The following is a 918,376-nucleotide window of genomic DNA, read 5'->3' as shown; positions in this document are numbered from 1 at the left end:
TGCAGGCGCTCTTGCGCCCCACCCTGCAGCGCCGGATCGTCGACCTTGCCCAACTCACCCGGCGCAAAGATGACCGATGCCGCCCGGGGATTCTCGACCAGCAAGCCCTTGCGCATCGACCAGATGAAGACAAACAGCCCCATGATCGAGAGCAGAAAAGCCCCCAGCAAACTCAGTATCGCGCTGTCCATGGGTGGGTTTCCTTTCCGCTGGCGTGCGCCGGTTTTTGTTGATGTACTTCAAACCTCCATAACGACGCATGTGCTAAGAGGCTGTGCGCCGGATTCTAAGATTCATTAGAAATGGATATTCAATACCGCCATCAAACCCCTGCCCGCACCAGTGTTACCCACCGGGCAACGACTTGAGGCACCATTCAAAATTTATGTAAAAAGCAGGTATTACGCAATACCATCAAGCGCTGACAGCTATTATTAATATAGCAATCGAGAAGTATTGCGCTATTCGGGCAACTGCGCCCGCAGTTGCGCATCGCAGCCCACGCCTGCGGCAATCGACCGCCGGGCCAGCGCGGCCAGGGCACGCACTGCCCAGGGATGGGTCAGCCCGGTCACGCCGCCGGGGTCTGACAGCATGCCGCACAGGTAGCGCTGCTGCGCATCGCTCCAGCGCAGGGCCACGCAGGCCCCGCGCCTGCGCCGCGAGACCAGCATGCCCAGCGGGCACGGCTCGGTCAGGCAGCACAGGCCGCAGCCGTTGCACGGCGCGCCTTCGGGCGGTTTGGGTGGGGCGCCGGGGTGCAGCCAGACCACGGTGTGTTCAGCGGAAAGGGGCGGGGGCATGGGTGTCAGCGGTCAGCAAGAGCCACACGCCATTGTGACGGTGCGCAGGCCGCGCACCACAAAAACAGCCCCGCTGCCGGGGCAGCGGGGCCCAGTCCGGCCAGGGAAAAGGCCAGAACGGAGGAGATGATCCCGACAACGGGAGAGAGCGCAGGACCGCGATCAGCAGCCCAGAGGGCGGTTCGGCCGCATGGGCACGATGCCGGTCACGCGCAGCGTGGCAGCCGAGCCATCGGTGGCGGTCAGCGTCTTGCCGCTGAAGCGCACCTGGTCGCTCTCGCGCAGCACAGACGAGTCGGTGGCTTCGGTGCTGGCGTACTCCTTGCCATCAAAGGTCAGAAAGGCCTGGTAGATGCCGTCGACTGCACCGGAGCGATAACGGATGTCACCAAACGCCGTGGCCGGAGAGCCCACCTTGTTGGCCCCGTCAAAACGGAAGGTGCACAACTCGGGCACCGAGCCAATCGGGTTGACCTGGTCCACGGCGGTGAGGTTCAACGCACCATTGCCATAAATACCGTTGAGGCCGGAGAGCGTGGCGTTGGTCACGGTCAGCACGCCGGGTTCGTTGCTGGGGGTAGGGTCGTCGTCATTGCCACCGCCGCAGGCGACGAGCAGAACGGAGGCTGCGGCGAGGGCCGCACAGGTCTTGAGCATGGATTTCATGGTGATAGGTGTCCGTAGAGTGTTGGAAGGGCCGGAGGCCCCGGCGCCGAAGCGCTGAACCCCTGTCCACCATGCTAAGAACACCCCCGGGCGCCGCGTGTGCGGCATCGCCCGCTCTGCGCGTAGGACTGGGGGCCGACAGCGGCGTGCCTTGTGTCAAGCGGCCCAGCTCTCACCCAGCACCGCGGCCTGCTGCAACACCAACTCCACGGCCGCGTCCTGCAAATCTGGCGGGTATTTGTATTTGCGCAAGATACGCTTGACCATCAGGCGCAGGCTGGCACGCACGCTCTCGCGCTGGCTCCAGTCGACGGTGATGTTCTTGCGCAGGTTGTCGGTCAGTTCATGGGCGATCTTTTTCAGGGTTTCGTCGGTCAGCTCTTTCACGGCCGACTCGTTGTTGGCCAGGGCGTCGTAAAAGCGCACCTCGTCTTCAGACAGGCCCAGCGCCTCGCCCCGGCCCGCCGCCTGGCGAAACTTTTTGGCCATGTCCACCAGCTCTTCCATCACCTGCGCCGTTTCGATGCTGCGGTTCTGGTAACGCGCGATCACACTGGTCAGCAAGTCTGAGAACTTGCGCTGCTGCACCACGTTGGTGGCAAATTTGGCCTTGATTTCACCTTCTAGCAGGCGCTCCAGCAGCTCCACGGCCAGGTTGCGCTCGGGCAGGTTTTTCACCTGGGCCAGAAATTCATCGTCGAGCAGGCCGATGTTGGGCTTATCCAGCCCCACGGCGTCAAAAATATCCACCACGCGCTCGCTCACCACCGCCTGGCTGATGATCTGGCGGATGGCTGCGTCGCGCTGCGCATCGGTCCGTTTCTGCGCCGTCACATCGCGCTTGGTCAAAATCACTTTCACCGCCTGGAAGAATGCCACCTCTTCGCGCAGCGCCTTGGCTTCGTCCAGCGTGCAGCACAGGCTGAATGCCTGGCCCATGGCCACCGCCGCGTCGGCAAAGCGGCGCTTTCCGTCTTGCTGGCTGTCTTTGTTGGCTGACCGAATCCCCAGCACATGGTTGGCCGCCCCGGCCAGGGCCTTGTGTCCGCCCGTCAAAAAACCTGACCAGTCGTAGCCGTGCAGCAGGCTGCGCAGCACGTCCATTTTTTCGAACAACAAGGAGAGCGCCTCGTGTGCGTCCACCGTGGGTTTGCCTCGGCCCTGGCTCGCGGTGTATTCCTTCATCGCGGCTTTGAGCTCGTTGCCGATGCCGATGTAGTCCACCACCAGGCCGCCCTGCTTGTCCTTGAACACACGGTTCACGCGGGCAATGGCCTGCATCAGGTTGTGGCCCTTCATGGGCTTGTCCACGTACATGGTGTGCACGCAGGGCGCGTCAAACCCCGTGAGCCACATGTCGCGCACGATGACCATGCGCAGCGGGTCAGCCGGGTCCTTGAAGCGCTTTTCCAACCGCTTTTTGACCTGGGCGCTGTAGATGTGCGCTCGCAATAAAGCCTTGTCGCTGGCGCTGCCGGTCATCACCACCTTGATGGCGCCCTGCTCCGGGTCTGCGCTGTGCCAGTCGGGGCGCAGGCGCACGATTTCATCGTACAGGTGCACGCAGATGTCGCGGCTCATCGCTACCACCATGGCTTTGCCGTCCTGGGCTTTGCTCCGCTCTTCAAAATGCGCCACCAGGTCGGCCGCCACGCTGGCAATGCGCGGCGTGGCGCCCACCACTTTTTCCAATGCGGCCCAGCGGCTTTTGAGCTGGGCCTGAGTGCTTTCCTCTTCGTCCTCGGCCAGCTCGTCCACTTCTGCGTCGAGCAGGGCCAGGTCGTCGTCTTTGAGTCGCAGCTTGGCGAGACGGCTTTCGTAATAGATGGCCACCGTGGCGCCGTCTTCCTTGGCCTGCTGCATGTCGTAGACATGGATGTAGTCGCCAAACACGGCGCGCGTGTCGCGGTCCTGGCTGCTGACCGGCGTGCCGGTGAACGCGACGAAGGTGGCGTTGGGCAGCGCATCGCGCAGGTGCTGGGCGTAACCGGCTTGGTAGTGCGTGGTGTATTCGGGCGAAGCAAACTCGGCATGCACGGCGCTGCTGCCAGCATCGCTGGTCACTATGCTTTTAGTAGCTGCTTGCGCTTGTGCATCAAGCGCTAGAGGCACATTTGGCTTGAAATTTTGCTTGCGCGTCTTGAGCTTGGCCTCAAACCCGTACTGCGTGCGGTGCGCTTCATCGGCAATCACCACGATGTTGTGGCGCTCGGAGAGCACCGGGAACACATCCTCGTCCTCGCCCGGCATGAACTTCTGGATGGTCGCGAACACAATGCCGCCCGACGGCCGATTGGCCAGCAGCTGGCGCAAGGCCGGGCGCGTGCTGGCCTGCACCGGCTGCTCGCGCAGCAGGTCGGCGCCCAAGCTGAACACGCCAAACAGCTGGCCGTCGAGGTCGTTGCGGTCGGTGATGACAACGATGGTGGGGTTCTCCATCGCCGGCTCCTGCATCACGCGGGCGGCAAAGCAGGTCATGGTGATGCTTTTGCCGCTGCCCTGCGTGTGCCACACCACGCCGCCTTTGCCGCGCTGGCTGGTAGCAAGCCCCTCGCGCGACGCAGCCACCACATGCCCAATAGCGGCGCGCACCGCATGGAACTGGTGGTAGCCGGCAATCTTCTTTATGAGCTGGCCGTCGTCCTCGAACAGTACAAAAAAGCGCAGGTAGTCCAATAAGTATTGCGGCGCCAGCACGCCGCGCACCAGCGTTTCCAGCTCGTTGAACTGGCCCAGCGGGTCGAGCTGCACGCCGTCAATCGTGCGCCACTGCATGAAGCGCTCAGCGTTGGCCGAGAGCGAGCCCAGGCGCGCCTCGCTGCCATCGGCAATCACCAGCACCTCGTTGAACTGAAACAGGTCGGGGATTTGCTCTTTGTAGGTCTGAATCTGGTCGTAAGCCTTCCAGATGCTGGCCTCCTGGTCGGCCGGGTTTTTCAACTCCAGCAGCACCAGCGGCAGGCCGTTGACGAACAACACAATGTCGGGCCGGCGCGTGTGGTGCGGGCCTTTGAGGGTGAACTGGTTCACCGCCCAGAACTCGTTGCGCGATGCATCCGCCCAATCAACCAGCCGCGCAAAGTCGCCCCGCGTTTCACCGCCCTGCTGGTACTGCACCGGCACGCCGCCCACCAGCAGCCTGTGAAACGCCCGGTTGGCCGCCAGCTGCGCAGGCAAGCCCAGGTTTTGCACCTGCTGCACCGCGTCTTCACGCGCGGCGGCAGGCATGCCGGGGTTGAGCCGCGCCATGGCTTCGCGCAGGCGGCCCAGCAGCAGCACCTCGCGGTAATTCGCCCGCTGTGGGTTCGGGCCATCGGGGGCGATGTCGAAGCCGCTGCGCACCGCGTAGCCCAGGTCTTGTAACCAGGCCAGGGTTTCTTGTTCGAGTTGGTCTTCGGTCATGGCGCCCCTCCCTCGTGTCGACGCCATCGACATGAGGCCCTTGATATGTTTATTTTTACGCAAAAAATCGACACATTTTCTGTACGTGTCGATTTCATGGTCATTTCACCAACTCGGCAAACAGCGCGTCGTTGATGTAATACATCTCCCGCCCTTGCTTGCTGGCGCGCAGCACGCCCAGCCCAGCCAAGGTTTGCAGGTAGCTCGAAGCGGTTTGGCGTTTGGCGATGTTGGCGTTCACCAAAAATTGAATTTTGGTGTACGGGTGCTGAAAAATCGCCTCCACCAAGTCTTTGCTGTAGATGCCCGGCGCTTGCTGCTGCACTTGCTCACGCACCTGCTCCATCAGTACCCGAATGCGCGTCACTTGGTCAAAAGTTTCCTGCGCCGTGCTTTCCACGGCACGCAGCATGTACAGAACCCAGCTTTCCCAATCCTGCTGCTCCGTCACCCCGCGCAAACCTTGGTAATAGCCTGACTTGTTGGCCAGTATGTAGCGCGACAAGAACAGCACCGGGATATCCAGCAAGCCCTGCTCCACCAGATACAGCAAATTCACAATGCGCCCGGTGCGGCCGTTGCCGTCTTCAAACGGGTGAATCGCCTCAAACTGGTAGTGCAGCACCGCCATTTTGACCAGCGGGTCCAAATCATCCTGTGCATGAATGAACTGCTCCAGGTTGGCCAGCTTTTCCCGTATGACGGCCTCGCCCACCGGCGGCGTGTACACCACTTCTTTCGCGGCATTTCTGAGGGCAACGCCCGGCACTTTGCGCACTCCAAAGTCCACTTGTTTGATGGTGCGAACAATGTCGATGAACAAATTGGTCGCCAGCGGCCGGTGTTTCAACTGGCTAAAGCCAAAGTTCAGCGCCTGGCGGTAGCGCAGCACTTCCTTGGTGTGCGGGTCGGTCTTGCCATCGGCATCCGCATCGGCGTCGGCCCGGTACAGCTCATCGTTGGTGGTCACGATGTTCTCAATCTCGGACGACAGCCGCGCCTCTTGCAGCACGATGCTGTTGATCAGCACACCCTGATTGGGAATCTGCGCCGCCAGCCCGCGCAAATTGGCCAGCGCCCGGTTGGCGGCGATGGCTTGTTTGAGCACGGCTTTGCTCTCCAACTCCACCGTCGGCGGCAGCAGGGGCAAGTCGTTGTAGGGCTGGCTGCGGTCAAAAGGCATACAAGGGTGCCTGGCGGCGGTGGAACATGCTTAAAAAATCGCGATTTCTATGCATGTTAGTCGCCATGTGCTTAGAAAACCCAATTTTTTAAACCTATGGACTGGGATGGGCGTTGGCGTCTGCAGTCGGAAAATACAAGGGAAATTGGCATCTAGCGCTTATGCAGCAAGCGCTACAAGCTATCAAATCAGTAGCAAATCGGTATTAAAGCACTCTTGAATAGAACGCAGCGGTTTGCAAGAAGGCTTGCATACCGCGTGTTGCGGGCGCTGCCAACGCCGCAGAGCCGACAACCGCCTGCTCAGACTTCAGCGGCGAGCGCCTGCGCTTCGGGGAGCCGCAACTGGCCGGAGATCAGGCGGGGGAGCAAGGTGTCGCGGAGGGTGGCGAGGGTTTGGGCTTGCTGCTCGTTCGCCTTGACGCGTTGATGGAGCATGCTCGCCACGCCCTCGAATGCTTCCACGCAGGCGCGATTCGGCACCAGATATGCCAGGCCATGAATGTGATTTCGATTGAGTGTTGGGACCGCAGAGCCCGCATTGAACGATTTGAAATCGAGCAGACGAAGCAACTCATAGGCAAAGCAGGGGGTCGCAGCGCGAAACTCCTTGATCCAAAGCGTTGTATTCAGGGGCCAATAGGGGCCGAACTCCAGAAACACGCGACCCAGAACGCCGGATCGTCCTGTGACGACCCCAGGCCCTTGCACCATGGTTTCGTGGTGCATTCCGCTGGGTCCGCTCGCTGCAATGATCGGGACTTCACCTGGAATGCGATCCTGCGAAGGCAAGTCAAAACCCCGCTGAAGGACCAACAGATCGTCCAGTCGGCCAACCCGCCACCCCTCCGGCACCCACCCCAACTCCGACTCCTCCAGCGCATCGGGAAACAGCGCGGCGGTGGCCTCATCCATGCCTTCGGGGGCGCGGCCTTCCATCTTGGCGCGCACGGGGTCGAAATCGACAAACCACGACTTGAACAGCGCCTGGGCAATGGCTTCGAGCGTGGCGTTAGTTTCACGCAGGAGGGTGATGCGGTCGTCGAGGGCATCGAAAACCCCGGCGATATGAATTTGCTCGTTAAGGCTTGGCAATGTGATTGCCATTTGTCGAAGGTGTGATGGACCGAAGTGCTTGATGACGCTGCCCGTTGCCATTCGCTCAGCCTGCTCCACAAAAACGCCAGACGACAGAAAAGCACGTAGATATTGATGATTGAGTTGCGAGCTTGCGCTACGAAACCGAATGATCCCGGTGTAAGCGATCGAGCCGACAGCTTCCGGCCCTACAACGCTAACTCGACCAAGCGATGCACTTGTGCTGATCAGGAGGTCCCCTTCCCTCAATGCGAAATGCTTCCACTTTGCGGCCACCTTATCGGCATCCAGAAAATTGCAGCCTGCGATTTGTACTGTCGGGGTTTCAATATTCCTTAGGCGAAGCAGCGGCACGCCAGAGTCGTGAAAGTCTTTCGCGAGAATGCCGGGGCCTTCCTGGAAGTCGGTCACTTTATCCAACGGCTGAACATCCCAATAACCGGGAACCTTCAAGCGCAGTTCAGTGCAGGCAGGCCACTCAGAACTCATACCCCAGCCCCCCCAACTTCTGCCGAATCACCGCATCCAGCTCCGCGCCCTTGGCCATCTGCTCGCCCAGCTTTTCGGTCAGCTTCTGCATCTTGTCGGCAAAGGCTTCGTCGTCGTCTTCCACTTCTTCAGCGCCCACGTAGCGGCCGGGGGTGAGCACATGGCCGTGCTGGGCGATCTCGCAGAGTGCCACGCTGCGGCAGAAGCCGGGGATGTCTTGGTAGGTGGCCGCGGAGCCCTCACCCCCGCCCTCGCCGCTTGGCAGCGGGAGTGATTCGCCGCGCCATGCGGCGACGGTGGCGGCGATGCGGCCTATCACCTCATCCGTCAACTCGCCCTGCACGCGGCTGATCATGGTGGCGAGCTTGCGGGCGTCGATGAACAGCACTTGGCCTTGGCGCTGTTTTTGCTTGGCCAAGAACCACAGGCAGGCGGGGATTTGGGTGTTGAAGAACAGCTGGCCGGGCAAGGCAATCATCACCTCGACCACGTCGGCCTCGACCATGGCGGCGCGGATTTGGCCCTCGCTGTTCTGGCTGCTGCTCATGCTGCCGTTGGCCAGCACGATGCCGGCGCGCCCGCTGGGTTTGAGGTGGTGCAGCATGTGCTGCAGCCAGGCGTAGTTGGCGTTGCCCTGGGGTGGGTCGCCATACACCCAGCGCGGGTCGCCCTCCAGGCTGCCGTGCCACCAGTCGCTGACGTTGAAGGGAGGGTTGGCCAGGATGAAGTCGGCGCGGAGATCCGGGTGCTGGTTGCGCACAAAGGTGTCGGCCGGTTCGCGCCCCAGGTTGAAGTCGATGCCGCGAATGGCCAGGTTCATGGCGGCCAGGCGCCAGGTGGTGGGGTTGCTTTCTTGCCCGTAGATGGACACGTCGTTGATCTTGCCGCCATGCGCTTCGATGAACTTCTCGCTCTGCACAAACATGCCGCCCGAGCCGCAGCAAGGGTCGTACACCTTGCCGCTGTGCGGGTTGAGCACGGCGACCAGCGTTTTGACGATGCTGGCGGGCGTGTAGAACTGCCCGCCGCGCTTGCCTTCGGCGCTGGCGAACATGCCCAGAAAGTATTCGTACACCTGGCCCAGGGTGTCGCGCGCTACGTCGGGTGTGGCGCCAAAACCGATGGTGGACACCAAGTCGACCAGCTCGCCCAGCTTGCCGTCGGGCAACTGGGCGCGGGCAAAGCGCTTGTCCAAAATGCCTTTGAGCTTGGGGTTGTCGCCTTCGATGAGGGCCAGCGCGTCGTCGATGTGTTTGCCAATGCCCGGCTGCTTGGCCTGGGCGCGCAGCTGCTCCCAGCGGGCGCCTTCGGGCACCCAGAACACGTTGCCCGAGGTGTAGTAGTCGCGGTCGTCCAGCTCGGCGGCCAGGTCTTCAGGGGCGGCTTCGCCGTAGTAAAACTCGTCGTGCGGGTCAGCGAGGCGCGCAGCCACTTCGGCGCGGCGGGCGGCAAAGGTGTCGCTGATGTATTTGACGAAGATGAGGCCGAGCACCAGGTGCTTGTATTCGGCCGCGTCCATGTTGGCGCGCAGCTTGTCGGCGGTGGCCCAGAGGGTTTTTTTGATGTCGTCGAGCATGGGGAAATTGCTTGCAATCAGGATGTGCGCCGGTCGCGGCGCGGCTCAGCGGTGTTCACGGTCAAAGCGTTCTTCGGCCTCGCTCAGGTGGCGCAGCAGCACATGGGACACCAGGTTGACGCCGATGCCGCCGAACATGACGGGGAAGATGTAGAGCGCGATGGACAGCTCCGAGAGGAAAACCGCATCATCGGCCAGCGACGGCGTGATGCGGGCCAGCTTGGCCAGACCTTGGAGCAGGTACACATCCAACCCGGCAATGAGCACCAGCACCAGGCCGAACAGCACGACCGTGGTGCGCGAGATGGCGCGGCGCACCAGCAGCGCCGCGTAGATGGCAGCCGGCAGCACCACCGAGAGCGCCACCAGCAGCCAGAAGCGCACTTCGACAAAAACGCTGGGGGCGGGTACCGGTGTCACGGCGCAGCCACCACCCGTGCGCGTGCGTTGGGCGCCTCGCCAAACATCTCCGGCGCGTACAGGGCCTCGACGCGGCTGGGGGGCAGCGCGAAGTCGCCCACGTTGTTCAGGCGCACGGTGTATTCCATTTTGACGGTGCCCTTGGGCAGGTATTCGTAGTAGCTGCGGAAGGCCTCGAAGCTGCGCTCTTCAAACGCGGGCCAGCCCAGCCCACTGCGCTTTTCGCCCTGGGTGGCGATCTCGGAGTCGCGCCCCAGGCCGCTGCCCAGAATGGTGGCGCCGCCCGGAATGGGGTCGGTGATGGCCACCCAGGTCATGTCGGCCTGGCCTGTGACTTCCAGCGTGATGCGCAGCACGTCGCCGCGCGTGTACTGGCCTGCGGGCAAGGCCTTGTTGGCCTGCTCGATGGGTGTGACGGTTTTCTGGATGCTGTAGCCCGCGCTGAACGGCGCCTTGAGCTGCACCGCAGCCACCGACTGCAGCGTGAGCCAGGGCTTGCCCGGCCCCTGGTGCGTGACGGACAGGCCTTCCTTGCCGCCCGCAGTGCCCCAGGGCAGGAACATATTGTTGCCCCGCAGCATGCCGGGCGCCGCAGGGGCCCCAAACGCGCTGGCCTGGTGGGCTGCACCTTCCGCATCGGTGGGCTTGATGCGCTCGACCTTGCTCCAGTCCACGCTGGCCGTGTGGCTGCCCATGGCCGCCTTGGTGGTGCCGGAGACGGGCGTGGCCTCGAACTTGGCCGAGAACTTCTCCAGCGCCAGGCCGCCCCACAGGTTGGCGGTGGTGGTGTGCCAGGCGCCGCCCTGCTGGCGGGCGATGAAGCCATTGGCCAGGCGGCCCATGTCGTCCTTCCAGTCGGGGTTGTCCATCACGGCGAGCAGGAGGCGCGCAAGGTTCACGTCGCCGTTCTGCATCAGCCACCACCAGTAGTCGTCGCGCTCGGTGCTCAGCAGCAGCTTGGTGCCCTGGTAGCTCAGGCGGGCGCGCAGGATTTGCGTGGCCTCTTGCAGGCGTTTGTCGCGCTCGGGGATGTCCTGCACGCGCCGCAGGATGTTCATCCAGTCGATCACGCTGTGCGTGGGCCACTGGTTGGGCGCGATGGTGATGCTGGTCAGCATGCGGCCCTGGGCTTTGCCGTAGCGCGAGAGCGCTTCGATGGCGGCGAGCTTGCGCATGTCCAGGTCTTTGCGCGGACTCCAGAAATTGCGCTCGATGCGCCCTTCCACAAAGGCGATGAGGCCCCGCTCCATGGGCGCGCGCACCTCGCCCGGCAGGGCAAAGGCGGGGTTGATGCTGGCGGCCTCGTGCGCGGCGGCCAGCAGGTAGGCGGTCAGGGTGTCGCTCCCCCGGTGGGTGTCGCCCTCGCGCGGCGGGAAGTAGTTGGCCAGGCCATCGCCGTCCAGATAGGTGGGCAGTTGCGCCACGACGGTCTGCCAGAGCTTGCCGTCGCGCAAGCCCACGGCCTTGCTGGTTTTTTGCTCCAGGCAGGCAAACGGGTAGTTGGCCCACCAGTCGCGCACGCCGGGCAGGCCCTCGGCCAGTTTGGGCTGCAGCGCCAGGCGCAGGCCGCCCCGCCCGGGCAGCGCATCGGCGGGGGGTGCGGCGTCCAGGGTGTAGCTGCCGTCCACCTGCACCAGCGTGGCCTGTTGCACCGTGAGCGGTACGGCCGGTATCAGGCGCTGGCTGGCCTTGAGCGCATCGCGCGCGCCGCCTAGCTGGTCTTTCGCTTCGATCTCCCACAGCAGAGCCTGCACGCGGGTCTGCGCCAGCTGGGCCGGGGCTTTTACGCTCCAGGCCACTTCACGCGCCTCACCGGCGGGGATGTCCACGGTCTCAGTCTTCAAGCTCAGCAGCGTCGCGCGGGGCGTCACCTCCACCTTCATGGCGGCCTTGGTGGTGTTGCGCAGGGTGAACTGGGCGCGGAACTGGTCGTCCTCGCGCACCAGGGGCGGCAGGCCGCTGATGATCTGCAGGTCTTGCGTGGCGCTGATCTGGGTGCTGCCCGTGCCGAACAGGCCGGTGGCGGCATCGGCCACGGCCACGATTTTGAAGGTAGTGAGCGCGTCGTTCAGCGGCACCGTCACCTGCGCCTGGCCGTTAGCGTCGAGCTGCACCTGCGGGTTCCACAGCAGCAGGGTGTCGAGCAGTTCGCGGGTGGGGCTGCGCCCCCCGCCGCCGCCTGCTGCCACGGCTTTGCGGCCGTAGTGGCGCCGCCCGATGATTTCCATCTGCGCGGTCGAGGTGGCAACGCCCCAGCTGCGCCGCTGCAGCATGGCGTCCAGCACATTCCAGCTGGTGTTGGGCATGAGTTCGAGCAACGCCTGGTCTACGGCGGCCAACGCCACCTCGGCGTGGGCGGCGGGCTTGCCATTGGGCAAGGTGGCCGTGATGGTGACCTGCGCCTTGCCGCGCACGGGGTAGCTGGCTTTGTCGGCCACTACTTTCACGTTGATCTGGTGCGCCTTGCTGCCCACCTTGATCTCGGCCATGCCCAGACGAAAAGCCGGTTTGCTCAGATCGACCAGCGCCGTGGGCGCAACGTATTCCTTGCCCTCGTACCAAAAGGCGGTCCACCACTCGCGCGGCGCCTTGAAACCCCAGGTGAAGAAGCTGTACCAGGGCACCTCGCGCAGGCGCCCGCGCAGCGCCAGCACGCTCACATACACGTTGGGGCCCCAGCCCTCTTGCACCTGCAGGCTGACCGTGGGGTCCTTGCCGTTGAGCTGCACCACCTGGGTATCGATGATGCCTTCGCGCTCCACCGTGACCAGCGCCGTGGCAAAGCGGAAGGGCATGCGCACCTGGAACCTGGCGGTGTCGCCCGGCTGGTAGCTCTTCTTCTCGGGCAGCAGGTCCATGCGGTCGTGGTTTTCGCCGCCAAACCACAGCTCGCCCTGGCGCGTGACCCACACGGACGAGGCCGCATCAAAGGTGTTGCCGTCCTTGTCGCGTGCGGTGGCAACCAGTTCCACCTCGCCGGGCTCGTCGAGCTTGGTCTCGCACAGCAGCAGGCCGCGTGCGTCGCTCTTGCCGGTGCACACCGTGCCCAGGTCTTTGGTTTCGGTCTTGTTGTCGTAGCTGTAAAAGCCCCCCACCATGCGCTTGCGGCTGCTGGTGGTGATGCGGGCAATGGCCTGTACCTGCAGCGGCACGTCGGCGGCGGGCTTGCCGTCGGGCGTGAGCGCCAGTGCCTGGAAACGGATCTTCTGGCTGGCCGAGACCCAGCCTTCGGTCTTGATACCAGCCAGCACCCCGGCTGGCCACAGGCTGCTGGTGCTGCGCAGGGTCTGCACTTCGCCGTTGGGGTCGGCATAGGTGGCTTCGATCAGCAGGTCTTGCGCCGTGCTGGCGCGGGGCACGTTCTCCAACGCGATGCGGCCTGTGCCGTTGCGGTCCAGGGTGAGCGGCAGCTTATCGGCAATCACGCGCGGCGCCTGGCGGGCGGTTTCTTCCTCTTCTCCCTCTGTGCTGCCTTGCTGGCGACCCCGGGGCGGGTTGAAGCTGAAGGCGTCGTAGTCGTCAAAGTGCAGGTATTTGCTGCGCACCAGGGCCGACACGCGCACGGGCAACTGCGCGGCAGCACCACCGGCCACGTAGTTGACCTGCACACTCGCGGGCACGGTGCGCACATTGACCAGCGGTGCCTTGTCGGCCGGGCCCACGCGGCCCTCGAACACGGGCAGGCGGAATTCTTCGACCCGGAACTGGCCCGACGTAAAACTGCGCCCATCGCTGCGGCTGCTGTGCAATGCAACTTCGTACACGCCCAGCTTCGCTGCGGGGGGCACCGCAAATTCGCTTTGCGCACTGCGCCCGCCGGTGGCTGTCTTGCGCCAGGCCAGGGGCTGGGTGAATTGCTGGCCGCTGCCCACATGGGTGATGACCAGGGAGTCAGGCTCCTGCGCAGGCAGGCCAAAGCCGCCCCGTGTCTCGGTGCGCAGCAGGTGCTTCATGGACACCGTTTCGCCAGCGCGCAGCAGTGTGCGGTCGAAGATCGTGTGCGCCCGCTCGTCGGGGCTCGCGTCGTTGCTGGTGGGCACGTTGAAGCGCCAAGGCTCAATGCCACGCTGCCAGTCGCTCCAGGTGAAGGCCATGTCCGGCACACCGTCACTCCCCTGGTGGCGTGCACTGATGAAGTAGGCATCGCCCCCGTCGCCCTGCCCACGGCACAGCGGCGGGTCGGACGACAGGCCCTCGAAACGCGCCACGCCTTGTGCATCCGTGGTGCCCGAAGCCAGTTCGCGGCCATTGCAGTCGGACACGCGCACGCGGGCGCCCTCCACGCTCTGCCCTTTATCGAGCGTGGTCACCCAGGCCATGGCGTTCTCGCGGCCCAGCTTGAAATGCACTCCCAGGTTGGTGACCAGCGCCGAGGTGCGCACAACCATGGCGCGCGCTGCGCCGTGCCGCGCATCGAGCAGCGATGCGCCCAGCAGCGGCGACGCAACCTCCACCACATGGAAACCCGGCGCCAGCGGAATGCCCACCACCTCCAACGGGCGGGGGTCGGTACTGACCGGCTTGGGCAGGTCCAACGCACGCACACCCGGCTGGCCCGAGAGCAGCGAGAGCATGCGCGACTGCACGTAGTGTTTGTCGCCGTCCAGCACCTGGGGCAACGTCCCCTTGACGTCACGCCGCGCCTGCTTGCGCTCCACCATGTAGTTGTTGTACTGCTGCACCTTGCGGAACCAGGCAATGATGTCGGCGTCGTTCTCGGGGCGCAGCGTGCTGACCTGGCCCGCAGGCGCCGCTTCACCCCCGGGTTGCAGGCCTTGCACGCGCAAGGCGGCCTCGACCTTGCGCAGCGTGACCGGCAGCAGCGCCGGGGTCTGCGGCCCCTCGGCCAGGCGCTCGACAATGCCGAACGGCGCAGCGGCAAACTTGGCCAGCGGCGGCATGCCGCCCGTGGCCACCCTCAAAGGAAAGCTGTCGGCGTTGGACAGGGCACGGCCCGCGGCATCCTTCAAACCCTTGGGCAATTCCAGCTGGAATTCGGTGCTCTCGGCCAGGGGCGCGGCAAACTGCACGCTGCTGACCAGGCCCTCTGCGGCTGTGCCCTCATCCTCGCCGCCCGTCTGGGGTTTGATCGACTCCAGGGGCGACTTCAGGCGAATCGCCGCCGCCAGCTTGCGCGGCACGGGTGCGTTGAAAGACAGCGTCATCGGCCGGATCGGCAGGCAAGCCGCCTGGGCGTTTTCACGCTCGCAGGTAAATTCAGCCAAAAACGGTGCACGCACCTCGAAGGTAAAGCGTTTTTCCACGTTACCGGCCACCCCGCTGGGCGTGACGACACCTTTGCCCCACACCAGTTGCACCCGCGACGAAGGCGTGAGCCGCCGGTTGCACGCCAGCGTGACGATGGACAGCGGATCGCGCGCGGCTTGCTTGTCCAGGCCCTGGGCCTGGAGCAGCGCGGCACGGTCCTTGCCATCGATCAGGCGCACAGGCACACGCTCGCCCACGCCATCGGCGGCGCACCACACATTCGCCTGCACGCTGGCCAGCTGCGCGGGGCCATTGAGCTGCAGTACAAAGAACTGCTCTTCGTCGATGTGCTCGTAGGTGCCGGGCCGTACGTTCTGCACATAGGGCCCTCCACTATTGAATTGATAGCTGGCAGCGCTCTTCAGTGGGGCGCCAGAGGCCGATTTGAAGTCAATTTTTGGCAGCATGGTGCAGCGCACACCGGGCGGCATGTCGCGGGCCAGGTCAAACACCCATTCGCGCTCGCTCGTCCAGCGCCCGGTGCCTTTGCTGGCTTCGGCGTCGGTGCAGTTGACGGCAAAGGGCGCTGGAGCCTTGGGGTCACCAAAGGTGGTGGCTGCGCTGTCAAACTTGACCACAACCTGGCGCACGCGGGCCACTTCACCCTGGGGCGATACGCTGGTCACTTGCAGGGCCTGGGCGCTGGCGGCGACCAACGCAAAACCCAATACGGCGGCAATTTCTCTGGTATTCACCCTGGACTCCTCGGCAGAACGGGTAAGCGTAGCGGAAAAATACGGCGTTTCAGGCACGGCGCACAGGGATGACGCACTTCCCGGGACGGCTCCCGGCAGGGTTTGCCGCGAGGCACATCCACACCATCCTGCCCGCACAATACGGCATGCCCACGCGATTCGATCTCTCCTTCAGCCAAGAACTCTGTGACGTCCTGCATGCAGAGTTGGGCCTGGTCTGTAGCTTCATGGGCGAAGCCGGGCAGATCGTGGCATCGAGCGAGCGTGAACGCATTGGCCAAGCGCATGAGATAGCGCAGCGCATCATGCAGGGTGCGCTGGAGGAATACAGCATCACCCCGCAAGAAGCCGCCCGCTCGACCACCATGCGCGAGGGCATCAACATGGGGATCGACCTGGGTGGTCAGCGCGTCGCCTGCTTTGCCATCGCCGGTCCGCTGGACATGGTGCGCCCCCTGGCCCGGTTCGTACGCTTTTGCGTGGTCTCACTGCTACAAGTGCGTCCAGAAGTGGACACACCTTCTGCACCCGCCCTTGCTGCCCTCGCACATCCTGCTGGAGACAATCCCTCTAACGCACGCCTGACCGATCTGCTGGGCCATGCCAGCCAGGCCGTGGCATTCAGCCTGCGCCGCCTGCACGACGCAGTCCACCACATCGACCAGGGCATCACCTTGTTCGACAGCAGCCTGCGGTTGGTCGTATGGAACCGCCGATTTGTGGATCTGATCGGCGCGCCCGCCGCCTCGGTCCAACCCGGCCAGCCGCTGGAAGACTTGTTGCAGCGCTATGCAAAGAGCGCCGGCCTTGCTGCGGCAGAACTGCAGGCCCTGGTGGCCCGCAGAGTGGCCCGCGTGCGCGCGGGTCAGCCCAGCGCGTTCGAGCATGTCAGCCCCCAAGGAACCGTCCTGGCCATCGTAGACCGGCCTCTGCCCGACGGCAGCCTGGTCTCTACTTACACCGACATCACGGAAAAGCACCGGGCCGACGCAGCCCTGCGCGCAGCCTACGAAAACGCCGAACGGCAGGTTGAGCTGCGCACCCGTACGCTGGCGGATTTTGCCAACCTCTCGTCGGACTGGTTTTGGGAACAAGACACCGCGTTTCGTTTCACCCGGTTTTTCGGGCACTCGATAGAAAAGCTGCACCGAGAGCCCGGCTACTTTCTGGGCAAACGGCGCTGGGACATGCCTATTCGCGGCATCACCGGCGAACAGCTTGCCGAACACATTGCCTGCCACGAGCGACATGGGCTTTTCCGCCATTTCGAGTACGAAATCGACGCACCAGATGGCTGCACACAGTATTTTTCCGTCAGCGGTGCCCCCCGGTTTGACGACCAAGGCCACTTCGTGGGCTACCACGGCATCGGCAGCAACATCACCGGGTTGCGGCACGCCGAACTGGCCATCCGCGAGCGTGAACGCCAGCTCGCACAAATTGTGGACGGCAACCCGCTGGCCACCTTCGTCATCGATGCCCACCGGCACATCACCCACTGGAACCGCGCCTGCGCAGCACTGACCGGGATGGAGGCTGCCGCGATGCTGGGGCACCACGAACCCTGGCGCGCCTGGTACGAGAGCCCCCGGCCCACCTTGGCCTGTCTGCTGGTCAACCAAGCCACGGACGAAATGCTGGCCACCTACTACCCCGATTTCCGCCACTCCACGCTGATCGCCGGCGCACTGGAGGCCGAGGTGCATCTCCCTGGCCGGGGCAACGACGAGCGCTGGCTCTCCATGATGGCGGCTCCGCTGCGCAATGCCCAAGGCACGCTGACGGGCGCGATCGAAACCGTGCAGGATGTCACCGCGCGGCGGCGAGACCAGCAACTGCTGGAAGACCGCAGCGCAGCGCTACAACAGGCCAATCTGGTGATGGAAGAGCGCGTGCACATGCGCACCGAGGAGCTGTCCCGGCAGCTGGGCTTCATGCACCAACTGATCGAGGCGATTCCCAGCCCCGTGTTCTACAAGGACGCCCAGGCCCGCTACCTGGGTTGCAACAGCGCGTTCGAGGCCTTCATCGGAAGCCCCGCGGCCCACCTGATTGGCAAGACTCCCCACGACATTGCCCCCAAGGAGCTGGCAGACCGATACCTGGCCGCAGACCGATCCATTCTGGACCACCCCGGAAAACAGATTTACGAAAGCGACGTCCGCCACGCCGACGGACAACGGCACCGCGTCATCTTCCACAAGGCCACGTTCACCCACCTTGACGGCAGCGTGGGTGGGCTGGTTGGCGTCATGCTCGACATCACCGATCGCACACGCATGGAAGACGATTTGCGCCAGGCCGCCACGGTGTTTGACAACATCGCCGAGGGCGTGACCATTGCCGAGCGCGACGGCACCATCATTGCCGTCAACCGTGCGTTCAGCGCCATCACCGGCTACGACCGCACAGAAGTGATTGGCCAAAACCCCCGCATATTCCAGTCGGGGCGGCACGATCGCAAGTTCTACGCCGACATGTGGGCGGCCATCACCAGCCACGGCCGATGGCAGGGCGAGGTCTGGAACCGGCGCAAGACGGGCGAGATCTATCCGCAATGGCTCTCCATCACGGCGGTGCATGCTCCTCAGGGCCCAACAACCCACTATGTCGCCACGTTCTCCGACATCACGCACCAGAAACAGAACGAAGAGCGCATCCAGTTGCTGGCCTTCTCCGACCCACTGACCGGCCTGCCCAACCGGCGGCTGTTGCTCGACCGCCTGGAACACGCGCTCATCGTCAGCACACGCAACCAGCGCCGGGGCGCGCTGTTCTTCATCGATCTGGATGACTTCAAGGGCTTGAACGACACGCGCGGCCACCACATGGGCGACCTGCTGCTGCAGCAGGTCGCCCAGCGCCTGGTGGCCTGCGTGAGCGAAGGCGACACGGTGGCCCGGCTCGGAGGCGACGAATTCGTGGTCATGCTCGAAGGTCTGAGCCCGGGCACCCTGGAGGCTGTCAAGCAGGCCGAGGCGGTTGGCAACACCATCCTGCACGCCCTCAACGAACCCTATGTGCTGCAGGACAACGTGCACCACAACACCCCCAGCATTGGCGTGGTGCTGTTTGGGGAGCCTCAAGGCTCGGTGGAAGAACTGCTCAAGCAGGCCGACCTGGCGATGTACCGCGCCAAGGCCTCAGGGCGCAACGCCATGTGTTTTTTCGACCCGCAAATGCAGTCCGTGCTGGCCGAACGGGTGGCGCTTGAAAAGGAACTACGCATCGCACTGCAACAGCAGCATTTCGTTCTGCACTACCAACCCCAGGTGAACGAGGCTGGCGCCATGGTCGGGGTGGAGGCGCTGGTGCGTTGGCAGCACCCCGAGCGCGGCATGGTCTCGCCGCTCGACTTCATTGCGCTGGCAGAGGACACCGGCCTGATCCTGCCGCTGGGCCACTGGGTGCTGGAAACCGCATGCACGCAACTGGCCGCATGGGCAAAGCGCGCAGACCGCCTGCACCTGACGATGGCCGTCAATGTAAGCGTGCGGCAATTCCACCATGCCGATTTCGTGGAGCAGGTGCTCAGGGTGCTGCAGGCAACCGGCGCCAACCCGCAGCGGCTCAAACTTGAACTGACAGAAAGCCTGCTCATCACCCAGGTTGACGAAGTGGTGGCCAAAATGAGCGCCCTCAAAGCCCGGGGCGTGTGTTTCTCGCTCGATGATTTCGGCACGGGGTATTCATCGTTGGCCTACCTCAAGCGCCTGCCGCTGGATCAGCTGAAAATCGATAAAAGCTTTGTCTCACATGTGCTGACGGACACCAACGATGCGGCCATCGCCCGCATGATCGTGGCCTTGTCTGAAAGCCTGGGCCTGGAAGTGATTGCCGAAGGGGTGGAGCACGCCGACCAGCGGGATTTTCTGGCGCAGCACGGCTGCCACGCTTACCAGGGCTACTTCTTCAGCCGCCCTCTGCCGCTGAACGCCCTGGAGGCCTACGCCGATGCCCATAGGCTGGCAAGTGCCCCCGCTTGAAGCATCCAGCGCAAGGCGTCAAACCAGCCTTGCGCGGTGACGCTCGATCTGCGCCTGCACCTGGATGGGTGCCGTGCCCCCCAGCGTGCTGCGGGCGTTGAGCGAGCCGCGCAGGCTCAGGCACTCATACACATCTTTTTCAATCTGCGGGTGAAAACCTTGCAGAACGGCCAGTGGCAGTTCGGACAGGTCGCAAGCGTGTGACTGGGCCGCCTTGACGGCATGTGCCACGGTTTCGTGCGCGTCGCGGAACGGCAGGCCCTTTTTCACCAGGTAGTCGGCCAGGTCTGTGGCGGTGGCGTAGCCCTTCTTGGCAGCGTCTTCCATGGCCTGGGCGTTGACGGTAATGCCACCCTCCTTCTGGCCCGTGGCGGGGTTGAGCTGGCCACCCACCATCTCAGCAAAGATGCGCAGCGTGTCCTTCAGGGTGTCGACGGTGTCGAACAGCGGCTCCTTGTCTTCCTGGTTGTCCTTGTTGTAGGCCAGGGGCTGGCCCTTCATCAGGGTGATCAGGCCCATCAGGTGGCCGACCACGCGGCCGGTCTTGCCGCGCGCGAGTTCCGGCACGTCGGGGTTTTTCTTCTGCGGCATGATCGATGAGCCGGTGGTGAAGCGGTCGGCGATCTTGATGAAGCCGAAGTTCTGGCTCATCCAGATGATGAGTTCTTCGCTCAGGCGACTCACGTGCACCATGCACAGGCTGGCAGCGGCCGTGAACTCGATGGCAAAGTCGCGGTCGCTCACGGCGTCCAGGCTGTTTTGGCACACCACGGGGAACCCGTTCACATCCACCATGCCCAGCGTTTTCGCCACGCGCTCGCGGTCCAGCGGATAGGTGGTGCCGGCCAGCGCGGCGCTGCCCAGGGGCAGCACGTTGGTGCGGCGGCGCACATCCTGCATGCGATCAAAGTCGCGCGCAAACATTTCCACGTAGGCCAGCAGGTGGTGGGCAAAGCTGACGGGCTGGGCCACCTGCAGGTGGGTAAAACCGGGCAGGATCACCTCCACGTTGCGGCTGGCCACGTCCACCAACGCCTTCTGCAGGTCGGTGAGCAGACCAGCAATCAGATCGATCTCGCCGCGCAGCCACAGGCGCACATCGGTAGCGACCTGGTCGTTGCGGCTGCGGCCGGTGTGCAGGCGCTTGCCCGCATCGCCCACCAGTTGTGTGAGGCGCGCCTCGATGTTCAGGTGCACATCTTCCAGGTCCAGCTTCCACTCGAACTGGCCGGACTCGATTTCCTGCGTGATTTGCGCCATGCCGCGCTCGATGTCGGCCCGGTCCGAAGCGCTAATGATGCCCTGGGCAGCGAGCATTTCGGCATGCGCCAGGCTGCCCGCAATGTCGGCCTGCCACAGACGCTTGTCAAAGAAAACGCTGGAGGTATAGCGCTTGACAAGGTCGCTCATGGGTTCGGAAAACAGCGCCGACCACGCCTGCGCCTTGGTATCGAGCTGATTGTGTGACGGGGCGGAGGCTTGGGCTTTGGGCATGGCAGGGCAATAATCCAATGAAACAGACACCCGGAACACCCGGATGCCGCAATGCAAGAGACGCAAATTTTATCGACCCTTCCGGGCGATCCCCCTACAACAGCTTTCACGGCACGCTCCAGCGTGCCTGCGGGGCGTGCGCTGGTGTTCGATGCCTGCCATGCGGGCGTGGTGCTGCGCGCGGTGATGTTCGTGGAAGTGGTGCTGGCCGTGGGCGTACTGTATGGCGCGGAAAACCTGCCCGACTGGGTGGCTCGGCTGGCCCTGCTGACCGGCGTGGCCCTGCCCGCCACGCTGGCCTGGCTGGTCGCCGCCTGCAGCCTCAAGCAGGTGCTGCAACGCTTGCCCACCACCGGCCAGTATCTTGCGGGTGTGCTCCTGGGGGCGCTGGCGGGTGCCGGGGCCTGCGGCATGCTCTTTTTGGTGGGCGCTGCATTGCAGCCCCCGTGGGTAGCCAGCGCCGCCTCGGGCGCACTGCTGGCCGCGCTGCTGGTCGCCGCCCTGGTACTGCGCGCGCGCGGTCGCACGCCCGCCGCCACCACGGCCCGCCTGACCGAACTGCAGTCCCGCATTCGCCCACACTTTCTGTTCAACACACTCAACAGCGCCATTGCCCTGGTGCGCGAGGAACCCGCCAAGGCCGAGTCGCTGCTCGAAGACCTGAGCGACCTGTTCCGCCACGCACTGGTCGAGCAGGGCGAGGCCGTGACCCTGGCCGAAGAGATCCAATTGGCGCGCCGCTACCTGGCCATCGAACAGGTGCGCTTTGGCGACCGGCTGCGCGTGCAGTGGCAGCTCGACCACCGCACCGACGCGGCACTGCTGCCCCCGTTGCTGCTCCAGCCCCTGGTAGAAAACGCCGTCAAGCATGGCGTGGAGCCCAGCGCCCGGGGCGGCAAACTGCGCGTGCTGACCGAATTGCGGGGCAGCCGCGTGGTCGTGCGCATTACCAACACCTTGCCCGAAGGCCAGCCCAACCACAGTAATACATCGCGCGGTCATGGCATTGCCCTGGCCAACGTGCGTGCCCGCCTGGCCCTGCTGCACGACGTACAGGGCGAATTCAGCGCAGGCATCGAGGAAGGCCTGTACCAGGTGCGCATCACCCTGCCCGCGCCCCTGTTCACACCCGAAAAACCACCCGCCGCCACGCCCCGCCAACGGGCACGCACGCCATGAACATCCTCATCGTTGACGACGAAACCCTGGCCCGCAACCGCCTGCGCACTTTGCTGGGCGATTGCGCCGACACCGAACGCCACAACCTGGCAGAAGCCGCGACGGCCGCCGAGGCTCTGGCCCTGCTGGCCCCCAGCGGCGGACGGGCGTTTGATGTGCTTTTGCTGGACATCCACATGCCTGGCCAGGACGGCCTGTGCCTGGCGCAGGCCATTCAGACGCTGAGCTACCCGCCCGCCGTAGTGTTCGTGACAGCCCATGCCGACCATGCCGTCAGCGCCTTCGAACTGGACGCCGTCGACTACCTCACCAAGCCTGTGCGGCTGGAGCGCCTGCAACAGGCCCTGGCCAGGGTGCAGCGTGCTCTGGGCCCCGCCACTGGCACCACGGGGAATGCGCCAGCGGCCACCTTGCCAGCAGGCGAGGCCCTGGTCATCCAGGACCGAGGCCGCACCGAGCGTGTGCCACTGGCTGAAGTGCTTTTCCTCAAGGCTGAGCAGAAGTACGTGACCGTGCGCACCACAGCACGCAGCTACATCCTGGATGGCTCGCTGAACGAACTCGAAGCCCGCTATCCTGGACAATTCCTGCGCATCCACCGCAATGCCCTGGTCGCCCGCCGGGCCGTGCGTGCCCTGGAAAAGCACTATGACCCCGAGGAAGGCGATGGCTGGGCCGTGCGCCTGCATGGCCTGGCGCAGTTGCTGACGGTGTCGCGGCGACAAGTAATTGCGGTGCGCGAAGAAATCGCACACCGCTGATCTGCTCCCCGGCCCATCAGGCGGGCGGGCCGACCAGACGAGGCGCCCAATCTTCCACGGCACCGCTGTCGAGTCGGCGCTGCAGCAGGCGCTGCCAGGAAGCAGGCAAGGGCAAAGCCAGCGCAGCCTGTAGCTGCGCACCATCCAGCACCGGGCGGTACAGCAGATCGAGCAGACGCTCCAGAGTCCACAAGGGGAAAGGCCGCGCCTCCAGCACCAGCGCGGCCCCTGCCCAAAAATCCCCCTCCTCCAGCACGCGGTAGTACCAACCCGTGCGGTGTGTCTGCTGCACGCGCCGCGCCATGTCTGGCAGGCCAAACCGTTCGTTGAGTTTCCAGCAAGGCTGGCGGGCCTGGGTGACCTCCAGCAGCACATCCCCCACGCGCCACTGGTCACCCAGACACACCGTGGCCTCGGTCACGCCCTGGCTGTGCAGGTTCTCGCCAAAAGCGCCCGGGGCATCCAGCATGGCGTGGGCACCCAGTTCGGTACGCCAAGCGGCATAGTGCTCCTGGGGATAGTGGTGTACGGCCTTTTCCACACCGCCATGCAATCGAAGGTCGCCCTGCGCGTCACCCTGCAGACCCAGCGCAGTGGCACGCACGCGGCCTTGCACGGGCGTCTTGTGAATACCGCTGAGGCTGCCCCTGGCAAAAGGCACGGCAGCACCGGCACACACCACCAACAAAGCGGCCGCCGGTGTGACAGCATCGCTCATGGTCAACGCCCCAGGCTGCGTTTGAGTTCCTTGAGCAACAACGTCACCTGGTTGGAAGCGTGCCGATAGCCTCCCTTGAAGACCTGATGGGCTTTCTCATGTTCGCCTGCCTGGCTCAACGCCACCACGCTGGCCGCCTGGCCGTGGAAATACGCATGCCGCTGCACCAGCATCTCAAAAGCCGGGTAGTGGCCCAGACGGTCGCGCCCCTCGCCCTGCAGCCACTGACCCAGGGGGCAGTGCTCGTACTGGCGAACCTGCTCGGGATCGAGATTTTCTTCGGATTGCCCCGCCAGTAACTTTTCCAGGCGCAGCTTCCATTCTTCATGGCTGGCGATGGCTGCATCGATATCGAATTCGGTCATCAAGGTGGCTGCGTATTCCGGGTCGAGAATCAGCTCGCTGGCATTGTCCTCATAAGCCCAGGTGGTTTCGGGACTGGACGAATCCTGCTCCCGTATCTTGAACATGCGACTGAAGAAACCCATAACTTCCCTCGTTGTGATTCGAACGACCCGCTGTGGGCATAAATCGCTTTATGGCGATATATATGGATACATTCTGTGCCAGCTGGCGCGATTTGAACAGGCACTCGCGCTGACGCATATTTTTTTTGCGGAACTCAACCTCCCAAGCACTGCCATGGCAGCCGGGGCAATCTGGGCAACAATCGCCCCCATGACAACCTCCCATCGCCCCGCACTGTCCATGCTGGACTTGGTGGCCGTCCGTGAAGGCGGCACCGTAGCCCAAGCGCTGGCCATTGCCCTGCGCACCGCTCAGCACGCTGAATCCTTGGGGTTTCAGCGCTATTGGCTGGCCGAGCACCACAACATGGCAGGTATCGCCAGTTCGGCCACGGCAGTACTGGTGGGCCACATCGCGGGAGGAACGCAGCGCATGCGCATCGGCTCCGGCGGCGTGATGCTGCCCAACCACGCACCGCTGGTAGTGGCCGAAGCTTTTGGTACGCTGGCCGAGTTGTACCCCGGCCGCATTGACCTGGGCCTGGGTCGCGCACCCGGCACCGACCCGCTGACCATGCGTGCCCTGCGCCGCGATCGACCAGAAACGGCAGAGGATTTTCCGCACGATGTAGCCGAGCTGCAGCGCCTGCTGGCACCCGCGCAGCCCGGCCAGCGCCTGGTGGCTACGCCTGGCGCGGGCACCCAGGTGCCCATCTGGCTGCTCGGCTCCAGCCTGTTCTCGGCCCAGCTGGCGGCAGAACGCGGGCTACCCTATGCTTTTGCCTCGCACTTTGCACCGCGTCTGCTGCTGCAGGCCATCGAGCTGTACCGCCGCCTGTTCAAGCCTTCAGCAGCACTGGCCAAACCCTATGTGGTGATCGGTGTACCCCTGGTCGCAGCCCCAACAGACGACGAAGCCGCCTACCTGGCCAGCAGCACCGGACAGCGCGTGCTCGGTATCCTCAAGGGTGAGCGGCTACTGCTGCCACCACCCATCAAAAACTATTCCGCCCAACTGCAACCGCAGGAACGTGCCGCGATCGACGACTTCCTGGCCGCCGCCGTGGTCGGTGGCCCGGACACTGTGCGCGCGGGCCTGGAGAAGCTTGCCCAAGCCACCAGCGCGGATGAACTGATGCTGGTGTGCGATGTGTTCGACCCAGCGCTGCGCCTGCGCTCGCTCGACATCGCGGCGCAGGCACACAGCGACATGCGGGTCACAGGCTCTTCGATGTCTGCCTGAGAAGGGCGCAACGAATCCCTGCGTTTACCGCGCCAGGTAGCCGCCATCCACGGGATAGTAGGCTCCGGTGACGAACGAGGCCTTTTCGGAGGCCAGCCAGGTCACCAGTTCGGCGACTTCTTCCGGGCGGCCCAGGCGTCCAATCGGGTGTGCGGCCACCAGCATGGCGTTGATGCCCGCATCCTGCTCCAGCGCACTGATCATGGGGGTGTGAATAAACCCCGGACCCACAGAGTTGAGGCGCACGCCTTGCGCGCTGTACTCCAGCGCCGCGGCTTTTGTCAGCCCCAATACGCCATGCTTTGCCGCCGAATACGCGGGTGACGTGGCAAACCCCACCGATCCCAGGATGGACGCCATGTTGATGATGGAACCGCCGCCGTGCTTGAGCATGGCGGCAATCTGGTACTTCATGCCATAGAACACGCCCGAGAGGTTGATGTTGATGACCTGGGCCCAGCCGTCCAGCGGATAGTCGGCCGTGGGGGCCTGCGGACCACCGATGCCGGCGTTGTTGCACGCCACATCCAGCCGACCGTATTGGGCCACGGTGCGGTTCACCAGGGCTTCGCAGTCTCCAGGCTTGCCCACATCGGCCGCAACAAAAAGAGCATCCCCACCTGCTGCACGCACCAGAGCGGCCGTTTCTTCGCCTGCCTGCGCATCGATGTCAGACACGACAACCTTGGCGCCTTCGCGTGCCCACATCAAAGCAACCGCGCGCCCGATACCCGACGATGCGCCGGTAACGATTCCCACCTTGTTCTTCAGCATGAAGGCTCCTTATCCAAAACGCCTGCAACCCATTGCCACAGGTTATGTTCCATTCTGCGACTTCTGCACGCCAGGACCTTGACATTGGTCATGTCCTTGGCGCAGCCACCATGCGTCCGCAGGAGCCGCGGACAGCAGCTACCATCGCAGACTCGCATATCTTTTGTTTGCGTACGCTTGTTGTGTAATCCACAGTCCGTCCGACCCCATTCTCACCACCTTGCCCGCATCGCATGCCCGCTTTTTCCTTCGAAGCCCTTGACGACCAGGGCCTGACCCGCAAGGGCGTGGTCGAGGCCGATACGGCCAAGGCCGCCCGCGGCCAGCTGCGCGCGCAGGCACTGGTGCCGCTGGTCGTGGAGCTGGTGGGCGACCAGGCCAGCAACGGGGTGGGCGCCGCAGGCCGCAGCCTGTTCACCCGTCCGGTCTTTGGCGCCACGGCCCTGGCCATTTGGACGCGCCAGCTCGCCGGGCTGGTCTCCTCGGGTCTGCCGCTGGAGCGTGCACTGACGGCCCTGTCCGAAGAGTCTGACAACGAGCGCCAGCGCCACCTGGTGGCCGTGCTGCGGGCCGAGGTCAACGCCGGCTCCACCTTTGCCCGGTCTTTGCAGCAGCACCCACGCGAGTTTTCCGACATCTACTGCGCCGTGATTGGCGCCGGTGAACACAGCGGAAAACTCGGCCTGGTGCTCGAACGCCTGGCCGATGATCTGGAAGAGCGCCAGGAACTCAAGGCCCGGCTGGTGGGCGCCGCGCTGTACCCGGCCATCGTCACGCTGGTGGCCATCGCCATCGTGCTGTTTCTGGTCAGTTACGTCGTGCCCCAGGTGGCCAGCGTCTTTGCGGGCAGCAAACGCGCATTACCCTTTCTCACCGTGGCCATGCTGGCCATCAGCAGCTTTGTACGCACCTACGGCGTGTGGATGTTGATTGCTCTTGTTTTAATAGCTATTGGCGCCCGCTGGTCCTTGTCTATTGAGGCTTTTCGTGAAAAATTCGATGCGGCCTGGCTCAATGTCCCGGTGGTGGGGCGACTGGCGCGGGGCTACAACGCGGCCCGCTTCGCCAGCACGCTCGCCATGCTGGCAGGGGCGGGCGTGCCCATCCTCAAAGCCTTGCAAGCTGCCGCTGAAACCCTGCACAACCGCGCCTTGCGCGCCGACGCCCTGGATGCCTTGGTGCTGGTGCGCGAGGGCGCGCCCCTGGCCTCGGCCCTGGCCCAGAAGCGCAAATTCCCCAGTCTGCTGCCCATGTTTGCGCGCCTGGGCGAACAGACAGGCCAGTTGCCCGTGATGCTGCAGCGAGCGGCTACTCAGCTTTCAGCCGAAGTGCAGCGGCGCTCCATGCAGCTGGCTACCATCCTCGAGCCCCTGCTCATCGTCACCATGGGCGTGGTCGTGATGCTGATCGTGCTGGCCGTGCTGCTGCCCATCATCCAGCTCAACCAGTTCATGAAATAAGGCACGCCCCCCTGTGTCGCTTCGCTCCTTCCCCCCTCTCTCGCCCCGCTGCGCGATGCGGGAGGGGGGACGCCACCAGCGCGGCGGGGCGGCCCTTGCGCGGTGGCCGCTGGCCTGGGCCGCGCCATTTCGTGCGCTGCACATAGCGCGAGCACACAGTGAAGCCCCTTACGGAGATCCGCAATGGCCGTAACAATGGACGACAAGCTAGTGGTGGCGATTTCATCGCGCGCCCTGTTCGACTTCGAGGAGGAAAACCGCCTGTTCGACCAGGGCAACGCGCAGGCCTACATGCAACTGCAACTTGAACGCCTCGATGTACCGGCGCCGCCGGGCGTGGCGTTCTCGCTGGTCAAGAAGCTACTGGCCTTCAACGAGCCCGGCCAGCAACGCGTGGAGGTGGTGGTGCTCTCGCGCAATGACCCGGCCAGCGGCATGCGCGTATTCCGCTCGGCCCGTGCGCACGGTCTGGCCAGCGTGCAGCGCGGCGTGTTCACGCAAGGAGCGGCACCTTTTCGCTACCTGCGCCCCCTGGGCGCGCACTTGTTCCTCTCGGCCAATGCCACCGACGTGAGCGAGGCCCTGGCCATGGGTTACCCAGCGGCACGGGTGGCCACCCAGTCGGTACAGGCCAGTGTGGCGCATCCGCACGAGGTGCGCATTGCCTTTGACGGAGATGCCGTACTGTTCTCTGACGAGGCCGAGCAGGTGTTCCAGTCTGCCGGGCTCGATGCTTTCCAGGCACACGAGCAAGAAAAGGCCCTGCTGCCATTGCCCCCCGGTCCGTTCAAGCCCTTTCTGTCGGCCCTGCACCGCCTCCAGCACAGTGGCGCGCCCAGCATGCGCATCCGCACCGCACTGGTCACGGCGCGTGGTGCGCCAGCGCACGAGCGCGCCATCCAGACATTGATGAGCTGGAAAATCACCGTGGACGAAGCCATGTTTCTCGGCGGCATGCCCAAAGGGGAGTTCCTGCGCGAGTTCGAGCCCGATTTTTTCTTTGACGACCAGACGGGCCACGTCACTTCAGCTGCGCTGCACGTGCCCGCCGGTCATGTGAGCAGTGGCATTGCCAACCGGCCGGTCAACACAAACAGGTGAGGAGGGGAACTTCCTGCGCCGACGGATGCCCTACTGCGGTGAATCACTTCGACGCTCCTCTCAATCAACGCAATGGCAGTGCCCGCGTGCTTGCGGCGCGCACTCTCCTGAGCAGTGCCATCGCACTGCTCATCGCGTTGCCCGCACAAGCCGACAACCCAGCACCCGAACCTGCGCAAGCAGGTTTGAGCAAAGGTGAAATCAAGGCCCATCGGGAATTCAAACTGCTCGACTTCAATGGCGATGGCCAACTGAGCCGCAGTGAAGTGCGCCTGTTCCCCCGCCTGGCCGCGGCCTTTGACAGCGCGGATACGAACCACGACGGGCAGATTTCTTACGAAGAAGTGCGTGCTTTTGCGGCCACCTACCGGGCCGAACGGGCCCGCCTGCGTGCTGCGCAGGCCAATACGATGCCGCCAAGCGAGGAGAAATGACCGGTGGCTGGGGAATTTACCCACCGAGCAAGCGGCAAAAATTTATACAAAAGTGGCTTGAACGCTTTATGGACAAGCGTTTGAAGCTACAAAAAAAAGAGCGCCAAACCGGCAAACCCATTACCCCCCGGTACGCTTGACCTTGGGATCGGAATACGTGAGCGGCTCGTCGTTGCGGGCCTGCTGGGCCATGCGCTCTTGCAGCGTCGTTTTGTTGACATCCTGCGCTAACTCGATGGCACTGCCGCTGGCACGCCACATCGATTGCAGGAATTCCAGCAACTGCTTGTAAATCGGCTCCTTGGGCGGCTCAGGCGGTTCTTCGACCGTGTCCTTTTTCTTGACCTCCGTCCAGTCGCGGTTCGACGTGTCCGGGGCGGACGGTTTGTCCGGCGTTTTCACGACGGCCCCCTCACCCAGTCGGTCCATGGACTCGACGGGGTTGGCGGCGTTAATCGGGCGCACTGGTACAGCTCCAGATGCCCCGGTGGAGTACAAATCAGCGCCCTGGGGGCGCCAGATCGGTGATCGGTCTACAGGTGGCAGTTGCATGACAGTGGCCTCGGTAAATGGAAAAACCGGGGAGGCTTTATCCCCTTCTCGTACCTCTATTACGGCAAAAAGAAGGGGGAGTTAAGCCTTTTTTCAACGATCAATGCAAAAAAAGGGAATTTACCGGGTTTGTACTTACAAAAACCGCTCCAGCAGGCGGCGCGACGCCCGGTCCAGGGCTGTGCTGTCGGCAATCGCATACTGCACACCCGAGGCGCTGGCAATCAGCAACGCGGTGCGGCCGCGCAGCCGACGAATATCCTCTTCGGCCTTCAACACCAGAGCGCTTGTGCCGCGGTCAGTCTCCACTTCCCAAGTGCTGGGCGTGGAAAAACTCGAAACACTGAGGATTTTTTGGATAGTGGGCACAAACTCCCGTGCGGCCAGCTCCTCCCGAACCAGCGCGAGTGCAGGTGCCGGCAGGTCGTCCAGGCGGTCCAGCCACAGCAGTTCGTGTCCATCTGAGCCGACCAGGGACAAGCCCTCATCGGGCGCCGCCAGCGGGAAGGCTCGCACGGGCAGCACACCGGCATGCACCGTGCCATTAGGCAGGGTCAGCACCAGGCGCCCATGGGCGTCGCGGTGCATTTGCGGAAGAAGTGACGGGGTGGCGTTCTGCATCAGGGGCCTCGCAGGCATATCAAGAATTGCCGGCCGGATGGGCCGGGTGCAGCAAGCTGCTGTCAAGGATGAGCACGCCCGCGGCCTGGGCATCTTCCTCTGCGCGGCGTGCCTGCGCCTCATACAGCCGCCAGTAGGCGCCCTGCTTTTCCATCAGTGCGTCGTGCGCACCGACCTCGACCACTTCGCCCCGGTCCATGACCACCAACCGGTCGGCCTTGCGCAGGGTGGAAAGACGGTGGGCAATGGCAATGGTGGTGCGGCCTTGCACCAGGTTGTCCAGCGCCTTCTGGATTTCCTTTTCAGTTTCGGTATCCACGGCAGAGGTCGCCTCATCCAGGATCAGGATGCGCGGATCAATCAGCAACGCGCGGGCAATGCTGATGCGCTGGCGCTCGCCTCCCGACAGGCCCTGGCCGCGCTCGCCCACCAGCGAGTCATAGCCGTGCGGCAGGCGCAGGATGAATTCGTGCGCATGGGCGGCACGCGCGGCCGCAATGATCTCGGCGCGCGTGGCTTCGGGTTTGCCGTAGGCAATGTTCTCGGCAATCGTGCCGAAAAACAGGAAGGGCTCCTGCAGCACCAAGCCGATGTGGCGCCGGTAGTCAAGCACGGAGAAACGCCGGATGTCGATGCCATCGAGCTGGATGGAGCCCTCGCTCACGTCGTAAAAGCGGCAGATCAGATTGACCAGGGTGCTTTTACCCGAGCCGCTGTGGCCCACCAGGCCGATCATCTCGCCGGGGCGGATATCGAGATCCAGGTTCTTGATAACGGCCCGGCTGCCATAGCGGAAACCCACGCCGCGCATGGCGATGGCCCCTTGCACCTTGCCCACCTGCACCGGCTGGGCCGGGTCGGGCACGTTGCTCACGTGGTCCAGGATATCGAAGATGCGCTTGGCGCCGGCAGCAGCCTTTTGCGTGACAGAGACGATGCGGCTCATGGAGTCGAGCCGCCCATAGAAGCGCCCGATATAAGCGATGAAGGCGGTCAACACACCCACAGTGATCTGGCTTTTGGACACCAGCCAGATGCCGAAGCCCCAAACGACGAGCAGACCGATCTCGGTCAGCAAGGACACCGTGGGCGTGAACAGCGACCAGGTCTTGTTGAGCTTGTCGTTGACTTGCAGGTTGTGCTGGTTGGCATCGTGAAAGCGCTGGGCCTCGCGCTTTTCCTGGGCGAAGGCCTTGACGACGCGGATACCAGGAATGGTGTCCGCGAGCACGTTGGTCACCTCACTCCATACACGGTCAATTTTCTCAAACCCGGTACGCAGACGGTCGCGCACCGTGTGGATCATCCAGCCGATGAAAGGCAATGGCACCAAGGTGACCAGCGCCAACCAGGGGTTGATGGAAAACAGGATGGCTGCCGTCATGCAGATCATCAGCACATCGGTGACGAAATCGAGCGCGTGCAGCGACAGGAAAACGTTGATGCGGTCGGTCTCCGAGCCAATGCGTGCCATCAGGTCGCCCGTGCGTTTTCCACCGAAATAATCGAGTGAGAGTCTGAGTAAATGCTCATACGTGGTGGTGCGCAGGTCGGCGCCAATGCGCTCGGACACCAGCGCCAGGATATAGGTACGCGCCCAACCCAGCCCCCACGCCAGCAACGCCGATGCCAGCAGGCCGCTCAGATACATCAGCACCAGAGCAGGATCGATCTGCTTGCCGTTCTGGAACGGGATCAGGATGTCATCCATGATCGGGATGGTCAGGTACGGCGGCACCAGCGTGGCGGCCGTGGAGGCCAGCGTCAGCCCGAAACCGGCAGCGAGTTGCATTCGGTAGGGATGCGCAAAGCGCCACAGGCGCAGCAGCACCCAGGTCGACGGCTGAGGCGTCTGCGCGCGCGCGCAGGCCGGACATTCTTCGGTATCGGGCGGCAGCAAAGCCTGGCACACGGCGCAGCGGGCTTCGTCAAGCTCCTCGGCCAGAGCGCCGCCCTGGACGGCCAGGCGCTCGGTCAACTGCTCGAAGCGCTGCGCGAGCTGCAAAGCCTGCGCCTGAGCGCCCAGGGTGAAACGCCAGAACGCCAGGCGCTGTTGCGCATCGTGCAGCTCGATCGTGCCAACGCCTCCATGGTCCAGCAGGCGCAGCGACTGGCCCGGCGTCAGTGCCCACTCGCGCCAGGTAACAGCCCCGGGGTCGCAGGCCAGCAGGCGGCGCTGCGTCACGACCAGCATGCCCGTGCCAAAGTGCAGATGGGCGTCCAGGTCAACCGCCAGGGCTGCCCGCACGTTTTCGTCGGAAGCGAGCATGGCCCGCAAACCGGCCCCGAAAGGGCTATTCAAGACACCGAAGGCGTCCTCAAGATGGTGATGTTGCATTTTGGTTGGTATTTCCTCCGCCCCCGTCGGCGTAGCGTGCCGAACGTTGCGCTTACGCGGATTCTCCCTGATGGGGGCCAGCCGGGTGCACAGCGCACACATGGCCTGGAATGGAGATAACGTCTGCCCCCCCGCATTCGATGACAGTGCCCACCAGACTGGCGCACAATCCTCTCGTCTCTCTTTCCCTTATTCTGCAACGTCCGCACCCGGCAGGCCCTTCTTCCGCAGCACTCCATGGCGAAATTCAACGACATCCAACTCCTGCGCATCAACTACCTGCGCGGCCCCAATATCTGGACTTACCGTCCGGCGCTTGAAGTCTGGCTGGACCTCGGGGCTCTCGAAAACCATCCTTCGCACCAGATTCCAGGGTTCAATGAACGGCTGACAGCCTGGCTGCCTGCACTGATCGAGCACCACTGCGGTGTGGGCGAACGGGGCGGCTTCATGCAACGCCTGCAGGAAGGCACCTGGTGCGGTCATGTACTGGAACACATCGTCATCGAACTGCTCAATCTGTCGGGCATGCCCACGGGCTTCGGACAGACGCGCAGCACCTCGGTACACGGCGTATATCGCATGGTTTTTCGGGCACGCGACGAGCAGGTGGCGCGCATGGCGCTGGAGCAGGGCCACCGCCTGATCATGGCGGCCATCAACGACGAACCATTCGATGTGCCAGCCGCCGTGGCCAAGGTCCGCACCGAGGTCGATGACTGCTACCTGGGCCCCAGCACCGCCTGCATCGTGACCGCCGCCACCGACCGCGGAATCCCGCACATCCGCCTGAATGACGGCAACCTGGTGCAGTTGGGTTACGGCGCCAGCCAACGCCGCATCTGGACGGCCGAGAGCGAATTCACCAGCGCCATTGCCGAGGGCATCGCCTCGGACAAGGACCTGACCAAGTCCCTGCTGAAATCCTGCGGCGTACCCATTCCCGAAGGCCAAGTGGTACACAGCCCCGAAGAAGCCTGGGAAGCAGCGCAGGACATCGGCCTGCCCGTGGTCGTCAAGCCTTCGGATGGCAACCACGGCCGGGGCGTGACACTGGACCTGCGCAAAAAAGAAGACATCGAGGCCGCCTTCCATGTGGCTTACCCCGAAGGCAGCGACGTGATGGTCGAGCGCTTCATCCTTGGCGATGAGCACCGTCTGCTGGTGGTCAATGGCAAGGTAGTAGCCGCCGCACGGGGCGAAGTGGTGGGCATCACCGGCAATGGCCGCTCCACCGTGGCTGAGCTGATCGACAGCCAGCTCAACTCTGATCCGCGCCGGGGTTACGAAGAAGAGTACCCCTTAGAGATCATCGATGCCAACACCAACGTGGCCGTGCAGCTGGAACTCAAACGCCAGGACCTCGATGCCCAGGCCGTGCCGGCAGCGGGACGCCAGGTGGTGGTGCAGCGCAACGGCAACGTGGCGGTGGACTGTACCGACGAAGTGCACCCTGAAGTGGCCTACATCGCAGGCCTTGCAGCCCGCGTCGTAGGCCTGGACATCGCCGGCATCGACATGGTCGCGCAAAACATCGCGCGCCCCTTGCACAGCCAAGGCGGCGCCATTGTCGAAGTGAACGCAGGCCCCGGACTGCTGATGCACCTCAAGCCCGCCGTGGGCGCGCCCCGCCCTGTGGGCCAGGCCATCGTGGAACACCTCTTCCCTGCAGAAGAGCAGGCTGGCGAGGCAGGCCGCATCCCCGTCGTGGGCGTGGCCGGCACCCGTGACAGCGCAACGATTGCACGCCTGGTAGCCTGGCTGCTGCACCTGAGCGGCAGACACACGGGCGTCGCCTGCCGCGATGGCCTTTTCCTGGACCGCCGCCGCGTGGAGGCCGCCGACAGCGCCCACTGGGAAGCCGCACACCGCCTGCTGATGAACAAGACCGTGCAGGCCGTGGTGATCGAAAACGATGCCCGCACCATCTTGCGTGACGGCCTGGCCTACGACCGTTGCCAAGTGGGCGTGGTGACCGACATGGACGGCATGGAAGCGCTGGCCGAGTTCGACGTGCACGCGCAAGAGCAGATGACCCGGGTGCTGCGCACCCAGGTCGATGTGGTGCTCGCAGGCGGCGCGGCTGTGCTGCATGCCGCCATTGCCCAAGTGGCCGAACTGGCACCCCTGTGCGACGGTAGCGTGGTGTTGTACGCCCAGGATCCCGACCTTGCCACCGTTGCGCAGCACCGCGCCGAGAACAACGGCCGCGCCGTGGTGCTCAAGAACGGCCGCGTGGTGCTCGCCACGGGCAATGCAGAACACGTGCTGGGCGCCCTGGGCGATCTGACCTTTGGCCGCAATGCGGTGGTGCCCGATACCGACGCCCTGTTGGCCGCCGTAGCCACAGCCTGGGCGCTGGACATTGCCCCCGACCTGATCGGCGCGGGCATCAAGACCTTCGAGCCTGAGCTGAACGCCCAGGAAATCCTCCGCACCTGAACACCGCCCCGGCCCTTTCCTCCGGCAGATTTCTGAAAGAACAACCCCATGGATGTCACCCGCATCAGGGCCCTGCGCGGCCCCAACCTCTGGAGCCGCAACCTGGCCATCGAGGCCGTGGTTACCTGTGCCGAATCCGAACGCGCCATGGCGCAGATCGAAGGCTTTGAAACCCGCCTGCGTGCACTCTTCCCGGCCATCGGTGCACTGCACCCCGAAGGGGGCGACACCGACCTGTCCCTGGCCCATGTGTTGCAGACCGCAGCGCTGGCTCTGCAGGCGCAGGCGGGCTGCCCCGTCACCTTTGCCCGGACCACGGCCACCGTCGATCCTGGCGTCTACCAGGTGGTGGTGGAATACAGCGAAGAATGCGTGGGCCGCCAGGCCTTTGCCGACGCGCAGCAGCTGATTGAAGCCGCCCTGAACCATGGCCATTTCGACGCCGAAGCGGCCATTGCCCATTTGCGCGAGCTGGACGAAGACGAGCGCCTGGGCCCCAGCACCGGAGCCATCGTCGAGGCAGCGGTGGCGCGCGGCATTCCGTACCGGCGCCTGACCCAGGGCAGCCTGGTGCAATTTGGCTGGGGCTCCCGGCAGCGCCGCATCCAGGCCGCCGAGATCGACTCGACCAGCGCTGTAGCCGAATCGATTGGCCAGGACAAAGACCTCACCAAACGCCTGCTGCACGCCGCTGGCGTGCCCGTGCCATTGGGCCAGCCGGTGGAATCGGTCGACGAGGCCTGGGCCGTGGCCCAGAAAGTGGGCTTGCCCGTGGTGGTCAAACCCCAGGACGGCAACCAGGGCAAGGGCGTCACGGTCAATATTTCCGACTTCGCACAGCTGGAAGAGGCTTATCGCAACGCCGTGGAATATGGCACGGTCATGGTCGAACGCTTCCTGCCCGGCCAGGACTACCGCCTGCTGGTGGTGGGCGACCAACTGGTCGCAGCCGCGCGCCGCGAGCCACCGCAGGTGCTGGGCGACGGCGAGCGCACCGTGCACGAGCTGGTAGACATCGTCAACCAGGACCCGCGCCGCGGCGAGGGCCATGCCACCTCGCTCACCAAGATCCGGCTCGACGACATTGCGCTGGCCCGCCTCACGCAGCAAGGCCTGACGCCCGATTCCGTGCCCGAAAAAGGCCAGCGCGTAGTGCTGCGCAACAACGCCAACCTGTCCACCGGTGGCACCGCCACCGACGTGACCGACGACGTACACCCCGAGGTGGCCGCGCGCGCCGTGGCTGCGGCCCAGATGGTGGGCCTGCACATCTGCGGCGTGGACATGGTGGCCGAGACCGTGCTGCGCCCGCTCGAAGAGCAGGGCGGCGGTTTTGTCGAAGTGAACGCCGCGCCCGGACTGCGCATGCACCTTGCACCGTCCTATGGCAAGCCCCGCGCCATTGGCCAGGCCATCGTGGACCGCCTTTATGCCCCTGGCCAGGACGGGCGTATTTCCGTAGTGGCCGTCACCGGCACCAACGGCAAAACCACAACCGCCCGCCTGATTGCCCACCTGTTCGCAGCCCAGGGCCTGCGCGTGGGCATGACCAATACCGACGGCGTCTATGTGAACGGCCGCCAGATCGACAGCGGCGACTGCTCGGGCCCCAAGAGCGCTCGCAACGTGCTGCTGCACCCCGACGTGGACGCCGCCGTGTTCGAGACGGCCCGCGGCGGCATCCTGCGCGAGGGGCTGGGTTTTGACCGCTGCCAGGTGGCCGTGGTGACCAACATCGGCGCCGGCGACCACCTGGGGCTGAACTACATCACCACAGTGGAAGACCTGGCGGTGCTCAAGCGCGTGATCGTGCAGAACGTCGACCCGGCGGGCTACGCGGTGCTCAATGCCACCGACCCCATCGTGGCGGCCATGGTGAGTGCGTGCCCCGGCAAGACCATCTTTTTCGCCAGCGACCGCCACCACCCCGTGATGGCCACGCACCGCGCCCAGGGCCACCGCACGGTGTATGTCGATGGCGACTCCATCGTCGCTTCTGAGGGCTCGTGGCGCGAGATCATCCACCTGCGCGACGTTCCCATCACGCGCAACGGCAAGATTGGCTTCCAGGTCGAGAACGTCATGGCCTCCGTCGCAGCCGCCTGGGGCGTCGGGCTGCCCTGGCAGACCATTCGCCGCGGCCTCTCGGGTTTTGTCAACGACAGCGACAACGCGCCTGGCCGCTTCAACATCATGGACTACCGCGGCGCCACGGTGATTGCCGACTATGGCCACAACCCCGACGCCATGCGCGCCCTGGTGGCCGCCGTCAACGCCCTGCCCGCCCAGCGGCGCAGCGTGGTCATCAGCGGTGCGGGCGACCGGCGCGACGAGGATATCCGCGAGCAAACGGTCATTCTGGGCGCGGCGTTTGACGATGTGATCCTGTACCAGGACGCCGCCCAGCGCGGCCGGGCCGACGGCGAAGTCATGGCCCTGCTGCGACAGGGCCTGGCCGGGGCCGCCCGCACCAGCCACGTGGAGGAGATCCGCGGCGAGTTCATCGCCATCGACACCGCCCTCGCGCGCCTGCAGCCCGGAGACCTGTGCCTGGTGCTGGTCGACCAGGTGGAAGAAGCGCTGGCCCATCTGGCCCAGCGCTGCGCCGAGGCCTGAGCGCCCTACGGTACGTAAAAAGAGCCCTGCACCACGCAAAAAGGCCCCGCCGCTCGATGCGCCGGGGCCTTTTTATTTAGTTAATTGCTATGATTAGTATAGCTTACAGCGCTTGCTCCATAAGCGCTACAGCCCTATTTTGCTTGAAATTTATTTCATCGAAATAGTGGTATTCAGCCCCTCGGAAGCGCTGCCATCCTCAAACCAGCGCGCCGTCACCGTCTTGGTCTGTGTCCAGAACTGCACGGCCTGCTTGCCGTTGGGGCCCAAATCGCCCATTTTGGAAGCACGCGACCCGGTGAAGCTGAAATAGGCCACCGGCACCGGGATCGGCACGTTGATGCCGACCTGGCCGACGTTGATGTCGTGCTGGTACTTGCGCGCCGCCCAGCCACTGGAAGTAAAGATGGAGGTGCCATTGCCGTTCGGGTTGGCATTGATCAGGGCAATGGCCTCTTCCAGCGTCTCGACGCACACCACATTCAGCACCGGACCAAAAATCTCCTGCTGGTAAATGTCCATTTCGACTTTGACGTCGGAAAAAATCGTCGGTCCCACGAAGTTGCCGCTCTCATAGCCTGGCACCGTGCACTGGCGGCCATCGAGCAGCAGGCGCGCACCCTGCTCCACGCCCGAGTCAATCAAACGCAGCACGCGCTGGCGCGCATGGGGGTTGACCAGCGGCCCCAGATCCGCCTGGCGGTCGCTTCCCGGGCCGACCTTGAGCGCTCCGGCGCGCTCGGTCACCTCGGGCAACCAATCGCGCGCAGCGCCCACCAGCACGGCCACCGAATTGGCCATGCAACGCTGGCCGGCAGCGCCAAAGGCCGAACCCAGCAGGTTGTTGATGGCCTGCTCCTTGTGCGCGTCCGGCATGACGACGCAGTGGTTTTTCGCGCCCATCATCGACTGCACACGCTTGCCGGCATCTGAAGCGCGGCGGTAGATGTGCTGGCCGACATGGGTCGAACCGATGAACGACAGCGCGGCAATGTCCGGATGGTCGCAAATCATGTCCGCCACCTGCGCGCCGCCATGCACCACGTTGAGCACGCCGGGCGGAATGCCCGCTTCGTGCGCCAGCTCCACCAGGCGCATGGTCGAGCTGGGGTCTTGCTCGGACGGTTTGAGCACAAAAGTATTGCCGCAGGCAATGGCCATCGGGAACATGAAGCACGGCAGCATGACCGGAAAGTTGAACGCCGTGATGCCAGCGCCCACGCCAATCGGCTGGAGCAGGTTGTACACATCCACACCCGTAGCGGCGTTTTCTGCGATCTCGCCCAGTTGCAAGGTGGTGATGGAGCAGGCGTGCTCAATCACTTCCAGGCCGCGTGCCACCTCGCCCTCGGCGTCGGGCAAGGTCTTGCCATGCTCCAGGGTGATGAGCTGCGCCAGCTCGGGCAAGTGCTCGCGCACCAGGTGCTGCAGCTTGAGCATGATGCGCATGCGCGCGCCCAGCGACGTGGAACGCCAGGTCTGGAACGCCTCGCGGGCACTGGCTACGGCCAGGTTGACCTCTTCAGGTGTGGCAAAGGGCACGCGCGCCACCACTTCTTGGGTAGCCGGGTTGGTGACATTACGCCACTCAGTGCTTTTCGACGGGTAGGCTTTGCCGCCGATGAAGTGGTGGATGGTGGCGGGGGTGGAGGCAGGGGTGTTCATGGCAATCTATCGTGAAAAACAGGCAGGGAGGCGCCACCCTTGCGCACGCATGCCGCACGCCAGGGAGTCGTGGTGGCACCACCAACACGGCGCCAGGGGAAGGCCGGGCCTTACTTCTTGACCAGCGGGCAGGTCGAATCGGCCAGGGGTTTAAAAGCGATTTGCGCAGGCACGGTGCTGACCGTGTTGTAGTAGTCCCACGCGCCCTTGGACTCGGAAGGCTTCTTCACCTGGAAGAGGTACATGTCATGCACCACGCGGCCATCAGGGCGAATACTGGCGTTGCGCATGATGGGGTCCTGGATCGGCAAGTCGCGCATCTTCTGCGCCACGGCCTTCCAGTCATCGGTCTTGGCCGCCGCCACCGACTTCAGGTAATGCAGCACGCTCGAATACACGCCCGCCTGCACCATGGTGGGTTTATAGCCTTTGTGCAGTTTTTCAAAGCGTGCGGCGAAGGCGCGGGTTTTGTCGTCCATATCCCAGTAAAAGCCCTCGGAGAACAGCAGGCCCTGCGCCTGGTTCAGACCCAGAGAGTGCACGTCCGTCAGGAACATCAGCAGCGCAGCAACCCGCTGGTCCTTGCCGTCCACGCCAAACTCCCGTGCCGCCTTGATGGCATTGACCGTGTCCTGCGCGCCGTTGGCCAGGCCAATGACCTGGGCCTTGGAGTTTTGCGCCTGCAGCATGAAGGACGAAAAATCGCTCGCATTAAGCGGATGGCGCACGCTGCCCAATACCGTACCGCCCTGGGCCTTGACCACGTCCGAGGCGTCTTTTTCCAGCGAGTGGCCAAAAGCGTAGTCGACGGTGAGGAAGTACCACGATTTGAAGCCCGCCTGCGTGAGCGCCGCTGCCGCACCCGAAGCCGACGAATAGGTATCAAACATCCAGTGGAAACCGTTGGTTGCGCAATCCTCATTGGTCAGCCGCGTGGTGGCGGGGCCGCTGTAGAGCGCAATGCCGCCTTTTTCCTTGATCAGCTTCTGAATTGCCAGGGCGCCTGCCGAATTGGTCAGGTCGGCCAGGGCATCGACCTTGTCGCGGTCCATCCACTCGCGCGCCCGGGTAGCGGCGATGTCGGCCTTGTTCTGGTGGTCGGCACTCACCACCTCGATCTTCATGTCCTTGCATTCAGCCTTGAGGCAGTCCTCGACCGCCATGCGCGCTGCCACTACCGAGCCTGCACCGCCCATGCCCGAATAAGGTCCGGCCATGTCGGTCAAAACACCAATCTTGACCACGCCATCCGAGATTTGCGCCTGTGCACCGGCGCAAAGGGCCAACACCCCCACCGCAACCGAATTTCTGATGAATGTCTGCATATTTGTCTCCTTGTTTTGTACGGCCTGAACCTGCAGTCTGTGGACTACGGATTCACTCTATCATTGTGTTTATGCATTCGGATATAGCACTTATGAATTCATAGAATGCAAATTTGCACCACCACAGCGACCCCATGACCGGACTCCATCCATGACACAAGCGGGCATCAACTGGGACAACCTGCGTCTCTTTCTGGCGGTGGTGCGCGCCCAATCGGCCCAGGAAGCCGCGCGGCGCCTGGACGTAGACCACTCCACCGTGACGCGCCGCCTGCACCGCCTGGAAAAAGAACTGGGCACCCAACTGTTCGAGCGCACTCCGGCCGGGCACGTCATGACCGCTGCCGGCCATCGGCTGCTGGAACATGTGGAACGCATCGAGAGCACGGTCGCCCTGCTGGACGAAGACATCGGCGACGACAGCCAGATGCTGACAGGCCATGTGCGCCTGGGTGCGACGGAAGGTTTTGGCAGTTTTTTTCTGGCGCCCCATCTGAGCCATTTTTGTGACCGCCACCCCGCCATCACGGTCGAGTTGCTGGTGGTGCCCCGGTTCATCAACCTGTCGCAGCGCGAGGCCGATCTGGCCATCAACATCGAGCGCCCGCGCAGCAGCACCCAGGTCACCAGCAAACTGTCGCAGTATCGGCTGCAGCTTTACGCCTGCAGGCGCTACCTGGCCCGTCATCCAGGCATCCATTGCGTCGCCGATCTGGCCGAGCATCGCCTGTTTGGCTATGTCGACGAACTCTCGTTCAGCCCCGAGTTGCGCTACCTCGAAACCATCGCACCGCACGCCCACACCCCGCTGCGCAGCACCAGCATCGTGGCCCAATACAACGCCGTGCGCGAAGGCCAGGGCCTGGCGGTGCTGCCATGCTTTCTGGCCGCACAATGCCCCGACCTGGTGCCCGTTCTGCCGGCAGACATCGACATCATTCGCACCTTCTGGATCGCAGCGCCCAGCGAGCGGCGCGAACTGGCCCGCGTGCGCGCACTGTGGGACTATTTGCGCGAGGCCACCCAGCGCAACCAGGCTTTTCTCATGGGAGAAACCCACACCATGCAGCGCATGGACTGAGACAATGAGGGCACCGCACCAGAGACCCCTCCTCCATCCCTGCAACGCCGCCACACGCCCATGAAAACATCCCTCTCACGCTTTCGCCCTTCCATTCGCCGCCCTGCACGGCACCTTTGGCTGGGGCTTGCCATGGCCTGCTGCAGCGTCGCCGCGCTGGCTTCGTCCGGCGAGAAAATCGGCACGGTGGACACCGCCTTCCAGTGGCTCGGCCGCGACCACGACATCATCGTGGAAGCCTATGACGACCCCGGCGTACAGGGCGTGACCTGCTATGTCTCGCGGGCACGCATCGGCGGCATCAAAGGCACGCTGGGCCTGGCCGAAGACCGCGCTGAAGCCTCCATTGCCTGCCGTCAGGTGGGCCCGCTCAGTTTTCCGGGGCCACTCAAAAAGCAGGAAGAAGTGTTCAGCGAACGCATGTCCATCCTGTTCAAGCGCCTGCGCATCGTGCGCATGGTGGATCCGGCACGCAATGTGCTGGTCTATCTGACGTATTCGGAAAAGCTCATCGACGGCTCGCCCCAGAACAGCGTGACGGCGGTGCCGGTGGACCGGGCCTTGGCCATCCCGCTGAAATAATAGTAAAAATGGCTATAACGCTTACATATAAAGCGTTAGAAGCTATGTTTTAAATAGCAATCCGTCATTCTGCCGCAACAATCTGCCGCAGCGCCTGCTCGAACACTTCGACCGGCTGGCCACCCTGAAGGAGGTGGCGGTCGTTGATGACGATGGCGGGCACCGAGTGAATGCCTTGCTGCTGATAGAACTGCTCCCGCTCACGGACTTCATCAGAAAAGCGGCCGGACGCCAGCAGTGAGCGCGCTTCGTCCTCGTTCAGTCCCACCCCACCCGCAACACGCACCAGCAGGTCGTGGTTGCTCGGGTCTTGCCCATCGGTGAAATAGGCCTTGAACAAGGCCTGCTTGAGCGCAAGCTGACACCCCTGCAGCTCTGCCCAGTGCAGCAGGCGGTGTGCATCAAAGGTGTTGTAGATGCGGCCACGGGCGCCGGGGGTAAAGGTAAAACCCAGTTCCGCGCCGCGCGCAGCAATGGCCGCGCGGGTAGCTTCTCGCTGCTCGGCCGAGGCGCCGTATTTTTCCTGCAGATGCTCGCCAATGTCCTGCCCTTGCGGCCCCATCTGCGGGTTGAGTTCAAACGGCTGGAAATGCAGGTCCAGCGTTACTTCGTCCTTCAGCCGATCTGCCGCCTGCTGCAAGGCCCGCAGGCCAATGACGCACCAGGGGCACGATACATCGGACACAAAGTCAATCTTCAAGGTCTTGGTCATGGCAGCCCACGGCAATGGTTTTGGGCCTGCCATGGTAGGGCGAACGCAATGCCCTTGCCCTCCAAACGCCTTGTACCGATACCAGGATGCCAGCTGCCACGCGCCCCTCGATTTCAAGATTTTGATTGTGTCGAATACTGGAACAGTTAGTTTGTGACTTGATAGTTTTTCTTTGGCCTAGATGGGATTAAAGTTCACCCATCGATGAGACGCAGCCCACCAGAGCCCCTCACCGACCCGGATCAGCACCGCCTCAAGGTTGCGGACCCGGCTCCCTGAAATAACTTTGACCCAAGGACTTCACCATGACCGCATCCCGCATCCTCTCCATCGCCGCTGTTACTGCTTTTGCCTCGTTCGGCGCCCAAGCGAATAACCTCTACGGCACCCAGTTCGAAGCCGGCTTCCAATCGACCCGCGCCCGCTCTGCGGTGCAGGCCGAGGCCGTGCAGGCGGTGTCGCAGTTCAAGAACTTCGAAGTGGCCGATCGCCAGGGCGATACCCCATCGGCCGTGACCCGCGCCGCCATCCGCGCTGAAGCCGTGACCGCCGCCCGCGCTGGCCAGATCGCCACCGGCAACCGCAGCTGATTGATTCCCTCTCCTGCAAAGCCCTTGCAGGAGCACTCACAACCAAACCTGTTTCTCCCAAGGACACCATCATGAACACCGCTCGCATTCTCTCTATCGCCGCCGTAGCCGCTTTCGCCTCGATCGGCGCACAAGCTGTTGAACTCAATGGCAACCTGTACGGCACCAATTTCGAAGCCAACTTCCAGTCCACCCGCAGCAGCGCCGATGTGCGTGCCGAAGGTGTCAAGGCTTTGCCCAGCTTCAAGAACTTCGCCGTGGCCACCCCGGCAGCCTCTTCGGCGCTGGACCGCGCTACGGTGCGCGCCGAAGCCGTGACGGCCGCCCGCGCGGGCCAGATCGCCATCGGCAATCGCAGCTGATCACGCTGCGCCCGGCAGCACCCCGCCCGCAGGACGCAAGCCCTGCGGGCTTTTTTGTGGGCGCGCACTCTGGCATGCCCCGCGGCTGCATGCCAGAATCGGCCATGCCCACGCACCAGGATCCTGCCGACGCCTTGCGGCTGTCCGCCGAACCGGCCGACAGCGCCATGACGACCTTGTACCGGGCGGCACTCGGCCCGATCGGGACGGAACGCTATCTGCCCCGTTTCGCCCATTTCGATCGCCTGGGCCGCACGCACCCTGGCTGGAATACCGGCGCCAGCTTGTGTACCTTGAGCTGGATGGCGCTGCGCCACTTATGGGGCCCCGCCCTGATGTACGTGGCGGCCGCCGAAGGCTTGGCCCTGCTGGTCTTTGGCGTGGGCCGCGCCCAGCTGCAATGGCCCGATGCCGTGCACTGGGGGTTGATGGCGGTCTTTGGTCTGCTGGCTTTTGTCCTGCCCGGCCTCTATGGTGACGCCATCCTGCACACCGAAATCCGCAAGCGCATTGCCCGCGCCCTGGCGGCCACCCGCACCATTCCCGAGGCCTGTGCCCAGCTGGAACGCCAGGCGGGGAGCTTCAAGCGCCTGTCCGGCCTGGCTGCGCTCAACCTGTTGTTACTGGCCGCCGCCCTGGCCGCTTACTGGGTTTTGCCCCCGGGCGACACGCCAGACACATTGGCGTCCAACGAAGCGATGACTCCGCTCGTCGTGACGACTCCCGCTTCGCAGGCAGCGCCGGTGGCCTTGCCCGCTTCAGCCCCACTGGTGGCCGACGACAACAATGCACCGGAGCCCACACCCCCGGCACCCAGCAGCAGCGAAGCTCCTGCTCCTGCTCCCGTCGCCGTGGCGCCCACGCCTACACCCGCCAGCGCCGCTGAGGCTATCCAACCACCACCTGCGACTCCCGCCACCTCCCCGTCGGCAGCCCCACTCCTGCCCAAATCGGGGGCAGTTAGCAGCACAAAGCAGCGCCCGCCCGCCCGCAAGAACAACCCTGCGGCCGCCGTGGCGCCACAGGCATCCACACCTGCCAGCGCGCCCTTTCCCGTCGTTGGCAGCACGCCGGGTTACTACATCAACGTAGGGCTTTTTGCCGAGGAAGCCAATGCCCGCAAAACCCAGGCACGTCTGCTCAACGAGGGCTTGCCGGCGTTTCGTCAGCTTCTGGAAACCGCCAAAGGCCCGCGCATCCGGGTGCGCGTTGGCCCTTACGCCTCCGCCAAGGAAGCCGGTGCGGCGGCCACCCGCATACGGGGCCTGCAACTCGAAGCCGTCGTGTTCAAGCAGTAAGAGGCGTTTCTTGGCGGGCTTGAAATGCCCCTGCTCCGTATTCCTACGGTATAGGCAGAAACGGCGTTGCTGTTTATGGTCGGGGACATGGCAAACGCACAGGCCGTTTGCCGAACACTGAAAGCCCCATGAACCTTATCCACCTGCTGCTGCGGCATGCCCGCCTGTCACCCGACCGCCCCGCCCTCTTCCTTGGCAACGCGCCATGGGCGACCTACGGCGCGTGGGCAGCGCGCAGCGCCGCACTGGCGCAGCATCTGCGCGCTGCCGGTTTACAGCCGGGGGACCGTGTGCTGCTCTTCATGCGCAACCATCCCCGCTACCTGGAGGTGCTGTGCGCTGCCTGGTGGGCCGGCCTGGTGGTGGTGCCCGTCAACGCCAAACTGCACCCCCGAGAGGTGGAATGGATCGTCGAGGACGCCCAGGCCCGCTGGGGATTCACCACCAGTGATGTCGCTCCTGGCGTACTCGCAGGATTGGAACAACAGATCGATATCGAGTCCGAAAGGGCCAACGCCCTGCTGGCGCCCCTGCAAGACCTGGAAGCCGCGCCCACCACCGAACGCGCACCCGACGACGTGGCCTGGCTGTTCTACACCAGCGGCACCACAGGCCGCCCCAAGGGCGTGATGCTGACGCACCGCAACCTCATGACCATGGGTTTGACCTATTTCGTGGATGTGGACCCCGTAGCCGCCCAGGACACCATCGTCTATGCCGCGCCCATGTCGCATGGCGCCGGGCTGTACGCCATTCCCCACCTGATGGCCGGGGCGCGCCATGTGGTGCCCGCGTCGGGCGGCGTGGACCCTGCGGAGCTGTTTGCACTGGGCTGGCAAATGGGGGCTCTGTCCACCTTCGCCGCACCCACCATTGTCAAGCGCCTGGTAGACCATGCCGAAGAAGCCGGTATCCCCGTGGTCAATTGCGCGCGCGCCTTCAAAACCATTGTGTATGGCGGCGCACCCATGTATGTGGCCGATATCGAGCGTGCCCTGCAGGTCATGGGGCCGCGCTTTGTGCAGATCTATGGCCAGGGCGAAACACCCATGGTGGCCACGGCCCTTGCGCGCGCGCAGCTGGCCGACACAGGACACCCGCGCTATCAGGAGCGCATTGCCTCGGTCGGCGTGGCCCAGACGCCTGTCCGGGTGCGGGTAGCCAACGCGCAGGGCGAGGCACTGCCTGTGGGCGAAGTGGGTGAAGTCCTGGTACAGGGCGACAGTGTGATGGCCGGCTACTGGCGCAACCCCGAAGCGACGGCCGCTGCCTTGCGCGGCGGATGGCTATGGACGGGCGATGTGGGCAGCCTGGACAAAGACGGCTTCCTCACCTTGAAGGACCGCAGCAAGGACCTGATCATCAGTGGCGGCTCCAACATCTATCCGCGCGAAGTGGAGGAAGTGCTGCTGACCGCCCCCGGCGTGGCCGAGGTGGCTGTGGTGGGCGCCCCCGACGCGGAGTGGGGCGAAATTGTGGTGGCTTTCGTCGTGGCGCAGGACGGGGCAAAAGTGGTGCACGCCGAACTCGATCAGCACTGCCTGGAACGGATGGCCCGCTTCAAGCGACCCAAGCGCTACATCACGGTGAGCGCCCTGCCCCGCAACAACTATGGGAAGGTGCTCAAAACAGTCCTGCGCGAACAAATTTGAGAACCCGGGCGGCCAACTTCACTCAGCGCGCAGCCGCTGCAGCAACCCCGCGGTAGATGCATCCAGCCCTTCCACATTCCCGGTGGCCAGGCGCTGCTCCAGATCCCGGGCCAGCACCTTGCCCAGCTCCACGCCCCACTGGTCAAAACTGTTGATACCCCAGAGACTGCCGCTCACGAACACACGATGCTCCTGCAATGCGATCAACGCGCCCAACGATGCCGGTGTGAGCGCCTCCAGCAGCAAGAAACTGCTGGGCCGGTTGCCGGGAAAATGCCGATGCCCGCACTCGCTGGCACGCCCCTCCATCAAGGCTTGGGGCTGCGCCAGGGCATTGGCGAGCAGCATGCTGTGGTGCCCCGCCAATGAATGCGCGCAGCGGCGCACGGCCACAATCTCCAGCGGCAGGACATCACTGCCCTGGTGCAGCATCTGGAAAAACGCATGCTGGCCATTGCTGCCTGGTTCGCCCCAGAGCACGGGCGATGTCGCCATGGGCAGCAGGCGCCCTTGCCGATCCACCTGCTTGCCATTGCTTTCCATCTCCAGTTGCTGCAGATAGGCGGGCAGCCGCCGCAAGTAGGCATGGTAGGGCGCGATGCAACGGCTGTCGAAGCCGTGGAAGTTGCGGTACCAGACGTCGAGCAAACCCAGGCGCACGGGCAGGTTGCGGGCCAATGGCGCGGTGCGAAAGTGCTCGTCCATGGCATGTGCACCTGCCAACAGCTCGCGAAAACCCTCGGCCCCCACGGCAATCGCCACAGGTAAACCGATGGCAGACCACAGCGAGTAGCGCCCGCCCACCCAATCCCAGAACCCGAATGTGGTGGTGATGCCCAGCTCGCGCGCGGCATCCACATTGGTAGTGAGTGCGGCAAAGTGCCGCGCCACATCGCGCCCGCCCTGCGCATGGAACCAGGCCAGCGCCGACCGGGCGTTGGTCATGGTTTCCACGGTGGTGAATGTTTTGGAGGCTACCAGGAACAGCGTGCGACTGGGCTGCAAGGACTGGAGCGCGGCATGCAGTTCATGCCCATCGATGTTGGAGACAAAGTGCAAGCGCTTGCCTTGCGCACGATAAGCCTCCAGCGCCTGCACCGCCATGTGCGGGCCCAGATCCGAGCCGCCGATGCCGATATTCACCACATCGGTGATGCCCTCGTCGGCGCGCACCGCCTCGGCATAGGCCAGCATGGCATCGAGCGTGGCGTGCACCTGCACCAGATCGCCTGCCACTTCCGGCCGATCACCCGGCAAGGCCAGCCCCCGGGGGCGGCGCAATAAAGTGTGCAGCACCGCCCGCTGCTCCGTGCTGTTGATCGGATCGCCACGCAGCATGGCATCGCGGCGCGCCTCCAGCCCACAGTGCGCGGCCATGTCTAGCAGCAAAGACTCGGTCTGCCGATCCCAGAGGTTTTTTGACAAGTCCGCAAAAACATGGGGCGCCGTCTGGCTGAAATGCGCAAAGCGCTGGGCATCCGCGGCAAAGGCCTGGCGCATGTCCAGCATGCGGCCCTCGTTTTCATACAAGGCGCGCAGGCGAAGCCATTGTGGGGATTCGTCGCAACGGATAGGCTGGTTCATGGGGTGCAAAGTCTAAACCCAGACGGCGCCATCCGATTTCGCAATCGCGCGACCCAACATCCTTTTACAACGCGCCCCAAGGGTGGCAAAAGAACGATCAGCGCTTGCGCACCACCACACTGCCGACCGAATAGCCGGCGCCAAAGGAGCAAATCACCCCCAGGTCGCCCGCAGCCAAGTCGGCCCGGTGGCGGTGGAAGGCGATGATGGAACCCGCTGAGGCGGTGTTGGCGAACTCGTCCAGGATCAGCGGCGCGACATCGGCGTCGGGCTGCGTTCCCAGCATCTTGCGCACGATCAGGTCATTCATGCTCTGGTTGGCCTGGTGCAGCCAGAAGCGGCGCACTGCCGCTGGCGATTGCTGCAGTGCGGCCAGGTGCGACTCGATATGCGCCGCCGCCATGGGTACGACTTCCTTGAACACCTTGCGGCCTTCCTGGCGGAAGGTTTTGTCGCGGGCGTTGGGGTCGCTGTCTTCGCTGCGGTTCAAAAACCCGAAATTGTTGCGGATATTGTTGGAGAACTGGGTGACAAGGCGCGTGCCCAGCACTTCCCACTGGTCAGCCGATGGGGCGTCGTCAGCCCGCTCGACGATGACGGCGGTGCAGACGTCGCCAAAAATGAAATGGCAGTCGCGGTCGCGCCAGGCATGGTGGCCCGAGGTGATTTCAGGGCTCACTACCAGCACGCAGCGCGCGCTGCCGGTGCGCACGGCATTGACCGCCTGCTCGATGGCAAAGGTGGCCGAAGAACAGGCCACGTTCATGTCGAACCCATAGCCGCCAGCCCCCAGGGCCTGCTGGATCTCCACAGCCATGGCCGGGTAGGCGCGCTGCATGTTGGATGCGGCGCACAGCACAGCATCGATCTGATCCCCCGTACGGCCCGCCGCCGCCAGCGCCTTTTGCGCGGCATCCACGCCGATCTCGGCCATCAGCGAGAGCTGGTCATCAGGGCGCTCAGACAAACGCGGGCACATGCGTGCCGGGTCCATCAAACCGCTTTTCTCGATCACGTAGCGCTGCTGGATGCCCGAGGCCTTTTCGATGAACTCGACGCTCGAATACGGCAGGGCCGGGCGCGCCCCCGCAGCGATTTCGCCGGCATGGAGCGTGTTTTGCTCGTCCACGTAGCGGTTGAAAACATCCACCAGTTCGGCATTGCTGATGGTGTACGGGGGCTGGTAAAGACCTGTGCCGCTAATAACAACTGAATGCATAGAAATCAAATCCTGCGCCCTGAACTGCCAAGGCGGTTTCGGAGTGTAACGAGGAGGCCGTCAGGCGGCCCGGATCAAATGCTCCAGCTTGACCGCATCAGCCGCGAAGGCACGGATGCCTTCCGCGAGTTTCTCGGTCGCCATGGCGTCCTCGTTGAGGGCGTACCGAAAGCCTGCTTCATCGTATTGCACGGCTGGCAAATCCATGGTGCGCGCGGCCTGGGCGTCCAGCGCACGCTGCAGGGGCGCCTCGGTGGCGGCCAGCTGCGCCAGCAGATCGGGGGCAATGGTGAGCAGGTCGCACCCGGCCAGCGCGGTGATCTGGCCCACATTGCGAAAGCTCGCGCCCATCACCTCGGTGGCGATGCCGAAATGCTTGTAGTGGTTGAAAATCTTGTGCACCGACTGCACGCCGGGATCGTTGGCACCGGCCCTGTCGGCTTCCACCCACTGCGCACCGGCCTGTTTCTTGTACCAGTCGTAAATGCGCCCGACAAACGGCGAGATCAGCTGCACCCGCGCCTGCCCGCAGGCCACGGCCTGGGCAAACGAGAACAACAATGTGAGGTTGGTGTGGATGCCTTTGCTCTCGAGCTTGCGCGCCGCCTCTATGCCCTCCCAGGTGGCGGCGATCTTGATGAGTACGCGGTCGATATGGATGCCTTCGGCCTGGTACAACTCGATGATGCGCTCGGCCCGCGTGATGGTGGCGCTGGTGTCAAAGCTCAGGCGGGCATCCACCTCGGTGGACACGCGGCCCGGAATGGTGGCCAGGATTTCGCAGCCAAAGCGCACCAGCAGGCGGTCAATCACCTCATCCATCGTGCGGTCCTTCCAGCGGGCCACAGTATCCTTGAGCAGCGGTGCGTATTCTGGCTTTTGCACCGCCTTGAGGATCAGGGACGGGTTGGTGGTGGCGTCCTGGGGCTGGAACTGGGCCAGCTGCTTGAAGTCGCCGGTATCGGCCACCACGGTCGTGAACTGTTTGAGTGCGTCGAGCTGGTTCATGCAAATCCTCATGGGTCAGTCTGGCGGGCCCACAGACGGCGCGCCCAACCCCGAGTGTATGCGTCCGCCAGGGGCTGAAACTGCGTTACATTCTGCCCCACCGCACCCAACCCCGCCGCACACACCATGCTCGATCGCATCACGGCCTCCCTGCCCTCCCTCGCCCCGGCAGAGCAGCGCGTGGGGCGCCTGGTGCTGCAGGATGCGCGCGCCTTTGCCCGCCTGCCCGTGCGCGAACTGGCTGAGCGCGCCCATGTGAGCAAACCGACGGTGGTGCGCTTTTGCCGCAGCATGGGCTACGACGGTCTGGCCGACTTCAAGCTCAAACTCGCGGGCAGCGTGAGCGAGGGCGTGCCCTTCATCCACCGCAGCGTAGACGCCGATGACAAGACCAGCGATGTGCTGGTGAAGGTGGTGGACAACGCCGTAGCCGCCTTCCTGCAGTACCGCAATGCCGCCAGCACGGTGGCCATTGAACGGGCCGCCGACGCAATTACCGCCACCTGGAAGATGGGGCGGCGCATCGAGTTCTATGGGGCGGGCAATTCGGGCATCGTGGCGCAGGATGCGCAGCATAAATTCTTCCGCCTGGGGGTCACGTCCATTGCCACCAGCGACGGCCACATGCAGGTGATGAGCGCCACGCTGCTGGGGCCGGGCGACTGCCTGGTGATCATCTCCAACTCGGGCCGCACGCGCGACCTGATGGACGCTGCCGACATTGCGCGCAAGAACGGGGCCACAACAATAGCCATCACGGCCAGCGGCTCGCCCCTGGCCAGCACCTGCCCCATCCACCTGGCCGCCGACCACCCCGAGGGCTACGACCGCTACAGCCCCATGGTCTCGCGCCTGCTACACCTGCTCATCATCGACGTGCTGGCGACCTGCGTGGCGCTGCGCATTGGCAGCCCGCTGCAGCCCATCCTGCAGCAGATGAAGGACAACCTGCGCGCCAAGCGCTACACTTGATTTGCTACAAAAAATAGAGCTATCAACGCTTATTGAATAACGATTTCAGAGAAAAAACACTCTGAAAAATCTATTCAACAAGCGCTAGCAGCTCACTTTTTTGACATCAACGCCCGTAGGTCGATGTGAACGTGGCCTTGCCCAGGCTGTTGGCATTGACCATGAAGCCGGCCAGCGCTGCCGAGGCATCGTCGGGAATCTCCAGCCGGTCCACGCCCAGGGCATGCACGGTGAAGACGTAGCGGTGGGGCTTGTCGCCCGGGGGCGGGCACATGCCGCCCCAGGCAAAGGCGCCGTAGTCGTTGCGCACCTGGCGCGCCCCTGCGGGCAGCCCGGCGCCGCCCTTGGCACCGGCGTTGGGCGCAAGCGCCACCGTGTCCGCCGGAAGGTCCACCACAAACCAGTGCCACCAGCCCGACCCGCTGGGCGCGTCGGGGTCATACACCGTCAGCGCAAAGCTCTTGGTGCCTTCGGGCGCGCCGCTCCAGTGCAGGGCGGGCGACTCGTTGCGGCCCGAGCAACCAAATCCATCAAACTCAAAGTGCTGCGGTACCGTGCCTCCGCTGGCAATGTCGGGGCTGGTCAGGGTGAATGCAGTCATGGGCCGTCTCCTGGGTTGTAAAAATCAACAAAAAAACACCTCTAGCGCTTTACTGGTAAGCGCTAGCAGCTATTTTTTTCATAGTCATTCATTCAAATCCTGCCTTCTTCCACCGCATGGCAGGCAATGCGGATGCCGCCCAGGTTCAAGAGCTGCGGGCGTTCGCTGCGGCAGCGGTCGTTGGCATGGGGGCAGCGCGGGTTGAAGGCGCAGCCCGGCGGCGGGCTGAGCGGATTGGGCACCTCGCCCTGCACAGGGGTGCGCGCCTTGCCCGTGTCGTGCATCTTGGGGATGGCGTCGAGCAGCATGCGCGTGTAGGGGTGGCGCGGGGTGTCGAACAAGGTGTGCTTGTCGGCCAGCTCCACCAGGCGGCCCAGGTACATCACGCCCACCTGGTCGCTCACGTGGCGCACCACGGCCAGGTTGTGGCTGATGAACAGGTAGGTGAGCTGTCGCTCGCGCTGCAGGTCCTTCATGATGTTGAGCACCTGCGCCTGCACCGACACGTCGAGCGCGCTGGTCGGCTCGTCGCACACCAGAAACTCGGGCTCGGTGGCCAGGGCGCGCGCGATGGAAATGCGCTGGCGCTGCCCACCCGAAAACTGGTGTGGGTACTTCACCATGTCGAGCGGCGACAGGCCCACGGACTGGAGCAACTCGCCCACGCGTGCTTTCAGCTCGGCCTTGTCGGTGATCAGGCCATGCTCCTTGAGCGGCTCGCCCACGATGTCTTCCACCAGCCAGCGCGGGTTTAGGCTGGCGTACGGGTCCTGGAAGATCATCTGGATGCGCCGGCGCATGGCCTTGGCATTGGCGCCCTTGAAGGCGGCATGCGCGTCCTGGCCATCAAAAGTGAGGCCGCCGCGCGTGGGCTCGTACAAGCCCACGAGCAGGCGCGCCACCGTGCTTTTGCCGCAGCCCGACTCGCCCACCAGGGCCAGGGTTTTGCCTTTTTCGATCTCGAAGTCCACACCATCGACCGCGTGCAGCAGCGTGCGCGGCTTGCGCTCGATCACGCGGTTGAGCCAGGGTGCCGATACGTCGAAGGTCATGGCCAGATCGTGCGCCTGCACGAGGGCCTTGCCGCGCACAGGTGCTGCGGCGCTCATACGGCCACCTCGGTCGGTGCGTGGGCATGCAGCCAGCAGGCCGAGCGGGTACTACCGGCCTCCATCAGATCAGGGCGCTCACGCAGGCAGCGGTCAAACGCGCTGGCGCAACGCGGGTGGTAGGCGCACCCGGCAGGAATGGCATTGAGGCGCGGCATGGCTCCGTCGATCTGGTTCAGGCGCTCGCGGTCTTGCTCCATATCGGGAATGGAAGCCATGAGACCGCTGGTGTAGGGGTGCGAGGGCTGGTTGATGACGTCATGCACCGGTCCGATCTCGGCGATGCGCCCGGCATACAGCACGGCCACGCGGTCGCAGGTTTCGGCAATCACGCCCATGTCGTGCGTGATCAGCATCACCGCGGCGCCCCGCGATTTGCAGATGTTCTTGAGCAGTTGAATGATCTGCGCCTGGATGGAGACATCCAGCGCCGTCGTCGGCTCGTCGGCCACGATCAGCTTGGGCTCGGCCGCCAGCGCCAGGGCAATCACCACGCGCTGGCGCATGCCACCCGAGAACTGGTGCGGAAAATGGTCTACCCGCTGCTCGGCGGCCGGAATACCCGTGTCCTGCAGCAACTGGATGGCCCGCTGGCGCGCCTCGGCCGGGCTGACCGGCAGGTGCGCCAGAATGGTTTCGGTCAGCTGGCGACCCACGGTATAGAGCGGGTTCAGCGAGGTCAGCGGGTCCTGAAAAATGGCGCCAATCTGCCGCCCCCGGATGTGGCGCATCTCCTCATGCCCCAGATGATCGATGCGCTGGCCCTCCAGCAAAATCTGGCCCGAGGCCACGCGGCCCGGAGGCTCGAGCAGGCCGATGATGGCCGCACCCGTGAGCGATTTGCCCGCGCCGGACTCACCCACCACGCCCAGGATTTCGCCGGGTGCGATGGAGAAGGAAATATCGTCCAGGGCACGCAGGGTACCGCGACGGCCCGGAAACTCGACCACGAGGTTTTTGACTTCCAAGAGAGACATATCAGTGATTCACAGTTCTGTGCGCTGCACACAGTCAATTGAATAGGCATGACCCAGGCCAGCGACCGCCGCGCAAGGGCCGCCCCGCCGCGCTGGCGGTGTCCCCCTTCCCGGCGAAGCCGAGAGAAGGGGGATGCGGCGCAAGCCGCTCAGAGGGTTGTTCTCCATTTCTTCAGCGCAACCGGGGGTTGAGCGCATCGCGCAGCCAGTCGCCCAGCAGGTTCACCGACAGGGCAATCAGCACCAGCATGGCGCTGGGGAAGACGGTGATCCACCACTCGCCCGAGAACAGGTAGTCGTTGCCAATGCGGATCAGCGTGCCCAGCGAGGGCGATGTGGGCGGCGCGCCCACCCCCAGAAAGGACAGCGTGGCCTCGGTGATGATGGCCGTAGCGACCTGGATGGTGGCCAACACCATCACCGGGCCCATCACATTGGGCAGCACATGCTTGCGCATGATGCGCAGGGATGAAACCCCGGTCACACGCGCGGCCTGCACGTATTCCTTGTTGCGCTCCACCAGCGTGGAGCCGCGCACGGTGCGTGCGTACTGCACCCAACCGGTGAGCGAAATGGACAGGATGAGCACGCCAAAGGCCAGCGATTCGTGCGCATGCGGGAACAGCGCCCGGCCTACACCGGCAATCAGCAGGGCGACCAGGATGGCGGGGAAGGACAGCATCACATCGCACAAGCGCATGAGCACGGCGTCGATCCAGCCGCCGCGAAACCCTGCCAGCAACCCGAGCGCCACACCCACCACCACAGACAGAACCACCGAAGCGATGCCCACGATCAGCGAGATGCGTGCGCCGTAGATCAGCGCCGAGAGAATGTCGCGCCCCTGGTCATCCGTGCCCAGGAGGTACTTGGATGTGCCCTCGGCACTCCAGGCTGGCGGCAGCCGGGCATCGCTCAGTTCCAACGTGGCCAGGTCAAAGGGGTTGTGTGGGGCCACCCAGCCGGCAAAGACCGAGCAGAACAGGCAGACCAGCGCGATCGCTGCAGCCAGCATGGCCACGGGCGATGTGCGGAAGCTGTAGCCCACATCGCTGTCCAACCAGCGTGCAAGAGTTGTTTTCATTGTGTGAATACCAGGAGTCATACGGCAACGCACAGCGCTTGTGGCGACCATGCGTTGCAACTGCGGGTCAATCGCTACGATCGCGTGCGAACTACTTGCTGATGCTCATCCACTTGAAGGGCATGAAATTGTCGGCCAGTTGCACCAGCTTGACTTTCTTGCTGACACCCCAGGCCAGCGCCTGCTGGTGCAGCGGCAGGTGGCCGATGTCGGCCGAATGCAGATCAAAGGCTTCCTTGATCATGGCATTGCGCTTGGTCACATCGGTCTCGGACTGGATCTTCTTCGTCAGCTCGTCCACCTTGGGGTTGCAGTACGCGCCCAGGTTGAACTGCCCGGCACCCTTGTCATCCACGCAGGCCATCAGCGCATTAAGGGCGTTGTGCGCGTCGTAGGTCGTCGGCGTCCAGCCCAGCATGTAAAAGCTGGTGTCGCGGCGCAGCACCTTGGGGAAATAGGTGCCCTTGGTTTCGGCCTGCAGATTGATCTTGACGTTGATGCGTGACAGGTTCGCGGCCACAGTCTGGCAAATGCGGTCGTCATTCACGTAGCGGTCGTTCGGGCAATTCATCGACACTTCAAAGCCATTGGGGTAGCCCGCCTCGGCCATGAGTTTTTTGGCGGCTTCCACGTCATAAGGCAGACGTTTGGCGTCGGGCTGGAAGCCATTGATACCTGGGCCCACCATCAGCGCCGACGGGTTGGAAGCACCGCGCATCACCGTCTTCTTGATACCTTCGATGTCGATGGCCTGGTAGAAGGCCTGGCGCACGCGCTTGTCCTTGAACGGGTTCTTGCCCTTGACGCTGGAGTACAGCAGCTCGTCACGCTTTTGGTCCATGCCTAGGAAAATGGTGCGCAGCTCGGGGCCGGTGATGGCCCGCGTGCCGGGGTTGTTGTTGACACGTTCAATGTCCTGCACCGGGATGGGTTCCATGACATCAATTTCGCCCGACAGCAAGGCCGCCACGCGCGTGGGAGCGCTGCCGATGGGGGTAAAGACCACTTCAGCCACGTTGCCCTCAATGGGGCCCCAATAAGCGCCATTGCGAACGAACACGGTGCGCACGTTGGGCTGGCGTTCGCGCAGGCGGAACGGACCGGTGCCATTGGCGCGGAAAGACGCCGCGTTTTCGATGCCCTTGCGGCGATCGACCGGGCCGGTGGCGTTATTGGCCTCGCACCACTTCTTGCTCATCATGAATACCTGCGAGATCACGTCGGGCAGAATGGGAAACGGGGTCTTGGTTTCGATCTCGACCGTGTGGTCGTTGATCTTGCGCACTTCCTTGAAGTCGTTGGTGTAGCTCTTCATGTCAGAGCCCTCCATCTGCGTGCGTGCAAAGCTGAACAGCACGTCATCCGCAGTGAACGGCGTGCCATCATGGAATTGCACACCCTTGCGCAATTCGAAGCGCCACACCGTGGGCGAAGTCTGCTTCCAGGCAGTGGCAAGCGCTGGCGCCAGGCTCAGATCCTTGTTGCGGCCGACCAGCGGCTCATAGACATTGCTCGTCGTGCTCAGTTGCAGCGATTCATTGAGCGAGTGCGGGTCCATGGAGAGGGCATCGCCCTGATTGGCAATCCGGATGGTTTGCGCGTGGCCCACCAAGCTGGCCGCCGACAGGGCAGCGAACAGGGCTGTGGCAACCAGTTGTCTCGTCTTTTTCATGTAGTTCTCCTGGGTAAAAAAAAGGAAATTCACCATCATTGCGCCGCAGGCAAGGGCATGGCGCGCTCGATCAGGCTGGCGTGCAGGGCAGCACCCAGCGACAGAATATCGTCGTTGAAGTCATAGCGGCTGTTGTGCAATACGGCGCCACTCGCGCCCATACCCTGGCCGATGCGCAAGTAGGCACCGGGCTTGGTCTGCAGCATGAACGAAAAGTCTTCGGCGCCCATGCTGGGCTCCAGGTCACGCACCACGTTCTCCGCGCCCAGCAGGGCTTCGGCCACGTCGCCCGCGAAACGCGCCTCGGCTTCGGTGTTGATCGTGGCAGGGTAAATGCGCTGGTAGTCCAGCGCCACCGTGGCACCAAAGGCCATCCCCACCGCGCTGCACAGTTCGTGCAGGCGGCGCTCGACCAAGGCCTGCACCTCGTGGTCGAAGGTGCGCACGGTACCCACCAGCGTGGCCGAACCCGGCAGCACGCTGAAGGCCCCCAGATCGCCCGCCTGCACGGCGCACAGGCTGACGACCGCACTGTCGATGGCGCGCACATTGCGCGACACAATGCTCTGCACCGCCGTAATCAGGTGCGCCGCCACCAGCACCACATCCACCGTTTGATAGGGATGCGCGCCATGTCCGCCCCGCCCTGTGATCTGGATGGTGATGCGGTCGGCCGCCGCCATCATGGCGCCGTCGCTCAGGCCCACCGTGCCCGGTTTCATCGCGGGCCAGTTGTGCATGGCGTAGATGGACTGCACGGGAAAGCGGTCGAACAGGCCGTCTTCCATCATCACGCGCGCACCAGCCATGCCTTCTTCGCCCGGCTGGAAAACCAGCACCGCTGTGCCATCGAAGTCACGGGTCGCCGCCAGGTAGCGCGCAGCGCCCACCAGCATGGCGGTATGGCCGTCATGCCCGCAACCATGCATCAACCCTTGCTTGCACGATTTCCAGGAAAAATCGTTGTGCTCGGTCATGGGTAGCGCGTCCATGTCGGCACGCAGGCCCACCATGGCGCCACTGGCAGTACTGCGCCCACGTACCACGGCGACGATGCCGGTGCGGCCAATACCGTCATGGATTTCATCCACGCCGCAAACCTTGAGTGCCTCTTTCACCCGGGAGCCGGTGTACACCTCTTCGAAACCCAGTTCCGGGTGGGTGTGCAGATCGCGGCGCAGGGCGGTCAGTTCGGGGTGGTATTGGGCGATATGGGCAAAGGCTCGCCCACCAGCCTTCAAACGCGGACCCAGCATGTCAGTGCCCCCCCGCCTTGCCCACGCGCAGGCGTGGGTCCACAGCGAAATAAAGTAGATCGACCACGAGATTGATGACCACAAAAATCAGGGCGATCAGGCACAGATAGGCTGCCATCACAGGAATATCGGCAAAGGTTACCGCCTGGATGAACAACAGCCCCATGCCCGGCCACTGGAAAACGGTTTCGGTAATGATGGCAAAAGCAATCAACCCGCCGAGCTGCAGGCCGGTGATGGTCATCACCGGCACCAGGGTATTCTTGAGTGCATGGCCAAAGTGGATGGTGCGGTCCGACAGGCCGCGCGCCCGCGCGAACTTGATGTAGTCGGTGCGCAGCACCTCCAGCATTTCAGCACGTACCAGCCGCATGATGAGCGTGAGCTGAAAAATCGCCAACGTGATCGCCGGCAGCGTGATGTGGTGCCAGCCCTTGGCGGTCAGCAGGCCCGAACTCCACCAGCCCATGTGCACGACCTCGCCCCGACCAAAGCTGGGAAACCAGCCCAGCGTGACGGAAAACACCAGAATCAGCAGGATACCGATCACGAACGTCGGTAGCGACACGCCCAGCAGCGACAAGGTCATCAATGCCTGGCTGGTGAAACTACCGCGCTTGAGAGCGGCGTAGACCCCCATGGGAATACCCATGGCCAGCGCCAGAAAGGCAGCCACCAAAGATAGCTCCAGCGTCGCCGGAAAGCGCTCGGCAATCAGCCGCGACACCTTTGCGCCCTGGCGCAGGCTCAGGCCAAATTCACCCTGTGCGGCGTTGACCAAAAAATGGCCGAACTGCACGAAAAAGGACTTGTCCAGCCCCAAGGCTGCGCGCAACTCCCGTATCTGATCCGGCGTTGCATCCTGGCCCAGCAAAAATACGACAGGGTCACCCACATACTGGAACAGCATGAAGGAGATAAATGCCACGGTAACCATGACGATCACGGCCTGGATCAGGCGGCGCAGTATGAAGGCAAGCATCTATAGGAATCGAGTGTGTGTTCGACAGCGCCACCTGACCACTTATGGCGGCCGGTGACGAGTAATAAAAATCATCATGCCACAGGGTGTGCGCAAAATTGTGCGCACACCCTGCATGGCTTAGTTCACCTTCACCAGCCGCATGTCCACGCGGTTGTCGGCGCGGTGCACCAGCTCGATGTTCTTCTTCATGGCCCAGGGAATGACCTGGTCATGCAGCGGAAGGTGTGAAACGGTGTCGTTGGACAATTGCAGCGCCTCGGTCAGCATGCGGGCACGCACGGGCGCATCAGTCTCGGCCTTGATGCGATCGACCAGGTAGTCCATGCGCTGGTTGCTGTAACGGCCCACGTTGTAGTTGCCGTCGCCGCCCTGACCCACGGTACGCACCAGCGATTGCAGGCTGTACAACGAGTCGAAAGTCGGCACACCCCAACCCAGCATGTAGATGCTGGCTTCGTAGCGCTGGATCATGGGGAAGTAGGTGGCCACCGGCAGGGTGCGCAGCTTGGCCTTCACACCAATACGCGACCACATGGCGGTGACTGCCTGGCAGATGGCCTCGTCGTTGATGTAGCGGTTGTTCGGGCAGGCAAAGTCCACCTCGAAGCCATCGGCATACCCCGCTTCGGCCAGCAGTTTCTTGGCGGCCTCCACGTCGTAAGGGAAGCGCTTGCCCACGGCTTCGGTATAGCCCGCCACCTGGGGCGCCACAATCGCGCCCGTGGGCTTGCCCAGGCCGCGCATGATGTTGCGCGAAATGGTGTTGGCATCAATCGCCTGGTACAAGGCTTTGCGTACGCGCACGTCCTTCAGCGGATTCTTGCCTTTGATGTTCGAGCCTGGCAATTCATCGCGGAACTGGTCCATGCCCAGGAAGATGGTGCGGTTCTCCACACCGTCGACCACCTTCAAATCCGGGCTGGCACGCAAACGGCCCAAATCCTGGGGCGTAGGGTCGAGCACCATGTCCACTTCACCCGACAGCAAAGCAGCAACGCGCGTGGCCGCCGACTTGATGGGGGTGTAGACGATTTCGGTCACATTGCCGTCCATCTTGCCCCACCAGTTCGGGTTGCGCTTGAAGACCATGCGCTGGTCCGGCTGCCAGGATTCCAATGTGTAGGGGCCTGTACCCATGGCATTGCGGTGCGCAAAGTTTTCGTCGGCTGCCTTCATGTCCTTAGGTTCGACCGATTTGTTCTTCTCGGCCCAGGCCTTGCTCATCATGCGCAACTCGGTCATCTGGCGCAGCAGCACGGGGTTGGGCGACTTGAGCAGCACATCAATGGTCTGCCCATCCACCTTGACCACCTTGTCGATCCCCTGCACATACGGCGTGAAGTTGGACGTCTTCGCCATGGCGCGCTGAATGGAGTACACGGCGTCATCGGCGGTGAAAGCTGATCCGTCATGGAACTTCACCCCCTGGCGCAGGTTGAAGCGGATCTGCGTGGAACTGATCTCTTTCCAGGAAGTTGCCAGTACAGGCTCTACATCGAAGGTCTTGCTGTTGTAGTACACCAGGCTTTCATACACGTTGGCATGCAGGCCGTTTTGCAGCGCGTTGTTCTGCGAGTGAATATCCCAGGTAGAAATTTCACCCTGACTGGCCCACTTGAAAGGCTTGGCTTGTGCGGCAGGTGCCGCCACCAAAACTGCAGCAACCGCCAACGACAACAGATTGAATTTGAGATTCATACAACCCTCTTGATCAAAAAGAGGGGACTATGCCGGAAGCCACACTGAACTGGTCATGGGTTATCCCTAAATCAGGGTAGATGCACAGGGTCTTGATCGCGCAAACCGAACACGCAACTCATTCTGTTTCCAAATCATTCGTGTCTAGGCGCGAAGCCGCAGACAGTGCTGTAGCACGGCAAGGCGAAGCAACAACGACACGGATGATTTAGAAATGGAATCACTTCCTGGATGGGCTGCTGTGGCGCACTATGCAGTGATCTCATTTGATTGGTATACAAAAACACGCCATGGCAGCACATGTGTATTGATTCTTATCGGAGATCACCTCGCAAAATCACGAAAAAAAACCGCCAACCCGAAGGTTGGCGGTTTGATCTGCCAATGGAAGCTGGCTTACGCCAGCACACCATTAGAAGTTGTGGCGAATGCCCAGACCCAGGTGGTTCTTGGCGCCGGTAGCGTAGCCACCAGGCAGCGCGCCATTGTTGTCGCCGTCCTTGTAGTAGGCAGCGTAAGCAAAGGTGCGCTTGGACATGGCGTACTTGCCTTCCAGGACGAAGTCGGTGTTCTTCATGCCGGTGCCGTTTTCACGAGCGATGTCCAGCGTCAGAGCAAATGCGCCAACTGGAACAGTTGCGCCGATGGTGAAGCCCTTGGAAGGACCACCGTTGTTCTGGATCGAACCAGCAACCTTGGCCATGCCGAAGTCATACGAAGCACCCAGAGCCATGTTGCCCTTCATGGTGTTGGTCTTGTTGTACGACAGAGCAGCAGCCAGAGGGCCGTTTGCGTAGATCACGTTCAGGTCGTACTTGGCATTGCCACCGTTGTCGGGCTTCATGATGTAGCCGATGGTGGAGCTGAAACCGCCCATGTTGGGGGTGCTGTACTGGAACAGGCTGTTGGTACGAGGACCTTGGCCCGTGAAACCGAACTGGTTACCAGCAGCGGAGTAGTTGGCCGTGCCAGTCAGTTCCCAGGTAGCCACGCCGAAGAAGCTGGGGTTCAGCGTACGGCCCATTTGGAAGCGACCGAAACCACCCGACAGTGCAACCCAGGTAGCACGGCTCCAAGCGCCAGCAGCGCCATTGGCCAAAGCGCCGTCTTCTTGGTTAATGCCTTGTTCGAAGTTGAACGAAGCCTTCAGACCGCCACCCAGGTCTTCCACGCCGCGTACGCCCAAACGGCTGGTACCGTTGTTCATCAAGCCAGCGCTAGTCATTTGAGCGGAAATACCATTGGACTTGACCAGACCCACGTCAGCCACGCCATACATTGTCACGGAAGATTGAGCCATGGCGACGCCAGAAGCAGCCAGCACGGCCAGGGCAATCAGGGATTTTTTCATTGCGAGTTACTCCAAGGTTAAACATAGGGCGCCGGTACGGGGGGTCTTGGGTGTTGTTGCACCTGCACAGTCCCGCCGGTTCCCCGGGCCAACCTCCTGGTGGGGAAGTTGTTGCTATTGCACCAGACGTCGGCCTGTTTCGCAAAGGAATTCACCCACAACCGGCCTCAAAGGCGGAAATCGTTGTCGTACTGCAACACTCCGGGCATGGATGCAGAATAAGCTCATCCGATAGTGGGCTCTTGGGCCGCACCACTGCCTATTTTGTGACGAAATGAAAATTCTGTGGCGCGATTGTTTGTTCGAAAATTTAACTCTCTAGACCCTTGGCTGGGCGCAGCCGATACGGCCTTGCGCACCCTGTTTGCCAAGCCGTGCGCCAGCGAGGCTTCTCCGGCCGATGCGGAGACAGAGGTGGCGCTGCGGCCTGCGGATCGGCGCTTGTCGGGCGCTTTGATGCGGGTCAACCATGTGGGCGAGGTCTGCGCACAGGCCCTTTACACGGCACAAGCCGCCATGACACGCGACGGCCCTCTGCGGGAGCACCTGCTGGAAGCTGCCCGCGAGGAAACAGACCACCTGGCCTGGACACGCGCACGTCTCGACGCCCTGGGCGCCCGTCCGAGCCTGCTCAACCCGCTGTGGTACGCAGGCGCCTTTGCGCTCGGCACGGTAGCCGCAGGCTGGAGCGATCGCGTCAGCCTGGGTTTCGTGGTGGAAACCGAGAACCAGGTGTCCGCCCATCTGGGCAGCCATCTGCAGCGCCTGCCGGACGACGACCGGCCCTCCCGGGCCGTGGTGGCCCGCATGAAGGCCGACGAGGAGCGCCACGCAGCGCAAGCGCGGGCCTCAGGCGCGATGGAACTGCCCCGGCCGGTGCGCGCGCTCATGCGCGCTGCGGCGCGGGTCATGACAACGACCGCCCACCACCTCTGACGCCCGGCCCAGCACCGCCTGCGATGCCTGACGAAGTCGGAGGAGGAGAAGGCTCAGGCCTCGACCACCTCAAAGCCCGTGGTGATCTCGGCGGTCTTGCCCAGCATGATGCTGGCAGAACAGTATTTTTCGTGGCTCATGGCGATGGCACGCTCCACGGCCACTGGGGTCAGCCCCTTGCCGGTCACGGTGAAGTGCATGTGGATGCGGGTAAAGACCTTGGGCTCGGTCTCTGCACGCTCGGAAGTGAGCTTGACGCTACAGCCACGCACATCGTGCCGTCCGCGTTTGAGGATCAGCACCACGTCATAGGCCGTACAGCCCCCCGTGCCGGCCAGCACCGCCTCCATGGGGCGCGGGGCCAGGTTTTGACCGCCGTTGGCGGGATGGACTGCGTCAGGCGCTCCATCCATGGCCAGGACATGGCCGCTACCGGTTTCGGCGATGAACCCCATGCCGGACCGCGTTCCTGCAGCGCCTGTCCAGCTCACTGTGCATTCCATGCTTTTTCTCCTTGAGGTGCGTGGTTTTTTTCGGACAGACTGTAACGTACAAATACCTACCCGTGCTGCGCCGCAACAAACCTTGCGCTACACTGAGCCCAAGCGAACCTCCTGCTGACATGGGCAGGTTGGCGGCAAACCCCTCAGAGGCTCCGCCACGCACCGATTGTCTCCTCCACCTCCCCCGGTGGATTACGCCCCAGGCCTTACGGCCCGGGGCTTTTTTTTGCCTGACGTGCCCGGCTGCCCGCACGAAAACACACACCCTATGATATGAACCCGCCACACTTTCTGCGGCGGCGCAGCATTTGCACCCCATGACCCAGCACCTCACCCCTGCCGATTACCTCACAAAGATTTTGACCGCGCGCGTTTACGACGTCGCCATCGAGTCCGACCTGGAACCCGCCCACAACCTGAGCCGCCGCCTGCACAATAAGGTACTGCTCAAGCGCGAGGACCAGCAGCCCGTGTTCAGCTTCAAGCTGCGCGGCGCCTACAACAAGATGGCGCACCTCACGCCTGAGCAGTTACAGCGCGGCGTGATCTGCGCCTCGGCCGGCAACCATGCCCAGGGCGTGGCCATGAGCGCACGCAAGCTGGGCGCACGCGCCGTGGTAGTCATGCCCACGACCACGCCAGCGCTCAAGGTGGACGCAGTGCGCGCCCTGGGGGGCGAGGTAGTGCTGCACGGCGACAGCTACTCCGACGCCTATAGCCATGCCGTGCGTCTGCAGCAAGAGCAGGGGCTGAGCTTCGTGCACCCGTTTGACGACCCCGACGTGATCGCTGGCCAGGGCACCATCGCGATGGAAATCCTGCGCCAACTGCAAAAACTGGGCAGCACCCGGCTGGATGCCGTGTTCGTCGCCATTGGCGGTGGCGGCCTGATTTCCGGTGTGGCCAATTACATCAAGGCCGTGCGCCCGGAGATCAAGGTCATCGGCGTGCAGATGAATGATTCAGACGCCATGATCCAGTCCATCCAGGCAGGTGAGCGCGTCACGCTGGCCGATGTGGGCCTGTTCTCTGATGGCACCGCCGTCAAGCTGGTGGGCGAGGAAACCTTCCGCATCGCCAGCGGCCTGGTCGATAGCTACATCACCGTGGATACCGATGCCGTGTGCGCGGCGATCAAGGATGTGTTCGTGGACACCCGCAGCATCGTCGAGCCCGCAGGCGCATTGGCTGTGGCGGCCATCAAACAGTACGTTGCCACGCACAAGACCCGGGGCGAGACCTACGCCGCCATCCTGTGCGGCGCCAATATGAACTTCGATCGCCTGCGCTTCGTGGCCGAACGGGCCGAGGTGGGCGAAGAGCGCGAAGCGCTGCTGGCCGTCACCATTCCTGAGGAACGCGGGAGCTTCCGGCGTTTTTGCGAGGTGATTGGCGACTTGCCCGGCGGCCCGCGCAACGTGACCGAGTTCAATTACCGCATCAGCGACGCCGCAAGCGCCCATGTTTTCGTGGGCCTCACCACCCATGGCAAAGGCGAGTCCGAGAAGCTGGCGCGCAACTTCAGCCGCCACGGTTTCGAGGCGCTGGACCTGACGCACGACGAACTGGCCAAAGAGCACCTGCGCCACTTGGTCGGCGGGCACTCGGCCCTGGCGCGCGACGAGCGCCTGCTGCGCTTTGTCTTCCCCGAGCGGCCCGGAGCATTGCTCAAATTTTTGAGCCTGATGGAGCCCACCTGGAACATCAGCCTGTTCCACTACCGCAACCAGGGTGCCGACTATGGCCGCATTTTGGTGGGCCTGCAAGTGCCGCCTGGCGACGCTACGGCCTTTGACGCCTTCCTCGCCACGCTGGGCTATCCGTACGTCGAGGAAACCCTGAACCCAGCCTACCGGTTGTTTCTGCAAACATCCCGAAGTGCGGTACAAAAATAGCAGTCAAAACGCATTTTAGCCTTATTCTACAAGCGCTATTAGCTATTATTTTTATAGTATTCATGCAAACCCTGCGCCACTATTTGCTGGCCGTGCAGTTCTTCACGCGCATCCCCGTCACGGGGCGGCTGGCGCAGTGGGTGGGCTACAGCCCGGCCATGCTGCGTGCCAGCAGCGCGCATTTTCCGGGCGTGGGCTGGCTGGTGGCTGCAGTGGCCACGGGCGTCTTTGCTGCGTTGCAAATGGCGCTGGCGCCCAACCCCATGGCCCCGCTGGTCGCGGCAGTGTTCTGCACCATCACCACAGTGCTGGTCACAGGGGGTTTTCATGAAGATGGCCTGGCCGACGTGGCCGATGGCCTGGGCGGCAGCCAGGACCGCGAGCGTGCGCTGGACATCATGAAGGACTCGCGCATTGGCGCCTTTGGTGCCATGGCGCTGGTCCTGGCACTGCTGGCCAAACTGAGCCTGCTGGCCTTGCTGGGCACGCACAGTTTGGCAGCTGCCCTGGCAGCGCTGGTGGGTGGGCATGTGCTGTCGCGCTTTTGGCCGCTGCTGCTGGTGCGCCGCCTGGAGCATGTGGGCGATACGGCCCGCTCCAAAAGCAAGCCGCTGGCGGACCAGATTTCGGGGTCTGCGCTCGGCATCGCATTTTTATGGTGTTTTTTGCCTCTAGCGCTTACGTGGAAAGCGCAGTCAGCTCTATTTTTAATAGCATCCATGGCCTGCAGTGCCCTGGCCGCAGGCGGGATGGCGCGCTGGTTCGCACGGCGCTTGCAGGGCTTTACGGGCGATTGCCTGGGGGCAACGCAGCAGGTCAGTGAAATCGGCTTTTACCTGGGTGCCGCCCTGGCACTGGGGCGCGGCTTCGGCGCATGAAACCCCAACGGCTGTGGATTGCTCGGCACGCGCCCGTACTATTGACTCCGGGCACCTGCTACGGCAGGCTGGACACCCCGGTCGACCCCGCCACCAGCGCTGCCAGCGCCCAACGCCTGGCCAAGATGCTGCCCATGGGCATACAGGCACGCCATTCGCCCCTGCAGCGCTGTACGTTGCTGGCCCACCAACTGCAGGCGCTGCGGCCCGATATGGCGTTTGCACCAGACGCCCGTTTGGTCGAAATGGATTTTGGTTCCTGGGAGGGCCAGGCCTGGAATGCCATCGCACGCGCCGACATCGACGCTTGGACGGCCCGTTTTGTCGACCACCCACCTGGTGGGGGTGAAAACCTGGCACAGATGCTGGATCGCGTACACGCAGCACTGCAACAAGCACGCCGACAGCCCGGCGATACCCTGTGGATCAGCCACGCCGGTGTGGCGCGCTGCGTGCAATGGTTGCTGGGTGCGCAGGGGCAACAAGGCCAGCGCCCCACATCAGCGCAGTGGCCCGTGCAGGCCCCCGCGCCAGGGCAGTGGGCCTGTTACCGCCTGAACGGCGCAAACACGGCTATTTGAGTCGCAACGAGGCACCCACACCGACAGACTGCGTGATCGGCGCAGCCTGCCAGGCGGATGCAGAATGCGGGCCTGCGGCCGACGCACCGGCTTCCTGCCCAGCTTCGCTGAGCTTGAACTGGCTGACCGCGCTGGTCAACCCACGCGCTTGCTCGCGCAGCGACTCGGAAGCGGCGGTGGACTGCTCCACCAGAGCCGCGTTCTGCTGCGTCATCTGGTCCAGCTGGCGCACCGCCTGGCTGATTTGGGTAATGTTGTCGCGCTGTTCGGCGGTCGATGCAGTGATTTCGCCGATGATGTCCGTAACGCGGCGCACACTGCCCACAATTTCGGTCATGGTCTCACCAGCCTGACCCACCAGGCGCGCACCGTCTTCCACGCGCTCGACCGAGGCACCGATCAAGGCCTTGATTTCCTTGGCGGCCTCGGCACTGCGGCCCGCCAGGCTGCGCACCTCGCTGGCCACCACGGCAAAGCCGCGGCCCTGCTCGCCCGCACGGGCGGCCTCCACAGCGGCATTGAGCGCCAGAATGTTGGTCTGGAACGCGATGCCATCGATCACACCGGTGATGTCGGCGATCTTGCGCGAGCTGGTGGTGATTTGCTCCATGGTGCTCACTACCTGGGCCACAACCGCGCCGCCCCGCCCTGCCACTTCGGCCGCTGAATTGGCAAAATCATTGGCATGGCGCGAGGATTCAGCGCTTTGCTGCACGGTGCTGGTCAATAGCTCCATGGACGACGAGGTTTCTTCCAGGTTGGCCGCCGTCTGCTCGGTGCGGTGGCTCAGGTCGTGGTTACCGCTGGCAATTTCGCCGCTGGCGGTGGAGATGTTGCCTGCGGCATCCTGCACCTGGCGCACCAGCCCGCGCAAGGCCTCTTGCATCTGGCCCATGGCCAGGACCAACTGGCCCACCTCGTCTTGCTGCTGGACCTGTACGTCGCGCGAGAGATCGCCACCGGCAATGCGTTCGGCCAGCCTGCGCGCCAGTTCGAGCGACTGGGTGATGGAACGCACACTGAAGAAGGTGATGGGGATGAGCACCGCCAGCCCCAGCAGCAGGGCAACACCGATCAACACTGACATGGAGGCCGTGCGCGTATCCACCCCTTGCCGCGCCTCGTCCATGCGGATGCGTGCACCGGCTGCCAAATCACTCATCAGCTTGTCGGCGTTCTCCGTGTGGCTTTTCAAACGGTTGGCGTAGGCCCCGCCACCCGCTCCATCCAGCATGGCGCCTTCGATCTGTTCGAAGATGGGGCTGATGCCTGTCTCGTACTGTTTGACCTCGTCCAGCACCTTGTCGATCACACCGACAAACTCCGCATCGGCCGCCTGCACCTGCCGCACGGCATCCAGGCTTTTGCGCAACGAGGTCAGCGTGGCAGCCCAACGCTCGCGCATCGACGCCACTTCAACGCTGTTGTTGAAATTGATGATGATGTCTTTTTCGATGCGACGCAGATCACCCAAGGTGGTGCGCAGGTCGGACATGTCGGTGAGCGTCTGCACGCGGTGCGCGAACAAATCCTGCACGGTGTCGCGGGTGCGGTCCAGCGCCACATAGCCCATGCCTCCGAGCACAACCAGCAGAACCAGGGAAAAAATCGTGCTGAAGTACAGACGTGCACGGATCGACAAACGGCCCAGAGCGTTCATGGCTCCCCTTCCAGAAAATGGTATTCACGGGCACCCGCCTTGTGGCCATGCCCCGCCCGCAGCCTTGTGGGCTGCATTTGTAATGAATATAAGCGAGGCTGTAACAGGTCACGCACAGGGTATTCACCGCCTGCGACAGCGGCACATCGGCAAGCCACCGCCGCGGGTGGCGACTGCGTCACGCCACCGGGTGCAGCGGGACGTACAGGCGTCCCCCAGTTTTCTGGAACTCTTCGGCCTTGGCCGCCATCCCCTGCGTGAGTGCCTCGCCCTCCGCAACGCCTTTCTGCGCAGCGAATTCACGCACTTCCTGCGTGATCTTCATCGAGCAAAATTTGGGGCCGCACATCGAGCAGAAATGCGCCACCTTGGCCGAGTCCTTGGGCAGCGTCTCGTCGTGGTATTCCTGCGCCGTCTCCGGGTCCAGGCCCAGGTTGAACTGGTCCTGCCAACGAAAGTCGAAGCGCGCCTGGCTCAGGGCATCGTCGCGTGAGCGCGCGCCCGGGTGGCCCTTGGCCACATCGGCGGCGTGGGCCGCGATCTTGTAGGCGATGATGCCCTGCTTGACGTCGTCGCGGTCGGGCAGGCCCAGGTGTTCCTTGGGCGTCACGTAGCACAGCATGGCCGTGCCCATCCAGCCGATCATGGCCGCGCCGATGGCCGAGGCAATGTGGTCGTAGCCGGGGGCGATGTCGATGGTCAGCGGGCCCAGGGTGTAGAACGGCGCCTCGTGGCAGGTCTTGAGCTGCTCGGTCATGTTGGCCTGGATCATGTGCATGGGCACGTGGCCGGGGCCTTCGATCATGGTCTGCACATCGTGCTTCCAGGCGATCTGGGTCAGCTCGCCCAGCGTGTGCAGCTCGGCGAACTGGGCCTCGTCGTTGGCGTCGGACGCGCAGCCGGGCCGCAGACCGTCGCCCAGGCTGAAGGCCACGTCGTACTGCTTCATGATGTCGCAGATGTCCTCGAAATGCTCATACAGGAAGCTCTCGCGGTGGTGCGCCATGCACCACTTGGCCATGATGGAGCCGCCGCGCGAGACGATGCCCGTGCGCCGCTGCGCCGTGAGGTGGATGTAGGCCAGGCGCACGCCAGCGTGGATGGTGAAGTAGTCCACCCCCTGCTCGGCCTGCTCGATCAGGGTGTCGCGGAAGATTTCCCAGGTCAGGTCTTCGGCGATGCCGCCGACCTTTTCGAGCGCTTGGTAGATCGGCACGGTGCCGATGGGCACGGGCGAGTTGCGCACGATCCAGTCGCGCGTGGTGTGGATGTTCTTGCCGGTCGAGAGATCCATCACGTTGTCGGCGCCCCAGCGAATCGCCCACACGAGCTTCTCCACTTCTTCTTCAATGCTGGAGGTGACGGCCGAGTTGCCGATGTTGGCGTTGATTTTGACCAGGAAGTTGCGGCCAATGGCCATCGGCTCAACTTCGGGGTGGTTGATGTTGGCCGGAATGATGGCGCGGCCGCGCGCCACTTCGTCGCGCACGAATTCGGGCGTGATGATTTTCGGGATCATCGCGCCCATGGGGTTGCCCGCCAGGCGCTGCTCGCGCGCTAAGTCTTGCTGGTATTGCGCCATCCACTCGCGTTTACCGTTTTCGCGGAGGGCGACGTACTCCATCTCGGGCGTGATGATGCCGCGCCGCGCATAGTGCATCTGCGTGACGTTGACACCCCTTTTGGCGCGCAGGGGCTGGCGTTGCAATGCCGCAGCTTCTGCGCGCAGCGTGGCCAGGCGCACTGCGTCTTCGCTTTTGCTGCCATCGTCCAGTGCCACGGATGGGCGACCCTGGTAGCCCTCTGTGTCGCCACGCGCCTCGATCCAGCGGCCACGCACACTGGCGAGGCCCTTGCGCACGTCGATCTGCGCCTGCGGATCGGTGTAAGGGCCCGAGGTGTCGTACACGCTGACCTGCTCACCATTGGTGAGCGCAATATCGCGCACCGGCACACGCAGGTCGGGGTGCAGGGCGCCTGCAATGTAGGCCTTGCGCGATGCAGGAAAGGGGTCGCGGGCGCGTGCCAGCAAGCTGGCGAAGGATTCACGGGCAAGGGGGTCGGGGGCGTTCATGGCAGGTCTCCTAAGGTCCGGGGATGGATGCTCCGGACTGGACCTGCGCTCCCATAGACACGGATGGCGTCTGTGGACGGCGTACGCGCCCGATGGGACATGCACGCAGACAAGGAGGTCGGCTCTTCTTCCGCCGGTATGAACCGGATCAAGTTCGTCGGGTTCGCCGGGGAGCCTGTTTCCAGACCCCCGGCATCTCAGCGCATCAGCACACCCCGGAGCAGGGGCGAGTATAGGCCGAGAAACAGTTCACAGCGTCAGAAGCCGCGCTCCAGGATGAGCACGGCAAAGAAAACTCCTGCGGCAATCATGGTCCACTTGAGCACAACAAAACCCAGCTGCTTGTACCGCGCCCGGCCGGTACCGGCATAAAACGCAAAGCACAGCGCCGCCACGAGCAGCAACAGCATGACGATCCAGCGAAACAGCAGCATACGCGGGAGGCTTGTGGTTTGGCGCTACCAAGCGCGCACCGGCTGCGCAAAACCGGCAGGGGCCAGGCGTTCGTTCTCGAAGGTGACGATTTCCCAGACCTCGGGATGGGCTTCGAGTTCGCGCAGCAGCAGGTTGTTGAGCGCATGGCCGGAGCGGAAGGCGCTGTAAGCCGCCAGCAGCGGCTTGCCGACCAGGTACAGGTCGCCCATGGCATCCAATATCTTGTGCTTGGCGAACTCGTCGTCGTAACGCAGGCCGTCGGCATTGAGCACTTTGTAGTCGTCCATGACGATGGCGTTGTCCATGCCGCCACCCAATGCCAGCCCGTTGGCACGCATCATTTCCACGTCCTTGGTGAAGCCGAAGGTGCGCGCGCGGGCAATGTCGCGGCTGTATTGGCCCTGGCCCAGGTCAAATTCGACGGATTGCCCCGTGGAATCGACGGCCGGATGGGCAAAGTCAATTTCAAACCGCAGCTTGTAGCCGTGGTAGGGGTCGAGTCGCGCCCACTTGGCGTGCACACCCTCGCCCTGGCGAATTTCTATAGGCTCTTTGACCCGAATGAAGCGCCTAGAGGCGTTTTGCAGAACGATACCCGCACTTTGCAGCAGGAAAACAAAAGAAGCCGAAGACCCGTCCAGGATGGGCACTTCCTCTGCGGTGATGTCTACATACAGGTTGTCCACCCCCAGCCCGGCACACGCTGACATGAGGTGCTCGACCGTATGCACGCAGGCGCTGCCCGACGAAATGGTGGACGCCATGCGCGTGTCCGTCACGGCCTGGGTGGATACCGGAATGTCCACCGGCTCGGGTAAATCGACACGACGGAACACGATGCCGGTGTCAGGCTGCGCAGGGCGCAGTGTCAGCTCGACCCGCTGGCCGCTGTGCAGGCCGACGCCCACCGCACGGGTGAGTGTTTTGAGGGTTCGTTGCGCAAGCATCCGTTGATTTTAGTGTGGACTGCGCGTTGTTGCTGCACTGCGCCATCGCGTTTTTCTATCACGGCGATGGCACAAACGTGCAGCGCCCACCTCAATCAGCCTGCTTGCGCAGGAAGGCAGGGATTTCCAGGTCGTCCATGCCGCCCGAGGACAAGGCATCCACCCGCGCTGCAGCCTGCGTGCGGTTGGTACGCCAGACACTGGGCACGGCATAGTCTGCCTGGCCACCCACAGCCCCCGGCGCAGCGCCCACGGAGCCGGACAGCATGCCCGTGCCAGGCATCGGGTAGGACATGTTGTCCGTTCCCGTGCGCAGGCCGCCCTGCACCACCGAGATGGGCTGGCGGCGCGCATTCTGGCGCGAAAGACCGGTGGCCACCACAGTCACACGGATCTCCTCGCCCAGGGTTTCGTCGTAGGCGGCGCCGAAGATCACATGTGCGTCGGTCGATGCATAGGCATTGATGGTGTTCATGGCCTGGCGCGACTCAGACAGCTTGAGGCTGCCCTTGCTCGCCGTAACCAGCACCAGCACGCCCTTGGCGCCCGACAGGTCGATGCCTTCGAGCAGCGGGCAGGCAATGGCCTGCTCGGCGGCGATGCGTGCGCGATCCGGGCCGCTGGCCGTGGCCGTGCCCATCATGGCCTTGCCGGGCTCGCCCATCACGGTGCGTACGTCTTCAAAGTCGACGTTCACCTGACCGTACTCGTTGATGATTTCGGCGATACCCCCCACGGCGTTCTTCAGCACATCGTTGGCGTGGGCAAAGGCCTCGTCCTGGGTGATGTCGTCGCCCAACACTTCCAGGAGTTTTTCGTTCAGCACGACGATGAGTGAATCGACGTTGGCTTCCAGCTCGGCCAGGCCGTCATCGGCATTCTTCATGCGGCGGCCGCCTTCCCATTCGAAGGGCTTGGTGACCACGCCCACGGTGAGAATACCCATTTCCTTGGCGATGCGCGCAATGACAGGTGCGGCGCCCGTGCCCGTGCCGCCGCCCATACCGGCGGTGATGAACAACATGTGCGAGCCCTGAATGGCGGCGCGAATGTCCTCTACAGCGGCCTCGGCGGCTTCACGCGCCTTCTCGGGCTTGCTGCCAGCACCCAGGCCGCTCTGGCCCAGCTGAATGACGCGGTGCGCCGTGCTGCGGGTCAGGGCCTGCGCATCGGTGTTGGCGCTCACGAACTCCACGCCCTGCACGCTGCGCGCGATCATGTGCTCAACGGCGTTGCTTCCGCCGCCGCCCACACCAATCACCTTGATTTGCGTGCCCTGGTTGAATTCTTCGACTTCGATCATTTCGATGGTCATGTTGGAGCTCCTTGGATTGACTGATTTGCAATGAATGGCGATGAATGAATAGGGTGGATGGCGCATGGCCATCGGTGCACGCGGGGCGGCCCGGTACTGCACCAGCGCAAGCGCGGCGGTGGGTGGGGCCAGACTTGCCAGATGAAGTGGTCCATGGTCAGAAATTCCCCACGATGAAGTCTTTGAAGCGGCCAAACGCCGACTGCACCGAACCCGTCTTGTGCGCCACCTTGAAGCCGCGCATGCGCGCCAGGCGCGCCTCTTCCAGCAGCCCCATGACGGTGGCCGCACGGGGCTGAGCAACCATGTCGGACAGGGCGCTTGAATACTTGGGCACACCCCGGCGCACGGGCTTGAGGAAGATGTCTTCGCCCAGCTCCACCATGCCCGGCATGACCACGCTGCCACCGGTGAGCACGATGCCCGACGACAGCACCTCTTCATAGCCCGAGTCGCGGATGACCTGTTGCACCAGCGAGAAAATCTCTTCCACGCGCGGCTCGATGACCCCGGCCAGGGCCTGCTTGCTGATCATGCGCGGGCCCCGGTCACCCAGGCCGGGCACTTCGACCTGGGCCTCGGGGTCGGCCAGCAACTGCTTGGCGTAGCCGCTTTCGACCTTGATGTCCTCGGCATCCTTGGTGGGCGTGCGCAGCGCCATGGCGATGTCGCTGGTGATGAGGTCTCCAGCGATCGGAATCACCGCGGTGTGGCGAATCGCGCCGCCGGTAAAGATGGCGACATCGGTCGTGCCCGCGCCAATATCGACCACCACCACACCCAACTCGCGCTCATCGTCGGTCAGCACGGCCTGGCTCGACGCCAGCGGGTTGAGCAGCAGTTGCTCCACTTCCAGGCCACAGCGGCGCACGCACTTGATGATGTTCTCGGCCGCACTTTGCGCACCGGTGACGATATGGATTTTTGCCTCCAACCGGATGCCGCTCATGCCGATGGGCTCTTTCACGTCCTGCCCGTCGATCACGAATTCCTGCGGCTCTACCAGCAGCAGCCGCTGGTCGCTGCTGATGTTGATGGCCTTGGCTGTCTCGACCACACGCGCCACATCGGCGGCGGTCACTTCCTTGTCTTTCACCGCCACCATGCCGCTGGAGTTGAGCCCGCGGATGTGGCTGCCGGTGATGCCGGTGTAGACACGCTGGATCTTGCAGTCGGCCATCAGCTCGGCTTCCTTCAAAGCCTGCTGAATGCTTTGCACCGTGGCGTCGATATTCACCACCACGCCGCGCTTGAGGCCGTTGCTCGGCGCCACGCCCAGGCCGGCGAGCTTGAGCTCGCCTCCGGGCAGCACCTCGGCCACGACCGCCATGATCTTGGCCGTGCCGATGTCCAGCCCCACCACCACGTCTTTGTATTCTCTTGCCATATGCGTTTTCGCCTCTTGTTCTGCCGTACTGCCTACTTGCGCACTGGCGCACTGGATCCCACCGTCACCGTCGTCACCCCGCGCAGGCGCAGCGCATAGCCGCCGCTGTGCCGCAAGTCGGCCGATTCCAGCGCGTCCGCGCGCCGGCCGTAGTGCTGCGCCACCTGCGTCAGCGTGCGCACAAAGCGCTGCGTGCGCTGCAACACCTCTTCGGTCGTCCCTCCACCCAGTTCCACTGCGGCACCGCTGTCGAGTTCCAGATGCCAGCCACCCCGGCTGCTCAGGTCCAGCGCCTGCACCACCATGCCCAGCGGCTCGAAAATTGTCTGCAGTTGCCTCTGCATGGACATAACCTGGCCCGACTGGCCGTTCGGACCACTCAGGCGGGGCAGCCCTTCGTATTCGGCTTCGTCAGCGTTGGCGTCGAACACCTCACCCTGGCGGTTCACCATGGTGGTGCCCGACTCGGGGCCCCAGTGGGCAGCCGCCTGGTGCTCTTCCAACACCACCTCAATGGTTCCTGGGAACTCACGGCGCACCTGCGCGGTGCGCACCCAGGGAGCTTGCTCGAAGGCTTCGCGCGCGGTGCGCAAGTTGAGGGTGAAAAAATTGCCGACCAGGCGCGGGGCCACATTGGCCCGCAGCGTGACAGCGTTGTTATGCACAAGATCGCCTTGCACCACGATGCGGCCAATGGAGAGCGCCGGATGGCGCAGCACCCACCAGGCACCGGCGGCCAGCACCAGCACGACACAGCCCAGGAACAGGACCGATGCGGTCAGGTTCATGAGCTTGACGTCCAGTGGCGCTGGCATGGCGGTATTCATCCGGCGATGCCTCCCACGGCGCCGGCCGGCGTGTCCAGCGTGGCGCTGGCCAGCAGGCGCAGACACAGGTCTTCGTAACTGATACCGGCCGCGCGGGCCGACATGGGCACCAGCGAATGGCCTGTCATACCCGGCGAGGTGTTGATCTCCAACAGAAAAGGCTTGCGGTCGCTGGCGCGCACCATGATGTCGGCCCGTGCCCAGCCCCGGCAACCCAGGGTGCGAAAAGCCTCTACCACCAGGCGCTGGATGGCTTCGTCCTCGGCCTGCGGCAGGCCACTGGGGCAGTGGTACTGGGTGTCGTCGGTGAAGTATTTGTTCTGGTAGTCGTAGTTGCCTTGGGGCGCGACGATGCGGATCACCGGCAATGCGACGGCGCCGGCACCCTCGCCCAGAATGGGACAGGTGGTTTCGTCCCCTTCAATGAACTGCTCGCACAACACCTCGGGGTCGTAACGTGCCGCCAGTTCGTAGGCCTGCGCGCACTGGCCGGGGTCGGTGACCTTGGTCAAACCAATGGTGGAACCCTCGCGCGCCGGTTTGACGATCATCGGTGCACCCAGCGCTGCCAGAGCGGCCTCAGTTTCAGCGCTGCTGGCCACCTGGCGCCAATCAGGGGTAGGCAAGCCTTCGGCACGCCAGATGCGCTTGGTCATCGTCTTGTCCATGGCGATGGCGGACGCCATGACGCCCGGACCGGTGTAAGGAATGCCCAGCAGTTCCAGCGCACCCTGCACCGTGCCATCTTCGCCATGGCGGCCATGCAGCGCGATGAAGCAGCGTGCATAACCAGCGCGCTTGAGCTCACCCAGATCGGTGTGGGCGGTATCAAACGCGTGGGCATCGACACCACGCGCGCGCAATGCCTGCAGCACCCCGGCACCCGACATGAGCGAGACCTCGCGCTCGGCGGACGAACCACCCATGAGCACAGCCGTCTTGCCCAGGCCCTGCACGTCTATGTTGGAGTCAAATTGGCTCATAGCGCTTGTTCACCGTGCCCTTCCAGCTCTTTTTTTCGTAGCATTTCAACCACTTTGGCGGGCACGGCGCCGATGGTTCCCGCACCCATGCACAGAACCACATCGCCCCCCTGCGCCAGGTCGGCAATGGCCTGCGGCAGCGCCGCGATGTCGTCCACAAACACCGGCTCCACCCGCCCGGCGACACGCAGCGCACGTGCCAGAGAGCGCCCGTCGGCCGCCACCACGGGCGCCTCGCCTGCGGCATAGACCTCGGTGAGCAGCACAGCGTCGGCGCCACCGATGACCTTGACGAAGTCCTCGAAGCAGTCGCGCGTGCGCGTGTAGCGGTGCGGCTGGAAGGCCAGCACCAGGCGGCGCCCGGCAAAGGCCCCGCGCGCGGCGGCCAGTGTGGCGGCCATTTCCACGGGGTGGTGGCCGTAGTCGTCAACCACCGTGAACTGGCCGCCGCCAGCGGCAGGCAGGTCGCCATAACTCTGGAAGCGCCGCCCCACTCCCTTGAACTGTGCCAGCGCACTCAGCACGGCAGCGTCTGGAATATTCAACTCCACCGCCACGGCGATGGCCGACAGGGCATTGAGCACGTTGTGCTCGCCTGCCAGGTTGAGCACCACGTCCATGTCCGGCAGCGTGACGCCGTTGCGCCGCTGCACCGTGAAGTGCATCTGCGCTCCCTCAGCGCGCACGTTGATGGCGCGCACCTGCGCGTCCTCAGAGAAACCGTAACTGGTGATAGGGCACGACACCTCGGGCACGATCTCGCGCACGGCCGGGTTGTCGATGCACAGAATGGCCGTGCCGTAGAACGGCATGCGGTGCAGAAAATCGACAAATGCTTTCTTGAGACGGCCAAAGTCGTGGCCATAGGTCTCCATGTGGTCGGCGTCGATGTTGGTGACGACCGCCATCACCGGCAGCAGATTGAGGAAAGAGGCGTCCGATTCGTCGGCCTCGACCACGATGTGGTCGCCACTGCCCAGCTTGGCATTGGCCCCGGCGCTGTTCAGGCGCCCACCGATCACGAAGGTCGGGTCCAGCCCCGCCTCGGCCAGCACGCTGGTGACCAGGCTGGTGGTGGTGGTTTTGCCGTGCGTGCCGGCAATGGCGATGCCCTGCTTGAGCCGCATGAGCTCGGCCAGCATGAGGGCGCGCGGCACCACGGGAATCTTCTTCTCGCGGGCAGCCAGCACTTCGGGGTTGTCCGCCTTCACGGCGGTAGATGTCACCACCGCATCGGCCCCCTCAATATGGGCCGCCGAATGGCCCAGGTGCGTGGCTATGCCCAGCGCCTGCAGACGCCGCAAGGTAGGGCTGTCCGACAAGTCGGAACCCGAAATGCGGTAGCCCAGGTTGAACAGCACCTCGGCGATGCCGCTCATGCCGGAGCCGCCTACGCCGACAAAGTGGATGTGGTGAATGGCATGTTTCATGCAGCCAACTCCTCGCACGCGGTGACCACCTCGCGGGTGGCATGGATTTTTTGCATGTTTTTGGCCTTTAGCGCTTTATCCACAAGCGCTGTTCGCTCTGTATTTTGTAGCATTTGAGCCAACATCTGTGGTGAGAGATCGCGCTGCTGCACCAGCCAGCCGCCCCCGGCCTGCACCAGGAACTGGGCGTTGGTGGTCTGGTGGTCATCCACAGCTGCCGGAAACGGCACAAACACGGCGGCCGCGCCCACGGCGGCAATTTCGGTAACCGTGCTGGCGCCCGCACGGCAAACAATGATGTCGGCCTGGGCAAAGGCGCTGGCCGTGTCGTCGATGAACGGCGTCAGCTCGGCCTGCACCCCGGCTGCTTCGTAGTTGGCGCGCAGCTGCTCGATCTGCGCCGCGCCGCTTTGGTGCGTCACCACCGGGCGCTGGTCTTGTGGAATCAACGCCAGCGCCTGCGGCACGATCTCGTTGAGGGCACGCGCCCCCAGGCTGCCGCCCACCACCAGCAGCCGCAGCGGCCCGGTGCGACCCGCAAAACGCTCCGCCGGGTCACCCTGGCGCGTGAACGCGGTGCGCAGCGGGTTGCCCACCCATTGGGCCTTTTTCAGCACCTGCGGGAACGCGGTGAACACCCGGTCGGCCACAGTGGCCAACACCTTGTTGGCCATACCGGCCACGGAATTTTGTTCGTGCAATACCAAAGGCTTGCCCGCCAGCACGGCCATCATGCCGCCGGGAAAACTGATGTAGCCGCCCAAGCCCACCACCACGTCGGGCCGCACGCGGCGCACCACCTGCCAGGCCTGCCAGAAGGCGCGCAGCAGGCGCAGTGGCAACAGGGCCAAAGTGGCCAAGCCCTTGCCACGCACACCGGAAAAATCAATGGTTTCCAGCGCAAAACCCTGGGTGGGCACAATGCGCGCCTCCATGCTGCCCGGCGCGCCCAGCCAGTGCACGCGCCAGCCGCGCGCGCGCAACTCCTCGGCCACGGCCAGGCCTGGGAAGATGTGGCCGCCGGTGCCACCAGCCATGATGAGCGCGGTCTTGGGCGTGGTACTGCTCATGCGCGTTCTCCCCGCTTGCGCGTGGTGGGCAGCTTGCCGCTGCCCCGCATCGGCACATGCGTGCCGACAGCGCTGGCGCGCTGGCGTAATTTGTTTTGCAGAAACAAATGACTCATGCTCGCTCTCCCCGCTTACGCGTGGTGGGCAGCTTGCCGCTGCCCCGCATCGGCACATGCGTGCCGACAGCGCTGGCGCGCTGGCGTAATTTGTTTTGCAGAAACAAATGACTCATGCTCGCTCTCCCCGCTTGCGCGTGGTGGTCAGCTTGCCGCTGCCCCGCATGAGTAATTTGTTTTCGTAGTCCACGCGCAGCACCACGGCGATGGCGACCAGGTTCATCAGAATGGCCGAGCCGCCGTAGCTCATCAGCGGCAGGGTCAGCCCCTTGGTGGGCAGCGCGCCCAGGTTTACGCCCATGTTGATGAAGGCCTGAAAGCCCATCCAGATGGCCACCCCCTGCGCGACCAGACCGGCAAACACGCGATCCAGGGCAATGGCCTGGCGGCCGATGTGCATGATGCGGCGCGTCATCCACAGGAACAGCACGATGAGCATGAGCACGCCCACCAGGCCAAACTCTTCACCAATCACGGCGAGCAGGAAGTCGGTGTGCGCCTCGGGAAGCCAGTGGAGTTTTTCGACGCTGCCGCCCAGGCCCACACCAAATATTTCGCCCCGCCCGATGGCAATGAGGGAATGCGAGAGCTGGTAACCCTTGCCCAGGGCGTGCTGCTCGCTGAACGGGTCGAGGTAAGCAAACACCCGTTCGCGCCGCCACGGTGAGCTGGCAATCATCAGGCTGAACGCCCCCACGAGGATGGCCGCGATCAGGAAGAACATGCGGGCATTGACGCCTCCCAAAAACAGAATGCCCATGGCGATCACGGCGATCACCATGAAAGCACCCATGTCCGGCTCGGCCAGCAACAGCACCCCGACAATCGCCACAGCCGCCCCCATGGGCAGCACGGCGCGGAAGAACCTCTCTTTGACCTCCATCTTGCGCACCATGTAGTCGGCGGCGTAGATGAGCACGGCAAACTTGGCCAGCTCAGACGGCTGAAAGCCAAACGGCCCCAGCGACAACCAGCGTCGCGCACCATTGACAACAGTGCCCACATGCGGCACCAGCACCAGCACCAGCAGCGCCAGAGAGAACATGAACAGCGCACGCGCCGACCGCTCCCAGGTCGCCATGGACACTTGGAAGGCCAGCAGCGCCGCCACAAAAGCGACGATCAGGGAGAACACATGGCGCATCAAGAAATGCGTGGGGGCGATCTTGCCAAAGCGCGGGTTGTCCGGCAGTGCGATGGAGGCTGAATACACCATCACCAGCCCCCAGGCCAGCAGGGCCACCACCACCCACAGCAAGGCTTCGTCAAAACCCAGCACGCTGGCCGGTGTGGATGTGGTCTGGCGGTATTCCGTGCCGCCGGCGCGCACAGGTAAAACTTCGGCGGCCTTGCCCGGCAGACCGCCAAACCAGCCCGCCATGCGCTGCATCACCCCCCCGGAAGTGCGTGCGGTGCTGCTCATGCTGCGCCCTCCAGGTCCTGGCCTGCATCCAGCGCCAGTTGCTGCACCGCTTGCACAAACACCTGCGCGCGGTGCCCGTAGTTGTCAAACATGTCAAAACTGGCGCAGGCGGGCGACATCAACACGGCGTCTCCGGCATGGGCGCGCTCAGCAGCCCATTGCACGGCCGCAGGCAACGCATCGGCGTCGTGCAGAACAACACCCGTCTCCTGCAGCGCAGCGCGGATCAATGGCGCATCGCGCCCGATCAGCACCACGGCCCGCGCATAGCGCGCCACCGGGTCGGCCAGGGGTGAAAAGTCCTGTCCCTTGCCATCACCGCCCAAAATAACCACGATGCGCCGCTCGGCGCCCAGCCCCGTAAGGGCCGCCACCGTGGCACCCACGTTCGTGCCCTTGCTGTCGTCGAAATACTCCACTCCGTTCAGGCGCCCCACAGGCTCCACGCGGTGGGGCTCGCCCCGGTATTCGCGCAAGCCATACAGCATGGCGCCCAGCGGGCAAGCTGCCGCCTGTGCCAGCGCCAGCGCGGCCAATGCGTTCACGGCGTTATGCCGCCCACGGATGCGCAGGGCATCGGCCGGCATCAGGCGCTGGATGTGCAGCTCTTCCTCCAGCCCTGCGCCTGCGCCCAGCGGCAGCGCGGCAGCGCGGCGTGGCCGCTTGAGGGTTTCGTCGGCTTCCTGCGCACGCACCAGCCAGGCCATGCCGCTGACGACTTCGATACCGAAATCACCCGGGCGGCGCGGCATGTCGCCGCCAAAAGTGACGTGCGCGCGCTGCTGGAGTTTCTGGAATTTCGCACGCACCGGAGCCAATGCTTCGCTGGCGCGCACCGGCACTTCGCCTTTCGGACGGCTCGGCGGCGGCAGCATGCCCATGACGGCCGGATCTTCGCGGTTGAGCACCATGAGGCCGGTCTCGCCAAAAATACGTGCCTTGGCCGCTGCATAGGCCGCCATGTCGCCATGCCAGTCCAGGTGGTCTTGTGTGATGTTCAGCACCGCCGCCGCCGTGGGCTTGAAACCGGCGACGCCGTCGAGTTGGAAGCTCGACAGCTCCAGCACCCACACATCGGGGAGCTGCCCTGCGTCGATGCGCGCAGCCAGGGTGTCGAGCAGCGTGGGGCCAATATTGCCGGCCACAGCCACTGTCTTGCCGGCGTGTTCCACCAACCGCCCAGTGAGTACTGTCACGGTGGTCTTGCCGTTGGTGCCCGTGATGGCCAGCACGGCCGGTGCATAGCCATGCGCGCCACGCAGCGCACGCAAGGCCATCGAATACAAGCCCAATTCGCCTTCAGTGCTTATTCCACAGGCGTTAGCAGCTACAAATACAGAAGCAACTTCGGCAGGACTGAGACCGGGCGACCGGTACACCGCCGCCAGTCCCTGGCCCTCGACCAAGTGTGCGCCGAAGGCCCCCGAGACAAAGCGCACCTGGGGCAGCTCATGCTGCAGCACCGCTCGTTGCGGCGGGGCTGCGCGTGTATCGGCCACGGTCACTTGGGCACCGCAGCGCACACACCAGCGCGCCATGGCCAGACCCGAAGCACCCAACCCCAGGATGAGGATGTGTTGACCCTGCAGCGGCCCCGTGCCTTCCAGCGGCCAGCCCACAGGAACAGGGGTGGGCACGAAAGCATCTTCGGGTGGCTGCGCCTGCGTCGTCTCGGCGGCCTGCACATCAATCTTTGATTCGTTGGACACAACGTCGGCAAAAATCTGAGCAACAAAGGCAGCGGCGTCCCGGGCTGCGTTCAGGGTCTGCGGGAGTTCAGGGGTGCAGGCCGCCACGGGCGCGGCGGCCGAATTCACCATGCCGTCATCGGCGGCCAATGGCGCCTCATCCTGCGATGCCTGCAACACGCCTTCAGCCAGCGGGCCCACCGCTTGAACCGACACGTCGGGCGCGGGCGCGGCGAGACCCGGCAGCGCTGTGGGCGTTACCGGGTCGGCAGGCAAGGCGTGGAGGTCGTCGTTCGGATTCATCGCAGCTTGAGGGTGGACAGGCCGATCAGGCACAGCAGCATGGTGATGATCCAGAAGCGCACAACCACCTGCGTTTCCTTCCAGCCGCTCTTTTCGAAATGGTGGTGCAGCGGCGCCATCTTGAGCAGGCGCCGGCCCTCGCCGTAGCGCCGCTTGGTGTACTTGAACCAGGTGACCTGCAGCATGACCGACAGGGCCTCGACGACGAAGATGCCGCCCATGATGGCCAGCACGATTTCCTGGCGCACGATCACGGCGATGGTGCCCAAAGCCGCGCCCAGCGCCAGCGCACCCACATCGCCCATGAACACCTGGGCCGGATGCGTGTTGAACCACAAAAAGGCCAGCCCCGCGCCCGCCATGGCGGCGCAGAAGATGAGCAATTCGCCCGCACCCGGAATATGCGGAAAAATCAGGTACTTGGAATACAGCGAACTGCCGGCCACATAGGCAAAAACACCCAGGGCAGAGCCCACCATCACCACCGGCATGATCGCCAGACCATCGAGCCCATCGGTCAGGTTGACGGCGTTGCTCGACCCGACGATGACCAGATAGGTCAGGATCACGAAGCCCAGAACGCCCAGCGGGTAGCTGACTTCCTTGAAAAACGGCAGCAGCAAGCCTGCCTGCGGCGGCAGATCGACCGAAAAACCCGAGCTCACCCAACTCACAAACAGCTCAAACGCCTTGGGGTTGGTGCCCTCGGAAATACTGAACACCAGCGCCAGCGCAGCGAGCAGACCGATGATGGACTGCCACATATATTTCTCGCGCGAGCGCATGCCATTGGGATCCTTGTAGACCACTTTGCGCCAGTCGTCCGCCCAGCCGATGGCGCCAAAGCCCAGCGTAACGATGAGCACAATCCAGACGAAGCGGTTCGACAGGTCGGCCCACAGCAGGGTGGATGTGGCAATGGCCAAAAGGATCAGCACGCCACCCATGGTGGGCGTACCGCTTTTGACATGGTGCGTCTCCATGCCGTTGGTGCGGATGGGCTGACCAATCTTGAGTTCCGTCAGTCGCCGGATGACGCGCGGCCCGGCAAATAGGCCAATGAGCAACGCCGTCATCGCGCCCAGCACCGCGCGCAGCGTGAGGTACTGGAACACCCGCAGAAAGCCGAGATCCGGCGACAGGTTTTGCAACCACTGGGCCAACCACATCAGCATGGCGCACCTCCGTCCGTACTGCGGCGCTCGTTGCTGGTTGCCATCGTGTTCTCCTGCGCAGCGGCGGCCACGGCCTCCACCACCTGTTCCATCTTCATGAAGCGCGATCCCTTCACCAGCACACTGCCCACACTGGGCAAGGCAGCGCACACCGCTGCCTGCAGCGCTGCCATGTTGTCGAAATGCCGGGCGTACCCAAAGGCTGCCACTGCGTGGGCCGACTGCGCACCCAGGGCGTACAGATATTCGATGCCGCAGGCCTGCGCATGCGCCCCGGCCTCGGCGTGGAACTGCGGCCCCTGGTCACCCACCTCGCCCATGTCACCCAACACCAGCAGGCGGGGCGCGGACAGCGCGGCCAACACAAGAATGGCGGCGCGCACGGAGTCCGGGTTGGCGTTGTAGCTGTCGTCCACCACGGTGATGGCCCGGCCAGCGCAGGACACGCTGAAAGCCCGCGACCGCCCCTTGACCGGCACGAACGCCGACAGTCCGCGCGCAATATCGGGCAGCGGAACGCCCGCCGCCAAGGCGCAGGCCGTGGCGGCCAGCGCGTTGTCCACGTTGTGGCGACCCGCGATGTGCAATGTGCAGTGCAGTGCGCCCTGGGGCGTGGCGATCTCCACGCGCCAGGCGCCGTCCGTCCATTCGGCGCGGTTACAGCGCACGTCGGCACCCGCACCGCCAAAAGTCAGGCAGCGCCGACCACCCGCCAGGGCTTGCCACAGCGGTGTGTAGGCATCCCCTGCCGGAAACACGGCCACGCCCGATGCGGGCAGTGCGGCCAGTACCGCGCCGTTTTCTTCGGCCACGGCCTGCACCGTGTGCATGAACTCCAGATGCTCGCGCTGCGCGTTGTTTACCAGCGCCACGGTCGGCTGGGCGATGCGCGCCAGCTCCGCAATTTCGCCGGGGTGATTCATGCCCAGCTCCACCACGCCCACCCGGTGCTGTGCCGTCAGGCGCAGCAAGGTCTGCGGGACGCCGATGGCGTTGTTCAGGTTGCCCTGGGTCGAGAAGGCCGCCTCCTGCGCGTGCGCCTGCAGGATGGCCGCCAGCATTTGCGTGACCGTCGTCTTGCCGTTGCTGCCCGTCACGGCGATCAGCGGCAGCGTGAACTGCGCACGCCAGCCCGCAGCCAGTGCGCCCAGGGCGTGCAGGCTGTCAGGCACCTCGATACCGGCCAGCCCAGCCTCCTGAAGACCTCGCTCGGCCAGGGCGGCTACCGCGCCGGCGACACGCGCCTGCGCTAGAAATTGGTGGGCGTCGAAACGCTCGCCGCGCAGGGCGACAAACAGGTCGCCCGCCCGCAGCGTGCGCGTGTCGGTGTGCACGCGCACCAAAGGCGTCTCGCCATCACCCACCAGACGCGCCCGTGGCTCGCGCGCATGGATCCAGGCAAAGGCCTGCTGCAGGGTCATCATTGCCATACGCTGGCTCCCCGGCGTACCAGCGCAGCACGCGCATGCGCCATGTCGGAGAACGGCTGGCGCACGCCCGCCGTCTCCTGGTAGTCCTCGTGGCCCTTGCCAGCGATCAGCACCACGTCCCGGGCATCGGCCTCGGCCAGCACCTGGGCAATGGCGGCGGCACGGTCGGGTTCGACCCGTACCGTCTCTCCAGCGATGGTTCCCAGCAAGATCTGGTGAATGATGGAAACGGGTTCTTCGCCGCGCGGGTTGTCGCTGGTGACCACCACCCTATCGGCATGGTGCTGCGCCGCCGCGCCCATCAGTGGGCGCTTGCTGGCATCGCGGTCGCCGCCACAGCCAAAAACGCACCAAAGCTGGCCGCCACGCTCTGCCGCCAGAGGGCGCAGTGCTTGCAGCGCCTTGTCCAATGCGTCCGGTGTATGCGCGTAGTCCACTGCCACCAACGGCTGGCCCTGTGCCACCAGGCGCTCCATGCGGCCAGGTACCGGCAGCAACTGAGCGCATGCGGCGACCGCCTGCACCAGCGGTACGCCCAGGGCACGCTGCGCAGCAATCACGCCCAACAGGTTGGAGACGTTGAAGTCGCCGAGCATTCCCGTCTGCAATGAATGCTTCTCTGCACCTTCCACCACGTCCAGGCGCAGGCCGCCGTCGCCCCACGCCACGGCCTGCGCCTGCAGGCGCGCGTCCTGGCGCATGGAAACACTCCACACATCCAGCCCGCGCCCGGCCAGGGCACTGTGCAACTCGGCACCGTGCGGGTCGTCGATGTTTACCACCGCGGCCTGCAACCCAGGCCAATCGAACAGCGCCCTTTTGGCTTGCCAGTAGGCGTCCATGTCGAGGTGGTAGTCGAGGTGGTCCTGCGTAAAGTTGGTAAACACGGCCACGCGGATAGGCGTGCCAGCCAGGCGGTGTTCGGCCAGGCCGATGGACGAGGCCTCGATGGCGCAGGCGCGCACGCCCGCATCGACAAACTGGCGAAAGGCCTGCTGCAAACGCACCGGGTCGGGCGTGGTCATCCCGGTGGATTCGAGATGCCCCGGCATTCCAATGCCCAAAGTACCCACCAGGGCGCATGGAGAAAGCGCATCGTGCTGCAACTTTGAGAGTGCATGGGCCAACCACCACGCGGTGCTGGTTTTGCCGTTGGTGCCGGTAACCGCCACCACAGCGAGTGCATCGCCCGGTGCGCCAAACCATTCGGCAGCGATCAGGCCGGTTGCCTGCTTGAGGCGTGGCAGCGCGGCAACAACCAGACTGTCGAAGGCAAAGGCTTCCACGCCCTCGTGCTCGACCAGGCAGGCCGCTGCGCCGCGCACCAGGGCATCCGGTACATGCGAACGGCCATCAGTCGCCGCACCGGGCCAGGCGATGAAGCCATCACCGGGCATCACCTGGCGGCTGTCGGTCTGCAGCGTGCCCGTGACATGCGCACGCAGCCACTGCACGGCTTGCGAAGGGGTCTGGATCATCTGCATCACACCGACTCCTCCACCGTGTCGGCGACGATCTGCGGCTTGACGGCCATGTCCGGCTGCGCGCCCATCATGCGCAGCGTTTGCTGCACCACCTCGCTGAACACGGGTGCGGCCACGGCGCCGCCGTAGTACACGCCGTTGCTCGGCTCGTCGACCATCACGGCGACGATGATGCGCGGCTTGTCAATGGGCGCCATGCCGGTGAACCAGGCGCGGTACTTACCGCTGGAATAGCTCTTGCCCACCTGTTTGCGCGCCGTGCCCGACTTGCCGCCGACCGAGTAGCCCACCGTCTGGGCCTTCTGGCCCGTGCCGCCGGGGCCGGCGGCCATCTGCAGCATCTTGCGCACCTCGTCGGCAGTTTTGGGGGAGAACACCGGCACGCCGACCGCAGGCTCAGAGCTCTTGAGCATGGTGGCGGGAATGATCTGGCCGTTGTGCGCAAACACGGTGTACGAGCGCGCCATCTGGAACAGGCTGGCCGACAGGCCGTAGCCATAGGACATGGTGGCCTGCTCGATCGGGCGCCAGCTCTTGTAGGGGCGCAGCCGACCACTGACCGCACCGGGAAAGCCCACATGGGGCTTCTGCCCGAATCCGGCGGCCGAGAAGGTCTCCCACATCTCGCGCGCCGGCATCTGCATGGCCAGTTTGGTGGTGCCCACGTTGCTTGACTTCTGGATCACGCCTTCGACCGTGAGCACGCCGTAGTTGTGCGTATCCGAGATCGTTGAGCCGGTGATGGTCAGGCGCCCAGGTGTGGTGTCCACCAGCGTGCCAGGCTTGACACGGCCGCTATCGAGCGCCAGCCCGATCGTGAAGGGCTTCATGGTCGAGCCAGGCTCGAAGGTATCGGTGATGGCGCGGTTGCGCAACTGCTCGCCCGTGAGGTTCTGCCGCTTGTCGGGCGAATAGCTGGGATAGTTGGCCAGCGCCAGCACTTCGCCCGTGACGGCGTCGAGCACCACCACGCTACCGGCCTTGGCCTTGTGTGCGATGACCTGGTCGCGCAGCTTCTGGTAGGCAAAAAACTGCACTTTGCTGTCGATGGACAGCTGCATGTCGCGCCCGTCCATCGGCGGCACTACCTCGCCCACCCCCTCGACCACCCGACCCATGCGGTCTTTGATGACGCGGCGCGACCCGGCACGCCCGGCCAGCAGATCGTTGAACGCCAGCTCCATGCCCTCCTGACCCTTGTCTTCCACATTGGTGAACCCCACCACATGGGCTGCGGACTCACCTTCAGGGTACTGGCGCTTGTATTCTTTGCGTTGGTAAATGCCGGGAATCGCCAGCGCAGCAATTTGCTGCCCTACATCCCAGTCCAGCTGGCGCCGAATCCAGACGAAGGTCTTGTCCTCGTCGGCCAGTTTGCGCTGCAGTTCGGCCAGCGGCATACCCATCAGGCGCGCTAGCTCCTTGAGCTTGGCCCGCACTTCGGGCTTGTCTTGGTCCACATCCTCGGGGATGGCCCAGATGCTGGCTGCGGGCACGCTGGACGCCAGGATCAGACCATTGCGATCGAGAATACGGCCCCGGTTGGCCGGTAACTCCAGGGTGCGCGCAAAGCGCACCTCGCCCTGGCGCTGAAAGAAGTCATTGCCCACCACCTGCACATAGGCGGCACGGGCACCCAGGCCGACAAAACCCAGCGCAATCATCGCCACGATGAATTTGCTGCGCCATACCGGCGTCTTGCTGGCCAGCAGGGGGCTGGAGGTGTAGAGCACACTGCGGCTCATGGACGCACCTTCGATGCGACCACGCCAGGCAGCGGGTCCGGCACGTACTGGGTGATGGCTGGCGTGGCAGTGCGCATCTGCAGCTTGGCTCGCGCCAGGGTTTCCACGCGCAGTGGCGTGGCCTGGGCCCGCTTTTCCACCTCGAGTCGATGTTGCTCGGTTTCCAGGCGGCGCGCTTCGGCGACCGCACGGTCCAGCGCGGTGTAAAGCAGGCGCGACTCGTACTGCGTGTGCACCAGGTACAGGGCACTGCCCATGACCAAGGCAAAAAGCAGAAGATTCAGGCGTGCCATGGCTCAGACCTCGGTACGCTCAGCCACGCGCATGACCGCACTGCGCGCGCGCGGATTGGCCGCAACCTCCGCTGCGCCCGGTTTGATGCGATCGAGCGCCCTGAGCCGCATGGGCTGGGGCACGGCAAACGGAGCACGGCGGTCGAACACCTCTTTGGAATGCAAGGCGATGAACTGCTTGACGATGCGGTCTTCCAGCGAATGAAAGCTGATGACCACCAAGCGCCCGCCTGGCTGCAGCACCTGCAGGCTGGCTTCTAGCGCCTGTTGCAACTCTTCAAGTTCGGCGTTGATGAAAATCCGAAGAGCCTGAAATGTGCGCGTTGCAGGGTTCTGGCCCTGCTCGCGGGTTTTGACCGTGCCAGCCACGAGATCGGCCAGTTCTGCAGTGGTTGCGAGAGGCCCCCTTTCCTGCCGCCGAGCAACAATCGCCTTTGCAATGGGGCCAGCAAACCGTTCTTCACCATATTCACGTATCACCTCCGCAATCTGCCCTACTTCGGCGTCCGCCAACCACTCGGCCACGCTTTGACCACGCGTGGTGTCCATGCGCATGTCCAGCGGACCGTCGAAACGAAAACTGAAACCCCGCTCCGGGGTGTCGATCTGCGGTGAACTCACGCCCAGATCCATGAGCACACCCGCGGCACTGGCGGGCGGTAAATCCGCCAGGTGGCGAAATCCCTCGTGCCGAATGGAAAAGCGCGCATCCGGGATGCGCGCTGCTTCTTGAATGGCTTCGGGGTCCTTGTCGAACGCCAGCAGACACCCCTGCGGCGAGAGCCGTGAGAGGATCCGCCGCGAATGCCCTCCCCTGCCAAAGGTGGCGTCGATCCAGGTACCGGCCGGTGCATCGCCTGCGCCGCCCAGCAATGCGTCGACCGCTTCTTCGAGCAGCACCGTGGTGTGTAAGGACTGGCCGGTCACCGTACGCCCTCAGAACGAAAAGTCACTGAAAACATCGGGCATCGCGTCCTGCATGGCCTTGGCTTCCTGGGCCTCGTAGGCGCCCTTGTCCCACAGCTCCAGGTGGTTGCCCATGCCCAGCAGAATGGCTTCCTTGGTGATGCTGGCGGCCTGGCGCAGCTCAGGAGAGACCAGCACCCGGCCCGTGGCATCCATGTCCACATCCATCGCGTAGCCCATGAAGATGCGCTTCCAGCCTTGTGCCGACATGGGCAGCTGCGCAATGCGTTCGCGGAATTTTTCCCACTCGGGGCGCGGGAACACCATCAGGCAGCCGTGCGGGTGCCGGGTGATGGTGAGCATGCCGGAGGCGGTCGCGCTCAGGACGTCACGATGCCGGGTCGGCACAGAAAGCCGACCCTTCGCATCCAGACTGAGCGAAGAAGCCCCTTGAAACACGGTCCCAACCCCTTGCTGTTCGATAAACCCGGCACAAACCCCCAACGCGGGGGCGGACGGCACTTTTCACCACTAAATTGCACTTTTTTGCACTGTAGCAGGAAAAGCCTGTTCAACAAGGGGGCTTGCAACATCTTCTTGCAATGAAATCAAGGACTTAGGCGCGAGTCTGCAAGTCTGCGAACAGTAAAAACCGTTATGCAGAAAGCAGTTAGACACGCCAATGAAAGTAACACCTGAGGCAATTGCCGATCTTGCCCGATCCAACGACCCAGGCCCGGGGCAACAAAATCCCGGGTCGTTTGCGTCAGAGGATGTAGCGCGACAGGTCTTCGTCCTGGCTCAGGGCCTGCAGCCGCGCATCGACATAGGCGGCGTCCACGGTGACCGTCTGGCCCGAGCGGTGTGCGGCGTCGAAGCTGACTTCGTCGAGCAGGCGCTCCATCACGGTGGACAAGCGCCGTGCACCAATGTTTTCGGTGCGCTCGTTCACCTCGAAGGCAATACTGGCCAGCCGCGTGATGCCTTCGGCCGTGAAGTCGAGCGTGACGCCCTCGGTGGCTAGCAAGGCTTTGTACTGCAGTACCAGCGAGGCGTCGGTCTGCATGAGGATGGCCTCGAAGTCCTGCACCGACAGGGAATCGAGCTCCACGCGGATCGGAAACCGCCCCTGGAGTTCGGGAATCAGGTCGCTGGGCTTGGACAGGTGGAATGCACCCGAGGCGATGAACAGAATGTGGTCCGTCTTGACCATGCCGTACTTGGTGGACACGGTAGTGCCTTCCACCAGGGGCAGCAGGTCGCGCTGGACACCCTGGCGGGAAACATCAGCGGAACTGGTCTCCTGGCGGGCAGTGACCTTGTCGATTTCGTCAATGAAAACCATGCCGTTCTGCTCGGCGCTGCGCACGGCCCGCAGCTTGATCTCTTCCTCATTGACCAATTTGCCAGCCTCCTCCTCGATGAGCAGGCGGCGCGCCTCGGCAATCGTGAGCTTGCGTACCTGGCGCTTGCCCTGGCCCATCTGACTGAAGACGCCGCGCAACTGCTCGGCCATCTCCTCCATGCCTGAGGGCCCCATGATTTCAAGCTGCGGCCGGGATTCGGCCAGGTCAATCTCGATGTCCTTGTCGTCGAGCTGCCCTTCGCGCAGTTTCTTGCGAAAAACCTGGCGCGCCGTGCTATCGGCGGGGGGCTCGCTGCCTGGGGTGCGCGCCGTGGGAACCAGCACATCAAGAATGCGCTCTTCTGCTGCGTCCTCGGCACGTGTGCGAACCTGGCGCACCTGGACCTCGCGCTCTTGCTTGACGGCCACTTCCATCAGGTCACGGATGATGGCGTCCACATCCTTGCCCACGTAGCCCACCTCGGTGAATTTGGTGGCCTCGACCTTGATGAAGGGCGCATCGGCCAGGCGCGCCAGACGGCGGGCGATCTCGGTCTTGCCGACCCCCGTGGGACCGATCATGAGAATATTTTTGGGCGTGATCTCGTGGCGCAGGGGCTCCTGCACCTGTTGGCGGCGCCAGCGGTTGCGCAGTGCGATGGCCACCGCACGCTTGGCGGACGCCTGGCCCACGATGTGCCGGTCGAGTTCGGAGACGATTTCCTGGGGGGTCATGGAGGACATGGGCAATTCTTCAAGAGAAATAGCCTTCGAACGCTTATGTAGAAAGCGCCTGCAGCTATCAAAAATATATCAAAATACACCGTTACAGCGTCTCGATGGTGTGGTGCATGTTGGTGTAGATGCACAACTCCCCCGCAATCCCCAGCGACTTGCGCACGATTTCCTCGGCCGACAGATCGGTGTTCTGCAGCAGCGCCTTGGCAGCCGAGTGCGCGTAAGCACCGCCCGATCCAATCGCCACAATGCCCTGCTCGGGCTCCAGCACGTCGCCATTGCCGGTGATGATGAGCGACGCCTCCAGGTCGGCCACGGCCAGCATGGCTTCGAGGCGGCGCAGCACGCGGTCGGTGCGCCAGTCCTTGGTCAGCTCGATGGCAGCACGCACCAGATGGCCCTGGTGTTTGTCCAGCTTGGCCTCGAAGCGCTCGAACAGTGTGAATGCATCGGCCGTAGCGCCGGCAAAACCCGCGAGCACCTTGCCGTGGTGGAGTTTGCGCACCTTGCGCGCTGTGCCCTTGACGACGATGTTGCCCAGGGTAACCTGGCCATCGCCGCCAATGGCAACCTGCACGCCGTCGGGTGTCTGGCGGCGCACGCTGATGATGGTGGTGCCGTGAAACACCGGGGAGGAGCTGGATGAAGTCATAGCGCCAGCAGGTGCGGGCGATGGGCGCAATTACAAGCCCCACAGCCCGCCATCGTCCACGCCTTCAATCCTTGCGAGGAACGACCCAGGCGTGCTCGCTGACGCCCACCACGTTGAAGAACACAGCCACCAAACGGTGCAGGTTGATGAACTGCACCACCCGCCCCTGGCCCTGCTGCTGCGCAGCCCAGTTGAGCACCGAGCCGGCCGCCGAAAAATCGATGCGGATCAGGCGGTCGCAGGGAATAAAAATGGGCTCTCCTGCGGGCACCAGTTCCTCCAGCCCCTCCAGCAAAGGACCTGCATCGCCTTCGATATGGCCCGACAAACCCGCCAGCGGCGGCCGCGAGTCGCCAAATCCGGTCAGAGGCGCAGGCGTGGTGGAGTCCTTCCAGTGAGGCCGTGCAACCAGTCCCTGCACAGGAGCCGGCGGGGGCGCGGGTTCGGCGTTCAGCGCAGCATCGCTGTAACCACAACGCGGCGGCACCCAGGAAGGGGGGGAGACTTCATAGGTCACGCAGTAGTCGAGCGCCACCATCTCAAACTCATCGGGCCGCCCCATAAAGCGCAGCGCCTCCATGCGCAGGCGCCACCATTCGGGATTGGTGTTGCGGTCACCCGACTGGGTATTCGCTTCCATCAGTGCCTGCAGCACATCAGCGCCCACAAAAACGATTTGTGCATCCTGCCCCGCCCAGCGGGCGAACTCGTTGGCCAATGCCGTCAAGGCGGCATCGTCGATGCTGGCGATGCGCGACCAGGTCAGTGTCCAGGGCGAAGCCGCCCGAGCGAGCGAAGCCTGCAGCGCGGCGACCGATTGGAGCGTGAGCGCCGGTGGAGCGTTCCAGTGGAAGTCACGGCGTGCGGGCGCGGGCGTGTCCTGCACCACGGTTTCCAGGCCGAGCTGCTCAGGCATGGAGAACCACAGGGGCGCAGAGCGCGAAAAACGGGCAGCAAAATCAATCGCTAGGGTATCAAAGCGCTCCTGCTGACCAGTGGCGCGGTACAGGTCGAACAGCGTCATCCAGATCTCAAACTGATGCTCTGCAGCGTCCTGCGCGTGCCGTTCCAGCACTTCGAGCAGGCCTGCCTCTGCGCCGGCATGGTCGCCATTGGCAAAACGGATGGCTGCTTCTTCCAAGTCGGGTTCGTGCACGAATTCCTCCATTTCGGGTGCCGATGCGGACACGGGCGCGGCGGGTGGGCCGGGTGGGCCGGGCGGGCGGGCGGGCGGCGGGCTGGGGGCTCCGGTCAACACCTGCGAGGAGACATTGCCAAACCCCGCGATGGTCATACTGTCGTTGGCAAACAGCGGCTCTGCACCGGCCTGGGGCGCCAGAGCCGCTGGCAGAGACAAGGGAGCTGTGGGTGCAAAAGCCTGGGCCGCCTGCTGCGCACTGCCTGCATCCTGCGCAGGAGGCGTAGAGGTATCGCCATTCTGCTTGCTTTTCCACCACTGCATCGACATCTGTGCTTCGATTTCGTCGATCTTCTTGATCGTCACCGCGCGTTCGCCAGGTGAAGTGAGGCTGCTCTGGAAAAATGAAGGACGGGCGGCAGGGTCTTCGACCCGCTGGCCCGTCAGGGTGTCGCGTTGGCGCAGCTTGCGCAGCTGATCGAACTCCCGGCGGCGCACGAAGTCGTTGCGACGCTTGCGCTCGATCATCTCCTTGAGCATCTGCTTGCTGTACTGGCTCTCCTTGTCTTCCTGGATAGAGTCCAGATCCGTCCAGCTGACGGTCGGGTTGCGCACAAACCGCACCACCTTGGACAGGAGGCCGCCGCCGGAGGGGGTGTCTTCCTTGCTCATGGTGGTGGTCTGGTTCTCAATGGCGCACGGTTTTCTCGCGCAAGCTCAATCGCCAAACATCTTCTGTTTAAGCTCGCGGCGCTGCTGCGCTTCGAGCGACAAGGTGGCCGTGGGTCGCGCCAGAAGGCGGCCCACGCCAATGGGCTCACCCGTCTCGTCGCAGTAACCGTAGTCACCGGCGTCGATACGGCCAATCGACTGCTCGATCTTCTTGAGCAGCTTGCGCTCGCGGTCGCGTGTGCGCAATTCCAGCGCGTGCTCCTCTTCGATGGTGGCGCGGTCGGCCGGGTCGGGCACGACCACGGTGTCCTCGCGCAGGTGCTCGGTGGTCTCTCCGGCGTTGGCGTGTATGTCTTGCTTGAGCAGCACCAGCTTATGGCGGAAAAACGCCATCTGCTTGTCGTTCATGTACTCGTCGTCGGGCATGGCCAACACTTCCGCGTCGGTCAGTTCCTCAACAGACTTGGTTTTCCAGTTGTTCGCCAGCTTGACATCCTTCTTGATGGAGGCCAGAGACGGGGACACTTGCATGGTCGTGGGCATGGTATTCGTGTAGCTCGCTTTGGCAGCCGTTGATGCAACAGACTGCGCCATGGATGGTACGGTCAATTGGGCCAGACGCGAAGAAGGTCGAGTACTGCGTGCGGGCACCTGTCCGGCGGCCACGGGCGCCACGGGTTCAATCACCTTGGCCGGCGCCTTGGCGGCTACCGGCTTAGCGGCGGCCGCAGAGGTTTTGGCGGGTGCCTTGGTTTTGCTGGTTTCAGCTTTCAATTCAGGTCTCCTCGCGGTTCGGGCAACCCGCAACAGCACAGATGGAGCGCTGGCGGGAGGGTGAATAGTATGCCCTTGTGTTCACCGGGGCGCGATTGTATCGACACCGGCTGACTGTGGGCACTGCGTTGCTCATTACCCACATACCCCGGTGCGATCAACGCAGTGCGTATTCTTGACTTCAGGCAAGACAGCGGTCCAGGCCCTGTTCCAGGATATCGCGCGGCAGGTCGATGCCGATGAACACCATGCGGCTCTGGCGCGCCTCGTCTTGCGCCCACTGCGGCCCCAGGTCGCTGCCCATGAGTTGGTGCACGCCCTGAAAAATGACCTTCCGCTCGGTACCCACCATGTTCAGCACCCCCTTGTAACGCAGCATGCGCGGGCCATAGATATTGACGATGGCGCCCAGAAAATCCTCCAGCTTGGCAGGGTCGAAGGGGCGGTCCGAGCGGTAGACAAAGCTCTTGACGTCATCGTCGTGGTGATGGTGGTGGCCATGGCCGTGCTGGTGCGACGGGTGGTTGCAGTGTTCACCATGCGCATGGTCGTGGTGTTCATGCCCGTGGCCATGGTGGCTGTGGGCCTCTTCTTCCTGGAGGAATTCGGGGTCGATGTCGAGCTTGGTGTTGAGGTTGAAGCCCCGCAGGTCCAGCACCTCGGCAATGGGCACCTCGCCAAAATGCACGGCCTTGATGGGCGCACGCGGGTTCATGTGTTTGAGCCGGTGGATCAGCGCATCGGTTTCTTCCTGGCTGACCAACTCGGTCTTGGACAGGAAGATCTGGTCCGCAAACCCCACCTGGCGACGCGCCTCCTGGCGGTCGTTGAGCTGCTGGGCAGCGTGCTTGGCATCGACCAGCGTGATGATGGAGTCGATCAGGTAGGTCTCGGCGATCTCTTCGTCCATGAAGAACGTCTGCGCCACAGGGCCAGGATCGGCCAGGCCGGTGGTTTCGATCACGATGCGGTCGAAATCCAGGAGCCCCTTGCGCTTTTTGGCGGCCAGCAGTTGCAGCGTCTCGCGCAAGTCTTCGCGAATGGTGCAGCAGATGCAGCCGTTGCTCATCTGCACGATCTGCTCCTTGGAGTCGGTCACGAGAATGTCGGTGTCGATGTTTTCTTCACCGAACTCGTTCTCGATCACAGCAATTTTCTGCCCGTGGGCTTCGCTCAGCAGGCGCTTGAGCAGCGTGGTTTTGCCCGAGCCCAGAAAGCCGGTCAGGATGGTGGCAGGAATGAGAGACATGGAAGGCCTTGAAATGAAAGACGACCGCCGCACCCGCCCGAGCGCAGTACGGTGATGGCAAAAAGATAGGGAGACTGTAGCGGAGCTGTCAAGCCCCTGGCGCTGCGAGGCCTGCAGCTCTCAAGGCATTTGCGCTCCAAAGCTCATGGACAAAGCGGAAAACGCTATCACTTCAATAGCTATTTGCGCCGCGCGCGGGGGTGGGCCTGGTCGTACACCTTGGCCAGGTGCTGGTAATCCAGCCGCGTATACACCTGCGTTGTGGTGATGCTGGCGTGCCCCAGCAGTTCCTGCACGGCGCGCAGGTCACCGCTCGATTGCAGCAGGTGGCTGGCAAACGAGTGGCGCAGCATGTGCGGGTGCACCGGCGTGGTCAGCCCGGCCTGCCCGCTGCGCTGGCGCAGGCGCAGCCAGACCGACTGCGCCGACAGCCGCTTGCCGCGCTGGCCCACGAACAAGGCCGCATCCAGCGCGCCAGGCGCAAAGGGTGTGGCGCGCAGCTGCAGCCAGGCCTGCAGCGCCTGCAGCGCCGCGCCGCCCACGGGCAGACTGCGGCGCTTGCTGCCCTTGCCCAACACATGGACCTCGGCGCCCTGCAAGTCGATCCAACCCCGGCCCAGGCGCTCGGTATCGGGGCCGGGGGCGGCGTCCAGCCCCACCAGTTCGCCCACGCGCAGGCCGCAGCCGTAGAGCAATTCGACCATGGCAATATCGCGCGCCTCCAGCCAGGGGTCGGCGCCACTTTCGGCATAGTCGGACAGGCGCACCGCGTCGTCCACGCCCAGCGCCTTGGGCAAGGGCTTGGGGGCTTTGGGGGCGCGCACGTCCTGCACGGGGTTGTGCCCTGTCAGCCCCTGGCGCGCGGCCCAGACGAAGAAACCGCGCCAGCCCGAAAGAATGAGCGCGATACCGCGCCCGCTGCGCCCGCTGCCGTGCATCTGCGCCACAAAGCGGCGGATGTGGGCGGCCTGCAATTGCAATAGCGGCACCCCCGCCTGGGCGGCATGGCGCGCCAACCGATCCAGATCCAGCGTGTACAACACCAGCGTGCGCGCGGCCAGGCGCTTTTCGACGCGCACATGCTCCAGGTAGCGCAGCACCAGCGGGTCGGTGGGCGGCGGTGTGGCCAGCGCGTCGGGCATGGGCTCAACCCACCACAAAGAACACCGGGCTGTCAGCACACGCCACAGCGCAGGGCCGCCGCATCGGGTGCAGCTCCAGCGCGGGACGCGGAGCCAGGGCCGCCCCGCAGCAAGGGCGTCGTCCCCCTTGGAGGGGAGTGCGCCACAGGCGACGCAGGGGGGGCTTCATTTCAGCCGCTGCAGCGCAGCGCTGGCCAGCTCGGACATGCGTGAGAGAAAGTCGGTCCCCATGGTGGCGTCAAAGCGCTGCGGGTCGGGCGAGCCCAGCACCAAGAGGCCAAAGGCGGGCGTCGCGCTGTCGATGGCGCCCACGCGCAGCGGCAGCAAGGCAATGGACTGGGCGGTCTCTCCCGGCGCTTGCGCCAGCCAACCGGCCGGCTCGAACCCCAGATTGGGGCCGCAAAACGGCATGGTGAGCGACGAAGCAAAGGCCTGGGCATCTTCACTCGCGCCCAGGGCAAAGTCGCAGTCGATGTAGGCGCCCGACACCCCCCACACGCGCACGGCGGCCAGCGGCACGTCGAACAAGGCGCATACGCCATCCACCACGGCAGGCGGCAGGTCGATGGGGTCGCGCACCTGCAGCAGGGAGCCGGTCCACTGGTGCACCTTCTGGGCGATGGCCTCGTTTTCGTGGCTGTTGCGCACCATTTCCATCACGCGCTGTTCCAGCCCCTTGATCTTCTCGCGCAGCATTTCGGCCTGGCGCTCCTGCAGGCTCACGGCGCGCTGGCCGTGCGGGCTGGTGAACTGCACGCTGGCCAGCACCTCGGCGTGGCGTTCAAAGAAGCCGGGTGTGCTCAGCAGAAAGTTGGCGATGTCTTCTTCGGTGATGGGAGGGATGTGGTTCATGGTGCGTCAGGGATGTCGATCTGGCCTTCGAACACGGTAGTGGCCGGGCCGGTCATGAAAACGGAGTCGGCCTCGTCGCCGCTCCAGGCAATGGTGAGCAAGCCGCCGTGCGTTTGTACATGCACGCGCGCATCGAGCAGCCCCAGCCGGATACCCGCCGCCACGGCCGCGCAGGCACCCGTGCCGCAGGCCAGGGTTTCACCGGCGCCGCGCTCATACACGCGCAAGCGCACATGTTCGCGATCGAGCACCTGCAGGAACCCCGCGTTGACCCGCTGCGGAAAGCGCGCATGGCGCTCGATGAGCGGGCCGGTCAGCAGCACGGGCGCGGTGTCCACATCCTGAACCAGTTGCACGGCGTGCGGGTTACCCATGGACACAATCGCTACAAAAACAGTAGCTTGTTGCGCTTGCGCATCAAGCGCTAGAGGCCATTTTTGCCCCGAACCCTGGGACACGGGCGCAAGGCCTGATGCGTCGAACGGCACGCGCGCCGGGTCGAACACGGGGTGACCCATGTCCACCGTCACGCGGCCATCGGGGGTGAGCTGGGGAGCAATCACGCCCGAGAGCGTCTGCACCCGGATGGTGTCGCGCGTGGTCAAACCCTTGTCGCGCACATAGCGTGCAAAACAGCGTGCGCCGTTGCCGCACTGCTCCACCTCGCTGCCGTCGGCGTTGTGTATGGCGTATTCAAAGTCGATCCCCTCGCCCGGCGATGGCCGCACCGAGAGGATCTGGTCGGCACCGACACCAAAGTGCCGGTCGGCCAGAAAGCGGTATTGGGCCGTCGTCAGGCCCAGCGGGCCCTGGGTTTCGTCGAGCACGACGAAATCGTTGCCCGCGCCTTGCATTTTGGTGAAGCGAATCTTCATGGCTTGGATTATCGTGGCTGGCTGCTGTCCATGTCCGGGCATTTTTTCCGGTCTGATTTCACCAAGGAACCGCCATGCACGATCTCTCTTCCTTCCCCATCACCCGCAAATGGCCCGCCCGGCACCCGGACCGCATCCAGCTCTACTCACTGCCCACGCCCAATGGCGTGAAGGCCTCGATCATGCTGGAGGAAACCGGCCTGCCTTACGAGCCGCATCTGGTGCGCTTTGACAGCAACGACCAGATGTCGCCGGAGTTTCTATCGCTCAACCCGAACAACAAGATCCCCGCCCTCATCGACCCCGACGGCCCCGGCGGCCAGCCGCTGGCGCTGTTCGAGTCGGGCGCCATCCTGGTCTACCTGGCCGATAAGAGCGGGCGCTTCATGCCCCAAGACCCCGCCGCGCGGTACCACACGCTGCAGTGGTTGATGTGGCAAATGGGCGGCGTAGGGCCCATGTTTGGCCAACTGGGGTTCTTCAACAAATTTGCCGGCAAGGATTGGGAAGACAAACGCCCGCTGGGCCGCTATGTGGCCGAGTCCAAGCGCCTGCTGGGCGTGCTGGAGCAGCGCCTGACGGGCCGCGACTGGATCATGGGCCAGGACTACACCGTGGCCGACATCGCCACCTTCCCGTGGGTGCACAACCTGGTCGGGTTCTATGAAGCCGGTGCACTGGTGGAGTTTGACCAGTTCCCGCAGGTGCAACGCGCGCTGGCGGCGTTTGTGGAGCGGCCCGCAGTGCAGCGCGGGCTGGCGATTCCTGCCCGCGACTGAAAAACGCATCGCCCACAGCGCACGCAACTGGCGCGCCCCAGGCCAGGGCTCCCGCGCAAGGGCCGCCAGCATTCCCATGTACGGGCGCTGGGAGCGTCTCCCTGCCCGCTGCGCGCAGCGATGCGAGAGCGGGGGGAAGCGGCGCAGCCGCTCAGGGGGATGCTCATAATGCAGCCATGACACGCCCCAGCCAGCAACTGCACCCGCAGCGCGAACCCGTTCGCCCCCTCTCCGCCGCCACCGTCCTGCTGCTGCGCGACGCACCGCCCGAGAGCGGGCCCCCCGGCCTGCAGGTGCTGATGACGCGGCGCTCGGCCCAAGCCAGCTTTGCGCCTGGCGCCTATGTGTTCCCAGGCGGAGGCATCGACGCACTGGACGCCGACCCCGCCACGCACGCCGCTGCAGCGCGCCGCCCCAGCCAGAGCGACGAACACCTCACCCAAGCCATTGCCGCCATCCGCGAGAGTTTCGAGGAGCTGGGCGTGCTGCTGGCGCGCCACGCCGATGGCCGCATGGCGGGCGCCAACGACATTGCCGCGCTGAACCGCCACGCGCCCTTTGCCGCCCAGTGCCAGGCCCGGGGCCTGCAGCTGGCGGCTGACAGCGTGTTTGTGCTGGCGCGCTGGACCGCCGACCGCGACCTGCCCAAGCGCTTTGACGTGCCTTTTCTGGTGGCGCGCATGCCCGAAGGCCAGACCCCGGTCGCCGACGAATCCGAGCAGTTCGAGCCCGTGTGGGTGCGCCCGCAAGAGGCGCTGGAGCGGCACGAGGCCGGCCAGTTCTTCATGATTTTCCCAACCATCCGCACGCTGCAGCGCCTGGCACGCTTCGACAGCGCCCAGGCCGTGCTGACCGCCTGCGCGGGCGAGGCGCCGTTGTGGACGAGCTGCCCGCGTGCGGGCCTGCTGGCCGGCAAAGAGGCACGCTACATGGAAGACGAAATGCCGTTTGGCGAGCTGGCCCTGGTTTGCCCCGACGGGCAGATCGTGCACCCGCTGGACTGGCAGAGCGAGCGCCCCGTACAGCTTTTGAAAAACCTGCAGCGCCTGACCGCACCCAACCCCGGCGTGATGACCGGTCCCGGCACCAACAGCTACCTGGTGGGCGACCCGGCCACGGGCTACATCGCCATAGACCCCGGCCCGCAGGACGCACAGCACCTCGAACGCTTGTGGCGCGCCGCGGGGGGCGACATCCGCATGATCGTCTGCACCCACTCGCACCCCGACCATTCGCCCGGCGCAGCACCGCTGCAGGCCTTGTGCGTGCAGGCCGGGCGCGCTGCACCGCCCATCCTGGGCCTGCCCTCGGCCCCCACGGCACGGGCAGCCAGCGAATTCACGCCCGAGCGTGCGCTACAAAATGGAGAGCTACTCACGCTTACTGGAAAAGCGCTAGATGGCAAAATTACCCATACCCTACAGGTAGTGCACACGCCCGGCCATGCCGCCAACCACCTGTGCCTGCTGTTGGTCGAAGATGCCCTGCTGTTCAGCGGCGACCACATCCTCAACGGCAGCACCACCGTGGTCGACCCACCCGACGGCAACATGGCCGACTACCTGGATTCGCTCGACGCGCTCGATGCGCTGTGTGCGCAGCACGGGGTCGAATTCATCTTGCCCGCGCACGGCTACGTGCTGGGCTTTGCCCGCCAGGCCATTGCCCAGCTCAAGGCGCACCGACTGGCACGCGAGGCCAAGGTCATCGCCGCCATGCAGGCCCTGCCGGACGGCAGTGTGGAGGACTGGGTGGCGCATGCCTACGCCGACGTGCCGCAGCGCATCTGGCCCGTGGCCCAGCGCTCGCTGATCGCCCATGTGGAACGCATCCGCGCTCTGGGCCCTGGGAATGATTAACCCCCCTGCGCCGCTGCGCGTCTTCCCCCAGGGGGACGCCGCCCGTGCGGCGGGGCGGCCCTTGCACGGCGGCCCACGCCGCAAGCGTGCCAGTTTCATAGGCAGCGAGCGACATACCAAACAATATGACTGAAACACAACGACTGGCCAAGCGCCTGGCCGCCGAACACAGCCTCTCGCGCAGCACCGCCGAGCAGTACATCGAAGGCGGTTTCGTCAGCGTCGATGGCAAAACCGTCGAAGTACCCGGCGCCCGCGTGGCGCCACACCAGCGCGTACTGCTGACACCGGGCGCCAGCCTGTTCGACCTGGTCCCAGTCACCCTGCTGCTGCACAAGCCGCCGGGCTTTGAAGCCGGCTTGGGCATGGAAGCGGGCCACGCCGCGCACAGCAGCCGCAGCCAGGGCGCGCCCGCAGCCCTTAGCCTGCTGAATGCCGCATCGCACATGCCCGAGGATGCCTCCGACATCCAGGTGCTGCTGCGCCACTTCAAACAGCTCGAATGCTTTACGCCCCTGCCCACACCCGCCAGCGGCCTGGTGGTGTACACGCAGGACAAGCGCATTGCGCGCAAGCTGCAGGAGGACATCGAGACGCTGGAGCAGGAGTGCATTGTGGAAGTGGCGGGCCAGATCGCCGAGAACGGCCTCAAGCGCCTGTGCCACGGCCTCACATTCAACGGCCGGCCGCTGCCGCCCATCAAGGTGAGCTGGCAGAACGAGACCAAACTGCGCTTTGCGCTGCAGGGCATCCGCCCCGGGCAGATCCCGGCCATGTGCGAGGCCGTCGGCCTGCGCGTGATGGCGATCAAACGCATCCGCATCGGGCGCGTGCCCCTGGCCAAGGTGCCCGAGGGCCAGTGGCGTTATCTGCAGCCTTGGGAAAAATTCTGACACCCCCCTGTGGCGCTGCGCGCCTTCCCCCCTCTCTCGGCTTCGCCGGGAGGGGGGACGCCCCCAGCGCGGCGGGGCGGCCCTTGCGCGGGGGCCGCTGGCCTGGGCCGCGCCGGGTTCATGCGTTGCGGGCGATGCGCGGTGCCTTGGGTCACAGACATCAAAAACCATAGCTGCCTGCGCAGAATGTATGCGCCGCGAAGGCACTTTTGACTTAAAAACCTGCCCTCCACTGCTACACTGCGCGGCCACCCTGGAAAGAGACCATGGACCAACGCAACAGCAGCAGCGCCCCGGCGAACACCATCGACACGCATCCCCTGGAATTCACCGGCAGCGGCGGCGATTATTTCCGCGTCTGGATCGTCAATGTGCTGCTCAGCGTCATCACCCTGGGCTTTTACACGCCCTGGGCGCGGCGGCGCACGGCGCAGTATTTTTACAGCCACACGCAGGTCGCCGACAGCCCGCTGGAGTTCACCGCCCCCCAGGGCAAGATGGTCAAGGGTTTTGTGCTGCTGGTACTGATCACGCTGGCCTACAACATCGCCGCCAACACCGGGCAGGACACGGCCGTGGCCCTGTTCTTGCTGGCCGGTGCCGCGCTGGCACCCTTCATCTGGGCCAGCGCCATGCGCTTTCGCCTGGGCGCCACGCGCTGGCGCGGCCTGCGCCTGCAGTTCACCGCGAGCTGGAAAGAGGTCTACATTGCCAGCTGGCCGGTGTTTGCGCTGGCACTGGTGTGGTTTGGCGTTTTCTTTGGCCTGCAGATGCTGTCACCCGAACTCTCGGACGTGCTGCAAGCGGCCGAAGAAGAAATCCGCAAGCCGCGCATGCCCGCGTTCACACCGGCCATGGGCGGCCTGCTGGTGCTGGGACTGGTGCTCACGGTGCTGTGTTTCATCCGCCTCGAATACAACTACAAAAGCCTGCTGGTGCGGCGTGCGCATCTGGGCGCCGAACCGGGCCGCTGGAAACCCGTGTACATGGATTTCGTGAAAGTCTGGCTGGCCACCGTGGCGGTATTCATCGTGTGCGTGGTCCTCATCTCCGTGCTCGTCAGCGTGCTGGCGGGCGGCTCGCTCGCCCTGGCGGCGGCGGCCAGCAAGCAGCTGGGGCTGTGGATGTTCGTGATCCTCATGGTGGCCATCGTGGCGGGCGTCTTCTTGCTGTTCCTTGCATCGGCCCCAGCCCGCGCCTACCGCGAGGCCCGCATGTTCCAGTTGATGTGGAACAACATCGGCGTGGGCCAGATCGCGCGTTTCAAGTGCGATTTGCGCAGTACGGGCTATGTGTGGTTGCGCCTCAAGAACATGCTGCTCACCCTGTGCACGCTGGGCCTGTACCGGCCCTTTGCGCGGGTGAGTGAATACCGCATGAAGGTGGAATCCGTGACAGCGCATGTCAAGGGCGGCGTGGAGCAGGTGGCGGGCCGCATGGTGCGCCAGCAGCAGGGCGGCCTGGGCGATGCGCTGGCCGATGCGGCAGGCCTCGATCTGATTGGGTGATGGGGAACACCCCCCTGCGGCGCCTTCCCCCCGCTCTCGAATCGCTGCGCGATTCGGGCAGGGGGACGCTCCCAGCGCCCGTACATGGGAATGCTGGCGGCCCTTGCGCGAGAGCCCTGGCATGGCGCCGCGCTAGCTTTGGCAGTCGGCGCGCTGGCTTTGTGGAGGAGACAACCCGGTGAACACCTCTCCAGAATCCACCAGCGCGCCTGGCGATCTGCTGCCTGGGCGCTGGTTTGATGGGCGCAGCAGCAAGGCCCGGCCCGTGGTGGTGGGCCTGCAGCCCACGCCCCAAGGCCCCTCGCTGGTGCTGCACCCGCTGTCGCCGCCGGGCGCGGCGCCCGTGGTGTTTACCAGCACACAGGTCGACTGGCCCGAAGCCTGGAACGAACGCCGCCCGCCCCTGCGCGTGGTGGTGGACCTGCGCGATCACGGCAGTGTGGAGATCGACGCCGTGGCCCAGTGGCGTGCCGCCCTGGCCGCCGCGGGCAACCGCCCCGGCATTGCCCAGCGCATGCAGACCCGCTGGCCCGCGCTGCTGGGCGTGGCACTCGCCGCCGTGGTCGGCCTCGCCCTGTTCTACCGCTATGGCACGCCCTGGGCAGCCACGCAGCTCACGCGCTTTGTACCGCTGTCATGGGAAACCAGCGTGGCCCAAAGCGCGCTACAGCAAATGGACGACGGCACGCTCAAGCCCAGCACGTTGCCCCGTGCGCGGCAAGACGCACTCAAGGCACGGTTGGATGCGCTGGTGCGGCAAACACCCGCTTCGCTGCACCGTTACCACGGCTACCGGCCGCCGCTGTCGCTGGAATTTCGCGCGGGCATGGGGGCCAACGCCTTTGCCCTGCCCGGCGGCAAGATCGTGATGACCGATGGCATCGTCAAAGCCGCCGCCGACAAGGGCCTGCCCGACGATGCCCTGGTGGGCGTGCTGGCCCACGAAATCGGCCATGTGGTGCACCGCCACACCACGCGCATGGTGGTGGAGCAGGGCGTGCTGCAAATGGGCCTGGGGCTGGCGCTGGGCGATGTGTCGACCATGGTGTCCACGGGCAGCGCACTGCTCACGGGGCTGCACTACCGCCGCAGCCACGAGCGCGAGGCCGACTGCTACGCCATCGGCCTGATGCGCCACGCCGCCCTGCCCACGGCACCCATGGGCCAGTTGCTGCTGGCCATGGCGCATGAGGAAGAAGCCCAAGCGAAGAAATCAGACGCCCCCGCATCGGCGGCGGACAAAGGCAAGGCCCGTGCGGACGCAAAGGCGCACCCGGTTTGGTCGCTGCTGAGCAGCCACCCGGACACCATCCAACGCGCCACCGAACTGCAGCAGGGCCAGGCACCGTACTGCCCGCAAATGTATTGAAAAAGATAGCTACCAGCGCTTACTGCATAAGCGCTGGAGTCATTTTTTGTGTGTAAAGTGTGAAGCACGCCGATAAGCCGGATTCTGTGCACTGCGGTTGCCCGCAATGTGACCGCCATTACTCTGGGCCGGGTGTCGCCACCACGGCTCGATGCTACCTACCCGCCAACTCTGCGGAACCACATCAACGTTGGCCTACTTGGTATTGCTGCGCGTAGAGATTGCCCGTTTCACCCAAGTCGCGTTCCGCGCCTTGGGTGGCTATGGGGCTTCAGGCTTGCGCCTGAGCGTCTGGCTTGCGCCAGCCGGCGCCAGCTTGCGCTGGCCCCCCCATAGAACACCCTTGGTGGCTGAAAACGACCTGACTCGTCTCTGTTGCTCTGATCCTCACCTCACGGTGGGCAGCCGTTAGCTGCTACGCTGTCCTGTGCAGTCCGGACGTTCCTCCAGTGCCTGGTTTCCCAGATTGCACCAGCGGCGGTCTGGCGTGCTTCACGGGGCCGATTATCGCTGACCCCAAGCCTTCATTCACTCCATGCCCCTCACGACAGCACCATGACCACGCCCTCCCCCACCCATTTCGACGCCGCCGCCCGCGATTGGGATCAGCGCCCCCTGTCGCAGCAACTGGCCGCCGTGCCCGAGCGCCTGCTGGCGCAACTGCCCTTACGGGCCAGCGACCATGTGCTCGATTTCGGGGCGGGCACGGGGCTCCTGTCCACCCCCATTGCGCCCAAAGTGGCGCAGGTGACGGCGCTGGACATGTCGGCCGCCATGCTGCAGGTGCTGGATGAAAAGGGTTTTGCCAACATCACCCCGCTGCAGCAGGACATCTTTGCGGGCCTGCCAGGGCAATACCACGCCGTCGTGAGCTGCATGGCCCTGCACCACGTGGCAGACACTGCAGCACTGCTGCGCGCATTTGCCGCCGCCTTGCACAGCGGCGGGCGCATTGCGCTGGTGGACCTGTACCAGGAGGACGGCAGCTTTCACGGCGACAACCAGGCCAAGGGCGTGCAGCATTTCGGTTTTGCACCCGAGGCCTTGCAGGCGCTGGCCGAGCAGGCCGGGTTGATGGACATCGCGTTCAGCGAAATCCTGCGGCTGCAGCACAGCAATGGTCGGGGCTATCCGCTGTTCCTGATGACCGGGCGCAAGCCTTAATCGCACCGCGCGCATGTCGGGCACAACAATCACCAGCCGCAGCCAAAAAACCGGCGCAGCAGGGGCGCCGCCCGACCGGGTATATCCATATGGCGAAACGGGCAGAACAAGTGGGACAGAATGAACCCCACTGTTTTCACCCCGTTTCAGGAGACGCTATGAAAGTCGACAACATTCTGCAAACCATTGGCAATACGCCGCATGTGCGCATCAACCGCATCTTCGGGCCGGATGCAAAGGTCTGGATCAAGTCCGAGCGCAGCAACCCCGGTGGCTCAATCAAGGACCGCATCGCCCTGTCCATGGTGGAAGACGCTGAAAAATCGGGCGCCTTGAAGCCCGGCGGCACCATCATCGAGCCCACCTCGGGCAACACCGGCATCGGCCTGGCGCTCGTGGCGGCCGTCAAAGGCTACAAGCTGATTCTGGTGATGCCCGACAGCATGAGCATCGAGCGCCGCCGCCTGATGCTGGCCTACGGCGCCAGCTTTGACCTGACGCCCAAAGAAAAGGGCATGAAGGGCGCCATCGCCCGCGCCGAGGAGCTCAAGGCCCAGACACCTGGCAGCTGGATTCCCCAGCAGTTCGAAAACCCGGCCAACATCGATGCGCATGTGCGTACCACGGCGCAGGAAATTCTGGCCGACTTCCAGGGCGGACTGGATGCACTCATCACCGGCGTGGGCACAGGGGGGCACCTGACCGGTGTGGCGCGCGTGCTCAAGGCCCAATTTCCGCGGCTTTTGGTGTTTGCCGTGGAGCCCACGCTCTCGCCCGTGATCTCTGGTGGCCAGCCCGGGCCACACCCGCTGCAGGGCCTGGGCGCTGGATTTATCCCGAAGAACCTCGACGTCAGCCTGCTCGACGGCGTCATCCAGGTGGACGCTGAACCGGCCCGCGAATACGCCCGCCGCAGCGCCCGCGAGGAAGGCATGCTGGTCGGTATCTCGTCCGGTGCGACGCTGGCCGCCATCGCCCAAAAACTCCCCGAACTGCCCACAGGCAGCCGCGTGCTGGGTTTCAACTACGACACGGGCGAGCGCTACCTGTCGGTTGAAGGCTTTCTGCCATCTTGATGAAAATGGACTCCAGCGCTTATGGATAAAGCGCTGGAAGCTATTGTTTGAATAGCAACCGGTGCAAAATCACACCAGCCCGTAAAATCCAGGCGTTTCCATTGCCCTGCCCGATCACCACGGGCCTGCAAACCCATGATCCGCCTCTCCGAAATCCGGCTGCCGCTGTCCGCGCTGGCCTCCTGCCCCGACACCCACCCGCAGGCCGCGCTGCACACCCATGCCGCCCAGGCGCTGGGGTTGGCCGATGCCGACATTGCTGCACTGCAGGTCTTCAAGCGCAGTTTCGACGCACGCAAGGCGGCGCTGCTGGCGGTGTACATCGTGGACATCACCCTCGCCAACACGGCCAGCGAAGCGGCCCTACTGGCCCGGCACGCGGACAACCCACACATCCAGCCCACGCCCGACATGGCCTGGGTACCGGTGGGTCGTGCACCAAACCCGCTGGCCGAGCGCCCCGTCGTCGTCGGCTTTGGCCCCTGTGGCATTTTTGCGGCGCTGGTGCTGGCGCAGATGGGTTTTCGGCCCATCGTGCTCGAGCGTGGCAAGTGCGTGCGCGAACGCACCAAGGACACCTGGGGCCTGTGGCGCAAGCGCGTGCTGCATGCCGAGAGCAATGTGCAGTTTGGTGAAGGTGGCGCCGGAACGTTCAGCGACGGCAAGCTCTACAGCCAGATCAAAGACCCGCGCCACCTGGGGCGCAAGGTGATGCACGAGTTCGTCAAGGCCGGAGCGCCCGAAGAAATTCTGTATGCGGCGCACCCGCACATTGGCACCTTCAAGCTGGTGAAGGTGGTGGAAAGCCTGCGCGAGCAGATCATCGCGCTGGGCGGCGAGGTGCGGTTCGAGCAGCGCGTGACCGATGTGGTGATAGAGCACGACGCCCAGGGCCAGCGCCATTTGCGCGGCCTGAAGGTGCTCAACCAGGCCACGGGTGAGACCACCGAGCTGGCAGCGTCCCATGTGGTGATGGCGCTGGGCCACAGCGCCCGCGACACCTTTGCCATGCTGTACGAGCACGGCGTGCACATGCAGGCCAAGCCCTTCTCCATCGGTTTTCGCATCGAGCACCCGCAAGGCGTGATCGACCGCGCGCGCTGGGGCCGCCACGCGGGCCACCCCCTGCTGGGCGCGGCCGACTACAAGCTGGTACACCACGCCCACAATGGCCGCACAGCCTACAGCTTTTGCATGTGCCCGGGGGGCACCGTGGTGGCCGCCACCAGCGAGCCCGGCCGCGTCGTGACCAACGGCATGAGCCAGTATTCGCGCAATGAGCGCAACGCCAACGCCGGCATGGTGGTGGGCATCGACCCGCAGGACTACCCCACCGATCCGGCCGCCTTCGAGGCCACACTGGGCGCCACGCACGGAGCAGAAGCCCTTGGCGCAGGCCAGTACCACCCGCTGGCCGGTATCGTGCTGCAGCGCCAGCTGGAATCCAACGCCTACGTGCTGGGCGGCAGCGACTACAGCGCGCCGGGCCAATTGGTAGGCGACTTTATTGCGGGCAAGCCCTCGCGCCAATGGGGCGGCGTGGAGCCTTCGTACCAGCCCGGCGTGCTGCTGGGCGACCTGCACACCGCCCTGCCCGGCTACGCCATCGAGGCCTTGCGCGAGGCGTTGCCGGTATTCGGCCGCAAGATCAAGGGTTTTGACATGCACGACGCCGTACTCACCGGCGTGGAGACGCGCACCTCGTCGCCGCTCAAGATGGGACGGGGCGAGAACCTGCAAAGCCTCAATACCGCGGGCCTGTACCCCGCAGGCGAGGGGGCCAGCTACGCCGGCGGTATCCTGTCGGCCGGTGTGGACGGCATAAAAGTGGGCGAGGCTGTGGTGCGCAGTCTGCTGGGCGCGGCGACTCCAAACCACGGCACATCCTGAGCGTCATTCTGTTTCCAAATCATTCGTGTCCAGGCGCGAAGCCTACGATCAGTGCTGTAGCACGGCAAGGCGAAGCAACAACGACACGGATGGTTGAGCAATGGAATAACCCCGCTGTGCAGACGCGCGGCGCGGCGCTACAGTGCAGCAAGACGGCACCACCGTATCGGTGCATCTACCCCGCCCATGCGCCTATTGCGTTCGCTGACAGCCCTGTCCCTCTGCGCGTGCCTGCTTGGAGGCTGCGCTGCCCCGGGCGATCCCTCCCGGCCGCGGGTGACCACCAACAGCCTGGGCATGGAATTTGTGCTGCTCCCCGCAGGCGACTTCCTGATGGGCAGCGACGAGGGGCCCGAGCGCCTGGCACACGACTACCCACGGTACGAGCGCAGGCGCCTGACCGCGCTGGGCGATGAGGCGCCGGTGCACCGGGTACGCATCACGCAGCCCTTTTTCATGGGCCGGCACGAAGTCACGGTGGGGCAGTTCCGCCAGTTCGTCAAAGCCTCGGGCTACACGCCCGAATCCATGGCCGATGGCACTGGCGGCTATGGTTACAACGCCGCCTACGACCCGGCCACTACCCAGCGCGGCGACGCCTTCGAGGGACGCGACCCAAAATACTCGTGGCAAAACCCAGGCTTTGCACAAAGCGACCGCCACCCGGTGGCCAACGTGACCTGGAACGACGCCGTGGCGCTGGCCGCATGGCTGAGCCAGCGGGAGAACGCGGTGTACCGACTGCCGACCGAAGCCGAATGGGAGTACGCCTGCCGCGCCGGTGCGCGCACGCGCTACCCCGGCAGCGATGCGCCCGAATCCTTGCTGGGCATTGCCAACACCTTCGACGCCGATGCCGCCACCTTTTGGCCCCGCTGGCAGGCCCTGGCCCTGGCGGGCCACGATGGCCATGCCTTCACCGCGCCGGTCGGAAGCTATCCGGCCAACGCCTTCGGACTGCATGACATGCTGGGCAATTTGTGGGAGTGGACGGCCGACTGGCACAGCGACACCTACTACGCGCAATCACCCCTGGACGACCCACAGGGCCCGCAAAACGGCGAGGTGCGCGTGCGCCGTGGTGGCTCCTGGCACACCTGGTCGCTGTATGCGCGCTGCAGCTTTCGCAACTGGAACTCGCCGCAGACGCGCTACACCCTGGTGGGCATCCGGCTGGTGCGCGAGGCGCCACCTGCACGGCCCTGAGCACGCGCCGCCCATGGCGGCGCTGCGCCATCAGCCCTTTTGCGCGTTCTGCAGCGCGGCGATGCGCTCTTCAATCGGCGGGTGCGTGCTGAACAGCTTGCCGATGCCACCGGCGATGCCCATGGCCGCCATGCTCTTGGGCAGCTCGGCCGGGTGCACACCGCCCAGGCGGGCCAGGGCGTTGATCATGGGCTGGCGGCGGCCCATGAGCTGGGCGGCGCCGGCGTCGGCGCGGAATTCGCGCTGGCGCGAGAACCAGGCGACGATGATGGCGGCCACAAAGCCCAGCACGATATCGAGCACCACGGTGGTGACCATGTAGCCGATGCCGGGGCCCGAGCGGTTTTCGTTGTTCTTGTTCAGGAAGCTGTCCACGGCATAGCCGATCACGCGCGAGAGGAAGACGACGAAGGTGTTCATCACGCCCTGGATCAGCGTCATGGTGACCATGTCGCCGTTGGCGATGTGCGCCACCTCATGGCCGATGACGGCCTCGACTTCTTCGCGCGTCATGCTTTGCAGCAGGCCGGTGGAGACGGCCACCAGGGCCGAGTTCTTGAAGGCGCCCGTGGCGAAGGCATTGGGGTCGCCCTCGAAGATGCCGACCTCGGGCATGCCGATGCCGGCCTTGTCGGCAAACTTGCGCACGGTCTCGACGATCCAGGCCTCGTCCACCGAGCGCGTGCCGTCGATGATCTGCACGCCCGCGCTCCACTTGGCCATGGGCTTGCTGATCAGCAGCGAAATGATGGCGCCGCCAAAGCCCATGACCAAGGCAAAACCCAGCAAAGCCCCCAGGTTCAGGCCGTTGGCAGTGAGGTAGCGGTTGACGCCGAGCAGACTGGCCACGATGCCGAGCACGGCCACGACAGCGATGTTGGTCAGCAGGAACAGAAAGATTCGTTTCATGGTGCTTGCACAAGCGTGCAGGTTTATCAAGGTTTCAAAAGGTGGGGACGACCGTGCGTGGCTTCAAGCCGGGTGGGCTGCTGCGCGGCGAAAAACCGAAAGATCATCATAAAAGGAAACCGCGTCGTTCCCATGGCACCAGCCCGGTACCCCCATGAGAGGCAAAGGAACAAAAGGTTTCTGCACCCAAATACCCGGCTGCAGCTCCGCAGCCAGCCAGGCATCCGTTTGCGCTATTGTTTCAATAGCTATAGGCGCTTGATAGACATGCGCTGTGATGCCTTTACGGGGCACGACCAGTTTTTCCATCAGCGCATGGCCGACGAGCAACAGCCGCGCCTGCGCCCACAGCGGCCGCAGGTTCACAAACAACCGCTGCCAGTCCCGTGCGCGCAGCGCCTGCCACAGGGGCGCGGGCGCATCGAGCAAAGCGCCGTTTTCATCAAACAAGGTGAGCGCATCACGCAGCGGCCCGCGCACCGCGCCCACGCCCTGCGCAGCAATGGCCTGCGCCTGCAGCCAGTTCATGCGGCGCTTGGCTTGCGGCAGGTGCAGCCACACCAGTCCATTGAAAAAGTCGTGCAGGTTCTCGCGCGTGGGCACCTGGCCCGTGTCGAAGATGAACTGCTCGTAGGCCTGGCCCGGGGGCAGCGCCGCCTGCGGCACGAAGCGCACCGGAGCATCGGGCGCTGACCCCAGGGCCTGGGCCACCGGCGTACCGGCGACCACCTGCCGGGCCAACGGCAGACCGCGCTCGCGCCAGGGGGCCAGCCAGGGCGCTTGCCAATCGATGGCAGCGACTTCTGTCATGCCTCACCGGGCAAGGGGGCCCACATGACGCACGCTTTGCGGGTGGTGGAGCAGGTCGATCTCGAACGATTGTGGATGGCGCTCAAGAATGCGCAGGGCCGATTGCGCAGGCGCGAGCAATCCTTTGTCGCGCAGCCTCCCCGCCACAGCATGGAGAGCGCAGGGCGCGCCAAAGACCAGTTCCGGCACGGCCTGGAGCACATCTTCACGCCGCACCCGCTGCAGGGCAAGCCGCTGCAGGGACGCGCGCAGTGCGTGCAAGGGCGCAGGCAAAGGCGGTGCCGGGCGCCTGCCCTGCCGACTGGGCCAGGTAACGACCTCGGGCGCAACAGGCGCGGCAGGAACCGCCCTGGACGGCACCACCGGCTGGACCCTGACTGCCACCTGGGGCGTGCCAACCGCGCGCAGTTCGAAGGCTTGCGTTGCAAGCAACAACTTTGTCAGCGTCGCAAAACCATGGCTGCGCACGTCAAAGACCGCTTTCGCGCCCAGCTGCATGCGCAGGGCGCTGACGGTCGCCCAGCCATCAGCCTCCTGGCTGTCCTGCGCGGCCTGCCGCAGGCGCGCCAGCAGCCGCGCGTCCTGACGCACAACTGCAGAAGGATCACTGCTGGACAGCGGCGGCGCCGGCACAGGTGCCCCAGCAGAAGCTAGAGCGGGCACAGCTGGCGCGCGCACAGGCAATGGGCAGTAAACAATGCGATTGGGCGCCGGGTCCGGAAAAAGACGGAATGCCGCGCCGTGCTGGCGGAACCACACTGCCGTTTTCTGCGATGGGGCCAGAATCCCCTGCTGGCGCAACGCGGCCACGACCGCGTTCAGATGCTGGGGCAACCCGCTGCGCAGCGCCGGAAATGCCTTGAGGACTCGCTGATCAGCGTCCTGCTCGGTGGCGGCGGCAGACAACGCTTCCTTGGCGGGCTCGACAGGCGCAGGCGGCTCGGGCACGGCTGCACGCGGGGTCTCTGCCGCGGGCGCCGCGACCAGCTCCATGAGCACCACGTCGTCGTAAAAACTCTCCGGGTTGGCGAAGATCCGGTCGGCCAGACTGAAGCACCACACCTGACAGCCGCGCTCGCGCAGCCAGGTGGCCAAGGGTACGAAGTCTGCGTCACCCGAGCAGATAGCCACCGCATCGATGGTATTGGTGCATACCGCTTCGACTGCGTCGATCACCAAGGCGCTGTCGGTCGTCACCTTGTTGACGATCATGTTGGCGACGGGGCGCACGCCATGGCGCCACAGCACTGACTCGATGGCTTTGAGGCTCTCCGCCCGCCCATAGGCGCGCTTGTACAACACCCGTTCGGCGCGCTGGCGCACATCGGTCAGGACATGGTCGAGCGCAGTGGGGTCGCACAGGTTGTCCGCATCGATGAACAGCGCCAGGCTGCGCGCCGTGCCGTGCGGGGTACCGGGCGCAACGGGCATCAGCTCACCAGCCGCCACGGCAGCGCTTCGCCTGCGCGCAAGGGTTTGAGTTCGGCCTCGCCAAAGGCAAAGCTGTCGGGCGGTGTCCAGCTTTCGCGGCGCAGGGTGATGGTGCCGACGTTGCGCGGCAGGCCGTAGAAAGCGGGGCCGTGAAAGCTGGCGAAGCCCTCGAGCTGGTCCAAGGCACCCGCGCTGTCGAAGACCTCGGCGTACATCTCCATGGCGGCGTGCGCCGTGTAGCAACCGGCGCAGCCCGTGGCGTGCTCCTTCAGATGTGCAGGATGGGGGGCGCTGTCGGTGCCCAGAAAGTACCGGTCTGATCCGCTGGTAGCCGCCTGCACCAGGGCCTGGCGGTGCTGCTCGCGCTTGAGCACGGGCAGGCAGTAGTAGTGCGGGCGAATGCCCCCCGTAAAGAGGGCGTTGCGGTTGTAAAGCAGGTGGTGCACGGTGATGGTGGCAGCCGTATAGGGGCCCGCCTCCTGCACGTACTGCGCGGCTTCCTTCGTGGTGATGTGCTCGAAGACGATTTTCAGCTCGGGGAAGTCGCGGCGCAGCGGGATGAGTTGCTGCTCGATGAACACGGCTTCACGGTCGAACAGATCAATGTCGGGGCTGGTCACTTCGCCGTGCACCAGCAGCAGCAGGCCCGCCTTCTGCATGGCCTCCAGGGTCTTGTAGGTCTTGCGCAGGTCGGTCACGCCCGCATCGCTGTTGGTGGTGGCGCCCGCAGGGTAGAGCTTGGCGGCGACCACACCGGCTTCCCTGGCACGCGCAATTTCATCGGGCGGCAGGTTGTCGGTGAGGTAGAGCGTCATCAGCGGCTCGAAAGCGACGCCTTCGGGCACGGCGGCCAGGATGCGCTGCTTGTAATCACACGCCTGCTGGGCCGTGGTCACGGGCGGGCGCAGGTTGGGCATGATGATGGCCCGGCCAAACTGGGCGGCCGTGTGCGGCACGACGGTGTGCAGGGCCTCGCCGTCGCGCACGTGCAGGTGCCAGTCGTCGGGGCGGGTGATGGTGAGGGTGTCTTGGGCGGCGGTCATGGCTGCCATTGTCCCATCACTCCCCCGCCCTGGCGCCTGGCGGACCCGCCAGGCTTCACCCGGGGGCGGGCTTATTCGGGGTCGAATCCGGCCAGATCCAGGGCCTCGCGCAACGAATCGAGCGCGTCGCGCACCAGGAAGGTTTCCGCATCATCGCGGGAACACGCCCGGATGGCCTCATGGCTGATCTGCTTGACGAACTGCGCCAGTGCCTGGGCATTCTCGGACGTGAGTTCGGCGGTGATGACCACGGGTTGTTTCATATTCAGCTTCTCGTTCAGACCATGTTGGTCACGCCGGGGGATTCCAGTGCCCTGCATCTTACCGGCGCCACCGCAAGCCAGCGCCTGGATGCAAACGCAAAAACGGCACCCGAAGGTGCCGCTGGTTCGGTAACCGTTTGCACTCAGTGCTGCAGGATCTTGTTCAGGAAGTCCTTGGTGCGCGGCTTGCGGGCGTCGGGGTTATTGAAGAACTCTTCCCTGGAGCAGTCTTCGAGGATTTTTCCGCCCACATCCATGAAGATCACGCGGTGGCTCACTTTGCGGGCAAAACCCATTTCGTGGGTCACACACATCATGGTCATGCCTTCGTTGGCGAGGCCTACCATCACATCCAGCACTTCGCCGACCATTTCGGGGTCGAGTGCCGAGGTGGGTTCGTCGAACAGCATGACGATGGGGTCCATGGACAGCGCACGCGCAATGGCTACGCGCTGCTGCTGGCCGCCCGAGAGCTGACCAGGAAACTTGTCCTTGTGGCCCGTTAAACCCACGCGCTCCAGCATCTTCAGGCCGCGCTTCTTGGCGTCGTCTGCGCTGCGGCCCAGCACCTTGATCTGTGCGATGGTGAGGTTCTCCGTCACCGACAGGTGCGGAAACAGCTCAAAGTGCTGGAACACCATGCCCACACGCGAGCGCAGCTTGGGCAGGTCGGTCTTAGGGTCGTGCAGCGGGATGCCATCGACCGTGATCTCGCCCTTCTGAAAGGGTTCGAGTGCGTTGATGGTCTTGATCAGCGTGGATTTGCCCGAGCCCGATGGGCCGCACACCACCACCACTTCGCCCTTACTGATGGAGGCCGTGCATTCGTTGAGCACCCGTACCGGGCCATACCACTTGGATACGTTCTTGAGTTCGATCATTTCTTGTTCCTCAATCCAATCTCTTTTGCCCGCTTCAGCGGATGATGGCGATCTTCTGGTGCAGGCGCTTGACCGTCCAGGAAAGGGCGTAGCACATCACAAAGTACAGCACCGCCGCGGCCAGGTAGGCCTCGATGGGGCGTCCAAAGTTCTTACCGGCTACCTCGAAGCCCTTGAGCATGTCGTAGGCGCCGATGGCGTAGACCAACGAGGTGTCCTGGAACAGGATGATGGTCTGCGTGAGCAGCACCGGCAGCATGTTGCGAAACGCCTGCGGCAACACGACGAGCTTCATGTTCTGGCCGTAGGTCATACCCAGCGCCTGGCCCGCGTACACCTGGCCCCGCGGGATGGACTGGATACCGGCGCGCATGATTTCACTGAAGTACGCGGCCTCGAAGGCAATGAAGGTAATCACTGCCGACACCTCGGCGCCAATGGGCCGACCGATGATGGCGGGCACCAGCAGGAAAAACCAAAGAATCACCATCACCAGCGGAATGCTGCGCATGCCATTGACGTAGATGGTGGCCGGCATATCCAGCCACTTCTTGCCCGAAAGCCGCATGAGCGCCAGCAAGGTGCCGAAGAACACACCGCCGATGGTGGCCACCACCGTGAGCATGAGGCTGAAATACAACCCCTTGAGCACGAAGTTGGAAATCAGGTCCCAGTTGTAGAAGGAAAAATCCAGTTGCATATCAGTGACCTCCCCCGCTCGCGGCGACCATGCCCGGAACCCGTGCACGCTTTTCGACGAACGCCATGATGCGGTTGATGGCAAACGCCGAGATCACGTAGAGCGCCGTCACGGCCAGATAGACCTCGATGCCGCGCGAGGTTTCTTCTTGTGCCTGCATGGCGAACATCGTCAGCTCGGCCACCGACACGGCAAACGCCACAGACGAGTTCTTGAAAATATTCATGGTCTCGCTGGTCAGCGGCGGGATGATGATGCGCAACGCCATCGGCAGCAGCACATAGCGGTAGGTCTGAAACGTGGTGAAACCCATGGCCAGCCCGGCGTAGCGCTGGCCGCGTGGCAGCGCCTGGATACCTGCACGCACCTGCTCGGCAATCCGCGCCGAGGTAAAGAAACCCAGCGCAAAAACGACCAGCACAAAACCCGGTACGCCCTGCAGCACCGGGAAGAAAGTGGGCAGCACGTGGTACCAAAGAAAAATCTGCACCAGCAGCGGGATGTTGCGGAACAGCTCGACCCAGGCATTGCACAACCCCACTACCACGCGGCGCCCCTCCAGAGTGCGCAGCGTGCCAATGACCGCGCCCAGCACCAGCGCCAGCGCCAGCGCCAGCAGCGATACGGACACTGTCCAGCCCCAGGCCGACAACAACCAGTCCAGATAGGTGATGTCGCCGCCCTTGCCAAAGCAGCCTGGCACCGCCTGGCGATCCAAGGTGTCTTCGCAGAACACCTGCCAATCCCAGCTCATAGGATTCCTTTCATGTGACGGCCTACGCCGCGCAACAAAAAAAGCCCCCCCGAACGCATGGCTCGAAGGGGCATGGGATCGCTCCGATTACTTCTTGGCGTAGTCTTCCATGGGCTTGTCGTTCGGATTTGCCCAGGCGTTCTTGGTGGCTTCAGACAGAGGCAGGCCGATCTTGGTGTTGGTGGGCGGCACAGGCTGCATGAACCACTTGTCGTACAGCTTGGCCAGCGAACCATCAGCAATCTGGCGCTTGATGGAATCGTCTACAGCCTTCTTGAAGGCCGGGTCATCCTTGCGCAGCATGCAGGCAATGGGTTCGACCGACAGCACCTCACCCACGATCTTGAAATCGGCCGGGTTCTTGGACTTAGAAATGTTGGCGGCCAGGATGGAGCCGTCCATCACGAAGGCGTCAGCACGGCCGGTCTCCACCATCAGGAAGCTGTCAGCATGGTCCTTGCCATAGACTTCCTTGAAGTCCAGGCCACCGGCGCGTTCATTCTTGCGCAGGGTCTGCACCGAGGTGGTGCCGGTGGTGGTGGCCACGGTCTTGCCGTTCAGGTCCTTGATGGCAGCAATGCCCGAGCTGGCCTTGACCGCCATGCGCACTTCTTCCACATAGGTGGTCACGGCAAAGGCCACGTCCTTCTGGCGAGCGGCGTTGTTGGTGGTGGAGCCGCACTCCAGATCCACTGTGCCGTTGGTGACCAGCGGGATGCGGTTTTGCGAGGTCACAGGCTGGTACTTGGTTTCCAGCTTGGCCAGACCGAGCTGCTTTTGCAGGTCGGAAATGATGTGCTCAGCCATCTCGGTGTGAAAACCGACGTACTTGCCATTACCCAGCGTATAGGACAGGCCCGAGGACTCCCGCACGCCCAGTGTGATAGTGCCAGAGGATTTGATCTTGGCCAGGGTGTCATTGGCCTGTGCAAAGGCACTGCTTGCAGCCAGAACGGTGATGGCTGCAGCCAGCAAATGTTTCTTCATACTTGTCTCCTTGTGGGTAAACGGGAAAAGAGTTGATTCTAGAGAGTCGTCACCTACGCTGCACAGCGTGGCAAACCCTCACAGAATCGGGCATTGTGCAACGCCCCCGCCAAGGCGCTGCACAAAATCAAAACGGAACGAAGTCGGTGGGGTACTTCCAGAAGTCGCGCAACAGGTAGCTGATGGGGAGGTTCAGCGTTGTATTGTTGGGCGGGATAGGCTTGGCAAACCACTTGTCGTAGATGGGGTTGATTTCGCGGCTGGTGATCAGGCGGCGCATTTCCTCGTCCACCAGTTTCTTGAAATCCACGTCATCCTTGGGCAGCATGATGGCCAGGGGTTCGGTGGTCATGAATCGCCCCACCACCTTGAGAGCCTTGGGGTCGGGGCGGTTGGCGGCCAGACCATAGAGCAACACGTCGTCCATGAGAAAGGCATCGGCTTCACCCGTCTCCACCATCTCCAGGCCTCGGGCGTGGTCAGGGGCTTCCAGAATGGTGATACCCATCAGCCGCTCGCGATTGGCCTGCTCGGCCGCCTTGAGGGGCGTCGTGCCCTTGGTGGACACCATCTTCTTGCCCATCAGATCTTCCACCCGATTGATGGGGCTGGACGCCTTGACCAGCAGACGCGCGCCGGTGATGAAGTGCGGAATAGTGAATGCCACTTTCTGGCGCCGCTCGGCATTGTTGGTCGTGGAGCCGCATTCCATGTCGGCTTTGCCCTGGGCGACCATATCGACCCGATTGGCCGGAGTGACTTGCAAAAACTGCACCGGCATGTTCTTCATGCCGGTCTTGCGGCGCACCACATCGGCCAGGTGCAGACACAGGTCCACGGCATACCCGATGGGCTTGCCTGCGGCGTCCAAATACGAGAAGGGGACAGAGGACTCACGGTGGGCAATGACCAGCGCGCCCCCTGCACTCACACGCTCAAGCACCGTCGCAGCGCCTGCAGAGCCTGCAGCGCAAACTACGGCAAGGCCCCAGGCCCATCCTTTTAATGCGTTCATGTGGATTCTCTTGTTCAGCATCGACCTGGTTCAGGTCATGAAAATGGTCGGCCTCGTGCCTTGTGGACACTTCGCACCGGCACACTGTGAACGCAATTTCCGCATTCCGGCAATGAAACGGCGTCAAGGGGCGGAATAGTACGTTCCGTCCAAGAGCAATTCCAATGCCGAATATGCGCGGCGTTATGCAAATAAATTATGCGAGCGCCGCACCCGCAGGGCCACTGGCCTGCGCCTGCAGGTAGGCCCAGAGCGCCTGAGCCGTGCCTTTGGGCTCCTCCTTGCCGGTGGGCCGCTCGCGGTAGGCACGCACGTCCATCACCATCTGCAAATTTTCCATGCCAGGTGGCACTGCGCTCACCAAGCGGCGGGCGCGCAGTTCTTTCTTGACCGCGCTGTGGGGCAGAAAGGCCACTCCCTGGCCTTCCAGCGCCATGGCCTTCAGGCCTTCGGCCATGTCGGTTTCGTACACCCGGTCGAGGTGGATGGCCGTGCCCGACTGTTTGAGGATGAGCTCTGTCACCCGTCCCAGGTAGGCGCCCGGCGCGTAGCCCAGGTACGGCAGCGGCTGACCCGGTTTACCGGGCAGGCAGTACAGCGGCCGCCCCTCGGAATCGGGCTTGCTGTAGGGCGACAGCACCTCCTTGCCCAGGCTGACCATCTCGTAGTGGTTGGCATCGAGCTGAAAGGGCTGGGATTCATGGTGGTAAGTGACCAGCACATCGCAACTCCCCTCCACCAAACGCATCACGGCGTCGTGCACGTTGAGTGCAATGAGCCGACTCTTGAACGGGCCAAACTGGTTGTGCAGGCTGGCGACCCACGCCGGAAAGAACGTAAATGCCAGCGTATGCGGCACCGCAAACTCAATCATGTCCTGGCTGGACGTGCTGTGCGCGCGCAGCATCGCACGGGTATTTTGCAGCGCCTGCAGCACCTCCAGCGACTGGTCGTACAGCGTCTTGCCCGCCGCCGTCAGGCGCGTGGGATAGGAGCTGCGGTCCACCAGATCGGCGCCCGCCCAGGCTTCCAGGGCCTGGATGCGGCGGGAGAATGCCGGTTGCGTCACATGGCGCAGTTGCGCTGACCGGCTGAAACTGCGCGTTTCAGCCAGGCTGACAAAATCTTCAAGCCACTTGGTTTCCATCGGCACATTATCCGCGCGCCCGGGCGTCCCCACAGACCCGGCATGCACACGCCGGGCCGCTGCGTACGCAGAATAATCACCGCATAATGCAACGCTACGCCTGCCTTGCGCAGGCATGCGGCCTTGCACGCCGTGCTTCAGAACCTCCCACGCGACCTGCAACCATGTCCTCCCATCACCCCGCCGCGCCCGAGCGCCCGGCTGCGCCTTCCATCCCTGTCGCCGCCCCTGCCCAAGCCCGCTTTCTGGGTCTGGAAGACTGGCTCACCGTGATCGTCATGGCAACCCTGGCCCTCATCACCTTTGCCAATGTGCTGGTGCGCTATTTCACTGATTCTTCTATTGCCTGGACCGAGGAAATTTCGGTCTTTCTGATGATCGTGCTGGCCATGGTGGGTGGCTCGGCCGCCGTCGCGCGCGACCGCCACATCCGCATTGAATACTTTGCCGAGAGCGGCTCGTTGAAACGGCGCCAGCGGCTGGCCCAGCTGGGCGCACTGATGGTGGCGCTGCTGTTTGCCACCATGGCCGTACTCAGTGTGCGCCTGGTGTGGGACGACTACCGTTTTGAAGAAACCTCACCCGGCATTGGTGTCCCACAGTGGTGGTATTCGATCTGGCTACCGGTGTTCTCCACGCTGATTGCCCTGCGTGCACTGGGCCATTTCGTACGCAGTGGTCGCAAGGCCCGTCAGGAGCCTGCGGCATGACGGCAACCTTGCTGTTCGTGGCCTTTGCGTTGCTGATGCTGGCCGGTGTGCCCATCGGCGCTGCGCTAGGCCTGGCAGGTGCCACCGCTATTGCTGTCGCCAATGCCGATTCACAGTGGTTTGGCCTGCTGGCCGTGCCGCAGAATTTTTATGCCGGTCTGGGTAAATACCCCTTGCTGGCCATTCCGATGTTTGTGCTGGTGGGGTCGATCTTCGACCGCTCGGGTGTGGCGCTGCGGCTGGTGAATCTGGCGGTGGCCGTGGTGGGGCGCGGCCCCGGCATGCTGCCGCTGGTCGCGATTGGCGTGGCCATGTTCATGGGCGGTATTTCGGGCTCCGGCCCGGCAACGGCGGCAGCCATTGGCGGGGTCATGCTGCTGGCCATGCAGCGCGCAGGCTACCCGCCGGCGTATTCGGCCAGCGTCGTTGCGGCGGCCGCATCCACCGACATCCTCATCCCCCCCTCGGTGGCCTTCATCGTCTATTCGGTGCTGGTACCAGGCGCCTCGGTACCGGCGCTGTTTGCCGCCGGTATGGTGCCAGGCATTCTGGCCGGTTTGGCGCTGGCTGTTCCCACCGTGTGGCTCGCTCGGCGCCACCGCATGGGACAGCTTGAAGCGGCCCTGCCGCGCCCTCCTTTCTGGCGCAGCCTGCGCGACGCCGCGTGGGGCCTGGCGGCGCCGGTGGTGATCCTGGGCGGCATGCGTGCGGGCTGGTTCACGCCGACCGAGGCAGCAGTGGTGGCGGTGTTCTACGGTTTGTTCATAGGGATGGTCATTCACCGCACGATCCGCGTGCGCGACCTGTTCGAGATCCTGCGCGAATCGGGCGAGCTTTCTGCCGTGATTTTGCTGGTGGTTTCGCTCGCCGCCATCTTTGCGTTTTCGCTCTCCACATTGGGCGTGATCGACCCCATCACCAACGCCATCGTGCACTCTGGCCTGGGCGAAGGCACGGTGCTGACGCTGCTCATCCTGATGCTGATCGTGCTGGGCATGTTCCTGGACGGCATCTCGATTTTCCTGATCTTTGTGCCGCTGATGATGCCCATCCTGCAACACTACCAGTGGGATCCGGTGTGGTTTGGCGTAATCCTCACGCTGAACGTCGCCATCGGTCAGTTCACGCCGCCGATGGCGGTGAACCTGATGGTTTCGAGCCGTATTGCCGGCGTGCGCATGGAGGACACGACGCACTGGGTGCTGTGGCTGGTGGGCGCGATGTGCCTCGCCATGCTGGGTGTGATTCTCTGGCCGCAGTTGGCGCTGTGGCTGCCAGCCTATCTGGGTTACTGATTTTTCACAAGGAGACTAAAACCATGAAACTGCGTACCTTCCTCACCTCGGCCGTGGCCGCCGCCTCGCTGCTGGCCCTGAGCAGCCCCGCAGCCTTGGCGCAAACCGCCTACAAGAGCGAATACCGCCTGTCGTTGGTGCTGGGCACAGCCTTCCCCTGGGGTAAAGGCGGCGAGCTGTGGGCCAACAAGGTGCGCGAGCGCACCAGCGGCCGCATCAACATCAAACTCTACCCCGGTGTTTCGCTGATCCAAGGCGACCAGACACGCGAGTTTTCGGCACTGCGCCAAGGTGTGATTGACATGGCAGTGGGTTCGACCATCAACTGGTCACCCCAGGTCAAGCAGCTCAACCTGTTCTCGCTGCCTTTCCTGATGCCCGACTACGCCGCCGTGGATGCGCTGACGCAAGGCGACGTTGGCCAAACCCTTTTCAAAACGCTGGACAAAGCCGGTGTCGTGCCGCTCGCCTGGGGCGAAAACGGCTACCGCGAGATTTCCAACTCAAAGAAACCCATCAAATCGCCCGACGACCTCAAGGGCATGAAGATCCGCGTGGTCGGCTCACCACTGTTCCTCGACACCTTCAGCGCCCTGGGCGCCAACCCCACGCAGATGAGCTGGGCCGACGCCCAGCCCGCCATGGCCAGCGGCGCCGTGGACGGCCAGGAGAACCCCTTGGCCATCTTCACCGCTGCCAAGCTGCACAGCGTGGCGCAAAAGTACCTGACGCTGTGGGGCTACATTGCCGACCCGCTGATCTTTGTGGTGAACAAGGACATCTGGAACTCCTGGACCCCCGCCGACCGTGAAATCGTGCGCCAGGCCGCCATCGAAGCGGGCAAGGAAGAAATCGCCATTGCCCGCAAGGGCGTGATCGAGGCTGACAAGCCCTTGCTCAAGCAAATTGAAGGCCTGGGCGTGACGGTGACCCAACTCACGCCCACCGAGCGTGCGGCCTTCGTCAAGGCGACCCGCCCGGTGTATGACAAGTGGAAGAGCCAGGTGGGCAACGACTTGGTCAACATGGCAGAAAAAGCGATTGCGGCGCGCAAGCAGTAAACACAGCGCTGCGCAACCAAACCACCCCGCTTCGGCGGGTTTTTTTATGTTCGCCCCACACGGACGCATATTTGCAGAAACAGGCTCCGCCACGAGTCGATGGTCCACGCCAGGCCACAGCCGTGGTTATGCGCAAAACTATGGACTTTATGCAGTTGCGCATTGATAATGCGTGTCTACGCCCTGCGCCATGGGCTTGCACCACAAAACCATGGCACAGGGCGTTTCTACGCGCGCAGCCAGCCCACGAAGCTGCGCTCCCCGCAGTGCTGATGAACTTCTGAACGCCGCCGGCCATCGGGCGGCGTTTGTCCTTGTATTGCGGTTTTTCCGCACCACGAAAGCAGATCCATGCGCCAAGAAAGCGACTTCATCGGAGTCAAGACCATCCCGCCCGCAGCCTACTGGGGGGTCCACACCGCCCGCGCGGTCGAGAACTTCCCGATCACCGGCCACACCGTAGCCCAGATGCCCGAACTCATTCGCGCCTTTGCCTTTGTCAAAAAAGCTGCCGCCCATGCCAACCTGCAGCTCGGCGTGCTCAACACCATGCAAGCTGGCGCCATTGTCCAGGCCTGCGACGACCTCATTGCCGGCCAGTTGCACGACCAGTTTGTCGTCGACGTCATCCAGGGAGGCGCCGGTACCTCCACGAACATGAATGCCAATGAGGTGATTGCCAACCGTGCCCTCGAGCATCTGGGATTGCCCAAAGGCAGCTACGACACGGTCCACCCGAACGACCACGTCAACGCCTCGCAAAGCACCAACGACGCCTACCCTACCGCGCTCAAGCTCGCGACCTACTTCGGCATCCAGAATCTATTGGCTTGCCTGGCCGCCCTGCGCGGAGCGTTCCAGGCCAAGGCCGTTGAATTTGCCCCCGTCCTCAAAATCGGCCGCACACAACTACAAGATGCCGTGCCGATGACGCTGGGCCAGGAGTTCACCGCCTTTGCCAGCATGATTGCCGACGACGAAAAACGCCTGCGTGAATCGGCCTATCTGATGACCGAAGTGAACCTGGGCGGCACCGCCATTGGCACCGGCATCAACGCGCCCGTGGGCTATGTGGCCGCCGTCATTCCGAAGCTCGCCGAACTCTCGGGCGTGCCCGTCACCGCTGCGGCTGACATGATTGCCGCCACCGCAGACACCGGCGCATTTGTCGATATCTCGGGCATCTTGAAGCGCATCGCCAGCAAGCTCTCCAAGATCAGCAACGACCTGCGCCTGCTTTCTTCAGGCCCGCAGGCCGGGGTGGGTGACATCAAGCTGCCCGCACGCCAGGCCGGTTCGTCCATCATGCCGGGCAAGGTCAACCCGGTGATCCCCGAGGTAATGAACCAGGTGTGCTTTGAAGTGATCGGCAACGACGTGGCCATCACCATGGCGTCCGAAGCAGGCCAACTGCAGCTCAACGCCTTCGAGCCGCTCATGGGCTGGGCGCTCCACAAGAGCCTGACACACCTGGCGCACGCCTGTCGCACGCTGCAGGTCAACTGCGTCGAAGGCATTGAAGCCAACCACGCTCTGCTGGACCAGCGCATTACGGAGTCGATCACCCTGGTGACGGCGCTGAACCCGATCATTGGCTACGAAAAGGCCGCCAGCATTGCCAAGGCCGCCATGGCCAGCGGAAAGGCCATTGCCGTCACTGCCGAAGAGCTGGGCATCATGGGGCAGGTAGAAATGCGGCAGTTGCTGGTGCCAGAAAAGCTGACCCGGGTGGGGGCACTGAGCAAGAGCTGAGCGTATTGCAGGGGGTCTGCTGGAATACCCTCAGCAACCGCCTGCACTTCAGGGTCAGGGGGGCCTGCAGCTGAAGCGGCCGTCCCTCCAAGCAGCCGAACGCGCACAACGAATATCCCACTTTATCAATCAGACACATTGGCTTGTCACAATTCGTAGGCACTTCTGGACGGCTTCTTTCATGCACTTTCAGTCCCACGATTTCAATCCCCCTCTGACGGCTTGCGTTGCCCGCGCTCGGCATCCTGCAGCACACGTTCAGCCGTACGTTCGCTGGTCCGCATTCGCACTTGGTTTGCTGATCAGTGGCTTGCTCGCCACGGGATGTTCGGACAAAGCGCCCGCCGCGGACAAGAATGCCGCCGGCGCAGCCAAGGAGCCCACCAAGGTCGGCGTAATCACCCTGCAGTCACAAGCCCAAACGTTGACCAGCGCACTGGCCGGTCGAACCAGCGCCTTCATGAGCGCGGACATCCGGCCACAGATCAACGGCATCGTTCAAAAGCGGCTGTTCACCGAGGGTGCGATGGTGAAGGCCGGGCAGCCGCTCTACCAAATCGACGCAGCGCCCTACCAGGCCGCTGAAGCAGCCGCCAAAGCCGCGCTCGCCAAGGCGCAGGCCCAGGCGCGCACTGCCGAGGCCAACGCCAAGCGCAATGCCGAACTGGTGCGCATCGATGCCATCAGCCGCCAGGCCTACGACGAGAGTCTGGCAATTGCGGAGCAAACAGCGGCCGACGTCGCGGTGGCGCAAGCAGCCCTGGCGACTGCGCGCATCAATCTTGGCTACACGCGCATCGTCGCGCCCATTTCTGGACGCACAGCGCTCTCGAACGTCAACACAGGCGGTTTGGTGACGGCCAATCAAGTGGGTGTACTGACCACCATTTCGCAGCTCGATCCCATGTATGTGGACGTGACACAGTCGAGCAGCGATTTGCTGCAGCTCCAGCGCGATCTGGCCGCGGGCCGTTTTGAAAAACTGGGCGAAGGTGCCGTGCGCATCACGATTCTCCTGGAGGACGGCAGCAGGTACACCCACCCTGGACGGCTGCAGTTTGCCGGTGTCACGGTGAACCCGAGCACGGGAGCCGTCACGCTGCGTGCGGTGGTGCCCAACCCCGACGGCATGTTGATGCCGGGCATGTATGTGCAAGCCCTGTTGCCGACCGGTATCTCCAGCGACGCGCTTCTGGTACCGCAGCGGGCCGTGACGCGCGACATTGCCGGCAAGGCCAATGTGCTGGTGGTAGGGCCAGAGAACAAGGTGGCGCGCCGCCCGATCGAGATCGACCGCGCCGTGGGCAGCCGGTGGCTGGTCAACAGTGGCCTGTCCGCTGGCGACACGGTCGTCGTGGATGGGTTCCAGCGCATCAAGCCGGGCGACACCGTAGCCCCGCAACCGGTGCAATTGCCTGACGCACCAAACCCTGCGCCGGGGGCGTCAGCGGCGGCGGCCTCCCCTGCCAGCAACCCTGCCCGCTAAGCGCAGGCCCACACCATGGCACCGTTCTTCATCAACCGGCCTATCTTCGCGTGGGTGCTGGCCATCGTCATCATGCTGGCGGGTGGTTTGTCCATCTTCACACTGCCGCTGGAGCAATACCCCGACATCGCGCCACCCAACGTGACGATTGGCACGACCTACACCGGCGCTTCTGCCGAAACGGTGGAAAACTCGGTCACCCAGGTGATCGAACAGCAACTCAAGGGCATCGACAACCTGCTCTACATGGGTTCGACCAGCGACGCATCGGGCCAGTCACGCACCACGCTGACGTTCAGCCCGGGCACCAACATCGACGTAGCGCAGGTGCAGGTGCAAAACAAACTGCAATCTGCCGTCAACCGCCTGCCCGAAGCCGTCAAGAGCCGCGGCGTATTCGTCAACAAGGGCGGCAACGACTACCTGACCACCTACAGCTTCACCTCGCCCGACCCGAACGTGAGCCAAGTGGACGTGGGCGACTATCTCTCGACCAATCTGGTCGATGTCATTGGCCGCGTCGATGGCGTGGGCGATGTGCGTGTCTTCGGCACGGGCTATGCCATGCGCATCTGGATGAACCCGGCGCTGCTGGAGAAATTCGCGCTGATGCCGTCGGATCTCATTGCTGCGCTGAACGCGCAGAACGCGCAGGTCTCGGCCGGCCAGCTGGGCGCCCTGCCCGCGCCACCGAACCAGCAGCTCAACGCCACCATCACGGCGCGCACCAAGCTCAAGACCGTGGACGAATTCAAGAACATCCTGCTCAAGGTCGCACCAGACGGCTCCGCAGTGCTGATGAAAGACGTGGCCCGTGTAGAGCTGGGCGCCGACAACCTATCCATCACCTCGCGACTCAACGGAAAGCCTGGCGCCGGCATGGGCATCGTGCTGGCCGATGGCGCCAATGCCACCTCCGTTTCCGACGCTGTGAACGCCAAGCTGGCGGAACTCCAACCGTATTTCCCCAACGGCTTAACGTCATTCATCAGCTCGGACTCCACCCCCTTCGTGCGTGCCTCCATCAAGGAAGTGGTCATCGCACTGATGGAGGCCATCGTTTTGGTGGTGCTGGTGATGTTCCTGTTCCTGCAGAACATGCGCGCCACGCTGATTCCAGCCATTACGGTGCCGGTCGTGCTGCTGGGCACCATGGGCGTGCTGTCGATTGCCGGCTATTCGATCAACACGCTGACCATGTTCGCTCTGGTGCTGGCCATCGGCTTGCTGGTGGACGACGCCATCGTGGTGGTCGAGAACGTCGAGCGGGTCATGTCGGAAGAAGGCTTGTCCCCCAAAGAGGCCACCCGCAAGTCCATGGCGGAAATCACCCCGGCACTGATCGGCATTGCCCTCACGCTGTCTGCCGTGTTCATCCCCATGGCGTTCTTCGGCGGCTCCACCGGCGTCATTTACCGGCAGTTTTCCATCACTATCGTATCGGCCATGGCGCTTTCGGTGTTCGTGGCGCTGAGCCTGACACCCGCTCTGTGCGCAAGCTTGCTCAAGCCGGTGGCGCGGGGCCAGCACGATACGCATGGCGGCACACCGCGGCGCGGGCTGCTGGGCATTTCGGACCGTTTTTTCCACTGGTTCAACAATCAGTTCGACCGCAACGCCAGCCGCTACCAGGGTGCAGTGGGGCGCTTGCTGCACAGCAGCAAACGCATGCTGCTGGTGTTCCTGGTCATTTGCGGCGGCACCGCGTTCCTGTTCAGCAAACTGCCCACGTCGTTCCTGCCGGTGGAAGACCAGGGCTACATGCGCATCCAGATCAGCCTGCCACCGGGCAGTACCGACGCGCGCCTGCAGGCGGTGATGCAGGAAGTCCAAAACTATTTCGCCAAACAGCCCGATGTGATCAGCTTCAACTCCATCACCGGCCTGAGTGGCGACCAGGCGTCGGCGCGTGGCTTCCTGCGCCTCAAAGACTGGAGCGAGCGCCAGCGACCAGACCAGAGCGCCGAGGCGATTGCCCGCAAAGCCACCCAAGACCTCACAGTACTGCGCGACGCACGCATTTTTGTGACACTGCCGCCCGCAGTGCGCGGCCTGGGCTCAGACTCGGGCTTCAACTTGCAGCTCAAGGACCTCAGCGGAGTGGGGCATGACGCATTGCTGCGCGCACGCGACCAGGTGCTGGAACTGGCCAAGGGCAACCCACAGATCCGCACGCTGCGCACGACCAACCTGGATGACAGCTCGCAGCTGGGCGTCACCATCGACGACCGAAAAGCCGCCGCGCTTGGTGTGAGTACCGCCAACATCAACAGCGTACTGTCCAGTGCCATGGGCGGCACCTATGTCAACGACTTCCTGAACGATGGCCGCGTCAAGCGCGTGTATGTGCAGGGCGACGCTCCGTACCGCATGCTGCCCCAGGATATCGGCCAGTGGACGGTGCGCAACGACAAGGGCGAAATGGTGCCTTTCAGCGCGTTTTCTTCAACCAACTGGACGTATGGGGCGCCGCAACTGCAGCGTTACAACGGCAGCCCGAGCTACGAATTCGTTGGTGACTCTGCGCCCGGCGTGAGCTCCGGCGCAGCGATGGATGCGGTCGAGGCCATCCTCAAACAACTGCCCGCGGGCGTGGGCTACGAGTGGACCGGCGCATCGCTGCAGGAGCGGCTGTCGGGCGCACAGGCTCCGCTGCTCTACGCCGTCTCGGTGCTGTTCGTGTTCCTGTGCCTGGCCGCGCTGTATGAGAGCTGGACCGTGCCGCTCGCCGTCGTCCTGGCCGTACCGCTGGGCGTGGTGGGGGCGCTGGTCTTCACCGGTGTGCGCGGACTGTCCAACGACGTGTACTTCCAGGTGGGCCTGCTCACCACCGTGGGCCTGGCGTCCAAAAACGCCATCCTGATCGTCGAGTTCGCGACGCAACTGCAGGAAGCCGGCCGCAGCGCTTACGACGCCACAGTGCAAGCTGTGCGCCTGCGCCTGCGCCCGATCCTGATGACGTCCATGGCGTTCGGCTTTGGCGTCTTGCCACTGGCGCTGGGCACGGGCGCTGGCGCCGGAGGCCGGCACGCCATCGGCACTGCGGTGCTCGGTGGTGTGATTTTTTCCACCACGCTGGGCATCTTCTTCGTGCCTGTGTTCTTCCTGGTGATCCGCAGTTGGTTTGCCAGTCGCTCACGCCACGAAGACAACGCCCCGCCGCCACCCGAAGCGCCTGTTGTGGAGGACGCCGTATGAATACGCCTCCTTTGTCGACACCCCCTGGCCCAGCGTGCGCGCCTGCACGCTCGGCACACCATGACAGCACGGTGCCGCTGTGGGTGACTGCGACCCTTGTCGCATCGCTGGCCGGTTGCATGAACCTGGCACCGCCCACACGCACTCCGGCAGCGCCCGTGCCCGCCGCCGTGGGCACCACGGCAGACGCTGTGCCAGCGCAGCCCACCGCCCAAAGCCTGGATCAAATCGAGGCCTTGGCCTGGGTCCAAGCACCCCAGTTGCGCCAGGTGCTCGCACTGGCACTCGCCAACAACAGCGACCTGCGCCTGGCCTTGACCAACATTGAAAAGGCCCGCGCGCAGTACGGTGTGCAGCAGGCCGACCGGCTCCCGACCGTGGCCGCATCGGCCCAGGCCAGCCGCACCCGGGCGGCGCAGGACCTGACGACGGCCGGGCGCGACCAGACCACCAGCCAGTTTGTCGCGCAGATCGGCTTTGCCAGCTACGAGCTCGACCTGTGGGGCCGTGTGCGCAACCTGAACGAGGCCGCCCTGCAGCAGTTTTTGCTCAGCACCGAGACCCAGCGCAACGTGCAGATCAGCCTGGTGGCCGATGTTGCCAACGCATGGCTCACACTGGCCGCCAACCAGGCCCGACTCGCACTGGCGCAAAGCACGCTCGAGTCGCGGCGCAAGGCGTTTGCCATCACACAGCGCATCTACGAGCTGGGCGCCACCTCCGGGCTGGTGCTGGCACAAAACCAGACCACCGTCGATTCGGCACGCGGTGATGTGGCCGCTTATTCCAGCCAGGTAGACCGCGACCGCAATGCGCTACAACTGCTGGTGGGTGGCCCGGTCCCCGAAGCGCTGCTGCCGTCGCCACTGGGCAGCAACTCGCTCGGCGTTGCCGCCTTGGCAGCACTATCAACGCCTGTACCCTCCAGCCGGCTGCTGGTACGCCCCGACATCCAGGCGGCCGAACACGCGCTGCGGGCAGCCACGGCGAATATCGGCGCCGCCCGTGCCGCCATGTTTCCCTCCATCAGCCTGACCGCGTCGACCGGTGCAGCCAGTAGCGAGCTGTCCAACCTCTTTGGCGCAGGCAACGGCACCTGGAGTTTTGTGCCGCTGGTGCGCCTGCCCATCTTCGACGGCGGCCGCAACCGCGCCAATGTGCAGGTGGCGCAGGCCAATGAGCAACTGGCGCTGACCCAGTATGAAAAAACGGTGCAGACCGCGTTTCGCGAAGCTGCCGATGCGCTGGCCGACCGCGCGCGCTGGGCAGAACGCCTTGAAGCCCAGGCGTCCCTGCTGGCGGCCACGCAAAAGGCGTTCGACCTGTCGGAGGCACGCTTCAAGGCCGGTGTGGACAACTATCTGTCGGTGCTGGACGCGCAGCGCAGCCTCTACGCAGCGCAGCAAACGCAGATCTCGCTGCTGCTGGCCGAGCAGGTCAATCGCGTCACGCTGTACAAAGTGCTCGGCGGGAGTTAATGATTCAACCGCACATTGATATAAAAACAATAGCTACTAATGCTTGCCATATAAGCGTTAGAGGCTAATTTCACCTGATTTTTTACACCCAGAACGGGCCTGTAGCACATCCATTGCTCAGGCGCTTGCGCCATCCCCATTTTGCTGCAGCGCCCACATCTGCGCATAACGCCCTCCTGACGCGAGCAGCACGCCGTGCGTACCGCGCTCGACAATGCGGCCGCCGTCCATCACCAGGATCTCGTGGGCATCGACCACGGTGGAGAGGCGGTGTGCAATGACCAGCGTGGTCTTACCGCGCGCCACGCTGCGCAGCTCGGCCTGGATGGCGCGCTCGTTGGCTGAATCAAGGGCAGAGGTGGCCTCGTCAAACACCAGAATGGGCGGGTTCTTGAGCAGGGTGCGGGCGATCGCCACGCGCTGCTTCTCGCCGCCCGAGAGCTTGAGGCCGCGTTCGCCCACCATGGTGTCGTAACCCTTGGGCGTGGACGCAATGAAGTGATGGATGTGCGCAGCGCGTGCGGCCTGTTCCACTTCCTGCGGGGTAGCGCCGGGGCGCCCATAAGCGATGTTGTAGGCCACCGTGTCGTTGAACAGTACGGTGTCCTGCGGCACGATGCCTACGCACGAACGCACGCTGGCCTGCGTGACGCTGCGCATGTCCTGCCCGGCCAGGCTGATGCGGCCTTGCTGAATGTCGTAGAAACGAAACAGCAGCCGCGCCAGCGTCGATTTGCCCGCGCCCGAGGGTCCCACCACAGCCACCGTTTTGCCTGCCGGTATCTCAAAACTCACGCCGCGCAGAATAGGGCGGTCAGGTTCATAGGCAAAGTGCACGTCTTCAAAACGCACCGCCGGGCTGGTGCCAGCGGCGATGTGGAGCGGCTCGGCGCCCGGTGCATCGGCCACCTCGCGCTCGCGGTCCATCAGCGTGAACATCTTGTCCAGGTCTGCGAGGTTCTGCTTGATCTCGCGGTAGATCACGCCAAAGAAGTTGAGCGGGATATAGATCTGGATCATGAAGGCGTTGACCATGACCAGGTCGCCCAGCGTCATGCGGCCATCGGCCACACCCTGCGTGGCGCGCCACAGCATGGCCACCAGCGCGGTGGCAATGATGGCCTGCTGCCCGCTGTTGAGCATGGACAGCGTGCTCTGGCTCTTGAGCCGCACACGGCGCAGACCTTCCAGGCTTTCGTCGTAGCGGCGCGCCTCGAATTCTTCGTTGTTAAAGTATTTGACGGTTTCATAGTTCAGCAACGAATCGACGGCTTTGGTGTGCGCCGCAGAATCCAGCGCATTGGCCTCACGCCGGAACTTGGTGCGCCACTCGGTGACGACCACCGTGAATGCGATGTACACCACCAGCGCAGCCAGCGTGATCCAGACGAACCACATGTCAAAACGTGAACCCAGGATGGAGAGCACCAGCACCACCTCGACCAGCGTGGCAATGATGTTGAACAGGGCGAACGAGATCAGCGACTCGATACCGCGCACGCCGCGCTCAATGTCGCGCGTCATGCCGCCCGTCTGGCGCTCCAGGTGAAAGCGCAGGCTGAGCGCGTGCAGATGCCGGAAGGTAGTCAGGGCAATGCTGCGCGCCGCACCCTGCGTGGCCTTGGCGAACACCAGCTCACGCAATTCGGTGAACAGCGAGGTGGTCCAGCGCAAGGCCCCATAGCCCAGCAGCAGCGCGACGGGCACCACCAGCAGCGCAGTCACGGCGCCAGGGGGCACCGCCATCGCATCGACCAGTTTTTTGAGCAGCAACGGTACGCCCACATTGGCCAGCTTGGCCCCCACCATGAAGGCCAGTGCGGCCAGCACGCGCCATTTGTACTGCCACAGATAGGGCAGCAAGCGACCCAGGGTGGCCCAGTCAGAATGGGTGCGCACCGGGGCGCCGGGTGATGTTGGGGGAGAGGATTCGCCGTGGTGGCGCATGAGGGACAATTCTGTTGGTTACTTCTACCGAGATTGTGCCCATGTCCGACACCCCCAGCCGCACCTCCGCCCCATTACCCACCGACAAGGAACTGGTGCTCAAGGTCATTCCCATGCCGGCCGACACCAATGGCAACGGCGACATCTTCGGCGGCTGGGTCATGGCCCAGGTGGACCTGGCCGGCTCGGTGCTGCCCGCACGCCATGTGCAAGGCCGCATGGCCACCGTGGCAGTGAACGAGTTTGTCTTCAAGCACCCCGTGCGCGTGGGTGACATCCTGTCGTTCTTCTCCAGCGTCAAGCGCATCGGCCGCACCTCGATCACGGTCGACGTGGAGGTCTTCGCCGAACGCTTTTCCGAGCAGGGCAACTATGTCAAGGTGACCGAGGCGCTGGTGACCTATGTGGCCATTGACGCCGAAGGCCGCCCACGCCCCCTGCCCGTGCGCTGATTTCAGAAGCGGGAAAAATCGGGCGCGCGCTTGGCCAGAAAGGCCGAGACCGCCTCGGCCAGTTCGGGGGAGCGCAGGCTCTCCTGCAGCGCCTGGCCTTCGCGCTCCAGCGCGGCCTCCAGTGCCGCCTGGTGGCCCTGGCGCAGCAAATGCTTACTACGGCGCAGAGGGCCGGGGGCCATCTGCGCCAGCGTGTCAGCGGTGCGCTGGGCACGCTCCATCAAACCGGCGGCGGGCTCCACGGAGGTCACCAGACCGGCCCGGAGCGCTGTTGCGGCATCGAAGGGCTCGCCCAGCAGCACCAGTTCGCTGGCCAGCCGCATGCCTGCGTTCAAGGGTATCCAATAGCTGGAGCCGAACTCGGGTACCAGGCCCAGCTTGGTGAACGGCATTTGAAAGCGCGTGCCCTCGGCGGCATAGACAAAATCGCAGTGCAGCAGCAAGGTGGTGCCGCCGCCGATGGCCAAACCGTGCACCGCAGCCACCAGCGGTTTTCCAAACGTCGTCAGGCGCCGCAGCAAACGCGCCAGCGCCGACTGCGCGTAGTCATCGGTCAGCAAGCTCGGCTGTATGCCCTTGAGGTTGGCACCCGAGCAAAACGCATCACCCGCGGCACTGATCAGCACCACGCGCACTTCGGGGTTCTGGTCGGCCTCGGCCAGATGGGCTTCGAGCGTGTTGAACCAGCGGTCGTCCATGAGGTTGCGCACCCCGGCTTGGCCAAAACGCAGGTGCAGCACCTTGTGCTGGATGTCGGCGGTGAAGTGAACGTCCATGGGGTCTCCGAAGGGGTTAGGGTTGCGTGAGGGGGACGAACGTAGAGCTGCGAGGGGTGCGTCATTCGGGCGCCAGAAACATCTGCAATGCGTGGGCGGCCAGTTCATCGAGCGAGAGGCGCCCCTCGGGGCGATACCACTGCGCCGCCCAGTTGAGTGCCCCAAAAATGAACAACCGGGCCAGGCCGGGTTCTGTGCGCAACGCACCTGCGTCGTACAGGGCGTGCAGCACGGGCATCCAGGGGGCTTCGTAGACCGTCTTGATTTGCGCAATGGCCTCGCGCTGGGCAGGGGTGAGCGAACGCCACTCGTACAGCATCACCGGTACAAAATCGCCTGCTGGGCCGAGCAAAATTTCACAATGGTGGCGCACCAGAACCGCGAGGCGCTCGCGCGGGCGATCATCGCCCAGCCCCATAAGGGCTTGCGCCTGGCTGCGGACGGCGCGCTGCATGCCCTCTTCCATCACGGCGTAGAGCAGCGCGTTCTTGCTTTCGAAATGGTAGAAGGGCGAGCCGCTGCGCATGCCTGCCGCCGCCGCGATATCGCGCGTACTGGCCGCATCGAAGCCCTGGGCACGAAAAAGCCGCGCCGCGCCGTCGATGATGAGCTGGCGGCGGTTGCCTTCGTCGCGCTCGTCCAGAGTCTTGCGGGGCCGCCCCCGGCGCCGCGTCGCCACAGGCATGTCAGGCACCACAGCGGGCCCGGACGAGGGATCAAGGGGTTGGGCAGACATGCCCGGCACGATAGCCGGGTTTGGTTATTTCAGCAAGCAAGTGCTTTGCAAAAAGATCCTGCAGCGGTTGATCCGCCGCAGGATGCGGATCAGGCAGCGATGGCGACCGCCTCGGGGCTGCGTGCACCCGTGCCGCGGGCCGGGCTGCTGGCCGTTCCCACGTCAACTTCGCCCGAAATCTGGCCGCCCTCCTCGATCACCAGTTTGCCGTAGCGAATCTTGCCGCTCACCTTGCCAGTACTGTAAATCACCAGCTTCTGCCGTACCGTGAGCGTGCCGCTGAAGTCCCCCCGGATTTCGGCGATATCAATATCGGCCGAGCCCCGGAAGGCCCCTTGCTCAGAGATCTGGATCACGCGCGAATCCATGGTGGCTTCGACGGTACCTTCCACCACCAGGGTGTCGCAATCGGTGATCTCCACACCCTTGAGTTTGATGTTGGGGCCCACGGTCAGCTTGCTGCCTGTGCTCTCGACCGGCGCCTTGGTGTTGACCACGGCTGCCGAGGACGTTTGGCTGGTGTTACCGGCAGGGTTCAGTCCGTTGGCATTGCCCTGCGCAACGGCGGGCTGGCGAGGCTGGAAGGTTTCGGGTTCACGCTTGCCAAAGAAGGGGTTTTGCACGGCCATGGAATCTCCTAGAAAAGACACCATGATGAACACCGATCGATGCAAAAGCTGCCTGTATTGCGCAAGAACGGTAACCAAACGGTTCGATGCTTGCATGCGCTTGCAGTCTTTGCAGCAGCACACATGCGTGCCACCGGCCCGTGCAGTCGATCGTCAGGAAACGATGTAGGCGGCCGCCCCGGCCGACATCATCTGGCCGTCGGGCCCCAGAAACTCCATGCGCGTGGTAGCCACGCGCGAGCCCAGGCGCAGCACCTGCGCGCGCAGCTCGAAATGGTCGCCAATGCCGGGTCGCAAGTAGTCAATGCGCAGGTCGATGGTGCCCAGCTTGGCAAAGCGGTGCAGGCGCTGCAGGGGTTCCTCGTCCATGTGGCGGGCACCGATGGCGGCCATCACGGCGAGCCCGCCCATGGCATCCAGCCCGGCACTGATGACACCCCCATGGATGCGGTTGTAAGCAAAGTGGCCCACCAACTCGGGCTTCATGTCGATACGCCCGACGACTTGCTCGGGCGCCATGCTCACGATCTTCAGCCCCAGAACCTGGTTGAAGACGATCTTTTCCTCGAAGATGGACTTGAGCCCGGCAATGAACTCAGGCTCGAAGGGTTTGACCGGCGCGGGGGTTTTGCTCATGGGGGTCCTGCAAAGGAACGGTGCCGGCGCACGGCGCTGACATCGATTGCTTCTTTTTTAATAGCTACTAGCGCAATATGCATAAGCGCTAGAGGCCATTTTGACCTAAAAGTGCTGTGTGTGCACAGAATTGCAGGACACCGGACCCGGCCTGCGGCGCGGGCCGCCCGAGCTCAAGCCTTCAGCACTGGCTGAAATCAGGCTTTCTTTTGGCCATGAACGCCGTAAAAGCTTCGCGCGCAGCGGGTTCGCCCAGCATGCGGCCAAAGCTTTCACCTTCCTCGGCCATGCGCGCAAGCACGGGCGCCGTCTGGCCCAGCTTCATCAGGCGCTTGGTCTCGATCAGCGAGGACAGGGGCTTGGCCGCCAGCTTGCGGGCCTGGGACTGGGCGATGGCGTTGCATTCGGTGGGGGGCACCACGCGGTTGACCAGGCCCACTTCCATCGCGGCCTCGGCCATGAAGGGCTCGCCCAGCAAAAGCGCCTCGGCAGCGCGGTGGTAGCCCAGCATCTGCGGCACCAGCAGGCTCGACGCCGCTTCGGGGCACAGGCCCAGATTGACGAACGGCATGGAGAACGCAGCGTTATCGCCCGCGTAGACCAGATCGCAGTGCAGCAGCATGGTGGTGCCGATGCCCACCGCCGGACCACAGACCGCAGCCACCACGGGCTTGGGAAAGGTGGCGATGGCGCGCAGGAAACGGAACACCGGCGAGTCCTGCGAGGCCGGGGGCTGCTGCAGGAAGTCACCAATGTCATTGCCGGCGCTGAACACGGCCACATCGCCCTGCAGCACCACGGCACGCACGTCGGTTCCTGGGGTAGCCGCCTCGAAGGTTTCAGCCAGGGTGGTGTACATGGCGCGGGTGAGGGAGTTCTTCTTGTCCACCCGGTTCAAGGTGATGGTGGTCACACCGGCTTCGGTGTGCACCAGGATGTCGTTTTGGATTTCGCTCATGGGACGGGTTCCTGAAAAATGGAAAGCAGGCTGGACACGCTGGAGATGCGGCCCTATTCCTTGTAGTAAACAATCTGGTGGCTGGTGGCGAGCATGGTGCCGCTCTCGCTCCACAACTGCACCGTCTGGTCAAAAAAACCGTTGCGAAACTCTTGTGCGCGCGCCTGCCCCAGTACATGGCCGGTCCCCGTTGCTTCCAGTTGCGCCGCGCTGGCATGGAAATACACCGTGATCGACACCGTTCCCGCAGGCACGTGCACTGCGCGACGCAACCAGACGCGCGGGAAGAACACATCGGCTAGCGCGGCCAGCGCACAAAAATCAAGGGGCCGCGGCGGGCTATCGCGCATCCAGACCTGCGTCAGGCTGCTATCGCCCTGGCCATTCCATTGCCGGGGCAAGGCGCCCGTCACGGGGCGCAGGTCGTAGCGGCTAAACCATTCGATGCCCGGTGCGGGCGGGTAGGCGTCCAGCCCTTCGGGGCCGGGCACGGTAGGCATGGCCACATCGGCCAGGCTCCAGGTCTCGCGCCGCACGGCCGTGACGGCCGTGGCGGTGGTGGTGACCACCTGCTCGCCCTGCGCGTCCGTTTGCAAAATGGACACGGTCCAGTGCTGCGTGGAGCGGTTGGTACGCACCGGCGTGGCCTGCACGGTGAACGGCCCGGTGGACAGCGCCCCCGCATAGTTGACAGTGAGCGAGAGCGGATCACCCAGGCGGTCCGGGTGCAGCAGGATGGCCCGCAAGGCCGTGGCGGCCGTGATACCGCCAAAAGGCCCGACCATGTTCCAGTACGCTGGGCTGGTGTGCCCCCGCAAAAGGCCCGGGGCGGTAGATTCAAGCACCAGGGCCTGGTCAAAAGAGTGGGGTGTCGTCGTCATGCTGGACAGTGTGCCGCTAAATCACTACTTATACCGTCGTGCCGGTGACTGGCAGCCCGGCCAACCCCAACAGGTCGGCCACGGCGCGCGGCCACAGCGTCTGGCGAAACTGCTCGCGGAAGAACCCGAAATGCCCAATGCGCAGGGCGTTGATGTCTTCGGGCGCAATGCGCTCCACCCGGGCCGGGGCATTGCGGTAGAGCTTGACCAGGCTGTGCGTGCCGCGCAGGGTCATCAGCTCGTCATCGCTCATCCACAGCGCCAGCACCGGAAAGCGCACGGCGGCATAGCTTTGCGCAGCGGCAGGGCCTTCGGCCCCCACGCTGTAGGTGGGATGAAGACACCAGCGGCGCCATTGCAGGATCACACCGGCAGGCAAGTCGCCCACCTTGCGCAACGTGCGCCCCGGAAAGTAGCCCCACAGGCGCGTGGCCAGCGGCACCAGCACCCACCAAAAATACGGCACCATGCGTTTGAGGCGGGGCGCGTTCTCACGCCAGTAGCCGCTGCCCGCCGCCACGCTGAGCAGGCCATCGACTTGGCCGGGGTTGCGCAGCAGGCCGGGTAGCTGCGCGCCCAGGCTGTGACCCAGCAGGTACAGCGGCTGCTCGGGCAGGGCCGCGCGCGCAGCCGAGATCACAGCCTCGTAATCGCGTGCCCAGTCGAACAAATTGGCGCGCACCTCGCGCATGGGGCCGACGAGCGAGTCGCCATGGCCCCGGTAGTCGAAGGTGGTGACGCGAAAACCCTGCCCCGCAAGCCACTGCGCGAATGCCGCGTAATAGTCCTGCCGCACCCCCATGGCCCCGCCAATGACCACGCTGGCGCGCGGCGCGCCCTCGGGTTCGAAGACGCTCAGCGCCAGGGTGGTCGAATCATCGACCCGCAAGCTCTGCTTGTTCATGCTGTGTCTCCTGTCGATCACGCTGCTCTGCGTCAGCTTGAGTTTCAGAACACTCCGCCCTCAAGAAAGGGCTTACACCCTGCCCTCAAGGGCGTAGCGAGCAGGTGTCAGGCTAGGCGGACGGAGCGCAGCAACCGGAACGTACTTGCGGTACGTGAGGATTACGAGCACCGCCCAACGACGCATGACGCCCGCGCAGTAGCCAGTTAAACGGCCTCGAAGATGCCGGCGGCGCCTTGGCCTGTGCCTACACACATCGTCACCATGCCGTACTTCAGCTTGTGGCGGCGCAGCGCGTGCACCACCGTGGCGGCGCGGATGGCGCCCGTGGCACCCAGCGGGTGCCCCAGCGCAATCGCCCCCCCCATGGGGTTGACCTTGGCCGGGTCCAGGCCCAGGGTGCGCACCACGGCAAGCGACTGGGCCGCAAAGGCTTCGTTCAATTCGAACCAGCCAATGTCTTCGTGCTGGAGGCCGGCATAACGCAGCGCTGCAGGAATCGCCTCGATGGGGCCGATGCCCATGATCTCGGGCGGTACGCCGCGCGCGGCGTAGCTCACAAAGCGCGCCAAGGGCGTCAGACCAAACTGCTTGACGGCCTTTTCGCTGGCCAGAATCAGCGCGCCCGCGCCGTCGCTGGTTTGCGAGCTGTTGCCGGCCGTGACGCTGCCACGGGCGGCAAACACGGTCTTGAGCTTGGCCAGCGCTTCGAGCGTAGTGTCGGGGCGTGGGCCTTCGTCCAGGTGCACGGTGCGCTTCTTCGCGATCACTTCGCCGGTGGCGAGGTCGGGCGTGCGCTCGGTGATCTCAAAAGGTGTAATTTCGTCGGTGAACTCACCGGCCTGCTGGGCCTTGACAGCGCGCAGGTGCGATTCCAGCGCAAACGCATCCTGGTCTTCGCGCGAAACTTTCCATTGCTGGGCCACTTTTTCCGCCGTCAGGCCCATGCCGTAGGCAATGCCGATGTCCTCGTCACGGGCAAACACCTCAGGGTTGAACGAGGGCTTGTTGCCACCCATGGGCACCATGCTCATGGATTCAGCGCCGCCAGCGATCAGCACGTCGGCTTCGCCCACGCGGATGCGGTCGGCAGCCATCTGGATGGCCGTGATGCCCGAAGCGCAAAAACGGTTCACCGTGACACCGCCCACGGGGTGGGAAAACGCCAAACCCATGGCGATACGGGCCATGTTCATGCCCTGCTCGCCCTCGGGAAACGAGCAGCCGATGATGGAATCCTCGATCGCCCTGGGGTCCAGCGTGGGTACCTGCAGCATGGCGCTCTTGATGGCGGCGACCAGCAGGTCATCGGGGCGGGTGTTGCGGAAGTAACCGCGGCCCGAGCGCCCGATGGGCGTGCGCGTGGCGGCAACGATATAGGCTTCCTGGACTTGTTTTGCCATGGGGTACTCCTTCAGTTCTTGGGGCGGCTGGAGGGAATCCAGGCCCAGGTAAATTCACATTGCACCGGCTCGGCGCCGGTTTCGTCGGTCACGGTGACCTGCACCTGCACCTCGCCCTTGTCGCTTTGCTGCATCAGCGCGCGCTGTTCGACGGTGAGGGTGGCGACTGCACGCAAGGCGCCCTGGGCGCGTTTCTTGAACGCCACCTTGAGTTCCTTGGCCAGCGGCAGGCAGTCGTCGCGCACGTTCATGCCCACCACCATGCCGGTGGCCGTTTCGGCCAGCAGCGTCATGGCGGCGGCGTGCACGCCGTGGATATGGTTTTGCACGCGGCGCTGGTTGGCTACGGCCACTTCCACACGCTGCGGCGTCAACGCCACGTACTGCAACCCCGCTGTACCCGTGAAAGGCACAGCGCGGCGCAGCACCAGGTTGCGCGCCCAGGGGCGGGCAACCGCAGGCACCCGGTCGAGCTGGCCCAGGGTGCGGGCCAACCGGTTGGGGCGTGTGGCCGCGAGGGTGGCAGCAGCGCGGCCCATGTCAGTTGCGAACCGGCTTGCCGGTGCTGAGCATGCCCAGGATGCGTTCCTGCGTCTTGGGATGGGTGATCAGGCTGCAGAAGGCCTTGCGCTCCATGGCCATGAGGTATTCCTCGCTGACCAGGGAACCGGCGTCTACGTCGCCGCCACAGACCACGCCTGCGATCAGGCTGGAGATGTGGAAGTCGTGTGCACTGATGAAGCCGCCGTCGCGCATGTTGACCAACTGCGCCTTGATGGTGGCAATGCCGCTGCGGCCAGCCACCGGGAACAAGCGCTTGTGCGGTGCACGCCAGCCGCCCCGGGCCATCGCCTTGGCTTCGTTCAGCGCCACAAACAGCAGCTCGTCCTTGTGCGGCACGATGACATCGCTCTCGAGCAGGTAGCCCAGCTTGCGCGATTCCAGCGCACTGGTGCCCACCTTGGCCATGGCGGCGGCGGTGAAACCTTCGGTCAGGAAGGGCAGCACGTCCTTGGACGTGGACTGCGCCATGTTCTCGGCAGCGCGGCGCGCAATGTAGGTCAGGCCACCAGCGCCGGGCACCAGGCCTACGCCCACTTCGACCAGACCGATATAGCTTTCCATGTGCACCACGCGGCGGGCCGAGTGCACGGCCAGCTCGCAGCCACCGCCCAGCGCCAGGCCACGAATGGCCGACACCACGGGCACACCGGCGTAGCGCAGGCGCAGCATGGTGTTCTGCAGCTCTTGCTCAGCGCCCTCAATGGCACTGACACCGGCGATCATGAACGCGGGCAGCATGGCCTGCAGGTCGGCGCCGGCGCTGAAGGGCTCGTCGCCCGACCACACTACCACGGCCTTGTAGTCCTTCTCGGCAATATCGACCGCCATGGCCAGACCCTCGGCCACGTCGGGGCTGATGGCGTGCATCTTGGTCTTGATGCTGGCGATCACCACTTCGTCGTCCAGCGTCCACAGGCGGATGGCGTCGTCTTCGTGCAGTGTCTTGCCCGCCGTCTTGTAGTCGGGCAGGGTTTCGCCCAGCAGCGCCTCGGGGAAGTGCTGGCGCTCGTACACGGGCAACTGGCGGCGTGCAATGAATTTCGCCTTGGATGCGCTCCAGGAGCCTTGCGCGGTGTGCACGCCACCGGCCTCGGCCACGGGGCCCTTGAAGACCCACTCGGGCAGTGGCGCCTTGGACAGTGCTTTGCCCGCGTCGATGTCTTCCTGGACCATCTTCGCCACTTCAAGCCAGCCAGCCTCTTGCCACAGCTCGAACGGACCCTGCTTCATGCCAAAGCCCCAGCGCATGGCCTGGTCCACATCGCGGGCGTTGTCGGCTATTGTTGAAAGGTGCACGGCGGCGTAGTGGAAGCTGTTGCGCAGGATGGCCCAGAGGAACTGGCCCTGCGCGCCCTCGGCATTGCGCAGGAGCTTGAGGCGCTCGGCAGCAGGTTTTTTCAACATGCGGCCGTACACCTCGTCGGCCTTCTGGCCGCCGGGCACGTATTCGCCGCTGGTCAGGTCAAAACGCAGAACGTCGCGGCCCACCTTCTTGTAGAAACCAGCCTTGGTTTTCTGGCCCAGGTTACCCAGCTCCAACAGCTTCTTGAGCACGGCGGGGGTTTCAAAACTGCCGTAGAACGGGTCGCTCTCCTCATGGAGGTTGTCCTGCAGCGTCTTGATCACGTGGTTCATCGTGTCCAGACCCACCACATCGGCGGTGCGGAAGGTGCCGCTGCTGGCGCGGCCGAGCTTCTTGCCGGTGAGGTCGTCCACCACGTCGAAGCTCAAACCGAAGTTCTCGACCTCCTTCATGGTGGCCAGCATGCCGGCAATGCCGACGCGGTTGGCGACGAAGTTAGGGGTGTCGTGTGCGCGTACCACACCTTTGCCCAGGCCGCTGGTAACAAAGGCTTCGAGCTGGTCGAGCACCTCGGGGGCGGTGGTGGGAGTGTCGATCAGCTCCACCAGCGTCATGTAGCGCGGTGGGTTGAAGAAGTGGATGCCGCAAAAGCGCGGTTTGATGGACTCGGGCAGCGCTTCGCTCAGTTTCGTGATCGACAGGCCCGAGGTGTTGGATGCCACGATGGCGTGCGGGTTGACGAAAGGCGCGATCTTTTTGTACAGATCGAGCTTCCAGTCCATGCGCTCGGCAATCGCCTCGATGATGAGGTCGCAGTCGCGCAGTTGCTCCAGATGCTCTTCGTAGTTGGCCTGGCCGATCAGCGCTGCATCGTCCGCCACACCCAGCGGCGAGGGCTTGAGCTTCTTCAGGCCTTCGACGGCCTTCATCACGATACCGTTCTTCGGACCTTCCTTGGCAGGCAGATCAAACAGCACCACGGGCACCTTGACGTTGACGAGATGCGCAGCAATCTGCGCGCCCATCACGCCTGCGCCGAGAACGGCGACTTTCTTCACTTGGAATCTAGACATCACTATTTCTCCATGGAGCCGCGCTGCAAGCGCTGGACTCCGTTGTCGGACACCCCGCGACTGGCGCCGGGCGGACTGGGTGGTTTACTGGACGCGAACCCAGGTTTGCGTGCGACCGAAGGGGCCAATGGAGCCGCGCACTTCCAGCTTCTTGCCGCCTTCGATGGGCGTCATGCGCAGCGTGTAGTTGCGACCGTTCTCGGGGTCGAGAATCTTGCCGCCCTCCCACACATCCTTGCCCTCGGCCTTTTTGGCGTTGCGGATGATCTCCAGGCCCAGCAGCGGTTTGTCCTTGCGGTCGTCGCTGCACTCCTTGCACAGGTCTTCGGGCTTGGCGTCCTTGGCCAGGCGCTTTTCGAGCACCCCATTGAGGGCGCCCGCGCCGTTGTCCTTGATACGGATTTCCGCCTTGGCCTCGCCAGTCTTGTCGTCGATGTTGCGCCACAGACCTTCGGGCGTCATCTGGGCCCACGTCGGGGCGGCAATCACTGCAAAAACAATAGCTGCTAGCGCTTTATTCATGGGCACTCCAGAGTTAAAAGACTTGAAATCCGCAAAATCACCGGATCAGGCCAGCGCCAGATCCGTGTCCATCAGCACCTTGGCGCCAGTGCGCGCGGTGCGCATCAGTGTCGCCGTTTCAGGGAACAGCTTGGCAAAGTAAAAACGCGCCGTCTGCAGCTTGGCCTGGTAGAAAGGGTCCTGGTTGCCTGCAGCGATTTCGCGCAGCGCCACCTGGGCCATGCGGGCGAAGAAGTAGCCAAACACCAGGTGACCGGCCACGCGCAGGTAGTCCACGGCGGCAGCACCCACTTCGTCGGGGTTCTGCATGCCCCGAAAGCCCAGCTCGGTCGTGAACTTGGTCATCTGGTCGGCCAGATAGGCCACGGGATTGATGAACTCGGCCATCTTCTCGTTCACGCCTTCTTCCTGCACCAGCGCGCCGACGAGCTTGCCAAACTTCTTGAGCGTGGCTCCGTTGTTGCCCAGAATCTTGCGGCCCAGCAGGTCCAGCGACTGGATGGTGTTGGTACCTTCATAGATCATGTTGATGCGGTTGTCGCGCACGAACTGCTCCATGCCCCATTCCTTGATGAAGCCGTGGCCGCCAAATACCTGCATGCAGGCGTTGGTGGCGGTGTGGCCGTTGTCGGTCAGGAAGGCCTTGGCGATGGGGGTCAGCAGGGCCAGCAGTTCGCCGGCGTCCTTGCGGGTCTTTTCATCGGGGTGGTTGTGCTCTTTTTCCAGCAGCATGGCGCAGAAGATCTGCAGCGCGCGGCCGCCTTCGGCGTAGGCCTTGGCGGTGAGCAGCATCTTGCGCACGTCGGGGTGCACGATGATGGGGTCGGCCGGCTTGTCCTTGGCCTTGGTGCCTGAGAGGCTGCGCATCTGCAGGCGGTCCTTGGCGTAGGCCAGGGCATTCTGGTAGGCCACTTCGGTCAGGCCCAGCGACTGGTTGCCCACGCCCAGGCGTGCGGCGTTCATCATCACGAACATGCCCTGCATGCCCTTGTGCGGCTGGCCCACCAGGGTGCCGACAGCGTCTTCGAGCACCATCTGGCAGGTGGCGCTGGCCTTGATGCCCATCTTGTGCTCCAGGCCGCCGCAGTAAATACCATTGCGCTCGCCGACGGAGCCGTCTTTGTTCACATGGAACTTGGGCACGATGAACAGGCTGATGCCCTTGATGCCGGGGGGCGCATCGGGCAGGCGGGCCAGCACCAGGTGGATGATGTTCTCGGCCATGTCGTGCTCACCGGCGCTGATGAAAATCTTGTTGCCGGTGATCTTGTAGGTGCCGTCTGCCTGGGGCTCGGCCTTGGTGCGCATCAGGCCCAGGTCGGTACCGCAGTGGGCTTCTGTCAGGCACATGGAGCCCGTCCACTCGCCGCTGGTCATCTTGGGCAGATAGGTGGCCTTTTGCTCGGGCGTGCCGTGGGTTTCCAGGGCAGCGTAGGCGCCATGGGTCAGGCCGGGGTACATGGTCCAGGCCTGGTTGGCGCTGTTGAGCATTTCGTAGAACATGGTGTTGACCACGAAAGGCAGGCCCTGGCCGCCGAATTCGGGAGCACAACCCAGCGCCGCCCAGCCGCCCTCGACATACTGTGCGTAGGCTTCCTTGAAGCCCTTGGGCGTGGTCACTGCATGGGTGGCCTGGTCAATCGTGCAGCCCTCGGCATCGCCGCTGATGTTCAGCGGGAACGTCACCTCGGTGGCAAACTTTCCACCCTCTTCCAGAACGGCATTGATGGTGTCGGCATCCATGTCGGCGTGCTTGGGGATTTGCTTGAGGTCGTCAGCAACCTTGAACACTTCGTGCAACACAAACTGCATGTCGCGCAGGGGCGGTGTGTACGTGGGCATGGGTTTTACTCCTTGGTGGTTTGGGTAGAAACAGAGGAATGGCCCGCCTGCTGCGCCTGAGCGCTGAAGCGGGCAAGGATGTTGTCAAAACCGGCCAACGCCTTCGCGATGGAACCGGGGTTCTTCAAAAATCGTGCCTCGTAGTGCAGCGCCAGGATGAGCCCATGGATCTCGAACAGCATCTGGTCTTCCACCACATCGGCGTTGAGCTCGCCCAATTCCTTGGCCTGCAGGATGGCGCGCTTCATGGCGGCATGCCAGGTCAGCACCGAATGCGCCAGGGCATCGCGCACTGGACCAGTGCGGTCGTCAAACTCGATGGCGCCGCTGATGTAGATGCAGCCCGAGTCGATCTCGATGGAGGTGCGCTTCATCCAGTTGTCGAACAGGGCGCGCAACCGTGCCACACCGCGCGGCGCCGCCATGGCAGGAAAGAAAACCTCCTGCTCAAAGCAGTGGTGGTATTCGCGGATCACCGAAACCTGGAGTTCTTCGCGCGAGCCAAAGTGTGCGAACACGCCCGACTTGCTCATGCCCATCACCTCGGCCAATGCGCCGATGGACAAGCCCTCCAGACCAATGTGCGTCGCCTGTCCCAGGGCCGCATCGATGATGGCCGCCTTGGTTTGTTGCCCTTTTTGCAGAGCGCGGGCACCACCGCTGCGCGCACGGGGTGTGCGGGGTACGCGGGACGCCGGACTGGAAGAAGGGGGTGCGGACATGGGGCTCACAAAAACGAACGATCGTTCTATTCTGCAGCAAATTCACCGACATGCCCAGTCCGGCACCAAAAATAGAGAGCCGCCCCCAAACTTTCCGCACGGGGCGTGCGCAGGTCAGAGCATCAATGCAAGGCTTGCTTCGAGGTGCTCTGTCGGCAGGCGCCGCAAACCGGAGCGCGCAAAACGCTGCAACCGGCCCTGCAGGAAAGCCGTCAGCACACTGGCCGCCACCTGCGCATCCACGCTCGGGGTGGCCGAGCCCGCAGCGCCAGCGGCCGGACGCAGGCATTGGCGCAGGCTGGACTCGATGCGATCAAAAAACTGGTTCATGCGCGCTTGCAGGCGCTCATGCTCGAGCACCAGGGCATCACCCACCATCACACGCACCAGGCCTGGGTTGCGTTCGCCAAACTGCAGCACCAGCGCCACCACACGCTGGGCCTGGCGGGCCCCTTCTTCGGGCGGCACACCTTCCGGAGAGCCACTCTCCAGAATCTGCGCCATGCGGGTGAACACCGCCTGCTCGATGAAATCGATCAGCGCTTCGAACATTTGTGCCTTGCTGGCAAAGTGGCGGTACAGCGCCGCCTCGCTCACCCCCAGGCGCGATGCCAGCGCCGCAGTGGTGATGCGCTCCGCCCCAGGCTGTTCGAGCATGGCCGCCAGCGCCTGCAAAATCTGCTCGCGCCGCTCACCAGGTCGTGCGCGTTTGCGCTCCGTGGGGGCGGGGACTTGGGACGAAGTGGGTGCTTGCTCAGTCATGGCGGCGAAATGTGTGCAATTGATTCTCGCACAGCCCCTCCCCCTCTCATGGGGTTTCCAAACCATTCGGGTCCGGCGCAAAGCCGCAAACAGTGCTGTAGCACGGCAAGGCAAGGCAAAGCAACAACGGCACGGATGGTTTAGAAAGGGAATCAGACTGCGTGTCAGGCAGGAAACAGCAGCACCACCAACAAGCCCCGGCCATTGCTGCCGTCTGCCAGCGTGAGCAGGGCCCCATGGGCACGGGCGATTTCATCGGCAATGGGCAAGCCCAGACCGGTGCCCTGGCCCACCGTTCCCTGCACCCGGTAAAAGCGCTCCAGTACCCGCGAGCGTTCAGCCGCTGGCACCCCGGGGCCGTCATCCTCCACCTGCAAGGCGGCGCGCAAACTACCCTGCAGCCCCGATAGGGTCCCGCAGCGAATGGTGACGCTACCCCCGGGGGGCGTGTACTTGATGGCGTTGTCCACCAGGTTCGACAACAGTTCGCGCAGCAGCCAGGCATGTCCCATGACATGGGCTGGCTCGGCCTCCAACCCCAGGTCGATGCCCTTGCCAGTGGCGGCATCGAGAAACATCTCCAACATGGTCTCGCACAGGTCCTGCAGATCCACGCGCTGCATGGTCTGGCCGTCCAGGCTGCGGGCATCGGCGCGTGAGAGCGCCAGCAACTGGTGCGCCAGTTGCGAGGTGCGGCGCGTGGCATCGCGCAGTTTTTCGATTTCAGCCGCTCCTAATGTAATAGCTGGCATCGTTTTACTATCTTGCCCTGGAGGCACATTTGACTGTGATTCCGGTGCGCCATCGATGGTTTTCGCACTGGAGCGCGCCAGCATGGCCCAGGCCTCTACCTGGGCCTGCAGACCCGCCAGGGGGGTGCGCAGTTGGTGCGCGGCATCGGCCACAAAGCGGCGCTGGCTTTCGGCCTGCGCATTCACCAGAACAAAAAGCCGGTTGAGCGAGTGCACCAGCGGCCGCACTTCAGACGGCGACGCCGCTTCGTCGATGGCACTGAGGTCACGGGGTGAGCGCCGCTCCACCGTGGCCGCCAGGTCCAGCAGCGGCTTGAACGCCCGGCGCACCGCCCAATGGATCGCCAGCCCTGCCGCTGCCACCAGCACCAGATTGGGCAGCAGTACCCGCAACAACAGGTGCTGCGCCCACTGCTGGCGCGGATCGGTGCCATCGGCCAGGGCCACCACCAGTTCGCCCGCCCCGGTGCGCCCGCGCTGAACCGCGACACGGTAGGTCACACCACTGAATTCCACACTCTGGAATTCCGGATCCAGTGTGGCCGGCACCGCACCATGCACCCACTCGTCGCCCAGCAACAAACGGCCCGACAGATCGCGCACGCTGAAGCTGGTGTAGTTGCTTTGGCGCAAGAAATCTTCCACGAGCGGTGCGGGCAACCAGACCGGAAGGTCGCCTTTGGCCGCCCCGGCAGACAGCACCGAATCGGCCAGCGCCGGCAGCAGGCGTACCAGGCGCTGGTCGTGCCGCGCGGCGGCCTCATCGGCCGAGCGGTAATCCATCCACGCCCCCAACAGCGCCAGTGCGCACAAGGGCAGCACCAGCAACAGCAAGAGGCGGTTGCGCAAATCGGAGGTCATGGCCCGCAAGCGGGGGCGCAGCATGGTCATCGTGTTTTCCGATCTCCGCTGCAGTGCAGGCACAGTGCAGTCGGTGCACACACAGCCATGGCGCAAGTCACTCGGCGTTCAGACGCCCAGCAGTTCCAGCCGGTAGCCAAACCCCCGGATGGAACGCAATCCCACGCCATGGGGTTCGAGCTTGCCGCGCAGGCGCGAGACGTACACCTCCACCGCGTTGGGGGTGATTTCCTTGTCCCAGCCGGTCAGCGCCTGCAGCAGCTTGTCTTTGCTGGCAGGTTTGGGCGCATGGATCATGAGGTATTCGAGCACCGTCCATTCACGCGGCCCCAGGTCGATGGGCAGCAAGGCAGCGTCCGCCGCAGGGCGGATGCTCACCTGGCGGTTGGCGGTGTCAAGCTCCAGCGGCCCAAAACCCAGTACGGCCGTGGTGGCCGCCTGCGAGCGCCGCAGCAGCGCCCGCAACCGGGCCAACAGTTCGGGCAACTCGAACGGCTTGACCATGTAGTCGTCCGCGCCCAGGTCCAGGCCCTGCACGCGGTCCTGCAGGGCGTCGCGCGCCGTCAAGATCAGCACCGGCATGTCGCGGCTGGCCATCTCCGGGCGGCGCAGGCGGCGCGTCAGTTCCAGACCGTCCATGCCCGGCAGACCGATATCCACCACCGCCACATCAAAAGTCTCCCGCTGGAGCACTTCTTCGGCCCGCTCACCGCTGCCCACCCAGTCCACCGCGTAACCGGCGTCGGTCAAGCCCAGCTTGATGCCGCTGGCGACCATGATGTCATCTTCGACCAAAAGGAGGCGCATGGTTCATCCCCTGCGTTTAATGAGGCGCATTGATGTGGCCCATGCAACAGGTACAGCGCTTGCATTGCGCGCGGCCCAGGCCAGCAACCGCCGCGCAAGGGCCGCCCCGCCGCGCTGGCGGTGTCCCCCTCCGCATTGCGCAGCAATGCAAGAGAGGGGGGAAGGCGCGCAGCGACTCAGGGGGGTGCTCATCAATGGCTTCGGATCATGGTGCCGTAGGCCTGATCGGTCAGGATTTCCAGCAGCATGGCATGTGGCACGCGGCCGTCGATGATGTGCACCGCGTTCACCCCGGCCTTGGCGGCGTCCAGCGCACCCGCGATCTTGGGCAGCATGCCGCCCGAGATCGTGCCGTCGGCGAACAGCTCGTCGATGCGGCGCGCCGTCAGGTCGGTCAGCAGGTTGCCCGCCTTGTCCAGCACGCCGGGAGTGTTGGTCAGCAGCATGAGCTTTTCGGCCTTGAGCACCTCGGCCAGCTTGCTCGCCACCACGTCGGCGTTGATGTTGTAGCTCTCGTTGTTCTCGCCAAAGCCGATGGGGCTGATGACGGGAATGAAGGCATCGTCCTGCAGCGCCTTGACCACGCTCGGGTCGATCGAAACGATGTCGCCCACCTGGCCCACGTCGTGTTCGACCTCGGGGTTCTTGTTGTCGAGCATCTTGAGCTTGCGTGCGCGGATCATGCCGCCGTCACGGCCCGTCAGACCCACGGCCTTGCCGCCGGCCTGGTTGATCAGGCCCACGATGTCCTGCTGCACCTCGCCGGCCAGCACCCATTCGACCACCTCCATGGTCTCGGCATCGGTCACGCGCATGCCCTGGATGAATTCGCCTTTCTTGCCCAGGCGCTTGAGGGCCGTCTCAATCTGCGGCCCACCGCCGTGCACCACCACCGGGTTCATGCCCACGAGCTTGAGCAGCACGACGTCCTCGGCAAAATCCTGCTGCAGGGCCGGGTCCGTCATGGCGTTGCCACCATATTTAATGACCATGGTCTTGCCATGGAACTTGCGGATATAGGGCAGCGCCTGGGCCAGGATTTCGGCCTTGTCGCGTGGAGCAATCGAATGAAGGGTGTCGGTCATGGCACAAGGGCGTGAGCAGTAATGCGCAAATTGTGCCGCATTCCCCCGGTGGGCCTCAGGCGCGCAGGTTCAGGGCAGGCCCAGCGCATACGCCAGCACAATCAAACCCAGCACCAGCACCAGCCAGCCAGCAATCAGCCAGCGCCAGAGCGCGGGCGCTTCGCGCAACTCCAGAAACTCCAGCGCTACCACCAGACCCTTGACGAAGGCCTGCCCCAGCACCGCCAGTGCCACCGCCAGGCTGCCCACCGAAGACCCGCTCTCGCCCATCCAGAAGGTCACACCCGTGATGGCCAGCAGCAGCAGCCAGGCGCGGTTCAGTCGTGATTCATGCATGTTCAAACCCTTTCAGCGCAGCACATAGACCAGCGGGAACAGCACGATCCACAACAGATCGACCATGTGCCAGAAGGCCGCGCCCGTCTCCAGCGCGTGGCAGTCGTGGCGACCGTAGGCGCCGCGCCGGGTGCGCCACCACAGGTAGGCGATGGCCAGCATACCGACCACCACGTGCAGGAAGTGGAAGCCCGTGAGGATGAAATACAGCATATAAAAAGTGTCGTCGTCACCCATGTCCGCCCAGGCCTGCGCCTTGCCCGCGTATTCGGCCAGCTTGACCACCACAAAGCCAGCGCCACAGACCAGGGAACCCACCAGCCAACGCGCCCCGGCCTGCACGGCATCGCGCCGCACCGCCTGCACGGCGCGCGCCACACACCAGCTACCCGTGATCAGCAACACCGTGTTGAGCGCGCCCGAATGCAGGTCCAGCGTGGCCTGCCCCGCCTGGAACAGGGCAGGCTCGCGGTTGCGCGCAAAGGCGTAGGCAACGAACAGGATGGCGAAAGTCAGCAGTTCCAGCAGGATGACAAACCACACGCCCAGGTCACCGCGCAGTCGCGGGCCTGCGTTGGTGTCGGTTTTAAGCAACAGATGATCGGAAGTTGAAGAAGCATTAGAAGTCATGGTTTCAGTGCCGTGCACCCTACAAGCGGCCATGGGGCCTACCTGCAGGAGATTGTGCGACGCAACAACTGTGGCGAGCGAGGCGTCGCTAAAAAGAGTCACGTAAAATTCATCTTATTGATTATAGTCAACCACACCGAGGGTTATCCCGGTAATGTTCAACCTGTATTCATCGCAACTCCATAAGGAACCCCATGAGCCAAGGCTTCACCAGCCAGATGGCGCGCAATATCTTCTACGGCGGCACGATGTTCTTCGTACTGCTGTTTGCCGCGCTGATCTTCCACACCGAAACCAAGATTCCCGAGCGCTCGAAGTCGGGTGAGATCACAGAGTCCGTCGTGCGCGGCAAACACCTGTGGGAAACGCGCAACTGCATCGGCTGCCACACGCTGCTGGGCGAAGGTGCGTATTTCGCACCTGAACTGGGCAACGTGTACGAACGCCGCGGTCCCGATTTCATCAAGGGCTGGATCAAGGCCATGCCGTCCAACACACCCGGCCGCCGCCAGATGCCCAACTTCGACTTCAGCGACGCGCAACTTGACGACCTGGTCGAGTTCCTGCGCTGGACGAATGGCATCAACACCGAGAAGTGGCCACCCAACATTGAAGGTTGAGCGCGGCTATCCCACCCGCCGCCCACCCTCCCTTCAAGGATTCAAACATGAATATTCCAACGCTTAAATACCAGTCGCAAGCTGTCGCCAAGCTGTACTTCATTGCGGCCCTGTGCCTCTTTACGGGCCAGATCCTCTTCGGCATCACACTGGGCCTGCAGTACGTCATTGGCGATCTGTTCTTCCCCTACATCCCGTTCAACATCGCGCGGATGGTGCATACCAACCTGCTGATCGTCTGGCTGCTGTTCGGTTTCATGGGCGCCGCCTACTTCATGGTGCCCGAAGAGAGCGAAACCGAGCTCTGGAGCCCGCTCTTCGCCAAGATCCTGTTCTGGGTGTTCCTCGCCGCCGGCGTGGCAACCATCCTGGGCTATCTGTTGGTGCCCTACGCATCGCTCGCCGAATGGACCGGCAACGACCTGCTGGCCACCATGGGCCGCGAGTTCCTGGAGCAGCCCCTGCCGACCAAAATTGGCATCGTGGTGGTCTGCCTGGGCTTTCTGTTCAACATCAGCATGACCGTGCTCAAGGGCCGCAAGACCGCCATCAGCCTGGTGCTGCTGCTCGGCCTGTGGGGCCTGGCGCTGATGTTCCTGTTCAGCTTTGTCAACCCCAGCAACCTGGTGCGCGACAAGATGTACTGGTGGTTCGTGGTGCACCTGTGGGTGGAAGGCACCTGGGAACTCATCATGGCCTCGCTGCTGGCCTTCGTGCTCATCAAGACGACCGGTGTGGACCGTGAAGTGATCGACAAATGGATGTACATGATTGTTGCCTTCGCGCTGATCTCGGGCATTCTGGGTACCGGTCACCACTTCTACTTCATCGGCCTGCCAGGCTACTGGCACTGGGTGGGCGGCGTGTTCTCTGCGCTCGAACCCATCCCGTTCTTCATGATGACGCTGTTCGCGTTCAACATGGTGCAGCGCCGCCGCCGCGAACACCCCAACCAGGCCGCCGTACTGTGGGCCGTGGGTACTGCCGTCATCGCCTTCCTGGGCGCCGGCGTCTGGGGCTTCATCCATACCCTGAGCTGGGTCAACTACTACACGCACGGTTCGCAAGTCACTGCAGCGCACGGCCACCTGGCCTTCTACGGTGCCTACGTGCTGGTGGTGCTCGCCATCATCAGCTACGCAATGCCGTTGATGCGCGGTCGCGAAGCCAACCCCATGCGCGCCCAGCGCTTCGAAATGTGGAGCTTCTGGATCATGAGCATCGGCATGGCCGTCATGGTGCTGGCCCTGAGCGGCGCAGGCATCTTGCAGGTCTGGTTGCAACGCATGCCTGCTTCTGGCACGGCGATGTCCTTCATGGCCACGCAGGACCAGCTGGTGTTCTTCTACTGGGTGCGCGTGTTCGGTGGCGTGATGTTCCTTGTGGGCTTGGTCACCTATCTGTCGAGCTTCTTCATTGGCCCTGCCGCCAATGAGCAGGAAGTGGCTGCCATCCCCGGCAGCCGCATGCATAGGGCCTGAACATGAACAGCGCCGAACAAGCCTTCGTGTCGGCGCCTGCCGCCCCCCAACGGGTGGCAGGCGGGGCCTCGGTGCCCTGGTACGCCGCACAGGCGGGTGAGTGCGCGCTGTTCGAGCACTGCTTCGCCCAGCAGCTCCCGCTGCTGATCAAGGGCCCCACGGGCTGCGGTAAAACGCGGTTCGTGGAGCACATGGCGGCGCGCCTGGCGCGCCCGCTCATCACCGTTTCCTGCCATGACGATCTGAGCGCAGCCGACCTCGTCGGACGCCATCTGATCGGCCATGGCAATACCGTCTGGGCCGATGGCCCGCTGACACGCGCTGTGCGGGAAGGCGCCATTCTTTACCTGGACGAAGTGGTGGAAGCGCGCAAGGACACCACCGTGGTGCTGCACCCGCTGGCCGACGACCGGCGCGTACTGCCCATTGAGCGCACAGGCGAACTCATCGCCGCGCCGCCTGAGTTCATGCTCGTCATCTCGTACAACCCGGGCTACCAGAACCTGCTCAAGGGTCTCAAGCCCAGCACGCGCCAGCGCTTCATCGCGCTCACGCTGGATTACCCCGAACCCACGGTCGAGCGCGCCATCCTCGAGCGCGAAGGCCGCGCCACGCCCGAGATTGCCGCCCGCCTGGTGCAACTGGCCCAGGCGCTGCGCCGCCTCACCGACCACGACCTCGAAGAAACGGCCAGTACCCGCTTGCTGGTGATGGCCGCGCGCCTCGTGGCGTCGGGCCTCCCCCTGGTTGACGCCTGCCGCGCCGCCGTGGTCGATGCCCTGAGCGACGATCACGATACGCTGCGTGCGCTCGACGAAGTGGTACGCGCCGTGGTGGGTGATGGGGACTGATTGCTCCAGCTGCGCCAGTGCCGCCGCATGCGGCACGGGCAATGCAGCGCAGGCCCCCCTGGCACACACCCAGGTGCTGCAGCGCCGTCGCCGGTGGTTACAGCTGTCGTTTTTTGCTGTTTTCCTGCTCGCGCCGGCACTCAACCTGCTGCGCTTTGATTTGAACGAGACCCAACTCTGGGTGCTCGGTTTCCGCTGGTCGCTGGGCATCGACGCCTTTGTGCGTGGCGAGGCCACCGCAGCACAGACCGCCTGGTCCATTGTCTGGCGCGGCATCCTGCCCGTGTTATCGCTGGTCATCGGTTTCCTGGCGGTGGCGTACCACTATGGGCGCCTGTACTGCGGCTGGCTGTGCCCCCATTTTTCGCTCGTTGAGACCCTCAACGACCTGCTGCACCGCGCCACCGGCAAGCTCAGCGTGTGGGACAAATCCCCAACGCCCCGCCCGGGCCGCAGTGCCGACAAGCGCTGGTGGCCCGTCTTCCTGGCCGCATGCTTGGTGTTTGGCTTCGTCTGGGCCATCACGCTGCTCACCTACCTGCTGCCTCCCGCCGAGATTTGGGGCAACCTGGTGCACGGCACTTTGAGCCCCAACCAGGCGCGCTTTCTCGGTGTGGGAACGCTCGTCTTCACCCTCGAATTCACCCTGGCACGGCATCTGTTCTGCCGCTACGGCTGCGCTGTGGGCCTGTTCCAAAGCCTGGCCTGGATGGCCAACCCCAAGGCCATGGTGGTGTCGTTCACCCGCAGCCGCGCGCGCGAATGCAAGACCTGTGAAGTCATGCCCACCAGCCGCTCGAAAACGCTGTCCGCGGAAACGCCACGCGCGCAACCCCATCCTCTCGGTCAACGGCCGGTGCCCAGCGGCAGCGCCTGCGACCATGCCTGCCCCATGCGCCTGAATCCACGCAACATCAAACGCATGATGTTTGCCTGCGTGCAGTGCGGCCAGTGCCTTGACGCCTGCGACGCCACCCAGACCGACCAGGGGCGCACCCCCACGCTGGAGTGGAAAGTGGGCCTGGACGCCGTGCGTGAAACCCTGCGCCAAAAACGCGAGGGGATTCACTGATGGAAGAATGGGTAGGCCAGTGGTGGCACAAGGCCATCACCCGCATCGCAGCCGCACCGCCCAACGCCGAGCGTGTATTGCTGGCCGATATGCAGCGCAGCATCGCCCTGCTCTACCGTGCGGGTGGCGGCGACCCTGCGGTGCGCGTAGCGCCCGCTGCAGCCTCGCGCCATGGCGGCGCGCGGCGCTTCCTGGAGCGCGTCGCTGGCAGCAACCAGCGCAGCGCACAAAGCCGCCTCGACCCCGAGGTGCTGGCGCTACCGCCCGAAATCGGCGTGTTCGACCAGCGCGCACTCAACCACGACCTTTATTTGTGGCTGGCAGCACTGGCCGCCGTGTTTGAACCCACGGGCGACTGGATTGCCGACAACCGCGCCGCCAGCAGCCGCGCCCTGCAGCGCTTTGCCGGCCTGCGCAGCCGCCACGCCGCACTGGTAACAGCCCACCTGGCACAGCGCCCGGCGCTTTCCAGCCTGCGCGCTGCGGCGGTACCGTTTGAAGCCGCGGTACAAGCCGCCCTGCGCGGAGAAGACCACGGCGCCCTGTTCGTGCAGCCTGGGCAAGTGGCGCCCGTGTGGCTCTGGCTGGCCGCCGACGCCCCGGCACAGATCGAAGCCACGCCCATTACAACCAGCACAGCAGGCGACGGCCCAGACCCCGACACCGAGCAAGACCCCACCGCGCAGGACGAGGCCAGCAAGCGCCGCCGCCGCGCCAAGCGTGCCGACACGGGTGAGGAGCGCAACCCCCTGCTCGTGGCACCCAAAACAGAATCCATCACCACCTGGAGCGAATTCGTTCGCCTGGCACGCGGCAGCGACGACGAACCCGACCCCAACGCCCAGGCCGCCGCTGACGATATGGATACGCTCACGCTGGCGCGCGGCAAGCAAACCACGGCCTCGCGCGTCAAGTTCGACCTTGACCTGCCCAGCGCCAGCGCCGACGACCGCCCCCTCGGCCCCGGTCGCAAAACCCCTGAATGGGACTGGCGCCGCCGCGCCCTGCTGCCCGACCACTGCGCGGTGCAATGCCTGGTCACCCAGCCGCAAGCGCCTTTCGTGCCATCGCCGCACCTGCGCGCCACGGCCCACCGCGTGCGCCGCCGCCTTGAAGTGCTGCGCGCCGCACCGCGCAACATCAAGGCCCAGCACAGCGGCGACGAACTCGACCTGGACGCCTGGGTGCGCTTCCAGACAGAGGCGCGCGGCGGTGTGCAACACAGCGACGCACCGCCCATCTACACCCGCCGCGAGCGCGGCGAGCGCAGCCTGGCCACCTTGCTGCTGGCCGACCTGTCGCTCTCCACCGACGCCTACGCCACGTCAGACGCCCGCGTGATCGACGTCATCCGTGATGCGCTGTATGTGTTTGGTGAGGCGCTTGCAGCCACTGGCGATGCGTTTGAAATGCTGGGATTCAGCTCGGTGCGCCGCCAGCACGTGCGCATCCAGCACATCAAGGGGTTTGGCGAGCGCTGGGGCGAGCCGGCGCGCGCACGGGTTGGCGCCCTCAAGCCCGGCTTCTACACCCGCATGGGCGCGGCCGTGCGCGATGCCACCCGGCGCCTCGCCGCCCGCCCCGAGCGCCAGCGCCTGCTGCTGGTGCTGACCGACGGCAAACCCAACGACCTCGACATTTACGAAGGCCGCTATGGCCTGGAAGACACCCGCCACGCCATCCAGGAGGCGCGTGACGCAGGCCTTACGCCGTTCTGCGTCACCATAGACCACGAAGCGCACGATTACCTGCCCATGCTGTTCGGCAGCAACGGTTACGCCCTGGTGCGCCAGCCACAAGAGCTGACACGCAGGCTCACGCAGGCCTGGGTCACGTTGGCGCGTTAAACCGAAATGCTATTAAGTAAATAGCTTATAGCGCTTACTGGATAAGCGCCAGAGGCCAAAAATACTCCGTTTTTACTTTTAGCGGCGCAACCAGGTCGGCACCTTGAAACGCACAATGGCCAGGTACGCCGCCACATAGCTCACCACAAACAGCGCGCAAAACACCATCAGCACGGGTGTGTTGTTCCAGAAGAGCACCGCCGGCACGACGGTGAGCAAGGTAAAGCCCCACAGATAAGGCGAGGTGCGGTTATTGCGCATCAGCATGCGGCGCGACTCGTCGTCATGGAACACGCTGCGCACGATGCGCCGGTAGATCAGTTGGTGAAAATGCAGCGCATCGGCCACGCCCGGTGACACGCCACGCGCCAACTTGCGGTAGATGGAAAACACGGTCTCCCAGACCGGGTAGATCAGCAACAGCAGCGGAAACCAGGGCGACACCAGCACATTGCGCTGCACCAGCGAAACACTGGCCAACGCAATCACCACGCCCCAAACGTAGGCTCCACCATCCCCGGCAAACAACATGCCACGCGGGTAATTCCACACCAAAAACCCCGCCGTGGCCGCCGCCGTGGACACCAGCAGCGCCGCCAGCGCCCGGTCGCCCACCTGCAAGGCCACATGGGCCAGCGCCAGGCACACAATCAGCGCCACCATGCCCGCCAGCCCGTTGTAGCCATCAATGATGTTGAATGCATGGGGCAGCCCCGCCACCGCCAGCAGTGCAATGGCAAACCCGATCCAGGGCACATTCGCCAGCAGCATATCGAGCCAGGGCAGATCCAGCCGCGGCACTGCCAAACCCAGCAAAGCCACGGCCAGCACCCCCGAAGCCGCCGTGAAGGCCAGCCGGTAGCGCACCGTCAGGCGCTGCGTCATGTCCTCGGCAATGCCCCCAGCCGCCGAGGGCAGCAGCACCAGCAGCCACGCCCCCACCCACGCCCCCAGCCCCAGCGACGCCGGATCGCCTTGCCAGGTCTGCACCATGCCCAATGTCCAGCTCGCCCCCAGGCCCAGCAGCACCGCCGCACCGCCGAGCCGGGGCACATCCCCAAAATGGAACCGCTGCGGCATGCTGTTGCCATACGCAGCAGCATGGCTGCGCATCCACCGCACGATGAACCCCGCAGCCAGCGCTGCCACGAAGAATGCCACGACGGACAAGAAGATCATGAGACGCCGATGGTAGCTGCAAGGCGCCGAAATCCGATACAGCCCACAGGATCAAAGTGCTGAATGCTGCCCACAAACATCACATCACCGGGCGAGCGTGCGGTACAGGCGCATCACCCGCTCCACATACTGCTGCGTCTCAGGGTAGGGAGGAATTCGCTTGCCGTACTTCATCACGGCACCCTCTCCAGCGTTGTAGGCCGCCAGTGCCAGTTCCTTGTCGCCGTCAAACAGGCGCAACAGATCGGCCAGATAGCGGCTGCCAATCTGCGCATTCACCTGGGGCTCCATCACCGCCTTGCGCCCTTCCGCCGTGGAATGGGCCGCCACCCCGTAGCGCTCAGCCGTGGCCGGCATCACCTGCATCAGTCCCAGGGCGCCCTTGCGTGACACCGCCTCCGTGTTGAATGCCGACTCGGCTGCCGCCACCGCAATGACCAGTGCTGGATCGATCGCGGCAGACAGCGCCGCCGCTTCCAGATGGGGCTTGGCGTCCTTGTAACCAGGGAGCCTGAGCGCACCCACGCCCCGCTCCGGCGCCTGGCCCGCTCGTGCCAGCGGTGGCTGGTCAATCCAGACCAGCCCCCTGGACTGCGGTGGCGCGGCGTTGCCTATGTGCACCACGCCGTCGCGGTCCACAAACTGCCAGATTGCCTCTGCCTGCACAGCACCCACATGAAACACCGCCGACAGCAGCATCAGCGTGCAGATTGCGTGGACCCTCCGCAGAGTCCATCGCAGCATGCCACGCAGCCCACACCAGCGCATAACCACCGCCGCCGGATCAATAGGGTAACGGCGACCCGCCGCTTCAAAGTGCGTGAAACCTATTGACTTCATACCAATCCACGACCCAGCAGGCGATCCAGGCGCGCGCGCCATGTGCGTCCAGCCAAAGTCGCTTGCGTATTCGAGCAGACCTGCTCCAACGCGGCCTTGTCGGTCGCCAATAGCCGCACTTGCTGGCGCAGTTGCTCGAGTTCTTGTTCAAACTGTGCGATCAACTGTCGCGCTTCAGCGAAGGCCTTCTGGTGCTCTAACAGCGACGCATGTTCCGCGGCATGCGTCACCTGCAATGCCTGCAATTGGGTACGCAACTGGTTTGCTTCGGTGCGTACCTGCATCGCCGCCCAGTCGCGCGAGTCGCGTGCTGGTGCCGCCACAACCATCCATTGGTACACATCGAAATCGGCCCATCCCGTCAGCAAATGCTGGCGCCAGGCATCCGGTATGGACTCCCAATACCAAGCGAACTCACTCTGCGCTACAGGGACACGGTTAGCCTCCCAAGCGACCGGCACCCATCCGCAGTCCATCAGCAACTGCTCTATGCTGCGGCGCGTAAAGAAACGCAGGTGGGTACGGTCAAGCAACCCTTTGTCTGCGTAGTCAAACATGCCGACCCGCAAAGCCGCAGCCACACCGGCATAGGCAATATTGGGCAGAGAGATGATGACGCTGCCCATGGGCTGCAGCAAACCGGCAAGCGCCTTGAGCACCTGCTCAGGTTGACGCAAATGCTCCAGCACGTCACAGGCCAGAATGGTGTCGAAGCGCCGACCCTCCAACGCATCCAGCCAGACCCGGCCATCGAGATCAGCCTCCACCACCTGTACACCCAGCGGCTGCAATGCCTGCAGCGCGGCAGGATCATTTTCCACCACCGTGACCGCTTGTCCACGCGCCCGCAACACCTGCGTCATAGCTCCCGGTCCTGGCCCCAGTTCGAGCACCGAGCCCCCATCCGGCACCCGGCGCAGGAGTCGAGCGGCCCATGCATCACCCTCGAGGTCAAAGGCGTAGTCGTAGCGATCTATGTCGGACATCTCTCCCCCTCTTGTGTTGTCGGTTGCCACATTTGATCCCATAAACCCCAATGCCACCAAGCCCAGGGACGGTCGCGCACATCCCGCTCCAAATGTTCAATTGCAGTATCGATGGCCATCTGCGGGCTACCGGGCAACGCATCCACCACCACCTCCAACCGGTCCGGCGCCAGGCTGCGCGTGCGGGCATGCAACAGGGCCGCCCTGGTCGATTGAGCCAAGCGCTCAATGCCTGTAGGTAAACGGAGGTATCCGCCCAGGAAGGCATGGTCGCGCATGCGTGCAAAGTCGGGGCTCCAGGCGTCAGCAAGAATCACCCAGGCTTGGCCATTGCGCAAACCTTCGTGCACCGGTCGCAAGGGCTCGCTCGATACACGCCACTGCCCCCCGGTAATCGCCATGGTGCTGGCAATTTTCCGCATGAGAAAGGCGCGTTGCGCATCACCAAGATCCGGGTTTTCCAAAACAGGCATTGTCAGGATGTTCAGCGCCACACCTCTCCGCCCCAAGGCAATCACCGCCGTGAGTAGCCGATCGTAGTGGTTGAGCACAAGGATGAAACCCTGCTGCCGTTGCTGCAGGGCCTGCACATGCTCCCAGCCCTGAACCGTAACGCTTGGCCCACCCGGCTCACCCAACCTGTGCAAAGCCGTGGCATCCAGCATTTCCGTGGCCAGCATATTCATGTGCGCACGCGCCCACAACTGAAGCTGCTCCTTGGTCGCTTCGGGGAAAGCCCGGCTGAACTGCTGTCGCAAATAGTGTTCGGTCGCGCGCCGCACGGCCGGTGCATCCCGTCCCAGCCAATGCACAAGCCGCCAAGGCAATGTCGTGGGAAGGCTGCCCAATGCGGGAAATGCCCATTCCAGACGCCAATCGCGGCTCATGGCGCGTGCAGCCATTCATGCTCCAGCCAGACAAGACCAAACTCACGGTGTTGCTGGTTGAGCACAGTGAACGGCTGGACCAGCTCTGCCATGTCAAGTACCTGGAGGCCCGTATCGTCCAACGTATAGATACTCCACAGATACTCGCCCGACAACAGCGGCAGACGCGGAAAACGCACACGCAAACAATGTGTCCCCACCCCACGCAGAGGGGGCCTGGAATCGAGGAACTGGGTGCTGCTGCCAAACACGTTGTCCTTGTCTGGCCGCACAATGGCAAACCCGACATGAAACGGCGCGTCCCCATAAGACTCCACTTCGACCTCCAGGGTGAGATCCTGGAAAGAGTCCACCTGCACAGGATTGATCCCGTCAGAGGTTTCAATACCTACGCGCATAATCTTCACCGGCACAGATGCATGTGTCGACGGGATCACCGCCGCCGAAGAACCTTCCGCCATGGCAGCGGTCGCGACAGTGTTCAAATACGCATACCTTCGCCGCTCATGCGCTTCATAGGCAGTCACCACATCCTCGGTGGAGCCCATCGCTTCGATCCGCCCATCATGAATCCAGGCCGCACGCTGGCACAGGCTGCGCACCTGGTACAGGTTGTGGGAGCAGAACAGCACCGTCGCGCCCTGCTCACGCAGCGCAAGGATACGGTTCAGGCTTTTCTTCTGGAAATGCAGATCACCCACCGACAAGGCCTCATCCACGATCAGCACGTCGGGGTCGATTGCCGTGGCCGCCGCGAACGCCAGGCGCATGAACATGCCCGAAGAATAGGTTTTCACCGGACGCTCCAGCGTCTCGACCGTCAGCTCCGAGAACGCCGTAGCGCGTTGATGGAAGACCTCCATATCCGCGCCTTCGAGTCCGTGCAGCGCCGCCATGAAGCGAATATTGTCGTAGCCCGACTCTTCCGGGTGAAAGCCCGCACCCAGTTCCAGCAACGCCGCTACCCGGCCCTCGCGCGCCACCCGCCCTTGTGTCGGACGGATCGTTCCCGCCGCAATCTTCAACAAGGTGCTCTTGCCGGCCCCGTTTTCACCGATCAGGCCAAAAGTCTCGCCCGCCTGCACCGCAAAATCGATGCCGGACAAGGCCACATGCACACGGTGACGCTGCCGCCCGGTAAGCCACTCCAGCAGGCGGTCCTGCGGCTTGGCGTAGACCGGGTAGGTTTTCTCCACCCCTTCAAAGCAAATACTCATGGCCTACAGCGCCTCACCCAATACCGGTTTCATGGAACGGAAGAACCACCAGCCCCCGCCCCCCAGCAGCACGACCCAGACCGCCAGCGCCCACATCGTGCCCAGCGGCACCGGCATGTGAAGCACCGCCGACTGCACTGCCAGCACCAGGCAGGCCACCGGGTTGAGTAAAAACCAGCTGTGAAACCGCTCGGGCACCTGGGCCAGCGGATAGACGATGGGCGTGAGATAAAAGCCGAGCTGCAGCGCAAAGCCCACGGTGGAACCCACATCGCGCCACAGAAAATGCGCCATGCTGAGCACCAGCGCCAGGCCAAACGTCAGCACAACCTGGGCCAGCACCAGCAAGGGTAGCCAGGCCCACGACACGAAAGGCCCCACGCCCTGCCCGATCGACAGCACCAGCAACAAAGCATAGCCAATGCCCAGCACCAGCAGGCTACCGCCGACCGCCACCGCAGGCAGGATCTCGGCCGGCATGGGTTGCTTGCGCAGGAAGTCCTCGTAGGCGGCCAGGCTGCCAACCCCTCGGCCAATGGCATCGGTAAAGGGCAACCAGATCGCCAGACCGGCCAGCAAATGCAGCAAATAGCCATTGCTGGACGTCAGGCCCGGTACCCGCACCGCCAGAATCAGGCCAAACAGCACGTAAAAAATGGCCAGACTCGCCAGCGGCTGAACAAATGCCCAGGCCAGGCCCAGCACCGACCCGGCGTAGCGCGTCTTGAACTCGCGCAGCAGCCAGTAACGCCACAGGACCCAGGCGCGCTGCGCACCGCCCACCGACGCTACCGTAGACACCCCTGGCGAGCGCTGTGCCTGGCTCTTCGCATTCATTGAGACCTCACCTTCACCGAGTCCCAGCGCCGAGACAACTCAGACCGATACCGCTGCATTCACTGGCTCCTGGTGCGCCGCGTGCCCATGCGCGGGAGTCAGTGCCTGGCGAGCCGCCAGCAAGCCTTGCGCGAAAGACTCGGCGGACGCCTCCCAATGTTGTTGGCGTGCAAACGCCATCGCCCGCTGGCACTGCGCCTGGCGCGCCGCGTCGTCCTGCAGCAAATTGCACAACGCATCAGTCAGGGCTTCCAGCGTGGGTTCGGTCAAGAGGGCCACATCGTCATTGAGCAGCCACTCCACGCAGTCGCCACGGTTGGATACCACGGCGCAGCCGCTGGCCATCAACTCGAGCGGCATGAGCGACAGGTTGGTCAGTGACAGTATCAGCGCAGCATCGCACTGGCTGAACGCATCGGCCAGTTCCTCGGGCGAAACCACGCCAGCCGACAGGTGCGGAAACGGAATGAGGTAATCGCTGACATCCCACCCCGCCAAGATGAACTGCGTATCGGGCAGCCTGCGAGAAACCGCCTCCAGCACCAGCAGACCAAACTCGAAGGCCCGCCGTGGGGTGGGGGGGCGTGCATAGAAAAACACGCGCTTGATCTCCTGCTCTCGCCTTGGGCGCTCACGATAGCAATCATGATCGACACCGAAACTGATGGGATGCGTCTGCATGCCGTATTCGGTCTTCAGTTTATTCGCCAACCATCCACCGGCCGTAATGCCATAGAAACCGAAACGATAAGTGTTGTCTGCCAGCACCGATTCTGTTCCCATCGGGTAGAAGCTGGGCTCGAAATCCTGAACGAAGTACAACTTTTTGACATCGCCTGCGATCGCCCGCACCGGATACGCCGTCTGCCAACCGGTGGCAATCACGAACTCGCTGTTCGGCAATCCTTTGAATCCCATAAAGACCTTGGCCTTCAAGGGAAAGAAATATTCACAGATATCCTGGCGTGCCAACTCGGCAGTGGCATGGTTGGTCGGGCTGACGATCACGATATTCGACTCCCACCCCATGCGCTCCAGATGCATGATCGTGCGAAAAATCGTCTGGTGTCCGCCTGAGCCGATGTTGAAATCCGGGATGAACCACAGCAAGGTTCCGGCACGCGCCTTCTCCGCTGCCAGCTCCACCGTGGCAACGCGCACAAAATCGTAATGCATGAACACATTGCGGCTCTTCAGGCTTCCCGGGCCTTGCGCCAACCGTCGCCTGACCATGGATAGGGTGCCCCACAGCCCGTGGCGTTTCGTCAAATTCCACACCTGCCGCATGCGCAGCCCGATCAACCCTGCCATAAACACTCCAAAAACGCATCACTCAGGGGCATCACGACGCCCCAACAAGCACATAAACATCAGGCGCTGCGCCCGAGCATCTTCTGGTCACCAGCCCCTCGCGGGCGCTGCAGCAGCGCCTAGGCAGAACGGCCACGCTGCAAGCCCTGATCACGGGAGAGCATCCCCAGCAACCAGGCCGGCAAGCGCCGATGCTGCGTCCCCAGGAATTGCCCCGTGGTGCGCGCCAGCTCGATGCCCGCCATATAGACCGCCTTTTTCACCCACCCCCAGCCACGCTGGCCCGCCTGGCGCAGCCAGGCCGCATCACGCCGCGCAAGCAGGGCGGCGCTCGCCCATGCACGCACAAGACTGCGCTGCATGTCGTAGCCAAAATAACGCTGGAACGAGCGCGCCTCGTCAAAATTGCGCTGCAGGGTTTCCCAGATGCCGAAGTCGTGCGAGTGATACACCGCCGCCTCGGGCGCATAGGCTTTGCCATACCCTGCCTCGACCGCAGCCAGCGCCCAGGTCTGGTCTTCAGCAAACGCAACGTCGGGAAAAGGCAATTGCTCCCACACCGAACGACGCAGACAGGAATTGTTATTGGAGAAAAAGTGTAGCCATTGCCGATAGCCGGGGTCGACAGCAAAACGGGCGCGGTCTTCCAACCGCACGACGCTTTGCTCTGCACCAAAACCGGCAAAGTGCTCGGCGAGTTCACGCCGTGTAATGGCCCGTGCGTCCGGATGGGCCCTATGGGGACCAAAAGCGCCCGCCACATCGGGCTCGGCGTCGCATGCCTGGACCAGGCGGGCAAGCCACTCGGTGCTCGCTGGCCTGGCATCCTGCGTGATGAAAACCAGAAACGCGCCGCCGGAAAGGGCGGCCAGCTGGTTGCGCGTGCGCCCATGACTAAAGTCCTCGGGCGCGATCGTCTCACAGCGCACGCCACGCGCACGCACCAAGTCGACTGAACCATCGGTGGAGCCTGAGTCCATCACGATGACCTCAAACGGCCAAGGTGCATGCTGCGCAAGCACGGCGTCCAGCACCTCACCCAGCAGGACGCCACCATTTTTGACGGGGATAAGAACGGACGCTCGAGGAACCATGGATGCTGCGCGACGCGCCTTCGGACACGACAGAGACCAGGCAGGCTCATGTCCAGAAAGCAGCAAAAAGTTAACTGAGTACTCTAGCACACAGGCTACTGGCAGCAAAATGCTCTTTCAGGCGCGCCACCTGCACACTGGCCAGTTATCTTGTTACGAAGTTTAAGAAACCATCAAGGCAGCTGGCTTTCACTGGCTGCTGGCGGGGTGAGTAATTTTTGCAGGTCTTCAGGATACTCTTCCAGATTCATAAACCCTGGTTCACCCAATACCTGACCGTTATAGAAATCCTTGAAAACCTGAGTAATGCGATCGGAAAACTGCCCTGCATGCCCGCTCCCCTTGAGAAAAACGGCCACAAAATCGCTCCAGACCGCGCCATGCTGGCGACTGACATAGGACTCCAGAACGCAGGCATCAACCCCGTTGCGCTGCGCCCAGGTGATCAGTGCCTTGCCGCTGTCAGGATAAAAGCGCCAGCAATCCACAGGATAGCGGTGGAACGTGCCGTTGGACGGCGCATTGAGATAGAACAAACCTGGCGTTTTGAGCACACGCATGATTTCGAGAAAAAGCACCCAGAACAACTCGGAATGCTCAAAACACGAACTGCTGACGACGACGTCGATCGAGGCATCCTCGAAAGGCAGGCGGTAAGGATCATCGAGCACGACATCCACCCCCCGGCCCTGCACGAAATCCACACCAATAAATTGCAAATGCGGTGGGCACACGCTGCGCAGCGAGCCATTGACATCCTGCGCACCGATATCAATGGCAATCCCCTGCGGTAATTTGGCGGCGTACGTTTCGAAAAACAACTTGCCGTTGCTCATGGCCGTAGGATGCATGCGTCGCTCTCTGAAATCTTAGGAAATCAATATCACTTGGTGTCGAAAATACCGCGCACAGCCTCTTCATCCAGCTGCACGCCGTATTTCTGGAACATTCGTTGCTGCACATCGGCACGCCCCTGCTCCTGGCAATAGCGCACTGCATGCTGCGCGGCAACGGCAGAGACATCCTTCCAGGGCACGATCTGGCTCGGCCGTTTGGCCACAATCTGGAAAAGGTAGACGAATTCACCGTCCTTGACGGGTCCTACGATGTCGCCCTGGTTGGCCGAAGCCAAGGCACGCAAGATCTGATTTTCTGCATTCAGTGCCACCCAGCCCAGGTCGCCCTGCACTTCGAGCTTATAGACCTGCTCTGCCTTCGCGGCGGCATCGTCGAACTTCAAGGTCCCTGCACCAATGGCTTGCACTTGGTTCACCAACCAGATTCCGGCAGACTCGCCCTCCACCGAAGTACCGGTAGGCAAGATGATGCGGCTCAACCGGACGGTGGTGGGCGCCGTGAACGCCTTTGGATTGCTGTCGTAGAAAGCGCGCGCCGTGGCCTCGTCCTTGGGGGCCTCGCAGACGGGGCTCATGGATTTGAAGATCGCGTAGGCATACACATCGTCGAAACGATCCTCGCCACGCTCCTTACGCCGGGGCACCCCCTGGCTCTCGCCCTCCAGCGCCAGCACACGGGCTAAAGCCATCTCCTGCACCACGGTGAGCACACCCGACACATTGCGCGCCGCAGGCTTGAGGTCGATGCGGCGGCCCAGGTACTGGGTCAAGTCGGCCTCGGTAATGGTTTCGCCATTGGCCAGGCGGGCAAGAACGGGGCCCTTGGCTTCCTGGGCCAGGGCCCCATTGAACACCGTGGCCACCGCCAGGAGCGCGATGCGGGGAACGAGATAGCGAATCAATGTCTTGGTCATGTTGTCAATGTTTTCGGTCTGTTGGGTCGATCATGGCCGGGGCTGCGCCTGCTCCCAGAGCGGGCCATAAATGACGTCTGCGCGCTTGCCCGCAGAATTGAGCACCAGGATGTCCTGGTGCCCATCGCCATCAATGTCCTGCAGCTGCAGACTGGTGGAATACCCACTGGTACGCAGCTCCCGGGTTTGCAGCACGCCACCCGTGGCATCGAGGCGCTGCAGGGTCAAGCGCTGGTCATCACCCCAGATCACCAGGTCGTCTGTCAGAGCAACGACAGCGCTTGATCCTCTGGGATCACCGGCGATCCACTGCAGTTCCCCGGTTTGCATCTGAATACGGGCATTGCGCCCACCCGTTTCCAGGGCCACATACAGCCACAGCCCGGAGGGCGATGGCCGCACCTGGCGCGGAATCACATTAAAACTCGCCAACACCTTGGGCGTGGCGGAGAGATCGGACTCCGGCACCGCCACGACCTTCTTGTCGTCGAGGCAGGCGACGGCAATGCCCGCCTGCGCAGAATGAGGGAGTTGAGAGACCCGGATGGGGTGCCACGGCGCCTCGCACCAGGTGGCTTTGTGCGTCTGACTATTTTGGGGTCGATCCTCACTCCAGTCGACCCAGGCGATATCTTTCCCTGAATACGGGGTGGCCAGCATGCGGTATTTCCCTGCAGTTGCGGACAGCACAAGTACATCGCGCGGGGCAAAACCGACCTTGGCCTGCACCAGCGGCGTCAATTTGCCATTTCCGACCCGAAAAATATCCAGGCTGGAGCTCCTTTCAACGGCAGCCACCAACAGCTGCGGCGACAGCCATACAGCGGAATCCGGGTGGTAAGCGAGGGGCTGCTGGTCCAGCAGCGCGGCCGTGCGACCCTTGATGCGGAACAGGGACAGCTTGTTGTTCTCGTGCTCCACGGCCCCCAGCAGGCAATCTGCCGCTGTACAGAGCAACTGCCCGCCCCAGGCATCGGGCAGGTCCAGGTGGATGGTCGGTGGAGCCACTGTCTTGGGCGCCACCGAGGTTTGTGCAGCCGCCCCGGACACCACAGGTGCCGGCGCGGTTTGACAGCCCAACACCAACAGAGCGGCGCCCAAGCCCGCAAAGCGACCAGACCACACGCGCATTTGCTTCATGACACACTCCAAATGAATATAGCGCCTTGCGGCGCTATAAAAAGCCCACCCAAAAAAGGCGGGCTTGGTTTTTCAAACCACAGGCAACCAAAGGCCGCCCATGGAAGAAAAATTAATTGCGGTGGAAGCCCAGCACCGTTTGCACGGCACCAAAGGCAGGAGCGCTGATCACGCTGTACGAGAACACGCTGGCATTGACACCACCGAAACCGGCAACGAGTGCTGCATCCCAGTCGATGAAACCATCAACAAAGGTTGCAGGACGGCCGACGATCGGAGCTGGGTCAAACCAGTCCAGCTCTTCGAACTTCAGGTCGAAGTTGACAGACTTGCGGTTTTGCTTGTCGTCAAAAATGTTGACGGTGTGGCTACCCTTTTGGCTGCCGGTGGACCAGACCACGATGTTGGTAGCAGCACCGCCATCCAGGAAGTAGCGCATGCTGAACTTGGCACCGACTTCAGGAGCAACAGGAACCGTCTGAGCAGCACCGGCCACTTTTTCCAGGGATGCAGCACCCAGAACCGTCAAGTCAGTGGTACCAGCAGCGTAGGTCAAAGGACCGTCGATCACAGGCGTGTAAGCCACGTCTTGAGCAGCCGTGTTCACTTGGAAGGCGTGAGCTGCGATTCGCTCGTCACCAACAACACCAGGAGCCACAGCAGCGCAAGTAGCGCCACCCACGGAGAACACCAGGTAGCCGCGCTTGCCAGCGGTAGAGCCACCAGCCTCATTCACCCAAACGAAGGGTTGGTAATCCTTGTCGGTCATCGTGAAGCAACCGTCGGTCACGTGCTTGGAGTCTTGGTCAAAGAACGTCCAGAACACAGCCTTGGTAGTACCCGACTGGTTCACCAAGCCCACAGCCGTGGTATCGGATGCGCCGTTGTGGATGACATTAGGAACCACCACACCGTTGCTGAACGTGCCAGCGGTATAAGCCTGTGCCACGCCAGCGGTCATTGCTGCTGCCGCGACGGCTGCCATTGCAAATTTTTTCATTTCTAAGTCCTTAGATAATTGAAGGAAGCTTTCCCCACGAATGCGGGATATGCAACCCATCCGTCACTTCGTTTGGGTTGTTGCTATCTTATCTTGAGAGTTTCGCGTTTTCAATCTATTCCTCCCAGAAATCAAGATAGCGTGAAATTGTTGCACCTGAGCAACAAGATTATTGCTTGGCGTCCGGGAACATGGTGCTGCGGCGCAACACATGGTGCCACACCCCGTCAATCTTGCGCCAATCGTCCTGCATCATGGCTTCTTGCCCCTTTATGCGCAGTTGGGGCACACCAAAGCGCATCCATACATCGACCACGGCCCGGTCACCTTCCAGGCTGCGCACGCCGCGCACCTCCACGGCATCATAGGTGATACCGCCGCGCTTGAGATAGCCTTCCAGCGTCCAGCTCGGGTCTTTCGATACTTCCTCGAAAGCCCATGCGGCGACACGGTTGTTGGCGCGCACGGTATCCCAGTAGGCCTGGGCACGCTGCTGAAGTGCTGCGCGGTCGCTCTCGGGCGAGGGCTGGCCCATGGTGGCGCAACCGCCCAGCACAGCGACCAGAAGGGCCGGGGCCAGCAGGCGCAGAGCCCATTGACGGCGGGGGAGGGACTTTGGCATGGAATGAATCTCCTGATGAGGTTGTGAATGGTAGAGCTTGGTGGCGCCTGTGCCCGCAAAGTTCAGCGCGCAGGGGTTACTGGCGCATCGGCATCGCCTGCGCCCAGGAGTGGCGACTGCAGCGACATGGTGCGCATGCGCTGGCGCAGTTCGGCGCTGGCGGCACGCAATTGGTCGTCGTCTTCTAGGGCGCGCGGGGTCATCAGCACCAGCAGTTCGGTGCGCTCACGCTTGATGCTGGAGGTGGAAAACAGCGCGCCAAACAACGGGATATCGGCCAGGCCGGGCACGCCGCTGCGGCCATTGGTTTCGTTCTCGCGGATCATGCCGCCCAGCACGATGGGCTCGCCCGAGCGCACGGCCACGCGGCTCTGGATCTGGCGGGTCAGGAAGTTGCGCTGGCCGGTGGCCGCATCGATTTCGCCCACGTCAGTGACCTGCTGGACGATGTCCATGGTGATCAACCCGCCTGCATTGACCGAGGGGGTTACGGAGAGCATCACGCCTGTGTCTTTATAGGTAATCGATTCGGTGACCAGGGTGCCCGTAGCCGTGGTCGAGCTTTTCACCGGCTGCTGTTTGCCGATCTGGATAGTGGCGTTGTGGTTGTCCAGCACCAGCACCGACGGGTTGGACAACACGCGCAGTTGCGACTTCTCGGCCAGCGCATTGAGCGTGGCGCGCACGACACCGGCCTTGTTCAGAATGGTGTACGAAAACCCGGGCTGCTTGGCGCCGATGCCGCCGCTCTCGTTCATGTTCAGCAAGGCCTGGCCATCACGGCCGCGGCTGAGGCTGTTTTGTACAAACCACTCCACCCCGTATTCCAGGTTGCCGGTAAGGCTAACTTCGACAATGCTGGCTTCGATGAGTACCTGCACCGGGGCCTTGTCAAGCTCGCGCAGGGCTTTCTCGATGCGGCGGTACTCGGTGCGCGGTGCGCGGATGAGCAGGGCATTGCGTTTTTCGTCGGCCACCACGCGGACATTGCCGTCAAGCTGGCTAACCGAAGTGAGTGGCGTGTTCTTGTTGCCGCCCATGGCCGACTGGGCGGCCGCGGCCATGGCGGTCGCCGTGCCGGAACCCGTCGTGCCCGCAGTGCTGGTGGTGCCCGGGGTGGCCAGCCCCGCCGTGCCGCTACCGGTAGACGGCGCAAACTGCGTAGGCGCAGAGCCAGCAGCCACGCCCTGCTTGGAGCGCGATGTATCGCCGCCAAACAAGCCATTGAGCATTTCAGCAAGGTGGGTGGCAGAGCCATTTTGTACCGGATACACAAACAGGCCCGCTTCAAGTGCGTCCGAGGGCCGGTCGAGACGCCGAATCCAGGTTTCGACCTGGGCCAGCAACTGGCTGCGTGGCGTCACGACCACGAGGGCGTTCAGACGCTCAACCGGGACCAGCCGGATGAGGCCATGCAAGGGGTTGGCCGACGAGGCCATGGCCGCAGCGCTACCCGCCCCGGCACCTGCAGCACCCGGGGCAGCGCCTGCGAAGGCATTGGCACCGCCGCCGCTGTAGGGGTCGGCCGATTTGTCCGGGCCCAGCATGGCCTGGAGCGCATCGCGCACCACATTGACGTTGGCGTTCTCCAGCACAAATACGCCCAGCGACATGCCGGTGAGGAAGTCCACATCAAAGGCATCCACCATTTCCAGCCAGCCACCCAACTGGGCTTTGCTGCCCTGCAGCACGAGCAGATTGCGCAGCGTGTCCACGTAGACGATGGCCTCGCGCGGCGCAATGGGCGCCAGTATCTTGGCCATCTCGCCAGCAGCAATGTGGTTCAGCGGCACGATGACCGTGCCCGCGCCTGCGAGGTCCTTGAAACGCGCCGCACCCACCACCGGGCGTGCACCCACCGTCACGGTGCGTTTGGTGACGTGGTACACCCCCGCGTTGTCGCGCACGATGGCCAGGTCGTGCGGCAGCAGTACGGCGTCCAGCACATCGAGCACCTGGTTGCGCTGCAGCGGTTGGCGCGTGTGCAGGCTGACCACAGTATCGCCGCCCGCATCAATGGTGTAGTTGAGCTTGAGCAGGTCGCCCAGCAGGGCTGCCGCCAGGTTGCCGACGGTAGCGTTCTCGAAGTTGAGCGCCACTTTGTCGCCCTTGGCCAGCACCGGGTCGACCTGGGGGCCAATGTTGCGCTTGAACAGCTGGTCGTCCCCCGGGAACAGGCGGGTATTGCCTGAGGGCGATTTGCCACCTGCCGGCGTCGGACTGGCGATTTCTTCCGCCGCGGGAGCCAATGCGGGCGCCACAGCCTCGTCCTGCTCCGGATTCTTGTCTGCCTTGGTCGCGCTCGGCGCCACCACAGGCTCGGTCCGAATGGTCACGGGGGGCGTATCGGGTACGCTGGCACAACCTGAAGCCAGCAGTGCCAGCATGAGGAGGGATGGCCGAATATTCATAGGTGATAACTCCGGTGTTTGCGCTGTGTCGCTGTTTATTGGTCTGCCGAGGATGGGCGTGGGCGTACCGCACCCGGCGGCACCTTGGCCTGTGCAGGGCTGCCTGCTTCCAGCGGCCGTTCGATGCGCTGCGCATCTGCGGACACAAATACGGCTTTGCGGCCATCGAATGACTCGATACGCCAGTGCGTGGATTCGGTGGTGATCTTGAGTGGGCTGCCGTCCGGGCGCTGCAAAATAGCCACACTGTTGGCGCCGGACTCCAGCACCGCCGTCAGGCGTGATTGCGCGAGTTCACCGGCCAGCCCCCCCTTTGGCCCCCCCGTATCAGCCGGACGGCGCGAGGCCCAGAATACCGGGCGCTTCGCCGCATGCACAGCACGCGCGTCCGGTGGCCGGGACAGGGGTTCAATCTGGGGCAATTCAGGTTTACGTGCCACAGGGGGGCTCCAGGTGTCTTTCCTGGCTTGCCACCAGTAGGCACTGGCGCCCAGGGCGACAGCCGCCAGCACGGGTACGAGGTGCCAGGGTTTGATCATGGCTGCGCCTTTCCGGGTGCCAGCGGCGCTTCAAGCTGCAGGGTCAGGCGGGCGTTTTGTGGACCTGTGGCAGCGCCTTCGCGCGACAGGCTGACGGTGCGCACCCAGAAAGGCGGCCTATGGGCTTGCAGCATTTCCATGAAGCGCACAAGCTTGGGCCATTCGCCGGTGACGGTTGCCGTCAGGCGTGTGCGTGCCAGTTTTCCATCCACGCCGGGCTCCAGTGCCACCTGCGATGAAACAAGGGTGCCGCCTGCGGCGCCAATCAGCTCACGCAGCTTTTGCTGCACGTCGTTCTGCGCATTTTCGCCAGCGGGGTGCAGCAGCGGCAGGACGGCATTGCGGGCATCGCCCAACCGGGACTCGATATCGGGCCCGGCTTCCACGACACCCTCGAGGCGCTCGCTGCGCGACTCCAGTTGTTGAAGGGCACCGTCGTAACGGGTCCAGAGTGCCCGGTAGCCCTGTCCGGCAAAAATGCCCCCTCCCAGTACCAGCAGAGCCACAATGCCGCCGGCACGGCGTGTCCAGGTATTCATGGTTTGACCCCTTCCCCGCGCCAGCGCATCTCGAAGGTAAAACGCTCCTTGTTCAGGGCGTTGTCACGTACGCTGGCCACAGTGGCGCGCGCTTCGGCCAGGGCGGGCTGGCGCCCCAGGTGTGCAATCAGCTCGGTAGCGTTGCCGGTCAGCCCCATGATCCGGATTTCGCTGCCATTGATTTCAATGCGGTCAAGCCAGGCGTCGTTGGGCAAGGTCTCGGACAGACGGTCCACTACACTGGCCAGTGGCAGGTCGGTACTGCTGCTCTGCCGCAATTCGTCTGCCAGCAGCGACTGCTGGCGCAATTCGTCCAGTTGCTGGCGCAGGGGAGCGGCCTTGGGCTCCAGCGCACCGACATGTTCCAGCGCCCGAACCACCGCCTGCCGCTTGAGTATCAGCGGCATGAGCGCAGGCATGGCCATGGCCCCCAGCAGGAGCATTAGCGTACCCACGAGAACGCCATCCATCCAGCGCTGGCGCTTGTGCTGCAGGTGCCACGACTTGCCACGCACCGCCAGGGCGCGCCCCTGACGGGCCAGGTAGACGGGCGCATCGGTGGCCAGCCCATGCTGGGCCAGGAGCGTTTCTTGGTCACTGCGCCGACACATGCCCCAGTCAATAGTCCACCCGCCCTCGGATGCCGGAACGGCCTGCCAGGCCGCCACAATGTGTTCTGGCGGCAGGGGTGAAACGCGCCACAGAGTTTCTTGGACGGCGCTGTCGAGCGCCTGCCGGGGCATGTCAGGGAGCTGCACCGTGCCCCACAGGCAACTGGACTCCGGTACCAGCAATCCGGTGGCCTTGTGCTGGCCTGTGCTGGCGCGCAACCGGGTTCCGGTCACCGCCCAGCGGCCCCCATCAGAAGACACGGCCGTGCGGCGGCTTGCGGGCCAAGCGCCATGCTCCACCAGCGCACGCCTGAGGTCGCCAAACCCCCAGGCCAGTCGGTCCAGCGTGGCGTGCACGCGAAGAGATAGCTGCCCCCAACCTGTCATGAATTGAATTCCTGTTCCGGCTTGTTTACGCGGCGCGTCGGCTCCAGTGAGAGCGTCGTCCAGGGCATCAGCCCATCCGAGCGCTCGCTGAGATCAATCCACGCTTCACGCTGCCACCAGCGCTCGCCTTCCGTCTGCACGAAGGCCCGAATTCTCACGGCCTGCCCTCCTCCTGCCGTTGCAGACATAAAGAACTCGGAAGCGGCCCCGGAGAGCAGCATCCCAGACTGCGTTTCAGGTGGTGATGAGTGGATACGCGCCCCAAGCCCTGGCTCGCCTGTGAGTGCGTCGATCAGTGCTGCAGGCGCCGAACCGATAGCGATACGCTGTTGACCGTTGATGCCCAGATAGGGGGCGATTATCTCATAGAGCGCGGGAGTCATACCGAGTACCGACTTGAGTTCAGACAGGTCGTCGAGAGACGAATTGCGGGGCAGGGAAGGCCAGCCAGCCGCCCGGTATTGGGCCGCTTCCGCCCCGCCGACGCCCCCCGGGATGTCATCCGGATCAAGGTAATCCCTGATGCGCGAGGTAAGAATGGTGGCTTCGCCTGGCGCAAGCCCACCCGCCTTCTGAAACAAGGCCTGGAGCAGGGTATCGCTGGCCACATTCACATCCACCAGACCGTTTGCCGGTGTGATTTCAAGCCAGACTTCGTGGGGCCCGAGAGTCATTCGCTGACGTCGGTAGCGGGCCGGGGCGCCTTTTTCCGCCAGCAAGCGCTGCGCGGCGAGTTGCAGCGCAGCATCCAGCACCGATTCGAACCTCAAACGCTCCAGACCCAGCCCCACATGCCGGGTTTGCTGGCGAATGCCATGGGCGCTGGCCAACACGACCAGCGACAACGCGGCCACAAGCCAAAGCACCAGTATCAGCGCCGTTCCCTTGTTTCCCTTGTGTCTGCGCGGCATGGTCATCGCGCCCTCGCCAAAGCAAAAACCATGGCAGGCCAGTCACCACGCTCATCGGCAATCTCGACCCTGATGCGCGCAGGGTACTGCTCCCGACCCGCTTCCCATTGCTGCACCCATTGGCTGGTGCGGCCATCCTGGTAGTACCACTGCAGGGTCTGCACATCTTTCAGCAGAGTTTCGCGCAGGGCACGATTCCAGTCCAGGGCCGTCGGCGCCCCATCGTACGGCAGCGCTTCCACAGACAGGTCGATCCGCCCATCCTCATGCCGCAGCGGCGTGATGCGAAACACATACAAGCCCCCGGCCTCGCCACGCTCCGGAAGCGGCGCCACCCAAATGGCGCCTGCCGCAGTGCCGCTGAAAAAATTCACGATGGAAGCGCCGTCCTTGCGGCTCAGCAAACGCAGGGTGTCAAACTTGCGCCCCAGCCACTGGCTGACCACCAGCATATGCTCGGTACGATCGATCAGGCGCTGGTTGCGCTCTTCGGTGCGCCCTATCACGCCAAAACCCGCAAACATCAATGTCACAACCGCAGCGGTGATGGCCAGGGCGATGAGCAGTTCGAGCAACGTGAAACCACGGCTCGATGGTCGGACCAAACGGTTCATGGCGCCGCCCGATAGGGTTTCCAGGTCGTCCAGACCAACACCGTGGGCCCGTCTTTCGCATGCGCGACATGGACCGTGACCTTGGCGACCGGCAGCGCCCCTGCAGGCCGCCCATCCACCTCGTTCAGCTGCGCCTGTTCAGGAGACACCTGCACACTCCAATACCAGGCGCCGGCCTGCCCGGTCGGTTGCCGCTCGAGGTCTTCGGCGTAGGTTGCAGAAGCGAGCGCCGACCTGGCCACCAGCGCCGCCTCCACCCGCGCACCGACATCGACCACGTTCTTCGAGCTTTGGCCCACGGTCCGGTAGAGCGTACCCAGAGCCATGGCAGCAATGGCCATGGCAACCAGCGCTTCGAGCAGGCTGAACCCTTGCTGGCGGGCTGGTGCGCGCAATGCGCGCAAGAGAGGGCGCGTACGGTTCATGAACGGGCCACGACTGCGGCTTGCTCAATGGTGCCAAACAGCCAGTTCACGCGAAACGCCACACCCCGGCCGGCGCGCAAGACCGCCAGCCTGCCGCCACGGGCGCCCCCATCAGCATTGAACACAAAGAGCGGCTCTCCCGCCAAGGAAGCATCCTTGGGAAGGCGTTCGGCAGCCTCCCACTCCACCTCCAGTGGCGCGGGGATGTCCATAGGCGGCTGTCCATCCACCCTGAGCTGCCGGGTCAGCGGCTCGTAGATCACGACCACGACCCGGCCCTCCTGAACGCACAGGGCACGCGCCTGACTGAGATGGGTGGCCACTTCGCGGACGGTCTGGTGATAGCGCGCCCGCTCCATGAAGGACTGGGCGCCGCCGCCCACCACGGAAACGGTGAGGGCAGCAAGCACCAGCACCACCAGCAGCTCCAGCAAGGTGAAGCCGGCACCTCGGTGGCGTACCCCTGGTGCACGGTTGCGCATGCGGATCAGTTCACCAGACACGGGGTGATGACGCGACCGCAACTTCAGTTGTAGATATCGGCGCTATCCCCTTCGCCACCAGGTTTACCGTCCGCGCCCAGAGAAAAGATGTCTGGCGCATTGTTGCGCCCGGGATTTTTGTACAGGTAGGTGGCACCCCAGGGGTCGGCGGGCAAGCCCTTTTTCAGATAGGGACCATTCCAGCCAGGCGCCGTGGCGGGGCGGTCGGTCAGGGCGCGAAGGCCTTCGGCATCATTGGGATAGCGGCCCACGTCCAGTTTGAAGAGATCAAGGCTTTGCTCGATTTCGGCGATCTGTACCCGTGCCGTCTTGGACTTGGCTCCGCCCAACTGGTCGAGCACCTTGGGGCCCACCAACCCTGCCAGCAGGGTCAGGATGACCAGGACCACGAGCAGTTCGATCAGGGTAAAGCCCGCAGAACGGCGCGCTCGCAGGAACACATTTGCCGCGTTGTCATTGATATGTTTTTTCATGGCGAATTCCTTGAATGAAAATAGTCAGATGGTGTCGTTGATCGACAGCACGCCACCCAGGATGGCGATGATGATGAAAGCGACAAACGCCCCCAGAATGATGATGATGAGGGGCTCCATGGCCGCCAGAACGCGGCCCATAGTGCGCCGCCCTTCGTCCTCATAGCGATCGGCCAGACTGAGCAAGGTGCTGTCGAGCTGCCCAGTTTCCTCGGCCACGCGTATCAATTGGGGGGCAGTGGTTTTTTTGAAATGGGGTGACACAAATCCGGTGGAAAGCCGCTTGCCTGTTTTCACGATGCCGACCAGGGGCTCAATGTCTTTGCGCAGGGCCACATTGGTCAAGGTATCAACGGCGATGCGCAAGGCATCGACCATGGGAACACCTCGCTGCAACAAAATACCAAAGGTCCGGAAATAAACGGCAAACTGGAGATTCTTGACGACTTTCCCGAACAGCGGCATGTCGAGCAGCATGGTGTCAAGCTGCATGCGCCCCGCTGCGGTGGCAACCCAGCGGGACAATAAAAAGAAAAGCATGGTCACGCCCAGCAGGATGAGCATCCAGTGGGACCGGATCAGGTCGCTAAGATTGACGACCAGTTGGGTCGAATAGGGCAGCGCATCCCCCATGGAATCAAAGATTTCCCGGAACTGCGGAACAACGAATGCCAACAGCAGCACCACGGAGAGTACCGCCACCACCAGCAGGATGATGGGGTAGGTCATGGAGGAGATGACATAGTTCCGAAGCTTGTCCTGCGCCTCCAGTTGCACCGTGAGTTCCTTCATGACCACATGCAGGGAACCCGATGTCTCCCCTGCCCGGATCAGGACGAGGTACTGGCGCCCCAGGTCCCGCTCGAAAGGCAGCAAGGATTGGTATAGCGATTTGCCTCCTCGCACCCCTTCTTCGACCTTGCTGATGAACGCCCTCAATGCATCGGTGGCCGCCATCTCCTTGAGCATGGCCAAAGCTTTGTCCAGCGGCATGTTGGCCTGCTTGAGGTGTGCCATCTCCCGGCTGAAAAACAGGATGTCCTGGCGCTTGAGCTTTGCGCTGCGGCTTTGCTCCATGCCCTGGGCAGGGGCCGCCTCGCCCCCCGTGAGGCGCACCGGCGTGATGCCCTGCCCGATCAGCCGCAATCGGGCAGTGTCCACATTCGGCGCGCGAACACTGCCCTGGCATGGCTTGCCCTCGGACGTCACTCCATCGTATTGAAAATCAGTCATTTTGACGCGCAACGCGCAGCACTTCCTCTGCAGTGGTCAGCCCCAAGCCTACCTTGGTGGCGCCGTCCTGCAACAAGTTCCCGCCGGCATAAGTGCCCTCGCTACCATTGATAGAGGAACCTTGCTCCAGCACCTTGCGCTTCATGTCTTCGGTGAGCAGCAGCAATTCATGGATGGCCAGCCGTCCCCGATAGCCCGTTCCGCGGCAGTTGGGGCAACCCACCGAGCGGTAAAGCGTCTGCCCTTCACCCACGGATGCGCCCAGCGAGGCCGCTGCTGCCTGCGCCTGATCCGGCAGCAGGAGGGTCTTGCAATCGTCGCAGAGCTTGCGCACGAGACGCTGCGCAAGCACCCCGATCACGGAAGCCGTGATGAGGTACGGCTCCACACCCATGTTGATGAGCCGCACAATGGCTCCCAGGGCGCTGTTGGTATGCAAGGTGGACAAGACCATATGGCCTGTCAGTGCCGCCTGGACCGCAATTTCGGCGGTTTCCCCGTCCCGCATTTCACCAATCATGATGACGTCCGGGTCTTGTCGCAGGAACGAGCGCAGCACCTTGGCGAAGGTCAGGCCGATCTGGGGCTGCACCTGCACCTGGTTAAGCCACTGCAACCGGTATTCCACCGGATCTTCCACTGTAAGAATTTTCAGGTTTTCACCTTCGAGTTCTTGCAGTGACGCATACAGCGTGGTGGATTTTCCCGACCCCGTGGGGCCTGTCACGAGCAGGATGCCATGCGGCACACTCAACAACTGGCGCAGGGATTGCAAGGTCGGCGGAGTGAAATGCAGGCTTTCCAGGGACAGGAGGTCAAAATTCTTTTCGAGCAGGCGCATGACCACCGATTCCCCGAACATGGTGGGGATGGTGGAAACCCGCGCGTCCATCTCCTTGCCGTGCACCCGCAGTTTGGTGCGCCCGTCCTGCGGCATGCGGCGTTCGGCAATATCGAGTTGCGAAAGGATCTTGATGCGTGAAACGACGGCCGGGGCATCCTTGTTGTCGATTTCGTCGATGGGAAACAGCTCTCCATCCACCCGGATGCGGACAACCGACTGATCCTCATACGTTTCGATGTGAATATCCGACGCCTGGGCAACCACCGCCTGCGAAAGAATCTGGTTCACGCGCTGGATGATCGGCGCCTCGGAGGCCATGTCCCGAAGATGCTCGATGAACTCCTCCGCTGCAGGTTGACCATCAACCTCCAGATCGTCTTCGGCCGCATCCTGGAGGTACCAAGCATTGAGTTGTGTGGATATTTCGGATTCCAGTCCGAAATAAATATCCGGCTCCTTGCCAAACACCAGCATCAAGGCATTTTTCAGAGACGGACTTTTTGGATCGGGACAAGCAAACGCAGGAACTAACTCCGGGTTATCTGAATCACCCAGCGGCAGTAAATCATTGGCCAGCAGGAAACTCGTATTGAGTCGGGATGTTTCCGGTTTGTTTTCTGGAAAATGGTCGGTCCGCACCAGTGGCAAACCCGCTTGCTGCGAGAGGGCGACAGCTACATCGATTTCAGAAACAATGCCGAGATTGACTAGCAGACGTCCTAGACGTCCCCCCATCGAACGTTGCACCTCCAGCGCACGGTCCAGATCGTTGCGGGAAATTTTCTGCGCCGCGAGCAGCATTTCCCCAATTCTCAGGTACTTTTTTTCCTGATTTTTCACTGGACCTACCTCAGCCATAGCATTCATTTTCCGCACCTGTTTCTGAATATTCTGAATTGACCGTACGGTAGTTTTGAAAGCAATATGCAGCCAGTCCGTCAAATATCACCTGGCTCATTTTTTCTTCTTCTGTTCAAGGCCTGCCTTCAGCAGCAGCGCCCATCCGAAAAGCCGTGCAATTTACCATGAAGCGCCCACCCGCCCACGCGCACCATCCCAGAGTCCGCGCACGCTAGCCTTGAAGTGCTGCCAACGGCTGCGCCCGGCCACACAATTGAAACCGATTTTCATCAACAGCCGCCAGGCAGACGCCAGCGACCAACGCAAGGGTACGAAGGGCTGGCGGTACAGAAGCACGGCATTGCGCACCTGAAAGTAGTGCCGCCATGCCGGATACGCCAGAAACCGTCGCCCCATGAACACAATGGGGGGGCCCCCGAGCGCATGCACCATGCGCGCAGAGCAGACGCCCAGCAGCATCCAGCGGGCAGCGCGGGCGCGCAGGCTCCATTCCACGTCCACGAAGTCGATAAACCAGTCTTCTCGCATGGCGCCCACCTGCTCAAGCACAGGCATCGGAATCAGGCAGCCTGATGCAATCAGGTGGTCTACCACGTGCACCGTTCCTGCGGTGCAGAGAAGTCTGCGAAAACGCAGGCCATCGAGCCATACAAAAGGAGAATGCGCGATGGGCTGACGTGGGTCAGCATGCAGCGGACCGGCGGCACCTGCGTCGGGGCGCTCCTGCAATGCGGCAAGAAGCTGGGCGACCATGTCGGCAGCGGGGACGCTGTCCTGGTCCATGAGCAGCACATGGCTGGCGCCCTGCACACGCGCCCAGTCGATTCCGCGATTCTGCGCACCGCCAATTCCCAGGTTGCGCTCCATGCGTAACACGGCATCGACCTGCGGAACCGCCTCCCGGCGCCAGGCGGGCAGATCCACCGTCGAGGCGTTGTCCACGATCACCATGTGCGCCACCTGTGGACGCAAGGCTTCGATCTGCGCCAGGAGGGCGTCACAGTCGGGCTGGAACGTCACGATCACCGCGGCGACCGATACCCCTTGACAGGCCGCAACCACCGTGGACGGATTGGCATTCATGCCATCACCTCCGGCTGGCAAAGCCGGGAATAGGCCCGTGCAATGGCAGTCCAGCGATAGCGCGCGAACGCCGGATCGTCGGGCTGCGGCGTCCAAGCCTGTAGGTCCGGTGTGCGCAGGCATTGCTCCAGCGCGGCGGCACTGGCGAAGTAACCTCCCTGGTCCGCCAGGGTGTAGCGATTGAATATGCAGTCGAATGCCAGAATCGGACGGTGGTAAGGCAGCATTTCGATCAACGAAGGGTTGGTGCCGCCGACGCTGTGGCCATGCAGGTACAGGCGGCAACCTGCACGCAGGGCCGCAAGCGCCTGCGGCTCGAACAGTGCATCGATGCACTGGATACGCGGTTCTTCACGGTAGCGCTGCTGCAGTTGCTGCCCCAGAGCGGTGGTACTGAAGTTGCCGACGACAACGTAGCATTCGACGCCGCCAGCCAGTGCGGCTTCCATCATTTCGGCGATCTGGTTCTCCGGCTCAATACGGGCGACCGTCAAGAGATAGCACCCGGGCTCCAGCCCGAAGCGCTGGCGCACCAACGCCCGTGCCTGCTCCGATTCGATGGGCTGCACATGGTCGTTCCCGTAGGGGATGATGGTGCTGGCGCGGCCATAGGTACTGGCAACGATGTCCGCAATGCCCTGGTTGTCGCTGATGACCTGATGGGCGTGGCGGATGGCGAGCCGCTCGCTCAGACGCAAAAATGCGCGCGGCAACCCCCGCCACTTGCTGCGCCGGGCCTCCAGGCCATCCACATTCACCACGATGCGCTTGGTGCCCGCGAGCCAGCGCATGAGCGGCATGCACACACCGGCAGAAACACCCATGACGACGACGGCATCGCAACGGCGCAAGCTGAACAGGAAACTGAGCAGATCGTAGGGCACCGAAGCAGGGCCGTTGGCCCGCAAGGGCAGGTATCGATGGCGCAGCCCCGACCGATCGGCCGCCCGCGAACCGCGCCCGATGGAGGAGCCAAACACCTCGACCTGGTGTCCCAGCGCCACCAGCCGAGGAGCAAGCTCCGCCACGCAGGTTTCGAAGCCCCCATAGCGGGCAGGCAGACCGTCAGTACCGATGAGGGCGATTCGCAGGGGCGATTGCGACGCAGGTTCGCAGGTCATCGGTAGCCCGCTGCTGCTGGTCACTGCAGGCTTGGCGTCTCGGTCCAGCATGGGGTAACGCGCGCCATCAGGCACCAGCCAGAACAGCGGCCAGGCTCAGACCGGCAAGGTCCTTGCCGGACAGCACCGGCGCCTTGCCCAGGTCCGGCCAAGCGATGGCCAACTGCGGATCGTTCCACGCCAGGGAGCGCTCGTGCTGCGGGCTGTAGTAATCGGTCGTTTTGTAAACGAAATCGGCCGACTCGGACAGCACCAGAAAACCGTGGGCGAGTCCCGGAGGAATCCAGAGTTGACGATAGTTGTCTTCCGTCAGTTCGACACCCACCCATTGCCCCGCAGTCGGTGAGCCCTGGCGGATATCCACCGCCACATCGAACACCGCACCCCGCACCACGCGCACCAGCTTGCCCTGCGCCTTGGGAGACACCTGGTAATGCAGGCCACGCAGGACGCCACGGCATGAACGGCTGTGGTTGTCCTGCACAAACTGGTGGTCGGTGCCCGTTGCGTCGTTGAAGGTTTTTTGGTTGAAGCTCTCAAAGAAAAATCCGCGGGCGTCACCGAACACCTTGGGTTCGATCAGCATGACGTCGGGGATGGCGAGGCGGGTGGCTTGCATGGCGGGGTTCAGTAAATTTTTTCCTGGAGCAAGCGCAGCAGATACTGGCCATAGCCATTTTTGGACAAGGGCTGCGCCAGCCGCTGGAGTTGCTCGCTGTCGATCCACTGCCCGCGCCACGCGATTTCTTCAGGGCAGGCGATCTTGAGGCCCTGGCGGTGCTCCAGCGTGGCGATGAACTGACTGGCTTCGAGCAGGCTTTCGTGCGTGCCGGTGTCCAGCCAGGCATAGCCTCGCCCCATGATTTCGACATGGAGTTGCGCCTGATCCAGATACAAACGATTCAGGTCCGTAATTTCCAACTCGCCACGGGGAGAAGGCTTGAGGCCCTTGGCCAGCTCCACCACCTGGTTGTCATAGAAATACAGACCGGTCACCGCATAGCTGGATTTAGGCGACACCGGCTTTTCTTCGAGAGAAAGCACCCGGCCCTGGGCGTCAAACTCGGCCACGCCATAGCGTTCGGGGTCGTGCACATGGTAGGCAAAAACGCTGGCACCCTCGGAGCGTGCCGCGGCACTGCCGAGCAGCTCATGGAAGTCATGGCCATGAAAGAGGTTGTCACCCAACACCAGTGCGCAGGGCGAATCACCCAGGAACTGCTCGCCAATGATGAAGGCCTGCGCCAGGCCGTCCGGGCTCGGTTGCACAGCGTATTGCAAGTTGATGCCCCACTGGCTGCCGTCGCCCAGCAACTGTTCGAAACGCGGCGTGTCCTGCGGCGTGCTGATGACCAGGATGTCGCGGATGCCCGCCAGCATGAGGGTGCTCAGCGGGTAGTAGATCATGGGCTTGTCGTACACCGGCAGCAGTTGCTTGCTGATGGCCAGCGTGGCCGGGTGCAGGCGGGTGCCGGAACCCCCGGCGAGGATGATGCCCTTGCGGGCCGCTGTGTGTGCGGTCATGGTCTGTGCGTCAAAGGATTTCGGTGAGCATGCGCGCTACACCGTCGCGCCAGTGCGGCAGCCGCAGGCCAAAGGTGGCTTGCAGGCGGCGGGTGTCCAGGCGCGAATTGTGCGGCCGCACGGCAGGCGTGGGGAAGGCGCTGGTGGGCACAGGCGCCACTTCAGTCGCTTTCAATTTGATAGCTGGTTGCGCTTGTGCAGCAAGCGTTAGAACCTCTTTTGCATACAAATTCCAGTTGGTCTCGCCTGCCGCCACGCAATGGTACAGGCCGCCGTCCTGGGAGTGCTGCGCCAGGTGCCGAATGGCGTGGGCCGTGACGTCGGCCAGCAGGTCGGCGCCTGTGGGGGCGCCCCACTGGTCGTCGATGACAGTCAGGCGGTCGCGCTCCTGCGCCAGTCGCAGCATGGTCTTGGCAAAGTTACCGCCGCGTGCCGCATAGACCCAGCTGGTGCGCAGAATCAGGTGCCTGGCGCCGGACTGCTGGATCAGTTGCTCCCCTTCGAGCTTGGTGCGGCCATAGCAGCTCAGCGGCGCGGGTGTGTCAGTTTCCAACCAGGGACGGGTGCCGCTGCCGTCAAACACGTAATCGGTGCTGTAGTGCACCAACCAGGCGCCCAGGCGGGCGGCCTCCTCGGCCAGCACGCCGGGCGTGGTGGCGTTGAGCAGGCGTGCGAGATCGGGCTCGCTCTCGGCCTTGTCCACGGCGGTGTGCGCTGCGGCATTGACGATGACGTCCGGGCGCAGGGCTCGCACGGTGTCGGCAACCCCGGCAGGGTTGGAAAAATCACCGCAGTGTTCCTGGCTGTCAAAGTCCAGCGCGGTGACATCGCCCAGCACAGCCAGGCTGCGCTGCAATTCCCAGCCAACCTGACCACCCTTGCCCAGGAGCAGAATGTTCATGCAGCTTCGCCTTCGTACTGCTTGGCGACCCATTCGCGGTAGGCGCCGCTTTGCACCTGCGCCACCCAATCCGCGTGATCCAGGTACCACTGCACGGTCTTGCGGATGCCGGTGTCAAAGGTCTCGGCGGGGCGCCAGCCCAGTTCGGCCTCGATCTTGCGGGCGTCGATGGCATAGCGCCGATCATGTCCGGGGCGGTCCTTCACGTAGGTGATCTGGGCGCGGTAGCTTTGGCCATCAGCGCGCGGGCGCAGTTCGTCGAGCAGAGCGCAGACCGTGTTCACGATGTCAATGTTGGCTTTTTCGTTCCAGCCGCCGACGTTATAGGTTTCGCCCAAGCGGCCCGCTTCAAGCACGCGGCGGATGGCGCTGCAGTGGTCGTTCACATACAGCCAGTCGCGGATCTGCATGCCGTCGCCGTACACCGGCAATGGCTTGCCCGCCAGCGCGTTGACGATCATCAGCGGGATCAGCTTCTCGGGGAAGTGGTAGGGCCCGTAGTTGTTGCTGCAGTTGGTGGTGAGCACCGGCAGGCCGTAGGTGTGGTGCCAGGCGCGCACCAAGTGGTCGCTGGCGGCCTTGCTGGCGCTGTAGGGGCTGTTGGGCTCGTAGTTGTGCTGTTCGGTGAAGGCAGGCGCATCAGGCGCCAGGGTGCCATACACCTCGTCGGTACTGACGTGCAGGAACCGGAATGCTTCTTTTTCGATAGCTGGAAGCGCTTGCCAGTAGTGCCTTACAGCCTCCAAAAGCCTGAAACTTCCCACCACGTTGGTCTGGATGAAGTCTTCGGGGCCGTGGATGGAGCGGTCCACATGCGACTCGGCTGCAAAATTGACGATGGCACGCGGCCGGTGCTCGGCCAGCAAGCGCCCGACCAACGCGCTGTCACCAATATCGCCCTGCACGAAAACATGGCGCGCATCGCCTTGCACGCTGGCCAGGTTGTGCAGGTTGCCTGCGTAGGTCAACTTGTCGAGATTGAGCACGGGCTCGCTGGAGCCGCCCAGCCAGTCGAGAACGAAATTGGCGCCAATGAAGCCGGCGCCGCCGGTGACAAGGATCATGGGATAAACCGATAGTTGTGCCCGCTGGCAAAGCCTCGGATTATCCCACTGCACCTTGTCGCCGTCAGTAACCGTTTACCCGCAAGCGCATCGCAGCATCAGAAGTGAATGCCGCGCATCATCTGCTGCAAGGCCACCGCTTCGGCCGAGAGCTGCGGCTTGCCGCCTTTCTCGCCCTTGGCTGCGGTCGAATCCGGGAACATGCGGAAGCTGGCGTTCATGCCGATCTGGGCCACGCGCGGCACCAGCGCGTGCATGACCTGCCCCAGAATGCCCAGGCGCGTGGCAATGTTCACCGGCTTGAAGATACAGGCCTGCGCGATCATGTCGGCGGCCTCCTCAGGCGCCAGTGTGGGCACATTGTTGTAGATCTGGGTGGGCGCGATCATGGGCGTGCGCACCAGCGGCATGTTGATGGTGGTGAACGTGACGCCCTGATCGGCAAACTCGCTCGATGCGCAGCGCGTCCAGGCATCCAGCGCTGCCTTGCTGGCCACGTAGGCTGAAAAGCGCGGTGCGTTGGTCAACACCCCAATGGAGCTGATATTGACGACATGGCCCTTGCGCTTTTCCACCATGCCCGGCAGCAGGCCCATGGTCACGCGCAGGCAACCAAAATAGTTGAGCTGCATGGTGCGCTCGTAGTCGTGGAAACGGTCGTAGCTCGATTCAATGGCACGGCGGATGGAGCGCCCCGCGTTGTTGATGAGGAAATCCACGCCGCCATGGTCTGCGATGAGCTGCTGCACGAAACGATCGCAGTCCTGCATGTCAGCAATGTCTGCGGCATAGGCGATAAAGGCATACCCCTTGGCCTTGGCCTCTTTGCAGGCTTCGTCGAGTTTGGCCTGGTCACGCCCACAGATCAGGGTGATGGCGCCCGCTTCGGCAAACTTGTGCGCGGCAGCGAGGCCAATGCCCGACGAACCGCCCGTTACCAACACCACCTTGCCCGCCACCGTGCCCTTGAGCGTACGGTCGATGAACAGTTCGGGGTCAAGGTGTCGCTCCCAATAGTCCCAGATGCGCCAGGCGTAGTTCTTGAGGTTGGGGCACTCCACGCCCGAGCCTTTGAGCGCCGCAAGCGTCTCGCGGCAATCAAAGCGCGTGGGGTAGTTCACAAAGGTGAGCATGTCCTCGGGCAAGCCCAGGTCCTTGAGCACGGCGTTGCGCACGCGGCGCACCGGGGCAATGGCCATCAGGCTTTTTTTGATGCCCTTGGGGATGAAACCCAGCAGCGCTGCATTGACAAACAGGTTCATGCGCGGCGCATGCGCAGCGCGGCTGAAGATGTCGAGCACATCGCCCACGCGGTAGCCCACCGGGTCCACCAGATGGAAACACTTTTTGCCAATGGCCTTCTGGTGGCTGATGACGTTGATGGCGTTGACCACGAAGTCCACTGGCACGATATTGATGCGCCCCCCTTCCAGGCCCACCGCGGGCATCCAGGGGGGCAGCAACTGGCGCATGCGCTGAATCAGCTTGAAGAAATAATAGGGACCGTCGATCTTGTCCATCTCGCCGGTCTCGCTGTCGCCCACCACCATGGCGGGGCGATACACCGTCCAGGGCATCTTGCAGTCCTGGCGCACAATTTTTTCGCTCTCGTGCTTGGTGAGGAAATACGGGTGGTCCAGCCCTTCAGCCTCTTCGAACATGTCCTCGCGGAATACGCCTTCGTACAGACCCGCAGCCGCAATGGAGGACACATGGTGGAAATGCCCGGCATCGATGGCTTTGGCGAATTCCACCGTGTTGCGCGTGCCCTCGATGTTCACGGCCGCCTGGCTCTCGGCATCGGCCGACAGGTCGTACACGGCAGCGAGATGGTGGAAATGGTCGATCTGGCCCTTGAGCTTCTTCACATCCTCGGCAGAAACGCCGAGCTTGCGGGATGTCAGGTCACCAAACACCGGCACCGCGCGGGCGGCGCTCACGCCCCAGTAGCTGCGCAGTTCGGCCACTTTGCCGGCACTTTCCTTGCGCAGCAGGAAATACACCACGCTGCCCTTGCGCTCCAGGAGTTTTTTAACCAGCCGCTTGCCAATAAACCCTGTGGCACCTGTCACGAAATACTGCATGTTGAAAACTCCTGTTGATGGCTTTGATCATTCTTGCCTAAGCACACGCCCTCGGGCTTTAGCAAAAACCCGCGCCGATGCTACCGGCACGGCGCCCAGCTAGACGGCACGCTCTACGTTTTTAGGAGTGCGCGCCTACACGGCGGGCAGCGCAGCGCGTAAAGTTCTCTTCATGCCAGCAGCAGATCGCTCAGGCAAACACATCAACCCTTTCTACCGGAGGCCACATGGTCAAGAAACTGCAAAAACTCAGCAACGAAAAAAAGAAAACGGGCGCCCAGTTGTCGAACACCGTCAAGGACTCTGCCCAGCAAATCTGGCTGGCCGGCTTGGGGGCATTTTCCAAGGCCCAGGAAGAAGGCGGCAAAGTGTTTGAAGCCCTGGTGAAGGAAGGCTTGTCCATCCAACGCAAGACCCAGGCCGTGGCCGAGGAAAAAATTTCGGAAGCGACCAGCCGCGTTTCCAGCATGGCCAGCGACATTGGTTCACGCGCCGCAGGCCAGTGGGACAAGCTGGAAAACATTTTCGAAGACCGTGTTGCCACCGCCCTGACCAAGCTGGGCGTGCCGTCGTCGCGCGACCTGGATGTGCTCAACGCCCGCATCGACGCACTGGCCAAGAGCCTGGGCAAGGCCCCTCCTGTGGTGAAGGCCGCACCCGCCAAGGCTGCGGTCAAGCCCGTGGCCAAGCCTGCTGCAAAGCCAGTGGCCAAGAAGGCTGCAGCCAAGCCTGCCGCAAAACCAGCAGCCAAGAAGGTGGCTGTCAAGTCCGCTGCAGCCAAACCGGCCGCAAAGCCAGCGGCCAAAAAATCGGTCGCCAAGGCCCGGACCCCCTTCCCCAAGGTCGCCCCCCGCAGCACCGACGCAGCACCCGCCGCTGACGGCGCCGCCAGCGCAGCCTGATTTCCGAACGGCATGACGCAGGGGCTTGCGCCCTTGCGCACAACGGCTGTCACACCGGTGGTGTGACAGCCGTTGTGCATTCAGTGTCCACAAAATGACGCGGTGCAGCATTTATACCCCCCTGAAAACGTCGGTTAGAGTAGCTACAAACACACATTCCAATCGATGCATGAGGGCCAGCACACATGGTGAAAAAAGCGCCGCGCCGCACCGCTGAACGCATACTGGAAGTCACGCTCGAACTGTTCAACCGGTTTGGCGAGCCCAATGTCTCGACCACCCTGATTTCCGCTGAACTGCGCATCAGCCCAGGCAATCTTTACTACCACTACCCAGCCAAGGACGAGCTCATCAATGCGCTGTTCGACCGCTACGAACGTGCACTCACCGAACTGCTCGGCGCCAGCAGCAGCGTGCGCAACGTTGAGGATGCATGGTTCTTCATGCACACGCTGTTTGAGCTGATCTGGCAATACCGCTTTCTTTACCGCGACCTCAACGATCTTCTATCCAAGAACCGTCGGCTGGAGATGCATTTCCAGACAGTGCTGCAGAACAAGACGCACGCCGTGCGCACCCTGCTCGACGGCATGCAGCGCGCAGGTGCCCTGCAAATCGATTCGCGCGAAATCGAACCCACCGCCACCAGCATGGTCGTGGTACTGACCTACTGGCTGAGCTTTGAATATGTACGCGACCCCCGCCGCGCGCTCGAACCCGAAAGCGCCCAGGCTGCCTTGCTGCGCGGCGCGCACCATGTGCTGAACCTGCTCATGCCCTACCTCGAACCCGGCCAGCGCGCACACCTGCTGCAGCTGGCCACGGCCTACCGGCCCGATGCCTGAACCCTTTCAGGACACCCCATACCAACGGAGACACACATGGCGAAATGGACCCCCTTTCCCCACGCGGGCGACTACAGCTTCGACGCTGCCAGCCTGAAAAAGCACTGGGCACGCCTGCATGCCGGCGATGGCGAACCCTTGCCCAAAGATGCCGCTGTCCTGCAAGCCTGGGTGCATTTCCACAATGGCGACTTCCAGAAGGCGGCCGAAGTAGGCCTGGAAGCTGGGGGCGCGGGCACTACCGCCGCCAACAAGGCAACAGCCATTTACGCCACCTACCTGGAAAAGAAGGAAAAGACCCGTCTGGACCTTTATCTGCAGGTGGCCGAACAGGCAGAGGCGCAAGCCGCCGAAGACCCGAAGAACGCCAATGCCTGGTATTGGCACGCCTATGCGCTGGGCCGCTACAGCCAAGGCATCAGCGTGGCCAAGGCGCTGGCCCAGGGGCTGGGCGGCAAGATCAAGGAGTCACTGGAAAAAGCCATCGCCCTCTCGCCCAAACATGCGGACGCCCGCATCGCGCTGGGGGCCTTCCATGCCGAGGTGATCGACAAGGTGGGCTCGCTGATCGGCGGCATGACCTATGGCGCCAAGAAGGACACCGGTCTCAAGCTGTTCCAGGAGGCCCTCAAACTCAACCCGGGCTCGGCCATCGCCATGATCGAATACGCCAATGCACTGGTCATGCTCGAAGGCGACAAAAAAATGAAGGAAGCCACAGCACTGTATGAGCAGGCCGCCGCAAGCACACCCCTGGATGCTATGGAGCGCCTGGACGTGGACATGGCACAGGCAGAGCTGGAAGAGTAACCCCTGCGGCGCCCCGTGAGCGACCGACCGGACTAGGCTCCGAAGCGCTGCGAGGCGATGGTCAGCAGACCGTCAAAAATCAGGTTATCCACCAGCTCGAACGGCCTCGTCATGCTGGGCGCCATTTTCCAGCCGGCCCCCCCCGTCATGATGCAGGCGGGCTCAGCACCGCAGTGCGCCATGACATGCTGCACCATGCGCTCGACGGCCCCTGCAATGGCATAGGTTCCGCCGCTCGTCAGCGCATCGCTGGTATTGGTGGGGAACAACCGCACCTCCCCCGTCGGCACATGCAAGCCAGCCGTGCCAGACTCCAGCGCGCGCAGCATGATGCCGTGGCCCGGCAGAATCAGGCCCCCCAGAAACCGCCCCTGCGCGTCGATGGCCTCCACCGTGACCGCCGTGCCCACCATCACCACCACCAAGGGCCGCGCAGGACCTTGCGCCAGCATGTGGTGGCGCGCACCGATCATGGCCACCCACCGGTCGCAACCCAGGCGCGTGGGGTGGTCATAGCCATTAATCAACCCTGCTTCCTGGGCCGAGGACACCACCCACTGCGGTGCCACGTCCCACAACTCCATCTGCTCTTCGACACGGCGCTTGACGGCATCACCCGCCACCACACAGCCCAGCATGCGCGACGGCGTCGGCAGACGCGCCCAGGCGGTATCGGAAAGACGGTCGATATGGTCCAGAAACTCTGCGCCCTGCGCCAGCAAAGAGGCTCCCGGGCGGGGCGCCTCGTACAGCGCCCACTTCAGGCGGGTGTTGCCCACATCAATGGCCATGAATGTCATCCAAGGCATTATCCAGAGTTTTCATGTGCCTGCCGTCACTCTTGCGCCATTGTCTGACGACGAAAAACTCTGCACGCCGTTAGAGTAGACTCGTTTTACACACCACAATCAGGAGGTTCGACATGGGTCTTTTCAGCTTTATCAAAGAAGCCGGCGAAAAACTGTTTGGCGGCAAGGAAGTCGAGGCGGCGGTGGTCAGCGCAGCCAGCAACCCGGCTGCAAAGCCCTCACTGGACGAACTCAACGCCAAGGCGTCACGCGCCATTGAGGCCTACATTGACACCCAGAAACTGGGCGTGGAAGCGGTTCAGGTTGCCTTCGATGGAGCCACTGGTACCGTAACGGTTCAAGGCCAGGCCCCCACCCAAGAGGCACTGGAAAAGGTCACCCTGTGCTGCGGCAATGTGGCCAGTGTCAAAGAAGTGCACAACCTCATGGCTGTCGCCACCCCCGCACCCGAAGCGCAATACCACGACGTGGTGCGTGGCGACACGCTCTCGGCCATTGCGAAAAAATACTACGGCGACGCCAACAAATATCCGCGCATCTTTGAAGCCAACCGTCCGATGCTGTCGCACCCGGACAAAATCTACCCCGGCCAAAAACTGCGCATTCCAGCGCTGTAAGCCTCGCCTGGCTGCTTTTAGGCAATGCTGAACAAGTCCCTCACGCGCTGCGCATCCGTACCTCGGGCGGTCTGCGGCGTTGCAAATCCTCACCATAACTGCGGCCATAGCTGCGGTTTGCGCCTTGCATCCCATCCCGATGCACGGCGCGCATCATCGCGGTGACTTGTTCAGCATCGCCTTAACCCTGCCGCCAGGGCAGGCCGTGAAAGCGCCAGCCGCCCCGCAAACCGCGCTGTGCCTGCTGGTTGGGATCGCCCTCGAAGCCTTCCAGCACATTCCAGGCTTCTAACCCCAGAGCAGTGGCGCGCTGTGCCGCGGCAATAGAACGCACGCCGCTGCGGCACAGCAGCACAGCTTTGCGGCCTGTCGGCACGGCCGAGCGAATCTGTTCGTCAAACTCCGCATTCATCAGCATGCCGGGCCATTGCTTCCAGGCCACGGCCACGGCGCCCGGCACCTCTCCCACCCATGCGCGCTCGGCATCGCTGCGCACATCGATCAGTACGGCATCGCCCGCCTGCACCCACTGCCAGGCCAGCACAGGGTGCACATCCCCCGCATAACCCCGATCGCTGCGCAACACCGGTTGGTCTGTGGCTCCCGCATCATGGCGCAGGCCCGAGCTGCGGTTCGCAGGCACCGCCTCGCCCATGCGCTCGGGCGTAGGCAGGTGCAGCCCCTCCATCAGCGCGACAAACTCGGCCTCACTGCGCCCGGCTATGCGGGCATTGCCAGCCTTTTCAGCGCCGATACTCGAATGGCTGCGCCCGTGATAGTCATGCCCCGGCCACACGGTGGTCTCGGGCGGCAAGGCGAACAGCACTTGGGTGATGCTGTGGTAAAGCTCCCGGGCGCTGCCCGACTGGAAGTCGGTGCGACCACAGCTGTTGATGAGCAGCGCATCACCCGTGAACACCTGACCGCGCCACAGGTACGACATGCTGCCCGCCGTGTGGCCAGGCGTGGCCAGTGCGTGCAGGCTCTCCCCCCCAAAGGCCAGCACATCACCGTCGGCCAGCTGCGCACCGGCCGTGCCAATGCCGCAGCCTGCGGGGGCCGCCGTGCGTGCACCCGTGTGCTCGGCCAGCAGGCCAGCGCTGGTGATGTGGTCGGCATGGTTGTGGGTTTCCACCGTCCAGCGCAAGGCCAGGCCCTGTGCTTGCAACACAGCCAGGTCACGCTCGAGCTGGGCGTCCACCGGGTCGATGATGAGCGCCTCGCGTGTGGCGCGGTCGTGCAGGATGTAGGTGTAGGTACTGGAGGCCGGGTCAAAAAGCTGCAGAGGAATCATCGTTTTTCAGTCCTGTTTTTGATGAAAAGTGCCGCAAATTCCCTATATACAAGCGCAACAAGCTATTTATTCAATAGCAAATCAATCCCACTGGGGCGCCGGTTCATCTTGCAGGTGGCGGCGCAGTTGCGCGTAGTCGGGCACCACCGTGCGCACCGTATCCCAGAAGCGGGGGCTGTGGTCCATCACGCGCAGGTGCGCCAGTTCGTGGGCGACCACGTAGTCGATCACCGTCGGCGGGTAGTGCAGCAGGCGCCAGTTGAGACAAATGGAGCCGTCTGCACGGGCGCTGCCCCAGCGCGTTTGGGCACTGGACAGGCGCAGCCGGGTCCAGCGCACCTGCAGCAGCGGCGCAAAGTGGTCCAGTCGCCCGGTGAAGTGCCGGCGGGCATCGCGCATCAGCCAAGCCTGCACGGCATCGCGGATCTGCCCGGGCTGTGCTGCGCCGGGCAGGCCAATGTGCAGTTGCCGCGCGGCCACTCCTTCCTCCCTATCACGCAAGGTACCGGCGGCGCTCTGCCCCGGGTCCAGCAGCACCCGCAGGGGGGCGCCCAGGTACGGCAGCAAGGTACCGTCGCGCCAGTCGATCCGCGCGTGTTCCAGCCGCCGCTGGCGCTCTTGCGCCTCGCCCAGCTTGCGCAGGATCCAGCCCGACTTCTCGCGCAGCGCAGCGTCCACCGCCGCCAGCGTGGCCCAGGTGGGCGCCCGTACCGACAGGCCATCGGCCCCGACAGTAAAGCCAATGCTGCGCCGACGCGCACGCTGCAGGGCATAGGCCACTACGGCATCGCCCAGCAGCACTTCGCGGGTGGCCTGCGGGTGGCGAAAATGCGTCGGCACCAGTATGTCTTGCAGGGGTGTCGCCTGTTCTTGCGGCTTCTGAACTATCAAATCAGGAGCTGCCAGCGCAATCCCATCAATCGCTGGGGCTGTTTTCTCTTGGGAACGGAGTGGCGCCGAGGTGCCAAAAAGGTCCAGCGCCAGTTGCACAAAGCTCTGTGCCATACGGGGCCTTGTGCGTCAGGCCGGGGGCAAGGCGTCTGCCTTGTTCAGCAGGACTTCGGCAAACGCCGCCAGATCGGCATGCACGCGCACCCCTTCAGGCCACCCGGCGGGCAAAGGCAGACCTGGAGCCAGATGGGCGGATACGCCGGTGCACACCAAGTGCAGGCGGGCTCCCAGCGCGGCGCCTGCCTGCAAGTGCACCTGGCAGGCGCCTACCACATGCACGTCTTTGGCATCCACGCCGTAGCGGTCGCAGATTTGCTCCAACAGACCGGGCGCGGGCTTGCGACAGGTGCATTCCTCACTGGGTGCGTGCGGGCAATAGAACACTGCGTCGATACGCCCACCGCTGGCCGCCAGCTGCTTATGCATCGCGGCGTGGATTGCGTTGAGCGTGGCCACGTCAAACAGTCCCCGTCCCAGCCCTGGCTGGTTGCTGGCCACCACCGCATGCCAGCCAGCACGGTTGAGCCGAGCAATCGCTTCCAGCGCCCCGGGCAGCGCATACCAGTCGTCAGGAGAGGCAATGAACTCTTCGCCCCCCAGGGCATTGATGGTGCCGTCGCGGTCCAAGATGACGATTTTCATGCTGCCATTATCAAAGATTCGGTACGGCGGCGTCGGTCTCGGCAGGAGCCAGGGGCACGCCCACCGCGCGCCATCCCGTGACAAAGCGGCCACTGCTACGTCCACGCGACCACTGCAAGGTCAAACGCATACCGGGCTGCCACTGCGCGGCCTGGGGGTCGTCCAGCACCAGTTGCTGCACGGGCTCCAACCCCTCCACGCGCAGCAGCAGCTCCGTGCCGCCCAGGGAATGCAGATTGGGCATGCGGGGGCGACTGCCCAGCACCTCGGCCTGCACTGGCTCCAATGGCTCCAGACCTTGCAGGTCCGCGTTCCGCCATAGCAGCGCAGCGCCGCCCACCACCCACAGCGCGATCCAGGCCCACAGCAGCGCCTGGCGAACCCGGTGTCCACCGACGCGGCGCACACCCCAAAACACACACAGGCCCAGCAGCAGCAGACCGGCCAGCGCCCACCCCAGGGGAGCCAGGAGTTGCAGCGGCGTAGCGTCCAGTGCGATCGGCGTGAGCGGCAGCGCCGTCGTTGGCGTACCCCGCTCGCTCTGCCACTGCAGCAGCCAGCGCAGCCCCGCGAGCACAGCGGGCGGGGCAAACAGCAACCAAGCCGTGCGCTGCCCAGCCGATGAGGCCACGGCTATCGGCGAGTGGTCGTCCATGGGCACTTGGAAACAGCGGCCCAACCGAACTCAGGCGACCAGGCGCGACAGATCAGCCACGCGGTTCATGGCATCGTGCAGGCTTTTGAGCAGGCCCTGGCGGTTCAAACGCAGGTCGAGTTGCTCGGCGTTGACCATCACGTCGTCAAAGAAGGCATCGACCGGAGCGCGCAGCACGGCCAGGGTCTGCAGACTGGCGGTGTAGTCCCCTGCGTCGAACTGGGCATTGGCCTCGGGCACAAAGCGCTGCAGCGCGGCGTACAGGTCCTGCTCGGCTTGTTCCTGCAACAACTGCGGGTTGACGTGGGCATCCACCTCGCCAGCCTTCTTGAGGATGTTGGCAACGCGCTTGTTGGCCGCTGCCAGCGCCGGGCTCTCGGGCAGCGCGGCAAAGGCCCGCACCGCTGCCAGCTGCTTTTCGACCAGCGCAAGGCGCTGCGGGCGCAGGGCAACCACGGCATCCACTTCTTGCGCGCTGAAGCCTTGCTCACGCAGGCTACCGGCAAGGCGGTCGTAGATAAAGTCTGCCAGCGCGGCAGAGGCATCAGTGATCTTGTTGCCAAAGGCGGGCACGGCACTGGCCAGCAAAGCGTTCAAATCCAGCGGCAGGTCTTTTTCAACCAACATCCGGATCACACCCAGCGCATGGCGACGCAGCGCAAACGGGTCGCGGTCGCCCGTGGGCAGGTTGCCAATGCCGAACATGCCCACCAGGGTTTCAAGCTTGTCGGCCAGCGCCACGACCACACCGGCCGTGTTGCGCGGCAGGGTATCGCCGGAAAAACGGGGCTTGTAGTGGTCTTCGATGGCGTCGGCAATGACCTCGCCCAGGCCGTCGTTGAGCGCGTAGTAGCGGCCCATGGTGCCTTGCAACTCGGGGAACTCGCCCACCATGTCGGTCACAAGGTCGGTTTTGGCCAGCAAGGCGGCATGGTCGGCCTGCTGCACCAGCGTGCTATCGCCCAGTTGCTGCGCAATGGCCTTGGCAATGGCGCGCACGCGCTCCACACGTTCGCCCTGGGTGCCCAGCTTGTTGTGATAGACCACTTTGCCCAGGCCCTCGACGCGCGAGGCCAGCGTCTTCTTGCGGTCCTGGTCAAAGAAGAACTTGGCGTCGGCCAGGCGCGGGCGCACCACACGCTCGTTGCCGCCGGTCACAAAGCTGGTGTCTTCGGGGCTGATGTTGCTGACCACCAGGAACTTGTTGGTCAGCTTGCCTGCGGCGTCCAGCAGCGGGAAGTACTTCTGGTTGGCCTTCATCGTGAGGATGAGGCACTCTTGCGGCACGCCCAGGAACTGCTCTTCAAACTGGCAGATGACCACGTTGGGCCGCTCGACCAGGGCCGTCACTTCGTCCAGCAGCGCTTCGTCTTCGATGGGGCGGGCGCCGTTGCCTACCTTGGCAGCGGCTGCGGCGAGCTGGCGGGCGATCTCGGCCTTGCGCTCGGCAAAGCTGGCGATCACGGCGCCGTCTTTTTGCAGCGTGGCGGCGTAGCTGTCGGCGTCCTTGAACACCACAGGCGACACGGCGGCTTCAAAGCGGTGGCCTTGTGTGCTGTTGCCTGCCATCAGGCCCAGCGCCTTCACGGCCACCACGGTGCTGCCGTGCAGCGCCACCAGGCCGTGCGCAGGGCGCACAAAGTTCACGCTGGTCCAGCCGGGCAGCTCGCAGTCGGTTTCGAGCTGGTAGCTCATGACCTTGGGGATGGGGAGCTTGCCAATGGCTTCTTCCAGAGCCTTCTGCAAACCGGCCTGCAGGGTAGCGCCGGTCACCACGCTGTCGTAGAACAGCGCTTCAGCCTTGCCATCCTGGGCGCGCTTGAGCGCTGCAACAGCGGCAGCGGGGTTCGATACGTCAGCGCCCAGGGCCTGCAGCTTTTTCAACAGCGCAGGGGTGGCATTGCCGCTGGCGTCGAGACCCACGGTCACAGGCATGAGCTTTTGCTGCACGGACTTGTCAGCGGCCTGGGCGGCCACCGCCGTCACATGCGCAGCCAGGCGGCGGGGCGAGGCAAAGGGCGTGACCACCGAGGCGGCCGTCGCCAGGCCCAGGGCCTTGAGCTGGTCGCCCAGCACAGTGGCAAAGGCATCGCCCAGCTTTTGCAGCGCCTTGGGAGGCAGCTCTTCGACAAACAGTTCAACGAGGAGGTTTTGGGTAGTCATGTTGTCGGCTCTATTCCGTAATCCATTTGGCATCCGCTACGCAAGCGATGCATGAAAACTGGCACGCCCCATGCGCGAGCAGCCGCGCAAGGGCCGCCCCGCCGCGCTGGCTGCGTCCCCCTGCCCGCATTGCGCAGCAATGCGAGAGCGGGGGGAAGGCGCGAAGCGGCTCAGGGGGGTGTTCCTTCACTTCACGCAGCCTTCTTCGTCATCTGTTCCACCCACTCGCGCGGCGCCATGGGGAAGCCCAGGCGCTCGCGGCTCTCGTAGTAGCTCTGCGCCACGGCGCGGGCCAGGTTGCGGATGCGGCCGATATAGGCGGCGCGCTCCGTCACGCTGATGGCGCCACGGGCGTCCAGCAGGTTGAAGCTGTGCGCGGCCTTGAGCACCTGCTCGTACGCAGGCAGCGCGAGCTGCTGCTCCATGAGGTACTTGGCCTGTTTTTCGTGCGCGTTGAAGGCGTTGAACAAAAAGTCCGCGTCGCTGTGCTCGAAGTTGTAGGTGGACTGCTCGACCTCGTTTTGCTTGTACACGTCACCGTAGCTCAGGCCTTCGGTCCAGGTCAGGTTGTAGACGTTGTCCACGCCCTGCAGGTACATGGCCAGGCGCTCCAGGCCGTAGGTGATCTCGCCGGTGGCGGGCTTGCAGTCGATGCCGCCCACCTGCTGGAAGTAGGTGAACTGCGTCACCTCCATGCCGTTGAGCCAGACCTCCCAGCCCAGGCCCCAGGCGCCCAGCGTGGGGTTTTCCCAGTCGTCCTCGACGAAGCGGATGTCGTTCTTCTTCAGGTCGAAGCCCAGGGCTTCGAGGCTGCCCAGGTACAGCTCCAGGATGTTGGCGGGCGCGGGCTTGAGCACCACCTGGTACTGGTAGTAGTGCTGCAGGCGGTTGGGGTTCTCGCCATAGCGGCCGTCTTTGGGGCGGCGGCTGGGCTGCACGTAGGCGGCCTTCCAGGGCTCGGGGCCGATGGCGCGCAGGAAGGTGGCGGTGTGCGAGGTGCCGGCGCCCACTTCCATGTCGTAGGGCTGCAAGAGCGCGCAGCCCTGGGCGTCCCAATAGGACTGGAGCTTGAGGATGATTTGCTGAAAGGTCAACATGTGGGTGCTGCGCGGCGCAAACCGCGCGAAAGAGGGTCTTGTCCGGGTGGTGCGCCCCCGGGGCGCACAAGGGCGGGATTTTACGGCCCCAAAGAAAACGGCCCGTCCACCCCCTCGCAGGAAGGACGGGCCGCACGGGGCCGTGCAGGCTTACGCGCCGTCCCAGCGGCGCAGCACCAGGCTGGCGTTGGTGCCGCCAAAGCCGAAGCTGTTGGACAGCGCGGTGCGCAGCGGTGCGTCACGCGACTCGCGCACGATGGGCATACCTTCGGCGGCGGGGTCGAGGTTCTCGATGTGGGCCGAACCGGCGATAAAACCCTCTTGCAGCATCAGCAGACAGTAGATGGCCTCTTGCACACCCGTGGCACCTTGCGAGTGGCCGGTGAGTGACTTGGTGCTGGAAAACGGCGGCACCGCATCGCCAAACACTGCACGCAACGCGCGCAGCTCTGGCAGGTCACCCACCGGGGTGGAGGTGCCGTGCATGTTGATGTAGTCGATGGGGCCGTCCAGGCCCTTGATGGCCTGGCGCATACAGGCAATGGCGCCGTCACCCGAAGGCGCCACCATGTCCACGCCGTCCGATGACAGGCCAAAACCCACAATCTCGGCCAGGATGGTGGCACCACGGGCCTGGGCATGTTCCAGGCTTTCCAGCACCATGGCACCACCACCACCGGCGATCACAAAACCGTCGCGGTGGGCGTCGTAGGGGCGGGACGCCTTCTCGGGGGTGTCGTTGTAGGCGCTGGACATGGCACCCATGGCGTCGAACAGCATGGCCAATTGCCAGCTCAGCTCTTCACCACCGCCAGCAAACATCACGTCTTGCAGGCCAAAAGCAATCTGCTGCGCCGCCATGCCAATGCAGTGGGCCGACGTGCTGCAGGCCGAGGTGATGGAGAAATTGATGCCCTTGACCGCAAACGCGGTGGACAAATTGGCCGACACGGTGGAGCCCATGCAGCGCGTGACCTGGTACGGCCCGACACGGCGGATGCCCTTGCTGCGCAGGATGTCGGCGGCTTCGACCTGGTTCGCGGACGATGCCCCGCCCGAACCCATGATGAGGCCGGTGCGTGGGTTGGAGACCTGTTCAGGTGTCAGGCCGGCCTGGGCAATCGCGTCCTTGAGCGACAGGTAGGCATAGGCTGCCGCGTCACCCATGAAGCGGCGCAGTTTGCGGTCGATCAGTGCGTCAAGGTCAATCTGCGGTTTGCCAGCCACCTGGCTGCGCAGGCCCATTTCGGCAAATTCGGGCATGGCCACGATGCCGGACTTGCCTTCGCGCAGCGACGCGGTGACGGTCGCCATGTCGTTGCCAATGCACGAGACAATGCCCGTGCCCGTGATCACCACGCGTTTCATGCTGCATCTCCTTGCGGTGCTCCGTCTTTGGCCGCGTCTTCCTCGCGCTTGAACAAGCCCACGCGCAGGTCGTTGGCTACGTAAATTTCCTTGCCGTCGACAAGCAGACGGGCGTCGCCAATGGCCATCACGAGTTTGCGCTTGATGACGCGCTTGATGTCGATTTCGTAGGTTACGAGCTTGGCCTCCGGCCCCACTTCGCCCGTGAATTTGACCTCACCCGCGCCCAGGGCACGGCCGCGGCCCGGCAGTTTCAGCCAGGTCAGGTAGAAGCCGATCAGCTGCCACATCGCGTCCAGCCCCAGGCAGCCCGGCATGACCGGGTCGCCCTGAAAGTGGCAGGCAAAAAACCAAAGATTGGGCTTGACATCAAGTTCAGCCACGATTTTTCCCAGACCATGCGCGCCGCCATCGCTGTCGATGTGCGTGATGCGGTCGAACATCAGCATGGGTGGCAGCGGCAGGCGCCCGCTCTCGGGCGTGAACAGCCGTCCTTCACCCGAGGCAATCAATTGTTCATAGGAAAAGGAATCTGCCATTTTCAGTCGTGCTCCAGATCAGCGTGCATACCGCCGTGATTGACCATCGCGCCTATCGCTTTGTGTTTGATTGTAGGAACCATTATCCCGTATGGACGGCGCCATTCCAGCGGCGGCGCATCCCTGCCGCCGCCAGCGCCAGCACACCGAGTGCCCACAGCGGCCACAGGCCAAAACGCGATACCCAGGCGGCATAGGGCGTGGCGGCGCCGCTGCGCCCTTGCACTTCACCTTTGAGCATGCCGCGCATGTGGCGCTGCAACTGGTGCGTGACGATGCCCCGGTGGTCGATGATGGCCGTGGCGCCGGTGTTGGTGGCGCGCACCATGGGCCGCTCGAACTCCAGCGTGCGCATGCGGCTGATGGCCAGATGCTGGTCGATGGCCAGGGTGTTGCCGAACCAGCCAATATTGCTCAGGTTGACGAAGATTGTGGGCGCGTTTTCGGCCTGCGCAAACTGCACAGCCAGCTCTTCGCCGAACAGGTCCTCGTAACAAATATTGGGGGCAATGCGCTCCCCTTGCCATGCGAACGGCGCCTGTGCAAGACTGCCCCGGCTGAAATCGCCGAGCGGGATATTCATGCGTTCGGTGAACCAGCGAAAAAAGGGTGGAATGAATTCGCCAAACGGCACCAGGTGGTGCTTGTCGTACCGGTACGGCGCCAGCAGGCCGGACTGAAATCCGAGCACCGAGTTGGTGTAGCCCGTCTCCAGGCTGCCCAGGGGTATGCCCAGCAACGCCGCCTGCCCTTTGCGTGCAAAGTGCTGCGCGATGGCATCGAGGTAGCCGGGCGTGAGTTGCTGGGGCAGTAGCGGAATGGCGGTTTCAGGCGCTACGACGAGCGCACCCTCCAGGCTGGTGAGCCGGTCTCCATACCACTGCAGCGCCATAGGCACACCGCTCCCTGGTTGAAACTTTTCGTCCTGCGGTATGTTGCCCTGCAGCAGGACCAGCGGCAGCGCAGGCGCGGCAGGTGCCATGGGCGTATGGCACAGATTCACGGCACAGTGGCGCTGCAGGGCGGCGCCGCCACCCAGAATCAACAGCGCCAGCGCCAGCGCCCAGGCGCGCGGGTTGCGCAGGTCGCGGCGGCGCACCTGCACCAGCAGCATGGCCAGCACGGCCGCAGCACATCCGATGCCGTACACGCCCACGATGCGTGCCAGCGCAGCCAAGGGCCCTTCCACGTGGGCGTAGCCTGCGGCGCCCCACGGAAACCCCGTCCACCATTGGCCTCTGGCCAGTTCGGCCAGCAGCCAAACCATTCCAAAAAAGAGAGCACCTAGCGCCCGCCCCTTGGGCGCTAGAGCCTTAAAAAGACCGGAAATCACTGCATAGTAAACACCCAGAAACGCGGCCAACGCCAGCACCGCTGCGGCCGCGAGGGGCGCCGCCAAACCGCCGTAGGTGTGCATGGAGATATAGAGCCACCAGAACGTGCCCGCCAACCAGGCTGTGGCAAAAACCCAGCCGATTCCAGCAGCGCGGCGCCAGCCCATGGGGCGGTGCAGCAACCAGGCCAGCACGGCCATCGAAGCCAGTTGCAGCCACCAGGCAGGCTGCCCGCTACCCGGTAAAGCCAATGAGGCAGCCTGTGCCAGCCCCGCGCACAGCGCCAGCGGCCATTGCCACGGTGCCGCGTGCGGCACTTGCACAGGGGCCAAGGCCATCAGGCGAGCGCCGCCGTATCCTGGTCTGCCGGTGACACCTTGAACCAGCGCACAGCCCCGCCCTTGGTATGCAGCACGACGAAGACCAGCCCCCACAGCACGGCCTCTTCACCGCGCTTGGGCACATGGCCCATTTCGTGGGCGATCAGGCCGCCAATGGTGTCAAAGCTTTCGTCCGGATCGCTGCAGGTGATCTGCGCGCCAAAGGCCTCGGCCACGCGCTCCACGGGCGTGTCGCCACTCACGCGATAGGTGTGGTCGGCCAGGCCGAAAATATCGCCCTCGTCTTCAGGAATGTCGAATTCGTCTTCGATCTCACCCACGATCTCTTCGAGCACGTCCTCGATGGTGACCAGGCCGGCCACACGGCCAAACTCGTCAATCACCACAGCCAGATGGTTGCGGTTGCCACGGAATTCCCGGAGCAGATCGTGCAGGCCCTTGGTCTCGGGCACGAAGACTGCAGGACGCAGCAACGCACGGATGTTCAAAGTGGGCGACCGCTGCAGCTTGAGCAAGTCTTTGGCCATGAGAATGCCGATGATGTTCTCACGCTCGCCCTGGTACACCGGAAAGCGCGAATGCGCCGTGTTGATGATGGTCTTGAGCAGTTCGTCGTAAGGTGCGTCGATGTTCACGACGTCCATGCGGGGTGCAGCCACCATCACATCCCCGGCCGTGCGATCGGCCATACGGATCACACGCTCGAGCATCACGCGCGAATCGGCGCCGATCACATCGTTGTTTTCGGCGTCGGCCAGGGCTTCTATCAGTTCTTCGGGAGAATCCGGGCCAGGGTGGATGAACTCAACCACCTTCTGCAGGAATGTGCGCTTGTCTTCCTTTTCAGGCGCGCGCGCGGGGTGGGGGTCTGACACAGCCTAGGAGTGCAGGACGTGCGGTAGTGAAACAGACCGCTAGGATAACGGATTGCTGTGACAAGGCTCCACAGCCCCCGTCTGACGCTCACTCGGTTTCGTGCGCCCGTTGCATGCCCGCCAGAAAGTCCCAGAACTGCTTGGCCTGGCGCTTGATCTGGTAGTCCACCTCGGCGTACTGCTGTTCCACCATCTCGGTCATGCGTGTATCGAGGTTGGCGGGGGGCAGTTGCAGGAATGCTTCAGACTCGGTGCCATCGCGCTGCACCACCGCACCGGCGTTGCGTGCGATCTTGAGCATCGCGGCATTTTCAGACAACGCATGGATGAACACCATGCTCACGCCTTCATTGCGCGCATGCATCACGGCCCGCTCAAACAGGCGCGCACCATAGCCACGTCCGCGGGCTGACTTCAGCACGGAGACTCCGAATTCCGCGCAGTTCTGGTGCCCCGGCATCGTGGTGTAGGCCAGGTGTGCCATGGCGATGAGTTCCAAGCGCCGGTTGTAGATACCGAAGATGTCATCGCGATCGAAGTTGAGCTGGTCGGCATACCGGCGGATCTGATCGTCGCTCGCCGCATAGCCAAAGCGCAAATAGCGATCTGCCGGCTCCAACGCCAGCAAGTGCGCCGCAATGCGCTCTCGGTAGCTGGGACCCAAAGACCGGATGGGCACCATCAAAGGGGCCTTGGTGTCGCCAATTTTGCGTTCGCTCGCCGGGCGCAACAGGCTGGAACCTGCATCCAAGGAAGCTTTGAGCCAGTCTTTGATTTCAGTCATGGACTCAATATAAGGGTTTTCCCTGGGTATTCCAAGCCTTTTTTGCTGCACTGCAACAAATTAGAGTATCCAGACCAATTCTTCAATGAAATCAAGCATTTGTTACAACTTAGCCAATACAACCTTCACACCGGAACGGCCGTGGTGGCCTTCACTCGGTCGAGCACAAAGCTGGTTTTGCAGTCTTGCACGCTGGGGTGCTTTAGCAGTGTGTCCATGATGAAGCGGCTGTAGTGCGCCATGTCGGCCACCACTACGCGCAGCAGGTAATCCATCTCACCCGTCAGCGACGCGCACTCGACCACCTCGGGCCAAGTCTGAACACTCGCGCGAAACAAGTCCATGGGGTTGCGCTTGTGTGTCTCGGTGTGCTTTTCGAGGCGCACGTTGAGGTAGGCCGTCAGGCCCAGCCCCACGGCTTCGGGCTTGACCAGGGCGACATAGCGATCGATCACGCCGCTGTCTTCCAGCCGCTTGACGCGGCGCAGCACCGCACTGGGCGACAGGCCTACCTGCGCCCCGATCACGTCGTAGGTTTCGCGCCCGTTGTGCTGTAAACAGCGCAATATTGCCCGATCCAGCTTATCTAATGCGTCATTGACTCTCATGACGCACGATTTTACGCACACCCTGGATTTGCGCACACGAGACCACCCACCCGGGTATGTCCCGATGGCGACAGAAAACACAAAAAGGAAGAATTTCACTTGCAAAAACGCACGGTCGTTCGTTTATTGCGCATACAACAATCCTATCCAGGAGACATCCATGACCGGTTTCTTTCGCCGCCTGCTGCGCGGCCTGGCTTTTGCTGCCACAGCACTAGCCCTGCTCCCCCTGCAAAGCGCCCATGCGGCGGGCAGCTACACGCAAACGCGCTACCCCATCGTGCTGGTGCACGGGCTGTTCGGGTTTGACTCAGCGCTGGGCGTGGACTACTTCTACGGCATTCCTGGCGCCCTGCGCAGCGACGGTGCCAAGGTCTATGTGGCCCAGGTGTCGGCCGCCAACAGTACCGAGGTACGCGGCGAACAGCTGCTCGCCCAGGTGAAGAACATCCTGGCCCTCACGGGGGCCGCCAAGGTCAACCTGATGGGCCACTCGCATGGCGGCCCCACCGCCCGCTACGTGGCGGGCGTCGCACCGCAGCTGGTGGCCTCGGTCACCTCCATCGGCGGTGTCAACCGCGGCTCGCGCGTCGCCGACATCCTGCGCGGCGTGGCTCCGGCAGGCTCCGTCAGCGAAACCTTGGCCAATGGCGCAGCCTCGGCGCTGGTGTCTCTGATCAACATCACCTCGGGCGGCACGGGCCTGCCACAAATGCCAGTGGCTGCACTGGACTCGCTCACCACGGCGGGGTCTGCCAAGTTCAACCAGCGCTTTAGCGCAGGCGTGCCCACCAGCGGCTGCGGCAATGGCGCTGAACTGGTGAATGGCGTGCGCTACTACTCGTGGACCGGCACCCAGCCCGTCACCAATATTTTCGACCTGAGCGACGGCGCTCTGGGCGTGCTCGGCCTGGTGTTTGGCGAGGCCAATGACGGCCTGGTCTCGGCCTGCTCTTCGCGCCTGGGCAAGCACCTGGGTGATTATCGCCAGAACCACCTGGACGAAGTGAACCAGTTGCTCGGCCTGCGCGACTGGTTCTCCACCGACCCCGTCACCCTGTACCGCCAGCAGGCCAATCGCCTCAAAACCGCCGGTCTGTGAAAAAACGCATAGGCGCACGAACGCTGGCCGTCTGCGCCCTTGTGGGCGCGGGTGCTGTCGGGTGGCTGGCGCTGTCCAATGGCAGCCCACTCTCCACCAGCGCACCGGGCAGTAGCTCCAGCGCCCGTGCGCCATCGGCGCCCGGTGCGCAAGTCGCCTCAACTTCGTATGCCGCCGCCGGGCACGGCCGCACCTCTGGCTCCACGGCCGCCGACCCATTGCTGACACCTGGACTGCGCTACGCACTGGAAGCACTGCTGATGGCCGCCGGAGAAATGTCCGACCCACAGCGACTCAAGCAGCGCCTTGAAGCCCTGGTAGGCCAGCATTTCCCCCCAGAACTTGCCACCCGTGCCCTGGCCCTGGCACACCGCTATGTGGATTACCGCGTAGCCCTCGGTCAGTTGCGCCCCCCGTCCGACCAGACCGACCCGCAAGCACTGCGCACCGTAATGGCCGAGCGGCAAAGGGTGCGACTGCAGTATTTCGACGGTGACGAATTCGACGCCCTTTTTGCCCAGGATCTGGCCCTGGACGAATACATGCTGGCGCGGCTCGAAATCGAGCGCAACAGCGCACTGACCCCGGAACAAAAGCGCAGCGCCTTGCAAGAGGCCGAACAGGGACTGGACCCTGCCTTGCGCGCGCAGCGCGCCGAAGCTGTGGCCCACGAGGGCGTGGCGCAGCAGACCGCCGCCTTCAATGCCCAGGGCGTGGACGAACGCACACGCCATGCGCAGCGCAGCGCCGAGTACGGCCCCGAGGCTGCCCAGCGCCTGGCCCAGCTCGACCGCGAACAAGGGGACTGGAACGCCCGCCTGGACCAGTACCAGCAGGCCATGGCCAGCACACAGGACCCGACACGCCTCGCCCCCCTGCGATCCCGGCTTTTTTCTCCCGAAGAACAGTTGCGCGTCGAAGCGGCCCTGGCCGCACGGGCGCTACCCTCCCCACACTAGCGCTGGCAGCCCGCTGCGGCCTCCAGCCGCCGTTGCATGCAGTATTTCAAGCGCTCGGATCGTGATACAGCGCAAATTTCCTGCAAAAAATCACATCTACAGGCCAAACTACGCCTGAATGCTGAGGGCTGCATTGCCTACAGTTCATGACATAAATCAATCCACAAATGGAGACAGCATGAACGCAGCACTTTCGGGGCATGCCCTGGCGCCCACCGATGCCTGGGACAACCCCATGGGCACCGATGGCTTCGAATTCATCGAATACGCCGCGCCCGATCCCGCAGCCATGGGCCGCTCGTTTGAAGCCATGGGCTTCAAGCCCGTGGCGCGCCACCGCCACAAGAACGTGCTGCTGTACCGCCAGGGCACGATCAATTTCCTCATCAACGCCGAACCCGACAGCTTTGCGCAGCGCTTTGCACGCCAACACGGCCCCAGCGTGTGTGCGATTGCCTTCCGGGTGCATGACGCCAAGGCCGCCTACGAGCGCGCCGTGTCGCTGGGCGCCTGGGGCTACGCCGGCAAGGCAGGCCCGGGCGAGCTGAACATCCCGGCCATCAAGGGCATTGGCGACAGCCTGATCTACTTTGTGGACCGCTGGCGCGGCAAGGGCGGTGCACAGCCCGGCGACATCGGCAACATCGGCTTCTTCGACGTCGATTTCGAGGCCCTGCCCGGCGTGAGCGCGCAGGAAGCGCTGCACCCCTTTGGCCATGGGCTGACCTACATCGACCACCTCACGCACAACGTGCACCGGGGCCGCATGGGCGAGTGGGCTGACTTCTACGAGCGCCTGTTCAATTTCCGCGAGGTGAAGTACTTCGACATCGAAGGCCAGGTCACCGGCGTCAAGAGCAAGGCCATGACCAGCCCCTGCGGCAAGATTCGCATTCCCATCAACGAGGAAGGCAAGGAGAACCCCGGCCAGATCCAGGAATACCTGGACATGTACAACGGCGAGGGCATTCAGCACATTGCCATGGGTTCGGACGATCTCTACAAAACCGTGGACGCGCTGCGCACCAGCGGCGTGCGCCTGCTCGACACCATCGACACCTATTACGAACTGGTGGACAAGCGCATCCCCGGCCACGGCGAGCCGCTCGAAGAACTGCACAAACGCAAGATCCTGATCGACGGCAAAAAAGACGCGCTGCTGCTGCAAATTTTCAGCGAAAACCAGCTCGGCCCGATCTTCTTCGAGTTCATCCAGCGCAAGGGCGACGACGGCTTCGGCAACGGCAACTTCAAGGCGCTGTTCGAGAGCATCGAGCTCGACCAGATCCGCCGTGGTGTGCTCAAGGCGCCGAAATAAACCAGCCCCCCCCTGAGGTGCTGCGGGCAGGGGGACGCCGCCAGCGCGGCGGGGCGGCCCTTGCGCGGCGGCCGCTGGCTTGGGCCGCGCCAGTTTCATGCGCCGTGGTCGGTGCATGTCCCATGAAAACAGAAAAGGAGACTCCCATGGCCGTCGAACCCGCCGTCTATGGCGCCAGCGAACGCCCGCCGCGCGGCGACTATGCCCGCGCGGGCGCCGACTACACCTGCGCCCAGGACTACACCCGCTACACCCGCGCCGACCACGACACCTACCGGCGCCTGTACGAACGCCAGAGCGCGTTGCTGCCAGGCCTGGCGAGCGAAGCCTTTATCGCGGCCCTGCCCTCACTGGGCGCACGCGAACAGATTCCGCGTTTTGAAGACATCAACGAGCGCCTGCACCGTGCCACCGGCTGGGAAATTGTGGCCGTCCCGGGGCTGATCCCCGAAGTGCCCTTCTTCACGCTGCTGGCGAACCGCAAGTTCCCGGTGACCGACTGGATCCGCACGCCCCAGGAGTTCGACTACATCGTCGAGCCCGACATCTTCCACGACCTGTTCGGCCATGTGCCGCTGCTGTTCAACCCGGTGTTCGCCGACTATGTGCAGCGCTACGGCCAGGGCGGCCTCAAGGCCCACGGCCTGGGCGCCTGCGAGATGCTCTCGCGCCTGTACTGGTACACCATCGAATTCGGCCTGATCCGCGAGGCTGGCGGCCTGCGGGCCTACGGGGCCGGTATTCTGAGCTCCTCGGGCGAGCTGCCGTACGCCGTACAAAGCCCGGAACCGCAGCGCCTGCCACTGCAACTGGAGCGCACCATGCGCACGCGCTACAAGATCGACACCTACCAGCAGACCTACTTTGTCATCGACAGCTTCCAGCAACTGTTCGATATGACGGCTGCTGACTTTGCCCCGCTGTACGAGCGCCTGCGCGGTCAGCCGGAGTTTGCGGCGCAAGCCTAGCTCCACAACCATTGCAGCCGTTTTCACACCGCCCTGCAATAAACATCACTCCGCAGGGCAGCGACATGGCCTACAGTGGCATCCATGAACTCTGCCAGCCCCGCAATCACGGCAACACCCTCCGAGCGCGCCGCGCGCCAGACCGCGGTGGTGCAAGCCCTGCTGCAGCACCTACCCGCGCACGCACTGCTGTGGCATTCCGAAGACACCACGCCCTACGAGTGCGACGGCCTGACCGCCTACCGCCAGCGTCCGCTGGTCGTTTGCCTGCCCGAAACCACGGCGCAGGTACAGGCGGTGCTGCAGGCCTGCCACCGCCTGGGGGTGCCCGTGGTGGCGCGCGGCGCCGGCACCGGCCTGTCGGGAGGCGCCCTGCCCCACGCGATGGGCGTGACGCTTTCACTCGCCAAATTCAACCAGATCTTGTCGTTAGACCCCGTCAGCCGCACCGCCCGCGTGCAGTGCGGCGTGCGCAACCTGGCCATCAGCGAAGCAGCCGCGCCCTATGGCCTGTACTACGCGCCCGACCCCAGCAGCCAGATCGCCTGCACCATCGGCGGCAACGTGGCCGAGAACTCGGGCGGCGTGCACTGCCTGAAATACGGCCTGACGGTGCACAACGTGCTGCAGGTGCGCGGCTTCACTGCCGAGGGCGAGGCAGTCACCTTTGGCAGCGAGGCGCTCGACGCACCCGGCTACGACCTGCTGGCCGCCGTGATCGGCAGCGAGGGCATGCTGGCCGTCACCACCGAAGTGACCGTCAAGCTGGTTCCAAAGCCCCTGCTTGCGCGTTGCATCATGGCCAGCTTCGATGATGTGCGCAAAGCCGGTGACGCCGTGGCAGCAGTGATCGCCGCCGGCATCATCCCGGCGGGCCTGGAGATGATGGACAAGCCCATGACCGCCGCCGTGGAAGACTTTGTGCATGCGGGCTACGACCTCACGGCCGAGGCCATACTGTTGTGTGAGAGCGACGGCACACCCGAAGAGGTGGAGGAGGAAATCGGACGCATGAGCGCGGTGCTGCAGGCTGCAGGCGCCACCGCGCTGACCGTGAGCACCAGCGAAGCCGAGCGCCTGCGTTTTTGGAGCGGGCGCAAAAACGCCTTCCCCGCCAGCGGCCGCATCAGCCCCGACTACATGTGCATGGACTCTACCATTCCACGCCGACGCCTGGCCGACATCCTGCTGGCCATCCAGGACATGGAGAAGAAGTACGGCCTGCGCTGCGCCAACGTGTTCCATGCGGGTGATGGCAACCTGCACCCGCTGATCCTGTTCGATGCCAACGACGCCGACCAGCTGCACCGCTGTGAGCAGTTCGGCGCCGAGATCATGGAAACCAGTGTGGCCATGGGCGGCACCATCACGGGCGAGCACGGTGTGGGCGTGGAAAAGCTGGGCACCATGTGCGTGCAGTTCACCGCCGAGGAACTGGCACAGATGTCCAGCGTCAAGCACGCCTTCGATCCGCAGGGCTTGCTCAACCCGGGCAAGGTCATTCCCACGCTGAACCGCTGCGCCGAGTACGGCAAGATGCTGGTGCGCGGCGGGCAGATCAGCCACCCCGACCTGCCCCGCTTTTAAGCCCCGCGCATGCAAGTGCTCCAGGGGCTGGCCATCCTGCTCACGCTGCAGTCGGTGGGCGAGGCTCTGTCGCGGCTGCTGCACCTGCCCTACCCCGGCCCGGTGATTGGCATGGTGCTGCTGCTGGGCGCACTGCGCTGGCCTGCGGTGCAGCAGCGTGTGCAAACCGTGGCCCGCTTTTTACTGGCCCACCTGTCACTGCTGTTTGTACCCGTGGGCGTGGGCGTCATTTCCCAGCTCGGGCTGCTGGCTGAGCACGGGTGGCGGCTGCTGGTGGTGATCGTGGTGTCCACGTGGATCGGCCTGGCTGTTACGGCGCTGGTGCTACGACAGCTGATGCGCCAGGCTCCACCATCGGGAGACAGGGAATGACGGACTTCGTGCAACTGTGGGTGTACCTCTCGTCCACACCGCTGTTCGGGCTCAACGCCACGCTGGTGGTCTATGTGCTGGCATTGGCGTTTTACACGCGCATGGGGCAGGCGCCCTGGGCCAACCCAGTGCTGTGGTCCATGGTGGTGCTGGGCCTGGGTTTGCTGGCCACGGGCACGGCCTACCCCACCTACTTTGCCGGGGCACAGTTCATCCACTTCCTGCTCGGGCCCGCCGTGGTGGCGCTGGCCTGGCCGCTGTGGGAGCGGCGCGCCGAACTGCGCGTACGCTGGGGGCGCTTTACGCTGGCCTCGGTGGTCGGCGGCGCGGCCGCGGCAGGCAGCGCCGTGGGCCTGGCCTGGGCACTGGGACTGCCCCTGGAAATCGTGCTGTCGCTGGCGCCCAAGTCGGTCACGGCCCCCGTGGCCATGGGCATTGCCGACAAGATTGGCGGCAATGCATCCCTGGCCGCAGTTTTTGCCGTAGTGACGGGGCTGGTTGGCGCACTCAGCGGCAAAACCCTGTTTACCTTGCTGGGCATCGGTACCGACGCCACCGGCTGGATGGCCCGTGGCTTTGCCATGGGCACGGCCGCCCACGGCATTGGCGCCGCACGGGCGCTGCAGGTGCACCAGGATGCTGGCGCCTGGGCCGCGCTGGCGCTGGGGCTGCAGGTGGTGACAGCGTCGCTGCTGATCCCGCTGATCGCGGGTTGGTTCTGATCAAACCAGCGCCAACAGCCAGTCCCGGAACATTTGCAGCGCCTCGGGCCCCGGCCGGTGCTGCGGCTGCACGAACCAGTAGCCCTGTTCGCCCGCAAGCACCTGCGGGTGCGCCTGCACCAGGCGCCCACTGTCCAGCGCCTCCTGCGCCAGCAACTGCGGCACCAGGCCTACGCCCAGGCCTGCGGCGGCAGCGGCCATCACCATGGAAAACAACTCATAGCGTGGCCCGCGCGAGGCGTGCAAGGTGTAGTGCCAGCCACGCTCGGCATACCAGCCGCGCCAGGCATGGGCGCGCGAGGCCAGCGTGAGGTGCGGACAGTGCAGCCAGGCCTGCTCGTCGTGCAGGGCGTGCGCGGCGGCATACTGCGGGCTGCACACGGGCACGCACGGTCCCTCGGGCAACACCATGCCGCCCTGCGTGTCGGGCCAGAGCCGGTCGCCGTAGTAAATGGCGGCATCAAAACCGCTCTCGTCAAAAGCGAACACCTCGGAGCGCACCGAGAGGTTGAGCGTGATGCGCGGGTGCAGCGCCGCAAACTGCGGCAGGCACGGAATGAGCCACTGTGTGCAGAAGGTGGACACCACCGCCAGGTGCAGCACATAGCCTTCATCACGCCCCACCCGGATCTCCTGCGTGTCGCGCTCGATCTGCTCCAGATGCAGGCGTATGCGCGCCGCATAGCTGCGGCCTGTGTCCGTCAGGGCCAGGCGCTGGCGCGCCCGCACGAACAAGGTCACACCCAGCCGATCTTCCAGCGCGGCGACATGGCGGCTCACGGCGCTGGGCGTCAGGGCCAGCTCTTGGGCCGCACGCGAGAAGCTTTGCAGCCGTGCCGAGGCCTCGAAAGCCTGGAGGACGCCCAGGCTGGGGATGTCTTTCCGCATGGCAAATGCACTCCACAGTTGTTCGTAAAACTCAACATCCATGGAGGATATAGCAGCTATTGGGTGCACTAAACGCATTTAACATGGTGCGCACACGCTGCCCACGGCCCCGGCACAGACCGGGAACCGCCCAAGGGACTCCATCGATTTGCTCCAGAACGCTTTCATGAACACCTCTTCGATTCCTCTTTTCGACTCCGTCCTGCAGCAACTGGGCCTGGACCTCACCCCTTGGCGCGGCCAGGGCCTGAGCGTGCGCGCACCGCGCGACGGCGCCGTGTACGCCCAGCTCGCCAGCCACACCAGCGCACAGGCCCAGGCGCTCATCGAGGGCGCACACGCCGCCTTCCTGCAGTGGCGCGCCACGCCCGCCCCGGTGCGCGGCGAACTGGTGCGGCGCCTCGGCCAGAAGCTGCGCCAGCACAAGGAGGCGCTGGGCCTGCTGGTGTCGCTGGAGGCGGGCAAGGTGCGCTCCGAAGGGCTGGGCGAGGTGCAGGAGATGATCGACATCTGCGACTTCGCCGTGGGCTTGTCGCGCCAGCTGCACGGCCTGACCATCGCCAGCGAGCGCCCGGGCCACCGCATGATGGAAACCTGGCACCCGATGGGCGTGGTCGGCGTGATCTCGGCCTTCAACTTCCCCGTGGCCGTGTGGGCCTGGAACGCCGCGCTGGCCTTGGTGTGCGGCAACGCCGTGGCGTGGAAGCCATCCGAAAAAACCCCGCTGTGCGCCATTGCCTGCCACCACCTGTTGCAGCAGACGCTGAACGAATTTGCCGCCGAGCAGGGCATGGCCGCCCCCGCAGGCCTGTCCACGCTGCTGCTGGGCGGGCGCGAGATGGGCGAGCTGCTGGCGCGCTCACCGCGCGTGCCGGTGGTCAGCGCCACGGGCAGCACACGCATGGGCCGCGCCGTGGCGGTGGACGTGGCGCAGCGCTTTGGCCGCAGCATCCTGGAGCTGGGCGGCAACAACGCCATGGTGGTGATGCCCAGCGCCGACCTGGAACTGGCCGCACGCGCCATCACCTTCGCCGCCGTGGGCACGGCGGGCCAGCGCTGCACCACGCTGCGCCGCCTCATCGTGCACCGCGACGTGGCCGCACCGCTGCTGGCGCGGCTGGAAAAAATCTACGCCAGCGTGCGCGTGGGCGACCCTTTGGCCGACGGTGTGCTCGTCGGCCCGCTGGTGGACCGCGCATCGTTCGAGCAGATGCAGAGCGCCCTGGCACAGGCGCGTGAACAAGGCGGCACCGTGCAGGGCGGCGAGCGCGAATGCCAGACCCTGGGCGAGGACGCCTGGTACGCCCGCCCGGCCCTGGTGCGCATGCCCGCGCAAAGTGGCGTGGTGCAGCACGAGACCTTCGCGCCCATCCTCTACGTGCTCACCTGCGCCAGCCTGGACGAGGCCATCGCCTTGCAGAACGGTGTGCCCCAGGGCCTTTCGTCCTCCATCTTCACCACCGACCTGCGCGAGGCCGAGCGCTTCCTCTCCAGCACGGGCAGCGACTGCGGCATTGCCAACGTGAACATCGGCACCTCGGGCGCCGAGATCGGCGGTGCCTTTGGCGGCGAGAAGGAAACCGGCGGCGGTCGCGAATCGGGCTCCGACGCCTGGAAGGGCTACATGCGCCGCGCGACCAACACCATCAACTACAGCGACGCGCTGCCCCTCGCGCAAGGCGTGCGCTTCGACGTCTGATCCCATGATCGCCAACCCCCAGGGCGCGCCGATCGCCATCATCGGCGGCGGCGCCATTGGCAGCGCCATTGCCTATTACCTGACGCAGATGGCGCCAGAGCAGCCCGTCGTGGTGGTCGAGCGCGACCCGAGCTATGCCCAGGCTTCGTCGGCGTTGTCGGCCAGTTCCATACGGCAGCAGTTCTCCAGCCCGATCAACATCGCCATCTCGCAGTTCGGCATCGAATTCCTGCGCGACATCGGCGCGCGCCTGCAAGTGCATGGCGAGCAGCCCGACATCGGCATGGTCGAAGCGGGCTACCTGTACCTGGCCAGCCCGGTCGGCGAGGCCGTGCTGCGCGACAACCATGCGGTGCAGCGTGGCATGGGCGCCGATGTGGCCCTGCTCGCACCCGACGCGCTGCGCGCGCGCTTTCCCTGGCTCTCCACGGACGGCGTCTCGCTCGGCTCGCTGGGCCTGTCCAGCGAAGGCTGGTTCGACGGCTACAGCCTGCTGCAGGCCCTGCGCCGCAAGGCCCAGGCCCAGGGCGTGCGCTATGTGCAGGCCGAGGCCGTGGGCGTGGACACGCAGGCCAGCGGCGGCGTACAGCACATCAGCGCGCTGCGCCTGGCGGATGGCCAGCGACTGGAATGCAGCGCCGTGGTCAACGCCGCCGGCGCCTGGGCGCGCCCGGTGGCGCAGTGGCTGGGCATTGACCTGCCGGTGTTTGCCAAGCGGCGCACGGTGTTCCATTTCAGCTGCCCCGAGGCGCTACCGCACTGCCCACTGCTCATCGACCCCTCGGGCATCTGGCTGCGGCCCGAGGGTGCGGGCTTCATCGCCGGCTATGCCCCCGCCGAGGACGCGGACCCCGACGATGCGCCGCTGGACCCCGACCACGCCGCGTTCGAGAACCATGTGTGGCCCCAGCTCGCCGCACGCATCCCGGCCTTCGAGGCGCTGCGCCTGCACAGCAGTTGGGCGGGCTACTACGAGATGAATGCGTTCGACCACAACGCCATCCTGGGCCTGCACCCGGCCTGCGACAACCTGTACTTCGCCAACGGCTTCTCGGGCCACGGCCTGCAGCAGTGCCCGGCCGTCGGGCGCGGCCTGGCCGAACTCATCCTCACCGGCCGCTGGCAAACGCTGGACCTGGAGCCCTTGGCCTTCCAGCGCCTTCTCGACAACCGCCCCCTGCTCGAACGCAATGTCATCTGAACCCACCCCCACCCTGCTGCGCACTGGCGGCCAGATCCTGGTCGATCAGCTTGTGCTGCACGGCGTGCAGCACATCTTCTGCGTGCCCGGCGAAAGCTACCTCGCCGTGCTCGACGCATTGCACGACGCGCCCATCGAACTGACAGTGTGCCGCCAGGAAGGCGGCGCGGCCATGATGGCCGAGGCGCACGGCAAGCTCACCGGGCGGCCCGGCGTGTGCTTCGTCACGCGCGGCCCCGGCGCCACCAACGCGGCGGCCGGCGTGCACATCGCCATGCAGGACTCCACGCCGCTGGTGCTGTTCGTCGGCCAGATCGAGCGCGGCGCGCGCGGGCGCGAGGCCTTCCAGGAGGTGGACTACCGCGCCGCCTTCGGCACGCTGGCCAAGTGGGCCACCGAGGTGGACGATGCGCGCCGCCTGCCCGAGATCGTGGCGCGCGCCTTCAGCGTGGCCTGCAGCGGGCGCCCCGGCCCGGTGGTGGTGGCCTTGCCCGAGGACATGTTGACCGAGCACGCCGAGGCGCCTGCCGCACGCACGCTCCAGCCCATCGAAAGCGCTCCCAGCCCGGCGCAAATGGCGCAACTGCTCGAACGTCTCGGTCAGGCACGCAACCCGGTGGCCATCGTCGGCGGCAGCCGCTGGAACGCCGAGGCCGTGGCGCGCTTGCAGGACTTCGCCGCCGCCCACGCCCTGCCCGTGGCCTGCTCGTTCCGGCGCCAGATGCTGTTCGACCACCAGCACCCCTGCTACGCGGGCGACCTGGGCCTGGGCGTGAACCCGGCGCTGCTGGCGCGCATCCGCGCGGCCGACCTGCTGCTGCTCGTCGGCGGGCGCCTGTCGGAAGTGCCCTCGCAGAGCTACACCCTGCTCGACATCCCCACACCGCAGATCCCGCTGGTGCATGTGCACCCCGACCCCGATGAGCTGGGCCGCGTGTACCAGGCACAGCTGCCCATCAACGCCACGCCCACGGCCTTCTGCGCCGCCTTGCCCAGCACGGCGGCGCAAGCGCCCAGTGCCGCGCGCCAGCAGGCCGTGCAAGAAGCCCATGCCGCCTACCAGGCGTGGAGCGACCCGGCGCCGATCCGCATCCCGGGCGAGCTGCAAATGGGCGCAGTGATGCAGCACTTGCGCGAAGTGCTGCCGCCCGACGCCATCTTCTGCAACGGCGCGGGCAACTTCGCCACCTGGGTGCACCGCTTCTGGCCGTTCCGCCAGTTCGGCACGCAGCTCGCGCCCACCAGCGGCAGCATGGGCTACGGCCTGCCGGCCGGCGTGGGCGCGCAGCGCCTGTGGCCCGAGCGCACGGTGGTGGTGTTCGCGGGCGACGGCGACTTCCTCATGCACGGCCAGGAATTCGCCACCGCCGTGCAGTACCGGCTGCCCCTCATCGTGGTGCTGCTGGACAACGGCATGTACGGCACGATCCGCATGCACCAGGAGCGCGAGTACCCGCGCCGTGTGAGCGGAACACAGCTACGAAACCCCGACTTCGCCGCCTATGCCAAAGCCTTTGGCGGCCACGGCGCACGCGTGGAACGCACCGAGGAGTTCGCCCCGACGTTGCAACGCCTACGGGAACAAGCCCAGACCACACGCCTGCCCGTGCTGCTGCACTGCCTGATCGACCCCGAGGCCATCACGCCCAGCCGGTCGTTGAGTCAGATACGGGGCGGGTGAGTCTTCGGTGGCCAGCAGCGCGCAGTCGTTATTTACCGATTGCCGGTAAACGGTATAAAATCTGACCGCATGGCGATCTTGTCCTTCAACTGCGCAGAAACGCAGCGACTGTTCTGCAGCGGTACAACCCGCCGCTTTACCAACATCCAAGCTGTGGCAGAACGGAAACTGGCCCAACTGGATGCGGCGCAGACACTGGACTTTTTGCGCAGCCCGCCAGGCAATCGCCTGGAAACGCTGACAGGAAACCGGAAAGGCCAGCACAGCATCCGCATCAACGACCAGTGGCGGCTGTGTTTCGTCTGGACGGACAAAGGTGCTGCCAACGCGGAGATTGTGGATTACCACTGACCGCCATCAGAAGGAGAAACACATGTTCAAGAACGGTATGCGTCCCGTACACCCTGGCGAGGTATTGCGTGAGGATTACCTCAAGTCCATGGAAATGAGCGCCAACGCATTGGCCAAACAACTGCACGTTCCAGCATCGCGCATTAACGACATCGTGCTGGAACGGCGCGGCATCACCGCAGATACGGCCTTGCGTTTAAGCCGCTTTTTTGGTGGTGACGCGCAATCGTGGTTGAACCTGCAAACGGCCTATGACCTGCGCACGGCCGAGCTGGACGAAACACTGCAGATTGCAGTGATGGCAGTGAATCCCCTCGAATTGCACCCGGCCTGAACTGCAGACCCTGCGCATCTCACAAGCTTCTACGCTTCAGCAAACAAGCCACGCCCCGGTGGCGACTCCAGCGCCAGCAGCGCCCGCTTGCGCGGCAGGCCGCCGCCAAAGCCGGTGAGGCTGCCATCGCTGCCGATCACGCGGTGGCAGGGCACGATGATGGAGACCTTGTTCTGCCCGTTGGCCGCCGCCACGGCGCGCGTGGCGTTGGGGCGGGCGATGGCGCGGGCTTGGCTTGCGTAGCTGCGCGTCTGCCCGTAGGGGATGGCCAGCAGGGCCTGCCAGGCACTGAGTTGGAAGGGGGTGCCCACCAGGTCCAGCGGCACGCCAAAGCGCTGGCGTTGCCCGGCGAAATATTCGGCCAGTTCGTGGGCCGTCTGCGTCAGCACCGCGCTGTCGCCCGGCTGCGCCGGGCCGCCACGCGCGGCCTCGACCTGGGCCAGCTCGCGCTCCACGCCGCCCTGGCCCACGAATTCAAGGAGGCACAGGCCCTGGGGCGAGGCCACGGCCAGCATCTCGCCCAAGGGGGTGGAGAGCTGGCGCGAGAGCAAGGCCATGGGCCGGAGGTGGTCAGGCGATTTGATCCAGTGCCGAGCGCAGGTGGCCCACCGTGCGCTCCACGTTGTGCCACTTCTCCAGGCCGAACAGGCCAATGCGGAAGCTCTTGAAGTCCGGCCCCTCGTCGCACTGCAGCGGCACGCCCGAGGCCGTTTGCAGGCCCACGGCAGCGAACTTGCTGGCGTTCTGGATGCCGGGGTCCGTGGTGTAGCTGACCACCACGCCGGGCGCCTTCCAGCCTTCGGCAGCCACGCTGGGGAAGCCGCGCGATTCGAGCAGCGCGCGCACCTGGGCACCCAGTTCGATCTGCTCCTGGCGCACCTTGTCAAAACCATATTCCCGCGTCTCCAGCATCACATCGCGCAGGCGTACCAGCGCGTCGGTAGGCATGGTGGTGTGGTAGGCGTGCTGGCCTTTTTCGTAGCCTTCGGCGATTTGCATCCACTTCTTCAGATCGCACGAGAAGCTGCTGCTCGTCGTGCCTTCTAGGCCCAAGCGCGCGCGCTCACTCAGCATCACCATGGCGCAGCAGGGCGAACTGCTCCAGCCCTTTTGCGGCGCGGAAATCAGCACATCGACGCCCGTGGCCTGCATGTCCACCCACATCGCCCCCGAGGCCACGCAGTCGAGCACGAACAGCGCGCCCACCTCGTGTGCGGCAGCGCTGATGGCGCGCAGGTAGTCGTCGCTCAGGATGATGCCGCTGGCGGTCTCGACATGGGGGGCGAACACCACCTTGGGTTGCTCGGCGCGGATGGCGGCCACCACTTCGTCTGCCGGGCACGGGGCCCAGGGCGCCTGCGGGCCATCGCCCTGCTTGCGGGCTTTGCACACGATGGCGCCGCCGCCCAGGCCTTTGTCGGCATCAAAAATCTGGCTCCAGCGGTAGCTGAACCAGCCGTTGCGCACGATCAGCACTTTTTGCTGGTTGGCAAACTGGCGCGCCACGGCCTCCATGCCAAAGGTGCCGCTGCCGGGCACCAGTACGGCGGTGTGGGCGTGGTAGACCTCTTTGAGCGTGCCCAGGATGTCCTGCATGACGCCGGTAAAGCGTTTGGACATGTGGTTGAGCGCGCGGTCGGTGTAGACCACCGAAAATTCGAGCAAACCGTCGGGATCGATATCGGGCAAAAGACCGGGCATGGGGGAACTCCGTGATGGGTGCGATAAGGCCTGCGCCGGGCAGGCTCGCCCGGTGCGGCTGACAAGCGTTTCAGCTTAGCACGGCCACCGCGTGAACAGGGCACGCCCCTGCCCGCACCACGGCCTTGCCACGGGCCGGGCGCAAGGATCTACCAGGTGTCGATAAAGCGCGCTCCGAGTGCACCCACGCGCGCCGAGGCCAACCCCCGCGCCAGCCAGGTGCGCGTGTCCAACGGGTCGATCACGGCGTCGATCTCCAGCGTGGCGGCCATGTGCATGGCTTCGCCGTTGGCATACGACTTGGCGACCAGCTTTTGGTACAGCGCTTCGCGCTCGGGGCCTTCGGGGAGGGCTTCGAGTTCTTTCTTGAAACCCAGGCGCACCGCGCCCTCCAGCCCCATGGCGCCAAACTCCCCCGTGGGCCAGGCCACGGTGAACACGGGCGCATGCAGGCCACCGGCCGCCATGCCCATGGCGCCCAGGCCGTAGCCTTTGCGCAGCACCACGCTGAAAAACGGCACGCGCAGGTGCGCGGCGGTGACGAACAGGCGGCTCACATGGCGCACCTGCGCCGTCTGCTCGACCTCGGGGCCGACCATGAAGCCGGGCGTGTCGATCAGGCTGACGATGGGCAGGCCATGCGCGTTGCACAGTTGCATGAAGCGCGCGGCTTTGTCGGCCGCATCGGCGTCGATGGCGCCGCCCAGGTGCAGCGGGTTGTTGGCCAGCAAGCCCACGGGGCGCCCCTCGATGCGCGCCAGCGCGGTATGGATGCCGGCGCCAAAGCCGGTGCGCAGCGCCAGCAGGCTGCCTTCGTCCACCAGGCCGCTCATGGCGGTGCGGGTGTCGTACACACGCAGGCGGTTTTCGGGCACCACGCTGCGCAGGGCGCGCTGGTCGGGCGCGCTCCAGTCGGCCCGGCGCCCCTGGAAGAACGACAGATAGTGGCGTGCGGCGGCCACGGCTTGCACCTCGTCCTCGACCAGCACGTCGATCACGCCGTTGGCGTGCTGCACGCTGCTCGGGCCAATCTGCTCGGGCTTGAAGACGCCCAGGCCGCCGCCCTCGATCATGGCCGGGCCGCCCATGCCGATGTTGCTTTGGCGCGTGGCGATGATGACGTCGCTGCAGCCCAGCAGGGCAGCGTTGCCGGCAAAGCAGCGCCCGGCCGTGATGCCCACCACGGGCACCTGGCCCGACAGCGCGGCGTAGCTGGCAAAAGTATGGACATGCAGGCCCGCCACCACGGGGATGTCGGTATCGCCCGGGCGGCCGCCGCCGCCTTCGGCAAACAGCACCACGGGCAATTGCTGGTCGAGCGCCACGCCCAGCATGCGGTCGGTCTTGGCATGGTTGCGCGCGCCCTGCGTGCCCGCGAGCACGGTGGCGTCGTAGGCCATGACGACCGTGCGCGCCCGCTCCTCACCGCATTGCGCGCCGTTGACGGCGCCAATGCCCGTCACCATGCCGTCGGCCGGGGTGTTGGCGATGAGGTCGTCCATGCTGCGGCGGCGGGCCTGCGCGGCCACGGCCAGCGCACCGTATTCGATGAAGCTGCCTGCATCGCACAGGTCGGCAATGTTCTCGCGCGCCGTGCGCTGGCCTTGCGCGTGGCGCTTGGCCACTGCAGCGGGGCGATGGACGTCGAGGGTGAAGGCGTGGCGGTCGATGACACGCTGCAGGTCGGCGCGAATGTGGTCCGGGTCGCTCTCGTGCGCCTGGGCCTGCGCCACTGCGGCGGCGTCCTGCACGGGTGCAAGCACCAGCAGCGGCTGGGCCTGCACCAGATACGCCCCGGGCGCTGCGGCCATCGACTGCACACGCCCGGCATGGGGCGCCAGCAGCACATGCTCCATCTTCATGGATTCGAGCACCGCCAGGTCGGCACCGGCCGCCACCACATCGCCCACGGCCACGGCCCACTGCACCAGGCGTGCGGGCATGGGGGCGCAAACGCTGTTCGGGTCGGCTGCGGCCAAGGGGGTGGCGGTTGCAGAGTTTGAATGATTTTGGCCTCCAGCGCTTACAAGATAAGCGCTATCAGCTATCTTTTTAGTAGCATACAGCAACGCTGGCAGCACCTGCTCCACCCAGCGCGTGTGCACCTGCTGGCTGGCCATCTCAGGCCGCTCGGCCACGGCGCGTAGCAGCGAAAGGTTGGTAGCGACGCCTTCAATGCGGCACTCGGCCAGGGCACGTTGCGAGCGGCGCAGCACATCGGCAAAGTGGCTGCTGCGCGAGGACACGATGAGCTTGGCCAGCAGCGTGTCGTAGTGGGGCGAAGGCGTGGCGCCGGCCACACCGTGGGTGTCCACACGTACGCCCGGCCCGGCAGGCAGGTCAAAGCGCGTCAGCGCGCCGCTGCCCGCCACCGCGCCGCCCTGCGCATCCAGCGTTTCGGCGTTGATGCGCCATTGCATGGCATAGCCCCGTACCGGCGGCGGCGCGGCCGGGTCCAGGCCCAGGTCGTGCAGGCTTTGGCCTGCCGCCAGCTGGATCTGCGCCTGCACCAGGTCCACACCCGTGACCTCTTCGGTGATGGTGTGTTCGACCTGCAGGCGCGGATTGGCTTCGATGAAAACGTAGGGCAATGATTCGCAAGCCAGATCCACCAGGAATTCAAAGGTGCCCAATCCCTCATAGGCCACGGTGCGCGCCATCGTCAGGGCGTCTGCCGTGATGCGCTGGCGAAGCTCCTGCGTGAGGGAGGGGCTGGGCGCAATCTCCACCAGTTTCTGGAAGCGCCGCTGCAGCGTGCATTCGCGCTCGCCCAGGGCAATCGCCTGCGCTCCATCGCCCAGCACCTGCACCTCGATGTGGCGCGCGTTCTCCATCAGGCGCTCCACGTAAACGCCCGCCACGCCGAAGGCGGCCTGCGCCTCGCGGCGGCAGGTGTCCCACGCGGCAGGCAGTTCGGCCTCAGACTGCACGGCGCGCATACCGCGCCCACCGCCACCGCCAATGGCCTTGATGACGATGCCCACCTTCCGTCCATCCACCTGCTGGGACTGCCAGAAAGACTGGGCCTCTTCGAGCGTGACCTCGTGCTGCGTGCCCGGCATCAGCGGCACGCTGCAACGCTGCGCCAACGCGCGCGCCTGGGCCTTGTCGCCAAACAGCGCCAACTGCGCGGGCGTGGGACCAATGAAGCGCAGGCCCGCCGCCTGGCAAGCCTGGGCAAAGTCGGCGCGCTCGCTCAAGAAACCGTAGCCGGGGTGCACGGCATCACAGCCTGTGGCCTGCGCAATGGCCAGCAGCCGCGCAGCGTCCAGGTAGGCCGCAGGCCCGGTGGCTCCCAGCGCCACGGCCTCGATGGCGGCATGCACATGGGGCGCCTGGGCGTCGTCGTCGGCATACACCGCAACGCTGGCAACTCCCAGGTCGTGCAGCGCACGCGCAATGCGCAGGGCCACCTCTCCCCGGTTGGCGATCAAGACTTTGGAAAAATACGGCGAGTTCATGGTTTTGCTTCTTTTTTGATAGCTGCCAGCGTTTGCTGCATAAGCGCTGCAGGCCTATTTCGGTGACATCTCAATGATCTAGGCGCTGCGTGTGAAACAGGCGCTGCCCAGGCCAGGGCAGCCGCGCAAGGGCCGCCAAGCTGCCTAGGCGGCGCTTCGCTTGCGTGCGCTGGTGGCGCCCCCCCTGCCCGCAGCGCGCAGCGCTGCGAGAGCGGGGGGAAGGCGCGCAGCGCCACAGGGGGGTGTCACTCGTCCTTGAGCATGCGGCGCAGCACCTTGCCTGCGCCGGTTGACGGCAAGGCGTCGATGAAACGCAGCTCGCGCGGCGCCTTGTAGGTGGCCATGTTCTCGCGCGCCCATTGCAGCAAGGCTGCGGCGTCCACGTCCTGGCCCGGTTTCTTCACAATGAAGGCACGCACGATCTCTCCCTTTTCGGCATCGGGCACGCCGATCACCGCCGCCTGGGCCACGGCGGGGTGCTTGCACAAGATGGCCTCCACTTCTTCGGGGAACACGCTGTAGCCCGAGACCTTGATCATTTCCTTGAAGCGGCCCGTGAAGGTGAGGTAGCCGTCAGCGTCGATCCGGCCCATGTCGCCGGTATGCACCCAGCCATTGCGCAGCGTCTGCGCGGTGGCCTCGGGCTTGTTCCAGTAGCCCTTGAAGTTGCCGGGGCCGCGCACGATGATTTCGCCCATTTCACCCGCCGGCAGCGTGGCGCCCGTTTCGGGGTCGATGATGCGGATTTCGTTGCCCGGCACGGCCTTGCCCTGGGTGCCCCAGCGAATCGCGTCATGCGGCATGCTGGTGTCCACGGTGTGGGTTTCCGACAGGCCATACGAGGCCTCAAAACTGGCGCAGTTCGGAGCAAACTGTTTCCACTGCTGCGCCAGCGCCTCGGTCAGCGTGATGCCGAAGCTGGTGACCGGGTTCATGCGCAGCGCTGTCAGGTCGCGCTCGCGCAGGCCGGGCACCTGCATCAGGGCGGCGTTCATGGGGGCGATGCTGTACCACCAGCCCACGCGGTGGCGCTCCAGCGCCTGCGCCACGCCCAGGGGGTCAAAGCGGTACATCAGCACCGAGGTGGCGCCCGTGAATACCGGCACGTTCACGCCCATGACCATGCCGGCAATGTGGTACAGCGGCGCGACAGACAGCAGCACATCGTCGCCGCGCACACCGTTGCATTGCGCGGCCGCCGCCGTCTTGAACAATGCATTGCCATAGGTCAGCATGGCGCCCTTGGGCAAGCCCGTGGTGCCCGAGGTGTAGGTCATCAGTGCCACATCGTCCATGGCGATCTGCACCGGAGCGGGCGAGCCGCCCGCGCGCACGGTGGCCAGAAAGTCTTCGCACCCGGCGGGCACGGTTGCGGCCGCGGCACGCATGGCCAGCAACTCCGCCGGCACATCAATGGCGGGGGCATCGGGCAGCAGTTCGGCGTAGCGCACGACAAACACATGCTGCAATGCCGTTTGGGCGCGCACCTTGTCCACCACGGGCAAGAGGGATTCGGCCGCCACGATGACGCGCGCCTGCAGGTCGCCCAGCTGGTATTGCAGTTCGTGCTCTTTGTTCAACGGGCCGCAGGGGCAGACGATGGCACCGATCTTCTGGATGCCGAAGTGCGCCATGAGGTACTGCGGACAGTTGTTCAGGAACAGCGCTACCGGGTCGCCCTTTTTCACCCCCAGGGCCTGCAGGCGCGCGGCAAAGGCATCGCTGGCGCGGTCCAGCTCGGCCCAGGTGATGGTGTGCCCGTACCAGATGCAGGCCACGCCTTCAGGGGTGGCGCGCGCATGGCCGCGCAGGTATTCATGCAGGGGCTGTGCAAGGGGCGCGCCTGCGGCGCCAGGGATGGGATCGGTCATGAATGTGTCTCCTGTGTGTCTTATTCCGCCGTGACTCAGGGTTTGCGATAGGCGCATGGCCCTGCCAGCGTCTTGCCAATATATACCGATTGGTAGAACAATGATACCCATGGGTATAACCAGAGCGACACCAACACCAACCGCAGCCACACTGGGCACGTCGCCGGTCAAGGCGCGCGGGCGCCAGAAGACATCTACGGCCAGTACCGACGAAAAGCGCGAGCGCATCCTCAAGGCCGCCGAGGTGTTGTTCGACCAGCAGGGCTACGCCAACACCACGATGGAGCAGATCGTGAGCGCGCTGGGCGTGACCAAGCCCTATGTCTACTACTACTTTCACAACAAGCAGGAAATCTTCGAAACACTGTCGTGGCGGCCCACCGTGGCCTGCTTTACAGCCATGGATTTCCCGGAGGACGACCACCGCCCCGCACACACCAAAGTCACGGAAGGCATCGAGCGGCTGATCCGCTCCACCATCGAGCACCACCCCGCAGCCTTCTTTCCGTACCGCGAGCCCCAGGTGTACCGGCCCGAGTACATCGCCATGCAAAAGAAGCTGGCCAACCACTTCTACGAACGCCTGTGCACCCTGATGGAGGAAGGCCGGCAGGACGGCATGTTCGATTTCAAGGAAACGCGCCTGACCGCGCTGGCGGCCTGCAGCCTGCCAGGCTTTCTGTACCACTGGTACCGGCCCGACGGACGCCTCTCGCCCGCCGAGGTGGTGCGCGAACTCTCTCAACTGTCGTGGCGCGTGCTGGGTTTGCGCAGCAAACGCCGCCCCGGCGCATCCCATCCCCCTTCAACCCCGGAGACCTCCTCACCATGAAATCGCTTCTCAAGCCACTGGCGGCAGCGGCCCTGCTGTGCGCCAGCGCCGCCCACGCACAAGACACCTTCAAGATCGCCTACATCGACCCCCTCTCGGGGCCGTTCGCCAACGTGGGCGAGCTGATGCTCACGCACACCCAGTACGCCGTGGAAGACATCAACGCCAAGGGCGGCGTGCTCAAGGGCACCAAGCTGCAGCTGCTGCAGTTCGACAGCAAGCTCTCGGCCCAGGAGAGCCAGAGCGCGCTGCAGGCCGCCATTGACCAGGGCGCCCGCGCCATCGTCACCGGTGGTTCGGGCTCGTCGGTGGTGACGGCGCTGGTGCAGGCCGCAGCGCGCCACAACCAGCGCAATCCGGGCAAGGAAGTGATCGTGCTCAATCACTCCTCCATCGACCCCGAGCTGACCGGCAAGGCCTGTAATTTCTGGCACTTCCAGCTCGAGGCGAACACGGCCATGAAGATGAAGGCCATCGCCAACTACGTGAAGAAGCAGCCGGACATCAAGAAGGTCTACCTGCTCAACCAGGACTACGCGCACGGCAAGCAATGGGCGCATTACGGCCGCGAGATGGTGGGACTGGCACGCCCCGATATGCAGTTCGTGGGCGAGACTCTGCACCCCATTGGCCGGGTCAAAGATTTCGCTCCCTACCTGGCCAAGATCAAAAGCAGCGGAGCCGATTCGGTCATCACAGGAAACTGGGGCCAGGACATGACGCTGCTGCTCAAGGCGGCGGGCGATGCGGGCTACAACCTGCGTTATTTCAACCACAGCGCGGGCTCCATTCCGGGCACGGTGCTGGCCGTCTCGCAAGCCAAGCTCGGCCAGCTGACCTGGGTGGCCGAATGGCACCCCGGCCAGGCAGCAACCCCCAAGGTAGACGCACTGGCGCAGGCCTACAAAGCCAAGACAGGCAAGGAATTTCTGGCGCCACGCATCGAGATGACGCCGCGCTTCCTCGCAGCAGCGATCAACAAGGCACAGTCCACCGACCCGATGAAGGTTGCACGGGCGATGGAGGATCTGACGATCGACTCCGTCGTCGGCCCGGTGCGCATGCGCGGCGAAGACCATCAGTTGCTGCTGCCCCAGGTGGTGAACACCATTGCGCCGGTGGACGGCAAGGCTGTGAAGGTGGGCTGGGATGGCACCAACTATGGCTTTCGCACCGACGCAGCCTATACCGGCAACGAGCTGGCCCAAGGCACGGAGTGCAAGATGACAAGGCCCTGATCCTGCGCACCGGCACGCCGGCCGATACCATGGGCGGCTTCTTCACGAGAGAGACACCCATGCCCGACTTTCGCAGCGACACCGTGACCCAGCCGACTCCCGCCATGCGCGCCGCCATGCAGGCAGCGCCGCTGGGCGACGATGTGTTTGGCGACGACCCCTCCGTCAACGCGCTGCAGGAGCATGCGGCGCAACTGCTGGGCTTCGAGGCCGCGCTGTTTGCGCCCTCGGGAACGCAGACCAACCTGATCGCCCTCATGGGCCACTGCCAGCGCGGCGACGAGGCCATCGTCGGCCAAAGCTGGCACACCTACCGCTGGGAGGCCGGCGGCATGGCGGTACTGGGCTCCATCCAGCCCCAGCCGGTGGAAACGCAGAGCGACGGCACGCTGCTTCTCACCGACATCGCTGCTGCCATCAAACCCGACGATCCACACTTTGCGCGCACCCGCCTGGTGGTGCTGGAAAACACGACGGGCGGCCAGGTGCTGCCCGCCACCTACATCTTTGATGTGGCGCAGCTGGCGCGCACGCGCGGGCTGGCACTGCACCTCGATGGCGCCCGCCTGTTCAACGCCGCCACGGCCTATGCGCAAGCCCAAGGCACCGATGTGTACGACGAAGCCCGCGCACTGTGCGGCCATTTCGACACGGTTTCGCTCTGCCTGAGCAAGGGTCTGGGCGCGCCCGTAGGCTCACTGTTGCTCGGGCGTGCAGACTTCATCCGCCAGGCCCGGCGCACCCGCAAAATCCTGGGCGGCGCCATGCGCCAGTGCGGCATGCTTGCGGCTGCCGGGCTCCATGCACTGCAGCACCATGTGCGCCGCATGGCCGACGACCACGCCCTGCTGCGCCAGCTTGCCGACGGGCTGGCCCAGGCCGGGCACGACCACCCCGTACTGCAAGGGCGGCTGGCGGTGGTTTCGGCGCATACCAACATTTTGTTCACCGATGTGGGTGCCGATGTGGCTCCGGCGCTTACCCGTTGGCTGGCACAGCACGGCGTGCGCTGCACCAGCAGCCTGTATGGCGGCCAAACGCGCCTGCGCTGGGTCACGCACCTGGACGTGGGGCCCGACGGTGTAGCGCGAACACTGGACTGTGTGCAGCGCTTCAGAACGGCCTGATCATTCACTTTATAGCTATTAAATCAATAGCTACTACCGCTGAATGGACGGGCGCTAGAGGCCAATTTTCTTTCAACCCACGGAAAACTTGCGCTTCACGGCGCGGGGCGTTGCCTGCCACCAAAGATGCCTGTGCCCACGCGCACCAGGGTGCTGCCCGCAGCAATGGCGGCATCGAGGTCGGCGGTCATGCCCAGCGACAAGGTATCGAAGCACTCCAGCCCCGACAGGCCCGAGCCGCGGATGCGGTCGAACACGGCACGCGCACGTTGGTGTAGCGCGTACTGGGCAGCGTAGTCGGCCGCTGGCTCAGGAATGCTCATCACGCCGCGCAGGCGCAACTGTGGCAGCGCCGCCACGGTTTGCGCCAAGACCAGGGCCTCGTCAGGCAGCACTCCCGATTTGGTCGGCCCGCCGTCCACATTGACCTGAATGCAGACTTGCAAGGGCGCCTTGTGCGCAGGCCTTTGGGCTGCCAGACGTTCGGCGATCTTGGCTCGATCCAGGGTATGCATCCAGTCAAAATGCTCAGCCACCAGGCGTGTCTTGTTGCTCTGCACAGGGCCGATGCAGTGCCATTGCAGCGTGGGCACATCCATCTGCTGCAGCGCCGCCATTTTTTCCACGGCCTCTTGAATGTAGTTTTCGCCAAACGCCTGCTGCCCCGCCTGGGCCGCCTGGAGAACGGCTTCGGGGCCAAAGGTTTTGGAAACGGCGAGCAGTGAAACACTGGCTGGATCGCGCCCGGCGGCAGCGCAGGCCTGCGCAATCCGGTCATGAACCTGTTGGAGGTTGTCGGCAATCGTGGTCATAATGTTTGCCAAGCGTACCAAACGATCGAGGGAACCGTGGACATTACCCAACTGCTGGCGTTCAGCGTCAAAAACAAGGCTTCTGACTTGCACCTGTCCGCGGGCTTGCCGCCGATGATTCGCGTGCACGGCGATGTACGCCGCATCAACGTCGATGCACTGGACCACAAGACGGTTCACTCCATGGTGTACGACATCATGAGCGACTCGCAGCGCAAAACCTATGAAGAGTTTCTGGAGGTCGACTTCTCGTTCGAGATCGACGGCTTGGCACGCTTTCGCGTCAACGCCTTCAACCAGAACCGCGGCGCGGCCGCCGTGTTCCGGACCATTCCGAGCAAGATCCTGACGCTCGAGCAACTCAACGCACCCAAGATTTTTGGCGACCTGTCGCTCAAGCCGCGCGGCCTGGTGCTGGTGACCGGGCCCACGGGCTCGGGCAAGTCCACCACGCTGGCGGCCATGGTCAACTTCCTCAATGAGAGCGAGTATGGCCACATTCTCACCGTGGAAGACCCGATTGAGTTCGTGCACGAGTCCAAGAAGTGCCTGATCAACCAGCGCGAAGTGGGGCCGATGACGCTCTCCTTTGCGGCAGCACTGAAATCTGCACTGCGCGAAGACCCGGACGCCATCCTGGTGGGCGAAATGCGCGATCTGGAAACGATTCGCCTGGCCATGACCGCAGCAGAAACCGGCCACCTGGTGTTCGGCACGCTGCACACCTCCAGCGCAGCCAAGACCATCGACCGGATCATCGATGTGTTTCCGGCCGAAGAAAAAGAAATGGTCCGCTCCATGCTGTCCGAGTCTCTGCAGGCCGTGATCTCGCAAACCCTTTGCAAGCTCAAAGACGGCTCTGGCCGCGTGGCCGCGCACGAGATCATGCTGGGCACGAGCGCCATCCGCAACCTGATCCGCGAGGCCAAGGTGGCGCAGATGTATTCCACCATCCAGACCAGCAACAGTGTCGGCATGCAGACACTGGACCAGAACCTGACCGATCTGGTGCGGCGCAACATCATCAGCCCCGCCGAGGCCCGCAGCAAGGCCAAGATCCCCGACAACTTCCCAGGTTGATTTTCATTTCAACCGTCTGACACCGGCCGCCTACTGGCGGCCCACTGGAGCACCCCATGAAAGGCATTCTTGGTCTTTTGCGTATGACGACGCGCAACAACAAGCCGCAGGACCACCAGGACTCCGTCTTCTTTTCGACCGCCTTTGCCAACCAGGGCGTGGAGTCAACCATGCTGGTGCCCTGGGAAGCGCGAGCGGTGGAGGTAGGTGCCAAGCGCATGCCGGTCAGCCGAGGGGGCAAACTGCTGCAGGCGCTGTGGGCGAAAGACAAGTACATGGCCCATTTGGACCAGGATGCTGTCAAGCGCATGGAGCGTTTCTTCGAGTTCGCCCAGGTACCGCCCAACCGCGATGTGATTCGCCAGGACGAATACGGCAACTTCATGATCGTGCTGTTGACCGGCACCATTGCCGTGGACCGTGTGCAACCGTGGGGAGAGCAATTGCGACTGGCAGAAACCCGCCCCGGGGACATCCTGGGCGAGATGTCGCTGCTGGACAGCGGCATCCGCTTTTCGGCCTGCACCACACTGACCGATTGCGAGATTGCCGTACTCAGTGCCGACGCCATGGACGACATGATGGACAAAGATCCGCAGCTTGCCGCCAGCCTGGTGGCTTTGCTGGCACGCAAGCTCTCACTGCGCCTGCGGGTGGTCAGCGCACGTTTGAGCGAAAACCAGAAATGATGCACCAGCGCGCAGACGCCAAGTGCGGGAGGATTTGAAATGGAACGCGATCAGGCCAGTAAATTCATCAACGATCTGCTCAAGCTGCTGGTCAGTCGCAATGGCAGTGACTTGTTCATCACGGCCGAATTTCCACCGGCCATCAAGGTCGATGGAGCCATTGCCAAGGTATCGCCACAGCCGCTGTCCCCCAACCACACCCTGACGCTGGCCCGCTCCATCATGAGCGACAAGCAGGCCGCTGATTTCGAACGCACCAAGGAGTGCAATTTCGCCATCTCACCGTCGGGCATCGGCCGCTTCCGTGTGAACGCCTTCATCCAGCAAGGCCGCGTGGGCATGGTGATGCGCGTGATCCCGCTGACCCTGCCAACCATCGACGGCTTGGGCGTGCCGCAGGTACTCAAGGAAGTCACGATGACCAAGCGCGGCTTGTGCATCCTGGTGGGTGCCACAGGCTCGGGCAAGTCGACCACGCTGGCCGCCATGGTGGACTGGCGCAACGAACACTCTTTCGGCCATATCATCACGGTCGAAGATCCGGTCGAGTTCGTCCACCCGCACAAAAACTGCGTGGTGACGCAGCGCGAAGTGGGTCTGGACACCGACAGCTGGGAAGCCGCCCTCAAGAACACACTGCGCCAGGCGCCCGACGTGATCCTGATGGGCGAAATCCGCGATAGGGAAACCATGGAACACGCGATCGCGTTCTCGGAAACCGGCCACCTTTGCTTGGCGACGCTGCATGCCAACAGTGCCAACCAGGCGCTCGACCGCATCATCAACTTCTTCCCGGAAGAGCGCCGTGCGCAGCTGCTGATGGATCTCTCACTCAACCTGCGCGCCCTGGTTTCGCAGCGCCTGATCCCGAAGCAAGACGGTAAGGGCCGTGCAGCGGCTGTCGAGATCATGCTGAACACTCCGCTCATTTCCGACCTGATCTTCAAGGGCGACGTGGCAGAGATCAAGGAGATCATGAAAAAGAGCCGCAACCTGGGCATGCAGACCTTTGACCAGGCTCTTTTCGATCTGTTCGAAGCCAATGTCATCACCTACGAAGACGCCTTGCGCAATGCCGACTCGCTCAACGACCTGCGCCTGCAGATCAAGCTCAGCAGCCAGCGCGCCAAGTCGACCGACCTCGCTTCGGGTACGGAGCATTTCGTGATCGTCTAAACGCGCACCGACTGCGCGCCTCCCGGCCCGCGCACGCCGCGGGCTTTTTTCATTCAAGGATTGAACGCCATGGCCAGCACCAATGCCCGTACGTACGAACCCCTCGCTTCTCGCAAGATCGCCTTTCTAGGACTTGGTGTGATGGGCTATCCCATGGCCGCACATCTGGCCCTGGCCGGCCACCAAGTGACGGTATACAACCGCACTGAATCCAAAGCAGTCGCGTGGTGCACTGAATATGCCCACACCAACGCTCCGCGGCACGCGCCTTCGCCACGCCTGGCCGCTAAGGATGCTGAAATTGTGTTTTGCTGCGTGGGAAACGACGACGACCTGCGCTCCGTGGTACTGGGTGCCGATGGTGCCTTTGCCGGCATGGAGCCCGGCGCCGTTTTTGTGGACCACACGACCGCATCGGCGCAGGTGGCACGCGAGCTGTATGGTGCGGCCCGCACCCTGGGTCTGCATTTCATAGATGCACCGGTCTCCGGCGGCCAAGCAGGCGCGCAGAACGGCCTGCTCACCGTGATGTGCGGTGGCGATGCGGCAGCATTCGAGAGGGTGCAATCCGTAGGGATGGCGTTCTCCCGCGCCTTCACCCGCATGGGCGAGTCTGGTGCAGGTCAGCTGACCAAGATGGTGAACCAGATCTGCATTGCCGGGCTGGTGCAGGGGCTCTCGGAGGCCGTCGCCTTTGGCCAGCGCGCCGGGCTGGATATGAACCTGGTCCTGGACGTGATTGGCAAAGGCGCGGCACAAAGCTGGCAGCTCGACAACCGCGGCAAGACGATGGTTGCGGGGAAGTTTGACTTTGGCTTTGCCGTGGACTGGATGCGCAAGGATTTAGGCCTGGTGCTTGCCGAGGCCCACCGCAATGGTGCGCGTTTGCCTGTGACGGCCCTGGTGGACCAGTTCTATGGTGACGTGCAGCAGCTGGGCGGGCACCGCTGGGATACGTCCAGCTTGATCAAGCGCCTCGGCTGAAGATCAGCGGTCCCTTCTCCTGGCTGCCCCTTTCAGGGTGCGCTGCGAGGTGCTGCGCTGCCCTCGCCATTGTCCTGGGTCACTGGCGCTGGCTTGGACGCCGTCATGCGCGCCAGGTCCGCGTCACTCAAGTATTCAAAAACCCGGACAACTTTGCTGACGCCAGTGACACCGCGGGCAATGGATGTGGCGCGAGCGGCCTCGCGCTGCGTGACCAACCCCATGAGGTAGACCACGTTGCGCTCCGTTACTACCTTGAAACTGCTGGCCGATAGATCCTTGGCATCGACCAAACTGGCGCGCATCTTGCCAGTGATGAATGTGTCATTCGAACGTTGCCCCAGCGAAGTACTGGGCATGACCGCCAACTCATTCACCACGGAGCGAACATTTTCCACGCCGCTGACGATCTTCTCAATCTCCTGCCGTGCTTCGGCCGTGCCGACCTCTCCCGTTACAAGCACCTGGCGGTTGTAGCTGGTCACATTGACGTGCACTTTGTCGCCATAAGCACCATGAATGCGATTGGACGAGCGCAGCTCGATGGTTTCGTCCTCGATCTGGGTTCCCGCAGTCCGGCGGTCGATCGCCATCATGCCGCCAAGAGCCGCACCGCCCAGCACCACGGGCGTCGCGCAACCTGCCATACCCGCAGTCAATGCGGTTGCAGCCATTACCGCACACAAGGCGCGATTCATACGATTTGTCATCACGAAATCTCCTGTTCACCAAACAATTGGGCGTCCATGCCATCGCAGAGACAGTTGATCACCAGGGTGTGCACTTCGCGCACACGCGCTGCACGATCGTGCGGAACACAAATCAGCACATCGGTCTCCCGCACTGCTGTCGCCAAATTCCCACCTGTACGGCCCGTCAGCGCAACCACTGTCATCTCTCGCTCGTGTGCCGCATGCACGGCGGACAGCACGCTTGCATCTGCCGCAGTCGTACTCACGACCAGTAGCAAGTCTCCTGCTTGACCTAATGCGCGCACTTGGCGGGCAAACTGCTGGGGTTCGTCCGTGCCACCCGCATTCACGGTCAGCAGCGCACCATCTGCACACAACGCAATCGCAGCGAATTCAGGACGCTCGCGCTCGAACCCAGCCACGCAGCAGGTCGCAAACTGCTGTGCATGCGCAGCCGATGCACCACTGCCGCAGGCAAGAATTTTCCCCCCACTGGTAATGCTCGCAAGCAGCGCCTGCACGGCATCAGAGATGGGGCGCGCCAGGATCTGGGCAGACTGGTATTTCAAATCGGCACTCTCGATGAAGTGCTCCTGTATACGTTGCTCAAGCATGGGCCGTTGCGATATTGGACTGGTTTCAGACCGATGATGATACCCCTCGGTGTTATGAATTTTGTAGCAATCGGTACCTTGTCTTCTTCGCCTATTCACTCAAGGCGCATCAAAAGCTGCCTTGATCCATTCGACTTCGCCCTCCACCAGAACCACATCGAAACGGCACGGGGGCGGTGCGCCCCATCGCAGCAGAAAATGACGCGCAGCGAAGATGATGCGCCGCTGCTTCAACGATGAAATACTGGCCCCGGCGCCACCGAATGCGCGGCTGGAACGCCTGCGCACCTCGACAAACACCACAGTTCCGTCGGGCTCCTGCACAATCACGTCGATTTCTCCGCCACCACGTCCTGGCGTTCGATAATTGCGCGCAAGCAGTCGCAGACCGGCAGCCTGCAAATGGGTCCATGCAAGATCCTCCGCAGCATTGCCTTTCGCGCGTGTGGTCGTCTTGCCGGTAAATATCTTGTCAAGGAAATCCATTGAGCGCATCTTTCGCATCAGCCTTGGGTGCCGCCCGCGAAGCGGCCGCAGACCAGCATTATCCTCAAGCGACCTTGTATGTGGTTGCCACCCCCATCGGCAATCTTGCAGACATCACGCTTCGCGCGCTGCACGTGCTGCAGTTGGCGGATACCTTGGCTTGTGAGGACACGCGCCACACCCAAGGCATGCTGAGAATCTATGGCATCGACAAGGAACGAAGCCAACTGCTTGCCGTGCACCAGCACAATGAAGCTGAGTCTGCACAGGCAGTAATTGCCCGATTGCAGCAAGGCGAGCGGGTGGCTTACGTTAGCGACGCGGGCACCCCAGGCGTTAGCGATCCTGGGGCACGCCTGGTTGCTGCGGTGCGTGCGGCAGAACTGCGCGTGATGGGTCTGCCTGGCGCGAGCAGCATCACGACGGCCATTAGCGTGGCCGGAATGATTGCCAGTGGGAGCGACGGTTTTGTATTTTCAGGATTCTTGCCAACCAAGGCAGCTGAGCGCAACATGCGTGTGCAGCGCCTGCAGCAGGAACCCCGCGGCATCGTGCTGCTGGAAGCGCCGCACCGCATTCAAGAACTGGCACACGCCTTGTCAGCCCTGGGCCATCGTCCAGTCACGTTGGCACGCGAGCTGACCAAGCAGTTTGAGGAAATCACCACACTGCCGGCCCACGCTCTTGCGTCTTGGCTGCAAGCAGATCCCCATCGATCGCGCGGCGAATTCGTCGTACTTGTGCATCCGGTTGCTGCGATCACGGATACAAGAGACAGTCTGCGCATTCTTCAACTGCTTTTGCAAGAATTGCCTTTGAAGTCTGCGGTGCGCCTCGCCGCGACCATTACCGGTTCACCACGCAATGCTCTGTACGACAGTGCATTGAGGCTGCAGCGCGCAGGTGAACCATCGATCGAAACAGATGATTGATAGTTCACGAAATTCCTTCCCAGCACGCCATTGGCGCCAGGGCTGAGGCCCATTGGCCACTTGCCGACCTCACAAGATATCGATGGGCAAAAACAAAAACGCCCACTAAAAAGTGGGCGTTTACTGACAGCGGAGACCGCTTGCATATTGGTTGCGCGAGAAGGATTTGAACCTCCGACCTTTGGGTTATGAGCCCAACGAGCTACCAGACTGCTCCATCGCGCGGTAAGAAGTATATTATAGCTTACTTTTCAGAGCTCTCGCTAGAATTATTTGCATCAGCACGATCCACCAGTTCAACCAAGGCCATTGGTGCATTGTCGCCAACGCGGTAACCCATCTTCAGAATACGGGTGTAACCACCGGGACGCGCATTGAAGCGGGGACCCAGGTCATTGAACAACTTGGTAACCATGTCACGGTCGCGCAGACGGTCAAACGCCAAACGCCGGTTAGCAACAGTGTCCACCTTGGCCAAAGTGATCATGGGCTCGACCACACGACGCAGTTCTTTGGCTTTTGGCACTGTGGTTTTGATGGCTTCGTGTTGCAGCAGCGAATTCATCATGTTTTGCAACATCGCAAGGCGGTGCGAGGTGGTGCGGTTGAGTTTGCGGAGTCCGTGACCGTGGCGCATGGTGCTTTCCTTATATATCGTTAAATCGGGCAGCCGTATCAGGTACTGCCCAAGGCACTCCCCTTATGGGGACCAAAATTATAGCTTACCGCTTGTCCAAACCGGCTGGCGGCCAGTTTTCAAGCTTCATTCCTAAGGTCAGGCCGCGCGATGCGAGCACTTCCTTGATTTCGTTGAGCGACTTACGACCCAAGTTCGGGGTCTTCAGGAGTTCATTCTCAGTACGCTGAATGAGATCGCCAATGTAGTAAATGTTTTCAGCCTTCAAGCAATTGGCCGAACGCACGGTAAGTTCAAGTTCATCGACGGGACGCAACAGAATCGGATCAAACGTGGCATTGCCGCGCTGGCTGCCCGGCTCGGGGAAGACGGGCATATCTCCGCCTTCGAGCTGCGCAAAAACTGCCAATTGTTCAACCAAAATCTTTGCCGACGCGCGAACCGCATCTTCTGCAGTGATCGCGCCATTGGTTTCAATCTCAACGACCAGCTTATCCAAGTCGGTCCGCTGCTCGACACGAGCGCTTTCAACCGTGTAGCTGACCCGCTTGACTGGGGAGAACGAAGCGTCGAGAACGATCCGTCCAATCGACTTGGATGTTTCATCCGAGAATCGGCGTTGATTGCCCGGGACGTAGCCACGGCCCTTCTCGACCTTGATCTGCATATCCAATTTGCCGCCTTGCGACAAGTGGGCGATCACATGATCCGGGTTCACGATCTCCACGTCGTGGGGTGTCTGGATATCGCGTGCAGTTACGACGCCATCGCCGTCTTTTCGAAGGCTGAGCGTGACTTCGTCACGGTTATGCAGCTTGAACACAACGCCTTTGAGATTCAACAAGATGTTGACCACATCTTCCTGAACACCATCAATCGAGGAATACTCGTGGAGCACGCCTGCGATCGTCACTTCTGTCGCTGCATAACCCACCATGGACGAGAGCAGAACGCGCCGAATGGCATTGCCCAACGTGTGCCCATATCCGCGCTCGAACGGCTCCAGTGCGACTTTGGCCCGGTTGTGGCCTAGCTGCTCTACATTGATAGCCTTGGGTTTCAGCAAATTTGTTTGCATGCAGACTTCCTCTCAATACCCCCAGCTCGTTACACCGGTAAGGCTGGTGAAGCGCCTACACCGCAATGCCTTGCGGTGTAGGAACGATTTTCTACGGTGATTGCGCTCAGTGCTTAGCGCGAGTACAGCTCAACAATCAAGGATTCGTTGATATCTGCACCAAATTCGTCCCGATCAGGAACCTTCTTGAAGACTCCTTCTGCCTTGGCAGCATCGACCTCAACCCAAGCAGGCATACCGACTTGCTGTGCGAGCTGTAGCGCCTCAGCAATACGGCCTTGATTCTTGGATTTTTCGCGCACAGCCACCACGTCACCAGCCTTGACCAGGTACGAAGGGATATTGACAGACTGCCCATTGACAGTCATTGCCTTGTGGGACACAAGCTGACGAGCTTCTGCGCGCGTAGAGCCAAAGCCCATGCGATACACCACGTTGTCCAGGCGGCACTCCAACAACGACAACAGGTTGGCACCCGTGTTGCCCTTGCGACGGTCAGCGGCCTCGAAATAACGGCGGAATTGCTTTTCCAGGATGCCGTACATGCGCTTGACCTTCTGCTTTTCGCGCAGTTGGAGGCCATAGTCAGACGTGCGCTGACCCGAGGTGCGACCATGCTGGCCGGGTTTGGAATCAAACTTCGACTTGTCCGCAATCGAGCGGCGTGCGCTCTTGAGGAACAGGTCGGTGCCTTCACGGCGAGAGAGTTTGGCCTTGGGGCCGAGATAGCGTGCCACTTGAATATCCTTCTATGTCATCTTCCGCAAACCATTGCGGGAGCCGTCTGCAGCGGCTAAACCGGCGCAGACGGCGGTGGGCTTGTTAAATCAATTAAATGCGACGGCGTTTTTGCGGGCGGCAGCCGTTGTGGGGTACCGGGGTCACATCAGAAATCGACGTGATGCGGATACCTAGGGCACCAAGGGCGCGTACCGAAGATTCACGTCCAGGGCCAGGGCCCTTGATTTCCACATCCAGGTTTTTAATACCTTGCTCAATAGCTGCACGACCCGCCGTTTCTGAAGCTACCTGGGCGGCGAAAGGCGTTGATTTGCGCGAACCCTTGAACCCTTGACCACCTGACGATGCCCACGACAGTGCGTTGCCCTGGCGATCGGTAATTGTGATGATGGTGTTATTGAACGATGCATGCACGTGGGCAACACCATCCGAAACGTTCTTGCGAACTTTTTTGCGTACACGCTGTGAGGCGTTATTGGCAGGAGACTTGGCCATATTGATCTTTCAATCTCTTTATTTTTTCAGTGCAGCGGCACCCTTGCGCGGACCCTTGCGAGTGCGTGCGTTTGTGCGCGTGCGCTGACCGCGCATGGGCAGTCCGCGGCGATGGCGGAAACCCCGGTAGCAACCAATGTCCATCAAACGCTTGATGTTCATCGTGGTTTCGCGGCGAAGGTCACCCTCAATGGTGAACTGCGCAATCTGGTCGCGAATTTTTTCCAGATCACCGTCCGATAGATCTTTGATCTTTTTGGAATAAGCGATGTCGCATGCTTCGCAAATTTTGCGAGCGCGTGTGCGACCAATGCCGAAAATAGCAGTTAAGCCAATCTCTGCATGCTTGTGCGGCGGAATATTGATACCAGCGATACGTGCCATGTGCGTCCTCTAATGCTTTCCTGTTCAACCCTGGCGCTGCTTGTGGCGCTGGTCAGTACAGATCACACGCACCACACCTTTGCGGCGGATGATCTTGCAGTTACGACAGATTTTCTTGACCGAAGCCGAGACTCTCATTTCATACTCCTAAAACCAGATAGCGCTCCGGCTGCATGCCTGAAACACCTTGTAAGCCTGTGCATAGCACAAGGCATACATCTTTTAAATCACGCCAGCTTTTGACCGCAGCGCGCCATAAATATGCAAATAACTTGGTGGCAAACGCCGTCAAGCACCTGCTCCCGACTTGAAATTCGCCTTCTTGAGCAGCGAGTCATACTGCTGAGACATCAGATAATTTTGCACCTGTGCCATGAAGTCCATAGTCACCACCACAATGATCAGCAACGAGGTGCCACCAAAATAGAAAGGCACGTTGTATTTAATGATCAAAAACTCAGGCAGCAAGCACACGAACGTGATGTAGATCGCACCAATCAACGTGAGACGCAGCAGAATTTTATCAATGTAGCGCGCAGTCTGTTCACCTGGCCGAATGCCAGGTATGAACGCACCACTTTTCTTCAGATTGTCTGCGGTTTCACGGCTATTGAACACAAGTGCCGTATAGAAAAAACAGAAGAAGATGATGGCCGTTGCATAGAACATCACGTAAATAGGTTGCCCTGGCGTGAGTGCTCCTGATATATCTTTCAGCCAACGCATCGACTCGCCTGCGCTGAACCAGTTCACCACCGTCGCTGGAAGAAGAATGATGGACGATGCGAAGATCGGAGGAATCACACCTGCCATATTCAGCTTCAAAGGAAGATGAGATGACTGACCGCCATAGACCTTGTTGCCTACCTGCCGCCTGGCGTAGTTAACAAGAATTTTCCGCTGCCCACGCTCGACGTAAACCACGAAGTAGGTCACCAGCCCAACCACCAGTACGATGAAGATGGCGGCAATGATGCTCATGGCACCTGTACGAACCAACTCCAACAGTCCACCGATAGAGCTAGGCAAACCGGCTGCGATACCTGCGAAAATCAGGATCGATATACCGTTACCCAAGCCGCGCTCAGTAATCTGCTCGCCGAGCCACATCAGGAATATTGTTCCTGCCGTAAGGCTTACCACGGCCGTCATGCGAAAACCAAACCCAGGCACAAGCACCAAACCTGCAGAACTTTCCAGCGCCACGGCAATCCCTAATGACTGGAAGATTGCCAGCCCCAAGGTTCCATAGCGGGTGTACTGGGTGATCTTTCGACGCCCTGCCTCACCCTCTTTTTTTAGCTGTTCAAATGTGGGCACCGCGTAGGTCATGAGCTGCATGATGATCGATGCCGAGATGTACGGCATGATTCCCAATGCAAACACGGTAAAACGCGAAAGCGCCCCGCCTGAAAACATATTGAACAAGTTCAATATGCCTTGTTGGCCACTGAAAAGTTGCTTGAGTTGGGCCGGATCGATACCAGGAACGGGGATATGCGCCCCGATACGGTATACGACCAGCGCCATCAGCAAAAATACCAGTCGGCGACGCAAATCGCCGTACTTGCCGGTTTTTGCTATTTGTGCAGCGCTAGTTGCCACAGAAGCTTTCCTTAATGCCGAGTCAGGCGATAGAGCCGCCAGCTGCTTCAATCGCAGCCTTGGCACCTGCCGTTGCACCGATGCCGGTAAGCTTCACCGCCGAACCAATGGCTCCGGTGTTGATCACTTTCACGACCTTGGCGTTTTGTCCGACCAGACCAGCCTGCTTGAGAGCGAGCATGTCGATCTCCGCCAGACCAAGCTGGGTCAGCGCCGTGAGCGTAACTTCTGCATTGAACTTCAGAGTCTGCGACTTGAAGCCACGCTTTGGAAGGCGGCGCTGCAGCGGCATCTGACCACCTTCAAAGCCAACCTTGTGGTAGCCACCAGAGCGCGACTTTTGCCCTTTGTGGCCGCGACCAGCCGTCTTGCCCAAACCAGAGCCAATGCCCCGACCGACGCGACGCTTGGCGTGCTTTGAACCTTCTGCTGGCTTGATGTTATTAAGTTCCATCATTTACCTCTCAGAGGACTTTGACCAGATAACTGATCTTGTTGATCATGCCGCGCACTGCAGGCGTATCCTGCAATTCGCTGACACTGTTCAGCTTGCGCAGCCCGAGGCCACGTACGGTTGCACGATGGGTGACCTTGGTCCCAATCGGGCTGCGTACCAGCTGAATCTTCACGGTTTGTTGTGTAGACATTGTCCAGGCTCCTGTCAGACGAAGAGGTCTTCGACCGTCTTGCCGCGCTTGGATGCCACTTCCGCCGGTGTGGTGGAATTGGTGAGCGCGTCAAATGTGGCACGGACCATGTTGTAGGGATTCGATGAACCATGGCTCTTGGCCACGATATCCGTCATTCCCATGACTTCGAACACGGCGCGCATTGGGCCGCCAGCAATAATGCCAGTCCCCTTGGGAGCCGGCGCCATCATGACGTGGGCCGCACCGTGGTGACCCGTTACCTGATGGTGAATTGTGCCGTTCTTCAGCGACACCTTCACCATATTGCGGCGAGCCTCTTCCATTGCCTTCTGCACTGCAGCTGGCACTTCCTTGGATTTTCCTTTGCCCATGCCCACGCGGCCATCGCCATCACCAACAACGGTCAGGGCAGCAAAACCGAGAATACGACCGCCCTTCACGACTTTGGTGACGCGGTTGACCGCAATCATCTTTTCGCGCATGCCGTCGTCGCGGCCTTCGTCTTGCACTCGGGGTTGAAATTTAGCCATTTTGTATTCCGTTCCGCTTAGAACTGCAGACCCGCTTCACGTGCGGCGTCGGCAAGAGCCTTGACGCGGCCGTGATAGGCAAAACCTGCACGATCAAATGCAACCTTCTCCACGCCTGCCTGCTTGGCTTTTTCGGCAATACGCTTGCCGATAACCTGTGCTGCCGCTGCGTTGCCACCCTTGCCAGATCCGCCCAGTGCTGCACGCACATCGGCTTCTGCGGTGGATGCGCTGGCCAGCACTTTGCTGCCATCGCCGGAAATCACGGCTGCATAGATATGGAGATTCGTACGGTTTACAGTCAGTCGCGCCACGCCTTGCTGTGCAATGCGGATGCGTGTCTGACGGGCCCGACGAAGACGCTGCTCTTTCTTGGTCAACATGTTGCAGCTCCTTATTTCTTCTTGGTCTCTTTGATCGTGATCTTTTCGTCCGCATAACGGATTCCCTTGCCCTTGTAAGGCTCGGGCGGACGAACCGCACGGATCTCTGCAGCAATCTGACCTACGCGCTGACGGTCCGCACCCTTGACAACCACTTCCGTGGGCGTTGGCGTTGCGACAGTGATGCCAGCAGGCATTTCAAAATTGACAGGGTGTGAATAACCCACGGCCAGATTCAGCTTGGAACCGGAGGCCGAAGCCTTGTAGCCCACGCCGACCAGGTTGAGTTTCTTTTCAAAACCCTTGCTGACACCCACGACCATGTTGTTAACCAACTGGCGAATGGTGCCGCTCATGGCATTGGCTTCACGCGAATCATTGGCTGGAACAAAGCTCAGCTTGCCCTCATTGCTGGACACTTTGACCAGCATGTTTTGCGCCAATGACAACGCGCCACCAGAGCCCTTGACAGAGATCTGGTCATCTTTAACTGACACATCCACGCCAGCGGGGATGGTCACAGGCATTTTTCCTACTCGAGACATTTCAGTTTCTCCTCAATGCCGCGCTTAGGCCACATAGCAGAGCACTTCACCACCGACTCCGGTAGCGCGCGCTTTGCGATCGGTCATGACACCCTTGGGGGTGGTGACAATTGCCACACCCAGGCCGTTCATGACTTGTGGAATGGAATCACGACCCTTGTACACACGCAAGCCAGGGCGGCTCACGCGCTCGATACGCTCGATAACCGGGCGTCCAGCGTGGTACTTCAGGGCTATTTCAATTTCAGACTTGCCACCGTCGGTTTTGACCTGGAATCCGTCAATGTACCCTTCGTCCTTCAGCACCTGAACGATAGCGGTCTTCACCTTGGAAGACGGCACCATCACGGTAGCCTTGGAAACCATTTGGGCATTGCGGATGCGGGTCAGCAAGTCAGCGATAGGATCACTCATGCTCATGTTGTATCTCTCCTGCCTGCTTACCAGCTGGCCTTGGTGACACCCGGGATGTCGCCAGCGAAGGCCAGCTCGCGAATCTTGGCGCGGGCCAGACCGAACTGACGGAAGGTACCACGGGGACGACCCGTGATTGCACAGCGGTTGCGCTGGCGCGTGGGGTTGGCGTTGCGCGGCAGCTTCTGCAGACCCAAACGGGCTGCTTCACGCTCTTCATCACTGCGCTTGACGTCGGTTGCGACAGCCTTGAGTTCAGCATACTTTGCTGCATATTTGGCTGCCAGTTTTTCGCGCTTGAGTTCGCGCTGGATCAATGCTACTTTAGCCATACGCCGCCTCAGTTCTTGAACGGAAAACGGAAACCCGTGAGCAGTGCCTTGCACTCTTCATCGGTTGTTGCCGTCGTGGTGATGCTGATATTCAGGCCACGCAGCGCGTCAACCTTGTCGTACTCGATTTCAGGAAAAATGATCTGCTCCTTGACGCCGATGTTGTAGTTGCCACGGCCATCAAAAGAGCGACCGGAGATACCCCGGAAGTCCCGTACACGCGGCAGAGCCACAGTAACAAAGCGATCGAGAAACTCGTACATCTGAACGCCACGCAGCGTCACCATGCAGCCAATGGCCTGCTCTTCGCGAATCTTGAAACCCGCAATAGCCTTCTTGGCCTTGGTGACCACAGGCTTTTGCCCTGCAATCTTGGACAGATCGGAGACAGCGTGATCCATGACCTTCTTGTCGGCCACAGCCTCACTCACACCCATGTTGAGGGTGATTTTGCTAAGACGCGGAACCTGCATGGGCGACGTGTACCCAAACTGCTTCATGAGTTCAGGTGCGACTTTTTCGCGGTAGTGTTGTTGGAGTCGTGCCATTTTTTACCCCTTAGGCCGTCTTGATTTCAGCGCCGCTGGATTTGTATGTGCGGACACGCGAGCCGTCCGCCTGCACCTTGATGCCGACACGGTCAGCCTTGCCCGTCGCAGCGTTGTAGATCGCCACATTGGACTGGTGAATCGGCATGGCCTTCTCGACGATGCCGCCCGTCGTACCCTTCATGGGGTTCGGCTTGACGTGCTTCTTCACGAGGTTGATGCCCTCGATGACCAGATACGAGTCATCTTTGCGCAGCGACACCGTGCCGCGCTTGCCCTTGTCGCGCCCTGTGAGCACGACGATTTCGTCGCCCTTGCGAATCTTGTTCATCGCACTGTCCTTAGAGAACTTCAGGAGCCAGGGACACGATCTTCATGAACTTTTCGTTGCGCAGTTCGCGCGTCACGGGTCCGAAGATGCGGGTGCCAATGGGCTCCAGCTTTGCATTGAGCAACACCGCAGCATTGCCATCGAATTTCACAAGCGAGCCATCGCCACGGCGAATACCCTTGGCGGTACGAACCACCACGGCACTGTAAATTTCGCCCTTCTTGACACGACCACGAGGCGCAGCTTCTTTGACGCTCACCTTGATGATGTCGCCCACGCTGGCATAGCGGCGCTTGGACCCACCCAGCACCTTGATGCACAGGACGGACTTCGCGCCGGTGTTGTCGGCAACGTCTAACCGAGTTTCTGTCTGGATCATTTCATTATTCCCAACTTGCACCAGAAGCCATGTACATCCCGAGATCCTCGAGAAACACCCAGCAGCCAGTCAGTCTTGGGCCCGTCGTCCACCTTGCAAACCATTTGCAAGGCTTTCCTGGGCAGAATTTCGCTGATTTCTTAGCGAAGCCTTGGAGTATTGCAAAAAATCGTAGGCTCGTCAAGCGCTTTTTGACGATCCTCGTTAGCGGGGTACACGAAGATACTGCTCCGCCAAGGAGACGAAGGCCGCTGGCTGCGGATCATGCCCTGTCTCCTGCTGCAAAATTTCTGCCACATCAGATGCCATTTCCGCGGCCCGTCGCGCATTCAGAAAGAGGACGCGCCACCTCCGCGCAAGAACATCTTCCACTGTGCGTGCATATTCATATCTTGCCGCAAATCGCACCATGGCTTCGTTGACACCCTCTCCCAGATCGCGCTCGGCTCCCGGGAGCTGGCGCACAAAGTCTGCTTCAGCGCCGTACGAATGCCAGCCCTGTGCATCGCACATGCGATGGTGCACAGGTGTGCTGGGCGACCCCACGAGCGGAAAGTGGGCAGTCACTCCAGCAGGCTTGTAGTCGAGCAAGCCATTTGAAAAACACTTCTGCAAGACATCTTCGGCCATGGCCCGGTAGGTCGTCCATTTGCCGCCAGTGACGGTGACCAACCCACTGCGGCTCGCCAGCACAGTGTGCTCCCGGCTCAGGCTCTTGGTATTGTTGCCGTCATCGTCCTGCGGCTTGACCAACGGGCGCAATCCCACCCAGATGCTCCGAATGTCATCAGGGGTGGGCGCCTTGCGCAGATACCGGGCTGACTCCCGGAGGATGAACTCCATCTCCTCCGGGAAGGGCTCCGGCTCACGCTCCAGATCGTGCCGCGGGCTGTCGGTGGTGCCCAGGATGACTTTACCCAGCCAGGGAACAGCAAAAAGCACCCGGCCATCTGCCGTCTTGGGCACCATCAGCGCGTGATCAGATGCAAGAAACTCCCGGTCCACCACCACATGCACACCCTGGCTGGGTGCCACGATTGGAAGGACGGGGCGGCCCGTGGCCTCGCCATCTTGCTGGCGCAGGGCGTCCACCCAGACGCCTGTTGCATTGACAACACAGCGTGCGCGCAGAGTGTGGCGAGTTCCGGTCTCAGTGTTTTCACACACCACACCATTGACCCGCCCATTTTCATGCAGCAATTCGCGTGCGGCACAGTAATTCACCAGCAGAGCCCCTTGGCGAGCCGCCGTGCGAGCCAGCGCCAAGGCCAGACGTGCGTCGTCGAACTGGCCGTCCCAATATTTGACACCGCCTTTAAGTCCCTGCGCGCGCACGGTCGGCAGACACTGCAGCGTCTGCTTCGCACCCATAAACTCTGTAGAACCCAGCCCCGCCTTGCCCGCAAGAGCGTCGTACATCTTCAACCCTACGCCATAGAAAGGCGCTTCCCAACAGTGGTACGAGGGCATGACAAACGCCAGCGGCTGCGCCAGGTGTGGTGCGTTATTCAGCAAGGTGGTGCGCTCATGCAACGCTTCGCGCACCAGGGCAATATTCCCTTGCGCCAGATAGCGCACTCCGCCATGCACCAGCTTGGTGGCCCGCGATGATGTTCCCTTGGCAAAATCGTGCGACTCGAGCAGCGCCACGCTAAAACCACGCACCGCAGCATCCAGCGCCACACCCAAACCCGTGGCGCCTCCACCAATAACGACCAGATCGTAAATACGTGGCTCTCCAAGACGATCCAATAGTTCGGCGCGTGGAGTCAGCAAAGGGTTCTGGTATGTGGTCATGGTGGGATTGCATCCATGCGCATCGGTATCAATCGGTAATGCATTTAAAGCCCCCACTCCACAAAGGAGCGGGGGAGACAACCCCCGACTACACGGCCAAGGAATCGCCTGCGAGACGAGGTGCTCAGCGCACCTTGCCTTCCTTCCATGCCTGCAGCAGCTTGCCGTAGGCAATGGTTTCACCCTTGGGCTTTTCGTTGGCCAGGGCCTTCCAAGGGGCATGCTGGTCGCTCAACCATTTGGCCGGATCGCTCTTGGGATTGAGCTTTGGGGCGCACCGTTCCATGCCTGCGCGCTCCAGGCGGGCCATCACCTGATCCATCTCGTCCGCCAGGGTGTCCATGGCTTTTTGCGGGGTCTTTTCGCCCGTCACGGCCTGGGCCACGTTCTTCCACCACAACTGCGCCAGCTTGGGGTAATCAGGCACATTGGTGCCGGTAGGCGACCAGGCAACACGTGCTGGACTGCGGTAAAACTCGACCAAACCACCCAGCTTGGGCGCCAGATCCGTCATCGCCTTGGACTGGATATCGCTCTCGCGGATCGGCGTGAGACCGACAATGGTTTTCTTCAGCGACACCGTCTTGGCCGTAACGAACTGAGCGTACAACCAGGCGGCCGCCGTCTTGTCGGCGTCGTGTCCCTTGAAGAACGACCACGAGCCCACGTCCTGGTAGCCGTTTTGCATGCCGGGTTTCCAGTATGGACCGTTCGGGCCGGGTGCCATGCGCCATTTGGGCGTGCCATCCGCGTTAACCACGGGCAGGCCCGGCTTGACCATGTCGGCCGTGAAAGCGGTGTACCAGAAGATCTGCTGCGCGATCTGGCCCTGCGCCGGCACGGGGCCGGATTCGCCAAAGGTCATGCCCATGGCTTCCTTGGGCGCGTACTTCTTCATCCAGTCCACGTACTTGGTGAGCGCGTAGACGGCGGCCGGCGAGTTGGTGGCGCCGCCGCGCGCGACCGAAGCACCCACGGGCGTGCACTTGTCGTCGGCCACGCGGATACCCCACTCATCGATCGGCAGACCGTTGGGCGTGCCGATGTCGGCCGTGCCGGCCATCGACAGCCAGGCATCGGTGAAGCGCCAGCCCAGCGACGGATCCTTCTTGCCGTAGTCCATGTGGCCGTAAATGGGCTTGCCGTCAATCTGCTTCACGTCGTTGGTGAAGAACTCGGCGATGTCTTCGTAGGCGCTCCAATTGAGCGGCACGCCCAGATCGTAGCCATATTTGGCCTTGAACTTGTCCTTGATGTCCTTGCGGTCGAACAGGTCGGCGCGGAACCAGTACAGGTTGGCAAACTGCTGGTCGGGCAGCTGGTAAAGCTTGCCGTCGGGCGCGGTGGTGAACTTGGTGCCGATGAAATCCTTCAGATCCAGGCCCGGGTTGGTGAACTCTTTACCCGTGCCGGCCATGTAGTCGGTCAGGTTCATCATCTTGCCGTAGCGGTAATGCGTACCGATCAGGTCCGAGTCCGAGATCCAGCCGTCATAGATCGACTTGCCCGACTGCATGGAGGTCTGCAGCTTCTCGACCACATCGCCTTCCTGAATCAGGTCGTGCTTGACCTTGATACCGGTAATTTCCTCAAACGCCTTGGCCAGCGTCTTGGACTCGTATTCGTGTGTGGTCAAGGTCTCGGAAACCACCGAAATTTCCTTGACGCCCTTGCTTTGCAACTTCTTTGCGGCCTCAATGAACCACTTCAATTCGGTTGCTTGCTGGTCCTTGCTCAGCGTGGAGGGCTGAAATTCGCTGTCAATCCATTTCTTTGCCTCTGCCTCCCCGGCCCAGGCGGCCTGGCCCAGGGCCAGCGCGGCTGCGGCAAATGCGACTGCCTTCAGTTGAACCTTCATCACTTGTCTCCTCATTGGGCCTCCCCTTTTACAAATGAATCCCGGCCGCGGGGGAGGAACGGGCCGGATTTCTCGAAATCTCAAACGACGCGAAAGGGCTCCGCCTCGTCAGGCTTTGCGCATGACAAAGGCCAGCGCCGCCATCGACAACACCAAACTGATCCATACCGACGGTGCAGCCTCCAACGAAAACCACTGCACCATGTTTTCACCCAGACCCACCCAGGCCAGATTGATGAAAGCCGCGGTCAGCAATCCAATGAAGAGCCGGTCGCCGCGTGTGGTTTCAATGGGCAGGAACCCCTTGCGCAGCACCGTGGGAGATTTGATTTCCCACACGGTCATGCCAACCAGCATGAGCGCGATGCAGACAAAGAAAACAGCCACCGGCGTGGTCCAGGCCATCCACTCAAACATGGAAATCCCCCTTGTTCAATTGGGCACAACAGCGCTAAAGGCCTGTCCCATGAAAACGTTACACACGGCCCATCGCGAAACCCTTCGCGATGTAATGCCGCACAAACCAGATCACGATGGCGCCCGGAACGATGGTCAGGACACCCGCTGCTGCCAGCGTGGCCCAGTCCATACCCGATGCGCTGACCGTGCGCGTCATGGTGGCCACGATGGGTTTGGCATTCACGCTGGTCAGCGTGCGCGCCAACAACAGCTCCACCCAGCTGAACATGAAGCAGAAGAACGCCGCCACACCCACACCCGCCTTGATCAGCGGCAGGAAGATGGTGAGAAAGAAACGTGGAAACGAATAGCCGTCGATGTAGGCGGTTTCATCGATCTCGCGCGGGATGCCGCTCATGAACCCTTCCAGAATCCACACCGCCAAAGGCACGTTGAACAGCAGGTGCGCCAATGCCACCGCGATATGCGTATCCATGAGGCCCACCGTGGTGTAAAGCTGGAAGAACGGCAGCAGGAAAACCGCCGGCGGCGTCATGCGATTGGTCAGCAACCAGAAAAACACATGCTTGTCACCCAGGAACTGGTAGCGTGAGAATGCGTAGGCCGCAGGCAAGGCCACAGTGAGCGAAATCACCATGTTGATGGCCACATAGATCAGACTATTGATGTAGCCCGAATACCACGAGGGATCCGTAAAGATGGTTTTGTAGTTCGCCCAGGTGAAGTGCTGGGGCCAAAACGAGAAATGCGACAGGATTTCCTCGTTCGTTTTGAAACTCATGTTGATCATCCAGTAGATGGGCAACACAGCAAAAATCAGGTACGCGATCAGGAACAGCGTGCGCTTCTGGAAACGTTTTTCATTCATGGCCAGCCCCTTGTGCGTCGGCGGTTCCCATGCGCTGCATCCAGTTGTAGAGGATGAAACACATCAGCAGGATGATGAGGAAGTAGATCAGCGAGAAGGCTGCCGCCGGCCCCAGATCAAACTGGCCGACCGCCTTCTGCGTGAGGTACTGCGACAGGAAGGTCGTGGCATTGCCCGGTCCGCCGCCGGTCAGAACAAACGGCTCGGTGTAGATCATGAAACTGTCCATGAAACGCAGCAGCACCGCGATCATCAACACGCCCCGCATCTTGGGCAGCTGGATGTAGCGGAACACCGCCAGCTTGCTGGCCCCATCGATCCGGGCGGCCTGGTAGTACGCATCGGGAATGCTGCGCAGCCCGGCAAAACACAGCAGCGCAACCAGCGGCGTCCAGTGCCATACATCCATCACCAGCACCGTGAGCCAGGCATGCGTGGCATTGCCCGTGTAGCTGTAATCGATGCCGATCTTTTGCAGCGTATATCCCAGCAGGCCGATGTCGGCACGCCCATAGATCTGCCAGATCGTGCCCACCACGTTCCACGGAATCAGCAGCGACAGCGCCACCACCACCAGCACGGCAGAAGACTTCCATCCCTGCGCAGGCATGGACAACGCCAGCAAAATACCCAGCGGAATCTCCACCAACAGCACCGCCAGCGAAAAGGTAATTTGCCGCCACAGTGCAGAGTGCAATTCCTCATCGCGCATTACCGAGGCAAACCACTCCACCCCGACGAACACCCGGCGCTCGGGCGAGATGATGTCCTGCACCGAGTAGTTCACCACCGTCATTAAAGGAATGATGGCCGAGAAGGCCACACATAGCAGCACCGGAAGAATCAGAAACCAGGCTTTTTGGTTCACCGGTTTGGTGGTTCCGCTCATGGCAACAACTCCTCGTTTTGGTAGAAGCAAGTGTGTTCACCCAGCACCTGCAGCCAGACCTGATCGCCGGCAGAGGGCAAGCGCTGTTCCGTGTTGAAACGCGCCTTGACTTGGTGCGCACCTGCCTGTGCGGTCAGCATGAAATAGGTGCCGATATCCTGCACACGCGACACGGTGCACGGCAAGGCGCCGACCTGGCCCGACTGCGCCAGTGACAGATATTCAGGCCGTATGCCCACCTGCAGCGCACCCGCAGGCAGCACGCGCGGCGTTGGCAGCTCCAGGGCATGGCCAGCCACCTGCAAGCGCCCTGTGTCGAATTGCGCGGGCAGAAAATTCATCCCCGGCGAGCCAATGAAATGCCCGACAAACACATGCTGTGGCCGCTCGAACAATGCATCAGCCGAGCCCACCTGTACGGCACGGCCGCGCGTCATCACCACCACCTGGTCGGCAAAGGTCAGCGCCTCGACCTGGTCGTGGGTCACATAGATCAACGTGAGCTTGAGCTCATGGTGGATCTGCTTGAGTTTGCGCCGCAATTGCCACTTGAGGTGCGGGTCAATCACCGTGAGTGGCTCATCGAACAGCACAGCGGCCACATCCGAGCGCACCAGCCCCCGGCCCAGCGAGATCTTCTGCTTGGCATCGGCCGACAGGCCCGCCGCACGCTGGTCCAGCTGTCCGCTCATCTCCAGCATCTCGGCAATGACTCCGACGCGCTGGCGAATCTGGTCTTGCGGCACCTTGCGGTTGCGCAGAGGGAAGGCCAGGTTCTCGGCCACCGTCATGGTGTCGTAGATCACCGGGAACTGGAACACTTGGGCAATGTTGCGGTGCTGAGGACTCTTGTGCGTCACGTCGCTGCCATCGAACAGTACCTTGCCATGCGAAGGCACCAGCAGGCCCGACATGATGTTGAGCATGGTCGTCTTGCCGCAGCCCGACGGACCCAGCAGCGCGTAAGCGCCACCGTCTTCGAACTCCATCTTGAGCGGCAGCAGCGCGTAGTCGCTGTCCTGATGGGGGTTGGGTTTGTACGAATGCGCCAGATCAAGCGTGATATGCGCCATGTCAAATCCCCCCCGTGCGCTGCGGCGCCAGCAGCAGGCCGCCATCGCCGCCAAACACATAGACCTGCGCAGGGCTGAAGTACAGCGTGACCGAGGCCCCGAGATCAAAGTAATGCACCCCCGTGATCTGGGCGACCAGGTCGCCCAGCGGTGTCGTCGCGTGCACATAGGTATCGGAGCCGGAAATCTCGGCCAGCTCCACCGTACCCTGCACTGCCACATCGCCAGGGCGCGCCTGCACGCGCAGCGCACTGGCACGCACCCCAACGGTCAGATTTGCGCTGGCAGGCGCTGCCAGGGGCTTGCGCGGCACCAGCTCCACACCGCCTTGCAGTCGCAGGCCGTTCGCTGCCGACCCAGCCGCCACCAGGTTGATGGGGGGGTCGCTGAAGGCGCGCGCCACGCGCAGCGAGCAGGGCTCGTGGAACACATCGGCCGTGGGGCCGTATTGCAGCAGTCGCCCTTCGTCGAGCACGGCCGTATAGCCGCCCAGCAAAAGGGCCTCCGCCGGTTCGGTCGTCGCATACACCACGGTAGACTGCCCTGCGGCAAACAGTTGCGTGAGTTCTTCACGCAATTCTTCGCGCAGCTTGTAGTCCAGGTTCACCAGGGGTTCATCGAGCAGCATGAGCGGCGCGCCCTTGGCCAGCGCGCGGGCCAAGGCCACGCGCTGCTGCTGTCCGCCTGAAAGCTCGGCGGGCAGGCGGTCCAGAAACATTTCTATGTGCAGGCGCTCGGCCAGTTCGCGTACGCGCGCCTGCAGGTTCTTTTCACCGCGCAGCTTGAGCGGCGACGCGATGTTGTCCGCCACAGTAAGCGAGGGGTAGTTGATGAACTGCTGGTAGACCATGGCCACATTGCGCTGGCGCACCGGCATGCCCGTCACATCCTTCCCATCCACCCGCACCCGCCCGCTGCTGGGCGCATCCAACCCGGCCATGATGCGCATCAGACTGGTTTTGCCCGCCTGCGTAGCCCCCAACAACACCGTCACGGCGTTGCTGTGCAGGGCCAGATCCATGTCGTACAGCCAGGTTTGCGCGCCCACTTTTTTGCTGATGCGCTCCAGAACCAGCTCCATTGCTTGACCTTTCCTGCGGCACGCCGCTCCCAGCTTTTCAGCGTGTTAGGAGGATTGCCGCAGCATGTTGATTTTCGTATTTTTTCATTTTTGTTCTTTTTTGTTCGAAATGTATCAAGGTTAACCCTTAATTGGTTCCTTTTTTTTCGATTTACAGTAACAACACCCGCCACCTTTCCCCAAAAATCTGCGTGAACACCAATCCCAGACAACTGCTTCTGCTCGAAGAAGTGCGCGCCCGCCAGTCGGCCACGGTGGAAGAACTCGCCGAAACTCTGGGAGTGACCCTGCAGACGGTGCGGCGCGATGTGCAGCGTCTTTCCGAGCACGGGCTGCTCACCCGGTTCCATGGGGGCGTGCGCATGCCGGGTTCCACGGTAGAGAACATTGCCCACACCCAGCGCGAAACGCTCAATTCCGAGGGCAAGGCGCGCATTGCCAAGGCGGTGGCGCAACGGGTGCCCAACAACTGCTCGCTGATCCTCAATATCGGAACCACCACCGAAGCCATTGCCAAGGCGCTGCTCAAGCACCAGGGCCTGCGCGTCATTACCAATAACCTCAACGTCGCGGCTATCCTGTGCAGCAACCCCGATTGCGAGGTCATCGTGACCGGGGGCGTGGTGCGCTCGCGCGACCGGGGCATCGTGGGCGAAGCCGCCGTGGACTTCATTCGCCAGTTTCGGGTGGATATCGCCATCATTGGTATCTCGGGCATCGAGGACGACGGCTCGCTGCGCGACTTCGATTACCGCGAGGTGAAAGTGGCACAAACCATCGTGGAACACGCCCGCGAGGTCTGGCTGGCCGCCGACCACAGCAAGTTCAACCGCCCTGCCATGGTGCAGCTGGCCACCCTGGACCAAATCGACCGCCTGTTTACCGACGAGCAGCCGCCTGCGCCCTTCCCCGCTCTGCTGGAAAACGCCGATGTGGAACTGGTGCTTGCCGCACCCTGATCCCACGGCTCCTCCAGCGCGCCCTTTCACTGACACACCATGACCTACCTGCTCGCCCTCGACCAAGGCACCTCCAGTTCACGCAGCATCGTGTTCGATGAACGCGGCCACATCGTGGCCCAGGCGCAACTCGAACTTCCTCAGATCTACCCCCGCCCCGGCTGGGTGGAGCACGATCCGATGGAGATCTGGCGCACCCAGCTCGCCACGGCGCGCACCGCCCTGCAGCAGGCAGGCATCACCGCCCGCGACATCCGGGCGGTAGGCATCACCAACCAGCGCGAAACCACCGTGCTGTGGAACCGCAAGACCGGGCGGCCCGTGCACCACGCCATCGTCTGGCAGGACCGGCGCGCAGAACCCGCCTGTGCGCAGTTGCGCGAACAGGGCAAGGCGGACACCATCCAGTCCAAGACCGGACTGTTGATCGACGCTTATTTTTCAGGCACCAAACTGCAGTGGCTGCTGGACAACGTGCCCGGCGCACGCGAGGCGGCCGAGCGCGGCGAGCTGGCTTTTGGCACCGTCGATAGCTGGCTGATCTGGCAGCTGACCCACGGCCAGGTGCACGTGACGGATGTGAGCAACGCCTCGCGCACCATGCTGCTCAATGTGCACACCAACCAGTGGGACGACGAACTGCTGGCGCTGCTGCGCATTCCCAAGGCACTGATGCCCGCGGTGCTGCCGTCCAGCGCCCACTTTGGCGACACCGCAGCGGACCTGCTGGGCCACACCATTCGCATCGGCGGAGTGGCAGGTGACCAGCAAAGTGCGCTGTTCGGCCAGGCCTGCTTCACCGCAGGCATGGCAAAAAATACCTACGGTACCGGTTGCTTCATGCTGATGCACACAGGTTCCACGTTCCAGACCAGCCAAAACGGCCTGCTCACCACCAGCGCCGCCCAGCCTGGGACACAACCCGAATTTGCGCTGGAGGGCAGCGTCTTCGTCGGCGGCGCCGTGGTGCAGTGGCTGCGCGACGGCCTGCGTGCCATCTCCAGCAGCAGCGAGGTGGAGCCCCTGGCGCTCTCCGTGCCCGACTCGGGTGGCGTGATGATGGTGCCCGCCTTCACCGGCCTGGGCGCACCGTACTGGCAACCCGACGCACGCGGCACCATCACCGGCCTGACACGCGGCACCACCCTTGCCCACATCGCCCGCGCGGCACTGGAAAGCATTGCCTACCAAAGCGCCGCCCTGCTGCTGGCCATGAGCCGCGACGCCGTGGCTGCCGGTGGCGCACCGGTGAGCGAGTTGCGCGTAGATGGCGGCGCCTGCATCAACGACCTGCTGATGCAGTTCCAGGCGGATTTGCTGGGCATTCCGGTGGTACGGCCCGCTGTGATCGAAACCACCGCGCTGGGTGCCGCCTACCTGGCCGGGTTATCAAGCGGGGTGTATGGCAGCACCGCAGAACTCGCGCAGCTGTGGCGCGCCGAGCGCCGCTTTGTCCCCACGCTGGGCGCCGCGCGCGCACAAGAGCTGATGGCCCATTGGGAACATGCCGTGCGCCAGACCACGCTGGCCTGAGGTGCGCCCATGGGTGGCGCATGCCACCGATGCCGCTACCATGGCGGGCTCCACAGCAGCACCTGCACCGCACCATGAGCCAGACTTCCGCCTCCGCAGCCTCCATCCCCCTGCCCATGATCGCCTTCATCGGTGGCGGCAACATGGCCAGCGCCATCATTGGTGGGCTGATCCGCCAGGGCCACCCCGCCCACCAGATCGAGGTGGTTGAACCGTGGGAGGAAGCCCGGGTGGCATTGCAAAAAAACTTCGACATCCAGGCGCAGGCAACGGCCGGCCCCGCGCTGGCGCGCGCGGGCATCGTGGTCTGGGCTGTCAAGCCACAAACCTTCAAGGACGCCGCCGCGCAGGCGCGCGAGCACACCCAGCATGCCCTGCACCTGAGCGTGGCTGCCGGCATCCGCTCTGACAGCATTGCCCGCTGGCTGGGCAGCGACTGCATCGTACGCACCATGCCCAATACCCCCGCGCTGGTGGGCAAGGGCATGAGTGCGCTGTATGCCCGCACTGGCGTCAGCGCAGCACAGCGCCAGCAGGTCGAGACCATCATGGCAACCACGGGCGAATTCCTGTGGGTAAACGATGAGCAGCAGCTCGACGCCGTCACTGCTCTGTCCGGCTCCGGCCCAGCCTATGTTTTTTACTTTCTGGAGGCCATGGCCCGCGCAGGCACGGCCATGGGCCTGACACCCGCCCAGGCCCACCAGTTGGCGGTCGGCACCTTTGTAGGCGCCTCGGAGCTGGCCCGGCAATCGGACGAGTCGCCTCAAGTCCTGCGCCAGCGCGTCACCTCCAAGGGCGGCACCACCTATGCGGCGCTGCAGTCGATGGAACAGGACGGCGTGGGGGAGGCCTTTGTGCGCGCCATGCAGGCAGCGCAGCAACGCGCCCACGAGCTGGGCAATGAGTTTGGCGCTTAAACTTTAGGTAAATTTAGCCTCTAACGCCCTATTTTAAAGCGCTGACAGCTATATATTTAATAGCATTTAACGCAATGCGTAGCTGCCAGCAATGCCCACAAAGAAGGTGAATCCGATCCAGTGGTTCTCGCGGAAGGCCTTGAAACAGCCTTCGCGCGTACGCCCCCGAATCAGGGTCCAGTGCCAGGCTACCTGCGCCAGCACCACGGCAATAGCAACATAAAACAGAGCACCCAGCGCAAACGGTGCAAGGGCCAGAGCCCAAATAAGCACAAAACCCAGGTAGAACGCCACAATGGCAGCCACATCAAAGCGTCCCAGCGTGATGGCCGAGGTTTGCATGCCCAGCTTCAAGTCATCATCGCGGTCCACCATGGCGTATTCGGTATCGTAGGCCAGCACCCACAACAGGTTACCCAGCACCAGCCACAGCGCCAGCCAGGACACCTGGCCCTGCACGGCGGTAAAGGCCATGGGGATGCCCATGCTGAAAGCCACGCCCAACACGGCCTGGGGCATGGAAAAAAACCGCTTGGTGAACGGGTAAAGAATGGTCACCCCCAGGGCGGGCAGCGACCAGACCACCGTCGGCGCATTGGTGGTCAGCACCAGCGCAAACGCCACCAGTGCCAGTACAGCTCCCACGCCCAGAGCCTCGCGCACCGACACGGCGCCGCTGGTGATGGGGCGCTGCGCCGTGCGCTTGACATGCCGGTCAAAATCCCGGTCGGCCACGTCGTTCACGCAGCAACCGGCACTGCGCATCAGGATGGTCCCCAGCGTAAACACCGCCACCAGGTGCCAGCCCGGAAAGCCGCCAGCGGCCAGCCACAGCGCACTGAGTGTGGGCCACAGCAACAGCAGCCACCCTGCGGGGCGGCTCCAGCGGATGAGATCAAGGTACAGGGACAGGCGGCTGCGCGGCGAGGGAGACATACAGACGAAAAAAGACTGGGGCTCATCCGGCCTACTGGCACGCAGGCCGAACCGATGCCGCCGCAGTGTAGTGCAGTGCCCGGCCGGCCACGCGCAGGCCGCCAGGCGCAACAGATTTACTCTTCCAACAAGGAGCGCAGCATCCAGGCCGTCTGTTCATGCACGGTCAGGCGCTGGGTCAGCAAGTCGGCCGTGGGTTCATCGCTGGCACGTTGCACCGCAGGGTAGATGCTGCGTGCCGTGCGCGCCACGGCTTCATGGCCTTCGACCAGCACGCGCACCATGTCCAGGGCCTTGGGTGGCTTGCTGGGCGCATCGGGCACGCTGGCGAGTTTGCCGAACTCGGCATACGAACCCGGCGCTACATGGCCCAACGAACGGATGCGCTCGGCAATCGGATCCACGGCGTTCCACAGTTCGGTGTACTGGCCCATGAACATCAGGTGCAGCGTATTGAACATCGGCCCCGTCACGTTCCAATGGAAGTTATGCGTAGTGAGGTAGAGCGTGTAGGTGTCCGCCAGCAAATGCGAGAGGCCGCTGGCGATGGCAGCACGGTCCTTGTCGCTGATGCCAATATGGATGGCAGGAACCTTGGATTTGGGAGCTTTGGTAGTGTTGGCGGCTTTGGCCATAGTCATCTCCTGGGGTGGATAAACAATCGAACCTGGGAACATCCGCATGCGGTCAAAACACGCAACTGCAAGCTCACAGGAGCTACCGGTTCACTGTAACGCAAGGCTTGGCGGTGCGATGTAGGACGGCGACCACCGTGCATTGCGCGCTCATGACAGCCGCGTAACTCCCGGCAGCTCACAGGCATAAATGGCGTTGCGCAGCGCGGCGATGGCTTCATAACGCGTAAAGCTGCGCCGCCAGGCCAGCACCACACGGCGCGTGGGCGGTGCGCTGCCGTCGCTCTCCAGGATGGGCAGGTAGCGGATATGCGGTTCATCGCTTTTGCGCCGCCGGGCCTGGCGCGAGAGCGCCTCGCGCGGCACCGCCAGGCGCGGCACCAAGGTGACGCCCATGCCAGCAGCCACCATGTGCTTGATGGTCTCCAGCGACGAGCCCTCGAAGGTCTTGCGGATGCCCTCGGCGTTGCTGGCAAAGCGCGCAAACTCGGGGCACACCTCCAGCACATGGTCGCGAAAGCAGTGGCCAGCGCCCAGCAGCAGCATGTTTTCGCTCTTGAGTTCCGCCGCCGACACCGAGGGCTGTGCGGCCAGCGCGTGGTTGCTGGGAACAGCGGCCAGAAAGGGCTCGTCATACAAAGGCGCCATGGCCAGCCCCGTGTCGGGGAAAGGCTCGGCCAGGATGGCGCAGTCAATCTCGCCCGTGCGCAGCATTTCAAGCAGCTTGACGGTGAAGTTCTCCTGCAGCATCAACGGCATTTGGGGGGTATTCCGAATGGCGTGGCGCACCAGATCGGGCAACAGGTAAGGGCCGATGGTGTAGATCACGCCCAGCGTCAACGCTCCCGCCAGCGGGTCCTTGCCGCGCTTGGCAATCTCCTTGATGGCGGCGGCCTGCTCCAGCACGCTCTGGGCCTGGCGCACGATTTCCTCGCCCAGCGGGGTCACACTGACCTCTCCGGCGCTGCGCTCAAACAGCTTGACGTCCAGCTCTTCTTCCAGCTTTTTGACCGCCACCGACAGCGTGGGCTGCGACACATAACAGGCATCGGCGGCACGGCCAAAGTGCTTTTCGCGTGCCACGGCAACGATGTATTTGAGTTCGGTGAGAGTCATGTGAGTAGCAGTATGGGCACCCGGTGCCTTGCGCAGCACACATCCAAATACCGTGCTGTGCAGGATCAATCCCTCTATGATGCACGAACCATGACACCGCGCACCACCAGGTCCTTGCATCTGCGCCTGTGGGCAATTATTGCCATGGCCTGCCTTCCGGTTTTTTTGATGGCTTTCCTGGACTACCGGGAACGGCGCCATGACGCGATCGCAGCCCTAGACAATGAAGTCGGCCGCATGCTGGCGGCGGTTCATATGACAGAGGAGTCAGCCTTGCGCAGCATGCGCCAGACCTTCCAGATCATGGCCCGTGCCGACAACCTGCAATCGCTCGATGGCGCAGACTGCTCTGGTCTGGCGCAGCGCTTGATGCAATCCATGGAGGATGTCGCCAACGTTGGCGCTGTGCTGCCCAACGGCGCCGTTTTCTGCAGTGCCATCTCGCTGCGCACGGTGGTCACGGTCAGCGATCGCCAATGGTTCCGCGATGCCAGCATGGGCCAGGGCATTACGACCGGTGAAATTCTGGTCGGACGCATTTCACACAGACCCGGCATGACCTTTGGCTACCCGGTGCACGACGCCCAGGGCCAACTCAAGGCCATCCTGTTCACCTCCATCCAGATCGGCTGGTTTGACAAGCTGGTGGCGCAATTCAAACTACCCGTGGGATGGAACGCTTTTCTGCTCAGCGGCACGGGCGCGGTGCTGTCTCACCACCCCAGCGAGGGGCTTGCGCCAGCACAGCGACTGCCGCCCGAGGTCGCCGAGCGATTTCTGACTGCGCTGCAAAACGGCCAAACCGTCAGCGAACTGGTGGGCCCGGACGGCAACCGGCGCATGTACGGCATTGTGTCGTCGCGTTTTTCACACACGCCCCTGGTGTTCGCCGTCGGCGCCCCTCTGGGCCACACGGTGGCCGGTATTGACCAGGGGTTCTGGCTGCGCATTGCGCTGCTTGCAGGCATTGCCCTGGTGTCGGTGCTGACGGCACGCTATTGCGTCTATGACCTGATCGAGGCCTGGACACACAAGATCACCGCGGCGATCGACAACGTCGCCTCAGGGCGCCTGGAAACACCGATCTCACAGTACTCCAATGTGCGTGAAATGCATGCCGTGGAGCGAGGCATCAACCACATGGCCGACGAGCTGCAAAAGCGCGACATGGATTTGCGGCGCCTGTCCACCGCCGTGGAGCAGAGCCCTGAGAGCATCATCATTACCGATACACAAGCGCGCATTCAATACGTCAACGAGGCCTTTGTGCGCAACAGCGGCTTCACGCGGAATGAAGTGCTGGGCCACAACCCCCGCATACTGAACCGTGGCAAAACCGCCCCAGCGACGTACAAGGCCATGTGGGCGGCACTGGCGTCCGGAAAACCGTGGCGCGGCGAGTTCACCAACACCCGCAAAGACGGCTCCACCTATGTGGAAATGGCCATCATTGCCCCCATCGTGGATGCGAGCGGCCAGGTGACCCACTACGTCGCCACCAAGGAAGACATCACGCAGCAAAAGCAGTCTGAGGAACTGGTGCACCGGCTGGCCTACTACGATACCCTGACCGGCCTGCCCAACCGCACCCTGTTGCAAGACCGGTTAAAGCAGGCGCTCGGGGCCAGTGCACAGCACGGCGTGCTGCTACTGGCCGACATCGACCGCTTCAAGCAAATCAACGACACCTGGGGCCATGCCGCAGGCGACCTGCTGCTGTGCGAGATGGCCCGGCGCATACAGGATTGCATGGGCGCGCAGAATACGGTGGCACGCCTGGGCAGCAACACGTTTGCCGCCATCGTGCAGAACCTCGGCGCAGACGCTGAACAGGCCATGGCTGCTGCGCACCAGTTGGCACAGCAGTTGCACAACACGCTGGCGGCGCCCTATGAGTTAGGCGCTACCAGGAAACTCTATGCCGCCAACAGTGCAGGTGTCACGTTGTTCAGTGCCAGCAAGGCGCCCCCGGAGGTACTGCTCCAGCAGGCCGAGGTAGCGATGTACCGCGCCAAGGAAGAAGGCGGAGGCAGCGTGCTGTTTTTTGATGACACGATGCAGGCCTCCATGGATGCCCGCGTGGCCATGGAGATGGGCTTGCGCGATGCTGTCGAGCACCGTGCTTTCCAGCTGTACTACCAGGTACAGGTCGATCAGGCAGGCTCCGTGGTCGGCGCCGAAGCCCTGATTCGCTGGATAGGCGCAGACGGAAAAGCCATATCTCCCGCCGACTTCATCCCGCTGGCGGAAGAAACCGGCCTGATCCTGCCCATGGGCCAGTGGGTGCTGGACACCGCCTGCCAGCAATTGGCCCAATGGCAACTCAGCCCGACCACCCGGCATCTGACCCTGGCCGTCAATGTGAGCGCAAAGCAGTTTCACCAGGCCGACTTTGTGGCCCTGGTGCACGAAACACTCAACCGCACGGGCATTGACTCCGGCGGCCTGAAATTGGAGCTGACCGAGAGCGCGATCCTGGGCGACATCGAAACCACCATCACCAAGATGCACCAATTGCGCGACCTGGGGCTGCGCTTCGCGCTGGACGATTTCGGCACGGGCTACTCATCGCTGTCCTATCTGAAGCGCTTGCCCTTTGACCTGCTGAAGATCGACCAGTCCTTCACCCGCGACATGCTGAACGACAACACCAGTAGCGCCATTGTTCGCGCCATTCTGGTGATGAGCGATGCGCTGGGGCTGGAGGTCGTGGCCGAAGGCGTGGAGACCGTGGCACAGCGCGCCTTTCTCATCAGCCATGGCTGCCATTTCTGCCAGGGTTATCTGCTGGGTCGGCCGGTGCCCATTGAGGCGTGGGAGGCCACCCACATCGCACACCCGGGCACCTCTACGCTTTGAGGTAGTCGGCCTTGCCGCCCAGCCAGCGCGCCACATGCCGCTCGGCGTGCTGGGGGTAGCGGTCCAACATTACCGGCGCAAGCGCCCGCGCCCATTCGAGCAGGTGGGTATCGGTCACCAGGTCGGCAAAGCGCAAGAGGGCATCACCCGACTGGCGTGCGCCCAAAAACTCTCCCGGGCCGCGGATGTCCAGGTCGCGCCGGGCGATCTCGAATCCATCGTTGGTTTCCTGCATGGCGCGCAGACGCTCTTTGGCGGTTTGCCCCACACGGCCACTGTCGTTGGTGGCATACAGCAACACGCAGGCCGACGCAGCCGCACCGCGCCCCACGCGACCGCGCAGTTGGTGCAACTGGCTCAGGCCAAAGCGCTCGGCATGCTCGATGACCATGAGCGAGGCATTGGGCACGTCCACTCCCACTTCAATCACCGTGGTGCTCACCAGCACACCCATGCGCCCTGCGCTGAATTCGGCCATTACGGCTTTCTTTTCGGCACTGGGCATGCGCGAGTGCAGCAGGCCTACCACAGTGCCGGGCAAAGCCTCGCTCAGATCGGCATGGGTGGCAGTGGCATTGGAGAGGTCCAGTGTCTCGCTCTCCTCGATCAGCGGGCACACCCAGTACACCTGCCGCCCCGCCGCCACCTGGCTGGCAATGCGTGCGATGACCTCGTCCTTGCGGCTGTCGGCAATCAGCCGCGTGACGATGGGCGTGCGCCCCGGGGGCAATTCGTCGATCACCGAGACATCCAGGTCGGCGTAATAGCTCATGGCCAGGGTGCGCGGAATGGGCGTTGCGCTCATCATCAGCATGTGCGGCTCCATCGCGGGGAGCTCGGCGTGGGGCATCGCGCCTTGCCGCCCATCCCGATCTGCGGCGGCCGCTTGCCGCTCACTCCACCCCGAGCCCTCCGGCGCCGCCAGTTTTTTACGCAGTGCCAGGCGCTGGGCCACACCAAAGCGGTGCTGCTCGTCGATGATGGCCAGCGCCAGGTTCTTGAACTGCACCTGCTCCTGGATGACGGCGTGCGTGCCCACCACCAGCGCGGCCTCGCCGGACGCCACCCTTGCCAGCATGGCCGCACGTTCTTTCTTTTTTTGCCCGCCCACCAACCAGGCCACGCAACGCCCCCGCGCTGCCAACAAGGGTTCGAGCCAGCTGATCATTTTGGCGAAGTGCTGTTCGGCCAAAATTTCCGTCGGCGCCATCAAAGCGCATTGCCAGCCAACCTCCATGGCCAGGCAGGCAGCCAGGGCCGACACCACGGTTTTACCCGACCCGACATCGCCTTGCAGCAGCCGGTGCATGGGCCGCGTACGGGCCAGATCAGCCGCGATTTCTTTACCCACGCGCTGCTGGGCAGCCGTCAACCCAAAAGGCAGCGCGGCCAGCAATTGCTCGTGCAAGGGCGGCAGGCCCGGTGCCCCGCTACCCGGCTGGATGACCGGGGCACAAAGCTGGTCACGCGCGCGCCGCGACTGCTGCTGCGACAACTGCTGGGCCAATAATTCCTCGGCCTTCAGGCGCTGCCAGGCGGGGTGGCTGCGGTCTTCGAGTGCGGCCAGAGACACATGGGGCGCCGGGTGATGCAAAAAAATGAGCGCTTCCCGCAGGCTGCATGAGCCCTGGAGGCCGTTTTGACCTGAATTTTTGGCGAATGGCAACTCCACGCCAGGGGGAAGCGTATCGGACAGGTCCGCGCGCTGCAGGCCCATCGCCACCGCCCGCCGCAAGTAGGGCTGGGGCAGGCCGGCCGTGGTCGGGTACACAGGCGTCAAGGCGGCGGGCAGTTCTCCACCGGCCACCCGGAAAGCCGGATGCAGCATTTGCCGTCCCCAGAAGCCGCCTTTGACTTCCCCCCGGATACGCAGGCGCGCGCCCAGGGCCAGGGTTTTCTGGTGCGAGGGGTAGAAACTGAAGAAGCGCAATTCGCAGGTTCCGGTGCCATCGTCTACCTGCACGAGCAACTGCCTGCGCGGGCGCAATTGCACCTCACTGGCAGTGACGGTGGCTTCGACCTGCACCATGTCGCCATCGCGTGCATTGCGCAGCAACGTGATGCGCGTTTCATCTTCATAGCGCAGCGGCAGGTGCAACGCCAGGTCAATATCGCGCACCAGGCCGAGCTTGTGCAGCGCCTTTTGCGCTACCCCAGGCATCGTGGATTTTTTGCGAACGGGAAGGTTAGTGTCAGCCATCGTGAGTGAAAAAGGCTAACATGGCCGCCTATTGTTACCGTGTATTTACATTTGAGTCTGGTTCATGCTCAAACGCATTGATGTCAAACATCTCACCTTGGGCATGTACCTGCAGGAGTTCTGTGGTTCCTGGATGGAGCACCCTTTCTGGCGCACCAAGTTCATTCTGTCCGACCCGAAAGACCTGGCACTGATCCGTGCCACCGCCATCCGTGAGGTCTGGATCGATGTCTCCCGGGGCAAAGACGTAGCGGCCGGCACGACCTCGCTCTCTCGCGAAGAGGTGGACGCCCGCATCGACACCGACTTCAGCCACCTGGAAGACCTGCCACCCATGGTGGTTGAGCCATCGGCTCAACCACTGCCCTCTGCCAATGATCGTGCATCCACCACCATGCAGGGCGAATTGCGCAGGGCCGCCTCCATTTGCAGCCAGGCCAAGCAGGCCGTGGTGTCGATGTTCAGCGAGGCCCGCATGGGCAACGCGGTAGACGCAGAAAGCGCATCCAGCCTGGTGGCGGAGATTTCCAATTCCGTGTCCCGCAATCCTGGTGCGCTGATCAGCCTGGCGCGCCTGAAAACGGCGGACGACTACACCTACATGCACTCAGTAGCCGTCTGCGCCCTGATGGTGGCACTGGCCCGGCAATTGGGCTTGAGCGACGCGCACACCCGCACCGCCGGCATGGCCGGGTTGCTGCATGACCTGGGCAAGGCCGCCATTCCCATGTCTGTGCTGAACAAGCCAGGCAAGCTCACCGACGATGAGTTCACCGTGGTGCGAAGCCACCCGGTGGAGGGTTACCACATGCTCAAGGAAGGCGGCAATGTGGAAGCCACCGTGCTCGACGCCTGCCTGCACCACCACGAAAAGATCGACGGCACGGGTTACCCCGACAAGCTCAAGGGCGACAAGATCAGCCTGATCGCCCGAATGACCGCCATCTGCGACGTGTACGACGCCGTCACCTCAGACCGCCCCTACAAGCGCGGCTGGGACCCGTCGGAGTCCATCCGCCGCATGGCCGAATGGACCAACGACCACTTCGACGCGCGCCTGTTCCAGGCTTTTGTCAAAAGCATTGGCATCTATCCGGTGGGTTCGTTGGTGCGCCTGACTTCAGGGCGTATTGGCGTGGTGACGGAGCAAGCGGCCAAGTCGCTGGTCACACCGGTGGTCAAGGTGTTTTACTCGTCAAAATCGGATTTGCGCATTCCTCCTGAAATAGTGGATCTTTCAGCACTCCACTGCACCGAAAAAATCGCGGCCCGCGAAGATCCCGATCGGTGGCGCTTCCCGGATCTCAGCGAGCTGTGGTCCGGTATTCCTGGCCAGCCCTGGTAAGAGATTGAGGCCTAGACATCCCGGCCCTGTCACAGCCCCAAAATCACAATCCCACTGCGCGCAAATGCAAAAACACCCCAGAACCGTTGAGGGCACTGGGGCGTTTGATTTTGGTGGCCTGGGACGGAATCGAACCGCCGACACAAGGATTTTCAATCCTCTGCTCTACCGACTGAGCTACCGGGCCTAAGCCTCAAATTATAACCAAAATTTTTTCGTCTTTTCCGCTGAACCGAATTAATTACGTTTGCCTCGCGCCAGGTCGACACCCAGCTGGCGCAGTTTGCGATAAAGATGGGTGCGCTCCAGGCCTGTTTTTTCAGCAACGCGGGTCATGGAGCCCCCCTCCCGTGCGAGGTGGAATTCAAAATACGCCTTCTCGAACCCATCCCGCGCTTCGCGCAAGGGGCGGTCCAGGTCGAACCCTTGATGGGCGTGCGGACCGGTGTCGGCCTCCATGGTGATGGGAAGATTATGCGCCGCGTAGATAGCACTGTCGGCAGGCGGCGGGCTGGCCGCAACGACAGGAGCCGGAGCTGCTGGACGCAGCGACTGGCGCGCCAACCCTTGCTCCACAGCCTTGAGTAGCTTTTGCATGGTGATCGGCTTTTCCAGGAACGCAAAAGCACCAATGCGCGTGGCATCAACCGCCGTATCAATGGTGGCGTGGCCGCTCATCATGATCACCGGCATGGTCAACAGGCCACCGGCCGCCCATTCCTTGAGGAGCGAGACACCATCGGTATCGGGCATCCAGATGTCGAGCAATACCAGGTCATAGGTGCCGTTGATGCGGGCAGCCCGGGCTTGCGTTGCGTTTTCGGCAAGATCTACGCTGTGCCCTTCATCGTTCAGGATTTCCGACAGAAGGTCCCGAATGCCGAGTTCATCGTCAACCACCAATATGTTTGCCATGTATGAAGTGCCTTAAAACTGCAGTGCACAGTGTTGTCAGGACGCCACCCTGTGCTCAGGGGCGAATGATAGCGATACTTGAGCGCCCAGTACCACGCCTTCCTCCTGCCGATTGGACAGATCGATGCGGGCACCGTGCTCATCGGCGATTTTTTTCACGACAGCCAGCCCCAGTCCTGTTCCGCGCGCCTTGGTCGTGACGTAAGGTTCGAACGCACGCTGCAGGATGTGCGCGGGGAAGCCTGTTCCATGGTCACTAACGCGCAATCGCACGCGCTGCGAGGTTTCGCTCCAGTGGGTGCTGATGCACACGGGCTGCAATGCGCCTGGCTCGGCCGCATTGGCTCCGGCCTGGTCTGTGGCGTCCTGCGCGTTTTGCAGCAGGTTGTGTACTACTTGGCGCAGCTGCTGGGCATCCCCCAGGATGCGCGGGCAATGGGGGTCGAGCTGTGCCTGTACGGCAACGCTGGCATGCTCGGCTTCATACAGTTGCAACACGTCAGACACCAGGGCATTGAGGTCTAGAGGCTGCAACTCTGCGGCGGGCAGGCGGGCATAGTCACGAAACTCGTTGACGAGACGTTTCATGGCATCGACCTGGTCAACGATGGTTTTGACCGACTTGGTGAGCAAGGCTTGTTCAGAGGCGGGCAGCTTGCCGGTCAGCTTCATTTCCAGCCGCTCGGCCGAGAGCTGGATCGGGGTCAAAGGGTTCTTGATTTCATGGGCCAATCGGCGCGCCACTTCACCCCAGGCCTGCGCACGTTGTGCCGATACGATCTCGGTGATGTCATCAAAAACCAGCAGCCACGCAGCATCGGGTAGTTCGGCGCCCCGGGCCACAAGGCTGGTGGCATGGTGACCAGCACCGCTGGGTGACTCGTGGAGCTCAAACGACTGCTGCCAATGGTCCAGCCCGTGGGTATCGCCGTGGCCGAGGTAGGCGTGGAACTGCTCCTGTACAGCGGCAGCAAACGCTTCCAGGCCGGGCACCTGCGCCAATAACCGCCCTTCGTAGGCCGCCATGGGAGCGCGCAAAATCCGCGTTGCCCCCGGATTGGAGGTGCGAATGGTGCCCTGCCGATCCAGCACGATGACGCCCGCCGTCAGGTTGTCCAAAATGGTCTGTAATCGCGCACGGGCCGCGTCCACAGCCTCCATGCTTTTCTCTACCGTGCCCCGTGCGTCAGCGAGTTGCTGCGTCATCAACGCAAAAGAGCGCGTCAGCCCCCCAAGTTCGTCTTTGCCTTGCAATACCGCTTTGGGGCTGAGGTTGCCTTCCGCGACTTCGCGCACGCCTTCGGCCAGCACCAACAAGGGGCGAGCCAGTTGGTTCCCCAGCAACACGGCGAGCAGCACGGCACCAAAAACCGCGAGAAACAGGCTGAGCGTGAGCGTGCCGATATACATGCGTCGCAACCCTCCCCGGGCCAGGGCACGCTCCTGGTATTCGCGGTTAGCCTCCTGCACTGCAACAGAGTTATCGACCAGAACCGACGGCAATGGGAGGGTGACCTGCAGGTAGCGCGGCTCAGCCAGAAATCCCATGGCGGTGCTCGGCACCAAGGCCATGGCAGTGACCCGAACATTCTTGAGCGCGGCCTGGTCGCCCAGATCGGTCAGGTCTTCAAGCCCCTCGATCTGGCTCACTGCCCGCTGCTCGCGCACCGTACGCAACAGCTGTGCGGTTGGCCGTTGCGGGTTGATGCGAAAGCGTGATTGCCCCACGCTCGCCACCATCTGACCAGCGGCGCTCCAGAGCACCACGTCCGAGGCACCCAATTGATCCCGAATGCGCTCAAGCGCCAGCACGGCCGTGGAGTCTGGCACCTGCGCCAGCTGGGTACTGGCATTGCGCGTGCGGGTGGCCATGTCCGTGGCCTGCATTTCCAGCGTGGCGCGCGCCAGGCTGACGCCGGCCGCTAGCGCCCCCTCTACCTTGACGTCAAACCAGCTTTCGATAGAGCGCGATACGAACTGATAGGAAACAAAATAGATCATCAGCCCCGGCGCCAGCCCCACCAAGGCAAAAATGGCGGCCAATTTGACCAGCAGGCGGCTACCAAAACGCCCGCGCCGCAGGCGCATGATCAACCGCAAAGCCACCCAGGCCAGGACGGCCACCAACAGCACGGCAACCACCACGTTGATGCCGAACAGCCAAGCATAGTTGCGCTCGTACAGCACCCTGTTGTTGGTGGTCAGCGTGAGCAAGAATAAAAGCACCAAGCCAATGGCCACCATGACGGCGGCCCCCACACCCAACGCCCAACGCACGGCGTTCGAGGGGCGCTGAGCCTCGCCGGTGCGGCTCATCGCCCCAGCTCCATCGTCAGGCGCTGGTTGCGCGCTATGGAGAGGCTCCAGCCCGACCGGCCCATGGCCCCAATCTGCAAGGGCCGGGGCAACTGCGACATGTCGAGCCAAAAACGCAGGTTCACGTTGTACCGTGCTTGCGGGTCGATGGCCTGGGTCTCTGCAATCTTCCAGCGGGCAATGCGCCGCATGACAGCCAAGACATCGGCCAGTTCATCAAAATTCTGGCCAAATGCCACACCCAGACCACTGCCCTCAAAGGGCACAGGCGATACATTCAAACGCCAACGCCGGGTCAGCGGCTGGTAGCTCAAGCGCATATAGCGCGCCGTGGTTTCGATGCGTTGGTCGTACCAGTACCAGCGGTCCCGCACCAGCTCCGCTTCGGTGACGAAATACATGGGTATGCCCTTGTGCAGGGCATCTTCCACCAGCGTAGGCAGGTCAAACTGCAACACGGCGCTGAGGAACACGCCTTCCTCGCTCCATTCCAGTCCCATTTCTGGAATGCTCGCACGGCTTTCTGCATGCACCGGCAGACTCAAGGCCAGCAAGACTGCCAGCCACCAGCGCACCCAGCCACGGACCCAGAGGCGTGCCATGGATACGTCAGGCCGTTGCTTTTTGAAAGAGTGCGTAAAAAAAGCCGTCATGTTCACCTGGCTGATTGTCTGGGACTGCTTTCCCTTTGGCGCCCATACCAGGCAACAAATGGCCCGGGGAGGGCAAGAGTTGTGCATCTTTGTGGCGCGCAAGAAACGCTTGTGCTTGCCCATCGCCCTCGGCCCGAAAGACCGAGCAGGTGCAGTAGAGAAGGCGTCCGCCCGGCCGCAGCAAGGGCCAAAGGGTGGTCAGCAGGTGGGCCTGGATGGCGGCCAATTGCGCAATATCGCTCTCCCGGCGCAGCCAACGCACATCGGGATGGCGGCGCACAATGCCCGAGGCAGTGCACGGTGCGTCCAGCAAGATCGCATCAAACGGCTCGCCGCCGCAGTGCGTTTGCCACCAGTCCTGCGGTCGCCCTGCATCGGCGGCCAGCACCTGGGCGTGCAGCCCCAGGCGCTCCAGCGTGCCGCGGATACGCTCGCAGCGCTCGGGGTCTACATCCAGCGCGGTCACCTGCAGGGCCGCATTGGAGCCCGCCCATTCCAGCATGTGTGCGGTCTTGCCCCCGGGCGCCGCGCAGGCATCAAGGACACGCATGGGACGATCAAAAACAAGTCCGTCCAAGAGCAAGGGCGCGGCCATCTGGGCAGCCGCGTCCTGCACGGAAGCCAGTCCGTCAAAGAAGCCCGGCAGGTCCGACACTGGCAGTGCACGGTGCAACACCAGGCCGGTGTCACCGACCGCATACGACTCACAATTGATAGCTGTCAGCGCTTGCTGATAAAGCGCTAGCGTGGTTTTTTGCTCATTAATTCTTAGCACCATCGGTGCCTGGGTGTTGTTGGCCTGCAAAATCTGCTGCCACTGTTCAGGGTGGTCTTGCTGCACGCGGTGCACCCACCAGCGGGGGTGGTTCCACCGCGCCTGCAGATCATTGTGCGTGGCCTGCATCAGTGGTTCACGTTCACGCAGAAATCGGCGCAGACAGGCGTTGATGAAGGCTGCCTGCGTTCGCGTGGCGCTATTGCCTTTGGCAGCATCCACAGCCTGGTTCACCAGGGTGAATGGTTCGTAGGGGGCGTTGTCCTCATCGCACATCAGCGCCAGCGCCGTGCACAACAAGGCATCCGCCGCTGGCGATGGCTTGCGGGGGGCCAACTGGGCTCGCAAGGCCTCGGCCCTACCGAGTGAACGCAGCACCTGGAAAAGCAAAGCCTGTACACCGGGCCGCTGCTGCGCGGGAACAGCCTCCAACACCGCGCTGCCCGAACGGCCTGCCCGAATATCCTGCAACCCCCGTGCAACCGGCTGGAGCAGGCGGGACAAGGCCACGCTGCCTCCTGCAGATGGCGTGGCGGTGGGAGCGCTCCTCGGGCGACGCCCCGGTGACCCACTGACTGCACGGGGCTGTGGGTTGTTCTGTTTCGGCGAAAAGGTCACAAATAATCGCTCCGATGAGCGGCGTCCTGCTGCCTACGTTGGCAAGAAAAGGGACGCCACAAAGAAAAACTCCCGGACTGCCTTGGCCTGGACAGTCCGGGAGCATTCAATCGCCTGGTGGGCGCTTAATCCGCTGCAGCAGCGGCCGCACCAGCGGCATCAGGTTCACCGTCTGGCTCGACGGATTCCGTCATGCCTTCCATTTCGGCGGCTTCAGCCTCGGCGATGGCGCGGCGCTCGGCGTCGTCCATGGCGTCCTTGGCTTTGCGAGCCTGGTGGTAAGCCATACCGGTGCCTGCAGGAATCAGGCGACCCACGATGACGTTCTCCTTCAGGCCACGCAGCTCGTCGCGCTTGCCCATGATGGCAGCCTCGGTGAGCACGCGGGTCGTTTCCTGGAAGGAAGCGGCCGAGATGAACGAATCGGTCGACAGCGATGCCTTCGTGATACCCAGCAGCAAGTTGGTGTAGGTCGCGGGCAGCTTGCCCTCGGCCTGCAGCGCCTCGTTGGTGTTGAGGATTTCGGAACGCTCGACCTGCTCGCCCGCGATGTAGCTTGAGTCACCCGCGTTTTCCACCACGACGCGGCGCAGCATCTGGCGAACGATCACTTCGATGTGCTTGTCGTTGATCTTCACGCCCTGCAGGCGGTAGACGTCCTGCACTTCATCGACGATGTAGCGCGATAGTTCTTCAATGCCCAGCAGACGCAGGATGTCTTGCGGGTCGGCGGGGCCGTCCACAATCGATTCGCCACGGTTGACCACCTGGCCTTCGTGCACCAGGATGTTCTTCTCCTTGGGGACCAGCTCTTCAGACACCTTGCCCTCGGGGTCGGTGATCTGCAGGCGGATCTTGCCCTTGGTTTCCTTGCCGAACGACACGGTACCAGTGGCTTCCGCCAGCGTGCCCTTGTCCTTGGGCGTGCGGGCTTCAAACAGCTCGGCCACACGCGGCAGACCGCCGGTGATATCGCGCGTTTTCTGGCCTTCGATCGGGATACGGGCCAGCACTTCGCCGGGGCCCACATCCTGACCATCGCGCACCTGGATCAGCGAGCCAATCTGGAAGCCGATGGTCACCGAGTGGTCGGTACCAGGGATCTTCACCTCGTTGCCATTGGCATCGATCAGCTTGACCTGGGGCTTGACCACCTTGGCCGAACCACGGCGCTTGGGGTCGATCACGACCAGCGTGGACAGGCCGGTCACATCGTCCACCTGCTTGGCGACCGTCAGGCCTTCTTCGACGTTCTCGAATTTCGCCTGACCGGCAAACTCGGTAATGATCGGGCGCGTCAGCGGATCCCAGTTGGCCAGAATAGTGCCAGCCTTGATCTGCTGGTCAGCCTTGACCGTCAGCGCGGCACCGTAAGGTACCTTGTGCCGCTCACGCTCGCGGCCATGCTCGTCCTGGATGACGATTTCGCCGGAGCGGGAAATCACCACCAGATCGCCCTTGCTGTTGGTCACATAGCGCATCGTGGCGTTGAAGCTGATGACACCGTTGGACTTGGCTTCCACGCTGGAGGCAATCGCCGCACGCGACGCTGCACCACCAATGTGGAAGGTGCGCATGGTCAGCTGCGTGCCGGGCTCGCCGATGGACTGGGCGGCGATCACACCCACGGCTTCGCCAAGGTTGATCAGGCCACCGCGGCCCAGGTCGCGGCCGTAGCACTTGGCGCACAGACCAAAGCGGGTTTCGCAGGTCAGTGCTGTACGCACCTTCACTTCGTCCACGCCAGCCAATTCCAGCTCGTCGATCAGGTCCTCTTCCAGCATCATGCCCGCCGGGGCCAGTACGGCGCGGGTTTCGGGGTGCAGCACCTCTTCCGCCACCGTGCGGCCCAGAATGCGATCGCGCAAAGACTCGATCACTTCGCCGCCTTCGACGATGGCGCGCATCAGTGCGCCATTGGATGTACCGCAGTCTTCCTCCGTCACCACCAGGTCTTGCGTCACGTCGACCAAGCGGCGTGTCAAGTAACCCGAGTTGGCGGTCTTGAGCGCCGTATCGGCCAGACCCTTACGGGCGCCGTGCGTGGAGATGAAGTACTGCAGCACGTTCAGACCCTCACGGAAGTTTGCCGTGATGGGGGTCTCGATGATGGAGCCGTCGGGCTTGGCCATCAGGCCCCGCATACCGGCCAACTGACGGATCTGGGCTGCAGAGCCGCGGGCACCCGAGTCGGCCATCATGTAGATGGAATTGAACGACTCTTGATCGACCTGATTGCCGTGGCGATCGGTGGTTTTTTGCTTGGCCAGCTGTTGCATCATGACCTTGGAGACTTCGTCACCGGCCTTGCCCCAGATGTCCACCACCTTGTTGTAGCGCTCGCCCGAGGTCACCAGACCAGAGACGTATTGCTGCTCGATTTCCTTCACTTCACGCTCGGCGCTTTCGATGATGCTGGTCTTTTGCGGCGGCACCAGCATGTCTTCGATGGCAATCGAGATACCGGCCTTGGTGGCCAGACGGAAGCCGTTCTGCAGCAGCTTGTCGGCAAACACCACCGTCTCCTTGAGTCCACATTTGCGGAAGGACACGTTGATGAGTTTGGAGATTTCCTTCTTCTTCAAAGCCTTGTTCATGTTCGAGAACGGCAGGCCTTTGGGAAGAATTTCAGACAGCAAGGCACGACCAGCCGTCGTCTCAACGATGCTGACCGAAGGTTCGAACTCGCCTGTAGCCTTGTTCTTCGTCCACTCGGTCATGCGCACGTTGATCTTGGCCGTAAGGTCCACTTCGCCAGCGTCGAGCGCGCGTTGCACTTCGCCGGTGTCAGCAAAGATCAGACCCTCGCCCTTGGCGTTGATACGGTCGCGCGTGGCGTAGTACAGACCCAGCACCACGTCTTGCGACGGCACGATGGAGGGCTCGCCCGAGGCCGGGAACAACACGTTGTTGGAGGCCAGCATCAGCGTGCGCGCTTCCATTTGTGCTTCTACCGACAGCGGAATGTGCACAGCCATCTGGTCACCGTCGAAGTCGGCGTTGAACGCCGCACAGACGAGGGGGTGCAGCTGGATGGCCTTGCCTTCGATCAGGATGGGCTCGAAGGCCTGGATACCCAAACGGTGCAGCGTAGGCGCACGGTTGAGCATCACGGGGTGCTCCTTGATGACCTCTTCCAGGATGTCCCACACCACCGGCGTGCCGGATTCAACTTCCTTCTTGGCGGCCTTGATCGTCGTCGCGATGCCCATGGCTTCGAGGCGCGAGAAGATGAAAGGCTTGAACAGTTCGAGCGCCATCAGCTTGGGCAATCCGCACTGGTGGAGCTTCAACGTCGGGCCCACCACGATGACCGAACGGCCCGAGTAGTCGACGCGCTTGCCCAGCAAGTTCTGGCGGAAACGACCGCTCTTGCCCTTGATCATGTCGGCGAGCGACTTGAGCGCGCGCTTGTTGGCACCCGTCATGGCCTTGCCACGGCGGCCGTTGTCCAGCAGGCTGTCCACGGCTTCTTGCAGCATGCGCTTTTCGTTGCGCGCAATGATTTCCGGGGCCTTGAGCTCCAGCAGGCGGCGCAGACGGCTGTTGCGGTTGATGACGCGGCGGTACAGGTCGTTCAGATCGGAGGTCGCAAAACGGCCACCGTCCAGTGGCACCAGCGGACGCAGGTCCGGCGGCAGCACGGGCAGGACTTCGAGCACCATCCACTCGGGCTTGATGCCCGACTTCTTGAACGCTTCGAGCACCTTCAGGCGCTTGGAGTTCTTTTTGACTTTGACTTCAGAACCCGTCAGGTCGCCGCGCAATTTCTCGATCTCAGAGTCGATCTCAATCGAGTCGAGCAGATCACGTATACCTTCAGCGCCCATCTTGGCGATGAACTCGTCGCCGTATTCCTTGCGCTTGGCGTCGTAGTCGTCCTCAGACATGATGCTGAACTTCTTCAGCGGCGTCATGCCGGGGTCAGTCACCACATAGGCTTCAAAGTACAGTACGCGCTCGATGTCACGCAGCGTCATGTCCAGCACCAGGCCCAGGCGCGATGGCAAGGACTTCAGGAACCAAATGTGCGCGCAGGGCGCGGCCAGGTCGATGTGGCCCATGCGCTCGCGGCGCACCTTGGTCTGTGTAACTTCAACGCCGCATTTTTCGCAGATGACACCACGGTGCTTGAGGCGCTTGTACTTGCCGCACAGGCATTCGTAGTCCTTGATAGGACCAAAAATCTTGGCGCAAAACAGGCCATCACGCTCGGGCTTGAAGGTGCGGTAGTTGATGGTCTCGGGCTTCTTCACTTCGCCGAAAGACCACGAACGGATCTTTTCGGGCGAAGCCATGCCGATACGGATGGCGTCAAAGTGCTCATCCGGCGTAAATTGCTTGAACAGGTCGAGTAGCGATTTCATTGGACTCTTTCCCTTTTGAATTAGGAGCGCTCGAGCTCGATGTCCAGGCCCAAGGAACGAATTTCCTTGACCAGCACGTTGAAAGACTCTGGCATGCCGGCTTCGATCGTGTGCTCGCCCTTGACGATGCTTTCGTACACCTTGGTACGTCCCACCACGTCATCGGACTTGACCGTGAGCATTTCCTGCAGCACATAGGCCGCGCCGTAGGCTTCCAGCGCCCACACTTCCATCTCACCAAAACGCTGACCACCGAACTGCGCCTTGCCACCCAGCGGCTGTTGCGTAACGAGCGAGTAAGGACCCGTGGAGCGGGCGTGCATCTTGTCGTCTACCAGGTGGTGGAGCTTCAGGTAGTGCATGTAGCCGATCGTGGTGGTGCGCTCGAAGGCATCGCCCGTGCGTCCGTCATACAGCTGGGCCTGCGTGCGCGTGGCTGTGAGGCCCTTGCGTTGGGCCAGATCGTCCGGATACGCCAGTTTGAGCATGTCGAGAATTTCGTTCTCGGAAGCACCATCAAACACCGGCGTGGCATACGGAACGCCATTGGTGAGGTTCTCTGCCATCGCGCGCAGTTCGTCATCGCTGAGTTGCGACAAGTCTTCCTTGCGTCCGCGGGAGTTGTAGACCTCCTCCAGGAACTTGCGCAGCTCTGCCGTCTTGGCCTCTTGCTGCAGCATGTCGCCAATGCGTTGACCGATGCCCTTGCCGGCCCATCCCAGGTGGACTTCCAGCACCTGGCCGATGTTCATCCGCGAAGGCACGCCCAGCGGGTTAAGCACGATGTCGGCAGTGGTGCCATCGGCCATGTAGGGCATGTCTTCGACCGGAACGATCTTGGACACCACACCCTTGTTACCGTGGCGGCCGGCCATCTTGTCACCAGGCTGCAGGCGGCGCTTGACGGCCAGGTAGACCTTGACCATCTTGAGCACGCCGGCAGGCAGTTCATCGCCCTGCGTGAGCTTCTTGCGCTTTTCTTCGAAAGCCAAGTCAAAGCTGTGGCGCGTTTGCTCCAGCGAATTCTTGATGCTCTCAAGCTGCGTGGCAACTTCATCCTCGGCCGGACGGATATCGAACCAGTGGAACTTTTCCACGGCGGCCAGATACGCCTTGTCAATCTTCGTGCCCTTCGCAAGCTTTTGCGGACCGCCATTGGCGACGCGGCCTGTCAACAGCTTTTCGATACGGTCGAAGGCGTCAGCTTCCACAATGCGCAACTGGTCGTTCAGGTCCAGGCGGAAGCGCTTGAGTTCATCGTCAATGATTTGCTGGGCGCGCTTGTCGCGCTGGATGCCTTCGCGGGTGAAGACCTGCACATCGATCACCACACCTTGCGAGCCTTGGCTGACGCGCAACGAGGTGTCTTTAACGTCCGATGCTTTTTCGCCAAAAATGGCGCGCAGCAGTTTTTCTTCGGGCGTGAGCGTGGTCTCGCCCTTGGGCGTGACTTTGCCGACCAGCGTGTCGCCAGGCATGACTTCAGCGCCGACGTAAATAATGCCGGACTCGTCCAGGCGGTTGAGCTGCTGCTCGGACAGATTCGGAATATCGCGCGTGATTTCTTCGGCACCCAGTTTGGTGTCACGTGCCATCACGACGAGTTCTTCGATATGGATCGAGGTGTAGCGGTCTTCTGACACTACGCGCTCGCTGATCAGGATCGAGTCTTCGAAGTTGTAGCCGTTCCAGGGCATGAAGGCGATCAGCATGTTCTGACCAATGGCGATTTCGCCAAAGTCCGTCGATGCGCCGTCAGCAATCACATCACCCTTTACCAGTTGGTCGCCCTTTTGGACGATCGGACGCTGGTGGATGTTGGTGTTCTGGTTAGAGCGCTGGTACTTGATGAGGTTGTAGATATCCACACCCACTTCACCAGCCACCGCTTCGGCATCGTTCACGCGGATCACGATGCGGGTCGCATCAACGTAATCGACCACACCACCACGGGTCGCTGTCACAACCGTGCCGGAGTCGACCGCTGCAACGCGCTCAATGCCGGTGCCCACCAGCGGCTTCTCTGGGCGCAGCACAGGCACTGCCTGGCGTGACATGTTGGCACCCATCAGCGCGCGGTTGGCGTCGTCGTGCTCCAGGAATGGTACCAGCGAGGCTGCGACAGAAACGATCTGTGCAGGTGAAACGTCCATGTACTGGATGCGCTCTGCACCCACCAGCACCGACTCGCCCTGTTCGCGCGCCGAAACCAAATCACCGGTCAGGTTGCCTTCGGCATCCAGCGTCGCATTGGCCTGGGCGATGATGTACTTGCCTTCTTCAATCGCCGACAAGTAATCGATTTCGTTGGTCACCTTGCCACCCGCCACGCGGCGGTAAGGCGTTTCGATGAAGCCGTATTCGTTCAGACGCGCATACAGCGCCAACGAGTTGATCAGACCAATGTTTGGACCTTCGGGCGTTTCGATAGGGCAGACACGACCGTAATGGGTCACGTGCACGTCACGCACTTCAAATCCGGCACGCTCGCGCGTCAGACCACCCGGGCCCAGGGCGGAAACACGGCGCTTGTGCGTGATTTCAGCCAGGGGATTGGTCTGGTCCATGAACTGCGACAGCTGAGAAGCACCAAAAAACTCCTTCAGCGCGGCAGAGATCGGCTTGGAGTTGATCAGATCGTGCGGCATGAGCGGATCTTGCTCAGCCTGACCCAGACGTTCCTTGACAGCTTTTTCGATCCGCGCCAGACCAGTGCGGTACTGGTTTTCAGCCAACTCACCGACGCAACGCACGCGGCGATTGCCCAAGTGGTCGATATCGTCTACCTCGCCATTGCCGTTACGCAAATCCACCAGAATCTTGACCACCGCCAGGATGTCTTCGTTGCTCAGGACCATGGGGCCCGTCGCCTCGTCGCGGCCGATCTTGGCGTTGAATTTCATCCGGCCTACGCGCGAGAGATCGTAGGTGTCAGGGTTGTAGAACAGGCGCTGGAACAAAGCCTGCACGGCATCTTCGGTAGGGGGCTCGCCAGGACGCATCATGCGGTAGATGGCCACGCGCGCGGCGAACTCGTCCACGGTCTCGTCGATCCGCAGGGTTTGCGAAATATAGGCACCTTGGTCGAGTTCATTCGTATAGATGCACTGCAAATCCAGCACGCCCGACGAACGCAATTTCTTCAGCAGCGCCTCGGTCAACTCTTCGTTGGCCTTGGCAATGATTTCACCGGTGTCTCCATCGACAATGTTGCGTGCCACCACACGGCCTACCAGAAAGTCTTCCGGCACGCTGATGTGCGTAGTACCCGATTGCTCGAGTTCACGGGTGTGGCGCGCCGTGACACGCTTATCCTTGGCCACCACCACCTTGCCCGACTTGTCGGTGATGTCGAAACGTGCGACTTCACCGCGCAGACGCTCAGGCACAAACTCAAGCTGCGCCCCGCTGTCCATCAAACGGAAGTTGTCGTTGACAAAGAAATTCGCCAGGATGGATTCTGGGTTCAGGCCAATGGCCTTGAGCAGAATGGTGACCGGCATTTTGCGGCGACGGTCCACCCGGAAATACAGAATATCCTTGGGGTCAAACTCGAAGTCCAGCCAGGAGCCACGGTAGGGAATGATGCGAGCAGAAAACAGCAGCTTGCCCGAACTGTGGGTCTTGCCCTTGTCGTGCTCGAAGAACACGCCCGGTGAACGGTGCAGCTGCGACACGATGACGCGCTCGGTACCGTTGATGATGAATGAGCCCTTGTCGGTCATGAGCGGCACTTCGCCCATGTAGACTTCCTGCTCTTTCACTTCCTTGACAACCTTGGACTGCGATGTCGAAGATTCGCGGTCGTAAATGATGAGCTGCACCTTGGCGCGCACGGCCGACGCAAAGGTCAACCCGCGGGTCTGGCACTCACGGACATCGAACGCCGGCTTGGCCAGGTTGTATTCGAGAAATTTCATCTCGACAAAACCATTGTGCGAGACGATAGGGAAAGCTGCATTGAAGGCGGCTTGCAGGCCCTCATTGGTGCGTTTTTTGGGCGCTGATCCCGCTTGGAGAAATGCGGTGTATGCGTCCTTCTGCATTTGCAGCAGGTAAGGAACCTCCAGCACGCTATCGCGGCTGCCGAAACTTTTGCGAATTCGCTTGCGTTCGGTATAAGAATAAGCCATGAGATCTCCGGGCAAAGACGTGAGTCCTGGGTCTGCGACGACTGACCCGCGGGTGGCACCCTGCGGGCTTGGCGGTTGGCCACTACCAACCATGGCGGACGGCGATGCGTTGCACATCACCCGAACCAAGGCATCTTCTGCTGTCGGATTCGTCAGAAGACACTTGAAAAACAGCTTGGTTTGCCCATCGGCCGACAGCCTCCGGGAACCCGGCCAAACCGGTTTTCAGGTGTACTCTGGAAGCGGCAAAGGCTGGAGGCCCTTCGAAGAACCTCCAGCCCTTGAGCCAGTCCGAATTACTTGAGTTCGGCCTTGGCGCCGGCTTCCACCAGCTTCTTGACAGCTGCTTCGGCGTCAGCCTTGGCAATGCCTTCCTTGACATTCTTGGGAGCGCCGTCCACCAGATCCTTGGCTTCCTTGAGGCCCAGGCCGGTGATTTCGCGCACAGCCTTGATGACCGAAACCTTGGCGGCGCCAGCGTCGAGCAGCACCACGTTGAATTCCGTCTGCTCTTCAGCAGCAGCAGCAGCGCCGCCGCCGCCAGCAGCAGGAGCAGCCATGGCTGCAGCGCTCACGCCAAATTTCTCTTCAATGGCCTTCACCAGGTCATTGAGTTCCAGAACCGTCATGCTGTCCAGAGCGGTCAAAAATGCGTCTTTATCGAATGCCATTTTTATTTCCTAACAATTTTGTTGGTTATCTGACGGGCAATCAAGCCGCGACAGGTTCGGCGGCCGTTTCGGCTGCGCCTCCGCCTTTTTTGGCCGCCAGCGCGCCCAGCACAACGGCCGTACGCGACATGGGGGACATAAGCAAGCCACAAATCTGAGCCAACAGAACTTCCTTGGAAGGAATGTTAGCCAGCTGCTTAACGCCGTTGACGTCCAGGGCTTTACCACCGAAAGCGCCACCGCGAATCACCAATTTATCGTTGGTTTTCGCGAAATCGGCCACCACCTTCGCGGCGGCCACAGCGTCTTCGGAGAAGCCGTAGATCAGCGGACCGGTCATCTGGTCTGCCACCACGTCAAATGCGCTGCCAGCGACAGCACGGCGAGCCAGGGTGTTCTTCAGAACACTCAGGGTCACGCCCTTGCTGCGAGCATCAACACGCAGTTTGGTCATGTCGGCGACCGTGATGCCACGGTACTCCGCGATCACAAGCGTTTGAGCTTTAGCGGCGAGGCTGGTCACTTCACTGATGACCGCTTCTTTCTCACTGCGATTAAGACTCAAGGTCTACTCCTTAAAATGCACCTTCGAGGCATAGCCCCTCTAGCGCGCTCTTTGTTGCAGCGACCAACTGTTTCGGAACGGATTCCATTTCAGCGGGATCGCCATCTGCGTTGGCTCGAAAAGATTTAAGCGCAATCTACTCACACACCAACGGTCTTGGATGGCCTGCGGCCGCCTGAACGGCAGCAGCCCACCACATCAAGCCACCCATCAGAAGCGGCCTGAAGATTCTTTGCAGTTATGCCGAGATGGTCTGTGCGTCTACGCGCACACCCAGGCCCATCGTGGACGAAACTGCCACCTTGCGCAAATACAGACCCTTGCTCGTTGCAGGCTTGGATTTGTTCAGGGCTTCGATCAGCGCGGCAAGGTTGCCTTGCAACTTATCGTTGTCGAACGAACGGCGGCCAATGGTGCTGTGCACGATGCCGGCCTTGTCGACGCGGTACTGCACCTGACCTGCCTTGGCATTCTTCACGGCCGTAGCCACGTCAGGCGTCACGGTGCCAACCTTGGGGTTAGGCATCAATCCGCGCGGGCCAAGGATCTGACCCAAGGTCCCCACGACGCGCATGGCATCGGGTGCGGCAATCACGATATCGAAAGGCATGTCTCCGGCCTTGACCATAGCGGCCAGATCATCCATTCCAACGATGTCTGCACCAGCAGCCTTGGCTTCTTCCGCCTTGGCGCCTTGCGCAAAAACAGCAACACGCATGGTTTTGCCAGTGCCGTGCGGCAACACGACAGCGCCACGCACAACCTGATCCGACTTCTTGGCATCCACGCCGAGCTGCACTGCGACATCGATCGATTCGTCGAATTTAGCGGTTGCGGCTTCCTTCACCAGAGCCAAAGCTTCGGCGAGCGGATACAGCTTGGTGGACTCCACCTTGCCTTGCAAGGCTTTTTGTTTCTTGGTCAACTTGGCCATTTACACGCCCTCCACCGATACACCCATCGAACGGGCAGAGCCGGCAATGGTACGAACTGCTGCGTCGAGATCGGCAGCGTTCATGTCTTTCATCTTGGTCTTTGCGATCTCTTCGAGCTGAGCGCGCGTGATCTTGCCCACCTTGGCCTTCAAGGCGTTGGCCGAGCCCTTGTCGAGCTTGATGGCCTTCTTGATCAGCACCGTTGCGGGTGGCGTCTTGATGATGAAGGTGAAGCTTTTGTCGGCAAAAGCCGTAATGACCACCGGCAGCGGCAGACCGGGCTCGACACCTTGGGTCTGCGCATTGAATGCCTTGCAGAACTCCATGATATTAAGACCGCGCTGACCCAACGCTGGGCCAATCGGTGGTGAGGGGTTGGCCTTACCAGCTGGAACTTGCAGCTTGATAAAACCGACGATTTTTTTCGCCATAGCTTTCTCCTTACGGGTAGTAACGCCTAGACTGCATTTGCAAGACAGGGCTCCCCGAGGGTTAACGACTCACTAACTTCCTTCGCACCGAGTCGAAAAGTGCGACATATTTCGTTCGCTCAGGTTTTTTCGATCTGACTGAACTCAAGCTCTACCGGGGTGGAGCGCCCAAAAATCATGACGGACACCCGCACACGACTCTTCTCGTAGTTGACGTCTTCCACCGAACCATTGAAATCTGTAAACGGACCTTCTTTGACGCGCACCATCTCACCCACCATGAATTCGACCTTGTGCCGAGGCTTGTCGGTGCCTTCCTGCATTTGGCTGACAATCTTCTGCACCTCTTCTTCCGAGATGGGAGCAGGCCTATTCTTGGCACCACCCACAAAGCCTGTCACCTTGTTGGTGTGCTTCACCAGGTGCCAGGTGTCATCGTCCATGATCATTTCGACAAAAACATAGCCAGGAAAAAGACGTCGCTCGGTCGTCTTGCGCTGGCCATTTTTCATCTCGACCACCTCTTCGGTGGGCACCAGGATTCGACCAAACTTGTCTTGCATACCCGAACGGGTGATGCGCTCGACAATATTGCGCTCTACGGCCTTCTCCATACCTGAGTAGGCGTGGACGATATACCAGCGCAATTCAGGATTGGCAGAAGCCGTGCCTGCGAGGATGGTTGCACCACCCGTATCGACATCAGCCATCATTTACTTCCTCCAACCCAAGATCAGGTCATAGAACACCCACTCAAGGGTTTTGTCGGTAAGCCAAAGAAACAAAGCCATGACAACTACGAAGGCAAAAACATACAGTGTCATCTGCGTGGTTTCCTTGCGCGTAGGCCAAACGACCTTCTTGACTTCACGCCATGCATCACGCCCAAATGCCAGCAGACGCTGGCCCGGATCCGACATCACAAACACGCTGGCAGCAACAGCCAAGCCAAGCAGCAAAACACCCCACTGCACGTAAGGACCTTGCTTGGCAAGCAAATAAAACCCGACTACGGAACCAATAACCAGCGCGACCACCGCGGCTAGCTTGGCCTTGTCTGCGCCAGTACTGACTGTTTCAACCTGTGTAGTCGCCATTTTGAGCTGTTTCCTGCTTCATTTTTTTTGACGCCACTAAGACGCCGAAGCCCGCCAGGGTCTGGCGGGCTTTTTTACCACTTGCAAGTGGCAGGGGCAGTAGGAATCGAACCTACAACCTTCGGTTTTGGAGACCGACGCTCTGCCAATTGAGCTATACCCCTAAATTGCTTCAAGCAATGATCTTGGCCACGACACCCGCGCCCACGGTACGGCCGCCTTCGCGGATAGCGAAGCGCAGGCCTTCTTCCATGGCGATGGGGTTGATCAGCTTGACGGTGATCGACACGTTATCGCCAGGCATGACCATTTCCTTGCCTTCAGGCAACTCGATCGCACCGGTCACGTCCGTCGTGCGGAAGTAGAACTGGGGACGGTAGTTGTTGAAGAAAGGCGTGTGACGGCCGCCTTCGTCCTTGGACAGCACATACACCTCTGCGGTGAAGTGCGTGTGGGGCTTGATCGAGCCGGGCTTGCACAGCACTTGGCCGCGCTCGACGTCTTCACGCTTGGTGCCGCGCAGCAGCAGGCCGACGTTGTCGCCCGCCTGGCCTTGATCGAGCAGCTTCCTGAACATTTCCACGCCAGTGCAGGTGGTCTTGACGGTGTCTTTGATGCCGACGATTTCGATTTCTTCGCCGACCTTGATGATGCCGCGCTCGATACGTCCGGTCACGACGGTGCCGCGGCCAGAGATGGAGAACACGTCTTCCACGGGCATCAGGAAGGCACCGTCCACAGCGCGCTCAGGCGTGGGGATGTAGTTGTCCAGCGCTTCGGCCAGCTTCATGATGGCTTCTTCGCCGAGCTTGCCCTTGTCGCCTTCCAGGGCGAGCTTGGCGGAACCGCGAATGATCGGGGTGTCGTCGCCAGGGAAATCGTATTTGTCGAGGAGCTCGCGCACTTCCATTTCGACGAGCTCAAGGAGTTCTTCGTCGTCCACCATGTCGCACTTGTTCAGGAACACGATGATGTAGGGCACGCCCACCTGGCGGGCCAGCAGGATGTGCTCGCGGGTCTGGGGCATGGGGCCGTCAGCGGCCGAGCACACAAGAATAGCGCCGTCCATCTGGGCAGCGCCGGTGATCATGTTCTTCACATAGTCAGCGTGACCAGGGCAGTCGACGTGGGCGTAGTGGCGGCCAGCCGTTTCATACTCGACGTGCGAGGTGTTGATCGTGATGCCGCGCGCTTTTTCTTCGGGCGCGTTGTCAATCTGCGAATAGTCTTTGGCTTCGCCGCCGAACTTAGCCGACAGCACGGTCGCAATCGCTGCCGTCAGCGTGGTCTTGCCGTGGTCAACGTGACCGATGGTGCCCACGTTGACGTGAGGCTTGGTGCGCTCGAATTTTCCTTTTGCCATTTTCCCGACTCCGAAAAAAATCTATAACCACAAACAGGATCTCGGCGCAATCTCAAGCAGACGCACCTGAAATTTTTGGTGCCCATGGCGGGAATCGGACCCGCGACCTCTCCCTTACCAAGGGAGTGCTCTGCCACTGAGCCACATGGGCAATCTCACAACCCGCTTGCGCGAGCCACTTCTTACTAAAACCAACCAGCAAATCGTGGAGCGGGAGACGGGAATCGAACCCGCGTCATTAGCTTGGAAGGCTAGGGTTCTACCATTGAACTACTCCCGCACTAACTCTGCCAGCCAGAGTCCTTGGGCAGTTCCTGCCTTACGATTTGCTTTTATCTGGTGGAGGAGGCTGGATTCGAACCAGCGTAGGCGTAAGCCAACAGATTTACAGTCTGCCCCCTTTAGCCACTCGGGCACTCCTCCGGACAATCTCGAATTATATACCAAAAAATCGCCGTCAAACAAGCCACTTGCTTTGCGGAGATTTTTGCGATCGAAAACTTCGATCCTGCAATGACACAATCACTCCATTTGGTGCGGCTGGCGGGGATCGAACCCACGACCCTTGGCTTCGGAGGCCAATACTCTATCCACTGAGCTACAGCCGCATTTCAACCCGTCACCCGCCCGGACGCTTGCGCACCCCGTCAGGAAAAAGTTGTCCAGCCTGCAATTATCGCATGCTCCAGGGCTACCAGGATCGATCGGCGTTCGCACGACCTTTTTTCTGGACTCTATAATCTCTGATCTATATCAAGTCACTTCCGCCAAGATCCCATGAGCACGAACCACCCAGAAGAAGCCCACACAGGCCCCATCAAGAACCCTAAACAGTTGTTGGCTGCGGTTCTCTATGCGTTTGTGATCCCGGTGTTCGTCATCATCGGGCTTGTGATGTTCATTACATCGGGCAACAAGCCTGCTTCGGGCGCAGCGAATCCTGAACGCGCCATCTCCGAGCGCATCCAAAAGGTAGGGTCGGTAGAGATCCGTGACGCCAACCGCCCTCTCAAAACAGGAGAAGAGGTGTACACCGCCCAGTGCGCAGCCTGCCACGCCACAGGTGCAGCTGGTGCGCCCAAAGCTGGTGATGTAGCAGCATGGGCCCCCCGTATTGCTACAGGTTTTGATACTTTGGTGCACTCGGCCATCAAGGGTAAAAACGCCATGTCCGCGCAAGGTGGAGGCAACTTTACCGACATCGAAATTGCACGCGCTGTGGCTTACCTGACGCACCAGGCAGGTGGGAAGTTTGAGGAACCTGCGGCTCCGGCAGCGCCTGCCAGCAATTGAGTCTTCTGCTCGGTTTGCGGCGGAGACCGAGCACTGCCAACGCCCGGACGCAAGAGCGTATTAATCGCGCTGCGGACGGCGCGAGTGCATCACAGCCAACCGCAGGGCAACTCAACTGTGCAATTGCATGAGTGCAGGACTGCAGACATAGCCGTATCGGGTCGGCAACTCTCTGCACTGGACCCCAATGGGGTTCCACAATCCGTTGCCAATGCCTTCGGCCACCTGCAAGACGTCCTGGCTATGAACCAGCCCCAGGCCTAGCTCGGTCGCAAAATAGACCCGCCCCTCTTCGTCTGTTAGGCAGGCCTGCGCTTCGGTAGCTTGCCCGGTGTGTGACTGCAAACTTCCATCGGGTTGAACACGCCAGATCCATGGCGTGCTTTCCAGTTCGACATAAACGCGCTGAGGGCCGTTCTGGAAATACCATCGCCCACTATCGTCGCCTTCATAGTTGCGCTGGATGAAGTCGATAAGCCTTTCGTGCTGCAGCAATGAGCCACGACTTTGCGGAAACGGCCCGATGGCTTGGGCGGCATCGTCGCGCAAGTACCATTGTCCACGGGCATCCAGGCCCAGCCAGCCATAACAGTCGGGCACATTAGGCCATTTGGCCAAAGCCTGCTTCACAATGTCATCCATGATTCCATTGTGCACCGACAAATCAGCAAAGACGTGCATGCGGCAGAATCACTGGCAGTCTGCTTTTCCGAACGGGATCATTACTATGAAGCGTTTATTTCTCATCCTCTCAATCTTGGCCGCATCGCTGCTCACCGGCTGTGGCTACAACGATTTCCAGCGTCTTGACGAGCAATCGAAGGCCGCCTGGAGTGAAGTCCTCAGCCAATACCAGCGGCGCGCAGACCTCGTGCCCAACATTGTCGCCACGGTGAAGGGTGAGGCGAGTTTTGAACAGGACACTCTGACGAAGGTGATCGAGGCCCGCGCCAAAGCCACCTCGATTCAGGTGACCCCTGCCACGTTGAATGACCCCCAGGCCTTCGCGAAGTTTCAACAAGCACAGGGAGAGCTGTCGGGGGCACTTTCGCGGCTGATGGTAGTGGCAGAGCGCTATCCCACACTCCAGGCCAACCAAGGCTTCCGCGATTTGCGCGTGACGCTGGAAGGCACAGAAAACCGCATTGCTGTAGCCCGCAACCGCTACATTCAGTCGGTGCAGGAGTACAACGTTCTGGTCCGCAGCTTCCCTAGCAACCTCACCGCAATGGTGTTCAGCTATGCAGCGAAGCCTGGCTTCACGGTGCAGAACGAGGCTCAAATCTCGACACCTCCCACAATTGATTTTTCAGCTCCTAAGCCGTAATTTTTGCTGTTTTTTTGATTGCAACGCTTATGTGGCGAGCGCTAGTAGCTATATTTTTCGCAGCACTTTCGCTCTATGCGTTGGCTGCAGGCGAATTACTGCCCGTGCCCGCATTGACAGCCCATGTGCTTGACCAGACCGGCACTCTGGACGCCAGCCAACGTCAGGCGCTGGAGCAGCAGTTGACCGCACTGGAGCAATCCACGGGCTCGCAAGTCGTTGTGCTGATGGTGGCAACAACTGCGCCCGAAGACATCGCCAGCTATGCCAACCGCATCGCCAACGTGTGGAAAGTGGGCCGCCGCACGGTCGGCGATGGTGTACTGGTTGTGGTCGCAAAGAATGATCACAAGATGCGTCTGGAGGTCGCAAAGACACTGGAAGGAGCAATTCCCGACATTGCTGCGGCGCGCATCATCGACTCCACAATGAAGCCACGCTTTCGCGAAAATGACTTTGCCGGAGGCTTGCAGGCGGCGGTAGCGCAGATTGAAACGCTGATCTCTGGCGAAGCACTCCCTGCCCCGTCCGCTATGTCACCAGCCTCCCAAGACGTTAGTGGAGCCTTCCATTGGGGTGGGTTGGCCATTTTTTTGTTTTTGGGAGTCACTTTAGGAGGCCCACTGGCTCGTGCGCTATTGGGTAACGTACTGGGCTCTATAGCAGCCGGCGGACTGACCGCAGCCATTGCATACATTGCGACGACCAGTGCAGTGCTTTCGGCGTTGGCTGGCCTTGCAGCGTTGATCTTCACGCTTGCGTCGGCATCGGCCCGATCCGCCTCTACGCACGGGCGCGGCGGAAGTTGGGGCAGCAGCAGTGGTGGTTGGCGTAGTGGTTCTTCCGATGGAGGCGGCTTTAGTTCGGGCGGTGGTGGTGATTTTGGGGGGGGCGGTGCCTCTGGCGACTGGTGAAAATGACAATTGACTCCTTCTCTTTCTTGAGCGCAGTTGCACGCCTCTTTCGGCACCGCTGGCACGACCAGCGTGTTCGGCACTCCCTGACAGATGCCGCATTGCAGCGCTTGACGAAACAAGTTGCTACGAGCGAAGAACGGCACAGCGGGCAAATCCGTATCTGCGTCGAAGGCGGTCTGCCATGGGGCTATCTGCGCAGCCATGCGCCTTGCCGTGAACGAGCGCTGGCGATGTTCAGCAAACTGCACGTCTGGGATACAGAACACAACAATGGGGTACTGATCTATTTGTTGCTGGCAGATCGCTCGATCGAGATCGTGGCCGATCGTGGGCTGCGCGCATACATCCTCAATTCCGAGTGGCAGCAGATGGTCACCCGCATGGCATCAGCCTTCCGCTCAGGACAGTTCGAGCAAGGTTTGGCGCTTGCCGTGGAGGAGGTGACGACCCTGCTCAGCGCGTACTTTCCAGTACATGCTGATGGTGAACGTGCCAATGAGTTGCCTGATGAGCCCTATATCGCAGAGGGCAAGCGCTAACCAGTATCCATAAAAAAACCCGGCAGAGCCGGGTTTTTGGGGGTATCCAGCCAACGCTGGCTTACCTTTTCTGGCGATATTTGCGTAGCGCCGCAATTTGAGCCGCCATGATGGCCAGTTCAGACTGCGCACGGGCGAGATCGAGCTCACCTTTGGCGTTTTTGACTGCTTCTTCAGCTGCCGCCTTGGCCGAATTGGCTTTCTCATCGTCCAGGTCCTTGCCGCGGACTGCGGTGTCCGACAGAACGGTCACGCAGTCGGGCTGAACTTCGAGAATACCGCCAGCGACAAACACGAACTCTTCGGTGCCATCGGCCATTTCGATACGCACCGAACCCGGTTTAATGCGGGTAATCAGTGGTGTGTGGCGTGGGTAAACGCCCAGTTCACCCGCTTCGCCGGGCAGGGCAACGAAACGCGCCTCACCCGAGAAGATGGACTCCTCGGCACTCACAACGTCGACATGTATGGTGTTGGCCATCTGAATTCCTTTGGAAATCTGCAAAAAGCAATAGCGTGGAGGCGGTGGTCAATCCGGCATAAATGCCCCACCGAGCCGCCTTTACGCCATCTTCTTGGCCTTCTCGATAGCTTCGTCGATGGTACCCACCATGTAGAACGCTTGCTCTGGCAGGTGATCGCACTCACCGTTCACGATCATCTTGAAACCACGGATGGTTTCCGACAGCGGAACGTACTTGCCTGGGGAGCCCGTGAACACTTCCGCCACGTGGAAAGGCTGCGACAGGAAACGCTGGATCTTGCGCGCGCGGGCCACGGCCAGCTTGTCTTCAGGCGCCAGTTCGTCCATGCCCAGAATGGCGATGATGTCGCGAAGTTCCTTGTAGCGCTGCAGCGTACCTTGCACCGCACGGGCCGTGGCGTAGTGGTCTTCGCCCACCACGTTCGGGTCCAGCTGGCGGCTGGTGGAGTCCAGAGGGTCCACGGCAGGGTAAATACCCAGCGAAGCGATGTCACGCGACAGCACCACGGTGGAATCCAAGTGGGCAAAGGTCGTGGCAGGCGAGGGGTCGGTCAAGTCATCGGCAGGCACGTAAACGGCCTGGATGGAAGTGATCGAGCCGACCTTGGTCGACGTAATACGCTCTTGCAGACGGCCCATTTCTTCGGCCAGCGTAGGCTGATAACCCACGGCGGAAGGCATACGGCCCAGCAGAGCAGACACTTCGGTACCAGCCAGTGTGTAGCGGTAGATGTTGTCCACGAAGAACAGCACGTCGCGGCCTTCGTCACGGAAGGATTCCGCGATGGTCAGACCGGTCAAGGCCACGCGCAGACGGTTGCCTGGGGGCTCGTTCATCTGGCCGTACACCATGGCAACCTTGGACTCTTCGAGCTTCTCCAGGTTCACCACGCCGGAATCGGCCATCTCGTGATAGAAGTCATTGCCTTCACGGGTACGCTCACCCACACCAGCGAACACCGACAGACCAGAGTGGGCCTTGGCGATGTTGTTGATGAGTTCCATCATGTTCACGGTCTTGCCCACACCGGCGCCACCGAACAGACCCACCTTGCCGCCCTTGGCGAACGGGCACACCAGGTCGATCACCTTGATGCCGGTTTCCAGCAGCTCTTGCGATGGCGACAGTTCGTCGTACGCAGGGGCCTTGCGGTGGATGGATGCCGTCAGATCCTGGCTCACGGGACCACGTTCGTCGATGGGCGCGCCCAGCACGTCCATGATGCGACCCAGCGTCGCCTTGCCCACAGGCACGGTGATGGGGTTGCCGGTATTGGTCACCATGATGCCGCGGCGCAGGCCGTCGGACGAACCCAGCGCAATAGTACGCACCACGCCATCGCCCAGCTGCTGCTGAACTTCCAGCGTCAGTGCGGAGCCATCGAGCTTCAGCGCGTCATAGATCTTCGGCATCTGGTCGCGCGGAAACTCCACGTCCACCACGGCGCCGATACATTGAACAATTTTTCCTTGGGCTTGAGCCATTTTTTGCTCCAATTAGTTTGATTCTTGCAGTGGCGACTGGTGATCAGCCGCTGATGGCCGCAGCCCCGGACACGATTTCCGACAATTCCTTGGTGATCGCTGCCTGGCGGGTCTTGTTGTAGACCAGCTTCAACTCACCAATCACATTGCCGGCGTTGTCGGTGGCGGCCTTCATGGCCACCATCCGTGCAGAGTGTTCGGATGCCATGTTTTCGGCCACGGCCTGATAGACCAGCGACTCGACGTAGCGCACCAAAAGCTCATCGATCACGCTTTGTGCATCGGGCTCATAGATGTAGTCCCAGCTGTGCTGCCCGGCATCGGCCTTGATGGCCTCTGACTTGAGGGGCAACAATTGCTCGACCACGGGCTCCTGCTTCACCGTGTTGATGAACTTGGTGTACGACAGGTACACCGCGTTGATCCGGCCTTCGGCGTAGGCATCCAGCAGCACCTTGACCGGCCCAATGAGCTTGTCGAGATGGGGACGATCGCCCAGCTGCGTCACATGCGAAACCACTTTGGCACCGACACGGTTCAAAAAACCCAGGCCCTTGTTACCAATGGCCACAGCCTCCATCGCCATGCCCTGGTCTTGCAGTTCACGGAGTTTGGTGGTGACGCTGCGCAGCACGTTGGTGTTCAAGCCACCGCACAGCCCCTTGTCGGTCGTGACCACGATGAGTCCAGCCGTCTTGGAGTCGTTCAACTTCATGAACGGGTGTACGTACTCAGGGTTGGCCTGTCCGAGATGGGCTGCAATATTGCGGATCTTGTCGCTATAAGGCCGGGCCGCACGCATGCGTTCCTGCGCCTTGCGCATCTTGGACACGGAAACCATCTCCATGGCCTTCGTGATCTTCTTCGTATTCTCGAAGCTCTTGATCTGGCCGCGTATTTCCTTGCCTGTTGCCATAGTTGATTCCTTGTGTCGTCAGAGCCGGTCGTTCAAGTCGTCAGGCGAAGGACTTCTTGAAAGCGGTGATGGCGTTGGTCAACTCGGCTTCGGCATCCTTGTCCAGCGCCTTGCTCTGTTCGATCTTGTCGAGCAGCGCAGCGTGGCTGGTCTTGAGGAACTGGTGCAGACCGTGTTCGAAAGACAAAACCTTCTTCACTTCGAGGTCGTCCAGGAAACCCTTATTGACGGCAAACAGCGTCGCACCCATCAAAGAGATGGACAACGGGCTGTACTGGGCCTGCTTGAGCAGCTCGGTCACACGGGCACCGCGGTCCAACTGCTTGCGGGTGGCTTCGTCCAGATCGGAGGCGAACTGCGCAAACGCGGCCAACTCACGGTACTGGGCCAGGTCGGTACGGATACCGCCGGACTGGCCCTTGATGATCTTGGTCTGCGCAGCAGAACCCACACGCGACACCGAGATACCGGCGTTGATGGCGGGACGGATACCAGCGTTGAACAGGCTGGTTTCCAGAAAGATCTGGCCGTCGGTGATCGAGATCACGTTCGTTGGCACGAAAGCAGACACGTCGCCCGCTTGCGTTTCGATGATGGGCAGAGCCGTCAGCGAACCCGTCTTGCCCTTGACTTCACCCTTGGTGAAAGCTTCAACGTAGTCGGCGTTCACACGGGCTGCGCGCTCGAGCAGGCGGCTGTGGAGATAGAACACGTCGCCGGGATAGGCTTCACGGCCTGGTGGACGGCGCAGCAGCAGCGAGACCTGGCGGTAGGCCACGGCCTGCTTGGACAGGTCGTCATACACAATCAGGGCATCTTCACCGCGATCGCGGAAATACTCGCCCATGGTGCAGCCGGAATAGGCCGAGACGTACTGCATGGCAGCCGACTCGGAGGCCGAAGCCGCCACAACGATGGTGTAGTCCATGGCGCCGGCTTGCTCCAATGCGCGCACTACGTTCTTGATCGACGAAGCCTTCTGACCGATGGCAACGTAAATACAGGTCACGCCCTGGCCCTTCTGGGCGATGATGGCGTCGATGGCCACTGCCGTCTTGCCGGTCTGGCGGTCACCAATGATCAGTTCGCGCTGGCCACGGCCAATCGGCACCATGGAGTCGATGGACTTCAGGCCGGTTTGCAGCGGCTGGTCCACGGACTTGCGTGCGATCACGCCGGGAGCGACCTTTTCGATCACGTCCGTCATCTTGGCGTTGATCGGACCTTTGCCGTCGATCGGCTGACCCAGGGCATTCACCACGCGGCCGATGAGCTCGGGGCCCACAGGCACTTCCAGAATGCGACCCGTACACTTGACGGTATTGCCTTCAGAGATGTGCTCGTACTCGCCCAGAATCACGGCGCCGACGGAGTCGCGCTCCAGATTCAGTGCCAGACCGTACGACGGAACACCATCCGCCGTAGCGGGGAATTCCAGCATTTCGCCCTGCATCACGTCGGACAGGCCATGAACGCGCACGATACCGTCAGACACGGACACCACGGTGCCCTGGTTACGGATGTCGCTGCTGGCTGCCAGACCCTCGATACGGCTCTTGATCAGTTCAGAAATTTCTGCGGGATTGAGTTGCATGACTCTTTCCTTCTTTCTTTGTTTAGCCGAGACCTCAAGTGCTTACGCAATGAGGGCCGCTTTCATTTGTTCCAGACGGGCCTTGACCGAAGTGTCGAGCACCTCATCGCCGACCACCACGCGAATGCCCCCGATCAGCGACTCATCGAGCCGTGCGGAGAGATTGAGCTTGCGGCCGAAGCGCTTTTCCAGCGCAACAGACACTTCCGACAAGGCTGCGGCGTCCATGGTGAACGCGCTGTACACGATGGCATCCGAAGACCCATTGCGACGGTTGACGAGCTCGCGGAATTGCGCCGCCACTTCAGGCAGCGCATTCAAACGACCGTTGTCGATGACCGCGCGCAGGAAGTTCTTGGCAGCATCGGGCAGTGCGGAGCGCACCACGCCAGCGATGACATCGAACACCTGCTCGTCCGTCACTTTGGGACTTTCGGCCAGTTGGCGGATTTGCGGATGGGCGGCAATGGCCGCCATTTCGTCCAACCAGACAGCGGTGCTGCCCAAATCGGTACTCGCATTTGCAGTACAGGCTTTGAACAGTGCGTCCGCGTAAGGACGGGCGATAGTGGCGAGTTCGGCCATGTCGTCCCCTTACAGCTCGGTTTTCAGACGGTTGAGCAGATCGGCATGAACACCAGCATTGACTTCCTTGCGGAGAATCTGCTCGGCGCCCTTGACGGCCAGCGCAGCCACTTGCTCACGCAGTGCTTCGCGGGCTTGCACAGCCTGTTGCTCGGCTTCGGCACGTGCGGCGGCAACAATCTTGTTGCCCTCCTCGGTCGCCTTGCCTTTGGCTTCTTCGATGATGGCCTGTGCACGGCGGTCGGCATCAGCCAGACGGGTCGTCGTCTCGTTGCGCGCTTGCGACAACTCCTTCTCAACACGCTGGTTGGCAGCGCTGAGTTCGGATTTGGCACGGTCGGCGGCGGCGAGGCCATCGGCGATTTTCTGGGCTCGCTCATCCAGCGCCTTCGCGATCGGGGGCCACACGAATTTCATCGTGAACCACACCAAGATCAGGAAAACGATGGCCTGAACGAACAGGGTCGCGTTGATACTCACGGCAACACCTTTCTAAAGTGGCGTCGAACGGGAATTACTTGGGCAGGTTGGCCAGCAAGGTCGAAGCGAAGGGGTTGGCGAATGCGAACAGCAGAGCGATAGCAACACCGATCAGGAAAGCAGCGTCGATCAGACCAGCCAAGATGAACATCTTGGTTTGCAGTTCGTTGATCAATTCAGGCTGACGAGCCGACGATTCGAGGAACTTGCCACCCATCAGAGCGATACCGATCGAAGCGCCGATAGCGCCCAGACCAACGATCAGACCACAAGCCAGAGCGACGAGACCGAGAATGTTTTCCATGATGACTCCTGATTAAAAAAAGTTGAAAAAGAAAAAAGGGAAATGGTCAGTGGGCTTCATGCGCCTGGCCGAGGTAAATCAGCGTCAGCATCATGAAAATGAAGGCTTGCAGGGTGATGATCAAAATATGAAAGATCGCCCAGATCGAGCCCGCAATGATGTGCCCCAGAGGGAGCAACACACCAGAGAGCGACATGGCAGCCGCACCACCCATCAGGGCAATCAGCATGAACACCAACTCACCAGCGTACATGTTGCCAAACAGTCGCATGCCATGCGACACCGTCTTGGCAACGTATTCGATAACCTGCATGAGCAGGTTGACCACACCCAGGATCAGGGCAAAGACAGGATTCTTGCTGGTGCCGAACGGTGCGGTCACCAATTCGTGCGCCCAGCCGCCCATGCCCTTGATTTTGATGCTGTAGTAGAAGCACAAAACCAGCACGGCAGATGACAGGCCCAGCGTGGTGGAGAGATCGGCTGTTGGCACAATACGCAGATAGGCATGGCTGGCATCATGGCCAGCAGCGCCGTAGATTTGCGCCCAAATGACGGGCAACAGATCCACTGGCAACATATCCATCGCATTCATCAGGAAAATCCAGACAAACACCGTGAGCGCCAGCGGCGCAATGAACTTGCGGCTTTCCGCGCTGTGGATGTTGGCTTTGGCTTGGTTGTCGACCATTTCCACCATCATTTCGACGGCGCCCTGGAAGCGGCCAGGAACTCCGGACGTTGCCTTGCGGGCAGCGAGCCAAAAGATGAACACCCCCACAAGACCCATCAACACGCTCACGATGACGGAGTCGTAGTTGATCACCGACATGTCGATGATGGATTCCTGCTTGATGTTCTGAAGATGCTGCAGGTGGTGAACGATGTATTCACTTGCAGTCGGAGCGTGCGCTTCTGCGGCCATCGGACAACTCTTCTCTATATCAATCGGTTTTTCGGACACCAGGCCGCACCATGAGTGCGATCCAGTACGTTTTCATTGTGACCACCATACCTACCAGCAACGCCAACCAGCTCAGTTGCGGCACCAGCCTGGGCGCAGCCACCAGCATGGCAACCGTCAATGCAATCTTGACCATCTCCCAGCCAAAAAAACCCACCATGGCCGAGCCCGCCGAAGCCGCCCGCTTCTGGCGGGACATGCCGCGCGCAAAAAGCGCTGCAGGCACTACCACCGCCAGGGCTCCGTAACCTGCAGACCAGGCCACCGGGGCTTCACCGGACAGCGCCCAGGCCAACAAGGCCACAAGCACCCCCGCCACCGCCTGCATTCCCACCAGGCGCCATACCGACACTGCCGGATTGCGCTTGCGCCACTCATGGGCCTCTTGGGCCGTCAGGGGCTTGAAGTCGGAATCTTCGGCCTCAGCTTCCGTCTCGGGAGCGATTTTTGTCATCGTTCGAGCTCCGCGTTACTGGCTGAAACTTTTTACAAAGCCCCTGATTATAAGTAAAAACCCGCGCAATTCTGCAATGCTTTTGAATTGAGCGGCAGAACCGCGTTTCGGCCCTGCCCGACGTTGTGCATCGCCAACGGCTTTTTGCCCGTCCAATGCAGGCAGTCAGGGGATGTGCCCACGCTGCTCCATGGCACTATTCCCCACTCGGTGAGCGCCCGGATTTTATAAGAAAATGCCCTGTAGCGCTCTATAGACAAGCGCAACAAGCTACACATTTAAGAGCACTTTATGGCCACCACCCCCGACCCGTTGAACCACAGCGCCTCCACTTCGGAAGCCGATCCCCGCAAGGACTCGCTGATCGAATACCCCTCTTTGTTCCCCATCAAGGTAATGGGCGCCAAGGTCGATGGCTTTGTGGCCGCAATGGTTGCTGTGGCGCGGGAGTTTGACCCCGGGTTTGACGAAACCCGCCTGGAACTGCGCGAAAGCCGTGCCGGGAACTACCTGAGCGCGACGCTCACCATCACGGCCACCAGCCGCGCACAACTGGACGGCCTGTACCGCGCCCTCTCCGGTCACCCGTTGGTCAAAATCGCGCTCTGAAGGCTCGCCATGCAGTTGCGCACCCTGGGCACTACACCTTACCTGCCCACGTATGAGGACATGCAGGCCTTTACGTCCCGGCGCATGCCCGGCACACCCGATGAAATCTGGCTGTGCGAGCACCCCCCGGTGTTCACGCTGGGCCTCAATGGCCAAAGCAGCCACTTGCTGCTCCCTGGCGCCATCCCGGTCGTAGCCACCAACCGGGGCGGACAGGTGACCTACCATGGTCCCGGCCAAGTGGTGGCCTACCCTTTGATCGATCTGCAACGCGCGGGCTACTTCGTCAAAGAGTACGTTTACCGCATCGAAGAAGCCGTGATCCGCACCCTGGCGCACTTCGGCATCACCGGCCACCGCGTGGCCTCGGCGCCCGGTATTTATGTGCGACTGGACGACCCGCGCAGCCACGCCCAGATTGCGCAGCGCCCCCACAAGGGCGCAAGCGGCATGCCCGACTTCTCTGGCCTGGGCAAAATCGCCGCGTTGGGCTTGAAAGTCAGCCGCCATTGCACTTACCACGGCGTTGCACTGAACGTGGCCATGGACCTCGAACCCTTCACCCGCATCAACCCTTGTGGCTACGCAGGTTTGCGCACCGTCGATCTTTCTACAATCGGGGTCCACACCACTTGGGAGGAGGCCGCGGACGTGCTGGGCAAACAGCTCTGCATCCGGCTCGCGCCCTGACCCGCCACCAGCCATGAGCACCTCTGACGTCGTACGCGAAGCGCAATCCACCGCTGACTACAACCCGCTGGCCAAGCAAAAAGCCGCCGCCAAACTCTCGCGCATCCCCATCAAGGTCGAGCAGGGCGAAATCCTGAAAAAGCCCGAGTGGATCCGCGTCAAGGCCGGCTCGCCGACCACGCGCTTCTACGAGATCAAGCAGATCCTGCGCGAGAGCAATCTCAACACCGTCTGCGAGGAAGCCTCCTGCCCGAACATCGGTGAATGCTTCGGCCACGGCACGGCCACCTTCATGATCATGGGCGACAAGTGCACGCGCCGCTGCCCCTTCTGCGATGTGGGCCACGGCCGCCCCGACCCGCTGGACCAGGAAGAACCCCTGAACCTGGCGCGCACCATCGCCAAGCTGCGCCTGAAATACGTCGTCATCACCAGCGTGGACCGCGACGACCTGCGCGACGGTGGTGCGGGGCATTTCGTCGAGTGCATTCGCCAGATTCGCTCGCTCTCACCCAGCACGCAGATCGAAATTCTCACGCCGGACTTCCGCGGTCGCGACGACCGCGCGCTGGAGATTCTCAAAGCGGCGCCGCCCGATGTGATGAACCACAACCTGGAGACTGCGCCGCGCCTGTACAAGGAAGCGCGCCCGGGTTCCGACTACCTTTTCTCCCTGAACCTGCTCAAGAAGTTCAAGGAACTGCACCCCGACATTCCCACCAAGAGCGGGATCATGGTCGGCCTGGGCGAAACGGACGAAGAAATTTTGCAAGTGATGCGCGACATGCGCGCGCACGGCGTCTCCATGCTGACCATTGGCCAGTACCTGGCGCCCAGCAACAGCCACCTGCCGGTGCGCCGCTACGTGCACCCCGACACCTTCAAGGTGTTTGAAGAAGAAGCCTACAAAATGGGCTTCTCTCACGCGGCGGTGGGCGCCATGGTACGTTCGAGCTACCACGCAGACCAGCAGGCCAAGTCCGCCGGGGTATAGAGGCCCGCAGTGGTGCCGCAGCAGCTGTTGCACCGAGCACACGGCGGGCCGTGCGATTAAGCTCACCCCTATGCATGCCAACCTGTACGCCCTGGGCGCCATTGCCCTGTGGGCTTCCCTCGCCACGCTCGGAGTCTCGCTCTCCCATGTTCCGCCGTTTCTGCTGACCGGCATTGCGCTGGTCATCGGCAGCATTCCCGCATGGCCGCTGGTGCTGCGCAACCCCTCGCTGTGGCGCATCCCGCCGCGCACCTTGGCCCTGGGGGTGTACGGCCTGTTTGCCTACCACTTTCTGCTGTTCATCGCGTTGCGCCATGCGCCTCCCGTCGAAGCCAATCTGGTCAACTACCTGTGGCCGCTGTTCATTGTGGTGCTGGCGCCGGTAATGCTGCCCGGTGTGGCGTTGCGCCTGCCGCATGTGCTGGCCGCCCTGCTGGGCTTTGGCGGCGCTGCCATGGCGATCGCCGGTGGGCGCGAACTGAGCGGCGCACTGGCCTGGGGCTACCTGCCCGCTCTGGCGTCAGCGTTTATCTGGGCGACCTATTCGCTGCTGACCCAACGGGTGGCGGCCTTCCCCACCACCGCCATTGGCCTGTTCGGGCTGGTGTCGGGTGTGCTCTCGCTGCTGTGCCATGTATTGCTGGAACCCTCGGTGTCGCTGCAAGCCCGCGACTGGGCCTTGCTGGCGGTGCTGGGCCTGGGTCCGCTGGGGGCTTCGTTTTATCTGTGGGACAAGGCGCTCAAGCTCGGTGATGCACGGCACATCGGCATCCTGAGTTACCTCACGCCGCTGGCCTCGACGGCGCTGCTCATTGCAGTGAGCGGTCGCCCGTTCAGCGCCAGCATTGCGCTGGCCACGGCCATGATCATCAGCGCGGCCGTGATCGGCATGCGGGCGCGCTGATTTTTGTCAAATCCGCCTGTAACGCCCTACCATCAAGCGCCAAAAGCTATATTATTGATAGCAATCCAGCTACACTGCCTGCAACGGCGGAACGTCATCACCCTCCATCATCTGCTGCGCCCAAGGCGCGAGTTTGCGGGTGTCGGCGCGCAACACTTCTTGCTTGATGGTCAGGATTTGTGCCGGATGCATGGAAAAGCTCCGCAGTCCAAGACCCAGCAGTAGCCGGGTCATGGTGATGTCGCCGGCTGTTTCGCCGCACACCGAGACGCTTTTGCCCTGCAGGCGGCATTCCGCGATCACCTCGGCCACCAGCCGCAGCACGGCGGGATGCATGGGGTCGTAGAGATGTGCGACCGATTCATCGGCCCTGTCGATGGCCAGCGTGTACTGGATCAGGTCGTTGGTGCCGATCGAGAGAAAGTCGAAATACTGCAGGAAGTACCGCACCATGAGCGCAGCCGCGGGCACCTCGATCATGGCGCCCAACCGGGTGGGGCCGTGCAGGACGCCACGGGCATCGAGTTCGGCGCGCGCCAGCCGCACCTGCGCCAGCGTCTGCGCGATTTCGCGGGGGTGCGTCAGCATGGGGAACAGCACATTCACCTGTCCATGCACGGCGGCCCGCATCAGGGCGCGCAACTGGGTGCGAAACATGGCCGGGTCGGCCAGGCTCCAGCGAATCGCGCGCAAGCCCAGAGCCGGGTTGAGGGAGTCGTCACGGTGCTGCTTGTCCAACGGCTTGTCGGCGCCAATGTCCAGGGTGCGAATGGTGACGGGCAGGCCCTGCATGCCTTCAACGGCCTCGCGGTAGGCGCGGTACTGCTCTTCTTCGTCGGGCAGGCTGCCCATGCGGCCCATGAAGAGGAATTCGGTGCGGAACAAGCCAACGCCCACGGCGCCCGCAGCCACGGCCGCCGCCGCATCGCCCGGCAACTCGATGTTGGCCAGCAGGTCGACATGGCAACCATCGAGCGTGACCGCCGGGGTGTGGCGCAAGCGCGCCAGGCGCTCGCGTTCCAGTTCGATCTGGCGCTGGCGAAAACCATATTCAGCCAGGATGATGGCCGACGGATCGACGATCATCACGCCCGCATCGCCGTCGATGATCACCCAGTCGTCCTGGCGCACCAGCTGGCTGGCCGCGCGCGCGCCCACTACGGCGGGGATGTCCATGCTGCGCGCGACGATGGCGGTGTGCGAGGTCTTGCCGCCCACGTCGGTGACAAAACCGGCGAATACGCTTTTCTTGAACTGCAGCATATCGGCCGGCGATAGGTCGTGCGCCACCAGCACCAGGGGGACATCCACCGTGTCGTCGAGCAGCAGGTCTTGCTGCGTCTTGCGCTTGGGGCTGGCAGCGGGCGGCGCCACGGGCAGGGGCACGCCTTTCATGTGGCGCAGGATGCGGTCGACGACCTGCTCCAGGTCGGCCTTGCGCTCGCGCAGGTATTCGTCTTCCATTTCATCGAACTGGCGCCCGATGACTTCAAGCTGGGTAGTCAGCGCCCACTCGGCGTTGTACAGGCGTTCGGTGATCCAGTGCTTGACACCGTTGGTCAGCATTTCGTCCTGCAGCAGCATGAGGTGCACATCCAGCAGCGCGGCCAGTTCGTGCGGGGCATCGGGCGGCATTTCACCCTGCAGACGCTGCAGCTCGTCGGCCACAGCATTGCGCCCTTGGCGCACGCGGTCGATTTCGCTGTCGATCTGGTATGGCTCGATGAAATAGTGCGACACCTCGACGCGGCTTACGCCCACCAGCACGGCACGCCCGATGGCAATGCCACGTGCCACCGCCAGGCCTGGTACGGAAAACGTCATGCGTGCACCCTCCTTCTGGCCTGCCCTGCGCGGACAAGACAGCCTGTGTTCATTCGCCTTCGCCGAACTTGTCGGTAATCAAGGCCAGCAGCGCATCCATGGCTTCCTGTTCCTGCGCACCGCTGGTTTCAATCTCCACCACCGAGCCCATGCCTGCGGCCAGCATCATCACGCCCATGATGCTCTTGGCGTTGATGCGCCGGTCCCCGCGGCTCATGAAAACTTCGCAGGGGAAACTGCCGGCGAGCTTGGTGAGCTTGGCCGACGCCCGGGCGTGCAGGCCCAGCTTATTGCTGATGGTCGTGCTGGTCTTGATCATGCGGATTGCGTATCTGGTTCTGGGGCGCTGAAATGGCCACCTGCATCACCCCCTGGGTGCCCCCGACCACGGCGCGCTGCACCAGCGCATCGAGCGGCTCGGCGCGGTAGCACACGCTGCGCAGCAGCATGGGCAGGTTGACGCCGGTCACCAAGCGCGCATCGCGGCCTTCGACCAGCCGCTGGGCAATATTGCACGGCGTGGCGCCGAACACGTCGGTCAGCACCAGAATCGGGGCTTCGCCCTGTGCTTGCAGCATGCTACGGGCCATGGCCAAGGTGTCTTCGGGTGCTGCGTGGGGCTGCACATCCAGCACCATGACACTGTCGGCACAATCGGCGAACACATGCAAGGCGCATTCGCGCAGTGCGTGGGCCAAGGGGGCGTGGGCGATGATGAAGATGCGCGTGCTCATGGTTTTGCGGTTCAATAGGCATTATCACCGCGGCCGCGCAGCACAAACCATGCATAAGCGGCCCCGTTGCACGCCAGGAACAAGGCCATGCCGGCCCGGTAGGCGGCCACCGTATCCAGCCCTGCCCCCATAAAGCCATCGATCGCCAGGCCTATGCCCCACTGCACCACGAACACGCCCAGAAAGATCACCAGGTTGTAGGCCGACAGGGCGCGCCCCGCCAGGGCCTGGGGAAAGGTCATGGCCAAAGCGGGCAGCGACAGCGACACAAAGGTACTGCACACACAAAACAACGCCCAGGCACCGGCGCCAGCCTGCGGACCCAGTGCCACGATGGTTGCAAGAACGATCAGGCTGGACGGCAGGCCCCAGGCCATCAGCCTGTTGGCGTCCAGACCCCGGCGCAGCAGCCAGGGGTTGACCATGCCCCACGACCAAAAGGTACCCAGCATGGCCATGTTGATCCAGAAGAGCCCCGCCGCCGCCTGCTGAGGCGACTGCCCGGCCACGTTCTGCATCCAGGGCCCAGCCCAGAGAGTCTGCATGGCCACCATGCCGCCGTAACTAAAGAAACCCAGCGGTGCCAGGCGCTGGAAATAGCGGTTACGCCACACCACGGTGTAACCCGATGGCAGGCCGTGGGGGGACTGGCCTGCGCACTCCCCAGGCTCTGTGTTTTTGGCCTGAGGCCATGCGGGCACCACCAGCGCGACCCACACCATGGCCAGCACAATCAGCACCGCCAGCCCCCAGAACAGCGGACGCCAACCAGCCACGGGCAGCAGCCACTGCACGGGAAGGGTGGACGCCACCATGCCGGTCGAGCCGGTCATCAGCATCCAGGCGTTGGCCCGCATCTGCGCCATGGGTGTAAACCAGCGCCGATAGCCCGTGAGAGGCGCCATCAGGCAGGCACTGACACCCGCACCCACCAGCACACGCCCGGCCAGCAGCATCGAAAAATTCCCGGCCTGGGAGAACACCAGGCAACCCGCCACAGCCACACCCAGAAACCCCAGCTGGACAGTGCGGGGCCCATGGCGGTCAAGCCAGCGCCCCAGGGGCAGCTGCGTGGCTGCAAAGCCGAGAAAGTAGCCCCCGGACAACAACCCTAGATCGCGCGCGTGGAGCGAAAACTCCTGCGTCAGCAAGGGGGCCAGCGTGGCGGTCACAGCCCGCAGCAACGCCGAAAGAAAGTAGGCAAACGCAAAGGCCAGAAATACCATCACGGCGGTCCGCCGCGCGAGCACCGTCACTGCAAAACCAACCCGGCGAAAAATTGTGACGCCTGCTCCCGATGCGGCTTCGCTCCCATCACGATGGCGTGGCAGGCCTGCACCCGGGGTCCCTGGACCCGCGCAAACCATACGGCCTGGACCGCGACGCCCGTGCCATCCGGTGAACGGCCCTGCACCTCGGTGCGCACCGAGGGGGGAATGTCGAGCGCTCCGGCGGGCACGAACGCGGTGTCCTGCGGCGCTCCCGCATGCCCTTCTCCTTCTGAGGGCGCCTGCATGCCCGCCAGGACAGCGGCGCGCCAGTGGGTCAGGGCTGCGCCCGTTTGGGTGGGGTCTTGCAGAACGGCACAGGCGATGGCAAAAGTTGCACCGTCGGCTTCGCAGCCGGACATGTGCATGTCCACCGGGGTGCCCGCCAGCTCCACGCTGCGCTGCACCTGTTCAGGCTTGCAGGGCAGACTGGCCTGGAGCCCTTGTCCGGGGAGCGTCACTGCCCTCCAGTCCAACGTGGGGCTGCAAGCAGCGAGCATTACCAGGACTGCGGCACATAAGGTTCTGAGCATCCAGGGATTATCGGCAGAAGCGACCACGGCCGCCGGAACGGGCCTGTGAACCTTTGGACTGCGGATGCATCTAACGGATTTGCGGATCACTCCGCCGGTTCACGCTGCCGCACAATAGCGGTCTTGTTGATGTGGGAAAGCATATGCAGTTGAAGAACGTGGTCATCGCGGTTGCCGTGTCCGCCGCAGTTGTGGTAGGTGGTGGAGCGCTTGTGGGTTGCAGCCAGTCTACAGCCCCCGATTCCACGTTTGTGCTGCTTGATGGCTCGCGCCAGACCACGGCTGACCTGCGCGGCAAGGTCACACTGGTGAATTTTTGGGCAACCAGCTGCACGACCTGCGTGGCTGAAATGCCCGAGATCATTGCGACCTACCAAAAGTACCAGTCCCGTGGTTTCGATACCCTGGCGGTGGCCATGAGCTACGACCCGCCAAGCTATGTCGTGAACTTTGCCGAAACCCGCAAGCTCCCCTTCAAAGTGGCGCTCGACAACACCGGGGCGGTGGCCAAGGCTTGGGGCGACGTGCGCATCACCCCTACGACCTACATCGTCAACAAGCAGGGGCAGATCGTGAAGACCTATGTCGGCAACCCCAATTTTCCTGAATTGCACCAGTTGATCGAACGCCTGCTGGCGGAAGGTTGAACGCACCCTTGTGCGCTGCGCAGGTTTTTCCTGCCTGGTGGGGGCCTTTGGTCGTGCCGTTACACTGCGCTTTTTGCCATTGAACGCTTCGAGTAGTGGATACGCCCCCCGTGACCTTGTTGACAGCCACCGGCCCCGAACATCTGGCGGTGCTGCGTGATCTCTTCCAGGAATACGCCGACAGCCTGTCGATTGACCTGTGCTTCCAGCAGTTCGATACCGAACTGGCCACCCTGCCTGGCGAGTACGCCGATCCCCGCGGCGCCTTGTTGCTGGCGCTCGTCGATGGCGCACCGGCTGGCTGCTGCGCACTGCGGCCACTCGATACCGCCGACTACCCCAATGCCAGTGAGATGAAGCGTCTTTTCGTGCGCAAAGCCTTTCGGGGCTTTGGGCTGGGGCGCCAGTTGGCCGAGGCGACGCTGGATGCAGCTCGGCAGAGGGGCTATGCCTGCGTGCTGCTCGACACGCTGGACGACATGGAGTCGGCCCGGGCTCTTTACACCGACCTTGGGTTTACGGACATTCCTCCGTACTATCACAACCCGATCCAGGGTGCGCATTACCTCAAGGTTGATATTTTTTAGTCAAATCAACCTTGAGCGCACGGCCATAAAGCGCAGCAAGCTATTTTATTAATAGCACAAGGAAAGCTGCGTATCCGATCTCGGCTCCCACGTGCAATGACCCGACACGATTGAACGATTACGCCCGTGCTTGGGCCAGGAGAGTGTCTGCGTCGCTGACCTCGAACTTGCCCGGACCTTCGATGTTGAGCTGAACGACCTTGCCATCCTTGACCAGCATGGAATAGCGGTTGCTGCGCAGGCCGAGCCCCTTTCCATTCAGATCCAGGGTCAGGCCGGTGGCTTTGGCAAAGGCTGCGTCGCCATCGGCGAGCATGCGAATGGCGCTACCGGTCTTCTGATCACGCGCCCAGGCGCCCATGACAAAGGCGTCGTTGACGGCCAGGCACCAGATCTCATCGACGCCAGCGGCCTTGAACTCTGCGGCCTTTTCTACAAAACCAGGCACATGCTTGGCTGAGCAGGTCGGCGTGAAGGCACCCGGAACGGCAAACAGCGCAATGGTTTTGCCCGCTGCGGCAGTGCCCACCTGCACCGGGTTGGGGCCCAGGCTGCAGCCATTGCCCTCGACCTCGTTGAATTCCATCAGTGTGCTATCGGGAAGGGTATCGCCAATCTGAATCATGCGTGTCTCCGGTGGTGTAAACAGAAAGGGGCAGACCCGTTGTTGGCGCCCCAAAAAGAAAAACGACCCACATTGTGGGTCGTTTTTGCGGGGCTTGCAGTGCAGTGCCAGGAAGGCTTACACCAGCGATGCCTTTGTCACCAAGCGGGTCGCAACCCAGTTCTTGGTCTTCGAGAGTGGACGGCTTTCGGTGATCTCGATCACGTCGCCCGTCTTGTACTCGTTGTTTTCGTCGTGCGCATGGTATTTGCTCGACTTGCCGACGATCTTGCCGTAGAGCTCGTGTTTCACACGGCGCTCGATCAGCACGGTTACGGTCTTTTCACGCTTGTCGCTGACCACCTTGCCAACCAAGGTGCGCTTGAGGGATTTTTTAGCTTCCGTCATGTGGGCTCCTTATTTGGCGGCTTGCTTTTGGGCAAGAATGGTCTTGGCGCGGGCGATGTCACGGCGCGTGGTACGCAGCGTGCCGGTGTTGCCCAGTTGTTGCGTAGCCTTTTGCATGCGCAGTCCGAAATGGGCCTTTTGCAGGGCCTTGATTTCTTCCTTGATGCCAGCGACGTCTTTTTGGCGAAGTTCAGCAGTATTCATATCAGTTTCTCCTGAACTCACTGGCCTACCATGCGTGCCACGAACGTGGTGCGCAGGGGGAGCTTGGCAGCGGCCAGACGGAAGGCTTCACGGGCGAGTTCTTCGGGCACGCCGAGGATCTCGAACACGATCTTGCCCGGCTGGATTTCGGCCACGTAGAACTCGGGGTTGCCTTTACCGTTACCCATACGCACTTCGGCGGGCTTGGAGGAAATCGGCTTGTCCGGGAACACGCGGATCCAGATGCGGCCACCACGCTTGACGTGGCGGGAAATGGCGCGGCGAGCGGCTTCCAATTGACGGGCCGTCAGACGGCCCCGATCGGTGCACTTCAGACCGAAATCACCGAACGCGACCGAGTTACCCCGGGTTGCGATGCCAGTGTTGCGGCCTTTTTGCTCCTTGCGGTACTTGCGGCGAGCAGGTTGCAGCATGTTTTATTCTCCTTTTCCGTCCGCTGCTGTAGCGGGCGCGTCTGCTTTACGAACGCGCTTAACGGCGGTTGTGTCGGCGCCACCGGCGCCGGCAGGCTTGTCGCTGCCATCAGCAGGAGCCATATTGGCGCCTGCAGGCCGGCGCGGGCCGCCACGGCCTGCACCACGGTCGTTACGGTCGCCACCAGGGCGGCCATCACGGCGCGGACCACGGGGACGGCGCTCATCGTCCGGACGTGGGGTTTCCACGGCGGGCAGATCGTTACGGCCCAGCGTGTCACCCTTGTAGACCCAGACCTTGACGCCGATCACACCGTAGGTGGTCTTGGCTTCAGAGGTGCCGTAGTCGATGTCGGCGCGCAGTGTGTGAAGTGGCACGCGGCCTTCACGGTACCACTCGCAGCGGGCGATTTCGATACCGTTCAGACGGCCCGACGACATGATCTTGATGCCCAGGGCACCCAGACGCATGGCGTTTTGCATGGCGCGCTTCATGGCACGACGGAACATGATGCGCTTCTCGAGCTGCTGCGTGATGCTGTCAGCGATCAGCTTGGCATCGATTTCAGGCTTGCGCACTTCTTCGATGTTCACTGCGACAGGCACGCCCAGACGGGAGGCGAGTTCCTTCTTGAGATTCTCGATGTCTTCGCCCTTCTTGCCGATCACCACGCCCGGACGTGCCGAGTAAATGGTGATGCGGGCATTCTTGGCAGGACGCTCGATGAGGATGCGCGAAACCGCAGCATTCTTCAGCTTGGCCTTGAGGTACTCGCGCACCTTGATGTCTTCGGCCAGCATGCCGGCGAAGTCACGGTTGCTGGCGTACCAACGGCTAGCCCAGTTGCGGCTGACCGCAAGGCGGAAGCCGGTAGGATGGATTTTCTGTCCCATAGTCTTCCTTGGCCTCAGTTACCAACCGTCACGTACACATGGCACGTGGGCTTGCTGATGCGGTTGCCGCGGCCTTTGGCGCGCGCGGTGAAGCGCTTGAGCGTGGTGCCTTGCTCGATGTAGATGGTTTTCACCTTCAGCTCATCGATGTCAGCGCCATCGTTGTGTTCGGCGTTGGCGATGGCCGACTCCAGAACCTTCTTGACGATGCCCGCAGCTTTTTTCTGCGTGAAGGTCAAAATGTTCAGAGCCTGGTCCACCTTCTTGCCGCGGATCAGATCAGCGACCAGACGGCCCTTGTCGACCGACAGACGGACGCCCCGGAGGACTGCACGTGTTTCAGACATGGTCGTTCCTTATTTCTTCTGGACTTTTTTGTCCGCGGGGTGACCCTTGAAGGTGCGCGTCAGGGCGAATTCGCCGAGCTTGTGGCCCACCATCTGGTCGGTGATATAGACCGGCACATGCTGCTTGCCGTTGTGCACGGCAATGGTCAGGCCGATGAAGTCAGGCAGAACCATGGAGCGACGCGACCAGGTCTTGACGGGCTTCTTGTCCTTGGTGGCAACGGCCTTTTCGACCTTTGCCATCAAATGGTGGTCAACAAACGGACCTTTTTTGAGAGAGCGAGTCATTGGCTATCCCTTATTTCTTGCGGCGCGAAACAATCATGTTCTGCGTGCGCTTGTTGTTGCGGGTGCGATAACCCTTGGTCAGGTTGCCCCATGGGTCGACAGCATGGCGGCCTTCGCCGGTGCGGCCTTCGCCACCACCGTGCGGGTGATCCACCGGGTTCATGGCAACGCCACGCACCGTAGGACGGATACCCATCCAGCGCTTGACACCGGCCTTGCCGAGTTGGCGCAGGCTGTGCTCTTCGTTGGCGACTTCACCAATGGTGGCGCGGCATTCGATATGGATGCGACGCACTTCACCGGAGCGCATACGAACCTGCGCATACACGGTTTCGCGGGCCAGCAGCGTTGCCGATGCACCAGCGGAACGGGCGATCTGCGCACCGGCACCGGGCTTGAGCTCGATGCAGTGGATGGTCGAACCCACCGGGATGTTGCGGATCGGCAGCGTGTTGCCAGCGCGGATCGGCGCCTCGGAACCGGACATCAGCGTGCTGCCAACTTCCAGACCACGGGGGGCGATGATGTAGCGGCGCTCGCCGTCGGCGTAGCACACCAGAGCGATGTGGGCCGTACGGTTGGGATCGTATTCAATGCGCTCCACCTTGGCAGCGATGCCATCCTTGTTGCGCTTGAAGTCCACCACGCGGTAGTGGTGCTTGTGACCACCGCCCTTGTGGCGCGTCGTGATGTGACCGTTGTTGTTACGCCCGGCTTTCTGGAACTGAGGCTCCAGCAGCGGTGCGTAGCCATCACCCTTGTACAGGTGGTCACGGGTAACCTTCACCACAGCACGTTGGCCGGGCGAAGTGGGTTTCATCTTAATGACAGCCATGATTACGCAGCCTCCCCAGAGAGGTTCAGCTCTTGACCTGGCTTGAGCATCACATAGGCCTTGCGCACATTGTCGCGGCGGCCCACGGTCTTGCCAAACTTCTTGGTCTTGCCTTTGGTGTTGAGCACAGAAACGCCCTTGACTTCCACCTTGAACATCAATTCCACAGCGGCCTTGATTTCATGCTTGGTCGCGCTCTGGAGCACTTTGAACGTCACAGCATTGGACTTTTCAGCAACCATGGTGGCCTTTTCGGACACGATGGGAGCGACCAGCACCTGCATCAGACGACCTTCGTCAAACTTGAGCGTGCTCATGCGAACATCTCCTTGAGTTGGTCGATAGCGCCCTTGGTGACGAGCACTTTCTTGTAGTGCACCAGCGACACGGGGTCTGCATAACGCGGCTCGACAACGAACACGTTCTTCAGGTTGCGGGAAGCCAGGTACAGGTTTTCGTCGATTTCCTCGGCGATCACCATCACCGATTGCAGATTCATCGCCTTGAACTTATCAGCCAGCACCTTGGTCTTGGGCGATTCGAGCGTGAGCGAATCCACCACAGCCAGGCGACCTTCACGGGCGAGCTGCGACAGGATGGAAGCCATGCCAGCACGGTACATCTTCTTGTTGATCTTCTGCGTGAAGTTTTCGTCAGGCAGATTCGGGAAGATGCGACCGCCTCCACGCCACAGCGGCGAGGAAGTCATACCGGCGCGTGCGCGACCGGTGCCCTTTTGCTTGAAAGGCTTCTTGGTAGAGTGGTGAACCTGCTCGCGGTCCTTCTGGGCACGGGTGCCCTGGCGGCCGTTGGCGCGGTATGCAACCACGATCTGGTGCACCAGATCTTCGTTGTATTCACGACCAAACACGGTCTCGGGCGCATCAAACTTGGATGCGGCCTGGCCTTGGTCATTCAGGAGTTCGAGCTGCATTAGTTCGCTCCTTTGGATGCGGTTGCCTTGATGGCGGGACGCACCGTAACGAACCCACCCTTGGAGCCCGGAACAGCGCCCTTGATCAAGAGCAGTTGGCGTGCTTCGTCAATGCGAACCACATCGAGGTTTTGCGTGGTGACAGTTTCGTCGCCCATGTGACCGGTCATGCGCTTGCCCGGAAACACACGGCCCGGATCCTGCGCCATACCGATCGAACCCGGCACGTTGTGCGAACGGCTGTTACCGTGCGACGCGCGCTGGGAAGACATGTTGTGGCGCTTGATGGTGCCGGCAAAGCCCTTACCAATCGAAGTACCTTGCACGTCCACCTTCTGGCCCACGGTGAACAGGTCAGCCACAGGCACGGTAGCGCCCGGCTTGTACTGGGCAGCCGTATCGGCGGTCACGCGGAATTCACGGATAATTTCACCAGCTTCAACGCCCGCTTTCGCGAGGTGGCCGGCTTGTGGCTTGGTCACGCGCGAAGCTTTGCGCGAACCGAATGTGACCTGCACGGACACATAGCCATCGTTCTCTTGGGTTTTGATCTGGGTCACGCGGTTGTTTGACACATCCACCACTGTGACAGGAACTGCGTCCCCATCATCAGTGAACAGGCGCATCATGCCCACCTTGCGGCCCAGCAACCCCAGGGAGTTGCTCAGACTCATTTGTTTCTCCAAAACTTCCACCGCCGCGACTGCAATTGGCCCCGGCGTTGCACTGTATGTGCATGAAAGACGGTTGATAAAACTCCGCCTTTTTACAAACGCAAAAAGGCGAAGCCTCAAAGTATAACGCGAACTGCTTATGAAAGCAAGTTCGCGTTATTTTGAAGGAGCCTGGCGAGTATGCACCGCCAAGGCTTGAAGCTTATTGCAGCTTGATTTCGACGTCCACACCAGCCGGCAGGTCGAGCTTCATCAGCGCGTCCACGGTCTTGTCGGTGGGATCAACGATGTCCATCAGACGCTGGTGCGTGCGGATTTCGAGCTGGTCGCGGCTGGTCTTGTTGACATGCGGCGAGCGCAGGATATCGAAACGCTTCATGCGCGTCGGCAGGGGCACGGGACCCTTGACGATGGCGCCGGTGCGCTTGGCAGTGTCAACGATCTCGGCAGCAGACTGGTCGATCAGCTTGTAATCGAAGGCCTTGAGGCGGATGCGGATTTTTTGCTTGGACATGGCAAGTTCCTGGTGATGCTTAAATCTTAAGCAATGATCTTGGCCACGACACCCGCGCCCACGGTACGGCCGCCTTCGCGGATAGCGAAGCGCAGGCCTTCTTCCATGGCGATGGGGTTGATCAGCTTGACGGTGATCGACACGTTATCGCCAGGCATGACCATTTCCTTGCCTTCAGGCAACTCGATCGCACCGGTCACGTCCGTCGTGCGGAAGTAGAACTGGGGACGGTAGTTGTTGAAGAAAGGCGTGTGACGGCCGCCTTCGTCCTTGGACAGCACATACACCTCTGCGGTGAAGTGCGTGTGGGGCTTGATCGAGCCGGGCTTGCACAGCACTTGGCCGCGCTCGACGTCTTCACGCTTGGTGCCGCGCAGCAGCAGGCCGACGTTGTCGCCCGCCTGGCCTTGATCCAGGAGCTTCCTGAACATTTCCACGCCAGTGCAGGTGGTCTTGACGGTGTCTTTGATGCCGACGATTTCGATTTCTTCGCCGACCTTGATGATGCCGCGCTCGATACGTCCGGTCACGACGGTGCCGCGGCCAGAGATGGAGAACACGTCTTCCACGGGCATCAGGAAGGCACCGTCCACAGCGCGCTCAGGCGTGGGGATGTAGTTGTCCAGCGCTTCGGCCAGCTTCATGATGGCTTCTTCGCCGAGCTTGCCCTTGTCGCCTTCCAGGGCGAGCTTGGCGGAACCGCGAATGATCGGGGTGTCGTCGCCAGGGAAATCGTATTTGTCGAGGAGCTCGCGCACTTCCATTTCGACGAGCTCAAGGAGTTCTTCGTCGTCCACCATGTCGCACTTGTTCAGGAACACGATGATGTAGGGCACGCCCACCTGGCGGGCCAGCAGGATGTGCTCGCGGGTCTGGGGCATGGGGCCGTCAGCGGCCGAGCACACAAGAATAGCGCCGTCCATCTGGGCAGCGCCGGTGATCATGTTCTTCACATAGTCAGCGTGACCAGGGCAGTCGACGTGGGCGTAGTGGCGGCCAGCCGTTTCATACTCGACGTGCGAGGTGTTGATCGTGATGCCGCGCGCTTTTTCTTCGGGCGCGTTGTCAATCTGCGAATAGTCTTTGGCTTCGCCGCCGAACTTGGCCGACAGCACGGTCGCAATCGCTGCCGTCAGCGTGGTCTTGCCGTGGTCAACGTGACCGATGGTGCCCACGTTGACGTGGGGCTTGGTGCGTTCAAACTTACCTTTTGCCATTCTCAATTCTCCAAAGAGCAGTACCCGTGTAGTGGTTTTACGTCTGCATCCGATTGCTGGATCGCCCTGCACGGGGAACGGGGCGGCACCGGATCGCAGACAAAACTATTATTTTTATAGCTGCCAGCGCTTACTGCATAAGCGCTGGAGGCCAATGAGAGTCAAAGAGGACAGAGCAGCAAGGCCGATGCCCCCAAGGATTTATTTTGCGCGCGAGGCCATGATGGCTTCAGACACGTTGCGCGGAGCTTCCGCGTAGTGCTTGAATTCCATCGTGTACGTCGCACGGCCTTGTGTCGCCGAACGCAGCGTCGTCGAGTAGCCGAACATTTCGGACAGCGGCACTTCGGCCCTGATGGCCTTGCCGCCACCAATCATGTCTTCCATGCCCTGCACCATGCCACGGCGTGAGGACAGATCGCCCATCACGTTACCGGCATAGTCTTCAGGCGTTTCCACTTCCACAGCCATCATGGGCTCCAGGATGACAGGGTTGGCCTTGCGGCAACCTTCCTTGAAACCGAAGATGGCGGCCATCTTGAACGCCAACTCGTTCGAGTCCACATCGTGGTACGAACCGAAGTGCAGCGTGACCTTGACATCCACGACGGGGTAGCCGGCCAGCACGCCTTGCGTGACGGCTTCGTTGATGCCCTTTTCCACCGCAGGGATGTACTCGCGTGGCACCACACCGCCCTTGATGGCGTCAACGAACTCAAGGCCCTTGCCGGGTTCGTTGGGCTCGATCTTGAGCACCACGTGGCCGTACTGGCCCTTACCACCGGACTGGCGCACAAACTTGCCTTCGGCGTCTTCCACCGTCTTGCGGATGGTTTCGCGGTAGGCCACCTGGGGCTTGCCCACGTTGGCTTCCACGCCGAACTCGCGCTTCATGCGATCGACGATGATTTCCAGGTGGAGCTCGCCCATGCCGGAAATAATGGTCTGGCCCGATTCTTCGTCGGTGCGCACGCGGAACGACGGATCTTCAGCAGCCAGGCGCTGCAAGGCAATACCCATCTTTTCCTGGTCGACCTTGGTCTTGGGTTCCACAGCCTGCGAAATCACGGGCTCGGGGAACACCATGCGCTCCAGAATGATCGGCGAGCCGATATCGCTCAGGGTTTCGCCAGTGGTCACGTCCTTCAGGCCCACGCAAGCAGCGATGTCACCGGCGCGGATTTCTTCCACTTCCTGGCGCTCGTTGGCGTGCATCTGCACGATACGGCCGATGCGCTCTTTCTTGCCCTTGATCGAGTTGAACACGGTGTCGCCCTTGGTCAACACGCCCGAGTACACACGCACAAAGGTCAACTGGCCCACAAAGGGGTCGGTCATCAGCTTGAACGCCAGGGCCGAGAACTTCTCGTTGTCGTCTGCCTTGCGGGTGATGGGATTCTCGTCCTCATCAGTACCAGCGACATCAGGAATGTCGGTTGGCGCGGGCAGCAGATCCAGCACGGCGTCGAGCATGCGCTGAACGCCCTTGTTCTTGAACGCGGTACCGCACAGCATGGGCTGGATTTCGCAGGCAATCGTGCGCTGGCGCAGACCGGCCGTGATTTCCTCTTCGGAGAGCGTGCCCTCTTCGAGGTACTTGTTCATCAGCTCTTCGCTGGCTTCAGCGGCGGATTCGACCATCTTCTCACGCCACGTGTTGCACACGTCGATCAGATCAGCGGGAATGTCGCGGTACTCGAACTTCATGCCTTGCGAGGCTTCGTCCCAGTAGATGGCCTTCATCTTGGTGAGGTCGACCACGCCTTCGAACTTGTCTTCAGCACCGATGGGCACAACGATCGGCACAGGGTTGGCCTTGAGGCGCAGCTTCATGCCTTCGACGACCTTGAAGAAGTTGGCGCCGGTACGGTCCATCTTGTTCACGAAGGCCAGACGGGGCACCTTGTGCTTGTTCGCTTGGCGCCACACGGTTTCGGATTGGGGCTGCACGCCACCCACGGCGCAATACACCATGACCGCACCGTCGAGCACGCGCATGGAGCGCTCGACTTCAATCGTGAAGTCCACGTGACCGGGGGTGTCAATGATGTTGATGCGGTGCTCGGGGCGGGACAGATCCATACCCTTCCAGAAGCAGGTCACGGCAGAAGACGTGATCGTGATGCCGCGCTCCTGCTCCTGCTCCATCCAGTCGGTGGTGGCAGCGCCGTCGTGCACTTCACCCAGCTTATGGGTCACGCCTGTATAGAACAGGATACGTTCAGACGTCGTGGTTTTGCCGGCGTCGATGTGGGCCGAGATACCGATATTGCGGTAGCGCTCGATGGGAGTCTTGCGAGCCATGGTGAATCCTTGATGGGTCGAGTTATTCGGGTTTTCAGGGCACCGGCTCGTGGCGGGAACCCTTCGATGGTGCGACTGCCTCAATCGCCACAAGGCTGCAGGCAAAAATGCCAGCAGCCTTGCGCTTTGACTGAGACTGGTCTGCGTCGATTTAGAAGCGGAAGTGGCTGAATGCCTTGTTGGCTTCGGCCATGCGGTGCACTTCGTCACGCTTCTTCATGGCACCGCCACGGCCTTCGGTGGCCTCGAGCAGTTCATTGGCCAGGCGCTGGGCCATGGACTTCTCACCACGCTTGCGGGCGGCTTCCTTGATCCAGCGCATCGACAGAGCCAGACGGCGCACGGGACGCACTTCGACGGGCACTTGGTAGTTGGCACCACCGACACGGCGGGACTTGACTTCGACCATGGGCTTGACGTTGTTGATGGCAACAACGAAAGCTTCCAGCGGATCCTTATCAGGGTGCTTCTTCTCGATCAGTTCCAGGGCACCATAAATGATGCGCTCTGCAACCGCTTTTTTGCCGCCTTCCATGATCACGTTCATGAATTTGGACAGCTCGACATTGCCGAATTTAGGGTCCGGCAGAATTTCACGTTTGGGGACTTCGCGACGACGTGGCATTTTTCACCTCTTAATTGCTTCAGTTGGCGTCTTTTCAGACACCGCGAGATCCATTGGGAATCCCACTTACTCGACCCACACGAAATATTCGCGCTTGGGGTCACTTCGTTTGAGCCGCCAGCCAGGCGAATCAAACACCGATTGTCTTTGCTGAAAAGCGCAGGACTTATTTGGCCTTGGGCTTCTTGGCGCCGTACTTGGAGCGCGACTGCTTGCGGTCTTTCACGCCTTGCAGGTCGAGCGAACCACGCACGATGTGGTAACGCACACCAGGCAAGTCCTTGACACGACCGCCGCGCACCAGCACAACGCTGTGCTCTTGCAGGTTGTGGCCTTCACCGCCGATGTAGGAGATGACCTCAAAACCGTTGGTCAGGCGCACCTTGGCAACCTTGCGCAGAGCGGAGTTGGGCTTCTTGGGCGTCGTGGTGTACACACGGGTGCACACACCACGGCGCTGCGGCGAGTTTTCCATCGCCGGACTCTTGGATTTGGTCTTCTCGACCTCACGCCCGTGACGCACGAGCTGGTTAATGGTTGGCATGAACTATCGTCCCTAAACGTAAAATACGAAAACGTGAATCCCTTCGGAAATTCCGAAAAGCCTTCAAATGTAGCAGATAGGCCAGCGCTCAGCAAGCCCCGACGAGCCGCTTCGCGGGCTCGCGCTTACTTGATCCAAAGGCGAATACCGTCCCAGGCCCGCCCCAGAAGACCCGCCTGCTCCACCGCCTCCAGCGCCACCAAGGGCACTTCGCGCAGTGTCTGCTCACCCAGCACCACCTTGAGGGTGCCGATTTCCTGCCCCTGGGTGAAGGGCGCGACCAGCGGATCAGGGCGAACGATCTGCGTGGTCAGCTTGCCAGCGCTCCCGGAGGGCACGGCCACCACGATGGCCTCGGGGCGGCCCAGCTTGAGCTGCGAGGCCTTGCCTTTCCATACTGCCGGGGTGTCCACGCTCTGGCCTACATCAAACAATTTGACGGCATCAAAGGCGGTGTAGCCCCAGTTCAGCAGCTTTTGGCTTTCGTTGGCCCGCGCGTTTTCGCTCGAAGCCCCCAGGACGATGGAGACCAGCCGGCGCGCGCCCACCTGGGGAAAATCGCGCTTGGCCGTGGACACCAGGCAGTAGCCTGCGGCTTCGGTGTGTCCCGTCTTGAGGCCGTCCACACTGGGGTCGCGGTAGAGCAGCAGGTTGCGGTTGTTGCTGTTGGATGCCGGGGTGCCCTCGTAGCGGTACTGCTTGGTGGCGTAGTAGTGCATGTACTCCGGGAAGTCGTGTATCAGCCGCGACGACAGCGTGGCGAGATCACGCGCCGTAGTGGTGTGCCCGGCCTCCGTCAGGCCTTCGGGGTTCTTGTAGGCCGTGTTCTTCATGCCCAGGGCGCGCGCCTGGTCGTTCATCAGCTTGACGAAGTTCTCCGCCGTACCACCCACGCCTTCGGCCAGGGCCATGGTGGCGTCGTTGCCGGACTGCACGATCATGCCCTTGAGCAAGTCGTCCACCGGCACCTGCATCTTGGGGTCGATGAACATGCGCGACCCTGGCATCTTCCAGGCGCGCACGCTCACAGGCAGTTTTTGCTGCAGGCTGATCTTCTTGGCCCGCAGCGCGTCAAAGACCAGATAACCGGTCATCAACTTGGTCAGGGACGCCTGCTCGACGGGCGCATCAATGTCTTTGCCCGCCAGGATCTGGCCTGCCGTCACATCCACCAGCATGTAGGCCCGGGCAGCGATTTCAGGGGGCTGAGGAGCCTGCGCCTGCGCCACCAGGGCACAGGACAGCACACCGACGGACACAACCAAGGATCGCAACGTAGAGAAAATTCTGTTCATTCAAAAAACCATAGAGAAGAGTAAATAGGCGCACGTAAAAAAGCGCAGAGGGCGCAACGCGCCAAAGAAGGGCGCTTCAGGCGCCCGATTGCAGGTGGCGGACCACCAGTTCTTTGAGGAGATTTAATTGTCCGTGAAAGAAATGCCCGCCTCCGGGGAGGACGGTGACAGGCAGTGTCTGGGGCCGCGCCCAGTCCATCACCGAAGACAGCGGCACGGTATCGTCCTGCTCGCCATGCAGCACCAAGGTGCGCAGATGCGCCGCGGGCGGCACCGGGGCTACCGTGAAGCGACTGGCCGCAGTGCCCACCAGCACGGCATGCGCCACCTGCCGCTTGTCCCACAGATCGGCCAGCACATGGCTGGTGACGAAAGCGCCAAAAGAAAACCCGGCGAGGGCAATCGGACCCTCGGGTGCCACCTGGCGCACCACCGCCAGCATGTCTTGCTGTTCAGCACGCCCTTCGTCATGCACACCGGCACTGGCGCCCACGCCACGGAAATTGAAACGCACAGCGCTCCAACCGCACTGCACAAAGGCCCGCGCCAGCGTTTGCACCACTTTGTTATCCATGGTGCCGCCAAACAGCGGGTGCGGGTGGGCAATGACGACCACGCCACGGGGCGCTGCGCCTGCAGGAATATCGCGCTGCACCTCAATGGCACCCGCTTCGCCCTGGAGCCGCAATTTCTCGGTTTGTGCGTTCACTGAATACTATCTATTTGATAGCTTCCAGCGCTTGTAAATAGGGCGCTAGATGCCAAAAAATTATATATTTAAAAACAGATAGAGGCCGGATCAGCGCCCAAGTTCCGGTGGCGTGCGCAAACGTTCCACCACGCGCCCGTTCTTGAGGTGCGATTCGACGATCTCATCAATGTCGGCCGTATCCACGTAGCTGTACCACACGCCCTCGGGATAAACCACGGCCACGGGCCCGGCCGCGCAGCGGTCCAGGCAGCCGGCCTTGTTCACACGCACCTGGCCCGGCCCGGCCAGGCCCGCTTGTTTGACCAGGGCCTTGCAACGATCGAACGCCGCTTGCGCGCCATGCTGGGCACAGCAGTTTTCGCCATTGGCGCGCTCGTTCAGACAAAAGAAAATATGGCGCGCGAAGTAGGCGGGCGCGGGGGATGTGGAATCGCTCATACCTGCATTTTAGGAAGCACTGCTGCGCCGTGAGGCCCGCAGTAACACATACACCAGTGTGGCAAAAGGCCACAGCCATCCCAGCCACTGGCCCAGCCCATAGAAACGGATGAAGCGCCCCTGCTCCCAGACCAGCAGGGTCTGGGCGAAATAGGCGCTGGTGGGCGCATCGTTGAGCAGTGCCAGGTGGATGGTGAGCACCACCAGCAGCAGCACCGCGCTGACCCGCTGCGGCAGCACGAGCGACAAGGCGGCCAGCACCAGCCCCAGCCAGAGACCGGCACGTACCGGCATACCCAACCAGGCCCAGGCATGGGATGGGCCATAACTCAGTGCGGCCGACAAAGCCGTCGCGGCGACGCCCACCAGCGCAATGCCCAACACCAGCACCACACGGCGCCCCCGGTGGCGCACCATGCTGAAGGCCAGCAGACAGGGCACCAGTAAGCCCAGCGCCACGCACAGCAGCTCAGCCGCAGGCGAGAGCGGCTGCAACTGCGCCTCGCGCACCGGCAACCAGGCCAAAAACGGGGTATCAGCCAGCAGCTCAGCCAAGGCAAGCTCCAGGCGCTCGAGCACCTGACCCAGGCCAAAAGGTTCAGCCGCCGGGAACAGCAGCGCCCACGGCCACAGTGCCAGCAGCACCAGGGCGCCCCGCGCATCATGGGCGAACCAGCGCGCACGAAAACGGCTCCAGCGGTCGATGGCCCCCAAGCGCTCCAGCAACGCGGCGCTCAGCGCTCCCAGCAGCGCACCGGCCGTGTTGAGTACCAGATCCAGGTTGGAGGGCACGCGCTGGGGCAGGTAAATCTGCAGATACTCCATCAGCAGCGACAGCGTGCCGCCCGCCAGCAGCGCCAGCGGCACCGCCACCCAACCCCGGCCTGTGCGCAGCATGGCCAGCGCCAGCAAAAAACCCAGCGGCGCATAGCCGGCCAGGTTGGTGACCACGTCAAACCCCGTCCAGTACGGCGGGGGCAACGGTGCCAGCAAAAAAACCCCGGGCGGAATGCCCTGGGCACGCCAGCCCATGAACGGGAACAGGCTGGCAAAGACGATCAGTGCGACATAGACCAACGCCAGCGGCCAGGCAGAGGTTTTATGCACCGATCGCTCCCTTCGGCATGCCTCAGAACGGCTTCACCACCACCAGCACCACCGCCGCCAGCAGCATCAGCACCGGGGCCTCGTTAAACCAGCGAAACCAGCGATGGCTGCGGTGGTTCGTGCCGGCCACAAACTGGCGCAGTTGCACCCCGCAGGCATGGTGGTAGGCCAGCACCAGCGCCACGATGGCCAGCTTGGCGTGCATCCAGCCGTTGCCCGGCCCCCATCCGATGCCGTAGCCCAGCCAGAGCCACAAGCCCAGGCCCACGGCAGGCACCATCAGCAAGGTGGTAAAGCGCATGAGCTTGCGCGCCATCAGCAGCAAGCGGTCGCGCTCAGCGGCCGAACCGGGCGCCACCATGGCCAGGTTCACAAAGATGCGTGGCAGATAGAACAGCCCCGCAAACCAGCTGGCCACGAAGACGATATGGAAAGATTTGACCCAAAGCATGCCGCAAGTTTAGTGGGGCACAGGGCAGGCCGCCCAAAAAAAGCCCGGCAGGCTATGCCGGGCCAGGAAAGCCTGGGGGCGGTTTGCGCCTCCAGGCCCCGCTCAGGGAGGAAAAAGCGGGGGGTAGAAGTTCTACCCGGCGCTAATCTAGCACTGCAGGCACCTGCGTTCAAGCAGCCGCAATCTTTGCGCAGCCAGATCAGGCACAATTTTCCCCATGCACCTCTCCAGCCCCACCCCCTTCCCCGCCAACCGCCCGCGCCGCCTGCGCCGCGATGCCTTCACCCGCAACCTGGTGCGCGAGCACGCCGTGACACCGCACGACCTGATCTACCCGGTGTTCGTGCACGAAGGCCAGAACCGGCGCGAAGCCGTCACGTCCATGCCCGGCGTGGATCGCCTGAGCCTGGATCTGCTGCTGCCCGTGGCCGAGGAATGCGTGCAGCTGGGCATCCCGGTGCTGGCACTGTTTCCATCGATCGATGCCGCACTCAAAACGCCCGACGGCATGGAAGCACTCAATCCCGAAGGACTGATCCCGCGCGTGGTGCGGGCACTGAAAAAAGAATTCCCCGGCCTGGGCGTGATGACCGACGTGGCGCTCGACCCCTACACCAGCCACGGCCAGGACGGCCTGCTCGACGAGACCGGCTACATCCTCAACGACGACACCGTCGAAGTGCTGGTGGGCCAGGCGCTCACGCATGCGCAAGCGGGCGTGGACATCGTCGCGCCCAGCGACATGATGGACGGGCGCATTGGCGCCATTCGCGACGCGCTGGAAGCGCATGGCCACATCCACACCCGCATCATGGCCTACAGCGCCAAGTACGCCAGCGCGTTCTACGGCCCCTTCCGCGACGCCGTGGGCACACGCGGCGCGCTCGGCAAAGCCGACAAGAACTGCTACCAGATGGACCCCGGCAACACCGACGAAGCCCTGCGCGAAGTGGCGCTCGATATCGCCGAGGGCGCTGACATGGTGATGGTGAAACCCGGCATGCCCTACCTGGACGTGGTGCGCCGCGTGAAGGACGAGTTCAAGGTGCCCACCTTCGCCTACCAAGTGTCCGGCGAATACGCCATGCTCAAGGCCGCAGCACAAAACGGCTGGCTCGATCACGACGCCGTGATGATGGAAAGCCTGCTGGCCTTCAAGCGCGCAGGCGCCGACGGCGTGCTCACCTACTTCGCCCGTGATGCCGCACGTTTGCTTCGAAAAACATAGCTTACAGCGCTTTATAGATAAGCGCTGGATGCCAATTTGACTACTATTTTCGTGCCGTGACCGAGCCCCGCACATCCCAGCAGCCATCGCTGCTGGCCTTGGCAGGCACGGTGCTGCTCTACATGGCGCTGGCCGATACCACGGCCATGCCGCTGCCCGGCCAGGGGCTGACACAACTGTTTCAGCCCACCTGTGGGCTCGCCTTGGCGCTGCTGATCGTTGACGGGCTGCGCTGGGCGCCCACTCTGTTTATCGCCAGCCTGCTCAGCCGTTTGCTGACGGGCGATGCGCCACTTGCTGCACTGGCCCAAGCGCTGGGTACCACCACGGCAGCCTGGGTCTCGTGCGTGCTCCTGCTGCGGCAAACCCACTTTGACAGGGATCACCCCACATTCAAGGTCGTTCAGCATGTGCTGCTGTGGGTGTGTGGCGTCGGGGCCGGGATTGGTGCGCTGACAACCAGCACGGGGCTGCTGCTGGCGGGCCAAATCGCCCCAGCCGCCTGGTCCGGGCACCTGCTGCAAGGGTGGCTGGGCTACGCGCTGGGCAGTCTGCTGATCGCGCCACTGGTCCTGTCATACCGTCGCACCCTGCGTTTTCCCGAATCCCTGCGCCGTGTGAATGAAGGTCTCCTGGTCTGGCTTCTGGCCACGGTGAGTGCTGCAGCCATTTTTGGCAGTGCGCAAAGCCCGCTGCTGGCGCCACTGGCCAATGCCTACTGGATGTTCCTCTTCGTGAGCTGGTCAGGCGCACGCTTGGGCCTGCTCTCCACCACCAGCTTGCTGTGCATGATCGCCTTGCAGGCCCTGTGGGGCACCTACCAGCGCACCGGTTTCTTTGCCCACGACATCGCCACCAGCCACGGCTTCGGGTACTGGTCGTACATGATGATTCTGTCCGTAGTGGGCCTATCGCTGGCGTCCCACATGGCCGAGCGCAGGCGCCAGAAGGCAGCACTTCGCGTAGCTGCCATCGCCTTCGAATGCCAGGAGGGCATGCTGATCACCGATGCCCAAGGCGCCATCCTGCAGGCCAACCAGTCCTTCCTCCACATGTCGGGCCATGAGGCGCGAGAGGTACTGGGGAAAACCCCGGATTTCCTGTGGGCGCCGGCAGACGCAATTCCCGACGCACCCTCACAAAGGAGGACTCTGGAATTTTCCCCCCGCACATCCCTGCAGTGCCGTGACTGGCTGCGCCGCAAATCAGGCGAGGTCTACCCGGTCTGGCTCACACTCAGCCCGGTTCAGGATCCGCAGGCGCGCACCACGCACTACGTGGTGACCATGATCGACATCACCAGCCTGCACGAACAAGAGGCGCAGCGCCGCCAGAGGGAGCAAGCGCAGCGCGATGCGCTCGTGCAAGAGGTGCACCACCGCATCAAGAACAATCTGCAGGGCATCATGGGCATGCTGCGCACGCTGGATCACCAGCATCCGCAATTGCACCAGCCCATCAACCAGGTCATTGGGCAAATCCACAGCATTTCCGTCATCCACGGACTGCAGGGCCGTGCCGACGCCGACCGTGTGCGACTGTGTGAACTGACGTGCGCCGTGGCAGCGGGTATTGAATCGCTCTGGGACACCCCCATCCACGTGGATATTCCGACACCCTGGCAGGCATGCCGCATCAGTCCCACAGAGGCCGTGCCCGTGGCGCTGGTGCTCAACGAGCTGATACTCAACGCGGTCAAACATGGCGGGCAAGCACACCAGGATGTCCAGGTTGCACTGCGCAAGGGGATGCAGGCCGACCACATCCACATCACCATCGCCAACCCCGGACAATGGCCCGTGGCGCCCATACCACCGCGGGGCGGGCAAAGCCTGGTCTCTGCCCTCATGCCCCGCAGCGGCGCCACACTGATCCGCACCCAAGATGCTGATCGGGCGGTGCTACGTCTGGAATTTACCCCGCCGGTCATCCACCTTGAATCACCGCCCTCGCCATGAACCTTGCCAGCACTGCCCCCACGCGCCCTCCAGCCCACCTGCTGCTGGTGGACGACGACCGCCTCATCCTTGCCACCCTGTCCAGCGGGCTGCAGGACATGGGCTACCAGGTCAGCACCGCCGAATCCGTGGACGACGCCGAAGCACTGCTGACCGGTGGCCTGCGGCCAGACCTGGCCATCGTGGATGTACGCATGCCCGGGCGCGATGGCCTGCAGCTGGCCGATCGCCTGCGCAATCTGGACCATATTCCTTTCCTCATGTTCAGCGCCTTCAGCGACACGCAGACCGTTGAACGCGCTTCGGGATTTGGCGCCTTGGGCTACCTGGTCAAACCCCTGGATGTGGTGCAAATGCGCCCCTCTATTGAGGCGGCACTGCAGCGCGCCCAGGAAATCGACAGCCTGCGCCAGGAGCGCGCCCACCTCCAAACAGCACTGAATGGTGACCGCAGCATCAATGTCGCTACGGGCATCACGATGATGCAATACCGGCTGCCGCGCGATGCGGCTTTTGAGTTGCTGCGCTCGGCCGCCCGCTCGCAACGGCGCAAGCTGGCCGAACTGGCGCAGGAAGCTATCGACACCTGCGACCGCCTGCACACACCGCCATTTCCTGACCCCGATCACAGGGTTTGACCTCATTGTCAGTAACAATCCCTCACTAAAAAATCAACCTCCCCGGTTCACGCCTGCCCCCACCCCGCAGCCAGAACCTCTGAGGCCCCGAACACGCCTCGCTCCACGCCACGGCCTTGTGCCCGCGGACAGATGCCAATGTTCGGTTCCAACACAAGTTTTTCAGCCCCCGCTGTGCTGTTGTCGGCGGCACCCACACCATGGTCCATGCCATGAGTGACTCCACGCTTGCACTGGAGGCGGCGCCTTGGCCGCCAACGGCGGGCACACCACAAGGCATGGGGCACAGCCTGTTTTCGCGCTTTCGCATTGGCACGCGCCTGGCTGCCATGATGGTTTTGGCGGCCACAGTCAGCGCACTGCTGGCCGCCATGGGCATTCAGGGGCTGGCTGCGTCCAACGAAAGCCTGCGCACGGTGTACGAGGAGCGCATGACCCCGGTGCGCAGCCTGGCGCAGATTGCGCAACTGATGCAGGGCAACCAGCTCCAACTGCAAAGGGCACTCGCCGAATCCACATGGGCAGGGGCCACCACAGGTGCGGCCCTGCAGCCCGAGGGGGCACGCCGTGCGGCGCAGGCCATAGAAGAAAACATGCGCGGCATCGACCAGCTGTGGACTTCCTATGCCGCTGCCGCCAAAGGGCCGCAGGAGACGCCACTGGCCGAGCGTTTTACGCAGCGGCGCACCGGCTACCGCGAAGACGCCGTGAAACCCGCCATCACGGCGCTGCGCGACCTGGACTACGCGGGCACCCAGCGACACGCGAACACCGCACGCCTGCTGTACGAGCGCGACAGCCCGCTCATCCAGGCCCTCATCGACCTGCAGTTCGAGCAGGCCCGCACTGCCTACGAAGCCGGTGTGCAGCGCCACGCACAGACACGCCAGTGGGCCGTGGGCGCGTTGCTGGCGTCGATGGCCACGCTGGGATTTCTGGGCGCCATGCTGATCCGCTCCATCGTTCGCCCCTTGCGGCAAGCCAGCGCAGTGTTTCGCAACATAGCCGCGGGGCAACTGGATTCACCCATTGCCGTGCACGGCAAGGATGAAATCAGCACCCTGCTGTTCGACCTGCGCTCCATGCAGTCGCGGCTGGCCGCGAATAAGCATGCCATCCACCAGCTCGCCTATTTCGACCCTTTGACCCGTTTGCCCAACCGCCGCCTGCTGCGCGACAGCATCCAGAAGGCCCTGGACGCCAGTGGCCAGGATGCACAGCACCGGGCCTTGCTGCTACTGGACCTGGACAACTTCAAGAACATCAACGACACACTGGGGCACGAGGTAGGCGACTTGTACCTGGTGGAGATCGCCCGGCGCCTGCGCCAGAACGTGCTGGCACCCCACTCGGTCGCGCGCATTGGCGGCGATGAATTCGTCGTGCTGATGGACCACCTGAGCAACGCTGAAGGAGAGGCCCAGGCCCAGGCCGAAGCCTTGGCACGGCAGCTGCTGCTTACCGCCGCCAAACCCTGCGCCTTGCCGGGACAGATGCACCACGGCAGCGCAAGCATCGGCATCTGCCTGTTCCGGCGCGGTAACGCCAGCATCCATGAACTGCTCAAACGCGCCGACACGGCCATGTACCAGGCCAAGAACGCCGGGCGCAACAACTACCGCCTGTTCGACCCCGCCCTGCAGGCGGCGCTGGAAAACCGGGCCGCACTGGAAGCTGCACTGCGTGATGCCATCCTCGCAGGCCAGCTCGCACTGCATTTCCAGGCGCAGGTGAACCAGGCCGGGCAAGTGCTGGGCGCCGAGGTGCTGCTGCGCTGGCAGCACCCGCTACACGGCAACGTGACCCCCGCACAGTTCATTCCCATTGCCGAGACGTCCGGCCTCATCCTGCCCATCGGTGAGTGGGTACTGCAACAAGCCTGCGCACAGCTGAGCGCCTGGGCCGAGCACCCACGCACCCAGCACCTGGAGCTGGCGGTGAACGTCAGTGCGCGGCAGTTTCGGCATCCCGATTTCGTGCGCCAGGTCTGCGATGCACTGGCACGGTCGGGCGCATCGCCGACCCACCTGGTGCTGGAACTGACCGAAAGCCTGGTGCTCGACGATGTGGCCGATACCGTGGCCAAGATGCAGGCCCTGCGCCACCACGGGGTGCGTTTTGCGCTGGACGACTTTGGCACGGGCTACTCGTCCCTCGCGCAGCTCAAGCGCTTGCCGCTGCACCAGCTCAAGATCGACCGCAGCTTTGTGCAGGACATCGACAGTGAACCGGGCGATGCCGCCATCGTCCAGACCATTATTGGCATGGCCCGCAATCTGGGGCTGAGTGTCATTGCCGAGGGCGTGGAAACCCCCGCCCAACGCGATGCCCTGCAGCGCCTCGACTGCTCGATTTTCCAGGGTTTCCTGTTCGACCGGCCCCAGCCGATCGCCGCCTTTGAAGCCTGCCTCGCCCAGATCCCTGCCCCAGTTCCTCTTTCAACAACGGCCATTGCGGTGGCCCCCAACCCACGGGAGTTTTCATGAACCGCTTCAAAATCTCAACCCGCGTCGCGGCCCTGGCCGGACTGATGTCCTTGATGCTGCTGAGCATTGGAGGGCTGGGTCTATGGGGCATCGTTCAGTCCAACAACGCCGTGCATTCCATGTACGAAGACCGGCTCACCACGACGGCGGACATCGGCGCGATCCAAGCGCTGCTGCTGCGCCAGCGGCTCATCCTGGCCGTGGCATTGGTGACACCGGATGAACCCACCATCAAAGCCACTACGGCAGAGGTGGAAGCCAATATCGGTGCCATTACCCGCCTGTGGGACGGTTACCTGGCCCGCCGCCACAACGCGCAAGAGGAACGCCTGGCCAAGGATTTCACCGAGAACCGCCGACGCTTTGTGCAGGAAGGCCTGTTGGCGACTGTGGCGGCGCTGCGTGCCAACGACATCCCCGCTGCCAACCGCATCGTGGTCGAAAAGGTGCGGCCCCTGTATGGGCCCGTCGGGGATGGCATCGACACCCTGGTCAAACTGCAGTTCGAAGAAGGCAAGAAAGCCGCAGCAGCGGCCGACGCACGGTACTCGATGATCCGTGCGACCGTGATCGCGTCCATTCTTGCGGGCTTGCTGTTTGCGATGGTTTTCGCTGCCGCCCTGGTGCGCGGCATCTCCCGCTCACTGGGGCATGCCATCGACGTGGCTCAGACCATTGCCCAGGGCAACCTGACCCATGCGGTGACCGTGCAGGGCCAGGACGAAGCGGCCCAGGTACTGCATGCGCTGGGCGCCATGCAGCAGCAGTTGACCGGCATCGTCACCGAGATCCGCGCGGGCGGTGAAAGCCTGGCCAGCGCATCGGAGCAAATTTTCTCCGGCAACCACGACCTGGCCAGCCGCACGGAACAACAAGCCAGCGCACTGGAGCAGACAGCAGCCGCCATGGAGCAGCTCAACGCCACCGTGCACCAGAACGCCGACAACGCACGCCAGGCACAGCAGTTGTCAGCCAGCGCCAGCGCGGTGGCGGTCAAGGGCGGCGAGGTGATGGGCCAGGTGGTCAGCACCATGCACGAGATTCACACCTCATCGGGCAAGATCGCCGACATCATCGGCGTGATCGACAGCATTGCCTTCCAGACCAACATCCTGGCCCTGAATGCGGCGGTAGAGGCCGCCAGGGCAGGCGACCAGGGCCGGGGCTTTGCCGTGGTGGCCAGCGAGGTACGGGCCCTGGCGGGGCGCTCTGCCGATGCTGCCAAGGAAATCAAGACGCTCATCACCTCCAGCGTGGAGCGCGTGGGCAAGGGTACCGAGCTGGTCAACACCGCCGGCGCCACCATGCAGGAAGCCGTCACCGCCATCCAGCGCGTGACCACTCTCATGACCGACATCAGCGCTGCCACGGCGGAGCAAAGCAGCGGCATGGGGCAGATCGGTGAAGCGGTACAACACCTGGACCAGACCACCCAACAAAATGCCGCGCTGGTGGAAGAACTGTCGGCCGCTGCGCGCAGCCTGCAGGACCAGGCACAAAGCCAGGTGGAAACCATCGCCATATTCACGCTGCCACGCGACGGCGGGCAAGCCAGCGCCCCTGTAGCCCATACACCCCACTCACCACGCCTGCCACGGCGCCCCGCCCAACCGTTGCTGGCGTCCTGACGCCTACGCCCTGCCATGCCCGTCTCCCTGTGACGGCACGAAAAGCACCTGTACTTTTGCTGGCGGCTGCACACTGCACGCCGATCGCAGCGCTGCACTCTTCGAGCAGCACCTTCACGCAGTCAAACGCGGCAAACCCTTCTGTCCAGCCGCCTTCACAGGTTTGGTGGCACGAGACGGAAGGGAGGCGAAAGGAGCGCCCTGCAAACCTGCTGCAGGGCGCTCCTTTTCATCCCCCGTGCGGAACACATCCACCGTCCGGACCAAGTCCTGCGCTTGCCCGCGCAAACTGCTGGCCGCTGCCGCCATTTCCTCCACCAGCGCGGCATTTTGCTGCGTCACCTGATCCATCTGGGTGACAGCCTCGCCCACCTGGCCGACGCCTTGGCTTTGCTCATTGCTGGCGGCACTGATTTCACCCATCAGATCGGTCACCCGGCGAATAGCCGTTACCACCTCCTGCATCGTGGTACCGGCCTGATCCACCAGCGCAGAACCCGCATCAACGCGCTCCACACTCGCACCGATGAGTTGCTTGATCTCCTTGGCGGCATCGGCAGAGCGCCCCGCCAGGGCCCGTACCTCGCTGGCCACCACGGCAAAGCCCCGGCCCTGGTCGCCTGCCCTGGCGGCCTCTACCGCCGCATTCAGGGCCAGGATGTTGGTCTGGAAGGCAATGCTGTCGATCACCCCAATGATGTCGGCAATGCGCCGGGAGCTTTCGTTGATGCCCTTCATGGTGCCGACCACTTCACCCACCACCATCCCTCCGCGTTCTGCCACGGTACTGGCGGACATTGCCAACTGGTTGGCCTGCCGCGCGTTGTCGGCGTTCTGGCGCACGGTGGAATTGAGCTGCTCCATCGACGCCGCTGTTTCTTCCAGCGCACTGGCCTGCTGTTCGGTGCGCGCACTCAGATCATGGTTCGCCTGGGCGATCTGGGAACTGGCCGATGCCACACCTTCGGAACCTGAGCGCACGTCTGTCACCACCTTGCGCAGGCTCTGGAGCATCTCTTGCAAAGCCTGGAGAAGCTGTGCGGTTTCGTTCCGTCCCTGGACATGAAGATCCATGCTCAGGTCGCCAGCAGCCACTGCACGCGACACTTCCACAGCCTTCTGCAAAGGCACGGTGATGGCACGAATGATCCAAAGGGCCAGGACGATCGCTCCCAGCAAGGCCGCCAGCACCGCAGCCCAGACCGTTTTCTGGATCGAGGCCACCGCCACGCTCACCGCATCGACCGCCTCGCCCAGCAGATCGGTCTGGAAAGCAATCAGGCCATCGACGGCTTCGAAATATGCATCGAACACCGGGCCCACGTCGGAATGAAGATAACTGCGCGCACCACCCAGGTTGCCATCGTTCGTCATCGCGAGGTAGCGCTCCTGCGCCTGGACATAGCGCTCGCGCTGCACCCCGATCTTCCCGAGCAGTTCTTTGCCCTTGGGCGCCGTGATTTCCGCTTTGAGACGCCCCAGCACTTCTCCGATCTTCTGGCGCGATGCCAGCACCTGCTGCTGCTGGCGCTTGACTTCATCGCTTCCCTCCACCAGCACCATATTGCGCATCGCGATAGCAATTTGCCCCAGGTGCCCCTTGATGTCATTGAGCATCACCACCCGAGGCAGGCGCGCCTCGGTCACGACCTTGAATTCAGCCTGGATAGCGTTGCTTTTCCAAAGCGACACCGCGCCCAAGGCCAAGATTAAAACCCCCATCACGGCAAAGCCCAGAATCAGCCTTGTCGAAATTTTCATATCGCTGAAGTTCATCGGACACCTCCTCGCGGGTTCGCGGCGTTGAGCTGTAAAAAAATATTACACAGGCCCATTGCATGCACCACAAGAACAGTTCGACGAAAGACTGACGGCGCGCAAGAATGTGTGCAATTCACGCACCATCGAAACGCGCAGTACACAATGCCGTTTCCCGCTAGGATCGGCACTCCCTCACCCGAAGAGACAAGATGGATCTCAAGCCCCTCATCACCTTGCTGGCCATCGTCAACCCGCTGGCCATCGTTCCGTTTTTCATCCACTACACACAGGGTTTTTCCGAGGCCCAGCGCAAGCGCACCATCCGCACAGCGGCGTTCAGTGCTTTTTGCGTGATCGCCGCCTGCGCGCTGCTGGGCCTGCAGATTCTGGATTTCTTCAATATCTCGTTGCAAAGCTTCCAGGTCGGCGGCGGCATGCTGCTGCTGATCAGTGCGATGAACATGCTCAACGCCCAGCCCGCCGAGGCCAAGACGAATACCCACGAGCTGGAAGAAGGCGCTGAAAAGGCGGCGGCGGGCGCCAGCATTGCGGTGGTGCCCCTCACCATTCCGCTGCTGACCGGCCCAGCCAGCATGTCCACCGTGGTGATTTATGCCGACCGTGCGCAGACCTTCTGGCAACACGCGGCGTTGGTGGGCTATGGCGTGGTGATCGCTGCCGCCACGTTTGCGTGCTTTTCGCTGGCCGACCCGATTGCGCGCGTGCTGGGCAAAACAGGCATCAATGTGATGACGCGCCTGATGGGCCTGATCCTGGCCGCCTTGGCGGTGGAGGTGATGGCCGAGGGGCTGGGCAAGCTGTTCCCGGCGCTGGCGCACTGAACCCGGCCATGGCACCCCTGCGCGTGCTGCTGCTGGAGGACGACCCGGCCATCGCCCGGACTGTCGCCTATGCGCTCGAGCGCGAAGGCCTGCACACCACGCACAGCCTGCTGCTGCGCGACGCCCGCAGCCAGTGGAGCAGCGGCGGCTTTGACCTGCTGGTACTCGATGTAGGCCTGCCCGACGGCAGCGGCCTGGACCTGTGCCGCGAAGTGCGCGCCGCGGGCAATACGCCCGTGTTGATGCTCAGCGCCCGGGGCGAGGAACTCGACCGTGTGCTGGGCCTGGAGCTGGGCGCCGACGACTACCTGGCCAAACCTTTCAGCACGCGCGAACTGGCCGCCCGCGCCCGCGCCCTGCTGCGCCGCGCCGGGACCCCGGTGGCGCGGGCGCCCGCACCCACCACGGCCTTCTGCGACGACCGCAGCGGCCAGCGCATTCTTCTGCACAACCAGCCACTGCCGCTCACGCGGCGCGAGTACCGCCTGCTGTCGTGCCTGCTGGCGGGCGCGGGCCGCATCCATGCACGCGACGCCTTGCTGTCTGCCGCCTGGGGTGATGAGAGCGAAAGCACGGACCGCACGGTGGACACCCACATCAAGACGCTGCGCGCCAAGCTGCGCGAGGTAGACCCGGCGACGGACTACATCGTTACGCACCGGGGCATGGGTTACTGTCTTGAGGTTTAGTTTCATGCAAAAATAAGCCTCTAGCGCTTATGTATCAAGCGCAAGCAGCTCTATTTTTGATAGCAATCACCACAAACCGCTGACCTATGCGCCTGGGCATCCGCCTGCTGTTCGCCTTCTTTCTCATCAACGGCATTGCCGCGTTTTTCGTGCTGCGCGTGTTCGTGGCCGAGATCAAGCCCAGCGTGCGCGAGGTGATGGAAGACATGATGGTGGACACGGCCCATATCCTGGCCGAACTGGCCAGCGACGATCTGGCCGCCGGGCGCTTACAGGCAGGGGACAGCGCCTTTGCCAGGCATGTGCAGCATTACGCCAGCCGCCCGGTGGACGCCGCCATCTGGGGGTTTTCCAAGCAGTCGCTCGACTACCGCGTTTACGTGACGGATGCTGCCGGACGCGTGGTCTTTGACTCGCAGTCGCAAGCGGTCGGTCAGGATTTCTCGCAGTGGCGCGACGTGGCGCTCACCCTGCGCGGCGAGTACGGTGCGCGCATGAGCCGCGACACGCCGGGGGACGACACCAGCGGCGTGATGCACGTCTCGGCGCCCATTTTTGTGCAGAGCCGCATCGCCGGGGTGCTGACCGTGGCCAAGCCCACACGCACCGTGCAGCGTTTCATCGACCGGGCCGAGCACAAGGTGCTGATGGGCGGTTTGCTGCTGCTGGCGCTGTCGGCCGCTGTGGGTGTGGCGGTGACGCTGTGGATGGTGTGGAACGTGCGGCGCCTGCGCGACTACGCCCTGAGCGTGCAAGGCCCGGAGGCCGGTGCGCACGCCGCCGCAGCCACCCCGGTGCTGGCCGTGCCGCAGGTGCCGGGCGAGCTGGGCGACCTGGCGCGCGCCATGGACCGCATGCGCGCCCGGCTGGAGGGGCATGGCTACATCGAGGCCTATGTGCGCGCCCTCACCCACGAACTCAAAAGCCCGGTGGCCGCCATCCGGGGCGCCGGCGAGCTGCTGCAGGAAGACCTGCCTGCTGGCGACCGCGCCCTGTTTGCCGCCCAGGTGGTGCAGCAAAGCGAGCGCCTGCAGCGCCTCATCGACCGCCTGCTGGAGCTGAGCAAGCTGGAGCAGCGCCAGCACGCCGAAGCGCAGGGCCTGGTGGCGCTGCACGACTGCGCCCGCACCGCGCTGGCCCATACGCAGGCGCGGGCGGCGCAGCGCGGCGTGGCGCTCACCCTCGCGGGCCAGGGTGCCAGCGGCCCGTGGGAGGCCGAACTCATCACCCTGGCGCTGTGCAACCTGATCGACAACGCCATCGATTTTTCGCCCACCGGCAGCACCGTGGCGGTGGAGCTGCAAGGCAGCACGGTGGCCGTGCAAGACAGCGGCCCCGGCGTGCCCGACTACGCTTTGACCCGCCTGGGTGAGCGCTTTTTCAGCACTGCCCGCCCGAGCGGCGAGCGCAGCGGCTCGGGCCTGGGGCTGGCCATTGTGCAGCGCGTGGTGGCGCTGCATGGCGGGCGCATGGCGGTGCGCAACACCGCGCCGGGGCTGCGGGTCGAGCTGCACCTGCCCCACTGAAAGTTTCGCCCAGCGGGCAGGACTTCACACTGCCCTCACAAACTTCACCGTGCCCTCACGGCAGCGCCACAGACTGCCCCCACATTCACTGTGGAGGACACCCTTGAAACACCCCTGGTTCACCAAACTGGCCGCGCTGGCCGCCGTCGTCTTGTTGCTGCTTTTCGGCCTGGGCCTGATCGAAGACGTGGTACGCGACCGCCAGCACTACCGCAGCATGACCGCCCAGAGCGTGGCCAGCAGCCTGGCCGGGCCGCAAACGCTGATGGGCCCACTGATCCACAGCGCCTGCGTGGAGAGCTGGGACGTGGAAACCGGCAAGGGCGACGAGCGCCGCATGGAGGAGCGGCGCCGCGAGTTCCTGCTGACCGCCATGCCCGAGACGCTCCAGCTGAAATCGGGCGCCACCATGGAAGAGCGTGCCCGGGGCCTGCACAAGGTCAACACCTACAAGCTCAAGACCTACATCCAGGCGCAGTGGGCGCCGCTGACCCGCTTGCAGCCGCAAACCACCGTCAAAGGCTCGCGCATGCAGTGCGGGGCTCCCATCCTGATGCTGGGCGTGGGCGATGCACGCGGCATCCGCACGGCGCAGCTCACCCTGGGCGGGCAGACGCTGGCGCTCAAACCGGGCACCTTTCATCCCCAGTACAGCCGGGGCCTGCATGCCACGCTGCCCGAATCCGTGATCGGCGCCACCGAAGGCCTTGCTGCAACGCTGGCCCTCGAACTGGTGGGCACCGAGCGCCTGTCCATCGTGCCCCTGGGCAGCAACACCGAGGTACAGCTGGAAAGCGGCTGGCCGCACCCCTCGTTTACCGGCCGCTTTCTGCCGTCCGAACGGGCGGTACGGGACGACGGCTTCACGGCGCAATGGCGCCTGTCGTCCCTGGCCACCACCGCGCAGCAGGATGTCGCCCATGGCAAACCGGTGTGCCAGGCCAGCGGCGGCGACGACGACGACGACGAGCCTGCCGCAGCAGCCGCGCCCAGCGGCGGTTGCGCCGACAGCTTCAGTGTGGCCTTCATTGACCCGGTGAACCCGTATTCACTGGCCCAGCGCGCCATCAAGTACGGCGTTCTGTTCATCGCCCTCACCTTTGTGGGAGTGGGCCTCTTCGAACTGATGAAACGCCTGCGCGTGCACCCGGTGCAATACCTGCTGGTCGGCAGTGCGCTGTGCAGCTTCTTCTTGTTGCTGCTCAGCCTGTCAGAGCACCTGCCGTTCGGCGCCGCCTATGCGCTAGCGGCCACGGCCTGCGTGCTGCTGCTGGGCTACTACGCCAGCCACATGCTGGGCAGCGTGCGCCGGGGCCTGCCCTTTGGTGCGGGCATGGCGCTGCTCTACAGCCTGCTGTATGTGCTGCTGCAACTGGAGCAGACGGCACTGGTCGTGGGCGCACTGGCGTTGTTTGCCGTGCTGGCCCTGGTGATGGTGCTCACGCGCAAGGTGAATTGGTACGGGCTGACCGCCCCACGGAGCGCTGCTGCAGCGCCGCAAACGCCATGAACTGCGCCCACCCTTTCAACCAGGAAACCCCCTGGGCACAGCACCTGATGGCCCCCGTCACCGCGCAGCAAACGGCCCTGCCCCCCGCCGAGGCGCTGCGCCTTGCGCGCCTGCACGACCGCCTGCTGGCCGCCCTGCAGGCGAATGACCGCGCAGCCCTGCGCTGCGCCAAGCAGGAGGTGCTGCAGGCCGCCTTCACACCGGCAGGCACCCCGGCGCTGCGCCGTGCATTGCGCGCATTGGTCTGGCGTATGGCGGCGCTGCTGCCACTGGCACGGCGCTGAATACCGGGATATGAATGAAATCATCTGATGGGCGACATACCTCGGACAGGGACAACCGCCTCTGTACAAAGACCGGCGCTCGGGATTGGCCCCCTCGCCCCTTGCGGGAGAGGGAGCGAGAACCCTCTGAGATCTGCTCAATATCAGATGAAATAAGACTCTAGCGCTTTATGGGCAAACGCTAGCAGCTATAAAAAAGAGAGCGATAGTAGTGCCGCTCTCTTTTCATTTCTGGCGAAGTTGCATGGAGCATGCTGAGCGATGGTCAATGCACCGGCTCGCCAAGCCGCTTGCTTGCCTTGGAGATCGCGTAGTTCACCAGGCAATACAGCAGCGCCACCACAAGGTACACCGGCACCAGCGCATGGTAGTTGGCGATGAGCACCCTGGCGTTCTGCATGAGTTCACCGTAGGTGACGACGTAGCCGAAGGTCGTGTCCTTGACCACGATGACCAGTTGCGCGACCAGCGCCGGGACAATGTAGCGAAGGGCCTGGGGGAAGACGATGACGAAGAACACCTGCATTTCGGTCATCCCCAGGCTTCGCGCAGCGTCGGTCTGGCCACGGGGAACGGCGAGCACGCCGGCACGGTACACCTCGGCCACCACCGCTGCGGTGCTCAGGCCGACGGGCAAGGTCAGCATCCAGTAGGTGCTCAGCTTGATCCCGATCTGCGGAAGCACCAGAAAACACACATAGATCAGCAGCAGCGTCGGCGTGCCACGCAGGAACTCGATGACCGCGACGCTCGGCCAGCGCAGCAGCCGCGGCCGCGCCAGGCGCCCCAGCAACAGCACCAGCCCGAGGGACAGCGCGATCGCGGCGGCCATGGCCGCCGAGGCCACGGTGCCGAGCAGGCCCTTGGCCAGGAAGGCCCAGGTGGTTGGCAAGGCGAAGAATTCCCAGTACCGCGCGCCCAGCTGCCCTGCGGCATGGAAGCGCAGCACGACCCCCGCAGCCAGCAGGAGCAGCACGGCGGCCGTGACCGCGCTCGCGGCGCGGCGGGCGACCCGGGCTTGCGGCCGGGGATCGCCAAACAGAATGTCTTCCAGAGAGCGGCTCATCGCAGTTTTCTATAGCGCTGCGCGCCACCCGCAACCATGGAACTGGCGCTCTCCAAGCCAGCGCACCCGTGGAACTGGCTTTGCCAGGCCACCGGGTGCGCCCCCCTCCCGCGCAGCGAGAGAGGGGGAAGACGCAAAGCGACTCGGGGGGTGCTTCATTTCAGGATCCGCAGCTTCTTCTCGAGGGCCGCGCCCGCCCAGGCGATGAGCAGGCCGCTCGCCACGTACATCGCGGCGGCCACCGCGAAGGCGGCAATGCCGGCGGCGGAGTCGGTGGCGATCTTGGACACGAGCGCGGTCAGCTCCCGGCCCGGAAACGGCACCTGCGACGCCAGCGAGGTCGACAGCATCAGCGCAATCAGCAGCGAGGTCAGCGGCTGCACCACCGCGCGCAGTGCCTGCGGCAATACCACCGCCGTGATGACGCGCATCGGCCGCATGCCCAGGCTGAGCGCCGCCTCGGCCTGGCCGCCGCTCACGGTGTTGATGCCCGCGCGCAGGTAGTCCGCCGTGAACGCCGAGCAGACCAGCGCCAAGGTCAGGACCACGCTGGGCTCATAGTCGATCAGGACGTTGAGATCGGGCAGCGCGAACACGATGAAGACCAGCAGCGCAACGCTCGGAATGTTGCGGAAGATCTCGACGTAGACGGTCAGCACGAAGCGCAGCAACGGCAGCGGGAGGAGCCGGAGCACCGCCACCACCATGCCCAGCAAGAAGCCGGGCACGAACGACAGCACGGTGAGCTTCCAGGTCAGCAAAAGGGCCTGCCCGAAGGCAGGCCCGTAGTCGACCAGGAGCTTGGAAACCTCGCCCATCCGCTATGGAAACCCGCTATTGAAACGGGTTATGGCAGAGCGGGCGGCGTCGGAACGGCGGTGCTGCCGGTGCGCTGCCCAATGGAGATGGTCCAGAGTTTGGCCCAGGTGCCATCGGCTTCCACCTTTTTCAGAAAACCATTGATGAAGGCCACGCCGTCCGAGCCCTTGGGCAGCCCGATGCCGTAGGGGTCCTGCGCACCAAAGGGCGCGCCCGCCAGCTGCGCGTCGCCGGTGCCAAGGCTCAGGGCATTGAGCAGCAGCGTGTAGTCGGTAACGTAGGCGTCCACGCGCCCCTGGCGCAGTCCGTCAAGTGCTTCCTGGTGGGTCTGGAACTCTTGAACCACCGCCTTGGGCGCGAACTGCGCGAGGATCGCGGGCCCCGTGGAGCCCGCCTGCGTGGCAACCTTCTTGCCGCCCAGATCGTTGTACGACTGGATCGCCTTGTTGTTCGCCTTGACCAGCACCCCGGCCTGCGAGGTGTAGTAGGGGCCGGCGAACGAGATCTTCTCGGCGCGGGCGGGGGTGATGGAGTAGGTGGCGAGCACCATGTCCGCCTGGTCGTTGATAAGCACCTGTTCGCGCGTGGACGAGGTCACCTGCGTGAACTGGATCTTGGCCCCATCGCCCAGGATGTAGCGGGTGATGAGCTGGGCCAAACCTGCGTCGAAGCCGCGCATCTTGCCGTCTTTCTCGTTGAGCAGCGAGAACAGATTCGAGGTTTGCGTGCCGCCCAGGCGGAGCAGGCCGGCCTGCTTGATCTTGCTGGCCCAGGTGCTCGAAGCGATGGTGGCCGCGTCGGCGACAGGGCCCTGCGCGACCAGCGCGTCAAACGCCGCTGCATTGATGGGCGTGCCCTGTGCGAAAAGCGGCCCAGCGGCCCCAATGGCCAGGGCCACCACGGTGGATTTCAGAGCGGATTGGATCGACATGGATTCCTCTTGGAGGGTGTGGGACGTAAACCAATATATAGCAGTTATGAAATACGCGGAGTGCTCGTCCGGTTTGTCCACCGGTGTGCACCCGATGCAGCCATCTTGCCCTTCATGGGCGCCCTGCATCCCCGGCTCGGCGTTTTGGAGAGGCTCCTCGCCCTTCCCCTATCAGATCGGTCGGAGCAGTTCCAGCGGCCACGCTTTCCTGTGGCACCGTCTTGTGTCCAAAGGAACCACTGGCCAAGTCATCGTGAATGCCAAAAAACCTGGTTTTGGCAATCATGAACCGCCCCGGTTTCCTGGCCACTTTGGAGCCATTGGGAATAGCGTTGTTCGTGCTCTTCCGGGGAGATGCTCCCGGCGCTTCAATGGCAACGCTTTGGTTTGTAGAACATCTGTATGCGCGGGATAAACCCAATATTGACCGCAGGTAGCGTTCATGGCTGACGCTCAGATGTCGGTGGTAGGCTGCCAGTGGTGCGGCACGAGCTCTTCGCTGGTGACCACGGCCTGCGTGCTGCTGCTAGGCTACTACGCCAGCCACACGCAGGCATGCGTGCGCCGGGGCCTGCTGTATGTGTAGTTGCAACTGGAGCAGACAGCGCTGATGGTGGGCGCGCTGGCCTATTTGCCGTGCTGCCCCTGGTGATGGTGCTGACACGCAAGGTGAACTGGTTCGGGCTGACCGTTCCACGGAGCACCACTACAGCACCGCATACGCCATGAACTGCGCTCACCCTTTCAGCCAGGAAACCATCAGGCACAGCACCTGACAGCCCCCGTCAACACACAGCAAACCACCCTGGGCCCTGCAGACACTGGTCTGGTGCATGGCGGCACTGTGGCCAGCGACACAGCGCGGACGGTAGCTCTAATCACCTCACTTAAATTCAGACTGACCTGCATCAAGTGTGCCTGTCTCTTTTCTGCTTCAAACGAGGCAACACGCCACCAAAATCGCCCTTTTCATGTAAATTATTTGTTACTCATAGCAACCAATTACACACAACGACATGAAACTTACAACTTCGCTGCTCACATCAACTGCGATCATTCTTGGAGGTTGCTCTACTGCAGCAAAAGACATTGCGCCAACCTACATATCGCCTATCCAGTATCAGTCCTACGACTGCCAGCAAATCGAAGCGGAAAACGCCCGCTTGGTGAATCGTGTGAGTCAGCTTGGCGGTCGCTTAGATGAGGCTGCCTCCAACGACAAGGCCATCGGTGTAGTAGGAGCGGTGCTGTTCTGGCCAGCGCTGTTTGCGCTGGGCGGAACAAAGAACCAGGAAGCTGAGTACGCCCGGATCAAGGGTGAACATGATGCGTTACAGCAGGCCTCCATTCAAAAGAAGTGCGGCACGCTGCAGACGAAGAACATCACTCCCACGCCAGAAAAAGACAGAACACCTCAAGTTCCCCCTGAGTTGGCCGCGGTTGAAGTTGACGCGAAGAAATAGGTCGAACAGGCGACGACTAGCTGCATAAGACGTATGCAGTTTCAATGCAAAAGGCACTTATTCAAGCGCCTTTTGTGTCCTTCCCTTTATGGCTTTTCCAAACACCTGTAAGAGCTGGCGAATTCTTCGTTCGTGGCCCAATCTTGATGCGAAGGGAACGGGCATAGTGACGAACCACGAACGGCCCAACAAGCCGTTGCTGCGGACGTTAGCCGTCGCCAAGGAACACGCATTCCACGTTTTCGGCCGAAGCGCCCTTTAATGTTTATTGCTATTGAAAATATAGCTATTTGCGCTTATCCAACGGTTGATTAAAATTCAAAAACACCTGGATCTTTTACATACAAAGCGCTGGAAGCTACATTATTAATAGCAAATCAATGCGCATGCACGCCCTGCCCACCCAGCTGCGCCACCAGCCCGGCGTCGACATCGGCATAGGCCAGCACCTTGCCGCCGCGCTGCGCGGCAAACTCGCGCGCTTTCTCTTGTGATGCAAAGGCGGGCAGGTTGCCTGCGCGCATGGGACCTTTGGCGGTGGAGCCAGTGACATAGAAGGCGCTGCGCGCATCGACCCAGCTGCGGCTGGAGACGTCGGTGACGTAGTGCGCCACGATCTCGCCCGCGCTGCGCCCGGGGCTGTAGCGGGCGACGTCGCCCAGGTACATGAACAGGCTCAAGGGCGAGTCGAAAAATTGCGCATCGCCGTTGGCAAAAATGACCTGCGCCGCCCAATCGGGCGAGCGCGACGGGTACATGCCGCACACCGGGCAACGCACATCGGCAGGAACCGGACGGGCCGCCTGCAAAGGCAGGCCCGAGGCGGGGTTGTAGGGCGAGGGGGGTGCGACAACGCAGACGTCGGCTTCGATCTCGGGGGCCGCCCCAGGCCCCAGGGCTGTACGGACCACGGGCAGACTCCAGAGCACCAGGGCCAGCAAAACCAATGCAAGGCCCGCGCCCAGCCACAGGCGGTGGGCCTGCGCAGGCATGGGGGGCTGCCAGGGCTGGTGCATGGTGTGATTACATCCGCGTGTCGTGCAGGGCACCGCCGCTCAGGTCGACCATGTCGGCCTTGATATCGGCAAAGCGCAGCACCTTGCCGCCATATTCGGCGGCGAACTTCACCGCGTCTGCCTCTTGCGCAAAGCTGGCAATGGTCGGCCCCATGGAGCCGTGGCGCTTGCTGCCCAGCACGTAGAGGGCGGTCTTGGCGTCGATCCAGTGGCCCACCGGCTGTTCCCACTGCGCCTGGCCCATGTCCTGCACGTACACCGCCTTGATGGCGCGCACCTGCTCGCCGGCCAGCAGCGTGTTGAACAGCTCGACCGTGTCGCAGAAAAAGCTGGGGGCCGCCTGGCCGGCGTAGTGCACTTGCGCCTTGGGGCCGGGGTAGTCGGAGAGCAGCATGCCGTCGAGCTCGCAGCTGGTGGAGCGGTCGATCTCGACCGGCGCCAGGGTCTGGGCACTGCCGCCTCGCTCGCCGCAGCCGGCCAGGCCGCCCAGTGCGCCCAAGGCAGTGATGGCCGCCAGCCCGCCGAGCAGATGGCGGCGGCAAGAACAGGGTGTGTTTTTCATTTGAATCTCCAACGTGCCAGCGCAAGCGGCAACACAATCCAGGCCAGCATGACGCCGCCCATCACGGTAGGACTGCCCAGCGACGGCGGCACGATGCTGGCCAGGCCATAGAGCGTGCGCACGTCATCGAGCGAAAAGACGTTCAGGATACGGAACACGTCGGCCGGGTTGAGCAGCAGCAGCCAGGCAAAGGCATCGCCGCCAAAGCGGCCGCCAGTGCCCACCAGCACGCCCAGCAGCAACAGGTCAAACACCAGCACGAAGAAGAACCACATGGCGATGGCCAGGCCCGAGGCGCGGGTGCGGTCGCGTGCAATCACCGACACCAGCACGGCCAGGCTCAAGAAGGCCAGCCCCAGCAGCACCGAGCTGATCATGAAGCCGATGTAGTGGTACAGCCCGGCCCAGCTGACGTGCTGGTACAGCAACACCGCCACCAGGCCAAAACCGACCAGCGTGGACAAGGTGAGCGCCGCCGCCAGGCCCAGGTATTTGCCCAGCAGCAATTCGAGCCGCGTGATGGGCAGCGACAGCAGCAGGTCGAGCGAGCCGCGCTCGCGTTCGCCGACGATGGCGTCAAAGCCGAGCAGCAGCGCGATCAGCGGGATCAGGTAGATCACCAGGCTGACCAGGCTGGCAATAGTGAACTCGATCGAGCGAAAGCCCACCGCGCCCTGCTGCGCACCGCCAAAGTAGGCAATGACGAGCGAGAACACGGCGAACACCAGCGCCACGGCCAGCACCCAGCGGTTGCGGATACGGTCGCGAAATTCCTTGGCGGCAACGGTGAAAATTTGTGTCAGTTCCATGGCCTGTCCTTTCAGTCCGAAAAGCCGAAGAACACGTCTTCCAGCGAGGGCTCGTGCATCTTGATGTCGAGCACGCGTGTGCCAAAGGGCGCCAGCGCGGCCAGCACGGCCATCTTGCGTTCGCGCGGGCAGGCCAGGCGCAAGCCCAGGGCGGTCGACTCGGGGATGGCCGCCGTGGCGTGCACCAGCGCCTGCGCCACGGCGGGCGTGTCACCCGCTTCGATTTGTAGCTCAAACACCAGCGGCATGTCGGTTTGCTCGCGCAGCGCCTGCACGCTGCCCACGGCCTGCACCTTGCCGGCCGACAAAATCGCCAGGCGCCCGACGCGCTCTTGCAGCTCGGCCAGGATGTGCGAGGTGATGATGATGGTCACGCCCTCGGCCTGCAGGCCGCGCAGCGTGGCATAAAAGTCGCGGATGGCCTGCGGATCGAGGCCGCTGGTGGGCTCGTCCAGAAACAGCACCTGGGGCGCGCCCAACAGCGCCTGCGCAAACCCGAGGCGCTGGCGCATGCCCTTGGAGTATTCGCGCACCGGGCGCTTGCCGGCATGGGCCAGGCCCACGCGCTCCAGGGCCGGCTGGCACTGCGCCAGGGGCGCGCCCTTGAGCTTGGCAAAAAAACGCAGGGTTTCGAGGCCGTTCAGGTTGTCGTACAGCACCACGTTCTCGGGCAGGTAACCCAGGTGGCGGCGCGCGGCGCGAAAACCACGCCCGCGCACCGAAGCACCACCGACCAAAATCTCGCCGCTGGTGGCCGGCACCAGGCCGAGCATCATTTTGAACAGCGTGCTTTTGCCCGCGCCGTTGTGGCCGATGAGGCCAAAAATCTCGCCACGCGCGATGTCCAGATCGACGCCGTCGACCGCATGCAAGGCGCCGTAATGTTTGGTCACGCCACGCAGCGAAACCGCCATGCCGTTACTGACCGGGGAAATGCTTGCCACGCCACTCACTCCAATTCTTGTGTGTCGGAACCATGCGCGGCTTGGGGTCAACGACCGAAGGCACGCGCAAGACCGGAAATTGCTGGCCCACCAGGCGCAGCGCCTGCACCGCGGGGCTGGCCAGCAACAGTTTCATGCTCGGGTAGCGCCAGCTGAGCCGGTCCACCATGTCGTTGGCCTCGTAGCGCACGTCGCCCACGCCGTCGCCGTTGCGGTCCCAGCCCAGGTAGTTGCTCCAGTGGTTGCCGCTTTCGACGCCCCAGGGCTCATCGCGGGCGCCCACATAGCGCACCTGTTCGCGGTTGCCGATGAAGTCGTTGCCCTCGACCACGTTGCGCGTGGAACCGGCCGAGAGGTGCACGCCGACGACGTTGTCCACCACCAGGTTGTTTTTCAACACGGCGTATTCGACGTCGTAGATGAAAAACCCCCGGTTGTTGCCGGCCACCACGTTGCCCTCGACCACCGCGTCCTGCACCGAGCGCAGCATGATGCCGTGGTCGGAGTTGCCCCAGGCGCGGTTGTTGCGTACGGTCTGCTCGCGCACCTCCATCAGCGCCAGGCCGCCCCGGTTGTAGTAGGTCTCGTTGTCTTCCCAGACGTTGTAGTACGAGGTCATGTAGTGCGTGCCGTACCGGCTGTGGTGCAGCTTGTTGCCACGGAAGACGGCGTGGTGCGACACGTCCACATACAGCGCATCGCGCACGAAGCCGATGTTGTTGTGCAGGATCTGCGCACGCTGGGTGTTGTAGAGCTGGATGCCGTTGCCGCGCTGGGCCGAATCGAACTCGCGCTTGCCAGTAATGAGGTTGCCCTCGATGCGCACGTCGTTGGCCTTTTCGATCCACAGGCCAAACAGGTTGTAGGTCAGGTCGCAGTTTTGCACCACGGCGCGGTGCGCGCCGGGATAGAGGTAGATGCCGGCGTTCTGCTCCTTGAGGCTGCTGCCCGAGTCGCGCACGATCAGGCCCTCGATCACCACGTCGGGCGCCGTCACGCGGATGGTGTCGCCGGTCAGCCCGCCGCTGAGCGTGGGGCGGTGGATGCCGCGCAGCGTGAGCGGCTTGTCGATCAGCAGGTTGGCGCGGTACATGCCGCGCTGCACCTCGACCACGTCGCCGGGCGCCGCCGACTGGACGGCAGCCGCCAGATCCTGGCCGGGTTGCACCCGGATGGTGGCTGCCCAAGATAGGCATGCCGCGCTCAGACCCAGCAGCGCAACAAGGGAGGCGCGCACTAAACCATGCGTCATGGGATCAGCCAGCCCATCGACTTGAGCACCAGGAACAGCGCTGCGCCGATCAGCAGGTTCTTGAAACCCACGTAGCTCATCATGTCCATCACTCCTGCCGCACGGTAGTTGCCGCGCCACCATGGACCATCCTTGACGTAGCGGCGGCCCGACAGGCGGATCAGCACTTCGTACACGCTCCAGCCAAACCACCAGCCAATGATGGCACCGGACGACAGCGTGCCCATGGCCGTCATGACCCACGCCACCGTGGCGGCCACAGCCAGGGAGAACCCTGCAATCTGCAGCGCGCGCTGGCTGTGCCAGCCCTCGGCGCTCCAGGGCCAGAGATGGTCACGCACTTCCATGATGACCCACTTCAGGCTCGATTCGCCTGCCTTGTGCCAGGGCGCCACAGGTTCGGTAGGCATGCGGGGGTCGGGGCCATTGGCCGCCTTGGCGCTGATCTGCTCGGTGAAACTTGCCGCCGGATGGATAGGAATGAAATAGCCATTCGCGCCAATGGGCGTGATCTCCAGGCCGTCTTTTTCGCGGCGCTTGCGCTCTTTGGCGAGCGGCGGGCAGCCCTTGGTGTCGGTGTACAAAATCATGCAATCGAGGCAGTGCAGGCACTCGCGGTGGTCGATACGGCCATCGGCATCAATCGCCTGCGCGCCACAACCCACGGCGCAGGCCTTGCAGCTGTTGCAGTCCTGCTTGCGCTTGAGACCAAACCAGCGGAAAGTGCTGGGCATGGCCAGCGACGCGCCCAACGGGCAGATGTACTTACAGTACGGGCGCTCGATGAAGATGGATACGCCCAGAATCGCGGCCACAAACAAGCTATAGGGCCAAGCCCGGTTCATTACGCCAACCAGGAAGGTGGTCTTGAAAGGCTCAACTTCAGACAGCTTTTCTGCCAGACCCATGGAGAACATGGACACGGTGAGCAGGAAAAAGAAAATGGCGTACTTGAGCCATTTCAGGCGGTCGTGCCATTTTTGCGGCAGTTGGGTCTGAAAACGTTTGAGGCCGACAGCGCGTGCGATTTTGTAGATACCCTCCTGCAGCGACCCGAACGGGCACATCCAGCCACAGAACAGGCCACGCCCGAACAGGAACACGGTGACGATGATGAAGATCCAGAACAGGAAAATGAACGGATCGGACAGGAACAGCGACCAGGTCCACTGGAACAGCAGCGCATGGAACCAGGTCAGCACCTGCGTGATGGAGGGCTGTGCCATGTAGCCAAAACCGATCCAGAAGATGCTGATGGCCCAGAACGTGTACTTGAAACCGTTGACAGGCCATTTGTTCTTGTGCGTGGACAGGCGCGTGAGCCGCTCGCGCAGCGCGTAGATCACCGTGACGGCGACCAGCAGTAGACCAAACAGACTGATAGGCAGGGCCTGGGACTTCCAGATCCGCACCCAGGGCGCATCCGGTTCCACAACTTTGGGGCGTCCACCCTCGAGCAGGTTGGCAGGCAACCAGTATTTGGATTCGAAGACAGCAAAGCTGCGGTGCCCGGTGGCCCGGTCCACACGGTTGCCCAGAAAGGCAAACTTCCAGGGATAGGCGGCCGAGAACGCACTGGATCGAATGACAAAGATGGCCGACTCGTTGTAGCGCGGTGCGCCTTCGGCGGAGAGGCCATAGAGGTTGTAGGAATCGAGGTCGCGGAAGGTAAACGCATCAGCCCCCTGCTTGACCTGCACGCGGTCGTAGATACCGCCGCGCACAAAACCCGATCCCTTGAAGGATTCGCCCCCGCCGGTGCGGATAACGAAGAGAGCGTTCTCGCCTTCCTTGAGGCGCGATCGCAGGCTTTCATAACCCCCATCGCCCAGCAGGCTGCGGCCGATATCTGGATGGTTGAGGTCACCAAACCACAATTCAATGAACGGCTCCGGGCCGCGCGGCAACCCGACCTGCTCAGGCTTGACAAGCAAGGGCTGCACCGCACCCATGGCCACCAATTGCGCCCAGTCGTAGCGCTGGCCAGTGGCGACAAAGCGCGCAGGGTCGCGCACTGTGGGCGCAATGATGCCCGTTTGGCGCGCCACCGCAGCGCCCGACAGCATCATTACCTGGTTCTGCGCAATCACTGTGACAGTAGCGCCGGAGATGGCATCAAGGCCTAGTACGTTTTCTTCCGGCCGGGAAGGGCCCACCTCGATCTGGTCGGTTACCGACTTGCCCAGGTACTGGTTGTTGAAATTCACGAGGGCCGACTCAGGAATGCCCAGCAACAAGATCGGCTCGGAGTGCTTGAGCACCTGGACGCCGACGAAGCGCCCTTGCAAGTCCATGCCAATGAGCGTAACCACCGGCTTACCGGAATAAGCCGGCGTGTCGGTGATGTCCGTGGACAACATCACATAGCCCAGCAGTTTCTTCTGGGCCCCATCGTTGTCGTAGGCCTCCACGTACGGCGGCTGGCCTTTGCGTTCAGAAAAATGCTGGGCCCCGGGGAATACGTCCTTGCATGGCAGCAACGCGCACATGTCCTTGGCGGTAGCAAGTTCCGCAGGCAACTCGGCTTCATAAGCGCCCGCATGGGCGCGCGGAGCAAGCAACGACAACGCCAGAAAAAAAGCGACCCCAAGGATCGCGAACCGTTGGCCAAGCAAATACATCACGCTTTCCTATAGTGAAGGCGCCGCACCCCCTAGTGCTGCGCGCCTCCGGTGAACGACCTATCAGCCTTCAACAATCATGCGCGTACGCATCTCAAGGTGAAGAGCATGGCAGAAATGGGTGCAATAACACCAGAACACGCCGGGCTTGTCAGCAATGAAGGTCACCGACTTCGTCTCCAGCGGGTTAACGATGAAGTTGACGTTGTGGTTCGGAATGGCAAAACCGTGCGTCAAATCTTCGATCTTGTCGAGGTTGGTCAGGATCAAGGTGACTTCATCACCCTTCTTCACCGTAAATTCACGCAGGCTGAACGCAGGCGCCTGGGACGTGATCTTGACGGTAACCTTCTTGCCATTGCGGAACACGCCCGATTCCTTGGGATCCTTGATGGCCAGGGGGAAATCGTCGTGCGAGTAAACCTGCTTGGGCTTGACCAGATCGCGCTTGAAGATGATGAAGTCATGCGGCTCGCCGCGCACCGGGTGGTCCGCCAGCAGCACCATCTTCTCGCCAGAAATGTCGATGAGCTGTTCATTCTCGGGGTGCAGAGGCCCCACGGGCAGGAAGCGGTCCTTGGAGAACTTGCAACCCACAGCGAGGTACTTGCCGTCGGCCGCCTTGGTTTCGGACTGCGATGCATTGACGTGGCCCGGCTGGTACTGCACGTCAAGGCGGTCCACCACATACTTGGCGCTCTTGTCACCGGCATGGAACTTGATGGCGGCCTCGATGTTCCACTTGACCATCTGGCTGTCCAGGAACAGCGTGGTGTAGGCGTTGCCACGACCGTCAAAGGCCGTGTGCAGAGGGCCCAGGCCCAGTTCGACTTCCGCGACGATAGCGTCGTCCAGTTTCTCGCTCTTGCCATCGAACCAGTCCAGCACCTTGGACAGATCGATCACGGTTCCGGTGGGCGAGAGCTTGCCGGCGCAGATGAAATACTTGCCATCAGGGCTGGCGTTCACGCCATGCGGGTTCTTGGGCACGCTCACATAGGCAACCAGGGCTGTCTTGGGATCCTTGTTGGCTTCGTGCGTACCGTCCACCACGGGCACCTTGGAGGCTCCGTAGGTTTTGAACTTGCCAGCCTTGACGGCTTCCTCGATGCGGGCGATGTTGAAGAACGCACAGGCATCGCGTTCGGCCGACATCATGTCTTCGTAGTGGATGCCGCCCTCGGTGTTGTACTGGTTGGTGGCGGCAAGCTTGCCGTCGTACGACGAGGCCACCAGGTCGCAGTTACCGTCGAGCAGCACCTGCCAACGCACCTCCATGCTCTCTGCGTCAACGCAGGTAAACAGCGAGCGGTATTTTTCAGGTTTGCCGGAATCCGTGCCGTTGTTGGGCAGGGGAATTCCAAACTCGCCGCCGCAGAACACACGTGTGGTGTAGTTGATGGCGGGATCGACCGGGTCGGCCTTGTCCGGGAAGATGCCGTGAAAGCCCTGCACGTTGGGCAGATCGGTGATCTTGTCGCAGACGAAGTAGTCCAGGCGGATACGGGCGATGCGGCTGTTGATCTTGTCGTTGATCCAGGCGTAGCGGCCGTCGTAATTACCGTCCTTGTAGGAAGCGTGCGTATGGTGGGTATCGGCCACCGTGTATTTCAGACTGCCATCCGCCTTGGTGCCCATGACGGCCTTGGACTCGTTTGTAATGCCCCAGCCCACCAGAGCGTCGGGCACAAAACAGGGAATGCGGTGAATTTCACGACCAGAAGGCATACCCAGAACGCGCATGTCACCGGTATGACCGCCGCTCCACAGACCATAGTAAGTGTCGAGTTCACCAGGCTTGAGGTGGGTACTGGCGCTGGCATGGGATGCCGCGGGCGCAGCAGCAGGGCTGGACGCCGCTGGCGCCGCCGGGCTGGCAGCCGGCTTATCGTTACAGGCAGCGACCCCAACGGTCAACCCAGCCAGTGCGGCGGTGTTGATGAACCGGCGGCGTCCAATGCCAGCGGTTGCTACGTTCAGGTCTTCTTTCTTTTGGCTCATGGTGAATTACCTCTTTAGGATGGGCTCAGGAAAAACGGGGAGGAGCCCGCGCAGGCGGCGGCGCCGCCATGGTGGCTACAGCAAAAACGCGGATACGAAAAGAAGGGTGATCGGCTTGCGGCGCGAAAGTGGGCCAGCGGGCGTGCGCCGCAGCAGGGGGCGCACCTTCAAGCAAGCACAGAGGACAGTCCATACCGACAGCGCCCAGCGCTTCGCTACCATCGGTGGAATGCGCAACGATCTTGACGACTCCAGCACTGGAGCAGACGAGTTCCAGCGCTTTTGGCTGGATAATCGGCGAAGCCATGGCGGCACCCAGGTAAAGGGCAAACCACGCCAATAACCACCAGCGCAGTCGGGCCATGGATCTCAGGGTTTTCATGGTTGACAAGTATAGGCAGGTAATCAGACGTGTCCTTGACATTTGTCAAGATTGCTCGTAGGGGTAACCCCGAAAGTGCTCTGTATACGGCTTACATTACAGGCTGTGCTTTCGGTGCTGTAGTGGCTCTGTGCAGAAATGCCAGACCCGTGCGGGCTGCCTTCTGGTGTTGCCCTCCCAGTGGCGCCGCCATGCCGTCCGCAGCGGGCCGGCTTGCACGCAAGTAGGCCACGCATTTTTTCGATTTACGATACAGAGACACCCCATGCAAAACCGCACCCCCGTTTTCGCCATCGCCGCCCTGGCGCTTTTTTTGACCGCTTGCGGCGACAAGAAGCCCGCTGAAACAACGGCTCCGGCGCCAGCCCCAGTCGTGGCACCCGCAGCAGCACCTGCGCCCGTCGAGGCACCGGCCGCCGCCGCTGCCCCCGAAGCAGCTCCTGCTGCAGCACCCGCTCCTGTGGCTGACGCAGCCCTGGGCAAGAGCGCTTACAACAAAACTTGCGCCTTGTGCCATGCGGCAGGCGTAGCCGGCGCTCCCAAGCCCGGCGACAAGGACGACTGGGGCCCACGTATCGCCCAAGGCAAGGACACGCTGTACAAACACGCTCTGGAAGGCTTCACCGGCGCCAAGGGCATGATGCCCGCCCGTGGCGGCAACAGCAAAATGGCGGACGACGACGTCAAGGCCGCTGTTGACTACATGGTTGGCTTGTCCAGCTAATCCGGGAGACGGCCATGCACAGCATGCATCTGCCCCGTGGGCTGACCAGGCGGCGCATGGCCATGGCGCTGCCTTTGCTGGGCAGCGCTGCCTGGCTGCCTTCTGCCATGGCCACAACAGATGCCACGGTGGAGCGCAGCACCCGTAGCCTCATGGGCACGCAGGTGGATATCGTTGCCCATGGCGCGCCCCAGCCCACCCTGCAGACTGCCGTGGCGCAGGCCTGGCAGGAAATGGCGCGCCTGGCGTCCCTGATGACCCGCTACAGCCCGGACAGCATTGTCAGCCGCATCAACCGTGCGGCCGGCGTGCATGCCGTCAGCGTGCCAGCCGAGGTGATGCCGGTACTGCAGGCGGGACAAAAGCTGGCCGTACAAACGCAGGGCGCCTTTGACATTACGGTGGGGTCGCTCAAGGCTTGGCACTTTGGCGAAGGCCAGGCCAGCCTGCCCACACCCCAGGAGATCGAGGCACAACGCCGCCTGGTGGGTTACCGCAATCTGGTGCTAAACGAACGCACGGGTACCGCTTTCCTGCGCCAGCCCGGTATGGCGCTGGATCTCGGCGGCGTGGCCAAACTGCCCATCCTCGAAGCCGGCATGAAAATGCTCCAGCGCCATGGCGTGGAACATGCATTGCTCAACGGTGGCGGCGATGTGCTCATCGCGGGCCAGCTCCACGGACGCGCCTGGCGCGTGGGCCTGCGCGACCCGCATGCGCCCGAACGCATGCTGGGCATGCTGGAATTGCAAGGCCAGGCCATCGTGGCGTCTTCGGGCGACTATGAGCGCTTTTTCATGGCGCAAGGCGAACGCCAGCACCACATTTTGAACCCCGCCACGGGCCGACCGACCCATGGCCCGCACGGCGTAAGCCTGCTGGCGCGCGATGCAGCCAGCGTCAATGGCCTGGGCACGGCCATCATGGTGATGGGCAGCGCGGGCGCAGCCAAGCTACTCCAAAACCGGCCCGAAATCCAGGCCGCTCTGGTGGCGGAACGGGACCAAAGTGTCTGGCAGACGCCGGGCATGGCCGCCTTGCTACGCCCCGTGGTCTAAGAACGTTTTCACGATCTAAGACAGAGCAACGGCGCTCCCTCTACTCGGGTGGGCGCCTTTTTTTTACAGGCTAGCGGCCAGCGCCACGAATTCGTGCACGGGCACTTCCTCGGCGCGGCGCTGCACATTGAAGGTCCCGGCAAAGGCGCGTGCTTCGAGCCAGCGCCCGAGGGTGTGGCGCAGCAGTTTGCGCCGCTGGCTGAAGGCCACCTGCACCAACTCCTCCAGCAAACGTGCATCGAGCGCCACGGGAGCCTCGCGCGGCACCATGCGTACCACGGCGCTGTCCACACGGGGCGGTGGATCAAAGCTCTCCGGCGGCACGAACAGCACGTTCTCCATCGCGTAGCGCCACTGCAGCAGGACCGACAGGCGCCCGTAGTCGCTGGTAGCGGGCGAAGCCACCATGCGGTCGATCACTTCCTTTTGCAGCATGAAGTGCTGGTCGGTGATTACATCCACATACTTGAACAAGTGGAACAGGATGGGCGTGGAGATGTTGTACGGCAGATTGCCGACAACTCTTATTTTTGTAGCATGTAGCGCTTGTGTCACCTGCGAAAAATCCACTTTTAATACATCAGACTCGATAACATCGAGCTGCCCATGCAAGCGCAGGCGCAGCGCCAGATCCCGATCGAGCTCAATCACCGTCAAGCGCCCCAGGCGCTCGACCAGGGGCTGGGTCAGCGCCGCCAGACCAGGCCCGATCTCGACCATGGGCTGACCGGGCTGCGGTGCAATCGCCATCACGATGGCGTCAATGATTCCGCCATCGGCCAGAAAGTGCTGGCCAAAGCGCTTGCGGGGAATGTGCTTCATCGTCCGGCTCCAGCGTTCAGCGGGGAACGATGCCGTTCAGAAAATGCGGAAAAAACGGCCCTCATTGCGGCGGATCGCGGTATTCAACATAGGCACGCCCCCGCAGTTCCTGCGCCCAGACGGCATAGGCGTCCTCGATTTTTTTCTGGCGAACCATCTGGCGCACCACTTCGCGCTGCTCGCGCGGATTGAGCTTGGTCTCGCGCCGCTCGATGAGTTGTATCAGGTGTACGCCAAAACGCGACACCAGGGGCGCGCTGATTTCGCCGGGCTTGAGCGCGTTCATGACTTCCTCGAATTCAGGTACGTAGCTGCCGGGATTGGACCAACCGAGATCGCCGCCCTGCTTGGCGCTGCTGTCCTGAGAATGCTCCTTGGCCAGCTCTGCAAAGTCGGCCTGACCCGCTTGAACGCGGCGGCGGTAGTCGGCCAGCCGGTCGGCGGCGGCCGTCTCGCTCAGCTGGGCACTGGTGCGCAGCAGGATATGGCGGGCGTGGCTTTGCATGACCGTAGCGGGCATGCCGCTGCGGGTTTTGTCGATCACCTTGAGCACATGGAAACCGGCCCCCGAACGCACGGGCCCCGCCACGCCGCCCACAGGCAATGCCTGTGTGGCTTGCACGAAAAGCTCTGGATAGCGGTCGGCCGGGCGCAAGCCCATCAGCCCTCCGGTGCGCGCATCGGCGGCGTCAGAAAATTCGCTCGCCAGAGCGGAAAAATCTCCGCCTGCACGGGCTTTGTCGGCTGCGGTCTGGGCGCGCGCCTGGCGCTCGGCCACCTGGGCGGGACTGGCACCTTCGGGCACCGCGACAAGGATATGGCCCAGATTCAGATCCATCTGGGCCTGTTCGGCACCTGCACCTTGCTCGCGCTGATACTGGTCGATTTCATGGTCGCTCACGCGCACACGGGCATCCACCTCGCGCTCGCGCAAGCGCTGCTGCGTCAACTGGCGGCGCAACTCCTGGCGAAATTGCTCACGGCTGATACCGTCGGCCGCCAGACGCTTGTGCATTTCTGGCAAGGACACCTCGTTCTGCCGTGCCACGCTTTGCTCGGCCTGATTGACGGCCAGGTCATCGACCACGATACCGGACTCACGGGCCAGCTGGAGCTGCGCGCGTTCGAGAATGATCTGCTCCAGGGCTTCACGTGCCAGCAACTCCTGCGGCGGCTGCGCGCCGCCTTGGCCGGCCACCTGCCGCTGCAGGCGCGCCAGGCGCAGGCGTACCTCGTGGTTGGTCACCGGCTCGGAGTTGACCACGGCGACGATGAAATCGGCCTGCCGGGGCTCCAAGGGTGCAGTCGCTGTTTTGGTTTGCGGCGCCGGCATGGAGGGCGGCGGCTTGCGCCCCACACCCACGCCTGCTGCGCCGGGGGTGCGCACCCCTTGGGCTCCGGCACCCAGTGAAACAAGAGAGGCCAGGCACACCAGGCCAAGAGCCAGGGCACGTGATTTCATGGTGTAGGGCTGTGCGTTAGTCATAGTTGCTGAAGCGGCTGGGGATGCTGACCTGGTCGCGCAGATACCGGTAGCCAGGAATGTTTTGCTTGAGGCTGCTGAGCGGGTTGGAGCCCAGACTCAGACGCGAGAAACCCACGAATTCGATCTGGAACAACAGACGGGTGTTGCTATTGTTCAGGCCATTTTGCAGGCGCTCAAGCACCACGCGGCCAATCCAGCAGCAACTGTCGTATTCAATGCCGACGACGGCATCCACCAGCTTGCGATCTTGCAGACTGTAGTTCAATCGGCCCACGCTGTACCAGCGCGCGCGCCCATCCGGCGCACCGCGCCCACCAGCCTTGCCACCTGGGGCACCCTTGTCGCCCCACAGGTCGTTCAAGGGCCACTGCCAACCGATATCGACCTGCTCGCTGGTGCCGCGCTGCAGGCGGTAGGCCGCGCTGACGACGCGGTAGTCGCCCGGCTGGTAGCGCGCACCGATGGTCGAGCGGATCGAGCGCCCGGTCTTGCGGTTGAACTGCACCGTGGAATCCACGCTCCACTGCGGCACCCAGTTCACGGCCGCGCCCACCAGCACGTCAGACAGCCGCTCGCTTACGGCGGGTGTGCCAGGAAGGCTGACCTGTTGGTCAGAGAAGCGAAAGCGCTGCGCCACACCGAAACGCGCGGTTTCGGCACCGGTGGCGGGGTCGAGCAGGCGACTGGTCACGCCCAGGGTGAGCAGATTGTTGTCGGCAATGCGATCGTTCCCGCCAAAGGCGTTCTCGGTATAGATGGTGGCAAAGTTGAAGTCGTTGGCCGCCGTGTCGTACACCGGCAGCAGGTGCTGGTCGCGGTAGGGTGTGTAGGTATAAAAGGCGCGCGGCTCCAGCGTCTGCACGAAAGCGCGCCCGAAGAAGCCTGCATCGCGCTCGAACACCAGTCCACTGTCGACGCTGAAGGTGGGCAGCGCACGGCTGGCTGAGCGTGCGCCGTTCGCCAGTGGGCTGTCAAACTGGTACTGGCTGGCATGCCATTGCAGGCGCGGCGTGACAAAACCTTCAGGTGCCAGGAAAGGGCGGCTGATTTGCGCCAGTGCAAAGCTGCGCTGCGCATTGGGCTGGCCCGTCCGACTACGGTCTGCATGAAAGCGCGTGCTGTCCAGCTCCAGACTGGCATCCAACCCGGCGCCCAGGCGCGACGGGGCATAGCGCCACTGCAGTTGCGGCAGGCGATCGTAGGGCGGCACGATGGGTGCGGACACATCCTGCAGCGTCTGCCATTTCAGCGTGCGCAAGCGCAGCGTCGTCTCCGCGCCGGCCCAGGACAGCTGGGCGTCGCCGGGCAGCAGTCGCTGCGTCAGCTGCTGGGTGCCCCGCGGGAAGTCGCGCCAGTAGTTGTCGTCGCTGGCGCGGTTGAGGTTGAGGTTCACCCCCAGACCGCCCACGCTCGTATCGATGGTGCCCGTGTGCTGCAGCGAATAGCTCCAGCGGTTTTGATCGCGCAAACGGTCGCCTGGCAATACGTCGGCGCGCACCTGGCCCTGGTAAGAGGGCTCGAGGTAACGGAATTCGCCACCCAGCTGGATGCCCCGTTTGGCCATGATGGCCGCTTGCAGGGTAGCGTCGCGGTTGGGCGCGATGTTCCAATAGTAGGGCTGGGCGTATTCGAATCCGTTGACGCTGTTCAGCCCCAGGGTGGGCGGCAGCAGCCCGGACTTGCGCTTGTCCGACAGCGGAAAACTGATATGCGGAATGGGCAGCAGCGGTACGCCCTTGAATTCCAGCACGGCGTTGTCGGCTGTGCCCACTTCTTCGGCCTGGTCGATATGGATGCGGTCAGCGCGCAGCACCCAGTCGGGCCGCCAGCTTTGCCCTTCCTCGCGCGTGCAGGTGGTGTAAGTGGCGCTGTGCACATCGGCACGGTCGCGGTCGATGAAATCCACACGCACCGCCTCGCCGTGGGCGCCGTTGCGCAAGAACTGGTAACGCGCGTCGGTGAAAAAACCTTCGAAGGCATCCACGCGCAACTCCAGCGCTGTCCCTTCGTACACATTGCCTGCGCGGTTGATGCGCACCGGCCCGGTGGCGCGGACGGTGTCGTCGGGGGCGGTGTATTCCATGCGCTGTGCGCGGACCACGGTGTCACCCCGGCGCAGCATGGCATTGCCTTCGATCTCGGTGCGGATGTCGGGTTGGCCCGTAATGCGATCGCCCGACACAAACACCGGCAACTGCGAGCGCACCGCTTCCGGAATGGTCTCGCCCAGCATCGGGCTGGCCCGCAGCGTGGTGGGCGCATCCCAGGCGCTGGCCTGCGCCGAAGCCGCCAAGGGCAGACCGCACAGCGCGCCCGCCACCAGTGCGGCAACCGCCGTACGCGGGTGGACTGGCACCGGCCCTGAGGAGGCGGACAGCAGGAAAGAGGTGCGATGCAAATCGTGCAAGAAATCAGTCCATGGAATCGGCCGCGCACGGCACGCACCATGCGCCCGCCCGCCACCCGCGCCGGACAGGCCGGGTTTGTAGAATCCGATTATCCATGAGCCACCCTACTCCCTCCGCTTTCGCAGCCTCCCCCCCTCGCACAACGGCCACCGTGGCCTGGCCTGATGCCGCGCGCCATGCCGCCTTCGACGCCTGGCTGGCACCCCTGGCCGCTGCGCAGGGGCTGCAGCCCGGCACCCTGCGCCCCGCCTCGGCCGATGCCAGTTTTCGGCGCTACCTGCGCATCGACACGGGCACGCCCGGCCAGAGCTGCGTGGTGATGGACGCGCCGCCGGACAAAGAAAACTGCCGCCCCTTCGTGCAGGTGCAGGCCCTTCTGCAGCAAGCGGGCCTGCATGTACCGCAGATCCTGGCCTGGGACGAGGCGAACGGCTTCATGCTGCTGTCCGACCTGGGCCAGCACACCGTGATCGAGAAACTCGACCCCGCAGCGCCGCAAGACGCCTACGCCTGGTACCAGCAAGCCACCGACACGCTGCTGCAGTGGCAGCTGGCCTCACGCCCCGGCGTGCTGCCGCCCTACGACGAAGCCCTGCTACGGCGTGAGCTGGCCTTGTTTCCTGACTGGTACATCGCCCAGCACCGCGGCATGGCGCTGGACGCAGCGCAGCAGGCCGTGCTCGACCACGCCTTCAACCGCATCGTTGCGCACAACCTAGAGGCGCCCAGCGTGTTTGTGCACCGAGACTTCATGATGCGCAACCTGATGGTGCCCACCACACCTGGCGGGCCGCTCGGCGTGCTGGATTTTCAGGACGCGGTGTACGGCCCCATCACCTACGACATCGCCAGCCTGCTGCGCGACGCCTTCATCAGCTGGGACGAAAATTTTGTCATCGACATTACCGTGCGTTACTGGGAGAAGGCGCGCAAGGCGGGTTTGCTGGGCGCGGGCAGCCCCAGCGGCTGGGGGGCCGACTTTGGCGAGTTCTACCGCAGTGTCGAATGGATGGGCCTGCAGCGCCACCTGAAGGTGGCCGGCATCTTTGCGCGCCTGACGCTGCGCGACGGCAAACCCAAGTACCTACAGGACGCGCCCCGCTTTTTGCATTACATCCGCAGCACCGCCGACCGCTACCGCGAGCTGGGCCCGCTGTGCAAGCTCATCGACCAGATCGAAGGCACAGAAGCGGCTATGGGCTATGCCTTTGGTCGCGTTTAAAAATATATAACAAATTAGCCTCTAGCGCTTATTCATCAAGCGCAAACAGCTACAAAAATCATAGTATATGCCGCGCTTTCACTGCCCCGCAGACCTGGCCCCCGGGCTGGAACTCGCCCTGCCTGCGGGCGCTGCGCGCCATGTGCAGGTGCTGCGCATGCAGCCGGGTGATTCGATCACGCTGTTCCACGGCGGCCTGCAAGACCCCGGAGCGCCGGGCGGCGAGTTCGACGCCACCATTACCCACATGGGCCGCAGCGAGGTGCGCGTGCAGGTGGGCGCCCACCACGCCATCGAGCGCGAAGCCGGACGCGCGGTGCACCTGCTGGCCGGCATCACCGCCAACGAGCGCATGGACTGGCTGGTTGAAAAAGCCACCGAACTGGGCGTGGCCAGCATCACCCCGCTGCTGGCCGAGCGCAGCGTGCTCAAGTTGAAGGGCGAGCGCGCCGACAAGAAACTCGCCCACTGGCAGGCCGTGGCCGTGGCCGCCTGCGAGCAGTGCGGGCGCAACCGCGTGCCGACCATTCACCCGGCCATGGATCTGGCGGGATGGCTGCGCAGCCCACCCGCCGACGCACAGGGCGCGCGCCTGTTGCTGTCGCTGCGCGCCGAAACGCAGCCGCTGCACACCAAGGTGCCCGGCAGCAGCGCCCTGGTTTTTCTCTCTGGCCCGGAAGGGGGCCTGAGCCCCACGGAAGAAGACCTGGCCCTGCAGCACGGTTTCGCTCCGGTCACCCTGGGCACGCGGGTGCTGCGCGCCGAAACCGCGCCGCTAGCGGCGTTGGCAGCATTCACGCTCGACTGAAGATCACAGACCGTAGTCGCGCTCCACGCGGGCAATACGGATCTTGAAGCCTGCGTACCACTTCTCGCGCCCCTGGCGCTGGGCATCCAAATGCTCGGCATCTGCCTTCCAGGCGGCGATGGATGCGAGATCGGCCCAGTACGACACCGTGATGCCCAGGCCATCGCGCACCGATTCCACCCCCAGAAACCCCGGCTGCTGCGCTGCCAGCTCCACCATGCGCTGCGCCATGGCGCCGTAGCCATCGTCCCCCTCGGTACGCAGGCTGGTGAAGATGACCGCGTAGTAGGGCGGCGCGGGCGTGTGGGCAAAGCCCGTCATCTCAGCGCCCAGTGGGCATGGGTTTGATGGCGCCGCAGCTGTCCGATATCCAGCGGCCCTTCTGCGCCATGTCGATCTGCTCGGGCTTGCCCTGCTGGACGGTTTTGAACTTGAATTGCCCGGAATAGGCCTTGGGGCCCTGGAACGTGACCGTGCCCTCACCACTGGACGGCGGCTCATCCTGCCCGCCCTTGCAGCTGAAAGCCACCTTCATGGTGTTGGCGTCCACGCGCTGCACCTGCTGTGTACAGCCCTCCTGCTGGGGAATGTTGTCGAGATCGGCCTGCTCCTTGGTGACGCAGACCTTGACGCTCTGGCCCGTGGCCCCCAGCCCCACGCCTTGCTGGGCCATCATCTGTTCCATCTGCTTGCGCTGTGCAGGCGGCATGCTGGCCAGGGATTTCTGCATCTCGGCCATGGCCGCTTCCATCTGGCCGCTCTGGGTCTTGAAGCTGACGTTGTGCTCCCACAGGCCGGGGCGCATTTTCTGCTGCGCTGCCGCCGTGAACGATACGCCTGCCAGCAGCGCCAGTGCGGCGGTGGAAACGATGAAACGCGATGTCTGCATGGTCTTGCCTTTCCTGAAATGGGCGCCCCGCGCGAACCTGGGGGACGGCCTTGCCGCGCCACTGTAACGTCCTGAACCCTTTTTGGACACCCGTGCACCTGCGCACCACAGCGGCAGAACGTGACCGATTGGGCGCTTTTGCTAGCCGTGTAGCGTGCGGCGGTACTGCATGGCCTCGGCCACATGCGCCACCTGGGTGTGCTGTGCGCCCGCCAGGTCGGCGATGGTGCGGGCCACCTTGAGGGCGCGGTGCGTGGCGCGGGCCGACCACCCCAGCCGGGCGGAAGCCGTCTGCAAAAACTGCAGCGCTGCGGGCTCCAGCAGGGCATGGACATCGATCGCCTGCCCCTGCAAGGCCTGGTTGGCATACCCCTGGCGCGCCGTGGCCCGCTGGCGGGCCTGCACCACGCGCACGCGGATGGCCGCGCTGCATTCACCCGGGGGTGCATTCAGCAAATCTTGTGCAGGCAGGGCTGGCACCTCGACATGCAGGTCGATGCGGTCGAGCAATGGGCCGCTGAGCCGCGCCTGGTAGCGCGCCACCTGGTCGGGCGTGCAGCGGCAGGCACGCTGCGTGGCGCCCCGGTAGCCGCAGGGGCAAGGATTCATGGCGGCAATCATCTGAAAGCGTGCGGGGAATTGAGCCCGCTGCGCAGCCCGCGAGATAGTGATATGGCCCGTCTCCAACGGCTCGCGCAGGGCTTCGAGGGCGGCGCGGGGAAACTCTGGCAACTCGTCCAAAAAGAGTACGCCATGGTGCGCCAGCGAGATCTCGCCCGGGCGCGGCGGTGAGCCACTGTCGATTACAATAATTTATGAGACTTATTCTGTGCGTTTCCCTAAAGCTGACGCCTTGATACACTATTGGCTGATGAGACTGGCTACACAATTTTCTATGACTGATCGCGAAATTACAATAATTGATGTGACTGAATCAGAAAAGGGTGTGCGCAAGATTCCGAGGAGCTATCGCTCCGTGACGGGGCGAGCCCAAGCATCGGGCGAAACCGTGCCGTATGAAAGCACTCTTGAGCGCGACTTCGCCTACTTGGCAGACTTTGATAGCGAGGTCGACACGATCATCAGCCAGCCGTTGTGCATTCGGTATCGAGTTGGTAACGGTCGGCTGCGCCGGTACACAGTTGACTTTCTTCTGAAATTCCGTTCTGAGGACGGGCGCGGAAGGCGCCGTCCGGGGTTGTATGAGATCAAGTACCGTGAAGAGTTGAGGGATCGCTGGAGTGAACTGGAGTTTGGGTTCAGGGCAGCGAGGCAGTTGTGTCGCTCCCGAGGTTGGAGCTTCCGGGTCGTGACTGAGCGACAGATTCGAGGCCCCTACCTCGATAACGTCACTTTTCTTCGTGGCTTTCGCACCTACGACGACAAAGCCGGCTTGGGCCTTCGATTGCTGGAAACGCTGGAGGAGCTGCAGGTCACGACTCCAGGAGTTCTGCTCGCAGCTGCATTCCAGGACTTTGAGAACCGCGCAATGGCTGTGGGTGTGATGTGGCGTCTCCTCACCATGGGATACATAGGTGTCAACCTAGCTTTTCCGCTCAACATGGCGTCAGAAATTTGGTTCGAGGAGGTACTCATAGATGACACAGATACACACTGAGACCGTCACCGCATTCGATGTGAGACCCGGGGCCGCGGTTGCCTACAAAAACGAGTTGCATCGGGTATGTGCCGTGCTGTCCCTTGATCGGGTGATCGTTCAGAACGCACAGAGTGGACTTACAGAAAGTGTCTTGCTGGACCACTTGAGGCATCCCAGTACTGTTCTCGAGTTGTTAGCCGCAAAGGATGAGCCGCTGCCGGCGCTCGATGCCTACTCCAAAGCAGAGCAGGACTTGGCAAAAAAGCGCTTGGAGCAGCTTAACGAGCTAATAGGCAAGGACTCGCGAACGCGCGATGACGTGGCGCGCGTTGCCACGACGATGGATCTGAGCATCGCCTCGGTCTATCGGCTCATCAAAGACTACGAACATGCAGGTTCTCTGGTAGGGCTTATCCCAGGGCAACGGGGCCCGAAGGGTCCGCGCCTACCTGAGCGGGTAGAAGAGATTATTAGAGACATCATCAACGAGTTCTATCTTCAGGACCAGAAGCTCAAAGTAGTGGATGTGTTTCAAGAGCTTGAAGAGAGATGCAAGGCTGAAAAGATCAAGCTGCCGCATATAAATTCAGTGCGGAACCGGATCAAAAAGATACCGGCGAAAGAGGTTCACAGAGCAAGAGGTTTCTCGCAGGAGGCCGACAAGTTCACGCCCACGCCCGGCGAGTTTCCCCCCACCAGAAATGTTCTCGGTGTCGTGCAGATCGACCATGTCCATTTGGACATGACTGTCGTCTATTCGGATACGCGTGAACCCTGGGGACGACCCTGGCTGACGCTGGTCATCGACGTCTATACCCGCATGATCGTGGGCTTCTACTTGAGCATGTCGACGCCCAACTCGACGTCAGCCGGCATGGCGCTTGCGATGGGCATGTTGTCCAAAAAGGATTACCTTGCGGAGCTAGATCTGAGCGGTTCCTGGCCAGTTCAGGGCAAGATCCACAAGGTGCACTGTGACAACGCCAAAGAGTTTCGTGGCGCGGTTCTGGAGCATGCTTGCCATGAGCAGCGCATTGACACTGAGTTTCGCCGCGTCAAAACTCCTCGCTATGGGGGTCACATAGAACGGATGATCGGTAACGTCAACATGATGCTTCAGAAGAAGCCTGGAACGACGTTTTCGAATCCGCAAAAGCGAGGCGACTATGACTCCAAAAAGAAGTCTGCCTACACACTGCGTGAACTGGAAGTCGAGATCGCCGACTGGATCGTCAACCACTACCACGTGAGCAAGCATGGCGCGTTGAGGAAGCCTCCGATCAAAGCTTGGGAAGAAGCAATCCTCGGTACGAGCAAAACCCCAGCCTGCGGATTTCCCCAACTAATCACTGATCCGGAAAAACTGATCTTCGATTTCCTGCCGCAGGATACGCGGGTCGTAAGCCCCACAGGGATCCGTATCAACAAGGCCGACTACTTCTCAGAAGTTTTGATTCCCTGGATCAACTACGTCGATCCAAAAATAGGCAAAAAAAAGAAGTTCGTTATCAAGGAGCACCCGAGGCACCGTGATGCGATCTGGTTTCTCGATCCGCAAACAAGGCAGTACTACAGGATTCCTCAGTTCCCTCTTCAGCCTGATACCGACTACGAGAACCAGCTGACTGGCGAGGAGTTCTCTGCTCTGAGGTCGCGCGATGACGCAGCAGGCAAGGCGATGGAAGACACGGAAGCCAAGGCCGGCTATCGCCAGCGCTCCAAGAAACGTGAGGCCGCTTCGGTTGCTACCACCACTGCGGCCAGAAAGGCTGCCCGGTCAGGCAAATCGAGCCAGGCGGGTAAAAAGACTACCAATCCAAAGCTGCCCGATCGCTCGCAGATCGAGGATCGCATGCTGGGTGGGGTCAACCCTGCGCCCGACCCTTCGGAAATGTTCTCTGGATTCTCCGACGCGCCGGTCCTTCCTTTTAGTACGCGTAGCTAATGGACTTTGCGCATCTTCATTCCGACGCTCAGGCGGTGCTGCAGTCCTCCCTGGAGGATCGCCTCCACTTTGTGCGCAAAGATCGATTCATTGAGTATCCGGCCGCTGAGGCCATCTTGCGAGATCTTGCGGATGTGGTGACCTATCCTCGTGTCCAGCGACCACCGTGCCGAGCAGTGATTGCAGACAGCGACAACGGAAAGACCTCGTTGACCAGCGAGCTTATAAATCGCAATCCGGTGGTTCTGGATGCGACTGGAAACCCCATCACCAAGGTGTTGTGGGCAGAGTGTCCGCCGGCGCCCGATGAGGGCCGCCTGTTCAGCGCGATCCTTACCGCCTTGGACATTCCGCACAGGCCCGATGCCGCGCCGGAGCGATTGGAGGCGGTCGTCTCGCAGGAGTTGATCTCCCACCAGACAACTACCCTGGTGATTGATGAGCTGCACGCGATGCTCAATGGAACTGCGCGCAATCAGCGATTGTTCATGGCGGCGCTCAAGCGGCTCTCCAACACGCGCAATATTTCTGTAGTCTGCAGCGGCACCCAGGAGGTAACGCGAGCGCTTGCCACTGATCCCCAGTTCATGACCCGGTTTCAGAAGCTTGCCTTGCCCAGGTGGCAGGCCAATGCGGATTTCCAGCGCTTGCTGGCAAGCTTTGAGATGTACATTCCGTTGCCCAAGCCATCTGGTTTAAGCCAAGGCAAGCTGGTCCAGCTGATCTATACGAAGTCTGCTCGCACCATTGGATCTGTGCGTGCGATCGTGCGGGCAGCCGCAGAGATGGCCTTGCGCGAAGGTGAGAGTCGGATTACCTACGTCCTGCTAGACAAAGCGATAGACGAGCTCGTCAAGCGCCTTCTCAATGGAGGGCGCACCGATGGTGCAATCTAATTCGCTGCCAGCGCCTCACCCGGACGAGTTGTTGGGATCGCTGCTGGCCAGGCGTGCTTGGGCTGCCGCGCACAACCCAGCATCTTTCGTGAAATCCATGGATTTGACACGGGACGTCTGGTCGCGTGATATTGATCGCAGTGTCAATGCGACGTTCTTGGAGAAGTTTGCAGAAGGTCTGTGCATCGGGCGCGCCCAGTTGGGCGCCATGACAGTCAACAGCTTTCTTGCACAGTGCGGTGTCCCGGTACAAGCCATAGGCTTCGAGCCTTGGATCACTTATGTCGGCCTTGTTCAGTGGGCGCGCAAGCGCTACGGTCAGATGTATTGCTGCAGGTGTCTAGGCGCCCCGGATCGATATCTCCGCAGGGATTGGCGTATCGCCACGAATTGGTTTTGTCCAGAGCACTCACTACTTCTGCAGGACTGCTGTCCCGAGTGCAGGAAGCCGTTCACACCTTATAGCAATGATGAGCTGGTGTTGGCGCGCTGTGGGCGGTGTGCTGCCAGTCTCTGCGGACGCGAGTCGCTCTCTGTCTCGGGGTGCGATCTGGAGTTGCACGGTCATCTTGAGAGGATTTGGAATGATGCTTTTGCAGGAAAACCCGGGCCGCTCTGCGCCCTGTATCGGCATCTGAGCGAAGTCACCGCACGTGATCCGCGATTCGCCCATGCAGGTGAGCATTGGAGTTACTGGCGAACTTGGGAGCGCGCTGAGCTCTTGCGCAGCCAGGAGGGCCGCATCATGCGCTTGGCATGTCACCCTTCACGGGGTGCCTTGGTATGGTGCGGATACAACCGAGCCCGCGACGTGCGTGCGAAACCCAAACGGTCGACCGCGATGCCAACCGACCCTCAGGTGCGCGCCCAGTTGCTTCTTGATTTGGCACGCAAGGTGCGCTGGCCGCGTCGCTCGCGAGCGCGCGTATCTCAATAACTATGAATGACAGCGAATATCTGGGCACGAAGCTTGCCAGAGGAAGGTGTGGCGAATGCGAGCGTGGGATGCAAAAGGCGCACCGCGTGCATCTGGGCGTCAGCTATTGTTCGAACTGCTATCCACGGATTTTTCCTATCCGCACTTGTCACATCTGTGGCGGCACAGCGCGCAGCCATCGCGCTGAAGAGCGGCCTGTCTGCCGCAGTTGCAAGCTGAAGGATCAGACGTGCCTTCGCTGCGCAAAACCTACGCCTCGCGCGGCACTGCGTGTCGGCGATAAGGCCGCATGTGCCGTGTGCGCAAGGTACTTCCGATCGGCCAAACCCTGCCAAGTGTGCGAGAAGCCCACGCAGCGCCTTACCCGGGTCAGTGGGATGGAAGCGCTCGGCCGCATGTGTGATCAGTGTGTCCGTGATCAGACGTGTGCGACGTGCAAGCAGTGCTCAAAACACCGCACCGTGTTTCTTATGCTGCTGTCACGCGAGCCATTGTGCAAGGCATGTGCCGAGAACCTGGACGCGACTCACGCCTGTCCTGACTGCGGGGTCACTGTGGGTGGAACGGGCACTGCACGCTGCTTTGCTTGCGGCATCAAACGTGCCAATTGGGTGAAGGCGCAAGCTGCAATTGATTTGATGAGCGATCAACAGGCGCAGCAATTGACACTGTCCTTCGTGGGATGGGCCAACGGCAGTGGCCGGGAGAGCAAGGTGGCTGCGGGCTTCGCTCGCTATGCACAGGCTCTGATGCGTATCGACAACGCCGTTTCAGTGACTGGCGGTGACATCGACGACAAATTCCTGCAGAAGCTGTTCACGACAGAGGAAATCCGGTCGATGGGCATTCTGGCGCAGTACATGAACGAAACTGGGTTGTTGACTGCCAACAACCACGAGCGGCTTCAAACGTCTCTCGAGCGGCTGATCGAGCGTCAATTGCTGGAGGTCGCAGGGAAGTCTTGGGAGTCGGATGTGCGGGGGTTTTATCGCTTCATGCAGGCCAAAGAAAAGCCGCTGTCGCTGCGGAGCATCAAGGTCTATCTGCACGTGGCAATACAGCTTCTGCAACACAGCCAGGTCAGCCGTGCCGCCTACCTGTCCGACACCGCACTGGAGCAGTACCTGAGAAAGTCTCCAGGATCGACGGCCTCGGCCAGCGCATTCGTCTCCTACCTTCGCGCAACTGGTTCAGTCTCGTTGCGTCTTCAGATTCAGAAGAAGGCAGGCCAGCTACCGACAGCGGCGCATCGCGCCAGGGAGGTACGCAGGATTCAGGACCGTCTTGAGCACGTAGTACGCCGCCATGAACGGTTGCCGCTGATTGCGAAGCTTGTCTCCATCCTGTTTGGAGCCCGGCTTGAACATGTGCTTCAGTTGCGCATGGACCAGTTGGCGCTCTCTGCGTCAGGAGCAAAGGTGTTCTTGAAGGATGAGTGGGTCGACGCCCCGCAGGAGGTCGCCGCACTGATGCGTGAAATGGCAGCGAGGCCATCATCGGCACAGGAATCCGGTGAGAGTTGGGTGTTTCCCGGACGTATGGCTTCGGATCATTTGAGCACTGCGGCAGTGCAGTACCACTTGGACAAACTCAATGCATGAGTCTCAGGACACAGGTATGCCCGCGAGCTCTTCCATCTTGTCCAGTACGAGCGAAGGCTTGACCATTCCGTCGTTGTAGCGGTGATTGACGGTGCACGTAGCGAAGGCGTCGTTGTTGACAGCGAGATTTTTAGTTTTCCAGACACCGTTACCAAGAACCACTTGCTTGAGGAGAGTGTCCAAGGTGGCGGCAGGCAGGGAAGCGTTAGCTTGCATTCGCAAGAGAAGTGCCCGATGGTGCTTTTCGCCCCTGGATTCGGTTTCCAGCCAATAGAACAGTTTTCCATCTGATCGGGTCAATTCGACTACCCAGCACATCCGGGGCCGCTCGTCGACGAAAGCCCAAGGCCGGTCCGTCCCGCCTATGTTGGCTGGCAATGCACAGTAGGTGGCTGACGGGGTCTCCACTGAGTTCACAAGTCCATAGTGCGCAAACGAGAGCAAGTGCTTTTTCTGAACCATCAACTCAAAGCACTCTGCCAGCGCGCGAAACCGGTCTTCAATCCGAACTTGGTCTTCGCTGCTGAGCGAGCCTGGTGGTACCTCTCCCTGTCCGCTGCGCTTTCCGGTTCCCACCCTGTTCTTGCGCGGCGTTCGTTTGCGCTTGGGCTTGTCTGGGTCGTACGGTAGGGTTTTGATGGAAATGACCCGGCGACCTAAAGGCTCCAATTCACTCCACGTGTCCTGGATGCCTATGTGGAGCGCTCTTCCAATGGGCCGCACGTCCTGTGGCCTGGAAATGACCGGTGGATCATCTTCATCTGGCTGTGAATGTGGCGATGGCTCGACTGGGCCCGTGGGAGCCTCCGGTTCAGATTTCAGAATGATCTGCTGCGTCAGGCGAGTGATGGGGTATGCAAGCTTGGGGAACTGCGCATCGTGGATCCAAAGCACAAGCACTCCTCCGCCGGGGAGCGGCTCACCCATGAATGAAACCCGCATTTCCTGGTCCTTCCATGGTGGCCAGGCTTCGATCCATGGAGAGTCATCCCTTCGTCTAACAGCATTGAGAATCCTGACGTATATCTGAGCGGCTTGGGTGAGCGCGTGAGGAGACGTCTGAAAAAGTGCTATCGCACGGCATGCCACATTGCTCAAGCTCACCAGAGGCTCTATTTCGAAATCGCCTTCCTCCGTAACCCGTGTGGTTTCCAGATTGACCAAGTTGCCAACTTCGCTGGCCCAGGCGCCACTCACGAGGGCGTTGGCCAATTCAGTGGTGACCCCAAAGAAACGACGGAAGATTTCGTGGCAGGGGATGTAAACGTGTAACCCCAATGCAGTTTGTCCGTAGAGGACCGGCATACCAGCCACACTGATTCTCCGCCCTGCAGCGTCAGTTCCTGTCAGAGGCCAGTCTTTGGAACCGAGGGATAAGTCCGTCGACAGACCCAGGGCACCTACCGTAGTCAGCTGCCATGTTTGCTGGGGCAGGTCAGCGTCTCGCACTTGTACCCAGTTTTGAAGGTCGTCCGGCTGAAGTGTCCGATCGCGCCAGAAGGAACCTAGGATCAGGCTGGGGATTGAGCCGGCAGCCTCGTCGATCACCAGAAATTTGATCGAACCGTCATCCCGGCGCGCGTAGATGGCGTCTCCAGTCGCCAACTCTTCCATCTCTGCGAGATACACCATTACACGCCGTGTTTTCTCGGGCGTCGGGGATGGGTATTTCCGGCCCGTGGCGATCAAGCGGTACAGGCGCCCATCAACAGGGAAGCGATCAAAACTTGCAGAACTCACGCGGTCAGAGAGCCCTTTGCGGGCGGTTAGGTTGCAAGACAGCCACGCTGGCTAGCCGTATGGTTATATCTATCAATTTTTCACGCCAAGAGTTTATGCGACTGGCGGGGAGACCTGATCCACTAGATCTCGCTTCACTGCTAATGAGGATGCATGGAGCAGCCTCGATGCGGATCCATTGACGCAGCACCTGCAACAAACCCTGCAATGCGCGGGAACACTCGGCAGCAGCGCCCAGCCGCGGCACCTGATTTCCACTGACTAAAAGACGAAGCATTTTTGGGGCGTCTGAATTTCTGTTTTCGAGGCGGGTTTTTGAGTTGACACCATCGCCATTTTTGGCGATGCTCCCGCCATGAGATACGACGGCGGTAAAGGGGTTGCATACCCACACATCATCAATCTGATGCCTCCTCACTTGAGGTACATCGAATCGCACCTGGGTGGTGGGGCTGTCATGCGACATAAAAGACCCGCCCCTATTCAGATCGGCCTGGAGATCGATAGCTGCGTGATTCGGTCTTATGGGCATGCGTTCAACGCGCTGTGCGAACTTGTCAACGCTGACGCATTAGATTGGTTGGCTCAAGTAGAGCTTGACCAGGATACGTTGATTTATGTCGACCCTCCATACCACCCGTCCACGCGACGTCGCTCTCGGGTGTACAGGCATGACTACACGGAGCAGGACCATGAAAAGCTGCTGACTTTGCTCAACAACGTCCCAGCCAAAGTCATGATCTCTGGGTACGACTGCGCCCTTTACCAGACCATGCTCAGAGGCTGGAACAAGCATTGCTTCATGGTTCAGAGTCACATAGGACCTCGACAAGAAAGTCTTTGGTTCAACTTCCCAAAGCCAAACCACCTGCACGATGACAGATATATGGGAAGTGGTTTTCGCGAGCGGGAGGTTATCAAACGTCGCCAGCATCGACTCAAAGAGCGCTTGCTCAACCTTTCTGCACAAGAGCGTGCTTCCATCCATTCGTGGCTGGGTCAGCAACTCGTTCAAGGTGCAATGCAATGACCCAGACCGTGGTGTTTGAGTTGGCGGGGAAGATGGTTCAACGAGACCTTCCCGACCCAAATGTTCGCGTTTGGAACGATATCGCCTGGGGTGAACACTACTGCTTGTTCACACCAGCTTACTGGGTCTCGCATGTCTGGATGAATCAGCTCGACACCGTTGTGAGCTCACCGTATTACTCTCAAAGATCGTTGGCTGAAGAGATCGCTTTTTGTATGCTCAGCGGCTTTGGAATTACCGCAGAGCTCGCGGGCGCAGCGTTTCAAACATGTCGCAGCCGTGGACTCATTGAGCAGCGTTGTACTGAGCCTGATGTGTGGACTGACACGTTAAAAACACCATTGTGGGTGAATGGCAAAGAAGTTCATTACCGGTATCCCAATCAGAAGGCCAAATTTTTAGCAGACGCTATGAACCATCTAGATGCTGGTCATATTGAGTGCGGAAGTGGCAGGGCGCTTCGTGATTCACTTTTGCAAATTAAAGGTTGCGGTCACAAGACCGCTGGCTTCATAGCGCGGAATTACTTGGACTCGGATGAAGTAGCTATTCTGGATATCCATGTAGTCCGAGCAGGCCTTTTGCTGGATCTTTTCTCTGAGCAAGATACGGTTGAGAAGGACTATGAGGAAATGGAGCAACGGTACATCGACTTTTGCAATGCGATACAGGTACGCCCCTCTGTACTAGACTGCATTGTTTGGAGCCACATGCGCACACTGGGATCGTGCGCAATCGATGCGGTCAAGTTCAAATCTGGCCAGTTGGTGAAAAATTCCCCCAGGGCACGAAAGCCACACCAGCTTTCTTTTGCGATGTAGTGAACCTTGAACTAACGGTCCAGCCCTTTAGATTGCATGACCTGTGAATGCTTGTTGCACCCAGGACAGTGACCGCACGCAAGATTTCCGGTGTGGCATGAATGCGCCCATGACAGCACGTCAAGACTTATCTCAGAGAAATCTATCAGTTCTTCGCTGGTCATATCTGCCGCTGGAGCAAGGAGCTCTAGCCCACCCTCTTGAAGGCGCAGCAGCTGATGAAGAAGGTCGCGAAAAGCAGCGCTTCCGTCCGAATGGCGTTGATCGGTAGAAACCGAACCGATCAAGATTTGCGTGCACTGCTCCCTGAGGGCAAGCATGCCAGCCAAGGTAACCAAAAACTGGTTTCTAAATGGCCAAAACTCAACATGTTGGGATACGGGAGATGTTGTCTGGCCTGCCATTTGACCACTCCCGAGCGCGCCAATGTTCACGTTCAGCACGGTGCTACGTAAGCCTAGGCTGTGGCACACCTGTTTGGAAGAATTGATCTCTGCCTGAGCTGCACGTTGTCCATAGTCAACCGTCAAGCAAACTTTCGGTCGATACTTCGCGGCTAGGCAAATGGAGTCAATACCTCCTGACAGGAGCAATAGGCTAGACATCGCCCATCAGGGTCCAGCAGGTTCTATAGATGGCTGATGTCAGATCCTGAACGACGTCGCAGTCAGAACCCTCAAGCATAGTTAATGCTGAGGGCGGTACGTCTTCCGCTACGGCCACAACGGGGATACCACGAGCCCTTGCGTAGCCAACTTCAAAGAGCGTGCCAGGGTCACCCCCATCAAGAATCGCCAGAACCACCAGTGACTCATTCAAGGCCTTCAGATCAGCTCCAGCAATATCGTCTGCCAGCCCTTCTCCCACATCGTGAATGGGCGAAAAGACACGGAAACCCATGTCCTGCAAAGCGCCGCGAGTTTCGTCGATTACCCATTGCTGACCAACGTTGAAAAATGGGCCTGCTAGGTAAATCTGTCCTTCGGGTATAAACCGGCGTTCCCCCGCTCCATGCTTAGCATGTGCCGCGTTGGCCTCACTTATGAAAGTTGCGACCAATTTCTCATTCAACCGATCCACCCCATGCTCAACATAATGAGCAACACATCGTGATGCGAACCAAGCCGCAGCGACAGGAGCTTGTTGGAGGCACATCCATCCATAAGCAAATGAGGCCGAAAACACATCCCCAGAGCCAATCTTGTACACATTCTTTGTTGGAAATGAGTGCACCCAAGCTTGGTTTAAATGTGTAGCAACCAGTGCGCCTTGAGGTCCGCACTTGATAATGGCAACACTGGTACTTGGTCTAGCCAGCAAAGCTGCGGCGATGTCCTTTGGGTCCTTGAATCCTGTCAAGGCCCGCCCTTCGGACCATGAAACGACTTGGGCCAGCACATCGGCGCTTGAACCGTTATCTTCAAAGTGCCGAGATTTACTACCATCCTGCGGGTCGTATACAGCCCTTTTGGCGATGACCTTCGGTCTACCTTCCACCATACCAAAGACCAATGCCTGCTCAGTAGTGACCTGGCTTTGATTTTGGACGATAGGCTGTGGCGGATATAGCTCAGGCCTCCCGAGTGGAAACCGATACCTAAACCACACAGATTGGTCTGATGCTGTGGGACGCAATACATAGCCAAGGTGACTAGCCAAGGATTCGGCCTGGGCAGAGTGGGCGCTTCCGATAACCGTGTGCAGGTCGGTCTGAACGTCAAGGCTAGATAGAAGCGCAGCCGCGCGCCCTCCACTTCCACGAAAAATACGTCGACGAGGAAATGCACACTCCTCTTCGTAGCTCCCGCCTACAACGCCAATGTTCGGCCTCATAACGGACTCACGCGGACGGTGCACATTCCGCCCGTCACATTCACAACCTCAGCTTTGAACGAATAACCATTCTGCAAGCAGTTGATCAATTGGGGGGCCTGAGTTCCTGTCAATGCGCCAACCACCATCCCGCTTTTGGAGACTTGCACCACTTGTCTGGGTAGTGCAGATAGTTCGACGGACAAGTATTCACCTTGCAACAAAGTGGCCAAAGCGGAAGGCTGCGGGGAATTCAGCTGCGCATCAAATACCAAAGTCGCACATTTATCACTTGAGGATGTTGGTGTCCAGCCACCGGAGCCTGATCCGCCCATATTTATATCCTGATTATTTGACTAACTGAAAAACGGAATGCTCTTTAGATTGAAGTGTACATACACGAATGCAGATTCGACTTGCTACGCGACCTCGACCGCCTCGGGACATGCCAGGGTTGAGTGTGATCGCCGAAACGCACTCAACTTTCTACCGAGTCGATTTGTTTGTTCCGTCGGCATATCCAGCTAGCGTCTTAACTCAGTACGAACCTCAGTGGCGGCTGCGTCAGCCCCATAAGAGAGTGTGGAGCATGGGAGGAGAACCGGTGAGCGGCCGAGGGGGTCACAGTTTTTGTACCGCGTGCCCAATGCCGAGATGAATCTTGTACTTGATACTTGGAAGCGTACATGGCACCGCCTTCTTTCGATTGGCGCTCTGCCGCTCTTTCAGCCTGCGATCTCGTTCTGCCTTCTCGGCGTCTTCGGCTGTGAGCGCCTTGGCACGTGAGCCGTCCCGCTTCTTTCCCAGATTCTGAGCGCCCACAGCCACCCACCCGGTCATAAGGGCAACGAGGCCGGTCAACGGCTCCCAGAAATCTCCATCACCTGCTTTGAGCCATGTCAGGAACAGCGCTAGCGTTGCCAGCGATCCCAAGATGAGGGTGCCGATTGCCCATGGATGAAGCCCGACCAGAGCCGTATTACTTTCGATAGCCCGGCTTCGTTCTTCAAGCAACTCGACAAAACGTCGATCTGCTGCGTTCGGCGCCATGAGCCCGCTCGTTGCGCGGCCGTACCGCAGGAAGTCACGCTGCATCAAATGCTTCGTCTTTTCGGTTAGTTGCTCAGGCCCGTCAAGGTATCCCCAAATAACCGTAGGCTTGCCCTGCTGCATATTCAGTGACTCGCAGGGAAAGAACAACACAACTACGCCGCCGCGCGGATCCTGAGAGACAACCATTGACGCGCCGACCTCAACGTCGTCATCTACTATGCCTGCAATGGGATGTTTACCGAACCACATACTTACGCTTCTGCTGCCGGCGTCTAGCCGAACATACAGTTGCTCCCAAAATGGTTCCTTATTCGCCGCGTCGGCCGCTAGTCGGAACATGCGGAGCAATCCTTCCGCGACAATCGGCCAACTTACGCGGCGATAAAAGCACCGTTTCCTGGCGCGATCACTTGACTCGCGTTCGTTGCTTACAACGCGCTCCACCCTCCTGCGCTGCTCACCTTCAAATTGCACCAGCACATTTTCTTGATTCCTCATTCTTGTCGCCCCCCTCACGTTGCATTGCCCCACTTTGCACGCCATTGCCCCATTCTCAAAGATGAGCCTACAAGGTCTTGAATCGTCGTCCTTGTCTAGGGACGCTCAGCGGGCCTGAAGCCACATATGCCGGAGTTTGATGTTTTTGAAAGCATGCGATCCCAACTTGAACGATCGCTTGTGCTCTGTAACTACAAGATGGCGCGCGGCCTTGCTACCCAGGTCGCATGCTGAAGTATTGACGAGGGATCGTTTGAGCTTAGATCGACTCAGGTAGCGATCGAGAGAGCTGCGGGCGTTGCTGGCGAGCTGATCGGGCCCCACACAGTAGCCGAGCATCATGGCGTGCGTCATTGTCGACGCGTATTTGCCCTTGACGAATCGAGCCATGCCGTCGACGCCGTAGGCCGATATGGTGGCGGATTTGGAGAGGACCTTGCATTCGATGAACAGTGCGTTCCATTGATGCCTGTAGCTATCGATCCTGACCACCAAGTCCGGCTTGTTTTCGACGAGAGAACCCATGTAGTCCGGGACCTCTTCAGAAGATGTCACGATGGTGAAGAATGACTGGTTGCCCTTTGCCACCAGCTTTTCCAGCTCTTTGAGCATTTCTCGACGTAGCAGCGTGTTGAGCTTCGTCTCGCGGACGGGACCTTTGAGATGCACGTGCGGCCTAACCCTCTTCCACGACCGCTTGATGAGGTGCTCGACCCAAAGGACCATCGCTGGATCCCATGTGAACGAGCGTGGCGCCTGTTGAGGCGGTCTAGCCAATCGTACGAGACCGCTAGCCATGCCCAGTTTCTCCAAACAACTCTGCCAACAAAGTCATCATTCCCCTAGCAGTCCAGAAATGCCGCTGTGCGAGCATGCCCACCACCACATCACCGGCTTTGGTGTTCACGATCACCCTGGGTGTCTGGAAATTCGCAGCGATCTTTGCGAAAGCGGCCATGAGTGGTTCATCCTGCTCATCCGCGTTGGACTTTTCATCGCGGCAGCCCGAGAACGAAAGCTTCACAAAGCGCCAGCCGAACGACTGACTCCACCGATGGCCAATTGGTCGAGCACGCACCGCGCGCTTCGTCGTTGCCAGCACCTCGTTGGCGGTCCGCTCCAGCTGTTCGCAAAACTCGGAAAGCTCATCGTAAGAAGGGACAAGCTGGGCAATCCGCTGGTTCTCCGTGAATGGCAAACCGCTGGCCAATGTGTCCGACACGACCGCGCGATCAACCACAGAGAGCTTGAGAATGCGTGCCACTGTGCTATCGACTTCATCCCAAGGACACTCGCCACGTTCTATGGAAGCCGACAGCCGTCGCACCTCTATGCGTTGCTGGGAGGTGAGACGGTCAGGCGGCACGAAAGGAAGCGAGTCGATGTCTTCCTTGAGAATCGTGTCCCGTTCAACGCCAAACTTGGCGCTGGTCATCAGGTACCAATAGAGCGCGAGCGAACTGCTGGTCAGAACATGCAACCAGCGAACAACGTCCTGCGCCAATTCGTCTGACAGACCGCTGGCGGAATACCCCACGAAGGACTCGCTATAGGCCATGTCGCTCAGGCAAAGCAACGATGCCGGCCTGGCATCTCGGTTTGTCGGCGGACTTTCGCTCACAGCGAGTAAGGGCGCAAGATAAGTGCGAGGATCGCGAACGCGATGGACTTTCTTCCTGTCAAAGCGCGGAAGGTTACCGACAGTCACGCTGAACGACTCCACCGCCCGGGCCGTTAAGTTGGGCCAATGCAGGATGGCGGCAGCGTCCTGTGAAGTACCAGCCAACTGGTATCCATCACTAGAAACCAAGTCGTTGGACGCCCAGTAGCTGCCAACAGTGAGTCTGGTTGCCGCGCGCAGCTTGTCCACCACCGACAGATCCCTGGCCGAGCCGCGCAACAGAGACTTCAACGAAGACGGGCTGCGCTTTAACTGAGCGGTCCCCACAATATGTGCCTCCTGGGGATCCAGCCTGAAGAGCCCTTGGGCATTCAGCTCCAAATCCGGAAGAGGTGCAAAGTACTGAAAATCGTAGTCCTCCTCGAGTTGGCGATTGACCGCAAACAACAGCGCAAACGGCGCTGCCACGCCAGGCCAGACACGAGACTTGCGCAGCAAGCTTCCGTTCACCACGCCGGTCACTTGCGCTACCCGAAGGGTCAACTCACGGGTCTCGGTGTCTTCTGCTCGGGTAAACAGGCGGGAGTGAATTGCGAAGGCAATAATCCCACCCTCCCGCGCCCACTGGGTCGCCATCCACAAGAAAGCGACGTCGGGTGCATTGCGGCGATTCTTGACCTTCGAGCCAGGCTTGAGCAGTTGGAATCGGGAGGCTATCCCGCTCATGTGCTTCTCGATGACCTTGTTGGCCGCAGTCGTGACCCGTGTCCACGGCGGATTCCCTATGACCAGGTCAAATTTTGTGTCGCCTTCGGGTGGAAGGTAGCCAATGCTACCCAGCAGTGCCGATCCATCAGGCATCTCAAAGAGACACTTATTGCTCAAATCCTCAAACGGCAACGATTTGCCGTACGCGAACTCAGGCTCAAGCTCCAGCACGGTCAGGTACAGAGATAGCGCGGCAAACTTCAGTGCATCAGAATCGATGTCGTACCCGCGAATCTGACGATAAAGTATCTGCCGAAGCTCGCGTCCATTGGGCACTTCCCCCCGTTCAGATCGGTGGGCTTCAATGATCTTTTTATATGCCAGCACCAAGAAGACGCCGCCACCCGCGGCCGGATCCAGGACGTGCAACTCGCTGTGGGCTTTGTCTTCTACCCCAAGGAATGCTTGGTCAACCATCAACTGGGCCACTCGGCGCGGCGTGTAATGAACGCTTTTGTCCTTTGCCTGGCGCTTCCTGTAGCGGTGCATAAAGGCCTCATACACCTGGCTCAGCAGATCAACGGGAACGTGTTGGAAGCGAATGTCCGACCACCCAAATTCCAATTGAGCGGTCATCGAGCCATACATGATTCGCCCGAAGGCCGGCACCACTGTGGCAGTGAAATCCGAGGAACGATCGAAATCCGAGTAACGTAGCGACTCGATCGGCAGCAGATTTCCATTGAATTCGACGTCCAACCATCGGAATAGCTCTGCAAGTCCAGCCGAGCTGTCTACAGCCTGGAGAAGCGTCTTGCGTTCGAGGTAATTTCTGTCCGCGAGAAAGCGCAGGAACAGTCCCCGCCCCACAAGAGAAATTACGTCTGAGTCAGTCAGCTTTGGGCAGCCTTCGCGAATGCTTGTCGCTGTGAGCCACAACAGCGAGAACAAACGCTCATCAAGCCATTTACCGCTCCTGGGAAAGAATTGCGATCCCTCGTTCTGGATCAATGCTGGAATGACGGGATTGAAGGTGTTGGCTAGTTCGAATCGATAGGCATCCAGCGGCTTGTGAGAAGCCTCCACTTGCCACACGTGGAAGGCTTCCAGAGTCAAAACGCCAACGTAGGGCGCATCTGCGCGGGACGCGACCGTGCTCTTGATAGCTTTCCAATACTCTTCAGACTTCCAAGGACTGCCAACTCGCGACCCATCGTAAACGTAGAGGAATGGTTGCCCGGCCACCTCGATCACGCAGTCGGGTCGGACGCTCTGCTCGTCGTTTTTGGACAAACGTACCAAGTCGAGGTATTGAAGTGGCGTGTCTATCTGTCCAGCGAAGAACACAATGTTTTCCGCTGCCGCACCCAACTGCACCAAGCGCTCACGCAGCGACCTGCTCATCCACGGGCTCCCACTTGGAGCGCTACGAGCATCGGCAGTTGCCTTTGCACGGGTTGCGCGACGCCCACGTATTGCATCACCGCGTCTATGCTCTCTTGCAAGTCGACGGAAATCCTTACGCCATTTGCGATCGACGAAGTGCTGCCATCCTCGAGGGGCGAAGCGGGAAAATTAAACTCATACAGTGCGCTCGCGTTGCCACTAATTGCCGCAGTCACTTGCTGATATAAGACCGCTGATTCGGCTTCCAGTCGTGCAAGCTCCAACCCTGCAATGCGCAAGCGCATGAGAACGTGCAGGTGTACCAGGGATGCGAAATTAAGACCCCTCGCCCGGCGCTCGAGCGCCGCCGGACCACGACGATACGGGTCCATACGGTTCAAGAGCCGTTGAACATCACGCCGCTCGGCTCCAAGCAGCCCCACGACATCTTTCACAGAAAAAATCTTTGCAGCTGAGTTCATGGTGTTCTGTGATGGCGAGTGTACAGGACAGCCGATGCGTATTGACAAAACTGCGACAAAGATGTCGCAGATGTTCTCCGTCTTTGCGCGAAATGTTTGATGCAGTCGACTGGTCGACTTCTGTCAAGCTGCCATCAAAACTAGTCGTGCATAAGGAGTCGATGGCGCAGCTGGCATGATCGCCGCCTCTACTCTGGATGAACCTCCCACTGCGGCGCAACTCCCGCAAATGCTCCAGCAACGCATTCGCAATCGGCGGCATGCGCTGCTCGCCGCGCAGGTATTCAACAAGCACTGCTGTATCCGGTCAGTTCGGGCTACCTGCCGGGGGAGCGGCTCACGCACCACCACCTCGAGGGCCAGGCCATGCGGCATCCGCAGTGTCTGGAGCTGCTCGACTCCGAAGAGCGGCTTCGGGCCTTCATGCAAGAGCACGTGGAGGAGATGCACAAGGTGCGGTCTGTGCCGTTCGCTTGCGAGCTTCCGATGACCGCCAGCGCGCCGAAGTCGACAACCGGCACCCCTAAATCATGCTGACTTCCATCGCCGCCATCAGCGTGGGCGCAGCCTTCGGCGCTGTGCTCCGCTGGTTGTTGAGTTTGGCCATGAACGCGCTCGTGCCGGCGCTGCCGCTCGGGACGCTCGCAGCCAATCTGATCGCCGCCTACGTGGTCGGACTGGCGATTGCCTACTTCGGGGCCAATCCCGCAATCCCGGTCGCGTGGCGGCTGCTCATCGTCACGGGCTTTGCTGGCGGGCTCTCGAGGATTTCCGGTGACTTGGGATTGGTAGTGCGAACTTGCTTCGTGTTTGCGTTCGTCCTGATGTTGGCCGCCGTCTTGGTTCCCCTGGACCAAATACGCGCTCTCACGTGGCGCAATGCACTTTGGCTGGGACTGTCGGGCGTGACCACCGCCGGGTCGTGGATCTTCTACTACAAGGCAATCAAGCTTGGCGAAGTCTCGACGGTTGCCTTGATCGACAAGGGCAGTGTCGTCGTCGCTTGGCTCTTGGCCTGGCTGCTGCTGGGCGAAACACTATCCCCGGCGAAGGTCATCGGCGGCGGCATGATGGTTGGAGGGCTGCTTATCATTGCAAGGGGATAGATGGGCTTCGACATTGAATGGCCACTCACTATCGCGCGCCCTGAGTCAGGTCAAGCAGGTGTTTACCGTACGCTTACACTGGATCGGCCTATATTGCGAATCTCGTACGTACTGAACTTAGCGGATCAGGTTCGACAGGCGCTGCACATTGCGGACGCTTGCAATAATTGTTGATTCAGTTTTTCGGTCCGCATCAAGTGCAGTGACAGCTACGTGCTAGGACGCTAGGCCAGTCAAGTGAGAACGGCGCTGCAAAGCTGATCTGCCTTCATGCGCTCAAGCCATTTTGAGCATGGCTTCCGTCTTAACCTCTTCGAGACGGAAATAGCGACCCCCTGATTTGATTGCCGGGAATGCCTCGCACACTGCGTAGGGTTCGCTATAAAAAGTGTGGCTTCCCTGAACATTGAAGACGACCTTTCCAGAACCAGGTCGGGGCTCGTGCTTGAGTTCTTCAAGCGACCCTGACTCACCGTTCTCCTTGGCCATCTGTACAACTAAGTTGCGCAGTGTCGGCGTTTGGGCATCGCGTGCTTCAGTGAGCAACTGGAGTTGCCGAGTGGGGCTAAAAGCTCCTGCTGAGTTTCCTGCGGTGCCGAGCCGACTAAAGTTGATCAGAACGAGGGTGACGATTTCCACAATGAATACCTCTGACAAGGTGGGGGACGCTCTGCGGGCCACAGGTTGGAATTGTCTTTGCGGCGGCCTGGTGAAGAGACATGGGATGGATTCTTAAACCAGTCGTAAGATCAGAATCATAAAAATCAGTGTGGAGCCTTCATCTTGCCGAACGTGTTCTTCTCATATTGCCATGCCGATGAGGCGTTGCGAGACCAACTGGAAAAACAACTGGCCATGCTCAAGCGTCAGGGGGTCATCGAAACCTGGCACGACCGAAGAATCAGTGCCGGTCAAGAGGTCGACGCTGCTATTGACGACCACATCAATGGCGACGAGATAATTCTGTTGTTGGTGAGCCCCGATTTCATTGCCTCTGACTATTGCTACAACATTGAGATGGCACGTGCAATGGAGCGCCACAACGCCAAGGATGCCATTGTCATTCCCGTTATCCTACGTCCATGCGATTGGCACCACGCTCCATTCGGCAAGCTACTTGGCACCCCTCAGGATGGAAAACCGGTCACTCTCTGGCCTGATAGGGACGAGGCCTTTCTGCAGGTAGCGAAGGAGGTTCGCAAAGCGGCCGACAGGTGGCACAATCAATCGAGAGCGCTCTCGCAAACCGAGCGCTCCGATACAACTGCCTTGCCGCCAACTCAGCAGGCGGTAGTGGCTGGACCACGTTCGAGCAACCTTCGGGTTGCCAAGACCTTCACTCAGCTGGACAAAGACCGGTTCCAGATTGATACCTTCGAGTACATCGCGCGCTATTTCGAAAACTCTCTGAAAGAGCTCCAGGCAAGAAACCCGGGCTACGAAGGTGTATTTCGTCGGATCGACGCTAACCGGTTTGTTGCAGCCATCTACAAAGATGGCGAGGATGCCGCAAAAGCGACGGTATTTACTGGCGGGCAAATGGGAGCAGCGATCTACTATAGCCAAGGCGATTCGTTTAGTGGGAACTCTTATAACGAGGCTCTTTCGGTGCAAGCGGACGACCAAGCTCTTTTTCTTACGAGCTTAGGGATGTCGTTTCGTGGACGACAAAAGCAGAAGCTATCGCAGGAAGGTGCCGCAGAAACTCTCTGGGAGATCGTTATAGGGCCGCTTCAGCGCGGAAGATGAATTTCCAGTGCATTCTGGCGCTACACCTGCACTTGTTGATCCGTGGCGGCGGACCTCGTCGTAGCCAACGGTTGAGTTGGGCTGGTTCCAATCATCAACGCTATTCGACAGGCTGTTGGTTTCTACCGTATCCAGCTCGGCCAGTCGCGCTTAGGTGGGGAGCCTAGTGGAAGCTTCTGCAACAAGCTCCAGCGGTTTGCGATCGGTGCGAGCCTCTGGTAGAAAAGGTCACGCCATTCGGCGAGCGGGTTACTCAAAGGGTATCGCGAGGGGGTACCACCTCTTGCCCTGTGTCGTGCGCAGCTAGCTGCCTGCGAGCGAGTGGGTACTACGTCGTCCAGGGTTGCCTGGGCGATGTTCAGGATCGTGGCGAGCTTAGCAGCGGAGAAGCCGCAGCTAAGCTGTTGTTCTGTGGGGGTTGCGAGCAACTGTGCGGGGCTTGGGAAGTCGCTAATCGGATAGAGTTCCCCGCTTTTGCACGCAGTTGCTGACGGATGGAACAAAGTACGTGCTCCGCTCGGATGCGCTGTTTTCTGGATAGAACGGCCATCGTTGCTTCAGCTGCAACCATGGCTCGATGAAGTGTTGTCGCATCCCGGACCATCATGTGGTCGCTGGTGAAGCAGGTGCGGGCGCTCCCGGTCGTGAGGTTTTGTCACTGTAGGTCGCGGCCAATCACGCGACAGCAAGGCTTGCGTCGCCTCAATTTGCCTCAGGCAAGGCCCGGACTGGCGTCTTATCGCTAATTATCCGGATTTTGATAATTCATATTGTGAAATATTCACCCTGACGCCGCCCACGAATTGCAGTGCCCCAAGCGTGGTCGGCCTCCACGCCAACCACCGGCCCGATGCCTGGAAAGCGCAAGCTGCAGCTGAGGTATGTCTGCTCCCTGCACCAATATTTGTTGTCCAAACCTTGAATCTGCTTACAGTGAAGCCAAAGGAGGAGACAGATGCAGGTCATACCGAGCAAGATGGGTCGCGGTCTTCAGAAATCACTGCTTTCGGCGCTCGCGGTCGCACGCCCCTTAGCCTTGGTCGCAGGCGCACTGGCACTTTCCAGTGCCGCCATGGCCTTTCAGATTGCGCCCATGGGCTCGGCATTTGAATCCAAACTGACCAACGAGACTGAAGACTCTTTGGCGGATGTGGCTGGCAGATTGGGTGTGCTCATCAAGGGCCGTGTCCATGAAGAGATCACCCAGATTGCCATGGGCTGTCCGGTCGAGCCCGCCAACCTGGCACAGGACACTACCTGCAGCATCCGAGACCTGCCTTTTGTGACGCCCTATGTCATTTACGGTGTCCGCTGGAATGATCTGCCACCGTTCAAGCTGTTACCCGATGAGGGCAATTGCACCTACCTGGGCAAGTCGTGCATCGTGGGCCAGACCATCCGGTTCTCCACGCAGCCGCTGTGCTGGTACTGCCTCTTCAAGGACGCGGAGAAGAAAGCCCAGATCAAACCGATTGTGGGTTGCAGCAAGGCCCCAGGTACTTTTCACGGCAATGTGATGACCCGATCACACTTCGGAGACTTACAGTTCCTGCATGCGATGGCCAGCGAAGAAGGGGTGCACCCTGGTGCAACACGGGCCAAGGTGTTGGACTGGCTGGAGTTCGCCTGGAAAGTGTCCTCGCGGGAGATCAAGCCCGATACCTTTCTTCGGGATATCGATAACGCAACACTGAAGGAGCACTTTGGGTGCACGCAGTGGCGGGTCTCCGATCTCTACATCCTGGGGCACCAGGACAAGCTGCTTCCCTACCTGCACCATGTGGCGTTCGGGTCCGTGCTGCACACCGTGCAGGACTCATTTGCTGGTGCCCATTCTTCACGGGAGGCCACGCCACCCGGCGGTGTGTGCAAGGACACTGCTTTTGCGCAGCCTCGGCGAATTGTGGAACTCCATACCTATGGCGCCCAGGATGGTGGTCTGCACGATGAGCAGGACACCCGGGATGCCATGACCCGCGTGAGTGCTGCAGACAAGTGGCCGGACGCGGTAGAAGCCACGCGCAATCTGGCGCGTTTCTATGATGACCGCGCCAAATGGACGGATGTCCAACCCTACATGCAGTGCCTGTTTGAACTGGCGGATGAACGCAAGGACTCTTCACCAGGAGAGCCGTATCGTCGCCGCTGAGGGCTTGGTTGGGGCAACTTGCCCTCACCCACTCACTGCGGACTGAGCAATGCCAGAGCCTTGCGCTTGCCGAGCTTGAGCACCTGGGCAATGCGCTCTAGCTGCGCAGCCCGTGGGTGCACCCGACCTGATTCCCACTTGTAGACGGATAGCGATGACGCGCCCAGCAGCAGAGCCATCTCTTTCTGTGTGATGCCCAGCGCTGCTCGTTTTTCAACAAGGGTCTGTGCGTTGAACTGGATCTGTCTTGGCTTCTTGGATCCGGTTTCTTCGATCGCAGCTTTGGCTTTGGGCTCATCCGCTACTTTGATCTGGCGTCGAGAGGACTTGAGCTGAGAGGTCAGCGCCTTCACCTCGCGTTTCAATGCGGCGATCTCGGACCGATGGCTGGTGATGGCCTTGCGCATGCCCTGCAACTCGGGCTTGATTTCCTTGCGCGCCATGCGGGCAACTTCAGCGCGAAAGGCATTGGAAAAAGTGTTCATTGGCTCGATGGTAGCGTTTGTGTCGACACACCGACACACCGACACACCGACACACCGACACACCGACACACCGACACACCGACACACCGACGGACCGACGGACCGAGGGACCATCTGCCGAACTGGGTGGGCGGAGTCCATCGAACCAAACGGCCAAAACAAAACCGCCAGCGGCACTGGGCCCGTGGCGGTTTTGAATGCAGTCATGCGGTCAAATACGCTGCGGCTTACTTACTTACTTACTTGCCTGCCTTATCCGCCTTGCGCTTTGCAGCCTTGGGATCCACCACCGCCTTGAACTTGGCGCCCGCCACAAACTTCGGCACCGTGCTCGCAGGTATCTTCAGTGCTGCGCCAGTCGAAGGGTTCTTGCCCGTGCGTGCCGCACGCTTGGCGGACTTGAAGGTGCCAAAGCCCACCAGTTGAACGGCATCGCCCTTCTTCACGGCGGTCTGGATGGTGTCGATCAGAGTGTCCAGTACGGCATTGGCTGAGACCTTGGACAGATCATTCTTGGCGGCGAGGATGGCAACGAGGTCGGCACGGTTCATGGATGCTCACAATGCATAGAAGTTGAAAGGGCCGATTTATAACGCCCCCGCTGACACCTGGCTTGCGAAGACTCAATGCTGCAGCGCACTTTTTGGCAAAAACTCCACCCCCGTCCTCTTGACCAACTCCTGATAGCTGATCGGCCGACTCACTGTCTCACCTTCCCGGTTCTCTTGCCAATGCGCCCAGGCCCTTTGGGTGGTGACGTCATAGACCAGCTTGTACAAATAGGTGGGCACCTTCACCCCATTGGCGCCAATGCGAGGCCCACTGTCTGTGAACACCGGCCCGGTGATTACAAACACATCCCCTTTGGCCCTTCGCGCATAGCGCCGCGTATCTTGCTCAATCTTGTTCCAGGCGCCCCCGTTCTGTTGGGGGTTCTGGGGAACCATATTGGCCAGGCTGAAGCTTTGTGCCATCGCCGTTGGGGTAGGCATGTCCCCCGCAGGTGCCATGTGCCCGCGGCTGTACCCAGAGTTCTTGTAGTCCTCCAGTTCCGCTCGCTCACCACTGGGAAGTCGCGCATCGGCAAAGAACCGCTTGGCCCGCTTCTCATCGGCATCTTCCACACTCTGGCGGTTCAAGCGCTGCGCCACAAACACGGGCGTCCGGGTGGTACCACTGTGAAGCACGGCAAAGGCTTCATAACAAAGCTCCCGCAACTGAGGTCGGGGTGTGATTGCAGGGGGAACCCCATTCGCAAAAAACTGAGGGCACTGCGCAAAGCTGGTGGGCTGCGGTGTGAACAGGGCCCCACTGTCGAACTGCGGCGAGCGAGCCCAGGAGAGATTCGGACTGACACTGGCCAGAGACAGGACCAGCGCGGTGGCCAGGCGAACACGGCGTGGCCAAGAAAACAATCGGTTCACGGGAATGGAATGAGCAAAAACTGGAGTCCGATTGGAGCATCCTGGCCGCCCGATCTCAGGCTTGAATGGACGCAATTCGCAGGGATTTACAGTTGCTTGCACCCCTGAAAACCGTCACCCAAAAGGGCTCCAAGGGGGGAGCCAGTTTGCTTGGCTAACAGTGCTGGAAGAACACCTCCCATGGCAGCAGCACCCGCAAATCACAGCTTCACAACCAGTCCCCGAGGGTTCTTGCTGACATGTACTCTTCCAAAGAAAGCTGTATATTTGTACAGTACATCAACACATTGGAGAACTGCCATGGAAACCATCGAAACCACCTACACCGTCACCCTGCGGGACTACCCTGAAGAACTGCCCGCCAAGGAGCGCATTGCGGCCGAAACCCGCTACGCGAAAGTATTGGAAAAGCAACTGGGCGGACCAGAACAAGTGGCTGCGGCCCTGGACACTCTGAACAACTTGGAGGAGTCGCCCCCTGAGGTGGTGTCTCCCGGAGATCTCACCTTGCTCAAAGCCTGGGGCAAGGCGAGCACTGCAGCCAAGCAGGCGGGGTTCCGGGATCTGGGGGAAGGGGATGGGGCGTACTTCGAAGTACGGCTGGGATGAAGGTCGAGATCCGCTGCCGTTGGCGGAGATGTCGCAGGCGCGCCGGCGGGCCAGCACTCCGCATGCAGTCAGAAGCAGTGCGGGTTGAGGCGACACCATGACGATCAATTCACCTTGGAACTACCCGACGTTGCTCTGCACGCCGCCCTGGAAGATTGAGGGGATGTTCCAGACAGAGACCGTGTTGCCGCTGGAGCCTGAGGCGTACACGATCACCCAGGAAGGCGAGATCTGGCGGGTGACTGTGAAGCATTCGGGGTCGGTGCTATACGAGGGGTCTGGACCCGTGGAGTTGGTGGAGTCGCCTGCGCCGTTTTGAAGAATTGGGATTGCACAGTACCAAGTACCAGTTGTATGGTGCAACAGACAGCAAGGAGTCGATATGTCGATTGACCGCGCCAACTATCCAGGGGTACCAGAGGACTTTCCGGTGACTGCAGCTCTGTCTGCCGTTGCGGGCGCCCAGCCCAAGATGAGCCTGGTTGAGGAAGGCGGGGAGTTCTATTCCCCAGGCACTTCGCCGTCAGAGGTCATCGCTGCTTTCCAGATGTGTGACGATCTGGTCTCGCAGATGGTCCGGTACTGCCAGAGAAAACTCGCGACCTTTGAGGGGAATCAGGAGGCGACGGTGAAGGCTGCGTTGAAAGGCCTCCTGGCCAAGCGATGGTGCACCGACGCGCAGTGTGTGTGGATCATGCGCAGGGTGGTGGACGAACTGCAGTGGTCAGTGGGTGAGAGCGTTTGGGGCATCTAATGGCCACCCAATCTTCCGAGGTGAGTTTCAGTGCTCCAGAGCCTGGGGGGCATGACCATTTGCGAGATGGGGCGGCAGCGGAAGTGCACCAGGGCTACGAAGCCGACGACGGCCCTCTCTCGCCTGTGCAGATAGTGGCGGTGCAGGCGGCGGCCGATGAAGACCTGCCCAAGGGGGCTGTTGTCCGCAGAAGTTGTCTGTTTCCTTGGGTTGGACACGGAGTTGGTGAACCTGGTCGCCTCTGGCCAGAGTTCCAAAAAATGCGGGCTCTTTAAACGAACGTCCGCGTTACACAAAACACTGCAATAGCGGTCCAGAGACTGGCATCGCTCGATGTCGGCTCTGCAGCGTTATAGGGCTTGCTCCAAGGCATCGAGTACGAAGTCTGTGCGCATCGAACTGCTCACCCGCCAGCCCACGATCCGCCTGGCAAACACGTCGATCACAAAGGCCACATAGAGCCAGCCCTGCCAGGTCGAGACGTAGGTGAAGTCGCTTACCCACAACTGGTTGGGCCGCTCTGCGCGGAACCGACGGTTGACCCGGTCTAGAGGGCACTGTGCTTTGCTGTCGCTGGTGGTGGTTCGTACGACCTTGCCGCGCATCACCCCGCGCAAGCCCAACTGCCGCATCAGCCTCTCAACAGTGCAGCGGGCCACTGCCGTGCCTTCACGCCTGAGTTGCCGCCATACTTTGTCGGCGCCGTAGACCTGCATGTTGGCCTGCCAGACACGTTGAATCTGCGGCATCAGCAAGCTTAAAGCGCGTCATCAGCCCGCATCAACTCAACCGCAGCAGTGTGCAGCGCGAGACTTCGGACGTCTTGTTCCTGGTGGTGTGCCATGTTGAGTACCAAATTTCCTCACGTATGCCGCCAGAGGTCTAGAACAATAGGTCGCTTGACTAAACCGCGGTCGTTGCATTCAATACGGGCGCTGGCGGGGTGCTTAGCCACCGGTCAAAGGCCCATGGTGCGACTGATCTCTTGGGCAATTTAGATACAGCGTTCTGGCGGCGGACTGAACCGTCTCTGCGCCTGACATCCAGCTTGCCATCAATGATTGCGAATATTGCTTCCAAACTGAAGCGGCGACATCAATAGTGACGTCTTGTCCGAGTTCATGTAATGCGAGTTGGACATTGCGCGCGTCTGATATCTCATCCTCCTCCAGCTGCAAAGCCACATTCGCGTCACTGCTTTTTTGGATCCATTGGGCTAAATCTGACTTAAATTTCTTCGCATCTTCGTCCATCAGTTTGTCGAAATCGGGACTTCCAAATTCACGACCTACTGGGGCCATTGAGTCCCATGCCAAATCTTCGTCAGAGGGTTTATACCGAGCCCCAGACATTGAAGTTGCCGAAATTTGATCCCCTGGGCCTATCCAGAACTCGTGATACCCGCATTGCTCTGTAAACACTGCTACTCGATGAATGGCCCCATCAGCGGGTGTTTCGCCTACGTAAAACGCCCGCCGAAACGTCAGATCAGAGCCATCCTTAAATTGGACGTGAACACTGCCATCTGAGAAATCCGCCGCCAAAAGGTTGTCTTCAACAATGTCTGCGGCAGAGCGGCCAAGCCTCTGTGAAAGTGCAATCTGCCAGTACTCCAGCATACCGACCCAAGGCATGACTGCTTTTTTCCTAAGATGATCAAGCTCCTCTTGGGCTGCAGACCGGATATCGTGCTGAGATGGAGTGCCCTCCTCACTAAAGATGCGGTCTAGGTATGCTCCTCGCGCGTCCATGGTTGCGACTGCGTAATCAAGCCAAGACTGGAAATCCGTCGGCGGGGCTGGTGTACTCATATCAAACCTCCATATTTCGTTGAGGACTTCAATGACATCCATTGGAAATCGGAATGGGTAGATCTTCTGAATTGGAATAACTGGCAAGTCCGGCACCGGAGTCGGTAGCTTCTTGGAATGGCTGGCTTTGTTGGCCAGAATACACAAGATACTCTCAGGCGTGCGCGCACCGATCCAGAACGCGGTCTACGCGCTTTTTCAACCTCAAGCCGCCGCATGACCACACACGCCGATCAGCAACCATCGCACGAGCCACATCCGACGACACGCTGTGCTCTCTGCCAGGAGCACCGCGCCTTGCGGGAATCCCATATCGTCCCGAATGCCTATTTTCGGGCGATGAAGAAGGGCTCCAACGGAAAGCTCATTTCTATGGACACGTCGCCCGACTCCGTGGCCATGTCCAGCCAGGACAGCCTCTCCGAGCCGCTCCTGTGCGCCGAATGCGAGGAGCGCCTTTGTAAATGGGAGACGCCGTGGATCCGCAAGCTCCGGGTCACGGCCAAGCAGTTCAAGGCCGGTGTGGACGAGGTGGCGGTCAAGGACCACGACCACGCGTCGCTCAAGTGCTTCCTGGTCTCCATAATCTGGCGAGCATCCGTCTGCTCGCGCCCTGAGTTCTCCGAGGTGACGTTGCCCGGGCCCGTGCTGGAGACAATCCGGGCGGATCTGCTGGCTGGGAACGCGCCACCGGATGGCGTGATCGGTGTGCGTATCCGCAAGCTGGTGGACCCCACCGGCCAACTCGGCGATCTGGAGCGGTTCGTCTTCACCCCCGCGCGGTTTTCCGAGGGGGGGATCCAAGGCTACAGGCTCTTCTTCGCGGGCTATGTGGTTGACTACCTGACCTTGAGGGTCACACGCCAAGTGGCCAAGATCCGCGGCTTCCTGCGTGATGCATCCACCATGTCCATGCCCTCCATCTCGTGTTTCGATGTTCGCGAGTTCATGCGGGTCGGGCGGTCGATGGTGCGCAAGCACGTGCGGGGTCAGACGGCCTTCAAGGGTGCCCCCGCGGCCAGGTAATCCAGAGGCGGCACGACACCTGGAACTCAGGCGCACGTGCCCTCATAGAGCTCTCGCACGAACTCCGTCACGTCCTTGCCCAGCGCTTCCAGCCAGAGCTTAAGCTCGACCACGTCCAGGTGCCGCACCCCGGTCTCGCACTTGCTCACCTCGGCCTGGGTCTATTCCAAACGGGTCGCCAGCTCCGCTTGGCTCACCCGTGCCTCGACGCGCTTGTCGCGCAGCAGCTTGATCATCTGCTGGTACTCGAGGGTGTAGGGGGACTTCTGCATCGGCGTCGGGGCCCATGAGCTTGCATGCGATCATCGAATATGCGCAAATCGCACAATTCACCGTCCTATTTGGCGTGAGTGACGCGCGTCCCGGCGCGACGATGGTTATCGCCGGCGTACAGCCGTGTCACTTCTTGGACGCCAGGACATGCCGACCCGTCGCCAGGTCAGCCCGCGAGCCTCACGCTGATTCGGCGCCTTCGAGGTCTAACTCGTCGTCTTCGATCAGCACCATTTCGCCATCGAGCGGCCGGTCGCTCATGACGGACGTTGGCACGCAGGCGCTCCAGCATCATGCGGCGCCTGCGCGCGCAAAACGCCTCCAGATCCGCAAACACACTCGGTCACTCAGCGCTTTTGGCACCTACGGGACTTGGAGTTCCGATGGATTCACCGTTCGAGCCAAGGCTGCCGAGTGGACGTGAGAAGCGGATTGGCGTCTCACTTAATTCGGTAGCGTCGCATCAATTCGAGAACCCGACACCTCTGGCCAGAGTTCCAAAAAATGCGGGCTCTTTAAACGAACGTCCGCGTTACACAAAACACTGCAATAGTGGTCCAGAGACTGGCATCGCTCGATGTCGGCTCTGCAGCGGTTGCTGCCGTTCATTCACCCACTGCAAACACCCGCTTTAATTTGTAAAGCGGTCGTTGAGTCCTGTCGATTCGTGAGGCCAGGTCTTTGCCGGATCTTTACTCAACAGAAACTGGGCGACCGCAACAGATCAAACTCCTGGGTGATCTTTGGTGAACCAGCCAGTACACAGACCAGCTCCCGCTGCAGCCGATGAAATTGCTTTCTACGGGACGTGTTCTCCGCTGCCAAACGCTAGTCCACGATCAGCTTGTTGTTGTTCAGCAGCTGCGTGATGATCTGCGCGTCAGTCGTTGCCCCCGAATACAGCGACTGCAGATTGACACCCACCAGGACGATGCGCTGGGTTTCGGCCGCAGTGCTGTACGCTGCACCTACCGCATGCGAGTCGCTAGCAAAGCCGCCCGTATGGCTGATGTGGATGAGCGTATCCCCTCCAGAGATCACGAAGTGCAGGTAGTTGGCCAGGTTGCCAGCACCGTTGGACGGCCCCACACGCTCACCTTGCAGAAGATCACGCAGGTTCAACACATCGCCGCCCGCAAGGAGGTTCCCTGCCGCTGCAGTGGCAAAGTTCAAGATGGTGTCGATGGCCGGTGTAGCTGGTGCGCCTTGATCACCAAAATTCCAGACGAACACGTCCACGACATTTTCGCCCGCACCGGCGCCACCCTGCATGTTGTCGTTGCCAGGGCCGCCCACCAGCACATCTGAGCCGAATCCTCCAATCAGAGTGTCATCCCCGTCTTCACCATAGAGCATGTCGGAACCGATACTCGCCGAGATATTGTCATCGCCTGCGCCGCCTCGGACGATGTTGTTGCCACTGGAGGCGTTGATCGTGTTATTGCCGCTACCGCCCTGGATGTACTCATTGTCCGAATTCCCGGTGGCGTTGCCATTTTCCGTAGTGGAGAGGTTCACAGTCGTGTAGTCGGCCTTCATGGCGACTACGCTGGATACGCTGGCGGTAGCACTTCCATTTGCCTCCGTTGAGGTGACCAGCACAGTAATGAAGGTGTTGGTGGTTGTATAGCTGCCCGGCAACAAGATCATCAGGTTGGGCAGATCTGCCTCGGTGAACTGCCATACGCCGCCGCCCAGGTTGGTGCCCGCGTTGAAGGCAATGCCCGAGGGAACACCGCTCAATCTGATGGTCAGTGTTTCAGAGCCATCTGTGTCCACCAGCGCAGTGGTAATCGGGAACTTGGCGCTCACCCCTCCTGTGCCCTGCGCATTGACGACCAAGGCTTTCTGCACCACCACAGACGGTGCCTGCGCGGAACCCACTGTGACATTGACCGTGGCGGTACTGGTGCCCCCGTTTCCATCTGAGATGGTGTAGGTAAAGCTGGCGTTGCCCTCAAAGCCTGTTGCAGGCGTGAATACTAAGTTGCCTCCCGCGACGCTTAGCGTACCCTGAAGGGCCGAGTGCACCGTAGTGACGATCAGCGTATCCCCGTCCGGGTCGGTGTCGTTAAGGAGCAGTACGGATAGAGGCATAGGAATGGTGAGTGCCACATTCATGCCGGTCATGAAAGAATCGTTGTTTGCAACAGGTGGCCGATTGCCGACGGCGTTCACGGTCACCGTGACGGTGGCAGTGGCCGAGCCGCCTTTGCCATCGCTGATGGTGTAGGTGAACGTGTCATTGCCCACAAAGCCAGCGTTGGGTGTGTAGATGGGATTTTTGGAGACGGCATCAATCAACACAGAGCCATTGGCGCCCTGGGTCACACCAGTCACCAAGAGCGAATCACCGTCGACGTCTGTGTCATTGCCCAGGACAGCAACGGTTACAGCGATGCCTTTATCGGTCGTCGTAGTGTCGTTGTTGGCTACGGGAGCATTGTTGACCGGCGGGGTGCTCACGGTGATGCTGAGCGTGCTGGATGCTCCCGTTTGCACTACGTACGTCCAGACCATCGGGATCGCACCGACAAAGGGCGATGCGGCTGTGAAGGTGTAGTCCCCGTTACTCTGGATGGATAGGGTGCCGTACCCTGCTATGGGCACCGTGGCGCCAGCCGCATACGTCATGCCCTGGTACTTGAAGCTCGCCACGGTCAGCGGGCCATCAGCGTCCGAATCGTTGGTGAGCACGTTGCCAGAGGTCTGGGCCCCGGCAGTGACGGAATCCGAGTCCGCCTGGAGTTGGCTGGGATGACTGCCTTGTGCTGCAGCTGCGGCATCAGTGCACAGCTGGGCCACATCCACCCAGCAGGCGGTGCCAGCGCCCAACGTGGTGCCCACCGCACACTGTGTGCCTGGCCGTGCTGGGGTCACCGGGAGCGGGGAAGGAACACCCAACGGAAAGCAGGTGCTCAATGCGGGCGCCGTGATGCTTGCGATGCGCAGGCTGGAAGCTGTCTGGTTGGTATGCACCACCGGTAAAAAACCCTGAGGACTACCGCTGGGGGTTGTGCCTGTCGTTTGCACAGGTATGGTCAGCGTCTGACCGCCGGCCTGGGTGAATGCCTGATGAAGCTCCTGCAACTGGGCTTGCACTTTGTCACCCCAAAACACCATCGTGCCTAACGCCAACGCAGCGAGGCTGGCGCCCACAGCACGCACTCGGTGGGGCGACAAAATACCCTTGCGCAGCATCCAGGGCACAGATGCCGCGATGGCAAGAGCCAAGAGCAGCAGCGCGCCTGGATGGTCCACGGGGATCGAGGCTGGCGAAAAGGGGGCTACGGTAATGGTCTGCGCCTGCGCCAGGGGAGTCATCAGAAGCAGCGCACTGGAAAAGAGAGCGCGAAAAATAGAAAAATCGTGGCAAGGCAGCTGGCGCAACATCGGTGATTCTTTCAGGGGGTTGGTCGCGGGCAGATCAAGGGGTGATGCCGCACAGATCACACATCGCCACTGATTGCCAAGCGGGGTGGCTGCGAGCAAGGTGATTTTCTAAACACGGATGATAAAAATTATTAACACAGCAAGGGTGAACCGAGCTGCTGCGTTGAAGGAACGAGTGAGCGGGACAAATTTTTGGCAAGAGGCGAACTGAACCGTCGAAGCAATTGCGTGAAACGCGAGCTACACAATCTGCGGAAGTGGCGGGCGAACTTGTGCTTGACTCTAGAGCGGCTGCAACAATTTGCACATCCCTGAAATCAGGTAATTCAGGGAGAGAACACGAGTAAATGACTCATGAACGTCCGCTTTGGAGCCACGTGAGCGGGCTACTGAAGGGTCGATTGCTGCCAGCCGATCAGCTCGCCCCGGAAGACCGTTCACAGCCTGACTCAGACATCTGCGCTCGTCCCTGACCCGCGCAAAAGACGAAGTGCAGCGCACCGATGACGATCTTGGTCGGCACAAGAGCTCATGCGCAAGTGGCAGAAATGTTGTGGGACTAGACCAATCCGGTTTTGAGGCTGCCAAGTAAGTCGGCTGCTCTGCTGACGGTGGTGAGAGGCCGATTCTGGCCGGGACTGCCAGTTCAGCGCCGCACCGCACAGCCGACATCTAGGACGGCCGCGCCGACAACACGGACGGCTGGCGACCGGCAGCACCCAGGAATCTAGCTAGCAACCAGCGCGCCTGCTCCCGGCAACCGCGCGTGCCCGCTCGTTGTCAGGCGGCGGCAGTAGGGTTCGCGGGGGCTACTGCGGGCGTGCAAGCAGCGTTTGCGGCCAGTGGCCGCGCGCACGCGTGCTCGCCCTGTCCAGCATCAAGCAGTCGTTCCCTACGGCTACAGGGCGATGGCCCGACGGGCCACTCTACGAGGCAATGCAATCGAGAATGGCTCAAAGGTATTACCTATATCTGCGACACTGACTGATCGTCAATAAATCAAGGCCTGCGGCAGGGCCTTCAACCGCGCGGATGAATGTTCCCACGCTTCAATGGCACGAGCGCCTCTACCATCGCGATGCGCTGCGTGCCGGCCGTTACGCTGCGCTGGCAGATGCCGAGGGCTTTGATGCGATCTGTTTTGCGCTCGAGGCACTAGGCCTACGGCTTTTCGGCCGCAAGAAAAACCTGGGCCAGTACGAGCAAGCGCTTGCTGAATTGGCCAATGCGTCAGTCGTACTTTCTCGACTATCAGAGACGCATCCTGGACGTTTCAGCACCTTCTCTGCGCTTATTGCGGTGGTTAAAAAAGCGAGGAACGACGCGATGCATACCGGTGTCTTCGCACGGCATGCGACGGCAGCAGCCATCGAACTCTGTATCGGCCTAGAAGAGGCACTCATGAAAGAACAGCAACTCCCTCGCCAGGCCGTCAAGGACTTCATGGTTAAGTCACCCGTCGTGCTGGAAGTTTGGCAGCCGGTCGCGTACGCACGGCAGCTGATGCTCACGCACTCCTTCTCATTTCTGCCTGTCTTCAAGGATGGGTGGAAGCTGCTTTCTGAGAACGGTCTCGCCAGGTACATGCTGGCCAGCAAGGACTGGGCGGGGGCGCTCGCGCGCACGATTGATGAAGCTGCCCAAGAGCTCGACTTGCTGGAGGCTACCGTTGTTGGCCCCACGGATGAGGTCCAAAAGCTCCTCGCGGATGACCTGAGAAAGGAAACGCGGCTTTGGCTTGTCGAAGAAAAGCAGGGCAGGCTCTGCGGCGTTCTTTCTCCTTTCGAACTGATGTAGCTGTCAAACCTTGTAGGCTCGTGGCTACAAGGACGAGCTGCGAGGCACTCAGCTAATGGTCCTGGAACGCCGGAAGGGCCAGCTTCGCAGCGGTTGCAGTCCGCCGCCGTGCCGACCTCAACGCACGCTCTCTGTAGCGTTGCAGTCATCCGTACGGCGCCGGTTGCTCTTGCTCGTTGACCGCTTATGGTCGAGCAGTCGACGTCAGGCCAAATCGGTCAAACGACTACTGTCCCCGTTGGTAAACTGACGCTACCCGCCCCATCAAAATACTGTCGATGGCGAAAGCCGTCGGATTGGGCTAGACAGCAGCCTAACCCTTGATCTTCAGCGACTCCGCGCAGGCCTTCTCAGCATCGGCGAACGAGTCGATGCCGCTGAAATCCCGCGTCAGGAGGTCCAGCGAAATGTGGCCCCTAGTGGGCGAGTTGGTCCAATAGTAGCCCTCCAGCCGTGTGTCGCTCGACGTGAGCCGGAGGTCCCCATAGCCGACGGTGATCTTGTCTTCGGCATCCTGCAGGCGCCGCATTTCGAATACGTACTGCAGCTGCCCCACTGAGTTCCGCGGTTGAACCACCATCCTCTCCATCGTGGACTCGGCTGGCACGCTGGGCGTGTACGACTGGATCGTCAGGAAAAAGTAGCTCTGCTTGATCACGAACGCGATCGGGATGGGCGGCAGCGGATCAGCGTTATCCGACGCCTTGAACTCGGACTTCAACTCACCCCACCACAGCCCATGGACCATGCGCTTGCCCATGAGCTTGGCGATGCGAGGGTGCTTCCACTCCACCTTTGACAGTACCCAGAGCAGCAACGGCGGCACGGTCAGAGCGGTGGAAGCACTCTGCCAGATGACTTTCAACGGGTGCGCGTGCAGTTCTGGCAGGCGGAACAAGAGGATGGCGCCGCACACCAGCAGCACGACGCCGCCGCAGTACTTGAGCAGCCGCAGGAGGTCGTCATAGGTCAGGCTCAAGGGCAGCATCAGAAGGTCTCGCTCAAGGTCAGCCGGCCGGCCTCATAGATGGAAGCCGCGCGTTCGTGGGTCAGCAGCCCGATGGCCACGACGCCGGCCACCTTCGAGGCAAGCAGTGCCGTCATGTGTCGGGCACCACCGGCTCGCGGCGCGGCATCGGCCGCTCCAGGCAGCGGCGGCGCGATGAACTGGCACAGGTGGGTCAGCGCCCCGGAGCCCGCATGCACGAAATGGAAACCATCATGCCACGGCGATGACCGTCGCGACGTCCGGGCGAGCACCTCGCCGATGGCCTTGAGCCCCACAACCGGCAGTTCAAAACGCTCGTCGCCGACCACATCGAGCTGCAGGTGCGGCAGCGCCGCCAGCGAGTCGTAGAAAACCACACCCAGCCCGGCGAAATCGCCGGCCACCTTGGGGGCCGCGTGCCGCACCAGTTGCTCTGCGCTGAAGGCTTGAGGGGAATTCAACGGCAAGGTCTCCATGGTGCTCAACCGACTGCCTACCGATCATAGGTGTGGGCTATATTAGCCTAGGGCGGGTCAGTCTCTGGGTACTCGTCGCACCCTGTAGGCACAAACCCTATATCGACGTGCGCGACTATTGAAAATCCTGACGTCATTCGTATGTATGTTTGCGTCGACATCCTGAGCACGCCTTGGAGCGGTAGCCGGCTTGCCGGTTGAAGGGTGGAACGGATGGCTCGACGCCTGCAAGCGACGCGACTGGACGCGCGTTGCGCCGTCCACCTCACGCCCGACCATCCATGCTGAACCTGAGCGCCCTTTTTTACACAGAAGTCGAACCTGAACCCTGCCTCTTCGGCAACCTGAACCTGCGCGACGACGACCGCCAGGACATCGCCGCGGCCAAGAACGAGGTCCGGATTGCGCTGCGCGATGGAATCCCCCGCGTCTACGCGGCGGAAGGCCACCCTGGCAAGGTTCCGCAGCCGCGCTTTTTCACCCAGGGCTCCTGGGCCTACAAGACGCTGAACGCGCCGGCGCAGGAGCCCCAGCAAGCGGACGTCGATGATGGCTGTTACCTGCCGCTTGGCTTCCTGACCCTGACCGACAGCCCCAGCGTGGCAGCGAACGTCTTCTTCGGCGTAGCGGAGAAGGCCCTGGCCGACCTGGTGAAGGAAAAAGGCTGGAAGCTCTCCGGCAAGCCCACCTGCATCCGCGTGGAGATCAGCGACCTCGCGCACATCGACATCCCCCTGTACGCGATCCCGGACAAGGAGTTCGAGACCCTCGTCAAGGCCGAGACCATCCGGCGCGCTGCGGTGGATGGCATCCACGTCTTATCCGAGGCCACGATCGAGAGCTGGGACGAACTGCCTTCCACCAAGGTGCTGCTGGCCCACCGCGTGGAGGGCTGGATGCACTCCGACCCCCGGCCCGTGAAGGAATGGTTCGTCGACCAGGTCGAGACCAGGGGCGAGCAGCTGCGCCGCGTCGTGCGCTACCTCAAGGCGTACCGCGACTGGACCTGGAAGTCCGGCGGCCCCAGCTCAATCCTGCTGATGGCCGCGGCGGCGCCGCTGTTCGTTAAGCAGGACCGTCGCGACGACCAGGCGCTGCTCGACGTCGTCAAGCAGCTGCCCACGGCCCTGCGCAGCGGTGTCAGCAACCCGATCAACCCCCAAGAGTCGCTGACCGACCGCCTGCGCGCCTCTGACGACGAGGTAGATATGGTTGAACAGGCGGCGCTGCAGTTTGAGGGTCTGGGCCGCCAGCTTCAGGCGGCGTTGGACGCCGGCAGCGCCGCGCAGGCGTGCACCTGGATGCAGGGGCTATTCGGCCCGCGCTTCCCGGACCGTCCTGACCGCGTCAAGGTGAGCGCCGCTGCTTCGGTCGTGGCGGCCGCCATCGCCGCCTCTCCGGCGATCGCCGGCCCGAACGAATTAGTCGGGCGGACGCGCGCTGGATGAAATTTCAGAAGGTTGCGATCCCGGACCTGACCGCCGCGCTGCAAGAACGCGGCTTTTCGTACTTGAAGCGCGACGGGCGCGGCAGGTTGAGGTACGCCGGCAAACTGTGCCTCAAGGCGAAGAACTACCCGTGCGAGCTGACGATCTCGCCCGCGCTCGATGATTTCCCCCGCGTCTGGCTGACACCGGTTCCGCCGGGGCACCCTGAACTGCAGCCCCACCTCAGTGCGGACGGGTACCTGTGCTACCTGGCGGTGGGCTCGGTCATCTTTGATTCCTTCAACCCAATCCAGCAGACGATGGCCTGCCTCGACCGGGCCGAACAGGTCCTGGAAGACATCCTGGCCGGCAAGATGGTCGCGGACTTGGCTGAGGAATTCCACATCACCTGGGGCCACCGCTGGTGTATGTTGGATGTCGACGAACGTCGGCCCGGAGGGCTGGATGCTTACACCTACGACGGGAAGATCAGCGTCGCCACGGACGACACGCTGCGCACTCACGCTAAGCTTGAAGCTATCGGCTTGGGGCTGCCCAAGACTGAGTTGAAGGCGTTCCGCGTGCATACCAAAGCACGGCCCATGCCGCTGCAGGACCGCTGGCCGCCTAAGACTGTCCAGGAGTTCCTGAAGTGGCAGAACACGTTGGACCCGCGGTGCACTAAGAAGATCGAACGGCGCCTCTTAGAGCTGTTTCGGGCGAAGGCGACGAGCGCACTTGTCTTGATCGACTCGCCCCAAGTTCAGTATGGCGTCGAGGTGGACCTGCAGCGGGATCCCGTCGGCATCGGCAACAAGCCGTCGCTGCGCGAAACTCTCTACCGGCTGCCGATCCGCAGGATTTCCGCGTGCCGCATCGACGACCACTACCTCGCCGAGCGCAACCTGCCGGGCTCTAAGACTCTGGCCGGGCTCAAGATCGGGCTGGTCGGCTGCGGGACCATTGGGGGCTACCTCGCCGAGATGCTGACCAAGGCCGGGGCGGGCACAGTGGGCGGGAGGCTCACACTGGTGGACATGGGGTCGATGGAGCCCGGCAACCTAGGCCGTCATCGGCTCGGTTTCAACGCCCTGATCAAGAATAAGGCCGAGGCGATGGGCGAGGAGCTCCGGCGCGTCGCGCCCGGCATCGACGCGGTGGCCGTGGTGGGGGACGTCAAGAATACGAACCTGGGGCCCCTAGACCTATTGATCGACGCCACTGGGGAACAGGGCCTGACCGACTGGCTCACCTGGCAGTACGCCGACAAGGTGCCGTTCCTAGCAGCCTGGGTGGAAGGGACCGGCGCGGCCGTCCGCGCCCTGCTCAAGGCCAAGCCTGAGCACGCCTGCGCGCGGTGCATCTCTCAGCCGCCCTTGAATGACCAGTACCGCGTGTTCGACGTGCCGCCGGAGGTCATCATGAAGGGGCACGGCTGCGAAGGCCTGTACGTCCCCTTCCCCGCCACCGCGTCCGTCCAGGCGGCCGCGCTGGCCATGGAGATGGTGCAGGCCTGGCTGGACGGCGCCGAGTCGCCCAGCTTCAGGACGAGAGTGCTTGATCTGCAACGCGAGGTCCATTTCAAAGACTGCTCGCCCCAACGGGCCGAAGGATGCCCCGCATGCGCCACGTGAGCGACTGGACGCTGGACGACGGCAGCCTGCTGCTGAACTTTTCCGACGAGGTCTTAGGCATGTTCGAGCGGCACATCCAGGTGGGCGACCTACCGGAGAGCGGCGGCGTCCTGCTTGGCACAGTTCATGAGAAGGGGCTGCTGGTCACGCTGGCCACCAAGCCAACGCGCCTGGACCGTCAGCTTCGCTACCTCTTTGAACGGTTGCCGTTTGGGCACCGAGCCGTGGCCAGGCGTTACTGGCGTTCCAGCGGCGGCATGACCCGCTACATCGGCGAGTGGCACACCCACCCGCAAGACATCCCCGTCCCTTCCCACATCGACCTGAACGAGTGGACGAAGCTGGCCAAGGAGCGGGCCGACAAGCGGCCCCTGCTGGCCGTCATCGTGGGCCGGTACGGCCTGCACGTGGAGATGACCTACGGCGACGGCAAACGGGAATTGCTCCGACACTATGTCGGATGAGTACATAGACTCAATAAAGCACTTGATCTAGCTCTCGTGGTCCCCACGTCAACCACCTCGGGTACGCGATGCGGGTCAGCGTCGGCGCCTCATGCTCAGTCGCGTGTATGAAGGCTGCAGCGCCCTGTGAACGTGGTGAACGTCGCGGATAGTGACCGGAACCCGGCGAACGGCGTAGACCTGACCGTTGACGCGGATGATGCAGTCCATGTGATGAGTGCCTTGGTAGCGCGTGCGCTCTTCGGCCTGCAGCAGACCCATCCCGATCCTGCGATGCCCGAGGTCGCTGATAGCTTCGGCCTCCAACCCCTGGTTGCGCACCGTCCATTCGATGGTGGCGAACGGCGGGAGGATGTGGGCGTTGGCGATTGAGAACACCAGCGTACAGCCCTTGGCGACCCCGGCCACCCGGTTGCGGTGATTGGCCACGAAGCAGCGCTTATCTCCACTCCCCGTGTAGACCGCAATGTCGATGTCGGGCAGCTGCATGAGTGCGCGCGACGTCTGCTCGTCCACCAAGTCGACCTCGTCCACCTCCGGCAGCGGCATCAGGAACGAAAACGCCTCGGTCCAGATCAGAGCCGCCGCCGGTTCTCCCTCGGCCTCGTCTGCGCGCTGGGCGATGTCCAGCAGCGCATCGAGCCGTGGCAGGAGGGCCGCCCAGGCCTCTGCGCTCATCCGATTCAAGTCCTCGTCGGCCTTGGTGGCTGGGTTCTGGACGCGGCGATCCTTGTTCAGCCGGTCATGGATCGTCTTAATGATGGAGATCAGGGCGTCGTCATCATCGACGCCGAAGAGGAGGGCAAGACCGATGTCGCCGTAGGCTTCGGTGGCCAGCACTGTGAGCAGGATCGAGGTCGGCTGCGAATCCGGGATGTCATCGAACGACAACGCAGCCCAGGCCTTCAGGTAGCGGATCAAGCGCCGCAGCTGGTCCCGCTGACCGCCGGTTCGCGCATCTCGGAACCACTTGTAGAAAGCCTTGGGGTCGCTGTCCTCCCACCCCTTGGTCAGGCACGCCAGGCGCCGCTCGTCGGTGTCGGTGTTGAGGTGGTAAACCGGGGTGTCGATGTGGAACTGATGCTCGTACGACGCCCGCGAGCACCGCTCTTTGGGCGGCTCCGCCACGGACCGCATGGTCGGGCAATTGGGCTGGTAGTCGACAAGTACCTGCTGGACCCAGCGACGCAACTGGTCGGCCGTTGGCTCGATCTCGACGCCCTTGCCCCACTCGAAGTAAACGCCCAGGTCGACGTCGTACTCCTCGTCCGAGTGGACGGGCTTGATCAGCGTACCGTACTTGTAGGAGCCCTGCAGCCACGTGGAGATCGGATGGCCGTGCTGGGCCTTGAGCGACACCTTCAGGTGCTCGGCCAGCTCGTTCCATCTGGTCTGCAAGAACTCGCGCTGCTGGGTCGTGGGGCTGACGCGGCTGATCAGGGTCTGTTCGCCGGCGCCATTGAACAGCGAGCTGGCGCGGCCCATCTCAGCCGCCCCGCACCAGAGTCATCTGGGGTTTGTGCGCCAGGAACGGCGCCAGATTCGTGTTGAGGATGTCGCTTGCGGCCTTCTTGCCCAGGGCCATCAGCGTGCGCCGCGCGGCCTCGGTGGCGACGTCTAGGCCAAGATCCTTGGCCTGCTCGTTCGACGGGGGCGCGTCCAGGCGGAAGTACCGATCCTTCAGTTTGTGTTGCATCAGCTGATCCACAAGCTGCTGCTGCGACGAGATCGTGACGGAGAACAGACGGTTATCGTCCATCCAGCCCTGTATGCCCAATTCCCGGCCGGTCTCGAAGGACAGCGAATACATGTTAGTCGTCGTGCCGACGCTGAGAATGCGGACGGCGGTGCTAGGCACGTCGAAGAAGTGCTCAGCCTCGTGAAGGGCCAGAAGATCCGGCGCATTGGCGTACAGGCCGCCGTCGGCGTAGCGCTGGCCATCGACTTCCGCCAGTTCGAAGAACGTCGGCGCTGCCGAGGTGGCCAGGGCCACGTCCACAACCTTGTATTTCCAGTCGCGCGTCCATTCCGCCTTGTGCCGGGTCTTGAAGACCTGTGGCTTGCCGCTGGTGACATTAACCGCGGGAATGCCGACGGCGTGTATGGCGTCGTTGAGCGTGGCGTCCTCAGGAATGAGGCTCGTGATCACCTCGCGCAGCGCCTGTGACTTGTATCGTGGCCGATCCCAGTGTTGATAGATATCCAGAGCCTTGGCGAACTTGCCCTTAGGTTTCTCGCGCGAAGGAAAGATCTTCTCCCCCGACTGTTCGAAGGCCTGTACAACCTTCAGCATGGGGACTTCGAACGCCACGGCCAGCGCGATGATGCCGCCGATCGAGGTGCCATACGAGAGGTCAAACCGACGGCCGATGGGTTCGCCGATGTGATCTTCCATCTCCTGCAGTGCCCGCGCCGTGAAAAGGCCTCTGTAGCCTCCTCCGGTCAGTGCCAGCGCCTGAAAAGGCCACTCTTCGGTCCACGCCATACGCCCCCCCGCATCTAGGTTTTGAAGGGTGAGGATACCAATCAACGGGTGTGCGCGCGATCACTTCAAGCATCTTTCGTCGCACTCGTCCGGATTTCTGTCGCTGCTGACTGATCGACGGGTCTGGGCGGCACTTCGGCCGCAAATGCCGCGCGCCATCGAACGTCCGGTTGCGGCGGTAGTGGTCAGTAGGGCCGCCACCAGCGAATGACTCGGATCAGCCTAAAGTAGGCACGATGCGTGGGCTGCCCGGGCCGACTGCAGATCGATGTTGCGGCTACTAGCCCAAATCGGCCGCACTTGGCATCTCGCCCGCACTCCCTGGCTCTGGTGCCCTTTTTTGGTGCCGCGTACCATGGGCGCCCGTCGCCCCTGCCCTATTGAGGACAACATGCCCCGCCCAGTGAACCACTCTGCTGGCGCTGAACAGCGCGCCCACCGGATCTTGCAAGAGACTTCGGACATCGAAGAGCTGCGAGCGGCGCAGGCCTATCTCCTGCCGCTCGCGGGCCTCACGCTGGACCAGGTCGCCCTGATGCTCGGCCGCGATCGGTATTGGATCTCCCGCACGCGCAACCGGTTTATTCGTGGGCAAAAGTCGCTCACGCACGGAGGTCGGCGGCAATCGCTCGTCCCTGAGGACCAGGAACTGGCGATGGTCAAACGAGCGTTCATTTCTCCTGATCGCTGGGGATGGCGTCAAGGCGCAACGACGCTGCGCACCAACTTGCGCTTTTGGCTCGAAAAGGCGACCGATGCGGATGTAGCCGAATCGACGATCACGGCCATGCTCAATCGCGTCGCGCCAAAGATCCTCGTTGGAGCCACTGCAGCCGACCTACAGCGCCACTGCTACTCGCTTCGAAATCTCTTTGATTTCGAGCAAAAAGCTTGCGAAGAAAAAGGAATTTCTTGGCCCTAATTATTGCGTCTTGACCGAGCGGCGTGGCCTAAATTTGACCTTCACAGTATGTTTTGTGCCTAGCAACTGACGGTCGTAATCGGCCTGCAGGTTTCGCCAGAACTCGACACTACTCTGAAATCTACTGCTCAAGGAACGCACCATGCCTAGCCAAATGCCCGCCCAACTCAAGACTTATGTCGCGTGGAAGTTCAATAGTGTTTTGCCTGGTGCATTTACCAGAGACCGGCAGGAATTTAAGGGCATCGAGTATCCAATCATCGCCCCGCTGCCGACTCACAAACGCAAAACGCCAGCGCTTGAGTCCTCACGTTTGAGTGGCCCATACATCTACTTCGTGACCGACGATCAGGCCCAAGTGCGCTACGTGGGCAAGTCTGAGGAAAAACTGGTGCTGCATCGCTGGGTGCGCCCTGGCTATGGTGGGCCTACTACGCACTATTGGACACACGCCATCAAGAGCGGTGGTTGCATCGTCAATATTGCCAATGGGCTTAAAGGTGGGCATTCCCGCGAATACACGCTGCGCTATGTGCCTGTCAGGGAGATCCCTGCCGAGGTGTTCGACGAGCTTGGGTTGACCCACATGACCTACCCAACTTCTTCTCTTGAGGACATTGAAATGGCCCTCGCCAGACTGGTTCGAGCAGACTGGAACAAGCGATAGGACAGCACAAACCAACACTTCATCTCACAGAGAAATGCTCATGAGCCCATCAGACAAAGAAACCTTGCACAACCCCCTTCGGTACTGGAACGATCGCCCCGACTACCTTGCCACGCTGGATCAGCGGGATGCAGAAATGGATCGGGAAGACTCCCTCTCCGACCGCTACGCGTTCCAGCTCGGCCAGGACTTGGCCAGCCACGGCTTGAGCATTGACCCTGACACCACTTGCACCGAGATGGTCCGGGGGTTCGAGCACGGCAAGCGCCAGCCATCAAGAACTGCAGACGTGTATCTCCGCAAGCTCCTGACGCTGCGCAAGAACGCCTACCACCGAGAGATTGCCGTCAGCTCGGCGTTGACCAAGGAATACCTCAAGAGCATCACGGTGACGGTGTGCCCCGTCTCTGGGGTCAATTTGACGCAGGGCACGATGACCGACACCGATTGGTCCGTCGACCGCCTGAACAACCAGCTCGGCTACGTCCCCGGCAACCTGTGCATCATGTCGGCGCGCGTCAACCGCCTCAAAGATGCGTCCGATGTGGTCTCGATCGCAAGGCAGGGAATGTTCAACTGGCTGCTCCTGGGTGGCGATGATGGCCTGTACCAGGATGTGGGATCCGGACTGCTGGCCATCGAGGCGATGCGGCTTGCCTCGCTGATGCAGGGGCCTAGCCACATGAGGTCAGGTGGCTTTGTGCGTTTTCCCCCTTATGCAATGGCACCCTCCGCATGGGCAACATTTGACGGGGCCATCGCCGGTATCCACATGGAGTGCGCCAGCGCCTGCGTGGACGAAGGCTACCCTTACCGCCGCCGACGCGATCTTTTCAAACACTTGGGCAAAGAGCACTGGAGCAAAAGCAATCGACTGGTCTCCCTGCTGCGCAAGATGTTGGCCAATGGCAAACACCCCGCAGATGTCTGGTTTGATGACGCTCCGCTGGACATGCTGCTTGAGTTGAATGAAGAGTTTCTAAGCAACCCGCCACCTGTTGACGGCGCAGTGGATTTGGAAGCTGTCAGGCAAAGAGTTCAGGCAGGGATAGATCCGCTGGCGCAGTTTGCAAGATGAGCATTCGCGCGCTTCGCTGCGCTGCGCTGCGTCAGGACGCTATGACGGGAGTGAGCGCAGAAGAAATCACCCGAAAAGTACAAGCTGCTGTTGCGAATGTTTCACCAGTCAGCTCTCCAGCTGATTGTTCAACCCTTACTCGAACGATATCGCCTTGTGTAATCTCAGTCATGGACTTCCCCTTATCCGTCAGCAGATTGATGGTCAGATATGAATCTTGGTGCTTCGACACCGTTTGTGGAAGGTGGGAAGTCTGTTCGTATTCCTTCAAAGGCATATCTGAACGGCCGGTTTGGATGAGGCATTTCGGCAAGTTGGCTGACCGCTGGAGGTCTACATCGGGTACACAGAGTCGCTCGATTGAACGGCACGTATGTGGCAGGCGGATCGCAAAACTCTAGTAACGCTTTCAGCCTGAAACGGTCAACTGACTAATTGCGACGAAATATCACTTTTCCGAGAAGCAAATTTCAGTGCAGGCGCGTTCAGGAGTAGTTGGCTCCTTGCCAACTGGGACTTTCCTTCAAACGAAAAGCCCCCCAGCGACCGAACTCCATGCAAAATTTACAGAGTTAATTTTTACATTACAGAGTTTATTTTTACGATCAATGCTGATCATAAAAATATACCCTGTAAAAATTCCTCTCCTGAGGCATGACTTTTCCTATCCTGTAAAAACATATGCCTCAGTCAAATTGGGTCGAGAGCAAAAATATAAGCTGTAAAACTGCCATAGCAGCCCACATGTTGACATTCCTCCCTGGCCAACGCGCTCATCAAGATTGGCATCAAGCCGCATTCCATGGGGCAATTTCAAGCGGGCAGCACTATGGTTGCTCCTTCGATACTGATGGCGATCGGCTTGATTCGCATGCTCATGCCCCGCATCATCAAACCCATCCTGCTCGGCCTGCTTATCGGTACCGCCCTGATGATTGCCACTTACGGCTCAGCAGCCATGGGCTCTGCCTCGGCAATCAATCTGCTGATGAAGATGACACTCCCATCATTCAATGTTGCAGTGATACTTGCGCAGCCTGTGGCACCAGATGACTTGGAGCGAGGAGCACAGCAACTCGACTTCTTGCTCATGGTGGCATGGCTGCAGATCAGCCTGATCTCAGCCGCGATAGTTGCAGCAGCACGCGCGGTGCTCGCACGTTCAAAATACCCCCCACACTCTTGCACCCCAGCCGAAGACCAAGGCAGTTTTCATATGTCCGCCCAAAGCAAGCGAGCAATTCGCTGAATCGCCCACTGCAGTTCATCGCCTCCATGTTCGTCATGCAGGCGGTGGTAGGGCGGGGAACTCCCTTCAATTCAAGATACCTTGCCCGGACGTGTGCATTGCATTCATCTGGCGTGCAGATCAGAATGGGCCATGGCCCTCGAAGACGATATCGCTACCCTCTCCGCACTTGTTCAGCGTATGGTTGATGAATCAGGAACACCAGTAGGTTTTGACGCGCGGGCTTGGCTTGACCAATGGCTGTTGGAATTGGCACCGACATTTGGTCATCGTCGTCCACTGGATGTTCTCAGCGGACCCGGCGGGCTGGATTTGGTGCGTAGCCACCTCCTGCGCGCGCAATCCGGGGCCTATTCCTGAGCGCAATTGTGGTGCTCTCCATTCATTGAATGCGTCACTGCCCACTAATTCATTGGGCCATCGCACACGCCTTGAAAGCCGCCTTGGATTCCCGTGTGGGCCGACCAGCTTCTCAGCATCCCATCGTCGAAGCAGAAAGACTCGCATTGGCTACCTCGAAGAACTCGACCACCTTGCCATCCTGATCAAGCCTGAAGACCTGATTCCAGCACCGGTTTCCGCCATGCACGACGATGTCCGCCAGAATTGCCTCACTGCGAAGAACACAACCGGAAGCCCAAGCCTGTTGCGCCAGATTCACGCTTGACTGGGACGAATACCATGCGCAAGAAAACCGATAAAAATATCGGCCACTTCGTCGCTTCCAAGGCTGCCATCGATATGCATCCATTGGGTAATCGAGCTAACAGCGCCCATGAACCAGAACACCGCCAATTTCACGTTGCACGGGGCAATGGAACCATCCTGAACACCCCCCTCGAGCACTTTGCGCAGCTCTTGATCAAACTTTCGCCGACGCAAAGTGATTTTTTTCTGATCCGCCACAGTCATACCGGAGAAATCCTGGAGGATCGCCGGTGCGCCCATTTCATCCGTTAGCAACGAGATGTAGTTCTTAATGAAGGCCGAGATCCGACCGAAACCAGTATTTTCCGAAGCGATCGCGTCTTGCAAGACGCGATCTCCCAAATGCATGGCGAGCTCGTGGCATTCGTAGACAAGTTCCTGCTTGTTCTTGAAGTAGTAGTAGAGGGCAGGCTTGGTGACGTTGAGCGTTTTTGCAATCTCGTCCAAGGACACATTCTTGTACCCATGGCGGCCAAATGCGCGCGAAGCTTCCGCAATGACAGCTTGCTTTTTGAGCTGGTACTGCTCATCCGCGCCGCTGACCGCATTGTTCCATTTTGCGCCCTTGCCCGATCTTTTGGCAGCATTGCGTGTCAGTGACTTGGGCTTTGCCTCAATTGGCGTACTCATTGGTGTTGTTTTCCTTGAGGGCATTCGTATCGCTAACTGAGGCAAAGTGTATCGAACTGCTTTCGCCGATAGGCCTGCGGAGAAAGGCCGTGCTCATCAGCCAGCCAAGATACTGCGCGCAATGATCAACTTTTGAATGTGACTAGTGCCTTCGTAGATCTTTGTAACGCGCACATCGCGATAATAGCGCTCGACCGGGAAGTCGTTGACATACCCGTAGCCACCATGCACTTGCAGCGCCGCAGAGCAAACCTTTTCAGCCATTTCGCTGGCATAGAGTTTAGCAACGGAGGCCTCCTTACTGGTTGGCAGGCCCGCATCCGTAAGACGAGCTGCATACAGCATGTACTGGTGCGCCACCTCAACCTGCATGGCCATTTCCGCCAAATCAAAGCTAATGGCCTGCAGTTCGGTGAGTGGCTTGCCATAGGCCTCGCGCTCTTTGGCGTAGCGGATGGCTGCCTCCAGCGCTGCACGGGCAATGCCGATGGCCAGGGCGGCGATTGCGATGCGCCCATCGGACAACAGCGATAGTGCTTTGCCATACCCGCGCCCTTCCTCACCGATCATGTTCTGAACTGGAACACGCATGTTGTCCAGCTGAATCTGAGCCGTGTGGGCCGTGTGCTGGCCCAGCTTCCTTTCGATACGCAAGCATTGGTAGCCTGGATCTTCGGGGTCCGCGATGAACAGGCTGAAGCGGTGACGGGCACCTGGTTCCGCAGTTGCTGCCACGACGAGCGCAAAGCCCGCTTCACTGCCATTGGAAATCCATTGTTTGCTGCCATTGATCACATAAACGTCGCCGTCCCGCTTAGCCGTGGTCCGGATGGCTGCGGTATCCGAGCCTGCATGGGGCTCTGACAATAAAAAGGCACCAATGCGCTTGCCACTGGCCAGATCCGGCAGATGGCGGGCCATCTGTTGTTCGGTTCCAAAACTACGTAACACGTGCGCAGCTGAGTTGTGGACGTGCATCATGGTGGCGAAGCCACCATCGGCCGCTGCGAATTCTTCAATAGCCAGGCAATACTCCACGAATGAAAGCCCGGAACCGCCGTATGCTGGCGGGGCGAGCATGCCCATGAAGCCTACGTCGGCAACTGCCTTGATTTCGTCGTGTGGCCAAGCCCCCGTGCGATCACGTTCGGCGGCCGTGCTACCCACCACTTCAGTCGCGACACGCCGGGCAGACTCCCGAATAATGACTTCTTGTTCGCTCAGCAATGCATTGGAAACGATGCTCATAAACCCATCCTTGAAAACTTGGAAAACGACTGACCCAATGCGGTCAACCCAGCCAGCGCTTGCGGCGGCGGTAATGTTTCATGTCGCGGAAACTCTTGCGCTCCCCATCGACCGTCAGGCCGAGGTAGAACTCTCGAACGTCCTCGTTGGTCTTTAAGCTGTTGGAGGGGCCCTCTAACACGATCCGTCCGCTCTCCATCACATAGCCGTAGTCGGCTAAATCCAGAGCGACGCGGGTGTTTTGCTCCACGATCAGCAGAGTCAGACCGCTGGTCTTGAGGTCACTCAGCAAACCATAGACCTCATCGACCATCAGCGGAGCCAAGCCGAGCGAAGGCTCGTCGATCATCACCAACTTAGGCTTGGCCATCAGGGCCCGTCCAATTACCAGCAATTGCTGCTCGCCGCCCGACAGGTAACCTGCTGTGCGAGTACGCAAGGCTTTCAGACGCTTGATGCGGCTATACACCTCATCAAGCATTTCCTTGGCATCGCCAGCGCTGCCCATATGACCGCCCACCACCAGGTTCTGCTCCACTGTCATGTGGCGGAGAACCTTGCGCCCTTCCATGACATGTACCAACCCCTTGCGAACGACATCGACGGGGTTGGCACCGGTGATGTCCGCACCATCAAATTGAATACTCCCCGCCGTCACACGACCATCCTCTGTCCTGACCAGGTTGGAGATGGCCTTGAGCGTGGTGCTCTTGCCAGCGCCATTGGCGCCCAGCAAGGTCACGCACTGTCCAGCGGGGACTTTGGCGGTAATGCCTTTGACAGCAAGAATGACGTCGCTGTAGAGGACTTCAACGTTGTTCAGTTCAAGCACGGGTAGCTCCAGATGATGTGGCCTGGGTCTCGGTGGCCCGAGACCCAGGCCGATTTGCAATTACCACTTGTTCAACACAGGAACCGGAACGTTCTGCTCGAGAAGTTTGTACTTTCCCTTTTCGACGGTGCCGATGTTGACGGCTGTGCCCGAGGTCGGGAACGGCGCATCATTGTTGAACTTGATATTGGGCAACAAGCCAAAACTGCGCTCGGTAGGCATGGGGGTGGACAGCAGTGCAGCGCGAACCTCTTCGCCCGTCACACCGCCAGCACCTTTGACCTTGACAACATTTTCAACGGCACGAACCGTCAACATCGCTTGGCTCATGCCCATAATGCAGGCAGAGTTATAGGCGGCTTGCAACTTGTATTGGCTGCGCAGTTTCTCGAAGAAGTCCCGTGCCGGTGTTGCGCCTTCGGCGGCCATGGCCATGCCATAGACCTCATAGTTTCCATCCATTTGGCTCAGGTCACCCAGCGCTTTCCCCGACGAAAGCAACCCGTTATGAGCGCTAACCACTATCGGAATATTGGTTTTTCCAAGGCTTTGCAGGGCGCGCCGTGTCGCCACTACCGATGCTGTATTGTTGAACACCTGCAGTACCGTGGCCCCCTTGCGGACCAGGCGGCTGACCTGCTGGGTAAGGTCGGTCGGCTGTGCTTCGGTATAAATCGTTTCAACGACTTCAATGATCTTCGGATTGTCCTTAGCGAACTTCTCGACACCTTTGTGGATGTCCACGTAGGCCGGCGATACTTCCGATGAAATCACCCCCACCTTGAGAGGAGCAGACGAACCCGACTTCTTCTGCATCCACACATAAAACGCAGCCGCTTCGTGCGGGTAAGTGGCACGGGCATTGAACACCCAGTTATCACCCTTCCAAGCAAATCCATATCCTGCTGTCGACTGGACAAGAGGCACCTTGTCACTAGGCAAGCGCTGCTGCAGCGCATTGGTATCTGCACCGCCCACACCCAGAACAGCCACCGGGTTGAGCTCGGACTTGATGCCTGGCCAGAGGCTGGCCACTTGGGCGACGTCATAGCGGGTGTCGAAATCCTTGATTCGCAATGCGACGCCCTGCGCTTTACCGACCTCTTCGCTCCACCAGTCGAGCACCGCACGGCGGCATCCCGTCATATCTTTCATGATGTCTGCGAAAGGTCCGGTGAAGTCAGCCAGGCCAGCCACGTTGTAAGTAGTCTGAGCTTGTGCCATGCCGCCAAGGCACAAGGCTGACGCCAGTAAAGCGCCGCGTTGCCCCAGTTTGACCATTGCCGACAACTTTGCTCGATTCGTTTTCATAAAAAAAGTCTCCTTTTGTAGTAGCGCTTTGCATTGGAGCAGCCCTTCCCAGCGCCTAAGGTGGCTGCAGAAAACAGGATTGCGGTCAATATGGGTAAGGCCACATGCGATAAGACCGCTTGACGATGTTCCACCGGTGCATCAGACCGCGTGGCTCAAAGATCAGAAAGGCCGCGATGACTCCACCCAGGAAAATATTCATCACTGCGAAAACAACATCTCCGCTCAGGAAGGAAAAGTTCTCGACCAGTGAAGGGCCCACGATGGTGATCGTCTCCTGGGCAGTACGGATAACAAACACGCCGATCAGCGCGCCCGTCACCGACCCCATGCCACCCACAATGATCATCGCGATGAACCATATCGAGTGGATCAGGGTGAACTGGTCAATCGCCACGAACCTGACGTAGTAAGCCCAGAGCCCTCCACCGATGCCCGCGTAAAACGCACCCAGCAAGAAGGCAAGTACCTTGGTGCGCACGACATTGATGCCCATCATTCCTGAGGCCACGTCGTCATCGCGCACTGCCGCAAAAATTCGACCATGGCGGCTGCGTGCGACGCCGTAGGCGCCCGCAATCATGATGAAGGCCACTACCAGACACAGGTAGTAAATGCGGGTATCGGTGTTGAAAACGAAACCAAGGAGCTGTGCTGGTTCCAGAGTGATGCCGTTAGATCCCCCCAGCCACTTGGCAGGCAGGTTGAGCACAAAGAAGTGGAACAAAATCTGCGCAGCAATCGTGGTCAAGGCAAGGTAAAAACCCTTTATGCGCATTGCGGTTAATCCAAACACCAGCCCAAAAAGCGCCGCGCACAGCCCGCCGATGGGCAAAGCCAGCCAGAAAGGCAGGTGGCCTTTCGTCGCTAGGAGCGCTGTTGCATACGCACCAACCCCCATGAACGCAGCTTGACCCAAATTGATCTGACCCGCTAGACCAGTATTGATCTGCAGCCCCATGACCACCACTGCAGTAATCAGCATAGAGGTCATGATCGCCACCCAGCGGACCTCGCTGATCAGGGGCAGCGCAAACAACGCTATAACAAACAGGCCCAATGCCACCGCCTGGCTGCGCGTGCGAATTAGTGCTTGGTCTTTGGCGAAAGAAGTCGCGAATACACCTGCGGGATCCATGCTCATACCCTCTCAATGGTTTTCCACCCGAACATGCCGGTGGGACGAATTAACAACACCACCAGCATGATGATGAAAGGAAAGACGGAGCCCAGCGCTCCCCCCACCAGGGGATCGAGATAGGCCGAAGCCAAACCCTGAATCACACCCACCAAAACACCGGCGATCAGCAAACCTGCGAGGGACTCCAACCCAGCCAGCAAGGCCACCGGCAAGGCAGCCAGGCCGATGTCGGAGCTCATCATGTTGATGGAGCGGCCACTCAAATGCACTATCGCCCCCAGTGTGGAAAGCACGGATCCCAGCACCCACGCAAAGGCAATGGAACGCTGCACCGAGATGCCCATGGACATGGCCACCTGGTGGTCTTCCGCCACGGCCGTCATGGTCAAGCCAGCCCTTGTCCGGTTGAAAAACCAGGAGAGGCCAACGCCGATGAAGATGGTCATAATTCCACCGTAGAGCATCGAACGGGAGACGATGAGATCGCCAACGATGATCGGATCCAGAGGAAAGATGATCGGAAAAGCACGCACCTGTGGACCAAAAAGCACCAACACAACGCCTCGGATCAGAATCAAGAGACCGATCGTCACCATGACCATCGAGAAGACGGATTCCCCAACCAGACGGGCAAAAAATATCCGCTCAATCATGAAACCAAAAATTGCAGCACTAACGAATGCCACGGGCAATCCGACCCACAGCGGTAGACCCATCTGAATAATCGTCCACCACACCATGTAGCCGCCAAAGACCACCAACTCACCTTGTGCAAAGTTGAACACCTTTGACGCGCGATAGATCACGACGAAACCCATGGCGATCAACGCATACAGAAGCCCTGACAGCGCACCGTTTATCAGGTAGTTAATAAAATCGATCATTTCCGTCCTCTGCTTCGGGCTGCGCCCAGGTGGTCTGACCCTGCGGCGTCCGTGTCATGGATGGACACCAGAGCCTCGAAATTGCCGCGCCGACCGTCCTGGTAGGTCACAGGAATATCGATACGCACGGCGTGCAAGCCGTCATATAAACCGTTGATCAGCGTGGCGTATCGCACCTCCAGGAATTCGCGCCGCAGCTTTCTCGAACGTGTTAGTTCGCCCTCGTCCGGATCAAGCTCTTTTGGAAAATTGGCGAATCGCTTGACCCGCGCATGCGCCGGCAAAAACTGATTCACACGGGTAATTTCCTGACTGATCAACTCTGCGACCTCTGGCCGCTGTGACAAATCGGTAAAGGTTGAAAATCCGATCCGCTTGTCTTCTGCCCACCGCGACAGAACAGCCATGTCGATATTGATGAGAGCGGCCACGAAGTCCCTCGTCTCGTCTCCCACCGTCATGATGTCCTTGATGAAGGGACTGAACCGAAGGCGGGTCTCGACGAACTGCGGCGGGAAGGTTTCTCCGCTGCGCAAACGCTTGAGGTCCGACAACCGCTCCAGGAACACGAGCTCGCCTAGCTCAGTTTTCGTTACGGCATCGCCCGTGTAGAACCAGCCATCTTTCACCTTCGACTCTACGGAACCCTCTCTGCGGTAGTAGCCCAGAAACGGGCTTCCGCCACGAATCTGCAGCTCTCCGTCCGCACTCAAGCGCCATTCCAATGGTGGGCCCGCCTCTGGATGCGCCTTCATCCAGTGCCCTACGGTCTCCAGATCAAATCGGTCACCCTGGTGGCATGTCAGCAACCCGGTTTCGGTGGAGCCATAGATGTTGCGCAGAGGTATACCCATGGCATGGAACATGCGAAACACATCCGGTGCCATGGTGGCACCACCGCAGCTGGCACAGCGCAGCCGGGTCAGGCCGAGCAGATCTCGCAACGGGCGCAGAACCAGTGCATTGGCGATAGGAAACAGCAACCGGTCCAGCAGGCCAACGGGTTTTCCATCCAAGCGCCCCACATTAACGGTGTGACCGATCTTCATGCCCCACTCGTAGACACCTCGTCGAATGGGTCCTGCGTCGAGCATGTGCGCCTGCACAGAGGACGCCATGCTTTCCCACTGGCGCGGAGCAAATGTCATACCTTCCACCGCCAATTCCCGAATGTTGGACAACACCTGCTCCGGGCCCTCGGGGAAGTTCACTACCATGGGCAATCCCAATCCCATGGTGATGCCATATATTTGTTCAGTGGCCCAGGATGGCGCGATGTAACTCAGGTATTCCATACCCGGCTTCACATCCATGGAATCGATCAAGCGCTGGGCGTTGTCGATCAAAAAGCGATGCGTGAGGATGACGCCCTTGGGCTGCCCCGTCGTGCCGGAAGTGTAAGAAAGAACCGCTATGTCATCGGGGGCTCCCGCATCCACTAGCGCGTCGTACATCTTTCCGTTACGTTGATGGATTTCACGCCCTTGCCGCTGCATGCCATCGAAGGTTTGCAGGATGGGGTCGTTATACGACCACATACCCGTTTCATCCCAATACACAATGTGGCGCATCTTCAACGTCTTGTTCCGGACATCCAGGCCCTTGTCAACCTGCTCTTGGTCCTGCGCGAACAAGATGACTGCTTCGCTGTCGTCCAAAAGATAGGCCACCTCCTCCGAAGTGAGGTCCGGGTACATGGATACAACTTTGCATCCCAGTGCATGCGCGGCATACTCGGCCCAGTAATGCTGCGGCTCATTCTCACCAATGATGGCAATGGTCTCACCCGCTTTGACGCCTGCTTGGTGCATGCCCAGCGCAATCTCTCGAACGTTGCGCTGCACATCCGCAAAGCTGTACTCCCGCCAAATGCCGCGCTGCTTATGGCGCTGGGAAAGACGGTTGGGGTTAGCATGCGCATGCTTGCGCAGCAACTGGGGAAGGGTCGCGATTTCGAGTTTCATTGGACGCCCTCCCCAAGATAGGCTTTAAGCACTGCGGGATTAGCCTGGATCTCCTTGGGCGTTCCATCGGCGATCTTGCGTCCAAAGTCCAGCACAGCGATGCGGTCAGCCAGGTCCATCACCACACCCATGTCGTGCTCCACCAAAACAATAGGAATGCGCTTTGCCTCGCGCACATCCAGAATGAAACGTGCCAAGTCTTCTTTCTCTTCAGTATTCATACCGGCCATAGGCTCATCCATCAACAGAATCTTCGGGTCTTGGGCCAGTGCGCGCCCCAAGTCCACGCGCTTGCGAAGCCCATAACCGAGGCTGCCCACCGGCGCATGCCGGATGGATTCAATTTCAAGAAATTCAATGATTTCTTCCACCACCTCCCGATGCAAAACTTCTTCCCGTTTTGCCGGGCCGAAATGGAAAAATGACTGCACGAGATTGGCCCGCATGTGCATGTGGCGCCCCACCATCAGGTTCTCGATAACGGTCATGCCCGAAAAAATGTGCGTACCTTGAAAGGTGCGCGCTAGGCCCTGTGCCGCCACGTCGTGAACCGCCATGTCGCGCACGTTGTGCCCGGCCAGGGATATCTCGCCTTTCTTGGGGCGGTAGAACCCGCTCAGGCAGTTCATCAGAGAAGACTTTCCCGCTCCGTTCGGCCCGATGATTGCCAGCAGCTCGTCCTTGCGCACATCAATCGAAACATCATTCAGCGCCACAACTCCACCGAACTGCAGCAGCAGATTCTGGGCTGTCAGCACCACGCCTTCCCGCTGGCTTTGAATGGCTGCATTCATTGGCACCTCCACTCTGAATTCTTGGCTTTGTCCATCGAATTTCCTTCATAAGACCTTTGCAGGGTCTACGCATCCATTTGCGGGAATGCTCGCAGCGATCAATGGACCACGACTAACAACGGACACCCGCATCCAGGCTGATCGTGGTGGCATTCAAATAGGCGTTTTCCACAACGTGCCGAACCAGTCCACCGAACTCTTGTGCCTGCCCCATGCGATGAGGAAAGAGGATGACGTTGTCAATAATGTTTTGCGACACCTTCGTTGGCATGCCTGCAGACATGGCGGTCTCAAACAGACCAGGCGCCACGGCCACCACTCGGATTCCGTGTTGCGCAAGATCCCGCGCCACCGGAAGCGTCATTCCAATGACCGCCGCTTTGCTGGCGCTATATGCGGCCTGGCCCACTTGACCCTGCCACGCAGCACCAGATGACGTGTTCACGATGACCCCCCGTTCACCGTCGACATTGGGCTCGTTCTGCGACATGGCCAACGACGCATAGCGCACCACGTTGAATGTCCCGGTCAGGTTGATGGCGATCACCCGGTTCCAAAGATCCATCGGGAATAACTCGCCCTTTGAAAGCGTCTTGCAGGGACCCAGAATTCCCGCGCAATTTACCGCCACATGCAGCGCACCAAATTCCGCCACTGCCGCGTCTACGCCAGCCTTCACACTGGCCTCGTCCGAAACATCAACCTTCTGGATTCGCACGCGCTCGCCCATCGGCAGCACCTCGCTCGCAAGGCGCTCTTCGTCCAGATCAACCGCCATGACGCTCGCTCCGGCCGCAAGCAATGCCTTGCAAGTGGCGAGCCCCAGGCCTGAAGCAGCTCCTGTGACGAAGGCAATGGTATTTTTGACATCCATACTGTTTCTCTTGTCTCTTATTGAGTGCAGCGCTCAGCGCGCCAAGATGGTGATACAGGCAACAGCTTCTTCAATGCCCTCAAGACCGCCACCGTTTTCTGCCAGCGCAATCCTTGCGTCAGTCACCTGCCGCAGTCCGGCTTCCCCGCGAAGCTGAGTTACCAACTCATGGACTTGGGCAATACCGGTGGCCCCAACAGGGTGCCCCTTAGACTCCAGGCCGCCGGACGGATTAACGGGAATGCGGCCACCAATCCGGGTATCACCCCGCTCGGCAATCACACCGCCCATGCCGAACTCACAGAAACCGAGGTTTTCTGTCTGAATGATTTCACCCATGGCCGTGGCATCGTGCACCTCGGCCACCGAGATATCTGCTGGGCCAACACCTGCCAGTTCATATGCCCTGCGCGAAGCCAGTGCTGTGCAGTGGTTGGTGTAGTCGTCTTCGCTCCGGTCGGAACCGCTTTGCACTACTGCCGCCAACACCTTGATGGCACGCTTTTCATCGATGTTCAAGCGCATAAGCGCCGAGCGTGTGCAAATGATGGCTGCTGCTGCGCCATCAGACACCGGGGAGCACATGGGCAGAGTCAATGGGTAGGTGATCGGCGGCGCGGCGAGCACCTCTTCGATGCTGTAAGCCATCCGGTACTGCGACAGCGGGTTGTGCATGGAGTGCGCGTGGTTCTTGGACGAAACGGCGGCTAACTGGCGCTGCGTCGTCCCGAAAGTGCGCATGTGCGATCGTGCAAACGCCGCATACACGTCCATGAAAACGCTGTACGGCCTGGGTGAGGTACTCCCCTCGGGCACCGCCACGTCGCGCCCCATCTTCATCAACTCCCCACGAATCTCTTCTGCACGCGAGAGATCCCAGGCACTGTCAAACACCGAGAACATCTTGAGCTTGTCGGATGAGAACATCTTCTCTGCACCAACAGCCAAAGCGACATCGCCAGCACCCGACTTGAGGTGATTGCAGGCTAGAACGAACGCCGACGAGCCGCTTGCACAAGCGTTTTCGACGTTCACCACCGGAATGCGCCCAATCCCCATGGCCCGCAGCGCAATTTGCCCACGAATCATGTGCTGGCCATCCATATGCCCCTGGGAAGTGTTCCCAAAAAAGGCCGCTTCCAAGTCTTCTTTTTCCAATCCCGCGTCCGCCAAAGCAGCCGCCGTGGCCTCGCGTGTGAGCGCCTTGATGTCTTTGTCCAGATGCCGTCCGAATGGCGTCATCCCCACACCAACCACATAGATATCTTCCATCGCATTTCTCCGTGGCGGATCTTCTTGATCCATGAAAGTCAAATAAATTACTTTGCGTAAGATGTTTTTACTGTACAGTAAAATTCTCAACTGCTTGCCAGGGATTACCCTTGGTATCACATTCGCGGCTCAGCAAAGCGGCAGGAATCGCATGCCCCGCGCAGTCTCAATATCGCCCTGCTCAGTCACGCTGTACAAACCACGAGCCACGTTGTGGGGATGAGCGGCGGCTTCGGCCATGGTGAGCACCGGCGCAAAGCAACTGTCAGTGCCTTCCATCAGTGCATTCCAGTACGTACTAGGTTGGGAAGCAAAGCGCTGCGCAATCCGCGCCTTGAGAGACGGCCACAAAGTCTTGTCCATTTGCCGTGCGGGGTCGACATCCGTCAGCTGCAATTGCGTCAACAGCAATGCATAGAACTGTGGCTCGATTGCACCGACCGTGATGTATCGCCCATCGCTGCACAGATAGCGGTCGTAGAAGGGTGAGTCATGGAAGACACTGGGTTCGCTGCCTTCCAATCCGCCACCTTGACGAATCAGTTGCACGAGCGGCGACAGCATTGCCAACACATCAATGATGGCGCCGTCAACCACGCAGCCCTGGCCCTTATCCCGCGCGCCTAGCAACGCCGACACCATGCCAAATGCAAACCCGAGGGCGCCGGCAGCATCCCCAACCACTGTGGGTGGAAGCATGGGAGGGTGTCCCGGTTGCTCGGTGATCGACATGAGCCCAGTGAGAGCGACATAGTTCATGTCGTGCCCGGCGGCCTGAGCCAGCGGCCCATCCTGCCCCCAGCCCGTCATGCGCCCATACACAAGCCGCGGGTTGTATTCACCACATACATCGGGACCCAAACCCAGGCGCTCCATCACACCCGGGCGGTTGCCCTCAATCAACCCGTCGCTTTGCGCGACCATGTCCAGCGCCCGCGCCTTGTCCTCGTCGTTCTTGAGATTCAATGTGACGCGTCGTTTGCCGCGCGACAAGAGCGCCCCGTCCTTCGGAGTGAGCTCATCAGGCAATGCGCTCGCACCTGGCCGCCCGACCACAGTAACGTCAGCGCCCATCTGCATCAACATGAACCCAGCTAAGGGCCCTGGGCCGATCCCCTCGAACTCGACGATCTTGATACCCGATAGCGGGAACATGAGCGGGCTGCTCTTACTTCGCATGAAGAACTCCATTTGTTTAATTGTTTTACTTTAGGGTAGAATTTTTAACTTATGGGTAATGGAAAACCCCATGTCCCTCAAAACAGAGGCAAAAGCAGAATCGATCCATGAACACGCAAGCCAGCAAGGAACCCCTGATGTCGACACCGGTTGTGATTACAGACGTACGAAAAGGCACCATGTGGATTCGCCTGAACCGACCTGATGCAATGAACTCGCTGACCCCGGCGGTGCTTCGGGGAATAGACCACGCACTCAACGAAGCACAGAGCCGCGGAGACGTGATATCCGTCGTATTGACGGGCACTGGACGGGCCTTCTGCGCGGGCGCCGACCTCAAGTACGTCAAGACGCAAGCGGGCGAAAGTGGCACCAGTGGCTTTCTGGACAGCGTACTGTCCACCATGAACCGGATTGACCGCTTTCCAAAACCCGTGATCGCCGCCCTGAACGGCATAACTCTGGCGGGCGGGCTCGAACTGGTGCTGTGCTGTGATCTAGTGCTGGCGGCAAGGAGCGCCAAAATTGGCGACGCACATGCCAACTACGGCCTGATCCCCGGAGGGGGGGGGTCGGTGCGCCTGCCGCGGGTCATTGGCCCCACACGCGCCAAGTACCTTCTCTTCACGGGTGACTTCGTGGACGCGGCAGATCTTGTGGAAGCGGGCCTCGTCAACCAAGTGGTGGACGACGACCAGCTCGAAAGCGTTGCACAAGCCGTGGCCGACAAAATTGCCACGAAGAGCCCCCTTGGCCTGCGCCGCATGAAAACGCTGGTCGACGATGGTTTGCAACAGCCTCTAGACACCGCCCTGCGATTGGAGCTTCTGGCCTCTGAAGTGCATTCCCACAGCGCCGATCTCCACGAAGGCCTGGCCGCATTCAACGAAAAACGCACCCCGCGCTTCACGGGCCACTAGGACGGCAACGCCATGCATACGTTACCCACCACCGATCGATTCAGACTACTGCGTGCTTCGCAGCAATTCGCCTACGACCGCGCCCCGGCCATCCGCGCGGTCTATCAGCTTGCAATGATGACGCCGCAGGATCTCCAAGGCCCTGCCGACCTTGCACGGCTCGCCGTCACAAGTAAGGATTCACTGCTTGATAAGCAGCGCCAGTCACCGCCATTCGGTGGGTTTCTCGCTGCCGACGACACATCTATCCGCCGCATTTATGTCTCCCCAGGCCCCGTCTATGAACCCCATTCTTTCGACGAAGACACTGGCAAGGGCTTCTCGCATGTGTTCAGGCAGGCGGGAATCGGCCCCGGTGACCGTGTACTCAACACCTGGTCCTACCATCTTGTTCCAGCCGGCCTATTGCTAGATGCGGGCATTGCTGCCACCGGGGCGACGCTCATTCCCTGCGGGCCCGGCGGCGCCGAGCAACAAGCGCAGCTCATCATGGAACTGGGCATCACCTGCATTTGCTCCTCCACCTCCTTCTTCGTGACCTTGGTCGAAACGCTTGAGCGCATGGGCTACGACCTGCCTTCTCAATGGAAGGTCCGCTCCGCAATGCTGGGCGGCGAACTGGGTGACTGGATGGGCAAGCGCCGCGCATTGGAGCAGAAATACGCAATCCGCACGTTCTCGGCTTATGCCACCGGCGACTTCGGGCTGATTGCTTACGAGGAACTAGGACAACTGGGCTACACGGTCCAGCCTGACCGGCTCGTCCAGATCTGCGACCCGCACACCGGCGCACCCCTTCCGCCGGGCGAACCCGGCCAGATAGTGGTCACCACGCTGGACAGCGGTTGGCCTCTGGTCCGCTTTGGCACAGGCGATGTGGCGCAAGCGCTGGCCCATTCCCCGGATGGTCTCGTCGAACGAATCAGTTTGTTGCAAGGCCGAGTGGGCCAAGGTGTCAAAGTACGCGAAATTTTCATCTATCCACGCAACGTGGAAGAGCTGATCATCCGGATCCCGGCTATAGAACGTGCCCAGATCATCGTTGAAAAAAAGCAGCATCGGGAAACTGCAACCTTGCGCGCGGTGCTAACGCCAGGGGCTTCTCACTACGCCACGCAAAGCGATTTGATCGAAGTGTTCAGGCAATTGACCCGCCTGAGGCTCGACTCAGTCGAGTGGGTAATCCAAGAAGATATGCCCATTGACGCACCCTTGCTGGTTGACAACAAGCAGTGAAATTCTAAAAAGCCATTGGTCTGATGCACCTAGTGGCTATACCGTCGCTTACCTCATGAAACGATAGCAATGATTGAACTCGCAGCCAATCCACTTATTTATCCATTCAAGCCACCATCGTCACGACACTGGGTCGAGATCGCCCCGGGCGTACGCTGGATCCGACTGTCGATGCCATTCCGACTCGACCACATCAATGTATGGGCCATAGATACCCATGATGGCTGGGTGCTGGTAGATACCGGCCTGAATAACCCCGACACCGTGGCCGACTGGCTGGCCCTCATGGCGCACGGGCCGCTGGCACGGCCACTCCAAGGCGTTTTCGCCACACACATGCACCCAGACCACATCGGCTTGGCTGGTTGGTTCACGCGTCGCTTTGGTGTGCCGCTGCACATGAGCCGGCTGGAGTACCTGACCTGCCGCGTGATGCATGCCGACACGAACCGCGAAGCCCCGCCCGACGGCGTGCTCTTCAATAGATGCGCCGGCTGGTCGGAGGCAGCCATTGAAAGCTACCGCAGTCGCTTCGGCAGCTTTGGTAAACATATCCACGCTCTGCCTGACAGCTACCGACGGTTGCAGGACGGCGACCACGTCCAGTTGGGTAAATATGGCTGGCGGATCATCACCACCGGCGGCCACTCACCAGAACATGCCTCTCTGTACTGCCCCGACTTGAAACTGCTGATCTCCGGCGACCAGGTGCTACCGAAGATTTCGTCGAATGTTTCGGTGTTCGCCAGCGAGCCACAGGCCAATCCGCTGAAGGAGTGGTACGAAGGGCTCGACAAACTAATGAGGGATGTTCCCAACGATGTGTTGGTACTCCCCTCTCACAACGAGCCCTTTTATGGACTGCATGAACGCCTTGACTCGCTCAGGTCAGGCCAAAATAGTGCACTGAATCGGTTACGTCAGACATTGACTACCGGGCCTCAACGGATCATCGATACGTTCGCTGCACTCTTTCATCGCTCCATCGGAGAACAGGATGCGCAGCAACTGAGCCTGGCAACAGGTGAGGCAGTTGCTTGCATAAACTTTCTCATCGCACAGGCCACCATAGAAGTCACGATGGACGAAAACGGGGTCGCGTGGCACTCAACAAGATATTGACATTGAAGTGCCGCCCTACGCTCTATGGTGAATCGACCCGGTTGATCTAGACGCCGTCGAGCCTCGAACCGAAGCCCATTGGCAGGTGCAACGGTGTTTCGGCGGCAATCTGCGGAAATCTGACCGAGAAGTCCCCTGAATTTTTATTCGTTTGAGCGACCGTTTTGAGTCGTTATGCACAGTGCGCCGTTATGAGTAGCCCGGTGGGTGTGAACCGCCCCGGGGCGGTTCACCATGCCCATCCGGGATTGGAAAGCTGCCCTGACCCGATTTACCATTCAGTTCGGAGACCGCATCTCCATCAACTGAAGTCCGAACCGTTTACACAAAAATTCGGACACGCCCGGGCTGCCGTCACTTCGCCAACTGCTTGCCTCTAGCAACTACGAGGTTTGGCTGAGAAATTCATAAAGCAGCTGTGCAATTTCTCTTTGAGTTCGCGTTGTACTTCGGGGTTTGACAAGCCCATAGTTCCATCGCATGCGACCAGGTTTTGGCGACAGGACTGAGGCCAGCCTGTTGGCGCCACTTGAATTCTGACCCACCCTGCCGATCCAATATTGACCCAGGGCGGATTGCTGAATTTGGAATCAGCAACTGTGGATAAGTGTAGCCAGTAGCCCGTTTAGAACGGTTCGTCTGGCTCTGCTGATGCCGGTGCAGTTATGCTGCCTTTGCGTGCACTCTCTCTGGCCTTGATGCGTGACTTCGCCGCCAGGGTGCTGTGGCGGAAGCGGTGGGACTCATTTCCGGTCTCCACGATATGGCAGTGATGGGTCAAACGGTCCAGGAGCGCTGTGGTCATCTTGGCGTCCCCGAACACCGCCGACCATTCCGAGAAGCTCAGGTTGGTCGTGATCACCACGCTGGTGTGCTCGTACAGCTTGGAGAGCAGATGGAACAGCAGGGCGCCACCGGCCTGGCTGAAGGGCAGGTACCCCAGCTCATCCAGAATCACCAGGTCCAGGCGCGACAGCGCCAGTGCGATGCGCCCAGCCTTGCCCTCGCGCTTCTCCTTCTCCAGTTCGTTGACCAGATCCACCGTGGAATAGAAGCGCACCCGCTTGCCCTTGGCTGCAATGCCCGCCACTCCGATGGCTGTGGCCAGGTGCGTCTTGCCCGTGCCCGGCCCACCAATGAGCACCACGTTCTGTGCCGTCTCGGTGAACTCCAGCGTACTCAGTTGCTTGACCAACTTGTGGTCTATCTTGGAGGCCTCGAAGTCAAAGCCTGCCAGGTCCCGGTGTAGCGGGAACTTGGCCGCCTTCATCTGGTGGCGCACCGAGGCAAAGGCCCGCTGTGCGTGCTCTGCCTGCAGCAGGTGCTCAATCAACCAGCGCGAGGTCTGTATGCCCACATCACTGCTTTGTCCCTCTGCAGTGGTCAACTCGACCCAGGCGCCGGCCATGCCGTTCAGGCGGAGTTCCTTGAATTGAGCAGCAATATCACGCATGGCTCACGCCCTCCATGGCGTCGCCACGCAGGCTGTCGTAGCGCCCGGTGTCGGCCAGTGGTGCCTCCTTGAGATCCAGGGTGCTCTCTATGTTGGGAGGAGGCTCTGGCGCATCAAGCCGAGCCAATACGTTGAGAACGTGCTCGGTGCTGAGCGCGCCCGATTCGATCACCAACTCCACCGCCACCAGCACCGCTTCCAGTCCGTGGCTGGACACGCAGTTGAGCACCTGCGCCATGGTCTTTTCACCGCCCTCATGGCGCATCAAGCCTTGTCGCAATCGCTGCAAAGGCGTCGGCATGTCTGCAAAGGGCGCGCCATTTCTCAGGGCACCAGACTTGCGCTGAATCAGCGCAATGTAGTGCTGCCAGTCGTAGCAGATGTGGCCCCGGTTGGGCAGCCAAGCGCACGGGCCTATCGCGCAACACGGTGCGAAGCTGGCTGAGGAAGCCAGAGGAGGTGAAGGAGCCCGTCTACAGCCGCACGGCGGGCTTCAACAAGCTCAATGCGTATGTGGCCGAACTGGAGCAGTCGCTCAAGGCCGATGCGCATCGACCCAAGCAGAACCGTCGCACGGCACGCGCCTTGTTTGCGCAAATCAAGACCAGCGGATATGAGGGTGGGTACACCCGCGTCACGGACTTTATCCGGGCCTGGCGCGTCGACGCTGGCAAGGACGCCCGGGCGTTCGTGCCACTGAAGTTCGAGATGGGCGAGGCGTTCCAGTTCGACTGGAGCGAAGAGGGCTTGGTGGTGGGCGGTATCTACCACCGCATGCAGGTGTCGCACATGAAGCTGTGCGCCAGCCGCGCATTCTGGCTGGTGGCCTACCCCAGCCAGGGTCACGAGATGCTGTTTGACGCCCACACCCGTTCCTTTGCGGCGCTCGGTGGCGTGGCTCGCCGGGGTATTTACGACAACATGAAGACGGCCGTGGACAAGGTCCCGCGCGGCAAAGGCGGACAAGGTGGCAAGGGCCGCATCGTCAACGCACGCTTTGCCGTGATGTGCGCACATTACCTATTCGATGCCGACTTCTGCAACGTAGCCAGCGGCTGGGAGAAAGGCGTGGTGGAGAAGAACGTGCAGGACAGCCGCAGGCGCATCTGGCTGGAGGCGCAGCAGCAGAAGTTTGGCAGCTTTGCCGAGCTCAATGTTTGGCTGGGCGCACGCTGCCGCAGTCTGTGGGAGGAGGTGCGCCACCCAGAGTACAAGGCGTTCAGCGTGGCCGAGATGCTGGAGCAGGAGCGCGCGGAACTGATGCCCATGCCGACAGCCTTTGATGGCTATGTGGAGCGCTCAGCCAAGGTGTCGAGCACTTGCCTGGTGGCGGTGGCGCGCAACCGCTACTCGGTGCCGTGCGAATTGGCAGGCCAGCGCGTGAGCACCCGGCTGTACCCCGGCCGGGTGGAGATCGCCAGCGACGAAATGATCGTGGCACGGCACGAGAGGCTGCCCAACCGGGGCCACATCTGCTACGACTGGCAGCACTACATTGCGCTGATTCAGCGCAAGTCTGGTGCCCTGAGAAATGGCGCGCCCTTTGCAGACATGCCGACGCCTTTGCAGCGATTGCGACAAGGCTTGATGCGCCATGAGGGCGGTGAAAAGACCATGGCGCAGGTGCTCAACTGCGTGTCCAGCCACGGACTGGAAGCGGTGCTGGTGGCGGTGGAGTTGGTGATCGAATCGGGCGCGCTCAGCACCGAGCACGTTCTCAACGTATTGGCTCGGCTTGATGCGCCAGAGCCTCCTCCCAACATAGAGAGCACCCTGGATCTCAAGGAGGCACCACTGGCCGACACCGGGCGCTACGACAGCCTGCGTGGCGACGCCATGGAGGGCGTGAGCCATGCGTGATATTGCTGCTCAATTCAAGGAACTCCGCCTGAACGGCATGGCCGGCGCCTGGGTCGAGTTGACCACTGCAGAGGGACAAAGCAGTGATGTGGGCATACAGACCTCGCGCTGGTTGATTGAGCACCTGCTGCAGGCAGAGCACGCACAGCGGGCCTTTGCCTCGGTGCGCCACCAGATGAAGGCGGCCAAGTTCCCGCTACACCGGGACCTGGCAGGCTTTGACTTCGAGGCCTCCAAGATAGACCACAAGTTGGTCAAGCAACTGAGTACGCTGGAGTTCACCGAGACGGCACAGAACGTGGTGCTCATTGGTGGGCCGGGCACGGGCAAGACGCACCTGGCCACAGCCATCGGAGTGGCGGGCATTGCAGCCAAGGGCAAGCGGGTGCGCTTCTATTCCACGGTGGATCTGGTCAACGAACTGGAGAAGGAGAAGCGCGAGGGCAAGGCTGGGCGCATCGCACTGGCGCTGTCGCGCCTGGACCTGGTGATTCTGGATGAGCTGGGGTACCTGCCCTTCAGCCAGGCCGGTGGCGCCCTGCTGTTCCATCTGCTCTCCAAGCTGTACGAGCACACCAGCGTGGTGATCACGACCAACCTGAGCTTCTCGGAATGGTCGGCGGTGTTCGGGGACGCCAAGATGACCACAGCGCTCCTGGACCGTTTGACCCATCACTGCCATATCGTGGAGACCGGAAATGAGTCCCACCGCTTCCGCCACAGCACCCTGGCGGCGAAGTCACGCATCAAGGCCAGAGAGAGTGCACGCAAAGGCAGCATAACTGCACCGGCATCAGCAGAGCCAGACGAACCGTTCTAAACGGGCTACTGGCTACACTTATCCACAGTTGCTGATTCCAAATTCAGCAATCCGCCCTGGGTCAATATTGGATCGGCAGGGTGGGTCAGAATTCAAGTGGCGCCAACAATCTCAGCGACAATAAACCATGAGCATAGAATTCCTGCACACCCCATTTGAGAAGGCCAATTATTTGGCCACGTTGCTGAGCTCCCACGCTACCGGCGGAAATGCGGACAATAATGAATATGCCACCCTCAGGCAGGAGCTTTTGTCCTTGTCTGATACCGCACACTTGGTTCCGCCATTTGTCCGGACAAATCGCGACTTGAGTTCTTTTTGGAATTTCATCCAGCCAAAATTCAAGACCTACGCAGAGCGGCGAACGTACATTTCGAAAGAGTTCACCCCCTTGCTGGACTCCTTGGAGTTTGGACAGCAGACGGCAGCACCCGAACACGCTGCTACGCCAGTGTTCATGCGATCCCCAGGTTCTTTACCGGTAGCCGCGCCCGTCACGCGGAACAAGCGAAAAGTCTTCATCGTGCATGGCCGCGATAACGAAGCAAAGCAGGAAGTGGCACGCTTCGTTTCGGACCTAGGGCTTGAGCCGATCATCCTGCATGAACAGGCGAGTTCAGGCATGACGATCATTGAGAAGATTGAGCGCTACACCAATGATGCGGACTTTGCCCTGGTCCTCTACACCGCGTGCGACCACGGGCGCGGCGTTCACGAATCAGAAATTCCTCCTAAGAACCGAGCTCGTCAGAATGTTGTGTTCGAGCATGGGTACCTGATGGCGAAGCTTGGTCGAGAAAACGTATGCGCGCTGGTCAAGGGCGAGATAGAAACGCCCAACGACATCAGTGGCGTTGTGTACGTTGGACTCGACCAATTCGGCGGTTGGAAGACCGAAGTGTCGAAGGAGTTGAAGGCCTGCGGCTACACCATAAAGTGGTGGGGCTAGAGCCTCCAACGTCGAATGGGCTCAGCCGAGCAAACGGCCTTAAAAAAAAGACCCACCAAGTGGGCTTCGCTAATCCGATTCGGGTACTTAGCACCTGCCGACTGCATAAGGCGGAGCAGTGGCACGAAGTCAGCCTTCGACCCGCCGGATACAGCAGATGGACATGACCTTAATGCGGCCCACACCCAATAGAACGTCAGGGAAGCCGCGCTTTGAGGTACTTGCCCGCGCCGCCCGAAAGCTCGCTGCGGTCAATGAGCTTGCCTTGGAACTGGAACTCCCGATCAATGCGGACGATCAGCAGCTTCTCAAAGTTGCCCTGGGTCTTGACCAATACGTGATCGCTGGTCTTCTCGGGGGAAATAGTCTTCACCTCAACACGCTTGCCGTCAATCGTTCCGTCCGAGCCGGGGGCGTGGGTCGCATGGCGGCGAAGCCCAAACTTGATCTCCGCATAGATTTCGCCGAGTTCGCCCCAGACCTGGAGGTATCGGCCAGTGTTGTCGAAATGGCGCGTCGCGCATTCGACCAAGTCTTGGAAGATTTCCTTCTGCTTCAGGATGCTGAACGGAAAGCCTTCCCTGCTTCTTACAGGTTGAATCGAGGCGGCGGTGTCCTCTGGCTCGCCCTCAAGTTGCTCCTCGGCCCACTGCCGGTCGATGTACTTCGCTTCCCAAGGTGCATAGCCGCAGGCCGCAGCATCCGCTATGTCGTCGGCGCTGTACCCACGGTCGTGCATGTCGTGAAGAAAATCCCAATCGCTCATTCTGTTTCGCGCTCCTTGCTCGCTCGATTGTTGCGGCGTCGGTCCGCAGTTCGCGTTGTGAATCGGCAAACAGAGTGGGTATAGCAGAGGTAAGGGGCGAATGTCACGTTGCGTCAGATGGGCTCATAGGTTCGGGAGGGTAACGTCTAAACGTCGGTACGCTTGTCTAAGCCGAACCGGTCGCGAATGACTGCAATCAGCTTTCGTGCAGATGTCTAGCTCGCAGGTGTCGAACTTCCGCAACCAGCCTCTTGCAGTCATTGCGGCATGTAGGGCCTGCTCGAACCTCAAGAAGTTCTCGCAAAAAAAGAGCGCTCAAAGCTAGCGCTCTTCTTTATATAGCAACAAGTTCTTACCGGGCCGAGGTCAGCTCCGCAAATCTAGCTCTTCTCTACTTGTTGAATTCGAGTTTACGACTTTACCGTTACAAATAACCACCCCGCAAATCCGCATGAATGCTGATGGCTTGTTTACGACTTTATTTGCGTGTTTACGACTTTAATTACCCAGAATAGTTATTCGCGCCAAATAAAGTCGTAAACAGCGAACTAGCATCCACGCGCCCTTGCGCCCTGCTCTGCCGTGGAGCGCGCACGCTAAAGTCGTAAACTCACCGACGACGCATTCCACAGCCTAATATCGACAGCACCGCACACAGCGCTCTCTTGCGGAATGCATCCAACATCAGTTTTGGCTTGCAGACCTTAGCAGGCTGCTGAAATACTCCCCAGCGTCCGAACCTGTTCAGCGGCTGTAGCCGCATTTTTCCGTATCCTGAAAGTCAACCCCTCAAAATCGCCTGCTTTCAGTCGCAAAGCACGGTTTTTTTGCCCCTTTTGCCTTCACATCTGCCCCTGCAGACGGATTTGCCCCAGGCTGCGCAACCGCGTGAGGTTGTAGCCCGCCATCGTCAGCACAAACATCTGGTCCACCTTCTTGATCCCGCGCACCAGCACCTGGCGCATGTGCCCCACCGTCTTGGCCCAGCCAAAGCCTTGTTCGATCAGCTTTCTCTTTTGCTGGGAGATGGCGTAGCCTTCGCTGCCCGCGATCCTGTCAGGAACCGCCGATTGACGCCCTGACTTGTTCTGCGCCACATGGGGCAGCACGTTCATCTCCTGCAGGGCTTGGATGAATTCCTTGGCGTCGTAGCCTTTGTCCGCGCCCAGCGTGATCGTGACGGGCTCATCGCTTGGCAGGGCCTGGCGCGCATCGTTGATCATGGCCTTGGCCGCTTCACGCTCTGCATACCCGTCAGCTTGGGTGACCACGGCGCTGACCACCAGGTCGTGGCGGTTGTCGGTGAGTGTGTGGCCCATGAAGCGCAGTTCGCTGGCAGTCTTGCCCTTGCGGTACAGCCGTGCATCCCCGTCCGTGGTGGATTCATGGGTGTCGTTGCTGCGCTTTTGGTCTTTGAAGTTGCCCGCGTCGGTATCGTCGTCGCCCTGGCGGTCTTTGCGCACAAAGCTCTTGTGGCCCGCCCAGGCCTGGATCAGGGTGCCATCCACGCTGAAGTGCTCGCCCGAGAGCAGTTCCTGTTCCTGGGCTTGTTGCACGATCTGATTGAAGAACTCGATGACCGCATCGTGCTCGATCAGGCGTTCGCGGTTTTTGCTGAAGACGGTGGGCACCCAAACGGCATCGTCCATGGCCAGGCCAATGAACCAGCGAAACAGAAGGTTGTACTGGGTCTGTTCCATGAGCTGGCGCTCCGAGCGCACGCTGTAGAGCACCTGAATGAGCATGGCGCGCAGCAGTTTCTCGGGGGCAATGCTGGGGCGTCCGCCTTTGATGTCAGCCGCATACATCCGGGCAAACAGCTCATCCATGTGGGTCAGGGCTTTGTTGACCATCACACGGATCACGCGCAGGGGGTGATCGGCGGGAACGAAATCATCGAGGTGGCGCATGGTGAATAGGCTCTCGGTGAAGGTATCAGCTCCGCGCATGTCTGGCTCGTCTGTCTGGTTGGTGGGGTGCCTCGATTGTCCGGGCAGCGCGTCAACTGAGGAGTGATGGTGGGGAGTATTTCTGCAGCCTGGTAGGCCGCAGCGGCGAGCCAAGCCATGCCTACGGCCCGACGACCGACGAGGCGGATACCGCAGCCTTCGAGGAGCGGGGCCGGGGCGATCGCCACCAGTTCCGCTTCATAGTCTCGCCCGAGGATGCGGAGCAGCTCGAAGACCTGCGTACCTACACCCGCCACCTGATGCAGCGCATGGAAGCCGACCTGGGAACCCGGCTGGACTGGGTGGCCGTGGATCACTGGAACACCGACAACCCGCATACCCACGTCGTGCTGCGCGGCAAGGATGACACGGGCAAGGATCTCATCATCTCGCAGCAGTACATCACCCGCGGCATGCGCGAGCGGGCCATGGAGCTGGCGACCGAATGGCTGGGGCCGCGCAGCGAGCTGGAGATCCAGCGCGGCCTGGCCCGAGAAGTGGAGCAAGAGCACTGGACGAGCCTGGATCGCACGTTGCAGCGCGAGGCGGTGAATGGCATGGTCAAGGTCGAACGCTTCGACGATCCCAGGCTGCGCAGCCAGCGCCTGTTGCTGGTAGGCCGCCTGCAACGCTTGCAGCGCATGGGCCTGGCGACGGAAACCCAGCCCAGCATCTGGGCCGTGCATGCTGATGCAGAGAAGACCCTGCGCGCCCTAGGCGAGCGCGGTGACATCATCCGCACCATGCAACGCGCGATGGGCGGACGGCAGCGCGAGCTGACCGTGTTCCAACCCGGTGATGATGGCCGCACTATCGTCGGCCGCGTGGCGGGCAAAGGGCTGGCCGACGAGCTTTACGACCGGGGCTATCTGGTGGTCGATGGCGTTGATGGCAAGGCCCACTATGTGGCACTGCCGCCCAAGACTGAATTGGCACAGTACCCCGTGGGCGCCGTGGTGGAAGTGAAGGGCTCCACCGACCTGCGCAAGGCCGACCAGATCATCGCCGCATTGGCGACTGACGGGCTGTACCGCACCGACCACCACCTCGCCATCGCCAAGGGCCAGCCCGAGGTCGTGGCGACCCATGTCCGGCGCTTGGAGGCTCTGCGCCGGGCGGGCATCGTGGAGCGCGTGGCCGAGGGTCTATGGAAGGTGCCGGGCGACCTGCCCGAGCAGGGCCGGAGCTACGACGCGCAGCGCCTGGGAGGCGTGGCCGTGGAGCTGAAATCGCACCTGCCCATCGAGCGACAGGCCCGCGTGATCGGGGCCACCTGGCTGGATCAGCAGTTGATTGGCGGTGGCCAGGGCCTGGGCGATCTGGGTTTTGGCAGCGAAGCGAAGCAGGCGATGCAGCAGCGCGCCGACTTCCTCGCCGAACAGGGCCTGGTCGAGCGGCGCGGGCAGCGTGTGATCCTGGCGCGCAACCTGCTGGGCACGCTGCGCAACCGCGAACTGGCCCAGGCCGCCAAGGACATAGCGGCGGAAACCGGCCTGGAGCATCAGCTCGTCGCGGACGGCCAGCGCGTGGCCGGCATCTACCGCCGCAGCGTCATGCTCGCCAGCGGGCGCTACGTGATGCTCGATGACGGCATGGGGTTCAGCCTGGTGCCATGGAAACCCGTGATCGAACAGCGCCTGGGCCAGCAGCTCGCCGCCACCGTGCGCGGTGGCAGCGTGTCGTGGAATCTCGGTCGCCAGCCAGGGGTATCGTGATGCTTTGCCAAAGGAGAAATAAGGATTCAACGAGGCAGAAAAATCTCCACTTTCAACCCTGCATCCGTGCCGGATCGGGCCGTCAGTGTGCCTCCGTGGGCCTCCACGATGCGCCGGGTGAAGTGATAGCCCAGCCCGCTGCCCTTCTTGCCCAACGCCGCAGCGCCACGGAAGTATGGCGCCCCCAGCTTGTCCAGTTCGTCGGCATCCAGGCCAGGGCCATGATCGGCAACGCGAATGCGCAACCCAGTGTCGTCCCGGATGGCAGCGATTTCGACCGGACTGTCGGGAGGCGAATAACGCAAGGCGTTGGTGAGCAAATTACCGATCGCAACGCCGATCAAGGTGCTGTCCACCTCGAACGTGCCTTCAGAAAATTCCTGCAGACGAATGCGCGAACGAAGGTCTGCAGGCTGCTGGCGAATGGTGTCCTCCAGCATCTGGCGAATGCGGCATGGCGTGCGCGACAGCGACAGGGCGCCATTGTCCAGGGCCTCGGTCATGAGAAAACGTTCGACGAAGCCGGACAGCGTCGCCGCGTTGCCGCGAATCAGCGTCAACCTCTGCGCGTCCTTCGGCGGCATGTGCGGCGAGTTGAGCTGCAACATCTGCGCGGCGCGGTCAATCGCCGCCAGCGGGTTGCCGAATTCATGGGAGAGCATGGCGACGAAGTGCCGCTGCTGTTGGGCCCGCTGGGTGACGATAGCGATCTCCTGCTCCGCCGCGGCTTTGTCCTGCTGCAACTGGCGCAGGCGCATCGCCAGCCCATAGCTCATGACCAGGACATGCACCAGCGCGGCGATCTGGTAGAAGTGGGCCGTCTCGGCATTCCAGGGCAGCAGGCCTTGGTTGGTCATCGTGTTGACCAGTGCGCCGAGCGCGGGGATGACGAACGCGATCAGGTAGATCATCCACTCGGCACGGCGGTCGCGTCGCCAGGATTGCACCAGCAGGCCCATGGCGATCACGAAGTTCAGTACATTGAGGTAATTCGCCGACTTCACGACCAGCAGCACCGTGCTCGTCACCAGCGACGGCTGCAGCGCGAAGAAAAGCAAGACCAGGTTCAAGGCGACCGTGAACAGGTACAGGCGGTGGATGCGCGGATGGGTGGCTTTTAGCTGGATCAGCCGATCCCACATCAGCACGATGAACGCAGCCGCGCCCAGCCAGCCGATGCGGGGCAGCGCGTCCATGAGCCAGGCCGACCGGCCCGCGAGCAGCACGGGCAGATAGCCCGTCGCACCCAGGTGGAATAGCAGTTGCGATGCCACGTAGCCCGCATAGGCGGCCATCACCGCGTCGCGCAATCGCGCCCCGAGAATGGCATACAGCGCCACTGCAATGAGCAGGATGCCAAAGTACAGGCCGTGGAAAAAGTTGGCACGGGTCTCGCCGCTGGTGAATGCCTCCGCGGGGAGTAGTTCGGCATACACGCTGATGGCATTGGTGGTGCGCACGCGGAAATAGATGTGCATGCCGGGGAAGGTGTCTAGCGGCAGCACGGACAAGCGCGTCAGAGGGCGGCCTTCGTAGGTGCGGTGATAGCCCAGCGCATGTGCTTCGAAGCTGCCGTCCTGGCGCTGCACCCAGACATCCAATGCTTCCAGCTCCGGCGAGCCGATGGTGAGCACGCGATGCGAGGGGTCACTGTCTTCTGGCCCCAATTCGACGTGGAACCAATGCGAGTCCGTGCCATAGCCGAGGCTGCGGAACTCGGGCAGGCGCACGAAGTGCGAGCGGACGAAATCCGCTTGCGAAACCGCCTCAAAAGGCAGAGCCCCGCTCGCATCCGCGAAGTGCTCCAGCCGCCCCTCCAGCGAAACCGGGGCCGCGTGGGCGCTCGCCGTTATCGCCAACCACAGCGGCAGCCAGCACAGCAGGAGCCGTAAACCGGGCCAGCCGCGCTTCACGATGCCAGCTCGCAATGCGCGGCAAAGGTGTAGCCCTTTCCATAGCTGGGCCGCAGGGGCAGTTCCAGCCCAGAAGCCGCTTGCACCTTGCGCCGCAGGCGGCTGGCGGTGTTGTCCAGGTTGCGCAGGGTGAAGGGTGTTTCCTGCTTGTCCAGGTGCACCAGCAAAGCCTCTCGGGTCACGGCCTTGCCAGGCGTTTTGCACAGCGCGCACAGCAATCGCACCTCGGCATGGGTCAGATCGAGCGCCATGCCATTGGGCGTATTCAGCCGCCAGTCTTTGGGGTGAAGACGCCAGAGCTGCTCGGCGGGGATGGCTGGGCGGTTTGCCTCATGCCGCCCTAGACGGCGCAGCACGCCATGACAGGCCGCTTCAATGACATCCAGGGAACTGCGCTTGGAAAGATAGACGTCGGCGCCCGCATTGAAGCCGAGCACCTGATCGTCATTGGCATCCAGCGCCGTCAGCATGACGACGCCTGTCGCGTTGTTCGCGTCATGGGACCGAACCCGTTGCGCAATTTCCAATCCGCTGGCACCCGGCAATGCCACGTCCAGTAACAGCAAATCGAAATGCACTGTCGGCCAGACAGAGAAAAAACACTCTGCATTGTCGAAGCCGCGCACCAAAAAGCCGCGCAGTTCCAGGAACTCCACGAGATCCGCCAGTAATCCGGCATGGTCTTCAACAACAGCTACGTGACTAGGGAGGCGCATTTGACAAAGTGTTATTCGCACCGAATAAATTGATTTTTAGAAATATACCAACCGATTACTGTTGATTGGTAGGTTTTGACAGCATTTGACAGAAAAGAGGCGACCCATGGATTGACGGGAAATATTAAAATTTTTCACAACATGGCAATTGCATGGCGAGGAGGCCGACCAAGCACCGCCAGCAACCGTCTAGTTGGGAGTACGCCATGAAGGATCTGTCTTTGCACTTGCCGCGCCGTCGTCACTTCATGGCCGCTGCCACCGCCTGCCTGGCGTTGCCGGTGGGGGCGCAATCCCGGACCGGCGACAAGATGGAGCGCGGCAGCACCCGCGTGGCGGGCTTTGCCAACGCCGAGATGGACTTCCAGTTGATGCGTCAGTTGGGCACGGCGCGCTACGGCGGCGCGGCGGTGGGCGAATGCCTGGCGCTGGCGCGGCGCATACAAGACGGCGTGCCGGCCAGTTGGGTGGCGGAGTTCAGCGCAGCCGCCCAGCGCCAGGAGGCCGACGCCCAGGCCCGCGCCCTGCGGGGCCATGCCATCAGCGCGCGCGGGCAATACCTGGTGGCCTGCAACAGCTACCGCGCCGCCGAGTACTACTGCGGTGTGCTGGAGCCCGAGCACACGCGCCTGGGCCGCAAGAGCCGTGAATGCTTCCTGGCCGCCGTGCGCGGGCAGGACGTGGAGGAGGTTTTTCTGCCCTTCGGCGGCGCGCAACTGCCCGCGTACTACGTGCGCGCGCCCCGCCCGCAGGGCCAGCGGCCCGGGCGCCTCGGCAAGACGCTGCTGCTCATCAGCGGCTACGACGGCACGCTGGAGGAAACCTGGCTGTCCTACGGCTTGGCGGCGCTGGAGCGCGGCTACCACCTGCTGCTGTTCACCGGCCCGGGGCAGATGGACACGCTGCGCTTTAACCCCGGCCTGGCCTTCATCCCCGAATACGAGCACGTGGGCCGCCTGGCGCTGGACTACGTGCTGGCGCGCCGCGAGACCGACCCGCGCCGCGTGGCGCTGATGGGCATCAGCTTCGGCGGCTACTTCGCCACCCGCATCGCCGCGCACGAGCCGCGCGTGCGCGCCCTCATCGCCAACTCGCCCATCGTCGATCTGCACGCCTACATGGCCTCGTTCGTGGGGTTCGATCCGGCCCTACTGCCCGATTCCGAGGACGTGCGGCTGGAAGATATCGACCGCATCCCTGACAGCGCCATTCCCCCGCAGACGCGCGAGATGATGCGCAACCTGATCGTGCGCCTGGGCCAGACCAGTTTCCGCCAGGCCTACCAGCGCCTGCGCGACTTCCGGATTCAGGATGCCAGCCTGTGCAACATCCGCTGCCCCTCGCTGGCATTGCTCGGAACCGGCGAGGGGGCAGAGCCTCTGGCCCAGTGCGAGCACTTCCTGTGTGCCGTCGGCGGCCCCGTCGCGCGCCACGTTTTTACCGCCGAAGAGGGAGCCGAAGGCCACTGCCAGACCGGCAACCTGGCCTATTCCGCTGCCGTATCCATGGACTGGCTGGACGAGTTGTTCGGCGGCTGACCATGCGGGTACTTCGCCTTTCCCGTTTTGCTGCCGCCGTGCTGCTGGCGGCTTCCATCGCGGCCTGCGGCGGCAGCAACGGCGCCGACGTGCCCAACACCAGCACGGTGCGCGAGGCCGCCACCCGGCTCGATACCTTGGTGCCGCAATGGATGGAGCGCACTGGTGTGCCCGGCGTGGCCGTTTCAGTGGTGCATGGCGACCGAACGGTGTACGCCAAGGGCTTTGGCCTGCGCCGGGTGGACGGCAGCGAGGCCGTGGATGCGGACACGGTATTCCAGCTCGCCTCGGTATCCAAGTCCCTCGCCGCCACGGTGATGGCCACGCAAATGTCCCAGCAAGTGCGCCCTGGCGTGGATTGGGACACCCCCATCCAGCGCCTGCTGCCCGGCTTCGCGCTGGCCTACCCCGAAGCGCGGGACAACGCCCGCCTGAGCCTGGGCGACCTGTTCGCCCACCGCAGCGGCCTGCCCGACCACGCGGGCGACCATCTCGAAGACCTGGGCTACACGCGCGGCGACATCCTGCAGCGCCTGCGCCACGCCGCCCTGAACCCCTACGGCAGCTACGCCTACACCAACTTCGGCCTGACGGCCGCCGCAGAGGCGCTGGCCCAGGCGCGCGGCACCGACTGGGCCACGCTCTCCGCCCAGGCCCTGTACCAGCCCCTGGGCATGGCCCACGCCAGCTCGCGCTACGCCGACTTTGCCGCCCGGCCCAACCGGGCCTGGGGCCACGTGCAGGCGGGCCTGGGCTACGACAGCTACGGCGCGCAGCCCGCCCGCTACACCGTGCAGCAGCCCCCGCGCCAGCCCGATGCGCAGTCGCCCGCCGGCGGTGCCAGCGCCAGCGCCGCCGACATGGCGCGCTGGATGGCGCTGGTGCTGGCGCAAGGCCAATACCAGGGCCGGCAGCTCATCCACCCCGCCGCGCTGCAAGCCGCCATGACGGCGCGCCCCGGCGGCGCCTACGGCTACGGCTTCAACGTGGGGCCGGACCCGCACGGCCACGCCAGCGTCTCGCACTCCGGCGCGTTTCTGCTCGGCGCGCACACCGCCTTCATCCTGTGGCCGCAGGCCGGGCTGGGCATCACCGTGCTCACCAACGCGCAGCCGCGCGGCCTGGCCGAGGCCATTGCGCTGGCCTTTGGCGAGCGGGCCTGGGGCGACGTGGCCGACGGCGCGCCCAGCACCGATTGGCTGGCCACCATGCAAGCCAGGATGCAGGAGATGTACCGGCCGCTGGGCCGCCTGGCCGGTCAGCCCGCACCCGCAGCGCCCGCGCCAGCCCAGCCCCTGGCCCACTATGCCGGGCGCTATGCCAACGCCTATTACGGCGATGCCCAGGTGGTTCTCGGCGCGGATGGCACGGCGCTGGACCTCGTCCTCGGCCCCGCCCAGGCGCGCTACCGCCTGCGCCACCACGACGGCGACCTGTTCGCCTTCGACCTGGAGGGCGAAAACGCCCCGCCGGGCTCTGTCTCAGCCGTGCAGTTCAGCCTAGGCGACCCAGGGCGGATGCAGGTCGAGTTCTACGCCGAAGACCTGACGCACGGGCTTTTCGAGCGCGTGCCCGATGGCCAATAACACCTACGAGGAGTCTCTGAAATGCACAACACCCCATCACCTTCCCACATCGCCCTGCTGGCGGCGCTTGCCCTGGCGGGCTGCGGCGGCAGCGGCGGCTCCAGCCCCGGCGGCGAAACCGCGCCCCCGCCGGGCGCGGGCGCGCCCAAAGGCTCCGTCGTCTGCAAGGACTACGACATGCAGGACGTGACGATCGCGCCCAAGACCATCACCATCCGCAACAACGCCGATGAGCAGATCTACCCCGTGCTCTCCACCAGCACCAATGCGGAGAACCTGTGGGTGCAGGGCTGCCTGCGCACCACCGAGGCGCTGCCCACCGACGTGGTTTACAAGCTCTACGTCAACGACGGCCAGGGCATTCCGCCCGGCTCCGAAGTCACCATCACCCTGCCGCTCTACAGCGAACTCGGCCCCCGGCAGTACATCACCTGGTGGAACGGCGGCCGCATGCTGCTGGCCGACCGCAACAAGCGCCTGCGCAACGATGAGGACAAATCCATAGCCACCCCCGCTGAGGTGACCTGCCAGGCGCAGGGCACGGCCTGCGCGCTGACCACGTACGCCAGCGCGGTGCAGTTCCCTGAGGACGCCTTCGCGCAACTGTCCGAATACACCTTCGGCGATTCCGACATCCCCGCAGGGCAGGCCGCGCGGCTGCTCAAGCCCGCCAACGTGGGCTACAACATCTCCTACGTCGATCACGTCTATATGCCCGTGGCGATCGGCCCCAAGGACAACCCCTACATCGGCTACAGCGGCTCGGTGCAAAAGCCCGCCGATTTCCGCAAGGCGCTGCACAGCTTCCTGGACGGCCTGGGCGAAGGCTGGCCCGTTTACAACATGAGCGAAGTGCGCCTGCCCGGCGGCTACAACATCTTTGCCCAGCGCGGCGGCTATCTGATTCAAGACCCCGACGTGCCCGTGCAGCCGCCGGACGGCCAGAACCCGCCCGTGCTCACGGTGAAGAAGTGCCTCGACAAGCAATGCACGCCCGAGGAGCAGCGCAGCCTGCAATGGGGCCAGTCGGTGCAGAACATCCAGGATTTGTGGGGTGCCTGCGTCGATTGGGGCAGCGAGGACATTTCCCAATACACCAGCAAGAAGTACCCGCAAGACTGCCCCGCCCCGCAGGAGATGCGCGACAAGCTGGCCCTCGTCAAGGACTTCTTCGCCGAGAACCACAAGAAGTATTTGGCGATGTACGACGCCAAGCAATGCGCGGGCGAGCCCAAGGGCTCGGGCAAGATTCCGCCGCACGTCGCCGAGTTCAAGTACTGGGAGGCCATCAAGCACATCTACGGCTGGGTGCCCTACAACGAAGGCTGCGGCGCGGGCGACAACAAGCTGGGGGCCACCACGGCCCACGGCCGCGACCACGCCTACGTGCAGGCCATGTACATCCAGGACCTGCAATACAACTACGGCCAGGCCGCCGTCCAGGCCAACCCCAAGCTCGCCTTCAACCCCTACGTCAAGCTGATCCACGACGACCTGGGCATGAGCGCCTACGGCTTCTCGGTGGATGACGCCGTGGGCTTCATGAGCGAGCTGGGCAACGGCCTGGTGTTCACCGTGGGCGGCGTGCAGGGGCTGGAGAACGGCAGCGCCTTCAACTACCACGACGGCTTCGACGTGCTGCTGGGCAACCCCGCCGACCGCGTGCCCGAGAACAAGCCGCTGCTCAAGAAGTACGGGGCCTGCTCGCTGGGCCAAAACGCCAGCGACCCGGACTGCAACAACGTCAAGCAAGACGTGCTCATGCCCGACGCCAACCGCATCGTGGGCTTCCGCGTGGGCACCCTGCCCTCGTACCCCATGAAGGTGCGCTTCACCGACGCGCAGGACAACGTCTATACCTTGCTCGTCAAGGAGAAGTTCGCCGCCTGCACCGGCGCGCTGGCCAACTGCCCACCCAATCGGGCCAGCATCGTTGACAGCAGCGCGTGCAGCGTCATGACCCCTCGGGGCGACAAGCACCCCAAGTCCGACACCTGGTGCGTCGGCGCCAACCCCAACCAGAGCCGCGAGAACGACGAGGCGGCCATCAAGAACCACCTGAGCTTCCCTGTGCCGGTGCAGTACCTGCCCTGAGGAAGATTTAGGCAAAAACAGCTCCAGCGCTTGCCATTCAAGCGCTGGAAGCTATTGAAAAAAGAGCATTCCAATGCACAACACCAAGACGCTCCCCGCCCTGCTGCCCACCGCGCTGGCCTGCCTGCTGCTGCTCGCCAGTTGCGGCGGCGGCTCGGACGACGCGCCGCCCACCCATGCCTCGCGCTACCCCGCGCTGGCCGAGCACGCCGACATGGACGAGGAAGACTTCGAGCGCTTCCTGCTCGCCGCAGGCCGGGGCACCGACATCACGCCCGAGACCATCAAGTCGCTCTCCGTCGGCTCCAGCATCAACACGGCCGCCTCCACCTACAACCTGCGCCCCATCTTCGACCTGGGGCGGCTCAGGGAAGGCAACTGGCTGAACGTGGACACCACCCGCTCACAGCAGGTCACCGCGCTGCACATCACCAGCAACCGGAAGGCCAGCACGGAAAGCAGCCAGTTCACCTTAGACACGTCGCTCTCCGGCTCCCTCGGCCACTGGAAGGCCGCCGCCGCCTTCCACCATGCCGAAGCCCGGCGCAAAACCGAGTCCGACGGCACCGTCAACGTGCAGCTGGTGTCGGCCAACACCAACAACCTCGTCTCGATCCTCAGCAGCGGCTTCAGCGGCAGCGAGAACTTCACCGGCTACCTCATCGGCACCAAGCTGACCGACGAGCTGCTGCGCGGCTACGTCAACACCACCGAAAGCGCCCCCGCCAACGCCTGCGGCGGCAAGCCCTACACCACCAGCGTCACCGTCAGCCGCTACAAGCTGTCCGACACCGAGCCCTACGCCAACATCCAGATCCTCTCGCGCATGGAAAGCGTCTTTGCCGACCTGCGGGCGCAGTACGCCCTGTGCGCCGACGCCGCCATCCAGACCCAGTTGGTGCGCCAGATGACCGAGCTGCGCGGCAAGATCGAAAGCGCCATCGCCGACTTCTACACCTTCAACGGCGACTCGTTCGTCTCCCAGACCACCTCGATGAACCAGGCCGTCGGCAACGGCCAGCTCACGTTCGGCACATCCGACGGCAACGCCGAAGCGCAAAACGGCGCATCCCTCTCGGGCAAATACCAGACGCCGGCCGGCGGCGCGGGCGGGTCAGCCACCTTGCAGTTCTACAAGCAGAGCGGCTGGGCCAAGGCCATGCAAAACGTGGCCGTCTCGGCCGAGGCCAAGCCCGCCGGCGTGGCCGACACCACGGCCTGGGTCAGCAGCATCCAGGCCATGCTCAAGGACCAGGGCAGCTCCCTGGTGCCGCCCATGGGCAGCCTGCCCAAAGACCCCGGCGTGAAGCTGCCCGACCCGGTAGGCCCCCACAAGGACGAAACAGAACCGCCAGACAGCGCCTTCACCTCCTACGGCCAATGGAAGAAGTACCAGGAGGACAAGAAAGCCGCCAAGGACGCGGCGGAACTGGCGCGCACGAAGAAAAAGGTCGATGAGCAGCCCCTGGTCGTCAACGACGACAAGATGCTGCTCAAGGCGGGCGAGGCCGACGCCTACCAGCAGCTCATCGCCGAGCTGGACGCGCTGAAGGAACGCGCCAAGGCCCCCCAGGCACCGCCGCAGGCCGGCGCGGGCGACGGCAACCTGGTGCGCTTCGACAAGATGTACGTCAGCGGCTTCGAGACGCTGCCCTACGACGCCGTCATCCCCCAGCTGCGCCCCAACCTGGACATCCCCGGCCTGGACAAAACCATCGGCAGCTACCCCAACCTCATGGAAATCATGCTGGTGAGCGAAAAGCTCGGGCGGCTCGACGCCTACCTGGCCTTCCTCGCCACCCTCTCGGTCAGCAACGTCACGCCCCAGATGAGCGAGCGCTACCACCAGTTCTTCCAGAAGGCGTCCACCCGCGCCTACGACCTGGTGGCCCTGGCCCTGAGCCAGGGCACCGACCTGAGCCCCGCCGTGCTGGTGGGCTACAAGAAAGCCATGCTCGGCACCGCCGCCGCCAAGGCGCAAAGCGAGCTGTACCAGAGCCTGCAGGACATCGACTACTACGACTACGTGGTGGGCACCCTGCTCGACCCCGCCAGGGGCAAGGCGTGGACTGTCGCGCCCGGCGGCTACATCCCCATGCGCTGGAAGAACGAGAACAACGGCAACAACGGCATGGAGCTGGTCACCTGGACCGCGCTGTCGCAAGAGCGCGGCGGGCACCGGGGCAAGGAGGGCGTGGTGGCCATCGACTTCACCAACCCCAACGCCGACCCGCTCATGCTCTACCGCAATGGCATGAAGGCCCCGCAAACGCCCTGGTACCCGGTCTATGTCTTCAACCTGAGCAAGGCGCCGTCGCTGGTGTTCGTGCAGCACTTCGGCGCCTACCAGGCCATCTACGGCCCCCGGTGGGTGACGCGGCCCTTCGACGGGGACACGCCCGTCATCCCGAGCCTGGTGCCCAAATGGCAGGACTACCAGCCGCTGGGCAGCAAGGACATGCGCACCGTCATGACGAACGCCAACAACGACTTTCTGCCGCACATGTCGTGGGATTCCTCGGTGCACTTCCCCGAAGCCAGCAACGACCCCGCGCGCCTGCAAAAGTACAACGCGCCCGTGCTCAGACTGCCTTCCGATATCTACAGCGATCAAGTCCCAGCAACCCTCTATTCCGCCGCGCACTCGGCGGCGGTGCTCGATTTCACCAAAGATGAGTACGACAACAGCAACATGTCCGACGCCACCTACAACGCCTTCAGGTTGCCTAGCAACCACACGTGGCGGCGCCTGAGCGACGGCCAGTTGGTCGGCCAAAACGGCTCATATACCCTCTTGATGCTGTTGCCCCTGAACGCCACCACGACCGGCGAGAGGCTGAAGGAGTCGTTCAACTACGCCCCCGAGCGCGCGCCCCTGGATGTGGTCACGACCACCAGCCTCGATCTTGTCAACAAGCTGGCCGTGCTGCAAAAGTAGGCAAGTGCCTTTTGGCTGCTTGCGCTTTGTGGACAAGCGCAAGCAGCTATCAAAATGAGAGTGACCCGCGCATGCACATCCCCCGCCTTGCCACCCTGGCCGCGCTGACCGCACTCTTGGCCTGCGCCCATACCCATGCCTTCGATGTGACGGTGACCACCGCCCCCACCAGCGGCGGTGCATGGGCAGGCAACACCTTCACCCCCACGGCGCCGGGCGCCACCGTGAACGCGGGCGAGGTACAAACGCGCCTGGCCGGCGGCGCGGTCACGGTGCAGTCCACCGGAGGCGACGCTCTGGCCGTGCGCGCGCCCATCGCCTGGGCCGCCAACGTGCTCACGCTGGCGGCGGGCGGCAGCCTGGCCGTGCAGGCGCAGCTCGACGCCACGGGCGCCGCCGGGCTGGCGCTGCACTACGGGCAGGGCGCGGTGGCGGCGGGCAACACGGCGGACTACCTGGTCAGCGCGCCCGTCAACCTGGCCGCCACCGGCAGTTACCAGACGCGGCTGGGCAGCGACGGCGCGGTGCGCAGCTACACCATCCTGACCACGCTGGGCGCCGAGGGCAGCACCACGGGCGCGGACTTGCAGGGCATGAACGGCGACTGGGCGCGCAACTACGCATTGGGCGCGGACATCGATGCCAGCGCCACGGCGGGCTGGGCAGGCGGCTTTGGGCCGATTGCGCCCAGCACCACCCGCATCGACGGCTTCACGGGCCGCTTCGACGGGCTGGGCCATGTGATCGACCGGCTCACCATCGACCGGCCCAGCAACAACTACGTGGGCCTGTTCGGCAACTCACGCGATGGCGCGCTGGTGAACGTGGGCCTCACCCGCGCCAGCGTGGCGGGGGGCGTGAGCGTGGGCATCCTCGCGGGCGGCACCAACACCATGACGGTGCGCAACGTCCATACCACCGGCAGCGTGACGGGCGCGAACGCCGTGGGCGGCGTGGCGGGCGACAGCTTCGTCGATCTGATGCTGGACGGCGTGTGGAGCAAGGCCTCCGTCACCGCCACGCAGATGGGCGCGGGCACGGGCGCGCCGTCCCTGGGCGGCATTGCGGGCGGGCTGGTGGGCGGCAGCGTCTCGCGCGGCCCCACCATCGTGCGCAGCTACGCGCTGGGCGCTGTCAGCGGCAGCGACTTCGCGGGCGGCCTGCTGGGCCACACGGGCCAGCGGCCCGAGATCCACGACAGCTACTTCGCGGGCACGCTGGCCTCCAACAAGGCCACGCCCCTGGGCCTGGGTGCCATCGCCGGGCGCACCCAATTGGGCAACGTGGGCAACGTGACGTGGAACAGCGACAGCGCGGGCGCCACCGGCATCGGCGAAAACACCGGCAACAGCACCAGCGTGGTTGCCGCCACGCCGCTGACGCTGGCCCAGATGCGCAACGCCGCCAACTACCCGCCGCTGTTCACCTTCACCACCACGCCGGGCGCGGGCACGGATTCAGGCTGGGTGCTGCTGGGCAGCGACGGCGGCCTGAACAACGCCAGCGGCACCGTGCTGCCCCTGCGGTCCAGCGAATGGGCCGCCAGCGTGGGCAGCGCGCACCAGCTCCAGTTGATGGCCCTGAAGCCTGACGCCGCCTACACCCTGGCGCACGACGTGGACGCCGCCCCCACCGCCGGGGCCGCCAACGACGTGTGGCAGGGCAGCAGCTTCATGCCCGTGGGCAAGGGCACGGCCTTCAGCGGCAGCTTTGACGGGCTGGGCCGCATGATCAGCCAGCTCGCCATCGCCCGACCCGGCGCGCTGAACGTGGGCCTGTTCAGCCAGACCAGCGGCGCGGCGCTGAGCAACGTGGGCCTGCTGGGCAGCAGCGTGGAAGGCGGCACCAGCGTGGGCGCGCTGCTGGGCCTGGGCAGCGCCACCATCACCCACGCCTATGTGGGCGGCGGCACCGTGGTGGGCGGCAGCGGCGTGGGCGGGCTGGCCGGCGTGCTGCTGGGCGGCAGCGTGGTCGAGAGCTACGCCCACGCCGCCGTGAGCAACAGCACCGGGGGCAATGCCACCGGCGGCCTGGTCGGCAGCGCCGCCAACGCCCTCATCGCCGACAGCTACGCCAGCGGCAGCGTGGCGGGCTTTTTCCATACCGGCGGCCTGGCGGGCAGCCTGATGAACAACGCCGTCGTCGCCCGCAGCTACGCCACCGGCGCCGTCTCCGGCCCCAGCTTTCTGCGCGGCCTGGTGGGCGATGTGAACACGGGCGCCAGCGTGGTCAGCAGCTTCTGGGACACGCAAACCACCGGCCAGGGCACCAGCGCGGGAGGCGCGGGCGCGGTGGGCCGCACCACGGCGCAGATGCAGCAGCTCGCCACCTTCACCGCCGCAGGCTGGGCCATGGATGACGCGGGTGGCACCAGCGCCGTCTGGCGCATCTACGAGGGCCATACCACCCCGCTGCTGCGCCACTTCTTCACTGCCCCGCTTACTGCCACAGCCACCAGCGGTAGTAAGCCTTTCGACGGCACCACCGCCACAGGACTGGGCGTCACCTACAGCCCCGCCGCGCCGGATGCCCGCCTGCTGGGCACCGCCAGCGTGGTGGCCGATGACAGCGCACCCGGCACGCACGCGGCGCGCGTCATGGGCATCTACTCCGCCCAGCATGGCTACGACATTGCGCGCGTGGCGGGCACGCTCACCATCACACCGCTGGCGCCCGTCACAGCAAACATCACCACCGACGCAGGCACGGGCGGCGCTCTCACCTGTACGCCCAACCCTGCGCCCCTCGGCGCACCCGCTGACTGCACCGCCGTGCCTAATGCTGGCTACAACACGCAGTCCATCAGCGGCTGCGGTGGCACGGCCACGGGGGCAGGGGCTAACAGCTACATCACTGGCAACATCACCGGCGCCTGCACCGTCACCGCGCAGTTCGCGCTGAATAGCTACGCCATCACCGTCACGCCCAGCACGGGCGGCAGCGCCAGTTGCACACCCAATCCAGTACCGCACGGCGCCAACGCCACCTGCACCGCTACGCCAGATGCGGGTTACCGCTTTGCCGGCTGGAGTGGCGCCTGCACGGGCATGGCCTGCGGCCTGACCAGCGTGCAGGCAGCTCAGGCCGTGGGCGCACATTTCACCCGCGCTGCACCAGTGCCAACGCCTGTGCCCACTCTATCGGGATGGGGCGTGACGCTGCTGGCGCTGGCTTTGGGTGTTTTTGGTAGCTCTCGCATGTCCATCAAGCGCAAGAGGCTATAAAAACAGGAGCAAATAATGCGCTTTACAACCCCATTTCTGCTCTGGTTCCTGGCCCTGTTCAGTATGGCCGGGGCCGCACAAGCCCAGGTCACCGCCCAGGGGCAGGTCGTCGTGCGGCCCTACAACGCGCCCACGGACTTCACCCTTTTGGCCACCGACGCCACTCCCGGCGGGCCCTACGCCATCGGTTACGCCATCACAACGCCGCCGGCACACGGCAGCCTTGGCCCCGTTCTCAGCGGTGGCAGGGTGCGCTACACGCCTGATTTGGGCTACGTGGGCGATGACAGTTTCAGCTTTACCGCCAGCACGGCCAACGGCAGCTCGGCGCCCGCTACCATCGGCATCACCCTACAGTCGGCCGTGGCGCCGGTGGCGTATGGCGGCGGCTATGACGTGCTCCTCAACACCCGGGCGGACTTGCTCCTGAAGGGGGAGAACCCCAACGCCCGCACCGACCTGCGTGTGTACTTCGAGCTCGTCGCTCCACCCCTGTATGGCACCGTGGTGTTCGGCAACTACAACGCGGTCTCCTACACGCCCGCCGCAGGCTACTCGGGGCCGGACCGCTTCACCTTCCGTGTGCGCCACCCCGAGTTCGGCCTGTCCAACGTCGCTATCGCCAGCATCACCGTGGCCGCCCCCACGTTGCCTGTGGCCCGGCCGGGCAGCGGCTACGTGCCCCACGGCACGGCCACGGCCATCGCGCTGACGGCGCAAGACGCCAACGCCGGCGGCCCCTACGCGCTGGCCTACGTCATCAGCACGCCGCCCGCGCACGGCAGCATATCCATCAGCGGCAGCACCGCCACCTACACGCCCGCCAGCGGTTATTGGGGCGCGGACAGCTTCGCGTTCACCGCGACGTCGGTCAATGGCACCTCCGCCCCGGCCACGGTCAGCGTGCTGGTGGGTCAGGCTATCGTGCTCGGCCATGCCACGGGCGCGCTGGGTGACACCGGCCAGACGCTGTGCACCGACAGCGCGGGCGGAGCCGTGGCGTGCGCCGCGCTCACCGCCCACCCCGGCCAGGACGGCCGCTTTGGCCCCGACGCGCAGGCGGGAAGGGCCGCATTCGACTTCGTGGCCGAGGGCAGCGACTGCGTGGCCGACCGTGTTACCGGCCTGGTCTGGGGCACTACTACCCAGCCTGCGCAAAGTTGGGTTGATGCCACCAGCGCCGCTGCCAGCGCCGCCCGCTGCGGCATCGCCACCGGCTGGCGCCTGCCCACGCGGCGCGAGCTGCTCTCCATCGTTCACCACGGCGCCAGCCAGCCGGCCATCGACGCCAGCGCCTTCCCCACCACACAGAACGCTCCGTACTGGAGCAGTGACACCCAAGGCAGCCAGGCCTGGGCCGTAGACTTTACCGACGGCGCCACGCTGCGCGCCAACCAGGGCACCGCCCACGCCGCCCGCCAAGTGGTGCGGCCCCCTAACCAAGCGCCCACCATCACTCTGGGTGCGGCGGAAATCGTGATTCCCAACGACGAACGGCCCGGCCCGCGCACCTACCCTGGCTGGGCCACCGGCATCGGCCCCGGCGCGGCGCGCGAGTCGGGGCAGCAATTGTTCGCCAGCGTGCGGCTGTTGCCCGTGCCGGGGATCAAGACGCTGGAGTTCGACGTGCCGCCTGCCATCGACCCGGCCACGGGGGATCTCACCTTCACCGTGATGCACCGCATCTCGCTGCGTGAGCAGGCTTCGGACGGCACGCCCCGCTACTACTGGGCCTCGTCCGCCGGGCGTGTGCAGGTCGAGGTCACGCTGCAGGACGACGGCGGTACTGTGGGCGGCGGGCAGGATCGCGTCACGCGCAGCTTCGAGATATTCATCTCGCCCGTGCCCAACGTGAATGAGATCAACATCAAGCACGCTTGGAAGGCCGCTTGCATCCCCGTCACCATGCTGGCACGGGACATCGATACCGACCCGACGGTCAGCGTCATCTACCCCGGACGCTACGCCCCCATCTTCAAGATCAAAACCTATCCGAATGAAGGCTTCCTGACGGACTACGTCAGCAGATCCATGGCGGCCAAGAGCATCAGCGTGCCCTTGGGCGACACCGTGCCCGACGATGTTCTGGGCACCACAGGCAACAGTCCTGGGGCCACAGGCAATAGCAACAGCCCCAGGGGGTTCTGGGCCAGCACAGTGTGCTACGTGCCCATGAGCAGCACCTTCACCGGCTTCGACACCTTCACCTACTCCGCCATCGACGTAGACGGCAACGAGAGCGCCCCCGCCTCGGTGACGATTGAGATCTTTCAACCTCGGTGACGATTGAGATCTTTGAAAAACAATGAAAAATGCTATCAAAAAAATAGCTTTTAGCGCTTGTGTGGTGGGAGGTAGAGGCCAAAAAACCCTCAAACCCTGGGCCGCAGCGCTACTGCTGTGCGCCGCCCCTGGCTGGGCCGCCACCATCCCCGATGGCTCCACCGGCTTGGTGTGGGACGCCTGCGCCTGGGGCCAGGCGGCATCGGGCAGCGCCTGCACCGGCACGCCCGCGCCGCTGACCTGGCAGCAGGCGCTGCAAACCGCAGGCCAGGCCAACGCCGCGCTGCACCAAGGCCACGCCGACTGGCGTGTGCCCAACCGTACCGAGCTGGAATCCCGTGTGGATTTGGATGCGCCCGGCACCGGCGTTTTCTGGTCGTCCACCAGTTACCACCCAGCGCCCGCCCAGGCGTGGACGGTGGATTTCTCGGATGGCGCATCGCACCCCGCCTCCAAGACCGCCGCGCAGGCCCTGCGTTTGGTGCGAGGCGGCACGGCGGCGCAGTCGTTCCAGTCCGCAGGCCCCGCCGCCACGCCCGCACTGCCCCTGCCCAGCCAGCCGGGCCAGACGGCGCAGGCCACGGTGGCGGGTGGCGGCGTGGGCTGCGGCTTCACCCAGGCGCGCTTCATCGCACCATCCACCGCGCCCGCGCCGCCCGCGCACGTGACGTTGGCGACCGACCTGTTCGAGTTCATCCTCGAAGGCTGCACGCCCGGCGGCGAAGTGACGGTGACCATCACCTACCCGAAGCCCCTGCCTGCCGCTGCCACGCAATACTGGAAACACGGCCCGCGTCTCGGCCAAGCCGCAGGCTGGTACGCCTATCCCCGCGCCCGCATCGGCAGCGACACCGTCACGCTCACCTTGACCGACGGCGCTTTGGGCGATGACGACCTGGACGCAACCAATGGCCGCATCGTCGATCTGGGCGGCCCCGCCGTACTGGCGGCGACGGGCGGAACAGCCATCCCCACGCTCTCGCAGGGGGGCGTGCTGCTATTGGCGGGCCTGCTATTCATGCTGGGGATGCGGCGGGGGAAAAGGGCTTAGCTGTTGCAAGTCAGGGCCATCGCATCCGTTCGCTGGTCTTCACAAAACTTTCGCACGGTCGGATAGATCGGCTTGGAGGGAGAGGAGAAGGAACGATGTGCTATGGAAATTAGGCATTTGCGCTGCTTTTTTGGCGGTGGCCGAGGAGCTTCACTTTGCCCGCGCCGCAGAACGCCTGCACGTGGAGCAGTCGCCGCTGTCGCGGACCATCAAGGAGTTGGAAGAAGACCTGGGCGTGCAGCTATTTGTGCGCACCAGCCGCAGTACGCGGCTGACACTGGCGGGAAGGTTTTTTCTGGAGCATGTGCCACGTGTGCTGGCTACGCTGGAACAAGCGTGTGAGAGCGTGAAAGCAGCGGCCAATGGTTTCCAAGGGCAATTGCGCATTGCCCTGTCCGACCGAGTGATGCCCTTGCGCCTGTCGGCCCTGCTGGCGCGCTGCCGAGAGGAAGACCCGGAGATTGAGGTGCGGCTGTTCGAGGTACCGTTGCCTCAGCAACTCCAAGGCCTGCGCGATGGACTCTATGACGCGGGTTTCTCGATGGCCGACGAGGTGGGTGAGGGACTGATTGTTGACCCCGCCTGGGCGGACGAGTTGATGGTGGCCATGCCAGCGCGCCACCCGGCACTGACGCACAAGCGCATTCCACTGGACGAGGTGTTGCGCTACCCCTTAGTGCTGGGTGACCCTGCCGTGTGCGAAGGTTATGCCCGTCAAGTGGATCGGATATTGCGCACGCAGGAGAAAGAGCCGCTACTGGTGCAGCATGCGTCCTCGCCTGACATGATGATGGCGCTGGTATCGGCGGGGCTGGCACTGGGGTTCGCGGGTGCCTCATACATCGCGGCCAACCGCGAGGCCAACATCGTAGGTCGGCCACTGGCGGGCGAGCCGCCAATGTTGACGACCTATTTGCTGCGCCGTGATAGCGAGCCTTCGCAGGCGTTGGCGCGCTTCATCGAGCGCTTGCAGTCTGGCCAGACCTCGGGCAGTGCCGCCAACGACGAGAAATAGCAGAGGTACGCAATGCGGAAATTCATGATGCTCCTGACTATTGCTGCAGTGCTTACCGGCTGCGGAAAGACCGAGCCCATGGCCACGGATACCGTGGAGTCGTTGGTGGGCAACCCTGAGCGGTTGAGGGAGTTGCGCGAGCAGTGCAGGCTCGACCACGCGAAGATGGGCGACGCACTGTGCAACCGTGTGGCCGAGGCCACGCGCAAGCGCTTCCAGGGCAACGGCACGCCGTACACCCCTCCCAAGACATCACCCAAGTTCTAACCGTGGGCCGCCTGCAACGCAGGCTGCATTTTTTGCCCGACACGCCGCAATGCGCTTTTGCTTGCGGCGTTTTTGTTGAACTCGCCCCCGCTGGAAACCTGCTTTTTTGCGGCAGCTTGGTGCTGATAACGGTCTTTGACCGGTACCAGACCGGCCCCTGATCCTGATGCCTGCGGCACACCGCGGTGCCGTCAGTAGGGAGCTGGAAATGCAGGGAACGAACGTGCTGTTCGGTCAGATCGCCGTGGTGTTCGGCATCGTGATCGCCGGAGTGTGGAGCGCCACGCAATGGACGGCAGCGGCCCTGACAACGCAGCGTGCGAGGGCTTCTTCGGTCGGTTGAAGAATGAACTGTTCTATCCTCGGGACTGGAAGAGCGTCACAGTTGAGCAGTTCATTGAGGTGCTCGACGACTACATCCGTTGGTACAACGAGAAGCGGATCAAGATCTCCCTGGGGGCCCTCAGCCCGATCGAATACCGGGTGAGCCTTGGACTTGCGGCATAAAACCAGTCCAAGTTTTTATCCGCACCCCCTCCTGGGGGTTAGTGGGTCACTTCTGCGTGGAAATCAACAGTCCATCGTCATATCGGCTCCATATTGACTGATCCCAATGCCCACGTCGAGCTGCTGCAGGGCATGCTCCCTTCAGGGGACTGTTGGCCCTTTGGGGCGGCGCCAGCCGATTGGTTTGTGCCCCCTGGCCAACGGAGCAAAGCCGTTGCGCCGCACTCGCCCAGAGAACAGCCGCCCCTTCCACACTGGCCCCGGCTTCTTGCTGATGACGAACCCTTTTGACTTGCCTCGGGCGGCGACACTCTTGATGATGGAGAAGTACACCCGGGTTCCGACCTTCCAGTCCATCTCCTTCGGCAAAGCGAATCGGTAGTGGCGATCTATGACGGTCGTTCCAGTGGGTTCACCGCGGCGTTTGACGGCTCTTTCATTCAGAGGCATATCTGTCCTTGTGTGATTTTCCGAATGCTTCGTCAGCAAGATGGGGCAGAGAGCATGGGCAGTCTCATACGGAGATCACCCAGGGGTGAACGGGGTGGAATGGCAGCGTTGTAGCTGTTCTTCGAGCTCACACTGGACACTGGGATCGGACAGACCCTTCGTTCCATCGCAGGCGATCAGGTGGTGCCGATACGCCTCTGGCCAGTCTTCGAGGTCGTCATCGAGCGCGATCCAGTGGCGCGGCGTTCTGCGCTGGGCGTCCTGCTGGATTTGTACTCCCCGGGGTGTTCCACGAAACATGGATTGATTCCAGGGATCCACGCCATGTACCCCCTTGTGGTATGTCCCGCCTATGAAGCGGGAGCGCAAGGATGTGGGTAGGCGTTTGACGTGGCGCTGTACCCCGGGCGGATGCACCAGGTGCTGCTGAGCACCGGGGCCACTGCCGGGTAGGGCTCCAGGGCCTGTTCCAGGATGGGAAGCCATTCGAACAACGTGCTTCCTGCGGCTTCGTAGGGGCTCGTGTAGATGCCCTTGCGGGGATGCCAGAGCACTTTCTCGTGGTGGACCACGCATCGAGGTCCAGGTAGAGGATCACGTCGGCACTGCGGGGCGTAGATGCCGGAACGTAGATTGGTTGGTGCTGGGAGGGCATGGCTGGTTCGCCGAATGAAAAGGTGCCAGCTCTTACGAGAATGTGCCGGACTGAGCCGGCAAGAGCAGGCCGCGCAGCAAGTCCAGGCCACCGGGCTGTTTCAGGATATCCAGGGGGCGCCTTTGGCCGAGTCCGGAGACGAAGCTCACCAATCCGTGGTCCAGGCAGCTCCGTGTATCAAAGTCCTGCGGGTTGCCTGACTCTTCGGCCATGCGCTGCACGAGCGCGGCGAGGGAGTTGATTTCTGCGTTGAAAGCCATGAACGACCTCAACCTGCGCCCGCAAACGGGGCTACGTCCGCATCAAAGGAGGTCGGAGCAAGACGTTGATCGTGCAGCCAGGATGCCTTGTCGTACACAAAGCCCATGAACTCCTGGTCCAGAGTGGTTTGCCGCAGGATGAGTTGGCGCGCGAAGTTTGCCAAGTGTGCAACTTCCCTTTCGTTTCGAACTTCCAGCGGCGCCACCAGGCTCACCCCCATGGCCCAGCTCAGGCGCTGCCATTTCCAGGACGGGCGAACCTCCAGGTCAATGCCTTCCTGGCACAGTCGCTTCTCGATTTCGAGCAGTTTGGCGTAGTACTGCCGCTGCGCCGCTGAAGGCTCGCGACTGGTGTAGCTATTCAGCTTCTTGCGTCTGCCTGTCTTTCCCACCTTCTTGTAGTTCCTGGTGCCACCTTCAAAGAGCCAGCGATCGTGGGGGTCTTCACCGGCTTCTTCCCAGGCCTGCGATTTGACTTGCTCCCAATTGAGATCCCGAGGGTGTCGCCACCAGACGATGATGCGTCGTCCATTGAGGATGAAGCCCACATCGTCCCAGTACGACAGGCTTGTCTCCGTCATATTCCAATAGGCATGGGGGATAAATAGGCCGCCTTCCGACAGGCGCCACGGGTGCGTGCGGTGGTATTCCCGCATGCGTCTTCCCAGCCATTCATAGTGCGGATTTTTCATGTGCGAGCGTTTTCTCCAGAGGGCAGTGGATGTTCGGTACGTGGGTTCTCGACAGGTTCTGTGAGGGGTGTACCTGTTTATTCATCTGGGCCTGATTCATCAGAGGCGCCAAGTGCGCTCACCCACTGACCACTTCAACTCGTCCACGACTCTGTGCATGATCCAAACGCACTGCTCATCGGTACACCAACGCTTGGCCTGAAGGCCTTTCAATGCGGCTTTCACTGTCGCCTCCTTGTCTCCATCGAAGGACGCGATTTTTCGCTGGCAGTACGGGATCATTTGCGACGCAAGGTCGTCGCACATGAGAAAAGCTGCCACCACCTCAGAGGGCGAGGTGCCCGGGGCATAGAACTTTCCACCCTCCTCAATGAGGCCCATCTTGGGCTGAGCGCCTGCAACGGCTGATATATGCGCAGTCACCGGGAAGTCTTTCGGCACACTAGTGAAACTGGTTGGGTCCCTTTCCATGTCGGCTCCTTATCATGGAAGCAAAATCTGGCACAAAGCAAGCCCCCAGTGTGACCTCTGCGCAAGCATGCCCCCGTGGACGATATCTTTTCTGCCCTACATCCGAAATCTCTGGCGATCAATCATTGCTCGCTGTGCTCAGCGAGTGGGGTCCGTCATCTCAACACCGTTCCTCCACTGCTCGGACACATGAAGACCTCATCCAGCCTTCAGCATGGTCGCCGAGTGGGTTTGATCAGAACATTCAGCGATCTGCCAGAGAGTCGCTGGATGTAGCCCCAGTTGGGCAAGCAAGGCGTGATACTGATCGCGCGCCGCCAGCAATGCGTCGTATGTATCTGGCAACCACTTAAATTGACCCATCTCGTTCACGCGCCCCAGAGCCTCGGACAATGCATCCTCATCATCGGGGCCGAAAAATAGTGCCTGCATCGCATCCAGATACCAAATCTCAGGCATCACGATGGCGCGCCCCGAAGCCAGCATGTCTAGCTGAAACCGCCAACTCATTGACTGCAGCGCCAGCGCAGCCGTAGCTGCGTCAAGACCCCAAGCAGTCAATCGATCTCCTTTCAAGAAAGAAGCGTCCGCTGCGATGCCAAACATCGTTTTGTGAACCTGGCTTGCGGAGAAATCAAGCTGGTTCAAGCGCGCCTCGTACATCGGTTGTGGCGCCATCCTCATGAGGTTCTGAAACGCCAGCGGGCCAAAGGTGAACTCCTTTTCGGCGGACTGTCGATCGGCGTCGGACAACTCAAGCATGGCAAGTTCCATGTCGGATGCCCGTCGTCGCAAGGCGCATGGAAGAGAGCGATCCCAACTTGCAGCCGCTGGACATCGCGGGTGTGACTTTCTTCGACGCTGATGGCGAGTCGAACATGCCCAAGTTCGGAAGGTTCTTCAAGACGCTGGGGCTACGCACCTTCGCCTTCTACGACCTTGACTACAAAAAGAAACGTAAGGCCGAGCAGGCGCAGGCTCTGGCGGACAACTTCGAAATCAATGTTGAGCACGCCTACAAGGGCTTCGAAGACCTCGTCGTGGCGGAGGTGCCCGTGGATCGGCTGTGGTCCTTCCTGTCGGGCCTAAAAGCCAATGATGAGAACGGCAACGTCGCCATCCCCGATGTGCGCCCGAACGACGACGCGGTCAAGGCCATCGCCAAAGAAGCCCTCGGCGGCAACAAGGGCGCCGGCTGGTCGGCGCGCCTGTTCGAGGAGTGCGAGCTCCACGAGCTGCCGGCCACAGTGACGAAGTTTCTGGCGTCAGCGTTCGCACTGTTCCCACCTCCACCCCCGATCGACGACGGCGATGGAGCACCACCTGAACCGGCCGCCGCTGCTGCCGCTCCATGAACGAGCCTTGCATGCTGCGCGAAAGCGTCATGGCTTGCGAGGGCCATGTCTTGGTCATCGGCGGCCCCGGCAGCGGCAAGACGACGCTCGCGCTGCGCAAGGCGGTCAAGCGGATTCGCGACGGCATGCTTCCGGGTCAGTCGGCCTTGTTCCTGAGCTTCTCGCGGGCGGCAGTGGCGCGCATCTTGGATGCCGCCAAGCTCGAGTCCACCAAAGCCGAACAGGAGCAGCTCTCCATCCAGACGTTTCATTCGTTCTTCTGGGATATCCTCAAAGCCCACGCCTACCTGCTTGGGGCACCGCATAGGCTCTCGATCTTGCTGCCACACGACGAGAAGGCCCTGTCGGGCGGCCTCGGCGACGAAGACGATGGCTGGGACGAGTGGCTCGTCGAGCGTGAGCGGCTGTTTCGAGAAGAGGGGCGGATCGCGTTCGATCTGTTCGCGCTCAATGCGACAGCTCTGTTGGCGCGCTGCTCGCATCTTTTGGCGTCGATCGCCCATCGGCATCCCATCATCATCGTGGACGAAGCCCAGGACACCGGCCAATACGCGTGGCAGTGCATCCAGATGCTCGCGCCACACACGCAGGTGCTGTGCCTGGCAGACCTCGAGCAGCAAATCTTCGACTACCTACCAGGCGTCGGCCCGGAGCGCGTGATCGCCATCCGGGCGGCGTTGAAGCCGCACGAGATCGACCTTGGGACGCAGAACCACCGCAGCCCGGACTCCGAAATCTTGGCGTTCGGCAATGACATCCTGACGGCCAAGCCACGCGGCGCGCCCTACAAGGGCGTATCCGCCCTTGCCTACCGCCCCGAGAAGCCACCGCCGAACTGGAATCATCTGCTGCGCCGAGCCCTCGGGGAGCTCTTGAAATCAATTCGGGCTCAGAGCGACAAGAAGGTGGAGACGATCGCGATACTGGTCACCAACAACCGCAGTGCGTTGAAGATGTCCAACGCCCTCAACGCGTTGGGGGCCAGCGTCGGTAGGCCGGTTCGGCACAAGCTACTGTTCGACGAGGCCGAAGCGCTGCTGTCAGCCCGTTTCGCGGCCTTTCTGCTGGAACCCAAGGATCTCGCCCAATTGGAGGCCGATGTCGCCACCAGCATGGAAATGATCGCCGCCGCGAGGCGCGCGACGGGACAGGGCCGGAAGGAAGTCGCCAAACTCTTGGAGCAGGCCAACAAAATCAAGGGTGGCAAGGCCCTGAACATCAACATCGCCAACGCGCTGCGCGGCCTGATTTCAGGCTTGGCAGTTAACGATTTCAGCGGCGATCCCGCCGAGGACTGGCTCGCGGTCAAACATGAGCTGCGGGCGACCAATCAAGACGAACTCACGCGGGTCGCTGCGCAGTTGGACTTCTTGGTCGCGTTCCGTCGGGGACATCGCATCTCGGCTGCCCTCTCTGATGAATGGCTTCGCGACGGCGCCTACACCAACGCCCGCACCGCCCTCGACTTGGCTCTCGCACAGGAGCAAATCCTCGACGGCGTGGAGCCACCGATGGGCTTGCAAGTCATGAACTTCCACAAGGCCAAGGGCAAGCAGTTCGACGGAGTCATCCTCGTCCGCGAAGCTCGTCGGACGGGCCCCGCCGTCGAATCATCTTTCGTTTGGCGAGGCGACCCTGCCCCGTATCCCAAAAGCCGACGTGTGCTTCGAGTCGGCATCACGCGAGCAAAAGTCCACACGCTCATCCTCGATCCGCTTTGGCCGCAATGCCCCCTGCTCAAGGGGCACAAACTCTAAGGAAAACTCCTCGTCAGTTGGACTGGCGCGTGGCGTTATGACGTATGACGATTGGTGACGGAGTTTTGCACGAAGACCAAGGTCATTCCCTCTTGAGCCGACCAGGCTGGCTACATATGCCGAATGAGAGTTGTCGGCTGCGAGGGGAATCGCTTCGCACGAGGAAGGTCAATGACCGGTTCCGGCAGTCGCTGACATTCGCTTTAGAACGGCGAACGACCGTACCCAGCCTGAAGCGGCCAAGCCCAGGTCGGTTCTGCAACGAATGCTGCGGCCGTGTCCGCACCGCGATCCGGTCCCTGCGCTATGTCGATCATCCGGGACTCGGCGTTCTCGCCGAAGGGCGGGCATCACAGCCTTTGTGGTCGCATTAAATATTGTAGAGTCTTAAAAATTATTGTAATTCACAGCCACCACCCACCAGAGCCACCGCACTCGCCGTATGGTGCGGGCTGCCGGTGGGGCGCAGGGCCCAGCGCTCCAGTGCAAACCGGCCGCACAGACTGGCCACGGCGGCGCTCTCCAGCGCCTCGTCCACCGTCATATCCGGTAGCACCCCGGCAAAGCGCTGGGCCAGCATGGATTTACCCGAACCTGGCGGCCCCATCAACAAAAGACTGTGGCCGCCCGCGGCTGCGATCTCCAGGGCGCGCTTGGCCAGGGCCTGGCCTTTGACATCGGCCAGGTCGGCATAGACACCCGTGGTCTGCAGGGGCGTAGCCTGCATGCGCGTCCAGCCACTGTCCTCGGGCGCCGGGCCTTCACCCGTGCTGCCGGACGGCAAAAACTGCTGTACCACGTCCAGCAGATGGCGTGCACGCCAGACCTGGGCGTCGGGCACCAGCGCGGCCTCTTCGGCGCTGCCCGGCGGCAGCACCAACCGCACCCCGGCGGGCAGCGCACGCAGCGCCAGGCTGGTGGCCAGCGCTCCACGCACGGGGCGCAGCTCGCCCGAGAGCGACAACTCCCCCGCAAACTCATAGCCTGCAAGACGGGCGGCATCGATCTGACCGCTGGCCGCCAGGATGCCCAGGGCGATGGGCAGATCGAAGCGTCCCGAGTCCTTGGGCAAATCGGCCGGAGCCAAATTCACGGTGATGCGCTTGTTGTGCGGGAACTCCAGCCCGGCGTTCTGCAACGCCGAACGCACGCGCTCACGCGCCTCCTTGACCTCGACCTCGGCCAGTCCCACCAGCGTGAAGCTGGGCAAGCCATTGGCCAGGTGCACCTCGACAGTGACAGGCGGCGCCTGCAACCCCAGCAGGGCGCGGCTTTGCACCAAAGCAAGACTCATGCGTGTATTTCTCCCCAGACGAGTGCGGTTTGCGGGCGGCGGGCGCAATGGCCGGTGGCCATGCACCAGTCCGGTGCAAAGGCTATGTACCGCCCTGCGAATGTAGCGGTGAAAGGCCTGGCACGGTCTGTGCGTAGACAGGCTATCGCTTGTTTTTTTCTGACCGGAGGACCCATGAACCACACATCTCTCAAGACCCTCGGTATCGCCCTTGTGGCAGCCATGCCCCTGATGGCCAGCGCCCAGCTGAGCGGCAACCTGAGCCTGACCTCGAACTACAAGTACCGCGGCCAGGACCAGGACGTCAGCAAGGTGAAGGCGTTCAAGCCTGCCGTGCAGGGCGGCCTGGACTATGCCTTTGGCGAATCCGGCTGGTACGTGGGCAACTGGAACTCCAGTGTGGACTGGCTGCCCGGCAACTCGATCGAGATGGACCTGTACGGCGGCTACAAATTCAAGGCCGGCGAATTCGACCTGGACCTGGGCGCGCTGACCTACCTCTACCCCGGCAACACCACGGGCAACACGACCGAGCTGTATGCGGCCGGCACCTGGGGGCCGCTGACGGCGAAGTACTCGCACACCGTCTCCAAAGACTATTTCGGCTGGGCCGGTGCCAAGGCAGGCTCGGGCCGCAAGGGCACGAACACGGGCTACCTGGCGTTCTCGTTCGCGCAGGAAGTGGCGCCCTCGATCACGCTCAAGGCTTCGGTGGGCTTCACGCGCTTTGCCAGCGACATCAAGGACACGGGCGTGCCCAACTACACCGATTTCAGCGTGGGCGCCGCCTATGACCTGGGCAATGGTCTCTCGCTCGGCGCAGCCGTGGCGGGCGCCAACAAGAAGGCTTATTTCGGACCCGCCAACCAGTCGCGCCTGCTCGTCACCCTGACCAAAACCCTGTAAGGAGGAACAGAAAATGAAAATGGTGACTGCCATCATCAAGCCGTTCAAACTCGACGAAGTGCGCGAGGCCCTCTCCGACATCGGGGTGCAGGGCATCACGGTGACCGAAGTAAAGGGCTTTGGCCGCCAGAAGGGCCATACCGAGCTCTACCGCGGCGCCGAGTACGTGGTGGACTTCCTGCCCAAAGTGAAGATCGAGGCCGCCGTTGCCGACGACCTGGTCGAGCGCGTCATCGAGGCCATCGAAGGCGCGGCGCGCACCGGCAAGATCGGCGACGGCAAGATTTTTGTCTCCGACCTCGAACAGGTGGTACGCATCCGCACCGGCGAGACCGGCCAGGACGCCCTGTAAGCCACCCCTTCCACCCAACGCGAGAAACTGCCATGAAAAAACTGCTTGCCTCCCTCCTGCTAGGGCTGGGCCTGCTGGCCACCGGTCCGCTCGCCCTGGCCCAGGCACCTGCCACTCCCGAACCCGCCGCCATGGCGGCCCCGGCCGAACCGGCTGCAGCTACCGACACGGCGACAGCGCCAGCCCCGGCTGCGCCTGTGGCCGCGGCTGCAGTGGCCCCGGCCGCACCGGCCGCCGCACCCAAGCTCGACTCGGGCGATACCGCCTGGATGCTCACTTCCACGCTGCTGGTCATCCTGATGACCCTCCCCGGCCTGGCGCTGTTCTACGGCGGCCTGGCCCGCTCGAAGAACATGCTGTCGGTGCTGGTGCAGGTGTTCGTGGTCTTTGCCATCATCAGCGTGCTGTGGGCGCTGTACGGCTACAGCCTGGCATTCACCGGTGAGGGCCGGTTCTTCGGCGGGCTGGACAAGCTGTTCCTCAAGGGCATCGCACCCGACACGCTCTCCGGTCTGCTGCCCACCATTCCGGAATATGTGTTCGTGGCCTTCCAGTCCACCTTTGCCGCCATCACCGTGGCGCTGATCGTGGGCTCGTTCGCTGAACGCATCCGCTTCTCGGCCGTGCTGATTTTCTCGCTGCTGTGGTTCACCTTCAGCTACATCCCCATGGCCCACATGGTGTGGGGCGGCGGCCTGCTGGCCAAGGACGGTGCGCTCGACTTTGCCGGGGGCACGGTGGTGCACATCAACGCCGGTGTGGCCGCGCTGGTGGGCGCCTACCTGGTGGGCAAGCGCATTGGTTACGGCAAGGAAGCGCTGACCCCGCACAGTCTGACGCTGACCATGGTGGGCGCCTCGCTCCTGTGGGTGGGCTGGTTCGGTTTCAACGCAGGTTCGGCCGGTGCCGCCAACGGCGTGGCGGGCCTGGCTTTCATCAACACCGTGCTGGCCACGGCCGCGGCCACCCTGTCGTGGCTGGCGGGTGAATCGCTGCACAAGGGCAAGGCCTCCATGCTGGGCGCGGCCTCGGGCGCTGTGGCCGGGCTGGTGGCCGTGACCCCGGCAGCAGGCTTCGTGGGCCCCATGGGTTCCATCGTGATGGGCCTGATCGCGGGCATCGTCTGCCTGTGGGGCGTGGGTGGTCTCAAGCGCATGCTGGGTGCGGACGATGCCTTTGACGTGTTTGGCGTGCACGGCGTGGGCGGCATTCTGGGCGCCATCCTGACCGGTGTGTTCGCCTCGCAAAGCCTGGGCGGCACGGGCGGCCTCACCCCCGACACCTATGCCATGGGCGCCCAGGTCTGGGTCCAGACCAAGAGCGTGCTGGTCACCATCGTGTGGTCCGGCGTGGTGGCCTTGGTGGCCTACAAGGTGGCCGACATGCTGGTGGGCCTGCGCGTGAGCGAAGAAGCCGAACGCGAAGGCCTGGACATCACCTCGCACGGCGAAACGGCTTACAGCCGCTGAAGCGTCCCTGCCGTGGTGTCTGGTGGGGCCACGGCAGGACAGCGCGGAAAACTCCAAGGTGCTTGTAGCCCGCCCGCACGGCGGGCTTTTTTTGCGCTGAAAATTTGAACAAAATATGCTTCCAGCGCAATCCAATCAAGCGCAGATAGCTATTAAATTAGTAGCAAATACAAGAAATACAGCGTGACTGTGGGCGAAAACGCTCACATGGCCCGTGCAGAAAATTCACGCAGCCCAGGACCGCGCCGCCGCGCACAGGCAGACCCCAAGGCTTACCATCCAAGCCTATGGAAAGCGCCCTTCACCACATGATTGAACAGGTGCGCGCCGCAGGCGCGCGCCAGGCACCACTGCACATCCGTGGCGGCGGCAGCAAGGATTTTCACGGCACCCTGCCCCCAGGTGAGCTGCTGGACACCCGGGACTGGCGAGGCATCGTCAGCCACGAGCCCACCGAGCTGGTGGTGACCGTGCGTGCGGGCACGCCGCTGGCCGAGCTGGAAGCAGCCCTGTCCGAAAAAAACCAGTGCCTGCCCTTTGAGCCACCGCATTTCGGCCCGGGTGCCACCGTGGGCGGCATGGTGGCAGCGGGCCTGTCGGGCCCGGCCCGCGCCAGCGTGGGCGCGGTGCGCGACTATGTCCTCGGCCTGCAACTGATCAATGGCCGCGCCGAGCACCTGGTGTTTGGCGGCCAGGTGATGAAGAACGTGGCCGGGTACGACATTTCGCGCCTCATGGTGGGTGCCTGGGGCACGCTGGGGGTGATCACCGAGGTCAGCCTCAAGGTGCTGCCCGTGGCTCCGGCCGAGGCCACGCTGCGCTTTGAACTGGACCAGACCGAGGCCCTGCGCCGCCTGCACGCCTGGGGCGGCCAGCCACTGCCGCTCAACGCCAGCTGCTGGGTGCACGACGCGGGCATGGACACGCTTTACGTGCGCCTGCGCGGCGCCGTGGCCGCCGTCGAGGCAGCTTGCCGCAGCATGGGCGGCGAGCGCCAGGACAACGCCCGCGTGGCCGCCGACTGGGCCGCCTGCCGCGACCAGGCCTTGCCCTGGTTCGCCGCAGGGCCCAGCGCCGGACTGGATCTGTGGCGCCTGTCACTGCCCGCCACCGCGCCAGTGCTGGCGCTGCCCGGCGGCGTGGCGCCGCCGCTGGTCGAGTGGCACGGCGCGCTGCGCTGGGTGCAGGCCGCCCCCGGGCATGCGCAGGCGTTACACGACGCCGCCCGCCAGGCAGGCGGCAGCGCTTCACTTTTCAGAGCGCATAGCGCTGATGGAGAAAGCGCCACAGCCTTTTTTGATCCTTTACCCGCCGGGCTGCAAGCCATCCACGAACGCTTGCGCCAGAGCTTTGACCCGGCCGGCATCTTCAACCCAGGCCGCATGGCCTGGCAGCGCTAGCCCGTGCGGCGATTTCGCCACCTCACCGGCCAGCACCGCACGGTGGCCAGCAACCGGCGGCTGGGCTTGCTGCTCGCCTTCAACGCGGGCGCGGTCAACGCCGGGGGGTTTCTGGTGGTGCGGCTTTACACCTCGCACATGACGGGTTTTGTGTCCCTGCTGGCCGACAACCTGGTGCTGGGCAACATGGTGCTGGTGCTCAGCGCCGTGGGCGCGCTGCTGGCGTTCGTCAGCGGCGCGGCGCTCACTGCCATTTTGGTGAACTGGGCACGCCAGCACCGGCTGCACAGCAGCTACGCGCTGCCGCTGCTCATCGTGGCGCTGCTGATGCTGGTGTTCGGGCTGGTGGGCGCGGTCACGCTGGACTGGCATACGCCGTTTGCCGTGCCCGTCACGGTACTGCTGCTGTCTTTCATCATGGGCTTGCAGAACGCCACGGTGACCAAGATGTCCTCGGCCCAGATCCGCACCACGCACATGACCGGCGTCATCACCGACCTGGGCATTGAGCTGGGCAAGATGCTCTACTGGAACAGCAGCGCCAGCCCGCCCGACCAGCAGGTGCGCGCCAACCGCCAGCGCCTGCGCCTGTTTGCCGGGCTGCTGGCCATGTTTCTGGTGGGCGGCATCGCCGGTGCCGCCGGGTTCAAGCATGTGGGCTTTGTGTTTGTGGTGCCGCTGGCGCTGGTGCTGTTTGCGCTGGCCCTGCCGCCCCTGTGGATTGACCGCGCCCGCCTGCGCCCGAACAGCCGCCGCGCGCACGGCACCCCCGCCGCCGGGCAGAACCCACCGCCCGCCCCCTGATTTGTTGCAGCCCCTGAGCCCCACCATGCAAACCCAACTGGCCCCCGAATTCCAAGGCACCCCCGAAGGCATCGAAGCCGAAGCCATCCTGCGCAAATGCGTGCACTGTGGCTTTTGCACCGCCACCTGCCCCACCTACCAGTTGCTGGGCGACGAGCTGGACGGCCCGCGGGGCCGCATCTACCTCATCAAACAGGTGCTCGAAGGCGCGCAGCCCACACGCGCCACGCAACTGCACCTGGACCGGTGCCTGACCTGCCGCAACTGCGAAAGTACCTGCCCCAGCGGCGTGCAGTACGGCCACCTGGTGGACATCGGCCGCAAGATCGTGGACGAGAAGGTGCCACGCCCGCTGGTGCAGCGAGGCCTGCGCTGGGCACTGAAGGAGGGCCTGCCCTCACCCCTGTTCGCCCCCGCCATGAAGATGGGCCAGGCCGTGCGCGGCCTGCTGCCCGCCAGCCTGCGCGCCAAGGTGCCCGCACCCGAACCCGCCGGTGCCTGGCCCACGCGCGAGCACGCACGCAAGGTGCTGATGCTGGTGGGCTGCGTGCAGCCCGCCATGATGCCGGGCATCAACAGCGCCACGGCGCGTGTGCTCGACGCGGCCAGTATCCAGACCCTGGTGGCACCCGAGGCCGGTTGCTGCGGCGCCGTCAAGTTCCACCTGAACGACCAGGACGGCGGCCTGGCACAAATGCGCGCCAACATCGATGCCTGGTGGCCGCACATCGAGAGCGGCGCGGTCGAAGCCATCGTCATGAATGCCTCGGGCTGCGGCGTCACCGTGAAGGAATACGGCCACCTGCTGCGCCACGACCCGCAGTACGCCGACAAGGCGGCCCGCACCAGCGCGCTGACACGCGACCTCTCGGAACTGCTGCCCGACATTGCCCCAGCGCTACAAGGCCGCCTGCGCAACATCCCCCAGGGCGTGGTGGCCTTCCACCCGCCTTGCACGCTGCAGCACGGCCAGCAACTGCGCGGCGGGGTAGAGCAACACCTGCGCACGCTGGGCTTCGATGTGCGCCTGACCCTGAACGAATCGCACCTGTGCTGTGGCTCGGCTGGCACCTATTCGGTGCTGCAGGCCCAGCTCTCGCACCAGTTGCTTGAACGCAAGATCGGCCACCTGTCCGCCCTGGAACCGGTCGTCATCACCTCGGCCAACATTGGCTGCATCACCCACCTGCAAAGCGGCACCGGGACACCGGTGCGCCACTGGGTGCAGGTGCTGGACGACGCGTTGGCTGCATGATTTCACCCTCGGCGCGAGCCCGCCGCACAGCGTGGTGCGCCAAGGCTGGCATGATTGAGGGTTTTGTTGCCCCCTCTCCTGCTCTGCCATGACCGATTCCGCGCCCGCACCTGACCAGACCCCCGCTACCGCCGCAGCCCCAGGCACGGCCGCGAACGAGGGGCCTGTGAACGCTCCCGCCAGCGCGCAGGGCACGCCCCCGCCCGCCAACGCCACGCGCGGCAACGCCCGCGGCCGCCGCAAAGGTGCAGGTCCCGCAGCCGGTGCCGGTGCACCGCAGGCCGATGGCCAGGCCAAGACGCCCCGCGCGCCACGGCCCGTGCCGCCCGCGCTGGAAAAGCTGGCCGAGCTGTACCCGCAACTCTTTGGCGCAGTGTTTCTGCCGCTCAAGCGCGGCATCTTCCAGGACCTGCTGGCCGCACACCCCGAGCTGTTTGAGCGCGAAGCGCTGAAACTGGCCCTGGGCATCCATACACGCTCCACCCGCTATCTGCACAGCGTTGCCGAAGGGCGCCAGCGCCACGACCTGCAGGGCCAGCCGGTGGAAGCCATGGCCCCCGAGCACATCCACCAGGCACTGCTGGAGGTGCACCGCCGCCGCCAGGGCCGGGGCGGCGAGGATCTGCGGCCCAAACTGGTGGCGCGCATCGTGCGCAATATCCAGGCCAGCGGCCTGACGCGCGAGGAATACGCCGAACGCATGCACTCCCGCGACGAAGCCGCCAACGCCGTGCTGGCCGAGGCCCTGACCGAACTGGCTGCACTGCAGGCACGCGAAGAAGCCCTGCTGCGCGCCTACGAGGCCAGCGGCAAGACCGTGGCGGAATTTGCCGACATGTATGGCATGGACCCGCGCACCGCAGAGCGCAGCCTGCACAACGCCCGCCAGCGCGCCACTGCACCTGCACCTGACGCTGCGGCATGAGACAGCGCGCCAAAAACCATCAAAAAGATAGCTGCTGGCGCGCTCCCACCATGCCTCAAAGGCGCTTTTAACCTGTACTCTCTACAGCCAGCCTGTCTTGCGAAAACGCCAGTACAAGACGGCGCCGGAACAAAAGATTACCGCCAGCGCCGCCGGGTAGCCAAAGGCCCATTTCAGCTCGGGCATGTGCTCGAAGTTCATGCCCCAGATGCCGGCCAGGGCCGTGGACACGGCAAAGATGGCTGCCCAGGCCGCCAGGCGTTTGGTGGTCTCGGACTCTTCGATGGTCACCATCGACAGATTCACCTGGATGGCCGTGCCGATGGTGTCGCGGATGGTGTCGATGGCCCCGTTGATGCGCGAGAGGTGGTCGTGCACGTCGCGGAAATACTCCTGCGAGCCCGTGCACACCTCGGGCACGCGCCCGCCGTGCAGCTTGCCTGCCACTTCCAGCAGCGGTCCTGCGGCATGGCGCAACACGGTGGTGCGGCGTTTGAGGGCATACAGCCGCTCGATGTTGCCGCGCGCCGCGCCCCGATCGAAGATGTGCTCCTCGATGGTCTCCAGCTCCGACTCAAAGTCATCGATCATCGGGAAATAGCGGTCCACCACCTCGTCCATCAGGGCATACAGCACAAAGCCTGAGCCATGGCGCAGCAGCAGCGGCTCGCGCTCGCAGCGCTCGCGCACATCCTGAAAACCCTTCTGGCTGCGCCGCCGCACCGAAAGCACGTAGTTGTGCCCGACAAAAATGGCGACCTCGCCCACGTCCTCGGCGTCGTAACCAGACTCGGGCAGGTGGAGCACGACGAACACCATCTCGCCATACTCTTCAATTTTGGGCCGCTGATGGCCTTTACGGGCGTCTTCAACGGCGAGTTCATGCAGACCGAACTCCTGTTGCATCTGCTCGAGTTCTTCGTCCGACGGGTCCAGCAGCGCTACCCAAACGAAGGAGTCGGGCTTGTGCAGCCAGTCGCTGATGTCGTCCACACTGATGTCAGCGCGCTTGCGACCGTTTTCGTAGACAACGCAGTTGATGAGCATGGGAACGGCGTCCGGAAAATTCAGGCCAGGGCCGCTTCAATATCGCCCGCCAGCTTGGACGGCGTGTCCTGCGGTGCATAGCGGCGAATCACCTGGCCGTCCTTGCCCACCAGGAACTTGGTGAAATTCCACTTGATGGCCTTGCTGCCCAGCAGGCCCGGGGCCTCGGCGGCCAGCCAGCGGTACAGCGGGGCGGCATCCGCTCCATTGACGTCGATCTTGGCCATCATCGGAAAGCTCACGCCGTAGTTGAGCTGGCAGAAGCTGGCGATGTCCTCATTGCTACCCGGGTCCTGGTGCGCGAACTGGTTGCATGGAAAGCCCAGCACCACCAGCCCCTTGCTGCCGTACTGCTGGTGCAGCTCCTCCAGCCCGCCAAACTGCGGCGTGAAGCCACAGGCGCTGGCCGTGTTGACGATGAGCAGCACCTTGCCCTCGTACTGGCGCAGCGGCACCATCTCACCATGGATGTTCTGGGCGTCAAAGTCGTAAATGGTTGGCATGGGGGCTCCGGTGCAAAGGCAATGGCGGCGCGGCAGGCGCGTGGGCCGGTCATCGTAGCGCCTTTGAAGGGCCGCTGCCGGGTGCGGGCACATGGCCTTTTCAGCCGTCGCGGATCGCAATCGCGGCATCCAGAGCAGAAAATCGCACCCATCGCGTGGTAACTTTGGGCATCCATCCACCTGTTGCGGGAATCGGGGGCCTGCGCCCTCGCCCAGTCCATCACCATGCCAATCCATGTCGCAGCCGTCAGGCAACTCCTGGTGGGCCAGGCCCTCATGATCGAGGGGGCCGCGCCCACGGGACATTTCAGCGCCGTCTTTGAAGACGATGGCGAAACCGGCTACTTCTACGCCATCGACCGCGCCGCCAAGGGCCAGTCGATCCAGGATACCTTGCACATCTACAACGTGGCCAGCGTGACCGACAAGGACAAGGCGTCCACGGTGCGCATCGGCTGGACCGCCGACGGCAGCAAGGTGGCGCTGCTCATCAACGACTACCCCCACGCGGTGTTCGATTTTGAAGCGCAGCAGGGCTACTGCCGCTCGGGCTTTCCGCCGCCGGGCGTGGGGCCCTGGTCGCAGCAGGGGCATGAATGGAACGAGGCCTGCGTCAGCCTTTTCATGTAAGGCGCCTGCGGGCAGGCACAACGGCCAGCAAGGCCGCCAGCATGATGCAGACCCCGCCCACCAGCGTACGCTCCTGCAGCGCAGCGGCGTCCAGCAGCCATGAGGAGGCACTGGCAAACACCACCTCGGTCAGCATGACCAGGGCCGTAGTGCCTGCTGCCAGCCGCGCCGCACCGTATTGCAGCGCGTAGTTGCCTACCAAAAACGCCAGCGCCAACCCCAGTGCCACCAGCACCCAGCCCATGGCCACCGGGGGCACCGGCGTGACGATACCCACAGCCATGCCCGTTGCCGCCACCAGCGCGGCCATGAGCGCGCCCCCGCCAAACATGGCCAGCATGCGCGCCTGCTCGGGCACCTGGTGCAGTCGGCGCAGCATGACATTGGTCAGCGCAAAGGTAAAACCACCCGCCACGGCCAGCAAATCGACCGCCGACAGGCCCTGCGCCAACTGGCTGAGCGGCACACCCGGCGGCAGCACCACCAGCACCACGCCCGCAAAAGCCAGTGCCAGGCGCAGCAGCGCCAGCGGCGTGGGCACTTCGCCTAAAAATCGCCAGGCCAGCAGCACCGACCAGGCGGGCATGAGATAGAACAGCAGCACCACGCGCACGACATCGCCCACCGTCACGGCCCAGTTGAAACACACATTGGTCAGCCCTGCGCTGACCGCCAGCAACCACAGGCCCGGGTAGCGCAGCACCTGGCGCCAGGCGCCGGGCAGCAGCACCAGCAGCGTGACCAGCGCCAGCAGGTACATCAGCGCCGTGGCCCACAGCGGGTGCAGGCCCGCACCGTGCAGCAACCGAAAAGGCCACCAGGAAACGCCCCAGACAAAAGCATTGAACAGCAGCGCGAAAACGGGCAAGGATTTTTTCATCAAAATGGCCTCCAGCGCTTTACTGGAAAGCGCTGCAAGCTATCAAAAACGGAGTTTTAGTGGAGCGTATCCTGCCGGGCGATGCGCAGCAGGTGGTCCATCTCTTCAGGATATTTGGCGCAGTTGTGGGCATGCCAGCGCTGGATCACCCACATGATGCCAGCCACCACCACGCCAAAGGCGGTGATCGCGCCAAAGGCCGACAGCCCCAACTTGGTGGACAGGCTGTAGAACGCCCCCAGGCCGAGGATGCAGGCCTGCTCGTTGAAGTTCTGCACGGCAATAGACCGGCCCGACCCCATGAGATTGTGGCCCCGGTGCTGCAGCAAAGCATTCATGGGAACCACCAGGAAACCACCCAGGCCGCCCAGCACGATGAGGAAAGGCACCGCCAGCCACAGGTGGTTGATGAAGTTCATCAGGATCACCAGCAGCCCCATGGCAATGCCCAGCGGCATGACGCGCGTCGCCATTTCCAGGCGCATGTGCATCGACGCGGCCACGGCCCCCACGGCCGTGCCAATCGCCACCACCCCCACCAGGGCCGATGCCTGTGTAGTGCCATAGCCCAGAGCGGCAGCGCTCCAGGCCAGTACGATATAGCGCAGGTTGCCCGAAACGCCCCAGAACAGCGTGGTGGTAGACAGCGAGATCTGGCCCAGGCGATCGTTCCACAAGCGCTTGTTACAGCTCCAGAAATCGGGCAAAAGCGACAAGGTGTTGGCCAGCACGCTGCGCTCGGGGTTCTGCCGCAGGGGCCGCATCTCCACCCCGGTCAGCGGAATGCGGGTGTTGAACCAGGCGGCGATGACGTAGACGATGATCAGCGTGGCAATGGCGGCCTGTGGCGCCGTGTCCACCCCGAAGTCCATGCCCGGCACATCCACCGACAGCAGCAGCGATGAGATGACAGGCCCCACCAATTGCCCGCCGAGCAGCACCCCGAGGATGATGGAGCCAATGGTCAGCCCTTCAATCCAGCCGTTGGCCTTGACCAATTGCGATGCGGGAAGCAACTCGGTCAGGATGCCGTATTTGGCCGGCGAGTAGGCGGCTGCGCCCAGCCCCACCACGGCATAGGCCATCAGCGGGTGCGAGCCAAACAGCATCATCAGGCAGCCCACGACCTTGATGGCATTGCTGACAAACATCACCCGGCCCTTGGGCAGCGCATCGGCAAAAGCGCCCACGAAGGGCGCCAGGATGACGTAGAAAAGCGCAAACATGGGCACCAAGGCGGCGCGCTGCCACTCGGGGCTGCCCCCCGTTCGCAGCAACTCGACGGCGGTCACGAACAGTGCGTTGTCGGCGAGCGAGCTGAAAAACTGCGCCGCCATGATGGTGTAGAAACCGCGCTTCATCAGTAGGCAGGTGGAGCATCAGTCTGGCTGATGAGGGGTTAAATCTGGTCGCCCGAAAATGTGACAGGCGGTTATATCACGCTGCTGTGCGGCACCGGTGCCAGAATCCGGGGCTTGCCCACCGGACTCTCCGAACATGCCACGCCCCATTCAAGCCACCATCCACACCCCTGCCCTGCAGCACAACCTGGCGCGCGTGCGCCGCGCCGCGCCGGATGCGCGCGTTTGGGCCGTGGTCAAGGCCAACGCTTACGGCCACGGTATCGAGCGCGCCTTTGAAGGACTGCGCGGCGCCGATGGCTTCGCCCTGCTGGACCTGCAAGAGGCCGAGCGCGTGCGCCTGCTGGGCTGGCGCGGCCCCATCTTGCTGCTGGAGGGCGTGTTCGAGCCGCGCGACCTGGAACTGTGCTCGCGCCTGGGCCTGTGGCACGCCGTGCACTGCGACGAGCAGATCGACTGGCTTAGCCGTCACAAGACGCAAGTGCCGCACCGCGTTTTCCTGAAGATGAACTCGGGCATGAACCGTCTGGGGTTTACGCCCCAACGCTTTCGCAGCGCCTGGGCACGCCTGTCTGCACTGCCCCAGGTGGACGAGATTTCGCTCATGACGCATTTCTCTGACGCCGACGGCCCGCGCGGCATTGCACACCAAATGGCGGCGTTTGCCACCGCCACGCAGGACCTGCCCGGTGAGCGCAGCGTGTGCAACAGCGCCGCCACCCTGCGCCACGCCCAGGACGCGGGCGTGCGCGCCGACTGGGTGCGTGCGGGCATCGTGCTCTACGGCAGCGCGCCCGACTTTCCCGAGCACAGCAGCGCCCACTGGGATGTACAGCCCACCATGACGCTGGCCACCCGTCTGCTGGCCGTGCAGGAGCTGCAGGCGGGCGACACCGTGGGCTACGGCTCGCGCTTCACGGCCGAGGGGCCCATGAGCATTGGCGTGGCCGCCTGCGGCTATGCCGACGGCTACCCGCGCCACTGCGACACCGGCACGCCCGTGCTAGTGAACGGCGTGCGCACCCGCCTGGTGGGCCGCGTGAGCATGGACATGGTCACGGTGGACCTCACGCCGCTGCGGCGCGCCGGCATGGAGGTGGGCTTTGGCAGCGAGGTCACCCTGTGGGGGCGCGCGGGCAACGGCGCCGTGCTGCCCATCGATGAGGTGGCGCAGGCGGCTGGCACGGTGGGCTATGAGCTGATGTGCGCGCTGGCCCAGCGTGTGCCCGTGGTGGCCGACTGAAGCCCCATGACCCAGCCGCGCAGCACCCGCAAAAACAAGTCCAACTGGCGCGCGGTGCGCATGCCGCACCAGGACATCGAGCGCACATTGCACCAGCGCTACAGCCTGCGCTTGCACGGGCTGTGCATTGGCAGCTTCACACTGCTTCTCATGTGGGCGACCGCGCACCTGCAGCTGCAGCTGGGCGTCGAATCCCTGGCGCTGCGCTATCTGGTCACGCTGGCCGTGGGCTATCTGGGCTACCTGCTGGTACTGCGCGTCTGGGCGGCGCGGCTGCTGCGCCGGCGCACGGCCCAGGACAGCGGCTTTGACCTGGACCTGCCCGACATCGACTGGCCTAGCGGCGGTCCATCCGGCGGCGGGGAGCGCGTGCCGCTGCCGCGCACCGGCGGGGGCGACTTTGGCGGCGGCGGTGCCTCGGGCGATTTTTCCGAGGGACTGGGCAGGTCAGCCGATGGCAGCGCACTGGGCGATATGGCCGGTGGCGCACTCGAAGCGGCGGGCAGTGCCGACGAGGGCGCTATCGTCGTCGTGCCCATCGTGGCGATCTTCCTGATCGGCTCTGCCGTGCTGCTGGGCGCCGGCTCGCTGGCCATGGCATTTTTTGGCTGGGACGCCCTGCTGGCCGTAGCAGTAGAGCTCGCCTTCTCCGTGGCCACCGCCCGCGCGGCCATGGGCGTCGAGCGCGAGGGCTGGCTGGGCGCCGCCGTACGCCTGACCTGGAAGCCGCTGCTCGGCGCCCTGCTGTGCGCCGTGCTACTGGGCGCCAGCATCGACCATTTCCTGCCCGACGTGCATTCGCTGCCCGAAGCGGTGCGGCTGCTGCGGCGCTGAGCCGCCCCGCCACAAGGCCTTGGCGCCACCACCTCACGCACACCAGGCTAGCGCAGGCTTTTCCATAGGGCAGTCCCCCATTCACGGGTGATGGCCCTTGGCCTACGCTCGGAGCGCTCATACCAGAAAGCCGCGCGCCACGGACTTTTCAGCCCTTCTTTCACCGCAGACCCCACCATGCCGCACCGCCCAGACACTGCCGACACCGCACCGCCCGCAGGCACGGTGCTTTCTTTGCAGCAACAGCGCCTGCGACAGATTCTGTGGGCCATCATCCTGGCGCTGGGTGTGGTTGCTCTGCTCAGTTTTGCCAGGGGCGCCTACACCAGCGTCGCTCTGGAGCTGGCGGCCATGGGTTTGGTGGCTGGCGCCTTCCGCTGGAATGAAGGCGGCCAGCAGGCGCGTGCAACGGCGCTGATGCTTTCCACCCTGATGGTGATGCTGTGCGCCCTCATGGCCGTCAGCGAAGGGCTGTATGACGAAGCCATCATGGCATTTCCCGGTCTGCTGGTATTTGCCGGCATGTATGGCTCGCGGCGGATGTTCATCGTGCTCCTGGGCTGCATGCTGGTAGCACTGGTCGCGTTGTTTGTGCTGCACCAGGCGGGCGTGCTGCGCAGTGTTGCAGACCCCTTGGGCCTGGGGCGCGCACTCATCCTCTGCACTGTGCTGGCAGTGACGGGATTTTTTGTCTGGCTGCTGTCGGGTGATCTGCGCCAGGCGATGGCCCAGCTCGAATCTGAAAAGCAGGCGCTCATGGACTCCCACGCGCGTATTGAGATGCTCGCGCACCGGGACCCACTGACCCAACTGCCCAACCGCACCTTGGCCAAGGACCGGCTGGAGCAGCTCCTGCTGCAGGCCCGGCGCGACCGCAACATGGTGGCCGTGATGTTCCTGGATCTGGACAACTTCAAGACCGTGAACGATTCGCTGGGCCACGGGGCAGGCGACCGATTGTTGTGCCTGGTGGCCGAAAGACTGGGCTCCAGCCTGCGCGCCTCCGACACGCTGGCACGGCTTTCGGGCGATGAGTTCCTGATCCTGCTCGGCGGCATCAAGAGCGAGGAGGCCATCACGGCGGCTACTTCGCACGTCATGCAGTTGCTGGAGCAGACTTTCCCACTCCAGGAGCTGGACGTAGTGGTAACCGGATCGCTGGGCATCGCCGTCTTCCCGCGCGACGGCGCCGGGGTGGAAGACCTGCTCAAGCACGCCGATCTGGCCATGTACCAGGCCAAGGATGCGGGTCGAAACACGTTCCGCTTCTTCGACGCCAGCATGAACGAGAGCGTGGTCGAGCACCTGCACATGGCCTCTGGCTTGCGCACGGCGCTAGACCGCGGCGAACTGCAAGTGCATTACCAGCCCCAGTTCGACCTGCGCAGCGGCGCCATCATCGGCGCCGAGGCCTTGCTGCGCTGGCGGCACCCGGAACTGGGCTTCATTCCCCCCAACAAATTCATTCCCGTGGCGGAGCGCACCGGCCTGATCAACGAAGTGGGCGCCTGGGTGCTGCACCGGGCGTGTGAAGATGCACAGTCTTGGCGCAGCCAGGGGCTGGGCGATCTCACGGTGGCCATCAACGTCTCGCCGGTGCAGTTCCGCCGCGACAACATCGAGCGTGAAGTCGCCAACGCGCTGGCCGCCTGCCAATTACCACCCAGCGCCATTGAGCTGGAACTGACGGAATCTTTGCTGGTGGCCGACGCACAGCACCTGAGCGAAGTGCTGCAGCGCCTGCGGGAACTCGGGGTGCAGATCGCCATCGACGACTTTGGCACCGGTTATTCCAACCTGGGCTACCTGCAACGCTTTGCCGTGCACCGCCTCAAGATCGATCAGTCTTTTGTACGCAAAATGTGCACCAGCGCGCATGACGAGGGCATCGTGCGCGCCATCATCGAGATGGCCCACTGCCTGGGCCTGGAAGTGGTGGGCGAAGGCGTGGAAGATCTCGCAATGCTGGACAAGCTGCAAAGCTTCGGGTGCGAATTTGGCCAGGGCTTCCACTGGTCTCCCGCCTTGCCGCTCGATGCATTCACGGCCTTTGTGCGCCAGCACCAAACCACCGCCACCTGAACGGGGCGGCGGTCTATGGGCCACCGATGGGCCACTAAGCTATTAAAAATATAGCTTGAAGCGCTTATCATATAAGCCTTAGAGGCCATTTTTACCTTAAAATATTTCTGGGCGATTTACGGCCCAAACCTCCCCTGTGCGAGAGCCCAACCATGCCCCAGTTTGCCGCCAACCTGAGCCTGATGTACACCGAGCTGCCGTTTCTGGAGCGCTTTGCTGCGGCCGCACGCGATGGCTTTACGGGCGTGGAATACCTTTTCCCCTACGCATTCAATCCCGTGGAACTGGCCGCGCGGCTGCGCGACCTGGGCTTGCGCCAGGTGCTGTTCAACGCCCCGCCTGGCGACCACCAGCGCGAGGACATGGCGTCGGCCTGGGACACGGGTGCGCGCGGCACGGCCGCGCTGCCCGGGCGCGAGGCCGAATTTCGCGCCGGCGTGCGGGAGGCACTGCGCTATGCCGAGGCATTGGATTGCCCCCACATCCATCTGATGGCCGGTTGCCTCCCCGAAGGAGCCGACCGTGCGGCGCCACGCGCGTGCTACGTGGACAACCTGCGCTGGGCTGCGCACGAAGCCGGCGCACAGGGGCGCATGGCGCTGATTGAGCCCATCAACCCCCGCGACATACCAGGCTACCTGCTCAACCGCCAGGACGAGGCGCATGCGCTGATCGACCTGGTGGGTTCGCCGCACCTGAAAGTGCAAATGGACCTGTACCACTGCCAAATTGTCGAGGGCGATGTGGCCACCAAACTGCGCCAGTACCTGCCCACAGGCCGTGTGGCGCACCTGCAGATCGCCGGCGTGCCCGAGCGCCAGGAGCCCGACCGGGGAGAGCTGCACTACCCTTACCTGCTGGACCTGATCGATGCACTGGGTTACACCGGCTGGATCGGCTGCGAGTACCGGCCCGCGTCCGGCACCTCCGAGGGGCTGGGCTGGCGCGACCGAGCCTGCCTGCCCAGCGCCGCTGCCGTCACGGCGGTACGCGAGACTGCGTAAGGGAATTCGTGTACTGATGTAACAAGCGAACGGCTTTAAAGTCTTGACGTTACGGAAACCTCCGTAATGGATATGGACGTCAGGAGAACCGCCGCATGGCTACACCCACCACCAACAACCGATCCGTCGCACGCCGGGTGACCACCCTGGCCATTGCCCTGGTGGCTCTGGTGTTGATCGTCGTGGGCCTGGCCATCTCGGTGCTGACCGAACGCAGCACGCGCGCCCAGGTCGTGGGCAGTGTGGGCGACACCGCCCGCAGCGTCGCCCAGTCGCTGGACGCGGCCGACGCCACCAACCGCGAGCTGGTGCACCTCAATATGACGGGTTTCCAGCGTAACTTTGAAGCCACCATGCAGCTGGACGAGGGCACAGGCGAGTTGCGCAGCTTCGGCGGCCTGGTCAACGAAGACTACAGCCCGGTCGACAAGTTCACCAAGGAAACCGGAGGCATTGCCACCGTTTTTGCCCGCAAGGGCGATGATTTTGTACGCATCTCCACCTCGGTCAAAAATGCCCAGGGTCAGCGCGACATGGGTACCCCGTTGGAAGCCGGGCCCACCCTGGAAAAAATGCGCAAGGGTGAGCCGTACACCGGCCGCACCGTGGTGGAGGGCAAGCCCTACATGGGTTACTACCTGCCCAGCAAGGATGCAGCGGGCAAGGTGATCGCGGTGTTGTTCATCGGCAACGACATCAGCGTGTTCGAGGGCATGCTGGAGAAGCAGGTGGCGCAGACCAGGTTTTTTGAAAACGGCGGCGCCTACGTCATCGACCCGCGCAGCGGGCTGGACGAGGCCGTGTTTGTGGCCCACCCCACGGCACGCGGCAAGAAAGTGCTGCAGACCTACCCGCAGGCCCGGGCCTTTTTTGATGCCCTGTCGGCGTCGCCCGATGGCTTTGTGCGCACAGCGGCCAGCGTGCTCGACGGCTCGGACCGCGACCCTTGGGCGCTGATGCGCAAAACCCAGGCCGACGGCTGGTGGGTCGTGGCAGAAGTGCCCGACGGCGAAGCCATGGCCAGCCAGTCCCAGGTGGTGATGGCGGTGTGGGCCATGATGGCCGTCGCCGTGGCGCTGCTGGCTGCCGGCCTGTTTGTCATGCTGCGCCGTGGCGTCAGCCAGCCCTTGCGCCAGCTGACCAATGCGGTCACGCTGGTGGCCCAGGGCGACCTGACACAGGCCTTCCACACCACGCAGCGCGACGAAATCGGCGCACTGGTGCAGGAAGTCGATGGCATGCGCCTGCGCTACCTCGAGATGCTGCAGGAGGTGCGCACCGCGGTGGACAACATCAACACCGCCAGCGCCGAAATCGCCAGCGGCAACCAGGACCTCTCGGCCCGCACCGAACAGACCGCCAGCAGCCTGCAGACCACCGCCCAAAGCATGGAGCAGCTCACGGCCACGGTGCGCCAGTCGGCCGACGCAGCCCGCCAGGCCAATCAGCTGGCCGGTTCGGCGGCCGAAGTGGCGGCGCGTGGCGGCCAAGTGGTGGGCGAGGTGGTGACCACCATGGGCGAGATCAACCAAAGCTCACGCCGCATTTCCGACATCATCGGCGTGATCGACAGCATCGCGTTCCAGACCAACATTCTTGCGCTCAATGCAGCCGTCGAAGCCGCCCGAGCCGGCGAACAGGGCCGGGGCTTTGCGGTGGTGGCCAGCGAGGTGCGCAGCCTCGCCGGCCGCTCGGCCGAAGCCGCGCGCGAGATCAAGCAGCTCATTGGCGCCTCGGTCGAAAAAGTTGAGTCCGGCGCGCGCCTGGTGCAAAACGCCGGCACCACCATGGATGAGATCGTGGGCTCGGTGCAGCGTGTGGGCGACATCATTGGCGAGATCACGGCAGCAGCCTCTGAACAGTCCGACGGCATTGGCCAGGTGAACCAGGCCATCAACCAGCTCGACCAAATGACGCAGCAAAACGCCGCCTTGGTCGAAGAGTCTGCCGCTGCGGCCCAAAGCATGCGCGACCAGGCGCAGCGCCTCTCGGGAGCCGTGCAGGTCTTCAAGCTGGGCGATGGCGGCGCTAGCAGCATGCCTGCCCTGGGCACTGTGCGGCACACCGCCATTGCGGCGCCCCAGGACATGGAGACCGACGAGCGCTGACCTCCAGGGCGGGGTTCCACGGGCCCGTTGAGTGAGGGTTTTATGACACATGGCCCCCAAAGGCCCGGCAGTGCTGTGAAAATCGGGGCACCATGGAATTGGACGTCCCCACCCTCCTGATGATGCTCGTGCTGACGCCCGTGCTCATCGCACTGGCCATGGTCACCGTGGCCTGGGGGGAACGGCACGAAGGGCTGCAGTTCTGGGCGGCAGGCCTGGGGATCAATGCCCTGGCCTATGTTTTCTTTGGTTTGCGCAACGATATCAGTCCACCCATTTCCATCCTTTTGGGCAATGGACTGACCTCCCTCGCACTGAGTTACCTGCTCGCCGCCGTGCTGCGCTTCCAGCGCCGAGCACTGCACTGGCCGATGCTGTTGCTGCCGCCGCTGCTGCTCTCGTTCGCTTTGCTGGGTTTGCTCGACAACTTCCCACTGCGCGTCGTCGTGGCCAACCTGGTGCTCGCGGGGCAAACAGCGGCCATCTTGCAGGCCCTGTATGTCCGTCGCAGCAGCACGGCCGGGCGCGGTGTGGCACTGGTCATGGCGGGCACGGCACTGCAACTGCTGGTATTGCTGCTGCGCGCCGGGTCGGGCATCACCGGCGCACTGCTGCCACAGTCATTCTTGCAGCCCGGCCTACTGCAAAACCTGACCTTCCTCAGCACGTTTGCCGCATCGCTGATCACATCCCTGGGTTTCGTTTTCATGACCAAGGAACGCGCCGACGAAGCCAATCGCCGCCTCGCAGCACTGGACGAACTGACCGGCGTGGCCAATCGCCGCTCCATCATTGCGGCACTCGACCGGGATGTAGGCCGCGCCATCCGGACCCGTGAATCCATGGCGGTGATGATGGTGGACATCGATCACTTCAAAGCAGTCAATGACACCCACGGACACCTGGCCGGCGACCAGGTACTGCGCTGCGTGGTGGACGTGATCCAGCACCGCATTCGTGCCCAGGACATCGTTGGCCGTTATGGCGGCGAAGAATTTCTGGTCGTGCTGACCGACACCAGCGCCCAAGGCGCCCAGCAGCTGGCCGAACAACTGCGCGCCGCCGTAGAGGCCACGCACTGCACCTACACCGGTGCAAGCATTTCCGTCACCGTCAGCGTGGGGGTTTTCGGCGGACGCCTGGAGCCTGGCGACAGCTGGGATCAGCTCATCCATGCTGCCGACCTGGCACTCTACCGCGCCAAGCAAGGGGGCCGCAACCGGGTGGAACTGGCGCAGTCGCTTGGCCGGGTCACCCGCGAAGGCGTCACCAGCAGCTCGCCAGAGACCTATCCACCGCCGCTGGCTTAACCGCTGGCTTAAAACGCAAGCGGGCTGCCTGTGTTGGAATAATGATTCTCTGAAACCCCGAGGAGCCTTGTGATGAACGCCCGAATCCCTACCCACACCCTGCAACCGGCCCCCGCGCTGGAACGCATTGGCCACGTCTGGGACGAGCGCATCCTGCCGCAGCTCACGGACTACATCCGCATTCCGGCCAAATCGCCCCTGTTCGCCCCGGACTGGGAGCAGCACGGCCTGCTCGAGACCGTGGTGCGCAATGCCGCCGCCTGGGTGGAAGACCAGAAGGTGGCAGGCCTCACGCTGGAGGTGGTGCGCCTGCCGGGCCGCACGCCAGTGCTGTTCTTTGAAATCGCCGCCACGCAAGCTGCCTCGCCCCAGACGGTGCTGATGTATGGGCACCTGGACAAGCAACCCGAATTCTCCGGCTGGCGCGCCGACCTGGGCCCCTGGACGCCGAAGTATGAGGATGGCAAGCTCTACGGCCGCGGCGGCGCCGACGATGGCTATGCGGTGTACGCCAGCATTGCCGCGGTGCAGGAACTCCAGCGCCAGGGCGTGCCGCACCCGCGCATCGTCGGTTTGATCGAGACCAGCGAGGAAAGCGGCTCACGCGACCTGCTGCCCTACATCGACGCGCTCAAGGGGCGCCTGGGCGATGTGGCACTGGTGGTCTGCCTCGATTCGGGCGCTGGCAACTACGACCAGCTCTGGCTCACCACCAGCCTGCGCGGCATGGCCAGCGGCACGCTGAAGGTGGAAATATTGACCGAAGGCATCCACTCGGGCGACGCCTCGGGCCTGGTGCCTTCGTCGTTTCGCATCATGCGCCAGGTGCTCGACCGGCTCGAAGACAGCGCCACAGGCCGCCTGCTGCCCGCCAGCTTCCACTGCGAGGTGCCGCCCGAGCGGCTGGCGCAGGCCCGCGCCACCGCGGCCATCCTGGGCGAAGAGGTGTACCGGCGCTTTCCCTGGGCGCACTATGACTGCGGCGGCTCCACGGCGTTTGCGCTGCCCACCACGCAAGACCCGGTGCAGGCGCTGCTCAAGCGCACCTGGGAACCCACGCTCAGCGTGACCGGGGCCGACGGCTTTCCGGCCCTGCAGGACGCAGGCAACGTGCTGCGCCCCTACACCGCGTTCAAGCTGTCCCTGCGCCTGCCGCCGCTGGTGGATGCCGCTGGTTGCGTGCAGGAGATGAAGGCGCTGCTCGAAGACAACGCCCCCTACCAGGCCAAGGTGACCTGGGAGAGCGCCAGCGGTGCCAACGGCTGGAACGCACCCGAGACCGCGCCGTGGTTTGAGAGCGCGCTCAACGCCGCCAGCCAGGCACATTTCGGCGCGTCCTGCGGCTTCATTGGCCAAGGCGGTACGATCCCGCTGATGGGCATGCTCAGCCAGGGTTTTCCCAAAGCACAGATGATGGTGTGCGGCGTACTCGGCCCCAAAAGCAACGCCCACGGCCCCAACGAATTCCTGCACGTGCCCTACGCCAAGAAACTCACGGCCGCCGTGGCGCAGGTGATTGCGGCAATGCCCTGACGGGTGCCCGTGGCTCGGCTGAACACGCCGGGCCTGACATTCCGTTTCCAAATCATTCGTGTCTAGGCGCGAAGCCGCAGACAGTGCTGTAGCACGGCAAGGCGAAGCCACAACGACACGGGTGATTTAGAAATGGAATAACACCTATCATGCCAACAGTCTGCATTCACCTGCCCCATGAACCCTGCTGCGCATCCCATGTTCGATACCGCCGACTTCACCCTGACCGCCTACACCGCCAGCGACGGTGAGAACCTGGCGGTGTATGACTGGCCGTTGGCCGATGCCCGGCCCCAGCGCGGCACCGTGCTGCTGGTGCACGGCCTGGGTGAATATGCGGGGCGCTACCACGCAGTGGCGCACCACCTCAATGCCTGGGGTTTTGCAGTGCGCGCCTATGACCAGTACGGCCACGGCCAGTCGGGCGGGCCGCGCGGCGGACTGAACCACGACATGCGCCTGCTCGACGACCTGGCCGACATGGTGGACGCCACACGTGCCCGCGCACCCGAAGGCCTGCCGCTGGTGCTGTTGGGCCACAGCATGGGCGGCCTGGTGGCGGCACGTTTTGTCGCCATGCACCTGCGGCCGGTGGACGCACTGGTGCTGTCCTCCCCCGCGCTCGATCCGGGGTTGAACGCAGTGCAAAAAGTCCTGCTGGCCACGCTGCCGGGCGTAGCGCCCAACCTGCGCATCAGCAACGGGCTTGATGCCCAATACCTCTCGCATGATCCGACGGTGGTCACGGCTTACCAGGCCGACCCGCTGTGCCACGACCGCATCAGTGCACGCCTGGCCCGCTTCATCGCAGACGGCGGCCCCGCCACCGTGGCGCGTGCAGCGCACTGGGGCGTGCCCACGCTGCTCATGTGGGCGGGTGACGACCGTCTGGTGCAGCCCGCCGGCAGCGCGGCCTTTGCCGCCGCAGCACCGCGTGGCGTGGTGGAATCACGGTGTTTTGAATCGCTCTGGCACGAACTGTTCAACGAGCAGGATGCCGCGCCGGTCTTCGCAGCGCTGCGCCAGTGGCTGGACGCGCGCTTTCCACTGAAAACAATACAAAAATAAGGCTCTAGCGCTTTATAGACAAGCGCTAACAGCTATTATTTTTGCAGCAAACCACCCAGCACCCCCATCAGGTCTGCGGCATTGCCCACCCCCCCTGCCGGTGCCTGGCCGTGCGGGGTCAGCTGGTCGATCAGACCCGGCAGCACCTGCGAGAGCTGGGACGCGGCCTCGCCCGATCCCACGCCCATCCGGGCACCGAGTTGCGAAAACAGGTCGGGGCCCAGGGCGCGCGTGAGCTGGTCACCCGTCACGCTCTGGTTGGCGCCATTGCCCAGCCAAGAAGCCATCACCTCGCCCAGCCCCGCCTGCTGAAATTTGGTGATCAGCCCGCCCAGACCGCCGTGCGGGCCGTCGTTGGCCAGCATGCCCATGACGGCCGGCACCAACTGGGGATTCTGGGCAGCCATGGCCACCAAGCCACCCAAGGCGCCCAGACCACCTTCGTTGCGGCCGCCTTGCCCTTGCGCATTGATCACGGAACCCAAAACAGAATCAAGCAAGCCCATGGCTCTCTCCAGATAAAAAAATGCTTCGATAGCGCGACCCGGCGACACCGGGAACGCACACTTCAATGCCATCGACTGCTTGCGCCCAGCGAAGCTTTCGACAGAACTTGCCAGTATGCGCCTGGAAGCGCGCCAACGCAGCCGCTCAACTTGAGGCGCCCGCTGCCGTGCGGCGCTGGCGTGCGATAAGCCACAAGAGCGCGCCGCCCGTGAGCAGCAGCGGCGGCAGCGAAGCCAGGTTCAGCCAGGACCAGCCGCTGGTGGTGACCAGCGCCCCCGAAGCCAGCGAGGTCACCGCCATGGTGGCAAAGACGAAGAAGTTGATGGCACCCTGGGCACGGTCCTTTTCTTCGGGACGGTAGGCCGTGATCGCCAGCGTCGTGCTGCCGGTGAACAGAAAATTCCAGCCCACGCCCAGCAGGAACAGGGCGGCGGTGAAGTGCATGATGTCCTGGCCTGACAGCGCAATACCGACACACGCCAGGTTCAGGACCACACCAATGAGCATCACCTGCAGCGTACCCAGGCGTTTAATCAGATGGCCGGTGAAGAAACCGGGAGCGAACATGCCGATCACGTGCCACTCGAGCACCAGCGCGGCCGCATCGAAGCCAAAGCCGCACACCTGCATGGCCAGCGGCGTGGCGGCCATCAACAGGTTCATCACCCCATAGCCCAGCGCAGCGCCCAGCACTGCCACGGCAAAAGCGGGCTGGCGCAGCAACATCCCCAAAGAACGGCCGACGGGCGGTGCGGCAGCACTGGGCGCCGGTGGCGCCATGTCTTCAAAGCGCACTGCGGCCATACAGACCATGGACAGCAAGGCCACCAGCATGAGCGCGATGTAGGCGCCCGCAAACGGTATGGCAAACAACGTGCGCGTGCCACTTGCCAGATTGGGCCCCGCCACGGCACCGATGAGGCCGCCGGCCAGCACCAGCGACACCGCTTTTTCACGGAACGACGGTGCGGCCAGCTCGGCGGCAGCAAAACGGTAGAGTTGGCCGTTGGCGTTGTAGTAACCCGCAATCACCGTGGCCGCGCACAGCAGCCAGAAACTGGCGCTGAAGGCCGCCCAGGCGCACAACGCAGCCGACAGGAAGGCGATGGCCAGCCCCAGTTGAAAAGAGGCACGCCTGCCCCACCGGGCCTGGCTTGCCGCCACCAACGGTGTGGAGAGCGCGCCGCCGACCACGTAGCCCATCACGGGCAGCGTCGCCATCCAGCCAAAAGGCGCCAGTTGCAGCCCGACCAGGCCGTTGATGGCGATAAAGACCACGTTGTTGGTCAATAGAAGGCCCTGGCAGAGGGCAAGCAGCCACAGATTCTTGTTCATAGTGTGTGCACTTATTGTCCGCCACTTCCCTGGAAGCTGCCATCGCTGCCGCGCAGCGGAAACATGTCCGATGCAGGTCATCGGGCATTGCCGGTGATCTTGACAAATGTCAGGACATGGGTATTTGCCGCAGCGTATCGTTGCGCGCTGTGCGATGGCGCCTTTCTGTGCGCCCGCGTCCAAACCCCGACCGCATGCAAACTTTGACCCCCTCCCCCAGCGCACCCGCCCCTGAAGGGGCTGCCGCGCCCTTTGAACTGGTCTGCCCCGCAGGCAGCCTGCCTGCCCTCAAGGCCGCAGTGGACAACGGCGCCAGCTGCGTCTACCTGGGCCTGCGCGACGCCACCAATGCCCGCAACTTCGCCGGACTGAACTTTGACGAAGCCGCCATCGCCAGCGGCATTGCCTACGCCCACACCAAGGGCTGCAAGGTGTTCATGGCGCTCAACACCTACCCGCAGGCCGCCAACCCCGCGCCCTGGCGCGCGGCAGTGGACAAAGCCGTGGACCTGGGCGTGGACGCCGTCATCCTGGCCGACCCAGGGCTCATGCAGTACGCCGCGCTGCACCACCCCCAGCTGCGCCTGCACCTGTCGGTCCAGGGCTCGGCCACCAGTGCCGACGCCATCAACTTCTACCGCGAGCAGTTCGGCATCGTGCGCGCCGTGCTGCCGCGCGTGCTGTCGATGGAGCAGGTGCGGCGTGTGATCGACCGCACGCCGGTGGAGATCGAAGTTTTTGGTTTTGGCAGCCTGTGCGTGATGGTGGAGGGGCGCTGCGCCCTGTCGTCCTATGTGACGGGCGAGTCGCCCAACACGCACGGCGTGTGCTCGCCGCCCAAGTCGGTACGCTGGCAGGAAACGCCCAAGGGGCTGGAGTCGCGCCTGAACGGCGTGCTGATCGACCGCTACGCCTCCGGTGAAAACGCGGGCTACCCCACGCTGTGCAAAGGGCGCTTTGACGTGGCCGAAGACACCAACTACTACGCCATCGAAGAGCCGACCAGTCTGAACACGCTGGAGCTGTTGCCCGAACTGATGAAGATCGGCGTGCGCGCCGTGAAAATTGAAGGCCGCCAGCGCAGCCCCGCCTACGCCGCCCAGGTCACCAAAGTCTGGCGCGAAGCCATCGACAACTGTCTGGCCGACCCCTTGCGTTATGCCCCCAAGACCACCTGGATGGCCAGCCTGGACCAGGTTGCCGAGGGCCAGCAGCACACCCTGGGCGCCTACCACCGTCCCTGGAAGTAAGAACAATGTCCGGTTTGAAACTCTCCCTCGGTGCGCTGCAGTACTACTGGCCGCGCCAGACCATTTTTGATTTCTATGAGGCCATCGCCGCCTCGCCGGTGGACATCGTCTACCTGGGCGAAACCGTGTGCTCGCGCCGCCATGAGCTGCGCTTTTCCGACTGGATCGACATTGCCGACCTGATGCGCGACGCGGGCAAGGAGGCCGTGCTTTCCACGCAGGTGCTGCTCGAATCGGGTGTCGAAGTGAGTGCCATGCACAAGGTCACCGGCAACCTCGATTACCTCATCGAAGCCAACGACATGGGCGCCGTACAGCGCCTGGCCGATCAGCGCCCTTTTGTCGGCGGCCTGCACCTGAACATCTACAACCAGCCCTCGCTCTCCTGGCTGGCCTCGCTGGGCGCCACGCGCTGGGTGGCGCCGCTGGAGATGAAGCACCAGGACCTTTCCGCCCTGATCGAGGAAGGCCCGAAGGCTCTGCAGACCGAAGTGTTCGCCTATGGCCGCATGCCGCTCGCCTTCTCGGCACGGTGCTTCACCGCGCGCCAGCGCAACCTGCCCAAGGACGACTGCCAGTTCGCCTGCATGGACCATCCCGACGGCCTGATGCTCAAGACGCGCGAGAGCGAGGACTTTCTGGTACTCAACGGCATCCAGACGCAATCGGCCCGCGTGCACAACCTGATCGACGAACTGCCGCGCATGCAACGCATGGGCGTCGCCGTGGCGCGCATCAGCCCGCAGGCGCAGCACACGGGTGCCATCGTCGCCCTGTTTGATGCCGTGCGCCGGGGCACCCTGGCGCCGCACGAAGCGCGCACGCAACTACAGCCCCTGGTGCCTGACCAGAGCTGCAACGGCTATTGGCACGGCCTGCCCGGGCTGGATCTGGTGGATGCCGAGGCAATGGTTGCAACCTGAAGTCCCTTCTGACACCATTGAAAATACAAGCGAAAACCACCTCTAACGCATACTGGTAAAGCGCAAGCAGCTATCAAATGTGATGCAATACATCCACAGCAAAGGAACGCCATGAACGCCCCCACCCCCTTCACCCTGCCCGCACCGCTGGCGGCGCTTACCGGGCGGCTGCCGGCGTATCCGGGCTCGCTCCTGCTGGTTACCGCGCTCAACCTGGGGGTGGCGCGCCAGTTGCCGCGTGATGTGGGCGAGATGCTGCTGAACAAACGCCTGCGCATCCAGGTGCGCGATGCACACGTCACTTTTGACTTCACCTGGACAGGCGGCGCCTTTGCTCCCCGCGCCCGCCAGATGGAAACCGACCTGTGTATCAGTGCCAGCGCACACGATTTTTTGCTGCTCGCACAGCGCCAGCAAGACCCCGACACGCTGTTCTTCAACCGCCGCCTGGTCATGGAAGGCGACACCGAGCTGGGCTTGGTGGTGAAGAACACGCTCGACGCACTGGAGCTGCCCGTGCTCGACCTGCAGCAGTGGGCGCCGCGCCAGGTGCTCTCGCGCCTGGCGAAGCTGCGCCCCGGCACGCGCGCCGCCGACCCACTCTATCCCGGCGCCCAGCCATGAGCAGCGCCGCCGATCCCCGTCCCCTGGTGTATTCCTGCTCGGGCTGCTCCAGCGCCGCGCAGCTGGCCAACCATGTCGCGCTGCGCCTGGACCGTGCCGGTGTGGCCGAGATGTCGTGCATTGCCGGTGTCGGCGGCGACGTGGCCAGCCTGGTGCGCACCGCGCGCTCGGGCCGCCCCATCATTGCGCTGGACGGTTGCCCGCTCAACTGCGTGCAAGGCTGCCTCTCGCGCCACGGCATCACCGCCGACCGGCATTACCAGCTGCAGCAATACGGCGTCAAAAAACGCCGCCACGAAGACTTTGACCCCGCACAGGCGAACACCGTGCTGGAGCAAGTGCAGGCCGACCTGTTGGCGCATCCGCTCGGCGGCCCTGCGGACTCCACCACGGCGGACGCACCCGCCTTGCGGGTCGCATGAGCGCGGCCCAGGCCAGCGCAGCGGCCAGTCCCCAGCGCATCATCGTCGGCATCTCGGGCGCCAGCGGCGCCATCTATGGTGTGCGCCTGCTGCAGGTGCTGCGCGAATGCCCAGGCGCCGAGTCGCACCTGGTCGTGTCGGACGCCGGCTGGCGCACGCTGCGCCACGAGCTGGGCATGGAACGCCCCGCTGTCGAGGCGCTGGCACACCAGGCACACGACGCGCGCAATGTCGGTGCCAGCATTGCCAGCGGCTCGTTTCAATGCGCGGGCATGGTGGTGGCGCCGTGCTCCATGCGCACGCTCGCTTCCGTAGCGCACAGCCTGTCAGACAACCTGCTCACCCGCGCCGCCGACGTGGCGCTCAAAGAGCGCCGCCGCCTGGTGCTGATGGCGCGCGAAACCCCGCTGCACCTGGGCCACTTGCGCAACATGGTCAGCGTGACCGAGATGGGCGCCATCGTCTGCCCTCCCGTGCCCGCCTTCTACCTGCACCCACAAAGCATTGCCGACATCGTGGATGCCAGCGTGGCGCGCGTGCTGGATTTGCTGGGCGTTGCGCACGCGCTCAACAAACGCTGGGAAGGACTGGCGCTCCCCACGAACTGACCCGCCGCAGTCCCTTCACAGGGGCGGTGCCGGCTCCCGCTCCAGGCCCGCACCATCGCCCTCTGCCGGGGGCCCCGAAGGTCCATTGACAGTACCGCCTGCGACCCAGCACCATGGCCCAGCACCGAGCAGCAGCGTGGGCAGGCGCCTTCACAGTAGGCCCATTGCGGTATCGGCATACAAACGTTCAGCCACGATGCTCCCTCACAATCGCCGCAGGGCCTTTCGCACCCCACGCAGCAACCCGGCCGCACTGGGCAAGAGCAATCCATGGTGACAACGGGGCTCCAGCGCCCGCTTCGGCAGCTTCCCATGAGGTGAATCAAAAAGAATAGCTGGCCGCGCAATCCACACCGACGCAAAAGCCTGATTTCATCTGAGAATCACCCCATGCCAACGCACGACCTCCGCAGCTTCCTCTCCCAGCTCGAACAGACCGGCGAGCTGCGCCGCATTGCCGAGCCTGTCTCACCGCACCTGGAGATGACCGCGCTGTGCGATCGCGTGCTGCGCGCGGGTGGCCCGGCGCTGCTGTTTGAAAACCCCACGGGCCACAGCATGCCGGTGCTGGCCAACCTGTTCGGCACGCCCGAGCGCGTGGCGCGCGCCATGGGAGTGGACAGCATCGCCGGGCTGCGCCCGTTTGGCGAGCTGCTGGCGTCGCTCAAGGAACCCGAGGCGCCCAAGGGCTTCAAGGAAATGGTGGGCATGGGCAGCCTGCTCAAAACGCTGTGGAACATGGCACCCAAGGAACGCAGCAGCCCACCGTGCCAGGAGCTGGTGTGGGAAGGCCAGGACGTGGACCTTGCGCGCCTGCCCATCCAGCACTGCTGGCCGGGCGACGTGGCGCCGCTGGTTACCTGGGGCCTGGTCATCACGCGCGGGCCGCACAAGGCGCGGCAGAACCTGGGAATTTACCGCCAGCAGGTCCTGGGCCGCAACCAGCTCATCATGCGCTGGCTGGCGCACCGCGGCGGCGCGCTCGATTTTGCCGAACATTGCCGCCTCCATCCCGGCGAGCCCTACCCGGTGGCCGTCGCCATTGGCGCCGACCCGGCAACCATCCTGGGCGCTGTGACCCCCGTGCCCGACAGCCTGTCCGAATACCAGTTCGCCGGCCTGCTGCGCGGTGCGCGCACCGAGGTGGCGCCCGCGCTGGGCGTGCCACTGTCGGTACCAGCACATGCCGAGATCGTGCTCGAAGGCCACATTGACCCCGATGCCGCGCATGCCAGCGGCTGGCAGCACGCGCTCGAAGGACCTTACGGCGACCATACCGGCTACTACAACGAGCGCGCAGAGTTCCCGGTGTTCACGGTGGACCGCATCACATTGCGCCGCGACGCGCTCTACCACTCGACCTACACCGGCAAGCCGCCCGACGAACCGGCGGTGCTGGGCGTCGCGCTCAACGAGCTGTTCATCCCCCTCTTGCAGCGCCAGTTCCCGGAAATCATCGACTTCTATTTGCCGCCCGAAGGCTGTAGCTACCGCATGGCATTGGTGCGCATCAGGAAGGCCTACCCCGGCCACGCGCGCCGCGTGATGATGGGCGTGTGGAGCCACCTGCGCCAGTTCATGTACACCAAGTTCATCGTGGTGGTGGACGAGGACGTGGACGTGCGCGATTGGAAGGAAGTCATCTGGGCCATGACCACGCGCATGGACCCGGCGCGCGACACCATGATGGTGGAGCACACGCCCATCGACTACCTCGACTTCGCCTCGCCCGTGAGTGGCCTGGGCAGCAAGATGGGCCTTGACGCCACGAACAAGTGGCCCGGCGAGACACAGCGCGAATGGGGCCGCACCATCGCCATGGACGCCGATGTGGCAGCGCGCATGGACGCGCTGTACACCTCGCTGGGCTTGTAATCCGCTACTGCGGCGGCACGGCCGGGGCCGCCATCACGAAAGCATCAGAGAAGCAGGCGTCCTCACCCAGACCCTGGGCAATGAAAGCCGGCACAGCGGTCTCCACCATCTTCACGGAGCCACACAGGTAGACCTCGTTGCCGCTGAGGTCAGGAAAGTCGGCCAGCATGGCCTCGTGCACCAGGCCTGTGCGGCCCGTCCAGCCGTCGCCCTCGGCAGGCTCTGAAATGACCGGCACCACGGTAAAGTTGGAGTGATCGCGCGCCCACTGCTCGCACAGCTCCAAAAGGTACAGATCCTTGCGCTGGCGCACGCCCCAATACAGGCGCATGGGGCGCTGCACGCCACGCTCGAAGGCATCCTCGACGATGCTCTTGATGGGGGCAAAACCCGTGGCGCCAGCCACGAACAGGATGGGGTGCGGGCTCTCGCGCAGCGTGAAACTGCCCCGCGGGCCTTCGAAGCGCAGCGTGTCGCCCACGCGCATGCCCTCGAACACATGGGTGGTGAAGCGCCCACCGGGCACCAGACGGATGTGCAGCTCGATCTGGCTGCTGGCGCGGGGCCGGTTGGCAAACGAAAAGGCGCGGCGCTGTCCGTCTTCGAGCAGGATGTCGATGTACTGGCCCGCAACAAAATCCAACGCCTTGCCCTCGGGCAATTGCAGCAGCACACGCATGACATCGTCGGCGAGGCGCTCCAGGTGAGCAACGGTGGCGGTGTGCACCTCGGCCGCCTTGGCTGCGGCACCGGTGAAGCCCTCAACGTCAATCACAACATCGCCACGCGGCACGGCGCAGCACATCAGTGCCTTGCCCTGGCCCTTTTGCGCATCCGACAGTGCGCTGCGCTGGTAGGGGCGGTGCTCAATATCGCCATGCTCCACGCTGCACAGGCACAGGCCGCAACCGCCGTTGCGGCATTCATAGGGCAAAGCCAGTCCTTCGCGCAGTCCGGCATCGAGTATGGTTTCCCCCTCGCGCACACTGAATTCGGTGCTGGCGCCGTCCACACCGTGCACTACCACCTGGTGGCGGGTCTGCTCTCCCCGGCGAAAGCGCGGCGGCCACCAGGGCAGCAGCGCCAGCAGCAGCGACCCGCCCACCACCAAAGCCCAGACGCGGCCCAAGGGCCATTCCGTCAGCAAGGGGAAGATGGCCAGGTAAAACCAGTCAAGTTCGACACTCGTCACGGCCCGGGCCAGGTTGCTGATGCCCCCCTGGCTGTGCACGGGCCACACCAGCGACAACACGAGCATGGTCAACAGCAAGCCAATGACGATGGGGCGCGGCGGCGTGGTGCGCGCCTTGGGCACACGCTGCACGTGGATCCACATCACCATCAACACCACCAAGGGCAGACCCAGGTGCATGAACGACAGCAGGGTGAAAAACCGATCGCCCACGGCCGAGGAATAAATGAAGTTGCGCATCAACGTGCCGCCAAAGCTGGGCAGCCAGTCGAGCCACTCGAAGCTGGTGACGGTGACGTATTGCGCCAACTGGTCCCAAGGCAGCATGTAGCCGTTGATCCCCGTGGCGTAGACCATCCAGACCAGCATCACCCCGGTGATCCACGAGAACCAGCGAAAGCCGTGGTACAGGTTGAAAGCGAAGTAACGCAGCATGTGCAGCACCATGGTCAACACCATGGCGTCGGATGCATAGCGGTGCACGCTGCGCATGATGCCGCCGGCGAACCACTGGTTTTCGGTCAGGGCCACCACCGAGGGGTACGCTACGGACAGCCCGGTTTCAAAAAAAATGTACAGGTACAAGCCACTGGCCCCCACCACCCAGAACAGGAAGAAGGTAATGGACCCCAGGTGGTAGAAGGGATTGATGCGGTCGCCAAAGGCGGCGTTGAACAAACCCTCGACGCGCAGAAAAACCCACTGCAACAGGGCCTGGAATCGTTTGATCATCGTGTCATCCCTTTGGAGCCCGCGGCAGCGGACGTATGTCGCATGGCCTGGGCCACCACCACCACGAACAGCAGTCCGCCGATGATGGCAATCAATCCTCCCAGACCCATCAGGCCCATGCCCGCCACTTCGGCTGTGCTGCGCAGCACCTGCTCTGCGCCCGCCACTTTGCGCTGAACGCCATAGCCACCGGACCAGACGAGCCCGATGATGTGCATGAGCTGGCCCGCTCCATACAACCAGGGCTGGTAAGTGGCCAGGCGGCCCTGGGGCGCCTGGTAGCCCAGGGCGGGCAAGGTCTTGTAGACCACACCCATCAGCGCCAGCGTAACGCCCACGATGCAGCCGTGGTAGTGCGCAGGGATGCGCACATTGCTGCCCTGGATAAAGATACCAATCACCCCACCGGCTGCAAACAGCAGCACCGATGCCAGCAGCGCCGCACGCAGCGGGTGCATGGTGTCGTTTGCCAGCCGCGTCGTGGCGATGGCATAGACCACGGCCATGCCCACAGGCACGATGGCGGGCCCGCCCCCTGCGCGCATGGCCCAGGTGAGCAGGTTGCGGTGCTCTACCGAGGTGATGTCATGTGCCAGGTAGGCATAGGGTGTGATGAAAACGCCCACCAAGGCCAGAGCGAACATCAGCACCACCACGCGCGGGCTCAGCGGGACACGCGCGCCACAGGCGCTGGCCAGCCAGAGCCAGCCCACCAGCATGAGCAAGGTCCAGGTGAACTGCAAGGCATGGCCACCACCCCAGAACAGGATCTCGTAATAGGCCTTGCCATGCAGCGCGGTGGGCAGCACAGCATACGACCAGCCAAAGGCCAGCAGGCCCACCGCAGTGGCAATGGCGGCGCTGCTCAGGCCAAAATCCAGCGCGCCACGGCCGTCATATTCAAGACCCAGCCGGGGGGCAGACAGCAAGCTGCGCAACACCAAAAGGGCCGTGCCTGCACCAAACACCACCAGCCCCCCCAGAAACAGCGGCGACTCCAGCACAGGAATGTAGTTCGCCATGATGGGTTCGCCCCGGTTCAGGAAAGGCGCCAGCGTCATGGCCAGCGTGCCGGCCGCAGCCACTCCCAACGCAAGCCAGCCCCAGCGCACACCACGCTGCGTACCGTGGATGCTCCAGAGCATGCCCCCCTGCGCCACAAACCACACCAGCACCGACAGGTCGACGTGCAGCACCAGCGAAACCTGGAAGAAGTTGGCCGCCGGCAACCATTGGTTGACATAGGGCGTGCGCGAGAGCACCAGCAAAATGGAAAACAGGCCCGAGCCCACCAGGGCCAGCAGACCCAGCCAGAGCCAGCCACGCGCCAGCGCACGCCGCGCATCCTGTGGCACCGTCAGTTCATAGTCCAGCCCCGGCATGGCGGCGGGCAGCGGGCGCCCTACGGCGGCATGCACACCCAGTACGTGAGAAGGCAGCGTACTCATAGCAGAACAATCTCCCCTTTGTCCGGATTGAAATCGATCACCATGACCTGCGCCGGTTGCAGCGTGACGATGGAGTCACGCACATAGGGGAAGTCGGTCAACTTCATGTTGTCCTTCATACGCACGGTGATGCGGTGCTCGCCCGCGGGGACATTGAGCCGCTGGTACACCGTCGAAGCCCCGTCGCGGGAAAAGCCCGAAGGCGTGGCCGTATGCGCATAGACCGAAACGCCATCAATTTCAACTTCGATGCGCACCGGCGAGCGCTCGCGCTCGCACTTCATGGGGGCGCGCATGTTCGGCGCCAGCTTGGCCAGTTCCTCGGCAGTGTAGGGACGGCATTCGGCAAGGCGCGCGCCGTGGTGAATGAAGCTGACCTTGATCTGAGCCTCATTCTGTGCAAGGGGGTGGTAGCTAGGCCAGCGCGAGAAGACGCCAACCACCAGGGCAAAACCGCCATAAAGCAGGGCTTGTCCCGTCCAGTTGAGGACTCGATTCATGGGGTTTTCTCCAAAGAGGGGGTGGATGCGCCGTGCGTGCAATGCACGCGCATTTCATTCAGTGCGGTGACAAGCTGGTTTTCATCGCCCGGGTCGGTCCAGACAAAACGCCAGCGGTCTACAGAAACCGAGGCGCGCAGATGCGGTTCACGTTCGCCAGTCAGGCGCTGCTGCGTCCAGCGCTGGCCCAGGCGAAATTCACACCCCCCCTCGCGGCAGCCGTTGACAAGCACACCGTCGGCGCCACCACGCAAGGCATATTCAATGAAAGAGGGGGGCAACATACCCGCGCAGACCATGCCCAGGTGCAGCACATCGGGGGCATCCAGACGGCTGCGCACGCCCTGGTCGCAGCCAAAAACAACCAGCTTGCGCGGCCCCGGCATGGCAGCGAGGCCCTGCAAGAGGCGCTCACGCAAGGCATCGATGGGCCACTGCGGCATGTCGATGCCAGTCAGCAGCACCTCGGTGCTGCGAAACGGCGTAGAGGATGGGCACGACCCCACACAAATGCCGCAGCTGGCACACAGGTCGGCGCGTACCTCGGCCAATTGCATGCCCCGTCGCCCATTGGGGTGAGGCACCATGGTGATGGCCGAATAGGGACAGTCCTCAAAGCAGCGGCTGCAGCCACTGCAATGGTCGGGATTCACCACGGCCACGGGTTCACGGCGCACCGGCGTGAAGGGCAGTAAAAGCAACCCGGCAAAGACCATGGCCAGCAGTGCCCACACCGCTTGCGCCGAAGTGGCTTCCATCAGCGGGTGAATAAACAGCAAAAACCAGTCCAACGACAGCGACACAGGCACCGACATGAGGTCGGCCGACCCCTGGCTGCGCACCGGCAGCGCCAGGGCAAGCAGCAGCAGCATGACCAGCGTGCCCCACGCCAGTGCGCGCGGCGGAAACACCCGGGCCAGGCTGATGCGCTGGATATGAAACCACAAGGCAAACACCATCAACAGCGGCACGCCCAGGTGCACGAAGACAAACAACGTGAACAACCGTGCGTTCAGGCTGACCCCGCCCAGAAAGTTGCGCGCCAGGGGCGATGCCAGGAACGGCAAGGTATCGAGCCATTCCGCCGTGGACACGGCAGAGAACTGGCCCAGCCGATCCCAGTTCAGCCAAAAGCCGCCAATCGCACTGACAAAGGCCAGCGCCACCAGTGGCACACCGGTCAGCCAGGGCACCCGGCGAAAGCCTTTGAAACGGCCCAGCATCCATTCCCGCAGGAGATGGGCAAACATGACGATCACGAACCCATCGGCCGCGTAGCGGTGCACGCCGCGCAGCATGACGCCCAGCATCCAGGGCACCTGGGCCAAGTCATTGATCGAGCGGTAAGCGCCCTCCACCGAGGTATCGAGCACGGCGTAAAGCACCACACCCGTGGCAACCAGCAGCCAGAAAAACAGAAAACCCAGGGCGCCCAAGTGCTTGAGCGGGTTCAGGGCGGCCCCAAACGGTATATCAAAGGCATGCTCCACAAGCCGATAAATAGCCGCACTGCGGGTAACCGGCGAGAGCGTCAGCGAAACAGGGGACCCTTCGGGAGCGAAGGCTGAACCAGGCAAAGACATGAAAGCGGGCGGGCGTCAGGCGCGGCGCGCCTCCTTGCTGCGGGCATTGCGCCGAACCGAGCGCCATTCGTTGAGAAAGAACAACAACATGGCGATCAGAAAAGTGATACCCCCTGCAATCTGGATAGGCAAGGTGTAGTCGACCCGGTACTGGCCCGTTTTGGGGTCGTAGACCGTGCACAGAATACGCACACGGTCCATCAGACTTTCCAACGCCAGGGAGGGCTCTACCGGCGTGCCGTTGAGCAGCAGCTTCAGGGGCTCTCCGATATCGCCAGGGCGAATGCTTTCCCCATACACCTGCCGCACGATGCGCCCCTGCGCATCGACCAGCGACACCTGCAGCACATGGTCAAAGCCGGCCGGAGTGGCTTCGTAGACAAAACCAAAATCGCGCGCGAGTGGCCCTACGGTGGTCATGGAGGGGCTCAAAAAATCCCAACTGGGCTGGTTGATGCGGTATTGGGCCGCAAACGCCTTGAGTGCCTGTGGCGAATCATCGGGCTGGTTGAATCCAATGCTCACCACATTGAACTGGTTGGGGCCAAAAGTCTTTTGCAAACCCTCCACCGTTTCCTGCAGCGAGCGCGTGGTGGTGGGGCACACCTGAAAGCACCCCGTGTAGATGAAACTCACCAGCAACGGCTTGCCCCGGTAGGAGGAAAGCCGAACCGGCCGCCCTTCACGGTTCAGCAAGACATGCTCACCCACTTCCCGTCCCAGCGCGGCCTGGCTGGTGCGCAAGGCCTGCTCACGGTCCAGTCCCAGATCAGATCCATGGGAGGACGCCTGCACGAAGGTCGGCGCCAGCAGACCCAGTGCGAGGCACAGCACGACCCCAGGCATCCTTGCAAAACGTACTGTGGCGCGCATCAGCATCCGTCCTGCGGGCCCTAGCGCATGAAAGCGTCAATGCACGCCGCCACGAGCAGCACACTGAGCTGGATCAGCGAGGCAAAGAACGAACCCATGGCGGTGGAGCGGCTGGGCTGGCGCACCAGAAGCCACGACTTGTGCACGAAGTGCAGGCCCCCAGCCAGTGCACCCACGGCATACACCGGCCCGGCACCAAACCCCAGGGGCAGCAGCGAAGCCACGAACAAGGCCACCGTGCTGCCCAGGACGATGCGCGCAGCACGCTCGGTGCCCACGACGACCGGCAGCATGGGCACGCCCGCGTCGGCATAGTCGGTCTTGTTGGCAATCGCCAGACTCCAGAAATGCGGCGGCGTCCACAAGAACAGCACCAGAGCCAGCAGCACGGGCAGCGGACCCAGGCCCGGATCGATGGCAGCAGCCCCGGCGAGCACTGCAAAGCTGCCCGCCAGACCACCGATCACAATATTGAGCGCCGTGCGCCGCTTGAGCCACAGGGTGTAGACCACCCCATAGAAAAAGGCACCCAGAAAGACATACAGCGCTGCCGCTGCATTGAGCACCAGCCAGGCTGCCGCCACAGCCCCTGCCAGCAGCACGGCCATGAGGACGAGCCAGGCAGGATGGTGGGGCAGTGCACCCGTGACAAACGCACGCTTGCGCGTGCGCGCCATCAGGCGATCACTCTCGTGCTCGACATACTGGTTGAACGCACCCGCGCTGGCGGATGCGACCAGCACCGACAGCGCCAGCACGAGCACCTGTGCCAGGCCAGGTGCCGGGCCTGGCGAGACCGCCATGCCCACAAGCGCCGTAATCATGATCAGCACACCGATGCGCAGCTTGAACAGCGAGATGACGTCGCGCGTCAACTGCGCTGCACTGCGCCCGGCGGGATGGAGCGTGGTGGTGTGCATGGCGCAGTGTCCCGTTTAGCTCAGGCCCCAGAGCTGGCCCAGGTACTTCCAGTTGATGAAGTAGTACAGCACGAAGGACACAAGGAAGAACATGGCCAGCACGAAGGTGCCAGGGGCCACGAACCCTGCCGAGCCGTAGGTTTGCGCGGCGGCGGTAGGCGCTGCGCGACCCACCGGGGTGAACTTGGGGCTCACGACGCCGGTATCGAGCTTCTTGCCCCACAGAATGGAGCCGACCGTGACATAGATGTAGATGCCGCCGCCCACGATGGCTGCAATACCCCCGATGCCGACCAGGCCCATCATCAGATACGCCGCGCCGGGCCATTCATAGGCCAGGGCTGCGCCGCTGAAGGCCATGTCCCAGTGCCGGCGGGACACACCCAGCGTACCGGCGCCCATCATCACGAGGCAGAAGAAGTACATCGAGAAGCCGAAGAGGTACGGCTGGATCTTGGCCAGACCGGGCGAGATCATCTCGCGGCGGAACAGCACCGGAATCAGGAAGTACGTCAGGGCCATGAAGGTTAGCGTGGTACCAATCACCACCGTGGCGTGGAAATGGCCTGGCACGTAGATGGTGTTGTGGATCAGCAGGTTGAGCTGTTCCGTGCCCATCATCACGCCGGAGATGCCGCCCAGGAAACCAAAGCCGACGAGCGATATGAACACACCCGAGAAAGCCGGGTTACCCCACGGTGCCTTGCGCAGCCACTCGAACAGGCCTTTGTTGTAGCCTTTGGCACGCTGCGCGACTTCCATGGCGCCCGGGATGGACAGCGCGTGGATCATCGAGGCCAGCACGGCGAAGTACATGAAGTAGCTGGTGTTCACCACTTTCCACTCGGTGCTGATGCCGGGGTCGGCCAGCAGGTGGTGGGCACTGGCGAGCTGCAGGAACAGGATGTACAGCAGGAAGGCGCCACGGCTCACGCGCTCAGACATGGGCTTGGCACCGAAGGCGATGGCCGCCACGGCGTACCAGATCGAAATGTGCGCTGCCACGTTGATCTGCTGCGACGAGTGGCCAAAGGCCCACCAGATGGTGCGATAGATCAGCGGATCCACTTCATTGACCAGACCAATGGCCATCAGGTAGGTGGGAATCAGGATGATGGCACCCGAAACGATGGTGAACACTGCAATGATGGCGGCCGTAATGGCGCCAAAGGTCACCAGGGGCACCGAGCCTTCGTAGGTTTTTTCGCGTTTGGCGACCACCAGCGTTCCAAAGAACACAAAGCAGGCCACCAGAGCACCCACGGCGAACAGGATGAGCCCCAGGTAAAACCAGGACGATGCCATCATGGGTACGTAGGACGTCATCATCACGCTGGAGCCACCCTGGAACACCGTGAGGTTGTTCATCACTGCGCCGATGAGCATCAGCGCAAAGCCTGCCCAGGCGATCTTGGGTGTGGCAATGCGGCATCGCAACAGCGTGGAAGAGGCGAAGTACAGGACCGCGACCTCGAAGAAGATGATCCAGAAGATCAGCATGTCGATGCCGTGGGCGGTGAGCACCATGTAGAAGGTGTCGGCCGCCAGCCAATGCACGGCAGGCCAACGGGTCAGCACCACGCCAATGGCCAGAAGGCCGCCCACGAGTAGCGCCACGACAGCGGCGACGGCGTTGGCGATCATCAGCTTTTCAGCCTGGGATTCGAATTGCAGGCCCGAACGCGGGCAGGTACGGTAAGTGGTTGCAGTCATGTCCTTGCTCCTGCTACTTCACGTACATGCGGCCCACCATGGTGTGGTGGTTGATACCGCAGAATTCGTTGCAGACAATGGAAAAAGTGCCGGACTCGTTGGGCGTGACCTTGATCACATGCTCATATCCCGGCACCACCTGGATGTTGATATTGGTGGGTTGCAGCGAGAAACCGTGGTTGTAGTCCAACGAGGTCAGGTGCAGCTTGTAGGATTTGTTTTTTTCCAATTCCAGAATCGGCCACCAGTTCCACAGGCGACCAATCAGGTAAATGTCACTGCCCTCAGGCGGGTGCACTACAGGAATGTTCTGGTCGGTTTCCGTACGAACGGTGTATTTGTCCACCATGGCCTGGGTCGAGACGGTGAACTTTTCCGGCGTGGTTTTGTAGGTCTCGGTCGCAAGGTTCTGCTTACCGTAGACGTGCCAGAAAACCATCATGAAAAACATGACCATGCACCAGATGAAGGCGATCACGATCCAGACGGCTTCGAGACGGTCCAGCGGGTGTTTCCACCACAACCGCTCTGAGGGGGGAAGAATGGCGCTCATGTGCGTTGCTCCCTTATTTAGCCACCGGAATGGTCAAAATATCGATAACGCCCCAGAGCGAATATACGATCATGGGAATCATCACACCTAAAAACAGCAATAGGAACGGGTTGTCCAATAGCTGTTGCATAAGCGGAACTTTTTCGCTCTCGTCGTCGTGCTGGCTCATGTCTTCTCCTTGGTAAAGCGGACAGTACCTGACATTTTTTATCGACTACTCCGACTTAAACATGATTTCAATCAATAGTTAAGAGGCCCCGGGTAAGGGTAAACGCTTGGTTTTTGAATATTCGGGTGCTTTTAATCGCAGTTTTCGTGCGCCATCCGGGTTTTCCCGTACTCTGATTTATTTCTTTCCAAATCGGCACCTGATTTCATTTGGTGCGTTTGTATCTCGCGCTGTTATGGTTTCTCACCACATGACCTCTTCTGATCAGCCCATCACAGCAGCTCCAGCAATTCGACGGCGACGGTTACTGCAGCGCATGGCCTGGGTCTGTGCCGCGCTGGTACTGGCCATCACCAGCCTGAGTGCGTATATCCGCCTGTCCAAAGCGGGCCTGGGCTGCGAGCCCTGGCCGCAGTGCTACGGGCAATCACTGCGCGCACAGCAGCAGGGCGAACCGCCCCTGCCAGCAGCGGATCCCGCCATCGCCAATGCACGGCTTGCGCACCGGGTCATTGCCTCGACGGCGCTGCTGCTTGTCCTGGTCATGGTGATGGCGGCGCTGGCGTCAAAGCCGGTGTTGTGGTCCCAGGGACGGCTGGCGCTGGGGCTGTTGGTGCTGGCACTGTTCCTGGCCGTGCTCGGGCGCTGGACGGCACAAGCCCGCATGCCTGCGGTCACCCTGGGCAACCTGCTGGGCGGGTTTGCCATGTTCGCCTTGAGCGTGCAGATGGCGCTGGCCAGCAACACCGTCACCGCACCGGGTGGCACGCCTTCGCGCCTGGCACGCTGGGCCTGGTGGGGCGCGGCCCTCCTGCTGGTGCAGGTGGCGCTGGGCGGGCTGGTCAGTGCCGGACAAGCCGGGCTGAGTTGCGCGGGCTTGACCGGCTGCGACCTGGATGCAGGCACCTGGGGCGCCTTCAACCCATGGCAGGAACCTCAGGTCGGTGCCGCATTGCCGCATAACCCGGCAGGAGCCTGGGTGCACCTGCTGCACCGCATGGGTGGACTGGTGGTCGTGGCGGTTTTGTTTCCGCTGGCGGTTGCGGCCTGGCGCAATGGGCTGCGCGCCGTCGCTCTATGGCTTCTGGCAGTGCTGGCACTACAGTGGGCACTGGGCGTGGCTTTGGTGACCCTGGGTCTCCCGCTGGGCGTGGCGCTGGCGCACAACATGGCGGCAGCGGTGTTGCTTGCCGTGCTGTTGAGCATTCCCGTGCTGGTGCGCCAGCACCCGCTGTCGCCTGCGTTGTGACGACGGCGCCGCGGCCGCCCACAATGCCGTATGGACTTTGCCCCATCCCCCCGCGCACAGGATCTGCACCAGCGCCTTGACGCCTTCGTGCGGCGTTACCTGTTGCCACACAACGCAGCATGGCACCGTTCTGTGCAGGACGGAGTCTTCCCTCCCCCCTTCCTCGATGACCTGAAGGCGCTGGCACGCGAAGAAGGGCTATGGAACCTGTTTTTGCCCGGCCTGCGCCCGCAGGACCCGGGCACGCGCCTGTCCAACCTGGACTATGCGCCCCTGGCCGAGTGCATGGGCCGCCTGCCGTGGGCATCAGAGGTCTTCAACTGCAGCGCACCCGACACCGGCAACATGGAATTGCTCCACCGTTTCGCGAGCGATGCGCAGCGGGCCCAATGGCTGCTTCCCCTGCTTCACGGCGAGATCCGCTCGGCGTTTGCGATGAGCGAGCCGGATGTCGCGTCGTCTGACCCCACCAACCTGCAGACGACCGTTCGGCGCGAGGGCGATGGCCTGGTGGTAAGCGGCCGCAAATGGTTCATTACCGGTGCGGCGCACCCGCACTGCAGGCTGCTGATTGTGATGTGCCGCAATGCCGAGGAAGACACCGACGAAGGCAACGGCGCCCACCGTCGCCACAGCATGGTGCTGGTGCCGCTCGATACCCCGGGCGTGCAGGTACTGCGCAATATTCCCGTGCTGCACCACCACGCTCCTGAAGGGCATTGCGAAATTCTGCTGCAGAGCGTTCGTGTACCGCAGGAATCATTGTTGGGCGAATGGGGAGCGGGTTTTGCGATGGCGCAGGCGCGCCTGGGGCCCGGGCGTGTGCACCATTGCATGCGCACGATTGGCCAGTGTGAGCTGGCCTTGCAACTGGCCGCCGAGCGCACGCTGGAGCGCCAGATGTTCGGCCGCTATGAATCTGAGTTTTCCAACGTGCAGGACTGGCTGGCCGAGTCGCGCATCGAGATCAACCAGGCGCGCTTGCTGGTGCTGCACACGGCCTGGCTGCTCGACCAGGGTAGCGCGGTGGACGCCGCGGCGACACGCGCCCAGGTCGCAGCCATCAAGGTCGTGGCCGCACGCCTGCAAAGCCGTGTGGTCGACCGTGCCATGCAGGTCTTTGGTGCCATGGGCCTCTCACCCGACACCCCGCTGGCGCAATTCTGGAGCTGGGGCCGGGCACTGCATCTGATGGATGGGCCGGATGAAGTGCATTTGCGCAGCGTGGCACGGCACGAAATCGCCCAGGCGCGGGCCCGGATGGGTGAAAGCGCCGCATGGTTTACGACGCCAGAGCAGATGCAGGCTGTGCCGCGGATTCGCTGATAAGCTATAATTTTTATAGCTTATGGCGCTTTACTGATAAGCTCTAAAGGCCATTTTTATATATAAGGCCGGTGCCCCACCACGGTTCGCGCTGTTTCCTCGTGTGCTTCGCCGTCGTACACCACCTGGTTGCGCCCTTTTTCCTTGGCGCGGTACAGGGCCTGGTCAGCACGCTCCAGGGTGCGTTCGACGGCTTCTCCCGGCTCGCCCAACGCCAGCCCTGCGGAAACCGTAACGCTGAGCGTGCGAGCGCCTACGGTCACCTCCATCGCCTCCACGCTGGTGCGCACCCGCTCCAGCAGATGGGCAGCGCCACGTGCGTCGGTGTCGTACAGCATCAGTATGAATTCCTCACCGCCCCAACGCGCCAGCACATCGGTGCTGCGCAAAACGCCTTGCACACAGGCCACAAACGCTCGTAGCACCTCGTCGCCTGCCGCGTGGCCATGGCGGTCATTGACCAGCTTGAAGTGGTCCAGATCCAGGAGCGCCAGCGCAAGCGGGCGGCGGCCGCGCTCGCAGCGCTGTCGCTCGGCCTCCATCAACTCGGTCATGCGGCGGCGGTTAATCAAACCCGTGAGTTCGTCGTGCGTCGCCAGGTGGCCGATCTGCTCGAGCGCTACGGTCAGTGCGTTCTTTTGCTCCGTCAGGCGACGCCGGATGTGCTGCATGCGGATGGCAATGAAAGTGCTTCCCACGAGCACCAGAAAGACCATCACGGCATAGGCCATCTCCACCCAGGGATTGCCCGCCAGACCCAGCCAGAACACCACGGCAATGGCAGCGCCAAAGCTCAGCAGTGCAAACAGCATATTGATGGTCATCTGCCGGATCGACATTCCGAAGATACCGAACATCAGAATCAGCGACAGAATGACCGGCGTGATGCCCCGCGCCTCGCCCAGGATGACATACCCCACCGCATTCGAAGCCAGGGCATAACGGATCTGAAACTGCGTCAGCGCTGGGTCGGGCAGTCGCAGCGACCAACCACTGCGGATCAACACCAGCACAGCGACCAGTACCGTCACGGTGACCAGTGTCCACCAGCGCACGCCGTCGGGGCGTGCCAGCCCGGCCAGTGCCAGGAAGTTGAGCAAGGCGGCGCAGGCCAACATCAAAAACGACGCTACAGCCGCCATAGACATGCGGATGCGCATGTGTGGATCGCTCCCCAGCACCCCATTGACCCACGCCTTGCAGCGGGCACCCAGACCCATGTTGTTGCCTTTCAACGACCCCCGGGCAGAAACGCCACCCGCACGTCCACGCTCCTCAGCCCATTCTAGGTGGCAGCGGCCTCTTTCTGGATGCGTATAGCCGCACACAGAACCCTGAACCCCCAACCCTGACGAACGCAAGGGCTTCCCAAAATGCTTGCCTATCAACAAATACATCTCTTAAGATAGTAATCAATTACTTACTATCAAACAAATCTGATCCATGTCCACCCGTGCCAAGCCCCTGCCTGCGGACGAGCGCCGCGCCGCCACCGTGGAGGCGGTCGTGCAACTGGCCGCCACGCAGAACCCCAGCGACATCACCACCAGCGCCATCGCCAGCCACATGCATTTGACGCAAGGCGCGCTGTTCCGGCACTTCCCCTCCAAGGACGCCATCTTGCAAGCCGTGATGGAGTGGGTGGCTGAGCAGTTGCTGGCCCGTGTGGAGCGGGCTGCACAAGATGCCCCCACGCCCCTGGCGGCGCTCGAAGCCATGTTTCTGGCCCACGCCGGTTTCATCGCCGAGCATCCTGGCGTACCGCGCATGATGTTTGGCGAACTCCAGCGCACTGGCGACAGCCTGCCACGGCGCATGGTGCGTACGCTGCTGGGGCGCTACGGCGAGCGCCTGCAGCAATTGTTCGCGCAGGGCAAGGCACAGGGCCAGATCGACCCCGATCTGGACACCGAAGCCGCAGCCACGCTGTTCATCGGCACCATCCAGGGCCTGGTCATGCAATCGATGCTGTCCGGCGACGTAGAACGCATCCGCCGCGATGCGCCGCGTGTGTTTGCCATTTACCAACGCGGTATTCGGAGCGTGCCATGAGCCGACTCCCCCTGCAACGCCGCACCCTGGCCCTATTGGCCGTGGTGGTGCCCCTCGCCGCTCTGTTTATTTATGTTGTGCTGCGCTCAGGCCCACTCGCCCCGGTGGCCGTCACTGTGGCCACGGCCCGGCAGCGCGCCATCACGCCCGCCCTGTTCGGCATTGGCACGGTGGAAGCGCGCACTACCTACCACGTGGGTCCCACAGTAGCCGGGCGCGTGCTGCGCCTGTCGGCGGAAGTGGGCGAGCGCGTCGCCGCAGGCCAGGTGCTGGGCGAAATGGATGCGGTGGATTTTGACGAACGCCTGCGCGCCCAGGCCGCCGCCGTGCAACGCGCCCAGGCCAGCCTGAAGGACGCACAGGCCCGCCAGCAGCAGGCACAGACCCAGGCCACGCGCTACGCCGAGTTGCTGGCCGTGCGTGCCACCAGCGAAGAGACCGCCACCGCGCGCCAGCAAGACTTGGCCAGCGCCAACGCCGCTCTGGCAGGTAGCCAGGCCGAGGTGGCGCGCCTGCGCGCCGAGCTGGAAGCCTTGCGCACGCAGCGTGGCCAACTGCGCCTGCGCGCCCCGGCGGACGCCCTGGTCACCGCCCGCCTGGCCGAGCCCGGCAGCACCGTGGTGCCAGGGCAGGCCGTCGTGGATTTGGTAGACCCAGCCAGCCTGTGGGTCAACGTGCGCTTTGACCAAACCAGTTCTGCGGGCCTGCGCGCCGGCCTGCCCGCCCAGGTGCTGCTGCGCTCGGACACTGGTACGCCGCTGGCCGCCCGTGTGCTGCGCGTCGAGCCTCTGGCCGATGCGGTGACCGAAGAGACGCTGGCCAAGGTGGTACTGGCCACCCTGCCCACGCCCTTGCCACCGCTGGGCACGCTGGCGGAAGTCACCATTACCCTGCCGGAACTCGCCGCCGCGCCCACCATTCCCAACGCCGCCCTGCGGCGCGTGGGCGGCAAGATGGGCGTATGGGAACTGGGCGCGGACGGCCTGCGCTTTGCCCCCCTGGTGCTGGGCCAGGCTGATCTGGACGGCCAGGTGCAGGTGCACAGCGGTTTGAAGGAAGGCGCGCGCATCGTTGTCTACAGCGAGAAAGAACTGAGCGCCCGCAGCAACACCCACGTAGTGGACCGCATCACCAAGGGGGCGCCGTGATCAGCCTGGCCGGCCGCGACATCCTCCATGCCTGGGGCAAGTTTGTCTTCACCGGCATTGGCCTGGGGCTGCTGATCGGCGTCACGCTCACCATGGCCGGGGTGTACCGCGGCATGGTGGACGACGGGCGCGCGCTGCTGGACAACAGCGGCGCCGACATCTGGGTGGTGCAGCAAGGCACGCTGGGGCCGTACGCCGAACCCTCGAGCCTGAACGACAGCACCTGGCGCAGCCTGCGGTCGTTGCCCGGCGTGCAGGACGCCGCCAACGTCACCTACCTCACCATGCAGGTGCAGCGCCTGGCGGGCAACACTGGCGCTGCGGGCGCCGCCGGGGCCGTCAGCGATGTGCGCGCCATGGTGATCGGCATCGCACCGGGCGGCAGCGGCACACCCGGCTGGCCGCCCTACCTGGTGGCGGGGAGACAAATTACGCGCAGCCACTACGAGGCCGTGGCCGACATCGCCAGCGGCCTGGCGCTGGGCGAGCGCATCCAGATCCGGCGCAATAGCTACACCGTGGTCGGGCTCACGCGGCGCATGGTGTCTTCGGGGGGCGACCCGATGGTGTTCATCCCGCTCAAGGATGCGCAGGCCGCGCAATTTCTGCGCGACAACGACGCTCTTTGGCAAAGCCGCCACCGCACCGCCGCCAACCCCGTATTCAACCGCCCCGGAGTACCCGGCCTGCTCGACGCAGTGATTGCCTCGCAAAGCAGCAACCCTTCGGTCAACGCCGTGCTGGTGCGGGTACGGGCCGGGCACGATGCGCAAGAGGTGGCGGATTCCATTCACCGCTGGCAGCGCCTCACAGCCACCACGCGCGCGCAGATGGACGGCATCCTGGTCGGCAAACTCATTGCCACCTCGGCCAAGCAGATTGGGATGTTCCTGGCCATTCTGGCGCTGGTCAGCGCGGCCATCGTGGCCTTCATCATCTACACGCTCACCCTGGGCAAGATCCGCGAGATCGCGGTGCTCAAACTCATCGGCACCAAGAACCGCACCATCGTCGGCATGATCGTGCAGCAGGCGCTGGGCCTGGGGTTGATCGGCTTCGTGGTGGGCAAGATCTCTGCCACGCTGATGGCGCCCGCCTTCCCCAAATACGTGCTGCTGGTGCCGCAGGACACCGCCGCCGGGCTGGCGGCCATTCTGGCCATCTGCGTGCTGGCCAGCGGCGTCGCCATCCGCGCCGCGCTGCGCGTCGATCCCGCCGAAGCGGTGGGAGGCTGACATGGCAGGTCGAGGGATTCTCATCGAAGGCGTGCGCAAGCGCTACGGGCAGGGCGATACCGCCGTGGACGCGCTCAAGGACGTCAACATGGTCGTCGCGCCGGGCGAGGTCGTCGGGCTGATCGGGCCATCCGGCTCGGGCAAAAGCACGCTGCTCAAATGCCTGGGCGCGGTGATCGAACCCAGCGCCGGGCGCATGACGCTGGGCGATGAAGTCATCTACGACAACGGCTGGAAGATTCGCGACCTGCGCGCGCTGCGGCGCGACCGCATCGGCTTCGTGTTCCAGGCGCCCTACCTGATTCCGTTTCTGGACGTGACCGACAACGTCGCCCTGCTGCCCATGCTGGCCGGGGTCCCCAACGGCCAGGCGCGCCAGCGGGCGCGCGAACTGCTCGATGCCCTCGACGTGGGCCACCGCGCCCGCGCCATGCCCGCGCAGCTGTCGGGCGGCGAACAGCAGCGCGTGGCCATTGCACGCGGCCTCGTCAACCGCCCGCCCGTGGTGCTGGCCGACGAGCCCACGGCGCCGCTCGACAGCGAACGCGCCATGGCGGTGATCCGCATCCTCAACGACATGGCGCAGCGGTTCGAGACCGCCGTGATCGTAGTCACGCACGACGAGAAGATCATTCCAACCTTCAAGCGGATTTACCACATCCGCGACGGCGTGACGCACGAGGAAGCGGGCGAAGGACGCGCACCATGAATTTGCAACATCTCCCGGAGGCCCCCCCTATGAATGCCCTTCTGCAACGCAATCCCTGGCTGCGCGGTGCCAGCGTGTTCGCTGTGCTCTTTGGCCTGCTGACCCTCAAAGAGGGCGGTACCGTGCTGTTCGGCGGCGAAGCCGCACGCACCGCTGCCGGGGCCTATGTGCCGTTTGTGCTCTGGTTCAACTTTCTGGCCGGTTTTGCCTACGTGGCCGCAGGCCTTGCGCTGTGGCGGCGCCTGGGCTGGGCAGCGTGGCTGGCGCTCTGCATTGGCCTGGCCAGCGCCCTGGTGTTTGCGGCTTTCGGAATCCATGTGCTGACGGGCGGCGCCTTTGAGATGCGCACCGTCGCCGCCATGGCACTGCGCACCGCGGTGTGGCTGGGCATCGGCGCCCTGGCTTTGCGCCTGCGGCCCGGCCGATCTGTCCGGCGGGAGGCCACGCCATGAAGACCCCTTTGCTGCACCGGCTGCCCGGCGGGCACCCTGCCTGGGCCCTGTTGCTGACTGCCCTGCTCACAGGCTGCGCGGCAGGCCCGGATTACCAAGCCCCTGGGCCCCTGGCAGACAACGCACTGCCGCACCCGGCCCCAGCCGTACAGAACAGCGCCAGCGAAACCGCTTTTGGCGCAGCGCAGACATGGCGCGCCGACATGGATCTGGAGGCGCCCTGGTGGCAGCAGCTCGGCTCCCCCGGTCTGGACGCGCTGATCGCCGAGGCCCTGCAGGCCAGCCCGACGCTGGCAGCGGCGCAGGCCCAACTGCGACAGGCGCAGGAGCTGCAAGGTGCGCAGGAGCGCGCCACGCAGCTACCACGCGTTGACCTTGGTGTGGGCAGTGGGCGCCAGCACATTTCGCCCAGCGCGCAGGGACTGCCGGGCGACGGGCGCACCTTCAGTCTGCACAGCGCCAGCGTGGGCGTGCAGTACCAGCTCGATCTTTCGGGCGGCAACCGGCGAGCCCTGGAAGCCCTGGCCGCACGCACCGACTACCGTCGCTACCAACTCGCCGGAGCCCGTCTGGACCTGGCTGCACGCCTGGCCAGCACCGCCATCACCCAGGCCCGCATCGCTGCCCAGGCTGAAGCCCTGGAGGCGATTGCACGCAACCAGGAGGCGCAAAGCGCCCTCGCCCGTGAGCGCGTGCGTCTGGGCCAAGCCATGCCTGCCGATGAGCAAGCATTGCAGGCCGCGCTGGAGCAAACCCGCGCGTCCATTCTGCAATTGCGCAAACAGGCGGTGCAAAGCGGCCACCTGCTGGCCGTGCTGGCCGGGCGCACGCCCGGCGAAGCACCGCTGCCCGCCTTCACCCTGCACGATTTCACGCTGCCCGCCGCGCTGCCGCAGGTGCTGCCCTCTGAACTGGTGCGCCAGCGTCCTGACATCCAGGCTGCCGAAGCACTGGTGCAGGCGGCCAGCGCAGACCACGGAGTGGCCGTGGCGCGCATGTACCCACAGCTTCGCCTCAGCGCCAGCCTGGGCAGCCAGGCACTGACCGCGGGCGCCCTGTTTGGCGGCGGCTCCGCCGTGTGGGGCTTGATTGCCCAGCTCACACAGCCCCTGTTCGACCCGGCCCTGCCAGCGCAGCAACGCGCCGCGCTGGCTGCACTGGACGCCGCTGCCGCGCAGTACCAGGCCGTGGTGCTCGACGCGCTGCGCAGCGTGGCCGATGCCCTGCACTCCGCCCAGGCGGATGCCCAGGTGCTCGGCGCCCTGGTGCGCGCCGATGCCGCCGCCCAGGCCAGCCTGCAGGCTACGCAACACCAACTCCACCTGGGCGCCGCCAGCTATCTGCAATGGCTGGTGGCCGAGCAGCAGGCTTTGCAACTGCGCAGCAGCCTGGTGGCCGCGCAGGCGCAGCGCCTGGCCGACAGCGCAGCGTTGTTTCAGGCCGTGGGAGCGGGCGGGCGCTTCGCTATGCCTATGTAATGGCCGGCGGGGGGAAACTGCGCTCGCTGCGCAAGCGCTCGAAATGGCGGCTGATATGGCCGCAGACGCCGTCGCACAGCACATCCACCGACGGGTCGGCGCGCCGGTACCAGGCGCTGTGACCGCGCATCTCGCGCTGCACCAGACCATGGCGCGTGAGCAAGGCCAGGTGGCGCGAAACATTGGCCATGCTGCAACCGCACAGCACGGCCAGCGCCCCCACTGTGTGCTCGCCTTCGCCCAGCCACTGCAACAGCTGCAGCCGCGTGGGTTCACCGAGCACCCGGAAGTACGCAGCCACCGTCTCCAGCGCCGCATCGGGCAGCTGGCCCATGCGGTCACCACTGGCAGGCGCAGCAATGGATTTCATGGCATTTAAAAACGGTCAAAAATCAACTTGTTGACTATTTAGTTAGTTGCGCAAATAATAGTCCAACACTTCCTGATTGACCAGACCCGCCTTGTAAAGCGGGGCGTGCGAAAGAGAACCATGCAGAAAATCCATCCCCTCATGAAAGCATTGGCTGTAGTGCTGGCACTGGTCGGCACGGCCAATGCGGCCAATGCGGCCGATGTGCAGACCGCTCCGGCGCAGGCGGCGGCCCTGCAGGGCCGCACCGGCTTTGACGGCGTGGTCGAGGCCGTGCGCCAGACGGTGGTGGCCGCGCAGATGCCCGGCGCCGTGGTGGAACTAAACGTCAAGGCGGGCGACACCGTCAAGGCGGGGCAATTGCTGCTGCGCATTGACGCCCGCGCCGCCGACCAAAGCGCCGCCGCCGTTGATGCCCAAGTGCAGGCGGCCCGTGCTTCGCTGGACGTGGCCACGCGGGAGTACGAACGGCAAAAACAGCTGTTCCAGAAGAAATACATCAGCCAGTCGGCACTCGACCAGGCCGAATCCGGCTACAAGGCCGCCCGCGCCCAGGTGGCGGCCCAGGCGGCACAGGCCGGCGCGGCACGCACCGGGGCGGCACTCAACATCGTGCGTGCGCCCTATGCCGGCGTCGTGGCCGAAGTGCCCGTGCAACTGGGCGACATGGCCATGCCGGGCCGCACCCTGCTCTCGCTCTACGACCCCAGCAGCCTGCGCGTGACGGCCGCCGTGCCGCAGTCGCTGGCACCGCGCGTGCAAGCAGACGCCGTGCGCGTGGAACTGCCCGGCCTGCCCGCCGCGCAACAGTGGCCCCAGGCCGCGCGCGTGCAGGTGCTGCCCACCATCGACGCCGCCACGCACACCGTGCAGGTGCGCGCCGAGTTGCCCGGTACCGTGCAAGGTGTGGTGCCCGGCATGTTTGCCCGCCTGTGGCTGCCAGCCGCTGGCGGCAGCGAGCAGGCCAAGAGCGTGACTGTGCCGGTCTCCGCCATCGTTCGCCGCGCCGAGATGACCGGCCTGTATGTGCAGGACGCCCATGGCAAAGCGCTGCTGCGCCAGGTGCGCCTGGGCCGGGTCGATGGCGACCGTGTGGAAGTGCTGACGGGCGTGGCGCCCGGCGAAGCGGTGGTGCTCGACCCGCAGTCCGCCACCCGCGCACGCTGAAAGGCCCGACATGCAAGAGCAGAAACACAAGAGCATGGGCATTTCGGGGCGCATTGCGGCGTTCTTCCAGAGCGCGCAAATCACGCCGCTGCTGGCGCTGGTGGCGCTGCTGCTGGGTGCCTTCGCCGTGATGGTGACGCCGCGCGAAGAAGAACCGCAGATCAACGTCACCATGGCCAACGTGCTGATTCCGTTCCCCGGCGCCAGTGTGCGCGACGTGGAGCAAATGGTCGCCATTCCAGCCGAGCAGGTGCTCTCGCAAATCACCGGCGCCGAGCATGTGATGTCGCTCTCGCACCCCGGCATGGCCATTCTCACGGTGCAGTTCAAGGTGGGTGTGCCGCGCACCGAGGCGCTGGTGCGCCTGTACGACACCGTCAACTCCAACGCCGACTGGCTGCCCCAGGGCCTGGGCGTGATGGCCCCCATCATCAAGCCCAAGGGCATTGACGATGTGCCCATCGTTTCACTCACGCTGTTCAGCGACCAGCCGGACACCGGCGCCTTTGACCTCGAGCGCGTGGCGCACAGCGTGGAAGCCGATTTGAAGCGCGTGCCCGGCACGCGCGAAGTCACCACCATCGGCGGCCCCGGCCGCGCCGTCATGGTGGAACTGGACCCCGCCCGCATGGCGGGGATGGGCGTCACCGTGGCCGACCTGCGCATGGCGCTGAAATCGGCCAACCTGGGCCTGCCCGTGGGCGAATTGCTGGGCGGCAACCGCTCCGTGGCCATCGAGTCCGGCCCCTTCCTGCAAGGTGCCAATGACGTGGCCGACCTGGTGGTCGGCGTGCGCAGTGGCAAGCCCGTGTTCCTGCGCGAAGTGGCCCAGGTGCGGGACGGCGCGCCGCCGCCCAGCCGCTATGTGTGGCATGGCACGGCGGGCGAGAAGGCGGCAGAGTATCCGGCTGTCACCATCGCCATCACCAAGAAGCCCGGCGAGAACGCCATCGACGTGGCCAATGCCGTGATGACACGGGTCGAAGCGCTGAAGAACACCGTGATTCCCGCTGCGGTGCAGGTGGCCGAAACGCGCAACTACGGCGCCACCGCCAACGACAAAGCGCAAAAACTGATCCAGAAGCTGCTGTTCGCCACCGCGTCGGTCGTGGCGCTGGTGTTCATCGCCCTGGGGCGGCGCGAGGCGGCCATCGTCGGCACGGCCGTGGTGCTTACACTCACCGCCACGCTGTTTGCGTCCTGGGCCTGGGGCTTCACGCTCAACCGGGTGTCGCTGTTTGCACTCATTTTCTCCATCGGCATCCTGGTGGACGACGCCATCGTGGTGGTCGAGAACATCCACCGCCACCAGAAGCTCGAACCCGGCAAGACGCTGGCGCAGATCATTCCCGGCGCGGTGGACGAAGTGGGTGGCCCGACCATCCTCGCCACCTTCACCGTGATTGCCGCGTTGCTGCCCATGGCGTTTGTCTCGGGGCTGATGGGCCCGTACATGAGTCCCATCCCGATCAACGCCAGCATGGGCATGCTGCTGTCGCTGGCGATTGCCTTTGTCGTCACGCCCTGGCTGGCGCGCCTGTGGATGAAGGCGCACCACGGCGAAGCCGAGCAAGGCCACGCCCAGCCTTCGGGCATGGCGCGGCACATCACGCCACTGTTCACGCGCATCTTCACGCCATTGCTGGATGAGCAACGCGGCGGGCGCAACCGCGGTTTTCTGGGCCTGGGCGTGGCGCTGCTGATCGCCATCTCTGTGGCACTGCCTGCCACCGGTCTGGTGCTGCTCAAGATGCTGCCCTTTGACAACAAGTCCGAATTCCAGGTGGTCGTGGACATGCCCGCGGGTACGCCGGTCGAGCGCACCGCCACGCTGATGCACGAGCTGGGCGCATACCTTGCAACAGTGCCCGAAGTGACCGATTACCAGGCCTACGCAGGCACCGCCGCACCGATCAACTTCAACGGCCTGGTGCGCCAGTACTACCTGCGCGCCGGGGGCGCGGTGGGTGATATCCAGGTCAACCTGGTGGACAAACACGAGCGCCACGACCAGAGCCACGCCATTGCCACGCGCGTGCGCTCGCCGCTGCAGGAAATTGCCAAACGCTTTGGCGGCAACGTGAAGGTGGTGGAAGTGCCGCCCGGCCCGCCCGTGCTCTCGCCCATCGTGGCCGAAATCTATGGCCCCGACGCGCAGGGCCGCCGCCAGGTGGCCAAGGCGGTGCGCAGCGTGTTCGACAAGGCCGAAGGCCTGGTGGACGTGGACGACAGCAGCATTGCCGACGCCCCGCGCACCCTGCTGCTGGTCGACCGGCGCAAGGCCGCCATGCTGGGCGTGCCGCAGCAGGCCATCGTGACCACACTGCGCGCCGGGCTGGCCGGCGAAGCAACGGCCTATGTGCACGACCAAAGCAAATACCCTGCCGCTGCCACGCTGCAGCTGCCGCCGCAGGATCAGGGCAACCTGGCTGCGCTGCTGCAGCTCACGGTGCGTTCGGCCAGCGGTGCGCTGGTGCCGATCCGCGAACTGGTCACCGTGAGCGACACGCTGCGTGAGCAGCCGATCCACCACAAGGATTTGCTGCCCGTGAATTACGTCGTGGCCGACATGGCGGGCAAGGTGGACAGCCCGCTCTACGGCATGTTTGCCATGCGCGGCGACATCGCCCAATTGCCCATGCCCGACGGTGGCACGCTGGAGGAATACTTCATCCACCAGCCGCAGGACGCCTGGCGCGGCTACGCCCTCAAGTGGGACGGCGAGTGGCAGATCACCTACGAGACCTTCCGCGACATGGGCGCCGCCTACGCCGTGGGCCTGATCCTGATCTACCTGCTGGTGGTGGCGCAGTTTGGCAGCTACCTCACGCCGCTGATCATCATGGCGCCCATCCCGCTGACCATCATCGGTGTGATGCCCGGCCACGCGCTGCTGGGCGCGCAGTACACCGCCACCAGCATGATCGGCATGATCGCGCTGGCCGGCATCATCGTGCGCAACTCCATCTTGCTGGTGGACTTTATCAACCTGCAGGTGCGAAGCGGCATGGACTTCAAGCAGGCCATCGTTAACGCGGCCATCACACGCGCGCAGCCCATCGTGCTGACCGGGCTGGCCGCCATGCTGGGCGCCTTCTTCATCCTGGACGACCCGATCTTCAACGGGCTGGCGATCTCGCTGATCTTTGGCATCGCCGTCTCCACCGTGCTCACGCTGGTGGTGATTCCCACCCTGTACTACGCGGCCTACCGCAAGCGCCTGGGCGCGCTGGCACGGGATGAAGAACTATCAACTTCATAGCTATTAGCGCTTACTCCATAAGCGCTGGATGCCATTTTTATTGAAAATCATGACCACCAGCTACCTGACCCTAACGCAAGAAACCTCGGCCCAGATCGCGCAGCTGCGTGCCGACATCCCCGACACCCTGCGCGGCTTCTCCGCCATGGCCCAGGCGGCCGGCAAGGACGGCGTGCTTGACAAGAAAACCAAGGAGCTGATTGCCCTCGCCCTCTCGGTGGGCGCGCGCTGCGACCCCTGCGTGGGCTACCACGCCCAGGCGCTCGTCCAACTCGGTGCCACCCGCGAAGAAGTCGCAGAAACGATGGGCATGGCCGTCTACATGGGTGGCGGGCCATCGCTGATGTACGCCGCCAAGGCCACGGCCGCCTTTGAAGAATTCAGCACCCTGGCTGTAAAGGCCACGGCATGAGCTGCAACAGGGCAATGCTGAACAAGTCAGCCACGCGTCGCGCATCCGTGGATCGGGCGGTCTGCGGCGCGCGCCATCGCGGGATCTTGTCCAGTATTGCCCTTGCTGGGCGCGGCACGGCGCAAATTTTGTGCGCTGGCTGCAATCCCTGCTGACCCGTGGGAGATAACACCATGCACCACTTCATTCGCCTTCTCCTCCTCGCCGCCGCCTGCGCCACACCAACTGCCTGGGCCACTGATTTGCTGCAGGCCTGGCAGGCCGCACAGCAAAACGACCGCGAGCTGGCCGTGGCCCGCGCCGCGCACGGTACGGCGCAACCGCAGCGCGACCAGGCCGCGGCGCTGTGGCGCCCCGGCGTCGCGTTGACCGCATCGGCGGGCCTGGCGACCAACGAAAACGAGATGCGCGGCGCGCAGTTCTCGGCACCGGGCCTGGGCCAGTCCAACGGCGTGAACTTCGCCACCTCGGTGACGGGCGGCACCGCCACCCGCTGGGCACTGCAGGCCAGCCAGCCGCTCATCAACCCGGTGCGCAGCGCACAGCAGCAACAGCTCGGCCTGCAGGCCGACATGACCGACCTGCAATGGCAGGCCGCAAGCCAAGCCACCATGCTGCGCACCGCACAGCGCTATTTCGACGTGGCTGTGGCGCAGGAGGCTTTGCAGGTGCTTGACCGCCAGCTACAAGCCGTGCAAAAGGCCAGCACCGAGGCCCTGGACCGCTACGAACTGGGCAGCCTGCCCATTACCGACACCCACGAAGCCCGCGCGCGCCTGGCGGGCCTGCGCGCCCAGCGCCTGGCCGCCCAAACCGACCTCGACGTGAAACGCCGCCTGCTGGCCGACAGCACCGGCCTGCCCGGCAGCAGCCTGGCGGTGCAACTGCCGGGCAACATCGAGGCCACAGCGCCCCGCGACCTGACGGCCTGGCAAAGCGATGCCGAGGCCAACAACCCGTCCCTGCGCATGCAGGCCCTGGCGCTGGACATCGCCAAGGCCGAGGCCCAAAAACACAGCCTGCGCGCCGCCACCACGGTGGACCTGGTGGCCCAGGCCGGGCAGGACCGCCTGCACGGCAGCGGCGACTTCGGCAGCGCCCGCAACAAGAGCGTGAACGCCATGGTGGGCGTGCAGATCAATGTACCGCTTTACACCGGCGGCTGGCGCAGTGCCAAGCAAGACGAAGCCCTGGCGCTGCAAGCCAAGGCCGAGGCGCAGGTGCAAAGCACGCGCGAGCAGGTGGCGCAGCAGGTGCACAGCGCCTGGCTGGGCCTGTCCGTGGGTGCAGGCCGGGTGCAGGCGCTGGGCGAGGCGCTGGCCGCCAGCGAAGCGCGCCTGGATGCCACCCGGCTCGGCCACGAGGTGGGCCACCGCACCTTGCTCGACGTGCTGAACGCCGAAAACGACGCCGCCGCCGCACGCCTGGCCCTGGCGCAGGCGCGCACCGGTTTGCTGCTCGACCGCCTGCGCCTGGCCGCGCTGGCCGGGCAGCTTGATGAAGACACGCTGCACAGCGCCAACCAAGTGTTGACACGCGCACCCTGACGAGAAGAAGAAAGAACCCAGGTTTCAGCCACCCCGCCGGAGAACCCGGCACCACCCCAGGAGACAAGCATGGCCCATATCGTGATTCTCGGCGCAGGCACCGGCGGCATGCCGGCGGCCTATGAGCTGCGCGCCAAAATCGACAAGTCGCACAAGATCACCGTGATCAACGCGGTGGACTACTTCCAGTTCGTGCCATCGAACCCCTGGGTGGCCGTGGGCTGGCGAGAACGCGGGGACACCACCATTCCGATCCGCCCCTACCTGGAGAAAAAGGGCATCGATTTCATTGCCCAGCGCGTGGACCGCATCGACGCCGAGGTCAACCAGTTGACGCTGGAGGGCGGTGCGCAGGTGGCTTACGACTACCTCATCATCACCACCGGCCCCAAGCTGGCTTTTGATGAAGTGCCGGGCGCCGGCCCCGGCGGCTTCACGCACTCCATCTGCACCGTGGACCATGCCGAGAAGACCTGGGCCGATTACCAGGCGTTCATCCAAGACCCCGGCCCGGCCATCATCGGCGCCATGCCGGCGGCCTCGTGCTTCGGTCCGGCCTATGAATTCGCCTTCATCTTCAACAAGGACCTGCAGCGCCGCAAACTGCGCAACAAGGTGCCGCTGACCTTCATCACCGCCGAGCCCTACATCGGCCACATGGGCCTGGGCGGCGTGGGCGACTCCAAGGGCATGCTCGAGAGCGACCTGCGCAACAACGACATCAAGTGGATCTGCAACGCCAAGGTCACCAAGGTGGAGGCGGGCAAGATGTTCGTTACCGAGCTGGGCGAAGACGGCCAGGTGAAAAAGGAGCACGAGCTGCCCTTCAAGTTCAGCATGATGCTGCCCGCCTTCAAGGGCGTGGACGCCGTGGCCCAGGTCGAAGGCCTGTGCAACCCGCGCGGCTTTGTGCTGATCGACGAGTTCCAGCGCAGCAAGAAGTACCGCAACATCTTCTCGGCCGGCGTGTGCGTCGCCATCCCGCCCGTCGAAGTGACGCCCGTGCCCACCGGCGCGCCCAAGACCGGCTACATGATCGAGAGCATGATCACGGCCATCGTGCACAACATTGCCGCTGAAATCGAAGGCAAGCCTGCCGACGCCAAAGGCACCTGGAACGCCATCTGCCTGGCCGACATGGGCGACACCGGCGCCGCCTTCGTGGCGCTGCCGCAAATCCCGCCGCGCAACGTCAACTGGTTCAAGAAGGGCAAATGGGTGCACCTGGCCAAGGTGGCGTTTGAAAAGTACTTCATGTACAAGATGAAGAACGGCACCTCAGAGCCCCTGTACGAGAAGCATGTGCTCAAGGCGCTGGGCATCGAGCGGCTGGAAAAGTAGCGCATTCACTATTGATTTAATAGCTGATAGCGCTTACCCAGAAAGCGCTAGAGGCACTTTTTACTCATATTTCAGAAAGACCGGTCATGTCTCCCTCCTATGCCTTTGCCATCACCCTCGCGCAACCCCTGCCCGCCGCCGTGGAAACCTTGCGCGCAGCCCTCGCGGCCGAGCAGATGGGCATCGTCAGCGAGGTGGACATGCAGGCCACACTGAAAGCCAAGCTGGGCATCGACAGCGCGCCCCAGCGCCTGCTGGGCGTGTGCTCGCCCAAGGTGGCGCACGCGCTGGTCACGGCAGAGCCCGACATCGCCGCGCTGCTGCCCTGCGGCGCCAGCGCGCACGAGGCCACCCCCGGCCAGACGCGCGTGCTGCTGCAGGACCCTCGCGTCATCCTCGCCGCCAGCGCCAGCCAGAACCCCGCCGTGCGCGACGCGCTGGAAAGCGCACGCGCCGCCCTGCTGCGGGTCGTGGCCGCCCTGGGCGGCCAAGGCGCCTAGTCATGGCAAGCCAGCGCATCACCGTCCTGGGCAGCGGCTTTGGCGCGCTTTCGACCGTGCGCGAACTGCGCGCACGCGGCTCCAAGAACGAGATCACCCTGGTCTCACCGCGCAGCGAGCTGCACTACCTGCCCGGCACCATCTGGATTCCCAGCGGCCTGCGCACGCGCGAGCAGCTCATCGTGCCGCTGGCACCCTTCTTCGAGCGCATGGAGGTGCGCCACGTCAGCGCCGAGGTCACCAGCCTCGCGCAAGATGGCCGCAGCGTGCAGACCACGGCGGGCGAAGTGGCCAACGACGCGCTGGTGATTGCCACCGGTGGGCGCTTCATCAAAAAACTGCCGGGCATCGAGCACGCCATCACACCCTGCGAAGGCATAGCAGCGGCCGAGCAGATCCGCGACCGTTTGCAGGCCATGCAGAGCGGCACCATTGCCGTGGGCTTTGCGGGCAACCCCCATGAACCGACGGCAGTGCGCGGCGGGCCAATGTTCGAGTTTTTGTTCGGCATCGACGCGCAGTTGCGCCGCGAGGGGCGGCGCGACAAGTTCGAGCTGGTGTTCTTCAACCCCTCCAAGGAGCCCGGCGCCCGCCTGGGTGCCAAGGCCGTGGCGCACCTGTTGGCCGAGATGGCGCGCCGCAACATCGCCACGCACCTGGGCCACAAGATGGTGCGCTTGGAGGCCGACAAGGTGGTGACCGAAGGTGGCGAATTTGCCGCCGACCTGATCTTGTTCATGCCCGGCATGACCGGCAACGCCTGGTTCGACGAAACCGCCCTGCCGCGCTCGCCCGGTGGCCTGCTGCAGGCCGACGCCCAGTGCCGCGTGCCGGGGTTCGAGCACGTCTACGTGGTGGGCGACTCCGGCAGCTTCCCCGGCCCCGACTGGATGCCCAAGCAGGCCCACATGGCCGACCTGCAGGCCGCCGCCGCTGCACAGAACCTGATCGACGGCCTGGCCGGACGACCGCAAACCACGGGTTTCAAGGTCGAGCTGGCCTGCATCATCGACGCACTGGGGACCGGCACGCTGGTGTGGCGCACCGAGCAGCGCAACCTGCTGCTGCCCCCCCTGCGCCTGATGCACTGGGCCAAGCGGGGGTTTGAGCGGCGCTATCTGGCACGGTATCGGTGACTCCAGCGACCTGTGGCGTGCGCAATGATGAGGGCAGAAATTACCCCCGATTTGATCTCTGCCAGAGAGAGCCCCGCGCTTTGCGGGACAATACGGGGAATACCCGCATCGTGCGTCGTCTCTGGTTCCAGTCCACCGTGACGCGCTGCGCGCACCTGTTTCCAACATCCCTGCCAACACACCATGAGCGCTTTTCTTGAAGAACGCGTGCTGTCGGTTCATCACTGGACCGACCGCCTTTTCAGCTTCACCACCACCCGCGACCCGGCCTTGCGCTTCTCCAACGGGCACTTCACCATGATTGGCCTGAAGGTCAACGACAAGCCCCTGCTGCGCGCCTACAGCATCGTCAGCGCCAACTACGAGGAACACCTCGAATTCCTGAGCATCAAGGTGCCCGACGGCCCGCTGACCTCGCGCCTGCAGCACATCCAGGTGGGCGACACCATCATCGTCGGCAAGAAGCCCACGGGCACCCTGCTGATCGACTACCTGCTGCCGGCCAAACGCCTGTACCTGCTGTCCACGGGCACGGGGCTGGCGCCGTTCCTGAGCGTGATCCGCGATCCCGAGACCTACGAGAAGTTCGAGGAAGTGATCCTGGTGCACGGTGTGCGGCAGGTGAACGAGCTGGCCTACCACGACTACCTGACCCAGGAGCTTCCCGCCCACGAGATCCTGGGCGAGATGGTGAGCCAGCAGCTCAAGTACTACCCCACGGTGACGCGCGAACCCTTCAAGAACCAGGGCCGCATCAACGACCTGATCGAAAGCGGCAAGCTGTTCACCGACCTGGGCGTCCCCCCGCTGGATCCGCTGACCGACCGCGTGATGCTCTGCGGCAGCCCCGAGATGCTGGCCTCGCTCAAGACCCTGCTGGAAAAGCGCGACTTCGAAGAAGGCAATACCACCAAACCCGGCGACTTCGTGATTGAACGGGCCTTCGTGGAGAAATAAGCACCCCTGAGAAACGGCCCCTGTGCAAGCGGGCGTTTCTTCGGGCTGACGCCGCATGGCGTCAGCGGTTTTTTTGTCATCGTGGTGTTTTCGTTCCTTCCCCTCAGGAAGCACCCATGCCCAGATTCCGATTCGGTACAGGGGTTCTGTGCCCGCTGGCGTTGTCCTGCGCGCTACTCCAGATGCAGGCCTAATCGGCCCCGCTCCTGCTCAGGAGCGTCAGCATGCAGACATCGCCTAGCTTCCTGGCGGGGTTCTCGACAAGGCCAGGAACGCCCCGTTTCGGGCGCAAAATCAGCGGGGAGGTGACACACCACCGGTTCGCACAGGCAGGGCTTCCTCCAGCGCCTGCGCACAGCTGGCGGAAAACAGCAGGATGGCCGACGAAAAATAGATCCACATCAGCAGCACCACCAGCGAGCCGGCCGCGCCATAGGCCGACACGACTGCTGCCGTGGACAGGTACCAGGCCAGCAACTGTTTGCCCACCGTGAACAGCGTTGCACCAACCACCGCACCCAGCACCAGGTAACGCATCGCAGGCTTGCGCCCCACGCCAATGCGCATGAGGCCCACAAACAGGGTGACGGCAAAGCCGAAGGCCACGCTTTCGTTCACGAGGCGCAACAGCGGACCCAGTGGCGCCATGGCCAGGCGCGCACTCGCCCAGTCAGCAAACAGGTTGATCAGCGTGGACAGCGCCAGGGACACCATCAGCAGGAACCCGAGCGCCAGCACATAGGCCAGACCCCGCAAGCGCAGCGACGCCATGCGCCACCAGGCGGCCCTGGACTGCGCGGGCACGCTGCCTTGCTGCCACAGGCGTTCCAGTGCCGATTGCAGCTCCACAAACACCCCGGTCGCGCCGGACAAGAGCACCACAAAGCCCAGCGCCGAGGCCAACCGCCCCTCGGCCGGTGCCTGTGCGCTGGCCATGGCCTGGCGCACCACAGCGGCCACTTGCGGGCCCATCACCGACTGAACCTGCGCAATCAGACTGCTCTCCAGCATGTTGCGGTCCATCCACCACGCAAGCACGCCCACCAGCAAAAGCAACAGTGGCGCCAGGCTCAGCATGCCGTAGAAAGACATGGCGGCGCTCATGCGCAGGCCGTCAGCGTCCAGCCACATTTGCATGGCGCGCCACAAAGGCCGCCACCACCGGGAAAGACGTTGAGCAAGGGAAGGCATGTCCATGGCCCAAGCCTAAACCCTGAGTGCAACGCCGTCGACCGGCATGGGCCGACGATGGGGGTAGGAGCGATCCCACGGCGCGGCGATGTACCTGGAGCCGACCTTTACACTCAACACCCAGGACTCTGGCGCTTCGGATGCGGAATGCGCGGCTGCGCCAGAAGGGAAACAACAGGACATTTATGCAGATTCGCTGTGCACTGGTCGGCATGCCCGGCTCTGGAAAATCCACCGTGGGCCGACAACTGGCCCACCGGCTGGGGCTGCCCGTTGTAGACCTGGACCATCGTATCGAGCAGGTGCTGGGCACCAGCATCCGCGAGTATTTCGATGCAGAGGGCGAAGAGCGTTTTCGTGACCTGGAAGCACAGGTGCTGGCCGACGTGGCCGCGCAGCCCGGCGGCATGGTGTTGTCCACGGGCGGCGGCGCCGTGCTGCGCCCTGAAAACCGCGAAACCCTGCGCCAGTTTGGAACGGTGCTGTATCTGCGCGCCTCACCCGAGGATATCTACCGCCGGGTGCGCCACGACCGCACGCGCCCCTTGCTGCAAGTGGCCAACCCGCTGGAGCGCTTGCGTGAACTCTATGCCCAGCGCGACGGCCTGTACCGTGAAACCGCGCACTTTGTGATTGAAACCGGGCGGCCGACGGTTAGCACCCTGGTCAACATGGTGATGATGCAGCTGGAGATGGCCGCCAGCGCGCAGGGCAGCGGCGCGCACACGCCAGCGGATGTTTAGACGGCCACCGCACTGCGCTGGCGCAGCCACGCCAGCAGCTCCCCCACAGGCAGGGGGCGGGCATAGAGATAGCCTTGCGCACCATCGCAGCGCTCATCGGCCAAAAAGGCCCATTGCTCGGGCGTCTCCACCCCTTCGGCCATGGTGACCAGGCCCAGGCTGCGGCCCAGGGCCACCACGGCACGACAGATGGCAGCATCGTTCGGGTCCACCAGAATGTCGCGCACGAAAGACTGGTCGATCTTGATCTGGTCGAGCGGCAGGCGTTTGACGTAGTACAGCGACGAATAACCCGTACCGAAATCATCGAGCGCGAAGCTGACCCCCAGGTCCCTGAGCGCGCGCATGGTGGCAATAGTCTGCTCAATGTCGTGCACCAGCATGCTTTCCGTGATCTCCAGCTTGAGCCGCCCTGGCCCGATGGCATAGCTGTACAGCAGCGCCCGGACCTGCTGGACAAAATCGCCCTCGCGCAACTGGCGCGCACTGACGTTGACGGCGATGCCCAGGTGTGCGGTCAGCGGATCGGCCTGCCAGGCCTGCAATGTGCGGCAGGCCTGGGCCAGCACCCAGTGCCCGATGGGGAGAATCAACCCTGTTTCCTCGGCCAGCCCGATGAAGTCGAGGGGAGACACCAGGCCCCGCAGGGGGCTGTTCCAGCGCACCAGGGCTTCCACGCCGGTGCAGCGGCCCTGTGGGTCCACCTGCGGTTGGTAGTGCAGCACCAGTTCATTGCGCTCCACGGCGTGGCGCAGCTCGCTCTCCATGGCGGCGCGGGCATTGATCCGCTCCTGGATGGCTGGCTCAAAAAACCGCACGGCGTTGCGCCCCGCAGCCTTGGCCTGGTACATGGCCTGGTCAGCGCGCTGCAGCAGCTCGTCGGCGGGCACCGTCTGCCCAACAAACAGGGCAATACCCACGCTGGTCGTTCCCTGGTAGGCCGCACCGCCCAGATTGCAAGGCTGGGCCAGGCAGGTGACGATTTTTTCTGCCACTGCACCCGCCTGGGACACCGCGGTCTCCAGGTTCTCTCCCAACTGCTGGATGAGCAGCACGAATTCGTCGCCGCCCTGGCGTGCCACGGTGTCGCCCTCGCGCACGCAGGCGCGCAACCGTCCCGCCACCTCGACCAGCAGGCGGTCGCCCATCTCGTGGCCGCGTGTGTCGTTGAGGTTCTTGAAATGGTCCAGATCGAGGTAGAGCACGGCCCGGTGCTTGCCGCTGCGCGAACTGGCGGCCATGCCCTGCTGCAACCGGTCCAGCAGCAGGCGGCGGTTGGGCAATCCCGTCAGCGGGTCGAAGTAGGCCAACTGGTAGGCCTCTTCCTGGGCCTGCTTGCGGTCCGTGATGTCACGCCAGACGCAGTAGAGCACCGCATGGCCCTGCAGCTCGAGCCGCGCGAGCGTGACTTCGACCGAGAGGAAAGAGCCATTGGCGCGGCAGTGCTCCCACTCGAAACGGACCACGCCCTCTTGCAGAGCACGTTGCATCAGCTCTTGGGCCTTCTCAAACGAAAGTCTTCCATCGGGCTGGCGCTCCGGGGAGAGCCGCGAGGGGTGCTGCAGGATGTCTTCGCGCCGCGTGTAACCCAGCATGTGGATCGCTGCACAGTTGCAGTGGGTAAAAATGCCGTTCTCGATCAGCCAGCAGGGGTCAGGCGAATTATCAAAGAGTTCGCGGAACCATTTTTCACTGTGCTGGAGTGCCAGCGACCGCGCCTGGACTTGCTGTGTGAACGCACGCAAACGGCGCTCCTCCAGCAGATGCGCCAGCGCTGTGGCAAAGTACCCCAGCGCCTCTGCATGGGTCAGCCACAGGGCCGGATCAAGGGCGCGCAGACACAGGACGCCATGGTCTCTTCCATCGCCGCTCCTGGCCACCAGCGGCAAACACAGCCACCGGGCGTCCTGCGCGGCATCGGGTACAGGCAGATCGGTGGTGAAGCGGGCCTCCGCCACCCCCTGCAGGGCGGCCAGTTCGCGCGCCAGCCCGGCTGGAAAATCGCCATCTGGCAGCAAGGCCGCCCTGCACAGCAAGCGCAGGAGCTGCTGCGCGTCGAGGGGCGTGTCGTTGGTGGCTGTCATGCGCGAAGGGAAGAGTTCGCACGAGTCTGGCGCCCCGGGGGAACCCCGTCAATACGGAGACACCAGATTGAGAAGGGCGCACAAAACCCAGCGATCCGCCGGATTTTTGTGCGCTGCGCCTACAGGATGGGTGCCAGCAGGCGCCGCAGCTCAGCCTCATCCATGCCGCGGCGCTGCGCCATGTCTTTCAGCTGGTCTTCGCCAATCTTGCCCACGCTGAAGTACGTGCTGTCCGGGTGGCCAATATAAAACCCGCTGACGCTGGCGGCTGGGGCCATGGCCATGCTGTCGGTCAGCTCCATGCCCACCTCACCGCACTGCAGCACGCGGAACAGCTCACGCTTGGCGCTGTGGTCCGGGCAGGCGGGGTAGCCGGGCGCGGGGCGGATGCCCTGGTACTTTTCGGCGATCAGCGCGTCGTTCGACAGCTTCTCATCGTGCGCATAGCCCCACAGGTCGGTGCGCACGCGCTGGTGCAGGCACTCGGCAAAGGCTTCGGCCAGGCGGTCGGCCAGGCTTTTGAACATGATGGCGGAATAGTCATCCAGATCGTCCAGAAAGAATTTTTCTTTCTTCTCGACGCCCAGGCCTGCCGTCACTGCAAACAGACCGGCGTAGTCGGCAATGCCGCTGTCCTTGGGGGCCACAAAATCGGCCAGGCAGCGGCTGGGGCGCATCACACCCTCTACCGCATGTTTTTCGGTCTGCTGGCGCAGGCCGTACCAGGTGGTCAGTACTTCGCTGCGGGTCTCGTCGGTATAGAACTCGATATCGTCGCCCACACTGTTGGCGGGGTACAGCGCCATAACGCCACTGGCCTGCAGCCAGCGCCCGTCAATCATTTTTTTCAGCATCGCCTGGCCGTCGGCGAACACGCGCGTCGCCTCCTCACCCACGACCTCGTCCTTCAAGATCGCGGGATAGGGGCCGGCCAGGTCCCAGGTCTGGAAGAACGGGCCCCAGTCCATATAGGGCACCAGCTCGTTCAAATCAAAGTTCTTGAACACACGACGCCCCAGCGCACGCGGCGGTCTGCTGGTGAAGGCCGACCAGTCGATCGCTGTGCGGTTGGCACGCGCCTGCGCCAGCGTCCATAGGGGCGTCTGTTTCTTGTTGGCGTGCTGCTGACGCACCTTGTCATAGTCCGCGCTCACTTCTTTCAGAAACGCTTCTGCCCCATCGCCCAGCAGGCTTTGCGCCACACCCACGCTGCGCGACGCATCGGGCACGTACACCACGGGGCCGTCGTAGTGCGGCGCGATCTTCACGGCGGTGTGCACGCGACTGCAGGTGGCACCACCGATGAGCAACGGTATTTTCTTCACGCGGAAGTGGTCGTCCTTGTGCATCTCGGCGGCGACGTACTGCATCTCTTCGAGGCTGGGCGTGATCAGGCCCGACAGGCCCACGATGTCGGCGCCCTCGGCCTTGGCGCGCGCCAGAATTTCGTGGCAAGGCACCATCACGCCCATGTTGATGACCTCGAAGTTGTTGCACTGCAAGACCACGGTGACGATGTTCTTGCCGATGTCGTGCACGTCGCCCTTGACGGTGGCAATCACGATCTTGCCCTTGGTGCGCACGTCGCGCCCGGCGAGTTCGTCCTGGCGTTTTTCTTCTTCGATGTAGGGGATGAGGTGCGCCACGGCGAGCTTCATCACGCGCGCGCTTTTCACCACCTGGGGCAGGAACATCTTGCCCTGGCCAAACAGGTCGCCGACGATGCTCATGCCGTCCATCAGCGGGCCTTCAATGACGTGCAGCGGGCGTCCGCCCTGGGCCAGGATGCCCTGGTACGCCTCTTCGGTGTCCTCGACGATGAAGTCGGTAAAGCCGTGCACCAGCGCATGGCTCAGGCGCTCGCCCACGGTCTTGGGCGATTCGGGTGTACCGCGCCATTCGAGTTTTTTGCTCTCGTCCTTGGCACCGCTCTTGGCGGTTTCGGCCACTTCGAGCAGCCTTTCCGCCGCGTCAGGACGGCGGTTGAGGATGACGTCTTCCACACGCTCGCGCAGCACCGGGTCGAGGTCGTCGTACACGCCCACCATGCCGGCATTGACGATGCCCATGTCCATGCCGGCCTGGATGGCGTGGTACAGGAACACGGTGTGGATCGCCTCACGCACCGGGTCGTTGCCGCGGAAGCTGAACGATACGTTCGACACACCGCCAGACACCTTGGCGCCGGGCAGGTGGGCCTTGATCCAGCGTGTCGCTTCGATGAACTCAACCGCGTAGTTGGAATGCTCCTCGATGCCGGTGGCCACGGCAAAGATGTTGGGGTCGAAGATGATGTCTTCGGGCGGAAAGCCCACCTCGTCCACCAGGATGCGGTAGGCACGTTCGCAGATCTGGATCTTGCGCGCGAAGGTGTCTGCCTGCCCTTGTTCGTCAAACGCCATCACCACGGCAGCGGCGCCGTAGCGGCGCACTAATTTTGCATGGTGCTTGAAGGCCTCCACGCCCTCCTTCATGCTGATCGAGTTGACGATGGGCTTGCCCTGGATGCAGCGCAGCCCGGCTTCGATCACCTCCCACTTGGAGCTGTCGACCATGATGGGCAGGCGCGCAATGTCGGGCTCGGACGCAATCAGGTTCAAAAAGCGCACCATGGCGGCCTTGCTGTCGAGCATGGCCTCGTCCATGTTGATGTCGATGATCTGCGCGCCGTTTTCGACCTGCTGGCGTGCCACGGCCAGCGCGTCCTCGAACTGGCCGTTCAAAATCATACGGGCAAAGGCCTTGGAGCCGGTGACGTTGGTGCGCTCGCCGACGTTGACGAACAACGTGCCAGCACCAATGGAGACGGGCTCCAGGCCCGACAGCCGCATGGGAGGGACGGAAATTTCAGACATGGGAACTCACCTGTATTTCTGATAGCCCGGAACAGGTGAGCGTCGTTGCGGGGGCCTGGCATTCCAAGCCTGACAGTCCGCGCGGGACTGCTGCAACGCTCCTTGGAATGGATCGATTTTAGGGCGGCGCAAATGCCCAGGAGTACACAAGCTTATGCCGCGGAGGCGGGCAAGCCAAAAACCTGGTCAAAACTCCAATTAAAGACAAAGGTGTAGCACAGGAAAAACACCACCAGCCCCAGGTCCATCACCAGCGCCTGCCACAGGCTGATGTCGAACCACCAGGCAAACAGCGGCACCAGCGTAAACACCAGTCCGCCCTCGAAGCCCACCGCATGCGCCAAGCGGCGGCGCAGGCTGCGGCCGCGCACCACCTGGCGGGCTTCCCAGCGCTCAAAAAGGGCATTGAAGACCAGGTTCCAGGCCACGGCGATGGCCGACGAGGCCACAGCCATCACCCCGGCATGTCCCACACCCTGGCTGGAAAACTGCGCGAGCCCGAAAGTGGCGACGGCAATGGCGATCAATTCGTAAATACTGACGTAGACCACGCGGCGGCGCACGCCGTGCAGGCCGGGGATGAGAGGCGGAGATGGCATCGCATCGAATTTATCGGCTCTAGGCTGATAATTAAAGTCAGCTTATTTCAGTTTTATTGATAGATGGCCTTTTCCTCTGACAGCGTGCAATTGTTTCTGGCGGTGCTGGACCACGGCTCCTTCTCCGCCGCCGCGCGGGCACTGGGCCGGGTGCCCTCGGCCGTGAGCATGGCCATGGGCCACCTGGAAGCGGAGTTGGACATGGCGTTGTTTGACCGCCACGGACGCGAACCGCGCCCCACCGCAGCGGCTCGCGCCCTCGAGCCCCAGGCCCGCTTGCTGGCGGGGCAGCTGTTGCAGCTCAATGCGCAGGCCCTGGCGCTCACCCAGGGGCTGGAGGAACGTCTGACGCTGGCCATTGCCCCCGAGCTGCTGGCTGCCCGCTGGACGGGGCCGCTGGCGGCCCTGGCCCACGAATACCCGCTGCTGCAGGTGGAGGTGCTGACCGCACCGCAAGGCGATGCGCTGGCGCTATTGCATTCGGGCCGCGCGCAGCTGGCGCTGGTGTTCGAGCGGCCCAGCATCGATGGGCGCGAAGGTTTTCAGGAGGTGGGCACCGAAACCCTGGTGGCTGTCATGGCCCCCGATCACCCGGTACTGGTGAATGCCCGCGCAGCCGCCACTGCCCGGGGCGAGGCCCTCGCCCGCGCCTTGCTGCGCGAGGAACATCTGACCACCACACGCCAGATCGTCGTGGCCAGCCGCGACCTGGCGCAGACCGACCCGCGCTTTGTGTTTGCCCGCCACCACTGGCGCACCGACAACCACCTGGCCGCACTGGGCCTGATCGAGGCCGGGCTGGGCTGGGGCTGGCAGCCGCGCGCACTGGTACAACCGCGCATCGAGGCCGGGCGGCTGGTAGAGATGCCGTTTGAGAACCTGAGCAATGGCACCGCGCTGTGGGTGGATGTGGTGTGGTCCAAAGAGCGGCCGCTGGGCCTGGGCGCCGCGCGGTTTGTGGCGCTGATGCGCAGCGACAAAGACAAGGGGCGCGTTGCCACGCTGGCAGGAACATAAGTAAGAATGGGATCTAGCGCTTTATTCATGGGCGCCAACAGCTATCATTTTTGATAAATTACGGCATTTTTGCAGTCGGCGGCTATGCGCGGCCAGTCCGTCCGGTGCACGGCAGGATGGGAGCGCTCCCCGGGGCATCCTTCCACAGTTCCACGCTGTGGAATTGGCGTGGCGCCGTGGGGCAGGGACTGGAAAATTTGGCGGCGACATGCAACACCCCGTTTTGCCGATCCTGGTGAGCGTATCGGAGTGGGCCGCGCCGGACTGTGGTGGCACCGACAAACCCCATGGGCAAGTTATGCGTCAAACGCATGGTTCTGTAACACACCGGCCTTAGACAGCGCCGTGCGCGAAGCATAAGCTTTGCGGCTTGACCTGATCCCACAAGGAAATTCACCATGTCGCCATCCGCCGGCACCCCTGCCGCTCCATCGCACCCAGTGCCTTCGTACCTGCATGCCGACGATCTCGGCCCGTGGGGCAACTACCTCAAGCAGGTAGACCGCGTTTCGCCGTATCTGGGCAACCTCTCGCGCTGGGTCGAGACGCTCAAGCGCCCCAAGCGCATCCTGATCGTGGACGTGCCGATCGAGATGGACAACGGCACCATCGCCCACTTTGAAGGCTACCGGGTGCAGCACAACCTCTCGCGCGGGCCGGGCAAGGGCGGCGTGCGTTTTCACCAGGACGTGACGCTGTCCGAAGTGATGGCGCTGTCGGCCTGGATGTCGGTCAAAACGGCGGCCGTCAACGTGCCCTACGGCGGCGCCAAGGGCGGTATCCGCGTGAACCCCAAAACCCTCTCGCGGGGCGAGCTCGAGCGCATGACACGCCGCTACACCAGCGAGATTGGTCTCATCATCGGCCCGACCAAGGACATCCCTGCTCCAGACGTGAACACCAACGAACAAATCATGGCCTGGATGATGGACACCTACTCCATGAACACCGGCGAGGCTGCCACCGGCGTGGTGACCGGCAAGCCGATCGACCTGGGCGGCTCGCTCGGCCGGCGCGAAGCCACGGGCCGCGGCGTGTTCACCGTGGGGCTGGAAGCAGCGCACCACACCGGCCTGAAAATCGAAGGCGCCCGCATTGCGGTACAGGGTTTTGGCAACGTGGGCGGTACGGCGGCCAGGCTGTTCTGTGATGTCGGAGCCAAATTGGTGGCGGTGCAGGACCACACCGGCACCATCGTCCATGAGGGCGGCATGGACGCTGGCGCGCTGCAAGAGCATGTGAAGAACACCGGCGGCGTCGCGGGCTTCCCCGGCACGGAAGTGATCGCCAACGAAGATTTCTGGGGGGTGCCCTGCGAGATCCTGATTCCGGCCGCGCTGGAGAGCCAGATCACGGCCGAGAACGCCCCGAAGATCCACGCCAAACTGGTCATCGAAGGTGCCAACGGCCCCACCACCCCCGAGGCCGACGACATCCTGCACGACAGCGGCGTGCTGGTGCTGCCCGACGTGATTGCCAACGCCGGCGGCGTAACGGTGAGCTACTTCGAGTGGGTGCAGGATTTCTCCAGCTTCTTCTGGACCGAGGACGAGATCAACGCCCGCCTGGTGCGCATCATGAAGGAGGCCTTTGCCGGCGTCTGGCAGACAGCGCAACAGCACAAGGTCAGCCTGCGCACAGCCACCTTCATCATCGCCTGCACACGCATGCTCCACGCCCGCGAGATGCGCGGCCTGTACCCATAAAGGATAAAGGCAAAGGCAAAGCCCAAGCAGCACCATCGATTGAGGAGCCCGGCCTACCCGGCCAGACCTCCAGCGAGAGAGGCCCCAGGCGCACCATCAGCGCCTGGGGCTCTTTTTACGTCATCCCGACGTTCCCCGGTCCGGCATCCACCGCCCCCACGGGCGCGACCACCGCCATCGCCCGGCAGAACGGTTGCGCGCAGGCTGCACGCCCCACATAAGGGCAGCCGGGGTCCTTGCACAGGCCTGCCTCCCGTTCGCGGGCCAGGTCCTCGTCGCGCGGCAACTGTCCACTGGCCTGCAGCTGGGCCAATTGCAGCCACGGGTCCAGGCGGGCCAGCATCATGTCGCGGCCATACACGGCGGCGGCCAGCGGCGGCTGAAAGTCCAGCACCAGCAAGGCACTGGTGCGCGAAGCGCTCGATTCCAGCCCCTGCAGCACCAGCGCCAGCACGCCCGACTGCAAGCCCTGCGCCGTGCCGGTGTACGGCACTTGCAAGGCCCCTGGCGGCGCAAGCGCCGCCGCCAAGGCTGCGGGCGGCTGCCCAGCCTGCGCTGCCAGCCAAGGCACGGGCACCCGCAAGGTCACGGCCAGACCCAGCGGCCCCTCGGGCGTTTGCACGGCGCCCTGGCGCACCAGCCAGGTTTGCAATGCAGGCTGCGTGGCATCGGCCTCCCCGCTCTCGAGTGCATGCGCCAGCGCCAGCGGCCAGGGCTGCGCCGCCACCACGCGCTGGGGCGTGGCCTGTGCCGTGAGCTGCTGCACCAAGGCCGCGACCATCTGCCGCAGCGGTACAGCCAGCCCCGTGGCGGGCCAGGCCCCGACCTCCGGCGCCGCCAGCGACGCGCCCGACAGCGCCGCCGCCGCGCCGCCCCTGGGCATGGGGGCTGCTGAACCGGCAAGAGGACTCGCTGCACGGGCATTGCCAAGCCCCTGGGCGGCATGGCGCGGATCAAAACCTGCACCCAGGGGCGCACGTGCTTGCGCAGAAATATGGGCCTGGTCGGCAGACTCTGGCAGCGGCGCGGGCGCTGGCGCTGCCACGGCTGCAGGCAAAGGAGGCGGGGGCAGGCCCGCTGGCGCAGCGGTTCCCGGCAGGGGCGCGGGGACGCCCGTCCCCTGCGGCCCCAGCAAGGCCGACTGGCGCTGCAAAGCAGCCTCAGCCAGCACCTGCGCCACAGGAAGTTGCGGGCCACGGGGGGAAACCATGTTCACAGTCATGCCAACGCCCAATGGGGGTGGCGTGCGGACATTCGCGCGCCTGCGCAGGATTCTGCGGCGTTTCCACCTGGCTGGCCAGGGCGGCGCCAGGCCTTATCAAAAACAATAGCTACCAACGCTTATTAGATAAGCGCTAGAGCCACTTTTACCTCAAACCGTCTCGCGGTAAAACACACCGCGCGCACGCGGTGCCGCGCCGGCCACGCTGGCGGCAATCGCGTCAATGTGGCCGGGCGTGGTGCCGCAGCAACCGCCGACGATGTTGACCAGCCCCTCGGCGGCAAACTCGTGCACCAGGCGGCTGGTGACTTCGGGCGTTTCGTCGAAGCCGGTGTCGCTCATCGGGTTGGGCAGGCCGGCGTTGGGGTAGCAGCTGATGAAAGTGTCGGGCGCCACCTTGGCCAGCTCCTGGATATAGGGGCGCATCAGCGCCGCGCCCAGCGCGCAGTTCAGGCCCACGGCCAGCGGGCGGGCGTGGCGCACGCTGTGCCAGAAAGCCGTCACCGTCTGGCCCGAAAGGATGCGGCCCGAGGCGTCGGTGACGGTGCCGCTGATGATGAGGGGCAGGCGCTCGCCGGTTTTTTCGAACACCTCGTCGATGGCGAACAGCGCCGCCTTGGCGTTGAGCGTGTCGAAGATGGTCTCGACCAGAATCACGTCGGCACCGCCTTCAATCAAGGCTTCGGTCTGTTCGTAATAGGCTTGGCGCAACTGCTCGAAGGTGATGTTGCGCGCGCCCGGGTCGTTCACATCAGGGCTGATGCTGGCGGTCTTGGGCGTCGGGCCCAGCGCCCCGGCCACATAGCGCGGGTGATCCGGCGTGCTGAATTTGTCGCAAGCCGCACGCGCCAGCTGCGCCGAGCGCAGGTTCATCTCGCGCGCCAGGTCGGCCATCTTGTAGTCCTCTTGCGCAATCGTCGTCGCGCCGAAGGTGTTGGTCTCGATCAGGTCGGCACCAGCGGCCAGGTAGCGCTCGTGGATGTCGCGGATCACATCGGGCCGTGTCAGGCTGAGCAGCTCGTTGTTGCCTTTCACATCGCGCGCAAAATCCTTGAAACGGTCGCCCACGCTGCCCGGGCCGCTGTAGCCTTCGCCCCGGTACTGCGCTTCGCCCAGCTTGAAGCGCTGGATCATGGTGCCCATGGCGCCGTCGAGGATGGCGATGCGCTTCTCAAGAAGGGCGGGGAGCTGCTGGGCGCGGGTGTAGGGTAAATCGTGCATGGGGCGATTGTAGGAAAGACGCCCTGCACGCGCGCTCGGCAGGGTTGTCGCCCCGATTTACGCCTTCGCGCCGTCCGCAAACGCCAACACCGCCTCCAGCAGGCGCCGCAGATGCGGCTGCACCTGCGCGGCGCGTTCGGGCAGGTAGGCAAACGGCAGCGCTTCCTGCATGTAGCTGCACTGCGTCATCTCCAGCTGCACGGCGTGGATGTTGCGTGCCGGGTCCCCATAGTGGCGCGTGATGTGGCCGCCCTTGAAACGGCCGTTGAGCACCGCGGTGTAGCCGGGCGCGCTTTGCGCGATGCGCAGCAGCTCCTGCGCCAGGGCCGGGTCGCAACTGGCGCCGTCCGCCGTGCCCAGGTTCAGGTCGGGCAGCTTGCCTTCGAAGAAGCGCGGCAGCACCGAGCGGATGGAGTGCGCGTCCCACAGCACGGCCACGCCGTGCGCCGTGCGGATGCGGTCGAGCTCGGTGCGCAGCTGGGCGTGGTAGGGCACCCAAATGGCGTCGCGGCGCGCGGCAACCTCATCGGCACCGGGCACGTCGCCACGCGGGTAGATGGGCGTCTCGTCAAAGCCGTCGATCGGGCACAGGCCGGTGACGTTCTGGCCGGGGTACAGGCTGGCGCCATCGGGCGGACGGTTCAGGTCGATCACATAGCGCGAATGGGTGGCGGCGAGGATGGACGCGCCCATGTCCTTGGCAAAAGCGTACAGGCGTTCCAGGTGCCAATCGGTGTCGGGCACTTCGCGCGCCTCGGGGCCGAAGCGCTCGGCCAGCAGGGGCGGCACATATACGCCGCCGTGCGGGATGGAAATGAGCAGGGGCGCGGTGCCCTGGTGGAACACAAAGGGCGCGGGGGCGCTTGGGCTGGCGGTCTGACGCATGGCGGGCTCCAGGTTCGGTCAATCTGCGGCAATGGTGGCCTGGCGCGCGGCCACAAAGGCGTGCGCGGCTTCGCCATGCAAGGCGTGGCGGCCACCCACCACGCGGGGCACGCCGCCCACCCACAGGCTGTGCAGCGCACTCGTGCGCTGACTGGCAAACACATGGGCGGCGAGCATGTGCTCGGCGTCCAGCCCTGCCAGCGCCACATGCTGCGCATCCAGCGCCAGCATATCGGCTTGCTGGCCCACGACCAACCCGGCCACGTTGCGGCCTGCGGCCTGCGCGCCACCCCGCACCGCCTGCTGTGTCATGGCGGTGGCCACCTGGGCATGCGCGTTGCTGGCAAGCACGTTGCGCTGGCGCAGGCTCAGGCGCTGGCCGTATTCGAGCAGCATGAGTTCTTCGGCCGCGTTGACGCAGGCATGGCTGTCCGAGCCCACACCCCAGGCGCCGCCGTGCACCAGCCACTGCGGCATGTCGAAAATGCCGTCCCCCAGATTGGCCTCTGTACTGGGGCAAATGCCCGCCACAGCGCCGGTGCGCGCGGCAGCGGCGTATTCCCCCTGCGTCATGTGGGTGGCGTGCACCAGGCACCAGCGCGCGTCCACGGGCGCATGGTCGAGCAGCCACTGCACGGGGCGCAGGCCGCTCCAGGCGATGCAGTCCTCCACTTCCTGTGTCTGCTCGGCGATGTGGAGGTGGATGGGGGCCTGCGGGCTCAAAGCGGTGATGCCAGCAACGGCTTCGCGCAGGCTGTCCGGCGGCACGGCGCGCAGCGAATGCGGGGCCAGGCCCAAAACAGCCGCTTGCGCTTGTGCAGCGGGCGCCAGGCGCTGCAATAACGAGAGCATGTTGTCGGTGCTGCGGATGAAGCGCGCCTGGTCCTTGCGGGCTGGCTGGCCGCCAAAGCCACTGGTCTGGTACAGCACGGGCAGCAGCGTCATGCCGATACCCGCCGTGCGCGCGGCGCGCAGTAGGGCGTGGGCGAGCGCGGCATCGTCGGCATAGGGCTGGCCGTCCGGGGCGTGGTGCAAATAGTGAAACTCGCACACCGAGGTGTAACCAGCCTCCAGCATCTCCACGTAGAGCCAGGTGGCAATGGCCTCCAGGCTCTCGGGGGTGATGTGGGCCGCAAAGCGGTACATGAGGTTGCGCCAGCTCCAGAAGCTGTCCTGGCTCTCGGCCCGGTATTCGGTAAGGCCTGCAAACGCACGCTGGAAGGCGTGCGAATGCAGATTGGGCATGCCGGGCAGCAGCGGGCCGGGTGTACGCGGTGCGCTGCCGGGGGCGCTGCCCGGGGCCACGGCCAGCAAGCGCCCCGAGGCATCCCATTGCAGCAGCACATCACGCGCCCAGCCACCGGGCAGCAGGGCGTGTTCGGCAAACAGGGTTCCGGCGACGCCGGTGTGGGGGGCGGTCATGCGGCGGCCCCCAAGATGGCGGTGAGCGCCTGCACCAAGCGCTCCAGGTCCTGCGCCGTCCCCACCGAAATGCGCAGGAAGGTCTCGAACCCCGGGTCCTTCCAGGGCTTGGTGATGATGCCGTGCGCGAGCAAGGCCTCGGCGACCGGGCCATTGGGGCGGCCCAGGTCGATGAACAAAAAGTTGGTGGCCGAGGGTGCAATGCGAATCCCCTGCAGGCCGGGCGCCGCACGCAGGCGCGCCGCCAGTTGCTCGCGCAGCCGCACCGTCTCGGCCACGGCGTGCTGCATGTGCGCCTCGTCGCCCCAGGCGGCCAGCGCGGCGGTCTGCGCGGCGTAGTTGACATTGAACGGCGTGCGCACGCGGTCCAGCAGCTGCACCAGCGCGGCGTCCGACGCCAGGCCGTAGCCCACGCGCAGGCCCGCCAGGCCCCAGGCTTTGGAGAAGGTGCGCAGCACGATCCAGGGCATGCTGCGCGCACGCAGCAGGGCCAGCACATCGGGATAACCGGGAGCGAGCCTTGCGTATTCGACATAGGCCTCGTCCACCACCAGCAAGGTGTGGTCGGGCGTGGCATCGAGCAGGCGGGTGAATGCATCGGCATCGAACATGCAGCCCACGGGGTTGGACGGGTTGGCCAGCATGGCCATGTGGGGGCCGCGCGCGAGGGCCGCGCACCAGGCGTCGGTATCAAAGCCCAGCGCGGGCGTCAGCTCCAGCAGCTCGACCTGGCCCCCCATCATGCGCGGGTAAATTTCGTGCAGGCCAAAGGCCGGGCGCTGGGTGAGCACGCGGGCGCCCGGCGACAGAAAGGCCTGGCAGAGCATCTGCAGGATGTCCTCGGAGCCATTGCCGACCACGATGCAGTCGGCAGCGACGCCGGTGCGCTCGCCAATGGCGGCGCGCAGCGCTGTGCATTGGGCATCGGGGTAGTTGCCAAGCTGGGCGGCCAGATCGACCAGCGCCCGCGCCACCGCGGGACTGGGGCCATAAGGGTTCTCGTTGCTGGCCAGGCGGGCAATCTCGGTCACGCCGTAGCGCGCACGCACGGCCGCAGACGACAGCCCGGCGTTGTAGGCCGGCAGGGGGAGCACCTCGGGACGGGCGAGGGCATGGATGGAGGGAGCGGTCATGGAGTGAATCCTTGGTGGGTCGATGGCACGCAAGCCGGTGCGCCCTGCACGACGCGCCCTTGCCGCACGATGGTGCATGCCGGCTTGTGGCCAAACCAGTACGCCAGTTCGGCCGCTTGCGCAAAGGGCCACAGCACGAAGTTGGCCGGGCGGTGGGACGCGAGCAGGCCGTGCGTGTCCTGCAGGCCCAGCGCGCGGGCGGCGTGCTGCGTGATGCCCGCCAGCGCCTCGGGCACCGTCAGGCGAAACAGCGTGCAGGCCATGTTGGCCATGAGCAGCAGGCTGAGCACGGGCGAGGTACCGGGGTTGTGGTCGGTGGAGACGGCCATGGGCACGCCCGCTGCGCGCAGGGCGGCAATGGGCGGCACTTGCGTATCGCGCAGCGTGTAGTAGGCGCCGGGCAGCAGCACGGCCACGGTGCCCGAGGCTTTCATGGCGTCGATACCGGCCTGCGACAAATGCTCGATGTGGTCGCACGACAGCGCGCCATAGCGGGCTGCGAGCTGCGAGCCGCCCATGTCCGAGATCTGCTCGGCGTGGAGCTTGACCGGGATACCCAGTTGCTGTGCGGCGCGAAAGACCTGCTCCGTCTCGGCCAGCGTGAAGGCGATGCGCTCGCAGAACACATCGACCGCATCGACCAGGCCCTCGGCGACCAGCGCGGGCAGCATCTCGTTGCAGACGAGGTCGATGTAGTCCTGGCTGCGCCCGGCGAACTCGGGCGGCAGCGCGTGCGCGCCCAGGAAGGTGGTGCGCACCGTCACGCCCAGCGCCTCGCCCAGGCGCCGTGCCACACGCAGCTGCTTGCGCTCGTGCACCAGCGCCAGGCCGTAGCCGGACTTGATTTCGATGGCGCACACGCCTTCATCGAGCAACGCCTGCAGCCGAGGTTTGGCGAGTTCAAACAGTTCGTCTTCACTCGCGGCCCGCGTAGCGTTCACGCTGGAGATAATGCCGCCCCCAGCCTTGGCGACCTCTTCGTAGCTGGCACCGGCCAGGCGCATGGCAAATTCATTCGCACGCTGGCCGCCATAGACCAGATGGGTATGGCACTCGACCAGGCCAGGCGTGGCGAGCTCGCCGCCGCCATCGAACTGCGGCAACGCGGCATAGGCTGCGGGCACGGCGCCCTGGGGGCCGACCCAGCGCAGCATGCCGCCCTCCACCACCACGGCGGCCCATGCGCCTGCCGCCAACGGCACGTCGGGCACGGCAAGTTCCGGCACCAGGCGCAGGTGGCGCCACACGCCCGTGGCGCAAGCAGTTGAAGACATCATGTGCACCCCAAAAAAACTATGATCTTGATAGCTGATAGCGCTTTATGGGTAAGCGCTAGAGGCCATTTTTACTAAAATTTTTACTGTATTGGAAAGCACTTCACGCAGGCTCCAGCAACACATGCAGGAGCACGCTGTCCCCAGCGTTCGCTTCGGGCGCCGCGTTCCAACCGCAGTCCTCGTCGGCCCACCACCGACCGGCATCCGGCGCCAGCACCACAGCCTGCCCGCCCGCTGCAGCCAAGGGCGCCAGGGTCCAGCGACCCTGCACTGCCCACAGCAGCCCGGCGGGCCGCGCGGGCAGCAGCGCGGAGCTTCGCAGCACGCGCACCGCACCGCGCCAGCGGCCCCGGCGCGTCATCAGGTTGAAGTCGCTTGACGCGCCGCCCAGCAGGTCGCAGTCCATGCCGCCATCGCCTGCAAAGGCAAAGGGTTGCAGCGCTAGTTCCAGGCGGTGGTCGATACCGGTTTCTGGCTGGCGCAGATGCACGCCATCGCCCGTGAGCAGGGTGATGACCCGGTCCACCCCCGCAAAGCGCGAAAACGGGCCGCTGCGCGCAATCGTCGCCACGCTCACGCGCCAGTCGAAATGGTCCATGTCCGCGCCCGGCGGCCAGCAGGCGAGTTCGCGCGTGGCGCCGCCGCCGTTCTTCCAGGGGGAGGCTGGCACCTGGCCCAGGTCGAAATGCTGCTGCGCCATGCGGATCACGCCACCAGCAGCGGAAACAAAGGGTGGTCCATGGGCGCGCCTGCGGGCAGGGTATCGGCCAGGCCGGGAAAATCGGGCGAGGTGGTCCAGCGGCGCGGCGCGTGGCGCGTGTCGTCGCCCAGGAAGCGCACCGAGAACACGCGGCGGCGTCCCGGCCCCTCGAACCCACCCGCCCCATGCAGTGTGAGCATGTGAAAACACACCACATCGCCGGGCGTGATGTCCCAGCCCAGGATGCGATGCGCGCTGCGGTCGGCTTCGATGTCGGGCAGGTCCTGCAGGCTGCCTTCGGGGAACCATTGGGCCTGGTTGTCCATGAAGGTGCGCGGCATGAGCCACGGCCCGAGGTGCGAACCGGCCACAAACTCCAGCGTCGCCGGGCGCGGCACCGGGTCCACCGGGATCCACATGCTGATGTTCTGCCTGCCATCGATGTTGTAGTAGGGCTGGTCCTGGTGCCAGGGCGTGCGCTGGCGGGTGCCGGGCTCCTTGACCAGCACATGGTCGTGGTACAGGCGCACCGTGGGCGACTGCATCAGGCGCTGCGCGGCGGGGGCCAGCGGCGTCTCGCGCACCAGGCGCTCAAACTGGGGAATGCTCTGCCAGTTGCAGAAGTCCTCGAAAAAGCGGCCCGGGTCGTCCGGGCGACTGGCCACCTTGGCGCGTGGGCTGGGCGCAGCCAGGTTGGCGTCGATGCCTTCCTTCAGCATGGCCACTTCGCCGGGCGTGAGCAGTTGGCGAATGCAGACCGCGCCGTCGCGCTGGAAGTCGGCGACGTCCTGGTCGCTCAGGCGCTCGTTCAGGCGCTGCTGCAAGTCTGGTGCATTCATGGTGCCGTCCTTGTGCCGTTTACTTGACCATGGGGAGCTTGAGGCCCTGCTTCTTCGCCGTTTCCACCGCCAGTTCGTAGCCTGCGTCCGCATGGCGCATCACGCCGCTGCCGCAGTCATTCACTAGCACACGCGCCAGGCGCTCGGTCGCCGCATCGGTGCCGTCGGCGACGATGACCATGCCCGCATGCTGCGAGTAGCCCATGCCCACGCCGCCGCCGTGGTGCAGGCTGACCCAGGTGGCGCCGCCCGCGGTGTTGAGCAGCGCGTTGAGCAGCGGCCAGTCGCTGACTGCATCGGTGCCGTCCTTCATGGCTTCCGTTTCGCGGTTGGGGCTGGCGACCGAGCCGGTATCGAGGTGGTCCCGGCCTATCACGATGGGGGCCTTGAGCTCACCGCTTTTCACCATCTCGTTGAAGGCCAGGCCGGCCTTGTCGCGCTCGCCCAGTCCCAGCCAGCAGATGCGTGCGGGCAAGCCCTGGAAGGCGATGCGCTCGCGCGCCATGTCGAGCCAGCGGTGCAGCGGCTTGTCGTTGGGGAACAGCTCCTTGAGCTTGGCGTCAGTCTTGTAGATGTCTTCCGGGTCGCCCGAGAGCGCCACCCAGCGAAACGGCCCTTTGCCTTCGCAGAACAGCGGACGGATGTAGGCGGGCACGAAACCGGGGAAATCAAAGGCGTTTTTCACGCCCTGGTCGAACGCCACCTGGCGGATGTTGTTGCCGTAGTCCACCGTGGGAATGCCCATGGCCTGGAAGTCCAGCATGGCCTGCACATGCACGGCACAGGATTGGGAGGCCGCTTTGGTCAGCGCGGCGTGCTGCGCGGGGTCGCGCTGCGCGGCTTTCCACTGCGCCACGCTCCAACCGCTGGGCAGGTAGCCATTGATGAGGTCGTGCGCCGAGGTCTGGTCGGTCACCAGGTCGGGGCGCATGCCGCCCGCCTGGGCGCGGCGCACCAGTTCAGGAACGATGTCGGCGGCATTGCCCAGCAGGGCGATGGAGACAGCCTCTTTGGCCGCCGTGTGTTGCGCGATGAGCTCCAGCGCGTGGTCGATGTCTCGGGCCTGCTTGTCCACATAGCGGGTGCGCAGGCGAAAGTCGATGCTCGACTGCTGGCACTCGATGTTGAGCGAGCAGGCGCCCGCCAGCGTGGCGGCCAGCGGCTGCGCGCCGCCCATGCCGCCCAGGCCGGCGGTGAGAATCCACTTTCCCGACAGGTCGTTGTTGTAGTGCTGGCGGCCTGCTTCAACAAAGGTTTCGAACGTGCCCTGCACGATGCCCTGGCTGCCGATGTAGATCCAGCTGCCCGCCGTCATCTGGCCGTACATGAACAGGCCCTTGCGGTCGAGTTCGTTGAAGTGCTCCCAGTTGGCCCATTTGGGGACCAGGTTGGAGTTGGCGATCAGCACGCGCGGTGCGTTCTCGTGCGTCTTGAACACGCCGACCGGCTTGCCCGACTGCACCAGCAGGGTTTCATCGCTGTTCAGGTCTTTGAGCGAGGCCAGGATCTGGTCGAAGCATTCCCAGTTGCGCGCGGCGCGGCCAATGCCGCCATAGACGACCAGGTTTTTCGGGTCTTCCGCCACCTCGGCGTCCAGGTTGTTCTGGATCATGCGGTAGGCCGCTTCGGTCAGCCAGTTTTTGCAGGTGAGCTGGCTGCCGCGCGGCGCGCGGATCACGCGGCTGGCATCAAAGCGGGGATCGGTGGACGTTGCGGAAAGGATGGCATCGTTGGCGTTCATGGGGAGGCTCCTGAAAATGCGTGGACTGGAATAAAGCGGGCTCAGGCGTGGCTGGGCAGGCAATGCAAAAGCGGCGCAGGCCACGTGGACTGCTGCGCCCATTCGCGCATGGACTCGATGTCGGGTGCGAGGAAACGGTCCTGCTCCAGATAGGCCACACGCTGGCGGATGGCGGCGAACTGGGCTTCGATGAGGGGGGACGACGGAAGGCTACGGTCAAACTCCATGCCCTGCGCTGCGGCCATGGCTTCGATGCCGACCATCACCGCCGTATTGCGCACCATGTCGGCCAGGCGGCGCGCGCCGTAGGTGGCCATGGACACATGGTCTTCCTGGTTGGCGGACGTGGGCAGACTGGTCACGCTGCTGGGATTGGCCAGGCACTGGTTCTCGGCGGCCAGGGCAGCGGCGGTGACCTGCGCAATCATGAAACCCGAGTTCACGCCGCTGTCGCTGATGAGGAAGGCCGGCAGGCCCGAGAGGCCGGGGTCGAGCAGCAAGGACAGGCGCCGCTCCGAGATGGCGCCGATTTCAGACACGGCCAGCGCAATGATGTCGGCCACAAAGGCGACCGGCTCGGCGTGGAAGTTGCCGCCCGAAATGACGTCGCCATTGTCAAATACCAACGGGTTGTCTGACGCCGCATTGGCCTCGATGGCGAGCACGCGCGCCGCATGCTGCAGGTTGTCCAGGCACGCGCCCATCACCTGCGGCACGCAGCGGATCGAATACGGGTCTTGCACGCGGCCGCAGTGCGGGTGCGAGGGATCGATGGCGCTGCCCTCGAGCAGCGCGCGCACGGCAGCGGCGACCGCAATCTGCCCCACCTGGCCGCGCGCTTCGTGGATGCGGGCGTCAAACGGCTTGACCGAGCCCTTGATGGCTTCAAGCGACAGGCAACCGGCCACCAGGGCCGCGGCAAACACGTCCTCTGCGCCAAACAGGCCCGCGAGCGCCAGCGAGGTGGACACCTGCGTGCCATTGAGCAGCGCCAGCCCTTCCTTGGGGCCGAGGACGAAGGGCACCAGGCCCACGGCCGCCATGGCTTCCTTGCCGGAGACGATCTTTTCATTGACCTTGGCCTGGCCCTCGCCAATCAGCACACACGCCATGTGTGCCAACGGCGCCAGGTCGCCCGAGGCACCCACCGACCCTTTGGCAGGAATCACGGGCAGCACATTGGCGTTGGCCAGCGCCAGCAGGGCCTCGGCGATTTCGGGGCGGATGCCCGAGTGCCCGCGCGCCAGGCTGATGGCCTTGGTCGCCAGAATGAGGCGCACCACGGCATCGGGCAGTGCATCGCCCGTGCCCACGCTGTGCGAGAGCACCAGGTTGCGCTGCAGCTCGGCCAGGCGCTCGTGGGCAATCTTCGTGCTGGCCAGCTTGCCAAAACCGGTGTTGATGCCATAGACCACCTGGTCTTCATCGACGATACGCTGCACCGTGGCTTGCGAGGCCTGCATGCCTGCACGCGCCGCGGGGTCGAGGCGCAGTGCCACAGGTGCGGCATGGATGCGGCGAAGATCGGCCAGCGTGACGTGGCCAGGACGCAGGGTCAATGGGGACTGGGTGGTGGTAGGCATGGAATGATCCTGTATAGACAAGTAACCGTGAGCGCAATACAAAGCGGGTGGTGAGAAGGCGTCAGCCCTGGACCGGATTGCCGTCGGCCCGGAACCGGCTGCCCAGCCGGTAACGCGAGGCCGGATGCAGACAGCGCACCACCGTGATGGGAACGCCGCGCGACCAGGTGCGCCGCGTGAGCAGCAGGCAGGGTTCGCCCACGTTCATCTCCAGCAGGGCGGCCTGCTCGGGCGTGGGCATGACCGCATCGACCACATGCTCAATCTGGTCGAAGGGAACGTTGCGCACCAGGTATTCGGAGGGCTGCTGCTGCGAAAAGTCTTGCTGGGTGAATTGCGGCACCTGGCTGGGATTGACGTGGCGGTCTTCGAGCTGCACCGGCAGGCCGTCCTCGCGGTGAATGCACAGCGAATGGAAAACCGACTCGCCCGTGCGCAGATCGAGCGCAGCGGCCACCTCCAGGTTGGCGGAGATGCGCTCCACCGAAAGCAGGTCGCAGCGGTAGTCGTGGCCGCGCTGGCGAATCTCGCTCGCCAGGTTGGCGATCTGCAGCAGCGTGGACTGGGGCTTGTCTTCGGCCACAAAGCTGCCCACCCCGGCCACGCGCACGATGCGGCCCTGCTCGACCAGTTCACGCAGCGCGCGGTTCACGGTCATACGAGAGACGCCGAACTGGGTGACCAGGTCGTTCTCGGACGGCAACCGGTCTCCGGCGCGCCAGAGACCTTCCTGGATCCGCCGGGCAATGTAGTCCTTGACCTGCTGGTACAAAGCCATCGCCTGCGCGGACGCGGGTGCAACGGGCGCCGGATGCGGTGCGTTGTGGGGGCGTCGAACGGGTGGATGGCTCATGGCAGGCAGCGGCGCAGCCGGTTCAGTGCAGATCGGCGGCCAGCGATTCGGCGCGGATTTCTTCCGTCAGACGGGCTTTGAGGTCCATGAATTCCGGGCTGGTCTTGATCGTGTAATGGCGCGGGTGCGGCAGGTCCACCGCCAGCTCGGTCTTGATGCGGCCGGGCCGTGCGCTGAACACGGCCACACGGTTGGCCATGAAGATGGCTTCGTCGATGTCGTGCGTGACGAACATCACCGTCTTGCGCTCGGCTTCCCAGATACCCAGCAGCAGTTCCTGCATGAGCACGCGGGTCTGGTTGTCCAGTGCGCCAAAGGGCTCGTCCATCAACAAAATCTTGGGGTCATTGGCCAGCGCGCGGGCAATGGCCGTGCGCTGCTGCATGCCGCCCGAGAGCTGCTTGGGAAAATGCTGCTCGAAGCCGCGCAAGCCCACCTTGCTGATGAAGTAGTCGCTGCGGTCTTTTTGCTCTGCCAGGCCCATGCCGCGCTCGCGCAGCCCGAAGCGGATGTTCTGCTCGATGGTGAGCCAGGGAAACAGCGTGTAGCTCTGGAACACCATGCCGCGGTCAGCGCCCGGGCCTTCGACCGGCTGGCCGTCGAGCACTACCTGCCCGGTGGTCGGAAAATCGAGCCCGGCCACGATGCGCAGCATTGTCGATTTGCCGCAGCCCGAGGGGCCCAGAATGGTGACGAAATCGTTCTCGCGCACCTCAAAATCGACCGGCAGCAGGGCCTGTGTGGCTTTGCCGCGCGCCGAGGTAAAGGTGCGCGATACGCCGCGAATGGAGAGTTGGTTCAGTGCGCTCATTACAGGCTGCTCCAGGCAAACATGCGGCGGTTGAAGGTTTTGAACGCCAGGTCCGAGATCAGGCCGATGATGCCGATGACGATGATGCCGAAGATGATCTGCCCGGTATTGAGCAGTGCCTGGCTGTCCATGATCATGTGGCCGATGCCCGATGCCGAGCCGATCAGTTCCGCCACGATCACGTAGGTCCAGGCCCAGCCCAGCACCAGGCGCAAGGTTTCCGCAATGCCGGGCGCAGCGCCAGGGATCAGCACGCGCCGCACGATGCCGCTGCTGCCCGCACCCAGGGTATAGGCCGCCTCGACCAGGTCACGCCGCGCGCCGCCCACAGTGACGGCCACCATCAGCACGATCTGGAACACCGAACCGATAAAGATCACCAGGAGTTTTTGCGTCTCGCCAATACCGGCCCACAGAATCAACAGCGGAATAAAGGCCGATGCAGGCAGGTAGCGGCAGAACGAGACAAAGGGCTCGAAGAAAGCCTCCACCGGCTTGTAAGCACCCATGGCAATGCCCAGCGGCACAGCGATGACCGTCGCCAGCACAAAGCCCCCCATCACGCGCCACACCGTCATGCCGATGTCGTGCAGGAAGTTGTATTCGGTGAACAGCAACCAGCCTTCCTGCACCATGGTGACCGGGCTGGCCAAGAAGGTGGGCGAGACAAAGCCGCCCAGCGTGAACCCTGCCCACACCAGCACGAACAGCACAAAAAAGCCTATGCCAAGCAGGGTTTGCAGGCGCGGGCTGATGGGGTCCAGCGGCTTGATCGGACGCCTGCGCCGGGCCACCGGCAGCGCCGCCATGCCGAGCACGGGCGTGGGAACAGAGTTGGTTTGCATGGTGGGCGGCTCCGGCTTACTTGATGAAACTCGCGTCAAAGGTGACGTTGAGATCCGCCGGCGCCTTGCGAATCACACCCGCCTCCAGCAGGATTGGCACCGAGTCCTTCATGAACTGCATGAGTTCGCCCGAGAAAAACTTCTGGTTGGCCGCCTTGTCTTGCCAGCGCAGGAAGGCAGCCGACTTGCCAAACTGCTCGCCGCTTTGCTTGACGGCGGCTCCCATGATTTCATACGACTTGGCGGGGTCGGCCTTGATCATTTCCACGGCCTCGAAATACGAATTTGCCAGTGCCTGCGCGGCCTGCGGGTTGGCCTTGAGCCAGGTGGGGGCGCAGCCCACGGTGTCCATCACCATGGGATAGTCGAGCGTGGTAGCCAAAATCTTGCCCGCCTGCGGGTTGGCGCGCACAGTGGACAAGTAGGGCTCATAGGTCATGGCACCATCGTTCTGGCCCGAGATAAAGGCCTGGGCGGCGGGTTGGGGTTCGAGCGAAACCACCTTCACGTCCTTGATGGTCATACCGTTCTTGTTGAGCATCCATGCCAGGCCGAAGTAGGGGGCGGTGCCAGGGGCAGACACACCAATCGTCTTGCCCTTGAGTTCTGCAAAGCTCTTGACGTCGTTGCGCACGGCCAGGCCGTCGGCACCGTAGGACTTGTCCATCTGGAAAATCTGCACGATGGGTACGCCATTGGCGTTCCAGGCCACGTGCGTTTCCACCGTGGTGGCGGCGCATTGGATGGCTTCAGACGCGAGCGCCAGGTGGCGGTCCTTCTGCGGAATCATGCGCAGGTCGACGTCCAGACCATTTTTCTTGAAGAGGCCCGCCTTGTCGGCCAGCGTCAGCGGCGCAAAGCCGGTCCAGCCGGACATGCCGAGCGTGATTTTCGTCTGGGCGCTGGCGGGAACAGCCATGGCGGCGAGGGCGGTGCCGACTGCGAGCAGTGCGGCGTTCTTGATAAATGTCTGGACCATAGGGACTCCTTTACAGTGTGAAACGTCAAGGTGGGGCTGGCGGCAACCACGGAGCCGTCCCACGCCAGCCGATTGTCTTCCTACTTGCCCATACCTGTATATACAGGTAAAACCCTAATACGGCGGAAATGGATCAGTTGCTTGCCCCGTCATCCCGGCGCCGTGGCCCTACGGGTCAAATCGTCAACCTGTGGGGCAAACGCCGAGCGCACGGCCTGCGCAAAGGGCTGCGCCAGTGCGGCCGGTGCCGCGCCACTGTCGGGGTAGGCCAGCACCACCGACTGCACGGCCAGGCGCCCCCGCAACCTGCGGCAGGCCAGGCGCTTACCGTCCTGGCTGCGGTCGCTCACCGGGCGCGTGGTCAGCAGCGATACGCCCAGCCCATTGGCCACCAGGCCGCGCACCGTCTCCAATGAGGTGGACTCGCACACGATGCGGGGTGTCACGCCGGCGCTGCGAAACAGCGACAAAAAATACTCCCGGCTGTGCGGCAGATTGATCAGCACCAGGGGCTCGCGCGCCAGCTCGCTCAGGCGCAAGCTGCTGGCTGCCGCCAGCGGGTGCCCCCAGGGCAGCAGGGCATAAGGCACCAAATCCACCACTGGTTCAAGCCGCACGCCGCTGCGTGCCAGGCCCAGGTCGTACAGCAGGGCCATATCGAGCGCACCGCGCGCCAGCATGCGCATCAGGGTTTCGGTGTCGTCTTCGTGGAACTGGACCTCAATGGCGGGATGCGCGGCCCGCATCTGCGCGAGGATGGCGGGCAGCCAGCGCGGCGCCAGGGTGCTCAGGCACCCCACACGCAGCAGACCGGCAAGCGCCCCCGAACGCGGCCCTGACAAGGCGCGCGCCTGCTCCAGCAGGGCCTGGGCGGCGCGGTGGCGGGCGACACCGGCAGCCGTGAGCTCCATGCCCCGCGCATGCAGACGCACAAACAACGCCTCGCCCCAGAGCGCTTCCAGGTCGGCAATGGCCTTGGACACCGAAGGCTGGGACACGCCCAGCGCCTGTGCGGCCCGCGCGGCACCACCATGGTGGGCTGCAGCGGCAAAGTATTCGAGCTGGCGCAGATTCATTTGCATCATTTTTATTGATCCAATTCATTAAAAAACAATTCTTTCTTTTAATTCAATTGTGCGCCACCATGGATTTTTGCAACGTGTTGGAGCCCACACATGACCCCTGCAGCACTGCCGCTCGACGGCATTCGCATTCTTGATTTCACACGGGTGCTCGCCGGGCCCCTGTCCACCGCCCTGCTCGCTGATCTGGGCGCCGAGGTCATCAAGATCGAGCCGCCCCAGGGCGACGACTACCGCGCCATTGGCCCGATGCAGAACGGCGAAAGCGCGCTGTTCACCGTGATGAACCGCAACAAAAAAAGCGTGGTGCTCGACCTCAAATCCCCCGAGGCGGTGGCGCTGGTGCATGCCATGGCGGCGCAGGCCGATGTGGTGGTGGAGAACTTTCGCCCCGGCGTGGCCGAGCGGCTGGGCATTGGCGCGGCCACGCTGCAAGGCATCAACCCCAAACTGGTCGTGGTCAGCGTGTCGGGCTTCGGCCAGACCGGGCCCCTGGCGCACCGGCCTGCCTACGACATCATCGTGCAGGCCATGAGCGGCCTGATGGAGGCCACGGGCGAGCCCGATGGCGCCCCCACGCTGGTGGGCGAAGCCGTCTCCGACGTGGTGGCCGGGCTGTTTGCCTCCTGGGCCACGCTGGCGGCGCTGCTGCAGGTGCAGCGCACCGGCCAGGGCCAGCATGTGGATGTGGCCATGTTCGACACCACGCTGAGCTTTCTGGCCACGTCGATGGCGCGCTACCTGTTCACCGGCAAACCGGCACGGCGTGTGGGCAACCGCCACCCGCTGTCGGCACCTTTTGGCGTGTACCGTGCGCAGGACGGCCACTTTGCCCTGGCCGTGCTCAACAAAAAACTGTTCGACGCGCTCGCTGGCGCCATGGCGCAGCCTGAACTGGCCAGCGACCCCCGCTTTGCCACCGACGAGACGCGCTCAGAGGCCGAGCCCGCACTGCGCCAGGCCATTGAAGCGTGGGCAGGCACCTTGCCCGTGGCGCAGGTGGTCGCGCTGCTCGACGGCGCTGGCGTGCCCGCAGCCCCCATCTGGAACATTGCACAGGCCCTGGAATCCCCGCAGGCGGTGGCACGCGAGCTGCTGCGCCCGGTGCACGACGAGCGCCTGCCCGGCCTGCGCCTGCCCACCCAGCCCGTGCGCTTTGGCGGCGCGGCGCCCAACCGGGCCGAACGCGCGCCTGCACTGGGCGAACACACGGACGAGCTGCTCATGGCCCTGGCCGGTTGCGGCATCGGCAAACTGGCCGAACTGCGCGCTGCAGGCGTGTTCGGACCCACCCACTCAATCACCTGAAGGAGACATCACATGACCGAACGTATGGGCGTGAGCGCCGAAGACCGTGCACTGGCCGACGCCGTGGCGCGCTACGCCGAAGAAGCACTGGCGCCACGGGCGCAGGCACTGGACGAAGAGGGGCTGTGCGCCACCTGCCATGTGCCCGGCCTGGCCGCGCTGGGCGTGATGGGCATGAACATTCCCGAGCAATATGGCGGCCCTGGGGTCACTCCCACGGCCATGCTGCTGTCGCTGGTCGAAATATCACGCGCCTGCGCCGCCACCTCATCGATGATCGGCGCGCACTACCTGGGCACCGACGCCGTGTTGATCGGCGGCGACGAAGCCCAGCGCGCGCGCTGGCTGCCGCGCTGCGCCAGCGGCGAGTGGCTGGCCGGTTTTGCGCTGACCGAGCCGCGCGGCGGCTCGCACCCGGCCGAGCTGAGCACGCGCGCCGTGCGTACCACCACCGCCCAGGGCGAGGTGTACCGCATCGATGGCGTCAAGCACTTCATCTCCAACGCGGGCAAGGCGCAGTTCCTGGTGGTGTTTGCCAAGACCGACCCTGCCGCTGGAGCCCGTGGCGTCAGCGCCTTCATCGTGTCCACCAGCACGCCGGGCGTGCATGTTTCGTCGCCCGAGAAGCTCATGGGCATCCGGGGCGGCCACGCTTTTGAGGTGTCGTTCGACGCGGTGGATATTCCGCTGGACCACCGGCTGGGCGCCGAGGGCACCGGCTTCAAGACGGCCATGAAAGTGCTGGACAACAGCCGGCTCGACGTGGCGGCCACCTCGCTGGGCATTGCCGAGGCTGCGCTGGGTGCGGCCGTGCAATGGGCCAAGACGCGCCAGATTGGCGGCGAGCCGCTGTCGGGCAAGCAGGGCATTCAATGGATGCTGGCCGATATGAAGCTGCGCCTGGAAGCCGCCTGGGGCCTGACGATGCAAGCCCTGGTGCTGCGCGAGGCCGGCCAGCCGTTCACGCTGCAATCGGCCATGTGCAAGCTCTACGCTTCGGAAATGGTGGCCTTCGTGACCGACGCGGCCCTGCAAATCCACGGCGGCTACGGCTTTACGCGCGATATGCCGCTGGAGCGCTATGTGCGTGATGCACGCATTCTGCGCATCTACGAAGGCTCCTCGGAAATCCAGCGCAACATCATTGCGCGCACCGTGCTGGAATAATTCTGTTTCCCAATCATTCGTGTCTAGGCGCGAAGCCTACGATCAGTGCTGTAGCACGGCAAGGCGAAGCAACAACGACACGGATGGTTTAGAAATGGAATAAGGCTTCAGGCTTGCGCGGCCGCTGCGGCATCTGCTGCCTGCACCGGCAGCACCACCCGCACCGCCAACCCCGGCCCCGCATTGCGCAGCGCAAGCTGCCCGCCGTGCGCCTGCGCCACCAGGCGGCACAGGTACAGGCCCAGGCCCACTCCACCGGTGGTGCGCTGGCGGGCGCTGTCGGGGCGGTAAAAGGCCTGGGCGAGTTGCGCCAGGTGCTCGGGCAGCACGCCGGGGCCGTGGTCGCGCACTTCGATCTCCAGCGCATCGCACTGCAGTTGCAAATGCAGTTCGGGCGGCGGCACGGCACCGCCGTCAGGGGCCTGGTTGGAGGGGTAGTTGTGGCGCAAGGCGTTGTCCAGCAGGTTACGCAACAGCAATCGCATGCGCGCACGGTCGAGCGCCAAGGTAGGTAGGCCCGGCGGCGCATGGAGGGCAATGGCGGCGGCGCTGGCGTGGCGGTTGCCCAGTTCGGCCACCACCTCATGCGCCAACGCGGCCAGGTCTACGGGTTCGCGGTGCAAGGCGGCGTGGCTGCCAGCCAGGCGCTCGCTTTCCAGCAGATCGGTAATGAGCCGCGCCATTTCGCCCAGATCGCGCAACAGGGCCTGACGCTGCGGGTCCACCGCAGGGGTTTCGGGCAACAGTTCGGCGTTCAGGCGGGCGCGGGTCAGCGGGCTGCGCAGCTCGTGGCTCATGGCCAGCAGCAGGGCGCGCTTGGCCTCTAGCATCTGGTGGATGTCGCTGCCCATGGTGTTGATGGTGGCGGCCAGCTGCCCCAGTTCATCGGGCTTGTTCGCGCAGCGCACGGGAATGGGCTGCGCGAACGCACCCGCACCAAAACGCTCAGCGCCCGCGCGGATGTCGTCCAGCGGGCGCAGCAGGCGGCGCACATACAGGTAGGCCAAAGCGGTGAGCAGCAACAGCGCGCCCAGCGTGACCCAGGCGATGCGCGGGCGCTGCTGCCACGTCTGCATGTTCAGGCCAAACTCCAGCCGGTGGCCGTCGGCCGTGGTGCGCACCAGCAGACTCTTTGCTTCGTCGTTGTGGCGCCAACCAGGGTCGCGTGTCCAGCCGGGGTGTTGCGGGCCGGGCAACGAATCCCAATTCACCGTGGGGCCGGAGATACGCAGCGCAATGGGCAGGCGCGCGGTGATGGCCTGGGCGCGCTCGATGCTGGGCGGGCTGCCGACCTCGCGCGCCAGGTGGTCCACGTAATCGACCAATAACGGGCGGGCCGCATCGCGCCAGCCCACAGAAACCGCCTTTTGCACGCCACCGATAAAGGTGACGGCCATGGCCAGTGCCAGCAGTACAAACACCAGCACCAGGCGCAGGCGCAGCGAGCGGTGCACGGCCTGGCGCGCGCGGCGGTGCCAGGGTGCCTGGCCCGCAAACTTTCGCCTCATCCGAGCACCCGGCGCAGGGCCAGCGTGTAACCGGCATTGCGCAGCGTCTTGATGGCATCCAGCGGTTCGAGCTTCTTGCGCAGGCGGCTGACCACAATGTCCACCGCGCGGGTGTAGAGCTCGGCCTCGTGGCCGCGCAGATCGTTGAGGATGTCGTCGCGGCTCAGCACGCGCCCGGCCTCTCTCGCCAGCAGGTGCAGCAGATCAAACTCGGTGCCGGTCAGATCCACGTCGCGGCCCAGGCACTGCACGCTGCGGCGCGCGGGGTCGATGCGCAGGCCATCGAACTCCAACACGCCTTGCGCCTCTTGCGCGTCGCCCGGTACAGCCGCCTTCATGCGGCGCAGCACGGTCTGCAGGCGGGCGACAAGTTCGCGCGGCTCGAACGGCTTGGGCAAATAGTCATCGGCACCCAGTTCCAGCCCCACCACGCGGTCCATCACTTCGCCGCGTGCCGTCAGCATGATGAGCGGAATGCTGCTGGTCCGCCGAATGCTGCGGCACAGCTCAAAACCGTCCATCTCGGGCAGCATCACGTCGAGGATGGCGGCATCAAAGCCCCCTTGCGCCAGCAACGCCAGGCCTTCGCTGGGCCGCAGCGCCTGCACCAGTTCCAGCTCGAAGCGCTGGAAGTAGGTGGCCAGCGGCGGGCCGAGCTGTTCGTCGTCGTCGATGAGCAGGATGCGGTGCATGGTGTGGATTTTCACCCAGGCCGGTGCGGTGCACTGGCGTGGGCACGGTGGCGCAGGATCATGCGGCGCAGGCGCCGCTGGGCCGGTGCGTGCAGGGCATCAAAACAGTCGGCGGCCTGCACCAGTGCGGGCAGCAAGTGCGCCGCATGCGCGGGCTGGCCCGCCGCCAACCCCAGAGCATGCACGCGGTCGAAGTGCGGGCCCCACACCAGGGTGAGCAACTCGTCGTGCGGTTGCGCCACCCCCGCCAGCAGCACCGGGCCATGCTGGCGCAGGCCCTGGGTCAGACGCTGCAGGGCAGCGTGTGCACCGGACATGGCTGCGGGCTCAGTCTTTGTAGCGGCCCATCCAGCCCCGGCGCCGCTGCATCAGCTCGCGCACTTTTTGCTGCTGACCGGGGTTCAGGCTGTCGTAGAAGTCGCCCATGGCGGCAATCACTTCGGGGCTGCCGGTTTGCACGGCCTGCAGTTTTTCATTCAACAGGGATTGGGCGCGGGTGCGGTCAAACTTGTCGCCCGCCACCAAAGCCTGCATGGCGGCGCGCGGGTCGGTCGTGCTGCCCACCACAGCGGCACGCTGTGCCTGCAGCTGGTCGGCCAACACGCCCAGCTTTTGTTTCTGTACGTCGTCCAGGTCGAGCTTGCGGCCCACCCGTTCGAGCACCTTGCCGCGCATTTCGGTCATGGATTGGGCATCCATGGGGCCATGGCGGTAGTGGTGGCCGCCCGAGCAGGCGGTGAGCCCGCCGACCAGAATGGAGGCGCCGAACAGGCCGATGAGGGTTTTCTTGATCCAGGGCTTCATGGTGCGGCTCCTTTGAGGGACGGCGTTGAACAGGACCTTGATGGTGCTTTGCAGCTGCGCTGGCGTCATCTCTGTGCGGTATCGGTTTATGTCGTTTTGTATCGCCAGGGCGTCTCGGGCATCGGGGGATTGCCGATAATCACCGGGTGCCTGCAGCACTTGCGCGCACGCACCGCCCACCGCTTCACAAGCAAAAATGGCCTTCAACGCTTATCCATCAAGCGCTGACAGCTATCAATTAAAGAGCATTTCATTGTCTCCCGCGCACTCCATCCTGAAAGACGTCTTCGGCTACGAGCAATTCCGTGGCCCGCAGGAGGCTATCGTCGCGCATGTGGTGGCGGGTGGCGATGCGCTGGTGCTCATGCCCACGGGCGGCGGCAAAAGCCTGTGCTACCAGGTGCCCGCCATCGTGCGCCAGCAGCAGGGCCGCGGCGTGGCCATCGTCGTCTCGCCACTGATTGCGCTGATGCACGACCAGGTGGGCGCCCTGCACGAGGCCGGGGTGGATGCGGCCTTTCTCAATTCCAGCCTGGGCTATGAAGAGTCGCAGGACGTGGAGCTGCGCCTGCAGACGGGCGCCATCACCCTGCTGTACGCCGCACCCGAGCGGCTGAACACACCGCGCTTTCTGGGCCTGCTGGACGACCTGTACGCGCAGAGCAAACTGAGCTTGTTCGCCATTGACGAGGCGCACTGCGTGAGCCAGTGGGGCCACGACTTCCGGCCTGAATACCGCGCACTCACGGTGCTGCACGAGCGCTTTCCGGGCGTGCCGCGCATTGCGCTCACGGCCACGGCCGACGCGCTGACGCGCGAAGACATCGTCGAGCGGCTGCAGTTGCAAGAGGCGCGCCTGTTCATCAGCAGCTTTGACCGCCCCAATATCCGCTACCGCATCGAAGAAAAAAAAGACGCCACCACGCAGCTGCTGCGCTTCATCGAGCGCGAACACACGGGCGAGGCGGGTGTGGTGTATTGCCAGTCACGCAAACGTGTGGACGAGCTGGCCAGCACGCTGCAGGATGCGGGCATCAACGCCCTGCCCTACCACGCAGGTCTGGATGGCGCGGTGCGCAAGAAGCACCAGGACCGCTTTCTGCGCGAAGAAGGCATCGTCATGGTCGCCACGATTGCGTTTGGCATGGGCATCGACAAGCCCGATGTGCGCTTTGTGGCGCATGTGGACATGCCCAAGAACATCGAGGGCTACTACCAGGAAACCGGCCGCGCCGGGCGCGACGGCTTGCCCGCCGATGCGTGGATGGCCTATGGCCTCGCCGACGTAGTCAACCAGCGCCGCATGATCGACGAAAGCCCGGCAGGCGAAGAATTCAAGACCGCGCTGCGTGGCAAGCTCGACGCCCTGCTGGGCCTGGCCGAAGCCACGGACTGCCGCCGCGTGCGGTTGCTGGCGTACTTTGGCGAACAGTCCGCTCCCTGCGGGAATTGCGACAACTGCCTCAACCCTCCTCCCGTATGGGACGGCACTGACGCTGCCCGCAAGCTGCTGTCCACCATCTACCGCGTGCACGAGGCCAGCGGCCTGACCTTTGGCACCGGGCACATCATGGACATCGTGCGCGGCAAGGACACCGAGAAAGTCCAGCAGTTCGCGCACAACAAGCTCTCCACCTTTGGTCTGGGCAAGGAATACACCGAGGCGCAATTGCGCGGTGTACTGCGCCAACTGCTGGCCACCGGCGCCGTGGGCCTGCACAAGGTGAGCCTGGAAAACGGCCACAGCTTTGATACCCTGTGCCTCGCCGCGGGCTCGCGCGCCGTGCTGCGCGGTGAGCAGCCTGTGCAGTTGCGCGAGGCCACGGCCCACGCCGCCCCCAAGCGCACACGCCGCACCGCCACGCCCTCGGCCGCCGCCGCCAACCTGGGCCAGGACGCCCAGGTGCGATTCATCAACCTCAAGGCCTGGCGCGCCGAGGTGGCCCGCGAACACAACCTGCCGGCCTACGTGATCTTCCACGACGCCACCCTGGCCGCGATTGCCGAGCGCTGCCCGGCAACGCTCGATGATTTGCAGGGCATCAGCGGCATGGGGGCGAAGAAGCTGGAGGCGTATGGGGGCGATGTGCTGCGGGTGTGTGGGGGATAGTGCCCGCAGGGTGTTTGCATCACATATGCGATACACTTAGGTCATGAAAACCGCCACCATCCCGCCCGTCCGCATCAACCCCGCGTTTCGCGCAGATATGGAGCAGGCTCTGGAAGAAGGTGAGAGCCTTGCTGGCTTGGTCGAAACCGCTGTCCGCAACGAGGTAGCGCGGCGCCAAATGCAATCGGAATTCGTGCGCCGCGGCATCGCTGCTGTGCAAAGAACCGTGGACGCTGGTGATGGCATCCCAGCAGAGGCGGTGGTCGCCCGGTTGAAAGCGCGGCTGGCTGCAGCAACTGGCTCGCAGCGTCCATGAGCTTCCAGGTGATCTTCAGCCGCGAGGCGGCGGAAGACTTGGAACGGCTGTTCGATCACCTTCTGGATCGCGAGCTGCGCAGTCCCACCGGGGATCTGGACATTCCGGCACGTGCCATTGAGGCCATTGAGCAGGCGTGCCAGCTTTTGGCCCACAGTCCGTTCAGTTGCCGCAAAGCAGGTGTCAGTGCTTTAGTGCGGGAACTGATCATTACCTTCGGTCATTCGGGTTATGTGGCGCTGTTTGAGATTCGTGATGGTCAGCAGGTCGTGATTGGTGCGGTTCGGCATCAGTATGAGAGTGACTATCACTGAGGGCATGGGTTGTGCGGGCTTGGTTGGCGTTGGCTTGACGCCGTGTGTGAGCGGCATGCTCGAGGCATACAACGAAACCTTTGGTAAGAGGGGCGGCAGGACAGACCTCCGCTAGAAGCGCTTGGCAACGCTCAAGATGATGGCCGTACGGTCGAGGCGGCGCGGGGTTCCGTTGCCATCGGTCGCCACAAAGAGCTCACGCTCACGCGCTTTGGCACCGGCGATTTCGGCGCCAAAAACAAAGCCCCAGCGGGTGTGCTCGATGCCCAGCCGGTAGTCCACGGTGTTCATGGCGCTGAAGTTGCGCACAAACTGCCAACCCAGGTGCCCGATGAGCTTGGTCGTGCCGTTGAGGGGGTAGGCCACATCAAAGTCCAGCAGCTGCGTGCCGCGCGAGTGCTTGAACCCTGCGCCATAGCAGTTCATCGCCGAGCTGGGGTCGCCCCCGGCCATCATTGCGGGCAGGTAGCCGGCGCACACGGTAGAGGTGTTGAGGCCCCGAAAGTCCTTGCTGGCCACGTACAGGTAGCGCGCGGTGAAGATGCCGTAGCCCAACTCGCCCAGCAGGTAGCTGGTGTTGAAGTTGGTGGTGGCCATACCCAGCGGATTCATCTGCTCATCGAACCCCGTGGGGGCATCAACACGGGCGCGGGTAAACCATTCACGCGCCACGGCGGCGCCATAGTGCACGCCTTCGGGGTTGCCACCGCGCCAGCCGAGTGCCAGTGTGGGGTTGAGTCGGTTGCTGTTGGGGAAAGTCACCTTGCTGACGGACGCTAGCTGGAAGTGGGCGAGCAGACCGGACTCGTGCACGGCATCCACCGTCAACTCGGCACCAGGGCGGTTGAAGGTGTCGGACACGCCGCGCGTCTTGCGATCGCTGGAGAGCTTGACCTCGGCGTCGATGGCATACGACTGGATTTCGGGCTCCTCTGCCGCGGGGGCAGATGCACGCTGGGCGAAGGCTGCGCCCGACAGACTGGCGCAAAGGGCGCCAATGGCCAGCGTGGTGCGGGTGACGGATGCCATGGGATGTGAACGGAACATAGGGGTGTCTCCTCGGATGGATTTGGTTTTTTGTGGTGTGGATCAGTGCGCTTTGCAGCCGTCCGGCACCGTATCGGTGCGGGTCATCTCTTCGGTCTGGCCCAGCATTTCGGTGCCGATGTAGGCACGCACGGCGAGCACCTTGCCGTCCCCCTTGACGCGGATGGCGCCTTTGTAGTTTTTCTTGTCGCGCGGGTCGTGCACCCAGCCCTGGCGCCAGGCCTCGCCGTCAAACTTTTGCAGCTTGGCGATGCGTACGCCGCAGGTGTCCTCGGGGGTACCGGCGTCCTTGTCCCACACGATCTGGCCGCACAGCGCCGTGGCGGCATCGGCGCAGGGTTTGAATTCGATCACTGCCGCCTTGTCGGCACTCAGCCACAGGCCCTGGGCGTCTTGCGGGGTAGCGCTGTGGGCTGGCAAAGCGGCCAGCAGCAGGGAGAAAAGGGAAAAGGCATGGCGCGGCATCAAGGTCTCCTGGGGTGGTGTGAAAGGCGCAAAGCTCAGGGCGCAGGGGGGAACACGGGCCAGTGGTCCACCACCTGGCCACCCGACACCACGACGATGGCGCCGAACTGCTGCAGCAGTGCTTCGCTCTTTTGTGGGCGGAAGAACACGGTGTCGCCAGGCACCAGCGCCTGGCGGCCCGAGCCCACCATGACCTGCTGGTTGGGCGAGAGGCCATAGAGGCCGCTGGGTGCAAGACCTGCAGGCGAGACCGCATCGGCGCGCCACTGGCCGCCATACAGGAACACGCCGTGGCGCTGGTTGCGGTCCCACCACTGAGCGGCACTGCCGATCCACTCCACGCCCGTGGGCAGCTGGAAGGCGCCGTTCTTGAGCACCGGCGTGGCGATGAAGCAGGCGGGCTCACAGGCATCCAGATGCGGCAGATCAAATTCGGCCGGTTTGACGAAAGCCGAGCCCACGCTGACCTCGTTGGCCGCACCCTGGCCGTCGTACATGTGGAAGGTGGGCGAACCGGCGGCGTTCCAGGTCAGCGCGGCGGCCTGTTCACGCGCGGCGGGCAAGGCCCCCAGGGCCTGGGCCTTGTAGCTGTCGTACACCTTTCGGGCGTGCGACGCGGCTGCGGAGCGTGCGCCCAGCAGATCGGGGATTTCTGTGACATGCGGGTCGTAACCCATCATTCCGGAGAATTCCAGCAAGGGCTCTGATTTCAACAGCGCCAGGGCCTGCGCCAATGCCTCTGCGTTCGCAAATCCCCCACGGTGCAGGCCCACATCGATTTCCAGGTTGACGCGCAGCTTGTGGCCCAGGGCGCGTGCCAGTTGCTGGTACTCGGCCAGCCGCTCGGGCGTATCCACCAGCCACTGCAACTGGCGGCTGGGGTCAAACGCACCGCCCCGAAACTTTTGGTAGAAAACCTGCGCCGCGCCAGTCGGCATGGGCTTGCCCAGCAACAGGTCGAACTGCGGGCGCTCGGCGGTTTGCAGCAGCAGATACGGCAGGTTGAACACCATCTGGCGCGTGCTTTGCGTTTGCTGGGCGATCAAATCGAGCAGCGCAAAGCATGGCAGCGACTTGGCGACCACGCGCAAGGCGACGGCCGGGTTCTTCAGTGCCATTACCTTGCGGATATTGGCTTGCACCCGGTCGCGGTCGATCACCATCACCGGCGTGGTCGCATCGGTGGCAACATCAGACGCCCGCAGTGCGCGCGCCAACTCGGAAAAGTAGGGCCCGTGCGGAGCACCGGTCTCGCCTGGGCGCAGAGCCAATGCGGCGACTGCGGCCGCGCCGGTACCGGCCAGCAACAAGCGGCGACGGGATGTTTTCATGCAGTCTCTCCAAACAGTTTGCGCAGGTGGGCGTTCAAGAAGCGGCCTTGCGGATCCAGCTCGCGCCGCAGGGCAAGAAAGTCGTCCCAGCGCGGGTACAGCGCGGCCAGTTGCGCCGCGCCCAGGTCGTGCAACTTGCCCCAGTGCGGGCGGCCTTGGTATTTGCGAAAGAGGGGCCCGATCTCGGACACCAGGTAGTCGTACGGTTCGCCCACCGCCGCGTGCACGGCGATCGAGCAACTTGCACGCTGGTAGAACGGGCTGAGCCACGCCGCCTCATCGGCGGCGACAAAGCGGAACTCCATCGGGAAGTACACGCCGTTGCGCTTCTCCAGCGCGGCGATCACTTCTTTGGCGCAGGCAACGCCCACTTCTTGCGGTACGTGGTATTCGGTCTCGTTAAAGCGCGTCGGCCGCTGGGTGGCCAGCAGGCGCCAGGCACGGTTTTTGGCTTCTTCCTTCTGATCGGGATCGATGGCCCAGCCCGCCACCTTGCGCCGCAGCGCGGGGAAGTGCCCGAGCCAATCGCGCAGGCGGCGCAGGTCGCGCAGCACGTCTTCGTCGGCGGCGTGCGGCATCAACACTTGGCCGCTGGTGTCGATGTCGTGCGCAATGCCCGCGGCGTAACCAGTGAAGGGCAGGTAATAGAACTCGAAGTTGCGGTGCTTGCGAGCAAGTTCGGGGGCCCGCTCCAGGAGCTGCATCGCAGGCTCCAGCCACACGCGGCGGTGCAGGCTGTAGGCCGGCACCACCCGCACCCGCGCTTGCGTAATGACACCCAGGCTCCCCAGCGACACACGCGCTGCGGCCAGCAGATCGGGGCGCTGCTGCGCATTGCATTCGATCACCTCGCCGCGCGCCGTCACCAGGCGCAGGCCCAACACATCGGCATGCAGGGCCGGCAGTTGCATGCCGGTGCCGTGGGTCGCGGTGCTGATCGCACCGGCGTAGCTTTGCACATCGACATCTGGCAGGTTGCGCAGCGCCAGGCCCGCCGCATCCAGCAGGCGCGAGGCCATGGCCAGGCGCGTGCCACCCTGCACCAGCACCGTGTCCTTGCCAGGCGCCATCTCGCTGACCCCGGAGAGCTGGTCCAGCGACACCAGCCATTGGTCTGTGGGCACCAGGGCGGTAAAAGAATGTCCGGCACCCACGCACCGCACCGGGCCGTTGGGCGCTTCACGCAGCGCCTGGGCCAGCACAGCCTCGTCACGGGGCACCAAAAAGCGCTGTGGTTGGCATTGCTGAATGCCCGACCAGTTCTGCCAGCGCGCCGGAGGGTTGGCCGCAGGCGCTGCCCCCGGTGTCGCTGGCGCCACCGGCGGCGACGCGGAGTGGACAAGTTCTACAGGTGCCAGCGCTGCACCCAGCGCCACGCCAGTGCCGGTGCACAACAAGGCCCGACGGATCGGGCTGGCGAGTGGCCTGGGCACCTGAACGGGAGGGACGGGAGTTTCAAACGGCATATTCGGCATTTCAGTGGGACCCCGCCATGAAGGACACCAGTGCCCTCAGCTCATCTAACGTGCAATCGGCGCACTGCCCTCGCGGCGGCATGCTGCCCAGGCCTTGCTCGGCATGGCGTACCAAGGTGTCCATGCCCTGCTTGAGTCGGGCATCCCAGGCCGGCGCATAGCCCGTGAGGGGAGCGTTGGCAGCGATCCTGGTGTGGCAGACCATGCACGAGCGCTCGTATTTTTCAGCCAACACGGTCGATGAGGGGCGCAGTTGCTCGGCACGCGCCTCGTCCTGCAGAGCAGGTACCGCAGGCCCGTTGCATGCGATCAGAAAGAAGACCGCCGCCACGCTGGCGCAGCGTCCAAACAAGTGCCCACCCCGTGATGTCCTGTGCCAGAGCTGATCGCCTGAAATGTGCATTGATCAAACCGATGTTTTAGTAAAACACCATGATCTCAAATAAAACGTTGTTTTTTTATGGGGATTCCACGGATGGACAGTGCCCCATTGCGCGGTGCGGACAGTTCATGGCAAGTGACCGCGCACAATACGCAGCATGACGACCGAGACCCCCAAGACCCGCGCCGCACCACGGCCGAAAAAGATGGCGGTGGCTGATAGCCCCGCGCCGTCCGCCCCTGGGCGCACGGCGGGCCCGCGCCTGCGCGACAAGGAGCAGACAGCACGCCGCCAGTTGCTGTTGGCTGCAGCACGCCGCCTGCTGCGCAAGGGCGGCGCACAGGCCGTCACAATGCGCGCCGTGGCCGACGAAGTCGGCGTGTCCACCACGGTGGTCTATGGTTTCTTTCAGGACAAGGCCACGCTGATCACGCAGGCGGTCGATGGCGACCTCAAGCGCTTCGCTCACCACCTGGAACGGGCCGTGCAGGAAGCCTCCAGCCCCGCAGACTCATTGCACCGGGTCGCGCAGGCCTACGTCACTTTCGGCACGGCGCACCCGCAGTCTTATCGCTTGATGTTCATGGAGCCGCGTCCTGCATCGGCCATAGAGAACTCTTCCATCGAGTTCGGCAACGCGAGTGAAGACGCTTATGCACTGGCCCGCGCCTTGGTCGAAGGGTTGCTGGCCGGGCAGGCCGTGCCCATTGACGAGCGCACCATCGAAATGGCCGCCCAGATGTTCTGGGAAATGGTGCACGGCATCACGTCACTGCGCATCAGCTCGGACGATGACCCATGGTTTCACCGGCTGCCGGTCGTCGAACACGTTGAGCGCATGGTGCGGATCTTCATTGCCGGGTTGCTGCACGATATTGGTTCGTCGGCGTCGGCGAAGTGACCGTGCAGAGAGGTCATGACGGGAGAGAATGGGTCTTGGCGCAGAGGTTGGCGTGGGCACAGCCCTTGCCGGCGATTGCATACAGGCACCCATGCATCCGCACCTGGCCCTTTTCTCGACTGCTATTGCAGCGCCTGCCAAAGTACGCTGGTGACCCTGCGCTATCCCTGGGTCGAGCGCGTCAATGCACCGGCGTTTGCACGCGCAATGTCTCTGAACCCGCCTGATATTCGCTCCTCCGAGGCCACTTCGTGCCAAAAGTCCTGCGCCAGCGCCCACGCCTCGCGCCACACATCGAGCGTGGCGGCCGTGGGCACCATATGCTCGGGCCTGAGTTCCTGCGGAACCAGTTCCCCCGCGATGGGCATGTAGAGCATGGGCAGCATGTCGTAGGTGGGCGAGAGGCGCCAGTCGTCCTCCACCAGCACCAGCGAAATATTGCCGTAGTGCCGGTCGGTGTTGCCGATCAGCGCGCCGTAGGCGTCCAGCAGGCGCAGCGTGCGGGCGTCTTCGGGGGTGAGCAGGCCGCGCGCCTGCATGCGCTGGGCGGTGGCGGCCCAGTGGTCCATTTCGCCCACGTACTGCGCGTCGTACACCAGCAGCGACACCATGCCGATGCGCCCCGGCGGCGGGCTTTGCGCGTCGTCCTGCCAGGGTGCCCGGCGGTCAAAGCGCTCGGACTCCAGGAACACCCGGCCTGCGCGCTCGAACACCTGCGTGGGCGCGGCAGGCAAGCCCGCCTGTGCGAGCACCTGCAGGGCCAGGTGCTCGCTGTGCAGCAGGTCGCGGGTGCGTTGGTCGGCCGGGCTGTCCCCAGCACTCGAAAACTTCACGATCACGCTGCGCCCTTGCGTCACACAACAGAACTTGGGCTGCTCCCCACCGGCGGACGAACCCGGCAACTGCCCCTGCAGCGCGCTGCGCGCCAGCACCGGGTAGTCGTCGGGCGAGGCGGCCCGCGCCAGGCGCTGGCTGAGGGTGTGAAAGCGCGCGAGCGAAGCGTCGCCCACGATGAGATTGCCCGGCAGGTCCTCGCCGCGCAGCGCCAGGGCGCGCAGCATGTCGTCGTCGGACCAGTGGCGCGGGTCCTGGGGTAGTTGCAGATCGGGGTGCAGTTGCGCAAAGTTGCGCCCCATGAAGCCCTGGGGTCGCATGTCGGACAGGAACCAGGGCAGGCCGTCGTGGCGCTCGCTCACGCCGTCCACTTCGTCCACCCAGAAGGCGCCGCCCACCAGGGGCGCCATGCGGCCAAAGGGCGCGGGCACGCCTGCGGTGTTGACGCGCAGGAGGGGGATGTCGTCGCCCACCCCCGCCACCGCGCGCGGCAGCAGGTAGCGCTGCGAACGCGCCGCGCCCACCTTGCGCACCCGGCCCGCGCGCACCAGCGGCATGAGGGCGCGCGACACCGTGGGCTGGCTCACGCCCAGCGCGCTCACCAGTTGCGCGCTGGTGGCAACGCCGCCATGGCGGCGCAGGGCCTGCAGGATGCCTTCAGTGTGGGGGGTGGGTGCTTCCATGCAGCATTATATGAATAGATATTTATGCGATGTTTTCATTCTTGCTATAACCGCAAATGAATAGATATTTTATTGAATTATCAAACTCAGGCCGCTGCTACCGGACGCTGGCGCACCGGGCTGTACATGCCCAGAATCAGCCCCAGCACCACCGACCACAGCGCCGCCAGGCCGATGCGCCAGTCCGGCGGAAGCGCGAAGGTGACGGCGTGCGCGGGTACCCAGAACCAGGCCAGGCTCCACAGGCTGCGGTCGATGTGCTGCCAGCCGCGGGTGCCGCTGATGCGGTTGTTGAGCCAGCGGTGGCCCAGCACCAGCAGCGGGCCGAACTGCAGGTTGATGGCCACCGAGGTGGCCAGCGCCAGCACCAGCGGCTCGCCCTGCGGCAGCCAGCCGTGGGCCGCGAGCGCCTGCACAAAGCCCGCGTAGCCCACGAAGGCCACCTTGATCGGCACGGCCAGCAGCGCCCACTTGGCCATCTTGCGCCACCACAGGCCGCCGCCCAGCGGCCAGTGCACGCACCGTGCCGCCAGCCAGGCGCCGAGCAGGTCGCCCAGCGTGCCGAGCACGGCGAACTGCAGCATGGCCATGGCCAGGGGCTGGGCGCGCACCAGGTCGAGGTAGGCATCCATCGCGCTGTGGCCTTGCATCAACCGTTGATGTTCAGCAGTTGCGGCTGGGTGTATTCGAGCAGGCCGTCGAGGCCAAACTCCACGCCCACACCCGACATCTTGCTGCCGCCAAACGGGCAGTGCGGCAGCACCTCGGCGTGGCCGTTGACCCAGACCGTGCCGCACTCCAGGCGCGGCGCCAGGGCCGTGGCGGCCTGCACCTCGCCCCACACCGAGCCGCCCAGGCCCATGCTGCTGCCGTTGGCCAAGTCCACGGCCTCGTCCACCGTGCGGTAGGCGATGACGGGCAGCACGGGCCCGAACTGTTCTTCGTCCACCAGGCGCGCGCCGTTGGTGAGGCCCGCGACGATGGTGGGCGCGTAGAAATAGCCCGGACGGTCCAGCCGCTGGCCGCCGCAGACGATGCGCGCGCCCTGGGCGCGGGCGTCTTCCACCAGTGCCTCGACGCGCGCGAGCTGCGGCGCGTTCTGCACCGGGCCAAAAGTCACGTCCGCTTCCAGGCCGCCGCCCAGCACCTGGCGCGCGGCGATGGCGGCGAGCTGCTCGCACACGGCATCGACCTGGCTCTCGTGCACGTACAGGCGCTTGAGCGCGGCGCAGGTTTGGCCCATGTTGAGGAAGGCGGTGGCGAACAGGCCCTCGGCGATGGCGGCGGTGTCGGTGCCCGGCAGCACGATGGCGGCGTCGTTGCCGCCCAGCTCCAGCGTCAGGCGCTTAAGGTTGCCCGCCGCGCGCCGCATGATGTCCTGCCCCGTGCGCGTGGAGCCGGTGAACACCAGCTTGGCGATGCCCGGGTGCTCGGCCATGGCCTGGCCCACCTCGGCCTCGCCCACCACGCTGTTGACCAGGCCGACCGGCAGTACGGCGGCCATGATCTGCACCAGGCGCAGCGTGGACAGCGGCGTGAACGGCGAGGGCTTGATGACCACCGCATTGCCCGCGCGCAGCGCCGGCATGATGTGCCACACGGCGATCATCAGCGGCCAGTTCCAAGGTGTGATGGAACCCACCACGCCCAGCGGCTTGCGGTGCAGCTCGATGCGCTTGCCCTCGCGCTGCTCTATCACCTCGACCGGGATCTCCAGCGAAGCGGCGGCGCGCGTCCAGGCGACGGCGCCGCCCACTTCCATCTGCGCCAGCGCCAGGGGCTTGCCCTGCTCGCGCACGACCAGTTCCGCCAATTCGGCCGCGTGCTGTTCGATGGCGACGGCCACGCGCTCCAGCGCCGCGCTGCGCTCGGCGTGGCTGCTGTGCTGCCAGGTGGCGAAGGCCAGAGCGGCGGCGTCGACCGCCTGGTCAAGCTGGGCCACAGTGGCGGCGGGGCTGTGCGTGAAAGGCTGGCCGGTGGAAGGGTCGATGACCGGAATGGGGCGGGCGGCGCCCGCGACGTTCTGGCCGCCGATGGTGAAAGCGAAGTCGAGCATGCGTTGTCTCCTGGGGTGGTGTGCTGGCAAGAAATGCGCGGGCGCGCCGCTCCCGGCCCCTGATCTGCGCAGGGGTCCAGGGAACCTGCCCACCCGCGCGGGGCGGGGGAAAAAGATCAGGCGGCAGCGGCGCGCGCCCGCAGCGCGCGGATGCCCTCCGAGAACCGCTGCAGCGTGGGCGTGCTGTCGCCCGGCGGCACCATGAACTCGATGAGCTGGAAGCGCCCGCGCTCGGCAAAGGCGGCGTCCAGCGCGGCCTTGAATTCCTTGCGCGTGGTGACGCGTTGGCCGCGCCCGCCCAGCACGTTGGCCAGGTCGGCAAAGCGCCAGTCGCCCAGCGCCGCGCACTGCGATTCGTTCTGGAAGGCGCGGATCATTTCCCAGCTCTGGTTGTTGAGCAGGATGACGATCGGGTCCAGCCCCAGGCGCGGGCAGTTGCCCAGCTCCCAGCCGGTCATCTGGAAGGCGCCGTCGCCCACCAGGATCAGGCTGCGCTCGCCCGTGGCCACCTGGGCGCCAATGCCGGCGGGCACGCCGAACCCCATGGTGGCGTAGTAGCCGGGCGCCACCAGCGGCGTGGGCAGCAGCTCCATGGCGGCAAACAGGCAGTCGCCCATGTCGGAGACGATGTTCATCGGCCCGTGGGCGAGGATGCGGTCGTTCAGCGCCCGGCTCAGGTCGCCCGCGCACAGCGGCGCATCGTCGGCCACCAGGCCGCGCGGGTATTCGGGCTGGGGCGGCAGGGTGCGCCGCGCGCCGCTGGCGGGCGGGATGCGTTCGAGCAGCGCCTCGACCAGCGCGGCCAGCGGAATGTCGTGGTACACGTGGTGACCCACGCGCACCTCGCGGTGGGCGGCAATCAGCGCACGGCGGAAGTCCATGCGCTGGGCACTCACGCCAAAGTTGCTGTCCGACAGGATGGCGCCCAGCATCACGGGCAGGTCCGAGTCGTCGAGCAGCGCCGTGGTTTCGGGCGCCCCCGCCACACCCAGGTAGGTGCCGTGCAGATCAACGCCGTCTTCGGCCAGCAGGCCCCGGCCCATGAAGGTTGTGAGCACGGGCAGCTGCAGGCGGCGCGCCAGCTCGGCCACGCGCGCCTCGACGCCAAAGCGGCGCACTTCCACATCGACCACCATCACCGGGTTTTTGGCGGCGTGGATGCGCGCCAGCCATTCGTCGGCGGCCTCGGCCACGGCCTCGGCGTTGAAGCTGCGCGGCGGCAGCACGGGCACTTCGCGCATGGGCTGCAGAGTCATGTCGCGCGGGATTTCGATCAGCACGGGCTGCGAGTATTCGCGGCAGTTGCGCAGCACGCGGGCAATGTCTTCGGGCGCGGTGTCGGCATTGGACAGGCGCACCTGGTCGCAGGTGATCTCGCTGAAGATGCGCAGTTGCGAATCAATGCTGCGCACCTGGTGGTGCAGCACCAGGCCCGAATGCGCCTCGACCTCGCCGGGACAACCGGCCAGGATGACCAGCGGCGAGCATTCGGCATAGGCGCTGGCCACGGCGTTCACCACGTTCAGCGCACCGGCGCCATACGTCACGGCCATCACGCCCAGGCCGCAGTGCATGCGCGCCGCCGCGTCGGCGGCAAAGCCCAGCGCGGGCTCGTGGCTCAGGGTGTGCAGCGGCAGGATGCGGCTTTCTTCGATCTGCTTGAACAGCGGCAGGATGAAGTCGCCGGGAATGCCAAAAATTTCCTGCGCGCCGTGGTTCTTGAGGGCGCGCAGCAGCGCAAGGCCGAGGGTCATGGGGTGTCTCCGGGGGGTTCTGCAAAGCCCGGATGATCGTGGCGGCCAGGGGGTGGCGGCACTGATCTGGATCAAACACGGAACGCAAACCAATGGCCGAAATGCACAATTATTTATGCCTTTAAAGCAAATTGATCACAGTTTGTTTGCGTAGTTTATTCATTCAACGCCCTAATTGTGTGCGGCAGATCCAGCCACTGCGCGCCCGAGAAATCCGGGGGCATGTTGTGCGGGGCGTGCGTTGCACCGGTCATGGCCGCAGCGCCCAAGAAGCGCGTGCGGGCGCCTTGTAGCGGGTACCGGGCGTTGGGACGGAATGGGGATGGTCCCGATGACCTATCCGGTTTGAGTTCAGACGGCCGCCTGCCGGTCGCCGCTATCCGCCTTGTCATTGCGGGTTTGTGTGAAGCCATCGGCCGACAGCGTGACTGGAATAAGCTTTGCATCCAAACGCTGAATCGACACCAGCGGCTCTGTGTGGTTGAACGTCACTTTCGCCGTTTTCACACCTGGATAGAGCTGATGCAGGAGCATCATGATTGGCCCCCACTCGAGGAAGTCCGTGCGCGTGAAGTACACACGTTTCAGAATTTGCCTCAAGATTGGCAATGGACCAGCCCTGGGGCTCAGCATTCGCAACTCGTGCTCGTGCGCCCAATCGGAGTGCTTGGTGGACACGGCGCGCGAGATTGAGCGTGCAATCCATCCTGCAATGAATTCTTGGGTTTGCGAGTGCTCATAAAGTTGCTCCACTGTCCAGTCCGGATGTTTTTTCCCCAGGGCGAGCAGCTCCGTCCGCATGTCCTCAAAGCGGTCATGGACGCGCGGCTTGTCGGTGTAATAGACGAACGTGGGCCGTAGGCTGAACTGTTTGAGCACCTCCCTGGGCCACTCGAATTCGAAGCACACACCGCGCCCGTCATTGCAGTAGTAAGCCCACATGGGTTGGTTGTCGGGGCGCTTGGTGCCGGAGAAGATGCCTACTTGCTGGCAATTGGCAGCGAAGGTTTCGTCCTCCTTTCGGATCAATTGCGAGAGGTACTCGGCACTTTCTTCTTCAGGTTCATACCTGGCAGGCTCCTTCCGTTGAGCAGCCAGTTCAGTGAGCGTTTGCGCCAAGGTCCGGGTGTAGGAGGAGGGTTCTGCAGGAGCGAACTTGGCTTCCAGTGAATCGTTTAGTTCGCCCGCGTGGGCGAAGTAGCAGGTGCCGTCCGACAGGCCACGTAGGGCTGAGGCGCCTGAGCGGTACTTGAAGTTCACGAGCAGACGGTCTGTCATTTGGATAGATTTGTGGTCGCAGTTGCTCGTAGACCCTTAGAGGGCCAGTCGTCTGATTTCGTGAAGGAACTGCACAAAGTTCAGCAGCGACGTGTGATCATCTTCGCTAATCCCGTCGGGGTCGAAGTGCATTACGTCGTTACGGATCAACCTAACCTTGTCCAGTTCTTTAACGAACACCTTCCTATCGACTCGCAGACCGGTCTTTTCCCAGTGAACGGGTGTCGCGAGTAGATTGATGTATTCGCCAAATGTTAGGTCCGCTACCGATTCGATTTCGCGCTCCTCATCGGCCGGGTCCTTGACCGTGCCAAGTTCCTGCGCTGTGAACTTACCGTCGATCAGTGTGCGGATGTGATTTTCAATTTCGCCAAGCAACAGGAACGGCTCGGATAGCTGTTGAAACTGAAGGCTCAAGTCGGTTGTGGTAACGATGCCGCTAATAGTCCGGTCTGATGCACGCACGAGGACATAGGAATGCTCGACGATTGCTGCAATAACGCGGAACAGAGAGTCCGATGCCTGGACCTCTTGGTGACCCACCATGTAGTCGCGGACAAACTCCCCTTTGTCGTCGGATAGCGCTAGCTTTGGGGCTATGCTTTCCCAGGTAACGACCCCTTTGACATCCCGGTCGGTGGTCATCACCGGGAGCTGCGAGAAGTCGTGGCGGAGCATCAGCGTTACAGCCTCGCGTAGCGTGCAATCGGGAGGAACTGATACGGGCTTTGTGCTTGCTGCAAGCAAGCGGCTCACTCGAAACGCTGGTTCGGCAGCGGCGCCAGCAACAAAAGCAGCGCCCTCAATGAGCGGCTCCGGTTGTACAACTATGGCCTCCTCATCGACTGCGTCTACCCCAACGGCTTGCTCAACTGCAGCGATCTCATTCTCCGGCTCCGGAGCCAGTTGCGCTTCTGCCTTTGGTTCAGCAAGTCGGAACAAAATGCGAGCGTCGATATGAACCCCTTCGAAATCAGGCGAGGTCCTTAGGTGGAAGTCCTTTAGGGTCCGCCGGATGCGGTACGTGACCTTATAGCCTCGGCGTTCGGCGTTGAACCAGCCAATGAACTCACGTACGGTTAGTGACTCAACGTCCTTTCCGGCGGCTAGGTCCTGATGGATTGCATCGAGGCGGCGATGTCGTTCGGCAGTAGTAAAAAACATGGCGGAATTGTGGCCCTGTGTGCTTGGTGCAGGCGTCAGGCTTGCTCAGCGGCGTTTCGATACCAAAACTGTACCAATCTTGTGCCACGAAAGTCCTCCGCATAGATTGAGCGTCACAAACTCGCCGTTCGTCAGTTATCGATCATGACCGGCCGCCATCTACAACTCACCTCGCCGAGTGTCGGTACCCAGCCTTTATGTACAGCTGTGCATAAAGGCTGGCGGTCGTCGCAGAGCGGAAGGTGTACTGGGTGGCTTGCAACGCGGCGCTGCTCGATTTCCGCCAAGCGGCCGAAACACAACCCGACCTCTTGCACCCCTCGGACTACACGTTTTGCCAGGCTGTGGGGGCGCGGATTCACCGCGAGGGGCATCCCGGTTTGCTGACGCAGTCGGTTCACCGCCCTGCCGGAGAAAACCTGGCCATCTTCAACCCCGCAGTGCTGTCCAACCCCCGGCACAACTGCCAGTTGACCTACAGGCTGGAGGGCGGGCAGATCGTGGTGGAAAAGCAGCCCGGTGCAGCGTGGATTGCGTTGAGTGCAGCAGACCTTTGACGTTTTTCCCGCTCACCCCCTCACCCCCGCCGCACCACAAATTCCGCAAACCGCGCCCCCAGCCGCTCTACCTGCCCGGCGGTCAGCGCCCAGGTGGCCGCGCCCGGCGCGCGGCATTCCTGCAGCGCCCAGTGCGCCACGCCTGCATCGGCCAGCGTGTCGGCCAGGGCCAACAAATCATCCACACTGAACAGGCCCGCATGCCAGGTGGTGCGGCATTCATGGGGCACGCCGCTGGCGAGCAGGCGTTGCAACGATTCGAAGGCTTTGGCGCCGCTGCCGGGGGTGCGCGTGATGGCGTCGTAGGCGTGCAGCGGGCCTTTGATGTCCAGGCCCACCCAGTCAAGCAGCGGCAGCAGGGCTTGCAGGCGCTCGGGGTACATGCCGCCGGTGTGCAGCGCGGTTTGAAAGCCCAGGGCGCGCACCTCGGCCAACGCGGCGGGCAAGGCGGCTTGCAGCGTGGGTTCGCCGCCCGAGAAGACGACGCCGTCGAGCAGGCCCTGGCGGCTTTGCAAGAAGGCCAGCACCTCGGGCCAGGGCACGGTGGCGGGGGTGGTGGCGCACAGCAGCTCGGGGTTGTGGCAGTAGCCGCAGCGCCAGGGGCAGCCTTGGCAATACAGCACGGCGGCCAGGCGGCCGGGGAAGTCGATGGTGGTGAGCGGTGTGATGCCGCCGATGCGCAGGTGGGTGGCGGGGATGAGAGTGGGGTTCATGCGGTTAAAGGATCAAGGGACGCAGCCTTCGCAGTGCTGGCTGCCGATCGCACTGAACCCATGTGTCCAGCGTGTTGCCAGGGCACCCGTGGAGCGGGCTTTGCCCGGCCACCGGGTGCGTCCCCCTCCCGCAGGAGAGGGGGAAGGCGCGCAGCGCCGCAGGGGGTGTTATTCGGTTTCTCAATCAATCGAGTACGCGAAGGCGAAGCGCAGACAGTACAGGCGTACGACAAGCGAAGCCGACAAAGTAATCGTTTGATTTAGAAATGGAATTACTTCTCCTCGAAGAATTGGCGCTCCTGGTGCTCGCCCTGCTTGCCGATGTTGAAGCTGGCGACCGGGCGGTGGTAGCCCATCACGCGGGTCCAGACTTCGCAGGGCTGGCGCTCGGCGTCGGTCAGTTGCACGTCGGACAGGGCCTGGTGTTCGGTGGTGGAAAAGTGGCTCATGGATGTTCTCCTTCAGGGTGAAAAGGGGGCATGCCGCAGCGTGTGCTGCGCCGCCCGGGGGCAACGGAGGGGTGTGGCCCCGCCGTTGATTTACTATTGAATCAATAGCTACTTACGCTTGATGGATAAGCGCTAGAGGCCAATTTGACTCATATTTTTTGATGGAGTCGTGTCACGCCGCCAGTGCGGCCCGCTTGGTCTGCAGGCGCTCTTCGTCGCATTTCGGGCAGAACGGGTGCTCACCCGCCAGATAACCGTGCGTGGGGCAGATGGAGAACGTGGGCGTGACCGTGATGTAGGGCAGGCGAAAGCGCGTGAGCGAACGCTTGACCAGATCGCGGCAGGCGGCGCCGCTCGACAGCCGCTCGCCCATGTACAGGTGCAGCACGGTGCCGCCGGTGTATTTGCTCTGCAGCACCTCCTGGCGCGCCAGGGCCTCGAAGGGGTCGTCCGTCCAGCCCACGGGCAACTGCGACGAGTTGGTGTAGTACGGCTTGTCCGCCGTGCCCGCCTGCACGATGGCGGGCCAGCGCTTTTTGTCTTCCTTGGCGAAACGGTAGGTCGTGCCTTCGGCGGGGGTGGCCTCCAGGTTGTAGAGGTGGCCGGTTTCCTCCTGGAATTGCGTCATGCGCTCGCGCACATGGTCGAGCAGACGCACGGCCAGCTGGTGGCCGCGCTCGCTGGTGATGTCGTGCGCGTCTCCGGTGAAGTTGCGCACCATTTCGTTGATGCCGTTCACGCCCAGCGTGCTGAAGTGGTTGCGCAGCGTGCCCAGGTAGCGCTTGGTGTACGGAAACAGGCCCTGGTCCATGAGCCGCTGAATGAGCTTGCGCTTGGTCTCCAGGCTCTGCTTGCCCAATTCGAGCAGGCGGTCGAGCGCGGCCAGCAGTGCGGGCTCGTTGCCCGCGTGCAAAAAGCCCAGGCGCGCGCAGTTCACCGTCACCACGCCGATGCTGCCGGTCTGCTCGGCACTGCCGAACAGGCCGTTGCCGCGCTTCAAAAGCTCACGCAAATCCAGCTGCAGGCGGCAGCACATGGAGCGCACCATGTTGGGCTCCAGCTCGGAGTTGATGAAGTTCTGGAAGTACGGCAGGCCGTACTTGGCCGTCATCTCGAACAGCAGTTGCGCGTTCTCGCTCTCCCACGGAAAGTCTTTGGTGATGTTGTAGGTGGGGATGGGAAAGGTGAACACGCGGCCCTTGGCGTCGCCCGTGGTCATGACGTCGATGTAGGCGCGGTTGATGAGGTCCATCTCGGCCTGCAGCTCGCCATAGCTGAAAGGCATCTCTTTGCCCGCAATCACCGGCACCTGTTCGCGCAGGTCGTCGGGGCAAATCCAGTCGAAGGTGAGGTTGGTGAACGGCGTTTGCGTTCCCCAGCGGGACGGCACGTTGAGGTTGTAGACCAGCTCCTGGATGCACTGGCGCACGCTGGCGTAATCCATGGCATCGACCCGCACATAGGGCGCCATGTAGGTGTCGAACGACGAGAAGGCCTGCGCGCCCGCCCACTCGTTCTGCAGCGTGCCCAAAAAGTTCACGATCTGCCCCACGGCGGAACTCATGTGTTTGGGTGGCCCGGCCTCGACCTTGCCGGGCACGCCGTTCAGGCCTTCGTTGAGCAGCGTGCGCAGCGACCAGCCTGCGCAGTAGCCGCTGAGCATGTCGAGGTCGTGGATGTGGATGTCGCCATTGCGGTGCGCCTCGCCAATCTCGGGCGTGTACACGTGCGAGAGCCAGTAGTTGGCCGTGACCTTGCCCGCCACGTTGAGGATCAGGCCACCGAGCGAATAGCCCTGGTTGGCGTTGGCGTTGACGCGCCAGTCGGCGCGGGTGAGGTATTCGTTGATGGAGCTTTCCACGTTCACCAGCGTCTGGTGGTCGGCGCGCAGGGTGGCGTGGCGGTCGCGGTAGGCGATGTAGGCGCGGGCCGTCGCCAGGTGGTTGGCGGCGATCAGGGTCTGCTCGACCACGTCCTGGATCTGCTCGATGCCCGGCGCCTCGCCATGGAAGCGGTGGACGAGCACCTTGCCCACCTGGGCGGCCAACAGGGCGGCTTCGTCGGCCGCAAATTCGCCGGTGGCGGCGCCTGCACGCTCAATGGCCGAGCGGATTTTGCGGGCGTCAAAAGGGGCGCGCTCTGCGCTGCGTTTGATGACCTCGCGGGGCAAGGCGGTGACCGGGGTATCCATGGGCGTCTCCATCATTGGAATGCAATAAAACACTACATATAGCGTTCACAATACATTCAACACACTACAGGTAGTTTGATGAAGAACAAACAAGCCCGCCACGGCAAGGCGCCGAGGCGGGCCTGGAACGGGCCGGAACGCCTTGCTGGGCGCGGCTTACAGCGCCTCGATGCGCGGGTAGAAGTCGTGGTTCTCGCGCTGCATGCGTTCGTGCACCATGCGCAACACCTGGTTGGCATCGTCGCGAAAGCCCTGCTCGTCGCGGCGCACGCTCTCAGGCCGGTTCCAGCGGCGGGCAAAGGCCTCATAGGCCTGGGCAATGGGGCCCATGTCGCGCTGGTACTGCTGGCCCATGCGGGCCAGTTCGGCATTGCTGCCGCGCTGCAGGGCTGGGTACAGGGCCTGGTCTTCTACCGCCAGGTGCAGCTTGATGGTGGAGCTCATGGTCACTACCAGCCGGGCGATCTCGGTGGCGTTGTGCGCCACCCCCGCGTGCGCCAGGCGGCGCAGCGTGGCAATGCTGCCCAGAATGTTGACGTGCTGGTGCTTGAATTTATCGATGTTCATGGTGAAAGCTCCCAAGGGTGATGAAAACAGGGGCACGTAGGCATGAAGCCGCCGTGGACTGCTACTCTTTTGCACACTTCGGGCCAGCCCAGGCCGCCATAAAAATCAAGGGTTTACACCAATCATGGTTATTTTTACCCTTCAAATCAATGGTCATTGATACCATCAAAAGGTTATGAATACCCTTTTTGAAGCCCCCTGGCTGGCCGACCTGACCACCGAATTGCCACCCAACGTGCGCCTGCAACGCCTGATCGGCGGCCTGCGCGCGCACTTTTGCTGCGGCGCCGTGGCCCTGCTGCGGCTGGAAGAAGAACACCTGCGCCCGGTGGTGGTCGATGGCCTGGTGAGCGAATCACTGGGCCGCCGTTTTGCCGTGCACCAGCACCCCCGCCTGGCGGCCCTGCTGGCACGCGGCGAGGTCACCTGCTTCGACCACGACAGCACCTTGCCCGACCCCTACGACGGCCTGCTCGACGCCCTGGTGGGCGAACCCCTGCCAGTGCACGACTGCATGGGCGTGGCGCTGCGCATGGACGGGCGCCCCTGGGGCGTGCTGACGCTCGACGCGCTGCAGACCGGCACCTTTGACGACGCTGCACGCGCTACGCTGGCGCACTGCGCGGTGCACGTGGAGGCCGCCATCCGCATGACCCGCCTGGAGCAGGAAAACCAGGCCCTGAGCCGCGCCGGCAGCCCCTATGCGGGCGACGCCACCGACGAGCCCGCACTGCGCGCCGCGCTGGACGAGGGCGAAATCCTGGGCCAGAGCGAAGTGCTGACGCGCCTGCTGCAAGAGATGAAACTGGTCGCCACCTCGGACCTGCCGGTGCTGCTGCTGGGCGAGACCGGCGTGGGCAAAGAGCTGTTTGCGCGCCTGCTGCACCGCCACTCGCCGCGCCGGCACAAGCCGCTGGTGCACGTGAACTGCGCCGCGCTGCCCGAATCGCTGGCCGAGAGCGAGCTGTTCGGCCACCGCCGGGGCGCCTTCTCGGGCGCGGTCACCGACCGGCCCGGGCGCTTCGAGGCGGCCGAAGGCGGCACACTGTTCCTCGACGAAGTGGGCGAGCTGCCCCTGAGCGTGCAGGCCAAGCTGCTGCGCACGCTGCAGAACGGCGAAATCCAGCGCCTGGGCGCCGACGAACCCCGCCGCGTCAACGTGCGCGTGGTGGCTGCCACCAACCGCCACCTGCGCGACCTGGTGGCCGCCGGGAGTTTCCGCGCCGACCTGTACCACCGCCTCTCGGTCTACCCCGTGCCCATACCGCCGCTGCGCGAACGCGAGGGCGATGTGCTGCTGTTGGCCGGGCGCTTTCTGGAGCAGAACCGCGCCCGCCTGGGGCTGCGCAGCCTGCGCCTGTCCAGCGCGGCCCAGGCGGCGCTGCGCGGCTACCACTGGCCGGGCAACATCCGCGAGCTCGAGCATGTGATCAGCCGCGCCGCCCTCAAGACCCTGAGCCGGGGCGCCAGCCGCCATGCCATCGTGACTTTGGAGCCCGAGGTGCTCGACCTGGACGCCCTGCAGGGCGCGGGCGCACTGCCCGCCGCTGCGGCACCTTTGCCGCCCACCGCCTTGCCCGCAGCGGCCCCTGCGGCCCGCACGCTGCGCGAAGCCATCGACACCTGCCAGCGCCAAAGCATCCAGACCGCCCTGGAACAGCACCAGGGCCACTGGGCCAACGCGGCACGCCAGCTGGGCCTGGACGCCAGCAACCTGCACAAGCTGGCGCGGCGCCTGGGGCTCAAGTAACACTATTGTTTTAATAGCTGTTTCCGCTTGATATATAAGCGTTTTCAGCACTTTTACCCCATTCTTTGTACGCCGCCATCCACTGGCCCACTGAGGAACGCCACAGTTGATGCTCTGCCTTGCGGGGCGTAGCCTTGGCTGCGCGTCCGGCGATGTGATCCGGGCGACCTATTCCAACGGAGGGACAAGCATGCAACTCATTTCTGTGCGCAGCCTGGCGGCCCGGCTTTCGCTGGGTTTTGGTGTGATTCTGGCGCTGCTGCTGGGCATGGCCGTGCTCTCGCTGCTGCGCATGCAGGCGCTGTCGGCCACGCTGGAGGACATCACCGTGCACAGCGCCGCACGCTCGCAAACGCTGGATGTGATGGGGCGCAGCGTCTCGCGTTATGTGCAGACGCTGGGCGATCTGGCCAACACCGACCTCGAAGGCGGCCCCGCCGTGCTGGCGCAGGCGCGCAGCACGCTGGCCCAATACGACGCAGCGCAGGCGCAGCTGGAAACCCTGCTGGCGGGTGACACCCCTGCGCTGGCTTTGCTGGCGCCCGTCAAGACCACGGGCGCCGCCGCACGCGAACTGCTGGCGCTGGGCGAGCAACTGACCGCCGGGCGGGGCGACGCGGCCATGGCCTTCCAGGTGCGCAACGAATACGGCAAGGACACCGCGCAATGGAGCGCACGCCAGCAGGCCTGGGGCAATGCCGTGGACGCCCTGAGCGACTGGCAGGACGCCGCCAACGCCACCAGCTCGGCGCTGGCCACGGCCGACGCCCGCACAGCGCGCGTGCTGATCATCGTCGGCGCACTGGTGGCCTTTGCGTTTGGCAGTGCCCTGGCCTGGTGGCTGGTCCGCGACACCCGCGCCGCCGTGCGCGAAGCCGTCGAGGCCACCCGCCGCATGGCCCGGCACGACCTCTCGCAGCCCATCGACACGCACCGCCGGGACGAGATTGGCGGCCTGCTGACCGCGCTGGAGGCCATGCGCCAGAACCTGCTGGAGCTGGCCACCGGGGTGCGCCAGGCGTCGGACGACATCAACAACGCCAGCGGCGAAATCGCCCAGGGCAGCCAGGACCTGAGCGACCGCACCGAAGACGCCGCCAGCACGCTGGAGACTGCGCTGGCGTCCATTGCCCAGCTCACCGCGTCGGTACAGGAGACCACCGCCAGCGCGCAGGAAACGCAGCAAATATCCACGCAGACCAGCAGCGTGGCGGCGCGCAGCGGCAGCGAGATGGAGCAGGTCGTCTCGACGATGCGCGAGATTGATGCGGCCTCGCACAAGATCTCCGACATCATTTCCATCATCGACGGCATTGCGTTCCAGACGAACATCCTGGCGCTCAACGCCGCCGTGGAAGCCGCCCGCGCGGGCGAACAAGGCCGGGGCTTTGCCGTGGTGGCCAGCGAGGTGCGCGCCCTGGCCGGGCGCAGCGCCGCCGCCGCCAAGGACATCAGCACCCTCATCCACACCTCGCTGGCCAAGGTGGCTTCGGGCACACAGCAGGTGGGCCGCGCAGGCCAGACCACCGCCGAGGTGGCCACCGCGGTCGAGAGCGTCTCGGGCCGAATGTCCAGCATCGCCACCGAGGTCCACCAGCAAAGGGGGCGCATTGGCGAGGTCAACCAGTTTGTCGGCCAGCTCGACCAGATGGCGCACCAGAACGCCGCCCTGGCGGAAGAGTCGGCCGCCGCCGCTGCATCGCTGCGCCAGCAGGCCAGCCAGTTGGCCCTGCTGGTCAGCAAGTTTGAACTGGGCCGCCCCCAGGCCGCCGCACCAGGGCGCACACCGTTGCGGCTGAAAAATCAACATTGATAGCTGCTGGCGCTTATTACATAAGCGCTAGAGGCCATTTTGGCTTCAAAACCGCAAGCCAAACCCTGCCTTGCGCATAAGATGGGCTTGCGATGATTGACCAACTCCACCTCCAAAACCTCAAGGCCTGGCGCGACAGCGGCCCGGTGCAACTGGCGCCCGTCACCATGCTGCTGGGCACCAACTCGTCGGGCAAGTCCACGCTGCTGCAAAGCCTGCTGCTGCTCAAGCAGACCGTGGCCTCGCCCGACCGCACCGTGCACCTGAACCTGGGCGGCGACGAGGCCAACGACTACTTTCACTTCGGCGGCTTTGACGCGGTGCTGGCGCGCGGCGCGGCCGTACCGCGCCAGTTCTCCATTGCGCTGGCCTTCCAGCGGCCCGAGGGCGAGCGCGTGCGCGGCGGGCGCTTTGCCTGCAGCTACGGGCAGACGGCCAGCGGGGCCGTGGCGGTGCAGACGCTGGAGCTGTCCACCGTGGCGCGGCGTTTTCGGGCCGTGCGGCGCGAGCGTGGCGCGTACGCCATCTATGTGGACGACGAGCCCCGGCCACGCGGCAAGGGGCCGCAGCTGGCGCCCGAACGCTCCATCGCGCTCCCCGCCGAGGCCCTGGCGCTGCTGGGCAGCGACGGCACGCACTTGCAAGACCTGAGCCTGGCCCTGCGCCGCGAGCTGGAAGGCATCGTCTACCTCGGCCCGCTGCGCCGCCGCCCCGAACGCGACTATGTGTGGAACAAGACGGCCCCCGGCGAGGTGGGCAGCGACGGCCACAAGGCCATTGACGCGCTGCTGGCCAACACCCTGCTGCCATCCGAGCACCAGGGCAGCGTGCTGCGCAGCGTGTCGCACTGGCTGCAGCGCATGGGCATGGCCGAGCAGCTCAGCGTGCGCGCGTTGGGCCGCTCGGGCCGCTACGAAGTGCTGGTGCACCACGACGGCGTGGTGGCCAACCTGCGCGATGTGGGCGTGGGTGTCTCGCAGGTGCTGCCCGTGCTGGCCGTGGCCTACTGCGCGCCGCCGGGCAGCACCGTGCTGCTGGAGGAGCCCGAAATCCACCTGCACCCGCTGGCCCAGGCCGTGCTGGCCGAAATGTTTGCCGAGGTCAGCCAGCAGCGCCAGGTGCAGTTTCTTGTCGAAACCCATTCCGAGCACCTGTTCCGCCGCATGCAGACCCTGATTGCCCGGCGCCAGGCGAGCACCGCGCAGTGCCGCATGCTGTTCGTCGAGCGGCAGGGGGCGGATGCCGTACTGGTGCCGCTGGACGTGGACGAGTTTGGCGCCGTGCGCAACTGGCCGCCGCGCTTTTTTGGCGACGCGATGGGCGAGGCGCGTGAACAGGCCCGCGCCCGCGCACTGCGTTTAAGGGAAACCGCCGGTGGCTGAGGCAGGAGCGATGCAGGCCCGCCTGGTGGACACCAATGTGCTTATCGTCGCCAGCGCGGCCGACGAAGGCTCGCCCTTTCGCCAGGACGCCACCCCCGTGGAAGAAGCCGCGCTGCGCCAGCAGGTGTTCGACTGGCTCGAAGCCTTTGAGGCCGACAGCACGCGCCACGCGGTGCTTGACGTGGACTGGCATGTCTGCGGCGAATACCGCCACAAGCTCACCGAGCAGGACTACGGCTGGCTGGCCATGATGCACAAGATGGATCGCGGCGAGGTGGTGTGGGTCGATGTGCTGCTCGACAAGGACGGCAACGCCGTACTGCCGCCCGAGCTGGCCGAGGCGGTGACCGACCTGGCCGACCGCAAGATGGTGGCCGCCGCGCTGGCCGCGCTGGACGCGGGCCACCCCACCCGGATCACCAACGCCGCCGACACCGACTGGATCGACTGCCGCCAGGCCCTGCACGACGTGGGGCTGGAGGTGGAAAACCTGCTGCCCGACTGGCTGCAGGCACGCTGGCATGTCAAACACCCGCGCATCCGGCGCGCAAAATAGGCACTTATGCTCGACTTCTTCCGTTTCCCCCACACCCCCCACATCGCCTGGCTGGCCACGGGCGCGCCGCGCGACGACAAAGTGCTCTCGCCCGCCGAGGCCGAGGACATCCTCTGCGGCCCCGTGGTGCTGGAGGAAAAGCTCGACGGCGCCAACCTGGGCTTCTCGGTTTCGCCCGACGGCGTGCTGCGCGCCCAGAACCGGGGCCAGTACCTGCCCCAACCCTTCCACGGCCAGTTCGCCCGCCTGGGCCCGTGGCTGGCCGCGCACGAAGACAAGCTGTTCGACGCCCTGGGCACGCACCTGGTCGCCTTTGGCGAATGGTGCGCCGCGCGCCACTCGCTCGACTACGCCACCCTGCCCGACTGGTGGATGCTGTTTGACGTATACGACCGCCAGGAGCAGCGCTTTTGGAGCACCACACGCCGCAACGCCTGGGCCGCGCAGATGGGCTTCAACACCGTGCCCTGCCTGTACACGGGCGAGGTCACGCTGGACCAGCTGCGCGACTGGGTGCACGCCCACAACAGCCAGTTCCGCCAGGGCCCCCTCGAAGGCATCGTGGTGCGCCGCGAGAACGCGGACTGGCTGGAGAACCGGGCCAAACTGGTGCGGGCGGACTTCACGCAGACGATAGAGGCGCACTGGCGAAGCCGGGCGCTGGAGTGGAATCGGGTCGTCTGACAGCGCCGGACGGTTGGCATGACCACCTTCATCGCCCTGCTGCGCGGCATCAACGTTGGCAAGGCAAACCGCGTGCCCATGGCGGAACTGCGCGCCCTGCTGTCCCGGCTGGGCTATGCCGGCGTGGCCACGCTGCTCAACAGCGGCAATGCGGTGTTCCAGGCGCCCGGCGGCACACCCGTCGCGCATGCCGAGGCCATCGCCCGGGCGCTGGCCGGGGAGATGCAGGTCGAGGTGCCGGTCATCGTGGTGACGGCGCAAGAGCTGGCCTCCATCGTTGCTGCCTGCCCGCTGGGCGCCGGGACGGCCGACCCTTCGCGCCTGCTCGTGGCCTTTGCCCAGAATGCACGGGCGCTGGTCACGCTGGAAGCCCTGCGCTCCCTGTTGGTGCCACCTGAGCGGCTCGAGATCGGCCCCCAGGCGGCCTACCTGTACTGCGCGGGCGGCATCCTCGAAAGCCGGGCCGGCAAGGCCCTGCTCGGCCGGGCGTGCCAGGCCGTCACCACGCGCAACTGGGCCACCGTGTGCAAGCTGCAGGCGCTGGCCATCGTGTCGACATGAACCACTTCCTGATCGGCTCCAAGGAGCAGGCGCTCGGCGCCCTGTTCGGCCCGGAGTACGCGGCGTACCGGTCCAGCGTCCGCTGCTGGATCTGAAGAGGGGTCAGCCGCTTCCACCGGAGCTTGGCGCAAAGCAAATCCGGTTGCGGCCGTCTTCCTTGGCCTGGTACATCGCGGCGTCGGCCCGGTCGATCACGCTGTTCTGGCTCTCGTCGCGCCCCTGGAAGACGGCCACGCCGATGCTGGCGGTGCACTGATGCCCGATGGCCAGGGCGGAGGGTGCGGCCTGGAGCAGGTAGGGCTCGGCCAAGCGGGCGCGGATTTTCTCGGCGATGACGGCGGCTTGCGCGGCGGCCTCGTCCTGCTGCATGTCCAGCTCGCACAGCAGCACGACGAACTCGTCGCCGCCAAAGCGGGCCACGGTGTCGGCTTCGCGCACGCAGGCTTTCAGGCGCTCGGCCACTTCGATCAGCAGCAGGTCGCCCACGCCATGGCCGTGGGTGTCGTTGAGGGGCTTGAAGTTGTCGAGGTCGAGAAACAGCAGCGCGCCATGGCGGCGGCTGCGTTTGCTGGCCGACATGGTCTGGTCCAGGTGCTCCAGCATGAGGCGGCGGTTGGCCAGGCGGGTGAGCGGGTCGTTAAAGGCGAGCTGGCGCACCTGCTCTTGCAGGCGCTTGCGCTCGGTGATCTCACGGGTGATGCCGTGGTAGCCGATGATCTCGCCCTGGGCGTTGCGGTCGGGCTTGGACAGCACCTCGCCCCAGATCAGGCGACCGTCCTTGCAGCGGTGCTGCACCTCAAAGTTCAGAAACCCGACGGGCGTGCTGGCCGCCTCTTCGAGTGTCCGGCGCTTGATCATGTCTTTGACCTGCACCACGCCCTCGTCGTTGAACATTTCAAAGACATGGTGCCCCACCACTTCGTCGGCCCGAAATCCGCGCAGGCGTTCGTCCGCCGGACTGATGTAGGTGACGACGAGGCGGCTGTCGGTCTTCCAGAGAACATCCTGCGCATCTTCCGTCAACATGCGGTAGAGGGCCTGGCTTTGGTGCAGTTCCTGGGTGCGTTCGTCCACCAGGGCCTGCAAGGCGCTGTTTTGCTCCTGCAGGCTTTTGAGGGGATAGACCTCACCGTCCTGCGCGCTCCGGTACGGAATGGAAATGCCGCTGTGCACGATCATCCACTCGGCCCCTTCCTGGCGAAAGACCAGCACCAGCCGCGCGACTTCTCTGGACAGTAGTTGACCGTCACTGGGCAAATGGATGTGGAAGAAGGCGGTGACCATCACCACGCCATCGCTCAGGTCTTGCAGCGCGAGGTCGATCATCTCGATGCGGATGCGGCCCGGCACCTGCGAGAAGTCTTGCCGGGTGATCCGGATCCATTCCTCACGGTCCTTGATCAGCACTTTCCCACTGCCCGGGTAGCCGCTGAAGTTCTCGCTGAAGCGTTCGGTCAAGCGGTCATCCCGGGTGGTGTACATCTCGATGTACTCGTCGAACAACTCACGAATCTTGCGCTGGCGATCCGGGTGCATGGTGTGGGAGACCTCTATGGTGATCAGTAATCTGGCCAGCCTACATTGTCACTGCGAGGCGCTTTTTTGGATACACCTCGTTACTGCGTACCGATTTCTCGCGCACGGCCAGGCGCATTCCAGCGGAGTTTGGGCACGCCCCGTAAAAATCCATCCCACCATACGGCATTCCCCGCCACAATGCTGGGCATGATTACCCTACAAGACATCCAGGATGCCGCATCCCGCCTACAAGGCCAGGTGCTGGACACCCCCTGCGTCGAGTCCCGCACGCTCTCGCAGATCGTGGGCGCGCAGGTGTTCCTCAAATTCGAAAACCTGCAGTTCACCGCCTCGTTCAAGGAGCGCGGGGCCTGCAACAAGCTCACGCTGCTCACGCCCGAAGAGCGCGCGCACGGCGTGGTGGCCATGAGCGCGGGCAACCATGCGCAGGGCGTGGCCTACCACGCGCAGCGGCTGGGCCTGCGCGCCGTCATCGTGATGCCGCGCTTTACGCCCGGCGTGAAGGTGGAGCGCACACGCGGCTTTGGCGCCGAGGTGGTGCTGCATGGCGACACGCTGGAAGAAGCCCGCCAGCACGCCTATGCGTTGGCCGACGAACAAGGCCTGACCTTTGTGCACCCCTACGACGACGAGGCCGTGGCCGCGGGCCAGGGCACGCTGGGGCTGGAGATGCTGCAGGCCGTGCCCGACCTGGACACACTGGTCATTGCTGTGGGCGGCGGCGGGCTGATTGCAGGCGTGGCCACGGCGGCCAAGGCCATCAAGCCCGGCATCGAGATCATCGGGGTGCAGACGGTGCGCTTTCCTGCCATGGTGAACGCGGTGCAGGGCACGCATTACCCGCAAGGCACCTCCACCATCGCCGAAGGCATTGCCGTGGGCACACCGGGCACCATCACCCAAGAAGTGGTGCGCCGACTGGTGGATGACCTGGTGCTGGTGGACGAGGGCGACATCGAGCAGGCCGTGCTGATGTTGCTGGAAATTGAAAAAACCCTGGTGGAAGGCGCTGGTGCGGTGGGCCTGGCCGCCATGCTGCGCCACCCCGATCGCTTTCGCGGCAAAAAGGTGGGCTTGGTACTGTGCGGCGGCAATATCGACCCGCTGTTGCTGGCGGCCATCATCGAGCGCGGCATGGTGCGATCCGGGCGGCTGGCGCGCATCCGCGTAAGCGCACGCGATGTTCCTGGTGCCCTGGCCCGCATTACCGCAGCCCTGGCCGAAGTGGGTGCCAACATTGAGGAAGTGCACCACCAGCGCGCCTTCACCATGCTGGCAGCGCAGAACGTGGAGATTGAACTGGTGCTGCAAACCCGCGGCCACACCCACGTGGAGGAAGTGCTGGAACACCTGCACGCCGTGGGCATGACCGCCACCAAAATGTAGGCGACCAACACGTTTGCAGCCCAGCCGCTAGAATTTGACCCAATATTGCCTTTTCGGAGACCCATACCATGTCGCATTCCAACACCAGCCACACGCCCGCCACATCGTCCGACGACCCGGTGGAGGCCATTGTGCAATACATCCCGGTGGTGTTGCCTGTGGTCGGCGGCATCATGATCTTTTTGCTGGCCATGATTGCCGTCACCATGGCCTGAATGGCGCTGCGGCCCCGCCGCTGCACCCCGTCGCCCCGCCCCTGCGGGGCTTTTCTTTTGGTGCAGCGCTGCGCCGCACGCGGCAAGACCGTTTTCTTGATCAAAGGAACCCATCATGCGCAACGGTCACGCCCTGGTACTGTTTTCTGGCGGCCAGGATTCCACCACCTGCCTGGCCTGGGCGCTGGAAAATTTCACCCATGTCGAAACGATAGGGTTTGACTACGGCCAACGCCACCATGTCGAACTGCAAGCGCGCCAGGAGGTACTGGCGGCGCTGCGCACGGACTTCCCGCACTGGCAGCAGCGCCTGGGCGAAGACCACATGATCGACCTGGCGGTGCTGGGCCAGATCAGCGAGACATCACTCACGCGCGCCACCGCCATCGAGATGGATGCCGCCGGCCTGCCCAATACCTTTGTACCGGGGCGCAACCTGCTGTTCTTCCAGCTGGCCGCCGCCGTGGGCTACCGGCGCGGGCTGCACACACTGGTGGGCGGCATGTGCGAGACCGATTACTCCGGCTACCCTGACTGCCGGGACGACACGCTCAAGGCGCTGCAGGTGGCGGTGTCGCTGGGCATGGGCCAGCGCTTCACCCTCGAAACACCGCTGATGTGGCTGGACAAGGCCCAAACCTGGGAGATGGCCCGCGCACTGGGCGGCGCGCCGCTGGTGAAGACCATTATTCGCCTCTCACACACCTGCTACCTGGGCGAACGCGGCCCGTTGCACCCCTGGGGCCACGGCTGCGGCCACTGCCCGGCCTGCACGCTGCGACGCAACGGCTTCGAGCGCTGGCAGGCAAGCACCTGAGCCGCCGCGCATTATTTGCCACGCATAACCTCATGCGTCTTTTGCATGAATCTTGCCCCTGTCTGACAGACAAGTGGGCAGCAGCTTCTTAAAATCGATGTCCCAGCCGACCCGCGGATTGCGTGACCTTGCCTCCACCCCCGTGGGGCCTTCCATGCAGCCGCCCGCCGACGGAGCACACCAGCCGTTTTCTCAAAGGCAGCGCTCAGCATTTGCACCAGCGCAGGCCTCGCAGTGACATCGTTCGTCCCCGCTTCCTTTGAAAAAACTGTTTTTAACTTAAGGAAGCTCCCGATGAACGCACCCACCATGCAGGGCCTGAATCTCAACGCCCCCGCTTACGTCAAAAACGCCCGGCTGCTCGCCTGGGTGGCCGACATGGCCGCCCTGTGCAAGCCCGACAGCATCTACTGGTGCGACGGCTCCAAGGAAGAATACGACCGCCTGTGCCAGCAGCTGGTCGACGCCGGCACCTTCAAGAAGCTCGACCCCGCCAAGCGCCCCGGCAGCTTTCTGGCCTGGTCCGACCCGTCGGACGTGGCCCGCGTGGAAGACCGCACCTATATCTGCTCGGAAAAGAAGGAAGACGCGGGCCCCACCAACAACTGGATGGCTCCAGCCGAAATGCGCGCCACGCTGCAGCCCCTGTTTGACGGCTGCATGAAGGGCCGCACCATGTACGTGGTGCCCTTCAGCATGGGCCCGCTGGGCAGCCACATCGCCCACATCGGCGTGGAGCTGACCGACAGCGCCTACGTGGCCGTGAACCAGCGCCTGATGACCCGCATGGGCAAGGCCGTGTACGACGTGCTGGGCGTGGAAGGCGAATTCGTGCCCTGCATGCACACCGTGGGCGCTCCACTGGCAGCGGGCGAGAAGGACACCACCACCTGGCCTTGCAACCCCACCGTCAAGTACATCGTGCATTACCCCGAAACGCGCGAGATCTGGTCGTACGGCTCGGGCTATGGCGGCAATGCCCTGCTGGGCAAGAAGTGCCTGGCCCTGCGCATTGCCTCCACCATGGGCCGCGACCAGGGTTGGCTGGCCGAGCACATGCTGATCCTGGGCGTGACCAACCCCCAAGGCAAGAAATACCACGTGGCCGCTGCCTTCCCCAGCGCCTGCGGCAAGACCAACTTCTCGATGCTGGTCCCGCCAGAGGCTGGTTTTGCCGGCTGGAAGGTCACCACCATTGGCGACGACATCGCCTGGGTCAAGCCCCATGCGGACGGCAAGATGTACGCCATCAACCCCGAAGCAGGTTATTTCGGCGTGGCACCTGGCACCAACATGCATACCAACCCGAACTGCATGCTGTCACTGAACCAGGACGTGATCTTCACCAACGTGGCCCTGACCGACGACGGCGACGTGTGGTGGGAAGGCATGGAAAAAGACACCGGCAAGCTGCCCGACCACCTGATCGACTGGAAGGGCCAAGACTGGACGCCGCAAATTGCCAAGGAAACCGGCGCCAAGGCGGCACACCCCAACTCGCGCTTCACGGTAGCTGCCACCAACAACCCAGCACTCGACCCGGCCTGGGACGACCCGGCTGGCGTGCCCATCGATGCGTTCATCTTCGGTGGCCGCCGCTCCACCACCGTGCCGCTGGTGACCGAGGCGCGCAACTGGCAGGACGGTGTTTACATGGCCGCCACCATGGGGTCAGAGACCACCGCAGCCGCCTTTGGTGCACAAGGCGTGGTGCGCCGCGACCCGTTCGCCATGTTGCCCTTCTGCGGCTACAACATGAGCGACTACTTTCAGCACTGGCTGGACATGGAGCACAAGCTCGAAAGCATGGGCCACACCCTGCCCAACATCTTCTGCGTGAACTGGTTCCGCAAGGGCGCCGACGGCAAATTTGTATGGCCCGGCTACGGCGAGAACATGCGCGTGCTCAAGTGGATGATCGACCGCATCGAAGGCCAAGTCGCAGGCCAGGAAACCATGTTCGGCATTGCTCCGCAATACAACGAGATCAACTGGACGGGGCTTGACTTCAGCGCTGCGCAGTTCGACACGGTCACCGCCATCGACAAGGCCGCATGGCTCGAAGAACTCAAGCTGCACGACGAACATTTCGCCAAGCTGGCTTACCACCTGCCCAAGGAACTGCTGGAAACGCGCGCAGCCATTGAGGCCCAGCTCGGCGCCTGATCCTTTGGACAGGACAGACCTGCCTCGGCAGGTCTGTAGTACACCAAGCCACCTGCGGGTGGCTTTTTTGTGTGCGTCAGAACGTGCTGGCCAGATCGAGCGCACGCACCCACAGCAGCGCGGGCACCGCGGCTGCTGCTGACAGCAACGTGGCGGCAATCGCCGCACGTCCACCCGGCACCGCTGCACGCCGCAGTTGACCCACGCTCAGGGCCAGGCAGGCCAGCCAAGCCAACGCAAGCAGTGTCAGCCGCGCCTGGGGCAACCACCCGAACACAATGCCCTCACTGCGCAGCTGCGTCAGCGTAAGCATGGACAGGCCCAGAAAGAGATTGGCCGCAGCCATGGGCACCAGGCCCAGCGACAGCACTTTCCAATCCAGCCGCGCCAGGTGCGCTGCCGCGGCAACGGCCAGGTGGGCACAGCCGCCTACCAGCACCGCACTGGCTGTGAGCCAGACCACGATGCCTGCGCCATCGAGCCAGGTGAAGACGTCGGACGCCTGCGGGTAGTGCGTCAGCACCCACCAGGGTGCATTGTCGGAAAGCGGCCAGAAAATATCGCGCTCCACCAGCCAAGTGGCGGCCCATTGTTTGGCACGCACAAAGCCCGGCGCCATGGTCCACTGAAACGCCCCCAGCGCAAAACCCAGCATGCCGTAGAACAGCAGCAGCGCCTCATAGCGCCCCACGTCGCCCGGCTGGCTGGCCACGATTTCGCTGCCGGGCCAGCGCCATTGCAAGGCCACGGCATCGCGGTGGCCGCTGCAACGACCGCAGGCATGGCATTGCGAAGCGCTGGCAAGCGCACCTACGTTGAGCAACGGCGGGCAATCCACCGCCGGGGTATTGGTCGGCCGCAGGTCCCATGCGGCGCGATCGACCTTGAAGTGCAGTGGCGCCAGGCGTGCCAGCAAGGCAAACACTCCCGTCACAGGACACAGGTAGCGGCACCATACACGCTTGCCCCGGCCATAAACGATGCCCACCGCAATCGCAGCCACCGTGGACCCTCCAAGAATCACCAGCACCGGACCGGGGTACTCGTACACGCTGATGAGCTGCCCATACAGCGTGGTGCCCAAAAATCCCACCAGGGGCCAGCCAGGCCAGCGCATCCAGCGCGGAATGGCGCGACCGCGTCCGGGCCGCCCGGCAAACTCACTCAAGGCACCCTCGGGGCACATCACCCCACACCAGAATCGCCCTACCAGCAGCATGGATGCGATAACGAACGGCCACCAGATACCCCAGAACGCGAACTGCGCAAAGCGCGTCAAGTGGTCCAACATGCGTGCGTCTTCGGGTGGCATGGGCAGAAATGCCGGTACCGCCACGAGCACGAAGTACAGCACCACGATGGACCATTGCACGAGCGCAATACGGCCCTTGTGGCGCGCCATCCCATCGCCCAGCCGAGCCAGCCGCGTGCGCGGCTGGGGACGGGGCGGTATGAAGTGCAGCGTGTGCGTACTCATGCGCAGGGCCGTAAAGCTGAGCGCCTGGACCACCCGTGCTGCGCGGCCATGACCACCCAAAAACCGAAGAAGACAACCACGTTGGCTGCCGCAGGCCGTGCACGGTAGCCAAACAGGTCGGCCAGCCACTTTCCCAAACCGCCGCCGTCATCCAGCCAGGTACTGGTATCCCAGAGTGGATCGGGGCCCGGTGGAATCCATTCCATGCCCACCAACCGATCGGTGCCCAGCACCAGCATGCCTGCGGCAAACAAAAGCAACAAACAGGCGCTGACGCGCAGTACCTGGTACTGCGGCAGCAGACGCAGACCCCGGGCGGCAGCCCACGCGGTGAAGGCGGCCAGCAGAAACCCTGCCGATGCTGAAGGCAGCAAAGCACTCCAGCCCGCTCCCGATGCCATGCCCTGCAGGAAGATGACGGTCTCGGCGCCTTCGCGCGCCACGGCGACAGCGGCAACGGCAGCAATGCCCCAGGCGCCCCGTTGTTCGGCCGCGCGATCCAGTGCGCCTTCCATCGCACGGCGAAGGCCACGTGCATGGCGCCGCATCCACAGCACCATGTGCGTCATCAGCACAGCGGCAAACAGAATCAGCGATGTCTGGAAGATCTCCTGGCCCTCGTCCGAAAGGCTGCCCAATGCACCCTGCATCACGGCGGCCAGCGCCAGTGCCAAGACCACTCCCGCGACCACACCGCCCCAGAGGCCGATACGCACGCGGCCACCGCGTCCTTCGGCCCAGGCGGCCAGAATACCAATGACCAGCATGGCTTCGAGGCTTTCACGCCAGACGATGACGAAGGCATTCAAGAGCATGCAAGGCCGTCCTGTTCAGCGGGCAACGATGCGGCCCTGGGCCGTATCGGGATGGAACTCACCAAAGAAACGGTAGCTTCCGGGCTTGAGCGGGGCAAACACCAGGAAGCTTTTGGCGCCGGGCGCTAGCACCTTCTCTTTCTTCAATTCCAGGCTTTCAAACTCTTCGGCGTCCGTGCCCGCGTTGTGCAGCACGAGCTTGAAGCGCGTCTGCGCTGGAACCACGATTTCCTCGGGATGGAACCGCCCATTTTTCATTTCCAGCGCAAAGGTGGGCAGCTCCTGCGCCCAGGCACTGCCCGCTGCCAAGAGCAGCCCCGCGGCAGAAAGAAGAAGGCGCAGATTCAGCGACATCAAAAGCCCACCCTTGCCCGCACACCCACCAATGCGATGCCTTTGCCGTCCGGGTTGGCCGCCGGGCGCGCAATGTACTGCAGGCTGGGCGTGATCTCGACATGGCCATTGAGGTGAATGCGGTAGTACAGCTCTCCAATGCGCTCCGACCCCTGCGCGGCATGGCCATAGGACGCAGTGTCGGCCGCCGAGGCCACGGCGTAGCGTCCACTGGTGCGCAGCATGCCCAGCGCCAGGCCCAAGCCGTCGGCGCCCCGCCCCCAGGATGACCCGTCGAGTTCACCCCCCAGCGTCAACACACGGTCAAAACGCACATTGCCTGAAGTTTGATGCCCGTAGCGGCCAAACAGCGTGAGAGAGTCGGTCACGCGCTGGTCAATAGACACACCCAGGCCACCATGGCGGGCCTCGCTGTCGTCGAAATTGGTGGCGCGCGCATTGCTCCAGGCATAGGCCCGGTAGGTGCCAGGCAAGGCATTGATGCGCGGCGAAACCCAAGCCTGTGCGATGACAAGCGGCTTGCCGTTGCTGCCGCTGAACGAGGCACCACTGCCCGCGCCAAACGCACCGACGGACACCCCCCAGGGCATCGCCTTGTCGCTGGTGTCTTCATAAGCGGCGATCGCTCCCGGCGCGAAACCAAAGCGGTCTGCCCCCACATCGCCACCAGAATCGAGCAATGGGTTGTGCACAAATACGTTGTTGGCAAAGCGGCGCGTTTCATCATCGGCAATGCTGTTCTGGTCAAAAAACACAAACGGGTCGATCTTGCCGACGGTGAATGTGGCCTTGCGCAGCACGTTGTGCTCGGTGAACGGCACTTCCAGTTGGTACCAGGCTTGCGCGACGGTGAACTGGGTGTCGTCTGGGTCGTTGCCACCAAAGGCTGTGCTGTTGGCGGTTCCGGTGTAGGTGGGTCGCAGCGCCAAACCATCGCCTTGGCCAAAGCGGGCGTGCACGTAGACCGTGCCTTTGTTCTTGCCAAACTCTCCACCCGGCAAGGTGACCGCCACATCACCCCGGTAGTTGCTGCGGCTGCGGCCCGTTGCAGGATCGGCCAGCGCGCCACGTCCCGCCTGTTGCACTGCCCCGGTCAGACTGCCCTCGACGCTGATGCCATCGAATGCGTCCAGTTTTTTAGCGGGAGCTTGCAGGGCCTGTTGCTGTGCCTCAACGGCCTTGAGGCGCGTTGCGAGTTCAGGCTCGTTCTCGCTGATGCGGTCGCTCTCCAATGCGCTGCGCAATTGCGTGTTTTGCGCCTCGAGGCGTTCGACGCGCTCGACCAGCGCCTTGATCTGCGCCATGAGTGCGTCGTTGTCCGCGGCCATCGCGCTCAAAGGTGCAATACCCAGGCACAGGGCAACGGCCAGCGCCGTACGGGCGGGCAAAGCGGGTCGCATGTTCAGTACCCGCCCTTCTTGCCGATGCCTGCGTAGGTGAAATCCCATTCCAGCTCGACGGCCTTGAACCAGGGGCGCACACCTGTGGCGCGGTCGGTGTGGCGCCCGTAATGCATGCCCATGGCGTTTTCCTTGGCGTTGGGCGGGTACACGGTGAATTTGACGTGGTACTTGCCCGGGCCTGCCAGCTTGACGTTGTCGCCATAGTGCGGGCCGTCGCTGGCCACCATGGGCATCATGTCTCCGCGGATGACCTCGCCCGACCCTTGCTTCGTCACTTCGTACTTGACCAGCAGGTACGGAATCCAGGCGCCTTCAGCGTAGCCATTGACGTTGCTGCCCAGCGCATGGATGTCGGCCTCGAGGTGAATGTCCGATTCCGACGCTTTGCGCATGTGTCCGTCCGGCTCCATTTCCACGGGCTGCAGGTAGACGGCGGCGACCTCCATGCCAGCCACGTTTTGGGGTGCGCCGATGGGGTATTCCAGCGCCAGTGCGGGCAGACTGAGGGCAAGAGCGCCAGTGAGAACCAGGGAGCGAAGCAGCATGCGGAAATCCTTTCTGGGAGTCTGGTGGCGGCCGTAAGCCGCACAAAACTATCAATGCAAATGAGAAGGAGTCGCATTATAAATACGTGTTTTTGGCTGTTTTTGCGCAAGATCAACTATTGGCACCGCCCATCGCATCCGCAAGAACACCGCCCCTCACCCCACCCGCCGTAGGCCCTTGGCGATTTCGCCATGGTGCCGGGGTACGATTCCCAGGCACGCACGCCCTTGCTCCTCCACGTCTTCGCCGCTGTCCATGAATAAAGCCCTGACCCTGTCCCTGGCCGCCGCCTTGGCCTCCCCCGTCTTCGCGGCCAGCCCCTCCCGGGGCGAGGCCCACTTCGTGCTGCTGCAGTCAAAGGATGTGCCTTTTGCCTCTGTCACGGTCAGCGGCACCTGCAAATCGGACGATGGCTCCTTCTTTGGGGGCAAGAAGATCGAAAGCGCCTGGTCGTGCACCACCGATGCCCAAGGCGTCTGCACGGCAGAAATCCCCTTGCTACCGCGCCCAGAGAGCGACCGCGCAAACCTGTGCCGGGGCACTACCGCCACGCTGGTCACCGAGCCGGGCGCCCCGGCAGCCAAGAGCAGTTACTTCACCTTCTTTGCCAATGGAGAGCCCCACAGCTACAACTTGCTGCAAAAAGGCACGTCCTGGAAACATGGGGACTACCTTTTCAAGTCGCTGGCCAACAAGGACAGCTTTGATGCCGTGGCCTACCGGCATGTGCCCGACTTTTACCGGGGGAAGATGGCCACCGAGGTGGATGCGTCTGGCCGCGCCACCAGTTTCAGCACGGCGCCGGCCCATGTGCCCGAAAGCAAGGATTACCCGAGCACCGAATACCTGCGAGCCAGCATCGACCCGAAGTCCCACCAGCCCTTGGTGCAGGTGGTGCTGACGGACACCTACATCGACTTCAGCTTTCGCCATCTGGCCAAGGCGACCTACCCTGGCGCCAGTGGCAGCCACACCGCCACGCTCCAGGGCCTGAGCCAGAACAGCATTTGTAACTTGCGTGACCTTTTTGAGCGCAAGTGCACCCACACGGAAACCGTGGCCTTTGACCTGGACCTGGCCACCGTGCGCCAGGCCGCTGCGGCGTATCGCCCGGGAGAACGCACGACCTGGCCCTTCCAGATCACCGCGAAATCCGGGCATGAGCGCAGCCTCTCACTCAGCAGCGCGGAATTCAGGGCCTTGGTGGATGCGCTGGACGGCCTTGCGGCCACAGGCCGGCCTTGATCGAAGGCCATTGCGCGCGTCTTGCATGCAGATCCAGCTTTTGTCTGACCTCCACCTGGAGGCCCACCCGCAGTTCAGGCCAGAACCTGTGTCCAATGCCGATGTACTGGTGCTGGCGGGCGACATTGGCTCCTACCAGGACGGCTCGTTACTCGAAGGAGCGCACTTTGGCCTGGAGCGCTTCTCACCCCTGCCCCAATGGGGGGCTTGGCCCACCCCCGTGGTTTTTGTGCCAGGCAACCATGAGTACGACATGCAGGACTTCGACGCGGCCCACGCACGCCTGCGCCGTACCTGCGACACCTTGGGCCTGCTGTGGCTGGAACGCGAGACCCTGGTGCTCGACGGGGTGCGTTTTGTGGGCACCACCTTGTGGAGCAACTTCGATTCCATCGCTGACCACAAGGGCTGCAGCGACCTGGCAGAGCGCTTGCGCATGCGCCAGAAGGCTTACCGCGCAGCCGATTTTTACCTCTCCAAAACGGGCTGCACGCGCAACGGCTTGCCCTGGCTGGCCGAAACGGTGCGCGCCCAGGCGCTGGAGTGCCACGAGTGGCTGTCCGCCACGCTGGCGCAGGCGTTTGACGGCCCCACGGTAGCCGTCACGCACTTTGCTCCGAGCCTGCGCAGCGCGGACCCGCGCTATGGCATGGCCGCTGGCACGGCCGGGTTTTGCAATGCCTACGACGATCTTTTGCCACATGCCCGGCTGTGGCTGCACGGTCACCTGCACGCGCCCAGCGACTACACCGCCCAGGGCCTGCGAGACGACGGCACGCCCTGGCAATGCCGCGTGGTGGCCAATCCCCTGGGTTACGCACGCAAGAACGAACAGTCCTTCTTCCAGCCACAGTGTTGCCTGGCCGTATGATGGGCGAGGCCTGGGAGCTTCCCAGATTCCCGTCCAACGTACTTCCTGGAGCATCGCATGAACATCTTGCTGGCTGTCGATGGCAGCGCTTACACAAAGAAAATGCTGGCCTATCTGGCCACCCATGATGACTTTCTGGGTTCGAACCACAGCTACACCGTGATCACCGTCCAGGCAGCGTTACCGCCGCGCGCGCGCGCGGCTGTTGGCAAAGAGGTGGTGGACCAGTATTACGCCGACGAAGGCGACAAGGTGATGGGCCCGGTCTGCAAATTTCTGGAGCGCCATGGTGTGGCGCCCAAGCGCATTCTGAAGGTGGGAGCGGTGGGTGAAACCATCGGCAAGGTCGCCGACACAGGCAAATTTGACCTGCTGGTGATGGGCTCGCACGGCCACGGCGCCTTGGCCACGCTGGTCATGGGCTCAGTCACCACACAGGTGCTGGCCAACAGCAAGGTGCCGGTGCTCATCGTGCGCTGAACCCTTTCACTCCCGTCCAGCCCTGCCTCGGCAGGGTTTTTTTGCGCCCGAAAATTACCGGATAGTTTTCACATAACCTATAGGTTTACTTTATTACTGATTGGTTATACATTTCGCGAACGCCCATCCTGGCGTTCTGTTTCCATCCCACACCAGAGGAACGACCCATGAAGAAGACTTTGATTGCATTGGCTCTGACTGCCGGCGCCACGTTCACCACCATGGCGCAAGACATCGTTGACACCGCCGTAAAGGCAGGCAACTTCAACACCTTGGTGGCTGCAGTTCAAGCGGCTGGCCTGGTGGATACGCTCAAGGGACCGGGCCCGTTCACGGTATTTGCCCCCACCGATGAAGCGTTCGCAAAGATCCCCAAGGCCACGCTCGACGGTCTGTTGGCCGACAAGGCTGCACTGACCAAGGTCCTGACGTACCACGTCGTACCCGGCAAAGTCATGGCCAAGGACGTGAAGGCTGGCAAGGTCAAGACCGTCGAGGGACAGGAGCTGACGGTTTCTACCAACATGGGCGTGATGGTGGACCAGTCCAAGGTGGTCGCCACCGACGTTGCCGCAAGCAACGGTGTGATCCATGCGATCGACACCGTGCTGATGCCCCAATGAACCGGGCCACATAGCGTTCAGTGATTGCACCCTTCATAACCCCCCAAGGAGAATCCGCCATGAACACCGTGTTCAACCGCCGTTCCGTCCTGATCGCTGCCGCTGTGGGCGCCAGCACCACCTTGCTGCAAGCCTGTGGCGGCGGCGATGACGAGCCGCAGCGCAATATCGTCGAGGTGGCGCAAAACACGCCCGACCTCAGCATCCTCGTCGAAGCCGTGGTCGCTGCCGGTCTGGCCCCCACACTGAGCACGGAGAAACTCACGGTTTTTGCACCGACCAATGCGGCTTTCGCAGCGCTGCTCGCCGAACTGGGTGTGACCAAAGAAGCCCTATTGGCCGACAAAGCCTTGTTGACGGCCGTGCTGACGTACCACGTGCTGGGCAGCAATGTGCCACTTGCCAATGTGCCCGTGGGCAAGGCCATCAGTCCTTTGGCCGGCGGATTCTTCAAAATCGAGTCGTTGGGGGGTCTGAAGATCACCGATGGGCGCAACCGCGTCGGCAACATCACCGCCACCGACATCCAGGCCAGCAACGGCGTTGTGCATCTGGTGGACCGCGTGCTGCTGCCTGCCAACAAGGATATTGTGGCGACAGCGCAGTCTTTGCCCGACTTCAGCATCCTCGTTGAGGCAGTGGTGGCGGCGGGTCTGGTGGAAACTTTGCAGAGTGCAGGGCCGTTCACCGTTTTTGCCCCCACCAACGCAGCTTTCGCAGCGCTGCTGGGCGAGCTGGGCGTGGGCAAGGACGCTCTGCTGGCCGACAAGGCGTTGCTGACGAAGGTGCTGACCTACCACGTGGTGGGTTCCCGTGTGCTCAAAGCCGAGGTGCCAGTGGGCTCCGCCATTGCCACGGTGCAGGGCCAGACCTTCATGGTCGATGCCAGTCTGAAGATCACCGACCAAAAGCAGCGCGTCACCGGCATCGTTACCACCGATGTATTCACAAGTAACGGGGTGATCCACGTGGTGGATCGGGTGTTGCTGCCCGCCTGAGCAGGCAGCTCGGACGATAAAAGCAAAGGCGCCCGCATCTGCGGGCGCTTTTTTAGCGTGCGTTCAATCCGTCGAAACAGGTGCGCAGCACCAAATCGATGATCTCTGCGTCCTGGTACAGACCGCTCTCCTTGAGAAAACCCACGACCGGATCGCAGGCGCGCGCGTACAAGGTGTAGAGCACCACCAGCGGCGGCAGGGTGGGTTCAATGACGCCCTCGGCCTGCGCCTGGACGATCCACTCACCCAAAGTGTCGCTGAGCAGAATCACACCGTCCGCATATTCTTTGTTGGACATGAGCACACTGCGCAGCGTGGAGTTGCTGCTGGGCAGCAGCGGCATTTCGTGGGCCAGCAGGCGCTCAAGCGACCAACGCACCACTGCGCGCAGTTTTTCCACGACGGGCAGGCCAGGGTCGAGGGTGGCCAGGTAAGCGCGCACCAGGTGCAGCACTTCCACCATGGCGGCGCAGCACAGGTCTTCCTTGCTGCCGAAATGCTTGTACAGGCTGGCCTTGGCAATGCCCACGCCATTGGCCACATCGTCCATAGTCATGGCATCAAACGACTTGGCACCCAGCAGGTCGCAGGCGGTCTGCAAAATGGCGCGTTCGCGCGCCTGGTGCATTTGCTCCTTGAAGGAAATTTTGGTGGGCTGGGTCGACATACCCGCCATCTTATGCATTACAGTTTAAAAATGGTTGGTGCAGTTGTTTCGTAACCACGGCGTTCAGGGTTTTCACTCTCATGAAGCAACCAGCGACTGCGCCGCCGTTTCCGTCAGGGCCAAGGTCAGAGCGTCGAGCACCTCGGACTCCAAATTCCAGCAGTGCCAATACAACTGGATGAACAGCACCTGTCCCGGGGCCATGTTGACCAGGCTGCCGTCCGCCAGTTTGTCGCGCACCAACAGTTCCGGCAGTACACCCACGGCCCACCCGGCTGAAACAGCATGCATCTGTCCTTCGGAGCTGGGGACAAACAGGTGGTTCAGGGCCACCCGCTTCAGGCCGAAAGCCCGGGACACAAATTCCACCGCCATGTCGTCCTTGCGGTTGAACGAAAGGTAGGGCACCGTGCGAAAGTTGTGCGCCGTGAGGCCACCGGGCAGGTGCTTTTGCTCAAACGCGGGCGAAGCCACAGCCACATAGCGCATGGCGCCCAGCGGCACCATTTTGCAGCCGCGCAAGGCCTGCTTGAGCGTGGTGACGCAGCCCAGCACCTGGCCCGAGCGCAGCCATTCCTGGGTGAAATCCTGGTCGTCCACAATGATTTCCAGGGGCAGGCGCTGGTGCACCAGGTCTTGCAGCGCGCCCAGCGCCCAGGTGGCAATGCTGTCGGCATTGATGGCAATGGAGATGCGCTCGTCTTCCCGCCCGCCCCCCGGCGCACTGGGTGCCAGTTCCTGCAGGTCACGCTCCAGGTCGGCGCGCAGCAGGCGCATCTGCTTGGTGTGCTTGAGCAGTAACTGCCCCGCCGACGTGGGCCGCAGCGGCCTGCTGCGCACGATCAGCACCGACCCTACCTGTGCCTCCAGCGCCCGCAGCCGCTGCGAGACGGCGGACTGCGTGACATTCAGGCGCTGGGCGGCACGCTCGAAGCCCCCTTCCTCGATGATGGCGGCAAGGCATTCCAGAGCGGCAGGGTCGTAAGAACTCATGGTGTAAGAGGCGTTTGAAGGAATGGGACGCGGCAAACCATATTAGCCACACTGATGTATTCAGGCAGAGTTTAATTTTGCTTTTATTGGAATGCAATCTTGCGTGCCCTGTCCGCCCTGAAAGGCATCGCTTTCGGCGCCTGAACGTCGGCACCAGCGCGGCGCACAGCCCCTCTGCGGCCAGAAAGTGCTGCGCCCGCCGCATGCCAGCATAGCTATCAATACAATAGCTATCAGCGCAATACAGCAAAGCGCCAGAGGCCTAAAACACTAAGATTTTGACAGCGCCGCCATCGTTGGGGCCTGCGGCTCGTCCAGTGCGCCGTTTCTGCGCACCCTGGGTGGGAACACGTGCCAATGCGCCCCGAGGCCGCCCACTGCAGGGCTGCTCACGCAGCATGCGCTAGGGCATTACCGCAGCCGGACCAGGCTGCGGATCGCCGTTCTTATTGTTTGCGCTGCACGATCAGGTTGCGCTTGGCGTCTTCCGGGTAGGCAAAAGTGATGGCCCCGCCCTGCACCTTGCCCATGACCAGCATGTTCTGGGTGATGGCATCCTTGTCGTTGCGGCTGAACGGCTTTTCGTAGGTGGCCACCACGCCGTAATACACACGCGGAATATTCTCCAGCGCGGTCTTGATCGAGGGGCCGTCGATCTTGCCGCTGCGGATACCGAACAGCGAATGGATCAACAGGTAGGTGGTGTCATAGCCCTGGGCTGCCGCCATGGGCACGGCCATGCGCTTGCCATTCTTGCGCGTGAAAGCGCTCAAAAAGGCGGCGCGCCGCTCGTTGCTGGGCTCGGCAATGAAGGTCTGCGCCATCAGCGCGCCATCGGCCGCGTCCTTGCCCCCCTCGATGAAGAACGGGAACGACAGCGGCCAGGCCCCAACCTGGGGCACTTTCCAGCCCAGGTCCTTGCGGCCATTGGCAATGACAGCGTTTTCCTGGCCCACGGTGTAGCTGAAGATCACATTGGCACCCGCATCGCGCGCGGCCTTGAGTTCTTCGCGCAGATCGGCCACGCCCAGGGGGAAGCGCGTCACGTGCACTGCCTTGAGCTTGCGCGCCTGCAGCGCAGCCTCCACGTCCTTGAGCCCGGCTTCGCCATAGCCGGTGGTGTCGGCAAAAATCGCCACCTTAGTCCAGCCGCGCTTGACGATATCGTCCACAACGAATGGTGCCTGAATGCTGTCGCGTGCCGAGGTGCGGAAGATGTAGCTCTCGGGCGCCGGGAACTTGGCCGTGATCGGCGTGCCGGTGGCGCAGGGCACGATGAGCGGAATCTTGGCGTTCTGGAACACATCGAGGGATTTTTGCGCCACCCCCGTGTTGCAAAAGCCAATGGTGGCCACGACACCCTGTGCAGCCAACTCTTGCGAAGCGGTCAAACCCGTCTGTGGGTCGCCCCGGTCGTCCTTGATGACCAGTTGCAGGGGCCGCCCCACGTAGCCGCCTACGGCATTGATCTCCTCCACCGCCAATTCAATGCCTTGCAGCATGGGCTTGCCGAAGTCGGACGACGGGCCGGTGAACGGGCCAATCACGCCCACCCGTACGACGTTGCCTTCCTGGGCGTGCAACAACGGCGTTGCGACCAAAGTCAAGGCGCCAGCAGCGATGGCCAGCCATGCGGGTATCCGTCTCATGGGGAGTGCTCCTTCCAGGAAAGGGCGCAGCATAGCCCCTGCCGCAAGGGCCACGGCCCCACACTTTCCCTGCCGCAGGGCGTGCCGTCAGTCGTTCGTCAGGCCTGTGGTGGGCCGGGAGGGCGGGCCATACGGTTGCGGAGCGCCCCATAAACTACATTTTTCATAGCTGCTAGCGCTTTATTCATAAGCGTCAGAGGCATTTTTGCCATTATTTTTTACCGCTTCCGGCAGCCCGGCGTTCAACAGCCGGGTGTCCATCCAGCGCAGCAGATCGCGCCACATGGAGCGCACCTCGGCGTCACGCGGCATGCGCAGCGCATGGTCGAGCTCGATGGTGACGACGGGCATGCCCTGCTGCACGCCGCCGTAATGCCCTAGTGATCCGGGGAAGACACCCACCCGGTCCAGGCGCAAGTGCCCCAGACGCAAGGGCGGCTCGTGCGGGCCGTCAAAATCGAGCACGCCATAGGGGGCATGGATGCTGACGACCAATTGCGGGCGGAACTGGGCCATCTGCTCGTGCAGGAAACGCGACTCCGGCTCGGACAGCGGCGCAGGCCCCGGCCAGCGCCGGGGATCTTTGCGGGTGCGTTGTTCCCAGTAGTGCGGGGCATCGCGCTCCCAGCCCGGGGTGTTGAAGTTGCGGTTCAGGTCCACACCCCGGGCATTCACGCGGGTGGGGCGGCGCGCCAGCAGGCCGTCGGGGTTGAGCACCGGGATGAAGCGCCAGTGCACGGGCTGTGGCGCCTTCTCGGCAAGTCCAATCCAGTGCAGCGCCAGCGAGGCCGAGGTCAGTTCATCCCCATGCATGGCCCCCACCACCAACACCCGCAAGGGCGTAACGGTGGCGCCCGGCATGGCGCCTTGCGGCAACACATCACGCCAGTACAGCGGCCGCCCTTGCCGCGATACGCTGCCACTGGGCACCAGTCGCGCGTCCTGGCACAGGGCGCGCGCCACGCCGGGCAGACGCGCCAAGAACAGGTCACAGGCACCCGGCTGCGGGCTGGCCTGCAAGGGAGGACGGCGCCACTCAGAAGCGCTGGGGTGTGACAGGGGCATGAGCGCCGCGGCAACGCACAGCAGCGCCTTCAGAACAGAAATCAGGGGTGTGGGCATGGGAACGGTCGCTGGAGCAGCGCGCATCTCCCCGCAGCAGCAGGGTTTGGGCACCGGGGCGATAATAGCCCGCCCCATTCTTCCCTTCACGTGCACCGTTCTTCCCAGCCTCTCCCCCCCAGTTTTTCCGCACGCGAGTTCCGCGATGCCCTGGGAATGTTTGCCACAGGTGTGACCATCGTGACGGCCCGCAGCGCCGCGGGCGACCTGGTGGGCCTGACGGCAAGTTCGTTCAACTCGGTCTCTCTCACGCCACCGCTGGTGCTGTGGAGCCTGTCGCGCAGCGCAGCCTCCATGGGGGTGCTGGCCACCGGCTCGCACTACGCCATCAATGTGCTGGCCGCCGATCAGAAGGAACTGGCCGAACGTTTTGCCCAACGGGGGGTCGACCGGTGGGCCGGTGTCAAGCACCGGCCGGGGGTGAACCATGCGCCGCTGTTGGAGGGCGCCGTGGCAACGTTCGAGTGCTTCAACCGCAGCCGCTACGACGAAGGCGACCATGTGATCTTTGTCGGTGAGGTCGAGCGCTGCAGCCACCACGTGGGCGCCGCGCCGCTGCTTTACCACGGCGGGCGCTTTTATACGGAGCATCCGCTCTGACCCCAAAAAAACGGGGCCAAGGCCCCGTTGGGTTTACTGGCCCATGACAAGGTCAGGCAAGAACAAGCTGATCTGCGGGATGTAGGTCACCATCACCAGGAACACCAGCAGCACCGTCAGCCACGGCAAGGCGGCTCGCGTCACCTGCACCAGGTTCATGCCCGTCACTCCACTGGTGACGAACAGGTTGAGTCCCACGGGCGGCGTCACCATGCCGATCTCCATGTTCACCACCATGATGATGCCCAGGTGGATGGGATCGATGCCCAGCTGCGTGGCGATCGGGAAGAAAATGGGCGCCAGGATCAGGATGATGCCGGTGGGCTCCATGAAGTTGCCGGCAATCAGCAGAATCACGTTCACCACCGCCAGGAACATCCAGGGCTCCATGCCCACGGCCATGATGTGCTCGGCAATGGTCTGCGGGATACGCTCGGTGGTCAGCACGTGGGCAAACAACAAGGCGTTGGCCACGATGAACATCAGCATCACCGTGGTGCGGCCCGCTTCCAGGAAGACGTGCGGCAGATCCTTGACCTTCAGGTCGCGGTAGATGAACACCGCCACGAAAAGCGCATACACCGCTGACACAGCGGCAGCCTCGGTGGGCGTGAACACACCACCGTAGATACCGCCCATGATGATGACCAACAGCGCCAGGCCCCACATCGACTCGCGCAGCGCACGCAGCACCTCGCCCACGCTGGCCTTGGGAGGCGGCGTGACCTTGAGCTTGCCCGCGCGCCACCAGACGGCAAACATCAGCATGAAGCCCAGCACCAGGCCGGGAATGACGCCCGCCATGAACATGCGGCCCACCGACACCTCGGTCACAGCGGCATACACCACCATCACGATGGACGGCGGAATCAGGATACCCAGCGTGCCGGCGTTGCAGATGACACCCGCGCCGAACTCCATGGGGTAGCCGTTTTTCACCATGCCGGCAATCACGATCGAGCCAATGGCCACCACGGTGGCCGGACTGGAGCCCGACACGGCCGCAAACAGCATGCAGGCCAGCACCGAAGCAATCGCCAGACCGCCGCGCAAATGCCCCACCGCAGCGATGGCGAAATTCACCATGCGCTTGGCCACGCCACCGGTGGACATCAGCACCCCGGCGAGTACGAAGAAGGGGATCGACATCAGCGTGTAGTGCTCGCTGGTCTCGAACATCTTGATCGTCAGGCTGGCCAGCGAATCCTGCGAGAAGAAAACAATGGTGATGATGCTGGAGAGCCCCAGGCTGATGGCGATGGGCATGCCAATCGCCATGCAGAAAAAGAGCAGCGCAAAAAGTACGAGCGTGTTCATTCGTTGTCCTCCGTGGCCTTGAGGCCCATGGCTTCTGCGGCTTCGTCGGCCAGGCGCAAAGAATCGGCGCGGCCGGTGATCAGGTCATAGAAGATTTGCAAAAAACGAAACCCGGTCAAGGCCATGCCCAAAGGCATCACCGCCAATATCTGCCAACGCTCGATGGACATGTCTTCCAGTTCGATGCCCACGTCCTTCATCTTGAGCACGTACTCCATCGAGCCCACCAGCACAAAGCCCACATAAACCAAGCTCAGCACCACCGCGAGCACGCCAAAAAACTTGCGCTTGGCCGGCGAGAGCAGCTTGACCAGCGCGTCCACCCCGATGTGCGAACCCACGCGCACCCCGTAGGAGACGCCCACAAAGATCATGATGGCGAAAAACACTGTGGTCAGTTCCAGCGCCCAGGTGAATCCGCTGTTGAACACATAGCGCATCACCACCTGCAGGAACGTCAGGCCCGTCATGGCCAGCAGCATGAGGGAGATGATCCACTCTTCAAGGCTATTGAGGATTTTCATCAGAATTGCTCCAAAAAAAGCCCCGGTCGTGCCGGGGCCATGGGCTCAGGTGTGCTCCGGCTTACTGGTTGGCGCGCAATGCCGCGTCAATCAGGTTCTTGCCGATTTCACCTTCAAACTTCTTCCATACGGGCTTCATGGCGGCGCGCCATGCTGCTTTTTGCTCCTTGGTCATGGGCACGACCTCGGCCTTCTTGTCGGCAATCACCTTGTCGCGGAACGACAGGGCTTCCTGGAAGGCGGCCTTGTTGCCATAGGCAATGGATTCATCCATCGCAGCCTTCAAGCCCTTTTGCACATCGGGCGGCAGACCAGCCCACCACTTGGCGTTGGTGATGACCATGTAGTCGAGCACGCCGTGGTCGGTGTCCATGATGTACTTTTGCACTTCGTGGAACTTCTTGCTGTAGGTGTTGGACCAGGGGTTCTCGGTGCCATCGACCACACCCGTTTGCAGGGCCTGGTACACCTCGGAGAACGAAATCTTCTGCGGGTTGGCGCCCACGGCCTTGAACTGGGCTTCGAGCACGTCAGACGCCTGGATGCGGAACTTCAGGCCCTTGGCGTCTTCGGGTTTGAGCAGCTTGGTGTTGGCCGAAAGCTGCTTCATGCCGTTGTGCAGGTAACCAAAGCCCATGATGCCCTTCTTGGACATGGACGAGAGCATGCTCTGGCCCTCGGGGCTGGCCTGGAAGCGGTCCACGGCCTGGATGTCATCGAACAGGAAAGGCAGGTCAAAAATCTGTACCTGCTTGGTGTATTTGCCGAACTTGGCCAGCGATGGCGCAATGATCTGCACGTCGCCCAGCAGCAGAGCTTCCATTTCCTTGCCGTCGCCGAACAGCTGGCTGTTGGGGAACACCTGCACCTCGACCTTGCCGGGAAGCGCCTTCTCCGCCAGTTCCTTGAATTTGAGCGCAGCCTTGCCCTTGGGCGTCACATCGGCCACCACGTGGCTGTACTTGATGACGATGGGGGCGGCCTGCGCGCCCAGACCAAAGGCCAGCAGCGTGCTGGCGGCCAGAAGCTTCAAAGTGAATTTCATGGGTGTCTCCAAAGTTGAAAGGGTCCAGAACGGGACTGGCTGAACGATACAAATACTCACCGGCCGAGGCAACTGTGGGCTTCAACAGTTCAGACATCAGGGAATACCCTGAATCAACCGCCATCGATGGCCTTGCGTGCATCGTCCAGCCATGCCGCGCCGATGCGCCGCGCCAGCCCCACATGCACCGGCTCTACGGCCTTGCGCATCAGGGCCATTTGCGCCGATGTGGGCACATGGATGCGCGTGCCCCCCGCCTCGCGCAGGGCGGACAGGGCCTTGTCGTTCTGGGTGTCCGCAATCTGGTTGCCAAAGTGCAGTGCCTCGCGCAGCGCCTCACTGACCAAGGTGCGGTCGGGCACGGACATGGACTCCCAGAAACGCTGGTTGGCGACGAAGGCGTAGCCCAGGTAGGCGTGCTGCGTCAGGCTCAGGTCGGTCTGCACCTCGTGCATGGACTGGGTCCAGAAATTGGAGATCGGGTTTTCCGTGCCATCGACCACGCCCGCAGCCAGGGCCCGGCGCGTTTCGCTGAAGGCCAGCGTGACCGGCCGTGCGCCCAGGGCGCGCATTTGCGCCGCAATCACGCGCGAGGCCTGGATGCGCATGCGCAGGCCCACAAAATGGGCTGGCTCCAGCAAGGGACGGTTGGCACTCATGTGCTTGAACCCGTTGTCCATGAAGCCCAGCCCCACCAGCCGCTGGCGTGCCAGCCGGTCGAGCATGCGCTGCCCCAGGGCGCCCTGGGTAATGCGCCGCACATTGGCCAGATCCGGAAAAAGGTAGGGCAGGTCAAACAGCTCGAACTCAGGGAAGCCGATGCGCCCGAACTTGGACAGCGAAGGCGCCAGCATCTCCACGGCGCCCAGTTGCAGGGCCTGCATTTCGTCATGGTCACCATACAGGCGCGCATCGGGATAGACCACCACCGCGATGCGCCCGCCCGAGCGTTCCTCCACCAGTGCCTGGAACCGATTCGCCGCCAGGCCCTTGGGCGTTTCCTCGGCCACCACGTGTGAGAGTCGGATCGTCAGCCCCGCAGGCGCGGCGCGTGCCAGCCCGGCAGCCGAGCCCGCCGCAGCTGCCAGCCCGTGCAGCATGCTGCGGCGTTTGAAGCCTGGAGCCTGTGTGTCGATCGTTCCCATGGTCGCTATGCTACGGCTAGGAGGCCGTCGGACTTGGAGCGTCGATAGCGAAAATTGGCCCCAGCGAGGACAGTTTTTGCCGGATTTGCAGCCCCATAGCCCGGCTATGGGGCAAAAAGACGGTGAAAAATGGACCGCTGAGGTCAATTTGCAGCCGACGATTTCCAAGTCCGACAGCCTCCTAACGCGCGCCAACCCCACTCCGATGCAACCCTTGCCCGATCCACAACCCCTGGACTTTGCCCTGCTGCAGCAGACGCTGCCCGGCCAGGCCCCACGCAACCGCCGTGCGCTTTGGTGGATGCTGGGTTTTTTGCTACTGGTGGTGGCATCGGTGGTGGCTTTGGTGCTGTACCTCAATGCCTTCGAGAACGAGGAAGAAGAACGGCGGCGCGTGGCCGATGGCCAGTGGCTGGAGCAAAGCGTGCGCTTTCATTTCAACCGCCTCGAAGAAGACTTGCTGGTGCTGGCGCGCCAGGCCGTGATACCCCTTCCCCGCGCCCCGCACGTGCAGCCCACCATGCAGGGCGGACTGCTGTGGAATGCGCCGGGCGCCATCCTCTGGCACGGCTGGCAGGCTGCAGGGCCCGAAGGCCTGCCCGCCCGCTGGCGCGCCGAAAGCCAGGCCCACCCGGCCAATGCCGAGGCACTGTCGAGCATGCTCGACATTGCCGCAGGCCTGCGCCGGTCCGCCTACGCCGGGCCCATGCGCCAGGCCGATGGTACGCAGACCGACACCGTCTGGCTGACCGTGCCATTTTTTGAGCGTGGCCTTTTTGTGGGCAACTATGTGGCCGCACTGGCCATGGATGCCTGCGTGCAAGGGCTGGTGCCCCCCTGGTTCCACCAGAGCCACCGCGTGCGGCTGGTGACGGATGGCGCCGACGCCTCCGCCGCCGAACCGGATGGCCCCAGCACCTACCTGGCGCCGATGAACCTGCCGGGCACCGACCTTTTTGTGGAAGTAGCCCCGCTGGACACCCAGCCCGCGACGGTACCGCGAATTTTTTTGCTGGTTGCGCTGCTGTTTTTGCTGGGCATGCTGGTCAGCCTGCTCGCCCTGCGGCGCGACATTGGCAAGCGCCAGCATGTGCAGGCGCTGTTGCAGGCGCAGGTGGTACTGCGCACGGCCATGGAAAACTCCGTCACCATTGGCCTGCGTGCCTGGGCGCGCAATGGCAAGGTGCTGTATGTGAACGAGGCGTTTTGCCGCATGGTGGGCTACAGCGCCACTGAGTTGGTGGGCCAGTCAGCGCCCATGCCCTACTGGCCCGCACACCAGGCCGGAGAGCTGGGCGTGCTGCACCGCGATGTGATCGCCCAGGGCACCCGTGACGAAGGCCTGGAGGTGCAGTTCCAGCACCGGGACGGCCATCTGGTGGATGTGCTGATCCACGAATCGCCGCTGACCACCGCACGGGGCGAACAGGTCGGCTGGATGAGTTCGGTGCTCGACATCAGCGAGCGCAAGCGCGCCCAGCGGCTGGCCGCGCTGCAACAGGCAAAGCTGGAGGCCTCAGGCCGCCTGGTCGCCATCGGCGAGGTGGCTTCGACCCTGGCGCACGAGCTCAACCAGCCCCTGGGCGCGCTGAGCAGCTTTGCCAACGGCCTGCTCAACCGGTTGCGCGACCGCAGCATTGCCCTGGACGATGTGGCGCCCGTGGTGGCCCGCATGGCCCGCCTCTCGGACAAGGCCGGGGGCATCATCCAGCGCGTGAATGCCTTTGCACGCCAGCGCGAGCTGTCGTACCAGCGCTTTGATCTGACCGGTTTTGTACGCCGCTGCGTGGCCACGCAGACGCCCCCGCCCAGTGTGGCCCTGCAGGCGCTGTCCCCCCGGGGCGCGGTGTGGGTGCAGGCCGACGGCCTGTTGCTGGAGCATGTGGTGACCAACCTGGTTGCCAACGCCCTGGGCTGGGCTGCCCGGGGAGCCCACCAGCCCGGACAGGTGCGCGTCTGGGTGCAGGCGGCCACCGAACCCCGCATGGCGCAGTTGTGTGTGGCCGACAGCGGCCCCGGCGTGAGCGAGGAAGACCACGAGCACATCTTCAATGCCTTTTTCAGCACCCAGGACGGCGGCATGGGCATGGGCCTGGCCATTTGCCGCTCCATCGTCGAGGCGCACCATGGCCGTATCGAGGTGGCGCGTGACGCCGACCTGGGCGGCGCCCGCTTTACCGTCTGGCTGCCGCTGGACGGCGCACCCACCAGCCCCTCATTGCAGGAGACCCCATGAACCGCGTTGCCATCCACATCGTTGACGACGACCCGGACGTGCGCGACGGCCTGGCCTGGCTGTTCGACTCGCGCGGCTACCGCACGGCCGCCTGGGACGGCGGCCCCGCCTTCCTCAAGGCCGCCGCGGTGCGCCAGGACGACTGGGGGCATGCCGTGGTGTTGATGGACATCCGCATGGAGCCGCTCTCGGGCTTGAACACGTTTGAAAAGCTCACGCAGCTGGGCTGTCCGTGGCCGGTGCTGTTTCTCACCGGGCATGGCGACGTGGGCATGGCGGTGGCCGCCGTGAAGAACGGTGCCTGGGATTTTCTCGAAAAGCCCTTTCAGGACAATTTGCTGGTCGACCGCGTGGAACAGGCCCTGGCCGCCGCCAGCGCGCAGCAGCAGGCCCAGGGCGAAGCGCAGCGCCTGCGCGGCGCCCTGGTCAGCCTGAGCCAGCGCGAGCGCGAGGTGCTCGACGAGCTGCTGTGCGGCCACTACAACAAGACCATCGCCGACCATCTGGGCATCACCCAGCGCACGGTGGAGTTCCACCGCGCCAACATCTTCGCCAAGCTGGGCGTGCATTCGGCCATTGAACTGGCACACCAACTGGGCCGCCTGCAGGCAGTGCCCGCACCCGGCGGCACGGACAGCCCGTAAAACCATGTGCTGGACTGCGGGAAACAGGCCCTTTTTGACATTCCAGCCCAGGCTGGAACAATCCGGAAGCTCCTACACCCCGGGCCACGCCCGTTTTTGAACTGGAGCCTCATGTCTCGCTTGCACCACCTTCCCCGTTTTTTGATCTCCCTGGCGCTTTGTTTGACCGCCGCCACCGGCGCGCAGGCACGCGAGATGGTGAGCGTAGCGCGGGCCGAGGTGAATCTGCGTGCCGGTGCGGGCACCCAGCACGAAGCGCTGTGGGTGCTGTCCAAGGGCTACCCGCTGGAGGTCACCCGCCGCAAGGGCCAGTGGTTGCACGTGCGCGATTTCGAGAACGATACGGGCTGGATCTTTCGCCCGATGGTGGGCAAGAAAGCGCACCATGTGGTCAAGGGCAAGGTCGTCAACCTGCGCCGCAGCCCGAGCACCCGCTCGCCCATCGTTGGCAAGGCCACCCGGGGCGAAGTGCTGCGCACCCTGGAGCGGCGCAGCGATTGGGTGAAGGTGCAGCAAGACGGCGGCCCGCGCGGCTGGGTGGCGCGCCGCCTGTTGTGGGGCTGGTAAACCGCCCATGGCAACACCTGGTCTGCGGCTGCTCAGCGTGAACGTGGGTGGCTGCCAGCGTTTGCGTGCGGGCGAGCGCAGCGTGCTCTCGGCCATTGGCAAGCACGCCGTGGCAGGCGCGGTGCGTGTGGGCCGCCTCGGGCTCGATGGCGACGAGCAGGCCGACCTGAGCGTGCACGGCGGCCTGGACAAGGCCGTCTACGCCTATCCTGCCGCGCACTATGCTTTCTGGCAGGCACAGCGGCGCGAGCGTGGTGTCAGCCTGTTTGACGAAGACCTGCCTTGGGGCTTTATGGGCGAGAACCTCACGGTCGAAGGCCTGCTGGAGCACGAGGTGTATGTGGGCGACCGGCTGCACTTTCCTGACTGTGTGCTGCGCATCACCGCGCCCCGTGAACCTTGCTACAAGTTCACTGTAGTGATGGGCTTTGCCCAGGCGGGCCGCACCATGGCACAAACGGGAAACTGTGGCTACTACCTGGCGGCCGAGCAGCCGGGAACCCTGGCCGCCGGGCAAAGTGGCTGGCTGCAACCGGGCCAGCGGAGCTTGAGCATTGCGCAGGCGCTGGCCGGCAAGTGGGCCAAACACGCGCGCTGAGGCGCCGCTGCAGCGTCTTCTATATAAAATTGATAGCTGCTAGCGCTTATCTCATAAGCGTCAGAGGCCAATTTGACCTCTGTTTTCAAAAATATCAGCGCGCCGCCTCGGGCAGCTCGATCTTCACTTCGAGCACTTCGAGGTTGTCCTGGCGCTCCAGGCTCACCTTGAGGTCGTCGGGATTGATTTTGACGTACTTGCTGATCACCGCCACCAGCTCGCGCTGCAGCGCCGGCAGGTAGTCGGGCTCGGCAGCATTGCGGCCGCTGCGCTCGTGCGCCAGGATGATCTGCAGACGTTCCTTGGCAACGCTGGCTGTTTTTTTCTTTTCGCCCAGCAGGAAGGAGAGGAAAGACGCCATGGCTTATTTGCTCCCGAACAGGCGTTTGAAGAAGCCGGGCTTTTCGGCGTCGATAAAGCGCAGGGGCTTGTCTTCGCCCAGGAAGCGGTCGATCACATCCTTGTAGGCTTCGGAGACGTCCGTGCCCTGCAGATGGATGGCGGGCAGGCCCTGGTTGGAGGCCTGCAGCACCACCTCGGATTCGGGGATGACGCCGATGAGCTTGATGCGCAGGATGTCCTGGATGTCCTCCAGGCTCAGCATTTGTCCCTCCTGCACGCGGCCGGGGTTGTAGCGGGTGATGAGCAGGTGCTCCTTGATGGGCTCGCTCCCCTCGATGGCGCGCATGGTCTTGCTGCCCAGCATGCCCAGAATGCGGTCCGAGTCACGCACCGAGGACACCTCGGGGTTGGTCACCAGCAGCGCCTCATCGGCAAAGTGCATGGCCATGAGCGCGCCGCTCTCGATGCCGGCGGGCGAGTCGCAAACGATGTACTCAAAGTCCATCGCGGCCAGGTCCTTGAGCACCTTGCCCACGCCCTCGATCGTGAGCGCGTCCTTGTCGCGCGTCTGGCTGGCGGCCAGCACGAACAGGTTGTCGCAGTTCTTGTCCTTGATCAGCGCCTGGTTCAGGTTGGCTTCGCCCTGGATGACGTTGATGAGGTCATACACCACGCGGCGTTCACACCCCATGATGAGGTCGAGGTTGCGCAGACCGACGTCAAAGTCGATCACGGCGGTCTTGTGGCCGCGCAGGGCGAGGCCGGAAGCAAAGGCAGCACTGGTGGTGGTCTTGCCCACGCCACCCTTGCCGGAGGTCACGACGACGATTTTTGCCATGTGTAGAGGTCTCTCGAGGGGTTGCTGTTGGATGAAATATCAGTGATCAGGGTGCGCATGCAGCGCAATGACGCTCGGCATGGCCGCGGTCCATGCCAGGGCAGCCGCGCAAGGGCCGCCCCGCCGCGCTGGCTGCGTCCCCCTGCCCGCAGCGCGTAGCGCTGCGAGAGCGGGGGGAAGGAGCGAAGCGACATAGGGGGGTGTCTCACTGGAGCGCTTCGATGAGGAGCTTCTCGCCGTCGAGCCGCACCTGGGCCGGCTTGCCGCGCACGTCGGCGGGCAACTCAGTCTCGGTGGTGCGGTAGATGCCCGCGATGGAGACGAGCTGCGGCTCCAGGCAGGTCGAAAAAATACGGGCTTCGGTGTTGCCACGTGCACCGGCGATGGCACGGCCGCGCAGAGGAGCATAGACATGGATGTTGCCATCGGCAATCACCTCGGCGCCAAAGCTCACCATGGCCAGCACCACCAGATCGGCGCCGCGCGCATAGACCTGCTGGCCCGAGCGCAGGGGTTTGTCCACCACCACAGTGCCGGGGCCGGGCATGGGCACTTCGCGCACCACTTCCACCTCAACCTCGCGAATGACCTCGCGCACCACTTCCTGTACAGGGGCAGCAGGGGCCTCAGCGCGGGCGGGCGGTGCATCGGGCGCTGCGGTCAAGCCTGCGGCGCGCGCGGCGTCCATCTGGGCAGGGTTGCCGCCGCGCACGGCCACGGGCAGGGTGCTGTGGCGGCGCAGCGCGGACACGATGCAGGCAAAGTCGATGGCGGCGTCGGCCTCGCGCACCGGAGCCAGGTCGATCAGCACCGGGTCATTGTCAAAAAAACCCGGGGCATCGGCCACGCGCTCGGCCAGATCGGCCGCGAACTGCGCGGCATCGGTCGTCTTGAGCACCACAGCTACCACGGGCAGCGAAGCGCTTTTAAGATCAAAGCTGGAGCGGGACTGCGCCGCCGTCGTAAGGGCCATGAATGGATTGCGGGGATAAATGCCACGCCCCGGAGCGCCAGGCGGGCGCGCCGGTGGCCGGGCCAAAAGCGCAAAGTGTACTGTGCGGCACCGCGCGCCCGCGTAACGGGGCGTGCCTGCACGCGCGCTGTCCCGGGTTCAGGGGCGGGGTTCGTGCAACCACTGCAGGCACGGGACATATTAAAACCGCCGCACAGGGGTGGTCTAATCCCAAGGCATGCCACGGCCAGCCCCATCGGATCGCGGCGCAAACCTCCAACTTCGTCTCCAAGGAAGAGCATTGATGTTGAACATACCCTCCCGGCGATTCCCACGACTTACGCGCGCCATGAATCCTCTGCGATCCGCATTGGCCCTGGGCTGTTCCGCGTTGGCCTTGATCGGCTGCGGAGGGGGCTCTGACGATGCGGCACAGCCACCCGCGCCCAGCCTCACAGCACCTGCGAACTTCACATTCGAAGTGAACTTCCGATGGTCCGCCACGCCAGGCGCCACCCGCTACGAGCTGCATGTGGATCCAGACGGCCCCGGCCCACTGCCTGAGGCCAAAGCGGTCGATGCCACCAGCGACAACTGGACGGGCTTCAGGTACCAGTCTATGGATTCGTTGGCGTTCACGGGAACCTTCTACGATGCCAGCATCGCTGTCCTCGACCTGGCTACGAGAATCAACACCACCTACCGGCTGCGTGCGTGCGATGCCCAAGGATGCGGGAGCTTTACAGCACCCATCGTCAATGAACCCAGCTACGAATTCCCTTCCGGAAGGGTCCCGATCTTCCATTCGCTGTCCAAAGACGGACTCACACTCGCTATCGGGCAGCCCAGCGCCGACGCAGACTCCACCGTATCGGTCTTCACACGCAACAGCAGTGCTCATCCATGGCAGCAGCACGCCGTGCTGCGTTCCGGTAATGCTCAGTTCGGGATCAACCTAGCGCTGTCTGACGACGGCAACACCCTGGCCGTCGGTGAATTTGTACCACCCAAAGATGACCCAGCCTCTTACGGGACACGTTCTTACATCTACCAGCGCAGTGGCAGTACCTGGAACCAACAAGCTTCCCTAGCCCCCCGCAACATCCCATCGGACTGCCAGCAGCCATGCGCGATGTCTGGCCTTCGGTTGGCGCTATCCGCCGACGGCAGCTTGCTGGCTGGGTCGATAACCTTTTTCTCGCAAACCACACGCAGGTACATGGGTGCCGTCGTGATATATGCCCGCAACGGAGCAACTTGGTCTCAACAGGCTTTGCTAGAGACAGGCGACACCTTCGTAGAACTCATGGCCCTGGCACGTGATGGCAAGACCTTGGCGGTGAACCAAGGCGCCACTCGCCGTGGCGGTGGCACTCCGTCCTTCGCCCTGGTCTTCACCCAGCAAAGCAACGGCACCTGGAACCAGCAAGCCCGCATTCCTGTGGGTATCACGTACTTCACGGACATTGCGGCCGGTTCTTACAGTGATATGAAGCTGTCCGACGACGGCAACACCCTTGCTGTCTTGGCGGCGAATGGGGCAGAAGACCGTGCTATCCATGCCGCCGATCTCTCGTGCGGCCCCCTGTCGAAGGATGGGTATTACATGGCATTGTTTACACGCAATGGCACGGCATGGCAGCGGCAAGCCGCTATCTCGCGCGGTTACGACAGCAGCTCCTCATGGGCACTGGCCCGCGATGGCAATGCCCTGCTCTACAAGAATTCACTGTTCACGCGCAGCAACGGCGCCTGGGCTTGCCCTTGACCGGCTGATGCACGAAGGGCATGCCGACCTTGGAGGCGAGGCAAGGCGCGGCTCGGTGTACCCGATAACACCGAGCCCTGCATTAGCATCGGCACCATGTCCCTGACCCGCAAAAACCACCTCGACACCCTCGCCATTTCGCTGTTGCTGGCCTGCTGCATGCTGTGGGGCTTTCAGCAGGTACTGGTGAAAACCACCGTCACCGAGGTGGCGCCTGTGTTCCAGGCCTTTGTGCGCTTTGCCCTGGCCACGATGGCCGTGGCGGCGTGGTGTCTTTGGCGCGGCGTGCCGCTGGGCAGCGCGGGCGAGCCCGTGGGGGCCGTGCGCGGCGGCCTGCTAGCGGGGGCGCTGTTCGCCGCCGAATTTGCCTGCATTTACATCGGCCTGCAGTACACCACGGCATCGCGGCTGACGGTGTTCCTGTACTGCGCGCCGTTCTGGATGGCGATCCTGCTGCCGCGCTTCATTCCCGGCGAGGACCTGCGCGGCTGGCAGTGGGTGGGCCTGGCGGGCGCCTTTGTGGGTGTGGGCCTGGCCATGGGCGACGGCCTGCTGGGCCCCGCCAATGCCGCCCTGCCCCGCGCCTGGGTGGGCGACCTGCTGGGCCTGCTGGGCGGCTTGCTGTGGGCGCTGACCACGGTGGTCATCCGCAGCACGCCGCTGGGCCATGTGGCACCGGCCAAGCAACTGTTCTACCAAGTGGCGGTGAGCACGGCGGTGCTGCCCCTGCTGTCGCTGGCGCTGGGCGAGCGCTGGGACTTTCATTTCAGCGCCTTCGCCACCATGTCGCTGCTGGTGCAGGCCTTGCTGGGCGCCTTTGCGAGCTACCTGGCGTGGATGTGGATGCTGGCGCACTACCCAGCTACCAAGATTTCGGTGTTTGTGTTCCTGACCCCCGTGTTTGCGCTGATGTTCGGCGCCTGGTGGCTGGGTGAGCCTGTCACCCCCGGATTGCTGGCCGCGCTGACCCTGGTGGCGGCGGGAATCGTGCTGGTGAACCGGCGGCCTGCAGCAGCGTGATTTTGAATGAAATATACCTCTAACGCTTGCCCATCAAGCGCTAGCAGCTATCATTTTTAAAACCCCAAGAACCGACGGTGAAAGCTTCAGAGCTTGGGAATGCGGATCCGGCTGATCATCAGCGACCCCGACACCGCAAACAGCAGCACCAGAGGATGGAGCGTGAAACCGCCAATCATCACCTTGCCAAACCACAGGTTCTCGCGCACGGCACCCATGTAGGCGGCCAGCGCCAGCAGCCCCACCAGCACGATGGACGTGGGGATGGGCGTGCCCTCAAAGTAGCGCACCTTGCCGTCTTCGCCCGACAGCGTTTCGGCCGTGACGTTGTAGCGCGCCAGGCGCGATACGCCACAGGCCACGAAGTAGGCCAGAACGATGCGGTCATACAACCCCTGCATGCCGCAGCCATAGGCAATGATGGCGGGCGCCACGCCAAACGAGATCACGTCGGCCAGGGAATCGAGCTCGCGCCCCATGGCCGAGCTTTTCTGCCGCCAGCGCGCGATGCGCCCGTCAAACACATCGAAAACCAGCGCCGCCAGCACCAGGCCGCAGGCAAAGTAGATGTGCAGCACATCGTGCGTTTCCAGATAGCTCATGCTGGAAAACAGTGCGCCCACACCACAGACGGCATTGCCCAGCGTAAACCAGTCGGCCAGGTGGAACTCGCGGATCATGGAAAAGCGTTTGGGGCGCGGTGCGCTGGAATCGGTCATGGGCAGCTTTGCGGCGGGTAAGGGTGGCCCATTATGAAAGCGCTCTGCGCGCGCGCTGTGTAGGCCAACACCGTCGCGGCTCAGCGCCGCGCTGCGTGGTCTGCCGCAAACGCCACATACCAGTCCAGGCAGCCTGGGTTGGCCATGGCGTCCTTGTTGACCACCTTTTCGATGGGCTGGCCCAGCAGCAGCTTTTTGATGGGCAGTTCCTGCTTTTTGCCGCTCAGGGTGCGGGGCACCTCGGCCACGGCAAAGATATCGTCGGGCACAAAGCGCGGGCTGAGCGCTGTGCGGATGGCGCCGTTGATGCGCGCGCGCAGGGCGTCGTCCAGCGTGTGGCCCGGGCGCAGCACCACGAACAGGGGCATATAGCTCTCGCGGCCCAGGTATTCGAGGTCCACCACCAGGCTGTCGAGCACCTCGGGCAGGGCCTCAACGGCGCTGTAGAGCTCGCTGGTGCCCATGCGCAGGCCGTGGCGGTTGATGGTGGCGTCCGATCGGCCGAAGATCACGCAGCCACCGTCCGCGTCGGCACCAATCTGGATCCAGTCACCATGGCGCCAGACGGCCCCCATCGCTGCCGGGCCGTCGCCCCCACCGGGCTGGCGGCCATGGCCTGCCGGGAACATGTCGAAGTAGCTGGAAAGGTAGCGCTCGCCCCGGGGGTCATTCCACAAATAGAGCGGCATGGACGGGATGGGCTGCGCGCACACCAGTTCGCCCACCGCATCGAGCACCGGGCGGCCCTGTGCGTCCCAGGCCTCGACGGCGGCGCCCAGCATGCGGCACTGCATCTTGCCGGGGGTTTGCGGCAGCTCGCGGTTGCCGCCAATGAAGGCACCGGCAAAGTCTGTACCACCCGAGATGTTGCACCACCAGATGTCGCCCCCACGCTCTCCCACTGCGTGTGGATCGCTGCCCCCCAAGGGGGCCTTCGCACCTTGGGGCGGCCCGGCGGTGCTCATGTCGCCCCCACGCTCTCCCACTGCGTGTGGATCGCTGCCCCCCGAGGGGGCCGCGCCTTGCTTGGGGCGGCCCGGCGCGGCGGCCCAGGCCTGCGCCATGAAGCGCGTTCCCCACTGCTGCACCTCGGCAGACAGCGGCGAGCCCGTGGAGCCGAGCACGCGGATGTGCGAGAGGTCGCCGCAGTCCTGCGGGGTGATACCTGCCTTCATGCAGGCGGCATAGAAGGCCGCCCCCGCGCCAAAGAAGGTCACACCGGTCTCCGACGCAAAACGCCAGAGCGTGGCCCAGTCCGGGCGTTCTTTGCTGCCGCCGGGGTTGCCGTCAAAAATGACGCAGGTGGTACCGGCCAGCAAGCCGCCCACCTGGGCGTTCCACATCACCCAGCCGGTGGAGCTGTACCAATGGTAGCGCTCGCCCAGGCTGTTGGGCGCATAGCTGCAGCCCAGGTCGTTGTGCAGGGCGCCCAGCTGCATTTGCACCAGCACCATGCCGCCGTGCCCGTGCACGATGGGCTTGGGCAGGCCCGTGGTGCCGCTGGAATAGACAATCCACAGTGGGTGGTCGAACGGCAGCCACAGGGGCTCAAACGCCTCAACTTCAGGGTCAAAATTGCCTGTAGTGCTTTTCCAGCTTGCGCAACCAGCTACTAAAATAGTAGCATCCAGATTCCCCAGTAGCAGCGTATGCCGCAGACTGGGCAAGGCCGCACGCAGTTCGTCCAGCACGGGTAGTCGGTCGTGGTCGCGGCCGCCATAGGTCACGCCATCGACGGCAATCAATACCGTGGGCTCAATCTGCCGGAAACGGTCGAGCACGGCGTGCGTGCCCATGTCGGGCGCGCAGATGCTCCACACACCGCCGATGCTGACCGTGGCCAGAAACGCCACCATGGCCTCGGGCACATTGGGCAGGTAGGCGGCCACGCGGTCGCCCGGCTGCACGCCCTGGGCCTGCAGGTGCAGTGCCAGCGATGCGACCTGGCGGCGCAGTTCGGGCCAGGTCATCTCGCGGTGCGCGCGCTTTTCGTTGCTGCTGACGATGGCCGGCACACCCGCGGCGTGCGCCGCATCCACATGGCGCAGCACCTGGCGCGCATAGTTGACCTGGGCACCGGGAAACCACTGCGCTCCGGGCATGGTGTTGCGCGCCAGCACCGCGCTGTGCGGCGTGGGCGACTGGATGTCAAAGTAGTCCCACACGCTCTGCCAGAAGGCATCAAGGTCGGTGATGGACCAGCGCCAGAAAGCGTCGTAGTCGTCGAAGGACAGGCCACGCTGCTCGTGCAGCCAGTTCTGAAAGAGACGGATTTGGGGAAGATAGGGCGCTTGCATACGGTGGGCAGGGTAGCGCGTACGCGCCCGGGGCGGCACAGGGTTTGTACGGTTGTACAAACAATTTAGACAATCGTCCAATCAAACGCCATGGCAGCGCCTTCCACGCCCCCCAAAACCCGCGCCCGCGCGGCGGTGCACAACCGCCCCGACCGGCGTGCAGCCATTTTGCTGGCGGCCGAGAAACTGTTTGCCGAGCACGGTTACCACGCGGTCTCCATCCGCCAGATTGCCCTGGAAGCACAGGTGCCCCTGGCGCTGGTCGCCTACTACTACGGGCAGAAGCATGAGCTGTTCCATGCCATCTTCGCGCACTGGCGCAGCACCATAGACGCCCGCCTGGCCCTACTGCAACAGGCCCAGGCCAGCCCCCGTGACGGCAGCTACCTGCGGCGCATCGTCGAGGCCTTTGTGAACCCCGTGCTGGCCATGCGCGCCAGCTGCGAGGGTGAGTACTACGCGCAACTGGTGGCACGCGAGCTGACCTACCGCACCCCCGATACCGAGCGCGTGCTGGCCGACTACTTCGACCCCATGGCGCACGCCTTCATTGATGCCCTGCACGCTGCGCGGCCAGGAGCCCCACGCGCGCAGGCTGCCTGGGCCTACCAGTTCACCATAGGGGCGCTTTTGCACCACCTGATCGACCACCGGGTAGAACGCCTCTCGTGCGGCGCAAATACCTCCCACGATCCGCAGGCCGCCTCGTTGCTCATCGATTTCATGACCGCAGGCATCGCCGCACTGCTGCCAGCCCATCCGTCCACCTGAAGGAGACCTCCATGCACCGCCGTTCATTCCAGATCGCCGCCGTCGCCGCAACCCTGTGCTGCGCCGCCACCGGCGCCAGCCATGCGCAGCAAACCCTGCGGCTCACCGCGGCGGGCGGACACCCGCCGGTGTTTTTGTGGGTCAAGCTGATCGACGAATTTTTCATCCCGGAAGTGGACAAACGCCTGGCCGATGCGGGCGGCAAGACCAAGATCGACTGGACGCGGGCCTGGGGCGGCACCCTGATCAAGATCGGCAGCGAATCCAAAGGTATTGCCGACGGTGTGGCCGATATCGGCTTCGTCGGCACCCTGTTCGAGGCGCCGCGCTTTCCGCTGCAGAACGTGAGCTACTTCGCGCCGTTCGGCTCCGAAGACATTGGCACCGTCACCAAAGTGGTCGCCCAGCTGCAGCACGATATACCGGCGATGGGCCAGGCCTGGACCAAGAACGGGCTGGTGTACCTGGGCGGGGCAGCGCTCGATTCGTACCACCTGTGGACCCACTTCCCGGTCAAGTCCATCGACGACCTCAAGGGCAAGAAAATCACCGCCCCCGGCCCGTCCGCGAACTGGGTGCAGGGCACGGGCGCGGTCGCCGTGGCGGGCAACCTGAACACCTACTACGAGGACATCAAGTCCGGCGTATCGAACGGGGTTGTCACCTTTGCCACCGGCGCCTGGGGCGCCAAGGTGCACGAGGTGGCGCCCTACATCACCAAGGTCAATTTCGGCTCTCAGTTCGCGGGCGGCATTGCCATGAACAAGGGGCGTTTCGACAAACTGCCGCCCGAGGTCCAGAAGATCTTCCGCGAGGTGGGCGACGAATACAGCGTGCGCTTTGCCGCCGCGCAAACGACGGCGGCCGCAGGCCTGCTCAAGAAGATGGAAGAGGGCGGCGCCAAGATCAGCGAACTGCCCGCCCCCGAGCGCAAGCGCTGGGCCGAAGCCCTGCCGCCCATCGCCAAAACCTGGGCAGCCGACCTGCAGGGCAAGGGCCTGCCCGCCGAGCAGGTGCTCAAGGGCTACGTCGATGGCCTGAAGAAGGCGGGAACTGACCTGCCACGCGACTGGTCCGCCAAGTAATTCCATTTCTAAACCATCCGTGTCGTTGCTGCTTCGCCTTGCCGTGCTACACAGCACTGTCAGCGGCTTCGCGCCTAGACCCGAATGATTTGGAAACAGAATAAGGACACTCGCCCATGGCGCATTCCGTTACTTCAGAAACCCACCCACCGGCAGCGGGAACCGACTCGTACCGCCAGCCGCTGCCGTGGAAGTTCCACCGCGTGGTGCAGGCGCTCAACGCACTGGGCACGCTGTGGATCGTGTTGTTGATGCTGCTCATCAACACCGATGTGCTAGGCCGCAACCTGTTGAATGCGCCGGTGCGCGGGGTGACGGAGCTGGTGTCGCTGTCCATCGTGGGTATCGTATTCCTGCAACTGGCTGACACGCTGCACAGCGGCCGCATCACACGCGCCGATGTGCTGCTGCAGGGCCTGGAGCGCAGCCACCCGCAGGGGGCCGCGCTGCTGCACGCCGTCTTCCATGGGGTCGGGGCAACCTTGATGGCCACCATTCTCTGGGCGGCCTGGGAGCCGCTGTGGGAGTCCATCCGCATCCGCGAATATGTGGGCGCGATCGGCGACTTTACGGCGCCGGTGTGGCCGGTGCGCCTCGTCATGCTGATCGGTCTGGCGGCCACGCTCGCCACCTTCGTGCTGCTGGCCTGGGCCGACCTGAAGCGCTTTGCCGCACTGCGCCGGGGAGGCAAGGCGTGAGCCCGACCCTGGTGGCCTGCGCGTCGCTGGTGCTGATGCTGGCACTGATCTGGGCCGGTATGCATGTGGCCGTGGTGCTGGCCGTCGTCTCGTTCATCGGCGTGTGGCTCATCAAGGACGATGCCGGCATTGCCGCCCACCTGCTGGCGCAGGCCAGCCAGGACGCCATTGCCAGCCACATCTTTGGCGTGGTGCCGCTGTTTGTGCTCACGGGCTTCCTGGTGGCCCATGCCGACATTGGCAAGGATGCGTTCGAGGTGGCCAACCAATTGCTGCGGCGCCTGCGCGGCGGCCTGGGCGTGGCCACGGTGGCGTCAAACGCCGTGTTCGCAGCCATTACCGGTGTGTCGATTGCCTCAGCCGCGGTTTTCACGCGCGTCGCCGTGCCCGAGATGCTGCGCTTTGGCTACCAGCCGAAATTCGCCGTGGGCGTGGTGGCCGGGTCATCGGTGCTGGGCATGCTGATCCCGCCCAGCCTGCTGATGATTTTGTACGGTTTCCTGTCCAACCAGTCGGTGGGCGACCTGTTCACCGCGGGCATTGTGCCGGGCCTGCTGCTGGCGCTGGCCTACACCCTGGGCATCGTCGTGATGTCTTTTGTCTGGCCGCGCTCGGTGTATGCCAGCGGTGCACCCCAACCCATCGAAGACATGGTGCTGATGCCCGTGGGCACCTTGCTGCGCAAGCTCGTGCCCAGTGTGCTGATGATCGTGCTGGTGCTCGGCGGCCTGTACGCAGGCTATTTCACAGCCACCGAGGCGGGGGCCGTGGGCGCGGCGCTGGCGCTGGTGATTGCGCTGCTGCGCGGCAAGCTCAATGCCCGCACGCTGTGGAGCGTGCTGACGGAGACCGGACACGTCACGGTATCGGTGAGCTTTCTCATCATCTGCGCCACCATCTACACGCGCATGCTGGCCATGTCAGGCATGCCGCAATTCCTGGTCGAAACCATGGCGCAGGCTGGGCTGGGCGCCACGGCGTTTCTGATGCTCTATGTGCTGATCGTGATCGCGCTGGGCATGGTGGTCGACTCCTCGTCCATCCTGCTCATCGTGCTGCCGCTGATGCTGCCGCTGGCCGAGCAGTTCGGCATGAACCTGATCTGGTTCGGCGTGGTGACCGTGGTGGCCGTCGAGATCGGACTGCTGACACCACCGTTTGGTCTGTCGGTCTACGTCATCAAAAGCACGCTGCAGGACGAGAGCATCTCGCTGGGCGATATTTTTCGCGGCACAGCGCCCTTCACGCTCATGATGCTGGGCGTGCTGCTGCTGCTCATCTTCTTCCCAGCCATCAGCCTGGTGCTGTTGCGCTGACCGTTTCCCTGCCCAAGGAGGTCTCCCCATGCCCCGCACTTTTGTTGACTTGTCGATCTACCTGGAGAACGACGTCATCTCCGACCCACCGGCCTTTGCGCCCAAGATCCAGTATTTCAGCCATGAGAACACCTTCGCGCAGATCGCGCCCTTCTTTCCCGGCCTGAAAAAGGAAGACCTGCCCGACGGCGAGGGCTGGGCCGTGGAGCTGGTCAACCTCTCGACGCACAACGGCACACACCTCGATGCGCCCTACCACTTCCACTCGACCCAGGACAAGGCCCTGGGTGACAAAAAACCCGCCATCACCATCGACCAGGTGCCGCTGGAATGGTGCTTCCAGCCCGGCGTAAAGCTGGACTTTCGCCATTTTGCCGACGGCTACGTGGTCACGGCCAAGGATGTGGAAGCCGAACTGGCCCGCATCGGCCATGTGCTGAGCCCCCTGGAGATCGTGGTGGTGAACACGCGCGCGGGCTCGCGTTACGGACACGACGATTTTGTGAGCGCCGGGTGCGGCATGGGCTACGAGGCCACCATGTACCTGCTCGAGCGCGGCGTGCGCCTGACAGGCACCGACGCCTGGAGCTGGGATGCACCCTTTGTGCACACCGCCCAGAAGTACGGCCAGACGCACGACGCCAGCCTGATCTGGGAAGGCCACAAGGCCGGACGCGACATTGGCTATTGCCACCTGGAAAAACTCCACAACCTCGAAGCCCTGCCGCACACGGGTTTCATGATCAGCTGCTTTCCGCACAAGATTCGCGGCGCCTCGGCGGGCTGGACGCGCGCCGTCGCCATCTTTGACGATGCCCTGCTCCCTGCCAAGGCCTGACCATGACCCGCCTCAACCACACCCATGACCCGGCTGCGCGCAGCTGGGTGGCATCGGCCAACCAGCCGGGCTGCGACTTTCCGATCCAGAACCTGCCGTTCGCCGTGTTCCGCCACCACAGCGGCGACGAACCCTGGCGGGGCGGCGTGGCCATTGGCGACCAGGTGATTGACCTGGCGCGCGTGGCGGTGGCGGGCTGCCTGGACGGCCTGGCCCACCAAGCCGCTCTGGCCGGTGCCCACCCGCAGCTCAACGAACTCATGGCCCTGGGCAGCGAGGCCTGGCAGGCGCTGCGCCATGGGCTGTTTGCGCTGCTGCAGGACGGCGCCGAGGGCGCAGCCGTGCAGGCGCTGCGCGGTTGCCTCACACCGCAGGTGGCGGTGGAATACACGCTGCCGGTGCGCGTGGCCAACTACACCGACTTCTACACCTCCATCCACCACGCACGCAATGTGGGCCAATTCATCCGGCCCGACGAGCCGCTCACACCCAACTTCCAGTGGCTGCCCATTGCCTACCACGGCAGGGCGTCGAGCGTGGTGGTCAGCGGCACAGCCTTCCACCGACCCTGGGGCCAGGCTTTGCCCCCGGGCGCCAGCGCGCCGGTGCATGGCCCCTGCGCTCGGCTGGACTACGAGCTGGAGATGGCCATTTACGTCGGCCCGGGCAATGCGCTGGGCGAGCCCGTGCCGCTGGCGCAGGCCGAGGAGCATATCTTTGGCATGGGGCTGCTCAACGACTGGTCGGCCCGTGACCACCAGTTCTGGGAAATGGCGCCGCTGGGGCCGTTTCTGGGTAAAAACTTCTGCACCAGTGTCTCGCCCTGGGTCGTGACCATGGAGGCGCTGGCGCCCTTTCGCGTACCCGCGGTCGAACGCCCCGCCACCGATCCGCAGCCCCTGCCCTACCTGGACGCCCCCGCAAACCGCGCGCACGGCGGAGTGGACGTGCAGCTCACGGTGGGCCTGGAGACGGCGCAGCACCGCCGCCAGGCGCTGCCCCCGACCGAACTCTCGCGCACCAGTTTTCGCCACCAGTACTGGACCGTGGCACAAATGCTGGCGCAGCACACCGTCGGCGGCTGCAACCTGCAAAGCGGCGACCTGCTGGGCACCGGCACCATCTCGGGCCCCACACCACAGGAAGCGGGCGCGCTGGTCGAGTTGAGCCGCGCGGGCGCGCAGCCCCTGGTGCTGGCGGAAACGGGCGAAGAACGTGCCTTTCTGGCCGACGGCGACACCGTGATCCTGCGCGGCTGGTGTGAAAAGCCCGGCACCGCGCGCATTGGCTTTGGCGAATGCCGGGGCACGGTGCTGCCAGCCCACGCCCCCACAACAGCGGGCTGAGGCCGCTGTTTCAACCGCCGTAGCCAGCCCCCGCCAAGGGCCTGTTTCGCGTAGCATCGCGGCCATCGTTACATGGAGGGAAGCAGCATGGGAATGTTTGACTGGCAGGAGAAAAGCGCCGATGTACTGGCGCAGGGCGGCGTCATCGGGCCACACGAGCGCCTGCCCTGGCCGCAGACCGGGGCCATGGGTGTGCAGCACGTGATTGCCATGTTTGGCTCCACGGTGCTGGCGCCCATCCTGATGGGCTTTGACCCCAACCTGGCCATCCTGATGAGCGGCATTGGCACGCTGATCTTCTTCCTGATCACCGGGGGCAAGGTGCCCAGCTACCTGGGGTCGAGCTTTGCTTTCATTGGCGTGGTGATTGCCGCCACTTCTTACGTCGGCAAGGGGCCGAACGCCAACATCGGGCTCGCGCTGGGCGGCATCATTGCCTGCGGGGCGGTGTACACCCTGGTCGGTTTCATCGTCCAGGCCATCGGTACGGGCTGGATCGAGCGCTTTATGCCGCCGGTGGTTACCGGTGCGGTGGTCGCGGTGATTGGCCTGAACCTGGCCGGTATTCCCGTCAAGAACATGGCAGCGAGCAACTTTGACAGCTGGATGCAGGTACTCACCTTCGTGAGCGTAGGCCTGGTGGCGGTACTGACCCGCGGCATGGTGCAGCGGCTGTTGATTCTGGTGGGTCTGGTGCTCGCCAGCATCGTCTACGCCGTGCTGGCCAATGGCATGGGCCTGGGCAAGCCGCTGGATCTCTCAGGCGTGGTCAATGCCCCCTGGGTGGGCATGCCCAGCTTTGCAGCGCCGGTGTTCAGCGCCAACGCCATGCTGCTCATCGTGCCGGTGGTCATCATCCTGGTGGCCGAAAACCTGGGCCATATCAAGGCCGTGACCGCCATGACGGGCCGCAACATCGACCAGTACATGGGCCGGGCCTTCATTGGCGACGGCATTGCCACCATGGTCAGCGGCGCCGCCGGTGGCACGGGCGTGACGACCTACGCCGAGAACATTGGCGTGATGGCTGCGACCAAAATCTACTCGACCGCCGTGTTTCTCGTGGCCGCGCTGATCGCCGTGCTGCTGGGCTTCAGCCCCAAATTTGGCGCCGTGATCCAGGCGATTCCGCTGCCGGTGATGGGCGGTGTCTCGATCGTGGTGTTTGGCCTGATTGCGGTGGCGGGCGCCAAGATCTGGGTGGACAACAAGGTCGATTTCTCGCAGAACAAGAACCTCATCGTGGCCGCCATCACGCTCATCCTGGGCACGGGCGACTTCACGCTCAAGTTCGGCCAGTTTGCGCTGGGCGGCATTGGCACCGCGACCTTTGGCGCCATCGTGCTCTACGCGCTGCTCAACCGCGATGGCGCATCTGCACCACATACAAAATCCGCCAACTAGGGAAAACCCTTTGTTTCGGCCTGGAGGCCGATAAAATCCCTCTTTCCATGCGCCCCCACCGGGCGCATGTTTTTTTGTCTGCCGGAGGCCGCATTTTGTTCGAAGACCGTGTTCTGTATCCCGAATTCCGCCGCCGCATGATGTCGGCCGATGAAGCGGCCACCCTGATCGCGCCAGGCGACCGCGTGGGTATGAGCGGCTTCACCGGCGCTGGCTACCCCAAGGCCGTGCCGGGTGCACTGGCGCAGCGCATGCAGGCGGCGCACGCACGCGGCGAAGACTTTCGCATCGGCCTATGGACGGGCGCATCGACAGCGCCCGAACTCGATGGCGTACTGGCCCAGGCACAGGGCATCAGCATGCGCATGCCCTACCAGTCCGACCCGAGTTGCCGCAAGCAGATCAACGCCGGCGAGATGCAGTACATGGACATCCATCTCTCGCATGTTGCGCCCTACGTGTGGTTTGGTTTTTTTGGCAAGCTTGACGTGGCCGTGGTCGAAGTGGCGGGCGTGTTGCCCGACGGACGGCTCATTCCCTCGTCCTCGGTGGGCAACAACAAAACCTGGCTGGACCAGGCCGACAAGATCATTCTCGAGGTGAACCAGTGGCAACCCGCTGCACTGGAAGGCATGCACGACATCTACTACGGTACCGACCGACCTCCAAACCGTGTGCCGATTCCGCTGCTGCACTCGGACGACCGCATTGGCGGGCCGTACCTGCAGGTCGACCCCAACAAGGTGGTGGCCGTGGTGTGCACCAACCACCCTGACCGCAACTCGGTCTTCAGCCCGCCGGACGAAACCTCGCAGCGCATTGCCGGCCACATCATCGATTTCCTGCAGCAAGAGGTGGCCCTGGGCCGTCTGCCGCAAGAGCTTCTGCCCCTGCAGTCGGGCGTGGGCAATATCGCCAATGCGGTGCTCGCGGGGCTGGACGCCGGGCCGTTCAAGCACCTCACCGCCTACACCGAGGTGCTGCAGGACGGCATGCTCGCCATGCTCAAAAGCGGTACGCTCGATTCAGCCTCGGCCACCGCGCTCTCGCTCAGCCCGGCGGCCATGCAGGATTTCCTGGCCGAGCTTGATTTCTACCGCCAGCGCATCGTGCTGCGCCCGCAGGAAATCAGCAACCACCCCGAGGTGATCCGCCGCCTGGGCCTGATTGCGATGAACGCCATGATCGAGGCCGATCTCTACGGTAACGTCAACTCCACCCACGTCATGGGCTCGGCCATCATGAACGGTATTGGCGGTTCGGGCGACTTTGCGCGCAACGCCTACCTCTCCATCTTCATGACGCCCTCGCTGGCCAAAGGCGGCAACATCTCCTGCATCGTGCCCATGGTCAGCCACGTCGACCACACCGAGCACGACGTGCAGATCCTGGTGACCGAGCAAGGCCTGGCCGACCTGCGGGGCAAGTCCCCCACACAGCGTGCCGAGCTCATCGTCGAGCGCTGCGCGCATCCCGATTACCGCCCGCAGCTGCGCGACTATCTGGCACGGGCCAAGGCCAATCCGGTGGGCCGTCACACGCCGCACCTGCTGGACGAAGCCCTGTCCTGGCACCAGCGCTACGTGGAAACAGGCAACATGCGCCGCTGACGCCCCGGCGACGCACCGACCCTGCGCCGCTCTGGTAATTTCCAGCATCCGGGCGCCCATGCGGTGCACCGCTCTACAAGGAAAACCATGTCGATCTGGAAAAAACCCATCACGCTCGCAGAGTGCACCCGCACCAGCGAGAACACCGCCGTCACCCACCTGGGCATTGAATTTGTCGAAGTCGGCGACGACTACCTTGTGGGCCGCGTTCCGGTCGATGAGCGCACACGCCAACCCTTCGGCCTGCTGCATGGTGGCGTCAGTGTGGTACTGGCCGAAACCCTGGGTTCGATCGGCGCCTTTTACGCCAGCCCTGAAGGCCACCGCGGCGTGGGCCTCGACATCAACGCCAACCACTTGCGCGCCGCCACCAGCGGCTGGGTGACGGGCACGGCACGCGCCGTGCACATCGGCCGCACGACACAGGTGTGGCAGATCGACATGGTGAACGATGCGGGTGAACTCACTTGTGTTTCGCGCATCACCATGGCGATTCTGGCGCCAAAATAAGGTTCATCCCCCTGTGCGGCTGTGCCGCTGGTCTTGGACGGCGTCCTAGCGATTGGGGTACGGTTCAGGCGCTTGCCCGGGGCGTCCGTGCCGCTTCGCGCTTCATCTTGCGCAAATGGACCGCGATGTCCTTGTCGTAGCGCCGGATGTGCAATGACAGCCAGTCGCGCAGCAAGGACGAGAGCCGGGGCGCCACGGTGATGCTGCCGGCCGCGTACTGGGCCTGCAGGGCACGCAGATCGGCCACGAAGCGTTCGTGTCCGGCCTTGTGCTCGGCCAAGCCCGGATAGTTCAGGGTCTCCATCCAGCGCTCCTCGCGCCGGATGTGCTCGATGGTGTCGCGCACCAGATCGTCCAGCAGCCGGGCCACGATCTCCTGGCCCCGGCCCTCGCTGGTGGCCGTGTGCAGCTCATTAACCTGCCGGACCAGCGTCTGGTGGTCCTGATCGACCGGTCCCTGGTCGATTTCCATGTCCTGTGCCCATTCAAAATAAGCCACTGCCTGTTCTCCGTTATCGGGTTTTCTGGTGGGTAGGCTCAGGCCGTTGTGGACTGGTAGGCCAGGGCGGGGGCGCCCTGCGGGCCCAGTTTGAACACGCTGATGGTGCGCACCAGGCCCTGCGCCTGGTGCTCCAGGGACTGCGCTGCCGCGGCCGCCTCTTCCACCAGAGCCGCGTTCGACTGCGTGACCTGGTCCATCTGGCCCATGGCCTGGTTGATCTGGTCAATGCCGGACGACTGATCCTGGGCGGCCAAGGTGATCTCGCCCATGATGTCGGTCACCCGGCGCACGCTGACCACGATTTCGTCCATGGTGCTGCCGGCGCGCTCGACCTGCTGGCAACCCGCAGTGACGTTGCTCAGCGAGGTTTCGATCAGGCCTTTGATCTCCTTGGCGGCGGAGGCCGAGCGGCCCGCCAGGCTGCGCACCTCGCTGGCCACCACGGCAAAACCACGGCCCTCCTCGCCTGCGCGCGCCGCCTCGACGGCGGCGTTGAGCGCCAAGATGTTGGTCTGGAAGGCGATGGAGTCGATCACGCCGATGATGTCGGCGATCTTGCGCGAGGAGGTGTTGATCTGCTCCATGGTCTGCACCACCTGCGAGACCACGGCGCCGCCCTGCACCGCCACCTGCGAGGCCGATTCGGCGATCTGGTTGGCGTGTTTGCCGTGCTGGTAGTTCTGTTTGACGGTATCGGCCAGCTCTTCCATCGAGGCGGCCGTCTGCTCCAGCGCACTGGCCTGCTCCTCGGTGCGCGACGACAGGTCGGTGTTGCCCGCAGCAATCTGGCTGGTAGCCGTTGCAATGGCCTCGGAGCCCCGGCTCACCTCGGAGACGATGCGCACCAGGCTGCCGTTCATGTAGCTCAGTGCCTGCAGCAGTTCGCCGGTCTCGTCGCGGCCCGTCACCTCGATCTGACTGCCCAGGTCTCCGGCGGCAACGCTTTGCGCCACGCTCACGGCACGGCGCAGCGGGCGGGTGATGGACACGGTGATGCCATACGCCAAGGCCGTACCCACCAGCAGGCCCGCAAGGCCCAGCACCAGCATGATGGTGCGGGCACTGCGGATGTCGGCCAACACTTGCGCCCCGTCGGTCTCGGCCAGCTTTTTCTGCAGCGCCGTGAGGCCATTGATGGGCTCCTGCAATGCATCGAGCGAGGGCAGGGTCTCGGTCTTGAGCAACTGGACAGCACCCTCGCGGTCGCCTGCATCGACCAGTTGTGCCACCCGGGTGAACGACTGTACATATTTGCCGCGCAGGTCCTTGAGCCGGGCGAGCAGAGCCTTGCCTTCGGACAGGTGCACCTTCTGCTCCAGCGTCGCCAGGGCGTCGTCAATGGCTTTCTTGTTAGCGGCAATGTCGGCCTTGATGACCTGGAGCTGGGCGTCGTCGGTCACCAGCACCAGCTCTGTGGTGCGGCGGGCGTTGGCCCGCGTGGTGACGTTAACGACGTTAGCCGCCTCGGCCTTGACCCAGTCCTCTTCGATGATGCGGGTATTGACCTGCGCCACCGAGCTAAAACGCAGCAAGCCGACCACCACAATGGCCAGCATCATCACGATGAGCAGCCCGAACGTCAGTCCCAGGCGCGTGCCAATCTTCAGATCACCCATCTTCATATGTCCCCCGGTTCGGATACAAATGCTTGCAAATCAAGCATTTTGCCCGTTTAGCGTGCGCCCGCGCTGGCAGCGCGTTTGTCGTACGGAACGTACGGGGTCAGTCGTTCGCTAAAAATCAAGGGGGAAAGCTTCGGCCCGATAAAGAAGTCGCCTGTAACTTCGTTTTTGTTTTTGATAACGAATCTGGCCTTGCGCTAGTCTTGTGCTGAGCGCGCCAGACGCTCGCTTTTCCAGTACACGTCGTCGCCGCCATCCATGCGGTTGAGCACGCGCGAAAGCACGAACATCAGGTCTGACAGGCGATTGAGGTAGTGGCGCGGCGCTTCGCGCACAGCCTCCTGGCTGCCCAGCGCCACGACGGCACGCTCGGCGCGGCGGGCCACGGTGCGGCACACATGGGCCTGCGCGGCGGCGCGGGTGCCGGCGGGCAAGATAAATTCCTGCAGGCGCGGCAGCGTGGCGTTGTGGACTTCGAGTGCCTGGTCCAGTTGCAGCACCGCTGCGTCTTTGAGCAACTCAAACCCGGGAATGGACAGTTCACCGCCCAGATTGAACAGCTGGTGCTGCACGTCAATGAGCAGCTCGCGCACCTCTTGCGGCAAAGGTTCGCACATCAGCAGGCCGATGTGCGAGTTCAGTTCATCCACATCGCCCATGGCCTGCACCCGCAGGTGGTGCTTGGGTACGCGCGTGTTATCGCCCAGGCCGGTGGTGCCATCGTCGCCCGTGCGCGTGGCGATCTGTGTGAGTCGTTTGCCCATGAAAACGTCCTTGCGTGCAATCAGGTCCGCATTGTCGCTGACCATCGAAACACCCTGGTATGAACACGCTCTTACACCGCGCGCACAAATGTTGGTGCAGGCAACAGCAGGCAAAAGTGCTAGCGCCGGGCGCCTTGCTGCAGTGCAATGAAGTCCTGATCAACTCTGGCAAAGGACGCCACCCATGAAACGAACCACATTTTTGAGCCCCCAATTTTTTGATACCCGCAGCGTGATGCTGATCACCGCGATGGCGCTGGGCGGCAGCGCATCGCTGCATGCCCAAACCAGCCCGTCACCCACCGCACCCGCACAAACCACGGGCCAAAGCCCCTTCACCACGGGCGCGATGCCCAAATCCCCTTCCGGCCACACCAGCCCTACGGCGGCCCCCTCCCCTGCCAGCGCCGCCTTTGACCGCGCCGATACCAACGGTGACGGCAAGCTCAGCGCCGAAGAAGCCAAAACACTGCCAGCCATTGGCAACCGCTTTGAGCAGCTCGACACCAACCACGACGGCGCTCTGTCACGCAACGAATTCGACGAAGGCGCCAAGCCCTGACGAAACCATGCGCACCCTGACACGCCGGTGACGGGCAGGGTGCAGCGCAGGGGGCCCGGTGGTATTCTTTTGAACGCACTGGAGACCACCGATGAATGCCCCCACACAAGCCTCTCACCTGCTTCCCACCATTGCCCTGCGGCCCGTGCCGCAGGCTTTTCTGGAGGCGCTGCAACAGCGCTTTGGCGCGCAATGCTCTACGGCGCTTTCTGTGCGCGAACAGCACGGGCGCGACGAAGGCTCACTGCAAGCCCCGCCCCCCTCGGCCGTGGTGTTTGCCGAAAATACGCAGGACGTGCAAGACGCCTTGCGCCTGGCCGATGAATACGCCGTACCCGTCATTCCCTATGCCGCAGGTTCTTCGCTCGAGGGCCACCTGCTGGCGGTGCAAGGCGGCATCAGCATCGATGTGAACCGCATGAACCGGGTACTTTCCATCAATGCCGAAGACCTGACCGTGACGGTGCAACCCGGCATCACGCGCAAGCAGCTCAACGACGCGATCAAGGACACAGGCCTGTTCTTCCCCATCGACCCCGGCGCCGACGCCAGCATTGGCGGCATGGCCGCCACGCGCGCCAGCGGCACCAACGCCGTGCGCTACGGCACCATGCGCGAGAACGTGCTGGCGCTGGAAGTGGTGACCGCCCTGGGCGAGGTGCTGCGCACCGGTACGCGCGCCAAGAAGAGCAGCGCTGGTTATGACCTCACGCGCCTGATCGTGGGCAGCGAAGGCACGCTGGGCGTCATCACGGAAGTGACCGTGCGCCTGTATCCGCTGCCCGAGGCGGTGTCGGCGGCAGTGTGTTCGTTCCCGAGCATCGAAGCGGCGGTGCACACCGTCATCCAGACCATCCAGCTGGGCGTGCCCATTGCGCGCTGTGAGCTCATCGACGCCCACTCGGTGCGCATGGTCAACCAGCACAGCAAACTGGGCTTGCGCGAAGAGCCCATGCTGCTGATGGAGTTTCACGGCTCCCCCGCCAGCGTGCAAGAGCAGGCCGAAACCGTGCAAGAGCTCGCCAAGGAACACGGCGGCAACGCCTTTGAGTGGGCCAGCACGCCCGAAGAGCGCACACGCCTGTGGGCTGCACGGCACAACGCCTACTTTGCGGCCGTGCAAAGCCGCCCGGGTTGCCGCGCCATTTCCACCGACACCTGCGTGCCCATCTCGCGCCTGGCCGACTGCCTGCTCGACTCCATTGCAGAGGCCGATGCCAGTGGCCTGCCCTATTTTCTGGTCGGCCATGTGGGCGACGGCAACTTCCACTTCGGCTACCTCATCGACCCGAACCGGCCCGAAGAACGCGAGCGCGCCGAGGCCCTGAACCACACCCTGGTCGCCCGCGCACTGTCCATGGGCGGTACCTGCACGGGCGAGCACGGCGTGGGCATCCACAAAATGGGCTTCCTGCGGGACGAGGCGGGCAGTGGCGCGGTGAACATGATGCGCGCCATCAAGCAAGCCCTGGACCCGAAGAACATCCTGAACCCGGGCAAGATTTTTACCCTGTAGGCATGCGCTTAATGCTATTTTTTATATAGCTGCAAGCGCTTGTATTTATTGCGTTACAGGCATTTTTGGCAAAATTTTGTGCGGTGTCACACGGCCCGCAGCCTGCGCGCCGCCACGCCCCCACCCACCAGTGCCGCCGACGCCACGCCCAGCGCCAGCGCCAGCGCTGAGCCGTAGAAGATGCCGCTGATCCAGCCCCGGTCGAGCAGCGCGCCAAACACCGGGGCGGCCAGTGCAAAGCCCAGGTCCAGGCCCGAATACACCGTGCCATACACGCGGCCTGTGGCGCCCGGCGGGGCGGCTTGCTTGATGAGCATGTCGCGCGAGGGGCCGGCCAGCCCGGTGCCCAGGCCCGCCAGCGATGTCACGGCCAGCACCGCCATGCCGGGCAGCACGCCACTGCCTGCCAGCACCAGCAGCGCGGCCGAGGCCATCAGACAGATGCCGATCACCCTCTCCAGCCGCTCCACGCGGCCCACCAGAAAGCCGCCCACCACCATGCCGGCGGCACCACACAGCATGTAGCCCGTCACCACCATGGCCGTGACGCTCAGCGGCAGGCCGTACATCTTTTGCAATGCAGGGCTGGCAAAGCTCTGGATGGCGCTCAGGGCACAGGTGCTCCAGAAGAAGAACGAGAAGCACATCCACACCGAGGGCAGGCGCAGAAATGCCATAGGGTGCTCGGCGGGCGCCGCGCTGCCGCCCTTGGCCTGGTGCGCCCAGCTGCCCTGGCGGTCGTCAATGGCCGCGCGCTGCCACAGCAGCAGCGCCAGCACGCAGGCGGCCAGCACCGCCGCCGCAAAGCAGGCCGTGCGCCAGGAGCCGGTGGCTGCGGCAATACCCGCCATGAAAACAGGTGCAGCCGCCCAGCCCAGGTTGCCGCTGATGCCGTGCACGGAGAAGCCATGACCCAGGCGCTGGGGCGATACGCGCTTGTTCAAAATGGTGAAATCCACCGGATGAAACGGCGCATTGCCCAGCCCGGCCAGGGCCGAGGCCAGCATCAGGCCGCCATAGCCCTGCGCCAGCCCGGCCGATACAGCCGCCAGGACAAAGCTGCACAGCGCCAAAAACAGCACGGGGCGCGCGCCCACACGGTCCACCACAAAACCGGCCAGCGCCTGCCCGACGCCCGAGACCACGAAAAACACCGACACCAGCAGGCCCAGCTCCGAGTAGCTCAGGCCAAACTCATCAATCAGCCAGGGAAACAGCGGCGGCAGCAGCAGGTGGAAAAAATGCGAGGTGCCATGCGCCAGACCAATGAGGCCGATGGTGTGTGCATCTTTGCGCAGGGGGACAGGGCCGAGCGTGCCCGCAGTAGTCGTGGTCATGGGACGGATCTTAGAACTTGTCCGCAAGCTTTTCCTGGTGGGGGTTGTGGGGCGCAGCATGCGGGCAGACCCGCAGCCGACTGGCGCGCGGGCGTTTTCTCGGGGCCAGGCCACGCTTATGCGCCAATAGCCCCACTCCAAGCAGGGCATACGTTGACTTGCGTCAACGTAAAAAGGCCTTCCGGCCCGCACAATAACCTTAAATAATTTGTGTATTTAACTGGGAGCGACTGCCATGAAAGCCTTGACCGACCTTTTCTCGACCGACTACGGGTTGATGAGCATCATCGGCATCGCCATGATGCTGGTGGGCATTCTGGCGTTTGCCGTAGTGATCCGCCGCAAGATGAATGAGCCACCCCAGGACCAGCGCGGCTGAAAATTCCTCTCTGCAGAGACACCCGCAGGGCGATCGGCCATGGGCACGGGGCGGCACCTGCGGCGCCCCCTGTGACTCCCTGAGGCGTTGGCTGGGCCCGGCGCAGCAAGCATCCTTTGCGCCCGACACCGCCTGAAACTACGGGTTTTGCCGAAAGCAAACGGCATGGTCTGGCGCAAAATGGGGCGCGCTTCCTTGGCCCGCTGCCTGCCCGTGGGCGCTCCTATCCAAGACTTGGAATGGAGACACGCGCATCGATACCGGCCCAATGCGGCCTCCGAAAAAACGCAAACCCGTTTTTGAAGGGCATGCCATGCAACAGCTGATCAACGACCTGCGTCTGTCGCGTAAATTCCTCTTGGTGGGTCGGCTGATCCTGGCCATGCTGGCCGTGCCCTTGGGACTGGTGCTTTCGACCGGCCTGGCGTCTTTGGCCCGGTCGGCGACCGCGCTCTCCGGCGTGGCCCCGGCCATCGCGGCCGCACAGGAAATTCAACTGATGCAGCTGCAGCGCGCCCAGTCGGCCAACCTGCTCTCGGGCAATGAAGACGCCCGCGCCCCACGCGAAGCGCTGCAGGCGCGCTCCACCGAGGCCATGCAGGCCCAGTTCAGTGCGACACAAACGTTTGGCAATGCGCCCACCGAGCAGCGGGTGCGCAAGAGCAGCAACAGCATTGCCACTGGCGCGAGCGAGGTGGCGACGGGTAGCCTTGACCTGCCTCAGCGCACCGAAGAACAGGCGAGCAACCTGGAGCAGCTCGACCAGGTCACGCAGCAAAATGCCGCGCTGGTGGAAGAATCGTCCGCCACCGCCGACAGCCTGGACCAGCACGCACGCCAGCTGGTGGCGGCCGTGGGCGTGTTTCAGCTCGGCGCAGACGCCGCACCGCTGGCGCTGCGTTGAGCCGAGGCTCTGCAGGGTTTCAGTGTTTTTGGCTTCTAGCGCTTATCCAGCAAGCGCCAACAGCTATATTTTGAGTAGCAAAAAAATCCAGACCCTACCATGAACACCGACACCCATTTCTATGAACCGCGCCTGGGCCACGGCCTGCCGCACGATCCTTTCAACGCCATCGTGGGGCCGCGCCCTATCGGCTGGATTTCCACCCGCGCACCCGACGGCAGCCTGAACCTGGCGCCCTACAGTTTTTTCAGTGCGTTCAACTACGTGCCTCCCATCATCGGCTTTGCCAGCATCGGGGCCAAGGACACACTGCGCAACATCGAAGCGACGGGTGAATTTGGCTGGAGCCTGGCGACGCACCCCCTGGCCGAGGCCATGAACCAGACCAGCGCCAGCGTGCCCCCAGAAACGGATGAATTTGCACTGGCCGGGCTGACCCCTGCGCCCTCGCGTCTGATCGGCGCGCCACGGGTGCAGGAGAGCCCCGTCAGCTTCGAATGCCGCTGCACCCAAATCGTGCAGTTGCAGCGCGCCGACGGCCAGACTGTACCCACCTGGCTGGTGCTGGGCGAGGTGGTGGCGGTGTATATCGACAAGGCTCTGCTGAAGGACGGCATTTACGACACGGCACAGGCGGCGCCCATTTTGCGGGCCGGTGGGCCTGCGGACTACTTCACGGTGGGGCCACAGCAGCGCTTTCGCATGCAGCGCCCGCGCTGACGCGGACAACCCTACATTACAGGCCACGAGCCCTTCCGTTCAGCGCTGCAACGGGGCGCACAACCCCAGAGCCGGTTGCCGCGCCCATTGCTCCAGCCAGGCCCATACCTGCTGCACGCCATCCCGCGTGGCGGTCTGCAGGCCGTGGTCTGTGCCGGGCAGGCTGCGGGCGCAGTACGGCGCCGCCCGCCCTTGGGCGCGCCGGGCAAAGGCCTGGTAGGCCTCTTGGGGCACCAAGGCATCGGCCTCGCCCCATACCTGCAGCAGCGGCCAGGGGCCGTTGCGCAGAGGCTCGGCCAGGCGCCAATGCCACAGGTCGCGCCAGTAGCGCAGGCTGCGGCCCTGGGCCACGGTGCTGCCCCGCGCAGGGCTGGCCTGCAAGCGGTCCAGGGCTTCCCATTCGGTCAGGGCGCCCAGGCGCTTTGCCTGCAGCGCGGCCGCTTCGTGCGGGTCCAGGCCACTGGCCGAGAGCAGCACCAGACCGGCCAGCCGCGGCACCTCGGGCGCCAGGGCGGGCAACAACTCGGCCCCTTCAGAAATACCCACCAAGACCGTGGGCAATACATCGCCGCCCGGCAAAGAGGCCTGCCAGGCCCGCACGGCGGTCTGTGCATCCGCCTGCCATGTGGACAGGGCATCGGACTGCACAAAGGACGCCGGACAATCACCCGGCGCGGTGCGCGCATGGGGGTGCACGCCACGCTTGTGCAACACCAGCACCTGGGCGTGCAGCAGCCCGGCAAAGTAACGGTCGGCCCAGGCCCCCATACCCGCACAGCCTGAGCCAGGCACCACGATGACGCGGTAGCGCAAGGGCAGCACCCGGGGTGCGCGTTCCAGGGCCAGCAAGGTGGCGCCCTGCGCTGCGGGAAGCGGGTGCACCTGGAATGCGGATGCCGATCCCTCGACCGCCTGGACGCTCTCCAACGTTGAAACCGCTGGCGGGCGGGCGCAGCCCCCCAACGCCAGCGCCGCGCCCAAGAAAAAGGCCAGCACCGGGCTGGCCTGGGAAGCTGCCTTAGGACAGGCCACGCCAGCCCGCCATCAGCGCAGGATGATGACCTGCTCTTGCGGCTGGGGCGCGGGCATGGGCTGCCCCGGATACGGCTGGCCACCGCCCGGCAGGGGCGGCGGCGCCGAGCGCACGCCGCGCGCGAGGTTGGCGTCGGTGTAGCCCAGTTGCCCGGCCAACTGCTGGTACACGTCGTTCGCCAGGCTGATCGAGGTTTCCTTCATGACCTTGGAGCGATTGGGCGGCGCAATGTCGCCCCGGTTCGACAGGATCTTGGTGTCATTGCCCGCGCCCTGTGCCGAAAACGCTGCCTTGATTTCATACGTTTTGGTGTTGATCAGCGAAAAGTCGGCCAGCAGTTGCAGGCCGTACTGGCGCGTCGCGCTGGTCGTGCCCTGCAAGGGCGAGAGCGCATCGGTGAACTCGATGCTGGAGACCACGCCGAACAGCACGTAGTCTGCGCCCTTGAACTCGCCCTTCTTGATACGGGCAATCACGTCGGTCACATCATTCTGGCGCACCGGCTTGGCCATCTTGCCGCCCTGCACCTGGTTGAGGACCTGCTCTGCCTTGGAGTTTTGCGGCGCACCCGCGTCAAAACCCTTGCCCTGCACCAGCTTGAAGTAAGTGCCTTGCAGGATGGCGCCCTTGATGTCGTTGGTGTAGCCCCCCAGTTCGCGCATCTCGATGTAGCTGTAGCGCCCGGCCACGTAGGTACCGCTGGCCTGCTCGGAGGCCTGCATGGAACCCTGGCTGTGGTGCGAGCCCGAGCCGCTGTAAGGCCCATTGCTGTAGCCACCGCCGCTGCTGCCCTGCGCGCTCATCTGGCTGCTGCGCTGATACTGGCCCGCCATGAAATACTCGGACACGCGCTGGGCGTAAGCCAGATCGGTGACCGCAATGCGGGGGGCCGCGTTCTGGGCCTGGGCCGCGCTGCCCCAGGCCAGGGCCGTAGCGGCCAGGACGGCCAGGGCCGCGTTCAAAGTGGTTTTGCGTTGCATGGTGGGCTCCTGGCTCAGCGTGTGCTGGTTTTGCGGATTTCTTTTTCGTCCTGCCATTCGATGGTGCCTTCTTCCACGTCAAACAGCTTGAGCGTGAACTTGTAGTACACATCCTTGGTCGAGGCACTTTGCTTGACGATGCTGGTCAGCTCCCCTTCCATGCTGTATTTGGCGGCCGTCATGTTGCCGATTTTTGCGGTGCTGTTCTGCTTGTACAGACCGCTCTGGTTCTGGCGCTGCAGCTCGTCCACGCCCGACTGCATTTCCTTGATGGAGCGCACAAAACGCACCTTGCCTGACTTGACCAGCGCGGTCTGGATGGAGTTCATCACATTGGTCGTGTCGATGTACTCGCTGGTCTTGTTCTTCACCGTGGAGATGGTGACCGTGGGACGGCCCTGGAAGATGCCGGTCTCCAGCAGGCTGCCGGTCATCTTCTCGGCAATCATCTGCAGATCGGACGAGCCGAACTCGTTGGTCACCAGCTCCACGCCCTTGGCGTCGCCGTAGTTGACCTGGCGGTCAAAGCGGATCACGGGAGACGAGAGGTTCTGGCAACCAGCCAGCAGCAGCGTGGCTGCCGCCAGACCCCAGGCGAGGGGGCGTTGGAAAGTCTTTTTCATGGTTTTCTCCTGCAAGGCGCTGCGCTCAGCGCGTTTCTACGTTCATCTCAATCCGGAAATCGGTGGCTGCGCCGCCGGGCGCCACGCTCTTGATGGTCTGCTGGCCCAGACCCAGCACGCCCAGCTGCTTCCACGACTCACCGTCGCCCACCTGGTTGCCCACGTTGTCCAGCCACTTGAAGCGGTAGAACACGGTGCGGTCGCTGCGGCCCATGTTGGCCAGGTCGGCCTGAACCACCAGCACGTCGTTCTTGCGCACGATGCGGATCTCGCGCACAGCGATGTTGTTGGCTTCGCCACGCAGCGCAACCTTGGAGGCCACCGCAACCGGTGTGGCCGGGTCGTGCTGCTGGGCCTGTGCGCCACCGGCCAGCGTCAGAATGGCCGTGCACAAGGCGGCCAGGGTCATGCGGGGGGTCATGCGGTGTTCCTTTCGAGGAGTTGCTGTCAATTCAATGCCTTACTGGGCCGCAGGAGCGGCGACCGGGCGTGGGGTACGGGCTGGACGGCGTGCACGCACCGGTTTTTCCGGCTTTGCGGCTTCCACCACGGCAGGTTTTTGCGGTGCGGGCGCTGCGGCCTGCGCGGCCAGTTGGCCGATGCTGGCCACCTGGCCGGTCAGCACGCTGTTGTGGTAAATACGCAATGGCACCAAGGCGTACTGGCCATCGATCTGGATGGGCTGGTCGATCAGACGGCCATTGATGCTGATGCGGTGCTCACCGGGCGGCAGGTAGCCGCGGGCCACGTACACGCGGCCGGGCAGCATGCGCCACATGCGGTCGTCCGCCTGTTCGGTCGCCACGGAGGCGGCAGCGCCGATGAGGCCACCGATCAGGCCGCCGCGTTTTTGCAGTTCGTTCTGCAGCACGCCCTTGGCAATGGCGCGGGTGACGCCACGAAACACCATACCCGGCATTTCGTCCTTCAGGGCGCGGCGTGCCATGACGTTCACGTCCACGACTTTTTCCAGCTTGAAGTCGTAACCGGCCACCGAGAGCTGGCTCAGCAAGGGGTCATTCGAGGGCTCGATCACCGGGTAGGACAGGCTGGCAGTTACCAGACCACTGCCCGTGGGCACAGGCAGCGTAAAGGCCTTGGGTTTGCGCGCCGGGGCATCGCCCGCTTCAACCAGGAAGAGCACGTCGGTCATGCGCTGGCGGCGCTTCCAAGTGAAGCTGGTGCGGCTGTCCAGGCCGCGCAGGCCTTCTTCGAGCACGCCGGTTTCGGGCTTGAGTTCAATCGCCTTGCGGTAGCCGGGTGCGGCCAGGCCCGATTCGCCCAGCACTTCGTACAGGAAGCCCGCCAGGTAGTGCGACAGGGCGTTGGAGTAGCCATTCTTGAGCGCCAGCACCTCGGGGTCGTTCAGCGTCTCGACGGGATAGCCGTTGATCTCCTTGCTGCCGGAAGCGGCTCCCTTGGACTTGGCTTCTTCTTCGGCTGCCAGGGTTTCCTTGGCACGGAACTCGGCAATGATGGCTTCGCGCTCGTGGGTGCGCTTGATGTCCACGCGGGCGTTTTCAAAATCGCCCACCGCCAGGCGGTTGAGCGCCAGGCGCGTGGTCAGCCAGACTTTTTCATAATCCTGGCCTTCATACGCCTTCAGGCGCTCGCTGATCAGCGCAGCGCCCACGGTGCCCATGAGCTTGCTGGGATTGGTCTGGGCGGTTTCTTCCCACTCTTTGACCTTGGTGTCGGCCAGCATGAAGGCGCCCGTGCTGTCTTCGTAGCGGCGGTCCATGCGCAGCAGCTCGCCGCGTTCCATGTTGTAAAGCAGCGCCGCCTTCTCGTCGGCTGTAGTGGCCGAGGCCTCCAGCCGCGCCAGCGCGGCGGGGATGCCATTGGTCTGGCCTGCGGTTTGCATCTCGGAAGCCAACTTGTCGTGGCTTTGCATGTTGGCGCAGCCGGTCAGGGCGATGCCCAGAACGAGTGCGCCCCACAGTCGGGCGTGCGGCAATGGCCAGAATTTCATGGATGTCCTTGCAGTGAATTGAATGGGTCGACCAGGAAAGGCCCGGCCACCCCACCACCACTGCGGTCAGGCCGCAGCGCCGAGGATGCACAGGCAAGGGCGGCCGCATCGACGCTCGCGCCCCCTCTGGCGCGCCTTGACTGCGCAAACGGCATAGCCCCCGGCTGCTGGTATCTGGTTCTTGGTGTTTCAGCAGCCAGCAGGGAATGTAGCAAATGCAACCCTTTATTTCTGCCTGTATCCAGACCATTTTGTGTAAGAAGCTGTCTGCAGCTTCTCCAAAAGCAGGCGCCACGACCAGGACAAGAACGCACTTGATCAGCCATGCGCCACCTCCGCCGTTCGTCGCGTACTCGCGCACAAAGGCATGCGGTAAATCCAGACCACCCGGTTGCCCGGCAAGCGCAGCTGCGCTTGCGGCAGTACGCCGGGCACGGCAAATTCCAGGCTCACCAGCCAGGTGCCTGGCGCCATTTCGGCCTGTGCCTTGGCGGCGGCACGGGCCATGCTTTCCGGGCGTTGGAAAAGATACACCAGTTGGTAGGCACTCCAGTCGGTACGCCACATGTCGCCCCGGCGCACCTGGGCCCAGGGGCAACGCAAGGCGCACAGAAAGCGCAGCGGCCAACTCCATTCCACTCCTTCCAGCCGGGCTTGGGGGTAGGCGCTGCGCAAAGCACGCAGTCCATCGCCCAGGCCGCAACCAGCATCGAGCACGCGCGCGCCCGGTGCCAGCGGCACCTGGGCGGCCAGACTTTGCAAGGCGTTGGGTGGCGTGGGAAACAGGGGCGCATCGCGCCAGGTATTGAGCGGATAAACCAACGCCAACAATACGAGCGGCACCAGCCAGGCCCAGGCGGGCACCGCCGCGCCGCCCGCCAGGGCCAGTGCCAGCGGAAACCCGGCGGCGATCAACCCGCGCCGCCACCAGTTGCTGCCCAGCACGCTCGCTGCTGTAGCCAGAGTGCAGGCCAGCAACAAAGCCAGTACAGACGTCGTAACACGCTGCAGCCCCAGAAACAGCAACCAGGCACTGCCCCAGGCCAGCAGCGCGGGCAAAGGCCAGGGAGGACGCCGCAGCCAGGCCATGGATTCAACGCCCAGCGATGGTGTGCTGGCACAGTGCCAGCAACAAACAAGAGAAGGGGCGGTAAAAAGGGGTCATGCCGGCTCCGATACAAGCAACCCGGGCAGCGGGCGCTGCATGCGCCGCCTCTCCCGTGTCCACGTACCAGTGTAGGCCGACCGCGGTGCTTTTCATACCACGCGCACGCCCGCAGCGCAGCGTGGCGTGCGCTATGTCACACCACGGGAATTCAATGACCGCGCAGCCTGTCGATCAGGCCGTTGAGAGCCTCGAGCGAACCGAACTGGATCGCCAGCTCACCCATGTCTTCCATGCGCCCTGCCCGCTTCACGCGCTTTTTCACGCGCACTTCCACGTCGGCCATGAGCAGGTCAGACAACTCTTCTTCCACACGCTTGAGGTCGCGGGATTTTTCCTTTTTGGGCTTTTGCGGCACCAGGCTGAAATCGGCGCCAATGCGCTTGACCAGGGCCTCGGCCTCGCGCACCGAGAGCTTCTTGGCCGCGATCTGGCTGCCCGCCGTGATCTGCGCCGCACGGTCGAGCGACAGCAGCGCACGCGCATGGCCCATGTCGATGTCGCCGGCCATCAGCATGGTCTGCACCGGTTCGGCCAGGTTGAGCAGGCGCAGCAGATTGCTGGCTGCGCTGCGCGAGCGGCCCACGGCCTGGGCCGCCAGTTCGTGCGTCAGGCCAAACTCTTTCACCAGCCGCTGCAGGCCCTGGGCTTCTTCGAGCGGATTGAGGTCTTCGCGCTGGATGTTCTCGATGAGCGCCATGGCGGCGGCAGCCTCGTTGGGCACGTCGCGCACCAGCACGGGCACGCTGGCCAGCCCCGCCAGCCGCGCCGCACGGAAACGCCGCTCGCCCGCGATGATTTCATACTTGCCCGCGCTCTCGCCCTCGGCCAGGCGGCGCACCAGAATCGGCTGCATGATGCCCTGGGCCTTGATGGATTCGGCCAGCTCGTACAGAGCGCCCTCGTCCATGCGTGTGCGCGGCTGGTACATGCCAGGCACCATATCGTCCAGGCGCAGGCTGCTGGGCAGGCCTGCATCGGCGGCCTGCGCCTGCTCCACCGCTTCGGCCACCTTGGGGCCTAGCAATGCTTCGAGTCCACGGCCGAGGCCTTTGGGTTTTTTGGTCACCATGGTGGATTCAGTCTTTCAACAAGGAGTGCAACAGTGTCTGGCCTTCAGGCCAGACACCGAGGTTCGATTCGGCATTAATGTGGCCGCGCGCCCCCAGATCGATGAAGCGCGCACCCCAACCATTGGCAAACGCCTGCGCCCGCTCGAAGCGGCAATAGGGATCATTGCGGCTCCCCACCAGCACGCACGGGAAAGGCAGGCGCTGGCGGGCAATGGGCGCCCAGCCGGGCAGGTACCCGGCCACGTCGGGCTGCTCGACATCGCCCGGCGCCACCAGCAAGGCGCCACGGACCTTGGCGGTGTGCTGCGAGTGTGCCGCCCACCACGCGGTCAGAATGCAGCCCAGGCTGTGTGCCACCAGCACCACGGGGCCGTCGGCATCGACCACCACCTCGTCCAGCCGCGCTGTCCAGTCACCACGCAGCGGGCGCATCCAGTCGTGCTGCTCGACGCGCTGGTAGCCGTGTAACGTTTCCCAGTGGCTTTGCCAATGCCCCGGCCCGGAATTCTGCCACCCGGGCAGCAGCAGGATGTTGGAAGATGCCATGTACGATTGTGTACTATTGTTTTGATAGCTGCCTACGCTTGACCATCAAGCGCCAGAAGCCAATTTCGCTTCAATTTTTGCGGGAGCGGGCATGCGCTGAACGCGGTCGACCATTTCCTGGGCGAATTCCACGAAGGCCTGGCTGCCCTTGGCCGCAGGGTCGAACACGACACCAGGCAAGCCGTAGCTGGGTGCCTCGGCCAGGCGCACGTTGCGCGGGATCACCGTGTGGAACACCTTGTCGCCAAAATGGTCCTTGAGCTGTTCGCTCACCTGCTGCTGCAGCGTGATGCGCGGGTCGAACATGACGCGCAGCAGGCCAATGATCTGCAGATCGGCATTGAGGTTGGCATGCACCTGTTTGATGGTGTTGACGAGATCGGTCAGGCCTTCGAGCGCAAAATATTCGCACTGCATGGGAACGACCACGCCATGCGCCGAACACAGACCATTGAGCGTGAGCATCGAGAGTGACGGCGGACAGTCGATGAGCACGAAATCGTAGTCACCATCGACCTGGGCCAGTGCGGTCTTGAGTCGCTTTTCGCGGCGCTCCAGTTCTACCAGCTCCACCTCGGCACCGGCCAATTCACGATTGGCGCCCAGCACCCAGTAACCGCATTTTTCTGCCAACACAGCCGCCTCTTGCACTGAGGAAGATTCGAGCAGCACGTCGTACACCGTGAGCTCCAGGCTGCGTTTGTCCACGCCCGATCCCATGGTGGCATTGCCCTGGGGGTCCAGATCGACCATCAGCACGCGCTGGCCAATCTTGGCCAGCCCCGCCGCCAAATTGACGGTGGTAGTGGTTTTGCCGACACCACCCTTCTGATTTGCAACGCAAAAAATCTTGGCCATAGGATGCTTTACTTGGAAAAGGCCAGCGTGATGCCAAAGCCGATGAAGAACACGCCTGCGAATTTTTCCCGCACGCGGACAATGACGGGGTTGGCACACACGGGCACCACCAATCACCCGAGTTTACGCGACCGCCCCACCCCGCCCATCTTGCGCTGCCGGGCGCATCCAGACAATGCAGCGCTCGGCGCCCAAGCCCGGCACCGCGAGTTGTTCCACGTGAAACACCTGCACATCAGCGGGCAACGCCGCCAGTTCGTCCTCCGGGTGCTTGCCCTTCATCGCCAGCCACACGCCGTGCGGTGCCAGCGCCTCGCGGGACCAATGGGTGAAATCTGCCAATGCCGCAAAGGCCCGGCAACTCACCACATCAAAAGGTGTGGCAAGCGACTCCACCCGGGCATGCACACCGTGCAGGTTGGACAGGCGCAACTGCACCGCCACTTGCTGGATGAAGGCAGCCTTCTTGCCCACCGTATCCACACAACTCACATCCACCCCAGGGCAGCAGATCGCAAAAACGACACCAGGCAAGCCGCCGCCAGAGCCCACATCCAGCAGGCGCACCGGCACTGCCAGGCCCGCCTGCGCCACATGCCGCTGCAACGGCAGCACAGCGGCCAGGCTATCGAGCAGGTGGTGCGTCAACATCTCCTCGGGGTCGCGCACGGCGGTCAGGTTGTAAACCTTGTTCCACTTTTGCAGTAAGGCCCAAAAATCCATCAGGTGTGCAATTTGCGCAGCGTCCAGCTCCAACCCCAGGGACTGGACGCCCGCCTCCAGGCGCTCCTGCAGTGCCGCACTCATGCCGCAACCTCGCCATCGACCGGACCAGTGCGCGTCAAAGCAAAATCTTTAAAGCCACCCTTCTTCAGATGCACCATCAACAAGGAGATGGCCGCTGGCGTAATGCCCGTAATGCGCGAAGCCATGCCCAGGGTTTCAGGCCGGTGACGGCTGAGCACCTGGCGCGCCTCGATGCTCAGGGCCGTCACCTGCATATAGTCCAGATCGGGCGGGAGGCGCAGTTTTTCAAAGTGCGTTGCACGCTCCACCTCCCCCTTCTGCCGGTCGATATAGCCCGCATACTTTGCAGCGATCTCCACCTGCTCCACTACAGCCTCGCTGAGTACACCCAGTGTTTCACGTGAAACATCGGGCGAAACATACTTGCCGTCATCCAGCGACATCAGATTGGCGTAGTCCACATCGGGCCTGCGCAGCAACTCGAACAGGTTGTACTCATGCTCGATGCTTTTGCCCAGCACCCGCTCAGACTCTGCCGCAGGCAAGTTGCGCGGATTCACCCAGGTTGCCTTGAGGCGCTCCGTTTCACGTGAAACAGCATCGCGCTTTCGGCTAAAAACATCCCAGCGCGCATCGTCCACCAGCCCCATACGCCGCCCTGCTTCGGTGAGGCGCATGTCGGCGTTGTCTTCACGCAGTTGCAGGCGGAACTCTGCCCGACTGGTAAACATGCGGTAGGGCTCGGTCACGCCCTTGGTAATGAGGTCGTCCACCAACACGCCCAGATAGGCCTCATCACGCCCCGGCAGCCAGGCCGCCTCGCCCCGGCATTGCAGTGCAGCATTGGTACCGGCAAACAAACCCTGGGCCGCAGCCTCTTCATAGCCTGTGGTTCCATTGATCTGCCCGGCAAAGAACAACCCCTGGATCTGGCGCGTCTCAAAACTGCTCTTGAGTGCGCGCGGGTCAAAATAATCGTATTCGATGGCATAACCGGGCCGCAGGATGTGCGCATTCTCCAGCCCTTGCATGCTGCGCACCAAGTCGTACTGGATATCGAAGGGCAGGCTGGTGCTGATGCCGTTGGGGTAGAACTCGTGCGTCGTCAGACCTTCGGGCTCCAGGAAAATCTGGTGGCTCTCCTTGTCGGCAAAGCGGTTGATCTTGTCTTCCACGCTCGGGCAGTAGCGCGGTCCCACGCCTTCGATCTTGCCGGTAAACATGGGGCTGCGGTCAAAGCCGCTGCGGATGATGTCGTGCGTGCGCGCATTGGTGTGCGTAATCCAGCACGGCACCTGCCGGGGGTGCATGGCTGCATTCCCCATGAAGCTGAACACGGGCACATGCCCTTCGTTGATGCCGCCGAGCATACCGTCACCGGGCTGCTCCTCGCATTTCGAAAAATCGATGCTGCGCCCATCGATGCGCGGTGGCGTGCCGGTTTTCAGGCGCGCCTGCGGCAACTGCAACTCTTTGAGGCGGCTCGAAAGACTCACTGCAGGGGGGTCACCCGCGCGGCCTGCGGCATAGTTGTTCAGGCCTACGTGGATCTTGCCGTCCAAAAAAGTGCCTGCCGTGAGCACCACCGTGCGGCTGCGAAACTGGATACCCACCTGCGTGACGGCGCCCACCACCCGGTCACCCTCCACCATCAGATCGTCCACCGCCTGTTGGAACAACCACAGGTTCGGCTGGTTCTCCAGCATGCGCCGGATGGCAGCCTTGTACAGAATGCGATCGGCCTGTGCCCGCGTGGCGCGCACTGCAGGGCCTTTGCTGCTGTTCAAAATCCGAAACTGGATCCCCGCCTCATCCGTGGCCAGCGCCATGGCACCACCCAGCGCGTCCACTTCCTTCACGAGATGGCCCTTGCCGATACCCCCGATGGACGGATTGCAACTCATCTGCCCCAGTGTCTCGATGTTGTGCGTGAGCAGTAGCGTGCGGCGGCCCATGCGCGCGGCAGCCAGCGCCGCTTCGGTGCCTGCATGGCCTCCGCCGACAACGATGACATCAAATTCCTGGGGGTACAACATGCAAGGCTCCGGGGCCCACGGGCCCGATAGTCAACAAACAACCGCCCGAGAACTTTTCGAAGGCGGATACCGCGCCCACACAGGAGCAGACGCAGGGGCGTAATTTTCCCACCTTTGCGCATGCACTGTGGTGCCGATGTTTTTGCGTGGAGATGGCGCCGCAGTGTTCCACGTGAAACACACCCCCGACCGAGGGGCTTGTACCGGCTGCAGTTTTCCTGCGGCAGGCCTGTGATCCAATGCCAGACATGAAACTTCTCGTCTTCGCGGGCAGCACCCGCCAGCAATCCTTCAACCGCCGCCTGGCCCAGGTAGCAGCCGACGCGGCCCGCGATGCAGGCGCCGACACCACCCTGCTGGAGCTGTCGGACTTTGACATCCCGATGTACAACGCAGACCTGGAGGCACGTGGCACACCGCCCGATGTGCTGCGCCTCAAACAACTGCTGTGGGAGCACCCGGCCTGGGTTATCTGCTCGCCGGAATACAACGGCAGCTACACCGCGCTGCTCAAGAACACCATCGACTGGGCGTCGAGTCCCGTCAAGGGCGACCCCGCTTGGCAGGATGGCGTCAAACCTTTTCGCGGCAAAGTCGTGGGCATGCTCAGTGCGTCCAACGGCGCCCTGGGTGGTCTGCGTTCGCAAAGCCATCTGGCGCCGCTGCTCATCAACCTGGAATGCTGGCTGGCCCCGCGCGCCTTTGCCCTGGGCCAGGCCGCCAGCGCCTTCGATGAGCACGGCGCATTGGTGCAGGAGGCACACCGCCAGCGCGTGCGCGGCGTCGTGGAGCAGGTGCTGTGGGCCGCAGACCGTCTGCACGCGAGTCACGCTTGAAACTTCAAGCAGAAACAGCCACTGGCGCTTACTGGGCAAGCGCGGGTAGCTATTGAAACGATAGTTACATGGATTGTCGCCCCGGCTGCGGCGCCTGCTGCACCGCACCCTCCATCAGCTCGCCGATTCCCGGCATGCCACGGGGCAAGCCCGCCGGGGTGCGCTGCGTGCAGCTCGGCGACGACGCACGCTGCCTGATCTTTAGCCAACCCACCCGACCTGCGGTGTGTGCTGGACTCATGCCGTCGGTGGAGATGTGCGGCGCCCACCAGGCACACGCCCTGCACTATCTGGCGCAACTGGAAGCGCTCACCCAGCCGGACTAGCCAGCGGGGTCACCTCCAGCCACCGCCCCTGCCAGCACTGCGCCATGCGCGGGCCCTGGGGCTCCAGCCAGAACAGGTGCATCCAGCCATTGCCCACCAGATCGCGCACCACCGCATGTTGCGCCATCACGGCATCGATGGCCTCGCGCGGGGCTTCGATGAAGACGCTCAGGCGCAGCGGGGTGTGGCGCAGCACCTGCCCGTCGTGCAGCGACTGCATCGGCAGGCCAATGCGCAGGTCACCGCCATTGCCCTCAAACACGCCCAGCCGCCCGCCTACCACGTTGTGCAGCAGCTTGTTGCCGCTGCCGTAGCGCAGGTTGTCCACGGTGGAGGCGTGGTACTGCAGGTTGATCCAGTTCGTCACCACCATGGGCGCCGTCATGATGAGCGTGAGCACCGCGTTGTCGGGGTCCAGGCGGTGGTCGTAGTCGTGCAAGAACGCGCGGCCGCCCAAGTTCAGATGTTGGCTGCGCGCACGCGGCGCGACGATAAAGGCCGCGTTGTTGACCAGACCCCACTCAGGCCGCACCTGCGCCCAATCATTGGCGCGCTCGCGCAGCGATTGCAGCAAGGCCTGCGGGTTGCCTGCGAAGCTTGTCAGCCCCAGGCTGGCGGCCCGCTCTGCCCGCGCGCGCTGTCCCGCGGCATGCAGAGAGGCCCGCAGGCGCTCTAGCCGGGCGGTATGGCTGGGCGGCACCGCATCGGCATCCAACAGCACCAATTCATCGGTGGTGGTGTTGTGCAGGCCCGGCACAAAGTGCGTGCTGGAAGGGATGGTGATACCGAGCGGTGCCAGGTGCTCGCGCACCGCAGGGGTGTTGAGCAGGTCGGCCAGCGCCCGGGCGTTGACCGCGCCGGTTTGGCCGCCACAAGCACCGCAGTCCAGCCCGGCTGCGTGGGGATTGTTGGCGCTCTGGCTGCCGTGGCCGGCCACCAGCACCAGCGGGGCAAAATCGCGCACCAGGCCCATGGCAGTCAGCACGCGGTGGGCGATGGCAGCGCCCTCTTCGGGCGCGCTCAAGGCCTGGGGCATCTGGGGGCGCAGTGTGGCGGCCTCTGCAGGGGGCAGGCCCGCATCTTCCCAGCGCGCAGGCGTTGCGCCCGACGGCAGGCTTTGCCGGGCCAGCTGGGCACCGTACAGCAGCCCCAGCGATTCCACAAAGCTAAAACCCGACGCTGGTGCAGCGCGGAACTGGTCCCACCGTGCACGCCATTGCAGCGCACGGCGCCGCTGGCCCGCCAGCACCTGCGCCAGGTGGGCATCGCCCGCGCTTTCAGTCACACACAGCGCGGGCGACAGCAGACCCGGCAGCTGCGGGCGGGTCAGCGCACTGCCCACTGGCGCATAGGCGATGGGCAAGCCAAAGAACCCGGCAAAGCCACGGGTTTGCACACTCGCATCCACGCCTTCGAGCGCCCGGCGAAAGACTTCCGAGCGCACGTCGATGCAAAAAAGTGCCTGCACTTGGGGTGCTTTGACGGGGGCCGCCGCAGCCTTCGACAACCCCGCCAGCAAGGGCTGCTGGTAGGCCGTCTCCAGCGCGTCCTGCAGCAGCCAGTCCAGCGCCTGGGCGCCCTCGCATTGCCGGGCCAGGGCATCGGCGGCACTCCACTGCGCGGCCCAGCCTGCGGGCACCGTACCCGTCGGCGCATCGTCGTGCAGCAACCATTCCCAGGTCAGGCGAATCGCCAAAAGCTGCTCCAGCTGGTCGTCGTCTTTGCCTGCCAACCGCGCCTGCCAGCGCTCATATGCGCACCAGGCGCCCCAGCCGCCGATCGCCATGAGCACTGCGCTCAGGTAAGCGGCCTGGCCGCGCGCATCCATGCCCAGCCCGGCCAGCGCCTGCGCAATCACCGCCCGCGCATCGCCGGGCAAAGCCGCCAGCCGCTGGGCCAGCGCCGCATGGCCGTGGTGCCACGGCAGGCCATGGTCGACTGCCAACTGCTGGCGCCAGGTGCCCCACAAGCCCGCCGACTGCGGCATGCCCCAGCTGGCCTGCTGCGTGTCAAAAAATGCCGCGCAGTGCTGGCTGACCTGGTGCGTAACCATCTCAGCCCACGACACCCCAGGGCGTGGGGGCACACCGGCATCGCGCAGATCCGTGATGAGGGGCAGCCGGTGCAAAGAGGGAGCAGTGGGCGCTTCCAGCGCAGCCACCAGGGCATTGACCTCCTGCTCCACACGGCCTGCAGCGGCGGTGTCGCCAGCGGCACGCTCTGCTGCTGCTTGCAGGTGCTGGCGCTGCAAATGCCCCGCTTGCCACTGCGCGGCGAACCAGTTGCGCGGCATGGTCAGGCGCGTGCCGCCCAAGGCCTCCAATGCCGCCGCCGCCTGTGGCATGGGCTTATCGACCCAGCCCCAGTAAGGGTTGACGGCAATGAACTGGTCCAGCGGCCAAGTGGGCGCAATGCAGGCGCAGGCCCGATCGATGTCCTGGGCAAGTGCGGTCATGGTGTCACTCCAGAGGCGGCGGGATGCAGGTGTGCGGGCGGGGCAGCCACCACGGACAGCATGGGCAAAGCGGTGGCCTGCCGCGCAGGTGTAGGCGGTGCCCACAGCGCAAAGGCCAGGCTGTTGAACTTTTCATCCAGGAACAGCCCGCCGTAGAACCACGGGTACAGGCGCTGCGCCAGCACCCCTCCTGGGGCCAGGGTGACGACCGACTGCAACACGAACAGGACGACAAAAGCCAGCGCAGCGCCCACCCAGAGTGCGGTCACCGGCTGCGGCGCTGGCATACCCAGCCAACCGCCCAGCAGCACATGCAGTCCGAAATACGTCAGCGCCACACACAGCGCAGCACCCGCCAACGCGATCCACGAGGCGCTTTGTGCTTGCGCCCGCACCAGGGGCGTAAGCGCCAGCGACACCACACCCGCCAGCACCCACATCGCAGGCGATGCCACCAAACCCGGCATCCACAGGCTCCACAGAGCACCGGCGACAAGCACCATGGCCATGCCGGTGACAGCACCCACCAGCGTCGCGCCCAGCCCGCAGGCTGGCGCCTGCGGCGTCAGCTGCACCAGTTGCGCACGCCGCACGGCACCGCCTGCGCCCAAAAAGGCATGTGCCTTGTAGAGCGAGTGCGCCAGCAGGTGCAGCAGCGCCATGTCCCAGGCCCCCAGGCCGCACTGCATCAGCATGAAACCCATCTGCGCACAGGTGGACCAGGCCAGCATCACCTTGATGCTGATGCGCGTCGTCATCACCAGCGCCGCCAATACGGCCGTGGCTGCACCAGCCACCACCAGCAGGGTTTGCGCAGCAGGCACCTCAGACACCAGCGGGGCAAAACGCAGCAACACAAAGCCGCCCAGGTTCACGATGCCCGCATGCAGCAGGGCCGATACCGGCGTGGGCGCCTCCATCACCTGGATGAGCCAGCCATGGAACGGCAGTTGCGCACATTTGAGCACCGCCGTACATGCCAGCAGCACCACGGCCAGTTGCACCGATCCTGGCAGGGGCGCGTCCGCAGCCTGCGCCAGCATGGCGTGGATGTGCGGCGTGCCATAAGCCACCCACAGCAGCGCCGTGGCACCCAGCATGCACACATCGGCCAGGCGCGCCACGATGAACTTCTTGTGCGCGGCCACCACCGCCGCCGGTCGGTCACCAAAGAAAATCAGCAGGTGGTGCAGCGTGAGGCTGGTGGCCGTCCAGGCCAGGGCCAGCACCAGCAGATGGTCGGTGGCCACCACCACCAGCACCGTGGCCAGCGTGGCCAGGAGCCAGCGCACGTAGTGCAGCTCGCGCCGTTCGCCCTGCAGGTAGGTCTGCGAGTAGCGCACGATGACCCAGCCCACAAAAGCCACCAGCAGCATGACCAGTGCCCCGACCACATCGGCGCGGACCCCGTAGCCCACGCCTGCCGAGCCCAGCGCCACCGCCAGCAGGCCTAAACCCGCAGCCACCAGAGCAGCCAGGCTGGCCACACCTGCGATGCGCCAGGCCACCACCGGGCTTGTGTCTTTGCGGGCCACGCCAGCCACCAGCGCTGCCGCCAGCCCGGCCCACAGCGCCGGGGCCCCCACCAGCGCGGCGTGCCACAGGGGCAAGTCCGCACTGCTCACCGAAAAAAATCCAGCCATCACAGTGTCCTTTCTCACGAATACTGTGACTTTGCCGATCTGAAATCATTCTGTAAAATGCATTTTTAAGCACATTTTGTACTGTTTAAAAGAACGTTCAACTGGTGTCGCGCCTCAACTTCCACCACCTGCACTACTTCTGGGCCGTCGCCAAAGAGGGCAACCTCACGCGCGCAGCCACGCACCTGCATGTCTCGCAATCGGCGCTGTCGGCGCAGATCCGGCAGCTCGAAGAACAGCTCGGCCAGCCGCTGTTTGCGCGCGTGGGCCGCAGCCTGCAGCTGACCGAGGCAGGGCAGCTCGCGCTGGGCTATGCCGAGTCGATTTTTGCCTCGGGCAACGAGCTCATGGCGCTCATGCGCGAGGGCCACCGTGACGAGCGCCAGGTGCTGCGCATCGGGGCTGTAGCCACGTTGTCGCGCAATTTTCAAGAGAACTTTTTGCATCCGCTGCTCGAACGCGATGACGTCGAGTTGGTGCTGCACTCGGGCAACCTGCTGGAGTTGCTGGCCCGCCTGCGCGTGCACACGCTGGACCTGATCTTGTCAAACCAGCGCGTGCACGCGAGCACCGACAACCCCTGGCGCTGCCAGCGCATCGCGCGCCAGCCCGTGAGCCTGGTGGGCAAGGCGCGGCCTGGCGCCAAACCCTTTCGCTTTCCACAAGACCTGGCCGATACGCCGCTGCTGCTGCCCGGGCGTGACAACGACATCCGCGCCGCGTTCGACCTGATGTGCGAGCAGCGCGGCATCCGCTACCGGCTGCGCGCCGAGGTGGACGACATGGCGCTGATGCGCCTGCTGGCGCGCGACTCCGACAGCATCGCCCTGCTGCCCAGCGTGGTGGTGCAAGACGAACTGCGCAGCGGCCGCCTGGTGGAATACGGCGTGGTGCCCGATTTGTACGAAAACTTCTACGCCATCTCGGTGCGCCGGCACTTCGAGCCTCCGCTGCTCAAGGCCCTGCTGCAGCGGCCCGAGGCGGTGGTGCTGGGAACCACAGCAGCGCAGCCCATGGACTGATCGGCGTGATCCTGCGCTGCAACGCCTCCTGCAGCACCGGGGCGCAGCATCTTGAACTGCATGGTTTCTGCCCACGCAACAGCACGCCCGCACCGCTGGGCCTACCATGGCGGCTTCGACTTTTGACCCAAGGAAACCGTCCATGAAGCTGTACTACTCTCCCGGCGCCTGTTCTATGTCACCGCACATCGTTCTGCACGAAGCGGGCTTGCCGCACGAAGCCATCGCCGCGCCCACCAAGACACACAAGCTACCGGACGGCACCGACTTCTACACGATCAACCCCCTGGGCTACGTGCCTTTCCTCGTGCTCGACGATGGCCGCACCCTGCGCGAAGGCCCGGCCATCGTGCAGTACCTGGCCGACCTGGTGCCTGACAAGCAGCTCGCCCCGCCCGCGGGAAGTTTCGAGCGCTACCAACTGCAGGAATGGCTGACCTTTATCGGCACCGAACTGCACAAGGGCTTCTCACCCCTGTTTGGCGGCAACGCGAACGAGGAATACAAGACCGCCGTCAAAGAGCGCCTGCTGGGCCGCCTGGCCTGGGTTGATGCGCAACTGGCCGGGCGCGACTACCTGATGGGCGGCCAGTTCACCGTGGCCGACGCCTACCTGTTCACCGTGAGCGGCTGGCCGCGCGTGGTGGGCATGGATCTGGCCCACCTCCCCCACCTCACCGCCTACCGCAAGCGTGTGGGCGAGCGCCCCGCCGTCGTGGCGACCATGAAAGCCGAAGGCCTGATCGCATAAGCTCGCCGCTGCCCTGCGCGATGCACGGCCCATCGTGTGACCACGCAACGCGGATAAGTGCGGGAAGTCTTACCCCTCCAGCGCCTGCTGGCGCCACGCCAGCAGCGCGCCCAGCCACAACGCCCCGGCCGAAAACACCAACCCGCGTGCCAGCCCGCCCGGGCCGTCGGCAATCGCGCCGACCACCGTGGGCCCCATGATCTGCCCGGCCGCAAAAACAATGGTGAACGCACTGATACCGACCGCCCACTGCGAGGGCGGCAGGTTGTGCCGCACCAGGGCCGTGGTCGAAGCGACGACCGACAAAAACACCCCGCCAAACAGCAGGCCCGAGGCGAGTGCCACCGGCCACGAGGCCGTCAAGGCCGGCAGCACCGTGGCCAGCCCCAGCAGGCCGCTCAGCAAAGCCAGCGCCTGTCCGCCCCGGCTGCGGTCGAGCAGACCGGCCCAGATGCGCGACGACAGCACCACCGCCAGCCCCAGCAACGCATAAAACAGCGTGATGGCCCCGCTGCCCACACCCTGCGTGCGCAGCAGCGCCACGACAAAGGTCATGTAGCCGATATAGCCCACGCCAAACATGGCATAACCCGCCAGCGCCGGGGCAAAGGCCCGCACCGTAAACAGCCGTGGCGCAACAGGCGCAAGCGTTGCAGGCGCGCCGGGGGCTGAAGCGACCGGCGCCACGGCGGGCGCGGCGTCCAGGCGGCGCAGCACGCGCACCGGCCACACAATGCCCAGCGTGGCCACAGCGCAGGCCAGCGCCAGCGCCCACCAGGCCCAGGTCCAGTTGTGCGGGCCAGGGGCGGCCGCCAGCACCGCGGGCACCAAGAATGCTGACAGGCTGATCCCCCAACCCGTACCACCGTAGTACAGCCCCAGCAGCAAGCCGCTGCGTGGGGCATCCAGTGCCCCCAGGCGCGCAGCCATCAGCCCGCCGGCAATAAAGATCAGCGCGCTGGCCACCCCCGCCAGCAAGCGCTGCAAAAGCAGCGAAGGCGCATCCAGAAAGAAACCGCACGAGCCCATGAACAGCGTGGCCAGCACAGCCCCGGCCAGCAGCAACGGCCCGGGGGCATAGCGCCGCAGCAGCAGCGGCGTGGCCAGAGCGCCCAGCAGGTAGCCCAGCGCATTGATCGTGTTCATGCCCCCCGCCAGCGTGTACGACCAGCCCAGGTCTTCGCGCATCGGCGGCAGTAGCAGCGCGTAGGCAAAGCGCGTAATCCCCAGCGACACCGCAGCCCCCAGCGAAAGCGCCAGGGCCAGCCACACCACCCGGCCACCCGGCGCCGGAGCGGGAGAAGAACATTCGTGCATCGCACAGATTGTGCCGCAGCAGCCCGGCGCGCCAGCCCCTGGGGCAAGGCACTGCCTCGCAGCAAAATTTGCTATCACAACAATAGCTTCCACCGCTGGTGAAATTTGCCTTCAAGCCCCTTTTCAATCCATGATTGAGCCCCACCTACCAGAACCCTGCTGTCGCCTGCAGCATTGCACTGCGCCCACAGCAGCACTACGCTTGGCCGCAACGCTTTACCTTGAAGACCACTATGCCGACCCTTTTCGAACCCATCCACGCAGGCGACATCGCCCTGGACAACCGCATCGCCATGGCGCCGCTCACCCGCAACCGTGCCCCGGGCGCCATTCCCACGGCCCTCATGGCCCAGTACTACGCCCAGCGCGCCAGTGCCGGCCTGCTCATCAGCGAAGGGGTGGCCATCAGCCCGCAAGGCCAGGGCTATGCCGATGTGCCCGGCCTCTACAGCACAGAGCAACTCGACGGCTGGAAGCAAGTCACCAGCGCCGTGCACAAGGCAGGCGGCAAAATCGTCGCGCAGCTGTGGCATGTGGGCCGCGTCTCGCACACCTCGCTGCAGCCGGGCAATGTGTCGCCTGTCGGCCCTTCGGCTGTGCGCGCCAAGACCAAGACCGTACTCCTTCGCGACGGCGTTCCCACCTTCACCGAGACCTCCGAGCCGCGCGCGCTGGACGCATCCGAGCTGCCGGGCATCGTGCTGGACTTCCGGCACGCCGCACGCCACGCCATTGCCTGCGGGTTTGATGGCGTCGAGATCCACGGCGCCAATGGCTACCTGATCGACCAGTTCCTGAAAACGGGCGCCAACCAGCGCCAGGACGACTACGGCGGCAGCATCAAGAACCGGGCCCGCTTCGCACTGGAAGTGGTGCACGCCGTGGCCGACGAAATCGGTGCAGGCCGCACCGCGATCCGGCTCTCGCCCGTCACCCCCGCCAACGACATCGTCGACGACAACCCGCAGCAGCTGTTTGACTACCTGCTGCACCACCTGGCACCTTTGGGCCTGGCCTACATCCACATCATCGAAGGCTCCACGGGCGGCCCGCGCGAACTGCCCGAACGCCCTTTCGACTACGCCGCCCTCAAGGCCGTGTACCGCAACAGCGGCGGCAAGGGCGCCTGGATGGTGAACAACGGCTACGACCTGGCCATGGCGCAAAGCGCCGTGGCCGAAGGCGCCGACATCGTCTCGTTCGGCCGCCCCTACATCGCCAACCCCGACCTGGTAGAACGCCTGCAGCGCGGCGCCCCGCTCAACACCCCCGACCGCGCCACCTTCTACGGCGGCGGCGCCCAGGGCTACACCGACTACCCGGCGCTGGACTGAGCCTACCGCCGCCAGCGCTTGAGCAGCAGCGCATTGGTCATCACACTGACCGAGCTGAGCGCCATGGCGGCGCCTGCCACCACCGGACTCAGGTAACCCAGCGCCGCCAGCGGGATACCGGCCACGTTGTAGGCAAAGGCCCAAAACAGGTTCTGCCGGATCTTCAGCACCGTGCGGTGTGAAATATCGAGCGCCGCAGCCACCAGCGCCGGGTCGCCGCGCATCAGCGTGATGCCGGCCGCGTGCATGGCCACATCGGTGCCGTTGCCCATGGCCATGCCCACATCGGCGGCGGCCAGCGCGGGCGCATCGTTCACGCCATCGCCCACCATGGCGACAATGTGGCCCCCACGCTCCACCGCTGCGCTGGGTCGCTGCCCCCCAAGGGGGCCTTCGCGCCTTGGGGCGGCCCGGCAGCGCTCATCGTCCCGTCCGTCCTCGCCCCGCTGCAATGCCACCACCTGCGCGGCCTTGTCGCCGGGCAGCACCTCGGCGCGCACATCGGCGGCATCCAGCCCCAGGCGGCGCGCCATGGCCTCGGCCGCACCGCGGTTGTCGCCCGAGATCATGACGGTGCGGATGCCCTTGGCCCGCAGCAGCGCCAGTGCCTCGCGTGCGCCGGGCTTGGGCTCGTCGCCAAAGGCCATCAGTGCGCGCACCACCAGGCCCTGCGCGCTGCGTTCGGCCACGGCCGATACCGTGGCGCCTTCGTTTTGCAACTGCTGCGCACGCACGCCCAGCGCGCCCAGGTCCACGCCCAGCTCATCCATCCAGCGCAGGCTGCCCACCAGATAGCTGCGCCCAGCCACCCCACCCTCGGTACCGCGCCCCGGCACGGCGCGCACACCGGCCGGCTCCGCCATCGTCAAGCCACGGTCTTGTGCCGCCTGCACCACCGCGCGCGCCAGCGGGTGTTCGCTGCCGCTTTGCACCGCCGCCACGGCCGCCAGCACGGCAGCGTCATCGGCGCCCGGTTCCACGTGAAACGCGGTCAGGCGTGGCTGGCCCACGGTCAGCGTTCCGGTCTTGTCAAACGCCACGGTGTCCACCCTGTGCGCCAGCTCCAGCGCTTGCGCGTCCTTGATCAAAATGCCGTTTTTTGCCGCCACGCCCGTGCCCGCCATGATGGCCGCCGGAGTCGCCAGACCCAGCGCACACGGGCAGGCAATCACCAGCACAGCCACGGCGCGGATCAGCGCCACCTCGGCGCCCACACCCGCCCACAACCAGCCCAGCAGCGTGGCCAGCGCAATCAGCAGCACCACCGGCACAAACACGTTGGCCACCTTGTCCACGAGGCGCTGGATAGGCGCCTTGGCCGCCTGCGCGTCTTCCACCAGGCGGATGATGCGCGAGAGCACCGTCTCGGCCCCCACCGCGCGCACCTCCAGCACTACGCGGCCATCGCCGTTGATCGAGCCACCCGTCAACACCGCACCGGCCTCCTTGGTCACCGGCAACGGCTCTCCCGTCAGCATGGATTCGTCCACCTGCGTATCGCCGTCGAGCAGCGTGCCATCGACCGGAAAACGCTCGCCCGGGCGCACCACCAGGCGGTCGCCCACCATCACCTCGGCCACCGGCACATCGACTTCGCCACTTTTGCCCAGCAGGTGCGCCACATCGGGCCGCAGGCCGTGCAGCGCGCGGATCGCCGCCGTGGTCTGGTGCTTGGCGCGGGCTTCGAGCCACTTGCCCAGCAGCACCAGCGTGACCACCACGGCAGAAGCCTCAAAGTACAGGTGCGGTGCATGCCCGGGGTGCGCGGTCAACCACAGCCACATCGACAAACCCCAACCCGCGCTGGTGCCAATGGCGACGAGCAAATCCATGTTGCCCGACAGCGCCTTGGCCGCCGCCCAGCCCGCCTTGTAAAAGCGCGCTCCCAGAATGAACTGCACCGGTGTGGCCAGCACAAACTGCACCCAGGCCGGCAGCATCCAGTGCTGGCCAAACAGGTCGCCCAACATGGGCAGCACCAGCGGTGCAGACAGCACCAGACCAATGGCCACCGGTGTGAACCCCGTCCAGGGCGAGGTGTCTTCTTCGCGCGCCGCACTGGCCGCCGCCGTCAACGGTTCGTAGCCCGCATTGCGCACGGCACGGCGCAGCAAGGCGTCCATGGCGGTAGCGTCACCCCCATCCTGCGCAGAAAACTGAACGCGCGCCGTCTCCGTCGCCAGGTTCACCGTGGCGCTCTGCACGCCCGGCACCTTGCGCAGCGCGCGCTCCACACGGCCCGAGCAGGTCGCGCAGGTCATGCCGCCAATCGACAAGTCCAGCTCCTGGAAGGCGCCGTCGCTGGCGGGGGGGGGAAGAGCGGTGGTGGTGTTCATGGTTGCTACCCTAAACCCTGACGCCATGGCAAGGTCAAGCACCAGGCAAAAATAAAACAGCCGCCATGGCTTGACCTTGCCATGGCGTCAAGGTTCATGATGCAAGCCTCCCATTGCAAATCACCCTGAAAGGCTTTCCCCATGCAACACCAGTTTGACGTTCAAGGCATGACCTGCGGCCATTGCGAGCGCGCCGTCACCAACGCCGTGCAAGAGCTTGACCCGCAAGCCACCGTGCAGATCGACCGCGCGCACAACCGTGTGGACGTCACCAGCGAGCAGCCCCGCGCAGCCCTGGCCGCCGCCATCGCCGAAGAAGGCTACACGGTCGCTGCATGACACAGCCCGCTGCCGTCCACTGGCCCGTGCCCATCGGCGTGGCCGCGCAACGAGCCGGCGTGTCAGCCCGCATGGTGCGGCACTACGAATCGCTGGGCCTGCTGCCGCCCGTGGCACGCACCGACAGCGGCTACCGCCAGTACACCGAGGCCGACGTGCACGCCTTGCGCTTCATCCGCCGTGCGCGCGACCTGGGCTTCTCCATGGCCGAGATCGCCACCCTGCTCGGCCTGTGGCAAGACAAGGCGCGCGCCAGCAGCCAGGTCAAACGCATCGCCCAGACCCACATCGACGACCTGGCCACCCGCATCGCCGCCATGCAGGCCATGCAGCGCACCCTGCAGTCGCTGGTGCAGTGCTGCCATGGCGACCAGCGGCCTGACTGCCCCATCTTGGACGACCTGGCGGCCGCGGGCGATAGCACGGTACCTTTGGGCAAAAAACTATCAAAACAATAGCTATCGGCGCTTACCCATCAAACGCTAGAGGCAAAAAAACCAAAAATAAATTACAGCGCACAGTCCCGCTCAGGGTTTAGCCACCGCCACCCCCCGCTTGCGCGCGGGCTTGGCCGCCGGGGCGGGCAGCGTATCCGCCCGCCGCAGCACCCCGTCGCACAAGGTCGCAATGCACTGCTGGGCGATCTGCTCGGGCGTGTACTCGCCGCCGGGCTGGTACCAGCGGCCGATCCAGCTCAGAGCGCCAGCGATCACAAAGGCGGTCATTTTCGGGTCGCACGACTGCAGCGAGCCCTCCTGCACCCCCTGGGCCACCAGGCGCCTGAAAGCGAGGTCGATCTCAGACTTCATGCGGCGCAGCTCCGTGCGGCTGGGCTCGGGAACCTCCTCGTCGCCCACGCGGATCAGGCACATGCCAAAGGGCTGCATGACGATGTCGGCATACGCCTGCATGCAGGCACGCAACTGGTCCACCGCATTGCCTCCCGCCTGGCGTGAGGCCTCGATACCTTCGAGCGTCATCTCCAGCCCCTGGCGCACGCACTGCAGCAAGATCTCGTCCTTGTTCTTGACGTAGTAGTACAGCGTGGGCTTGCTCACGTTGAGGCGCGCGGCAATGTCGTCGAGCGAGGTGGCATGAAAACCGCGCTCGTTGAACAGCTGCGCAGCCGCTTGCAGCACGGCGCGGCGCTTGGCCTCGCGCTGTTGCATACGGTCGGGCGCACTGGCCCAGGGCGATGCTGCAGCAGACGGGGCGCGGGTCTTTCTGGCGGCGGTGGATTCAGTCATGGGGGGTATTACACCGGGAAACTACCAATGCAGGGCTAGGGCGAGACACTCAAAATACTACTCACAAGTAAACAGTTTACGCACGAGTAGTATTTTTCTGGACCGCACAAACCCCTAGAGAGCGATGGCGACACAACACCCTGGCGGAACCCCCGCCGCTCCCCTGCTGGAAGTCGATGGCGTCACGTTGGCGTTTGGCGGCGTCAAGGCGCTCTCGGGCGTAGGCTTTGGCGTGCAGCCGGGCTCCATTACCGCCGTGATCGGACCCAACGGCGCGGGCAAGACCTCGCTGTTCAACACCATTTCGGGCTTCTACCGGCCCACGGGGGGCAGCATCCGATTCAAGGGCCAGGACATCACGCGCATTGCGGCACCGCAGCGCGCCAAGCTGGGCCTGGGCCGCAGCTTTCAGAACATCGCGCTGTTTCGCGGCATGACGGTGCTAGACAACATCAAGCTCGGGCGCCACGCGCACCTCAAGACCAACGTGTTTGACGCCCTGTTTTACATGGGCCGCGCACGCCGCGAAGAGGCCGAACTGCGCCGCGACATCGAGGAGCGCATCATCGATTTCCTGGAGATCGACCACATCCGCCACGCACCTGTCTCTGCCCTGCCCTACGGCCTGCAAAAGCGCGTGGAGATGGCCCGCGCGCTGGCCATGCAGCCGCAAATCCTGATGCTCGACGAGCCCGTGGCCGGCATGAACCGCGAAGAGACGGAAGACATGGCGCGCTTCATCCTCGATGTGCGGGCCGAGTGGGGCGTGACGGTATTGATGGTGGAGCACGACATGGGCATGGTGATGGATTTGTCGGACCACGTCGTGGTGCTCAACTTCGGACAGGTCATTGCCCAGGGCACACCCGCCGTGGTGCAGCAAGACCCTGAAGTCAACCGCGCCTACCTCGGCTCGGGCGACGTGGGCGATCTGCGCCGCAAGCTGCACGCCACCACCCACGCACAGGGAGTCGCATGATGGATTGGGCCTACCTGTTCGAGATCTGCCTCACCGGCATTGCCAGCGGCGGGCTGTACGCGCTGGCTGCGCTGGCCTTTGTGATCGTCTACAAAGCCACGCGCGTGGTGAACATCGCCATTGGCGAAATGCTCATGGCAGGCGCTTACCTGTTCTTCACCTTTGCCGCCATGTTCGCGCTGCCGCTGTGGCTGGCGATTCCGGCCGCGGTGCTGGGCAGCGGCGTGCTGGGCGCGGTGATCGAGCGCACCATGATCCGCCCGCTGCTGGGCGAGCCCCCGATCTCCGTGTTCATGGTCACGGTGGGCCTGGCCTCGGTGCTGGTGGGCCTGGTCGAAGTGATCTGGAGCGCCGACCAGCGCCGCCTGCCCGACTTCATGCCCAGCGACCCCATCATGGTGGGCGACGCCTTCCTGGCGCCCAAGGTGTTCTGGGGCGCCATGATCGCGGTGGTGCTCATTGCCGCCGTGCTGCTGCTGTTCCGCTTCTGGCGCGGGGGCGTGGCACTGCGGGCCACGGCCAGTGACCAGGCCGCCGCGTATTCCGTGGGCATCAACGTGCCGCGCGTGTTCTCGCTGTCCTGGGTGGTCTCGGCCATGATCGCCGCCGTCTCCGGAATCATCGTGGGCTCCATTGGCGGCATCTCGTCGAGCATGGGCGTGTTCGGCCTGTCGGTGCTGGTGGTGGTGATCGTGGGCGGGCTCGACAGCGTGCTCGGCGCGCTGGTGGGCGGCCTGTTCATTGGCCTGGTCGAAGCCCTGGCGGGCAGTTATCTGGGCGGCGAATACAAGCTGCTCGCCACCTTCATCGTGCTGGTGTGCATCCTCATGGTGCGCCCCTACGGCCTGTTCGGCACGCACGAAATAGAACGTCTGTAAAAACATGAACCCCCACGCTCATCACTTCGTGTATTCACTGCCCCCCAAGGGGGCGCAGGCCTCCCTTGGGGCGGCCCGGCGGGAGGCCTGACCCATGCGCATCGGAACCCTCAAGGAAACCTACACCGCCGACGCGGCGCTGTTCGACTCGCACACCCAAAAGGTGTGGCTGGCCGTGGGCGCCGCACTGCTGGTGCTGTTCCCCTTCATGGCCAGCGACTACTGGCTGTACCTGGCTTGCCTGGTCAGCATCAATGTGGCGAGCAGCGCGGGGCTGAACATCCTCACCGGCTACACCGGTCTCCTCAGCATGGGGCAGGCCGCCTTCATGGGGCTGGGCGCCTACACGGTGGCCATCATGCAAACGCGGTGGGGAACCCCTTTTTTATTGAACATCTTTTGCGGCGGCATGGTCGCCATGCTCGGCGGGCTGGTCGTGGGCATTCCGTCGCTGCGCGTCAAGGGGCTGTACCTGGCCATTGCCACGATTGCGGCCTCCTTCATCGCGCATTTTTTGTTTGCCAATTTCAACATCACCGGCGGCACAGGCGGCCTGAGCGTGCCCCCGGCCACCCTGTTCGGGTTGCCACTGGATACCTCGTTTCGCCTGTACTGGCTGGTCGTGCCCGTCACGATCCTCATGCTGCTGGGCGCGGCCAACCTGCTGCGCACGCGCGTGGGCCGCGCCTTTATTGCCATCCGCGACCGCGACATCTCGGCCGAGGTGCTGGGCATTCCGCTGCTGCGCTACAAACTGCTGTCGTTTGGCCTGTCGTCGTTTTACGCCGGGGTGGCGGGCGGCCTGTGGGCGTACTTCTTTCGCGTGGTCACGCCCGAGAGCTTTCCGCTGCTGATGTCGATCTTTTTCCTCGCTGCCATCATCGTCGGCGGCATGGGCTCCATCCTGGGCGGCATCCTGGGCGCGGTGTTCATGACCATGGTGCCCGAGCTGCTCAAGCTGGTGTTCGACTGGCTGCCCGGCGGGGCCAATCTCACGGTGTTTCTCTCACCCGTGCGCACCATCATTTTTGGTCTGCTGATCATTGGATTTCTGGTGTTCGAGCCACAAGGGCTCGCAGAAGTGTGGCGGCGCATTCGCCGTTTTTTCCACCTGTGGCCCTTCCGCAACTGACGCGGCGAGCCCCATTCACAACGCAAGAAGGAGACAAACATGCAGAAATCCCTGACGTCCCAACGCCGCCGCTCGCTGTTGCTGGCCGCGGGTGCCGCACTGGCCACGCCGCTGGCTGCACACGCCCAGGCGGGCGGTGAAGACATCGTCATCGGTGGCTCCATCCCCATGACGGGTGTGTTTGCCTTTGCCGGCATCGGCATCGACGCGGGCATGAAGGACTACGCCAAGATCATCAACGACGCCGGTGGCATCAAGGGCCGCAAGCTCAAGTACGTGCCCGAGGACACCGGCTACAAGGTCGATGCGTCGGTGGCGGCCTTCAAGAAGATCACCAGCCAGAACAAGGTGCACCTGTACTACGGCGACTCCACCGGTTTCGCCAAAACCATCAACCCCGAGCTGGACCGCACGGGCGAGATCATGATGGCCGGAGCCTCGTTTGCCACCGAGCTCAACGACCCCAAGAAATACCCCCACCAGTTCCTGGTCGGCCCCGATTACACCGAGATGTTCGGCATTTTGCTGAACCACATCGCCAAGGAAAAACCGGGCGCCAAGGTGGCCTTCGTCTACTCCGACTCCGAGTTTGGCCGCGACCCCATCGACTCCAGCGAAGCCCTGGCCAAGAAGCTGGGCCTGTCGGTGGCCGTCAAGATCATGACGCCCGCGGGCAGCGTGGACGTGTCCACCGAAGTCATCAAGCTGCGCCGCGCCGCGCCCGACTACACCATCTTCCACGGCTACATCCTCGCGCCCATTCCTGAGTTCATCACCCAGGGCAAGCAGCAAGGCATGAAGAGCAAGTGGATGGGGACGTTCTGGACCATGGACAGCTCCACCGTCATGAAGATGGGCGAAGTCGGCGACGGATTCATGGGCGTGATGCCCTACCGCTACTACTACGACACCGAAAAAGCACCCATGCTGGAGAAAATCCGCCAGATGCGCCCCGAGTACCAGAGCACGGCCTACATCCAGGGCTTTCTGGCGGCGATGCTGTTCACCGAGTCGGCCAAGCGCTGCCTCGATGCGGGCAAGGAGCTCAACGGCAAGAACCTCAAGGCCGCGCTCAACACCATCAAGGACTTCGACACCGGTGGCCTGATTGGTGTTCCGATCACCATCAGCGGCAACTCCATTCCCGTGGGCCGCGTGTACCGGGCCGACATGAAGGCCCAGAAGATGGTCGCAGCGTCCGACTGGATCAAGCTGTGAACAACCCCCTGAGCGGCTGCGCCGCTTCCCCCTTCCCCGCATCGCGCAGCGATGCGGGGAAGGGGGACACCGCCAGCGCGGCGGGGCGGCCCTTGCGCGGCGGTCGCTGGCCTGGACTGTGGCGGTTCCAGCGCCGCGAGCATTTTTGAACAGTGACACACATGACCGATAACGCCGCGGACAACGTCCTCGAAGTCAACAACATCGAGGTCATCTACAACAAGGTCGTGCAGGCCCTGCGCGGCCTGTCGCTGGCCGTGCCGCGCGGCCACATCGTGGCGCTGCTGGGCAGCAACGGGGCGGGCAAATCGACCACGCTCAAAGCGGTGTCGGGGTTGCTGGCACTGGAAGACGGTGCACTGGAAAGCGGCAGCATCCTCTTCAACGGCCAAAGCACCGCACAGTACGCGCCGCAGCAGCTCGTGCGGCGCGGCCTCTCGCATGTAATGGAGGGGCGCCGCGTGTTTGAAGACCTCACGGTCGAGGAAAACCTGGTCGCCGCCACCTATGCGCTCACCGGGCGCGCGGGCGCCAAGCCTGACTTCGACCTCGTCTACCAGTATTTCCCCCGCCTGCACGAGCGCCGCAAGGGCCTGGCAGGCTACCTTTCGGGCGGCGAACAGCAGATGCTGGCCATTGGCCGCGCGCTCATTGCGCAGCCCGAGCTGATCTTGCTTGATGAACCCTCGCTGGGCCTCTCTCCGAAGCTGGTGGAAGACATTTTCACCATCATTGCGCGCATCAATGCCGAGCGCGGTACCAGCATGCTGCTGGTCGAACAAAACGCCACCGTGGCCCTGGCCGTGGCACACAGCGGCTACATCATGGAGAACGGCAAGATCGTCATCGACGGCACGGCCGAGCGCCTGGCGGGCGACCCCGACGTGCGCGAGTTCTACCTGGGCATGGGCGGCGGCGGCGAAGCGAAAAGCTTCAAAGACATCAAGCATTACAAGCGCCGGAAGAGGTGGCTCTCATGAGCCACCATCCCCCTGAGGCACTTCGTGCCTTCCCCCTTCTCTCGCCTCGCTGCGCGATGCGGGAAGGGGGACGCCACCAGCGCGGCGGGGTGGGGCCCTTGCGCGGTGGCCGCTGGCCTGGGCCGCGCCGGTTTTACGGCTACGCGTGGACACGATGCGCAATGGATCACTGATATGTTGAATCTCCCCGAACTCACCCTGCCCCAAATGCTGCGCGAACGCGCACGCACCGATGCGCAGCGCATTGCGCTGCGGCAAAAAGACTTCGGCATCTGGAAGCCCTTTACCTGGGCGCAGTACTACCAGCGCGCCTGCCATGTCGGCCTGGGCCTGCGCGCCCTGGGCCTGCCTGCGGACGGCCATGTGGGCGTGATCTCCGAGAACCGCACCGAATGGGTGCTGGCACAAATGGGCGCGGGCCTGGTGGGCGCCGTCACCGTGGGGGTGTACCCCACCAGCCCCTCGTCCGAGGTGGCCTATGTGGTGGGCCATGCCGACATCGAGATCATGGTCTGCGAGGACCAGGAGCAGACCGACAAGCTGATCGAGGCCCTCGACCAGTTGCCGCGCCTCAAGAAGATCGTCGTCATGGAAACCAAGGGCCTGCGCAGCTTTGCGCCCGAGGTGCGCGACCTGATCACCACCTTCGACGCACTGGAAAAACTGGGCGCCGCATCGGGCCAGCAGGCCTTGATCGACCAGGCGCTGGCGCAGCAGACGCTCGACGACATCGGCCTCATGATCTACACCTCGGGCTCGACCGGCAAGCCCAAGGGCGCGATGGTGTCATGGCGCAACATTCGCGGCGTGGTGCCCGGCATCGTCGATCGCCTGGAGCTCTCGCGCAGCACCACCCACCTGTCGTACCTGCCGCTGTGCCACGTGGCCGAGCAGATGCTCACCACCTTTTGCCCGGTGTACATCGGCTCGCAGGTCAACTTTGGCGAATCCATCCGCACCGTGCAGGAAGACCTGCGCGAAGTGGCACCCACCATGTTCCTGGGCGTGCCGCGCATCTGGGAGAAGATGCACGCCTCCATCAGCATCAAGCTGCAGGAAACCGGCGGCCTGCGCCGCGCGCTGTTTGACAAAGCCTACGCCGCCTGCGAACCCCTGGCCGAAAAACCGCGCGCCGCGTGGAGCCTGGGCGAGCGGCTGCGCTTTGCTGCCAGCTACTGGTTGATGTTCCGTGCGTTGCAGAACTTTCTGGGCCTGCGCGATGTGCACGTGGCGCTGACTGGCGCCGCGCCCATTCCACCCGATGTGGTGCGGTTCTTTCGCGTACTGGGCGTGCCGCTGGTCGAGGTGTATGGCCTGACCGAGTCGAGCGGCATGGTCACCGGCCATCGGCTGAGCGACGTGGCCGTGGGCACCGTCGGCGTACCCACGCAGGGCGTGGAGTGGCGCATTGGCGAGGCGGGCGAGTTCCAGATCAAGGGCGACATGGTGTTCGCGGGCTACTACAAGAACCCCGAGGCCACGGCGCAAAGCATCCAGAACGGCTGGCTGCACACGGGCGACGTAGTGCGCGAAGAGCGCGGCCAGCTCAAAATTGTGGACCGCCTCAAGGACATCATGATCACGGCCGGTGGCAAGAACCTCACGCCGTCGGAGATCGAGAACACGATGAAGGGCAGCCCCTACATCAAGGAATGCGTCATCGTCGCCGAGGGCCGCAAGTTCGTCGGCGCGCTGGTCATGATCGACTATGAAACCGTGGGCAAATGGGCCGAGGCGCAGCGCCTGCCGTTCACGCATTTCCGCTCGCTGGTGGAAATGCCCCAGGTGCGCGCCCTCATCGACGACGCCATCCGCACCGGCAACGAGCGCCTGGCCCAGGTCTCGCAGATCCGCAAATTCCACCTGCTTACCAAAGAGCTGGACCACGACGACGGCGAAGTCACCGCCACCATGAAGGTGCGGCGCTCGAGCATCTACAAGACCTATGCCGAAGAGATCGAGGCCTTGTACCGCTAGCGCAGTGCACTATCAAAACGAGAGCTACTAGCGATTGATGGTATTGGTTTTTGCATATAAAAATATCTAAAAACCAATACTGTAAAGCGCTACCAGCTCTGAATTCAGGAGCATCCCCATGCACGCCACCACCCCCCCGCCCCCCGTGCTGCTCGAGCGCCAGGGCGCCATCGCCACGCTGCGCTTCAACCGCCCCGAGGCCCTCAACGCCATTGACGTGTCCATGGCCGAGGCCTTTCTGGCCGCCGTGCAAGCCATCGCCGCCGACCCCGGCGTGCGCGCCGTGGTGCTGCGCGGCAACGGCAAGGGCTTCATGGCCGGGGGCGACCTGGCCACCCTGCGCGCCAACCCGGTGCAAGGCGCCGCCGACCTGCTGGCGCCGCTGAACGCCGCCGTGGCCTTGCTAGGCCAGATCAACGCCCCCGTCATCGCCCAGGTGCACGGGGTGGCTGCGGGCGCGGGCCTGTCGCTCATGCTACAGGCCGACTTTGTGCTCGCCGCCGAGGGCGCACGCCTGAACCTGGCCTACATCAACCTGGGCACCAGTTGCGACGTGGGCGCCTCCTGGGCGCTGCCGCGCCTGGTGGGCCTGCGCCGTGCGCTGGAAATCGCCCTGCTGGGCGAGGCCCTCAGCGCCAGCGAGGCCGAGCGCCTGGGCCTCATCAACCGGGTACTGCCCGCCGCCGAGCTGGACGCCGCCGTACAGCAACTGGCCCAGCGCCTGGCCGCCGGGCCCACCGTGGCCTATGGCCACATGCGCCGCCTGATGCGCGCCAGCTTCGACCACGACCTGCCCACACAACTGCAGGCCGAAGCCGCCGCTTTTGCACAATGTGGCCACACAGCCGACCTGCCCGAGGGCATCGAAGCCTTTTTCGCCAAACGCGCCCCTGCCTTCCAGGGCCGCTGATCCCCGTCTTTCATCTCCGGAGAATTTCCATGACCCACCGTGACGTCTTCGTCGTCAGCACCGCCCGCACCGCCATCGGCACCTTCGGCGGCGCACTCAAGGACGTGCCCAACACCCAGCTCGCCACCACCGCCGTCAAGGCGGCCATCGCCCGCTCGGGCCTGGCGCCCGACGCCGTGGGCCATGTCGTCATGGGCAACGTGATCCCCACCGACACCAAGGACGCCTACCTCTCCCGCGTGGCCGCTATCGATGCTGGTTGCCCCATCGAGACGCCCGCCTTCAACGTCAACCGCCTGTGCGGCTCGGGCCTGCAGGCCATCATTTCGGCCGCGCAGGCCATCGGCTATGGCGACTGCGACGTGGCCGTGGGCGGCGGCTCCGAGAGCATGAGCCGGGGCCCCTACTTCGATACCGCCGCACGCTACGGCGCGCGCATGGGCGACGCCAAGAGCATCGACTACATGCTCGGCATCCTGCACGACCCCTGGCAGAAGATGCACATGGGCATCACCGCCGAGAACGTGGCCGAGCGTTACAAAATCAGCCGCGAGATGCAGGACCAGCTCGCGCTGGAAAGCCAGCGCCGCGCCGCCGCCGCCATCGCCGCCGGGTACTTCAAGGAACAGATCGTCCCGGTCGAAATTGCCACACGCAAAGGCACCGTGCTGTTCGACACCGACGAGCATGTGCGCGCCAGCACCACGCTGGAAGTGCTCGCTGGCATGAAGCCCGCTTTCCGCAAAGACGGCGGCACGGTCACGGCCGGCAACGCCTCGGGCATCAACGACGGCGCCAGCGCCGTGGTGCTGGTGGCGGGCGACCGCATCAGCGCACTGGGCGTGAAACCCCTGGCCCGCCTGGTGGGCTACGCGCACGCCGGCGTGGACCCGGCCTACATGGGCATCGGCCCCGTGCCGGCCACGCAGAAGGTGCTGGCGCGCACGGGCCTGAAGGTGCAGGACATGGACGTGATCGAGGCCAACGAAGCCTTCGCCGCCCAGGCCTGCGCCGTGGTGCAGGAGCTGGGCCTGGACCCTGCCAAGGTCAACCCCAACGGTTCGGGCATCTCGCTCGGCCACCCGGTGGGCGCCACCGGCGCCATCATCACCACCAAGGCGATTGCCGAACTGCACCGCACGGGCGGGCGCTACGCGCTGGTCACCATGTGCATCGGCGGCGGCCAGGGCATCGCCGCCATCTTTGAAAGGGTTTGAGTCTTTTTGGCCTCCAGCGCTTATCTAGAAAGCGCTGGCAGCTCTATTTTCAATAGCAAACAATTCACCGCCATGCTGCCCAACCCTTTCCTCAGCGCCGACGAGCAGGCCGAACTGCAGCTCTTCACCGAGTCGCTGGAGCGCTTCTGCGACGCCGAGATCGAACCCCACTACCGCGCCTGGGAAAAGGCAGGCCGCGTGCCGCGCGAACTGCTGCGCAAGATGGGCGAGAACGGCTACCTCTGCGCCGACGTGCCCGATGCCTACGGCGGCCCGGGTGCCAGCGTGCCCTTCTCGTTCGCCGTGGTCGAGGTGCTCTCGCGCCGGGGCTACGGCGGCTTTGTCGGCGGGCTGCAGGTGCACAACGACATCATTCCGCCCTACCTGCTGCACTGCGGCACCGAGGCGCAGCGCCAGTATTGGCTGCCGCGCATGGCCAGCGGCGAAGCGATTGCCGCCATCGGCATGACCGAACCCGGCACGGGCAGCGACCTCAAGGCGATCCGCACCACCGCCAAACGCGACGGCGACCACTACGTCATCAACGGCAGCAAGATCTTCATCAGCAACGGCCAGAATTGCGACCTGCTGGTGCTCGCCGCCAAGACCGACCCGGCCCTGGGCGCCAAGGGCGTGAGCCTGTTCCTGGTCGATGCGGCCACGCCCGGCTTCACGCGCGGCCAGAACCTGGAAAAAATCGGCCAGCACGCGGGCGACACCTCCGAGCTTTTCTTCAACGACATGCGCGTGCCAGCGGATGCGCTGCTCGGCGGCGTGGAAGGCCAGGGCTTCGTGCAGATGATGCGCGAGCTGCCGCGCGAGCGCCTCATCATCGGCGTGCAGGCGGTGCACGGCGCCAAGGGCGCGCTCGATGCCACGCTGAAATACGTGCAGGAGCGCCAGGCGTTTGGTCAGGCGATCGGCCAGTTCCAGAATACACGCTTCACGCTGGCCCAATGCGCCAGCGACATCGCCGCCGCCGAGGCCTTCCTCAACGCCAGCGTGGCCGCCTACCAGCAAGGCCAGCTCACGCCCGAGGCGGTGAGCGCGCTCAAGCTGCACACCACCGAGCTGTTCAGCCGCGTGGCCGACGCCTGCCTGCAGCTGTTCGGCGGCTACGGCTACATGGCCGAATACCCGATCTCGCGCTTCTGGACCGACGCGCGCGTGCTGCGCATTTACGGAGGCACATCGGAGATCATGAAGGAACTGGTCGCCCGTTCCCTGCTGGGACGCTGACTAGCGGTAGAAGACTTCCACCACGCCCTTGAGCGTGATCATCAGCGGCTTGCCCTTGCGGTCCACTGTCTTGGGCGAGGGCACCTTCACCCAGCCTTCGCTGACGCAGTATTCCTCCACGTCGAAGCGTTCCTTGCCGTTGATGCGGATGCCGATGTCGTGGTCGAACACGGCGCGGACATGGTGGGGGCTGCGCGGGTCCACCGAGAGGCGGTCGGGCAGTGCGGGGCTGTCGGTGGCGGCTGTTGTGGCTTCGGTCACGGAAATTTTCCTGTCGGTCAAGGGGGTCAGAACGGCGCTGAATCGGGGTCGGTATCCACCGGCGCCGTGGCCGGTCCGGTCACGGTGTGGTTGGGGTCGGATGCCACCACAGCCATGGCGGCGCTGGCAATACCGCTCTCGGCCTCGCCGCCCAGCGCCTCGATGAGGTCGGGGATGAGCTTGCTCAGTTCCCCGGTGGCAATGGCCACGTCGGTGTCAAAACCGCCGTCGTCCGCCGCCTTGTCCTCGAACACGGTGTCCAGAAAGGACACCTTCTTGAGCTGCAGCCCCTCGGTGAGCATGAACGACACGCGGTCGTCCCAGGTCAGCGCCAGCTTGGTCGGCAGCTTGCCTGCGGCAATGTGCGCCTGCACTTCCTCGATGTCGAGCGGGTGGCGCGCATAGCGCACCACGGCTTTTTCCTCGTCGGCGCTTTTCAGTTCGCACTCGCGGTCTACCGTAAATCCCACCGGCGGTTCCTGCTCCTTGAGCCAATGCGACATGGCAGCCTGGGGCGAGGTCTGCGTGTTCAGCAGTGTCACGGCAAAACCAGGCGGCAGCAACTCGACCAGGCTGCTGACCACCTCGTCGGCACGCGCCTGGCTGGAAGTATCGAGCACCAGGGTGCGCGCCGTGCAATCAATCCACACCCACATCGAACCCTGCTTGGTGAAGGCCATGGGCAGCAAATCGAGCTTGGCTTCTTCCTTGAGCTCCTTGCTCTCCTTCTTGCCGGGCTTGCGGCCTGTTTCCTGCTCGATGCGCTCGGCTTTTTCCTGCACACGGCGCGCCAAGACAGAGCCCGGCAGCACCTTGGCTTCGACCATGAAGCGCAGCACCCATTGCCCGCCCACCGATTCGACCAATGGCCCATGCAGCTCACCACACGGCGGCACAAACCCCGCCGAACGCTCCTGCGTGGCACCACACTCCATGAAAACAGCCTTGCCCAAGGCTTCTTCCACCTGCTCCAGCCCCACCTGCCACTGCGGCGCGATGCGGTACACGATCATGTTCTTAAACAACGGAAACCCTTTACTTCAACAGTGAAACACCCACAGACTGCCATTGTCGGCCCTGACCATTGACAGTTGGCTTGGTGCCATCCACATAAAACTACATATTTAATAGCTGCTTGCGCAATACAGCAAAGCGATAGAGGCCATTTTTATCCAAAATATACAAGCTTGTGATCCACAGGCACAGACACAACTTTACATAGCATCACCCGACCTGCATGGCGGCGTTACACAGACAGAACATAGTTGATTCCAAGCCTGCACAACCGTACGGGCGCAACACCCTGAAAGGAATCCACCATGGCTCACTTCTCCCGCCGTCTGGCCGCCGCCACCTTCATTGCCGCCCTGGCCTTGCCGGTCCTGGCCCAAACCGCAGCCCCCGTGGCTGCTGGCGAAAACAGTGCCACAGCCACCAGCACACCCAGCGCCACCCAACAGCGCCAGGCACGCGACCCGGCACGCATGCAGCAACGCATGCAAAAACGCATGGACCAACTCAAAGCCCAGCTGAAACTGGCCCCGGCCCAGGAAGGTGCCTGGACCGATTTCACCAAAGCCATGCAAACCCGTATGCAGCCCAACGGCAACCAGCGCCAGGAAATGGCCGCGCTGACCACCCCTGAGCGCATCGACCGCATGCGCGCCCTGCGCACCGAGCGCATGGCGGAAGCAGACCGCCGTGGCGAAGCCACCAAAACCTTCTACGCCACGCTCACCCCCGAGCAGCAGAAGACCTTTGACGCACACACCCACCGCCAGCACCGCAAAGACGGCCACCGCGGCGGCCACCACGGCATGCGCTGACCTCCAAAAACCGGGCGCAAAAACATGGGCAAAGTTACACTGGTACACACCCAACCTCTTGCCCGTGGAAGGACCGCCCATGTCTTTCGCCCTTGTTCTGCAACGCACTTTCACCGCCCTGGCCCTGGGCTCAGCCGGTTTGGCCCTGCACGCCCAAACCGTATTGCCACTGGAAACGCGCAGCCTGTACCTGCAAGCGGGCACTGACCAGCAAAGCACCCGCGCCTGGACCCTGGGCCTGACCCTGCCCTGGGTCGGCTGGCAGCGCTCGTGGTGGGGTGGGGTGTGGCAAGGCCACTGGGATCTGTATGCCAGCCAGTGGACATCGGACGGCTACACAGGCCGGGTGCACAGCACCGTGCTCGGCATCGGCCCCGCGCTGCGCCTGCGGCCTGATGGCGGCCATGGCCCCTGGTTTGTCGAAGGGGGCATGGGCGCCAGTTACGCCAGCCCGCGCTTTGTCACGCGCTACAAGGAAATGAGTACCCGCTTGAACTTTGTGTCGCACCTGGCCGTCGGTTTTAACCACGGAGAGGAGCACCAGCACGAATGGCAGCTGCGCCTGCAGCACAGCTCCAACGGCGGTATCAAAAAACCCAACCCCGGGCAGAACTACCTGCAGCTGCGCTACGCCCTGCATTTCTGACACGGGCGGTAGTGCCACGGCCTCCATTGCAGAAGGCCGAACCCTCTTTTACGAACGACTCCATACCCGTGGGATAGGCCATGCGCCGCGGTCGTTCAAGCGCCTTGTGGACAAGTCTGTGCAAATTGCTGGCACAAGTGGTCAGTTATCCACAGCCGCAGACCCATCGGGTAAGTTGTTCATCTCCGACCACGCCCCAAAGACCCCGCCGCCCACATACTTTGAGGCCGTGTAAATGCTTGTCCCTCAAGGAAAAAAGCAACTTGTTCACAAAAAAAGGCAGGCTCTACTACTACTGCTATTGAATTAAAGATACCTAAGAGAACAACACGAGTCCAGCCCCTTTTCTTGCGCCGGGATCAATCCGCTGATCTTGGGTGGTGGTCGCTGATTGAAAGCTGTATTCCCTGTTTTTTGACGGCGCAAACACCTTTGCCTGCCGCTGGAAGGCCTTGAAAAGCAAAACACAGGGGTCAGGGTACAAAACCGTTCGGCAGGGCTTCTAGCTTCGCTGGCTTGATCAACGGTTGCAGCCGATGACCCGAACCCTTTTTCCCGCCGTGCAGCCGTCCGGGACAAACCGGTGGATAAAAAAGGCATAACCTTCCTCTTGTCCACAGTCTGCAGGCCCGCCCGTTTTTTATCCCCATTTCAGAAGCACCAAACGGCAGGGCTTGCGCACAGTCATCGCAATGGTGCAAGTGCTTGCCGCAGCACAAGAAAACCGGCTTGTCCACAGACCAGCGCCGGGCTTACTACTACTACTATGTATTTATAGAAGAAAGAGAGAAAACAGGCCGCGCCCCTTGCCTGTCCCGGGTTCGGTCTGCGCGGGATCAGTTCCTGGGCAGGCGCAGCAGCCGCTCCAGCGTGCTCGATGCCATGGGCTTGCCGAACAAATAGCCCTGGAAGGCCATACAACCTGCCTTGAGCAGCAGTTCGTGCTGTTCTGCGGTCTCCACCCCTTCGGCGATCACTTCCAGCCCCAGGCTGCGGCTGAGCGCGATGATGGTTTCGACGATGGCGGCATCGTTCGGGTCGGTCAACAGGTCACGCACAAAGCTCTGATCAATTTTGAGCTGCTGCAGGGGCATGCGCTTGAGGTAGCTCAGGCTGGAATAGCCGGTGCCAAAATCGTCCAGGGCAAAAAGCACCCCCAGCTGGCGCAGCGCCGTCATGGTCGAAATGGCATCGTCCATGTCTTCCACCAGCAGGCTTTCGGTCAGTTCCAGCTTGAGCAGGTGGGCCGGTGCTTCGTTGAATGCCAGGGCACGGGCCACATCGTCCACAAAACTGTTGTTGCGAAACTGGCGTGAACTGACGTTGACGGCCATGGTCAAGTGGCACAGCTGTGCGTCGCTTTTCCACTGTGCCAGCAGTTTGCAGGCCGAATGCAGCACCCAGCGCCCCAGTGTCAGGATAAGACCGGTTTCTTCCGCCAACGGAATGAACTCTGCCGGCGAGACCAGACCGCGCTCAGGGTGCTGCCAGCGCACCAAGGCTTCCACGCCCACGTAGCGGTTGGCGTTGTTGACCTGGGGCTGGAAGTACAGGATGAACTGGTTGTGCGATAGCGCTGTGCGCAGGTCGGCCTCCAGCGCAGCGCGGGCGGTGACCACGGCCTGCATTTGCGGGTTGTAGAAACGCAAGGTACTTCGGCCTGCCGTCTTGGCCTGGTACATGGCCAGGTCGGCCTGCTTGAGCAGGTCGAGCACGCTGGTTTGCGTGCCCAGGAAAGGGGCCACGCCAATGCTGGGCGTGCTGCGGTACTGGTAACCGGCCAGCGCATAGGGCACCGAGAGCGCAGCGAGCACTTTTTCGCCCACGCGGCGCGCCTCCAGGGCCAGGCCTTCGGGGTCGGTGCCCAGGCCTTCGAGCATCACCACGAATTCGTCGCCACCGAGCCGCGCCACGGTGTCGACACTGCGCACGCTGGCGTTGAGGCGCTGGGCCACCTGCTGCAGCAGCAAATCGCCCTTGTCATGGCCCAGGGTGTCGTTGAGGGTTTTGAAGTTGTCCAGGTCAATGAACAGCAGGGCGCCCCCCAAATGGTGGCGCTGTGCGTTGCCCAGGGCCTGTTGCATGCGATCGAGCAGCAGCATGCGGTTGGGCAGGCCGGTCAGGGTGTCGTAGAACGCCAGGCGCTGGATTTCGCGGTCAGTGGCCTTGCGCTGGCGGATGTCGGTGTTGATCTCCAGGATGGAGCCCGGTTCGCGGTCCTGGCCGGGCACCAGTGTCCAGCGCCCTTCCATATCAATCGCCTGGCCGCTATGGTCGTACTGCACGATTTCACCGGCCCATTCGCCCTTGTCCAGCACGGCACGGGTCGCATTTTTGAATTCACCCGGGTCGCGGTACAGCAGCGTTTCGATGGGTTGGCCCAGGGCTTCCAGCCGGGGCCAGCCGTACAGGCGTTCGGCACTTTTGTTCCAGAAAGTGATGCGGTTCTTCAGGTCACGCACCACGATGGCGTCTTGCGCCTTGTCCAGGAGCGAGGCCTGGTGGCGGATATGGGCATCGGCGCTCTGGCGTTCAATTTCTGCCGAGGCGCGCGTGGCAAAAATTTGCAGCGTGCTGGCGACAAAATCGGCCTGCGTCAGCCGCTGGCGGAACAGTACAAAAATCACCCCCGTGGGGTTGCCTGCACTGTCATACAGCTGTTGTCCGGCATAGCCCTCGGCCTGCAGTTTTCCCACGATGGGCGACAGGGGGTATTGCGCGGCGAGGTCATGGGTCACCACATGCTGGCGTTGAGAGAGCAAAGCCATGCTGGGCGTGTGCTCCATTTCGTAGTCGACGTTGGGCACCAGGGTGTCGTTGACGACCAGTGCGAGGGTCATCAGGCGTTGTTTTTCCCCTTCATGGCAGGGCAGCAACCGACCCACGCAGCCCACTTGGGCTCCCAGGGCCTCCGCCATGTTGCGCGCCAGCTGCACAAAAAATTCGGTGCCGGTCGAGGCAGACACCGCCGCCGCCATTTTCAGGACGGAAGCCTGTAACTGCTGCTGCTCCTTGCGGGCGCGCAGGCTCATGATGCCAAAAGCCAGGTCATTGGCCAGCTCTTGCAGCAGGATGCTTTCCTCTGGCCCGATGTGCAGCACTTCAGGGGCGTACAGGTAGAGCAGACCAAAGGTGTGTTGTGCTGCGTGCAGCGGCAATGCAATCACGCCATGAAAGCCCAGGTCGTGCATGCGCTCGGCCAGGCCGGAAAATGAAGGATCTGTGTGCACATCGCGCACGATGACGGGCAGCCCGGTGCGCACGGTGGTGCCAGCCGGACCCAGGCCTTGCGGAGTGTCTTCTGACCAGGAGAGATTCAGCGTTTGCAGGTAGTCCGTATGGTCGCCGGCATGGGCCACGATTTCGATGGTTTTTCGCGCATCGTCGTGCGCAAAACCCACCCAGCCGAGCTCGTAGCCGCCAATCTCCACCACGATGCGGCAGACGGACTGCAGTAACGCCATTTCGGAGGTTGCGCGCACCAGGGTTTCGTTGCAACTGCTGAGCATGTGGCGGGCGCGTGCCATGCGGGCGAGTTCGCGCTGTGCGCGCAAGCGCTCGGTCACGTTGGTTGCCATCACCTGGCGCGCCGCAATGCCATTGAAAATAATGCCGCGCGAGGAAACCTCGATGTCCATCACCTCACCATTCTTCTTGCGATGGCGGTAGAGCACATTGTTGCGCGGGGCATCGTGCGGCATGGCCTGCATTTCGCCGTACAGACGCTGACGGTCCTGTGGTAACCACAGGTCGTGCATACCCATGCGCAAAAACTGTTCTTCGGTGTAGCCGTAGAGTTCTTGCATGGCCTGGTTGACGGCCAGAATGCGCAGGCTTTCGTCCTTCACATACACCCAGATGGGTTGGGGATGTGCATCAAACAGGTGTCTGTATTGCTGCTCCGACGCCCGAAGTTGCGCGGCCACCTGGCGCAACTGCACCATGGCACCCAGCGATTCCGAAAGAATCTGTAAATGTGCCAGGTCGCGCTGGTTGAAAACGCCGGTGTGCTCTGATGTGGCCTTGAGTGCGCCCACCACCTCGCCATTCACACGCAGCGGCACAGCCAATGCTGCACGCACCCCCGTGCGCTGGTAGGCGCTGCCCATTTCCCAGCCCTCGGCTGCGAGGTCGTTGCACAGCACCGGCTGGCCCGATTGCAGGTCGGACCACAACAGGCTGTCTTGCAGCGGCAGTGCCGTTCCAACGGGGCGCACCATCTGGCCCGCAGAAGCCCGCGACACCAGGGCATCGCCTTCTAGCATTTCCACCAGAGCGCCACTGGCGCCACTGGCTTTCTGCGCGGCCTGCGCCACCAGCATCAGCACTTCGGGCAGGGCCATGTCCAGGGATGAAATGCGTTGCTGCACATGCACCAGTTCGGCGTGCGTGTGGGCTTCGCGCTGCACCTCCAGTTCACCTTCCTTGCGCGTACTGATGTTGGCCATGCCACCCACCATGCGCAGGGATCTGCCTTGTGCATCGCGGGTGATGAAACCCCTGTCCAGAATCCACAGGTAGTGCCCGCCGCTGTGCTGAATGCGGTATTCGCCGCGCCAATGGGTTGCCGTTCCGGTGACTGCCGCACGCAGTGATTGGGCGATACGTTCGCGGTCTTCAGGGTGCAGCAGGCGGACAAAATCTTCGGGAGTGGAAAAGTCCTGTTCCAGTGGAATGCCCAGCATGGTCTGCAGGCTCCCGCCCCACCATATGCGGTTGGTTCGGAAATCCCAGTCCCACAGCGTGTCGGACGTTGCTTGGGCGATCAGTTGGAAGCGCTCTTCACTCAGGCGCAGGGCGGTTTCAGCCTGGTGCTGCTCCGTAATGTCCTGGAAAGCACCTTGCACGCGCAGGGCCCGGTTGTGCCGGTTGCGCACGGCTTGTCCAACGATGCGCAACCACAGCATCGATTCCGGAGACAGCTGTACCAGCACTTCGGCGTCAATGGGCTGGCCGTCCCGCACGCAGGCATGGAAGGCCTGCTGCAGAGCGCTGCGGTAGGGCTCCTTCACCAGGTCCAGCGCTTGTTGTGTCGTCCGGACCTTGTGCGCCAGGCCGTAGGGCGCCGCGATGTCCTGCGACCACGACAGCTGCTGGTCGGGCAGTTCGATGGACCAGCCCCCTACTTTGGCCATGTGCCCGGCCACGCGCAGGGTTTTGGCCTGTTCCAGCAAACGCACGCGGGTGTTCTTGCGCTCGTTCGCCATCGACGTGAGTTGTTGCTGTTGCTGGTGCAGTTCGATGTGTGCCAGCGCCAGACGGGCCAGTGCCTGCAGCGCTTGCAGTGGATCGGTCGTGGCGCTGCGCTCACGGGTGTCCATCACTGCCAGTGTGCCCAGGGTCTGCCCTTTGCGGTCCACCAGTGGAGTGCAGGCATAAAAACGGATACGGGGCGCCCCTTGAACCAGAGGGTGCTGGCCGAGCACTGGATGCTCTGCGGCGTTTTGCACCACGATTGCAGCGCTTTCGTTCTCTGCGCGGTGGGTGCAGAACGTCTCCAGCAGGTCGGCATGCGGGGCTGACAGACCGACCGAGGCTTTGAAGGGCGGGTGCACACCGTCCCTGCAGCGCAACACGGCCATGGGTGCGTCAAAAACATGGGTCGCCAGCAGCGCGATCTGTTCCAGCGTTTCCAGCCGGGCACAGTCCAGGGGCGCTGCGGAACCGGTCATGGCTGGTTCCGCTCCATGACAGTTGGCGCAGCGACTCTTGGCAGGAAGGGCGACCCGTGAAAGCGCATCAGCAAAAGGCGAGAAGGTAGCGCAGCGCGTGCGAAACAGAGACTATTGCGCCATGCTACACCGTTGTCACGCAATGTGTCAGGGTGTTTCCAGCGCCACCCACCGCAACACGCTTTAGCCGCCAGCGCGCCGCGTCCGCACGGCGCAGGCCAGGTTTTGCAGCACTGGCACCGTCTGCGCCAGGCTGATGCAGGCGTCGGTCACGGACACGCCATGCTGCAAAGGCTGGCCAGGCACGATGTCCTGGCGGCCCTCCTGCAGGTGGCTCTCGATCATCAGCCCGGTGATGCGTGCATCGCCTGTGGCGATTTGCTGTGCCACCTCGGCAGCCACCGTGATCTGGCGCTGGTGCTGTTTGCTGCTGTTGGCGTGCGACACGTCGATCATCACCTGCTCGCGCAGGCCCGATGCGCGCAGCAGTGCACACGCGGCCTCCACATCGGCAGCGCTGTAGTTGGGGTGCTTGCCGCCGCGCAGGATGACATGGCAATCCTGGTTGCCGCGCGTCTCGAAAATCGCGGCCTGGCCCATCTTCGTCATGCCCATGAAAGCGTGCGAGGCCTGGGCCGCCTGGATGGCATCGGCCGCCACCTTCACACCGCCGTCGGTGCCGTTCTTGAAGCCCACAGGGCACGACAGACCGCTGGCCAGCTGGCGGTGGCTCTGGCTTTCGGTGGTGCGCGCACCAATGGCGCCCCAGCTCACCAGGTCGCTGATGAACTGCGGCGAGAGCAGGTCGAGAAACTCGGTGCCCACCGGCAGGCCCAGCGCCAGCACATCCAGCAGCAGCTGGCGCGCCATCTCCAGCCCTTCGTTGATGGCAAAACTGCCGTCCAGGTGCGGGTCGTTGATGTAGCCCTTCCAGCCCACGGTGGTGCGGGGCTTCTCGAAATAAACGCGCATCACCACCAGCAGGTCGTTTGCATGGGTATCGGCCAGGGCTTTGAGCGCGCGTGCATATTCCATGGCCTGGCCATGGTCGTGGATGGAGCAGGGCCCCACCACCACGATGAGCCGGTCGTCTAGGCCCTGCAGCACGCGCGAGAGGGCGACGCGGCTGCCCTCCACCAGCGCCTGGGCAGCGTCGGGGGCGGGCAGCCATTCCTGCAGAAGCGCGGGGGTGATCAGGGGTCGCACGGCTTTGATGCGGGTGTCGTCAATGCGGGTAGTGTCCAGGGTGGACAGAGGGGTGTCGGGGCGATGGGCATGGGTGGTCATGCCCCCGATTGTCGCGCGGCCGCGGCGCGCGTCGGCCTGCCTCGAATTTCAGTGATCTATTGCGCTGCAAAACACCCACAGCGCATGCGATTGGCGCGGCCCAGCCCAGCGACGCAAGGGGTGTTTCACTTCAAGGCCGCCGGAACGACGGATTCTGGCGTGACCAGTGGCGCGACTGCAGCTGGTCCAGCCGCACGTCGCCGCCGCTCGAAGGCGCATGCACAAAACGCCCTTCGCCCACATAGATACCGGCATGCGTGGGCCTGCGGCCCTTGCCAAACACCACCAGGTCTCCGGTGCGCAACTCGCCTGCATCCACAGGCTGGCCCCAGTCGTTCAGTTGTGCGACGGTGCGCGGGGGTGCCGTGCCCACGCGGTGGCGGTACACATAGCCAATCAGGCCGCTGCAGTCAAAACCGGTGTCGGGGGTGTTGCCGCCATAGCGGTAGGGCGTGCCCACCAGGCCCAGTGCGTGGATGGCAATGTCGTGCGCCTGCTCGTCCGACAGCTGCGCGGCCCGGGTGGGTGCGGGGCGGTACGGCGGCGTGGTGCTGCAGCCGCCCAGCACCAGGGCAGAGGCCAGTGCCAGGCCCTGCAAGGCCTGTCGCCGGTTCAGGGTCTGTGGAGGAAAAATATGCATCAAAACGGCCTTCAGCGCTTTATTGATCGGCGTTAAAAGCTATCAAATCAGGAGTAAGCTATTTCTTCAGCCGATCGGGCGTGAAAAACAGGCCCACGCCCACCGCAATCAGAATGAGCGGCCACCAGGTGCGCAGCAGTTCGCGCAGGCTGATGTCGATCACGCCCAGGTTGGTCAGCAGCATGAAGCCGCCCGCCAGGATCAGCACAATGGCTGCAATATTGCCGCGCATGGAGAAACTCCTCAAGGTTGAGTGTTGATAGCTTACCGGCCCATGGGCGAGACACCGATCAGCAGCGCATGGCCCCAGAAGGCAAACGCCGCCCAGGCCACCAGGCCCAGCACCACCGTCATGGCCGTACCGGCCAGCGTGCCACTGGGGTAGGCGGTGCCCTGGGCGCGGTCGCGCAGGCGGGCGGCGCGAAAGTCCAGCACGGCCCACAGCAAAAAGCCGCCAAACAACAGCACATCGGCCAGGTTGCCGTTGGACAGCAGGTGCGCCAGTGCCCATACCTTCACCGAGAGCACCATGGGGTGGTGCAGACGGGCCTTGAAGGCATTGCGTGGAACATAAGCGGCGACCAGCAGGATGAAGGCCGCCAGTGTCAGCAGCGAGGCCGCATGGCGCATGGCCACGGGCGGCGACCACAGCAGCACGGGGTCCTGGCGTGCCAGGCCGTAGCCCCACACGATAAAGATCAGGCCAGCAAACGAGAGCAGCGAATACAGTCCTTTCCAGCGGCCTTCGCCCAGACGCTCCCGCATGCGCGTGCGCCAGCCGTCGGCCACGATGCGCACGGAATGCACGCCGAGAAAAAGAACCAGTCCAAGGATCAGCAACGACATGGGGGAAACCTTTGCAGTGGGTAGAGGCGGCCCATTATCGGCAGATGGCGCAAGGCGTGCAGCCTTGCTGCGCAGTGCACGCGCATAATGGCCGCCCACCCCGCACCCCTCCGAAGCCACTCAAGCAGGCTTCGCACCCCCCACCATGCCCGGCTATGAAACCAAGCAAGAGAGCATTGCCGTGGCGGGCGTGGACAACCTGCATATTCGCTCCCTGCTCGACCGCCAGCAGTTCGCCGACCCGCTGGGCCTGGCCGAGCGCCTGGGCATCTCGTCGGCCACCTGGCCTTTGTTTGGCTTGCTCTGGCCTTCGGGCGGGCAGCTGGCCACGCGCCTGGCGCAGCGCACCGTGCGGTTGGGCGAACGGGTGCTGGAGATGGGCTGCGGCCTGGCCCTGCCCAGCCTGGTGGCGCACCGCCTGGGCATGGACATCACCGCCAGCGACAGCCACCCGCTGACCGCGCGTTTTTTGCGCAACAACCTGCGCCTCAATGGTCTGGCGCCCATGAAATACCGGCATGGCGCGTGGGGCGCTGCCGAATCCAGCGCCGGGTTTGGCGCCCACTCCACCACCTTGCGTGGGCGTTACGACCTGCTCGTTGGCAGCGACCTGCTGTACGACCGTGACGCCAGCATGGCGCTGGCGGGCTTCATTGGCCGCCATGCACAGGCCGACGCCGAGGTGTGGATCGTGGACCCCGACCGCGGGAACCGGCCAGCCTTTTCACGGCAGATGCTGGCCATGGGTTTTGCCCTGACGGAGCGGCGGCTCGATACCGCTGCCACCGCGTACCGCCCCCTGTACAAAGGCCGCCTGCTGGTCTATCGCCGCACGGCTTGAGCGGCGCCGTGCTGGGCCATAAAGCCCGGCAGCCGTGCCTTGGCGCAGGCCTGCAGCGCCATCAGAAAATCATGCCCCGGCGCGGCCACGCCCCAGCGCTCACCCAGGTCTTGCTGGATGCGCAGCAGCAGCGCGGCCGTCACCTGCGCATCGGCCAGCGCCCGGTGCGCGCGGCCCGCGCTGGGCAGGCGGTGAAAGCGCGCCAGCGTGCCCAACTGGTGGTTGGGCGCATCCGGGTAGAGGCGGCGCGAGAGCCGCACCGTGCAGGCAAAAGGCTGCTCCGCTGCACACCCGGCACGTGCCAGTTCGGCTTGCCAGAAGCCCCGGTCAAACGGGGCGTTGTGGGCCACCAGCGGCGTGTCGCCCACAAAGCGGCTGGCCTGCGCCATGACCTCTTCGGCGGGGGGCGCTTGCGAAACCATGGCGTTGGTGATGCCGGTGAGCTGGGTGATGAAGGGCGGCACCCACACCCCACCGTTCATCAGGCTCTGGTAACTGTCCACCACCACGCCGTGCTCGACGATCACGATGGCCACCTCGGTCGCGCGCGCACCCTGGCCGGGCGAACTGCCCGTGGTTTCAAAATCGATAACGGCGATGCGATCTGGCACGAGCGTGTGGAAAGATTGATAAAAATGGTTGCTAACGCTTATCTATCAAGCGCTGGTAGCTATTGAATATAGAGCAAAACCAGCGCTCATCGGTCAAAGACTGCTTTTGTCCACCCGTGGGCGCTCCATGAAGAAGCGCAGCATCTCCTGTGAGGCATTCACCCCCGTGGCGCTGGCGTGGCTGCCGCGTGCATCACCGCCGGACCAGGCGTGGCCTGCGCCGTGCAGCAGCCAGTGTTCGGCCTGTACGGTCTTTGTGTCCGAAGAACGAACAAGGGTTCGTGTGTAGCGCTGCCCATCTCCGCTGTGGCCGGATTGGGTTTCTGTCATTCCACGGAGCACCGCAGCGCCGAGCAGCTGCTCGCCGTTGCGTGGGTGCACGGTGGTGTCGCGGTCGCCATGGAAGACGATGAGTGGCACGGCAGGGTCGCCACCACCCTGCGTGCCGGGCGCATCCCCCTTGGCTCCACTTCTCATTGCCGAGAGTGCGCCCATCATGTTGTGTGCCGCCCCGGCCGCCAGCCCTGAATGCACGCCGACCGCAGCAAACACCTCTGGGTACTCGCGCGCCAGCACTGCCGCCATGGCACCGCCTGCGGAAAGCCCGGCCACATAAGCGCGCCGCGGGTCCACCGCCTCGGTCGCCATCACATGCCCAAGCATGGCCAGCAGCAAGGCAGGCTCTCCTGCCCCGGCGCGTTGATCTTCGGGGCGAAACCAGTTCCAACAGCCGTTGTGGTTTGCTGCGCGCTGCTGCGTGGGGTAGAGCACCAGTGCGCCCGTCCGCTCCGCTTGGGCATTCATGCGCGTGCCTTGGGCGAAATCTTGAGCGTCCTGTGTGCAGCCGTGCAGCATCAGAATGACAGCGCGACCGGCGGGCGGCGCGGCGCTCGCTGGCACGTACAAATGAAACGGGTGATCGGCGCCGCCATGCCGAAACGCGACGCTGGAGAAGCGCGCACGCCCTTGCGTGTGGGCCGGAGCACGTGGCCACACCTGTGCCGTTGAGGTGGCACGAATGTCGTCCACGTCCTCGATGTCGCTGCGGTTAAAGCGCGCCGCGGCGGTGTGGGGGCCGCTTGCGGGCTCGGCGCGCTCAGCACCGCCGTGCAAACCCTTCATCAGCAGGCTACTGGCGCGTTGCAACTCACCACGGCGCACCAGCGCCAACGCCTCGGCCATGGACGCGGGCAATACAGGGGCGCCGCGCTGCGCAAAGGGAAGTCCGTTCATGTTTGCATCCTCCCGCGCAAGGCGGATTTGACTTCGGCACTCGCCTGAAAAGCCCCCAGCACGGTCAGCGAAGCAATGGTGGCGCTGGCCAGGTCCGCACTCACATCGGCCTCGATCACGGCCAGGCCCAGCACGCGAATGTCCAGCGCCTCACCGGCGCGGCGCACCGCCTCAAGCTCGGCGCGGCCAAAGCGCTGCAAGCCCAGAACCAGCGCTTTGCGCGTGACGACTTGCCGCACGGCTTCTTGTTGCGCAGCGAGCTGGTTACGGATGGCGGTGCGGATGAAATCCGTGCGGTTGCTGTAAAAGCCCTCGGCCACCAGCAAATCAATGTGGCCCAGGTCCACGTAGCCGAGGTTGACGGTGACTTTTTCGTTATCGGGTACGCGCAGCTTGGGTGCGTCTGTGGGAGAGATTTCGCTCATTTAACTCCATAAACCATCTAAATGGATGGTGTGTGGAGTATATACCGGATGAAAGCGCCAGAACGATTGGGATTTTTTTGGGCCGCTCTTATTCCAATAGGGCCCGGTGCGCCTGCACCGATTGCAGCACCAGCGGGTGCAGCCCCGCGCCGCCGGCGTCCACATGGGCCAGAAAGCGCTGGCGCATGCGCGGCACCCAGAACTTGCGGATGTGCTGGGCGATGCCTTCGAGCGCTTCGGCGCGGTTGGGCATGGCACCAAAAAAATCGGCAATCTGGTTGGCCATCTTGACCAGGGGATCAGTGTGCATGGGGTGTGGTTTCGTTCAAAGGGGACGTGGCCAGCGGGGCCCAGCCCAGGCGTTCGGGGCGGCAGTACACCACCAGGTCTTGCTGGCGTGCAAAGCCCACCAGGGTGAGACCGGCGCGCTCGGCGGTGGTCACGGCAAACGACGTGGGGGCCGACACGGCGGCCAGCAGGGGCACACCGGCAGCGGCGGTTTTTTGCACCATTTCAAAGCTGGCGCGGCTGGTGACGGCGATGAAGCCCTGCGCCGCGTTCACCCCGTTCAGCGCCAGGGCGCCGATGAGCTTGTCGAGCGCGTTGTGGCGGCCCACGTCCTCGCGCAGCCAGCGCACCTCGCCGCCCGCGCTGCACCAGGCGGCCGCGTGCACGGCGCCCGTGGCCTGTTGCAGGGTTTGCAGCTCACAGAACTGCGACATGGCGCGGGCAATGGCGGCGCGGTCGAGTGGGCCTGTTTCGGCCATCGATGGCAGGGGCGGCAGCGTGCGCGCCACATGGGCCAGGCTTTCGGTGCCGCACAGACCGCAGCCGGTGCGGCCCGTCATGGAGCGGCGGCGCTCTTTGAGGCGCGCAAACGCCCCGGCCGCGACCGACAGGTGCAGCGTGATGCCCAGCGCGGAGGCTTCTTCCTCCACGCCATAGAGCTCGCTGGCGTCCGACAGGATGCCCTCGCTGAGCGAAAAACCCAGTGCGAAATCGGCCAGATCGAGCGGCGTGGCCAGCATCACGGTGTGCGAGATGCCGTTGTATTCCAGCGCCACGGGCACCTCATCGGCCACCCAGTCGTCCACGCTGTAGTCGTTGCCGCCGCGCACGCCGCGCACGGGCAGCGCACGCGCGCCTTCGCAGAAGGCAACCGTCTGTGGTGGGGGCATCAGGGAGCGGTGTGTTTTGCGTCGTTGCATGGGGGGTCTCTGCCTCATTATTCCTGTGCTGCCCCAACCGTGCGCGCGGCCAGCAATTGCTGCTGCACCTGGTCAAAGCGCTGGTGCTCCTTTTGCCAGGCCGAGGGCTGCATCACCGGCATCACCTGCACGGCCGTCACCTTGTACTCGGGGCAATTGGTGGCCCAGTCGGAGTTGTCGGTGGTGATCACGTTGGCGCCCGATTCGGGGAAGTGGAAGGTGGTGTAGACCACGCCCGGCTGCATGCGCGCAGACACCTCGGCGCGCAGCACGGTCTCGCCCGCGCGGCTCTGGATGCCGACCCAGTCGCCGTTGCGGATGCCGCGCTCCTCGGCGTCGTGCGGGTGGATCTCCAGCAGGTCTTCGTGGTGCCACAACACGTTGTCGGTGCGCCGCGTCTGCGCGCCCACGTTGTACTGCGACAGGATGCGTCCGGTGGTCAGCAGCAGCGGAAACCGCCGCGTGACCTTCTCGTCGGTCGCCACATACTGCGTGACCATGAAACGCCCCTTGCCGCGTACAAACTTGTCCACGTGCATGGTTACCGTGCCCTCGGGTGGGGTGCTATCGTTGCAGGGCCACTGCACGCTGCCCAGCGCGTCGAGTTTGGCATAGTTCACGCCGGAAAAGCTGGGTGTGAGCGCGGCGATCTCGTCCATGATCTGCGACGGGTGCGTATACGGCATCTCATACCCCAGCGCACGCGCCAGCAGCACCGTCACCTCCCAGTCGGCATAGCCGCCCAGCGGCGCCATGACCTTGCGCACGCGCGAGATGCGGCGCTCGGAGTTGGTGAAGGTGCCGTCTTTTTCAAGGAACGACGAGCCCGGCAAAAACACATGGGCGTACTTGGCGGTTTCGTTCAGGAAGATGTCCTGCACCACGATGCAGTCCATCGCCATCAGCGCGGCGGCCACATGCTGGGTGTTGGGGTCGGACTGCGCAATGTCCTCGCCCTGGCAATACAGGCCCTTGAATTCGCCCGCCATGGCGGCGTCGAACATGTTGGGAATGCGCAGGCCCGGCTCGGGGTCGATGGCGACACCCCAGGCGGCCTCGAAGGCACCGCGCACCGTGCTGTCCGACACATGGCGGTAGCCCGGCAGCTCGTGCGGGAAGGCGCCCATGTCGCACGAGCCCTGCACGTTGTTCTGTCCACGCAGCGGGTTCACGCCCACACCCTCGCGGCCCACATTGCCCGTGGCCATGGCCAGGTTGGCAATGCCGATCACCATGGTCGAACCCTGGCTGTGTTCGGTCACGCCCAGGCCGTAATAGATGGCGGCGTTGTCCGCGTTGGCATACAGGCGGGCGGCGCCGCGCACATCAAAGGCGGGCACGCCGGTGATAGCCTCGGTGGCTTCGGGCGAATGTTCGGGTTGCGCCACAAAAGCGCGCCAGTCGTTGAACGACTGGGTGTCGCAGCGCTCGGCCACAAAAGCCTCATCCACCAGGCCTTCGGTGACCACCACATGCGCCAGTGCTGTAATGAGGGCCACGTTGGTGCCGGGCTTGAGCGGCAGGTGGTGCGTGGCGTGCACGTGGGGTGACTTGACCAGATCGATACGGCGCGGGTCGGCCACGATGAGTTGGGCGCCCTGGCGCAGGCGCTTTTTCATGCGCGAGCCGAATACCGGGTGGCCGTCGGTCGGGTTGGCGCCAATCACCATGATGACGTCGGCCTTCTCCACCGACTGGAAGGTCTGCGTGCCGGCCGAGGTGCCCAGCGTTACGCCCAGGCCATAGCCGGTAGGCGAGTGGCACACGCGCGCACAGGTGTCCACGTTGTTGTTGCCAAAGGCAGCGCGCACCATTTTCTGCACCAGATAGCCCTCCTCGTTGGTGCAGCGCGACGACACCAGGCCGCCAATCGAATCCTTGCCATGCTTGGCCTGGATGCGGCGAAACGCACCCGCCGCGTGCGCCAGGGCTTCTTCCCAGCCCACCTCACGCCACGGGTCGGTGATTTTTTCGCGCACCATGGGGGTGGTGATGCGGTCCTTGTGCGTGGCGTAGCCCCAGGCAAAACGGCCCTTCACACAGGAATGGCCTTCGTTGGCCTTGCCGTCTTTCCACGGCACCATGCGGATGACTTCGCTGCCCTTCATCTCGGCTTTGAAGCCGCAGCCCACGCCGCAATACGCGCAGGTGGTGATCACGCTGTGCTCGGGCTGGCCGAGCAGGATGACCTTCTTTTCTTCCAGCGTGGCCGTGGGGCAGGCCTGCACGCAGGCGCCGCAGCTCACGCAGTCCGACTCCATGAAGCTGCCGCCCTGCCCCGCCGTGACACGCGATTCAAAGCCGCGCCCGGTGATGGTCAGCGCAAAAGTGCCCTGGGTTTCTTCACACGCGCGCACGCAGCGGTTGCACACAATGCATTTGGCCGGGTCGTAGGTGAAGTACGGGTTGGACTCGTCCTTTGGGTTGTCGAAGTGGTTGGCGCCCTCAAACCCGTAGCGCACGTTGCGCAGGCCCACCACACCGGCCTGGGTCTGCAGCTCGCAGTCGCCGTTGGAGGCGCAGGTCAGGCAGTCGAGCGGGTGGTCGGAGATATACAGCTCCATCACGCCCTTGCGCAGGTCTTGCAGCTTGGGCGTTTGGGTGCGTACCTTCATGCCGGGCTCGGCCGGGGTGGTGCACGAGGCCGGGTAGCCCTTGCGCCCTTCAATTTCAACGAGGCACAGGCGGCACGAGCCAAAGGGCTCCAGGCTGTCGGTGGCGCACAGTTTGGGCACCTGGATGCCCGCGTCCACGGCGGCGCGCATGAGCGAGGTGCCGCGCGGCACGGTGACCTGGGCGCCGTCGATCTCCAGCGTGACAAGTTCGGCCGATGTGCTGGCGGGCGTGCCGTAGTCGATTTCAGTGTGTTGGCTCAGCATGGGTGTCCTCTCAGATCACGTTCTCAGTTTTTGCACGGTGCGTTGCAGCGCCGCCGATGCATGGCACCGACGCGGCCCCCCACCAGGGCTCCCGCGCAAGGGCCGCCCCGCCGCGCTGGGAGCGTTCCCCTGCCCGCAGCGCGCAGCGCTGCGAGAGCGGGGGGAAGGAGTGAAGCGACATAGGGGGGTGTTTCATTTCAGTCCGGCGCGGCAAGACCGAAGTCCTGCGGGAAATGTTTCAGGGCCGAAGTGACGGGAATCGGCGTCATGCTGCCCATGGCGCACAGCGAGCCGTGCACCATGGTGTCGCACAGGTCGCGCAAAAGCGCCACCTGCTGCGGGCGCTGCTGGTTGGCGCGGATCTTGTCGATCACCTCCACGCCGCGCGTCGAGCCGATGCGGCACGGCGTGCATTTGCCGCACGATTCGAGCGCGCAAAACTCCATGGCGTAGCGCGCCAGCTGCGACAGGTTGGCGGTGTCGTCGTGCACCACGATGCCGCCGTGGCCAATGCCTGCGCCGATGGCGGCGTAGGCTTCATAGTCGAGCGGAATGTCCCACTGCGATTCGGGCAGATAAGCGCCCAGCGGCCCGCCCACCTGCACCGCCTTGATCGGCCGACCCGTGGCCGAGCCGCCGCCGTAGTCATACAGCAGCTCGCGCAGTGTCAGGCCAAAGGCCGTCTCCACCAGCCCGCCATGTTTGACGTTGCCCGCCAGCTGAAACGGCAGCGTGCCATGCGAGCGGCCCACGCCAAAGTCGCGGTAAAACGGCGCGCCCCGCGCCAGGATGATGGGCACGCTGGCCAGCGTGATGACGTTGTTGATGACGGTGGGCTGCCCAAACAAACCGGCCAGTGCAGGCAGCGGCGGCTTGGCGCGCACGATGCCGCGTTTGCCCTCGATGCTCTCTAACAACGCGGTTTCTTCGCCGCACACGTACGAGCCCGCGCCCTTGCGCACCTGCAGGTGAAACGCCTTGCCCGAGCCGAGCACATTGGTGCCCAAAAAGCCGCCCGCTTCGGCCAGCGCAATCGCGGCGTTGAGCGTGGCGATGGCGTGTGGGTATTCCGAGCGCACATAGACATAGCCCTGCGTGGCGCCCACGGCCAGCGCTGCAATCGCCATGCCTTCGATCAGCATGAAGGGGTCGCCCTCCATGGTCATGCGGTCCGAGAAGGTGCCCGAGTCGCCCTCGTCGGCATTGCAGACGATGTACTTTTGCACTGCCTGCGCGCCCGCCACCGTCTTCCACTTGATACCCGCCGGAAACGCCGCACCGCCGCGCCCGCGCAGGCCCGACTCGATCAGCGTCTGCACGATGGCTTCGGGGGGCATGGCGATGGCGTTGCGCAGGCCGTCAAAGCCGCCATAGGCCTGGTAGTCGGCCAGCGAGCGCGGGTCGGTCATGCCCATGCGCGCAAAGGTCAGGCGCTGCTGGCGCGCCAGGTAAGGAATAGCGCCGGTCGGCCCATGGCACAGCGGGTGCGCGCCGCCCGTGGCCAGGCCGGCGTCGAACAGCCCCGCCACATCGCTGGGGGCCACTGGGCCATAGGCCACGCGCCCGGCGGGGGTGGCCACTTCGACCAGGGGTTCGAGCCAGAACAGGCCGCGCGAACCGTTGCGCACGATGTGTACATCCAGGCCCCGCGCTGCCGCTTCTTGTGCGATGCATTGGGCCACCGCGTCGGCACCCACGGCCAGCGCGGCCGAGTCGCAGGGAACATAAACGGTGACAACGCTCATGCGGCCTCCCGTGCCTGCGCCACCAGCGCGTCCAACTTGTGCGGTGTCATGCGCGCGTGTGCCTGCCCATCCACCGTGATGGCGGGCGACGAGGCGCATAGGCCCAGGCAGTAGGCGGGTTCGACCGTGAAGGCGCCGTCGCCCGACTGCGCGTGCAGCCCGCAGCCCAGGTGCTGGCGTGCGTGCGCCAGCAGCGCCTCGGCACCCATCGCCTGGCAGGCCTCTGCCCGGCAGACCTGCACCGTGTGCGGCGTCGGCGGGCTGCTGCGAAAGTGGTGGTAGTAGCTGATGACGCCATGCACCTCGGCGCGCGAGAGGTTCAGCGCGTCGGCAATCATGGGTACGGCGTCGGGCGGCACGTAGCCCAGCGTGTCCTGCAGCGCATGCAGGATGGGCAGCAGTGCGCCGGGTTCGCTGGCCAGCCGTGCCAGCACGTCCTGCACCGCGCTGTCCACGCTGGGCCGCGGGGCGGCGGAGTGGTGGATGGGGCTCGTCGTCATCGTGGGAATCCTGTGTTGTCTTTGGATCATTGCTTCAAAAAAGAGAGCTGGTAGCGCTTGTTGTGTATGGGTTTTGAATACTTTTTTCTTCAAAATTCAATCAAATCAGGCGCTGGCAGCTATCAAATTTGAACTACAAAGCGGCAGCTCAGTGGAAAAACTTGGTGGCGCTCTCCAGCGTACGCCAGATACCCCAAGCCAGGGGTATCCCCACCGCCATCCAGGCCAACGCCACGGCGGCGGTGGGGGTTTGACCGCCCCCGCCCAGGCCTGGGCCGCTGCCCACTTCATTGGCCAAGGCGCGGTCATGCGCCAGGTGTTTTTCGTGGGCCAGCTCCTCGGGGCCCATGAACCATTTGGGGTTGAGCGGGCGGATCAGCAGGTTGCACACCAGCCCGATGACCAGGAAGCCGATCAGGATGTACATGGTCTGGTTGTAGACCTGCGCACGCGGCAGGCCCAGGCCGATCTGGTACTCGCGCATGTAGTTCACCACCACCGGGCCGATGATGCCGGCCGTGGCCCAGGCCGTGAGCAGGCGGCCATGGATGGCGCCCACCATCTGCGTGCCAAACAGGTCGGCCAGGTAGGCGGGCACGGTAGAAAAACTACCGCCATACATGCTCAGGATGACGCAGACCGCCCCCACAAACAGCAGCTGGCTGCCCGCCGCCGCGCTGGCCGGAATGCTGAAATACAGCAGGCCACCCAGGATGAAGAACACCGAATACGTCGTCTTGCGCCCCAGCCGGTCGGATGCGCTGGCCCACACAAAGCGCCCGCCAATGTTGAACAGCGACAGCAGCGCGGTAAACCCGGCCGCAATGGCGGCGATGGCACCGAGCTGGCCCTTGTCCAGATCGCCAAAGGCCTTGTCCAGCCCGATCAAGTGGCCGCCAAACACTTCCTGCAGCATGGGGCTGGCCATGCCGATCACGCCAATACCGGCGCTCACGTTCATGCACAGCGCCATCCACACCAGCCAGAACTGCGGAATGCCCCAGACCTTGTTCACATGCACATGGTCCTGCGTGATCATGGTGTTGTGCTTGAGCGCGGCGGGCGGTGTCCAGCCCGTGGGCTTCCAACTGCTGGGCGGCACGCGGTAGCCCAGGGCCCCGGCCATCATGAAGACGAAGTAGATCGCGGCCATGGCCAGAAAAGTCTCGACCACGCCCACGCTGGTGGGGGTGGCAAACAGCTTCATCAGCTCGGCAGCCAGCGGCGAGCCGATCATCGCGCCGCCGCCGAAACCCATGATGGCCATGCCGGTCGCCATGCCGCGCCGGTCCGGGAACCACTTGATGAGCGTGGACACCGGCGAGATGTAGCCCAGCCCCAGGCCAATGCCTCCAATCACCCCCGAGCCCAGCCACATCATCCACAGCTGGTGGGTGTAAATGCCCAGCGCCGAAATCACCAGGCCGCCGCACCAGCACAGGGCTGATACCACACCGGCCTTGCGCGGCCCGGCGCGCTCGAGCCAGCCGCCCCACAGCGCGGCCGAGCACCCCAGCAGCACAAAGAACAGCGTGAACATCCAGCCCAGGCTGGAGATACGCCAGTCGCAGGTGGTGGTGAACAGCTCGGCCAACAGCGACATGTCCTTGGGGCAGGTCTGCGCGGCCGTGACGCCCAAAGCGCGCGAGAGCGGTAGCCAGAACACCGAGAACCCGTAGGCCATGCCAATGCACAGGTGGATGGCCAGCGCCGCCGGTGGCACCAGCCAGCGGTTAAAGCCCGGCCCGGCAATGGTTCTCTCCTTCTCCAGCCAACCCGCTACGCCGGTTGGCTGCCCCATGGGCTCCAGTACAGCTGACATGTGTTGTCTCCTTGGTGTTGTTCAAATGCGCTCTATGGCGCCCCGCGGAGTGTCAGCAAACAGCCGTGCCAGGTCTAATTCTTTGTCGTGATGGAGCGATACAAAGCAAAAATCAGGGTTTACCTGGGGGCGGTGCGGGAGGGTGCGAGGTGCCGAACAAGGTGCCGTGCAGCGCCGCCTGCGCCAGCCATTGCGGGCCTTGTGCAAAGTCCAGCGCGGCCTCCAGCGTGCGCGACAAGCGGTTGCTGTCGTGCACCATCAGCGCAATGGGCACCTCGATGAACGGCTCCACCAGCGGCAGCGCTTCGAGTTCGCCATAGCCTTGCACCGCATCGACCAGCGCGCCGGGCATGATGCTGCTGACCCGGCCCGCCACCACGGCGAGCGCCAGCGTGAGGATGGAGTTGGTCTCGATGGCGGGGCGCGGCACCGCCTGCGCACAGCGGAAAGCGCTGTCCACGATGGCGCGGTTGTGCATCTCGCCCGTGAGCAGGCACAGGGGCAATGCTGCCGCCTGCGCCCAGGTGGTGGACGGGCCTTTTTGCAGGCCTGTGGGCGAGGGTTGCTGGGCGCGGCGCAGCAAAAAATAATGCTCGGTGTACTGCTGCACCACACGCAGGCGTGCACGTGTGCCCTCCAGGCGCTCGGGGTAGCCCATGGCGATGTCGAGCACCATGTTCTCCAGGCCCGACTCCAGCTCGGACGAACTCATCGAGCGCAGCGTGCACACGATGCCCGGGTGCAGGTCGTGCAGCATGCCCACAAAGCGCGCGGCAATCGGCATGCACATGGGTACGGCGCCAATGTGCAGTTGCCCGCTGGGAGAATCTGCACTGCTTTGCAGCTCTTGCTGCAGCAACTCGTGCTCGCGCAGCATGCGCCGGGCACTGGCCAGCACGCGCTCCCCTTCGGTGGTAAACCCGGCAAAACTGCGTCCCCGCGTGACGATGGCCACGCCCAGGCTTTCTTCGAGCGCACGCAGCGCGTTGGACAACGCAGGCTGCGTCACATGGCAGGCCAGCGCGGCACGGCCAAAGTGGCGCTGTTCATCGAGCGCCAGCAGGTACTTGAAAGAAACGAACAGGTTCACGCAGACACCTCACATTGCACACTACGGCGCCTCGCAGAGGCGCATCGGGCGGCGATTGTGCCTGCACAGGCTTGCAACACCATTGCAGGCGGGCCGCCCGGCCGGTGCACCGGTGTTGTGGGGTGAAAATAGAGAAAATGGCCGCAAACGCTTACTGGATAAGCGCTGGCAGCTATCAAAACAAAAGCGTCACGCTTTCTTCAAAAACTCGGACTTGAGCAGCATGCTGCCCAGATCGGTCTTGCAGTCCACGTTGTGCCCGTCGGCGCCATCGACCAGGCGGATGCTCTTGATCTTGGTGCCCTTTTTCAGCGTGGATGACGAGCCCTTGACCTTGAGGTCTTTCACCAGGATCACGGCGTCGCCGTCTTGCAGCGGGTTGCCGTTGGCATCCCGCACCACGCCATCGCCCGTGGCTTCGTCGTCCCCGCTGGCTGCGGCCTGCGGCCACTCATGCGCGCAGTCCGGACAGATGAAATTCTCTCCATCGGGGTAGGTGTTCTCTTGGCCGCATTGCGGGCAGGCGGGAAGGGTGTTGTGGGGCATGGACGATTACTTCTTTTTTCTGTGGTCAGTCGTCGCCTATTGTCCCCTGATCGACCCGACCGGCTCCTAGCGCACGCTGCCGCTGCCTTCGAGCACAAAGCTCACCACGGTGGTGGCGCTGCCGCCAATGTTGAGCGTGCCAAAGCGCTTGGCGCCTTCGACTTGCGTCGGTCCGGCCCGGCCCGTCACCTGCCGGGCTGCGTCCAGCACCATGCGCACCCCCGTGGCGCCCACGGGGTGGCCGGCGCCAATCAGGCCGCCGCTGGGGTTGATGGGCAAGCCCCCATCAGCGCTGATGAGCCCGCTTTCCACCGCCTGCCAGCTCTGGCCGGGCGGCGTGATACCGAAATGGTCGATGGCCATGTACTCGGTGGTGGTGAAGCAGTCGTGGGTTTCGATGCCGTCCAGGGCAAACACGTCCGCAATCTGCGCGCGGCGAAAGGCGTCCTGGATGGCGGTGCGCACATGCGGAAACACGTAAGGGTCATGGGCGCTGCGCTGCAGCTTGGCGGCGAGCTGCAGGTGGGCCGTGCGGTGGCCCCAGCCGATGATGCGGGGCACGTCGGCCAGATCGCACCCGTGCTGCTGTGCCCAGCGGGCCGCAAACGCTGGCGAAGCGAGGATGACGGCGGCCGCGCCGTCGGTGACCTGTCCGCAGTCCTGGCGGCGGATCATGCCCTCGATCACCGGGTTGGCGGTGTCGTCGGCGGTGAAGCTCTCGGGCGTGAATTCCCAGTTGCGGGTTTGCGCCAGCGGGTTGCGGCGGGCATTGGTGATGTTGATTTCGGCAATGCCCGCCAGGTGCTCATAGCGCAGGCCATAGCGCCGCTCGTACTCCTGGCCCACCAGGTGGAACATGTAGGGCCAGGGGTATTTCGCCTCTTGCGCCTCGGCGCCGACCCAGGTCGCGGCGCCCAGGTGCTGGGCCGCCAGCGCGCCGGGCACATTGCGTTCAAGCTCCACGCCGGTGACCAGCACGCAGTCGTAGCGGCCCGCCTCGATCTCGGCACTGGCCGCCAGCAAGGCAATGCTGCCCGAGGCGCATGCGGCCTCGTGGCGGCCCGCGGGCATGCCGTGAAAGCCGGGGTCGATGGCCTCGAACATGCCGCCCAGCTGGCCCTGGCCCGTGAACAGTTCGCCGACGAAGTTGCCCACATGGCCGGCTTCGATGTCGCTGGCCTCCAGGCCCGCATCTTCGAGCGCGCCGGTGACGGCATCGCGCATCAGCTCGAACAGGCCCAGTCCCTGGCGGGCGGCGTTCATGGCGAAGTCGGTCTGGGAGCCGCCCAGTACGTAAATGGGTTGGTTCATGGAATCATCCTTTCTGGGGAGCGGGGCCTTGGGTGGCCTGAAGGGTTGGGGCCAGGGCGATGGCCTGCTCACGCAGGGGTGCCTTGACGAGCTTGCCGTTGAGATTGCGGGGCAGGGGTGTGGGGCTGACCGTGAGGTAGTCGGGCAGTTTGTAGTCGGCCACATGCTGGCGGCAGAAGGCGCGCAGCGGCTCAAGATCGACCGGGCTGCTTGCGTATACGAAGATGTGCACCCGCTCGCCCAGTACTGGGCAGGGGCTGGCCACGGCGGCCACCTCCACCACGCCGGGGTAGCGCTGGATGACGTTTTCCAGCTCGACGCAATACACCTTGAAGCCGCCGCGGTTGATCATGTCCTTGATGCGGTCGAACACTCGCACGAAGCCCTGGGCGTCCACGCTGCCGATATCGCCCGAGCGCCAGTAGCCGCCCACAAAAGCGGCGCGCGTGGCCTCGGGGTTGTCCCAGTAGCCGATGGCGTTGCCGGGGCCGCGGATCCACAGCTCTCCGGCCTCGCCTGTGGGCACTTCGCGGCCTTCTGTGTCCAGGATGCGGATGTCCACGCAGGGCACCAGCGTGCCCACCGAATCGGGATGGGCGGCCGCATCGCCGCGCTCGGTCAGCGCCACGGCAGAGGTGGTTTCTGTAGCGCCGAAGCCGTTGTACAGCTCCAGTTGCGGCAGCAGCTCAGCCAGGCGCTGGATGGTGACTTCGGGCATGGCAGCGCCGCCGAAATGCCCCACCCGCCACGCTGAAAGATCGCGCTGTGCCAAGTCGGGTTCGCGCACGATCAGGTTGTACATGGCCGGCACCATCACCGTGGCGGTGATGCGCTGCGCTTGCAGGGTGTCCAGTACTTCGGTGCAGCGGAACTCGCGCAGGCTCACCAGGCAGCCGCCGACCAGCATGGTCACCACCACCACTGCGAGCAACCCCGAGATGTGGCTGCCCGGAATGACCAGCAGCATGCGCTCGTCGCTCTGGTAGGCAAAGCGCCGCTGGTAATGCCGCGCGGTGTGCGCAAACCCCAGGTGCGACAGCACCGCACCTTTGGGGTGCCCGGTGGTGCCTGAGGTGTACATGATGCAGGCCGGTTGCTGGTCACCAAACTCTGCGGGCAGGGGCGTGTCGTTGCCCGCCGCGAGCAAGGCTTCGTAGGTAGTGGCGGGCCGCGCGTCTGCGGCAGCCGTGGCAGGCCAGGGGTGGCCGTCTTCCTCGCAATGGACGATGCAGCGCAGGCTGGGCAAGGCGGTGCGTGGCGGCAGGCGCCCGGCCAGCGACGATTCTGTCATCAGCGCGGCGGCGCCGCACTGGTTGAGCATGTAGTCCAGTTCGGCTGCGCTTTGGCGCACGCCGATGGGCACGGCAATCGCACCCAGGCGCCAGATGCCAAACAGCAGCACGGTGTATTCCAGCCGGTTGCCCATGAACAGGGCCACCCGCTCGCCAGGGCCTATGCCCTGCGCTTGCAGGCCGGTGGCGACACGGTTCACGGCGGCATCAAGTTCGCGGTAGTTCAGCTGGCGGCCGCCCTCTTCCAGCGCCGGGGCATCGCCGCGCCGGGCGACGCTGCTGCGCAGCATGGCGTCGAGGTTGATCGGTCGGTTGGCATAACAAGGCACGAGGCGGTCACCGTACAGCGCTTCGATGCGCTGCGGATCGGGGGGTGCGAAAGCGGGGGTCATAGGCATGCAGCAAGGCCGGTTCGGCAAGGAAAGAAGGGGCGGTCAGCGGTGCGCTTCGGAGACTGGTTCGCGCATACGCACCGCGCCGTCGATGCGCACCACCGAGCCGTTCATCATCTGGTTCTCGATCACGGCCCGTGCCATGTGGGCGAACTCGTCGGGGCGGCCTGGCCGGTTGGGAAACGGAACGTCGCTGATCAGCGTGCGCCGGGTGTGGTCAGGGATCACGTCGTACATCCCGGTCTCGAAGGTGCCCGGCGCCAGCGCCACCACGCGGATACCCCAGCGCGCCAGTTCACGTGCCAGCGGCAGCGTCATGCTGGCCACACCGGCTTTGGAGGCGCCGTAAGCGGCCTGGGCCGAAAGGGCCTCGTAGGCCGCCACCGAGGCGGTGTTGACGACCACGCCGCGCTCAACTCCATCACTGGCAGGCCCGGCCTGCGCAAGGCCCTGCGCAAACAGGCGGATGGTGTTGAATGTGCCTGTGAGGTTGATGGCCACAACGCGGCGAAACGGCGCCATCGGGCGCGGCACGATGCGGCCCGTGGCCTTGTCGTGCTGGAACACGCGCGCGGGCCCGAGCACTCCGGCGCAGTTCACCAGAATGGCGGGCACGCCCCAGGTATTGTGGATGCGGGCAAACGCGGCTTCCATGTCGGCGGCGCTGGCCACATCGCCCGCCAGCGCCAGGGTGTCCGGCCATTGGGCGAGTTCATCGAGCTGCGCGCCTGCCAGGTCGATACCGGCAACGCGCGCACCTTGCGCGTGCAGCATGGCCGCCGTGGCCCGGCCCAGGCCCGAGGCGGCGCCGGTCACTACGGCAATGCTTCCTTGAATCTGCATGTGCGGGTTCTCTGTTTACAGTCGCGCAGGCATGCGCAACCCGCCGTCCAGGCGAATGACCTCGCCGTTGAGCATGGGGTTGTCGATGATGGCGAGTACAAGTGCGGCAAATTCGTCGGCCTGCCCTGGCCTTTGGGGAAAAGGCGGCACGGCCGAAAAAACCACTGCACGCGAAGCGGGGGCAAGGTTCAATGTCATCGGTGTCTCGAATACGCCGGGCGCAATGCCCATCACGCGGATGCCGTAATCCCCCAGCTCACGCGCCAGCGGCAGCACCATCCCGGCACAGCCCCCTTTGGAGGCCGCATATGCCGCCTGCCCCACCTGGCCATCAAAAGCGGCAATCGACGCCGTGTGGATGATCACGCCCGCCTCGGCTGTGGGGCCCGAGCGCGCTTCGATCATCTGCGGCACCGCACAGCGCACGGCGTTGATGGTGCCCAGCAGGTTGATCTCGACCACGCGCTCGAATTCAGCCAAGGGCATGGCCTGGCCCTTGCGCACGACGCTACCGGGGTGGGCCACGCCGGCGCAGTTCACCAGAATGGAAACGGGGCCCTGCTCGGTGCGCAGCTGCGCGAACGCCGCTTCCATGGCCTCGTCCTGCGCCACGTCGGCGGTGTAGCCCGCCACGCCCAGGGCCTGGGCAGTGGCTTGCACCGCTTGTGTGTCCCGGTCGAGCAGGACCACGCGGGCACCCGCATTGCGCAGCGCCAAGGCCGTGGCCGCGCCCAGCCCCGAGGCGCCGCCGGTGACCACGGCGACACGGTTGCTGAGCCGGCCCGTCAGGGGTGCGGACGAAAGCGCCATGGTCAGCCTGGACGGTTCATCTTGCAGGCCACGGGCGTCTCGGTGACTGCAGCGGGCACCTTGGCCACGGTCTTCCAGCCAAGTCCCAGGCCTTCGGCGTCGTACTTCACACCCTTGACGAGCTGGCTGATGTACAGCGGGTGCGTGGCCTGGTGGTCGTCCTTGCGCATTTTGATCTTGCCGAACGGCGAGTCGTACTCCATGCCTTCCAGCGCCTTGGCAATTGGCACGATGTCGTTGACGCTGCCGACCTTTTCGATGGCGCGCGCCAGCATGTCCATCTGCACCAGGATGGAGGTGTAGTACAGGTCTTCGCCGTACTTGGCCTTGAAGTCGCGTTCGTACTTCTCCAGGTCTGGCGTCTTGTCTTCGACCGGCACGTTGGGGTGCCAGGAGGAAATCTGCAATACGGAGTCTTCGCCGGCCTGGCCAATGGCGGTGGGCATGCCAAACAGGCCACCGTAGTAACTGATGTACTTGGCCTTGAGGCCGGCTTCCTTGCTGGCGCGCACAAGCAGGGCCAGGTCGTTGCCCCAGTTGCCGGTCAGCACCGTGTCGGCACCCGACTGCTTGATCTTCAGGATGTAGGGAGAGAAATCCTTGATCTTGCCGAAGGGATGAAAGTCATCGCCCACGAACTGCACATCCGGACGGACCTTGCCGATGATGGCCTTGGCGTCCTTGCTGACCTCGTGGCCAAAGCTGTAGTCCTGGTTGAGCAGGTAGACCTTTTGGATGGCCGGTGTGTTCTTCACATAGTCGGCAATGGCGTGCATCTTCATGGTCTGGTGCGCCTCAAAGCGGAACATCCAGAAGCTGCAGCGTGCTTCGGTCAGTTCCGGCAGAGCCGAGCCGTAGTTGAGATAGAGAACGCGCGAGTCCGGATTGCGCTGGTTGTGCTTGTCCACCGCCGCGAGCAATGCACCTGCAATGCCCGAGTTGCCGGCCTGCACCATGAAGTTGATCTTCTGGTCCACCGTGCTGGTGAGCATGGCCACGGCCTTGTTGGAGTCGCCGGCATTGTCCAGCGGGACCACCTCCAGTTTGCGTCCCAGCACCCCGCCACGCTCGTTGATGAGCTGCACCGCGTAGAGCAGCGTCTTGGACACCGTGACGCCCGTGGACGCCGTGGGCCCGGAAAACGTGTCGATGTGTGCAATGCGGATCGGCGGTTGCTGTGCCGAGGCAATCAGCGCGGTGCAGCCGAGGGCCGCCGCCACGAAGGTGGTTTTGAAAGTGCGCATGAAAGGTCTCCTATAGTCGCCCGGAAATCGGACAATATTTTTCGGTAATTTTCAGTTACTCTACAGTAACTAAAAATGAATGCTAAAACTCTGCCTTCCAATGGTCAAGCGTGGCGTAGACGCTTGCGCGACACCGGACCTTGTTTCCCATGAAAAAGACCAGCAAAACGACCACTCTCCCTGCTTCTACACAGGCCGCGGCGAAACCCGCAGGCGCAGCCCGTTGGAACAACGCCCTGGCGAGTGCGCCCGACCCGCGTGCACTTCGCAAGCGCGCGCTGATCCTTGCCGCCGGACGTGTGTTTGGAGACAAAGGCTTTCACAACACCACGCTCGACGACATCGCCGCCGCCTTGGCAGTGACCAAGCCCGCGCTGTACCGCTATGTGCAGAACAAGCACGAGATCCTGTATGAATGCCACCGCATGGCCGTCGAGATGGCCGAGCAGGCGCTGGCCGAAGCCATGCAGCAGCGTGAGACTTTGGATATCCTGCGCGCTTTCGTTGCGCTCTATATCGGCAAGATAACGAGCGAGCTGGGCACCTGCGTGGTGCTGACCGAGTACTACTCCATGACACACGAGCACAACGAGCTGATCCAGCAGCGTCGCCGCGTGATCGACCAGCAACTGCGCCAGCTCATCGTGCGCGCCATGGACGAAGGTGCTATCGAGCGTTGCGACCCCAAGCTCGCTGTGTTCTATTTCATGGGCGCCATCAATAACATCAACCGCTGGTTTTCAGACAATGGGCCGAGCAGCAGTGATGCCATCGCACAGGCATTTGCCGAGCACACGATCCAGTGCCTACAGCCGTGCCACTCGGCTCGTTGATCGGTCGCTGCGGTTAAAAGCGGTTCCAAAAATGCGGCATTTTGAGAGTGCTTCGCCCTCCTTCCAGAGGTTGAAAGCGATCGAAAGGCAAGCCTGGCGGCTCAGCCTGCCGCGTTTGCAACCCCGGCCTGCCGCCGCTCCAGCGCAAACGGCGGCAGCCCCTTGAGCAGCCGCTGGCCGTAGCTGGTGCGCGTGAGGCGTTTGTCGTAGCAATACACATGCGCCTGGTCTTCTTCGGTGCGAATGGCACGGCCCACCCATTGCGCCAGGCGGATGGCGGTGGCGGGCACCACCAGCTCGCTGAAGGGGTCGCGCCCCACGGCGCGCAGCCACTCGGCGCGGGCTTCGCCTACGGGGTCGTCGGGCGGGGCAAAGGGCAGTTTGGTGATGAACACCGATTCGCACAGCCGCCCGGGAAGGTCCAGCCCCTCGCCGAAAGACTGCATGCCAAAAATGATGGAAGGTTCGCCGTCTGCCACGCGCTCGCGGTGGCGCGCCAGCAGTTGGGACCGCGGGAGCTGGTTTTGCACCAGCACCCGGCTGCGCATGTGGGTGGCCAGCGCGTCGACGGCCTGGCGCATTTGCTCACGCGAGGTGAACAGTACGAGCGCGCCGTAATGCACATGCACCAGGTCGTTGAGCAGGGCGTCGACCATTTCGGTGGTGAACTCGGCGGCGTTCTTTGGGTCGGCGTGGGTTTCGGCGGCAATCAAGGTGCCCTGGGCTGCGTAGTTGAAGGGGCTGGCCACTTCCAGCGTGGTGGCGGCTTCGTCACCGTGCAGGCCCGATTCGCGCAGGAAAAAGTCGAACTGCCCGCAGCTCGTCAGCGTGGCCGAGGTCAGCACGGCGCCGCGCACGCTGCTCCACAAATGGCTGCGCAGCGTGCTGCCGGGAAGGACAGGGCTGGCGTGTGCGCGCACCAGAATGAAATCGCCATCCACCTCCAGCGTGAACCATTTGGCGGGTGGGACAAAGCTGGGTGTGGCGTCTTCCGGGGCCTCTTGCGCAAGCAGCTGTGCCGTGGCGTGTACCTCTTCGAGCCGTGGCGCCAGCATGCCGATCTGCGCATACAGCTGTGACAGGCGCCGCGCCTCGTCGGGCTTATCACGCATCTCGGCGCGCAGCGCCTTGGAGATGGCACGCAGGCATTCCAGAAAACCGTTGGCATGGTGCGCCAGCTGGCCTAGCGGCTCGATCAGCGCCTCGGGCAGCACGCCGCGCGGCACGCGCACCCGCGCCGGGCCCCAGGCTGAGGGCTGGCTGCGCAGCGCCGGGCCATACAGATCCATCACCAGACGCTCGAGGTCTTGCAGGGTCTGGCGCAATGCGCTGGAGTGGCGGGGGATGTCGGCCACTTCGGTCACTTCCACCAGTGTGCCGATGCGCAGTGCGCGGCTGGCCAGCCGGTCGATCCAGGCCAGGCGGCTGAGGTTGGCGCTGCAAGCAAATTGTTGCAGGGCGGTGGCGGGCAGGTGGTGGGCTTCGTCCAGCACCAACAGGCAGTTGTCCAGTTCGGGCAGCACCCGCGCGCCCAGCGACGAGAGCAGTAAGTCATGGTTGGCCACGATGACCTGCGCACCCACCAAATCCTTGCGCCGGTCGTAATACACGCACTGGCTGAAGACGGGGCAATGCCGCCCGGTGCACGAGGCCCCTTCCGCCGCCACGGGGCTCCAGGCCTCGGGCTCGGGCGGGGTTTCCAGGCTATCGCGGTCGCCATCCCAGGCGCCCTGGGCCAGGGTTTGCGCCATGCTGGCGTAGAAATGCATGCGCGCTTCGGTCTCCTGGTGCGAGCGCCGGGGCCGTGCGCTGGCGGCCTCCTCGGGGAACAGGTCGTCGTCTTCCGCGTCACCGTCGGCCTCGCCAGTGCCGGCCAGGCGTTCGAGCTTGAGCTTGCACACATAGCGCCCGCGCCCCTTGGCCAGCGCGAACTTGAAGGGCTGCTCCATCTGCGCCGCCAGAGCAGGCAGGTCCTTGTTCACCAGTTGTTCTTGCAGCGCCACCGTGGCGGTGGAGATCAGCACCCGCGTGCCGCGTGCCAGGGCAATGGCAATGGCGGGTGCGCAGTAGGCCAGCGACTTGCCCACGCCCGTGCCCGCCTGGATGACGGCAATGGCGCGCGTGGGTTCGCCGTCTTCTTCGTCCACTTTGCCCAGCTGCGCCTGGCTGAAGGTATGCGCCACCTGCTCCGCCATGCTGTGCTGCCCCGCGCGGCCACGGAAACCCTCGGTGGACTGGATCACCGCATCAAACGCCTGCAGGGCCGCCTGGGCCCACTCTGTGGAAGACATAGGGGAGGGAGTGTGGCACACAGGGGCGCTGGGATACTGTGGTGGTTTGTGTTTCAAAAAGGTTGCTAGCGCTTTATGTGTAAGCACTGGAAGCTATAAATTTTATAGTTAAATGGCTGTAGAGTGGCAATGGTTGCATGGTGCCATCGCTGGTGATGCCGCGTGTACCCATACCGCCTGAGCATGTCTGTGAAGGCGTCGTGAGGCTGAGTAATACTGTTAATATAAACAGTATTATGCCAAGTTTGGGTAGTGTGCCCACCCCCATGATCTGGCGTTTCGGCCCGCATCCTTCCCTCTCAGGGTGTCTGATATGAAAATCCTGCCCACCCAGTTCGACGGCCAGTCCATCCGCCGCGTGTTTGACGAGAGCACTGAGACGTGGTTGTTCTCGGTGATTGACGTGGTGCAGGTGCTGACACAGCAGGCTGACTACCAGGCGGCGCGGAAATACGGGAACCAGCTCAGAGGGCGTCTTGCCAAAGAGGGCAGTGAGTCGGTGACAAGCTGTCACCGACTGAAATTGCCTGCCGCTGACGGCAAGAACTACCTGACCGACGTTGCCACCGCTGAAACGCTGCTGTGCATCGTCCAATCCGTCCCCAGCCCCAAGGCTGAGCCCATCAAACTCTGGCTCGCCAAGGTAGGCTAGGAGCGCATGCAGGAGATAGCTGACCCGGCCCTGTCGCTCGCGCCCGCCAGACCTGGCAACAGCACGGCCGCAGCGACAAGTGGATCCAGCAGCGCATGACGGGCCAGGAAACCCGCAACAAGCTCACCGACTACTGGAGCGTGCACGCCATCAAGCCGGGCAGCGAATTTGCCATCCTCACCAACATCATTCACCAGGAATAGGCGGGCGTGAGCGTTGCGCAGCACAAGGAAATGAAAGGCCTAAAAAGCCACAACCTGCGCGACCACATGAGTGAGGCCGAGTTGATTTTCACTGCCCTGGCCGAGCTGTCCACCCGCCAGATCGCCGAGAGCGCAGAGGCCACCGGCATGGCGCAAAACAAGTTCGCCGCCCAAACCGGTGAGCGTATAGCCCGCCAAGCGCGCAACCAGTTGGAAGGCAAGACAGGAAAACCGGTAGTGACAGGGGCCAATTACCTGTCACCGGTTGCACCCCCGGTTGAAAGTGCGGCACAACCCGTGAAGGTGATCAAAGCCGCCAAGGCTGTCAAAGCACCCAAGAAGCCATAACACGTGTGTCGCACTCCACACCTGGGCCTCACTGCAACCGCTCTAGCAGCTCCAGCGTCGGATATCCGTCGGCAGGCAGGTTCAGGCTGCGTTGGTAGGCGCGAACGCCGCTGCGTGTGGCGGGGCCCATGACGCCGTCGGGTGTGCCGCTGTCAAAACCACGGGCATTCAAGGCGGTTTGCAGGGCCAGCAACTGGCTGCGGGTCAGGGCTTGCAGATCGCGTGGCCACGGGGTTTGCACGGCCGCGCCGCCGGCCAGTCGCTGGGCGAGCAGGCCCACGCCCAGGGCATAGCTGGTGGAGTTGTTGTAGCGCAAGAGGGTGCGAAAGTTGGGCCCCTCCAGGAAGGCGGGCCCGCGTGCGCCGGCCGGTAGAAAGAGGGTGCTGTCGGTCAAGGGAGGCAGGGGTGTGCCGTCCATGGTTTGCACGCCTTCGGCGGCCCAGGCGGTGGCGGTTTGCTGCAGATCGGCATCGGCCCGGGCGTAGTCAAAGCCGGTGGGCAAACGCACCTCCAGGCCCCAGGGCTGGCCGCGCTGCCAACCGGAGCGCGCCAGGAAGTTGGCGGTGGAGGCGATGACATCAGGCAGGCTGCCCCAGATGTCGCGCCGGCCATCGCCATCGGCGTCGACGGCGTAGGCCAGAAAGTTGGAGGGCAAAAACTGGGTTTGCCCCATGGCTCCGGCCCAGGAGCCCAGCATGTCGGCCCGGGCAATGTCACCGCGCTGCAAGATCTGCAGTGCGGCCAGCAACTGGCTGCGCGCCCAGGCTTCGCGCCGTCCTTCAAAGCCCAGCGTGGCCAAGGCGTCGATGGTGGGGATGTCGCCTGTAAAGCTGCCGTAGTTGCTCTCCATTCCCCAGATGGCGACCACAATTTCCAGCGGGACACCGTAGCGCGCAGGCACGGCGTCCACTTCCCGCGGCAGCTTGTTCAGCCGGGTCTGGCCACGGTCGACGCGCTGGGGCGAGACGGCGCTGTCGAGGTAGGCCCAGACAGTGCGGGTGAACTCGGGCTGGGCCTGGTCGGAGTCGATGACATGCGGGATGAGACGAACATTTTCAAAGGCCTGGTGGAGCGTGGCCTCGGTGATGCCCGCAGCGCGGGCTGATGCGCTGAAATTAGCGACCCAGCGGGCAAAGGGCGTGGCGGGCGGCGCGACAACAGCGACCGGCGCAGGGACCGCCGGGGCGGACGGATCGCCTGGAGGCGCAGAGGCACAACCGCCCAGAACGGCGAGGGTCAGCAAGGCGGGCGCAAGCCAACGGGGCGCGTGCGGCAAGTGAAGGGCGTGTGTGTGCATTCCAGCCATTTTCGACGCTTGCGGAAGGCGATCAAGCGTTCCTGGCTGCGGTCGTGGCCCTGCCTCAGCCGCGCTCGCGCAGCGCCCGCTCAATCCGGTGGCGCTGCACCGTGGTCTTGGGCACCTTGAAGGGGAACCAGCTACGCACGTCCTCTTCGAGCCCGATGCCGTGCATGTAGTTGTAGATGGCCTTCTTGAGTGCGCCGCCCAGGGCGTCGTGGTCCACGCCCGTGGGGTCGATGAAGGCCACGTCGTTCTTGGCAAAATCGCCCGGCGGCAGGGGGGCCAGTTGCACGCCATACTCCGCCGGGTTCTGGCCCACGGGGGAATGCACGGTGCAGGCAAAGCGGTGAAAAAATCCGCTCTGGATGCAGCCGTTGGCAAACAGCTGGCGCACGTATTCGAGCGCGTCCACGGTGTCCTGCACCGTCTGCGTCGGAAACCCATACATCAGGTAGGCGTGCACCAAAATGCCCGCATCGGTGAAGGCGCGCGTCACACGCGCTACCTGGTCCACCGAAACGCCTTTTTTCATGAGTTGCAGCAGCCGGTCTGACGCCACTTCCAGCCCGCCCGAGATGGCAATGCAGCCGCTGTCGGCCATCAGCTCGGCCAGGTCGGGGGTGAAGGTTTTTTCAAACCGCACATTACCCCACCAGCTGATGCCCGCGTTGCGCGCAATCAGCTCGGTGGCCAGGGTTTTGAGCGCCTTGGGTGGTGCAGCCTCGTCCACGAAGTGAAAGCCCGTCTGCCCCGTCTCGCGTACGATCTGCTCGATGCGGTCGGCCAGCACTTCGGCGCTGGCGCCCTCGTAGCGGCTGATGTAGTCCAGGCTCACGTCACAAAAGCTGCACTTCTTCCAGTAGCAGCCCTGCGCCACCGTGAGCTTGTTCCAGCGCCCGTCGCTCCACAGCCGGTGCATGGGGTTGAGCATGTCCAGCAGTGACAGATACCGGTCCAGCGGCAGGCCGTCCCAGGTGGGCGTGCCCACCTCGGCAAAGGCGATATCGGCCTCCATCATGTTGATGTACTGCACCTGGCCTGCGTCGCCCCGCACAAAGGTACGCACGAGGCGCTGGCGGCCGCGTTCGCCGCGCACATGTTCGAGCAGCGCCAGCAGCGGGCGCTCGCCAGCGTCCAGTGTGACGTAATCAAAGTAGTCAAACACGCGCGGCTCGGCCAGCTCGCGCAGTTCGGTGTTGACAAAACCGCCGCCCAGCACCGTGACGACCTGGGGATGGTGTGCCTTGATGGCCTGCGCAATGCGAAACGCCGCATACACCGATCCCGGAAAAGGCACCGACAGCAACACCACATCGGGCGCATGGCGCGCCATGGCGTCAAGGGTGAGGGTGCGCAGCATCTCGTCCACCAGCGTGGGTGGGGCGGCGAGCGCGTTGGCCAGGGGCTCGAACGTGGGCTGGCTGCCCGCCAGCGACTCGGCGTAGCGCACAAATTCAAACCGCTCGTCCACCGCGTCGCGCAGCACGTCGGCCAGGTCGTTCAGGTACAGCGTGGCCAGGTGCTTGGCCTTGTCGTGCAGGCCCAGGGCGCCAAAAGCCCAGCCCAGAGGGTCGCCGCCTTCGTCGTCGACATACACATCGAGCGTGGCAAAGCGCGGGCCCTCGGGCAAGAAGTGGCGACCTGTAATGCGGTGTGCCAGCGTGCTGTCGCGCCCCTGCAAAAAGGCAATGGCGGGGCCGATGGTGGCCAGATACCGGCCTTGCTGCGCGGCAAAGCTTTGCACGGCGGGGCTTTGCTTTTTGTGCGGTATCGCATCGACCTTGGCCGCTACGCCGCGCAGCCCCTCGGGCGAGAGCAGTTGCAGCACCAGCGCCAGCGCCAGGTCTTCTTGCTCTGCCGCCACGCCGCGCGAACGCAGAAAACCGGTGAGGTAGGCGGTGGACGGGTACGGCGTGTTCAGCTGCGTCATCGGAGGGATGACGGACAGGACGCGAAGCGGTGGGGCGGGCATGGTGGGGGCGGACAGGGCGATGCGGTGCCGCCTCGAAGGGATCGTGGAAGGGCCCGATTATCCCGCCGGACCTTTATCCCTCGCCTGCCTGCGGCGTCTTGGGGGTTGTCGGCCCCGTGACGAAGGCATTGCCGGGGGCACCCCGCTGCCCGTTCGGCACACCACCCCTGCGTATTACCCTTCTAGCATTTCCACCCGCAGCGCCATTACCGGCCCAGCCACCGCCGGGTGTGCGGCCAGTGCATGCACGGCCAGGTCCATGGTGGCCTGTGCCACGGCATCGGTCAATACAAGCACCTGCGGGCCACTGCCTGGGGGCAGGGCCTTGTTTTGCGCAAGCGCCAGTTGCAGCACCGGCACTTGCTGCGCGGCCAACCAGGCGCCCACGGCCTCGATCTGCAGGGCGCTGTGCACCGGCACACGAAGGTAGTGGCGCGAGTGCACCGCGGCGCGCGGCAACACGGCCAGTTGCTCATTCACGGCGTAGGCATGAAAACCCAGGTGCGGCACCTGCTGCGCTGTGTGGGTGCCGTCCAGCCGGGCGACATCCACCAGGTCGGCAATCACGGCCGAGGCGGTTTGCTCCGACCCGGCCCCTGCGCCGTAGTACATCGTCACACCGGCCGCATCGCCCTGGACCATGATGGCGTTCATCGAGCCATTCACCTGCGCCATCAGGTGTGTGGCGGGTACGAGGGCGGGCTGCACGCGCAGCTCAACACCTTCGGTGCGGCGCCGCGCCACTCCCAAGAGCTTGATGCGGTAGCCCATCTGCTCCGCGCAGGCCACATCCAGCCCTTGCAGCGTGGTGATGCCTTGCACCTGCACGTCGCCAAAACGCACCGGCATACCAAATGCATTGGCCGCCAGCAGCGTGATCTTGTGCGCTGCGTCGATGCCCTCGATGTCAAACGTCGGGTCGGCCTCGGCATAGCCCAGTGCCTGCGCCTGGGCCAGCGCCTGCGCAAAGTCCACGCCTTCGTCGCGCATTTTGCTCAAGATGAAGTTGGTGGTGCCGTTGATGATGCCTGCCACCCACTCGATGTGGTTGGCCGCCAGGCCCTCGCGCAGCGCCTTGACGATGGGGATGCTGACCGCTACGGCACCCTCGTACGCCACCACCACGCCATGCTGGCGCGCGGCAGCAAAAATCTCGGTGCCATGCTCGGCCAGCAGCGCTTTGTTCGCCGTCACCACATGCTTGCCCGCGCCAATGGCCGCCAGCACCCATTCCCGCGCAGGGCCAGTGCCGCCCGCCACTTCCACCACCACATCCACGTCCGGGTGGGTGGCGACCTGCAGAGGGTCATCCGTCAGCGTGACGCCGGGGCCCACCACTGCGGCGGCCCGGGACAGGTTGCGCGCAGAAACGACCATCACCTCAATGCCTCGCCCGGCGCGGCCCGCAATGGCGGCCTGGTTGCGCGCCAGCACGCGGAAGGTGCCCGCACCCACGGTGCCGATGCCAATCATGCCGACGCGCAGTGGGCGGGCGACAGTCGCAGCGTTGTGTACGGGGGTGGCAAAGGACTGAACGGGATCGCGGTACATAGGTTTCTCCAAACGACAGACAAAACAAAAAACCCAGCTGCCAGAGCTGGGTTTCATTCATCTGCGGGGGAGAAGAGAGCGATCACCAGGTGGCTGCCGAAACGGCCACCTGCGCGTGCTCAGGGGGCCGCGGTGGTCATGGTGGTAATCATTCGTGCACCCATCGCCCGTGCGCAGGCGCGCAGCACCTTGCCGCCCATAGGGACGGAGGCGGTTGCGGTGGGGATGGCGTGGTACGGCATGAGCGCGCCAGTGTACAGGAGAGCGATTCGTACACGCTCACAACGCATCGTATTTGCGGCTGTGCCCCCGGGCTTGCTCTACCGGATACTTTTGTGCGTTGAGAGCCATCTTGGCCTGGGCCGCGTCCACCAGGTTGATGTCTAAAGCCGTCGAAAGCTGCACCAGGTACAGCAGTACATCGGCCATCTCATGGGCCACGGCCTGCTTCTGGTTGGGCGTGAGCTGGCGGCTCTGGTCCTCGGTGAGCCACTGAAAATGCTCCAGCAATTCACCGGCCTCGACGGTGAGCGCCGAGGCCAGGTTCTTGGGTGCATGGAACGGGCCCCAGTCGCGGGCGTCGGCAAACTGCTGCAACTGGCGGGCCAGGGTTTGAAGGGGGTCGTGCGTAGAGCGCAGGTCTGTCATGCCCCCGACTGTAGCGAGGGGCATGGACGAGGCCACTTGCAGCCAAGCCGGTGGATGCGCATCATGGTCCCACCATGCCTGAAACCACTTTTCATCTCCCAGCCCTGCGCACGCGGCAGGATGCCGATGCCGTCATGTTTGAATTGCAAGATCTGCCCTGCGTCAGCGGGGCCGATGTGGATCTGGGCGCACAGACAGCCAAGGTCAGCCACACGGCCATGATTTCACCCGAGGACATCGCCGCAGCGTTGCAGGATGCGGGTTACGAAGCCCAGGTGACGGCCGCATGACCGATAAGAACGACGACACCGTTGCCATCACCCGCCGCCTGCGCATCACTGGCCATGTGCAGGGCGTGGGCTACCGGTGGCACACGGTGCAGGAGGCCCGCCGTCTGGGCCTGGTGGGCTGGGTGCGCAACCGGCACGACGGCAGTGTGGAGGCCCTGGCGCACGGCGCGCCGTCCGCCGTGCAGAGCCTGATCGACTGGGCCGATCGGGGCCCCACGCTGGCCCGCGTCGATGCCGTGAACGTATCGGACGCTGCGTGGGATGGTACCCAAGGCACAGGCTTTGTGCAGAGCGAGACGCAGTAACACGACCTTGCCGGCTCTGCGCCCTGCCGGTGCTGGCGCCCAGACACTTGCTTCGATCCACCGCCATGACCGCCCTGCACATCCGCAGCAAGTGGCCAGAAAAGACCGTGGCAATGTAACAATATGAGGTTTGGCGCTGCCCGCGCCATGACGAAAGCACTCTCCATGTCGATTGATTGCCTGGTTCCGCCGCCTGTATGCCGATTCGACGCGATGGGTTTGACATGAGCTGGTTGTCATGGCTGATGCCTGGACGCGGCAATGCTGCGCAAAAGCCCGGCGCGGCAACGCCGATCGCGACATCGGCTCGCATCGAGCCCGTGGACGAGAAACCGCTGGAAGACGCACAGAGATCAGATACGCAACAGGTTTTGCCCTGGCTGTTGGGCTGCGAGACATTGACCGACACGCCAATGACGCCTATCGAGCGCAGCGCGCTGGATGCGATTGCCAAAACACTGGCAAAACCCGAGCTCACGGATAACCTGCTACCGCGCGCTGCGGCGCTGATTCCCCAGCTGATCGCCCTGGTGCGCCAGACAGAACTGCCGACGGCAGCGATTGCCGAGCGCATTGGCAAGGACGCGGTGCTGGCGGCAGAAGTCATGCGCCTCGCCAGTAGCTCGCACTATCGGGCGCAGGGCAGCGTGGCCAATCTGGAGCAGGCCATCGAACGGATTGGCCTGCAGGGCCTGCAGACGGTGATCGCCCGTGTGGTGCTCAAGCCTATTTTCCAGGCCGTGCCCGGTCCGCTCAGCGCGCGTGCGGGCAAGCGCATTGGGGACTACTCGGAAGCGCTGGCGCGGCACACCGCGATCCTGTCCGGCCGCGCAGGCCAGGCCGTTTTCGATGCGTATCTGGCGGGCCTGATGCACGGCACCGGCTGGACCATCGCCTTCAGCATCATCGACCGCGCAGGCCTGCATATAGCGGTACCTCCGTCACAAGCCTTCGGCGCCGCACTGGCGGAGGTGGCGCAGCGCCTGTTTGGCCAGGCGGCACAGCGCTGGGACATCACTGCCGGGTTTACCGCGCTGGCGCTGGACGCCCGGCGCAACGGCCTGGCGGCTGCCCTCCATCCGCTGGCACATTTGCTGCGGCAGGCGCAGCAACCCTGTCTGGAAGAACTGGCCTTGGGCTGATGGGCGTGCCAAACGATGCCAGGCATCGGTAGCGACTGGCGCCCCTGTTCTTGCCGGACGCCACCCAGTTCAGGCGGGTACGGTTGATGGGGAGCAGGTTATGGCTGCGCCCCATCGGCGATGATCACTGTGCTCTGCCCGGGAATTTCGTGGCGGGAATGTGTTTTAGCGGCGAATCAGATAACGGATGGTGGGCCCATCCTGCTGGATCTCCAGCACTTCGTAGCCGTGGTTTTTGGCGTCGATCGGAATGTTGTTGATCGACTGCGGGCAGTCTGAGACCACCTCCAGAATCTGGCCGGGCGCGAGCTGGGGCATGGCTTCGAGCGTGGCGACGGCTGGGTAGGGACAGGGCTCGCCGATCATGTCGAGGCGAAAGTCGGGAACGTAGGGGCTGGTGCTCATGGGGGGTCTTTCAGAGGGCATTTTGCCGTTTCGCGGGCGCGGCGTTCTGGCGTGCCTTTTGGGCAAAAAAGTGCTTTTCCCACCAGATGACCAACGCCAACGACAGGCCTAACATCACATAAGTGGCGAGCAGGCCGCCTTGCGGTCCCAGGCTCTTGAGCAGGTTGATTTTGTCGTAGTTGACGGCAATGGCGGGCGCCAGGTCGTCCCACACCAGCGCCAGCAGCGTCGAGCCGATGACATTGCCCAGGCCCACCCACCAGTAGTGCACCTGGCCTTCGACCGCGCGGTACATCCAGCCGGTTTCGCAGCCACCGGCCAGCACGATGCCAAAGCCAAACAGCAGCCCGCCGATGACGGCGTTCGGGCCGGCCCAGAAAATCTTCGGGTCCAGCCCCAGTTGCACATAGCTGTACACGCCAATGGTGCTCACGGCCATGCCGGCGATGATGGCCTTGGCCATCTGCGTGCGCCCGGTGATCCACAGATCACGAAACGCCGAGGTGAAACACACCTGGGCGCGTTCGATGATCAGGCCAAAGGCCAGGCCAAACAGGGCCGCAATGCCCAGCTTGGGCGCATCGAACATCTTGGCCACAGCCCAGACCATGAAGCCCAGAAACAGCGCCATGCCGATGCGAAACCGTTTTTTGGCTTGCGCCTGGTGCGCCGACAGCGGCTGCGGTGCCGACACCTTCTGCAGCTTCACGGGGATGCGAAAGGCGGGCAGCAGACTGACCTTGGCCCCGGCCAGCGAGCCGATGGCTGTGGCAATGGCAAAAAACCAGGCGTGCAGCGAAAACTGCGGAATGCCCGTGAAGAACGCCGCGAGATTGCAGCCCATGGCCAGGCGCGCGCCAAAGCCCGCAATGATGCCGCCCGCCAGCGCCTGGAACACCCGGATGCGGTGCGTGGGGTGGCGCAGCTTGACGTTATTGGCCCACAGCGCCGCCGAAAAGCAGCCGACAAACATGCCGATGATCATCACCCCGTCGATGCGTGTCAGTGGCGTGCCTTGCAGGCCGATGATCTTGAAGTACCCCCAGTTCGACAGGTCCACGCCCGCAAACTGCAGTGCATGCCCACCCCATCGCGTGAACTCGCCCGTGACGGCCCAGAAGGTACCGGTCAGGCCAAAGTAATAGGCCGAGAGCACGCCGGCCGCAATCACGGCTGGAACAGGCGACCAGAAGCGCACAAGGTACTGTTGTTTGAATTCTTGCCAGGTCACGATGGGTTGGCTTTCAGAAAGAAAAAGGGTTGCGCGGGAGCGCGGGCAGAAGATGAAAACAACAAAGGCTCCGTGACGGAGCCTTTGTGGCAAAGCGTGTGTGCTACAGCCAGAAACTCTTGGTCATTGGTCTTTTCAGGCTTGCGTTTGAATGGGCTGATGATGGTCGAAGGCAACCTTGGCAGAGCCAAGAAGGGCAGAAATAAGAACGATTTTTTCCCGACGTCATTGTGAAGGCACTATTTTGCAGTTTTGGATTCAGGTGAAGACGTGGCTATCTTCATCCATCCAGGCGCGCACGGCGAGGTGTACGGCGTCTGTGGGCAAAAACTCCTGCTCCAGCCGCCCTTTGTCCTGCGCGCGCAGGTGACTGTCCAGCGCTGCGTCATCGGGCCCCAACGCGCCACAGGCGGATGCGGGCGCGTGCACCGGCTCGGCCACGGCCAGTGGCTGGTGGGCGTTGAAGGTGGCTGCGTCCATCAGCAGCGCCCGCAGTTGCGGCACATGGCCACGCGCGATGGCGAGCATGTGCAGCCCCCAGGTGTCCAGGTCACCCCAGTAGGCCACGCTGCGCCCCTGCAGCCAGGGCGCTGCGAGCCAGCCCAGGTTCAAGCCCGCGCCCAGCACGGCGATGGTGTCCGGCACGGGTTGCGGCAACTGGTGCAGGCTGCATTCGTTCTCGACCAGCAAGATGCGGCGGGCGGGCAGCGGTGTGGTCAGCAGCTCGCTGGCGCGCACGCGCTGGCGGGCAAAGGGCAGCAGGCCAGGGGCCAGCGGGGCGATGAGCAGCCAGTGGTCGTCCTCGGGCAGCGCGCCCAAAAAGCCGACCAGCCCCTGGCGGCTGGCCTCGCCGTCAAAGCGCTCGTCCAGCAGGGCGGTGAGCAGGCTGGCGTGGCGCTCGCAGAACTTGCTGTCGTTGCCCTGCACGGCCAAGGCGCGCAGGGGTTTGCCTTGGGCGCAGCCGGGCTCCAGTTGCAGCGCCATGCGTGCGGCGGCGATAACGGCTTCGGTGGGCGTGTCGCGCCACTGCACCAGGCGGCGCACCAGCAGGCGCTGAAAGCCGGGGCGCTCTACCCCCGCAATGAGGGCGCTGAGCCGGGCATAGTCGCTTTTGACCTGTGCGTGCCCCGGCACCTTGAAATGGCCGATGGCCGCCACGCACTGCGAGGGCTTGGCCAGCTGCCAGTGCGTGGGCACGGCGATGGCGTCGCTGCTGCCACGGTAGCGCCGCTCTTGCCATTGCACGTTGCCCACGTTGCCCAGGCCGTGCTGCTCCACCGCGCGCCACTGCTGCAGATGGCTGCGCAGTGCGGCGGCGTCACGGATGAAGACGGCGGAGTCGGGTTGGCCGATGGAAAGTGTCAGCGGCCATGCCGCGCTACCGCCCAAAAGCTGGCGCTCACGCCAATCGGCGCTGTGCCATTGCTGGGCCAGTTTGGCCGCCAGGGTTTGGGGTGATTTCATGCCGGTGATGCATCGTCCAGCGCATCGCCCGCCACCGTTGAAACCGGCGCCGCAGGCGACCCAGGGGGTGCTTTTCTGAATGCGTCAATCTCCTCCCAGCGCAGCGACGCCAGCGTGGCCTGCGCGCCGCGCCGGTGCACCACCACGGCGCTGCGCGTGTGGTTGCGCAGCAGGCGCACTTCCTTGTTGGGGGTGACGAACAGCGCGTGCAGGCCAAACTCGCGCAGCGCCTGAATGATGCGCGCCGCCACGGCCTGCGAGCTTTTGGAGAAGGCCTCGTCCAGCACGATGGTGCCAAACACCGGGCGGCTGGCACCGCCCGGGCACAGCGCGTAGCTCAGCGACGCGGTGAGCACGTAGCTGGCGATGATCTCCTTCTCGCCCCCGCTGCCGCCTTGCGATCCGGTGCGCCGCTCCAGCATCTGGCCGCTGCTGCGGTCCAGCACCAGCACGGCAAACTGCAGGCGGTAGCGGGCGTCCAGCAGCGCCTGCGCGGCCTTGCTGCGGCGGTTGCTGGCGTGGGTTTGCAGCATCTCCACGATGGCTCGCAGCGCCCGGTAGTGGCTTTGGCCGCCATCGTCGCGCAGGCTTTCGGTGCGCAACTGGGCCTGTGCGCGGTTGAGCTCTTGCAGGCTTTGGTGGACGACGGCACGCGGCTCCAGCTGCAGGTAGCGGCCGGGCTGAAAGTCCACGCGCTGCAGCGTGTCGTTGAGCTGGGCAATGCGCTCTTCAATGTCGGCCACCTGTGCGGCGATGCCGTTGAGCAAGGTGTCCACGCCCTGTTGCGAGGTGTTGTTGAGGTATTCCTGAAACCGCTGGCGCTTGTGCGGCAGGGCTTCTTCCTCCAGCACCTGCAGGCGCTGCAGGTAGTGGGGCAGCGCGTCCACCTCTTGCGCATGGTCGGCCAGTGCGCCCCGGTCTTCGGCCTTGGCCTTGCCCATTTGGCGCACGATGTCGGTGTGCAGGGTGTTCAGCTTTTTGCTGGCCTCAGCGGTTTTGGCTTGCACGGTGGCGCTGGCATCGCGCTCTTGCGCTTCGAGGTTGTCGCCATCGAGCGGGGGCAGGCGGTGGCCGGTGCGGGCCAACGCCGCCGCAAAGTCTGCGGCCAAGCCTTCGTCCACCCCGAGTGCATCCACGCTGCGCGCCTGGTACGCGCCGTGCCGCTTCTGTGCGGCGGCCCGCAAGGTGTCGTCCTGCGTCTGCGCCGTTTGCAAATGGCGCAGTTGTTCCTCTGCCGTGCGCGTGTCGGCCTGCGCGGCCTCCCAGCGCTGCTGGGCCTGTGCGGTGTCCGATTCGGGGTGCAGCAGCGCCTGCAGTTGCTGCGCTTTGTGCTGCAACTGCGCCTCGGCAGCCGCAGTGTCCAGGTCGTCGCGGCGCAGCGCTTGCAGGGCCGCCCACAGCTGGCGCTGCTCCTGTGCCTGGCGTTGGGTGGCCAGGATTTGGGTCTTTTTGGCCTCCAGCGCCTGATAGTCAAGCGCGAGCAGCTCCTTTTGTTGTAGCAAATGCGCGAGCCGGTCGCGGTTGTCAAACCCCGTCATCCAGTCCTGGTCCAGCCGTTTTTGGTCTTGCTTGTCGAAGTGGCCGGATTGGCTGGACATCAGCCCCTGCACCGTCATGGCGTGGGGCGTGCGCTCCAGGGTTTCCACATCGGGCACGCAGTGGCGGTCCAGGCCGTGCAGCAGCTGGCGCAGGGTGTTCAGGTGCGCGGTGGGGGCGGCGGGTTTCAGGTTGAGCTTGCGCGCAAAGCCGTCGGCTAGGAACGCGGCAGGCGTGGCATCGCGCACTTCCAGCAGGCGCACATGCAACCGGTTGTGCCGCTGGTTCACCCATTGCAGCGCGGCGTGCATGGCCGCGTGGGGCACCAAAATGCGCAGGCGGTGGCTGCCCAGCGCGCGTTCAATCGCGCCGCGCCACGCCTGTTCTGCCTTGCGCACCTCCACCAGCTCGGCGGCAAAGGGCAGGTCGGTTTCGGGCAAGCCCAGATGCTCGGCCAGCTCGGTGCGAAAGCGCTGGAACTCCATCGGCAGGTTGGAGCCGGGGCGCTGGCGCACGGCGTCGTATTCGGCCTGGGTCTCGCTCAGGCGGGTATGGGCGTTGTGGGCCTGGGCGATGGCGTGTTCGGCGCTGGCTTGCAGTTCGGCCTGGCGGGCGTCGATCTGTTCCATCGCCGCTTGTGCCTGGGCCTGGTGGTGGCCCAGGTCGTCCGCGCCCGCGTGCTCGCCCAGCCCCAGGTTGCGCACCACCGTTTGGTATTGCGCCAGCTGGCCCTGGATGCGCGCCAGCTCCTTGCGTGCATGCTCAATGTTCTCGCGCAGCACGTCGATGTTGGCGCCGCCCGCTTGCAGGTACAGGCCGTGCAAGTCCTGCTCGCGCTGGCGGGCGTGGTGAACCTGCGCTTGCGCGGCCTGCAGGGCATCCCCCCGCGCCGCGATCTGCGCCTGCAGCTGCGCCACGCGCTGGCCCCACCATTGCACGCCCTGCGCGGCAAACCAGGGGGGCAGTTGCTGCTGCAGTGCCTGCAAGTGCGCCAGGTGCTGGGCCTGCTGCTGCTCGCGCGCGGCCAGGTCGCGCAGCGGCAGCAGCGACACATACTGCGCGTTCGCCAGCTCCAGGTCGGCGTGGATGGAGGCCAGCTCGGCAAAGCCATCGACCACCTTTTGCGCGTCGTCAAAGGCCGAGTGGTCGTCCAGCACCAGCTCGCGGAAGATCTCGTCAATGCTGTTGAGCTGCTTGAGGCCCGCTGCGCGGTTGAGCAGCGTGAAGGCATTGGGCCCCACTTCAAAAAAGCTGTGCAGCTTGGCCAGGTAGGGCGCCTTGCTGCTGAACATCTGCAGGCCGTCGCTGTCCTTGGCCAGGCGCGTCAGTGCCTTGGCGCCGCCGCTGTGCTGCTCTTCCAGCCACAGGTCCAGGCTGTGGCCCTCGCCTTGTGCAAAGAACCAGCGCTTTTGCATGTCGGCGGCGGATTGGCTGCTGCCGTCAAACCACAGCAGTGCGCCCAGCCAGACGGATTCCTGCCCCGCCGCGCCCTCGCGCACCAGCCGCGCAGCCACGCCGGTGGCGCAGCGCCCGGCCCGCGCAATGTGGTCGCCGCTGTCGTTGCCCTGGCCGCTGGCGCCGCGCACATAGCTCACCAGGTCGCGGTCGCTCTCGTGCCCGCCGGTGGAGGCCAGGTTGTAGCGCGGGCTGGCGCACAGCAGCGTCATCAGCGCATCGACCAGCGTGGTCTTGCCGCTGCCCGTGGGGCCGATGATGGCGGTGTTGCCGGGGTCAATCGCCACCTGGTGGCGGCCCGCGAACGCGCCCCAGTTGTACAGGTGCAGCTCTTGCAGGATGAAGGAGGCGTCAGCGCTCATGGCGTGCCCTCCACCTGGCCTGCGCCGCCTTCGGCCACTTCGCGCAGGCGCAGCAGCAGCGTTTGCAGGTTCTCGGGGTTGAGCAGGTGCACGATCATGGGGCGGATGGTGATGCAGTCTTGCGCATCCACCTCGGTCACCATGCCGTGCGTGCGCAGGTTCTCCAGCAACTGGCCCAGGCGCTTGCGCTCTTGCATGTCGCTGCCGGTGGCCCCGAGGTAGGTTTCGAGCTGCGGCAGCAGGCTGTCTACGGTGATGCGCACCACCGCGCCAGTGCCGCTTTCTTGCTCGCGCTGCAAAAACTCGCGCCGCAAAATCGCCAGCAGCAGCGACTGCTCCAGCGTCAGCCGCTGGCGCTTCATCAGCGGGTGCGTCCAGTCGTCCTGCTCGCTTTCGTCGGCGTCGTCGCCCGCGTAGTCGGGCACCACGGCCAAAAAGGCCAGGCCGCGCACATCGTCCACCACCACGCGCAAGTCCAGGGGCTCCAGCAGGGCATCGAGCAGCGTGGTTTGCGCGGCGATCAGGCCGAACAGCTTGGGTTTGGCTGCCGATTCCAGCCAGCCATGCGCTAGCAAAAACTGTAGCGCCTGGCGCACGTTGGGCGGGGTTTTTGAAGGGTTTTGTGCTGCAGGCGGGCTTTCAGCAAGCGCGGGCAGCTCCTCTTTTGATAGTGGCGGTGGAGCCTGTTGGTCCACCGCCTGCGCGGCCATGCGGTCAAAAATATCTGGCTCTTGTCCTTGCGCCATCACAGCTCCCATTCCCTGTGCGCCAGTTGCGCGCCATCCAGCGCGACCTGCGGCACCGTGAAGCGCCAATGCTGATCGCCATCCTGTGTGTCGATCTGCTCTTCGCCCGGCTGCAGCTCCACCCCCGCCTCGCGCGCCATGGCCAGCCACAGCGCAAAGGTCTCCAGGTCGTGCTCGCCCGGGGGCAGCGCGGCGGCCAGCTCGGCCAAGGTCATCGGTTGGCCCCGGTCCGCCAGCGTTTGCAAGGTGCGCTGCACCAGCGCGTCACGGTCCAGCCCTTCAAACGCCTGCCAGAACTCGCCGTCCATTTGGCCCAGGTCGGCGTATTCGGTGGTCAGCAGCAGCGCGGCCTGCTCGCCGCCGTCCAGCGACTTGGCGCGCAGGCGCTCCACCAATGGCACGCCGCCCAGCGCCACGCCCAGCGGCGGTAGCGGTGCGCTCTGGCGGCGCACGGCCTGGCGCTGCCAGTCAATGCGCAGGGCCTGCTCCAGCACGTCGTTGAGCAACTGGCCCACACGCTGGTTCTCGGCCGCCTGGCCGGTTTTCATGAACTGGCTGACCTCGCGCTCGCTGCGCGCGCGCACGGCCTGCACCACCTTGGCCTCTTTGATGAGCTGCTGCACCAGCAGGTGCAGCGTGCTGCGCTGCAGGCCATCGAGCGCATGGTCTGTTGCCGGGTGCGCCAGGATCTGGCGGATGCGCTGGCGCATCTCGGTCAGCTCGGTTTGGTTGGACAGCTGTTGGTGAAAGCTGTCGAACACGCGGCCCTCTTGCGTGTTGAGCAAGTTGGCGTGGCCGTCCAGCAGCTGGTCCATCACCGCGCCCCGGTGGTGGCGAGCACTGATGATGGCCTCGCGCAGCGCACGGTCGGCCTCGCGCCACGAATCCTCCACCCGCCGAAAGTCCGCCCGCAGACTGACCGACAGCGCATACACCTCGCGAATGCCTTCCACGGCCTGCTCCGCCGTCAGCGCAGTGATGCGGCCCGCCTGCACGTCGTCAAGCTGTTGCTGCAGGTCCGCCATGCGGCGCTGCAAATGCTCGGTGCGGCTTTGCGGGTCGGGGTTGAGCGCGGCGGCCAGGTTGTCAATCTCGCGCTGCACCACGGCCAGGCGCGACGCGGTGGAGGTCATCATGCGCCCGTCGAGCTGCGCGATGAAGCGCAGCGCCGTCTTGAGCGCATCGGTCTCAAACACCCGCCCCTCGCGCTCCACTACCAGCCCGCGCCGTATCCACTCGCGCACCTCGCGGCGGGCCTGGCTCAGGGTGTCGGTGCTGTCGATTTCAAAGTCCACCTCATTCGCGTGCACCGCCAGCATGTCCGCCAGCGCCTGCACGGCAGCATCGAATGGCACACCATCGCGCTGGTGCTCGAACAGTGCATCGAGGCAACTGAGCACCAGCGGCGCCCTCCGCGAGGCCAGCAGCAGCCACGCCGGGTGCTGCTGGCGGGCGGCGATGTATTGGTGGGTGCGCTGCTGGTTGAGGGTGGACATGGGGCGAAGCCGGAGATGTTCCAATGGCTTGCGCCAAGTATTCAACACTTTTTGAGCGGGAGGACATACACGATGGCAAATCACATGACCGATGCCGAGTCGCGTGTACCCGTTACTGACCGAGCTCACCCAGCTGCTTGAGGAAGCTCGTGCTGAAACCTTTCAGATACTGGGTATACCTCTGCTCGTCTTCGCGGCTGTGCGATACCGCTTTCGCGCGGACGATCTGGTCGATCAGCTCCTTTTGCAGCACCTCGTTTTCAAGGATGGCTTTGGCGATAGCCGCTGTGTCGTTTCCCGACTGCAAAGCGGCATCCTTGCCAAGCAAGTAGGCACCTGCCAATTCAGGGTTGTAGTCGGCGGCTTCCATCAGCTTCGACTCCCTTTCGTAGAGCCGATCCATGTTGTCAGCGGCGGTGTAGTTCTGTGCGATGAACAACAGATCGGTGGCGTCTTTGTTGGAAAATTTCCGACGGTCCTGCCATGCAATGAGTTTGAGCACAGCCAGTGACGGAAGTGCACATGTCTTGATGACCAGCCCCCCACCGAGGTCTACCACCAGCGCACTACGAAACGCGTCCTCGAAGCCTGCTACGTTGAGCACCACGTCATTGCCTGGTGGCCACGCAATCTCGCCCGCAGGGTGCTCTATCCGGCCAAACAGGATCAGATCCAGAGGGATGCCTTTTGGAGATCCATAGTGCAGCCGGTGGGGCTTGCCATCCACAGCGTGGAACAAGCCCGTGAGAACCAGCGCATTCTTCAGGCGCTGAAAGCGGTCCCAGCCGTCAAGGTAGAGCCCGAGGTCCACGTCGCGTGTTGCGCGTTTCACCTCTTGCCCGAAGACGTGGGTCAAGGTGATGTCACGAGCCATGGCGCCGCCCACAAAGAGCGGGATTTCCAGAGCTTCGGTGGCGCTGCGCGCCTGTTCCAGGATCGCGCGCAGGGCAGGGTCTATGTCGCGGTCAGGAAGCCGTTTCAGCATCGAAGATCTCTTTTCTCAGCAGGCTTGCCACCTCGCGATTGCGGCCATCCAGGCTGGTCATGAGGTCCGCGTAGATCAGCAGCAAAGGTGCGATGGGCTCAGCGCTGGAACTGGGAGGTGTCCAGAAGGCGTCGAGGATTTCAACCGTGCCGTTGGGATCGGGCCGCAGGCGATGCTGCATCAACAGCCTTCCTCGGTCCTTCCAGCAGTAGATGGTGGCCAGCTCGGGCTGGAGATAGGAGGTTTTGAGCGCGGCGGCCACCTCGCCCCCCCAAGCCGCTTCTTCCGGCTGCAGCTTGGCATCCTTCCACCACCCTCCATTTTTCGGTGTGTACCGTTGAGGCATGAGCTTGTTGCGCAGTGCGATGGGGTAATTGCGAGCCCACTCCGTTCGCAGGGTGTCAACGGCGAGAAGTCTGCGGCTTTTGGTGTCGCCGGGGCTCAAGTGGCCCAGGCGTCGAAGGCCTTCCATAGCCTTTGCTGCGGAGCCAAGTGAGACCCCCGCCTTTGTCGCAATGTCGCGTAGCGGGCTTTCCGGCATGTTGGGTTCAGTCAGCAAAGTGAAGATGACCCGCAAGGCGCTTGCAGACCCCATGACCTCATGGCCAGATCCAACGGGCTCTTGTTCAGACCTTTGCTTGCCCGTGATAAAGACATAACAACCGGGAACGTCGATGAAGGCGTTTCCTGCGGTGTCTATGAAGTTCAACCCGGCCTCTTGGCAAAGGGCGGCATTTTTCTTCGACATGTAAGGAACAACAACAAGCCAACTCGGGTGACGAGAGATTGTTGAACTACGGGCCACCTGTGCTCTCAGGGTTTCAATACGCACAACGGTTTTTACTTCCACCGCGAACCGGTGAGCTGGGCCTTCCTTAAGGCGTAGTGCCAGGATCGCATCCGCATCGCCCGGTGATGAAAGAGCCTCTTCTTCAAGAACCTCCCAGTTCAGAGGGGGGCTTGTGGCCTCAATCGCCTTGGTGAGAATGCCGCTGTTGTTCATTTGTATGCCATGTTCATTGCGAATGAACGCGAATGATAAATGAACGAATGCTCCACAGAAACTCATCCAAGAAAGGTCTATAAAACTTTCCGGCCACCCATTCGTTCCAGTAAGCCAGCGCGTAGCATGTCTGGGATATACCAGCGGTTGATCTGTTTAGGTTCCCGAAGTTACTCGGCCCGCACATATTTTTCCAAATGAAAAAGCGCTCAGATTGAGCGCCTTTTCATTTTCTCGGGCAATGCTTTTGCCTTAATTTTGCAAAGTTTGCACTTTTTCTGTTATTTGGCAGATCAAACGTCAATATTGCCCGCCCGCAGCGCATTTTTCTCAATAAATTCTCGGCGCGGCTCTACTTCGTCGCCCATGAGCATCGTGAACACCCGGTCGGCTTCAATCGCATCGTCGATTTGCACGCGCAGCAGGCGGCGGACGTTGGGGTCCATAGTGGTTTCCCAGAGTTGCGCTGGGTTCATTTCGCCCAGCCCCTTGTAGCGTTGGCGGCTGGTGGTGCGTTCGGCTTCAGAGATGAGCCATGCCATGGCCTGGCGGAAGTCGGTGACCTTTTCTTCCTTCTGGCGCTCGCCTTCGCCGCGCAGCACCCGTGAGCCTTCGCCCAGCAGGCCACGGAACGTGTTGGCGGCTTCGGCCAGGGCGGCGTAGTCGGCGCCGTTGACGAAGTCCTGCGTGATGACGCTGCTCTTGACGTTGCCGTGGTGGCGGCGGCTGATGCGCAGCAGGGGCTTGTCGGTGCGGGCGTCGAACTCGGCAGCCACTTCGGCGGGGATGCCGGTGGCGGAGAGTTCGCGCAGCCGGGTCTGTAGCAGTGCGGCGCTGGTTTCTGCATCCTGCATGGTTTCGAGGTTCAGCGCCACGCCGTCGGCCACGGCGCGCAGGGCCTCGAAGTCCATGAAGCCCGAGAGGCGCGCAATGACCTGTTCCGCCACCTGGTGCTTGCGCGCCAGTTCGGCCAGGGTCTCGCCCGCCAGGGTTTGCGCGTTGGCGCCGCCGGTGGTTACGCTGGCGTCCTTGAGGGCGATGCGCAGCAGGAAGCTGTCGAGCGCCGGGGCGTCCTTGAGGTACAGCTCTTCTTTGCCGGCCTTGACCTTGTAGAGCGGCGGCTGGGCGATGTAGATGTGGCCGCGCTCGACCAGCTCGGGCATTTGGCGGTAGAAGAAAGTGAGCAGCAGGGTGCGGATGTGCGCGCCGTCCACGTCGGCGTCGGTCATGATGATGATGCGGTGGTAGCGCAGCTTGGCGACGTCGAAGTCGTCGTTGCCGGTGCTGCCGCCGGCCTTGCCGATGCCGGTGCCCAGGGCGGTGATCAGCGTGAGGATTTCATTGCTGGTCAGCAGCTTTTCGTAGCGCGCCTTTTCCACGTTCAGGATCTTGCCGCGCAGCGGCAGGATGGCCTGGAACTTACGGTCGCGGCCCTGCTTGGCCGAGCCCCCGGCGGAGTCGCCCTCGACGATGTAGATCTCGCACATCGCCGGGTCTTTCTCCTGGCAGTCGGCCAGCTTGCCGGGCAGGCCCATGCCGTCGAGTACGCCTTTGCGGCGTGTCATTTCACGGGCTTTGCGGGCGGCTTCGCGGGCGCGGGCCGCTTCGACAATCTTGCCGCAGATGATTTTTGCGTCGGCGGGGCGCTCTTGCAGGTAGTCGCTGAGCAGTTTGCCCACGATGTCTTCCACCGGCGCGCGCACTTCGCTCGACACGAGCTTGTCCTTGGTCTGGCTGCTGAACTTGGGCTCGGGCACCTTCACACTCAGCACGCAGCACAGGCCTTCGCGCATGTCGTCGCCGGTCACTTCCACCTTGGCCTTCTTGGCAAAGTCGTTTTCGTCGATGTACTTGTTGATGACGCGGGTCATCGCGGCGCGCAGACCGGTCAGGTGGGTGCCGCCGTCACGCTGCGGAATATTGTTGGTGAAGCAGAGCACCTGCTCGCTGTAGCCGCTGTTCCACTGCATGGCCACTTCCACGCCAATGTGCGTGCCGGCAATACCGCCATAGGTTTCGGCGGGGCGCTGACCCGCGGCATAAAACGAGTTGGGGTGCAACACCGTCTTGCCCTTGTTGATGAACTCGACGAAGCCGCGCACGCCACCAGCGCCGGAGAAGTCGTCTTCCTTGCCGGTGCGCTCGTCCTTGAGGCGAATGCGCACACCGTTGTTCAGGAACGAGAGTTCGCGCAGGCGCTTGGCCAGGATCTCGTAGTGGAAATCATTGTTTTCCTTGAAGATTTCGGTGTCGGGCAGGAAGTGCACCTCGGTGCCGCGCTTCTCCGTATCGCCGGTGATCTTCATGGGCGAAATTTCGACGCCGTCCACCGTCTCGACAATCCGGTTCTGCACGAAGCCACGGCTGAACTCCAGCGTGTGCACTTTGCCTTCGCGGCGCACCGTGAGACGCAGCATTTTGGACAAGGCATTCACGCACGACACACCCACACCGTGTAGACCGCCCGAGACCTTGTAGCTGTTCTGGTTGAACTTGCCACCGGCGTGCAGCTCGGTCAAAGCGATTTCTGAGGCGCTGCGTTTGGGTTCGTGTTTGTCGTCCATCTTCACGCCCGTGGGAATGCCACGGCCGTTGTCGGTCACGCTGATGGAGTTGTCTGAATGGATGGTGACCACGATGTCGTCGCAGTGGCCGGCCAAGGCTTCGTCGATGGAGTTGTCGACCACCTCAAAAACGAGGTGGTGCAGGCCGGTGCCGTCCGACGTGTCGCCGATGTACATGCCGGGGCGTTTGCGCACGGCTTCCAGGCCTTCGAGGATGGTGATGGCGCCCTCGCCGTAGCCTTCGCTGGCGCCTGCCTGATGGGCATCGATCTTGTGCGCCTCGGGGGCGCCGTTGCCCAGATCTTCGGATTCGGGCAGGTGGTTCTCAGCGGTCATGGTCGGCCTTGGCTGTCGGGGGAAACGGGGTTGTTTCCAGAAATATAAATAGAGATAAAATGGCTCTAACGCAATGAATACGGGCGCTATAAGCTATTAAATTAATAGTAATCGTCAAATGCGCATGGGCATGACGACGTACTTGAAGTTGTCGGTGTCGGGCAGTGTCAGCAGCGCCGAGCTATTGCCATCGGCCAGTGAAATCTTCACCATTTCTTGCTGCATGCTGGCCAGCGCGTCGATGAGGTAGGTGACGTTGAAGCCGATCTCGATGGCGTCGCCGCCATAGTCGATGTCGAGCTCGTCCACGGCCTCTTCCTGCTCGGCGTTGTTGCTGGCCACGCGCAGGGTGCCGGGTTCGAGGTTCAGGCGCACGCCCTTGAACTTGTCGCTGGTCATGATGGCCGTACGCTGCAGGCTGGCCAGCAGCGGCGCACGGCCCAGTGTGATGCTGTTGCTGTGGTTCTGGGGGATCACGCGGTTGTAATCGGGGAACTTGCCCTCCACCAGCTTGGTGACAAACTCCAGCGCGCCAAAGCTGAATTTGGCCTGGTTGCCTGCAAAGCGCATTTCCAGCGCGCCGTCGGCATCGCTGAGCAGGCGTTGCAGTTCAATCACGGTCTTGCGTGGCAGGATGACCTCCTGCTTGGGCACTTCGACATCCAGCGTGGCTCTGGCAAATGCGAGTCGGTGGCCGTCGGTGGCCACGAGCGAGAGCGTGTTGCCCTCGGCCACGAACAGGATGCCGTTGAGGTAATAGCGGATGTCCTGCACCGCCATGGCAAAGGCCACTTGGCCCAGCAGCTGCTTGAGTGTTTTTTGCGGCACGCTGAATGCGGGGCCAAAGTTGGCGGCCTCTTGCACCAGCGGAAAGTCTTCGGCCGCCAGGGTTTGCAGCGTGAAGCGGCTCTTGCCTCCCTTGAGGATGAGCTTGTCCTGGCTGGTCTCCAGGCTCACCGTCTGGTCGGCCGGCATGGTGCGTAGCACGTCAATGATCTTGCGGGCGTTGACCGTGGTGGTGAAGTCGCCCGTGTCTCCCCCCAGTTCCGCCGTGGTGCGGATTTGCACTTCAAGGTCGCTGGTGGTCAGTTGCAGTGCATTGCCTGTCTTGCGGATCAGCACGTTGGCCAGGATAGGCAGTGTGTGCCGGCGTTCCACGATGCCCGCCACGGATTGCAGAACTGCGAGTACCTTGTCTTGTGTTGCCTTCAGGACGATCATGTCAACCTCTTGTGTTTTTTGGAATGGTGTGCGCACAGCGGCATGGGTATTGCCTCTCCCGGCTGCGCAACTTGCCATTTTGCCCTTTTGCAGGGGCGTTCCTCATCGGTAACTGCACCACCTGCAAGGGGTCAGCCCTTAAGGGTCTGTTCCAGCACGTGCAATTGCTGGTTCAACTCGGTCAGCTGCTGGCGCTCGGCGGCCATCTTGCGCACAGCGTGCAGCACGGTGGTGTGGTCGCGCCCGCCAAACAGCTCGCCAATCTCGGGCAGGCTCTTTTGTGTCAGTTCCTTGGCCAGGTACATGGCAATCTGGCGCGGGCGAGCAATGCTGGCCGGGCGCTTCTTGCTGTACATGTCGGCGACCTTGATCTTGTAATAGTCGGCGACCGTCTTCTGGATGTTCTCTACGCTGATCTGCCGGTTCTGGATGGACAGCAGGTCGCGCAGGGCTTCGCGGGCCAGCTGGATGGAGATTTCCTTCTGGTTGAAGCGCGAATACGCCAGGATCTTGCGCAGCGCACCTTCGAGCTCGCGCACGTTCGAGCGCACGTTCTTGGCGACGAAAAACGCTACCTCTTCGGGCATATCGACGTTTTCGGCGCGCGCCTTGTTGATCAGGATCGCGACGCGCATTTCCAGCTCGGGCGGCTCGATGGCCACCGTCAGGCCCGAATCAAAGCGCGAGACCAGGCGTTCGTGGATGTCGGCCAGACCCTTGGGATAGGTGTCGCTGGTCATCACGATGTGGCTTTTTTTGGCCAGCAGCGCTTCGAAGGCATTGAAGAACTCTTCTTGCGTGCGGTCCTTGTTGGCGAAGAACTGCACATCGTCGATCAGCAGCAAATCGAGCGAGTGGTAGCGCTCCTTGAATTCATCAAAAGTTTTGCGCTGGTAGGCTTTAACCACATCCGAAACAAATTGTTCAGCATGGATGTAGAGAACTTTGGCATCCGGCTGGTCGGCCAGCAGCTTGTTGCCGACTGCGTGGACCAGGTGGGTCTTGCCCAAACCGACGCCGCCGTAGATGAAAAGCGGGTTGTAGAGGTGCCCCGGCATGCTGGCCACGTGCATGGCAGCTGCCCGCGCCATGCGGTTGGCCGTGCCCTCCACCAGGGTGTCAAAGGTGAGCCCAGGGTTCAATCGATTGCGCAGTGGGCCCCGGTTTCCATCGTCGGCCGGGGGCGCTGCAGACGCTGGCTCTTGGGGCGGGGCGCTGGATTGCTGACTGGACTGTGCATATGACCTGACGGGCGTTGCACGCTGAGCGAGCGCTAACTCCAGTGTGACAGACTGGCCGTACAAAGCCTCCAGCACGGCGGCAATGCGGCCTGCGTACTGTGCCCGGATCCAGTCCAGCGTGAAACGGTTGGGGACAAAAAGCGTGACCCTGGAAAAGTCCTCCGCCACCTGGGCGGTCAGGGGTTTGATCCAGGTGTTGTACTGCTGTGCTGGCAGATCTTGAGAGAGCTGCTCTGTGCAGGCCTGCCACAAGGCTTGGCCTGCGTCGTCACTGTGGGAGGGGGGGGGTGCGCTGTTGCGTTCCTCTGTCATTTCAGGGGTTCTTGTTGTGGATAGAGGGAACGGTTAAAGGCTGCGGATTGTAGCTTATCAAGGAGTTATCCACAACGTCGCGGGCGCATATCCAGGGGTAAACGGGGGGTGGGTTGAAGGGATAATTCGCTGGACGGCATTGCTTCAATCGAATAAGCCTGCGATAATTTTCGGTTTCCCTGAATGTGTTCAGGGCAATGAGATTGTGCGCGCCGTTCTGAAGAAGGCGCGTTTTACCCTGAAAACCTCTAGGAACTCCCATGAAACGCACTTACCAACCCTCCAAGACGCGCCGCGCCCGTACCCACGGTTTCCTGGTGCGCATGAAGACCCGTGGTGGTCGCGCCGTCATCAACGCCCGCCGTGCCAAGGGCCGCAAGCGCCTGGCCGTCTGAGGCCCTGCAGGTCTCGGATCGCATTCCGGTTTGCGCCACCAGGCTCCAGCGGGGGCGTATTCATGCAACGGCTGAAAACGCGCCCGCAATTCCAGGCCACCATGGCCGGTGAAACTGTGGCCCGTACCACCCACTTTGCCCTGCACCGTCTGGTGCTGGGCGCGTCTGCGTGTGTACCGCTTGCGCCGGGTACGCCCCCCTTGTTTGGGGTGTCCGGTGTCTGGCTGGGGGCCATGGTACCCAAGCGCTGGGCCCGCCGGGCCGTTACGCGCAATGCCATCAAACGGCAAATCTATGCCGTAGCGGCGGCCTTGGAGCCGCAACTGCCGCCCGATGCACATGTAGTGCGCTTGCGTGCCACATTTGACCGCAAGCAGTTTTTCAGCGCCAGTTCCTGTGTGCTCAAACAAGCGGTGCGGACTGAACTTCTCCAACTGTTCGAGCGTGCGGCCGCGCGCCCCTTTCCTTCCGGGCAGGCGCCAGCATGATGCAGCGTTTGTTGGTCATGCTGGTCAAGGGCTACCGGCTGTTGCTCAGCCCCTGGCTGGGCTCGGCGTGTCGGTTCGAGCCCACCTGTTCGGCGTATTCGCTGCAGGCTCTGCAGCAGCATGGCGCAGCAGCGGGGGCCTGGTTGACGCTGGGCCGATTGGCGCGCTGCCACCCCTGGTGTGACGGGGGCCATGATCCGGTGCCGCAGGAGGCGCCACGCGCCACACGGTTGTTTTCCCGGTTGATTGCACCGGCCTCCTCTACATCCTCACCAAAGAAGTCTCCATGAACGACATCCGGCGCACCATCCTGTGGGTGATATTTGGCTTTTCCATGGTCCTGCTCTGGGACAAATGGCAGGTGCACAACGGGCACAAAGCGCTTTTCTTCCCAGGGCCGGCAGTGACGGCCAACGCGCCTGCGGCTGAAAATGGTGCCTCGCTGCCAGCAAGCGGTGCAGCCTCTGTTCCAGCCACCACAGCCGTGCAGACCGGTGCCGCTGCCGTGCCCGGCGAAGTCGCACCGGTTGCTGCCGCTCCAGTGCGCCGTGAGCCAGTTGAGGTCACCACCGATGTGCTGCAACTGCGCTTTGACAGCGAAGGCGGTTCGCTCATCCACGCCGAGCTGCTTCAGCACGTCGACCTGGTCGATCGCAGCAAGCATTTTGTTCTGCTCGACGACAGCGCCCAGCGCGTCTATATGGCCCAAACGGGTCTGATCGGCGGGGGCTTTCCTACGCACAAGACGGTGATGCATGTGGTTCCGGGCGAGCGTGAGCTCAAGGACGGAGCGCAAGAGCTGAGCGTGCGTTTCGAGTCGCCCGACCTCGGCGGCGTCAAGCTCGTGAAGACCTGGACGGTCAAGCGCGGCGCCTACGACATCGCGGTGCGGCATGAAGTTGTCAACACCGGCACGGCCCCTGTAGAGCCCAAGTTGTACCTGCAGCTGGTGCGCGACGGCAACAAGCCGCCTGGAGAATCGTCGTTCTATTCCACCTTCACGGGCCCTGCGGTGTTCACCCAGGAAAAGAAATACCAGAAGATCGAATTCAAGGCCATCGAAGAAAACAAGGCTGAGTTCGAGAAGGAAAGCAGCAGTGGCTATGTCGCCATGGTGCAGCACTACTTCGCATCGGCCTGGCTGCTGCCCGAAGGCCAGAAACGTGAAAATTTCGCGCGCAAGGTCGATAGCAACCTGTACTCGGTGGGCATGATCGCTGCGCTTGACAGCATTGCACCGGGCGCCAGCAAGACGCTGGACGCGCGCCTGTTCGTCGGCCCACAGGTCGAGACCTCCATGGAAAAACTGGCCCCAGGGCTGGAATTGGTCAAGGATTATGGTTGGCTCACCATTTTGTCCAAGCCTCTGTACTGGTTGCTGGACCAGCTGCACAAGATCCTGGGCAACTGGGGTTGGTCCATCGTCGGCCTGGTGCTGCTGCTCAAGATCATGTTCTATTGGCTCAACGCCAAGGCGTACGCCAGCATGGCCAAGATGAAGGCCATCAACCCCAAGATCACCGAGATGCGCGAGCGCCTCAAGGACAAGCCGCAGCAGATGCAGCAGGAGATGATGCGCATCTACCGCGAGGAGAAGGTCAACCCCATGGGCGGTTGCTTCCCCATCATGATCCAGATTCCGGTGTTCATTGCTCTCTACTGGGTGCTGCTCTCCAGCGTGGAGATGCGCAACGCTCCGTGGGTGGGTTGGATCCATGACCTGTCGGCCCCCGATCCGTTCTTCATCCTGCCCGTGCTGATGACACTCAGCACCTTGCTCCAGACGGCCCTGAACCCCGCGCCGCCCGATCCGATGCAGGCCAAGATGATGTGGCTGATGCCGCTGATGTTCAGCGTGATGTTCTTCTTCTTCCCGGCCGGCCTGGTGCTGTATTGGTTGACGAACAACCTGTTGTCCATCGCCCAGCAGTGGATCATCAACACCCGCATGGGCGTGCCGCCGCAGTTCAACCTGCCTAAGTTCAAGTAAGAGTGCACGCGGGTGCTATTGAAATAGAAGCTGCTTGCGCTTGAATCCATTGATTTTCAGATATAAAACCATCTGAATTTGAGGCTTATCAAGCGCTGACAGCTCCTGATTAAGGAGCGTTTTATGCTGCCCCGCCATCACGACCCTATCGCCGCCATTGCCACCGCCCCTGGGCGCGGTGGCGTGGGCATCGTGCGTATTTCGGGCAAGGGGCTCGCGGCACTGGTCGAGGTGCTTTGCGGGCGCAGCTTGCAGCCGCGCGAGGCCACCTACCTGCCCTTCCGCGACGCCGCAGGCCAGCCGATCGACCAGGGCCTGGGCCTGTATTTCCCGGCACCCCACTCCTATACCGGCGAGGATGTGCTGGAACTGCAGGCCCATGGTGGCCCCGTGGTGCTGCAGCTGCTGCTGGCCCGCTGTCTGGAAGCCGCGGCCCAGGCGCACCCCGTTACGGGTCAGCCCCTTCTGCCTGGCCTGCGCGTGGCCCAGCCGGGCGAGTTCACCGAACGGGCTTTTCTCAACGACAAGATCGATCTGGCGCAGGCCGAGGCCATCGCCGACCTGATCGATGCCTCGACGTCTGCCGCAGCCCGCAGTGCCAGCCGCTCGCTCTCGGGGGCCTTCTCGCAGGAAATCCATGCGCTGCGCGATGCACTGATTCACCTGCGCATGCTGGTCGAGGCCACACTGGATTTTCCTGAAGAAGAAATCGACTTCTTGCGCAAGGCAGACGCGCGCGGGCAGCTCTCAAAATTAGAGCATATCTTGCAGCAGATTCAGCAGCGTGCCCGGCAAGGAGCTTTGCTCCGCGAAGGTATCAAGGTGGTGATCGCGGGCCAGCCCAACGCCGGCAAAAGCTCGCTGCTCAATGCGCTGGCCGGGGCCGAGCTGGCGATCGTCACCCCGATTGCCGGCACGACCCGCGACACGGTGCAGCAAACCATCCAGATCGAGGGTGTGCCGCTGCATGTGATCGACACCGCTGGACTGCGCGAAAGCCAGGACGAGGTGGAGCGCATCGGTATCGCCCGTGCCTGGAACGAAATCGCAGGTGCCGATGCGGTGCTTTTTCTGCACGACCTTACGCGCTGCAACCTGCCCGACTACCAGTTGGCCGACGATGCCATTGCCCGGGCCATGGCCGCGAGGTTGCCCGGCTCGGTACCCGTCATCAATGTCTGGAACAAGACCGATTGCAGCGGCGTTGCCACCGATGCATCGGGTGTTCGCGTGTCTGCGCGCACGGGGACGGGGCTGGAGGACTTGCGACAGGCCCTGCTGGCCGTGGCAGGTTGGCAGTCGTCGGCCGAGGGGGTCTACATCGCCCGTGCTCGCCATGTGCAAGCCCTGCAGGCCGTGCAGGCGCATCTCGAAACGGCAGCCGGGCAGCTGGACGCACGAGAACCCGCGCTCGATCTGCTGGCCGAGGAACTGCGCCTGGCGCAAAATTCCCTGGGCGAGATCACGGGCGAATTCACGTCCGATGATTTGCTCGGGGTCATCTTCTCCAGTTTCTGTATCGGCAAATAGGGCGGTTGTTCCTCTGCTGATTGTGTAAGCAGGGGTAAACAGTGCTTGTGTGCGGCCCGTAATACGGATAGCTTCATCAGAATCATGAATGCAGCTATCCCTACTCCGACCAGATTAGACCTTCAAGGACTCGTCAATGCCATTGCGCAGGCCAGTGCCGAAGACAGCCTGACCAACCCCCTCAAAAGCGAACAATGGGAGGCCCTGTCGCCTTACCTGCAGCCCCACAGCTTGGCTGCGGGCCAGCTATTGTTCAACCAGGGTGCTGCGGACCGAACTCTCTACCTGGTCGAAAGCGGCAGTCTGAGCGTGCACTTTGAGGACGAAAAATCCCGGGTGCGCATGGCCATCGTGCCCGCCGGTTCGGTTGTGGGCGAGGGGGCCTTCTTTTCGATGCGTCCGCGCAGCGCCACGGTCCAGGCTGCCACAGCCTGCAAGTTGTGGGCGCTGACGGCCTTGCGGTTTAGCGAACTGAGCAACCGCCAGCCCGCCATTGCCCTCAGTTTGGTGATGGCTGTGGGGGGGGTGATGGCCAAACGCCTGGCGAATCGCCGTCGCCGCGTTGCAGCAACCTGACATACGGAGGGTGACGTAAACAATCGAGTGCGGTAGCGAACTCACAGGACCAAGGACGCAAGTTACACTCGTTTGCAAATTTCCCGCGCTCACCGAAGAAAGAAAACCATGTCCTTGTTCAGTTGGTTCACGCGCAAGCCCGCATCGGCCCAGTCCCGCATGGCCGAGCCATCGGGTCTGCTTAACGCCGATGCCACGGTGCCGATGGTGCCGGGGCGTGACGGCAGGCCTGTCGCGCAAGCGGTGCCCGCCGAACATGCCGCCAACCGCAAGAACGAGCGCATGGAGCGGCGCGAACTGTTGTATGCGGTGGTGCGTGATGCCATGGTACGCGCAGCCGTTCTTTCGGCCAGCTATAAATTCAAGGTGCTTTCGCTGGATCAGCGGGGCCGCCAGTTCCTGGTGATGATGGATCTGACACGCGAATACGGTGGTGATACCGCCCGATTGAGCGAAATCGAGGCCTTGATCGCACAGACGGCCAAGACGCGATACGACATCGCAGTCAACGCCGTCTATTGGCGTTTGAACGACCATGTAGCAGTGGGGGTGCCTATGCAAGGCGTGGCGTCGGCCCGCGCGCCGGTTGCTGCACAACCCAGACCACCGGCAGCGGTCCCGGCCCGCAGTCCAGCGGTGGCCCCAGCCGCGCCAGTGGTGCGTGCCGCGATACCCGCGGCGGTTGCGGCGGTTGCGGCGGTTGTTCCAACGCCTCGCGCAGAGCCAGCGCGCTTTGACCCGATCGAGGCCGATGAAGTGGCTGCCTTCAAGCAGGCACTGGCTTCCGCCGGGCGGCCCGCAGCAACGGCGGCTCCAGGCGTGCCCGTGCGTTCGGGCCCCATGCGCTCTTCACCTCTGCTGCACAATGATTTTGCCGATACTGAAATGCCCGAAAGTGATTCCCGGCAACAGGATCTCAGCGGAACCCAGTACGGCGATCTATAAGTGATCGCGCTCCGGCGCGACTCAGTGGCCAGCGAAATCGACCAACGTGAACAGCGATAAACCGCTGTCACGCAGGCGTGCGGAGCCGCCCAGTTCGGGCAAATCGACAATGGCGGCACCTTCCATGACCTCGGCGCCTAGTTTCTCCAGCAACTTCTTGCCCGCCATCATGGTTCCCCCGGTGGCGATCAAATCGTCGATGAGCAGCACGCGGTCGCCCTTGCGTACGGCATCGGTGTGCAGTTCGACCGTCGCGCTGCCGTATTCCAGTTCGTAAGTCTCAGCGACTGTGGTGAATGGCAACTTGCCTTTTTTGCGAATCGGTATAAAGCCGACGTTGAGTTCATACGCCACCACCGCGCCAAGAATAAAACCACGCGCATCCAGCCCGGCAACGACATCGGGACGAACCGTCTTGTCCATATAGCGGTGTACGAAAGCATCAATCAGTACGCGGAACACCTTGGGATCCTGCAACAGGGGAGTGATGTCGCGGAACTGCACGCCTGGCGCGGGCCAGTCGGGGACAGTGCGAATATGCTGGCGAAGAAAATCGTTAACGCTGAGGGCTTGCATAGGAATCCTGTAGAGGCTGCGGGCGCTGCACTGCGAAAGAACGAGCGCTAGGGCACCGGGCAAGTGTAATCATCCCGATTCTGTGTCGGCACCGTGCCGGACACAGTACCGACCCGTCCTGCCAATGTGAAAAATCGTGCAGGAACGGAGCCGGGCTCGCATAATCAAGCCACCCTCTTTCCCTCAGCGGCGCAGCCAGACTGCACGCACCGCGCTTGAAAGCAGACCATGCCCGTCACAGTTCTGCTGATCGAAAGCAATGATGCCCGCGCCCAGGCTATGGTTCTGGCGTTGGGGGCACCTTTGCAAAACTGGCATTTGGTGCGGGCCAGGACGGTGGTGCAAGCCCGGGCCTTGCTTCTGCACGAACCCATTGATGTGTTGCTGACGGCGCGGCGCCTGGCCGATGGGTCGGCCTACGATGTCCTGGCCGTCGTGCAGGACACGCCGGCCTTAATCCTCATCCCCGAGGGCGAGGAGGCGCATGCGGCGCTGGCCTTGCGGCATGGATTTGCTGATTTCGTGGTGCAGGATGCAGCGCAGCAATACCTTCTCACTTTGTCTGCCCAGATGGACAAAGCCTTGGCGCGCAGCGCCGACCGCCATGCGTTGTCGGCTGGGCAGGCCCGCCAGCACCGGCTTTTGCAAGCGATTGCGCGAGCGCAGGAGCTTTTCATTGCCAGCGCCCCGCCCCGGAGCACCTTTGAAGTTTTGTTGCAGGAAGTGCTGGCGCTGACCGACAGTGCTTTTGGCATGGTGGGGCAGGTCGAGAGTCGGCCGGGCAGCACTCCGTGCCTTCGGGTGCATGCTATCAGCGACATCAGCTGGGATGATTTTTCGCGCCAGCGCTACGCGCAAGTGGCCGAGCAGGGGATGGTGTTTGATCAACCGCATTCGCTCATTGGGACTGCGCTGATCAGCGGCGACCCCCTGATCAGCAACCATCCGGAGTCCGATCCGCGCTCCGGCGGCTTGCCCGCCGGGCATCCCCCTTTGACGGCTTTCATGGGCCTGCCGATCCATGCTGGGGGTCAGTTGGTCGCCATGGTGGGTGTGGCCAACCGGGTCGGGGGCTATTGCAGCGACGATATCGACTTCCTGCAGCCCTTGCTCAGCAGCGTAGGCCAACTCGAAATGGCCCGACGCGCCGACAGAGCCCGTAAAGACGTCGAGGCGCGGTTGGCCCAAGCCAGTGCAGCGTTAGAAGAAAAGACACATCTGCTCGAGCTGACCTTGGCCAGCGTGGCGCAGGGTATTTGCCATGTGGACCCGGAGGGCCGCGTCTGTATCTACAACGAACGCTTCCTGGAATTGCTCAATTTGCCCGATGAACTCCTCCAGGGCAAGCCGCACCTCGACGACTTGGCACGCCTGCAGCGGGACCGGGGTGATTTTCAAGAGAGTTTTTTTGAAATCGACGGCCTGGCTGCAGCCAGGGCCCCCTTCGATCTTGCGGCAGAGACGCCGCGTGAAACGCAGCGTGGCTTGTGTGCCATGTATGTACGGCGCACCCCGGCCGGCCGCTACCTCGAAGTACGCACACACATGTTGCCCGACGGCGGTTTGGTGCGCACGTTTACCGACGTATCGGATTACATGGCAGCCCAGGAGACTGTGCGCCAGAGCGAGGCGCGTTGGCGCAGTCTGACCCAGCTGTCCTCCGACTGGTACTGGGAGCAGGATGCCGAACTGCGCTTTGTCCGGCTGCAAGGGCGTGTGCAGGGCGGTATGCCAGACCAGAAGCACCTGGGCTTGACCCGCTGGGAGCTTCCCCATGCCCACGTCAGTGAAGCGCAGTGGCGCATCCACCGCGCCCAGCTGGAGGCGCGGGAAGTGTTCCACGACTTCGAGATGCAGCGTCTCGATGACGACGATAACCCGCAGTGGCTGTCGATCAGTGGGGAGCCTATCTTTGATGGTGAAGGCCGATTCGCGGGCTACCGTGGCCTGGCCCGTGACATCACCGAACGCAAACGCACCGAGGCCGAAATTGAGCGGCTGGCGTTCTATGATGAGTTGACCGGCCTGCCCAACCGGCGCCTGTTGCTCGAACGCCTGCAGCGTGCTGCGGCGGCATGTGAACGCAGTGCGGCCCATGGAGCGCTGCTGTTTCTTGATCTGGACAACTTCAAGAGTGTCAATGACACCCTGGGCCACGACTGGGGCGACCGGCTGCTCGCGCAGGCAGGCGAGCGCCTGGCCCGCTGCGTGCGCACGACGGACACCGTGGCCCGGCTGGGAGGCGATGAATTCGTGGTGGTGCTGCAAGGCCTGCACGGCAAGGAAGGCGATGCTGCCGTCGAAGCGGAAACCGTGGCGCAGCAGATTCGGGTGGCACTCAACCAGGCCTATGACCTCCGGGGTGGTGAGATGCACAGTACGCCCAGTATCGGTATCGCCATGTTCCACAGCACCCAGCACTCCGCGCAAGAACTGCTTCAGCGCGCTGACCTGGCTATGTACCAAGCCAAGGCGCAGGGGCGCAACACGATGTGCTTTTTTGACCCGGCCATGCAGTCGTCCGCTGCGGCGCGTTCTGCATTGGAAGCCGATGTGCGCCAGGGTTTGCAGCGCGGAGAATTCCTGCTGCATTACCAGCCGCTCGTGGATGCGCACGGAAAGGTGCTGGGGGCCGAGGCGCTCGTGCGCTGGATGCATCCGCAGCGGGGCATGGTGTTCCCCAGTGAGTTCATCGCATTGGCAGAAAACACCGGGCTGATCCTGCCCCTCGGGCGCCAGGTGCTGCAGTCTGCCTGTGAGCAACTGGCGCACTGGAGCACCCATCCGGCCACCAGCCAGTGGAGTGTTTCGGTGAATGCGAGTGTGCGTGAGTTTCGCCATCCCGACTATGTCCAACAGGTGCTGGGCATTCTGCGGCAGACGGGCGCCGACCCGGGCCTGCTCAAGCTGGAGTTGACGGAAAGCCTGCTGCTGAATGACGTGGAAGACAGCATCACCAAAATGGACCAGCTGCGCAATCAGGGGGTGGGCTTCTCGCTGGACGATTTTGGGACGGGGTATTCGTCTCTCAGCTACCTCAAACGCCTGCCGCTGGACCAGATCAAGATCGACCAGAGCTTTATCCGCGACGTGTTGACCGACCCCAACGATGCAGCCATCGCCTGTACGGTGATTGCACTGGCGCACAGCCTGGGTCTGGAAGTGGTGGCCGAAGGCGTGGAAACCCAGGGCCAACGCAAGTTTCTGCTGCGCAACGGTTGCCAGCAGTTCCAAGGCTATCTGTTCGGTCGACCCGGCCCGGCGCAGGACATGGTGCCAGGCTGATGTGGTCCTGCTGCGGTCCTTTACCCGCGCAACAGGCGGTCTTCGGCCAGTACCAATGCGGCAGGGCGCCCGGATAACACCAGTGTGTCGCCTTCGGCCAGCACGGTGTCATCCTGGATGGCCGACATGCGACCGTTGCCATGGCGCAAATTCACCACGCTCACACCCATGGCGTGCAAAGCCAAATCCCCCAAGGGTTTGCCCAGCGTCTGCGCACCGGGCGGCAGAGTGAGCGTGGCCATGCGCTCTTGGTCGCGTTCGGCCACGGTGTCGTCGTCGGCACCATGGAAGTAGCCGCGCAACAGGTTGTAGCGCTCATCGCGCTGGTCCCGCACGAGGCGCAGCACACGGCGCATGGGCACACCCACCAGGGCCAGCGCATGGCTGGCCAGCATGAGCGAGCCTTCGATGGCTTCGGGCACCACTTCGGTGGCGCCGGCCGTGCGCAGCTTGTCCAGATGCCTGTCATCCTGCGTGCGCACCACCACCGGCACCTGGGGAGCATGGGCGCGGGTGTTGGCCAGTACCTTCAAGGAAGACTGGATGTCGAGGTAAGTGATCGCGACGGCGCTGGCCCGCACCAGGCCTGCGGCCATCAGCGCTTGCAGGCGCGAGGCGTCGCCATACACCACCGAGTGCCCTGCTGCTGCGGCCTGGCGCACGCGGTCGGGGTCCAGGTCCAGCGCCATGTAGGCAATGCCTTCTTTTTCCAGCATGCGGGCCAGGTTCTGGCCGCAACGGCCAAAACCGCAAATGATGATGTGGCTGCTGGTGTCGATGGACTTGCGGGCAATGGTGGTCATCTGCAGCGACTGCTGCAGCCAGTCGCTGGCCACCAGCTTCATCACGATGCGGTTGCTGTAGAGGATGAGGAAGGGCGTGGCCAGCATGGACAGCACCATGGCCGCCAGAATGGGGTTCATCAGCGCAGGACGCACCAGACCGTTTTGCTGTGTGAGCGACAGCAGCACAAAACCGAATTCACCTGCCTGCGCCAGGTACAGCCCCGTGCGCAGGGCGACGCCGGTGGTAGCCCCCATGGCGCGTGCCAGCAGCAAAATGATGCCCAGTTTGAGCAGCAAGGGCACCACCAGCAGGCCCAGCACCAGCGCCCACTGCTCCAAAAGAATATGCCAGTCCAGCAGCATCCCGATGGTGATGAAGAACAGCCCCAAGAGCACATCGTGGAAGGGCCGGATGTCTGTGCCCACCTGGTGGCGGTATTCGGTTTCCGATACCAGCACCCCGGCGATGAAGGCGCCCAAGGCCAGGCTCAGCCCCGCCATCTCGGTCAGCCAGGCAAGGCCCAGGGTGATGAGCAGCAGGTTGAGCATGAACAGTTCATCGCTTTTGCGCCGCGCCACCAGGGTGAGCCACCAGCGCATCAGTTTTTGTCCGCCCGTCAGCAGCAGGCCCACCAGAACGGTTGCCTTGATCAGTGCCAAACCCAAGGCCTCCAATAGCCGGTCGGGAGACGACCCCAGGGCAGGGACCAGCACCAGCAGCGGCACCACGGCCAGGTCCTGGAACAGCAAAATGCCCATGATCTGCCGTCCATGGTCGCTCTCGATCTCGGCGCGTTCGGCCATGAGCTTGCCCACGATGGCCGTGCTGCTCATGGCCATCGTGCCCGCCAATGCCAGGGCTGTCTGCCAGCCCACGTCCCAGACGCCGCCCAGCAAGGCCGCCAGGGCCAGCGTGCCGCCAAAGGCCACGGCCATGGTCAGTACCACCTGCAGCAGGCCCAGGCCAAAAACCTGCTGCCGCATGGCGCGCAGCTTGGGCAGGCTGAACTCCAGTCCGATGGCGAACATCAGGAACACCACGCCGAACTCGCCCAGGTGACGCACGCTTTCAGAATTTTGTGCCAGCGCCAGTGCATTCGGCCCGATGAGCACGCCCGCTGCGAGGTAGCCCAGCATCGGCGGCAGCTTGAGGCTGCGGCAGACGACCACACCCAGCACTGCGGCCAGCAGGTACAGCAAGGTCAGGGCAAGAGAAGACATGTACCGATGCTATCCGAGGTTTTTCGGCGCCGACCGATAGAATCAGGCCCATGCTCGCTGCCATCGGCGCCCCCCGCCCATTTGATGCCGACCAGGCCCTGCGCCTGGCCCGGGAAACCTTTGACATTGAGGCGGCTGCCTTGCGTGCGCTGGGCCAGCGCGTGGACTACCGTTTTGCGCGTGCAGTGGAGACCATGCTGCGTCTCCAGGGCCGTGTGGTCGTCATGGGCATGGGCAAGAGCGGCCATGTGGGGCGCAAGATCGCCGCCACACTGGCCTCGACCGGTACCCCGGCCTTGTTTGTGCACCCTGCCGAAGCCAGCCACGGCGATCTGGGCATGGTCACGGCGCAGGATCTTGTGTTGGCCATCTCCAACAGCGGCGAGAGCGCCGAGCTCACCGCCATCCTGCCCGTGCTGCACCGCCTGGGCGTGCCCTTGATTGCCATCACCGGCAACCTGGAGTCCTCGCTGGCGCAGCATGCCAACCAGGTGCTGGACTGCAGTGTCGAGCGCGAGGCCTGCCCCCTGAACCTGGCGCCGACGACCAGTACCACGGCGCAACTGGCCCTGGGCGATGCACTGGCCGTGGCTTTGCTGGATGCGCGCGGTTTTCGTGCCGAAGACTTCGCCCGTTCGCACCCTGGCGGTGCGCTGGGCCGCAAGCTGCTGACCCACGTCAGCGATGTGATGCGTACCGGTACCCAGGTGCCGCAAGTGCCGCCCGAGGCGGTTTTTAGTGTTTTGATGCGCGAGATGAGCACCAAGGGTCTGGGCGCTTCGGCCGTGGTCGATGCACAAGGCAGGGTGCTGGGCATCTTCACCGACGGTGATCTGCGCCGCCGCATCGAGGCCGGCGCCGACCTGCGCAGCGCCACCGCGCAGCAGGTCATGCACCCCAGCCCGCGCAGCATCGTCCCTGGCGCGCTGGCGGTGGAGGCCGCCGAGTTGATGGAAACCCATGGCATCACCAGCGTGCTGGTCATTGATGCCGAGAGCAGGCTTCAGGGCATCGTGCACATTGGCGATTTGATGCGTGCGAAGGTGATATGACCTTGCCCGTACTGCAATTTCCCCCAGAACTGCTGCTGGCTGCGCAGGATGTGCGCGTGGCCTTCTTCGATGTCGATGGTGTGCTTACCGATGGCGGGCTGTATTTCAGCGAATCGGGCGAAACCCTCAAACGCTTCAACACCCTGGACGGCCATGGCCTCAAGCTCTTGCAAAAGGCGGGTATCGTGCCAGCGGTGATCACGGGCCGGGACTCTGAGCCTCTGCGTGTGCGGCTGCGTGCGCTGGGCGTGGAGCACGCTGTTTTCGGCACGGAAGACAAACGCCCCGCTGCCGAGCACATCTTGGCCGCGCTGGGATTGGACTGGAAACAAGCCGCCGCCATGGGCGACGACTGGCCCGACCTGCCCATGATGCGCCGCTGCGCCTTCGCCTGCGCTCCCGCCAACGCCCAGGCCGAGGTGCTGGCCAGTGTCCACCATGTCACGCAAGCGCGGGGCGGGGACGGCGCAGCGCGCGAGTTCTGCGACCTGTTGCTCATGGCCAGCGGCCGCTATGTTGCTTTGCTGGAGTCGTATTGCACATGATGGGAGGTCTGCGCCACGCTTGGGACCGGATGTCAATCTACCTGCCAGTGCTGCTGATGGGCCTGCTGGCGCTGGGTACCTGGTGGCTGGTACGCAACGCGCCCCCGGTGTCCCTGCCCCGCGTTGACAAGGTGGAGCGGCACGAGCCCGACTACCTGATGAAGGACTTCTCGGTCAAGAGCTTCGCGGCCGACGGTCGCCTGCAAAATGAAGTCCGAGGTGCTGTGGCGCGCCATTACCCCGATACCGACACGCTGGAAATTGACGCCGTGCGCCTGCGTTCGGTAACGGCGGCCGGGCATCTGATCAATGGCACTGCCGACCACGCTTTGAGCAATGCGGACGGCTCTGAAGTCCAGCTTCGCGGCAATGCCATCGTGGTTCGTGAACCGTTGCAGCCCACCCGGGGCGCCGCCCAGCCGCGTCTGGAGTTCAGAGGCAATTTTCTGCATGCCTGGCCGCAGCTCGAGCGCGTACGCTCGGACCAGCCGGTCATCCTCACGCGCGGCAACAACCGCTTTACTGCCGACAGCATGGAATACGACAACCTCGAACAGGTGCTGCAATTGCGCGGTCGTGTTCGGGGGGAATATTCTGCCGTGCGATGAGCGTCCTGCCCGGAGCCCCCATGACCCCACCGCTTGTTTTCATCACCGGTGCATCCAGCGGTATTGGCCAGGCGCTCGCGGCCAGATACCACCGTGCGGGTTGGCGCCTGGCCCTGGTGGCACGCCGTACCCAAGAGATCAAATCATGGGCTGAGGCTTGTGGAATAAGCGCAAGCAGCTATCAAATTTACAGCGCAGACGTCTCGCATATCGATAGCATCGTGGCCGCCGGCGAAGCCTGCATGCAACGCCAGGGTGTGCCCGATGTGGTGATTGCCAATGCGGGCATCAGCGTGGGTGTGGACACCGCCGAGCGCGCTGACCTGGACGCCATGGCGCGCGTATTTGCCACCAATACCGTGGGCGCTGCCGCCACGTTCCAGCCCTTCATCCACGCCATGGTGCAGCGCGGCAGTGGTCGGCTGGTGGGGGTGGGCAGCGTGGCAGGTATTCGGGGCCTGCCTGGTCATGGCGCCTATTGCGCCAGCAAGGCTGCGATCATTAGTTACTGCGAAAGCCTGCGCGGAGAACTGCGCGGTGCCGGTGTAGGCGTCTCCACGATCTGCCCCGGCTATATCGATACCCCGCTGACGCGCAAGAACCGCTACGCCATGCCGTTTCTCATGCGCCCCGAAGACTTTGCCGAAAAAGCCTTTGCAGCCATCCAGGCAGGTGCGAGTTACCGCGTCATACCCTGGCAAATGGGTGTGGTTGCCAAAGTACTGCGCCTGCTGCCCAATCCGCTGTTTGATCGCTTGTTGAGCGGTCGACCACGCAAGCACCGGGAGACGGAAGGCGGCTGAATACGAAAAAAGCTCCCGAAAAGGAGCTTTTCTGCTGTGGCGCAAAGCGCTGGCTCAGTAGCTGTTTCCGCCACCGCCGTAACCGCCGCCATTGCCTCGGCCACCACCGCTGCCGCCACGGGGGCCAGAACCGTAGGGGCTGCGAAATCCGCCTTCGCTGCGGCCGCCGCCGCCATAACCACCGTCGTTTTCACGGCCACCACCACCGTAGCCACCGCCGCCTTCACGGCCGCCACCGCCGCCGTAACCCCCGCCGCCACTGCGACCGCCACCACCGTAGCCGCCGCCGCCATAACCGCCGCCACCGCCACCGAAACCGCCTGAACGGGGTGGGCGGGGCTCCATGGGACGGGCCTCATTCACCACGATGGCACGGCCGCCAAGCGGCTGGCCATTCATGCCGTTGATGGCTGCCTGGGCCTCGGCATCGCTGCCCATTTCGACAAAACCAAAACCCTTGGAACGGCCGGTGTCGCGCTCCATCATGACCTTGGCGCTGGTGACGCGGCCAAAGGCGCCGAAGGCCTGTTCCAGGTCGTTGTCGCGTACGCCGTATGGCAGATTGCCTACATACAGTTTGTTGCCCATCGAGGGACTCCTCAAAAACACAAAGAAAAAGCGATGGAGTCCCGGAAACGCAACCAGCTTATCTCGACGACGCTCTATGCGTACAACAGAAGGATCACCGCAAACCAGATTCGGGCCATTCCCGCTGGCGCATTATGGCCCCTGGTATTGGGCACATAGCAAGGGTTTTTACGATCTGTGTCACAACAAGACACAAAAAAAGGAGCCCGGAGGCTCCTTTGTTCAGCATGGAGGCATAGAGCCCCCAATGGCTGTGCTTAGTAGCTGCTGCGGCCACCGCCGTAGCCACCACCGCCGCCGCCACCACTGCGGCCACCGCCACCGTAGCCGCCACCGCCGCCGCCACCACCGTAGCCACCACCACCACCGCCGCCGCCGAAGCCGCCGCTGCGGGGAGCGCGTGGCTCCATGGGACGGGCTTCGTTGACCACGAGGTCACGGCCGCCGAAGTTTTGACCATGCACGCCAGCAATGGCGGCTTGGGCTTCAGCATCGCTGCCCATTTCGACAAAGCCGAAGCCCTTGGAGCGGCCGGTGTCGCGCTCCATCATGACCTTGGCGCTGGAAACCGAGCCGTACTGGCTGAAGGTTTGTTCCAGATCGTTGTCGCGGAAAGTGTAGGGCAGGTTGCCCACGTAAAGTTTGTTGCCCATGAAGGACTCCTGAAAAAACAAAAAACGCGATGGAGTCCGACGCAATCAACAAACCTGTGACGACTTCAAAGACGCGAAACTGACCATTCACCGCTGACTCACTGTTGTCCCAACCGAATTTACCGGCGAGAAAACCGTTCCATTATCAATCAATTCCCCTGGCGGCCGCATATTTATTTTCAAAAATCTTCAGCCCAGGCCCCGGGCGTTGCAGAACACGCGCATCCCAGGAGGTGCCCACAGCCGCTGTGGGGATCACCCCAGCTTTGCTATAGTTGCCCGACGCGCCGATTTGCCACAGCTTGCGGGCGCTTTATAAATTCAGCTAAAGACCGTCCGACATGCCGCCCGGTACCGTTTTTAGCGTTACCGGGTTTTTTTATGCCAATGATTGCCGTCCCCCAATTCATGCATTTCCCCGACGCACTGGCGCTGCAAAGCGGTGCGTCGATCCGGGGCTACACGCTCGCTTTTGAAACTTATGGCACGCTCAATGCCCAGCGCTCGAACGCCGTGCTGGTGTGCCATGCGCTCAATGCCTCGCACCATGTGGCCGGTGTGTACGAAGGCCAGGAAAAAAGCGAAGGCTGGTGGGACAACATGATCGGCCCGGGCAAGCCCGTGGACACCCACCGCTTCTTCGTCATCGGTGTAAACAACCTGGGTTCGTGTTTTGGCTCCACCGGCCCCATGCACGAGAACCCGGATACCGGCCAGGTGTATGGCGCCGACTTTCCGGTCGTCACGGTGGAAGACTGGGTGGACGCCCAGGCGCGGCTGCTCGATCGGCTGGGCATCGTGCAACTGGCCGCTGTGCTGGGCGGTAGCCTGGGCGGCATGCAGGCGCTGTCCTGGACGCTGCAGTACCCCGAGCGGGTGCGCCACGCGGTGGTGGTGGCCAGCGCGCCCAACCTCACAGCCGAGAACATTGCCTTCAACGAGGTGGCACGCCGCGCCATCGTGACCGACCCCGATTTCCATGGCGGCCACTATTACCGCCACGGCGCCATTCCCAAACGCGGCCTGCGCATTGCCCGCATGATCGGCCACATCACCTACCTGAGCGACGACGTGATGAACGAAAAGTTTGGCCGCAGCCTCAGGCCGCCCGAGCTGCTGGCAGGCCAGGCAGCGCCGTCCGACGACCCGGCCACGCTGCTGCGCGACTACCACTACAGCACCCAGGATATTGAATTCCAAATTGAGAGCTACCTGCGCTACCAGGGCGACAAGTTCAGCGACTACTTCGACGCCAACACCTATCTGCTGATCACGCGCGCGCTCGACTACTTTGACCCGGCCCGCAGTTTTGGTGGCGACCTCACCCAGGCGCTGGCGCGCGCCACGGCCCATTTTCTGCTGGTGAGCTTCAGCACCGATTGGCGCTTCTCGCCCCAACGCTCGCGCGAGATCGTCAAGGCCCTGCTCGACAACCGGCGCAGCGTGACTTATGCCGAGATCGACGCGCCCCACGGACACGACGCCTTTCTGCTCGACGATGCGCGCTACCTGGGCGTCGTTGGCGCCTATTTCGACCGCATTGCAAAGGAGCTGGCATGACCGAGAAAGCCACCATGGAGGCGCTGGCGCGCCTGGTGCCCGAAGGCAGCCGCGTGCTCGACCTGGGCTGCGGCGATGGCGCCATGCTCGACTACCTGCAGCGCACGCGCAGTTGCAGCGGCTACGGCGTGGAGATTGCCGACGCCAACGTGCTCGCCTGCGTACGCCGGGGCGTGAACGTCATCCAGCTCAACCTGGACGAAGGTTTGGCCATTTTTGAGGACAACTCGTTTGACGTGGTGCTGCAGATCGACACCCTGCCCCACCTGCGCAACGCCGAGGTCATGCTGCGCGAAACCGCCCGCGTGGGGCGCGCGGGTATCGTCGCGTTCCCCAATTTTGCGCACTGGCCCAACCGCCTGTCGGTGCTGCGCGGGCGCATGCCGGTCACGCGCCGCCTGCCTTACCAGTGGTACGACACGCCCAACATCCGCGTCGGCACGTACAAAGATTTTGAAGTGCTGGCCAGCAAGAATGCGCTGCGCATCCTGGACTCCTTCGGCCTGCACGAAGGCGAAACCGTGCGCTGGCTGCCCAATGCGCGGGCGGGCACGGCCGTGTTCCACTTCGAGCGCTCTGCATAAAATCCCCCCATGACCTTCCTTGACATGCTGCGCGGTGCGGCCGCACGCAACCAGTCCATGCTCTGCGTGGGGCTGGACCCCGAACCCACGCGCTTTCCCGCAGGCATGCAGGGCGACGCACGCAAAATTTACGACTTCTGCGCCGCCATCGTGGACGCCACGGCCGACCTGGTGTGCGCCTTCAAGCCGCAGATTGCCTACTTTGCCGCGCACGGCGCCGAGGACCAGCTCGAGCGCCTGATGCAGCACCTGCGCGCCAACGCGCCGCATGTGCCCGTGATCCTGGATGCCAAGCGCGGCGATATCGGCTCGACCGCCGAGCAGTACGCACGCGAGGCGTTCGAGCGCTATGGCGCTGATGCGGTCACGCTCTCGCCCTTCATGGGATTTGATTCGGTCGAGCCCTACCTGCGCTACCCCGGCAAGGGCGCTTTTTTGCTGTGCCGCACCTCCAACCCCGGCGGCGACGACTTCCAGAGCCAGCGCCTGGCCAGCGTGGACGGCCAGCCGCTGCTGTACGAGCACATCGCGCGCCTGGCGCAAGGCCCGTGGAACAAGAACGGCCAGCTGGGCCTGGTGGTGGGCGCCACCTACCCGGCCGAGATCGAGCGGGTGCGCGCCATCGCGCCGCAGGTGCCGCTGCTCATTCCCGGCGTGGGCGCCCAGGGCGGCGACGCCGCCGCCACGGTGCGCGCGGGCTGGCGGCCTGATGGCCCGATCATCGTCAACTCGTCCCGCGCCATCCTGTACGCCAGCAACGGCGCCGATTTTGCAGCCGCTGCGCGGCATGAGGCGCAGCGCACGCGCGACCTGCTGCAGGCTGCGATACCCTGAGGTTGCTTCAAAAAAAGGAGCTTGTTGCGCTTGTATACATTGATTTTCAGATTACTTTTTATCTAAAAATCAATGTGGTAGAGCGCTAAGTGCTCCTTGTTTGCTAGCGAATGCGCTGGGGCGACAGCGCCGCTGCTTCCACACCCTGCGCGGCGAGCGCGGCGTCCAGGGGCTCGCCCAGGGCCAGATTGCGCGCCAGCAGCGCGTAGCCCGGCGCGCTCTGGATGCCGTAGCCGCCCTGCGCGGCCACCCAGAAAAAGCCCTCGACCTGGCCGTCCCAGCCGATCACCATGTCGCCGTCGGGCACGAAGGAGCGCAGCCCCGCCCAGGTGTGCGACGGCCTGCGGATCTGGAACGTGGTCATCTGCTCGATGTGCCAGATGCCCGTGGCCACGTCGATCTCCTCAGGCGCCACATCGTGCGGGTGCATGGGGTCGGCGTTGGCCGGAGAGCCCAGCAGCTGGCGCGCGTCGGGCTTGATGTAGAAGCTCTCGTCCACGGCAATGATGGCGGGCAGCGAGGGCAGGTCCAGGCCGTCGGGTGCCGAAAAGGTGAAGGCCGTGCGGCGGCAGGGCGTGAGGCCAATGGGTGCGGCCCCCGCCATCTGGCCCACCACATCGGCCCAGGCTCCGGCGGCGTTGACCACGGTGCGCGCCTGCACGCGGCTGCCGTCGGCCAGGGTGACTGTCCACAGCCCGTCCGCGCGCGACAGCGCCACCACTTCGGCGTTGGTGCGCACCGTGCCGCCCCGCTGGCGCAGGCCGCGCAGGTAGCCTTGGTGCAGGCCGTGCACGTCCATGTCGGCCGCGCCGGATTCGGCGAGGCCACCGCCCAGCGCCTCCAGGCGCAGGCAGGGTGCGCGCTCCACCAGTTCGGCGGGGCTCAGGCGCTGCAGGCTGGGGGAGTGCTCGTGCAGTTCCTGCCAGGTGTTCTCCAGCTGGTCCAGCTGATCGGGCGCCGCCACAAACAGCACACCGCGCGGCGAGAGGATGGGGCTGTCGCAAAAGCCGGGGGGAGGCTGTTCAAAAAAGGTGCGGCTGGCGCGGGTCAGCGCCCGTATCTGCGGTGTGCCATAGGTCTCCATGAACAGCGCAGCCGATCGGCCCGTGGTGTGGTACCCGGGCTGCGACTCGCGTTCCAGCAGCAGCACGCTGGCCTGGCCAGCCAGCTGCCAGGCGACGCTGGCCCCGGCCATGCCGGCGCCGATGATGGCGAAGTCAAGCGTTTCCATGGGGAGCCTCCTGGGGTGGTGGGATGCTGGCCGCTGGTGACGGCGCGCGCCCGCGTTGCAGAAACAAAGCGTATTCCGAATCGGGCACCAACAGCCCGCCCGTGGTCCACGCGAGGTGGGTGGCCTGCGCCATGTGGGGTGCAAGGTTTTGTGCCTGCAGCCAGGCGCGGCCTTCGGCAGTGCCGGTCAGCATGCCGGGGCCCGAGAACCCCGCGGCCGCCGAGGGTTCGATGCGCAGCCCGGCGGTGTCGTGCGCCAGCGCCAGGTGCTGGAACAAGGTGGCGTCCTGCACGGTGTAGATGCCCGAGAGCAGCGGCTGCATCAGCAGCGCGGCCAGCAGCGAGGCCCGGGGCACGGCCAGGCCATCGGCTTCGGTCTGGTTGGTCAGGCCCCAGTCGTAAACCGAGGGGTGGTCGTGCGGCCCGGTCAGCATTTGCACCAGAAAACAGGGCGACTGCACCGGCTCGGCAAAGAAGCAGTGCACATGCGGCCCGAACAGCTGGCGCAGGCCCAAGGTAATGCCCGCCGGTGCGCCGCCCACGCCGCAGGGCAGGTAGACGAACAGTGGGTGTGTGGCATCCACCCGCACCCCTGCCTGGGCCAGTTGTGCCTGCAGCGCCGGGGCCGCAGCGCTGTAGCCGCGCAGCAACGAGAGCGAGCGCTCGTCGTCCACAAAGTGGCAGAACGGGTCGGTTGCGGCCTGGGCGCGTCCTGCGGCCACGGCTTTTTCGTAGTCACCCGTGTGCTCCACCACTTCGACGCCGCGCCGGCGCAGGCGCTCCTTTTTCCATTCCTTGGCGTCGGCAGACATGTGCACTGCCGCGCGAAAGCCCAGGCTGGACGCCGCCACGCCGATGGACAGCCCCAGGTTGCCCGTGGAGCCCACGGCCACCTGGTAGCGGGCAAAAAGGGCGCGTGCGGCGGGCGTTGCCAGGGCGTTGCAATCGTCCCCCGGCGCCAGCAGGCCGTGCTGCAGTGCCAACCCTTCGGCAAACTCCAGCACCTCGTGGATGCCGCCGCGCGCCTTGATGGAGCCGGCCACCGGCAGGCTGTGGTCGCACTTGACCCACAGGGCACCGGCCTGCGGGGCCAACCCCAGGGCGCGGCCCAGGGCGGGTGTGGGAACCAAGGGCGACTCGATCACGCCGCCGCTGGCTTGCAGCTCGGGGAACAGTGTGGCCAAAAGTCCGGCGCAACGTGCAAAGCGTTGGCTGGCGGCCTGTATGTCTTGTACGCCCACCATCGCCGTGCCCACCGATAGTTGCGCCTCCACTGCGGCGCTGCGGCCCGAATGGGTCCACAGGCAAGGCTGCGCGGCGCGCAGGCGGTCTTGCAGGCTGGAGGCAACGGGTGGAAGAAGTGAGGTCATGTGTGCTTTATTTTTGATAGCTGTTTGCGTAATACTTATAAGCGTTACAACGCTATTTCATACCAAACCGCGGCCCCAGTGCCACGCAGCCCAGCGCAGCCACTACGCAGGCCGTGCCCGCCCATTGCCAGGCCGTCACCACCTCGCCCAGTACCAGCAGACCCGAGGCCAGGCCGACCACCGGCACCCCCAGGCTGAACGGCGCCACGCGGTTGGCCGGGTAGCGCGTGAGCAGCCGGGTCCACAGGCCGTAGCCGACGATGGTGGCGGCCCAGCCCAGGTAAGCGACCGAGCCCCAGGCCACCGCGGGCAGTGCGGCCCAGGTCTGCAGGTGCAGCCACTGGCTGGCGTTAGCGTCCGTCAGGGCCGAGAGGGCTGCAAACGGCAGTATGGGCACCAGGCTGCTCCAGACAACGAAGGACAGCGGGTCATACCCCGGCGCGGCCTTGAGCGCCAGGCGCGAAATGATGTTGGACACCGACCACGACGCCGCCGCGCACAAGGTGAGCACGATGCCGATCAGCGTGGCACCGCCCGCGCCGCCGGTCTGCGGGCCCACGAAGTTCATGCCGAAGCACGCCAAGCCGATGGCGGCCAGCCCCATGCCCAGCAGCAGCGGGCGGTTGGGGGTTTCGCGCAGCGCGGCAAAGGCGAACAGGGCGGTGAAGAACACCTGCGTCTGCATCAGTACGCTGGCCAGCGCCGCCGTCATGCCCAGCTTGAGGGCAAAGAACCCAAAGCTGAACTGCCCTACCCCCTGGAACAGCCCGAACAGCAACACCCAGCGCCAGTGCAGGCGCGGCGCACGCACCAGCAGCACCATGGGCAGCGCGGCAAACGCATAGCGCACGGCGCCCAGCTGGAACGGCGTGAAGTGGAGCAAGCCCCACTTCATGGCGATGAAGTTCAGTCCCCAGATCACCACCACGGCCAGGGCGCTGAAAAGGTCCATGGCGCCCATGGGGCGGGTCGATTGCGGCATGGGCGCGGGTTAACTCGTGCGCACGGTGTTGATGTGGGCGCGCACATGCTCGGCCAGCGCCATGTCACCGGGGGTTTCCGGGCTCCAGCTGTCCACGGGGCGCGGGCGGTCTTCGGCATCCACCGCCACGTAGACGGTGGAGCAGCGCAACACTTGCTGCATCGGGCTGCCCGGCAGCGCGCAACGGTACACCTCCACTGCAATGCCCATGCTGGTGGTGCCTGTGTAGGCCACCTTGGCCAGCACCTCCACCAGGTCGCCCACCAGCACGGGGTGGGCAAACTGTGCTCCGCTGACCAGGGCCGTCACGCAAGGGCCCTTGGCCCAGCCCATGGCGCAGGCCAGGCCGGCATCGTCCACCCAGCGCAGCACGGTGCCCCCGCTGACCTTGCCCGAGGCATGGATGCCGTCGTTGTGTGATGCCATGAAGCGCAGTGTGATGGAGTGCATGGGCTGTCCTCGGGTGGGCCGAAAAGCGGCGTTGGCCCCATTATGGGGGGCAATCATAAGCGTACGTTGTTTGTATGAAAAAGAGAGCAACTAGCGCTTGTTCCACAAGCGCTAGAGCCCATTTTCAATCCAAACTCAAATACCGCCGCAAATACTGGCCGGTGTGGCTGGCCGGATTCGCCGCCACATCCTCCGGCGTGCCCTGGGCCACCACGGTGCCGCCCCCGGCGCCGCCTTCGGGGCCCATGTCGATGATCCAGTCGGCGGTCTTGATAACGTCCAGGTTGTGCTCGATGACGACGATGGTGTTGCCCGCATCGCGCAGCTGGTGCAGCACCTTGAGCAGCAGGTCGATGTCGGCAAAGTGCAGGCCGGTGGTGGGCTCGTCCAGGATGTAGAGGGTGCGGCCGGTATCGCGCTTGGAAAGCTCTTGCGCCAATTTGACGCGCTGCGCCTCGCCGCCCGAGAGGGTCGTGGCGCTCTGGCCCAGGCGGATATAGCTCAGGCCCACATCGAGCAGCGTCTGCAGCTTGCGCGCAATCGTCGGCACGTCCTTGAAGAAGGCGTGCGCGTCTTCCACCGTCAGCTCCAGAATCTGCGCAATGTTCTTGCCCTTCCACTGCACTTCGAGCGTTTCGCGGTTGTAGCGCTGGCCGTGGCAGATGTCGCAGGGCACATACACGTCGGGCAGGAAGTGCATCTCCACCTTCACCACGCCGTCGCCCTGGCAGGCCTCGCAGCGTCCACCGGCGACGTTGAAACTGAAACGCCCGGGGCCGTAACCGCGTTCCTTGGCGGTGTTCACCTCGGCCATCAGCTCGCGGATCGGCGTGAACAGGCCGGTGTAGGTGGCGGGGTTGCTGCGCGGCGTGCGGCCAATGGGGCTCTGATCGACGTTGATGACCTTGTCGAAATACTCGATGCCCTCGATGGCTTCGTGCGCGGCGGGTTCGTCATGCGCGCGGTACAGCTGGCGCGCCACGGCGGCGTACAGCGTGTCGTTGACCAGCGTGCTCTTGCCCGAGCCGGAAACGCCCGTCACGCAGGTGAGCAGCCCCACGGGGAAGTCCACGCTCACGTTTTGCAGGCTGTGGCCCGTGGCGCCCACCACGCGCAGCGCCTGCAGGTCGCCCTGGCGCGCCTCGTGTGCGGCCATGCGTTCGGCGCGCTTGCGGCTGGCTTCGGTGACCGGAAAGCGCGACTTGCCTTCTGCCCGGGCGACCGGCGCGGTGGCGGCCACCACCGGCAGCCAGGCGGTGCGCCGGCGTGGCACCGGAATGCTGCGCGTGCCCGCAAGGTACTGGCCGGTGAGGGAGTCGGGGTGGTTGCGCACGGCATCAAAATCGCCCTGCGCCATCACGCGCCCACCATGCACCCCGGCGCCGGGACCCATGTCGATGATCTGGTCGGCCGCGCGCATCATGTCTTCGTCGTGCTCGACCACGATCACGCTGTTGCCAATGTCGCGCAGGTGTTTGAGCGTGCCGATCAGGCGGTCGTTGTCGCGCTGGTGCAGGCCGATGCTGGGCTCGTCCAGCACATACATCACGCCCGTCAGGCCAGAGCCGATTTGCGACGCAAGACGAATGCGCTGCGCCTCGCCCCCCGAGAGCGTTTCGGCACTGCGGTCCAGGCTCAAATAATTCAGGCCCACGTCGTTCAAAAACTGCAGGCGCGTGGCGATCTCGCGCACCACTTTGTCGGCAATCTCGGCCTTGGCGCCGGTGAGCTGCAGGCTGGCGAACCAGGCGTGCGCCTCGTTTAACGTGGCGTGGCTGACCTCGTAAAGCGCACGGGACTGGGCGCCTTCGCCTACGCGCACATGACGCGCTTCGCGGCGCAGGCGGGCGCCCTGGCAATCCGGGCAGGGCTGGGTGCTGCGGTAGCGGGCCAGGTCTTCGCGCACCACGGTCGAGTCGGTCTCGCGGTAGCGCCGCGTCATGTTGGGCAGAATGCCTTCGAAGGGGTGCTTCTTGACCACGGACTTGCCCTTGGAGGCACCGCTGTCGAGGATGTAGTTAAAGGCAATGTCTTCCTCGCCCGAGCCGTGCAGCACGGCATGCTGCACCGGGGCGGGGAGTGATTCAAAGGGCGCTTCGACATCGAAGTCGTAGTGCCGCGCCAGGCTTTCGAGCATGGCGAAGTAGTAGCCGTTGCGCCGGTCCCAGCCCTTGATGGCGCCGCTGGCCAAACTCAGGCTGGGGAAGGCCACCACGCGCGCCGCATCGAACACCTCGCGCTGGCCCAGTCCGTCGCAAGACGGGCAGGCGCCCATGGGCGAGTTGAAGGAGAACAGGCGGGGTTCGAGCTCGCCCAGGGCATAGCTGCACACCGGGCAGGCAAAGCGGGCGCTGAACAGGTGTTCCACGCCCGTGTCCATCTCCAGCGCCAGCACGCGGCCACCGGCGTCCTGGCCGCCCGCGCGCAGGGCCGCTTCAAAACTCTCGGCCAGGCGCTGCTGCAGGTCGGGCCGCACCTTGACACGGTCGATCACCACGTCGATGTTGTGTTTTTCGGTCTTTTTGAGCGCCGGCAGGTTGCTGTGCTCGTAAATCTGGGCATCGACCCGAAAACGCACATACCCCTTGGCCTGCATCTCGGCGAACAGTTCGGTGAACTCGCCCTTCTTCTCGCGGGCCAGCGGGCCCAGGATCATCAGTTTTGTGTCCTCGGGCAGGGCCAGCACGGCGTCCACCATCTGGCTCACCGTCTGCGAGGCCAGCGCAAGGTCGTGGTCAGGGCAGTAGGGCGTGCCTGCACGGGCGAACAGCAGGCGCAGGTAGTCGTGGATCTCGGTGACCGTACCGACGGTGGAGCGTGGGTTGTGGCTGGTGGCCTTTTGCTCGATGGAAATCGCCGGTGACAGGCCTTCAATCAGGTCCACATCGGGCTTATCGAGCCGCCCGAGAAACTGCCGCGCATAGGCCGACAGGCTTTCCACATAGCGGCGTTGGCCTTCGGCATACAGCGTATCGAACGCCAGGCTGGATTTGCCCGAGCCCGACAGTCCCGTAATCACCACCAGCTGGTTGCGCGGGATGTCGAGGTCAATGTTTTTGAGGTTGTGCGTGCGCGCGCCCCGGATGCTGATGCGCTGCTCGCGCAGGGCGCGGGCCAAATTGCGGCCTTCGTGCTCCGAGGGAGGTTTTTCGGGAGAGTTGTCGGAAGACGGCATCGGCCAAGCTTGAAAAAAGTCGAACCCACCATGATAGGTCAACGCCAACGCTCACTGAGACCTTGCGCACTCTGCACTGAGCACAAACCCGAGTACACCGCAGTTACTTGGTACACAAATATTTTCAATTCCCTTAGTATGCACACTTATCGAGTGTTTTCTTGACCAAAATCAATGTTAACAGGGCGCATATCGCTTCTGTTTTTATAGCGGCAGAAGCAGTGCCGTAACAATTTTGCCTCCACCACATGCCGCAAAGCCCTTCCCCTGTTGCCCCCCATTTCCATGCACAGCCGCTCTGTGTCACGCGCGCACAACGCGAGCAACTGCATGGCCATGCTGGGCCTGTTGGGGACCTGACCAGCCTGGCTGATGCCAGAAACCCTGGCAGACCAATGCGCTGGAAGCATGTCTTGCATTCCCTGAAACGCCGCACCTACCGGCAAAGCACTGTCTTGGCGCATGGCGCCAAGACCATACCCGCGCTGGAGTGCTGAGCACTACTTCGTCCTGGCGGCGGCAAGATGACGGCGGTCATGAAAGATTTTTGAAGAACTGCCCAAACCTTTCATGAGTCATGCCGCTGCAACACAAAAAATATCGAACGGGAGTAATGAGATGGCATGGTTTTATTTTGAAAAATGGCACAAATTTATGTGTGCTCACCTATCTCAGATTTTTTCCTGCCTGGTATTGGCGACATGTGCCATGCTTGCGACATCAGTTTCTGCCAGTGCAATCAATCCTGTCGAAACGTATACAAACAATGTCAATGGCGTGGCAGGTCTGCAGGGCATCAGCGATGTCGCAGTCAGTGCCGATGGCAAATTTGTTTATACCGCCGCTTATCAAGCGTCTGCGCTGAGTGTTTTTGAGCGCGACCCGGCAACTGGAAGATTGATATACAGATCAACTAACACGGGAGTTTCCGCTGCTTTTTCCGTAGATGTCAGCCCGGACAACAAAAGCGTATATGCCGCCTCACCTACAGGGAGCGTGGTACACGCATTTTCACGAGATATTGCAACAGGTGCATTGACCTCGGTCGGCTCCGCGCCGGGCTCCCCAACCGGGGGGTTTGTCTCTGTGAGTGTGAGCCCTGACAGCAAAACTGTTTATGGCGTGGGAGGCAGTCCCAGTGGCCTGGTGGCATTCAGTCGGGACATGAATACCGGCGCAATTGCACGTGTGGCAGATTATGCTGACAACACGAATGGGCATGCCTTGGGGCAGGTGTTCAGTCCAACAGCCAGCCCGATAAAAAACATCGCATTCAGTGCGAATGGGCAGTTTGTCTATGTCACATCCACAACAGACAATGCGATTTCCTTGTTCAGCCGCGACACGGCAACAGGGACACTGACGCAGCAGGCTGTTTATTCGGATGGCGTGGGGGGGGGTCGATGGTTTACAGGCTGCCTCATCCGTGAAAATAACGCCTGATGGTAAATATCTGTATGTCAGCGGCCAAGGGGAATCCTCCATCGCCATATTCAAAGTGGATAGCACGTACGGCACATTAACCTATATCGACAAAGTAACCCATGGAGTCAGTGGCATTTCTAATATGCAGGGGGTGCGCAGTTTGGCCATCAGCCCAGATGGTAAGTATGTTTACGCCAGTGCGATCAGTTCAAGCTCTGTCACGGCGTTTGACCGCGATCCAGCGACAGGGCTGCTGACATTCAACGCCGTTGCCATCAACGGAGTGAATGGCCTGACGAATATGTCTTCGCCATCAGGCATGGCCACAGATCCCTCCAGCAGCCATCTATACGTGGCCGGGCAAGTGGCGAATTCGCTGGTGGCGTTTGCCTTGCCCACTCCTGTGGTTCGGTTGTCTGTGGCCCAGACAACGGCGGCCTTCAACGGCGGCGCCAGTATTCTCGACCCGCAATTGCAGGTGTTTGATGCCGATAGCACCAATTTGACCTCGGCAACGGTGTCGATCAGCCAGGGCTTTGTCAGCACCGATCTGCTGACTGTCCAGACGGCACCCGGCATCACGGCGTCTTACAACGCGGGCACCGGAGTCCTTACGCTGACGGGTACCGCATCATTAGCGGACTACCAGGCCGTGCTTCGCACGCTCAGTTTTCGTTCAGGCGCTGATCCCTCGGTTCCTGTGGGGGGCTTCTCCACCAGAACCATCACGTTCACCGTGTCGGACAGCGCCAACACCAGCGCAATCTCGTCCATCGCGGTCAAGGTGGGTCCTGCAGGCGGGCTTGCCGCTCCCACGGCTGTCACCGCCATCGCTGGCGACACCCAGGCCACCATTGCCTTTGCGGCCCCACCCTTCACCGGCGGCGCGCCCATCACCGGCTATACCGTCACCTCCAGTCCAGGGGGGTTGACCGGCACTGGAGCCGGCTCACCAGTCATCGTGTCCGGCCTGACCAACGGGACGGCCTACACCTTCACCGTTACCGCGACCAACGCAGCGGGCCCGGGCTTGCCGTCGCTTGCCTCCAACAGCATTACACCGGCCACCACCACCACCGGCACGGTGACCGGTGGCAATGCCTCGGCCACGGCGGCAACCACAGACCCGGTAGCCGCCCCAACCTGCAGGCTTGCAAGTGCCCAGTTCACCTCAGAACTGCCGCCCGGCGCACTGCTGACCTATGGCACGTTCGAATACCTGGCCACGGGTTGCAGCACCGATGTGACCATCACACTGAACTACCCACAGCCCCTGCCGTTGAACGTGAAATTCATGAAATATGGCCCCAAGACAGCGGGCGCCAGCACCCGCGAATGGTTTGAATGGACGGGCCCATTGGTCCTGAGCAACAACCGCCAGACCGTGAGCTACACCGTGGCCGACGGCGGCGTAGGCGACTCGAACCCCGCACCGGGGCACATTGCCGACCCGATTGCCCCGGTCATCTTCGCCGCCGGGCCGGGCGGCCCGGTCACGTCCATCCCTGTGGACGCCCCCTGGGCCTTGGCTCTGCTGTCGGCCCTGATGGGGGGACTGGCTTGGCGCAGGCAGCGTGCGGTGCAGGGGTAAGCGCAGTATTTCAGGTACGAATACTATGATTTTAATAGCTACCAGCGCTTTGCTGGCAACCGCTGGTGTCATTTTTTCATTAGAACCCCAGCCGTTTGAAAACAAAGCTGCGTCTTTTGTGCCCCGGGGCAAAGGCAGGCAGGCCATCGCTCACCACATGACAAAGCGGCGCCAGAAACTGGCCACAAGCCGTTCCTCTGATCTCCACACGCAGTTTTCCGTTACACGCGCGCAATGCGAAAAGCTTCATGACCATGCGGGGCGAGCAATATGGGTGACGGGCTTGTTCGAGGTGGCCAAATCCACTTGGGCGCCTGCACTTGAAATTGCACAGCATACGCAAGTTCGACGTTCGTATGCGGAGCAATATTTTTGAACCCACTGTTTTTTAGCGCTTATGACACTGATCACTACCAGCTAGTTGGCTAGCGTCAGCCCTTTCAGATTTCTGGATTAAAAATTATTTTCTTAGCAGTCCATAAAAATATTATGCAACCTACCAAAATGAATAACTTCAAATCATTTGGATTTGATGAAGTAAAAACATATCGCGGAGGTTGGAATAAATTTTTTTGGCTTGCTATTATATTAACTTTGCTAATGCCGCGTATTGCACTGGCGACTTTGGCGAACAATGGAATTGATGGAAATGTCGGCTGGGATTCAATCATAACGAATGCCAACATAGCTGGCGCTACCACTGGCCAAACGGCTGGAGGAGTTATTTCAGTCAACAATCTCCGCAGCAGTGGTTTCGACGTCTATGCGAAAAATGACGCATCAGGCAGTTCAACCCATTTTTTGATGCGAGAGCTTATTGCCGGCATGGCGGGTGGCGCGGGTGCATCCTATGTGAGAGTTAACACAACGACTGGATTCACTCCACAATGGCTGGAATTGCGCGCCAATCAAGGTGTTTTCGATCTTACTTCGATTAAGGTTGGCAGTGCTGATAACGCAACCGCACTTACTTACGATTTCACCTTGCAAGCGCTTGATAGCACTTTCAATCCGACGGGTGCAGCCGTTAATTTAAGCGGTGTGTCCAAACTTACCTACGGCAATTTTAGCGTCGTCAGCAATACCGACTTCGATGGTATTTATGGGGTGCGTATTTCAGTGAATACCGGCACACAGATTGCCGTGGATGATATAGAAATAATCAATCCACGAATTTCAAATAACGCTCCCATCGATATTTCGCTTTCAAACAATTTTGTCGGCCAAAGCGATGGGGTTAACACTATTGTGGGAAATTTAAACAGTACCGATCCGGATGTTGGAAACACTCACACTTATTCCCTCGTGGCCGGAGCAGGTGACACCAATAACGCTAGTTTCAATATAATCGGCGCCTCCCTCAGGGCAAACAATGCCTCAATTCTGGCTGCTGGGATTTATAGCGTTCGGATTCGCACCACCGACAACAGCGGTGCCTTTTATGAAGAGGCGTTCACCATTACCGTAATCGATGATCTGCCGCCTGCCGTAGCCTCTATCACGTTGAGCGGCTCGCCGGATAGTGCTGCCACCAGTATCGATTTTGTGGTTACCTTCGATGCATCGGTTAATAACATCTCTACCGATGATTTCGGGTTGTACCTTACCGGGACGGCGGCTGGCACTATCTCCGCTGTCTCTGCATCCTCGGGTACTAGCGTCAATGTGACAGTTAGCGGTATCACCGGCAATGGCACGCTCCGTCTGGATTTGAATTCATCCACCAATATCAGCGATGGTGCAGGTAATGCTGGCCCCGCCGCCTACACCAGCGGCACGGCCCACACCGTAGCGATGCCCACGGCGCCCAGCGCCCCCACCATAGGCACGGCCACTGCAGGCGATGGACAAGTGAGCGTGACCTTTACCGCACCGGGCAGCAATGGTGGCTCGGCTATCAGCGCCTACACCGCCACGGCCAACCCGGGCGGGGCCTTCGGCAGTTGCGCGGGGCCGGCGGCCTGCACCGCGACCGTGACCGGGTTGACCAACGGCACGTCCTACACCTTTACGGTGACGGCCTCCAATGCCGTCGGTACCAGCGGGGCGTCCGGGGCATCCAATGCCGCCACGCCGAAGGGCGCGCAGAGCATCAACTTTGTCAACCCGGGCTCGCAAAATTTCGGCACCACGCCCACTCTGACGGCTCATGCGACGTCCGCCACAGGAACCAATGGCCTACCGGTTGTTTTCAGCTCGTCCACCACCGGCGTTTGCACCATCACCGGCGGCGTCCTGGCATTTGTAACTGCGGGTTCCTGCACCATCAATGCAGATCAGGCGGGCAACTCAGCGACCAACCCAGCCCCGACGGTATCCCAAACGTTCACTGTGAGTCCGGTAGTCCCCGGCGCACCCACCATAGGCACAGCAACTGCGGGCGATACCCAGGCCACAGTCACCTTCACCGCGCCGACCTCCACAGGCGGCGCTCCGATCCTTGCTAGCGGTTACACCGTGACCTCGAACCCGTTGGGGGCTACCGGCACCGGTTCGGGTTCACCCATTACCGTGACAGGTCTGTCCAACGGCACTTCCTACACATTCACCGTCACTGCAACCAACAGTGCGGGCGCAGGCGCAGCATCGGCTGCCTCCAACTCGGTGATACCTGCGGCGCCGCAGACCATCACCTTCGCCAATCCCGGCACGCAGAACTTTGGGACTTCGCCCACACTGGCCGCCAGTTCGTCGGCAGGGGCTGGGTATGTTGTGACCTTCACCTCTTCAACGACCGGAGTGTGTACTGTCAGTGGAATTGCCCTGACCTTTGTTGCCGCGGGCAACTGCACCATCAATGCGGACCAGGCGGGCGATACATCCTTTCTGCCTGCCCCTCAGGTGAGCCACACTTTCACCGTGAATCCCGTGGCGCCGGGCGCGCCGACTATCGGCACGGCGATCGCAGGCGACACCCAGGCAAGCATTGCGTTTGTGGCCCCATCGAATAACGGTGGCTCAGCGATTACCAGCTATACCGTGACGGCCAACCCGGCGGATGTAGCACCTGTGCAAGGGGCGAGTTCCCCCATTGTCGTTACGGGACTGACCAACGGGGTGGCATACACCTTCACGGTGACGGCGACCAATGCTGTGCCCCTCACCGGTGGCGCCTCGGCGGCCTCGAACAGCATCACGCCCGCGGCAACGCAGACCATCACCTTCGCCAACCCCAGCGCGCAGAACTTCGGTACGACGCCCACGCTGACCGCTACCTCCGATTCAGGGTTGACGCCGACCTTCACCTCGTCCACCACCAGCGTGTGCACCATCACCAGCGGCGGCCTGCTGAGCTTTGTGACGGCGGGCAGTTGCACCATCAACGCCGACCAAGCCGGCAATGGCTCCTATTTGCCTGCGACCCAGGTGACCCGCACTTTCACCGTGAATGCCGTGGCGCCGGGCGCGCCGACCATCGGCACGGCGAGCGCTGCGAATGCGCAGGCCACTGTGGCATTCACCCCTCCGGCCTTCACGGGTGGAAGCGCGATCACCGGATACACCGTTACCGCCAGCCCTGGGGGCGCGACGGCCACGGGCACCGCCTCGCCGGTTACCTTTACGGGTCTCACCAACGGCACGACGTATACGTTCACAGTGAGGGCGAACAACGCTGTCGGTATGGGCGCGCCATCGGCCGCATCCAACGCGGTAACGCCCCGCTTGCTCACGGTGACGGGTACGCCTCCGGGCATGGCGGGTGCTGCGACGGCAAATCTTTCTGGCGTTGGGCCCGCTTGCACGCTGGCCGCCACCAGCGGTTTTTCCGGATTGTCCAATCCCGCCCCAGCAGGCGTGACCATGCCGTATGGGGAGTACGCCTTCCAGTCCACGGGCTGCACCGGTTCGGTGACGATGACGATCACCTATTCCCAACCGCTGCCTGCAGGCATCCAGTTCTGGAAGTACGGCCCCGCCACCCCTGCCGTTGGTGGCGTGGTGGCGGCATCCACCTGGTTCCAACTGGGTAGCGCCACGCTCAGCGCTGATCGCCTGACGGTGACCTACACCATCACGGACAACGGCGCGGGGGACTCTGATGCAACCCCGGGCCGTATCAGCGACCCCTTTGCGTTGGCAGCGGGCCCTGTCGGGGGCGGCGCGGTGGCCATTCCCGTGGATGCGCCGTGGGCGCTGGGGCTGCTGTCGGCCATGCTGGGGTTCTTGGGCTGGCGCAGACAGCGGGGCCTCATGAAGGGATGAGGGGTGGCCACCCGTGTGATGACCACAAAACTCCCAAAACAATAGCTGCTAGCGCTTATCCAGAAAGCGTTAGAGGTAGTTTTTGCCTTAAATGTAACGGGTGGGACGTCTCGCGCTGCGGAGCAGCGCGAGTTTCCTTGTGCTTGGTGCAGACCCGGGGCGTGCGCCGGATGGTGTGCATAGCCCAGCGCTTGGAGCGGGGCACAGGCTGGCGCCAAGTTTGCAGCCATGTCGGCACCTCGACGGCCAATGGGCGAAAATCCCGGTTTTGCTTCATCGGACCTCAGCGCACACCGTGCCAGATTATTCTTCCCAGTCAGCCGCTACTGCAACGCGGCCCACACCCCCCAGCACACGCATGACCGCGCTGGAGCGCCGCTCCAGCATCAGCCTGGCGCTGATCTTTGCGCTGCGCATGCTGGGCCTGTTTTTGGTGCTCCCCGTGTTCGCTCTTGAGGCGCGCAAATACCCCGGCGGGGATGACCCGGCGCTGGTGGGCTTGGCCATGGGCATTTACGGCCTTACGCAGGCGGTGCTGCAGCTGCCGTTGGGCATGGCGTCCGACCGGTTTGGGCGCAAACGCATCATCGTGGCCGGTTTGCTGGTTTTTGCCGTGGGCAGTCTGCTGGCGGCCTTGGCCGATAGCGTCACCGGCTTGCTTGCAGGCCGGGCGATACAAGGGGCTGGCGCGGTCTCGGCCGCCGTCACCGCCTTGCTGGCGGACCAGACACGCGACGGTGTGCGCACCAAGGCCATGGCGCTGGTGGGCGGCAGCATCGGCCTGATGTTTGCCGTGGCCCTGGTGGCCGCGCCCTTGCTGACGGCGAAGGTCGGCCTGGCGGGCCTGTTTGGCCTGACCTGTGCGCTGGCGCTGGCCGGTATTGCCGTGGTGGTGTGGTGGGTGCCGCCCGAGACAGGCCACGCCGGACAGGGGCCGCGCGGCAGCCTGGCCGAGGTCTTCAGGAACCCCGACTTGCTGCGCTTGAACCTGGGCGTTTTTACCCTGCACACGGTGCAGCTCTCGATGTGGGTGGCCGTGCCCGCCATGCTGGTACAGGCGGGCCTGGGTCGCGCCGACCACTGGCAGGTGTATCTGCCGGCGGTGGTGTTGTCCTTCGTCGCCATGGGCGGGCTGTTTGCGCTGGAGCGGCGCGGCCACCTGCGCGCCGCGCTGCTGGGCGCCATGGCGCTCATCCTGGTGGTGCAAGGCGGGCTGTGGTTGCTGTCGGCCAGCGGCGGCACACCCACGTTGTGGCTGCTGGCGCTGCTGCTATTCGTTTTCTTTTGCGGCTTCAATGCGCTGGAGGCCAGCCAGCCCAGCCTGGTCTCGCGCATGGCGCCGCCCCAGGTACGTGGTGCGGCCCTGGGCACCTACAACACCTTGCAGTCACTGGGCCTGTTTGCGGGCGGTGCCTTGGGCGGCGCACTGGTCAAGTGGTCTGGTGTGCCCACGTTGTTTGCGGTGACAGCGGGACTGTGCGTTTTGTGGCTGGTGCTCGGTTGGGGGCTGCATCCCGTCCCCCGGCAGGGCAACGGCGGACATTGATCGCTTTTTCAACACGGTAATGCGCGCTGTCAGCAACCCTGGCCGAGGCCGGATGGGGCACAATTGCGCGCTTGAACCCTCGTTTTCGCACTGGCCGTAGTGCCGTTTCTTTTTCTTCATTCTCTACAGGCCCCACACCATGGCATCCGTGAACAAAGTCATCATCGTCGGCAACCTGGGCCGCGATCCTGAAATCCGTACCTTCCCCAGTGGCGACCAGGTGGCCAACGTCACCATTGCCACCACCGACAAGTGGAAGGACAAGCAGAGCGGCGAAATGCGCGAAGCGACCGAGTGGCACCGCGTGGTGTTCAACGGCCGCCTGGCCGAAATCGTGGGCCAATACCTGCGCAAGGGCTCGCAGGTGTATGTGGAAGGAAGCCTGCGCACCCGCAAGTGGACCGACCAGGCCGGTGTGGAAAAGTTCAGCACCGAAATCCGCGCAGACCAGATGCAAATGCTGGGCAGCCGCCAGGGCATGGGCGGACAAGGCGGCGGTGGCCAGCAAGGGGGTGGCTACGATGATGGTGGCTACGGCGGCGACCCGAGCGGTGGCTTTGAACAGGCTCCCCGCCGCGCTGCACCTCCCCCCCCCCAGCGTCCGGCAGCCCCTGCGCCGCAGCGTCCTGCACCGGCCCCCGTTGCCCAGGCACCGCGAGCCGCCTCAGGTTTTGACGATATGGATGACGATATTCCGTTCTAGGACAGAAAAACTCTATTTTTTGTGGGTAAAAGCCCGTGCCTCTTTGGAGGCGCGGGCTTTTTTCGTTAGCAACAAACATTTTTGTGATGCACTGAAAGAAGAAGCAAACTAATAAGTTGAAACGGTGAGTCGATGGCCTCGCTGATCGATTGCCACTGCATGGCCACAACCGCCGCTTCGCTTCGTGACCGGCTCACTGCATGTGGATTTCAAGAAACCCACGCCCATCGTGGAGGTGGAAATCCGTGGCCGCGCGTTCAGGGCGCCAGCACGGTAACGGTCTGGATCACCCCGCCGCCCAGGCACACATCGCCGTCGTACAGCACAGCGCTCTGCCCCGGTGTCACCGCCCATTGGGCTTCAGGGAAGCTGAGCGCGAAACCGTCGGGCACCGCTGTCAGCGTGCAGGCGGCATCGTGCTGGCGGTAGCGCGTCTTGGCGGCATACGGGCCCGGCGCGGGCGCGTGGCCTGCGCACCAGCTCACGTCCTGCGCCACCAGTTGGTGCGACAACAGCCAGGGGTGGTCGTGCCCCTGCACCACGCGCAAGGTGTTGCTCGCCAGTTCCTTGCGCGCCACGAACCAGGGCGCGTGGTCGCCCGCCCCGCGTTGTGCGCCCTTTTCCTTCACACCGCCAATGCCCAATCCCTGGCGCTGGCCCAGGGTGTAGAACGACAGGCCCACATGCCGACCCAGCGTGCGGCCCCGCTCGTCCTGGATGGGGCCGGGCGCGTGGCTGATATAGCGGTTCAAGAACTCGCGGAACGGCCGCTCGCCAATGAAGCAGATGCCGGTGGAGTCCTTCTTTTTGGCATTCGGCAAGTGGATCTCGGCCGCGATGCGGCGCACCTCGGTCTTGTGCAACTCGCCAACGGGGAACAGCGTTTTCGCCAGCTGCGCCTGCGTCAAGCGGTGCAGAAAGTAGCTCTGGTCCTTGCCCGGGTCCAGGCCCTTGAGCAATTCAAACAGGCCGGACTGTGTGTTTTGGCGCACGCGCGCGTAGTGGCCCGTGGCGATCTTCTCGGCCCCCAGGCGCATGGCATGGTCCAGGAAAGCCTTGAACTTGATCTCGGCGTTGCACAGCACATCGGGGTTGGGCGTGCGCCCGGCCTGGTATTCGCGCAGGAACTCAGCGAATACGCGGTCTTTGTACTCGGCGGCGAAGTTGACGTGCTCGATCTCGATGCCGATCACATCGGCCACGGCAGCCGCATCGACGAAATCGACGTTGGACGAGCAGTACTCGCTGTCGTCGTCATCTTCCCAGTTCTTCATGAAGATGCCGACCACTTCGTGGCCCTGTTGCTTCAAAAGATGGGCAGTGACGGCCGAATCGACGCCTCCGCTCAGACCTACCACGATTCTGTGCTTGCTCATGGGGCTGATTATCCCGGCATGGGCTGGCGTTTCACTCGGGCAGGGGATCGGTCACGCTGGCATCCGTGTGCACCAGGCCCAGCGGAAAGCGCTGGCCTGCCAGGTAGTCGTCCAGGCAGTGCAGCACCAGCGGGCTGCGGTGGCGTTCGGGGCAGGCGCGGATTTCTTCGGGTGTCATCCACAATGTGCGCACGATGCCCGAGTCCAGCGCACGCCAGTCGTGGTGCGTGCCCAGCGTGCCGGCAAAGGCAAAGCGCATGTAGGTCAGGTCGTCGCCGGTACGGGTTTTGGTGAAGCGGTTGAGGTAGACACCGACCAGCGCCGTAGGCACAAAGTCGTGGGCAGTTTCTTCCAGCACCTCGCGGGCGCAGGCCTGCATGGGGGATTCGCCCGGGTCCAGATGGCCTGCGGGGTTGTTCAGCTTGAGGCCATCGGTGGTTTCCTCTTCCACAAGAAGGAATCGCCCTTCGTGTTCGATGAGGGCCGCCACGGTGACGTTGGGTTTCCAGCGGTTTGGCATGGCGCGTATTATCGTGAACCATCGTTCGCGGCCCCGTGGCCCGCATTTTTTAACTGCAAGGGGGTTCCATGGCCTGGCATACCTGGTTGATCTATCTCGTGGCGGCCGTGGGTCTTTCGCTCACGCCCGGCCCCAACAGTTTGCTGGCGCTGACCAATGGCGCGTTGCACGGCCATCGCCGCACGCTCTGGACGGTGGCAGGCGGCGCCCTGGGTTTTGTGGCGGTGATTGCGTTGTCAATGCTGGGGATCGGGGCGCTGTTGCAGACCTCGGCCAGCGCACTGCTGGTGCTCAAGTGGGTGGGTGGCGCCTACCTGGTATGGCTGGGTATCCAGCTGTGGCGCGCGCCACCGTTGCAACTCAAGCCCAGCGCAGACGCGCCGTTTCCGCGCCGCAGCCAGCTGTTTCGCCAGGGGCTGTTTGCAGCGGTGTCCAACCCCAAGGCGCTGCTGTTCTATGGCGCTTTCTTGCCCCAGTTTCTCGACCCGGCGCGCAGCCTGTGGCTGCAGTTTGCGGTGATGGCGGGCACGTTTGCCGCCATTGAGTGCGTGGTGGAGTATTTGCTCGCCCGCATGGCACACCGCATTCGCCCCAAGCTGGAGCGCTATGGCAAGCGCTTCAACCGCGTCTGCGGCGGCGCTTTTGCGGCCATGGGTGTGGCGTTGCCGATGACGCGCTGATCAAGCCAGCGTGCGCAGCATGTACACCGCACCTTCGCCATAGGCGGCCAGGTGCTGGCGCTGCAGTGCGTTGCGCAGAGCGTGCACGGCATAGCCGTGGCGTTCCCAATAACCTCGTGATCCCTGCACTGCCACCAGCGCCGAGCGCGTGAGGCCCCGCGTGACCGCGCCGCGCCACAACGGCGCCAGCAGCGCCCTTGCCAAGCCCTGCCCGGCCAGCGCGGGCAGCACGGCCATGTCGTGCAGGTACAGCGTGTCGGGTGGGTCTGCAGCCTCGAAGTCGCCGTGCAGCGGTGTGACCTTGCCCTCAAGTGAGTCGTAGGCGGCAAGATAGGCACCGATGCAGCCCGCGTGCTCGATCACCAACGAGCATTGGGCCGGGCTCGCCAGGCGGCGTGCGTAAACCGCAGCGCTTTCGATGTAAGCATCGCCGTAGCAGGCGCGCTGCACCGCCAGCAGGCCGGGCAGGTCTTGAGCGGTGAGGGGGCGGGGGACGGCGGTCATTCTTGGTGTGGCTGCGCGGGTTTCGGCGGGTGACATCTTCCCCGATTGTGCTTACGCTGTCTGCATGCGGGCCTTGCTCCCGTGACTTGCCCTGTGATTCATGCCCAGCCTTGGCCACCACGCCCTCGTTCTGCTGCTGCGCGCCATGCGCCGCCGTCGTATCTATGCCTCGGCCAAGAGCCTGCAGCGGGGCATTGCACAGGTGCGCCGCACCGGGCCTGCCGCGCCACCCGCGCCCGGCGCTGCGCTGAGCGTGCGACGGCAAGAGCTGGCGGGCCATCCGGTGTTCACGCTGGCACCTGCCCGGCCGGTGCAGGCGCCGCGCCCGGTGCTCTACCTGCATGGCGGTGGCTATGTGCGGCCCATCACGCCGCAGCACTGGAGATTTCTGGCGTGGCTGGTGCGCACGGCGGGTTGCGAGGTCACCGTGCCGCTGTACCCGCTGGCGCCCGAGTCCACCTGCACCGATACCTTGGCCTGGGTGCATGCGGTGCATGCGCAGCTGGCCAAGCAGCATGCCCCGGAGGCGATCCACTTCATGGGCGATTCGGCGGGCGGCGGTTTGGCCTTGGCGCTGGCCCAAAACCTGCGGGACGCGGGGCAGCCGCCCGCAGCGCAAATGGTGCTGATCACGCCCTGGGTGGACGTGGCTGTGCCCCACCCGGCAGCGGTGCACACGGCACGGCGTGACCCCATGCTGGCGTTGGCGGGCGTGCGCGAGGCGGGTCGCCTTTATGCGGGCGCGTTGCCGCTGGATCACCCCGCCGTGAGCCCCGCCTGGGGCGATGTGGCGGGCCTGCCGCCCATGACCGTGTTCGTCGCCACGCGCGACCTGCTGGGCCATGACGCGCTCGCCTTTGCAGAGCGGGTGCAGCAGGCCGGTGGCGCGCTGGAACTGCACCGCGGCGAGGGCCTGGTCCATGTCTGGCCGCTGCTGCCGGTACCTGAAGCGCGCGCCGCCCGTGCGGCCATTGCGCGGCGGCTGGCACAGTAAGCGCTTTCTAGGAGCCTGTCGGACTTGAAAATCGTCGGCTGCAAATCCGGCAAAAACTGTCCTCGCCGGGGCCAATTCTCGCTTTCGACGCTCCAAGTCCGACAGACTCCTAGGTCTGGCGCTGGCGGAGAAGTGCTATTTAATAAATAGCTTGCAGCGCTTTCCAGTATTGCCTTGGAGCCTATTTTTATCCAAATATCTAGACGGATCGGCGTTGGCTGCCTTCCTCTCCATCGGCCAGGGGCAGGCACAGGCGCAGGCGTGCGCCACCCAGGGGCGATGCCTGGGCCTGCACGCTGCCGCCGTAGGTCTCGGCCAGCGCGCGCACGATGTCCAGACCCAGGCCGGAGCCAGGGCGCTGCTCGTCGAGCTGCACGCCGCGCTGGAACATGTGCTCGCGCTGCGCCTCGGGAATGCCGGGGCCGTCGTCATCAACGGTGAAGCACAACTGGCCCTGCGACAACTGCACATCGACCACCACGCGCTGGTGCGCCGACTTGCCGGCGTTGTCGATCAAATTGCCCAGCAGTTCGTACAGGTCCTGCTCTTCTCCGCGAAAGGCGCCGTCCTGCGCCTCGGGTGCAAGTTCAAACGACAGATGGCGCTCGGCATGCAGGCGCTGCATGGTGCGCAGCAGTGCCTGCAGCGGCGGCAATACGGGGGTGCGCAGCCCTGTGGCGCGCACGGCAGCGGCAGCGCGTGCACGGGCCAGGTGGTAGTCCACCTGGCGGCGCGCCGTCGCCACCTGCTCCTGCACGAGCAGTGCCAGCGGGCTGCTTTCTCGGTCAGCGGCATTGGCCAGGATGGACAGCGGCGTGTGCACCGCGTGGGCCAGGTTGCCGGCCTGGGTGCGGGCGCGCTGCACCATGTCTGCGTTCTCGCGCAGCACGTGGTTGAACTCGTTGACCAGCGGTTGTAGTTCGTTCGGAAAACTGCCTTCCAGCTGCCCGGCGGCGCCGCTGCGCACGCTCGCCAGGCGCGCGCGCAAAAGCTTGAGCGGCCGCAGCGCCAGCTGCAATTGCATGGCGATGGCCAAGGCCAGGCCCAGCGCCAGCATGCCCAGCGCCATCAGCAGCATCTGGGTGAAGCGCTGCAAGGGTTCGGCCAATAGTGCCTTGTCGCCCGCCACCACCAGGCGCAGCGGGGGCGCATCGTCCTCGGGCAGTTGCAGGGTGCGCGCCACGGCCAGCAAGGCGTGGCCCTGGGCGTCACGTAGCAGCAAGACGCTGTAACCACTGGCAGGATAGGACTTTGGTGCGTCGGGCAAACGCAGCACCTGGTCCCACAGCGAGCGCGAGCGTGCTACGCCCGCCTGGGGCGCAGTGCCCTGCCGGTCAATCTGCCAGTACAGGCCCGACAAGGGCTGCGCCAGGCGCGGATCGGCAGCCATGGCGCTCACGCTGACGCGGCCGGGGGGCTCCCAATCGACCGAAGCACTCAAATGGTCGAGCTGCATCACCAGTTGGGCCTGCAATTGTTGTGTGACATGGTCCTGGAACAAGGTCCGCAGGCCCCAGCCCACCAGGGCAATGGCCAGCAGCATCCAGGCCAGCGTGCCCGCCAGCAGGCGCAGGCGCAGCGACCCCGTTCTCACGCCGCGTGGCCCGCGTCGATCAACCGGTAGCCCAGGCCACGCACGGTTTCGATGCTGCCGGCGGGCAGCTTCTTGCGCAGGCGGCCGACGAAGACTTCAATGGTGTTGGAGTCGCGGTCGCTGTCGTGCGGGTAGATGTGTTCGGACAATTCGGTGCGCGAGAGCACTTCGCCCTTGCGCTGCATGAGCAGCGACAGCAGCTTGAACTCATGGCTGGTCAGTTGCAGGGGCAGGCCGTCGACCAGCACGCGGGCCTGGCGCGTGTCGAGCAGGATGGCCCCGCATTGCCATTGCGCGCTGGTGTGTTCGCCCAGGCGGCGCAGCAGGGCGCGCAGGCGCGCCAGCAGTTCTTCCATGTGAAAGGGTTTGGCCAGGTAGTCGTCCGCGCCCGCATCCATGCCCGCCACTTTTTCATGCCAGGCGCTGCGCGCGGTGAGGATGAGCACCGGCATGGTGCGTCCCGCCGCACGCCAGCGGCGCAGCACCGACAGGCCGTCGAGCGCGGGCAGGCCCAGGTCCAGCACCACGGCGTCGAAGTCTTCCACGTCGCCCAAATAGTGCGCAGTGACACCGTCGCTGGCGCTCTCGACCGTGTGTCCTGCCGCGGCGACGGCTTGCACCAGTTGGTGGCACAGCGTGGGTTCATCTTCAACGACGAGGATGCGCATTCCTGTCCTTTTCGTGTTCCTTGCGCTTGCTGTCGAGCACCTTGCCATCGACGGCATCGACCTTGAGCTTGACCATGCGGCCATCGCTTTGCAGCAGGCGAATTTTATAGAGGAAGCGACCGTCGTCCTGCTCGAATTCCACCTTCAGTGCCTGTCCTTGGTAGTCGCGTTCGATTTTTTCGAGCACGGTGCGCAGGGGCAGCACCCGGCCTTGTTCCAGCGCCTGGCGTGCCAGCTCGTGGGAGCCATGGTCGTGGTCATCGGCGCGCAGCAAGGGGCTCGCGCCGAGCAGGCACAGCGCTACGCAGGGCAGGGCGAGCCGACGAAGGGTGAGCGCAGCGTACGAGGACATAGGTGGTTTTTTACCCCGGAGGTGATGAACGGAAGATGAATGTGCCTTTCAGTATTCGTTCAAGGTGGGTTTTTCACAATGGTTCTGAACGAGAAAAGAAGGACTTCCTCATGCGTATCAAAGTTGTACTGGGAATCTGGTTGCTGGGCATTACCCTGGCATGGATGGCCGTCGCACCGGCCGACCTGGGTGTCTCGCCCCTGGTCGATGCGCAAGGCGTCGCCCTGGGCTGGTGGCAGTTGCGCCAGCACGCGATGTACCTGAGTGGGCTGTGGAGCATCAGCCTGATGGCGCTGGTCATGCTGCTCGCCCTGCGCCTGCCGCTGCTGGACCGGGTGATGGGCGGCATGGACCAGGTCTACCGCCTGCACAAATGGACGGGTATCGCCGCCGCCCTCACCGCCATCGCCCACTGGGGCGCCAAGGAGTCGAGTGGCTGGATCAAGGCCTTGTGGGGCCGTGCCGGCAGGCCCGCGCGCGAGGCCGTGCTGCCCTGGTTGACGGATACCCGCGGTTTTGCCAAGGACCTGGGCGAGTGGGCCTTCTACCTGTTGCTGGCCATGGTGGCGCTCACGCTGATTGCACGCCTGCTGCCCTATAAACACTGGCGCCTCCTGCACCGTGCCATGCCGGTGCTGTTCCTCGCGCTGGTGTTCCATGCCGTGGCGCTGATGCCGCTCACGTTCTGGGCGCTGCCGCTGGGCTTGCTGATGGGCTCGCTGCTGGCACTGGGCAGCCTGGCCGCCGTGTGGTCGCTGGCGGGCTGGGTGGGGCGCTCGCGCAACCATGCGGCGCGCATCCAGGCAGTCACCGTGCTGGGCGATACGCCCACGGGTGCGCCGGTCGAGGTCATTTGCGCCATGCCGCCCAGCTGGCGCGGGCACCGCGCGGGGCAGTTCGTCTTCGTGCGTTTTGATGCTGCCGAAGGTGCCCACCCTTTCACCATTGCCAGTGCACCGAACGCGCTGGGCCACAGCCCCGACGGAGAGCCCCTGCTGCGTCTGGTGATCAAGCCGCTGGGCGACTACACCCGCACCCTTCACCAACGCTTGCGCGCCGGTCAGCGCGTAGACATCGAAGGGCCCTACGGCCGCTTTGATGGCCAGGGCTCGCGCCGCCGCCAGCAGGTGTGGGTGGCGGCGGGCGTGGGCGTGACCCCCTTCTTTGCGCTGCTGGAGGCACGTCAGCCTGGCATGCCCACCGAAGGCCGCGACCCAGCCCCCGTACACATGCATTACTGCACGCGCGACGCCCGGCGCGACCCGCTGCTGGCGCGCCTGCAAGCGCTGTGCGCGCAGGCCCAGCCGCCCGTGCCGCTCACCGTGCACAGCGAAGCCCAGGGCCAGCGCCTGACGCCGCAGGATTTGCAAGCCGAACCCGGCGGCCCATTGGACATCTGGTTCTGCGGCCCCCAGGGCCTGGGCGACGCACTGCACGCGCACGCACGCGGCCCCAGCCGCTGGCGCCTGCACCGCGAATCATTTGCCATGCGTTAACCTGTTGAAAAGGAGCATCACCATGAAAAACTCCCCCACTCTGCGCCGTGGCTTGCTGGCCATGGCACTGGGCCTGGCGGTCCTGCCCACATGGGCCGATGACGATTGCGACGCGCCGGTGAACCGCTGGCAGTCGCGCGAGGCCGTGCGGCAAATGGCGGCCCAGCAGGGCTGGCAGATTCAGCGACTGAAAATAGACGATGGTTGCTATGAAATTCGTGGCACCGACGCCCAGGGCCGTGGTTTCAAGGCCAAGATCGACCCGGAAACCCTGAAGGTCGTGAAGATGAAACAACGCGATCATCAGCGCACGCGGGAGCGGGATCGTGAGCACGCCGCACCGCAGGGCGGGCCACAGCAACCAGGCAGCGCCGTTGCGCCGTCACCCCTGTTCACCCCTGGTACCGCGCCACGCGGCCAGGTTGAGTAATTTCATACCGGAGCATCACCATGTCCAAACCTCTCTTGACCACTTTGGCCGCCGCCTGCGTGCTGGCCCTGCCCGCCCTGGCGCACAGCCGCCAGGTCACGCTGACCGCCCAGCTCAAAAACTATGGCGGCGACGGCGCCTACCTGGCCGCCTACCTGACCGATGCCAAGGGGGCGTACGCCGGCACGCTGTGGGTGGCCGGCGGCAAGGCCAAGTACCACAAGCACCTGTCCGACTGGAACCGGCTCTCGGCCGGTGACGCCAAGCGCCTGAACGGCGTCACGGGCGCCAGCGTGGGCGCGGGCCGCACGCTCAAGGTCACGGCCGACCTGGCCGATGCACTGATTGACGCAGGCTACGAAATCCGCATCGACGCGGCCGTGGAAGACATGCGCGACAGCCCATCGGAAATCCGCGTACCGCTGACGACCACCAACGCTGGCAAACCGCAGGCTGGCAAGCAGTACATCCAGTCGCTGACCTTTCAGTTGCAGTAAAGGACACGCGCATGGGATGGAAGGCAATCCACCGTTGGCTGGGCCTGACCGTCGGCGCCCTGGCCGTGGTACTTGGGATCACCGGTGCCATCCTGGCATTCGACCCGGTTCAGGAGGCGTGGCAGGCACCCGCCGCACCGGGTGACCTGTCGGTGGCCACGTTGGTGGAGCGTGTGACGCGCACCGTGCCGGACGCGGAGGAAATCCGCCACCTGCCCTCGGGCGCCATCGTGGTGTTCGGCTTTGTCGGCGACGAGGCGCAGGCGCACTACGTGGACCCGGCCGATGGCCGGGTGCTGGGCGCCTGGCAGCCCTCAGCGCTGCCGCGCTGGGTGAAAAACCTGCACCGCTCGCTGCTGCTGGGTGACGCCGGGCGCTGGGGTGCGGCGGGCATTGCGCTGGCTATGGGCTTGATATGCATCTCGGCCCTGGTTCTGCTGCTGCGCCGCATGGGTGGCTGGCGGCGCCTGGGCGCGCGGGTGCGGGGCTCGCTGGCACAGCGCATCCACGTCGTCACCGGTCGGGTGGTGCTCGCGGTGCTGTGCCTGACATCCCTCACCGCGCTCACTATGAGCGCCTCGACCCTGGGGCTGGTGACTTTGGACGCCGGGACCGAGCCCGATGTGGTCTCTGTGGTCACTGGCCAGACCGCCCTGCCTGGGGCGCAGCTCTCTGCGCTGCAAAACCTCGCCGTCCGGGACTTGCGCAAGCTGAATTTCCCCGACGCTTCCGACCCCGAAGACATCTGGAGCGTCGCCACTCTTCAGGGTGAAGGCTGGGTGGATCGCTACTCCGGGAACATGCTGGCCTGGCAAGACGCCACCTTTGCACAGCGCATCTACGACTGGGCTTTGGTGCTGCACACCGGTGAGTCGGCTTGGCCCTGGGCCGTGGTGCTCGGGCTCGTGGGGGCCAGCGTGCTGCTGTTCTGGCTGTCGGGCGTGGTCATCTGGTGGCAAGTACGCAGCCAGACACTGCAGATCACCGGCAACAGCCCGCTGGCACAGGCTGACGTGCTTATCTTTGTCGCCAGTGAAGGCGGCAGCACCTGGGGTTTTGCCCAGGCGCTGCAGGATGCGCTGATCCACAGCGGGCACCGCGTGCATACCGGCGCCCTGGAGCATTTCCAGACCGCGCTCGCCACGCAGCAGGTGTTCGTGCTCGCCGCCACCTATGGCGAAGGCCAGGCCCCGGCGCACGCCAAAGACGCACTCGAGCGCATCGCAAAATTGACCGCCAGCGCCGTGCCGGTGACGGTGCTGGGCTTTGGCGACCGGCAGTACCCGGCCTTCTGCGCCTTTGCCGAGGCACTGGAGCAGACCCTGCGCGCGCGCGGCTGGCCTGCGCTGCTGCCGCTCGAATGCATCCACCAGCAATCGAGCCAGCAGTTCACCCGCTGGGGCCAGGCACTGGCGCAGGCACTGGGCGAACCCCTGGTGCTCGACTATGTGCCGCGCGTTCCGCCCACCACCGCGCTCACGCTTGTAGCGCGCCAGGGCTACCGAGAGCACAGCGACGAGCCCACGGCCATCCTGCGCTTTGCCTGGCCCGCGCAGGGCGGCGGCGCCCGCCTGGGGCACTTTGCGGCGGGCGATTTGGTGGGCATCCTGGCGCCTGGCTCGGCCGTGCCGCGTTATTACTCGCTGGCGTCGGGCTCGCAGGATGGGTTTCTGGAAATCTGCGTGCGCCTGTTGCCGGGTGGCCTGTGCTCTACGCATTTGCTGGGCCTGCAACCGGGGGACAGCATTGCCGCTTTCATCCGCTCTAATCCCGGTTTTGCACTGCCGCGTACACGCCGCCCGGTGCTGCTGATCGGGGCGGGCACGGGCGTGGCGCCGCTGGCCGGTTTCATCCGTCGCAACGATCGGCACACACCCATGCACCTGTATTTTGGGGGGCGCGATCCGGCGCAGGACTTTTACTTTGGCCCCGAAATCCAGCGCTGGTTGGGCGAAGGGCGGCTGGCAAGTGTACAGACGGTGTTCTCGCGCATCCCCGAAGGCGGTGGTTATGTGCAGGATGCCCTGCGCCGCGACGCCGAGCGCGTACGCGCACTGCTGGCCCAGGGTGCCCTGGTGCGCGTCTGCGGCAGCCGCGCCATGGCCAAGGGCGTGGCCGAGGCGTTGGACGCCATCCTTGCGCCGCTGCACTTGAGCGTGGCGCAGCTCAAAGCAAAAGAGCGCTATGCCGAAGATGTCTTCTGACGCTGCCGCGCCCTGCCAGCGCGCCACCCTGCACGGCCCGACCATGGGCACGCGCTGGTCTGCCAGCGTGGACTGTGACGCCGCTCTGGACCTGGACGCCCTGCGCCAGAACCTTGCTGCGGCGGTGCAGCAGGTGGACGCGCAGATGTCCCCCTGGAAGCCGGAGAGCGACCTGGTGCGCCTGAACCGCGCACCCGTGGACGCCTGGGTGGACCTGCCGCCTGAAATTCTGGAAGTGCTGACCTGCGCCATGGACATTCACCGCCAAAGCGCAGGCGCGTTTGACCCCTGCGTCGGCGCGCTGGTCGATGCCTGGGGTTTTGGCGCGGTGCGCGATGCACCCGACGCCGCAGCGATCCACACCGTGCGCCAGGCTGCGCCGTGCCCGATGCGCGAGGGCCTGGAGATCGACCCTGCAGCAGGCCGCGTCCGCAAGCGTGCTCCCGTGCAGCTCGATCTGTGCGGCATTGCCAAGGGCTATGCGGTGGACCGCATGGCTGCCGTGCTGCAACAGCACGGAGTGCGCCATGCGCTGGCGGCGCTCGATGGGGAATTGCGCGCCGTGGGCCACCAGGCCAGCGGTGCGCCCTGGGCGGTGGCGCTCGAATCGCCCGAGGCCGGGCGCCGCGCGGTACGGGGTGTGATCGAGCTGCAGGACCTGGCCGTGGCCACCTCGGGCGACTACCGGCACTACATGGAGGTGGGCGATGCGCGCCTTGCGCACACCATGGACGCGCGCCGCGCTGCGCCGGTGAACAACGCCGTCGCCTCGGTCACCGTGCTGGCGCACACCTGCATGGAGGCGGACGCCTGGGCCACCGCCCTGCTGGTGGCAGGCCCCGGCGAGGGCCTTGCCCTGGCGCAGCGCAGAGGGCTGGAAGCGCTGTTTCTGCTGCGCCGCCCCGAAGGGCTGGTGGAGATGGGGCTGGGGCGGTTCGGTGTTTCGACTGCGCCGTAATTCCATTTCTACGTTGTTGCTTCGCATTGCCGTGCTACAGCACTGATCGTAGGCTTCGCGCCTAGACACGAATGATTGGGAAACAGAATAAGACCCTGGATGAACGCCAGTTCAACAAACCGTTCAGCAGCGATTCATACCCTCAGGCGCACACTGTGCACACAGTCGCCAATGACTGGGCACCCATGCAAAGGAGACCCCCATGCAATCGACCGCACTTCTCACCACAGTCGCCATGCTGGCAGCCTTGATCAGCATGCCCCTGCGGGCTGAAAATCGCACACATGACCATGAACGCGACCGTCAGCACACGACGGACGCGCGCCCCGCAAACGGGTACGACCACGGCATGCAGGTTGTCGCCCACGACGCCGCGCCCGCAACGCCCGGCCATGGCTGGCGCTATTTCGCCGATCCAGCAGCGCGCCGCGCCGTTGTCATCAGCCCGCAAGGAGACTATTACTTCAGCAACCGAGGCAAAGGCCTGCGCTGGATCGCTGCAGAACAGACGGGTGTTTGACAGGGTCGTCGAATCATTCCGTTTCTCCATCCATCGAGTACGCGAAGGCCCAGCGCAGACAGTGCCGTTGCACGGCAAGCGAAGCCGACAAAGCCATCGTTGGATGGAGAAATGGAATCAGACCGCGCTCAGCGCGTCACATCGACCACCACGCGCCCGCGCACCTGCCCCGCCAAAATAGCGCCTGCCAGTTCCGGCAGGCGGCTCATGGGCTCCACGGTGGTGATGGCTTGCAGGTGCGCCGGGTCCAGATCGCGCGCCAGGCGCTGCCACGCGGCGTGGCGTGCAGGCATCGGCGCCATCACCGAATCCACCCCCAGCAGCGCCACGCTGCGCAGGATGTGCGGCAGCACCGTGGCTGGCAGGTCCATGCCGCCGGCCAGGCCGCATGCGGCAGCCCCCGCGCCGTATTCCATTTGCGCCAGCACGTTGGCCAGGGTGGTACTGCCCACCGAGTCCACGGCGCCCGTCCAGGTCTCGCGTTGCAGCGGACGCACCGGGCCTTGCAGGCTGGCGCGGTCGATGAAGGCGCTGGCACCCAGGCCGCGCAGGTAGTCGTGTGTGTCGGGCCGACCGGTAGAGGCAGTGACGTTGTAGCCGCGCCTGGCCAGCAAGCTGACCGCCACGGAACCCACGCCACCCGCAGCGCCGGTGACCAGCACCTGGCCTGTGCCCGGCTGCGCGTGGCCCCAGCGCTCGAGCACATCGACACACAGCGCGGCGGTGTAGCCGGCCGTGCCAATGGCCATGGCCTGCTGCGGCGTAAAGGCGTCGGGCAGTGCCACCAACCATTCGGCCTTGACGCGCTGGAACCGGGTGAAACCACCCCAGTGCGTCTCAGACAAACCAAAGCCATTCAATACCACCACATCGCCGGCCTTCCACAGCGGCGAACGCGACTCGACCACCGTGCCCGCCAAGTCGATGCCACCCACCATGGGCAGGCTGCGCGCCACCTTGTTGCGGTTGCCCGAGAGGGCCAGGCCATCCTTGTAGTTCAGGGCCGAGTACTGCACCTCGACGAGCACATCGTCGTCGGGCAGGTCGGAGAGTTGCAGTTGCTTGAAAACGCTGCGCGCCTTGCCTTCGTGTTCTTCGATGACCAGTGCGGTAAAAGTATCTGCCATGGCGTGGGCTCCTTGCATGGGGGGACAGCGGGAATCGTGGCCATGATGGTACGCCGCCCGGCCCGCAGGCCCGTCCCCTTCAGGACACCCCGGTCGGCTGCGGTGCAGGCGGTGCGTTCGTGCTGTCCACGCCGTGCCACGCGGCCTCCTGCAAGTCCAGGGGCAGCTCATGGGCCAGAGCCATGTGTTCGCGTTCGTGGTGGTGCTCCAGCACGTGGCGCAGTGCATGGGCGGCGTCCAGCAGCATCAGCACTGCGCTGCGGCGAGCCGTTTCGTCGGGCAGAGGGAGGCTGGCCACCTTCTGCACGCGCTCCAGGTATTCCTCGGCCAGCAGTGCGATGCGATCGTGCTCCAGCCGGTACACCCGCGCGGCCCAGCGCGCGCCTTCGGGCACATGGGGCAACAGGCGCGTGTTCTCGATGGCGATGTGTTGCTGCAAGCCTTGGTGCCAGTATTGCAGGTGCTGCAGTGCGCTGGCGAAGTCCGCACCCGCCACGTCGAGCAAATGGGCGTGCAACAAGGCATCCAGCCGTGCGTGCTGGCGTTCGAAATGACCGGGGGTGAGGGTGGTGGGCATGGTGTGATGGCGCAGAGAGGGGGCGGTACGGCATTTTCTCAGGGTGCCCTGCACCCTGCCCAGCGCTTGCAGCAATGGGTCGCTGCTCCAGCGCGCGCCGGGTGGGTGTTGTGTGGGATAGTGCACAACCGCCGCCTGCCCTCTTCCATGGAAACCCTCTCTGCCCTGCAATCCCTCGGACTGGAATTGCCCAGCCCGGCCTATATCGTGGGTGCCATCCTGTTTGGACTGGTCGGCATGGCCGCGTACTGGCACGGCAAAAAAGTGCAGCGCCGCAGCACGCGCTGGTGGGGTGTGGCATTGATGTTCTACCCTTACGCCATCTCGTCCACCTGGCTGCTGTATGCCGTGGGCGCGGCCCTGTGCCTGGGCTTGTGGTGGGATGTGCAGCGCGGGTGACGGCGGGATAACGCCGCGGTGCACCGCGGTTCAGGCCAACACCGCCAGCCCCGCCCCGTGACCGCGCGTAAAGGCTTCCTCAAACACCGAATAGCCCGACCAGTCGGCGTGCGCAAACGCCAGCCGTGCGGTGGTGGGTGTGGGCAGCCAGCGGGTTTGCTCACCATTCGATAGCTGCTTGCGCTTGACTGGCGGGCGCTGGAGGCCGATTTTGCTTAAAAACCCCAGCGTACCCGGTGTGGGAATGGACATGGCGTGCCCGTAGCGCGTGACCTCCACGCGCGTGGCACGCCGGGCCAGGTCGGGGTGGGGCACCCCCAGGGTGGCCAGCGCAGCCTGTGCCCAGTGCGTCCACGGCTGGGTTGCCAACTGCTCGCGGCCTTGGGGTACATCGCCCAGCGCCTGGTAGTAGCTCAGCACCGTGGGGGCGGTGATGGCCGAGCGCGGGTCCAGGCGCTGGTGACCGGCGTCCACATAACCCAGGCCGCCGGGGTTGGCATCCTGGTAGAGCACGTTGTCCCAGGCGGGCGCGGCGCCGGGGTGGTCGAGCAAAGGCGCGTCGATGTGGATGTTGGCCACCAGCCAGGGCGCCCAGTGCAGCCGCCGTGCAGCTTCGCGCAAAAAGGCCGGGGCCTGCTGCACCACCCGCGCCGCCACAAATATCGGTAGCGCCACGATGGCGCGCGGGGCTTGCCAGCGCTCCACGGTGCCCGTCGCGTGGTGCAGGGCATCCACCTCCACGCCGTGGCGCCCTTCGCTGATGCGCAGCACGCTGCAGCCCGTGCGCAGCTGGCCGCCAGCGCGCAGGGGCTCCGCCAGGCGCTGGGTCAGCCAGCCGTTGCCCTCGGGCCAGGTGAGCACGCCGTCTTGCTCGGGCGGGGCGTCGTCGCCTGGCGCAGAAAAACCATGGCGGCTGGCGAAGTAGTGGATACCCGCCCAGGCCGACACGCGCGCCGTGCCCGCACCGTAGTCGTCGCGGCAGCAGTAGTCCAGGTACCAGCGCAGGTGGGCATCATCCAGCCCTTGTTGTGCCAGCCAATCATCAAAAACAAGAGCATCCAGCGCTTGATGGGTGGGCGACAGAGGCCGTTTTACCTCTAAAGACTTGAGCACGGGCATGGTAAAGCGCGCTGCTTTGCCCAGCGCTTGCACCAGCGCAGAAAACTGCCGGTACTGGGCCAGTGTGCTGGCGCCCACGCCTTGCATGGGCAGCAAACCTTCTTGCCATTCGCCGTCGCGGAAAAGACGCTCCTGCGGGCTGTGGCACAGGTGGCGCTCGTCGTACTGCCAACGCCCGGCGATGCGCCGGCGCAGGCCCAGTTCTTCGAGCAGGTCTTGCACTTCGCGGGAATCGTCCCCCGGCACCGGCAGGTAGTGCGCGCCCAGCGGGCAGGCGATGCTGCTCACGCTGCCCCCGCGGCTGTTGCCACCGGGTTGGTCTTCGAGCTCGAGCAGCACAAAATCGTCGATGCCCGCCAGCCGCAGCGACCGCGCCGCCGCCAGCCCGGCCACGCCACCGCCGGCGATGATGACCTGCGCGCGCCGCACCACGCTGGGCGCGGGCAGCTTGCCCGACTGCAGCAGGTCGCGCAGCGCATGGCCGCGCGCCAGGTCGATACCGGCAAAGCCGCCCTGCAGCGTGCGCGGTGCATCGTGGCAACCGGCCAGGGCCGTGGCGGCAGCGGTGGCAAGAAACTGGCGGCGTTGCATGGTGTATGCCTTTGACCCGATGTTCAGTGGGCCATGACCTTGCCCCACTCGCGCTCATAAGTGTGCACCAGCAGCTGGTTGGACAGGCGGTTCACCTCGGCCGGCACCCGCGCCATGTCCAGGGGAAAGTCAAACAGCAGCGGCAGCGTGCTGGCGCTCAAAAACTGCAGCCCGCCGGGCAGCGCCTCGGGCAGGCGCCAGGGCCGGTGGCTGGCCAGCACAAAGCCCCATTCGCCAAAGCTGGGCACATGGGCGTGGTAGGGCGCCGTCTGCAGGCCGACCGACTCGATGGTCTGCACCACGGTCCAGAAACTCTGGCGCGCCACCAGGGGCGACGTAGTCTGCACCACCGCATAGCCGCTGGCGGCCAGGCGCCGGTCGAGCAAGGCGTAGAAACTGTTGGTGTAGAGCTTGCCAATGGCGAAGTTGGTGGGGTCGGGGAAGTCCACCACGATCACATCAAAGGTATCGTGAGCCCCCACGCTTCCCGCTGCGCGTGGTTCGCTGCCCCCCTGGGGGGCGCTCGCGCCTTGGGGCGGCCTGGCGGCCCTCGATTGCCCATCCTGCAGCCACTGGAAGGCGTCGGTGTTGACGACCTGCACCTTGGGGCTGCGCAGCGCGTGGCCGTTCAGCCGCGCCAGCGTGGCGTTGTCGGTAAACAGCCGCGTCATGGCCGGGTCCAGCTCCACCAGCGTGACCGATTCCACCGAGGGGTATTTGAGAATCTCGCGCACCGCCATACCGTCGCCCCCGCCCAGCACCGCCACGCGCTTCGGTGCACCGTGGGCCGCCATGGCCGGGTGCACCAGCGCCTCGTGGTAGCGGTACTCGTCGCGCTCGGCAAACTGCAGGTTGCCGTTGAGGAACAGGCGGTGGCCCAGCTTGCCATCCGTCACCACGATGCGCTGGTAGGGCGAAGCTGCGGTGAAGACGATGCGGTCCTGGTAAAACTTGTCTTCGGCAAAAGTGGTGATGTGCTCAGCGCCCGCCAGCGCCGCCAGCAGCAGCCCAATCACCATGGCGCAGGCCGCCACATGCGCGCCCCAGCGCCGCAGCTCCCAGCGAAAAAGCCACAACGCCCATACGGCCACCAGCGCGTTGAGCAGCCCAAACAACAGCCCCGTGCGGATCAGCCCCAGGTGCGGCACCAGCAGCAGCGGGAACGCCAGCGACACCGCCAGCGCGCCCAGGTAGTCGAAGGTGAGGACCTGCGAGACCAGGTCCTTGAGCGCCACATTGCGCTTTAAGATACGCATCACCAGCGGAATCTCCAGGCCGACGAGCGTGCCCACCACCAGCACCATGCCATAGAGCAAAAAGCGGAACGCCCCCGGCGCATAGGCATTGGCCAGGAACAGCACCGCAGGCAGCGTGCCGCCGATCAGCGCCACCAGCAGTTCGATACGCAAAAAATGCGCCGGCAGCTGCCGCTCGAAATAGCGCGAGAGCCACGAACCCACGCCCATGGCGAACAAATAGGTGCCGATGATGGTGGAAAACTGCAGCACCGAGTCGCCCAGCAGGTACGACGCCAGCGCACCGGCCGCCAGCTCGTACAGCAGCCCGCAGGCGGCCACCACGAAGACGCTGGCGAGCAGGGCGATGTCGATGGGGCGGGGGCCGTGGGGGGCGGCAGGTACGGCCGTGCCGGGAGCGTTACTCATGCCAGTACTTCATCGAGTTGCTGGGCCAGATTTTTGCCGCGTCGCGCAAGTCGGCCATATGCATCTCGATGCTGGCTTGGCGTCAGTTTGCGCAGCCGTTGCAGGCGCGGCAGCATCATCGACAGCCACAGGCTGTGGTCCAGGTTGTCAGCGGTGCTCCGCGCGTTGCCGTGGGTGCTGACGGGTTCGAACAGGCGGAAGGGCACCTGGGCGGCGGTGGTGAAGGCGGTGGAGCGGTTGAGCCAGTCAAGGGTGGGCATGGTGGGGCGTTCTGTGGCCTGCGGCGCGGGTGCCGGGCGATCGCGCTATTGTGGTGCAGACGGTGGGTAGACTCGGTCATCCTTTTTTACCACCTTGGACAGCAATTCATGGGCAATCAGATTCGCATTGGTATCGCCGGTTACGGCAACCTGGGGCGCGGCGTGGAGGCCGCCGTGGCAAAGAACCCCGACATGGTGCTGGCCGGCATCTTTACGCGGCGCGCGCCGCAGGACCTGCAGCCGCTGTTTGCCCGCACGCCGGTGCATGCCTACGGGCGGCTGGCCGAATTCAAGGACACCATCGACGTGCTGATCCTGTGCGGCGGCTCCAAGGACGACCTGCCGCGCCAGGGCCCCGAGCTGGCGGCGCTGTTCAACACCGTGGACAGCTTTGACACCCATGCGCGCATTCCGGCGTATTTCGAGGCGGTGGACGCGAGCGCGCGCGCCAACGGCAAGACGGCGCTGATCTCCATCGGCTGGGACCCGGGCATGTTCTCCATCAACCGCCTGTACGGCGAGGCGCTGCTGCCCGATGGCGCCACCTACACCTTCTGGGGCAAGGGGTTGAGCCAGGGGCATTCCGACGCCATCCGCCGCGTGCCGGGCGTGAAGGCGGGCGTGCAGTACACCATTCCCTCGCCCGAGGCGGTGGCCCAGGTGCGCAGCGGTGCGCGCCCCGCGCTCAGCACGCGCCAGAAGCACACGCGCGAATGCCATGTGGTGCTGGAGGACGGCGCCAGCGCCGATGCGGTGCGCCAGGCCATCGTCACCATGCCCGACTACTTTGCCGATTACGACACCACCGTGCACTTCATCGATGAGGCCACGCTGCAGTGCGAGCACAACCGCATGCCGCATGGCGGCTTCGTGATCCGCAGCGGCAACACGAGCGATGCGCAGCGCCAGGTCATCGAGTACGCGCTGCAGCTCGACAGCAATCCCGAGTTCACCGCCAGCGTGCTGGTGGCCTACGCGCGCGCGGCGCACCGCCTCCATGCGCAGGGCCAGTGCGGCGCCAAGACGGCCTTTGACGTGGCACCGGGGCTGCTGTCGATCAAGTCGCCGGCGCAGCTGCGCGAGGAGCTGCTGTAGGCAGGTACCGGCCTTAAATAGGCATAAAAAACGCTGCCAGCGCCCGTCCACCGGGCGCCAGTAGCTATGGTTTTAGTGGATGGCGGCCGCCACGATGATGCTGATCCCAAGGCACATCGCGGCCACGACCAGGCCCAGGGCCTGGTTCTGTTTTTCGACGATTTCACGCCACAGGTCGTAAGGGGTGATCTTGTCGACGATGACAAAGCACAGCCAGAAGATGAAAACGCCAATGATGGCGTAGAGGATGGAGCCGAGGAATGCCGCGGGCCGGAGCCATTCAATTCCCATCATGATGCGTTTCTCCTTGAAGTTTATTTATGCCCACCGCCGGTGGAAAAACCACCGAACGAACCGCTGGAACTGCGGTAGCCGCCCCCGGGCGAGCCCGAGCAGTTCGACAGCAGCACCAGCAGGATGATGAGCACCACGGCGATGAGGATGAGTGTGCCGCAGCCCAGGCCCTTGGCCGCCACGAAGGGGCCGGGGTCGTCGCGCTGGAGCAGGTCTTTCTTGTCGTCAAGCTTGAAGGCCTTGACCACCGTGTCGCTGGCCAGCTTGTCGCCGGCCGACCAGGTGAGCTCGTTCTTGCTCTGCTCCATCGACAGCAGGCCCTTGGCGCTGGCGTAGTCGCGGTTGGAGGTTTTTTGCCCGCGCTCGACCTGCCAGTAGAACTCGCCCAGCACATAGGTGGTTTCGGCCTCGTAGCTGTACTTGAGCTGGTAGGTGGTGCCCATGTACGTGGCGGTGCGGCCCGTCGACCCCACTTGCGGGGCGCCCGTGGTGGGGCGCACCATGCTCCAGCCGTCTTCGGCATCGACCAGAAAGGCAAAGCCGCGCTTCTGGTTGTAGAGCAGGTACTCGCTCCAGCCAAACTGTTCGTCGTCGCCGGGTTCTTGCCCCATGCGGTGCTGAAAGCCCACCACCTGCCATTGCACACCCTGGAGCTGGCCTTTGCTGCCCAGCGGGATGATGGGGCGCACGGGTTCGTCCTGCTCGGCCGAGCGCAACTCGCCGCCCACGCCGCTGCCGAGGTCAATGATGCTGGCGCACGACCCGCAGGTGATGCTTTTGGTGCTGGCCAGTTGCACCTGCACGGGCGCACCGCAGTGCGGGCAGTTGAACTGGCGGCCTTTTTCGTCTTTGGCCGATTCGTCCTTGAGGCCTTGCAGCTGCAGGTCTTCGAGCAGCACGGACTTGCCGCGTTCGACGTTGGGGGGCTGGTGGCCGTAGTCGATGCTGAGCACTTCGCCGTCTTCGCTGCGCAGCTCGACCATATCGAACGGCTGGCCCAGCGGTGGCAGCTTGGGCAGTTCGCCCTGGGCCGAGATCAGGCTGGCCTGGCCGCTGAAGGCCACGCTGTAGGGCTTGCCGTTGATGGCGGTGGTGCTGCCCACGCGAAAGCGGCTGGCCTCGGGCAGCTCGCGCCCCGGGTCCATGGGGCGGGTGAAGACGTAGGCGCCGTTGTCTTCGCCCAGGCTGGCCATGCTGCCGTCCTGCAGGAAGGCCACCCATTCGGTCCAGACACCGGCCGCGTTTTTGTACTGCAGGCGGCCGATCAGCGTGAACGGCTGCTCTTTGCCGTCCAGCGTGATGCGCCCGCTGGCCATGAGCTGCAGCGGGCTGTGGTCGTCGAACAGCTCGGCCATCTTGCCCAGGCGCTGCAGCACGTCGCCGCTGCGCACCACGGTGCTTTGGCAGAAGCCGCAGACGGCGTGCGTGGATTGCGCACTTTTGAACTCGACCGGCGCACCACAGCCGGGGCAGGGTGCACGGTAGTAACGCTGTGTGGGGTCGGTGGCCATCAGGGGCGGGCCGACAGCGTTGATGGGTCTGGTATTTGAAGCTTTTTTGGCCTCTAACGCTTATCCATCAAGCACTGTTAGCTATTATTTTAATAGCTAAAGACTTACGCCAATTTCTTGAGCAGTTCAGCCTTCTTGGCGTCGAACTCCTCCTGCGTGAGGATGCCCTTGGACTTGAGCTCGCCCAGCTTTTCCAGCGTGGCCATGACTTCGTCGGGCCGCACGCCTGCCGGTGCTGCCGCCGCAGTGGCCGCACCCGCAGCCTGTGCCGCCGCGCCGCCACCGCCTTGCAGGCCTTGCTGCAGGTTTTGCGCCAGCACCTGGCCCAGCGCCACACCGGCGCCCAGGCCCATGGCGTCACCGGCAATGCCGCTACCACCGCCGCCTTCGGCAAATTTAGGAATGGCCTGCGCCGTCTGGTACTGCATGAACTTGCCCATGTCGTTGCCGACCATGCCCATGCCGATTTTCTGGTCCAGAATTTTCTGCAGTTCTTCGGGCAGGGAGACGTTCTGTACCGTCAGGCTCTCAACCGTCAGGCCGATCTTGGCAAAGTGGGGGGCCAGCTCCTTGGCCAGCGCCTCGGCAAACATCACCTGGTTGGCGGCCAGGTCCAGAAACGGCAGGCCGCTGCCCGCAATCGCGTTGCTGATGTTCTGCAGCACCATGCCGCGCAGCTGGCCTTCGAGGTCGGCCACGGGGTAGCTGTCGCGCGTGCCCGAGATCTCGGTGTGGAACAGCTTGGGGTCGGCGATGCGGTAGGCGTAGTTGCCGAAGGCCCGCAGGCGCACCGCGCCGAAGTCCTTGTCGCGGATGGTGATGGGCTGGGGCGTGCCCCACTTCTGGTCGATCTGCTGGCGCGTGCTGAAGAAGTACACGTCGCTCTTGAAGGGCGACTGGAACAGCTTGTCCCAGTTCTTCAGGTAGGTGAGCACCGGCAGCGTCTGCGTGGTCAGCTTGTAGGTGCCGGGGCCGAACACGTCGGCCACCTGGCCTTCGTTGACGAAGACGGCCATCTGCGACTCGCGCACCACCAGCGTGCCGCCGTTCTGGATTTCCATGCCCGCCATCGGGTAGCGCCAGGCCAGCGTGCCGTCGCCGTCCTCGGTCCACTCGAGGATGTCGATGAACTGTTTCTTGATGAAGTCCATGAGGGCCATGTGTGTTCCCGGTTGCTGTGGAAAGAATGAAAGAAGGTGGCCGAGCATCATAGCAACGGTGGTGGGCGCAGGGCAGCGGGGCGGCGGGCGTTTTTGTGAACAAGTTCCGGTGTGCCCAGGTTTTGACCATGGCGGCGGTAGTCAGATTCAATGGTGGAATCAATTGATAATGATTATCATTTGTTAAAGCCCGCTATCGTGCAGGGCTGCTCTCCAGGAGAACGCCATGTCCCGCATTCGCCGCGCCGCCCGCCAGAACAAGACCATGCTGCTCAAGACAGGCAGCTACTACCTGATCCATATCACCGTCGCCGCCTTGGTGGCCTATGCGGTCACCGGCAACCTGATCGCATCGCTCACGCTCAGCCTGCTGGAGCCTACGGTGCAGGCTTTCGCCTTCTTCTTCCATGAAAAAGCCTGGGAGCGCTCCGCGCGCAAGGCCCGTGCCGCTGCGGCCAACGCCGCCGCACCGCAGGGCGCCCCGCTTATGCCTGCGTGTTGAGCAGCGCGCCCAGCATGCGGTCTTCGGTTTGGAGGGTTTGCAGGTTGGCCTTGAAGGCGTAGGTGGCCGACATCTGTTCCACCGCTTCCTGCTCCAGTGCCGCGCCTTCCTGGGATTCGCGCTGCACGCTGGCGCGTACACCACCTTGCTCGGGCTGGGCCTGCAGGGCCACCGACTGGCGACGAAACGCGGGCGTGTTCATGTTGGCCACGTTGTGCGCCGAGGCGTCCAGCCGCAGTTGCGCGGCCTGCAGGCCGGAAGATGCAATGGAGGAGATGCTGGACATGAGGTGCCTTGCAGGGTGGGCCGTAAAACGCCCATTGTGGGCCGAGTGGGAAAGGGGTGCAAGTCGTCAGGCGTGCGCTGCCAGCAAGCACTGTGCAAAAGCCTGCGCCGCGCGCGGCGGCTGGGGTGACTTGCGCAGCACACTGACAAACTGGCAGGGGTAGAAGAACTGCGCCGGTTGCACGGCCTGCATCAGACCCTGGCGCTCGAAGCTCTCGGCGTAATGGTCGGGCAAAAAACCCAGGTAGCGGCCCGAGAGAATGAGCGTGGCAATCGACTCCTGGTCAAAGCCCGTGGCCTTGCGGGGCAGGCGGGCGCCGTGGCTCAGTTCCATATTGGGCGAGTGGTAGCCCAGGCCGGCAAACTGCCAGGCGCGCAGGGCATCCCAGGTCAGCGCGGCATGGTCTGCGCCAAACAGCGGGTGGCGCGCACCGCAGTAGAGCAGCATGGTCTCGGTGAACAGGTTGGCGTACACCAGGCTTTGCGAGGCGCGGTGCGCGGGGATGATGCCGACGTGAAAGCTCCCGTCCATCAGGCCGCGCTCGATCGCGGGGATGCTGGCCACGTGCATCTGCAGGCTGACCTCGGGCGCCTGCGCGGCAAAACGCGCAATCGCCTCGCCAATGTGCGCGGCCGGGTTGCTGGCGGTCTTGTCGAACACCGCCACGTCCAGGCGCCCGCCCATGCGGCGGTGGATGTCGTCAATGCTGCTGCGAAACGCATCCACGGCCGATAGCAGGCGCAGGGTTTCGTCGTACACGCGCTGGCCCTCGGCCGTCAGCGCAAAACCGGCCCGGCCCCGGCGGCACAGCGTCAGGCCCAGGCGCGTTTCCAGGTCTTTCATGTGGCGGCTGACGGTGCTGGTGCCGATGTTGAGTTCCAGCTCGGCGGCCGATAGCCCGCCGCACTCGGCCACGCTTTTGAACACCTGCAGCAGGCGCAGGTCCATGTCGCTGAGCTGGCCGAGCACGGCGCGGTGTTTGGTGGGTGCAGGTTTTACTTGCATAAATCGTCAAGTAAACATTGATATTTGTTGATATGAGAGATTAACAGTTGCGCCAACAATGTCGAGCTGCCTTGCCGCCAATCCACAGGAGACACCCCATGAGCTTTGTCCACACCGAACCCTCGCTTGACGCCGCACCGCGCATGGATGCCGCCTGGCTCGATGCCTACTGGATGCCCTACACGGCCAACCGCCAGTTCAAGGCCAACCCCCGCATGGTGGTCGAGGCGCAGGGCGCCTATTACACCGACAGCGAAGGGCGCAAGATTTTTGACGGCCTGTCGGGCCTGTGGTGCGCCGGCCTGGGCCATGGCCGCCGCGAGATTGCCGAGGCGGTGGGCAAACAGGCGGCCAAGCTGGACTATTCGCCCGCCTTCCAGTTTGGCCACCCGCTCGCGTTTGAGCTGGCCAATCGCATCAAGGAGCTGACGCCTGCCGGGCTGGACTACGTGTTCTTCACCGGCTCGGGCTCCGAGGCTGCCGACACCTCGTTGAAGATGGCCCGTGCCTACTGGCGCGCCAAGGGCCAGGCAAGCAAGACGCGCCTGATTGGCCGCGAGAAGGGCTACCACGGCGTGAACTTTGGCGGCATCTCGGTGGGTGGCATCGCTGCCAACCGCAAGATGTTTGGCTCTGGGCTAGAGGCCGACCACCTGCCGCACACGCAGCCCCCGGCGGGCTCGTTCCACAAAGGCATGCCGCCCACCGGCAAGGAACTGGCGGACCGTCTGCTCGACCTGATCGCCCTGCACGATGCATCCAACATTGCGGCTGTCATCGTCGAGCCGTTTTCGGGTTCGGCCGGTGTTGTGATTCCGCCCGTGGGCTACCTGCAGCGCCTGCGCGAAATCTGCACGCAGAACAACATCCTGCTGATTTTTGACGAAGTCATCACGGGCTTTGGCCGCGCGGGGGCGATGAGTGGCGCCGAGGCTTTCGGCGTGACGCCCGACCTCTTCAACTTTGCCAAGCAGGTCACCAATGGCGTGCAGCCCCTGGGCGGCGTGGTGGCCAGCAAGGAGATTTACGACACCTTCATGGCCGCAGGCGGGCCGGACTACATGCTGGAGTTTGCCCACGGCTACACCTACTCGGCCCACCCGGTGGCCTGCGCAGCCGGTATTGCGGCACTCGACATCCTGCAAAAGGAAGACATGGTGGGCCGTGTGCAGGCGCTGGTGCCGCACTTTGAGCAGGCGGTGCACAGCCTCAAGGGCGCCAAGCATGTGGCCGACATCCGCAATTACGGCCTGGCCGCTGGTTTCACCATCGCCGCGCTGCCCGGCGAGCCCGCCCGCCGCCCTTATGAGATCGCCATGGCGTGCTGGAAGAAGGGCTTTTACGTGCGCTACGGCGGCGACACCATCCAGCTGGCGCCCCCGTTCATCAGCGAAAAGGTCGAGATCGATCGCCTGATCAACGCCTTGGGCGACGCGCTGACCGAAACAGCCTGATCGCTCAGTACCCACTGAATACTTCTGTATTGATAGCTGCTGGCGCTTGATAGATAAGCGCTAGAGGCATTTTTCACTCAAATTTTTGACATGCACAAAGATCACAACGTCACCACCACCATCGGCCACCTGATTGATGGCCAATTGGTTGTTGACACCGAGCGCACACAGCCGGTGTTCAACCCCGCCACGGGCCAGTCCACCACCAGCGTGGCGTTGGCCAGCAAAGCCACCGTCGAAGCCGCCATTGCTTCGGCCGAAGCCGCTTTTCCCGCCTGGCGCAATACGCCGCCGCTCAAGCGCGCGCGGGTGATGGCCAAGCTCAAGGTGCTGCTGGAAGAAAACGCCGACAAAATCGCCGCGCTCATCACTGCCGAGCACGGCAAGGTGCTGAGCGATGCGCACGGCGAGCTGCAGCGCGGCATTGAAAACGTCGAATACGCCAGCTATGCGCCCGAACTGCTCAAGGGCGAGCACAGCCGCAACGTGGGCCCCAACATTGACTCGTGGAGCGAGTTCCAGGCGCTGGGCGTGACGGCAGGCATCACGCCGTTCAACTTTCCGGCCATGGTGCCGCTGTGGATGTGGCCCATGGCCGTGGCCTGCGGCAACACCTTTGTCCTGAAGCCGTCCGAACGCGACCCGAGCAGTGTGCTGTTCATCGCTCAGCTGGCGCTCGAAGCGGGCCTGCCGCCCGGCGTGCTCAACGTGGTCAATGGCGATAAGTTGGCTGTCGATACGCTGCTGCAAGACCCCCGGGTCAAGGCGGTGAGCTTTGTGGGTTCAACCCCTATCGCCGAATATATCTACGCCGAAGGCTGCCGCCAGGCTAAGCGTGTGCAGGCCCTCGGCGGTGCAAAAAACCATGCGGTGTTGATGCCCGATGCCGACGTGGGCAACGCCGTCAGTGCGCTGATGGGCGCGGCCTACGGCTCGTGCGGCGAGCGCTGCATGGCCATCCCGCTGCTGGTTGCGGTGGGTGACGCGGTGGGCGACGCCGTCGTGGCGGGGCTGAAGACCGAAATCGCCAAGATGCAGGTCGGCCCCGGCACCGACAACGGCAACGACATGGGGCCGCTGATCACCCGCGAGCATGCGGCCAAGGTCAGGGCCTATGTGGACAGCGGCGTGGCCGAAGGCGCCACGCTGGTGGTGGACGGCCGTGGCGTGCAGGTGGCAGACGGCCATGAAAACGGCTACTTCCTGGGCGCCTGCCTGTTTGACAACGTCCAACCCGGCATGAAGATCTACGAAGAAGAAATCTTCGGCCCCGTGCTCGGCGTGGTGCGCGTGAAGACGCTGCAAGAGGCGATGAACCTGATCGACGCCCACGAGTACGGCAACGGCACCTGCATCTTCACGCGCGACGGCGAGGCCGCGCGCTACTTCACCGACCATATCCAGGTCGGCATGGTGGGCGTGAACGTGCCCCTGCCCGTGCCCGTGGCCTACCACTCGTTTGGCGGCTGGAAGCGCAGCCTGTTTGGCGACCTGCATGCCTATGGGCCCGATGCCGTGCGTTTCTACACCAAGCGCAAAACCATCACGCAGCGCTGGCCGTCGGCGGGTGTGCGCGAAGGGGCGGTGTTCAGCTTTCCCAGCAGCCGCTGAACGGCGATGAACCCTGAAAGCCCTGCGGCGCTTGTATGTTCTGGTTGTCGGGGTGGAGGGACCCTGCGGTGCATCGGCAACGATCGTTGACCGACCACGCGAGTTTTCTCCCGCTCCACCTTCCAACGTCGATCAGGAACTGCGCGGCGCTGCGCCCTTGGGCGCTGCGACCACCGATCTGAAGGCAAGCCAACGTAGTTGGTGGGCTGTACCCCGACACGGCTCATTGTCCAATCGGAGGTGTCATCATGCAAGAGTCCAATTTGTACATCGGCGTGGACGTATCCAAAGCCGAACTCGTCATCGCCATGGGTCCACAGCGACGACCGTGCAGCGTCGCCAACGATGCGCCGAGCATCAGTCGCTGGCTGCGGGAAGTCCCCGCGCATGCACTCATCGCCATGGAATCCACCGGCCGGTATCACGGCTTGCTGGCACACCTGGCTAGCCAAGCGGGCTTTCAAGTGTTCGTGCTCAATGCGCGAGACGTCTTCTTCTACGCACGTGCCTTGGGCACACGGGCCAAGACCGACGGCGTAGACGCCGGCGTGATTGCCCGCTACTTGGCTGAGCACCACGATCAGCTGCATCCCTGGCAACCGGCAAACCCCTTGCAGCAGCGCCTCCAAGACCTGCTCACACGCAGGGCGCAAGTGGCCACACACCGATCGGCCTTGCGCCAAGTCTTCGCCGATGTCGACCAACAGGGGATTGAGACGGACAAGCTGCAAAAGGCCTTCGACGCCTTGCTCCATTCCATAGACGACCAGGTGCGCGCCTTGATCGCCAGCGATGCGCAGATGGCCGAGCGATGCGAGCGGCTGCGCACCATCACCGGTATCGGACCGCAGACCACAGCGGTGCTGGCAGCGCTGCTCAGCCGCTTCGAGTTTGCCAATTCTGATGCCCTGGTAGCTTACAGCGGTCTGGACCCGCGTCCCAACGATTCCGGCACCAAGCGCGGCAGGCGCCGTCTGAGCAAGAAGGGGCCAGCGCTCTTGCGCAGGCAGATGTACCTGACGGGTATGTCCGCCAGTCACAGCAAAGCCCTCAAGCCGCTGTACCAGTCGATCCGGGCCAAGGGCTTTGCGACAACCGAGGCGTTTGTGATCTTAGGCCGCAAGTTGTTGCGAGTGGCATTTGCTGTCTGGAAGGGGAGCGAGATCTTTGATCCGACACGGTTGATGCCAAAAACCGCTTGACGAAAAACATAGAACCTGGCGTGCCGCAGGGCTTTTAATTTTGTAATGTGAAAATCAATTTCACGAATATCCGTCACAATGGAGGCAGCCCACACAGGCATGAAAGCTTGCGAGGGAAAAGGTGAAAGAATCCCCCATCAGCCACCCCTCTGAGCGTGGCTTTGCACACTGGAGACATCGCATGCCTGAGCAAGCCCCGGAACACCATCCCACCCTCGACAAACGCGCCCTGTTGCGCAAGGCCGCACTCGAATACCACGAGTTCCCAAAGCCCGGCAAGATCACCATTGCCGCAACCAAGCAGATGGTGAACCAGCACGACCTGGCGCTGGCCTATTCGCCGGGCGTGGCCGCGCCGTGCGAAGAAATCGTCAAAGACCCGAAGGCCGCCTTCAAGTACACCAGCCGGGGCAACCTGGTCGGCGTGGTGACCAACGGCACTGCGGTGCTGGGACTGGGCGACATTGGGCCGCTGGCGAGCAAGCCCGTGATGGAAGGCAAGGCGGTTCTGTTCAAGAAGTTCTCGGGCATCGATGTGTTCGATATCGAGATCAACGAACAAGACCCCGAGAAGCTGGTCGAGATCATTGCCTCGCTGGAGCCCACTTTTGGCGGCATCAACCTCGAAGACATCAAGGCACCGGATTGCTTCTATGTCGAGCGCAAGCTGCGTGAGCGCATGAAGATTCCGGTCTTCCACGACGACCAGCATGGCACGGCGATCGTGGTGGGCGCTGCCATCCTCAACGGTCTGAAGGTGGCGGGCAAGGACCTTCAAAAGGTCAAGCTCGTCACCTCGGGTGCCGGTGCCGCCGCGCTGGCCTGCCTGGGGCTGCTGGTCAAGCTGGGCATTCCGCGCGAGAACATCTGGGTGACCGACCTGGCTGGCGTGGTGTACCAGGGCCGCACCGAGTTGATGGACGAGGACAAGGCGTCTTTTGCTCAGCAGACCGACGCGCGCTCGCTCAGCGAAGTCATTGCCGGGGCCGATGTTTTCCTGGGCCTGTCGGCCGGTGGCGTGATGAAGAAAGACATGGTGGCCAAGATGGCACCGCGTCCGCTGATTTTTGCCCTGGCCAACCCTAACCCCGAAATCCAGCCCGAAGACGTCAAGGCCGTGCGCGACGACGCCATCATCGCCACGGGCCGCTCGGATTTCCCCAACCAGGTCAACAACGTCCTGTGCTTTCCATACATCTTTAGGGGTGCGCTCGACAGTGGTGCCACCACCATCACGCAGGAAATGGAAATTGCCGCAGTGCACGCCATTGCCGATCTGGCACAGGCCGAGCAAAGCGAAGTGGTGGCGGCGGCTTATGTGGGGGAGAAACTGGCCTTCGGCCCGGAATACCTGATTCCCAAGCCCTTCGATCCACGGCTGATGATGAAAATTGCACCGGCCGTGGCCCAGGCGGCATTCGACAGCGGCGTGGCACTGCGCCCGATTACGGATATGGACGCTTACCGCGACCAGTTGCAGACCTTTGTCTATGCCTCGGGCACGCTGATGAAGCCCCTCTTTTTGGCCGCGAAGACCGCGATCAAGAAGCGCGTGGCCTATGCCGAAGGCGAGGAAGAGCGCGTGCTGCGTGCAGCCCAGATCGTGGTGGACGAGCGCGTTGCACGGCCTACGCTGATCGGCCGCCCTGCGGTCATTGCGCAGCGCATTGCGAAGTTCGGCCTGCGCCTGTCGGAAGGAGTTGATTACGACGTGGTCAACGTCGAGCAGGATCACCGCTACCGTGACTTCTGGCAGACCTACCATCGTATCGCCGAGCGCAAGGGCATCACCGAACCGATCGCCAAGATCGAGATGCGCCGCAGGCTCACGCTGATCGGCAGCATGATGCTGCTCAAGGGCGAAGTCGACGGCCTGATCGTGGGCACCTGGGGCCATACCTCGCACCACCTCAACTACATCGACCAGGTCATTGGCCGCCGCGCCGGCGTGGCCACCTACGCCTGCATGAACGGTTTGCTGTTACCCGACCGCCAGGTGTTCCTGGTGGATACCCATGTCAACTACGATCCCACGGCCGAACAGCTCGCGGAGATCACCATGATGGCGGCCGAAGAAATGCTGCGCTTTGGCATCAAGCCCAAGGCGGCGCTGCTATCGCACTCCAACTTTGGCAGCAGCGACAAGCCCAGCGCCGTGAAAATGCGCCAGACGCTGGAACTGCTGCGCGTTCAGGCGCCCTGGCTCGAAGTGGACGGTGAAATGCACGGCGACGTGGCACTCAGTGGCAAAGCGCGCGCGACGCTCATGCCCCACAGCAGCCTGATCGGCGATGCCAACCTGCTGGTCCTGCCCAATATTGATGCCGCCAACATCTCCTACAACCTGCTCAAGACCGCTGCCGGCGGCAATATCGCCATCGGCCCGGTGCTGCTGGGAGCTGCCCAGCCGGTGCATATTCTGACGGCCAGCGCCACGGTGCGCCGTATCGTCAACATGACCGCGCTCACTGTGGCCGATGCCAACGCACAGCGGTAGTCATTTAGCTGGATAGCGTGCGCTAACTTACCCAAGTTGGGCGCGATCGAGGCCTCTGCCTAAAGAATGGGCAGAGGCTTGCTTTTTTGGGGTGTTTCCGTCACACTAGCGGCTTGAAATTTCGGGTTAACCCGTAGTTTCTGAAAGGTGTAGTGAGATGCTGAAGGCTGTAGCCGCCCGTGTATGCAATGCAGGGCTTGCGTGTGTTCTGGGTGCTGCATGGGCGTTGACTCCTCTGGTAGGACAGGCGCGCAACCAGCCATTGACCGATGGTGCTGCCACGATTTCCGTGGCACAACTGCCTCTCCAGGGGCGCGAGACCTATGCCTTGATTCACCAGGGCGGCCCTTTTCCTTATGACAAGGATGGGGTGGTTTTTGGCAATCGGGAGAGGCTGTTGCCTGCGCACAAGCGCGGGTACTACCGGGAATACACCGTCAGAACACCAGGCGTTCGCCACCGCGGCGCCCGGCGCATTGTGTGTGGCGGCAAGCCCCGGACGCCGGACGCCTGCTATTACACCAGCGACCACTACGCCAGTTACCGCGAAATTATCAAATGACTCCCGCCATGCCACGTGCTTTGTAGCCTGCATCGCGGAGGGGAGCCACTTCCCGTATGACGCCCTTTTGCGGTTCGCCGCAATGAGCCCGATTTTGGACTTTTAAAGAAAGAGACGCGGAGATGGATACGCCACTTCGTAAAGACCAGGAATCCCCACTGCGCGGTGTACGCGCCAACATTGTGCAATCCATTCGCGCGTTTCGCGTGCAGGATCTGCAGGATGCAGCGGCCACGCTGGGGCACCATTTTCTTTACGCCAACCTCGCCCACGCACAGACCAAACAGGATGTGCTGGATTTGATCGCCCAGCAGTTCACCTTTCCGTCGCACTTCGGCAAGAATTTCGACGCCTTGTCGGACTGCCTGACGGACCCGCTGCACAAGTCTGGCCCGCAACCAGGCTTTATCGTGGTGCTGGAACAAATTCCTGCCACCGCCAAATTCGACAAGGAAGCCCGCGAGCAACTGCTCGATGTCTTCCGGGACGTGGCGGACTACTGGAATGACCGGAAAATACCGTTCCGCTGTTTCTATTCTTTTCTGTAGCCCGTTCTGCAAACCCCAGCCAAGCAGAACGGGCGAAAGAGGCTACCGAAGCACCAGCCGCGGTGCAAGGCATCGACATGGGTGCTGAAATGATCGAGAAAATGCCGACCGACAAGTTGGTGGACATTTCTCCGATGGCGCTGCGCATGAGCAGCCCCTTCAATTCGGGGTATTGGCTTACGGCGGCTTGATCCTCTGAAGGCTATTTTGCGCCTCGCCAAACCCGCCCTTGTGGCGGGTTTGTTATTTGTGTCTTGTGCGCCGATGCGATGGCAACGGGCCGCTATAGTCGTCTGCCCTTGGTTTGTTGCACGCCATGTCCAAAGAAAAAACCCTCTACACCTGCTCTGAATGCGGCGGCTCCACGCCCAAGTGGCTGGGAAAATGCCCGCACTGCAATGCGTGGAACACGCTCACGGAAACGGTTGCAGCGGCCGCAGCAGGGAAAAATCGTTACGGCAGCGCTCAACACACCGGGCTGAACGCAGCCCAGCCTGTGACGCCCCTGTACGCCATCGAAGCCAACGAGGTGGCGCGTACCCCGAGCGGTATTGAGGAGCTGGACCGGGTGCTGGGCGGCGGCATTGTCGAAGGTGCCGTGGTGCTGATCGGGGGCGACCCAGGCATTGGTAAATCTACCCTGCTGCTGCAGGCGCTCGATGCGTTGCATCGCGCGGGGCTGCCTACTTTGTACGTCACCGGGGAAGAGAGTGGCGCCCAGGTGGCGCTGCGCTCGCGCCGCCTGGGCTTGCACGAGAGCCAGGTCAACGTGCTGGCTGAAATCCAGCTGGAAAAAATCCTGGCCACCCTGGAGGCAACGCAGCCTGCCGTGGCGGTGATCGATTCCATCCAGACCGTGTATTCCGATCAACTGACGTCGGCCCCGGGCTCGGTCGCCCAGGTGCGTGAATGTGCGGCGCACCTCACGCGGGCGGCAAAATCCTCGGGGGTGACCATCATTCTGGTGGGCCATGTCACCAAGGAAGGGGCGCTGGCCGGGCCGCGCGTGCTGGAGCACATGGTCGACACGGTGCTGTATTTCGAGGGCGATACCCATTCAAGTTTTCGGCTGGTGCGCGCCATCAAGAACCGTTTTGGTGCGGTGAACGAGATTGGTGTTTTCGCCATGACCGAGCGCGGACTCAAGGGCGTGACCAACCCCAGCGCCATTTTTCTCAGCCAGCACAGCGAGCCGGTGCCGGGCAGTTGCGTGCTCGTGACGCTCGAGGGAACCCGCCCCATGCTGGTCGAGATCCAGGCCCTGGTCGATGGCGGTGGCCCCAATCCCCGGCGCCTGTCGGTGGGGCTGGAGCGTGATCGCCTGGCCATGCTGCTGGCCGTGCTGCACCGCCATGCGGGTGTGGCGTGCGCTGACCAGGATGTGTTTGTGAATGCAGTGGGGGGCGTACGCATCAGCGAACCGGCGGCCGACCTGGCCGTGATGCTGGCCATCACCTCCAGCTTGCGGGGCAAGGCGCTGCCCAAGGGCTTCTTCGCCTTTGGCGAAGTCGGGCTGGCTGGTGAGGTGCGCCCCGCGCCCCGTGGCCAGGAGCGGCTCAAGGAGGCCGCCAAACTGGGCTTCAGCGTGGCCGTGGTGCCGCGTGCGAATGCCCCCCGGCAACCGGTGGAAGGGCTGGCCATCCATCCGGTCGAGCGCATCGAGGAAGCCATGGAGGTGGTGCGCGGCCTGACCTGATTTCCAGTGGGGTTCCTGGTAGGGTAGATAGCCCCGCAGGCCCCTTAAAATCAGTGGTTTTGCGAACCCAGCAATCCAAAGGACACCTATGAGCCCCGTAGTACCCTCGATGGCCGATCGTGACGGCAAGATCTGGATGGACGGCCACATGGTCGATTGGCGCGATGCCAAGATCCATGTGCTGAGCCACACGCTGCACTATGGCTGTGGCGCCTTTGAAGGCGTGCGCGCCTACAACACGGCCCAAGGCGCGGCTATCTTTCGCCTGGAAGAGCACACGGAGCGTTTGTTCAACAGCGCCAAGATCCTGCGCATGAAGATCCCGTTCACCAAGGAAGAAGTGAACGAGGCCCAGAAGGCCGTCGTGCGCGAGAACAAGCTCGAATCGTGCTATTTGCGCCCGCTGACCTGGATTGGTTCGCAAAAACTGGGCGTTTCGCCCAAGGGCAACCAGATCCACCTGATGGTGGCGGCCTGGGCCTGGGGCGCTTATCTGGGCGAAGAGGGCATGCAGCGCGGTATCCGCGTCAAAACCAGTAGCTACACACGCCACCACGTCAACATCACGATGACGCAGGCCAAGGCGGTGAGCAACTACACCAATTCCATCCTGGCGAACATGGAAGCGCTGGACGACGGTTACGATGAAGCCTTGTTGCTGGATGCGTCGGGCTTTGTCTCTGAAGGTGCGGGCGAAAACATCTTCGTCATCAAGGGCGGTGTCATCTACACGCCGGACCTGTCGGCCGGTGCCCTCAACGGCATCACGCGCAACACCGTGTTCCACATCGCCAAGGACCTGGGTCTGGAAGTGGTGCAAAAGCGCATCACACGCGACGAGGTGTACATCGCTGATGAAGCCTTTTTCACGGGTACCGCAGCCGAAGTGACGCCCATCCGCGAGCTCGACCGCATTGAAATTGGCGCAGGCTCGCGAGGGCCCATCACCGAAAAAATCCAGAGTGCGTTTTTTGACATCGTCAACGGCCGCAATCCAAAATACGCCCACTGGTTGACCCGGGTTTAGGCGGGTTCCGCCTCCATGCGCATCGTTCACCTGCTTCTCACCAGCAGCTTTGCCGGCAGTGAGAGGCATGCTATCGAGCTGGCCAATGCGCAGTCACAGCACCACGAGGTCACGCTGGTTCTGCGCCGGTCGGTCCGCAGCGGCATGCCCGGGGGCTATGCCCACCGGGTCGACCCTCGGGTCAAAGTGCTTTGGGTGGGCCGTTGGCTGGGGCGATGGCAGGCGCGTCGCTTGGTGCGCCAGCTGCGCCCGGATGTGGCCCATGCACACCTCAGTGACGGGAGCAAGGCGCTGGGGGGCGCACCCGACCTGCGGAGCCGGGTTTTGCGTGTCGCCACGCTGCACATGCGCTACAAGCCCCAGCAGCATGCGCACCTGGATGCACTGGTGGCCATCGCGCCGTGGCAATTGGACGCCATACCGTCGCCGCTGCGCGAACACACCGCCCAGATCGACAACTGGACCCTGCCCTATCGACCCGCAGCCGATGCTCGCCAGCGCCTACGGGCCGAGCACGGCATTGCATCCGATGCCTGGGTGTTCGGCTCCATGGGACGTATGGAGCGTACCAAGGGCTTTGACCTTTTGGTGGACGCCTTTGAACGTGCTGCCCTGCCGGGCGCGCACCTGGTGCTTGTGGGCCAGGGCGCTGAACTGGAGGCCTTGCGTCAGCGCAATGTGCCGGGCGTCCTCCTGCCCGGGTTTTGTGAGCAGCCGCAGGACTGGATGGCGGCGTTCGACGGTTTCATCAGTGCGGCACGCGAAGAATCCTTTGGCCTGGTGTTTCTGGAGGCCATGGCGGCAGGGTTGCCCATCATCGCCACGGAAACGCTGGGCGCGAAACATCTGAGCGCCGCGCTGGACGCGCGCATGGTGCCGCTGGAAGACGTTGGCGCGATGGCCGACGCCCTGCGTGCCATGTATGCGCAGCGCCCGCACCGCAGCAATCGTTCCATGGAGCGTTTCAGCATCGACGCCAAGCTGTCGGAGCTGGAAGCGTTTTACCGCCGCGAGACAGCGCTGGCCGGTGTAGAGCCGTGCGCGCCAAAGATGCACCAACGGTAACCTGTGCCCGTGACGAAATGAAAGACAATCGCACAGGATCGTGGCGCGGCCTGACGTCCGCAGCCAAGACCCCTTCTCCACAACCTCTGCCATGCACACAATGAGTCAGAAAAGCATCGAACTACAGGCCAAAGATCTTGACCCCCAGGGCAATATCGCCTGCCCCAACCCGCAATCGGGCATTGCCCTCTGGAATGGGCACCCCAAGGTCTATCTGGAAGTGGCGGGCACCGGCCAGGCCGTTTGCCCTTATTGCGGCACCGAATACCGCTTGCGCGCGGGTGAAAAGGTGGCTGCTGGGCATTGAACACGCAAGACGTGCCTTCAATTCCCACGTACCAGCCCCTTTTGTTGTCAGAGCCTGATCTTCGCCGGCGCTGCAGTGCCTTGGCAGCGTTCCTGCTGCCGGCGCTGACTTTGGCAGTGCCATCTGGCTACGCCTATGGCATTGCACTGCTTGCCTTGTGTGCCATGTCCACGGCACCGCAATGGCTGCGCCAGTCATTCGAGTCTCCATCGGCTCGGTGGCTCATGCTGGTTTTTACCGTCATGGGGGCGGTCTGGCTCTACGGCGGCGACCTGTCCAAGGGGTGGGGCATTTTGAACAAACCGTCCCGCTACCTGCTGGCGGTAGTGTGTATTCCATTTGTCTTCGCTTTTCCGCCCCGGGGGCGGTTTTTGCTGCTGGGCATTGCCGTGGGCGCGGCGGGCGGGGGGCTGAAAGCACTGTGGGACGTCCAGGTGCTTGGGCATGATCGCGCCTGGATTGATTCCGCCACCCGGTCCAGTGGCGCCATCCAGTATGGCAACCTGAGCGGTCTCTTCGGTCTGATGTGCTGGATGCAGTGGGTGGTCTGCATGGACCGCTGGCGCTGGCAGCCGCGGCTGTTGATGGGTGTGTGCGCCCTGCTGGGCCTGCTCGGCTCGCTGCTGTCGCAAACCCGCGGCGGTTGGCTGGCCTTGGCGCTGTGCATGCTGCCCTTGTCGTGGCTTTTGGTGCGCCACCTGTGGGGGCGGCGGGTGCTGGTGGGCGGTGCAGGCCTGCTGGCCTTGGTGCTTGTGCTGAGCTGGTACCAGGCGCCGCAGCTCGAGCAGCGCTGGGAGCAGGCGCAAAGTGAAATGAATGGGTATGTGGACGAAGGCAATGCGCGCACCTCGGTAGGCCAGCGCCTGGACCACTGGCAACTGGCGTGGAATATGGGCCTGGACCGGCCGTTGGGCGGCTGGGGCGAGGTGGGCTACCAGCAGGAGAAAAAGCGCCGTGTGGCGGCGGGGCTGGCCCACCCGATCGTGCTGCAGTTTGGGCATGCACACAACGAGTGGCTGGACATGTTTGCCAAGCGCGGTGTGCTGGGCCTGGGTGGATTGCTGCTCTTTTATGCCGTTCCACTGGCCTTGTTCTGGCCCACGCGCGTGCGCGTTCTGGGGGCGGATGGCCTGGTCGACCGGCAGGCGCTGTGCCTGCGCCTGGTGGGGGTGCTGCTTCCCTTGGGTTACCTGGGCTTTGGGCTGACGCAGGTGTTTCTGGCCCATTTCAACGGCAACATGGTCTATCTGTTCATGGTGTCGTTTACGCTGGCGGCGCTCCAGCCGACTGCGGCCGGGCAGGCGCGTTCACGGTAAAGTCTTTATACCAGCTGCTGTAGCCGGGCCTGGGCTTCCTGGCCCATGCGCGCGATCAGCTCGGCGGCTCCGGGCAGGTCGTGCACCAATCCTACAGCTTCGCCCACGGTGACATGGGCGGCGGCATAGTCGCTCGCTTGCCAGCCAGCGTCGTACAGGGCGCGGGCTTCTTCAGGATGGGCGCGCAGTGTGTCGATGCGGCCTTCCCACTGGCGGTGCAAAGCGTTGCGTACGGCGCGGAAATCGTAGGGCTCGGGCCAATTCTTGCGACGCAGAATGTCAAAGATGGCGGTGCGCGCCGTGCCGTCGCCATCGGTTTGCAGGGCGATGGCTTTGGCGCTCGCCGGGGCCAGGCTTTCCTGCGTGGCCCACAGGCGCGAGCCCACCAGGGCGCCATCGGCACCCAGCGCCAGTACTGCCGCTAGCGTACGGCCATCGGCAATGCCACCAGCGGCCAGCAGCAAGGTGCTTGGCGCGTGGCGGGCCAGCCAGTCGGCCAATTCCGGCACCAAGGTCAGGGTGGCGCGCCCGTTCAGCGCATTCAGGCTGTGTCCGCCCGCTTCGGCACCTTGCGCCACGATGACGGCAGCGCCTGCTTCGATGGCCTCGGGGGCTTGTTGCATGCACTGGATCTGGCAGATCAGGGCCGCACCGCTGGCCGCAATGCGCGGTGCATAACGGCGTGCGTCGCCAAACGACAGCATCACGGCGCGCGGGCGCTGCGTGGGGGGCAGGTCGAGCACCCAGTCCAGCGCCGAGGCGTCCTCGTCGAGTTTCCAGGTGATGAAGCCGCAGCCGATGCGGCCGGTGTCGGCGGCCTCCAGTGCCAGCCGGTATTCGCGCTGCGTCCAGGCCAGATCGCCATAGCCACCACCCACCAGGCCGAGGGCGCCCGCACGGGCACAGGCGCTGGCCAGCGCACCGCCCGAGGCCAGCGCCATGGGCGCCAGGGCGATGGGGGTGGTCAGACCAAAACGGGTGGAGAAACGGGAGTGTTGCAGGGCAGTCATCGCGCCATTCTCGCGCCATCAGCGCAGTGGTGCTGCTCGAAGCCATGGTTGCGGTGCAGCAAGTTGAAAGAATGCTCTTAAAAAAAGAGCTGCCAGCGCTTGTTGATATGCACGTTCAATGTGGAAAGTATCTAAGACCCTCTGGAATAAAGCGGTAACAGCTCACTATTTTGTAGCGCAAGGTGTGCGCTGCATTGACCCGCCTCACGCGCTCACGCCGCTGCCTTGGTGCAGCGGCAGGCGCAGCACAAAACAGGCACCGCCGCCGACGTGGTCTTCGCAGTGCACGCTGCCGTGGTGGCGCCCGGCAATCGAGCGCACCAGGGCCAGGCCCAGGCCGACGCTGCCGGCGCGTTCGCTGGCGCCGGGCAGGCGGTAGAACGGCTCGAAGATGCGTTCGCGCTGGTCCGGCGGCACGCCGGGGCCCCGGTCGCAGACACGCACTTCGGCCATGGTGCCCAGGCGGCGCACCACGACGGTGATCTCGCCCTGGCTGTAGCGCCGTGCGTTCTCCAGCAGGTTGCGCACGGCGCGGCGCAGCAGCTTGGACACGCCGGCCACTTCCAGTGCGTCGGTGCTGGCGTCCAGGTCTGCATCCACCCGGGCGCATTCCTCCGCCGCCAGGCCCACCAGGTCCACCGCCTCGATGGTGCCCACATCGGCCTCGTGGGCGTCGAGGCGGCTGGCGAGCAAAATTTCGTCCACCAGCTGGTCCAGTTCGGCAATGTTGCGCAGGATTTCAGCGCGAAAGGCGGGCGCGGGCTGACCCGTGCCCATGAGTTCGAGCCCCATGCGGATGCGCGTGAGGGGCGAGCGCAGCTCGTGCGAGGCATTGGCCAGCAAAGACTTGTGCGAGCGCATCAGGGCTTCGATGCGCGTGGCGGCGGCATTGAACTGGCGCGACAGCTCGGCCACTTCGTCGTTGCCATGGACCGGCACACGGGCGGACAGGTCGCCCTCGCCAAAACGTTGCACGCTGCGCTGCAGCACGTCCAGGCGCCCCAGCAGGCGCCGGATGATGGGAAACACCCCCACGGCCACGGCCAGGCCGACCAGGCCCAGCATCCACAAAAAACCAAACGGCGGGCGCGTCCAGAAGGCGGCATCCTGGCGGTACCCCCCTCCCGGTGGGCGTTCCCCCCGGGGTGGGCGGGGGCCAAACTGCAGGCTGTAACTGCGGCCGTCCTCGCCTTCGATCTGCAGTTCCACCCCTTCTTCCCGCGACCGCCTGGGGATGCGCGTGGCCACGCCCGTCACCAGGGTGTTGCCCGCGCTGTCGCGCAGCACCAATTCGCGGCCCTGCGGCACCTCGGGCTGAATATTTTGCTCGGCAGCCACGCGCCAGGCCCAGCCGACCAGCAGCGTGAGCACCGCGACCCCCCCGACCACGGCCAGCCAGATGCGCAGGTACAGACGGCGGGAGAACAACGAGAACATGGCGCGGTCAGTCCTGCTGCTTGGCAAACACATAACCCACACCGCGCACGGTGAGGATGCGGCGCGGGTTCTTCGCGTCCAGTTCGATGGCGGCGCGGATGCGGCCCATGTGCACGTCGATGGAGCGGTCGAAGGCTTCCAGTTCGCGCCCGCGTACGGCCTCCATGATCTGGTCGCGCGTGAGCACGCGGCCCGCGCGCTCGGCCATCGCGACGAGCAGGTCAAACTGGTACGAAGTCAGCTCGCAGGGCTGGCCACCGACGGTGACGATGCGCGCATCGCGGTCGATTTCCAGCGAGCCAAAGCGCAGGGTTTGCACGGCGGGCGGTGCGCCATCGGTGCGGCGGCGCAGGATGGCGCGGATACGGGCGAGCAGTTCGCGCGGCTCAAAAGGTTTAGGCAGGTAATCGTCGGCGCCGATCTCCAGGCCGATGATGCGGTCCATGGGGTCGCCCTTGGCGGTCAGCATGAGCACCGGCACCTGCGCTGCAGGCCCCTGCAGTGCGCGGATGCGGCGGCACACCTCCAGGCCGTCCATGTCGGGCAGCATCAGGTCAAGAATGACCAGGTCGGGCAGACCGCTGCTGCCCGGCCCCTGGAGTTGGGCCAGGCCGCCCGCGGCGTCACCGTGGTGCGTGACCTGCATGCCCGACTGGCCCAGGTATTCGCCCACCATCTGTGCCAGGCGGGCGTCGTCTTCGATCATCAGCAGTTGCGTGGCCATGGGTTCAGTGCAGTCGGGTTGTCAACGTGGGTACAGCGTGCCGCCGTGCTGTCAGGGGGGGGTGTCGTGGGAGTAAAGCCCCGGTAAACGCGGGAGTGCATGAAGGAATTGGGAGCTATGAAATCAGGAGCTGTCAGCGCTTGATGACTGGGCGTTGGAGTTTGTTTTGATACGAGAAGCCAGCCCTACCAGTACCAGCACCGGTGCCCCCAGTAGCGCGGTGGCCGTAAAGAACTGTGCGTAGCCAAAGGCGTTGACATAGTCCCCGGAGAACCCGGCAATGAACTTGGGCGCCAGCAGCATCATGGAGCTGAACAGCGCGTACTGCGTGGCCGAGTAGCGTACATTGGTCAGGCTCGACAGGTAGGCAATGAAGGCCGCCGACGCAATGCCGCTGGCCAGGTTGTCGGCCGACACCACCGCAATCAGCGCCGTCACGTCGTGGCCGTACCCCGCCAGCCAGGCGAACAGCAGGTTGGTGCAGGCGCTCAGCACGGCACCCAGCATCAGGATGCGCATCACCCCCAGGCGCATCGACAGCACGCCGCCCACAAAGGCGCCCACCAGCGTCATGATGACGCCATACACCTTGGTCACGGCGGCGACCTCGTCCTTGGTGAAACCCATGTCCACATAAAACGGGTTGGCCATGATGCCCATCACCACATCGCTGATGCGGTACACGGCGATCAGCGCCAGGATGAGCGCAGCGTGCCAACCGTAGCGGCCCAAAAAATCGGTAAACGGCTCGACCACGGCGCCCCTGATCCATTCGGCTGCGTCTTTGGGCGGCGGCAGTTGCATCGGTGCGGGCTCGCGCGAGAACAACACCGTGACCACACCCACCGCCATCGAGGCGGCCATGGCCAGGTAAGCGGCCCGCCATGCGCCGTTCTGGTACGCCGCCACCCCCTGGGCCACGGCCTGCCCGAGGGCGGGAGCCACCTCGGAGCGCGCCGCAATCCACAGCACCCCCGCACCGGCCCAGATCATGGCCAGGCGGTAACCCGTCTGGTACGAGGCGGCCAGCGCCGCCTGGTGGTTGGTGTCCGCCGATTCGATGCGAAAGGCATCGAGCGCAATATCTTGCGTGGCCGAGCCAAACGCCACCGCCAGCGCGCACCACACGATGGGGCCCAGGGTGAGGCGCGGGTCGGCCAGCGCCATGCCCACCAGCCCGGCCACCACCATGCCCTGTGACAGCAAAAGCCAGCTGCGCCGCCGCCCCATCAGCCGGGTCAGCAGCGGGATGGGCAGGCGGTCCACCAGCGGCGCCCACACCCACTTGAAGCCATAGGCCAGCCCCACCCAGCTCAGGTACCCGATGGTGCTGCGGTCAATGCCCGCCTCGCGCAGGCGAAAACTCAGCGTGCCCAGTACCAGCAAGAGGGGCAGCCCAGCAGAGAATCCCAGCGTCAGCATGCGCAGACTGGCGGGTTCCAGGTACACGCGCAGGGTCTGCAGCCAAGGGGTGCGGGGCGGGCTGTCGGGGGGCGTGGTTGCGTGGTTGTCTGGCATGAGGCAGCGTGGTTTTTGTCTATTATTCCTGCATGTGCCTGTTTTGCCCCACTCCCACAGCTGCGCCTTCGTCCCCTTGGTCTGCCCGCCGGGCCTTTTTGCTGGCGGCCGGCGCCAGTGCGGCCGCGCCGGTGCTCGCCCAGGTTGATGTGGGCTCGGCCTCCGGCGTGCGCCGCCTGGTACCGGCCGAAACCCTGGAGCAATCCGCCGTGCAGCAGTACGGCCAGTTGCTGGCGCAGGCCCGCGCCCAGCGTGCGCTGGCGCCGCCTGGGCATCCCCAGCTCGAAAGCCTGCACGCCATCGCACGCCGCCTGATTCCCTTCACCGCGCCCTGGAACGACCGTGCCCGCAACTGGCGCTGGGAGGTCAACCTGATTGGCAGCAAACAGGTCAACGCCTTCTGCATGCCGGGCGGCAAGATCGCTTTCTATACCGGCATCCTGGACCAGCTCAAGCTGACCGAGGACGAGACCGCCATGGTCATGGGCCACGAAATGGCCCACGCGCTGCGCGAACATGCGCGTGAACGTATTGCCAAGACGCAAGGCACCAACCTGGCGCTGCGGCTGGGCTCGCAGCTTTTGGGGCTGGGCGACCTGGGCAATGTGGCGGCCAGTTTGGGCGGGCAACTGCTGTCGCTGCAGTTCAGCCGGTCGGACGAAAGCGAGGCGGACCTGGTCGGGCTGGAGCTGGCGGCACGCGCTGGCTACGACCCCTCGGCGGCCGTTACCCTGTGGCAGAAGATGGGCAACGCCACGGGCAGCAAACAGGGCGGGCTGGCGTTTCTGTCCACCCACCCTTCGGGCCCTGCGCGCATCCGTGAGCTGGAGCAGAACGTGCCCAAGGTGCAGGGGCTGTACCAGGCGGCGCGGCGCAATGGGTGATTCTGCTATTTAGTTAATAGCTTTTTGCGCTTGTCTGTCGGGCGTTAGAAGCCGAAATGACCTGAAAAAGCGAGGTGGAGTTTGCGGGCGGCTGCACAAGCCGCCCGCAAACCCCTCAGGTTCCGCTGACGTAAGGGTTGCTTTTGCGTTCGCGCCCGAAAGTGCTTTCCGGGCCATGCCCGGGAATAAACACCGTCTGGTCGCCCATGGGCCACAGGCGCTGCACGATGCTGTCGATGAGCTGCTCGTGGTTGCCCTGCGGGAAATCCGTGCGGCCAATGCTGCCGGCAAACAGCACGTCGCCCACAAAGGCCCGGTCGATCTGCGGGGCGTGGAACACCACATGGCCGGGCGTGTGGCCCGGGCAATGGCGCACATGGAGCGTCTCGTTGCCGATCTGCACCTGGTCGCCATCGGCGAGCCAGCGGGTGGGCGTGAAGTGCTGTGCGGGTGGAAAACCGAACATCGCGCTTTGCTGTGGCAAACCGTCAATCCAGAACTGGTCGCCGGGGTGCGGCCCAACGATGGGCAGTTGCAGGCGCTGGGCCAGCTCGCCCGTGCCTCCTGCGTGGTCGATGTGGGCGTGTGTGAGCCAGATTTGCTCTAACGCCACCCCCAGCCGCTTGGCATGGGCCAGCAGTGTGTCCAGATCGCCGCCTGGGTCGATCACGGCGGCTTTGTGGGTGGCGTCGCACCAGACAAGGGAGGCGTTTTGTTGAAAGGCGGTCACAGGGACGGTGAGGTACTGGAGCATGGCGGTGGGCAGGTAATGGATAGCAAAGCTTCACGGTTCGAAGCACGGTTTCAAACCAATGGTGCAAGTGTAGTTTTGCGGGTGATCGGGGACGTCAAGTGCCAGAAAAGCCAATTTAAGACATACTTATTGCGCCGTTGCATCTGGTTGCAGTTTCGGCTCCGGTGCATGCGATCGGCGGTCGTGCTCCCCCGGTGTTGCCGATCCTGAACGACCCGAAAAAATGGATTGCCGAGCGGCGTTTTGCCAAAACAACACCCCCATGAATACTCCTACAGAAACACTCTCCACCGCCCCCCTGGAAGCTGCGCGCACGGCGGCCTTGCTGGCGGCCCTGGAACATGTGCAAGCCGTCATCGAGTTTGACCTGGATGGCCGGGTGCAGCGGGCCAATGGCCTTTTTCTGGATTTGATGGGCTACACCGCCGATGAGGTGGTCGGGCAGCACCACCGCATGTTCTGCCCCCCTGAAGTTACGAGCAGCGATTCGTACCGGGCCCTGTGGGAAGGGCTGCGCGCCGGACAGGTGCGCGAGGAGGTGTTTTTGCGGATCACCAAGGCGGGCAAGCAGGTCTGGTTGCAGGCTTCTTACAACCCGGTGCGTGATGCCGAAGGCCGGACGGTAGGCGTGGTCAAACTGGCCACTGACATCACCGCGCAGCGGATTCAGCAAGCAGATTTTGAAGGCAAGATTGCGGCGATTAACCGTGTACAGGCGGTGATCGAGTTCGATCTTGTGGGCCATGTTCTGGAGGCCAACACGAATTTTCTAGAGGCGTTTGGCTATGGGCTGGACGAGGTCCTGGGTCAGCACCATCGCATGTTCTGCCAGCCCGGGTTTGCGAATTCCAGCGAGTATGCGAATTTGTGGGAGCGACTGGGCCGGGGCGAATTCATTGCCGGGCGCTTTCGCCGCCTGTCGAAAGACGGCCAGGAGATATGGCTCCAGGCCTCGTACAACCCCATTCTGGATGTCACCGGCAAACCGTACAAGGTGGTCAAGTTCGCCGTGGACATCACGAACGACATGAACACCGCTGCGGAGACCAAGGGCAAGATCGATGCCATTGGCTTGTCGCAAGCGGTCATCGAGTTCGATATGGAGGGCAACGTGCAAACCGCCAACCCGAACTTTCTGCGCACCATGGGCTACACCCTGGCGGAAATTCGGGGGCAGCATCACAGCATGTTCTGCGAGCCTGGCCTGGTGCAAAGCCAGACGTACCGCGACTTCTGGGCCGATCTGGGCGAGGGCAAGTTCCAGAGCGCGCGCTATCGCCGCATCGGCAAGCACGGGGCAGAGGTCTGGATCCAGGCCACCTACAACCCCATCCTCGATGTCGATGGCAGGCCCTACAAGGTGGTCAAATATTCGACGGACATCACCGCCCAGGTGCAGCGCGAGCGTGCGGTGGCGCAAAAGGTGCATGACATCACCGAGGTGCTGCGCGCGATGACGGAATCGATCAAGCGGCTGGCGCGCAGCGCAGGCCGCTCCACCGAGCTGGCCGAGCAGACGCAGCGCGAGGCGGGCGAGGGCAGCGAGCTGGTGCGCCGCTCGCGTGACGCCATCATTGCCATTGAACGCTCGTCGTCTGACATCCACGAAATCGTGGACACGATCAGCGAAATCTCCAGCCAGACCCATCTGCTGGCCTTCAACGCGGCCATCGAGGCGGCGCGTGCGGGGGAGCAAGGCGTAGGCTTTTCGGTGGTGGCCGACGAAGTGCGCAAGCTGGCGGAGAAGTCGTCGCTGGCAGCTCGCGAAATTGCCAAGCTGATCCACCAGACGGTCAGCCGCGTCACCGAAGGGAGCCGCCTGTCCGAGGAAGTGGACGCTGCGTTCTCGCGCATTCTGGGCGCCGTGGAAAACACCACGCGCTCCATCAGCGAGATTCGTACGGCCACCGACGAGCAAGAGCATTCGACCCAGGATGTGGCCAAGCTGCTGGAAGACCTGCAAGGCAGCGGCAGCCCGCGCAAAGCCGATTGAACGGCGTGATGGAAGAGGTGATGCAAGCCCCCTCGGTCACCCGCGCTGCGGTGGTGCCACATGTGCATGTGCGCGTCGGGGCCTGTGACATCGCCATTCCTATTGATCAAGTCCTTCAGGCGTTGCCCCTGCCGCCGCACGGCCTGACAGCGCTGCCCCGCCGCAGTGGTGCATTGCTGGGGGTTGCCGACGTGGCTGGTGCAGCGGTGCCCATCGTGGCGCTGGAGCGCTGGCTGCCTCTAGAGGCAGCCAGCGACGATGTGGCGCGGCAAAGGTTGCTGGTGCTGCAGCACGCGGGTGGGTGGCTGGGCATACGGGTGGACGCTGTGCTGGGCGTGAAGGCGGTGGCTTTAGCCGACATCCGCCGGGTGCACCATGTGCCGGATGACAACGAACTGTTCGAGTCGGTGGTTCCCGCATCAGCGAACGCGCCGACGCTGTGCATTCTGGAAGTTGCGCGCCTGATGCGATTGGGCCAGGCCTGGTGTGAGGCCGCAGACAGGGCCCCTGCCGTGCCGTTGGACACGCAGGCATCGGCCCATGCCCTAAAACCGGGAGCCGGCACCAGGCGTTACGCGGTGTTCCTGATCGGTACCGAGAAGTGGGCTGTGCCTGTGGACGCCGTGGAGCGGGTGGTGCCCGTGCCCGTGGCAGAACTGGCGTTGGGGCCCGCCGAGCGCAGTTGGGCCATTGGCCAGTGGCAGGGGCGCAAGTTGCCGCTGGTCGATATCAGCGAAGGCCGCCAGGCCAGCGATCGCCAGGCTGCGCCTTGGATGGTGGTGGTGAGCCACGGGCCATTGGTGCTGGGGCTGACGGTCTCGGCGTGCACACAGTTTGTAGAACTGGAGCATGGCGCAGTGGCACGCACGCCCGACGAGGCCTTGCTGGCCGGCGTGGCCCTGCTGGCGGACCGGGGCAGGCTGCAAATTCTGGATGTCGCCAAGCTCTTTGGCGTGACCCCCGAAGCTTCCATCAGTCGAATGGCCGTGGCCCCAGCGAATGCCAAAAGCGGCGCCGCGCCGCTGGAGGCCACCGAGCCCTTGCCCTACCTGGTGTTTGATGCGGACCAGCGTTACGCCTCTCCGGTGGAGGGCATTGTGGGTGTGGTGGAGCTACCCCCCGAAGCCAGGGAGGATCTCCGGCAAGGGCGGCGGGCCGTGCTCGCGTGGCGTGGTCGCACGGTGCATGTTGCCAACCTGCCCGCCATTGGCAAAGCAGCAGGGCAAACCGACCCCCGTCTGGCCGTACTCCTCCAGGCGCGGGGGAGTGCGGCAGCGCCTGTCGGCATCGCCATCCGCAGCCTGAGCGACTGGTTGCCGGCCCATAGCGCGCGGCGCAGCGGCATGCGCATGGGCGCCATGGGTGAGTTGGCGCTGATCAATGCCCGAGGCGCGGTCGACCACGCCAACCTGGTCGTGGTCGATCTGGCCCAGATGGCCTATCTGCTGGGATGAGCCCAGCGACTTCACTTTCCTCTATCACCGCAGGATTTGCCATGACACCCGCACCCATACCCGTCGATGAGGCCGATCGACTGCAAGCTTTGCGCGACCTGCTGCTGCTGGATACACCGCCCGAGGAGCGCTACGACAGGCTGGCCCGTTTTGCCGCCGAGCAGCTGGACATGCCCATCGCCTTGCTCTCCCTGGTGGATGGACAGCGCCAGTGGTTCAAGTCGCGTGTGGGCGTGGAGATCACGGAGGCGGCGCGGGACATCTCGTTTTGCGGGCACGCCATCATGAAAAATGGGCTGTTTGTCGTCGAGGACGCCCGCAGTGACGCCCGTTTTTCCGACAATCCGCAGGTGGTGGGTGCGCCCCATATCCGGTTTTATGCGGGTGCCCCGCTCAGTTCCCCCAGCGGGCACCGCATTGGCACCTTGTGCGTGCTCGATACCGTGCCGCGCACCTTGGGTGCGGTGGAGCTGTCGATTCTGGATGCGCTACGCTGCCTGGCCAACGAGACCCTGGCCGGAAAAGAGGGTGACGAATGACTGCACCGCTACCGCGAATCTTGCTGATCGAGCCGCAGTTTGTCTTGCGCCGCACCATTGCCATGGTCGCCCGTGATCTCGGCATGGTGGACTTCCATGAGGCCAGCAATGTGGGCCGTGCCCGGACGCTGCTGGCGGGCGGGCCCTTTGCGGGCCTGGTGCTCGATCTTGCGGAGGGGGCACAGGCGATGGCGTTGCTGGACGAGCTCAGGCAAGGCCGGTTCGCCACCGCCCGGGATGCCCGGGTGGTTGTGCTGGCGACCGATGGCAAGCCCGTCGATGCCGCGCGCCTGCAGGCCCTTGGAGTGACCTGTGTGCTGGAAAAGCCGGTGCGCATCAGCGATTTGCTCAGCGCCATTGCGGATACGCACGCACAGCAAGCCCCGTCTCCTGGTGCGCTGGTGGAGTGAGGCCCTGGCGTCGGGGGCGCTCGCCATCGATGGATGGCTGAATTCACTATTGATTTAATAGCTTGTAACGCTTACTGGGTAAGAGTTACAAGCATATTTTTTATGTAGTCTTCACAAATTGGTGGCGGCGATCACTTCGGACATGTCGGTCAGTCCTTGCAGCACCTTTTCAATGCCGTCCTGGCGCAGCGTGAGCATGCCGGCCGCCAGGGCCGTGAGGCGAATCTCGGTGGCCGAGGCGCGGTGGCGGATGTGCTGGCGGATGGCTTCGCTGCTCATCATCAGCTCGTGGATGCCCATGCGCCCACGGTAGCCGTGCTGTTCGCACTGGCTGCAGCCTTTGTGGCGCCACAGCGTGATATCGCCGGTCTCGTTGCCAAAGCTGCTGCGCCAGCGCTCCACCTGCACCGTGCGGGCTTCGTGGGTGTTGGAGGAGCTGCTTTCAAGGTACTGGGCAGCCATGGCCTGCAGGGTGTCTTCGTCGGCCATCCAGGGCTCGCGGCAGCCGGTGCACAGGCGGCGCACCAGGCGCTGGGCGAGGATGGCCAGCAGCGAGTCGGAGAAGTTGAACGGATCCAGTCCGATCTCCAGCAGCCGCGCGACGCTTTCCGGCGCCGAATTGGTGTGCAGGGTGGAGAGCACCAGGTGGCCCGTGAGCGAGGCTTCGATGGCGATGCGTGCGGTTTCCTCATCGCGCATTTCGCCGATCATGATGACATCGGGGTCGGCGCGCAAAAAGGTGCGCATGGCGGCGGCAAAAGTCCAGCCTATGCGCGGGTTGACCTGTACCTGGCGCAGGCCGCTCTGGGTGATTTCGATCGGGTCCTCGGCCGTCCAGATCTTGCGCCCGGCGGTGTTGATGTCGCTGATCACCGAATGCAGCGTGGTGGTCTTGCCGCAGCCCGTGGGGCCGACCACCAGCACCAGGCCATAGCTCTTTTGCACCACTTCGCGCATGGAGATCAGGTTGGCGGGATTGAGGCCAATGCTGTCCAGCGGCAGCGGCTTGGCCCCGGCCAGCAGGCGCAGCACCACGTCTTCGAGGCCGCGCGAGGTGGGCACGGTGACGACGCGCAACTCCACGGGGGGACCGCCAAAACGCGAGAAGTCGATCTTGCCGTCCTGCGGTTTGCGGTGCTCGGAGATGTCCATCGTCGCCATGATCTTGATGCGCGCCACCATGGCATAGCGAAAGCGCGCGGGCAGCTCCAGGTAGGGCACCAGGTCGCCATCAATGCGCAGCCGCACGCGCACGTTTTGCGGCGCAGGCTCGGTCTCGATGTGGATGTCAGACGCCCGGTGGGCAATGGCCTCGTCGATGATCGAGTTGATCAGGCGCACCAGGGTGTTGTCGGACTCGGTCACCACATCGGCCTGGGCGGCTTCGCTTTCGGGCGTGCTGCTGCTCAGGTTGACAACCAGTTCCTGCGACGAGGCGCGCGCCGCAGAAGGGGCATGGGGGCCATTGCCTGCACGACCTGCGGCTGCAGGCGGAGCGGAGGCCGTTGGGCTGGCCGGGTGCACGCTGTAAGCCTTGGCAATGGCTGGCAGCAGGGTGCCGGGGGCCGCCTGCAGCGGGATCAGGCGGCGCTGGGTGAGAAAGCGCAGCTCATCGAGCAGCGTGCGGTCGTAGGGATCGGCCATCAGCACCACCAGCGCATCCTCGCGTGCCAGCAGCGGTAGCACCGACTCGCGCTCGGCCACGCCGCGCGGCACCAGCGCCAGCGCGGTGGCGTCGGGCTGCAGGTGTTCGGGGTGCACCACGTATTCACCCAGCCACGAGGCAATAGCCTCGCGCAACTGGTCCTGCGAAAGGTGGCCTTGCTCTACCAGGATTTGGCCAATCAGGCGCTTAATGCCCTGTTCGCGCTCCCCCTGCTGCGCCCGCAGCCCCGCCATCAGCGTGGCTGGAGCCACCATCTCGGCGTTGACCAAGGCTTCGCCCAGGTGCCTGGCCTTGCCGACCAGCGGGTGGGGCGTGGTGACCAGTTTCCACAGCGACTCGTTATCGCGGGGCTCGAAGAAGGTCGAAGGCGTGCCGTTGGCAGTCGGTGTGGGCATGGTCTGGGCGGCGTCAGAGATCGAAGGAGTAGTCCACGGTCAAGGGCGCGTGGTCGGAGAATTTTTCGCCCTTGTAGATGGATTCAGCGCGTGCCAGGGCTGCGAGCGCAGGGGTGGCCAGGTGGTAGTCCAGCCGCCATCCGACGTTGTTGGCGTAGGCTTGTCCGCGGTTGCTCCACCAGGTGTAGGCGGTGTCGGTGGCGGTGGGTTGTAACTGACGGTAAACGTCTATCAGGCCGCCTTCTGGATCAGTTGTGTGCAACAACTTTGTCATCCAGGCGCGTTCTTCCGGCAGGAAGCCGCTGTTTTTCTGGTTGCTGCGCCAGTTTTTCAGGTCGATTTGCTGGTGGGCGATGTTGATGTCGCCGCACAGAATGAACTCACGCTCCCTTTTGGCCCGCATCAAGTGCGGATGAAAAGCCGCCAGGAAGCGGTATTTGGCCAGCTGGCGGTCCTCGCCCGAGGAGCCGCTGGGAAAATAGGCGCTGATGATCGAGAGCTTGCGCGCCGGGGTGTCAAAGCGCAGTTCAACATAGCGGCCCTCGGCGTCGAACTCGCCGCCGTCGAATCCGGCGATCACTTCGCTGGGTTCATGCCGGGTGTAAATCCCGACGCCTGAGTAGCCTTTTTTCTGGGCAAAATGGAAATGGCCCTGCAAGCCCGCCAGTTGTTCAAATCGGTCTTGAACATCGGCGGCCTGTGCCTTGACCTCCTGCACACAAATACAATCCGGCCCGGTGTCGGCGATCCATTGCTCCACGCCCTTGCTGGTGGCGGAACGGATGCCGTTGAGATTGAGGCTGGTTAATCTGAACAAGGAATTCCCCATGGTGGATGTTGGCGCGCATACAGAGTCAGGAGACGATCTGGCGCAGGGTTTTGTGCAGTTTGCCGTGGAATCCGGTGTCCTGCGGTTTGGCGAGTTCAAGACCAAGGCAGGCCGCCTCAGTCCTTATTTTTTTAATGCAGGACTTTTCGACGATGGCCTCAAACTCGGCCGCCTCGCAGAATTCTATGCAAAAGCCCTGCTGGCCAGCGGGATCGAGTTCGACATGGTGTTTGGCCCGGCCTACAAGGGCATTCCGCTGGCCGCCACTGTCGCAGTGGAATTGGCACGGCGGGGCCGCAATGTGCCCTTTGCCTACAACCGCAAAGAGGCCAAGGACCACGGCGAAGGGGGTACCCTGGTAGGCGCGCCGCTGCGCGGAAGGGTGCTCATCATCGACGACGTGATGTCTGCCGGTACGGCAGCGCGCGAGTCGATCGCCCTGATCCAGGCGGCGGGGGCCACGCCGCATGCCGTGGCCATTGCGCTGGACCGGCAAGAAAAAGCCACCGAGAATGGGCACGATGTGCCCCACAGTGCGGTGCAGTATGTGCGCCACCAGCTTGGGCTGCAGGTGTGCGCCATCGCCACACTGGCAGACTTATTGCTCTACTTGTCCGATGCGCAGGGCCGTGCCGACATGGCGGCCCACCGCGAAAAGGTGCTGGCCTACCGCCAGCAGTACGGAGTCGATGAAGGGTGATCCATTGAAACGATCGGTGTTGAAGCTGTTGGTGGGTAGCGTGCTGGCAGGCCTGTGTGCGGTGGTGGCCGCCCAGAATGCGCCGGCCAATACCCAAAGCGTTTACACCTGCGTGGACAAGCAGGGCCGCAAACTCACGTCTGACCGCCCCATTCCGGAATGCATCGACCGTGAGCAGCGCGAGCTGGGTCCCACGGGCACCGTGCGCCGCGTCATCGGCCCGACCCTGACCGACCATGAACGTGCCGCGCTGGAGGTCGAGCGCCGCAAGGAGCAGGAAGAACGCAACCGCATTGCCGATGAGCGCAAGCGTGAGCGCGTCCTGCTTGCCCGCTACCCCGACAAGGCCTCCCATGATGCGGAGCGCGCCCTGGCCCTTGCCCAGGTGGATGCAGTGACTGCCACAGCCACCCAGCGTATCGCAGACCTGCACGGCAGGCGCAAGACGCTGGACCTGGAAATGGAGTTTTACCGCAAGGACCCGGCCAAAGCCCCCATGATGCTGCGCCGCCAGTTGGCCGAGAACGATGAAGAAGTGCAGGAGCAGCGCCGCTTCATTGCCGGACAAGACCAGGAAAAGCGCCGTATCCACCAACGCTTTGATGAGGAACTGGCCCAGCTGCGCAAGCTGTGGGCCACTCAGCGTCCCGTGCCGGCGCTGTCCCTGCCCGCGCCCTCCACGACAGCGCGCTAACCCAGGCGGGCGCGCAGCAGGTCGGTGGCCTGTTGCGGGTTGGCCTTGCCCTTGCTGGCTTTCATGACCTGGCCCACCAGCGCGTTGAACGCCTTGTCTTTGCCAGCCTTGAACTGCGCGACGTTGTCGGGATTGGCGGCGATCACCTCGTCGACGATTTTTTCCAGTGCGCCGCTGTCATTCATCTGCTTGAGGCCCTTGGCTTCAATGATCGCGTCCACGTCACTGCCTTGACCGGTCCAGAGCTCGTCGAAAACTTGCCGGGCGGCGTTGTTCGATATGGTCCCGTCGGCAATGCGCGACAGCATGGCGGCCATTTGCGCGGTGGCGATGGGCGCTTGTGCGGCCGACATCTCGCCTGCGTTCAGGCGCCGCGACATTTCTCCCATGATCCAGTTGCTCGCCAGCTTGGCCTGGCCGCTGGCCTGGGCTGCTGCCTCAAAATAGGCCGCCATGGCCTTGCTCTGCGTCAGCGTGGTGGCGTCGTATTCGGGCAGGCCGTAGTCCTGCACGAAGCGCGCCGCCATGGCACGGGGCAATTCTGTCATTTGCGCGCGGGTGTTCTCCACCCACTCGGGGGCAATCACCAGCGGCGGCAGGTCGGGGTCGGGGAAATAGCGGTAGTCGGCCGCGTCTTCCTTGGTGCGCATGGCGCGTGTTTCACCCGTGTCGGGGTTGAACAGCACCGTGGCTTGCTCGATGGTGCGGCCGTCTTCGATCTCTTCAATCTGCCAGCGGATCTCGTAGTCGATCGCCTGCTGCATGTTCTTGAAGCTGTTGAGGTTCTTGATCTCGCGGCGCGTGCCCAGTTCGGCGCCTGGTTTGCGCACCGAGACGTTAGCGTCGCAGCGAAACGACCCTTCCTGCATGTTGCCGTCACAGATGCCGATCCAGGTCACGATCTTGTGCAGCTCCTTGGCGTAGGCGACAGCTTCTTCGGAGGAGCGCATGTCGGGTTCGGTCACGATCTCCAGCAGCGGCGTGCCGGCACGGTTCAGGTCGATGCCGCTCATGCCGTGGAATTCTTCGTGCAACGACTTGCCCGCGTCTTCTTCGAGGTGGGCCCGCACCAGGCGCACGGTTTTCTTCTCGTCACCCAGGAAGAAAGACACCTCACCGCCCTGAACCACCGGAATCTCAAACTGGCTGATCTGGTAGCCCTTGGGAAGATCAGGGTAAAAGTAGTTCTTGCGGGCAAAAATGCTCACTGGCGCAATGTGGGAGCCCAATGCCAGTCCTAATTTGATAGCGCAGGCTACGGCCTCGCGGTTCATCACGGGCAGGGTGCCGGGCAGGGCCATGTCCACGGCGCAGGCCTGGGTGTTGGGCTCGGCGCCAAAGGCGGTGCTGGCGCGGCTGAAGATCTTGCTGTGGGTGGCCAGCTGGGTGTGGGTCTCGAAGCCGATGACGACTTCGTACCCGTGGATCAGTTTCGCAGACATGGGGAGCTGTCCTTGGCTATCAAAAAGAGGAGCTGCCAGCGCTTGATTTATATTGGTTTCAGCATGTTTTTATGCTGAAATACTTATTAATCAAGCGCAAGCAGCTATGGTATTCAGAGCGGGCTGCGCAGATGGAAGTCCGTGGCCTGCTGCAGGCGGTGCGCTGCATTGAGCAGGCGCGCTTCCTGAAAATAGTTGCCGATGAGCTGCAGGCCCACGGGCATGCCGCCTTCGCCAAAGCCTGCGGGCAGGCTCATGCCGGGCAGGCCGGCCAGCGATGCGGGCAGCGTGAAGATGTCGGCCAGGTAGTCGGCCAGCGGGTCGCTGCCGTGCTCGCCCAGCTTCCAGGCCACGGTGGGCGCCACGGGGCCGGCGATCAGGTCGCATTGCTGGAAGGCGTTCTGGAAGTCGTCGGCGATCATGCGCCGGATCTTTTGCGCCTGCAGGTAGTAGGCGTCGTAATAGCCGTGTGAGAGGACGTAGGCGCCAATCATGATGCGGCGTTTGACCTCGGCGCCAAAGCCTTCGGCGCGGGTCTTTTTGTACATGTCTTCGAGGTCGGAAAAGTCCTTGGCGCGGTGGCCGAATTTCACGCCGTCAAAGCGGCTCAGGTTCGAGCTGGCCTCGGCCGGGGCAATGATGTAGTAGACGGGAATAGACAACTCGGTGCGCGGCAGGCTGATGGGCACTAATTTTGCGCCGAGCTTCTCGTATTCCTTGAGTGCGCCGTCTACTGCGGCGCGCACATCGGGAGACAGGCCCTCGCCAAAGAACTCGGCCGGGATGCCGATGCGCAGGCCTTCAATGGAGTCATTCAGCGAGCGGCTGAAGTCCTCGGCAGGCAAGTCGAGAGAGGTGGAATCGCGGTCCGGGTCGGGGCCGCACATGGCCGAGAGCAGCAGGGCGCAATCTTCGGCCGAACGGGCCATGGGGCCGGCCTGGTCCAGGCTGGAGGCAAAGGCCACCATGCCGTAGCGCGATGCGCGGCCATAGGTGGGCTTGATCCCCGTAATACCGCAGAAGCTGGCGGGTTGGCGGATCGATCCGCCGGTGTCCGTGCCTGTGACGGCCGGTGCCAGGCGCGCTGCCACAGCGACCGCGCTGCCGCCCGATGAACCGCCGGGAATGCGGTCCGTCGCCCAGGGGTTGCGCACCGGTGCAGGGGCGTCGAAACCAATGGGGGCCACGGCCGAGTTTTCATTGGCAGAACCCATGGCGAACTCGTCGCAATTGAGTTTGCCCAGGGTGACTGCGCCCGCCCCGGCCAGTCGCGTGACCACGGTGGCGTCGAAGGGTGACTGGTATCCGGCCAGCATCCGGGATCCGGCAGTGGTCGGGAAATCGCGGGTGACGAAAATGTCTTTGTGCGCAAGGGGAACGCCTTCGAGTGGGCCGGCGGTACCGCTGCCCAGCCGTACGTCGGCATTGCGCGCTTGCGCCAGCGTGGCATCGTCGTTCAGGGCCACGAAAGCGCCCAGATTCTGGTGCTGGCGGGCGCGGGCCAGGAAATGCTGCGCCACTTCGACGGCGGAGACGCGGCGTTGGCGCAGTTCGGCGGCAAGCTGGGCCACGCCCAGGTCATGCAGTGCGGTGCGGGTGGTCATACAGGCCTTACTCGATCACTTTGGGCACAAGGAACAAGCCCCGCTCGACGGCCGGGGCGTTTTTCTGGTTGGCATCGCGTGCGTTGGGCTCGCTGGCGATGTCTTCGCGCAGGCGCAGCGCAATGTCCTGAATGGTGGCTACGGGGTGGGACAGGGGTTCGATGCCCTGGGTGTCCACGGCGCGCATCTTTTCCACAATATTGAAGAAGCCGTTCAACTGCGTGAGCGCTTGCTCACTTTCGCTGGGGCTGATTTCAAGGCGTGCCAGATGGGCAATGCGGACGATGTCCTGGGGAGTCAGTGCCATAGGGGGAAAAGGGTCGGAAACCGGATGTAAAGCTTAGCAAGCGGGTGGTCCGGCAGAAGTTATTCACAGGGGATGCGTTATTATCCCGCCTTTGCCGCTATACACCGCAATTGGCGGGTCAATGCGCGCAATAGTCCCAGATTAGACACCACAAAACCGGCGATGGCAGGCCGAGGCGCTTGCTGTGCCCGAGAGGATTTTTGAATGTTCGGAATTTTCCGTCGGTATTTTTCCACCGATCTTGCCATTGACCTTGGCACCGCTAATACCCTGATATTTGCCCGCGGAAAGGGCCTCGTTCTGGATGAGCCCTCGGTGGTGGCCATACGCCACGAAAGTGGACCGCACGGCAAGAAGGTCATCCAGGCTGTGGGCCGCGAAGCCAAGGCCATGCTCGGCAAGGTGCCTGGCAACATCGAGGCCATCCGCCCGATGAAGGACGGCGTGATTGCGGATTTCGTCATCACCGAGCAGATGATCAAGCAGTTCATCAAGATGGTGCATCCCCGCACCCTGCTCACGCCCAGCCCGCGCATCATCATCTGCGTACCCTGCGGCTCGACCCAGGTGGAACGCCGCGCGATCAAGGATGCTGCCGAGGCCGCGGGTGCTACAGCGGTCTATCTCATTGAGGAACCTATGGCTGCTGGCATTGGCGCGGGGCTGCCCGTCAGCGAGGCCAGTGGCTCGATGGTGGTCGACATCGGTGGCGGCACGACAGAAGTGGGCGTGATTTCGCTGGGCGGCATGGTCTACAAGGGCAGCGTGCGCGTGGGGGGCGACAAGTTCGATGAGGCCATCATCAGTTACATCCGCCGCAACTACGGCATGCTGATTGGTGAACCCACAGCCGAGTCCATCAAGAAACATATCGGCAGTGCTTTTCCGGGTTCGGAAGTGCGCGAAATGGAAGTGCGTGGTCGCAACCTCAGCGAAGGCGTGCCACGCAGTTTCACCATTTCCAGCAACGAAGTGCTCGAAGCCCTGACAGAGCCGCTCAACCAGATCGTTTCGGCTGTCAAGAATGCGCTGGAGCAAACCCCGCCAGAACTGGGTGCCGACATCGCCGAGCGCGGCATGATGCTGACCGGTGGCGGTGCTCTGCTGCGCGACCTCGATCGCCTGCTCGCTGAGGAAACAGGGTTGCCCGTGCTGGTGGCGGAAGACCCCTTGACCTGTGTGGTGCGCGGCTGCGGCATTGCGCTCGAACGCATGGACCGCGCCGGCAGCATCTTCACCAGCGATTGAACCACTCAGGCGTCACTCCCACCGTGGCCCGGCGCTTTCGCTGCATGAACCAGGCTGTTCAACTTCGCCCGTCAGCCATGGTGGTACATGCCACCGTGCTGCCTGCCTGAAAGAGGGCCCGCATGCCGCTTGGAACGCTGGATCGTCGTGCCCCCTCCTTCATGCGACAGGGGCCTTCGGCCATTTCTCAGCTTGTCCTGTACAGCGCCTTGGCGCTGTTTTTGATGGTGGCGGATGCCCGGTTCCATGTGACGGACCCTTTACGCAAGACGATCGCAGCCCTTCTTTATCCTGCCCAATGGGCCATGGTCAAGCCGGTGGAAATGGCGGGAGAAGCGGCCGGGTATTTCCAGGCCCTGCAGGCCGCACAGTCTGAATCCGACCTGGCGCGCAAGCAATTGGTGCTGCAATCTCAAAGAGCCCACCAAGCCGATCAGCTGGCCCAGGAAAATGACCGCCTGCGCCGGTTGCTGGATTTGCGCGCGCGCCTGCAAGGAGCATCTCAGGCCGCGCAAATCCTGTATGAGACCACTGATGCTTATTCACGCCGGGTCATGGTGGACCGTGGCCAGGATGCCGGCGTGCAGCCGGGGTCTCCGGTGCTCGACGGCGCAGGTGTGCTGGGGCAGGTCACCCGGGTCTATCCTTTTATCAGTGAAGTGACGTTGCTCATCGACCGAGACCAGGCCATTCCGGTGGTCAACATGCGCACCAACGCGCGGGGCGTGGCCTATGGCGACCCTGTGGCCAGCCATGGTGGTGGCATGGAGTTGCGGTTTGTGTCAGCGAACGCCGATGTCCAGGAAAACGATCTGCTGACCACCAGCGGGCTGGACGGCGTGTATCCGACCGGGCTGCCGGTGGCCCGGGTGGTGCGTGTCGAACGGCGTGCCGATTCTGCGTTTGCACGCATCTATTGCGCCCCTGTCGCGGCCATCCAGGGTGCGCACCATGTGCTCTTGCTCGAACCGGTCGCAGGACAATTGCCACAGCGCCCTGGGCCTGCGCCCGAAGACAATGCAGGCAAGAAAAGGGGGCGTAAATGAGTGGGCTGGCGCCGATCATGACGGGAGGATCGCCATGATCATGCCCCGCGGCCAGCAGCTTCTGTTGCCGGCCAATCCTGTATTTATTGGCGCAAGTCTTGTGGCGGCGCTGGCGTTCAACATGTTGCCCTTGGGCCACGTGCCCTGGATGCCCGATGTCCTGCTGCTGCTGCTGGCCTTTTGGGGTGTGCACCAGCCGTCGCGCATTGGCATAGGCACGGCGTTCCTGCTCGGGCTGTGTATGGATGTGCAGCAGTCTGCTTTATTGGGCCAGCATGCGCTGGCTTACGCCATTTTGTTGTACGGCACTGGCCGCACACACCGGCGCGTGCTGTGGTTCAGGCCCGGGGCGCAGACTCTGCAGATGGTGGGCCTGTTTGCGGCAACCCACGCAGTGCTGCTGCTTGTGGGACTGCTCTCTGGAGGCGTTTTCCCTGGCTGGTCCATGCTGGTTGCGCCGATTTTGGAAGCCGTGCTTTGGCCGCTGGCCAGTTGGGTGCTGCTCGCGCCGCAGCGCCGGTCGCCCGATCGCAATGAGAAGCGGGCGTAATGGTGTCCATGGTGCAAGAGAACCTATTTGTGGGGGCGTTTGAGCGCAACACGCCCTGTCGGCACCGCTGCTGCGTGGGCAGCGCACTGCCGTTATGACTGAGCTGCGCAATGCCGAGCTGGACGCCCAGCGGTTTCGTTGGCGGGTTTTGGTGGTGGGCGCTGTGGTTTTCATCGCCTTCTGCCTGGTCGTGGCACGTCTGGTCTTTTTGCAGGTGGTGCGGCATGAAGATCTGGCGGAGCAAGCCGAGAGCAACCGCACGGCCGTCGTGCCCGTGGTTCCCAACCGGGGATTGATACTGGATCGCAACGGCGTGGTGCTGGCCACCAATTACGCGGCCTATACCCTGGAAATCACGCCGTCCCGGGTCAGTGAACTGGAAGAAACCATCGATGCGCTGGCGCAGGTGGTAGACATACAGCAGCGCGACCGGCGGCGTTTTCGGCGTCTGATGGAGGAGTCGCGTGGTTTCGAGTCGCTGCCCATCCGCACCCGGCTGTCCGACCAGGAAGTGGCGCGTTTCACGGCGCAGCGGTACCGCTTTCCAGGCGTGGACGTGAAAGCGCGTTTGTTTCGCAACTATCCGCTGGGCGAAGTCGCCAGCCATGCCATTGGCTATATCGGGCGCATCAACCAGGCTGAAAAGGCCAACATCCAGGATTCGGAGGATGAAGCTAATTACCGGGGCACCGAATACATCGGCAAATTGGGGATCGAGCACAGTTTCGAGTCTGCGCTGCACGGCATCACCGGTGTCGAGCAGATGGAAACCTCGGCGGGTGGCCGGGCTGTGCGCAGGCTCAACAGCTTCCCAGCGACGCCTGGCCAGACGGTAAAGCTGTCGCTGGACATCAAACTGCAAAAGATGATCGAGGATTTGTATGGAGACCGCCGTGGAGCCTTGGTCGCCATCGATCCACGCACGGGGGAAATACTGGCCCTGGTGAGCAAGCCGACCTTTGATCCGAACCTCTTTGTTGAAGGCATCGATGTAGAAAACTGGACGGCGCTCAACCAGTCGCTCGACAAACCTTTGCTCAACCGTGCGCTGCGCGGTACCTACCCTCCAGGCTCCACCTACAAGCCTTTCATGGCGCTCGCGGCGCTGGAGACTGGCAAGCGCACGCCCAACGCCATCACCATGGACAACGGCTCGTGGACGTTTGGTGGGCACACCTTTCGCAGCCACGGCGATCACGGCCTGGGTGCGGTGGATATGTACCGCAGCATTGTGCAGTCCAGCAACGTGTACTACTACCAGTTGGCCAACGACATGGGTGTGGATGCCATGCACGACTTCATGAAGCCTCTGGGGCTGGGGCAGATCACGGGCATTGACCTCAACGGCGAGGTGCGCGGAGTATTGCCCAGCCAGGAATGGAAGCGCAACGCCTATCGTCGGCCTGAGCAAAAGAAATGGTATGCAGGAGAGACCATTTCGCTGGGTATTGGGCAGGGCTACAACACCTTCACCATGCTGCAACTGGCGCAGGCCACTGCCACATTGGCCAATGGCGGGGTGCAGCACCGACCCCACCTGGGTATTGCCACACTGGACGCCGTGACACGCAACAGCCACCCTATCGAGCAACCGGCAGCCGTGGACTTGGGATTCAAACCTGCCAATGTCGATGTGGTGCGCCGGGCCATGGCGGGTGTGACGCAAGGAGGTACATCGACCCGCGTGTTTGCGGGGGCACGTTATTTGTCTGCCGGCAAGACGGGCACAGCGCAGGCCGTGACCATCGGGCAGAAGGACCGTTACAACGCCGCCAAACTGGAAGAACGCCAGAGAGACCATGCGCTTTATATCGCCTTCGCTCCGGTCGAGGCGCCCCAGATCGCGTTGGCGGTCATTGTTGAGAATGCCGGTTTTGGCGCCGCCCATGCTGCGCCGATTGCCCGGCGTGTCTTTGACTACTGGCTCCAGGGTGAATATCCCAGTGAAGAAGACATGGTCGCCACGCGCAAAGGTATGGCGACGGCGCCCATCGGCAAGCCCCGGCAGGTGGCCGACATCGCTCTGCCCGCAGCAGAATGAAGGGCGTCAGGTGGGAGCGCTGGCGGCCGAGGTTGGGCCCAACTGGCTGAACACCAAGGCGGCCACGACCAGACTGGCGCCACTCAAACCCGCCCAGCCCAGGCGTTCGCCCAGCAAGGCCCAGGCAGTGAGAGCCGCAAAGACGGGCTCCAGGCCAAAAATGATGGCGCTGCGCATGGCGTCCACGCGCTGCTGCCCCCAGGCTTGCAGTGTGACCACCACCACGCTGGCCAGCAGGCCCAGGTAGAGCAATGCGATCCAGGCAGAAGAGCCGATGTGCGCGAGCGTTCCCAGCCAGTCCATGCCATCGCCCCGGGCCAGAAGCAGCACCATGGATGCCAGGCACATCGTCGTGGCCTGCGCGGCGGCCATGCGGGTGGCGCGCAGCGGTAGAGCCGTGTGGCGGCGGGCGCACTCTTCCAGGGCCAGGATGTAGATAGCGTAGAACAGGGTGCTGACCAGGGTCAGTGAATCCCCCAGGTTCCATGGTTCGTCCTCATGGAACATCAGCAACATCCCGGCACAGGCCATCGCGCAGGCGACCCACAGCTGCCAGCCATAGCGGCGCTTGAGGGCCAGCATGGCCAGCAGCGGCACGACCAGCACATTCAGGCCGGTGACGAAAGCATTGCGGTTGCTGCTGGTGCGTGCGAGTCCCTCGATCTGCAGCCAGAACGCCAGAAACAGCAGCAACCCCAGGGCGCAGCCCCACAGACGTTCGCCACGGCGCATGCCCCACCATAGCGGCCCGAGAACGACCAGCGCAATGGCAAAACGCAGCCAGATGATCTGCAGAGCATCCAGCTGGGCAGACAGCAGTTTCATGGCCGGGAAGGTGGTTCCCCACACCATGGTGACAAGCAGCAGGGCCAACAGGCCATAACGTTCACGACGCATTAAAAAAAGCTGACCGGTTGCCCGGCCAGCTTCGTGAGGGGTGCCAGGAAGATCAGTTGAAGAGGTAACGCGCCTGCAGGTTCAGGCGTGTCATGCGGCCCGTTTCATTGGCAAAGGTGGTGCGCCGGCCACCCAGCAATTCACCGCCCAGTTCCACGTTCTTGATGGGCGTGTAATACAGCCCGGCATGCCACTGGAACAACTTGAGGTTGCCTTCCGAGCCGTACGCATTTACGTAATCGTCACCCAGTTTGCGGCGGGACTTCACCCAGCCCATGGACAGGGTGCCGCGCAACTGCTCGCTGAATACATTGCCCAGACCCAGGACCACGCCCTGGGCCCGGTCCAGGCGCAGCGTGTTGCCATCCACCACGGGATAGTTGGCGCCGACCAGGTAGGCACCATCGTTGTCGCCGTCCATCAGGGTGTACTGCGCCATCAGCGTGGTGGTTCCGGTGAGCTTGTAGGAGCCCGACAGGCCAAAACCCAGGCCGCGCTTGCTCACGCCGTCCATGCGTTGTTCGTGCGAGAGTGCGCGGACACTCATGCTGCCCCAGTCGTAGGCCTTGTCAATGCGTGCAATGAGATTGGGCGAGTGCGCGCCGTCGGAGGGGTCTTCCACAGCAAACTGGAACTTCGCTACGCTGGGGTTGTTGTAGGTGTAGCGCACCTGTACCGGGCGGCGTGAGGTGGCGCCGGGCGGGCCATTGAAGTCCACGGTCTCGGGCAGATTGTCCAGATCCATGAAGGTGGACCAGGTCTGGCCGATCAGCCAGCCCGCGTACTCGCCATAGGCGTGGCGCAGGCGCAGGCGGTTGCGGTTGCACTCTGCTCCACAGTAGCCGTAGAAGTCGGCCTCGATCTTGGTGTTGAAGGCGCCGTTGGCCATGGGGGTCGATGTCTCAAAACCAAAGCGCGAGGTTTGACCGGTCAGCACGGTCTTGCCGTTTTCGCTTTTGCCCAGGGGCTGCTCCATCAGGTTGGAGAAGTTGTCGCCAGGCGCTGTGCCCTTGAAGTCCTTGATCAGATTGGCTTCGGCAAAGCCGTAGACGCGGATAGAGGTTTCGCTGCCCGGCAGACGGAAGCTGCCGGGAATGTCGCCCAGTACCACGGCATCTTTCTGCTTGAGTTCGACCGCGTCGATGCGGTCGTTCCAGCCCGATGCCGAAGCGGCGGGTGCCTGGGACTGCTGGGTCTTCATCTGGTTGAGTTCGGCGCGCAAGGCTTTGAGCTCGTTGCGCAGCTCTTCAAAATCCTTGGCGGACTGGGCCAGGGCGCCCGGGGGCAGGCTGCACAGGCCAGCGGCCAGCAGGGTCACGAATGCGGGGGTCAGTTTCATGGTCACTCCGTTGGGTTTTTGGGGGTGTTGCGAAGGCGGTGGGCTCTGGATCTCAGGCGCCCATGCGGCCAATGAAGGCCCGGATGCGGTCGTTGCCCGGGTCGTTGAAAAAATCGGCGGGTGGGGCGTCATGTGCGATACAGCCCTGGTCGAAAAAGAGCACGCGGTCAGCCACTTCGCGGGCAAAACCCATCTCGTGCGTGACCACGATCATGGTCATTCCGCCACGGGCCAATTCACGCATCACGTCCAGCACTTCCTGCACCATTTCGGGGTCGAGGGCCGACGTGGGTTCGTCGAACAGCATCACTTTGGGTGCCATGGCGAGCGCGCGGGCAATGGCCACGCGCTGCTGCTGACCCCCCGACAATTGCCAGGGGTACTTGTACGCATGCTCTTGCAGGCCCACCCGGCGCAGCAGCACCATGGCTTCTTCGTTGGCCTGGGTGCGTTTGGTGTGGCGAATGCGACGAGGCGCCAGAGTGATGTTGTCGAGCACGCTCAGGTGGCCAAACAGGTTGAACTGCTGGAACACCATGCCGACTTCGCTGCGCTGGCGCTGCAAGGTGTTCGGGTCGTCCGTGACGGCCACGCCATCGATGGTGATGGTGCCGCTGTCGTGCGGTTCGAGCCGGTTGATGGCGCGCAGCAGCGTGCTCTTGCCCGAGCCCGAGGCGCCGATGATGACCGTGACCTCGCCGGTGTTGAAGTGCGTGGACACATCACGCAGCACCTGGTGCGCGCCGAATGATTTGCAGACCCGGTCGGCCACGATGTAAGGGCTGAACGCGCTCATTGGTTGCGCCCTTCCACGTCGAAGCGGTATTCAATGGCGTTGGAGATTTGCGTCACCAATGTGGTCAGCAGCAGGTAGGTCACTGCCACCGTGGTGAGCGTGGCAATGGGCTGGAAGGTGGCCGACTGGATGCGGTTGCCCACATTGGTCAACTCCACTACGCCAATGGCATACGCTAGCGAGGAATCCTTGAGCAAGGCCACGAAATTGCTCACCAGGGGTGGCAACGCAATCTTGAAGGCCTGGGGGAAAACAACGTCAAAGAACACATGCGTACGGCCCAGGCCCAGAGCGCGTGCGGCCTCGGTCTGGCCCCGGGGCACGGCCAGCAACCCGGCCCGTATGGCTTCGGCGTTGTAGGCGCCTACGTTCAGGGCCAATGCCACCACGGCCGCTGCAAAATCAGGCAGGTTCAGGCCGGGGACGAGCACTGGCAGGGCGAAATAGACAAACAGGATCTGCACCAGCAGCGGCGTACCGCGAATGGCCCAGATGTAGAAGCTGGCCACCCAGCGCAGCGCAGCCCAGCGAGCGGTGCGTGCCAGCGCAGCGGATGTGCCCAGCACCAGTCCGACGCTACCGCTGATCAGCGTGAGCCACAGCGTGGTGCGGGCCCCTGCAGAAAAGGCTTGTGCATTCGGGCCAATGGGCTCGGGCAGGAACGACAGAAGCTGGCCCAGAAGGGCCAGAGCGAACACCATCAGCACCAGAGCACTGACCAGCGTGGCATTGCTGCGCTGCTGGCGGCTCCAGTGGTGCGGCCAAAGGGCGATGAGCATGAGAAACCGTCAGAAAGGGCGATTGCCCGCGCTCAGTTGCAGCGCACGTCTTCGTTGAAGTACTTTTTGGAAAGCTGGGTGTAGCTACCGTCGGCCATGGTCTCGGCCAGGGCTTTGGACCAGCCCTGCGCCAGCGATTGGTTGCCCTTGGCCACGGCGGCGGCAATGCGCTCGATGAACAGCATGTCACCCAGCTTGAAGCCGGCATTCGGGTTCTTTTCCACGACGGCCTTGGCCACGAAACGGTCGGTGACCCAGGCATCCACGCGCTTGGAGTTGAGTGCGCTGCGCGCATCCACGTCGGTCGGGAAGTTCTTCATCTCCTTGATGGCAGAAACTTTCTGCACATTTTCGAGATAGCTGGTGCCGGTCTGTACCGCCACCACCTTGCCTGCCAGGTCCTTGGCGGTGCGAATGGCCGGGTCCATGGCGATGATCATGCCGCCCGAGCAGTAGTGCGGCTCGGTGAACGTGACGGCCTTGGCGCGCTCATCGGTAATGCCGTGCGAGGCAATCACCAGATCCCAGCGGTCCTGCCGCAAGCCGGTGAGCAGGGCGTCAAAGCCCAGGGTCTTCCATTGGATGGTGACGCCCATTTTCTTGGCGACGAGCTCGGCCAAATCGACCTCGAAACCGGTCAGCGTGGTGCCGTTGAAGAAGTTGAAGGGTGCGAATTGCCCTTCGGTGGCAATGAGGATCTTGCCGTCTTTTTTGATTTCGTCGAGGGTGCGCGCCTGGGCAGAGAAAACGGCGCACAGCGCCACAGCGGAGGCAACGAGCTTGAGCAACTTCATCTTGTGTCCTGTCGGGGGTGGTTCAGGTACAAAAAATCCGGCCTGCTGGTAGCAAGGCCGGAACCAGAAAAAATCACATGGCGTCACAAGGATTGTTGCGGCGCCATGTCTTTGAGCTGCCGCGATTATAGAGGGGGGCTTTGCAGGGATGCCTATTAAGGACAACCCTTATGGCGTCAACGCAGAAAGGCGTCGTAGCCGGTTTTGAGGATCAGAATGCTGACCACAAAAATGAAAATCCAGCGCACGAAACCGGTGCCGTGTTTGAGTGCCATGTGTGTCCCGAGCACGCTGCCCACCACATTGGCCACCGCCAGCGGAAGTGCGAAATGCCACCAGACATGGCCTTTGTACGTGAAGAGGATCAGTGCCGCGATATTCGTGGACACATTGAGCAGCTTGGCCGATGCCGAGGCATTCAGAAAGTCGTAGCCCAGCCAGCGCACGAACAGGAATACGAAGAAGCTACCGGTGCCCGGGCCGAAGAAGCCGTCGTAAAAACCTACGCTCAGGCCAATCGCGCAGGCGGCTATCCATTCGGCGTTTTCTGCGAAACGCGGGACATGGTGGCGTCCCAGGTCTTTCTTGGCCAGCGTGTACGCCAGCACGGCCAGCAGCACCAGGGGCAGGAGCTTGCGCAGGAAATCGGGTGAGAGAACGGTGACGGCCCAGGCACCGGCGAAGGCGCCGACGAAGCCGGCCAGCGCGGCGGGCAGCATGGCCTGCCAGTGGATTTGCACCCGGCGGCTGTATTGCCAGGTGGCCATCGCCGTTCCCCAGATCGAGGCGCTTTTGTTTGTTCCCAGCAACGTCGCAGGGGGCGCGCTCGGAAAGGTGGCGAACAATGCCGGCAGCAGAATCAGGCCGCCGCCGCCTACGATCGCATCCACAAAGCCGGCGAGCAACGAGGCCAGCGAAACCAGTATCCATTCCATGCGGGGGATTGTCGCATCCGCCTTGCAAGGGCATGGGCGAGCGAAAAAAAACGCTGGACATGCCAGCGTTTATAAAAAACTGCGCCTCATCGGGCACTTTGAAGATGGTTGTGGCTGTAGGTTGTCTCCCCGGCCCCCCGCTTGGCACACCGGGGTGCGCTGTCGAGTGCATGCACTGTAACGGTGCATGCCCCTGAGGGGCATTGGGGATTTCCCGCCCTCGTTTCACGAATCGTCGCCCCGTCTTTAGCCAGGATGGTCGGCCTCAATCCAGGTGGCGGCCTTCTCGGCCATCATCAGCGTGGGGGAGTTGGTGTTGCCACTGGTGATGGTGGGCATGGCGCCCGCATCCACCACGCGCAGTCCCTGGATGCCGCGCACGCGCATGCGTGCATCGAGCACGGCCATCGGGTCACTGTCCTGCCCCATCTTCGTGGTGCCCACGGGGTGGAAGATGGTGGTGGCAATGTCGCCCGCCAGGCGCGTGAGGTCTTCATCGGTCTGGAATTGCACGCCCGGCTTGAATTCTTCGGGTTGGTAGCGGGCCAGGGCCGGCTGCGCAACGATACGGCGCGTCACGCGCAGGCTGTCAGCGGCCACCTGGCGGTCTTCGGGGGTGCTCAGATAGTTGGGCGCGATGGCCGGGGCGTCCTCGAAACGGCCGCTTTTGATCTGCACCGTGCCCCGGCTGGTCGGGTTCAGGTTGCACACGCTGGCGGTGAAAGCAGGGAAGTTGTGCAGCGGTTCGCCAAACGCATCCAGCGAGAGGGGCTGGACGTGGTATTCGATGTTTGCGTGGGCTTGGCCGGCGCTGCTGCGCGTGAAGGCGCCGAGTTGCGAGGGCGCCATGCTCATGGGACCACTGCGCTTGAGGGCGTATTCCAGGCCGATCAGGGCCTTGCCGGTCAGCGTGCTTGCCAGGGTGTTCAGGGTCTTGACGCTTTGCACTTTGTAGACCGAGCGGATCTGCAGGTGGTCTTGCAGATTCGCCCCCACGCCGGGCAGGTCGTGCACCACGTCCACACCGTGCTCGCGCAGCAGCGCTGCCGGGCCGATGCCCGAGAGCTGCAGCAACTGTGGCGAGTTAACGGCGCCCGCGCTCAGCACCACTTCGCAGCGGGCATGTGCGGTCACCATCTCTTTGCCGGTCCAGACTTGCACGCCCGTGCAGCGGCGGCTGCCATCGCTTTGGGGTGCCACGATGAGGCGCGCGGCCTGCGCGCTGGTCCACATTTCGAAGTTGGCACGACCGTAGCAGGTGGGGCGCAGGAAAGCCTTGGCGGTGTTCCAGCGCCAGCCCTTTTTCTGGTTGACCTCGAAATAGCCCACGCCTTCGTTGGTGCCGCCGTTGAAGTCGTCGGTGGCGGGTATGCCGGCCTGCTGCGCGGCATGGGCAAAGGCGTCCAGCACGTCCCAGCGCAGGCGCTGGCGCTCCACGCGCCATTCGCCTGTGCTGCCGTGGGATTTGTTGCCATGCAGGCGTGCAAACGCAGGAGAGGCATCGCCGGCCTTGTCCAGGCGCCAATGGTCTTCGTGGCGACGGAAGTCCGGCAGCACCTGGTCCCAGCACCAGCTGTCATCGCCCGTGAGGCGGGCCCACTGGTCGTAGTCGCGCGCCTGGCCCCGCATGTAGATCATGCCGTTGATGCTGCTGCAGCCGCCCAGCGTCTTGCCGCGCGGGTAGCGCAGGCTGCGGCCATTGAGTCCGGCATCGGGCTCGGTCTGGTACATCCAGTCGGTGCGCGGGTTGCCGATGCAATACAGGTAGCCCACGGGGATGTGGATCCAGTGGTAGTCGTCTTTGCGGCCCGCTTCGACGAGCAGCACGCGCCGGTTGCCGCGGGCGCTCAGGCGGTTGCACAGCAAGGCGCCCGCCGTGCCGCCGCCGATGATGATGTAGTCGAAGGTCGTGTCGCTCATGGTGTCTTTGGTGTGGGGCGTTCCTGCGGCTATCGTGCCATGGGAGTGCGGCGTAGGCGCAACACAGAGCAATCAAGCTATTAAAATAGTAGCAATTAACGCAAACCAGTATTGCGCTAGAAGCTGTTTTTAATGATACTCCAGCGCGGTGGTTTCACGTCGCCGCCCACCGCGGGGTGGCCGTGACCTGCCTGCATACCGTAACCTCCTGCTCCATGTCCGACAGCGCTCCGCACATCGTTCGCACCGACACGCCCGAAGGGCCGTGCGCTTTGCTGCGTGGGCGCTGGGGGGCTGCGGAGCTGGGCGCACGCACGCAATGGCGGGTATTGCAAGCCCAGTTGAAGGACCTGCCCGCACAGGCGCCACTGGGATGGGACCTGCGTGGTTTGCAGTGGCTGGACCACGTGGGCGCGCAATTGCTTTGGAACCACTGGGGCCGAGCCTGGCCCCAGCGGCTGGCGCTGGACGAGGGCCAGCGCACCATGCTGGAGCGGGTCGCGCGCTACAGCACGGAGGCCCCCGAGCCTGAACCCTGGCGGTTGCTCGACCAGGTGGATCGCCTGGGTCTGCAGGTGCTGCACGGCGTGGACCATGCCCGCCACTTGCTGCTGCTGGTGGGGCAGATGCTGCTCGACAGCCTGCGCCTGTTGCGTGCACCGCGCCGCGCGCCCTGGCGTGATGTGTCCGGGCACCTGTTCCGCATGGGGGCCACGGCGCTGCCCATTACGGCGCTGGTAGGTTTTTTGATTGGTGTGGTGCTGGCCTATCTTATGTCCCTGCAGTTGCGCCAGTACGGTGCCGAGGCGTTCATCGTCAATATTCTGGGCATCTCGCTGATCCGCGAGTTGGGGCCCATGCTGGCCGCCATTTTGGTGGCGGGCCGTTCAGGTTCGGCCATTACGGCGCAGATCGGGGTGATGCGCGTGACCGAGGAGCTCGACGCCATGCGCGTCATGGGCATTCCCCAGGGTTTCCGGCTGGTGCTGCCGCGTGCGCTGGCGCTGGCGCTGGCCATGCCGCTGATCAGTGTGTGGACCACCTTGTCGGCGCTGGCGGGCGGCATGCTGGCCGCCGATGTGGCCATGGGGATCTCGCCCGCTTATTTCATTCATGCGCTACCGCTGGCCGTCGGGTTCGGCAACCTCACGCTGGCGTTGTCCAAATCGGTCGTGTTTGGCACGCTGATTGCCCTCATCGGCTGCCACTGGGGGCTGCGCGTCAAGCCCGATACGCAGAGCCTGGGCGAAGGCACGACGGCCTCGGTGGTTACCTCGATCACCATGGTCATCATCGTGGATGCGTTGTTTGCCGTGGCCTTCAAAAATGTGGGCTTTTGAGACATGAGCGACGTGCTGCCATCCACCCCCGCCGCCGAAGCCGTGGTCCGCATTGAGGGGCTGTGGTCCGTCTTTGGCAAGGGCAGCGAAGCCTTTGCCGTGCACCAGGATCTGAGCCTGACCGTGAACCGCGGCGAGATGCTTGCGCTGGTGGGCGGCTCGGGCACCGGCAAGACGGTGTTGCTGCGCCAGATGCTGGGCCTGCTGCACCCGGCGCGCGGTAGCGTCACGGTGCTGGGCCGCCCGGCCGATGAAATGGGCGGCGAGGGCGCTGCCAGCCGCGTGGGTATGCTGTTCCAGCATGGCGCGCTGTATTCGGCCTTCAACGTGCTGGACAACATTGCTTTTGCCCTCAAGGAGCTGGGCACGCTGCCCGCCGATCTGGTGCGCGATGCCGCCATGGTCAAGCTGCAGATGGTCGGCCTCAAGCCCGAGCATGCCACGCGCATGCCGGCCGATCTTTCGGGGGGCATGATCAAGCGCGTGGCCCTGGCGCGCGCGCTCATCATGGACCCGCCGCTGCTGCTGCTCGATGAGCCCACCGCCGGCCTCGACCCCAATGGCGCTGACGAATTCTGTGCGCTGGTGCGTGAACTGCACGCCGCGCTGGGCGTGACCATGGTGATGGTCACGCACGATCTGGACACCCTGTTTGCCCTGGCCTCGCGCGTGGCCGTACTGGCCGACAAGAAGGTCATTGTTTCTGCATCCCCGCAAGAGGTGGTGAATTTCGATCACCCCTTTGTGCAGCAATTCTTCCAGGGCGAGCGCGGACGCCGCGCCATGGCCCCTCCCAACGCCGTCAAGGAGCGCTGATGGAAAACAAGTCACATGCATTCGCCGCAGGCATTTTTGTGTTGGTTGTCACAGCCATGGTCATTGGCCTGGCCGTCTGGCTGACCCGGGACAGTGGCCGCTACCAGACCTATGAGCTCTCCAGCAGCGACGGTGTCAGCGGTCTTCAGCCGCAGGCTGCGGTGCGCTACAAGGGCGTTTCCGTAGGCAAGGTCACGCACATTGGTTTTGACGATCAGACCAGCGGCAACGTGCTGATCCGCATCGCGGTGAGCGTCGATGCACCCATTGCCCCAACCACCTTTGCCGTGTTGGGCTACCAAGGCGTCACCGGTCTGGCGTATGTGCTGCTGGACGATGCTGGCGAAAATTACCCGCCCCTGCCCCCGGGCCCCAGCGGCCTGCCCCGCCTGCCCCTGCGCAACTCGCCCTTCAGCCAGTTGTCCGAACAAGGTCCCGCCATTTTGAGCCAGGTGCAGGAGGCCACCAAGCGCATCAACCTGCTGCTGGCCGAAGACAACCAGCGCCTGCTGCGTGAGGCCCTGGCCAACATCGGCCAGGTGGCTGGCAGCGTCAACACCCTGAGCCAGCGGCTCGACCGCACCGTGGTGCAGCGCCTTGATCCGGCCCTGGCTGCGCTGCCCCCGCTGGCGCACGACGCCAGTCTGGCGCTGCAATCGCTGCAGAAGGCCGGTAACCAGGTGGCTGCCATGGCGACCGAAATCGACCGGACCGCGCAACGGCTGAATGCCCCCGAAGGGGCCATCGACCAGGCCAGCCGCAGCGCCCAATCGTTGGCACAGGCCGTGGATCGTTTTGGCGCCACCACCCTGCCCCGCATGGAGCGTGCTGCCGACGAGACGTCGCGCGCTGCGCGCATGGTTGGGCGGGCCGCCGCGGGCGTGAGCGACAACCCGCAGGGCTTTTTGTACGGTCCGGGCCGGGGACAGCCTGGGCCGGGCGAGACCGGCTTTACCCCACCCCTGGCCCAGCCCGCAGGACAATAAGCATGAATGCTCCTAAATTAATAGCTAACAGCGCTTTGTGGACGGGCGTTACAGCCGTTTTTTCTTTGATTGTTTTGGCGGGATGCTCGGCCCTGCCTGCGGCGCCTGAACGCCCGGTGCTGTACGACTTTGGCCCGGGCTTGCAAGAACCTGCCCCCGCGCAGCCACAGGCCGCACTGCCGCCCCTGGCGCTGGCCACGGTGGACAGTGCCGGGCTGCCCGAGGGCAGCACCGCCGTGCACTATCGCCTGGCCTACGCGGATGCCCAGCAATTGCGCCCCTACCAGGCCGCCCGCTGGAGTCAGCCGCCCATCCAGCTGGTGCGCCAGAGCCTGCAGGCCCGGCTGGGCCAGCGCCGCACCGTCATCGGCATGGCGGGGGCACTGGCCGGCGCACGTGCCAACGGCCAGCCGCCAGCGGTGCTACGGGTGGAGCTCGAAGAGTTCAGCCAGGTGTTTGCCAGCGCACAGCACAGTGATGGCCTGGTGCGCCTGCGCGCCACGCTGACCCAGCCCTCGGCCCTGGGGGAGAACCTGCTGGCGCAGCGCCTGTTCATCGTGCGCCAGCCTGCCACCCGTCCGGATGCCCAGGGCGGCACGCAGGCGCTGGCGCAGGCCACCGAACAAGTGGCGCGCGAAGTGGCCGAGTGGCTGGAGCAAGCTGGGCGCTGAGCACCGCGCCGACGCTGTGTTTCCCCTTTGCGAGTCGCCAGTGTGTTCCTACCGGCGTAGTCCCGCACCGACGCGCAGTGCGTGGCCTGGCCTACGCCTGGCGCGCGCTCCGTGGCCTACAGTTTCCCCATCGCTTCTTGCAATAGTCCCCAGCACGGTGCGGGGACGGCACAAGTGAATCGACAGAGGAAACACACCATGAATGAAGACCGTATCAAAGGCAACTGGAAGCAATTTACCGGCAAGGTCCAGGAGCAATGGGGCAAGCTAACCAACGACGATCTGGACGTGATTGCAGGCCGTCGCGAGCAGTTCATCGGCAAGCTCCAGGAGCGCCATGGACTGGTGCGCGACGCCGCCGAGAAGCAGCTCAAGGAGTGGCAAGCACGCCACCCTGAATTCCGTTTCAACGACTGATTCCATTTCTAAACCATCCGTGTCGTTGTTGCTTCGCCTTGCCGCGCACAGCACTGTCTGCGGCTTCGCGCCTAGACACGAATGATTTGGAAACAGAATGACGATACAAGGGCCTGCGGGCCTTACGGCATGGCACGGTGTGTCGTGCCGTTTTTTTGATCTTCTGGAGAGTTGCACCATGAGCTTCGCACGCACCTGGCTGGTTCTGGCCGCTGCCGGCTTCGCAGCCAACACCGGGATGGCCATGGACAGGGCCGGGTTCAACGCGGCCAAGGTGCAGGCCAGCGCCGACTACAAAGCCCAATACAAACACTGCAAGACCTTGGACGCAAATGCCCGGAACGTGTGCATGAAGGAGGCCCAGGGGCGCAAGAAGATCGCGCTGGCCGACCTGCAGGCGCGTTTGGCGCCCAGCAACAACGCCGATTACCAGGCCACCGTGGTGCGCGCTGACGTGGCCTACGCGGTGAACCAGGAAAAATGCAACGAACGCCCAGGCCAGGCCCGCAAGGTGTGCAAGAAGGACGCCAAGGCCTTGCATGTGCGCGCTCTCGAAGACGCCAACATTGCGCGCCTCGAAACGCAGATGGCCAACACGCCTGCCGCTCGAGACGCCGCCGTGGCGGCAGCCCGCAAAAAGGCGGCCGTTGAACGCCGAGCATTGGACTACGAGGTTGCCCGTGAGCGCTGTAAAGCAGTGGCCGACGATGCCCGGCCCCAGTGCCTGGAGGATGCGCGGCGCGTCTACGGCCCCGCGAGCGGTTAAGCCAGAAATCAGTCGCGCATCAGCGCTTCGATCGCGTCGGGCTGCACCGGCACGCCGCGCGTGATCAGCTCACAGCCCTCCTGCTGTACGACGGCATCGTCTTCGATGCGGATGCCCAGGTGGTGGAAGGCCTCGGGCACGCCGGGCGCCGGGCGTACATACAAGCCGGGTTCGATGGTCAGCACCATGCCTGTGCGCAGGATGCGGCTGGGGCGGTCCACGATGATTTCACCCGACAGCGGGTCGCGGCGCTCGCTGGTCTGGCCCACCTCTGACGGCTCCACGTAGCTGCCGCAGTCGTGCACGTCCATGCCCAGCCAGTGGCTGGTGCGGTGCATATAGAATTGGAAGTAGGCGCGGCGCTCGATCACATCCTGCGCCGTGCCATGCTGGCGCTTGTCCAGCAGGCCCAGGTCCAGCAGGCCTTGCGCCAGCACCGCCACCGTGGCCTCGTGCGGCGCGTTGAAGCGCGCGCCCGCGCGTGTTGCCGCCACGGCGGCTTCCTGGCTGGCCAGCACCAGTTCGTACAGCGCGCGCTGCGGCCCGGTGAAACGCCCGTTGGCCGGAAAGGTGCGTGTGATGTCGCTGGCGTAGCCATCGAACTCACAGCCTGCGTCGATCAGCACCAGCTCGCCATCGCGCACGGGCGCCTTGTCGGCGCGGTAGTGCAGCACGCAGGCATTCGCCCCGGCAGCGACGATGGAGCCGTACGCGGGGGCTTGCGAGCCTTGGTCACGAAATGCGTGCAGCAGTTCGGCATCGAGGTGGTACTCGCGCATGTTCTCGCCTGCCCGCAGCATGCGGGCGCAGCGCCGCATGGCGCGAATGTGGGCGGCGGCGCTGATGTCGCTGGCGTGGCGCATCAGGGCCAGCTCGTGCGCATCTTTCACTAGGCGCATCTCGTCCAGCAGCAGGCACAAATCAGCCTGCCGCGCCGGGCAGAGCGCGCCGTAGCGCACACGGGCACGCACCGGCGTCAACCAGCTGTCCACACGTGCCGCCAGGCCCGAGTGCGTGGCAAACGGGTACCAGACGCAGGCGCGGTTCTCCAGCATGCGCGGCAGGCGCTGGTCCAGTTCGACCGCGGAATACGCTGCATCGATGCCCAGCGCGGGTACGGCGGCGTCCGGTCCGAGGCGGTAGCCGTCCCAGATCTCGCGCTCAGGGTCCTTGGGATTGCAGAACAGCGTGCTCTTGCCGTCCTGCGCCAGTACCAGGCAGGCGCCGGGCTCTGTAAAGCCCGTGAGGTAGTAGAAGTAGCTGTCGTGGCGGTACAGAAAATCGCTGTCGCGGTTGCGCATGCGCTCGGGTGCGGTGGGGACGATGGCGATGCCATCGGTGCCCAGTTGGGCGGCCAGGCGCGCGCGGCGTTCGGCGTAGACGGAATGGGGCACGGTCAGGGTCATGGCGCAGGGGCGATTGTGTTGAGTTCAGCCAGCCGCTCGGGGGTGCCTACATCCGTCCATCGACCGGTGTAGAGCTGCGCGCTGACGCGGCCATTGTCCATGGCACTACGCAGCAGCGGGGCCAGAGGGGCTTTGACACCCTGGGGGTTGCCAGGGGGAATATCACACCAGGGCGGCGCGAACAGTTCAGCGCGCAGCAGTGCGATGGTGCTGTAGGTGTAGCGGTGCGCAGGGTCGCCGGGCGCCAGGTTCAACGCCAGGCCTTCGGGCGAGAGGCCGAAGTCACCGCGCGCGTTGTGCGCCGGGTTGGGCACCAACCACAGGTGGGCCAGCATGCTGCTGGCGGCAAACGTGTTGGCGGCTGCAGCGTCGAAGCGGAAGTCGGGCGCATAGACGTCGCCTGCGGCCAGCCAGAACATGTTGCTCAGCAGCGGCAATGCACGCGCAATGCCGCCCGCCGTCTCCAGCGCACCGCCAAAATCGCGTCCTTCGTGCGAGTATGAAATCGATAGCGCGTTGCGCTTTTTGGGTGTGCCCTGTAGATCAAAATGATCTTGAAAATAGTCGCTGATCTGCTCGCCCAGCCAGGCCGTATTGATGACCACACGCGGCACGCCGGCCTGGGCCAGGGCCTGCAAGTGCCACTCCAGCAACGGCCTGCCTTGCACGGCCAGAAGGGGCTTTGGCGTGGTATCGGTCAGGGGCCGCATGCGCTCTCCACGACCGGCGGCCAGTAGCAAAGCCGCAGGCTGTGGGGTCGCGGACAAGGGAGGTGTGGCGCCGTTCATCGCAGCACTGTAGTGCATCGATGCAGGCGCATCGGACGCGGCCTTTTGGGCACACCGCTAAAATCTCGGGTTTTCCCTCCTCTCCCTGACCGGAACCGCCCCACATGGCCAATTCTCAACAGATGGCGAATGCAATCCGCGCACTCGCAATGGACGCCGTTCAACAAGCCAATTCCGGCCATCCCGGTGCCCCCATGGGCATGGCGGACATGGCCGTGGCGCTGTGGGGCCAGCACCTGCAGCACAACCCGGCCAACCCGCACTGGGCCAACCGCGACCGTTTCGTGCTCTCCAATGGTCACGCCTCCATGCTGCTGTACGCGCTCCTGCACCTCACGGGCTACGACCTGCCCATGAAGGAGTTGAAGAACTTCCGCCAACTGCACAGCAAGACCGCTGGTCACCCCGAAGTGGGCGTCACCCCCGGTGTGGAAACCACGACGGGCCCGCTGGGCCAGGGCCTGACCAATGCCGTGGGCATGGCGCTGGCCGAGAAGCTGCTGGCGGCCGAGTTCAACCGCGAAGGCCATGCCGTGGTGGACCACCACACCTACACCTTCATGGGTGACGGTTGCCTGATGGAAGGCATCAGCCACGAGGCCGTGGCCCTGGCCGGCGCCTGGAAGCTGAACAAGCTGATCGCGCTGTACGACGACAACGGTATCAGCATCGATGGCCAGGTACAGCCCTGGTTCATCGACAACACCGCGCTGCGCTTCGTGGCCTGCGGCTGGAATGTGATCGGTCCGGTCGACGGGCACGATGCCGAAAAAGTGTCCGCCGCCATTGCCGAAGCGCACCAGCAAACCGAGCGCCCCTCGCTCATCATCTGCAAGACACACATCGGCCAGGGTTCGCCCAACCGTGTGAACACCGCCAAGGCCCACGGCGAGCCGCTGGGCGCCGAGGAAATCGCCCTGACGCGCGAAGCGCTGGGCTGGAACTCTGCGCCCTTTACCGTGCCCGACGAGGTGTACGCCGACTGGAACGCGCGCGCCACGGGCCTGGCAGCCGAACAGGCCTGGAACGAGCGTTTCGCCGCCTACCAGGCCGCCTTCCCTGAACTGGCGGCCGAGTTCACGCGCCGCATGAACGGCGATCTGCCCAAGCAGTTCGCCCAGGTGGCGGTGGATACCGTGGTGCAGGCCCACACCAAGGGCGAAACCGTGGCCAGCCGCAAGGCCAGCCAGCTCGCGCTCGAAGCCTTCACTGCCGCTTTGCCCGAGCTGCTGGGCGGCAGTGCCGACCTGACGGGTTCCAACCTCACCAACACCAAGAGCACGCCCAATCTGCGCTTCGACATGCAGGGCCAGGTGGTGAAGAACGAAAACGGCGTTGGCGGCCGCCACATCAACTACGGCGTGCGCGAATTCGGCATGGCCGCCATCATGAATGGCATCGCGCTGCACGGCGGCTTCATCCCTTACGGCGGCACCTTTCTGACCTTTAGCGACTACAGCCGCAACGCCATCCGCATGGCCGCGCTGATGAAGCAGCGTGTGGTGCATGTGTTCACGCACGACTCCATCGGCCTGGGTGAAGACGGCCCCACGCACCAGTCGGTCGAGCATGCCGCCAGCCTGCGCCTGATCCCCAACCTGGATGTCTGGCGCCCCGGCGACACGGCCGAAACCGCCGTGGCCTGGAGCGTGGCCCTGTCCAACCGCGACAAGCCCACGGCACTCTTGCTTTCCCGTCAGAACCTGCCCTACCTGCCCAAACGAGAACTGGGCGACATCTCGCGCGGCGCCTATGTGCTGTCCGAGCCGCAAGACGTCGGCCTGAAGAAAAAACCCCAGGCCATCCTCATCGCGACAGGCTCCGAGGTGCAGCTGGCCCTCAAGGCGCAGCGCCTGCTGGCGGCCAAAAAGATCGCCGTGCGTGTGGTCTCCATGCCCAGTACCACCACGTTCGACCGCGAAGAGGTCAAATACAAGAAAGCCGTGCTGCCCACAGGCATTCCGCGCATCGCCGTGGAAATGGGTGTGACGGACGGCTGGTGGAAGTACGGCTGCGCCGCCGTGGTGGGTATCGACACCTACGGCGAGTCGGCCCCGGCGCCGGTGTTGTTCCAGCATTTCGGCTTCACCGAAGAGAACGTGGCAGCCACCGTGCAAGCGGTGCTCAAGCGCAAGTAATTTTGGCAATCAACCTTGGAGAGATAGAGCTATGACGATCAAGATTGGCATCAACGGCTTCGGCCGCATCGGCCGCATGGTGTTCCGCGCAGCAGTGCAGAACTTCTCTGACATTGAAGTCGTGGGTATCAACGACCTGCTCGAGCCCGACTACCTGGCCTATATGCTCAAGTACGACAGCGTGCATGGCCGCTTCAAGGGCGAAGTCTCGGTCGAGGGCAACACCCTGATCGTCAACGGCAAGAAAATTCGCCTGACGCAGGAGCGCGACCCCGCCAACCTGAAGTGGAACGAAGTGGGTGCCGACATCGTGGTCGAAGCCACCGGTCTGTTCCTGGACAAGGCCAGCGCCGAGAAGCACCTGGCCGCCGGTGCCAAGAAGGTGCTGATGTCTGCCCCCTCCAAGGACGACACGCCGATGTTCGTGTTCGGCGTGAACCATGCCCAGTACGCTGGCCAGGCCATCGTCTCCAACGCCTCGTGCACCACCAACTGCCTGGCCCCCGTGGCCAAGGTGCTTCATGATAAATGGGGTATCAAGCGCGGCCTGATGACCACCGTGCACGCCGCCACCGCCACGCAGAAGACCGTGGACGGCCCATCCAACAAAGACTGGCGCGGTGGCCGCGGCATTCTGGAAAACATCATCCCCAGCTCCACCGGCGCCGCCAAGGCCGTGGGTGTGGTGATTCCTGAGCTCAACAAGAAGCTGACCGGCATGTCCTTCCGCGTGCCCACCTCCGACGTGTCGGTGGTGGATCTGACCGTGGAGCTGGACAAGCCCGCGACCTACGCCGAGATCTGCGCTGAAATGAAGGCACAGTCCGAAGGCGCGCTCAAAGGCGTGCTGGGCTACACCGCCGACAAGGTGGTCGCCACCGACTTCCGTGGGGAGAGCTGCACCAGCGTGTTCGACTCCGAAGCCGGTATCGCCCTGGACACCACTTTCCTCAAGGTGGTGGCCTGGTACGACAACGAGTGGGGTTATTCGAACAAGTGCCTGGAAATGGTGCGCGTGATTTCCAAGTAATCTGCTGCTGCGCTCTGGCGCACAAAAAGGCCGACCAACCCGCAAGGGTTGGCCGGCCTTTTTATTCCATTTCTAGATCAAGCGTGAACGCGAAGGCGAAGCGCAGACAGTACAGGCGTACGGCAAGCGAAGCCGACAAAGTGCACGTTTGATATGGAAATGGAATTACTGGGGGCGTACGCAGGTGTGCCGTTCGGGTTCAGTAGTGCGGGGGCAACTCGTCGCGCAGGTTGCGCGGCGCGCCATCGCTCGACTCGGGCATTTGCTGGCGCAGGTAGGCGAGCTCTTGCAACAAGCGGTCTATCTGCTGTTGCTGTCGGTAGATGGTCAGGTTCAACTGGTCGAGCAGGTCTTCGCTGTAGCTGGCCTTGATTTCCAACGCGGTCAGGCGCTGGTCGATGTCGTGGGGGGATGTCATCCGGTGAAGACGGGATTTATAAGAAAAATAGGCTGAAACGCTTGCTGGTTAAGCGCTATAAGCTCCTGAAAAAGGAGCAAAACCGGCCGTGCAGTCCCACACGACCGGCGCATCTGTTTACTCGTCCTGGGTGCGGATGGTCTCGCGGCCGTTGCGGTCTTTTACGCGGCCCAGGTCATGCTCAAGTGCGCGCACCAACTTCTCTGCCGCACCCGTGAAAGCGTCGGCCACTTTGTCGGCGTCGGCTGTGACGGTCACTGGCTGGCGACCGGCGGGGCGGGCTTCGAGGCGACAGCGCTTGTCGTTGGCGCCCGATTTGCCGCCATCCACATCCGAGAGGAAAACTTCTACGCGGGTGATGACGTCACGGAACCGGCCCAGGCGGGTCGTGGCCTCTTCCTGGATCCAGTGGGCCAGGGATTCGCCGCCTTGGATCTTGTTGTCGGTGTGCACTTGTACTTGCATGGATTCTCCTTTGGCATGGGCCGACACGGGGTGCCAGCATGAAAACGGGATCGGACAATGGCTACATCATGCCTGCAATGGCAGGCGTGAACTTGAGTCGGGTCAATGTCCAGGAGGAGCGGTGGGGCACGCAGCGTCAGCGCCAGGGTGGTTCACAGCTTGTCCAGGGCCACCGCAGCGGACCAGGGCGCACCGGGTGCCAGGGTGCGGGCTTCTTCCACCCGACTCTGCAGGCGCAGTGCGGCAGCATCGTCCGGGCAGCGCGCCAGCAGCGCTTGCAGGTGGCTTTGCGCCTCGTCCCACGCGCGGGCATGGAAGGCGTCGAGGGCCGCCTGCGCATGGCGGCAGACCGCAGCGTCATCGCAGGGCGTGAACACGCGCACAGGCACTGTCTTGCCTTTGACGACCACGTCGTCCAGCGGGCGCAGCGCCAAGTTGGAGGGCAGCAGCGCCGCCGTGTCGCCCGAGAGCAGGATGCCCGTGCCGAACGCCTTGTTGGCGCCTTCGAGCCGAGCGGCCAGGTTCACCGCATCGCCAATGGCCGTGTAGGAAAAACGCTGCGCCGAACCCACATTGCCCACCACCACACGGCCGGTGTGCACGCCAATGCGCATGGCGATGCGGGGCAGTCCGCGTGCCTGCAGCGCGGCCGCCAGTGACTGCATGGCCTGCTGCATGGCAATGGCGGCGCGCACTGCATGCTCGGCATGCTGCGGGTCGGGCAGTGGTGCGCCCCAGAAGGCCATGACCGCGTCGCCGATGAACTTGTCCACGGTGCCGCCGCTGGCGTGCACGATGGGCGTCATGGCATTGAAGTAGAGCGTAAGCACCTCCACGGTTTGCTCTGCGCTCAAGTGTTCGGAAAGCGTCGTGAAGCCCGCCAGGTCGGTAAACAGCAGCGTGACCTCGCGTGCCTCGCCGCCCAGGCGCAGCAGCTCGGGCTGGGCGATCAGGCGCGAGACCACTTCGGGCGGGACGTATTGCGAGAACATGGCGCGCATCTGGCGTGCCTGCTGGCGTGTGCTGGCATAGCCCACCAGGGTCGTAGCGCCATACATTGCCACCGTCGCCGCCATCGGCAGCAGCGGCGCCAGCCAGCGCTCCGCCTTGAGAAACAGCAGCCATGACAGCAGGGCCATGCCGCCAACGAGCCCTGCCGCCAGCAACCCGACCGCACTGGGGTGCCAGCGCAGACTGGCAGGCAGCAGCAGGGCGAGCGCCAGCAGCACCAGCGCCAGCGACCCTGCTTCGGGCACCAGCCGCAACCCGTCGCCGCTGACCAGGTTGTCGAGCAGGGTCGCCTGCAGTTCCACGCCAGGAAAGAGGCGCTCGCCGCCCAGTGCAGCAAAGGGCGAATTGAAAAGGTCGGCCTGGCTGTGCTGCAAATCGCTGGCCGTGAGGGTGGAGCGGCCAATCAGCACCACCTTGCCGTGAAAGAAACCTTGTGGCAGCAGACCCGGCTCCAGTGCCTGGTAATACGAGCGCGTGTCGAAGGTGCCGCGCGGTCCACGGTAGGCAATGAATTCAGCAGGTGGCGCTGCCATGGCATGCAGCGCCGCAGTACCAGCCAGCGTGGCGGAAAAGCTGCCTTTGTCCTGTGGCATGCGGCGCACGACGAAGTCGTCGTCGGGCTGCACCCCGGCATCGCCATGCTGGGCCCCGGCGTCGCGCAATGCCGCCAGCGGCAGTACCTCGGTCCACAGCGTTGCGCTGGCGCTTTCCACCTTTTCGCGTGTCGAGGCCAGCACCACCGGCAAGCCCGCTGCCGTGGCCGCCGCGAGCGACTGAGCGAATGCCGCGTCCTGGTCAGGCGCGCCGGGGTCGGCAAACACCACGTCAAAGCCCACGGCAAGGGCGCCGTCGTCGCGCAGGCGGTCGAGCACACGCGCATGCAAGCTGCGCGGGAACGGCCAGCTTTGTTGCACCTCCTGGAATGTGGGCTCGTCGATCGCCAGAACCACCACGGGCAGCGCGCTGCGGTGCGGGGCCGCCAGTGCGGTCCAGAGGTCGAAGGTTTTGAACTCCAGCGCATGCCAAGGGCGACTGAGCGACGCGGCGCCCACCAGCATCAGCGCCAGCACAGCTGCGCCAAGCAAAAGCGCAAGGCGCTTAGAACCGGTAGCGCGCATCGAGTACGTAGCGGGACTTCTGGCGTGCGGATTTGGGGCCGAACAGGTTGAGCGCGCCCACACCAATCATCCAGTGCTTGTCGGTCGATTCCCAGTACCCCACCAAGTCCAGACTCCAGCCCGGCGGCCGGCGCGTGAGGTTGGCCTGGTCTTCAAAGCGCTCAGAACGGTACACCGCGCGGCCGCTGAGGTACACCCGTGCGCTGCTGGCCCAGGTAGTGCCCAGCACGAGCGTGTGGCGCGGGATGTAGGGAATGGCGTACGAGTTCGCCACCGTGGGCGCCGCGATCGATTCGTATTCGGAATCGCTGTGCTGGTAGTGGTACTTGCCATAGACCGACCAGCGATGGTTCACCATGTGGCTCGCACCGAGTGCCAGCGCCTTGAGCGTGCCCGCGTAGTAGGTGGGCGTGTCTTCCAGCACATCGGTGCTGGAGAGGTTGACGAGCTGGGCGTTGCGCATTTCTTCCAGAAACGGCAGGCTGGGCGTGCGCAGGTCCACCCCCAGCGAGCCGGGGTTGCGCACGCGCAGATGGTCGGCGCGTGCGCTCAAAAAACTGTTGCTGCCCAACTCCTGGCTCCACTGCGCCACCAGGCGCTTGTGGCGCCCGCCAGCTTCGACCAACCGGTCTTCCACGGCGATACCTGCCGTCTCGACCCGCGTCAGCGTGGAAACGCTCAAGGGGCGCAGCCAGTCCTGGTAGGCCAGGCGCAGCGTTGTGCCAGGCGTTGGTTGCAGCACGGTGCCCAGGCGTGGGCTGAGCACGTGCCTGGTGTCGTGGCGCTCGGCCGTTTCGATGTTTTGAACCCCCGAGGTTGCCAATCGCAGAATGCTTGCACCGTCCACGTTCTGGCGAATCTGCTGCAGCGCCAAAGCGCCGTCCATCCGCAATGTGGGTGTCAGCTGCTGCTGACCGTCCAGGGTGATGCCGGTGTAGCGGCGGTCGATGGCATTCACGCCGCCGAAGTACAAGGTGTCCGAGAAGGTCCGCCCGTCGGAAACGGTGCTCAGCATGCCCACCCCCAGGCTCTCGCTGGCCTGTTTCTCCCTCACATGCTCCAACGCGATGCTCCAGCGCGTGCCGGGCTCCGGGTCGATGCTGTGGCGCAACTGCAGATCTGTCATCGCTTTGCGCGGGTTCATCGAAAAGGCGGCAACACCCGTCAGCGGCGCAAACTCGAACAGCGTCGGAAAGTTCGTGATGCGCGTGCCTTCGAGGCTGCGGCCCAGCTTGACCCAGGTCTGCTCGGTAGGGCTCCAGCGGTACGACAGGCCCAGCACGCCTTGCTGCGTGGTTTTGTCGGCCTCCGAGGCCAGCAGATTGTGGGCACGCAACTGGATGTCTGTGTGGTTGGCATAGGCAAACAAGTTGAGCCGTTCGCTCGGCTGCAAGCCCAAACCCAGCGTGAATATCCCCGCATCGGCCTCGGCGGAGCCGGTAGCGTCGTAAGAGGCGGGTCGGTTGGTGACGCCGACATCGATAGGGAAGCGGCTGCCTTGCGCCTTCTGCGCTTTCACGAACCACGACAGCGGGACCTGGCTGTTGTCCATGCCATTGAGTGTGATGGAGGGCGCTCTCAGGTGGTAGAACTCTTGTTCCTGCCAAGCGTCGACCGCCCCGTGGCTGCCCGGCTGCTGGAGCAGCGACGAGTAGCGCTGGCTGGCGCCAAAAGCCATCGGGTCGGTGAGAAAACCCTGGAACAGCTCCGAATTTTTGTTGAACTCACCGGGGTAGCGGTCGGCCAGAAACAGGTGGCTTGCGCCCCAGTAGGGCGAGAAGCTTTGCTGTGCAAGCTCCAGCGCCCAGTCTTCCATGCCGAAAAAGGCGAGCGACGCACCCAGGTTGGCGCTGCCTTTCTGGTCGTTGGCCAGCTGGTTGAGCGACTTGAGATAAGGCATGCGCTCCACTGCGGCGCGCGCGGCCTGCACGGCTTCGCCGGGCTGGAACAGGTCGGTGTGGATCTGCGCCAGCAGCATGTACGCAAGGGGGTCTTTATCGTCCAGCGCGCTGGCCTGGCGCAGTGTGGTGATGGCGTCCTGGTGGCGGCCCAGCTGGTAGTAGGCGACAGCGGTCCAGGTGCGGGCGCGGGCGTAGCGCGGCTCCATCACACCGGCGCGCAGGAAGTCGTCGAGAGCCGCCTCGGGCTGGCCCTGCTTGAGGTGCAGCAGCCCCTGGCCGGTGAGCGCCACGTAGTCGGCGGGGTGGTCTTCGAGTGCGCTGGCAAAGGCCGCCTCGGCCTCAGCGAAGCGGTTGGCAAAGGTCTCCAGCGTGCCGCGCTCACCCTGTGCACCTGCGATATGCGGGTCCAGCGCCAGCGCGTGTTGAAGATGCTGGCGGGCCGGGCCCGTGTTTTCGCGTTCGGTGTGCGCACTGCCCATGCCCAGCCAGCCGCGGGCGTCCTGCGGTGCCAGCGCTGTCGCATCGGTGTAGGCCGACAGCGTGGCGGGGGCATCGCCCAGGCGGCGTGCGAGTGCGGCGCGGGCCAGCGCCAGCTCGGGGTCTTTGACATCCTTCGCGGCAGCCAGGGTGGCTTGGGCCTCGGGTATGCGGTCGCTCAGCAACTGGGCGCGCGCCAGATGCGCCAGCAGGGCCGGGTGGGCGGGCCATTGCGCCAGTGCAGCGCGCAGGGTCAGTACGGCGGCCTGGCCTTCGCCGTCCATCAACTGCATGTCAGACTGCATCAGCCACACCAACAGCGGTGGCTTGTGGGGCAACTGGCGCTCCAGCAGTGCGCGGGCTTGCCGCCATTCGCCCGCTTGCAGCGCAATGGCGGCGTCCATCGCGGCCACCCATTGTGGTGGGGTGCTGGCGCGCACCGGGTCCAGTGCGGCGCGTGCGGCGGTGGTGTCGCGGGCGGTCAGCGCGGCGCGCACGGGCTCGAGCGCCGCAGGCAGCGGCGCGGCCGTCAGGTGCGGCACCGGGTCGGCCTGCAGGGCATTGACCCACTGCACGCGGTCGCGCGGCTGGCTCAGCAGCAGCTTGAGAGGCGCCTTGCCCACTTCGGCATAGGCTGCTTCACTGGCGCCGACAGCAATGCGGCCCTGGTCGTTGCCGAAGTCCACCGTGCCCGAGAGCACCGTCAGCAGGGTTCGGCCATCAGGCTCCACGCTGATGTGCCAGTCTGTGCCCCGGATGGCGGCGGTGGCGGCAGGGGTCTCCATTTGCAGTGGGCTGCCGGCCGGGCGGCGTGTCTGCGTCCAGGCGCGGCCAGCGTCCAGGCGCAGCGTGGTCACGGGCTGGCCCGCCGTGGCGATGGTCTTGACCTGCAGCACCGTGTTCTGGTGCAGGCGCAACTGGGTTTCATCGGCGAACACCAGGGCCATGCGGGCGGCCTCGCGGGTGCGTACGAAATCTCCCGGTGCCAGCGCCTGTGCGCGCCGCGCCGGGCGCCAGTCGGACGTGCTGGCGCCGCGCTGGTCGCCCAGGCCCTCCAGACTGACGATTTCGGCGGCGGTGCCGGGCGGCACGGCCGCCAAACCCTGCAGGGGCCAGGCCAGCGCCAGCAGCGCGGAAAGAACGGAACGATGGGGCAGCGGCAGACGCATGGGAGCTCCTCCAAGGGCCTGGCAGATGTAACGTGCCAGTAACGCCTGAAATTATGCGTTGGACGGCGCGCGCTGCATCGTTGGCTTTCGAGTGAAAAGCAACACAAAATCACGAATGCCGCAGTAGAAAAGCAGGTCGTGGCCTGCTCCTACAGCACCAGAGCGGGTGCAGTGCTACAAAGAAGCATGTTTGCACCGCGCCGTCTCAAGATCGGTCTGTCGGCCTGTTTCCAGCACGCTGACCCCGAACGCTCGCTTTTCACTGGAAAGACACTGCAGTATGTGGAGCAGTCCATTGCCCACTGGATCATGTCTGCCGGGGCCATGGTGGTCATGGTGCCGTGCCCCACGGGTGAGACGGCACGTGGTGATGTGACCCTGGCGCACTATGCCGACTGGCTCGACGGGGTGGTGATGCACGGCGGTGCCGATGTCTGGCCCGGCAGCTACGGCGAAGTGCCCATGCGCGACGAATGGCAGGGCGACCGTGTGCGCGACCTGTACGACCTGGCCGTGGTCGAGGCCTTCGCCCAGGCGGGAAAACCCATTTTTGGCGTGTGCCGTGGGCTGCAACTCATCAACGTGGCGTTTGGCGGCACGCTGTACCAAGATCTGCAGGTGCAGCACCCTGGGGCGCAGCTGCACCGCAACGCCAGCACCTACGACCAGCATTTCCATGACATCGACATCGTGCCGGGTACCCGCCTGGCGCAGTTGTACCCGGGGCAGCGGCGTGTGTGCGTCAACAGCATCCACCACCAGGGCATCAAGCAGCTCGCGCCGGACTTTGTGGTCGAGGCCTACAGCCACCCTGACGGTGTGCCCGAGGCGATCCGCCGCCGCCCGGGGCGCGGGCGGGGCGGCTACATTGCGGCGACGCAGTGGCACCCCGAGTTCCACAAGGCAGGCACCCAAACCGTGGACGATACGGCCATCCTGCGCGATTTCCTGAACGCCTGCACGGCGGCCCATTCTTTCCCGTTCCCGGGCCACAGCCCCCTGCATATCCGCGACCGCGCCGCCCGCCTGCTGCGCCAGGCGCTGCTGCGCCAGGATTGATATTTACATTAAAAATAGCCTCTAACGCTTACTGGGTAAGCGCTGACAGCTATCAAAAAAGATTTTCAGGCGCTTGAATGTTCCACTGCTGCCAAGGGGTGTCCACCGCGTTACAGGAGCTTCGGCGCCGTGCGCAGTAGCATGGCCCAACACGCCGCTACCTCTGCGCGCACCCCCTTTTTACTGGAGCATTTCATGCTGAATTTCGAGTTTTATAACCCCACCCGCATCGTCTTTGGCCAGAACAAGGTGGCCGAGCTGGCGCGCCTGGTACCGCAGGACGCCCGCGTGCTGGTGCTCTACGGCGGCGGCAGCGCGCGCAGCACCGGAACGCTCGCTGAAGTGCTGGCGGCTCTGGGCGAGCGCACCGTGTTCGAGTTTGGCGGCATCGAGCCCAATCCCACCTACGAAACGCTTTCGCGCGCCGTGGACATGGCGCGTGCCGAGCGCATCGACTATCTGCTGGCGGTGGGGGGCGGCTCGGTGCTCGACGGCAGCAAGTTCGTTGCCGCCGCCGTGCCGTTTGAGGGTGACACCTGGAGCATCCTGGAAAAGCGCGGCGGCAACATCACCCGCGCCCTGCCCATGGGCGCCGTGCTCACCCTGCCCGCCACCGGCTCCGAGATGAACAGCGGCGGCGTGGTGACGCGCAAGGCCACGCATGCCAAGCTGGCTTTCTCCAGCCCGCTGTGCTTCCCGCAGTTTTCGGTGCTCGACCCCACCAAGACCTACACCCTGCCCCCCCGGCAGATTGCCAACGGCCTGGTGGATGCTTTTGTGCACACCATGGAGCAATACCTGACCTACCCGGTGAATGCCCCGGCGCAAGACCGGTTTGCCGAAGGCCTGCTGCAAACCCTGATCGAGCTGGCGCCGCGCGCCATGCAGGAGGGAGAGCCCGACTACGACAACCGCGCCAGCCTGATGTGGACGGCTACGCTGGCACTCAACGGGTTGATCGGCGCCGGTGTGCCGCAGGATTGGGCGACGCACATGATCGGTCACGAGCTGACCGCGCTCTACGGCATCGACCATGCGCGCACGCTGGCCATCGTGCTGCCGCAGGTGATGCAGGCACGGCGTGAGGCCAAGCGCGAGAAGCTGCTGCAGTACGCCGCGCGCGTCTGGCAGATCACCGAGGGCAGCGACGACGAGCGCATCGACGCGGCCATTGCCCGCACGGCGCAGTTCTTTGAAAGCGTGGGCATTCCTACCCGGCTATCGGCCTACCAATTGGGCGGTGAGGCGGTGGATGCGGTAGTGAAAGCCCTGACCGAGCACGGCATGGTCAAGCTGGGCGAGCAGCGCGCCATCACGCCAGAAATCAGCCGGGCGATTCTCGAAGCCGCACTCTGAAACGGGTGGGCCACCCAGGGCGGCGGGGCGCGCGCCGCCCGATGGCTACCCTTGCTCCGGGTGTCGGTAGCTGCCCGGTGGTGCGCCGGTCCATCCCTTGAACGCGCGCTGGAAGGCGGCGCTGTCGGAAAACCCCAGTTCGCCTGCCAGCACCGCCAATGGAACCTGGCTGCTGTTGAGCCGCGCAATGGCCATGTCGCGCCGCAGGCTGTCCTTGACGGCGCGAAACGAGGTGTGCTCTTCGGTCAGGCGTCGCTGCAAGGTGGAGACGGCCATGTTCAATGCCGCAGCGCACGATGCGAGGCTGGGCCAATGGGGCTGCTCCCGCAGCAGGTGGGCGCGTACCCGTGCGGGCAGGGAGCCTTCACCGCGGCGGGGAATGATGATCTGGGTCTGGGCTTCGGCCAGGAAACTTCGCAGCGCCGCCTCGTCGCGCCGCACGGGCGTTTGCAAGCGTCGGCTGTCGAACCAGAATGCGCAGCAGGGTTGGTCGAACACCACGTTCCCTGGAAACAGCTGCGCGTAACTGCTGGCGTGGGGCGGGCGCGGGAAGGCGAAGTCAAAGCGATGCACCGGTAGGCGTCCACCAGCCAGCCAGGCCAGCAGGCGCCAGAACACACGCAGCATCAGTTCGTGCAAAAAGACCGGGTAGGCCGCTGTGGGGTTGGCAGGACGCAGCGCTACTGCGCTCAGGCTCCCTTCATGCAGAAGGTCCATGCACAGGTCATCCTGCACCAGTCCAAAGGCGCGCACCAGGCGCCGCAGCGCCACGCCCAGGGTGCCCGCGCCCAGCGTGCTGCGAGCCAGCAAGGCCAGTGTGCCCGGCCGCAGAGGCCGTGAGAGAAACCCCAGGGCTTCATCCCCAGATCGCTCCATCAGCGCCTGCAGCAGGCGCGCGTACTGATCGGCCGTGACGCGGGCAGACGGGTGGTCCAGCAAAGCCGGCGCAATACCAGCCGCAGCCAGCCATTCCTGCGTCGGCTGCTTCGCCGCCGCCAAGCCGGCCAGCATGCTGTGCACGAAAACGATGGGAATGCTCGATGGAGGAGAAAGCATGCACGGACACTTGCCTACAGAGGGGATTGTGAGGTGTTCTGCCATTAGAACGGTGCCTGTTGCCATCGCCCGAAAGGCACCTGGTTTGTACCATGGGCCGAGAAGAAAAGCGTTGCTGACTCCCTTCCACTTTAGGAGACAAACCCCATGTACCTGACCCAAAGCCTGCACCGCTCGGTGCAACAGCACCCCCACCGCATCGCTGTGCGCTGGGGCGAGCAGACACGCACTTTTGGCGAGTTTGCCGATCGTGTGGCGCGTTTTGCCGGAGCGCTGCAAAAGCTCGGCGTGCAGAGCGGCGACCGCGTGGCCATGCTGTCGCTCAACTCCGAGCGCTACCTGGAATACCAGATGGCTGTGCCCTGGGCGGGGGCGGTACTCAATCCTTGCAACATCCGCTGGTCACCCGCAGAAATCCTGTATTCACTGGAAGATTCGGGCTCGACCGTTCTGCTGGTGGATGAAACCTTCAAGGGCATGGTGGCACAGTTCCGGCGTGAATCGACCACGCTGCGCGAGTTCATCTACTGTGGCGATGGCGAAACGCCCGAGGGCATGCACGGCTACGAAGCACTGGTCGCCCAAACCGCGCCGGTGGCCGATGCGCTGCGCCGGGGGAATGACCTGGCGGGCATTTTTTATACCGGCGGCACCACGGGCTTCCCCAAGGGCGTGATGCTGAGCCACAACAACCTGTGCAGCTCGGGCCTGGCGGTGCGGGCCGAAGGCCTGGCGCGCCCGGGGGGCACCTATCTGCACGCTGCGCCCATGTTCCACCTGGCCGACATGGGCCTGGCGTTCCCGCACTGGGTGGAAGGCAATACGCATTCCATCATCCCGGCGTTTGACCCGGCCAAGGTGCTCGATACCATCGAGCAGCACCGCGTGACCAACCTGTGCCTGGTGCCCACCATGATCCAGATGATGCTGGACCATCCCAGCATGGGCCCGCACCGCGACCTGAGCTCCCTGCGCACCGTGTTCTACGGCGCCTCAGCGCTGCCCGATGCCTTGCTGCTGCGTGCTCAAAAAGCGATTCCCCAGGCCGAGGTGTTCCAGGGCTTCGGCATGACCGAGCTCTCGCCTGTGGGCACCATCTTGCCGTCGACTTACCTGGCGGAAGAAAACCGGCACCTGGGCAAGCTGGGTTGCTCTGGCCGCGCCACGTTTTGCACCGAAGCCAAGATCGTCGATGGCGAAGGAACCGAAGTGCCGCGCGGCACGGTGGGCGAGATCATCGTGCGCGGCCCCAACGTGATGATTGGCTACTGGAATCAGCCTGAACTCACGGCTGCTGCGCTGCGCGACGGCTGGATGCACACCGGCGACGGTGGCCGCATGGACGAGGACGGTTTCGTCACCGTGGTCGATCGCATCAAGGACATGATCAAGACCGGTGGCGAGAACGTCTTCTCGGCCGAGGTCGAAAACGCCCTGGCCAAACACCCGGCGGTGGCGATGAGCGCGGTGATTGCCATTCCCGACCCGCAGTGGGGCGAGGCCGTGCATGCGGTGGTGGTGCTCGCGCCTGGGCAGCAGGTGACCGCCGAAGAAATCATTGCGCACTGCAAGACCTTGATCGCTGGTTATAAGAGCCCGCGCAGCGTTGCGTTCGTGGATGCGCTGCCGATGACGGGAGCCGGAAAAATTCTCAAAACCCGGCTTCGTGAGCCCTTCTGGCAGGGCCGTGAGCGCGGTATCGCCTAAACATTCCCTTTCTTGATCCAGGAGATTCTGATGAGCTGTGATGTATTCGTTTGCGGGGTCGGCATGATCCCATTCACCAAGCCGGGCGCCAACGAGCCCTACCCCCAGATGGCGGCGCATGCCACCCGCGCGGCCCTGCAAGATGCGGGGGTCCGCTACGACCAAGTGCAGCAGGCCTATGTCGGCTATGTGTATGGCGACTCCACCTCCGGCCAGCGCGCGCTCTACGAGGTGGGCATGACCGGCATTCCCGTGGTCAACGTCAACAACAACTGTTCCACCGGTTCGACCGCGTTGTTCCTGGCGCGCCAGGCCGTGGCCAGTGGCGCCGCCGACTGCGTGCTGGCGCTGGGTTTCGAACACATGAACCCGGGGGCCCTGGGCGCCGTGTTCAATGACCGCCCCAGCCCGTTCGAGCGGTTCGACGCTGCCACCAACGAGCTGGTGCAGTCCGATCTGCCACTGGCACTGCGCTACTTTGCTGGCGCAGGAAAAGTGCACATGGACGAGTTCGGTACGCCGCTTTCCACCTTTGCCAAGATCCGCGCCAAAGCCAGCCGCCACGCCGCCAACAACCCGCTGGCCGTGTTTCGCACCGTGGTCACCGAGCAGGAGGTGATGGACGCCAAGATGCTGTGGCCCGGCGTGCTGACCCGCCTGATGGCTTGTCCGCCCACCTGCGGCGCCGCCGCCGCCATCGTGTGCTCGGCCGCCTTTGCGCAAAAGCACGGCCTGGACCAGCGCGTACGCATCAAGGCGCAGGCGATGACGACCGACAAGCCCGTCACCTTCGAAGCCCGCGACATGCGCGAAGTGGTCGGTTTCAGCATGGCCCGCGACGCCGCCCAGCAGGTGTACGAGGCGGCAGGCATCGGCCCGCAGGACATCGACGTGGTCGAGCTGCACGACTGCTTTGCGCAGAACGAACTGCTCAGCTACGAGGCCCTGGGCCTGTGCCCCGTGGGCGGTGCTGAAAAGTTTGTCGACGACGGCGACAACACCTATGGCGGCAAGGTCGTCACCAACCCCTCGGGCGGCTTGCTGAGCAAAGGCCACCCACTGGGCGCCACGGGTCTGGCGCAGTGCTTTGAACTCACGCACCAGCTGCGCGGCACAGCCGAGCAGCGCCAAGTGGATGGTGCGCGCCTGGCGCTGCAGCACAACCTGGGTCTGGGCGGCGCCTGCGTCGTCACCCTGTATGAAAAAGTTTGAAACGGAGTGCTGACATGATTGACAAGAAATGGATTGGCCATGCGCTGCCACCGTCCGAAATGGCGCTGGACCGCAGCCGCCTGCGCTTTTTTGCCAAGGCCATTGGCGAGACCGCGCCCGAGTACACCGACGTGCAGGCCGCGCAATCGGCGGGCTACGCCGATCTGCCGGCTCCGCCCACCTTCCTCTTTGGCGCGGAACTCGATTCGGGCGCCACCGACGCGCTGTTGACCCTGCTGGACGTGCCTATCGCCAAACTGCTGCACGGTGAACAGAGCTTCACCTACCACCGCAGCGCCTGCGCGGGCGACACCATCACGGTGCGCTCCGAAATCGGCGATATCTATGACAAGAAAAATGGCGCACTGGAATTTGTCGTCAAGACCTCCCGCGCCACCAATCAAAAGAACGAGCTCGTGGCCGAGATGCGCACGGTGCTCGTGGTTCGCCACTGACGGGAGAACGCCATGACATTCAAGACACCTAGCTTTGCGCAGATCCAGGTCGGCGATACCCTGCCCGACCTGCAACTGCCACCGGTCGACCGCACCACGCTGGCGCTGTTTTCCGGCGCGTCGGGCGACCACAATCCCATGCACATCGATATCGATGTCGCACGCCGCGCCGGCATGCCCGATGTGTTTTCCCAAGGCATGTTGGGCATGGCCTGGCTGGGCCGCGTGGTCACCGCGTGGGCGCCGCAAAGCCAGTTGCGCACATTCAATGCACGTTTTCAGGGCATCACGCACCTGGGCAACGCCATGCGCTGCAGCGGTCGCATCGTCGAGAAGCTCGAGCACAACGGCGAGCACTGCGTGCGCATCGAGCTCACCAGTGCCAACCAGTTTGGCCAAACCAAAATCGTCGGCGATGCCCTCGTGGCGCTGGCCTGAACCCACACAAGGAACCCCATGACAAAGAAACTCGAAGGCAAGGTCGCCCTCATCACCGGCTCGGGCCGCGGCATCGGCCGCTCCATCGCGCTCAAGCTCGCCAGCGAAGGCGCGCATGTCGTCGTCAATGACCTCGACGAAGCCCCCGCGCAAGAAGTCGTCGCGGCCATCCGCGCTGCCGGTGGGCAGGCCGTGGCCTGCATTGGCAGCGTGACAGCGCCCGATTTTGCCGAGCGCTTCATCGGCACGGCGGTGAGCGAATTCAAGGGCCTGGACATCATCGTCAACAACGCTGGCTACACCTGGGACAACGTGGTGCAGAAGATGACCGACGAGCAGTGGTACGCCATGCTCGATGTGCACCTGACGGCGCCGTTTCGCATCCTGCGCGCCGCGCAGCCCGTCATCCGTGCGCTCTCCAAGCAGGAAAAGGAAGCCGGTAAGAGCGTGGTGCGCAAGGTGGTCAACATCTCGTCGGTGGCCGGCCTGTTCGGCAACGCCGGGCAGACCAACTACTCCACGGCCAAGGCCGGCATTGTCGGCATGACGCAGACGCTGGCCAAGGAATGGGGCCGCATGAACGTGACCGTCAACTGCGTGGCCTACGGCTTCATCAAGACGCGCTTGACGGTGAGCGCCGACAGCGACGCCACCGAGAACATCGATGGCCGCGAGATCAAGGTGGGCGTCAATCCCGACCTGATGGCGGCCATGGAACGCTCGATTCCCCTGGGCCGTGGCGGCACGCCCGACGAGGCCGCAGGGGCCGTGTACCTGCTGTGCATCCCCGAGTCCGACTATGTGAGCGGCCAAACGCTGATGTGCAGCGGTGGCCTGACGGGGATTTGATGCCATGAGCCTGCTGCCCCAACTGCATCGCCACGCCTGGATGGATGAAGACATCGAAGCGTTCAGAGAACAGGCCAGGCGTTTCATCACCAACGAGCTGGTGCCGCACCTGGACGGCTGGCGCCGCCAGGGCTTCATCCCGCGCGAGGTCTGGCGCCCGTTTGGCGAGCTGGGCTTTCTGCTGCCCGAGATGCCCGAGGCGTATGGCGGCGCAGGCGCCAACCTGGCCTACCAGCTGGTGGTGCAGGACGAACTGGCCCGCGCCGAAGTGCCCGCCAACACGGCCGTGCACACCATTGCCGCGCACTACATCCTGGACTACGGCACCGAGGAGCAAAAGCAGCGCTGGCTGCCCCGGCTGGCCAGCGGAGAGATGCTCGCGGGTATCGCACTGACCGAGCCCGGCTGTGGCTCCGATCTGAAAGCGCTGCGCACCAAGGCCAGCAAAGACGGTGACCACTATGTGATCGACGGCGCCAAAACCTTCATCACCAACGGCTTCACTGCCAACTTGCTGGTGGTCGCCGTGCGCACCGGCGGGCCGGGCAGCAGCGGTGTCTCGCTGGTGGTGCTGGAGACCGAAAACCTGCCCGGCTTTCGTGTCGGCAGGCGGCTGGAGAAGCTGGGCCAGCATGCGTCGGACACCGCCGAGCTGTTCTTTGACGGCGTGCGCCTGAAAGCGGACCAGTTGCTCGGCGGGCAGGAAGGCCAAGGCTTTCGCCAACTGATGAGCCAGCTGCCCTACGAGCGCCTGCTGCTGGCCGTGCCCGCTGCGGCGGTGATCGAGCGGGCCGTCGAATTGACGGTGGAGTACACCAAGGGCCGCAAAGCCTTCGGACAGAGCGTGTTCGACTTTCAAAACACCCGCTTCAAGCTGGCCGAATGCGCCACCCTGGCCCATGTGGTGCGCAGTTTCGTGAACGACTGCATCCAGCGCCTGCTCGATGGCACGTTGGACGACGAAGCCGCCTACATGGCCAAATGGTGGTGCACCGAGCAGCAGGGCAAGGTGACCGACGAATGTCTTCAGCTCTTCGGCGGCTATGGCTACATGGCCGAGTACCCGATTGCGCGCCTGTATGCTGATGCCCGCATTCAACGCATTTACGGAGGCACGACGGAAATCATGAAAGACTTGATTGCACGGAGACTGGGCACATGAGCGCGCCACTGTCTTCCCCCCTCGCCGGCATCCGCATCGTCGAATTCGAAGGAATTGGCCCTGGCCCGCTGGCCGCGCGCATGCTGGCCGACATGGGCGCCGAGGTCACGGTGATTGCCCGCCCGCAGCAGGGCGCTGTGGCGGCGCAACTCGGCGGCAGCGGTGACAACCCCTTGCGGCGTGGCAAAACCGTGGTGCTGCTCGACCTCAAGCAGGACGCCGCCCGCGCCGAGGCCTTGGCCCTGGTGGCCCAGGCCGACGCGCTGATCGAAGGCAACCGCCCCGGCGTGATGGAGCGCCTAAAGCTTGGCCCGGCCGACTGCGCCAAGGCCAACCCGCGCATCGTCTACGGCCGCATGACCGGCTGGGGCCAGAGCGGCCCGCTGGCACAGGCGGCCGGGCACGACCTGAACTACGTGGCGCTGACCGGCATGCTCTCGCTCTCGGCGCACCGGGGCGAGCGGCCCATCGTGCCGCCCACGGTGGTGGGTGATGCGGGGGGCGCGCTGGGCCTGGCGTTTGGCATGGTCTGCGCCATTCTGGAAGCCAAAACCAGCGGCCAGGGCCGCGTGGTGGACGCCGCCATCGTCGACATCGTGGCCATGCTGGGCGGCATTGCGCAGTGGATTCGCGGCAGCGGCCAGCTGGACGGCCCGCACCCCAGCCCGTTCCACGATTCGCCCTTCTACGACGTGTACCGCTGCGCCGATGGCGGCAGCATCACGCTGGGCGCGCTGGAGCCGCAGTTCTACGCGCTGCTCCTGCAAAAGCTCGGTTTGGGCGACGTGGACCTGAAGCGCCAGTTTGACCCGCGCACCTGGCCTGCCCTCAAAGACCGCCTGACGGCCCTGTTTGCCAGCCAGCCGCGCGCGCACTGGGATGCCTTGCTGGAAGGCACGGACGTGTGCTTTGCGCCGGTGCTCAGCGTGGCGCAGGCGGCAGAGCACCCGCACAACGTGGCGCGGGGTACCTACGTGCGCACGGCGGGCGCAGGCTTTGACGTGGCGCCTGCGCCGCGCTTTCTGCCGCTCGATGGCAAGGCCGGATAGACAACGATGAAAGCCGGACTGCGCATTGTTCTGGCCCTGCTGGCGCTGCTGGTGCTCGCCACCGCAGCGCTGCTGGCCTGGGCCTGGGCGCCCGATCTCGCACCCGCCGACGTGGAGAAACGCTGGGCGCAGGCACCGTCCACCTTCATCGGGGTGGACGGCCAGCGCGTGCACCTGCGCGACGAAGGCCCGAGGGATGACCCCGCGCCCCTCGTGCTGGTCCACGGCACGTCTGCGAGCCTGCACACCTGGGACGGCTGGGCCGAGGAACTGCGCAAAACCCGCCGAGTGATCCGCTTCGATTTGCCGGGCTTTGGCCTCACCGGCCCGAATGCCGCTGACGATTATTCGATGACCGTCTATGTGCGCTTGGTGCTGGCGCTGCTCGACCAGTTGGGTGTGCAGCGTTTTGTCATCGGCGGCAATTCGCTGGGCGGCGAAGTCGCCTGGGCCACGGCGCACGCCGCGCCGCAGCGGGTGGAAAAGCTCATTCTGGTGGACGCTGCGGGCTATGCCTTTGAGCCCGAATCCATGCCACTGGCCTTTCGGGTGGCACGCACACCGGGCCTGAGTGCACTGATGGGCTATCTGCTGCCACCCGGCATGGTCGAAAAATCGGTGCGCAACGTCTATGGCGATCCGGGGCGGGTCACGCCCGAGCTGGTGCAGCGCTATAGCGACCTGGCCCGCCGCGCGGGCAACCGCCATGCGCTGGCGGTGCGCATGGCCCAGCGCAACACGGGGCGCGAGCAGGACATCCGCGGCCTGCAACTGCCCACGCTCATTTTGTGGGGCCAGCACGACCGGCTGATACCGCCTGTGAACGGCGACCGTTTTGCGGCGGACATTGCAGGCTCGCAGCTCGTCGTGTTTGAAGGCCTGGGCCATGTGCCGCAGGAAGAAGACCCGGTGGCAACGCTGGCTGTGGTGCAGCGGTTTTTGCAGCGGTGAGGGCGGCGGGGCCAGGCCTCACCTCTCTGCGCGGCGTCGTTTTACAAGCCGAGCGCTGCTTGCAAAAAATTTGATGGTTTTTTTGCCTCTAGCGCTTTTCAGGTAAGCGCTAGCAGCTATAAAAATGATAGTTTTTAATGCTGGTGGCCATGCGCACCATGCACATGGCGGTGGGCGATTTCTTCGGCACTTGCAGCGCGCACTTCAGTCACTTTGCAGCTGAACTTCAGCGCCTGTCCCGCCAGCGGGTGGTTGCCGTCCAGATGCACCTCGGGGCCCTTGATCTTGACCACGTTGAACACCTGGGGCTGGCCTTCGTTGTCCACCGCCTGTAGTTGTCCGCCCACCTTCACGCCCGGGGGGAACTCGCTCTTGGGGATGGTACGCACCAGGCCCTCATCGCGCTCGCCAAAGGCGTCTTCCGCGGCCAGGTCCAGTGCGGTGCTGAAGCCCACGGCCTGGCCTTCCAGCGCGGCTTCGACCTTGGGGAAGATGTTTTCGTAGCCGCCATGCAGGTACGACAGGCTGCCCCCGTCCAGCGGCTTGCCCTGGGGCGTGGTGACTTTGTAGGTGATGGTGACGGCAGAGTCTTTGGTGATGGCCATGATGTTGCTTGCGCTTTCAGTGGAGGGAAACAGCGCGGCGGTGCGGTGGGCCGAGCCCTGGCACCCGCGTGCGCATCAAAACCGCCGATTGTCCACGAGGCGCCCTCGATCCGCACGCCTGCCGAACAGGGCCCGTGGCGCGCAGCCTATCCGCCAGCCACGGCCTCAGCGGGGCGCTCTTCCTGCGTTTGCCCCGGGTAGCGCGCAAACCGGCGCGCTTCGGTGCCGTGCACTGGATCCTGCTCGGGCCAGGGCCAACCGCCGAACTGGGTGCGGCGGTAGTCCTGCAGGGCCTGCATGATCTCCTGCTGGGTGTTCATCACAAACGGGCCGTATTGCGCCACGGGCTCGGCAATGGGCTGGCCTTGCAGTACCAGGCATTCCACGGGCGTGGCGCCGGTGTTGGTCAGTGGCCAGTCCTGGCCCGCCACCAGCTCCAGCGCGGCATGCTGGCCCACGTCCTGCGGCCCCACGCGCAGGCCCTCGCCCATGAAGAAGTACAGCATGCGGCGCGTGCCTTGGCCTTGTGCAGCGGGCAGCGTCCACTGGGCGCCGGGGTCCATGCGCAGCGTCCAGATGGCCACGTCGGCCTCGGGCTGCGAGGCCCACGACTCCGGGGGCGGTGCCAGCGGGCTGGGCGCTCCCGGCAGTGCACCGGCCACCACCGTTACCGTGGTCGCGCGCCCAGCGTCGTCGTGGTGGACGAGGCGCGGAATGCGCTCGTTCCACAGCATGGTGAAGTGCGGCTCCACCATCTTGTTGCGCGCGGGCAGGTTCAGCCAGATCTGGAACAGCTCCAGCGGATTGGGTTCGCTGGCGCTCAGCAGCGGGAACATCTCAGAATGCACGATGCCCTTGCCGGCGGTGACCCACTGCACATCGCCGCCGCCAAACCGCGCCGCAGCGCCCAGCGAGTCGGAATGGTCGATGAGGCCCTTGCGCACCAGCGTCACGGTTTCAAAGCCCCTGTGCGGGTGGCCCGGAAAGCCCGGCACGGTGTCGCCGTGGTACATGCTCCAGCCGTCCTTGCGGCTGAAGTCGCTGCCGATCTGGCGGTCTTCAATGGGCACGGCGGGGCCGAACGCGGCGTTGCCTGCGGGGTAGGCATCGTCATGGTGAGCGCAGAAAAGAAACGGGTCGAGCGTGGGCCACTGCGGGCCCAGCGGCTGGCTGTTTAGAACGGGGGTGGTGTGTTGCGACATGGCGTGGCTCCTTCCCCTCTATTGGACCGGTGATCGGCCTGCACGAAAAGCCCCCCGTGGTGGGACAGTGCGTTGCATTGTTGAGACGGCTTGGGAAGAAGGCTCTTTGGTGCTGCCTGGCTGCACGCAAGGGCCGATGCCTTCAGTGGTCAGACACAGATAGAGCAAAAAAGTGCCTTTTACGCCCGCGTATCAACCGTTAAAAGCTACAAAATAAATAGCAATTGAAGGTGTATCAGCGCCCCACCACCGACCAGCCCGCTTGCTGGTTCTTCTTGTCGTTCTCGTACTCCCAGGAGGTACCGCAGTGGTCGCACTGGTAGCGGGTGATGGTGACAGTGCCACTCGGGCGGTCTTCCTTGCGGTTGCCGCGCTGCACCAGTTCGGCATGGCCGGGCGCACGGCGCCAGTTGCGCTGGATGCCCTTGCAGGCCTCGCACAGTTCCATCGGGTTCAGTTCGCGCTGTCGGGCCAGTTCTTTGGTCATGGGGTGAAAGCCCTGGGGGGCTGTGGTGGGGTGGATTTGTGCAGGGCGGGGCGGCTACTGTAAGGCACTTGCGGGCCCAAAGACACAGTGCGGGGCCGGATCACAAGCCAAAACGGGCTTCCGGAGCTGGACCGTAAAGCGCTCACAGCGATCAAATCACATGATCAACACCTTGACCATGCGGGCGTTGTGCAGCACCACGCCCTGCCGCTCGGCCTGCTGGCGTGCCTGCACCACAAAGCCGCAGGCGGCAAAGAAAGGCTCTGCCGTCAGGCTCACGTCGGCGTGCAACTGGGCGATACCGCGCTGTGCAGCCTGTGCGTGGATGTGGCCCATGAGCGCACGGGCCACGCCCTGCCCGGCAAACGCTGGCGCGACAAAGAACTGGTCGATGTACCCGCTGGCCTGCAGATCTGCAAATCCAGCCACCGCCCCGGTGTCCGGCACCTGGGCGATGAAGGGCTGGTTGGCCTGCATGCGCCGGGCCCACTGCACCGTGTCGTAGTCCTGTGGAGCCCAGGCGGCGAGCTGCTCGGGGGTGTATTCCTTGTGGGCGAGGCCGTGCACCGCTGCGTGGAAAAGCGCCCGCAAAGCGGGTTCGTCGCCCGGGCGGAAAGTACGAATGTGAAGGGCGGGCATGGTGGGTAAGGGGCGGGCCTGGTCTGGGTGCAGCGCACGCGCAAAAAGGGCGCGATTGTGCCGCAGTCGGGCCACAACGGCCTCAGGCCGCACTGGCCATGCGCAGCCTGCGCGCGGCCTCTTCATCGCGCGCGTCGTCGATTTCGCGCAGCACGGCCTGCATGTCCACGTCAACGCGCTCGGGTGCGTAGCGGCCGGTCAGCGGCGTTTCGTTGCTCAGCAGGCCGCTCTGGTACAGGCTCCAGATCTCGGGGCCGTATTGGGTGGTGCGCAGCTCGGGTGCGAACTGGCCAAAGAAATTGCGCAGGTTGGCCACGTCGCGCAGCAGCATGCGCTGGGCGTGGTTGTTGCCCGCGGCGTCCACGGCCTGGGGCAGGTCGATGATGACGGGCCCATCGTGGCCCTCTTCGCCGTCAATGCCAGGCAGGTGCGCCAGCAGGATATTGAATTCTGACAGATCACCGTGCACCACGCCCGCGCACAGCATGCGCACCACTTCGGCCACCAGCGTCGCGTGGTGGGCGCGGGCGTCTTCCGGGGAAAAGGCCACATCGTTCAGGCGTGGGGCCGCGTCGCCGTGGGCGTCGGTCACCAGCTCCATCAGCAGCACACCGTCGTGGAAATTGAACGGCTGCGGCACGCGCACGCCTGCAGCGGCCAGGCGGTACAGCGCGTCGACCTCGGCGTTCTGCCAGGCGGCCTCTTGCTCCTGCCGGCCAAACTTGCTGCCCTTGGCGATGGCGCGCGCCGAGCGCGAGTTTTTGACCTTGCGGTTCTCGGTGTAGTCCACCGCCTGGCGAAAGCTGCGGTTGTTGGCCTCTTTGTAAATCTTGGCGCAGCGGGTTTCGTCGCCACAGCGCACCACAAAAACCATGGCTTCCTTGCCGCTCATCAACTGGCGAACCACGGTGTCGATCAGGCCTTCGTCGATGAGGGACTGCAGGCGGGAGGGTGCTTTCATGGGCGGTATTTTGCGCGCTGGGTGAAAGACCTGGGGTGGTGTCTGGCTCCTCGCTACCGGCGTGCGCTGCGCGAGCGATTACGCAGCCGCATCCAGGCGGTGCACACCACCGTGGCCACGCACCTGCCGCAGGCGCTGGTGCGCTGCACCGTCGTCCTCCACCGGCAACTGGTGCTTTGCCTGCAGGTAGTGGTGGGTGAACACCTCCAGATAGGCATCAAGCACCTGCGCCACCTGGGGCTCGCCTGCCAGTTCCAGGCACAGGGCGGCGACCTCGGCGGTACAAAACTGGTCACCGCGGCGCGCGCGGCGCAGGCGGTAGCGCGAGATCTGATCGGGCGCGAGGCTGAGCACCGGAAAGCGGTCCAGGTACGGGCTTTTGCGGAACATCTTGCGCGCCTCGGGCCAGGTGGCGTCCAGCAGGATGAACAGCGGGCGCTGGGCTGTGGCGCCTGCGTTGTGCGCGGCAGGCCGCAGCTGGGTGACCACACGCGCCGCATCGACAAATTCGCCGGGGAACACCACATAAGGCTGCCACTGCGGGTCGGCCAGCAGCGCCAGCAGCGCGGGGTCGACCTCGGTGCGCGCCCAGCCAAAGGCAAAGGTGTCGGGCACCACATCGGCAATCAGCCAGCCGGTGTTGCTGGGCTTGAGCGGCTCGATGTCGGCCATCAGCAAACACACGCCCGCGTGGGTGGCCATGCCGGGGTGCAGCGCACATAGGCAGTGGCTGGGCACCAGGCGGCAGCCCGGGCAGCGCTCGCCGTGCGGGCCACCCCGGGCCAGAAAAGGTTTGGCGCTGCGCGCCAGGCGGGCGGCGCGCAGGCGCGATACCGCGTGCGGCGCTGCGGGAGTGATCGCCTCAGCCCCCGTCACAGCCCGCTCGCGTGTTCCAGCTCAAACAGCGGCACCTCGGCCTGGCGGCTCAGCCACACGCCGCCGCCCAGTTCTAGGCAGCCTTCCGCCAAGCCCCGGCGGTACAGCTCGGCGCGGTGGCGAAACACGCGGTGGTCGGTCAGGTCTTCGTCGATGGTGTCGCGCTCATAGTCCTCGCGCGAGACGGCCTCGACATACAGCGCGCCTTTGCTCAGGCGCCCCAGGTTGTGCAGCGCCCGCTTCAGGTCGGGCGGGCTCAGGTAGGGCAACACGCCCTGGCAGATGACGAGGTCAAACGGCGCATCGGCCGCATAGTCCACCACCGAGCCCTGCTGCCAGCCAAAACGTTCGCACAGGTAGGGGCTGAACTCCACGCCCTGGTACGCCGCCCCCGGAAAATGTTGCGCCACGATACCTTTCCACAGGCCTATCCCGCAGCCCATGTCGAGCACGCGCTGCACCGGCACGCGCAGGTATTTGAGGTAGCTGCACACAAAGGTGCCCAGCCGCTCCATGTGCGCCGGGTCCACCACACTGGTTTTCTTGTCGAAGTAAAAGCGCTGGTAGTACGCCTCGTCGAAGGTGGTGGCGCTGGCTGATTTCAATGACGCATCCTTTTTGCGGAAAAAAAGGCCCGTGCACCGCCACGGCGCCAGGCTAAAAACACGGGCACAGCGGGCCGGACCCCAGGGCATTCGAGCGCCCGAGTATCCCCCACCCACCGAGCAACCACGCCCTGCTGGCCACAGGGCCGCCGCACAGGCGCCACAGCCTCGCGCTGAAAAAATTGAATCAAATAGGCTTCTAACGCTGATGGGGTAAGCGCTGGAAGCTATCAAATAGTGAGTTCGCTACAAAACAGGTGTGCATGCCAGAACCCCTGTAAACACGGCCGATGTGGCCTGCGCAGGCCGTGTGGTCAACACCGCCTGCGCACACCCACGCGCCGGGTTCAGGCGGCCTTGGGCGGGCGGTGCAGCGCGCAGATCTTGTTGCCGTCGGGGTCGCGCAGGTAGGCCAGGTACATCTGCCCGCCCTCGGGGCCGCGAAAGCCTGGCGGGTCTTCGCACGCGACGCCGCCATTGGCCACGCCCGCCGCGTGGAAGGCGTCCGCCTGTTCGGGGGACGACGCTGTAAAGCCCAGGGTGCTGCCGTTGCCGTGGCAGGGCGGCTCGCCGTTGATGGGGGTGGTGATGCCGAAGGTGCCGCCCGCGCTGCGGTAAAAGTAGCGCGTCTTGTTGGCAACGCCGGGCGGCACACCCAAGGTGCCGAGGACGGCGTCGTAAAAGCGCTTGGATGCTTCGAGGTCGCTGACCCCGACCATGACGTGACTGAACATTGTTGTCTCCGAGTAGCCCCCGGAGGAGGCGGGTAAAAAAAACAGACGCCAGCATAGACATTCCCGGCGCGCAGTGCCCGCGCAGGGGATTGCGCACAAGGCCCACACGAGACCCGCACGCAAGCCGCCGGTGTGCTCCAAGCGCCACCGCATCTTCTCGGCCAGTGGGGCGTGAAGCGCAGGCGAGAGGTGCGGGAAACCGGGCTGCTTTTAGGTCAGATTGGCCTCCGACCCTTTATTTTCCAGCGCAATCAGCTATTGAAATGGAAGCGGTTGGGTATTTCGCCGTCTTGAATTTTCTGGGCGTTTTCACTTGGTAGACAGGTGGGTGGTAAAAAATTGCCGAGAAAAATCCAAAGATTGCTGGGCTGTTGCTGTGCTCCGGAAGTGCCGTACATAGCCGCCGCGCCCTTGATGGGCGGCTTGGTCTTTGTAATTCTTGTCGGTATTGGTGTCCCAGCCGTGGGTGGCATCGGGATACAGGGTCAAGGCAACTTGCGAGCGAGCCGCGTCTGGCAGTGCGGCAATGAATTTTTGGCAAGAATCGGGGGCGTCGTAATCGTCTTTGGCACCGGCAAGAATGTGCACAGGCGCACCGGTCAACTCCACATACACATTTTGGGGATACACCGGATTCTTGCCTTCTGCAGCAGCCAGATGCGCCCAGCAGACTGGGTACAAGGGCAAATGGGCTGCAAATTTAAATTGGCCTCCTGTGTAGTCATTGTTCAGCTTCTTCGAGGCCGAAAGAAGAGACAGCAGCCCCCCGTGCGAGAACCCCATAATGCCAATGTGTTCTGAATCGATTTGCGGCAGTTGTGCCAGATACATCAACGCGCCAAATGTTTGCGGCAGGTTCATGAGCGATGATTTTGGGCGGCCGCCGCCGGAGAAAAGGTTCAACTCCAGCGTCGCAATGCCGGCCTGATGGAGCGCTTGAACGTACGGAGCGCGGGTGGGGTCTTCGTACCCGCCGGCACTGTGAATCACTACGACTGCGGCGACTTTTCCCACGGCGCCTGCCGGGAGCGTGAGATCGCCCGAAACAAGGGTATCCGCTTCAATCACAGTATTTGCCTTGAACGACACCGGTTGCTTGTTTGCCGGACCTTGTGCCTGCGCAATGGCCGGTTCAAAGAAAACACATGCAATGAATGTGGCCAGACAGAGTGTTTTTTGAAAATGCATAGAACTGTGCCGATCTTTGTTGAATAAAACCGAGAAAAGTAAATCGCAAAGTGGGTCCGGTATCGCGCCACGTTGGCCACTAGAAACCATGCCTCAGCTTCAGTGGTTTCAGCCCCTTGGGCCCTTGGGCCAGTTGAAGGGCGAGGACGAAGCACTCAATAGTATTGGTTAAACAGGCCTCCAGCGCATAGCAAGCCCCATGCGCCCCCGCAAAAGCCCGTGCCGCTCGGGGCGACGTTGCGCCATGGCGGGCGATGCGGCGCAGCCTGCCTGGCTGCTGCTGCCACCTTGTGGGACTCGCCCCTGGTTTCAGCCACAGAATAGAGCCTCACCCCAGTCCGCTACCGTCCATCTCCCATGCGCATCCTCCACACCTCCGACTGGCACCTGGGCCAGCACTTCATGGGCAAAAGCCGCCAGGCCGAACACCAGGCGCTGATCGACTGGCTGCTGGCGCAGGTCGACACCCACGCCGTGGATGCAGTGCTCATCGCGGGCGATATTTTTGACACGGGCGCCCCGCCCAGTTATGCGCGCGAGCTGTACAGCGACCTGGTGGTGAAGCTGCACCACGCGGGGGTGGCGCTGCTGCTGCTGGGCGGCAACCACGACTCGGTGGCTACGCTGGGCGAAAGCCGCGCGCTGCTGGCCGTGCTGAGCACCACCGTGGTGGCCGCCGTGGGCACACCAGAAGACCATGTCGTCGTGCTGCCCCAGCGCAATGGCGAGCCCGGCTGCATCGTCTGCGCCGTGCCGTTTGTGCGCCCGCGCGATGTGCTGCAAAGCCAGGCGGGGCAAAGCGCCGAGGAAAAACAGCAAAGCCTGCAAGCCGCCATCCAGGCCTATTACCAAGGCGTGGTGGATGCGGGCCGCGCACAGCAACACGCGTTGCAAAACACGCTGGGCCGCGTGGTGCCGCTGATGGCCACCGGCCACCTCACCACCGTGGGTGCCAGCAGCAATGAATCGGTGCGCGAGATTTATGTGGGCTCGCTTGACGCCTTCCCGACCGCCGCGTTCCCGCCCGTGGACTACATCGCGCTCGGCCACATCCACAAGCCCCAAAAGGTGGGCGGGCTGGACCATATTCGTTATTGCGGATCGCCGATTCCGCTCGGTTTTGACGAAGCCAAACAGCAAAAAGAAGTGCTGCTGGTGAACTTGGACGCGAGCGGCCTCAGCGCGATCACCGCGCTGCCCGTGCCGCGGTTTCAGGCGCTGGCGTCCTGCAGCGGCAACCTCGCCACGCTGGCTGCGGCCATCACGGCAGCGGCCGCCGAGGGCAGCGCGCAGCAGCCCGCGTGGCTGGAGGTGACGGTGGCCGAAGACGACTACCTGACCGACCTGCCCGCCCGCATCGGCGCCATGACGCAAGGGCTGCCGGTGGAGGTGCTGCGCGTGCGCCGCCAGCGTGCCAACGCGGCGGCCACCCTGGCGGCCGAAGCGCTGGCCACGCTGGATGAGCTGAGCCCGGGCGACGTGTTTGAACGGCGCCTGGCGCTCGAAGACCTGGCGCCCGAGCTGCAGCAGGCACTTGCAGCGCGCTTTCGCGAAGTCGTCACCAGCCTGACCGAGGTGGCTGCATGAAGATATTGAAGCTGCGCCTGAAGAACCTGAACTCGCTCCAAGGCGAGTGGGCGATTGACTTCACGCAATCGCCGTTCACCGACAACAGCCTGTTTGCCATCACCGGCCCCACGGGCGCGGGCAAATCGACGCTGCTCGACGCGATTTGCCTGGCGCTGTACCACGAGACACCGCGCCTCAAAAGCGTGAGCAAATCGGCCAACGACATAATGACGCGCCATACCGCCGACTGCCTGGCCGAGGTGGAGTTTGAAGTGAAGGGTGCCGTGTACCGCGCGTTCTGGAGCCAGCGCCGCGCACGCGACAAGCCTGAAGGCGATCTGCAAAACCCCAAGGTCGAGCTGGCCCGCGTCGATGTTGCCACCGGCCTGGGCACCATCGTCAGCAGCCAGAGCAACGACAAGCTCAAACGCGTGGCCGAGATCACCGGGTTGGACTTTGCACGCTTCACCCGCTCGATGTTGCTGGCGCAGGGCGGGTTTGCCGCGTTTTTGAACGCCAGCGCCAACGACCGCGCCGAGCTGCTCGAAGAACTCACCGGCACCGAGATTTATGGCGACATCTCGCGCACGGTGTTCGAGCGCGCACGCGATGCCCAACAGCAGCTCGACCAACTCAAAGCCCGCGCCGATGGCGCAGCGCTGCTGCCCGCCGAGCAGCGCGAAGCCATGGGGGCCGACGTTGACCAATGGGTGCGCAACCTGGGCGCTGTGCAACAGGCGCACGACACGGTGCAGGCAGAGCGCCAATGGCACCTGAACCTGGCGCAAAGCGCGCAAGACCTGCAAGCCACCGAGGCGGCGCAAACCGCCGCCGTGGCCGCTTTACAAGCCGCAGCGCCCGATCTGCAACGCCTGGCCGACAGCGAGCCCGCCCAGGCCCTGCAAGCGCCCCACACCGCGCTGCAGAACGCCGATGCCGCTAACGCTGCCACCGACCGCCTGCTGACCGACCTGCAAGCGCAGCACCAGCAAACCTCTGCCACGCACGCGCAGCACCACCACCTGGCCCACACCTTGGCCCAGCGCATGGCGCGGGCGGCAGACACGCAGTTGGCCCACACCCAGGCCGAACACCAGCGCCACGCAGACTTTTGCGCCGCGCACCCGCAGCACGCCGCGCTGGGCGAGCGCCTGGGCGGCTGGCGCCAGCAGTTTGCGCAGCGCCATAAGCTGCACACCAGCGCGGCAGAGTTGCAAACGGCTTTGGCGACGCTGCAAGCCGACATCACCCAGCGCACCGAACACATCACCCGCCAAACCGCCGTGGTCGATGCCGCCCTGCAGGCGCAGGCCGAATCACAAACTGCGCTGCAAACGGTGCACACCGAACAAGCGCACCGACTGGGTGGCCACACGCTGACGGCATTGCGTGCGCGCTGGCAGGCCGCGCAGGGCGAAGTCGGCGGGTGGTCGCACATCACCCAACTGGGCCAACAGCGCCGCGAACTGGCCGCGCAGCACAACACGTTGGCCGCGCAACTGCAAACGCTGCAAGCAGCCGTCACCCAGCACGAGGCCACACGGCAAGACTTGCGCGCGCAGCACAAGGCGCTCAAAGAGCAGGTGGCAGACAAAGAAAAACTGCTGGCGCAAGAGCGCCGCATCCAAAGCCTGGACCAACACCGCCACGCCCTGCAGCCCGGCGAGGCCTGCCCGCTGTGCGGCGCGGTCGAGCACCCGGCGATTGCGGCGTATGAGGCGCTGGACGTATCGGCCACCGAAGCCGCGCTGCAGCAAAAACAAGCCGCGCTGGATGAGTTGATCGCCCACGGCCAGGCGATTGCGGCCAAGGTCGAAGGCAGCAAAACCCAACTGGAAGAATGCCAGCGCCAACACACAAAAACCGCAGAGCTGATGGATCAGTGGCAAACGCAGTGGGCAACGGCCATCGGTCAAGTCAGCGATGCCCTCACCGCCGACGACTGGCAGCACGCCGACATACTCTCCACCGGGCAACACACCGCCGCCACCACGTTGGCCCAGCGCGGCACCGACCTGCAGGCGGCCGAGGCAGGCGAGCAACGCGCACAGCAGGCGCAAGCGGCGTTCAACCAGTGCGCGCAGGCCGTGCAAGCGGCCAACCACCAGCTCGCCCTGCTCAAGCAAGCCACCCAGGATGCGCAGGCGCGCCAGGCCACGTTGCGGCACACCATCGCCACCACGCAGGAGGACACCGCAGCGCTCGAAGCCGCCCTGCAAACCGCATTGGGCGACGCCGGTCACACACTGCCCGCCGACCCCGCGCCGTGGCTGGCCGCACGCGATGCCGAATGGCAGCACTGGCAGCGCACACAAGCGCAGATGCAAACGCTGGCCCAGGCCATCACCCGCCAGCAGGCACAGCAAGCGGCCGCAAACACCCAGGCAGACGCATGGGCGCAGCGCTGGGCGGCGTTGCAGGCCAGCCTGGGCGGCCAGGCCGAACACCTTCAAGCGCTGGATGACATTGACGATGCCGATGTGCCCACCGCCTTGGCCACCAGCGTGCAAGCCATCGACCAGCTCGCCAAAACCCTGGCCGCGCTGGACGGGCAGCGCACCCAGGCCCACACCACACAGGCCGAGCAAACCACCGCGTTGAACGCCGCTGCGCAGGCCTGGCAAAAGGCCTTGCAAGCCAGCCCCTTCGCCGACCAGGCCGCGTTTGAAGCCGCGCTGCTGCCCGAGCCCGAGCGCCAGCGCCTGGCGGCCGTGAAGCACCACCTGACCACCGCCGAGCAACGCGCCAGCGCCTTGCACGAAGCGGCGCAGGCCAAACACGCCCAGTTGCACGCCAGCAGGCCAGCGCAGACCGCCATGGCGCCGGATCACGAAGCTGGTCAAGAACCCCAAGCACCGCCAACGCTCGATGAACTCAACGCGCGCCTGGCCGACCTGCAAGCGCAGCGCAGCGCCTTCAGCGAACAAATCGGTGCCCACCGCGCCCTGCTCGCCAACGACGACCAACTGCGCACCCAGCAGCAAGCGCTGATGGCGCAGATCACCCACCAAACCGCCGAGTCCGACCTGTGGCAGCGGCTGGACGGCCTCATCGGCTCGGCCAAGGGCGACAAGTTTCGCAAGTTTGCCCAGGGCCTCACGCTCGACCACCTGCTGCAACTGGCCAACCAGCACCTGGCGCGGCTGCACGGCCGCTACCTGCTGCGCCGCAAATCCACCGGCGAGCTGGAGCTGGAAATCGTCGACGCCTGGCAAGGCGACGCCGCCCGCGACACGCGCACCCTCTCGGGCGGCGAAGGCTTCCTGGTCAGCCTGGCGCTGGCCCTGGCGCTATCGGACTTGGTGAGCCACAAAACGTCGATCGACTCGCTCTTTCTCGACGAGGGTTTTGGCTCGCTCGACGGCGACACGCTGGAGATTGCGCTGACGGCGCTGGATTCACTCAACGCCAGCGGCAAGATGATCGGCATCATCAGCCACGTCGAGGCGCTGAAAGAGCGCATCCCCGCGCAGATCCGGGTGGAGAAAGGCGGGGGGATCGGGCACTCGCGGCTGGTGGTGTAGGGCGGGCAGATCCTGTCAATTGATAAGCCCAATAGGCCTCTAGCGCTTATGCAGCAAGCGCAAGCAGCTATCAAAAAGATTCTCAACCTGCTTTCCCGACCTTGTGGGTCTTCTGGGCCTTCTGCTCGGCGAACGCCAGAGGCCCTGCGCAACGCTGCTCAGGGAGCGGCGCAGAACAAGCCCAGATCAGTAAGCGCCCATGAAGTCGCGCTTGCCAATGGGCAAACCGTTGTGGCGCAGGATGTCGTAGGCCGTGGTCACGTGAAAGAAAAACTGCGGCAGGCCGTAGTTGGCCAGATACGTTTGCCCCGTGAGCTTCTTCTCTTTAGGTGTGCCGGGGCGCAAGACGATTTCGGCGGTTTCCTTGCCTTCGAACTGGGCTGCGTTCACGGTGTCCAAAAAGGCCAGCGTCTGCGTCAGCAGCAGATCCAGGTCGGCAAAACTTTTCTCGTTGCCTTCGAACTTGGGCACCTCGACACCCGCCAGCCGCGCCGCAACGCCCCGCGAAAAATCGGCGGCAATCTGCACCTGCTTGAGCAGCGGAAACATGTCGGGCGCCAGCCGCGCCTGCAAGAGGGCATCGGGCTCGATGGACTTGGCGGTGGCGTGTTCGCTGGCCTGCGCAAGAATGGTTTTCAAAGCGGTCAGCATCTGCTTGAAGACGGGGACGGAGTGGGTGTACATAGCGCTGGTCATGGGGGTGCTCCTGTGGGATTGGTGAGGGGGACTTGGGCGGGGCGGCGTTGGAGGCGTAAAACACGTTCCTCTCAGCCGCATCGCCGGAAATACGGATCAGATGGTGGGCCGTATCCTTGGCAATGTGGCCCAGTGTCGCCGCACTCGCCACAGTTCGAGCAACCCTCGGACAATGCCCCCAAGAACGAGTGCGAGACACTGGTGTTCATCCGCGTGTTGGAGGGCATGGAAGCCAAGCTCACCAATGCCAAATAGGCGGCGATGGCCCCATGCTCAGCCCACACCGCATTGCGCGATATCCACGGTTTTCTGGCGCTGGGCGTGCTGGGTGCATGGGAGGGTGGATGGCGAAACACAGCCTCCTGGCGATTGCACAGCCTGTGCAAGCAGCTATCAAAACAGAAATAAAACCCCTGGAGCCGTCAGCCCTGCACCCGCACTTTCCACGCAGCGAATTCCGAAGGCCGCAGGCCGTAGCGGGCCAACACGCCCTCATGCAGGCGGCGCAGTTCATCCACGATCACCGCCTGCACGGCAGCGCGGTCCGGCTCAGGCACACGGTCAGCCACGGCATGCGCAATCACGGTCAGTGCCTCATCCTGCGCATGCGTCACCACCGCGTGGATAGCCTGCTTGATCACATCGCGGTAGGCAAGGCGCAGGGGGTCAGGCTCGGCCAGGTCTTGCTTGATAGCCAGATATTCCTGCGTTGAGCGCTCATAGGCCCACACGAACACATCGCGCAGCAGCTCTACCCGCGTCAACTCGTACACCCCCAAAATCGCGCGGCTATAGGCGGCCTCGGGCACATCCACAAAGGTCAGCGGGCACAGGTTGGCGCGAAACAGCGGCAAGTTGGCGATGAGCCGCGAGGTGCGCTTGTTGATATCGGCAAAGGGCTGCAAATACGGCACGTGCACCAGCATGAAAAACGCCTGCTCAAACGGGTCGTCAATCTGGCTGGCCTTCGTCAGCAGCATGGCCAGCGCCTCGTCGATTTGCTGCGGAACCGACAAGGGGCGAAACACACTCTTGCCAATCTCTACGATGTGCTGGCGAACGCGTCCTTCGTCTGCCGGGTTGGGCAGCAGGTTTTCAGACAACGCAGCGTGCAGGTTCAGCAGCGTGTAGCGGTCAAACCCGGCCGCGCTCGCACTGCCCTGCCGCTCCACGCTCTCCACCAGCAACTCGATGGCGGTCTTGTGGTTCAGGATCATTTGCGTCTCTGTTGCCGCCTTGCCTTGCGCCACCTGCCCGTGCTCAATCAACGCCCGCGTATCGAGCCGCGAATACGTGTTGCCCTCCAGCTGGCTGGACGCCCACGACAGGTCAATCAGCAACCGGTTCAGGATGGCGCGGCTGTAGGTGCCTGCCGGCTCACCGACCTGCGCCGTGTGCCCCATGTTGTGCAACTGGCGGCGCAGCTGTGCAGGCAGATACCAGGTCACATTGGGCTCGTACGCCTGCAGAAAATCGCGCTGATACCCCACCGGCTTGCGCGCCGCCAGGGGCTGGTCCACATAGTCCAGCACATCGCGGCTGTCGGCGGACAAGGGGATGGTGGCAGGGAAGTGGTCCGCCGTGCCTTCCGTCCCGTTCGCCCCATTAACGTTGGGGGCCCGCGCACGACCTCCCAAATACCGCCGCGCCCGCGCCTCGCCCAGCGCCACGATGTGCCCCCCGGCCACCCACCCCGCCAGCCAACGCTGGGCCGTGCGGCGCGATACACCAGGGTGCAGCGCCAACAGCTGCGCCAAACCGAGTCCGTCGGGGGCGTCGTGAATGCTTTGCAGCAAGGGGGCCGCAAGGGATGGGAAGGACAATGGCGCGATTTCTGGCTTCATGGCGCGATTGTGGCGCAATAGAGGCGCAATTGTTGGAACTGCGCCAATCGCGGCCTGCACTCCCTGTTTTTGAGCGACGAAGACATGCCGCGTGGCGAATTCAAGGCTCATGCTGGGCATGAGCGACCAGGGCGCCGCCGCTGCACTGCGCGCACTGGTCAAGCACGGCCTGCCCAAGTCCGACTCGCCACAAGACAAGGTGCGCTTTGGTTTGCCGCAGCACGCGCTGCGCTTCATGTTGCCGCAGCTGCGACCCGAGGCGGAGGCTGATTCGGCTAATTTTTTGAGGCCAAATTGGCCTCTAGCGCAATCACAACAAGCGCTAGCAGCTATCAAAAGCGCAGCGAAATTGGCTTTCGCACCCGCTTTTGAGCCGTATTACGGCGTCATTCGCCGCACACAAAGCGGCGAATAGTTCCCATAATCGCCGCATGCGCCCCCACCGCCCCACCCGCACGCCCCGCTACATCTGGCAATTGTCCGATTGGCCGCACCTTGTTTTTGACGCGGCCGCCCTGGCCGCGCCACTGGCGCAGGTGCACCGCGCACAGGGCATGCTGGCGGGGCGCATGGCAGAGCTGGGGCTGGCGCAGCGCGACCAGGCCACCCTGCAGGTGCTGACGCAAGAAGTCATCACCACCAGCGCCATCGAAGGCGAGCGGCTGGACCTGGACGCCGTGCGATCCTCCGTAGCCCGCAAGCTGGGCCTCGATATTGGAGCCCTGGCCCCCAGTGACCGCCATGTGGACGGCGTGGTGGACGTGGTCCTGGACGCCACCCGCAACTATGCCCAGCCCCTTACCCCCGAGCGCCTGTTTGGCTGGCATGCCGCCCTGTTCCCCACCGGCTACAGCGGGCGCATGCGCATCACCGTGGCCGCATGGCGCACCGATGCCAGCGGCCCCATGCAAGTGGTGTCCGGCCCCGTGGGGCGGGAGAAGGTGCACTTTGAAGCCCCACCCGCCGCCGCCCTGCCCGCGCAAACCCAGGCCTTCTTTGAGTGGTTTGAAGCCGCCCCGGCGGGCGACGCCCTCATCAAAGCCGGGCTGGCCCACCTGTGGCTGGTCACCCTGCACCCGTTTGACGACGGCAACGGCCGCCTGAGCCGCGCCGTGGGCGACATGGCCCTGGCCCGCGCGGAAGAAACGAGTGCCGCCGGGCCGCCCCAAGGCACGAGCGCCCACCCGGGGGGCAGCGACCCGCGCAGCGGCGGAGCGTGGGGGCAACATGCACATCAACGCTTCTACAGCTTCAGCGCCCAGATACAGCGCGAGCGCAAAGACTATTACGACCAGCTAGAGGCCACCCAAAAAGGTCCGCTGGACGTGACCCCGTGGCTGCACTGGTTTCTGGGCTGCCTGCTGCGCGCCGTGCAGGGCACAGACGCCACGCTGGCGGGCGTGCTGGACAAAGCCCAGTTCTGGCAGCGCTGGGCAGGCACGCCCATGAATGCGCGGCAAACCCTGGTGTTGAACCGCGTGCTGGACGGCATGGAAGGCAAGCTGACCAACGCCAAGTGGGCGGCGATGGGCAAATGCTCTGCGGACACGGCGCTGCGGGATATCAACGACCTGTTGACCCTGGGTGTGCTAGCGCGACTGAAAGGTGGCGGGCGGAATACCGCCTACATCTTGGTCAAATAGGCCGATAGCGCTTTAAAAATAAGCGCTGGTAGCTATTAAAAGTGTAGTGCTTGCCTCGCGTGCCAGCGTTGCGTCACCCTCTCCAACAACGCCTGATCTTGGCTATTGATCCGGCACGGTTTATTCCTGAGACACGATATCGTTCACCCTGAGTTTGTCGAAGAGCTTCGACAAACTCCGCGAACGAGGTTCGCGAATAATTCGCGCCGAATCAATAACAACCTCGTTGCATTCATAACCAAAGCAAGCCGTCATAGCGAGGGCGGACTATGTGTTGGACACCTACCTGAACCAACGTCGCTTATTTGCCAGCCTGCTGGACTTTGATGCAATCAAAACTCGCATCGAAGCCTGCTTGGTGTAGGGGGCGTTATGCGCAAACAAGGCGTGCGCCAGGAGAACCTGCGCGGCCCGCACTACCTGTTTTTGAGTGGCGAAGAAATGCCACATAGCGAATTCAAAGCCATGCTCGGCATGAGCGACCGGGGCGCCGCCGTGCATTGGGCGAACGGGTCAAACGCGGCCTGCTCAAGTCAGACTCGCCACAAGGCAAGGTGCGCTTTGGCCTGTCGCAGCACGCGCTGCGCTTTATGTTTCCGCAACTGTGGCCCGAGGCGAAGGCTGATTCGGCGAATGTTTGAGGGGTAAATTGGCTGCTAGCGCATGTGAGATAAACGTATGCAGCTATCAATTTTGAAGTGATATCCCAGTTTGCCACCCTTTGGCACTCCTACCACTTACCCCTGCGCATATCCCACCAGCCGCTGCTCTAGCGTACCGGTTGTAATGCAACCCAAGAATCAATCTGCGTGCCTACATGCCCTGCCTCCAGCAAGCATCACAGCTTGTGGTTACGACCGATCATCCATTTTTGTCGTCAGGATGGCTCATCCGCTCAAAGAGATTTAGGAGTACCTCGGCAACACGTGCCAACGCGAATGCGGCGTAAATAGTATTTGCAACAAGCAGTGTTGACCAAACCATAGACATTGCTGTCCCATCCTCAGGAAGAAAGAAGAACAAAAGCACGCAAACACCCGCCAACAACAGGCAGCCAAGAATTGCCGAGCGGAGATAACGATGTACGCCCGGCATGAGTCCGCTGCTATGCATACGGCGACCAGTCTCAGTTCCTCCAATCGGCAAGAGAATTGAGAGGGCAGTTGTCAAAAAACCCGCACATATTGATGCAGCCGAAAGTAGCGCGCCCAATAGCTCTTTTGAATAGGTACTAGGAATTTTCAAATCTGCATACCACCAGGCTGCACCTCCCCCTACCGCTGCCAGAAACGGTATGGATTTTTCAATTTTGAGGCGCCATTCCATGGTGAAAATCAGATCCAACCCAAAAGGGCTCTGTCCAGCATATCCCAGCGTGATTGGATTGTGTATCGGTGGTCAACCACTTTTAATTCGTCAGCCCTATATTGACGCTTGATTTTGTGTTCAAGCAAATTAATAACTTGATCCTTCTTTCCCGTCGTCGGGTCTTCGCCCGTAACTCTTAATACTGACACCTCGCTCGTCTTTCCAAGCAGAGTATCGACTAGCTCTTTGACAGGCTTGCTTTTTAGAAAGTTCAGCTTCTTCCTGCCAGCATTGGCGCCTAACGATATCGATACACGTTCTGCTTGTGCAGGTCTCGTGGCCAGAGCGATCGCTGTGCCTATTTGACTATTGCTTGTGTCCAAAGCGTCAACTGTCGCTGTAATCTCCACAGAGGTTAAATTTTTCATCCCACCGAGTCGCGTCAGCACACTTGGGTCTAGTTTAGGGTCCACAGAATATGCAAAGTGTCTAGAGCTACCAGGATCCACAGCGTTGAAATACTCTGCCATCCTAGTGGGCCCTATTCCGGCTTGGTTGTTCAATATAAGTAGCCATTTTTTTGAGGGCACGTAGATCGCGGCTGTCTCCTCTCCGAAGTCCTCGTCCTTTTGCATTCGGATGCCTGAAACCGGGGCGGCATTTCCAAGTTTGCCAGGCCCGACCTCGCGCTTCTTAACGAAGTCGAGGTGATACAACTGAGGAAGTTTTGGGTAAGTCCCCGCAGGCATTTTTACGATCTGCTCGAGCCGAATGTCACCGCGCCACCGTTGATCGAGCTTGAGCAAATGAAACTCATCTAACGTATCACTCAGTTTCTGGAATGTTTGAGGTGTCCAGCTGACATCAAACAGATTGATTGTGACCATCTTTGTCATTCTTCTTTTTCTCCAATGCTGATCGAGCGCAAGTCAATTTACTGAGCCATTAACCCCGATGCACGATGGCCTCATTCAGTGCACCAACCACCTGATGAAAGTAGTCTTTCTCATGGGTTGTCAGCGCCTTAGTTTCGCCTCCGGCGGTTCTTAGCATGATGTGGTACTGAGTCTTTTGTAGATATAGCAGCGCCCCCGCAACTGCCATCACAACGATGCCCCACACCACCGAGGTGAACACGATCATCAACCCGATGATAAGAATGAAGATCAGCAGAAACCGGCTTGGAGCTTGGGTCACAGGCGCGACGGATGTCACGTTGCTCATGGCGAATGTCTGTGCGTCCACGACAAAGCGGGCGTTGGTGACCTTGACACTGCCGAGCTCGAAAAACACTTTCTCTTCCATTTGGATCTCCCTCTGTTGTGATTGATCTTGCTCATTTATGTATACATTTGTTAATGCACTGTAGGGTGTGTGGTGGCGGGGCGCAACCTTTGGATGTCAAGGCGAGTGCATAAAGCGAGCCTGCGCGGGGCGGTGGCTGGAGGTGGCCCCACCAGCCACAGGTTCAAGCCAAATTGTCCTCTGGCGCTTATCCATCAAGCGCTAGCAGCTATCAAAACCATATCAACCGAATGGGAGTACGGCAGCCTCCTGTACCGTGTCGCAGCACTTGCAGCCCCTTCGGTTAAATTGCCCCGCATGCCCAACACCCCCGCCCCCGCATCCCTCATCGATTCCCGCCAAGCCGCCTGGCGTCTACTGATCACTCTGGGCTTGGTCGTACTGGGCAACAGCAGCATGTATGTCGTGTCAGTCGTGCTGCCCGCCGTGCAGGCCGAGTTTGGGGTGGGCCGCGCAGATGCGTCGCTGCCCTACACGCTGATGATGGTGTGCCTGGGGATTGGCGGGCTGTGGACGGGGCGGATGGCCGACCGGCATGGGCTGATGCCGGTGCTGTGCGTGGGGGCGGTGGGGGTGTGCGGTGGCTTTGTGTGGGCGGGGCTGTCGGGCAGCATCTGGGGGTTTGGGCTGGCGCACGGGTTGATGGGGCTGATTGGTGCGTCGGCCACGTTTGCGCCGCTGCTGGCCGACACGGCGCTGTGGTGGAACCGGCGGCGTGGCATTGCGGTGGCGATTTGTGCCAGCGGCAACTACATCGCCGGGGCGCTGTGGCCGCCCATCGTGCAGCACGGCATCGACACCATTGGCTGGCGCCACACCTATGTGCTGATGGGGCTGGTGTGCGGCGTGGGCATGCTGCTGTTGGCGCTGCGCATGCGCCAGCGGGCGCCGATGGTGTTGCTGGATACGTCTGCGGTGCCTGCATCGCCCGGGGGTGCGGCGGCTCCCGCGCCTGTGGCGTTGGACCGCAGCCGCCCGTTTGGCCTGCGCCCGGTGCACGCGCAGTTGCTGCTGTGTGTGGCGGGTGTGGCGTGCTGCGTGGCCATGGCGATGCCGCACGGCGTTATAGAAGACGTCAACAGTATTCGATGAAAAATCTCCTGCGGCAGTTCATCAAGTACTTTGTACAATGGTATCTGTTGCTAGGGATGCTTACATGGACGTCTTACATGGACGTCTCCAGAAGAGCAAGATTCGGCGGCGTGAAGGTCTGAAGGGTTTGCAGTCTTACATACGGCCTGTCGGTGCAGGGTGTTCGTCCTGCTGGCCATGATGGCATTCGCGGGTGAGGCTCCTGTCTGCACATCGGGCTTGATGCCCTGTATTCCTATCGGATTGCCCCCACCCCGGTTTGACCTGTTGACCCATCACACAAGCTTCTTGCGTGCTCTCCTTCAAAACGGTTTCCTGGCGTTTGGTGTTCTCAGTTCATTGTGGTGGTCTCAGGCTGCGGCGAGGTCGACCGGATTCCATTTCAGCTGGTCAAAGGCCTTGCCTTTGACCAGGACTGCCCAGACTGTTCGGGCCAGCTTGTTGGCCAGCGCCGCGACCACCACGCTGTATGGGCGGCGCAGTAACAGTCTCTCGATCCAGCCGCTTCGCTGACTCCTGGCAATCACGGCGCGAGCGCCGTGCATCAGCATGGTCCTCACATAAGGGTCTCCGCGTTTGGAGATCCCCAACTGCCGGGTCTTCCCTCCGGTGCCAGTCTGTCGGGGCGTCAGACCCAACCAGGCAGCGAATTGCCTGCCGGACTCGAAGCTGGACAGGTCGGTTGCAGTAGATACCAAGGCTGTCGCCGTCAACGGACCGATGCCCGGTATGGCTTGCAGTGCCAGCATGTGCTGGTTTTGCTTGACCATCGAGGCCAGCCGTTTGTCCAGCTGATCGATATCGCACTGCAGGCTGTCGATACGACGCAGTTGATCCTGAATGCTGACGACCACCACTTCTGGCAGCCGCTGTTCCTGGGCTTTGGCCAGTGCGTCCTGAACGAGCTTGAGCAATGCCCGGTGCCCCTCAGGCAGCACGATTCCGAACTCGTAGAGCAACCCGCGCAGCGCGTTGGTTTGCATGATGCGCACCTTCATGAGCTGAGCGCGCATGCGGTGCAGTGTCAGACAGGCTTGCTGCTGCTCGTTCTTGACAGGTACGGCCTTGATGTGAGGTTGCTGGGCCGCTACCCAGATGGCCTGGGCATCACGGGCGTCAGTCTTGTCGCGCAGCACAAAGGCACGAACATGCTTGGCGGGCAGCAGCTTGACCTCATGTCCCAGCGTCTGCAGCGTTCTGGCCCAGTGGTGCGCACCGCCACAAGCCTCCATCGCGACGAGCGACTTCTGACGATTGGCAAAGAATGTGGTTACTCGATCACGCCTGAGCTTGTGCCGGGTGACCTCGCCTGTCTCGGCATCCACGACGTGCAGCTGGAACACGTGCTTGGCAATATCCAATCCGATGACTGGCAGCGTTGCAGTAAATTGCATGGTGGGGCCTCCGGTTCAAAGGTGGTTGCGACGAACTTCCACTTTGGCACTTTGATGCCGTTACCGCCAGGCCCCACCTTGTATCGGGTCACAGGCCGACGGCGCCAACGGGGTGTAGGTGGAGACGTCCATGCCATCTGCACGAATCCCCGCGTGACGTGCTTGAACATGGGCAAAGCCCAGACAATAAGCACATGAAGCAAAGCAGTCTGGGCCTGAACAACACCACCAAGCGCACGCGCAAGCGTGAATTCCTTGATGCGATGGAAGTGGTGATGCCCTGGACAGAACTGGTCTCGCTGATAGATTCCTACGCCCCCGAGAGCGGGCGCCGGGGCCAGCAGCCCTTTGCAGTGCAGACCCTGCTGCGCATCCATTTCATGCAGCAATGGTTCAAGTTCAGCGATCCAGCGATGCAAGAAGCCCTGCACGATGTGCCAGCCTTTCGCGGCTTTGCAGGCCTGTCCCATTGGGACGAGTACATCCCCAGCGAATCGAGCATCCTGCCCTTTAGGCATCTGCTGGAGCGCCACAAGCTGGCTGATCTGATCCTTGCCACGGTCAATGCACTGCTGCAGGTCCGTGGCGACGCGGGCTACCAAGGGGTGGACAAGCGACCTGATGCCAAACCAACCGTGCACTGGCATGTGGCCCTGAGCCCAAGCTTGCGCCGGTCTTTGGACAAGGACAAGCCGCTGGAGGCGTTGATCGCCCAATTGGAGCGCACCAAGGCCAGCATCCGGGCCAAGGTGGAACACCCGTTCAGGGCAATCAAGCAACAGTTTGGATATGTGAAGGTGCGCTACCGGGGGCTCAAGAAGAACACGGCGCAGATCGTCACGCTGTTTGCGCTGGGCAATCTGTAATTGGCAAGGCACAAGCTGATGTCCTGCATGGGACAGGTGCGCGTGCAAGGGGCGTGATGCCACTGGATCGGGGGGTGAATAGCCCCCGGGCAGAGCTCGCAGAGCTCGCTGCACGCGCGTAACTGCTCAACGTCCGTGCTGTTTTAGTTCAGGCATCAACCTGACACAGTCAGAACCGATTCGTGAAGATTTTCCCTAGCGATGGCGCAATGCCGCTTTCTACATCGGACCGAACGGCGCGAAAGCCAATAGCAGGCGCGAATCAGTTTGGGCGTTGTCGTGAGCATCGGCTTGAATCGCCCCAGGTTTGAATTGCCCCCCCCGAAGTTGGACCTACTTTGTTGGCGCCGATTGAATCTTGACAGTGTGGGGGTGCGGATAAAAATTTGGACTGGTTTTATGCCGCAAGTCCAAGGCTCACCCGGTATTCGATCGGGCTGAGGGCCCCCAGGGAGATCTTGATCCGCTTCTCGTTGTACCAACGGATGTAGTCGTCGAGCACCTCAATGAACTGCTCAACTGTGACGCTCTTCCAGTCCCGAGGATAGAACAGTTCATTCTTCAACCGACCGAAGAAGCCCTCGCACGCTGCGTTGTCAGGCGAGCAGGCCTTGCGGGACATCGAGCGGGTGAGCTTGGCCTCGCTCATTCTGGATAGCCAGCCAGGCCAGCGGTAGTGACCTCCGCGGTCTGAGTGGACCACTGGTCGATCGCTTGTCTCTGTGACGGTCTCGATGGCTGCATCCAGCATGGTGTTGACCAGCTCTGCATCCGGACTCGTGCCGATGGTCCAGCTCACCACCATCCCGTCGATGCGTAATCCAGTTCTTTCGACCAGGTAGTCCAGTACCGCTCACAGTATGACCACTGGTCCTGACCACTGGTCGCGTCTCTCTCTGAGTGAATTTTCAGTAACTCATTGTGGATAACTATTCGCGGCCCAGCGATTGTGAATAACTTGCTTCCAGCATTGAAAACCTATGCTGCTCAGACAGCCCACGCCGTCCTGCGGGCCTACAAGGGAGTGTGAGAGAGTTTGTGCTGAAAAAAACTCCAGCCTGGACAGAAGCCTACAACCAGAACCCACGCTTATTCACATTAGCAAACAGCGCTGAGAGTGCACCGAGATCCTTCGTGTCCAGCAGCATTTCAGTAGTGCCATTGATAGAGGTCGGCAACTGGGTGCCGTGGATTTCTCTCGACTGTTTGAGAACCTGGTCGAGCAAACTGCTTCGGGGAAGGAGTATGTAACGCACCTCGCAGTCCAAGCCATCGGCGAGCTTGGCCAGCGTTTTCAAAGAGATACTTTGATTTGCTTCTGCCTGTTCCAGCTTGCGCACGCCTTGGGCCGTCATTCCGGTACGTGTCCCAAGGGCCGTTGAACTCATGCCTAGGGCGAGGCGGATGGTCTTCACCCAGCCGCACCTCGGTGTGACATCGCGATGCAGCTTCGCGAATTCGCAAAACTGCCGATCAAGTTCTGCCAAGCGAGTGAAATCCAGACGGCTTTTCAATTTTCACGGATTCCTGGAAAGCAACTGAATGGTTGCCAAAGTTATGCAGCGGGGCAACCGGATGCATTCCATTCGCCAGTGGCAACGCTACGAGCGAAATAACGCCTTGGAGCTCGGTTATCTTCGCGCTCCCCGGTTCCGAATGGGACCAAATAGTCTCACATTTCTCGAACAACCAATATGCTGCGTGTGGAAAAAACTACTCTTGGAACATTTGGAGAGCCTGAACTGGCAGGCCTCATCAACTCGCGAGGGTGGAAATCAGTCTTACCTGATGCTCTAGATGATCAGCATCTGCTACTGGTCTCAGAGCAACTGCGGGATTTGCTCGCAGGCAAGGGCTGGGACGATAACCGGGGGCCTGGCAGCGCAGCCCTACCGATCAGTTTGTTGCTGCTGTCGGAGGCCGGCGCCGAGCGAGTGAGTAAGGGCTTTGATGTCGCGATGAGCACATTGCATGAGGCGATGACTCTTCTAAGCATCACTATTGACAGAGAGATCGTGAGCCGGATTCTGCATCGTAAGGATGGCCCCACTGGCGCTGAACTGATGGAAAGCCTGCGTGTTCTTACTCAGAACGACGTCGAACCCGCCCAGTCACCTCGCCCCGCCTAACCTAAGGTCAAAGCTTGGAGGTCGGCCTTCACGATCTCGATGATTTCGTCGAACGATGCCGACTCCAAACCTTGGCAATACGCTGTCGCGATCAGCGTCATAGGATGGATCTGCAAACTCTCAGCCAACCCTTCTATGGTTCGGATACTCGGCACTTGGTGGCCTTGTTCAACGCGGCTGATGTGCCGTCGGCTCGTCGCAAAAAGCATGTCTTCCTGAGTCACACCCCGTGCAGCGCGCAACACTTGAAGCGCGCGACCAAAGTCAGCTTTGGGTCGGAGTTGTTTTCGGGAAGACATACTCCCGATTTCCGCCCAATGAGACCAATAAGACCACGACCAACTAGTCTCATTGCAAATCCCGTCGTAAGAAAATTCTCCGCATCAGGAGTCTTCCCTTGGATGTCGCCCAATGCCTATCGTGTTTCTGGATTTCGACGGTGTTCTACATCCGGAGCATTGCCATGAGTCAAAACACTTTAGCTGCTTACCCGTGTTTGAGAGCGTTCTCAGCCAGGTTCCCGACTGCAAGCTGGTGATCGCGACTACTTGGAGGCTGCAAATTCCAGTAGAGCGTCTTCGAGAAAAACTGGGGCCCAATGTGGCTGCCAAGCTCGTGGGAGTTACCCCCCAATACTGCTATCTTCGCGACGTTCCGCCTACGCTAGTTGGTTACGAGCGGGAAGCCGAATGCCATGCGTGGCGACGGGCCAATCAGGTTCTCAATGAGCCGTGGCTTGCGATTGATGACCGTTCCTGGCTTTACAGGCCGTTTTGCAAATCGCTTTTCCTAACCAACAGCCGCACAGGTTTATGCACCACAAGCGCGGAACGGCTTGTTGCACGGCTTCTGAAGCTTCTTTGAAGACGTGCACCATCAGAAATTGACTGAGCTGCGGTACGGTCTAGACGAAGCAAGCCCCAGGTGCGACCTCTTCAAAAGCATGCCCTTGGGAGCGACGTTTTTGATCATGTGCAGGTCGAATATGAACGACGGCAAAGAAAACGAGTGAAGCGCTGTTGCCAGGGAGCGTTGGCCAGGTAGGTTGCCATTCAATTTGAAGCCCTGCGCCTTCAAGACAGTTGAACGAGCGCAGGAACTGTATCCATCTGTGATCGTGACGGTAAGATGGGACGAGTGATTTCTATGCGCCCGATCCACTCTCTTGAGCCGGGTTGTGCTGCCACACTCTCTCAGTCCCCATGCTCGACGACATAAAAAAAACCCTCTGGGCCACCGCCGACAAGCTGCGCGCCAACATGGACGCTGCCGAATACAAGCACTTGGTGCTCGGTCTCATCTTCGTCAAATACATCTCTGACACCTTCGCCGCCCGCCGGGCCGAGCTGACGGCCCGTCTCACCAACCCAGACGACGAATACTTCTACGGCGATGCTGATCCTGCCGACATCGAAGCCGAGCTGGAAGACCGCGACTATTACAAAGAGGTCAACGTCTTCTGGGTTCCTGAGGGTGCACGATGGGAATCGCTGCGCAATGCCGCCAAGCAGCCCGACATTGGCAAGCGCATTGACGACGCCCTCACGCTGATCGAGGCCGAGAACCCAAAGCTCAAAGGCATTCTCGACAAACGCTATGCCCGCGCGCAGTTGCCCGATGGCGGGGTCCCCTCGTTTTCAGTGCAATAACTGGCGGTACGCAAACCCAGCACTGGCGCGGGGGTGGTGTTGGTAGATCGTTGATTCTGTTGGCTTTCCTGTTCACCTTCAAATCCGGGATTCGTGGCGTCAAACCGTGATCGGTTTCATCCGTTGGTGCCAGTTATCGGTGCTCCCTGCCGCGAGGGCAGGATTTGGTCGGCATAACGGTCAACAGGAAAGCGGATCACGCCTCGCAGGTTGATGCTTTCCAGCCTGGTGGGAGCAATTTTTCCGATCAGTTCCGGCGGAATGGCCTGGCGGCGGTTCGACCAGCGATCCAGAACAGCCTGCATTTGTGACGTGTTCCACGCCATGACGATGTTGGCCAGCAGACTCAACGCGTCGGCCACAGCCTGCATTTCGTCCACACGTTTGGCCTGTGCCGGGCTGATCCGGCCGGTGTAAATGGCGCGCTTGAGGGCGTTGACCGCCTCCCCCCGGTTGAGCACCCGGCGCAATTCATTCCTGAAAGCGTCCTTAACAAAGTAGTCGGCAAGGAACGCGGTTCGCAGCAAACGTCCCAATTGCACGCCAGCGTCATAGATGGGGTCACCCTGGGCAGCAGAGCCAAACCGCGCCAGTGCTGCCACCGCACTGGCGTGACCACTCATGACCGAAGCCGCCAGATGCACCAGGCTGTCCCAATGCTTTTCGATCAGGGCAACGTCAACATTGGCCTCGCACACCGCAGCTATTTCGGCTGGCACCTTGGCGCCGCGAGGCACGAACAGGTGGCGTTGTTTCAATTCCTTCAACCGCGGGCAAAGATCAAAGCCCAACAACCGGGCCAGTGCCATCGCAAAATCGGTGTAGCCGTGGGTGTCCACCGCCAGTTGGCTGGTTTCAAGGCGTTCCTGACGTATGACGCCTTCAATGGCCACGCCAGCTTGGCGCTCATTGAGCACGAAGGGCTGTGCGTGAAAGATTCCCCAGCGGTCGCGTACATGGGAGTAGATGCCAATGGAGGGCGTGTTGCGCCGGGGATCAAGCCGGGCCTGCCATACCCGCTTGGTTGTCTCCATGCTCATCATGTCAGAAGACGCCAGGTCTGAACGGCCCCAAGTGGTGGCGATCGGGTGGCGTTGCATAAACTCCAGCACCGCCTGGCAAGCCTGACTCAGACGGCGTTCGTCCCGTGCCCAGCGCATGGCCTGGCGGATGCTGGTGGCAGACAACTGCGGAATCATGCGCGCGCATTCGATGGCTGTCAGACTGGTGCCGTGGGCCATGATGCCGGCATAGACCATCAGCAGTTCCGCTGTTGACCGTGGTTCACGGCCGAGCATGATCCAGCTGAAGCGCACCTGGGCGTCAACGGCCAGAATCACTTCAGGCAATTGCACTTCGCCGATGCGGTGATCCAAAGCCGCCCGTAGCTTGGTGACTTCGGGGTCTTCGTCTTCGGCGGGTAAAACTGAGAGGTGGAGTTCATCGTCGACGCGCAGTACGCCACTGCGTGCCGCCGCAGCCACAGCATCGACACCTGCAGTTACCTTGGCCAACAATGGCTTCAGAAAGGTGGCCGCCTTGCCGGGCAGCGACAGACGGGCATAGTGCTTCTTGGACTCGTCCTTCCAACGTTCGTCCGTGAAGAACAGGCGTGCACGGCCCCTAAAACTCAAGCTGTGCTCGATCCAGACCGATCCATTGCGCACCGCGCGGCGCAGGGCAAACAAGGTGGCAACCTCCAATGCCCGAAACGCCCGTTCCCGGTCTGGGCTGGATATGGCGGCTTGCCAGACCTTCCCCAGGCCTGGCGCGACAACGCCATCCGGCAACTTTCTGATGTTACTGGCGTAATAGGCGCTCAATTTCGTCAGGGCGTCGATGGTGGGATGCTCTCCGGTGGCTTGCCATGGAAGCTTTGCAATTGCCACAAGCAGTGAGCGTACGGGGCGAATGACATCAATCAATCCTTCGCGCACAAGGGAGGCCCGACTGGGTGGCTTGCGTTTCTGGGTTTCGATGACCAAGGCTTCAAGCCGTGCGCGCAGCTCGGCGTCCGGCACAGCGCCCTGGGCGCTCAAGGCCACGAGTTCGGCCAGTAGCGTTTTGTACATCGCCGCCCAGTTGACGGTGGCGGGGACCTCGGCAGCGGTCTGGCGCCACAGATCGGCAATCCGGCGCTGCACCATCAAAATCAACTGGTCCGTGGTGGTGAACAGGCAATACCGCAGAAAGCAGGCGACCTCCACGGTGCGCGCGGGTTCCTTGATCTTGGCGCCGGCAGACGGCGGCCGAGAGACTAGTCGGCGCGCGTAACGGCGCAAGATGAGATCGGGGATGTCGGTCAGGTGTTTATGAACGTCCAGCTCGTACAGCAGATCGATGCGTTCAAGTACCTCGCTGATTTGGCGGGTTGAGTGCTTGGCCGGCGCCGACCACAGCCAGCTTTGTTGGGTTTGTCCATCTGGGCGCAGCTCTGCAACCGAGGTTCGCCACCGATCAAGGGTTGCCGGATCGACGCTGGCGGCGATTGCAGCACCTGTCTCCGCTTCGAGCTGGGTGAGTGCGCTCGCAATCAAAGTCCGGATGGCCCGCTCGTGCACGATCACCAGCTTATTCTTGTACAGCCATTGGCGGGCCCTCCCGAGCAGTTGATCGCGGTCGGCGCAACGGGCCACTTCGTCCCGCAGTTCACGCACCAGGGAGCGGCGTTGGTGCTCGCTCATCCACCGAAAACCAAGGGCCGTGCACGCTACTTGCTGGTGATCGAACAGTGTCTTCTCCCGCCCGTACAGCGTGCGCAGCGAAGCCACATCAGGGGTGGCAATGCCAAGTTCCTCGCTCAAGTGGCGCCACAGGGCGACGGGAACCACCCGAAAGGCATACAGCAGGCGGCCACTCATGCGCAAAAACCCGATATGCAGCGCCAGACCGAGCTTGTGGGCGTCACCCCGGCGCGCATTGATTGCCTCGCGCTCTGCACCATCGAAGGTGAAAAACGCCTTCATCTCGAAGTCACTGATATCGCGGGGCAGCTCACGCATCCCCAAAAACGTCGTTTGCCAGTCCTGCATCGTGAACCCCATTAGTGGGAGGCCACGATACCCGTTTGAGAAGTGAACAGGAAAGCCAACAGAATCAACGATCTACCAACACCACCCCCGCGCCAGTGCTGGGTTTGCGTACCGCCAGTTATTGCACTGAAAACGAGGGGACCCCGTCTTCGGCTACAGCAAGCTCACGCTGGACATGTGCGACCTGGGCGAGCGCTGCGGCAAGCATCGCGTGGCGCGGTTGCTCAAACTCGAAGGCCTGCGCTCGTAGACGGGCTGCGGCCACAGGCCTGGGATGCGAGGGGGCAAGCCCGCAGTGGTTGCGCCAAATCACCTGCAGCGCCAGTCAAGGTAGCCGAGCCTAACCAGTCCTGGGTCACCGACATCACCTACATCCGAACCCACGAAGGCTGGCTGTACCTGGCGGCTGTGGTTGATCTGTTCTCGCGCCAAGTAGTGGGCTGGCCTATGGGCAGCCGCATTGACACGAGCCTAGTCCCTCGATGCACTGCTCATGGCACTATGGCACCGCCAGCCGCATGCGCCGATCATGGTCCATTCCGATCAGGACTGCCAGTTCTCCGGCCACGAGTGGCAGACCGTCCTGCGCGACCATAACCGGGTCAGCAGGAATCCCTGGTGGAAAGCATATTTCGTGGCAGGACGCGGCTTGATTACAAATCTGTCATATACAAATTTCGTCGGATTTTAATTGATGCAACTCAAGTAGACGAGGATTTGCGCCGTTAATCTACCCCAGCGGCGACGAAATTTATGGATCACTCCCAACCCGACAAACACACCGGGGCGCTCCTGCTAGCCAACCTTTCAACCGCGGATGGGGTACCGGGAAGCCCCCGCGCGAACCGGGCGCTGCATAACAGCAGATCACGAACGGATGCACATGCAAGACCATCGAAACCATCTCCTAACGCATCGCGCCCGTCTGCACCGCGAGGCCGACGCAGCGTTCGCGCAGTGGGCCGCCGGATACGGTGTGATCCAGCACTCACCACAGACACAGTTGCGCATCTTCGAGATGGCGCAGCTGCTGGTGGCGCAATGCCGGGCCGCTTCGCCAGCGGACGTCTATCACCTCCTACGCGCCGCAGACTGCGTCGCGTCGGCGGCCATGTGGCTGACAGTTCATATGACCTACGCCCAGCGGGTACGGTGGGACGGTGCCCCTCTGCAACCCGACGAGTACAAGCAAACGCCTGAGGGTCATACCGGTGGGTCGCTCAACATGGTGCCTGCCTACGCCGGCTACCTGGCGGCGAACTCGTTGACCGGCCATACGCGCGGCTGGATCATGGGGCAGGGCCACAGCGTCGCTGGCGTGGAGGCAGTGAATCTGCTGGTGGGCAACATGCTGCCGGTCCAGGCGCAGCGATACGACGTAAGCGATGCCGGCCTGACGCGCTTCGTGGGCGATTTCTATTCCTATGCCATCGGGCCCGATGGGCGGCCGGAATCCCCGCTGGGCAGCCATGTCAACGCTAGTACAGCCGGTGGCATCTCCGAGGGCGGCTATCTCGGGTTCGCCGAGCTGCAGTACGTCCACATCCCGCTGCCGGGCGAGCGCCTGGTGGCCTTCCTGAGCGACGGCGCCTTTGAGGAGCAACGGGGCAGCGACTGGGCGCCCCGCTGGTGGCGCGCCGAGGACAGCGGCCACGTGGCGCCGATCATGATCCTCAATGGCCGTCGCATCGAGCAGCGCAGCACACTGCAACAGCAGGGCGGCGTGCAGTGGCTGAAAGACCACCTGCGCCTGAACGGCTTTGACCCGATGGAGATCGACGGCACCGACCCGGCAGCTTTTGCCTGGGCGATCTTCACGATGGAGGATCGCCTCGATGCCTGCACCGAGGCCATCCGCACGGGTGCCGGCGGCTACCCGGTACCGTTGCACTACACCATTGCGGAAGCCCCGAAAGGCTACGGCTTTCCCGGCGCTGGTTCCAACGATGCGCACAACCTTCCGCTCGGTGCCAACCCCCGGGTTGACGCGGGGGCTCGCGCGCTCTTCGAAGAGGGGTCGAAGGCGTTGTGGGTCTCACGCGAAGACCTAAGCTCCGCCGCAGCGGTTTTGAATCGGCATGATGAGCAGCGTCGGGTGCGCGAACGGGATCACGCCTTCGCCACACGCAACGTGCCATTCCCGTCTCTTCCACCTCTTGCGTCGCTCGCGCCCGGTGAGCGCGAATGCTCGCCGATGGAGGGGATCGACCAGGCGTTCACGGCGCTGGTGGCCGCCAACCCGCAGCTGCGGGTGCGGGTTGGTAACCCGGACGAGCTGCGCAGCAACCGCATGGGCCGCACGCTCGACCTGCTCAAGCACCGCGTCGTGGCGCCGGAGCAGGGCGTGGCCGAGTCCATTAGCGGGTCCGTGGTCACCGCCCTCAACGAGGAGGCTGTGGTCAGTGCGGCCCTCGCCAACAAGGGGGGGCTCAATCTGGTCGTTTCCTATGAGGCCTTCGCAGCCAAGATGCTGGGCGCTCTTCGGCAGGAAATCTTGTTTGCCCGCCAACTTGCGGATGCAGGGCGTCCCCCCGGCTGGGTGTCGGTGGTGGTGGTGGCTACTTCTCACACGTGGGAGAACGGCAAGAACGAGCAGTCACACCAGGATCCTTCGTTCGGCGAGACGCTGCAGGGCGAGATGAGCGACGTCTCCCGTGTCCTGTACCCGCCGGACTGGAACACGGCCCAAGTCGCCTTGCAGGCCGCCTACCAGACGCACGGCCAGTTCTGGACGATGGTCGTGCCGAAGAGGGCGTTGCCGGTCTGGTTCTCTGCGCAAGAAGCTGCGCGTTTGGTGCGCGATGGCGCCCTGTGCATCCGACCCGCACCCCAGGCACGCATTCTGTTCACTGCTGTCGGTGCCTACCAGCTGGGTGAGGCTCTCAAGGCCGCCGAAAGGCTGGAGCAGCGCGGCGTCGCGGCTGCCGTGAACTACATCATCGAGCCCGGGCGTTTCCGCGTCGGTCGGGACGCCCGCGAGGCTGCGCACCAGAGTGCAGCGACCGGTGCACTTTTCCCTGCTACGCAGGATGTGCGCATCTTCCTCACGCATACACGTCCGGAAGCTCTGGTTGGTTTACTGCGGCCCCTTGACACCGGCGCGCAAACGACTCGCGTGCTCGGGTACGTGAGCCGCGGCGGGACGCTGGACGTTGCAGGCATGCTGTTCGCGAACCGAACGACATGGGCCCACGCGGTTTGTGCCGCATCGAAAGCGGCAGGTCTGGAAGTGGAACGGCTGCTCGACGCGCCGGAATTGCAGGCTGTCCGAGGCAGCGGCGATCCCCGGATCATCATGAGTTCTTACTGATCGAAAGGAACAATATGCGAATTACTTTCCTGGGTGCCGCGGGCACTGTCACCGGATCGAAATACCTGCTGGAGCACGGGGGCAAGCGCGTGCTGGTCGACTGCGGGCTGTTCCAGGGCTTGAAGCAGCTGCGGCTGCGCAACTGGGATGTCTTCCCGCTGCAGCCTGAGACGATCGATGCTGTCGTGCTCACCCACGCGCACATCGACCATAGTGGTTACCTGCCCGCACTGGCGCGCCAGGGGTTCAGAGGCCCGGTGTTTTGCACCGAAGCCACGCGCGACCTCTGCGCGTTGCTGCTGCCGGATTCGGGGCACCTGCAGGAGGAAGATGCGCTCTACGCCAATCGTCGCGGTTTCTCGAAGCACAGTCCGGCCCTGCCTCTTTACACGGAACAGGACGCCCGCAAGACCTTGCGCCTGTTCCAGCCTCAGCAGTTCGACGCCGAGTTCGAGCCGGTCGAGGGGCTGCGAATGCGTTTCTCGCTCGCCGGCCACATCCTTGGTGCCGCCAGCGTTCATGTGCAGTGGGGTTCAGGGTCGTTGCTGTTTTCGGGCGACCTTGGGCGCGACGAGGACGTCGTCATGCGGCCGCCGGAGTCACCGCCTGCGGCGGACTACGTCGTCATGGAATCGACCTATGGCGACCGATCGCATGAGAAGGAAGATCCCGCCACTGCTTTTGCAGAGGTGATCAACCGCACTGCAGCGCGCGGAGGTGTGGTCATCGTCCCCGCCTTTGCGGTCGGACGAGCGCAGTCACTCATGTACGTGCTGGCCACCCTGAAGCGCGAAGGCCGCATTCCAGACCTGCCGGCTTTCCTTAATAGCCCGATGGCCGCCGATACGACGGAGCTGTACCACAAACACCGTTCGCAGCACCGGTTGACGCCCGACCAGTGCCGGATGATGTGCACCGCAGCCAAGGTGGTGAACTCTGTGGAGGAGTCGCGCAAGCTGAACGACATGCGCTATCCCGCCGTCATCATTTCGGCCAGCGGCATGGCCACCGGCGGGCGCGTAGTGCACCACCTGAAGGCGATGGCACCGAACCCGCGCAACACCATCCTGCTGGCCGGCTATCAGGCTGCCGGGACACGTGGCGCAGCGCTCGTTAACGGCGCAAAGCAGATCAAGATTCACGGCGACTACGTTCCCGTTCGCGCGGAAGTCGCTAGCCTGGGCTCCTTGTCCGCACATGCTGACCGGGAGGAGCTGCTGCGCTGGGTGGGACGGATGCCGCAGCCGCCCAAGCGGGTGTTTGTCACCCACGGCGAGTCTGTCGCTGCCGACAGCTTACGCCTCGCCATCCAGGAACAGCATGGCGGGGCATGCACTGTCCCGGAGCATATGCAAGCCGTGGAGCTGGGATGAACGCGCTGGCTGCCCATCTGCCGCATGGCGCGGGGCTGATCGCACGCCGCGCGGGGATCCTCACGTACCAGTCGCCGGTTGTCTACATGCGGGTCGACTGCGAAATCTGCCGTTCGGAAGGGTTCGAGGCCCAGACGCGCGTGGAGATCGAATGGGATGGTCGAACGGTCATCGCCACTGTGCACCACGTGGCCGCTGAATGGCTAGGCCACGGAGAAGCGGGCCTGTCGGAGCCTGCCTGGCGGGCTCTCGGCCTCTCTGGGGGCGAGATGCTCGCTATCCGCCATCCCCCGGTGCTCGAATCCGAGCGGCATATCCGCGGCAAAACCTATGGTGCGCCGCTGGACTATGAGAAGCTCAAAACCATCATGCTCGATGTGGCAGCTGGCCGGTTGTCCGACCTGCACCTGGCGTCCTTCGTCACCGCCACGGCGGGTGGCCGGATGTCGCACGAGGAGACGGTCGCCCTCACCCGCGCCATGATCGACGTCGGCGAGCGGCTGCACTGGCCATTCTCGCCGGTGATGGACAAGCATTGCGTTGGGGGGCTGCCTGGCAACCGGACGACGCCGCTGGTGGTGGCCATCGTCACCGCCTGCGGTCTGGTCATGCCCAAGACGTCCTCCCGGGCCATTACCTCTCCGGCGGGTACCGCGGACACCATGGAAACCCTGGCGCCAGTCAACCTGGATCTGCAGGCCATGCGCCGGGTGGTCGAGAAGGTCGGCGGTTGCATCGTCTGGGGAGGCTCCGTGCAGCTGAGCCCGGCGGACGACGTGTTGATCCGTGTCTCGCGTCCGCTCGACCTCGATGGCGCCGCGCAACTGGTCGCCTCTGTGTTGTCTAAAAAGGCAGCGGCGGGGTCGGAGCGCGTGCTGATCGATATTCCGGTCGGCCCGACGGCCAAGGTTCGATCCGAACAAGCGGCAGATGAACTCGGCGACCTCCTGAAGCATGTCGGCGAGGCGGTAGGCTTGCAATTGCGTGTCGTCCGCACCGACGGCACGCAGCCTGTCGGTCGAGGCGTCGGTCCCGCCCTAGAGGCGCGGGATGTCCTCGCCGTCCTGCAAAGGGGCTCTGCAGCTCCGGCAGATCTGCGCGAGCGGGCGTTGCTGCTCGCCGGACACCTTCTGGAGATGGGCGGAAAAGCCGGCCCCGGTGCGGGCTATTTGCTTGCGCAGCAGGCGCTGGACAGCGGGCAGGCCTGGACCCAGTTTGTTGCCATCTGCGAGGCGCAGGGTGGCCTGCGCCAGCCGCCCGTGGCACCGCACATGCGACCGTGCCTTGCCGGTGTAGCGGGCGTGGTTACCGCCGTCGACAACCGGAAGCTGGCGATGGTTGCCAAGTTGGCAGGAGCGCCAGGGGCGCCGGCCGCAGGCATCACGCTGGAAGTGAAGCTCGGGGATCGGATCGCGCGCGGCCAGCCGCTGTTCCACGTTCATGCCCAGACCACCGGAGAGCTGGAGTACGCGCAGTCCTATGCAAACCGCCAGCAGGGGCTGGTCACCATCAAGGAAACAGCATGAACATGATCATTCTTCCCGCACCTGGCGCCGAGCAGGCGGCGGCCGATCTCGCGGTGCACCTGCAGGCCCTGGTCGGCCGAGTGGAGGCGCGTCACTTCCCCGACGGCGAGTCCTACCTGCGGCTGCACGACGATCTCTCTGGTAAGGACGTTGTGGTCGTTGCATCCCTGCGCGACCCAGATCCGCAGGCGCTGCGCCTGTGGTACCTGGCGCAGACCGCCCGTGAACTGGGCGCCAGCCGGGTCGGTATTGTTACTCCCTACTTGCCCTATATGCGCCAGGACAAGCGCTTCCAGCCAGGCGAGGCCGTAACTTCCGTGACCTTCGCTCGCTTCTTGTCGCAGGCGTTCGATTGGCTGGTGACGGTTGATCCGCACCTGCATCGCCGCGCCTCGCTCGACGAGGTGTACTCGATTCCGGCCGAGAACGTGGCCAGTGCACCTGCGATCGCGCGCTGGGTGGCCGCCCACGTCCCAGAGCCGGTGATCGTTGGCCCAGATTCAGAAAGCGAGCAGTGGGCCAGCGACGTAGCTGCTCGCGTCGGCTGTCCATTCATTGTCCTGTCCAAGCGCAGGCTCGGTGACCGTAGTGTCGAGATCAGCGTACCCAAGGTCGAGGCACACGCAGGCCGCCGTCCTGTGCTGATCGACGACATCATCTCCAGTGCACGCACGATGGCTGTGGCTGTGCGGCAGGTGCGATCGGTGTTCAAGAACGATCCCGTGTGCATCGGCGTGCATGCGGTGTTCGCCCTAGATGCAATGCAGCTGCTTGAGGACGCCGGCGCGGCCAGCGTGGTGACCTGCAATACGCTGCCGCATCCGAGCAACGGCATCGACGTAATGGGCGACGTGGCCCAGGCCGTTCGTGCGCGAGTAGGCAGCGTGTCGGGATAGCCGGATCAAGACGCTTATTTCAGCATGCACCGGTCAATTCATCACGCGCTTGGCGCGCATCGAACGCCCAGGCTTTTTCTTCGTGACAAGTTGGGCTTGGCTGCACGGGGTCTGATGGCTTGGGGGAGCTGCGGTACCGCTGACGGCGACCGTCTAGTCGCTCAGGAAACCTGGCGCGAACTGCGAGCGTGGGACCGGCTCAATGATGAGGCGCTCTACCCATTTCATCGACTGCTTAGACCCTCTTTCTCAATGCACCACACATCAAACTGCGAGCTGACCCCGTTCGAGCGTCTCAACCGCGATTGCTTCTGCCTTAGCCTGGATCCAGCGGCGCTGGCGGCCGCGCTCGACGCCGAGCTCGGCTCCCCGAGCTTGTCGCAGTTGGTGCGGGAGCGATGCCCTTACTTGTTTGCCGCGCAACCAGTCTTTGTCGCACGGCCCCCGCTGGAGCGCATGGCAAACGTCGTGCGGGCCATCGAGGCGGTAGTGGCACTCCCGGCGTACCGGGAACAGGTTCTGGCGGATGCCCCAGCCATTGCGCACATTGGCGCAGGTGGCGCGCAGGGTGTGTTCTTCGGCTATGACTTCCATCTGGATCGGGACCGTCTCGGCCTGATCGAAATTAACACGAATGCGGGTGGTGCGATGTTGAATGCAGTGCTGGCTCGCGCTCAGCGCCGCTGCTGCCAGGCTGTGCAGGCAATGGCACCCGACGGCGCCAGCGTCACAACATTCGAACAACGGCTTGTAAACATGTTTCGCCGTGAGTGGCGACTGGCGGGCCACTCTCGGCCGCTCGCGTCGATTGCAATCGTGGACGAGGCACCGCAGCAGCAATACCTGTATCCAGAATTCCTGCTATTCCGGCAGCTTTTCGAGCGCCATGGACTGCAGGCCGTCATTGCCGATCCGTCTGAACTGGCATGCCGCCACGGCAGGCTCTGGCACGGCGAGCTGGCTATAGACATGGTTTACAACCGAGTCACGGATTTCTATTTGGATCTGCCTGCTAACGCCGTGTTGCGGCAGGCGTGGCAAGAGCAGGCGGCAGTTCTCACGCCCCATCCCCAAGCGCACGCGCTCTACGCCGACAAACGACGTCTGGCGTTGTTCAGTGACGACGCTGCGCTGCGGGCCTTGGGCGTTGCGGACGACGACCGGCTGGTGCTGCTGGCGAACGTGCCGCGCACCGAAGTGGTCGATGCAGCGCATGGCGACAGGCTGTGGGCGGCGCGCCGGAGCCTGTTCTTCAAGCCAGCGGCGGGCTTCGGTAGCCGCGCCGCGTACCGGGGGGACAAGCTCACGCGCCGAGTCTGGGAGGAGATCATGGCGGGAGCCTATGTGGCACAGGCCTTTGTGCCTCCCGGCGAGCGCGTCATTCCGAATGAGGGAGGATCGCAGTCCATGAAGTTCGATTTGCGCGGCTATGCCTATGCGGGAGGCGTGCAGTGGGTCGCGGCACGCGTGTACCAAGGGCAAACCACGAACTTCCGCCAGCCGGGCAGCGGATTTGCTCCCGTTTACACCACGGTGGATGCATCCGGCCGCGGAATGGGCGAAGCGGACGGCGAATTTGCCTCTTACGTGTTCCTGCTCGACGAGGAGGGCGAGGTGCATGCCTTGCCGCATGTGTTGTATGTGGCGCTCGCCCGGGGTCAGGCCTTGGCACCGATGTTGGCGGACCGTACGCTGCGCCTAGCGGACTGGTATGTCCGGCTCCAGGCCGGCGGGGAACCGGGGGCGGTGGTCAACGAGACCTATGGGCTCGTTCGCTTCGACGGCGAGGGGCACTTCAATTTGGAGGTTGCCCCAGGGGACAGCGCGTGGCCGACTCCTGCGGAGCGTAGACGAATGCAGGAACTGCTGCTGTCGTGAGCAGGCATCGAACGGCGCCCCAAAATAACCGAGCGGAGTTGAAGCCGCTTGACCTTCCCACGATGGTAAGCCCGAATATGTCGTTTCGGGGGGCGGGCACAGCTGCTGCTCACAAGCCAGCCAAGAATATTTTTCGCAATATACAAACCGTAATCCAAGGAGCTTTCCATGACTTCCGCCAACATCCTCGCCGTTGCCCTGTTCACATTCTCCGCAAGTGCGTTCGCCCAAGCCACCCTGTCACACGGTGGTCCCGAGCCCCAGCCCAGGCAGCTGCAGGAGTCGGCGGTTTCCGAGCCGCATCAGCACCGCTACGTATATATCGGTAGGGACCGCATCAAGACCCACCTCGACCGCCCGGCCGATAGCTCGGGCTCGCCCGACCTGCAACCGCAAGATCAAGCGTCCCCGTCCGAATCGAAGGAATACGAGTACGTGACGATTGGGCGGGACCGGACCAGGGTCCGTGTGCCCCGTCGGGCTGAGCGGTCTGGCAGCAACGCTGAGGCGATGGGTATCTCGGGAGAAACATCTGCGCCAGCCGCGCCGCTTACCCGCGATGAGGACCTGAAGGGCGGCCCGAACTAAGCGGCCAAGCAGCAACCATAGTGGCGCAGCCGTTCGCGGAATAGGGTTCAGAGCGCCTGGAAAGCTGCCGCCGCCAAGCCGACGAGGGCTATCACCACATAGCCCGCCGCCACCCGGACACCCACCGCGCGGCCGGCAATGGTCCAGGCGAGGGTCGCCTTGGTGAGCATGTTGGCAGAGACGGCAAGTAGGATGGCGATGGCAGTAGTGGCAGCCGGGAGGTCGCCCTGCGCCAGCATCTGCACGCTGGAGACCAGGATGGCATCCACGTCAGCCAGACCGGAGACGAATGCGACGGCGTACACGCCGGCCGTGCCAAGGGCCTCGCGCGCGGCCCGGGCAGCCACGGCTACCACGCCGAGCACGACGCCGAATCCGAGCGCCGTGGGCAGGTCGAAGAGGCGGCGCGAGGCCTGCTGTGTGGCCGGACCGCTGGCTTGCCGGCGGCGCCATTGCCATCCCGCAAAGAGGAACGCCGCCGCGGCGAGCAGCACCAGGAACAGGCCCATGCGAGGCGCGAGACTGGGCTGCAGGACGGCGACGACCACGGCCATACGCAGGAACATCACGCCGCAGGCAGCGACGATCGCCGCGGCCACGGGCACATGCCAGCCTGGTTGGTTCCTTGCGGTCCGAGCAAGCGCCAGCGTCGCAGCGGTGGAAGACGCGAGGCCGCCCAGCAGTCCCGTCCAGAGCAACCCCTGTTGCTCCCCCTTGAGCCGCACCGCCACGTGGCCGAGCAGCGACAGCCCCGCGATCAGGACCACTGCGAACCACAGCTGGTAGGGGTTGAGGGCAGCGTAGGGCCCATAGCCCCGGTCCGGGAGCAGCGGCAGCACCACGGCGGTGAGCACGCCCATTTGCAGGAGGGCATTCAGTTCGGCCGGCTGGATCAGGCGCAGCCAGCGGTGCAGCACTGGTTTCAGATCGAGCAGCAACGCGACGACCACGGCCGCCCCCACGGCGAGGATGGCCTGACCGCTTGCGGCCAAAGCGCCCAGACAGAAGGTGGCCATTGCTGCGACAGCTGTCGTGATGCTGAGGGTGCCGGAGGCCTCCGATGCACGCCTGAAGGAAACGGCAAACAGCAGGACGATGCCGAGCAGGCCGGCGGCAAGAAGTAGCTCGGGGTTTGAGGAGAGCAGAGCGAGAAGCCCGCCCAGCAAGCCGATGAGGGCGAATGTTCGCAGCCCCGCGACGCGACCGCCCTCGGGCAAATCGCGGTCGCGCCAGCCGCGCTCCAGCCCCACCAGCAGCCCCACGCCGAGCGCGCCGCCCAACGCTTGTGCGGCGCTTCCAAGTTTGATGAGATCCGGGTTCATTGATGGTGAAGTGTCGGCTGCCATTGTCCAGGTTGCGCAGCACAGTCAGTCAATGTCACGCGAACGGGATTCAAGCACTGCCATTATCATCGCGCGCAGCCCCTCGTTTGGCCATGCACGCCTTGTCCCGCCTGTCGAAGATCAACATGGATCTAGAGGGCACTTGGGGTGGCTGGCTCAGATCGTTGGCATGGTGTGCATGCTTCCCACGATTTCACGGAGTTCCTTATCGATGTGCTTTTCAGCGACCGCCAGCCTGACAGCCGGTACTTTCCTCTTGGGCGTGGGCATGATGACCACGCGCATGGCCCGTACCGGTGGAGAGCGGGCTTATGCGGCGATCCCACTGCTGTTTGCCATCCAGCAGCTTACAGAAGGCGTGGTCTGGCTCAACTTCGGCTGGGGCATTGACGCGGTGACAGCAGCGGCGACACAGCTGTATTCCTTCTTCTCGCACGTGCTCTGGCCCGTATACGTGCCTGTTGTGGCATGGCTGATCGAGCCTGACCGCAACCGGCGACGCGTCCTGGCCGTCATCTGCCTCGCCGGGCTCGGGGTCGGGGCATACCTGCTGTACGCGATGTTTGCCTACCCCATCGTCGCCACCCCGGTTGGAGGCCATATCGACTACGCATCCCCACATTTCTACATCGCAGCCTCCATGGGCCTTTATCTGACGGCGACGACCGTAAGCCTGATTCTTTCAAGCCACCGCTGGGTCAAACTGTTCGGCGTGCTTTGCCTCGGGTCGGCCGTAGCGGCGTACGCCTTCTACGCCCACTGGTTCATCTCCGTCTGGTGCTTCTTCGCGGCGGCAATGAGCATCGTTGTTGCACTGCATCTGATCGCCGCGCGAGGCGAAACCTCTGCCTTGGTGGAGAACGCTCGATGACTGTTCGCCGTCGAGTCAGTTCAAAACCGGGGCGATTCAATCGCGTGGAGATGTTCCCGTTTACTTCTTGACCACTGTGACCTGGCCCTTCATGCCTGCGTCGTAGTGGCCCGGGTAGAGACAGGCAAACTTGACTTCGCCAGCCTTCGTGAACTGCCAGATGATCTCGCCTTGCTTGCCCGGGGCGAGAGACACCTTGCTGGGCTCGTCATGTTCCATATCCGGGAATTTCTTCATGGCCTCGTAGTGTTCCTTGATTTCGGCATCGGTCCCCAGGCTGAACTCGTGCTTGACCTGGCCGCTGTTCTTGATCACGAACTTGATGGTCTCGCCCTGTTTGACGGAAATTGCTGCAGGCGCATAGCGCATGGTGTCGGCCATGTCGACATGGATGGTGCGGCTGACCTTGCTGACCTTGCCGGGCTGACCAATGGCGGATTCATCGCTGCCGTGGCCACCGCCGTGGCTGCCAGCTGCAAAGCTGCTCAAAGATAGAGCAGCGAGGGCGGAAGCTGCGATCAACGAAAGAGTGCGTTTCATAGATACCTCGTGGAGTGAAATTGTGGAAATCGTTGTTAGTGCCCGCCATGGGACGAAGGCTTTTTGACTTTGACAACCGTGTCCGTTGCGGACCTGTTTTTGCGCGGCATGGACTGGCCTCCCTCGGCCTTGAAGCGTGCCGGCTCGGCCACGGGCCCGGTGTACTCGTAGGCAACAGTCCCCTGTGGATGTTTGTACCAGCCGGGGTTGGTGTAATCGCCCGGTTTTTGGTCTCGTCGGACCTTGACAACGCTGAACATTCCGCCCATCTCTACCGAGCCAAAAGGACCGTCACCGGTCATCATCGGGATCGTGTTGTCAGGAATCGGCATCTCCATTTCGGTCATGTCCCCCATCCCCCGCTCGCCCATCACCATGTAGTCCGGGATAAGGCTGTTGATTTTTTTCCCTACTTCACGGTGGTCCACACCGATCAACGTGGGAAGGTCGTGCCCCATGGCGTTCATCGTGTGGTGGCTCTTGTGGCAATGAAAAGCCCAATCGCCTTCCTCGTCGGCCAAAAACTCGATCTGGCGCATCTGGCCCACGGCCATATCGGTTGTCACCTCATACATGCGAGTGCTTTTTGGGGTAGGACCGCCATCAGTACCCGTGATCAGGAATTCGTGCCCATGCAGATGCATCGGATGGTTGGTCATCGTCAGATTGCCCATCCGAATGCGCACCTTGTCGTTCAGACGCACATTCAGGGAGTCGATACCGGGGAAGATGCGACTGTTCCAAGCCCAAATGTTGAAGTTGGTCATCTCTGCGACCTTGGGCGTAGCCGCCCCCGGCTCGATGTCGTACGCACTCAGAAGGAAGCAAAAGTCTCGTTGCACCTCATCAATGAGCGGATGCTTTGTCTTCGGGTGGGTGATCCAGAAACCCATCATGCCCATGGCCAGCTGCACCATTTCGTCGCCATGCGGGTGGTACATGAAAGTGCCCGGGCGCCGCGCCACGAACTCGTAGACAAAGGTCTTCCCGGCAGGAATGGCAGGCTGTGTGAGGCCTGTGACTCCGTCCATGCCATTGGGCAATCGTTGCCCGTGCCAGTGAACACTGGTGTGCTCGGGCAGCTTGTTGGTCACGAAGATGCGTACGCGGTCACCCTCTACAACCTCGATGGTCGGGCCAGGGCTCTGGCCGTTGTAACCCCAAAGGTGCGCCTTGAACCCGGGGGCCATTTCGCGCACCACAGGTTCTGCTACGAGATGGAATTCCTTGACACCTTGGTTCATGCGCCAAGGCAGCGTCCACCCGTTGAGCGTGACCACGGGGTTATACGGCCGCCCGGAATTGGGAACCAGGGGCGCCATGGTGTCGGGACCCGTCTGAAAAACCGGCTCTGGCAAAGCCGCCATCGCCACCCGGCTCACACTTGCTGCAGCCACGGCCCCGCCGGCAATGCCAGCAAAGCGGAAAAAGTCTCTTCTCGAACTCATTTAGATTTCCTTTGGGGATCAGTGACCTTGGCCAGACTCCGCAGCGGCTGGACCGCCGGAGACACCGGCGCTGATGGGCTTGCCGATGAGAGAGGCCTGAAGTGCGGCGTCCGCCTGCCAGAACTGTTGCTCGGCGTTCAGAGTCGCCATCACCGAGTTCACCTGGTCGCGGGAGTCGGCCAGCAACTCGAAGACGCTGATCAGCATCCCGTTGTAGCGAAGCTGGTTTTCTTCGGAGATGGTTTTTCTCAGTGGGATCACCTCGTCGCGGTGGTGGCGCGCGATGTCATACGCCGTGCGGTACGCGGAGTAGCTTTCACGCAGGTTCGACCCCGCCGCGCGAGCAGTCGCTTCCAAACGGTTGGCTGCTGCCAGGGTCTGAGCGTTCATGGCGCTGCGCCGCATGCCACCCCAGTCAAAGATCGGTAACTGCAGGCTGATCTCGAAGCCGCGCCGCGTTGAGTGGGTGTTCTCAGCAGCGTCGAAGACCGAGTCGCGCCGGACTCCCAGCTCGATATCCGTGAACGTCGCAATCGTGTTCCAGCCCTGGGCGCGGGCAGCTGCGTCATAGTCTGCCTTCGCGATTTGCAGGTCCAGGCGGCCTTTGGACGCCTGGCGGCCCGCGTCCGTTGGAGACAGTGGTTCCTTGGGCAGCGCGGGCAGGCGCTCAGGCAACTTGAGCTGCTGGGCTTGACCGTCGTCCAAGCCCAGCAATCGGACAAGTTGCTCACGGGCCGCCGTGACCTGGTGCTGAGCACTGGCCAGTTGGGTCGCTGTGTCGGCATAGAACGCCTGCTGGCGTGCGCGATCGAGCTTGTTGAAATTGCCCACCGCCTGCATGCGCTTGGCCAATTCGGCGCTGGCCTGGGCGCTGGCGAAAACTTGCTGTGTGTAGGTCAGGGTTTGTTGCGCCGCGACGGCGCGTACCCAGGACTGTCGCACCTGTGTGACTTGGTCCACCACATCGCTACTCAGGCGCAACTGGGCCTGCTTGATGCGCCGCTCGGCGATGCCTTTGCGCGTCGGCAAGGTCAGCAGGTCCAGCAGTCCGAAGGACAGCAGGCGCCCGATCTCCGTCTCATCACCCAGGCGCACGCGCTCAAGGTTCAAAATAGGGTTTGCAATGCGGCCGGACTGGGCTGCCGTTGAAGCGTCCGCCCAGTTTTGGGCCACGATGGCCTGCATGGACGGGCTATTGACCAGCGCGAGTTGCACGGCATCCGTTTGTCCGAGCGGCTTGGCCAGCAGATCCGAAGCGCGCTGGCGCAAGGCGTCACGCTCGTTCTGGCCACGGGCCAGGTTGAGCTGGCCATCCGTGAAACTGCTTGCCGCTGCGTTGGCGCTGGAGAGGTTTTGCTCCAGATTCACGCTGGCGCAGCCAGACAGCACCGCAATAGCGGCCACGGCGATCGCTATTTTTGCGCGGGGCAGGTGCAATAGGCGGCTCATTGTTTGCCCCCGTGGTGCGCGTCGTGGTCCCGGGCGGGTTGATCCAGCCCGGTCGTGGGTGCCGTCTGGCGCATCTCCTTGGCGTAGGCGCGCCATCCGCCAATCTCGCCCACCGTGTCGTTAGCCGCCTTCCAAGGCTGGACGGATTGATCTTTGTAGGCCTCGTAGTCCAGCAGTGTCGATCGGTACGAAAGCGGATAGTCCACCTTTTCGGTTTCGTCCTCTGGCATCTGTGCGAACGCAAGGGATGGCGCGGCTACCGCAACAGCCAACCAGTATCTTGAGATAAATCGTAAAAGCCGATGATTTTTCATAGTTTGCGATATGTTTTTGACTTGTGTCATTGTGCGAGCCCGTAGCTTTCAAAGACGGAACGGTTTCATTACATCTTTGTCATGCACAAGAAAGCTAGAGATCTGCTGGCGCGCCTCCTGCCAGACGCAGTGTGTTGATTTCCACGCAGAAGTGACCCACTAACCCCCAGGATTTCCATCTAAATCTGACCCACGTACTAACCCTAACCTGCTGCTTTGTTGAGCAGCAGGAGACCAGGAGTGATAGACGTGGCAACACTGAGTGTCATCAGGCGCTGGGCCCTGCGAGAGCAGCTGTCCATCAGGGAGATCGCCCGCCGCACGGGCCTCTCGCGCAACACCATCCGCAAGTACCTGCGCGCAGGCGAGGCCGAGCCGCACTATGCCAAGCGGGTCAGCCCTTCCAAGCTCGATCCCTTTGCCTTGAAGCTCTCGGGCTGGCTCAAGACGGAAGCTGGCCGATCCCGTAAGCAGCGGCGTACCGTCAAGCAGATATACGCCGATCTGCAGGCGCTGGGCTATACCGGCTCCTACAACCGGGTCGCGGCCTTTGTCCGCCTCTGGCAAGAACAACGCCTGGTGGCCCAGCAGACCACCGGCCGCGGCACCTTTGTGCCTTTGGCCTTCGGCCCCGGCGAGGCGTTCCAATTCGATTGGAGCGAGGACTGGGCAGTGCTCGCAGGTGTGCGCACCAAGCTGCAGGTGGCTCACTTCAAACTCAGTCACAGCAGGGCGTTCTACCTGCGCGCCTATCTTCTGCAGACGCACGAGATGCTGTTCGATACCCACAACCATGCGTTCGTCGTGCTGGGCGGTGTGCCCCGCCGAGGCATCTACGACAACATGCGCACCGCTGTAGACCGGGTGCGCCGTGGCAAGGAGCGCGACGTCAATGCGCGCTTTGCGGCCATGGTGAGTCACTTCCTGTTCGAGGCCGAGTTCTGCAACCCGGCCTCGGGCTGGGAGAAGGGCCAGGTGGAGAAGAACGTGCGCGATGCCCGCCATCGCCTGTGGCAGGTGGTGCCGCCATTCCCAAGCCTGCCCGATCTCAATGCCTGGCTTGAGGAGCGCTGCGTGGCGCTGTGGCACGAGATCGAGCATGGCAAGCTGGCTGGCACCGTCGCGGACGTCTGGGCCGAGGAGCGGGCAGCCTTGATGCCTGTGCCCCGGCCCTTCGATGGCTTTGTGGAGCACACCAAGCGCGTCTCACCCACCTGCTTGGTCCACTTCGAGCGCAATCGCTACAGCGTGCCGGCGCCGTATGCCAACCGGCCTGTGAGCCTGCGGGTCTACGCGGACCGCCTGGTGGTCGCTGCCGAAGGCCAGATCATCTGTGAACACCAGCGCCTGATCGAGCGCAACCACCATGGCGCTGGGCAGACCGTCTATGACTGGCGCCACTACCTGGCGGTGCTGCAGCGCAAGCCCGGGGCATTGCGCAATGGCGCTCCCTTCCAGGAACTGCCAGTGGCCTTCAAACGGCTGCAGACCGCCCTCTTGAAGCAGCCCGGTGGCGACCGGGAGATGGTGGAGGTGCTGGCACTGGTGCTGCATCACGACGAGCAGGCCGTGCTCGCCGCAGTGGAACTGGCCCTGGAGTCTGGGGCTGCCAGCAAGACCCATATCCTGAACGTGCTGCACCGGCTGCTGGACGGCAAGCCCGCTCCAGCACCGGTCACATCGCCCCAGGCCCTCAAGCTGTCTGTGGAACCCCAGGCCAACGTGCTTCGCTATGACCAATTGAGAGAGGTGCGCTATGCGTCATGACCCCGCCATCGCTTCCATCGTGATCATGCTGCGCGAGCTCAAGATGCACGGCATGGCCCAGGCAGTTGCGGAACTGGCTGAGCAAGGTGCGCCAGCCTTCGATGCAGCACAGCCCATCCTGTCCCAGTTGCTCAAGGCCGAGACCGCCGAGCGGGAGGTGCGCTCGGTGGCCTACCAGCTCAAGGTAGCCAGGTTCCCCGCATACAGGGACTTGGCAGGCTTCGACTTCAGTCACAGCGAAGTGAACGAAGCACTGGTGCGCCAGCTGCACCGCTGCGAATTCTTGGAGAACGCCAACAACGTGGTGCTGGTGGGCGGGCCGGGCACAGGCAAGACCCACATTGCCACAGCCCTCGGAGTGCAAGCCATTGAACACCATCACCGAAGGGTGCGGTTCTTCTCCACGGTAGAGTTGGTCAATGCGCTGGAAGAAGAGAAGGCCCAAGGCAAGACAGGGCAGATGGCCCACCGGCTTGCATATGTGGATCTGGTGATCCTGGATGAGCTGGGCTACCTGCCGTTCAGTGCATCAGGAGGCGCCTTGCTGTTCCACCTGCTGTCCAAACTCTACGAGCGCACCAGCGTCGTGATCACCACCAACCTGAGCTTCAGCGAGTGGGCCAGTGTGTTCGGGGATGCCAAGATGACCACGGCATTGCTCGACCGGCTCACGCATCACTGCCATATTCTTGAGACCGGCAATGACAGCTACCGGTTCAAGAATAGCTCCGCACAGCAACCACCACAGACCACCAAGAAGGAGAAGGCGACCAAGAACTTATCCACAACGTGAGCGTGAAGTTCACGAATCAGGGTGGGTCAAGATTCGATGGAAATGGTGGGTCAGCTTTGCATGGAAATCAACATCGCATTGCTGCCGAACTGCGCATTGATCCGCGCTTCGATGTGTCTGCAGAGATCACCAGGCGCACGCAGTTCCTCATGGACTACGCGCGCCGCGCCGGCGCAGGATCTTTTGTGCTGGGGATTAGCGGGGGGGTGGACTCGAGCGTCGCCGGGCGCCTGTGCCAGCTCGCGGCGGAGCAGTTACGCTCCTCGGGGATGCCAGTCCGCTTCATCGCGATGCGGCTGCCATATGGTGTGCAGGCCGACCATGCAGACGCCCAGCGCGCGTTGACCTTCATCGATCCGGATGAGACGCTAGCGATAGATATCAAGCCGGCAGCTGACGCAATGCTCGCGCAGCTGAAGGTCGGAGGCCTAACATTCAATGACCAGTGGCAGGCAGATTTCGTACTCGGCAACATCAAGGCGCGCCAGCGCATGATCGCCCAGTACGCTGTTGCAGGCGCTACTGGCGGGCTGGTGGTCGGTACTGACCACGCCGCTGAAGCGGTGATGGGCTTCTTCACCAAGTTTGGCGACGGGGGGTTCGACCTGAGTCCGTTGGGCGGTCTCACAAAGCGTCGCGTTCGATCAATGGCCTTGGCACTTGGAGGAGACGAGAAGCTAGCGTACAAAGTTCCCACTGCCGATTTAGAAACCATGCGGCCACTTCGCCCCGATGAGGCAGTGCTGGGCGTTAGTTACGACGCGATTGACGACTTTCTGGAATGCAGGGAGATCGCCCCGGCCAGTGCTGAGGCTATCCTGCAAACCTACCGCCGCACGGCCCACAAACGGGCGCTACCTGCCGTCCCGGCTTACCAGCGCGCGGCTTGAGTTCAGGCTGGTTCGGCCAAGCCGTTGAGAATGCCGCACTCGCGCGCCGTGCGGGCGGTGCAACAGGAGCGCCGCAGATCCGTCAGCTCGCGCTCAAGCTCCCTCAACTCCTTGATCTTGGCCCGCACCTGGGCGATATGGGAGTCCACCAGCGAATTCACCTCACTGCAATCGAGCTCAGGCCGATCCCGAAAACTCAACAATTGCCGGATCTCCCCCAAAGTCATGTCCTTGGCACGGCAGCGGCGGATGAAAAGCAAGCGTCGCAAATGGGCATCGTCATACAACCTGAAATTGCCTTCGCTGCGCGCAGGCTCTAGCAGCAAGCCCTCGGATTCGTAAAAGCGCACCGTCTGCACCAGGCAGTCCGCCCTTTTGGCCAGTTCACCGATCCGTAGCATGGTTGTCCTCCGTAAAGCTTGACTCTATACCAACTAGAGATTTTTTAATTAAGGCATGCGGGGAAATCCTCTGCCAACGAACAGTGAACTATTTATGAACAATGATATTTCCAATTCATGTGGATGCTCGGGCGGCAGTGGCCAACCGGCGAACTGCGCCGGAGAACAAGCCAGCACTGAGAGCACTGTTTTCCATGTAAGCAACATGGACTGCCGCAACGAGGAAGCGCTGGTGCGGCGTACGTTGGAGGGCATGACCGGCGTCGAGCGGCTGGAATTCGATCTCCCACAGCGCAAGCTGACCGTTTCGCACAGGTTGGTCACGGTCGAGAATCTGGAGCAAGCGCTGCACTCCGTGGGAATGAAGGCTAAGGCTCTCCGAGATGCCTCGGTGCTGACCACCTACCGCATCGAAAACATGGACTGTCCGAACGAGGAGAAACTCATCCGCTCGCACCTGGGCACGGTTGAGGGGGTCCAGGACCTGGGTTTTAACTTGGCTGAACGCACCTTGTCGGTGAAGCACCTCGCCGAGGCACGCGCGCAAATGGAGCAGGTCCTGGATTCCATTGGCATGCGTGCGCAAGAAAAGCCCGCCAGTCTCGCGAGGCCGGCGGCAACCGAGCCAATGGTCGAGTCCTCGATACAAAAGCCACTGCCGACCGTCCCGATTTCGGAGACGCCTGCCGGAGAGCGCGTGACGTACCGGATTGAGAACATGGATTGCCCAACGGAGGAAGCGTTGATCCGCAACCGCCTGAGCAAGGAGCCAGGCGTGACTGCCCTGGACTTCAACCTGATGCAACGGGTGCTGGGTGTGCAGCATACGCTGACCTCCACGCAGTCGATCGAGAAGGCGCTCGTTTCCATAGGCATGAAGGCCGAGCGGCAGGACCTGCAAACAGTCACTACACGGCTGCGCATCGCCAAGATGGACTGCCCGACGGAGGAAAGCCTGATCCGCGGCAAGCTGCAAGGCCTGCCGGGTGTGCAAGGCCTGGATTTCAACCTGATGCAGCGTACGCTCACAGTCCAGCACTCGCCTGACGCGATCCAGCCAGCCATCGAAGCCATCGAGTCCCTGGGCATGGAAACCGAGGTGCAGAAGACCGACGAGCCGCGCGATCCCCTGGTTCCAGCGCACAAGACTAGCTGGTTGCCGATGGCCGTATCCGGCATTGCGGCAGTGCTCGCTGAAGGCGTCTACTGGGTCAACGATGGGAACCATTGGGCCGTGATCGTGCTGGCCCTGGTCTCGATCTTCACTGGCGGCCTAAGCACCTACAAGAAGGGGTGGATCGCCCTGAAAAACCACAACCTGAACATGAACGCCCTGATGTCAATTGCGGTCACGGGCGGCATGGTGATCGGCCACTGGCCCGAGGCGGCCATGGTCATGTTCCTCTTTGCGCTGGCCGAGGTAATCGAGGCAAAGTCGCTGGACCGCGCGCGCAATGCGATTCGCGGACTGATGGACCTGGCACCAGAGACAGCAATCGTGAGGCAGGCTGACGGCTCGTGGGCAGAACTGCCAGCCAAGCAGATCGCCAAGGGCACGGTGGTCCGGGTGCGTCCAGGCGAGCGCATTGCGCTGGATGGTCTCATCACCTCAGGCCGCTCGGCCATCAATCAGGCCCCCATCACGGGTGAGAGCCTCCCCGTCGAGAAGGCGGAAGGCGACCAGGTGTTCGCGGGCACCATCAACGAGACCGGCTCCTTCGAGTACCAAGTGACCGCTGGCGCAAGCGACTCGACGCTTGCGCGCATCATCCATGCGGTTGAGTCGGCGCAGGGCAGCCGCGCGCCCACGCAGCGCTTCGTCGACCAATTCGCGCGGATCTACACCCCGGCAGTGTTCGTGGTGGCCGTGCTTGTCGCGGTCGTTCCACCGCTAGGCTTTGGCGGCGAGTGGTTCGACTGGATCTACAAGGCGCTGGTGCTGCTGGTGATCGCGTGCCCCTGCGCGCTGGTGATCTCAACCCCCGTCACGATCGTCAGCGGTCTCGCCGCAGCCGCCAGGCGCGGCATCCTTATCAAGGGTGGCGTGTATCTGGAGGGCGGGCGCAAACTCAAGGCCTTGGCGCTGGACAAGACCGGCACGCTCACCCATGGCAAGCCCGAGCAGACCGACTTCCTGCCGCTGATCGGCGATGCCCAGCAGGTAGCCGCCTGGGCTGCTAGCCTTGCTACGCGTTCAGACCATCCGGTGTCCCAAGCCATTGCCCGCAAGGCAAACCGGGACGGCGTCTCGCTGCACGAAGTCGACGACTTCTCGGCCCTGCCGGGGCGCGGCGTGCGTGGACGCATTGACGGCCGAATGCTGCAGATGGGCAATCACCGTCTCGCAAATGAGCTCGGCCTCAGCGAGGTTGCTTTGCAATCGCAGCTTCAAGGCCTTGAGCGCCAAGGCAAGACAGCCATCCTGCTGATGAATGAGAGCACCGTGCTCGGCATCTTCGCTGTCGCCGACACGGTGAAGGAAACCAGCCGTGAAGCCGTGGCCGACCTGCAAGCGCTCGGCGTGCGCACGCTGATGCTAACCGGGGACAATCAGTACACAGCTGACGCCATCGCGGCCCAGGTCGGGATCTCTGAAGCCCGTGGCGACCAATTGCCCGAAGACAAGCTCAAGACCATCGAGAGCCTTATCGGCGGTGAGGGCCAAGTCGGGATGGTGGGCGACGGCATCAACGATTCGCCGGCGCTCGCGCGTTCCGACATTGGCTTCGCCATGGGTGCGGCCGGTACCGACACTGCCATAGAAACGGCAGACGTCGCTCTGATGGACGACGACCTGCGCAAGATCCCGACGTTCATCCGCCTGTCGCGCACGACCGCCTCGATACTGACGCAGAACATCGTGCTGGCGTTGGGCATCAAGGCGGTCTTCCTCGCGCTGACGTTCACGGGCCATGCAACGATGTGGATGGCAGTGTTCGCGGACATGGGAGCCAGCATGCTCGTCGTCTTCAACGGCCTGCGCCTGCTCAAACTCAAGACGGCCTGACGCCTCATGCTGGCGCCTGACGACTTGACGCAGTGGACAAGACACTGGCTGTATGAATGGGGCGGCGCCAACATGGATCTCTTCCTGTCCATCCAACGTGCCCTGCCAAACGACTGGATCTTGTTGCACGAGATCTTGAGCGTAGTCGGCAGCTTCTGGGGCGCGCCGGGCGTAGTGGCACTGATGCTGGTTTGGCAGCGAATGCGTGGCCGGGAAGGATCAATTCCATTCGACGTGACGTTGTACAGATTTGCGCTTGGACTGGCGCTTGGATTCATTGGCGCAGCCATTTTCAAGGCGGTCTTCGCGCTGCCGCGTCCGTTCGTGCTCTTGGGCGATGCAGTCTACCGGGCCCACTCTGCACCTGACAGCCGATACACCATGCCCAGCGGCCACTCGGTCTACGCCGGGGTCCTAGCGGCAGCACTTTGGCCTGCGCTGGGCTTGGCGGGCAGGATTGGCTTGCTGTTGTTCGCAGCCGCAGTCGGGTGGTCGCGTATCGTACTGGGCGCGCATTTTCCGATGGACGTGATCGCAGGCCTTGTGTTGGGCGGGGCGTGCGCTGCGGCTGCGCACCCTTGGGCTCGGCGCTTGGCACGAAGTCTGCCGATCACAGGACCGAGATGGTAGATGACGCTTTTACTGGGCGCCGTCGGAGTCTGGCAGTGCTGCGCAAATGTGGCCGATCTGGTTCGCTTCGAACTTATCCTCCCTTTGGCGCTACCAGCACCAGCGAAGATAGCATCAGCCCCCCTCTCGCTCCTGCGATAGCTGTGCGTGAAGCCTTCAACCCAAGTTAACTTATATGAATCTCCCGCCGAAAAGAATGCAGTGGTATGCACTCGCAATCATTGTGTTTCTCGCCGATCAGGCTGCCAAGAGCTATATCGACGCGAGGACCCCATCAGGATGGTCGCATGAGGTCACTTCATTCTTCAATTTGGTTCATGTCCTCAATCCCGGCGCGGCGTTCAGTTTCCTCGCCGGCGCTGGTGGCTGGCAGCGGTGGTTCTTTCTCGCGATTGCCCTCGCGGTGTCAGCTTGGCTAGCGTTGCAGCTGTACAGCCCACTGCGGAAACTGGAAGGGCTTTCTTACAGTCTCATCCTTGGCGGCGCAGTGGGCAACGCATTCGACCGGGCGGTGCGGGGTCAAGTCATTGACTATCTGGACTTTCACCTGCGCGGATGGCACTGGCCTGCCTTCAATATCGCAGACATGGCCATCGTGGGGGGAGCAATGGCTCTGGTGCTTCTCTCGCTGATGAGCGGGGAACGTCCTGCCGCAGCGAAAGAGCCACGGTAAACCACGCGCGCCATGGATGGTTTATTCATGCTTGCCTCGGTCCCTCCACCAAGAAGGGGGCGCGAATCAAACCTCTCCCCAATTTTTTAAGTGTGTCCTTTCAAAACTGTAATGCTGCGGTCAGCGCCACGCGGGCGGCAGATTTCTAACCTTGTCTCCGTGGTGCAAAAAAGGTTGCATCTCCTGAATTCCCAAACGGGAGTTCAGTGCTCAAGGAGACCCCATGAAAGTTCGTTTCGCCCTCATCGCACTCGGCTTGGCGACCGCCGCTACGGCCTCCCTCGCTTCGACCGTGTATCACACCAGCCCTACCCAGGAAGAAGGTGTCTCTTTCGTGCCATCCCACCTGGGCAACGCTGTCAGCCGAGAAGACGTACAAAAGAACGTGCTCGTTGCCCAGCAAGATGGCTCATTGCACTGGATCAGCCGTGGCTACCCCGCCACCTATCCGCTGGTCAAAGCGCCCGTGTCAACGAAGAGCCGGCAGCAAGTTCTCGATGAACTGCAAGCGGCTCAAAAGCGCCCCGCCACTGCGAATGGGGTGCGCGACCTGGGCGGCGAGATCGGCTGGGTCGAAGCCCACCAAGCTCCATGAGTTGCTGAGGGCCTTCGGGCCTGGCACACGCCGTTCATTCCACCCTGCCTATCCAAGGCACCATTTTTCGCTTCCAAGCATTGACCTCAAGGACCAATATGAAACTCAAGACCACCCTCATCATTTTCGCGCTGAGCGCAGCCCCTGCATTCGCTTTCGATGCCAGCCATGGTGTCCAGTCCAAGACCCGCGAGGAGGTCAAAGCCGAGCTATCGCAAGCCCTGCGCAGCGGCGACATCATGGCCGGCGGGGAAATCGGCGCCAAAGTCAGTGAGCTCAGCGCCGGTGGCTACCAGTTGAAGACCCCGGTGCTGGGCAAGACCCGGGACCAGGTGCGGGCGGAACTGGAGCAGGCCGTTCGCAGCGGTGACATGCTTGCCGCCGGGGAATCCGGATCACGGTTCAATGAACTGCAGCCCAACCTGTATCCGTCCAAGATGGCGCAAGCCGGCAAGACACGCGAGCAGGTCAAGGAGGAACTGGCAGAGGCCATCCACACCGGGGACCTGATGGCCGCTGGCGAGGACGGCCGCAAGCTCAATGAAATCTACCCTGGCCAATACCACCAGCACCACGCGGGCTCGACGGCCGCGCACTCGGGCCACTCCAATGGTCGCGATCTCTGAACATCAGATCCTGAGCCCAGTCGCGCTGGGCTGGCCCACCCTCACGCTCCTTGCTGGTGGGCCCCAGCGCCGTTCACTCGTGCACGCCGGGCGCGACCGGTTAGGTATCTGAATCGACCCACTGGAGCTGGCCTGCGCTCTAATTCATCTCGCGTTTGACGAGGGCCGCCGAGCAATCCCAAACCTTGACGTAGACCGGCTCTCCAGCAACCACGGCTACATCTGCAGGCAGACGCGCAACGGTCCAGCGCGACCGACCCACCTCTCTCCACTGGACAATGGCGAACCGCTCTTGCGCACGATCTAACTGATCGGTCTTGCACCGGCGCTTGTAGAACGCCAGGTCCTGAGCAGTGGCTTCAATCCTGCTGATTTTTCCCACGCGCCAACCCTCCGCCCACGGCAGCGAGTTTTCATACACGGGGGTGGCGCAGCCGGCGGCGAGCAAGGCCACGACACACAGCGCTGGCAGGCGCAACCTGTTTGCGCAGCCCTGTGCAAAGCAGGAACCGAGGGTGGTCGTCCGAGCGGGATTCACACGGGTGCTTTCCAGTGATCCGCACCAGCATTCGAAGCGCTGGCCGCAGCCGTACCGCAGGCTTGGGTTTCCAACTGGATGGTGGTGTGGGTGATCTCGAATTGCTTCGCCAGCATCTGGTTGACGGCGTGCAGCATGGTGGCAGGGTCTGCCGCTTGCGGGTTGTAGACGACGTGAGCGCTCAGACTGGTCTTGGCGCTGCTGACCGCCCAGACATGCAGCTCATGCACAGACGCCACCCCTGGCAGGTCCAGAAGCGCACGCTTGAGCTGAGGCAGATCGATGCCTTCGGGGACGCCTTCGAGCAGGATGTTGAGCGTCTCTTTCAGGAGGATCCAGGTGCGCGGCAGCACCCACAAGCCGATGGCCACGGCAATGACGGTGTCGACCCAGTTCCACCCTGTGAACAGAATGACCAGCGCTCCCACGATGACACCAATCGAGCCGAGCAGGTCGCTCCAGACTTCAAGGTAGGCTCCTTTGACATTGAGGCTGGAATCCTTGCCTGAGGACAGAAGGCGCATGCTCACGAGGTTGACGATCGTGCCCAGTACAGCGATCACCAGCACCCCTGTGGTCTGAACTGCCGGCGGGTTGCTCCAGCGTTGCCACGCCTCATAGAGGATGTACGCCGCAACACCGAACAGGAGCAAGGCATTGAACGCGGCGGCCAGGATCTCAAATCGGTGGTAGCCAAAGGTGCGCCGGTCGTCGACAGCCCGGCGCCCGACCCGAATGGCCGCCAGCGCAATGGCCAACGCCGCCACGTCGGTGAACATGTGTGCGGCATCGGACAGCAGAGCCAGGCTGTTGAGCATGACGCCACCAATGACCTCTGCCAGCATGAAGCCGCCGGTGAGCATCAGCGCGTAGCGCAATGCGTTTTCGTTTCCCGCCGCTGGCAAGGCGTGGTCGGAACCTTTTCCCATGGTCTGTCTCCTCAGATTCAGTCTGGTGATGTCATCGACCGCGTTCAGTCCGCGGTCCTCGTCCGGCCTTGGCGCTCAATGACGTCGCCGATGCCGAGGCTTGCCCGTGGTTCGGCACTTCAAGCGCGTTATTTGCCGGTCCCTCAGTCTCTTGGCCAGTCTCCGGCTGTACTTGGTTCGAACGTCCATCGGGGGATGACGCTTGAGCCACATGTGCCGCAGCCGCCAGAACACAAACACAGAGACCAACAAGCTGATCCAGATCCAGAACAGCTTGGCGAAAAGCCCACCCTGGGCCGCCTGCATTGACATGGATCGCTCCTTTTTGCCTCTAAGGGCAAGGACATGCACAGCGCCGAGGGGCGGTCCGGACCCGCCACTGCGGGGTCGTTCGCATGGACTTGAGCGATGCTTCGGGCGGCGTTGGTGTTACTTCAGCGTGAAGCGGACCGAGGCGACCGACTTGCCGGCCTTCGAGACGGCGACCACGGCTTTGGTACCAGCGGGGACCTTGAAGCTACCCGCGGCTTCCAACTTGCCCTCACCGGCTTGGAGTTGAACCTCCTGCTTCTCGCTGCCGGCCAGCAGGGTGACCTTGGCGGTCATCCCCGCCACGGCAACGGGTTTTCCGTGGTCGCGCATGTAGAGCTGCAGCTTGTCGGCACTGGCGACGAATTCGTACTCGACGTCCTTGGCTTCCGCCACAGCACCACCGTGCATCGGTTTGACGTCGTGGCCGTGGTTGTCAGCCGCGATGGCTGCGCCAGAGATCGATACCGTGAGGGCGAGAATGAGGTGGGAGAGTTTCATGGCAGTTCCTTTGGGGTTGGAGAAAAGGGAAGGTCCCGCGATCAGCGGGACCGTCTTCGACTACACAGGCTTCGGTGCGTCCGGGTGGGAGGGCTCGGCAGACACGTCCTCGGCTTCTTCATCGGGCCTGTGGGCCAGCCGGTAAAGAATCGGCAGCACGAGCAGCGTGAGCAGCGTGGATGAAAGAATTCCACCGATCACCACAGTGGCCAGAGGACGCTGGACTTCCGCGCCGGTGCCTGTGGCGATGGCCATGGGAATGAAGCCCAGCGAGGCCACCAGGGCGGTCATCAGTACCGGGCGTAACCGAGTCAGGGCGCCATCCCGGATCGCTTCATCCAGGCCGACGCCGCCTTCCCTCAGGCTGCGGATGTAGGAAATCATCACCAGTCCGTTGAGCACCGCCACCCCGGACAGCGCAATAAAGCCAACGGCTGCGGAGATGGACATCGGGATGTCCCGAAGCCACAGGGCCAGAATGCCCCCTGTCAATGCGAATGGGATGCCGGTGAAGACCAGCAGACCATCCTTGGCATTGCCGAACATCGCGAACAGCAGCACGAAGACCAGCAGCAAGGAGACCGGCACAACGATCTGCAGGCGCTTGGTAGCCGACTGCAGGTTCTCAAAGGTGCCACCCCAGCTCGTCCAGTAGCCGGTGGGGATCTTGATCTGCGCCAGACCTTGCTCCGCCTCTGCCACGAAGGAGCCCACATCGCGCCCGCGCACGTTCGTGCTCACGACGATGCGGCGCTTGCCGTTTTCTCGGCTGACCTGGTTGGGGCCGGGTGCCAGCTCGAACGTTGCGACCTCACCCAGCGGGATGAAGTTCGTCTTGGCTTCCGTTGCACCGGCAGAGCGCGGCAGCGGTATGGGTAGCCGCTTCATGCCTTCCAGGTCGTTGCGAAGCGTCTCAGGCAGGCGAACGAGGATATCGAACCGGCGGTCTCCCTCGAACATGGTGCCGGCCTCACGACCACCAATGGCTGTGGCCACGGTGTCCTGGATGTCGGCAACGTTCAACCCGTAGCGCGCTGCCTTCTGGCGGTCAATGTTCACCGTGAGCATCGGAAGGCCCGTCGTCTGCTCGACCTTCACCTCAGAGGAGCCCTGGATCTTTTGCAGCATGGCGGAGACTTCTTCCGCGGACTTGTTCAACACGTCCATGTCGTCTCCGAAGATCTTCACTGCCACGTCGCTGCGCACCCCTGAGATCAGCTCGTTGAAGCGCAACTGAATGGGCTGGGAGAACTCGTAGTTGTTGCCGGGGATCTTGCCAATGACTTCCTGGATCGCAGCGAGCAGTTCATCACGGGTCTTTCGAGGCTCGGGCCATTCATCCATCGGCTTGAGCATGATGTACCCGTCAGAAATGTTCGGCGGCATGGGGTCCGATGCGATTTCCGCCGTCCCAGTTCTGGCGAAGATGCGCTCGATTTCGGGGAACTTCGCTTTCAGCGTCTTTTCGATCTGCTGCTGCATCGCCACCGACTGGGAAAGGCTGGTGCCCGGAATGCGCAGTGCCTGAATAGCGAAGTCGCCTTCATTGAGGTTGGGCACAAACTCGCTGCCCATGCGGGTCGCGATCAATCCGCACAGGACCACTGCAACCGCGGCAATGGTGAGAACCAGCGTCTTGGCGCCCATCACGCGATCAAGCATGGGGCCGTACAGGCGCTTGGCGTGGCCCAGCAGAAAGTTTTCCTTCTCGCTGACACGATTGCCGATGAAGAGGGCCACCGCTGCCGGGATGAAGGTTACCGACAGGATCATCGCGCCCACCAAGGCGGCGACCACCGTGAAGGCCATGGGGTGGAACATCTTCCCTTCAACGCCCGTCAGCGCAAAGATAGGCAGGTACACCACCATGATGATGAGCTGTCCGAACAGCAATGGGCGGCGTGACTCCTGGGATGCCAGGAACACTTCATGAAAGCGCTCTGCCCGGGTCAGCGGCCGGCCGTGGTGCGCCTGCGCATGGGCGAGCCGCCGAACGCAGTTCTCCACGATCACCACAGCGCCGTCAATGATGATGCCGAAGTCCAGGGCCCCCAGGCTCATCAGATTGGCACTCACCTTGTAGTGGACCATCCCGGTGAACGTGAAGAGCATCGACAAGGGGATGACCATTGCCGTGATGACTGCGGCCCGGATATTGCCCAGAAAGAGGAACAGGATCACGATCACCAGTACCGCGCCTTCCAGCAGGTTCTTCTTGACGGTATTGATGGCCTTGTCGACGAGCACGGTACGGTCATAGACCGTCACCGCGTGCACGCCCTCTGGGAGGCTCTTGTTGACCTCCAGCATCTTCTTGTCCACTGCCTGCGAGACGGTCCGGCTGTTTTCTCCGATCAGCATGAACACCGTGCCGAGAACCACCTCGCGCCCGTTGTCAGTTGCGGCACCCGTTCGCAGTTCCCGGCCAATGCCCACCTCGGCCACGTCGCGCACGCGCACAGGGACACCGTTGGCACTGCTCAGGATCACGTTGCCAATGTCCTCCAGCGACTTGACCTGTCCAGGGGCACGAATCAGGTACTGCTCGCCGCGCTTTTCGATATACCCAGCGCCCACGTTGCCGTTGTTGCGGTCCAGTGCCGTGACGACGTCTTGCAGCGTCACGCCCAGCGAGGCAAGTCGTTCCGGGATGGGGGCGATCTGATACTCCTTGGCAAAGCCGCCAATGGAGTTGATTTCGGTCACGCCAGGAACGTTTCGCAGCTGCGGCTTGATGATCCAGTCCTGGATCTCGCGCAGGTCGGTCGGGGTGTAGGGACTTCCATCGGGCTTCCTGGCCCCATCCTTGGTTTCGACGGTCCACAGATAGATCTCGCCCAAACCGGTTGAGATGGGCCCCAGGGCTGGCGTGATGCCGGCGGGCAGCCGGTCTCTGGCTTCCTGGATGCGCTCATTGACCAACTGGCGCGCGAAATAGATGTCGGTTCCGTCTTTGAAAATGACGGTCACTTGCGACAGTCCGTACCGTGACAGCGACCTGGTCTGCTCCAGGTTCGGCAGGCCGGCCATGACTGTCTCGATGGGATACGTGACCCGCTGCTCGGTCTCCAGAGGCGAATAACCGGCGGCCTGGGTGTTGATCTGAACCTGGACGTTGGTGATGTCGGGGACCGCGTCGATGGGCAGCTTCTGGTAGCTGAAGACGCCCAGCGCCGCCATGCCCAGGGCCGCCAGCAGCACCAGCCATCGCTGCTCGATCGAGAATCGGATGAGTTTTTCAAACATGTATGCGCTCCGGGATCAGTGCGTGTGTTCGGCAGATCCCTTGCCGAGTTCGGACTTCACGACGAAGCTGCCTGTCGAGGCGTAGGGCATGCCGGGCTTGAGGCCCGACAGGACCTCGATGCGCTTGCCATCGCTTCGGCCCAGCTTCACAGGTTGGGCGATGAAGCCGCCGTCGACCTTGAGGAAGACCACGGGCTTTTCTCCGACGTTCTGGACTGCGTCGGCCGAGATGGTCACAGGCGCTGCCGTTTCTTCGGACACCACCTCGACATTGACGAACAGGCCGGGGCGCCAGGCGCCCTTGGGGTTATCAAGAACGACGCGGGCCTTGGCGGTACGGGTCTGCTCACCGATCAACGCGCCCACGAAAGCGACAGTGCCCGTGGCGGAGGCATCGAAGGCGGTGGCCTTGATGGTGACTTTCTCGCCCACCCGCACCGACGGCAGATCCTTTGCAGGAACATTGATCTCAGCCCACACCGTGGAAAGGTCCGAGATGGTGAACACCGCCGCATCTTCCTTGACGGCCTCGCCAAGACTCAGGTGCTTCTCGATGACGATGCCGTCAAAGGGCGCGCGCAGTTCGATACGGTTTAGTCCGGACACGGACGAGGTGGACAGGCCCAGCGCACTGAGCTTCTGATTGGCGTTGGCGACAGCGACCTCCGCTTCGCTCAACGCCTGCCTGGCCTGCAGGTAGTCCTGTTCGGCAGAGACCTTTTGCTCCCACAGCTTCTTTTCCCGCTCGTAGGTGGTCTTGGCCAGCGCCAGGCGCTTTTGCGCCGTCTGCAGCTCGCTGCGCTGCTCCGAAGCGGTCGGGCTCGCGATGGCGGCCAGAACCTGCCCCTTTTTGACGACCTGGCCCAGGCTGGCGCTGACACTCTCCACCACACCCGCCAGACGGGGAACCACGTGCGAAGTCCGGTCCTCGTTCAGCCGGATTTCGCCGGGCAAAAGCAGCGCCGTCTTGATGTTGGCTGCCGACGCAGAGTCCACCGTAATGGAGGCGGCCTTGATCTGGGCATCGGTCAGTTCGATCTTTCCCTCTTCCTTGCTCATCACGAACATGAAAGGTTCGGTGGCCGTCTGCGCAATGATCTCGATGTCGAACGCGTGGGGTTCGGCCACGATCTCGCGGCTGACCAGGCTGTCCTTTTCTGCGGCAAACGTCAGCTTCTGCTTGTCGTCTGTCGGGCGTGTCACTGTTGCCGTGACCGTTGCCGCGGTCAGGGGGAGCGGCTTGTCCTTGTCGGACAGCCAGATCCGCAGCCGAGGCTCGCCACCGTCTTCGGACAGCAACGCTTCCAGGCTGAAGTCGCCTTCCTTGAACACGGTACCGCCGTGGGGGCCCTTGGCCTGGCTCTTTTCATGGTGCTCGCCATCGGCGTGGCCTTTGTCGTCGTCGTGGCCTTTTTCACCGCCCTTGCCGTGGTGTTCTCCATCACCGTGCCCCTTGGCCTCGGTATGGCTGCCGTGGCCGTGGCCATCGCCCTCGGCAGCGACTGCTTTGGGCTTGCCGCCGCCTTGCAGGATGAAGGCTCCGGCCCCGACCCCTAGCGCGAGGACAACGGCAATAGCGATGAGATGCTTTTTGCTGATGGTGGATGTGCTGGTGTTCATGGTCATGCTCAGTTGTGCGTTGCGATCAAGCCGGAAACCGTGCTGGCCCCGAGCAGGCGGTCGACATCCGCCGCCGCGCGGTGTGCCTCGCCCAGGGCTTTGAGGTACTGGGATTTGGCGGTGAAGTAGGTGCGCTGGGCATCGAGCACCTCCAGGAAGTTGAACTTTCCGTTCTCGAAGCCAATGGTGGCCGCGTCGTATGCCGACTTCGCGCCGGGCAGGACGTCCTGTTGCAGCGACTGGATCTCCGCAGTGATGGTCGAAAGGCGTTCGCGCGCCTGCGCCACTTCGCTGTGCAGGCGCACCGTGGCCCCTTGCAACTCGTCACGGGCCTTGTCCTCAAGCTTGAGCGCTTCCAGCAGGTTGCCCTGGTTGCGGTCAAACACAGGCAGAGGCACGGAGACACCAAACAGCAGGACGTTGCGTTGGGTCTCGTTGCTGCGCTGCATGCCGACGCTGACGGTGACATCGGGCACGCGCTTGCTTTGCTCCAGTTCAGTCAGGGCCTGGCGCCGATCCACCTCGATCCGGGCGAGGACAACGCCTGGCGAAGAAGATATCAAGGGCTGAAGATCGGCGAGGGGCGGTACCGCGGGAAGGTTGTCGGCTTTGCCCTCGAGGACGGTGAACGGCGCGTTGATCTGTCCCACCAGCGCAAACAGGCGAGACAGTGCATTGCGTTGTTCGCTGGCTGCCTGGGCGAGCTCGACGCGAACGCCGGCTTCCGCAACGCGGGCCTTGGACTCTTCCACAGGTGACACCTTGCCAGCGGCTACGCGCTTGGCCACGGTATCCGTCGACGACTTGGCCAATGCCACGCTGTCTTTGGCGAGCGCCAATCGCTCCTGCGCCGTCAGGACATCGAAGTAGGCTGCGGCCACATTGGCCCGCACGGTCGCCTTCAGCTCAGCGAGCTGGGCCGCCGCCTGCTCGCGTGACTTTTCGGCCGCTTTGGTACGCGCTGCACGCTTTCCCCCCAATTCCACGGGAAGGTTGAGCTGCCAGCTTTGCGTACGTGTTTTGGACCGTGCGTCCTCCAGCGAGTAGGCAAGCTCGGGATTGGGGCGTGAACGCCCTTGAAGAATCTGCCCCTCTGTTGCCTCCAACTGGCGCGTAGCGGCAGCCACCTCTGGATTCCCTTCCAAGGCCAACTCGATGGCCTTGGCCAGCGACAGAGGCCCAGCGGGAGACACCGCGGCAGTCTGGGGATCCTGTGCTCCAACGACTGGATCTTGCGACGTGCCCTGAGAAAAGGCCCCGCCCGAGAAGGTCAGCAATATGGCCGCGGCACCTGCCGCGAGCCTGAATTTAGTGCGGCCGCGCCATGCGTGCGGCTTTCCTTGAAGGTAAATACCCTTGAACATCCGATTCTCCAGTGGTTTCAAAACACGAGGGAATCGGCGGGGTGGCAACCGTGCAGCTGCCTGGCAAATCGTCAGTCAATGCAGCCGCGACAAGCGCAACTGCATCCGCCAGGAGGCGGACACGAAGGACTGAAAGAAGGAGAGATGCCCCCGCCGATCAGGCGAGGACGGGCCACTGTGGGCGGTCGGGGGGGGTGGGCGTTACAGCCGCCAAGCGCTCACCTGACGGTGAGTCCACACGGCTGTCATGGCAGATGCGATGTTTTGCACAAGACCAGTTGAGGGCCCCGATGCCAGCACCATGGCAAACCGAGCAGTCGACATCGGACATGTCTGCGCCTTGGCCGGTCTTGTCGGCTTGGCCGATCCCGCTTTTGGCTTCGTGCTTGTGTTCGTGATGCCCCAGATGCTGCGCCTGGGCGGTCGAGTTCTCGTGCATGCAATAAGCAGCCACCGCGGA

Annotated in this window: 830 protein-coding genes, 7 tRNA genes, 2 other RNA genes, 14 pseudogenes and 2 riboswitches (2 of these 855 cut by a window edge); of the genes and pseudogenes, 347 read left to right on the top strand and 506 right to left on the bottom strand. The window is 63.5% G+C overall.

All coding sequences use genetic code 11. The features are described from left to right. The 9 genes from C8D04_RS17790 to C8D04_RS17750 form a co-directional block, all read right to left on the bottom strand. Positions 1-191 carry the 5' end (the start) of a cbb3-type cytochrome c oxidase subunit I gene (locus tag C8D04_RS17790; protein WP_116002891.1) on the bottom strand. Its footprint begins 1,465 nt before the window's first position, so only the first 191 of its 1,656 coding nucleotides appear in the window; its start codon is at positions 189-191; the stop codon falls past the left edge of the window. Positions 192-461: 270 nt separating this feature from the next. Beyond that, positions 462-803, bottom strand: coding sequence for a hypothetical protein (locus C8D04_RS17785; RefSeq protein WP_116002889.1), 342 nt, complete (start codon positions 801-803; stop codon positions 462-464). A gap of 162 nt (positions 804-965) precedes the next feature. Next, positions 966-1,469, bottom strand: a complete 504-nt coding sequence (locus C8D04_RS17780) for a hypothetical protein (protein ID WP_116002887.1) — start codon at positions 1,467-1,469, stop codon at positions 966-968. 156 nt (positions 1,470-1,625) lie between these two features. After that, positions 1,626-4,871: a type I restriction endonuclease subunit R gene (locus C8D04_RS17775; protein ID WP_116002885.1), complete on the bottom strand. Its 3,246-nt coding sequence runs from the start codon at positions 4,869-4,871 to the stop codon at positions 1,626-1,628. Positions 4,872-4,971: 100 nt separating this feature from the next. Continuing rightward, positions 4,972-6,054 (bottom strand): Fic family protein, encoded by a 1,083-nt coding sequence (locus C8D04_RS17770; protein WP_116002883.1) that lies wholly within the window; start codon positions 6,052-6,054, stop codon positions 4,972-4,974. A 302-nt stretch (positions 6,055-6,356) separates the two neighbouring features. After that, a complete protein-coding gene (locus tag C8D04_RS17765) occupies positions 6,357-7,604 on the bottom strand; it encodes a restriction endonuclease subunit S (RefSeq protein ID WP_158550267.1) in 1,248 nt (415 codons plus the stop codon). Positions 7,605-7,629: 25 nt separating this feature from the next. Continuing rightward, entirely contained in the window at positions 7,630-9,216 is a 1,587-nt protein-coding gene (locus C8D04_RS17760; protein ID WP_116002880.1) for a class I SAM-dependent DNA methyltransferase, read from the bottom strand. Between the two features lie 45 nt (positions 9,217-9,261). Next, a complete protein-coding gene (locus C8D04_RS17755; protein WP_116002878.1) occupies positions 9,262-9,636 on the bottom strand; it encodes a hypothetical protein in 375 nt (124 codons plus the stop codon). Continuing rightward, complete coding sequence (locus tag C8D04_RS17750; protein ID WP_233521052.1) at positions 9,633-15,599, bottom strand: MG2 domain-containing protein; 5,967 nt, start codon at positions 15,597-15,599, stop codon at positions 9,633-9,635. Before C8D04_RS17750 ends, C8D04_RS17755 begins: the two co-directional genes overlap by 4 nt. 68 nt (positions 15,600-15,667) lie before the next feature. Between C8D04_RS17750 and C8D04_RS17745 the strand changes: the two genes are divergently transcribed. After that, positions 15,668-19,585, top strand: a complete 3,918-nt coding sequence (locus tag C8D04_RS17745) for an EAL domain-containing protein (protein ID WP_116002876.1) — start codon at positions 15,668-15,670, stop codon at positions 19,583-19,585. Between the two features lie 18 nt (positions 19,586-19,603). Here the strand turns inward: C8D04_RS17745 and argH are convergent, their stop codons facing one another. Next, positions 19,604-21,079: an argininosuccinate lyase gene (gene argH, locus C8D04_RS17740; protein WP_116002874.1), complete on the bottom strand. Its 1,476-nt coding sequence runs from the start codon at positions 21,077-21,079 to the stop codon at positions 19,604-19,606. Positions 21,080-21,130: 51 nt separating this feature from the next. Here argH and C8D04_RS17735 point away from each other — a divergent pair, with 51 nt between their 5' ends. Both C8D04_RS17735 and C8D04_RS17730 read left to right on the top strand, forming a co-directional pair. After that, positions 21,131-22,258 (top strand): histidine kinase, encoded by a 1,128-nt coding sequence (locus C8D04_RS17735; protein ID WP_116002872.1) that lies wholly within the window; start codon positions 21,131-21,133, stop codon positions 22,256-22,258. Beyond that, positions 22,255-23,019, top strand: coding sequence for a LytTR family DNA-binding domain-containing protein (locus C8D04_RS17730; RefSeq protein WP_116002870.1), 765 nt, complete (start codon positions 22,255-22,257; stop codon positions 23,017-23,019). Before C8D04_RS17735 ends, C8D04_RS17730 begins: the two co-directional genes overlap by 4 nt. A 16-nt stretch (positions 23,020-23,035) precedes the next feature. Here C8D04_RS17730 and C8D04_RS17725 read toward each other — a convergent pair whose 3' ends face one another. Next, on the bottom strand, positions 23,036-23,737 hold the full coding sequence (locus C8D04_RS17725) for an MOSC domain-containing protein (RefSeq protein WP_116002868.1): 702 nt from the start codon (positions 23,735-23,737) through the stop codon (positions 23,036-23,038). A gap of 2 nt (positions 23,738-23,739) precedes the next feature. After that, on the bottom strand, positions 23,740-24,225 hold the full coding sequence (locus tag C8D04_RS17720; RefSeq protein ID WP_116002866.1) for a CZB domain-containing protein: 486 nt from the start codon (positions 24,223-24,225) through the stop codon (positions 23,740-23,742). A 190-nt stretch (positions 24,226-24,415) separates the two neighbouring features. Here C8D04_RS17720 and C8D04_RS17715 point away from each other — a divergent pair, with 190 nt between their 5' ends. Next, a complete protein-coding gene (locus tag C8D04_RS17715) occupies positions 24,416-25,447 on the top strand; it encodes an LLM class flavin-dependent oxidoreductase (RefSeq protein ID WP_116005896.1) in 1,032 nt (343 codons plus the stop codon). Positions 25,448-25,471: 24 nt separating this feature from the next. Here the strand turns inward: C8D04_RS17715 and C8D04_RS17710 are convergent, their stop codons facing one another. After that, positions 25,472-26,221 carry an SDR family oxidoreductase gene (locus C8D04_RS17710; protein WP_116002864.1) on the bottom strand — a complete coding sequence of 250 codons (750 nt, stop codon included), beginning with the start codon at positions 26,219-26,221 and terminating at the stop codon, positions 25,472-25,474. A 233-nt stretch (positions 26,222-26,454) separates the two neighbouring features. On the opposite strand from C8D04_RS17710, the gene gspF reads away from it, so the two are divergent. The 3 genes from gspF (at position 26,455) to C8D04_RS17690 (ending at position 29,216) form a co-directional block, all read left to right on the top strand. Next, positions 26,455-27,681 carry a type II secretion system inner membrane protein GspF gene (gene gspF / locus C8D04_RS17705; RefSeq protein WP_116002862.1) on the top strand — a complete coding sequence of 409 codons (1,227 nt, stop codon included), beginning with the start codon at positions 26,455-26,457 and terminating at the stop codon, positions 27,679-27,681. 183 nt (positions 27,682-27,864) lie between these two features. Beyond that, on the top strand, positions 27,865-28,782 hold the full coding sequence (locus C8D04_RS17695; protein ID WP_116002860.1) for a 5'-nucleotidase: 918 nt from the start codon (positions 27,865-27,867) through the stop codon (positions 28,780-28,782). A 131-nt stretch (positions 28,783-28,913) separates the two neighbouring features. After that, on the top strand, positions 28,914-29,216 hold the full coding sequence (locus tag C8D04_RS17690) for an EF-hand domain-containing protein (protein WP_233521218.1): 303 nt from the start codon (positions 28,914-28,916) through the stop codon (positions 29,214-29,216). Between the two features lie 120 nt (positions 29,217-29,336). Here the strand turns inward: C8D04_RS17690 and C8D04_RS17685 are convergent, their stop codons facing one another. The 3 genes from C8D04_RS17685 to C8D04_RS17675 all read right to left on the bottom strand — a co-directional run bounded on the left by C8D04_RS17685 (position 29,337) and on the right by C8D04_RS17675 (position 32,727). Then, on the bottom strand, positions 29,337-29,768 hold the full coding sequence (locus C8D04_RS17685; RefSeq protein ID WP_116002859.1) for a hypothetical protein: 432 nt from the start codon (positions 29,766-29,768) through the stop codon (positions 29,337-29,339). Positions 29,769-29,903: 135 nt separating this feature from the next. Beyond that, positions 29,904-30,389 carry a DUF1854 domain-containing protein gene (locus tag C8D04_RS17680; RefSeq protein WP_116002857.1) on the bottom strand — a complete coding sequence of 162 codons (486 nt, stop codon included), beginning with the start codon at positions 30,387-30,389 and terminating at the stop codon, positions 29,904-29,906. Positions 30,390-30,408: 19 nt separating this feature from the next. Further along, complete coding sequence (locus tag C8D04_RS17675; protein ID WP_116002855.1) at positions 30,409-32,727, bottom strand: ABC transporter ATP-binding protein; 2,319 nt, start codon at positions 32,725-32,727, stop codon at positions 30,409-30,411. Between the two features lie 237 nt (positions 32,728-32,964). Here C8D04_RS17675 and cphA (C8D04_RS17670) point away from each other — a divergent pair, with 237 nt between their 5' ends. Both cphA (C8D04_RS17670) and cphA (C8D04_RS17665) read left to right on the top strand, forming a co-directional pair. Then, complete coding sequence (cphA, locus tag C8D04_RS17670; RefSeq protein WP_116002853.1) at positions 32,965-35,169, top strand: cyanophycin synthetase; 2,205 nt, start codon at positions 32,965-32,967, stop codon at positions 35,167-35,169. A 48-nt stretch (positions 35,170-35,217) separates the two neighbouring features. After that, positions 35,218-37,785: a cyanophycin synthetase gene (gene cphA, locus C8D04_RS17665; protein WP_116002851.1), complete on the top strand. Its 2,568-nt coding sequence runs from the start codon at positions 35,218-35,220 to the stop codon at positions 37,783-37,785. A 150-nt stretch (positions 37,786-37,935) separates the two neighbouring features. Here cphA (C8D04_RS17665) and C8D04_RS17660 read toward each other — a convergent pair whose 3' ends face one another. Then, positions 37,936-39,450: a CoA-acylating methylmalonate-semialdehyde dehydrogenase gene (locus tag C8D04_RS17660; protein WP_116002849.1), complete on the bottom strand. Its 1,515-nt coding sequence runs from the start codon at positions 39,448-39,450 to the stop codon at positions 37,936-37,938. A 110-nt stretch (positions 39,451-39,560) separates the two neighbouring features. Beyond that, positions 39,561-40,775 carry an ABC transporter substrate-binding protein gene (locus tag C8D04_RS17655; RefSeq protein WP_116002847.1) on the bottom strand — a complete coding sequence of 405 codons (1,215 nt, stop codon included), beginning with the start codon at positions 40,773-40,775 and terminating at the stop codon, positions 39,561-39,563. A 151-nt stretch (positions 40,776-40,926) separates the two neighbouring features. Here C8D04_RS17655 and C8D04_RS17650 point away from each other — a divergent pair, with 151 nt between their 5' ends. Continuing rightward, on the top strand, positions 40,927-41,856 hold the full coding sequence (locus tag C8D04_RS17650) for a LysR family transcriptional regulator (protein ID WP_116002845.1): 930 nt from the start codon (positions 40,927-40,929) through the stop codon (positions 41,854-41,856). Positions 41,857-41,988: 132 nt separating this feature from the next. Further along, a complete protein-coding gene (locus C8D04_RS17645; protein WP_116002844.1) occupies positions 41,989-42,438 on the top strand; it encodes a CreA family protein in 450 nt (149 codons plus the stop codon). 64 nt (positions 42,439-42,502) lie between these two features. Here C8D04_RS17645 and C8D04_RS17640 read toward each other — a convergent pair whose 3' ends face one another. Next, the gene (locus C8D04_RS17640) at positions 42,503-43,150 is read right to left on the bottom strand and encodes a DsbA family oxidoreductase (RefSeq protein ID WP_116002842.1); all 648 of its coding nucleotides are present in this window, start codon (positions 43,148-43,150) and stop codon (positions 42,503-42,505) included. 305 nt (positions 43,151-43,455) lie between these two features. Here C8D04_RS17640 and C8D04_RS17635 point away from each other — a divergent pair, with 305 nt between their 5' ends. The 4 genes from C8D04_RS17635 to C8D04_RS17620 all read left to right on the top strand — a co-directional run bounded on the left by C8D04_RS17635 (position 43,456) and on the right by C8D04_RS17620 (position 47,052). Beyond that, positions 43,456-43,740: a DUF4148 domain-containing protein gene (locus C8D04_RS17635; protein WP_116002840.1), complete on the top strand. Its 285-nt coding sequence runs from the start codon at positions 43,456-43,458 to the stop codon at positions 43,738-43,740. Positions 43,741-43,811: 71 nt separating this feature from the next. Beyond that, positions 43,812-44,102 (top strand): DUF4148 domain-containing protein, encoded by a 291-nt coding sequence (locus C8D04_RS17630; RefSeq protein ID WP_116002839.1) that lies wholly within the window; start codon positions 43,812-43,814, stop codon positions 44,100-44,102. 104 nt (positions 44,103-44,206) lie between these two features. After that, a complete protein-coding gene (locus C8D04_RS17625) occupies positions 44,207-45,400 on the top strand; it encodes an SPOR domain-containing protein (protein WP_116005894.1) in 1,194 nt (397 codons plus the stop codon). Positions 45,401-45,528: 128 nt separating this feature from the next. Then, on the top strand, positions 45,529-47,052 hold the full coding sequence (locus C8D04_RS17620) for an AMP-binding protein (protein WP_116002837.1): 1,524 nt from the start codon (positions 45,529-45,531) through the stop codon (positions 47,050-47,052). Between the two features lie 18 nt (positions 47,053-47,070). Here the strand turns inward: C8D04_RS17620 and pgi are convergent, their stop codons facing one another. The 3 genes from pgi to tal form a co-directional block, all read right to left on the bottom strand. Continuing rightward, positions 47,071-48,636, bottom strand: a complete 1,566-nt coding sequence (gene pgi / locus C8D04_RS17615) for a glucose-6-phosphate isomerase (protein WP_116002835.1) — start codon at positions 48,634-48,636, stop codon at positions 47,071-47,073. A 97-nt stretch (positions 48,637-48,733) separates the two neighbouring features. Continuing rightward, positions 48,734-49,855, bottom strand: a complete 1,122-nt coding sequence (locus C8D04_RS17610; protein ID WP_116002834.1) for a beta-ketoacyl-ACP synthase III — start codon at positions 49,853-49,855, stop codon at positions 48,734-48,736. A 60-nt stretch (positions 49,856-49,915) separates the two neighbouring features. Next, complete coding sequence (gene tal, locus C8D04_RS17605; protein ID WP_116002832.1) at positions 49,916-50,863, bottom strand: transaldolase; 948 nt, start codon at positions 50,861-50,863, stop codon at positions 49,916-49,918. Positions 50,864-50,989: 126 nt separating this feature from the next. On the opposite strand from tal, the gene C8D04_RS17600 reads away from it, so the two are divergent. Then, positions 50,990-51,835, top strand: a complete 846-nt coding sequence (locus C8D04_RS17600; RefSeq protein WP_116002830.1) for an SIS domain-containing protein — start codon at positions 50,990-50,992, stop codon at positions 51,833-51,835. Positions 51,836-51,941: 106 nt separating this feature from the next. On the opposite strand, the gene C8D04_RS17595 is transcribed toward C8D04_RS17600, so the two are convergent. The 9 genes from C8D04_RS17595 to C8D04_RS17555 all read right to left on the bottom strand — a co-directional run bounded on the left by C8D04_RS17595 (position 51,942) and on the right by C8D04_RS17555 (position 62,568). After that, the gene (locus tag C8D04_RS17595; protein WP_116002828.1) at positions 51,942-52,436 is read right to left on the bottom strand and encodes a YbhB/YbcL family Raf kinase inhibitor-like protein; all 495 of its coding nucleotides are present in this window, start codon (positions 52,434-52,436) and stop codon (positions 51,942-51,944) included. A 92-nt stretch (positions 52,437-52,528) separates the two neighbouring features. Beyond that, positions 52,529-53,545 carry a dipeptide ABC transporter ATP-binding protein gene (locus tag C8D04_RS17590; protein WP_116002826.1) on the bottom strand — a complete coding sequence of 339 codons (1,017 nt, stop codon included), beginning with the start codon at positions 53,543-53,545 and terminating at the stop codon, positions 52,529-52,531. After that, positions 53,542-54,522, bottom strand: a complete 981-nt coding sequence (locus C8D04_RS17585; RefSeq protein WP_116002824.1) for an ABC transporter ATP-binding protein — start codon at positions 54,520-54,522, stop codon at positions 53,542-53,544. Before C8D04_RS17585 ends, C8D04_RS17590 begins: the two co-directional genes overlap by 4 nt. Positions 54,523-54,694: 172 nt before the next feature. Beyond that, positions 54,695-55,606 (bottom strand): ABC transporter permease, encoded by a 912-nt coding sequence (locus tag C8D04_RS17580; protein WP_116002823.1) that lies wholly within the window; start codon positions 55,604-55,606, stop codon positions 54,695-54,697. A 91-nt stretch (positions 55,607-55,697) separates the two neighbouring features. Further along, positions 55,698-57,278 carry an ABC transporter substrate-binding protein gene (locus tag C8D04_RS17575; RefSeq protein WP_116005893.1) on the bottom strand — a complete coding sequence of 527 codons (1,581 nt, stop codon included), beginning with the start codon at positions 57,276-57,278 and terminating at the stop codon, positions 55,698-55,700. Between the two features lie 35 nt (positions 57,279-57,313). Further along, a complete protein-coding gene (locus C8D04_RS17570; protein WP_116002821.1) occupies positions 57,314-58,534 on the bottom strand; it encodes a M20 aminoacylase family protein in 1,221 nt (406 codons plus the stop codon). A gap of 1 nt (position 58,535) precedes the next feature. Then, a complete protein-coding gene (locus C8D04_RS17565) occupies positions 58,536-59,516 on the bottom strand; it encodes an ABC transporter permease (RefSeq protein WP_116002820.1) in 981 nt (326 codons plus the stop codon). A gap of 120 nt (positions 59,517-59,636) precedes the next feature. Then, positions 59,637-61,217 (bottom strand): ABC transporter substrate-binding protein, encoded by a 1,581-nt coding sequence (locus tag C8D04_RS17560; protein WP_116002818.1) that lies wholly within the window; start codon positions 61,215-61,217, stop codon positions 59,637-59,639. Positions 61,218-61,629: 412 nt separating this feature from the next. Next, positions 61,630-62,568 carry a porin gene (locus tag C8D04_RS17555; protein WP_116002816.1) on the bottom strand — a complete coding sequence of 313 codons (939 nt, stop codon included), beginning with the start codon at positions 62,566-62,568 and terminating at the stop codon, positions 61,630-61,632. A gap of 294 nt (positions 62,569-62,862) precedes the next feature. Here C8D04_RS17555 and coq7 point away from each other — a divergent pair, with 294 nt between their 5' ends. Beyond that, complete coding sequence (coq7, locus tag C8D04_RS17550) at positions 62,863-63,504, top strand: 2-polyprenyl-3-methyl-6-methoxy-1,4-benzoquinone monooxygenase (protein WP_116002814.1); 642 nt, start codon at positions 62,863-62,865, stop codon at positions 63,502-63,504. A 53-nt stretch (positions 63,505-63,557) separates the two neighbouring features. Here coq7 and C8D04_RS17545 read toward each other — a convergent pair whose 3' ends face one another. Beyond that, the gene (locus C8D04_RS17545) at positions 63,558-64,007 is read right to left on the bottom strand and encodes an OsmC family protein (protein WP_116002812.1); all 450 of its coding nucleotides are present in this window, start codon (positions 64,005-64,007) and stop codon (positions 63,558-63,560) included. A 317-nt stretch (positions 64,008-64,324) separates the two neighbouring features. On the opposite strand from C8D04_RS17545, the gene ilvA reads away from it, so the two are divergent. From ilvA to C8D04_RS17530, 3 genes are all read left to right on the top strand, one after another. Continuing rightward, on the top strand, positions 64,325-65,902 hold the full coding sequence (gene ilvA / locus C8D04_RS17540) for a threonine ammonia-lyase, biosynthetic (RefSeq protein WP_116002811.1): 1,578 nt from the start codon (positions 64,325-64,327) through the stop codon (positions 65,900-65,902). A 62-nt stretch (positions 65,903-65,964) separates the two neighbouring features. Beyond that, positions 65,965-66,780 carry an adenosylcobinamide-GDP ribazoletransferase gene (gene cobS / locus C8D04_RS17535; protein WP_116002809.1) on the top strand — a complete coding sequence of 272 codons (816 nt, stop codon included), beginning with the start codon at positions 65,965-65,967 and terminating at the stop codon, positions 66,778-66,780. Beyond that, on the top strand, positions 66,777-67,361 hold the full coding sequence (locus C8D04_RS17530; RefSeq protein ID WP_116002807.1) for a histidine phosphatase family protein: 585 nt from the start codon (positions 66,777-66,779) through the stop codon (positions 67,359-67,361). The genes cobS and C8D04_RS17530 overlap by 4 nt, the downstream gene beginning before the upstream one ends. Here C8D04_RS17530 and C8D04_RS17525 read toward each other — a convergent pair. The 27 genes from C8D04_RS17525 to dapF all read right to left on the bottom strand — a co-directional run bounded on the left by C8D04_RS17525 (position 67,354) and on the right by dapF (position 99,489). Next, complete coding sequence (locus C8D04_RS17525; protein WP_116002805.1) at positions 67,354-69,021, bottom strand: methyl-accepting chemotaxis protein; 1,668 nt, start codon at positions 69,019-69,021, stop codon at positions 67,354-67,356. The two genes, C8D04_RS17530 and C8D04_RS17525, sit on opposite strands and share 8 nt — an antisense overlap. Before the next feature lie 178 nt (positions 69,022-69,199). Continuing rightward, positions 69,200-71,095, bottom strand: coding sequence for a phosphomethylpyrimidine synthase ThiC (thiC, locus tag C8D04_RS17520; protein WP_116002804.1), 1,896 nt, complete (start codon positions 71,093-71,095; stop codon positions 69,200-69,202). Positions 71,096-71,203: 108 nt separating this feature from the next. Beyond that, a riboswitch (TPP riboswitch) is annotated at positions 71,204-71,323 on the bottom strand. 29 nt (positions 71,324-71,352) lie between these two features. Further along, on the bottom strand, positions 71,353-71,529 hold the full coding sequence (locus tag C8D04_RS18765) for a hypothetical protein (RefSeq protein WP_165829141.1): 177 nt from the start codon (positions 71,527-71,529) through the stop codon (positions 71,353-71,355). 24 nt (positions 71,530-71,553) lie between these two features. Then, positions 71,554-72,477, bottom strand: a complete 924-nt coding sequence (gene lpxC / locus C8D04_RS17515) for a UDP-3-O-acyl-N-acetylglucosamine deacetylase (protein ID WP_116002802.1) — start codon at positions 72,475-72,477, stop codon at positions 71,554-71,556. A gap of 91 nt (positions 72,478-72,568) precedes the next feature. Continuing rightward, positions 72,569-73,792 (bottom strand): cell division protein FtsZ, encoded by a 1,224-nt coding sequence (ftsZ, locus tag C8D04_RS17510; RefSeq protein ID WP_116002800.1) that lies wholly within the window; start codon positions 73,790-73,792, stop codon positions 72,569-72,571. A gap of 157 nt (positions 73,793-73,949) precedes the next feature. After that, positions 73,950-75,179 carry a cell division protein FtsA gene (gene ftsA / locus C8D04_RS17505; RefSeq protein ID WP_116002799.1) on the bottom strand — a complete coding sequence of 410 codons (1,230 nt, stop codon included), beginning with the start codon at positions 75,177-75,179 and terminating at the stop codon, positions 73,950-73,952. 32 nt (positions 75,180-75,211) lie between these two features. Further along, complete coding sequence (locus tag C8D04_RS17500; protein ID WP_116002797.1) at positions 75,212-76,006, bottom strand: cell division protein FtsQ/DivIB; 795 nt, start codon at positions 76,004-76,006, stop codon at positions 75,212-75,214. Beyond that, positions 76,003-76,989: a D-alanine--D-alanine ligase gene (locus C8D04_RS17495; RefSeq protein WP_116002796.1), complete on the bottom strand. Its 987-nt coding sequence runs from the start codon at positions 76,987-76,989 to the stop codon at positions 76,003-76,005. The genes C8D04_RS17500 and C8D04_RS17495 overlap by 4 nt, the downstream gene beginning before the upstream one ends. Further along, the gene (gene murC, locus C8D04_RS17490) at positions 76,986-78,419 is read right to left on the bottom strand and encodes a UDP-N-acetylmuramate--L-alanine ligase (RefSeq protein ID WP_116002794.1); all 1,434 of its coding nucleotides are present in this window, start codon (positions 78,417-78,419) and stop codon (positions 76,986-76,988) included. The genes C8D04_RS17495 and murC overlap by 4 nt, the downstream gene beginning before the upstream one ends. Further along, positions 78,416-79,489 carry an undecaprenyldiphospho-muramoylpentapeptide beta-N-acetylglucosaminyltransferase gene (murG, locus tag C8D04_RS17485; RefSeq protein WP_116002792.1) on the bottom strand — a complete coding sequence of 358 codons (1,074 nt, stop codon included), beginning with the start codon at positions 79,487-79,489 and terminating at the stop codon, positions 78,416-78,418. Before murG ends, murC begins: the two co-directional genes overlap by 4 nt. A 228-nt stretch (positions 79,490-79,717) precedes the next feature. Further along, positions 79,718-81,028, bottom strand: coding sequence for a putative lipid II flippase FtsW (gene ftsW / locus C8D04_RS17480; RefSeq protein ID WP_116002790.1), 1,311 nt, complete (start codon positions 81,026-81,028; stop codon positions 79,718-79,720). After that, positions 81,025-83,019, bottom strand: coding sequence for a UDP-N-acetylmuramoyl-L-alanine--D-glutamate ligase (gene murD / locus C8D04_RS17475; RefSeq protein WP_116002788.1), 1,995 nt, complete (start codon positions 83,017-83,019; stop codon positions 81,025-81,027). The genes ftsW and murD overlap by 4 nt, the downstream gene beginning before the upstream one ends. Beyond that, positions 83,016-84,194 carry a phospho-N-acetylmuramoyl-pentapeptide-transferase gene (gene mraY / locus C8D04_RS17470; protein ID WP_116002786.1) on the bottom strand — a complete coding sequence of 393 codons (1,179 nt, stop codon included), beginning with the start codon at positions 84,192-84,194 and terminating at the stop codon, positions 83,016-83,018. The genes murD and mraY overlap by 4 nt, the downstream gene beginning before the upstream one ends. Then, entirely contained in the window at positions 84,188-85,618 is a 1,431-nt protein-coding gene (gene murF, locus C8D04_RS17465; protein ID WP_116002785.1) for a UDP-N-acetylmuramoyl-tripeptide--D-alanyl-D-alanine ligase, read from the bottom strand. The genes mraY and murF overlap by 7 nt, the downstream gene beginning before the upstream one ends. Further along, complete coding sequence (locus C8D04_RS17460; protein ID WP_116002783.1) at positions 85,615-87,108, bottom strand: UDP-N-acetylmuramoyl-L-alanyl-D-glutamate--2,6-diaminopimelate ligase; 1,494 nt, start codon at positions 87,106-87,108, stop codon at positions 85,615-85,617. The genes murF and C8D04_RS17460 overlap by 4 nt, the downstream gene beginning before the upstream one ends. After that, positions 87,108-88,853 (bottom strand): penicillin-binding protein 2, encoded by a 1,746-nt coding sequence (locus C8D04_RS17455; RefSeq protein ID WP_116002782.1) that lies wholly within the window; start codon positions 88,851-88,853, stop codon positions 87,108-87,110. Before C8D04_RS17455 ends, C8D04_RS17460 begins: the two co-directional genes overlap by 1 nt. Continuing rightward, positions 88,850-89,146, bottom strand: coding sequence for a cell division protein FtsL (gene ftsL, locus C8D04_RS17450; RefSeq protein WP_116002780.1), 297 nt, complete (start codon positions 89,144-89,146; stop codon positions 88,850-88,852). Before ftsL ends, C8D04_RS17455 begins: the two co-directional genes overlap by 4 nt. A gap of 3 nt (positions 89,147-89,149) precedes the next feature. After that, complete coding sequence (gene rsmH / locus C8D04_RS17445; RefSeq protein ID WP_116002778.1) at positions 89,150-90,073, bottom strand: 16S rRNA (cytosine(1402)-N(4))-methyltransferase RsmH; 924 nt, start codon at positions 90,071-90,073, stop codon at positions 89,150-89,152. A gap of 9 nt (positions 90,074-90,082) precedes the next feature. Then, positions 90,083-90,511, bottom strand: a complete 429-nt coding sequence (gene mraZ, locus C8D04_RS17440; protein WP_116002776.1) for a division/cell wall cluster transcriptional repressor MraZ — start codon at positions 90,509-90,511, stop codon at positions 90,083-90,085. 307 nt (positions 90,512-90,818) lie between these two features. Then, complete coding sequence (gene hslU, locus C8D04_RS17435; protein ID WP_116002774.1) at positions 90,819-92,141, bottom strand: ATP-dependent protease ATPase subunit HslU; 1,323 nt, start codon at positions 92,139-92,141, stop codon at positions 90,819-90,821. 82 nt (positions 92,142-92,223) lie between these two features. Further along, a complete protein-coding gene (gene hslV, locus C8D04_RS17430; RefSeq protein ID WP_116002773.1) occupies positions 92,224-92,787 on the bottom strand; it encodes an ATP-dependent protease subunit HslV in 564 nt (187 codons plus the stop codon). 64 nt (positions 92,788-92,851) lie between these two features. Beyond that, complete coding sequence (locus tag C8D04_RS17425; RefSeq protein ID WP_116002771.1) at positions 92,852-94,597, bottom strand: STAS domain-containing protein; 1,746 nt, start codon at positions 94,595-94,597, stop codon at positions 92,852-92,854. A 45-nt stretch (positions 94,598-94,642) separates the two neighbouring features. Continuing rightward, a complete protein-coding gene (gene dksA / locus C8D04_RS17420) occupies positions 94,643-95,371 on the bottom strand; it encodes an RNA polymerase-binding protein DksA (protein ID WP_116002769.1) in 729 nt (242 codons plus the stop codon). A gap of 181 nt (positions 95,372-95,552) precedes the next feature. Beyond that, positions 95,553-96,620, bottom strand: a complete 1,068-nt coding sequence (locus tag C8D04_RS17415) for a GTP-binding protein (protein WP_116002768.1) — start codon at positions 96,618-96,620, stop codon at positions 95,553-95,555. 179 nt (positions 96,621-96,799) lie between these two features. After that, positions 96,800-97,762: a tyrosine recombinase XerC gene (locus C8D04_RS17410; RefSeq protein WP_116002766.1), complete on the bottom strand. Its 963-nt coding sequence runs from the start codon at positions 97,760-97,762 to the stop codon at positions 96,800-96,802. 165 nt (positions 97,763-97,927) lie between these two features. Then, positions 97,928-98,614, bottom strand: a complete 687-nt coding sequence (locus C8D04_RS17405; protein WP_116002764.1) for a DUF484 family protein — start codon at positions 98,612-98,614, stop codon at positions 97,928-97,930. Then, positions 98,611-99,489 (bottom strand): diaminopimelate epimerase, encoded by an 879-nt coding sequence (gene dapF, locus C8D04_RS17400; RefSeq protein ID WP_116002762.1) that lies wholly within the window; start codon positions 99,487-99,489, stop codon positions 98,611-98,613. Before dapF ends, C8D04_RS17405 begins: the two co-directional genes overlap by 4 nt. Positions 99,490-99,563: 74 nt before the next feature. Here dapF and C8D04_RS17395 point away from each other — a divergent pair, with 74 nt between their 5' ends. From C8D04_RS17395 to C8D04_RS17375, 5 genes are all read left to right on the top strand, one after another. Then, positions 99,564-100,268 carry a glutathione S-transferase N-terminal domain-containing protein gene (locus C8D04_RS17395; RefSeq protein ID WP_116002760.1) on the top strand — a complete coding sequence of 235 codons (705 nt, stop codon included), beginning with the start codon at positions 99,564-99,566 and terminating at the stop codon, positions 100,266-100,268. A gap of 176 nt (positions 100,269-100,444) precedes the next feature. Next, positions 100,445-102,127, top strand: a complete 1,683-nt coding sequence (locus C8D04_RS17390; RefSeq protein ID WP_116002758.1) for an MBL fold metallo-hydrolase — start codon at positions 100,445-100,447, stop codon at positions 102,125-102,127. Between the two features lie 125 nt (positions 102,128-102,252). Next, on the top strand, positions 102,253-103,020 hold the full coding sequence (locus C8D04_RS17385; RefSeq protein ID WP_116002756.1) for an rRNA pseudouridine synthase: 768 nt from the start codon (positions 102,253-102,255) through the stop codon (positions 103,018-103,020). A 266-nt stretch (positions 103,021-103,286) separates the two neighbouring features. After that, positions 103,287-104,528 (top strand): YjgN family protein, encoded by a 1,242-nt coding sequence (locus tag C8D04_RS17380; RefSeq protein WP_116002754.1) that lies wholly within the window; start codon positions 103,287-103,289, stop codon positions 104,526-104,528. Between the two features lie 178 nt (positions 104,529-104,706). Further along, positions 104,707-105,897, top strand: coding sequence for a M48 family metallopeptidase (locus tag C8D04_RS17375; RefSeq protein WP_116002753.1), 1,191 nt, complete (start codon positions 104,707-104,709; stop codon positions 105,895-105,897). 57 nt (positions 105,898-105,954) lie between these two features. Here the strand turns inward: C8D04_RS17375 and rnpB are convergent. Continuing rightward, positions 105,955-106,391: RNase P RNA component class A (gene rnpB / locus C8D04_RS17370), an RNA gene on the bottom strand. Between the two features lie 61 nt (positions 106,392-106,452). Here rnpB and C8D04_RS17365 point away from each other — a divergent pair. The 4 genes from C8D04_RS17365 (at position 106,453) to C8D04_RS17350 (ending at position 111,233) form a co-directional block, all read left to right on the top strand. After that, positions 106,453-107,061 carry a methyltransferase domain-containing protein gene (locus C8D04_RS17365; protein WP_116002751.1) on the top strand — a complete coding sequence of 203 codons (609 nt, stop codon included), beginning with the start codon at positions 106,453-106,455 and terminating at the stop codon, positions 107,059-107,061. A 158-nt stretch (positions 107,062-107,219) separates the two neighbouring features. Continuing rightward, a complete protein-coding gene (gene cysK, locus C8D04_RS17360; protein WP_116002749.1) occupies positions 107,220-108,137 on the top strand; it encodes a cysteine synthase A in 918 nt (305 codons plus the stop codon). A gap of 135 nt (positions 108,138-108,272) precedes the next feature. Beyond that, a complete protein-coding gene (locus C8D04_RS17355; protein WP_116002748.1) occupies positions 108,273-110,027 on the top strand; it encodes an FAD-dependent protein in 1,755 nt (584 codons plus the stop codon). A 297-nt stretch (positions 110,028-110,324) separates the two neighbouring features. Beyond that, on the top strand, positions 110,325-111,233 hold the full coding sequence (locus tag C8D04_RS17350) for a formylglycine-generating enzyme family protein (RefSeq protein ID WP_233521217.1): 909 nt from the start codon (positions 110,325-110,327) through the stop codon (positions 111,231-111,233). A gap of 30 nt (positions 111,234-111,263) precedes the next feature. Here the strand turns inward: C8D04_RS17350 and htpX are convergent, their stop codons facing one another. The 11 genes from htpX to C8D04_RS17295 form a co-directional block, all read right to left on the bottom strand. Next, positions 111,264-112,142 (bottom strand): protease HtpX, encoded by an 879-nt coding sequence (htpX, locus tag C8D04_RS17345; RefSeq protein ID WP_116002744.1) that lies wholly within the window; start codon positions 112,140-112,142, stop codon positions 111,264-111,266. A gap of 63 nt (positions 112,143-112,205) precedes the next feature. Continuing rightward, entirely contained in the window at positions 112,206-112,952 is a 747-nt protein-coding gene (locus C8D04_RS17340) for a DUF3025 domain-containing protein (RefSeq protein ID WP_116002742.1), read from the bottom strand. Positions 112,953-112,955: 3 nt separating this feature from the next. Continuing rightward, positions 112,956-114,383, bottom strand: a complete 1,428-nt coding sequence (locus C8D04_RS18760) for an NYN domain-containing protein (protein WP_158550266.1) — start codon at positions 114,381-114,383, stop codon at positions 112,956-112,958. Then, a complete protein-coding gene (pyrC, locus tag C8D04_RS17330; protein WP_116002740.1) occupies positions 114,383-115,426 on the bottom strand; it encodes a dihydroorotase in 1,044 nt (347 codons plus the stop codon). The genes C8D04_RS18760 and pyrC overlap by 1 nt, the downstream gene beginning before the upstream one ends. Positions 115,427-115,497: 71 nt before the next feature. Further along, positions 115,498-115,689, bottom strand: a complete 192-nt coding sequence (locus C8D04_RS17325; RefSeq protein ID WP_133243655.1) for a hypothetical protein — start codon at positions 115,687-115,689, stop codon at positions 115,498-115,500. 143 nt (positions 115,690-115,832) lie between these two features. Then, positions 115,833-116,570: an amino acid ABC transporter ATP-binding protein gene (locus C8D04_RS17320; RefSeq protein WP_116002736.1), complete on the bottom strand. Its 738-nt coding sequence runs from the start codon at positions 116,568-116,570 to the stop codon at positions 115,833-115,835. Positions 116,571-116,604: 34 nt separating this feature from the next. Beyond that, positions 116,605-117,270 carry an amino acid ABC transporter permease gene (locus tag C8D04_RS17315; protein ID WP_116002734.1) on the bottom strand — a complete coding sequence of 222 codons (666 nt, stop codon included), beginning with the start codon at positions 117,268-117,270 and terminating at the stop codon, positions 116,605-116,607. 1 nt (position 117,271) lies between these two features. Next, positions 117,272-118,024, bottom strand: a complete 753-nt coding sequence (locus C8D04_RS17310) for an amino acid ABC transporter permease (protein WP_116002733.1) — start codon at positions 118,022-118,024, stop codon at positions 117,272-117,274. Between the two features lie 87 nt (positions 118,025-118,111). Next, positions 118,112-119,011: an amino acid ABC transporter substrate-binding protein gene (locus tag C8D04_RS17305; protein ID WP_116002731.1), complete on the bottom strand. Its 900-nt coding sequence runs from the start codon at positions 119,009-119,011 to the stop codon at positions 118,112-118,114. Positions 119,012-119,138: 127 nt separating this feature from the next. Next, positions 119,139-120,026, bottom strand: a complete 888-nt coding sequence (locus C8D04_RS17300) for an amino acid ABC transporter substrate-binding protein (protein WP_116005892.1) — start codon at positions 120,024-120,026, stop codon at positions 119,139-119,141. Positions 120,027-120,222: 196 nt separating this feature from the next. Continuing rightward, a complete protein-coding gene (locus tag C8D04_RS17295; protein WP_116002729.1) occupies positions 120,223-121,173 on the bottom strand; it encodes a LysR family transcriptional regulator in 951 nt (316 codons plus the stop codon). A 164-nt stretch (positions 121,174-121,337) separates the two neighbouring features. Between C8D04_RS17295 and C8D04_RS17290 the strand changes: the two genes are divergently transcribed. From C8D04_RS17290 to C8D04_RS17260, 7 genes are all read left to right on the top strand, one after another. Beyond that, complete coding sequence (locus tag C8D04_RS17290; RefSeq protein ID WP_116002727.1) at positions 121,338-121,883, top strand: TRAP transporter small permease; 546 nt, start codon at positions 121,338-121,340, stop codon at positions 121,881-121,883. Then, the gene (locus tag C8D04_RS17285) at positions 121,880-123,178 is read left to right on the top strand and encodes a TRAP transporter large permease (protein WP_116002726.1); all 1,299 of its coding nucleotides are present in this window, start codon (positions 121,880-121,882) and stop codon (positions 123,176-123,178) included. The genes C8D04_RS17290 and C8D04_RS17285 overlap by 4 nt, the downstream gene beginning before the upstream one ends. 23 nt (positions 123,179-123,201) lie before the next feature. Then, positions 123,202-124,239 (top strand): DctP family TRAP transporter solute-binding subunit, encoded by a 1,038-nt coding sequence (locus C8D04_RS17280; RefSeq protein ID WP_116002724.1) that lies wholly within the window; start codon positions 123,202-123,204, stop codon positions 124,237-124,239. A gap of 351 nt (positions 124,240-124,590) precedes the next feature. After that, positions 124,591-125,991: an aspartate ammonia-lyase gene (locus C8D04_RS17275; RefSeq protein ID WP_116002722.1), complete on the top strand. Its 1,401-nt coding sequence runs from the start codon at positions 124,591-124,593 to the stop codon at positions 125,989-125,991. A gap of 181 nt (positions 125,992-126,172) precedes the next feature. Then, a complete protein-coding gene (locus tag C8D04_RS17270) occupies positions 126,173-127,477 on the top strand; it encodes an efflux RND transporter periplasmic adaptor subunit (protein WP_116002721.1) in 1,305 nt (434 codons plus the stop codon). A 15-nt stretch (positions 127,478-127,492) separates the two neighbouring features. Further along, positions 127,493-130,675, top strand: coding sequence for an efflux RND transporter permease subunit (locus tag C8D04_RS17265; protein WP_116002719.1), 3,183 nt, complete (start codon positions 127,493-127,495; stop codon positions 130,673-130,675). Beyond that, positions 130,672-132,153 carry an efflux transporter outer membrane subunit gene (locus C8D04_RS17260; RefSeq protein ID WP_116002717.1) on the top strand — a complete coding sequence of 494 codons (1,482 nt, stop codon included), beginning with the start codon at positions 130,672-130,674 and terminating at the stop codon, positions 132,151-132,153. The genes C8D04_RS17265 and C8D04_RS17260 overlap by 4 nt, the downstream gene beginning before the upstream one ends. Positions 132,154-132,270: 117 nt before the next feature. On the opposite strand, the gene C8D04_RS17255 is transcribed toward C8D04_RS17260, so the two are convergent. Beyond that, positions 132,271-134,100 carry an ABC transporter ATP-binding protein/permease gene (locus tag C8D04_RS17255; protein ID WP_116002715.1) on the bottom strand — a complete coding sequence of 610 codons (1,830 nt, stop codon included), beginning with the start codon at positions 134,098-134,100 and terminating at the stop codon, positions 132,271-132,273. A 41-nt stretch (positions 134,101-134,141) separates the two neighbouring features. Here C8D04_RS17255 and C8D04_RS17250 point away from each other — a divergent pair, with 41 nt between their 5' ends. Then, complete coding sequence (locus tag C8D04_RS17250) at positions 134,142-134,552, top strand: acyl-CoA thioesterase (RefSeq protein ID WP_116002714.1); 411 nt, start codon at positions 134,142-134,144, stop codon at positions 134,550-134,552. Positions 134,553-134,554: 2 nt separating this feature from the next. Here the strand turns inward: C8D04_RS17250 and C8D04_RS17245 are convergent, their stop codons facing one another. The 20 genes from C8D04_RS17245 to C8D04_RS17150 all read right to left on the bottom strand — a co-directional run bounded on the left by C8D04_RS17245 (position 134,555) and on the right by C8D04_RS17150 (position 152,734). After that, entirely contained in the window at positions 134,555-135,328 is a 774-nt protein-coding gene (locus C8D04_RS17245) for an enoyl-CoA hydratase-related protein (RefSeq protein ID WP_116002712.1), read from the bottom strand. A gap of 61 nt (positions 135,329-135,389) precedes the next feature. Then, positions 135,390-136,013, bottom strand: coding sequence for a TetR/AcrR family transcriptional regulator (locus tag C8D04_RS17240; RefSeq protein WP_233521215.1), 624 nt, complete (start codon positions 136,011-136,013; stop codon positions 135,390-135,392). Between the two features lie 140 nt (positions 136,014-136,153). After that, positions 136,154-136,693, bottom strand: coding sequence for a polymer-forming cytoskeletal protein (locus tag C8D04_RS17235; RefSeq protein ID WP_116002708.1), 540 nt, complete (start codon positions 136,691-136,693; stop codon positions 136,154-136,156). Positions 136,694-136,846: 153 nt separating this feature from the next. After that, positions 136,847-137,329 (bottom strand): thioesterase family protein, encoded by a 483-nt coding sequence (locus tag C8D04_RS17230; protein WP_116002706.1) that lies wholly within the window; start codon positions 137,327-137,329, stop codon positions 136,847-136,849. Positions 137,330-137,510: 181 nt separating this feature from the next. Next, complete coding sequence (locus C8D04_RS17225; protein WP_116002704.1) at positions 137,511-138,287, bottom strand: enoyl-CoA hydratase; 777 nt, start codon at positions 138,285-138,287, stop codon at positions 137,511-137,513. A gap of 53 nt (positions 138,288-138,340) precedes the next feature. Beyond that, positions 138,341-139,168 carry a thioesterase family protein gene (locus C8D04_RS17220; protein ID WP_116002702.1) on the bottom strand — a complete coding sequence of 276 codons (828 nt, stop codon included), beginning with the start codon at positions 139,166-139,168 and terminating at the stop codon, positions 138,341-138,343. A gap of 28 nt (positions 139,169-139,196) precedes the next feature. Next, entirely contained in the window at positions 139,197-140,072 is an 876-nt protein-coding gene (locus tag C8D04_RS17215) for an alpha/beta fold hydrolase (RefSeq protein WP_116002700.1), read from the bottom strand. 69 nt (positions 140,073-140,141) lie between these two features. Next, positions 140,142-140,228: non-coding RNA, sX9 sRNA (locus C8D04_RS17210), on the bottom strand. 50 nt (positions 140,229-140,278) lie between these two features. Continuing rightward, entirely contained in the window at positions 140,279-141,475 is a 1,197-nt protein-coding gene (locus tag C8D04_RS17205; protein WP_116002699.1) for an acetyl-CoA C-acyltransferase, read from the bottom strand. Positions 141,476-141,486: 11 nt separating this feature from the next. After that, entirely contained in the window at positions 141,487-142,014 is a 528-nt protein-coding gene (locus C8D04_RS17200) for a DUF4442 domain-containing protein (RefSeq protein WP_116002697.1), read from the bottom strand. Between the two features lies 1 nt (position 142,015). Then, entirely contained in the window at positions 142,016-144,415 is a 2,400-nt protein-coding gene (locus tag C8D04_RS17195; RefSeq protein WP_116002695.1) for a 3-hydroxyacyl-CoA dehydrogenase/enoyl-CoA hydratase family protein, read from the bottom strand. 84 nt (positions 144,416-144,499) lie between these two features. Beyond that, positions 144,500-144,937, bottom strand: a complete 438-nt coding sequence (locus C8D04_RS17190; protein ID WP_116002693.1) for a DUF2147 domain-containing protein — start codon at positions 144,935-144,937, stop codon at positions 144,500-144,502. Positions 144,938-144,982: 45 nt separating this feature from the next. Next, positions 144,983-146,779, bottom strand: a complete 1,797-nt coding sequence (locus C8D04_RS17185; RefSeq protein WP_116002691.1) for an acyl-CoA dehydrogenase C-terminal domain-containing protein — start codon at positions 146,777-146,779, stop codon at positions 144,983-144,985. A gap of 5 nt (positions 146,780-146,784) precedes the next feature. Further along, positions 146,785-147,501 (bottom strand): TetR/AcrR family transcriptional regulator, encoded by a 717-nt coding sequence (locus tag C8D04_RS17180; protein ID WP_116002689.1) that lies wholly within the window; start codon positions 147,499-147,501, stop codon positions 146,785-146,787. A 114-nt stretch (positions 147,502-147,615) separates the two neighbouring features. Beyond that, a complete protein-coding gene (gene slmA / locus C8D04_RS17175; protein WP_116002687.1) occupies positions 147,616-148,263 on the bottom strand; it encodes a nucleoid occlusion factor SlmA in 648 nt (215 codons plus the stop codon). A 164-nt stretch (positions 148,264-148,427) separates the two neighbouring features. Further along, on the bottom strand, positions 148,428-149,876 hold the full coding sequence (locus C8D04_RS17170) for a sensor histidine kinase (protein WP_116005891.1): 1,449 nt from the start codon (positions 149,874-149,876) through the stop codon (positions 148,428-148,430). 108 nt (positions 149,877-149,984) lie between these two features. Beyond that, positions 149,985-150,683 carry a response regulator transcription factor gene (locus tag C8D04_RS17165; protein ID WP_116002686.1) on the bottom strand — a complete coding sequence of 233 codons (699 nt, stop codon included), beginning with the start codon at positions 150,681-150,683 and terminating at the stop codon, positions 149,985-149,987. Positions 150,684-150,874: 191 nt separating this feature from the next. Further along, complete coding sequence (argB, locus tag C8D04_RS17160) at positions 150,875-151,768, bottom strand: acetylglutamate kinase (RefSeq protein WP_116002684.1); 894 nt, start codon at positions 151,766-151,768, stop codon at positions 150,875-150,877. Positions 151,769-151,837: 69 nt separating this feature from the next. Beyond that, positions 151,838-152,104 (bottom strand): cytochrome C oxidase subunit IV family protein, encoded by a 267-nt coding sequence (locus tag C8D04_RS17155; protein WP_116002682.1) that lies wholly within the window; start codon positions 152,102-152,104, stop codon positions 151,838-151,840. A 12-nt stretch (positions 152,105-152,116) separates the two neighbouring features. Continuing rightward, positions 152,117-152,734 (bottom strand): cytochrome c oxidase subunit 3 family protein, encoded by a 618-nt coding sequence (locus C8D04_RS17150; RefSeq protein ID WP_116002680.1) that lies wholly within the window; start codon positions 152,732-152,734, stop codon positions 152,117-152,119. A 194-nt stretch (positions 152,735-152,928) separates the two neighbouring features. Here C8D04_RS17150 and C8D04_RS17145 point away from each other — a divergent pair, with 194 nt between their 5' ends. From C8D04_RS17145 to C8D04_RS17125, 5 genes are read left to right on the top strand one after another with little or no spacing between them, the layout of a single operon-like run. Further along, on the top strand, positions 152,929-153,354 hold the full coding sequence (locus tag C8D04_RS17145) for a cytochrome c (protein WP_116002678.1): 426 nt from the start codon (positions 152,929-152,931) through the stop codon (positions 153,352-153,354). 47 nt (positions 153,355-153,401) lie between these two features. Then, a complete protein-coding gene (locus C8D04_RS17140; protein ID WP_116002676.1) occupies positions 153,402-154,835 on the top strand; it encodes a cbb3-type cytochrome c oxidase subunit I in 1,434 nt (477 codons plus the stop codon). Between the two features lie 2 nt (positions 154,836-154,837). Next, positions 154,838-155,686, top strand: coding sequence for a CbbQ/NirQ/NorQ/GpvN family protein (locus tag C8D04_RS17135; RefSeq protein ID WP_116002674.1), 849 nt, complete (start codon positions 154,838-154,840; stop codon positions 155,684-155,686). Continuing rightward, positions 155,640-156,758 carry a 4Fe-4S binding protein gene (locus C8D04_RS17130; protein WP_233521051.1) on the top strand — a complete coding sequence of 373 codons (1,119 nt, stop codon included), beginning with the start codon at positions 155,640-155,642 and terminating at the stop codon, positions 156,756-156,758. Before C8D04_RS17135 ends, C8D04_RS17130 begins: the two co-directional genes overlap by 47 nt. Next, positions 156,758-158,605 (top strand): VWA domain-containing protein, encoded by a 1,848-nt coding sequence (locus tag C8D04_RS17125; RefSeq protein ID WP_116002671.1) that lies wholly within the window; start codon positions 156,758-156,760, stop codon positions 158,603-158,605. Before C8D04_RS17130 ends, C8D04_RS17125 begins: the two co-directional genes overlap by 1 nt. Positions 158,606-158,683: 78 nt before the next feature. Here C8D04_RS17125 and C8D04_RS17120 read toward each other — a convergent pair whose 3' ends face one another. The 31 genes from C8D04_RS17120 to C8D04_RS16970 all read right to left on the bottom strand — a co-directional run bounded on the left by C8D04_RS17120 (position 158,684) and on the right by C8D04_RS16970 (position 189,617). Then, on the bottom strand, positions 158,684-159,784 hold the full coding sequence (locus C8D04_RS17120; RefSeq protein WP_116002669.1) for a glycosyltransferase: 1,101 nt from the start codon (positions 159,782-159,784) through the stop codon (positions 158,684-158,686). 84 nt (positions 159,785-159,868) lie between these two features. Continuing rightward, positions 159,869-160,624 (bottom strand): lytic transglycosylase domain-containing protein, encoded by a 756-nt coding sequence (locus C8D04_RS17115; protein ID WP_233521050.1) that lies wholly within the window; start codon positions 160,622-160,624, stop codon positions 159,869-159,871. After that, entirely contained in the window at positions 160,621-161,610 is a 990-nt protein-coding gene (locus C8D04_RS17110; RefSeq protein ID WP_116002667.1) for a class I SAM-dependent methyltransferase, read from the bottom strand. The genes C8D04_RS17115 and C8D04_RS17110 overlap by 4 nt, the downstream gene beginning before the upstream one ends. Beyond that, positions 161,598-162,512: a hypothetical protein gene (locus C8D04_RS17105; RefSeq protein WP_116002665.1), complete on the bottom strand. Its 915-nt coding sequence runs from the start codon at positions 162,510-162,512 to the stop codon at positions 161,598-161,600. Before C8D04_RS17105 ends, C8D04_RS17110 begins: the two co-directional genes overlap by 13 nt. Continuing rightward, on the bottom strand, positions 162,494-163,714 hold the full coding sequence (locus C8D04_RS17100) for an ABC transporter ATP-binding protein (protein WP_116002664.1): 1,221 nt from the start codon (positions 163,712-163,714) through the stop codon (positions 162,494-162,496). The genes C8D04_RS17105 and C8D04_RS17100 overlap by 19 nt, the downstream gene beginning before the upstream one ends. 3 nt (positions 163,715-163,717) lie before the next feature. Continuing rightward, entirely contained in the window at positions 163,718-164,551 is an 834-nt protein-coding gene (locus C8D04_RS17095) for an ABC transporter permease (protein ID WP_116002662.1), read from the bottom strand. Between the two features lie 39 nt (positions 164,552-164,590). After that, positions 164,591-165,862, bottom strand: coding sequence for a glycosyltransferase family 4 protein (locus tag C8D04_RS17090; RefSeq protein WP_233521049.1), 1,272 nt, complete (start codon positions 165,860-165,862; stop codon positions 164,591-164,593). Between the two features lie 119 nt (positions 165,863-165,981). Beyond that, positions 165,982-166,956: a glycosyltransferase family A protein gene (locus C8D04_RS17085; RefSeq protein ID WP_116002660.1), complete on the bottom strand. Its 975-nt coding sequence runs from the start codon at positions 166,954-166,956 to the stop codon at positions 165,982-165,984. A 173-nt stretch (positions 166,957-167,129) separates the two neighbouring features. Beyond that, entirely contained in the window at positions 167,130-167,807 is a 678-nt protein-coding gene (locus C8D04_RS17080; protein ID WP_116002658.1) for a methyltransferase domain-containing protein, read from the bottom strand. Positions 167,808-167,839: 32 nt separating this feature from the next. Beyond that, a complete protein-coding gene (locus C8D04_RS17075) occupies positions 167,840-168,727 on the bottom strand; it encodes a peptidylprolyl isomerase (RefSeq protein ID WP_116002656.1) in 888 nt (295 codons plus the stop codon). A 30-nt stretch (positions 168,728-168,757) separates the two neighbouring features. After that, positions 168,758-169,867: a VCBS repeat-containing protein gene (locus C8D04_RS17070; protein WP_116002654.1), complete on the bottom strand. Its 1,110-nt coding sequence runs from the start codon at positions 169,865-169,867 to the stop codon at positions 168,758-168,760. 112 nt (positions 169,868-169,979) lie between these two features. Continuing rightward, positions 169,980-170,927, bottom strand: coding sequence for a hypothetical protein (locus C8D04_RS17065; RefSeq protein ID WP_233521048.1), 948 nt, complete (start codon positions 170,925-170,927; stop codon positions 169,980-169,982). 109 nt (positions 170,928-171,036) lie between these two features. After that, a complete protein-coding gene (locus C8D04_RS17060) occupies positions 171,037-171,489 on the bottom strand; it encodes a hypothetical protein (protein WP_116002651.1) in 453 nt (150 codons plus the stop codon). A gap of 62 nt (positions 171,490-171,551) precedes the next feature. Continuing rightward, entirely contained in the window at positions 171,552-173,900 is a 2,349-nt protein-coding gene (gspD, locus tag C8D04_RS17055; RefSeq protein WP_116002649.1) for a type II secretion system secretin GspD, read from the bottom strand. Between the two features lie 35 nt (positions 173,901-173,935). Then, complete coding sequence (locus C8D04_RS19065) at positions 173,936-174,439, bottom strand: hypothetical protein (RefSeq protein ID WP_233521047.1); 504 nt, start codon at positions 174,437-174,439, stop codon at positions 173,936-173,938. After that, the gene (locus C8D04_RS17045; protein ID WP_116002648.1) at positions 174,436-174,978 is read right to left on the bottom strand and encodes a GspMb/PilO family protein; all 543 of its coding nucleotides are present in this window, start codon (positions 174,976-174,978) and stop codon (positions 174,436-174,438) included. Before C8D04_RS17045 ends, C8D04_RS19065 begins: the two co-directional genes overlap by 4 nt. Further along, complete coding sequence (locus tag C8D04_RS17040) at positions 174,975-175,976, bottom strand: PilN domain-containing protein (RefSeq protein ID WP_116002646.1); 1,002 nt, start codon at positions 175,974-175,976, stop codon at positions 174,975-174,977. The genes C8D04_RS17045 and C8D04_RS17040 overlap by 4 nt, the downstream gene beginning before the upstream one ends. After that, positions 175,973-176,893 (bottom strand): type II secretion system protein GspK, encoded by a 921-nt coding sequence (locus C8D04_RS17035; RefSeq protein ID WP_233521046.1) that lies wholly within the window; start codon positions 176,891-176,893, stop codon positions 175,973-175,975. Before C8D04_RS17035 ends, C8D04_RS17040 begins: the two co-directional genes overlap by 4 nt. Beyond that, entirely contained in the window at positions 176,890-177,501 is a 612-nt protein-coding gene (locus C8D04_RS17030; protein ID WP_116002644.1) for a prepilin-type N-terminal cleavage/methylation domain-containing protein, read from the bottom strand. Before C8D04_RS17030 ends, C8D04_RS17035 begins: the two co-directional genes overlap by 4 nt. Beyond that, on the bottom strand, positions 177,498-177,926 hold the full coding sequence (locus C8D04_RS17025; protein ID WP_116002642.1) for a prepilin-type N-terminal cleavage/methylation domain-containing protein: 429 nt from the start codon (positions 177,924-177,926) through the stop codon (positions 177,498-177,500). Before C8D04_RS17025 ends, C8D04_RS17030 begins: the two co-directional genes overlap by 4 nt. Then, on the bottom strand, positions 177,923-178,408 hold the full coding sequence (locus tag C8D04_RS17020; RefSeq protein ID WP_243405767.1) for a prepilin-type N-terminal cleavage/methylation domain-containing protein: 486 nt from the start codon (positions 178,406-178,408) through the stop codon (positions 177,923-177,925). Before C8D04_RS17020 ends, C8D04_RS17025 begins: the two co-directional genes overlap by 4 nt. 44 nt (positions 178,409-178,452) lie before the next feature. Further along, positions 178,453-178,902 carry a type II secretion system major pseudopilin GspG gene (gene gspG, locus C8D04_RS17015; RefSeq protein WP_116002640.1) on the bottom strand — a complete coding sequence of 150 codons (450 nt, stop codon included), beginning with the start codon at positions 178,900-178,902 and terminating at the stop codon, positions 178,453-178,455. A gap of 24 nt (positions 178,903-178,926) precedes the next feature. Continuing rightward, positions 178,927-180,135, bottom strand: coding sequence for a type II secretion system F family protein (locus tag C8D04_RS17010; RefSeq protein ID WP_116002638.1), 1,209 nt, complete (start codon positions 180,133-180,135; stop codon positions 178,927-178,929). Next, positions 180,128-181,846 (bottom strand): GspE/PulE family protein, encoded by a 1,719-nt coding sequence (locus tag C8D04_RS17005; protein WP_116002636.1) that lies wholly within the window; start codon positions 181,844-181,846, stop codon positions 180,128-180,130. Before C8D04_RS17005 ends, C8D04_RS17010 begins: the two co-directional genes overlap by 8 nt. Before the next feature lie 153 nt (positions 181,847-181,999). Further along, positions 182,000-182,923 carry a glycosyltransferase family 2 protein gene (locus C8D04_RS17000; protein ID WP_158550265.1) on the bottom strand — a complete coding sequence of 308 codons (924 nt, stop codon included), beginning with the start codon at positions 182,921-182,923 and terminating at the stop codon, positions 182,000-182,002. Beyond that, positions 182,920-184,095: a DUF1972 domain-containing protein gene (locus tag C8D04_RS16995; protein WP_133243653.1), complete on the bottom strand. Its 1,176-nt coding sequence runs from the start codon at positions 184,093-184,095 to the stop codon at positions 182,920-182,922. Before C8D04_RS16995 ends, C8D04_RS17000 begins: the two co-directional genes overlap by 4 nt. Before the next feature lie 16 nt (positions 184,096-184,111). Then, a complete protein-coding gene (rfbC, locus tag C8D04_RS16990; protein ID WP_116002630.1) occupies positions 184,112-184,663 on the bottom strand; it encodes a dTDP-4-dehydrorhamnose 3,5-epimerase in 552 nt (183 codons plus the stop codon). A gap of 8 nt (positions 184,664-184,671) precedes the next feature. Next, a complete protein-coding gene (rfbA, locus tag C8D04_RS16985) occupies positions 184,672-185,568 on the bottom strand; it encodes a glucose-1-phosphate thymidylyltransferase RfbA (protein ID WP_116002628.1) in 897 nt (298 codons plus the stop codon). 10 nt (positions 185,569-185,578) lie between these two features. Continuing rightward, positions 185,579-186,469 carry a dTDP-4-dehydrorhamnose reductase gene (gene rfbD, locus C8D04_RS16980; RefSeq protein ID WP_116701323.1) on the bottom strand — a complete coding sequence of 297 codons (891 nt, stop codon included), beginning with the start codon at positions 186,467-186,469 and terminating at the stop codon, positions 185,579-185,581. Then, positions 186,466-187,533: a dTDP-glucose 4,6-dehydratase gene (gene rfbB / locus C8D04_RS16975; protein WP_116005884.1), complete on the bottom strand. Its 1,068-nt coding sequence runs from the start codon at positions 187,531-187,533 to the stop codon at positions 186,466-186,468. The genes rfbD and rfbB overlap by 4 nt, the downstream gene beginning before the upstream one ends. A 98-nt stretch (positions 187,534-187,631) precedes the next feature. After that, positions 187,632-189,617, bottom strand: a complete 1,986-nt coding sequence (locus tag C8D04_RS16970; RefSeq protein ID WP_116005883.1) for an SDR family oxidoreductase — start codon at positions 189,615-189,617, stop codon at positions 187,632-187,634. A gap of 227 nt (positions 189,618-189,844) precedes the next feature. Between C8D04_RS16970 and C8D04_RS16965 the strand changes: the two genes are divergently transcribed. The 3 genes from C8D04_RS16965 (at position 189,845) to C8D04_RS16955 (ending at position 192,174) form a co-directional block, all read left to right on the top strand. Further along, complete coding sequence (locus C8D04_RS16965) at positions 189,845-190,519, top strand: phasin family protein (protein WP_116005882.1); 675 nt, start codon at positions 189,845-189,847, stop codon at positions 190,517-190,519. Between the two features lie 185 nt (positions 190,520-190,704). Continuing rightward, positions 190,705-191,364, top strand: coding sequence for a TetR/AcrR family transcriptional regulator (locus C8D04_RS16960; protein ID WP_116005881.1), 660 nt, complete (start codon positions 190,705-190,707; stop codon positions 191,362-191,364). A 36-nt stretch (positions 191,365-191,400) separates the two neighbouring features. Next, positions 191,401-192,174, top strand: a complete 774-nt coding sequence (locus C8D04_RS16955) for a tetratricopeptide repeat protein (protein WP_116005880.1) — start codon at positions 191,401-191,403, stop codon at positions 192,172-192,174. Positions 192,175-192,206: 32 nt separating this feature from the next. On the opposite strand, the gene C8D04_RS16950 is transcribed toward C8D04_RS16955, so the two are convergent. Further along, positions 192,207-192,974, bottom strand: a complete 768-nt coding sequence (locus C8D04_RS16950; RefSeq protein ID WP_116005879.1) for a type III pantothenate kinase — start codon at positions 192,972-192,974, stop codon at positions 192,207-192,209. A gap of 122 nt (positions 192,975-193,096) precedes the next feature. Between C8D04_RS16950 and lysM the strand changes: the two genes are divergently transcribed. After that, positions 193,097-193,600 (top strand): peptidoglycan-binding protein LysM, encoded by a 504-nt coding sequence (lysM, locus tag C8D04_RS16945; protein ID WP_116005878.1) that lies wholly within the window; start codon positions 193,097-193,099, stop codon positions 193,598-193,600. Between the two features lie 181 nt (positions 193,601-193,781). Here the strand turns inward: lysM and C8D04_RS19060 are convergent, their stop codons facing one another. From C8D04_RS19060 to C8D04_RS16880, 13 genes and pseudogenes are all read right to left on the bottom strand, one after another. Continuing rightward, on the bottom strand, positions 193,782-194,255 hold the full coding sequence (locus C8D04_RS19060; RefSeq protein WP_233521270.1) for a rhodanese-like domain-containing protein: 474 nt from the start codon (positions 194,253-194,255) through the stop codon (positions 193,782-193,784). Between the two features lie 138 nt (positions 194,256-194,393). After that, positions 194,394-194,894 (bottom strand): annotated as a pseudogene (locus tag C8D04_RS19055) (MBL fold metallo-hydrolase); the annotation flags it as partial. An 81-nt stretch (positions 194,895-194,975) separates the two neighbouring features. Beyond that, entirely contained in the window at positions 194,976-195,899 is a 924-nt protein-coding gene (locus C8D04_RS16935) for a SprT family zinc-dependent metalloprotease (RefSeq protein WP_116005876.1), read from the bottom strand. Positions 195,900-195,914: 15 nt separating this feature from the next. Next, a complete protein-coding gene (gene gmhB / locus C8D04_RS16930; protein ID WP_116005875.1) occupies positions 195,915-196,487 on the bottom strand; it encodes a D-glycero-beta-D-manno-heptose 1,7-bisphosphate 7-phosphatase in 573 nt (190 codons plus the stop codon). Positions 196,488-196,497: 10 nt separating this feature from the next. Next, positions 196,498-197,142, bottom strand: a complete 645-nt coding sequence (locus C8D04_RS16925) for a hypothetical protein (protein WP_116005874.1) — start codon at positions 197,140-197,142, stop codon at positions 196,498-196,500. Between the two features lie 30 nt (positions 197,143-197,172). Then, a complete protein-coding gene (gene glyS, locus C8D04_RS16920) occupies positions 197,173-199,305 on the bottom strand; it encodes a glycine--tRNA ligase subunit beta (protein WP_116005873.1) in 2,133 nt (710 codons plus the stop codon). A 191-nt stretch (positions 199,306-199,496) separates the two neighbouring features. Further along, complete coding sequence (gene glyQ, locus C8D04_RS16910; RefSeq protein ID WP_116005872.1) at positions 199,497-200,402, bottom strand: glycine--tRNA ligase subunit alpha; 906 nt, start codon at positions 200,400-200,402, stop codon at positions 199,497-199,499. 150 nt (positions 200,403-200,552) lie between these two features. Continuing rightward, positions 200,553-201,770 carry a beta-ketoacyl-ACP synthase I gene (fabB, locus tag C8D04_RS16905; protein ID WP_116005871.1) on the bottom strand — a complete coding sequence of 406 codons (1,218 nt, stop codon included), beginning with the start codon at positions 201,768-201,770 and terminating at the stop codon, positions 200,553-200,555. Continuing rightward, positions 201,767-202,309 (bottom strand): bifunctional 3-hydroxydecanoyl-ACP dehydratase/trans-2-decenoyl-ACP isomerase, encoded by a 543-nt coding sequence (gene fabA / locus C8D04_RS16900; RefSeq protein WP_116005870.1) that lies wholly within the window; start codon positions 202,307-202,309, stop codon positions 201,767-201,769. Before fabA ends, fabB begins: the two co-directional genes overlap by 4 nt. An 82-nt stretch (positions 202,310-202,391) precedes the next feature. Then, positions 202,392-203,981, bottom strand: a complete 1,590-nt coding sequence (gene lnt, locus C8D04_RS16895; protein WP_116005869.1) for an apolipoprotein N-acyltransferase — start codon at positions 203,979-203,981, stop codon at positions 202,392-202,394. Continuing rightward, a complete protein-coding gene (locus C8D04_RS16890; protein WP_116005868.1) occupies positions 203,981-204,859 on the bottom strand; it encodes a CBS domain-containing protein in 879 nt (292 codons plus the stop codon). Before C8D04_RS16890 ends, lnt begins: the two co-directional genes overlap by 1 nt. 88 nt (positions 204,860-204,947) lie before the next feature. Further along, entirely contained in the window at positions 204,948-205,643 is a 696-nt protein-coding gene (locus C8D04_RS16885; protein WP_116005867.1) for a GNAT family N-acetyltransferase, read from the bottom strand. Positions 205,644-205,768: 125 nt separating this feature from the next. Continuing rightward, positions 205,769-206,251, bottom strand: a complete 483-nt coding sequence (locus tag C8D04_RS16880; RefSeq protein WP_116005866.1) for an Lrp/AsnC family transcriptional regulator — start codon at positions 206,249-206,251, stop codon at positions 205,769-205,771. A gap of 160 nt (positions 206,252-206,411) precedes the next feature. Between C8D04_RS16880 and C8D04_RS16875 the strand changes: the two genes are divergently transcribed. From C8D04_RS16875 to C8D04_RS16845, 7 genes are all read left to right on the top strand, one after another. Beyond that, complete coding sequence (locus C8D04_RS16875; RefSeq protein WP_116005865.1) at positions 206,412-207,353, top strand: triacylglycerol lipase; 942 nt, start codon at positions 206,412-206,414, stop codon at positions 207,351-207,353. Further along, on the top strand, positions 207,350-208,312 hold the full coding sequence (locus C8D04_RS16870; protein ID WP_233521214.1) for a lipase secretion chaperone: 963 nt from the start codon (positions 207,350-207,352) through the stop codon (positions 208,310-208,312). The genes C8D04_RS16875 and C8D04_RS16870 overlap by 4 nt, the downstream gene beginning before the upstream one ends. 178 nt (positions 208,313-208,490) lie before the next feature. Further along, complete coding sequence (gene hppD, locus C8D04_RS16865; RefSeq protein ID WP_116005864.1) at positions 208,491-209,630, top strand: 4-hydroxyphenylpyruvate dioxygenase; 1,140 nt, start codon at positions 208,491-208,493, stop codon at positions 209,628-209,630. A gap of 146 nt (positions 209,631-209,776) precedes the next feature. Next, complete coding sequence (phhA, locus tag C8D04_RS16860; protein WP_116006250.1) at positions 209,777-210,598, top strand: phenylalanine 4-monooxygenase; 822 nt, start codon at positions 209,777-209,779, stop codon at positions 210,596-210,598. A gap of 84 nt (positions 210,599-210,682) precedes the next feature. Then, a complete protein-coding gene (locus C8D04_RS16855) occupies positions 210,683-212,185 on the top strand; it encodes an FAD-linked oxidase C-terminal domain-containing protein (RefSeq protein WP_116005863.1) in 1,503 nt (500 codons plus the stop codon). Between the two features lie 9 nt (positions 212,186-212,194). Further along, positions 212,195-212,557 (top strand): CidA/LrgA family protein, encoded by a 363-nt coding sequence (locus C8D04_RS16850; RefSeq protein WP_116005862.1) that lies wholly within the window; start codon positions 212,195-212,197, stop codon positions 212,555-212,557. Continuing rightward, positions 212,554-213,279: an LrgB family protein gene (locus tag C8D04_RS16845; protein ID WP_116005861.1), complete on the top strand. Its 726-nt coding sequence runs from the start codon at positions 212,554-212,556 to the stop codon at positions 213,277-213,279. Before C8D04_RS16850 ends, C8D04_RS16845 begins: the two co-directional genes overlap by 4 nt. Here C8D04_RS16845 and C8D04_RS16840 read toward each other — a convergent pair whose 3' ends face one another. Further along, positions 213,280-214,167, bottom strand: coding sequence for a LysR substrate-binding domain-containing protein (locus C8D04_RS16840; RefSeq protein ID WP_116006249.1), 888 nt, complete (start codon positions 214,165-214,167; stop codon positions 213,280-213,282). It lies immediately after the preceding gene. A 166-nt stretch (positions 214,168-214,333) separates the two neighbouring features. On the opposite strand from C8D04_RS16840, the gene C8D04_RS16835 reads away from it, so the two are divergent. The 5 genes from C8D04_RS16835 (at position 214,334) to C8D04_RS16815 (ending at position 219,433) form a co-directional block, all read left to right on the top strand. Continuing rightward, positions 214,334-215,866 carry an aldehyde dehydrogenase family protein gene (locus tag C8D04_RS16835; RefSeq protein ID WP_116005860.1) on the top strand — a complete coding sequence of 511 codons (1,533 nt, stop codon included), beginning with the start codon at positions 214,334-214,336 and terminating at the stop codon, positions 215,864-215,866. A 4-nt stretch (positions 215,867-215,870) separates the two neighbouring features. Beyond that, entirely contained in the window at positions 215,871-217,067 is a 1,197-nt protein-coding gene (locus C8D04_RS16830; RefSeq protein WP_116005859.1) for an FAD-binding oxidoreductase, read from the top strand. Further along, entirely contained in the window at positions 217,057-218,748 is a 1,692-nt protein-coding gene (locus tag C8D04_RS16825) for a thiamine pyrophosphate-binding protein (RefSeq protein WP_116005858.1), read from the top strand. Before C8D04_RS16830 ends, C8D04_RS16825 begins: the two co-directional genes overlap by 11 nt. A gap of 69 nt (positions 218,749-218,817) precedes the next feature. Next, the gene (locus C8D04_RS16820) at positions 218,818-219,099 is read left to right on the top strand and encodes a type II toxin-antitoxin system RelE/ParE family toxin (protein ID WP_116005857.1); all 282 of its coding nucleotides are present in this window, start codon (positions 218,818-218,820) and stop codon (positions 219,097-219,099) included. A 22-nt stretch (positions 219,100-219,121) separates the two neighbouring features. After that, positions 219,122-219,433: a HigA family addiction module antitoxin gene (locus C8D04_RS16815; protein WP_116005856.1), complete on the top strand. Its 312-nt coding sequence runs from the start codon at positions 219,122-219,124 to the stop codon at positions 219,431-219,433. A gap of 29 nt (positions 219,434-219,462) precedes the next feature. On the opposite strand, the gene C8D04_RS16810 is transcribed toward C8D04_RS16815, so the two are convergent. The 4 genes from C8D04_RS16810 to C8D04_RS16795 all read right to left on the bottom strand — a co-directional run bounded on the left by C8D04_RS16810 (position 219,463) and on the right by C8D04_RS16795 (position 226,466). After that, on the bottom strand, positions 219,463-219,990 hold the full coding sequence (locus C8D04_RS16810) for a methylated-DNA--[protein]-cysteine S-methyltransferase (RefSeq protein WP_116005855.1): 528 nt from the start codon (positions 219,988-219,990) through the stop codon (positions 219,463-219,465). A gap of 13 nt (positions 219,991-220,003) precedes the next feature. Further along, positions 220,004-221,134: an aminotransferase class V-fold PLP-dependent enzyme gene (locus C8D04_RS16805; RefSeq protein WP_116005854.1), complete on the bottom strand. Its 1,131-nt coding sequence runs from the start codon at positions 221,132-221,134 to the stop codon at positions 220,004-220,006. 149 nt (positions 221,135-221,283) lie between these two features. Further along, positions 221,284-224,595: a carboxyl transferase domain-containing protein gene (locus C8D04_RS16800; protein ID WP_116005853.1), complete on the bottom strand. Its 3,312-nt coding sequence runs from the start codon at positions 224,593-224,595 to the stop codon at positions 221,284-221,286. Between the two features lie 245 nt (positions 224,596-224,840). Beyond that, positions 224,841-226,466, bottom strand: coding sequence for an AMP-binding protein (locus C8D04_RS16795; protein WP_116005852.1), 1,626 nt, complete (start codon positions 226,464-226,466; stop codon positions 224,841-224,843). Positions 226,467-226,575: 109 nt separating this feature from the next. Here C8D04_RS16795 and C8D04_RS16790 point away from each other — a divergent pair, with 109 nt between their 5' ends. From C8D04_RS16790 to ltaE, 3 genes are read left to right on the top strand one after another with little or no spacing between them, the layout of a single operon-like run. Continuing rightward, on the top strand, positions 226,576-227,298 hold the full coding sequence (locus tag C8D04_RS16790) for a TetR/AcrR family transcriptional regulator (protein WP_116005851.1): 723 nt from the start codon (positions 226,576-226,578) through the stop codon (positions 227,296-227,298). Then, positions 227,295-228,536, top strand: a complete 1,242-nt coding sequence (locus C8D04_RS16785; RefSeq protein WP_116005850.1) for a branched-chain amino acid ABC transporter substrate-binding protein — start codon at positions 227,295-227,297, stop codon at positions 228,534-228,536. The genes C8D04_RS16790 and C8D04_RS16785 overlap by 4 nt, the downstream gene beginning before the upstream one ends. 59 nt (positions 228,537-228,595) lie before the next feature. Continuing rightward, positions 228,596-229,663, top strand: coding sequence for a low-specificity L-threonine aldolase (gene ltaE, locus C8D04_RS16780; protein ID WP_116006248.1), 1,068 nt, complete (start codon positions 228,596-228,598; stop codon positions 229,661-229,663). 95 nt (positions 229,664-229,758) lie between these two features. Here ltaE and C8D04_RS16775 read toward each other — a convergent pair whose 3' ends face one another. Next, positions 229,759-230,475: a YggS family pyridoxal phosphate-dependent enzyme gene (locus C8D04_RS16775; RefSeq protein ID WP_116005849.1), complete on the bottom strand. Its 717-nt coding sequence runs from the start codon at positions 230,473-230,475 to the stop codon at positions 229,759-229,761. Positions 230,476-230,511: 36 nt separating this feature from the next. Here C8D04_RS16775 and C8D04_RS16770 point away from each other — a divergent pair, with 36 nt between their 5' ends. The 4 genes from C8D04_RS16770 (at position 230,512) to C8D04_RS16755 (ending at position 234,404) form a co-directional block, all read left to right on the top strand. Next, positions 230,512-231,555 (top strand): type IV pilus twitching motility protein PilT, encoded by a 1,044-nt coding sequence (locus tag C8D04_RS16770; protein ID WP_116005848.1) that lies wholly within the window; start codon positions 230,512-230,514, stop codon positions 231,553-231,555. A gap of 56 nt (positions 231,556-231,611) precedes the next feature. Then, a complete protein-coding gene (locus C8D04_RS16765) occupies positions 231,612-232,244 on the top strand; it encodes a cyclic nucleotide-binding domain-containing protein (protein WP_116005847.1) in 633 nt (210 codons plus the stop codon). Positions 232,245-232,283: 39 nt separating this feature from the next. Continuing rightward, positions 232,284-233,420: a PilT/PilU family type 4a pilus ATPase gene (locus C8D04_RS16760; RefSeq protein WP_116005846.1), complete on the top strand. Its 1,137-nt coding sequence runs from the start codon at positions 232,284-232,286 to the stop codon at positions 233,418-233,420. A gap of 69 nt (positions 233,421-233,489) precedes the next feature. After that, on the top strand, positions 233,490-234,404 hold the full coding sequence (locus C8D04_RS16755; protein ID WP_116005845.1) for an NAD(P)-dependent oxidoreductase: 915 nt from the start codon (positions 233,490-233,492) through the stop codon (positions 234,402-234,404). A 32-nt stretch (positions 234,405-234,436) separates the two neighbouring features. On the opposite strand, the gene C8D04_RS16750 is transcribed toward C8D04_RS16755, so the two are convergent. From C8D04_RS16750 to C8D04_RS16740, 3 genes are all read right to left on the bottom strand, one after another. Then, positions 234,437-235,114 (bottom strand): BON domain-containing protein, encoded by a 678-nt coding sequence (locus tag C8D04_RS16750; RefSeq protein WP_116005844.1) that lies wholly within the window; start codon positions 235,112-235,114, stop codon positions 234,437-234,439. Beyond that, positions 235,114-235,710 carry an SIS domain-containing protein gene (locus tag C8D04_RS16745; RefSeq protein ID WP_116005843.1) on the bottom strand — a complete coding sequence of 199 codons (597 nt, stop codon included), beginning with the start codon at positions 235,708-235,710 and terminating at the stop codon, positions 235,114-235,116. Before C8D04_RS16745 ends, C8D04_RS16750 begins: the two co-directional genes overlap by 1 nt. Before the next feature lie 99 nt (positions 235,711-235,809). After that, a complete protein-coding gene (locus tag C8D04_RS16740) occupies positions 235,810-236,214 on the bottom strand; it encodes a YraN family protein (protein WP_199563023.1) in 405 nt (134 codons plus the stop codon). Here C8D04_RS16740 and rsmI point away from each other — a divergent pair. Then, positions 236,196-237,128 carry a 16S rRNA (cytidine(1402)-2'-O)-methyltransferase gene (gene rsmI / locus C8D04_RS16735; RefSeq protein WP_116005841.1) on the top strand — a complete coding sequence of 311 codons (933 nt, stop codon included), beginning with the start codon at positions 236,196-236,198 and terminating at the stop codon, positions 237,126-237,128. The two genes, C8D04_RS16740 and rsmI, sit on opposite strands and share 19 nt — an antisense overlap. Positions 237,129-237,276: 148 nt before the next feature. Here the strand turns inward: rsmI and C8D04_RS16730 are convergent. The 25 genes from C8D04_RS16730 to C8D04_RS16610 all read right to left on the bottom strand — a co-directional run bounded on the left by C8D04_RS16730 (position 237,277) and on the right by C8D04_RS16610 (position 254,166). Next, positions 237,277-237,353 (bottom strand) — tRNA-Met (locus tag C8D04_RS16730). 19 nt (positions 237,354-237,372) lie between these two features. Continuing rightward, on the bottom strand, positions 237,373-237,765 hold the full coding sequence (gene rplQ / locus C8D04_RS16725; RefSeq protein ID WP_116005840.1) for a 50S ribosomal protein L17: 393 nt from the start codon (positions 237,763-237,765) through the stop codon (positions 237,373-237,375). Between the two features lie 85 nt (positions 237,766-237,850). Next, complete coding sequence (gene rpoA / locus C8D04_RS16720; protein WP_116005839.1) at positions 237,851-238,843, bottom strand: DNA-directed RNA polymerase subunit alpha; 993 nt, start codon at positions 238,841-238,843, stop codon at positions 237,851-237,853. Between the two features lie 113 nt (positions 238,844-238,956). Next, the gene (gene rpsD, locus C8D04_RS16715; protein WP_116005838.1) at positions 238,957-239,580 is read right to left on the bottom strand and encodes a 30S ribosomal protein S4; all 624 of its coding nucleotides are present in this window, start codon (positions 239,578-239,580) and stop codon (positions 238,957-238,959) included. Positions 239,581-239,674: 94 nt separating this feature from the next. Continuing rightward, a complete protein-coding gene (rpsK, locus tag C8D04_RS16710; RefSeq protein WP_116005837.1) occupies positions 239,675-240,079 on the bottom strand; it encodes a 30S ribosomal protein S11 in 405 nt (134 codons plus the stop codon). Between the two features lie 18 nt (positions 240,080-240,097). Then, complete coding sequence (gene rpsM / locus C8D04_RS16705) at positions 240,098-240,463, bottom strand: 30S ribosomal protein S13 (RefSeq protein ID WP_116005836.1); 366 nt, start codon at positions 240,461-240,463, stop codon at positions 240,098-240,100. A 24-nt stretch (positions 240,464-240,487) separates the two neighbouring features. Further along, on the bottom strand, positions 240,488-240,601 hold the full coding sequence (rpmJ, locus tag C8D04_RS16700) for a 50S ribosomal protein L36 (RefSeq protein ID WP_003050535.1): 114 nt from the start codon (positions 240,599-240,601) through the stop codon (positions 240,488-240,490). A 150-nt stretch (positions 240,602-240,751) separates the two neighbouring features. Next, positions 240,752-242,068 carry a preprotein translocase subunit SecY gene (gene secY / locus C8D04_RS16695; RefSeq protein ID WP_116005835.1) on the bottom strand — a complete coding sequence of 439 codons (1,317 nt, stop codon included), beginning with the start codon at positions 242,066-242,068 and terminating at the stop codon, positions 240,752-240,754. A gap of 22 nt (positions 242,069-242,090) precedes the next feature. Then, positions 242,091-242,522 carry a 50S ribosomal protein L15 gene (rplO, locus tag C8D04_RS16690; protein WP_116006247.1) on the bottom strand — a complete coding sequence of 144 codons (432 nt, stop codon included), beginning with the start codon at positions 242,520-242,522 and terminating at the stop codon, positions 242,091-242,093. A gap of 10 nt (positions 242,523-242,532) precedes the next feature. Next, on the bottom strand, positions 242,533-242,715 hold the full coding sequence (gene rpmD, locus C8D04_RS16685) for a 50S ribosomal protein L30 (RefSeq protein ID WP_116005834.1): 183 nt from the start codon (positions 242,713-242,715) through the stop codon (positions 242,533-242,535). A 14-nt stretch (positions 242,716-242,729) separates the two neighbouring features. Continuing rightward, positions 242,730-243,248, bottom strand: a complete 519-nt coding sequence (gene rpsE, locus C8D04_RS16680) for a 30S ribosomal protein S5 (RefSeq protein WP_116005833.1) — start codon at positions 243,246-243,248, stop codon at positions 242,730-242,732. Positions 243,249-243,265: 17 nt separating this feature from the next. Further along, positions 243,266-243,631, bottom strand: coding sequence for a 50S ribosomal protein L18 (gene rplR, locus C8D04_RS16675; protein WP_116005832.1), 366 nt, complete (start codon positions 243,629-243,631; stop codon positions 243,266-243,268). Between the two features lie 11 nt (positions 243,632-243,642). After that, the gene (gene rplF, locus C8D04_RS16670; RefSeq protein ID WP_116005831.1) at positions 243,643-244,176 is read right to left on the bottom strand and encodes a 50S ribosomal protein L6; all 534 of its coding nucleotides are present in this window, start codon (positions 244,174-244,176) and stop codon (positions 243,643-243,645) included. A gap of 24 nt (positions 244,177-244,200) precedes the next feature. Further along, positions 244,201-244,596 (bottom strand): 30S ribosomal protein S8, encoded by a 396-nt coding sequence (rpsH, locus tag C8D04_RS16665; protein WP_116005830.1) that lies wholly within the window; start codon positions 244,594-244,596, stop codon positions 244,201-244,203. A 20-nt stretch (positions 244,597-244,616) separates the two neighbouring features. Further along, positions 244,617-244,922 carry a 30S ribosomal protein S14 gene (rpsN, locus tag C8D04_RS16660; RefSeq protein ID WP_116005829.1) on the bottom strand — a complete coding sequence of 102 codons (306 nt, stop codon included), beginning with the start codon at positions 244,920-244,922 and terminating at the stop codon, positions 244,617-244,619. Between the two features lie 8 nt (positions 244,923-244,930). Continuing rightward, entirely contained in the window at positions 244,931-245,470 is a 540-nt protein-coding gene (gene rplE / locus C8D04_RS16655; protein WP_116005828.1) for a 50S ribosomal protein L5, read from the bottom strand. Between the two features lie 10 nt (positions 245,471-245,480). Then, on the bottom strand, positions 245,481-245,801 hold the full coding sequence (gene rplX / locus C8D04_RS16650) for a 50S ribosomal protein L24 (protein ID WP_116005827.1): 321 nt from the start codon (positions 245,799-245,801) through the stop codon (positions 245,481-245,483). A gap of 10 nt (positions 245,802-245,811) precedes the next feature. Beyond that, on the bottom strand, positions 245,812-246,180 hold the full coding sequence (rplN, locus tag C8D04_RS16645) for a 50S ribosomal protein L14 (protein WP_116005826.1): 369 nt from the start codon (positions 246,178-246,180) through the stop codon (positions 245,812-245,814). Between the two features lie 204 nt (positions 246,181-246,384). After that, a complete protein-coding gene (locus C8D04_RS16640) occupies positions 246,385-247,977 on the bottom strand; it encodes a glycerol-3-phosphate dehydrogenase/oxidase (protein WP_116005825.1) in 1,593 nt (530 codons plus the stop codon). 124 nt (positions 247,978-248,101) lie between these two features. Further along, on the bottom strand, positions 248,102-249,835 hold the full coding sequence (locus tag C8D04_RS16635) for an ABC transporter substrate-binding protein (protein ID WP_116005824.1): 1,734 nt from the start codon (positions 249,833-249,835) through the stop codon (positions 248,102-248,104). Positions 249,836-249,943: 108 nt separating this feature from the next. Beyond that, a complete protein-coding gene (locus tag C8D04_RS16630) occupies positions 249,944-250,252 on the bottom strand; it encodes a DUF2160 domain-containing protein (protein ID WP_116005823.1) in 309 nt (102 codons plus the stop codon). A 58-nt stretch (positions 250,253-250,310) separates the two neighbouring features. Beyond that, a complete protein-coding gene (locus C8D04_RS16625; RefSeq protein ID WP_116005822.1) occupies positions 250,311-251,123 on the bottom strand; it encodes a carbohydrate ABC transporter permease in 813 nt (270 codons plus the stop codon). Continuing rightward, positions 251,116-252,012: a sugar ABC transporter permease gene (locus C8D04_RS16620; RefSeq protein ID WP_116005821.1), complete on the bottom strand. Its 897-nt coding sequence runs from the start codon at positions 252,010-252,012 to the stop codon at positions 251,116-251,118. The genes C8D04_RS16625 and C8D04_RS16620 overlap by 8 nt, the downstream gene beginning before the upstream one ends. Further along, entirely contained in the window at positions 252,009-253,085 is a 1,077-nt protein-coding gene (locus tag C8D04_RS16615) for an ABC transporter ATP-binding protein (RefSeq protein WP_116005820.1), read from the bottom strand. The genes C8D04_RS16620 and C8D04_RS16615 overlap by 4 nt, the downstream gene beginning before the upstream one ends. A gap of 1 nt (position 253,086) precedes the next feature. Then, positions 253,087-254,166 carry an ABC transporter ATP-binding protein gene (locus C8D04_RS16610; RefSeq protein ID WP_116005819.1) on the bottom strand — a complete coding sequence of 360 codons (1,080 nt, stop codon included), beginning with the start codon at positions 254,164-254,166 and terminating at the stop codon, positions 253,087-253,089. Between the two features lie 191 nt (positions 254,167-254,357). On the opposite strand from C8D04_RS16610, the gene C8D04_RS16605 reads away from it, so the two are divergent. From C8D04_RS16605 to proC, 3 genes are all read left to right on the top strand, one after another. Further along, entirely contained in the window at positions 254,358-255,125 is a 768-nt protein-coding gene (locus C8D04_RS16605; protein WP_116006246.1) for a DeoR/GlpR family DNA-binding transcription regulator, read from the top strand. Positions 255,126-255,164: 39 nt separating this feature from the next. Beyond that, entirely contained in the window at positions 255,165-256,658 is a 1,494-nt protein-coding gene (gene glpK / locus C8D04_RS16600; RefSeq protein WP_116005818.1) for a glycerol kinase GlpK, read from the top strand. A gap of 74 nt (positions 256,659-256,732) precedes the next feature. Further along, positions 256,733-257,578 carry a pyrroline-5-carboxylate reductase gene (gene proC / locus C8D04_RS16595; protein ID WP_116005817.1) on the top strand — a complete coding sequence of 282 codons (846 nt, stop codon included), beginning with the start codon at positions 256,733-256,735 and terminating at the stop codon, positions 257,576-257,578. A gap of 66 nt (positions 257,579-257,644) precedes the next feature. On the opposite strand, the gene ubiA is transcribed toward proC, so the two are convergent. The 3 genes from ubiA to C8D04_RS16580 all read right to left on the bottom strand — a co-directional run bounded on the left by ubiA (position 257,645) and on the right by C8D04_RS16580 (position 260,265). Further along, a complete protein-coding gene (gene ubiA / locus C8D04_RS16590; RefSeq protein ID WP_116005816.1) occupies positions 257,645-258,514 on the bottom strand; it encodes a 4-hydroxybenzoate octaprenyltransferase in 870 nt (289 codons plus the stop codon). 116 nt (positions 258,515-258,630) lie between these two features. Continuing rightward, positions 258,631-259,149: a Dps family protein gene (locus tag C8D04_RS16585; protein ID WP_116005815.1), complete on the bottom strand. Its 519-nt coding sequence runs from the start codon at positions 259,147-259,149 to the stop codon at positions 258,631-258,633. 150 nt (positions 259,150-259,299) lie between these two features. Then, positions 259,300-260,265, bottom strand: coding sequence for a LysR substrate-binding domain-containing protein (locus C8D04_RS16580; RefSeq protein ID WP_116005814.1), 966 nt, complete (start codon positions 260,263-260,265; stop codon positions 259,300-259,302). Between the two features lie 90 nt (positions 260,266-260,355). Between C8D04_RS16580 and C8D04_RS19050 the strand changes: the two genes are divergently transcribed. Beyond that, positions 260,356-263,124: an EAL domain-containing protein gene (locus C8D04_RS19050; RefSeq protein WP_116006245.1), complete on the top strand. Its 2,769-nt coding sequence runs from the start codon at positions 260,356-260,358 to the stop codon at positions 263,122-263,124. Here the strand turns inward: C8D04_RS19050 and recG are convergent. Then, positions 263,114-265,285, bottom strand: coding sequence for an ATP-dependent DNA helicase RecG (recG, locus tag C8D04_RS16570; protein WP_233521213.1), 2,172 nt, complete (start codon positions 265,283-265,285; stop codon positions 263,114-263,116). The genes C8D04_RS19050 and recG overlap by 11 nt on opposite strands. Before the next feature lie 103 nt (positions 265,286-265,388). Between recG and C8D04_RS16565 the strand changes: the two genes are divergently transcribed. Further along, positions 265,389-266,669, top strand: a complete 1,281-nt coding sequence (locus tag C8D04_RS16565) for an HD-GYP domain-containing protein (RefSeq protein ID WP_116005812.1) — start codon at positions 265,389-265,391, stop codon at positions 266,667-266,669. Positions 266,670-266,780: 111 nt separating this feature from the next. On the opposite strand, the gene C8D04_RS16560 is transcribed toward C8D04_RS16565, so the two are convergent. The 19 genes from C8D04_RS16560 to C8D04_RS16470 all read right to left on the bottom strand — a co-directional run bounded on the left by C8D04_RS16560 (position 266,781) and on the right by C8D04_RS16470 (position 286,116). After that, positions 266,781-266,856: transfer RNA gene (locus C8D04_RS16560), tRNA-Phe, on the bottom strand. A gap of 50 nt (positions 266,857-266,906) precedes the next feature. Then, a complete protein-coding gene (locus tag C8D04_RS16555; RefSeq protein ID WP_116005811.1) occupies positions 266,907-267,584 on the bottom strand; it encodes a response regulator in 678 nt (225 codons plus the stop codon). 36 nt (positions 267,585-267,620) lie between these two features. Beyond that, on the bottom strand, positions 267,621-269,900 hold the full coding sequence (locus C8D04_RS16550) for an ATP-binding protein (RefSeq protein ID WP_116005810.1): 2,280 nt from the start codon (positions 269,898-269,900) through the stop codon (positions 267,621-267,623). Then, positions 269,897-270,502, bottom strand: a complete 606-nt coding sequence (locus tag C8D04_RS16545) for a DUF4390 domain-containing protein (RefSeq protein WP_116005809.1) — start codon at positions 270,500-270,502, stop codon at positions 269,897-269,899. Before C8D04_RS16545 ends, C8D04_RS16550 begins: the two co-directional genes overlap by 4 nt. 7 nt (positions 270,503-270,509) lie before the next feature. Then, on the bottom strand, positions 270,510-271,838 hold the full coding sequence (rsmB, locus tag C8D04_RS16540) for a 16S rRNA (cytosine(967)-C(5))-methyltransferase RsmB (protein ID WP_116005808.1): 1,329 nt from the start codon (positions 271,836-271,838) through the stop codon (positions 270,510-270,512). Positions 271,839-272,071: 233 nt separating this feature from the next. Further along, positions 272,072-276,313: a DNA-directed RNA polymerase subunit beta' gene (rpoC, locus tag C8D04_RS16535; RefSeq protein WP_116005807.1), complete on the bottom strand. Its 4,242-nt coding sequence runs from the start codon at positions 276,311-276,313 to the stop codon at positions 272,072-272,074. A 20-nt stretch (positions 276,314-276,333) separates the two neighbouring features. Then, on the bottom strand, positions 276,334-280,446 hold the full coding sequence (gene rpoB, locus C8D04_RS16530) for a DNA-directed RNA polymerase subunit beta (RefSeq protein ID WP_116005806.1): 4,113 nt from the start codon (positions 280,444-280,446) through the stop codon (positions 276,334-276,336). 296 nt (positions 280,447-280,742) lie between these two features. Next, entirely contained in the window at positions 280,743-281,117 is a 375-nt protein-coding gene (gene rplL / locus C8D04_RS16525) for a 50S ribosomal protein L7/L12 (protein WP_116005805.1), read from the bottom strand. A gap of 40 nt (positions 281,118-281,157) precedes the next feature. Further along, positions 281,158-281,682, bottom strand: a complete 525-nt coding sequence (gene rplJ, locus C8D04_RS16520; protein WP_116005804.1) for a 50S ribosomal protein L10 — start codon at positions 281,680-281,682, stop codon at positions 281,158-281,160. A gap of 238 nt (positions 281,683-281,920) precedes the next feature. Further along, a complete protein-coding gene (rplA, locus tag C8D04_RS16515; RefSeq protein ID WP_116005803.1) occupies positions 281,921-282,616 on the bottom strand; it encodes a 50S ribosomal protein L1 in 696 nt (231 codons plus the stop codon). Then, the gene (rplK, locus tag C8D04_RS16510) at positions 282,617-283,048 is read right to left on the bottom strand and encodes a 50S ribosomal protein L11 (RefSeq protein ID WP_116005802.1); all 432 of its coding nucleotides are present in this window, start codon (positions 283,046-283,048) and stop codon (positions 282,617-282,619) included. It abuts the gene before it with no gap. A gap of 119 nt (positions 283,049-283,167) precedes the next feature. After that, a complete protein-coding gene (nusG, locus tag C8D04_RS16505; protein WP_116006244.1) occupies positions 283,168-283,758 on the bottom strand; it encodes a transcription termination/antitermination protein NusG in 591 nt (196 codons plus the stop codon). 3 nt (positions 283,759-283,761) lie between these two features. Next, positions 283,762-284,145, bottom strand: coding sequence for a preprotein translocase subunit SecE (gene secE, locus C8D04_RS16500; protein ID WP_116005801.1), 384 nt, complete (start codon positions 284,143-284,145; stop codon positions 283,762-283,764). 88 nt (positions 284,146-284,233) lie between these two features. Beyond that, positions 284,234-284,309, bottom strand: a tRNA-Trp gene (locus C8D04_RS16495). Positions 284,310-284,317: 8 nt separating this feature from the next. Further along, positions 284,318-285,508 (bottom strand): elongation factor Tu, encoded by a 1,191-nt coding sequence (gene tuf / locus C8D04_RS16490; RefSeq protein ID WP_116005767.1) that lies wholly within the window; start codon positions 285,506-285,508, stop codon positions 284,318-284,320. A gap of 76 nt (positions 285,509-285,584) precedes the next feature. Continuing rightward, positions 285,585-285,659 (bottom strand) — tRNA-Thr (locus tag C8D04_RS16485). A 55-nt stretch (positions 285,660-285,714) separates the two neighbouring features. Beyond that, a tRNA-Gly gene (locus C8D04_RS16480) sits at positions 285,715-285,788 on the bottom strand. 57 nt (positions 285,789-285,845) lie between these two features. Further along, positions 285,846-285,931 (bottom strand) — tRNA-Tyr (locus tag C8D04_RS16475). A 109-nt stretch (positions 285,932-286,040) separates the two neighbouring features. Beyond that, positions 286,041-286,116: transfer RNA gene (locus tag C8D04_RS16470), tRNA-Arg, on the bottom strand. Between the two features lie 169 nt (positions 286,117-286,285). Between C8D04_RS16470 and C8D04_RS16465 the strand changes: the two genes are divergently transcribed. Beyond that, entirely contained in the window at positions 286,286-286,801 is a 516-nt protein-coding gene (locus C8D04_RS16465; RefSeq protein WP_116005800.1) for a c-type cytochrome, read from the top strand. Between the two features lie 111 nt (positions 286,802-286,912). Here the strand turns inward: C8D04_RS16465 and C8D04_RS16460 are convergent, their stop codons facing one another. Next, positions 286,913-287,443, bottom strand: coding sequence for a DUF2946 family protein (locus C8D04_RS16460; protein ID WP_116006243.1), 531 nt, complete (start codon positions 287,441-287,443; stop codon positions 286,913-286,915). 85 nt (positions 287,444-287,528) lie between these two features. On the opposite strand from C8D04_RS16460, the gene C8D04_RS16455 reads away from it, so the two are divergent. From C8D04_RS16455 to C8D04_RS16445, 3 genes are read left to right on the top strand one after another with little or no spacing between them, the layout of a single operon-like run. Next, positions 287,529-288,128 (top strand): LemA family protein, encoded by a 600-nt coding sequence (locus C8D04_RS16455; RefSeq protein ID WP_116005799.1) that lies wholly within the window; start codon positions 287,529-287,531, stop codon positions 288,126-288,128. 14 nt (positions 288,129-288,142) lie between these two features. Next, positions 288,143-289,042 (top strand): TPM domain-containing protein, encoded by a 900-nt coding sequence (locus tag C8D04_RS16450; RefSeq protein WP_116005798.1) that lies wholly within the window; start codon positions 288,143-288,145, stop codon positions 289,040-289,042. A 2-nt stretch (positions 289,043-289,044) separates the two neighbouring features. Then, entirely contained in the window at positions 289,045-289,584 is a 540-nt protein-coding gene (locus tag C8D04_RS16445) for a TPM domain-containing protein (protein ID WP_116005797.1), read from the top strand. Positions 289,585-289,645: 61 nt separating this feature from the next. Here the strand turns inward: C8D04_RS16445 and C8D04_RS16440 are convergent, their stop codons facing one another. The 9 genes from C8D04_RS16440 to C8D04_RS16400 form a co-directional block, all read right to left on the bottom strand. After that, a complete protein-coding gene (locus tag C8D04_RS16440) occupies positions 289,646-290,065 on the bottom strand; it encodes a F0F1 ATP synthase subunit epsilon (protein WP_116005796.1) in 420 nt (139 codons plus the stop codon). Positions 290,066-290,146: 81 nt separating this feature from the next. Further along, positions 290,147-291,553 (bottom strand): F0F1 ATP synthase subunit beta, encoded by a 1,407-nt coding sequence (atpD, locus tag C8D04_RS16435; protein WP_116005795.1) that lies wholly within the window; start codon positions 291,551-291,553, stop codon positions 290,147-290,149. Positions 291,554-291,596: 43 nt separating this feature from the next. Next, the gene (atpG, locus tag C8D04_RS16430) at positions 291,597-292,469 is read right to left on the bottom strand and encodes a F0F1 ATP synthase subunit gamma (protein WP_116005794.1); all 873 of its coding nucleotides are present in this window, start codon (positions 292,467-292,469) and stop codon (positions 291,597-291,599) included. A gap of 40 nt (positions 292,470-292,509) precedes the next feature. After that, complete coding sequence (gene atpA, locus C8D04_RS16425; RefSeq protein WP_116005793.1) at positions 292,510-294,063, bottom strand: F0F1 ATP synthase subunit alpha; 1,554 nt, start codon at positions 294,061-294,063, stop codon at positions 292,510-292,512. A gap of 42 nt (positions 294,064-294,105) precedes the next feature. Continuing rightward, the gene (locus tag C8D04_RS16420) at positions 294,106-294,648 is read right to left on the bottom strand and encodes a F0F1 ATP synthase subunit delta (protein ID WP_116005792.1); all 543 of its coding nucleotides are present in this window, start codon (positions 294,646-294,648) and stop codon (positions 294,106-294,108) included. Positions 294,649-294,657: 9 nt separating this feature from the next. Next, complete coding sequence (locus C8D04_RS16415; protein WP_116005791.1) at positions 294,658-295,128, bottom strand: F0F1 ATP synthase subunit B; 471 nt, start codon at positions 295,126-295,128, stop codon at positions 294,658-294,660. A 34-nt stretch (positions 295,129-295,162) separates the two neighbouring features. After that, positions 295,163-295,432: a F0F1 ATP synthase subunit C gene (gene atpE / locus C8D04_RS16410; RefSeq protein WP_005796706.1), complete on the bottom strand. Its 270-nt coding sequence runs from the start codon at positions 295,430-295,432 to the stop codon at positions 295,163-295,165. A gap of 46 nt (positions 295,433-295,478) precedes the next feature. After that, positions 295,479-296,357, bottom strand: a complete 879-nt coding sequence (gene atpB, locus C8D04_RS16405; RefSeq protein ID WP_116005790.1) for a F0F1 ATP synthase subunit A — start codon at positions 296,355-296,357, stop codon at positions 295,479-295,481. A gap of 19 nt (positions 296,358-296,376) precedes the next feature. After that, on the bottom strand, positions 296,377-296,850 hold the full coding sequence (locus C8D04_RS16400; protein ID WP_116005789.1) for an ATP synthase subunit I: 474 nt from the start codon (positions 296,848-296,850) through the stop codon (positions 296,377-296,379). A 291-nt stretch (positions 296,851-297,141) separates the two neighbouring features. Here C8D04_RS16400 and C8D04_RS16395 point away from each other — a divergent pair, with 291 nt between their 5' ends. The 4 genes from C8D04_RS16395 to C8D04_RS16380 all read left to right on the top strand — a co-directional run bounded on the left by C8D04_RS16395 (position 297,142) and on the right by C8D04_RS16380 (position 300,047). After that, the gene (locus tag C8D04_RS16395) at positions 297,142-297,459 is read left to right on the top strand and encodes a DUF493 family protein (RefSeq protein ID WP_116005788.1); all 318 of its coding nucleotides are present in this window, start codon (positions 297,142-297,144) and stop codon (positions 297,457-297,459) included. Between the two features lie 9 nt (positions 297,460-297,468). Further along, positions 297,469-298,149, top strand: a complete 681-nt coding sequence (gene lipB, locus C8D04_RS16390; RefSeq protein WP_116005787.1) for a lipoyl(octanoyl) transferase LipB — start codon at positions 297,469-297,471, stop codon at positions 298,147-298,149. A gap of 13 nt (positions 298,150-298,162) precedes the next feature. Next, positions 298,163-299,143, top strand: a complete 981-nt coding sequence (gene lipA, locus C8D04_RS16385) for a lipoyl synthase (protein WP_116005786.1) — start codon at positions 298,163-298,165, stop codon at positions 299,141-299,143. A 70-nt stretch (positions 299,144-299,213) separates the two neighbouring features. Further along, positions 299,214-300,047, top strand: a complete 834-nt coding sequence (locus C8D04_RS16380; RefSeq protein ID WP_116005785.1) for a DMT family transporter — start codon at positions 299,214-299,216, stop codon at positions 300,045-300,047. A 69-nt stretch (positions 300,048-300,116) separates the two neighbouring features. On the opposite strand, the gene ptsP is transcribed toward C8D04_RS16380, so the two are convergent. From ptsP to C8D04_RS16355, 5 genes are read right to left on the bottom strand one after another with little or no spacing between them, the layout of a single operon-like run. Next, positions 300,117-301,871 carry a phosphoenolpyruvate--protein phosphotransferase gene (ptsP, locus tag C8D04_RS16375; protein WP_116005784.1) on the bottom strand — a complete coding sequence of 585 codons (1,755 nt, stop codon included), beginning with the start codon at positions 301,869-301,871 and terminating at the stop codon, positions 300,117-300,119. A 49-nt stretch (positions 301,872-301,920) separates the two neighbouring features. Beyond that, entirely contained in the window at positions 301,921-302,190 is a 270-nt protein-coding gene (locus tag C8D04_RS16370) for an HPr family phosphocarrier protein (protein WP_116005783.1), read from the bottom strand. Next, on the bottom strand, positions 302,159-302,605 hold the full coding sequence (locus C8D04_RS16365) for a PTS fructose transporter subunit IIA (RefSeq protein ID WP_116006242.1): 447 nt from the start codon (positions 302,603-302,605) through the stop codon (positions 302,159-302,161). Before C8D04_RS16365 ends, C8D04_RS16370 begins: the two co-directional genes overlap by 32 nt. A gap of 11 nt (positions 302,606-302,616) precedes the next feature. Further along, positions 302,617-303,831 (bottom strand): MFS transporter, encoded by a 1,215-nt coding sequence (locus tag C8D04_RS16360; RefSeq protein ID WP_199563067.1) that lies wholly within the window; start codon positions 303,829-303,831, stop codon positions 302,617-302,619. A 26-nt stretch (positions 303,832-303,857) separates the two neighbouring features. Beyond that, positions 303,858-304,334, bottom strand: a complete 477-nt coding sequence (locus tag C8D04_RS16355) for a hypothetical protein (protein ID WP_233521212.1) — start codon at positions 304,332-304,334, stop codon at positions 303,858-303,860. 215 nt (positions 304,335-304,549) lie between these two features. Here C8D04_RS16355 and C8D04_RS16350 point away from each other — a divergent pair, with 215 nt between their 5' ends. After that, positions 304,550-305,053 (top strand): TlpA disulfide reductase family protein, encoded by a 504-nt coding sequence (locus tag C8D04_RS16350; RefSeq protein ID WP_116005780.1) that lies wholly within the window; start codon positions 304,550-304,552, stop codon positions 305,051-305,053. Between the two features lie 95 nt (positions 305,054-305,148). Then, entirely contained in the window at positions 305,149-305,640 is a 492-nt protein-coding gene (locus C8D04_RS16345; RefSeq protein ID WP_116005779.1) for a GNAT family N-acetyltransferase, read from the top strand. A 118-nt stretch (positions 305,641-305,758) separates the two neighbouring features. Here the strand turns inward: C8D04_RS16345 and C8D04_RS16340 are convergent, their stop codons facing one another. The 21 genes from C8D04_RS16340 to C8D04_RS16240 form a co-directional block, all read right to left on the bottom strand. Further along, on the bottom strand, positions 305,759-306,265 hold the full coding sequence (locus tag C8D04_RS16340; protein ID WP_116005778.1) for a peroxiredoxin: 507 nt from the start codon (positions 306,263-306,265) through the stop codon (positions 305,759-305,761). Positions 306,266-306,382: 117 nt separating this feature from the next. Continuing rightward, positions 306,383-306,652 carry a 30S ribosomal protein S17 gene (gene rpsQ / locus C8D04_RS16335; protein WP_116005777.1) on the bottom strand — a complete coding sequence of 90 codons (270 nt, stop codon included), beginning with the start codon at positions 306,650-306,652 and terminating at the stop codon, positions 306,383-306,385. Between the two features lie 9 nt (positions 306,653-306,661). Next, on the bottom strand, positions 306,662-306,856 hold the full coding sequence (rpmC, locus tag C8D04_RS16330) for a 50S ribosomal protein L29 (RefSeq protein WP_116005776.1): 195 nt from the start codon (positions 306,854-306,856) through the stop codon (positions 306,662-306,664). Between the two features lie 17 nt (positions 306,857-306,873). Next, positions 306,874-307,290 (bottom strand): 50S ribosomal protein L16, encoded by a 417-nt coding sequence (rplP, locus tag C8D04_RS16325; protein WP_116005775.1) that lies wholly within the window; start codon positions 307,288-307,290, stop codon positions 306,874-306,876. A gap of 3 nt (positions 307,291-307,293) precedes the next feature. Then, complete coding sequence (gene rpsC / locus C8D04_RS16320) at positions 307,294-308,184, bottom strand: 30S ribosomal protein S3 (protein WP_116005774.1); 891 nt, start codon at positions 308,182-308,184, stop codon at positions 307,294-307,296. 14 nt (positions 308,185-308,198) lie between these two features. Next, positions 308,199-308,531, bottom strand: coding sequence for a 50S ribosomal protein L22 (gene rplV / locus C8D04_RS16315; protein ID WP_116005773.1), 333 nt, complete (start codon positions 308,529-308,531; stop codon positions 308,199-308,201). A 9-nt stretch (positions 308,532-308,540) separates the two neighbouring features. After that, positions 308,541-308,819, bottom strand: coding sequence for a 30S ribosomal protein S19 (gene rpsS / locus C8D04_RS16310; RefSeq protein ID WP_116005772.1), 279 nt, complete (start codon positions 308,817-308,819; stop codon positions 308,541-308,543). Positions 308,820-308,829: 10 nt separating this feature from the next. Then, on the bottom strand, positions 308,830-309,654 hold the full coding sequence (gene rplB, locus C8D04_RS16305; protein WP_116005771.1) for a 50S ribosomal protein L2: 825 nt from the start codon (positions 309,652-309,654) through the stop codon (positions 308,830-308,832). Between the two features lie 2 nt (positions 309,655-309,656). Beyond that, a complete protein-coding gene (gene rplW / locus C8D04_RS16300; protein ID WP_116005770.1) occupies positions 309,657-309,971 on the bottom strand; it encodes a 50S ribosomal protein L23 in 315 nt (104 codons plus the stop codon). After that, on the bottom strand, positions 309,968-310,588 hold the full coding sequence (rplD, locus tag C8D04_RS16295; RefSeq protein WP_116005769.1) for a 50S ribosomal protein L4: 621 nt from the start codon (positions 310,586-310,588) through the stop codon (positions 309,968-309,970). The genes rplW and rplD overlap by 4 nt, the downstream gene beginning before the upstream one ends. Continuing rightward, positions 310,588-311,262, bottom strand: coding sequence for a 50S ribosomal protein L3 (gene rplC, locus C8D04_RS16290; protein WP_116005768.1), 675 nt, complete (start codon positions 311,260-311,262; stop codon positions 310,588-310,590). The genes rplD and rplC overlap by 1 nt, the downstream gene beginning before the upstream one ends. Before the next feature lie 202 nt (positions 311,263-311,464). Continuing rightward, a complete protein-coding gene (rpsJ, locus tag C8D04_RS16285; protein WP_005796953.1) occupies positions 311,465-311,776 on the bottom strand; it encodes a 30S ribosomal protein S10 in 312 nt (103 codons plus the stop codon). A 26-nt stretch (positions 311,777-311,802) separates the two neighbouring features. Then, positions 311,803-312,993: an elongation factor Tu gene (tuf, locus tag C8D04_RS16280; protein ID WP_116005767.1), complete on the bottom strand. Its 1,191-nt coding sequence runs from the start codon at positions 312,991-312,993 to the stop codon at positions 311,803-311,805. 201 nt (positions 312,994-313,194) lie between these two features. Beyond that, a complete protein-coding gene (gene fusA, locus C8D04_RS16275; RefSeq protein ID WP_116005766.1) occupies positions 313,195-315,297 on the bottom strand; it encodes an elongation factor G in 2,103 nt (700 codons plus the stop codon). A gap of 151 nt (positions 315,298-315,448) precedes the next feature. Continuing rightward, the gene (gene rpsG / locus C8D04_RS16270; protein WP_092700195.1) at positions 315,449-315,922 is read right to left on the bottom strand and encodes a 30S ribosomal protein S7; all 474 of its coding nucleotides are present in this window, start codon (positions 315,920-315,922) and stop codon (positions 315,449-315,451) included. A gap of 166 nt (positions 315,923-316,088) precedes the next feature. Then, positions 316,089-316,466, bottom strand: a complete 378-nt coding sequence (gene rpsL / locus C8D04_RS16265) for a 30S ribosomal protein S12 (RefSeq protein ID WP_056266875.1) — start codon at positions 316,464-316,466, stop codon at positions 316,089-316,091. Between the two features lie 125 nt (positions 316,467-316,591). Further along, entirely contained in the window at positions 316,592-317,761 is a 1,170-nt protein-coding gene (locus C8D04_RS16260) for a D-alanyl-D-alanine carboxypeptidase family protein (protein ID WP_116005765.1), read from the bottom strand. Positions 317,762-317,837: 76 nt separating this feature from the next. Beyond that, positions 317,838-318,470: an alpha/beta fold hydrolase gene (locus tag C8D04_RS16255; protein WP_116005764.1), complete on the bottom strand. Its 633-nt coding sequence runs from the start codon at positions 318,468-318,470 to the stop codon at positions 317,838-317,840. A gap of 90 nt (positions 318,471-318,560) precedes the next feature. Continuing rightward, the gene (locus C8D04_RS16250; RefSeq protein ID WP_116005763.1) at positions 318,561-318,911 is read right to left on the bottom strand and encodes a (2Fe-2S) ferredoxin domain-containing protein; all 351 of its coding nucleotides are present in this window, start codon (positions 318,909-318,911) and stop codon (positions 318,561-318,563) included. A gap of 9 nt (positions 318,912-318,920) precedes the next feature. Further along, positions 318,921-320,018 carry a VanZ family protein gene (locus tag C8D04_RS16245; protein WP_116005762.1) on the bottom strand — a complete coding sequence of 366 codons (1,098 nt, stop codon included), beginning with the start codon at positions 320,016-320,018 and terminating at the stop codon, positions 318,921-318,923. A gap of 22 nt (positions 320,019-320,040) precedes the next feature. Then, the gene (locus C8D04_RS16240) at positions 320,041-320,469 is read right to left on the bottom strand and encodes a CopD family protein (protein WP_116005761.1); all 429 of its coding nucleotides are present in this window, start codon (positions 320,467-320,469) and stop codon (positions 320,041-320,043) included. 217 nt (positions 320,470-320,686) lie between these two features. Here C8D04_RS16240 and hemB point away from each other — a divergent pair, with 217 nt between their 5' ends. The 5 genes from hemB (at position 320,687) to C8D04_RS19165 (ending at position 328,407) form a co-directional block, all read left to right on the top strand. Continuing rightward, on the top strand, positions 320,687-321,697 hold the full coding sequence (hemB, locus tag C8D04_RS16235; protein WP_116005760.1) for a porphobilinogen synthase: 1,011 nt from the start codon (positions 320,687-320,689) through the stop codon (positions 321,695-321,697). Positions 321,698-321,753: 56 nt separating this feature from the next. Continuing rightward, positions 321,754-323,655, top strand: coding sequence for a PAS domain S-box protein (locus tag C8D04_RS16230; protein WP_116005759.1), 1,902 nt, complete (start codon positions 321,754-321,756; stop codon positions 323,653-323,655). Beyond that, the gene (locus C8D04_RS16225) at positions 323,652-324,293 is read left to right on the top strand and encodes a response regulator (RefSeq protein WP_116005758.1); all 642 of its coding nucleotides are present in this window, start codon (positions 323,652-323,654) and stop codon (positions 324,291-324,293) included. The genes C8D04_RS16230 and C8D04_RS16225 overlap by 4 nt, the downstream gene beginning before the upstream one ends. Before the next feature lie 212 nt (positions 324,294-324,505). Further along, positions 324,506-326,779: an EAL domain-containing protein gene (locus C8D04_RS16220; protein WP_116006241.1), complete on the top strand. Its 2,274-nt coding sequence runs from the start codon at positions 324,506-324,508 to the stop codon at positions 326,777-326,779. Then, a complete protein-coding gene (locus C8D04_RS19165) occupies positions 326,776-328,407 on the top strand; it encodes a methyl-accepting chemotaxis protein (protein ID WP_116005757.1) in 1,632 nt (543 codons plus the stop codon). Before C8D04_RS16220 ends, C8D04_RS19165 begins: the two co-directional genes overlap by 4 nt. Before the next feature lie 114 nt (positions 328,408-328,521). Here the strand turns inward: C8D04_RS19165 and C8D04_RS16210 are convergent, their stop codons facing one another. After that, entirely contained in the window at positions 328,522-330,183 is a 1,662-nt protein-coding gene (locus tag C8D04_RS16210; protein ID WP_116005756.1) for a methyl-accepting chemotaxis protein, read from the bottom strand. A 194-nt stretch (positions 330,184-330,377) separates the two neighbouring features. Here C8D04_RS16210 and C8D04_RS16205 point away from each other — a divergent pair, with 194 nt between their 5' ends. The 5 genes from C8D04_RS16205 to C8D04_RS16185 all read left to right on the top strand — a co-directional run bounded on the left by C8D04_RS16205 (position 330,378) and on the right by C8D04_RS16185 (position 335,019). Further along, positions 330,378-331,010, top strand: a complete 633-nt coding sequence (locus C8D04_RS16205) for a MarC family protein (protein WP_116005755.1) — start codon at positions 330,378-330,380, stop codon at positions 331,008-331,010. 8 nt (positions 331,011-331,018) lie between these two features. Beyond that, complete coding sequence (locus tag C8D04_RS16200) at positions 331,019-331,699, top strand: winged helix-turn-helix domain-containing protein (protein ID WP_116005754.1); 681 nt, start codon at positions 331,019-331,021, stop codon at positions 331,697-331,699. Between the two features lie 86 nt (positions 331,700-331,785). Next, entirely contained in the window at positions 331,786-333,225 is a 1,440-nt protein-coding gene (gene creC / locus C8D04_RS16195; RefSeq protein WP_116005753.1) for a two-component system sensor histidine kinase CreC, read from the top strand. 103 nt (positions 333,226-333,328) lie between these two features. Next, a complete protein-coding gene (gene creD, locus C8D04_RS16190; protein WP_116005752.1) occupies positions 333,329-334,735 on the top strand; it encodes a cell envelope integrity protein CreD in 1,407 nt (468 codons plus the stop codon). Next, complete coding sequence (locus C8D04_RS16185) at positions 334,732-335,019, top strand: hypothetical protein (RefSeq protein ID WP_233521211.1); 288 nt, start codon at positions 334,732-334,734, stop codon at positions 335,017-335,019. The genes creD and C8D04_RS16185 overlap by 4 nt, the downstream gene beginning before the upstream one ends. 265 nt (positions 335,020-335,284) lie before the next feature. Here C8D04_RS16185 and C8D04_RS16180 read toward each other — a convergent pair whose 3' ends face one another. From C8D04_RS16180 to C8D04_RS16170, 3 genes are all read right to left on the bottom strand, one after another. Next, a complete protein-coding gene (locus C8D04_RS16180) occupies positions 335,285-336,085 on the bottom strand; it encodes an amino acid ABC transporter permease (protein ID WP_116005751.1) in 801 nt (266 codons plus the stop codon). Positions 336,086-336,240: 155 nt separating this feature from the next. Next, positions 336,241-336,903, bottom strand: coding sequence for an ABC transporter permease subunit (locus C8D04_RS16175; protein ID WP_116005750.1), 663 nt, complete (start codon positions 336,901-336,903; stop codon positions 336,241-336,243). Between the two features lie 29 nt (positions 336,904-336,932). Next, a complete protein-coding gene (locus C8D04_RS16170; RefSeq protein ID WP_116005749.1) occupies positions 336,933-337,835 on the bottom strand; it encodes a glutamate ABC transporter substrate-binding protein in 903 nt (300 codons plus the stop codon). A gap of 442 nt (positions 337,836-338,277) precedes the next feature. Between C8D04_RS16170 and C8D04_RS18825 the strand changes: the two genes are divergently transcribed. Further along, positions 338,278-338,421, top strand: a complete 144-nt coding sequence (locus tag C8D04_RS18825) for a hypothetical protein (RefSeq protein ID WP_199563071.1) — start codon at positions 338,278-338,280, stop codon at positions 338,419-338,421. 430 nt (positions 338,422-338,851) lie between these two features. After that, positions 338,852-339,298 (top strand): hypothetical protein, encoded by a 447-nt coding sequence (locus C8D04_RS16160; protein WP_199563022.1) that lies wholly within the window; start codon positions 338,852-338,854, stop codon positions 339,296-339,298. A 377-nt stretch (positions 339,299-339,675) separates the two neighbouring features. On the opposite strand, the gene C8D04_RS16155 is transcribed toward C8D04_RS16160, so the two are convergent. The 8 genes from C8D04_RS16155 to C8D04_RS16120 all read right to left on the bottom strand — a co-directional run bounded on the left by C8D04_RS16155 (position 339,676) and on the right by C8D04_RS16120 (position 348,810). After that, positions 339,676-340,314 (bottom strand): nitrous oxide reductase accessory protein NosL, encoded by a 639-nt coding sequence (locus tag C8D04_RS16155; RefSeq protein WP_233521210.1) that lies wholly within the window; start codon positions 340,312-340,314, stop codon positions 339,676-339,678. A gap of 7 nt (positions 340,315-340,321) precedes the next feature. Beyond that, positions 340,322-340,876 (bottom strand): nitrous oxide reductase accessory protein NosL, encoded by a 555-nt coding sequence (locus tag C8D04_RS16150; protein WP_116005748.1) that lies wholly within the window; start codon positions 340,874-340,876, stop codon positions 340,322-340,324. Then, a complete protein-coding gene (locus tag C8D04_RS16145) occupies positions 340,873-341,685 on the bottom strand; it encodes an ABC transporter permease subunit (protein WP_116005747.1) in 813 nt (270 codons plus the stop codon). Before C8D04_RS16145 ends, C8D04_RS16150 begins: the two co-directional genes overlap by 4 nt. A gap of 11 nt (positions 341,686-341,696) precedes the next feature. Continuing rightward, complete coding sequence (locus C8D04_RS16140; RefSeq protein ID WP_199563066.1) at positions 341,697-342,599, bottom strand: ABC transporter ATP-binding protein; 903 nt, start codon at positions 342,597-342,599, stop codon at positions 341,697-341,699. A 4-nt stretch (positions 342,600-342,603) separates the two neighbouring features. Next, positions 342,604-343,881, bottom strand: a complete 1,278-nt coding sequence (locus C8D04_RS16135) for a nitrous oxide reductase family maturation protein NosD (RefSeq protein ID WP_116005746.1) — start codon at positions 343,879-343,881, stop codon at positions 342,604-342,606. Continuing rightward, entirely contained in the window at positions 343,878-346,502 is a 2,625-nt protein-coding gene (locus C8D04_RS16130; RefSeq protein WP_116005745.1) for a NosR/NirI family protein, read from the bottom strand. Before C8D04_RS16130 ends, C8D04_RS16135 begins: the two co-directional genes overlap by 4 nt. Before the next feature lie 63 nt (positions 346,503-346,565). After that, positions 346,566-348,503 (bottom strand): TAT-dependent nitrous-oxide reductase, encoded by a 1,938-nt coding sequence (nosZ, locus tag C8D04_RS16125; RefSeq protein WP_116005744.1) that lies wholly within the window; start codon positions 348,501-348,503, stop codon positions 346,566-346,568. 25 nt (positions 348,504-348,528) lie between these two features. Continuing rightward, the gene (locus C8D04_RS16120; protein WP_347708427.1) at positions 348,529-348,810 is read right to left on the bottom strand and encodes a hypothetical protein; all 282 of its coding nucleotides are present in this window, start codon (positions 348,808-348,810) and stop codon (positions 348,529-348,531) included. A 340-nt stretch (positions 348,811-349,150) separates the two neighbouring features. Here C8D04_RS16120 and C8D04_RS16115 point away from each other — a divergent pair, with 340 nt between their 5' ends. Together C8D04_RS16115 and C8D04_RS16110 are read left to right on the top strand one after the other, a co-directional pair. After that, positions 349,151-349,609, top strand: a complete 459-nt coding sequence (locus C8D04_RS16115) for a c-type cytochrome (protein WP_116005742.1) — start codon at positions 349,151-349,153, stop codon at positions 349,607-349,609. Between the two features lie 14 nt (positions 349,610-349,623). Continuing rightward, complete coding sequence (locus tag C8D04_RS16110) at positions 349,624-350,667, top strand: FAD:protein FMN transferase (RefSeq protein WP_233521209.1); 1,044 nt, start codon at positions 349,624-349,626, stop codon at positions 350,665-350,667. Between the two features lie 63 nt (positions 350,668-350,730). On the opposite strand, the gene rsmA is transcribed toward C8D04_RS16110, so the two are convergent. From rsmA to C8D04_RS16095, 3 genes are all read right to left on the bottom strand, one after another. After that, entirely contained in the window at positions 350,731-351,489 is a 759-nt protein-coding gene (gene rsmA, locus C8D04_RS16105; RefSeq protein WP_116005741.1) for a 16S rRNA (adenine(1518)-N(6)/adenine(1519)-N(6))-dimethyltransferase RsmA, read from the bottom strand. 61 nt (positions 351,490-351,550) lie between these two features. Beyond that, complete coding sequence (locus C8D04_RS16100) at positions 351,551-352,951, bottom strand: peptidylprolyl isomerase (RefSeq protein WP_116005740.1); 1,401 nt, start codon at positions 352,949-352,951, stop codon at positions 351,551-351,553. Between the two features lie 16 nt (positions 352,952-352,967). Next, positions 352,968-355,331 (bottom strand): LPS-assembly protein LptD, encoded by a 2,364-nt coding sequence (locus tag C8D04_RS16095; RefSeq protein ID WP_347708431.1) that lies wholly within the window; start codon positions 355,329-355,331, stop codon positions 352,968-352,970. A gap of 146 nt (positions 355,332-355,477) precedes the next feature. Between C8D04_RS16095 and C8D04_RS16090 the strand changes: the two genes are divergently transcribed. Together C8D04_RS16090 and C8D04_RS16085 are read left to right on the top strand one after the other, a co-directional pair. Beyond that, positions 355,478-356,605, top strand: a complete 1,128-nt coding sequence (locus C8D04_RS16090) for a phosphotransferase (protein ID WP_116005739.1) — start codon at positions 355,478-355,480, stop codon at positions 356,603-356,605. Between the two features lie 67 nt (positions 356,606-356,672). Beyond that, entirely contained in the window at positions 356,673-357,413 is a 741-nt protein-coding gene (locus C8D04_RS16085) for a 16S rRNA (uracil(1498)-N(3))-methyltransferase (protein ID WP_116005738.1), read from the top strand. Between the two features lie 3 nt (positions 357,414-357,416). Here the strand turns inward: C8D04_RS16085 and C8D04_RS16080 are convergent, their stop codons facing one another. The 3 genes and pseudogenes from C8D04_RS16080 to C8D04_RS16070 form a co-directional block, all read right to left on the bottom strand. Then, entirely contained in the window at positions 357,417-357,734 is a 318-nt protein-coding gene (locus tag C8D04_RS16080; RefSeq protein WP_116005737.1) for an antibiotic biosynthesis monooxygenase, read from the bottom strand. A 1-nt stretch (position 357,735) separates the two neighbouring features. After that, positions 357,736-358,302 (bottom strand): DUF3617 domain-containing protein, encoded by a 567-nt coding sequence (locus C8D04_RS16075; RefSeq protein ID WP_116005736.1) that lies wholly within the window; start codon positions 358,300-358,302, stop codon positions 357,736-357,738. A 141-nt stretch (positions 358,303-358,443) separates the two neighbouring features. After that, a pseudogene (locus tag C8D04_RS16070) lies at positions 358,444-359,097 on the bottom strand (ATP-binding protein); the annotation flags it as partial. Between the two features lie 100 nt (positions 359,098-359,197). Between C8D04_RS16070 and C8D04_RS16065 the strand changes: the two are divergent. From C8D04_RS16065 to C8D04_RS16045, 4 genes are all read left to right on the top strand, one after another. Next, a complete protein-coding gene (locus C8D04_RS16065; RefSeq protein WP_116005735.1) occupies positions 359,198-359,920 on the top strand; it encodes a TnsA endonuclease N-terminal domain-containing protein in 723 nt (240 codons plus the stop codon). Beyond that, a complete protein-coding gene (locus C8D04_RS16060) occupies positions 359,901-361,847 on the top strand; it encodes a Mu transposase C-terminal domain-containing protein (protein ID WP_116005734.1) in 1,947 nt (648 codons plus the stop codon). The genes C8D04_RS16065 and C8D04_RS16060 overlap by 20 nt, the downstream gene beginning before the upstream one ends. Further along, a complete protein-coding gene (locus C8D04_RS16055; protein ID WP_233521208.1) occupies positions 361,847-362,743 on the top strand; it encodes a TniB family NTP-binding protein in 897 nt (298 codons plus the stop codon). The genes C8D04_RS16060 and C8D04_RS16055 overlap by 1 nt, the downstream gene beginning before the upstream one ends. 1,407 nt (positions 362,744-364,150) lie before the next feature. Beyond that, positions 364,151-365,281, top strand: coding sequence for a hypothetical protein (locus tag C8D04_RS16045; protein ID WP_133243652.1), 1,131 nt, complete (start codon positions 364,151-364,153; stop codon positions 365,279-365,281). A gap of 3 nt (positions 365,282-365,284) precedes the next feature. On the opposite strand, the gene C8D04_RS16040 is transcribed toward C8D04_RS16045, so the two are convergent. After that, a complete protein-coding gene (locus tag C8D04_RS16040; RefSeq protein ID WP_133243651.1) occupies positions 365,285-367,021 on the bottom strand; it encodes a hypothetical protein in 1,737 nt (578 codons plus the stop codon). A gap of 355 nt (positions 367,022-367,376) precedes the next feature. Between C8D04_RS16040 and C8D04_RS16035 the strand changes: the two genes are divergently transcribed. Beyond that, the gene (locus C8D04_RS16035; protein WP_116005730.1) at positions 367,377-368,051 is read left to right on the top strand and encodes a DNA adenine methylase; all 675 of its coding nucleotides are present in this window, start codon (positions 367,377-367,379) and stop codon (positions 368,049-368,051) included. Continuing rightward, positions 368,048-368,872, top strand: a complete 825-nt coding sequence (locus C8D04_RS16030; protein WP_116005729.1) for an 8-oxoguanine DNA glycosylase — start codon at positions 368,048-368,050, stop codon at positions 368,870-368,872. Before C8D04_RS16035 ends, C8D04_RS16030 begins: the two co-directional genes overlap by 4 nt. A 597-nt stretch (positions 368,873-369,469) precedes the next feature. On the opposite strand, the gene C8D04_RS16020 is transcribed toward C8D04_RS16030, so the two are convergent. The 5 genes from C8D04_RS16020 to C8D04_RS16000 form a co-directional block, all read right to left on the bottom strand. After that, positions 369,470-370,384 (bottom strand): PfkB family carbohydrate kinase, encoded by a 915-nt coding sequence (locus tag C8D04_RS16020; protein ID WP_199563021.1) that lies wholly within the window; start codon positions 370,382-370,384, stop codon positions 369,470-369,472. A 921-nt stretch (positions 370,385-371,305) separates the two neighbouring features. Continuing rightward, positions 371,306-372,235 carry a hypothetical protein gene (locus C8D04_RS16015; protein WP_147301772.1) on the bottom strand — a complete coding sequence of 310 codons (930 nt, stop codon included), beginning with the start codon at positions 372,233-372,235 and terminating at the stop codon, positions 371,306-371,308. A 105-nt stretch (positions 372,236-372,340) separates the two neighbouring features. Beyond that, complete coding sequence (locus C8D04_RS16010; RefSeq protein WP_133243650.1) at positions 372,341-372,904, bottom strand: hypothetical protein; 564 nt, start codon at positions 372,902-372,904, stop codon at positions 372,341-372,343. Positions 372,905-373,025: 121 nt separating this feature from the next. Then, entirely contained in the window at positions 373,026-375,968 is a 2,943-nt protein-coding gene (locus tag C8D04_RS16005; RefSeq protein WP_116005724.1) for an N-6 DNA methylase, read from the bottom strand. Next, positions 375,965-376,432 carry a hypothetical protein gene (locus C8D04_RS16000; RefSeq protein WP_133243649.1) on the bottom strand — a complete coding sequence of 156 codons (468 nt, stop codon included), beginning with the start codon at positions 376,430-376,432 and terminating at the stop codon, positions 375,965-375,967. The genes C8D04_RS16005 and C8D04_RS16000 overlap by 4 nt, the downstream gene beginning before the upstream one ends. Positions 376,433-376,962: 530 nt before the next feature. Between C8D04_RS16000 and C8D04_RS15990 the strand changes: the two genes are divergently transcribed. Continuing rightward, positions 376,963-377,538, top strand: coding sequence for a CrcB family protein (locus C8D04_RS15990; RefSeq protein ID WP_116005721.1), 576 nt, complete (start codon positions 376,963-376,965; stop codon positions 377,536-377,538). 276 nt (positions 377,539-377,814) lie between these two features. Here C8D04_RS15990 and C8D04_RS15985 read toward each other — a convergent pair whose 3' ends face one another. Next, complete coding sequence (locus C8D04_RS15985) at positions 377,815-378,177, bottom strand: hypothetical protein (RefSeq protein ID WP_133243648.1); 363 nt, start codon at positions 378,175-378,177, stop codon at positions 377,815-377,817. 153 nt (positions 378,178-378,330) lie between these two features. On the opposite strand from C8D04_RS15985, the gene C8D04_RS15980 reads away from it, so the two are divergent. After that, a complete protein-coding gene (locus C8D04_RS15980; protein WP_233521269.1) occupies positions 378,331-379,287 on the top strand; it encodes a toll/interleukin-1 receptor domain-containing protein in 957 nt (318 codons plus the stop codon). 308 nt (positions 379,288-379,595) lie between these two features. On the opposite strand, the pseudogene C8D04_RS19035 reads toward C8D04_RS15980, so the two are convergent. Beyond that, positions 379,596-379,748 (bottom strand): annotated as a pseudogene (locus C8D04_RS19035) (DNA-3-methyladenine glycosylase 2 family protein); the annotation flags it as partial. A gap of 611 nt (positions 379,749-380,359) precedes the next feature. Between C8D04_RS19035 and C8D04_RS15975 the strand changes: the two are divergent. Then, positions 380,360-381,436 (top strand): hypothetical protein, encoded by a 1,077-nt coding sequence (locus C8D04_RS15975; RefSeq protein ID WP_243405766.1) that lies wholly within the window; start codon positions 380,360-380,362, stop codon positions 381,434-381,436. Between the two features lie 32 nt (positions 381,437-381,468). On the opposite strand, the gene C8D04_RS15970 is transcribed toward C8D04_RS15975, so the two are convergent. From C8D04_RS15970 to C8D04_RS15960, 3 genes are all read right to left on the bottom strand, one after another. Next, complete coding sequence (locus tag C8D04_RS15970; RefSeq protein ID WP_233521206.1) at positions 381,469-381,879, bottom strand: helix-turn-helix transcriptional regulator; 411 nt, start codon at positions 381,877-381,879, stop codon at positions 381,469-381,471. Between the two features lie 281 nt (positions 381,880-382,160). Then, positions 382,161-382,472: an HU family DNA-binding protein gene (locus C8D04_RS15965; RefSeq protein ID WP_116005716.1), complete on the bottom strand. Its 312-nt coding sequence runs from the start codon at positions 382,470-382,472 to the stop codon at positions 382,161-382,163. A gap of 72 nt (positions 382,473-382,544) precedes the next feature. Beyond that, positions 382,545-383,336 carry a DNA/RNA non-specific endonuclease gene (locus C8D04_RS15960; RefSeq protein ID WP_233521268.1) on the bottom strand — a complete coding sequence of 264 codons (792 nt, stop codon included), beginning with the start codon at positions 383,334-383,336 and terminating at the stop codon, positions 382,545-382,547. A 309-nt stretch (positions 383,337-383,645) separates the two neighbouring features. Here C8D04_RS15960 and C8D04_RS15955 point away from each other — a divergent pair, with 309 nt between their 5' ends. From C8D04_RS15955 to C8D04_RS15945, 3 genes are all read left to right on the top strand, one after another. Further along, the gene (locus tag C8D04_RS15955) at positions 383,646-383,954 is read left to right on the top strand and encodes a hypothetical protein (RefSeq protein WP_092701687.1); all 309 of its coding nucleotides are present in this window, start codon (positions 383,646-383,648) and stop codon (positions 383,952-383,954) included. A gap of 97 nt (positions 383,955-384,051) precedes the next feature. Beyond that, positions 384,052-384,273, top strand: a complete 222-nt coding sequence (locus tag C8D04_RS15950; protein WP_092701690.1) for a hypothetical protein — start codon at positions 384,052-384,054, stop codon at positions 384,271-384,273. Between the two features lie 63 nt (positions 384,274-384,336). Beyond that, a complete protein-coding gene (locus C8D04_RS15945; RefSeq protein ID WP_233521205.1) occupies positions 384,337-384,708 on the top strand; it encodes a hypothetical protein in 372 nt (123 codons plus the stop codon). A 353-nt stretch (positions 384,709-385,061) separates the two neighbouring features. On the opposite strand, the pseudogene C8D04_RS15935 reads toward C8D04_RS15945, so the two are convergent. Both C8D04_RS15935 and C8D04_RS15930 read right to left on the bottom strand, forming a co-directional pair. Beyond that, positions 385,062-385,463 (bottom strand): annotated as a pseudogene (locus tag C8D04_RS15935) (IS3 family transposase); the annotation flags it as partial. 192 nt (positions 385,464-385,655) lie between these two features. Beyond that, positions 385,656-386,561: a hypothetical protein gene (locus tag C8D04_RS15930; RefSeq protein WP_067511974.1), complete on the bottom strand. Its 906-nt coding sequence runs from the start codon at positions 386,559-386,561 to the stop codon at positions 385,656-385,658. A 174-nt stretch (positions 386,562-386,735) separates the two neighbouring features. On the opposite strand from C8D04_RS15930, the gene C8D04_RS15925 reads away from it, so the two are divergent. Then, the gene (locus C8D04_RS15925) at positions 386,736-387,545 is read left to right on the top strand and encodes a hypothetical protein (RefSeq protein WP_133243646.1); all 810 of its coding nucleotides are present in this window, start codon (positions 386,736-386,738) and stop codon (positions 387,543-387,545) included. Between the two features lie 26 nt (positions 387,546-387,571). Here the strand turns inward: C8D04_RS15925 and C8D04_RS19160 are convergent, their stop codons facing one another. Then, positions 387,572-387,694, bottom strand: coding sequence for a hypothetical protein (locus tag C8D04_RS19160; protein ID WP_255415521.1), 123 nt, complete (start codon positions 387,692-387,694; stop codon positions 387,572-387,574). A gap of 952 nt (positions 387,695-388,646) precedes the next feature. Beyond that, positions 388,647-391,142: a midcut-by-XrtH protein gene (locus C8D04_RS15920; protein WP_243405765.1), complete on the bottom strand. Its 2,496-nt coding sequence runs from the start codon at positions 391,140-391,142 to the stop codon at positions 388,647-388,649. 1,101 nt (positions 391,143-392,243) lie between these two features. On the opposite strand from C8D04_RS15920, the gene C8D04_RS15915 reads away from it, so the two are divergent. Beyond that, positions 392,244-393,008, top strand: coding sequence for a CBS domain-containing protein (locus C8D04_RS15915; protein WP_116005713.1), 765 nt, complete (start codon positions 392,244-392,246; stop codon positions 393,006-393,008). Positions 393,009-393,321: 313 nt separating this feature from the next. On the opposite strand, the gene C8D04_RS15910 is transcribed toward C8D04_RS15915, so the two are convergent. Together C8D04_RS15910 and C8D04_RS15905 are read right to left on the bottom strand one after the other, a co-directional pair. Beyond that, positions 393,322-393,996 carry a hypothetical protein gene (locus tag C8D04_RS15910; protein WP_116005712.1) on the bottom strand — a complete coding sequence of 225 codons (675 nt, stop codon included), beginning with the start codon at positions 393,994-393,996 and terminating at the stop codon, positions 393,322-393,324. Further along, positions 393,996-394,472, bottom strand: coding sequence for a hypothetical protein (locus C8D04_RS15905; protein ID WP_199563020.1), 477 nt, complete (start codon positions 394,470-394,472; stop codon positions 393,996-393,998). The genes C8D04_RS15910 and C8D04_RS15905 overlap by 1 nt, the downstream gene beginning before the upstream one ends. Positions 394,473-394,753: 281 nt before the next feature. Between C8D04_RS15905 and C8D04_RS15900 the strand changes: the two genes are divergently transcribed. Genes C8D04_RS15900 through C8D04_RS15890 form a run of 3 tightly spaced genes read left to right on the top strand, consistent with a single transcriptional unit; the run spans position 394,754 to position 397,997 of the window. Continuing rightward, positions 394,754-395,920: a cyclic GMP-AMP synthase DncV-like nucleotidyltransferase gene (locus C8D04_RS15900; protein WP_116005711.1), complete on the top strand. Its 1,167-nt coding sequence runs from the start codon at positions 394,754-394,756 to the stop codon at positions 395,918-395,920. Beyond that, positions 395,917-397,533: a ThiF family adenylyltransferase gene (locus C8D04_RS15895; protein ID WP_116005710.1), complete on the top strand. Its 1,617-nt coding sequence runs from the start codon at positions 395,917-395,919 to the stop codon at positions 397,531-397,533. The genes C8D04_RS15900 and C8D04_RS15895 overlap by 4 nt, the downstream gene beginning before the upstream one ends. Then, positions 397,521-397,997: a Mov34/MPN/PAD-1 family protein gene (locus C8D04_RS15890; RefSeq protein WP_116006233.1), complete on the top strand. Its 477-nt coding sequence runs from the start codon at positions 397,521-397,523 to the stop codon at positions 397,995-397,997. Before C8D04_RS15895 ends, C8D04_RS15890 begins: the two co-directional genes overlap by 13 nt. Positions 397,998-398,072: 75 nt before the next feature. Here the strand turns inward: C8D04_RS15890 and C8D04_RS15885 are convergent, their stop codons facing one another. Both C8D04_RS15885 and C8D04_RS15880 read right to left on the bottom strand, forming a co-directional pair. Continuing rightward, positions 398,073-399,482, bottom strand: a complete 1,410-nt coding sequence (locus C8D04_RS15885) for a nucleotidyltransferase (RefSeq protein WP_116005709.1) — start codon at positions 399,480-399,482, stop codon at positions 398,073-398,075. Position 399,483: 1 nt separating this feature from the next. Next, positions 399,484-400,482, bottom strand: coding sequence for a CBASS cGAMP-activated phospholipase (locus tag C8D04_RS15880; protein ID WP_116005708.1), 999 nt, complete (start codon positions 400,480-400,482; stop codon positions 399,484-399,486). Between the two features lie 391 nt (positions 400,483-400,873). On the opposite strand from C8D04_RS15880, the gene C8D04_RS15875 reads away from it, so the two are divergent. The 3 genes from C8D04_RS15875 (at position 400,874) to C8D04_RS15865 (ending at position 403,149) form a co-directional block, all read left to right on the top strand. Continuing rightward, on the top strand, positions 400,874-401,404 hold the full coding sequence (locus C8D04_RS15875; RefSeq protein ID WP_133243644.1) for a helix-turn-helix domain-containing protein: 531 nt from the start codon (positions 400,874-400,876) through the stop codon (positions 401,402-401,404). 142 nt (positions 401,405-401,546) lie between these two features. Beyond that, positions 401,547-402,071 (top strand): hypothetical protein, encoded by a 525-nt coding sequence (locus C8D04_RS15870; protein WP_116005706.1) that lies wholly within the window; start codon positions 401,547-401,549, stop codon positions 402,069-402,071. Positions 402,072-402,111: 40 nt separating this feature from the next. Beyond that, positions 402,112-403,149 (top strand): hypothetical protein, encoded by a 1,038-nt coding sequence (locus C8D04_RS15865; RefSeq protein WP_133243643.1) that lies wholly within the window; start codon positions 402,112-402,114, stop codon positions 403,147-403,149. Positions 403,150-403,180: 31 nt separating this feature from the next. Here C8D04_RS15865 and C8D04_RS18820 read toward each other — a convergent pair whose 3' ends face one another. Next, positions 403,181-403,321: a hypothetical protein gene (locus C8D04_RS18820; RefSeq protein WP_207780330.1), complete on the bottom strand. Its 141-nt coding sequence runs from the start codon at positions 403,319-403,321 to the stop codon at positions 403,181-403,183. A gap of 630 nt (positions 403,322-403,951) precedes the next feature. Between C8D04_RS18820 and C8D04_RS15860 the strand changes: the two genes are divergently transcribed. Both C8D04_RS15860 and C8D04_RS15855 read left to right on the top strand, forming a co-directional pair. After that, a complete protein-coding gene (locus C8D04_RS15860; protein WP_069105685.1) occupies positions 403,952-404,398 on the top strand; it encodes a hypothetical protein in 447 nt (148 codons plus the stop codon). A gap of 132 nt (positions 404,399-404,530) precedes the next feature. Further along, entirely contained in the window at positions 404,531-404,758 is a 228-nt protein-coding gene (locus C8D04_RS15855; protein ID WP_082564895.1) for an antitoxin Xre/MbcA/ParS toxin-binding domain-containing protein, read from the top strand. A gap of 297 nt (positions 404,759-405,055) precedes the next feature. Here C8D04_RS15855 and C8D04_RS15845 read toward each other — a convergent pair whose 3' ends face one another. The 11 genes from C8D04_RS15845 to C8D04_RS15795 all read right to left on the bottom strand — a co-directional run bounded on the left by C8D04_RS15845 (position 405,056) and on the right by C8D04_RS15795 (position 417,247). Then, complete coding sequence (locus C8D04_RS15845; RefSeq protein WP_158550323.1) at positions 405,056-405,736, bottom strand: TetR/AcrR family transcriptional regulator; 681 nt, start codon at positions 405,734-405,736, stop codon at positions 405,056-405,058. A 96-nt stretch (positions 405,737-405,832) separates the two neighbouring features. Then, the gene (locus C8D04_RS15840) at positions 405,833-406,984 is read right to left on the bottom strand and encodes an acyl-CoA dehydrogenase family protein (RefSeq protein ID WP_056743879.1); all 1,152 of its coding nucleotides are present in this window, start codon (positions 406,982-406,984) and stop codon (positions 405,833-405,835) included. A gap of 43 nt (positions 406,985-407,027) precedes the next feature. Next, a complete protein-coding gene (locus tag C8D04_RS15835; RefSeq protein ID WP_056743881.1) occupies positions 407,028-407,816 on the bottom strand; it encodes an ABC transporter ATP-binding protein in 789 nt (262 codons plus the stop codon). Between the two features lie 60 nt (positions 407,817-407,876). Next, positions 407,877-409,127 carry an ABC transporter substrate-binding protein gene (locus tag C8D04_RS15830; protein WP_083235468.1) on the bottom strand — a complete coding sequence of 417 codons (1,251 nt, stop codon included), beginning with the start codon at positions 409,125-409,127 and terminating at the stop codon, positions 407,877-407,879. Between the two features lie 85 nt (positions 409,128-409,212). Then, positions 409,213-410,265, bottom strand: a complete 1,053-nt coding sequence (locus C8D04_RS15825; protein ID WP_056743917.1) for a branched-chain amino acid ABC transporter permease — start codon at positions 410,263-410,265, stop codon at positions 409,213-409,215. A gap of 2 nt (positions 410,266-410,267) precedes the next feature. After that, a complete protein-coding gene (locus tag C8D04_RS15820) occupies positions 410,268-411,152 on the bottom strand; it encodes a branched-chain amino acid ABC transporter permease (RefSeq protein ID WP_056743883.1) in 885 nt (294 codons plus the stop codon). Continuing rightward, positions 411,149-413,116 carry an AMP-binding protein gene (locus C8D04_RS15815; RefSeq protein ID WP_056743885.1) on the bottom strand — a complete coding sequence of 656 codons (1,968 nt, stop codon included), beginning with the start codon at positions 413,114-413,116 and terminating at the stop codon, positions 411,149-411,151. The genes C8D04_RS15820 and C8D04_RS15815 overlap by 4 nt, the downstream gene beginning before the upstream one ends. Then, positions 413,113-413,910: an ABC transporter ATP-binding protein gene (locus C8D04_RS15810; protein ID WP_056642819.1), complete on the bottom strand. Its 798-nt coding sequence runs from the start codon at positions 413,908-413,910 to the stop codon at positions 413,113-413,115. The genes C8D04_RS15815 and C8D04_RS15810 overlap by 4 nt, the downstream gene beginning before the upstream one ends. Before the next feature lie 112 nt (positions 413,911-414,022). Further along, positions 414,023-414,784, bottom strand: a complete 762-nt coding sequence (locus C8D04_RS15805; protein WP_056642823.1) for an SDR family NAD(P)-dependent oxidoreductase — start codon at positions 414,782-414,784, stop codon at positions 414,023-414,025. Between the two features lie 33 nt (positions 414,785-414,817). Then, complete coding sequence (locus C8D04_RS15800; RefSeq protein ID WP_056642825.1) at positions 414,818-416,056, bottom strand: thiolase family protein; 1,239 nt, start codon at positions 416,054-416,056, stop codon at positions 414,818-414,820. Positions 416,057-416,185: 129 nt separating this feature from the next. After that, entirely contained in the window at positions 416,186-417,247 is a 1,062-nt protein-coding gene (locus tag C8D04_RS15795) for a CaiB/BaiF CoA-transferase family protein (RefSeq protein ID WP_231940634.1), read from the bottom strand. Between the two features lie 95 nt (positions 417,248-417,342). Here C8D04_RS15795 and C8D04_RS15790 point away from each other — a divergent pair, with 95 nt between their 5' ends. The 3 genes from C8D04_RS15790 to C8D04_RS15780 all read left to right on the top strand — a co-directional run bounded on the left by C8D04_RS15790 (position 417,343) and on the right by C8D04_RS15780 (position 420,513). Beyond that, on the top strand, positions 417,343-418,155 hold the full coding sequence (locus C8D04_RS15790; protein WP_231940633.1) for an enoyl-CoA hydratase-related protein: 813 nt from the start codon (positions 417,343-417,345) through the stop codon (positions 418,153-418,155). A 12-nt stretch (positions 418,156-418,167) separates the two neighbouring features. Beyond that, the gene (locus C8D04_RS15785; RefSeq protein ID WP_056642827.1) at positions 418,168-419,391 is read left to right on the top strand and encodes an AMP-binding protein; all 1,224 of its coding nucleotides are present in this window, start codon (positions 418,168-418,170) and stop codon (positions 419,389-419,391) included. A 69-nt stretch (positions 419,392-419,460) separates the two neighbouring features. Then, positions 419,461-420,513: an MBL fold metallo-hydrolase gene (locus C8D04_RS15780; RefSeq protein WP_056642830.1), complete on the top strand. Its 1,053-nt coding sequence runs from the start codon at positions 419,461-419,463 to the stop codon at positions 420,511-420,513. A gap of 625 nt (positions 420,514-421,138) precedes the next feature. On the opposite strand, the gene istB (C8D04_RS15775) is transcribed toward C8D04_RS15780, so the two are convergent. Further along, on the bottom strand, positions 421,139-421,966 hold the full coding sequence (gene istB, locus C8D04_RS15775) for an IS21-like element helper ATPase IstB (RefSeq protein ID WP_066690515.1): 828 nt from the start codon (positions 421,964-421,966) through the stop codon (positions 421,139-421,141). Further along, positions 421,959-422,360: pseudogene (locus tag C8D04_RS15770) on the bottom strand (IS21 family transposase); the annotation flags it as partial. The gene istB (C8D04_RS15775) and the pseudogene C8D04_RS15770, both read right to left, overlap by 8 nt. 5 nt (positions 422,361-422,365) lie before the next feature. Between C8D04_RS15770 and istA (C8D04_RS15765) the strand changes: the two are divergent. The 3 genes and pseudogenes from istA (C8D04_RS15765) to C8D04_RS15755 form a co-directional block, all read left to right on the top strand. Next, positions 422,366-423,826 (top strand): annotated as a pseudogene (gene istA / locus C8D04_RS15765) (IS21 family transposase); the annotation flags it as partial. After that, positions 423,819-424,646 (top strand): IS21-like element helper ATPase IstB, encoded by an 828-nt coding sequence (istB, locus tag C8D04_RS15760; protein WP_066690515.1) that lies wholly within the window; start codon positions 423,819-423,821, stop codon positions 424,644-424,646. The pseudogene istA (C8D04_RS15765) and the gene istB (C8D04_RS15760), both read left to right, overlap by 8 nt. A gap of 127 nt (positions 424,647-424,773) precedes the next feature. Next, the gene (locus C8D04_RS15755; protein ID WP_116005701.1) at positions 424,774-425,595 is read left to right on the top strand and encodes a nucleotide-binding protein; all 822 of its coding nucleotides are present in this window, start codon (positions 424,774-424,776) and stop codon (positions 425,593-425,595) included. A 196-nt stretch (positions 425,596-425,791) separates the two neighbouring features. On the opposite strand, the gene C8D04_RS15750 is transcribed toward C8D04_RS15755, so the two are convergent. Both C8D04_RS15750 and C8D04_RS15745 read right to left on the bottom strand, forming a co-directional pair. Beyond that, a complete protein-coding gene (locus tag C8D04_RS15750) occupies positions 425,792-426,361 on the bottom strand; it encodes a hypothetical protein (RefSeq protein ID WP_116005700.1) in 570 nt (189 codons plus the stop codon). Positions 426,362-427,203: 842 nt separating this feature from the next. Further along, positions 427,204-428,310: an IS5 family transposase gene (locus C8D04_RS15745; protein WP_116005699.1), complete on the bottom strand. Its 1,107-nt coding sequence runs from the start codon at positions 428,308-428,310 to the stop codon at positions 427,204-427,206. Positions 428,311-428,402: 92 nt separating this feature from the next. Here C8D04_RS15745 and C8D04_RS15740 point away from each other — a divergent pair. Next, positions 428,403-430,025 (top strand): annotated as a pseudogene (locus C8D04_RS15740) (relaxase/mobilization nuclease and DUF3363 domain-containing protein); the annotation flags it as partial. A gap of 26 nt (positions 430,026-430,051) precedes the next feature. Here C8D04_RS15740 and C8D04_RS15735 read toward each other — a convergent pair. Both C8D04_RS15735 and C8D04_RS15730 read right to left on the bottom strand, forming a co-directional pair. Further along, the gene (locus C8D04_RS15735) at positions 430,052-431,938 is read right to left on the bottom strand and encodes a sensor histidine kinase (RefSeq protein ID WP_158550322.1); all 1,887 of its coding nucleotides are present in this window, start codon (positions 431,936-431,938) and stop codon (positions 430,052-430,054) included. Then, positions 431,935-432,654 carry a response regulator transcription factor gene (locus C8D04_RS15730; protein WP_116005697.1) on the bottom strand — a complete coding sequence of 240 codons (720 nt, stop codon included), beginning with the start codon at positions 432,652-432,654 and terminating at the stop codon, positions 431,935-431,937. Before C8D04_RS15730 ends, C8D04_RS15735 begins: the two co-directional genes overlap by 4 nt. 206 nt (positions 432,655-432,860) lie before the next feature. Here C8D04_RS15730 and C8D04_RS15725 point away from each other — a divergent pair, with 206 nt between their 5' ends. From C8D04_RS15725 to C8D04_RS15675, 11 genes and pseudogenes are all read left to right on the top strand, one after another. Then, positions 432,861-434,192 (top strand): alpha/beta fold hydrolase, encoded by a 1,332-nt coding sequence (locus C8D04_RS15725; protein WP_233521203.1) that lies wholly within the window; start codon positions 432,861-432,863, stop codon positions 434,190-434,192. 2 nt (positions 434,193-434,194) lie between these two features. After that, positions 434,195-435,778, top strand: a complete 1,584-nt coding sequence (locus C8D04_RS15720; protein WP_116005695.1) for a serine hydrolase — start codon at positions 434,195-434,197, stop codon at positions 435,776-435,778. A gap of 21 nt (positions 435,779-435,799) precedes the next feature. Further along, positions 435,800-437,872, top strand: a complete 2,073-nt coding sequence (locus C8D04_RS15715; protein ID WP_116005694.1) for a hypothetical protein — start codon at positions 435,800-435,802, stop codon at positions 437,870-437,872. Between the two features lie 73 nt (positions 437,873-437,945). Further along, positions 437,946-440,810, top strand: coding sequence for a hypothetical protein (locus C8D04_RS15710; RefSeq protein WP_116005693.1), 2,865 nt, complete (start codon positions 437,946-437,948; stop codon positions 440,808-440,810). 71 nt (positions 440,811-440,881) lie between these two features. Beyond that, positions 440,882-444,034, top strand: a complete 3,153-nt coding sequence (locus C8D04_RS15705; protein ID WP_116005692.1) for a hypothetical protein — start codon at positions 440,882-440,884, stop codon at positions 444,032-444,034. A gap of 15 nt (positions 444,035-444,049) precedes the next feature. Next, complete coding sequence (locus C8D04_RS15700) at positions 444,050-446,317, top strand: DUF1566 domain-containing protein (protein WP_116005691.1); 2,268 nt, start codon at positions 444,050-444,052, stop codon at positions 446,315-446,317. Between the two features lie 22 nt (positions 446,318-446,339). Next, a complete protein-coding gene (locus C8D04_RS15695) occupies positions 446,340-447,368 on the top strand; it encodes a DUF1566 domain-containing protein (RefSeq protein ID WP_116006232.1) in 1,029 nt (342 codons plus the stop codon). A 102-nt stretch (positions 447,369-447,470) separates the two neighbouring features. Beyond that, positions 447,471-448,383: pseudogene (locus C8D04_RS15690) on the top strand (LysR substrate-binding domain-containing protein). 12 nt (positions 448,384-448,395) lie between these two features. After that, entirely contained in the window at positions 448,396-448,650 is a 255-nt protein-coding gene (locus C8D04_RS15685; RefSeq protein WP_116005690.1) for an EexN family lipoprotein, read from the top strand. A gap of 208 nt (positions 448,651-448,858) precedes the next feature. Beyond that, the gene (locus C8D04_RS19155) at positions 448,859-448,993 is read left to right on the top strand and encodes a hypothetical protein (RefSeq protein ID WP_255415531.1); all 135 of its coding nucleotides are present in this window, start codon (positions 448,859-448,861) and stop codon (positions 448,991-448,993) included. Continuing rightward, positions 448,954-449,157 (top strand): annotated as a pseudogene (locus tag C8D04_RS15675) (IS3 family transposase); the annotation flags it as partial. The gene C8D04_RS19155 and the pseudogene C8D04_RS15675, both read left to right, overlap by 40 nt. 525 nt (positions 449,158-449,682) lie before the next feature. Here the strand turns inward: C8D04_RS15675 and C8D04_RS15670 are convergent. The 5 genes from C8D04_RS15670 to C8D04_RS15650 all read right to left on the bottom strand — a co-directional run bounded on the left by C8D04_RS15670 (position 449,683) and on the right by C8D04_RS15650 (position 452,459). Next, positions 449,683-450,093 carry an HAD domain-containing protein gene (locus tag C8D04_RS15670; RefSeq protein WP_233521201.1) on the bottom strand — a complete coding sequence of 137 codons (411 nt, stop codon included), beginning with the start codon at positions 450,091-450,093 and terminating at the stop codon, positions 449,683-449,685. A 201-nt stretch (positions 450,094-450,294) separates the two neighbouring features. Continuing rightward, positions 450,295-450,522: a hypothetical protein gene (locus tag C8D04_RS15665; RefSeq protein WP_116005689.1), complete on the bottom strand. Its 228-nt coding sequence runs from the start codon at positions 450,520-450,522 to the stop codon at positions 450,295-450,297. Positions 450,523-450,530: 8 nt separating this feature from the next. Beyond that, a complete protein-coding gene (locus tag C8D04_RS15660) occupies positions 450,531-451,214 on the bottom strand; it encodes a hypothetical protein (protein ID WP_233521200.1) in 684 nt (227 codons plus the stop codon). 99 nt (positions 451,215-451,313) lie between these two features. Then, entirely contained in the window at positions 451,314-451,685 is a 372-nt protein-coding gene (locus tag C8D04_RS15655; RefSeq protein ID WP_233521199.1) for a hypothetical protein, read from the bottom strand. Between the two features lie 198 nt (positions 451,686-451,883). Further along, positions 451,884-452,459, bottom strand: a complete 576-nt coding sequence (locus C8D04_RS15650; protein ID WP_116005688.1) for a hypothetical protein — start codon at positions 452,457-452,459, stop codon at positions 451,884-451,886. A 26-nt stretch (positions 452,460-452,485) separates the two neighbouring features. Here C8D04_RS15650 and C8D04_RS15645 point away from each other — a divergent pair, with 26 nt between their 5' ends. After that, positions 452,486-453,040, top strand: coding sequence for a hypothetical protein (locus tag C8D04_RS15645; protein ID WP_233521198.1), 555 nt, complete (start codon positions 452,486-452,488; stop codon positions 453,038-453,040). Between the two features lie 11 nt (positions 453,041-453,051). Further along, positions 453,052-454,797 (top strand): ATP-dependent helicase, encoded by a 1,746-nt coding sequence (locus C8D04_RS15640; protein WP_233521197.1) that lies wholly within the window; start codon positions 453,052-453,054, stop codon positions 454,795-454,797. Positions 454,798-455,206: 409 nt separating this feature from the next. Here C8D04_RS15640 and C8D04_RS15635 read toward each other — a convergent pair. Continuing rightward, positions 455,207-456,091: pseudogene (locus tag C8D04_RS15635) on the bottom strand (magnesium chelatase domain-containing protein); the annotation flags it as partial. Between the two features lie 174 nt (positions 456,092-456,265). Between C8D04_RS15635 and C8D04_RS15630 the strand changes: the two are divergent. From C8D04_RS15630 to C8D04_RS15600, 7 genes are all read left to right on the top strand, one after another. Then, positions 456,266-456,997 (top strand): TorF family putative porin, encoded by a 732-nt coding sequence (locus C8D04_RS15630; RefSeq protein WP_116005686.1) that lies wholly within the window; start codon positions 456,266-456,268, stop codon positions 456,995-456,997. 13 nt (positions 456,998-457,010) lie between these two features. Next, positions 457,011-457,349, top strand: coding sequence for a P-II family nitrogen regulator (glnK, locus tag C8D04_RS15625; RefSeq protein ID WP_116005685.1), 339 nt, complete (start codon positions 457,011-457,013; stop codon positions 457,347-457,349). A 32-nt stretch (positions 457,350-457,381) separates the two neighbouring features. Continuing rightward, positions 457,382-458,818 carry an ammonium transporter gene (gene amt / locus C8D04_RS15620; RefSeq protein WP_116005684.1) on the top strand — a complete coding sequence of 479 codons (1,437 nt, stop codon included), beginning with the start codon at positions 457,382-457,384 and terminating at the stop codon, positions 458,816-458,818. Between the two features lie 287 nt (positions 458,819-459,105). Beyond that, the gene (gene glcE / locus C8D04_RS15615) at positions 459,106-460,218 is read left to right on the top strand and encodes a glycolate oxidase subunit GlcE (protein ID WP_116005683.1); all 1,113 of its coding nucleotides are present in this window, start codon (positions 459,106-459,108) and stop codon (positions 460,216-460,218) included. A gap of 3 nt (positions 460,219-460,221) precedes the next feature. Then, positions 460,222-461,022 (top strand): YoaK family protein, encoded by an 801-nt coding sequence (locus C8D04_RS15610; RefSeq protein ID WP_116005682.1) that lies wholly within the window; start codon positions 460,222-460,224, stop codon positions 461,020-461,022. A gap of 25 nt (positions 461,023-461,047) precedes the next feature. After that, positions 461,048-462,277, top strand: a complete 1,230-nt coding sequence (glcF, locus tag C8D04_RS15605) for a glycolate oxidase subunit GlcF (RefSeq protein WP_116005681.1) — start codon at positions 461,048-461,050, stop codon at positions 462,275-462,277. An 88-nt stretch (positions 462,278-462,365) separates the two neighbouring features. Further along, positions 462,366-463,202 (top strand): ProQ/FINO family protein, encoded by an 837-nt coding sequence (locus tag C8D04_RS15600; RefSeq protein ID WP_116005680.1) that lies wholly within the window; start codon positions 462,366-462,368, stop codon positions 463,200-463,202. A gap of 81 nt (positions 463,203-463,283) precedes the next feature. Here C8D04_RS15600 and corA read toward each other — a convergent pair whose 3' ends face one another. Both corA and C8D04_RS15590 read right to left on the bottom strand, forming a co-directional pair. Further along, complete coding sequence (gene corA / locus C8D04_RS15595; RefSeq protein ID WP_116005679.1) at positions 463,284-464,249, bottom strand: magnesium/cobalt transporter CorA; 966 nt, start codon at positions 464,247-464,249, stop codon at positions 463,284-463,286. A 20-nt stretch (positions 464,250-464,269) separates the two neighbouring features. Further along, complete coding sequence (locus C8D04_RS15590; RefSeq protein WP_116005678.1) at positions 464,270-464,752, bottom strand: glutathione peroxidase; 483 nt, start codon at positions 464,750-464,752, stop codon at positions 464,270-464,272. A gap of 225 nt (positions 464,753-464,977) precedes the next feature. Between C8D04_RS15590 and C8D04_RS15585 the strand changes: the two genes are divergently transcribed. Beyond that, the gene (locus C8D04_RS15585; protein WP_116006229.1) at positions 464,978-465,382 is read left to right on the top strand and encodes a DUF2251 domain-containing protein; all 405 of its coding nucleotides are present in this window, start codon (positions 464,978-464,980) and stop codon (positions 465,380-465,382) included. Here the strand turns inward: C8D04_RS15585 and C8D04_RS15580 are convergent. Together C8D04_RS15580 and lplT are read right to left on the bottom strand one after the other, a co-directional pair. Then, positions 465,375-466,262, bottom strand: coding sequence for a DMT family transporter (locus tag C8D04_RS15580; protein ID WP_116005677.1), 888 nt, complete (start codon positions 466,260-466,262; stop codon positions 465,375-465,377). The genes C8D04_RS15585 and C8D04_RS15580 overlap by 8 nt on opposite strands. Before the next feature lie 56 nt (positions 466,263-466,318). Next, positions 466,319-467,623 carry a lysophospholipid transporter LplT gene (gene lplT, locus C8D04_RS15575; RefSeq protein ID WP_116005676.1) on the bottom strand — a complete coding sequence of 435 codons (1,305 nt, stop codon included), beginning with the start codon at positions 467,621-467,623 and terminating at the stop codon, positions 466,319-466,321. Positions 467,624-467,759: 136 nt separating this feature from the next. On the opposite strand from lplT, the gene alr reads away from it, so the two are divergent. From alr to C8D04_RS15535, 8 genes are all read left to right on the top strand, one after another. Further along, complete coding sequence (gene alr / locus C8D04_RS15570; protein WP_116005675.1) at positions 467,760-468,866, top strand: alanine racemase; 1,107 nt, start codon at positions 467,760-467,762, stop codon at positions 468,864-468,866. A gap of 6 nt (positions 468,867-468,872) precedes the next feature. Beyond that, positions 468,873-469,700 carry a hypothetical protein gene (locus tag C8D04_RS15565; RefSeq protein WP_116005674.1) on the top strand — a complete coding sequence of 276 codons (828 nt, stop codon included), beginning with the start codon at positions 468,873-468,875 and terminating at the stop codon, positions 469,698-469,700. A 177-nt stretch (positions 469,701-469,877) separates the two neighbouring features. Next, positions 469,878-471,782, top strand: a complete 1,905-nt coding sequence (locus C8D04_RS15560; RefSeq protein WP_158550320.1) for an EAL domain-containing protein — start codon at positions 469,878-469,880, stop codon at positions 471,780-471,782. A 152-nt stretch (positions 471,783-471,934) separates the two neighbouring features. Then, on the top strand, positions 471,935-472,786 hold the full coding sequence (gene otnI, locus C8D04_RS15555) for a 2-oxo-tetronate isomerase (protein ID WP_116005672.1): 852 nt from the start codon (positions 471,935-471,937) through the stop codon (positions 472,784-472,786). 95 nt (positions 472,787-472,881) lie between these two features. Further along, positions 472,882-474,894, top strand: coding sequence for a methyl-accepting chemotaxis protein (locus C8D04_RS15550; RefSeq protein ID WP_116005671.1), 2,013 nt, complete (start codon positions 472,882-472,884; stop codon positions 474,892-474,894). A gap of 92 nt (positions 474,895-474,986) precedes the next feature. After that, positions 474,987-476,204, top strand: coding sequence for a GGDEF domain-containing protein (locus C8D04_RS15545; RefSeq protein ID WP_116005670.1), 1,218 nt, complete (start codon positions 474,987-474,989; stop codon positions 476,202-476,204). A 72-nt stretch (positions 476,205-476,276) separates the two neighbouring features. Further along, positions 476,277-477,737, top strand: coding sequence for a M20 family metallopeptidase (locus C8D04_RS15540; RefSeq protein WP_116005669.1), 1,461 nt, complete (start codon positions 476,277-476,279; stop codon positions 477,735-477,737). Positions 477,738-477,935: 198 nt separating this feature from the next. Beyond that, positions 477,936-478,805 carry an alpha/beta hydrolase gene (locus C8D04_RS15535; protein WP_116006228.1) on the top strand — a complete coding sequence of 290 codons (870 nt, stop codon included), beginning with the start codon at positions 477,936-477,938 and terminating at the stop codon, positions 478,803-478,805. Positions 478,806-478,840: 35 nt separating this feature from the next. Here the strand turns inward: C8D04_RS15535 and C8D04_RS15530 are convergent, their stop codons facing one another. Together C8D04_RS15530 and C8D04_RS15525 are read right to left on the bottom strand one after the other, a co-directional pair. Next, complete coding sequence (locus C8D04_RS15530) at positions 478,841-479,311, bottom strand: YidB family protein (RefSeq protein WP_116005668.1); 471 nt, start codon at positions 479,309-479,311, stop codon at positions 478,841-478,843. A gap of 145 nt (positions 479,312-479,456) precedes the next feature. Next, a complete protein-coding gene (locus C8D04_RS15525) occupies positions 479,457-480,647 on the bottom strand; it encodes an MFS transporter (RefSeq protein WP_116005667.1) in 1,191 nt (396 codons plus the stop codon). 194 nt (positions 480,648-480,841) lie between these two features. Here C8D04_RS15525 and C8D04_RS15520 point away from each other — a divergent pair, with 194 nt between their 5' ends. From C8D04_RS15520 to ubiD, 6 genes are all read left to right on the top strand, one after another. Beyond that, positions 480,842-481,897 (top strand): peptidase U32 family protein, encoded by a 1,056-nt coding sequence (locus tag C8D04_RS15520; protein ID WP_116005666.1) that lies wholly within the window; start codon positions 480,842-480,844, stop codon positions 481,895-481,897. A gap of 14 nt (positions 481,898-481,911) precedes the next feature. Beyond that, positions 481,912-482,820: a U32 family peptidase gene (locus tag C8D04_RS15515; protein WP_116006227.1), complete on the top strand. Its 909-nt coding sequence runs from the start codon at positions 481,912-481,914 to the stop codon at positions 482,818-482,820. A gap of 111 nt (positions 482,821-482,931) precedes the next feature. Beyond that, the gene (locus tag C8D04_RS15510) at positions 482,932-483,444 is read left to right on the top strand and encodes an SCP2 sterol-binding domain-containing protein (protein WP_116005665.1); all 513 of its coding nucleotides are present in this window, start codon (positions 482,932-482,934) and stop codon (positions 483,442-483,444) included. Beyond that, positions 483,441-483,866 carry a putative zinc-binding protein gene (locus C8D04_RS15505; protein WP_116005664.1) on the top strand — a complete coding sequence of 142 codons (426 nt, stop codon included), beginning with the start codon at positions 483,441-483,443 and terminating at the stop codon, positions 483,864-483,866. Before C8D04_RS15510 ends, C8D04_RS15505 begins: the two co-directional genes overlap by 4 nt. Further along, a complete protein-coding gene (locus C8D04_RS15500; protein WP_116005663.1) occupies positions 483,863-484,474 on the top strand; it encodes a UbiX family flavin prenyltransferase in 612 nt (203 codons plus the stop codon). The genes C8D04_RS15505 and C8D04_RS15500 overlap by 4 nt, the downstream gene beginning before the upstream one ends. A gap of 390 nt (positions 484,475-484,864) precedes the next feature. After that, entirely contained in the window at positions 484,865-486,349 is a 1,485-nt protein-coding gene (gene ubiD / locus C8D04_RS15495) for a 4-hydroxy-3-polyprenylbenzoate decarboxylase (protein WP_116005662.1), read from the top strand. Between the two features lie 4 nt (positions 486,350-486,353). On the opposite strand, the gene C8D04_RS15490 is transcribed toward ubiD, so the two are convergent. The 9 genes from C8D04_RS15490 to C8D04_RS18755 are packed head-to-tail and all read right to left on the bottom strand — an operon-like array spanning position 486,354 to position 496,032. Further along, positions 486,354-488,273: a 2Fe-2S iron-sulfur cluster-binding protein gene (locus C8D04_RS15490; protein WP_116005661.1), complete on the bottom strand. Its 1,920-nt coding sequence runs from the start codon at positions 488,271-488,273 to the stop codon at positions 486,354-486,356. Continuing rightward, positions 488,270-489,721: a cbb3-type cytochrome c oxidase subunit I gene (locus tag C8D04_RS15485; RefSeq protein ID WP_116005660.1), complete on the bottom strand. Its 1,452-nt coding sequence runs from the start codon at positions 489,719-489,721 to the stop codon at positions 488,270-488,272. The genes C8D04_RS15490 and C8D04_RS15485 overlap by 4 nt, the downstream gene beginning before the upstream one ends. Then, positions 489,718-490,221: a hypothetical protein gene (locus C8D04_RS15480; protein WP_116005659.1), complete on the bottom strand. Its 504-nt coding sequence runs from the start codon at positions 490,219-490,221 to the stop codon at positions 489,718-489,720. The genes C8D04_RS15485 and C8D04_RS15480 overlap by 4 nt, the downstream gene beginning before the upstream one ends. Next, on the bottom strand, positions 490,218-491,804 hold the full coding sequence (locus C8D04_RS15475; protein ID WP_116005658.1) for a hydrogenase iron-sulfur subunit: 1,587 nt from the start codon (positions 491,802-491,804) through the stop codon (positions 490,218-490,220). Before C8D04_RS15475 ends, C8D04_RS15480 begins: the two co-directional genes overlap by 4 nt. Positions 491,805-491,819: 15 nt before the next feature. Beyond that, positions 491,820-492,677 (bottom strand): SCO family protein, encoded by an 858-nt coding sequence (locus tag C8D04_RS15470; RefSeq protein ID WP_233521196.1) that lies wholly within the window; start codon positions 492,675-492,677, stop codon positions 491,820-491,822. A gap of 20 nt (positions 492,678-492,697) precedes the next feature. Further along, on the bottom strand, positions 492,698-493,597 hold the full coding sequence (cyoE, locus tag C8D04_RS15465) for a heme o synthase (protein ID WP_116005657.1): 900 nt from the start codon (positions 493,595-493,597) through the stop codon (positions 492,698-492,700). A 15-nt stretch (positions 493,598-493,612) separates the two neighbouring features. After that, positions 493,613-495,310 carry a cbb3-type cytochrome c oxidase subunit I gene (locus tag C8D04_RS15460; RefSeq protein ID WP_116005656.1) on the bottom strand — a complete coding sequence of 566 codons (1,698 nt, stop codon included), beginning with the start codon at positions 495,308-495,310 and terminating at the stop codon, positions 493,613-493,615. A gap of 13 nt (positions 495,311-495,323) precedes the next feature. Next, positions 495,324-495,863 (bottom strand): cytochrome C oxidase subunit II, encoded by a 540-nt coding sequence (locus C8D04_RS15455; RefSeq protein WP_116005655.1) that lies wholly within the window; start codon positions 495,861-495,863, stop codon positions 495,324-495,326. Between the two features lie 13 nt (positions 495,864-495,876). Beyond that, positions 495,877-496,032 carry a hypothetical protein gene (locus tag C8D04_RS18755; RefSeq protein ID WP_165829140.1) on the bottom strand — a complete coding sequence of 52 codons (156 nt, stop codon included), beginning with the start codon at positions 496,030-496,032 and terminating at the stop codon, positions 495,877-495,879. Between the two features lie 250 nt (positions 496,033-496,282). Between C8D04_RS18755 and C8D04_RS15450 the strand changes: the two genes are divergently transcribed. Together C8D04_RS15450 and C8D04_RS15445 are read left to right on the top strand one after the other, a co-directional pair. Then, entirely contained in the window at positions 496,283-497,281 is a 999-nt protein-coding gene (locus tag C8D04_RS15450; RefSeq protein WP_243405764.1) for a COX15/CtaA family protein, read from the top strand. 30 nt (positions 497,282-497,311) lie between these two features. After that, positions 497,312-498,607 (top strand): acyl-CoA dehydrogenase family protein, encoded by a 1,296-nt coding sequence (locus tag C8D04_RS15445; protein ID WP_116005653.1) that lies wholly within the window; start codon positions 497,312-497,314, stop codon positions 498,605-498,607. Between the two features lie 56 nt (positions 498,608-498,663). On the opposite strand, the gene C8D04_RS15440 is transcribed toward C8D04_RS15445, so the two are convergent. Continuing rightward, positions 498,664-499,827, bottom strand: coding sequence for a GGDEF domain-containing protein (locus C8D04_RS15440; protein WP_233521195.1), 1,164 nt, complete (start codon positions 499,825-499,827; stop codon positions 498,664-498,666). 223 nt (positions 499,828-500,050) lie between these two features. Between C8D04_RS15440 and C8D04_RS15435 the strand changes: the two genes are divergently transcribed. From C8D04_RS15435 to C8D04_RS15410, 6 genes are read left to right on the top strand one after another with little or no spacing between them, the layout of a single operon-like run. Next, entirely contained in the window at positions 500,051-500,659 is a 609-nt protein-coding gene (locus C8D04_RS15435) for a TetR/AcrR family transcriptional regulator (RefSeq protein ID WP_116005652.1), read from the top strand. After that, complete coding sequence (locus tag C8D04_RS15430; protein ID WP_116005651.1) at positions 500,656-501,807, top strand: efflux RND transporter periplasmic adaptor subunit; 1,152 nt, start codon at positions 500,656-500,658, stop codon at positions 501,805-501,807. Before C8D04_RS15435 ends, C8D04_RS15430 begins: the two co-directional genes overlap by 4 nt. Then, complete coding sequence (locus C8D04_RS15425; protein WP_116005650.1) at positions 501,804-503,042, top strand: ABC transporter permease; 1,239 nt, start codon at positions 501,804-501,806, stop codon at positions 503,040-503,042. Before C8D04_RS15430 ends, C8D04_RS15425 begins: the two co-directional genes overlap by 4 nt. Position 503,043: 1 nt before the next feature. Beyond that, the gene (locus tag C8D04_RS15420; RefSeq protein WP_116005649.1) at positions 503,044-503,751 is read left to right on the top strand and encodes an ABC transporter ATP-binding protein; all 708 of its coding nucleotides are present in this window, start codon (positions 503,044-503,046) and stop codon (positions 503,749-503,751) included. A gap of 29 nt (positions 503,752-503,780) precedes the next feature. Next, entirely contained in the window at positions 503,781-504,203 is a 423-nt protein-coding gene (locus C8D04_RS15415) for a hypothetical protein (protein ID WP_116005648.1), read from the top strand. Further along, positions 504,200-505,681: an efflux transporter outer membrane subunit gene (locus C8D04_RS15410; RefSeq protein WP_116005647.1), complete on the top strand. Its 1,482-nt coding sequence runs from the start codon at positions 504,200-504,202 to the stop codon at positions 505,679-505,681. Before C8D04_RS15415 ends, C8D04_RS15410 begins: the two co-directional genes overlap by 4 nt. On the opposite strand, the gene C8D04_RS15405 is transcribed toward C8D04_RS15410, so the two are convergent. Next, on the bottom strand, positions 505,674-506,015 hold the full coding sequence (locus C8D04_RS15405) for a metalloregulator ArsR/SmtB family transcription factor (protein ID WP_116006224.1): 342 nt from the start codon (positions 506,013-506,015) through the stop codon (positions 505,674-505,676). The genes C8D04_RS15410 and C8D04_RS15405 overlap by 8 nt on opposite strands. A gap of 177 nt (positions 506,016-506,192) precedes the next feature. Between C8D04_RS15405 and C8D04_RS15400 the strand changes: the two genes are divergently transcribed. The 8 genes from C8D04_RS15400 (at position 506,193) to C8D04_RS15365 (ending at position 516,373) form a co-directional block, all read left to right on the top strand. Continuing rightward, positions 506,193-507,218 carry an efflux RND transporter periplasmic adaptor subunit gene (locus C8D04_RS15400; RefSeq protein ID WP_243405763.1) on the top strand — a complete coding sequence of 342 codons (1,026 nt, stop codon included), beginning with the start codon at positions 506,193-506,195 and terminating at the stop codon, positions 507,216-507,218. 10 nt (positions 507,219-507,228) lie between these two features. Beyond that, a complete protein-coding gene (locus C8D04_RS15395) occupies positions 507,229-510,480 on the top strand; it encodes an efflux RND transporter permease subunit (RefSeq protein WP_116005645.1) in 3,252 nt (1,083 codons plus the stop codon). A 49-nt stretch (positions 510,481-510,529) separates the two neighbouring features. Continuing rightward, positions 510,530-510,892 carry a carboxymuconolactone decarboxylase family protein gene (locus C8D04_RS15390; protein ID WP_116005644.1) on the top strand — a complete coding sequence of 121 codons (363 nt, stop codon included), beginning with the start codon at positions 510,530-510,532 and terminating at the stop codon, positions 510,890-510,892. Between the two features lie 173 nt (positions 510,893-511,065). Further along, a complete protein-coding gene (locus C8D04_RS15385) occupies positions 511,066-512,439 on the top strand; it encodes a TolC family protein (RefSeq protein ID WP_116005643.1) in 1,374 nt (457 codons plus the stop codon). 69 nt (positions 512,440-512,508) lie between these two features. After that, entirely contained in the window at positions 512,509-513,780 is a 1,272-nt protein-coding gene (locus tag C8D04_RS15380) for an FAD/NAD(P)-binding oxidoreductase (protein WP_116005642.1), read from the top strand. Between the two features lie 86 nt (positions 513,781-513,866). Beyond that, entirely contained in the window at positions 513,867-514,280 is a 414-nt protein-coding gene (locus C8D04_RS15375; protein ID WP_116005641.1) for a DUF302 domain-containing protein, read from the top strand. Between the two features lie 2 nt (positions 514,281-514,282). Continuing rightward, positions 514,283-515,416 (top strand): FAD/NAD(P)-binding oxidoreductase, encoded by a 1,134-nt coding sequence (locus C8D04_RS15370; RefSeq protein WP_116005640.1) that lies wholly within the window; start codon positions 514,283-514,285, stop codon positions 515,414-515,416. A 183-nt stretch (positions 515,417-515,599) separates the two neighbouring features. Next, a complete protein-coding gene (locus C8D04_RS15365; protein ID WP_116005639.1) occupies positions 515,600-516,373 on the top strand; it encodes a ferredoxin--NADP reductase in 774 nt (257 codons plus the stop codon). 294 nt (positions 516,374-516,667) lie between these two features. On the opposite strand, the gene C8D04_RS15360 is transcribed toward C8D04_RS15365, so the two are convergent. Next, positions 516,668-517,570, bottom strand: coding sequence for a YihY/virulence factor BrkB family protein (locus tag C8D04_RS15360; RefSeq protein WP_116005638.1), 903 nt, complete (start codon positions 517,568-517,570; stop codon positions 516,668-516,670). A 179-nt stretch (positions 517,571-517,749) separates the two neighbouring features. Between C8D04_RS15360 and C8D04_RS15355 the strand changes: the two genes are divergently transcribed. Further along, the gene (locus tag C8D04_RS15355) at positions 517,750-518,307 is read left to right on the top strand and encodes a shikimate kinase (protein WP_116006223.1); all 558 of its coding nucleotides are present in this window, start codon (positions 517,750-517,752) and stop codon (positions 518,305-518,307) included. Here the strand turns inward: C8D04_RS15355 and C8D04_RS19150 are convergent. The 3 genes from C8D04_RS19150 to C8D04_RS15340 form a co-directional block, all read right to left on the bottom strand. Next, entirely contained in the window at positions 518,304-520,391 is a 2,088-nt protein-coding gene (locus C8D04_RS19150; RefSeq protein ID WP_116005637.1) for an EAL domain-containing protein, read from the bottom strand. The two genes, C8D04_RS15355 and C8D04_RS19150, sit on opposite strands and share 4 nt — an antisense overlap. A gap of 119 nt (positions 520,392-520,510) precedes the next feature. Next, on the bottom strand, positions 520,511-523,246 hold the full coding sequence (metH, locus tag C8D04_RS15345; protein ID WP_116005636.1) for a methionine synthase: 2,736 nt from the start codon (positions 523,244-523,246) through the stop codon (positions 520,511-520,513). 30 nt (positions 523,247-523,276) lie between these two features. Next, a riboswitch (S-adenosyl-L-homocysteine riboswitch) is annotated at positions 523,277-523,356 on the bottom strand. Positions 523,357-523,398: 42 nt separating this feature from the next. Beyond that, complete coding sequence (locus tag C8D04_RS15340) at positions 523,399-523,845, bottom strand: PACE efflux transporter (protein ID WP_233521194.1); 447 nt, start codon at positions 523,843-523,845, stop codon at positions 523,399-523,401. Between the two features lie 63 nt (positions 523,846-523,908). Between C8D04_RS15340 and C8D04_RS15335 the strand changes: the two genes are divergently transcribed. Together C8D04_RS15335 and C8D04_RS15330 are read left to right on the top strand one after the other, a co-directional pair. Further along, positions 523,909-524,862 carry a LysR family transcriptional regulator gene (locus C8D04_RS15335; protein WP_116005635.1) on the top strand — a complete coding sequence of 318 codons (954 nt, stop codon included), beginning with the start codon at positions 523,909-523,911 and terminating at the stop codon, positions 524,860-524,862. Between the two features lie 398 nt (positions 524,863-525,260). Further along, the gene (locus tag C8D04_RS15330; RefSeq protein ID WP_116005634.1) at positions 525,261-526,568 is read left to right on the top strand and encodes a Glu/Leu/Phe/Val dehydrogenase; all 1,308 of its coding nucleotides are present in this window, start codon (positions 525,261-525,263) and stop codon (positions 526,566-526,568) included. A 115-nt stretch (positions 526,569-526,683) separates the two neighbouring features. On the opposite strand, the gene C8D04_RS15325 is transcribed toward C8D04_RS15330, so the two are convergent. The 15 genes from C8D04_RS15325 to C8D04_RS15255 form a co-directional block, all read right to left on the bottom strand. Next, a complete protein-coding gene (locus C8D04_RS15325; protein WP_233521193.1) occupies positions 526,684-527,778 on the bottom strand; it encodes a hypothetical protein in 1,095 nt (364 codons plus the stop codon). A gap of 162 nt (positions 527,779-527,940) precedes the next feature. Then, a complete protein-coding gene (locus C8D04_RS15320; RefSeq protein ID WP_116005632.1) occupies positions 527,941-529,011 on the bottom strand; it encodes a homocysteine S-methyltransferase family protein in 1,071 nt (356 codons plus the stop codon). Between the two features lie 57 nt (positions 529,012-529,068). Then, positions 529,069-529,896 carry an N-formylglutamate deformylase gene (gene hutG, locus C8D04_RS15315; protein WP_116005631.1) on the bottom strand — a complete coding sequence of 276 codons (828 nt, stop codon included), beginning with the start codon at positions 529,894-529,896 and terminating at the stop codon, positions 529,069-529,071. Positions 529,897-529,914: 18 nt separating this feature from the next. Then, complete coding sequence (locus tag C8D04_RS15310) at positions 529,915-531,318, bottom strand: formimidoylglutamate deiminase (RefSeq protein WP_116005630.1); 1,404 nt, start codon at positions 531,316-531,318, stop codon at positions 529,915-529,917. Continuing rightward, the gene (locus C8D04_RS15305; RefSeq protein WP_116005629.1) at positions 531,315-532,451 is read right to left on the bottom strand and encodes a histidinol-phosphate transaminase; all 1,137 of its coding nucleotides are present in this window, start codon (positions 532,449-532,451) and stop codon (positions 531,315-531,317) included. Before C8D04_RS15305 ends, C8D04_RS15310 begins: the two co-directional genes overlap by 4 nt. Further along, positions 532,448-533,725, bottom strand: coding sequence for an imidazolonepropionase (gene hutI, locus C8D04_RS15300; RefSeq protein WP_116006221.1), 1,278 nt, complete (start codon positions 533,723-533,725; stop codon positions 532,448-532,450). The genes C8D04_RS15305 and hutI overlap by 4 nt, the downstream gene beginning before the upstream one ends. A gap of 103 nt (positions 533,726-533,828) precedes the next feature. Next, the gene (locus C8D04_RS15295) at positions 533,829-534,428 is read right to left on the bottom strand and encodes a HutD family protein (RefSeq protein WP_116006220.1); all 600 of its coding nucleotides are present in this window, start codon (positions 534,426-534,428) and stop codon (positions 533,829-533,831) included. 5 nt (positions 534,429-534,433) lie between these two features. After that, positions 534,434-535,267, bottom strand: a complete 834-nt coding sequence (locus C8D04_RS15290) for a phytanoyl-CoA dioxygenase family protein (protein WP_116005628.1) — start codon at positions 535,265-535,267, stop codon at positions 534,434-534,436. 19 nt (positions 535,268-535,286) lie between these two features. Beyond that, a complete protein-coding gene (gene hutU / locus C8D04_RS15285; RefSeq protein WP_116005627.1) occupies positions 535,287-537,008 on the bottom strand; it encodes a urocanate hydratase in 1,722 nt (573 codons plus the stop codon). Positions 537,009-537,049: 41 nt separating this feature from the next. Continuing rightward, the gene (gene hutH, locus C8D04_RS15280; RefSeq protein ID WP_116005626.1) at positions 537,050-538,591 is read right to left on the bottom strand and encodes a histidine ammonia-lyase; all 1,542 of its coding nucleotides are present in this window, start codon (positions 538,589-538,591) and stop codon (positions 537,050-537,052) included. Positions 538,592-538,652: 61 nt separating this feature from the next. Then, complete coding sequence (hutC, locus tag C8D04_RS15275) at positions 538,653-539,369, bottom strand: histidine utilization repressor (RefSeq protein WP_233521266.1); 717 nt, start codon at positions 539,367-539,369, stop codon at positions 538,653-538,655. Positions 539,370-539,466: 97 nt separating this feature from the next. After that, the gene (locus tag C8D04_RS15270; protein WP_116006219.1) at positions 539,467-540,246 is read right to left on the bottom strand and encodes an ABC transporter ATP-binding protein; all 780 of its coding nucleotides are present in this window, start codon (positions 540,244-540,246) and stop codon (positions 539,467-539,469) included. 8 nt (positions 540,247-540,254) lie between these two features. Then, positions 540,255-541,100: an ABC transporter permease gene (locus tag C8D04_RS15265; protein WP_116005624.1), complete on the bottom strand. Its 846-nt coding sequence runs from the start codon at positions 541,098-541,100 to the stop codon at positions 540,255-540,257. Positions 541,101-541,116: 16 nt separating this feature from the next. Continuing rightward, positions 541,117-542,079: an ABC transporter substrate-binding protein gene (locus C8D04_RS15260; RefSeq protein WP_116005623.1), complete on the bottom strand. Its 963-nt coding sequence runs from the start codon at positions 542,077-542,079 to the stop codon at positions 541,117-541,119. A gap of 149 nt (positions 542,080-542,228) precedes the next feature. After that, positions 542,229-543,164 carry a LysR family transcriptional regulator gene (locus tag C8D04_RS15255; RefSeq protein WP_116005622.1) on the bottom strand — a complete coding sequence of 312 codons (936 nt, stop codon included), beginning with the start codon at positions 543,162-543,164 and terminating at the stop codon, positions 542,229-542,231. A gap of 90 nt (positions 543,165-543,254) precedes the next feature. Between C8D04_RS15255 and C8D04_RS15250 the strand changes: the two genes are divergently transcribed. Both C8D04_RS15250 and C8D04_RS15245 read left to right on the top strand, forming a co-directional pair. After that, the gene (locus C8D04_RS15250) at positions 543,255-544,469 is read left to right on the top strand and encodes a CoA transferase (protein WP_116005621.1); all 1,215 of its coding nucleotides are present in this window, start codon (positions 543,255-543,257) and stop codon (positions 544,467-544,469) included. A 12-nt stretch (positions 544,470-544,481) separates the two neighbouring features. Beyond that, positions 544,482-545,636 (top strand): acyl-CoA dehydrogenase family protein, encoded by a 1,155-nt coding sequence (locus tag C8D04_RS15245; RefSeq protein ID WP_116005620.1) that lies wholly within the window; start codon positions 544,482-544,484, stop codon positions 545,634-545,636. A gap of 107 nt (positions 545,637-545,743) precedes the next feature. On the opposite strand, the gene C8D04_RS15240 is transcribed toward C8D04_RS15245, so the two are convergent. The 4 genes from C8D04_RS15240 to C8D04_RS15225 are packed head-to-tail and all read right to left on the bottom strand — an operon-like array spanning position 545,744 to position 548,640. Next, the gene (locus tag C8D04_RS15240) at positions 545,744-547,144 is read right to left on the bottom strand and encodes a HAMP domain-containing sensor histidine kinase (RefSeq protein ID WP_116005619.1); all 1,401 of its coding nucleotides are present in this window, start codon (positions 547,142-547,144) and stop codon (positions 545,744-545,746) included. After that, the gene (locus C8D04_RS15235) at positions 547,141-547,836 is read right to left on the bottom strand and encodes a response regulator transcription factor (protein WP_116006218.1); all 696 of its coding nucleotides are present in this window, start codon (positions 547,834-547,836) and stop codon (positions 547,141-547,143) included. The genes C8D04_RS15240 and C8D04_RS15235 overlap by 4 nt, the downstream gene beginning before the upstream one ends. Positions 547,837-547,847: 11 nt before the next feature. Next, positions 547,848-548,153, bottom strand: coding sequence for a hypothetical protein (locus C8D04_RS15230; RefSeq protein ID WP_116005618.1), 306 nt, complete (start codon positions 548,151-548,153; stop codon positions 547,848-547,850). 10 nt (positions 548,154-548,163) lie between these two features. Further along, the gene (locus tag C8D04_RS15225) at positions 548,164-548,640 is read right to left on the bottom strand and encodes a Spy/CpxP family protein refolding chaperone (RefSeq protein WP_116006217.1); all 477 of its coding nucleotides are present in this window, start codon (positions 548,638-548,640) and stop codon (positions 548,164-548,166) included. A gap of 253 nt (positions 548,641-548,893) precedes the next feature. On the opposite strand from C8D04_RS15225, the gene recQ reads away from it, so the two are divergent. From recQ to C8D04_RS15210, 3 genes are read left to right on the top strand one after another with little or no spacing between them, the layout of a single operon-like run. After that, positions 548,894-550,750, top strand: coding sequence for a DNA helicase RecQ (gene recQ, locus C8D04_RS15220; protein ID WP_116005617.1), 1,857 nt, complete (start codon positions 548,894-548,896; stop codon positions 550,748-550,750). Positions 550,751-550,793: 43 nt separating this feature from the next. After that, complete coding sequence (locus C8D04_RS15215; protein WP_116005616.1) at positions 550,794-551,066, top strand: YlcI/YnfO family protein; 273 nt, start codon at positions 550,794-550,796, stop codon at positions 551,064-551,066. Continuing rightward, complete coding sequence (locus tag C8D04_RS15210; RefSeq protein ID WP_116005615.1) at positions 551,063-551,380, top strand: type II toxin-antitoxin system RelE/ParE family toxin; 318 nt, start codon at positions 551,063-551,065, stop codon at positions 551,378-551,380. The genes C8D04_RS15215 and C8D04_RS15210 overlap by 4 nt, the downstream gene beginning before the upstream one ends. 111 nt (positions 551,381-551,491) lie before the next feature. Here C8D04_RS15210 and C8D04_RS15205 read toward each other — a convergent pair whose 3' ends face one another. From C8D04_RS15205 to C8D04_RS15185, 5 genes are read right to left on the bottom strand one after another with little or no spacing between them, the layout of a single operon-like run. Next, on the bottom strand, positions 551,492-552,427 hold the full coding sequence (locus tag C8D04_RS15205) for a TorF family putative porin (RefSeq protein WP_116005614.1): 936 nt from the start codon (positions 552,425-552,427) through the stop codon (positions 551,492-551,494). 42 nt (positions 552,428-552,469) lie between these two features. Further along, the gene (locus C8D04_RS15200) at positions 552,470-552,892 is read right to left on the bottom strand and encodes a DUF2147 domain-containing protein (protein ID WP_116005613.1); all 423 of its coding nucleotides are present in this window, start codon (positions 552,890-552,892) and stop codon (positions 552,470-552,472) included. A gap of 35 nt (positions 552,893-552,927) precedes the next feature. Beyond that, positions 552,928-554,223, bottom strand: a complete 1,296-nt coding sequence (locus C8D04_RS15195; RefSeq protein WP_116005612.1) for an alanine racemase — start codon at positions 554,221-554,223, stop codon at positions 552,928-552,930. Beyond that, positions 554,220-555,689 (bottom strand): D-arabinono-1,4-lactone oxidase, encoded by a 1,470-nt coding sequence (locus C8D04_RS15190; RefSeq protein WP_116006216.1) that lies wholly within the window; start codon positions 555,687-555,689, stop codon positions 554,220-554,222. Before C8D04_RS15190 ends, C8D04_RS15195 begins: the two co-directional genes overlap by 4 nt. A gap of 10 nt (positions 555,690-555,699) precedes the next feature. Beyond that, on the bottom strand, positions 555,700-556,050 hold the full coding sequence (locus C8D04_RS15185) for a c-type cytochrome (protein WP_158550319.1): 351 nt from the start codon (positions 556,048-556,050) through the stop codon (positions 555,700-555,702). A gap of 187 nt (positions 556,051-556,237) precedes the next feature. Here C8D04_RS15185 and C8D04_RS15180 point away from each other — a divergent pair, with 187 nt between their 5' ends. Beyond that, a complete protein-coding gene (locus C8D04_RS15180) occupies positions 556,238-556,981 on the top strand; it encodes a TetR/AcrR family transcriptional regulator (protein WP_116005610.1) in 744 nt (247 codons plus the stop codon). Positions 556,982-557,142: 161 nt separating this feature from the next. Here the strand turns inward: C8D04_RS15180 and yjjJ are convergent, their stop codons facing one another. From yjjJ to C8D04_RS15150, 6 genes are all read right to left on the bottom strand, one after another. Continuing rightward, positions 557,143-558,498, bottom strand: coding sequence for a type II toxin-antitoxin system HipA family toxin YjjJ (yjjJ, locus tag C8D04_RS15175; RefSeq protein WP_116005609.1), 1,356 nt, complete (start codon positions 558,496-558,498; stop codon positions 557,143-557,145). 86 nt (positions 558,499-558,584) lie between these two features. Beyond that, positions 558,585-559,148, bottom strand: coding sequence for a hypothetical protein (locus tag C8D04_RS15170; protein WP_116005608.1), 564 nt, complete (start codon positions 559,146-559,148; stop codon positions 558,585-558,587). Further along, a complete protein-coding gene (locus C8D04_RS15165; RefSeq protein ID WP_116005607.1) occupies positions 559,148-560,554 on the bottom strand; it encodes an aldehyde dehydrogenase family protein in 1,407 nt (468 codons plus the stop codon). The genes C8D04_RS15170 and C8D04_RS15165 overlap by 1 nt, the downstream gene beginning before the upstream one ends. A 116-nt stretch (positions 560,555-560,670) precedes the next feature. Next, positions 560,671-562,308, bottom strand: coding sequence for an indolepyruvate/phenylpyruvate decarboxylase (ipdC, locus tag C8D04_RS15160; RefSeq protein WP_116005606.1), 1,638 nt, complete (start codon positions 562,306-562,308; stop codon positions 560,671-560,673). A gap of 351 nt (positions 562,309-562,659) precedes the next feature. After that, a complete protein-coding gene (locus C8D04_RS15155) occupies positions 562,660-563,586 on the bottom strand; it encodes a DUF2971 domain-containing protein (protein WP_116005605.1) in 927 nt (308 codons plus the stop codon). A gap of 36 nt (positions 563,587-563,622) precedes the next feature. Further along, positions 563,623-564,750, bottom strand: coding sequence for a CBS domain-containing protein (locus C8D04_RS15150; protein ID WP_116005604.1), 1,128 nt, complete (start codon positions 564,748-564,750; stop codon positions 563,623-563,625). A 218-nt stretch (positions 564,751-564,968) separates the two neighbouring features. On the opposite strand from C8D04_RS15150, the gene C8D04_RS15145 reads away from it, so the two are divergent. Beyond that, positions 564,969-565,307: an RES family NAD+ phosphorylase gene (locus tag C8D04_RS15145; RefSeq protein WP_116005603.1), complete on the top strand. Its 339-nt coding sequence runs from the start codon at positions 564,969-564,971 to the stop codon at positions 565,305-565,307. Between the two features lie 20 nt (positions 565,308-565,327). Here C8D04_RS15145 and C8D04_RS15140 read toward each other — a convergent pair whose 3' ends face one another. The 4 genes from C8D04_RS15140 to C8D04_RS15125 all read right to left on the bottom strand — a co-directional run bounded on the left by C8D04_RS15140 (position 565,328) and on the right by C8D04_RS15125 (position 569,227). Then, positions 565,328-566,020 carry an anaerobic ribonucleoside-triphosphate reductase activating protein gene (locus C8D04_RS15140; RefSeq protein WP_116005602.1) on the bottom strand — a complete coding sequence of 231 codons (693 nt, stop codon included), beginning with the start codon at positions 566,018-566,020 and terminating at the stop codon, positions 565,328-565,330. A 272-nt stretch (positions 566,021-566,292) separates the two neighbouring features. Then, positions 566,293-566,469, bottom strand: coding sequence for an anaerobic ribonucleoside-triphosphate reductase (nrdD, locus tag C8D04_RS15135; protein WP_116005601.1), 177 nt, complete (start codon positions 566,467-566,469; stop codon positions 566,293-566,295). Between the two features lie 172 nt (positions 566,470-566,641). Next, a complete protein-coding gene (locus C8D04_RS15130; protein WP_116006215.1) occupies positions 566,642-568,660 on the bottom strand; it encodes a ribonucleoside triphosphate reductase in 2,019 nt (672 codons plus the stop codon). Positions 568,661-568,816: 156 nt separating this feature from the next. Further along, positions 568,817-569,227, bottom strand: a complete 411-nt coding sequence (locus tag C8D04_RS15125; protein ID WP_116005600.1) for a hemerythrin domain-containing protein — start codon at positions 569,225-569,227, stop codon at positions 568,817-568,819. A gap of 175 nt (positions 569,228-569,402) precedes the next feature. Here C8D04_RS15125 and norR point away from each other — a divergent pair, with 175 nt between their 5' ends. The 6 genes from norR (at position 569,403) to C8D04_RS15095 (ending at position 575,973) form a co-directional block, all read left to right on the top strand. Further along, positions 569,403-570,977 carry a nitric oxide reductase transcriptional regulator NorR gene (norR, locus tag C8D04_RS15120; RefSeq protein WP_116005599.1) on the top strand — a complete coding sequence of 525 codons (1,575 nt, stop codon included), beginning with the start codon at positions 569,403-569,405 and terminating at the stop codon, positions 570,975-570,977. 190 nt (positions 570,978-571,167) lie between these two features. Beyond that, the gene (locus C8D04_RS15115) at positions 571,168-572,790 is read left to right on the top strand and encodes a methyl-accepting chemotaxis protein (protein ID WP_116005598.1); all 1,623 of its coding nucleotides are present in this window, start codon (positions 571,168-571,170) and stop codon (positions 572,788-572,790) included. Positions 572,791-572,882: 92 nt separating this feature from the next. Next, complete coding sequence (locus C8D04_RS15110) at positions 572,883-574,172, top strand: DUF3696 domain-containing protein (protein ID WP_116005597.1); 1,290 nt, start codon at positions 572,883-572,885, stop codon at positions 574,170-574,172. After that, the gene (locus tag C8D04_RS15105; protein ID WP_233521190.1) at positions 574,165-574,728 is read left to right on the top strand and encodes a hypothetical protein; all 564 of its coding nucleotides are present in this window, start codon (positions 574,165-574,167) and stop codon (positions 574,726-574,728) included. Before C8D04_RS15110 ends, C8D04_RS15105 begins: the two co-directional genes overlap by 8 nt. A gap of 6 nt (positions 574,729-574,734) precedes the next feature. Next, positions 574,735-575,412, top strand: coding sequence for an RNA ligase family protein (locus C8D04_RS15100; RefSeq protein WP_116005595.1), 678 nt, complete (start codon positions 574,735-574,737; stop codon positions 575,410-575,412). A gap of 18 nt (positions 575,413-575,430) precedes the next feature. Then, on the top strand, positions 575,431-575,973 hold the full coding sequence (locus C8D04_RS15095; protein WP_116005594.1) for a DUF1697 domain-containing protein: 543 nt from the start codon (positions 575,431-575,433) through the stop codon (positions 575,971-575,973). Between the two features lie 102 nt (positions 575,974-576,075). Here the strand turns inward: C8D04_RS15095 and C8D04_RS15090 are convergent, their stop codons facing one another. Continuing rightward, a complete protein-coding gene (locus C8D04_RS15090) occupies positions 576,076-577,509 on the bottom strand; it encodes a diguanylate cyclase (protein WP_116005593.1) in 1,434 nt (477 codons plus the stop codon). Positions 577,510-577,698: 189 nt separating this feature from the next. On the opposite strand from C8D04_RS15090, the gene C8D04_RS15085 reads away from it, so the two are divergent. From C8D04_RS15085 to C8D04_RS15075, 4 genes are all read left to right on the top strand, one after another. Next, entirely contained in the window at positions 577,699-578,898 is a 1,200-nt protein-coding gene (locus C8D04_RS15085) for a threonine ammonia-lyase (RefSeq protein ID WP_116006214.1), read from the top strand. Positions 578,899-578,966: 68 nt separating this feature from the next. Further along, a complete protein-coding gene (locus tag C8D04_RS18750) occupies positions 578,967-579,113 on the top strand; it encodes a hypothetical protein (protein WP_165829139.1) in 147 nt (48 codons plus the stop codon). A 115-nt stretch (positions 579,114-579,228) separates the two neighbouring features. Continuing rightward, positions 579,229-579,930 carry a 7-cyano-7-deazaguanine synthase QueC gene (gene queC / locus C8D04_RS15080; protein WP_116005592.1) on the top strand — a complete coding sequence of 234 codons (702 nt, stop codon included), beginning with the start codon at positions 579,229-579,231 and terminating at the stop codon, positions 579,928-579,930. Between the two features lie 294 nt (positions 579,931-580,224). Next, positions 580,225-582,096 (top strand): phosphoenolpyruvate carboxykinase (GTP), encoded by a 1,872-nt coding sequence (locus tag C8D04_RS15075; RefSeq protein WP_116005591.1) that lies wholly within the window; start codon positions 580,225-580,227, stop codon positions 582,094-582,096. A 76-nt stretch (positions 582,097-582,172) separates the two neighbouring features. Here the strand turns inward: C8D04_RS15075 and C8D04_RS15070 are convergent, their stop codons facing one another. The 5 genes from C8D04_RS15070 to C8D04_RS15050 are packed head-to-tail and all read right to left on the bottom strand — an operon-like array spanning position 582,173 to position 586,690. Next, positions 582,173-583,573, bottom strand: coding sequence for a 4Fe-4S binding protein (locus tag C8D04_RS15070; RefSeq protein WP_116006213.1), 1,401 nt, complete (start codon positions 583,571-583,573; stop codon positions 582,173-582,175). Further along, positions 583,570-584,388 carry an FTR1 family protein gene (locus C8D04_RS15065; protein WP_116005590.1) on the bottom strand — a complete coding sequence of 273 codons (819 nt, stop codon included), beginning with the start codon at positions 584,386-584,388 and terminating at the stop codon, positions 583,570-583,572. Before C8D04_RS15065 ends, C8D04_RS15070 begins: the two co-directional genes overlap by 4 nt. 15 nt (positions 584,389-584,403) lie before the next feature. Further along, positions 584,404-584,742 (bottom strand): cupredoxin domain-containing protein, encoded by a 339-nt coding sequence (locus C8D04_RS15060; RefSeq protein ID WP_116005589.1) that lies wholly within the window; start codon positions 584,740-584,742, stop codon positions 584,404-584,406. Then, entirely contained in the window at positions 584,742-586,142 is a 1,401-nt protein-coding gene (locus C8D04_RS15055; RefSeq protein WP_116005588.1) for a carbohydrate porin, read from the bottom strand. Before C8D04_RS15055 ends, C8D04_RS15060 begins: the two co-directional genes overlap by 1 nt. Positions 586,143-586,144: 2 nt before the next feature. Next, positions 586,145-586,690, bottom strand: a complete 546-nt coding sequence (locus tag C8D04_RS15050) for an iron transporter (RefSeq protein ID WP_116005587.1) — start codon at positions 586,688-586,690, stop codon at positions 586,145-586,147. Positions 586,691-586,946: 256 nt separating this feature from the next. Here C8D04_RS15050 and C8D04_RS15045 point away from each other — a divergent pair, with 256 nt between their 5' ends. The 5 genes from C8D04_RS15045 to C8D04_RS15025 all read left to right on the top strand — a co-directional run bounded on the left by C8D04_RS15045 (position 586,947) and on the right by C8D04_RS15025 (position 590,908). Further along, positions 586,947-587,936, top strand: coding sequence for a hypothetical protein (locus tag C8D04_RS15045; RefSeq protein WP_116005586.1), 990 nt, complete (start codon positions 586,947-586,949; stop codon positions 587,934-587,936). Between the two features lie 25 nt (positions 587,937-587,961). Then, a complete protein-coding gene (locus C8D04_RS15040; RefSeq protein WP_116005585.1) occupies positions 587,962-588,807 on the top strand; it encodes a metallophosphoesterase in 846 nt (281 codons plus the stop codon). 57 nt (positions 588,808-588,864) lie between these two features. After that, positions 588,865-589,287 carry a universal stress protein gene (locus C8D04_RS15035; protein ID WP_116005584.1) on the top strand — a complete coding sequence of 141 codons (423 nt, stop codon included), beginning with the start codon at positions 588,865-588,867 and terminating at the stop codon, positions 589,285-589,287. 167 nt (positions 589,288-589,454) lie between these two features. Next, positions 589,455-589,910, top strand: a complete 456-nt coding sequence (locus tag C8D04_RS15030; RefSeq protein ID WP_116005583.1) for a fasciclin domain-containing protein — start codon at positions 589,455-589,457, stop codon at positions 589,908-589,910. A gap of 59 nt (positions 589,911-589,969) precedes the next feature. Next, complete coding sequence (locus tag C8D04_RS15025; protein WP_116005582.1) at positions 589,970-590,908, top strand: fasciclin domain-containing protein; 939 nt, start codon at positions 589,970-589,972, stop codon at positions 590,906-590,908. 52 nt (positions 590,909-590,960) lie between these two features. On the opposite strand, the gene C8D04_RS15020 is transcribed toward C8D04_RS15025, so the two are convergent. The 4 genes from C8D04_RS15020 to C8D04_RS15005 all read right to left on the bottom strand — a co-directional run bounded on the left by C8D04_RS15020 (position 590,961) and on the right by C8D04_RS15005 (position 595,339). Continuing rightward, complete coding sequence (locus tag C8D04_RS15020) at positions 590,961-591,575, bottom strand: TetR/AcrR family transcriptional regulator (RefSeq protein ID WP_116005581.1); 615 nt, start codon at positions 591,573-591,575, stop codon at positions 590,961-590,963. A gap of 78 nt (positions 591,576-591,653) precedes the next feature. Then, positions 591,654-592,568, bottom strand: coding sequence for a LysR family transcriptional regulator ArgP (locus tag C8D04_RS15015; protein ID WP_116005580.1), 915 nt, complete (start codon positions 592,566-592,568; stop codon positions 591,654-591,656). A 446-nt stretch (positions 592,569-593,014) separates the two neighbouring features. After that, positions 593,015-594,217: an ABC transporter substrate-binding protein gene (locus C8D04_RS15010; protein WP_116005579.1), complete on the bottom strand. Its 1,203-nt coding sequence runs from the start codon at positions 594,215-594,217 to the stop codon at positions 593,015-593,017. Positions 594,218-594,397: 180 nt separating this feature from the next. Beyond that, positions 594,398-595,339, bottom strand: coding sequence for a M14 family zinc carboxypeptidase (locus C8D04_RS15005; protein WP_233521189.1), 942 nt, complete (start codon positions 595,337-595,339; stop codon positions 594,398-594,400). Positions 595,340-595,495: 156 nt separating this feature from the next. Here C8D04_RS15005 and C8D04_RS15000 point away from each other — a divergent pair, with 156 nt between their 5' ends. Then, positions 595,496-595,939, top strand: coding sequence for a flavin reductase family protein (locus tag C8D04_RS15000; RefSeq protein ID WP_116005577.1), 444 nt, complete (start codon positions 595,496-595,498; stop codon positions 595,937-595,939). A 33-nt stretch (positions 595,940-595,972) separates the two neighbouring features. On the opposite strand, the gene C8D04_RS14995 is transcribed toward C8D04_RS15000, so the two are convergent. From C8D04_RS14995 to C8D04_RS14980, 4 genes are all read right to left on the bottom strand, one after another. Then, the gene (locus C8D04_RS14995; protein ID WP_116005576.1) at positions 595,973-597,256 is read right to left on the bottom strand and encodes a TRAP transporter large permease subunit; all 1,284 of its coding nucleotides are present in this window, start codon (positions 597,254-597,256) and stop codon (positions 595,973-595,975) included. Then, positions 597,253-597,780 (bottom strand): TRAP transporter small permease, encoded by a 528-nt coding sequence (locus tag C8D04_RS14990; protein ID WP_116005575.1) that lies wholly within the window; start codon positions 597,778-597,780, stop codon positions 597,253-597,255. The genes C8D04_RS14995 and C8D04_RS14990 overlap by 4 nt, the downstream gene beginning before the upstream one ends. 61 nt (positions 597,781-597,841) lie before the next feature. Continuing rightward, positions 597,842-598,825, bottom strand: a complete 984-nt coding sequence (locus C8D04_RS14985; RefSeq protein WP_116005574.1) for a TRAP transporter substrate-binding protein — start codon at positions 598,823-598,825, stop codon at positions 597,842-597,844. Positions 598,826-598,938: 113 nt separating this feature from the next. Next, on the bottom strand, positions 598,939-599,970 hold the full coding sequence (locus C8D04_RS14980) for a DctP family TRAP transporter solute-binding subunit (protein ID WP_116005573.1): 1,032 nt from the start codon (positions 599,968-599,970) through the stop codon (positions 598,939-598,941). A gap of 205 nt (positions 599,971-600,175) precedes the next feature. On the opposite strand from C8D04_RS14980, the gene C8D04_RS14975 reads away from it, so the two are divergent. The 4 genes from C8D04_RS14975 to C8D04_RS14960 all read left to right on the top strand — a co-directional run bounded on the left by C8D04_RS14975 (position 600,176) and on the right by C8D04_RS14960 (position 604,015). After that, positions 600,176-602,206: an ATP-binding protein gene (locus tag C8D04_RS14975; protein WP_158550318.1), complete on the top strand. Its 2,031-nt coding sequence runs from the start codon at positions 600,176-600,178 to the stop codon at positions 602,204-602,206. Then, a complete protein-coding gene (locus tag C8D04_RS14970) occupies positions 602,203-602,850 on the top strand; it encodes a response regulator (protein ID WP_116005571.1) in 648 nt (215 codons plus the stop codon). Before C8D04_RS14975 ends, C8D04_RS14970 begins: the two co-directional genes overlap by 4 nt. Before the next feature lie 111 nt (positions 602,851-602,961). Next, positions 602,962-603,417, top strand: a complete 456-nt coding sequence (locus C8D04_RS14965) for an SH3 domain-containing protein (RefSeq protein ID WP_116005570.1) — start codon at positions 602,962-602,964, stop codon at positions 603,415-603,417. Positions 603,418-603,424: 7 nt separating this feature from the next. Beyond that, positions 603,425-604,015, top strand: coding sequence for an MOSC domain-containing protein (locus C8D04_RS14960; protein WP_116005569.1), 591 nt, complete (start codon positions 603,425-603,427; stop codon positions 604,013-604,015). A 94-nt stretch (positions 604,016-604,109) separates the two neighbouring features. On the opposite strand, the gene minE is transcribed toward C8D04_RS14960, so the two are convergent. The 3 genes from minE to minC form a co-directional block, all read right to left on the bottom strand. Further along, positions 604,110-604,376 (bottom strand): cell division topological specificity factor MinE, encoded by a 267-nt coding sequence (minE, locus tag C8D04_RS14955; protein WP_116005568.1) that lies wholly within the window; start codon positions 604,374-604,376, stop codon positions 604,110-604,112. A 3-nt stretch (positions 604,377-604,379) separates the two neighbouring features. Continuing rightward, positions 604,380-605,195: a septum site-determining protein MinD gene (gene minD, locus C8D04_RS14950; protein WP_116005567.1), complete on the bottom strand. Its 816-nt coding sequence runs from the start codon at positions 605,193-605,195 to the stop codon at positions 604,380-604,382. A gap of 205 nt (positions 605,196-605,400) precedes the next feature. After that, positions 605,401-606,168, bottom strand: coding sequence for a septum site-determining protein MinC (minC, locus tag C8D04_RS14940; protein ID WP_116005566.1), 768 nt, complete (start codon positions 606,166-606,168; stop codon positions 605,401-605,403). A gap of 328 nt (positions 606,169-606,496) precedes the next feature. Here minC and C8D04_RS14935 point away from each other — a divergent pair, with 328 nt between their 5' ends. Together C8D04_RS14935 and C8D04_RS14930 are read left to right on the top strand one after the other, a co-directional pair. Continuing rightward, a complete protein-coding gene (locus C8D04_RS14935; RefSeq protein ID WP_116005565.1) occupies positions 606,497-607,915 on the top strand; it encodes a hypothetical protein in 1,419 nt (472 codons plus the stop codon). Positions 607,916-608,011: 96 nt separating this feature from the next. After that, positions 608,012-608,935 carry a DMT family transporter gene (locus C8D04_RS14930; protein WP_116005564.1) on the top strand — a complete coding sequence of 308 codons (924 nt, stop codon included), beginning with the start codon at positions 608,012-608,014 and terminating at the stop codon, positions 608,933-608,935. An 86-nt stretch (positions 608,936-609,021) separates the two neighbouring features. On the opposite strand, the gene pssA is transcribed toward C8D04_RS14930, so the two are convergent. Together pssA and C8D04_RS14920 are read right to left on the bottom strand one after the other, a co-directional pair. Next, positions 609,022-609,654: a CDP-diacylglycerol--serine O-phosphatidyltransferase gene (gene pssA, locus C8D04_RS14925; RefSeq protein WP_116005563.1), complete on the bottom strand. Its 633-nt coding sequence runs from the start codon at positions 609,652-609,654 to the stop codon at positions 609,022-609,024. Between the two features lie 80 nt (positions 609,655-609,734). Next, positions 609,735-611,951, bottom strand: a complete 2,217-nt coding sequence (locus C8D04_RS14920) for an acetoacetate--CoA ligase (RefSeq protein WP_116005562.1) — start codon at positions 611,949-611,951, stop codon at positions 609,735-609,737. 90 nt (positions 611,952-612,041) lie between these two features. On the opposite strand from C8D04_RS14920, the gene C8D04_RS14915 reads away from it, so the two are divergent. The 9 genes from C8D04_RS14915 (at position 612,042) to C8D04_RS14875 (ending at position 621,529) form a co-directional block, all read left to right on the top strand. Continuing rightward, on the top strand, positions 612,042-612,722 hold the full coding sequence (locus tag C8D04_RS14915; RefSeq protein WP_116005561.1) for a TetR/AcrR family transcriptional regulator: 681 nt from the start codon (positions 612,042-612,044) through the stop codon (positions 612,720-612,722). 11 nt (positions 612,723-612,733) lie between these two features. Continuing rightward, positions 612,734-613,807 carry a C4-dicarboxylate TRAP transporter substrate-binding protein gene (locus C8D04_RS14910; RefSeq protein WP_116005560.1) on the top strand — a complete coding sequence of 358 codons (1,074 nt, stop codon included), beginning with the start codon at positions 612,734-612,736 and terminating at the stop codon, positions 613,805-613,807. Between the two features lie 116 nt (positions 613,808-613,923). Next, positions 613,924-614,505, top strand: coding sequence for a TRAP transporter small permease (locus tag C8D04_RS14905; RefSeq protein WP_116005559.1), 582 nt, complete (start codon positions 613,924-613,926; stop codon positions 614,503-614,505). Beyond that, positions 614,502-615,821 (top strand): TRAP transporter large permease subunit, encoded by a 1,320-nt coding sequence (locus C8D04_RS14900; RefSeq protein WP_233521188.1) that lies wholly within the window; start codon positions 614,502-614,504, stop codon positions 615,819-615,821. The genes C8D04_RS14905 and C8D04_RS14900 overlap by 4 nt, the downstream gene beginning before the upstream one ends. A gap of 28 nt (positions 615,822-615,849) precedes the next feature. After that, on the top strand, positions 615,850-616,659 hold the full coding sequence (locus C8D04_RS14895) for a cyclase family protein (RefSeq protein WP_116005558.1): 810 nt from the start codon (positions 615,850-615,852) through the stop codon (positions 616,657-616,659). A 2-nt stretch (positions 616,660-616,661) separates the two neighbouring features. Then, positions 616,662-618,005, top strand: a complete 1,344-nt coding sequence (fahA, locus tag C8D04_RS14890) for a fumarylacetoacetase (protein WP_116005557.1) — start codon at positions 616,662-616,664, stop codon at positions 618,003-618,005. 87 nt (positions 618,006-618,092) lie between these two features. Next, positions 618,093-619,409, top strand: a complete 1,317-nt coding sequence (locus tag C8D04_RS14885; RefSeq protein WP_116006211.1) for a solute carrier family 23 protein — start codon at positions 618,093-618,095, stop codon at positions 619,407-619,409. Between the two features lie 92 nt (positions 619,410-619,501). Then, positions 619,502-621,019 carry an acetyl-CoA hydrolase/transferase family protein gene (locus C8D04_RS14880; RefSeq protein WP_255415528.1) on the top strand — a complete coding sequence of 506 codons (1,518 nt, stop codon included), beginning with the start codon at positions 619,502-619,504 and terminating at the stop codon, positions 621,017-621,019. 87 nt (positions 621,020-621,106) lie between these two features. After that, positions 621,107-621,529 carry a hotdog fold thioesterase gene (locus C8D04_RS14875; protein ID WP_116005555.1) on the top strand — a complete coding sequence of 141 codons (423 nt, stop codon included), beginning with the start codon at positions 621,107-621,109 and terminating at the stop codon, positions 621,527-621,529. 64 nt (positions 621,530-621,593) lie between these two features. On the opposite strand, the gene C8D04_RS14870 is transcribed toward C8D04_RS14875, so the two are convergent. The 3 genes from C8D04_RS14870 to C8D04_RS14860 all read right to left on the bottom strand — a co-directional run bounded on the left by C8D04_RS14870 (position 621,594) and on the right by C8D04_RS14860 (position 624,417). Continuing rightward, positions 621,594-622,028 carry a bacteriohemerythrin gene (locus C8D04_RS14870; RefSeq protein ID WP_133243641.1) on the bottom strand — a complete coding sequence of 145 codons (435 nt, stop codon included), beginning with the start codon at positions 622,026-622,028 and terminating at the stop codon, positions 621,594-621,596. 38 nt (positions 622,029-622,066) lie between these two features. Then, the gene (locus tag C8D04_RS14865; RefSeq protein WP_279338427.1) at positions 622,067-623,647 is read right to left on the bottom strand and encodes a methyl-accepting chemotaxis protein; all 1,581 of its coding nucleotides are present in this window, start codon (positions 623,645-623,647) and stop codon (positions 622,067-622,069) included. Between the two features lie 203 nt (positions 623,648-623,850). Further along, entirely contained in the window at positions 623,851-624,417 is a 567-nt protein-coding gene (locus C8D04_RS14860) for a cob(I)yrinic acid a,c-diamide adenosyltransferase (protein ID WP_116006210.1), read from the bottom strand. A 184-nt stretch (positions 624,418-624,601) separates the two neighbouring features. Here C8D04_RS14860 and C8D04_RS14855 point away from each other — a divergent pair, with 184 nt between their 5' ends. After that, a complete protein-coding gene (locus tag C8D04_RS14855; RefSeq protein WP_116005552.1) occupies positions 624,602-624,979 on the top strand; it encodes an EF-hand domain-containing protein in 378 nt (125 codons plus the stop codon). A gap of 91 nt (positions 624,980-625,070) precedes the next feature. Beyond that, positions 625,071-626,495 (top strand): FAD-linked oxidase C-terminal domain-containing protein, encoded by a 1,425-nt coding sequence (locus tag C8D04_RS14850; protein ID WP_116005551.1) that lies wholly within the window; start codon positions 625,071-625,073, stop codon positions 626,493-626,495. An 86-nt stretch (positions 626,496-626,581) separates the two neighbouring features. Here C8D04_RS14850 and C8D04_RS14845 read toward each other — a convergent pair whose 3' ends face one another. Then, on the bottom strand, positions 626,582-627,832 hold the full coding sequence (locus C8D04_RS14845) for an MFS transporter (RefSeq protein ID WP_116005550.1): 1,251 nt from the start codon (positions 627,830-627,832) through the stop codon (positions 626,582-626,584). 235 nt (positions 627,833-628,067) lie between these two features. Here C8D04_RS14845 and C8D04_RS14840 point away from each other — a divergent pair, with 235 nt between their 5' ends. The 3 genes from C8D04_RS14840 (at position 628,068) to C8D04_RS14830 (ending at position 629,835) form a co-directional block, all read left to right on the top strand. Then, entirely contained in the window at positions 628,068-628,211 is a 144-nt protein-coding gene (locus C8D04_RS14840; protein WP_116005549.1) for a DUF3149 domain-containing protein, read from the top strand. A gap of 313 nt (positions 628,212-628,524) precedes the next feature. Continuing rightward, positions 628,525-629,115: a hypothetical protein gene (locus tag C8D04_RS14835; RefSeq protein ID WP_116005548.1), complete on the top strand. Its 591-nt coding sequence runs from the start codon at positions 628,525-628,527 to the stop codon at positions 629,113-629,115. 99 nt (positions 629,116-629,214) lie between these two features. Beyond that, positions 629,215-629,835: a flavin reductase family protein gene (locus C8D04_RS14830; RefSeq protein WP_116005547.1), complete on the top strand. Its 621-nt coding sequence runs from the start codon at positions 629,215-629,217 to the stop codon at positions 629,833-629,835. Between the two features lie 39 nt (positions 629,836-629,874). Here C8D04_RS14830 and C8D04_RS14825 read toward each other — a convergent pair whose 3' ends face one another. The 11 genes from C8D04_RS14825 to mnmG form a co-directional block, all read right to left on the bottom strand. Further along, on the bottom strand, positions 629,875-630,867 hold the full coding sequence (locus C8D04_RS14825; protein WP_116005546.1) for an alpha/beta hydrolase: 993 nt from the start codon (positions 630,865-630,867) through the stop codon (positions 629,875-629,877). A gap of 12 nt (positions 630,868-630,879) precedes the next feature. Beyond that, on the bottom strand, positions 630,880-631,848 hold the full coding sequence (locus tag C8D04_RS14820; RefSeq protein ID WP_116005545.1) for a hypothetical protein: 969 nt from the start codon (positions 631,846-631,848) through the stop codon (positions 630,880-630,882). Positions 631,849-631,862: 14 nt separating this feature from the next. Further along, positions 631,863-632,471, bottom strand: a complete 609-nt coding sequence (gene lpoB, locus C8D04_RS14815) for a penicillin-binding protein activator LpoB (RefSeq protein ID WP_116006209.1) — start codon at positions 632,469-632,471, stop codon at positions 631,863-631,865. A 25-nt stretch (positions 632,472-632,496) separates the two neighbouring features. Next, positions 632,497-632,892 (bottom strand): YcfL family protein, encoded by a 396-nt coding sequence (locus tag C8D04_RS14810; RefSeq protein ID WP_116005544.1) that lies wholly within the window; start codon positions 632,890-632,892, stop codon positions 632,497-632,499. 39 nt (positions 632,893-632,931) lie between these two features. Next, a complete protein-coding gene (locus C8D04_RS14805) occupies positions 632,932-634,443 on the bottom strand; it encodes a hypothetical protein (RefSeq protein WP_233521187.1) in 1,512 nt (503 codons plus the stop codon). Between the two features lie 318 nt (positions 634,444-634,761). Beyond that, positions 634,762-635,532 carry a class I SAM-dependent methyltransferase gene (locus C8D04_RS14800; protein ID WP_116005543.1) on the bottom strand — a complete coding sequence of 257 codons (771 nt, stop codon included), beginning with the start codon at positions 635,530-635,532 and terminating at the stop codon, positions 634,762-634,764. A 227-nt stretch (positions 635,533-635,759) separates the two neighbouring features. Continuing rightward, positions 635,760-636,680 carry a ParB/RepB/Spo0J family partition protein gene (locus C8D04_RS14795; RefSeq protein WP_116005542.1) on the bottom strand — a complete coding sequence of 307 codons (921 nt, stop codon included), beginning with the start codon at positions 636,678-636,680 and terminating at the stop codon, positions 635,760-635,762. Positions 636,681-636,687: 7 nt separating this feature from the next. After that, a complete protein-coding gene (locus tag C8D04_RS14790; RefSeq protein WP_116005541.1) occupies positions 636,688-637,227 on the bottom strand; it encodes an alpha/beta hydrolase in 540 nt (179 codons plus the stop codon). Between the two features lie 45 nt (positions 637,228-637,272). Further along, positions 637,273-638,085 carry an AAA family ATPase gene (locus C8D04_RS14785; protein WP_116005540.1) on the bottom strand — a complete coding sequence of 271 codons (813 nt, stop codon included), beginning with the start codon at positions 638,083-638,085 and terminating at the stop codon, positions 637,273-637,275. Positions 638,086-638,208: 123 nt separating this feature from the next. Further along, a complete protein-coding gene (gene rsmG, locus C8D04_RS14780) occupies positions 638,209-638,892 on the bottom strand; it encodes a 16S rRNA (guanine(527)-N(7))-methyltransferase RsmG (RefSeq protein WP_116005539.1) in 684 nt (227 codons plus the stop codon). Then, positions 638,889-640,868 (bottom strand): tRNA uridine-5-carboxymethylaminomethyl(34) synthesis enzyme MnmG, encoded by a 1,980-nt coding sequence (gene mnmG / locus C8D04_RS14775; protein ID WP_116005538.1) that lies wholly within the window; start codon positions 640,866-640,868, stop codon positions 638,889-638,891. The genes rsmG and mnmG overlap by 4 nt, the downstream gene beginning before the upstream one ends. A gap of 248 nt (positions 640,869-641,116) precedes the next feature. Between mnmG and C8D04_RS14770 the strand changes: the two genes are divergently transcribed. Then, a complete protein-coding gene (locus C8D04_RS14770; protein ID WP_116005537.1) occupies positions 641,117-641,704 on the top strand; it encodes an NAD(P)H-dependent oxidoreductase in 588 nt (195 codons plus the stop codon). Between the two features lie 68 nt (positions 641,705-641,772). Then, positions 641,773-642,030 carry a YkgJ family cysteine cluster protein gene (locus tag C8D04_RS14765; protein ID WP_116005536.1) on the top strand — a complete coding sequence of 86 codons (258 nt, stop codon included), beginning with the start codon at positions 641,773-641,775 and terminating at the stop codon, positions 642,028-642,030. On the opposite strand, the gene C8D04_RS14760 is transcribed toward C8D04_RS14765, so the two are convergent. Both C8D04_RS14760 and C8D04_RS14755 read right to left on the bottom strand, forming a co-directional pair. Further along, entirely contained in the window at positions 642,014-644,485 is a 2,472-nt protein-coding gene (locus C8D04_RS14760) for a DUF2309 domain-containing protein (protein WP_116005535.1), read from the bottom strand. The two genes, C8D04_RS14765 and C8D04_RS14760, sit on opposite strands and share 17 nt — an antisense overlap. Then, positions 644,482-646,128 carry an NADH-quinone oxidoreductase subunit L gene (locus C8D04_RS14755; RefSeq protein WP_116005534.1) on the bottom strand — a complete coding sequence of 549 codons (1,647 nt, stop codon included), beginning with the start codon at positions 646,126-646,128 and terminating at the stop codon, positions 644,482-644,484. The genes C8D04_RS14760 and C8D04_RS14755 overlap by 4 nt, the downstream gene beginning before the upstream one ends. A gap of 104 nt (positions 646,129-646,232) precedes the next feature. Here C8D04_RS14755 and C8D04_RS14750 point away from each other — a divergent pair, with 104 nt between their 5' ends. Together C8D04_RS14750 and gstA are read left to right on the top strand one after the other, a co-directional pair. Then, entirely contained in the window at positions 646,233-647,150 is a 918-nt protein-coding gene (locus C8D04_RS14750) for a LysR family transcriptional regulator (protein WP_116005533.1), read from the top strand. A 142-nt stretch (positions 647,151-647,292) separates the two neighbouring features. Beyond that, positions 647,293-647,901, top strand: coding sequence for a glutathione transferase GstA (gene gstA / locus C8D04_RS14745; protein WP_116005532.1), 609 nt, complete (start codon positions 647,293-647,295; stop codon positions 647,899-647,901). A 69-nt stretch (positions 647,902-647,970) separates the two neighbouring features. Here the strand turns inward: gstA and C8D04_RS14740 are convergent, their stop codons facing one another. Then, on the bottom strand, positions 647,971-649,218 hold the full coding sequence (locus tag C8D04_RS14740) for a YbfB/YjiJ family MFS transporter (RefSeq protein WP_116005531.1): 1,248 nt from the start codon (positions 649,216-649,218) through the stop codon (positions 647,971-647,973). Positions 649,219-649,451: 233 nt separating this feature from the next. Here C8D04_RS14740 and C8D04_RS14735 point away from each other — a divergent pair, with 233 nt between their 5' ends. Next, positions 649,452-650,552 (top strand): alkene reductase, encoded by a 1,101-nt coding sequence (locus tag C8D04_RS14735; RefSeq protein ID WP_116006208.1) that lies wholly within the window; start codon positions 649,452-649,454, stop codon positions 650,550-650,552. A 2-nt stretch (positions 650,553-650,554) separates the two neighbouring features. On the opposite strand, the gene C8D04_RS14730 is transcribed toward C8D04_RS14735, so the two are convergent. Further along, positions 650,555-652,888, bottom strand: a complete 2,334-nt coding sequence (locus C8D04_RS14730; protein WP_116005530.1) for a heavy metal translocating P-type ATPase — start codon at positions 652,886-652,888, stop codon at positions 650,555-650,557. 141 nt (positions 652,889-653,029) lie between these two features. Here C8D04_RS14730 and C8D04_RS14725 point away from each other — a divergent pair, with 141 nt between their 5' ends. Together C8D04_RS14725 and cueR are read left to right on the top strand one after the other, a co-directional pair. Then, positions 653,030-653,227: a heavy-metal-associated domain-containing protein gene (locus C8D04_RS14725; protein ID WP_116005529.1), complete on the top strand. Its 198-nt coding sequence runs from the start codon at positions 653,030-653,032 to the stop codon at positions 653,225-653,227. After that, positions 653,224-653,685, top strand: a complete 462-nt coding sequence (gene cueR / locus C8D04_RS14720) for a Cu(I)-responsive transcriptional regulator (RefSeq protein WP_116005528.1) — start codon at positions 653,224-653,226, stop codon at positions 653,683-653,685. The genes C8D04_RS14725 and cueR overlap by 4 nt, the downstream gene beginning before the upstream one ends. Positions 653,686-653,754: 69 nt before the next feature. Here cueR and C8D04_RS14715 read toward each other — a convergent pair whose 3' ends face one another. Further along, on the bottom strand, positions 653,755-654,474 hold the full coding sequence (locus C8D04_RS14715; RefSeq protein WP_116005527.1) for a TetR/AcrR family transcriptional regulator: 720 nt from the start codon (positions 654,472-654,474) through the stop codon (positions 653,755-653,757). 124 nt (positions 654,475-654,598) lie between these two features. Between C8D04_RS14715 and C8D04_RS14710 the strand changes: the two genes are divergently transcribed. From C8D04_RS14710 to C8D04_RS14665, 9 genes are all read left to right on the top strand, one after another. Then, positions 654,599-655,453, top strand: a complete 855-nt coding sequence (locus tag C8D04_RS14710) for an ABC transporter ATP-binding protein (protein ID WP_116005526.1) — start codon at positions 654,599-654,601, stop codon at positions 655,451-655,453. Beyond that, positions 655,453-656,331 (top strand): branched-chain amino acid ABC transporter permease, encoded by an 879-nt coding sequence (locus C8D04_RS14705; protein ID WP_199563016.1) that lies wholly within the window; start codon positions 655,453-655,455, stop codon positions 656,329-656,331. The genes C8D04_RS14710 and C8D04_RS14705 overlap by 1 nt, the downstream gene beginning before the upstream one ends. 94 nt (positions 656,332-656,425) lie before the next feature. Next, positions 656,426-657,463: a branched-chain amino acid ABC transporter permease gene (locus C8D04_RS14695; protein ID WP_116005524.1), complete on the top strand. Its 1,038-nt coding sequence runs from the start codon at positions 656,426-656,428 to the stop codon at positions 657,461-657,463. A 39-nt stretch (positions 657,464-657,502) separates the two neighbouring features. Then, complete coding sequence (locus tag C8D04_RS14690; protein ID WP_116005523.1) at positions 657,503-658,681, top strand: ABC transporter substrate-binding protein; 1,179 nt, start codon at positions 657,503-657,505, stop codon at positions 658,679-658,681. A gap of 161 nt (positions 658,682-658,842) precedes the next feature. Beyond that, complete coding sequence (locus C8D04_RS14685; RefSeq protein ID WP_116005522.1) at positions 658,843-659,661, top strand: ABC transporter ATP-binding protein; 819 nt, start codon at positions 658,843-658,845, stop codon at positions 659,659-659,661. A gap of 174 nt (positions 659,662-659,835) precedes the next feature. Further along, positions 659,836-661,638 (top strand): AMP-binding protein, encoded by a 1,803-nt coding sequence (locus C8D04_RS14680; protein ID WP_116006207.1) that lies wholly within the window; start codon positions 659,836-659,838, stop codon positions 661,636-661,638. A gap of 118 nt (positions 661,639-661,756) precedes the next feature. Continuing rightward, positions 661,757-662,548 carry an enoyl-CoA hydratase-related protein gene (locus C8D04_RS14675; protein ID WP_116005521.1) on the top strand — a complete coding sequence of 264 codons (792 nt, stop codon included), beginning with the start codon at positions 661,757-661,759 and terminating at the stop codon, positions 662,546-662,548. A gap of 29 nt (positions 662,549-662,577) precedes the next feature. Beyond that, the gene (locus C8D04_RS14670; RefSeq protein ID WP_116005520.1) at positions 662,578-663,765 is read left to right on the top strand and encodes an acetyl-CoA C-acyltransferase family protein; all 1,188 of its coding nucleotides are present in this window, start codon (positions 662,578-662,580) and stop codon (positions 663,763-663,765) included. 72 nt (positions 663,766-663,837) lie between these two features. Continuing rightward, on the top strand, positions 663,838-665,004 hold the full coding sequence (locus tag C8D04_RS14665; RefSeq protein ID WP_116005519.1) for an acyl-CoA dehydrogenase family protein: 1,167 nt from the start codon (positions 663,838-663,840) through the stop codon (positions 665,002-665,004). On the opposite strand, the gene C8D04_RS14660 is transcribed toward C8D04_RS14665, so the two are convergent. Continuing rightward, positions 665,005-665,265: a DUF3297 family protein gene (locus C8D04_RS14660; protein WP_116005518.1), complete on the bottom strand. Its 261-nt coding sequence runs from the start codon at positions 665,263-665,265 to the stop codon at positions 665,005-665,007. It abuts the gene before it with no gap. A gap of 26 nt (positions 665,266-665,291) precedes the next feature. Then, on the bottom strand, positions 665,292-666,290 hold the full coding sequence (locus tag C8D04_RS14655) for a recombination-associated protein RdgC (protein WP_116005517.1): 999 nt from the start codon (positions 666,288-666,290) through the stop codon (positions 665,292-665,294). 294 nt (positions 666,291-666,584) lie between these two features. Here C8D04_RS14655 and C8D04_RS14650 point away from each other — a divergent pair, with 294 nt between their 5' ends. Beyond that, positions 666,585-667,091, top strand: a complete 507-nt coding sequence (locus C8D04_RS14650) for a Spy/CpxP family protein refolding chaperone (RefSeq protein ID WP_116005516.1) — start codon at positions 666,585-666,587, stop codon at positions 667,089-667,091. A gap of 79 nt (positions 667,092-667,170) precedes the next feature. Further along, on the top strand, positions 667,171-667,737 hold the full coding sequence (locus C8D04_RS14645; protein ID WP_116005515.1) for an acyloxyacyl hydrolase: 567 nt from the start codon (positions 667,171-667,173) through the stop codon (positions 667,735-667,737). Between the two features lie 836 nt (positions 667,738-668,573). Here C8D04_RS14645 and C8D04_RS14640 read toward each other — a convergent pair. From C8D04_RS14640 to C8D04_RS14625, 5 genes are all read right to left on the bottom strand, one after another. Beyond that, complete coding sequence (locus C8D04_RS14640) at positions 668,574-673,409, bottom strand: EAL domain-containing protein (protein WP_116005514.1); 4,836 nt, start codon at positions 673,407-673,409, stop codon at positions 668,574-668,576. Positions 673,410-673,592: 183 nt separating this feature from the next. Then, a complete protein-coding gene (locus tag C8D04_RS14635; RefSeq protein WP_116005513.1) occupies positions 673,593-674,696 on the bottom strand; it encodes a 3-deoxy-7-phosphoheptulonate synthase in 1,104 nt (367 codons plus the stop codon). 130 nt (positions 674,697-674,826) lie between these two features. Beyond that, positions 674,827-675,336, bottom strand: a complete 510-nt coding sequence (locus tag C8D04_RS14630) for a C40 family peptidase (protein ID WP_116005512.1) — start codon at positions 675,334-675,336, stop codon at positions 674,827-674,829. Positions 675,337-675,394: 58 nt separating this feature from the next. Beyond that, entirely contained in the window at positions 675,395-675,568 is a 174-nt protein-coding gene (locus C8D04_RS18745) for a DUF5668 domain-containing protein (RefSeq protein WP_165829137.1), read from the bottom strand. A gap of 32 nt (positions 675,569-675,600) precedes the next feature. Further along, complete coding sequence (locus tag C8D04_RS14625) at positions 675,601-676,182, bottom strand: NnrU family protein (protein WP_116005511.1); 582 nt, start codon at positions 676,180-676,182, stop codon at positions 675,601-675,603. A gap of 145 nt (positions 676,183-676,327) precedes the next feature. On the opposite strand from C8D04_RS14625, the gene C8D04_RS14620 reads away from it, so the two are divergent. Continuing rightward, positions 676,328-677,023 carry an SAM-dependent methyltransferase gene (locus tag C8D04_RS14620; protein WP_116005510.1) on the top strand — a complete coding sequence of 232 codons (696 nt, stop codon included), beginning with the start codon at positions 676,328-676,330 and terminating at the stop codon, positions 677,021-677,023. Here the strand turns inward: C8D04_RS14620 and C8D04_RS14615 are convergent. The 16 genes from C8D04_RS14615 to C8D04_RS14535 all read right to left on the bottom strand — a co-directional run bounded on the left by C8D04_RS14615 (position 677,005) and on the right by C8D04_RS14535 (position 694,974). Continuing rightward, on the bottom strand, positions 677,005-677,634 hold the full coding sequence (locus tag C8D04_RS14615) for a 3'-5' exonuclease (RefSeq protein WP_116005509.1): 630 nt from the start codon (positions 677,632-677,634) through the stop codon (positions 677,005-677,007). The two genes, C8D04_RS14620 and C8D04_RS14615, sit on opposite strands and share 19 nt — an antisense overlap. A gap of 93 nt (positions 677,635-677,727) precedes the next feature. Next, positions 677,728-678,867, bottom strand: a complete 1,140-nt coding sequence (locus C8D04_RS14610; RefSeq protein ID WP_233521186.1) for a PHB depolymerase family esterase — start codon at positions 678,865-678,867, stop codon at positions 677,728-677,730. Continuing rightward, positions 678,864-679,292 carry a CopG family transcriptional regulator gene (locus C8D04_RS14605; protein WP_116005508.1) on the bottom strand — a complete coding sequence of 143 codons (429 nt, stop codon included), beginning with the start codon at positions 679,290-679,292 and terminating at the stop codon, positions 678,864-678,866. The genes C8D04_RS14610 and C8D04_RS14605 overlap by 4 nt, the downstream gene beginning before the upstream one ends. Positions 679,293-679,380: 88 nt before the next feature. Next, positions 679,381-679,602: a formate dehydrogenase subunit delta gene (locus C8D04_RS14600; protein WP_116005507.1), complete on the bottom strand. Its 222-nt coding sequence runs from the start codon at positions 679,600-679,602 to the stop codon at positions 679,381-679,383. Then, a complete protein-coding gene (fdhD, locus tag C8D04_RS14595; RefSeq protein ID WP_116005506.1) occupies positions 679,592-680,470 on the bottom strand; it encodes a formate dehydrogenase accessory sulfurtransferase FdhD in 879 nt (292 codons plus the stop codon). The genes C8D04_RS14600 and fdhD overlap by 11 nt, the downstream gene beginning before the upstream one ends. Before the next feature lie 47 nt (positions 680,471-680,517). After that, positions 680,518-683,379 carry a formate dehydrogenase subunit alpha gene (gene fdhF, locus C8D04_RS14590; RefSeq protein ID WP_116005505.1) on the bottom strand — a complete coding sequence of 954 codons (2,862 nt, stop codon included), beginning with the start codon at positions 683,377-683,379 and terminating at the stop codon, positions 680,518-680,520. 197 nt (positions 683,380-683,576) lie between these two features. Beyond that, on the bottom strand, positions 683,577-685,124 hold the full coding sequence (locus C8D04_RS14580; protein ID WP_116005504.1) for a formate dehydrogenase beta subunit: 1,548 nt from the start codon (positions 685,122-685,124) through the stop codon (positions 683,577-683,579). Further along, positions 685,121-685,624 (bottom strand): formate dehydrogenase subunit gamma, encoded by a 504-nt coding sequence (locus C8D04_RS14575; protein WP_116005503.1) that lies wholly within the window; start codon positions 685,622-685,624, stop codon positions 685,121-685,123. The genes C8D04_RS14580 and C8D04_RS14575 overlap by 4 nt, the downstream gene beginning before the upstream one ends. 148 nt (positions 685,625-685,772) lie before the next feature. Continuing rightward, positions 685,773-687,446, bottom strand: a complete 1,674-nt coding sequence (locus tag C8D04_RS14570) for an OFA family MFS transporter (protein ID WP_116005502.1) — start codon at positions 687,444-687,446, stop codon at positions 685,773-685,775. Between the two features lie 112 nt (positions 687,447-687,558). Continuing rightward, positions 687,559-688,536, bottom strand: a complete 978-nt coding sequence (locus C8D04_RS14565; protein WP_116005501.1) for a LysR family transcriptional regulator — start codon at positions 688,534-688,536, stop codon at positions 687,559-687,561. 189 nt (positions 688,537-688,725) lie between these two features. After that, complete coding sequence (locus C8D04_RS14560; RefSeq protein ID WP_116005500.1) at positions 688,726-689,082, bottom strand: zinc ribbon domain-containing protein YjdM; 357 nt, start codon at positions 689,080-689,082, stop codon at positions 688,726-688,728. Between the two features lie 66 nt (positions 689,083-689,148). Next, positions 689,149-690,393 carry an acetyl-CoA acetyltransferase gene (locus tag C8D04_RS14555; protein ID WP_116005499.1) on the bottom strand — a complete coding sequence of 415 codons (1,245 nt, stop codon included), beginning with the start codon at positions 690,391-690,393 and terminating at the stop codon, positions 689,149-689,151. 4 nt (positions 690,394-690,397) lie between these two features. Next, the gene (locus C8D04_RS14550) at positions 690,398-692,083 is read right to left on the bottom strand and encodes a class I adenylate-forming enzyme family protein (protein WP_199563014.1); all 1,686 of its coding nucleotides are present in this window, start codon (positions 692,081-692,083) and stop codon (positions 690,398-690,400) included. A 36-nt stretch (positions 692,084-692,119) separates the two neighbouring features. Beyond that, positions 692,120-692,920 (bottom strand): SDR family NAD(P)-dependent oxidoreductase, encoded by an 801-nt coding sequence (locus tag C8D04_RS14545; protein WP_116005497.1) that lies wholly within the window; start codon positions 692,918-692,920, stop codon positions 692,120-692,122. A gap of 15 nt (positions 692,921-692,935) precedes the next feature. After that, positions 692,936-693,730, bottom strand: coding sequence for an SDR family NAD(P)-dependent oxidoreductase (locus C8D04_RS14540; protein WP_116005496.1), 795 nt, complete (start codon positions 693,728-693,730; stop codon positions 692,936-692,938). Between the two features lie 2 nt (positions 693,731-693,732). After that, positions 693,733-694,974, bottom strand: coding sequence for a branched-chain amino acid ABC transporter substrate-binding protein (locus tag C8D04_RS14535; RefSeq protein WP_116005495.1), 1,242 nt, complete (start codon positions 694,972-694,974; stop codon positions 693,733-693,735). A 149-nt stretch (positions 694,975-695,123) separates the two neighbouring features. On the opposite strand from C8D04_RS14535, the gene C8D04_RS14530 reads away from it, so the two are divergent. Continuing rightward, entirely contained in the window at positions 695,124-695,807 is a 684-nt protein-coding gene (locus tag C8D04_RS14530; RefSeq protein ID WP_116005494.1) for a TetR/AcrR family transcriptional regulator, read from the top strand. A 101-nt stretch (positions 695,808-695,908) separates the two neighbouring features. On the opposite strand, the gene dinG is transcribed toward C8D04_RS14530, so the two are convergent. Next, complete coding sequence (gene dinG / locus C8D04_RS14525) at positions 695,909-698,098, bottom strand: ATP-dependent DNA helicase DinG (protein ID WP_116005493.1); 2,190 nt, start codon at positions 698,096-698,098, stop codon at positions 695,909-695,911. A 313-nt stretch (positions 698,099-698,411) separates the two neighbouring features. Between dinG and C8D04_RS18815 the strand changes: the two genes are divergently transcribed. Next, positions 698,412-698,750: a hypothetical protein gene (locus C8D04_RS18815; RefSeq protein WP_199563013.1), complete on the top strand. Its 339-nt coding sequence runs from the start codon at positions 698,412-698,414 to the stop codon at positions 698,748-698,750. A 233-nt stretch (positions 698,751-698,983) separates the two neighbouring features. Beyond that, positions 698,984-699,301, top strand: coding sequence for a hypothetical protein (locus C8D04_RS18810; RefSeq protein WP_207780328.1), 318 nt, complete (start codon positions 698,984-698,986; stop codon positions 699,299-699,301). Positions 699,302-699,329: 28 nt separating this feature from the next. On the opposite strand, the gene C8D04_RS14515 is transcribed toward C8D04_RS18810, so the two are convergent. The 5 genes from C8D04_RS14515 to C8D04_RS14500 form a co-directional block, all read right to left on the bottom strand. Then, a complete protein-coding gene (locus C8D04_RS14515) occupies positions 699,330-700,598 on the bottom strand; it encodes a lytic murein transglycosylase (protein ID WP_199563011.1) in 1,269 nt (422 codons plus the stop codon). 64 nt (positions 700,599-700,662) lie between these two features. After that, on the bottom strand, positions 700,663-702,573 hold the full coding sequence (locus C8D04_RS14510; protein WP_199563010.1) for a radical SAM protein: 1,911 nt from the start codon (positions 702,571-702,573) through the stop codon (positions 700,663-700,665). A gap of 174 nt (positions 702,574-702,747) precedes the next feature. After that, on the bottom strand, positions 702,748-704,124 hold the full coding sequence (locus tag C8D04_RS14505; RefSeq protein WP_116005490.1) for a homoserine dehydrogenase: 1,377 nt from the start codon (positions 704,122-704,124) through the stop codon (positions 702,748-702,750). Positions 704,125-704,243: 119 nt separating this feature from the next. Next, the gene (locus C8D04_RS19145; RefSeq protein ID WP_279338426.1) at positions 704,244-704,366 is read right to left on the bottom strand and encodes a hypothetical protein; all 123 of its coding nucleotides are present in this window, start codon (positions 704,364-704,366) and stop codon (positions 704,244-704,246) included. 37 nt (positions 704,367-704,403) lie between these two features. Next, positions 704,404-704,772, bottom strand: coding sequence for a nucleotide pyrophosphohydrolase (locus tag C8D04_RS14500; RefSeq protein ID WP_116005489.1), 369 nt, complete (start codon positions 704,770-704,772; stop codon positions 704,404-704,406). A gap of 74 nt (positions 704,773-704,846) precedes the next feature. On the opposite strand from C8D04_RS14500, the gene C8D04_RS14495 reads away from it, so the two are divergent. The 3 genes from C8D04_RS14495 (at position 704,847) to C8D04_RS14485 (ending at position 706,509) form a co-directional block, all read left to right on the top strand. Further along, positions 704,847-705,062, top strand: a complete 216-nt coding sequence (locus tag C8D04_RS14495; RefSeq protein ID WP_116005488.1) for a heavy metal-associated domain-containing protein — start codon at positions 704,847-704,849, stop codon at positions 705,060-705,062. Then, the gene (locus C8D04_RS14490; RefSeq protein ID WP_116005487.1) at positions 705,059-705,367 is read left to right on the top strand and encodes an acylphosphatase; all 309 of its coding nucleotides are present in this window, start codon (positions 705,059-705,061) and stop codon (positions 705,365-705,367) included. The genes C8D04_RS14495 and C8D04_RS14490 overlap by 4 nt, the downstream gene beginning before the upstream one ends. A 224-nt stretch (positions 705,368-705,591) precedes the next feature. Further along, positions 705,592-706,509 (top strand): HDOD domain-containing protein, encoded by a 918-nt coding sequence (locus C8D04_RS14485; RefSeq protein ID WP_158550317.1) that lies wholly within the window; start codon positions 705,592-705,594, stop codon positions 706,507-706,509. 165 nt (positions 706,510-706,674) lie between these two features. On the opposite strand, the gene yedF is transcribed toward C8D04_RS14485, so the two are convergent. The 11 genes from yedF to dnaA form a co-directional block, all read right to left on the bottom strand. Then, the gene (gene yedF / locus C8D04_RS14480) at positions 706,675-706,914 is read right to left on the bottom strand and encodes a sulfurtransferase-like selenium metabolism protein YedF (protein ID WP_116005485.1); all 240 of its coding nucleotides are present in this window, start codon (positions 706,912-706,914) and stop codon (positions 706,675-706,677) included. A gap of 10 nt (positions 706,915-706,924) precedes the next feature. Next, positions 706,925-708,145, bottom strand: a complete 1,221-nt coding sequence (yedE, locus tag C8D04_RS14475) for a selenium metabolism membrane protein YedE/FdhT (protein ID WP_116005484.1) — start codon at positions 708,143-708,145, stop codon at positions 706,925-706,927. Between the two features lie 258 nt (positions 708,146-708,403). Beyond that, positions 708,404-709,609, bottom strand: a complete 1,206-nt coding sequence (locus C8D04_RS14465; RefSeq protein WP_116005482.1) for a Wadjet anti-phage system protein JetD domain-containing protein — start codon at positions 709,607-709,609, stop codon at positions 708,404-708,406. Further along, positions 709,606-712,962 (bottom strand): ATP-binding protein, encoded by a 3,357-nt coding sequence (locus tag C8D04_RS14460; RefSeq protein WP_116005481.1) that lies wholly within the window; start codon positions 712,960-712,962, stop codon positions 709,606-709,608. The genes C8D04_RS14465 and C8D04_RS14460 overlap by 4 nt, the downstream gene beginning before the upstream one ends. Beyond that, on the bottom strand, positions 712,959-713,708 hold the full coding sequence (locus C8D04_RS14455; protein WP_199563009.1) for a DUF4194 domain-containing protein: 750 nt from the start codon (positions 713,706-713,708) through the stop codon (positions 712,959-712,961). The genes C8D04_RS14460 and C8D04_RS14455 overlap by 4 nt, the downstream gene beginning before the upstream one ends. Further along, complete coding sequence (locus C8D04_RS14450; protein WP_116005480.1) at positions 713,708-715,204, bottom strand: DUF3375 domain-containing protein; 1,497 nt, start codon at positions 715,202-715,204, stop codon at positions 713,708-713,710. Before C8D04_RS14450 ends, C8D04_RS14455 begins: the two co-directional genes overlap by 1 nt. Positions 715,205-715,316: 112 nt before the next feature. Then, positions 715,317-716,189, bottom strand: coding sequence for a nucleotidyl transferase AbiEii/AbiGii toxin family protein (locus C8D04_RS14445; RefSeq protein ID WP_116005479.1), 873 nt, complete (start codon positions 716,187-716,189; stop codon positions 715,317-715,319). Continuing rightward, the gene (locus C8D04_RS14440; RefSeq protein ID WP_158550316.1) at positions 716,170-717,192 is read right to left on the bottom strand and encodes a type IV toxin-antitoxin system AbiEi family antitoxin; all 1,023 of its coding nucleotides are present in this window, start codon (positions 717,190-717,192) and stop codon (positions 716,170-716,172) included. The genes C8D04_RS14445 and C8D04_RS14440 overlap by 20 nt, the downstream gene beginning before the upstream one ends. Positions 717,193-717,485: 293 nt before the next feature. Beyond that, complete coding sequence (gyrB, locus tag C8D04_RS14435) at positions 717,486-720,092, bottom strand: DNA topoisomerase (ATP-hydrolyzing) subunit B (protein WP_116005477.1); 2,607 nt, start codon at positions 720,090-720,092, stop codon at positions 717,486-717,488. Between the two features lie 114 nt (positions 720,093-720,206). After that, entirely contained in the window at positions 720,207-721,313 is a 1,107-nt protein-coding gene (gene dnaN / locus C8D04_RS14430) for a DNA polymerase III subunit beta (RefSeq protein ID WP_116005476.1), read from the bottom strand. Between the two features lie 131 nt (positions 721,314-721,444). Beyond that, positions 721,445-722,866 (bottom strand): chromosomal replication initiator protein DnaA, encoded by a 1,422-nt coding sequence (gene dnaA, locus C8D04_RS14425; RefSeq protein ID WP_116005475.1) that lies wholly within the window; start codon positions 722,864-722,866, stop codon positions 721,445-721,447. 260 nt (positions 722,867-723,126) lie between these two features. Here dnaA and rpmH point away from each other — a divergent pair, with 260 nt between their 5' ends. The 7 genes from rpmH to C8D04_RS14390 all read left to right on the top strand — a co-directional run bounded on the left by rpmH (position 723,127) and on the right by C8D04_RS14390 (position 728,790). After that, positions 723,127-723,261 carry a 50S ribosomal protein L34 gene (gene rpmH, locus C8D04_RS14420; protein WP_005798102.1) on the top strand — a complete coding sequence of 45 codons (135 nt, stop codon included), beginning with the start codon at positions 723,127-723,129 and terminating at the stop codon, positions 723,259-723,261. Positions 723,262-723,323: 62 nt separating this feature from the next. Further along, complete coding sequence (locus tag C8D04_RS14415; RefSeq protein ID WP_116005474.1) at positions 723,324-723,749, top strand: ribonuclease P protein component; 426 nt, start codon at positions 723,324-723,326, stop codon at positions 723,747-723,749. Beyond that, positions 723,746-724,039, top strand: coding sequence for a membrane protein insertion efficiency factor YidD (yidD, locus tag C8D04_RS14410; protein ID WP_116005473.1), 294 nt, complete (start codon positions 723,746-723,748; stop codon positions 724,037-724,039). The genes C8D04_RS14415 and yidD overlap by 4 nt, the downstream gene beginning before the upstream one ends. Further along, positions 724,036-725,739, top strand: a complete 1,704-nt coding sequence (gene yidC / locus C8D04_RS14405) for a membrane protein insertase YidC (protein ID WP_116005472.1) — start codon at positions 724,036-724,038, stop codon at positions 725,737-725,739. The genes yidD and yidC overlap by 4 nt, the downstream gene beginning before the upstream one ends. A 123-nt stretch (positions 725,740-725,862) precedes the next feature. Beyond that, a complete protein-coding gene (mnmE, locus tag C8D04_RS14400) occupies positions 725,863-727,269 on the top strand; it encodes a tRNA uridine-5-carboxymethylaminomethyl(34) synthesis GTPase MnmE (protein ID WP_116005471.1) in 1,407 nt (468 codons plus the stop codon). An 84-nt stretch (positions 727,270-727,353) separates the two neighbouring features. Next, positions 727,354-727,845, top strand: a complete 492-nt coding sequence (locus tag C8D04_RS14395; RefSeq protein ID WP_116005470.1) for a cyclic nucleotide-binding domain-containing protein — start codon at positions 727,354-727,356, stop codon at positions 727,843-727,845. 108 nt (positions 727,846-727,953) lie between these two features. Beyond that, a complete protein-coding gene (locus C8D04_RS14390; RefSeq protein WP_116005469.1) occupies positions 727,954-728,790 on the top strand; it encodes a hypothetical protein in 837 nt (278 codons plus the stop codon). A gap of 21 nt (positions 728,791-728,811) precedes the next feature. On the opposite strand, the gene C8D04_RS14385 is transcribed toward C8D04_RS14390, so the two are convergent. Then, positions 728,812-729,366 carry an adenine phosphoribosyltransferase gene (locus tag C8D04_RS14385; protein WP_116005468.1) on the bottom strand — a complete coding sequence of 185 codons (555 nt, stop codon included), beginning with the start codon at positions 729,364-729,366 and terminating at the stop codon, positions 728,812-728,814. Positions 729,367-729,594: 228 nt separating this feature from the next. On the opposite strand from C8D04_RS14385, the gene C8D04_RS14380 reads away from it, so the two are divergent. After that, on the top strand, positions 729,595-732,651 hold the full coding sequence (locus C8D04_RS14380) for an EAL domain-containing protein (protein WP_116005467.1): 3,057 nt from the start codon (positions 729,595-729,597) through the stop codon (positions 732,649-732,651). A gap of 20 nt (positions 732,652-732,671) precedes the next feature. Here C8D04_RS14380 and C8D04_RS14375 read toward each other — a convergent pair whose 3' ends face one another. Beyond that, positions 732,672-734,657, bottom strand: a complete 1,986-nt coding sequence (locus C8D04_RS14375) for a monovalent cation:proton antiporter family protein (protein WP_116005466.1) — start codon at positions 734,655-734,657, stop codon at positions 732,672-732,674. Between the two features lie 50 nt (positions 734,658-734,707). Here C8D04_RS14375 and C8D04_RS14370 point away from each other — a divergent pair, with 50 nt between their 5' ends. Genes C8D04_RS14370 through C8D04_RS14355 form a run of 4 tightly spaced genes read left to right on the top strand, consistent with a single transcriptional unit; the run spans position 734,708 to position 737,665 of the window. Then, positions 734,708-735,709 (top strand): KpsF/GutQ family sugar-phosphate isomerase, encoded by a 1,002-nt coding sequence (locus C8D04_RS14370; protein WP_116005465.1) that lies wholly within the window; start codon positions 734,708-734,710, stop codon positions 735,707-735,709. Further along, positions 735,706-736,254, top strand: a complete 549-nt coding sequence (locus C8D04_RS14365; RefSeq protein WP_116005464.1) for an HAD family hydrolase — start codon at positions 735,706-735,708, stop codon at positions 736,252-736,254. The genes C8D04_RS14370 and C8D04_RS14365 overlap by 4 nt, the downstream gene beginning before the upstream one ends. Next, positions 736,251-736,862: an LPS export ABC transporter periplasmic protein LptC gene (lptC, locus tag C8D04_RS14360; RefSeq protein ID WP_116005463.1), complete on the top strand. Its 612-nt coding sequence runs from the start codon at positions 736,251-736,253 to the stop codon at positions 736,860-736,862. The genes C8D04_RS14365 and lptC overlap by 4 nt, the downstream gene beginning before the upstream one ends. Before the next feature lie 20 nt (positions 736,863-736,882). Further along, positions 736,883-737,665 carry an SDR family oxidoreductase gene (locus C8D04_RS14355; protein WP_116005462.1) on the top strand — a complete coding sequence of 261 codons (783 nt, stop codon included), beginning with the start codon at positions 736,883-736,885 and terminating at the stop codon, positions 737,663-737,665. A gap of 54 nt (positions 737,666-737,719) precedes the next feature. Here C8D04_RS14355 and C8D04_RS14350 read toward each other — a convergent pair whose 3' ends face one another. Further along, the gene (locus tag C8D04_RS14350) at positions 737,720-738,253 is read right to left on the bottom strand and encodes an RNA-binding protein (RefSeq protein WP_116005461.1); all 534 of its coding nucleotides are present in this window, start codon (positions 738,251-738,253) and stop codon (positions 737,720-737,722) included. A gap of 257 nt (positions 738,254-738,510) precedes the next feature. Beyond that, a complete protein-coding gene (locus C8D04_RS14345; RefSeq protein ID WP_116005460.1) occupies positions 738,511-738,906 on the bottom strand; it encodes an RNA-binding protein in 396 nt (131 codons plus the stop codon). Between the two features lie 381 nt (positions 738,907-739,287). Between C8D04_RS14345 and C8D04_RS14340 the strand changes: the two genes are divergently transcribed. From C8D04_RS14340 to pyrF, 3 genes are read left to right on the top strand one after another with little or no spacing between them, the layout of a single operon-like run. Then, positions 739,288-740,466, top strand: coding sequence for a homoserine O-acetyltransferase (locus C8D04_RS14340; RefSeq protein ID WP_116005459.1), 1,179 nt, complete (start codon positions 739,288-739,290; stop codon positions 740,464-740,466). Then, the gene (gene metW, locus C8D04_RS14335; protein ID WP_116005458.1) at positions 740,463-741,050 is read left to right on the top strand and encodes a methionine biosynthesis protein MetW; all 588 of its coding nucleotides are present in this window, start codon (positions 740,463-740,465) and stop codon (positions 741,048-741,050) included. The genes C8D04_RS14340 and metW overlap by 4 nt, the downstream gene beginning before the upstream one ends. 9 nt (positions 741,051-741,059) lie before the next feature. Then, a complete protein-coding gene (pyrF, locus tag C8D04_RS14330; RefSeq protein WP_116005457.1) occupies positions 741,060-741,884 on the top strand; it encodes an orotidine-5'-phosphate decarboxylase in 825 nt (274 codons plus the stop codon). Positions 741,885-741,987: 103 nt separating this feature from the next. On the opposite strand, the gene C8D04_RS14325 is transcribed toward pyrF, so the two are convergent. From C8D04_RS14325 to uvrA, 5 genes are all read right to left on the bottom strand, one after another. After that, on the bottom strand, positions 741,988-743,115 hold the full coding sequence (locus tag C8D04_RS14325) for an FAD-dependent oxidoreductase (protein WP_116005456.1): 1,128 nt from the start codon (positions 743,113-743,115) through the stop codon (positions 741,988-741,990). Then, a complete protein-coding gene (locus C8D04_RS14320) occupies positions 743,102-744,484 on the bottom strand; it encodes a D-serine ammonia-lyase (protein ID WP_116005455.1) in 1,383 nt (460 codons plus the stop codon). Before C8D04_RS14320 ends, C8D04_RS14325 begins: the two co-directional genes overlap by 14 nt. Before the next feature lie 52 nt (positions 744,485-744,536). Then, complete coding sequence (locus C8D04_RS14315; protein ID WP_233521185.1) at positions 744,537-745,466, bottom strand: EamA family transporter; 930 nt, start codon at positions 745,464-745,466, stop codon at positions 744,537-744,539. A 9-nt stretch (positions 745,467-745,475) separates the two neighbouring features. Continuing rightward, positions 745,476-745,916 (bottom strand): hotdog domain-containing protein, encoded by a 441-nt coding sequence (locus C8D04_RS14310; RefSeq protein WP_116005453.1) that lies wholly within the window; start codon positions 745,914-745,916, stop codon positions 745,476-745,478. A 124-nt stretch (positions 745,917-746,040) separates the two neighbouring features. Further along, positions 746,041-749,091: an excinuclease ABC subunit UvrA gene (uvrA, locus tag C8D04_RS14305; protein WP_116005452.1), complete on the bottom strand. Its 3,051-nt coding sequence runs from the start codon at positions 749,089-749,091 to the stop codon at positions 746,041-746,043. A 570-nt stretch (positions 749,092-749,661) separates the two neighbouring features. Here uvrA and C8D04_RS14295 point away from each other — a divergent pair. From C8D04_RS14295 to ssb, 6 genes are all read left to right on the top strand, one after another. Further along, positions 749,662-750,534 (top strand): beta-propeller fold lactonase family protein, encoded by an 873-nt coding sequence (locus tag C8D04_RS14295; RefSeq protein ID WP_116005450.1) that lies wholly within the window; start codon positions 749,662-749,664, stop codon positions 750,532-750,534. Positions 750,535-750,817: 283 nt separating this feature from the next. Then, positions 750,818-752,107, top strand: a complete 1,290-nt coding sequence (locus C8D04_RS14290; protein ID WP_233521184.1) for an IPTL-CTERM sorting domain-containing protein — start codon at positions 750,818-750,820, stop codon at positions 752,105-752,107. A gap of 25 nt (positions 752,108-752,132) precedes the next feature. Continuing rightward, positions 752,133-752,483 (top strand): hypothetical protein, encoded by a 351-nt coding sequence (locus C8D04_RS18605; protein WP_133243640.1) that lies wholly within the window; start codon positions 752,133-752,135, stop codon positions 752,481-752,483. 113 nt (positions 752,484-752,596) lie between these two features. Next, positions 752,597-756,310: a fibronectin type III domain-containing protein gene (locus tag C8D04_RS14285; RefSeq protein WP_199563008.1), complete on the top strand. Its 3,714-nt coding sequence runs from the start codon at positions 752,597-752,599 to the stop codon at positions 756,308-756,310. Between the two features lie 358 nt (positions 756,311-756,668). Further along, positions 756,669-757,856: an MFS transporter gene (locus tag C8D04_RS14280; RefSeq protein ID WP_116005447.1), complete on the top strand. Its 1,188-nt coding sequence runs from the start codon at positions 756,669-756,671 to the stop codon at positions 757,854-757,856. 139 nt (positions 757,857-757,995) lie between these two features. After that, entirely contained in the window at positions 757,996-758,559 is a 564-nt protein-coding gene (gene ssb / locus C8D04_RS14275) for a single-stranded DNA-binding protein (protein ID WP_116701320.1), read from the top strand. A 257-nt stretch (positions 758,560-758,816) separates the two neighbouring features. Here the strand turns inward: ssb and mnmA are convergent, their stop codons facing one another. Both mnmA and C8D04_RS14260 read right to left on the bottom strand, forming a co-directional pair. Beyond that, positions 758,817-759,935, bottom strand: a complete 1,119-nt coding sequence (mnmA, locus tag C8D04_RS14265; RefSeq protein ID WP_199563007.1) for a tRNA 2-thiouridine(34) synthase MnmA — start codon at positions 759,933-759,935, stop codon at positions 758,817-758,819. Positions 759,936-759,966: 31 nt separating this feature from the next. Beyond that, positions 759,967-760,455, bottom strand: a complete 489-nt coding sequence (locus C8D04_RS14260; protein ID WP_116005445.1) for an NUDIX hydrolase — start codon at positions 760,453-760,455, stop codon at positions 759,967-759,969. Between the two features lie 68 nt (positions 760,456-760,523). Here C8D04_RS14260 and C8D04_RS14255 point away from each other — a divergent pair, with 68 nt between their 5' ends. Next, positions 760,524-761,135, top strand: a complete 612-nt coding sequence (locus C8D04_RS14255) for a LysE family translocator (RefSeq protein ID WP_116005444.1) — start codon at positions 760,524-760,526, stop codon at positions 761,133-761,135. Here the strand turns inward: C8D04_RS14255 and C8D04_RS14250 are convergent, their stop codons facing one another. Beyond that, on the bottom strand, positions 761,136-761,639 hold the full coding sequence (locus tag C8D04_RS14250; RefSeq protein ID WP_116005443.1) for a GNAT family N-acetyltransferase: 504 nt from the start codon (positions 761,637-761,639) through the stop codon (positions 761,136-761,138). A 100-nt stretch (positions 761,640-761,739) separates the two neighbouring features. Between C8D04_RS14250 and C8D04_RS14245 the strand changes: the two genes are divergently transcribed. After that, a complete protein-coding gene (locus tag C8D04_RS14245; RefSeq protein WP_116005442.1) occupies positions 761,740-762,633 on the top strand; it encodes an alpha/beta hydrolase fold domain-containing protein in 894 nt (297 codons plus the stop codon). A gap of 199 nt (positions 762,634-762,832) precedes the next feature. Here C8D04_RS14245 and C8D04_RS14240 read toward each other — a convergent pair whose 3' ends face one another. From C8D04_RS14240 to C8D04_RS14230, 3 genes are read right to left on the bottom strand one after another with little or no spacing between them, the layout of a single operon-like run. After that, complete coding sequence (locus tag C8D04_RS14240; protein ID WP_116006204.1) at positions 762,833-764,176, bottom strand: sensor histidine kinase; 1,344 nt, start codon at positions 764,174-764,176, stop codon at positions 762,833-762,835. A 47-nt stretch (positions 764,177-764,223) separates the two neighbouring features. Then, the gene (locus tag C8D04_RS14235; protein WP_116005441.1) at positions 764,224-764,895 is read right to left on the bottom strand and encodes a response regulator transcription factor; all 672 of its coding nucleotides are present in this window, start codon (positions 764,893-764,895) and stop codon (positions 764,224-764,226) included. Continuing rightward, the gene (locus C8D04_RS14230) at positions 764,876-765,247 is read right to left on the bottom strand and encodes a PepSY domain-containing protein (protein ID WP_116005440.1); all 372 of its coding nucleotides are present in this window, start codon (positions 765,245-765,247) and stop codon (positions 764,876-764,878) included. The genes C8D04_RS14235 and C8D04_RS14230 overlap by 20 nt, the downstream gene beginning before the upstream one ends. A 110-nt stretch (positions 765,248-765,357) precedes the next feature. Between C8D04_RS14230 and C8D04_RS14225 the strand changes: the two genes are divergently transcribed. From C8D04_RS14225 to C8D04_RS14200, 6 genes are all read left to right on the top strand, one after another. Continuing rightward, the gene (locus tag C8D04_RS14225) at positions 765,358-766,743 is read left to right on the top strand and encodes a ferric reductase-like transmembrane domain-containing protein (protein ID WP_116005439.1); all 1,386 of its coding nucleotides are present in this window, start codon (positions 765,358-765,360) and stop codon (positions 766,741-766,743) included. A gap of 22 nt (positions 766,744-766,765) precedes the next feature. Next, positions 766,766-767,173 (top strand): PepSY domain-containing protein, encoded by a 408-nt coding sequence (locus C8D04_RS14220; RefSeq protein ID WP_116005438.1) that lies wholly within the window; start codon positions 766,766-766,768, stop codon positions 767,171-767,173. Positions 767,174-767,193: 20 nt separating this feature from the next. Further along, on the top strand, positions 767,194-767,670 hold the full coding sequence (locus C8D04_RS14215) for a DUF2271 domain-containing protein (protein WP_116005437.1): 477 nt from the start codon (positions 767,194-767,196) through the stop codon (positions 767,668-767,670). Between the two features lie 11 nt (positions 767,671-767,681). Further along, positions 767,682-769,874, top strand: coding sequence for a PepSY domain-containing protein (locus tag C8D04_RS14210; protein ID WP_116005436.1), 2,193 nt, complete (start codon positions 767,682-767,684; stop codon positions 769,872-769,874). Next, on the top strand, positions 769,855-770,832 hold the full coding sequence (locus C8D04_RS14205) for an FAD:protein FMN transferase (RefSeq protein ID WP_116005435.1): 978 nt from the start codon (positions 769,855-769,857) through the stop codon (positions 770,830-770,832). The genes C8D04_RS14210 and C8D04_RS14205 overlap by 20 nt, the downstream gene beginning before the upstream one ends. A 202-nt stretch (positions 770,833-771,034) precedes the next feature. Continuing rightward, entirely contained in the window at positions 771,035-771,352 is a 318-nt protein-coding gene (locus C8D04_RS14200) for a hypothetical protein (protein ID WP_116005434.1), read from the top strand. 128 nt (positions 771,353-771,480) lie between these two features. On the opposite strand, the gene C8D04_RS14195 is transcribed toward C8D04_RS14200, so the two are convergent. Both C8D04_RS14195 and C8D04_RS14190 read right to left on the bottom strand, forming a co-directional pair. Beyond that, positions 771,481-772,479: an MDR family oxidoreductase gene (locus C8D04_RS14195; protein WP_116006203.1), complete on the bottom strand. Its 999-nt coding sequence runs from the start codon at positions 772,477-772,479 to the stop codon at positions 771,481-771,483. Positions 772,480-772,558: 79 nt separating this feature from the next. Beyond that, the gene (locus tag C8D04_RS14190; protein ID WP_116005433.1) at positions 772,559-773,056 is read right to left on the bottom strand and encodes a hypothetical protein; all 498 of its coding nucleotides are present in this window, start codon (positions 773,054-773,056) and stop codon (positions 772,559-772,561) included. A gap of 147 nt (positions 773,057-773,203) precedes the next feature. On the opposite strand from C8D04_RS14190, the gene C8D04_RS14185 reads away from it, so the two are divergent. Next, entirely contained in the window at positions 773,204-773,455 is a 252-nt protein-coding gene (locus C8D04_RS14185; RefSeq protein WP_116005432.1) for a hypothetical protein, read from the top strand. Positions 773,456-773,485: 30 nt separating this feature from the next. On the opposite strand, the gene C8D04_RS14180 is transcribed toward C8D04_RS14185, so the two are convergent. From C8D04_RS14180 to C8D04_RS14170, 3 genes are read right to left on the bottom strand one after another with little or no spacing between them, the layout of a single operon-like run. After that, positions 773,486-775,165, bottom strand: a complete 1,680-nt coding sequence (locus tag C8D04_RS14180; protein WP_116005431.1) for an FAD-dependent oxidoreductase — start codon at positions 775,163-775,165, stop codon at positions 773,486-773,488. A gap of 23 nt (positions 775,166-775,188) precedes the next feature. Then, complete coding sequence (locus C8D04_RS14175; protein WP_116005430.1) at positions 775,189-776,829, bottom strand: polyamine aminopropyltransferase; 1,641 nt, start codon at positions 776,827-776,829, stop codon at positions 775,189-775,191. Beyond that, positions 776,826-777,089 carry a hypothetical protein gene (locus C8D04_RS14170; protein WP_199563006.1) on the bottom strand — a complete coding sequence of 88 codons (264 nt, stop codon included), beginning with the start codon at positions 777,087-777,089 and terminating at the stop codon, positions 776,826-776,828. The genes C8D04_RS14175 and C8D04_RS14170 overlap by 4 nt, the downstream gene beginning before the upstream one ends. Positions 777,090-777,197: 108 nt before the next feature. Here C8D04_RS14170 and C8D04_RS14165 point away from each other — a divergent pair, with 108 nt between their 5' ends. Then, complete coding sequence (locus tag C8D04_RS14165; protein WP_116005429.1) at positions 777,198-778,184, top strand: diaminopimelate dehydrogenase; 987 nt, start codon at positions 777,198-777,200, stop codon at positions 778,182-778,184. A 72-nt stretch (positions 778,185-778,256) separates the two neighbouring features. Here the strand turns inward: C8D04_RS14165 and C8D04_RS14160 are convergent, their stop codons facing one another. The 3 genes from C8D04_RS14160 to C8D04_RS14150 all read right to left on the bottom strand — a co-directional run bounded on the left by C8D04_RS14160 (position 778,257) and on the right by C8D04_RS14150 (position 781,149). Then, entirely contained in the window at positions 778,257-778,475 is a 219-nt protein-coding gene (locus tag C8D04_RS14160) for a DUF350 domain-containing protein (RefSeq protein WP_199563061.1), read from the bottom strand. Between the two features lie 23 nt (positions 778,476-778,498). Further along, on the bottom strand, positions 778,499-779,989 hold the full coding sequence (locus C8D04_RS14155; RefSeq protein ID WP_116005427.1) for a DUF4178 domain-containing protein: 1,491 nt from the start codon (positions 779,987-779,989) through the stop codon (positions 778,499-778,501). Positions 779,990-780,093: 104 nt separating this feature from the next. Beyond that, on the bottom strand, positions 780,094-781,149 hold the full coding sequence (locus tag C8D04_RS14150; RefSeq protein WP_116005426.1) for an SPFH domain-containing protein: 1,056 nt from the start codon (positions 781,147-781,149) through the stop codon (positions 780,094-780,096). 226 nt (positions 781,150-781,375) lie between these two features. Between C8D04_RS14150 and C8D04_RS14145 the strand changes: the two genes are divergently transcribed. Beyond that, a complete protein-coding gene (locus C8D04_RS14145; protein ID WP_116005425.1) occupies positions 781,376-781,651 on the top strand; it encodes a DUF2061 domain-containing protein in 276 nt (91 codons plus the stop codon). Here the strand turns inward: C8D04_RS14145 and C8D04_RS14140 are convergent. Both C8D04_RS14140 and C8D04_RS14135 read right to left on the bottom strand, forming a co-directional pair. Continuing rightward, positions 781,635-781,937, bottom strand: a complete 303-nt coding sequence (locus tag C8D04_RS14140; protein ID WP_116005424.1) for a flagellar basal body protein — start codon at positions 781,935-781,937, stop codon at positions 781,635-781,637. The two genes, C8D04_RS14145 and C8D04_RS14140, sit on opposite strands and share 17 nt — an antisense overlap. Before the next feature lie 66 nt (positions 781,938-782,003). After that, a complete protein-coding gene (locus tag C8D04_RS14135) occupies positions 782,004-782,942 on the bottom strand; it encodes a LysR family transcriptional regulator (protein ID WP_199563005.1) in 939 nt (312 codons plus the stop codon). 98 nt (positions 782,943-783,040) lie between these two features. Between C8D04_RS14135 and C8D04_RS14130 the strand changes: the two genes are divergently transcribed. From C8D04_RS14130 to C8D04_RS14080, 12 genes are all read left to right on the top strand, one after another. Further along, entirely contained in the window at positions 783,041-784,396 is a 1,356-nt protein-coding gene (locus C8D04_RS14130; protein WP_116005423.1) for an aspartate aminotransferase family protein, read from the top strand. 90 nt (positions 784,397-784,486) lie between these two features. Continuing rightward, entirely contained in the window at positions 784,487-786,007 is a 1,521-nt protein-coding gene (locus tag C8D04_RS14125) for a CoA-acylating methylmalonate-semialdehyde dehydrogenase (protein ID WP_116005422.1), read from the top strand. 248 nt (positions 786,008-786,255) lie between these two features. Next, a complete protein-coding gene (locus C8D04_RS14120) occupies positions 786,256-787,209 on the top strand; it encodes an IS110 family transposase (RefSeq protein ID WP_116005421.1) in 954 nt (317 codons plus the stop codon). A gap of 181 nt (positions 787,210-787,390) precedes the next feature. Next, positions 787,391-789,706 carry an NADP-dependent malic enzyme gene (locus tag C8D04_RS14115; RefSeq protein WP_116005420.1) on the top strand — a complete coding sequence of 772 codons (2,316 nt, stop codon included), beginning with the start codon at positions 787,391-787,393 and terminating at the stop codon, positions 789,704-789,706. Between the two features lie 157 nt (positions 789,707-789,863). Then, on the top strand, positions 789,864-790,268 hold the full coding sequence (locus C8D04_RS14110) for a ribonuclease (RefSeq protein WP_116005419.1): 405 nt from the start codon (positions 789,864-789,866) through the stop codon (positions 790,266-790,268). A 122-nt stretch (positions 790,269-790,390) separates the two neighbouring features. Next, complete coding sequence (locus C8D04_RS14105; protein ID WP_116005418.1) at positions 790,391-790,816, top strand: barstar family protein; 426 nt, start codon at positions 790,391-790,393, stop codon at positions 790,814-790,816. A 62-nt stretch (positions 790,817-790,878) separates the two neighbouring features. Continuing rightward, positions 790,879-791,007 (top strand): hypothetical protein, encoded by a 129-nt coding sequence (locus C8D04_RS19140; protein WP_279338425.1) that lies wholly within the window; start codon positions 790,879-790,881, stop codon positions 791,005-791,007. Between the two features lie 125 nt (positions 791,008-791,132). After that, positions 791,133-792,512, top strand: coding sequence for a DNA repair protein RadA (gene radA / locus C8D04_RS14100; protein ID WP_116005417.1), 1,380 nt, complete (start codon positions 791,133-791,135; stop codon positions 792,510-792,512). A gap of 88 nt (positions 792,513-792,600) precedes the next feature. Beyond that, complete coding sequence (locus tag C8D04_RS14095) at positions 792,601-793,539, top strand: branched-chain amino acid transaminase (RefSeq protein WP_116005416.1); 939 nt, start codon at positions 792,601-792,603, stop codon at positions 793,537-793,539. Between the two features lie 15 nt (positions 793,540-793,554). Beyond that, complete coding sequence (locus tag C8D04_RS14090; protein ID WP_116005415.1) at positions 793,555-794,604, top strand: glycosyltransferase; 1,050 nt, start codon at positions 793,555-793,557, stop codon at positions 794,602-794,604. Between the two features lie 100 nt (positions 794,605-794,704). Further along, positions 794,705-794,911 (top strand): zinc-finger domain-containing protein, encoded by a 207-nt coding sequence (locus tag C8D04_RS14085; protein ID WP_116005414.1) that lies wholly within the window; start codon positions 794,705-794,707, stop codon positions 794,909-794,911. Positions 794,912-794,991: 80 nt separating this feature from the next. Further along, on the top strand, positions 794,992-796,227 hold the full coding sequence (locus C8D04_RS14080) for an O-antigen ligase family protein (protein ID WP_233521183.1): 1,236 nt from the start codon (positions 794,992-794,994) through the stop codon (positions 796,225-796,227). 5 nt (positions 796,228-796,232) lie between these two features. Here the strand turns inward: C8D04_RS14080 and C8D04_RS14075 are convergent, their stop codons facing one another. The 4 genes from C8D04_RS14075 to C8D04_RS14060 form a co-directional block, all read right to left on the bottom strand. After that, on the bottom strand, positions 796,233-797,237 hold the full coding sequence (locus C8D04_RS14075) for a nitronate monooxygenase (RefSeq protein WP_116005412.1): 1,005 nt from the start codon (positions 797,235-797,237) through the stop codon (positions 796,233-796,235). Between the two features lie 204 nt (positions 797,238-797,441). After that, complete coding sequence (locus tag C8D04_RS14070; protein WP_116701319.1) at positions 797,442-798,674, bottom strand: ATP-binding protein; 1,233 nt, start codon at positions 798,672-798,674, stop codon at positions 797,442-797,444. 7 nt (positions 798,675-798,681) lie between these two features. After that, entirely contained in the window at positions 798,682-799,398 is a 717-nt protein-coding gene (locus C8D04_RS14065; protein WP_116005411.1) for a response regulator transcription factor, read from the bottom strand. Positions 799,399-799,521: 123 nt separating this feature from the next. Further along, positions 799,522-800,916 (bottom strand): MFS transporter, encoded by a 1,395-nt coding sequence (locus C8D04_RS14060; RefSeq protein WP_116005410.1) that lies wholly within the window; start codon positions 800,914-800,916, stop codon positions 799,522-799,524. Between the two features lie 32 nt (positions 800,917-800,948). On the opposite strand from C8D04_RS14060, the gene C8D04_RS14055 reads away from it, so the two are divergent. Next, entirely contained in the window at positions 800,949-801,800 is an 852-nt protein-coding gene (locus tag C8D04_RS14055; RefSeq protein WP_116005409.1) for a M48 family metallopeptidase, read from the top strand. Between the two features lie 115 nt (positions 801,801-801,915). On the opposite strand, the gene C8D04_RS14050 is transcribed toward C8D04_RS14055, so the two are convergent. Further along, positions 801,916-802,554, bottom strand: a complete 639-nt coding sequence (locus C8D04_RS14050; protein ID WP_116005408.1) for an MBL fold metallo-hydrolase — start codon at positions 802,552-802,554, stop codon at positions 801,916-801,918. A 262-nt stretch (positions 802,555-802,816) separates the two neighbouring features. Here C8D04_RS14050 and C8D04_RS14045 point away from each other — a divergent pair, with 262 nt between their 5' ends. From C8D04_RS14045 to C8D04_RS14030, 4 genes are read left to right on the top strand one after another with little or no spacing between them, the layout of a single operon-like run. Continuing rightward, on the top strand, positions 802,817-804,547 hold the full coding sequence (locus C8D04_RS14045; RefSeq protein ID WP_116005407.1) for a PAS domain-containing methyl-accepting chemotaxis protein: 1,731 nt from the start codon (positions 802,817-802,819) through the stop codon (positions 804,545-804,547). A 20-nt stretch (positions 804,548-804,567) separates the two neighbouring features. Further along, positions 804,568-806,001 carry a chemotaxis protein CheW gene (locus C8D04_RS14040; RefSeq protein WP_233521182.1) on the top strand — a complete coding sequence of 478 codons (1,434 nt, stop codon included), beginning with the start codon at positions 804,568-804,570 and terminating at the stop codon, positions 805,999-806,001. 41 nt (positions 806,002-806,042) lie between these two features. Continuing rightward, positions 806,043-806,540, top strand: a complete 498-nt coding sequence (locus C8D04_RS14035) for a GAF domain-containing protein (RefSeq protein ID WP_116005405.1) — start codon at positions 806,043-806,045, stop codon at positions 806,538-806,540. Continuing rightward, positions 806,537-806,950, top strand: coding sequence for a response regulator (locus C8D04_RS14030; RefSeq protein WP_116005404.1), 414 nt, complete (start codon positions 806,537-806,539; stop codon positions 806,948-806,950). Before C8D04_RS14035 ends, C8D04_RS14030 begins: the two co-directional genes overlap by 4 nt. Positions 806,951-807,061: 111 nt before the next feature. On the opposite strand, the gene C8D04_RS14025 is transcribed toward C8D04_RS14030, so the two are convergent. Both C8D04_RS14025 and C8D04_RS14020 read right to left on the bottom strand, forming a co-directional pair. Next, a complete protein-coding gene (locus tag C8D04_RS14025) occupies positions 807,062-809,011 on the bottom strand; it encodes a GspE/PulE family protein (RefSeq protein WP_116005403.1) in 1,950 nt (649 codons plus the stop codon). A 13-nt stretch (positions 809,012-809,024) separates the two neighbouring features. Continuing rightward, complete coding sequence (locus C8D04_RS14020; protein WP_116006201.1) at positions 809,025-809,828, bottom strand: exodeoxyribonuclease III; 804 nt, start codon at positions 809,826-809,828, stop codon at positions 809,025-809,027. Positions 809,829-809,838: 10 nt separating this feature from the next. Between C8D04_RS14020 and pyrE the strand changes: the two genes are divergently transcribed. Both pyrE and C8D04_RS14010 read left to right on the top strand, forming a co-directional pair. Then, entirely contained in the window at positions 809,839-810,540 is a 702-nt protein-coding gene (pyrE, locus tag C8D04_RS14015; RefSeq protein WP_116005402.1) for an orotate phosphoribosyltransferase, read from the top strand. After that, positions 810,530-811,234 carry a DUF4124 domain-containing protein gene (locus tag C8D04_RS14010; RefSeq protein ID WP_116005401.1) on the top strand — a complete coding sequence of 235 codons (705 nt, stop codon included), beginning with the start codon at positions 810,530-810,532 and terminating at the stop codon, positions 811,232-811,234. The genes pyrE and C8D04_RS14010 overlap by 11 nt, the downstream gene beginning before the upstream one ends. On the opposite strand, the gene gatB is transcribed toward C8D04_RS14010, so the two are convergent. From gatB to gatC, 3 genes are all read right to left on the bottom strand, one after another. Continuing rightward, a complete protein-coding gene (gene gatB, locus C8D04_RS14005) occupies positions 811,231-812,676 on the bottom strand; it encodes an Asp-tRNA(Asn)/Glu-tRNA(Gln) amidotransferase subunit GatB (protein WP_116005400.1) in 1,446 nt (481 codons plus the stop codon). The genes C8D04_RS14010 and gatB overlap by 4 nt on opposite strands. Before the next feature lie 113 nt (positions 812,677-812,789). Then, positions 812,790-814,280, bottom strand: a complete 1,491-nt coding sequence (gene gatA, locus C8D04_RS14000; RefSeq protein ID WP_116005399.1) for an Asp-tRNA(Asn)/Glu-tRNA(Gln) amidotransferase subunit GatA — start codon at positions 814,278-814,280, stop codon at positions 812,790-812,792. A 7-nt stretch (positions 814,281-814,287) separates the two neighbouring features. Then, complete coding sequence (gene gatC / locus C8D04_RS13995; RefSeq protein WP_116005398.1) at positions 814,288-814,587, bottom strand: Asp-tRNA(Asn)/Glu-tRNA(Gln) amidotransferase subunit GatC; 300 nt, start codon at positions 814,585-814,587, stop codon at positions 814,288-814,290. Positions 814,588-814,791: 204 nt separating this feature from the next. On the opposite strand from gatC, the gene C8D04_RS13990 reads away from it, so the two are divergent. The 4 genes from C8D04_RS13990 (at position 814,792) to mrdA (ending at position 819,472) form a co-directional block, all read left to right on the top strand. After that, a complete protein-coding gene (locus tag C8D04_RS13990; protein ID WP_116005397.1) occupies positions 814,792-815,835 on the top strand; it encodes a rod shape-determining protein in 1,044 nt (347 codons plus the stop codon). Positions 815,836-815,957: 122 nt separating this feature from the next. Then, positions 815,958-816,881: a rod shape-determining protein MreC gene (gene mreC, locus C8D04_RS13985; protein ID WP_116005396.1), complete on the top strand. Its 924-nt coding sequence runs from the start codon at positions 815,958-815,960 to the stop codon at positions 816,879-816,881. Between the two features lie 34 nt (positions 816,882-816,915). Next, on the top strand, positions 816,916-817,431 hold the full coding sequence (gene mreD, locus C8D04_RS13980; protein WP_116005395.1) for a rod shape-determining protein MreD: 516 nt from the start codon (positions 816,916-816,918) through the stop codon (positions 817,429-817,431). A gap of 94 nt (positions 817,432-817,525) precedes the next feature. Beyond that, positions 817,526-819,472 (top strand): penicillin-binding protein 2, encoded by a 1,947-nt coding sequence (gene mrdA / locus C8D04_RS13975; protein ID WP_116005394.1) that lies wholly within the window; start codon positions 817,526-817,528, stop codon positions 819,470-819,472. 6 nt (positions 819,473-819,478) lie between these two features. Here mrdA and C8D04_RS13970 read toward each other — a convergent pair whose 3' ends face one another. From C8D04_RS13970 to C8D04_RS13940, 7 genes are all read right to left on the bottom strand, one after another. After that, positions 819,479-820,369 (bottom strand): DMT family transporter, encoded by an 891-nt coding sequence (locus C8D04_RS13970; RefSeq protein ID WP_116005393.1) that lies wholly within the window; start codon positions 820,367-820,369, stop codon positions 819,479-819,481. 52 nt (positions 820,370-820,421) lie between these two features. Beyond that, on the bottom strand, positions 820,422-821,708 hold the full coding sequence (locus C8D04_RS13965) for a DcaP family trimeric outer membrane transporter (RefSeq protein ID WP_116006200.1): 1,287 nt from the start codon (positions 821,706-821,708) through the stop codon (positions 820,422-820,424). Positions 821,709-821,760: 52 nt separating this feature from the next. Beyond that, the gene (locus C8D04_RS13960; protein ID WP_116005392.1) at positions 821,761-822,504 is read right to left on the bottom strand and encodes an amino acid ABC transporter ATP-binding protein; all 744 of its coding nucleotides are present in this window, start codon (positions 822,502-822,504) and stop codon (positions 821,761-821,763) included. After that, positions 822,501-823,283 (bottom strand): amino acid ABC transporter permease, encoded by a 783-nt coding sequence (locus tag C8D04_RS13955; RefSeq protein WP_116005391.1) that lies wholly within the window; start codon positions 823,281-823,283, stop codon positions 822,501-822,503. Before C8D04_RS13955 ends, C8D04_RS13960 begins: the two co-directional genes overlap by 4 nt. A 32-nt stretch (positions 823,284-823,315) precedes the next feature. Next, positions 823,316-824,077 (bottom strand): ABC transporter substrate-binding protein, encoded by a 762-nt coding sequence (locus C8D04_RS13950; RefSeq protein ID WP_116005390.1) that lies wholly within the window; start codon positions 824,075-824,077, stop codon positions 823,316-823,318. A 176-nt stretch (positions 824,078-824,253) separates the two neighbouring features. Continuing rightward, positions 824,254-825,012: a TSUP family transporter gene (locus tag C8D04_RS13945; protein WP_116005389.1), complete on the bottom strand. Its 759-nt coding sequence runs from the start codon at positions 825,010-825,012 to the stop codon at positions 824,254-824,256. A 246-nt stretch (positions 825,013-825,258) separates the two neighbouring features. Further along, complete coding sequence (locus C8D04_RS13940) at positions 825,259-826,932, bottom strand: GMC family oxidoreductase N-terminal domain-containing protein (protein ID WP_116005388.1); 1,674 nt, start codon at positions 826,930-826,932, stop codon at positions 825,259-825,261. A 215-nt stretch (positions 826,933-827,147) separates the two neighbouring features. Between C8D04_RS13940 and C8D04_RS13935 the strand changes: the two genes are divergently transcribed. From C8D04_RS13935 to C8D04_RS13910, 6 genes are all read left to right on the top strand, one after another. After that, positions 827,148-828,272: an ABC transporter permease gene (locus tag C8D04_RS13935; protein ID WP_116005387.1), complete on the top strand. Its 1,125-nt coding sequence runs from the start codon at positions 827,148-827,150 to the stop codon at positions 828,270-828,272. A 12-nt stretch (positions 828,273-828,284) separates the two neighbouring features. Beyond that, positions 828,285-829,088, top strand: a complete 804-nt coding sequence (locus tag C8D04_RS13930) for an ATP-binding cassette domain-containing protein (RefSeq protein WP_243405762.1) — start codon at positions 828,285-828,287, stop codon at positions 829,086-829,088. After that, positions 829,088-830,074: an MlaD family protein gene (locus tag C8D04_RS13925; protein ID WP_116005385.1), complete on the top strand. Its 987-nt coding sequence runs from the start codon at positions 829,088-829,090 to the stop codon at positions 830,072-830,074. Before C8D04_RS13930 ends, C8D04_RS13925 begins: the two co-directional genes overlap by 1 nt. Positions 830,075-830,076: 2 nt before the next feature. Next, a complete protein-coding gene (locus tag C8D04_RS13920) occupies positions 830,077-830,745 on the top strand; it encodes an ABC-type transport auxiliary lipoprotein family protein (protein ID WP_116005384.1) in 669 nt (222 codons plus the stop codon). A 198-nt stretch (positions 830,746-830,943) separates the two neighbouring features. After that, positions 830,944-831,162, top strand: coding sequence for a CsbD family protein (locus C8D04_RS13915; RefSeq protein WP_116005383.1), 219 nt, complete (start codon positions 830,944-830,946; stop codon positions 831,160-831,162). A 178-nt stretch (positions 831,163-831,340) separates the two neighbouring features. Next, entirely contained in the window at positions 831,341-831,928 is a 588-nt protein-coding gene (locus tag C8D04_RS13910; RefSeq protein ID WP_116005382.1) for a hypothetical protein, read from the top strand. An 8-nt stretch (positions 831,929-831,936) separates the two neighbouring features. Here C8D04_RS13910 and C8D04_RS13905 read toward each other — a convergent pair whose 3' ends face one another. Continuing rightward, complete coding sequence (locus C8D04_RS13905) at positions 831,937-833,334, bottom strand: aminopeptidase P N-terminal domain-containing protein (protein WP_116005381.1); 1,398 nt, start codon at positions 833,332-833,334, stop codon at positions 831,937-831,939. Further along, positions 833,331-834,122, bottom strand: coding sequence for a nucleotidyltransferase family protein (locus C8D04_RS13900; RefSeq protein WP_233521181.1), 792 nt, complete (start codon positions 834,120-834,122; stop codon positions 833,331-833,333). The genes C8D04_RS13905 and C8D04_RS13900 overlap by 4 nt, the downstream gene beginning before the upstream one ends. Before the next feature lie 104 nt (positions 834,123-834,226). Here C8D04_RS13900 and tkt point away from each other — a divergent pair, with 104 nt between their 5' ends. Both tkt and gap read left to right on the top strand, forming a co-directional pair. Continuing rightward, on the top strand, positions 834,227-836,260 hold the full coding sequence (gene tkt / locus C8D04_RS13895; protein WP_116005379.1) for a transketolase: 2,034 nt from the start codon (positions 834,227-834,229) through the stop codon (positions 836,258-836,260). Between the two features lie 31 nt (positions 836,261-836,291). Next, positions 836,292-837,290 (top strand): type I glyceraldehyde-3-phosphate dehydrogenase, encoded by a 999-nt coding sequence (gene gap / locus C8D04_RS13890; protein WP_116005378.1) that lies wholly within the window; start codon positions 836,292-836,294, stop codon positions 837,288-837,290. Between the two features lie 199 nt (positions 837,291-837,489). Here the strand turns inward: gap and C8D04_RS13880 are convergent, their stop codons facing one another. From C8D04_RS13880 to C8D04_RS13865, 4 genes are all read right to left on the bottom strand, one after another. Further along, a complete protein-coding gene (locus C8D04_RS13880; protein WP_116005376.1) occupies positions 837,490-837,708 on the bottom strand; it encodes a SlyX family protein in 219 nt (72 codons plus the stop codon). A 117-nt stretch (positions 837,709-837,825) separates the two neighbouring features. Continuing rightward, positions 837,826-838,173: an HPF/RaiA family ribosome-associated protein gene (locus tag C8D04_RS13875; RefSeq protein WP_116006199.1), complete on the bottom strand. Its 348-nt coding sequence runs from the start codon at positions 838,171-838,173 to the stop codon at positions 837,826-837,828. A gap of 152 nt (positions 838,174-838,325) precedes the next feature. Then, positions 838,326-840,269 (bottom strand): adenylate/guanylate cyclase domain-containing protein, encoded by a 1,944-nt coding sequence (locus C8D04_RS13870; RefSeq protein WP_243405761.1) that lies wholly within the window; start codon positions 840,267-840,269, stop codon positions 838,326-838,328. A gap of 13 nt (positions 840,270-840,282) precedes the next feature. Beyond that, entirely contained in the window at positions 840,283-843,849 is a 3,567-nt protein-coding gene (locus tag C8D04_RS13865; RefSeq protein ID WP_116005374.1) for a TonB-dependent receptor, read from the bottom strand. Positions 843,850-844,035: 186 nt separating this feature from the next. Between C8D04_RS13865 and C8D04_RS13860 the strand changes: the two genes are divergently transcribed. Together C8D04_RS13860 and C8D04_RS13855 are read left to right on the top strand one after the other, a co-directional pair. Then, positions 844,036-844,908, top strand: a complete 873-nt coding sequence (locus C8D04_RS13860) for a type 1 glutamine amidotransferase (RefSeq protein ID WP_116005373.1) — start codon at positions 844,036-844,038, stop codon at positions 844,906-844,908. A 195-nt stretch (positions 844,909-845,103) separates the two neighbouring features. Then, positions 845,104-846,264, top strand: coding sequence for an iron-containing alcohol dehydrogenase (locus C8D04_RS13855; RefSeq protein WP_116005372.1), 1,161 nt, complete (start codon positions 845,104-845,106; stop codon positions 846,262-846,264). A 45-nt stretch (positions 846,265-846,309) separates the two neighbouring features. Here C8D04_RS13855 and C8D04_RS13850 read toward each other — a convergent pair whose 3' ends face one another. Continuing rightward, the gene (locus C8D04_RS13850; protein WP_116005371.1) at positions 846,310-847,320 is read right to left on the bottom strand and encodes an AraC family transcriptional regulator; all 1,011 of its coding nucleotides are present in this window, start codon (positions 847,318-847,320) and stop codon (positions 846,310-846,312) included. Between the two features lie 147 nt (positions 847,321-847,467). Here C8D04_RS13850 and C8D04_RS13845 point away from each other — a divergent pair, with 147 nt between their 5' ends. From C8D04_RS13845 to C8D04_RS13810, 8 genes are read left to right on the top strand one after another with little or no spacing between them, the layout of a single operon-like run. After that, complete coding sequence (locus C8D04_RS13845) at positions 847,468-849,027, top strand: long-chain-fatty-acid--CoA ligase (protein WP_116005370.1); 1,560 nt, start codon at positions 847,468-847,470, stop codon at positions 849,025-849,027. A gap of 30 nt (positions 849,028-849,057) precedes the next feature. Beyond that, complete coding sequence (locus C8D04_RS13840; RefSeq protein WP_116005369.1) at positions 849,058-850,239, top strand: lipid-transfer protein; 1,182 nt, start codon at positions 849,058-849,060, stop codon at positions 850,237-850,239. A gap of 14 nt (positions 850,240-850,253) precedes the next feature. After that, the gene (locus C8D04_RS13835) at positions 850,254-850,694 is read left to right on the top strand and encodes a MaoC family dehydratase N-terminal domain-containing protein (RefSeq protein WP_116005368.1); all 441 of its coding nucleotides are present in this window, start codon (positions 850,254-850,256) and stop codon (positions 850,692-850,694) included. A gap of 12 nt (positions 850,695-850,706) precedes the next feature. Then, a complete protein-coding gene (locus C8D04_RS13830; RefSeq protein WP_116005367.1) occupies positions 850,707-851,132 on the top strand; it encodes a MaoC/PaaZ C-terminal domain-containing protein in 426 nt (141 codons plus the stop codon). Positions 851,133-851,150: 18 nt separating this feature from the next. Beyond that, the gene (locus C8D04_RS13825; protein ID WP_116005366.1) at positions 851,151-851,981 is read left to right on the top strand and encodes an SDR family oxidoreductase; all 831 of its coding nucleotides are present in this window, start codon (positions 851,151-851,153) and stop codon (positions 851,979-851,981) included. Between the two features lie 10 nt (positions 851,982-851,991). Beyond that, positions 851,992-853,143, top strand: a complete 1,152-nt coding sequence (locus C8D04_RS13820; RefSeq protein ID WP_116006198.1) for an acyl-CoA dehydrogenase family protein — start codon at positions 851,992-851,994, stop codon at positions 853,141-853,143. Next, positions 853,140-854,192: a CaiB/BaiF CoA-transferase family protein gene (locus C8D04_RS13815; RefSeq protein WP_116005365.1), complete on the top strand. Its 1,053-nt coding sequence runs from the start codon at positions 853,140-853,142 to the stop codon at positions 854,190-854,192. Before C8D04_RS13820 ends, C8D04_RS13815 begins: the two co-directional genes overlap by 4 nt. A gap of 6 nt (positions 854,193-854,198) precedes the next feature. Continuing rightward, positions 854,199-855,143: an alpha/beta hydrolase gene (locus C8D04_RS13810; protein ID WP_116005364.1), complete on the top strand. Its 945-nt coding sequence runs from the start codon at positions 854,199-854,201 to the stop codon at positions 855,141-855,143. Between the two features lie 134 nt (positions 855,144-855,277). On the opposite strand, the gene C8D04_RS13805 is transcribed toward C8D04_RS13810, so the two are convergent. From C8D04_RS13805 to C8D04_RS13765, 9 genes are all read right to left on the bottom strand, one after another. After that, complete coding sequence (locus C8D04_RS13805) at positions 855,278-855,748, bottom strand: peptidylprolyl isomerase (RefSeq protein WP_116005363.1); 471 nt, start codon at positions 855,746-855,748, stop codon at positions 855,278-855,280. A gap of 146 nt (positions 855,749-855,894) precedes the next feature. Next, positions 855,895-856,950 carry a pirin family protein gene (locus C8D04_RS13800; protein WP_116005362.1) on the bottom strand — a complete coding sequence of 352 codons (1,056 nt, stop codon included), beginning with the start codon at positions 856,948-856,950 and terminating at the stop codon, positions 855,895-855,897. Between the two features lie 235 nt (positions 856,951-857,185). Continuing rightward, complete coding sequence (locus C8D04_RS13795; protein WP_116005361.1) at positions 857,186-857,437, bottom strand: hypothetical protein; 252 nt, start codon at positions 857,435-857,437, stop codon at positions 857,186-857,188. Between the two features lie 156 nt (positions 857,438-857,593). Beyond that, positions 857,594-858,076: a GNAT family N-acetyltransferase gene (locus C8D04_RS13790; RefSeq protein ID WP_116006197.1), complete on the bottom strand. Its 483-nt coding sequence runs from the start codon at positions 858,074-858,076 to the stop codon at positions 857,594-857,596. A gap of 82 nt (positions 858,077-858,158) precedes the next feature. Further along, positions 858,159-859,037 (bottom strand): PA4780 family RIO1-like protein kinase, encoded by an 879-nt coding sequence (locus C8D04_RS13785; protein WP_116005360.1) that lies wholly within the window; start codon positions 859,035-859,037, stop codon positions 858,159-858,161. A gap of 78 nt (positions 859,038-859,115) precedes the next feature. Continuing rightward, positions 859,116-859,913 carry a tRNA-uridine aminocarboxypropyltransferase gene (locus tag C8D04_RS13780; RefSeq protein WP_116005359.1) on the bottom strand — a complete coding sequence of 266 codons (798 nt, stop codon included), beginning with the start codon at positions 859,911-859,913 and terminating at the stop codon, positions 859,116-859,118. Continuing rightward, a complete protein-coding gene (locus C8D04_RS13775; protein WP_116005358.1) occupies positions 859,910-860,518 on the bottom strand; it encodes a class I SAM-dependent methyltransferase in 609 nt (202 codons plus the stop codon). Before C8D04_RS13775 ends, C8D04_RS13780 begins: the two co-directional genes overlap by 4 nt. 347 nt (positions 860,519-860,865) lie before the next feature. Next, entirely contained in the window at positions 860,866-861,252 is a 387-nt protein-coding gene (locus C8D04_RS13770) for a VOC family protein (protein ID WP_116005357.1), read from the bottom strand. 309 nt (positions 861,253-861,561) lie between these two features. Then, complete coding sequence (locus tag C8D04_RS13765) at positions 861,562-862,440, bottom strand: dienelactone hydrolase family protein (RefSeq protein ID WP_165829136.1); 879 nt, start codon at positions 862,438-862,440, stop codon at positions 861,562-861,564. A gap of 357 nt (positions 862,441-862,797) precedes the next feature. Here C8D04_RS13765 and sbcD point away from each other — a divergent pair, with 357 nt between their 5' ends. Together sbcD and C8D04_RS13755 are read left to right on the top strand one after the other, a co-directional pair. Next, positions 862,798-864,027: an exonuclease subunit SbcD gene (gene sbcD, locus C8D04_RS13760; protein ID WP_116005355.1), complete on the top strand. Its 1,230-nt coding sequence runs from the start codon at positions 862,798-862,800 to the stop codon at positions 864,025-864,027. Beyond that, complete coding sequence (locus C8D04_RS13755) at positions 864,024-867,533, top strand: AAA family ATPase (protein ID WP_116005354.1); 3,510 nt, start codon at positions 864,024-864,026, stop codon at positions 867,531-867,533. Before sbcD ends, C8D04_RS13755 begins: the two co-directional genes overlap by 4 nt. A gap of 186 nt (positions 867,534-867,719) precedes the next feature. On the opposite strand, the gene C8D04_RS13750 is transcribed toward C8D04_RS13755, so the two are convergent. Then, a complete protein-coding gene (locus tag C8D04_RS13750; RefSeq protein WP_116005353.1) occupies positions 867,720-868,229 on the bottom strand; it encodes a DUF1993 domain-containing protein in 510 nt (169 codons plus the stop codon). 132 nt (positions 868,230-868,361) lie between these two features. Here C8D04_RS13750 and C8D04_RS19135 point away from each other — a divergent pair, with 132 nt between their 5' ends. Continuing rightward, on the top strand, positions 868,362-868,484 hold the full coding sequence (locus C8D04_RS19135; RefSeq protein WP_255415519.1) for a hypothetical protein: 123 nt from the start codon (positions 868,362-868,364) through the stop codon (positions 868,482-868,484). A 167-nt stretch (positions 868,485-868,651) separates the two neighbouring features. Here C8D04_RS19135 and C8D04_RS13745 read toward each other — a convergent pair whose 3' ends face one another. Beyond that, positions 868,652-870,073 carry a Fic family protein gene (locus tag C8D04_RS13745; RefSeq protein WP_116005352.1) on the bottom strand — a complete coding sequence of 474 codons (1,422 nt, stop codon included), beginning with the start codon at positions 870,071-870,073 and terminating at the stop codon, positions 868,652-868,654. A 91-nt stretch (positions 870,074-870,164) separates the two neighbouring features. Between C8D04_RS13745 and C8D04_RS19015 the strand changes: the two genes are divergently transcribed. Both C8D04_RS19015 and C8D04_RS13735 read left to right on the top strand, forming a co-directional pair. Continuing rightward, positions 870,165-870,488, top strand: coding sequence for a hypothetical protein (locus C8D04_RS19015; protein WP_233521179.1), 324 nt, complete (start codon positions 870,165-870,167; stop codon positions 870,486-870,488). Positions 870,489-870,504: 16 nt separating this feature from the next. Further along, positions 870,505-871,716, top strand: a complete 1,212-nt coding sequence (locus C8D04_RS13735) for a Fic family protein (RefSeq protein WP_116005351.1) — start codon at positions 870,505-870,507, stop codon at positions 871,714-871,716. Between the two features lie 861 nt (positions 871,717-872,577). Here the strand turns inward: C8D04_RS13735 and C8D04_RS18600 are convergent. Genes C8D04_RS18600 through C8D04_RS13720 form a run of 3 tightly spaced genes read right to left on the bottom strand, consistent with a single transcriptional unit; the run spans position 872,578 to position 874,329 of the window. Next, positions 872,578-873,042, bottom strand: a complete 465-nt coding sequence (locus C8D04_RS18600; RefSeq protein WP_133243639.1) for a hypothetical protein — start codon at positions 873,040-873,042, stop codon at positions 872,578-872,580. An 8-nt stretch (positions 873,043-873,050) separates the two neighbouring features. Then, positions 873,051-873,920: a DUF6731 family protein gene (locus C8D04_RS13725; protein ID WP_116005350.1), complete on the bottom strand. Its 870-nt coding sequence runs from the start codon at positions 873,918-873,920 to the stop codon at positions 873,051-873,053. A 49-nt stretch (positions 873,921-873,969) separates the two neighbouring features. After that, the gene (locus tag C8D04_RS13720; protein WP_116005349.1) at positions 873,970-874,329 is read right to left on the bottom strand and encodes a DUF6232 family protein; all 360 of its coding nucleotides are present in this window, start codon (positions 874,327-874,329) and stop codon (positions 873,970-873,972) included. A gap of 297 nt (positions 874,330-874,626) precedes the next feature. Between C8D04_RS13720 and C8D04_RS13715 the strand changes: the two are divergent. Continuing rightward, positions 874,627-875,418 (top strand): annotated as a pseudogene (locus tag C8D04_RS13715) (MFS transporter); the annotation flags it as partial. A 353-nt stretch (positions 875,419-875,771) separates the two neighbouring features. On the opposite strand, the gene C8D04_RS13710 reads toward C8D04_RS13715, so the two are convergent. Beyond that, entirely contained in the window at positions 875,772-876,815 is a 1,044-nt protein-coding gene (locus C8D04_RS13710) for an IS110 family transposase (RefSeq protein WP_116005348.1), read from the bottom strand. 194 nt (positions 876,816-877,009) lie between these two features. Here C8D04_RS13710 and C8D04_RS13705 point away from each other — a divergent pair, with 194 nt between their 5' ends. Next, positions 877,010-877,681: a transposase gene (locus C8D04_RS13705; protein WP_116005347.1), complete on the top strand. Its 672-nt coding sequence runs from the start codon at positions 877,010-877,012 to the stop codon at positions 877,679-877,681. A 397-nt stretch (positions 877,682-878,078) separates the two neighbouring features. Here C8D04_RS13705 and C8D04_RS13700 read toward each other — a convergent pair. Together C8D04_RS13700 and C8D04_RS13695 are read right to left on the bottom strand one after the other, a co-directional pair. Next, positions 878,079-878,492, bottom strand: a pseudogene (locus tag C8D04_RS13700) (IS3 family transposase); the annotation flags it as partial. A gap of 259 nt (positions 878,493-878,751) precedes the next feature. Beyond that, a complete protein-coding gene (locus C8D04_RS13695; protein WP_116005346.1) occupies positions 878,752-879,195 on the bottom strand; it encodes a helix-turn-helix domain-containing protein in 444 nt (147 codons plus the stop codon). 180 nt (positions 879,196-879,375) lie between these two features. Here C8D04_RS13695 and C8D04_RS13690 point away from each other — a divergent pair, with 180 nt between their 5' ends. Next, on the top strand, positions 879,376-879,810 hold the full coding sequence (locus C8D04_RS13690; protein ID WP_116005345.1) for a hypothetical protein: 435 nt from the start codon (positions 879,376-879,378) through the stop codon (positions 879,808-879,810). On the opposite strand, the gene C8D04_RS13685 is transcribed toward C8D04_RS13690, so the two are convergent. Further along, positions 879,807-880,109 carry a helix-turn-helix transcriptional regulator gene (locus C8D04_RS13685; protein WP_116005344.1) on the bottom strand — a complete coding sequence of 101 codons (303 nt, stop codon included), beginning with the start codon at positions 880,107-880,109 and terminating at the stop codon, positions 879,807-879,809. The genes C8D04_RS13690 and C8D04_RS13685 overlap by 4 nt on opposite strands. Before the next feature lie 112 nt (positions 880,110-880,221). On the opposite strand from C8D04_RS13685, the gene C8D04_RS13680 reads away from it, so the two are divergent. Then, entirely contained in the window at positions 880,222-880,674 is a 453-nt protein-coding gene (locus C8D04_RS13680; protein WP_116005343.1) for an HAD domain-containing protein, read from the top strand. Between the two features lie 338 nt (positions 880,675-881,012). After that, positions 881,013-881,432 (top strand): annotated as a pseudogene (locus C8D04_RS13675) (type I restriction-modification system subunit M N-terminal domain-containing protein); the annotation flags it as partial. Between the two features lie 143 nt (positions 881,433-881,575). Here the strand turns inward: C8D04_RS13675 and C8D04_RS13670 are convergent. Next, the gene (locus C8D04_RS13670; protein WP_116006189.1) at positions 881,576-884,491 is read right to left on the bottom strand and encodes a Tn3 family transposase; all 2,916 of its coding nucleotides are present in this window, start codon (positions 884,489-884,491) and stop codon (positions 881,576-881,578) included. A 145-nt stretch (positions 884,492-884,636) separates the two neighbouring features. Between C8D04_RS13670 and C8D04_RS13665 the strand changes: the two are divergent. From C8D04_RS13665 to C8D04_RS13635, 7 genes and pseudogenes are all read left to right on the top strand, one after another. After that, a pseudogene (locus C8D04_RS13665) lies at positions 884,637-885,098 on the top strand (IS3 family transposase); the annotation flags it as partial. Positions 885,099-885,374: 276 nt separating this feature from the next. Further along, positions 885,375-887,801, top strand: a complete 2,427-nt coding sequence (locus C8D04_RS13660; RefSeq protein ID WP_116006196.1) for a xylulose 5-phosphate 3-epimerase — start codon at positions 885,375-885,377, stop codon at positions 887,799-887,801. Positions 887,802-887,815: 14 nt separating this feature from the next. Further along, positions 887,816-889,174, top strand: coding sequence for an MBL fold metallo-hydrolase (locus C8D04_RS13655; protein WP_116005342.1), 1,359 nt, complete (start codon positions 887,816-887,818; stop codon positions 889,172-889,174). Next, positions 889,171-890,700, top strand: a complete 1,530-nt coding sequence (locus C8D04_RS13650; RefSeq protein ID WP_116005341.1) for a thymidine phosphorylase family protein — start codon at positions 889,171-889,173, stop codon at positions 890,698-890,700. The genes C8D04_RS13655 and C8D04_RS13650 overlap by 4 nt, the downstream gene beginning before the upstream one ends. Then, on the top strand, positions 890,697-891,596 hold the full coding sequence (locus C8D04_RS13645) for a ribose-phosphate pyrophosphokinase (protein ID WP_116005340.1): 900 nt from the start codon (positions 890,697-890,699) through the stop codon (positions 891,594-891,596). The genes C8D04_RS13650 and C8D04_RS13645 overlap by 4 nt, the downstream gene beginning before the upstream one ends. Positions 891,597-891,848: 252 nt before the next feature. After that, complete coding sequence (locus tag C8D04_RS13640; protein ID WP_116005339.1) at positions 891,849-893,474, top strand: hypothetical protein; 1,626 nt, start codon at positions 891,849-891,851, stop codon at positions 893,472-893,474. Between the two features lie 168 nt (positions 893,475-893,642). Further along, positions 893,643-894,062 carry a hypothetical protein gene (locus C8D04_RS13635; protein WP_116005338.1) on the top strand — a complete coding sequence of 140 codons (420 nt, stop codon included), beginning with the start codon at positions 893,643-893,645 and terminating at the stop codon, positions 894,060-894,062. 47 nt (positions 894,063-894,109) lie between these two features. Here C8D04_RS13635 and C8D04_RS13630 read toward each other — a convergent pair whose 3' ends face one another. Next, a complete protein-coding gene (locus C8D04_RS13630) occupies positions 894,110-895,384 on the bottom strand; it encodes a DUF4010 domain-containing protein (RefSeq protein WP_116005337.1) in 1,275 nt (424 codons plus the stop codon). A 232-nt stretch (positions 895,385-895,616) separates the two neighbouring features. Here C8D04_RS13630 and C8D04_RS13625 point away from each other — a divergent pair, with 232 nt between their 5' ends. After that, complete coding sequence (locus C8D04_RS13625; RefSeq protein ID WP_116005336.1) at positions 895,617-896,276, top strand: DUF6629 family protein; 660 nt, start codon at positions 895,617-895,619, stop codon at positions 896,274-896,276. Positions 896,277-896,336: 60 nt separating this feature from the next. Here the strand turns inward: C8D04_RS13625 and C8D04_RS13620 are convergent, their stop codons facing one another. The 4 genes from C8D04_RS13620 to C8D04_RS13605 are packed head-to-tail and all read right to left on the bottom strand — an operon-like array spanning position 896,337 to position 899,943. After that, positions 896,337-896,816, bottom strand: coding sequence for a cupredoxin family protein (locus C8D04_RS13620; RefSeq protein WP_116005335.1), 480 nt, complete (start codon positions 896,814-896,816; stop codon positions 896,337-896,339). Between the two features lie 35 nt (positions 896,817-896,851). Then, entirely contained in the window at positions 896,852-898,264 is a 1,413-nt protein-coding gene (locus C8D04_RS13615) for a copper oxidase (protein WP_116005334.1), read from the bottom strand. Between the two features lie 18 nt (positions 898,265-898,282). Next, positions 898,283-899,713, bottom strand: coding sequence for a TolC family protein (locus C8D04_RS13610; protein WP_116005333.1), 1,431 nt, complete (start codon positions 899,711-899,713; stop codon positions 898,283-898,285). Continuing rightward, on the bottom strand, positions 899,710-899,943 hold the full coding sequence (locus C8D04_RS13605) for a hypothetical protein (protein ID WP_347708426.1): 234 nt from the start codon (positions 899,941-899,943) through the stop codon (positions 899,710-899,712). The genes C8D04_RS13610 and C8D04_RS13605 overlap by 4 nt, the downstream gene beginning before the upstream one ends. Positions 899,944-900,267: 324 nt before the next feature. Between C8D04_RS13605 and istA (C8D04_RS13600) the strand changes: the two genes are divergently transcribed. From istA (C8D04_RS13600) to nadE, 3 genes are read left to right on the top strand one after another with little or no spacing between them, the layout of a single operon-like run. Beyond that, positions 900,268-901,794, top strand: a complete 1,527-nt coding sequence (gene istA, locus C8D04_RS13600) for an IS21 family transposase (RefSeq protein ID WP_116005332.1) — start codon at positions 900,268-900,270, stop codon at positions 901,792-901,794. Continuing rightward, a complete protein-coding gene (gene istB / locus C8D04_RS13595; protein WP_116005331.1) occupies positions 901,784-902,587 on the top strand; it encodes an IS21-like element ISThsp10 family helper ATPase IstB in 804 nt (267 codons plus the stop codon). Before istA (C8D04_RS13600) ends, istB (C8D04_RS13595) begins: the two co-directional genes overlap by 11 nt. A gap of 56 nt (positions 902,588-902,643) precedes the next feature. Then, a complete protein-coding gene (nadE, locus tag C8D04_RS13590) occupies positions 902,644-903,477 on the top strand; it encodes an ammonia-dependent NAD(+) synthetase (protein WP_116005330.1) in 834 nt (277 codons plus the stop codon). Positions 903,478-903,479: 2 nt separating this feature from the next. Here the strand turns inward: nadE and cadR are convergent, their stop codons facing one another. After that, on the bottom strand, positions 903,480-903,878 hold the full coding sequence (gene cadR, locus C8D04_RS13585) for a Cd(II)/Pb(II)-responsive transcriptional regulator (protein WP_116005329.1): 399 nt from the start codon (positions 903,876-903,878) through the stop codon (positions 903,480-903,482). A gap of 94 nt (positions 903,879-903,972) precedes the next feature. Here cadR and C8D04_RS13580 point away from each other — a divergent pair, with 94 nt between their 5' ends. The 5 genes from C8D04_RS13580 to C8D04_RS13560 all read left to right on the top strand — a co-directional run bounded on the left by C8D04_RS13580 (position 903,973) and on the right by C8D04_RS13560 (position 909,409). Beyond that, positions 903,973-906,885, top strand: coding sequence for a heavy metal translocating P-type ATPase (locus tag C8D04_RS13580; protein ID WP_116005328.1), 2,913 nt, complete (start codon positions 903,973-903,975; stop codon positions 906,883-906,885). Between the two features lie 72 nt (positions 906,886-906,957). Continuing rightward, positions 906,958-907,515: a phosphatase PAP2 family protein gene (locus C8D04_RS13575; RefSeq protein WP_243405760.1), complete on the top strand. Its 558-nt coding sequence runs from the start codon at positions 906,958-906,960 to the stop codon at positions 907,513-907,515. 175 nt (positions 907,516-907,690) lie between these two features. After that, entirely contained in the window at positions 907,691-908,188 is a 498-nt protein-coding gene (gene lspA / locus C8D04_RS13570) for a signal peptidase II (RefSeq protein ID WP_116005326.1), read from the top strand. 223 nt (positions 908,189-908,411) lie between these two features. Next, on the top strand, positions 908,412-908,783 hold the full coding sequence (locus tag C8D04_RS13565) for a hypothetical protein (RefSeq protein ID WP_116005325.1): 372 nt from the start codon (positions 908,412-908,414) through the stop codon (positions 908,781-908,783). 98 nt (positions 908,784-908,881) lie between these two features. Next, positions 908,882-909,409: a DUF4148 domain-containing protein gene (locus C8D04_RS13560; RefSeq protein WP_116005324.1), complete on the top strand. Its 528-nt coding sequence runs from the start codon at positions 908,882-908,884 to the stop codon at positions 909,407-909,409. 139 nt (positions 909,410-909,548) lie between these two features. Here C8D04_RS13560 and C8D04_RS13555 read toward each other — a convergent pair whose 3' ends face one another. The 7 genes from C8D04_RS13555 to C8D04_RS19205 all read right to left on the bottom strand — a co-directional run. Beyond that, positions 909,549-909,863, bottom strand: a complete 315-nt coding sequence (locus C8D04_RS13555; RefSeq protein ID WP_116701318.1) for a hypothetical protein — start codon at positions 909,861-909,863, stop codon at positions 909,549-909,551. An 80-nt stretch (positions 909,864-909,943) separates the two neighbouring features. Then, the gene (locus C8D04_RS13550) at positions 909,944-910,876 is read right to left on the bottom strand and encodes a cation diffusion facilitator family transporter (RefSeq protein ID WP_116005322.1); all 933 of its coding nucleotides are present in this window, start codon (positions 910,874-910,876) and stop codon (positions 909,944-909,946) included. A 429-nt stretch (positions 910,877-911,305) separates the two neighbouring features. Beyond that, complete coding sequence (locus C8D04_RS13540) at positions 911,306-911,686, bottom strand: hypothetical protein (protein WP_116005321.1); 381 nt, start codon at positions 911,684-911,686, stop codon at positions 911,306-911,308. A 60-nt stretch (positions 911,687-911,746) separates the two neighbouring features. Further along, on the bottom strand, positions 911,747-914,932 hold the full coding sequence (locus C8D04_RS13535) for a CusA/CzcA family heavy metal efflux RND transporter (protein ID WP_116005320.1): 3,186 nt from the start codon (positions 914,930-914,932) through the stop codon (positions 911,747-911,749). A 15-nt stretch (positions 914,933-914,947) separates the two neighbouring features. Next, entirely contained in the window at positions 914,948-916,558 is a 1,611-nt protein-coding gene (locus C8D04_RS13530) for an efflux RND transporter periplasmic adaptor subunit (RefSeq protein WP_116005319.1), read from the bottom strand. A gap of 2 nt (positions 916,559-916,560) precedes the next feature. Next, on the bottom strand, positions 916,561-917,916 hold the full coding sequence (locus C8D04_RS13525; protein WP_116005318.1) for a TolC family protein: 1,356 nt from the start codon (positions 917,914-917,916) through the stop codon (positions 916,561-916,563). A 157-nt stretch (positions 917,917-918,073) separates the two neighbouring features. Then, positions 918,074-918,376 carry the 3' portion of a hypothetical protein gene (locus tag C8D04_RS19205; protein ID WP_347708430.1) on the bottom strand. It continues 33 nt past the right edge of the window, so 303 of the gene's 336 nt are visible here — the last part of the coding sequence; the start codon falls outside the window, past its right edge — the gene reads right to left on this strand; its stop codon occupies positions 918,074-918,076.

This window comes from Simplicispira sp. 125 (assembly GCF_003096555.1).
GTDB lineage: Bacteria > Pseudomonadota > Gammaproteobacteria > Burkholderiales > Burkholderiaceae_C > Simplicispira.
The sequence above is the reverse complement of the archived record's forward strand: the minus strand, read 5'-3'. Positions and strand labels throughout refer to the sequence as shown.

Coding starts and splice junctions, on each gene's coding strand:
- C8D04_RS15545 (WP_116005670.1), top strand. CDS start 474,987: ATGGAATTGGACGTCCCCACCCTCCTGATGATGCTCGTGCTGACGCCC.
- C8D04_RS17340 (WP_116002742.1), bottom strand. CDS start 112,952: ATGACAGAAGTCGCTGCCATCGATTGGCAAGCGCCCTGGCTGGCCCCC.
- C8D04_RS17415 (WP_116002768.1), bottom strand. CDS start 96,620: ATGTCTCTCATTCCTGCCACCATCCTGACCGGCTTTCTGGGCTCGGGC.
- rpsE (WP_116005833.1), bottom strand. CDS start 243,248: ATGGCTAAATTTCAACCCCGAGTGCAAGACGAAGGCCGCGACGACGGC.
- C8D04_RS15485 (WP_116005660.1), bottom strand. CDS start 489,721: ATGAGTACGCTGCCTTCTCACGTACTGGGTGTGCATGCCGCCGTAGGG.
- murD (WP_116002788.1), bottom strand. CDS start 83,019: ATGAATCCGAACGACGACCTCCACGCCTTGCCTGCCGACCCGGTAACG.
- C8D04_RS14710 (WP_116005526.1), top strand. CDS start 654,599: ATGGCGACACAACACCCTGGCGGAACCCCCGCCGCTCCCCTGCTGGAA.
- ftsZ (WP_116002800.1), bottom strand. CDS start 73,792: ATGACCATCGAAATGATCGAAGTCGAAGAATTCAACCAGGGCACGCAA.
- C8D04_RS15065 (WP_116005590.1), bottom strand. CDS start 584,388: ATGCTCTTGAATGCCTTCGTCATCGTCTGGCGTGAAAGCCTCGAAGCC.
- ubiD (WP_116005662.1), top strand. CDS start 484,865: ATGCCAACGCACGACCTCCGCAGCTTCCTCTCCCAGCTCGAACAGACC.
- tkt (WP_116005379.1), top strand. CDS start 834,227: ATGGCCAATTCTCAACAGATGGCGAATGCAATCCGCGCACTCGCAATG.
- lptC (WP_116005463.1), top strand. CDS start 736,251: ATGATGGGAGGTCTGCGCCACGCTTGGGACCGGATGTCAATCTACCTG.
- C8D04_RS18755 (WP_165829140.1), bottom strand. CDS start 496,032: ATGAGCCAGCACGACGACGAGAGCGAAAAAGTTCCGCTTATGCAACAG.
- dapF (WP_116002762.1), bottom strand. CDS start 99,489: ATGAAGATTCGCTTCACCAAAATGCAAGGCGCGGGCAACGATTTCGTC.
- C8D04_RS16875 (WP_116005865.1), top strand. CDS start 206,412: ATGACCGGTTTCTTTCGCCGCCTGCTGCGCGGCCTGGCTTTTGCTGCC.
- C8D04_RS14865 (WP_279338427.1), bottom strand. CDS start 623,647: ATGGGTGATCTGAAGATTGGCACGCGCCTGGGACTGACGTTCGGGCTG.
- C8D04_RS15880 (WP_116005708.1), bottom strand. CDS start 400,482: ATGGCGTGGACCGAAGAGTGGCCTTTTCAGGCGCTGGCACTGACCGGA.
- C8D04_RS14040 (WP_233521182.1), top strand. CDS start 804,568: ATGCAAGCCCCCTCGGTCACCCGCGCTGCGGTGGTGCCACATGTGCAT.
- C8D04_RS14250 (WP_116005443.1), bottom strand. CDS start 761,639: ATGACCGCCGTCCCCCGCCCCCTCACCGCTCAAGACCTGCCCGGCCTG.
- C8D04_RS14535 (WP_116005495.1), bottom strand. CDS start 694,974: ATGCGCACTTTCAAAACCACCTTCGTGGCGGCGGCCCTCGGCTGCACC.
- C8D04_RS16130 (WP_116005745.1), bottom strand. CDS start 346,502: ATGTATTTGCTTGGCCAACGGTTCGCGATCCTTGGGGTCGCTTTTTTT.
- C8D04_RS17075 (WP_116002656.1), bottom strand. CDS start 168,727: ATGACCAAGACATTGATTCGCTATCTCGTTCCCCGCATCGCGCTCCTG.
- C8D04_RS15375 (WP_116005641.1), top strand. CDS start 513,867: ATGTCTCCCTCCTATGCCTTTGCCATCACCCTCGCGCAACCCCTGCCC.
- C8D04_RS16420 (WP_116005792.1), bottom strand. CDS start 294,648: ATGGCCGAACTCGCCACTATCGCCCGTCCTTACGCGGACGCACTGTTC.
- C8D04_RS14070 (WP_116701319.1), bottom strand. CDS start 798,674: ATGTTCTCGTTGTTCTCCCGCCGTCTGTACCTGCGCATCTGGCTGGCC.
- C8D04_RS17610 (WP_116002834.1), bottom strand. CDS start 49,855: ATGCATTCAGTTGTTATTAGCGGCACAGGTCTTTACCAGCCCCCGTAC.
- C8D04_RS14530 (WP_116005494.1), top strand. CDS start 695,124: ATGAAAAAGACCAGCAAAACGACCACTCTCCCTGCTTCTACACAGGCC.
- C8D04_RS17170 (WP_116005891.1), bottom strand. CDS start 149,876: ATGACCTCCGATTTGCGCAACCGCCTCTTGCTGTTGCTGGTGCTGCCC.
- hutH (WP_116005626.1), bottom strand. CDS start 538,591: ATGCCTACCACCACCCAGTCCCCATTGACCCTGCGTCCTGGCCACGTC.
- rpsK (WP_116005837.1), bottom strand. CDS start 240,079: ATGGCCAAGTCTCCTGCCAATAACGCCTCACAGCGTGTACGCAAAAAA.
- C8D04_RS15325 (WP_233521193.1), bottom strand. CDS start 527,778: ATGGTTTCCCCCCGTGGCCCGCAACTTCCTGTGGCGCAGGTGCTGGCT.
- hutC (WP_233521266.1), bottom strand. CDS start 539,369: ATGGCTTTGTACCAGCAGGTCAAGGACTACATTGCCCGGCGGATCCAG.
- C8D04_RS16960 (WP_116005881.1), top strand. CDS start 190,705: ATGGTGAAAAAAGCGCCGCGCCGCACCGCTGAACGCATACTGGAAGTC.
- C8D04_RS14205 (WP_116005435.1), top strand. CDS start 769,855: ATGCCGAAGATGTCTTCTGACGCTGCCGCGCCCTGCCAGCGCGCCACC.
- C8D04_RS15380 (WP_116005642.1), top strand. CDS start 512,509: ATGGCCCATATCGTGATTCTCGGCGCAGGCACCGGCGGCATGCCGGCG.
- C8D04_RS13825 (WP_116005366.1), top strand. CDS start 851,151: ATGACAAAGAAACTCGAAGGCAAGGTCGCCCTCATCACCGGCTCGGGC.
- C8D04_RS15230 (WP_116005618.1), bottom strand. CDS start 548,153: ATGTCCGGTGCACACGCTGCCCTGCAGCGTCTGACCCAGGGCCTGCGC.
- C8D04_RS15290 (WP_116005628.1), bottom strand. CDS start 535,267: ATGAATGCACCAGACTTGCAGCAGCGCCTGAACGAGCGCCTGAGCGAC.
- C8D04_RS13840 (WP_116005369.1), top strand. CDS start 849,058: ATGAGCTGTGATGTATTCGTTTGCGGGGTCGGCATGATCCCATTCACC.
- ssb (WP_116701320.1), top strand. CDS start 757,996: ATGGCATCCGTGAACAAAGTCATCATCGTCGGCAACCTGGGCCGCGAT.
- C8D04_RS15655 (WP_233521199.1), bottom strand. CDS start 451,685: ATGGAAAGGGACCCAACCAGTTTCACTAGTGTGCCGAAAGACTTCCCG.
- C8D04_RS17320 (WP_116002736.1), bottom strand. CDS start 116,570: ATGATCGAACTCAAGAACGTATCCAAGTGGTATGGCCCGGTACGGGTG.
- atpA (WP_116005793.1), bottom strand. CDS start 294,063: ATGCAACTCAATCCCGCAGAAATTTCTGAACTGATCAAGAGCCGTATC.
- dnaA (WP_116005475.1), bottom strand. CDS start 722,866: ATGACAGAGGAACGCAACAGCGCACCCCCCCCCTCCCACAGTGACGAC.
- C8D04_RS17025 (WP_116002642.1), bottom strand. CDS start 177,926: ATGAACCGTACGCGCCCTCTCTTGCGCGCATTGCGCGCACCAGCCCGC.
- C8D04_RS14120 (WP_116005421.1), top strand. CDS start 786,256: ATGCAAGAGTCCAATTTGTACATCGGCGTGGACGTATCCAAAGCCGAA.
- C8D04_RS15860 (WP_069105685.1), top strand. CDS start 403,952: ATGGGGCAATTTCAAGCGGGCAGCACTATGGTTGCTCCTTCGATACTG.
- C8D04_RS16775 (WP_116005849.1), bottom strand. CDS start 230,475: ATGACCACGATTGCCGACAACCTCCAACAGGTTCATGACCGGATTGCG.
- rplW (WP_116005770.1), bottom strand. CDS start 309,971: ATGAGCACGCTCAAGTTTGACGAAGGTCGTCTGATGCAGGTGCTGGTC.
- C8D04_RS14625 (WP_116005511.1), bottom strand. CDS start 676,182: ATGTCGTTGCTGATCCTTGGACTGGTTCTTTTTCTCGGCGTGCATTCC.
- C8D04_RS15505 (WP_116005664.1), top strand. CDS start 483,441: ATGAGCAGCGCCGCCGATCCCCGTCCCCTGGTGTATTCCTGCTCGGGC.
- C8D04_RS14550 (WP_199563014.1), bottom strand. CDS start 692,083: ATGCCTATGACCCCCGCTTTCGCACCCCCCGATCCGCAGCGCATCGAA.
- C8D04_RS14760 (WP_116005535.1), bottom strand. CDS start 644,485: ATGACCGCACTTGCCCAGGACATCGATCGGGCCTGCGCCTGCATTGCG.
- C8D04_RS18765 (WP_165829141.1), bottom strand. CDS start 71,529: ATGCTGCTGTTTCGCTGGATCGTCATGCTGTTGCTGCTCGTGGCGGCG.
- C8D04_RS14795 (WP_116005542.1), bottom strand. CDS start 636,680: ATGGTGACCAAAAAACCCAAAGGCCTCGGCCGTGGACTCGAAGCATTG.
- C8D04_RS14365 (WP_116005464.1), top strand. CDS start 735,706: ATGACCTTGCCCGTACTGCAATTTCCCCCAGAACTGCTGCTGGCTGCG.
- C8D04_RS14845 (WP_116005550.1), bottom strand. CDS start 627,832: ATGACCACGACTACTGCGGGCACGCTCGGCCCTGTCCCCCTGCGCAAA.
- C8D04_RS14240 (WP_116006204.1), bottom strand. CDS start 764,176: ATGCTGCTGGCCATTGCCCTGGTGGGCTGGGGCCTGCGGACCTTGTTC.
- C8D04_RS17235 (WP_116002708.1), bottom strand. CDS start 136,693: ATGGCCGTGCAAAACCCCTTCTTTGGCAAGCGTGAACCCGAAACCTTC.
- C8D04_RS14975 (WP_158550318.1), top strand. CDS start 600,176: ATGCAACCCTTGCCCGATCCACAACCCCTGGACTTTGCCCTGCTGCAG.
- rplR (WP_116005832.1), bottom strand. CDS start 243,631: ATGTTGACCAAGAAAGAGCAGCGTCTTCGTCGGGCCCGTCAGACACGC.
- rfbD (WP_116701323.1), bottom strand. CDS start 186,469: ATGAACATTCTGCTCCTGGGCAAGGGTGGTCAGGTTGGCTGGGAATTG.
- C8D04_RS15480 (WP_116005659.1), bottom strand. CDS start 490,221: ATGAATCGAGTCCTCAACTGGACGGGACAAGCCCTGCTTTATGGCGGT.
- C8D04_RS15240 (WP_116005619.1), bottom strand. CDS start 547,144: ATGAGGCGAAAGTTTGCGGGCCAGGCACCCTGGCACCGCCGCGCGCGC.
- C8D04_RS15890 (WP_116006233.1), top strand. CDS start 397,521: ATGCGCCACGTGAGCGACTGGACGCTGGACGACGGCAGCCTGCTGCTG.
- C8D04_RS14055 (WP_116005409.1), top strand. CDS start 800,949: ATGTGCCTGTTTTGCCCCACTCCCACAGCTGCGCCTTCGTCCCCTTGG.
- C8D04_RS15780 (WP_056642830.1), top strand. CDS start 419,461: ATGATTGAACTCGCAGCCAATCCACTTATTTATCCATTCAAGCCACCA.
- yidD (WP_116005473.1), top strand. CDS start 723,746: ATGATGCAGCGTTTGTTGGTCATGCTGGTCAAGGGCTACCGGCTGTTG.
- C8D04_RS15640 (WP_233521197.1), top strand. CDS start 453,052: ATGCTGCGCGAAAGCGTCATGGCTTGCGAGGGCCATGTCTTGGTCATC.
- C8D04_RS16080 (WP_116005737.1), bottom strand. CDS start 357,734: ATGACGGGCTTTGCCCACACGCCCGCGCCGCCCTACTACGCGGTCATC.
- C8D04_RS14075 (WP_116005412.1), bottom strand. CDS start 797,237: ATGACTGCCCTGCAACACTCCCGTTTCTCCACCCGTTTTGGTCTGACC.
- rplA (WP_116005803.1), bottom strand. CDS start 282,616: ATGGCCAAGTTGACCAAGAAACAAAAAGCCTTGCAAGGCAAGGTGGAG.
- C8D04_RS17625 (WP_116005894.1), top strand. CDS start 44,207: ATGCCCACGCACCAGGATCCTGCCGACGCCTTGCGGCTGTCCGCCGAA.
- C8D04_RS14995 (WP_116005576.1), bottom strand. CDS start 597,256: ATGAACACGCTCGTACTTTTTGCGCTGCTCTTTTTCTGCATGGCGATT.
- C8D04_RS14510 (WP_199563010.1), bottom strand. CDS start 702,573: ATGCCCGCCCCACCGCTTCGCGTCCTGTCCGTCATCCCTCCGATGACG.
- C8D04_RS14140 (WP_116005424.1), bottom strand. CDS start 781,937: ATGTCCAGCATCTCCTCCATTGCATCTTCCGGCCTGCAGGCCGCGCAA.
- C8D04_RS17005 (WP_116002636.1), bottom strand. CDS start 181,846: ATGAATGCTATGGCTGAGGTAGGTCCAGTGAAAAATCAGGAAAAAAAG.
- C8D04_RS14110 (WP_116005419.1), top strand. CDS start 789,864: ATGCTGAAGGCTGTAGCCGCCCGTGTATGCAATGCAGGGCTTGCGTGT.
- C8D04_RS17730 (WP_116002870.1), top strand. CDS start 22,255: ATGAACATCCTCATCGTTGACGACGAAACCCTGGCCCGCAACCGCCTG.
- thiC (WP_116002804.1), bottom strand. CDS start 71,095: ATGAACGCCCCCGACCCCCTTGCCCGTGAATCCTTCGCCAGCTTGCTG.
- C8D04_RS13860 (WP_116005373.1), top strand. CDS start 844,036: ATGTTTGCACCGCGCCGTCTCAAGATCGGTCTGTCGGCCTGTTTCCAG.
- ftsA (WP_116002799.1), bottom strand. CDS start 75,179: ATGGCAAGAGAATACAAAGACGTGGTGGTGGGGCTGGACATCGGCACG.
- lpxC (WP_116002802.1), bottom strand. CDS start 72,477: ATGCTTGCGCAACGAACCCTCAAAACACTCACCCGTGCGGTGGGCGTC.
- C8D04_RS15085 (WP_116006214.1), top strand. CDS start 577,699: ATGATTACCCTACAAGACATCCAGGATGCCGCATCCCGCCTACAAGGC.
- C8D04_RS14245 (WP_116005442.1), top strand. CDS start 761,740: ATGCCCAGCCTTGGCCACCACGCCCTCGTTCTGCTGCTGCGCGCCATG.
- C8D04_RS17105 (WP_116002665.1), bottom strand. CDS start 162,512: ATGGCTGCACGCGCCATGAGCCGCGATTGGCGTCTGGAATGGGCATTT.
- C8D04_RS15790 (WP_231940633.1), top strand. CDS start 417,343: ATGAACACGCAAGCCAGCAAGGAACCCCTGATGTCGACACCGGTTGTG.
- C8D04_RS15820 (WP_056743883.1), bottom strand. CDS start 411,152: ATGATCGATTTTATTAACTACCTGATAAACGGTGCGCTGTCAGGGCTT.
- C8D04_RS15700 (WP_116005691.1), top strand. CDS start 444,050: ATGCGCTTTACAACCCCATTTCTGCTCTGGTTCCTGGCCCTGTTCAGT.
- C8D04_RS13915 (WP_116005383.1), top strand. CDS start 830,944: ATGAATGAAGACCGTATCAAAGGCAACTGGAAGCAATTTACCGGCAAG.
- C8D04_RS17585 (WP_116002824.1), bottom strand. CDS start 54,522: ATGTCTCTCTTGGAAGTCAAAAACCTCGTGGTCGAGTTTCCGGGCCGT.
- C8D04_RS15755 (WP_116005701.1), top strand. CDS start 424,774: ATGAGCATAGAATTCCTGCACACCCCATTTGAGAAGGCCAATTATTTG.
- C8D04_RS15445 (WP_116005653.1), top strand. CDS start 497,312: ATGGACTTTGCCCCATCCCCCCGCGCACAGGATCTGCACCAGCGCCTT.
- C8D04_RS15745 (WP_116005699.1), bottom strand. CDS start 428,310: ATGCGCGGAGCTGATACCTTCACCGAGAGCCTATTCACCATGCGCCAC.
- C8D04_RS15855 (WP_082564895.1), top strand. CDS start 404,531: ATGGCCCTCGAAGACGATATCGCTACCCTCTCCGCACTTGTTCAGCGT.
- C8D04_RS14220 (WP_116005438.1), top strand. CDS start 766,766: ATGAAAAACTCCCCCACTCTGCGCCGTGGCTTGCTGGCCATGGCACTG.
- C8D04_RS17030 (WP_116002644.1), bottom strand. CDS start 177,501: ATGAACCGTTTGGTCCGACCATCGAGCCGTGGTTTCACGTTGCTCGAA.
- C8D04_RS16795 (WP_116005852.1), bottom strand. CDS start 226,466: ATGACCGATCCCATCCCTGGCGCCGCAGGCGCGCCCCTTGCACAGCCC.
- C8D04_RS15040 (WP_116005585.1), top strand. CDS start 587,962: ATGCAGATCCAGCTTTTGTCTGACCTCCACCTGGAGGCCCACCCGCAG.
- C8D04_RS16180 (WP_116005751.1), bottom strand. CDS start 336,085: ATGAGCCGCTCTCTGGAAGACATTCTGTTTGGCGATCCCCGGCCGCAA.
- lpoB (WP_116006209.1), bottom strand. CDS start 632,471: ATGAAAAAGACTTTCCAACGCCCCCTCGCCTGGGGTCTGGCGGCAGCC.
- yidC (WP_116005472.1), top strand. CDS start 724,036: ATGAACGACATCCGGCGCACCATCCTGTGGGTGATATTTGGCTTTTCC.
- C8D04_RS17410 (WP_116002766.1), bottom strand. CDS start 97,762: ATGCCCGACGCGCTGGCCACACCGCCGCCCACCGACCCGCTGGTGCTG.
- C8D04_RS15095 (WP_116005594.1), top strand. CDS start 575,431: ATGACCACCTTCATCGCCCTGCTGCGCGGCATCAACGTTGGCAAGGCA.
- C8D04_RS15830 (WP_083235468.1), bottom strand. CDS start 409,127: ATGAAAACGAATCGAGCAAAGTTGTCGGCAATGGTCAAACTGGGGCAA.
- C8D04_RS16400 (WP_116005789.1), bottom strand. CDS start 296,850: ATGACAAAAATCGCTCCCGAGACGGAAGCTGAGGCCGAAGATTCCGAC.
- rplE (WP_116005828.1), bottom strand. CDS start 245,470: ATGGCACGACTCCAACAACACTACCGCGAAAAAGTCGCACCTGAACTC.
- cueR (WP_116005528.1), top strand. CDS start 653,224: ATGACACAGCCCGCTGCCGTCCACTGGCCCGTGCCCATCGGCGTGGCC.
- C8D04_RS17010 (WP_116002638.1), bottom strand. CDS start 180,135: ATGACTGATTTTCAATACGATGGAGTGACGTCCGAGGGCAAGCCATGC.
- C8D04_RS15390 (WP_116005644.1), top strand. CDS start 510,530: ATGACCACCAGCTACCTGACCCTAACGCAAGAAACCTCGGCCCAGATC.
- C8D04_RS15405 (WP_116006224.1), bottom strand. CDS start 506,015: ATGGGCCAGCTGCCCGATGCGGCGCTGGAGACGGTGGCTGCGTACTTC.
- C8D04_RS15875 (WP_133243644.1), top strand. CDS start 400,874: ATGCCCCGCCCAGTGAACCACTCTGCTGGCGCTGAACAGCGCGCCCAC.
- lplT (WP_116005676.1), bottom strand. CDS start 467,623: ATGAAGCGCGGTTTCTACACCATCATGGCGGCGCAGTTTTTCAGCTCG.
- C8D04_RS14160 (WP_199563061.1), bottom strand. CDS start 778,475: ATGGGAATTGAATGGCTCCGGCCCGCGGCATTCCTCGGCTCCATCCTC.
- C8D04_RS17570 (WP_116002821.1), bottom strand. CDS start 58,534: ATGCTGGGTCCGCGTTTGAAGGCTGGTGGGCGAGCCTTTGCCCATATC.
- C8D04_RS13900 (WP_233521181.1), bottom strand. CDS start 834,122: ATGAACGGCGCCACACCTCCCTTGTCCGCGACCCCACAGCCTGCGGCT.
- hppD (WP_116005864.1), top strand. CDS start 208,491: ATGAACGCAGCACTTTCGGGGCATGCCCTGGCGCCCACCGATGCCTGG.
- cphA (WP_116002851.1), top strand. CDS start 35,218: ATGGATGTCACCCGCATCAGGGCCCTGCGCGGCCCCAACCTCTGGAGC.
- pyrC (WP_116002740.1), bottom strand. CDS start 115,426: ATGACCGCCGCCCAAGACACCCTCACCATCACCCGCCCCGACGACTGG.
- C8D04_RS16135 (WP_116005746.1), bottom strand. CDS start 343,881: ATGACGCATGGTTTAGTGCGCGCCTCCCTTGTTGCGCTGCTGGGTCTG.
- C8D04_RS15585 (WP_116006229.1), top strand. CDS start 464,978: ATGCCAATCCATGTCGCAGCCGTCAGGCAACTCCTGGTGGGCCAGGCC.
- C8D04_RS16350 (WP_116005780.1), top strand. CDS start 304,550: ATGCAGTTGAAGAACGTGGTCATCGCGGTTGCCGTGTCCGCCGCAGTT.
- C8D04_RS14035 (WP_116005405.1), top strand. CDS start 806,043: ATGACACCCGCACCCATACCCGTCGATGAGGCCGATCGACTGCAAGCT.
- C8D04_RS17285 (WP_116002726.1), top strand. CDS start 121,880: ATGACGGCAACCTTGCTGTTCGTGGCCTTTGCGTTGCTGATGCTGGCC.
- C8D04_RS15865 (WP_133243643.1), top strand. CDS start 402,112: ATGAGCCCATCAGACAAAGAAACCTTGCACAACCCCCTTCGGTACTGG.
- istB (WP_116005331.1), top strand. CDS start 901,784: ATGCGTCATGACCCCGCCATCGCTTCCATCGTGATCATGCTGCGCGAG.
- C8D04_RS17645 (WP_116002844.1), top strand. CDS start 41,989: ATGGCCTGCTGCAGCGTCGCCGCGCTGGCTTCGTCCGGCGAGAAAATC.
- C8D04_RS17045 (WP_116002648.1), bottom strand. CDS start 174,978: ATGAATACCTGGACACGCCGTGCCGGCGGCATTGTGGCTCTGCTGGTA.
- C8D04_RS18745 (WP_165829137.1), bottom strand. CDS start 675,568: ATGCGCGGCAATATTGCAGCCATTGTGCTGATCCTGGCGGGCGGCTTC.
- C8D04_RS13620 (WP_116005335.1), bottom strand. CDS start 896,816: ATGAAACGCACTCTTTCGTTGATCGCAGCTTCCGCCCTCGCTGCTCTA.
- C8D04_RS16005 (WP_116005724.1), bottom strand. CDS start 375,968: ATGAGCAGGTCGCTGCGTGAGCGCTTGGTGCAGTTGGGTGCGGCAGCG.
- C8D04_RS13535 (WP_116005320.1), bottom strand. CDS start 914,932: ATGTTTGAAAAACTCATCCGATTCTCGATCGAGCAGCGATGGCTGGTG.
- C8D04_RS14910 (WP_116005560.1), top strand. CDS start 612,734: ATGCACCGCCGTTCATTCCAGATCGCCGCCGTCGCCGCAACCCTGTGC.
- C8D04_RS14165 (WP_116005429.1), top strand. CDS start 777,198: ATGGGCAATCAGATTCGCATTGGTATCGCCGGTTACGGCAACCTGGGG.
- pssA (WP_116005563.1), bottom strand. CDS start 609,654: ATGACCGATTCCAGCGCACCGCGCCCCAAACGCTTTTCCATGATCCGC.
- C8D04_RS13655 (WP_116005342.1), top strand. CDS start 887,816: ATGCGAATTACTTTCCTGGGTGCCGCGGGCACTGTCACCGGATCGAAA.
- metH (WP_116005636.1), bottom strand. CDS start 523,246: ATGTCTGAAATTTCCGTCCCTCCCATGCGGCTGTCGGGCCTGGAGCCC.
- C8D04_RS13950 (WP_116005390.1), bottom strand. CDS start 824,077: ATGAAGTTGCTCAAGCTCGTTGCCTCCGCTGTGGCGCTGTGCGCCGTT.
- C8D04_RS17650 (WP_116002845.1), top strand. CDS start 40,927: ATGACACAAGCGGGCATCAACTGGGACAACCTGCGTCTCTTTCTGGCG.
- C8D04_RS14150 (WP_116005426.1), bottom strand. CDS start 781,149: ATGGCCCTCATGGACTTCATCAAGAAACAGTTCATCGACATCCTCGAG.
- C8D04_RS15200 (WP_116005613.1), bottom strand. CDS start 552,892: ATGCCGCGCCATGCCTTTTCCCTTTTCTCCCTGCTGCTGGCCGCTTTG.
- C8D04_RS19150 (WP_116005637.1), bottom strand. CDS start 520,391: ATGACAGCCACCAACGACACGCCCCTCGACGCGCAGCAGCTCCTGCGC.
- C8D04_RS15170 (WP_116005608.1), bottom strand. CDS start 559,148: ATGCAAGGCCACAGCGCGATGGATGCCTACCTCGACCTGGTGCGCGCC.
- ilvA (WP_116002811.1), top strand. CDS start 64,325: ATGACCCAGCACCTCACCCCTGCCGATTACCTCACAAAGATTTTGACC.
- mnmG (WP_116005538.1), bottom strand. CDS start 640,868: ATGTTGTACCCCCAGGAATTTGATGTCATCGTTGTCGGCGGAGGCCAT.
- C8D04_RS15015 (WP_116005580.1), bottom strand. CDS start 592,568: ATGAGTTCTTACGACCCTGCCGCTCTGGAATGCCTTGCCGCCATCATC.
- C8D04_RS15005 (WP_233521189.1), bottom strand. CDS start 595,339: ATGCCCACACCCCTGATTTCTGTTCTGAAGGCGCTGCTGTGCGTTGCC.
- C8D04_RS15955 (WP_092701687.1), top strand. CDS start 383,646: ATGGAAACCATCGAAACCACCTACACCGTCACCCTGCGGGACTACCCT.
- rpoB (WP_116005806.1), bottom strand. CDS start 280,446: ATGGCTTATTCTTATACCGAACGCAAGCGAATTCGCAAAAGTTTCGGC.
- fahA (WP_116005557.1), top strand. CDS start 616,662: ATGACCCGCCTCAACCACACCCATGACCCGGCTGCGCGCAGCTGGGTG.
- C8D04_RS14455 (WP_199563009.1), bottom strand. CDS start 713,708: ATGGCGCAAGGACAAGAGCCAGATATTTTTGACCGCATGGCCGCGCAG.
- C8D04_RS15025 (WP_116005582.1), top strand. CDS start 589,970: ATGAACACCGTGTTCAACCGCCGTTCCGTCCTGATCGCTGCCGCTGTG.
- creC (WP_116005753.1), top strand. CDS start 331,786: ATGCGCCTGGGCATCCGCCTGCTGTTCGCCTTCTTTCTCATCAACGGC.
- C8D04_RS14500 (WP_116005489.1), bottom strand. CDS start 704,772: ATGACAGACCTGCGCTCTACGCACGACCCCCTTCAAACCCTGGCCCGC.
- C8D04_RS17085 (WP_116002660.1), bottom strand. CDS start 166,956: ATGGTTCCTCGAGCGTCCGTTCTTATCCCCGTCAAAAATGGTGGCGTC.
- C8D04_RS13855 (WP_116005372.1), top strand. CDS start 845,104: ATGCTGAATTTCGAGTTTTATAACCCCACCCGCATCGTCTTTGGCCAG.
- C8D04_RS15695 (WP_116006232.1), top strand. CDS start 446,340: ATGAAAAATGCTATCAAAAAAATAGCTTTTAGCGCTTGTGTGGTGGGA.
- C8D04_RS16200 (WP_116005754.1), top strand. CDS start 331,019: ATGGCACCCCTGCGCGTGCTGCTGCTGGAGGACGACCCGGCCATCGCC.
- rpsN (WP_116005829.1), bottom strand. CDS start 244,922: ATGGCTAAAGTAGCATTGATCCAGCGCGAACTCAAGCGCGAAAAACTG.
- C8D04_RS16115 (WP_116005742.1), top strand. CDS start 349,151: ATGCAAAACCGCACCCCCGTTTTCGCCATCGCCGCCCTGGCGCTTTTT.
- C8D04_RS16830 (WP_116005859.1), top strand. CDS start 215,871: ATGATCGCCAACCCCCAGGGCGCGCCGATCGCCATCATCGGCGGCGGC.
- atpE (WP_005796706.1), bottom strand. CDS start 295,432: ATGGAAAACATTCTCGGTCTCGTCGCTCTGGCTTGTGGTCTGATCGTT.
- C8D04_RS15110 (WP_116005597.1), top strand. CDS start 572,883: ATGATTGACCAACTCCACCTCCAAAACCTCAAGGCCTGGCGCGACAGC.
- C8D04_RS14790 (WP_116005541.1), bottom strand. CDS start 637,227: ATGGCATCTTCCAACATCCTGCTGCTGCCCGGGTGGCAGAATTCCGGG.
- C8D04_RS17660 (WP_116002849.1), bottom strand. CDS start 39,450: ATGAACACCCCTGCCTCCACCCCCGCCACCATCCACCACTTCATCGGC.
- C8D04_RS16380 (WP_116005785.1), top strand. CDS start 299,214: ATGCATGCCAACCTGTACGCCCTGGGCGCCATTGCCCTGTGGGCTTCC.
- sbcD (WP_116005355.1), top strand. CDS start 862,798: ATGCGCATCCTCCACACCTCCGACTGGCACCTGGGCCAGCACTTCATG.
- cphA (WP_116002853.1), top strand. CDS start 32,965: ATGGCGAAATTCAACGACATCCAACTCCTGCGCATCAACTACCTGCGC.
- pgi (WP_116002835.1), bottom strand. CDS start 48,636: ATGAACCAGCCTATCCGTTGCGACGAATCCCCACAATGGCTTCGCCTG.
- C8D04_RS17455 (WP_116002782.1), bottom strand. CDS start 88,853: ATGAGCCGCAGTGTGCTCTACACCTCCAGCCCCCTGCTGGCCAGCAAG.
- C8D04_RS17245 (WP_116002712.1), bottom strand. CDS start 135,328: ATGGACGTTCACTTCACCGCCGACATCCAGCACAAGGTGCTGCACCTG.
- atpB (WP_116005790.1), bottom strand. CDS start 296,357: ATGGCCGCAGAAGCGCACGCTCCGACTGCAAGTGAATACATCGTTCAC.
- C8D04_RS18815 (WP_199563013.1), top strand. CDS start 698,412: ATGAAAATCCTGCCCACCCAGTTCGACGGCCAGTCCATCCGCCGCGTG.
- recG (WP_233521213.1), bottom strand. CDS start 265,285: ATGCCTGGGGTAGCGCAAAAGGCGCTGCACAAGCTCGGCCTGGTGCGC.
- C8D04_RS16015 (WP_147301772.1), bottom strand. CDS start 372,235: ATGAGGAATCAAGAAAATGTGCTGGTGCAATTTGAAGGTGAGCAGCGC.
- C8D04_RS17600 (WP_116002830.1), top strand. CDS start 50,990: ATGCTCGATCGCATCACGGCCTCCCTGCCCTCCCTCGCCCCGGCAGAG.
- C8D04_RS15970 (WP_233521206.1), bottom strand. CDS start 381,879: ATGGCGCGCAAGGAAATCAAGCCCGAGTTGCAGGGCATGCGCAAGGCC.
- C8D04_RS15845 (WP_158550323.1), bottom strand. CDS start 405,736: ATGAGTACGCCAATTGAGGCAAAGCCCAAGTCACTGACACGCAATGCT.
- C8D04_RS13805 (WP_116005363.1), bottom strand. CDS start 855,748: ATGGCCATCACCAAAGACTCTGCCGTCACCATCACCTACAAAGTCACC.
- C8D04_RS14155 (WP_116005427.1), bottom strand. CDS start 779,989: ATGGCCACCGACCCCACACAGCGTTACTACCGTGCACCCTGCCCCGGC.
- C8D04_RS15670 (WP_233521201.1), bottom strand. CDS start 450,093: ATGGCTTCCCATCCTGGAACAGGCCCTGGAGCCCTACCCGGCAGTGGC.
- C8D04_RS14755 (WP_116005534.1), bottom strand. CDS start 646,128: ATGGCTGGATTTTTTTCGGTGAGCAGTGCGGACTTGCCCCTGTGGCAC.
- C8D04_RS15340 (WP_233521194.1), bottom strand. CDS start 523,845: ATGCCATCTCCGCCTCTCATCCCCGGCCTGCACGGCGTGCGCCGCCGC.
- C8D04_RS15815 (WP_056743885.1), bottom strand. CDS start 413,116: ATGAAACTCGAAATCGCGACCCTTCCCCAGTTGCTGCGCAAGCATGCG.
- C8D04_RS16260 (WP_116005765.1), bottom strand. CDS start 317,761: ATGAACAGAATTTTCTCTACGTTGCGATCCTTGGTTGTGTCCGTCGGT.
- C8D04_RS15420 (WP_116005649.1), top strand. CDS start 503,044: ATGGCAGGTCGAGGGATTCTCATCGAAGGCGTGCGCAAGCGCTACGGG.
- C8D04_RS17365 (WP_116002751.1), top strand. CDS start 106,453: ATGACCACGCCCTCCCCCACCCATTTCGACGCCGCCGCCCGCGATTGG.
- hutU (WP_116005627.1), bottom strand. CDS start 537,008: ATGAACGCCAACGATGCCATCCTTTCCGCAACGTCCACCGATCCCCGC.
- C8D04_RS13660 (WP_116006196.1), top strand. CDS start 885,375: ATGCAAGACCATCGAAACCATCTCCTAACGCATCGCGCCCGTCTGCAC.
- C8D04_RS15210 (WP_116005615.1), top strand. CDS start 551,063: ATGAGCTTCCAGGTGATCTTCAGCCGCGAGGCGGCGGAAGACTTGGAA.
- C8D04_RS17500 (WP_116002797.1), bottom strand. CDS start 76,006: ATGAATACCGCCATGCCAGCGCCACTGGACGTCAAGCTCATGAACCTG.
- gyrB (WP_116005477.1), bottom strand. CDS start 720,092: ATGACCGCTGAGAACCACCTGCCCGAATCCGAAGATCTGGGCAACGGC.
- C8D04_RS15925 (WP_133243646.1), top strand. CDS start 386,736: ATGACCACACACGCCGATCAGCAACCATCGCACGAGCCACATCCGACG.
- C8D04_RS15500 (WP_116005663.1), top strand. CDS start 483,863: ATGAGCGCGGCCCAGGCCAGCGCAGCGGCCAGTCCCCAGCGCATCATC.
- C8D04_RS19065 (WP_233521047.1), bottom strand. CDS start 174,439: ATGATCAAACCCTGGCACCTCGTACCCGTGCTGGCGGCTGTCGCCCTG.
- rplV (WP_116005773.1), bottom strand. CDS start 308,531: ATGTCTGAAACACGTGCAGTCCTCCGGGGCGTCCGTCTGTCGGTCGAC.
- C8D04_RS14340 (WP_116005459.1), top strand. CDS start 739,288: ATGCCAATGATTGCCGTCCCCCAATTCATGCATTTCCCCGACGCACTG.
- C8D04_RS15365 (WP_116005639.1), top strand. CDS start 515,600: ATGAGCGCTTTTCTTGAAGAACGCGTGCTGTCGGTTCATCACTGGACC.
- C8D04_RS15150 (WP_116005604.1), bottom strand. CDS start 564,750: ATGTTTTTTACTACTGCCGAACGACATCGCCGCCTCGATGCAATCCAT.
- C8D04_RS14725 (WP_116005529.1), top strand. CDS start 653,030: ATGCAACACCAGTTTGACGTTCAAGGCATGACCTGCGGCCATTGCGAG.
- C8D04_RS16110 (WP_233521209.1), top strand. CDS start 349,624: ATGCACAGCATGCATCTGCCCCGTGGGCTGACCAGGCGGCGCATGGCC.
- metW (WP_116005458.1), top strand. CDS start 740,463: ATGACCGAGAAAGCCACCATGGAGGCGCTGGCGCGCCTGGTGCCCGAA.
- C8D04_RS14065 (WP_116005411.1), bottom strand. CDS start 799,398: ATGGCCACGCAACTGCTGATGATCGAAGACGACGCCCGCCTGGCACAG.
- C8D04_RS14485 (WP_158550317.1), top strand. CDS start 705,592: ATGAGCTGGTTGTCATGGCTGATGCCTGGACGCGGCAATGCTGCGCAA.
- C8D04_RS13905 (WP_116005381.1), bottom strand. CDS start 833,334: ATGACCCTGACCGTGCCCCATTCCGTCTACGCCGAACGCCGCGCGCGC.
- C8D04_RS17065 (WP_233521048.1), bottom strand. CDS start 170,927: ATGGGTTGCATATCCCGCATTCGTGGGGAAAGCTTCCTTCAATTATCT.
- C8D04_RS17780 (WP_116002887.1), bottom strand. CDS start 1,469: ATGAAATCCATGCTCAAGACCTGTGCGGCCCTCGCCGCAGCCTCCGTT.
- C8D04_RS14830 (WP_116005547.1), top strand. CDS start 629,215: ATGAACACCGACACCCATTTCTATGAACCGCGCCTGGGCCACGGCCTG.
- C8D04_RS16225 (WP_116005758.1), top strand. CDS start 323,652: ATGAACCTTGCCAGCACTGCCCCCACGCGCCCTCCAGCCCACCTGCTG.
- C8D04_RS16840 (WP_116006249.1), bottom strand. CDS start 214,167: ATGCGGAAAGACATCCCCAGCCTGGGCGTCCTCCAGGCTTTCGAGGCC.
- C8D04_RS15020 (WP_116005581.1), bottom strand. CDS start 591,575: ATGTCGACCCAGCCCACCAAAATTTCCTTCAAGGAGCAAATGCACCAG.
- C8D04_RS15320 (WP_116005632.1), bottom strand. CDS start 529,011: ATGCACGATTTACCCTACACCCGCGCCCAGCAGCTCCCCGCCCTTCTT.
- C8D04_RS17295 (WP_116002729.1), bottom strand. CDS start 121,173: ATGGAAACCAAGTGGCTTGAAGATTTTGTCAGCCTGGCTGAAACGCGC.
- C8D04_RS14030 (WP_116005404.1), top strand. CDS start 806,537: ATGACTGCACCGCTACCGCGAATCTTGCTGATCGAGCCGCAGTTTGTC.
- cysK (WP_116002749.1), top strand. CDS start 107,220: ATGAAAGTCGACAACATTCTGCAAACCATTGGCAATACGCCGCATGTG.
- C8D04_RS17635 (WP_116002840.1), top strand. CDS start 43,456: ATGACCGCATCCCGCATCCTCTCCATCGCCGCTGTTACTGCTTTTGCC.
- C8D04_RS13750 (WP_116005353.1), bottom strand. CDS start 868,229: ATGACCAGCGCTATGTACACCCACTCCGTCCCCGTCTTCAAGCAGATG.
- hutG (WP_116005631.1), bottom strand. CDS start 529,896: ATGCGTCAGACCGCCAGCCCAAGCGCCCCCGCGCCCTTTGTGTTCCAC.
- C8D04_RS17070 (WP_116002654.1), bottom strand. CDS start 169,867: ATGAAGCAAATGCGCGTGTGGTCTGGTCGCTTTGCGGGCTTGGGCGCC.
- C8D04_RS17125 (WP_116002671.1), top strand. CDS start 156,758: ATGGAAGAATGGGTAGGCCAGTGGTGGCACAAGGCCATCACCCGCATC.
- C8D04_RS15030 (WP_116005583.1), top strand. CDS start 589,455: ATGAAGAAGACTTTGATTGCATTGGCTCTGACTGCCGGCGCCACGTTC.
- C8D04_RS15715 (WP_116005694.1), top strand. CDS start 435,800: ATGCACAACACCCCATCACCTTCCCACATCGCCCTGCTGGCGGCGCTT.
- C8D04_RS17140 (WP_116002676.1), top strand. CDS start 153,402: ATGAATATTCCAACGCTTAAATACCAGTCGCAAGCTGTCGCCAAGCTG.
- C8D04_RS14180 (WP_116005431.1), bottom strand. CDS start 775,165: ATGCAACGCCGCCAGTTTCTTGCCACCGCTGCCGCCACGGCCCTGGCC.
- C8D04_RS15195 (WP_116005612.1), bottom strand. CDS start 554,223: ATGAAAACATCCCGTCGCCGCTTGTTGCTGGCCGGTACCGGCGCGGCC.
- C8D04_RS17710 (WP_116002864.1), bottom strand. CDS start 26,221: ATGCTGAAGAACAAGGTGGGAATCGTTACCGGCGCATCGTCGGGTATC.
- C8D04_RS16120 (WP_347708427.1), bottom strand. CDS start 348,810: ATGGCTTCGCCGATTATCCAGCCAAAAGCGCTGGAACTCGTCTGCTCC.
- C8D04_RS16210 (WP_116005756.1), bottom strand. CDS start 330,183: ATGAACTTCAGCGATATGAAAATTTCGACAAGGCTGATTCTGGGCTTT.
- yedF (WP_116005485.1), bottom strand. CDS start 706,914: ATGAGCACCAGCCCCTACGTTCCCGACTTTCGCCTCGACATGATCGGC.
- C8D04_RS14665 (WP_116005519.1), top strand. CDS start 663,838: ATGCTGCCCAACCCTTTCCTCAGCGCCGACGAGCAGGCCGAACTGCAG.
- C8D04_RS14895 (WP_116005558.1), top strand. CDS start 615,850: ATGCCCCGCACTTTTGTTGACTTGTCGATCTACCTGGAGAACGACGTC.
- alr (WP_116005675.1), top strand. CDS start 467,760: ATGCCACGCCCCATTCAAGCCACCATCCACACCCCTGCCCTGCAGCAC.
- C8D04_RS16625 (WP_116005822.1), bottom strand. CDS start 251,123: ATGAATGAAAAACGTTTCCAGAAGCGCACGCTGTTCCTGATCGCGTAC.
- C8D04_RS14935 (WP_116005565.1), top strand. CDS start 606,497: ATGAATCCTCTGCGATCCGCATTGGCCCTGGGCTGTTCCGCGTTGGCC.
- C8D04_RS16620 (WP_116005821.1), bottom strand. CDS start 252,012: ATGAGCGGAACCACCAAACCGGTGAACCAAAAAGCCTGGTTTCTGATT.
- C8D04_RS15710 (WP_116005693.1), top strand. CDS start 437,946: ATGCACAACACCAAGACGCTCCCCGCCCTGCTGCCCACCGCGCTGGCC.
- C8D04_RS14050 (WP_116005408.1), bottom strand. CDS start 802,554: ATGCTCCAGTACCTCACCGTCCCTGTGACCGCCTTTCAACAAAACGCC.
- C8D04_RS14255 (WP_116005444.1), top strand. CDS start 760,524: ATGGCCTGGCATACCTGGTTGATCTATCTCGTGGCGGCCGTGGGTCTT.
- C8D04_RS16885 (WP_116005867.1), bottom strand. CDS start 205,643: ATGACTGAAATCAAAGACTGGCTCAAAGCTTCCTTGGATGCAGGTTCC.
- gspG (WP_116002640.1), bottom strand. CDS start 178,902: ATGAAAAAACATATCAATGACAACGCGGCAAATGTGTTCCTGCGAGCG.
- hslV (WP_116002773.1), bottom strand. CDS start 92,787: ATGACTTCATCCAGCTCCTCCCCGGTGTTTCACGGCACCACCATCATC.
- C8D04_RS14810 (WP_116005544.1), bottom strand. CDS start 632,892: ATGACCCCCCGCATGACCCTGGCCGCCTTGTGCACGGCCATTCTGACG.
- C8D04_RS15810 (WP_056642819.1), bottom strand. CDS start 413,910: ATGAATGCAGCCATTCAAAGCCAGCGGGAAGGCGTGGTGCTGACAGCC.
- C8D04_RS17260 (WP_116002717.1), top strand. CDS start 130,672: ATGAATACGCCTCCTTTGTCGACACCCCCTGGCCCAGCGTGCGCGCCT.
- C8D04_RS17355 (WP_116002748.1), top strand. CDS start 108,273: ATGATCCGCCTCTCCGAAATCCGGCTGCCGCTGTCCGCGCTGGCCTCC.
- C8D04_RS16745 (WP_116005843.1), bottom strand. CDS start 235,710: ATGCTTGAGCAACGTATACAGGAGCACTTCATCGAGAGTGCCGATTTG.
- nusG (WP_116006244.1), bottom strand. CDS start 283,758: ATGGCTGATGTCGATACGGGTGGTGCAACCATCCTCGCAGGCACGGCT.
- murC (WP_116002794.1), bottom strand. CDS start 78,419: ATGAAACATGCCATTCACCACATCCACTTTGTCGGCGTAGGCGGCTCC.
- C8D04_RS14690 (WP_116005523.1), top strand. CDS start 657,503: ATGCAGAAATCCCTGACGTCCCAACGCCGCCGCTCGCTGTTGCTGGCC.
- C8D04_RS15330 (WP_116005634.1), top strand. CDS start 525,261: ATGTCGCCATCCGCCGGCACCCCTGCCGCTCCATCGCACCCAGTGCCT.
- C8D04_RS15565 (WP_116005674.1), top strand. CDS start 468,873: ATGACCCAGCCGCGCAGCACCCGCAAAAACAAGTCCAACTGGCGCGCG.
- C8D04_RS14515 (WP_199563011.1), bottom strand. CDS start 700,598: ATGCACACACACGCCCTTCACTTGCCGCACGCGCCCCGTTGGCTTGCG.
- C8D04_RS14705 (WP_199563016.1), top strand. CDS start 655,453: ATGGATTGGGCCTACCTGTTCGAGATCTGCCTCACCGGCATTGCCAGC.
- C8D04_RS16370 (WP_116005783.1), bottom strand. CDS start 302,190: ATGATCAAGACCAGCACGACCATCAGCAATAAGCTGGGCCTGCACGCC.
- C8D04_RS17095 (WP_116002662.1), bottom strand. CDS start 164,551: ATGAATGCGAAGAGCCAGGCACAGCGCTCGCCAGGGGTGTCTACGGTA.
- C8D04_RS14605 (WP_116005508.1), bottom strand. CDS start 679,292: ATGAGCGAAATCTCTCCCACAGACGCACCCAAGCTGCGCGTACCCGAT.
- gmhB (WP_116005875.1), bottom strand. CDS start 196,487: ATGAAAATCGTCATCTTGGACCGCGACGGCACCATCAATGCCCTGGGG.
- mreD (WP_116005395.1), top strand. CDS start 816,916: ATGATCATGCCCCGCGGCCAGCAGCTTCTGTTGCCGGCCAATCCTGTA.
- C8D04_RS17720 (WP_116002866.1), bottom strand. CDS start 24,225: ATGGGTTTCTTCAGTCGCATGTTCAAGATACGGGAGCAGGATTCGTCC.
- gstA (WP_116005532.1), top strand. CDS start 647,293: ATGAAGCTGTACTACTCTCCCGGCGCCTGTTCTATGTCACCGCACATC.
- C8D04_RS15305 (WP_116005629.1), bottom strand. CDS start 532,451: ATGACCGCTCCCTCCATCCATGCCCTCGCCCGTCCCGAGGTGCTCCCC.
- C8D04_RS14280 (WP_116005447.1), top strand. CDS start 756,669: ATGACCGCGCTGGAGCGCCGCTCCAGCATCAGCCTGGCGCTGATCTTT.
- C8D04_RS15265 (WP_116005624.1), bottom strand. CDS start 541,100: ATGCAAACCAACTCTGTTCCCACGCCCGTGCTCGGCATGGCGGCGCTG.
- C8D04_RS15260 (WP_116005623.1), bottom strand. CDS start 542,079: ATGGTCCAGACATTTATCAAGAACGCCGCACTGCTCGCAGTCGGCACC.
- C8D04_RS15385 (WP_116005643.1), top strand. CDS start 511,066: ATGCACCACTTCATTCGCCTTCTCCTCCTCGCCGCCGCCTGCGCCACA.
- C8D04_RS16995 (WP_133243653.1), bottom strand. CDS start 184,095: ATGCTGGACCGAGACGCCAAGCCTGCAGTGACCAGCAGCAGCGGGCTA.
- C8D04_RS14915 (WP_116005561.1), top strand. CDS start 612,042: ATGGCAGCGCCTTCCACGCCCCCCAAAACCCGCGCCCGCGCGGCGGTG.
- rplK (WP_116005802.1), bottom strand. CDS start 283,048: ATGGCGAAAAAAATCGTCGGTTTTATCAAGCTGCAAGTTCCAGCTGGT.
- C8D04_RS14960 (WP_116005569.1), top strand. CDS start 603,425: ATGGCAACACCTGGTCTGCGGCTGCTCAGCGTGAACGTGGGTGGCTGC.
- rpsH (WP_116005830.1), bottom strand. CDS start 244,596: ATGAGCATGAGTGATCCTATCGCTGACTTGCTGACCCGCATCCGCAAT.
- C8D04_RS14145 (WP_116005425.1), top strand. CDS start 781,376: ATGTCCCGCATTCGCCGCGCCGCCCGCCAGAACAAGACCATGCTGCTC.
- C8D04_RS17495 (WP_116002796.1), bottom strand. CDS start 76,989: ATGAGCCAATTTGACTCCAACATAGACGTGCAGGGCCTGGGCAAGACG.
- C8D04_RS14320 (WP_116005455.1), bottom strand. CDS start 744,484: ATGACCTCACTTCTTCCACCCGTTGCCTCCAGCCTGCAAGACCGCCTG.
- C8D04_RS17715 (WP_116005896.1), top strand. CDS start 24,416: ATGACAACCTCCCATCGCCCCGCACTGTCCATGCTGGACTTGGTGGCC.
- C8D04_RS14805 (WP_233521187.1), bottom strand. CDS start 634,443: ATGAAATTCTGGCCATTGCCGCACGCCCGACTGTGGGGCGCACTCGTT.
- C8D04_RS14675 (WP_116005521.1), top strand. CDS start 661,757: ATGCACGCCACCACCCCCCCGCCCCCCGTGCTGCTCGAGCGCCAGGGC.
- htpX (WP_116002744.1), bottom strand. CDS start 112,142: ATGAAACGAATCTTTCTGTTCCTGCTGACCAACATCGCTGTCGTGGCC.
- C8D04_RS17115 (WP_233521050.1), bottom strand. CDS start 160,624: ATGAAGTCAATAGGTTTCACGCACTTTGAAGCGGCGGGTCGCCGTTAC.
- C8D04_RS14695 (WP_116005524.1), top strand. CDS start 656,426: ATGCGCATCGGAACCCTCAAGGAAACCTACACCGCCGACGCGGCGCTG.
- rpsL (WP_056266875.1), bottom strand. CDS start 316,466: ATGCCAACCATTAACCAGCTCGTGCGTCACGGGCGTGAGGTCGAGAAG.
- C8D04_RS14215 (WP_116005437.1), top strand. CDS start 767,194: ATGTCCAAACCTCTCTTGACCACTTTGGCCGCCGCCTGCGTGCTGGCC.
- C8D04_RS16545 (WP_116005809.1), bottom strand. CDS start 270,502: ATGGCACGCCTCTGGGTCCGTGGCTGGGTGCGCTGGTGGCTGGCAGTC.
- C8D04_RS15795 (WP_231940634.1), bottom strand. CDS start 417,247: ATGGAGTTCTTCATGCGAAGTAAGAGCAGCCCGCTCATGTTCCCGCTA.
- C8D04_RS16030 (WP_116005729.1), top strand. CDS start 368,048: ATGACCCAGACCGTGGTGTTTGAGTTGGCGGGGAAGATGGTTCAACGA.
- C8D04_RS16635 (WP_116005824.1), bottom strand. CDS start 249,835: ATGAAGGTTCAACTGAAGGCAGTCGCATTTGCCGCAGCCGCGCTGGCC.
- C8D04_RS16825 (WP_116005858.1), top strand. CDS start 217,057: ATGTCATCTGAACCCACCCCCACCCTGCTGCGCACTGGCGGCCAGATC.
- C8D04_RS15665 (WP_116005689.1), bottom strand. CDS start 450,522: ATGGCTTTCAACGCAGAAATCAACTCCCTCGCCGCGCTCGTGCAGCGC.
- C8D04_RS15050 (WP_116005587.1), bottom strand. CDS start 586,690: ATGCTGCTTCGCTCCCTGGTTCTCACTGGCGCTCTTGCCCTCAGTCTG.
- C8D04_RS16250 (WP_116005763.1), bottom strand. CDS start 318,911: ATGAGCGATTCCACATCCCCCGCGCCCGCCTACTTCGCGCGCCATATT.
- C8D04_RS15055 (WP_116005588.1), bottom strand. CDS start 586,142: ATGCGACCCGCTTTGCCCGCCCGTACGGCGCTGGCCGTTGCCCTGTGC.
- C8D04_RS14325 (WP_116005456.1), bottom strand. CDS start 743,115: ATGGAAACGCTTGACTTCGCCATCATCGGCGCCGGCATGGCCGGGGCC.
- gatA (WP_116005399.1), bottom strand. CDS start 814,280: ATGACCACCCGCACCGCACTGCATGACCTGGGCGTGGCCCAGCTTGCC.
- C8D04_RS13580 (WP_116005328.1), top strand. CDS start 903,973: ATGAACAATGATATTTCCAATTCATGTGGATGCTCGGGCGGCAGTGGC.
- minD (WP_116005567.1), bottom strand. CDS start 605,195: ATGGCAAAAATCGTCGTCGTGACCTCCGGCAAGGGTGGCGTGGGCAAG.
- C8D04_RS15460 (WP_116005656.1), bottom strand. CDS start 495,310: ATGACTGCAACCACTTACCGTACCTGCCCGCGTTCGGGCCTGCAATTC.
- rplC (WP_116005768.1), bottom strand. CDS start 311,262: ATGAGTCTGAGCAACTCCCTGGGGTTGCTGGGCCGCAAGGTGGGCATG.
- C8D04_RS16175 (WP_116005750.1), bottom strand. CDS start 336,903: ATGGGCGAGGTTTCCAAGCTCCTGGTCGACTACGGGCCTGCCTTCGGG.
- C8D04_RS15435 (WP_116005652.1), top strand. CDS start 500,051: ATGTCCACCCGTGCCAAGCCCCTGCCTGCGGACGAGCGCCGCGCCGCC.
- C8D04_RS15060 (WP_116005589.1), bottom strand. CDS start 584,742: ATGTCGCTGAATCTGCGCCTTCTTCTTTCTGCCGCGGGGCTGCTCTTG.
- C8D04_RS13955 (WP_116005391.1), bottom strand. CDS start 823,283: ATGCTCATCGCCCTTTGGCCGCACCACTGGAGCCGCCAGCAGCGCAGC.
- C8D04_RS16820 (WP_116005857.1), top strand. CDS start 218,818: ATGGCGATCTTGTCCTTCAACTGCGCAGAAACGCAGCGACTGTTCTGC.
- C8D04_RS14385 (WP_116005468.1), bottom strand. CDS start 729,366: ATGCAAGCCCTCAGCGTTAACGATTTTCTTCGCCAGCATATTCGCACT.
- C8D04_RS17685 (WP_116002859.1), bottom strand. CDS start 29,768: ATGCAACTGCCACCTGTAGACCGATCACCGATCTGGCGCCCCCAGGGC.
- C8D04_RS15825 (WP_056743917.1), bottom strand. CDS start 410,265: ATGGATCCCGCAGGTGTATTCGCGACTTCTTTCGCCAAAGACCAAGCA.
- rpoC (WP_116005807.1), bottom strand. CDS start 276,313: ATGAAATCGCTACTCGACCTGTTCAAGCAATTTACGCCGGATGAGCAC.
- pyrE (WP_116005402.1), top strand. CDS start 809,839: ATGGTGGATGTTGGCGCGCATACAGAGTCAGGAGACGATCTGGCGCAG.
- minE (WP_116005568.1), bottom strand. CDS start 604,376: ATGGCGTCTTTCCTCTCCTTCCTGCTGGGCGAAAAGAAAAAAACAGCC.
- C8D04_RS17770 (WP_116002883.1), bottom strand. CDS start 6,054: ATGCCTTTTGACCGCAGCCAGCCCTACAACGACTTGCCCCTGCTGCCG.
- C8D04_RS15255 (WP_116005622.1), bottom strand. CDS start 543,164: ATGATGCAAATGAATCTGCGCCAGCTCGAATACTTTGCCGCTGCAGCC.
- C8D04_RS15180 (WP_116005610.1), top strand. CDS start 556,238: ATGACGACCGAGACCCCCAAGACCCGCGCCGCACCACGGCCGAAAAAG.
- C8D04_RS14860 (WP_116006210.1), bottom strand. CDS start 624,417: ATGGGCAAACGACTCACACAGATCGCCACGCGCACGGGCGACGATGGC.
- C8D04_RS13560 (WP_116005324.1), top strand. CDS start 908,882: ATGAAACTCAAGACCACCCTCATCATTTTCGCGCTGAGCGCAGCCCCT.
- C8D04_RS16785 (WP_116005850.1), top strand. CDS start 227,295: ATGAAATCGCTTCTCAAGCCACTGGCGGCAGCGGCCCTGCTGTGCGCC.
- C8D04_RS13875 (WP_116006199.1), bottom strand. CDS start 838,173: ATGCAAGTACAAGTGCACACCGACAACAAGATCCAAGGCGGCGAATCC.
- ftsW (WP_116002790.1), bottom strand. CDS start 81,028: ATGAGCAGCACCGCACGCACTTCCGGGGGGGTGATGCAGCGCATGGCG.
- glnK (WP_116005685.1), top strand. CDS start 457,011: ATGAAAATGGTGACTGCCATCATCAAGCCGTTCAAACTCGACGAAGTG.
- C8D04_RS17270 (WP_116002721.1), top strand. CDS start 126,173: ATGCACTTTCAGTCCCACGATTTCAATCCCCCTCTGACGGCTTGCGTT.
- C8D04_RS13625 (WP_116005336.1), top strand. CDS start 895,617: ATGTGCTTTTCAGCGACCGCCAGCCTGACAGCCGGTACTTTCCTCTTG.
- C8D04_RS14495 (WP_116005488.1), top strand. CDS start 704,847: ATGCCTGAAACCACTTTTCATCTCCCAGCCCTGCGCACGCGGCAGGAT.
- proC (WP_116005817.1), top strand. CDS start 256,733: ATGAGCCAGACTTCCGCCTCCGCAGCCTCCATCCCCCTGCCCATGATC.
- C8D04_RS14600 (WP_116005507.1), bottom strand. CDS start 679,602: ATGCACACTGATCCCCTGGTCAAGATGGCCAACCAGATTGCCGATTTT.
- C8D04_RS14560 (WP_116005500.1), bottom strand. CDS start 689,082: ATGCCCCACAACACCCTTCCCGCCTGCCCGCAATGCGGCCAAGAGAAC.
- rpsG (WP_092700195.1), bottom strand. CDS start 315,922: ATGCCACGTCGTCGCGAAGTCCCCAAACGTGAAATTCTGCCGGACCCT.
- rpsJ (WP_005796953.1), bottom strand. CDS start 311,776: ATGTCCAAGCAAAAAATCCGCATCCGCCTCAAGGCCTTCGATTACAAG.
- C8D04_RS14715 (WP_116005527.1), bottom strand. CDS start 654,474: ATGACTGAATCCACCGCCGCCAGAAAGACCCGCGCCCCGTCTGCTGCA.
- C8D04_RS15010 (WP_116005579.1), bottom strand. CDS start 594,217: ATGAGACGGATACCCGCATGGCTGGCCATCGCTGCTGGCGCCTTGACT.
- C8D04_RS13940 (WP_116005388.1), bottom strand. CDS start 826,932: ATGAGCGACACGACCTTCGACTACATCATCATCGGCGGCGGCACGGCG.
- C8D04_RS16160 (WP_199563022.1), top strand. CDS start 338,852: ATGAAACTTACAACTTCGCTGCTCACATCAACTGCGATCATTCTTGGA.
- C8D04_RS14970 (WP_116005571.1), top strand. CDS start 602,203: ATGAACCGCGTTGCCATCCACATCGTTGACGACGACCCGGACGTGCGC.
- C8D04_RS14990 (WP_116005575.1), bottom strand. CDS start 597,780: ATGAAAATCCTCAATAGCCTTGAAGAGTGGATCATCTCCCTCATGCTG.
- C8D04_RS15235 (WP_116006218.1), bottom strand. CDS start 547,836: ATGCACCGCATCCTGCTCATCGACGACGACGAACAGCTCGGCCCGCCG.
- C8D04_RS17300 (WP_116005892.1), bottom strand. CDS start 120,026: ATGAACGCATTAAAAGGATGGGCCTGGGGCCTTGCCGTAGTTTGCGCT.
- C8D04_RS17545 (WP_116002812.1), bottom strand. CDS start 64,007: ATGGAATGCACAGTGAGCTGGACAGGCGCTGCAGGAACGCGGTCCGGC.
- C8D04_RS15905 (WP_199563020.1), bottom strand. CDS start 394,472: ATGGAGACCTTGCCGTTGAATTCCCCTCAAGCCTTCAGCGCAGAGCAA.
- radA (WP_116005417.1), top strand. CDS start 791,133: ATGTCCAAAGAAAAAACCCTCTACACCTGCTCTGAATGCGGCGGCTCC.
- C8D04_RS15190 (WP_116006216.1), bottom strand. CDS start 555,689: ATGCCGTTTGAAACTCCCGTCCCTCCCGTTCAGGTGCCCAGGCCACTC.
- C8D04_RS16800 (WP_116005853.1), bottom strand. CDS start 224,595: ATGAACTCGCCGTATTTTTCCAAAGTCTTGATCGCCAACCGGGGAGAG.
- C8D04_RS17640 (WP_116002842.1), bottom strand. CDS start 43,150: ATGACCAAGACCTTGAAGATTGACTTTGTGTCCGATGTATCGTGCCCC.
- C8D04_RS15705 (WP_116005692.1), top strand. CDS start 440,882: ATGCACATCCCCCGCCTTGCCACCCTGGCCGCGCTGACCGCACTCTTG.
- C8D04_RS13935 (WP_116005387.1), top strand. CDS start 827,148: ATGTCCGACAGCGCTCCGCACATCGTTCGCACCGACACGCCCGAAGGG.
- C8D04_RS14460 (WP_116005481.1), bottom strand. CDS start 712,962: ATGAGCGCTGACGCCTCCTTCATCCTGCAAGAGCTGCACCTGTACAAC.
- C8D04_RS14620 (WP_116005510.1), top strand. CDS start 676,328: ATGCCCGGCTATGAAACCAAGCAAGAGAGCATTGCCGTGGCGGGCGTG.
- C8D04_RS17155 (WP_116002682.1), bottom strand. CDS start 152,104: ATGCATGAATCACGACTGAACCGCGCCTGGCTGCTGCTGCTGGCCATC.
- C8D04_RS14010 (WP_116005401.1), top strand. CDS start 810,530: ATGAAGGGTGATCCATTGAAACGATCGGTGTTGAAGCTGTTGGTGGGT.
- C8D04_RS17200 (WP_116002697.1), bottom strand. CDS start 142,014: ATGGGCCGCGCTGCTGCCACCCTCGCGGCCACACGCCCCAACCGGTTG.
- C8D04_RS14855 (WP_116005552.1), top strand. CDS start 624,602: ATGAAACGAACCACATTTTTGAGCCCCCAATTTTTTGATACCCGCAGC.
- C8D04_RS15440 (WP_233521195.1), bottom strand. CDS start 499,827: ATGGGTCTGGGTGCCCGCTGCAAGGCGTGGGTCAATGGGGTGCTGGGG.
- C8D04_RS15295 (WP_116006220.1), bottom strand. CDS start 534,428: ATGGCGCAGCAGCATTTCGACCTGGGCCAGGTGCCAGCCTCCCCCTGG.
- ubiA (WP_116005816.1), bottom strand. CDS start 258,514: ATGTCTCCCTCGCCGCGCAGCCGCCTGTCCCTGTACCTTGATCTCATC.
- lipA (WP_116005786.1), top strand. CDS start 298,163: ATGAGCACCTCTGACGTCGTACGCGAAGCGCAATCCACCGCTGACTAC.
- gspD (WP_116002649.1), bottom strand. CDS start 173,900: ATGAATATTCGGCCATCCCTCCTCATGCTGGCACTGCTGGCTTCAGGT.
- C8D04_RS14580 (WP_116005504.1), bottom strand. CDS start 685,124: ATGAGCGTTGTCACCGTTTATGTTCCCTGCGACTCGGCCGCGCTGGCC.
- cyoE (WP_116005657.1), bottom strand. CDS start 493,597: ATGCACACCACCACGCTCCATCCCGCCGGGCGCAGTGCAGCGCAGTTG.
- C8D04_RS13745 (WP_116005352.1), bottom strand. CDS start 870,073: ATGAAGCCAGAAATCGCGCCATTGTCCTTCCCATCCCTTGCGGCCCCC.
- C8D04_RS17120 (WP_116002669.1), bottom strand. CDS start 159,784: ATGATCTTCTTGTCCGTCGTGGCATTCTTCGTGGCAGCGCTGGCTGCG.
- C8D04_RS16815 (WP_116005856.1), top strand. CDS start 219,122: ATGTTCAAGAACGGTATGCGTCCCGTACACCCTGGCGAGGTATTGCGT.
- C8D04_RS15750 (WP_116005700.1), bottom strand. CDS start 426,361: ATGAGCGATTGGGATTTTCTTCACGACATGCACGACCGTGGGTACAGC.
- C8D04_RS17695 (WP_116002860.1), top strand. CDS start 27,865: ATGGCCGTAACAATGGACGACAAGCTAGTGGTGGCGATTTCATCGCGC.
- C8D04_RS13830 (WP_116005367.1), top strand. CDS start 850,707: ATGACATTCAAGACACCTAGCTTTGCGCAGATCCAGGTCGGCGATACC.
- C8D04_RS16460 (WP_116006243.1), bottom strand. CDS start 287,443: ATGGATGACATTGTGAAGCAGGCTTTGGCCAAATGGCCTAATGTGCCC.
- C8D04_RS14575 (WP_116005503.1), bottom strand. CDS start 685,624: ATGACGACGAGCCCCATCCACCACTCCGCCGCCCCGCGGCCCAGCGTG.
- C8D04_RS15550 (WP_116005671.1), top strand. CDS start 472,882: ATGGCTACACCCACCACCAACAACCGATCCGTCGCACGCCGGGTGACC.
- rpsM (WP_116005836.1), bottom strand. CDS start 240,463: ATGGCACGTATCGCTGGTATCAATATTCCGCCGCACAAGCATGCAGAG.
- C8D04_RS14350 (WP_116005461.1), bottom strand. CDS start 738,253: ATGGGCAACAAACTGTATGTAGGCAATCTGCCATACGGCGTACGCGAC.
- C8D04_RS13575 (WP_243405760.1), top strand. CDS start 906,958: ATGGATCTCTTCCTGTCCATCCAACGTGCCCTGCCAAACGACTGGATC.
- rpmH (WP_005798102.1), top strand. CDS start 723,127: ATGAAACGCACTTACCAACCCTCCAAGACGCGCCGCGCCCGTACCCAC.
- C8D04_RS19145 (WP_279338426.1), bottom strand. CDS start 704,366: ATGCCGTACCACGCCATCCCCACCGCAACCGCCTCCGTCCCTATGGGC.
- C8D04_RS17325 (WP_133243655.1), bottom strand. CDS start 115,689: ATGAAACAACCCGTGGTCATCACCGCCGAACTCACGTCCGAGAATGCC.
- C8D04_RS17620 (WP_116002837.1), top strand. CDS start 45,529: ATGAACCTTATCCACCTGCTGCTGCGGCATGCCCGCCTGTCACCCGAC.
- phhA (WP_116006250.1), top strand. CDS start 209,777: ATGGCCGTCGAACCCGCCGTCTATGGCGCCAGCGAACGCCCGCCGCGC.
- C8D04_RS17785 (WP_116002889.1), bottom strand. CDS start 803: ATGCCCCCGCCCCTTTCCGCTGAACACACCGTGGTCTGGCTGCACCCC.
- C8D04_RS16880 (WP_116005866.1), bottom strand. CDS start 206,251: ATGAGAGTCAATGACGCATTAGATAAGCTGGATCGGGCAATATTGCGC.
- C8D04_RS13530 (WP_116005319.1), bottom strand. CDS start 916,558: ATGACCATGAACACCAGCACATCCACCATCAGCAAAAAGCATCTCATC.
- C8D04_RS14670 (WP_116005520.1), top strand. CDS start 662,578: ATGACCCACCGTGACGTCTTCGTCGTCAGCACCGCCCGCACCGCCATC.
- C8D04_RS15100 (WP_116005595.1), top strand. CDS start 574,735: ATGCTCGACTTCTTCCGTTTCCCCCACACCCCCCACATCGCCTGGCTG.
- C8D04_RS15090 (WP_116005593.1), bottom strand. CDS start 577,509: ATGCACCCGGATCGCCAGCGCAAGATTCGTGAGTTGTTCGACGAGTAC.
- mrdA (WP_116005394.1), top strand. CDS start 817,526: ATGACTGAGCTGCGCAATGCCGAGCTGGACGCCCAGCGGTTTCGTTGG.
- C8D04_RS15130 (WP_116006215.1), bottom strand. CDS start 568,660: ATGGATACCCCGGTCACCGCCTTGCCCCGCGAGGTCATCAAACGCAGC.
- argH (WP_116002874.1), bottom strand. CDS start 21,079: ATGCCCAAAGCCCAAGCCTCCGCCCCGTCACACAATCAGCTCGATACC.
- C8D04_RS13920 (WP_116005384.1), top strand. CDS start 830,077: ATGAATGCTCCTAAATTAATAGCTAACAGCGCTTTGTGGACGGGCGTT.
- murF (WP_116002785.1), bottom strand. CDS start 85,618: ATGATGACCCTGCAGCAGGCCTTTGCCTGGATCCATGCGCGCGAGCCA.
- C8D04_RS17035 (WP_233521046.1), bottom strand. CDS start 176,893: ATGACCATGCCGCGCAGACACAAGGGAAACAAGGGAACGGCGCTGATA.
- C8D04_RS14885 (WP_116006211.1), top strand. CDS start 618,093: ATGGGAATGTTTGACTGGCAGGAGAAAAGCGCCGATGTACTGGCGCAG.
- C8D04_RS15885 (WP_116005709.1), bottom strand. CDS start 399,482: ATGGGCCGCGCCAGCTCGCTGTTCAATGGCGCCGGCGAACAGACCCTG.
- rpsS (WP_116005772.1), bottom strand. CDS start 308,819: ATGACTCGCTCTCTCAAAAAAGGTCCGTTTGTTGACCACCATTTGATG.
- C8D04_RS19155 (WP_255415531.1), top strand. CDS start 448,859: ATGCAGGGAACGAACGTGCTGTTCGGTCAGATCGCCGTGGTGTTCGGC.
- C8D04_RS17725 (WP_116002868.1), bottom strand. CDS start 23,737: ATGAGCGATGCTGTCACACCGGCGGCCGCTTTGTTGGTGGTGTGTGCC.
- C8D04_RS14465 (WP_116005482.1), bottom strand. CDS start 709,609: ATGAAATCACCCCAAACCCTGGCGGCCAAACTGGCCCAGCAATGGCAC.
- C8D04_RS14985 (WP_116005574.1), bottom strand. CDS start 598,825: ATGAAATTCACTTTGAAGCTTCTGGCCGCCAGCACGCTGCTGGCCTTT.
- rfbB (WP_116005884.1), bottom strand. CDS start 187,533: ATGATCCTTGTCACCGGCGGCGCCGGCTTCATTGGCGCCAATTTCGTT.
- C8D04_RS16555 (WP_116005811.1), bottom strand. CDS start 267,584: ATGGCAAACATATTGGTGGTTGACGATGAACTCGGCATTCGGGACCTT.
- murG (WP_116002792.1), bottom strand. CDS start 79,489: ATGAGCAGTACCACGCCCAAGACCGCGCTCATCATGGCTGGTGGCACC.
- C8D04_RS14375 (WP_116005466.1), bottom strand. CDS start 734,657: ATGTCTTCTCTTGCCCTGACCTTGCTGTACCTGCTGGCCGCAGTGCTG.
- tuf (WP_116005767.1), bottom strand. CDS start 285,508: ATGGCAAAAGGAAAATTCGAGCGCACCAAGCCTCACGTCAACGTGGGC.
- C8D04_RS14125 (WP_116005422.1), top strand. CDS start 784,487: ATGCACAAAGATCACAACGTCACCACCACCATCGGCCACCTGATTGAT.
- fusA (WP_116005766.1), bottom strand. CDS start 315,297: ATGGCTCGCAAGACTCCCATCGAGCGCTACCGCAATATCGGTATCTCG.
- C8D04_RS14315 (WP_233521185.1), bottom strand. CDS start 745,466: ATGCCGCAATCGACCCGCCCCATGGGCGCCATGGACCTTTTCAGCGCC.
- C8D04_RS14095 (WP_116005416.1), top strand. CDS start 792,601: ATGAGCCCCGTAGTACCCTCGATGGCCGATCGTGACGGCAAGATCTGG.
- C8D04_RS13925 (WP_116005385.1), top strand. CDS start 829,088: ATGGAAAACAAGTCACATGCATTCGCCGCAGGCATTTTTGTGTTGGTT.
- C8D04_RS15535 (WP_116006228.1), top strand. CDS start 477,936: ATGTTCGATACCGCCGACTTCACCCTGACCGCCTACACCGCCAGCGAC.
- C8D04_RS16035 (WP_116005730.1), top strand. CDS start 367,377: ATGAGATACGACGGCGGTAAAGGGGTTGCATACCCACACATCATCAAT.
- C8D04_RS16465 (WP_116005800.1), top strand. CDS start 286,286: ATGAGCACGAACCACCCAGAAGAAGCCCACACAGGCCCCATCAAGAAC.
- C8D04_RS15070 (WP_116006213.1), bottom strand. CDS start 583,573: ATGAGTACGCACACGCTGCACTTCATACCGCCCCGTCCCCAGCCGCGC.
- C8D04_RS16565 (WP_116005812.1), top strand. CDS start 265,389: ATGCTCAAACGCATTGATGTCAAACATCTCACCTTGGGCATGTACCTG.
- C8D04_RS15915 (WP_116005713.1), top strand. CDS start 392,244: ATGAATGTTCCCACGCTTCAATGGCACGAGCGCCTCTACCATCGCGAT.
- C8D04_RS14635 (WP_116005513.1), bottom strand. CDS start 674,696: ATGACCACCCATGCCCATCGCCCCGACACCCCTCTGTCCACCCTGGAC.
- C8D04_RS16585 (WP_116005815.1), bottom strand. CDS start 259,149: ATGGCCAAAGCCGCCAACACTACCAAAGCTCCCAAATCCAAGGTTCCT.
- C8D04_RS16000 (WP_133243649.1), bottom strand. CDS start 376,432: ATGAACTCAGCTGCAAAGATTTTTTCTGTGAAAGATGTCGTGGGGCTG.
- C8D04_RS17425 (WP_116002771.1), bottom strand. CDS start 94,597: ATGAGCAAGGAAGACACCCCCTCCGGCGGCGGCCTCCTGTCCAAGGTG.
- C8D04_RS13705 (WP_116005347.1), top strand. CDS start 877,010: ATGAAGCAAAGCAGTCTGGGCCTGAACAACACCACCAAGCGCACGCGC.
- C8D04_RS15975 (WP_243405766.1), top strand. CDS start 380,360: ATGGCCTTTCAGATTGCGCCCATGGGCTCGGCATTTGAATCCAAACTG.
- rplP (WP_116005775.1), bottom strand. CDS start 307,290: ATGCTGCAACCTGCTCGCCGCAAGTACCGCAAGGAGCAAAAAGGCCGC.
- C8D04_RS14965 (WP_116005570.1), top strand. CDS start 602,962: ATGTCTCGCTTGCACCACCTTCCCCGTTTTTTGATCTCCCTGGCGCTT.
- amt (WP_116005684.1), top strand. CDS start 457,382: ATGAAAAAACTGCTTGCCTCCCTCCTGCTAGGGCTGGGCCTGCTGGCC.
- C8D04_RS15430 (WP_116005651.1), top strand. CDS start 500,656: ATGAGCCGACTCCCCCTGCAACGCCGCACCCTGGCCCTATTGGCCGTG.
- C8D04_RS15000 (WP_116005577.1), top strand. CDS start 595,496: ATGTTTGCCACAGGTGTGACCATCGTGACGGCCCGCAGCGCCGCGGGC.
- C8D04_RS15720 (WP_116005695.1), top strand. CDS start 434,195: ATGCGGGTACTTCGCCTTTCCCGTTTTGCTGCCGCCGTGCTGCTGGCG.
- atpG (WP_116005794.1), bottom strand. CDS start 292,469: ATGGCAACAGGCAAGGAAATACGCGGCCAGATCAAGAGCTTCGAGAAT.
- fabB (WP_116005871.1), bottom strand. CDS start 201,770: ATGAAACGCGTGGTGATCACGGGCACGGGCATTGTCTCGTGCATTGGC.
- rfbA (WP_116002628.1), bottom strand. CDS start 185,568: ATGACCGCACACACAGCGGCCCGCAAGGGCATCATCCTCGCCGGGGGT.
- C8D04_RS17580 (WP_116002823.1), bottom strand. CDS start 55,606: ATGAAAACAACTCTTGCACGCTGGTTGGACAGCGATGTGGGCTACAGC.
- gatB (WP_116005400.1), bottom strand. CDS start 812,676: ATGTCTGCGAAACTGATCCACGGGTACGAAGTCGTCATCGGCTTCGAG.
- C8D04_RS13815 (WP_116005365.1), top strand. CDS start 853,140: ATGAGCGCGCCACTGTCTTCCCCCCTCGCCGGCATCCGCATCGTCGAA.
- C8D04_RS14390 (WP_116005469.1), top strand. CDS start 727,954: ATGTCCTTGTTCAGTTGGTTCACGCGCAAGCCCGCATCGGCCCAGTCC.
- C8D04_RS16220 (WP_116006241.1), top strand. CDS start 324,506: ATGAGTGACTCCACGCTTGCACTGGAGGCGGCGCCTTGGCCGCCAACG.
- C8D04_RS16075 (WP_116005736.1), bottom strand. CDS start 358,302: ATGCAGACATCGCGTTTCATCGTTTCCACCGCCGCACTGGCGCTGCTG.
- C8D04_RS14290 (WP_233521184.1), top strand. CDS start 750,818: ATGTCTTCGCCATCAGGCATGGCCACAGATCCCTCCAGCAGCCATCTA.
- C8D04_RS16615 (WP_116005820.1), bottom strand. CDS start 253,085: ATGGCGCATATCACGCTTGATCTGGCGCATTCGTACAAACCCAACCCC.
- C8D04_RS15930 (WP_067511974.1), bottom strand. CDS start 386,561: ATGGATGTCATTGAAGTCCTCAACGAAATATGGAGGTTTGATATGAGT.
- C8D04_RS13965 (WP_116006200.1), bottom strand. CDS start 821,708: ATGAAACTGACCCCCGCATTCGTGACCCTGCTGGCCGCTGGCCTGTGC.
- C8D04_RS13540 (WP_116005321.1), bottom strand. CDS start 911,686: ATGAAACTCTCCCACCTCATTCTCGCCCTCACGGTATCGATCTCTGGC.
- C8D04_RS16855 (WP_116005863.1), top strand. CDS start 210,683: ATGAACTCTGCCAGCCCCGCAATCACGGCAACACCCTCCGAGCGCGCC.
- C8D04_RS14285 (WP_199563008.1), top strand. CDS start 752,597: ATGCAACCTACCAAAATGAATAACTTCAAATCATTTGGATTTGATGAA.
- C8D04_RS14085 (WP_116005414.1), top strand. CDS start 794,705: ATGAGTCAGAAAAGCATCGAACTACAGGCCAAAGATCTTGACCCCCAG.
- rplQ (WP_116005840.1), bottom strand. CDS start 237,765: ATGCGCCACGGTCACGGACTCCGCAAACTCAACCGCACCACCTCGCAC.
- C8D04_RS15805 (WP_056642823.1), bottom strand. CDS start 414,784: ATGGATGTCAAAAATACCATTGCCTTCGTCACAGGAGCTGCTTCAGGC.
- C8D04_RS17405 (WP_116002764.1), bottom strand. CDS start 98,614: ATGAACCACATCCCTCCCATCACCGAAGAAGACATCGCCAACTTTCTG.
- C8D04_RS17350 (WP_233521217.1), top strand. CDS start 110,325: ATGGAATTTGTGCTGCTCCCCGCAGGCGACTTCCTGATGGGCAGCGAC.
- C8D04_RS15685 (WP_116005690.1), top strand. CDS start 448,396: ATGCGGAAATTCATGATGCTCCTGACTATTGCTGCAGTGCTTACCGGC.
- C8D04_RS15530 (WP_116005668.1), bottom strand. CDS start 479,311: ATGGGCTTGCTTGATTCTGTTTTGGGTTCCGTGATCAATGCGCAAGGG.
- C8D04_RS14570 (WP_116005502.1), bottom strand. CDS start 687,446: ATGTCAGCTGTACTGGAGCCCATGGGGCAGCCAACCGGCGTAGCGGGT.
- C8D04_RS13850 (WP_116005371.1), bottom strand. CDS start 847,320: ATGCTTTCTCCTCCATCGAGCATTCCCATCGTTTTCGTGCACAGCATG.
- C8D04_RS15945 (WP_233521205.1), top strand. CDS start 384,337: ATGTCGATTGACCGCGCCAACTATCCAGGGGTACCAGAGGACTTTCCG.
- C8D04_RS14105 (WP_116005418.1), top strand. CDS start 790,391: ATGGATACGCCACTTCGTAAAGACCAGGAATCCCCACTGCGCGGTGTA.
- rplF (WP_116005831.1), bottom strand. CDS start 244,176: ATGTCTCGAGTAGGAAAAATGCCTGTGACCATCCCCGCTGGCGTGGAT.
- C8D04_RS16085 (WP_116005738.1), top strand. CDS start 356,673: ATGCCGCGCTTTCACTGCCCCGCAGACCTGGCCCCCGGGCTGGAACTC.
- C8D04_RS14135 (WP_199563005.1), bottom strand. CDS start 782,942: ATGCAAGTAAAACCTGCACCCACCAAACACCGCGCCGTGCTCGGCCAG.
- C8D04_RS17525 (WP_116002805.1), bottom strand. CDS start 69,021: ATGAACGCTCTGGGCCGTTTGTCGATCCGTGCACGTCTGTACTTCAGC.
- glpK (WP_116005818.1), top strand. CDS start 255,165: ATGACCTACCTGCTCGCCCTCGACCAAGGCACCTCCAGTTCACGCAGC.
- C8D04_RS19060 (WP_233521270.1), bottom strand. CDS start 194,255: ATGGGCGAGGCGGTGCCTGCGAACCGCAGCTCGGGCCTGCGCCATGAT.
- C8D04_RS17020 (WP_243405767.1), bottom strand. CDS start 178,408: ATGCGCAACCGTGCACCAGGGGTACGCCACCGAGGTGCCGGCTTCACC.
- C8D04_RS16765 (WP_116005847.1), top strand. CDS start 231,612: ATGAAAGGCATTCTTGGTCTTTTGCGTATGACGACGCGCAACAACAAG.
- C8D04_RS15125 (WP_116005600.1), bottom strand. CDS start 569,227: ATGAACATCGATAAATTCAAGCACCAGCACGTCAACATTCTGGGCAGC.
- C8D04_RS16935 (WP_116005876.1), bottom strand. CDS start 195,899: ATGGCACAGAGCTTTGTGCAACTGGCGCTGGACCTTTTTGGCACCTCG.
- C8D04_RS14295 (WP_116005450.1), top strand. CDS start 749,662: ATGAGTCATGCCGCTGCAACACAAAAAATATCGAACGGGAGTAATGAG.
- C8D04_RS13845 (WP_116005370.1), top strand. CDS start 847,468: ATGTACCTGACCCAAAGCCTGCACCGCTCGGTGCAACAGCACCCCCAC.
- C8D04_RS14230 (WP_116005440.1), bottom strand. CDS start 765,247: ATGTCCTCGTACGCTGCGCTCACCCTTCGTCGGCTCGCCCTGCCCTGC.
- C8D04_RS15520 (WP_116005666.1), top strand. CDS start 480,842: ATGCAAACTTTGACCCCCTCCCCCAGCGCACCCGCCCCTGAAGGGGCT.
- C8D04_RS16045 (WP_133243652.1), top strand. CDS start 364,151: ATGCTGCTGTCACGCGAGCCATTGTGCAAGGCATGTGCCGAGAACCTG.
- C8D04_RS14630 (WP_116005512.1), bottom strand. CDS start 675,336: ATGCATATTTTTCCTCCACAGACCCTGAACCGGCGACAGGCCTTGCAG.
- C8D04_RS17555 (WP_116002816.1), bottom strand. CDS start 62,568: ATGAAAAAATCCCTGATTGCCCTGGCCGTGCTGGCTGCTTCTGGCGTC.
- C8D04_RS15205 (WP_116005614.1), bottom strand. CDS start 552,427: ATGTTCCGTTCACATCCCATGGCATCCGTCACCCGCACCACGCTGGCC.
- C8D04_RS16970 (WP_116005883.1), bottom strand. CDS start 189,617: ATGCAGTATTTCGTGACAGGTGCCACAGGGTTTATTGGCAAGCGGCTG.
- C8D04_RS17220 (WP_116002702.1), bottom strand. CDS start 139,168: ATGACGACGACACCCCACTCTTTTGACCAGGCCCTGGTGCTTGAATCT.
- C8D04_RS15370 (WP_116005640.1), top strand. CDS start 514,283: ATGGCAAGCCAGCGCATCACCGTCCTGGGCAGCGGCTTTGGCGCGCTT.
- C8D04_RS15250 (WP_116005621.1), top strand. CDS start 543,255: ATGACCCCTGCAGCACTGCCGCTCGACGGCATTCGCATTCTTGATTTC.
- C8D04_RS13795 (WP_116005361.1), bottom strand. CDS start 857,437: ATGACCAAAGAACTGGCCCGACAGCGCGAACTGAACCCGATGGAACTG.
- C8D04_RS16805 (WP_116005854.1), bottom strand. CDS start 221,134: ATGCCCGGTCTTTTGCCCGATATCGATCCCGACGGTTTGCTCGAATTT.
- C8D04_RS17680 (WP_116002857.1), bottom strand. CDS start 30,389: ATGCAGAACGCCACCCCGTCACTTCTTCCGCAAATGCACCGCGACGCC.
- C8D04_RS14545 (WP_116005497.1), bottom strand. CDS start 692,920: ATGCAGATTCAAGGAAGCATTGCCGTAGTGACCGGCGCCGCCTCGGGC.
- C8D04_RS17760 (WP_116002880.1), bottom strand. CDS start 9,216: ATGCTCGACGACATCAAAAAAACCCTCTGGGCCACCGCCGACAAGCTG.
- C8D04_RS18760 (WP_158550266.1), bottom strand. CDS start 114,383: ATGCCCGTTGCGCCCGGTACCCCGCACGGCACGGCGCGCAGCCTGGCG.
- C8D04_RS14370 (WP_116005465.1), top strand. CDS start 734,708: ATGCTCGCTGCCATCGGCGCCCCCCGCCCATTTGATGCCGACCAGGCC.
- pyrF (WP_116005457.1), top strand. CDS start 741,060: ATGACCTTCCTTGACATGCTGCGCGGTGCGGCCGCACGCAACCAGTCC.
- C8D04_RS14380 (WP_116005467.1), top strand. CDS start 729,595: ATGCCCGTCACAGTTCTGCTGATCGAAAGCAATGATGCCCGCGCCCAG.
- C8D04_RS17240 (WP_233521215.1), bottom strand. CDS start 136,013: ATGCCTGTGGCGACGCGGCGCCGGGGGCGGCCCCGCAAGACTCTGGAC.
- C8D04_RS14045 (WP_116005407.1), top strand. CDS start 802,817: ATGAATACTCCTACAGAAACACTCTCCACCGCCCCCCTGGAAGCTGCG.
- C8D04_RS14060 (WP_116005410.1), bottom strand. CDS start 800,916: ATGCCAGACAACCACGCAACCACGCCCCCCGACAGCCCGCCCCGCACC.
- C8D04_RS17390 (WP_116002758.1), top strand. CDS start 100,445: ATGACACGCCCCAGCCAGCAACTGCACCCGCAGCGCGAACCCGTTCGC.
- norR (WP_116005599.1), top strand. CDS start 569,403: ATGAATACCCTTTTTGAAGCCCCCTGGCTGGCCGACCTGACCACCGAA.
- C8D04_RS14645 (WP_116005515.1), top strand. CDS start 667,171: ATGTCTTTCGCCCTTGTTCTGCAACGCACTTTCACCGCCCTGGCCCTG.
- C8D04_RS18810 (WP_207780328.1), top strand. CDS start 698,984: ATGAAAGGCCTAAAAAGCCACAACCTGCGCGACCACATGAGTGAGGCC.
- C8D04_RS14235 (WP_116005441.1), bottom strand. CDS start 764,895: ATGCGCATCCTCGTCGTTGAAGATGAACCCACGCTGTGCCACCAACTG.
- cadR (WP_116005329.1), bottom strand. CDS start 903,878: ATGCTACGGATCGGTGAACTGGCCAAAAGGGCGGACTGCCTGGTGCAG.
- glcE (WP_116005683.1), top strand. CDS start 459,106: ATGGAAAGCGCCCTTCACCACATGATTGAACAGGTGCGCGCCGCAGGC.
- rpsC (WP_116005774.1), bottom strand. CDS start 308,184: ATGGGACAGAAAATCCATCCTACCGGCTTCCGCCTTGCGGTCAGCCGC.
- C8D04_RS19165 (WP_116005757.1), top strand. CDS start 326,776: ATGAACCGCTTCAAAATCTCAACCCGCGTCGCGGCCCTGGCCGGACTG.
- C8D04_RS15035 (WP_116005584.1), top strand. CDS start 588,865: ATGAACATCTTGCTGGCTGTCGATGGCAGCGCTTACACAAAGAAAATG.
- C8D04_RS15560 (WP_158550320.1), top strand. CDS start 469,878: ATGCCGCACCGCCCAGACACTGCCGACACCGCACCGCCCGCAGGCACG.
- C8D04_RS16760 (WP_116005846.1), top strand. CDS start 232,284: ATGGAACGCGATCAGGCCAGTAAATTCATCAACGATCTGCTCAAGCTG.
- C8D04_RS14445 (WP_116005479.1), bottom strand. CDS start 716,189: ATGCTGAAACGGCTTCCTGACCGCGACATAGACCCTGCCCTGCGCGCG.
- C8D04_RS13765 (WP_165829136.1), bottom strand. CDS start 862,440: ATGCATTTTCAAAAAACACTCTGTCTGGCCACATTCATTGCATGTGTT.
- C8D04_RS17460 (WP_116002783.1), bottom strand. CDS start 87,108: ATGCAGATGATCCAGACCCCTTCGCAAGCCGTGCAGTGGCTGCGTGCG.
- C8D04_RS16395 (WP_116005788.1), top strand. CDS start 297,142: ATGGCCACCACCCCCGACCCGTTGAACCACAGCGCCTCCACTTCGGAA.
- nosZ (WP_116005744.1), bottom strand. CDS start 348,503: ATGAGCCAAAAGAAAGAAGACCTGAACGTAGCAACCGCTGGCATTGGA.
- C8D04_RS13615 (WP_116005334.1), bottom strand. CDS start 898,264: ATGAGTTCGAGAAGAGACTTTTTCCGCTTTGCTGGCATTGCCGGCGGG.
- C8D04_RS15590 (WP_116005678.1), bottom strand. CDS start 464,752: ATGCCAACCATTTACGACTTTGACGCCCAGAACATCCATGGTGAGATG.
- C8D04_RS16440 (WP_116005796.1), bottom strand. CDS start 290,065: ATGGCCAACACCATACATGTCGACGTTGTGAGTGCCGAGGAGTCCATC.
- C8D04_RS13550 (WP_116005322.1), bottom strand. CDS start 910,876: ATGGGAAAAGGTTCCGACCACGCCTTGCCAGCGGCGGGAAACGAAAAC.
- slmA (WP_116002687.1), bottom strand. CDS start 148,263: ATGACTGAGCAAGCACCCACTTCGTCCCAAGTCCCCGCCCCCACGGAG.
- C8D04_RS13670 (WP_116006189.1), bottom strand. CDS start 884,491: ATGCAGGACTGGCAAACGACGTTTTTGGGGATGCGTGAGCTGCCCCGC.
- C8D04_RS16150 (WP_116005748.1), bottom strand. CDS start 340,876: ATGAAAAACACACCCTGTTCTTGCCGCCGCCATCTGCTCGGCGGGCTG.
- rpmJ (WP_003050535.1), bottom strand. CDS start 240,601: ATGAGAGTCTCGGCTTCGGTCAAGAAAATCTGTCGTAACTGCAAGATC.
- C8D04_RS16145 (WP_116005747.1), bottom strand. CDS start 341,685: ATGGAACTGACACAAATTTTCACCGTTGCCGCCAAGGAATTTCGCGAC.
- C8D04_RS18825 (WP_199563071.1), top strand. CDS start 338,278: ATGGCTGACGCTCAGATGTCGGTGGTAGGCTGCCAGTGGTGCGGCACG.
- mnmE (WP_116005471.1), top strand. CDS start 725,863: ATGCTGCCCCGCCATCACGACCCTATCGCCGCCATTGCCACCGCCCCT.
- queC (WP_116005592.1), top strand. CDS start 579,229: ATGCGCAACGGTCACGCCCTGGTACTGTTTTCTGGCGGCCAGGATTCC.
- C8D04_RS17190 (WP_116002693.1), bottom strand. CDS start 144,937: ATGAATAAAGCGCTAGCAGCTATTGTTTTTGCAGTGATTGCCGCCCCG.
- rplD (WP_116005769.1), bottom strand. CDS start 310,588: ATGCAGCTCGAACTCCTGAATGACCAAGGCCAGGCCGCATCCAAGTTT.
- C8D04_RS15580 (WP_116005677.1), bottom strand. CDS start 466,262: ATGAAAAAATCCTTGCCCGTTTTCGCGCTGCTGTTCAATGCTTTTGTC.
- C8D04_RS16140 (WP_199563066.1), bottom strand. CDS start 342,599: ATGGCGGTTTCGCTGCGTGGCGTGACCAAACATTACGGCGCCTTGCAT.
- atpD (WP_116005795.1), bottom strand. CDS start 291,553: ATGGCTCAAGCCCAAGGAAAAATTGTTCAATGTATCGGCGCCGTGGTG.
- C8D04_RS17040 (WP_116002646.1), bottom strand. CDS start 175,976: ATGACAGGTTGGGGGCAGCTATCTCTTCGCGTGCACGCCACGCTGGAC.
- C8D04_RS15895 (WP_116005710.1), top strand. CDS start 395,917: ATGAAATTTCAGAAGGTTGCGATCCCGGACCTGACCGCCGCGCTGCAA.
- glyS (WP_116005873.1), bottom strand. CDS start 199,305: ATGACTACCCAAAACCTCCTCGTTGAACTGTTTGTCGAAGAGCTGCCT.
- C8D04_RS16340 (WP_116005778.1), bottom strand. CDS start 306,265: ATGATTCAGATTGGCGATACCCTTCCCGATAGCACACTGATGGAATTC.
- C8D04_RS14680 (WP_116006207.1), top strand. CDS start 659,836: ATGTTGAATCTCCCCGAACTCACCCTGCCCCAAATGCTGCGCGAACGC.
- mreC (WP_116005396.1), top strand. CDS start 815,958: ATGCCGCTTGGAACGCTGGATCGTCGTGCCCCCTCCTTCATGCGACAG.
- hemB (WP_116005760.1), top strand. CDS start 320,687: ATGCACCTCTCCAGCCCCACCCCCTTCCCCGCCAACCGCCCGCGCCGC.
- C8D04_RS17675 (WP_116002855.1), bottom strand. CDS start 32,727: ATGCAACATCACCATCTTGAGGACGCCTTCGGTGTCTTGAATAGCCCT.
- C8D04_RS13945 (WP_116005389.1), bottom strand. CDS start 825,012: ATGGAATGGATACTGGTTTCGCTGGCCTCGTTGCTCGCCGGCTTTGTG.
- C8D04_RS17655 (WP_116002847.1), bottom strand. CDS start 40,775: ATGCAGACATTCATCAGAAATTCGGTTGCGGTGGGGGTGTTGGCCCTT.
- C8D04_RS14225 (WP_116005439.1), top strand. CDS start 765,358: ATGCGTATCAAAGTTGTACTGGGAATCTGGTTGCTGGGCATTACCCTG.
- corA (WP_116005679.1), bottom strand. CDS start 464,249: ATGCTCATCAACTGCGTTGTCTACGAAAACGGTCGCAAGCGCGCTGAC.
- C8D04_RS14800 (WP_116005543.1), bottom strand. CDS start 635,532: ATGGCCTGGCTGCGGCGTCCTCCCTGGCCTTTGCCCGCGCTGCTGGCC.
- C8D04_RS16240 (WP_116005761.1), bottom strand. CDS start 320,469: ATGCTTTGGGTCAAATCTTTCCATATCGTCTTCGTGGCCAGCTGGTTT.
- C8D04_RS15540 (WP_116005669.1), top strand. CDS start 476,277: ATGAACGCCCGAATCCCTACCCACACCCTGCAACCGGCCCCCGCGCTG.
- C8D04_RS13910 (WP_116005382.1), top strand. CDS start 831,341: ATGAGCTTCGCACGCACCTGGCTGGTTCTGGCCGCTGCCGGCTTCGCA.
- C8D04_RS15045 (WP_116005586.1), top strand. CDS start 586,947: ATGAATAAAGCCCTGACCCTGTCCCTGGCCGCCGCCTTGGCCTCCCCC.
- C8D04_RS15920 (WP_243405765.1), bottom strand. CDS start 391,142: ATGACTCCCCTGGCGCAGGCGCAGACCATTACCGTAGCCCCCTTTTCG.
- C8D04_RS17100 (WP_116002664.1), bottom strand. CDS start 163,714: ATGAGTATTTGCTTTGAAGGGGTGGAGAAAACCTACCCGGTCTACGCC.
- C8D04_RS15245 (WP_116005620.1), top strand. CDS start 544,482: ATGACCGAACGTATGGGCGTGAGCGCCGAAGACCGTGCACTGGCCGAC.
- C8D04_RS16170 (WP_116005749.1), bottom strand. CDS start 337,835: ATGTCGATCCAATCCGCTCTGAAATCCACCGTGGTGGCCCTGGCCATT.
- C8D04_RS14260 (WP_116005445.1), bottom strand. CDS start 760,455: ATGCCAAACCGCTGGAAACCCAACGTCACCGTGGCGGCCCTCATCGAA.
- C8D04_RS13990 (WP_116005397.1), top strand. CDS start 814,792: ATGTTCGGAATTTTCCGTCGGTATTTTTCCACCGATCTTGCCATTGAC.
- C8D04_RS14685 (WP_116005522.1), top strand. CDS start 658,843: ATGACCGATAACGCCGCGGACAACGTCCTCGAAGTCAACAACATCGAG.
- C8D04_RS17180 (WP_116002689.1), bottom strand. CDS start 147,501: ATGTCCGCACCCCCTTCTTCCAGTCCGGCGTCCCGCGTACCCCGCACA.
- C8D04_RS17385 (WP_116002756.1), top strand. CDS start 102,253: ATGACTGAAACACAACGACTGGCCAAGCGCCTGGCCGCCGAACACAGC.
- C8D04_RS16845 (WP_116005861.1), top strand. CDS start 212,554: ATGACGGACTTCGTGCAACTGTGGGTGTACCTCTCGTCCACACCGCTG.
- C8D04_RS14175 (WP_116005430.1), bottom strand. CDS start 776,829: ATGAGTAACGCTCCCGGCACGGCCGTACCTGCCGCCCCCCACGGCCCC.
- uvrA (WP_116005452.1), bottom strand. CDS start 749,091: ATGCCGTCTTCCGACAACTCTCCCGAAAAACCTCCCTCGGAGCACGAA.
- C8D04_RS17775 (WP_116002885.1), bottom strand. CDS start 4,871: ATGACCGAAGACCAACTCGAACAAGAAACCCTGGCCTGGTTACAAGAC.
- C8D04_RS14395 (WP_116005470.1), top strand. CDS start 727,354: ATGAATGCAGCTATCCCTACTCCGACCAGATTAGACCTTCAAGGACTC.
- C8D04_RS13680 (WP_116005343.1), top strand. CDS start 880,222: ATGCCTATCGTGTTTCTGGATTTCGACGGTGTTCTACATCCGGAGCAT.
- C8D04_RS15800 (WP_056642825.1), bottom strand. CDS start 416,056: ATGGAAGATATCTATGTGGTTGGTGTGGGGATGACGCCATTCGGACGG.
- C8D04_RS17000 (WP_158550265.1), bottom strand. CDS start 182,923: ATGAATGCCAATCCGTCCACGGTGGTTGCGGCCTGTCAAGGGGTATCG.
- C8D04_RS13630 (WP_116005337.1), bottom strand. CDS start 895,384: ATGAACCCGGATCTCATCAAACTTGGAAGCGCCGCACAAGCGTTGGGC.
- C8D04_RS17165 (WP_116002686.1), bottom strand. CDS start 150,683: ATGCGCCTCCTTTTGGTCGAAGATGACATCATGGTCGCCAGCGGCATC.
- C8D04_RS17305 (WP_116002731.1), bottom strand. CDS start 119,011: ATGAAGAAACATTTGCTGGCTGCAGCCATCACCGTTCTGGCTGCAAGC.
- C8D04_RS16365 (WP_116006242.1), bottom strand. CDS start 302,605: ATGAGCACGCGCATCTTCATCATCGCCCACGCCCCCTTGGCCCACGCA.
- C8D04_RS13720 (WP_116005349.1), bottom strand. CDS start 874,329: ATGGAAGAGAAAGTGTTTTTCGAGCTCGGCAGTGTCAAGGTCACCAAC.
- gatC (WP_116005398.1), bottom strand. CDS start 814,587: ATGGCACTGACTCCCCAGGACATCGTCCGCATTGCCCATCTGGCACGC.
- C8D04_RS14840 (WP_116005549.1), top strand. CDS start 628,068: ATGAAAGCCTTGACCGACCTTTTCTCGACCGACTACGGGTTGATGAGC.
- nrdD (WP_116005601.1), bottom strand. CDS start 566,469: ATGAGCCACTTTTCCACCACCGAACACCAGGCCCTGTCCGACGTGCAA.
- ftsL (WP_116002780.1), bottom strand. CDS start 89,146: ATGGCACGCCTGAATCTTCTGCTTTTTGCCTTGGTCATGGGCAGTGCC.
- ltaE (WP_116006248.1), top strand. CDS start 228,596: ATGCCCGACTTTCGCAGCGACACCGTGACCCAGCCGACTCCCGCCATG.
- C8D04_RS16155 (WP_233521210.1), bottom strand. CDS start 340,314: ATGCACCAGCCCTGGCAGCCCCCCATGCCTGCGCAGGCCCACCGCCTG.
- C8D04_RS15730 (WP_116005697.1), bottom strand. CDS start 432,654: ATGCGCCTCCCTAGTCACGTAGCTGTTGTTGAAGACCATGCCGGATTA.
- C8D04_RS14765 (WP_116005536.1), top strand. CDS start 641,773: ATGGATTGTCGCCCCGGCTGCGGCGCCTGCTGCACCGCACCCTCCATC.
- fdhD (WP_116005506.1), bottom strand. CDS start 680,470: ATGCCCCCACCACAGACGGTTGCCTTCTGCGAAGGCGCGCGTGCGCTG.
- gap (WP_116005378.1), top strand. CDS start 836,292: ATGACGATCAAGATTGGCATCAACGGCTTCGGCCGCATCGGCCGCATG.
- C8D04_RS14555 (WP_116005499.1), bottom strand. CDS start 690,393: ATGAACCAACCCATTTACGTACTGGGCGGCTCCCAGACCGACTTCGCC.
- C8D04_RS17265 (WP_116002719.1), top strand. CDS start 127,493: ATGGCACCGTTCTTCATCAACCGGCCTATCTTCGCGTGGGTGCTGGCC.
- C8D04_RS14130 (WP_116005423.1), top strand. CDS start 783,041: ATGAGCTTTGTCCACACCGAACCCTCGCTTGACGCCGCACCGCGCATG.
- C8D04_RS17225 (WP_116002704.1), bottom strand. CDS start 138,287: ATGAGCGAAATCCAAAACGACATCCTGGTGCACACCGAAGCCGGTGTG.
- C8D04_RS16185 (WP_233521211.1), top strand. CDS start 334,732: ATGAACTGCGCCCACCCTTTCAACCAGGAAACCCCCTGGGCACAGCAC.
- C8D04_RS15355 (WP_116006223.1), top strand. CDS start 517,750: ATGCAGATTCGCTGTGCACTGGTCGGCATGCCCGGCTCTGGAAAATCC.
- C8D04_RS17395 (WP_116002760.1), top strand. CDS start 99,564: ATGCACGATCTCTCTTCCTTCCCCATCACCCGCAAATGGCCCGCCCGG.
- C8D04_RS14025 (WP_116005403.1), bottom strand. CDS start 809,011: ATGCCCACACCGACTGCCAACGGCACGCCTTCGACCTTCTTCGAGCCC.
- C8D04_RS13690 (WP_116005345.1), top strand. CDS start 879,376: ATGCTGCGTGTGGAAAAAACTACTCTTGGAACATTTGGAGAGCCTGAA.
- C8D04_RS16810 (WP_116005855.1), bottom strand. CDS start 219,990: ATGGCCTTGCTCTCGCGCCAGCTCTCCACCCCCTTGGGCGAGATGCTG.
- C8D04_RS14505 (WP_116005490.1), bottom strand. CDS start 704,124: ATGTACCGCGATCCCGTTCAGTCCTTTGCCACCCCCGTACACAACGCT.
- C8D04_RS16100 (WP_116005740.1), bottom strand. CDS start 352,951: ATGAAATCACGTGCCCTGGCTCTTGGCCTGGTGTGCCTGGCCTCTCTT.
- mraY (WP_116002786.1), bottom strand. CDS start 84,194: ATGCTGATGTGGTTGGCCCAGTGGTTGCAAAACCTGTCGCCGGATCTC.
- rpmC (WP_116005776.1), bottom strand. CDS start 306,856: ATGAATACTGCTGAACTTCGCCAAAAAGACGTCGCTGGCATCAAGGAA.
- C8D04_RS16205 (WP_116005755.1), top strand. CDS start 330,378: ATGGATCTCAAGCCCCTCATCACCTTGCTGGCCATCGTCAACCCGCTG.
- C8D04_RS17150 (WP_116002680.1), bottom strand. CDS start 152,734: ATGACTTCTAATGCTTCTTCAACTTCCGATCATCTGTTGCTTAAAACC.
- C8D04_RS17530 (WP_116002807.1), top strand. CDS start 66,777: ATGAAACCCCAACGGCTGTGGATTGCTCGGCACGCGCCCGTACTATTG.
- C8D04_RS14875 (WP_116005555.1), top strand. CDS start 621,107: ATGTCGATCTGGAAAAAACCCATCACGCTCGCAGAGTGCACCCGCACC.
- glyQ (WP_116005872.1), bottom strand. CDS start 200,402: ATGTTGACCTTTCAGCAAATCATCCTCAAGCTCCAGTCCTATTGGGAC.
- C8D04_RS15475 (WP_116005658.1), bottom strand. CDS start 491,804: ATGTCTTTGCCTGGTTCAGCCTTCGCTCCCGAAGGGTCCCCTGTTTCG.
- C8D04_RS17080 (WP_116002658.1), bottom strand. CDS start 167,807: ATGCATCCTACGGCCATGAGCAACGGCAAGTTGTTTTTCGAAACGTAC.
- C8D04_RS17110 (WP_116002667.1), bottom strand. CDS start 161,610: ATGTCCGACATAGATCGCTACGACTACGCCTTTGACCTCGAGGGTGAT.
- C8D04_RS16950 (WP_116005879.1), bottom strand. CDS start 192,974: ATGACATTCATGGCCATTGATGTGGGCAACACCCGCCTGAAGTGGGCG.
- rpsQ (WP_116005777.1), bottom strand. CDS start 306,652: ATGACGGAAGCTAAAAAATCCCTCAAGCGCACCTTGGTTGGCAAGGTG.
- C8D04_RS14115 (WP_116005420.1), top strand. CDS start 787,391: ATGCCTGAGCAAGCCCCGGAACACCATCCCACCCTCGACAAACGCGCC.
- fabA (WP_116005870.1), bottom strand. CDS start 202,309: ATGGCAGATTCCTTTTCCTATGAACAATTGATTGCCTCGGGTGAAGGA.
- dnaN (WP_116005476.1), bottom strand. CDS start 721,313: ATGATCGTCCTGAAGGCAACACAAGACAAGGTACTCGCAGTTCTGCAA.
- C8D04_RS16850 (WP_116005862.1), top strand. CDS start 212,195: ATGCAAGTGCTCCAGGGGCTGGCCATCCTGCTCACGCTGCAGTCGGTG.
- C8D04_RS17280 (WP_116002724.1), top strand. CDS start 123,202: ATGAAACTGCGTACCTTCCTCACCTCGGCCGTGGCCGCCGCCTCGCTG.
- C8D04_RS15450 (WP_243405764.1), top strand. CDS start 496,283: ATGACCTCTTCTGATCAGCCCATCACAGCAGCTCCAGCAATTCGACGG.
- C8D04_RS16790 (WP_116005851.1), top strand. CDS start 226,576: ATGGGTATAACCAGAGCGACACCAACACCAACCGCAGCCACACTGGGC.
- lnt (WP_116005869.1), bottom strand. CDS start 203,981: ATGGCCTTGGCCCCTGTGCAAGTGCCGCACGCGGCACCGTGGCAATGG.
- hslU (WP_116002774.1), bottom strand. CDS start 92,141: ATGTCCTCCATGACCCCCCAGGAAATCGTCTCCGAACTCGACCGGCAC.
- rfbC (WP_116002630.1), bottom strand. CDS start 184,663: ATGCAAGCCACCCGCCTCGCCATCCCCGACGTCATGCTGATCGAACCC.
- C8D04_RS14170 (WP_199563006.1), bottom strand. CDS start 777,089: ATGCCCACCCTTGACTGGCTCAACCGCTCCACCGCCTTCACCACCGCC.
- rplX (WP_116005827.1), bottom strand. CDS start 245,801: ATGAACAAGATTCGCAAGGGCGACGAAATCGTCGTGCTCACAGGGCGC.
- C8D04_RS15215 (WP_116005616.1), top strand. CDS start 550,794: ATGAAAACCGCCACCATCCCGCCCGTCCGCATCAACCCCGCGTTTCGC.
- C8D04_RS14650 (WP_116005516.1), top strand. CDS start 666,585: ATGGCTCACTTCTCCCGCCGTCTGGCCGCCGCCACCTTCATTGCCGCC.
- C8D04_RS13970 (WP_116005393.1), bottom strand. CDS start 820,369: ATGCGTCGTGAACGTTATGGCCTGTTGGCCCTGCTGCTTGTCACCATG.
- C8D04_RS14905 (WP_116005559.1), top strand. CDS start 613,924: ATGGCGCATTCCGTTACTTCAGAAACCCACCCACCGGCAGCGGGAACC.
- ptsP (WP_116005784.1), bottom strand. CDS start 301,871: ATGACGTTTTCCGTACCAGGCCTGGCGGTGGCACGTGGCATTGCCATC.
- C8D04_RS17380 (WP_116002754.1), top strand. CDS start 103,287: ATGGACCAACGCAACAGCAGCAGCGCCCCGGCGAACACCATCGACACG.
- C8D04_RS16455 (WP_116005799.1), top strand. CDS start 287,529: ATGAAGCGTTTATTTCTCATCCTCTCAATCTTGGCCGCATCGCTGCTC.
- C8D04_RS17315 (WP_116002734.1), bottom strand. CDS start 117,270: ATGCAACTGGATTTTTCCTTCTACAACTGGGACCTGATTTCCAACTTC.
- C8D04_RS13960 (WP_116005392.1), bottom strand. CDS start 822,504: ATGAGCGCGTTCAGCCCTTACATCGTGGCCGACCGGGTCTGCAAATCA.
- C8D04_RS14920 (WP_116005562.1), bottom strand. CDS start 611,951: ATGCAAGCGCCCTATCTTCCCCAAATCCGTCTCTTTCAGAACTGGCTG.
- C8D04_RS13635 (WP_116005338.1), top strand. CDS start 893,643: ATGACTTCCGCCAACATCCTCGCCGTTGCCCTGTTCACATTCTCCGCA.
- C8D04_RS15600 (WP_116005680.1), top strand. CDS start 462,366: ATGACCGATTCCGCGCCCGCACCTGACCAGACCCCCGCTACCGCCGCA.
- C8D04_RS16610 (WP_116005819.1), bottom strand. CDS start 254,166: ATGGAGCTGGTTCTGGAGCGCATCAGCAAAAAAGTGGGCGCGCAAACC.
- C8D04_RS14210 (WP_116005436.1), top strand. CDS start 767,682: ATGGGATGGAAGGCAATCCACCGTTGGCTGGGCCTGACCGTCGGCGCC.
- C8D04_RS16740 (WP_199563023.1), bottom strand. CDS start 236,214: ATGCGAAAGATGCGCTCAATGGATTTCCTTGACAAGATATTTACCGGC.
- C8D04_RS14640 (WP_116005514.1), bottom strand. CDS start 673,409: ATGACCGGTTCCGCAGCGCCCCTGGACTGTGCCCGGCTGGAAACGCTG.
- C8D04_RS15645 (WP_233521198.1), top strand. CDS start 452,486: ATGGAAGAGAGCGATCCCAACTTGCAGCCGCTGGACATCGCGGGTGTG.
- C8D04_RS18820 (WP_207780330.1), bottom strand. CDS start 403,321: ATGACTGAGATTACACAAGGCGATATCGTTCGAGTAAGGGTTGAACAA.
- C8D04_RS15525 (WP_116005667.1), bottom strand. CDS start 480,647: ATGAACAAGAATCTGTGGCTGCTTGCCCTCTGCCAGGGCCTTCTATTG.
- yjjJ (WP_116005609.1), bottom strand. CDS start 558,498: ATGGAAGCACCCACCCCCCACACTGAAGGCATCCTGCAGGCCCTGCGC.
- C8D04_RS13645 (WP_116005340.1), top strand. CDS start 890,697: ATGAACATGATCATTCTTCCCGCACCTGGCGCCGAGCAGGCGGCGGCC.
- C8D04_RS15155 (WP_116005605.1), bottom strand. CDS start 563,586: ATGACAGACCGTCTGCTCGTGAACTTCAAGTACCGCTCAGGCGCCTCA.
- hutI (WP_116006221.1), bottom strand. CDS start 533,725: ATGTCTTCAACTGCTTGCGCCACGGGCGTGTGGCGCCACCTGCGCCTG.
- dinG (WP_116005493.1), bottom strand. CDS start 698,098: ATGTCTTCCACAGAGTGGGCCCAGGCGGCCCTGCAGGCGTTTGATGCG.
- C8D04_RS19050 (WP_116006245.1), top strand. CDS start 260,356: ATGACACCGCGCACCACCAGGTCCTTGCATCTGCGCCTGTGGGCAATT.
- C8D04_RS13785 (WP_116005360.1), bottom strand. CDS start 859,037: ATGAAAGCACCCTCCCGCCTGCAGTCCCTCATCGACGAAGGCCTGATC.
- C8D04_RS14415 (WP_116005474.1), top strand. CDS start 723,324: ATGCAACGGCTGAAAACGCGCCCGCAATTCCAGGCCACCATGGCCGGT.
- C8D04_RS14850 (WP_116005551.1), top strand. CDS start 625,071: ATGAATGCCCCCACACAAGCCTCTCACCTGCTTCCCACCATTGCCCTG.
- C8D04_RS16090 (WP_116005739.1), top strand. CDS start 355,478: ATGAGCCACCCTACTCCCTCCGCTTTCGCAGCCTCCCCCCCTCGCACA.
- C8D04_RS13640 (WP_116005339.1), top strand. CDS start 891,849: ATGCACCACACATCAAACTGCGAGCTGACCCCGTTCGAGCGTCTCAAC.
- C8D04_RS16955 (WP_116005880.1), top strand. CDS start 191,401: ATGGCGAAATGGACCCCCTTTCCCCACGCGGGCGACTACAGCTTCGAC.
- istB (WP_066690515.1), bottom strand. CDS start 421,966: ATGCGTGATATTGCTGCTCAATTCAAGGAACTCCGCCTGAACGGCATG.
- C8D04_RS13835 (WP_116005368.1), top strand. CDS start 850,254: ATGATTGACAAGAAATGGATTGGCCATGCGCTGCCACCGTCCGAAATG.
- C8D04_RS17590 (WP_116002826.1), bottom strand. CDS start 53,545: ATGAGCGCCGCAGCACCTGTGCGCGGCAAGGCCCTCGTGCAGGCGCAC.
- C8D04_RS14835 (WP_116005548.1), top strand. CDS start 628,525: ATGCAACAGCTGATCAACGACCTGCGTCTGTCGCGTAAATTCCTCTTG.
- C8D04_RS17135 (WP_116002674.1), top strand. CDS start 154,838: ATGAACAGCGCCGAACAAGCCTTCGTGTCGGCGCCTGCCGCCCCCCAA.
- C8D04_RS18600 (WP_133243639.1), bottom strand. CDS start 873,042: ATGGAATGGCGCCTCAAAATTGAAAAATCCATACCGTTTCTGGCAGCG.
- gspF (WP_116002862.1), top strand. CDS start 26,455: ATGCCCGCTTTTTCCTTCGAAGCCCTTGACGACCAGGGCCTGACCCGC.
- C8D04_RS15630 (WP_116005686.1), top strand. CDS start 456,266: ATGAACCACACATCTCTCAAGACCCTCGGTATCGCCCTTGTGGCAGCC.
- C8D04_RS15870 (WP_116005706.1), top strand. CDS start 401,547: ATGCCTAGCCAAATGCCCGCCCAACTCAAGACTTATGTCGCGTGGAAG.
- argB (WP_116002684.1), bottom strand. CDS start 151,768: ATGACCGACACCCTTCATTCGATTGCTCCACGCGACAAGGCCGAAATC.
- C8D04_RS15910 (WP_116005712.1), bottom strand. CDS start 393,996: ATGCTGCCCTTGAGCCTGACCTATGACGACCTCCTGCGGCTGCTCAAG.
- C8D04_RS17255 (WP_116002715.1), bottom strand. CDS start 134,100: ATGCGCCACCACGGCGAATCCTCTCCCCCAACATCACCCGGCGCCCCG.
- C8D04_RS15785 (WP_056642827.1), top strand. CDS start 418,168: ATGCATACGTTACCCACCACCGATCGATTCAGACTACTGCGTGCTTCG.
- C8D04_RS18750 (WP_165829139.1), top strand. CDS start 578,967: ATGTCGCATTCCAACACCAGCCACACGCCCGCCACATCGTCCGACGAC.
- C8D04_RS15965 (WP_116005716.1), bottom strand. CDS start 382,472: ATGAACCGTGCCGACCTCGTTGCCATCCTCGCCGCCAAGAATGATCTG.
- C8D04_RS13525 (WP_116005318.1), bottom strand. CDS start 917,916: ATGTTCAAGGGTATTTACCTTCAAGGAAAGCCGCACGCATGGCGCGGC.
- C8D04_RS15650 (WP_116005688.1), bottom strand. CDS start 452,459: ATGGAACTTGCCATGCTTGAGTTGTCCGACGCCGATCGACAGTCCGCC.
- C8D04_RS16630 (WP_116005823.1), bottom strand. CDS start 250,252: ATGTTTGAGTGGATGGCCTGGACCACGCCGGTGGCTGTTTTCTTTGTC.
- C8D04_RS17630 (WP_116002839.1), top strand. CDS start 43,812: ATGAACACCGCTCGCATTCTCTCTATCGCCGCCGTAGCCGCTTTCGCC.
- C8D04_RS17185 (WP_116002691.1), bottom strand. CDS start 146,779: ATGCCCACGTACACACCGCCCCTGCGCGACATGCAGTTTGTGTTGCAC.
- C8D04_RS17595 (WP_116002828.1), bottom strand. CDS start 52,436: ATGACTGCATTCACCCTGACCAGCCCCGACATTGCCAGCGGAGGCACG.
- C8D04_RS17745 (WP_116002876.1), top strand. CDS start 15,668: ATGACGCACTTCCCGGGACGGCTCCCGGCAGGGTTTGCCGCGAGGCAC.
- C8D04_RS16550 (WP_116005810.1), bottom strand. CDS start 269,900: ATGAGCCGCACCGGCGAGGCTCAGCGCCCCTCGAACGCCGTGCGTTGG.
- C8D04_RS15395 (WP_116005645.1), top strand. CDS start 507,229: ATGCAAGAGCAGAAACACAAGAGCATGGGCATTTCGGGGCGCATTGCG.
- rsmG (WP_116005539.1), bottom strand. CDS start 638,892: ATGAGTGCGGCACTGCAGGAGCGCCTGGAGGCGGGCGTCCAGTCCCTG.
- secE (WP_116005801.1), bottom strand. CDS start 284,145: ATGGCGACTACACAGGTTGAAACAGTCAGTACTGGCGCAGACAAGGCC.
- C8D04_RS13800 (WP_116005362.1), bottom strand. CDS start 856,950: ATGTCGCAACACACCACCCCCGTTCTAAACAGCCAGCCGCTGGGCCCG.
- C8D04_RS15900 (WP_116005711.1), top strand. CDS start 394,754: ATGCTGAACCTGAGCGCCCTTTTTTACACAGAAGTCGAACCTGAACCC.
- C8D04_RS16750 (WP_116005844.1), bottom strand. CDS start 235,114: ATGACAAATCGTATGAATCGCGCCTTGTGTGCGGTAATGGCTGCAACC.
- C8D04_RS16640 (WP_116005825.1), bottom strand. CDS start 247,977: ATGACCACATACCAGAACCCTTTGCTGACTCCACGCGCCGAACTATTG.
- C8D04_RS14730 (WP_116005530.1), bottom strand. CDS start 652,888: ATGAACACCACCACCGCTCTTCCCCCCCCCGCCAGCGACGGCGCCTTC.
- C8D04_RS13755 (WP_116005354.1), top strand. CDS start 864,024: ATGAAGATATTGAAGCTGCGCCTGAAGAACCTGAACTCGCTCCAAGGC.
- C8D04_RS14735 (WP_116006208.1), top strand. CDS start 649,452: ATGCCGACCCTTTTCGAACCCATCCACGCAGGCGACATCGCCCTGGAC.
- rplN (WP_116005826.1), bottom strand. CDS start 246,180: ATGATCCAGACAGAAACTCGGTTAGACGTTGCCGACAACACCGGCGCG.
- C8D04_RS15115 (WP_116005598.1), top strand. CDS start 571,168: ATGCAACTCATTTCTGTGCGCAGCCTGGCGGCCCGGCTTTCGCTGGGT.
- C8D04_RS13810 (WP_116005364.1), top strand. CDS start 854,199: ATGAAAGCCGGACTGCGCATTGTTCTGGCCCTGCTGGCGCTGCTGGTG.
- C8D04_RS15725 (WP_233521203.1), top strand. CDS start 432,861: ATGAAGGATCTGTCTTTGCACTTGCCGCGCCGTCGTCACTTCATGGCC.
- C8D04_RS15660 (WP_233521200.1), bottom strand. CDS start 451,214: ATGAAAAATCCGCACTATGAATGGCTGGGAAGACGCATGCGGGAATAC.
- C8D04_RS14345 (WP_116005460.1), bottom strand. CDS start 738,906: ATGGGCAACAAACTTTACGTGGGCAACCTGCCCTACACTTTCCGCGAC.
- rpmD (WP_116005834.1), bottom strand. CDS start 242,715: ATGTCTACACAACAAACCGTGAAGATTCAGCTGGTACGCAGCCCGATT.
- C8D04_RS13790 (WP_116006197.1), bottom strand. CDS start 858,076: ATGCCCGCCCTTCACATTCGTACTTTCCGCCCGGGCGACGAACCCGCT.
- C8D04_RS14610 (WP_233521186.1), bottom strand. CDS start 678,867: ATGAACGGACTTCCCTTTGCGCAGCGCGGCGCCCCTGTATTGCCCGCG.
- C8D04_RS14185 (WP_116005432.1), top strand. CDS start 773,204: ATGGAAACCCTCTCTGCCCTGCAATCCCTCGGACTGGAATTGCCCAGC.
- C8D04_RS14785 (WP_116005540.1), bottom strand. CDS start 638,085: ATGGCCAAGATTTTTTGCGTTGCAAATCAGAAGGGTGGTGTCGGCAAA.
- fdhF (WP_116005505.1), bottom strand. CDS start 683,379: ATGCTGAGCCAACACACTGAAATCGACTACGGCACGCCCGCCAGCACA.
- C8D04_RS17090 (WP_233521049.1), bottom strand. CDS start 165,862: ATGGCAGGGTTGATCGGGCTGCGCATGCGGCAGGTGTGGAATTTGACG.
- C8D04_RS15225 (WP_116006217.1), bottom strand. CDS start 548,640: ATGAAGCCCTGGATCAAGAAAACCCTCATCGGCCTGTTCGGCGCCTCC.
- C8D04_RS16445 (WP_116005797.1), top strand. CDS start 289,045: ATGACAATTGACTCCTTCTCTTTCTTGAGCGCAGTTGCACGCCTCTTT.
- C8D04_RS17230 (WP_116002706.1), bottom strand. CDS start 137,329: ATGAGCAAAACCCCCGCGCCGGTCAAACCCTTCGAGCCTGAGTTCATT.
- C8D04_RS14490 (WP_116005487.1), top strand. CDS start 705,059: ATGACCGATAAGAACGACGACACCGTTGCCATCACCCGCCGCCTGCGC.
- C8D04_RS13735 (WP_116005351.1), top strand. CDS start 870,505: ATGCGCCCCCACCGCCCCACCCGCACGCCCCGCTACATCTGGCAATTG.
- C8D04_RS15075 (WP_116005591.1), top strand. CDS start 580,225: ATGAACGCACCCACCATGCAGGGCCTGAATCTCAACGCCCCCGCTTAC.
- C8D04_RS15140 (WP_116005602.1), bottom strand. CDS start 566,020: ATGAACCCCACTCTCATCCCCGCCACCCACCTGCGCATCGGCGGCATC.
- C8D04_RS17060 (WP_116002651.1), bottom strand. CDS start 171,489: ATGCCAAAGTCCCTCCCCCGCCGTCAATGGGCTCTGCGCCTGCTGGCC.
- minC (WP_116005566.1), bottom strand. CDS start 606,168: ATGGCCCTTACGACGGCGGCGCAGTCCCGCTCCAGCTTTGATCTTAAA.
- C8D04_RS17145 (WP_116002678.1), top strand. CDS start 152,929: ATGAGCCAAGGCTTCACCAGCCAGATGGCGCGCAATATCTTCTACGGC.
- lysM (WP_116005878.1), top strand. CDS start 193,097: ATGGGTCTTTTCAGCTTTATCAAAGAAGCCGGCGAAAAACTGTTTGGC.
- C8D04_RS16055 (WP_233521208.1), top strand. CDS start 361,847: ATGGACTTTGCGCATCTTCATTCCGACGCTCAGGCGGTGCTGCAGTCC.
- C8D04_RS16755 (WP_116005845.1), top strand. CDS start 233,490: ATGGCCAGCACCAATGCCCGTACGTACGAACCCCTCGCTTCTCGCAAG.
- otnI (WP_116005672.1), top strand. CDS start 471,935: ATGCCCCAGTTTGCCGCCAACCTGAGCCTGATGTACACCGAGCTGCCG.
- cobS (WP_116002809.1), top strand. CDS start 65,965: ATGCAAACCCTGCGCCACTATTTGCTGGCCGTGCAGTTCTTCACGCGC.
- C8D04_RS13770 (WP_116005357.1), bottom strand. CDS start 861,252: ATGTTCAGTCACGTCATGGTCGGGGTCAGCGACCTCGAAGCATCCAAG.
- C8D04_RS13685 (WP_116005344.1), bottom strand. CDS start 880,109: ATGTCTTCCCGAAAACAACTCCGACCCAAAGCTGACTTTGGTCGCGCG.
- C8D04_RS14195 (WP_116006203.1), bottom strand. CDS start 772,479: ATGGCAGATACTTTTACCGCACTGGTCATCGAAGAACACGAAGGCAAG.
- C8D04_RS13650 (WP_116005341.1), top strand. CDS start 889,171: ATGAACGCGCTGGCTGCCCATCTGCCGCATGGCGCGGGGCTGATCGCA.
- C8D04_RS14440 (WP_158550316.1), bottom strand. CDS start 717,192: ATGAACAACAGCGGCATTCTCACCAAGGCGATTGAGGCCACAAGCCCC.
- mnmA (WP_199563007.1), bottom strand. CDS start 759,935: ATGAGCAAGCACAGAATCGTGGTAGGTCTGAGCGGAGGCGTCGATTCG.
- C8D04_RS15165 (WP_116005607.1), bottom strand. CDS start 560,554: ATGCTCGACTTCGCTTTCACCATCGGCGGCCAGAACGTCGCGGGCGCC.
- C8D04_RS14820 (WP_116005545.1), bottom strand. CDS start 631,848: ATGCAACGCAAAACCACTTTGAACGCGGCCCTGGCCGTCCTGGCCGCT.
- C8D04_RS15950 (WP_092701690.1), top strand. CDS start 384,052: ATGACGATCAATTCACCTTGGAACTACCCGACGTTGCTCTGCACGCCG.
- C8D04_RS14980 (WP_116005573.1), bottom strand. CDS start 599,970: ATGGGAACGATCGACACACAGGCTCCAGGCTTCAAACGCCGCAGCATG.
- C8D04_RS17560 (WP_116002818.1), bottom strand. CDS start 61,217: ATGAATCTCAAATTCAATCTGTTGTCGTTGGCGGTTGCTGCAGTTTTG.
- C8D04_RS17195 (WP_116002695.1), bottom strand. CDS start 144,415: ATGTCTAGATTCCAAGTGAAGAAAGTCGCCGTTCTCGGCGCAGGCGTG.
- glcF (WP_116005681.1), top strand. CDS start 461,048: ATGCAAACCCAACTGGCCCCCGAATTCCAAGGCACCCCCGAAGGCATC.
- C8D04_RS14310 (WP_116005453.1), bottom strand. CDS start 745,916: ATGCACTCCATCACACTGCGCTTCATGGCATCACACAACGACGGCATC.
- tuf (WP_116005767.1), bottom strand. CDS start 312,993: ATGGCAAAAGGTAAGTTTGAACGCACCAAGCCCCACGTCAACGTGGGC.
- C8D04_RS13565 (WP_116005325.1), top strand. CDS start 908,412: ATGAAAGTTCGTTTCGCCCTCATCGCACTCGGCTTGGCGACCGCCGCT.
- C8D04_RS15470 (WP_233521196.1), bottom strand. CDS start 492,677: ATGCGCGCCACAGTACGTTTTGCAAGGATGCCTGGGGTCGTGCTGTGC.
- C8D04_RS14190 (WP_116005433.1), bottom strand. CDS start 773,056: ATGCCCACCACCCTCACCCCCGGTCATTTCGAACGCCAGCACGCACGG.
- C8D04_RS17250 (WP_116002714.1), top strand. CDS start 134,142: ATGTCCGACACCCCCAGCCGCACCTCCGCCCCATTACCCACCGACAAG.
- C8D04_RS13865 (WP_116005374.1), bottom strand. CDS start 843,849: ATGCGTCTGCCGCTGCCCCATCGTTCCGTTCTTTCCGCGCTGCTGGCG.
- C8D04_RS14770 (WP_116005537.1), top strand. CDS start 641,117: ATGAAACTTCTCGTCTTCGCGGGCAGCACCCGCCAGCAATCCTTCAAC.
- C8D04_RS17735 (WP_116002872.1), top strand. CDS start 21,131: ATGCAAGAGACGCAAATTTTATCGACCCTTCCGGGCGATCCCCCTACA.
- C8D04_RS13605 (WP_347708426.1), bottom strand. CDS start 899,943: ATGCCAGAGGACGAAACCGAAAAGGTGGACTATCCGCTTTCGTACCGA.
- C8D04_RS15400 (WP_243405763.1), top strand. CDS start 506,193: ATGAAAGCATTGGCTGTAGTGCTGGCACTGGTCGGCACGGCCAATGCG.
- C8D04_RS14355 (WP_116005462.1), top strand. CDS start 736,883: ATGACCCCACCGCTTGTTTTCATCACCGGTGCATCCAGCGGTATTGGC.
- C8D04_RS16965 (WP_116005882.1), top strand. CDS start 189,845: ATGGTCAAGAAACTGCAAAAACTCAGCAACGAAAAAAAGAAAACGGGC.
- C8D04_RS14450 (WP_116005480.1), bottom strand. CDS start 715,204: ATGTCCACCCTCAACCAGCAGCGCACCCACCAATACATCGCCGCCCGC.
- C8D04_RS14540 (WP_116005496.1), bottom strand. CDS start 693,730: ATGGCGCTTTCGTCCGCACCCCTGACGGGCCGGCTCAGCAACCGTGTC.
- C8D04_RS15840 (WP_056743879.1), bottom strand. CDS start 406,984: ATGAGCATCGTTTCCAATGCATTGCTGAGCGAACAAGAAGTCATTATT.
- C8D04_RS17575 (WP_116005893.1), bottom strand. CDS start 57,278: ATGAAAAAGACGAGACAACTGGTTGCCACAGCCCTGTTCGCTGCCCTG.
- C8D04_RS17565 (WP_116002820.1), bottom strand. CDS start 59,516: ATGCTTGCCTTCATACTGCGCCGCCTGATCCAGGCCGTGATCGTCATG.
- C8D04_RS17290 (WP_116002727.1), top strand. CDS start 121,338: ATGTCCTCCCATCACCCCGCCGCGCCCGAGCGCCCGGCTGCGCCTTCC.
- C8D04_RS14740 (WP_116005531.1), bottom strand. CDS start 649,218: ATGCACGAATGTTCTTCTCCCGCTCCGGCGCCGGGTGGCCGGGTGGTG.
- C8D04_RS14930 (WP_116005564.1), top strand. CDS start 608,012: ATGTCCCTGACCCGCAAAAACCACCTCGACACCCTCGCCATTTCGCTG.
- lspA (WP_116005326.1), top strand. CDS start 907,691: ATGAATCTCCCGCCGAAAAGAATGCAGTGGTATGCACTCGCAATCATT.
- C8D04_RS13725 (WP_116005350.1), bottom strand. CDS start 873,920: ATGACAAAGATGGTCACAATCAATCTGTTTGATGTCAGCTGGACACCT.
- C8D04_RS17275 (WP_116002722.1), top strand. CDS start 124,591: ATGCGCCAAGAAAGCGACTTCATCGGAGTCAAGACCATCCCGCCCGCA.
- rsmA (WP_116005741.1), bottom strand. CDS start 351,489: ATGAAGCACATTCCCCGCAAGCGCTTTGGCCAGCACTTTCTGGCCGAT.
- istB (WP_066690515.1), top strand. CDS start 423,819: ATGCGTGATATTGCTGCTCAATTCAAGGAACTCCGCCTGAACGGCATG.
- C8D04_RS14200 (WP_116005434.1), top strand. CDS start 771,035: ATGCAATCGACCGCACTTCTCACCACAGTCGCCATGCTGGCAGCCTTG.
- C8D04_RS15415 (WP_116005648.1), top strand. CDS start 503,781: ATGAATGCCCTTCTGCAACGCAATCCCTGGCTGCGCGGTGCCAGCGTG.
- C8D04_RS18605 (WP_133243640.1), top strand. CDS start 752,133: ATGATTTTAATAGCTACCAGCGCTTTGCTGGCAACCGCTGGTGTCATT.
- C8D04_RS16060 (WP_116005734.1), top strand. CDS start 359,901: ATGACACAGATACACACTGAGACCGTCACCGCATTCGATGTGAGACCC.
- C8D04_RS15335 (WP_116005635.1), top strand. CDS start 523,909: ATGGCCTTTTCCTCTGACAGCGTGCAATTGTTTCTGGCGGTGCTGGAC.
- C8D04_RS15410 (WP_116005647.1), top strand. CDS start 504,200: ATGAAGACCCCTTTGCTGCACCGGCTGCCCGGCGGGCACCCTGCCTGG.
- C8D04_RS17310 (WP_116002733.1), bottom strand. CDS start 118,024: ATGAGCTGGGATTGGCAGGTGTTCTGCGAAGACACCTTGGATCGCCAG.
- C8D04_RS15310 (WP_116005630.1), bottom strand. CDS start 531,318: ATGACCGCCCCCCACACCGGCGTCGCCGGAACCCTGTTTGCCGAACAC.
- lipB (WP_116005787.1), top strand. CDS start 297,469: ATGCAGTTGCGCACCCTGGGCACTACACCTTACCTGCCCACGTATGAG.
- C8D04_RS15455 (WP_116005655.1), bottom strand. CDS start 495,863: ATGAGCGCCATTCTTCCCCCCTCAGAGCGGTTGTGGTGGAAACACCCG.
- rpoA (WP_116005839.1), bottom strand. CDS start 238,843: ATGCAAACAAATTTGCTGAAACCCAAGGCTATCAATGTAGAGCAGCTA.
- C8D04_RS13880 (WP_116005376.1), bottom strand. CDS start 837,708: ATGACATCCCCCCACGACATCGACCAGCGCCTGACCGCGTTGGAAATC.
- C8D04_RS14090 (WP_116005415.1), top strand. CDS start 793,555: ATGCGCATCGTTCACCTGCTTCTCACCAGCAGCTTTGCCGGCAGTGAG.
- C8D04_RS16360 (WP_199563067.1), bottom strand. CDS start 303,831: ATGGTATTTCTGGCCTTTGCGTTTGCCTACTTTCTTTCGGCGTTGCTG.
- C8D04_RS16580 (WP_116005814.1), bottom strand. CDS start 260,265: ATGACTCTCACCGAACTCAAATACATCGTTGCCGTGGCACGCGAAAAG.
- C8D04_RS13610 (WP_116005333.1), bottom strand. CDS start 899,713: ATGAGCCGCCTATTGCACCTGCCCCGCGCAAAAATAGCGATCGCCGTG.
- C8D04_RS15990 (WP_116005721.1), top strand. CDS start 376,963: ATGCTGACTTCCATCGCCGCCATCAGCGTGGGCGCAGCCTTCGGCGCT.
- tal (WP_116002832.1), bottom strand. CDS start 50,863: ATGAACCAGCTCGACGCACTCAAACAGTTCACGACCGTGGTGGCCGAT.
- rplO (WP_116006247.1), bottom strand. CDS start 242,522: ATGGAACTTAATAACATCAAGCCAGCAGAAGGTTCAAAGCACGCCAAG.
- rplL (WP_116005805.1), bottom strand. CDS start 281,117: ATGGCATTCGATAAAGACGCATTTTTGACCGCTCTGGACAGCATGACG.
- C8D04_RS13710 (WP_116005348.1), bottom strand. CDS start 876,815: ATGCAATTTACTGCAACGCTGCCAGTCATCGGATTGGATATTGCCAAG.
- C8D04_RS17215 (WP_116002700.1), bottom strand. CDS start 140,072: ATGAACAAGCAGAGCTTGCGGGTCGATGATTCGACCACCCTGGCGCTG.
- C8D04_RS15360 (WP_116005638.1), bottom strand. CDS start 517,570: ATGGACATGCCTTCCCTTGCTCAACGTCTTTCCCGGTGGTGGCGGCCT.
- C8D04_RS16835 (WP_116005860.1), top strand. CDS start 214,334: ATGAACACCTCTTCGATTCCTCTTTTCGACTCCGTCCTGCAGCAACTG.
- C8D04_RS16065 (WP_116005735.1), top strand. CDS start 359,198: ATGACTGATCGCGAAATTACAATAATTGATGTGACTGAATCAGAAAAG.
- C8D04_RS16925 (WP_116005874.1), bottom strand. CDS start 197,142: ATGGACGACCACTCGCCGATAGCCGTGGCCTCATCGGCTGGGCAGCGC.
- rplB (WP_116005771.1), bottom strand. CDS start 309,654: ATGGCTGTCATTAAGATGAAACCCACTTCGCCCGGCCAACGTGCTGTG.
- ipdC (WP_116005606.1), bottom strand. CDS start 562,308: ATGACCCTCGGCCTTGCGCTGCTGCGCGCCCTCAAGAACCACGGCGCG.
- C8D04_RS15510 (WP_116005665.1), top strand. CDS start 482,932: ATGAACGCCCCCACCCCCTTCACCCTGCCCGCACCGCTGGCGGCGCTT.
- C8D04_RS15490 (WP_116005661.1), bottom strand. CDS start 488,273: ATGATCAAACGATTCCAGGCCCTGTTGCAGTGGGTTTTTCTGCGCGTC.
- C8D04_RS17205 (WP_116002699.1), bottom strand. CDS start 141,475: ATGGCAAAACAAGTCCAGGAAGCCTATATCGTTGCCGCCACGCGCACG.